Origin of the sequence: Oerskovia paurometabola (assembly GCF_016907365.1) — a bacterium.
GTDB lineage: Bacteria > Actinomycetota > Actinomycetes > Actinomycetales > Cellulomonadaceae > Oerskovia > Oerskovia paurometabola.
The window spans coordinates 2,061,459-2,972,712 of sequence record NZ_JAFBBV010000001.1 but is presented as its reverse complement, the minus strand read 5'-3'; the positions used below and the strand labels follow the sequence as shown (position 1 = coordinate 2,972,712).

Annotated in this window: 845 protein-coding genes, 16 tRNA genes, 2 other RNA genes, 2 pseudogenes and 2 riboswitches (2 of these 867 only partly in view); of the genes and pseudogenes, 430 read left to right on the top strand and 435 right to left on the bottom strand. The window is 72.3% G+C overall.

Annotation, left to right across the window (positions count from 1 at the left end):
- The 5 genes from JOD48_RS13535 to JOD48_RS13515 all read right to left on the bottom strand — a co-directional run.
- Window positions 1-398, bottom strand: partial view of a DUF885 domain-containing protein gene (locus JOD48_RS13535; protein WP_204809531.1) — the 5' portion only. The gene continues 1,357 nt to the left of window position 1, outside the view; 398 of the gene's 1,755 nt are visible here — the first part of the coding sequence; it begins with the start codon at window positions 396-398; its stop codon lies off the left edge, out of view.
- Between the two features lie 51 nt (window positions 399-449).
- Complete coding sequence (locus JOD48_RS13530) at window positions 450-1,433, bottom strand: hypothetical protein (RefSeq protein WP_204809530.1); 984 nt, start codon at window positions 1,431-1,433, stop codon at window positions 450-452.
- Entirely contained in the window at window positions 1,430-1,696 is a 267-nt protein-coding gene (locus tag JOD48_RS13525; protein ID WP_191788859.1) for an acyl-CoA carboxylase epsilon subunit, read from the bottom strand. Before JOD48_RS13525 ends, JOD48_RS13530 begins: the two co-directional genes overlap by 4 nt.
- Window positions 1,693-2,301 (bottom strand): hypothetical protein, encoded by a 609-nt coding sequence (locus JOD48_RS13520; protein WP_239527411.1) that lies wholly within the window; start codon window positions 2,299-2,301, stop codon window positions 1,693-1,695. Before JOD48_RS13520 ends, JOD48_RS13525 begins: the two co-directional genes overlap by 4 nt.
- Window positions 2,302-2,386: 85 nt before the next feature.
- On the bottom strand, window positions 2,387-4,006 hold the full coding sequence (locus tag JOD48_RS13515) for an acyl-CoA carboxylase subunit beta (RefSeq protein ID WP_307824148.1): 1,620 nt from the start codon (window positions 4,004-4,006) through the stop codon (window positions 2,387-2,389).
- Between the two features lie 132 nt (window positions 4,007-4,138).
- On the opposite strand from JOD48_RS13515, the gene JOD48_RS13510 reads away from it, so the two are divergent.
- Together JOD48_RS13510 and JOD48_RS13505 are read left to right on the top strand one after the other, a co-directional pair.
- Window positions 4,139-5,029, top strand: coding sequence for a biotin--[acetyl-CoA-carboxylase] ligase (locus JOD48_RS13510; RefSeq protein WP_204809529.1), 891 nt, complete (start codon window positions 4,139-4,141; stop codon window positions 5,027-5,029).
- A gap of 9 nt (window positions 5,030-5,038) precedes the next feature.
- Window positions 5,039-6,217, top strand: coding sequence for an adenylate/guanylate cyclase domain-containing protein (locus JOD48_RS13505; protein WP_307824147.1), 1,179 nt, complete (start codon window positions 5,039-5,041; stop codon window positions 6,215-6,217).
- Window positions 6,218-6,226: 9 nt separating this feature from the next.
- Here JOD48_RS13505 and JOD48_RS13500 read toward each other — a convergent pair whose 3' ends face one another.
- Window positions 6,227-6,970: an SOS response-associated peptidase gene (locus JOD48_RS13500; RefSeq protein WP_204809528.1), complete on the bottom strand. Its 744-nt coding sequence runs from the start codon at window positions 6,968-6,970 to the stop codon at window positions 6,227-6,229.
- 127 nt (window positions 6,971-7,097) lie between these two features.
- Between JOD48_RS13500 and JOD48_RS13495 the strand changes: the two genes are divergently transcribed.
- The 4 genes from JOD48_RS13495 (at window position 7,098) to JOD48_RS13480 (ending at window position 11,200) form a co-directional block, all read left to right on the top strand.
- Complete coding sequence (locus tag JOD48_RS13495; RefSeq protein ID WP_204809527.1) at window positions 7,098-7,499, top strand: PadR family transcriptional regulator; 402 nt, start codon at window positions 7,098-7,100, stop codon at window positions 7,497-7,499.
- Entirely contained in the window at window positions 7,496-8,296 is an 801-nt protein-coding gene (locus tag JOD48_RS13490; RefSeq protein ID WP_204809526.1) for a hypothetical protein, read from the top strand. Before JOD48_RS13495 ends, JOD48_RS13490 begins: the two co-directional genes overlap by 4 nt.
- 108 nt (window positions 8,297-8,404) lie before the next feature.
- Entirely contained in the window at window positions 8,405-9,688 is a 1,284-nt protein-coding gene (locus JOD48_RS13485; protein WP_307824146.1) for a multidrug effflux MFS transporter, read from the top strand.
- A gap of 189 nt (window positions 9,689-9,877) precedes the next feature.
- Window positions 9,878-11,200 carry an LCP family protein gene (locus tag JOD48_RS13480; RefSeq protein ID WP_191788866.1) on the top strand — a complete coding sequence of 441 codons (1,323 nt, stop codon included), beginning with the start codon at window positions 9,878-9,880 and terminating at the stop codon, window positions 11,198-11,200.
- 7 nt (window positions 11,201-11,207) lie between these two features.
- Here JOD48_RS13480 and JOD48_RS13475 read toward each other — a convergent pair whose 3' ends face one another.
- Window positions 11,208-12,476, bottom strand: a complete 1,269-nt coding sequence (locus JOD48_RS13475; protein ID WP_204809525.1) for a pyridoxal phosphate-dependent aminotransferase — start codon at window positions 12,474-12,476, stop codon at window positions 11,208-11,210.
- Window positions 12,477-12,730: 254 nt separating this feature from the next.
- Here JOD48_RS13475 and JOD48_RS13470 point away from each other — a divergent pair, with 254 nt between their 5' ends.
- From JOD48_RS13470 to ssrA, 16 genes and pseudogenes are all read left to right on the top strand, one after another.
- Entirely contained in the window at window positions 12,731-13,978 is a 1,248-nt protein-coding gene (locus JOD48_RS13470) for a TadA family conjugal transfer-associated ATPase (protein ID WP_204809524.1), read from the top strand.
- 1 nt (window position 13,979) lies between these two features.
- Window positions 13,980-14,840 carry a type II secretion system F family protein gene (locus JOD48_RS13465; RefSeq protein ID WP_191788869.1) on the top strand — a complete coding sequence of 287 codons (861 nt, stop codon included), beginning with the start codon at window positions 13,980-13,982 and terminating at the stop codon, window positions 14,838-14,840.
- A gap of 50 nt (window positions 14,841-14,890) precedes the next feature.
- On the top strand, window positions 14,891-15,787 hold the full coding sequence (locus JOD48_RS13460; protein WP_191789137.1) for a type II secretion system F family protein: 897 nt from the start codon (window positions 14,891-14,893) through the stop codon (window positions 15,785-15,787).
- Window positions 15,788-15,935: 148 nt separating this feature from the next.
- Window positions 15,936-16,118 (top strand): hypothetical protein, encoded by a 183-nt coding sequence (locus tag JOD48_RS13455; RefSeq protein WP_204809523.1) that lies wholly within the window; start codon window positions 15,936-15,938, stop codon window positions 16,116-16,118.
- Complete coding sequence (locus tag JOD48_RS13450) at window positions 16,115-16,537, top strand: TadE/TadG family type IV pilus assembly protein (RefSeq protein ID WP_307824144.1); 423 nt, start codon at window positions 16,115-16,117, stop codon at window positions 16,535-16,537. The genes JOD48_RS13455 and JOD48_RS13450 overlap by 4 nt, the downstream gene beginning before the upstream one ends.
- Before the next feature lie 161 nt (window positions 16,538-16,698).
- Window positions 16,699-17,109 carry a pilus assembly protein gene (locus JOD48_RS13445; protein ID WP_307824143.1) on the top strand — a complete coding sequence of 137 codons (411 nt, stop codon included), beginning with the start codon at window positions 16,699-16,701 and terminating at the stop codon, window positions 17,107-17,109.
- A gap of 86 nt (window positions 17,110-17,195) precedes the next feature.
- The gene (locus JOD48_RS13440) at window positions 17,196-17,621 is read left to right on the top strand and encodes a pilus assembly protein TadG-related protein (protein WP_191788871.1); all 426 of its coding nucleotides are present in this window, start codon (window positions 17,196-17,198) and stop codon (window positions 17,619-17,621) included.
- Between the two features lie 221 nt (window positions 17,622-17,842).
- The gene (locus JOD48_RS13435) at window positions 17,843-18,448 is read left to right on the top strand and encodes a hypothetical protein (protein ID WP_191788872.1); all 606 of its coding nucleotides are present in this window, start codon (window positions 17,843-17,845) and stop codon (window positions 18,446-18,448) included.
- A gap of 113 nt (window positions 18,449-18,561) precedes the next feature.
- Entirely contained in the window at window positions 18,562-19,794 is a 1,233-nt protein-coding gene (locus JOD48_RS13430) for a WxL protein peptidoglycan domain-containing protein (protein WP_204809522.1), read from the top strand.
- A 73-nt stretch (window positions 19,795-19,867) separates the two neighbouring features.
- On the top strand, window positions 19,868-20,992 hold the full coding sequence (gene prfB, locus JOD48_RS13425) for a peptide chain release factor 2 (RefSeq protein WP_191788874.1): 1,125 nt from the start codon (window positions 19,868-19,870) through the stop codon (window positions 20,990-20,992).
- Window positions 20,993-21,173: 181 nt separating this feature from the next.
- Window positions 21,174-21,854: pseudogene (gene ftsE, locus JOD48_RS13420) on the top strand (cell division ATP-binding protein FtsE); the annotation flags it as partial.
- Window positions 21,855-22,058: 204 nt separating this feature from the next.
- Window positions 22,059-22,970, top strand: a complete 912-nt coding sequence (gene ftsX / locus JOD48_RS13415; RefSeq protein WP_191788876.1) for a permease-like cell division protein FtsX — start codon at window positions 22,059-22,061, stop codon at window positions 22,968-22,970.
- Between the two features lies 1 nt (window position 22,971).
- A complete protein-coding gene (locus JOD48_RS13410) occupies window positions 22,972-24,333 on the top strand; it encodes a M23 family metallopeptidase (protein WP_204809521.1) in 1,362 nt (453 codons plus the stop codon).
- Window positions 24,334-24,444: 111 nt separating this feature from the next.
- Window positions 24,445-24,915: an SsrA-binding protein SmpB gene (gene smpB, locus JOD48_RS13405; protein ID WP_030151535.1), complete on the top strand. Its 471-nt coding sequence runs from the start codon at window positions 24,445-24,447 to the stop codon at window positions 24,913-24,915.
- A gap of 134 nt (window positions 24,916-25,049) precedes the next feature.
- Window positions 25,050-25,463: a hypothetical protein gene (locus JOD48_RS13400; RefSeq protein ID WP_191788878.1), complete on the top strand. Its 414-nt coding sequence runs from the start codon at window positions 25,050-25,052 to the stop codon at window positions 25,461-25,463.
- Window positions 25,464-25,592: 129 nt separating this feature from the next.
- Window positions 25,593-25,961: a transfer-messenger RNA gene (ssrA, locus tag JOD48_RS13395) on the top strand.
- Window positions 25,962-26,067: 106 nt separating this feature from the next.
- Here ssrA and JOD48_RS13390 read toward each other — a convergent pair.
- From JOD48_RS13390 to JOD48_RS13380, 3 genes are all read right to left on the bottom strand, one after another.
- The gene (locus JOD48_RS13390) at window positions 26,068-26,445 is read right to left on the bottom strand and encodes a hypothetical protein (protein WP_204809520.1); all 378 of its coding nucleotides are present in this window, start codon (window positions 26,443-26,445) and stop codon (window positions 26,068-26,070) included.
- Window positions 26,438-27,427, bottom strand: a complete 990-nt coding sequence (locus JOD48_RS13385; RefSeq protein WP_204809519.1) for a DUF4349 domain-containing protein — start codon at window positions 27,425-27,427, stop codon at window positions 26,438-26,440. Before JOD48_RS13385 ends, JOD48_RS13390 begins: the two co-directional genes overlap by 8 nt.
- Window positions 27,428-27,616: 189 nt before the next feature.
- Window positions 27,617-28,663 (bottom strand): LLM class flavin-dependent oxidoreductase, encoded by a 1,047-nt coding sequence (locus JOD48_RS13380; protein ID WP_191788881.1) that lies wholly within the window; start codon window positions 28,661-28,663, stop codon window positions 27,617-27,619.
- Window positions 28,664-28,721: 58 nt separating this feature from the next.
- Here JOD48_RS13380 and JOD48_RS13375 point away from each other — a divergent pair, with 58 nt between their 5' ends.
- The 9 genes from JOD48_RS13375 to JOD48_RS13335 all read left to right on the top strand — a co-directional run bounded on the left by JOD48_RS13375 (window position 28,722) and on the right by JOD48_RS13335 (window position 38,579).
- On the top strand, window positions 28,722-29,699 hold the full coding sequence (locus JOD48_RS13375; RefSeq protein WP_307824142.1) for a PfkB family carbohydrate kinase: 978 nt from the start codon (window positions 28,722-28,724) through the stop codon (window positions 29,697-29,699).
- Window positions 29,700-29,873: 174 nt separating this feature from the next.
- Window positions 29,874-31,034 (top strand): ROK family transcriptional regulator, encoded by a 1,161-nt coding sequence (locus JOD48_RS13370; protein ID WP_191788882.1) that lies wholly within the window; start codon window positions 29,874-29,876, stop codon window positions 31,032-31,034.
- Between the two features lie 134 nt (window positions 31,035-31,168).
- Window positions 31,169-32,467 (top strand): extracellular solute-binding protein, encoded by a 1,299-nt coding sequence (locus tag JOD48_RS13365; protein WP_191788883.1) that lies wholly within the window; start codon window positions 31,169-31,171, stop codon window positions 32,465-32,467.
- A 158-nt stretch (window positions 32,468-32,625) separates the two neighbouring features.
- On the top strand, window positions 32,626-33,579 hold the full coding sequence (locus JOD48_RS13360) for a carbohydrate ABC transporter permease (RefSeq protein WP_191788884.1): 954 nt from the start codon (window positions 32,626-32,628) through the stop codon (window positions 33,577-33,579).
- Window positions 33,576-34,505, top strand: coding sequence for a carbohydrate ABC transporter permease (locus JOD48_RS13355; protein WP_372440741.1), 930 nt, complete (start codon window positions 33,576-33,578; stop codon window positions 34,503-34,505). Before JOD48_RS13360 ends, JOD48_RS13355 begins: the two co-directional genes overlap by 4 nt.
- A gap of 1 nt (window position 34,506) precedes the next feature.
- Window positions 34,507-35,487, top strand: a complete 981-nt coding sequence (locus tag JOD48_RS13350; RefSeq protein WP_307824141.1) for an ROK family protein — start codon at window positions 34,507-34,509, stop codon at window positions 35,485-35,487.
- The gene (gene nagB, locus JOD48_RS13345; protein ID WP_191788885.1) at window positions 35,487-36,269 is read left to right on the top strand and encodes a glucosamine-6-phosphate deaminase; all 783 of its coding nucleotides are present in this window, start codon (window positions 35,487-35,489) and stop codon (window positions 36,267-36,269) included. The genes JOD48_RS13350 and nagB overlap by 1 nt, the downstream gene beginning before the upstream one ends.
- Before the next feature lie 112 nt (window positions 36,270-36,381).
- A complete protein-coding gene (locus JOD48_RS13340; RefSeq protein ID WP_138823974.1) occupies window positions 36,382-36,732 on the top strand; it encodes a DUF3039 domain-containing protein in 351 nt (116 codons plus the stop codon).
- Window positions 36,733-36,824: 92 nt separating this feature from the next.
- Window positions 36,825-38,579: a DEAD/DEAH box helicase gene (locus tag JOD48_RS13335; protein WP_225226564.1), complete on the top strand. Its 1,755-nt coding sequence runs from the start codon at window positions 36,825-36,827 to the stop codon at window positions 38,577-38,579.
- A gap of 77 nt (window positions 38,580-38,656) precedes the next feature.
- Here the strand turns inward: JOD48_RS13335 and JOD48_RS13330 are convergent, their stop codons facing one another.
- On the bottom strand, window positions 38,657-40,057 hold the full coding sequence (locus tag JOD48_RS13330) for a nicotinate phosphoribosyltransferase (RefSeq protein WP_204809518.1): 1,401 nt from the start codon (window positions 40,055-40,057) through the stop codon (window positions 38,657-38,659).
- Window positions 40,058-40,243: 186 nt separating this feature from the next.
- On the opposite strand from JOD48_RS13330, the gene clpS reads away from it, so the two are divergent.
- The 7 genes from clpS to rdgB all read left to right on the top strand — a co-directional run bounded on the left by clpS (window position 40,244) and on the right by rdgB (window position 44,826).
- Entirely contained in the window at window positions 40,244-40,507 is a 264-nt protein-coding gene (gene clpS, locus JOD48_RS13325) for an ATP-dependent Clp protease adapter ClpS (protein ID WP_307824305.1), read from the top strand.
- On the top strand, window positions 40,507-41,157 hold the full coding sequence (locus JOD48_RS13320) for a DUF2017 family protein (RefSeq protein WP_191789143.1): 651 nt from the start codon (window positions 40,507-40,509) through the stop codon (window positions 41,155-41,157). The genes clpS and JOD48_RS13320 overlap by 1 nt, the downstream gene beginning before the upstream one ends.
- A gap of 155 nt (window positions 41,158-41,312) precedes the next feature.
- Window positions 41,313-41,468, top strand: a complete 156-nt coding sequence (locus JOD48_RS13315) for a hypothetical protein (protein ID WP_168210118.1) — start codon at window positions 41,313-41,315, stop codon at window positions 41,466-41,468.
- A 247-nt stretch (window positions 41,469-41,715) separates the two neighbouring features.
- Complete coding sequence (gene murI / locus JOD48_RS13310) at window positions 41,716-42,519, top strand: glutamate racemase (RefSeq protein ID WP_191788889.1); 804 nt, start codon at window positions 41,716-41,718, stop codon at window positions 42,517-42,519.
- Window positions 42,519-43,367 carry an MBL fold metallo-hydrolase gene (locus JOD48_RS13305; RefSeq protein ID WP_191788890.1) on the top strand — a complete coding sequence of 283 codons (849 nt, stop codon included), beginning with the start codon at window positions 42,519-42,521 and terminating at the stop codon, window positions 43,365-43,367. Before murI ends, JOD48_RS13305 begins: the two co-directional genes overlap by 1 nt.
- A gap of 20 nt (window positions 43,368-43,387) precedes the next feature.
- A complete protein-coding gene (gene rph / locus JOD48_RS13300; protein ID WP_191788891.1) occupies window positions 43,388-44,146 on the top strand; it encodes a ribonuclease PH in 759 nt (252 codons plus the stop codon).
- A gap of 14 nt (window positions 44,147-44,160) precedes the next feature.
- Window positions 44,161-44,826: an RdgB/HAM1 family non-canonical purine NTP pyrophosphatase gene (gene rdgB / locus JOD48_RS13295; protein ID WP_204810586.1), complete on the top strand. Its 666-nt coding sequence runs from the start codon at window positions 44,161-44,163 to the stop codon at window positions 44,824-44,826.
- Window positions 44,827-45,043: 217 nt separating this feature from the next.
- Here rdgB and JOD48_RS13290 read toward each other — a convergent pair whose 3' ends face one another.
- Complete coding sequence (locus JOD48_RS13290; RefSeq protein WP_191788892.1) at window positions 45,044-45,469, bottom strand: DUF3054 domain-containing protein; 426 nt, start codon at window positions 45,467-45,469, stop codon at window positions 45,044-45,046.
- A 134-nt stretch (window positions 45,470-45,603) separates the two neighbouring features.
- On the opposite strand from JOD48_RS13290, the gene JOD48_RS13285 reads away from it, so the two are divergent.
- Entirely contained in the window at window positions 45,604-47,325 is a 1,722-nt protein-coding gene (locus JOD48_RS13285) for an ABC-F family ATP-binding cassette domain-containing protein (protein WP_191788893.1), read from the top strand.
- A gap of 16 nt (window positions 47,326-47,341) precedes the next feature.
- Here the strand turns inward: JOD48_RS13285 and ppk2 are convergent, their stop codons facing one another.
- The 5 genes from ppk2 to JOD48_RS13260 all read right to left on the bottom strand — a co-directional run bounded on the left by ppk2 (window position 47,342) and on the right by JOD48_RS13260 (window position 52,727).
- On the bottom strand, window positions 47,342-48,190 hold the full coding sequence (gene ppk2, locus JOD48_RS13280) for a polyphosphate kinase 2 (protein ID WP_191788894.1): 849 nt from the start codon (window positions 48,188-48,190) through the stop codon (window positions 47,342-47,344).
- An 87-nt stretch (window positions 48,191-48,277) separates the two neighbouring features.
- Window positions 48,278-48,961 carry a Pr6Pr family membrane protein gene (locus JOD48_RS13275; protein WP_307824138.1) on the bottom strand — a complete coding sequence of 228 codons (684 nt, stop codon included), beginning with the start codon at window positions 48,959-48,961 and terminating at the stop codon, window positions 48,278-48,280.
- A gap of 11 nt (window positions 48,962-48,972) precedes the next feature.
- Window positions 48,973-49,542, bottom strand: coding sequence for an NUDIX hydrolase family protein (locus JOD48_RS13270; RefSeq protein ID WP_191788895.1), 570 nt, complete (start codon window positions 49,540-49,542; stop codon window positions 48,973-48,975).
- A 109-nt stretch (window positions 49,543-49,651) separates the two neighbouring features.
- Complete coding sequence (locus JOD48_RS13265; RefSeq protein ID WP_191788896.1) at window positions 49,652-51,310, bottom strand: pyridoxal phosphate-dependent decarboxylase family protein; 1,659 nt, start codon at window positions 51,308-51,310, stop codon at window positions 49,652-49,654.
- Window positions 51,297-52,727, bottom strand: a complete 1,431-nt coding sequence (locus tag JOD48_RS13260) for an MFS transporter (RefSeq protein WP_307824137.1) — start codon at window positions 52,725-52,727, stop codon at window positions 51,297-51,299. The genes JOD48_RS13265 and JOD48_RS13260 overlap by 14 nt, the downstream gene beginning before the upstream one ends.
- A 171-nt stretch (window positions 52,728-52,898) precedes the next feature.
- On the opposite strand from JOD48_RS13260, the gene trxA reads away from it, so the two are divergent.
- Window positions 52,899-53,288 (top strand): thioredoxin, encoded by a 390-nt coding sequence (gene trxA, locus JOD48_RS13255; protein WP_191788897.1) that lies wholly within the window; start codon window positions 52,899-52,901, stop codon window positions 53,286-53,288.
- Between the two features lie 84 nt (window positions 53,289-53,372).
- On the opposite strand, the gene JOD48_RS13250 is transcribed toward trxA, so the two are convergent.
- Complete coding sequence (locus JOD48_RS13250; RefSeq protein ID WP_191788898.1) at window positions 53,373-54,062, bottom strand: NAD(P)H-dependent oxidoreductase; 690 nt, start codon at window positions 54,060-54,062, stop codon at window positions 53,373-53,375.
- Window positions 54,063-54,181: 119 nt separating this feature from the next.
- Between JOD48_RS13250 and JOD48_RS13245 the strand changes: the two genes are divergently transcribed.
- The 17 genes from JOD48_RS13245 (at window position 54,182) to JOD48_RS13165 (ending at window position 69,509) form a co-directional block, all read left to right on the top strand.
- Window positions 54,182-54,751, top strand: coding sequence for a TetR/AcrR family transcriptional regulator C-terminal domain-containing protein (locus tag JOD48_RS13245; RefSeq protein WP_204809517.1), 570 nt, complete (start codon window positions 54,182-54,184; stop codon window positions 54,749-54,751).
- A gap of 107 nt (window positions 54,752-54,858) precedes the next feature.
- The gene (locus tag JOD48_RS13240) at window positions 54,859-55,065 is read left to right on the top strand and encodes a dodecin family protein (RefSeq protein WP_138824001.1); all 207 of its coding nucleotides are present in this window, start codon (window positions 54,859-54,861) and stop codon (window positions 55,063-55,065) included.
- A gap of 219 nt (window positions 55,066-55,284) precedes the next feature.
- Window positions 55,285-55,593: a 50S ribosomal protein L21 gene (rplU, locus tag JOD48_RS13235; RefSeq protein WP_191789147.1), complete on the top strand. Its 309-nt coding sequence runs from the start codon at window positions 55,285-55,287 to the stop codon at window positions 55,591-55,593.
- 75 nt (window positions 55,594-55,668) lie between these two features.
- Window positions 55,669-55,926 carry a 50S ribosomal protein L27 gene (rpmA, locus tag JOD48_RS13230; RefSeq protein ID WP_030151568.1) on the top strand — a complete coding sequence of 86 codons (258 nt, stop codon included), beginning with the start codon at window positions 55,669-55,671 and terminating at the stop codon, window positions 55,924-55,926.
- Window positions 55,927-56,016: 90 nt separating this feature from the next.
- Window positions 56,017-57,540, top strand: a complete 1,524-nt coding sequence (gene obgE, locus JOD48_RS13225; RefSeq protein WP_191788900.1) for a GTPase ObgE — start codon at window positions 56,017-56,019, stop codon at window positions 57,538-57,540.
- 249 nt (window positions 57,541-57,789) lie between these two features.
- Window positions 57,790-58,932, top strand: coding sequence for a glutamate 5-kinase (proB, locus tag JOD48_RS13220; RefSeq protein ID WP_191788901.1), 1,143 nt, complete (start codon window positions 57,790-57,792; stop codon window positions 58,930-58,932).
- Between the two features lie 71 nt (window positions 58,933-59,003).
- Window positions 59,004-59,115: riboswitch (SAM riboswitch) on the top strand.
- Window positions 59,116-59,405: 290 nt separating this feature from the next.
- On the top strand, window positions 59,406-61,058 hold the full coding sequence (locus JOD48_RS13215) for an ABC transporter substrate-binding protein (protein WP_204809516.1): 1,653 nt from the start codon (window positions 59,406-59,408) through the stop codon (window positions 61,056-61,058).
- A gap of 124 nt (window positions 61,059-61,182) precedes the next feature.
- Window positions 61,183-62,133 carry an ABC transporter permease gene (locus JOD48_RS13210; RefSeq protein ID WP_191788903.1) on the top strand — a complete coding sequence of 317 codons (951 nt, stop codon included), beginning with the start codon at window positions 61,183-61,185 and terminating at the stop codon, window positions 62,131-62,133.
- A 19-nt stretch (window positions 62,134-62,152) separates the two neighbouring features.
- Window positions 62,153-63,148, top strand: a complete 996-nt coding sequence (locus JOD48_RS13205) for an ABC transporter permease (protein ID WP_204809515.1) — start codon at window positions 62,153-62,155, stop codon at window positions 63,146-63,148.
- Window positions 63,145-64,833 (top strand): dipeptide ABC transporter ATP-binding protein, encoded by a 1,689-nt coding sequence (locus JOD48_RS13200; RefSeq protein ID WP_204809514.1) that lies wholly within the window; start codon window positions 63,145-63,147, stop codon window positions 64,831-64,833. Before JOD48_RS13205 ends, JOD48_RS13200 begins: the two co-directional genes overlap by 4 nt.
- Window positions 64,834-64,972: 139 nt before the next feature.
- Window positions 64,973-66,328, top strand: a complete 1,356-nt coding sequence (locus JOD48_RS13195) for a glutamate-5-semialdehyde dehydrogenase (protein ID WP_204809513.1) — start codon at window positions 64,973-64,975, stop codon at window positions 66,326-66,328.
- A gap of 109 nt (window positions 66,329-66,437) precedes the next feature.
- Window positions 66,438-66,593, top strand: a complete 156-nt coding sequence (locus JOD48_RS13190) for a hypothetical protein (protein ID WP_191788907.1) — start codon at window positions 66,438-66,440, stop codon at window positions 66,591-66,593.
- Window positions 66,594-66,619: 26 nt separating this feature from the next.
- Entirely contained in the window at window positions 66,620-67,225 is a 606-nt protein-coding gene (gene nadD, locus JOD48_RS13185) for a nicotinate-nucleotide adenylyltransferase (RefSeq protein ID WP_191788908.1), read from the top strand.
- A complete protein-coding gene (locus tag JOD48_RS13180) occupies window positions 67,222-68,235 on the top strand; it encodes a hypothetical protein (protein WP_191788909.1) in 1,014 nt (337 codons plus the stop codon). Before nadD ends, JOD48_RS13180 begins: the two co-directional genes overlap by 4 nt.
- 28 nt (window positions 68,236-68,263) lie before the next feature.
- The gene (gene rsfS, locus JOD48_RS13175; RefSeq protein WP_191788910.1) at window positions 68,264-68,701 is read left to right on the top strand and encodes a ribosome silencing factor; all 438 of its coding nucleotides are present in this window, start codon (window positions 68,264-68,266) and stop codon (window positions 68,699-68,701) included.
- Window positions 68,698-69,378, top strand: coding sequence for a histidine phosphatase family protein (locus JOD48_RS13170; protein WP_191788911.1), 681 nt, complete (start codon window positions 68,698-68,700; stop codon window positions 69,376-69,378). Before rsfS ends, JOD48_RS13170 begins: the two co-directional genes overlap by 4 nt.
- A gap of 58 nt (window positions 69,379-69,436) precedes the next feature.
- Window positions 69,437-69,509, top strand: a tRNA-Ala gene (locus JOD48_RS13165).
- A gap of 181 nt (window positions 69,510-69,690) precedes the next feature.
- On the opposite strand, the gene JOD48_RS13160 is transcribed toward JOD48_RS13165, so the two are convergent.
- Complete coding sequence (locus JOD48_RS13160; RefSeq protein WP_191788912.1) at window positions 69,691-69,927, bottom strand: hypothetical protein; 237 nt, start codon at window positions 69,925-69,927, stop codon at window positions 69,691-69,693.
- A gap of 264 nt (window positions 69,928-70,191) precedes the next feature.
- Here JOD48_RS13160 and JOD48_RS13155 point away from each other — a divergent pair, with 264 nt between their 5' ends.
- The 3 genes from JOD48_RS13155 to JOD48_RS13145 all read left to right on the top strand — a co-directional run bounded on the left by JOD48_RS13155 (window position 70,192) and on the right by JOD48_RS13145 (window position 73,965).
- Window positions 70,192-71,754, top strand: a complete 1,563-nt coding sequence (locus tag JOD48_RS13155; protein ID WP_204809512.1) for a Re/Si-specific NAD(P)(+) transhydrogenase subunit alpha — start codon at window positions 70,192-70,194, stop codon at window positions 71,752-71,754.
- Between the two features lie 3 nt (window positions 71,755-71,757).
- On the top strand, window positions 71,758-73,140 hold the full coding sequence (pntB, locus tag JOD48_RS13150; protein ID WP_204809511.1) for a Re/Si-specific NAD(P)(+) transhydrogenase subunit beta: 1,383 nt from the start codon (window positions 71,758-71,760) through the stop codon (window positions 73,138-73,140).
- 168 nt (window positions 73,141-73,308) lie between these two features.
- Window positions 73,309-73,965: a GyrI-like domain-containing protein gene (locus JOD48_RS13145; protein ID WP_204809510.1), complete on the top strand. Its 657-nt coding sequence runs from the start codon at window positions 73,309-73,311 to the stop codon at window positions 73,963-73,965.
- Window positions 73,966-74,009: 44 nt separating this feature from the next.
- On the opposite strand, the gene JOD48_RS13140 is transcribed toward JOD48_RS13145, so the two are convergent.
- The 4 genes from JOD48_RS13140 to JOD48_RS13125 form a co-directional block, all read right to left on the bottom strand.
- Window positions 74,010-75,107, bottom strand: coding sequence for a fatty acid desaturase family protein (locus tag JOD48_RS13140; RefSeq protein WP_204809509.1), 1,098 nt, complete (start codon window positions 75,105-75,107; stop codon window positions 74,010-74,012).
- Between the two features lie 139 nt (window positions 75,108-75,246).
- Entirely contained in the window at window positions 75,247-76,134 is an 888-nt protein-coding gene (locus JOD48_RS13135; RefSeq protein WP_204809508.1) for an NAD(P)-dependent oxidoreductase, read from the bottom strand.
- Window positions 76,134-76,964 (bottom strand): aldo/keto reductase, encoded by an 831-nt coding sequence (locus JOD48_RS13130; RefSeq protein WP_204809507.1) that lies wholly within the window; start codon window positions 76,962-76,964, stop codon window positions 76,134-76,136. Before JOD48_RS13130 ends, JOD48_RS13135 begins: the two co-directional genes overlap by 1 nt.
- A 124-nt stretch (window positions 76,965-77,088) precedes the next feature.
- Window positions 77,089-78,042, bottom strand: coding sequence for a helix-turn-helix domain-containing protein (locus JOD48_RS13125; RefSeq protein ID WP_204809506.1), 954 nt, complete (start codon window positions 78,040-78,042; stop codon window positions 77,089-77,091).
- Window positions 78,043-78,131: 89 nt separating this feature from the next.
- Here JOD48_RS13125 and JOD48_RS13120 point away from each other — a divergent pair, with 89 nt between their 5' ends.
- Both JOD48_RS13120 and JOD48_RS13115 read left to right on the top strand, forming a co-directional pair.
- Complete coding sequence (locus JOD48_RS13120) at window positions 78,132-78,332, top strand: hypothetical protein (protein ID WP_191788920.1); 201 nt, start codon at window positions 78,132-78,134, stop codon at window positions 78,330-78,332.
- A gap of 70 nt (window positions 78,333-78,402) precedes the next feature.
- Window positions 78,403-79,635, top strand: a complete 1,233-nt coding sequence (locus JOD48_RS13115) for an acyl-CoA thioesterase/BAAT N-terminal domain-containing protein (RefSeq protein ID WP_191788921.1) — start codon at window positions 78,403-78,405, stop codon at window positions 79,633-79,635.
- A gap of 120 nt (window positions 79,636-79,755) precedes the next feature.
- Here JOD48_RS13115 and mqo read toward each other — a convergent pair whose 3' ends face one another.
- Complete coding sequence (gene mqo / locus JOD48_RS13110) at window positions 79,756-81,261, bottom strand: malate dehydrogenase (quinone) (protein WP_204809505.1); 1,506 nt, start codon at window positions 81,259-81,261, stop codon at window positions 79,756-79,758.
- A gap of 239 nt (window positions 81,262-81,500) precedes the next feature.
- Between mqo and nirB the strand changes: the two genes are divergently transcribed.
- Both nirB and nirD read left to right on the top strand, forming a co-directional pair.
- The gene (nirB, locus tag JOD48_RS13105; protein ID WP_191788923.1) at window positions 81,501-84,074 is read left to right on the top strand and encodes a nitrite reductase large subunit NirB; all 2,574 of its coding nucleotides are present in this window, start codon (window positions 81,501-81,503) and stop codon (window positions 84,072-84,074) included.
- Window positions 84,071-84,409 carry a nitrite reductase small subunit NirD gene (gene nirD, locus JOD48_RS13100; RefSeq protein ID WP_191788924.1) on the top strand — a complete coding sequence of 113 codons (339 nt, stop codon included), beginning with the start codon at window positions 84,071-84,073 and terminating at the stop codon, window positions 84,407-84,409. The genes nirB and nirD overlap by 4 nt, the downstream gene beginning before the upstream one ends.
- On the opposite strand, the gene JOD48_RS13095 is transcribed toward nirD, so the two are convergent.
- Genes JOD48_RS13095 through JOD48_RS13085 form a run of 3 tightly spaced genes read right to left on the bottom strand, consistent with a single transcriptional unit; the run spans window position 84,399 to window position 86,544 of the window.
- Entirely contained in the window at window positions 84,399-85,244 is an 846-nt protein-coding gene (locus JOD48_RS13095; protein ID WP_204809504.1) for a maleylpyruvate isomerase family mycothiol-dependent enzyme, read from the bottom strand. The two genes, nirD and JOD48_RS13095, sit on opposite strands and share 11 nt — an antisense overlap.
- Window positions 85,241-85,960 (bottom strand): pyridoxine/pyridoxamine 5'-phosphate oxidase, encoded by a 720-nt coding sequence (locus JOD48_RS13090; RefSeq protein WP_204809503.1) that lies wholly within the window; start codon window positions 85,958-85,960, stop codon window positions 85,241-85,243. Before JOD48_RS13090 ends, JOD48_RS13095 begins: the two co-directional genes overlap by 4 nt.
- Window positions 85,957-86,544 (bottom strand): TetR/AcrR family transcriptional regulator, encoded by a 588-nt coding sequence (locus JOD48_RS13085; protein ID WP_191788927.1) that lies wholly within the window; start codon window positions 86,542-86,544, stop codon window positions 85,957-85,959. Before JOD48_RS13085 ends, JOD48_RS13090 begins: the two co-directional genes overlap by 4 nt.
- 228 nt (window positions 86,545-86,772) lie before the next feature.
- Here JOD48_RS13085 and bioB point away from each other — a divergent pair, with 228 nt between their 5' ends.
- The 3 genes from bioB (at window position 86,773) to JOD48_RS13070 (ending at window position 90,021) form a co-directional block, all read left to right on the top strand.
- Entirely contained in the window at window positions 86,773-87,882 is a 1,110-nt protein-coding gene (gene bioB / locus JOD48_RS13080; protein WP_204810583.1) for a biotin synthase BioB, read from the top strand.
- Window positions 87,883-88,006: 124 nt separating this feature from the next.
- Window positions 88,007-88,621, top strand: coding sequence for a pyridoxamine 5'-phosphate oxidase family protein (locus JOD48_RS13075; RefSeq protein WP_204809502.1), 615 nt, complete (start codon window positions 88,007-88,009; stop codon window positions 88,619-88,621).
- Window positions 88,618-90,021, top strand: coding sequence for an MFS transporter (locus JOD48_RS13070; protein ID WP_204809501.1), 1,404 nt, complete (start codon window positions 88,618-88,620; stop codon window positions 90,019-90,021). The genes JOD48_RS13075 and JOD48_RS13070 overlap by 4 nt, the downstream gene beginning before the upstream one ends.
- A gap of 107 nt (window positions 90,022-90,128) precedes the next feature.
- Here JOD48_RS13070 and JOD48_RS13065 read toward each other — a convergent pair whose 3' ends face one another.
- The 8 genes from JOD48_RS13065 to JOD48_RS13030 form a co-directional block, all read right to left on the bottom strand.
- A complete protein-coding gene (locus JOD48_RS13065; RefSeq protein WP_204809499.1) occupies window positions 90,129-90,521 on the bottom strand; it encodes a transcriptional regulator in 393 nt (130 codons plus the stop codon).
- Window positions 90,518-91,075 carry a hypothetical protein gene (locus tag JOD48_RS13060; RefSeq protein WP_204809497.1) on the bottom strand — a complete coding sequence of 186 codons (558 nt, stop codon included), beginning with the start codon at window positions 91,073-91,075 and terminating at the stop codon, window positions 90,518-90,520. The genes JOD48_RS13065 and JOD48_RS13060 overlap by 4 nt, the downstream gene beginning before the upstream one ends.
- 12 nt (window positions 91,076-91,087) lie before the next feature.
- Window positions 91,088-91,543 (bottom strand): hypothetical protein, encoded by a 456-nt coding sequence (locus JOD48_RS13055; protein WP_204809495.1) that lies wholly within the window; start codon window positions 91,541-91,543, stop codon window positions 91,088-91,090.
- 65 nt (window positions 91,544-91,608) lie between these two features.
- A complete protein-coding gene (locus tag JOD48_RS13050; protein ID WP_204809493.1) occupies window positions 91,609-92,736 on the bottom strand; it encodes an aminopeptidase P family protein in 1,128 nt (375 codons plus the stop codon).
- Between the two features lie 99 nt (window positions 92,737-92,835).
- Window positions 92,836-93,669 carry a hypothetical protein gene (locus tag JOD48_RS13045; protein ID WP_204809491.1) on the bottom strand — a complete coding sequence of 278 codons (834 nt, stop codon included), beginning with the start codon at window positions 93,667-93,669 and terminating at the stop codon, window positions 92,836-92,838.
- Window positions 93,670-93,776: 107 nt separating this feature from the next.
- Window positions 93,777-94,700 carry an NADP-dependent oxidoreductase gene (locus tag JOD48_RS13040; protein WP_204809489.1) on the bottom strand — a complete coding sequence of 308 codons (924 nt, stop codon included), beginning with the start codon at window positions 94,698-94,700 and terminating at the stop codon, window positions 93,777-93,779.
- Window positions 94,701-94,766: 66 nt separating this feature from the next.
- Window positions 94,767-95,174 (bottom strand): VOC family protein, encoded by a 408-nt coding sequence (locus JOD48_RS13035; RefSeq protein WP_204809487.1) that lies wholly within the window; start codon window positions 95,172-95,174, stop codon window positions 94,767-94,769.
- A gap of 118 nt (window positions 95,175-95,292) precedes the next feature.
- Entirely contained in the window at window positions 95,293-96,528 is a 1,236-nt protein-coding gene (locus tag JOD48_RS13030; RefSeq protein WP_204809485.1) for an amidohydrolase family protein, read from the bottom strand.
- 115 nt (window positions 96,529-96,643) lie between these two features.
- Between JOD48_RS13030 and JOD48_RS13025 the strand changes: the two genes are divergently transcribed.
- Window positions 96,644-97,303 (top strand): GntR family transcriptional regulator, encoded by a 660-nt coding sequence (locus JOD48_RS13025; protein WP_191788935.1) that lies wholly within the window; start codon window positions 96,644-96,646, stop codon window positions 97,301-97,303.
- A gap of 4 nt (window positions 97,304-97,307) precedes the next feature.
- On the opposite strand, the gene JOD48_RS13020 is transcribed toward JOD48_RS13025, so the two are convergent.
- The gene (locus JOD48_RS13020) at window positions 97,308-99,944 is read right to left on the bottom strand and encodes an ATP-dependent DNA ligase (protein WP_204809483.1); all 2,637 of its coding nucleotides are present in this window, start codon (window positions 99,942-99,944) and stop codon (window positions 97,308-97,310) included.
- Between the two features lie 108 nt (window positions 99,945-100,052).
- Here JOD48_RS13020 and JOD48_RS13015 point away from each other — a divergent pair, with 108 nt between their 5' ends.
- Window positions 100,053-100,694 carry a TetR/AcrR family transcriptional regulator gene (locus JOD48_RS13015; RefSeq protein WP_204809481.1) on the top strand — a complete coding sequence of 214 codons (642 nt, stop codon included), beginning with the start codon at window positions 100,053-100,055 and terminating at the stop codon, window positions 100,692-100,694.
- The gene (locus JOD48_RS13010; protein WP_204809479.1) at window positions 100,691-102,406 is read left to right on the top strand and encodes an MDR family MFS transporter; all 1,716 of its coding nucleotides are present in this window, start codon (window positions 100,691-100,693) and stop codon (window positions 102,404-102,406) included. The genes JOD48_RS13015 and JOD48_RS13010 overlap by 4 nt, the downstream gene beginning before the upstream one ends.
- Before the next feature lie 72 nt (window positions 102,407-102,478).
- On the opposite strand, the gene JOD48_RS13005 is transcribed toward JOD48_RS13010, so the two are convergent.
- Together JOD48_RS13005 and JOD48_RS13000 are read right to left on the bottom strand one after the other, a co-directional pair.
- On the bottom strand, window positions 102,479-103,432 hold the full coding sequence (locus JOD48_RS13005; protein ID WP_204809476.1) for a DUF5692 family protein: 954 nt from the start codon (window positions 103,430-103,432) through the stop codon (window positions 102,479-102,481).
- A gap of 112 nt (window positions 103,433-103,544) precedes the next feature.
- Complete coding sequence (locus JOD48_RS13000; protein ID WP_204809474.1) at window positions 103,545-104,156, bottom strand: TetR/AcrR family transcriptional regulator; 612 nt, start codon at window positions 104,154-104,156, stop codon at window positions 103,545-103,547.
- A 235-nt stretch (window positions 104,157-104,391) separates the two neighbouring features.
- Between JOD48_RS13000 and JOD48_RS12995 the strand changes: the two genes are divergently transcribed.
- On the top strand, window positions 104,392-105,156 hold the full coding sequence (locus JOD48_RS12995) for a GTP pyrophosphokinase (RefSeq protein WP_191788940.1): 765 nt from the start codon (window positions 104,392-104,394) through the stop codon (window positions 105,154-105,156).
- On the opposite strand, the gene JOD48_RS12990 is transcribed toward JOD48_RS12995, so the two are convergent.
- Window positions 105,153-105,455, bottom strand: a complete 303-nt coding sequence (locus JOD48_RS12990) for a DUF1905 domain-containing protein (protein ID WP_191788941.1) — start codon at window positions 105,453-105,455, stop codon at window positions 105,153-105,155. The genes JOD48_RS12995 and JOD48_RS12990 overlap by 4 nt on opposite strands.
- A gap of 143 nt (window positions 105,456-105,598) precedes the next feature.
- Between JOD48_RS12990 and ku the strand changes: the two genes are divergently transcribed.
- From ku to JOD48_RS12975, 3 genes are all read left to right on the top strand, one after another.
- Window positions 105,599-106,570 (top strand): non-homologous end joining protein Ku, encoded by a 972-nt coding sequence (ku, locus tag JOD48_RS12985; RefSeq protein WP_191788942.1) that lies wholly within the window; start codon window positions 105,599-105,601, stop codon window positions 106,568-106,570.
- Window positions 106,571-106,597: 27 nt separating this feature from the next.
- Window positions 106,598-107,104, top strand: coding sequence for a heme-degrading domain-containing protein (locus JOD48_RS12980; RefSeq protein WP_191788943.1), 507 nt, complete (start codon window positions 106,598-106,600; stop codon window positions 107,102-107,104).
- A gap of 115 nt (window positions 107,105-107,219) precedes the next feature.
- The gene (locus JOD48_RS12975) at window positions 107,220-107,699 is read left to right on the top strand and encodes a VOC family protein (protein ID WP_191788944.1); all 480 of its coding nucleotides are present in this window, start codon (window positions 107,220-107,222) and stop codon (window positions 107,697-107,699) included.
- Between the two features lie 84 nt (window positions 107,700-107,783).
- Here JOD48_RS12975 and JOD48_RS12970 read toward each other — a convergent pair whose 3' ends face one another.
- From JOD48_RS12970 to JOD48_RS12930, 9 genes are all read right to left on the bottom strand, one after another.
- A complete protein-coding gene (locus JOD48_RS12970) occupies window positions 107,784-108,512 on the bottom strand; it encodes a hypothetical protein (protein ID WP_204809472.1) in 729 nt (242 codons plus the stop codon).
- A 77-nt stretch (window positions 108,513-108,589) separates the two neighbouring features.
- Window positions 108,590-110,362, bottom strand: a complete 1,773-nt coding sequence (locus JOD48_RS12965) for a sialidase family protein (RefSeq protein ID WP_204809470.1) — start codon at window positions 110,360-110,362, stop codon at window positions 108,590-108,592.
- Between the two features lie 337 nt (window positions 110,363-110,699).
- Window positions 110,700-111,437 carry an N-acetylmannosamine-6-phosphate 2-epimerase gene (locus JOD48_RS12960; protein WP_307824136.1) on the bottom strand — a complete coding sequence of 246 codons (738 nt, stop codon included), beginning with the start codon at window positions 111,435-111,437 and terminating at the stop codon, window positions 110,700-110,702.
- Window positions 111,438-111,469: 32 nt separating this feature from the next.
- Window positions 111,470-112,498 carry an ROK family protein gene (locus JOD48_RS12955; protein ID WP_204809468.1) on the bottom strand — a complete coding sequence of 343 codons (1,029 nt, stop codon included), beginning with the start codon at window positions 112,496-112,498 and terminating at the stop codon, window positions 111,470-111,472.
- Window positions 112,495-113,418, bottom strand: a complete 924-nt coding sequence (locus tag JOD48_RS12950) for a dihydrodipicolinate synthase family protein (RefSeq protein ID WP_191788946.1) — start codon at window positions 113,416-113,418, stop codon at window positions 112,495-112,497. The genes JOD48_RS12955 and JOD48_RS12950 overlap by 4 nt, the downstream gene beginning before the upstream one ends.
- Before the next feature lie 71 nt (window positions 113,419-113,489).
- Window positions 113,490-114,284, bottom strand: coding sequence for an ATP-binding cassette domain-containing protein (locus JOD48_RS12945; RefSeq protein WP_191788947.1), 795 nt, complete (start codon window positions 114,282-114,284; stop codon window positions 113,490-113,492).
- Complete coding sequence (locus JOD48_RS12940; protein WP_204809466.1) at window positions 114,281-116,386, bottom strand: dipeptide/oligopeptide/nickel ABC transporter permease/ATP-binding protein; 2,106 nt, start codon at window positions 116,384-116,386, stop codon at window positions 114,281-114,283. Before JOD48_RS12940 ends, JOD48_RS12945 begins: the two co-directional genes overlap by 4 nt.
- 1 nt (window position 116,387) lies before the next feature.
- The gene (locus JOD48_RS12935; RefSeq protein WP_307824135.1) at window positions 116,388-117,341 is read right to left on the bottom strand and encodes an ABC transporter permease; all 954 of its coding nucleotides are present in this window, start codon (window positions 117,339-117,341) and stop codon (window positions 116,388-116,390) included.
- Between the two features lie 69 nt (window positions 117,342-117,410).
- Window positions 117,411-119,039 (bottom strand): ABC transporter substrate-binding protein, encoded by a 1,629-nt coding sequence (locus tag JOD48_RS12930; RefSeq protein WP_239527410.1) that lies wholly within the window; start codon window positions 119,037-119,039, stop codon window positions 117,411-117,413.
- 94 nt (window positions 119,040-119,133) lie between these two features.
- Here JOD48_RS12930 and JOD48_RS12925 point away from each other — a divergent pair, with 94 nt between their 5' ends.
- Both JOD48_RS12925 and JOD48_RS12920 read left to right on the top strand, forming a co-directional pair.
- Complete coding sequence (locus JOD48_RS12925; RefSeq protein ID WP_204809461.1) at window positions 119,134-119,961, top strand: FadR/GntR family transcriptional regulator; 828 nt, start codon at window positions 119,134-119,136, stop codon at window positions 119,959-119,961.
- On the top strand, window positions 119,958-120,590 hold the full coding sequence (locus JOD48_RS12920) for an SGNH/GDSL hydrolase family protein (RefSeq protein WP_307824134.1): 633 nt from the start codon (window positions 119,958-119,960) through the stop codon (window positions 120,588-120,590). The genes JOD48_RS12925 and JOD48_RS12920 overlap by 4 nt, the downstream gene beginning before the upstream one ends.
- Before the next feature lie 335 nt (window positions 120,591-120,925).
- Here the strand turns inward: JOD48_RS12920 and JOD48_RS19920 are convergent, their stop codons facing one another.
- The gene (locus JOD48_RS19920) at window positions 120,926-121,495 is read right to left on the bottom strand and encodes a TetR/AcrR family transcriptional regulator (protein WP_204809459.1); all 570 of its coding nucleotides are present in this window, start codon (window positions 121,493-121,495) and stop codon (window positions 120,926-120,928) included.
- 104 nt (window positions 121,496-121,599) lie between these two features.
- Here JOD48_RS19920 and JOD48_RS12910 point away from each other — a divergent pair, with 104 nt between their 5' ends.
- The 7 genes from JOD48_RS12910 to JOD48_RS12880 all read left to right on the top strand — a co-directional run bounded on the left by JOD48_RS12910 (window position 121,600) and on the right by JOD48_RS12880 (window position 129,397).
- Window positions 121,600-123,174, top strand: coding sequence for an MFS transporter (locus JOD48_RS12910; RefSeq protein WP_372440739.1), 1,575 nt, complete (start codon window positions 121,600-121,602; stop codon window positions 123,172-123,174).
- A gap of 323 nt (window positions 123,175-123,497) precedes the next feature.
- Window positions 123,498-124,214, top strand: a complete 717-nt coding sequence (locus JOD48_RS12905; RefSeq protein ID WP_191788953.1) for a YceI family protein — start codon at window positions 123,498-123,500, stop codon at window positions 124,212-124,214.
- Window positions 124,215-124,335: 121 nt separating this feature from the next.
- Entirely contained in the window at window positions 124,336-125,304 is a 969-nt protein-coding gene (locus tag JOD48_RS12900) for a metal ABC transporter substrate-binding protein (RefSeq protein ID WP_191788954.1), read from the top strand.
- A 98-nt stretch (window positions 125,305-125,402) separates the two neighbouring features.
- On the top strand, window positions 125,403-126,257 hold the full coding sequence (locus JOD48_RS12895; RefSeq protein ID WP_204809457.1) for a metal ABC transporter ATP-binding protein: 855 nt from the start codon (window positions 125,403-125,405) through the stop codon (window positions 126,255-126,257).
- The gene (locus JOD48_RS12890; protein WP_191788956.1) at window positions 126,254-127,156 is read left to right on the top strand and encodes a metal ABC transporter permease; all 903 of its coding nucleotides are present in this window, start codon (window positions 126,254-126,256) and stop codon (window positions 127,154-127,156) included. The genes JOD48_RS12895 and JOD48_RS12890 overlap by 4 nt, the downstream gene beginning before the upstream one ends.
- Window positions 127,157-127,286: 130 nt before the next feature.
- The gene (locus JOD48_RS12885) at window positions 127,287-127,991 is read left to right on the top strand and encodes a metal-dependent transcriptional regulator (protein WP_204809454.1); all 705 of its coding nucleotides are present in this window, start codon (window positions 127,287-127,289) and stop codon (window positions 127,989-127,991) included.
- A gap of 170 nt (window positions 127,992-128,161) precedes the next feature.
- A complete protein-coding gene (locus tag JOD48_RS12880) occupies window positions 128,162-129,397 on the top strand; it encodes an MFS transporter (protein ID WP_307824304.1) in 1,236 nt (411 codons plus the stop codon).
- Between the two features lie 39 nt (window positions 129,398-129,436).
- On the opposite strand, the gene JOD48_RS12875 is transcribed toward JOD48_RS12880, so the two are convergent.
- Window positions 129,437-129,682 carry a PLDc N-terminal domain-containing protein gene (locus tag JOD48_RS12875; RefSeq protein WP_191788959.1) on the bottom strand — a complete coding sequence of 82 codons (246 nt, stop codon included), beginning with the start codon at window positions 129,680-129,682 and terminating at the stop codon, window positions 129,437-129,439.
- A gap of 197 nt (window positions 129,683-129,879) precedes the next feature.
- Here JOD48_RS12875 and JOD48_RS12870 point away from each other — a divergent pair, with 197 nt between their 5' ends.
- From JOD48_RS12870 to JOD48_RS20180, 3 genes are all read left to right on the top strand, one after another.
- Window positions 129,880-130,587, top strand: coding sequence for a vitamin K epoxide reductase family protein (locus JOD48_RS12870; protein WP_204809450.1), 708 nt, complete (start codon window positions 129,880-129,882; stop codon window positions 130,585-130,587).
- A gap of 202 nt (window positions 130,588-130,789) precedes the next feature.
- The gene (leuS, locus tag JOD48_RS12865; RefSeq protein WP_204810578.1) at window positions 130,790-133,690 is read left to right on the top strand and encodes a leucine--tRNA ligase; all 2,901 of its coding nucleotides are present in this window, start codon (window positions 130,790-130,792) and stop codon (window positions 133,688-133,690) included.
- 445 nt (window positions 133,691-134,135) lie between these two features.
- Window positions 134,136-134,732: an endonuclease domain-containing protein gene (locus tag JOD48_RS20180; protein WP_204809448.1), complete on the top strand. Its 597-nt coding sequence runs from the start codon at window positions 134,136-134,138 to the stop codon at window positions 134,730-134,732.
- A 76-nt stretch (window positions 134,733-134,808) separates the two neighbouring features.
- On the opposite strand, the gene JOD48_RS12855 is transcribed toward JOD48_RS20180, so the two are convergent.
- Window positions 134,809-136,728, bottom strand: a complete 1,920-nt coding sequence (locus JOD48_RS12855; RefSeq protein WP_204809445.1) for a helicase HerA-like domain-containing protein — start codon at window positions 136,726-136,728, stop codon at window positions 134,809-134,811.
- Window positions 136,729-136,811: 83 nt separating this feature from the next.
- On the opposite strand from JOD48_RS12855, the gene JOD48_RS12850 reads away from it, so the two are divergent.
- The 5 genes from JOD48_RS12850 to JOD48_RS12830 all read left to right on the top strand — a co-directional run bounded on the left by JOD48_RS12850 (window position 136,812) and on the right by JOD48_RS12830 (window position 143,148).
- Window positions 136,812-137,666 carry a DegV family protein gene (locus JOD48_RS12850; protein WP_204809443.1) on the top strand — a complete coding sequence of 285 codons (855 nt, stop codon included), beginning with the start codon at window positions 136,812-136,814 and terminating at the stop codon, window positions 137,664-137,666.
- Window positions 137,667-137,774: 108 nt separating this feature from the next.
- Complete coding sequence (locus tag JOD48_RS19565) at window positions 137,775-138,779, top strand: helix-hairpin-helix domain-containing protein (RefSeq protein WP_307824133.1); 1,005 nt, start codon at window positions 137,775-137,777, stop codon at window positions 138,777-138,779.
- A 13-nt stretch (window positions 138,780-138,792) separates the two neighbouring features.
- A complete protein-coding gene (locus JOD48_RS12840; RefSeq protein WP_204809441.1) occupies window positions 138,793-141,414 on the top strand; it encodes a ComEC/Rec2 family competence protein in 2,622 nt (873 codons plus the stop codon).
- 202 nt (window positions 141,415-141,616) lie between these two features.
- On the top strand, window positions 141,617-142,633 hold the full coding sequence (holA, locus tag JOD48_RS12835) for a DNA polymerase III subunit delta (protein ID WP_204809439.1): 1,017 nt from the start codon (window positions 141,617-141,619) through the stop codon (window positions 142,631-142,633).
- Window positions 142,630-143,148 (top strand): GNAT family N-acetyltransferase, encoded by a 519-nt coding sequence (locus JOD48_RS12830; RefSeq protein WP_204809437.1) that lies wholly within the window; start codon window positions 142,630-142,632, stop codon window positions 143,146-143,148. The genes holA and JOD48_RS12830 overlap by 4 nt, the downstream gene beginning before the upstream one ends.
- Before the next feature lie 130 nt (window positions 143,149-143,278).
- On the opposite strand, the gene rpsT is transcribed toward JOD48_RS12830, so the two are convergent.
- Entirely contained in the window at window positions 143,279-143,539 is a 261-nt protein-coding gene (gene rpsT / locus JOD48_RS12825; RefSeq protein ID WP_191788967.1) for a 30S ribosomal protein S20, read from the bottom strand.
- Window positions 143,540-143,782: 243 nt separating this feature from the next.
- The gene (locus tag JOD48_RS12820; RefSeq protein WP_204809434.1) at window positions 143,783-144,475 is read right to left on the bottom strand and encodes a type II toxin-antitoxin system PemK/MazF family toxin; all 693 of its coding nucleotides are present in this window, start codon (window positions 144,473-144,475) and stop codon (window positions 143,783-143,785) included.
- A 264-nt stretch (window positions 144,476-144,739) separates the two neighbouring features.
- Here JOD48_RS12820 and lepA point away from each other — a divergent pair, with 264 nt between their 5' ends.
- The 5 genes from lepA (at window position 144,740) to JOD48_RS12795 (ending at window position 152,267) form a co-directional block, all read left to right on the top strand.
- Window positions 144,740-146,662 carry a translation elongation factor 4 gene (lepA, locus tag JOD48_RS12815; protein WP_191788969.1) on the top strand — a complete coding sequence of 641 codons (1,923 nt, stop codon included), beginning with the start codon at window positions 144,740-144,742 and terminating at the stop codon, window positions 146,660-146,662.
- A 76-nt stretch (window positions 146,663-146,738) separates the two neighbouring features.
- Window positions 146,739-148,145 (top strand): radical SAM family heme chaperone HemW, encoded by a 1,407-nt coding sequence (gene hemW / locus JOD48_RS12810; protein WP_204809432.1) that lies wholly within the window; start codon window positions 146,739-146,741, stop codon window positions 148,143-148,145.
- Window positions 148,142-150,226: an acyltransferase family protein gene (locus tag JOD48_RS12805; protein WP_204809430.1), complete on the top strand. Its 2,085-nt coding sequence runs from the start codon at window positions 148,142-148,144 to the stop codon at window positions 150,224-150,226. Before hemW ends, JOD48_RS12805 begins: the two co-directional genes overlap by 4 nt.
- Window positions 150,227-150,402: 176 nt before the next feature.
- Window positions 150,403-151,503, top strand: coding sequence for a DUF2189 domain-containing protein (locus tag JOD48_RS12800; RefSeq protein WP_204809428.1), 1,101 nt, complete (start codon window positions 150,403-150,405; stop codon window positions 151,501-151,503).
- Between the two features lie 212 nt (window positions 151,504-151,715).
- The gene (locus JOD48_RS12795) at window positions 151,716-152,267 is read left to right on the top strand and encodes a DUF4870 domain-containing protein (RefSeq protein ID WP_191788973.1); all 552 of its coding nucleotides are present in this window, start codon (window positions 151,716-151,718) and stop codon (window positions 152,265-152,267) included.
- Between the two features lie 76 nt (window positions 152,268-152,343).
- On the opposite strand, the gene JOD48_RS12790 is transcribed toward JOD48_RS12795, so the two are convergent.
- The gene (locus JOD48_RS12790; RefSeq protein ID WP_191788974.1) at window positions 152,344-153,210 is read right to left on the bottom strand and encodes a DUF3097 domain-containing protein; all 867 of its coding nucleotides are present in this window, start codon (window positions 153,208-153,210) and stop codon (window positions 152,344-152,346) included.
- A gap of 143 nt (window positions 153,211-153,353) precedes the next feature.
- Here JOD48_RS12790 and JOD48_RS12785 point away from each other — a divergent pair, with 143 nt between their 5' ends.
- From JOD48_RS12785 to JOD48_RS12705, 17 genes are all read left to right on the top strand, one after another.
- A complete protein-coding gene (locus JOD48_RS12785) occupies window positions 153,354-154,814 on the top strand; it encodes an MFS transporter (protein WP_307824132.1) in 1,461 nt (486 codons plus the stop codon).
- A 286-nt stretch (window positions 154,815-155,100) separates the two neighbouring features.
- Window positions 155,101-156,117, top strand: coding sequence for a heat-inducible transcriptional repressor HrcA (gene hrcA / locus JOD48_RS12780; protein WP_191788977.1), 1,017 nt, complete (start codon window positions 155,101-155,103; stop codon window positions 156,115-156,117).
- Window positions 156,118-156,232: 115 nt separating this feature from the next.
- Window positions 156,233-157,345, top strand: a complete 1,113-nt coding sequence (gene dnaJ / locus JOD48_RS12775; protein WP_191788978.1) for a molecular chaperone DnaJ — start codon at window positions 156,233-156,235, stop codon at window positions 157,343-157,345.
- Between the two features lie 2 nt (window positions 157,346-157,347).
- Window positions 157,348-158,184, top strand: coding sequence for a 16S rRNA (uracil(1498)-N(3))-methyltransferase (locus tag JOD48_RS12770; RefSeq protein ID WP_191788979.1), 837 nt, complete (start codon window positions 157,348-157,350; stop codon window positions 158,182-158,184).
- A gap of 69 nt (window positions 158,185-158,253) precedes the next feature.
- A complete protein-coding gene (locus tag JOD48_RS12765; protein WP_191788980.1) occupies window positions 158,254-158,622 on the top strand; it encodes a histidine triad nucleotide-binding protein in 369 nt (122 codons plus the stop codon).
- Between the two features lie 324 nt (window positions 158,623-158,946).
- Window positions 158,947-159,975: a PhoH family protein gene (locus JOD48_RS12760; protein WP_204810575.1), complete on the top strand. Its 1,029-nt coding sequence runs from the start codon at window positions 158,947-158,949 to the stop codon at window positions 159,973-159,975.
- Window positions 159,975-160,427: an rRNA maturation RNase YbeY gene (gene ybeY, locus JOD48_RS12755; RefSeq protein ID WP_030151649.1), complete on the top strand. Its 453-nt coding sequence runs from the start codon at window positions 159,975-159,977 to the stop codon at window positions 160,425-160,427. Before JOD48_RS12760 ends, ybeY begins: the two co-directional genes overlap by 1 nt.
- The gene (locus JOD48_RS12750; protein WP_191788981.1) at window positions 160,424-161,899 is read left to right on the top strand and encodes a hemolysin family protein; all 1,476 of its coding nucleotides are present in this window, start codon (window positions 160,424-160,426) and stop codon (window positions 161,897-161,899) included. The genes ybeY and JOD48_RS12750 overlap by 4 nt, the downstream gene beginning before the upstream one ends.
- Window positions 161,896-162,843, top strand: coding sequence for a GTPase Era (gene era, locus JOD48_RS12745; RefSeq protein WP_204809426.1), 948 nt, complete (start codon window positions 161,896-161,898; stop codon window positions 162,841-162,843). The genes JOD48_RS12750 and era overlap by 4 nt, the downstream gene beginning before the upstream one ends.
- 69 nt (window positions 162,844-162,912) lie before the next feature.
- On the top strand, window positions 162,913-164,460 hold the full coding sequence (locus JOD48_RS12740) for an alpha/beta hydrolase family protein (RefSeq protein ID WP_204809424.1): 1,548 nt from the start codon (window positions 162,913-162,915) through the stop codon (window positions 164,458-164,460).
- 31 nt (window positions 164,461-164,491) lie between these two features.
- On the top strand, window positions 164,492-166,072 hold the full coding sequence (locus JOD48_RS12735; protein WP_204809422.1) for an outer membrane protein assembly factor BamB family protein: 1,581 nt from the start codon (window positions 164,492-164,494) through the stop codon (window positions 166,070-166,072).
- Between the two features lie 48 nt (window positions 166,073-166,120).
- Complete coding sequence (locus JOD48_RS20175) at window positions 166,121-167,767, top strand: outer membrane protein assembly factor BamB family protein (RefSeq protein WP_204809420.1); 1,647 nt, start codon at window positions 166,121-166,123, stop codon at window positions 167,765-167,767.
- Between the two features lie 87 nt (window positions 167,768-167,854).
- Window positions 167,855-169,930 carry a DUF7937 domain-containing protein gene (locus tag JOD48_RS12725; protein WP_204809418.1) on the top strand — a complete coding sequence of 692 codons (2,076 nt, stop codon included), beginning with the start codon at window positions 167,855-167,857 and terminating at the stop codon, window positions 169,928-169,930.
- Window positions 169,931-170,354: 424 nt separating this feature from the next.
- On the top strand, window positions 170,355-172,130 hold the full coding sequence (gene leuA, locus JOD48_RS12720) for a 2-isopropylmalate synthase (RefSeq protein WP_372440738.1): 1,776 nt from the start codon (window positions 170,355-170,357) through the stop codon (window positions 172,128-172,130).
- A 170-nt stretch (window positions 172,131-172,300) separates the two neighbouring features.
- On the top strand, window positions 172,301-173,065 hold the full coding sequence (recO, locus tag JOD48_RS12715; protein WP_138824114.1) for a DNA repair protein RecO: 765 nt from the start codon (window positions 172,301-172,303) through the stop codon (window positions 173,063-173,065).
- Window positions 173,065-173,862 (top strand): isoprenyl transferase, encoded by a 798-nt coding sequence (locus JOD48_RS12710; protein WP_191788989.1) that lies wholly within the window; start codon window positions 173,065-173,067, stop codon window positions 173,860-173,862. Before recO ends, JOD48_RS12710 begins: the two co-directional genes overlap by 1 nt.
- Before the next feature lie 55 nt (window positions 173,863-173,917).
- Window positions 173,918-174,295, top strand: a complete 378-nt coding sequence (locus tag JOD48_RS12705; RefSeq protein WP_191788990.1) for a VOC family protein — start codon at window positions 173,918-173,920, stop codon at window positions 174,293-174,295.
- A gap of 5 nt (window positions 174,296-174,300) precedes the next feature.
- On the opposite strand, the gene JOD48_RS12700 is transcribed toward JOD48_RS12705, so the two are convergent.
- Genes JOD48_RS12700 through JOD48_RS12680 form a run of 5 tightly spaced genes read right to left on the bottom strand, consistent with a single transcriptional unit; the run spans window position 174,301 to window position 178,307 of the window.
- Window positions 174,301-175,098, bottom strand: a complete 798-nt coding sequence (locus JOD48_RS12700; RefSeq protein WP_307824131.1) for a DedA family protein — start codon at window positions 175,096-175,098, stop codon at window positions 174,301-174,303.
- A complete protein-coding gene (locus JOD48_RS12695; protein ID WP_191788991.1) occupies window positions 175,095-175,490 on the bottom strand; it encodes a Fur family transcriptional regulator in 396 nt (131 codons plus the stop codon). Before JOD48_RS12695 ends, JOD48_RS12700 begins: the two co-directional genes overlap by 4 nt.
- The gene (locus JOD48_RS12690; protein WP_204809413.1) at window positions 175,478-176,410 is read right to left on the bottom strand and encodes a metal ABC transporter permease; all 933 of its coding nucleotides are present in this window, start codon (window positions 176,408-176,410) and stop codon (window positions 175,478-175,480) included. Before JOD48_RS12690 ends, JOD48_RS12695 begins: the two co-directional genes overlap by 13 nt.
- Entirely contained in the window at window positions 176,407-177,288 is an 882-nt protein-coding gene (locus tag JOD48_RS12685) for a metal ABC transporter ATP-binding protein (protein WP_191788992.1), read from the bottom strand. Before JOD48_RS12685 ends, JOD48_RS12690 begins: the two co-directional genes overlap by 4 nt.
- The gene (locus JOD48_RS12680; protein ID WP_204809411.1) at window positions 177,285-178,307 is read right to left on the bottom strand and encodes a metal ABC transporter substrate-binding protein; all 1,023 of its coding nucleotides are present in this window, start codon (window positions 178,305-178,307) and stop codon (window positions 177,285-177,287) included. Before JOD48_RS12680 ends, JOD48_RS12685 begins: the two co-directional genes overlap by 4 nt.
- 279 nt (window positions 178,308-178,586) lie before the next feature.
- On the opposite strand from JOD48_RS12680, the gene JOD48_RS12675 reads away from it, so the two are divergent.
- Window positions 178,587-179,975 (top strand): glycine--tRNA ligase, encoded by a 1,389-nt coding sequence (locus JOD48_RS12675; RefSeq protein WP_191788994.1) that lies wholly within the window; start codon window positions 178,587-178,589, stop codon window positions 179,973-179,975.
- A 94-nt stretch (window positions 179,976-180,069) separates the two neighbouring features.
- A complete protein-coding gene (gene dusB, locus JOD48_RS12670; protein WP_372440737.1) occupies window positions 180,070-181,281 on the top strand; it encodes a tRNA dihydrouridine synthase DusB in 1,212 nt (403 codons plus the stop codon).
- Between the two features lie 95 nt (window positions 181,282-181,376).
- Here dusB and JOD48_RS12665 read toward each other — a convergent pair whose 3' ends face one another.
- A complete protein-coding gene (locus JOD48_RS12665) occupies window positions 181,377-183,182 on the bottom strand; it encodes a glycoside hydrolase family 13 protein (protein WP_191788995.1) in 1,806 nt (601 codons plus the stop codon).
- A 197-nt stretch (window positions 183,183-183,379) separates the two neighbouring features.
- Entirely contained in the window at window positions 183,380-184,417 is a 1,038-nt protein-coding gene (locus JOD48_RS12660; RefSeq protein ID WP_307824130.1) for a LacI family DNA-binding transcriptional regulator, read from the bottom strand.
- 238 nt (window positions 184,418-184,655) lie between these two features.
- Between JOD48_RS12660 and JOD48_RS12655 the strand changes: the two genes are divergently transcribed.
- From JOD48_RS12655 to JOD48_RS12630, 6 genes are all read left to right on the top strand, one after another.
- Window positions 184,656-185,876 (top strand): sugar ABC transporter substrate-binding protein, encoded by a 1,221-nt coding sequence (locus JOD48_RS12655; RefSeq protein WP_191788997.1) that lies wholly within the window; start codon window positions 184,656-184,658, stop codon window positions 185,874-185,876.
- A gap of 132 nt (window positions 185,877-186,008) precedes the next feature.
- A complete protein-coding gene (locus tag JOD48_RS12650; RefSeq protein WP_191788998.1) occupies window positions 186,009-187,661 on the top strand; it encodes an ABC transporter permease subunit in 1,653 nt (550 codons plus the stop codon).
- A gap of 1 nt (window position 187,662) precedes the next feature.
- A complete protein-coding gene (locus tag JOD48_RS12645) occupies window positions 187,663-188,595 on the top strand; it encodes a sugar ABC transporter permease (RefSeq protein WP_191795401.1) in 933 nt (310 codons plus the stop codon).
- Window positions 188,596-188,658: 63 nt separating this feature from the next.
- Window positions 188,659-190,491, top strand: coding sequence for a glycoside hydrolase family 13 protein (locus tag JOD48_RS12640; RefSeq protein WP_204810574.1), 1,833 nt, complete (start codon window positions 188,659-188,661; stop codon window positions 190,489-190,491).
- A 114-nt stretch (window positions 190,492-190,605) separates the two neighbouring features.
- Window positions 190,606-191,364, top strand: a complete 759-nt coding sequence (locus tag JOD48_RS12635; protein WP_204809409.1) for a metallophosphoesterase family protein — start codon at window positions 190,606-190,608, stop codon at window positions 191,362-191,364.
- An 84-nt stretch (window positions 191,365-191,448) separates the two neighbouring features.
- The gene (locus JOD48_RS12630; RefSeq protein ID WP_191789160.1) at window positions 191,449-192,714 is read left to right on the top strand and encodes a deoxyguanosinetriphosphate triphosphohydrolase; all 1,266 of its coding nucleotides are present in this window, start codon (window positions 191,449-191,451) and stop codon (window positions 192,712-192,714) included.
- Between the two features lie 93 nt (window positions 192,715-192,807).
- On the opposite strand, the gene JOD48_RS12625 is transcribed toward JOD48_RS12630, so the two are convergent.
- From JOD48_RS12625 to JOD48_RS12615, 3 genes are all read right to left on the bottom strand, one after another.
- Entirely contained in the window at window positions 192,808-193,866 is a 1,059-nt protein-coding gene (locus JOD48_RS12625; protein ID WP_204809407.1) for an iron-siderophore ABC transporter substrate-binding protein, read from the bottom strand.
- Between the two features lie 145 nt (window positions 193,867-194,011).
- A complete protein-coding gene (locus tag JOD48_RS12620; protein ID WP_204809405.1) occupies window positions 194,012-194,860 on the bottom strand; it encodes a helix-turn-helix domain-containing protein in 849 nt (282 codons plus the stop codon).
- 83 nt (window positions 194,861-194,943) lie between these two features.
- Window positions 194,944-195,399: a VOC family protein gene (locus JOD48_RS12615; protein ID WP_191789003.1), complete on the bottom strand. Its 456-nt coding sequence runs from the start codon at window positions 195,397-195,399 to the stop codon at window positions 194,944-194,946.
- An 88-nt stretch (window positions 195,400-195,487) separates the two neighbouring features.
- Between JOD48_RS12615 and JOD48_RS12610 the strand changes: the two genes are divergently transcribed.
- A complete protein-coding gene (locus tag JOD48_RS12610) occupies window positions 195,488-196,369 on the top strand; it encodes an AraC family transcriptional regulator (RefSeq protein ID WP_204809403.1) in 882 nt (293 codons plus the stop codon).
- Between the two features lie 79 nt (window positions 196,370-196,448).
- Window positions 196,449-198,386 (top strand): DNA primase, encoded by a 1,938-nt coding sequence (dnaG, locus tag JOD48_RS12605; protein WP_204809401.1) that lies wholly within the window; start codon window positions 196,449-196,451, stop codon window positions 198,384-198,386.
- A gap of 173 nt (window positions 198,387-198,559) precedes the next feature.
- On the opposite strand, the gene JOD48_RS12600 is transcribed toward dnaG, so the two are convergent.
- Together JOD48_RS12600 and JOD48_RS12595 are read right to left on the bottom strand one after the other, a co-directional pair.
- Window positions 198,560-198,632, bottom strand: a tRNA-Asn gene (locus JOD48_RS12600).
- Between the two features lie 54 nt (window positions 198,633-198,686).
- Window positions 198,687-199,193 carry a hypothetical protein gene (locus JOD48_RS12595; RefSeq protein WP_204809399.1) on the bottom strand — a complete coding sequence of 169 codons (507 nt, stop codon included), beginning with the start codon at window positions 199,191-199,193 and terminating at the stop codon, window positions 198,687-198,689.
- A gap of 63 nt (window positions 199,194-199,256) precedes the next feature.
- On the opposite strand from JOD48_RS12595, the gene JOD48_RS12590 reads away from it, so the two are divergent.
- From JOD48_RS12590 to JOD48_RS12580, 3 genes are all read left to right on the top strand, one after another.
- Window positions 199,257-199,330, top strand: a tRNA-Ile gene (locus tag JOD48_RS12590).
- Window positions 199,331-199,561: 231 nt separating this feature from the next.
- Entirely contained in the window at window positions 199,562-200,464 is a 903-nt protein-coding gene (locus JOD48_RS12585; RefSeq protein ID WP_204809397.1) for a hypothetical protein, read from the top strand.
- Window positions 200,461-201,390: a DUF2637 domain-containing protein gene (locus JOD48_RS12580; protein WP_204809395.1), complete on the top strand. Its 930-nt coding sequence runs from the start codon at window positions 200,461-200,463 to the stop codon at window positions 201,388-201,390. The genes JOD48_RS12585 and JOD48_RS12580 overlap by 4 nt, the downstream gene beginning before the upstream one ends.
- A 55-nt stretch (window positions 201,391-201,445) precedes the next feature.
- Here the strand turns inward: JOD48_RS12580 and JOD48_RS12575 are convergent, their stop codons facing one another.
- The 4 genes from JOD48_RS12575 to JOD48_RS12560 all read right to left on the bottom strand — a co-directional run bounded on the left by JOD48_RS12575 (window position 201,446) and on the right by JOD48_RS12560 (window position 204,382).
- On the bottom strand, window positions 201,446-201,613 hold the full coding sequence (locus JOD48_RS12575) for a hypothetical protein (RefSeq protein WP_204809393.1): 168 nt from the start codon (window positions 201,611-201,613) through the stop codon (window positions 201,446-201,448).
- Between the two features lie 493 nt (window positions 201,614-202,106).
- Window positions 202,107-202,358: a hypothetical protein gene (locus JOD48_RS12570; RefSeq protein WP_204809391.1), complete on the bottom strand. Its 252-nt coding sequence runs from the start codon at window positions 202,356-202,358 to the stop codon at window positions 202,107-202,109.
- Window positions 202,358-202,615 (bottom strand): hypothetical protein, encoded by a 258-nt coding sequence (locus tag JOD48_RS12565; RefSeq protein WP_204809388.1) that lies wholly within the window; start codon window positions 202,613-202,615, stop codon window positions 202,358-202,360. The genes JOD48_RS12570 and JOD48_RS12565 overlap by 1 nt, the downstream gene beginning before the upstream one ends.
- Before the next feature lie 177 nt (window positions 202,616-202,792).
- On the bottom strand, window positions 202,793-204,382 hold the full coding sequence (locus tag JOD48_RS12560) for a hypothetical protein (protein WP_204809386.1): 1,590 nt from the start codon (window positions 204,380-204,382) through the stop codon (window positions 202,793-202,795).
- A gap of 168 nt (window positions 204,383-204,550) precedes the next feature.
- Here JOD48_RS12560 and JOD48_RS12555 point away from each other — a divergent pair, with 168 nt between their 5' ends.
- Window positions 204,551-205,075 carry a hypothetical protein gene (locus JOD48_RS12555; protein WP_204809384.1) on the top strand — a complete coding sequence of 175 codons (525 nt, stop codon included), beginning with the start codon at window positions 204,551-204,553 and terminating at the stop codon, window positions 205,073-205,075.
- Between the two features lie 75 nt (window positions 205,076-205,150).
- Here JOD48_RS12555 and JOD48_RS12550 read toward each other — a convergent pair whose 3' ends face one another.
- From JOD48_RS12550 to JOD48_RS12320, 47 genes are all read right to left on the bottom strand, one after another.
- Complete coding sequence (locus tag JOD48_RS12550) at window positions 205,151-205,846, bottom strand: M23 family metallopeptidase (protein ID WP_204809382.1); 696 nt, start codon at window positions 205,844-205,846, stop codon at window positions 205,151-205,153.
- Between the two features lie 56 nt (window positions 205,847-205,902).
- Window positions 205,903-206,175: a hypothetical protein gene (locus tag JOD48_RS12545; RefSeq protein WP_204809380.1), complete on the bottom strand. Its 273-nt coding sequence runs from the start codon at window positions 206,173-206,175 to the stop codon at window positions 205,903-205,905.
- Between the two features lie 2 nt (window positions 206,176-206,177).
- Window positions 206,178-206,996, bottom strand: a complete 819-nt coding sequence (locus JOD48_RS12540) for a M23 family metallopeptidase (protein ID WP_204809378.1) — start codon at window positions 206,994-206,996, stop codon at window positions 206,178-206,180.
- Window positions 206,997-207,060: 64 nt separating this feature from the next.
- On the bottom strand, window positions 207,061-207,342 hold the full coding sequence (locus JOD48_RS12535; protein ID WP_204809376.1) for a putative phage holin: 282 nt from the start codon (window positions 207,340-207,342) through the stop codon (window positions 207,061-207,063).
- On the bottom strand, window positions 207,339-207,542 hold the full coding sequence (locus tag JOD48_RS12530; RefSeq protein ID WP_204809374.1) for a DUF7620 family protein: 204 nt from the start codon (window positions 207,540-207,542) through the stop codon (window positions 207,339-207,341). The genes JOD48_RS12535 and JOD48_RS12530 overlap by 4 nt, the downstream gene beginning before the upstream one ends.
- Entirely contained in the window at window positions 207,539-207,820 is a 282-nt protein-coding gene (locus JOD48_RS12525; protein ID WP_204809372.1) for a hypothetical protein, read from the bottom strand. The genes JOD48_RS12530 and JOD48_RS12525 overlap by 4 nt, the downstream gene beginning before the upstream one ends.
- Window positions 207,817-208,482, bottom strand: coding sequence for a hypothetical protein (locus JOD48_RS12520; protein WP_204809370.1), 666 nt, complete (start codon window positions 208,480-208,482; stop codon window positions 207,817-207,819). Before JOD48_RS12520 ends, JOD48_RS12525 begins: the two co-directional genes overlap by 4 nt.
- Complete coding sequence (locus JOD48_RS12515) at window positions 208,482-208,628, bottom strand: hypothetical protein (protein ID WP_204809367.1); 147 nt, start codon at window positions 208,626-208,628, stop codon at window positions 208,482-208,484. Before JOD48_RS12515 ends, JOD48_RS12520 begins: the two co-directional genes overlap by 1 nt.
- An 11-nt stretch (window positions 208,629-208,639) precedes the next feature.
- Entirely contained in the window at window positions 208,640-209,614 is a 975-nt protein-coding gene (locus tag JOD48_RS12510; RefSeq protein ID WP_204809365.1) for a hypothetical protein, read from the bottom strand.
- A complete protein-coding gene (locus JOD48_RS12505) occupies window positions 209,611-210,690 on the bottom strand; it encodes a hypothetical protein (RefSeq protein ID WP_204809363.1) in 1,080 nt (359 codons plus the stop codon). Before JOD48_RS12505 ends, JOD48_RS12510 begins: the two co-directional genes overlap by 4 nt.
- A 10-nt stretch (window positions 210,691-210,700) precedes the next feature.
- A complete protein-coding gene (locus JOD48_RS12500; RefSeq protein WP_204809361.1) occupies window positions 210,701-211,501 on the bottom strand; it encodes a hypothetical protein in 801 nt (266 codons plus the stop codon).
- Complete coding sequence (locus JOD48_RS12495) at window positions 211,501-214,674, bottom strand: phage tail tape measure protein (protein WP_204809358.1); 3,174 nt, start codon at window positions 214,672-214,674, stop codon at window positions 211,501-211,503. The genes JOD48_RS12500 and JOD48_RS12495 overlap by 1 nt, the downstream gene beginning before the upstream one ends.
- A gap of 209 nt (window positions 214,675-214,883) precedes the next feature.
- Complete coding sequence (locus tag JOD48_RS12490; protein WP_204809356.1) at window positions 214,884-215,183, bottom strand: hypothetical protein; 300 nt, start codon at window positions 215,181-215,183, stop codon at window positions 214,884-214,886.
- Between the two features lie 32 nt (window positions 215,184-215,215).
- Complete coding sequence (locus tag JOD48_RS12485; protein WP_204809354.1) at window positions 215,216-215,908, bottom strand: hypothetical protein; 693 nt, start codon at window positions 215,906-215,908, stop codon at window positions 215,216-215,218.
- 103 nt (window positions 215,909-216,011) lie between these two features.
- Entirely contained in the window at window positions 216,012-216,539 is a 528-nt protein-coding gene (locus JOD48_RS12480; RefSeq protein ID WP_204809352.1) for a phage tail tube protein, read from the bottom strand.
- A gap of 3 nt (window positions 216,540-216,542) precedes the next feature.
- Window positions 216,543-216,794 (bottom strand): hypothetical protein, encoded by a 252-nt coding sequence (locus JOD48_RS12475; RefSeq protein ID WP_204809350.1) that lies wholly within the window; start codon window positions 216,792-216,794, stop codon window positions 216,543-216,545.
- Window positions 216,795-216,857: 63 nt separating this feature from the next.
- On the bottom strand, window positions 216,858-217,277 hold the full coding sequence (locus JOD48_RS12470) for a hypothetical protein (RefSeq protein WP_204809348.1): 420 nt from the start codon (window positions 217,275-217,277) through the stop codon (window positions 216,858-216,860).
- The gene (locus tag JOD48_RS12465) at window positions 217,274-217,669 is read right to left on the bottom strand and encodes a hypothetical protein (RefSeq protein WP_204809346.1); all 396 of its coding nucleotides are present in this window, start codon (window positions 217,667-217,669) and stop codon (window positions 217,274-217,276) included. The genes JOD48_RS12470 and JOD48_RS12465 overlap by 4 nt, the downstream gene beginning before the upstream one ends.
- A complete protein-coding gene (locus tag JOD48_RS12460) occupies window positions 217,669-218,109 on the bottom strand; it encodes a DUF6093 family protein (protein WP_204809344.1) in 441 nt (146 codons plus the stop codon). Before JOD48_RS12460 ends, JOD48_RS12465 begins: the two co-directional genes overlap by 1 nt.
- Window positions 218,106-218,507 carry a Gp19/Gp15/Gp42 family protein gene (locus tag JOD48_RS19555; RefSeq protein ID WP_204809342.1) on the bottom strand — a complete coding sequence of 134 codons (402 nt, stop codon included), beginning with the start codon at window positions 218,505-218,507 and terminating at the stop codon, window positions 218,106-218,108. The genes JOD48_RS12460 and JOD48_RS19555 overlap by 4 nt, the downstream gene beginning before the upstream one ends.
- Before the next feature lie 15 nt (window positions 218,508-218,522).
- Entirely contained in the window at window positions 218,523-218,933 is a 411-nt protein-coding gene (locus tag JOD48_RS12450) for a hypothetical protein (protein WP_204809340.1), read from the bottom strand.
- A gap of 77 nt (window positions 218,934-219,010) precedes the next feature.
- Window positions 219,011-219,967 (bottom strand): major capsid protein, encoded by a 957-nt coding sequence (locus JOD48_RS12445; RefSeq protein ID WP_204809338.1) that lies wholly within the window; start codon window positions 219,965-219,967, stop codon window positions 219,011-219,013.
- Window positions 219,968-220,018: 51 nt separating this feature from the next.
- A complete protein-coding gene (locus tag JOD48_RS12440) occupies window positions 220,019-220,705 on the bottom strand; it encodes a hypothetical protein (RefSeq protein WP_204809336.1) in 687 nt (228 codons plus the stop codon).
- Between the two features lie 74 nt (window positions 220,706-220,779).
- A complete protein-coding gene (locus JOD48_RS12435; protein ID WP_204809334.1) occupies window positions 220,780-222,087 on the bottom strand; it encodes a hypothetical protein in 1,308 nt (435 codons plus the stop codon).
- 1 nt (window position 222,088) lies between these two features.
- Complete coding sequence (locus JOD48_RS12430; RefSeq protein ID WP_204809331.1) at window positions 222,089-223,546, bottom strand: phage portal protein; 1,458 nt, start codon at window positions 223,544-223,546, stop codon at window positions 222,089-222,091.
- Window positions 223,547-223,559: 13 nt separating this feature from the next.
- On the bottom strand, window positions 223,560-225,302 hold the full coding sequence (locus JOD48_RS12425; RefSeq protein ID WP_204809329.1) for a terminase large subunit: 1,743 nt from the start codon (window positions 225,300-225,302) through the stop codon (window positions 223,560-223,562).
- Window positions 225,271-225,723, bottom strand: coding sequence for a phage terminase small subunit P27 family (locus tag JOD48_RS12420; protein ID WP_204809327.1), 453 nt, complete (start codon window positions 225,721-225,723; stop codon window positions 225,271-225,273). Before JOD48_RS12420 ends, JOD48_RS12425 begins: the two co-directional genes overlap by 32 nt.
- Window positions 225,724-225,788: 65 nt before the next feature.
- A complete protein-coding gene (locus tag JOD48_RS12415; RefSeq protein ID WP_204809325.1) occupies window positions 225,789-226,352 on the bottom strand; it encodes a hypothetical protein in 564 nt (187 codons plus the stop codon).
- Between the two features lie 12 nt (window positions 226,353-226,364).
- The gene (locus JOD48_RS12410; protein WP_204809323.1) at window positions 226,365-227,252 is read right to left on the bottom strand and encodes a hypothetical protein; all 888 of its coding nucleotides are present in this window, start codon (window positions 227,250-227,252) and stop codon (window positions 226,365-226,367) included.
- Window positions 227,253-227,514: 262 nt separating this feature from the next.
- Entirely contained in the window at window positions 227,515-227,808 is a 294-nt protein-coding gene (locus JOD48_RS12405) for a hypothetical protein (protein WP_239527409.1), read from the bottom strand.
- Window positions 227,809-228,269: 461 nt separating this feature from the next.
- Window positions 228,270-229,184, bottom strand: a complete 915-nt coding sequence (locus JOD48_RS12400) for a hypothetical protein (RefSeq protein WP_204809321.1) — start codon at window positions 229,182-229,184, stop codon at window positions 228,270-228,272.
- Window positions 229,181-229,816, bottom strand: a complete 636-nt coding sequence (locus JOD48_RS12395; protein WP_204809319.1) for a hypothetical protein — start codon at window positions 229,814-229,816, stop codon at window positions 229,181-229,183. The genes JOD48_RS12400 and JOD48_RS12395 overlap by 4 nt, the downstream gene beginning before the upstream one ends.
- A gap of 416 nt (window positions 229,817-230,232) precedes the next feature.
- Window positions 230,233-230,424, bottom strand: coding sequence for a hypothetical protein (locus JOD48_RS12390; RefSeq protein WP_204809317.1), 192 nt, complete (start codon window positions 230,422-230,424; stop codon window positions 230,233-230,235).
- Window positions 230,421-230,747, bottom strand: coding sequence for a hypothetical protein (locus JOD48_RS12385; RefSeq protein WP_204809315.1), 327 nt, complete (start codon window positions 230,745-230,747; stop codon window positions 230,421-230,423). Before JOD48_RS12385 ends, JOD48_RS12390 begins: the two co-directional genes overlap by 4 nt.
- The gene (locus JOD48_RS12380) at window positions 230,744-232,015 is read right to left on the bottom strand and encodes a hypothetical protein (RefSeq protein ID WP_204809313.1); all 1,272 of its coding nucleotides are present in this window, start codon (window positions 232,013-232,015) and stop codon (window positions 230,744-230,746) included. The genes JOD48_RS12385 and JOD48_RS12380 overlap by 4 nt, the downstream gene beginning before the upstream one ends.
- Window positions 232,012-232,683: a 3'-5' exonuclease family protein gene (locus JOD48_RS12375; protein WP_204809311.1), complete on the bottom strand. Its 672-nt coding sequence runs from the start codon at window positions 232,681-232,683 to the stop codon at window positions 232,012-232,014. Before JOD48_RS12375 ends, JOD48_RS12380 begins: the two co-directional genes overlap by 4 nt.
- Entirely contained in the window at window positions 232,680-232,883 is a 204-nt protein-coding gene (locus tag JOD48_RS12370; RefSeq protein WP_204809308.1) for a hypothetical protein, read from the bottom strand. Before JOD48_RS12370 ends, JOD48_RS12375 begins: the two co-directional genes overlap by 4 nt.
- A complete protein-coding gene (locus JOD48_RS12365) occupies window positions 232,880-233,314 on the bottom strand; it encodes a RusA family crossover junction endodeoxyribonuclease (protein WP_204809306.1) in 435 nt (144 codons plus the stop codon). Before JOD48_RS12365 ends, JOD48_RS12370 begins: the two co-directional genes overlap by 4 nt.
- Window positions 233,311-233,532, bottom strand: a complete 222-nt coding sequence (locus JOD48_RS12360) for a hypothetical protein (RefSeq protein ID WP_204809304.1) — start codon at window positions 233,530-233,532, stop codon at window positions 233,311-233,313. The genes JOD48_RS12365 and JOD48_RS12360 overlap by 4 nt, the downstream gene beginning before the upstream one ends.
- On the bottom strand, window positions 233,529-233,756 hold the full coding sequence (locus tag JOD48_RS12355; protein WP_204809302.1) for a hypothetical protein: 228 nt from the start codon (window positions 233,754-233,756) through the stop codon (window positions 233,529-233,531). Before JOD48_RS12355 ends, JOD48_RS12360 begins: the two co-directional genes overlap by 4 nt.
- Window positions 233,756-235,261 carry a ParB/RepB/Spo0J family partition protein gene (locus tag JOD48_RS12350; protein ID WP_204809299.1) on the bottom strand — a complete coding sequence of 502 codons (1,506 nt, stop codon included), beginning with the start codon at window positions 235,259-235,261 and terminating at the stop codon, window positions 233,756-233,758. The genes JOD48_RS12355 and JOD48_RS12350 overlap by 1 nt, the downstream gene beginning before the upstream one ends.
- Window positions 235,258-235,545, bottom strand: coding sequence for a hypothetical protein (locus tag JOD48_RS12345; protein WP_204809297.1), 288 nt, complete (start codon window positions 235,543-235,545; stop codon window positions 235,258-235,260). Before JOD48_RS12345 ends, JOD48_RS12350 begins: the two co-directional genes overlap by 4 nt.
- Window positions 235,542-235,883 carry a hypothetical protein gene (locus JOD48_RS12340; protein ID WP_204809295.1) on the bottom strand — a complete coding sequence of 114 codons (342 nt, stop codon included), beginning with the start codon at window positions 235,881-235,883 and terminating at the stop codon, window positions 235,542-235,544. The genes JOD48_RS12345 and JOD48_RS12340 overlap by 4 nt, the downstream gene beginning before the upstream one ends.
- On the bottom strand, window positions 235,880-236,389 hold the full coding sequence (locus JOD48_RS12335; RefSeq protein WP_204809293.1) for a hypothetical protein: 510 nt from the start codon (window positions 236,387-236,389) through the stop codon (window positions 235,880-235,882). Before JOD48_RS12335 ends, JOD48_RS12340 begins: the two co-directional genes overlap by 4 nt.
- Window positions 236,390-236,433: 44 nt before the next feature.
- Complete coding sequence (locus JOD48_RS12330) at window positions 236,434-236,745, bottom strand: hypothetical protein (protein WP_204809291.1); 312 nt, start codon at window positions 236,743-236,745, stop codon at window positions 236,434-236,436.
- Window positions 236,742-237,002 (bottom strand): helix-turn-helix domain-containing protein, encoded by a 261-nt coding sequence (locus JOD48_RS12325; RefSeq protein WP_204809289.1) that lies wholly within the window; start codon window positions 237,000-237,002, stop codon window positions 236,742-236,744. Before JOD48_RS12325 ends, JOD48_RS12330 begins: the two co-directional genes overlap by 4 nt.
- Complete coding sequence (locus JOD48_RS12320) at window positions 236,999-237,274, bottom strand: hypothetical protein (RefSeq protein WP_204809287.1); 276 nt, start codon at window positions 237,272-237,274, stop codon at window positions 236,999-237,001. Before JOD48_RS12320 ends, JOD48_RS12325 begins: the two co-directional genes overlap by 4 nt.
- A gap of 171 nt (window positions 237,275-237,445) precedes the next feature.
- On the opposite strand from JOD48_RS12320, the gene JOD48_RS12315 reads away from it, so the two are divergent.
- From JOD48_RS12315 to JOD48_RS12300, 4 genes are read left to right on the top strand one after another with little or no spacing between them, the layout of a single operon-like run.
- A complete protein-coding gene (locus JOD48_RS12315; RefSeq protein WP_204809285.1) occupies window positions 237,446-237,934 on the top strand; it encodes a hypothetical protein in 489 nt (162 codons plus the stop codon).
- A gap of 17 nt (window positions 237,935-237,951) precedes the next feature.
- Window positions 237,952-238,386, top strand: a complete 435-nt coding sequence (locus JOD48_RS12310; protein WP_204809283.1) for an ImmA/IrrE family metallo-endopeptidase — start codon at window positions 237,952-237,954, stop codon at window positions 238,384-238,386.
- Window positions 238,383-238,637 carry a hypothetical protein gene (locus JOD48_RS12305; protein ID WP_204809281.1) on the top strand — a complete coding sequence of 85 codons (255 nt, stop codon included), beginning with the start codon at window positions 238,383-238,385 and terminating at the stop codon, window positions 238,635-238,637. Before JOD48_RS12310 ends, JOD48_RS12305 begins: the two co-directional genes overlap by 4 nt.
- Window positions 238,637-239,791, top strand: a complete 1,155-nt coding sequence (locus tag JOD48_RS12300; protein WP_204809278.1) for a tyrosine-type recombinase/integrase — start codon at window positions 238,637-238,639, stop codon at window positions 239,789-239,791. Before JOD48_RS12305 ends, JOD48_RS12300 begins: the two co-directional genes overlap by 1 nt.
- A gap of 228 nt (window positions 239,792-240,019) precedes the next feature.
- Here JOD48_RS12300 and JOD48_RS12295 read toward each other — a convergent pair whose 3' ends face one another.
- Both JOD48_RS12295 and JOD48_RS12290 read right to left on the bottom strand, forming a co-directional pair.
- Window positions 240,020-240,721 (bottom strand): PAS and ANTAR domain-containing protein, encoded by a 702-nt coding sequence (locus JOD48_RS12295; protein ID WP_204809276.1) that lies wholly within the window; start codon window positions 240,719-240,721, stop codon window positions 240,020-240,022.
- A 197-nt stretch (window positions 240,722-240,918) separates the two neighbouring features.
- A complete protein-coding gene (locus tag JOD48_RS12290) occupies window positions 240,919-241,128 on the bottom strand; it encodes a hypothetical protein (protein ID WP_204809274.1) in 210 nt (69 codons plus the stop codon).
- A 363-nt stretch (window positions 241,129-241,491) separates the two neighbouring features.
- On the opposite strand from JOD48_RS12290, the gene JOD48_RS12285 reads away from it, so the two are divergent.
- The 4 genes from JOD48_RS12285 to JOD48_RS12270 all read left to right on the top strand — a co-directional run bounded on the left by JOD48_RS12285 (window position 241,492) and on the right by JOD48_RS12270 (window position 244,266).
- Window positions 241,492-241,842, top strand: a complete 351-nt coding sequence (locus tag JOD48_RS12285) for a DUF488 domain-containing protein (protein WP_204809273.1) — start codon at window positions 241,492-241,494, stop codon at window positions 241,840-241,842.
- A 299-nt stretch (window positions 241,843-242,141) separates the two neighbouring features.
- Window positions 242,142-242,957, top strand: a complete 816-nt coding sequence (locus JOD48_RS12280) for a DUF1206 domain-containing protein (RefSeq protein ID WP_307824127.1) — start codon at window positions 242,142-242,144, stop codon at window positions 242,955-242,957.
- 33 nt (window positions 242,958-242,990) lie between these two features.
- Window positions 242,991-243,476, top strand: a complete 486-nt coding sequence (def, locus tag JOD48_RS12275) for a peptide deformylase (protein ID WP_204809272.1) — start codon at window positions 242,991-242,993, stop codon at window positions 243,474-243,476.
- A 289-nt stretch (window positions 243,477-243,765) separates the two neighbouring features.
- The gene (locus JOD48_RS12270) at window positions 243,766-244,266 is read left to right on the top strand and encodes a DUF3145 domain-containing protein (RefSeq protein ID WP_191789011.1); all 501 of its coding nucleotides are present in this window, start codon (window positions 243,766-243,768) and stop codon (window positions 244,264-244,266) included.
- Window positions 244,267-244,323: 57 nt separating this feature from the next.
- Here JOD48_RS12270 and JOD48_RS12265 read toward each other — a convergent pair whose 3' ends face one another.
- The 7 genes from JOD48_RS12265 to JOD48_RS12235 form a co-directional block, all read right to left on the bottom strand.
- Window positions 244,324-245,514 (bottom strand): HTTM domain-containing protein, encoded by a 1,191-nt coding sequence (locus tag JOD48_RS12265; RefSeq protein WP_204809271.1) that lies wholly within the window; start codon window positions 245,512-245,514, stop codon window positions 244,324-244,326.
- The gene (locus tag JOD48_RS12260) at window positions 245,511-246,269 is read right to left on the bottom strand and encodes a DUF5819 family protein (protein WP_191789013.1); all 759 of its coding nucleotides are present in this window, start codon (window positions 246,267-246,269) and stop codon (window positions 245,511-245,513) included. Before JOD48_RS12260 ends, JOD48_RS12265 begins: the two co-directional genes overlap by 4 nt.
- Before the next feature lie 216 nt (window positions 246,270-246,485).
- Window positions 246,486-247,730 (bottom strand): beta-ketoacyl-[acyl-carrier-protein] synthase family protein, encoded by a 1,245-nt coding sequence (locus JOD48_RS12255; RefSeq protein ID WP_191789014.1) that lies wholly within the window; start codon window positions 247,728-247,730, stop codon window positions 246,486-246,488.
- A gap of 109 nt (window positions 247,731-247,839) precedes the next feature.
- Entirely contained in the window at window positions 247,840-248,088 is a 249-nt protein-coding gene (locus tag JOD48_RS12250) for an acyl carrier protein (RefSeq protein WP_030151686.1), read from the bottom strand.
- Window positions 248,089-248,226: 138 nt separating this feature from the next.
- On the bottom strand, window positions 248,227-249,234 hold the full coding sequence (locus JOD48_RS12245; protein ID WP_204809270.1) for a beta-ketoacyl-ACP synthase III: 1,008 nt from the start codon (window positions 249,232-249,234) through the stop codon (window positions 248,227-248,229).
- Window positions 249,231-250,265 (bottom strand): ACP S-malonyltransferase, encoded by a 1,035-nt coding sequence (locus JOD48_RS12240; protein ID WP_191789016.1) that lies wholly within the window; start codon window positions 250,263-250,265, stop codon window positions 249,231-249,233. Before JOD48_RS12240 ends, JOD48_RS12245 begins: the two co-directional genes overlap by 4 nt.
- Before the next feature lie 139 nt (window positions 250,266-250,404).
- Window positions 250,405-251,517, bottom strand: coding sequence for a PucR family transcriptional regulator (locus tag JOD48_RS12235; RefSeq protein WP_191789161.1), 1,113 nt, complete (start codon window positions 251,515-251,517; stop codon window positions 250,405-250,407).
- A gap of 155 nt (window positions 251,518-251,672) precedes the next feature.
- Between JOD48_RS12235 and JOD48_RS12230 the strand changes: the two genes are divergently transcribed.
- Window positions 251,673-252,359, top strand: coding sequence for a hypothetical protein (locus tag JOD48_RS12230; protein WP_191789017.1), 687 nt, complete (start codon window positions 251,673-251,675; stop codon window positions 252,357-252,359).
- A gap of 72 nt (window positions 252,360-252,431) precedes the next feature.
- Here the strand turns inward: JOD48_RS12230 and aceE are convergent, their stop codons facing one another.
- The gene (gene aceE / locus JOD48_RS12225) at window positions 252,432-255,194 is read right to left on the bottom strand and encodes a pyruvate dehydrogenase (acetyl-transferring), homodimeric type (RefSeq protein WP_204809269.1); all 2,763 of its coding nucleotides are present in this window, start codon (window positions 255,192-255,194) and stop codon (window positions 252,432-252,434) included.
- 519 nt (window positions 255,195-255,713) lie between these two features.
- On the opposite strand from aceE, the gene JOD48_RS12220 reads away from it, so the two are divergent.
- From JOD48_RS12220 to JOD48_RS12175, 11 genes are all read left to right on the top strand, one after another.
- Complete coding sequence (locus JOD48_RS12220) at window positions 255,714-256,127, top strand: DUF3052 domain-containing protein (RefSeq protein ID WP_030151692.1); 414 nt, start codon at window positions 255,714-255,716, stop codon at window positions 256,125-256,127.
- Window positions 256,111-256,593: a peroxiredoxin gene (locus JOD48_RS12215; protein ID WP_372440735.1), complete on the top strand. Its 483-nt coding sequence runs from the start codon at window positions 256,111-256,113 to the stop codon at window positions 256,591-256,593. Before JOD48_RS12220 ends, JOD48_RS12215 begins: the two co-directional genes overlap by 17 nt.
- Before the next feature lie 171 nt (window positions 256,594-256,764).
- A tRNA-Val gene (locus JOD48_RS12210) sits at window positions 256,765-256,838 on the top strand.
- 319 nt (window positions 256,839-257,157) lie between these two features.
- On the top strand, window positions 257,158-259,464 hold the full coding sequence (locus tag JOD48_RS20170) for a HEAT repeat domain-containing protein (RefSeq protein WP_307824126.1): 2,307 nt from the start codon (window positions 257,158-257,160) through the stop codon (window positions 259,462-259,464).
- A 305-nt stretch (window positions 259,465-259,769) separates the two neighbouring features.
- The gene (locus JOD48_RS12205) at window positions 259,770-260,960 is read left to right on the top strand and encodes a DUF4132 domain-containing protein (protein WP_307824301.1); all 1,191 of its coding nucleotides are present in this window, start codon (window positions 259,770-259,772) and stop codon (window positions 260,958-260,960) included.
- Entirely contained in the window at window positions 260,954-262,111 is a 1,158-nt protein-coding gene (locus JOD48_RS12200; protein WP_191789020.1) for an ATP-binding protein, read from the top strand. The genes JOD48_RS12205 and JOD48_RS12200 overlap by 7 nt, the downstream gene beginning before the upstream one ends.
- On the top strand, window positions 262,102-264,732 hold the full coding sequence (locus JOD48_RS12195) for a DUF5682 family protein (protein ID WP_204809267.1): 2,631 nt from the start codon (window positions 262,102-262,104) through the stop codon (window positions 264,730-264,732). Before JOD48_RS12200 ends, JOD48_RS12195 begins: the two co-directional genes overlap by 10 nt.
- The gene (locus JOD48_RS12190; protein ID WP_307824125.1) at window positions 264,729-265,895 is read left to right on the top strand and encodes a VWA domain-containing protein; all 1,167 of its coding nucleotides are present in this window, start codon (window positions 264,729-264,731) and stop codon (window positions 265,893-265,895) included. Before JOD48_RS12195 ends, JOD48_RS12190 begins: the two co-directional genes overlap by 4 nt.
- Window positions 265,892-267,997: an SWIM zinc finger domain-containing protein gene (locus JOD48_RS12185; protein WP_204809265.1), complete on the top strand. Its 2,106-nt coding sequence runs from the start codon at window positions 265,892-265,894 to the stop codon at window positions 267,995-267,997. The genes JOD48_RS12190 and JOD48_RS12185 overlap by 4 nt, the downstream gene beginning before the upstream one ends.
- 289 nt (window positions 267,998-268,286) lie before the next feature.
- Window positions 268,287-269,153 (top strand): carbonic anhydrase, encoded by an 867-nt coding sequence (locus JOD48_RS12180; RefSeq protein WP_204809264.1) that lies wholly within the window; start codon window positions 268,287-268,289, stop codon window positions 269,151-269,153.
- A gap of 207 nt (window positions 269,154-269,360) precedes the next feature.
- Window positions 269,361-271,157 (top strand): bifunctional 3'-5' exonuclease/DNA polymerase, encoded by a 1,797-nt coding sequence (locus JOD48_RS12175; protein ID WP_204809263.1) that lies wholly within the window; start codon window positions 269,361-269,363, stop codon window positions 271,155-271,157.
- A 9-nt stretch (window positions 271,158-271,166) separates the two neighbouring features.
- Here JOD48_RS12175 and JOD48_RS12170 read toward each other — a convergent pair whose 3' ends face one another.
- The gene (locus JOD48_RS12170) at window positions 271,167-271,595 is read right to left on the bottom strand and encodes a VOC family protein (RefSeq protein WP_204809261.1); all 429 of its coding nucleotides are present in this window, start codon (window positions 271,593-271,595) and stop codon (window positions 271,167-271,169) included.
- 4 nt (window positions 271,596-271,599) lie between these two features.
- Window positions 271,600-272,451 (bottom strand): helix-turn-helix domain-containing protein, encoded by an 852-nt coding sequence (locus JOD48_RS12165; protein ID WP_204809259.1) that lies wholly within the window; start codon window positions 272,449-272,451, stop codon window positions 271,600-271,602.
- Window positions 272,452-272,521: 70 nt separating this feature from the next.
- Here JOD48_RS12165 and JOD48_RS12160 point away from each other — a divergent pair, with 70 nt between their 5' ends.
- From JOD48_RS12160 to JOD48_RS12140, 5 genes are all read left to right on the top strand, one after another.
- Window positions 272,522-273,397 carry a Nif3-like dinuclear metal center hexameric protein gene (locus JOD48_RS12160; RefSeq protein WP_204809256.1) on the top strand — a complete coding sequence of 292 codons (876 nt, stop codon included), beginning with the start codon at window positions 272,522-272,524 and terminating at the stop codon, window positions 273,395-273,397.
- A 38-nt stretch (window positions 273,398-273,435) separates the two neighbouring features.
- Entirely contained in the window at window positions 273,436-274,170 is a 735-nt protein-coding gene (locus JOD48_RS12155; protein ID WP_204809254.1) for a zinc ribbon domain-containing protein, read from the top strand.
- Window positions 274,171-274,971: 801 nt separating this feature from the next.
- Window positions 274,972-275,544 carry a DUF6318 family protein gene (locus JOD48_RS19550; protein ID WP_239527897.1) on the top strand — a complete coding sequence of 191 codons (573 nt, stop codon included), beginning with the start codon at window positions 274,972-274,974 and terminating at the stop codon, window positions 275,542-275,544.
- Window positions 275,545-275,555: 11 nt separating this feature from the next.
- On the top strand, window positions 275,556-276,428 hold the full coding sequence (locus JOD48_RS12145; RefSeq protein WP_204809252.1) for a hypothetical protein: 873 nt from the start codon (window positions 275,556-275,558) through the stop codon (window positions 276,426-276,428).
- A gap of 362 nt (window positions 276,429-276,790) precedes the next feature.
- Complete coding sequence (locus tag JOD48_RS12140) at window positions 276,791-278,020, top strand: bifunctional RNase H/acid phosphatase (protein ID WP_204809250.1); 1,230 nt, start codon at window positions 276,791-276,793, stop codon at window positions 278,018-278,020.
- Window positions 278,021-278,191: 171 nt separating this feature from the next.
- On the opposite strand, the gene JOD48_RS12135 is transcribed toward JOD48_RS12140, so the two are convergent.
- On the bottom strand, window positions 278,192-278,965 hold the full coding sequence (locus JOD48_RS12135; protein ID WP_204809248.1) for a YaaA family protein: 774 nt from the start codon (window positions 278,963-278,965) through the stop codon (window positions 278,192-278,194).
- 100 nt (window positions 278,966-279,065) lie between these two features.
- On the opposite strand from JOD48_RS12135, the gene JOD48_RS12130 reads away from it, so the two are divergent.
- The 3 genes from JOD48_RS12130 to JOD48_RS12120 all read left to right on the top strand — a co-directional run bounded on the left by JOD48_RS12130 (window position 279,066) and on the right by JOD48_RS12120 (window position 281,162).
- The gene (locus JOD48_RS12130) at window positions 279,066-279,452 is read left to right on the top strand and encodes a tautomerase family protein (RefSeq protein WP_204809246.1); all 387 of its coding nucleotides are present in this window, start codon (window positions 279,066-279,068) and stop codon (window positions 279,450-279,452) included.
- Between the two features lie 14 nt (window positions 279,453-279,466).
- Window positions 279,467-279,868, top strand: an RNA gene (rnpB, locus tag JOD48_RS12125) — RNase P RNA component class A.
- An 832-nt stretch (window positions 279,869-280,700) separates the two neighbouring features.
- Window positions 280,701-281,162, top strand: coding sequence for a DUF1579 family protein (locus tag JOD48_RS12120; protein WP_204809244.1), 462 nt, complete (start codon window positions 280,701-280,703; stop codon window positions 281,160-281,162).
- A gap of 33 nt (window positions 281,163-281,195) precedes the next feature.
- Here JOD48_RS12120 and JOD48_RS12115 read toward each other — a convergent pair whose 3' ends face one another.
- Together JOD48_RS12115 and JOD48_RS12110 are read right to left on the bottom strand one after the other, a co-directional pair.
- A complete protein-coding gene (locus JOD48_RS12115; protein WP_239527401.1) occupies window positions 281,196-281,768 on the bottom strand; it encodes a DUF6328 family protein in 573 nt (190 codons plus the stop codon).
- Window positions 281,769-281,781: 13 nt separating this feature from the next.
- On the bottom strand, window positions 281,782-282,051 hold the full coding sequence (locus JOD48_RS12110; RefSeq protein WP_191789036.1) for a DUF7218 family protein: 270 nt from the start codon (window positions 282,049-282,051) through the stop codon (window positions 281,782-281,784).
- Between the two features lie 271 nt (window positions 282,052-282,322).
- Between JOD48_RS12110 and JOD48_RS12105 the strand changes: the two genes are divergently transcribed.
- Window positions 282,323-282,703: an STAS domain-containing protein gene (locus JOD48_RS12105; RefSeq protein ID WP_204809242.1), complete on the top strand. Its 381-nt coding sequence runs from the start codon at window positions 282,323-282,325 to the stop codon at window positions 282,701-282,703.
- 107 nt (window positions 282,704-282,810) lie between these two features.
- Here JOD48_RS12105 and ppgK read toward each other — a convergent pair whose 3' ends face one another.
- Complete coding sequence (gene ppgK, locus JOD48_RS12100; protein ID WP_191789038.1) at window positions 282,811-283,590, bottom strand: polyphosphate--glucose phosphotransferase; 780 nt, start codon at window positions 283,588-283,590, stop codon at window positions 282,811-282,813.
- Window positions 283,587-284,468, bottom strand: coding sequence for a type I methionyl aminopeptidase (gene map, locus JOD48_RS12095; RefSeq protein WP_204809240.1), 882 nt, complete (start codon window positions 284,466-284,468; stop codon window positions 283,587-283,589). Before map ends, ppgK begins: the two co-directional genes overlap by 4 nt.
- 100 nt (window positions 284,469-284,568) lie before the next feature.
- Here map and JOD48_RS12090 point away from each other — a divergent pair, with 100 nt between their 5' ends.
- Window positions 284,569-284,790: an SPOR domain-containing protein gene (locus JOD48_RS12090; protein ID WP_138824166.1), complete on the top strand. Its 222-nt coding sequence runs from the start codon at window positions 284,569-284,571 to the stop codon at window positions 284,788-284,790.
- A 75-nt stretch (window positions 284,791-284,865) separates the two neighbouring features.
- Here JOD48_RS12090 and panB read toward each other — a convergent pair whose 3' ends face one another.
- Window positions 284,866-285,708 (bottom strand): 3-methyl-2-oxobutanoate hydroxymethyltransferase, encoded by an 843-nt coding sequence (gene panB, locus JOD48_RS12085; RefSeq protein ID WP_204809237.1) that lies wholly within the window; start codon window positions 285,706-285,708, stop codon window positions 284,866-284,868.
- A 103-nt stretch (window positions 285,709-285,811) separates the two neighbouring features.
- Window positions 285,812-287,551: an NAD+ synthase gene (locus JOD48_RS12080; protein ID WP_204809235.1), complete on the bottom strand. Its 1,740-nt coding sequence runs from the start codon at window positions 287,549-287,551 to the stop codon at window positions 285,812-285,814.
- Window positions 287,552-287,691: 140 nt separating this feature from the next.
- Between JOD48_RS12080 and JOD48_RS12075 the strand changes: the two genes are divergently transcribed.
- Together JOD48_RS12075 and JOD48_RS12070 are read left to right on the top strand one after the other, a co-directional pair.
- Entirely contained in the window at window positions 287,692-289,029 is a 1,338-nt protein-coding gene (locus JOD48_RS12075) for a glutamine synthetase family protein (protein WP_204809233.1), read from the top strand.
- A 40-nt stretch (window positions 289,030-289,069) separates the two neighbouring features.
- On the top strand, window positions 289,070-292,189 hold the full coding sequence (locus JOD48_RS12070) for a bifunctional [glutamine synthetase] adenylyltransferase/[glutamine synthetase]-adenylyl-L-tyrosine phosphorylase (RefSeq protein ID WP_204809231.1): 3,120 nt from the start codon (window positions 289,070-289,072) through the stop codon (window positions 292,187-292,189).
- On the opposite strand, the gene JOD48_RS12065 is transcribed toward JOD48_RS12070, so the two are convergent.
- The 5 genes from JOD48_RS12065 to JOD48_RS12045 are packed head-to-tail and all read right to left on the bottom strand — an operon-like array spanning window position 292,174 to window position 294,971.
- The gene (locus JOD48_RS12065; protein WP_204809229.1) at window positions 292,174-293,007 is read right to left on the bottom strand and encodes a bestrophin-like domain; all 834 of its coding nucleotides are present in this window, start codon (window positions 293,005-293,007) and stop codon (window positions 292,174-292,176) included. The genes JOD48_RS12070 and JOD48_RS12065 overlap by 16 nt on opposite strands.
- 4 nt (window positions 293,008-293,011) lie before the next feature.
- Entirely contained in the window at window positions 293,012-293,743 is a 732-nt protein-coding gene (locus JOD48_RS12060) for a hypothetical protein (RefSeq protein ID WP_191789043.1), read from the bottom strand.
- A 37-nt stretch (window positions 293,744-293,780) separates the two neighbouring features.
- Window positions 293,781-294,164 carry an SHOCT domain-containing protein gene (locus JOD48_RS12055; RefSeq protein WP_191789044.1) on the bottom strand — a complete coding sequence of 128 codons (384 nt, stop codon included), beginning with the start codon at window positions 294,162-294,164 and terminating at the stop codon, window positions 293,781-293,783.
- A 27-nt stretch (window positions 294,165-294,191) separates the two neighbouring features.
- Window positions 294,192-294,497: an SHOCT domain-containing protein gene (locus tag JOD48_RS12050; RefSeq protein ID WP_191789045.1), complete on the bottom strand. Its 306-nt coding sequence runs from the start codon at window positions 294,495-294,497 to the stop codon at window positions 294,192-294,194.
- A gap of 27 nt (window positions 294,498-294,524) precedes the next feature.
- Window positions 294,525-294,971, bottom strand: coding sequence for a DUF6325 family protein (locus JOD48_RS12045; RefSeq protein WP_191789046.1), 447 nt, complete (start codon window positions 294,969-294,971; stop codon window positions 294,525-294,527).
- Window positions 294,972-295,229: 258 nt separating this feature from the next.
- Here JOD48_RS12045 and JOD48_RS12040 point away from each other — a divergent pair, with 258 nt between their 5' ends.
- Window positions 295,230-295,550, top strand: coding sequence for a carboxymuconolactone decarboxylase family protein (locus JOD48_RS12040; RefSeq protein ID WP_030153209.1), 321 nt, complete (start codon window positions 295,230-295,232; stop codon window positions 295,548-295,550).
- 4 nt (window positions 295,551-295,554) lie between these two features.
- Here the strand turns inward: JOD48_RS12040 and JOD48_RS20165 are convergent, their stop codons facing one another.
- Window positions 295,555-297,810: a LuxR family transcriptional regulator gene (locus JOD48_RS20165; protein ID WP_204809227.1), complete on the bottom strand. Its 2,256-nt coding sequence runs from the start codon at window positions 297,808-297,810 to the stop codon at window positions 295,555-295,557.
- Window positions 297,811-297,949: 139 nt separating this feature from the next.
- On the opposite strand from JOD48_RS20165, the gene JOD48_RS12030 reads away from it, so the two are divergent.
- The 14 genes from JOD48_RS12030 to JOD48_RS11965 all read left to right on the top strand — a co-directional run bounded on the left by JOD48_RS12030 (window position 297,950) and on the right by JOD48_RS11965 (window position 319,665).
- On the top strand, window positions 297,950-300,316 hold the full coding sequence (locus tag JOD48_RS12030; RefSeq protein WP_204810569.1) for an arylsulfatase: 2,367 nt from the start codon (window positions 297,950-297,952) through the stop codon (window positions 300,314-300,316).
- A 109-nt stretch (window positions 300,317-300,425) separates the two neighbouring features.
- A complete protein-coding gene (locus JOD48_RS12025; RefSeq protein ID WP_204809225.1) occupies window positions 300,426-300,611 on the top strand; it encodes a hypothetical protein in 186 nt (61 codons plus the stop codon).
- A 1-nt stretch (window position 300,612) separates the two neighbouring features.
- Window positions 300,613-301,434, top strand: a complete 822-nt coding sequence (locus tag JOD48_RS12020) for an alpha/beta fold hydrolase (protein WP_204809223.1) — start codon at window positions 300,613-300,615, stop codon at window positions 301,432-301,434.
- 270 nt (window positions 301,435-301,704) lie between these two features.
- Window positions 301,705-302,217 (top strand): histidine kinase, encoded by a 513-nt coding sequence (locus tag JOD48_RS12015; protein WP_191789050.1) that lies wholly within the window; start codon window positions 301,705-301,707, stop codon window positions 302,215-302,217.
- Between the two features lie 76 nt (window positions 302,218-302,293).
- Window positions 302,294-303,142, top strand: coding sequence for a DUF4097 family beta strand repeat-containing protein (locus JOD48_RS12010; RefSeq protein ID WP_204809221.1), 849 nt, complete (start codon window positions 302,294-302,296; stop codon window positions 303,140-303,142).
- Window positions 303,143-303,232: 90 nt separating this feature from the next.
- Window positions 303,233-304,057: an ABC transporter ATP-binding protein gene (locus JOD48_RS12005; RefSeq protein WP_191789052.1), complete on the top strand. Its 825-nt coding sequence runs from the start codon at window positions 303,233-303,235 to the stop codon at window positions 304,055-304,057.
- The gene (locus tag JOD48_RS12000; protein WP_191789053.1) at window positions 304,054-304,893 is read left to right on the top strand and encodes an ABC transporter permease; all 840 of its coding nucleotides are present in this window, start codon (window positions 304,054-304,056) and stop codon (window positions 304,891-304,893) included. The genes JOD48_RS12005 and JOD48_RS12000 overlap by 4 nt, the downstream gene beginning before the upstream one ends.
- 159 nt (window positions 304,894-305,052) lie before the next feature.
- Window positions 305,053-305,994 (top strand): 1-phosphofructokinase family hexose kinase, encoded by a 942-nt coding sequence (locus JOD48_RS11995; RefSeq protein ID WP_204809218.1) that lies wholly within the window; start codon window positions 305,053-305,055, stop codon window positions 305,992-305,994.
- Window positions 305,995-306,016: 22 nt separating this feature from the next.
- Entirely contained in the window at window positions 306,017-306,778 is a 762-nt protein-coding gene (gene surE / locus JOD48_RS11990) for a 5'/3'-nucleotidase SurE (protein WP_307824123.1), read from the top strand.
- A gap of 205 nt (window positions 306,779-306,983) precedes the next feature.
- Window positions 306,984-308,873, top strand: coding sequence for an alkyl/aryl-sulfatase (locus JOD48_RS11985; protein WP_204809217.1), 1,890 nt, complete (start codon window positions 306,984-306,986; stop codon window positions 308,871-308,873).
- A gap of 181 nt (window positions 308,874-309,054) precedes the next feature.
- Complete coding sequence (locus JOD48_RS11980) at window positions 309,055-316,569, top strand: DUF5979 domain-containing protein (RefSeq protein WP_204809215.1); 7,515 nt, start codon at window positions 309,055-309,057, stop codon at window positions 316,567-316,569.
- A 210-nt stretch (window positions 316,570-316,779) separates the two neighbouring features.
- A complete protein-coding gene (locus JOD48_RS11975) occupies window positions 316,780-317,880 on the top strand; it encodes a YihY/virulence factor BrkB family protein (protein WP_204809213.1) in 1,101 nt (366 codons plus the stop codon).
- 40 nt (window positions 317,881-317,920) lie between these two features.
- The gene (locus JOD48_RS11970; RefSeq protein ID WP_204809210.1) at window positions 317,921-319,147 is read left to right on the top strand and encodes an alcohol dehydrogenase catalytic domain-containing protein; all 1,227 of its coding nucleotides are present in this window, start codon (window positions 317,921-317,923) and stop codon (window positions 319,145-319,147) included.
- Window positions 319,144-319,665: a hypothetical protein gene (locus JOD48_RS11965; protein ID WP_204809208.1), complete on the top strand. Its 522-nt coding sequence runs from the start codon at window positions 319,144-319,146 to the stop codon at window positions 319,663-319,665. Before JOD48_RS11970 ends, JOD48_RS11965 begins: the two co-directional genes overlap by 4 nt.
- 9 nt (window positions 319,666-319,674) lie before the next feature.
- Here the strand turns inward: JOD48_RS11965 and JOD48_RS11960 are convergent, their stop codons facing one another.
- Window positions 319,675-320,466, bottom strand: a complete 792-nt coding sequence (locus JOD48_RS11960; RefSeq protein ID WP_307824122.1) for a glycosyltransferase family 2 protein — start codon at window positions 320,464-320,466, stop codon at window positions 319,675-319,677.
- Window positions 320,463-321,068, bottom strand: coding sequence for a DUF2238 domain-containing protein (locus tag JOD48_RS11955; protein WP_204809206.1), 606 nt, complete (start codon window positions 321,066-321,068; stop codon window positions 320,463-320,465). Before JOD48_RS11955 ends, JOD48_RS11960 begins: the two co-directional genes overlap by 4 nt.
- A 91-nt stretch (window positions 321,069-321,159) precedes the next feature.
- On the opposite strand from JOD48_RS11955, the gene JOD48_RS11950 reads away from it, so the two are divergent.
- Both JOD48_RS11950 and JOD48_RS11945 read left to right on the top strand, forming a co-directional pair.
- A complete protein-coding gene (locus JOD48_RS11950; RefSeq protein ID WP_191789060.1) occupies window positions 321,160-322,494 on the top strand; it encodes an APC family permease in 1,335 nt (444 codons plus the stop codon).
- A gap of 81 nt (window positions 322,495-322,575) precedes the next feature.
- The gene (locus JOD48_RS11945) at window positions 322,576-323,535 is read left to right on the top strand and encodes a manganese catalase family protein (protein ID WP_204809204.1); all 960 of its coding nucleotides are present in this window, start codon (window positions 322,576-322,578) and stop codon (window positions 323,533-323,535) included.
- A gap of 61 nt (window positions 323,536-323,596) precedes the next feature.
- Here JOD48_RS11945 and JOD48_RS11940 read toward each other — a convergent pair whose 3' ends face one another.
- The 5 genes from JOD48_RS11940 to JOD48_RS11920 all read right to left on the bottom strand — a co-directional run bounded on the left by JOD48_RS11940 (window position 323,597) and on the right by JOD48_RS11920 (window position 327,994).
- Window positions 323,597-324,319, bottom strand: a complete 723-nt coding sequence (locus JOD48_RS11940; protein ID WP_204809202.1) for a glycosyltransferase family 2 protein — start codon at window positions 324,317-324,319, stop codon at window positions 323,597-323,599.
- Window positions 324,316-325,764 (bottom strand): bifunctional PIG-L family deacetylase/class I SAM-dependent methyltransferase, encoded by a 1,449-nt coding sequence (locus JOD48_RS11935; protein ID WP_204809200.1) that lies wholly within the window; start codon window positions 325,762-325,764, stop codon window positions 324,316-324,318. The genes JOD48_RS11940 and JOD48_RS11935 overlap by 4 nt, the downstream gene beginning before the upstream one ends.
- Window positions 325,758-326,843: an acyl-CoA dehydrogenase family protein gene (locus tag JOD48_RS11930; protein ID WP_307824121.1), complete on the bottom strand. Its 1,086-nt coding sequence runs from the start codon at window positions 326,841-326,843 to the stop codon at window positions 325,758-325,760. Before JOD48_RS11930 ends, JOD48_RS11935 begins: the two co-directional genes overlap by 7 nt.
- A gap of 126 nt (window positions 326,844-326,969) precedes the next feature.
- A complete protein-coding gene (locus tag JOD48_RS11925) occupies window positions 326,970-327,431 on the bottom strand; it encodes a hypothetical protein (RefSeq protein ID WP_204809198.1) in 462 nt (153 codons plus the stop codon).
- A complete protein-coding gene (locus tag JOD48_RS11920; protein WP_204809196.1) occupies window positions 327,428-327,994 on the bottom strand; it encodes an RNA polymerase sigma factor in 567 nt (188 codons plus the stop codon). Before JOD48_RS11920 ends, JOD48_RS11925 begins: the two co-directional genes overlap by 4 nt.
- 166 nt (window positions 327,995-328,160) lie before the next feature.
- Here JOD48_RS11920 and JOD48_RS11915 point away from each other — a divergent pair, with 166 nt between their 5' ends.
- From JOD48_RS11915 to JOD48_RS11890, 6 genes are all read left to right on the top strand, one after another.
- Window positions 328,161-328,721 carry an Asp23/Gls24 family envelope stress response protein gene (locus JOD48_RS11915; RefSeq protein ID WP_204809194.1) on the top strand — a complete coding sequence of 187 codons (561 nt, stop codon included), beginning with the start codon at window positions 328,161-328,163 and terminating at the stop codon, window positions 328,719-328,721.
- Window positions 328,722-328,792: 71 nt separating this feature from the next.
- A complete protein-coding gene (locus JOD48_RS11910; RefSeq protein WP_239527398.1) occupies window positions 328,793-329,191 on the top strand; it encodes an Asp23/Gls24 family envelope stress response protein in 399 nt (132 codons plus the stop codon).
- A 23-nt stretch (window positions 329,192-329,214) separates the two neighbouring features.
- Complete coding sequence (locus JOD48_RS11905) at window positions 329,215-329,394, top strand: DUF2273 domain-containing protein (protein WP_191789066.1); 180 nt, start codon at window positions 329,215-329,217, stop codon at window positions 329,392-329,394.
- The gene (locus JOD48_RS11900) at window positions 329,387-329,836 is read left to right on the top strand and encodes an Asp23/Gls24 family envelope stress response protein (RefSeq protein WP_191789067.1); all 450 of its coding nucleotides are present in this window, start codon (window positions 329,387-329,389) and stop codon (window positions 329,834-329,836) included. Before JOD48_RS11905 ends, JOD48_RS11900 begins: the two co-directional genes overlap by 8 nt.
- Window positions 329,833-330,393, top strand: a complete 561-nt coding sequence (locus JOD48_RS11895) for a DUF6286 domain-containing protein (RefSeq protein ID WP_191789068.1) — start codon at window positions 329,833-329,835, stop codon at window positions 330,391-330,393. Before JOD48_RS11900 ends, JOD48_RS11895 begins: the two co-directional genes overlap by 4 nt.
- On the top strand, window positions 330,390-330,977 hold the full coding sequence (locus JOD48_RS11890) for a hypothetical protein (RefSeq protein WP_191789069.1): 588 nt from the start codon (window positions 330,390-330,392) through the stop codon (window positions 330,975-330,977). Before JOD48_RS11895 ends, JOD48_RS11890 begins: the two co-directional genes overlap by 4 nt.
- An 81-nt stretch (window positions 330,978-331,058) precedes the next feature.
- Here JOD48_RS11890 and JOD48_RS20160 read toward each other — a convergent pair whose 3' ends face one another.
- From JOD48_RS20160 to glnA, 10 genes are all read right to left on the bottom strand, one after another.
- Window positions 331,059-332,663 carry a fused response regulator/phosphatase gene (locus tag JOD48_RS20160; protein ID WP_191789070.1) on the bottom strand — a complete coding sequence of 535 codons (1,605 nt, stop codon included), beginning with the start codon at window positions 332,661-332,663 and terminating at the stop codon, window positions 331,059-331,061.
- Complete coding sequence (locus JOD48_RS11880; RefSeq protein WP_204809192.1) at window positions 332,660-334,384, bottom strand: ATP-binding protein; 1,725 nt, start codon at window positions 334,382-334,384, stop codon at window positions 332,660-332,662. Before JOD48_RS11880 ends, JOD48_RS20160 begins: the two co-directional genes overlap by 4 nt.
- Before the next feature lie 2 nt (window positions 334,385-334,386).
- On the bottom strand, window positions 334,387-335,421 hold the full coding sequence (locus tag JOD48_RS11875) for an ATP-binding SpoIIE family protein phosphatase (protein ID WP_204809190.1): 1,035 nt from the start codon (window positions 335,419-335,421) through the stop codon (window positions 334,387-334,389).
- The gene (locus tag JOD48_RS11870) at window positions 335,418-335,831 is read right to left on the bottom strand and encodes an ATP-binding protein (RefSeq protein ID WP_138824209.1); all 414 of its coding nucleotides are present in this window, start codon (window positions 335,829-335,831) and stop codon (window positions 335,418-335,420) included. The genes JOD48_RS11875 and JOD48_RS11870 overlap by 4 nt, the downstream gene beginning before the upstream one ends.
- Complete coding sequence (locus JOD48_RS11865) at window positions 335,828-336,232, bottom strand: STAS domain-containing protein (RefSeq protein WP_138824210.1); 405 nt, start codon at window positions 336,230-336,232, stop codon at window positions 335,828-335,830. Before JOD48_RS11865 ends, JOD48_RS11870 begins: the two co-directional genes overlap by 4 nt.
- Window positions 336,229-337,065 carry an STAS domain-containing protein gene (locus JOD48_RS11860; RefSeq protein ID WP_191789073.1) on the bottom strand — a complete coding sequence of 279 codons (837 nt, stop codon included), beginning with the start codon at window positions 337,063-337,065 and terminating at the stop codon, window positions 336,229-336,231. The genes JOD48_RS11865 and JOD48_RS11860 overlap by 4 nt, the downstream gene beginning before the upstream one ends.
- A 142-nt stretch (window positions 337,066-337,207) precedes the next feature.
- The gene (locus tag JOD48_RS11855) at window positions 337,208-338,197 is read right to left on the bottom strand and encodes a TIGR03557 family F420-dependent LLM class oxidoreductase (protein ID WP_204809188.1); all 990 of its coding nucleotides are present in this window, start codon (window positions 338,195-338,197) and stop codon (window positions 337,208-337,210) included.
- Window positions 338,198-338,287: 90 nt separating this feature from the next.
- The gene (locus tag JOD48_RS11850) at window positions 338,288-338,845 is read right to left on the bottom strand and encodes a dihydrofolate reductase family protein (RefSeq protein WP_204809187.1); all 558 of its coding nucleotides are present in this window, start codon (window positions 338,843-338,845) and stop codon (window positions 338,288-338,290) included.
- Window positions 338,846-338,957: 112 nt separating this feature from the next.
- Window positions 338,958-339,809 carry an Ltp family lipoprotein gene (locus JOD48_RS11845; RefSeq protein ID WP_204809186.1) on the bottom strand — a complete coding sequence of 284 codons (852 nt, stop codon included), beginning with the start codon at window positions 339,807-339,809 and terminating at the stop codon, window positions 338,958-338,960.
- A 284-nt stretch (window positions 339,810-340,093) separates the two neighbouring features.
- Window positions 340,094-341,518 (bottom strand): type I glutamate--ammonia ligase, encoded by a 1,425-nt coding sequence (glnA, locus tag JOD48_RS11840; protein WP_138824214.1) that lies wholly within the window; start codon window positions 341,516-341,518, stop codon window positions 340,094-340,096.
- A gap of 238 nt (window positions 341,519-341,756) precedes the next feature.
- On the opposite strand from glnA, the gene JOD48_RS11835 reads away from it, so the two are divergent.
- Entirely contained in the window at window positions 341,757-342,197 is a 441-nt protein-coding gene (locus tag JOD48_RS11835; RefSeq protein ID WP_191789076.1) for an RDD family protein, read from the top strand.
- A 77-nt stretch (window positions 342,198-342,274) separates the two neighbouring features.
- Here the strand turns inward: JOD48_RS11835 and JOD48_RS11830 are convergent, their stop codons facing one another.
- From JOD48_RS11830 to JOD48_RS11805, 6 genes are all read right to left on the bottom strand, one after another.
- A complete protein-coding gene (locus tag JOD48_RS11830) occupies window positions 342,275-342,904 on the bottom strand; it encodes a class I SAM-dependent methyltransferase (protein ID WP_204809185.1) in 630 nt (209 codons plus the stop codon).
- Between the two features lie 111 nt (window positions 342,905-343,015).
- Window positions 343,016-343,747, bottom strand: a complete 732-nt coding sequence (locus tag JOD48_RS11825; protein WP_191789078.1) for a DUF4191 domain-containing protein — start codon at window positions 343,745-343,747, stop codon at window positions 343,016-343,018.
- A gap of 143 nt (window positions 343,748-343,890) precedes the next feature.
- Window positions 343,891-344,892 carry a lipoyl synthase gene (lipA, locus tag JOD48_RS11820; RefSeq protein WP_138824215.1) on the bottom strand — a complete coding sequence of 334 codons (1,002 nt, stop codon included), beginning with the start codon at window positions 344,890-344,892 and terminating at the stop codon, window positions 343,891-343,893.
- A 64-nt stretch (window positions 344,893-344,956) separates the two neighbouring features.
- On the bottom strand, window positions 344,957-346,315 hold the full coding sequence (locus tag JOD48_RS11815) for an MFS transporter (protein ID WP_191789079.1): 1,359 nt from the start codon (window positions 346,313-346,315) through the stop codon (window positions 344,957-344,959).
- Between the two features lie 133 nt (window positions 346,316-346,448).
- Window positions 346,449-347,132, bottom strand: coding sequence for a lipoyl(octanoyl) transferase LipB (gene lipB, locus JOD48_RS11810; protein ID WP_191789080.1), 684 nt, complete (start codon window positions 347,130-347,132; stop codon window positions 346,449-346,451).
- Window positions 347,133-347,141: 9 nt separating this feature from the next.
- Window positions 347,142-347,579, bottom strand: a complete 438-nt coding sequence (locus JOD48_RS11805) for a MarR family winged helix-turn-helix transcriptional regulator (protein WP_307824120.1) — start codon at window positions 347,577-347,579, stop codon at window positions 347,142-347,144.
- A 51-nt stretch (window positions 347,580-347,630) separates the two neighbouring features.
- Here JOD48_RS11805 and JOD48_RS11800 point away from each other — a divergent pair, with 51 nt between their 5' ends.
- On the top strand, window positions 347,631-349,931 hold the full coding sequence (locus tag JOD48_RS11800) for an MMPL family transporter (protein WP_204809184.1): 2,301 nt from the start codon (window positions 347,631-347,633) through the stop codon (window positions 349,929-349,931).
- A gap of 87 nt (window positions 349,932-350,018) precedes the next feature.
- Here the strand turns inward: JOD48_RS11800 and JOD48_RS11795 are convergent, their stop codons facing one another.
- On the bottom strand, window positions 350,019-350,702 hold the full coding sequence (locus JOD48_RS11795) for an HNH endonuclease family protein (RefSeq protein WP_239527396.1): 684 nt from the start codon (window positions 350,700-350,702) through the stop codon (window positions 350,019-350,021).
- Window positions 350,703-350,858: 156 nt separating this feature from the next.
- Between JOD48_RS11795 and JOD48_RS11790 the strand changes: the two genes are divergently transcribed.
- On the top strand, window positions 350,859-351,917 hold the full coding sequence (locus tag JOD48_RS11790; RefSeq protein WP_204809182.1) for a Gfo/Idh/MocA family protein: 1,059 nt from the start codon (window positions 350,859-350,861) through the stop codon (window positions 351,915-351,917).
- A gap of 108 nt (window positions 351,918-352,025) precedes the next feature.
- Window positions 352,026-353,648, top strand: coding sequence for a hypothetical protein (locus JOD48_RS11785; RefSeq protein ID WP_204809179.1), 1,623 nt, complete (start codon window positions 352,026-352,028; stop codon window positions 353,646-353,648).
- A 33-nt stretch (window positions 353,649-353,681) separates the two neighbouring features.
- On the opposite strand, the gene JOD48_RS11780 is transcribed toward JOD48_RS11785, so the two are convergent.
- From JOD48_RS11780 to lpdA, 3 genes are all read right to left on the bottom strand, one after another.
- Complete coding sequence (locus JOD48_RS11780) at window positions 353,682-354,572, bottom strand: TIGR01777 family oxidoreductase (RefSeq protein WP_191789086.1); 891 nt, start codon at window positions 354,570-354,572, stop codon at window positions 353,682-353,684.
- Window positions 354,573-354,723: 151 nt separating this feature from the next.
- On the bottom strand, window positions 354,724-356,529 hold the full coding sequence (gene sucB, locus JOD48_RS11775) for a 2-oxoglutarate dehydrogenase, E2 component, dihydrolipoamide succinyltransferase (RefSeq protein ID WP_204809178.1): 1,806 nt from the start codon (window positions 356,527-356,529) through the stop codon (window positions 354,724-354,726).
- A gap of 29 nt (window positions 356,530-356,558) precedes the next feature.
- A complete protein-coding gene (gene lpdA / locus JOD48_RS11770) occupies window positions 356,559-357,959 on the bottom strand; it encodes a dihydrolipoyl dehydrogenase (RefSeq protein WP_191789088.1) in 1,401 nt (466 codons plus the stop codon).
- 230 nt (window positions 357,960-358,189) lie between these two features.
- Here lpdA and JOD48_RS11765 point away from each other — a divergent pair, with 230 nt between their 5' ends.
- On the top strand, window positions 358,190-358,534 hold the full coding sequence (locus JOD48_RS11765) for an oxidoreductase (protein WP_191789089.1): 345 nt from the start codon (window positions 358,190-358,192) through the stop codon (window positions 358,532-358,534).
- A 271-nt stretch (window positions 358,535-358,805) separates the two neighbouring features.
- On the opposite strand, the gene JOD48_RS11760 is transcribed toward JOD48_RS11765, so the two are convergent.
- A complete protein-coding gene (locus JOD48_RS11760; RefSeq protein ID WP_204809176.1) occupies window positions 358,806-360,302 on the bottom strand; it encodes a leucyl aminopeptidase in 1,497 nt (498 codons plus the stop codon).
- Between the two features lie 95 nt (window positions 360,303-360,397).
- Between JOD48_RS11760 and JOD48_RS11755 the strand changes: the two genes are divergently transcribed.
- Genes JOD48_RS11755 through JOD48_RS11735 form a run of 5 tightly spaced genes read left to right on the top strand, consistent with a single transcriptional unit; the run spans window position 360,398 to window position 363,475 of the window.
- Entirely contained in the window at window positions 360,398-360,754 is a 357-nt protein-coding gene (locus JOD48_RS11755) for a hypothetical protein (RefSeq protein WP_030153088.1), read from the top strand.
- Window positions 360,755-360,765: 11 nt separating this feature from the next.
- Window positions 360,766-361,299 carry a hypothetical protein gene (locus JOD48_RS11750; RefSeq protein ID WP_372440731.1) on the top strand — a complete coding sequence of 178 codons (534 nt, stop codon included), beginning with the start codon at window positions 360,766-360,768 and terminating at the stop codon, window positions 361,297-361,299.
- Window positions 361,296-362,381 carry a quinone-dependent dihydroorotate dehydrogenase gene (locus tag JOD48_RS11745; RefSeq protein WP_204809174.1) on the top strand — a complete coding sequence of 362 codons (1,086 nt, stop codon included), beginning with the start codon at window positions 361,296-361,298 and terminating at the stop codon, window positions 362,379-362,381. The genes JOD48_RS11750 and JOD48_RS11745 overlap by 4 nt, the downstream gene beginning before the upstream one ends.
- Before the next feature lie 19 nt (window positions 362,382-362,400).
- Window positions 362,401-362,610 (top strand): hypothetical protein, encoded by a 210-nt coding sequence (locus JOD48_RS11740; RefSeq protein ID WP_191789092.1) that lies wholly within the window; start codon window positions 362,401-362,403, stop codon window positions 362,608-362,610.
- 52 nt (window positions 362,611-362,662) lie between these two features.
- Window positions 362,663-363,475: a 2-phosphosulfolactate phosphatase gene (locus JOD48_RS11735; protein WP_307824118.1), complete on the top strand. Its 813-nt coding sequence runs from the start codon at window positions 362,663-362,665 to the stop codon at window positions 363,473-363,475.
- A gap of 168 nt (window positions 363,476-363,643) precedes the next feature.
- Here the strand turns inward: JOD48_RS11735 and yczR are convergent, their stop codons facing one another.
- Window positions 363,644-365,149: a MocR-like transcription factor YczR gene (gene yczR / locus JOD48_RS11730; protein ID WP_204809172.1), complete on the bottom strand. Its 1,506-nt coding sequence runs from the start codon at window positions 365,147-365,149 to the stop codon at window positions 363,644-363,646.
- 61 nt (window positions 365,150-365,210) lie between these two features.
- Between yczR and yczE the strand changes: the two genes are divergently transcribed.
- Window positions 365,211-365,876: a membrane protein YczE gene (yczE, locus tag JOD48_RS11725; protein WP_204809170.1), complete on the top strand. Its 666-nt coding sequence runs from the start codon at window positions 365,211-365,213 to the stop codon at window positions 365,874-365,876.
- 195 nt (window positions 365,877-366,071) lie between these two features.
- Here yczE and JOD48_RS11720 read toward each other — a convergent pair whose 3' ends face one another.
- From JOD48_RS11720 to JOD48_RS11710, 3 genes are all read right to left on the bottom strand, one after another.
- A complete protein-coding gene (locus JOD48_RS11720; RefSeq protein WP_204809168.1) occupies window positions 366,072-366,929 on the bottom strand; it encodes a siderophore-interacting protein in 858 nt (285 codons plus the stop codon).
- 162 nt (window positions 366,930-367,091) lie between these two features.
- Window positions 367,092-368,096 (bottom strand): aldo/keto reductase family protein, encoded by a 1,005-nt coding sequence (locus tag JOD48_RS11715; RefSeq protein ID WP_191789096.1) that lies wholly within the window; start codon window positions 368,094-368,096, stop codon window positions 367,092-367,094.
- Window positions 368,097-368,165: 69 nt separating this feature from the next.
- On the bottom strand, window positions 368,166-368,768 hold the full coding sequence (locus JOD48_RS11710; RefSeq protein ID WP_191789097.1) for a DUF3043 domain-containing protein: 603 nt from the start codon (window positions 368,766-368,768) through the stop codon (window positions 368,166-368,168).
- 85 nt (window positions 368,769-368,853) lie between these two features.
- On the opposite strand from JOD48_RS11710, the gene JOD48_RS11705 reads away from it, so the two are divergent.
- From JOD48_RS11705 to JOD48_RS11690, 4 genes are all read left to right on the top strand, one after another.
- The gene (locus JOD48_RS11705) at window positions 368,854-370,263 is read left to right on the top strand and encodes a dipeptidase (RefSeq protein WP_204809166.1); all 1,410 of its coding nucleotides are present in this window, start codon (window positions 368,854-368,856) and stop codon (window positions 370,261-370,263) included.
- A 92-nt stretch (window positions 370,264-370,355) separates the two neighbouring features.
- Window positions 370,356-370,784 carry a helix-turn-helix transcriptional regulator gene (locus JOD48_RS11700; RefSeq protein WP_191789099.1) on the top strand — a complete coding sequence of 143 codons (429 nt, stop codon included), beginning with the start codon at window positions 370,356-370,358 and terminating at the stop codon, window positions 370,782-370,784.
- A gap of 83 nt (window positions 370,785-370,867) precedes the next feature.
- The gene (locus tag JOD48_RS11695; RefSeq protein WP_204809164.1) at window positions 370,868-371,272 is read left to right on the top strand and encodes a VOC family protein; all 405 of its coding nucleotides are present in this window, start codon (window positions 370,868-370,870) and stop codon (window positions 371,270-371,272) included.
- Window positions 371,273-371,372: 100 nt separating this feature from the next.
- A complete protein-coding gene (locus JOD48_RS11690; protein ID WP_204809162.1) occupies window positions 371,373-372,215 on the top strand; it encodes a DUF8817 family protein in 843 nt (280 codons plus the stop codon).
- Here the strand turns inward: JOD48_RS11690 and JOD48_RS11685 are convergent.
- Window positions 372,187-372,513: an antibiotic biosynthesis monooxygenase family protein gene (locus JOD48_RS11685; RefSeq protein ID WP_204809160.1), complete on the bottom strand. Its 327-nt coding sequence runs from the start codon at window positions 372,511-372,513 to the stop codon at window positions 372,187-372,189. The two genes, JOD48_RS11690 and JOD48_RS11685, sit on opposite strands and share 29 nt — an antisense overlap.
- Window positions 372,514-372,539: 26 nt before the next feature.
- On the bottom strand, window positions 372,540-373,064 hold the full coding sequence (locus JOD48_RS11680; protein ID WP_191789103.1) for an acyl-CoA thioesterase: 525 nt from the start codon (window positions 373,062-373,064) through the stop codon (window positions 372,540-372,542).
- 126 nt (window positions 373,065-373,190) lie between these two features.
- Here JOD48_RS11680 and JOD48_RS19900 point away from each other — a divergent pair, with 126 nt between their 5' ends.
- Window positions 373,191-373,607 (top strand): DUF3817 domain-containing protein, encoded by a 417-nt coding sequence (locus tag JOD48_RS19900; RefSeq protein WP_307824116.1) that lies wholly within the window; start codon window positions 373,191-373,193, stop codon window positions 373,605-373,607.
- A gap of 29 nt (window positions 373,608-373,636) precedes the next feature.
- On the opposite strand, the gene JOD48_RS11670 is transcribed toward JOD48_RS19900, so the two are convergent.
- Window positions 373,637-374,224, bottom strand: a complete 588-nt coding sequence (locus JOD48_RS11670; RefSeq protein ID WP_204809158.1) for a DJ-1/PfpI family protein — start codon at window positions 374,222-374,224, stop codon at window positions 373,637-373,639.
- 77 nt (window positions 374,225-374,301) lie between these two features.
- Window positions 374,302-375,501, bottom strand: coding sequence for a quinolinate synthase NadA (gene nadA / locus JOD48_RS11665; protein ID WP_204809156.1), 1,200 nt, complete (start codon window positions 375,499-375,501; stop codon window positions 374,302-374,304).
- Window positions 375,502-375,573: 72 nt separating this feature from the next.
- Between nadA and JOD48_RS11660 the strand changes: the two genes are divergently transcribed.
- Together JOD48_RS11660 and JOD48_RS11655 are read left to right on the top strand one after the other, a co-directional pair.
- A complete protein-coding gene (locus JOD48_RS11660) occupies window positions 375,574-376,791 on the top strand; it encodes a glycerate kinase (protein ID WP_204809154.1) in 1,218 nt (405 codons plus the stop codon).
- A 156-nt stretch (window positions 376,792-376,947) separates the two neighbouring features.
- Window positions 376,948-377,298, top strand: a complete 351-nt coding sequence (locus tag JOD48_RS11655; protein ID WP_030153043.1) for a HesB/IscA family protein — start codon at window positions 376,948-376,950, stop codon at window positions 377,296-377,298.
- A gap of 102 nt (window positions 377,299-377,400) precedes the next feature.
- On the opposite strand, the gene JOD48_RS11650 is transcribed toward JOD48_RS11655, so the two are convergent.
- Window positions 377,401-377,664: a sulfurtransferase TusA family protein gene (locus JOD48_RS11650; protein ID WP_191789108.1), complete on the bottom strand. Its 264-nt coding sequence runs from the start codon at window positions 377,662-377,664 to the stop codon at window positions 377,401-377,403.
- Window positions 377,661-378,827 (bottom strand): cysteine desulfurase family protein, encoded by a 1,167-nt coding sequence (locus JOD48_RS11645; RefSeq protein WP_204809151.1) that lies wholly within the window; start codon window positions 378,825-378,827, stop codon window positions 377,661-377,663. The genes JOD48_RS11650 and JOD48_RS11645 overlap by 4 nt, the downstream gene beginning before the upstream one ends.
- A 340-nt stretch (window positions 378,828-379,167) precedes the next feature.
- On the opposite strand from JOD48_RS11645, the gene ctaC reads away from it, so the two are divergent.
- Genes ctaC through JOD48_RS11630 form a run of 3 tightly spaced genes read left to right on the top strand, consistent with a single transcriptional unit; the run spans window position 379,168 to window position 382,291 of the window.
- On the top strand, window positions 379,168-380,079 hold the full coding sequence (gene ctaC / locus JOD48_RS11640; protein ID WP_191789110.1) for an aa3-type cytochrome oxidase subunit II: 912 nt from the start codon (window positions 379,168-379,170) through the stop codon (window positions 380,077-380,079).
- Entirely contained in the window at window positions 380,079-381,896 is a 1,818-nt protein-coding gene (gene ctaD / locus JOD48_RS11635; protein ID WP_191789111.1) for an aa3-type cytochrome oxidase subunit I, read from the top strand. Before ctaC ends, ctaD begins: the two co-directional genes overlap by 1 nt.
- On the top strand, window positions 381,893-382,291 hold the full coding sequence (locus JOD48_RS11630) for a cytochrome c oxidase subunit 4 (RefSeq protein WP_138824250.1): 399 nt from the start codon (window positions 381,893-381,895) through the stop codon (window positions 382,289-382,291). The genes ctaD and JOD48_RS11630 overlap by 4 nt, the downstream gene beginning before the upstream one ends.
- Before the next feature lie 730 nt (window positions 382,292-383,021).
- On the opposite strand, the gene JOD48_RS11625 is transcribed toward JOD48_RS11630, so the two are convergent.
- The 5 genes from JOD48_RS11625 to ctaE form a co-directional block, all read right to left on the bottom strand.
- On the bottom strand, window positions 383,022-383,648 hold the full coding sequence (locus JOD48_RS11625; protein WP_129429624.1) for a superoxide dismutase: 627 nt from the start codon (window positions 383,646-383,648) through the stop codon (window positions 383,022-383,024).
- A gap of 174 nt (window positions 383,649-383,822) precedes the next feature.
- Complete coding sequence (qcrB, locus tag JOD48_RS11620) at window positions 383,823-385,535, bottom strand: cytochrome bc1 complex cytochrome b subunit (protein ID WP_191792014.1); 1,713 nt, start codon at window positions 385,533-385,535, stop codon at window positions 383,823-383,825.
- Window positions 385,532-386,563, bottom strand: coding sequence for a cytochrome bc1 complex Rieske iron-sulfur subunit (qcrA, locus tag JOD48_RS11615; RefSeq protein ID WP_307824113.1), 1,032 nt, complete (start codon window positions 386,561-386,563; stop codon window positions 385,532-385,534). The genes qcrB and qcrA overlap by 4 nt, the downstream gene beginning before the upstream one ends.
- The gene (gene qcrC / locus JOD48_RS11610; RefSeq protein ID WP_191792015.1) at window positions 386,560-387,339 is read right to left on the bottom strand and encodes a cytochrome bc1 complex diheme cytochrome c subunit; all 780 of its coding nucleotides are present in this window, start codon (window positions 387,337-387,339) and stop codon (window positions 386,560-386,562) included. The genes qcrA and qcrC overlap by 4 nt, the downstream gene beginning before the upstream one ends.
- A gap of 81 nt (window positions 387,340-387,420) precedes the next feature.
- Window positions 387,421-388,071, bottom strand: coding sequence for an aa3-type cytochrome oxidase subunit III (gene ctaE / locus JOD48_RS11605; RefSeq protein ID WP_191792016.1), 651 nt, complete (start codon window positions 388,069-388,071; stop codon window positions 387,421-387,423).
- A gap of 337 nt (window positions 388,072-388,408) precedes the next feature.
- Here ctaE and JOD48_RS11600 point away from each other — a divergent pair, with 337 nt between their 5' ends.
- Both JOD48_RS11600 and trpD read left to right on the top strand, forming a co-directional pair.
- Complete coding sequence (locus JOD48_RS11600; protein ID WP_225227406.1) at window positions 388,409-388,864, top strand: hypothetical protein; 456 nt, start codon at window positions 388,409-388,411, stop codon at window positions 388,862-388,864.
- An 86-nt stretch (window positions 388,865-388,950) separates the two neighbouring features.
- Window positions 388,951-390,006, top strand: coding sequence for an anthranilate phosphoribosyltransferase (gene trpD / locus JOD48_RS11595; protein ID WP_191792093.1), 1,056 nt, complete (start codon window positions 388,951-388,953; stop codon window positions 390,004-390,006).
- A 119-nt stretch (window positions 390,007-390,125) separates the two neighbouring features.
- Here the strand turns inward: trpD and JOD48_RS11590 are convergent, their stop codons facing one another.
- Window positions 390,126-390,407, bottom strand: coding sequence for an Lrp/AsnC family transcriptional regulator (locus JOD48_RS11590; protein ID WP_138824253.1), 282 nt, complete (start codon window positions 390,405-390,407; stop codon window positions 390,126-390,128).
- Window positions 390,401-392,251, bottom strand: a complete 1,851-nt coding sequence (locus tag JOD48_RS11585; RefSeq protein ID WP_191792017.1) for a DEDD exonuclease domain-containing protein — start codon at window positions 392,249-392,251, stop codon at window positions 390,401-390,403. Before JOD48_RS11585 ends, JOD48_RS11590 begins: the two co-directional genes overlap by 7 nt.
- A gap of 115 nt (window positions 392,252-392,366) precedes the next feature.
- On the opposite strand from JOD48_RS11585, the gene JOD48_RS11580 reads away from it, so the two are divergent.
- A complete protein-coding gene (locus JOD48_RS11580) occupies window positions 392,367-394,028 on the top strand; it encodes an NYN domain-containing protein (RefSeq protein ID WP_204809149.1) in 1,662 nt (553 codons plus the stop codon).
- A gap of 136 nt (window positions 394,029-394,164) precedes the next feature.
- Here JOD48_RS11580 and JOD48_RS11575 read toward each other — a convergent pair whose 3' ends face one another.
- The gene (locus JOD48_RS11575; RefSeq protein ID WP_204809147.1) at window positions 394,165-395,976 is read right to left on the bottom strand and encodes an AMP-dependent synthetase/ligase; all 1,812 of its coding nucleotides are present in this window, start codon (window positions 395,974-395,976) and stop codon (window positions 394,165-394,167) included.
- 261 nt (window positions 395,977-396,237) lie between these two features.
- On the opposite strand from JOD48_RS11575, the gene JOD48_RS11570 reads away from it, so the two are divergent.
- On the top strand, window positions 396,238-397,185 hold the full coding sequence (locus tag JOD48_RS11570) for an ROK family glucokinase (RefSeq protein WP_138824257.1): 948 nt from the start codon (window positions 396,238-396,240) through the stop codon (window positions 397,183-397,185).
- Between the two features lie 129 nt (window positions 397,186-397,314).
- Here the strand turns inward: JOD48_RS11570 and JOD48_RS11565 are convergent, their stop codons facing one another.
- On the bottom strand, window positions 397,315-397,890 hold the full coding sequence (locus tag JOD48_RS11565; RefSeq protein WP_204809145.1) for a hypothetical protein: 576 nt from the start codon (window positions 397,888-397,890) through the stop codon (window positions 397,315-397,317).
- 60 nt (window positions 397,891-397,950) lie between these two features.
- Between JOD48_RS11565 and JOD48_RS11560 the strand changes: the two genes are divergently transcribed.
- The 3 genes from JOD48_RS11560 to JOD48_RS11550 all read left to right on the top strand — a co-directional run bounded on the left by JOD48_RS11560 (window position 397,951) and on the right by JOD48_RS11550 (window position 401,429).
- Window positions 397,951-398,742, top strand: coding sequence for a lysophospholipid acyltransferase family protein (locus JOD48_RS11560; protein WP_225227407.1), 792 nt, complete (start codon window positions 397,951-397,953; stop codon window positions 398,740-398,742).
- 88 nt (window positions 398,743-398,830) lie between these two features.
- Window positions 398,831-400,069: a pyrophosphate--fructose-6-phosphate 1-phosphotransferase gene (locus JOD48_RS11555; protein ID WP_191792022.1), complete on the top strand. Its 1,239-nt coding sequence runs from the start codon at window positions 398,831-398,833 to the stop codon at window positions 400,067-400,069.
- A 7-nt stretch (window positions 400,070-400,076) separates the two neighbouring features.
- Complete coding sequence (locus JOD48_RS11550) at window positions 400,077-401,429, top strand: class II 3-deoxy-7-phosphoheptulonate synthase (protein WP_191792023.1); 1,353 nt, start codon at window positions 400,077-400,079, stop codon at window positions 401,427-401,429.
- A gap of 120 nt (window positions 401,430-401,549) precedes the next feature.
- Here the strand turns inward: JOD48_RS11550 and pknB are convergent, their stop codons facing one another.
- Window positions 401,550-403,556, bottom strand: a complete 2,007-nt coding sequence (gene pknB / locus JOD48_RS11545) for a Stk1 family PASTA domain-containing Ser/Thr kinase (protein ID WP_204809143.1) — start codon at window positions 403,554-403,556, stop codon at window positions 401,550-401,552.
- 136 nt (window positions 403,557-403,692) lie between these two features.
- On the opposite strand from pknB, the gene JOD48_RS11540 reads away from it, so the two are divergent.
- Window positions 403,693-404,112, top strand: coding sequence for an Rv2175c family DNA-binding protein (locus JOD48_RS11540; protein WP_307824112.1), 420 nt, complete (start codon window positions 403,693-403,695; stop codon window positions 404,110-404,112).
- Between the two features lie 62 nt (window positions 404,113-404,174).
- On the opposite strand, the gene JOD48_RS11535 is transcribed toward JOD48_RS11540, so the two are convergent.
- Window positions 404,175-405,299 (bottom strand): polyprenyl synthetase family protein, encoded by a 1,125-nt coding sequence (locus JOD48_RS11535; RefSeq protein ID WP_191792024.1) that lies wholly within the window; start codon window positions 405,297-405,299, stop codon window positions 404,175-404,177.
- Window positions 405,300-405,313: 14 nt separating this feature from the next.
- On the bottom strand, window positions 405,314-405,895 hold the full coding sequence (locus JOD48_RS11530; protein ID WP_204809141.1) for a hypothetical protein: 582 nt from the start codon (window positions 405,893-405,895) through the stop codon (window positions 405,314-405,316).
- A 109-nt stretch (window positions 405,896-406,004) separates the two neighbouring features.
- On the opposite strand from JOD48_RS11530, the gene JOD48_RS11525 reads away from it, so the two are divergent.
- The 3 genes from JOD48_RS11525 (at window position 406,005) to JOD48_RS11515 (ending at window position 409,602) form a co-directional block, all read left to right on the top strand.
- A complete protein-coding gene (locus JOD48_RS11525; protein WP_204809139.1) occupies window positions 406,005-407,213 on the top strand; it encodes a DUF4192 domain-containing protein in 1,209 nt (402 codons plus the stop codon).
- Between the two features lie 112 nt (window positions 407,214-407,325).
- Window positions 407,326-407,721, top strand: a complete 396-nt coding sequence (locus JOD48_RS11520) for a universal stress protein (RefSeq protein WP_191792027.1) — start codon at window positions 407,326-407,328, stop codon at window positions 407,719-407,721.
- A gap of 318 nt (window positions 407,722-408,039) precedes the next feature.
- A complete protein-coding gene (locus tag JOD48_RS11515; protein WP_204809136.1) occupies window positions 408,040-409,602 on the top strand; it encodes an RNA polymerase sigma factor in 1,563 nt (520 codons plus the stop codon).
- 288 nt (window positions 409,603-409,890) lie between these two features.
- On the opposite strand, the gene JOD48_RS11510 is transcribed toward JOD48_RS11515, so the two are convergent.
- Window positions 409,891-410,097 (bottom strand): DUF7455 domain-containing protein, encoded by a 207-nt coding sequence (locus tag JOD48_RS11510; RefSeq protein WP_191792029.1) that lies wholly within the window; start codon window positions 410,095-410,097, stop codon window positions 409,891-409,893.
- Window positions 410,098-410,263: 166 nt separating this feature from the next.
- Here JOD48_RS11510 and JOD48_RS11505 point away from each other — a divergent pair, with 166 nt between their 5' ends.
- From JOD48_RS11505 to JOD48_RS11495, 3 genes are read left to right on the top strand one after another with little or no spacing between them, the layout of a single operon-like run.
- The gene (locus JOD48_RS11505) at window positions 410,264-412,390 is read left to right on the top strand and encodes a DNA gyrase/topoisomerase IV subunit B (RefSeq protein WP_191792030.1); all 2,127 of its coding nucleotides are present in this window, start codon (window positions 410,264-410,266) and stop codon (window positions 412,388-412,390) included.
- Window positions 412,391-412,448: 58 nt separating this feature from the next.
- Window positions 412,449-412,898: a DUF4430 domain-containing protein gene (locus JOD48_RS20155; RefSeq protein ID WP_204809134.1), complete on the top strand. Its 450-nt coding sequence runs from the start codon at window positions 412,449-412,451 to the stop codon at window positions 412,896-412,898.
- Window positions 412,871-413,452 (top strand): DUF6580 family putative transport protein, encoded by a 582-nt coding sequence (locus JOD48_RS11495; protein WP_204809132.1) that lies wholly within the window; start codon window positions 412,871-412,873, stop codon window positions 413,450-413,452. Before JOD48_RS20155 ends, JOD48_RS11495 begins: the two co-directional genes overlap by 28 nt.
- A 22-nt stretch (window positions 413,453-413,474) precedes the next feature.
- Here JOD48_RS11495 and JOD48_RS11490 read toward each other — a convergent pair whose 3' ends face one another.
- The 3 genes from JOD48_RS11490 to JOD48_RS11480 form a co-directional block, all read right to left on the bottom strand.
- Window positions 413,475-413,852, bottom strand: a complete 378-nt coding sequence (locus tag JOD48_RS11490) for a VOC family protein (RefSeq protein WP_204809130.1) — start codon at window positions 413,850-413,852, stop codon at window positions 413,475-413,477.
- A 202-nt stretch (window positions 413,853-414,054) separates the two neighbouring features.
- On the bottom strand, window positions 414,055-414,495 hold the full coding sequence (locus tag JOD48_RS11485; RefSeq protein ID WP_204809128.1) for a VOC family protein: 441 nt from the start codon (window positions 414,493-414,495) through the stop codon (window positions 414,055-414,057).
- A gap of 13 nt (window positions 414,496-414,508) precedes the next feature.
- Window positions 414,509-415,165: a dihydrofolate reductase family protein gene (locus JOD48_RS11480; RefSeq protein ID WP_204809126.1), complete on the bottom strand. Its 657-nt coding sequence runs from the start codon at window positions 415,163-415,165 to the stop codon at window positions 414,509-414,511.
- Between the two features lie 168 nt (window positions 415,166-415,333).
- On the opposite strand from JOD48_RS11480, the gene JOD48_RS11475 reads away from it, so the two are divergent.
- Window positions 415,334-415,852: a hypothetical protein gene (locus JOD48_RS11475; protein ID WP_204809124.1), complete on the top strand. Its 519-nt coding sequence runs from the start codon at window positions 415,334-415,336 to the stop codon at window positions 415,850-415,852.
- Window positions 415,853-415,946: 94 nt separating this feature from the next.
- Here the strand turns inward: JOD48_RS11475 and metH are convergent, their stop codons facing one another.
- A complete protein-coding gene (gene metH, locus JOD48_RS11470) occupies window positions 415,947-419,525 on the bottom strand; it encodes a methionine synthase (RefSeq protein WP_204809122.1) in 3,579 nt (1,192 codons plus the stop codon).
- A gap of 92 nt (window positions 419,526-419,617) precedes the next feature.
- On the opposite strand from metH, the gene JOD48_RS11465 reads away from it, so the two are divergent.
- Window positions 419,618-420,736, top strand: coding sequence for a GNAT family N-acetyltransferase (locus JOD48_RS11465; RefSeq protein WP_204809120.1), 1,119 nt, complete (start codon window positions 419,618-419,620; stop codon window positions 420,734-420,736).
- A 92-nt stretch (window positions 420,737-420,828) separates the two neighbouring features.
- On the top strand, window positions 420,829-421,617 hold the full coding sequence (locus JOD48_RS11460) for a lysoplasmalogenase (protein WP_307824111.1): 789 nt from the start codon (window positions 420,829-420,831) through the stop codon (window positions 421,615-421,617).
- 97 nt (window positions 421,618-421,714) lie between these two features.
- On the opposite strand, the gene JOD48_RS11455 is transcribed toward JOD48_RS11460, so the two are convergent.
- On the bottom strand, window positions 421,715-424,198 hold the full coding sequence (locus JOD48_RS11455) for a DNA gyrase/topoisomerase IV subunit A (RefSeq protein WP_204809118.1): 2,484 nt from the start codon (window positions 424,196-424,198) through the stop codon (window positions 421,715-421,717).
- Between the two features lie 193 nt (window positions 424,199-424,391).
- On the opposite strand from JOD48_RS11455, the gene JOD48_RS11450 reads away from it, so the two are divergent.
- The 4 genes from JOD48_RS11450 to JOD48_RS11435 all read left to right on the top strand — a co-directional run bounded on the left by JOD48_RS11450 (window position 424,392) and on the right by JOD48_RS11435 (window position 429,976).
- Window positions 424,392-427,397 carry a GNAT family N-acetyltransferase gene (locus JOD48_RS11450; protein ID WP_307824110.1) on the top strand — a complete coding sequence of 1,002 codons (3,006 nt, stop codon included), beginning with the start codon at window positions 424,392-424,394 and terminating at the stop codon, window positions 427,395-427,397.
- 61 nt (window positions 427,398-427,458) lie between these two features.
- A complete protein-coding gene (locus tag JOD48_RS11445) occupies window positions 427,459-428,058 on the top strand; it encodes a DUF5998 family protein (RefSeq protein WP_191792040.1) in 600 nt (199 codons plus the stop codon).
- Entirely contained in the window at window positions 428,055-429,227 is a 1,173-nt protein-coding gene (locus tag JOD48_RS11440; RefSeq protein WP_191792041.1) for an alkaline phosphatase family protein, read from the top strand. Before JOD48_RS11445 ends, JOD48_RS11440 begins: the two co-directional genes overlap by 4 nt.
- 83 nt (window positions 429,228-429,310) lie before the next feature.
- Entirely contained in the window at window positions 429,311-429,976 is a 666-nt protein-coding gene (locus tag JOD48_RS11435; RefSeq protein ID WP_191792042.1) for a thymidine kinase, read from the top strand.
- Between the two features lie 49 nt (window positions 429,977-430,025).
- Here JOD48_RS11435 and sepH read toward each other — a convergent pair whose 3' ends face one another.
- Window positions 430,026-431,303, bottom strand: coding sequence for a septation protein SepH (gene sepH / locus JOD48_RS11430; protein WP_204809116.1), 1,278 nt, complete (start codon window positions 431,301-431,303; stop codon window positions 430,026-430,028).
- A 133-nt stretch (window positions 431,304-431,436) separates the two neighbouring features.
- On the opposite strand from sepH, the gene JOD48_RS11425 reads away from it, so the two are divergent.
- The 3 genes from JOD48_RS11425 (at window position 431,437) to JOD48_RS11415 (ending at window position 433,487) form a co-directional block, all read left to right on the top strand.
- On the top strand, window positions 431,437-432,087 hold the full coding sequence (locus JOD48_RS11425; RefSeq protein ID WP_307824109.1) for a trimeric intracellular cation channel family protein: 651 nt from the start codon (window positions 431,437-431,439) through the stop codon (window positions 432,085-432,087).
- A 3-nt stretch (window positions 432,088-432,090) separates the two neighbouring features.
- Window positions 432,091-432,948, top strand: coding sequence for an inositol monophosphatase family protein (locus JOD48_RS11420; protein WP_307824108.1), 858 nt, complete (start codon window positions 432,091-432,093; stop codon window positions 432,946-432,948).
- 239 nt (window positions 432,949-433,187) lie between these two features.
- Window positions 433,188-433,487: a DUF4193 domain-containing protein gene (locus tag JOD48_RS11415; protein WP_030152516.1), complete on the top strand. Its 300-nt coding sequence runs from the start codon at window positions 433,188-433,190 to the stop codon at window positions 433,485-433,487.
- An 84-nt stretch (window positions 433,488-433,571) separates the two neighbouring features.
- Here JOD48_RS11415 and JOD48_RS11410 read toward each other — a convergent pair whose 3' ends face one another.
- On the bottom strand, window positions 433,572-434,090 hold the full coding sequence (locus JOD48_RS11410; protein WP_191792045.1) for a DUF3093 domain-containing protein: 519 nt from the start codon (window positions 434,088-434,090) through the stop codon (window positions 433,572-433,574).
- A 120-nt stretch (window positions 434,091-434,210) separates the two neighbouring features.
- Here JOD48_RS11410 and dut point away from each other — a divergent pair, with 120 nt between their 5' ends.
- The 4 genes from dut to JOD48_RS11390 all read left to right on the top strand — a co-directional run bounded on the left by dut (window position 434,211) and on the right by JOD48_RS11390 (window position 436,940).
- Window positions 434,211-434,714 carry a dUTP diphosphatase gene (gene dut / locus JOD48_RS11405; RefSeq protein WP_307824300.1) on the top strand — a complete coding sequence of 168 codons (504 nt, stop codon included), beginning with the start codon at window positions 434,211-434,213 and terminating at the stop codon, window positions 434,712-434,714.
- Between the two features lie 150 nt (window positions 434,715-434,864).
- On the top strand, window positions 434,865-435,623 hold the full coding sequence (locus tag JOD48_RS11400; protein WP_204809114.1) for a DUF3710 domain-containing protein: 759 nt from the start codon (window positions 434,865-434,867) through the stop codon (window positions 435,621-435,623).
- Window positions 435,624-435,625: 2 nt separating this feature from the next.
- Window positions 435,626-435,994, top strand: a complete 369-nt coding sequence (locus JOD48_RS11395; protein WP_138824289.1) for an OB-fold nucleic acid binding domain-containing protein — start codon at window positions 435,626-435,628, stop codon at window positions 435,992-435,994.
- A 34-nt stretch (window positions 435,995-436,028) separates the two neighbouring features.
- Entirely contained in the window at window positions 436,029-436,940 is a 912-nt protein-coding gene (locus JOD48_RS11390; protein ID WP_204809112.1) for a DUF3159 domain-containing protein, read from the top strand.
- Between the two features lie 60 nt (window positions 436,941-437,000).
- Here JOD48_RS11390 and JOD48_RS11385 read toward each other — a convergent pair whose 3' ends face one another.
- Window positions 437,001-437,714: a potassium channel family protein gene (locus JOD48_RS11385; RefSeq protein ID WP_191792048.1), complete on the bottom strand. Its 714-nt coding sequence runs from the start codon at window positions 437,712-437,714 to the stop codon at window positions 437,001-437,003.
- Window positions 437,714-438,367: a potassium channel family protein gene (locus JOD48_RS11380; protein ID WP_191792101.1), complete on the bottom strand. Its 654-nt coding sequence runs from the start codon at window positions 438,365-438,367 to the stop codon at window positions 437,714-437,716. Before JOD48_RS11380 ends, JOD48_RS11385 begins: the two co-directional genes overlap by 1 nt.
- A 260-nt stretch (window positions 438,368-438,627) precedes the next feature.
- Between JOD48_RS11380 and JOD48_RS11375 the strand changes: the two genes are divergently transcribed.
- The 6 genes from JOD48_RS11375 to acnA all read left to right on the top strand — a co-directional run bounded on the left by JOD48_RS11375 (window position 438,628) and on the right by acnA (window position 449,957).
- Entirely contained in the window at window positions 438,628-440,640 is a 2,013-nt protein-coding gene (locus JOD48_RS11375) for an APC family permease (protein WP_191792049.1), read from the top strand.
- Window positions 440,641-440,764: 124 nt separating this feature from the next.
- Window positions 440,765-442,042 (top strand): class I SAM-dependent RNA methyltransferase, encoded by a 1,278-nt coding sequence (locus JOD48_RS11370; protein WP_204809110.1) that lies wholly within the window; start codon window positions 440,765-440,767, stop codon window positions 442,040-442,042.
- Between the two features lie 145 nt (window positions 442,043-442,187).
- On the top strand, window positions 442,188-443,321 hold the full coding sequence (locus JOD48_RS11365; protein WP_204809107.1) for a glycosyltransferase: 1,134 nt from the start codon (window positions 442,188-442,190) through the stop codon (window positions 443,319-443,321).
- A 72-nt stretch (window positions 443,322-443,393) separates the two neighbouring features.
- The gene (locus tag JOD48_RS11360; RefSeq protein WP_191792052.1) at window positions 443,394-444,410 is read left to right on the top strand and encodes a magnesium and cobalt transport protein CorA; all 1,017 of its coding nucleotides are present in this window, start codon (window positions 443,394-443,396) and stop codon (window positions 444,408-444,410) included.
- Window positions 444,411-444,477: 67 nt separating this feature from the next.
- Window positions 444,478-446,997, top strand: a complete 2,520-nt coding sequence (locus JOD48_RS11355; protein ID WP_307824107.1) for an HAD-IC family P-type ATPase — start codon at window positions 444,478-444,480, stop codon at window positions 446,995-446,997.
- Between the two features lie 191 nt (window positions 446,998-447,188).
- Entirely contained in the window at window positions 447,189-449,957 is a 2,769-nt protein-coding gene (gene acnA, locus JOD48_RS11350) for an aconitate hydratase AcnA (RefSeq protein ID WP_204809105.1), read from the top strand.
- 135 nt (window positions 449,958-450,092) lie between these two features.
- Here acnA and JOD48_RS11345 read toward each other — a convergent pair whose 3' ends face one another.
- The 4 genes from JOD48_RS11345 to guaB1 all read right to left on the bottom strand — a co-directional run bounded on the left by JOD48_RS11345 (window position 450,093) and on the right by guaB1 (window position 453,795).
- Window positions 450,093-450,539, bottom strand: coding sequence for a DUF1801 domain-containing protein (locus JOD48_RS11345; protein WP_191792054.1), 447 nt, complete (start codon window positions 450,537-450,539; stop codon window positions 450,093-450,095).
- 177 nt (window positions 450,540-450,716) lie between these two features.
- On the bottom strand, window positions 450,717-451,625 hold the full coding sequence (locus JOD48_RS11340; RefSeq protein ID WP_204809103.1) for an aminoglycoside phosphotransferase family protein: 909 nt from the start codon (window positions 451,623-451,625) through the stop codon (window positions 450,717-450,719).
- Complete coding sequence (locus JOD48_RS11335; protein ID WP_204809101.1) at window positions 451,625-452,350, bottom strand: NUDIX hydrolase; 726 nt, start codon at window positions 452,348-452,350, stop codon at window positions 451,625-451,627. Before JOD48_RS11335 ends, JOD48_RS11340 begins: the two co-directional genes overlap by 1 nt.
- On the bottom strand, window positions 452,347-453,795 hold the full coding sequence (guaB1, locus tag JOD48_RS11330) for a GMP reductase (protein WP_191792056.1): 1,449 nt from the start codon (window positions 453,793-453,795) through the stop codon (window positions 452,347-452,349). Before guaB1 ends, JOD48_RS11335 begins: the two co-directional genes overlap by 4 nt.
- A gap of 152 nt (window positions 453,796-453,947) precedes the next feature.
- Here guaB1 and dxs point away from each other — a divergent pair, with 152 nt between their 5' ends.
- On the top strand, window positions 453,948-455,858 hold the full coding sequence (dxs, locus tag JOD48_RS11325) for a 1-deoxy-D-xylulose-5-phosphate synthase (protein ID WP_204809099.1): 1,911 nt from the start codon (window positions 453,948-453,950) through the stop codon (window positions 455,856-455,858).
- A gap of 112 nt (window positions 455,859-455,970) precedes the next feature.
- On the opposite strand, the gene JOD48_RS11320 is transcribed toward dxs, so the two are convergent.
- Window positions 455,971-457,113: a carboxylate-amine ligase gene (locus tag JOD48_RS11320; protein WP_191792058.1), complete on the bottom strand. Its 1,143-nt coding sequence runs from the start codon at window positions 457,111-457,113 to the stop codon at window positions 455,971-455,973.
- Window positions 457,114-457,707: 594 nt separating this feature from the next.
- Between JOD48_RS11320 and pflB the strand changes: the two genes are divergently transcribed.
- Both pflB and pflA read left to right on the top strand, forming a co-directional pair.
- On the top strand, window positions 457,708-459,990 hold the full coding sequence (gene pflB, locus JOD48_RS11315; RefSeq protein ID WP_191792059.1) for a formate C-acetyltransferase: 2,283 nt from the start codon (window positions 457,708-457,710) through the stop codon (window positions 459,988-459,990).
- A 21-nt stretch (window positions 459,991-460,011) separates the two neighbouring features.
- On the top strand, window positions 460,012-461,022 hold the full coding sequence (gene pflA, locus JOD48_RS11310) for a pyruvate formate-lyase-activating protein (RefSeq protein WP_191792060.1): 1,011 nt from the start codon (window positions 460,012-460,014) through the stop codon (window positions 461,020-461,022).
- Window positions 461,023-461,085: 63 nt separating this feature from the next.
- Here pflA and JOD48_RS11305 read toward each other — a convergent pair whose 3' ends face one another.
- The gene (locus JOD48_RS11305) at window positions 461,086-462,063 is read right to left on the bottom strand and encodes an alpha/beta fold hydrolase (protein WP_191792061.1); all 978 of its coding nucleotides are present in this window, start codon (window positions 462,061-462,063) and stop codon (window positions 461,086-461,088) included.
- 112 nt (window positions 462,064-462,175) lie between these two features.
- Between JOD48_RS11305 and JOD48_RS11300 the strand changes: the two genes are divergently transcribed.
- From JOD48_RS11300 to JOD48_RS11280, 5 genes are all read left to right on the top strand, one after another.
- Entirely contained in the window at window positions 462,176-462,619 is a 444-nt protein-coding gene (locus tag JOD48_RS11300; RefSeq protein ID WP_307824106.1) for a RidA family protein, read from the top strand.
- A gap of 38 nt (window positions 462,620-462,657) precedes the next feature.
- Window positions 462,658-463,407, top strand: coding sequence for a PIG-L deacetylase family protein (locus JOD48_RS11295; RefSeq protein ID WP_204809097.1), 750 nt, complete (start codon window positions 462,658-462,660; stop codon window positions 463,405-463,407).
- A 117-nt stretch (window positions 463,408-463,524) separates the two neighbouring features.
- The gene (locus JOD48_RS11290; RefSeq protein WP_204809094.1) at window positions 463,525-465,042 is read left to right on the top strand and encodes an MFS transporter; all 1,518 of its coding nucleotides are present in this window, start codon (window positions 463,525-463,527) and stop codon (window positions 465,040-465,042) included.
- Between the two features lie 153 nt (window positions 465,043-465,195).
- The gene (gene gadC, locus JOD48_RS11285; RefSeq protein WP_191792065.1) at window positions 465,196-466,668 is read left to right on the top strand and encodes a glutamate/gamma-aminobutyrate antiporter GadC; all 1,473 of its coding nucleotides are present in this window, start codon (window positions 465,196-465,198) and stop codon (window positions 466,666-466,668) included.
- A complete protein-coding gene (locus JOD48_RS11280; RefSeq protein WP_204809093.1) occupies window positions 466,665-467,108 on the top strand; it encodes a hypothetical protein in 444 nt (147 codons plus the stop codon). The genes gadC and JOD48_RS11280 overlap by 4 nt, the downstream gene beginning before the upstream one ends.
- Before the next feature lie 253 nt (window positions 467,109-467,361).
- Here the strand turns inward: JOD48_RS11280 and JOD48_RS11275 are convergent, their stop codons facing one another.
- The 8 genes from JOD48_RS11275 to JOD48_RS11240 all read right to left on the bottom strand — a co-directional run bounded on the left by JOD48_RS11275 (window position 467,362) and on the right by JOD48_RS11240 (window position 477,361).
- Window positions 467,362-467,649: a hypothetical protein gene (locus JOD48_RS11275; RefSeq protein WP_204809090.1), complete on the bottom strand. Its 288-nt coding sequence runs from the start codon at window positions 467,647-467,649 to the stop codon at window positions 467,362-467,364.
- 50 nt (window positions 467,650-467,699) lie between these two features.
- Entirely contained in the window at window positions 467,700-468,095 is a 396-nt protein-coding gene (locus JOD48_RS11270) for a hypothetical protein (RefSeq protein WP_204809089.1), read from the bottom strand.
- 47 nt (window positions 468,096-468,142) lie between these two features.
- Window positions 468,143-470,434: a DEAD/DEAH box helicase gene (locus JOD48_RS11265; protein ID WP_204809087.1), complete on the bottom strand. Its 2,292-nt coding sequence runs from the start codon at window positions 470,432-470,434 to the stop codon at window positions 468,143-468,145.
- Between the two features lie 217 nt (window positions 470,435-470,651).
- Window positions 470,652-472,778, bottom strand: a complete 2,127-nt coding sequence (locus JOD48_RS11260; RefSeq protein WP_204809085.1) for a 3-hydroxyacyl-CoA dehydrogenase NAD-binding domain-containing protein — start codon at window positions 472,776-472,778, stop codon at window positions 470,652-470,654.
- Between the two features lie 3 nt (window positions 472,779-472,781).
- Entirely contained in the window at window positions 472,782-474,044 is a 1,263-nt protein-coding gene (locus tag JOD48_RS11255; protein WP_191792069.1) for a thiolase family protein, read from the bottom strand.
- A 231-nt stretch (window positions 474,045-474,275) separates the two neighbouring features.
- Entirely contained in the window at window positions 474,276-475,322 is a 1,047-nt protein-coding gene (locus JOD48_RS11250) for a lipid II:glycine glycyltransferase FemX (protein ID WP_204809082.1), read from the bottom strand.
- A gap of 66 nt (window positions 475,323-475,388) precedes the next feature.
- A complete protein-coding gene (locus JOD48_RS11245) occupies window positions 475,389-476,771 on the bottom strand; it encodes an HRDC domain-containing protein (RefSeq protein ID WP_204809080.1) in 1,383 nt (460 codons plus the stop codon).
- Entirely contained in the window at window positions 476,768-477,361 is a 594-nt protein-coding gene (locus JOD48_RS11240; RefSeq protein ID WP_307824105.1) for a DUF3000 domain-containing protein, read from the bottom strand. The genes JOD48_RS11245 and JOD48_RS11240 overlap by 4 nt, the downstream gene beginning before the upstream one ends.
- A gap of 178 nt (window positions 477,362-477,539) precedes the next feature.
- On the opposite strand from JOD48_RS11240, the gene gnd reads away from it, so the two are divergent.
- The gene (gene gnd, locus JOD48_RS11235) at window positions 477,540-478,976 is read left to right on the top strand and encodes an NADP-dependent phosphogluconate dehydrogenase (RefSeq protein WP_191792073.1); all 1,437 of its coding nucleotides are present in this window, start codon (window positions 477,540-477,542) and stop codon (window positions 478,974-478,976) included.
- Entirely contained in the window at window positions 478,973-480,235 is a 1,263-nt protein-coding gene (locus tag JOD48_RS11230; protein ID WP_191792074.1) for a carboxylate--amine ligase, read from the top strand. The genes gnd and JOD48_RS11230 overlap by 4 nt, the downstream gene beginning before the upstream one ends.
- Window positions 480,236-480,444: 209 nt before the next feature.
- On the opposite strand, the gene JOD48_RS11225 is transcribed toward JOD48_RS11230, so the two are convergent.
- Both JOD48_RS11225 and JOD48_RS11220 read right to left on the bottom strand, forming a co-directional pair.
- Window positions 480,445-480,930 (bottom strand): hypothetical protein, encoded by a 486-nt coding sequence (locus JOD48_RS11225; RefSeq protein ID WP_191792075.1) that lies wholly within the window; start codon window positions 480,928-480,930, stop codon window positions 480,445-480,447.
- 22 nt (window positions 480,931-480,952) lie between these two features.
- The gene (locus tag JOD48_RS11220) at window positions 480,953-481,894 is read right to left on the bottom strand and encodes a dihydrofolate reductase family protein (RefSeq protein WP_204809075.1); all 942 of its coding nucleotides are present in this window, start codon (window positions 481,892-481,894) and stop codon (window positions 480,953-480,955) included.
- Window positions 481,895-481,927: 33 nt separating this feature from the next.
- On the opposite strand from JOD48_RS11220, the gene zapE reads away from it, so the two are divergent.
- The gene (gene zapE / locus JOD48_RS11215) at window positions 481,928-483,064 is read left to right on the top strand and encodes a cell division protein ZapE (protein ID WP_372440729.1); all 1,137 of its coding nucleotides are present in this window, start codon (window positions 481,928-481,930) and stop codon (window positions 483,062-483,064) included.
- Here zapE and JOD48_RS11210 read toward each other — a convergent pair.
- The 4 genes from JOD48_RS11210 to JOD48_RS11195 all read right to left on the bottom strand — a co-directional run bounded on the left by JOD48_RS11210 (window position 483,042) and on the right by JOD48_RS11195 (window position 489,794).
- Window positions 483,042-483,989 (bottom strand): polyphosphate kinase 2 family protein, encoded by a 948-nt coding sequence (locus tag JOD48_RS11210; RefSeq protein WP_191792077.1) that lies wholly within the window; start codon window positions 483,987-483,989, stop codon window positions 483,042-483,044. The genes zapE and JOD48_RS11210 overlap by 23 nt on opposite strands.
- A 13-nt stretch (window positions 483,990-484,002) precedes the next feature.
- A complete protein-coding gene (locus JOD48_RS11205; protein WP_204809073.1) occupies window positions 484,003-485,703 on the bottom strand; it encodes an alpha-amylase family protein in 1,701 nt (566 codons plus the stop codon).
- A complete protein-coding gene (gene glgX / locus JOD48_RS11200; RefSeq protein ID WP_204809071.1) occupies window positions 485,700-487,970 on the bottom strand; it encodes a glycogen debranching protein GlgX in 2,271 nt (756 codons plus the stop codon). The genes JOD48_RS11205 and glgX overlap by 4 nt, the downstream gene beginning before the upstream one ends.
- Before the next feature lie 66 nt (window positions 487,971-488,036).
- Window positions 488,037-489,794 carry a SulP family inorganic anion transporter gene (locus JOD48_RS11195; protein WP_204809068.1) on the bottom strand — a complete coding sequence of 586 codons (1,758 nt, stop codon included), beginning with the start codon at window positions 489,792-489,794 and terminating at the stop codon, window positions 488,037-488,039.
- 288 nt (window positions 489,795-490,082) lie between these two features.
- On the opposite strand from JOD48_RS11195, the gene JOD48_RS11190 reads away from it, so the two are divergent.
- A complete protein-coding gene (locus JOD48_RS11190) occupies window positions 490,083-490,316 on the top strand; it encodes a hypothetical protein (protein ID WP_191792081.1) in 234 nt (77 codons plus the stop codon).
- An 82-nt stretch (window positions 490,317-490,398) separates the two neighbouring features.
- Here JOD48_RS11190 and JOD48_RS11185 read toward each other — a convergent pair whose 3' ends face one another.
- The 9 genes from JOD48_RS11185 to JOD48_RS11145 all read right to left on the bottom strand — a co-directional run bounded on the left by JOD48_RS11185 (window position 490,399) and on the right by JOD48_RS11145 (window position 493,515).
- Window positions 490,399-490,701, bottom strand: a complete 303-nt coding sequence (locus JOD48_RS11185) for a hypothetical protein (RefSeq protein ID WP_307824104.1) — start codon at window positions 490,699-490,701, stop codon at window positions 490,399-490,401.
- A gap of 37 nt (window positions 490,702-490,738) precedes the next feature.
- Window positions 490,739-491,062 carry a DUF2277 domain-containing protein gene (locus JOD48_RS11180; protein ID WP_204809066.1) on the bottom strand — a complete coding sequence of 108 codons (324 nt, stop codon included), beginning with the start codon at window positions 491,060-491,062 and terminating at the stop codon, window positions 490,739-490,741.
- A 129-nt stretch (window positions 491,063-491,191) separates the two neighbouring features.
- Window positions 491,192-492,172: a hypothetical protein gene (locus tag JOD48_RS11175; RefSeq protein WP_204809064.1), complete on the bottom strand. Its 981-nt coding sequence runs from the start codon at window positions 492,170-492,172 to the stop codon at window positions 491,192-491,194.
- A gap of 386 nt (window positions 492,173-492,558) precedes the next feature.
- Window positions 492,559-492,633: transfer RNA gene (locus JOD48_RS11170), tRNA-Val, on the bottom strand.
- A gap of 47 nt (window positions 492,634-492,680) precedes the next feature.
- Window positions 492,681-492,751: transfer RNA gene (locus JOD48_RS11165), tRNA-Cys, on the bottom strand.
- 33 nt (window positions 492,752-492,784) lie between these two features.
- Window positions 492,785-492,856 (bottom strand) — tRNA-Gly (locus JOD48_RS11160).
- Window positions 492,857-493,217: 361 nt separating this feature from the next.
- A tRNA-Val gene (locus JOD48_RS11155) sits at window positions 493,218-493,292 on the bottom strand.
- Between the two features lie 47 nt (window positions 493,293-493,339).
- Window positions 493,340-493,410, bottom strand: a tRNA-Cys gene (locus JOD48_RS11150).
- 33 nt (window positions 493,411-493,443) lie between these two features.
- Window positions 493,444-493,515 (bottom strand) — tRNA-Gly (locus JOD48_RS11145).
- A gap of 204 nt (window positions 493,516-493,719) precedes the next feature.
- Between JOD48_RS11145 and JOD48_RS11140 the strand changes: the two genes are divergently transcribed.
- The 3 genes from JOD48_RS11140 (at window position 493,720) to JOD48_RS11130 (ending at window position 496,116) form a co-directional block, all read left to right on the top strand.
- The gene (locus tag JOD48_RS11140) at window positions 493,720-494,988 is read left to right on the top strand and encodes a chorismate-binding protein (RefSeq protein ID WP_204809062.1); all 1,269 of its coding nucleotides are present in this window, start codon (window positions 493,720-493,722) and stop codon (window positions 494,986-494,988) included.
- A 4-nt stretch (window positions 494,989-494,992) separates the two neighbouring features.
- Window positions 494,993-495,862 carry an aminotransferase class IV gene (locus JOD48_RS11135; RefSeq protein WP_204809060.1) on the top strand — a complete coding sequence of 290 codons (870 nt, stop codon included), beginning with the start codon at window positions 494,993-494,995 and terminating at the stop codon, window positions 495,860-495,862.
- A gap of 182 nt (window positions 495,863-496,044) precedes the next feature.
- Window positions 496,045-496,116 (top strand) — tRNA-Val (locus JOD48_RS11130).
- A 117-nt stretch (window positions 496,117-496,233) separates the two neighbouring features.
- Here the strand turns inward: JOD48_RS11130 and JOD48_RS11125 are convergent.
- A complete protein-coding gene (locus JOD48_RS11125) occupies window positions 496,234-497,679 on the bottom strand; it encodes an MATE family efflux transporter (protein WP_204809058.1) in 1,446 nt (481 codons plus the stop codon).
- 95 nt (window positions 497,680-497,774) lie between these two features.
- A complete protein-coding gene (locus tag JOD48_RS11120) occupies window positions 497,775-498,221 on the bottom strand; it encodes a MarR family winged helix-turn-helix transcriptional regulator (protein WP_191792087.1) in 447 nt (148 codons plus the stop codon).
- 233 nt (window positions 498,222-498,454) lie between these two features.
- On the opposite strand from JOD48_RS11120, the gene JOD48_RS11115 reads away from it, so the two are divergent.
- From JOD48_RS11115 to JOD48_RS11105, 3 genes are read left to right on the top strand one after another with little or no spacing between them, the layout of a single operon-like run.
- The gene (locus JOD48_RS11115; protein ID WP_204809056.1) at window positions 498,455-499,645 is read left to right on the top strand and encodes a serine hydrolase domain-containing protein; all 1,191 of its coding nucleotides are present in this window, start codon (window positions 498,455-498,457) and stop codon (window positions 499,643-499,645) included.
- Between the two features lie 28 nt (window positions 499,646-499,673).
- Window positions 499,674-500,213 (top strand): LytTR family DNA-binding domain-containing protein, encoded by a 540-nt coding sequence (locus tag JOD48_RS11110; protein WP_204809054.1) that lies wholly within the window; start codon window positions 499,674-499,676, stop codon window positions 500,211-500,213.
- 10 nt (window positions 500,214-500,223) lie between these two features.
- On the top strand, window positions 500,224-500,718 hold the full coding sequence (locus tag JOD48_RS11105) for a hypothetical protein (protein WP_204809052.1): 495 nt from the start codon (window positions 500,224-500,226) through the stop codon (window positions 500,716-500,718).
- 152 nt (window positions 500,719-500,870) lie between these two features.
- On the opposite strand, the gene JOD48_RS11100 is transcribed toward JOD48_RS11105, so the two are convergent.
- Window positions 500,871-501,884, bottom strand: a complete 1,014-nt coding sequence (locus tag JOD48_RS11100; RefSeq protein ID WP_191790501.1) for a hemolysin family protein — start codon at window positions 501,882-501,884, stop codon at window positions 500,871-500,873.
- Window positions 501,881-503,308 carry a hemolysin family protein gene (locus JOD48_RS11095; protein ID WP_204809050.1) on the bottom strand — a complete coding sequence of 476 codons (1,428 nt, stop codon included), beginning with the start codon at window positions 503,306-503,308 and terminating at the stop codon, window positions 501,881-501,883. The genes JOD48_RS11100 and JOD48_RS11095 overlap by 4 nt, the downstream gene beginning before the upstream one ends.
- Before the next feature lie 251 nt (window positions 503,309-503,559).
- Here JOD48_RS11095 and JOD48_RS11090 point away from each other — a divergent pair, with 251 nt between their 5' ends.
- Window positions 503,560-504,246 (top strand): DNA alkylation repair protein, encoded by a 687-nt coding sequence (locus tag JOD48_RS11090; RefSeq protein WP_191790500.1) that lies wholly within the window; start codon window positions 503,560-503,562, stop codon window positions 504,244-504,246.
- Between the two features lie 116 nt (window positions 504,247-504,362).
- Window positions 504,363-504,719: an iron chaperone gene (locus tag JOD48_RS11085; protein ID WP_191790499.1), complete on the top strand. Its 357-nt coding sequence runs from the start codon at window positions 504,363-504,365 to the stop codon at window positions 504,717-504,719.
- A gap of 58 nt (window positions 504,720-504,777) precedes the next feature.
- Here JOD48_RS11085 and JOD48_RS11080 read toward each other — a convergent pair whose 3' ends face one another.
- The 3 genes from JOD48_RS11080 to nrdD all read right to left on the bottom strand — a co-directional run bounded on the left by JOD48_RS11080 (window position 504,778) and on the right by nrdD (window position 509,373).
- A complete protein-coding gene (locus tag JOD48_RS11080) occupies window positions 504,778-506,382 on the bottom strand; it encodes a sialidase family protein (RefSeq protein ID WP_204809048.1) in 1,605 nt (534 codons plus the stop codon).
- A 145-nt stretch (window positions 506,383-506,527) separates the two neighbouring features.
- The gene (nrdG, locus tag JOD48_RS11075; protein ID WP_204809045.1) at window positions 506,528-507,100 is read right to left on the bottom strand and encodes an anaerobic ribonucleoside-triphosphate reductase activating protein; all 573 of its coding nucleotides are present in this window, start codon (window positions 507,098-507,100) and stop codon (window positions 506,528-506,530) included.
- An 8-nt stretch (window positions 507,101-507,108) separates the two neighbouring features.
- Window positions 507,109-509,373, bottom strand: a complete 2,265-nt coding sequence (gene nrdD / locus JOD48_RS11070) for an anaerobic ribonucleoside-triphosphate reductase (protein WP_204809043.1) — start codon at window positions 509,371-509,373, stop codon at window positions 507,109-507,111.
- Between the two features lie 303 nt (window positions 509,374-509,676).
- Between nrdD and JOD48_RS11065 the strand changes: the two genes are divergently transcribed.
- Both JOD48_RS11065 and JOD48_RS11060 read left to right on the top strand, forming a co-directional pair.
- Window positions 509,677-510,300 (top strand): putative glycolipid-binding domain-containing protein, encoded by a 624-nt coding sequence (locus JOD48_RS11065; protein WP_204809041.1) that lies wholly within the window; start codon window positions 509,677-509,679, stop codon window positions 510,298-510,300.
- Window positions 510,301-510,396: 96 nt separating this feature from the next.
- Entirely contained in the window at window positions 510,397-510,990 is a 594-nt protein-coding gene (locus tag JOD48_RS11060; protein WP_204809039.1) for a mycothiol transferase, read from the top strand.
- A gap of 58 nt (window positions 510,991-511,048) precedes the next feature.
- Here the strand turns inward: JOD48_RS11060 and JOD48_RS11055 are convergent, their stop codons facing one another.
- Window positions 511,049-512,068 (bottom strand): DMT family transporter, encoded by a 1,020-nt coding sequence (locus JOD48_RS11055; RefSeq protein ID WP_239527395.1) that lies wholly within the window; start codon window positions 512,066-512,068, stop codon window positions 511,049-511,051.
- 34 nt (window positions 512,069-512,102) lie between these two features.
- Here JOD48_RS11055 and JOD48_RS11050 point away from each other — a divergent pair, with 34 nt between their 5' ends.
- On the top strand, window positions 512,103-512,723 hold the full coding sequence (locus tag JOD48_RS11050; protein ID WP_204809037.1) for a TetR/AcrR family transcriptional regulator: 621 nt from the start codon (window positions 512,103-512,105) through the stop codon (window positions 512,721-512,723).
- 64 nt (window positions 512,724-512,787) lie between these two features.
- Here the strand turns inward: JOD48_RS11050 and JOD48_RS11045 are convergent, their stop codons facing one another.
- Window positions 512,788-513,378 carry a DUF1349 domain-containing protein gene (locus JOD48_RS11045; RefSeq protein WP_307824103.1) on the bottom strand — a complete coding sequence of 197 codons (591 nt, stop codon included), beginning with the start codon at window positions 513,376-513,378 and terminating at the stop codon, window positions 512,788-512,790.
- A gap of 115 nt (window positions 513,379-513,493) precedes the next feature.
- Window positions 513,494-513,889, bottom strand: coding sequence for a DUF2255 family protein (locus JOD48_RS11040; protein WP_191790491.1), 396 nt, complete (start codon window positions 513,887-513,889; stop codon window positions 513,494-513,496).
- A 195-nt stretch (window positions 513,890-514,084) separates the two neighbouring features.
- Between JOD48_RS11040 and JOD48_RS11035 the strand changes: the two genes are divergently transcribed.
- A complete protein-coding gene (locus tag JOD48_RS11035) occupies window positions 514,085-514,744 on the top strand; it encodes a DinB family protein (RefSeq protein WP_204809033.1) in 660 nt (219 codons plus the stop codon).
- Window positions 514,745-514,759: 15 nt separating this feature from the next.
- On the opposite strand, the gene JOD48_RS11030 is transcribed toward JOD48_RS11035, so the two are convergent.
- The gene (locus tag JOD48_RS11030; RefSeq protein WP_204809031.1) at window positions 514,760-515,584 is read right to left on the bottom strand and encodes a DUF4184 family protein; all 825 of its coding nucleotides are present in this window, start codon (window positions 515,582-515,584) and stop codon (window positions 514,760-514,762) included.
- A 303-nt stretch (window positions 515,585-515,887) separates the two neighbouring features.
- On the opposite strand from JOD48_RS11030, the gene JOD48_RS11025 reads away from it, so the two are divergent.
- The 20 genes from JOD48_RS11025 (at window position 515,888) to JOD48_RS10930 (ending at window position 535,869) form a co-directional block, all read left to right on the top strand.
- Window positions 515,888-516,094, top strand: coding sequence for a hypothetical protein (locus tag JOD48_RS11025; protein ID WP_191790489.1), 207 nt, complete (start codon window positions 515,888-515,890; stop codon window positions 516,092-516,094).
- 106 nt (window positions 516,095-516,200) lie between these two features.
- A complete protein-coding gene (thrS, locus tag JOD48_RS11020) occupies window positions 516,201-518,210 on the top strand; it encodes a threonine--tRNA ligase (protein ID WP_191790488.1) in 2,010 nt (669 codons plus the stop codon).
- Window positions 518,211-518,285: 75 nt separating this feature from the next.
- Complete coding sequence (locus JOD48_RS11015) at window positions 518,286-518,852, top strand: HIT family protein (RefSeq protein ID WP_204810553.1); 567 nt, start codon at window positions 518,286-518,288, stop codon at window positions 518,850-518,852.
- Window positions 518,853-519,500: a phosphatidylinositol phosphate synthase gene (pgsA, locus tag JOD48_RS11010; protein WP_204809029.1), complete on the top strand. Its 648-nt coding sequence runs from the start codon at window positions 518,853-518,855 to the stop codon at window positions 519,498-519,500.
- Between the two features lies 1 nt (window position 519,501).
- Entirely contained in the window at window positions 519,502-520,488 is a 987-nt protein-coding gene (locus JOD48_RS11005; protein WP_372440728.1) for a phosphatidylinositol mannoside acyltransferase, read from the top strand.
- A gap of 2 nt (window positions 520,489-520,490) precedes the next feature.
- Window positions 520,491-521,702 carry a glycosyltransferase family 4 protein gene (locus tag JOD48_RS11000; protein ID WP_191790530.1) on the top strand — a complete coding sequence of 404 codons (1,212 nt, stop codon included), beginning with the start codon at window positions 520,491-520,493 and terminating at the stop codon, window positions 521,700-521,702.
- Window positions 521,699-522,370 (top strand): hypothetical protein, encoded by a 672-nt coding sequence (locus JOD48_RS10995; RefSeq protein WP_204809027.1) that lies wholly within the window; start codon window positions 521,699-521,701, stop codon window positions 522,368-522,370. The genes JOD48_RS11000 and JOD48_RS10995 overlap by 4 nt, the downstream gene beginning before the upstream one ends.
- 121 nt (window positions 522,371-522,491) lie before the next feature.
- The gene (pdxS, locus tag JOD48_RS10990; RefSeq protein WP_191790484.1) at window positions 522,492-523,415 is read left to right on the top strand and encodes a pyridoxal 5'-phosphate synthase lyase subunit PdxS; all 924 of its coding nucleotides are present in this window, start codon (window positions 522,492-522,494) and stop codon (window positions 523,413-523,415) included.
- Between the two features lie 58 nt (window positions 523,416-523,473).
- The gene (locus JOD48_RS10985) at window positions 523,474-524,091 is read left to right on the top strand and encodes an NUDIX hydrolase (protein WP_307824102.1); all 618 of its coding nucleotides are present in this window, start codon (window positions 523,474-523,476) and stop codon (window positions 524,089-524,091) included.
- Between the two features lie 93 nt (window positions 524,092-524,184).
- Window positions 524,185-524,847 carry a pyridoxal 5'-phosphate synthase glutaminase subunit PdxT gene (gene pdxT, locus JOD48_RS10980; RefSeq protein WP_204810552.1) on the top strand — a complete coding sequence of 221 codons (663 nt, stop codon included), beginning with the start codon at window positions 524,185-524,187 and terminating at the stop codon, window positions 524,845-524,847.
- A gap of 7 nt (window positions 524,848-524,854) precedes the next feature.
- Window positions 524,855-525,613, top strand: coding sequence for a YebC/PmpR family DNA-binding transcriptional regulator (locus JOD48_RS10975; protein ID WP_138824356.1), 759 nt, complete (start codon window positions 524,855-524,857; stop codon window positions 525,611-525,613).
- Window positions 525,614-525,699: 86 nt separating this feature from the next.
- Window positions 525,700-526,263 carry a crossover junction endodeoxyribonuclease RuvC gene (ruvC, locus tag JOD48_RS10970; protein ID WP_191790483.1) on the top strand — a complete coding sequence of 188 codons (564 nt, stop codon included), beginning with the start codon at window positions 525,700-525,702 and terminating at the stop codon, window positions 526,261-526,263.
- A 134-nt stretch (window positions 526,264-526,397) separates the two neighbouring features.
- Complete coding sequence (gene ruvA, locus JOD48_RS10965) at window positions 526,398-527,045, top strand: Holliday junction branch migration protein RuvA (RefSeq protein WP_191790527.1); 648 nt, start codon at window positions 526,398-526,400, stop codon at window positions 527,043-527,045.
- Window positions 527,038-528,171 carry a Holliday junction branch migration DNA helicase RuvB gene (gene ruvB, locus JOD48_RS10960; RefSeq protein ID WP_191790482.1) on the top strand — a complete coding sequence of 378 codons (1,134 nt, stop codon included), beginning with the start codon at window positions 527,038-527,040 and terminating at the stop codon, window positions 528,169-528,171. The genes ruvA and ruvB overlap by 8 nt, the downstream gene beginning before the upstream one ends.
- 116 nt (window positions 528,172-528,287) lie before the next feature.
- A complete protein-coding gene (gene yajC / locus JOD48_RS10955; RefSeq protein ID WP_191790481.1) occupies window positions 528,288-528,719 on the top strand; it encodes a preprotein translocase subunit YajC in 432 nt (143 codons plus the stop codon).
- Between the two features lie 82 nt (window positions 528,720-528,801).
- Window positions 528,802-530,607, top strand: coding sequence for a protein translocase subunit SecD (gene secD / locus JOD48_RS10950; protein ID WP_204809025.1), 1,806 nt, complete (start codon window positions 528,802-528,804; stop codon window positions 530,605-530,607).
- Window positions 530,607-531,725 (top strand): protein translocase subunit SecF, encoded by a 1,119-nt coding sequence (secF, locus tag JOD48_RS10945; protein WP_191790479.1) that lies wholly within the window; start codon window positions 530,607-530,609, stop codon window positions 531,723-531,725. The genes secD and secF overlap by 1 nt, the downstream gene beginning before the upstream one ends.
- A gap of 6 nt (window positions 531,726-531,731) precedes the next feature.
- Complete coding sequence (locus tag JOD48_RS10940; protein ID WP_204809023.1) at window positions 531,732-532,304, top strand: adenine phosphoribosyltransferase; 573 nt, start codon at window positions 531,732-531,734, stop codon at window positions 532,302-532,304.
- Between the two features lie 56 nt (window positions 532,305-532,360).
- On the top strand, window positions 532,361-534,676 hold the full coding sequence (locus JOD48_RS10935; protein ID WP_239527393.1) for a RelA/SpoT family protein: 2,316 nt from the start codon (window positions 532,361-532,363) through the stop codon (window positions 534,674-534,676).
- A gap of 86 nt (window positions 534,677-534,762) precedes the next feature.
- Window positions 534,763-535,869: an ATP-dependent DNA ligase gene (locus JOD48_RS10930; RefSeq protein WP_204809021.1), complete on the top strand. Its 1,107-nt coding sequence runs from the start codon at window positions 534,763-534,765 to the stop codon at window positions 535,867-535,869.
- A gap of 116 nt (window positions 535,870-535,985) precedes the next feature.
- Here the strand turns inward: JOD48_RS10930 and ligD are convergent, their stop codons facing one another.
- The 4 genes from ligD to JOD48_RS10910 form a co-directional block, all read right to left on the bottom strand.
- On the bottom strand, window positions 535,986-537,077 hold the full coding sequence (gene ligD / locus JOD48_RS10925; protein ID WP_204809019.1) for a non-homologous end-joining DNA ligase: 1,092 nt from the start codon (window positions 537,075-537,077) through the stop codon (window positions 535,986-535,988).
- Window positions 537,078-537,081: 4 nt separating this feature from the next.
- On the bottom strand, window positions 537,082-537,759 hold the full coding sequence (locus JOD48_RS10920; protein WP_204809017.1) for a hypothetical protein: 678 nt from the start codon (window positions 537,757-537,759) through the stop codon (window positions 537,082-537,084).
- Window positions 537,760-537,864: 105 nt separating this feature from the next.
- Complete coding sequence (locus JOD48_RS10915) at window positions 537,865-539,622, bottom strand: DUF349 domain-containing protein (RefSeq protein ID WP_204809015.1); 1,758 nt, start codon at window positions 539,620-539,622, stop codon at window positions 537,865-537,867.
- A complete protein-coding gene (locus JOD48_RS10910; protein ID WP_191790472.1) occupies window positions 539,619-540,326 on the bottom strand; it encodes a peptidylprolyl isomerase in 708 nt (235 codons plus the stop codon). The genes JOD48_RS10915 and JOD48_RS10910 overlap by 4 nt, the downstream gene beginning before the upstream one ends.
- A 187-nt stretch (window positions 540,327-540,513) precedes the next feature.
- On the opposite strand from JOD48_RS10910, the gene JOD48_RS10905 reads away from it, so the two are divergent.
- The 3 genes from JOD48_RS10905 to JOD48_RS10895 all read left to right on the top strand — a co-directional run bounded on the left by JOD48_RS10905 (window position 540,514) and on the right by JOD48_RS10895 (window position 544,111).
- Complete coding sequence (locus JOD48_RS10905) at window positions 540,514-541,338, top strand: MBL fold metallo-hydrolase (protein ID WP_204809013.1); 825 nt, start codon at window positions 540,514-540,516, stop codon at window positions 541,336-541,338.
- A 44-nt stretch (window positions 541,339-541,382) separates the two neighbouring features.
- On the top strand, window positions 541,383-542,786 hold the full coding sequence (gene hisS / locus JOD48_RS10900; RefSeq protein WP_204809011.1) for a histidine--tRNA ligase: 1,404 nt from the start codon (window positions 541,383-541,385) through the stop codon (window positions 542,784-542,786).
- Between the two features lie 182 nt (window positions 542,787-542,968).
- The gene (locus tag JOD48_RS10895; protein ID WP_204809009.1) at window positions 542,969-544,111 is read left to right on the top strand and encodes an Rv2578c family radical SAM protein; all 1,143 of its coding nucleotides are present in this window, start codon (window positions 542,969-542,971) and stop codon (window positions 544,109-544,111) included.
- Window positions 544,112-544,134: 23 nt separating this feature from the next.
- Here JOD48_RS10895 and JOD48_RS10890 read toward each other — a convergent pair whose 3' ends face one another.
- Window positions 544,135-544,602 carry a PPOX class F420-dependent oxidoreductase gene (locus tag JOD48_RS10890; protein WP_204809007.1) on the bottom strand — a complete coding sequence of 156 codons (468 nt, stop codon included), beginning with the start codon at window positions 544,600-544,602 and terminating at the stop codon, window positions 544,135-544,137.
- Between the two features lie 136 nt (window positions 544,603-544,738).
- Between JOD48_RS10890 and aspS (JOD48_RS10885) the strand changes: the two genes are divergently transcribed.
- Both aspS (JOD48_RS10885) and JOD48_RS10880 read left to right on the top strand, forming a co-directional pair.
- Complete coding sequence (aspS, locus tag JOD48_RS10885; RefSeq protein ID WP_204809005.1) at window positions 544,739-546,571, top strand: aspartate--tRNA ligase; 1,833 nt, start codon at window positions 544,739-544,741, stop codon at window positions 546,569-546,571.
- 86 nt (window positions 546,572-546,657) lie between these two features.
- Entirely contained in the window at window positions 546,658-547,413 is a 756-nt protein-coding gene (locus JOD48_RS10880; RefSeq protein WP_307824100.1) for a GNAT family N-acetyltransferase, read from the top strand.
- Window positions 547,414-547,543: 130 nt separating this feature from the next.
- Here JOD48_RS10880 and JOD48_RS10875 read toward each other — a convergent pair whose 3' ends face one another.
- On the bottom strand, window positions 547,544-549,859 hold the full coding sequence (locus tag JOD48_RS10875) for an MMPL family transporter (RefSeq protein WP_204809003.1): 2,316 nt from the start codon (window positions 549,857-549,859) through the stop codon (window positions 547,544-547,546).
- A gap of 135 nt (window positions 549,860-549,994) precedes the next feature.
- Between JOD48_RS10875 and JOD48_RS10870 the strand changes: the two genes are divergently transcribed.
- From JOD48_RS10870 to JOD48_RS10835, 8 genes are all read left to right on the top strand, one after another.
- The gene (locus JOD48_RS10870; protein WP_204810547.1) at window positions 549,995-551,491 is read left to right on the top strand and encodes a replication-associated recombination protein A; all 1,497 of its coding nucleotides are present in this window, start codon (window positions 549,995-549,997) and stop codon (window positions 551,489-551,491) included.
- Between the two features lie 277 nt (window positions 551,492-551,768).
- Window positions 551,769-552,395 carry a 30S ribosomal protein S4 gene (rpsD, locus tag JOD48_RS10865; RefSeq protein ID WP_191790464.1) on the top strand — a complete coding sequence of 209 codons (627 nt, stop codon included), beginning with the start codon at window positions 551,769-551,771 and terminating at the stop codon, window positions 552,393-552,395.
- A 142-nt stretch (window positions 552,396-552,537) separates the two neighbouring features.
- Window positions 552,538-552,918, top strand: coding sequence for a DUF948 domain-containing protein (locus JOD48_RS10860; RefSeq protein ID WP_191790463.1), 381 nt, complete (start codon window positions 552,538-552,540; stop codon window positions 552,916-552,918).
- Window positions 552,918-553,256 (top strand): hypothetical protein, encoded by a 339-nt coding sequence (locus JOD48_RS10855; protein WP_204809001.1) that lies wholly within the window; start codon window positions 552,918-552,920, stop codon window positions 553,254-553,256. Before JOD48_RS10860 ends, JOD48_RS10855 begins: the two co-directional genes overlap by 1 nt.
- 148 nt (window positions 553,257-553,404) lie before the next feature.
- Window positions 553,405-556,098, top strand: a complete 2,694-nt coding sequence (gene alaS / locus JOD48_RS10850) for an alanine--tRNA ligase (RefSeq protein ID WP_204808999.1) — start codon at window positions 553,405-553,407, stop codon at window positions 556,096-556,098.
- Between the two features lie 11 nt (window positions 556,099-556,109).
- On the top strand, window positions 556,110-556,640 hold the full coding sequence (gene ruvX, locus JOD48_RS10845) for a Holliday junction resolvase RuvX (RefSeq protein ID WP_191790460.1): 531 nt from the start codon (window positions 556,110-556,112) through the stop codon (window positions 556,638-556,640).
- A 181-nt stretch (window positions 556,641-556,821) separates the two neighbouring features.
- Window positions 556,822-557,838 (top strand): endolytic transglycosylase MltG, encoded by a 1,017-nt coding sequence (mltG, locus tag JOD48_RS10840; protein WP_307824099.1) that lies wholly within the window; start codon window positions 556,822-556,824, stop codon window positions 557,836-557,838.
- On the top strand, window positions 557,835-558,716 hold the full coding sequence (locus JOD48_RS10835; RefSeq protein WP_204808995.1) for a shikimate dehydrogenase: 882 nt from the start codon (window positions 557,835-557,837) through the stop codon (window positions 558,714-558,716). Before mltG ends, JOD48_RS10835 begins: the two co-directional genes overlap by 4 nt.
- A gap of 28 nt (window positions 558,717-558,744) precedes the next feature.
- Here the strand turns inward: JOD48_RS10835 and JOD48_RS10830 are convergent, their stop codons facing one another.
- Entirely contained in the window at window positions 558,745-559,455 is a 711-nt protein-coding gene (locus JOD48_RS10830) for a prepilin peptidase (protein ID WP_307824098.1), read from the bottom strand.
- 169 nt (window positions 559,456-559,624) lie between these two features.
- Here JOD48_RS10830 and aroC point away from each other — a divergent pair, with 169 nt between their 5' ends.
- The 3 genes from aroC (at window position 559,625) to aroB (ending at window position 562,612) form a co-directional block, all read left to right on the top strand.
- Window positions 559,625-560,842, top strand: coding sequence for a chorismate synthase (gene aroC / locus JOD48_RS10825; protein ID WP_204808992.1), 1,218 nt, complete (start codon window positions 559,625-559,627; stop codon window positions 560,840-560,842).
- A gap of 1 nt (window position 560,843) precedes the next feature.
- Window positions 560,844-561,416, top strand: a complete 573-nt coding sequence (locus JOD48_RS10820) for a shikimate kinase (RefSeq protein ID WP_191790456.1) — start codon at window positions 560,844-560,846, stop codon at window positions 561,414-561,416.
- An 80-nt stretch (window positions 561,417-561,496) separates the two neighbouring features.
- Window positions 561,497-562,612, top strand: a complete 1,116-nt coding sequence (gene aroB / locus JOD48_RS10815; RefSeq protein WP_307824299.1) for a 3-dehydroquinate synthase — start codon at window positions 561,497-561,499, stop codon at window positions 562,610-562,612.
- A gap of 87 nt (window positions 562,613-562,699) precedes the next feature.
- Here the strand turns inward: aroB and JOD48_RS10810 are convergent, their stop codons facing one another.
- The 3 genes from JOD48_RS10810 to JOD48_RS10800 are packed head-to-tail and all read right to left on the bottom strand — an operon-like array spanning window position 562,700 to window position 566,147.
- The gene (locus tag JOD48_RS10810) at window positions 562,700-563,524 is read right to left on the bottom strand and encodes a glycerophosphodiester phosphodiesterase family protein (protein ID WP_204808988.1); all 825 of its coding nucleotides are present in this window, start codon (window positions 563,522-563,524) and stop codon (window positions 562,700-562,702) included.
- Window positions 563,521-564,666 (bottom strand): alpha/beta fold hydrolase, encoded by a 1,146-nt coding sequence (locus tag JOD48_RS10805; protein ID WP_204808986.1) that lies wholly within the window; start codon window positions 564,664-564,666, stop codon window positions 563,521-563,523. The genes JOD48_RS10810 and JOD48_RS10805 overlap by 4 nt, the downstream gene beginning before the upstream one ends.
- A 17-nt stretch (window positions 564,667-564,683) precedes the next feature.
- Window positions 564,684-566,147 carry an MFS transporter gene (locus JOD48_RS10800; RefSeq protein ID WP_307824097.1) on the bottom strand — a complete coding sequence of 488 codons (1,464 nt, stop codon included), beginning with the start codon at window positions 566,145-566,147 and terminating at the stop codon, window positions 564,684-564,686.
- 128 nt (window positions 566,148-566,275) lie between these two features.
- Here JOD48_RS10800 and JOD48_RS10795 point away from each other — a divergent pair, with 128 nt between their 5' ends.
- From JOD48_RS10795 to JOD48_RS10645, 31 genes are all read left to right on the top strand, one after another.
- A complete protein-coding gene (locus JOD48_RS10795; RefSeq protein ID WP_204808984.1) occupies window positions 566,276-566,641 on the top strand; it encodes a hypothetical protein in 366 nt (121 codons plus the stop codon).
- 54 nt (window positions 566,642-566,695) lie between these two features.
- Window positions 566,696-567,142, top strand: coding sequence for a type II 3-dehydroquinate dehydratase (locus JOD48_RS10790; RefSeq protein ID WP_204808982.1), 447 nt, complete (start codon window positions 566,696-566,698; stop codon window positions 567,140-567,142).
- 83 nt (window positions 567,143-567,225) lie between these two features.
- Window positions 567,226-567,840, top strand: coding sequence for a hypothetical protein (locus JOD48_RS10785; protein ID WP_191790452.1), 615 nt, complete (start codon window positions 567,226-567,228; stop codon window positions 567,838-567,840).
- Window positions 567,837-568,418 carry a hypothetical protein gene (locus JOD48_RS10780; RefSeq protein WP_204808980.1) on the top strand — a complete coding sequence of 194 codons (582 nt, stop codon included), beginning with the start codon at window positions 567,837-567,839 and terminating at the stop codon, window positions 568,416-568,418. The genes JOD48_RS10785 and JOD48_RS10780 overlap by 4 nt, the downstream gene beginning before the upstream one ends.
- Before the next feature lie 197 nt (window positions 568,419-568,615).
- Entirely contained in the window at window positions 568,616-569,179 is a 564-nt protein-coding gene (gene efp / locus JOD48_RS10775; RefSeq protein WP_138824390.1) for an elongation factor P, read from the top strand.
- 1 nt (window position 569,180) lies between these two features.
- On the top strand, window positions 569,181-569,597 hold the full coding sequence (gene nusB / locus JOD48_RS10770; protein ID WP_138824391.1) for a transcription antitermination factor NusB: 417 nt from the start codon (window positions 569,181-569,183) through the stop codon (window positions 569,595-569,597).
- Between the two features lie 275 nt (window positions 569,598-569,872).
- Window positions 569,873-570,541, top strand: a complete 669-nt coding sequence (gene pyrR, locus JOD48_RS10765; RefSeq protein WP_191790449.1) for a bifunctional pyr operon transcriptional regulator/uracil phosphoribosyltransferase PyrR — start codon at window positions 569,873-569,875, stop codon at window positions 570,539-570,541.
- Window positions 570,538-571,551 carry an aspartate carbamoyltransferase catalytic subunit gene (locus tag JOD48_RS10760; RefSeq protein WP_191790448.1) on the top strand — a complete coding sequence of 338 codons (1,014 nt, stop codon included), beginning with the start codon at window positions 570,538-570,540 and terminating at the stop codon, window positions 571,549-571,551. Before pyrR ends, JOD48_RS10760 begins: the two co-directional genes overlap by 4 nt.
- Complete coding sequence (locus tag JOD48_RS10755; protein WP_204808978.1) at window positions 571,548-572,894, top strand: dihydroorotase; 1,347 nt, start codon at window positions 571,548-571,550, stop codon at window positions 572,892-572,894. Before JOD48_RS10760 ends, JOD48_RS10755 begins: the two co-directional genes overlap by 4 nt.
- The gene (locus tag JOD48_RS10750; protein WP_307824096.1) at window positions 572,891-573,454 is read left to right on the top strand and encodes a PH-like domain-containing protein; all 564 of its coding nucleotides are present in this window, start codon (window positions 572,891-572,893) and stop codon (window positions 573,452-573,454) included. The genes JOD48_RS10755 and JOD48_RS10750 overlap by 4 nt, the downstream gene beginning before the upstream one ends.
- A complete protein-coding gene (gene carA, locus JOD48_RS10745) occupies window positions 573,451-574,704 on the top strand; it encodes a glutamine-hydrolyzing carbamoyl-phosphate synthase small subunit (RefSeq protein WP_204808976.1) in 1,254 nt (417 codons plus the stop codon). The genes JOD48_RS10750 and carA overlap by 4 nt, the downstream gene beginning before the upstream one ends.
- A gap of 3 nt (window positions 574,705-574,707) precedes the next feature.
- On the top strand, window positions 574,708-578,055 hold the full coding sequence (gene carB, locus JOD48_RS10740; RefSeq protein WP_204808974.1) for a carbamoyl-phosphate synthase large subunit: 3,348 nt from the start codon (window positions 574,708-574,710) through the stop codon (window positions 578,053-578,055).
- The gene (gene pyrF / locus JOD48_RS10735; RefSeq protein ID WP_191790444.1) at window positions 578,052-578,939 is read left to right on the top strand and encodes an orotidine-5'-phosphate decarboxylase; all 888 of its coding nucleotides are present in this window, start codon (window positions 578,052-578,054) and stop codon (window positions 578,937-578,939) included. Before carB ends, pyrF begins: the two co-directional genes overlap by 4 nt.
- Window positions 578,940-579,073: 134 nt before the next feature.
- Window positions 579,074-579,961 carry a tyrosine-protein phosphatase gene (locus JOD48_RS10730; RefSeq protein WP_204808972.1) on the top strand — a complete coding sequence of 296 codons (888 nt, stop codon included), beginning with the start codon at window positions 579,074-579,076 and terminating at the stop codon, window positions 579,959-579,961.
- A 128-nt stretch (window positions 579,962-580,089) separates the two neighbouring features.
- Entirely contained in the window at window positions 580,090-580,401 is a 312-nt protein-coding gene (gene mihF, locus JOD48_RS10725; protein WP_030151369.1) for an integration host factor, actinobacterial type, read from the top strand.
- 1 nt (window position 580,402) lies between these two features.
- A complete protein-coding gene (gmk, locus tag JOD48_RS10720; RefSeq protein WP_204810541.1) occupies window positions 580,403-581,017 on the top strand; it encodes a guanylate kinase in 615 nt (204 codons plus the stop codon).
- Window positions 581,018-581,182: 165 nt separating this feature from the next.
- Window positions 581,183-581,455: a DNA-directed RNA polymerase subunit omega gene (gene rpoZ, locus JOD48_RS10715; RefSeq protein WP_030151367.1), complete on the top strand. Its 273-nt coding sequence runs from the start codon at window positions 581,183-581,185 to the stop codon at window positions 581,453-581,455.
- A 76-nt stretch (window positions 581,456-581,531) separates the two neighbouring features.
- Window positions 581,532-582,767, top strand: coding sequence for a bifunctional phosphopantothenoylcysteine decarboxylase/phosphopantothenate--cysteine ligase CoaBC (coaBC, locus tag JOD48_RS10710; protein ID WP_204808970.1), 1,236 nt, complete (start codon window positions 581,532-581,534; stop codon window positions 582,765-582,767).
- A 65-nt stretch (window positions 582,768-582,832) separates the two neighbouring features.
- Window positions 582,833-584,029: a methionine adenosyltransferase gene (gene metK / locus JOD48_RS10705; protein WP_191790441.1), complete on the top strand. Its 1,197-nt coding sequence runs from the start codon at window positions 582,833-582,835 to the stop codon at window positions 584,027-584,029.
- 52 nt (window positions 584,030-584,081) lie between these two features.
- Window positions 584,082-586,409 (top strand): primosomal protein N', encoded by a 2,328-nt coding sequence (locus tag JOD48_RS10700; protein ID WP_204808968.1) that lies wholly within the window; start codon window positions 584,082-584,084, stop codon window positions 586,407-586,409.
- Window positions 586,406-587,053 carry an HAD family hydrolase gene (locus JOD48_RS10695; protein ID WP_191790439.1) on the top strand — a complete coding sequence of 216 codons (648 nt, stop codon included), beginning with the start codon at window positions 586,406-586,408 and terminating at the stop codon, window positions 587,051-587,053. The genes JOD48_RS10700 and JOD48_RS10695 overlap by 4 nt, the downstream gene beginning before the upstream one ends.
- Window positions 587,054-587,117: 64 nt before the next feature.
- Window positions 587,118-588,071, top strand: coding sequence for a methionyl-tRNA formyltransferase (fmt, locus tag JOD48_RS10690; RefSeq protein WP_204808966.1), 954 nt, complete (start codon window positions 587,118-587,120; stop codon window positions 588,069-588,071).
- Complete coding sequence (locus tag JOD48_RS10685; RefSeq protein ID WP_204808964.1) at window positions 588,068-589,744, top strand: RsmB/NOP family class I SAM-dependent RNA methyltransferase; 1,677 nt, start codon at window positions 588,068-588,070, stop codon at window positions 589,742-589,744. Before fmt ends, JOD48_RS10685 begins: the two co-directional genes overlap by 4 nt.
- A 97-nt stretch (window positions 589,745-589,841) precedes the next feature.
- Window positions 589,842-590,504 carry a ribulose-phosphate 3-epimerase gene (gene rpe / locus JOD48_RS10680; RefSeq protein WP_204808962.1) on the top strand — a complete coding sequence of 221 codons (663 nt, stop codon included), beginning with the start codon at window positions 589,842-589,844 and terminating at the stop codon, window positions 590,502-590,504.
- Window positions 590,505-590,722: 218 nt separating this feature from the next.
- A riboswitch (FMN riboswitch) is annotated at window positions 590,723-590,848 on the top strand.
- A 115-nt stretch (window positions 590,849-590,963) separates the two neighbouring features.
- Complete coding sequence (gene ribD / locus JOD48_RS10675; RefSeq protein WP_239527392.1) at window positions 590,964-592,268, top strand: bifunctional diaminohydroxyphosphoribosylaminopyrimidine deaminase/5-amino-6-(5-phosphoribosylamino)uracil reductase RibD; 1,305 nt, start codon at window positions 590,964-590,966, stop codon at window positions 592,266-592,268.
- A complete protein-coding gene (locus JOD48_RS10670) occupies window positions 592,268-592,975 on the top strand; it encodes a riboflavin synthase (protein ID WP_204808959.1) in 708 nt (235 codons plus the stop codon). Before ribD ends, JOD48_RS10670 begins: the two co-directional genes overlap by 1 nt.
- 8 nt (window positions 592,976-592,983) lie before the next feature.
- The gene (gene ribB, locus JOD48_RS10665) at window positions 592,984-594,399 is read left to right on the top strand and encodes a 3,4-dihydroxy-2-butanone-4-phosphate synthase (protein WP_204808957.1); all 1,416 of its coding nucleotides are present in this window, start codon (window positions 592,984-592,986) and stop codon (window positions 594,397-594,399) included.
- Window positions 594,396-594,863: a 6,7-dimethyl-8-ribityllumazine synthase gene (gene ribH / locus JOD48_RS10660; protein WP_204808955.1), complete on the top strand. Its 468-nt coding sequence runs from the start codon at window positions 594,396-594,398 to the stop codon at window positions 594,861-594,863. The genes ribB and ribH overlap by 4 nt, the downstream gene beginning before the upstream one ends.
- A gap of 129 nt (window positions 594,864-594,992) precedes the next feature.
- Window positions 594,993-595,256, top strand: coding sequence for a phosphoribosyl-ATP diphosphatase (locus JOD48_RS10655; protein WP_030151355.1), 264 nt, complete (start codon window positions 594,993-594,995; stop codon window positions 595,254-595,256).
- A 190-nt stretch (window positions 595,257-595,446) separates the two neighbouring features.
- A complete protein-coding gene (hisG, locus tag JOD48_RS10650) occupies window positions 595,447-596,301 on the top strand; it encodes an ATP phosphoribosyltransferase (RefSeq protein ID WP_191790432.1) in 855 nt (284 codons plus the stop codon).
- A gap of 236 nt (window positions 596,302-596,537) precedes the next feature.
- Entirely contained in the window at window positions 596,538-597,017 is a 480-nt protein-coding gene (locus JOD48_RS10645; RefSeq protein WP_307824095.1) for a PH domain-containing protein, read from the top strand.
- 190 nt (window positions 597,018-597,207) lie between these two features.
- Here JOD48_RS10645 and JOD48_RS10640 read toward each other — a convergent pair whose 3' ends face one another.
- Window positions 597,208-599,130: a DEAD/DEAH box helicase gene (locus tag JOD48_RS10640; protein ID WP_191790431.1), complete on the bottom strand. Its 1,923-nt coding sequence runs from the start codon at window positions 599,128-599,130 to the stop codon at window positions 597,208-597,210.
- Between the two features lie 453 nt (window positions 599,131-599,583).
- On the opposite strand from JOD48_RS10640, the gene clsA reads away from it, so the two are divergent.
- The 10 genes from clsA (at window position 599,584) to JOD48_RS10590 (ending at window position 610,472) form a co-directional block, all read left to right on the top strand.
- Window positions 599,584-600,183: a cardiolipin synthase ClsA gene (gene clsA / locus JOD48_RS10635; protein WP_191790430.1), complete on the top strand. Its 600-nt coding sequence runs from the start codon at window positions 599,584-599,586 to the stop codon at window positions 600,181-600,183.
- Window positions 600,180-601,181: a DUF881 domain-containing protein gene (locus JOD48_RS10630; protein ID WP_191790429.1), complete on the top strand. Its 1,002-nt coding sequence runs from the start codon at window positions 600,180-600,182 to the stop codon at window positions 601,179-601,181. The genes clsA and JOD48_RS10630 overlap by 4 nt, the downstream gene beginning before the upstream one ends.
- A complete protein-coding gene (locus tag JOD48_RS10625) occupies window positions 601,178-601,510 on the top strand; it encodes a small basic family protein (RefSeq protein WP_030151349.1) in 333 nt (110 codons plus the stop codon). Before JOD48_RS10630 ends, JOD48_RS10625 begins: the two co-directional genes overlap by 4 nt.
- An 8-nt stretch (window positions 601,511-601,518) precedes the next feature.
- On the top strand, window positions 601,519-602,793 hold the full coding sequence (locus tag JOD48_RS10620) for a DUF881 domain-containing protein (RefSeq protein ID WP_204808953.1): 1,275 nt from the start codon (window positions 601,519-601,521) through the stop codon (window positions 602,791-602,793).
- Window positions 602,794-602,975: 182 nt separating this feature from the next.
- Window positions 602,976-603,467: an FHA domain-containing protein gene (locus JOD48_RS10615; protein ID WP_204808951.1), complete on the top strand. Its 492-nt coding sequence runs from the start codon at window positions 602,976-602,978 to the stop codon at window positions 603,465-603,467.
- Window positions 603,464-604,273, top strand: coding sequence for a transcriptional regulator FtsR (gene ftsR / locus JOD48_RS10610; protein WP_307824093.1), 810 nt, complete (start codon window positions 603,464-603,466; stop codon window positions 604,271-604,273). Before JOD48_RS10615 ends, ftsR begins: the two co-directional genes overlap by 4 nt.
- 106 nt (window positions 604,274-604,379) lie before the next feature.
- The gene (locus JOD48_RS10605; RefSeq protein ID WP_372440726.1) at window positions 604,380-604,898 is read left to right on the top strand and encodes a bifunctional nuclease family protein; all 519 of its coding nucleotides are present in this window, start codon (window positions 604,380-604,382) and stop codon (window positions 604,896-604,898) included.
- A 257-nt stretch (window positions 604,899-605,155) separates the two neighbouring features.
- Window positions 605,156-605,746 carry a MerR family transcriptional regulator gene (locus tag JOD48_RS10600; RefSeq protein WP_191790426.1) on the top strand — a complete coding sequence of 197 codons (591 nt, stop codon included), beginning with the start codon at window positions 605,156-605,158 and terminating at the stop codon, window positions 605,744-605,746.
- 274 nt (window positions 605,747-606,020) lie between these two features.
- A complete protein-coding gene (locus JOD48_RS10595; protein ID WP_191790514.1) occupies window positions 606,021-609,419 on the top strand; it encodes a pyruvate carboxylase in 3,399 nt (1,132 codons plus the stop codon).
- Between the two features lie 213 nt (window positions 609,420-609,632).
- Window positions 609,633-610,472, top strand: a complete 840-nt coding sequence (locus JOD48_RS10590; RefSeq protein ID WP_204808950.1) for an MBL fold metallo-hydrolase — start codon at window positions 609,633-609,635, stop codon at window positions 610,470-610,472.
- 18 nt (window positions 610,473-610,490) lie between these two features.
- Here the strand turns inward: JOD48_RS10590 and JOD48_RS10585 are convergent, their stop codons facing one another.
- Together JOD48_RS10585 and JOD48_RS10580 are read right to left on the bottom strand one after the other, a co-directional pair.
- A complete protein-coding gene (locus JOD48_RS10585) occupies window positions 610,491-611,744 on the bottom strand; it encodes a phospholipase D-like domain-containing protein (protein ID WP_307824092.1) in 1,254 nt (417 codons plus the stop codon).
- 81 nt (window positions 611,745-611,825) lie between these two features.
- A complete protein-coding gene (locus tag JOD48_RS10580; RefSeq protein WP_191790424.1) occupies window positions 611,826-612,965 on the bottom strand; it encodes a tyrosine-type recombinase/integrase in 1,140 nt (379 codons plus the stop codon).
- 896 nt (window positions 612,966-613,861) lie between these two features.
- On the opposite strand from JOD48_RS10580, the gene JOD48_RS10575 reads away from it, so the two are divergent.
- The gene (locus tag JOD48_RS10575; protein ID WP_204808948.1) at window positions 613,862-614,014 is read left to right on the top strand and encodes a hypothetical protein; all 153 of its coding nucleotides are present in this window, start codon (window positions 613,862-613,864) and stop codon (window positions 614,012-614,014) included.
- 245 nt (window positions 614,015-614,259) lie between these two features.
- Here JOD48_RS10575 and JOD48_RS10570 read toward each other — a convergent pair whose 3' ends face one another.
- Window positions 614,260-614,706 (bottom strand): iron chaperone, encoded by a 447-nt coding sequence (locus tag JOD48_RS10570; RefSeq protein ID WP_191790423.1) that lies wholly within the window; start codon window positions 614,704-614,706, stop codon window positions 614,260-614,262.
- 374 nt (window positions 614,707-615,080) lie between these two features.
- Here JOD48_RS10570 and JOD48_RS10565 point away from each other — a divergent pair, with 374 nt between their 5' ends.
- Window positions 615,081-616,031, top strand: a complete 951-nt coding sequence (locus JOD48_RS10565; protein ID WP_204808946.1) for a patatin-like phospholipase family protein — start codon at window positions 615,081-615,083, stop codon at window positions 616,029-616,031.
- Window positions 616,032-616,114: 83 nt separating this feature from the next.
- Here the strand turns inward: JOD48_RS10565 and JOD48_RS10560 are convergent, their stop codons facing one another.
- The 3 genes from JOD48_RS10560 to JOD48_RS10550 form a co-directional block, all read right to left on the bottom strand.
- Entirely contained in the window at window positions 616,115-616,402 is a 288-nt protein-coding gene (locus tag JOD48_RS10560; RefSeq protein ID WP_307824091.1) for a DUF1905 domain-containing protein, read from the bottom strand.
- Window positions 616,403-616,757: 355 nt separating this feature from the next.
- Window positions 616,758-617,843 carry a site-specific integrase gene (locus JOD48_RS10555; protein WP_191790421.1) on the bottom strand — a complete coding sequence of 362 codons (1,086 nt, stop codon included), beginning with the start codon at window positions 617,841-617,843 and terminating at the stop codon, window positions 616,758-616,760.
- A 103-nt stretch (window positions 617,844-617,946) separates the two neighbouring features.
- Window positions 617,947-619,188, bottom strand: coding sequence for a Fic family protein (locus JOD48_RS10550; protein WP_204808944.1), 1,242 nt, complete (start codon window positions 619,186-619,188; stop codon window positions 617,947-617,949).
- A 345-nt stretch (window positions 619,189-619,533) separates the two neighbouring features.
- Here JOD48_RS10550 and JOD48_RS10545 point away from each other — a divergent pair, with 345 nt between their 5' ends.
- Complete coding sequence (locus JOD48_RS10545) at window positions 619,534-619,878, top strand: RNA polymerase-binding protein RbpA (RefSeq protein WP_138824427.1); 345 nt, start codon at window positions 619,534-619,536, stop codon at window positions 619,876-619,878.
- A gap of 215 nt (window positions 619,879-620,093) precedes the next feature.
- On the opposite strand, the gene lnt is transcribed toward JOD48_RS10545, so the two are convergent.
- The 9 genes from lnt to JOD48_RS10500 all read right to left on the bottom strand — a co-directional run bounded on the left by lnt (window position 620,094) and on the right by JOD48_RS10500 (window position 631,496).
- Window positions 620,094-621,701 (bottom strand): apolipoprotein N-acyltransferase, encoded by a 1,608-nt coding sequence (gene lnt, locus JOD48_RS10540; protein ID WP_204808942.1) that lies wholly within the window; start codon window positions 621,699-621,701, stop codon window positions 620,094-620,096.
- A gap of 362 nt (window positions 621,702-622,063) precedes the next feature.
- Window positions 622,064-623,728, bottom strand: coding sequence for an amidohydrolase (locus JOD48_RS10535; RefSeq protein ID WP_204808940.1), 1,665 nt, complete (start codon window positions 623,726-623,728; stop codon window positions 622,064-622,066).
- Between the two features lie 74 nt (window positions 623,729-623,802).
- Complete coding sequence (locus JOD48_RS10530; protein ID WP_239527389.1) at window positions 623,803-626,916, bottom strand: DEAD/DEAH box helicase; 3,114 nt, start codon at window positions 626,914-626,916, stop codon at window positions 623,803-623,805.
- Window positions 626,917-627,013: 97 nt separating this feature from the next.
- Entirely contained in the window at window positions 627,014-628,141 is a 1,128-nt protein-coding gene (locus tag JOD48_RS10525) for a diacylglycerol/lipid kinase family protein (RefSeq protein WP_204808937.1), read from the bottom strand.
- On the bottom strand, window positions 628,134-628,922 hold the full coding sequence (tatC, locus tag JOD48_RS10520; protein WP_372440725.1) for a twin-arginine translocase subunit TatC: 789 nt from the start codon (window positions 628,920-628,922) through the stop codon (window positions 628,134-628,136). The genes JOD48_RS10525 and tatC overlap by 8 nt, the downstream gene beginning before the upstream one ends.
- 3 nt (window positions 628,923-628,925) lie before the next feature.
- Window positions 628,926-629,123: a Sec-independent protein translocase subunit TatA gene (gene tatA, locus JOD48_RS10515; RefSeq protein WP_036571710.1), complete on the bottom strand. Its 198-nt coding sequence runs from the start codon at window positions 629,121-629,123 to the stop codon at window positions 628,926-628,928.
- 46 nt (window positions 629,124-629,169) lie between these two features.
- A complete protein-coding gene (locus tag JOD48_RS10510; RefSeq protein ID WP_204808935.1) occupies window positions 629,170-629,496 on the bottom strand; it encodes a hypothetical protein in 327 nt (108 codons plus the stop codon).
- Between the two features lie 10 nt (window positions 629,497-629,506).
- Window positions 629,507-630,529: a helix-turn-helix transcriptional regulator gene (locus JOD48_RS10505; RefSeq protein WP_191790415.1), complete on the bottom strand. Its 1,023-nt coding sequence runs from the start codon at window positions 630,527-630,529 to the stop codon at window positions 629,507-629,509.
- Entirely contained in the window at window positions 630,522-631,496 is a 975-nt protein-coding gene (locus tag JOD48_RS10500; RefSeq protein ID WP_239527388.1) for a helix-turn-helix transcriptional regulator, read from the bottom strand. Before JOD48_RS10500 ends, JOD48_RS10505 begins: the two co-directional genes overlap by 8 nt.
- 119 nt (window positions 631,497-631,615) lie before the next feature.
- Between JOD48_RS10500 and JOD48_RS10495 the strand changes: the two genes are divergently transcribed.
- From JOD48_RS10495 to JOD48_RS10465, 7 genes are all read left to right on the top strand, one after another.
- The gene (locus tag JOD48_RS10495) at window positions 631,616-632,788 is read left to right on the top strand and encodes a DUF3866 family protein (RefSeq protein ID WP_204808931.1); all 1,173 of its coding nucleotides are present in this window, start codon (window positions 631,616-631,618) and stop codon (window positions 632,786-632,788) included.
- A complete protein-coding gene (locus JOD48_RS10490) occupies window positions 632,785-633,567 on the top strand; it encodes a DUF4129 domain-containing protein (protein WP_204808929.1) in 783 nt (260 codons plus the stop codon). The genes JOD48_RS10495 and JOD48_RS10490 overlap by 4 nt, the downstream gene beginning before the upstream one ends.
- Entirely contained in the window at window positions 633,567-634,061 is a 495-nt protein-coding gene (locus tag JOD48_RS10485) for a hypothetical protein (RefSeq protein WP_204808927.1), read from the top strand. The genes JOD48_RS10490 and JOD48_RS10485 overlap by 1 nt, the downstream gene beginning before the upstream one ends.
- Before the next feature lie 71 nt (window positions 634,062-634,132).
- On the top strand, window positions 634,133-635,122 hold the full coding sequence (locus tag JOD48_RS10480; protein WP_204808925.1) for an AAA family ATPase: 990 nt from the start codon (window positions 634,133-634,135) through the stop codon (window positions 635,120-635,122).
- On the top strand, window positions 635,119-636,456 hold the full coding sequence (locus JOD48_RS10475) for a DUF58 domain-containing protein (RefSeq protein ID WP_204808923.1): 1,338 nt from the start codon (window positions 635,119-635,121) through the stop codon (window positions 636,454-636,456). Before JOD48_RS10480 ends, JOD48_RS10475 begins: the two co-directional genes overlap by 4 nt.
- Entirely contained in the window at window positions 636,453-637,010 is a 558-nt protein-coding gene (locus JOD48_RS10470) for a hypothetical protein (RefSeq protein WP_204808921.1), read from the top strand. The genes JOD48_RS10475 and JOD48_RS10470 overlap by 4 nt, the downstream gene beginning before the upstream one ends.
- 222 nt (window positions 637,011-637,232) lie before the next feature.
- Window positions 637,233-637,685, top strand: coding sequence for a VOC family protein (locus tag JOD48_RS10465; RefSeq protein WP_204808919.1), 453 nt, complete (start codon window positions 637,233-637,235; stop codon window positions 637,683-637,685).
- Between the two features lie 39 nt (window positions 637,686-637,724).
- Here the strand turns inward: JOD48_RS10465 and JOD48_RS10460 are convergent, their stop codons facing one another.
- Complete coding sequence (locus tag JOD48_RS10460) at window positions 637,725-638,396, bottom strand: tyrosine-type recombinase/integrase (RefSeq protein WP_239527384.1); 672 nt, start codon at window positions 638,394-638,396, stop codon at window positions 637,725-637,727.
- A gap of 73 nt (window positions 638,397-638,469) precedes the next feature.
- Window positions 638,470-639,684 (bottom strand): Fic family protein, encoded by a 1,215-nt coding sequence (locus JOD48_RS10455; protein ID WP_191790406.1) that lies wholly within the window; start codon window positions 639,682-639,684, stop codon window positions 638,470-638,472.
- Between the two features lie 93 nt (window positions 639,685-639,777).
- On the opposite strand from JOD48_RS10455, the gene JOD48_RS10450 reads away from it, so the two are divergent.
- The gene (locus tag JOD48_RS10450; RefSeq protein ID WP_204808917.1) at window positions 639,778-640,449 is read left to right on the top strand and encodes an IMPACT family protein; all 672 of its coding nucleotides are present in this window, start codon (window positions 639,778-639,780) and stop codon (window positions 640,447-640,449) included.
- Between the two features lie 168 nt (window positions 640,450-640,617).
- Here the strand turns inward: JOD48_RS10450 and JOD48_RS10445 are convergent, their stop codons facing one another.
- Complete coding sequence (locus JOD48_RS10445) at window positions 640,618-642,027, bottom strand: UTP--glucose-1-phosphate uridylyltransferase (RefSeq protein WP_204808915.1); 1,410 nt, start codon at window positions 642,025-642,027, stop codon at window positions 640,618-640,620.
- Between the two features lie 69 nt (window positions 642,028-642,096).
- Complete coding sequence (locus JOD48_RS10440) at window positions 642,097-642,717, bottom strand: L-threonylcarbamoyladenylate synthase (RefSeq protein ID WP_191790403.1); 621 nt, start codon at window positions 642,715-642,717, stop codon at window positions 642,097-642,099.
- Between the two features lie 97 nt (window positions 642,718-642,814).
- Between JOD48_RS10440 and JOD48_RS10435 the strand changes: the two genes are divergently transcribed.
- A complete protein-coding gene (locus JOD48_RS10435) occupies window positions 642,815-643,567 on the top strand; it encodes an endonuclease/exonuclease/phosphatase family protein (RefSeq protein WP_191790402.1) in 753 nt (250 codons plus the stop codon).
- A 174-nt stretch (window positions 643,568-643,741) separates the two neighbouring features.
- Here the strand turns inward: JOD48_RS10435 and JOD48_RS10430 are convergent, their stop codons facing one another.
- The gene (locus JOD48_RS10430) at window positions 643,742-645,586 is read right to left on the bottom strand and encodes an FAD-dependent oxidoreductase (protein WP_204808912.1); all 1,845 of its coding nucleotides are present in this window, start codon (window positions 645,584-645,586) and stop codon (window positions 643,742-643,744) included.
- A gap of 272 nt (window positions 645,587-645,858) precedes the next feature.
- On the opposite strand from JOD48_RS10430, the gene JOD48_RS10425 reads away from it, so the two are divergent.
- The 3 genes from JOD48_RS10425 to JOD48_RS10415 all read left to right on the top strand — a co-directional run bounded on the left by JOD48_RS10425 (window position 645,859) and on the right by JOD48_RS10415 (window position 648,161).
- Window positions 645,859-646,659, top strand: coding sequence for an SDR family oxidoreductase (locus JOD48_RS10425; RefSeq protein WP_191790509.1), 801 nt, complete (start codon window positions 645,859-645,861; stop codon window positions 646,657-646,659).
- Between the two features lie 181 nt (window positions 646,660-646,840).
- A complete protein-coding gene (locus tag JOD48_RS10420) occupies window positions 646,841-647,260 on the top strand; it encodes a CBS domain-containing protein (RefSeq protein ID WP_191790400.1) in 420 nt (139 codons plus the stop codon).
- A 136-nt stretch (window positions 647,261-647,396) separates the two neighbouring features.
- Window positions 647,397-648,161: a GAF and ANTAR domain-containing protein gene (locus JOD48_RS10415; RefSeq protein WP_191790399.1), complete on the top strand. Its 765-nt coding sequence runs from the start codon at window positions 647,397-647,399 to the stop codon at window positions 648,159-648,161.
- Window positions 648,162-648,200: 39 nt separating this feature from the next.
- Here the strand turns inward: JOD48_RS10415 and JOD48_RS10410 are convergent, their stop codons facing one another.
- The 3 genes from JOD48_RS10410 to JOD48_RS10400 form a co-directional block, all read right to left on the bottom strand.
- Window positions 648,201-648,929: a PAS and ANTAR domain-containing protein gene (locus tag JOD48_RS10410; protein ID WP_191790398.1), complete on the bottom strand. Its 729-nt coding sequence runs from the start codon at window positions 648,927-648,929 to the stop codon at window positions 648,201-648,203.
- Window positions 648,930-649,056: 127 nt separating this feature from the next.
- Window positions 649,057-649,413: an ArsR/SmtB family transcription factor gene (locus JOD48_RS10405; protein ID WP_191790397.1), complete on the bottom strand. Its 357-nt coding sequence runs from the start codon at window positions 649,411-649,413 to the stop codon at window positions 649,057-649,059.
- A 5-nt stretch (window positions 649,414-649,418) separates the two neighbouring features.
- Window positions 649,419-650,714, bottom strand: a complete 1,296-nt coding sequence (locus JOD48_RS10400) for an MFS transporter (protein WP_204808910.1) — start codon at window positions 650,712-650,714, stop codon at window positions 649,419-649,421.
- Window positions 650,715-650,795: 81 nt separating this feature from the next.
- Between JOD48_RS10400 and JOD48_RS10395 the strand changes: the two genes are divergently transcribed.
- Complete coding sequence (locus tag JOD48_RS10395; RefSeq protein ID WP_191790395.1) at window positions 650,796-650,996, top strand: hypothetical protein; 201 nt, start codon at window positions 650,796-650,798, stop codon at window positions 650,994-650,996.
- A gap of 3 nt (window positions 650,997-650,999) precedes the next feature.
- Here JOD48_RS10395 and JOD48_RS10390 read toward each other — a convergent pair whose 3' ends face one another.
- From JOD48_RS10390 to JOD48_RS10370, 5 genes are all read right to left on the bottom strand, one after another.
- The gene (locus JOD48_RS10390; RefSeq protein ID WP_191790394.1) at window positions 651,000-651,461 is read right to left on the bottom strand and encodes an HNH endonuclease; all 462 of its coding nucleotides are present in this window, start codon (window positions 651,459-651,461) and stop codon (window positions 651,000-651,002) included.
- 68 nt (window positions 651,462-651,529) lie between these two features.
- Window positions 651,530-651,628 (bottom strand) — tRNA-OTHER (locus tag JOD48_RS10385).
- Between the two features lie 322 nt (window positions 651,629-651,950).
- On the bottom strand, window positions 651,951-652,415 hold the full coding sequence (locus JOD48_RS10380) for a Fur family transcriptional regulator (RefSeq protein WP_191790393.1): 465 nt from the start codon (window positions 652,413-652,415) through the stop codon (window positions 651,951-651,953).
- Window positions 652,412-653,080 carry a GAP family protein gene (locus JOD48_RS10375; protein WP_191790392.1) on the bottom strand — a complete coding sequence of 223 codons (669 nt, stop codon included), beginning with the start codon at window positions 653,078-653,080 and terminating at the stop codon, window positions 652,412-652,414. The genes JOD48_RS10380 and JOD48_RS10375 overlap by 4 nt, the downstream gene beginning before the upstream one ends.
- Before the next feature lie 175 nt (window positions 653,081-653,255).
- Window positions 653,256-655,052 carry a SulP family inorganic anion transporter gene (locus tag JOD48_RS10370; RefSeq protein WP_204808908.1) on the bottom strand — a complete coding sequence of 599 codons (1,797 nt, stop codon included), beginning with the start codon at window positions 655,050-655,052 and terminating at the stop codon, window positions 653,256-653,258.
- Window positions 655,053-655,257: 205 nt separating this feature from the next.
- On the opposite strand from JOD48_RS10370, the gene JOD48_RS19535 reads away from it, so the two are divergent.
- Both JOD48_RS19535 and JOD48_RS10360 read left to right on the top strand, forming a co-directional pair.
- A complete protein-coding gene (locus tag JOD48_RS19535; protein WP_307824090.1) occupies window positions 655,258-655,545 on the top strand; it encodes an Ada metal-binding domain-containing protein in 288 nt (95 codons plus the stop codon).
- A gap of 115 nt (window positions 655,546-655,660) precedes the next feature.
- Window positions 655,661-656,791: a CAP domain-containing protein gene (locus tag JOD48_RS10360; RefSeq protein ID WP_204808904.1), complete on the top strand. Its 1,131-nt coding sequence runs from the start codon at window positions 655,661-655,663 to the stop codon at window positions 656,789-656,791.
- A gap of 7 nt (window positions 656,792-656,798) precedes the next feature.
- On the opposite strand, the gene mgtE is transcribed toward JOD48_RS10360, so the two are convergent.
- The 4 genes from mgtE to JOD48_RS19530 form a co-directional block, all read right to left on the bottom strand.
- Complete coding sequence (mgtE, locus tag JOD48_RS10355; RefSeq protein WP_191790388.1) at window positions 656,799-658,127, bottom strand: magnesium transporter; 1,329 nt, start codon at window positions 658,125-658,127, stop codon at window positions 656,799-656,801.
- Window positions 658,128-658,207: 80 nt separating this feature from the next.
- Entirely contained in the window at window positions 658,208-658,768 is a 561-nt protein-coding gene (locus tag JOD48_RS10350) for a dihydrofolate reductase family protein (protein WP_191790387.1), read from the bottom strand.
- 109 nt (window positions 658,769-658,877) lie between these two features.
- Window positions 658,878-661,349 carry an ATP-dependent helicase HrpB gene (gene hrpB, locus JOD48_RS10345; RefSeq protein WP_307824089.1) on the bottom strand — a complete coding sequence of 824 codons (2,472 nt, stop codon included), beginning with the start codon at window positions 661,347-661,349 and terminating at the stop codon, window positions 658,878-658,880.
- A gap of 29 nt (window positions 661,350-661,378) precedes the next feature.
- Window positions 661,379-663,058 carry an ammonium transporter gene (locus JOD48_RS19530; RefSeq protein WP_239527382.1) on the bottom strand — a complete coding sequence of 560 codons (1,680 nt, stop codon included), beginning with the start codon at window positions 663,056-663,058 and terminating at the stop codon, window positions 661,379-661,381.
- A gap of 260 nt (window positions 663,059-663,318) precedes the next feature.
- On the opposite strand from JOD48_RS19530, the gene JOD48_RS10340 reads away from it, so the two are divergent.
- Entirely contained in the window at window positions 663,319-663,699 is a 381-nt protein-coding gene (locus JOD48_RS10340; RefSeq protein ID WP_191790385.1) for a hypothetical protein, read from the top strand.
- A gap of 109 nt (window positions 663,700-663,808) precedes the next feature.
- Window positions 663,809-664,762 carry a membrane protein insertase YidC gene (gene yidC / locus JOD48_RS10335; protein WP_204808900.1) on the top strand — a complete coding sequence of 318 codons (954 nt, stop codon included), beginning with the start codon at window positions 663,809-663,811 and terminating at the stop codon, window positions 664,760-664,762.
- Between the two features lie 31 nt (window positions 664,763-664,793).
- Here yidC and JOD48_RS10330 read toward each other — a convergent pair whose 3' ends face one another.
- From JOD48_RS10330 to JOD48_RS10320, 3 genes are all read right to left on the bottom strand, one after another.
- Window positions 664,794-665,390 carry a dihydrofolate reductase family protein gene (locus tag JOD48_RS10330; protein WP_204808897.1) on the bottom strand — a complete coding sequence of 199 codons (597 nt, stop codon included), beginning with the start codon at window positions 665,388-665,390 and terminating at the stop codon, window positions 664,794-664,796.
- Between the two features lie 83 nt (window positions 665,391-665,473).
- Window positions 665,474-666,682 (bottom strand): beta-ketoacyl-[acyl-carrier-protein] synthase family protein, encoded by a 1,209-nt coding sequence (locus tag JOD48_RS10325; RefSeq protein ID WP_204808895.1) that lies wholly within the window; start codon window positions 666,680-666,682, stop codon window positions 665,474-665,476.
- Between the two features lie 279 nt (window positions 666,683-666,961).
- Window positions 666,962-668,707, bottom strand: coding sequence for a CocE/NonD family hydrolase (locus JOD48_RS10320; protein WP_204808893.1), 1,746 nt, complete (start codon window positions 668,705-668,707; stop codon window positions 666,962-666,964).
- Window positions 668,708-668,828: 121 nt separating this feature from the next.
- On the opposite strand from JOD48_RS10320, the gene JOD48_RS10315 reads away from it, so the two are divergent.
- Both JOD48_RS10315 and JOD48_RS10310 read left to right on the top strand, forming a co-directional pair.
- A complete protein-coding gene (locus JOD48_RS10315) occupies window positions 668,829-669,506 on the top strand; it encodes a TetR/AcrR family transcriptional regulator (RefSeq protein WP_204808891.1) in 678 nt (225 codons plus the stop codon).
- A complete protein-coding gene (locus tag JOD48_RS10310; RefSeq protein ID WP_191790380.1) occupies window positions 669,503-670,570 on the top strand; it encodes a magnesium and cobalt transport protein CorA in 1,068 nt (355 codons plus the stop codon). The genes JOD48_RS10315 and JOD48_RS10310 overlap by 4 nt, the downstream gene beginning before the upstream one ends.
- A 111-nt stretch (window positions 670,571-670,681) precedes the next feature.
- Here the strand turns inward: JOD48_RS10310 and JOD48_RS10305 are convergent, their stop codons facing one another.
- Complete coding sequence (locus JOD48_RS10305; RefSeq protein WP_307824088.1) at window positions 670,682-671,230, bottom strand: GNAT family N-acetyltransferase; 549 nt, start codon at window positions 671,228-671,230, stop codon at window positions 670,682-670,684.
- Between the two features lie 80 nt (window positions 671,231-671,310).
- Between JOD48_RS10305 and JOD48_RS10300 the strand changes: the two genes are divergently transcribed.
- The 5 genes from JOD48_RS10300 to helR all read left to right on the top strand — a co-directional run bounded on the left by JOD48_RS10300 (window position 671,311) and on the right by helR (window position 679,576).
- Window positions 671,311-672,174 carry a tryptophan 2,3-dioxygenase gene (locus JOD48_RS10300; RefSeq protein WP_204808889.1) on the top strand — a complete coding sequence of 288 codons (864 nt, stop codon included), beginning with the start codon at window positions 671,311-671,313 and terminating at the stop codon, window positions 672,172-672,174.
- On the top strand, window positions 672,171-673,364 hold the full coding sequence (locus JOD48_RS10295) for an amidohydrolase family protein (RefSeq protein ID WP_204808887.1): 1,194 nt from the start codon (window positions 672,171-672,173) through the stop codon (window positions 673,362-673,364). Before JOD48_RS10300 ends, JOD48_RS10295 begins: the two co-directional genes overlap by 4 nt.
- A complete protein-coding gene (locus JOD48_RS10290) occupies window positions 673,361-674,674 on the top strand; it encodes a kynureninase (protein WP_204808885.1) in 1,314 nt (437 codons plus the stop codon). Before JOD48_RS10295 ends, JOD48_RS10290 begins: the two co-directional genes overlap by 4 nt.
- 136 nt (window positions 674,675-674,810) lie before the next feature.
- Window positions 674,811-677,198 carry an ATP-binding cassette domain-containing protein gene (locus tag JOD48_RS10285; RefSeq protein WP_204808883.1) on the top strand — a complete coding sequence of 796 codons (2,388 nt, stop codon included), beginning with the start codon at window positions 674,811-674,813 and terminating at the stop codon, window positions 677,196-677,198.
- Window positions 677,199-677,377: 179 nt separating this feature from the next.
- Window positions 677,378-679,576 (top strand): RNA polymerase recycling motor ATPase HelR, encoded by a 2,199-nt coding sequence (gene helR / locus JOD48_RS10280; RefSeq protein ID WP_204808881.1) that lies wholly within the window; start codon window positions 677,378-677,380, stop codon window positions 679,574-679,576.
- Between the two features lie 76 nt (window positions 679,577-679,652).
- Here the strand turns inward: helR and JOD48_RS10275 are convergent, their stop codons facing one another.
- From JOD48_RS10275 to JOD48_RS10255, 5 genes are all read right to left on the bottom strand, one after another.
- Window positions 679,653-680,231 (bottom strand): Dps family protein, encoded by a 579-nt coding sequence (locus JOD48_RS10275; RefSeq protein WP_191790374.1) that lies wholly within the window; start codon window positions 680,229-680,231, stop codon window positions 679,653-679,655.
- A 102-nt stretch (window positions 680,232-680,333) separates the two neighbouring features.
- Window positions 680,334-681,020, bottom strand: a complete 687-nt coding sequence (locus JOD48_RS10270; RefSeq protein WP_204808879.1) for a DUF6766 family protein — start codon at window positions 681,018-681,020, stop codon at window positions 680,334-680,336.
- 81 nt (window positions 681,021-681,101) lie between these two features.
- Window positions 681,102-681,554 (bottom strand): hypothetical protein, encoded by a 453-nt coding sequence (locus JOD48_RS10265; protein ID WP_191790372.1) that lies wholly within the window; start codon window positions 681,552-681,554, stop codon window positions 681,102-681,104.
- A gap of 65 nt (window positions 681,555-681,619) precedes the next feature.
- Complete coding sequence (locus JOD48_RS10260) at window positions 681,620-682,255, bottom strand: transcriptional regulator (RefSeq protein WP_204808877.1); 636 nt, start codon at window positions 682,253-682,255, stop codon at window positions 681,620-681,622.
- The gene (locus JOD48_RS10255; RefSeq protein ID WP_239527380.1) at window positions 682,252-682,701 is read right to left on the bottom strand and encodes a DNA-binding protein; all 450 of its coding nucleotides are present in this window, start codon (window positions 682,699-682,701) and stop codon (window positions 682,252-682,254) included. The genes JOD48_RS10260 and JOD48_RS10255 overlap by 4 nt, the downstream gene beginning before the upstream one ends.
- A 57-nt stretch (window positions 682,702-682,758) precedes the next feature.
- Between JOD48_RS10255 and JOD48_RS10250 the strand changes: the two genes are divergently transcribed.
- Window positions 682,759-683,991 carry a PEP/pyruvate-binding domain-containing protein gene (locus tag JOD48_RS10250; protein WP_204808875.1) on the top strand — a complete coding sequence of 411 codons (1,233 nt, stop codon included), beginning with the start codon at window positions 682,759-682,761 and terminating at the stop codon, window positions 683,989-683,991.
- Window positions 683,988-684,590 (top strand): histidine phosphatase family protein, encoded by a 603-nt coding sequence (locus JOD48_RS10245; RefSeq protein ID WP_204808873.1) that lies wholly within the window; start codon window positions 683,988-683,990, stop codon window positions 684,588-684,590. The genes JOD48_RS10250 and JOD48_RS10245 overlap by 4 nt, the downstream gene beginning before the upstream one ends.
- 30 nt (window positions 684,591-684,620) lie before the next feature.
- Here JOD48_RS10245 and JOD48_RS10240 read toward each other — a convergent pair whose 3' ends face one another.
- Window positions 684,621-685,289: a response regulator gene (locus tag JOD48_RS10240; RefSeq protein ID WP_204808871.1), complete on the bottom strand. Its 669-nt coding sequence runs from the start codon at window positions 685,287-685,289 to the stop codon at window positions 684,621-684,623.
- On the bottom strand, window positions 685,286-686,464 hold the full coding sequence (locus tag JOD48_RS10235) for a sensor histidine kinase (RefSeq protein WP_204808869.1): 1,179 nt from the start codon (window positions 686,462-686,464) through the stop codon (window positions 685,286-685,288). The genes JOD48_RS10240 and JOD48_RS10235 overlap by 4 nt, the downstream gene beginning before the upstream one ends.
- 169 nt (window positions 686,465-686,633) lie before the next feature.
- Between JOD48_RS10235 and JOD48_RS10230 the strand changes: the two genes are divergently transcribed.
- The 3 genes from JOD48_RS10230 to JOD48_RS10220 all read left to right on the top strand — a co-directional run bounded on the left by JOD48_RS10230 (window position 686,634) and on the right by JOD48_RS10220 (window position 688,485).
- The gene (locus tag JOD48_RS10230; protein WP_204808867.1) at window positions 686,634-687,584 is read left to right on the top strand and encodes an alpha/beta fold hydrolase; all 951 of its coding nucleotides are present in this window, start codon (window positions 686,634-686,636) and stop codon (window positions 687,582-687,584) included.
- Between the two features lie 171 nt (window positions 687,585-687,755).
- Window positions 687,756-688,169 carry a hypothetical protein gene (locus tag JOD48_RS10225; protein ID WP_204808865.1) on the top strand — a complete coding sequence of 138 codons (414 nt, stop codon included), beginning with the start codon at window positions 687,756-687,758 and terminating at the stop codon, window positions 688,167-688,169.
- Between the two features lie 34 nt (window positions 688,170-688,203).
- Entirely contained in the window at window positions 688,204-688,485 is a 282-nt protein-coding gene (locus JOD48_RS10220) for a DUF2510 domain-containing protein (protein WP_191790365.1), read from the top strand.
- A 24-nt stretch (window positions 688,486-688,509) separates the two neighbouring features.
- Here JOD48_RS10220 and JOD48_RS10215 read toward each other — a convergent pair whose 3' ends face one another.
- Window positions 688,510-689,934: an FAD-dependent oxidoreductase gene (locus tag JOD48_RS10215; RefSeq protein ID WP_204808863.1), complete on the bottom strand. Its 1,425-nt coding sequence runs from the start codon at window positions 689,932-689,934 to the stop codon at window positions 688,510-688,512.
- Between the two features lie 75 nt (window positions 689,935-690,009).
- Here JOD48_RS10215 and JOD48_RS10210 point away from each other — a divergent pair, with 75 nt between their 5' ends.
- Together JOD48_RS10210 and JOD48_RS10205 are read left to right on the top strand one after the other, a co-directional pair.
- Window positions 690,010-690,387 carry an ArsR/SmtB family transcription factor gene (locus JOD48_RS10210; RefSeq protein ID WP_204808861.1) on the top strand — a complete coding sequence of 126 codons (378 nt, stop codon included), beginning with the start codon at window positions 690,010-690,012 and terminating at the stop codon, window positions 690,385-690,387.
- 69 nt (window positions 690,388-690,456) lie between these two features.
- Entirely contained in the window at window positions 690,457-690,945 is a 489-nt protein-coding gene (locus tag JOD48_RS10205) for a hypothetical protein (protein ID WP_204808859.1), read from the top strand.
- 14 nt (window positions 690,946-690,959) lie between these two features.
- On the opposite strand, the gene JOD48_RS10200 is transcribed toward JOD48_RS10205, so the two are convergent.
- The 5 genes from JOD48_RS10200 to JOD48_RS10180 all read right to left on the bottom strand — a co-directional run bounded on the left by JOD48_RS10200 (window position 690,960) and on the right by JOD48_RS10180 (window position 695,181).
- A complete protein-coding gene (locus JOD48_RS10200; protein ID WP_204808857.1) occupies window positions 690,960-691,655 on the bottom strand; it encodes a DUF6308 family protein in 696 nt (231 codons plus the stop codon).
- Between the two features lie 126 nt (window positions 691,656-691,781).
- A complete protein-coding gene (locus tag JOD48_RS10195) occupies window positions 691,782-692,222 on the bottom strand; it encodes a hypothetical protein (protein WP_204808855.1) in 441 nt (146 codons plus the stop codon).
- Between the two features lie 301 nt (window positions 692,223-692,523).
- Window positions 692,524-692,877: a hypothetical protein gene (locus JOD48_RS10190; RefSeq protein ID WP_204808853.1), complete on the bottom strand. Its 354-nt coding sequence runs from the start codon at window positions 692,875-692,877 to the stop codon at window positions 692,524-692,526.
- Between the two features lie 1,375 nt (window positions 692,878-694,252).
- Entirely contained in the window at window positions 694,253-694,828 is a 576-nt protein-coding gene (locus JOD48_RS10185) for an ImmA/IrrE family metallo-endopeptidase (protein ID WP_204808851.1), read from the bottom strand.
- Window positions 694,828-695,181 carry a helix-turn-helix domain-containing protein gene (locus JOD48_RS10180; protein WP_204808849.1) on the bottom strand — a complete coding sequence of 118 codons (354 nt, stop codon included), beginning with the start codon at window positions 695,179-695,181 and terminating at the stop codon, window positions 694,828-694,830. Before JOD48_RS10180 ends, JOD48_RS10185 begins: the two co-directional genes overlap by 1 nt.
- Before the next feature lie 186 nt (window positions 695,182-695,367).
- Here JOD48_RS10180 and JOD48_RS10175 point away from each other — a divergent pair, with 186 nt between their 5' ends.
- From JOD48_RS10175 to JOD48_RS10160, 4 genes and pseudogenes are all read left to right on the top strand, one after another.
- A complete protein-coding gene (locus tag JOD48_RS10175; RefSeq protein WP_204808847.1) occupies window positions 695,368-695,523 on the top strand; it encodes a hypothetical protein in 156 nt (51 codons plus the stop codon).
- A 289-nt stretch (window positions 695,524-695,812) separates the two neighbouring features.
- Window positions 695,813-697,663: a hypothetical protein gene (locus JOD48_RS10170; RefSeq protein WP_204808845.1), complete on the top strand. Its 1,851-nt coding sequence runs from the start codon at window positions 695,813-695,815 to the stop codon at window positions 697,661-697,663.
- A gap of 235 nt (window positions 697,664-697,898) precedes the next feature.
- Window positions 697,899-698,060, top strand: a pseudogene (locus JOD48_RS20300) (recombinase family protein); the annotation flags it as partial.
- Between the two features lie 83 nt (window positions 698,061-698,143).
- Window positions 698,144-698,374, top strand: coding sequence for a helix-turn-helix domain-containing protein (locus tag JOD48_RS10160; RefSeq protein ID WP_204808843.1), 231 nt, complete (start codon window positions 698,144-698,146; stop codon window positions 698,372-698,374).
- A gap of 381 nt (window positions 698,375-698,755) precedes the next feature.
- Here JOD48_RS10160 and JOD48_RS10155 read toward each other — a convergent pair whose 3' ends face one another.
- The 18 genes from JOD48_RS10155 to JOD48_RS10070 form a co-directional block, all read right to left on the bottom strand.
- Complete coding sequence (locus JOD48_RS10155) at window positions 698,756-699,235, bottom strand: Mov34/MPN/PAD-1 family protein (protein WP_204808841.1); 480 nt, start codon at window positions 699,233-699,235, stop codon at window positions 698,756-698,758.
- Window positions 699,232-700,503 carry a HesA/MoeB/ThiF family protein gene (locus JOD48_RS10150; RefSeq protein ID WP_204808839.1) on the bottom strand — a complete coding sequence of 424 codons (1,272 nt, stop codon included), beginning with the start codon at window positions 700,501-700,503 and terminating at the stop codon, window positions 699,232-699,234. The genes JOD48_RS10155 and JOD48_RS10150 overlap by 4 nt, the downstream gene beginning before the upstream one ends.
- 16 nt (window positions 700,504-700,519) lie before the next feature.
- Window positions 700,520-701,089 (bottom strand): hypothetical protein, encoded by a 570-nt coding sequence (locus JOD48_RS10145; RefSeq protein WP_307824087.1) that lies wholly within the window; start codon window positions 701,087-701,089, stop codon window positions 700,520-700,522.
- 2 nt (window positions 701,090-701,091) lie between these two features.
- Window positions 701,092-702,042, bottom strand: coding sequence for a nucleotidyltransferase (locus JOD48_RS10140; protein ID WP_239527378.1), 951 nt, complete (start codon window positions 702,040-702,042; stop codon window positions 701,092-701,094).
- A gap of 127 nt (window positions 702,043-702,169) precedes the next feature.
- The gene (locus tag JOD48_RS20150; RefSeq protein WP_204808833.1) at window positions 702,170-703,522 is read right to left on the bottom strand and encodes an SAVED domain-containing protein; all 1,353 of its coding nucleotides are present in this window, start codon (window positions 703,520-703,522) and stop codon (window positions 702,170-702,172) included.
- Between the two features lie 503 nt (window positions 703,523-704,025).
- Entirely contained in the window at window positions 704,026-704,310 is a 285-nt protein-coding gene (locus JOD48_RS10130) for a hypothetical protein (RefSeq protein ID WP_204808831.1), read from the bottom strand.
- Window positions 704,311-704,316: 6 nt separating this feature from the next.
- The gene (locus JOD48_RS10125) at window positions 704,317-705,603 is read right to left on the bottom strand and encodes a tyrosine-type recombinase/integrase (protein WP_204808829.1); all 1,287 of its coding nucleotides are present in this window, start codon (window positions 705,601-705,603) and stop codon (window positions 704,317-704,319) included.
- A 507-nt stretch (window positions 705,604-706,110) separates the two neighbouring features.
- Window positions 706,111-706,187 (bottom strand) — tRNA-Pro (locus JOD48_RS10120).
- Between the two features lie 333 nt (window positions 706,188-706,520).
- The gene (der, locus tag JOD48_RS10115) at window positions 706,521-708,107 is read right to left on the bottom strand and encodes a ribosome biogenesis GTPase Der (RefSeq protein WP_191790352.1); all 1,587 of its coding nucleotides are present in this window, start codon (window positions 708,105-708,107) and stop codon (window positions 706,521-706,523) included.
- Window positions 708,108-708,180: 73 nt separating this feature from the next.
- Complete coding sequence (locus JOD48_RS10110; protein ID WP_204808827.1) at window positions 708,181-708,882, bottom strand: lysophospholipid acyltransferase family protein; 702 nt, start codon at window positions 708,880-708,882, stop codon at window positions 708,181-708,183.
- Window positions 708,879-709,679 carry a (d)CMP kinase gene (locus JOD48_RS10105; RefSeq protein ID WP_307824086.1) on the bottom strand — a complete coding sequence of 267 codons (801 nt, stop codon included), beginning with the start codon at window positions 709,677-709,679 and terminating at the stop codon, window positions 708,879-708,881. The genes JOD48_RS10110 and JOD48_RS10105 overlap by 4 nt, the downstream gene beginning before the upstream one ends.
- Window positions 709,676-710,038 carry a chorismate mutase gene (gene aroH, locus JOD48_RS10100; protein ID WP_191790349.1) on the bottom strand — a complete coding sequence of 121 codons (363 nt, stop codon included), beginning with the start codon at window positions 710,036-710,038 and terminating at the stop codon, window positions 709,676-709,678. The genes JOD48_RS10105 and aroH overlap by 4 nt, the downstream gene beginning before the upstream one ends.
- A gap of 87 nt (window positions 710,039-710,125) precedes the next feature.
- The gene (locus tag JOD48_RS10095; protein ID WP_138824506.1) at window positions 710,126-711,088 is read right to left on the bottom strand and encodes a pseudouridine synthase; all 963 of its coding nucleotides are present in this window, start codon (window positions 711,086-711,088) and stop codon (window positions 710,126-710,128) included.
- The gene (gene scpB, locus JOD48_RS10090; RefSeq protein WP_204808826.1) at window positions 711,085-711,822 is read right to left on the bottom strand and encodes an SMC-Scp complex subunit ScpB; all 738 of its coding nucleotides are present in this window, start codon (window positions 711,820-711,822) and stop codon (window positions 711,085-711,087) included. Before scpB ends, JOD48_RS10095 begins: the two co-directional genes overlap by 4 nt.
- 11 nt (window positions 711,823-711,833) lie before the next feature.
- Entirely contained in the window at window positions 711,834-712,955 is a 1,122-nt protein-coding gene (locus JOD48_RS10085; protein ID WP_372440723.1) for a segregation and condensation protein A, read from the bottom strand.
- On the bottom strand, window positions 712,939-713,754 hold the full coding sequence (locus JOD48_RS10080) for a ParA family protein (RefSeq protein WP_307824295.1): 816 nt from the start codon (window positions 713,752-713,754) through the stop codon (window positions 712,939-712,941). Before JOD48_RS10080 ends, JOD48_RS10085 begins: the two co-directional genes overlap by 17 nt.
- A gap of 221 nt (window positions 713,755-713,975) precedes the next feature.
- The gene (gene xerD, locus JOD48_RS10075) at window positions 713,976-715,001 is read right to left on the bottom strand and encodes a site-specific tyrosine recombinase XerD (RefSeq protein ID WP_204808824.1); all 1,026 of its coding nucleotides are present in this window, start codon (window positions 714,999-715,001) and stop codon (window positions 713,976-713,978) included.
- A 51-nt stretch (window positions 715,002-715,052) separates the two neighbouring features.
- Window positions 715,053-716,051, bottom strand: a complete 999-nt coding sequence (locus JOD48_RS10070) for a heme o synthase (protein WP_307824085.1) — start codon at window positions 716,049-716,051, stop codon at window positions 715,053-715,055.
- 414 nt (window positions 716,052-716,465) lie between these two features.
- Between JOD48_RS10070 and tkt the strand changes: the two genes are divergently transcribed.
- The 5 genes from tkt to pgl all read left to right on the top strand — a co-directional run bounded on the left by tkt (window position 716,466) and on the right by pgl (window position 723,318).
- The gene (gene tkt / locus JOD48_RS10065) at window positions 716,466-718,628 is read left to right on the top strand and encodes a transketolase (RefSeq protein WP_191790346.1); all 2,163 of its coding nucleotides are present in this window, start codon (window positions 716,466-716,468) and stop codon (window positions 718,626-718,628) included.
- 90 nt (window positions 718,629-718,718) lie between these two features.
- Entirely contained in the window at window positions 718,719-719,858 is a 1,140-nt protein-coding gene (gene tal, locus JOD48_RS10060; protein ID WP_307824084.1) for a transaldolase, read from the top strand.
- A gap of 148 nt (window positions 719,859-720,006) precedes the next feature.
- Entirely contained in the window at window positions 720,007-721,548 is a 1,542-nt protein-coding gene (gene zwf, locus JOD48_RS10055) for a glucose-6-phosphate dehydrogenase (RefSeq protein ID WP_191790345.1), read from the top strand.
- 67 nt (window positions 721,549-721,615) lie between these two features.
- Window positions 721,616-722,533, top strand: a complete 918-nt coding sequence (opcA, locus tag JOD48_RS10050) for a glucose-6-phosphate dehydrogenase assembly protein OpcA (RefSeq protein WP_191790344.1) — start codon at window positions 721,616-721,618, stop codon at window positions 722,531-722,533.
- Window positions 722,530-723,318, top strand: coding sequence for a 6-phosphogluconolactonase (gene pgl / locus JOD48_RS10045; RefSeq protein ID WP_191790343.1), 789 nt, complete (start codon window positions 722,530-722,532; stop codon window positions 723,316-723,318). The genes opcA and pgl overlap by 4 nt, the downstream gene beginning before the upstream one ends.
- Before the next feature lie 164 nt (window positions 723,319-723,482).
- Here pgl and JOD48_RS10040 read toward each other — a convergent pair whose 3' ends face one another.
- The 9 genes from JOD48_RS10040 to uvrC form a co-directional block, all read right to left on the bottom strand.
- Window positions 723,483-723,830 (bottom strand): RNA polymerase-binding protein RbpA, encoded by a 348-nt coding sequence (locus JOD48_RS10040; RefSeq protein WP_191790342.1) that lies wholly within the window; start codon window positions 723,828-723,830, stop codon window positions 723,483-723,485.
- Between the two features lie 77 nt (window positions 723,831-723,907).
- The gene (secG, locus tag JOD48_RS10035) at window positions 723,908-724,150 is read right to left on the bottom strand and encodes a preprotein translocase subunit SecG (protein ID WP_191790341.1); all 243 of its coding nucleotides are present in this window, start codon (window positions 724,148-724,150) and stop codon (window positions 723,908-723,910) included.
- 262 nt (window positions 724,151-724,412) lie between these two features.
- Window positions 724,413-725,207, bottom strand: coding sequence for a triose-phosphate isomerase (gene tpiA / locus JOD48_RS10030; RefSeq protein WP_191790340.1), 795 nt, complete (start codon window positions 725,205-725,207; stop codon window positions 724,413-724,415).
- A gap of 43 nt (window positions 725,208-725,250) precedes the next feature.
- On the bottom strand, window positions 725,251-726,450 hold the full coding sequence (locus JOD48_RS10025) for a phosphoglycerate kinase (protein WP_239527377.1): 1,200 nt from the start codon (window positions 726,448-726,450) through the stop codon (window positions 725,251-725,253).
- Window positions 726,451-726,582: 132 nt separating this feature from the next.
- Window positions 726,583-727,587: a type I glyceraldehyde-3-phosphate dehydrogenase gene (gene gap, locus JOD48_RS10020; RefSeq protein WP_191790338.1), complete on the bottom strand. Its 1,005-nt coding sequence runs from the start codon at window positions 727,585-727,587 to the stop codon at window positions 726,583-726,585.
- A 443-nt stretch (window positions 727,588-728,030) separates the two neighbouring features.
- The gene (gene whiA, locus JOD48_RS10015) at window positions 728,031-729,011 is read right to left on the bottom strand and encodes a DNA-binding protein WhiA (RefSeq protein WP_191790337.1); all 981 of its coding nucleotides are present in this window, start codon (window positions 729,009-729,011) and stop codon (window positions 728,031-728,033) included.
- 193 nt (window positions 729,012-729,204) lie between these two features.
- Window positions 729,205-730,167 carry a gluconeogenesis factor YvcK family protein gene (locus JOD48_RS10010; protein WP_204808820.1) on the bottom strand — a complete coding sequence of 321 codons (963 nt, stop codon included), beginning with the start codon at window positions 730,165-730,167 and terminating at the stop codon, window positions 729,205-729,207.
- A gap of 2 nt (window positions 730,168-730,169) precedes the next feature.
- Window positions 730,170-731,108, bottom strand: coding sequence for an RNase adapter RapZ (gene rapZ / locus JOD48_RS10005; RefSeq protein ID WP_191790335.1), 939 nt, complete (start codon window positions 731,106-731,108; stop codon window positions 730,170-730,172).
- 189 nt (window positions 731,109-731,297) lie between these two features.
- Window positions 731,298-733,442: an excinuclease ABC subunit UvrC gene (gene uvrC, locus JOD48_RS10000; RefSeq protein WP_204808818.1), complete on the bottom strand. Its 2,145-nt coding sequence runs from the start codon at window positions 733,440-733,442 to the stop codon at window positions 731,298-731,300.
- A 103-nt stretch (window positions 733,443-733,545) separates the two neighbouring features.
- Here uvrC and JOD48_RS09995 point away from each other — a divergent pair, with 103 nt between their 5' ends.
- Complete coding sequence (locus JOD48_RS09995; protein ID WP_191790333.1) at window positions 733,546-734,031, top strand: OsmC family protein; 486 nt, start codon at window positions 733,546-733,548, stop codon at window positions 734,029-734,031.
- Between the two features lie 58 nt (window positions 734,032-734,089).
- Here the strand turns inward: JOD48_RS09995 and uvrA are convergent, their stop codons facing one another.
- Complete coding sequence (gene uvrA, locus JOD48_RS09990; RefSeq protein WP_204808815.1) at window positions 734,090-737,113, bottom strand: excinuclease ABC subunit UvrA; 3,024 nt, start codon at window positions 737,111-737,113, stop codon at window positions 734,090-734,092.
- Between the two features lie 226 nt (window positions 737,114-737,339).
- On the opposite strand from uvrA, the gene JOD48_RS09985 reads away from it, so the two are divergent.
- Both JOD48_RS09985 and JOD48_RS09980 read left to right on the top strand, forming a co-directional pair.
- A complete protein-coding gene (locus JOD48_RS09985; protein ID WP_204808813.1) occupies window positions 737,340-738,047 on the top strand; it encodes an MBL fold metallo-hydrolase in 708 nt (235 codons plus the stop codon).
- A gap of 76 nt (window positions 738,048-738,123) precedes the next feature.
- Window positions 738,124-738,423 (top strand): YciI family protein, encoded by a 300-nt coding sequence (locus tag JOD48_RS09980; protein WP_191790330.1) that lies wholly within the window; start codon window positions 738,124-738,126, stop codon window positions 738,421-738,423.
- 117 nt (window positions 738,424-738,540) lie between these two features.
- Here the strand turns inward: JOD48_RS09980 and JOD48_RS09975 are convergent, their stop codons facing one another.
- From JOD48_RS09975 to uvrB, 4 genes are all read right to left on the bottom strand, one after another.
- Complete coding sequence (locus JOD48_RS09975) at window positions 738,541-739,554, bottom strand: TerC family protein (protein ID WP_204808811.1); 1,014 nt, start codon at window positions 739,552-739,554, stop codon at window positions 738,541-738,543.
- Entirely contained in the window at window positions 739,554-740,552 is a 999-nt protein-coding gene (locus JOD48_RS09970) for a TerC family protein (RefSeq protein WP_191790328.1), read from the bottom strand. The genes JOD48_RS09975 and JOD48_RS09970 overlap by 1 nt, the downstream gene beginning before the upstream one ends.
- 297 nt (window positions 740,553-740,849) lie before the next feature.
- Window positions 740,850-741,272: a VOC family protein gene (locus JOD48_RS09965; protein ID WP_191790327.1), complete on the bottom strand. Its 423-nt coding sequence runs from the start codon at window positions 741,270-741,272 to the stop codon at window positions 740,850-740,852.
- Between the two features lie 61 nt (window positions 741,273-741,333).
- Entirely contained in the window at window positions 741,334-743,433 is a 2,100-nt protein-coding gene (gene uvrB / locus JOD48_RS09960; protein WP_191790326.1) for an excinuclease ABC subunit UvrB, read from the bottom strand.
- A 247-nt stretch (window positions 743,434-743,680) separates the two neighbouring features.
- On the opposite strand from uvrB, the gene JOD48_RS09955 reads away from it, so the two are divergent.
- Window positions 743,681-745,066, top strand: a complete 1,386-nt coding sequence (locus JOD48_RS09955; RefSeq protein ID WP_204808809.1) for a choice-of-anchor A family protein — start codon at window positions 743,681-743,683, stop codon at window positions 745,064-745,066.
- A 67-nt stretch (window positions 745,067-745,133) separates the two neighbouring features.
- On the opposite strand, the gene JOD48_RS09950 is transcribed toward JOD48_RS09955, so the two are convergent.
- Genes JOD48_RS09950 through JOD48_RS09940 form a run of 3 tightly spaced genes read right to left on the bottom strand, consistent with a single transcriptional unit; the run spans window position 745,134 to window position 746,891 of the window.
- The gene (locus JOD48_RS09950) at window positions 745,134-745,796 is read right to left on the bottom strand and encodes a pyroglutamyl-peptidase I (RefSeq protein ID WP_204808807.1); all 663 of its coding nucleotides are present in this window, start codon (window positions 745,794-745,796) and stop codon (window positions 745,134-745,136) included.
- Window positions 745,793-746,410: a dephospho-CoA kinase gene (gene coaE / locus JOD48_RS09945; protein WP_191790323.1), complete on the bottom strand. Its 618-nt coding sequence runs from the start codon at window positions 746,408-746,410 to the stop codon at window positions 745,793-745,795. The genes JOD48_RS09950 and coaE overlap by 4 nt, the downstream gene beginning before the upstream one ends.
- Window positions 746,411-746,426: 16 nt before the next feature.
- Window positions 746,427-746,891 carry a MarR family winged helix-turn-helix transcriptional regulator gene (locus JOD48_RS09940; protein ID WP_307824083.1) on the bottom strand — a complete coding sequence of 155 codons (465 nt, stop codon included), beginning with the start codon at window positions 746,889-746,891 and terminating at the stop codon, window positions 746,427-746,429.
- A 153-nt stretch (window positions 746,892-747,044) separates the two neighbouring features.
- On the opposite strand from JOD48_RS09940, the gene JOD48_RS09935 reads away from it, so the two are divergent.
- The gene (locus JOD48_RS09935) at window positions 747,045-748,958 is read left to right on the top strand and encodes an ABC transporter ATP-binding protein (RefSeq protein ID WP_191790321.1); all 1,914 of its coding nucleotides are present in this window, start codon (window positions 747,045-747,047) and stop codon (window positions 748,956-748,958) included.
- Window positions 748,959-748,971: 13 nt separating this feature from the next.
- On the opposite strand, the gene JOD48_RS09930 is transcribed toward JOD48_RS09935, so the two are convergent.
- The 3 genes from JOD48_RS09930 to JOD48_RS09920 all read right to left on the bottom strand — a co-directional run bounded on the left by JOD48_RS09930 (window position 748,972) and on the right by JOD48_RS09920 (window position 752,538).
- Window positions 748,972-749,565 carry an NUDIX domain-containing protein gene (locus JOD48_RS09930; RefSeq protein WP_191790320.1) on the bottom strand — a complete coding sequence of 198 codons (594 nt, stop codon included), beginning with the start codon at window positions 749,563-749,565 and terminating at the stop codon, window positions 748,972-748,974.
- 143 nt (window positions 749,566-749,708) lie between these two features.
- Window positions 749,709-751,181, bottom strand: a complete 1,473-nt coding sequence (gene rpsA / locus JOD48_RS09925; protein ID WP_191790319.1) for a 30S ribosomal protein S1 — start codon at window positions 751,179-751,181, stop codon at window positions 749,709-749,711.
- A 331-nt stretch (window positions 751,182-751,512) separates the two neighbouring features.
- Complete coding sequence (locus JOD48_RS09920; RefSeq protein ID WP_191790318.1) at window positions 751,513-752,538, bottom strand: 6-phosphofructokinase; 1,026 nt, start codon at window positions 752,536-752,538, stop codon at window positions 751,513-751,515.
- Between the two features lie 131 nt (window positions 752,539-752,669).
- On the opposite strand from JOD48_RS09920, the gene JOD48_RS09915 reads away from it, so the two are divergent.
- Window positions 752,670-753,479: a class I SAM-dependent methyltransferase gene (locus tag JOD48_RS09915; RefSeq protein WP_191790317.1), complete on the top strand. Its 810-nt coding sequence runs from the start codon at window positions 752,670-752,672 to the stop codon at window positions 753,477-753,479.
- A 132-nt stretch (window positions 753,480-753,611) separates the two neighbouring features.
- Window positions 753,612-753,827 (top strand): helix-turn-helix domain-containing protein, encoded by a 216-nt coding sequence (locus tag JOD48_RS09910; RefSeq protein WP_225226919.1) that lies wholly within the window; start codon window positions 753,612-753,614, stop codon window positions 753,825-753,827.
- Between the two features lie 72 nt (window positions 753,828-753,899).
- Here JOD48_RS09910 and polA read toward each other — a convergent pair whose 3' ends face one another.
- Window positions 753,900-756,632: a DNA polymerase I gene (gene polA / locus JOD48_RS09905; RefSeq protein WP_204808805.1), complete on the bottom strand. Its 2,733-nt coding sequence runs from the start codon at window positions 756,630-756,632 to the stop codon at window positions 753,900-753,902.
- On the opposite strand from polA, the gene JOD48_RS09900 reads away from it, so the two are divergent.
- A complete protein-coding gene (locus JOD48_RS09900) occupies window positions 756,598-757,044 on the top strand; it encodes a hotdog fold thioesterase (RefSeq protein ID WP_191790314.1) in 447 nt (148 codons plus the stop codon). The two genes, polA and JOD48_RS09900, sit on opposite strands and share 35 nt — an antisense overlap.
- A gap of 71 nt (window positions 757,045-757,115) precedes the next feature.
- Here JOD48_RS09900 and JOD48_RS09895 read toward each other — a convergent pair whose 3' ends face one another.
- A complete protein-coding gene (locus JOD48_RS09895) occupies window positions 757,116-757,784 on the bottom strand; it encodes a GNAT family N-acetyltransferase (RefSeq protein WP_191790313.1) in 669 nt (222 codons plus the stop codon).
- Between the two features lie 219 nt (window positions 757,785-758,003).
- Window positions 758,004-758,702, bottom strand: a complete 699-nt coding sequence (locus tag JOD48_RS09890; RefSeq protein WP_191790312.1) for an ANTAR domain-containing response regulator — start codon at window positions 758,700-758,702, stop codon at window positions 758,004-758,006.
- A 120-nt stretch (window positions 758,703-758,822) separates the two neighbouring features.
- Here JOD48_RS09890 and JOD48_RS09885 point away from each other — a divergent pair.
- Both JOD48_RS09885 and JOD48_RS09880 read left to right on the top strand, forming a co-directional pair.
- Window positions 758,823-758,896: transfer RNA gene (locus tag JOD48_RS09885), tRNA-Leu, on the top strand.
- Between the two features lie 451 nt (window positions 758,897-759,347).
- On the top strand, window positions 759,348-759,548 hold the full coding sequence (locus JOD48_RS09880) for a hypothetical protein (RefSeq protein WP_204808803.1): 201 nt from the start codon (window positions 759,348-759,350) through the stop codon (window positions 759,546-759,548).
- 205 nt (window positions 759,549-759,753) lie between these two features.
- Here the strand turns inward: JOD48_RS09880 and JOD48_RS09875 are convergent, their stop codons facing one another.
- From JOD48_RS09875 to JOD48_RS09840, 8 genes are all read right to left on the bottom strand, one after another.
- Window positions 759,754-762,744 carry a glycoside hydrolase family 3 C-terminal domain-containing protein gene (locus tag JOD48_RS09875; RefSeq protein ID WP_204808801.1) on the bottom strand — a complete coding sequence of 997 codons (2,991 nt, stop codon included), beginning with the start codon at window positions 762,742-762,744 and terminating at the stop codon, window positions 759,754-759,756.
- A 157-nt stretch (window positions 762,745-762,901) separates the two neighbouring features.
- Window positions 762,902-763,315 (bottom strand): hypothetical protein, encoded by a 414-nt coding sequence (locus JOD48_RS09870; RefSeq protein WP_191790309.1) that lies wholly within the window; start codon window positions 763,313-763,315, stop codon window positions 762,902-762,904.
- A gap of 129 nt (window positions 763,316-763,444) precedes the next feature.
- A complete protein-coding gene (locus tag JOD48_RS09865; protein WP_225226918.1) occupies window positions 763,445-765,814 on the bottom strand; it encodes a glycoside hydrolase family 3 N-terminal domain-containing protein in 2,370 nt (789 codons plus the stop codon).
- Between the two features lie 435 nt (window positions 765,815-766,249).
- A complete protein-coding gene (locus tag JOD48_RS09860; protein ID WP_204806813.1) occupies window positions 766,250-767,278 on the bottom strand; it encodes a glycosyltransferase family 2 protein in 1,029 nt (342 codons plus the stop codon).
- A gap of 11 nt (window positions 767,279-767,289) precedes the next feature.
- Complete coding sequence (locus JOD48_RS09855) at window positions 767,290-767,991, bottom strand: GtrA family protein (RefSeq protein WP_239527831.1); 702 nt, start codon at window positions 767,989-767,991, stop codon at window positions 767,290-767,292.
- Window positions 767,992-768,036: 45 nt separating this feature from the next.
- On the bottom strand, window positions 768,037-770,430 hold the full coding sequence (locus tag JOD48_RS09850; protein ID WP_204808798.1) for a glycoside hydrolase family 3 C-terminal domain-containing protein: 2,394 nt from the start codon (window positions 770,428-770,430) through the stop codon (window positions 768,037-768,039).
- A gap of 111 nt (window positions 770,431-770,541) precedes the next feature.
- Entirely contained in the window at window positions 770,542-771,189 is a 648-nt protein-coding gene (locus JOD48_RS09845; protein WP_204808797.1) for a hypothetical protein, read from the bottom strand.
- 440 nt (window positions 771,190-771,629) lie between these two features.
- On the bottom strand, window positions 771,630-772,325 hold the full coding sequence (locus JOD48_RS09840) for a TetR/AcrR family transcriptional regulator (RefSeq protein ID WP_204808794.1): 696 nt from the start codon (window positions 772,323-772,325) through the stop codon (window positions 771,630-771,632).
- Window positions 772,326-772,441: 116 nt separating this feature from the next.
- Here JOD48_RS09840 and JOD48_RS09835 point away from each other — a divergent pair, with 116 nt between their 5' ends.
- The 7 genes from JOD48_RS09835 (at window position 772,442) to JOD48_RS09805 (ending at window position 778,648) form a co-directional block, all read left to right on the top strand.
- On the top strand, window positions 772,442-774,103 hold the full coding sequence (locus JOD48_RS09835) for an FAD-dependent oxidoreductase (RefSeq protein WP_204808792.1): 1,662 nt from the start codon (window positions 772,442-772,444) through the stop codon (window positions 774,101-774,103).
- 156 nt (window positions 774,104-774,259) lie between these two features.
- The gene (gene nrdI, locus JOD48_RS09830; RefSeq protein WP_191791273.1) at window positions 774,260-774,781 is read left to right on the top strand and encodes a class Ib ribonucleoside-diphosphate reductase assembly flavoprotein NrdI; all 522 of its coding nucleotides are present in this window, start codon (window positions 774,260-774,262) and stop codon (window positions 774,779-774,781) included.
- Window positions 774,782-775,161: 380 nt separating this feature from the next.
- On the top strand, window positions 775,162-775,599 hold the full coding sequence (locus tag JOD48_RS09825) for an XRE family transcriptional regulator (RefSeq protein ID WP_191791274.1): 438 nt from the start codon (window positions 775,162-775,164) through the stop codon (window positions 775,597-775,599).
- The gene (locus JOD48_RS09820) at window positions 775,596-776,012 is read left to right on the top strand and encodes an ImmA/IrrE family metallo-endopeptidase (protein ID WP_191791275.1); all 417 of its coding nucleotides are present in this window, start codon (window positions 775,596-775,598) and stop codon (window positions 776,010-776,012) included. Before JOD48_RS09825 ends, JOD48_RS09820 begins: the two co-directional genes overlap by 4 nt.
- Entirely contained in the window at window positions 776,009-777,145 is a 1,137-nt protein-coding gene (locus JOD48_RS09815; RefSeq protein WP_191791276.1) for a DUF6545 domain-containing protein, read from the top strand. The genes JOD48_RS09820 and JOD48_RS09815 overlap by 4 nt, the downstream gene beginning before the upstream one ends.
- A 34-nt stretch (window positions 777,146-777,179) precedes the next feature.
- Complete coding sequence (locus JOD48_RS09810; protein ID WP_191791277.1) at window positions 777,180-777,815, top strand: hypothetical protein; 636 nt, start codon at window positions 777,180-777,182, stop codon at window positions 777,813-777,815.
- 203 nt (window positions 777,816-778,018) lie between these two features.
- A complete protein-coding gene (locus JOD48_RS09805; RefSeq protein WP_191791278.1) occupies window positions 778,019-778,648 on the top strand; it encodes a LysE family transporter in 630 nt (209 codons plus the stop codon).
- Between the two features lie 163 nt (window positions 778,649-778,811).
- Here JOD48_RS09805 and pyk read toward each other — a convergent pair whose 3' ends face one another.
- From pyk to JOD48_RS09730, 15 genes are all read right to left on the bottom strand, one after another.
- Window positions 778,812-780,236 (bottom strand): pyruvate kinase, encoded by a 1,425-nt coding sequence (gene pyk, locus JOD48_RS09800; protein ID WP_191791279.1) that lies wholly within the window; start codon window positions 780,234-780,236, stop codon window positions 778,812-778,814.
- Between the two features lie 118 nt (window positions 780,237-780,354).
- A complete protein-coding gene (locus JOD48_RS09795) occupies window positions 780,355-781,821 on the bottom strand; it encodes a glutamate synthase subunit beta (protein ID WP_191791280.1) in 1,467 nt (488 codons plus the stop codon).
- Window positions 781,814-786,373, bottom strand: a complete 4,560-nt coding sequence (gene gltB / locus JOD48_RS09790) for a glutamate synthase large subunit (protein ID WP_191791281.1) — start codon at window positions 786,371-786,373, stop codon at window positions 781,814-781,816. Before gltB ends, JOD48_RS09795 begins: the two co-directional genes overlap by 8 nt.
- Before the next feature lie 141 nt (window positions 786,374-786,514).
- Window positions 786,515-787,426 carry a prolipoprotein diacylglyceryl transferase gene (gene lgt, locus JOD48_RS09785; protein WP_225227231.1) on the bottom strand — a complete coding sequence of 304 codons (912 nt, stop codon included), beginning with the start codon at window positions 787,424-787,426 and terminating at the stop codon, window positions 786,515-786,517.
- Window positions 787,427-787,431: 5 nt separating this feature from the next.
- A complete protein-coding gene (gene trpA / locus JOD48_RS09780; protein WP_191791283.1) occupies window positions 787,432-788,295 on the bottom strand; it encodes a tryptophan synthase subunit alpha in 864 nt (287 codons plus the stop codon).
- Window positions 788,292-789,548, bottom strand: coding sequence for a tryptophan synthase subunit beta (gene trpB, locus JOD48_RS09775; RefSeq protein WP_191791284.1), 1,257 nt, complete (start codon window positions 789,546-789,548; stop codon window positions 788,292-788,294). The genes trpA and trpB overlap by 4 nt, the downstream gene beginning before the upstream one ends.
- 47 nt (window positions 789,549-789,595) lie before the next feature.
- The gene (trpC, locus tag JOD48_RS09770) at window positions 789,596-790,408 is read right to left on the bottom strand and encodes an indole-3-glycerol phosphate synthase TrpC (protein ID WP_191791285.1); all 813 of its coding nucleotides are present in this window, start codon (window positions 790,406-790,408) and stop codon (window positions 789,596-789,598) included.
- Between the two features lie 195 nt (window positions 790,409-790,603).
- Complete coding sequence (locus JOD48_RS09765; protein ID WP_191791286.1) at window positions 790,604-791,059, bottom strand: DUF2752 domain-containing protein; 456 nt, start codon at window positions 791,057-791,059, stop codon at window positions 790,604-790,606.
- Between the two features lie 41 nt (window positions 791,060-791,100).
- A complete protein-coding gene (locus JOD48_RS19895) occupies window positions 791,101-791,697 on the bottom strand; it encodes a DUF4190 domain-containing protein (RefSeq protein ID WP_204808790.1) in 597 nt (198 codons plus the stop codon).
- A gap of 134 nt (window positions 791,698-791,831) precedes the next feature.
- Window positions 791,832-792,107, bottom strand: coding sequence for an HGxxPAAW family protein (locus JOD48_RS09755; protein ID WP_191791288.1), 276 nt, complete (start codon window positions 792,105-792,107; stop codon window positions 791,832-791,834).
- 79 nt (window positions 792,108-792,186) lie between these two features.
- Window positions 792,187-792,918, bottom strand: coding sequence for a Trp biosynthesis-associated membrane protein (locus tag JOD48_RS09750; protein ID WP_204808788.1), 732 nt, complete (start codon window positions 792,916-792,918; stop codon window positions 792,187-792,189).
- Window positions 792,915-794,501 carry an anthranilate synthase component I gene (locus tag JOD48_RS09745; RefSeq protein WP_307824079.1) on the bottom strand — a complete coding sequence of 529 codons (1,587 nt, stop codon included), beginning with the start codon at window positions 794,499-794,501 and terminating at the stop codon, window positions 792,915-792,917. Before JOD48_RS09745 ends, JOD48_RS09750 begins: the two co-directional genes overlap by 4 nt.
- Window positions 794,498-794,917, bottom strand: a complete 420-nt coding sequence (hisI, locus tag JOD48_RS09740; protein WP_307824294.1) for a phosphoribosyl-AMP cyclohydrolase — start codon at window positions 794,915-794,917, stop codon at window positions 794,498-794,500. Before hisI ends, JOD48_RS09745 begins: the two co-directional genes overlap by 4 nt.
- Window positions 794,918-795,045: 128 nt before the next feature.
- Entirely contained in the window at window positions 795,046-796,812 is a 1,767-nt protein-coding gene (locus JOD48_RS09735) for an ABC transporter ATP-binding protein (RefSeq protein WP_191791396.1), read from the bottom strand.
- Window positions 796,813-796,958: 146 nt separating this feature from the next.
- Window positions 796,959-798,884 carry an ABC transporter ATP-binding protein gene (locus JOD48_RS09730; protein WP_204810515.1) on the bottom strand — a complete coding sequence of 642 codons (1,926 nt, stop codon included), beginning with the start codon at window positions 798,882-798,884 and terminating at the stop codon, window positions 796,959-796,961.
- Between the two features lie 296 nt (window positions 798,885-799,180).
- On the opposite strand from JOD48_RS09730, the gene JOD48_RS09725 reads away from it, so the two are divergent.
- Window positions 799,181-799,918, top strand: a complete 738-nt coding sequence (locus tag JOD48_RS09725) for a TIGR03085 family metal-binding protein (RefSeq protein WP_191791290.1) — start codon at window positions 799,181-799,183, stop codon at window positions 799,916-799,918.
- Window positions 799,919-799,959: 41 nt separating this feature from the next.
- On the opposite strand, the gene hisF is transcribed toward JOD48_RS09725, so the two are convergent.
- The 10 genes from hisF to JOD48_RS09675 all read right to left on the bottom strand — a co-directional run bounded on the left by hisF (window position 799,960) and on the right by JOD48_RS09675 (window position 811,326).
- Window positions 799,960-800,730, bottom strand: a complete 771-nt coding sequence (gene hisF, locus JOD48_RS09720) for an imidazole glycerol phosphate synthase subunit HisF (protein ID WP_204808784.1) — start codon at window positions 800,728-800,730, stop codon at window positions 799,960-799,962.
- A gap of 3 nt (window positions 800,731-800,733) precedes the next feature.
- The gene (locus JOD48_RS20145; protein WP_204808782.1) at window positions 800,734-801,654 is read right to left on the bottom strand and encodes an FKBP-type peptidyl-prolyl cis-trans isomerase; all 921 of its coding nucleotides are present in this window, start codon (window positions 801,652-801,654) and stop codon (window positions 800,734-800,736) included.
- Window positions 801,655-801,803: 149 nt separating this feature from the next.
- Entirely contained in the window at window positions 801,804-803,165 is a 1,362-nt protein-coding gene (pafA, locus tag JOD48_RS09710) for a Pup--protein ligase (RefSeq protein WP_204808780.1), read from the bottom strand.
- Window positions 803,155-803,895 carry a proteasome subunit alpha gene (gene prcA / locus JOD48_RS09705; RefSeq protein ID WP_191791294.1) on the bottom strand — a complete coding sequence of 247 codons (741 nt, stop codon included), beginning with the start codon at window positions 803,893-803,895 and terminating at the stop codon, window positions 803,155-803,157. Before prcA ends, pafA begins: the two co-directional genes overlap by 11 nt.
- The gene (gene prcB / locus JOD48_RS09700; RefSeq protein WP_204808777.1) at window positions 803,892-804,893 is read right to left on the bottom strand and encodes a proteasome subunit beta; all 1,002 of its coding nucleotides are present in this window, start codon (window positions 804,891-804,893) and stop codon (window positions 803,892-803,894) included. Before prcB ends, prcA begins: the two co-directional genes overlap by 4 nt.
- Window positions 804,894-804,912: 19 nt before the next feature.
- Window positions 804,913-805,107 carry a ubiquitin-like protein Pup gene (locus JOD48_RS09695; RefSeq protein ID WP_030152318.1) on the bottom strand — a complete coding sequence of 65 codons (195 nt, stop codon included), beginning with the start codon at window positions 805,105-805,107 and terminating at the stop codon, window positions 804,913-804,915.
- 134 nt (window positions 805,108-805,241) lie between these two features.
- A complete protein-coding gene (gene dop / locus JOD48_RS09690) occupies window positions 805,242-806,882 on the bottom strand; it encodes a depupylase/deamidase Dop (RefSeq protein ID WP_225227240.1) in 1,641 nt (546 codons plus the stop codon).
- Between the two features lie 197 nt (window positions 806,883-807,079).
- Window positions 807,080-808,771 carry a proteasome ATPase gene (gene arc, locus JOD48_RS09685; protein ID WP_204808775.1) on the bottom strand — a complete coding sequence of 564 codons (1,692 nt, stop codon included), beginning with the start codon at window positions 808,769-808,771 and terminating at the stop codon, window positions 807,080-807,082.
- A 157-nt stretch (window positions 808,772-808,928) separates the two neighbouring features.
- Window positions 808,929-810,089: a tRNA (adenine-N1)-methyltransferase gene (locus JOD48_RS09680; protein ID WP_372440718.1), complete on the bottom strand. Its 1,161-nt coding sequence runs from the start codon at window positions 810,087-810,089 to the stop codon at window positions 808,929-808,931.
- Between the two features lie 67 nt (window positions 810,090-810,156).
- On the bottom strand, window positions 810,157-811,326 hold the full coding sequence (locus JOD48_RS09675) for a site-2 protease family protein (RefSeq protein WP_204808773.1): 1,170 nt from the start codon (window positions 811,324-811,326) through the stop codon (window positions 810,157-810,159).
- 85 nt (window positions 811,327-811,411) lie between these two features.
- On the opposite strand from JOD48_RS09675, the gene JOD48_RS09670 reads away from it, so the two are divergent.
- The gene (locus JOD48_RS09670; protein WP_204808771.1) at window positions 811,412-812,425 is read left to right on the top strand and encodes a RecB family exonuclease; all 1,014 of its coding nucleotides are present in this window, start codon (window positions 811,412-811,414) and stop codon (window positions 812,423-812,425) included.
- 247 nt (window positions 812,426-812,672) lie between these two features.
- On the opposite strand, the gene JOD48_RS09665 is transcribed toward JOD48_RS09670, so the two are convergent.
- Window positions 812,673-813,416 (bottom strand): HAD family hydrolase, encoded by a 744-nt coding sequence (locus tag JOD48_RS09665; RefSeq protein WP_204808769.1) that lies wholly within the window; start codon window positions 813,414-813,416, stop codon window positions 812,673-812,675.
- Window positions 813,417-813,560: 144 nt separating this feature from the next.
- Between JOD48_RS09665 and JOD48_RS09660 the strand changes: the two genes are divergently transcribed.
- Window positions 813,561-814,469, top strand: a complete 909-nt coding sequence (locus tag JOD48_RS09660) for a PAC2 family protein (protein WP_191791300.1) — start codon at window positions 813,561-813,563, stop codon at window positions 814,467-814,469.
- 107 nt (window positions 814,470-814,576) lie between these two features.
- Here the strand turns inward: JOD48_RS09660 and mshC are convergent, their stop codons facing one another.
- Complete coding sequence (gene mshC / locus JOD48_RS09655; protein ID WP_204808767.1) at window positions 814,577-815,851, bottom strand: cysteine--1-D-myo-inosityl 2-amino-2-deoxy-alpha-D-glucopyranoside ligase; 1,275 nt, start codon at window positions 815,849-815,851, stop codon at window positions 814,577-814,579.
- A 129-nt stretch (window positions 815,852-815,980) separates the two neighbouring features.
- Here mshC and JOD48_RS09650 point away from each other — a divergent pair, with 129 nt between their 5' ends.
- Window positions 815,981-817,078, top strand: a complete 1,098-nt coding sequence (locus JOD48_RS09650) for a CorA family divalent cation transporter (RefSeq protein WP_204808765.1) — start codon at window positions 815,981-815,983, stop codon at window positions 817,076-817,078.
- Window positions 817,079-817,111: 33 nt separating this feature from the next.
- Here the strand turns inward: JOD48_RS09650 and JOD48_RS09645 are convergent, their stop codons facing one another.
- On the bottom strand, window positions 817,112-817,972 hold the full coding sequence (locus JOD48_RS09645) for an undecaprenyl-diphosphate phosphatase (protein ID WP_191791303.1): 861 nt from the start codon (window positions 817,970-817,972) through the stop codon (window positions 817,112-817,114).
- A gap of 219 nt (window positions 817,973-818,191) precedes the next feature.
- Here JOD48_RS09645 and JOD48_RS09640 point away from each other — a divergent pair, with 219 nt between their 5' ends.
- The gene (locus JOD48_RS09640) at window positions 818,192-819,163 is read left to right on the top strand and encodes an aldo/keto reductase (RefSeq protein WP_204808762.1); all 972 of its coding nucleotides are present in this window, start codon (window positions 818,192-818,194) and stop codon (window positions 819,161-819,163) included.
- Between the two features lie 19 nt (window positions 819,164-819,182).
- On the opposite strand, the gene JOD48_RS09635 is transcribed toward JOD48_RS09640, so the two are convergent.
- Entirely contained in the window at window positions 819,183-819,530 is a 348-nt protein-coding gene (locus tag JOD48_RS09635) for a primosomal protein (RefSeq protein ID WP_191791305.1), read from the bottom strand.
- Window positions 819,531-819,641: 111 nt separating this feature from the next.
- On the opposite strand from JOD48_RS09635, the gene JOD48_RS09630 reads away from it, so the two are divergent.
- Window positions 819,642-819,872 (top strand): DUF5703 family protein, encoded by a 231-nt coding sequence (locus tag JOD48_RS09630; RefSeq protein WP_191791306.1) that lies wholly within the window; start codon window positions 819,642-819,644, stop codon window positions 819,870-819,872.
- Between the two features lie 16 nt (window positions 819,873-819,888).
- Here JOD48_RS09630 and JOD48_RS09625 read toward each other — a convergent pair whose 3' ends face one another.
- The 7 genes from JOD48_RS09625 to JOD48_RS09595 all read right to left on the bottom strand — a co-directional run bounded on the left by JOD48_RS09625 (window position 819,889) and on the right by JOD48_RS09595 (window position 829,958).
- A complete protein-coding gene (locus JOD48_RS09625) occupies window positions 819,889-821,235 on the bottom strand; it encodes a M20/M25/M40 family metallo-hydrolase (protein ID WP_204808760.1) in 1,347 nt (448 codons plus the stop codon).
- 93 nt (window positions 821,236-821,328) lie between these two features.
- Window positions 821,329-823,053 carry a multicopper oxidase family protein gene (locus JOD48_RS09620; protein ID WP_204808758.1) on the bottom strand — a complete coding sequence of 575 codons (1,725 nt, stop codon included), beginning with the start codon at window positions 823,051-823,053 and terminating at the stop codon, window positions 821,329-821,331.
- 222 nt (window positions 823,054-823,275) lie between these two features.
- The gene (locus JOD48_RS09615; RefSeq protein ID WP_204808756.1) at window positions 823,276-825,363 is read right to left on the bottom strand and encodes a M3 family metallopeptidase; all 2,088 of its coding nucleotides are present in this window, start codon (window positions 825,361-825,363) and stop codon (window positions 823,276-823,278) included.
- 54 nt (window positions 825,364-825,417) lie between these two features.
- On the bottom strand, window positions 825,418-826,041 hold the full coding sequence (locus JOD48_RS09610; protein WP_191791310.1) for a GNAT family N-acetyltransferase: 624 nt from the start codon (window positions 826,039-826,041) through the stop codon (window positions 825,418-825,420).
- A 59-nt stretch (window positions 826,042-826,100) separates the two neighbouring features.
- A complete protein-coding gene (gene ald / locus JOD48_RS09605; protein ID WP_204808754.1) occupies window positions 826,101-827,216 on the bottom strand; it encodes an alanine dehydrogenase in 1,116 nt (371 codons plus the stop codon).
- Between the two features lie 172 nt (window positions 827,217-827,388).
- Window positions 827,389-828,588, bottom strand: coding sequence for an RtcB family protein (locus JOD48_RS09600; RefSeq protein WP_204808752.1), 1,200 nt, complete (start codon window positions 828,586-828,588; stop codon window positions 827,389-827,391).
- Between the two features lie 137 nt (window positions 828,589-828,725).
- Complete coding sequence (locus JOD48_RS09595) at window positions 828,726-829,958, bottom strand: AI-2E family transporter (protein ID WP_372440797.1); 1,233 nt, start codon at window positions 829,956-829,958, stop codon at window positions 828,726-828,728.
- Between the two features lie 277 nt (window positions 829,959-830,235).
- On the opposite strand from JOD48_RS09595, the gene JOD48_RS09590 reads away from it, so the two are divergent.
- The 4 genes from JOD48_RS09590 (at window position 830,236) to JOD48_RS09575 (ending at window position 831,582) form a co-directional block, all read left to right on the top strand.
- Window positions 830,236-830,320: transfer RNA gene (locus JOD48_RS09590), tRNA-Leu, on the top strand.
- A 92-nt stretch (window positions 830,321-830,412) separates the two neighbouring features.
- Window positions 830,413-830,497 (top strand) — tRNA-Leu (locus tag JOD48_RS09585).
- 165 nt (window positions 830,498-830,662) lie between these two features.
- Window positions 830,663-831,424 (top strand): class E sortase, encoded by a 762-nt coding sequence (locus JOD48_RS09580; protein ID WP_204808750.1) that lies wholly within the window; start codon window positions 830,663-830,665, stop codon window positions 831,422-831,424.
- Window positions 831,424-831,582 carry a hypothetical protein gene (locus tag JOD48_RS09575; protein WP_191791314.1) on the top strand — a complete coding sequence of 53 codons (159 nt, stop codon included), beginning with the start codon at window positions 831,424-831,426 and terminating at the stop codon, window positions 831,580-831,582. The genes JOD48_RS09580 and JOD48_RS09575 overlap by 1 nt, the downstream gene beginning before the upstream one ends.
- On the opposite strand, the gene JOD48_RS09570 is transcribed toward JOD48_RS09575, so the two are convergent.
- The 6 genes from JOD48_RS09570 to JOD48_RS09545 all read right to left on the bottom strand — a co-directional run bounded on the left by JOD48_RS09570 (window position 831,579) and on the right by JOD48_RS09545 (window position 836,145).
- Entirely contained in the window at window positions 831,579-833,051 is a 1,473-nt protein-coding gene (locus JOD48_RS09570) for an LssY C-terminal domain-containing protein (RefSeq protein WP_307824075.1), read from the bottom strand. The genes JOD48_RS09575 and JOD48_RS09570 overlap by 4 nt on opposite strands.
- 49 nt (window positions 833,052-833,100) lie before the next feature.
- Window positions 833,101-833,340, bottom strand: a complete 240-nt coding sequence (locus JOD48_RS09565) for a hypothetical protein (protein WP_239527374.1) — start codon at window positions 833,338-833,340, stop codon at window positions 833,101-833,103.
- Window positions 833,341-833,398: 58 nt separating this feature from the next.
- Window positions 833,399-834,337, bottom strand: coding sequence for a DNA-3-methyladenine glycosylase family protein (locus JOD48_RS09560; protein WP_239527372.1), 939 nt, complete (start codon window positions 834,335-834,337; stop codon window positions 833,399-833,401).
- The gene (locus JOD48_RS09555) at window positions 834,334-834,960 is read right to left on the bottom strand and encodes a methylated-DNA--[protein]-cysteine S-methyltransferase (protein WP_191791317.1); all 627 of its coding nucleotides are present in this window, start codon (window positions 834,958-834,960) and stop codon (window positions 834,334-834,336) included. Before JOD48_RS09555 ends, JOD48_RS09560 begins: the two co-directional genes overlap by 4 nt.
- Complete coding sequence (locus JOD48_RS09550) at window positions 834,957-835,502, bottom strand: RNA polymerase sigma factor (protein ID WP_191791318.1); 546 nt, start codon at window positions 835,500-835,502, stop codon at window positions 834,957-834,959. Before JOD48_RS09550 ends, JOD48_RS09555 begins: the two co-directional genes overlap by 4 nt.
- A gap of 64 nt (window positions 835,503-835,566) precedes the next feature.
- The gene (locus JOD48_RS09545) at window positions 835,567-836,145 is read right to left on the bottom strand and encodes a methylated-DNA--[protein]-cysteine S-methyltransferase (protein ID WP_307824073.1); all 579 of its coding nucleotides are present in this window, start codon (window positions 836,143-836,145) and stop codon (window positions 835,567-835,569) included.
- A 181-nt stretch (window positions 836,146-836,326) separates the two neighbouring features.
- Between JOD48_RS09545 and JOD48_RS09540 the strand changes: the two genes are divergently transcribed.
- From JOD48_RS09540 to JOD48_RS09510, 7 genes are all read left to right on the top strand, one after another.
- On the top strand, window positions 836,327-837,136 hold the full coding sequence (locus JOD48_RS09540; protein WP_191791320.1) for a metal-dependent hydrolase: 810 nt from the start codon (window positions 836,327-836,329) through the stop codon (window positions 837,134-837,136).
- Window positions 837,137-837,378: 242 nt separating this feature from the next.
- Window positions 837,379-838,293, top strand: a complete 915-nt coding sequence (locus JOD48_RS09535) for a serine protein kinase RIO (protein WP_307824072.1) — start codon at window positions 837,379-837,381, stop codon at window positions 838,291-838,293.
- 27 nt (window positions 838,294-838,320) lie between these two features.
- Window positions 838,321-839,226, top strand: a complete 906-nt coding sequence (locus tag JOD48_RS09530) for a Gfo/Idh/MocA family oxidoreductase (RefSeq protein WP_204808746.1) — start codon at window positions 838,321-838,323, stop codon at window positions 839,224-839,226.
- An 18-nt stretch (window positions 839,227-839,244) separates the two neighbouring features.
- On the top strand, window positions 839,245-839,661 hold the full coding sequence (locus tag JOD48_RS09525) for a DUF6841 family protein (protein ID WP_138824599.1): 417 nt from the start codon (window positions 839,245-839,247) through the stop codon (window positions 839,659-839,661).
- A 150-nt stretch (window positions 839,662-839,811) separates the two neighbouring features.
- Window positions 839,812-842,376, top strand: a complete 2,565-nt coding sequence (leuS, locus tag JOD48_RS09520; RefSeq protein WP_204808744.1) for a leucine--tRNA ligase — start codon at window positions 839,812-839,814, stop codon at window positions 842,374-842,376.
- 67 nt (window positions 842,377-842,443) lie between these two features.
- Entirely contained in the window at window positions 842,444-842,908 is a 465-nt protein-coding gene (locus tag JOD48_RS09515) for a GNAT family N-acetyltransferase (protein ID WP_191791323.1), read from the top strand.
- Between the two features lie 88 nt (window positions 842,909-842,996).
- On the top strand, window positions 842,997-843,467 hold the full coding sequence (locus tag JOD48_RS09510) for a hypothetical protein (RefSeq protein WP_204808742.1): 471 nt from the start codon (window positions 842,997-842,999) through the stop codon (window positions 843,465-843,467).
- 99 nt (window positions 843,468-843,566) lie between these two features.
- On the opposite strand, the gene JOD48_RS09505 is transcribed toward JOD48_RS09510, so the two are convergent.
- From JOD48_RS09505 to imuA', 3 genes are read right to left on the bottom strand one after another with little or no spacing between them, the layout of a single operon-like run.
- On the bottom strand, window positions 843,567-847,259 hold the full coding sequence (locus JOD48_RS09505) for an error-prone DNA polymerase (protein WP_204808740.1): 3,693 nt from the start codon (window positions 847,257-847,259) through the stop codon (window positions 843,567-843,569).
- Complete coding sequence (locus JOD48_RS09500) at window positions 847,252-848,934, bottom strand: DNA polymerase Y family protein (RefSeq protein ID WP_204808738.1); 1,683 nt, start codon at window positions 848,932-848,934, stop codon at window positions 847,252-847,254. The genes JOD48_RS09505 and JOD48_RS09500 overlap by 8 nt, the downstream gene beginning before the upstream one ends.
- Window positions 848,931-849,728 carry a DnaE2-dependent mutagenesis accessory factor ImuA' gene (gene imuA', locus JOD48_RS09495; RefSeq protein ID WP_204808735.1) on the bottom strand — a complete coding sequence of 266 codons (798 nt, stop codon included), beginning with the start codon at window positions 849,726-849,728 and terminating at the stop codon, window positions 848,931-848,933. The genes JOD48_RS09500 and imuA' overlap by 4 nt, the downstream gene beginning before the upstream one ends.
- A 437-nt stretch (window positions 849,729-850,165) precedes the next feature.
- Between imuA' and JOD48_RS20140 the strand changes: the two genes are divergently transcribed.
- The 3 genes from JOD48_RS20140 (at window position 850,166) to JOD48_RS09480 (ending at window position 853,521) form a co-directional block, all read left to right on the top strand.
- Window positions 850,166-852,307, top strand: a complete 2,142-nt coding sequence (locus JOD48_RS20140; protein ID WP_204808733.1) for an Ig-like domain-containing protein — start codon at window positions 850,166-850,168, stop codon at window positions 852,305-852,307.
- Between the two features lie 78 nt (window positions 852,308-852,385).
- Complete coding sequence (locus tag JOD48_RS09485; RefSeq protein ID WP_191791329.1) at window positions 852,386-852,931, top strand: YbhB/YbcL family Raf kinase inhibitor-like protein; 546 nt, start codon at window positions 852,386-852,388, stop codon at window positions 852,929-852,931.
- On the top strand, window positions 852,928-853,521 hold the full coding sequence (locus JOD48_RS09480) for a YbaK/EbsC family protein (RefSeq protein WP_191791330.1): 594 nt from the start codon (window positions 852,928-852,930) through the stop codon (window positions 853,519-853,521). The genes JOD48_RS09485 and JOD48_RS09480 overlap by 4 nt, the downstream gene beginning before the upstream one ends.
- A 69-nt stretch (window positions 853,522-853,590) precedes the next feature.
- On the opposite strand, the gene JOD48_RS09475 is transcribed toward JOD48_RS09480, so the two are convergent.
- From JOD48_RS09475 to JOD48_RS09410, 14 genes are all read right to left on the bottom strand, one after another.
- Entirely contained in the window at window positions 853,591-854,589 is a 999-nt protein-coding gene (locus tag JOD48_RS09475; protein WP_307824071.1) for a siderophore-interacting protein, read from the bottom strand.
- A 69-nt stretch (window positions 854,590-854,658) separates the two neighbouring features.
- Window positions 854,659-856,815 (bottom strand): iron ABC transporter permease, encoded by a 2,157-nt coding sequence (locus tag JOD48_RS09470; RefSeq protein WP_307824070.1) that lies wholly within the window; start codon window positions 856,813-856,815, stop codon window positions 854,659-854,661.
- Window positions 856,812-857,801 carry an ABC transporter substrate-binding protein gene (locus tag JOD48_RS09465; protein ID WP_204808731.1) on the bottom strand — a complete coding sequence of 330 codons (990 nt, stop codon included), beginning with the start codon at window positions 857,799-857,801 and terminating at the stop codon, window positions 856,812-856,814. Before JOD48_RS09465 ends, JOD48_RS09470 begins: the two co-directional genes overlap by 4 nt.
- A gap of 101 nt (window positions 857,802-857,902) precedes the next feature.
- Complete coding sequence (locus tag JOD48_RS09460) at window positions 857,903-858,769, bottom strand: ABC transporter ATP-binding protein (RefSeq protein WP_204808729.1); 867 nt, start codon at window positions 858,767-858,769, stop codon at window positions 857,903-857,905.
- Between the two features lie 100 nt (window positions 858,770-858,869).
- The gene (locus tag JOD48_RS09455) at window positions 858,870-859,739 is read right to left on the bottom strand and encodes a universal stress protein (RefSeq protein WP_191791333.1); all 870 of its coding nucleotides are present in this window, start codon (window positions 859,737-859,739) and stop codon (window positions 858,870-858,872) included.
- 108 nt (window positions 859,740-859,847) lie between these two features.
- Window positions 859,848-862,454: an ABC transporter permease gene (locus JOD48_RS09450; protein WP_191791334.1), complete on the bottom strand. Its 2,607-nt coding sequence runs from the start codon at window positions 862,452-862,454 to the stop codon at window positions 859,848-859,850.
- Window positions 862,451-863,239 (bottom strand): ABC transporter ATP-binding protein, encoded by a 789-nt coding sequence (locus tag JOD48_RS09445; protein ID WP_204808727.1) that lies wholly within the window; start codon window positions 863,237-863,239, stop codon window positions 862,451-862,453. The genes JOD48_RS09450 and JOD48_RS09445 overlap by 4 nt, the downstream gene beginning before the upstream one ends.
- 121 nt (window positions 863,240-863,360) lie before the next feature.
- A complete protein-coding gene (gene aspS / locus JOD48_RS09440; protein WP_204808725.1) occupies window positions 863,361-864,674 on the bottom strand; it encodes an aspartate--tRNA(Asn) ligase in 1,314 nt (437 codons plus the stop codon).
- A gap of 277 nt (window positions 864,675-864,951) precedes the next feature.
- Window positions 864,952-866,421, bottom strand: a complete 1,470-nt coding sequence (locus JOD48_RS09435; protein WP_204808723.1) for a sodium/solute symporter — start codon at window positions 866,419-866,421, stop codon at window positions 864,952-864,954.
- Window positions 866,418-866,855, bottom strand: coding sequence for a heavy metal transporter (locus JOD48_RS09430; protein WP_204808721.1), 438 nt, complete (start codon window positions 866,853-866,855; stop codon window positions 866,418-866,420). The genes JOD48_RS09435 and JOD48_RS09430 overlap by 4 nt, the downstream gene beginning before the upstream one ends.
- Window positions 866,852-867,628, bottom strand: a complete 777-nt coding sequence (locus JOD48_RS09425) for a LytR/AlgR family response regulator transcription factor (protein WP_307824292.1) — start codon at window positions 867,626-867,628, stop codon at window positions 866,852-866,854. The genes JOD48_RS09430 and JOD48_RS09425 overlap by 4 nt, the downstream gene beginning before the upstream one ends.
- A gap of 98 nt (window positions 867,629-867,726) precedes the next feature.
- The gene (locus JOD48_RS09420) at window positions 867,727-868,917 is read right to left on the bottom strand and encodes a sensor histidine kinase (RefSeq protein WP_191791339.1); all 1,191 of its coding nucleotides are present in this window, start codon (window positions 868,915-868,917) and stop codon (window positions 867,727-867,729) included.
- Window positions 868,918-869,006: 89 nt separating this feature from the next.
- A complete protein-coding gene (locus JOD48_RS09415; RefSeq protein ID WP_307824069.1) occupies window positions 869,007-869,204 on the bottom strand; it encodes a YbdD/YjiX family protein in 198 nt (65 codons plus the stop codon).
- Window positions 869,205-869,214: 10 nt separating this feature from the next.
- Window positions 869,215-871,500, bottom strand: coding sequence for a carbon starvation CstA family protein (locus JOD48_RS09410; RefSeq protein ID WP_191791341.1), 2,286 nt, complete (start codon window positions 871,498-871,500; stop codon window positions 869,215-869,217).
- A gap of 226 nt (window positions 871,501-871,726) precedes the next feature.
- On the opposite strand from JOD48_RS09410, the gene JOD48_RS09405 reads away from it, so the two are divergent.
- On the top strand, window positions 871,727-873,346 hold the full coding sequence (locus tag JOD48_RS09405; protein ID WP_191791342.1) for an ABC-F family ATP-binding cassette domain-containing protein: 1,620 nt from the start codon (window positions 871,727-871,729) through the stop codon (window positions 873,344-873,346).
- Window positions 873,347-873,549: 203 nt separating this feature from the next.
- Here JOD48_RS09405 and JOD48_RS09400 read toward each other — a convergent pair whose 3' ends face one another.
- A complete protein-coding gene (locus tag JOD48_RS09400; protein WP_191791343.1) occupies window positions 873,550-874,131 on the bottom strand; it encodes a hypothetical protein in 582 nt (193 codons plus the stop codon).
- A 220-nt stretch (window positions 874,132-874,351) separates the two neighbouring features.
- Here JOD48_RS09400 and JOD48_RS09395 point away from each other — a divergent pair, with 220 nt between their 5' ends.
- On the top strand, window positions 874,352-875,275 hold the full coding sequence (locus tag JOD48_RS09395) for a ketopantoate reductase family protein (RefSeq protein WP_204808719.1): 924 nt from the start codon (window positions 874,352-874,354) through the stop codon (window positions 875,273-875,275).
- A 37-nt stretch (window positions 875,276-875,312) separates the two neighbouring features.
- Here JOD48_RS09395 and JOD48_RS09390 read toward each other — a convergent pair whose 3' ends face one another.
- The 8 genes from JOD48_RS09390 to JOD48_RS09355 are packed head-to-tail and all read right to left on the bottom strand — an operon-like array spanning window position 875,313 to window position 884,256.
- Window positions 875,313-875,723 (bottom strand): hypothetical protein, encoded by a 411-nt coding sequence (locus JOD48_RS09390; protein ID WP_191791345.1) that lies wholly within the window; start codon window positions 875,721-875,723, stop codon window positions 875,313-875,315.
- A 20-nt stretch (window positions 875,724-875,743) separates the two neighbouring features.
- Window positions 875,744-875,998, bottom strand: coding sequence for a MoaD/ThiS family protein (locus JOD48_RS09385; protein WP_191791346.1), 255 nt, complete (start codon window positions 875,996-875,998; stop codon window positions 875,744-875,746).
- Between the two features lie 46 nt (window positions 875,999-876,044).
- Window positions 876,045-877,052 carry a GTP 3',8-cyclase MoaA gene (gene moaA, locus JOD48_RS09380; protein WP_307824068.1) on the bottom strand — a complete coding sequence of 336 codons (1,008 nt, stop codon included), beginning with the start codon at window positions 877,050-877,052 and terminating at the stop codon, window positions 876,045-876,047.
- Complete coding sequence (locus JOD48_RS09375; RefSeq protein WP_204808715.1) at window positions 877,049-877,501, bottom strand: molybdenum cofactor biosynthesis protein MoaE; 453 nt, start codon at window positions 877,499-877,501, stop codon at window positions 877,049-877,051. Before JOD48_RS09375 ends, moaA begins: the two co-directional genes overlap by 4 nt.
- Window positions 877,498-878,202: a respiratory nitrate reductase subunit gamma gene (gene narI / locus JOD48_RS09370; protein WP_204808713.1), complete on the bottom strand. Its 705-nt coding sequence runs from the start codon at window positions 878,200-878,202 to the stop codon at window positions 877,498-877,500. Before narI ends, JOD48_RS09375 begins: the two co-directional genes overlap by 4 nt.
- A gap of 3 nt (window positions 878,203-878,205) precedes the next feature.
- Window positions 878,206-878,964, bottom strand: a complete 759-nt coding sequence (narJ, locus tag JOD48_RS09365; protein ID WP_204808711.1) for a nitrate reductase molybdenum cofactor assembly chaperone — start codon at window positions 878,962-878,964, stop codon at window positions 878,206-878,208.
- Complete coding sequence (gene narH, locus JOD48_RS09360; protein WP_191791351.1) at window positions 878,961-880,487, bottom strand: nitrate reductase subunit beta; 1,527 nt, start codon at window positions 880,485-880,487, stop codon at window positions 878,961-878,963. Before narH ends, narJ begins: the two co-directional genes overlap by 4 nt.
- Before the next feature lies 1 nt (window position 880,488).
- On the bottom strand, window positions 880,489-884,256 hold the full coding sequence (locus JOD48_RS09355) for a nitrate reductase subunit alpha (protein ID WP_204808709.1): 3,768 nt from the start codon (window positions 884,254-884,256) through the stop codon (window positions 880,489-880,491).
- Window positions 884,257-884,306: 50 nt separating this feature from the next.
- Here JOD48_RS09355 and JOD48_RS09350 point away from each other — a divergent pair, with 50 nt between their 5' ends.
- Window positions 884,307-885,215, top strand: coding sequence for a helix-turn-helix transcriptional regulator (locus JOD48_RS09350; protein WP_204808707.1), 909 nt, complete (start codon window positions 884,307-884,309; stop codon window positions 885,213-885,215).
- Window positions 885,216-885,262: 47 nt separating this feature from the next.
- On the opposite strand, the gene JOD48_RS09345 is transcribed toward JOD48_RS09350, so the two are convergent.
- The 4 genes from JOD48_RS09345 to JOD48_RS09330 all read right to left on the bottom strand — a co-directional run bounded on the left by JOD48_RS09345 (window position 885,263) and on the right by JOD48_RS09330 (window position 890,151).
- On the bottom strand, window positions 885,263-886,567 hold the full coding sequence (locus JOD48_RS09345) for an MFS transporter (protein WP_204808705.1): 1,305 nt from the start codon (window positions 886,565-886,567) through the stop codon (window positions 885,263-885,265).
- 435 nt (window positions 886,568-887,002) lie between these two features.
- On the bottom strand, window positions 887,003-887,854 hold the full coding sequence (locus JOD48_RS09340) for a TrmH family RNA methyltransferase (RefSeq protein ID WP_204808703.1): 852 nt from the start codon (window positions 887,852-887,854) through the stop codon (window positions 887,003-887,005).
- A 92-nt stretch (window positions 887,855-887,946) separates the two neighbouring features.
- The gene (locus JOD48_RS09335) at window positions 887,947-889,125 is read right to left on the bottom strand and encodes a glycosyltransferase family 2 protein (RefSeq protein WP_204808701.1); all 1,179 of its coding nucleotides are present in this window, start codon (window positions 889,123-889,125) and stop codon (window positions 887,947-887,949) included.
- Window positions 889,126-889,131: 6 nt separating this feature from the next.
- On the bottom strand, window positions 889,132-890,151 hold the full coding sequence (locus JOD48_RS09330) for a phosphodiester glycosidase family protein (RefSeq protein ID WP_204808699.1): 1,020 nt from the start codon (window positions 890,149-890,151) through the stop codon (window positions 889,132-889,134).
- A gap of 203 nt (window positions 890,152-890,354) precedes the next feature.
- Between JOD48_RS09330 and JOD48_RS09325 the strand changes: the two genes are divergently transcribed.
- The gene (locus JOD48_RS09325; RefSeq protein WP_191791358.1) at window positions 890,355-890,798 is read left to right on the top strand and encodes a hypothetical protein; all 444 of its coding nucleotides are present in this window, start codon (window positions 890,355-890,357) and stop codon (window positions 890,796-890,798) included.
- 98 nt (window positions 890,799-890,896) lie between these two features.
- Here JOD48_RS09325 and JOD48_RS09320 read toward each other — a convergent pair whose 3' ends face one another.
- From JOD48_RS09320 to JOD48_RS09295, 6 genes are all read right to left on the bottom strand, one after another.
- On the bottom strand, window positions 890,897-892,831 hold the full coding sequence (locus JOD48_RS09320; RefSeq protein WP_425564158.1) for an ABC transporter ATP-binding protein: 1,935 nt from the start codon (window positions 892,829-892,831) through the stop codon (window positions 890,897-890,899).
- 158 nt (window positions 892,832-892,989) lie between these two features.
- Window positions 892,990-894,729, bottom strand: coding sequence for an ABC transporter ATP-binding protein (locus JOD48_RS09315; protein ID WP_204808696.1), 1,740 nt, complete (start codon window positions 894,727-894,729; stop codon window positions 892,990-892,992).
- Between the two features lie 152 nt (window positions 894,730-894,881).
- Window positions 894,882-895,619 (bottom strand): TetR/AcrR family transcriptional regulator, encoded by a 738-nt coding sequence (locus JOD48_RS09310; protein WP_204808694.1) that lies wholly within the window; start codon window positions 895,617-895,619, stop codon window positions 894,882-894,884.
- A 184-nt stretch (window positions 895,620-895,803) separates the two neighbouring features.
- Window positions 895,804-897,036, bottom strand: coding sequence for an SPFH domain-containing protein (locus tag JOD48_RS09305; RefSeq protein WP_191791360.1), 1,233 nt, complete (start codon window positions 897,034-897,036; stop codon window positions 895,804-895,806).
- Window positions 897,037-897,185: 149 nt separating this feature from the next.
- On the bottom strand, window positions 897,186-897,635 hold the full coding sequence (locus JOD48_RS09300) for an NfeD family protein (RefSeq protein WP_138824638.1): 450 nt from the start codon (window positions 897,633-897,635) through the stop codon (window positions 897,186-897,188).
- A 152-nt stretch (window positions 897,636-897,787) separates the two neighbouring features.
- Entirely contained in the window at window positions 897,788-898,573 is a 786-nt protein-coding gene (locus JOD48_RS09295; RefSeq protein WP_191791361.1) for an ABC transporter ATP-binding protein, read from the bottom strand.
- 27 nt (window positions 898,574-898,600) lie between these two features.
- On the opposite strand from JOD48_RS09295, the gene JOD48_RS09290 reads away from it, so the two are divergent.
- Entirely contained in the window at window positions 898,601-899,431 is an 831-nt protein-coding gene (locus JOD48_RS09290) for an Rv1486c family protein (RefSeq protein ID WP_204808692.1), read from the top strand.
- On the opposite strand, the gene glgA is transcribed toward JOD48_RS09290, so the two are convergent.
- Window positions 899,395-900,615: a glycogen synthase gene (gene glgA, locus JOD48_RS09285; RefSeq protein WP_204808690.1), complete on the bottom strand. Its 1,221-nt coding sequence runs from the start codon at window positions 900,613-900,615 to the stop codon at window positions 899,395-899,397. The two genes, JOD48_RS09290 and glgA, sit on opposite strands and share 37 nt — an antisense overlap.
- A gap of 138 nt (window positions 900,616-900,753) precedes the next feature.
- On the opposite strand from glgA, the gene JOD48_RS09280 reads away from it, so the two are divergent.
- Both JOD48_RS09280 and serB read left to right on the top strand, forming a co-directional pair.
- Complete coding sequence (locus JOD48_RS09280) at window positions 900,754-901,992, top strand: glucose-1-phosphate adenylyltransferase (protein WP_138824642.1); 1,239 nt, start codon at window positions 900,754-900,756, stop codon at window positions 901,990-901,992.
- A gap of 4 nt (window positions 901,993-901,996) precedes the next feature.
- Complete coding sequence (serB, locus tag JOD48_RS09275) at window positions 901,997-902,653, top strand: phosphoserine phosphatase SerB (protein ID WP_204808688.1); 657 nt, start codon at window positions 901,997-901,999, stop codon at window positions 902,651-902,653.
- Window positions 902,654-902,743: 90 nt separating this feature from the next.
- Here serB and JOD48_RS09270 read toward each other — a convergent pair whose 3' ends face one another.
- The 3 genes from JOD48_RS09270 to JOD48_RS09260 form a co-directional block, all read right to left on the bottom strand.
- A complete protein-coding gene (locus JOD48_RS09270; protein WP_191791365.1) occupies window positions 902,744-903,313 on the bottom strand; it encodes a SixA phosphatase family protein in 570 nt (189 codons plus the stop codon).
- A gap of 14 nt (window positions 903,314-903,327) precedes the next feature.
- Window positions 903,328-904,095: an enoyl-ACP reductase FabI gene (fabI, locus tag JOD48_RS09265; RefSeq protein WP_191791366.1), complete on the bottom strand. Its 768-nt coding sequence runs from the start codon at window positions 904,093-904,095 to the stop codon at window positions 903,328-903,330.
- Between the two features lie 163 nt (window positions 904,096-904,258).
- On the bottom strand, window positions 904,259-904,987 hold the full coding sequence (locus tag JOD48_RS09260; RefSeq protein WP_030152232.1) for a beta-ketoacyl-ACP reductase: 729 nt from the start codon (window positions 904,985-904,987) through the stop codon (window positions 904,259-904,261).
- Window positions 904,988-905,158: 171 nt separating this feature from the next.
- On the opposite strand from JOD48_RS09260, the gene JOD48_RS09255 reads away from it, so the two are divergent.
- From JOD48_RS09255 to JOD48_RS09245, 3 genes are read left to right on the top strand one after another with little or no spacing between them, the layout of a single operon-like run.
- Complete coding sequence (locus JOD48_RS09255) at window positions 905,159-905,632, top strand: DUF3099 domain-containing protein (RefSeq protein WP_307824067.1); 474 nt, start codon at window positions 905,159-905,161, stop codon at window positions 905,630-905,632.
- Window positions 905,625-905,873 (top strand): hypothetical protein, encoded by a 249-nt coding sequence (locus JOD48_RS09250; protein WP_191791367.1) that lies wholly within the window; start codon window positions 905,625-905,627, stop codon window positions 905,871-905,873. The genes JOD48_RS09255 and JOD48_RS09250 overlap by 8 nt, the downstream gene beginning before the upstream one ends.
- A gap of 59 nt (window positions 905,874-905,932) precedes the next feature.
- The gene (locus JOD48_RS09245; protein ID WP_307824066.1) at window positions 905,933-906,904 is read left to right on the top strand and encodes an SURF1 family cytochrome oxidase biogenesis protein; all 972 of its coding nucleotides are present in this window, start codon (window positions 905,933-905,935) and stop codon (window positions 906,902-906,904) included.
- Between the two features lie 93 nt (window positions 906,905-906,997).
- Here the strand turns inward: JOD48_RS09245 and JOD48_RS09240 are convergent, their stop codons facing one another.
- Window positions 906,998-908,596: an ABC-F family ATP-binding cassette domain-containing protein gene (locus JOD48_RS09240; RefSeq protein WP_204808686.1), complete on the bottom strand. Its 1,599-nt coding sequence runs from the start codon at window positions 908,594-908,596 to the stop codon at window positions 906,998-907,000.
- 393 nt (window positions 908,597-908,989) lie between these two features.
- Between JOD48_RS09240 and ypfJ the strand changes: the two genes are divergently transcribed.
- A complete protein-coding gene (gene ypfJ, locus JOD48_RS09235; protein WP_204808684.1) occupies window positions 908,990-909,895 on the top strand; it encodes a KPN_02809 family neutral zinc metallopeptidase in 906 nt (301 codons plus the stop codon).
- Between the two features lie 106 nt (window positions 909,896-910,001).
- Entirely contained in the window at window positions 910,002-910,610 is a 609-nt protein-coding gene (locus tag JOD48_RS09230; protein WP_204808682.1) for a dihydrofolate reductase family protein, read from the top strand.
- A gap of 136 nt (window positions 910,611-910,746) precedes the next feature.
- Here the strand turns inward: JOD48_RS09230 and JOD48_RS09225 are convergent, their stop codons facing one another.
- Window positions 910,747-911,254, bottom strand: the final stretch of a protein-coding gene (locus JOD48_RS09225; protein ID WP_204808680.1) for a flavin monoamine oxidase family protein. 1,106 nt of this gene lie beyond the right edge of the window; 508 of the gene's 1,614 nt are visible here — the last part of the coding sequence; its start codon lies beyond the right edge, outside the window; its stop codon occupies window positions 910,747-910,749.

Here is a 911,254-nt window from a genome sequence, read left to right as displayed (position 1 = left end):
GTGGGCATCATGTCGAAGATGTCGCGCAGCTCCTGGAGCGGGGACGCGATGTTGTTGAGCATCGCGAGGTCCTCGCCGGCCTCGTGCAGCTCGAGCGAGAGCCCGATGCGCTCGCGCATCGCCGCGAGCGTGACCTGGTCGACGTCGTCGACGGGGTCGGCGTCCGCGAGCTGGGCCAGCACTGCGCGGTCAGCGGCTGCGAGGGCCTCGTACCCGGCGGGCGACAGGTCGGTCATGAGGTGGTCGTACCCGGCGAGGCCCATGGCGGTGGCGGCGAGCGGGTTCAGGTCGGCGACCGTGCGCACGTAGGCGTCGGCGATCGCGTCGATCGCCGTGGGCGTGCGGGGGGTCCGGGCGGTGGGGGTGCCGGGCTCGGCCGGCGCGGTGGGTGAGGTCACCCGGTAGAGGTTACTGCGCGGTACCCGGTCGGGCGTCGTCCGGGAGGATGATCAGTCGGCTCGCAGGAGCCGTTCGGCCAGGTCGAGGACCTCGGCCGGGTCGAGGGTGTCGAGCGGGACGGGGCGGCCCCCGTCGGGTCCGATGCACACGAGCTCCTCGGCGTCCTCGAAGACGAGGACCGACCGCACGCTGCCCGGGAGGGAGAGGTCGATGCGCAGGGTCCGCCACGCGTCCGTCGGGGCGACCACCTCGACGGCCAGGCGGGGGTGCTCGGCCCCGGCCCGACCGACGGCCGCCAGGACGTCCTGGTTCGAGGCCGCGACGGGCTCGTCGGTTCCGTGGTCGGCCGACGTCGGACCCTCGGTGGTCGGAGCCCGGTCGTCGGCCCGGCCCGGGTGCATGGCCGCGAGCAGGTCGTCGGCCCAGGCGCGCTGGTAGCGCACGAGCACGACGCGCGGTCGCCCGTCGGTACCGCGGGGGTACCAGACGGCGACGGGGTCGCCCGAGCGCGGGCCGGCCGTCCCCGCGGGGACGGTGACCGTGAACGGTGCCCGGACGGGGAGGTGGTCGACCGAGAACGTGAGCCGGCCGCCGAGGTGCGTGGCGCCGTCGGGCAGGACGCCCGGGGCGGGCGCCGAGTCCTGGCCCGCCCCGTCGGATCCCGCCGCACCGTCGACGAGCAGCGAACCCGTGGTGCGCTCGGCGTCCGCGAGCAGGGCGCCCCGCGCGCGCGACTCGCGCAGTGCGTCGCGGTCGTCGAGGTAGCGCGCGAGCGCGAGGACCGCGACGAGCAGCAGCAGGACGGCCAGGACGCCCAGCACGGCCGCGGGCAGCGGCCAGCCCTGGGAGGGCGCGAGCTGGCGGTAGGCGACGAGCGCGACCGCGGGGACGGTCGGCACGACCCACGCCCACCGGCGCCAGCCGGTACGTACCGGGAGCGGGGGAACGCTCGACCCGGGGCCGTCCGCCAGCGGGCGTTCGACGGCCCCGGGGTCGTCCGCGAGCTCGACCAGGACGGTCGTGGTCTGGCTCATGACTGCAGGCTCCACCGCCAGGAGTCGGCGTTGTGCCGACCCGAGCGTCCGCCGAAGCTCTTCGCCGTCGCGCCCGACCCCGTCCCGCGCAGGCCGCGCGACCGGTTGGTCCACTCGGGCAGCGGCGCCTCGTCGTCGGGCACGTGCGCGGCGGCCGCCGCGGCGGCGAGCCCAGCGACGAGCGCCGCGACCTCGACGTCGTCCGGGGCGCCGCGCACCACGCGCAGCTCCCGGCCGGACGACGCCGCGCCGGTCTCGCTCACAGGGCGCCTCCCGGCGCCTCGTCGTCCGCGTCGCCGTAGCCGTCGAAGTCCGCCGCCTCCCCGCGCGACGCGGCCCACTCGGGGACGTCGAAGCCCGACTCGACGAGCGCGGCCACGACCTGCTCGCCCGCGTTGTCGAGGAAGTCGATCACGGAGTCGAGCGACGTGTCGGGGGTCTGGCCCGGGCCCACGACGAAGCCCAGGTAGAACGGCTCGGCGACCTCGGGGGCGGGCGGCGCGTCGGCGTCGGTCCCGGCGCCGAGGTCGTCCTCGGTGCCCCACACGAGCGAGCTCAGGTCCGGGTGCATGCCGAGCGAGTCGTGGAGCGCGTCGTAGAGCCGGGCGTTGAGCGCGCCGATCGCGGCCTCGAGCGCCAGGACGCGCGGGTCCTCGTCGGCCTCGGAGGCGCCGAACTCGGCACGTACCCCGACTGCCGTGCCGACGTACTCGTGCAGGGCCGCGGCCAAGGCGTCCACGGCCGAGTGCATCGGGGCCTCGTCGACCGGGCCGAGGGGGGTGGGGCCGTGCGACTCGCCGTCGTGGCCGCCCTCGGCGTGCTCGTGGCCGTGTCCTGCGTGGTCGTCGCCGTGCTGCTGGTCGGGCATGTCGTCCTCGCCGTTGGTCTCGTCGTTCGGTGGTGGTGTCGGGGGCAGGGCCGGTGGCGGCCCTGGTGTCAACGCGTCCCCAGGATCACAGCGGGATGTTCCCGTGCTTCTTGGGGGGCAGGCTCGCACGCTTGGTGCGCAGGGCGCGCAGCGCGCGCACGACCTGCACGCGGGTCTCCGACGGGCGGATCACCGCGTCGACGTAGCCGCGCTCGGCCGCGTCCCACGGGTTCACGATGGCCTCCTCGTACTCGGCGACCAGGCGGGCGCGCTCGGCGTCCACGTCCAGCCCCTGGTCGGCTGCGGCCTTCAGGGCCCCGCGCTGGAGGATGTTGACCGCGCCGCCGGCCCCCATGACCGCGATCTGGGCCGTGGGCCAGGCGAGGTTCACGTCCGCGCCGAGCTGCTTGGAGCCCATGACGATGTACGCGCCACCGTACGCCTTGCGCGTGATGAGCGTGACGAGCGGGACCGTGGCCTCGGCGTACGCGTAGATGAGCTTGGCGCCGCGCCGGATGATGCCCTGGTGCTCCTGGTCGACGCCCGGCAGGAAGCCCGGGACGTCGACGAGGGTCAGGACGGGGATGTTGAACGCGTCGCACGTGCGCACGAACCGGGCGGCCTTCTCGGCCGCGTCGATGTCGAGCGTGCCGGCCATCGCGAGGGGCTGGTTCGCGACGACGCCGACCGACTGCCCCTCGACGTGCCCGAATCCGACGATCACGTTCTTCGCGAACAGCGGCTGGACCTCGAGGAAGTCGCCGTCGTCCAGGACGTGCTCGATCACGGTGCGCATGTCGTACGGCTGCGAGTCGGAGTCGGGGATCAGCGCGTCGAGCTCGAGGTCCTCGTCGCTCACCTCGAGCTCGGTGTCCTCGGGGGCGAAGCTCGGCGCGTCGGAGAGGTTGTTCTGCGGCAGGTAGCCGAGGAGATGGCGCACGTAGTCGATCGCGTCGTCCTCGTCGGTGCCCATGTAGTGCGCGACGCCCGAGCGCTCGTTGTGCGTGCGTGCCCCGCCGAGCTCCTCGAAGCCCACGTCCTCGCCCGTGACCGCGCGGATCACGTCCGGGCCCGTGATGAACATGTTCGAGGTCTGGTCGGCCATGACGATGAAGTCCGTGAGGGCGGGGGAGTACACCGCGCCGCCCGCGCTCGGGCCCAGGATGAGCGAGATCTGCGGGATCACGCCCGAGGCCGCGACGTTGCGGCGGAAGATCTCCGCGAACTGGGTCAGGGCCGCGACGCCCTCCTGGATGCGCGCACCGCCGCCGTCCGAGATCCCGATGAGGGGGACTCCCGTGCGCAGCGCGAGGTCCTGGACCTTGGTGATCTTCTGGCCGTGCACCTCGCCGAGGCTGCCGCCGAAGACCGTGAAGTCCTGCGAGTAGATGCACACCTGGCGGCCGTCGACCGTGCCGTGGCCCACGACCACGCCGTCGCCCGCGAGGCGCTTCTTCTCGAGCCCGAAGTTCACCGAACGGTGCTTGGCGAAAGCGTCGAGCTCGACGAAGCTGCCCTCGTCGAGCAGGGCCTCGATGCGCTCGCGGGCCGTCTTCTTGTTCCGGGCGTGCTGCTTGGCACGCGCGGCCTCCTCGGGCGCGAGCGACGCCTCGGCGCGCCGACGGTCGAGGTCGGCGAGCTTCGCTGCGGTGCCGATGAGCTGACCGGTGGGGGCCGGGGTGGTGCCGGCGACAGGTTCGTTCACGCAGCCGAGCCTAGTTGGTGGGTGGGACCAAGAGGGTGCGAGGGATCGCACCGGCGTGGCCGCAGACGTTGGAGGGTTTCCACAAGGTGTTCCCTCTGCCGTGCACGGCCCGTGCGCGTGCATGATGAGCACATGACGACTGCCGACCACCCTGCGCTGCGTCCCGGCTTCCTGGCGGACCTCCTCGTGGCCCCGCACGGCCCGCTCGCCCGGCTCGAGGTCGTGGCGGAGTCGGCCTCGACGAACACCGAGCTGGCTGCGGCCGTGGCCGCCGACCCGCAGGCCTGGCCCGCGCCCGCGCTGCTCGTGGCCGAGCACCAGGTGGCCGGGCGGGGGCGCTCGGGCCGCGCGTGGGAGACGCCCGCCCGGACCGCGCTGACGGGCTCGCTCCTGGTGCGTCCCGACGTGCCCCGCGAGCGTCTGAGCTGGTTGCCGCTGCTCGCGGGCCTCGCGACGGTCCGGTGCCTGCGCGCGACCGCGGGGGTCGAGGCCGTGGTCAAGTGGCCCAACGACGTCCTGGTCCCTGCGCCGGGCGCGGGACCCGTCGTCGAGATGGCCGGGTGGGGCACGTACCGCAAGGTGGCGGGCATCCTGTGCGAGCTCCTGCCCGACGGCGGGGCGATCGTGGGCGTCGGGCTCAACGTCCGGCAGAGCGAGAGCGAGCTCCCCGTCGCGTCGGCGACCTCCCTCGCCCTGGTCGGGGCCGCGACGACCGACCGTGAGGTGCTGCTGACCGCGCTCGAGGAGTCGTTCGCCCAGACCCTCGGCCGGTGGCAGGAGGCAGCGGGCGACGCCGTCGAGGCCGGGCTCGCCGAGGAGTGCGCCGAGGTCAGCGCGACGCTCGGGGCGCAGGTGCGGGTCGACCTCACGGGCGGCGGCCAGGTGAGCGGTGAGGCCTACGGGTTCGGGCCGGACGGCTCGCTGCTGGTGCGGGAGCAGGACGGGACGTCCCGCGTGCTGCACAGCGGCGACGTGCACCACCTCCGGCTGGGAGCGCCGGAGCGCGAGGTCCCCCTGAACTAGGATCGCTCTGTGACGCACGACATCCCTGAGGCAGCCGACGAGACCATCGAGACCATCGAGACGACCGAGGCTGCTGGGGAGAGTCGGCTGGAGAGTCGGCTGGAGAGTCGGCTGGCGCGTCGAGAGGACGCGGCGGCGCTCTCCGCGATCGTCGGGGCCGGCGGTTCACCCTCGGCCCCGTCGCCGGTCGAGGCGGACCTCGACGAGGCGCTCCTGGGTGGGCCCCGTGCCCTGACGGTCGAGGGCCTGGCGGAGCGAGCCGGGCTCACCGAGAGGCAGGTGCGCTCGTACTGGCAGGCGCTCGGGCTGCCCATCACGGAGCAGCAGGAGCAGATGTTCACCGAGGACGACGCGGTCGCCCTCGAGGAGATCTACTCGGTCGCGGAGCACGAGAAGTTCGACGACAGGTCGCTCACGACGCTCATCCGTTCGATGGGGCACACGACCGAGCGGCTCGTGCTGTGGCAGGTCGAGGCCCTCGTCGAGCACATGACCAAGCGGTTCGACCTCGACGACACGAGCGCCCGTCTGCTCGTGCTCGACCGCCTGCCGGACCTCGCCCCCGTCCTGGAGACCCAGCTGCGTCACGCGTGGCGTCGTCAGCTCGCGGCCGTGGCCGCGCGGTTCACGGTCGAGTTCTCCGAGGCGCGCGCCGGGGACGTCACCGACTCGCAGGCGCTGCCGCTGCCGCGCGCCGTGGGCTTCGCGGACATCGTGTCCTTCACCAAGCGCACCGCGGGCCTCGGGTCGAGCGAGCTCGCGGAGTTCGTCCAGCTCTTCGAGACCCGTGCGCGCGACATCATCACGGCTGCGGGGGGCCGGGTCGTCAAGACCATCGGTGACGCGGTCCTCTACGTCGCCGACGACGTCGCGACCGGCGCCAAGGTCGCGCTGGGGCTCGCCGAGGAGGGTGAGCGGGCCGGCGAGGGCGTGGAGGTCCCGCCCGTGCGGGTCAGCCTGGTCTGGGGCCGGGTGCTCTCCCGCTTCGGCGACGTGTTCGGACCGTCGGTGAACCTGGCCTCGCGACTCACCGAGATCGCCGAGCCCGCGACCGTGCTGATGGACCGAGAGACCGCGGCCCTGCTGGCCAGGGACTCGCGGTTCGCGCTGACCGCGCAGCCCGAGCGCGAGGTGCACGGGCTCGGGGTCATCGAGCCCGTGCGCCTGCAGTGGGCGTACAAGGGCTGAGGTCGGGCCTCAGACCGCCTGGACGAGCTCCGGGCCGTCGTTGACGACGCTGTTGACGAGCGGCGCGACCTCCTGGGCCTCCATGCGGACCTCGGGTGCGACCAGCAGCCCGGCGGCCTCGTCCTTGCCGACCGCAGGGTCGAGCCACGCGTCCCACCGGTCCGGGGCGAGAGCGAGCGGCATGCGGTCGTGGATCGAGGCGAGCGCCGGGGCGGCGTCGGTCGTGATGATCGTGGTCGAGACGAGCCAGCGGGTGGGGTCGTCGTCGGCCTTGGCGGGGTCCCGCCAGAACTCGTAGAGGCCCGCGAAGGCGGCGACCGCGGGCCCGTCCGGATGGATGTAGAACGGCTGCTTGGTCACCTTGGGCCTGCGCGCGGTGGATCCGGGAGCCGGAGGCGTCTCGACCTTCCGCCACTCGTAGTACCCGTCGGCCGGCACGAGGCAGCGGCGGGCCGCGAACGGCTTGGCGAACGCGGGCTTGTCGAGCAACGACTCGGCCCGCGCGTTGATCATGCGCGCCCCGACGCCGGGGTCTTTGGCCCAGCTCGGCACCAGGCCCCAGCGGGCGACGCGCAAGGAACGGCGGACCTCGCCCGTGTCCTTGGCCGCTCGTTCGACGACGATTCGCACGGGGTCGGTGGGGGCGACGTTCCACGACGGTGGCAGGAGCCGCGCGTCGTCGGCGAGGTCGGCGATCGCGAAATCGTCGGCGAGGTCCTGGGCGTCCCGGAAGGAGGCATAGCGTCCGCACATGTCTCCCAGGATGCCTCGTGCCACCCACGCCGCGCGCTGCGCTCGGCGATCGCGTCGGCGAGCGGCGCCGTCGGGCCTCGGTCGTGGCTAGGTTGACAGGCTGACTAGTTAGCGACACGATCTAGCCATGACCGAGAGCACCTGGCCCAGCGAGTGGCTCCGCGGCGTCCTCGACGTCTGCGTGCTGCGCACCCTCGCCGAGGGCCCCACCTACGGGTACGCGATCGCCGCGCGACTCGCCGACGGCGGCCTCGGGGTCATCAAGGGCGGGACCCTCTACCCGCTGCTCGGGCGCCTCGAGACGGGCGGTCTCGTCACGGTCGAGTGGCGGGCCGGAGACGGCGGGCCCGGGCGCAAGTACTACGACCTCACCGACGCGGGCCGCCACGAGCTCGCGCAGCGTGTCGCGCTGTGGGAGGCGTTCACCCGGACGACCCGTGACCTCGTCGCAGGCACCGGGGCCGAGGCCGAGCAGCCCGGCGCCGACGACCCCGCCCGTCGATCCACCCCCACCGAGGAGAACCGATGACCCGCACGAGCGAGAAGCGGACCGCCGCGCGCTACGAGATCGAGAGGCGCCTCGCGCCGCACGTCGAGGAGGAGTGGGCCGAGGCCTTCCTGATCGAGCTGAGGCTGCTCGACGTGCCGGGCGCCGCCCTCGGTGGGGCGCTCACCGAGGTCGAGTCCCACTGCGCGGAGAGCGGAGAGTCCGCCGCAGAGGCGTTCGGGAACCCCGTGGCCTACGCGAGGAGCCTCGACCTGCCCGTCGAGCCCGACAGGCGGTGGGAGGTCGTGAAGGTGCTCGGGCCGGTGACCGCCCAGTTCCTGGGGCTGCTGCTCCTCGGCTGGGGCGGCTCGGCGGTGGCCCTGGCCGGGCGAGTCGGCGATGCGGCGCCGAGCGTCGACGTGACGGCCGGGATGCTCGCGATGATCGCGGCGTTCGGGGCGGCGATCCTGCTCTTCTACCGGTTCAGCTCCCCGGTGCTGCGAACCATCCTGGAGCGACCGCTGGTGTCGTTCTTCGCCCTGGCGGGCTGCATGGCGGTGCTCGTCGTGGTCCCCGTCCTGCTGGACGGCGTCCTCGTCTCGCTCCCGGCCTGGCCCGTCGCGGTCGCCGGTGCGCTCGTGCTCGCCGTGGGCACGGCGTGGAGCGCGGTCCAGGCCAGGAGAGGCACGCTCGACGACCCGATCGTCTCGCCGCTGCCCGGTGAACCGCAGGACGGCCCGGTGCGGCGGACGCGACGCCTGTCGGCGACGGTCATGTGGGTCGTCCCGGCGTTCGCGCTCGTCTCCCTCGGTGTCACGTGGCTCCTGCTGGGCCGCTGAGCGTGCGGTGAGGTCGGGTGGCACAGGCGGCTGCGCCGTCGGGCACGTCACGAAACCTGGTCCCGGATCCGGGCGTGGCCGGGCGGTCGAATCGTTATGATCGAACCCATGGAGACACCCCCGGCAGGAACTGCACCCACCCCGCCGGCGCCGTCGAAGGACAGCGAGGGGCGTGCCACGGCCCGGCGCCCCGGCCGCTCCACCGTCAAGTGGGTCCTCCTGCTCGGCGCACTCGCCACGCTCCCGGCGTTCACGGTCGACATGTACCTGCCGTCCCTGCCCGACGTCGCGGCGGACCTCGACGCCAGCCCCGCCCTCGCGCAGCTCACCCTGGCCGGGATGCTCGTCGGCGGCGCGTTCGGACAGCTCGTGATCGGCCCGCTGTCCGACCGGTACGGACGCCGGGCGCCCGTCATCATCGGCCTCGCGCTGCACGTCGTGACCTCGGTCCTGTGCGCGGTCGTGCCGACCATCGGCTGGCTCATCGTCCTGCGCGTCCTCCAGGGCTTCTTCAACGCCTCGGCCCAGGTCGTCTCGATCGCCGTGATCCGCGACCGGTTCACCGGGTCGGACGCCGCCAGGATCCTGTCGCGGCTCATGCTCGTCATCGGGCTCGCGCCGCTCCTGGCGCCGACCATCGGCTCGTTCGTCGCCGGGCACGGCGACTGGCGCTGGGTGTTCTGGGTCCTCGCGGTCCTGGGCCTCGTCCTGGGGCTCATCGTCCTGCGTTTCATGCCCGAGACCCTCGAGACCGAGCGCCGCCAGGTGGGCGGGGTCGGCAGCGTCTTCCGCGGCTACGGAGCGCTCCTCAAGGACCGCCACTTCGTCGCCCTGGCCGTCCTCCCCGGGCTCGGCATGGCCGTCCTGATGAGCTACGTCGTCGGCTCGCCGTTCGTCCTGCAGGAGGGGTACGGGCTCACCCACCAGCAGTTCGCCGCCCTGTTCGCGGTCAACGGGATCGGCCTCGTGATCTCGGCCCAGGTCAACGCCTCGCTCGTGCGGCGCGTCGCCCCCGTGCGGATCCTGCGCGCCGCCCTGGTCCTCCAGGGGGTGTTCGCGGTGGGGCTGTTCGTCGTGGCGCTCACCGGGGCGGGCGGCCTGATAGGGCTCCTGGCCGCGCTGTGGCTCACGCTCGCGCTCCAGGGACTCATCCCGGCCAACGCCTCCGCGCTGGCGCTGACCCGGCACGGCGAGAGGGCCGGTACGGCCGCCGCGGTCATCGGGGCCTTCCAGGCCGGGGTCGCCGGGCTCGTGAGCCCCCTCGTCGGGGTCCTCGGAGGCGACGCGGTGGCCATGAGCACGGTCATGCTGGGGGCCGTCGTGGCTTCCCTCCTCGTCCTCGGGCTCGCGACGCCCGCGTTCCGCAAGGGTGGCTGGCACCTGCCCGCCTGAACCGCAGAGAGGGCCGGTGCCAGGCCCTGGTGTGCCTCGTCCATGCCCGAGATCGCCCGAGATGCGCCATATGAAGGAGCACGGGAGGGGCCCGGCTCGGCCTCGTGGGCAGCAGATCCAGCAGGACACTTCACATTTCCTTTGCACGACACGAAGCCCTTGGCCCTGCCGTGCATCTAGGCTCGTCTCATGCCCAGCCCGAAGACCGCCTCGAACAGCGGCCCTCATCACGCGCGCTCGCAGCGCACGCACAAGGTCCTTCGTGCCACCGGTCTCGTCACCACCGCGGTCCTCGCCTTCGGCGTCGTCGGCGGAGCCGCCGCCTACATGGACTGGCAGTCGGCCGTGACGGTCAGCGACGTGTCGGCCCTGGTCGACTCGCCGTCGGAACCCGAGGCGCCGCGAGACCCGGACGACCCGTACGCGGGCAAGGCCCTCAACATCCTCGTGATGGGGACCGACTACCGCGACGAGGAGAACGCCGAGCTCGCCGGTGCCGAGGACGGCATGCGCTCCGACACGACGTTCGTGGTGCACATCTCCGGCGACCGCAGCCGCATCGAGGTCGTGTCGATCCCGCGCGACTCGCTCGTCGACATCCCCGCGTGCAACCTGTCCGACGGCAGGACCACCCGCAAGCAGAACGACGCGATGTTCAACTCCGCGTTCGAGATCGGGTCCGGCGGAGTCGACGACATGGTGGGCGCCGCGGCGTGCACCATCACGACCGTCCAGGAGCTCACCGGGCTGACCATCACCGACCACGTCGTGGTCAAGATGACCGGTGTCATCGGGGTCGTCGACGCCCTCGGTGGCGTGCGGATGTGCTTCCCGGAGCCGGTCGTGGGTGGATCCCACTCGCGCGACCTCAACATCGCGGCAGGCGAGCAGGTCCTCGACGGTCGTACGTCGATCAGTTTCCTGCGCGCCCGCAAGGGCAGCGGCATGGGACTCGAGATGGGCAGCGACCTGGCCCGCATCGCGCGTCAGCAGGCGTTCCTGGACTCGATGATGCGTGAGCTCCTGTCGAAGAACATCATCACGGACACCCCGCAGCTGTACGGCCTCATCAAGGCCGTGCTCTCCTCGATCAGCGCGAGCCCCAACCTCGCGGGCCTCGACTCGTTGGCAGGGCTCGCCTTCTCGCTCAAGGACATCAAGCCGTCCGAGATCGTCTTCACGCCGCTGCCCGTCGTCGAAGCGCCGAACGACAAGAACCGCGTGGTGTGGACCAAGGACGCCCAGGCGATCTGGGACCGCATGGCCGCCGACGAGCCGCCGCCCGGTCACGAGACTGCTGCGCCCCCGGCCGACGGCGGTGCAGCAGCCCCCGACGCTGGTGCGACGGTTCCCGACGCGGGTGCGACGGTCCCGGACGCCGGCGCGACCGTCCCCGACGCCGGCACGACCGTCCCCGACGCCGGCACGACCGGCGAGGTCGCGCCGCCCGCCGACACCGGCACGACGACGACCACCCCGCCTCCGCTCCTCGAAGGGGTCTGCGCCTCCTGACAGGTCGTCAGCGCAGCTCCGCGAGGCGGGAGACCGCCTCGCGGAGCACGTCCTCACGCTTGACGAACGTGAACCGGACCCGAGAGGCCAGGGCCTGCGCCGTCGTCGGGCCAGAGGGGTCCCCATCGCCCGGTGACGCGGCGCAGAACGCGCTCACCGGCACGCCCACGACGCCCGCGAGCCCGGGCAGCCGGCGGCACAGCTCGGTGCCGTCCTCGAAGCCCAGGGGTGCGCCGTCGGCGACCACGAAGTACGTGCCCCGCGGCACGACGACCTCGAAGCCCGCGGCCACCAGGCCCTCGCACAGCAGGTCCCGCCGGGCCGCGAGGGACGCGGCCAGGGCGCGCGGCGCCTCGTCGTCGGCCAGGGCCTGCGCGATCGCGGGCTGGAACGGCGCCCCCGACGTGTACGTCAGGAACTGCTTGACCGTGCGCACGGCCTCCACGAGGTGCGCCGGGCCGTGCAGCCAGCCGATCTTCCAGCCCGTGAAGGAGAACGTCTTGCCGGCCGAGGAGATCGTGATCGTGCGCTCGGCCATGCCCGGCAGGGTCGCGACGGGCACGTGCACCGCGTCGTCGTACACGAGGTGCTCGTAGACCTCGTCCGTCACGACGACCGCGTCCACGGACCGCGCCGCCTCCGCGACCACCTCGAGCTCGGCGCGCGTCAGGACGGTCCCGGTCGGGTTGTGCGGCGTGTTGACCAGGATCAACCGCGTCCGCGGCCCGACGGCGGCGCGCACCTGCGCGGGATCGAGGTGGAACCCGTCCGGGGTCGGGTGGAGCGGGACGCGCACGTGCGTGGCGCCCGCGAGCGCGATGCACGCCGCGTGCGAGTCGTAGAAGGGCTCGAGGGTCACGACCTCGTCGCCCGGTCCCGCCAGAGCCAGGATCGTCGCGGCCAGCGCCTCGGTGGCCCCCGTGGTGACCAGGACCTCGGTGTCCGGGTCCAGGTCGAGACCGTAGTGGCGGCGCTGGTGGTCCGCGACCGCCTCGCGCAGCACCGGGATGCCCGTGCCCGGCGGGTACTGGTTGTGACCGTTCTCGATCGCGCGGATCGCGGCCTCCTTGATCGCGTGCGGGCCGTCCACGTCGGGGAAGCCCTGGCCCAGGTTGATCGCCCCCGTGCGCAGCGCGAGGTTCGTCATCTCGGCGAAGATCGTCGAGGCCACCGAGCCGTCGGGGCGCAGCAGGCCCGTCGCGGCGGCCGCGGCGCGCCAACGGCCGGGGACCTGGGGAAGGGCGGGACGGGGGACGGCGGGGGTGCTCGCAGACATGCGCCGACCCTATGCCGGGTGTGCGCTCGCCGTGGCGGCCCGCGCTGCTGCCCTGCCCGGAGCTCGTGGGGCCCTGACCACAGTTCGGACATCCACCGAGGTGTGATCCGCGAGATCCCGCGGATCCTGAGCGGTTGTCCACAGGGGGCGGTGCGGACCCGGCCGGTCGTGCCCTAGTCTCGGCGCGCAACCACCCCGCCGGGTGGTCGACTGCGCGGGGGGCGCGCAGGGACGCAGGGGAGCGTGGCACGACGATGAGCACCGCAGGCGTGGCGATCCTCGAGCGCGAGGTCCGCGAGCTGATCCGCCGCCGAGGCGTCGACCCGCTGCGCGACAAGGCGGGGATCGACCAGCTCGTCGCCGACGCCCTGGCGGACTACGACACCCGCACCGCGCTGGGCGTCGTGCCCCCGCTCGCCGACGTCCCCGGCGCCGTGCGGGCGGTCCTCGACGCCGTCGCGGGGCTCGGCCCCCTCCAGAAGTACCTCGACGACCCGGAGATCGAAGAGGTCTGGATCAACTCGCCCGCGCAGGTCTTCGTCGCGCGCGGCGGGACGGCCGAGCTCACCTCGACCATCCTCACGAGCACCCAGGTCCGCGACCTCGTCGAGCAGATGCTCAAGTCCTCCGGTCGGCGCCTCGACCTCTCGAGCCCCTTCGTCGACGCCGCGCTGCCCGGGGGCGAGCGGTTGCACGTCGTGATCCCGGACGTCACGCGCGAGCACTTCGCCGTGAACATCCGCAAGCACGTCGTGCGGGCCTCTCACCTCGAGCACCTAGTGCGCCTGGGGTCCCTCACCCCGCACGCCGCGGCGTTCCTGCACGCCTGCGTCCGGGCGGGGCTGAACGTCCTCGTGGCGGGCGCCACGCAGGCGGGCAAGACGACCATGCTCAACGCGCTCGCCGGGTCGATCCCCTCGCACGAGAGGGTCATCACGTGCGAGGAGGTGTTCGAGCTGCGCTTCGCGGTGCGCGACATCGTCTCGATGCAGTGTCGTCAGCCCAGCCTCGAGGGCACGGGGGAGATCCCGCTGCGACGTCTGGTCAAGGAGGCGTTGCGCATGCGTCCGGACCGGATCGTCATCGGCGAGGTGCGCGAGGCGGAGAGCTTCGACCTGCTGATCGCCCTGAACGCTGGCGTCCCGGGGATGTGCACGATCCACGCGAACTCGGCCCGGGAGGCGATCTCCAAGATGTGCACCCTGCCGCTGCTGGCCGGGGAGAACGTCTCGGACCGCTTCGTCGTCCCGACCGTGGCCGGTGCGGTCGACGTCGTGGTCCACCTGGGCGTGACCGCGGACGGTCGACGTCAGGTCCGCGAGATCGTCGGGGTCCCCGGGCGCGTGGAGCAGGGGGTGGTCGAGACCTCGGACCTCTTCCACCGCGTCGGGGGCGGTCTCGTGCGCGGCGACGGGTTCCCGCCGGCGGAGGAGCGGTTCGCCCGGGCCGGGATCGACCTCGCGGCGCTCATGGTCGGTCCACGACCGGGGGAGGCCCGCTGACATGGGCGTCATGGTGGGCCTGCTGCTCGGGGTCGGGGTGTTCTGCGTCTGGTGGGCCTGGTGGGAGCCGGCGCCTCGCCCTCCCCGTCGGGCCGACGCCTGGTCGACGAGGACGCAGGACCTCCTGGTGCTCGCCGGGGCCCCGACGGTCACCCCGCGCGCCCTGGTGGGCGTGAGCGTGGCACTCGGAGCGTTCGTCCTGCTGGTCGTGCTCGCACTCACCCGGGCGCTGCCCGTCGCGGTGTGCTTCGCGGCGATGGCGGGCGCTGCGCCCGTCGCTCTCGTGCGCTCGCGTGCCCGACGGCGCCGCTCGAGCCTGCGTGACGTGTGGCCCGAGGTCGTGGACCACCTTGCCTCGGGCGTGCGTGCGGGCCTCTCGCTGCCCGAGGCGGTGGGCCAGCTCGGGGAGCGGGGGCCGGTCGAGCTGCGGGAACCCTTCGCTCGCTTCGCCCAGGACTTTCGTGCGACCGGGCGCTTCGGCGACTGCCTGGACGCGCTCAAGGCGCGCCTGGCAGATCCCGTCGCCGACCGCATCGTCGAGGCCCTGCGCATGACGAGGGAGGTGGGGGGCACGGATCTCGGCAAGCTGCTGCGCACGCTCGCGATGTTCCTGCGCGAGGACGCCAGAACGCGAGGCGAGCTCGAGGCGCGCCAGTCGTGGACCGTGAACGGCGCCCGACTCGCGGTGGCAGGGCCTTGGGTCGTCCTGGCCCTGCTGGCCACCCGACCCGAGACCGCGCAGGCCTACAGCTCGTTCCAGGGGGCCGTCGTGCTCGGAGCCGGCGCGCTCACCTCGGTGGTCGCCTACCAGATCATGCGTCGGATCGGGCGGTTGCCCGAAGAAGTGCGGGTCCTGCGGTGAACGGGTCCGAAGGGATCGAGGTGTCGTGGATCGGCGTCGTGGCCGGGGCGATGCTGGGATGCGGGCTCCTCGTCGTCGTGTCGCGTCTGCGTGCCAGGCGGGTCCGCCTCGACGAGCGGGTCGGACCGTATCTGCGCGTGATCGGCACCACGTCGGGACTGCTGCAGGAGTCGTCGACGCGATCGCCCTTCCCGTCCCTCGACCGTCTCGTAGGCCCGTGGCTCGCCGAGGTCGGGCGGGGGCTCGAGAGGTTCGGGTCGACCCGTGCGGTGCTTCGCCGCCGCCTCGACCAGGCCGGCCGACTCGAGAGCGTCGACCAGTTCCGGGCCCAGCAGGTGGTGTGGGCAGCGCTCGCACTGGTCGGCGGCCTTCTCCTCGCCCTGCTCCTGGCCGCGACCAGGGGATCGTCCCCCGTGGTCCTGGCCGCTCTCGTCGCCTTCTGCGGACTTGGTGGGCTGCTCGGCTGCGACTACCGGCTCTCTCGGCAGGTCGCCCGGCGCGAGGAGCGCATGCTCATGGAGTTTCCCACGATCGCGGAGCTGCTCGCGCTGTCCGTCGGGGCGGGGGAGGGGCCGGTCGCGGCGATGGAGCGCGTCGCGACCATGGCCCGGGGTGAGCTGTCGACCGAGCTCGCGCTGACGCTCTCGATGGTCCGCTCGGGGGTGCCGCTGGCCCGTGCTCTCGAAGGGCTCGCCGACCGGACCGCGCTGACGAGCCTCACACGCTTCGCGGAGGGGGTCGCCGTGGCCGTCGAGCGAGGCACGCCGCTCGCCGACGTCCTGCGCGCGCAGGCGCAGGACGTCCGGGAGGCGGGCCGCCGGGCCCTCATGGAGTCGGGTGGGCGCAAGGAGGTTCTCATGATGGTGCCCGTCGTCTTCCTGATCCTCCCCGTGACCGTGGTGTTCGCGATATTCCCGTCGATCGCGACCCTGAGGATCGGCCTGTGACGACCTTTCCGGACGGCGGGCGACCCGCGGTCCGTTCTCGATCTTGACGAAAAGACCTGGACGACCGACCAGGACGACCGACCTGGACCACGACCGCACGCGACCGCAGCGCGCGACCGACCGAAGGAACGAGATGACGAGACGACTGATGAGCAGGACCGTGCGTGCGAGGTACCAGCAGGTCGCGCAGGAGCGTGATCGCGGAGACGTCCCGGGCTGGGTGCTGGTGACCCTGATGACCGCGGGACTGGTCATCGCGCTGTGGGCCGTCGCGGGCCCCGCGCTCACGGAGACCTTCACGAACGCGATCAACAGCGTCGGCGGTCCGTGAGCCTGGCGCGTCGGCGACTGGTCCCGCCCCCTGGCCGGGGCGTTCGCGCGCAGGAGCAGGGTTCGGCAGTCGTCGACTTCGTCCTCGTCTCCGTCCTTCTCCTCGTCCTGTTCCTGGGCGTTCTCCAGGTGGTGCTCGCGGTGCACGTGCGAGCGATCGTGATCGACAGCGCGGCGGAGGGAGCGCGGCTGGCTGGCACGGCGGACCGGACCACCGAGGACGGAGTGGCGCGGACGCGAGCTTTGATCGACGCGGCCTTGTCGGAGCGGTTCGCGCAGGACGTCTCGGCGCGAGAGATCGACCACGACGGGCTGCGGGTCGTCGAGGTGACGGTGACGTTTCCGTTGCCCGTCGTCGGGCTGCTCGGCCCGTCGGGAGCGGTCACGGTGGACGGGCACGCGTTGAAGGAGGAGCAGTGAGCGGGCGCGAGGGGGCCGGAGTGCGAGGGCGTGAGCGGGCGGCCCGGGACGGAGGGGCCGCCCGAGTGGCAGTCCGAGGGCCGCGAAGGGGACCCGGGCCCGGCGCGGTCCGCAGGCGTCGCTCGAGAGGTCTCGGGGGGCGGGAGCAGGGGAACGCGATCGTGGAGTTCCTGGGAGCCGCACTCCTGCTCCTCCTGCCCGTGATGTACCTCGCGCTGACTCTCGGAAGGATCCAGGCGGCGACCTTCGCGGTCGAGGGCGCCGCGAAGGAGTCTGCCCGTGCCTTCGTCACGGCCGACTCGGTCGCGCAGGGTGAGGCGCGGGCCGGCGTCGCGGTCTCCCTGGCGCTGGCCGACCAGGGGTTCGAGGACGTGCGACCTGCCGACGTCCTGTCGATCTCGTGCTCGAGCCCGCACTGCCTCGCCCCGGGGAGCGAGGTCGCCACGGTCGTGCGCTATGACGTCCCGCTCCCGTTCGTCCCGCCGGGGGTCCGGTCGTGGGTACCGTTGTCCGTCCCGGTCGAGGCCGCCCACGTCTCGCCCGTGGACCGGTACGCGGGGGCCCGGCCGTGAGGCGCGGACGCCGGACCGCGTCAGCGCCCCGGACCGACGCACGACGCGGCCGGCTCGTGCGGGGGCGCGACGATGACGGCCAGATCATGCTCCTCACGAGCGCCTTCGTCGCGTTCGCGCTCCTCCTGGTGACCGTGGTGGTCTCGGCGACGGGGGTCCACCTCGACCGCAAGCGACTTCTCGACGTCGCGGACGCGGCGGCGCTCGACGCCGCCGACTCGATGAGCGAGGACATCTTCTACGAGGGGCGGGTGCCCGTCCCTGGGGAGCAGGCGGTGCTCCGGCTCAGCGACGCGGAGGTGCGGGCCTCGGTCGAGGAGTTCGTGGCCGCGCACCCCGAGATGCTGGACGACCTGCATGCTGTCACCATCGTCGAGGCGTCGACGCCCGACGGACGGACCGCGGAGGTCCGGCTGGTCGGGTTGTCCCGCCCGGTCCTCGTCACCTGGGTGACCCAGCTGTGGTCGGACGGCATCCTCGTGCGTGCCGAGTCCAGCGCGCGCGCTTGGTGAGTCCCGAGGGTCGGTGGTACGCATGACCATCCGGTGAACACGGGCGGTACAAGGTGACCAAGTACGTTCACTTTCTTAACGAACCATGCAACTTTTGTCTGATGACTGACAAAACAAGGGTTCGCCGCTATGGTGATCCGGTCCGACACCCTCCAACGACGGAGACTTACATGAACGCACGTGCAAGGAAGCAGTGGATTGCCGGCGGAGCACTCGGTGCGATGCTTCTCGGAACCGTCGCGATGGCCTCCGGGGCCGTCGCCGACGAGGTGACCCACGGTGAGGAGGACGTCCAGATCCAGGTCGCCGTCACGCCGGTCGGAGCGCTCGCGCTCAACGTCGCCAACCCGTCCGTCACGCTGGGCGAGACGACGGACGAGGACATCTGGGCCGCTGGGAACCGTGAGTTCACGGGTCTCCTCGACGGTATCAGCGTGACCGACGACCGCAACGACGTGGGTGCGGACGCGAGCTGGACCGTCACCGGCCAGGTCAGCAGCTTCACGGCGGCAGGCCTGCCGGAGATCGACTCCTCCAACCTCGGCTGGGTCCCCGAGCTGGCGAACCCGATCCCCGGCGACTTCAACGTCACGCCGGGCCAGCCGATCGCGGGCGAGCTCCAGGAGGTCCCCGCAGGCGAGGGCCCCGGCGGTGACTGGCTCACGGGTGGCGTCCAGGTCGGCGACCTCCTGGTGTCGAGCGGCTCCTCGCTCGAGGCCAAGGGGCAGTCGTTCGGCGTCAAGGCCGGCCTGAACCTCACGGTCCCCAAGGGCACGCCCTCCGGTGCGTACGCGTCGACGCTGACGCTCACGCTCATGGAGAGCTGACGGCTCCTCGCGAGACCAGTCACGGACGGTGACGACGCAGGGCCGACGGATGTCCGTCGGCCCTGTACCGTCTCCGGAGCAGCAATCCCGTTCGACGAAGACCGGAAGTCGTGGTGAGCACGGACATGAAGAAGGCGCGTGAGACAGGACCTCGGCCTGCGAGGAGGCCCGGTGGCGGGTTCGTGCGCGGGCTCGCGTCGCTGGGGGTCCTGGCCCTCGCCCTGACAGGCGTCGTCGGATCTGCCCAGGCGACCGCCCCCGACCCGGGGGGCATCCGGTTCTCGGTCACCACGGCCTCGCCCGACGGCCCCGACGACCGGAGGATCTTCGACTTCGTCGCGGAACCGGGCGCCCAGATCCAGGACCAGGTCGCCGTCTCCAACCACGGCCCTGCCCCCGTCACGTTCGCCATGGTCACGAACGACGGGATCTTCACGCCCACGGGGAGCTTCGACATCCGCACCTCCGACCAGGAGCCGCAGGACTCCGGCGGTTGGTTCGAGGTGCAGCAGAGCGTCGAGGTCCCCGCAGGGGAGACCGTCATCGTGCCGTTCACCATCACGGTGCCGGACAACGTGACACCGGGCGACCACCCCGCCGGGATCGTCGCGACGGTCACGACGGCATCCTCTGCCGCCGGCCCCGGGGTCGGGGTCGAGAGCCGGGTGGGTGTCCGCGTCAACCTGCGGGTGCCGGGGGAGGTCGTGCCGTCGATCGCGCTCGACCAGGTCACCGCGACCTACACGCCGTCGTGGAACCCGTTCGCGCCCGGCGACGTCCGGGTGTCCTACGAGGTCACCAACGACGGCAACCTGCGGGTCGGCGGGGACCAGACCATCAAGGCCTCCGGGGCGTTCGGCATCGGAGCGACGACCCTCGACCGGGGGGTCGAGGGGGTCAAGGAGCTGATCCCCGGCACGTCGCGCTCGACGGCCGTGACGATCGGAGGGATCTGGCCCGTCGGCCCCGTGACGACCGAGGTCGTCGTGGTCCCGTCGCTCGTGGCGACCGAGGGGGAGACGGGCGGCGCGATCGACGTCCCCGCCGCGGACCTGCGTCCCGTCACCGTCACGGTGACGACCTGGGCCGTCCCCTGGGTCCACCTGCTCCTCGTCGCCGTGGTGGTGCTCGTCGTGCTCGGCGTGCGCGACAACCGCCGACGTCGCAAGCAGCGCCTGGAGGCGCTCCTCGCGAAGGCCCGCGCCGAAGGTCGCGCCTCGGCGGCAGGTGAGCCCGCCGCCGACGACGGCACCGCTCCCGCGCAGCCCGGCACGGGCACGCTCGCCGCACCCGACGTCGAGGTCGAGCCCGTCCACGGGGCGCGAGCGCCGTCGTCGGGCGGCTGACGAGAGACGCTGCGGGCGCACGCCCACGGGACCGGGCCGTGCGGGGCGCCGTCGTCGCGTAACCTTGAGGACCGTGGCCACCATCGACTTCCCGCACGAGATCCGCGCCCTCCGATCGACGCTCGACACCATCAGCGCCGTGAGCGACCCGGACGCCCTGCGCGTCCAGATCGCCGAGCTGTCGGACAAGGCGTCGGCGCCGGACCTGTGGGACGACACGGACGCCGCCCAGAAGGTCACGACCGCGCTCTCGCAGACGCAGTCCGAGCTCGACCGCATCACGAACATGAGCGACCGGATCGACGACCTGGAGACGCTCGTCGAGATGGCCAGTGATGCTGACGTCGGCGACGCTGACAGTGCAGCGACCCTCGCCGAGGCGGCGTCCGAGCTCGAGCTGATCCGCAAGGACCTGGGCGTCCTCGAGGTCAAGACCCTGCTCTCGGGCGAGTACGACGCCCGTGAGGCGGTCGTGACGATCCGCGCCGGTGCCGGCGGCGTCGACGCGGCCGACTTCGCGGAGATGCTCATGCGCATGTACCTGCGCTGGGCCGAGCGCCACGGCTACCCGACCCAGGTCCTCGACACGTCCTACGCCGAGGAGGCGGGCCTCAAGTCCGCGACGTTCGAGGTCAAGGCGCCCTATGCGTTCGGGCACCTGTCGGTCGAGGCCGGCACGCACCGCCTGGTCCGCATCTCGCCGTTCGACAACCAGGGCCGCCGCCAGACCTCGTTCGCCGCTGTCGAGGTCATCCCGCTCATCGAGCAGACGGACTCGGTCGAGATCCCCGACTCGGAGATCAAGGTCGACGTGTTCCGCTCGTCTGGCCCCGGCGGGCAGTCCGTCAACACGACGGACTCGGCCGTGCGCATGACCCACATCCCCACGGGGATCGTCGTCTCGATGCAGAACGAGAAGTCGCAGATCCAGAACCGTGCCGCGGCCCTGCGCGTGCTCCAGTCCCGCCTGCTCCTGCAGCGTCAGGCCGAGGAGAGCGCGGCCAAGAAGGCCATGGCAGGAGACATCAAGGCGAGCTGGGGCGACCAGATGCGCTCGTACGTCCTGCACCCCTACCAGATGGTCAAGGACCTGCGGACCGAGTACGAGGTCGGCAACACCTCGGGGGTCTTCGACGGCGACATCGACGGTTTCATCGAGGCCGGGATCCGGTGGCGCCGCAGCGCTGACCAGGCCTGACGGAGGGGCCGGGGCCTCGTGTCCCGGCCTCTTCCGTCACCCGGGGTGAAACGTCCCTCCGGCGGTCCGGATCCCGACGCACCCGGCGTGTCAGCGGTGTCAGGGCATGAGGGCGTGCCTACTCTCGTGGGCGACCAGCGAACTGTTTTCGCTTCCCCCAACGAGAGACTGGTCAACCCCTGTGATCCGTTTTGAGAACGTCTCGAAGGTCTACGCCCGCGGCGCCAGACCTGCCCTGAACGGCATGTCCGCCGAGATCGAGCGCGGCGAGTTCGTCTTCCTGGTCGGCGCGTCCGGCTCCGGGAAGTCGACCTGCCTGCGGCTCGCGCTGCGCGAGGAGCGGCCCACGCAGGGCAAGGTCTTCGTCGCCGGCCGCGACCTGTCGACCCTGTCGAGCTGGAAGGTCCCGTCGCTGCGCCGGCAGATCGGCGTCGTGTTCCAGGACTTCCGCCTGCTGCAGAACAAGACGGTCTTCGAGAACGTCGCGTTCGCGCTCCAGGTGACGGGCCGGCCGCGTCACATGATCGCCGTGACCGTCCCCGAGGTCCTCGAGACGGTCGGGCTGCAGGGCAAGGAGAAGCGGCGCCCGCACGAGCTCTCGGGCGGTGAGCAGCAACGTGTCGCCATCGCTCGCGCGTTCGTCAACCGACCCTCGATCCTGCTCGCGGACGAGCCCACGGGAAACCTCGACCCGAACACGTCGCTCGGCATCATGAACCTGCTGTCCCGCATCAACGCCACGGGGACCACGGTCGTCATGGCCACGCACGACTCGGGCTTCGTCAACCAGATGCGCCAGCGCGTCATCGAGCTCTCGAACGGTGTCGTGCTGCGCGACCAGAAGGACGGCGTCTACGGCGCGGGGGTGCCCATGCCCGACGGCGACGCTCTGCGTGAGCCGACCGGTCACCTCGCGGAGCGGCCGTGGTCGCCGCCCGTCGAGGTGCGCCCGGTGCCCACGATCGAGCCGCCTGCTCGCGTCCAGCCGTCGCAGCAGGGTGCGACGCGCGGCTCCGCCGTGAGCTCGACGCAGGTGCAGCGGTCCAGCCGGGGGGAGTGGTAGCAGGTGCGCGCCCAGTTCATCCTCGCCGAGATCGGTGCCGGCCTGCGCCGCAACCTCGCGATGACCATCTCGGTCGTCCTCGTGACCTTCGTGTCGCTCACGTTCGTCGGGGCGTCCGCGCTCCTCCAGATGCAGATCGACAAGCTCAAGGACGACTGGTACGACCGGGTCGAGGTCTCCGTCTTCCTGTGCCCCATCGACTCGCCCAACCCGACGTGCGCCGCGGGCGAGGCCTCGCCCGAGCAGGTCGAGTCGCTCGAGTCGCTCTTCGAGACCGAGCTCGGTGCCGAGGTCCAGACGGTCTACTTCGAGTCGAAGGAGGACGCGTTCGCGGCCTTCCAGGAGCGGTTCCCCGACGGGTACAACGGCACGCAGCTCACGGTCGACGACATGCAGGCCTCGTTCCGCCTCAAGCTGACCAACCCGGAGAACTACGAGGTCGTCAACGACGTCGTGACCGGCCGCCCGGGCGTCGAGGGGGTCGAGGACCAGCGCCGGATCTTCGACTCGCTCTTCCTGGCGCTCAACCGCGCCTCGCTCATGGCCGGTGGCCTCGCCGTCGTGATGATGCTCGCCGCGGTGCTCCTGATCACGACGACGATCCGCCTGTCCGCGATGAGTCGTCAGCGCGAGACCGAGATCATGAAGCTCGTGGGCGCGTCCAAGCTGTTCATCCAGCTGCCGTTCATCCTCGAGGGGGCGATCGCCGCGGTGGTCGGTGCGTTCCTCGCGGTCGGGGGCCTGTGGCTCGGGGTCAAGTACCTCGTGACGGACTGGCTCCAGAGCTCGGTGAGCTGGATCGCGTACATCTCCGAGTCAGACGTGCTGCGCATCGCGCCGCTGCTGCTCCTCATCGCATTCGTCCTGGCGGCCATCTCCTCGGTCGTCACGCTCAGCCGATACACGAGGGTGTGACATGTCCCAGCTGACCCGACGCCTCGCAGCGGGCGGAACCGCGCTGCTCCTCCTCCTGGGAACCGCGGTCGCCGCGACCGCCGACGACCTGGACGACAAGCGTGCGGCGGCCGAGCGTCGCCAGAGCCAGGCCCTCAAGGACAGGGAGGGGCTGGAGTCGCAGCTCGAGGGCACCGACGCGGAGCTGGCCCAGGCGATCCTGGACCTGCAGACCATCGAGGGTCGCCTGCCCGTGGCGCAGGCCGAGCTCGACACGGCGACGGCGGAGCTCGAGCGCACCCAGCGCGAGGCCGCGCAGCTCGAGGTGCGCCTCCAGGACGCGCAGGCCGAGGAGCAGGCCATCAACCTGGACATCCAGGAGTCCGCGGGCAAGGCGAGCTCGGCGAAGCGGAGCATCGCGGAGATGGCTCGCCAGGCCTACCGGGGCCAGGGCGAGGTCAGCGGTCTCGGCATCGTGACCGGGGCGCAGAGCACCGAGGACTTCATCGAGCAGTACGCGATGTCGTCGACGGCGGCGCGCACGCAGGCTCGCGCCCTCACGGACCTCCAGGAGGCCGAGTCGATCGCACGCAACCGTGAGGCGCGCCTGACGGCGATCCGCGAGACGATCGCGGACCTCAAGGTCCAGGCGGACCAGAACGTCGTCGCGGCCGACGCCGCGCGGACCGCGGCGGCGGACCGCAAGGCCGAGATCGAGGAACTGATTGCGGAGCAGCAGGCGAAGCAGGCGACGATCGAGTCGCGCAAGGAGGCCGCGCTCGCCCAGATGGCCGCCAACGAGCAGGCGCAGGCAGCGCTGACCTCCGAGCTCCAGGGCATCATCGCGGCACAGACCGAGCGCGACCGGAAGGCCGCCGAGGAAGCGGCCAAGCAGCCGCCGCCCGCCACGGGTGGCGGGTCCGGCGGGGGTGGTGGCAGCACCGGCGGCGGCGGGGGTGGTGGCGGCGGCGGTGCCGTGACGTCCGGGTTCCTGGCCTACCCGACGGCGGTCCCGCACATCACCTCGAGCTACGGGATGCGCAAGCACCCGTTCCTGCCCGTGACGAGGTTGCACGCGGGCATGGACCTGCGCGCGTACTGCGGCACCCCGATCTACGCGGCGGCCGGTGGCACCGTCCAGTTCGCGCGGACGTACGGCGGTCTCGGCAACCAGGTCGTGGTCAACCACGGCACGGTGGGGGGCAAGAACCTCATGACGAGCTACAACCACCTCACCCGGTACGTCGTCTCGGCCGGGCAGAGCGTCTCGCAGGGGACCCTCGTCGGCTACTCGGGGACGACCGGCACGAGCCAGGTCTGTCACCTGCACTTCGAGGTCTACGAGAACGGGTCGACGGTCGACCCGGCCAAGTGGCTGCGCTAATCACCTACTGGTCGCGCGTCGAACTCGCGTAACCTGGGACGTCGCGCCGCACGGTGCGGGTGGGTCCGTCCTGGGCGCACCACGAGCTCGAGCAGATCGGATGATGCCCTCATGGCGAAGGAGACTGGCCGCAAGATCATCGCCAGCAACCGCAAGGCCCGCCATGACTATCTGATCGTCGACGTGTTCGAGGCCGGGCTCGTCCTGAGCGGCACCGAGGTCAAGGCGTTGCGTCAGGGGCGAGCGTCGCTGCTCGACGGCTACGTGGCCGTCGACGGCGGTGAGGCCTGGCTCGAGAACGTGCACATCCAGGAGTACTCGCAGGGGACGTGGAACAACCACGCTCCCCGGCGCAAGCGCAAGCTGCTGCTGCACAAGGACGAGATCCTGCGGCTCGAGGCGAAGTCGCGCGAGAAGGGGTACACGATCGTGCCGCTCTCGCTCTACTTCCTCGACGGCCGCGCGAAGGTCGAGATCGCTCTCGCGCAGGGCAAGCGCGAGTACGACAAGCGTCAGGCTCTGCGCGAGCAGCAGGACAACCGTGAGGCGCAGCGCGCCATGCGCCACCGGCAGAACCGGTGACGAGTGCGCGAGGTGGGCGACGTCGTCGTCCTCCTCGCGCCGTCGGACGGCGCGCCCGGCCGGTGGACGTGCATCCGGCTGCCCGACGACGTAGCGTCGCAGGGTAGTCGTCGTCACCTTGCCGAGGAGGCCCCGTGGTCAAGCTCCGTCAGTACATCCCTCGCGTCGCAGCAGGCGCTTTCATCCTCAACTCCGGACTCACGAAGCGCGGCGCGGACGAGGCCACCGCGCAGGGGATCCACGGCATGGCCGCGGGGACGTTCCCGTTCCTCGAGGACCAGGACCCCGTGCAGTTCACCAAGGCGTTGTCCACGACCGAGATCGCGCTGGGCACGGCACTTCTCGTCCCGTTCGTGCCGACCGGCGTGGTCGCGCTCGGGCTCGGGGCCTTCTCCGCGGGGCTCGTCTCGATGTACCTCAAGACGCCCGGGATGACCGAGCAGGACGGTATCCGGCCCACCCCTCAGGGGATCGGTCTCGCCAAGGACGTCTTCCTCCTGGGCATCGCGGGCGGGCTCCTCGTCGACGCCCTGAGCCGTAAGAAGTAGCGCCTGGAAATACGTTCGCCCGCGGTGGTGTTGATCCCGTAGGCTGGTACCACTGACCCGGTGTCGAACCGGACGGTCGCCACGGCGGCCGGACGGGGCGGGACTCGGTCGGTGATTGACAACTGCACAGGGGGTGATCGGTTTCGACGGTGGTCGTGCTTCGAGGAGAAGCGGGCCGAGGATGCAGACTTATCTCGTAAACGACGTCTGCAAACCAATAGGTGCCGATTCCAAGCGCACCGACTTCGCACTCGCCGCCTGAGCGAGCCTTCGAAGTCCGTCAGCCCGGGGTTGCTCTCGCCCCGGTCCCTGGCGTCAGCTAGAGAGCCACTGCTTACGACGTTCGTCACCGGCGGCGTAGGGACTCTTAGATGACTGAGCCCGTCAGCACCTTGTCTGCGTGAGTGCTGGGGCCGAGAAAATCAACAGCAGACTGCGCCCGGAGAAGTCCTGGATTTGCGCCACCGGACCGGGGTTCGATTCCCCGCACCTCCACCATGTCGCCCTCGGGCGGCGTATCACCCCAGTTGTCACGACGAAGGGCCGCCCCACGGGGCGGCCCTTCGTCGTGTCTGTCTCTGCCGTTCACGGGGGCCGGCAACCGCTACCAGCCGTTCGCCCGCCAGGCCGCGGCTCCGTCGTCGCCGTCGAGCCACTCGATGCGCAGGACCAGGTCGCCGAGCTCGAGGCGCCCCGCCTCCCAGGCGTCGATCTCGCGGCCCAGGAGGTCGGTGACGTACCGGTCGCGGTCGTCGCTGAAGGCGTCCCCGCGGTCGGCGTCGTCGAAGTGGACGCGCCACTGCAGGCGTTCCTCGGGGTTGACGTAGGTCGGGAAGGACTGCGGGCCCACGGTCTCCCAGTGCGTGCAGACTCTGGTCACGAGGTGACCGATCGGAGCGGCCCCGTCGTACACCCTCCCGACGCGACGCCGATACGTCTCCAGTCGCTGCTCGCGCCCCTCGACCGCTGCAAGCTCATCCACGGCGACCACCGGATCCGACGAGACGGGCGTCCTGGTGGGGAGCGTCTCCGCCGCCGCCGTCGTCGCCGGGGGACTCGGGGCCGTCGTGCCCGCCGCGAGGGGCGGTGCCCGGGCGCCGGTTCCTCAAGGCCCTCACGATCGCGCGGACGACCAGCAGCACGAGCGCGGCGACCACGAGCCAGGGAAGCAGCGCGCCGACGGCGACGACGAGCGCGTTGAGCGCGACGAGCAGCGCACCCCAACCGGCCGAGAGGCCCCCGAGGAAGCCCGCGGGACGGATCGTCACCTCGGGAGCCTGCGAGAGGACCTGGACGGTGAGGGTCGACATGTCGACCCGGTCGGTGATCGACGCACGTTGGGACTGGAGGCTCTCGAGCTCCGCCTGCCGTGCCGTGAGCTCCTTCTCCGCCGCCAGCAGGTCCGCGGTCGTGGCGGCCTCGGCCATGAGCGCCTGGAGGCGGGCGACCGAGGTGCTGAGCGCCTGGATGCGCGCGTCCAGGTCGATCGCGGTCGCGGTGACGTCCTGGGCGTCGAGGGAGACGTCCTGGACCTCGCCGATCCCGTCCAGGGCCTCGACGGTGGCCGTGACCTTCTCCGCGGGGACGCGGACCGTGAGGCTGCCGAAGGCCTCGCCGTCGTCCCCGACGTGCTCGGCGCGACTCTCCACCCGGCCGCCGGCGGTCTCGACGAGCTCGCTGATGGCCTGGACCGCCGCTCGCGGGTCTCCCGCGACGACCGTGAGGTCGCCCGTGGTGATGACCTCGCGGTCCTCGTCGGGGACCGACGCCCCTACCTGGAGGCCGGACCCACCGTCGGCTCCGTCGGCTCCGTCGTCTGCGACGCTCTGCTGGCTGACGGCCCCCGCGGCCCCCGCGGCGTCCGACGCGTCGGTGCCGCGGTCCGTGGCGGAGCACCCCGCGAGCAGAAGACTGCCGAGGAGAGCGATCGTGACGACCGACGGCGTGCGGGGCGAGGTGCGCATGCGACGACCCTAGGTGGGGGGTCGCCCGGAGGGCGGTGTTTCGGGCGGATCGTGACCGTCTTGTGAACTCCCCGACATCGCACCGATACACGTGGCCGTGCCGCGACGGGGCGTCGGTCGAGGGGCCCTTCCCAGCCCCTCGACCTGCGAGAACGCTTCCACCCGGGGTCCGTGAGGGGGGGCCGGAGCCTAGCCGAGCGCCTCTCGGACGCGGGGCGCCACCTCGGTGCCCAGCAGCTCGATCGCGCGCAGCGACTCCTTCTGGGGGACGCCCGACAGGTCCATCTGGAAGATCTGGCGGTCGTGGCCGAGCGCGCCGTGCAGCTCGACGATGCGCTCCGCGACCTCCTCGGGCGCGCCGATGAAGTAGGCGCCTCCGCGTGCGGCCGTCGCCTCGTACGAGACACGGCTCGGCATGGGGAACCCGCGCTCCGCCGAGATCTTCTTCATGTTCTGCAGGTAGTAGGGATAGAAGAAGTCCCGGGCCTGCTTGCCGTCGTCCGCGAGGAACCCCATGGTCGACACCGACACCTCGAGCGCGGCGGCGTCGTGCCCGGACTGGGTCGCGGCACGGCGGTACAGGTCGACCAGCGGGGCGAACTGCGCGGGCTTGCCGCCGATGATGGCGTAGTTGACGGGCAGGCCCAGGACGCCTGCGCGCACCGAGGACTGCGGGTTGCCGCCGGTGGCGATGGCGATGTCGAGGTGCTCGCCGCGCCCGGGCTTGTCGAACGGTCGGGGCAGGATCAGCGCATCCTCGAGCGGCGGTCGGAACTTGCCCGACCATGTCACGGGCTTGCCCTCGTCGAGCAGGCGCAGGAGCACGATCTTCTCGTCGTAGAGCGCGTCGTAGTCGTCGAGGTCGGCCCCGAAGAGCGGGTACGACTCGATGAACGAACCGCGCCCGGCGAGCAGCTCCACGCGGCCTCCCGAGTACTGGTCCATCGTCGCGAACTGCTGGTACACGCGCACCGGATCCTCGGTCGAGAGGATGGTGACGGCGCTCCCGACCGTGATCCGCTCCGTCTGGGCGAGCGCCGCGGCGATCATCGTCGAGGGGGAGGAGATCGCGTAGTCGGGACGGTGGTGCTCGCCGATGCCGGCGTAGTCGAGCCCGACCTCGTCCGCGAGGCGGATCCGCTCCAGCACGTCGCGCAGACGCTGGGAGACCGGCATCTGCTCGCCGGTGGTCGGGTCGGGGGCGTTGTCGCCGAAGGTGTAGAAGCCAAGTCGCATGTCAATGCAAACGTATGGAGCAGGCGGATATTCCCCGTCGCGTGCGCGAGGATGAGGTGTGCTGATCTGCTGCGGGCTCACGACGTTCGACATCACCCAGGTGATCCACGAGATGCCAGGGCCGGACCAGAAGGTCGTCGCGACGTCGCAGCGCGCGACCTTCGGAGGGCCGGCCGCGAACGCGGCCGCGACGGCTGCAGCCCTCGGGGTGCCCGTGCGGCTCGTCACGGCGATCGGCGCAGGGGCTCTCGCCGAGGTCGTGCGCGCCGAGGTGCTCGCCACCGGGGTCGACCTGGTCGACGTGACCGTGGGTGCGGCCGGTGCAGCGGATGCGGTGGTGAGGGGGCCCGCGGTGTCCACCGTCCTGGTGACCGGTGGGACGGGCGAACGTGCGGTCGTGAGCACGAACGCGACGGACCGACCCGCGGCCTCCGGCGACGCGGGCGCGGTGGGTCGTGCGTTCGACGGGGCGCGCTCCGTCGCCACCGTCGGGTCGGTGTCGGTCAGCGCTATCGGCGAGGGGGCGAGCGGCGCGACCGGCTCGACCCGCCGTCCGTCGGACGGCGGGCGTGACGTGCTGCTCCTCGACGGCCATCATCCTCGGCTCGCCCGAGCGCTCGCAGAGCGGGCTCGCGAGCTGGGCGTCCTCGTCGTGCTCGATGGCGGCTCGTGGAAGGACGGCACCGCCGAGCTCGTCCGGCTGTGCGACGCGGTGGTGCTCTCGCAGGACTTCAGGGTGCCCGGAGGTCAGGTCGAGCACGTGCTCGAGGACGTGGCGGCTCTCGGTCCGGCGTTCGTCGCCCGCTCACGCGGCGGCGAGCCGCTCGAGGTGCTCGACGACGGCCGTCGCTCCGAGCTCCCCGTACCGGCGGCGGGGGTCGTCGTGGACACGCTGGGAGCCGGCGACGTCCTGCACGGTGCGTTCGCCGCAGAGGTGTCCCGCGGGCGGTCGTGGGAAGGAGCGCTGCGGGAGGCGTCGGTCGTCGCGAGCCGCTCCGTGACCTTCGAAGGAGCGCGTGGCTGGATCGCGCACTGAGTCGCTCGGGTCGTCCGCGCACGGCCGGAACGGTACGATCCCGCGGCTACCGAGTGGTCTGACCTCGGGCGCTCCCGGCCGGGATGCGCAGCAGCCCGAACGAAGTACAACGGTTTGGTCTCGGCGGCCCGAGCGGGTTGACACGCGCTTAGTAAAGGAGGTCTACTAACAAACATGACAACGGCAGTCACGCGAAGTGCAGTCACCCGGAGAGGTCTGAGCACAGGTCTCAGGCCCACCTCCAAGGTGCTTCCCGAGCACGCTCGCGCGCACAACCGTTCGCTCGTCCTCCAGCACCTCTTCCACGAGGGCCCGACGTCGCGTGCAGACCTTGCGCGAGCGACCTCGCTGACGAGGGTCACCATCTCGGACCTCGTCTCGGTGCTCATCGCCGAGGGGCTCGTCGAGGAGCTCGGGATCCGTCCGGGGCAGCGGGTGGGCAAGCCGGCCATCCTCATCGGGATGCGCACGAGCGCCTACCAGATCGTCTCCGTCGACCTCACCGACGACGCCCTCATGCGTGGGGCCGTCATGTCCCTGACGGGCGACTTCGTGGTCCGGCAGAGCCTGCCGATCGAAGGTCGTGCCGGCACAGAGCTCGTGGACCTCCTGACGCGCTTCTGCCGGGGGCTCATCGCCGTCGCGACGCGTCCGGTGCTCGGGGTCGGGATCGGGTCGCCGGGTGTCGTCGACAGCGAGGGGCGCGTCGTCGAGGCGCCGAACCGCCGGTGGTACGACGTCCCGCTCGCAGAGCAGCTCAGCGAGAGCCTGGCCCTGCCCGTGCACGTCGCCAACGACGCCAACATCGCGGCCCTCGGTGAGTTCACGTTCGGCGGCGCGGACGGCACGGGCCTCATGGTCCTCACCGTCGGCGAGGGTGTCGGCGCGGGAATCATGCTCGACGGTTCCCGGGTGCGCGGCGCTGCCGACGCGGCGGGCGAGCTGGGCCACGTCACCGTCGTCGACGACGGTCTGCCCTGCGCCTGCGGGCGGTCGGGGTGCCTCGAGACGATCCTCTCTGTGCCGGCTCTGCGCCGCGCGGTGGACGGGCTCGACAAGGAATCTTCCGATGCCGTCCTGGCCTCGGTCGGCAGGCTCCTGGGCATCGCCCTGGCGCCTGTTGTGTCAGCGCTCAACCTCGGCGAGATCCTCATCAGCGGTCCGGCGGACCTGCTCGACGGTCCTCTGCGCGATGCAGCGATCGACACCATCAACGCTCGAACGATGCCGGCCATCAACTCCGGCCTCGAGCTCCGGATGGCTTCTCTCGACGAGGACGTCGTCCTCGCCGGAGCCGCCGTCCTCATCCTGTCCGGCCAGCTGGGCGTCTCGTGAGCACTGCTCGTGAGCTCCCGTCGGGCTGAACCGGTCCTGCAGTAATCCCAGTAGCAGTACCGCAGTACCTCCCGTTTCACCTCAGGTGGTGTCATCGACGCCGCCACTTCGAATTACCGAGAGGAAGTACCCCAGTGAAGAGGAACCGCCTCGTCGCCACCACGGTGGCTTCGACGATCACCCTTGCGCTTGCGCTGACCGCTTGCGGCTCCGGCGACTCCGGCTCCGGCGAGACCGCGTCCGGCGACGCGAAGACCGGCGACATCCGCGTCTGGCTCGTCGGCGCGACGGACACGCCGAAGGAAGCGCGCGAGTACCTGAAGACGACGTTCGAGGCCGAGAACAAGGGTTCGACCCTCACCATCGAGGAGCAGTCCTGGACCGGCCTGGTCGACAAGCTCACGACCTCGCTCGCGAGCTCGGACAGCCCTGACGTCGTCGAGGTCGGCAACACGCAGGCCGCTGCCTTCACCTCGTCCGGCTTCTTCACGGACCTGACGGACCAGTACGAGGAGCTCGGCGGCGACGACCTGCTCCAGGGCTTCGTCAAGGCCGGTTCGTACGACGGCAAGTTCTACGCCCCGCCGTACTACTCGGGTGCGCGCGTGGTCTTCTACTCGCAGCAGGTCGTCGACCAGACCGGCACGCAGGTCCCGACGACGCTCGACGAGTACGTCGCGAACGGCCAGGCCATGACGACGGACACGCGCTCGGGCATCTACTGGCCCGGCCAGGACTGGTACAACGCTCTGCCCTACGTCTGGGAGAACGGCGGCTTCATCGCCGAGCAGAAGGACGGTAAGTGGGAGGCCGGCTTCTCGTCCGAGGGCGGCATCAAGGGCCTTCAGCAGGTGCAGGAGGTCATGACGACGGCCTCGAAGGCTCCCAAGGACGGCCAGGAGACCGACCAGCAGGTTCCGTTCTGCGAGGGCAACATCGGCTACCTGTCCGCTCCGACCTGGCTGCAGGGCGCCATCAAGACGCCTGAGGACGACGCCAAGGCGCCCGGCTGCCCCACGACCTACGGTTCGGACCTGCACGCCTTCGCCCTCCCGGGTGCGACGGCCGGCGAGGCCGCCAAGGTCTTCGCGGGTGGTTCGAACCTGGCCATCGCGGCCAAGTCGAAGAACCAGGAGCTCGCGCTGAGCGCGCTCGAGATCATGCTGAGCGACGGCTACCAGAAGTTCCTCGCGGAGAAGGGCAACATCCCCGCGAAGGCATCGCAGGCGCAGTTCCTCCCGCAGGACGAGATCACGCTGGCCGGCGCTGCTGCCGCCAAGAACTCGGAGCTGACCCCGGCCTCCCCGAAGTGGGCTGACGTCGAGGCCAAGCGCTACCTCCAGGACGCGTTCGTCCAGATCGCCGAGGGTGGCGACGTCAAGGCGATCGCCGAGAAGCTCGACCAGCAGATCGAGGAAACCCTCAACAGCTGATCCCCGGGGTACGCCTTCGTGAGGAGGGGTGCCCTACCAGGTGCCGCAGGGGTGGGGGTTCCACGGAGCCCCCGCCCCTCGGCATGACTGGACCATCGCACGACTTGTACCCCGCACGGTCCTGCTCGAACCGTGCACCCCCTCGACGGAGTGAGAAAATGAGCTCATCCACCCTCGAGTCGTCCCCAGCGGTCGAGCTGAAGGACACTCTCAAGCCCCCGAAGAAGCGCTCGCCCAAGCTGCCGTGGCTGTTGCTCGCCCCCAGCCTGCTGGTGCTCGGCATCATGGTCGGCTACCCGCTGATCAACCTCTTCATCATGTCGTTCCAGAAGTACGAGCGCGCCCAGCTGATGGGCGTGCCTGCTGAGTGGGTCGGCCTCGAGAACTACACGGACACGCTGACCGACCCGATGTTCTGGACGGTCCTCGCGCGCAGCTTCGCCTTCATGGTCGTGTGCGTGTTCCTCACCATGGCGATCGGGATCCTCCTCGCCCTGCTGATGATGCGTCTCAACAAGTTCTTCCGGCTGCTCGTCTCGGTCGGCCTGCTGCTCGCCTGGGCGATGCCCGCCCTCGCGGCCGTCATCGTGTGGGGGTGGATCTTCGACACCCAGTACGGCGTCGTGAACAACATCCTCACGAAGATCACCGGGGACAACTGGATGGGTCACTCGTGGCTCATCAACCCGTGGATGTTCTTCCTCGTCGCCACGCTCGTCATCGTCTGGCAGAGCGTCCCGTTCGTCGCGTTCACGATGTACGCCGGCCTCACCCAGGTCCCCGGCGAGGTGCTCGAGGCCGCGTCGCTCGACGGCGCCACCCCGGCTCAGCGCTTCCGCCTCATCATGGTGCCCTACGTGCGCAGCATCATCGTGGTGCTCATCATCCTGTCGATCATCTGGGACCTGCGGGTCTTCACCCAGATCTTCGCGCTGCAGGGCATCGGCGGTATCGCGGAGAAGACCAACACCATCGGCGTGTACATCTACCAGATGGGCATGGCGCAGGGGCACTACGGCGCCGCCAGCGCCATCGCGGTGATCCTGGTGTTCATCATGATGGGGATCTCGTACTACTACGTGCGCCAGACCGTCAAGGAGGAAGAGCTGTGAGCACCCTCAACCCCACCGTCGCCGGGACGGCGAAGGTGGCACCCCTGTCGGCGGGGCGCGGACCGCGCAAGACCCGCGAGGGACAGCGCAAGAAGGTCTCGAACGCGATCTACAGCGTGATCGCCGTGGTCGTCTTCCTCTGCTCCATCTTCCCTGTCTACTGGATGGTCAACTCGTCGTTCCTCCCGACGAACCTCATCCGCAACAAGGACCTGACGTTCTTCCCGGGGTCCAACTTCACGCTCAACAACTATCAGGACGCGATCTTCAACCAGGAGCGCGCGCCCTTCCTGCCCGCGCTGGGCAACTCGATCCTGGTCACGTTCTTCGTCCTGATCGTGTCGATGATCCTCGCGTTCATGGCGTCGCTCGCCGTGACCCGGTTCAACTTCAAGGGTCGCAAGGCGTTCATCATCGCGATCCTTGCGGTGCAGATGATCCCGGGCGAGGCCATGATGATCTCGATCTTCCGGATCATCGACGGCTGGCAGCTCCTCAACACGATCATCGGCCTCGGCATCGTCTACCTGTCGGGTGTGCTGCCCTTCACGATCTGGACCCTTCGTGGGTTCGTGGCAGGCGTCCCGGCAGAGCTCGAGGAGGCCGCCATGATCGACGGCTGCTCGCGGTCCAAGGCGTTCTGGCGGATCACCTTCCCGCTGCTCGCCCCTGGTCTCGTGGCGACCGGTGTCTTCGCGTTCATCCAGGCCTGGAACGAGTTCGTGATGGCGCTGATCATCATGACGCGTCCCGAGTCGATGACGCTCCCGCTCTGGCTGCGGACGTTCCAGCAGGCGACCCAGGCGACGAACTGGGGCGGGCTGATGGCCGGTTCGGTGCTCATCGCGATCCCCGTGGTCGTCTTCTTCCTGATCGTCCAGGGACGCATGACCGGTGGCCTCGTCTCGGGTGCGGTGAAGGGCTGACGTGAGCGAGGTGAGAACGGCTGCCTCGTCGCTCGGCGAGGCAGCCGCCCTGCCCGGCGGCCACTCGGTCGGCCTGGACGTCGGAGGAACGAAGGTCCTCGGCGTCCTGCTCGGACCGGACGGCTCGATCGAGGGGTCGGTCAAGCTGCCGACCGTTCGAGGCCCGCAGGGTGTGGTCTCCAGTGCTGCTCGGGCCGTCCGGTCCCTGACGGACGCGGCAGGCCTCGAGCCTGCCGCGCTCGCGGGACTCGGCCTCGGTGTCCCCGGGCTCGTCGACCCGCAGAGCGGGTCCGTGATGCACGCGGTGAACCTGGGGATCGAGGGTGAGCCGTTCGCGCTCGCCCACGAGCTGTCGGCGATCTTCGGGGGGATCCCTGTGGACGTCGACAACGACCTGAACGTCGCGGCGCTCGGCGCCTCGCACGCGATGGGCGCCGACGGTCAGGACCTGGCCTTCCTCGCCCTCGGTACGGGGCTCGCGGCCGGCATCGTGCTCGGAGGTCGGCTCCGTCGTGGTGTGAGCGGGGCGGCCGGTGAGATCGGCCACATCCCGATCAACCCCGAGGGGCCGTTGTGCGCGTGCGGGCAGCGCGGTTGCGTCGAGACCTACGCCTCGGGCACGGCGCTCAGCGCTCGATGGCCCTCGCAGTTCGGCCGTCCGGCGCCGCTCGAGCTCTTCGAGGCGGCCGCGGCCGGGAACCCCGAAGCGCTCAGGATCAAGGGCGAGTTCGCTGCCGCTGTGGCGAGTGCTGTCCGTATCCTCGAGCTGACGGTCGACGTCCGGCACGTCGTCCTCGGAGGTGGAGTGACCGGTCTCGGTCAGCCTCTCCTCGACGCCGTGCGGGGGGCCCTGGTCGCCCAGGCGAGCACGTCGCCGTTCTTGTCCTCGCTGGAGCTGGAGAAGCGTGTCTCCTTGGCGCCCAGCGATGTGCCCGTTGCCGCGGTGGGAGCAGCCATCGCCGGCCGTAGGAAGGTGTCCTGATGGAAGTTGTGATTGCGCCCGCCGATCAGCTCGCGGTGCTCGCCGCCGAGGCGATCGACAAGCTGGTTCGTGCCAAGCCGGACTCGGTGATCGGTCTCGCGACCGGTTCGAGCCCGCTCAAGGTGTACGACGAGCTCGTCCGTCGTCACACGCAGGAGGGGCTCTCGTTCGCCCAGGCGAAGGCCTTCATGCTCGACGAGTACGTCGGGATCGCGGAGGACCACCCGGAGCGCTACCGCAACGTCATCGAGAAGGAGATCGCCTCGCGCGTCGACTTCGCCCCGGACGCCGTGCAGGGACCCGACGGGAACGCCGAGGACCTCGTCGCGGCGTGCGCCGACTACGAGCGCAAGATCGTCGATGCCGGCGGCGTCGACCTGCAGATCCTCGGGATCGGCACGGACGGGCACATCGCGTTCAACGAGCCGGGTTCGTCGCTCGCCTCGCGGACGCGTATCAAGACGCTCACCGCGCAGACCCGTGAGGACAACGCGCGCTTCTTCGGCGACGACCTCGCGCAGGTGCCGCAGCACTGCCTCACCCAGGGCCTGGCGACCATCATGTCGGCCAAGCACCTCGTGCTCCTCGCGTCGGGCAAGGGCAAGGCGGAAGCCGTCCACCAGCTCGTCGAGGGCCCGGTCTCCGCGATGTGGCCCGCCACGGTCATGCAGATGCACCCCCACGCGACCGTCCTGGTGGACGATGCCGCAGCCTCGCGTCTGCAGCTCGGCGACTACTACCGCCAGACGTTCCTCTCGAAGCCGGAGTGGCAGGGTCTCTGACCGACCCACCCCGGCGGGCCGTGCAGGCCCGACCCACAGCCGCCCGTCGGTTCCGATCACGCCCCTGGTCGGAGCCGACGGGTTTCTCCTTCCCCGACGTAGACTCGAGATCATGATCGAACCCTTGACCCTCCCCACCAACGGACCTGCGGCAGGCAGCCCGTCCGGACCGGAACCGATCGTCCCGGACAGCGACCCGAGCAGCGGTACGTCGACGAGCGTCCTCGAGCGCACGGAGACCACGGCGGAGGTCGAGCCCGGGGACCACGAGCGTTTCGCGCACTACGTGCGCAAGGAGAAGATCATGCAGTCGGCGTTGTCCGGCAAGCCGGTGATCGCGCTGTGCGGGAAGGTCTGGGTGCCGGGCCGTGACCCCAACAAGTTCCCCGTGTGCCCCACGTGCAAGGAGATCTACGACGGCCTTCGCGCCCCGCAGGACGGCGAGGGTGATTCCGGCAAGTGAGCGGGCAACCTCTCTCGAACTCGTCCGCTCGCCCGTCCTCGAACCTTCCCCCAACGGCCCCGCTCGGGGCGTCCTCGGCCGCCGCGTCGCACCTGTCGCCGGCCTTTCCTCGTCGCGCCCCGTGGGGCACGGCGTCCAAGCTGCGCGCCTGGCAGGCCGAGGCGCTCGAGCTCTACCGGACCCGTGCGCCGCGTGACTTCCTCGCGGTCGCTACCCCGGGCGCGGGCAAGACGACGTTCGCGCTCCGTGTCGCGACCGAGCTCCTGGAGCAGGGGGTCGTCCGCCGGGTGACCGTCGTCGCGCCCACCGAGCACCTCAAGCACCAGTGGGCGGACGCAGCGGCCCGCGTGGGTGTGCGCATCGACCCGAACTTCCGCAACAGCCAGGGACGCCACGGTTCCAGCTACGACGGTGTCGCGCTCACGTACGCCCAGGTTGCGGCGAAGCCCGCGCTGCACACTGCGCGGACCGAGGCCGAGCGGACCCTGGTCATCCTCGACGAGGTCCATCACGGTGGCGACGCCCTGTCGTGGGGCGAGGCCGTCCGGGACGCGTTCGAGCCCGCGACCCGGCGCCTCGCCCTGACGGGCACCCCGTTCCGGTCGGACACCGCGGCGATCCCGTTCGTGACGTACGAGCGGGGCGCCGACGGCATCCGTCGGTCGGCCGCGGACTACACCTACGGCTACGGCGACGCGCTGCGCGACCACGTCGTGCGCCCGGTGATCTTCCTGTCGTACTCGGGACAGATGCGCTGGCGCACCAAGTCGGGCGACGAGGTCAGCGCACGTCTCGGGGAGGCGCTCACCAAGGACATGACGGGCCAGGCCTGGCGCACGGCGCTCGACCCGGACGGCGAGTGGATCCCGTCGGTGCTCGCAGCGGCCGACAAGCGTCTGACCGAGGTCCGTCGGGCGATCCCCGACGCGGGCGGCCTGGTCATCGCGACCGACCAGACCGACGCGCGGGCCTATGCGGGTCATCTGGCGCGCATCACGGGCAGGTCGCCGACGGTGGTCCTGTCGGACGACGACGGCGCGAGCGGTCGCATCGACGAGTTCTCGGACGGTGACGGTCGGTGGATGGTCGCGGTCAGGATGGTCTCCGAGGGTGTCGACGTGCCGCGGCTCGCCGTGGGCGTCTACGCGACGTCGACCGCGACCCCGTTGTTCTTCGCGCAGGCCGTGGGACGTTTCGTCCGTGCTCGCAGGCGCGGCGAGACGGCATCGGTCTTCCTGCCCAGCGTGCCGCACCTGCTCGCGCTCGCGAACGGCCTGGAGCTCGAGCGCGACCATGCGCTCGACCGGCCGCTCACGGCCGAGGAGCAGGGGGACATGTACAACCCGGAGGACGCGCTCATGGCGGCCGCCAACCGGGAGGACAAGGCGTCCGACGATCTCGCGGACGGCATGCAGGGCTCCTTCCAGGCGCTCGAGGCGCAGGCGTCGTTCGACCGCGTGCTCTTCGACGGGGGCGAGTTCGGCACCGAGGCGGACGTCGGTTCTGACGAGGAGCAGGACTTCCTCGGTCTGCCGGGGCTGCTCGACGCGGACCAGGTCACGAGCCTGCTGCGCCAGCGTCAGGCCGACCAGATGTCCGCCAGGTCCAAGAAGTCGCGGGCGGCCGAGGTCGAGCGCAGCGAGCTCGACCACCGTCGTGCCGCGGAGCTGCGCAAGGAGCTGTCGCAGCTCGTCGGTGCCTGGGCGCGCCGCAGCGGGCAGCCTCACGGCACGGTGCACACCGAGCTGCGCCGCCGCTGCGGTGGGCCCGAGGTGCCGTTGGCGACGGTCGCCCAGCTCGACGCGCGGGTCGCGGTGCTCCGAGGATGGTTCGTCGGCAAGAAGTAGCGACCTGTGCCACGACGGTGCGAGGCCCGCACGCTCACCGAGCGTGCGGGCCTCGCACCGTCGACGGGGGGCGTGCGTCAGTCGAGCGTGCGTGTCACGGTCGGCAGCGCGGGGTCGCCCGCGGACAGGCGGCGTGCGCCGCGGGGCAGCTCGGCCCGTGCTTCGGCGTGCCGTCGCGCCGCGTTGTGGACCCCGTAGGCGCCGATCCAGCGCGAGTCGACGGCGCCGTCGACCACGAGGGGAACGTGCAGGGGTCGCAGGTCCTCGTCGTCGCCCGGCTCCCAGGCTGCCACGACGTCGTCGGGCCCGGTGACGAGGACCTCGGCGAGGGCCCTGCCGTCCTCGCCGTACTGGCGTGCCGCAGCCTTGCGCCCTCCGGTGCTGGTCTTGAGCGTCGAGGCCTTGGCGACCGACTGCAGGACGCCCTCCGCGTCGGAGCGCGCGACGAGCTTGTAGACCATGCCGCAGGTCGGGGCGCCCGAGCCGGTCACGAGCGAGGTGCCCACGCCGTAGGCGTCGACGGGGGCTGCGGCCAGGGCGGCGATCGCGTACTCGTCGAGGTCGGACGTGACCGTGATGCGGGTCCCGGTCGCGCCGAGGCCGTCGAGCTGCTTGCGCACCTCGACGGCCTGGATGCCGAGGTCGCCCGAGTCGAGACGGACCGCGCCGAGCCCCGTGCCCGCGGCGGCGATCGCGTTCTCGACGCCCCGGCGGACGTCGTAGGTGTCGACGAGCAGGGTCGTGCCGACCCCGAGCGAGGCGACCTGGGCGGCGAACGCCGACTGCTCGTCGTCGTGCAGGAGCGTGAACGCGTGCGCGGCCGTGCCGATCGTCTCGATCCCGTACCGCCGCCCCGCCTCGAGGTTCGACGTCCCGGCGAATCCCGCGACCGCGGCCGCGCGGGCGGCGGCGACCGCGGCCAGCTCGCTCGCGCGGCGTGAGCCCATCTCGAGGCAGGGGCGGTCGACGGCGGCGCTCGTCATGCGTGAGGCGGCCGACGCGACCGCGGAGTCGTAGTTGAGGATCGACAGGACGAGGGTCTCGAGCAGCACGGCCTCGGCGAACGTGCCCTCGACGACCATCACGGGGGACTGCGGGAAGAACACGTCACCCTCGGCGTACCCGGTGACGGAGCCGGTGAACCGGTAGCCCGCGAGGTAGTCGAGCGTGCGGTCGTCGACGACGCGCGCCTCCTGGAGCCAGGCGAGCTCGAGGTCCGTGAAGCGGAACGTCGCGAGCGACTCCAGGACGCGGCCGGTGCCGGCGAGCACGCCGTAGCGCCGACCTGCGGGCAGGCGGCGCGTGAAGACCTCGAACAGGCAGTGCCGGTCGGCGGTGCCGTCGGCGAGCGCGGCCTGGAGCATGGTGAGCTCGTAGCGATCCGTGAGGAGCGAGGTCTGCGGGGAGGGGGCGTACGGTGCGAACGGGGCGGTCCGGGCGGCCGGGGCGTCCGTGCCCGGGTGGTCTGCGGGGCTCATGTGCCCAACCTAGGGCAGAGGACGGCGCGGCGGCGGGCGCGGGACGCCCGTGGACACGTTCCGGGCCTCCCACCAGGCCGTGGACAGGCCCTCGGGGCGTGGACACGGCACTGCTGGACTTCACCCACCCCATAGAGTGGGGGAGTGACTGGAACGGCGACCGCGGGGCCTCGCCTCGACGAGCAGATCGACACGCGGGAGGGGCTGTCCCTCGCCGACACCTGGGTGACCCTCGTGTGGAACGACCCGGTGAATCTCATGAGCTACGTGACGTACGTCTTCGAGAGCTACTTCGGGTACACGCAGCAGAAGGCGAGGACGCTCATGCTCCAGGTGCACCAGGAGGGGCGCGCGGTCGTGTCGTCGGGCGGCAGGGAGAAGGTCGAGGTGGACGTGCAGGCGATGCACGAGTTCGGGCTGTGGGCCACGATGCAGCGGAGCGGGGAGTAGTGCGGCCGTTCCGGCGGGCGCGTCGCGGGTACGTCGCGGAGCTGAGCGCGTCCGAGCGCCTCGTGCTCGCGCACGTGGTGGGCGACGTCGTCGAGCTCCTGCAGGAGCAGACGGGCACGGCTCCCGCGGAGGGCCTCGAGGCCGCACGGATCGAGGGCGTCGCGCCGTTGTCGGCGCCACCCGAGGAGGTGCGCGCGCCCACGGACCCTGCGGTCCGCCGTCTGCTCCCTGACGCCGCTCCCGAGGACGCGGGGGTCTCGGCCGAGTTCCGCCGGTTCACCCAGGGCGACCTGGCGGCCGAGAAGTCGCAGCGGTTGCTGCTCCTCGCGGACCTGCTCCTCGCGGGGGACCCGCAGGACGCGGAGGTGCTCACGCCGCTGATCGTCCGGCCCGACGACGCCCGTCGCGTCGCGGGGGCCCTCACCGACATCCGGGTCGTCCTCGCGGAGCGTCTGGACCTGCGCACCGACGACCAGGTCGAGGACCTCCACGACGAGCTGCTGGCGCGTGAGGAGTCGGGGGCCGAGCCCCCCGAGGAGGCTCCGGACGCCGCGCGGCGCTTCCTGGCGAGCGTGTTCCTGCTCTCGGGGTGGCTGCAGGAGTCGTTGGTCGAGCTGATGCTCGCCGAGGTGCGGCGCACGCCCCGCTGACCTCGCCGGGGCCCGTCGGGCCACCCGTGCCCGCCTATCATGCTTATAAGCCACTCGCGAGATGTGTGTCAAGATGCGCGAGGGGTGGAGTAGTGCCACGATTGTCCTGGTTGAACCGGGACGTCCGCGTCCTGGCCGAGAGAAAGAGGGACAACATGCCTACGTGGCTCATCATCCTGCTCGTCGGAGTCGTGCTGCTCGTGTTCGGTGTGGCAGTCGAAGCGGCAAAGTTCCTGATCTGGCTCGGCATCATCGTGCTCGTCGTCAGCCTCGTGGTGGGGCTGATCGGACGGGGCAAGGCGAAGGTCTAGGGGACCCGGGTCGCCGCCTGAGGGCAGCGACCCGGGAGCCGGGACCGAGGGCGTCGCACGCGAGTGCGGCGCCCTTCGTCGTGCCCGGACCCGGCGGTGTTCACCGGCACGTCGCCTCCTCCGTCGTCCTGACTCTTCCCCGGACCGCTTCCGCGCGCGGCCGCAGGACGCCCCTGTGGTCGGTCCCACAGGCCGCTGCAGGCAGCGCGACCTCCCTTTCTGCCGCCCCGGCACTAGGCTCGTCACCGTGAACGACGCACCCATCGGCATCTTCGACTCGGGAGTCGGGGGCCTCACGGTCGCCCGCTCGATCCTCGACCAGCTGCCGAACGAGTCGCTGCTGTACATCGGTGACACGGCGAACAGCCCGTACGGACCCAAGCCGCTGGCCGCTGTGCGTGCCATGGCGCTCTCGATCATGGACCAGCTCGTGGACGAGGGTGTCAAGATGCTCGTCATCGCGTGCAACACGGCGTCGTCGGCGGTGCTGCGCGACGCCCGCGAGCGGTACACGGCCCGCTACGGGATGCCGGTGATCGAGGTGATCCTGCCTGCTGCGCGGCGTGCGGTGGCCGCGACCCGGACGGGCAACATCGGTGTCATCGGGACGCGGGGGACCATCGAGTCGCGCGCGTACGACGACGCGTTCGCGGTCGCCCCCGGCCTGCGGCTCACGTCGCAGGCCTGCCCCGAGTTCGTGCGTCTCGTCGAGGCCGGGGTGACGTCCGGTCCGGAGGTGCTCGAGATCGCGCACGAGTACCTCGCCCCCGTCCGAGCGGCCGGCGTGGACACGCTCGTGCTCGGCTGCACGCACTACCCGCTCCTCGCGGGGGCGATCTCCTACGTCATGGGCGACGAGGTCACGCTCGTGTCGAGCGCCGAGGAGACCGCGAAGGACGTGTACCGCACGCTCGTCGCGCACGGTCTGGAACGCTCGCGCGAGGCGGGCGCGCCGGCGCACCGGTTCCGGGCGACGGGCAGCGCCGAGCCGTTCGACCAGCTCGCGCGCCGCTTCCTCGGGCCCGAGGTCTCGCTCGTGGAGGCCGTCTGATGCGCCTGGTCGTCATCGGCTCCTCGGGCTCGTTCGCGGGCCCCGACTCCCCGGCCTCCTCGTACCTCGTCCAGGTGCCCGACGACGTCTCACCGGACGGGCGCGAGTGGAACCTCCTGCTCGACATGGGCAACGGCGCGCTCGGCGCGCTGCAGCGGTTCGTCGACCCGCGTCGGCTCGACGCGATCGGGCTGTCCCACCTGCACCCCGACCACTTCGTCGACGTGTGCGGGCTGTACGTCTACCTGAAGTACCACCCGGACCGGGCGGCCGCGGCGTCGGCGACGTCTCCCGTGCGGCCCGGTGACGCGCCCGCCGCGGGGGCGCTGCCCGTCTGGGGGCCGTCGAACACGGCCGAGCGCATCGGGGCGGCCTACGGCCTCGAGGCGGGGGAGTCCATGGAGTCCCAGTTCGCGTTCGAGGCCTGGGAGCCGGGGCAGGTCGTCACGGTGGGTCCTCTGGAGATCGAGCCCTTCCGGGTCTACCACCCGGTCGAGGCCTACGGCGTGCGGGTCACGGGGCCTTCCAGCCTGGTCCCGGGCGAGCGGGTCACGCTCGCCTACACGGGGGACACCGACGCGTGCGACGCCGTCGTCGAGCTCGCGCGCGACGCGGACCTCCTGCTCGCCGAGGCCGCGTTCCAGGAGGGGCGGGACGACGCGGTCGACCGCGGCATCCACCTGACGGGCAGGCGCGCGGGCGAGGTCGCCACGGCGGCCGGCGCCCAGCGGCTGGTCCTCACGCACCTGCCGGCCTGGAACGACAAGCAGGCGGCGCGCGAGGAGGCCACGGCGGTCTACGCCGGGCCGGTCGACCTCGCGGCGACGGGTCGGGTCTTCACGCTCTGAGGCCCGGATAGGCTGGCTCCATGACTTCAGCCTCCACCTCCCAGACCGTCCGCGCGGACGGTCGCACGCCCGACGAGCTCCGCCCCGTCACGATCACCCGGAACTGGCTCGACGCCGCCGAGGGCAGCGTGCTCGTCGAGTTCGGGCGCACGCGCGTGCTGTGCGCGGCCTCGTTCACCGAGGGCGTGCCGCGCTGGCGCAAGGGCTCGGGGCAGGGCTGGGTCACGGCCGAGTACTCGATGCTGCCGCGTGCGACCAGCACCCGCAGCGACCGTGAGTCCGTCAAGGGACGCATCGGCGGGCGCACGCACGAGATCTCGCGCCTCATCGGGCGCTCGCTGCGCGCGGTCATCGACGTCTCGGCGCTCGGTGAGAACACGATCGTGCTCGACTGCGACGTCCTGCAGGCTGACGGCGGCACCCGCACAGCGGCGATCACGGGTGCGTACGTCGCGCTCGCCGACGCCGTGACCTGGGGCAAGAAGCACGGGGCGATCAAGGGCGGCAAGAAGGTCCTCACGGACTCGGTCTCCGCGGTGAGCGTCGGCATCATCGACGGCACCCCCATGCTCGACCTGCCCTACGTCGAGGACGTGCGCGCGGACACCGACATGAACGTCGTGGTCACGGGCTCGGGAGACTTTGTCGAGGTGCAGGGCACGGCCGAGCACGCGCCGTTCAACCGCACCGAGCTCGACGTGCTGCTGGACCTCGCCCTGCGCGGTACGTCCGAGCTCGCGATCATCCAGCAGCTCGCGCTCGACGAGGCGTCGCGGTGAGCGCTGGGTCCGGTGTGAGCGTTCCTGCGGGGGCCCGGCTCGTCCTGGCGACCCACAACGTGGGCAAGCTCGCCGAGCTCCGCGCGATCCTGGCCGCGCAGCCCGGCCTGGACCTGCCGCCGGAGGCCGTGGTCTCGGCGCGCGAGGTCGGTGCCCCGGAGCCCGTCGAGGACGGCGTGACGTTCGCGGAGAACGCGCTCATCAAGGCCCGCGCGCTCGCCGCGGCGACCGGTCTGCCGGCCGTGGCCGACGACTCGGGCCTCGCGGTCGACGTCCTGGGTGGGGCGCCGGGGATCTTCTCCGCGCGCTGGTCGGGTCGGCACGGCGACGACCGGGCGAACCTCGACCTGCTGCTCGCGCAGCTCGGCGACGTCCCGGTGGAGCACCGCGCGGCGGGCTTCGTGTGCGCGGCCGCGCTCGTGACCCCGGACGGGGGGGAGTGGGTCCGCACGGGCGAGATGCGCGGGACGCTCCTGGGCGCCCCGCGCGGCGAGGGCGGCTTCGGGTACGACCCGATCCTCCTGCCCGACGGCGAGTCCCGCTCGGCCGCGGAGCTGTCGGCCGAGGAGAAGAACGCGATCAGCCACCGGGGCAAGGCGTTCCGTGCGATCGCCCCGCAGGTCGTGGCGGTGCTGACCGGGACGACGGTCGACGAACCCCAGGCTCAGCCGCTCGCCTGAACGGTCCCCGGCCGGGTCCCGCCTGATCGCAGGTGGTGGCCCGTGCCAGCCCACTGGACGGATCGGCCAAGGACGTCCGAGCGGGCGTGACCTCCGGGTCGCGCTCGCCCGGACGTCGGGCCGCACGTCGAGAACGACGTTCCGTGCGCTCGACCACGAGGTTGCGGTCGCCAAGGCGGGCAGAACGACCTCAACTTCGTTCTCGGCACCAGGGGGCTCAGGACGTCGAGACACGCCCGCGCACCTTGAGGACCAGGAGGGCGACGAGCCGCCAGCCCACGAGCGTCGCGAGCAGGAACGCCGCGGACACCACGAGGAACGCGGTCGCGAGCCCCTCGCCCGTGGCCCAGCGCAACGCCATCCCCACGACCCACGTCGTGACCCACAGCACGACCCCGGTCGGCCAGGCCGCGAGCGGCCACCGCCAGGCGCGCAGGAGGACCCACCCAACCGCGAGCCCCACGAGGAAGGGCCACGCGATCGTCAGGATCGCGGTCAGGGGGCTGTCGGCGGAGTGCGTCGCCCGCCCGCCGGTCGCGAACGCGAGGACCGCGACGACATCGAGCACGACGGCCAGAGCGACGATGCCCGTCCGGACGGTCGGGCGGGGCGGGCTCGGGGCGGTGGCAGGCGTCGAGGTCATGGCCACGACGCTACCGGAGCACGGCCCCCGAGCCGGCGCGGGCCAGGTGGTGCGCGTACCGCATCCGGGGAACGGGACGAAGGGCTCGGAGCGGGGTGGGGCGCCCGTCCACCTGCTCCCTTTAGGGTTGACCTGTGCACCTGGCTGTCGACGACCTCTCCTTCTCCTACCCGGGACGCCCCGTCCTCTCGGGCGTCTCGCTGCGCGTCGGCGCCGGCACGCGGCTCGGCGTGGTGGGGGAGAACGGCACGGGCAAGTCGACCCTCCTGGGTGTCCTGGCCGGGACGCTCGCCCCGAGCGGGGGCGAGGTGCGCCGCCAGGGCTCGCTCGCCGTCGTCGAGCAGGAGCTCGTGCCGCAGCCCGGGCAGACGGTCGGCGACCTGGTCCGCGACAGCCTCGCGACGGTGCGTGCCGTGGGCGCCGAGCTCGACGCCGTGACGCGCGACTTCGACCACGAGCACGGCAACCTCGCCGAGCTCTCGGACGTCCTGGCCCGCGCCGAGCACCTGGCCGTGTGGGACGCGGACCGGCGCGTCGAGGTCGCGCTGTCCCGGCTGGGGGCGTGCCGCGACCCGCTGCGCGAGCTCTCGACGCTCTCCGTGGGCGAGCGCTACCGAGTCCGTCTCGCATGCCGCCTGGCCGAGCGGAGCGACCTGCTGCTGCTCGACGAGCCGACCAACCACCTCGACACGAGCGGTATCGACTTCCTCACGGGCGAGATCGTGGCGTGGGGCGGTGGGGTCGTCATGGTCACGCACGACCGCCAGCTGCTCGACGACGTCGCGACCGAGATCCTCGACCTCGACCCCGCGATGGACGGCAAGCCCGTGCTGTACGGCCAGCCCGGCTACCTGGCCTACCGCTTCGCGAAGAACCAGGCCCTGCACCGGTGGCGTCAGCGCTACCGGGCCGAGCGCAAGCGCGCCGAGAAGCTCGCCGAACGGCTCGACGCGTCGTACGAGGGGCTCTCGGACGAGTGGCGCCCCGCCAAGGGCAGCCAGAAGCACCGGCGTGCGACGCACGCGCGCATCCACGTCAAGGCTGCGGACCGGCTCGTGCAGAAGCTCGAGGCCGAGGCCGTCGAGGTCCCCGTCCCGCCGCTCGAGCTGCGCTTCCCCGACCTGCTGGCCATGTCGCCCGGCTGGTCGCCCGACACCCCGCTGCTCGAGGTGCGCAGCCCGCGCGTGGACGCCACGCCTCGGGAGCGGGGCGGCGCGCCGGGCGACCTGCCCGACGGCGGCCCCGCCCTGCCCGGCGTCGTCACCCCCGCCGCGCCCTCTGCCGTGCCCACCGGTGCCCGGCTCGACCTGCCCGGGACGCGCATCGCGATCCCGCCGTCGGGTCGGCTGCTGATCACCGGGCCGAACGGCTCGGGCAAGTCGACCCTGCTCGCGGCCCTCGCGGGCACGGTGGGGCTCGACCGGGGCACCAGGACGGTCGCGGACGGCGTGCGGGTCGGGATCGTCGCGCAGGAGGGGCCCGCGCTACCGCCGGGCGCCGAGGAGCGCACGGGCTTCGAGGAGTACGCGCAGGAGGCGCTCGACCTGCTCTCGGCGGGCACGCTCGACCCGGACTTCCTGGTACCGGTCGCGTTCCTCGGGCTGCTGACCGAGGAGGACCTGGACCGCCCCCTGCGCGAGCTGTCCGCGGGGCAGCGCCGCCGCTTCGACCTGGCCCGCGCGCTGCTCGCGGTGCCGCACGTCCTGCTGCTCGACGAGCCGACCAACCACCTCTCGATCGACCTCGTCGACGAGCTCACCCAGGCGCTGCGCGTCACGCCTGCGGCCGTGGTCGTCGCGACGCACGACCGCAGGATGCGCGAGGACTTCGCGGACTGGCCGACCCTCGAGCTCTAGCGCACCCGGCGAGGCGTCAGAACCCGTTCTCGGGGTCGCCCAGGAGCTGGGCCACGTGGTCGGGGACGTAGTTCGCGAGCTCGCGCGGGGGACGCACGTAGTCGCCCGACGCGGGCGGGCGCTCGGGCAGCACGACCTTGTCGTGCGGCACGTCGACGTAGCCGATCGTCGAGAGCAGGTGCGAGATCATGTTGAGCCGCGCGTTCTTCTTGGAGTCCGACTCGACGACGAACCACGGGCTGCCGGGCACGTCGGTGTGCACCATCATCTCGTCCTTGGCGCGCGAGTAGTCCTCCCAGCGGTGGATCGACTCGAGATCCATGGGGCTCAGCTTCCACTGGCGCACCGGGTCCGAGAGGCGCGACCGGAAGCGCTTGAGCTGCTCGCCGTCCGAGACCGAGAACCAGTACTTGCGCAGGATGATCCCGTCGTCGATGAGCATCTGCTCGAAGACGGGCGTCTGCCGCATGAAGCGGTCGTACTCCTCGGGGGTGCAGAAGCCCATGACCCTCTCGACGCCGGCCCGGTTGTACCAGGAGCGGTCGAACAGCACGATCTCACCCGCCGCGGGCAGGTGGGCGACGTACCGCTGGTAGTACCACTCGGACCGCTCGCGCTCGGTCGGTGTCGGCAGGGCCGCGATACGCACGACGCGCGGGCTCAGGTACTGCGTGATGCGCTTGATCACGCCGCCCTTGCCGGCTGCGTCGCGCCCCTCGAAGATCACGACGACACGCGCCCCGGTGGCCTGGGTCCACTGCTGGAGCCTGACGAGCTCGGCCTGCAGCCGGAACAGCTCGGCCTCGTAGACCTCGCGGGGCAGCCCCTTGTCCTTCTTCGACTTCTTCTTCGACGTCTTCGACATGGCGTCACGCTACCGCTGGGCCGGGACGACGCGGGCGGGACGCGCTCGACGCCTGCGGGCGCCCCACGGGCTGTGGCCGTCCGCCCGTCAGCGCCCTGTGGCCGCGGGCGAGGGCGCGGGCTTCATCCGCCGGTCGACCCAGCCGAGCCCTGCCGCGAGCAGCAGGAACACCACGGCCACGACGCCCGTGTTGAGCAGCGCCTGCGGGTACCCGATCTCGGTCACGTCCATGAACGGGTACGGGTACCAGTGCGAGAACGCGCCCTGCACGAAGATGTAGACGATCCACGCGAGCGGTGCGAGGACCGACCACCAGATCGTCGTGGTGTCGATGCGTGGCCGCGGCCCCACGACGAGCCACCCGAGGACCGCGAGCAGCGGCCCCGCCTGGTGCAGCAGGAGGTTCGTGAAGATCCCGGCGACGCTCAGCTCCTGGAGGCCCGCGAGGACGGTGTTGTACACGAGGCCCGTCACGGCGATGCACAGCAGCGCGTCGAGGCGCGCGACGCGGAACACGCGCCCGTCCCGCAGCGGGTCCACGAACAGCAGGGCGCACGTGGCCCCGACCAGGACGTTCGACAGGATCGTGAAGTAGCTGAAGAAGTGGACGACGAGATCCGTGGTGGTGTCGCCCGGGAGCGGTCCGCGCCCGAGCGTGCCGAAGAGCTCCCAGACGACGCCGACGAGCGCCATGGCCGCGACGACGCCGTGCCACCAGCGCGCCGCGGCCGGTCCGCGCAGGCGGTCGCCCACGCCTGACGACGCCGTCACGGGAGCGGAGGTCACGAGAGGCGGCCGACGTACGCCATGGCCTGCCGCAGGAGCGTGCCCTGCCCACCGTGCATCTCGAGCTGCACCTGGTCGCTGCACGCCTGCTCCGGCGTGAGCCATGCGAGCTCGAGCGCCTGCTGCTGCGGCTGGCAGTCGCCCGAGACCGGGACGACGTACGCGAGCGAGACCGCGTGCTGGCGCGGGTCGTGGTACCCCGTGATCCCGGGGGTGGGCAGGTACTCGGCGACAGTGAACGGCTGCGGGGACGCCGGGACGTGGGGCAGGGCCACGGGCCCCAGGTCCTTCTCGATGTGCCGCAGCAGCGCGTCGCGGATCCGCTCGTGGTACATCACGCGCCCCGACACGAGCGCCCGGGTCATCTGCCCCTCGGGCGTCACGCGCAGCAGCAGCCCGACGGCGACCACGTCGCCCGAGTCGTCGACCCGGACCGGGACCGCGTCGACGTAGACGAGGGGCAGGTGGGAGCGTGCGGCCGCGAGGTCCTCCGCGCTCAGCCACCCGGCGGGCTGGGGGATCTCGCGGGAGAAGTCGTCGGGCGGGAAGTCGGCGGTGTCCGTCACCTGACTGTTCTACCACCCGGGACGCGGACTCGCGCTGAACCCGGTGGGCGGGGTCGGCTCCCGGGCAGCGGTGGCTGCACAGCCCCGGACCCTGCCCACCGGTCGAGTCTCAGGAGCCCCCGGGCTCCGCCGCCAGGGCGTCGACCGGCGGTGCCACGGGCTCCGCGAGACGCGCGATGAGCTCGACGAGCAGGCGCTCGCCGACCGCGGACGGCAGCGCCTCGACGAGGGCCAGCAGCGGAGCCATGGGACCCGTGCCGGGCTCGGGGGCGTCGCCGCCGCGCGGGTCCGCGCCGCCCAGCACGGTGGCCTGCACGAGCCCCCACGCCGTGGCCGCGTCGAGCGACCCGAGCCCGGCGACCGCCTCGGCGGGCTCGATCCCCGGGGCCAGGCTCGCGATCAGGGCGCCCAGGACCTCCTGCGGGTCCGGGCGCGGCACACCGCGCACGGCCTCCGCGGCGGTGACCAGCGCGGCACCGAGCTCATCGACCACGCTCGCCGTCACAGGGGTCACCGTGAGGTGCGTCGTGTGCGGCAGGCGTGAGCCGTCGGGCTGGGTGTACCCGGGCTGCGGCTGGAGCACGAACCCGCTCGCGCGGACGGCGTCCGACCACACGTGCGGGTCGACCCGCCGGTCCGCGGGCAGCGACTCGTCGGTCGCGACCGCCACGAGCGGCCCCACCGGGTCGCCGACCACGCGCAGGCCCTCGACCGTGTCGAGCACCTGGCGCAGCGCGAGCGTCGCGACGGCGCACCGTGCCGTCACGGCCCGGTAGCCCGGCACGCCGAGCGCCTGCGTCACGGCCCAGGCCGCGGCGAGCGGCCCCGCCGACTTGGAGCCCATGATCGTCGAGTTCACGACCGGGTAGCCCGGCCAGCGCGTCGTCGCGAACAGCTGGTGGCGCTGCCGGTCCCGGTCCCGCGTGAGCAGGACCGAGGCGCCCTTGGGGGCGTAGCCGTACTTGTGGACGTCGGCGGAGATCGAGGTGACCCCCGGCACGCGGAAGTCGAAGAGCGGGACGTGCGCGGCGTCGTCGGGCCAGAAGGGCAGCACCCAACCGCCCACGCACGCGTCCACGTGGACCGGGACCCCCAGGGCGCTCGCGGCCGCCGCGACCTCCTCGACCGGGTCCACGACCCCGTGCGGGTACGACGGCGCGGAGACCACGACGAGGGCGACGTCGCTCCCGTCGCCCACCGCCGCGGCCAGGTCGGCCGGGACCGCGCGGCACGTCGCCGGGTCCACGGGGACGAGCACGAGGTCGAGCCCCAGGTAGGTCGCGGCCTTGTGGAACGCCGCGTGGACGGTGCTCGGCGCCACGACCTTGGGCGCCCGGCCGAGCGTCGCGAGCGTGTGCGGCGTGCCGTCCGCCCGCGGCGGCTGCGCCGCGAGGAACGCGTCACGGGCCGTCTTGACGGCGAGCAGGCAGCTCTCGGTCCCGCCGGACGTCACCGTCCCGACGACGCCGCTCGCGTCCTGCGCGCCCGTCCCGTGCAGCATGTCGCGCGCGAAGGCCACGAGCTCGCGCTCCATGACCGCGACCGAGGAGAACGTCGTGGGGTCCAGGGCGTTGAGCGGCTGGACCGCCCGGATCGCGTCCCCCGCGAGGGCGTCGAGCTCGGCCAGGTCCGGGTCGTAGACGTACGACAGGACGCGTCCTCCGTGCGTCGGGGCGTCGGCCGCCCGCAGCGCTGCGAGGCGGTCGAGGATGCCCTCGGTCCGCAGGACGGGCGGGGCGGGCAGGGGGGTGTCGTCAAGGGCGCTCATGCGCTGCGGGCTCCTCGGTGGGCACGTCGATGTCGCCCCTGCGCAGTCGATAGCGTACGAGGGCCAGGAGGCTCAGCGCGACAAGAACCGCCGGGACCAGCGAGAACGAGAGCGCGATGCCGTCCACTGCGGCCGTCGTCTGCTCGGGCGTGAAGCCCGCGCTCGACGACTGGTAGCCCGTGACCCACTGCACGAGGCTCAGCAGCCCGGCGCCGAACGCCATACCCGTCGTCTCGCCCGCGGTCCACACGCCGCTGAACGCCCCGCCACGGTCAGACGGCCCCTGGCCCGCGACGGGGACCGTACGGGCGTCGTGCGCGATCACGTCGGGCAGCATCGCGAGCGGGAGCGCCTGCATGCCCGCGTACCCGACGCCCGCGAGCGCGGTCGGCAGGTACACCCAGTCACCGGGAGCCCACGCGAGCGGCACCATGCACAGCGTCGCGACCGCGAACAGCGAGCTCGCGAGGACGAAGCCGCGCTCCTTGCCGACCCGGCGCGCGAGCCGGTTCCAGAGCGGCATGACCAGCAGCGCGGGCGCGATGAGCGCCGCGAACAGCAGGCTCACCGCGAGGGTCGACTCGAGGACGTAGGTCGCGACGTAGTTCGCGGCCGCGAGCATGAGGCCCGTCGCGAGGGCCTGCAGGAAGAACGCCGTGAGCAGGACCCGGAAGGGCTGGCTGCGGCGCAGGGTCGCGACGGCCTCCGAGACCGCGACGCGGAAGGCGCCCGCAGCCGAGGTGGCCGCCTGCGGGGCCGGGGCCTGTGCGCCCGCGGGGAGCGACGCCGTCGGGCCGGCTGCTCGTGCGCCGCGCGGGGCCACCCGGGACGCGACGAACATGCCCGCGCCGATCACCAGCCCTGCGACCACGCCCAGCGTCAGGTACCCCGACAGCGAGCTCGTCTCGCCGCGCAGCACCGGGCCCCCCGCCCCGAACAGCAGGATCGCGAACGCGAGCGTCGCCACCCGCCAGCTGATGAGGCGCGTGCGCTCGTCGTACGTCGGTGCGATCTCTGCGGGCAGCGCGATGTACGGCACCTGGAACAGCGAGAACGCCGTCGCGGCGAGCAGGAAGGCCACGAGCACCCAGATCGAGGCCGCGGCCGTCGACGCCCCGCCCGGCACCGCGAACGTCAGCGCGAAGAACACCGGGATCGTGCACGCGCCGATCGTCATGAAACGCCGCCGCGAGCCCGTGCGCGCCAGGTCGCGGTCGCTGCCGTACCCGATGAACGGGTCGATCACGACGTCCCAGACCTTGGCGCCCGTGACGACCAGGCCTGCGACCGCGGCCGGGACGGCGAGCGCGTCGGTCAGGTAGTACAGGAGCATGAGGCCCGGCAGGGTGCCGAAGCCACCCGTGCCGACCGAACCGATGGCGTATCCCGCGATCGTGCGCGGCCTGAGGCGTTCCACGCGCCACAGCCTAGACGTGATCTCGGTCACTGCCCGGGAGGTCCGGGGAGGTCGGCGCTCCGAGGGTCCGGCAGGCGGCCGCGAGGAACCCGGCGTATGTTCGCCCGCGGGCCGGGAATACCTCCCGGGAACCCGTTGCTGCACCTGGTGAACCCCTCAGGAAGGACCTTCATGGCAACCCAGGAACTCACCGGCGCCACGTTCGAGCAGACCATCAAGGACAACGACATCGTCCTGGTGGACTTCTGGGCGTCGTGGTGCGGCCCGTGCCGCCAGTTCGCCCCGGTGTTCGAGGCGTCCTCGGAGACCCACCCCGACGTCGTGCACGGCAAGATCGACACCGAGGCCGAGCAGGCGCTCGCTGCCGCCGCGAACATCACCTCGATCCCGACGCTCATGGCGTTCCGCGAAGGCGTCCTCGTCTTCTCGCAGCCCGGCGCGCTCCCCGCACCCGCTCTCGAGCAGGTCGTCGAAGCGGTCAAGGGGCTCGACATGGACGACGTCCGTGCGCAGATCGCCCAGGCCTCGGCCGCGGAGTCGAACGGCCAGGCGAACGCCTGACGCGTCGACCGCCCAGCATCACCGAAGGACCCCGGCCTCGGCCGGGGTCCTTCGTCGTGCAGGGCGGGTCGTGGTCCGTGGCCGTCAGGCGGCCGGCCGTGCGGCCGGCTCGTGCTCGGCGGCCCCTCGTGCGGCCACCGGTCGTGCGGCGTTCCGGCGGGCCGCGCGCTCGCGCGCTCGGTCCGAGGGCTCGGGGAGGCTCGCGAACCGCCGCTCGAGCGCGGTCAACCACCGTGCGCGCCGGGCGGGGGAGACCTCGGCGACGCGCGGGTGGTTGACCCACCGGACCCGTGGCACGCCGAGCTGGCCGAAGACCCCCCGGGCCACGACGCGGTGCACCGGGGCGCCGAACCACAGGCGGTAGAGCGGTCCGGGGGTGGTCATGGTCGTCACGAGCGTGACGCCCGAGAGCCCGAGCAGTCCTCGGAGGGTTCCGACCCGGCTCTCGGTGTACGCGAAGCCGGGGACCAGGACCTTGTCGAGGAACCCCTTGAGGCGCGCGGGCATGACCTCCCACCAGACGGGGTGGACCAGGACGAGGTGGTCGGCGGCGGCCAGGCGGTCCTGGTACTGCGCGACCCGGGGGTCGACGGTCCGTCCCTCGCGCCACGCGCCCAGGTCTGCGCGCCGGACCACGGGGTCGAAGTCGTCGAGGTCGAGGTCGATCACGTCGACGTCGTGCCCGGCGCTGGTCGCACCGCGGATCGCGGCGGCGGCGAGCGCCCGGCTGTAGCTGCCCTCGTAGGGGTGGTCGATCACGAGCAGGACGCGCACGGTAACTCTCCTTAACGTTGTTCAATCTAACAACGTTAGAGTTGCTGAACATCGTTAAGGTGTCAAGGTGAGGGCGTGCGGCCGACCCGTGGCCGCCGACGATCCGAGGAGGACGGGCGATGGCCGAGCGGCTGGACCGGGAACGCGTGGTGCGCGCGGCGCTCGCGCTGCTCGACGAGGTCGGGCTCGACGGGCTGACCTTGCGCCGGCTCGCCCAGGACCTCGGCGTCAAGGCGCCCGCGCTCTACTGGCACTTCGCGAGCAAGGCCGACCTGCTCCACGAGATGGCCGTCACCATGCTGCGAGACCTCGTCGACGGCGAGGCCTGGGACGAGGCGACGCTCGCCGGGTCTCCCTGGCAGGACTGCGTGCGCGACTCCGCGACGAACCTGCGCCGCATGCTGCTCGCGCACCGCGACGGTGCGCGCGTCTTCAGCGGCACCCTCGTCACGGACGAGGCGCTGCGCGACGCGGTCGAGGTCCCGCTGGGCGTCCTCACGTCCGCAGGCTTCACGCCCGACGACGCCGCGCGCGCCTGGGGGACCGTGCTCAGCTTCGTCCTGGGTTTCGTCGTCGAGGAGCAGGCGGGCGGTGGTGCTGGCGGTACCGAAGGGGCGGGCGGCTTCGACGAGCGGTTCGGCTTCGGTGCCGACGTGATCGTCGCGGGGCTGGGGGAACGGCTCCGCTGACACCCGGCTCCGCAGCCGCCCGCGCTGGCGGGCCGACGCCCTGCGGAGGATCGTGGAGGGGGAGCGCGGACGCGACGAGGCGTCCGCCCCGGACGGCGGAGGACGTCATGAGCGGCTCGGTAGCGCGCATCACCCAGATCAGTGCACGGTCCGACGTGAGCTTCGACGACGCGGTGAAGACCGGGATCGAGAGGGCGAGCGAGACGCTGCGCAACCTCACGGGGGCGTGGGTCAAGGAGCAGAAGGTCGAGGTCAGGGACGGGAAGATCGTCGTCTGGCAGGTGGCGCTCGAGGTCACGTTCGTCCTCGACTGACGGTGGCCTCGGCGGGCGCGCCGGCTTGACCCGTGCCAGCACTGGCGGCTATTTGACCCTGCCTCCGGGATTCCCGTACCCTTGAACGTCGGTGCGCTCGGTGCGCACTGGTCCCGTGTGCCCATGGTCCGGTCGCACTCGCACGCCACGGTGTGTTGAGTCCTGCCAAGACGACCAGACATGGCGAGCACGCCAAGACTAGAAGAGATGAGCAACAACGTGGTGTACGCGATCGTCAAGGCCGGTGGCCGCCAGGAGAAGGTGTCCGTCGGCGATATCGTCGTCGTCGACCGTCTGTCGGCTGGTGCCGGACAGTCCGTCGAGCTTCCTGCGATCCTGCTGGTGGACGGGGAGAAGGTGACCCACGACGCTGCGGCGCTCGCGAAGGTCAAGGTCACTGCTGAGGTCGTCCGGGACGAAAAGGGCCCGAAGATCACGATCCTCAAGTACAAGAACAAGACCGGCTACCGCAAGCGCCAGGGTCACCGTCAGCAGCTGACCCGCCTCAAGGTCACCGGCATCAAGTGACTTCCCTCGGCGGCTCGTGACGGCCGCCGCAGGTGATCCCACCCCCTCTTCTTCCAGCACGAAAGCAGGTTCGACATGGCACACAAGAAGGGCGCGAGCTCCTCGCGCAACGGTCGTGACTCCAACGCCCAGCGCCTCGGCGTGAAGCGCTTCGGTGGCCAGGTCGTCAGCGCCGGCGAGATCATCGTCCGCCAGCGCGGCACCCACTTCCACCCGGGCAACAACGTCGGTCGCGGTGGCGACGACACGCTGTTCGCCCTGACCGCCGGTGCGGTCCAGTTCGGTACGCGCCGCGGGCGCAAGGTCGTCGACATCGTCTCTGCCGAGGCCTGATCCACGACGCAGCACGCTTGACAGGAGGGGCGCACCGACGCGGTGCGCCCCTCCTGGTGTTCTTCCCCCCTGCTTGAGAGGACCATTTCCATGGCCACGTTCGTCGACCGCGTCGTCCTGCACGCCTCCGGCGGTGACGGCGGCAACGGTTGCGCCTCCATCCGCCGGGAGAAGTTCAAGCCGCTCGCCGGCCCTGACGGTGGCAACGGGGGTGACGGTGGGACCGTGCGGATCGTCGTCGACTCCCAGACCACGACGCTCCTCGAGTTCCACCACTCGCCGCACCGCCACGCGACCTCCGGTACCCAGGGCATGGGTGACCACCGCGCCGGCGCCAACGGCGGGGACCTGATCCTGCGCGTGCCCGACGGCACCGTGATCAAGGACACCGACGGCAACGTCCTGGCCGACCTCGTCGGCGAGGGCGCCGAGTACGTCGCCGCCGCAGGTGGCCGCGGCGGCCTCGGCAACGCCGCGCTCGCCTCCCAGCGCCGCAAGGCCCCGGGCTTCGCGCTGCTCGGCGAGCCCGGCGAGGAGGCCGACTTCGTCCTCGAGGTCAAGTCGATCGCCGACGTCGCGCTCGTCGGGTTCCCGAGCGCGGGCAAGTCCTCGCTCGTCGCCGCGATCTCCGCAGCCCGGCCCAAGATCGCCGACTACCCGTTCACGACCCTCGTGCCCAACCTGGGCGTGGTCCAGGCGGGCGACTCGCGCTACACCGTCGCCGACGTCCCCGGCCTCATCCCCGGCGCGAGCCAGGGCAAGGGGCTCGGCCTCGAGTTCCTGCGCCACATCGAGCGCACCGCCGTGATCGTGCACGTGCTCGACTGCGCGACGCTCGAGCCCGATCGTGACCCGATCTCCGACCTCGAGGCCCTCGAGGCCGAGCTCGACGCCTACGCGGGCGACCTCGACATCGAGGGGGCCCGCCTCCCGCTCAACGAGCGTCCGCGCCTCGTGGTGCTCAACAAGATCGACGTCCCCGAGGCCCGCGAGCTCGCCGAGCTCGTGCGCCCCGACCTCGAGGCCCGCGGCCTGCGCGTCTTCGAGATCTCGACCGCGAGCCACGAGGGCCTGCGTCCCCTGACGTTCGCGCTCGCCGAGCTCGTCGACCAGGCCCGCCGCGAGGCCCCGGCCCCCGCCCCGGCGCGCACGATCCTGCGCCCCAAGGCCGTCGACGACGCGGGCTTCACCGTGACCCGCAAGGGTGGTGCCGAGACCGGCTTCTACTACGAGGTCCGTGGCTCCAAGCCCGAGCGCTGGGTCCGCCAGACCGACTTCTCGAACGACGAGGCCGTGGGCTACCTCGCGGACCGCCTCGCACGCCTGGGGGTCGAGGAGAAGCTCTTCAAGGCCGGCGCCGTCGCGGGCGACGAGGTGCGCATCGGCTCCGACAAGAACGCGGTCGTGTTCGACTGGGAGCCCACGCTCATCACGGGCGCCGAGCACCTCGGCGGCCCCCGCGGCTCCGACCTGCGCCTCGAGGACACCTCGCGCCCCACGCGTACCGACAAGCGCCGCGAGTACACCGAGCGCATGGACGCCAAGGCCGAGGCCCGCGCCGAGCTCTGGACCGAGCGCGAGTCCGGCCACTGGACGGACCCCGACCAGGACTGACCTCCCGCGCGGGTCGACGAGCGTCGTCGACCGCACGTCCGCCCGCAGGGCGGGTACGGCCCCTCGGGTCGTGCCCGCCCTGCGGCGTCCCCGGGGGTCTCGACCCCGCCGCCCGGGCGGGGCGGGCGCCCAGGGGGAGCGTCGTCGTCGGGCCCGGGCCGGCGGCATGCCGCCCACGCCGTCCCACCGTGAGGTGTCACACGGTGAAACGGCGCCCCGTCCGAGCGCCCGGCGCGGGATGATGAGGCCGTGAATGCGCTCTCCGCACGCTCCCAGGTCGCCACGGCCCACCGGGTCGTCGTCAAGATCGGCTCCTCGTCCCTCACCGGACCGGACGGGCACCTCAGCGTCCCGGCCCTGCACGCGCTCGTCGACGTGATCGCGGCCCGCCACGCGGCGGGCGGGCAGGTCGTGCTCGTGACGTCGGGGGCGATCGCCGCGGGGATCGGTCCGCTGGGCCTGAGCGCGCGACCGCGCGACCTCGCGACGGCCCAGGCCGCGGCCTCGGTGGGGCAGGGGCTCCTGGTCGCCCGCTACGCCCAGGCGTTCGCCGAGTACGGCATCCGCGTGGGCCAGGTGCTCCTCACGGCCGAGGACACCATCCGCCGCGGGCACTACCGCAACGCGCAGCGCTCGCTCGAGCGGCTCCTGGACCTGGGCATCGTGCCGGTCGTCAACGAGAACGACGCGGTCGCGACCGACGAGATCCGCTTCGGGGACAACGACCGTCTCGCGGCCCTGGTCTCGCACCTGGTGCGCGCCGACGCGATGGTCCTGCTGACCGACGTCGACGGCCTGTACGACGGCCCGCCCTCGCGCCCGGGCACGCAGCGCATCCGCGAGGTCCGGTCCGCCCTCGACCTCGAAGGCATCGAGGTCACGGGCCGGGGCAGCTCGATCGGGACCGGCGGCATGCTCACCAAGCTCGAGTCGGTGCGCATCGCGACGGGCTCGGGCATCCCGGTCGTCCTGACCAAGGCCGCGCACGCCGAGGGCGCGCTCGCGGGGCACGAGGTGGGGACCTGGTTCGCCGTGACGGGCAAGCGCACCACGCGCCGGCGCCTGTGGCTCGCGCACGCGGCCCGCACGCGCGGACGACTCGAGCTCGACGAGGGAGCGGTCGCCGCGGTCCTGGGCGGACGCGCGTCGCTGCTGCCCGCGGGCGTGGTCGGCGTCACGGGAGACTTCGACGCGGGCGACCCCGTCGAGCTCGTCGCCCCCGACGGGCGCGTGATCGCGCGCGGCCTCGTCGCGTTCGACTCGAGCGACATCCCGGACCTGCTCGGCCGTTCGACGCACGAGCTGCGCGACAAGCTCGGCGAGGGGTACGACCGCGAGATCGTGCACCGCGACGACCTCGTGCTCGTGGGGCGCAAGCGCAAGGCGTCCTGAGTCGTCTCACGGGGTGGGACGGTCTGCTCACCCCTTGACTCGGTGGCCTCGGGCGGCTTTCCTGTGCGGCAGGTGAAGAGCGCCAGCGCCAAGACCCGGCTCGCTGGCCAGCAACCCTTCGACGTGACGGGGTGCTCCGGGTGGTACCTGACCGCGACCCGTCGGGCGCGGTAAGCACACGGAGGAACGGGCGATGCGCGCACTCGGAACGCAACAGGGGCTCGACGGCAGGGGTGTCCGCTGCCTCGACGCGGGGACCCTCGTGCTCTGTTGTCGCTGACACGCGGCTGAACCCTCGCCGCTCCTGACGTGCGGCCGACATCCCGTCCCACCCTCGCCGTCCCCTGACGGCCCCCACCGCCGCTCACCGTGAGCCCGGCGTCGATCCGACGCACCCACGGTCCGTCGGCGACCCCTCAGCGCCCCGGCCGTGCCGGACCGACGGCGCGCACGACCGAAGGAGCACTGCTCGCATGTCCCTCTCGACCTGGCCCTCGGGGCCCGGCGGCCGCACGGCCCCGTCCCGCCGCGCGCTCGTCGCGGCCTCCCTCGCCGCGACGGCGCTCCTGCTCGGGGCGTGCGGCTCCGGTGGCGGCAGCACCGCGGACGGCGCGTCCCCCGGCCCGACGGCGGAGCCCGTCCCGGGCGGCAACCTCACCTTCGCGGTCACGGTCGACTCGCACTGCATCGACCCCCAGCAGGTCGGGAACAACGACGCGATCGCCTCGGCCCGCCAGACCGTGGCCTCGCTCACCGCGCAGGACCCGGACACGGGAGAGATCCTGCCGTGGCTCGCGGAGAGCTGGGAGGTCGACGCGGACGCCACGAGCTTCACGTTCGCGCTCCGTGAGGGGCCGACGTTCGCCGACGGCACGCCGATCGACGCGGCCGCGGTCAAGACGAACTTCGACAAGATCGTCGAGCTCGGCGCGGCGGCCTCCCTCGGCTCTGCCTACCTCGTCGGGTACGAGGGAACCACGGTCGTGGACCCCCGCACCGTGCGGGTCGACTTCTCGGCACCCAGCGCGCAGTTCCTCCAGGCGTCCTCGACGTTCTCGCTCGGACTGCTCTCGCCCGCTTCCGCCGCGCTCAGCGTCGAGGACCGGTGCGCCGGGAAGTTCGTGGGCTCCGGGCCGTTCGCGGTGAGGTCCTACACGTTCGACCAGGAGGTCGTGCTCGAGAAGGTCGCCGGCTACGACTGGGCCTCCGGGGCCGACGACCACACCGGGGAGGCGTACCTCGACACCGTGACCGTGAAGTTCGTGCCCGAGGCCAGCGTGCGTACCGGCAGCCTGCTCTCGGGCCAGATCGACGCGACCGCGGCCATCAGCACGGTCGACCTGCCGCAGTTCGACGGCAACGGCTTCTGGCTCGCGTACCGGGCGAACCCGGGCGTCGTCTTCAACCTCTTCCCCAACGAGTCGCGACCGCTCGCCGCCGACCCGGCGGTGCGGCAGGCGATCAGCAAGGGCATCGACCGCGAGGAGATCGCCGCGACCCTGCTGACCCCGCAGGACGAGCCTGCGACGAGCGTGCTGTCGCACTCGACCCCGCTGTGGGCCGACGTCTCGGACGACCTCGCGTACGACCCGGACGGTGCGGAGGCGCTCCTCGACGACGCCGGCTGGGTCGAGGGCGCCGACGGTGTGCGGGTCAAGGACGGTCAGCGGCTGTCCACCACGGTCACGTTCTGGCAGGTGGCCGAGCCGCTCGAGCTCGTCCAGCAGCAGCTCGCGAAGATCGGCGTGGACCTCCAGCTCAAGCAGGTCACGGTCGCCGAGTCCACCGAGCTCAAGAAGTCCGGGGACTTCGACTTCGACTACTACAACCTGACGCGCTCGGACCCCGACGTGCTGCGCACGATCTTCTCGGCCAACGCGCGCAACATCAACAAGCGGGCACCCGAGGAGGTCGACGACCTGCTCGACCGCTCGGCCGCGTCGACGGACCCGGCCGAGCGGCAGGAGCTCGTGACCCAGGCTGCGCGTCTCCTGGTCCAGCAGGGGCATGCGATCCCGGTCTACGAGCTCTCGACGACGATCGCGGCGGCCGACACGGTCCAGGGCCTGGGCTTCGAGGCGTCGACCCGCCTCGACTTCTACGGCGCCTGGGTCCAGCAGGACTGAGCAGCGGCTCGGCGGGACGCGTCGCGAGCGTCCCGCCGGGCCGGCGCTCCCGCCACCGATCCGACCACCTGCGCGTCACGACCCGCGTCACCATCCGCACGTCACCACCCGAGAGGAGCCGACCATGGGCCGGTACATCGCCCGCCGCCTGGGGCAGGGAGGCTTCGTCCTCTGGGCGGCCTTCACGATCTCCTTCTTCCTGCTCTACGTCCTGCCGAGCGACGCGGCCTCGATCAAGGCGGCCGGAGCCGACGGCGACCTCTCGGACCCCGAGCTCGTCGCGCGCCTGCGTGCCGAGCAAGGGCTCGACCGCCCCGTCCTGGTCCAGTACGCGCACGGCCTGTGGGGAGCGCTGCACCTGGACTTCGGGCGCTCGTTCTCCTCGGGGGCGCCCGCCACCAAGCTCCTGGCCGAGGCGCTGCCGCCCACGCTCCAGCTCACGGCCCTGGCCCTCGGGCTCGCGCTCGTCGGCGGAGCCGCGCTCGCGCTCGCGAGCACCTTCCCGCGCGCCCGCTGGCTCCGGCACGCGCTCGCGTCGCTGCCGGCCCTGGGCATCTCGTTGCCGACGTTCTGGGTGGGGCTGCTCCTGCTCCAGTGGTTCTCGTTCGAGCTGCGGCTGTTCCCCGCCATGGGCAACGAGGGGTTCGAGAGCCTCGTCCTGCCGGCGTGCACGCTCGCGATCCCCGCGAGCGCCGCGTTCGCGCAGGTCCTCTCGCGCAGCCTGCGCCAGACCCTGGCTGAGCCCTACGTCGAGACCGCTCGGGCCAAGGGCGCGGGGCGTGCGCGCGTGCACTTCGGTCACGCCCTGCGCAACGCGTCCATCCCGGCGCTCACGGTGCTCGGCGTGACGGTCGGGGGACTCCTGGCCGGTGCGGTCGTGACCGAGACGGTCTTCTCCCGGGCCGGGGTCGGTCGCCTGACGGTGACCGCGGTCAACCAGCAGGACGTGCCCGTGGTCCAGGCCATCGTGGTCTTCTCGGCCCTGGTCTTCGTCGTCGTGACCCTGCTGGTGGACCTGCTCTACCCCGTGCTCGACCCCCGGATCACGACCCGCCAGCCCTCCGCCGCGGCGTGAGGGCACGGAGGAGGACATCATGACCGCACGACTCGACACCTACACCGTCCCGGAGACCTTGTCCCCGGACGCTCCCGCGCCGGACGGGCCGGCCCCGCTCGACGGGTCCGACGCGCGGCCGTCCTTCACCGACCCGGCCCCGCTCGACGCCACGGACCGCCGCGTCAGGGGAGCGTGGTCGTCGCTGCGCGCGCTCGGCCGGGCAGGGATCGCGGTGCTGCGCCGCCCCGGCCTGCTGCTCGCGGTGCTGTTCCTGCTGCTCGTGGTCGCGTGGGCGCTCGCACCGGGCGTCTTCGCGTCCCAGGACCCGATCACGGGGGTCCCGGCGGACCGCCTGCAGGCGCCGAGCGGCGAGCACCTGTTCGGCACCGACCACCTGGGGCGCGACGTGTACGCCCGGGTCGTGCACGGCTCGTGGCTCTCGCTGAGCGCGACCGTGATCGCGGTCGCGCTGGGGCTGTCGGTCGGCTCGTTGCTGGGCCTGCTCGCGGGCTTCTTGCGGGGGTGGGTCGACGACGTCGTGGGGAGGGTGGTCGACGTGCTGCTCGCGGTGCCGAGCCTGCTGCTCTCGCTCGCGATCATCACGGTGCTGGGGTTCGGCACGGTCAAGGTGGCGATCGCGGTCGGCATCACGACGATCGCGGCGTTCGCGCGCGTCATGCGTGCGGAGGCTCTGCGGACGTCGTCGACGACGTACGTCGAGGCCGCCCGTGCGTCGGGCGTGCGCTGGTACACGGTGCTGCGACGTCACGTCCTGCCCAACTCGGCGGGCCCCGTGGTGGCGCTGACCGCGCTCGAGCTGGGGTCGTCCGTCCTCGCGATCTCGGCCCTGAGCTTCCTGGGCTACGGGGCCGCGCCCCCGACCCCGGAATGGGGTGCGCTGGTGTCCGGCGGGCGCGACTACCTCGCCGCCGCGTGGTGGCTCACGACGCTGCCGGGGCTCGTGATCGTCGCGGTCGTGCTGTCGGCCAACCGCGTCTCCCGCTCGCTCGAGAAGGACGGAGAGGACCGATGAGCGTCCCCGTGCCCGACGACGTCCTGCTGGACGTCCGGGATCTCCACGTCGGCTACCGCACGACGACGGGAGGTGACGCGCCCGCCGTCGACGGGGTCTCGCTCCAGGTCCATGCGGGCGAGGTCGTGGCGCTGGTGGGGGAGTCGGGGTCCGGCAAGAGCACCACGGCCCACGCGGTCATCAACCTGCTGCCGCGCGGGGGCCGCCGTACGTCGGGCACGATCCGGTTCGGCGGGCAGGACCTGACCGGGCTGAGCGAGGGCGAGTGGCGCGAGGTCCGCGGGCGCAGGATCGGCCTGGTGCCGCAGGACCCGACCGTCTCGCTCAACCCGGTCCAGCGCGTGGGCGACCAGGTCGCCGAGGTCCTCGTGATCCACGGGCTCGCACGTCGTCGCGAGGCGCGCAGGCGCGCGGTCGACCTCCTGGAGAAGGCGGGCCTCGACGACCCGGCCGCTCGCGCCCGGCAGTACCCGTCGCAGCTCTCGGGCGGCATGCGCCAGCGCGTCCTCATCGCGATCGCGATCGCCGCCGGGCCCGACCTCGTGATCGCCGACGAGCCGACGAGCGCGCTCGACGTGACGGTCCAGCGCCGCATCCTCGACCACATCGAGCTGCTGCGCTCGACGCTCGGCACGGCGGTGCTCCTCATCACGCACGACCTGGGGGTGGCCGCAGACCGTGCCGATCGCATCGTGGTCCTGCGGCACGGCCGGGTCGTGGAGGAGGGGCCTGCACGCAGCGTCCTGGCGGACCCGAAGCATCCGTACACGCGCGAGCTCATCGCGGCCGCGCCGAGCCTCGCGAGCACCCGCCTGGGCTCGGGGGCCGCGGTGCGGGCCACGGCACGGCCGGCCGCCAGGCCCGACGACGACGCCCGGGCCGCGCCGTCCGCCCCGCTCCTCGAGGCGAGGGGGCTGCGCAAGGAGTTCCCGCTGCCGCGCGGGGCCGCGTCGCGCTCCCTGGTCGCGGTCGACGACGTGAGCTTCGACCTGCACGCCGGGCAGACGTTCGCGCTCGTGGGCGAGTCGGGCTCGGGCAAGAGCACGACCGCGCGCCTGGTGCTGCGCCTCGAGCAGCCGACGGCCGGTTCGCTGGTGCTCGACGGGACGGATCTCACGGCGGCCCGCGGCGAGGAGCTGCGCAGGCTCCGTCGACGGTTCCAGGTCGTGTACCAGAGTCCGTACGCGTCCCTCGACCCGCGCTTCACGGTCGAGCAGATCGTCGAGGAGCCGCTGCGCGCGTACAAGGTGGGGGACCCCCGCGAGCGCCGGGCCCGGGTGCGCGAGCTCGTCGACCAGGTCGCGCTCCCGGCGACCTCGCTGGGGCGGGGGCCTCGGGAGCTGTCGGGCGGGCAGCGTCAGCGGGTCGCGATCGCGCGCGCCCTGGCCCTGCGCCCCGACCTGGTGGTCCTCGACGAGCCGGTCTCGGCGCTCGACGTCTCGGTCCAGGCCCAGATCCTGGACCTGCTGAGCGCGCTCCAGACCGAGCACGGGCTGGCGTACCTCTTCATCTCGCACGACCTCGCGGTGGTCCGGCAGGTCGCCGACCACGTGGGCGTGATGCACCGAGGGCACCTCGTCGAGACGGGGACCGCCGACCGGATCCTCCTCGACCCGCACGAGGAGTACACGCGCGAGCTGGTCGCGGCCATCCCGGGGCGCCGGGCGCTCGCGGACGTCGAGTGAGGGCCCAGGAACCACGGGGCGGCCCTGACCAGGCCACCGCACGGCCGGTCCTCTACGACGGGGGCGCGCGACGGCGTCGGGCCGCTTCACGTCTCGGACGCCGCAGACAGGCACGGCGCGTGCGTCGTAGGCTCGTCGCATGACCGCGCTCAGCCCCGCCTCCGACCTCGACCAGCCCGCGACCGCCGTCACGGGCGGCCCGCAGGCGAACGACCCCACGGCCTCCGCGCCGTCCGTCGCCCGCGACGTCGAGGACACGGCCCGCCGCGCCAAGGTGGCCTCGCGCACGCTCGCGACCGCGACGCGAGCCACCAAGGACGCCGCGCTGCACGCGCTGGCCGACGCCCTGGTCGCGGCCACCGCGGAGATCGTCGCGGCCAACGCGCAGGACCTCGAGCGAGGGCGGGCGAACGGCACGTCCGCCGGGCTCCTCGACCGTCTCGCGCTGACCCCTGAGCGGATCGTCGCGATCGCCGACGCGCTGCGCGAGCTCGCGACGCTGCCGGACCCGGTCGGAGAGGTCGTCCGCGGCTCGACGCTGCCCAACGGCCTTCGGCTGCGCCAGGTGCGCGTGCCCATGGGGGTCGTCGGCATGATCTACGAGGCGCGACCCAACGTGACCGTGGACGCTGCGGGGCTCGCGCTCAAGAGCGGCAACGCCGTGATCCTGCGCGGAGGCTCGGCCGCCGCGCGCTCGAACGAGGTCGTCGTCGAGGTCCTCGGCCGGGCCCTGGTGGCCCAGGGGCTGCCCGCGGACCTCGTCCAGTCGATCGACCGTCATGGTCGTCCCGGCGCGGTCGCGCTCATGCACGCGCGCGGCCTCGTCGACGTGCTCGTCCCGCGCGGGGGAGCGGACCTCATCCAGACCGTCGTCCGCGAGTCCACGGTGCCCGTGATCGAGACCGGCGTGGGCAACTGCCACGTGTACGTCGACGCGTCGGCCGACCAGTCCAGCGCCCTGGAGATCCTGCTGAACTCCAAGACGCAGCGCGTCGGGGTCTGCAACGCGGCCGAGACGCTGCTCGTCCACGCCGACGCCGCGCCGCAGTTCCTGCCCGCGGCGCTCGCGGCGCTCGACGGCGCCGGCGTCGTGCTGCACGGTGACCCCCGGACGGCCGAGCTCGCCCCGGCCGGCGTCGAGATCCTCGCCGCGACCGACGACGACTGGGCGCGCGAGTACCTCGCCCCGGAGATCGCGGTGCGGGTCGTGCCGGACCTCGACGCGGCGATCGAGCACATCCGCACCTGGACCTCGGGGCACACCGAGGCGATCGTGACCCGGGACCTGGCCTCCTCGGAGCGGTTCGTGGCCGAGCTGGACTCCGCGGCCATCATGGTCAACGCCTCCACCCGCTTCACCGACGGGGCGCAGTTCGGGCTCGGTGCGGAGATCGGCATCTCGACCCAGAAGCTCCACGCGCGCGGCCCCATGGGGCTCGCCGAGCTCACGACGACCAAGTGGGTCGTGCACGGCGACGGCCACGTGCGTCCCTGATCACATGCTGCTCGACGTCCAGCACGACCGTGAGAGACTGGACGGCGATCGGCGCCCGCGCAGATCACCCGCTGACCCGCACCACGCTCAGAACCACTAGGAGGACATCGTGCTCGCTGCTGCCGCACAGGTTGCCCAGGAGAACACCGAAGCCGTCACCCACCTCCCGATCCCGCCCGTCGGGTTCGGCATCGTCGCCTTCGGGGTGCTCGTCGGCCTGCTCCTCGTGACCTACGCCTTCCGTAGCGTCGGTACCCGCCACTGACCCGGGCGCTGGTGGATCCTTCGGAGATGACGGCGAGCAGGAGGCCCCGGCTGGGGGTGATGGGTGGCACGTTCGACCCCATCCACCACGGCCACCTCGTCGCGGCGAGCGAGGCCGCGGCCCGCTTCGACCTCGACGAGGTCATCTTCGTCCCCACCGGGAAGCCCAGCTTCAAGCAGCACCAGAAGGTCAGCGCGCCGGAGCACCGCTATCTCATGACGGTGATCGCGACCGCCTCCAACCCGCGATTCACCGTGAGCCGGGTCGACGTCGACCGTCCGGGGCTCACCTACACCGTCGACACGTTGCGCGACCTGCGTGAGCTGCGCCCCGAGGCGGACCTCTACTTCATCTCCGGCGCCGACGCGATCGAGCAGATGCTGACCTGGAAGGATGCCGACGACCTCTGGAAGATGGCACACTTCGTGGCGGTCTCCCGTCCGGGACACCGGCTCAGTGTCGACAGCCTGCCGCCCGGGGTCGTCTCCACGTTGGAGATCCCGGCGCTCGCCATCTCGTCGACCGAATGCCGTCAACGAGCGGAGGCCGGCCAACCGGTCTGGTACCTGGTGCCGGACGGAGTCGTCCAGTACATCGCGAAGCACGGCCTGTACAGAGGATCAGCATCATGAGTGATCAGCACGGGAGCATGCAGCCCGTCCGCCCGTTGACGCGCCGAGAGATCCGCGAGCGTGAAGCCGCGGCGGCCGAGCAGGCGGCAGGAGGCGCGCCGTCCGCGTCGGGAGGCTACGCCCCGCCGCCGGCCCAGGCCCCGGCCGCCCCGCCGCCGTCGCGGCGTTCGATGCGTGACGTGTCGGCCCCTACCCCCTCGGACGGGTACTCGACCCCGGCGCCCGTCGTGCGCCCGCCGTCGATGACGGGCGGCATGCGCGGCGTCGACGAGACCGGTCGGCTCACCCCGATCCAGGAGACGGCCGAGCGGGTCGCGATCCGTCCTGCCCAGTCCCCGCCCCCCGGGATGACGCCCCCGGTCCGCCAGAGCATGCGGGCCCCGTCGACCGCACCGTCACCGTTCGCGACGCCGACGCGTCCGGCGGTCCCCGAGCCGGCGCCCCAGAGCGCGACCTCCCCTTTCCCCCCGGCGCAGCAGGCCTCGCCCTTCCCGCCCGCGCGGGAGTCGGTGTCGTCACGGACGCCCGCGCCGGACACCCCGCGTGCCGCTGCGACCCCCGCGCCTGCCCCTGCGGCGCTGCCGTGGGAGCAGAGCGCTCCCAGCGGGCTCGCGCAGCAGGCGCCGGAACCGGCCCGTGCTGCCCTCCCGTGGGAGACGCAGGCCCCGGCCCAGCCGCCTGCGCCTGCGTCCCCGTTCCCCGGGGCGCCGAGCGCCGCGGCCCAAGGACCCGACGAGGACTCACCGTTCCCCGTCGCCGGGGGAGCGCGGCAGAGCCTCGCGGCCCGCGGTGCGGAGGACGACGAGGACGACGAGGTGGACGAGCGGCCTCCGGGGCACGCGTACACCTGGCTGCACTACCTGATCCTCATCGCCGTGGCCTTCGTCCTGGGCCTGCTGATCTGGAAGCTCCTCCTGGGCGAAGGGCCGAGCACCGCGGAGCCCGCCGCGCAGGTCGGCGTCGAAGCCACTGCTTCGAGCCCCACGCACCACCACGGCCCGTCCTTCTGACGGGCCTCGAGACAACACACGGAGAGTCGTGACTGCAACGGAACGCGCTGTCGAGCTTGCGGTGATCGCGGCCCGCGCCGCATCGGACCGCAAGGCCGAAGAGATCATCGCCCTGGACGTCAGTGAGCAGCTCGTGCTCACCGACGTCTTCCTGATCGCCTCGGGGACGAGCGAACGGCAGGTGTCCGCGATCGTGGACGCCGTCGAGGAAGAGCTGCACAAGGTGGGCGTCAAGCCCATCCGCCGCGAGGGCAAGTCGGAGTCGCGCTGGGTCCTGCTGGACTTCGGCGACATCGTCGTGCACGTCCAGCACTCGGAGGACCGGGTCTACTACGCGCTCGAGCGCCTCTGGAAGGACTGCCCGGCCATCGAGCTGCCCGAGGACGCACGCGGTGGGGACGGCTCCTCGGACGCGGGCGACGTGTCCGACGGCTCGATCCACCTCGCGGAGGACTCGCAGGCGTGAGCGCTCGCACCGTCGTCTTCCTGCGCCACGGGCGCACCGAGTACAACGCGGCCATGCGCCTCCAGGGGCAGGTCGACATCCCGCTGGACGCCGTCGGTCACTGGCAGGCCGAGCAGGGGGCACGGTCGCTCGCGGCCGCGCACGCCGCGACGGTCGTCGTCGCGTCGGACCTGACGCGTGCGGCCGAGACCGCCAGGTACTACGGGAAGGCGACGGGGCTGCCCGTCTCGCTCGACGAGCGCCTGCGTGAGCGTGGGTTCGGCGAGTGGGAGGGCATGACGGGCGAGGAGCTCTCCGAGCGCTGGCCCGACGAGTACGCGGCGTGGCGCCGTGGCGAGGAGCCCGCGCGTGCGGGCGCCGAGTCGCGGGCCGACGTCGCGGCCCGCATGGTCGAGGCCGTGACCGAGCACGCGGACGCGCTCGACGAGAAGGACACCCTCGTCGTCGTGTCGCACGGTGCGGCGATCACGCTCGTGATCACCGCGATGCTCGGGCTGGACCCGTCGACCTGGCGGGGGATCTCCGGGCTGAACAACGTCCACTGGTCCCAGCTGCAGCGCTCGGGGGCCAACGCCCACCCTGCGTGGAGGCTCGTCGCGCACAACGTCGGAGCGGACTTCTCGCTCGACGAGTGGGCGTCTGGACCCGATTGGATTTTCCAGCCGACTTCGGCATAAACTAGCGATGCTTCCGAGGGGGAAAACCTCACGGAAGCACGGGGCCAGCAATGGTTCTGGGGCTGTGGCGCAGCTGGTAGCGCACCTGCATGGCATGCAGGGGGTCAGGGGTTCGAGTCCCCTCAGCTCCACCCGACACGAAGGCCGTCTCCCGCGAGGGAGGCGGCCTTCGTCGTTGCCCGGGGTTGTTTTCACCCGCTACGGACCGAATGTGTCGTACGTCACGGGTGGGTCATTCGTCCCCACCAGCATCGCGCGGGCTCACGAGTACGCCGCATCAGCCCGGGACGGGGCAGGCTGCCTCGGCCGGCGTCACCGCCGCTCGTTCCCCCGTCGGTAGTTCCCGGTCGCCCGCGCCAGGAGGTGCTGCGCCCGGTCCTCGTCAGCCGTCTCCAGAGCGGCGATCAGTCGCGCCGCCTGGGCGCCGGAGATCGTCGCCACCAGCCGCCCGCCTCGGTAGGCCAGGACGGTCCCGGACGCCGTGACGCGGTGGTCGAACGGGTCCTCGACGAGTCGCCCGCGTGCGTCGGGCGGGCCGGATGCGCTCATGACGCGACCCTAGCCAGCGGCGAGCGGCAGATGCCAGGTGATTGGCGCCGTCGGGCAGGGGCGGACCTGCGGCGCAGGTGAGACGGGTGCGCGCGTCCGAGACGGGTCTCCGCACCGCTGGCGCACACACCCGTCTCGGACCGGACCGCCCGTCTCGCCCCCCGGACCGTGATCCGCGTGGACGACATTCGTCCACGATGCGTGCCTTACGGCGGATCCTTTGCCGTACCGATACCGTGCAGCCATCCGAGCAAGGAGGTCAGCATGCGCATCGGCGTGCCCAGAGAGACCCGTCCCGGCGAGCGGCTCGTCGCCGCGACGCCCCGTACGGTGGCCCAGCTCGTGGGCCTCGGGTACGACGTCGTGGTCGAGCACGGTGCCGGTGAGCGCGCGAGCTACCCCGACGAGGCGTACGCGGAGGCGGGCGCGACCTTGGGGGACGCGGCGCAGGCGTGGGGAGCGGACGTCGTCACGGCCGTCAACAGCCCGTCGGCCGAGCAGGTCGCGTCGCTGAGCGAGGGGGCGACCCTGGTCGCCATGCTGGCCCCCGGTGCGAACGAGGCACTCGTGCAGCAGCTCGCGGACCACGGCGTCACGGCGCTGGCCCTCGACGCCGTGCCGCGCATCTCGCGCGCCCAGTCGCTCGACGTGCTCAGCGCGATGTCGAACGTCGCGGGGTACCGCGCGGTGATCGAGTCTGCGGAGGAGTACGGCGGCATGTTCGCCGGCCAGGTCACCGCGGCGGGCAAGACGGCGCCCGCGACCGTGTTCGTGATCGGCGCCGGCGTCGCAGGTCTTGCCGCGATCGGCACGGCCGCGAGCCTCGGCGCGCAGGTGCGCGCGTTCGACGTGCGGCCCGAGGTCGGCGAGCAGATCGAGTCGATGGGCGCGGAGTTCGTCCAGGCCGAGGGCGCGCGCCAGGAGGTCAGCACCGACGGCTACGCGAGCGCGCTGACCGCCGAGCAGGAGCGCCTCACGGCCCAGATGTACGCGGCCGAGACGGCGCGCGCCGACATCGTCGTCACGACGGCCCTGGTGCGGGGTCGTGCGCCGCGCACCATCAGCGCCGACATGGTCGCCGCGATGCGCCCCGGCAGCGTGATCGTGGACCTCGCGGCCTCGGGCGGCGGCAACTGCGAGCTCACGGTGCCGGGGGAGCGCGTCGTGACGGACAACGGCGTCGTGATCCTCGGGTACACGGACCTCACGAGCCGCATGCCCAAGCACACCTCGCAGCTCGTCGGGACGAACATCGTCAACCTGCTCAAGCTCCTGACCCCGGGCGGCGACGGACAGGTCGTGCTCGACCTCGACGACGAGGTGCTGCGCGGCATGACGGTCGCGAAGGCGGGCGAGGTCCTGTGGCCGCCGCCCCCGGTCGCGGTCTCGGCCGCGGCCCCCGCGGCCCCGGCCGCGCCCGCGGTTGACGAGGCCCAGGCCGCGCTGGACGCAGCGACCGCGCTGGACGCCGCCCGACGGCGTGGCACCCGCCGGGCGGTCGGGTACGCCCTGGCCGCGGTCCTGGCAGCGCTCGCCATCACGTTCTCGCCGCCCGCGTTCGTGGGGCACTTCACGGTGTTCGCGCTCGCGGTGGTCGTGGGCTACTACGTCATCTCGAACGTGAGCCACTCGCTGCACACCCCCCTCATGGCCCAGACGAACGCGATCTCCGGGATCATCCTGGTCGGCGCGCTCCTGCAGATCGGCGACTCGAGCTGGGTGGTCACCACGATCGCCTTCGTCGCGGCCGCCCTGGCCTCCGTCAACATCTTCGGTGGGTTCCTCGTGGCCTACCGCATGATCGGCATGTTCCGGAAGGAGGCCTGACCCGTGCTGACCTCCCTGGTCCAGGCTGCTTACGTCATCGCAGCAGTCCTGTTCATCCTCAGCCTCGCGGGCCTGTCCAAGCAGGAGACGGCTCGTCGCGGCAGCCTGCTCGGCATGACCGGCATGGGTCTGGCCCTCGTGGCCACGGTCGCGCTCGCGCTGAAGGACAGCGAGCGTCCCGTCATGGTGACGCTGCTGCTCATCGCCATGGTGTTCCTGATCGGCGCGGTCGTCGGGACGTGGCGGGCGCGCAGCGTCGAGATGACGCAGATGCCGGAGATGATCGCGCTCCTGCACAGCTTCGTGGGGCTCGCGGCGGTGCTCGTCGGCTTCAACTCGTACCTGACCGAGCAGGGTGACGTCGTGCACCTGGTCGAGGTCTTCCTCGGCGTGCTCATCGGCGCGGTGACGTTCACGGGCTCGATCGTGGCCTACCTCAAGCTGTCGGCGCGCATCCGGTCGAACCCGCTCATGCTGCCGGGGCGCAACTGGTGGAACCTCGGGGCGCTCGTCGCCTCGGGAGGCCTCATGGCATGGTTCATCGTGGGTCACGGGCTGCTGCCGCTGATCCTCATGACGGTCGTCGCGCTCGCGCTGGGCTGGCACCTGGTGGCCTCGATCGGCGGCGGCGACATGCCGGTCGTCGTCTCGATGCTCAACTCGTACTCCGGGTGGGCCGCGGCCGCGGCGGGCTTCATGCTCAGCAACGACCTGCTCATCATCACGGGAGCACTGGTGGGTTCCTCGGGTGCGATCCTCAGCTACATCATGTGCAAGGCCATGAACCGCTCGTTCGTGAGCGTCATCCTGGGCGGGTTCGGGGCCGAGGGCGGCACGGTCGTGGCCTCGGACCAGGACTACGGCGAGCACCACGAGATCCAGGCGGCCGAGGTCGCCGACCTGCTCAAGCACGCGCGCTCGGTCGTGGTGACGCCCGGCTACGGCATGGCGGTCGCCAAGGCGCAGTACCCCGTCGCGGACCTCGTGCGCCGGCTGCGCGTGCGCGGCATCGAGGTCCGGTTCGGGGTGCACCCGGTCGCGGGCCGCCTGCCCGGGCACATGAACGTCCTGCTCGCCGAGGCCAAGGTGCCCTACGACATCGTCCTCGAGATGGACGAGATCAACGGTGACCTGCCGGACACCGACGTGGTGCTGGTCATCGGCGCCAACGACACGGTCAACCCGGCGGCGCTCGACGACCCGGGCTCGCCCATCGCGGGCATGCCTGTGCTGGAGGTCTGGAACGCGAAGCAGGTGATCGTCTTCAAGCGGTCGATGGCCACGGGGTACGCGGGGGTCCAGAACCCGCTGTTCTTCAAGGACAACACCGCGATGCTCTTCGGAGACGCCAAGGATCAGGTGGAGAACATCATCCAGGCGCTCTGAGGCCCGGCGCGGGAGTGCGAACCTGCGCGGGGCGAGGGAGGCTGAGGAGGTGGGCGACGTCGTCAGGCAGAGCGACGTGGCTCACCTCCTCGTCGTCCCGGCCCGACGGCGCCGCGCACCGGGCGCGCTCAGGTCGCGCTCGACTCGTCGCTCGTCTCGGAGGAACCCATGGACAAGGTCGACCTGCGCAAGGAGCACCGCGAGCTCTACGCTCCGCCCCGTGAGTTCACACGGGTCGTCGTGCCACCGCTCGTGTACCTGCAGTTCGACGGCGAGGGGGACCCGAACACGGCTCCGGCGTACGCCGAGGCGGTCGAGGCGTTGTTCTCGCTCTCCTATGCCGTGAAGTTCGCGAGCAAGAAGGACCTGGGCAGGGACTACGTCGTCGGGCCGCTCGAAGGGCTGTGGACCGCGGAGGACCCCGCCGCGTTCGTGCGCCGCGACAAGGACGCGTGGAGCTGGACCCTCATGGTGCTGCAGCCCGACTGGCTCACCGACGCGTTCGTGGCCGACGTGGCCGAGGTGACGGTCCGCAAGAAAGGGCTGCCCGCGCTCGACCGGGTGCGCTTCGCGACGTACGACGAGGGGGACGCGGTGCAGGTCATGCACGTCGGGTCCTACGACGACGAGGCGCCGACGCTCGCCCGGTTGCACGACGAGTACCTGCCCGAGCACGGGCTGACGTTCAACGGCCCGCACCACGAGATCTACCTCAGCGACGTGCGTCGCACGGCGCCCGAGAAGCTGCGGACGGTGCTGCGTCAGCCGGTGTGCGCGCTCGACGGGACGGGACCCGCGGAGCCCGACGTGTCAGGACGAGCGTGACCTCTGCGTCACGCCGGCTCTGACAGGACCAGAGGGGCGCAGGCTCAGACCTTGCGGAGCTGGTTGAACATGGGGCAGTCGAACGGGTCGCGTGCCGAGAGGCCGACGCGGTTGAGATAGCGGACGACGATCGCGTACGACGCCAGCAGGTTGGTCTCGGTGTACGGCATGCCCAGGCGCGCGCAGTGCTCGCGGACCATGAGGCGGGCCTTGGCGAGGTGGGGGCGGGGCATGCTCGGGAACAGGTGGTGCTCGATCTGGTAGTTGAGCCCGCCCATGAGGACGTTCATGACGCGCCCGCCCGTGATGTTGCGCGACGTCAGGACCTGCTTGGACAGGAAGTCGAGCTTGCTGGTCGCGGGGATGATCGCCATGCCCTTGTGGTTGGGGGCGAACGACGCACCCATGTACACACCGAAGACCGCCAGTTGTACACCGAGGAACGCGAAGGCCATGCCCAGCGGGAGGAACCAGAGCACGACGCCCACGTAGAGCGTGAGGCGAACGGCGATCGTCACGAGCTCCATGGTCCGCGCCCGGCTCTTCGCCGAGGACAGCAGCGAGCGGATCGAGATCATGTGCAGGTTGATGCCCTCGAGCGTCAGCAGCGGGAAGAACAGCCAGCCCTGGTGTCGGGTGATGAGGGCGAGGAAGCCCTTCTGCTCGGCCGCGCTCTCCTCGAGGAACGAGATGGTGTCGGTCTCGATGTCCGGGTCCTTGCCGACGCGGTTCGGGTTCGCGTGGTGGCGCGTGTGCTTGTTCATCCACCACGAGTAGCTGATGCCGACGACGCCGTTGGCGAGGAACCGACCCACCCGGTCGTTGGCGGGACCGGACGTGAGGATCGTGCGGTGCGCGGCCTCGTGCGAGAGGAACGCGAACTGCGTGAGGATGAGCCCCAGCGCGCCCGCGATGAGCAGCTGGAACCACGAGTCGCCCAGGAGCACGAAGCCGGCGACGGCGCCGCCGAGAGTGACCGTGAGGATCGCGGCGACCCAGCCGTAGTAGCCGTGCGTCCGCTCGAGCAGCCCGGCCTCGCGGATGCGCTTGGAGAGCTCGGTGTAGGTGCTGGTGACGCTCGTGCCGTCGCTGGTGCGCGGCTTCGTCGGGCGGAATCCGGGGCGGACTGCAGTGTCGGTCATACATCCCTCACAGGGCTGGGGGTCGACTTCCCAGCCGCGGGGTGAGCGAGATGCCCGTTGTACAGATGGTGAGAGTCTACGTGTGACATCGCGATCGGCGTGGAGGAAGCAGGGAGGTTGGGTGCGGGTTGCCTCGCTCTCAGTCCGTCGACCCGGTGTGCGGTGCGCCGAACGCCGTGTAGACAGCGGCGATGTCGTCGCCCCCGTGCCCGCGCGCCGACGCGCTGTCGTACAGGGCAGACAGCGCGTCCAGCAGTGCCGGGTCCAGCCCGGCGCCTGCGGCGGCTTCCGAGATGAGCCCGATGTCCTTGCGCAGCCCGTCGAGCGCGAACTGCGGCGCGAACCCGCCCCTGATCATCTCGGCGCCCTTGAGGTGGGCGTAGGGGGAGTCGGACGCTCCGCCCCCGATGGCGTCGAGGAACAGGTGCGGGTCGATGCCCTCTGCGCGCGCGAGCGCGATCGACTGGGCCGTCGCGGCCGTGATCGCGGCGAGCCACGCGTTGCACGCGAGCTTGAGCGCCGTGCCCTGCCCTACCTCGGTCCCGGCGACCACGACCTTCGCCGAGATCGCGTCGAGCACGGGGGAGATGCCGGCCAGGACGTCGGGGTCCCCGGCGGCGAGCACCGTGAGCTGCCCGTCCTCGGCCGGCTGCCTGGTGCCGAGCAGGTTGGCCTCGACGAGGGTCACGCCGAGCTGTCGGGCGCGCTCGACGATCCGGGCGGTTCCCTCGCGCCCGACCGTCGAGGCCTGGACCCACACGGCTCCGGTGCCCACCGAGGGGCCTGCCGCGTCCAGGACGTCGAGGACGGCGGCGGCGTCGAACAGGATGCTCAGGACGACGTCCGCCCCGTGCGCGGCCTGCGCCGCGGTCGGGGCGACGCGCGCCCCGGCGTCGGCGAGCGGGGCGGCGCGCGACGCGGTCCGGTTCCACACCGTGACCTCGAAGCCCTCGCGCAGGAGCGAGTGCGTGACGCCGGTGCCCATGGTGCCCGTGCCGAGGACGGTGACGGTCGGCAGGTCGCTCATCAGAACTCCTCGTGCTCGTCGGAGTCGCGCGCGGCGTCCTCGCCGCGGTCGAGGCTCGCGATCTGGGTCATGTCGTCGTCGGTGAGCTCGAAGTCGAAGATCTCGGCGTTCGCCCGCTGGCGTTCGGGTCTCGCCGACTTGGGGATGGTGATGATCCCCTGCTGGACGTGCCAGCGCAGCACGACCTGACCGACGGTCCGCCCGTGGGCCGTGGCGATCGCCTGGATCACCGGCTCGTCGAGCACGCCTTCCTCCTGCCCGAGCGGGCTCCAGCCCTCGACCGTGATCCCGCGCTCGGTGAGGAAGCGTCGTAGGCCCGTGCGTGCCAGCGCCGGGGAGAGCTGGATCTGGTTCACGGCGGGGACGTGGCTCGTCTCGGCGATGAGCCGGTCGAGGTGGTGCTCACGGAAGTTCGAGACGCCGACGCTGCGGATCAGGCCCTCGGCGGCGAGGTCGATCATCGCCCGGTAGGACTCGACGTACCGGTCGAGGCGGGGCAGCGGCCAGTGGATCAGGTAGAGGTCCACGTAGTCGAGGCCCAGGCGGTCGAGGCTCCCGCGCAGGGCGTCGCGCGTCGCGTCGTACCCCTGGTCGGCGCCGCGGAGCTTGGTCGTGACGAACAGGTCGGCGCGGTCCACACCCGATGCCGCGATGCCCTGCCCGACGCCGATCTCGTTCTCGTAGCGCGAGGCCGTGTCGATCAGCCGGTACCCCAGCCCGATCGCGCCCGCCACGGCCCTCGCCGACGCGTGGTCGTCGAGGGGCCACGTCCCGAGGCCGAGGAGCGGCATCTCGTGGCCGGACGAGAGCAGGGTGGTGGGGATGGTCATATGGGCACCTCACGTCGGACGGGACCTGACCCTCTCGACACTAGGTGCGTGGCGCCGTCGTGCAACGTGGGACACGGCCCGACGGCGGAGCGCCCGTCCGGCGCGCGCCTCACCGGGTTGCGGGTCAGGACGCGTGCCGGAACGTCTGCCGGTAGTCCGTGGGCGGCACGCCGACCGCGCGGCGGAAGTGGTGCCGCAGCAGCGCGGCCGACCCGAACCCGCACAGCCGCGCGATCTCCTCGAGGTCGAGCCCCGACTCCTCGAGGAGGGTCCGCGCATGGTGCACGCGCTGGGTCGCGAGCCACTGCATGGGCGTCGTGCCCGTCTCGGCGACGAACGTCCGCGCGAACGTGCGCGTCGACAGGTGTGCGCGCCGCGCGAGGTCCTCGACCGTCTGCGGCTTGTCGAGGTGCTCGCTCATCCACGCGAGCACGTCGCGGATGCTCTGCTCCTCGCACACCGGCACGGGGCGGTCGATGTACTGGCGCTGCCCACCGTCGCGCTGGGGCGGGACGACCATGCGCCGCGCGATCGCGTTGGCGGCCGCGCTGCCGAACTCCTTGCGCACGATGTGCAGGCACGCGTCGATCCCGGCGGCCGTCCCCGCGCTCGTGACGATGTCGCCGTCGTCGACGAACAGCACGTCCGGGTCCACCTCGACCTGCGGGAACCGCGCCTTGAGGTCCTCCGCGTGGCGCCAGTGCGTCGTGATGCGGCGTCCGTCGACGAGCCCCGCCGCAGCGAGCAGGAACGCGCCCGAGCAGACGCTCAGCAGGACCGCGCCGCGGGCGTGGGCCGCGCGCAGTGCGTCGACGATCTCCGGCGGGTACTCGTCGCGGATGGTGAGCGCGGGGACCGCGACCAGGTCGGCGTCCTCGAGCGCGTCGAGCCCGTGGTCGGGGACCAGGGAGGCGCCCATGCTGGTGCGGACCGGCTCGCCCGCGACCGGGCCGCACACGCGGAAGTCGACCGGGGGGACGCCATCGTCCGTGCGGTCGAGGCCGAAGACCTCGCACACGACGCCGAACTCGAACGGGGCCAGTCCGTCGGCGACGACGGCCGCCACTGTGCGCAACATCCTTCGACGCTACGCCCGTGGCAGGATCTTGTCGACACCTGTCTCTCCTGCCACTCGTGCGGGTCGTGACGCCGGACCAGGCTGGATGCATGGACATCGTGGAGCTCGTGATGAGAGTGGTCGTGGTCGCGGCGCTCGTGGCGCCGCTCGTGGTGATGGCGCTCCGGCGCCCACCGGTCGGGGGTCGGTTCCCCGCCGGGACGAACGACGGCTGGAGCCTGCCGCCGGCCGGGCGGGGAGACCCGCGCCGACAGGTCGACCTGGTCGGTGCGCGAGGCCTTCGAGGATGAGACCAAGGCTGCGCCGACCGTCCGGCGTGGTGGGTTGTGCCGAATTGGTGAGGTACGGGAACATTTGCCCATGGCCTCCCGACGACGTGACCATGTCCCTGCCGTTGCCCTCCTGCTGACCGCTTCGCTGCTGGCTCTCGCGGCGTGCTCTGCGTCGCCCGAGCAGGAACCGGCGATCGAGGTCGCCCCGCAGGACGGGGCGTTCGACCCGCTCGCGATCACGCTGACCGGGCTCGGCGCGGGTCGCGAGGTGCGACTGGTCGCGACGACGGAGCTCGAGGGGAGCGCGATGTCGTCGCGTGCGACGTTCGTGGCGGACGAGGACGGGCGGGTGGACCTCGCGACGACGGCACCGACCGAAGGGTCGTGGACGACGGCCGACGCGATGGGACCGTTCTGGTCGATGAACCGTGCCAGCCTGGCTGCCCTGTCGGCAGACGTCGACGTCCGCCTCGTCGTGAGCGCCGACGACGATGTACTTGCCGAGGCCGTCGTCGAGCGGCGCGGCTACGGGGCCGACGTCGATGTCCAGGACGTGACCGACGACGGCATGGTCGCCGCCTACGCCGTGCCGGACGGGCTCTCGGCCGACGCCTCGTTGCCGGCCGTGCTCGTGTTCAGCGGCTCAGAGGGGGGACTGGGCAACGCCCGTGCCACCGCCATCTCGTTGGCCGCGCTCGGGTACCCGGCGCTGGCGATCAGCTACTTCAAGAGCCCCGGGCAGCCGCCGCAGCTGGAGAACGTGCCCGTCGAGACCTTCCTCACCGGGCTCGCGTGGCTGCGGGAGCAGCCCGGCGTCGACACCGAACGGGTGTTCACGTTCGGCCAGTCCCGTGGCGGGGAGATGGCGCTCTGGCTCGCCGCGAACCACCCCGACGAGGTGTACGGCGCGTTCGCGCCGACTGGGGCGGGCCGCCTGTACTGCGGGTACCCGAACCACGGGGTGCCCGCCTGGACTCTTGCTGGAGAGGGCCTGCCGTGCGCCGAGTATCGGTGGGGCGTCCCGCCACCTCCGGAGGCGGTCGTGGACGTCGACGCGATCGTCGGCCCCACGGTGCTCGCGTGCGGGAGGGCGGACCCCGTGTGGGAAGCGTGCCTGCTGCTCACGGAGGCGACGTCTCGGTTCAGTGACCCGACGCAGGTGCGCGCGATCGTGCAGGAGGACGCGGGACACTTCATCGTCCCGGCCCCGTACCAGCCCATCGCCCTGGACGAGCCGGGCGCGGAACCGGCAGCGACGCACCAGGCCCGTGTCGACCTCTGGAACGCCGTCGCCGACGTGCTCGCACAGGCGCGGCAGTAGGCGCCGCCCATCCGCTGGGCCGGAGGCTACGGTGCCCCGCGCGGCACGAGGGCCTCGCACAGCACGACGCCCCGGTCTCCACGAAGGAGACCGGGGCGCCGGTGCGTTGCGGGGACGGGGTCAGCGGGCGCCGACCGCCTCCTCCGAGGGCCCCGCGGAGGCGGAGAGCGAGTCGAGCTCGGTCGCCTCCCACGTGGCCTGGCCGAGGCTCGGGATCATGGCCCCGAGCGCGGGGCGCCACGTGGCGAACTGCTGCGGGAAGCAGCGCTCGAGCACGTCGATCATCGCGGGCACCGCGGTCGAGGCGCCCGGCGAGGCGCCGAGCAGGCCGGCGATCGAGCCGTCCGCGGCCGCGATGACCTCGGTGCCGAACTCGAGCACACCGCCCTTGGCGGGGTCCTTCTTGATGACCTGCACGCGCTGGCCCGCGGTGATCTTCTCCCAGTCCTTGGGGTGAGCCGTGGGCATGAAGGCCTGGAGCGCCGTGAACTTGGCCTCGGGGCTCGCGACGAGCTGACCGACCAGGTACTGCGTGAGGTCGATGTTCTTGAGGCCTGCGCCGAGCATGGACCCGATGTTGTGGGTCCGCAGCGAGGTGAAGAGGTCGAGCAGCGACCCCTTCTTGAGGTACTTGGGGCTGAACCCGGCGTAGGGGCCGAACATCAGGTACGTCTTGCCGTCGACCACGCGCGTGTCGAGGTGCGGGACGGACATGGGCGGCGAGCCGACGTCGGCCTTGCCGTACACCTTGGCCTGGTGCTGGGCGACGATCTCCGGGTTGTCGGTGCGCAGGAACTCGCCGCTGATGGGGAAGCCGCCGTAGCCCTTGGCCTCCTTGATCCCGGCCTTCTGCAGCAGCGGCAGGGCGCCGCCGCCCGCGCCGACGAACACGAAGCGGGCGTTGACGGTGCGCGGCCCCTGCTTGGCGTTCCAGGACACGTCCTTGACGGTGACGTCCCAGGTGCCGTCCTTGCGCTTCTTGAGGCGGTTGACCTCGTGCTGGAGGTTGAGCTCGACGTCGTGGGCCGTGAGGAAGTCGAAGAGCTGCGAGGTGAGCGCGCCGAAGTCGACGTCCGTGCCGCTCGTCGCACGGGTCGCGGCGACGGCCTCGTCGCCGTCCCGGTCGAGGACCAGCAGGGGTGCCCACTGCGCGATGACCGCGGGGTCGTCGGTGAACTCGAGCTCGCTGAACAGCGGGTGGGCGCTCAGCGCGGTGAAGCGGCGCTTGAGGTAGTCCACGTTGGCCGCGCCGCGCACGAACGTCATGTGCGGGGTGTGGCTGATGAAGCTCGCGGGCTCGGGCAGGTGGCCCCCGGTGAGCAGGTGGTGCCAGAACTCGCGCGACACCTCGAACTGCTCGTTGATCGTGACCGCCTTGGAGATCTCGATGGTCCCGTCGGCCTTCTCGGGGGTGTAGTTCAGCTCGCAGAGCGCAGCGTGGCCGGTGCCAGCGTTGTTCCACGGGTTGGAGGACTCCTGGGCTACCGCGTCGAGGCGCTCGAAGACCTTGATGGTCCACGTGGGCTCGAGGAGCTTCAGGAGGGCGCCGAGGGTCGCACTCATGATGCCGCCGCCGATGAGGGCTACGTCGATGGTGTTCTGACCCGTTGTCTTCTTAGTCGCCACCGCTCGATTTTACGCTTGTGAAGGAGTGCACATGCTGTGCCGTCCGTCACGGTCGTGCGTCACACTTTTTCGGGACCAAGGTCCCTGGACGTCGCGTCCTAGGTCCTCGCGACGCGCTGATCTGGTGTTTTGACCAGAAACCTCGTATCTATGCGCCAGGATGGTCACGACGGTCGCACCCGCCCCCCGCGACCCGACTCGCCCCGTCCGCGCCCGACCCTTCTCGTGAGGCCCCCCACATGAGCACTCCCACCCCCGGCCGCGTCGTGGTGGTCGGCGCCGGCATGGTCGCCCACCGGTTCGTGAGCCAGATGATCGCACGCTCTCCCGAGGGGGCGTGGCACGTGTCCGTCGTCGGGGACGAGGACCGTGCCCCGTACGACCGCGTGCACCTGTCCGAGTACTTCACGGGCCGCTCGGCGGACGACCTGACGATGGAGCCCTCGGTCTGGGACGACTCGCGCACCGAGCTGGTCACGGGCGACGCGGTCGCGGCAGTGGACCGCGAGACGCAGACCGTCACGACGAGGTCCGGGCGCGTGCTCGCCTACGACCACCTGGTCCTGGCCACGGGCTCCTGGGCCTGGACCCCGCGCACCGAGGGCACCGACCTGCCGGGCGTGTTCAGCTATCGCACCCTGGCCGACCTGGAGGGGCTGCGCGAGTACGTCGGGCTGCGCACCGCACGCCTGGGGCGTCCGCTGCACGGCGTCGTCGTCGGGGGAGGCGTGCTGGGGCTCGAGGCCGCGGCCGCGCTCCAGACCCTCGGCGCGGCCGCGACCGTCGTGGAGTTCGCCGACCGCCTCATGAGCGTCCAGCTCGACGACGCGGGCGGCGAGGCGCTGCGCGTGCTCGTGACCGACCGCGGCATCGACGTCCGTACCTCGACCGGCGCCACGGGGCTCTCGGCCGCGGGCGACGGCGCGGTGGGCGGTATGGACCTGTCGGACGGGTCGCGGATCCCCGCCGACGTCGTGATCTTCTCGACCGGCATCCGGCCCCGGGACCGCGTCGCGCGCGAGGCGGGCCTCGCGATCGGCGAGCGCGGCGGCGTCGTCGTCGGTGCGGCGTGCCACACCTCGGACCCCGCCGTGTGGGCCATCGGGGAGTGCGCGTCGTTCGAGGACCAGTGCGTGGGCCTGGTCGCACCGGGCAACGCCATGGCCGACGTCGTCGTCGACCGGCTGCTCGGCGGCAGCGCGACCTACTCCCCGGCGCCCGAGGGGACCAAGCTCAAGGGCGTCGACATCGAGGCGGCGAGCTTCGGCGACGTGTTCGGGCTGACGCCCGGCGCGCTCGAGGTCACGTTCGCCGACCCGGTCGCGCGGACCTACCGCAAGCTCGTCGTCTCGGACGACGCACGGACCCTGCTCGGCGGCGTGTTCGTGGGCGACGCGGCCCTCTACTCGTCGCTGCGCCCCCTGCTGGGGCGTTCGCTGGGCGCCGACCCGTCGGCGTTCCTCGCCCCGGAGGGCGGCGCCCCGGCGCTCGGCGGCGACCTGCCCGACGACGTCGTGGTCTGCTCGTGCGCGAACGTCACCGCCGGGACGGTCCGCGGGGCGGTGACCGAGCACGGCTGCACGAGCCTGGGCGAGGTCAAGGCGTGCACCAAGGCAGGGACCGTGTGCGGGTCGTGCGTGCCCGTGCTCACCAAGATCGTCAACACGACGCTCGAGGCGGCCGGCGTCACGGTGTCGAACGCGATGTGCGAGCACTTCACGATGTCCCGCGCCGAGCTCTTCGCGCTCGTGCGGCAGGACGGGCTGCGCACCTTCACCCAGATCGTCGCGGCGCACGGCACGGGCCGCGGCTGCGTGGTCTGCAAGCCGGTCGTCGCTTCGATCCTCGCGTCGCTGTGGGGCGGGTACATCCTCGACGGCGAGCAGGCTGCGCTCCAGGACACCAACGACCGCGCACTGGCCAACCTGCAGAAGGACGGCACGTACTCGGTGGTGCCGCGCGTCCCCGCGGGGGAGATCACGCCCGAGAAGCTCATCGTGATCGGGCAGGTCGCGCAGGACTTCGGCCTGTACACGCGCGTGACGGGCGCCCAGCGGATCGGGCTCTTCGGGGCCCGGATCGACCAGCTCCCGGAGATCTGGCGCCGGCTGGTCGACGCGGGCATGGAGTCGGGGCAGGCGTACGGCAAGTCGCTGCGCGCGGTGAAGTCGTGCGTGGGTTCCTCGTGGTGCCGGTTCGGGGTGCAGGACTCGGTGGGCATGGCCGTGCGTCTCGAGCTCCGCTACCGGGGGCTGCGGTCGCCGCACAAGTTCAAGATCGGTGTCTCGGGCTGTGCGCGCGAGTGCGCCGAGGCGCGCGGCAAGGACGTGGGCGTGATCGCGACCGAGAAGGGCTGGAACGTGTACGTGGGCGGCAACGGCGGCTTCTCGCCCCGGCACGCCGAGCTGCTCGCGGAGGACCTCGACGACGAGACGCTCGTCGCGGTGGTCGACCGCTTCCTCGCGTACTACGTCCGGACCGCGGACCGCCTGCAGCGCACGGCCCCCTGGGTCGCGGACTTCCCCGGCGGGATCGTCGAGCTGCGCAAGGTCCTGGTCGAGGACTCGCTGGGCATCGCGGCCGACCTCGAGGCCGAGGTCGCGCGGCACGTCGAGTCGTACGTCGACGAGTGGGCGCAGACCCTCGACGACCCGGACCGGCTGTCGCGGTTCGTGTCGTTCGTCAACGCACCCGACCAGCACGACCCGGACCTCGCCTACACGGGCGTGCGCGGGCAGGTGCGACCGGCCCGCCCCGGCGAGCCGTCCGACAACAACCCGGTGATCGCCCGCACGGTGGAGGTCCGCAAGTGAGCGCGACGGCATGGACGACGGTCTGCCCCTTCGAGCGGCTCGTGCCCGAGCGCGGCGTCGCCGCGCTGGTCGACGGCACCCAGGTCGCGGTGTTCCGCCTGGCCGACGACCGGCTGTTCGCGGTCCAGCAGCGCGACCCCTACTCGGGGGCCAACGTGCTCTCGCGCGGCATCGTCGGTTCGGCGGGCGAGACCCCGACCATCACCTCGCCCATGTACAAGCAGGTCTGGGACCTGACGACGGGGCGGTGCCTCGACCCGAGCGGCAAGGAGCCCGAGGCCCTGGCGACCTTCGAGGTCGCGGTCGAGGACGGGACGGTCCTGGTCAGGGCCTGACCGGCGCTCGGCGGCGCACGGGGACGCCCGACGGCCAGGGCGCGAGCGGGGGCAGGTCCACCGCGACCCCGCCGCGGCGTGCGACCGGGGTGGTGGCGCTCTCGCGTCCTGCGAGCCACGCGGCGACGTCCGCCGCGGAACCCGTCACGGTCGTGAGCGTGTCGTCTGCTCCCGGGGCGGCGGCCCGCACGCCCTCGGGCCCGACGACGGCGCGCGCCCCGTCCTCGTCCCGCGCCACGAGCACGGGCTCGGCCAGGCGCAGGCCCAGGAAGTCGAGCAGGTGGTCGGTGAAGGCGAGCCCCCAGGTCGCGGACGGCGTGAGTCCCTGGGCGGTACTGACCTCGCCCAGGTCGGTCGCGTGGATGCGGACCTCTCGCCACCAGCAGTCGAGGACGTCGGCGACCGCCCCGTCGCGATACGTCACGGGTGCGTCCCACCCCGTGCGGTCGGTCAGGTCCCAGGCCGCGTCGAGCCGTGCGCCTGCCGCCCCGAGCGCGTCGAGGTGCTCGTCGCGCGAGCGGGTCGCGCCGGACTCGATCCCCGCCGCGCGGCCCTCGGCCCCGCCCTCGTAGACCTCGGCCGTCTCGCCGCGGGCTGCGAGCTCGGCCTGGCGGGCGAGCGCGTCGCCGACCATCGCGACGTGGGAGAGCACGTGCCCGACGGTCCACCCGTCGAGCGCGCTGGGGGAGCGGAGCGCGGCGTCGTCGAGCGTGCGGACGGCCTCGACGAGCTGGTGCAGCGCGGCACCCGCGTCGGCGCGTGCGGCGCGCGTCGCGTCGGAGGTGGTGTGCGTGCCGGTGATGCTCGTGCTGGTGTCCTGCGTGGTCCTCGTCATGGCCAGAGCAGCCCCTTCTCCCAGTCGTGGCCGACCGCGCGGTAGCGCAGCCGGGTCTGTCCGCGGTCGTCCGACGCCTGCCAGAACTCGACCGACGTCGGCGCGAGCGCGTAGGCGGTCCAGGTGGGCTCGATCAGCGTCGGGTCGTGCTGTGCGCGGGCGAGCGCGCCCGCGAAGGCATCCCGGTACTCCTGCCGGGACGCGAGGGCCTCGCTCTGGTGGCCCACGAGCGCGGCGGCGCGCGAGCCGTCCGAGCGGGCGAGGAAGTCCGCCGCGCTCGTCGCGGGGTCGGCGGGCGTCACAGGCCCGGTGACGCGGACCTGGCGTCCCAGGACTGGCCAGAGGAACGTGAGGGCGGCGTGCGGGTTCTCTGCGAGGTCGCGGGCCTTGGGGCTCGTCGAGCCGGTCGCGAACCACCATCCCGAGGGGTCGACGTCCTTGAGGATCACGGTGCGCGCGTGCACCTCGCCGGAGGCCCCGGCGGTCGCCAGCGTCATGGCGTGGGGGAGCGGCGCCCCGGCGTCGATCGCCTCCTCGATCCAGGCGCGGAACAGCGTCACGGGGTCCGACGGCGTCGCGTCCGGTTCGAGGGTCGGCAGTCCCGGGGCGAAGGTCGGCAGGGCGCGGAGGCGCTCACGGAGCGACGAGGGCTCACGGGCGGAGCGCTCGTCCCGGGTGTCGCCGGGGCCTGGCGAGCCGTGCGGCCCGGCGCTCATCGACGTGCCGCCGTGCTCGGGTCCAGCGCCGGTTCGAGCATCGACACGAACCCCTCGACCGCGGCGCTCATCGCCGCCGGGTCGTCGAGGGCCCGCGCGAGCACGTACCCGCCCTGGACGATCGCGACCGCCGCGTACGCGCGGTCGTGCGCGGCGTCGTCGGGCAGGCCGGTCTCCTCGAAGACCGCCTGGACCCGCGCGACCAGGCCCGCGAAGTAGTCGCGGACGGGGCCGCGCAGCTCGTCGTCCGACATGACCGACGGGTCGCTCGTCAGGCGCCCGACCTTGCAGCCCGCGAGCGCCGGACGCGGCCGTTCGAGGTAGGCCACGAGGCGTTCGGCGGGTGAGCGGTCGGCGTCCTCGAGGTCGCTCGCGACGGACGAGAGGGCGTCGTGGGTGGTCGCGCTGATCGCGGCGAGCGAGAGGTCGTGCTTGGTGGGGAAGTGGTGGTAGAGGCTGCCCTGCCCCACGCCGCTCGCCTCGAGGACCTGGCGCGGGCTCGTGCCCTCGACGCCCTGTGCCCAGAACAGGTCGCGGGCCGCGCGCACGAGGCGCTCGCGGCTCGGGAGGTCGGTGTCGGTCATGCCGACACCATACCTACCTCTAGGTATGGTGTCGAGACCTCGGCTGTCGCCAACGTGCGGGCGAGGGCCTTGGAGGAACCCCACGACGGGCTGTGGTCCGGCCCAAGAAGAAGCGGCTCGCCTTGTCGGGGCAGGCCGGGGAGAGGTAGCTGGCGCGCGAGGAGGATCGTGGTCGTGAAGCTCTCCTCCGACCACGACGACACCGGTCCTGCGGACGTCCGCGACCTCCTGGACACCCTCGTCGCCCGCGGCCTCGCCGGCACCGCGCCGACGCGCGCCGAGGCGGTGGCCGTCCTGCGGACGAGCGACGACGACCTGCTCGACGTCGTCGCTGCGGCCGGGCGCGTGCGTCGCCACCGGTTCGGCCGTCGGGTGCGGCTCAACTACCTGGTCAACCTGAGGTCGGGCCTGTGCCCCGAGGACTGCTCGTACTGCTCGCAGCGCCTCGGGTCCACGGCACAGGTCCTGAAGTACTCGTGGCTGAGCACCGAGGACGCGGTCGCCGCCGCCCGGGCCGGGGTCGCAGGCGGCGCCCGTCGCGTCTGCCTCGTCGCGAGCGGGCGCGGGCCGAGCGACCGCGACGTGGCACGGGTGTCCGCGATGGTCGACGGGATCAAGCGCGAGCACCCCGACGTCGAGGTCTGTGCGTGCCTCGGCCTGCTCCGCGACGGCCAGGCCGACCGGCTGGCCGCAGCGGGCGCCGACGCGTACAACCACAACCTCAACACGTCCGAGGCGACGTACGCCGACATCTGCACCACGCACGAGTACGCGGACCGCGTCGAGACGGTCGAACGGGCGAGGGGCGCCGGGCTCTCGCCCTGCTCGGGGCTCATCGCGGGCATGGGCGAGAGCGACGAGGACCTCGTCGACGTCGCGTTCGCGCTGCGCGACCTCGGGGCGGACTCCGTGCCCGTCAACTTCCTCGTGCCGTTCGACGGGACGCCCCTCGCGGGGACGTGGGACCTCACGCCCCAGCGGTGCCTGCGCATCCTCGCCATGGTGCGCTTCGTGTGCCCCACGGCAGAGCTCCGCCTCGCGGCCGGGCGCGAGGTGCACCTGCGCTCGCTCCAGCCGCTCGCGCTGGAGATGGTGAGCTCGATCTTCCTGGGCGACTACCTCACGAGCGAAGGGCAGGCCGCGCAGGCGGACCACGGCCTGCTCGCCGACGGAGGTTTCGAGGTCGAGACGGCGCGCGCCGACGACGGTGCCCCCCTGGACGGGCCAGGCACGCGGATCGTGGCGAGGGACGGTGGCGCCCCGTCGGGCGAGGCGGGCGGGACAGGGGTCACGGTCCGCCGTCGTGGAACCGGGACGACCGTTGCCCCGAACGCGTGAGCGCTGCCACCGGTGCGACCCGAGAGGGCGGCCCTCGCCCCGAGCTGCCGATGAGTTCGGGCGCCCGCGCCGGTCGGAGAGGGACGGTGTGGCGACGGAGCCACCCAGAGACGGAGGATCTCCCATGGCCGCAGAACCCGACCAGCCCGCCGCCGAGTCCGCCCAGCCCGTCGAGCCCGGCGGGGCGCCCGCCGGGGTCCTCATGACGGACTTCTCGTCCCCCGGCGCTGCACCGACCTCCTGGGCCGACGCCCTGGCTCAGCTCCAGGGCGCCGAGATCTTCTGGCTGTCCACCGTCCGCCCCGACGGGCGCCCGCACGTCACTCCGCTCATCGCGGTCTGGGCCGACGGGGCGCTCCACTTCTGCACCGGCCGCACCGAGCGCAAGGCGCTCAACCTCGCGGCGAACCCCGGGTGCGTGCTGACCACCGGGACCAACCTCCTGAGCGCGGGGCTCGACGTCGTGCTCGACGGGGCCGCCGAGCGGATCACCGAGCACCACCTGCTGCAACGCCTGGCCGACCGCTGGGCGTGCAAGTACGACTGGCACTTCGAGGTGCGAGACGGCGCCTTCTGGGACAGCGAGGCGCCCGCGGACGGCTCCGAGCCCGGCGAGCAGGCCACCGTGGAGGCGTACGTCTTCCGGGTGCAGCCCACGACGGTCTACGCGTACGGGCGCGGCGAGGACTACACCGCGACCCGGTGGCGCTTCGAGGACGGGGCTAGCGTGGAGCCGTGACACCCGCCCAGCGCCGTGTGCTGCTCGTCGCGATCCTCGCCTCGTTCGTGTCGTTCCTCGACGGGACGGTGGTCAACGTCGCGCTGCCCGCGATCGCCGACGAGCTGGCCGGGGGAGTGCTCGACGGGCTCGCGCTCCAGCAGTGGGTCGTCGACGCGTACCTCATCACGCTCGGGTCGCTCATCCTCGTGGCGGGTTCGCTGTCCGACGTCCACGGGCGCCGCCGCGTCATGTGGTGGGGGCTCGTCGGGTTCGCGCTCACGTCGGTGCTGTGCGCGCTGGCCCCGACGGGCGTCGTGCTCGTGGTCGCGCGCGGGCTGCAGGGCATCGCGGGCGCGCTGCTCGTACCGAGCTCGCTCGCGATGATCATCTCCTCGTTCAGCGGCGCCGCGCAGGCCAAGGCGATCGGCACCTGGACCGCGTGGACCGGCACCGCGATGATCGCCGGACCCCTGCTCGGCGGCGTGCTCGTCGACACGCTGTCCTGGCGCTGGGTGTTCGGCATCAACCTCCTGCCCGTCGCGGTCACGCTGTGGATCCTGCGCGGCATGGAGGAGGGCGACACCGAGACCGGTCGGCGCATCGACGTGCGCGGAGCGGTGCTCGCGGCCGTCGGGCTCGCCGGGCCCGTCTTCGCGCTCATCGAGCACGGGCGCTTCGGGTGGGGCAGCCCGGTCGTGTGGGTGCCGCTCGTCGTCGGGATCGCGGCGCTCGTGGCGTTCCTCGTCTGGGAGCGGCGCGCCCCTGACCCCATGCTGCCGCTGTCCCTGTTCTCGGTGCGCAACTTCGCCGCGGGCAACGTCGCGACGGCCGCGATCTACGGGGCGCTCGCGTTCGGCGGGTTCGCCGTGACCCTGTTCGTCCAGCAGGTCGCCGGGTACAGCGCGACCCTCGCGGGCCTCGCCCTGCTGCCGGTGACGCTGCTCATGCTGTTCCTGTCGTCGCGCTTCGGGGCGCTCGCGGGCCGGTACGGGCCGCGCCTGTTCATGACGGTGGGCCCCCTGATCGCGGGCTGCGGGTACCTGCTCATGCTCACCACGACCGCCGAGGCGAGCTACTTCACGCAGCTCCTGCCCGGCATCCTGCTGTTCGGCCTGGGGCTCGCCGTCACGGTGGCGCCCCTGACCGCGGCGATCCTCGGCTCGATCCCGGCCGCGGACGCGGGCATCGGGTCGGCCGTGAACAACGCGGTCTCGCGCATCGCGGGCCTCGTGGTCATCGCGTGCGCGGGGATCGTCATCGGACCCGTGCTCGACGTCGCAGGGTTCCACCGCGCACTGATCGTCACGGCCGCGCTGCTCGTCGCGGGCGGCCTCGTGAGCTGGGCGGGCATCCGCAACGAGCAGGTCGTGGCGGCGGGGGCCGATTCTGCGGAGAGCGCGGACGCGGCCGAGGCCTGACGCGGCGGGGGTGAGGCGGCCGGAGGCCGCTGTGCAGCCCGGTCACGAGGGCCCCGCCCGTGGTCAGTCCGTGGGGTGCTCTGTCGGGCGCCGACGGCCTGTCGGCGTCACGACGAGGCGTCGTGTCCTGCGGCGCGGGAGCCGTCGCCGTGGGGCGTGCTCGGCGCGTCCGACGCGTCGACGGGTCGTCCCACCGCCGCGAGCAGCCCGTGCAGGAGCTCGACCTCGAGGATCAGGGCCTGCCTGCCCCGGGGGGTGATGCGTGCCCAGGTGCGTGCCCGGCGGCCGTCGCTGCCCTTGCGGAGCTCGACGTACCCGCTCGTGACGAGGACTTCGAGGTGTCGCCCGAGGTTGCCGTCCGTGAGGCCCAACGCGCGCTTGAGGTGCGCGAAGTCAGCGTCGCGCGTCTCGGCGAGGATCGCGAGGATGCCGAGGCGTGCGCGTTGGTGGACCGTCTCGTCGAGGCGGGAGAGTGGATGCTGCTCCGGTGGCGTGCTCACGCCGCGGCTTCCTGCGTGTTCTTTCGCTCGCGTACGAACGCGGCGACGGTGAGGGCGAGCAGGACGACCGTGACGAGGACCAGGCCGCCCCCGCGGCTGCCCAGGACGGGAGCGAGGCTCTCGAGCGGGCTGTGGACGACGAGCGGGCTGACGACCAGGAGCCCGAGCCCCGGTGCCAGGAGCCACAGGTCCCGGGCTCGCCAGCCGAGCGAGACGAGCCCGACGCCGAGGAGGAGGCTCGCTCCCACGAAGATCGAGAGGACGGGTCCAGGGAAGAAGGTCAGGGCGAGCATGGTGAGCGCGAGCAGCCCGTACCGGTCGCGACCAGTGCCGACCCCGAGCGCCTGCCGCTGGACCCGCATGCCGATGAACAGTGTCCCGAAGGCGACCGCCGGGACGAATGCCTGGGGGAAGATCCACCAGTCGGTGGCGATCTCGCAGTAGGCCAGGAACCCCACGCCGAGGGTCGTCACGAAGAGCGGGAGCGACGCCGCGTGACGCACGGCTCGCTGCTGGGCCTGGAGGTCGGCGACGTACTGGGCCGTGGTCGTCATGCGTGAACTCTGTCAGGCAGAGTAAATGGGGTCAACCTCCGCACCGGCCGCGGGGACGGATCCGTCCACGATCCCGGCAGCAAGTGGTGATCCGAGCAGGACCACGACCACCAGCGTGAGCACGCTCGCTGCGACGAGCACCGCGCACGCGGCGACGACCCGCGGAGCGGGCACGGAGGTGCGCCCGGACCGCGCGACGAACCGGAACACCGCAGCGGCGGCGAGGAGTGCGAGGAGGATCCCAGTCCCGGCGACGAAGAGCGCCCGCTCGCGCTCGCCGTCGAGCAAGCCGCTCGACGCGCCTGACCAGTTCTCCACGTAGCGGTACCGGGCCACCGACAGGCCGATCGCGAGGGCGGGGACGGCGCCGACGAGGGTCGCGCCGACGGTCGCGATCGCGCACACGACGAGCCCGCGTCGCGCGCTGCTCGTGCCCTGGTCCGCGGCGGTAGGTGCCTCAGAGATCATGCGACGAACCTAGCGGGCGCACGCACGCTGCGGGCCACCCGTCCGCCCGGCCCTCGCGGGGCGGCCTACTCGACCACGTGCAGGTCGTGCGGTGCGTTGTTGAGGCGACGGGCGCCGTCGGGCAGGTCGTCCGGGAACGCGACCACGATGTCCTCGATGCGCACCCCGAAGTTCCCCGACAGGTAGATTCCGGGCTCGACCGAGAAGCACATGCCGGACACGATCGGCTGCTCCTCGCCCTCGATCATGTAGGGCGGCTCGTGCGTCGTGAGCCCGATCCCGTGGCCCGTGCGGTGGATGAACTGCTCGCCGTACCCGGCCTCGGTGATGACTGCTCGGGCGGCGCGGTCGACGTCCTGGCACGTCGCGCCGGGCCGCACCGCGTCGACCCCGGCCTGCTGCGCGGCTCGCACGACCTCGAAGACCTCGCGCTGCTGGTCCGTGACGTCGCCCCCGACGTGCACCATGCGCGTCATGTCCGAGCCGTAGCCGTCCTTGAGGCCGCCGAAGTCGAGCACGACCATGTCGCCCTCCTGGATGACCCGGTCGCCCGCCTCGTGGTGGGGGTTGGCGCCGTTGGGCCCCGAGCCGACGACCGTGAAGTCGACCTGCGAGTGCCCGTGGTCGCGCAGGAAGCCCGCGAGGTCCGCCGCGACGTCGAGCTCGCGGCGCCCGCTGAAACGGATCTCGACGATGTCGGCGAACGTCGCGTCGTTCGCCGCGCCCGCGGCCGCGAGGCGCTCGATCTCGTCGGGTCCCTTGACCGCGCGCAGCATGGGCAGGGCCTGCGTCATCGCCGAGTACGACGAGCCCGGCAGCGTGCGCTGGAGCCCCAGCAGGTGCATGGCCCACGCCGAGTCGGAGATCGCGTAGTGCCCCGCGGTGTCGAGCAGGTCGGCCGTGACCGCGTACTCGTCGACCCCGTCGGTCCACGCCGTGACGTGCAGGGTCGCGGCACCGGCCGCACGGTCGAGGTCGGGGCGCTCGAGGACGGGCACCACGATCGACGCCTCGCCCTCGGCCGGGACCACGAGCAGCGTGATGCGCTCGGTCATGGCCGTGGGCGTGTACCCCGTGAAGTACGTCATGTCCGGCCCGGGGGTGACGAGCACCCCGGCGAGCCCGGCGTCCCGGGCCTGGGCGGCCGCGCGGTCGATGCGCGCGGCGAAGTCCTGTGCGGTGAACTCCCTCATGGGGCCAGCCTGCCACCGCTCTCGCCGGTGCGCCGGGCGAGGTGCCCGACGGCGGAGCCCGTCCCGGGTGCGCGGCTCGCCGTTGGGCGGTGCCGGCGCTCAGGCCTTGCGGTGCTCCGCGACCCCGCGCAGCGCCTCGTGGCGGGTCCGCAGCTCCTCGCGGCCCTCGCGGGTGATCTGCGCCCAGTTCCGGTTCTTCGTGATCCGGGCATGGACCAGGCTCGCCTCGGTGAGGTCGTGGAGGCGGGCCGCGAGGTTGCGCTCCTCGATGCCCGTGAGACGGGCGAGCGCGGGCTGGTCGGCCTCGTCGGCGTCGCCGAGCACCGCGAGCACGCGCAGGTTGTCGGTCGCGGGGTCGCCGATGCTCAGGGCGCCATCCCCGGCGGCGAGGGTCTGGCGCTCACCGCGCAGGGCCACCAGTGCGGCTGCCAGCAGGGCGAGGCCCAGAGCGATCATCGCCATGAGGCCGGGCGTCGAGAGCGGGAGGAAGAGCGGCGACGAGAGGGTCGCGATCCCGAACGACGCGGCCATCGTCGCGAGCCCTGCCACCCACAGGAACCGGTCGGAGGCGCGCAGCCCCAGGACGACGAGGCCGAGCCCTGCGAGGAAGGGGACGCCCGTCGTCCAGATGATCCAGGGGAGGAAGAAGGCGATCAGTGCGCTCAGGACGAGCGCGATCCCGTACCCGTCGCTCCCGACGCCCACCCCCGAGGGCAGCCGCAGGGCGAAGGCCACGACGTACGTCGCGAGGAACCCTGCTGCGGGCACGAGCATGACGAGCCAGAACCAGCTGCCGTCGAGCAGGCCCATCCCCGCGACGACCAGCACGGCCAGCCCGCAGACGGCGAGAGGGAGCGAGCGGGCATGTCGTGCGGCGCGGGTCCGCAGGCGTGCGGAGTCGGCGGCGACGAGGGCGGGGACGGTGGCGGACATGGGCTTCACGGTACGTCACCGACCGGCCGCGGGGCGCGGACCCCTGGTGCGCGACGCGCAGCGAGTCGCACGAGGGATCCGCACCCCGCCGGAGCGGGACGGGCGGCTCAGACCGTGATGACGACCTTGCCGCGCACGTGCCCGGTCCGGCTCGCCTCGTGGGCCTTCGCGGCGTCGGCCAGGTCGTAGACCTCGGCGACGTCGACCGTGAGCTGGCCGGCGTCGGCGAGGCGGGCCAGCTCGGTCAACCCCTCGACGTCGGGGCGGACCCACACGTAGTGCCCGCCGAGCTCGTCGCGGGCCGCCGCGTCGACGACCGAGGCGACCGTGCCGCCCTCGCGCAGGACGTCGGGCGTGGTGGCCAGGGCCTCGCCGCCGATGTAGTCGAGGACGACGTCGACGCCCTCGGGAGCGAGGGCGCGCACGCGCTCGGCGAGGCCCTCGCCGTACGTCACGGGCTCGGCGCCCAGCGAGCGCAGGTACTCGTGGTTGCGCTCGGACGCCGTGCCGATCACGCGCGCGCCGCGGGCGACCGCGATCTGCACGGCCATCGACCCGACGCCCCCCGCGGCCGCGTGCACGAGCACGGTCTGACCGCTGCTCACCCCGGCGCGGTCGATCGTCTGGAGCGCAGTGAGCCCCGCGAGCGGTGCGCCGGCAGCCTGCTCCCACGTCCATGCCGCGGGCTTGCGGGCCAGCGTGCGGACCGGGGCCGCGACGAGCTCGGCGGTCGTGCCGCCGGAGACCACGTCCTTGCGCACGTACCCGAAGACCTCGTCGCCGACCGAGAGCTCGGGCGTGTCCAGGCCGACCTGCTCGACGACGCCCGCGACGTCCCAGCCGGGCACGACCGGGAACGTCGCGTCCATGACCGCGTCGAGGTAGCCCTCGCGGACCTTCCAGTCGACCGGGTTGACGCTCGTGGCCTTGACCCGGACCAGGACGGTGTCCGGCCCGACCTTGGGCGTGGGGAGCTCGTTGAGCTCGAGGACGTCGGCTCCGCCGTAGCGGGAGTAGGTGATGGCTCGCATGAAGGCGGCAACGGGCGGCGGCGCCGAGGCATTCCCCGGCACCGCCGCCCGTCGTGTCCCGGCAGGTCAGCCCTCGATCGCGCTCGGGTCCATGTACATGACCTCCCACAGGTGCCCGTCGAGGTCGGAGAAGCTGCGCGAGTACATGAAGCCCTCGTCCTGGGGCGGGTTGGTCTGCGACCCGCCCGCGGCGAGCGCCCGGTCGGCGAGCTCGTCGACGCCCGGGCGGGACTCGGCGCTGATCGCGTTGATGGTCTCGGTCGCACTCTGGGCGTCGACGATGTCCTTCGACGTGAACCGGCGGAAGAAGTCGTGCGTCAGGAGCATGACGTAGATCGTGTCGCTGATGACGACGCACGACGCGTTCTCGTCGGTGAACTGCTCGTTGATCGAGAACCCGAGCTGCGTGTAGAACGCCTTTGACCTGTCGAGGTCGGCCACGGGCAGGTTGACGAAGATCTGGGTTCCGGTCATGACGTGCTCCTTCGGACGTGCCGCCGCGGTGCTCCGCGGCGAGGACGGGTGTCGTCGGGTAGACCGGCGGTCCTCGGAGAACTCATCGGCGCTCGCCGACCTCGCGTCGGCGGAGGGGTCAGACCAGGACCTCGCCGTCGCGGGCCACGACCTGGCCGCCCGCGACCACGAGCGCGCGGGCCGGTGCCCGGACCACGGCGTCCATGGTGTTCTCGGCGTCGACCAGCACGACGTCGGCGCGCGCACCCTCGACGAGGTCGTGCACCCGGCGTCCCACGAAGGGCGCGGCGTCGCTCGTCGCGAGCCGGGCGGCGCGCACGATGTCCTCGTCGTGGCGGAAGCGCGCGAGCTGGGACAGGCGGGTCGTGAGCGCCAGCAGGTCGCCCGTGCCGTACGGCGCCCACAGGTCGCGGATGCCGTCGGTGCCCAGACCGACCTTGACGCCGTGCTCGCGCAGCAGGTCGAGGGGGAGCGGGGTGGCGCCGATCGGGGCGACGGTCGTCATGCTGATGCCCGCGTCGCCCATGGCCTCGACGAGGTCGGCCATGCGCGTGGGGGGGAGCTGCCCGACCGCGAACCCGTGCGCCACGTTGACCTTGCCCTGCAGGCCCGCGCGGATCGTGCGCTCGATCATGAGCTCGATCTGGAACGCGCCCAGCTCGCCGCCGTCGTGCAGGTGGACGTCGACCCCGACGCCGCGCCGCTCGGCGATCTCGAACAGCCCGTCGAGCTGCGTCACCGGGTCGCGGTCGATCGAGGCGGGGTCGAGCCCGCCGATGTGCTCGGCCCCGGCGGCCGCTGCGGCGTCGAGCAGCTCGAGCACGCCGGGCCGGCGCAGGACGCCGTCCTGGGGGAACGCGACGATCTCGGCGTCGACCGTGCCGCCGAGGACGAACAGGGACTCGCGGACCACGTCGATGCCGCGCAGCCCGAGGCCGAGGTCGACGTCGACGTGGGTGCGGATCGCCGTCGTGCCGTGGCGCAGGAACTCGCGCAGGACCGCGACCGTGACGTCGACCCCGGGGATGCCGAGCTCGTCGCGGTGCTCGCGCTCGTGCGCGATGCGTCCCTGCGTGGTGGCTTCGCCGCCGTAGCTGACCCACGGCTTGCCCCACCAGCTCTTGTCGACGTGCGCGTGCGCGTTGACGAACCCGGGCAGGGCCAGGAGGCCGCGCCCGTCGATCTCGCCCGGGGCAGGCACGCTGCCCGACGGCGCAGCCTCCGCGGGGGAGTGCGGCGTCACCCGGGTGATGTGCCCGTCCGCGACGTGGAGGTCGACGGGGTCGGCGCCCCATGGCCTGACGTTGCGCAGCACCGACACGGCGACCTGGGGAGAGCTGGGGAACGGCGGCATCTGAGGTCCTTCTTCCGGTGGTGCTGTCTGGCCTGGTGCAGGGCCCACCCCCAGGGGTCCATACTGGTGTGAATGGTATACCATTTCTCGCCGGGGCTTCCGGGAGGATGGACGCATGAGCGCAGACCAGCCGTTCGAGCCCGAGGCGGACCGTGTCGCCCGGATCGTGCGCGAGCAGATCATCGACGGCGACCGCACGCCGGGCGACCGGCTCGTCGAGCGCGACCTCGCGGCCGAGCTCGGCGTGAGTCGCGTCCCCGTCCGCGACGCCCTCAAGGCGCTCATCGCCGAGGGGCTCGTGACCCCGCGCCCCCGGACGTGGGCCGTCGTGCGGACCTTCACCGACGCCGACGTCGACGACCTCATCGAGGTGCGCTCCGCGCTCGAGACCCTGACCTTCCGCCTCGCGGCCGAACGTCGGACCCCCGACGAGGTCGCCGCGCTCGAGGCCGTCCTCGACCGCGAGGCCCGGGCCGCGCGCGACCACGACGCGAAGGCCGCCCACCGTGCGGGCGCCGACTTCCACGAGCTCGTCGCGACGACCGCCGCGAGCCCGCTCCTCGACGAGATCGGCGCGATCACCGCGAGCCGCCTGCGCTGGCTCCTCGGGCAGCACCTCGACCTCGAGGAGATGGTCGACGAGCACCGCGGGCTCCTGGCCGCGATCCGCGCGGGTGACGGGCAGGAGGCGGCGCGCCTCGCCGTCGGGCACGTGCAGACCAGCCGCGACGCCGCGCGCGCCCGGCGCGCCGCCCAGGGCCCGGCGCGAGGCTGAGAGATCAGCCCTCCCGGCGCACGTCCTCGGGAGACTTGTCGGGACGCCAGCCGCGCCACACCGCGTGCCGCAGCTTGCCGTCGCCGTCGGGGGCGCTCGTCCAGTCCGCGTAGTCGACCTCGCCGACCAGGTGCGGCGTGACCCAGCGGGCGTCCGAGGCGTCCGCCGTCGGGACGTCGAGGGCCGGGTTCGTGACCCGCTCGATCCGCCCGAGCCGCGTCACGAGGTCGCGCCGCTCCTTCTCGGTGAAGCCCGACCCGACGCGGCCCACGTAGCGCAGACCCTCGTCGTCGGGCACCGCGAGCAGCAGCGAGCCGACCAGGTGCGACCTGTCCCCGTGCCCCGGGCGCCAGCCGACCACCACGACCTCCTGGGAGTGCGAGTGCTTGACCTTGATCCAGCTCCGCGAGCGCCGCCCGGCCGTGTACGTGCTCGTGCGGCGCTTGGCCACCACGCCCTCGAGGGCGAGCTGCCTGCTCGTCGCGACCGCCCCCGCGAGGTCGCCGTCGAACGCGGGCGGCACGTGCACCGTCGAGGACTGGGCGACCAGGTCCTCGAGGATCTCGCGGCGCTCGTCGTAGGTGCGCCGGACGAGCGAGCGACCGCCGACGGACAGGACGTCGAACAGCATGAGCTCGACCCCGACCTTCGCCCGCGCCGCCGCGACGTCCCCCGCCCTGGTGAGGTTCGCGCGCTGCTGGAGCCGTCGGAAGCTCGGGCGACCGCGTGCGTCGAGCGCCACGATCTCGCCGTCCACGACGACGGGCAGGTCCTCGGCGGCGACGCAGGACGCGAGGTCCGCGAGCTCGGGGTACGTCGCGGTCATGTCCTTGCCGCTGCGGCTCACGAGGCGGACGGTCGGGGCGGAGGTGCCGCCGGGCGCGCCGGGTGCCACGGCACCGTCGGTGACCTGCGCGACCACCCGGAAGCCGTCCCACTTCATCTCGTAGGCCCAGTCGTCGGGGTCGCCCTCTGCCGTGAGGGTCTCGACCGTCCCGGCGGTCGCGAGCATCGGGCGGGGGAGAGCGGTGCCCGCGGGCTCGTCGTCGGGCTCGCTCGGGTGCTGCGCCCTCGCCTTGCCGCGGGGCGAGGCGTGCTGTGTCGCGCGCTGCGGCGCCCGCCCCTCGTCGCGCGGGGCCATGAGGTGGATGAGCCAGTTGTTCTCCTCGGCTCTGCCTGATGTGCCGGAGGAGCCGTGCTGCTGATGACCCCCCGTGTGGATGAGTGCGAGCCGCCGCGTCCCGTGCTGCTCGCCGTGCAGCGTGACGATGACCTCCTCGTCGTCGCGCCACTTCTCGAGCTCGTACGTGCCAGCGTCCCAGATGGTCACCTCGCCACCGCCGTACTCGCCCGCCGGGATGGTCCCCTCGAACGATCCGTACGCGAGCGGGTGGTCCTCGGTCTGGACCGCGAGGTGGTTCTGCTTCGTGTCGGTCGGCTCTCCGCGCGGCAGGGCCCAGCTCACGAGCACGCCGTCGTGCTCCAGGCGGAAGTCCCAGTGCAGGCGGCGCGCGTGGTGCTCCTGGATGACGAAGGAGTTCCCCGTTGGTGACTCGTCGGGCGGCTCTCCCGATCCCGGGACCGGCTCGGGCGTCCGGGAGGCGTCGCGCTTGGCGCGGTAGGTCTCGAGGCGGTCGCGCCGGGGTGCGTCTCCCGGTGCGGTGTCGCGCCCGCCGTCGTCCGTGCTCCCGCCGCCCGACGGCGCCGCGCCCCTGCGCGCGAACGTCGCCATGCGCTCGGGCGTGGGTTCGAGCGAGGCCAGGTGGCCCGCGGTGAGGGCCGCGAGCGGGTCGCCCATGCTCTGGACGCGCTCCACGACCTGGTCCTTGTCGAGGTGCGCGAGGTCGGGGTCGTCGAGCTCGTCCCACGTGCGCGGGGCCGCGACGGTCGGGTGGGCACGGCCACGCAGCGAGTAGGGCGCGATGGTGGTCTTGTTGCCGTTGTTCTGGCTCCAGTCGACGAGCACCTTGCCGCCGCGCAGCGCCTTCTTCATGTCGCTCACCACGAGGTCGGGGTGCTCGGCCTCGAGGTAGCGGGCGAGCTCGTGCGCGACCGCGCTCACCTCGTCCGTGGTCTGGTGGCCGTCGAGCGCGGCGTACAGGTGGATGCCCTTGGACCCGCTCGTCACGGGCATGGGGTCCAGGCCCATGCCGCGCAGGACGTCGCGGGCCAGGCGCGCGACCTCGGCGCACTCGGGCAGACCCGCGCCCTCGCCGGGATCGAGGTCGAGGACGAGCCGGTCGGGGTTCTTCTGGACGCCCGTCCGCCCGAACTGCCACTGCGGCACGTGGATCTCCAGGGCGGCGACCTGCCCGAGCCACGTGAGCGTCGCGAGGTCGTTGACGAGCGGGTACTCGTTCGCGTGGTCCTTGTGCTGGATCGTGCGCCGCCGGACCCACGTGGGCGTGCCGGCGTCGAGGTTCTTCTGGAAGAACACGGGTCCCTCGACACCGTTGGGCCAGCGCTTGCGCGTGGCAGGGCGGTTCGAGGCGTGGGGGAGCAGGACGTCCGCGACCGCCGCGAGGTAGGCCAGGACCTCCCCCTTGGTCGTGCCCGTGGCCGGGTAGAGGACCTTGTCCAGGTTGGTGAGCTTGAGGCGGTGACCGCCGACGCTCACGGTCTGCGCCGTCGAGGTGGCCATGGGTCCATGGTTGCCCGGGGCGGGTGGTTGCGCTCGGCGGGGCGGCGAGAGCCGTAGGAGCTAAACGTGCAGTTGTGCAATCTTTGCAGTCGTGCATACAGTGCAGTCATGCAGACCGCACCGACGTCCCTCCGCGAACGCAAGCGCGCCGAGACCTGGCTCACGATCCACCAGGCGGCCGCCGCACTGGTCCGCGAGAAGGGGCTCCACCATGCGACCGTCGAGGAGATCGCCGCCGCGGCGGGAGTCTCGCCGCGGACCTTCTTCAACTACTTCACGACCAAGGAGGAGGCGATCCTGGGGCTCGTGCCCCCGACCGTCTCCGACGAGGCGCTCGCGGCCTTCCGTGCCGAGACCGAGGGGCCCGCGTTCGAACGGGTCGTGCGGTTCCTGCTCTCGATCCTGCGCTCGACGCTCCACCCCGGCGTGCCGTTCGCCGAGCGCAAGGCGCTCGTGCGGGAGCACCCCGAGCTGCGCAAGCACGCCATGGGCTACGTCTCCCAGGTCGAGGGGCTCGTCAACGACCTGCTGTCCGACCGGGCCGAGGACGGGACGGGGTTCAGCGAGCTCGCGTCGCTGGGCCTGCCCGACAGCCCCGACACCGCGCGAGCGCTCCTCATGCTCGCCGGCACCATCATGCGCTTCGCGTACTCGCGCAACCCCGGCACCGCCCTGAGCGACGCCGACGCCGAGGCCGACATCGGCGAAGCGATCACCATCTTCCGAGAGGTCTTCGAGGCCACGCTATGACCACCACCCCCCGAGCCGGCACGCCGGCACCCACCCGAGGCGCGACGACCACCCGAGGTGCCGCGCCCACCCAACCGTCGTCCCCGGACGCCCCGGCAGCGACCCCGAAGGACCGGGGCATCGTGCTGCTCTTCCTGGGCCTCATGGTCACGATGCTGCTCGCGTCGCTCAACCAGACGGTGCTGTCGAGCGCGCTGCCCACCATCGTGGGCGAGCTCGACGGGGTCGAGCACATGAGCTGGGTCATCACGGCCTTCATCCTGGCCTCGACCATCACCATGCCGATCTACGGCAAGGTCTCCGACGTCCTGGGGCGCAAGCCCTTGCTGCTGACCGCGATCCTGCTGTTCATGGCGGGTTCGGTCATCGGCGCCGTCGCGGGCGACATGAACCTGCTCATCGTGGGCCGCACGGTCCAGGGCCTCGGCGGCGGCGGGCTCATGATCCTGTCTCAGGCCGCGATCGCCGACGTCATCCCCGCCCGTGAGCGCGGCAAGTACATGGGCATCATGGGTGCCGTCTTCGCGGTCTCCTCGGTCGCGGGCCCGCTGCTCGGCGGCTGGTTCACCGAGGGTCCCGGCTGGCGCTGGGTCTTCTGGATCAACATCCCGCTGGGCGTCGTCGCGGCGCTCGCCGCGATCTTCCTCCTGCACCTGCCCAAGAAGGCTCGCAGCGCCGAGCGCGTGCGCCACGACTACCTCGGCATGGCCCTCATGGCCGTCGCGACCACGGCGCTCGTCCTGGTCGGGACGTGGGGCGGCTCGCAGTACGCGTGGGGCTCGGCGACGATCCTCGGCCTGATCGCTCTCGCGGTCGTGGCGGCCGTCGCGTTCGTGCTCGTCGAGAGGCGCGCCGACGAGCCGATCATCCCGCTGCACCTGTTCGCGGACCGCAACTTCACGGTCACGACCATCGCGGCCCTCGCGACGGGCATCGCGATGTTCGGCGCGATCGGCTACATGCCGACCTACCTGCAGATGGCGACCGGGGCCAGCGCGACCGTCGCGGGCCTGCTCATGATCCCCATGATGGGTTCGCTGCTCGTCACCTCGGTCGTCACGGGGCAGATGGTCTCGCGCACCGGGAAGTACAAGGTCCTCCCGATCGTCGGGTCGCTGATCCTGGGCGTGGGCCTGGCCCTGCTCTCGACCGTCGAGGCGGACACCCCGACCCCGATGATCTGCGTGTTCCTCGGGGTGATCGGGATCGGGCTGGGCAGCAGCATGCAGATTCTCACGCTCATCGTGCAGAACTCGTTCCCCCTGCGCGAGGTCGGGACCGCGACCGCGGCCAACAACTACTTCCGCCAGGTCGGCGCCACGCTGGGCTCGGCCGTGGTCGGCAGCGTCTTCATCGCTCGTCTGACCACGCTCCTCGCGGAGAAGTTCCCGCAGGGCACGGGCTCGGCGGGAGGGACGGGCTCGCTCACCCCGGACCTGGTGCAGTCCCTGCCCGACGGCGTGCGCGCCCTCGTGATCGAGTCCTACAACGAGGCGCTCGTGCCGCTCTTCCTCTACATGGTGCCGCTCGCGATCATCGCGGCGATCGCCCTGTGCTTCGTCCACGAGAAGCCGCTCGCGACCTCGGTCGAGCACGAGATCGCCGCGGAGTCCCTGGCCGAGGGCCAGCTCCTGGTGACCGACGCCGCCGGGGCGAGCGACGCCGTCGGGCGGGGAGAGAGCGTGCGCGCCGGGGCGCGACCCGAGCGGTAGCCGGACCCGCACACGCGACGAAGGGTCGCCCCGACACCGTGTCGGGGCGACCCTTCGTCGCGGTCGGGCTCGTCAGGCGGTCGTGGCGCCCGCGGTCGCGAGCTCCGGTGCCGGGCGGTCCTTCGCGAGCTCCTGGTAGGACTTGTGGTCCGTGAAGAGCTCGTCGCGCAGCGGGTTGCGGCGCTTGGTCACGATCACCTTGACCTGGTAGACGGCGACCGCGACGTTGGCGAGCAGCGAGATCAGGCTCACGACGAACAGTGCCGTGGGGTCGTGCGAGGAGTCGACGGCGAACGACGAGTCCGAGACGAACGTCGGCACGGCCATCGTGAACATCATCCAGAACGCGAGCGTGTGGGCACGGTGCTGGAGCCAGGCGCCCTTGCGCAGGAAGAACGCCGGGATCGTGCAGCTGATGAGCAGCGCGGCGCCCGCGTAGAACGCGTGGTCGCCCACGCAGTTGTAGACGTACGCGAAGTTCCACAGGTCGTACGCGATGATCCAGAACCACATCATGTCGGGCCAGACCATGTCGCGGAACCGGTCGCGCGTGATGTAGATGCCGGCCCAGCCGCAGATCGTCAGCAGGTTCAGGATGCCCGCGATGCCGTTCATGATGTTCCACGAACCGCCGACCATGAACACGCCGTCGACCATGCCGTCCATGCCGTAGACCTGGAAGTCACGGATCACGGCCTCGGCGATGTTGAGCGCGAGGATCGCCGGGGGGAAAAGCAGGGCGTACTTCATCGCCCCGACGCGCTTGTTGTAGCGGATGAGCATGAAGCCGATGCACCCGGCGAGGGCCGAGTACACCTTGACCCAGTGGAACCAGGTGCCGGTCGAGGACCCTGCCCCCGCGGTGTGGGGCCAGACGAAGATCGTCAGCAGGACCGGCAGGACGACGAAGATGCCGATCGCGGCGGTCTTGGACCAGCGGACGAGCTCGTTGAGGCCCACGAGGGCAGCGAGCACCACGAACCACATGACGGCCGCTTGCCAGGGGATGGAATCGAAGAGGAACACGTCGCTCCCTTTCTCAGGACGACGGGACGGCTCGTGGCCGCCCGGGGTGGAGGACGGTGCGCCAGGTGAGCGAGCCCGGTCCCGGCGCACCGTCGGGTTCCGGGCCGTCGCGTCACTCGGTGTCGGAACGCGCCTCCTCGAGGTGCAGAACCTGGCGCACGATCGTCACGAGCACGGCGTCGTCGACCTCCGGGGTGTTCCGGGCGAGGCCGACGAGCCCGTAGACGAGGACGTAGAAGGTCTCGGGCACGTGCTCGATGCCGATGTGGTGCCTGGCCGCGTAGGCCTCCACGGTCGTGGCGCCGATGCACTCGACCACGGCCCGCACGGCCCGGTCGAGGAAACGGTTGTACAGCCCGGCGCTCTCGGTGCGTTGCATGTCGTCGCGCAGCGGGGCGACCGCCCGCAGGTGCGTGCGGAACATCGCGATGCAGTCGACGAGGGCCTTGTCGACGTTCCCGGGCTCGCGCGCCGCGTCCCACGCGCGCACGGCCTCGACGAACTCTGCGACATAGCCCTCGAGCACGGCGTCGACGAGGGCGTCCTTGTCGGGGAAGTAGTAGTAGACGAGCCCCCGGGCGATGCCCGCGCGTTCGGCGACCTCCTTGGTCGAGGTCCGGGCGATGCCCTGCTCGGCGAACAGCTCGCGGGCGGCGTGCACGATCTCCTCGGCACGAACCTCGGGTGCTGAACGTCGCCTCCTCGGCGTCGTCGCGTCGGTCATCGGAGCCCCTTTCTGAGCTGATAACTGGACGCTAGATCCACTATTGACACAGCGTCAACAGTGTTCGACCAGGTCAGGACGTTGGTCCCGGGCTTCGGGGCCCAACGGCCCGTCGCGACGGGCGCTCGGGGCCACGACGTGAGACGAGCGGTGGGCGAGGGCGGACGCCGGCGCCCCGGGACCTGACGGTGTGCGACGGTGGAGGATCGACGTCGGCACGATCAGCGAGGAATCCATGAGCGGTGAACCCCAGGTCGGGGCAGAGCTGAGGGCCCTGCGGGAGCACTTCACGCGGCTGATGATGACGTACCGGTTCGGCATGGACGAGGTGATGACGAAGATCACCATCCTGCGCGACGAGTTCGCCTACGCCCACGAGTACAACCCGATCGAGCACGTGTCCTCGCGCCTCAAGTCGCCGGAGTCGTTGCTCGCCAAGGCCCGTCGCAAGGGCGTGGACCTGACGATCGAGGCGCTGCGCGCGGAGATCTTCGACATCGCGGGCGTGCGCGTCACGTGCAGCTTCGTGTCCGACATCTACACGGTGCGCGACATGATCGCGGCCCAGCGCGACGTCGTCGTCCTCGAGGAGCGCGACTACATCGCGCACCCCAAGGGCAACGGGTACAAGAGCCTGCACCTGATCGTCGAGGTGCCCGTGTTCCTGTCCGACCGGGTGCAGCCCGTGGTCGTCGAGATCCAGATCCGGACCATCGCCATGGACTTCTGGGCCAGCCTCGAGCACAAGATCTACTACAAGTACGACAAGGCCGTGCCGCAGCGCCTCCTCGACGAGCTCAAGGAGGCCTCGCTCGCGGCCTCCGAGCTCGATGCCAAGATGGAGCGTCTGCACGAGGAGGTCCTCCAGCACTCGCGCGACACCGCGGTCCTCCGCCCGGGGACGGAGAAGATGGCAGGTCCGTTCACGCCGTCGTGGGAGCTGCTCGACTCCTACCTGCGCGGCAGGCCGGGTGCGACCGACGCCGAGCCGGCAGGCTAGATCAGCGTCTCGACCGCGATCCGCACGGTGTCCCCGACGTCGACCCCTTCACGGCGACGTACCGCGGCCTTGACGGGCAGGACGAACGTCTTGCGCTCGGCGTCGGGGAAGACCGACGTGGACCAGCGGGACTCTCCGAGCGTGACCTCGACCTTGACCGAGCCGAACCCGGCCGGGGGGAGCGGGGAGTCCGCGATCTCGTCGCTCACGTCGGTCGGCAGGGCGGCGAAGACCCACGTGTCGCTGCGCGCGGTCCATCGCCACAGCTCCGCCTCGAACTCGTACCTGGTGCCGACCATGCGCCCATGATGCCGGGCGGCACCCACAGCGCGCGGTCCGCGCCGCGGGCAGTCGCGCCATGATGCTCCCCGTCGGCCCGCACCACCGGCTCCAGATGGTCTGACGACTCGCCAGCCCTCGCGCCCGGGAGCACCATGGAGGCATGAGGGCCATCTGGAAGGGTGCCATCACGTTCGGTCTCGTCAACGTGCCGATCAAGGTGTACTCGGCGACCGAGGACCACGACGTGCCGCTGCACCAGGTGCACGACAAGGACGGCGGTCGGATCCGCTACCAACGACGGTGCGAGGTCTGCGGCGAGGTCGTGGCGTACGAGCACATCGACAAGGCGTACGACGACGGCGAGCGCACGGTCGTGCTCACGGCCGAGGACCTGGGGGCGCTGCCCGCCGAGCGCAGCCGCGAGGTCGAGGTCGTCGAGTTCGTGCCGAACGACCAGATCGACCCCATGCTCCTGGACCGCAGCTACTACCTCGAGCCGGACTCGTCCTCGAACAAGGCGTACGTGCTGCTGCGTCGCACGCTCGAGGAGGCCGACCGGACCGCGATCGTGAAGTTCGCGCTGCGTCAGCGCACGCGGCTCGCGGCGCTGCGCGTGCGCGACGACGTGCTGGTCCTGCAGACGCTGCTGTGGGCCGACGAGGTGCGCGAGGCCGCGTTCCCGACGCTCGACGAGCCCGCGAAGGTCAGCGCCAAGGAGCTCGCGATGTCGTCCCAGCTCGTCGAGTCCTTCGCGGCCGACTTCACGCCCGAGGAGTACCAGGACGACTACCAGGCCCAGCTCCGCCAGCTCATCGAGGCCAAGATCGAGAAGGGCGAGGCCCTGGACACCGCCGAGACGTTCGGCGAGCAGGAGGAGAAGGGCGGCGACGGGGCCGAGGTCATCGACCTCATGGAGGCCCTGCGCCGCAGCGTCGAGAGCTCGCGCGGCAAGAAGTCGGGTGACGCGAAGGGCGAGAAGACCGCGAAGGAGGCGGCGTCGTCGGGCAGCAAGAAGAGCGCCGCAGCCACGAAGAAGACCAAGGGCACGACGGCGTCGCGCGCCTCGGACGGCAAGGCCGCCTCGACGAAGGAACCCGCGAAGAAGACGACGCGCAAGAAGGCCTCGGCGTGACGTGCCGCGGCGTGCCAGGCTGACGCCATGACCCACGACCAGCCCGAGAACCACGACCACGCACGCACGGCCCGCTTCATCGCGGAGGCCGAGCAGCACGAACGTGAGCTCGTGCTCACCCGCTTCACGCACGACGACGCGTGGCGGCTCGGCTGCCTGCTCGTCGAGCTCGCGGCCGAGCGGTCGCTGCCGATCACGATCGACGTGCGCCGCGGACCGCAGCAGGTCTTCCACGCCGCGACCGAGGGGACCACGCCCGACAACGACACGTGGGTCCAGCGCAAGGTGCGCGTGGTCGAGAGGTTCGGTGCGTCGTCCTACCTCATGGGCCTGCGGGCCAAGGCCAAGGGGACGACGTTCACCGCGCAGCACGAGCTGTCGCTCCAGGAGTACGCGGCCCACGGCGGGGCGTTCCCGCTGCGGGTCGAGGGAGTCGGGGTGATCGGCGTCGTGACCGTGTCGGGCCTGGCGCAGCGCGACGACCACCTGCTCGTGGTCGAGGCGCTGGGGACGTTCCTGCGGACGGCTGCCTGACGCGCCCCACGGCCGGTGAGCCCGACCGGGCGCGCCGACCGATGAGTTCGCCGGCCCCGGCCGGTCGGACCAGAAGAGCGCGACGCACCGCGCGCCGCGCGGGAGGAGGAGAACGATGCGACCGATCGTCCCGAGCCTGTGGTTCAACGGCGGCCTCGAGGAGGCCGTGGCCTTCTACACGTCGGTGTTCCCCGACAGCACCGTCGGCGACTCGCTGAAGATGCCCGACGGCACCCTCGTCACCATCGACTTCACGTTGCAGGGGCAGCCCTTCAACCTCATCAACGGTGGCCCCGACCACCTGTTCCCGTTCAGCGAGGCCGTCTCGTTCATCGTGCGCTGCGAGGACGAGGCCGAGGTCGACCACTACTGGGACGCCCTGCTCTCGGGCGGCGGCACCGAGTCGCAGTGCGGCTGGCTCAAGGACCGCTACGGGCTGTCGTGGCAGGTCGTGCCCGTCGAGTTCGAGGAGCTTGCGCAGTCCGACGACCAGGAGGCCGTGGCGCGCATGATGGGCGCCATGATGCAGATGATCAAGCTCGAGATGCCCGCGCTGCGGGCCGCGTTCGAGGGGAAGCAGCCCGCGGACGCCTGACGCCGCGGGGGGGCGAAGAGGCTCGGCCCCCGTCCCCGCCGGCACGGGGACGAGGGCCGAGGTCTGTGGTGCGTCAGCCGCGGCTCAGCACGACGTCGCGTCGTAGGGCGCGGCGAGGGTCGACGTCGCGCCACCGGCGGTCACGTCGAACGAGACCTGCCCGGCCGCGACGGAGGCGGAACGGGTCGCGAACCGCTGCGACGCGCTGCGCCCGGGTGCCAGCCCCGCGAACGCCTTGGTGCCGGCGGTCGAACGGATCGTGACGTCGAGCGCCTCGTCCCCGGCGTTGACCGCACGGCCCGTGAGCTGGACCTTGCCGGCGACGCACTGCGCGCTCGCGGTCACCTCGACGGGGACGACGGGCTGCGCGGGCAGCTCGAAGGGTGCGACGTCGACCTGCCCGGTCACGGCGAGGTCGCCGTTGGACGCTGCCACCGTGACGGTCCGGCCCGCGAGCGAGCCCGCCGCGACGTCCGCCGCGGTGAGGGTGCGCCGCACGGTGCCGCACGCGGCCTCGGCTCCCACCGCGAGCTCGGGCAGCGTGCACAGGCCCGTGGCCCCGACCCCCGTGAGCCGCACGTTGCCGGTGTTGCGCACCGTGACCTGGTTGACCACGACGTCGCCCGCGTTCACCGAGCCGTTCGCGTCCGTGTCCTCGACCGTGGCCTCGCCGGCCGTGACGGCGAGCGAGGGGCGGCGGTCGACCAGGTCGACGGGCTCGCCCGTGAGAGCGACCGACGAGGCCTGGTCGGCGTTCATGAACCAGCGGGTCTCGGGGACGAAGAAGCCGTCCGCGAGGTCGCCCGCCGTCACCACGCGGTACGCGAGCGCGCACAGGTAGGTGCCACCCGCGGGCAGGCTGCTCCAGTTGCACCCCGGGGACAGGTTCGTCAGGTTGCCCGTCGCGGTCGAGCGGTAGGCCGTGGTCCCGGTGTTTTGCCCGTCGCGGTCGAGCGGTAGGCCGTGGTCCCGGTGTTGTAGACGCGGAACGAGTAGGGCACGCGCTCGCCGAGCGTGTACGGCTGGGCCGCGACGTCCCGGTCGGTCGTGTACTTCCCGAACACCGCGAGCGAGGTCACGGGGCCGGCGGGGCCGCCCGTGACGGTCACGTAGCCGTACGCGCGAGCCTGGGTGCCGTCGGCAGCGGTGAGGACGCTCTGGACCCGGACGGGGTTGGCGGCCGTGGTCGCCGCAGCGGTCGCGGACGCCGTGAGCGCGACCTGGACCGTGGCGGTCTGGCCGACCGCGAGCGCCGGCACGTCGACCGTGGTCGCGCTCCAGCCCACGGGGGCGTCGATCGTCAGGCGCGAGGCCGCGAGGGGCGCCTGGTTCTGGTTCGTGACCTTGACCGGTACCTGCACGGTGCCGCCCGTCGCGACGGTCGTGTCCGGCACGACGGTCGACGCGCACGTCGCGTTCAACCATTCCTGGTCGAAGCTGGCGAACGAGATCGCGTTCATGCCCTGCGTCTCGTACAGGAGCCCGAAGCGTCCGTCGCCGAGCGGCGAGAGCGTCGAGTAGGCGCCGGAGCCGGGGTTGACGACCCGGAAGCCGGGCCAGGTCGCGCCGTCGTCGCACGAGAGGCGCACGGTCACGTTCTCGCGGCCCGTGGTGCTGTTGGAGTTGCTGAACAGCACCATCTTCGCCTCGGCCGAGCCCTCGGGGGCGTCGGGGTGAAGGCGCGAGATCGAGCCGTTGTTGGTCGGGTCGGGGAGCTGGCGGTCCAGGGTCACGGGGCCGTAGGTGTGCCCGCCGTCCTGCGAGAACGCGACCTTGCGGTACTTGCTGCCCGCCGAGTCGCGCGAGTTCATCATGACGCGTCCGTCGGAGAGCTCGACGGACTTGTTCTCGTCCATGCCCGTGCCGAACGCCTCGCCGTGCGTCCAGGTGGCGCCGTGGTCGTCGGAGTAGACGCTGTAGGCCTTGTAGGTCCCGCCCGTGCGGGCGGTGAACTGCTGGACGAGGCGTCCGGCGTGCTCGCCGTAGCGCAGCTGGATGCCCTCTCCCGACGCCGCGAAGATGCCGGCCCACGACGGGTCCTTGGCGCCCTCGGTGATGACGCGGCCCTCCCAGGTCTCGCCCCCGTCCTCGGAGACGCTGACGGCGGCGTGCAGGATCTGCCGGTTGGTCGGGTCGACGCCCGTGGCCGACCCGCCGAAGCCCTGGTCGAACGACTTCACGTGGAAGTTGAAGATCGTGCCCGTCTCGCGGTCCACGACGTAGGACGGGTCGGAGAACCCGTACTTGTCGGGGGACGAGTTCGTCCCGTGGCCCGCGGCCACGACCGTCGTGGGCTCCCACGTCGCGCCGCCGTCACGGCTCACGCGCTGCAGGATCGAGTTGGGCTGCGGGGCGTCGCCCGCGTTGAACGGACGCCCGTCGTACGAGGCGAGGATCGTGCCGTCGTTCGTCGTGGTCAGCGCGGGGATGCGGTAGTTCGCGTAGCCGCCCGTGCCGCCGACCGCGAGGGTCTGCTCGGAGAACGTCCCGGGCCCGTCGGTCGCGGCGGGCGGGAACGGGTCGAACGCCTGGGCGCTCGCGGCCGGGGCGACGAGGAGCAGGGACAGTCCGGCGGCGAGCGCCGGTCGTGACCTGCGGTTTCGTGCGCGCGCGGGCGGCGCTGGCAGCGCTGCGCTCGGCGGGGTGGATGGGTGCAGTGGCATCAGATACTCCTGGCATCGTCGGGTCAGAGCTCTTGCTGTCGTGCTGCACGGTGCGGTCCTGCGGTGGCCGTGCCCGTCCCGGGCGCGGGGCGGGCACGGCGCGGACCTCCGCCTCGGCACCGAGTCGGGTGCGGGGGTCCGGTCTGTGGTGCTCCTGGTGCGAGGTGCCCGACGGCGGAGCGGACGTCGGGCGGGCGGGTGCGGGACCGTCGTGGTCCGGCGGTGCGGGGCCGGGGCGTCCGCGGCGGTGCGGGCGTCCCGGGGGTGGGGCTGTGTCGGGTCAGTCGGTCGGGGTCGGGCGGTGCGAGCCCGGCGCGGAGAGCGGGGCGGGGCGGCGTCAGGCCGTGAGGGCGTCGACGAACCAGCCGGTGATGCTCGTGGGGTGGGTGATCGCGGTCCCCACGACCACCGCCCACGCGCCCGCGTCGAGCGCGGCGCGCGCCTGGGCGGGGGAGTGGACGCGGCCCTCGGCGATCACGGGCACGTCGAGGCGGTCGACGAGCTGGGCGAGCAGCTCGAGGTCCGGCCCGTCGGTGCGGGGACGCTCGCCCGTGTACCCGGACAGCGTCGTCCCCACGACGTCGACCCCCGCGTCGCGGGCCGCGAGCGCGTCGTCGAGGCTCCCGCAGTCGGCCATGACGAGCGCGGACGTGTGCTCGCGCAGGCCTGCGACGGTGTCCGCGAGGCTCAGGCCGTCGGGGCGCGGGCGCCGGGTCCCGTCGATCGCGACGATCGTGGCCCCGGCGCGGGCGACGGCGACCGCGTGACGCAGCGTCGGGGTGATGAAGACGCCGTCGGTGCCGTCCTTCCAGAGCCCCGTGACGGGCACCGTGATCCCGAGCTCGGCGAACGCGTGCGTGACGTGCTCGACGTCCGCGACGCCCTGGACGCGGATGCCCACCGCGCCGCCGCGGACCGCGGCGAGCGCGACCTGGGTCATGGTCCGCGGGTCCCGCATGGCCTCGCCGGGATAGGCCTGGCACGAGACGACGAGGCCGCCGCGCAGCGCGACGAGCGGGTCGGTGGTCACCGGCCCCGCGGTGGGTGCGGGGGCGGTCGACGGACGGTCGGTCACGGGATCCTCCGGGAGGCGAGAGGGGACGGTTGTCACGGTGCTGCGAGGGAGGCGAGCGGTGCGGCGGGTGTCTCGCGCGCCTCGTGCGCGACGAACGCGAGCCGGGCCGCCCCCAGGACGGCGGCGTCGCCGCCGAGGGTCGCGGTCACGACGGGCAGGCCGTCGAGCGCGGGCATGAGCTCGGACGCGACCGCGGCGGACATCGTGTCCCACCACAGGCTCCCGGCTCCTGCGAGGCCGCCGCTGATCACGACGACCTCCGGGTCGAGCATGTTCGCGACACCGCCCACGGTCCGGCCCAGGGCCGTGGCCGCGAGGACCACGGCCTGGTGCGCGACCGGGTCGACGTCGGTGAGCTGGCACACGACCCGGGCCGTGGCGACCGTGGCGTCGCCGCCGAGGCGCAGGTACAGGGCGTGCAGCGCAGGTCCCGACGCGATCGCCTCGAGATGCCCCGAGCGCGAGCACGTGCACAGCAGCCCGGCCGCCTCGGCCGCGGGCAGGTGGCCCAGGTGCCCGGCCACGTGGCGCGCACCGTGCTGCGGCGTGCCGTCGAGCAGGAGCGTGGCCCCGACCCCGGTGCCGGCCGCGACGACGAGCGCGGTCCGCGTCCCCGCGCACGCCCCCAACCAGTGCTCGCCCAGCGCGTGCGCGTGCACGTCGTTGTCGGTGTGCACGGGCAGGCCCGCCGCGGGGCCGCCCGCCGCCGCGAGGCGAGCACCGATCCCGCCCGCGAGGTCGGCCCCGGCCCAGCCCGTCAGGGCGTCGGTCGCCGCCACGACGCGGCCGCGGCCCGAGTCGATGACCCCGGCCGAACCGATGCCCACCCCGACCAGCACGTCCGGTGCGCCGGACGACCCGGGCGCGTCGGCGCCGTCGGGCAGGAGGAGCGTGACCAGACGTGCGACCGCGTCGAGGATCGCGGCCGCCCCCTCCCGGGCCGGGGTGGGGACCCCGGCCCGGGCGAGGACCGTGCCGTCGTCGCGGACGAGACCCGCGGCGATCTTGGTACCGCCCAGGTCGATCCCGACGGCGGTGCGGTGGCTGGTCGGGACGCTCACAGCAGCCCGGCCTCCGCGAGGATCACCTTGATCTGGTCGACGACCTCGCCCTCCAGGGCGGGAGCCGGGGTCGTCATGACGTTGGACCCGATCACGCCGAGGAGCTGCAGCGACGTCTTGAACGCGCCCAGGCCGCTCGCGCCGCCGCTGTAGCCGCGGGGCTGGAAAACGATCTCGAACAGCGACGCGAGACGGTCCTGCTCGTCGCGGGCCCGGACCCAGTCGCCGGCCTGCGCCGCGTCCCACAGACGCACGTAGCCCGCCGGGTCGACGTTGCCGAGGCCGGGGACCACACCGTCGGCGCCGAGCAGCAGCATGCCGTCGACGACGACCTCGTGACCCGTGAACAGGCGCAGCGGGCTGCCCGCGGCACGGTTCGCCGCGACCAGGCGCCGGAAGCCGACGTCGTCACCGCTCGAGTCCTTGACGCCCGCGATGACGCCCTCCGAGCCCAGGCGGACCAGCATGCCCAGGTCGAGCTTCGAGTGCACGCACACCGGGACGTCGTACGCGAACAGCGGCAGGTCGCTCGCCGCGGCGACGCCCCGGAAGTGACGCTCGATCTCGTCGTCGTTCGTGCGGATGTACAGGGGAGCCGTCGCGACGACCGCGTCGACCCCCGCGTCCTGCGCCCGGCGGACCTGGTCCGCGACGCGGCGCGTCGTCAGGTCGATCACGCCCGCCATGACGGGCACGCGGCCTGCGGTGATCTCGACCGCGGCCTCCATGACCTGGGAGCGGCGCGCGTCGTCGAGGTACGCGACCTCTCCCGACGAACCGAGCACGAACAGGCCGTGCACGCCCGCGTCGAGCTGGCTCGTGATGAGGCGCTCGAACGACGCGCGGTCGAGCTCGCCGTCGGCCGTGAGCGGGGTGACGACGGGAGGGATGACACCGGAGAAGGTGGTCGTGGTGGGCACAGCGGACTCCAAGGATGGTGCGGTGGTGCCGGGCGGAAGGCTCCGCCCGGCGCCGGGTGGATGGTGGACCGTCAGAGCAGCGTCGGCGCGGCGCCGAGCAGGGTCCGGGTGTAGTCGTTCGTCGGGCGGTCGAAGACCTCCTCGGCCGTGCCCTCCTCGACGACCTTCCCGAAGTACATGACCGCGATGCGGTCCGAGACGTACCGGACGGTCTGGATGTCGTGCGAGATGAACACGAGCCCGAGGTCCAGGCGGGCCTTGAGGTCCGTCAGGAGGTTGAGGACCTGGGCCCGCACGGAGACGTCGAGCGCCGACGTGGGCTCGTCCGCGACGATCACGTCCGGGTCGAGGGCCAGGGCACGGGCGATCGCCACGCGCTGGCGCTGACCGCCCGAGACCTGGCTCGGCAGCACGTCGAGGGCCGACTGGGGCAGGCCCACGAGGTCGAGGAGTTCGCTCACGCGACGCTCCCGGTCCCGGGGGGAGCCGATCTGGTGCACGTCGAGCGGGTCGCGCAGGATGTCGCGCACGAGCATGCGGCCGTTGAGAGCCGTCGACGGGTCCTGGAACACGATCGAGATCGCGCGCCCGAACTCCTTGCGGGTGCGGGCGTTGCGCTTGAGCACGCTGCGGCCGTTGAACACGACGTCGCCGCTCGTGGGGGCCTGCAGACCCACCATGACCTTCGCGAGCGTCGACTTGCCGCAGCCCGACTCGCCCACGATGCCGATGGTCTCGCCACGGCGCACGGCCATGTCGACCCCGGCGACCGCGTGGACGCGGTCCGGGCGGAAGAGCTTGCCCGTGCGGGCCTTGTGCACCACGTGCACGTCCTTGAGCTCCAGGACGGGAGTCTTCTCGCTCATCGGGCACCTTCCTGGACCAGGAGACCGCTGTCGGTCGACTCGGTGTGGCTGGCGTAGCGGTGGTCGGTCCCCGGCAGCGTGCGCAACGGGGGACGGGGCACGAACGCGTCCTGCGGCCGCGAGGACCGAGGGGCGAAGCGGTCGCCCGTCGCGAAGTCTCGCGGCGAGGGGACCGTGCCGGGGATCTGGTGCAGGCGCTTCGCCCCCGACTCGATCGACAGCACCGCCCCGAGCAGCCCGCGCGTGTACTCGTGCTGCGGGTTCATGAGCAGGCTCGGCACGGGTGCCGACTCCACGACCTGGCCCGCGTACATGACCGTCACGCGGTGCGCGAGCGACGCGACGAGCGCCAGGTCGTGGCTCACGAAGACCATCGCGAACCCGAGCTCCTCCCGGAGCTCGTTGAGCAGGTCCACGACCTGCTTCTGGACCGTGACGTCGAGGGCCGTGGTCGGCTCGTCGGCGACGACCAGGCGCGGGTCACGCGTGAGGGCCATCGCGATGAGCACACGTTGGCGCTGCCCGCCCGAGAGCTCGTGCGGGTAGCTCTTGAGAGTGCGGTCCGCGTCGAGGCCCACGAGCTCGAGGAGCTCGACCGCGGTGCGCGTCCCGCCCCTCTTGACGAGCTGCGCCATCTGCGAGCGGATCAGCATGGACGGGTTGAGCGAGCTCAGCGCGTCCTGGTAGACCATGGCCATCTCGTGGCCGCGCAGCGCGTTGCGGCGCGCCGGGGTCGCCGTGAGCAGGTCGACGCCGTCGAGCAGGATCTCTCCCGTGACCTGGGCGGACGAGGGCAGCAGGCCCATGACCGCGAGGCTCGTGAGCGACTTGCCGCAGCCGGACTCGCCGACCAGCGCCATGGTCTCGCCGGGACGCACCGAGAAGCTGATGTCGTCCACGACGGCCACGTCGCCGTGCCGTTCGGGGAAGCGGATCGAGAGGTTCTTGACCTCGAGCAGCGGAGCCGCGTCGCCCGTGTAGACCAGGCGGTCCGTACGGGCGGCCTCGACGACGCGCAGGCGCTCGAGCTGGACCGCGAGGGCCTCGCGCTGGGCGGCGGCCGCCGCGATCGCGATCTCCGGGTCGGGGATCACCGAGGTGTCGGCGACGAGCTCGTCGAGCACGCGGGGCTCGCGCAGGTCGGCGCCACCCGTGTACTCCAGGGGCGCGTCGGCGTCGGGCTCGGTCAGCGGGTCGGTCGCGTGCGCTGCGTCCTCGGCGGCGGCGGCGGCGCGAGCCTCGGCCGGCTTGCGAGCCGCGGGGCGGACCATGGCGTCCGTGAGGCCCTCTGACAGGACGTTGAGCGAGAGGACCGTCAGGAGGATCGCCATGCCGGGGAAGAACGTCGCCCACCAGCCGCCGTTGAGCAGGAGGTTGCGGCCGTAGGCGATGACGTTGCCCCACGAGGGCTCGGGGTCCTGCACGCCCGCGCCGATGAACGACAGGCTCGCCTCGAACACGATCGCGTCGGCGACCAGGACGGTCGCGAACACCATGATCGGGGCGATGCAGTTGCGGGCCACGTGCTTCATCAGGATCAGCGAGGTCCGCGCGCCGATGACCTTCTCGGCCGACACGTAGTCCTCGCCGAACTGGCTCAGGACGTTGGCGCGGACGATGCGGGCGATCTGCGGGGTGTAGAGGAACGCGATCGTGAAGATGAGGACCGGCAGGGACTTGCCCCACACGGCCACGAAGACCACGGCCAGGGCGATTCCCGGGAAGGCCATGATGATGTCGAGGATGCGCATGAGCGTCTCGCTCACGGCCTTGTGGGCCGTCGCGGCGATCGAGCCGAGGATCGCACCGGCGACCAGGGCCACGGCCGTGGCTCCCAGACCGATCACGAGCGAGTAGCGGGCCCCGTAGACGATGCGGGAGAAGATGTCGCGGCCCGTGCGGTCCGTGCCGAACCAGTGCTCGCCCGACGGCGGCTGGGCCGGCATGCCGGACTGCAGCGGGTCGTAGGCCGCGACGAGCGGGGCGAAGATCGCCAGGAGCGCGACCAGGAGCACGAAACCGAGGGCGATCTTGGAACCCAGGGGGAGGGCCGCGAGGCGCAGGCCCGGGCGGGACAGTCGTTCTGTCAGCTTCCGACGCATGTCACACCGTCCGGATTCGAGGGTTGACGACGAGGTAGAGGAGGTCGACCAGGATGTTGACGACCACGAAGGTCAGGGCGACGGTCAGCGTCACTCCCTGCACCAGGGCGGTGTCGCTCGCGGTCACGCCGTTGAGGATGAGCTTGCCCATGCCGGGCAGGTCGAAGATGACCTCGATGATGACCGCGCCACCCATGAGGTAGCCGACGCGCAGGCCGAGCACCGTGATGGGCGTGATGAGCGCGTTGCGCAGGACGTTGCGCCCGACCACCACGCCGCGGGGCAGGCCCGAGCCGATCGCGGTCCGCACGTAGTCGCGGTCGAGCTCCTCGACCATCGCGGTGCGGACCACACGGGTCAGCGACGCCGCGACCGGGATGGCGAGCGAGAGTGCGGGCAGGAACATCGAGGCGAGGAACTTCCCGAAGTCGTCCGACGGGTTCGTGTACCCGCCCGACGGGAACCAGTCCAGGCGCAGCGAGAACTGCTGGATGAGGAGGATCGCGAGCCAGAACGACGGCGTCGCGACGCCCGCGATCGACAGGACGCGGATGGCCTGGTCGGGCCAGCGGTCGCGGTAGAGGGCGGCGGTCACACCGAGCACGAGCGCGAGCACGACGGCGATCGCCAGGCCCATGAACGTGAGCTGGAGCGTGAGCGGGAACGCGTTGGCGATGAGCTCGTTCACGGGCTGAGAGGGCGGGACGGTCATGCCCATGTCGCCGCGCACGAGGCCGGCCAGGAAGTTGCCGTACTGCACGAGCATCGGGTCGTTGAGCCCGTTGGCCGCCCGGTAGGCCTCCTTGGCCGCGTCCGTGGCGGACTCGCCGAGGGCGTTGGTCGCCTGGTCGCTGGGCGCGAACTGCATGACGACGAAGACGAGCAGGGTGATGCCCAGGATCATGACGGGCAGGGCGACCAGGCGTCGTCCGGTCAGTCGTAGGAGCGCGGTCACGCGGTACTCCTCGGGGTCGGGGTGGGTGGCGGCGGCGCAGGCGCCGCCGCCACCCGGAACACGGGGACGTCAGGCGGTGCGGGAGACGTCCAGGAAGGACAGGCCCGTGACGGGGATGGGCTTGAACCCGGTCAGCGCCGAGTCCTCCCAGGCCGTGGGGAGCTTGCGGTGCAGCAGCGGGTACAGCGGGACCTCGTCGGAGAGGATGTCGAAGACCTGGCCCCAGGTCTTCTTCTGCTTGGCCGCGTCCTGCTCGGCGGCACCCTGGTCGAGCAGGCGCGTGACCTCCGCGAACTCGGGCGTGCTGGCCCAGCGGTAGCGCTTGACCGGCCACACCGAGCCCGAGTACCACCAGCGGAGCAGCAGGTCGGGGTCGTTGCCGAAGACCGAGGGGTCACCGGGGGCGACCATGACCTCGAGCCCGCCGTCGTCGACCTTCTTGTACTGACCGCCGGACTGGCCGATGTCGAGCGTCGTGGAGATCCCGACCGCGTCGAGGTCCTCCTTGATGAGCGGGGCGACGTCCTTGACCCAGCTCGTGTCGGTCGTCAGGAGGGTGATCGTCAGGCCGCTCACGCCCGCGTCGGCCAGGAGCTTCTTGGCCTTGGCGGGGTCGTGCGAGTAGACCGTCGAGGCCTTGACGTAGGACGGGTGCTCCTTGTGCAGGAAGCTGGTCGCCGCGGTCGCGTTGCCGAGCAGGCCCGTGCTGATGATCTTGTCCATGTCGAGCGCGTGGAAGAACGCCTGACGCACGCGCTTGTCGGTGAACGGCGCCTTGGTGCAGTCGAACATCATGAACAGCAGACCGAACGACTGGACGGACTCGACGGTGACGGCGTTCGCGAGGCGGTCGACGTCGAGGTACGGCACGTCCTCGATCGACTGGACGCGGCCCGACTCGACCGCGGTCACGCGAGCGGCGGCGTCCGAGAGCAGGTTCCACGTCATGGCCTTGGCGAGCGCGGGGCGCGAGCCGTTGTAGGCGTCGAAGCGCTCGAACGTGATCTTGTCGTCGACCGTCGCGCTCGTGAGCTTGTACGGGCCCGAGCCCACGGGCAGCGAGTCGTAGGCCTTGGGGTCGGCCTCGACGATCGCCTTCGGGACGATCTTGACGACCGAGACGCGGTCGACGAACAGCCCGAACGGGTAGTTGAGCGTGAAGGTGACCGTCTTGTCGTCCTTGGCGGCGACCGAGGCGAGGAACGGCAGGAACTGGGAGTAGAGCGAGGCGTTCGCCGGGTCCAGGACGCGGTTGAAGCTGAACACCACGTCGTCGGCCGTGACGGGGGAGCCGTCGTGGAACGTCGCGCCGTCGCGCAGCGTGACCTCCCAGGTGGTCTCGTCGATCTTCTTGGGCAGCTCCTTGCCGAGCGCGGCGTAGGGCGTGCGGGCTGCCGGGTCGAGCTCGACGAGGCCCTCGAGGACGTGCCAGTTGGCGGCCATGGTCACGGCGCCGGACGTCGTCATGGGGTCGAAGCCGGTCGACAGGGCGTAGGAGATGCCCGCCTCGATCGTGCCGTCGAGGTTGGGCTTGGCCCCGCCGCCGGTGGCGGGGGTGGTCTGCGGGTCGGCCGAGGTGGACGCGGGTCCGCCGCAGGCGGCGATCGTGCCTGCGATCACCGCTCCTGCGCCGATCACGCCGGCGAGCTTGAGGAAGCTCCGGCGAGAGGTGTCGGTCGCGTTCGTGCTAGTCGCCATCGAGGTAGCCATGAACTCTCCAGATATAGGACGTCTGATGTCTGACGCTGGTAGGGTTGAACCGTAGAGGCAATTTCTGAGGAGGTCAAGGCGCATGACAGCTACCGAGCCCGTGTCACATCTGGGCTTCGGAGGTCAGGGGGTGCGTCCCCCGACGACTACCGAACAGATCAAGGACTACATCCTGCGGGCCCATCTGCGGCCCGGCGATCTCCTGCCGACCGAGGCCGAGCTGTGCTCGCTCCTGGGTGTCAGCCGGTCGAACGTCCGCGAGGCGATCAGGACGCTCGCGGCCCTCGACATCGTCGAGGTGCGGCACGGCTACGGCACCTACGTGGGCCAGCTCTCGCTCAAGCCGCTGGTCGAAGGGCTGGTGTTCCGCGGGGTGCTGATCCCGGGGGACGACTTCTCGGCGCTGCGCGAGGTGGTCGAGGTGCGCCAGGCGCTCGACCTGTCGATGGCCGAGCAGATCGTCACCGAGATGGCCGGCACCTCGAACCCCGACCTCGAGAGCCTCGTCGCCGCGATGGAGCGCAAGGCGCAGAAGGGCGAGGACTTCTTCGAGGAGGACCGCGAGTTCCACTCGCACCTGCTCGCGCACCTCGACAACTTCCTCGTGGCACAGCTCGGCACCGCGTTCTGGGATGTGCACCAGGTGGTCTCGCCCAAGCTGGGGCTGCCCGCGCCCGAGCAGATCGACCTCACCGCGAAGGCGCACGGGGCCATGCTCCGTGCGGCCGAGGCGGGGGACGCCGACGCCTACCGGGAGGCGGTCATCGCGCACTACGCGCCGCTCCAGGACGCGCTGCGCCAGGTGGCGGCCACGGTCGAGGCCGAGCGTGCGGCGTCCGCCGGGGTGAGGGCGCCGCTGGAGCCGTCCGGCGAGCGTCCGGCCGCCGCGGCCGAGGCGGGCACGGCGTGAGCCGCGCGGTGCTGGCCCCGGGGTCGCGAGCCGTCCTGATCGGCGACTCGATCACCGACGCCGGGCGGGTCGCCGAGGGGGAGTTCGGGCTCGGGCACGGCTATGCGGCCCGGGTCGCCGGCGTGTGCGGGCGCCGCGGGATCGAGGTGCTCAACCGTGGCGTGAGCGGTCACCGGGTCGTGGACCTGCAGGCGCGCTGGGACGCCGACGTCCTCGCGCTCGAGCCCGACCTCGTCTCGATCAAGATCGGGATCAACGACACCTGGCGCCGCTACGACGCAGGGGATGCGACGAGCACCGAGGCGTTCGAGTCCGGCTACCGCGACCTGCTCGACCGGACCCGCGCCGGGGCGCCCCGCGCCGCGATCGTGCTGGTCGAGCCCTTCCTGGTGCCGGTCCGCGCGGAGCAGTGGGGCTGGCGCGAGGACCTGGACCCCAAGATCCAGGTCGTGCGGCGGCTCGCGACCGAGTACGGGCTGGCGCTCGTGGCGACCGACGGGCCGTTCGCGCAGGCCGTCGCGACGAGCGGGCTGGGGCCCCAGGCCTGGGCGTACGACGGCGTGCACCCCACCCCGGCAGGTCACGACCTGCTGGCGGACGCCTGGACGAGCGTGGTGCGGCTGCGTTGAGGAGGAGCGCGCGGCACGCGACCGCGCGTGTGCACTGCGCAACATCCGAGGGGGCCGGCCTGGCGGAGGCGGGGCCGAGGGGGGACACTGGTCGGTGAGTGTCCCGTGGGCACTCCCTGACCGTCGTCGTCCCGGACGCCCCCACGCTACGGACCGTGGGACCGGGGCGAGGTACGGGATTTCCCCGCACTGCTCGCAGTGCGGGGGGACCGCATGAGGTGTGCGGGAGGTAAGGGGCGCCGGTTGCCACTGGGGGCGGCCGGCGCCTCCCGCACGTTCGGGGCGGGTCGCTGCCCGACGGCGCCGCGGAGGTTCGGGGGCCCGGCTCGGCGGGCTCAGCCCTGGGTGCGGAGCGCGATCATCTCGTCGATGAGCGCGAGGAGCTCGTCGATCGAGCCGGCCCGGTCCTGGGCCGCGGCCGAGGGAGAGGCGCCGCTCGCGAAGTGCTCGCTGGCCTGGGCGTAGAGCCCGTCACCGATGAGCATGATCGCCCGGGTGACGACGGGGTCGCCGACGACGTCGAGCACCGCGCCGGTCCACGCGTCGTGGGCGTCGTCGAGCGCGGCGCGGGCCTGCGGGTAGCTGCCCTGGGCGAGCCGCGAGACGGCGACGTAGACGAGCTCGAAGCCGCTGTCCGAGTCGGCCGACGTCCGGATGAAGTAGTCGACCGGGCCGGCCGGCCACGAGCGCATGGTCTCGACGTCCGCGGCGGTCAGCTCGCGCAGGAGCCCCATGAGCCCCTCGGCCAGCGCGACCTTGGAGCCGAAGTGGTAGAGCAGGCCGCCCTTGGAGACTCCTGCCTCGGCGGCGACGGCGTCGAGCGTGGCCGCGCGTTCTCCTTGCGTGACGAGCAGGGTGGCGAATGCCTCGAGGACCTTGGCGCGAGCGGCAGGGGGCGGCGGCATCTTGAAAGTGTACCGTCCGGTCGGTTACTGTACCGTCTGGACGGTTGGCAGTCCGGCGCCACAGCGCCGCCCCAGCCGTCCTCGTACGTGAAAGGACTGCTCCCGTGACTCTCGTCCAGGACAACCGGACGCCCCGGGACCCGAACGGCCCCCAGGGCGCTTCGACGCACCCCGCGAGCTCCGGCTCGCCCCTGACCCGCAACCGCCGGTGGATCGCGCTCGCCGTGCTCATGCTCCCCGTGCTGCTCGTCTCGATCGACAACACGGTCCTGACCTTCGCGCTGCCGCAGATCTCCGAGGCGCTGCGCCCCACGGGGACCCAGCTGCTGTGGATGATCGACATCTACCCGCTCGTGCTCGCGGGCCTGCTCGTCTCGATGGGATCGTTCGCGGACCGCATCGGGCGACGCCGGCTGCTGCTGATCGGCGCCGTCGGCTTCGCCGCGATCTCGGTCGTCGCGGCCTACGCGCCCAGCGCCGAGGCCCTCGTCGCGTCGCGTGCGGGGCTCGGCTTCTTCGGCGCCATGATCATGCCGCCGACCCTCTCGCTGCTGCGCAACATCTTCACCGACCGCGAGGAGCGCCGGCTCGCGATCGCGATCTGGGCCGCGGGCTTCGCGGCCGGCAACGCGATCGGCCCGATCGCGGGCGGGTTCCTGCTCGAGCACTCGTGGTGGGGCTCGGTCTTCCTGCTCGCGGTCCCCGTGCTGCTGCTCCTGCTGGTCCTCGCGCCGATCTTCGTGCCCGAGTCGAAGGACGCGAACCCGGGCCGGGTCGACGTCCTGTCGATCGCGCTCTCGATGGCGACCATGGCGCCGATCGTGCTCGGCATCAAGACCCTCGCCAAGTCCGGGCCCAGCGCGCTCGCCGTAGGTGCGCTCGTCCTCGGGGTCGCCGCCGGGTGGGCGTTCGTGCGGCGCCAGCTGGGGCGCCCCGACCCCATGATCGACGTCCGCCTGTTCCGCCGGGGGGAGTTCTCCGGTGCGGTCGTGATCAACCTCCTGTCGGTGTTCTCGCTCGTGGGCTTCCTGTTCTTCGTGTCGCAGGACGTCCAGCTCGTGCTCGGGCTGAGCCCCATGAAGGCCGGCTACGCGCTGCTGCCGGGGCTGGCCGCGATGATCGTCGCGGGCCTGCTCGTCGTGCGGGTCGTGCGCCGGGTGCGTCCGTCGTACGTGGTCGCGGTCGCGCTGCTGTTCGCCGCGGCGGGCTACGCGATCGTCGCGCTGAGCGCGGGCGCGAGCACGCTCATGGTGCTCGTCGTCGCGTTCGTGGTCCTCGCGATCGGGATCGGCGCTGCCGAGACCGTCTCGAACGACCTGATCGTCTCGGCCGTCCCGGCGGACAAGGCCGGTGCGGCCTCGGCGATCTCCGAGACCGCGTACGAGGTCGGCGCCGTGCTGGGCACGGCCGTCCTCGGGAGCATCCTCACGGCGTCCTACCACCGCAACGTCGTCGTACCCGACGGGGTGCCCGCCGCGGACGCGACCGCGGCCGCCGAGACGCTCGGCGGCGCGACGCAGGTCGCCGAGACCCTGCCCACGGATCAGGCCCAGGCCCTGCTGGCCTCGGCTCACGAGGCCTTCGGCAGCGGCGTGGGGACCACGTCGTGGATCGGCTTCGGGCTCATGCTCGTGGCGGCAACGATCGCCCTCGTGGCGCTGCGCTCCGCACGGGCGTGAGAGGTCGCGCCGGACATTCACCCGGGTGCCTCCGGGCGTGCCCGCTGGCACCCGGGTGATCGATCGGGAAGTGTGAGAGGTGATGAGCCGCCCACGCAGCACCCCGCCCCACGAGACCCGACGCGCACCGGTCGGGTTCGAGGGCGCCGACGTGTCCGGGGCCGGACGCCCTAAGGTCGAGGTGCGTCGGTTCGTGCGGGCGGCAGGCGTGAGGCCCGCGCGGAGAGCGAAGCGGTGAGGGACCCGTGAGCGAACGTGCCGGACCCGGTGAATCGGACCCCGGTGGTCCGGAGGGCGGGCCGCGGCACGGCAGAATACGGGGCATGAGCAGAGGTGCCCGGTGGATCCTCGTCGCGGTCGTCGCGGCGCTGGTGATCGTGCTCGCCGGGCCGTACGTCGTGGCCCGCATCTCGGCGGGCAACCCGCCCCCTCCGCTCGGTCTCCAGACCCCCGGAGAGAGCGCCCTGCCCTCCGAGTCGCCCGACCCCGGGCCGTTCGACCCGGACGGTACGTGGGTCGTGAGCCCGGGCTCGCAGGCGGGATACCGGGTCGACGAGGTCCTCAGCGGCGAGAAGGGGACGGTCGTGGGCCGTACCGAGGCGGTCGGTGGTTCGCTCGTGGTCACCGACGGCGAGCTCGTCCGGGCCGACGTCACGGTGGACACGGCGTCGATCGCGAGCGACAGCGTGGTGCGCGACGACGCGTTCCGGCGCCTCCTCGAGACCGACGTGTTCCCCAACGCGGTGTTCATCCTCACCGAACCGGTCGACCTCACGGGGATCGAGAACCGGGCCGAGCCCCTGACGGTCAAGGCGCGGGGCACCCTGACGATCCGGGACGTGACCGAACCCGTGTCCGTGACGCTCGAGGCACGGCGCTCGGGCGACGGGGTCCAGGTCACCGGGGCCATCCCGGTGACGTTCGCCGACTTCGGCGTGCACGTGCCCGAGCTGCCGTTCGTGACCCTCGACCCGTCGGGGACGGTCGAGATGCTGCTCCGGCTCGAACGCGGCGCGCCCGCGCAGACGCCCGCGCCCTGAGCCTGCGCGGTCCAGGAGGTCCGGGGCCGTTCGACGGCTGCGGGGAGCGTCCGACGCCGAGATCTCGTGTGCGCCCCCGGTCGTGCTCGACGGGACAGCGTGCACGTGGTTAAAGTTCGGTATGCCGAACTTTCGACTTCGCACAGGGGTCAAACCCGTCCTCGGAGGCCTCGCCGCACTGCTCCTCGTCGCAGGCTGCACGGGTGAGTCCTCCTCGGGGGAGCCCCTGCCGGGTGACGCCGCCGTCGCGGAGGCGAGCGACGGCGTCGGGCCGCTGCGGGTCCTGACCACCTTCACCGTGCTGGCCGACATGGCCCGCGAGGTCGGCGGCGACCACGTCGAGGTCGCGTCCCTGACCAAGGTGGGCGCCGAGATCCACGGTTACGAGCCCACGCCCGCGGACCTGCGCCGCGCCGCGAGCGCGGACCTGGTCCTGGACAACGGGCTCGGGCTCGAGAAGTGGTTCGAGCCCTTCGTCGCGCGCCTCGACGCCCCGCACGTCACGGTCTCCGACGGGGTCGACGTGATCGAGATCGGGTCGGGGGCGTACGACGGGCGCCCCAACCCGCACGCGTGGATGTCGCCCGTCAACGGCGCGATCTACGCGCGCAACATCGGCGAGGCGTTCGCCGCGGCGGACCCCGCGAACGCGGCCGACTACCGTGCGAACGCCGCCGAGTACGCCGAGCGCATCGACACCGTGGGTCGCGAGCTCGCGGCCGAGGTCGACCAGGTCCCGGCCGGCTCCCGCGCGCTCGTCACGTGCGAGGGGGCGTTCTCCTACCTGGCGCGCGACGTCGGGCTCGACGAGAAGTTCCTGTGGCCCGTCAACGCCGACCAGCAGGGCACGCCGCAGCAGGTCGCGCGCGTCATCGACTACGTGCGGGACAACGACGTGCGCGCCGTGTTCTGCGAGACGACGGTCTCGGCCGCGGCCCAGCGGCAGGTCGCGGCCGAGACGGGCGCGACGTACGCGGGCACGCTCTACGTCGACTCGCTGTCCCGGCCCGACGGCGCCGTCCCCACCTACCTCGACCTGCTCACCCACGACGCGCACGTCATCAGCGCGGGGCTGCGGGGCGAGTCGTGACGAGCGCTCGCCGGGCGACCGTGGGGGAGACCCGTGACCCGGCCACCACCCGACCAGATGCCCGACCAGATGCCCGACCCGACGACCTGGAGCCGCACATGGACCCCACGCCAGCCCTCGACGTCCGCGGGCTCACCGTCCGCTACCGCGAGGTCCTCGCGCTCGAGGACGTGGGGCTCTCGCTCGCGCCCGGCACCGTGACCGGGCTGATCGGGGCGAACGGCTCGGGCAAGTCGACGCTGTTCCGGTCCGTCATGGGCATGACGCGCGGGAACGGCGTGACCCAGGCCGGGGACGTGCGGATCTACGGCCGGGACGCGGACGCGGCGCGCAAGGACGGCCTCGTCGGCTACGTGCCGCAGTCCGAGGACGTCGACTGGGCGTTCCCGGTCGACGTGCGCGACGTCGTGACCATGGGCCGCTACGGAGGGCTCGGGCCGACGCGCCGCGCACGGGGCGAGGACCGTCGGGCCGTGGTCGACGCGCTGGAGCGCGTGGGGCTCGCGGACCTCGCGCACCGCCAGATCGGCCGGCTGTCCGGGGGGCAGCGCAAGCGGGTCTTCGTCGCCCGGGCGATCGCCCAGGGCGCGCGGCTGCTGCTCCTCGACGAGCCGTTCGCGGGCGTCGACAAGGTCTCGGAGGCGCAGATCACGGCGGTGCTGCGGAGCCTGGCGGCGGCCGGCTGCGCCGTCCTGGTCTCGACGCACGACCTGTCCTCGCTGCCGGACCTGGTCGACGACGCGATCCTGCTCCAGCGGCGCGTCATCATGACCGGGCCGCCCGACGTGGTGCTGCGCCCTGAGAACCTTGCCCGCACGTTCGGGATCGACCCGCTCGCCGCGACCCGGGGCGAGTCCGGCACGGCCGACGACGGCGCCGTCGGTGCCGTCGGCACCCCGCCCCACCTGGCGGCGCCGCACGGCTCCGCGACGACCGAAGGAGCCGCCCGATGAACCCGCTCGACCTGCTCGCCGCCGCGGGGACGTGGCTCGCCGCGCCCCTCGAGTACGAGTTCGTGCAGCGCGCGCTGCTCGTCGCGGTGGTCGCGAGCATCGTGTGCGCCCTGCTGAGCTGCTGGCTCATCATGATCGGCTGGTCGCTGCTCGGGGACGCGGTCTCGCACGCGGTGCTGCCGGGCGTCGTGCTGTCCTACATCGTCGGGGTGCCGTTCGCGGTGGGTGCGCTCGTGTTCGGGATCGGGGCGGTCGCGCTCATCGGCACGGTCCGGGACACGAGCCGGCTCAAGGAGGACGCGGCGATCGGCGTGGTCTTCACGACGCTGTTCGCGATCGGGATCGTGCTCGTCTCGGTCACGCCGAGCCAGATCGACCTGGGCCACATCCTGTTCGGCAACATGCTGGGCATCACGGACACGGACCTGTGGCAGGTCGTGGTCCTGGGGGCGCTGACGACCGTGGTGCTCGTGCTCAAGCGGCGGGACCTGACGCTGTTCGCGTTCGACCCCGTGCACGCGCACGCGGTCGGCATCTCCCCGAGGCGCCTGTCCGCGCTGCTGCTGGGCTCGCTCGCGCTGACCGTGGTGGTCGCGCTCCAGGCGGTCGGGGTCGTGCTCGTCGTGGCCCTGGTCATCACGCCGGGCGCCACGGCCTACCTCCTGGTCGACCGGATGTCCCGCATGCTCGTGGTGGCGCCGCTCGTCGCGGTGGGCTGCGCGGTCGTCGGGATCTACGCGAGCTACTACCTCGACACCGCGAGCGCCGCGACGATCGTGGTCGCGCAGGGGGTCGTGTTCGCCGTCGCGTACGTGGTGCACCTGGCGCGCCGCCCGCGCGTGGTGCAGACCGTGGGCCCGACGGCGGAGCGTGAGACCGCGGAGCTGGTCACCGGGTGAGGGGGGGCGGGGACGGGGTCAGCCGCGTGCGAGCGGTCGGGTGCGGGTGCGCCCCCGGGAGCCCGCGCCTCGGCGTCCGGCCCGCGGCGCGCCCCGGCCCCGCCCGGGCCCGTGAAATAGAGTGAGCGCCGTGAACCATCCCCTCGACCTGACCTCCGTCGCCCAGGACTACCTCAAGGTGGTGTGGTCGGCGCAGGAGTGGTCCGACGAGCCCGTGACCACGAAGCTGCTCGCGGACCGCCTGGGCGTAGGAGCCTCGACCGTCTCGGAGACCGTGCGCCGGCTGTCCTCGCAGGGACTGCTCGTGCACGCCCGCTACGGCGCGATCGAGCTCACGGACCTGGGTCGTTCGCACGCGGTCGCGATGGTGCGCCGGCACCGCATCCTCGAGACGTACCTGGTCTCCGAGCTGGGGTACTCGTGGGACGAGGTGCACGACGAGGCCGAGGTCCTGGAGCACGCGGTGTCGGACCTGATGCTCGACCGGATCGACGCCCTGCTCGGCCATCCGACGCGTGACCCGCACGGCGACCCGATCCCGACCGCCGCGGGACACGTCCCGCGCCCGGCGGCGGTCCGGCTCTCGGAGCTCGACCCGGGGGCTTGCGCCGTCGTCGCGCGCATCTCGGACTCGGACCCGGACGTGCTGCGCTACCTCGCGGAGCTGGGCCTGGGGCTCGATGCCGAGGTCTGCGTGCAGGAGCGGCGCGAGTACGCGGGCACCATGTCCATCACGTGGGGGAGCGAGGCGAGCCCCGTGCACCTGGGGCTCCCGGCGGCGTCCCGCGTGTGGGTCGTGCCGCAGGCCCTCGCGGCGGGCCACGCCCCCGTCTAGACTGGCGTTCTTCCCGCATCATGCTGCCGACGGCGTCAGCGAACGGCTCGAATCGATTCGATCCGCAACTTCCTGCCCGTGAACACCCTCGAAGGGGTCCCGCCTTGACCGTCGACAGCACCAGCGCGCCCGGCCCGACCGACACTCTCGACGCGCCCGCCCCGGGCGGCGTGCGACGTCGTCGGGCGGGCGGCGCACGCCGTGGTCCACGGACGACCGGGCTCGCGCTGCTCGCGCTCGCCGCGGGCGGCTTCACGATCGGCACGACCGAGTTCGCGACCATGGGCCTCCTGCCCGACATCGCCGCAGACCTCGGTGCGACCATCCCGGTCACCGGGCACGCCATCACGGCCTACGCCGTGGGCGTCGTGGTCGGCGCGCCCCTGCTCACCGTGCTCGCCGCGCGCGTCTCGCGCAAGAAGCTGCTGATCGCGCTCATGCTCGCCTACACCCTCGGCAACGTGCTCTCGGCCGCCGCCCCGACCATCGAGTGGCTCATCGCGGGACGCTTCCTCGCAGGGTTGCCGCACGGCGCGTTCTTCGGGGTGGGGGCCGCGGTCGGCGCCGCCGTCGTCGGTCCCGGGCGGCGCGGCCACGCCGTGGCCATGATGATGACCGGGCTGACGATCGCGAACGTCGTGGGCGTGCCCCTGTCGACGTTCGCGGGCCAGCAGCTCGGCTGGCGCGCGGCCTTCGTGCTCATCGGCGTCCTGGGCGGCGTCACCCTCGCGGCCCTGTGGCGCTGGGTCCCCGCGGGCGCGGGCGACACCGGGTCGAGCGTGAGCCAGGAGGTCGCCGCGCTGAAGAACGGCCCGCTGTGGATCAGCTTCGTGGGCGGGGCGATCGGCTTCGGCGGCATGTTCGCCGTCTACTCGTACGTCGCGCCCACCATGACCGAGGTCACGGGCCTCTCGCTCGGGGTCGTGCCCGTGGTCCTCGCGATCTTCGGCCTCGGCATGACGCTCGGGACGATCGTCGGCGGACGGCTCGCCGACAAGGACGTCCTGCGGACCGTGTGGATCGGCTTCGGCTCGACGGCCGCAGCCCTCGTCGCCTTCGCGCTCACGGGCCAGAGCCCGGTCCCGGCCGTCGCGTCCCTGTTCCTGCTGGGCGTGACGTCGCAGATCCTCGGCCTCGCGCTCCAGACCCGGCTCATGGACCTCTCGCCCGGCGCCCCGTCGCTCGGGGCAGCTCTGTGCCACTCGGCGCTCAACGTGGGCAACGCCAACGGGGCGTTCCTCGGCGGCCTCGTCATCGCGGCGGGCTGGAGCTACCGCGACCTCGCGTGGACAGGCCTCGCGCTCACGCTCGCCGGGCTAGCGATCATCGCCCTGTTCGGGCGCCAGCGCGTCGTGCACGTCCGGGAGGACGAGCAGGCGGAGCCGTCTCCGGTCGGCACGGCGTGATCCTGCTCGCCCCTCCCGCGCTCACCCGGGGGCGGCGCCTCAGGCGTTGAGGCCCAGCCCCTTGCGCCCCTTCGCGAAGTAGGCGATCGGACCCACCCAGTTCGCCAGCATCGCCACACCCCACGCGATCTTCGGGCCCTCGACCTCGTCGGCGGGCCGCCGGGCCAGGTCGCGGTAACCGGCGACGGTGAGCGTGATCTGCACGAGCGAGAGCACCACCATCACGACCTTCTTGCCGCCGCTGAACTCGCTCCACGACTTCTTGTGCGCCTTCTTGTGCGCCATGAACAACCCCTCCGCTCTCGGTATGACGTCCTGTGCCCACGACGCTACGCGTGCTCCACCCGACACGCGCGGCACGCGTGCTACGGCCTCGTGACGCCGCGCGTACGTGGAGCGTTCAGCCAAGCCCCAGACATCGCCGGTACCTTGGGCCCACCTGTGTGCCGGAAGTGCACGCGCAGACCCTTCAGGAGCGGTTCGTGAGCGAGAGCCCCACCCGTCCTTCCCGCACCGGGCGCACCCCGGGCACCACCGGCGACTCCGCCGACCTCGCCGCGGACGAGGGGGGCGGCCCCCGGGTCCCCGACGTCGACGCGAAGAACCTCACCCCCCGCGCCTTCGGCTGGATCCTCCTGGTCGCGGGCGCCGTCGGGCTGGTCGGCGCCGCCTGGCTCGCGATCGAGCGCTACCTCAAGCTCATCGACCCGAACCACGTCGCGGCCTGCTCGCTCAACCCGTTCCTCGACTGCGGCCCCGCGATGGCGTCCTGGCAGGGGGCGCTCCTCGGGTTCCCCAACCCGTTCCTCGGCGTCGCGGCCTTCCCCGTGGTCATGACGATCGGCGTCGTCGTCCTCACCGGCGCGCGGCTGCCCCGCTGGTTCTGGCTCACCCTGCTCGCCGTCACGACTCTCGCCATGGGCCTCGTCGTCTTCCTGGTGTGGACCAGCCTCTACGTGCTCGTCGTGCTCTGCCCGTTCTGCATGGTCGTGTGGGCCGCGATGCTGCCCATCTTCTGGTTCCAGGTAGTGCACGCCGTCCAGGAGGGGTACCTCAAGGTCTCCGAGGGGGTCCGCCGCGTGATCGTCGACAACAAGGGCACGCTCCTCGCGGTGCTGTACGTCCTCCTCGTGGCCTGGGTCTTCCTCGAGATGGGCCCCACGATCGTCGAGTACCTCCAGACGGTCTGACCGGCACGCCTTCCGACGGCCCCCGTCCGCCCGGGAGGACGGGGGCGGACGGGCCTCGACGCCGTGGGCGAGCGGCGCCGTCGGGCAGGGTGGGACGTGGGCGTCCAGCCCGCGCCCGCCTGCCGGACGACGCCCCGCCGAACGGTAAACTCGCGGGGTGAGCACGCCTGAGAACCCCGCCCCCGAGAACCCCGCCGAGTCCGTGCACGACGCCCCCGCGTCCTCGCCCGAGACGACCTCCCACCGATACACGCCCGCGCTCGCGCAGGACATCGAGCTCCGGTGGCAGGACGCGTGGGAGGAGCGCGGCACGTTCTGGGCGGCCAACCCCTCGGGGCACCTCACCGACGGCGACGGCAAGCACGCCGACGGGCGCTCGCCCTACTTCATCATGGACATGTTCCCGTACCCCTCGGGCGCGGGCCTGCACGTCGGGCACCCGCTCGGGTACATCGCGACCGACGTCGTCGGGCGCTTCCGGCGCATGTGCGGCGACAACGTCCTGCACGCCCTCGGCTACGACGCGTTCGGCCTGCCCGCCGAGCAGTTCGCGGTGCAGACCGGCCAGCACCCGCGCGTCACGACCGAGGCCAACATGGCCAACATGAAGCGCCAGCTGCGCCGCCTGGGCCTGGGGCACGACTCGCGCCGCTCGTTCGCGACGATCGACCCGGAGTACGTCCGCTGGACCCAGTGGATCTTCCTGCAGATCTTCGAGGCCTGGTACGACGAGGACGCCGTGCGTCCCGACGGCGGCACGGGCCGTGCGCGCCCCATCACCGAGCTCGAGGCCGAGTACGCCGCAGGTACGCGTGCCGTCCCCGGCCACCCTGAGGGCACCCGCTGGGCGGACCTCGACCGCGTCGCGCAGCGCGCCGTGATCGACCCGCAGCGCCTGGCCTACGTGTCCGAGTCGCCCGTCAACTGGGCACCCGGACTGGGCACCGTGCTCGCGAACGAGGAGGTCACGTCCGACGGCCGCTCCGAGCGCGGCAACTTCCCCGTCTTCCAGCGCAGCCTGCGCCAGTGGAACATGCGCATCACCGCGTACGCGGACCGCCTGGCCGACGACCTGGACCTCATCGACTGGCCGGAGAAGGTCAAGTCGATGCAGCGCAACTGGATCGGCCGCAGCGAGGGCGCCACCGTGCGCTTCGCGATCGACGGCGTGGGCGCGGCAGGAAACCAGGACGTCGAGGTCTTCACGACGCGCCCCGACACCCTGTTCGGCGCGACGTTCATGGTCGTCTCGCCCGAGCACCCCCTGCTCGACGAGGTCCCCGCCGAGTGGCCCGACGGCACGCGTGACGTGTGGACCGGCGGGCACGCGACCCCGATCGACGCCGTCGCCGCCTATCGCAAGGAGGCCGCGGCCAAGACCGCGGTCGAGCGCCAGGCCGACGCGGGCAAGAAGACCGGCGTGTTCACGGGCCACCTGGCCGTGAACCCCGTCAACGGCACGCTCATCCCCGTGTTCACGGCCGACTACGTCCTCATGGGCTACGGCACGGGCGCCATCATGGCCGTCCCCGGCGGCGACGAGCGCGACCACGCGTTCGCCGAGGCCTTCGAGCTGCCCGTGATCCGCACGGTCGCGGCCCCCGAGGACCACGAGGGCGCCTGGACCGGCGACGGCGAGATCGTCAACTCGTCCAACGACGAGATCTCGCTCGACGGCCTCAGCGTGCCCGACGCCAAGCGCGCCATGATCGAGTGGCTCGAGGCCAGGAACATCGGCACCGGCACCATCACCTACCGCCTGCGCGACTGGCTCTTCAGCCGCCAGCGCTACTGGGGCGAGCCGTTCCCCATCGTCTACGACGAGAACGACCAGCCCATCGCGCTGCCCGACTCGCTGCTGCCCGTCAACCTGCCCGAGGTCCCCGATTACTCGCCGCGCACCTACGAGCCCGACGACGCCGACTCCTCGCCCGAGCCACCGCTGGGCCGCAACGAGGACTGGGTCAACGTCACGCTCGACCTGGGCGACGGTCCCAAGACCTACCGCCGCGACACCAACACCATGCCCAACTGGGCCGGGTCCTGCTGGTACTACCTGCGCTACCTCGACCCCGCGGACACCGAGCACATGGCCTCGCCCGAGCTCGAGAAGTACTGGACCGGCCCCGGCCACAACGCCACGGCCGGACCCGCGGGCGGCGTCGACCTGTACGTGGGCGGCGTCGAGCACGCCGTGCTGCACCTGCTGTACGCGCGCTTCTGGCACAAGGTCCTCCTGGACCTCGGGCACGTGACCAGCACCGAGCCGTTCCACAAGCTCTTCAACCAGGGCTACGTGCAGGCCTACGCCTACACCGACGCGCGCGGGGCGTACGTGCCGGCGGAGGAAGTCGAGGGGGACGAGCAGCAGGGCTTCACCTGGAAGGGCGAGCCCGTCAACCGCGAGTACGGGAAGATGGGCAAGTCGCTCAAGAACGTCGTGACGCCCGACGACATGTACGAGGCCTACGGCGCCGACACGTTCCGCGTGTACGAGATGTCCATGGGACCGCTCGACCTGTCACGCCCCTGGGACACGCGCGCCGTCGTCGGCTCGCAGCGGTTCCTGCAGCGGCTGTGGCGCAACGTGGTCAGCGAGGACACGGGGGAGACCACGGTCTCCGACGAGCCCGCCGAAGTCGCGACCCTGCGCCTGGTCCACCGGACCATCGCGGACGTGCGCGTCGAGATGGAGCACATGCGCTCCAACACGGCGATCGCCAAGCTCATCGCGCTCAACAACCACCTCACGGGCCTGGACCGCGTGCCGCGCGAGGCGATCGAGCCGCTGATCCTCATGGTCGCGCCCATCGCGCCGCACATCGCGGAGGAGCTGTGGTCGCGGCTCGGGCACCCGCAGTCGCTCGCGCACGAGCCCTTCCCGGTCGCGCTCGACGAGTACCTGGTCGAGGACACCGTGACGTGCGTCGTGCAGGTCCAGGGCAAGGTGCGCAGCCGGCTCGAGGTCCCGCCGTCGATCGGTGACGACGAGCTGCGTGAGCTGGCCCTGGCCGACGCGAACGTGCAGCGCACGCTCGACGGGCGCGGGATCCGCACGGTGATCGTCCGCGCGCCGAAGCTGGTGAACGTGGTCCCTGCCTGACATTTCTGTCGAGTGCGTGATTCGGCTGCGACTCGCCCGGCGTGTCGCAGCCGAATCATGCACTCAAGGGCGCGTTGTCCACAGATTCGTCGGCTCACCACTATGGCGCCGCCGATCGGCGCATCGTGGCCGCATGACGAACCCTCAGATGCCATCGGTCGTGCTCCGCTCGCGGGACGCAGCGAGTCATGGGCTGACACGCCACGACCTGGGCCGGCCCTGGTGGGAGGCGCCGATCCGCGGAGTGCGCGTGCCGACCGGCAGTACCGACACTGTCTCCGCCCGGTGCCGCGCCGCTCTGGAGATCTTGCCGCCGTCCGCCGCGTTCAGCCACGTCACAGCGCTCAGGTTGCTCGGGATCGAGGTGCCCTGGCGGTTGGACCGCGGGTTCGCCGGAGGTCACGAGACGCCAGAACGCCTGCACGTCGTCGTTCCGCGTCGGGACGTGCGGCCGCAGAGGAAGGACATCGTCGCCCACGCGTGCAACCAGCCGGCGCTCGAGGTCTTCACGTGGCACGGCCTCCCGGTCACGACACCCGCGCAGACCTGGCTCCACCTCTCTGACGGGCTCAGCGTGACCGATCTCGTGGTTCTGGGGGACTCCATGACTCGCCGGAAGAACCCCGCGACGACCGTCGAGAAGCTGCGCGACCTGCTCGCCGCGACGCACCGGATGCGAGGCATAGTCAGTGCGCGTGCGGCGATCGAGCACGTCGTCGCTGGGACCGATTCCTCGATGGAGTCCCGGACGCGGATGATCCTCGTGGAAGCGGGACTGCCCTGTCCGCAGGTCAACGTGCCTGCGATCGACCCGTCGGGGGCGTTCCTGGCGCTGCCCGACATGTCCTACCCGGCGCTCCGGATCGCGATCGAGTACGACGGCGACGTCCACCGGACCGATCCGGCCACCTGGCGACGAGACGTCGAGCGTCGGCAGCGCCTCGAAGAGGCTGGCTGGCTGATCATCACGGTCACTGCTGACGACGTGATCCGACATCCTGAGCGGCTGATCCGCCGAGTCCGGGCGGCCCTGGCTCGTTGAGTGCGTGATTCGGCTGCGACACGCCCGGCGAGTCGCGGCCAAATCCCGCACTCAGCGCCGGCGCGTCGGCCGCCGTCTAGCGACGGCGGGTTCCGAACACCGTTCGCGTGATCTCCCGGCCGAGCTGCGTCGCCATCGAGCCCAGGAGCTTGTCGAGGCCCGACGACGCGGTCGACCTCCGGGAAGTGCTCCGCGTCCCGGATGCGCCCCCCGCTCGGGTCGCGTCCCGTTCGAGCTTGGCCCGCATCTTCTCGAGCTCGTCGGCCTGCTTCTTGGCGGCCTTCTCGGCCTCCTTCTGGGCGGCCTCCTGCTCCTTGGCGAGCTTCTCGGCGAGCTCCGCCTGCTCGGCCGCGGCCTGCTGTGCGGCGATCCGCGCGGTGAGGAGCTCGTAGGCCGACTCGTTGTCGACCGCCACGGCGTACCGCGCGGCGAGCGGGGAGCCCGCGACGATCCCGTCGATCACGGTTTCCGGTGCGGGCTCCATCGACGACCGGGGCGCGCGGACCCGCGTCCACGCGACCGGTGTCGGGGCGCCCTTCTCGGTCAGCACCGTGACCACGGCCTCGCCCGTCCCGAGCGACTGCAGGAGCTGTTCCAGGTCGTAGGGGGACCGCGGGAACGTCCGCACGGCCGCGCGCAGGGCCGCGGCGTCGTCGGGCGTGAAGGCGCGCAGCGCGTGCTGGACCCGGTTGCCGAGCTGGGCCAGGACGTCGGCCGGCACGTCCTTGGGGCTCTGCGTCACGAAGAACACGCCCACGCCCTTGGACCGGATGAGGCGCACGGTCTGCACGACCTGCGCCACGAACTCCTTGGTCGCGCCCGTGAACAGCAGGTGCGCCTCGTCGAAGAAGAACACGAGCCGGGGCTTGTCGAGGTCGCCGACCTCGGGCAGGTCCTGGTACAGGTCGGCGAGCAGCCACATGAGGAAGGTCGAGAACAGTGCGGGCCGGTCCTGGACGGCGGGCAGCTCGAGCGCCGAGATGGTGCCGCGCCCGTCGGCCGCGACACGCAGCAGCTCGGTCGTGTCGAACGCGGGCTCGCCGAAGAACACGTCCCCTCCTTGCGCTTGGAGCGTCACGATCTCGCGCAGGACGACCCCGGCCGTGGCCGCGGACAGCCCGCCGATGCCCTTGAGCTCGGCCTTGCCCTCGTCCGAGGTGAGGTACGCGATGGTCGACTGCAGGTCCTTGAGGTCGAGCAGCGCGAGGCCCTGCGTGTCGGCCCAGTGGAAGATCAGGCCGAGGCTCGACTCCTGCGTGTCGTTGAGCCCCAGCACCTTGGACAGCAGCAGCGGCCCGAAGTCGCTCACGGTCGTCCGGATCGGGATGCCCTTGCCGAGCCCGCCGAGCGAGTAGAACTCGACCGGGTAGGTGGTCGGCTCCCAGTCCTGCCCGATGCTCGCGGTGCGCTCGAGGATCTTCTCGCCGCTCGCGCCGGGCACCGCGAGCCCCGACAGGTCGCCCTTGATGTCGGCGACGAACGTCGGCACGCCCGCGTCTGAGAGTCCCTCGGCCATGCCCTGCAGCGTCTTGGTCTTGCCCGTCCCGGTGGCCCCGGCGACGAGCCCGTGCCGGTTGAGCATCGCGAGCGAGAACCCGACCTGGACGTCGGCGCGCGGCAGGGGATCGCAGGGGGCCTCGGGGGCTTCGAGCAGCGCGCCGAGCGCGAGCGTCGCACCCCGGTAGGCGTAGCCTGCGGCGACCTCGGCGGGGTAGCCGTCCAGGGGGCCCGACGGCGGAGCCTGCGTCGCAGGTGCGGCTGCCGGGGCGGTGGTGGCCGGGTCGGGCGTGCCCGACGGCGCCGCGTCGGCGGGCGCGTCTTCGCCAGGCTCGGCGGGGGAGCCTGCGCCGGTGGACCCGGCTGCTGCGGCCTCGGCAGCCTCGAGCGCGGCCTGCGCGGCGGCGGCCTTGGCCTCGGCCGCCTCGGCGGCCGCCTGCGCGGCGGCGGCCTTGAGCGCGGCGAGCTCTGCGGGCGAGGGGGCTGCGTCGTCGGGCATGTCTCGGATCCTAGGGCGGTGCTCCGGTGAGCGCGCGGCGCAGGATGCGACGTCCTGCGCGTGCCACGTAAGGTGTCCCGGAGATGAGTCCTGCCAAGCACCCGGCCGTCCACGTCGTCACGGACTCGACCGCCTCCCTCCCCTCCGGTGACCACCCGGCGCTGTCCATGGTGCCTCTGCACGTGCTGGCCGGGGACGAGGTGTTCCTCGAGGGCATCGACGTGTCGCCCGACGACGTCGCGCACCGGATCGGCGCGGGCGAGCGGGTGACGACGTCGCAGCCGACGCCGCACGCCCTGGTCACCGCCTACGAGGCGGCGGCTCGGGCCGGTGCGCGGTCGATCGTCTCGGTCCACCTGTCGGGCGACCTGTCCGGCACGGTGCATGCGGCCGCGCTCGCGGCGACGCGCTCCCCGGTGCCGGTGCGGGTCGTGGACTCGCGGACCGTCGCGATGGGCCTCGGGTTCGCGGCGCTCGCGGCGGCCGACGTCGCGGCGGCCGGCGGGACGGTGGACGAGGTGGCGCGGCGAGCGATCGCGGTCGCGGACTCGAGCCGCGCGATCTTCATGGTCGAATCGCTCGACCACCTGCGCCGCGGTGGCCGCCTGGGCGTGGCGGCCGCGACGCTCGGGACGGTGCTCGGGGTACGGCCGCTGCTCGCGGTGCGTGACGGTCGCATCGAGGTGATCCAGAAGGTCCGGACACGGGGTGCTGCGGTCGACCGGCTGATCCAGGTGGCGGTCGACTCGGTCGAGCGTCGGGGTGAGCCCGAGCTCGCGGTGCACTACCTGGGCGACGACGGCGCGGCGAGGGACGTTGCCGACCGGCTGTGGGACGAGACCGGGGTGCGGGCTGCGGTCACGCCCGTGAGCGCGGTCGTCGGGGCGCACGCAGGCCCGGGTGTGCTGGCGATCGTCGTGGCGGACCGCGCGCCGTAGGTCCTTCCTCGGGAGCTGGCCGTGCACAGGTCTGCCCGCGGTGCGTGGCGTCCACAGCACCGTCCTGCTGGCCCGCGGGCGGTGTGCCCACGCGCCTAGCGTGCCCGCGTGACCTTCTCCCGGACGCGCCCACCGACCGCCGACGACGACCTGCCCCGCCCCGGCGGAGCGGACCGGTTGCGGCGGCTGCGCAGCGTCGACCCGACCCTCGACCCGGTGTCGAGCGACGACGTCCCTCAGCACTCGACCTCACGTCCGGGATCGACCTCAGAGGCCGACGAAGGCCAGCCGGACGAGCCGGCGCCCCGGCGCCACCCCCTGTCCGCGGTCGCGGAGGCGTACACGGCGGCCAACGGTCACCCGACGTCGCACTCGGGGTTCGAGCACGTGCCCGACGGCGGTCCGCGCCGCTGGTCCGTCGGGGCGCGGACGGCGGTGGTCGCCGCGGTCGCGGTGCTCCTGCTCGCGGTGGGCGTGGGAGCGCGGGTGCTCGCCGACGGCGACGACCTGCGACCCGTGGCGGCCCTCGGCGACGAGGCCGCAGTCCCGGTGGAGGGTGTCGGCGAGCCGGGAGGCGGCAGCGACGATTCCACCGCACCGGGAGACGAGGAGGGGGCCGCCCCCGGAAGCGGGACCGCCCCCGGAAGCGGGGCCGGGGCCGGCGTCGAGGCACCCGCGGTGAGCGACGTCGTCGTGCACGTGGTCGGCGCCGTGGCCGCGCCCGGGCTCGTGACGGTACCCGAGGGGTCACGCGTGGCGGACGCGCTCACCGCGGCCGGGGACGCCACGCCGGACGCCGACCTCGCGGGGGTCAACCTGGCGCGCGAGGTCGTCGACGGCGAGCAGATCGTCGTGCCGAGGCCGGGGGAGGTCGTTGCCGCTGCCCCCCGGCCCGCGCCGGGAGGCGACGGCCAGTCGACGGGACCGCTCGACCTCAACACCGCCGACGAGGGCGCGCTCGACGGACTGTCCGGGATCGGCCCTGTGCTCGCGGCGCGCATCGTCGAGTGGCGCGAGGCGAACGGCCCGTTCACGACGGTCGAGGAGCTGGGGGAGGTGAGCGGGATCGGAGACGCGCTGCTCGCGAGGCTGCGCGACCAGGTGCGTGTCTGAGGCGCGGCGCGACGTGTCGGTCCCAGCGCGGCCCCCTCGGGCGACTGCGACGGACCTCCGGCTCGTGCCCGCGGCGCTCGCGGCCTGGGGGAGTGCGTGGTGGCTCACGGCCGCCGAGCCCCGGGCCGTCCTGGCGGGGACCGTGGTGAGCACGTTGCTGGTGGTGCTGCCCGGCGTGCTGCTGCTCGTCGACCGACGCCCGCGCGGATCCGTGGCCACCCTTGCGCTGGGTCGCGGCGTCCCCGGTCGCGGCGTCCCCGGACGCCGCAGCCCCGGACGCCGCACCCCGGGACGGCCGTGGCTCGGGCAGTGCGCCCTGGTCGTGGCGTGCGTGCTGGCCGTGCTGCTCGCCGGGACGATGCACCTCGTCGCCCGGGACCGGGGAGGTGCCGCCGACCTCGCCGCCCAGGGCGCGACCGTCGAGGCCGTGGGGCGGGTCGTGGGCGAACCGGAGGAGGTCACGAACCCGTGGTCGGGGGTGGCGGACTCGGTCCGCACCACGCTCGACCTCACCGTGCTCGCAGGTCGCGGCGCCGCGGCCCCCGCGGGTGGGCAGGTCGACGTCCTCGCGGGCCCCGCGTGGGGTGACCTGGCGTACGGGAGCGAGGTCCGCGCGTCGGGCACGCTCGTGCCTGCCGACCCCGGGGACAAGGCCGCCGCGACGCTCGTCGCGACCGGACCGCCCGAGGTCACCCGCGCACCGGTCCCCGCGCTGGGCGTCGTCAACACCTTGAGGGCCGACCTGCTCGCGGTCTCGGACGGCTTGCCCACGGATGCGCGGGCGCTGCTGCCGGGCATCGCCGTCGGGGACACGTCGCGCATCGACGACGAGCTCGACGAAGCACTCAAGACCACGGGGCTGACGCACGTGACGGCGGTCTCCGGCGGGCACTTCGCGATCGTCGTCGCGACGGTGACGGCACTGTGCGCCACGGCCAGGGCGCCGCGCGGGGTGCGCGTGGTCGTGACGGGAGCGGTCATGGCGGGGTTCGTGCTCCTGGTCCACCCCGACCCGAGCGTGCTGCGCGCCGCGGCGATGGGCGTCGTCGGGCTCGTCGGGATCGGGCTGGGGCGCCCGTCCAGGGCGCTCCCGGCCCTCGCGACCGTCGTCGTGGTGCTGCTCGTGCTGGACCCGTGGCTCGCGCGGTCGTACGGGTTCGTGCTGTCGAGCGTCGCGACGGCCGCGCTGGTCCTCGGCACGCAGCCCGTGGCACGACGGCTCGCGCCGTGGATCGGGAAGGTGCCGGCGTTCGCGCTCGCCGTCCCGCTGACGGCGCAGCTCGCGTGCGCGCCTGTCCTCGTGCTGCTGGACCCGTCGGTCGCGACGTACGCGGTGCCGGCCAACCTGGTCGCCGCACCAGCGCTCGTCCCGGCGACCGTGCTCGGGGTGCTCGCGACCCTCGTGGCCCCGTGGTTCCCCTGGGCCGGGGTCGTACTGGCGTGGCCCGCAGGGTTGGCGTCGTGGTGGATCGCCGCGGTGGCCCGGTTCTTCGCGGACCTCCCTGGGGCGCGGCTGCCGTGGCCGGGCGGAGTCGGTGGCGCGGCGGCGCTCGCGGTGCTGACCGTCGTCGGGCTGGTCCTGGTGTGGCGCTGGCGGTGGGTCGCGGGCCTTGCCGGGGTACGGGTGCCGTGGAGCCGCGGGAGCGGGTGGCCGCCCGCGTGGCGCACCGCGGTGCGGGCGAGCGTGCGGGAGGCGTTCGCCCGACGACGGCGCCGCGCGACCCTGCGCCTCCTCGTGGCGTGGGCGGTGCTCGCCACCCTGGCCACCGGGTGCGTGGCGTTTGCTTGGCCGCGCTGGATCGCCCCCACGGGTCGTGACGTGCCGACCGACTGGGCGGTCGTGGCGTGCGACGTCGACCAGGGCGACGGACTGGTCGTCCGCACGGGTGCTGGGCGCGGCCTCATGGTCGACGTCGGGCCCGCCGGGCCCGCCGCGGGGGACTGCCTCGACGACCTCGGGATCGAGCGCCTCGACCTGCTCGTGCTCACGCACTTCCACGCCGACCACGTCGGCGGGCTCGACGCGGTGCTCGACGGGAGGCAGGTGGACCGGGCGCTCGTGACCGGCCTCGGCGACCCCGCCGAGCAGGCCGAACGGGTGCTCGACGACCTGGGCGACCGAGGGGTCCCCGTCGAGGTCGCCGAGCCCGGGACCGGTGGTGTGCTCGGTGACGTGTCGTGGGAGGTGCTGCAGGCTGGGCTCGGCACCGCTGCACCGTCCCCGCAGCACGGGCGCCCGGCCCTGGCCGAGGCCGAGGGAGGGGCCAACGACGCGAGCATCGCCCTGCTCGTCACGACTCCCCAGCTCACGCTCGTCGCGCTCGGCGACCTCGAGGACGCCGGGCAGGAGGCCCTCGACCGGACGCTGCGGTCCCGCGCAGGCGGTGCCGAGGTCGACGTCGTCAAGGTCGCGCACCACGGGTCCCGCGTCCAGTCGCCCGGGCTCGCGACGACCCTGAGCCCGACGGTCGCGATCGTGAGCTCCGGCGAGAACACCTACGGCCACCCGACCGACGCCGCGCTCGCCCTCTACGGGAACGCCGGAGCGGCGGTCCTGCGCACCGACCGCTGCGGGACGTTCGCGCTCGTGGTGCGCGACGGGGCGCTCGCCGTCGCGGGCTGCGCGGACGGGTGACGGGGACGGGCCGAGCCGAGCCGCTCAGTTGCCGACCATGCGGTTGTCGCTGGTCGAGCATGCGGTCGTCGTCCGGAATCGGGCCGATCACGACGCCAACCGCATGCTCGGCACCGGGCACCGGGACGTCTCGCCGGGACGTCTCGCCGGGACACTGCCCGGGATGTGCCTCGGGTGGGTGGCCCGTGGGATCGTTGTGCCCATGGCTGCCGCTCCCTCCCGCACCTCCGCCCGCCCGTCCGCGACGCTCCCCTGGAACGCGGTCGAGCTCGCTCCCGTGGTGCTGGTGCAGGGACCCGAGGGGCTCCTGGCGGAGCGCGCGGTCGACTCGCTGCTCGAGCTCGCCCGCGCCCGCGACCCGGAGGCGGAGAAGTCGGAGATCGAGGCCGTGACCTATGAGTCCGGCATGCTGACGGTCGCCGCGAGCCCCTCGCTCTTCGGCGAGCCCAAGTTCGTGGTCGTGCGGGGCGCGGAGGCGGCGGCCGACGCGCTCATCCCGGACGTCGTGGACTACGTGGTGTCCCCGGACCCGGACACGACCGTCGTGATCGTGCACGGCGGTGGGGTGCGGGGCAAGAAGATGCTCGACGCGATCCGGGCGAGCGGAGCCCCCGTCGTGGCGTGCGAGGCCATAAAGAAGGACGCCGACAAGCTGTCGTTCGTCGCGGCGGAGTTCAAGGCCGCGGGGCGTCGGGCAGACGCCGGTGCGGTCAAGGCGCTCGTCGAGGCTCTCGGCAACGACCTGCGCGAGCTCGCGAGCGCGTGCGCGCAGCTCGTCGCCGACACCACGGGCACCATCAGCGCTACGACGGTCGACCGGTACTACGGGGGCAGGGTCGAGGCCACCGGGTTCCGGGTCGCCGACGCGGCCGTGGCGGGCAAGGCGGGCGAGGCCGTGTCGCTGCTGCGGCACGCGCTCGCGACAGGCGTGGACCCCGTGCCGCTCGTCGCGGTGCTCGCGATCAAGCTGCGCACCCTCGCCAAGGTCGCTGCGATGCGCGGCCGCGGGGGAGCCTCGGCCAAGGACCTGGGGCTCGCCCCCTGGCAGATCGACCGTGCGAAGAAGGACCTGTCGAGCTGGACGCCCGAGGGGCTCGCCGCTGCGATCACCGCGGTCGCGCAGGCGGACGCCGAGGTCAAGGGCGGCGGCCGTGACCCGGTGTTCGCGGTCGAGCGCGCGGTGCTGACGATCGCCGGGGCGCACGGCTCGGGACGATGAGTCCCCAGGGACGCGCCGTGCCGGGCCAGGACACGGGTCCTGGAGTGCACGTGCGGCCCGCGACCCAGGACGACCTGGACGCCGTCGCCAGGATCGAGCGCCGTGCCCGTCGCGGGACGGACCGGGAGCAGCTCGTGCTCGCCCTGGCCGACCGGGAACGGGTCGTGGTCGTCGCGACCGTGGGCGAGGAGGTCGTGGGCTGGGCGAAGACCCACTGGTGGTCGTACGCGGACGGCCCGGCGCCGGTCGGCCACTACCTCGGAGGTGTCACGGTCGACCCGGCCTCACGCCGTCGCGGCGTCGGGAGCGCACTGACCCGGGCGCGCACGGACTGGGTGGCCGAGCGGGCGGGCTTCGTCTGCTGCGTCGTGAACGCGACCAACGTCGCCTCGCTCGCGCTGCACGAGGACCTGGGGTTCCGCGAGGTGGCGCGTGCGGCCTCGTTCCACACGATCCGGTTCACGGGCGGGAGCGGCGTGCTCCTGCGGGCCGAGCTGGGCACGGGCCGCGCCTGACGGGGCGACCCGCCCCCGGACGCACGAGAGGCGCTGCCCCGTGGAAGGGAGCAGCGCCTCTCGACGTTCACCGTGCAGCCCGAGGTGGATCAGGGGCGCACAAGGTCACGCGTGGAAGGGAGTGTCACGCTCAGAGAGCGTTGACGGCCTTCGACAGAGCCGACTTGCGGTTCGCAGCCTGGTTCTGGTGGATGACACCCTTGGAGACTGCCTTGTCGAGCTTCTTCGACGCGGTGGCGAGGGCGCTGGCAGCGGCCTCCTTGTCACCGGCGGCGACGGCCTCGCGAACGCGGCGAACGTTCGTCTTGAGCTCCGACTTGACGGCCTTGTTGCGCAGACGAGCCTTCTCGTTCGTCTTGATGCGCTTGATCTGAGACTTGATGTTTGCCACGTGTGGACTTTCTGGTGTGTTCGCCGAAGCGATCGAATAGGTCGTAGAGGGCGATTCCAGCTCCGGGACTGGGGGTGGGGAACCCTTGGAGAGGAGCTGGAACTGTGCCCGCCGACCTGGGCGGACACGCAGCCACCTAGACTACCAGCCGACCGCGAGATCGGCCAGAATGCTCACCTCCGGCTCGGCACGGCCTGCCATCGCGCCGTACGGGTGCCCACGGACGTCGCCCGTGCGCGCCCGTCAGCCCTGGATCCGACCCATCTCACGGACGATCGTCTCGAACGTGCGCCGGTCCATGACGGCGCCCTCGCGGCGCACCGCGCCGGGGTCGACGCGGATCACCCGGTCGAGGCGCACCTCGCTGTCGCGGCCGCGGGAGTCCCACGGGCCCGAGCCGATGTCGAGCCAGTGCCGCCCCCAGCGCGCCTCGTCGGCGGCGTCGCGTGAGTGGTCCTTGCTCGACAGCATGGTCGCGAGCAGCCAGTCGCCGTCGCGCCCGACGAGCAGCACGGGCCGGTCCTTGCCCTGGGAGAAGTCCTCCTCGTAGGGCACCCAGGTCCAGACGATCTCGCCGGGGTCCGGGTCGCCGTCGAGCTGGGGAGAGTACTCGGCCCGCACACGGCCCGTGAAGTCGCCGGGGTAGCTGCCCGTGGGCCGGGGTCCGCGCGCGCTCGCGGGGCCCGCGGGGCTGCCAGACCCGCGGCCCCCCGCCTGGGGTCCGGGCTTCGGCGCGCGCGTGCCCGACGCCGTCGCTCCCGTCCGCGGGCGTGGCGCCACTCCGCGCGGGGTGCCCGACGCCGTCGGGCCGGAGGGCTTGCGGGACGTGCCCGGACCGCTCCCGGACGTGCCGCCCGCGCGGGACGAGCCGCCGAGCGCGCCGAGGATCGCGCGCGCCGCGTCCGTGAGCAGGGAGATCCACTTGTTCTGAGCCACGCCCGCAATCTACCGGGACGGGGCAGCGGGCAGGAGCGTGCCCAGCGGCGGGCACGGTGGCCGCGCGTCCCGCTCCGGACGGTCGCGTGAGCCTCGGCCGCGCGGGGTCGTGGGACAATGGTGGTTGCTGTCCGACCCTGCGTGCGACGACCAGCGACCTGCCGGGCACGTCCCGGCGGCTCACGCTCCGTCGTCGAGCACCGATCCGCAGGGGCGGGCGCCGTCCGCCGCCCCGTCTTGACCCACCACAGGAGCGCACCCCCGTTGTCCCCGATCCCCAGCGCCCAGCTGAGCACCCGCATCCAGCCCGCGGCGACGCCGCCCGAGCTGCTGCGCAACTTCTGCATCATCGCGCACATCGACCACGGCAAGTCCACGCTGGCCGACCGCATGCTCCAGCTCACCGGCGTCGTCGACTCGCGCGCCATGCGTGCGCAGTACCTCGACCGCATGGACATCGAGCGTGAGCGCGGCATCACGATCAAGTCGCAGGCCGTGCGCATGCCGTGGGCCGTGCGGGAGGGGGACGACCCGGACGACACGTCGGCGCCGCTCGTGCCGTACGCCCTGAACATGATCGACACGCCCGGGCACGTCGACTTCACGTACGAGGTCTCGCGCTCGCTCGCCGCGTGCGAGGGAGCCGTGCTGCTCGTGGACGCCGCGCAGGGCATCGAGGCGCAGACCCTCGCGAACCTGTACCTCGCGATGGAGAACGACCTCGCGATCATCCCGGTGCTCAACAAGATCGACCTGCCGGCCGCGCAGCCCGAGAAGTACGCGGAGGAGATCGCCGGCCTCGTGGGCGTCGACCCGTCGACGGTCCTGAAGGTCTCGGGCAAGACGGGCATGGGCGTGACGGAGCTGCTCGACCGCATCGTCCAGGAGGTGCCTGCCCCTCAGGGGGACGCCGACGCCCCGGCGCGCGCCATGATCTTCGACTCGGTCTACGACACCTACCGCGGCGTCGTGACCTACGTGCGCGTGGTCGACGGCAGCCTGAACCCGCGCGAGAAGATCGTCATGATGTCGACCAGGGCGACGCACGAGCTCCTCGAGATCGGCGTGTCCGCGCCCGAGCCGCACCCCACCAAGGGGCTCGGCGTGGGCGAGGTCGGCTACCTCATCACGGGCGTCAAGGACGTGCGCCAGTCGAAGGTCGGCGACACGGTCACCAACGCGGCCAAGCCGGCCGAGGACGCGCTGGGCGGCTACAGCGACCCCAAGCCCATGGTGTTCTCGGGCCTGTACCCGATCGACGGCTCGGACTACCCGGTCCTGCGCGACGCCCTGGACAAGCTCAAGCTCAACGACGCGGCGCTCAACTACGAGCCCGAGACGTCGGTCGCGCTCGGCTTCGGGTTCCGCGTGGGCTTCCTGGGCCTGCTGCACCTGGAGATCGTGCGCGAGCGTCTGGAGCGCGAGTTCGACCTCGAGCTCATCTCGACCGCGCCGAACGTCGTCTACGAGGTGACCCTCGAGGACCGCTCGGTCGTCACGGTCACCAACCCGAGCGAGTTCCCGGGCGGCAAGATCGGCGAGATCCGCGAGCCCGTCGTCAAGGCCACGATCCTGTGCCCCACCGAGTTCATCGGTGCGGTCATGGAGCTCTGCCAGGGCAAGCGCGGCGTGCTGGGCGGCATGGACCACCTCTCGCAGGACCGCGTCGAGCTGCGGTACACGCTGCCTCTCGCGGAGATCGTGTTCGACTTCTTCGACCAGCTCAAGTCCAAGACGCGCGGCTACGCGTCGCTCGACTACGAGCTCTCGGGCGAGCAGGCGGCGGACCTGGTGAAGGTCGACATCCTGCTCCAGGGCCAGACGGTCGACGCGTTCAGCGCGATCGTGCACAAGGACAAGGCGTACTCGTACGGCGTCATGATGACGGAGAAGCTCAAGGAGCTCATCCCGCGCCAGCAGTTCGAGGTCCCCATCCAGGCCGCCGTGGGAGCGCGCGTGATCGCCCGCGAGACCATCCGCGCGATCCGCAAGGACGTGCTCGCCAAGTGCTACGGCGGCGACATCAGCCGTAAGCGCAAGCTGCTCGAGAAGCAGAAGGAGGGCAAGAAGCGCATGAAGACGATCGGTACGGTCGAGGTCCCCAAGGACGCGTTCATCGCGGCGCTGTCCTCCGACGGCGCGGGCAGCAGCGGGGGCAAGGACGCGAAGGACAAGTCCAAGAAGTGAGGTGCCGTTCTTCTCGTGAGCGCGTGGTCCTCGATGTGCCGGGGGCCGCGCGCTCCGCGGCGTCCGGGGGGCGGGCATGAGTCCGGCTCTCCCGGACGGCATCCCCGTGCCCGACGACGGCGCTCTCCCCGCGTGGGTGGGTGCGGTTCCTGGTGCGGGGGCGGACGACCACGCGGGTCGTGACTTCGGCGTGTACCTGCACGTGCCGTTCTGCACCGTGCGCTGCGGTTACTGCGACTTCAACACCTACACGGCCTCCGAGCTGGGCGGCGGTGCGAGCCAGGCCTCCTACGCGGACACGGCGCTGCGCGAGATCGACCTGGCGGCCCGGGTCATGGACCGCGCCGGGCTGGCGTCGCGCCCGGTCTCGACCGTGTTCGTGGGCGGCGGCACCCCGACGCTGCTGCCGGCCGGCGACCTGGGGCGCATGCTCGCGGGCGTGCGCGAGGCGTGGGGCCTGGCGCCGGGCGCCGAGGTCACGACCGAGGCGAACCCCGACTCGGTGACCCCCGAGTCGCTCGCCGAGCTCGCGGAGGCGGGTTTCACGAGGGTGTCGTTCGGGATGCAGTCGGCCGTGCCCCGCGTGCTCGCGACGCTCGAACGGACCCACGACCCGCGGCGCATCCCTGACGTGGTGCGCTGGGCGCGCGACGCGGGCCTCGCGGTGTCCCTCGACCTGATCTACGGGACCCCCGGCGAGAGCATCGACGACTGGCGCACGAGCCTCGAGGCAGCGCTCGCGACCGGTGTCGATCACGTGTCGGCGTACGCGCTCGTGGTCGAGCAGGGGACGAAGATGGCCGCGCAGGTGCGACGTGGGGACATCTCGTTGCCGAGCGAGGACGACCAGGCCGAGAAGTACGAGCTCGCGGACGAGCTGCTCACCGCGGCCGGGCTCGAGTGGTACGAGGTCAGCAACTGGGCGAGGCGGGCTGAGGGCGACGGTGCCCCCGGGGACGTCGGGGCGGACCCCGCGTTCGTGTGCCGCCACAACCTGGCGTACTGGCGCGGTGAGGACTGGTGGGGGATCGGCCCCGGGGCGCACTCGTACATCGGCGGAGCATCGAACCGTACAGGTGGCTCGGCGGCCCCCGAGGGGCTCTCCGAGGATCTCCAGGACGCGTCCGACGACTCGGCCGACGACTCGGCCCAGCCTGCGTCGGGCGGCCGCGAGGGCGTGCGATGGTGGAACGTGAAGCACCCGCGGCGCTATGCGGCGTTGCTCGAGGCGGGCAGCAGCCCGGCGGCCGGCCGGGAGCTCCTGACGGTGGCCGAGGCCCATCTCGAGCGCGTCATGCTCGGCGTGCGCCTGCGAGAAGGACTGGACCTGAGCGTCCTTACCGAGGTGGGTCGGCGCAACGTGGCCGGCATGGTCGCGGCAGGCCTCCTCGACGGCAAGGCGGCGATCCGTGGCCGCGGGGTCCTGACCCTGCGAGGGCGGCTGCTGGCGGACACGGTGGTACGGGAGCTGACTGACGGGTGACGACGGTAGGACAGTCGGCTCGGGCGCAGGCCGGAGCGGCCAGGACCTCGACCGACCGCGTCGACGTGTGGCAGCGACTGCGACCTGCCGACCTCGACCTCGACTCGCCGGACAGGTCCCTCGTCGGGCCCCCGCCGCAGAACCCACCGGCCCCCGACGGCCACCGCCCGTCGCGACCGGTGCGACCGACGGTCCGGTACCGGCGGATCGCCGGGCTCGACGGGCTGCGCGCGCTGGCCGTGCTCTCGGTCATGGTCTTCCACTTCGCCCCCCAGGTCCTGCCCGGCGGGTACGTGGGCGTCGACATCTTCTTCGTGCTCTCCGGGTTCCTCATCACGACGCTCCTGGTCCGGGAGTTCCGTGCCCGGCGGGCCGTGTCCTTGTCCCGGTTCTGGGTCCGGCGAGCCCGCAGGCTCCTGCCGGCGCTGGGCCTGGTCGTCCTGGTGTGCACGGCTGCCGCGGGGCTCGTCGGGGGTGATCTCCTGGTGGGGATCGGGGCGCAGGTGGCGGGAGCGGCCACGTTCACGAGCAACTGGGTCTACATCGCCCAGGGCAGCACGTACTCCGGGGGGCTGGCACCGCAGATCTTCGCGAACCTGTGGTCGCTCGCGGTCGAGGAGCAGTTCTACCTGGTGTGGCCGCTCGTGGTCCTCGCCGTGCTCGCGCTGCGGATCACGCGGCGCAGGGCACTGGTCCTGGCGGGCGTGCTGGCCGGGGGATCGGCCGTCGCGATGGCGTTCCTCTACTCACCCGGCACGGACCCGACACGGGTCTACTTCGGTACCGACACCCACCTGTTCGGGCTGATGATCGGTGCGTTCCTGGCCTTCTGGCACCTGCGCACCGGACGCCCCACCCTCGTCCGGGAGTCGCCGCGGACCACGACGCGCAAGGGAACCCTGTTCGTCGCCGCCACGGGGATCGCGGGCGCGGTCGTCCTGGTCGCGGCAATGTTCTGGATGCCGTGGGACGACGGCTTCACCTACCGGGGCGGCCTCTTCGCCGTGTCGCTCGCGACGGCGGGGGTCGTCAACCTCGTGCTGCACGCACCGGGCCTCGGCAAGCATCTGGACCGGGGGCCGGTGGGCTGGGTGGGCGCGCGCTCGTACGGCCTGTACCTGTGGCACTGGCCGGTCTTCGTCCTGGCCGCCGCGCTCGCCGGGGGCGGTGGGCTGTACGCGAGCCCCGGCCCGTGGGTCGCGCTCGCCGCGACCGTCGTGACGTTCGGTGCTGCGGCGCTGTCCTACCGGTACGTCGAGCGCCCCGTCATGGGGCGTGGTCTGGGCGGCTACGTGCGAACCGTGGTGGCGTGGCTCCGACGGGGCGCATCGGGTCGCAACCCGTTGCCCGTCCGCGGGTGGCTCACGGTCGGTGGCGTCGTGGTCGTCGTCGGGCTCGCGGTCACGGGCTTCGTGCGTGCCCCCGCGACGTCGTCTCTCGAGGCGCAGATCCGCGCGGGACAGGAGGTCGCCGCGCAGACCCAGCAGCCCGGTGGCGCCGCCGCGGCGGAACCGGCCCCGGAGGTGGCCCCGGTGCCCGCAGAGCCTGCCGCGCCGCAAGCGCCGGCCCCGGCCGTCGCCCCGACGCCCCCGCCCGGCGACCAGGTCACGATCATCGGCGACTCGGTCACGCTCGCGAGCGCACCGGCCCTGACCACCTCGCTCCCCGGCGTGCTGATCGACGGCGCCGTGGCCCGCCAGATGAAGGACGCCGTCGGTCTCGTCGACGCCGTCCGCGCGGCGGGAAACCTCCGGCCGTACGTCGTCCTCTCGCTCGGGACCAACAGCACGGTGGACGCCGCGATGATGGACAGGGTCCTCGCCGCGATCGGCCCCGACCACACGGTCGTGCTCGTCACGGGGTACGCCGACAGGTCCTGGGTGCCCGTCACGAACGCCGAGCTCGTCGGCGCGTCCCAGCGCTGGGGGAACGTCGTGGTCGCGGACTGGAGCGGCGCGGTCGGGGCTCAGCCTGCGCTCCTCGGGCCCGACGGCGTGCACCCCACGGGCGAGGGCGCCTCGCTCTACGCGGGGGTCGTCGCGGGCGGTCTCACGCAGGCGGCCGCGCTCCGCGGTTCCTGACGCCGCGGGGGCGCCGACGGGCGGCGCTTCGCGCGGGCCGCGCTTCCTGTGGGCTGCGCTTCCTGTGGCGGGAATGGACCGAACGCCCCATCGTGGAGGGTGATCTGTGAAATGTTCGATCGTCACAGTCCGTTCACAGTGTGGCTTGCCGCACCCCGCCGACCCGAGGGATCACGATGAGCGACAACACCGCAGGCGGGCCGCCGCCGGAAGAGAACGAGCCGACGCCCCAGAACCCGTACGCGAGCACTCCGGACCCGGGCGCCGCCGCACCACCGCCGTCCGATCCGGTACCGCCGAGCCAGCCGCCTGCCCAGCCCCCGGTGACGCCGCCGACGCAGCCGCCCACCCAGCCGCCCGCCCAGCCGACGCCACCGGCTCAGCCCACGCCACCCGCCCAGCCGACCCCGCCGGCGCAGCCAGGTCCTCCGGCCGCGCCGCCGTACGGCGCCCCGACCCCGCCCCCGGCAGAGCCCTACGGCGCTCCCGCCGGCGGCCAGCAGCCTCCGTACCCGCCGCCCGCTGGCGCCTACCCGCCGCCCTCAGGTGCGTACCCGCCGCCCGCTGGCGCCTACCCGCCGCCAGGCCAGCCGGCGTACGCGGGTGCTGCCCCGTTCTCGGTGGGTGACGCGATCGGTTTCGGGTGGAAGAAGTTCTGGGCCAACCCGTGGCCGTGGATCCTCGCGGCCTTGATCTTCCTGGTGATCAATGCGGTCTTCAACTGGATCTCGGGCGGGTTCGACCGGTTCACCGACTACCGCACCGACGGGTTCTCGGACACGAACATGGCCGAGGCGCTGGGGCTGAGCTTCGTCGGCGTCCTGCTGACGATCATCGGCGTGATCATCAGCTACCTGATCGCCGCGTTCTACTCCCGAGGCGCTCTGGACGAGACCCAGGGCCGCAAGCCCGACGTCTCGGCGTTCTTCCGGATCGCCAACGTCGGCAACGTCCTGCTGGCCGCCTTCCTCGTGGCCGTCATGACGATCATCGGCACGATCCTGTGCATCCTGCCCGGGATCGCGGTCGCGATCTTCTCGGCGTTCGTCTACTACTTCACCCTCGACAAGGAGCAGGACGCGATCACCGCGATCAAGTCCAGCTGGTCGCTCGTCGCGAAGAACTTCGGGTCGGTCTTCCTGCTGCTCCTGGCGCTCTTCGGGATCAACATCCTGGGATTCCTGGTCTGCTTCGTCGGCCTACTGGTCACGATCCCGCTGTCGTACATCGCGGTCGCCTACGCCTACCGGCGTCTGGTGGACGAGCAGCCCGTCTGACCTCGCACCGTTCCCGACGACGGGCCGTGCCGCACCCCCATCTCGGGGGCGGGACGGCCCGTCGTCGTCTGCCCACGGGCGAGCGCCGGGTGTCTGCCGGGTGAACCGGTTCGGTCGGGTGACGGGCACGGTGGCCGCGGGTGCGCCGGACCGGCTAGCGTGAGGCGCCCGGTCCGTCCTGAACGGTCCGGTCCGTCCGTAGAGAGGCCCCGATGAGCAGCCAGAACCCTTCCGACCAGGTCCCCGACTACGGGCAGTACGTGCCCCCGACGGACCAGCACGGCACGCCAGGAGCCCAGCCTGGGCAACCCGGCCAGCCCGGCCAGCAGGGATGGGCAGGTCAGCAGGCCTCGTACGGCCCTCCCGCGGGCCAGCAGGGCCAGTACCCACCCCAGGGCCAGTACCCGCCGCCGGGCTACCAGGGGGCCCCGGCTTCCCCTCTCTCGCCTGCCGACACCAAGACGTGGGCGAGCCTGTCCCACCTCCTGGGTGGGATCCTCGGGTTCCTCGCACCGCTCGTGATCTGGCTCGTCTTCCGCGAGCGCAGCCACGTCGTGGACGTCGAGGCCAAGAAGGCGCTCAACTTCCAGATCCCCGTGGCCCTCGTCCTGCTCGCCGCGAACTGGGTGCTCCCGGGCTTCCTGTCCGGACTGGTGGTCTTCGGCGTCTGGGTGACGTCGCTCGTGTTCAGCATCATCGCGTTCCAGGCCGTCAGCAACGGCCGTCCGACCAGCTACCCGGTCGACGTGAAGATCGTGAAGTAGGCCGACGAGCCGCAGAGGGCGCGTCCTGGGGGAGACCCAGGACGCGCCCTCGGTACGTCGTCCCGGACGCGGGGCCTCAGTCGGCCGTCACGAAGTCGATGAGCTCCTCGACACGGCCGAGCAGCGACGGTTCGAGGTCGGCGTAGGTGCGCACGGTCCCGAGGATGCGCTGCCAGCCGCGGGCGACGTCGGCCTGCTCGGCCGCCGGCCAGCCGAGCTCGCGCAGGATGCCGCGCTTCCACTCGGTGCCACGCTCGATCACGGGCCACACGTCGAGTCCCACGCGCTCGGGCCGAACGGCCTGCCACACGTCGACGTAGGGGTGGCCCAGGACCATGACGGTGCCGGGGCGCACGCCCCGCAGGGCCTCCGCGACCAGGCGCGTCTCCTTGCTACCGGGGACCAGGTGGTCGACGAGCACGCCCACCTTGCGCTCCGCCGTCGGGCCGAAGTCCTTGAGCGCCTCGGCGAGGTTGTCGACGCCGTCGAGCAGCTCGACCACGACCCCCTCGATGCGCAGGTCGTCGCCCCAGACCTTCTCCACGAGCTCGGCGTCGTGCTTGCCCTCGACCCAGATGCGGCTGCCGCGCGCGACGCGCGCCCGGACGTTCGCGACCGCCCGCGAGCCCGACGCGGTGCGCGTCGGGGCGACGGGCGCCGTCGAGGTCACCGGGGCGGTCAGCTCGACGGGCTCGCCGTCGACCCAGAAGCCCGGGCCGAGGGGGAAGGTGCGCGTGCGACCTGCTCGGTCCTCGAGGACGACGACGTGCATGCCGCCGGACTTCTCGACGCGCACCACGGCGCCGACCCAGCCGGTCTCGACGTCCTCGACGACGAGGCCGCGCTCGGCGGGCTGAGGGCGGGACACAGGTCGCCGGCGGTGGGGGACCGGGGCGGGGGTCGCGCTGGACAGGACGTCGGAACCGTAGCGATCGAAGCTCACCCGACTCACCCTAGGCGGTGGTCGCCCGTGCGCCCGGAAGGGGCGCGCGGCGACCCGCGAGGTCGTGGACCCGGGCGCCACGGGACCGCCCCTCGCGGGCCGCTCGCCGGGTGCGGGCCCACGCACCGTGGTACGACTGGCCGGTGAGCACTTCGAACGGCCCGGCCACGCCCGACGCCCAGCGGTGGCGCGTCCTGGGGCTGTGCCTCGCGGTCGGTTTCATCACCATGCTCGACGTGTCGATCGTCAACGTCGCCCTCCCGTCGATCGAGAAGGCGCTCGACGCGGGCCCGACCGAGCTGCAGCTCATCGTCGCCGGCTACACCCTCGCGTTCGGTCTCGCGCTCGTCCCGTCCGGTCGCCTGGGGGACGCGGGCGGGCGTCGGACGTTGTTCATCGTCGGCCTCGTGGGCTTCGCGCTCACGAGCCTCGCGGCGGGCCTGGCGCCGAACGACGAGTGGCTCGCGATCGCCCGGCTCCTGCAGGGCGTGAGTGCGGGCATGCTCAACCCGCAGGTCATCGGGCTCATCCAGCAGATGTTCTCGGGGTACGAGCGCGGCAAGGCGTTCGGCATGTTCGGTGCGACGATCGGCGTCTCGACCGCGCTCGGGCCCCTCCTGGGCGGGCTGATCCTCCAGGTCGCAGGCGAGGAGAACGGGTGGCGCTGGATCTTCGGGATCAACGTCCCGATCATCGCGGTCGTGCTGCCCCTCGCGATCAGGTTCCTGCCCGTGACGGCGCGCAGGCCCGGCCCGCGCAGGCTCGACCCCGTGGGCCTCGTCCTCATCGCGGTCGCGACGGTCGCGGTCATGCTGCCGTTCGTCACGACGTCGGGCCAGGACGACGACCCCGGGCGCTGGTGGTGGCTCGCGCTCGGGGCGGTCGCGGTCGTCGCTGCGGTGTTCTGGGAGCGGCGCTACCAGCGGACCACGGGCGCCCCGGTCCTGGACCCGCGGGTCCTGTCGCTCACGTCGTTCCGCAACGGCACGCTGCTCGGCATCACGTACTTCGCGGGGTTCACGGGGATCTTCCTCGTCGCGACGCTCTACCTGCAGAACGACCTGCACTTCACGCCGCTGCACGCGGGGCTCATCGGGATGCCGTTCGCGATCGCGTCGGGCGTGGCGTCGTGGCTCGCGGGTCGCGGGGTCGCGCGCTGGGGCCGGCCGCTCGTGGTCGCGGGCCTCGTGGTGGTGCTCGTCGGGCTCGGTGGCGTGATCCTCGCGATCCGCGCCACGGGGGACGACTCGTCGGTCGCAGGCTGGGGCATCGCCCTGACCATGATGATCACCGGGATCGGCAGCGGGACCGTCATCTCCCCGAACCAGACCTTGACCCTGGCCCGCGTCCCGGTCGAGCTCGCGGGAGTCGCGGGCAGCATGCTCCAGCTCGGGCAGCGCGTGGGATCGGCCATGGGCATCGCCGTGGTCCTCTCGACGTACTACTCGCTCAAGGCGGGCGGCTCGACGGGAGCCGTCGCGGCGAGCACCGCGATGCTCATCACGGTCGCCCTGGTCGCGGTCTCGCTCGTGGTCGCGGTCGTCGACCTGCGGGCGCGGCACGCGCAGGCAGCGCCCGAGGGCAAGGTGACGTCCGCTCTGTGAGCGCCGCCGTCCGGTGCGGCGTGGACGGCGCGGCGTGGACGGCGCGGCGTGGACGGCGCGGTGAGGCCCGGCGCGGTGAGGCCCGGCGCGGTGAGGCCCGGCGAGCGCCCAGGGCCCGACGGCGGGGCGCGGGCTGCGTCGTCGGGTGCGGTCGCGTCCGAGCCGGCGGAGGGAAGACCCCGTGAGGACCCTGTGCACGTCGCACCCCGCGCCTCCGGCGACCGCGTAGAATTAGCACTCGACGGTGGAGAGTGCGAGAACGCGCGACGATCGGCAGGAGGTGGTCATGAGCGAGGAACGACGGCTCGACGTGCTGCGTGCGATCGTCGAGGACTACGTCCTGACGAGGGAGCCGGTGGGATCCCGCGTCCTGGCCGAGCGCCACCGCCTGGGCGTGTCCCCGGCCACGATCCGCAACGACATGGCCGCCCTCGAGGAGGACGGCTACATCGCCCAGCCCCACACCTCGGCCGGGCGCATCCCCACGGACAAGGGCTACCGCCTGTTCGTGGACAAGCTCTCGACGGTCAAGCCCCTGTCCTCGCCCGAGCGGCGGGCGATCGAGACGTTCCTGTCGGAGGCCGTGGACCTCGACGACGTGGTCGCCCGGGCGGGGCGTCTCCTCGCCCAGCTCACGGGCCAGGTCGCCGTGGTGCAGTACCCGTCGCTGCGCCGGTCGGGCCTGCGGCACCTCGAGCTCGTCCCGGTGGGCGACCGGCGCCTGCTCGTGGTCATCATCACGGACACGGGCCGCGTCGAGCAGCGCACCCTCGAGGTCGCCCAGGCACCGGACGAGGCCACGCTCGCCGAGCTGCGCTCGCGGCTCAACGCCGTCGCGGCCGGCAAGCGTCTCGCTGAGCTCGGCAAGGGCTTCGCCGACGTCGCGGAGGAGTTCCGCCCCGAGGACAGGGACCTCGCGCGCTCGCTCGCGCTGCTCGTCGAGGAGACGCTGTCCGAGGAGTCGGAGGAGCGCATCGTGCTCGCCGGCACCGCCAACCTGGCCCGGGTCGGCATGAGGTTCGAGCACGCGCTGCGCCCCGTCCTCGAGGCGCTCGAGGAACAAGTCGTGCTGCTCGGGTTGTTGACGGAGATGGCCGCGGAGTCCGGGGTGAGCGTGCGCATCGGTCACGAGACGCAGCTCGAAGGGCTCGTCGAAACGTCGGTCGTGACGAGCGGATACGGTAACGAGGGAGACTCGGTCGCGTTGATCGGCTCGATCGGACCGACCCGCATGGACTACCCCGGGACGATCGCCTCGGTCCGCGCGGTCGCGCGGTACCTGTCGCGCGTCCTGACCACATGAGTTCGGTTCTTGCGCCGGCGGGTGCTCGACCTGGTCCTCGGACCCTGGTCGTCACCGCACGGTGTTGTCGGAAGTCGCCGGTCCTGGATCGGCGTGCGCTAGTAGAGAGTGACCTGTGAGCGACTACTACGAGATCCTGGGCGTGCCCCGGGACGCGAGCCAGGACCAGATCAAGAAGGCCTACCGCAAGCTGGCCCGTGAGCTGCACCCTGACGTCGCGGGCGAGGCCGCCGAGGACAAGTTCAAGGACGTGTCCCGCGCCTACGAGGTGCTGTCCAGCCCGGACAAGCGCCAGCAGTACGACCTCGGCTCGGACCCGTCGGCCGCCGGCGGCGGCATGGGCGGAGGGTTCGGCTTCCAGGACATCTTCGAGACGTTCTTCGGGGGAGGCCAGGCGCAGACCGGCCCCATCCCGCGTGCCCGTCGTGGCCAGGACGCCCTCGTGCGTCTCGACATCGACCTCTCGGAGGCGACCTTCGGGGCGCGCCGCGAGCTCCAGGTCGACACCGCGGTGATCTGCGGCACCTGTTCGGGCTCGTGCTGTCGACCCGGCACGTCGCCCCGCACGTGCGACGTGTGCAACGGCCGCGGCACCGTCCAGCGTGTGGCGCGTTCGTTCCTCGGCCAGGTCATGACGACCGCCCCCTGTGCCGCGTGCCAGGGCTTCGGCACCGTGATCCCCGAGCCGTGCGCCGAGTGCGCGGGCGAAGGGCGCGTGCGCAGCCGTCGCACCCTGACCGTCAACGTCCCTGCGGGCGTGGACACCGGCACCCGCATCAAGCTCACGTCGCAGGGCGAGGTCGGCCCCGCGGGCGGTCCCGCGGGCGACCTGTACGTCGAGATCCGCGAGCGCAACCACGAGGTCTTCGTGCGCCGCGGCGACGACCTGCACTGCACGCTCCAGGTGCCCATGACGGCTGCGGCCCTCGGCACGGTCCTCGAGCTCGAGACCCTGGACGGCCCGCAGGAGATCGACCTGCGCCCCGGGACGCAGCCCGGTCAGATCGTGACGCTCAAGAACCTCGGCGTCGGCCACCTGCACACCGGCGGCCGGGGCGACCTCAACGTGCACGTCGAGGTCCAGGTCCCGACGGGCCTCGACGAGGAGCAGGAGGAGCTGCTGCGCTCGCTCGCGAAGGCTCGCGGCGAGGAGCGGCCCGACCCGCGCCTGTCCGCCGCGCACCCGGGGGTCTTCTCCCGGCTGCGCGACAAGCTCTCGGGACGCTGAGCGTGAGCGCGCCGGTCTTCCTCGCGGAGGCGAGCAGCTCGCTTGAGAGCGGGGCCGCGAGCGGCCTCGCGGGCTTCCCCGCGGGATCGCTCTACGTGCTCGACGGCGCCGAGGGGCGTCATGCGGGCGTCGTGCAGCGGCGCGGTGTCGGGGAGGCGGTCGACGTCGTCGACGGCGAGGGCCTTCGCCTGCGGTGCACCATCGAGGGGGTCGAGCCCTCCGGGGTCCGCCTGCGCGTCGACGAGGTCGTCGAGGAGCCCGCACCCGACGTCGTCGTGACGCTGGTCCAGGCCCTCGCGAAGGGCGACCGCGACGAGATGGCGATCGAGGCCGCGACCGAGGTCGGGGCCGACGCCGTGGTGCCGTGGCAGGCCGAGCGCTCGATCGTCGTGTGGCGCGGGGACCGTGCAGCCAAGTCGCGTGCCCGCTGGCTCGCGACCGTGCGCGCTGCGACCAAGCAGGCGCGGCGCGCCCGCCTTCCCCGGGTCGACCTCGCGATCGACACGCGCGGGCTGGTCGAGCGCACCCGTCAGGTCGTCGAGGCCGGCGGCGCGGTGATCGTGCTGCACGAGGAGGCGTTCGTCCCGCTCGCCGAGGTGGCCCTGCCGGTCCCCGCGTCCCAGGACGTGGCCGCGGCGGGACGAGCGCCCGAGGTGCTCGTCGTCGTCGGGCCGGAGGGCGGCATCTCCGAGAAGGAGGTCGAGGCGCTGACCGGCGCCGGTGCGCGCACCGCGCGCCTCGGCCCGCACGTGCTGCGGACCTCGACCGCTGGCCCGGTCGCGATCGCGATGCTCGTCCAGCGGCTCGGCCGGTGGGGCGGCACGGACGACGAGCAGTGACCCGGCGCGCGGTCGCGGCGCCCGTCCCGCCCCCGGGCCGCGCAGACGAGCCGGGGGTAGCCTGCCGTCATGACCAGCAACGACACCGCTCGCCCGACCGACCCGGACTGCCTGTTCTGCAAGATCGTCGCAGGTGAGATCCCCGCGACGATCGTGGCGACCACGGACCAGGCCGTGGCGTTCAAGGACATCAACCCGCAGGCCCCGCTGCACGTGCTCGTGGTGCCGCGCGCGCACCACGGCGACATCGCACAGCTCGCCGCCGCCGACCCAGACCTCCTCGCGGGGGTCGTGGCGCTGGCCGACGAGATCGCGAGCGAGCAGGCCGACGGACAGTTCCGGCTCATCTTCAACTCGGGGCCGCGCGCAGGGCAAAGCGTGTTCCACGTCCACGGGCACGTCATCGGAGGCACCGCGCTGGGGTGGAACCCGGCCTGACCGCCGCGTGCCGGCCGACGCTCGTCCGTCGAGCCGCCGGGCCGCCGGTATTCGCCCTGACCCGGGCGGGCGTGCTCGATATCATGGACGCACCACGAACCACCAGACCTGCAGAAGGAGTGCCTCGGCGCAAGCCGGCTCATGCCATCTTCGACACCACCCCCACCGACCGGCCCGGCGTCGCACGGCCTCGGAGGTCCTCCTCGTGATCAGGAGCGCGCCCGCGCCGTCCGGCCGAACGGGACCGTCGACGCGGAGGCAGCAGCCGCGCACCCCGCCGGTACCCGGGTAGAGCACCGCATCGTCGTGCCGTCCCACGTGCCCATGGTCGACCTCCTCGGCAGCGGTGACGTGGTCCTGCGGGCGATCGAGTCGGGGTTCCCCACGATCGACGTCCACGCACGCGGCAACGAGATCGCCGTGACGGGCCCCGTCGGCGACGTCGCGCTCGCCTCCCGGCTGCTCGACGAGCTCGTCGAGGTCGTCGAGTCCGGCACTCGCCTGACGCCCGACGTCGTGACCCGCTCCGTCGCGATGCTCACCGCGGCGACCGCGGCCCGCCCGGCCGAGGTCCTGACGTTCAACATCCTCTCGAGCCGTGGCCGGACCATCCGGCCCAAGACGGTCGGGCAGAAGCGCTACGTCGACGCGATCGACGCGAGCACCGTGACGTTCGGGATCGGCCCCGCCGGGACGGGCAAGACGTACCTCGCGATGGCCAAGGCCGTCCAGGCCCTCCAGGCCAAGCAGGTCAGCCGCATCGTCCTGACCCGGCCCGCCGTCGAGGCGGGGGAGCGGCTCGGGTTCCTGCCCGGCTCGCTGTCGGAGAAGATCGACCCCTACCTGCGCCCGCTGTACGACGCGCTGCACGACATGATCGACCCCGAGTCGATCCCCAAGCTCATCGAGGCCGGGACCATCGAGGTCGCTCCGCTGGCTTACATGCGCGGTCGCACGCTCAACGACGCGTTCATCATCCTCGACGAGGCGCAGAACACCTCGACCGAGCAGATGAAGATGTTCCTCACACGCCTCGGGTTCGGTTCCAAGATGGTCATCACGGGGGACGTGACGCAGGTCGACCTGCCCGGGGGCACCCCGTCCGGGCTGCGGGTCATCGAGGACGTCCTGACCGGGGTCGACGACGTCGAGTTCTGCCGCCTGACCTCCACGGACGTCGTGCGGCACCGGCTCGTGAGCGACATCATCGACGCGTACGCACGCTGGGACGTGAGCACCGCACGGCCCGCCCGTGACGGCGGCGGCCGTGCGCACGGCGGTGCTCGGGGCGGGACGGCCCGCCGCGAGCGACCACGAGACCCACGAGACCCACGAGAGCAAGGGGCACGCTGATGAGCGTCGAGATCAACAACGAGTCCGGCTACGAGGTCGACGAGGCGGAGTTCGCGGCCCTCGCGCGCTACGTCCTGGACGCGATGCACGTCCACCCCCAGAGCGAGCTCGGCATCCGGTTCGTCGAGTCGGACGTCATGGCCGAGCTGCACGTGCGCTGGATGGACGAGCCCGGCCCCACGGACGTCCTGTCGTTCCCGATGGACGAGCTGCGTCCCGGTCGCGACGGCGACGTGACCCCCGCGGGCGAGCTGGGCGACATCGTGCTGTGCCCCGAGGTCGCCGCGCAGCAGGCGGTGACGGCGGGTCACTCGACGGCCGAGGAGATGCTCCTGCTCACGACGCACGGCATCCTCCACCTGCTCGGCTACGACCACGCCGAGCCCGAGGAGGAGAAGGAGATGTTCGCGCTGCAGCGCAAGCTGCTCCTGACGTTCCTCGCCAGCCGATGACCGAGGTCCCCGTCGCGCTGCTGCTCGTCCTCGCGGTCGTGGGGGTCGTCCTCGCGGGGGCGCTCGGCGCCGGGGAGGCGGCCGTCATGCGCGTCACGCGCGCGGCCGTGGGCGAGGCGGCAGCGGAGGCCGAGGCTGCCGTCACCGGCGGGCACAACGGCGGATCTGCCGGACCCCTCCCGCCGCGCGTGGTCCGGGTCCGTCGCGTCCAGGCGCTGACCGAGGACCCGCCGCACACCGCGGCCTCGCTCGCGTTCCTGCGCGTCGTCGCCGAGATGCTCGCGGCGACCTGCGTGACGTTGCTCGTCCTGGCCTGGCTCGACGACTGGTGGCAGGCGTTGCTCGCCGCGTCGCTCTTCGCGGTCCTGGTCGCGCTGGGCTTCGCCCGGGTCGCCCCGCGTGCGCTCGGACGTCAGCACCCGGTGCGCGTGCTCGTGGCCCTGTCGGGGGTCCTGACCCCCGCGGTCGCCCTGACGGGCTGGCTGGTGCGTGTCACCGCCTCGAAGGACGACACCGACGGGCCGCACGAGCGCGAGCTGCAGGACATGGTCGACCGTGTGAACGAGTCCGAGATCATCGAGGAGGAGGAGCGCGAGATGATCCGCTCCGTCTTCGAGCTCGGCGACACCCTCACGCGCGAGGTCATGGTGCCCCGCACCGACATGATCACGACGCCGGCCTCGACGCCCCTGTCCAAGGCGCTGGCCCTCTTCCTGCGCTCCGGGTTCTCGCGCCTGCCGGTCACGGGGACGTCGGTCGACGACCTCGTGGGCGTCGTCTACTTCAAGGACGTCGTCAAGGTCGTGCACGGCTCGCCCGAGGCCGCGTCGCGCCGCGTCGCGGACGTCGCCCGCCCGGCGATCTTCGTGCCCGAGTCCAAGCCCGTCGACGACCTCCTGCGCGAGATGCAGGCCTCGGCCTCGCACATCGCGATGGTGGTCGACGAGTACGGCGGCGTGGCCGGTCTCGTGACGATCGAGGACGCGCTCGAGGAGATCGTGGGCGAGCTCACCGACGAGCACGACAGGTCGGGCCCCGAGGTCGAGGACCTGGGCGACGGGACCTTCCGCGTCCCGGCCCGCCTGCCGCTCGACGAGCTCGGCGAGCTGTTCGAGCTCGACATCGAGGACGACGACGTGGACACCGTCGGGGGCCTGCTCTCCAAGGCGCTCGGCAAGGTCCCGCTCCCCGGATCGACCGCCGAGGCCCAGGGCGTGCACATGACCGGCGAACGCGTCGAGGGGCGCCGCAAGCAGCTCGCGACCGTGCTCGTGAGCGCTGCGGCCACCGACCGGGAGAGCGCTGGCGATCCCGAGCCCTCACCGGACGCGGGCACCCCCGAGCGCACCGAGCCGCGCGAGCGCGGCCACCGAGACCACCAGACGACCCCCCAGCACGCGGAGCGTGCCGGGCGGACCAGTGACACCCCGCGTCGAGCGGGCGAGTCGAACGAGAGAGAAGCACACCGGTGACCCAGAACGACCACGCAGCAGCAGAGCACAAGGCCGGCTTCGCGTGCTTCGTCGGACGGCCCAACGCGGGCAAGTCCACGCTCACGAACGCCCTGGTCGGGCAGAAGGTCGCGATCACCTCCGGGCGACCGCAGACGACCCGCCACACGATCCGCGGCATCGTGCACCGCCCCGACGCGCAGCTCATCCTCGTGGACACGCCCGGGCTGCACCGTCCGCGCACGCTCCTCGGTGAGCGGCTCAACGACCTGGTCCGCGAGACCCTCGCGCAGGTCGACGTCATCGCGTTCTGCCTCCCGGCGGACCAGAAGGTGGGGCCGGGCGACAAGTACATCGCGGCCCAGCTCGCGGACCTGACCAAGGGGCGGCGCCCGACCCCGGTCGTCGCGGTCGTGACCAAGGCGGACCTGGTGGACCGCGAGACCCTCACGAAGCACCTGCTCGCGGTCGACCAGCTCGGCGAGTGGCAGGACATCGTGCCGGTCTCGGCGAAGGACGGCTTCCAGGTCGAGACCTTGGAGGAGGTGCTGGTCAAGCACCTGCCGCCGGGCCCCGAGCTGTACCCCGGTGGCGAGCTGACCGACGAGCCCGAGGCCGTGATGGTCGCCGAGCTCGTCCGCGAGGCGGCCCTGGAGGGCGTGCGCGACGAGCTGCCGCACAGCCTCGCCGTGGTCGTCGACGAGATCGTGCCGCGCGAGGGGTCCGGCAACCCGGAGACGGGCAGGCCCCCGCTCCTGGACGTGCGGGTCAACCTCTTCGTGGAGCGCGACAGCCAGAAGGCGATCATCATCGGGCGTGGCGGTTCGCGTCTGCGTCACGTCGGGACCGAGGCCCGCAAGGGCATCGAGGCGCTGCTCGGTGCGCGCGTGTACCTCGACTTGCACGTCAAGGTCGCCAAGGACTGGCAGCGTGACCCCAAGCAGCTGCGCCGGCTCGGGTTCTAGGGTGCACCCCCGTCCGTCGTCGGGCCGTCCCCAGGGCGGACGGCCCTCCTCGCGCGAGACGATCCTGTCGTGATCTTCCGTACCGCGGCGACGAGCGCCGCCCTCGCGATCGGGCTCGCCCTGGTCGGGGCCGTGACCGGACCCCAGTGGTCCCCGGTCCCGGTCACCGACCACCTCGAGCCCACCACCTCCGACACGACGATCGGCGGGCAGGGGCCCGACGTCCAGCCCGTGGGGACCTACGAGGTCCGGGAGACCCCGGTCGTCGTCAGGCTCGACGGCACGAGCGTCGAGGGGATCGTGCGCGAGCCGGTCGACGCCCCGGAAGGGCGCCCGGGAGTGGTGTTCCTGCACGGCGCGGGCACGGGGGCGGCCGACGAGGCGTTCGTCGACGTCGCGACCGACATGGCGAGCGCGGGAGTCGTGACGCTCGTGCCCTCGAAGCGGCTCGACACGTACACGACCCGGCACCGCGACTACGTCGACATGGCCCGGGACTACGAGCACTCGGTCGACCTGCTGCGGACCAGGCCCTCGGTCGACCCGGACAAGGTGGGGTTGTACGCCGAGTCCGAGGGGACGTGGATCGCGCCCGTCCTGGTGGACCAGGACCCCGACGTGTCCTTCCTGGTCATGGTCTCCGCGCCCGTGGTGCCGCCACGCCAGCAGGCGGGCTTCGCCGTCGACTCCTACCTGCGCAACACGGGCGTGCCGCAGGGGGTGTTCCGCGCGATCCCGCGCGCCGTCGGCATGGAGATGCCCGGGGGAGGGTTCGAGTACGCGGACTTCGACGTCACGCCCTACCTCTCGCGCCTCGACGTGCCGACCCTCGTGGTCTACGGCACGGCGGACCCGTCGATGCCGATCGAGCAGGGCGCGCTGCGCATCATCGCGGAGGCGGGGGCGAACGGGAACCATGACGTGACCGTGCGCTACTACGAGGGCGCGAACCACGGCATCAAGATCGACGACGTCCTCGTGCCGGAGTTCGCGCGCGACGTCTCGGCGTGGGTCCAGGGACTCGTGGGCACCGCCGGTGCCCCGCCGACCGTGGCGGGCGGCCAGCCGAACCAGCTCTACCTGGCCTCGGCCGTGCCCAACCCCCGGTGGTACGGCAACGGCGACATCGTCATCGGGTTCGTGATCGTGGGTGGCGTGCTGCTCGTCGTGGGGCCGCTCGTGTGGCTCGTGACGGGGTCGGTGCGCAGGCTGCGCCGTACGCCGCACGCGGCCGGGCGGCTCGCGCCGGGACTGCGGTGGCCGCTCGTGGGTCTGGCGACCGGGTCGGTCGCGACCATGATCGGTCTCGTCGTCTACCTGGTCTCGGTCGCGCGGCTGGCCCTCGACTACCGGACGGACGCGTGGGTGGTCCAGGGCGGGTGGGTCGCCGTCCGTCTCCTGGGGCTGGCGACCGTCGTGGCCGCGGCGTTCATCATCAACCGTCTGTCCGACCTCCGGACGGCCCGCAAGACGGTCGACGCCTCCCCGGAGGGGGGCGTGGTGGTCCGGCCTGCGACCGGCGTCGGCGCCCGCACGACGTTGTGGGCGACCGTCGCGGGGTCGACGATCCTGCTCGTGACGCTCGCGTACTGGGGTGTGTACCAGCTCGGCATCTGACTTCCCGGTCGTCGACGCTTAGGGTCGTCCCATGGGACGACGTCCGCGGGGCACGGCGAGGTCGAGCGTGCGCGTCTTCGCGATCGAGGACGCCGACGAGGACCTGGCCGAGCAGGGCCCGTCCGGCCCGCGGTCGCGCGGCGCGGTGCCCGACGGCGGGGCGTCCGTCCAGGGGCCGGCCGACGGCCCGGTGCCGCAGGTCCTCTCCGGTGCCGAGCCGCAGGTCGACGAGCGGCTTGCCCGTCGACCGTGGTCGCGCAGGTCTCGCCTCTTCGTCGGGGCAGGGGTGTCCGTCGTCGCCCTCCTCGTCGTCGGAGGGGTCGTCCGTGGCGAGATGAACGAGTCTGCCCGCGTCGATCGGGTGATCGCGGCCGGCGGGATTCGGCCCCTGGGCCCGGAGGTGGGCGTCCTGTGGCGGATCGAGCCGACCGGCTCGGGCGACGAGGATTCCCCGACGGGATGGTGGTTGTCACCCGCCGTGGTGGACGGGACGCTCGTCGTGCAAGGGAGCCCGGTGGTCGGCTACGACCCGACGACAGGTCGGGAGCTGTGGCGCGGCGCGCCCCGGCCCGCGTCGGACACGGCGAAGGTCACGACCGCGTGCACGGGTACGGGCACGTGGGAGGTGCAGGAGGACCCGCTGGTCTGCACGACGTTCGAGCTCCGGTCGGTCCCGACCGTCGGGGCGACGTTCGAGCAGTCGTTCCCGGTGCGCGTCGACGTCATGGTCGCCGCGACCGGAGAGGTCACGGGCACCCGCACGTTCGGCGAGGAGACGCAGGGTGCCGCCTTCTTCGACGACGGCATCGCCTCGGTCAGGTGGGGGGACGACGGACACGTGGTGGTCGACCTGGAGGACCGGGCCACGGGAGAGCTGCGCTGGTCGCGGGAGATCGCCCAGGAGCGTGGGAGCAGCCCGGAGGGGGAGTACCTGGGACTGCAGGACGGCGGCTCGGTGCTCATGGTCGCGGTCGCAGGCCGTCTGGTGACCCTGGACGCGGACGGCCGGACCGTGGACGAGGCCGAGGAGTCGTGGACCATCCCCCTGCGGGACGGGCTCGCCCTCGTCCAGCACCCCGACGGGGGCTCGACGGTCCTGGACCGTCACGGGGCGGAGCTCTTCCGCACCCGGGGCACCGTCCAGGAGTTCACCGCGACGGACGGAGGGCCGACGGCGGCGTTCTTCGTCACCGAGGGCGGCGGTGTGATGGACGAGTCCGGGAACATCGAGCGGCCGCGCACGACAGCGCTCGACCCGGCGACCGGACGGACCCGGTGGAGCATCGACGGGGTCGCCGCCCCGGTCGCCCAGGTGGGCGATGTCGGGATCCTGTCGAGGGCAGGTCGGCTGTGGGCGGTGGACCTGGGCTCCGGGGAACGGTTGTGGGAGTCCTCCGAGGTCCTGACCTATACGTCGGCGCACACCGACGGGACGGACCTGTACCTCATGGGACCGAGCGCGACGGGCGGGACCCGGGTCACGGCGGTCTCCGTGGACTCCGGGCAGGAGCTGTGGTCGAGCGACCTCGAGGACTCCGCCGCGTGGGGGGTCGGCGTGCGTGGGACGCTCGTCGTCGCGACCGACGACGGCACGCTGCTGGGCATCGGCTGACGGGCCCCTCGCTCCACCCGGTCGGCGTATCGGGACTACCGTGGAGAGGTGGCTCCACGACGTCGTGAGCACGATGCCCACGCCGTCGAGCTGGTCGAGGTGGCCGAGCTCGACGACGACTTCGACGCGGAGCCGTCGGTCGCGACCGGGCCCAGGCGGGGGAGCGCCGGAGCGCGCACGGGGGGCACCGCTGCCCGGGATGCGGGAGCCGGCTCGTCGCGTGTCGGCGTCGGACCTGCGTCGGACGGTGCGCCCGACGGGTCGCCCGAGCCGCGTGGCCGAAGGAGCGGCGTGCTCGGCCACGTGATCCTCGGCGCGGTCCTCCTGCTCTGCGTCCTCGGGGCGTCGTTCGCGGTCGGCGCTGTGCTCGAACGGGCGAGGGCAGCCCGGGTGGCGGCACAGGCGGGAGGGTTGTGGCCCGTCACGGTCGAGCCCGCGAGCGTGTGGCGGGCGTCGACGGGGGCGGGGCTGCCCGCAGCCGTCGAGGGGCAGGTCGTCGTCGTCGGCCCGGGTGGGACGTTGTCCGCCCGTGACCTCACCACGGGTGAGGAGGTGTGGGCCGCCGACCTGCCGTCCGGAGCGACCACGTGCGGGCCCGACCTCCTCGACCCGGACGTCGTGGGTTCGCCCCTCGTGTGCGTCACGGTCCGCGGTTCCCCTCCGGTCGCCGGTCGGGGCGACGACGGGTTCCCGCTTCTCGTGACGGTCCTGGACCGGTCCGGGCGGGTCGTCGGGTCGCGTGGGCTGGCGGACAGGATCGAGGCGGCGGTCCCGCTCGCGGGAGGTCAGGTCGCGACGGCCGTCCGGGCGACGGACGGCGTGGTCGTCACGTGGGAGGGTGCGCTCGACGGTGTCGTCGAGAGGGTGCGGACGGTCGGTGTCGACCAGGACCGGGTGGACGGCGTCGGGGCCACGGGGATCGACGGGGCGCCGTCGGGGACGGTGCCCCCCGACGGCCTCGGCCTGGTCGCGGCGCGCGGGTTGCTGCAGGTCCGGTCGGGCGGCGCGTCGACGACCTTCGACGCGCACGGCGACCCGCTCACCGAGCGTGCAGGCATGCGGACGCGGGGCTGGTTGGGGCAAGCCGGCCTCCCTGGAGGTTCGTCGGCCCGGGTGGTCGACGACCGCCGGACGGGGTGGGAGGACCGCGTCGACGTGACGGGGGCGGACGGTCGGGTGCGGTTCAGCATGGCCGGTGAACCGTTCCTGCCGCAGGTCGCCGATGACGGACCTCCCCCGGTCGTCGTGGTCCGGATGCCTGGCTTCACGGGGTACGACGCGAGCACGGGCCGTCGGCTCTGGCACCGGGAGGAGTGGCCCGAGGTGCTCTGGCTCCAGACCGACGACGTCGTGGTGGTGGAGTCGGGGTCGCGGCTGCTCGCGCTCGAGTCCCGGACCGGGCGTGAGATCTGGCAGCGCTGGTTGCCCGCGGAGGTCGTCCGGGTGTTCACCGACGGGGACTCGGTGCTGCTCGCGACCGTCGGCGACGGGCTCGGTGGGACGGACGGCGCCGCGACGAGCGTCGTGTCCGTGAGCCTGTTCGACGGACGCACCGAGTGGCGCAGAGCCCTCGACGGCGACTACTACGAGGTCGTGTCCGCGCAGGGGGTGCTGTTCGCGGTGACGAGGACGGAGGTCGTGCGCCTGGGTCGTGGGTCGCGCAGGCACAGAGTGGGAGACTTGAGCCATCGGTGATCTACCGGTAGAAACTGACGGGGCCGTCGTGGCCTGATCCGGCGCTCGCCCGACAGCGAGCCCGGGGTGATCTGTAGGGAGAACGCGATGACCAACGAGACCGACCCTGGGCCTGGCCCCGATCAGCAGTCACCGACTCCGGCCGGCGGGGCCGCGAAGGCTCCGTCGTCCGACACGCCCGCGACGGGTACGGCCCCGGCGGCGGCGCGCGTTGCCGAGCAGAAGCCGGAGGCGGCCGCCGGGAGCAACCCGTTCGCCGGCATCCCCGTGAGCGACTACGTGCGCGACGGCGTGGCGGCCCTGCTGCTCTTCGTCTCGCTCACGATGCCGTGGGACGTCGGGCACAAGGCGTCGGACAAGATCGAGGTCATCCTCGTCACGGTCGTCTCGTTGCTCTCGCTCGCGCTGCCGTACCTGGCACGGACCGGTGCGCTGCCCACGACGTGGACGGTGCACACGACCCGCCTCGCGCGTCTCGTCGCGAACGCCCCGTACGTGCTCCTGGCGGCGGTCTACGTCGTCCTGGACCTGGTCAACCGGTCGGCCGACAACGGCTGGGGCGGCATCGGGACCGCTCTCTCGCTCGGACTCGCGGGGGCGTTCCTCGCGGCCCAGCCGCGCCAGGCCGAGCTCGGCCCGGTCGAGCAGGACAGGGCAGCCTCGCGCGTCTGGACGCTGGTCCTGACCGTCGTCGCGGGCGTGGCGGTCGTCGGTGCGCTGATCGCGTTCCTGCTCACCTTCTCCCTCGGCGTGTCCGCCCTGCTGCTGCTCCGGTTCCTCGTCGCCGGCGCCGTGACCGTGGCGCTCGTCGGGTGGCCCGTGTGGGGGATCCTGCGCCGCGACGAGGCCTGGCGCCTCGTGCTCGTCGGTCTGGGGATCGCGCTCGTGGTCCTCTTCGTCCTGAACACCAGCAACCTGCTGGTCAGCTTCGACTCGTTCGCGCTCGGGCAGTTCGGCCTGCTGCTCGTCCCCGCCGCTGCGGCGGTCGCCTCGTCGCCCGCGCTCGCGCGGACCACCTCCTCGCAGTCGCCCGTCTCGACGTGGGTCGCCGTCGCGGTGAACACGCTCGACCTCGTCGTCGTCGTCGCCCTCGGAACCGCGCTGACCGGTGTCTTCACGCTCGCGAACGGCGCGAGCGGGTCGGTCCTCATCCTGTCGATCGTGTTCGGGCTCCTCGCTGCGGGCGCCGCGCTCGTGGCTCGTCGCTCGCTCGCCCGCGACGCCGTGGCCGGGCGGACGCTCGCGCTCGGCGCGGCAGGCGTCGTCGCGATCCTCGGCATCGTGCTCCTCATCGTCGCGACGAACCAGCCCGGGGCAGGCTTCGGCACGACGCTGCTCCTGCTGGCGTACGGGCTGCCGCTCATCGTGGTCTTCGCGCTCACGGTGCCGGCCGAGGTCCGGACGCACTTCGCGGAGAACCGCCCGTCGTCGCTCGTCGGGGCCGACGCCGCGCCGAGCGCGTACGTCTGGCAGCCGCCCGCGCCGCGCCCGGCTCGTCCCAAGCCCGCGCAGGAGCCGGTCGCGGGTCCGTACGGCAGCGGCAGCTACGCGACGGGCCCGGACGGGTACGGCCCAGAGGCCGGCGAGCACGAGCCCGACCAGGTCGCGGCCCCGTCGCGTCCGACACCTGTCCGCGCTCCGGCACAGTCGGCCCAGCCCGTGCAGTCTGCCCAGCAGCCTCAGCAGCCTCAGCAGCCTCAGCAGCCCCAGTCGGCGCAGCCCGTGCAACAGGTCCGCTACCAGCCGACCCAGGAGCCGACGCAGCCGGTCCGTCAGGACCCGCAGCCGCAGCCTTCCCGCCCGGTCGAGCAGTACCAGCCGACCCAGGTCCTGCCGGCGCAGGGGGGCTCGTCGTCGCACCCCGTGCAGCCGGTCGTCCCCGAGCGTTCGGGCTACGCGGCGCGACCGGGTTACGCGGCACAGTCCGTGGGTGACACGGCGGTCCTGCCCCCGTACCAGGACCCGCAGCCGGTCGGGTTCAGCGCCGCTCAGGCACTGGACCCGTCCACGCCGCTCGAGGTGCTCGCGCAGATCGTCCAGGAGGCCCCGCACCTGCGCCCCCAGGTCGCGGCCAACCCGTCGACGTACCCCGCGCTGCTCGAGTGGCTCGGCAACCTGGGCGACCCTGCGGTCGACGCCGCCCTGCGTTCGCGCGGCCGCTGACCGGCCCTGACCAGGCGGGGCCGCGCTCTGAGGCGGGCCGACGGCGTCGCTCTCGTGGCGTCGCTGGTTCGTCTGGTCCCGCTCTGAGGCGGGCCGACGGCGTCGCTCTCGTGGCGTCGCTGGTTCGTCTGGTCCCGCTCTGAGGCGGGCCGACGGCGTCGCTCTCGTGGCGTCGCTGGTTCGTCTGGTCCCGCTCTGAGGCGGGCCGACGGCGTCGCTCTCGTGGCGTCGTCGGCCCGCCTCGCGCGTGTCGTCCACCGGGACGTCCCGGACCATCGCCCCGGACGGGAGTACAGTGGCAGCGTGCACGTGACTCAGCTGCTCCTCCTTCGTTGCCGCGACGAGGCCCTCTAGGCCGCATCCTCGTCGCGGTGGTCTGGTGTGCCGGCTGAACAGCACCGACGAAGAGATCGCGAAGGACATGATGAGCACCACGGCGCAGACCCCCCAGACCAGCACCCGCTCCGCACAGCAGCCGTCCGGCATGCCCGTGCACAAGTACGAGCCGTTCCACGAGCAGTTCGACGTGTCGCTGCCGGACCGGACGTGGCCGGACAGGCGCATCGAGAAGGCCCCGCGCTGGTGCGCGGTCGACCTGCGCGACGGCAACCAGGCGCTGATCGAGCCCATGAACGCCGAGCGCAAGCTGAAGATGTTCCAGCTGCTCGTCGAGATGGGCTACAAGGAGATCGAGGTCGGGTTCCCGTCGGCCTCGCAGACCGACTTCGACTTCGTGCGCCTGCTCATCGAGGAGGGGCACATCCCGGACGACGTCGTGATCCAGGTCCTGACGCAGTCCCGCGAGCACCTGATCGCCCGTACGTACGAGTCGCTGCGGGGCGCGAAGCAGGCGATCGTGCACCTGTACAACTCGACGTCGCGGCTCCAGCGCGAGGTCGTGTTCTGCACCGACCGTGAGGGAATCATCGCGATCGCGGTGAACGGCGCCAAGCTGTGCCGCAAGTTCGAGGAGACCATCCCGGAGACCACGGTCTTCTACGAGTACTCGCCCGAGTCCTACACGGGCACCGAGCTCGAGTTCGCCGTGGAGATCTGCAACGAGGTCATCGAGGTCTTCGAGCCGACGCCGGAGCGCAAGGTCATCATCAACCTGCCGGCGACGGTCGAGATGGCGACGCCCAACGTCTACGCCGACTCGATCGAGTGGATGAACCGGCACCTGGCGCACCGCGAGAACGTCGTCCTGTCGCTGCACCCGCACAACGACCGCGGGACGGCCGTGGCCGCCGCGGAGCTGGGCTACCAGGCCGGGGCGGACCGCATCGAGGGCTGCCTGTTCGGCAACGGCGAGCGCACGGGCAACGTCTGCCTGGTGACGCTCGGCATGAACCTGTTCAGCCAGGGCATCGACCCGGAGATCGACTTCTCCGACATGGACCGTATCCGTCGCACGGTCGAGCACTGCAACCAGATCGCCGTGCACGAGCGTCACCCGTACGCGGGCGACCTGGTCTTCACCGCGTTCTCGGGCTCGCACCAGGACGCGATCAAGAAGGGCCTGGACGCCATGGCCGCGGAGGCCGAGGCTGCGGGCAAGGGCGTCGACGACCTGGTCTGGGGCGTGCCGTACCTGCCGATCGACCCCAAGGACGTGGGCCGGTCGTACGAGGCAGTGATCCGCGTCAACTCGCAGTCGGGCAAGGGCGGTATCTCGTACCTGCTGCAGTCCGAGCGCCACCTGGACCTGCCGCGTCGCCTGCAGATCGAGTTCTCGCGCGTCGTCCAGGCGTTCACGGACGCCGGGGGCCAGGAGGTCACGGGCGACGACATCTGGCGGATCTTCTCGGACGAGTACCTGCCGGTCGCTCCTGAGTCGGGCCTGGAGCCGTGGGGCCGGCTGAAGCTGCGGGGGACCCGCGCGGCGTCGTCGGAGGACGGCCCGGACACCCTGGCGGTCGACGTGCTGGACCGTGGTGAGCACCTGACACTCGAGGGCTCGGGCAACGGTCCGGTCGCGGCGTTCGTCGACGCGATCGCGCAGGTGGGTGTCGAGGTCCGTGTCCTGGACTACGCCGAGCACGCGCTCTCGGAGGGCGGTGACGCGACGGCCGCCGCGTACGTCGAGTGCCAGGTCGGCGACGACGTGCTGTGGGGCGTCGGGATCGACCCGTCGATCACCACGGCCTCGCTGAAGGCGATCGTCTCGGCCGTGAACCGCGCGGAGCGCTCCGAGGGCTGATCCCTTCCGTCGAGGGGTCCCGTGCCGGCGGCACGGGACCCCTCGACGTGTCTGCACCTGCGCCTCGCGTGGTGGTACGCACACAGCGGGCGCGCACCGGGCACGTACCGGGCACTCACCGGGCACGGACCGTGCACCGGGACGTCGGTGGCATGACGGACAATGGGGGAGTGGTCCTCTACCGAGACGAAGCGATCGTCCTGCGCGCCCAGAAGCTGGGCGAGGCGGACCGCATCGTCACCCTGCTCACGCGCGAGAACGGCAAGGTCCGGGCCGTGGGCAAGGGCGTGCGCCGCACGTCCTCGCGCTTCGGGGCGCGGCTCGAGCCGTTCATGTTCGTCGACGTCCAGCTCCACGTGGGCAGGTCGCTCGACGTCGTGACGCAGGCGGAGACCGTGGGGCCCTATGCGCGCGCGATCTGCGAGGACTACGGCCTGTACACGGCGGGGGCCGCGATGCTGGAGACGGCCGAGCGGCTCGTCGAGGCCGAGAAGGAGCCTGCCGTCCAGCAGTTCTGGCTGCTCGCCGGAGCGCTGCGGTCGCTCGCGGGGCACGCGCACGCGCCGGGCCTGGTGCTCGACTCCTACCTCCTGCGCGCCTTCGCGGTCGCCGGGTGGGCGCCGAGCTTCACCGACTGCTCGCGCTGCGGCGAGCCCGGCCCGCACCGGTCGTTCGCGGTGGCGCTGGGCGGGGCGGTCTGCTCACGGTGCAGGCCGCCGGGGTCGACGTCCCCGGCCCCCGAGACCTTCTCCCTGCTCGCGGCGCTGCTCGCGGGCGAGTGGGACGTGGCGGACGCGTCGGACGTGCGCCACCGCAAGGAAGCCAGCGGCCTCGTGGCCGCCTACAGCCAATATCACCTGGAGAGAACGTTGCGATCACTGCGGATGGTGGAACGAGACGACGCGGGTACTCCGCGGGCCGGGGGAGAGGCCTGATGGGGCGAGGGATCCAGCCGCCCCCGCCGCACCCGTCGGGGGCGACGGCGCCGAACATCCCGGCCCGGTTCGTGCCGAACCACGTCGCGATCGTCATGGACGGCAACGGTCGGTGGGCCAACGAGCGGGGGCTCCCGCGCACCGAGGGGCACAAGGCCGGGGAGGCCGCGCTGCTCGACGTCGTGGCGGGCGCGATCGAGATCGGCGTCAAGCACGTCTCGGCGTACGCGTTCTCGACCGAGAACTGGAAGCGCTCACCCGAGGAGGTCCGCTTCCTCATGCAGTTCAACCGGGACGTGATCAGGCGCCGTCGTGACGAGATGAGCAGCTGGGGCGTGCGCATGCGCTGGGCGGGGCGTCGGCCGCGTCTGTGGGGCTCGGTCATCAAGGAGCTCGAGGACGCCGAGCGGCTCACCAAGGACAACGACACGTGCACGCTCACGATGTGCGTGAACTACGGCGGGCGCGCCGAGATCGCGGACGCCGCGCAGGCCATCGCGCGGGAGGTCGCCGCGGGCCGGCTCGACCCGAGGAAGGTCACCGAGAAGACGGTCGCGAAGTACCTGGACGAGCCCGACCTGCCGGACGTGGACCTGTTCCTGCGGTCCTCGGGCGAGCAGCGGACGTCGAACTTCATGATCTGGCAGGCCGCGTACGCCGAGATGGTCTTCCTGCCAGAGCACTGGCCCGACGTCGACCGGCGCAGCCTGTGGCGTGCGGTCGAGGAGTACGCGAGCCGTGACCGGCGCTACGGCGGGGCGATCGACAAGTCGGCAGAGTCGGCCGACATCCCCTGACCTGGCGGGCTTCGACCGTGTGCACGTGTCGGTGCCCCTCGCTACCCTGCCGGGTATGACTCTTTCGATCGGTATGGTCACGGTGGACTCGACCGACCCGCGCCCGCTGGCGCAGTGGTGGGCCCGGCAGACGGGCGGGAAGGTGATCGACGAGGCCGACGGCTGGTTCCTCGAGGTCGTCCCCTCCCAGGAGGGCACGGGGCCCGTGCTGGGGTTCCAGAAGGTCGAGGACCCGACGCCCGGCAAGAACAGGATCCACCTCGACGCGTCGACCGCCGACCGTGCGGCGGAGGTCGCGCGCCTGCTGGCGGACGGAGCCTCGCTGGTCGCCGAGCACACGATCCCCGGCTACCGGTGGTCGGTGCTCGCGGACCCGCAGGGCAACCAGTTCTGCGTGGGCGAGGCGGACGAGAGCGCGACCGAGATCTCCTGAGGAGCTCAGTCGCGCTCGGGCTCCGCGGGCTCGGCCGAGGGGTCCGCGGGGTCGCTGCGCGTACGACGCGCCTGCGTGGGGCCGGGGCCGTCGTCCGGGGCGTCGAGCAGCAGGTCCGCGACGTCACCGAACGGGTTGCTCCCGGTCGTCCGCGGCGGCCCGTCCGTCGCCTCGGTCCTGGCCGGGGCGTCGTTGCCCGACGACGTCGCGAGGGTCGCGTCGTCGTCGCGGGCGGCACGTGAGCGGCGTCGCCGCGACGCGACGACGACCCATGCCACGAGCCCGGCGACGAGCAGCACGAGCACGACCAGCCCGACCGGGCTGCCTGCCGCGAGCAGCACGGCCGTGTTGAACGCCGCGATCCCGATCGTCGTCCAGATGGCAGCCCAGATCGCGCACCCCGGCAGCAGCGCCGCGAGGTAGCGCGGGAGCCGCATGCGCGTGTAGCCCGCCGTCAGGTTGATGACGGTCTGGACCCCGACCGTGAAGAACGACAGGGTGACCGCGATGGGCCCCCACTTGTTGATCGTGGCGATCGCCCGCTGGGCGCGCTCGCTCTCGAGGCGGCGGGCCCACCGGGTGTTGCCCGTGCCGCGAGCGACGCCGCGACCGACCCAGTACGTGGCCTGCGCGCGGACGAACACGATCGCGAAGGCCGCGGCGTAGATGATCCAGTACGGGACCCCGTCGATCGTGAAGATCCCCGTCGAACCGTCCGCCGCGGTGACGACCTCCACGCCCCGCGCGAGGGAGGGCGCGGACGTGAGCGACGCCGTCGGGCCCAGGAGGAGCAGCACGCTCACGACGCCTGCTTCGCGCGGCACGCCTCGCACGTGCCGAAGAGCTCGATCGTGTGCTGGATGTCCGTGAAGCCGTGCGCGGATCCCACCTGGGAGGCCCAGGTCTCGACGGTCGGGCCGTCGATCTCGACGGCCTTGCCGCACGAGCGGCACACCAGGTGGTGGTGGTGCTCGGTCCGCTCGCACTTGCGGTACAGGCTCTCGCCGTCCTCGGTGCGCAGGACGTCGACGTCTCCGCCGTCGGCCAGGGTCTGCAGGGTGCGGTAGACGGTCGCCAGACCCACGGCATCGCCGCGAGCGCGCAGCAGCTCGTGGAGCTGTTGCGCGCTGCGGAAGTCGGGCAGGTCCTCCAGGGCCTCGGAGACCGCTGCCCGTTGACGGGTCATGCGCTGCATCGCTCGCCACCTTCCACGTGGACGTCGTCGGGGATGTCGGGGTGCGGGTCGTGCGACGTGCGCGGCCTGCGCCGCACGAGCACGGGCCGCAGGACCGCCACGACCGCGTAGAGGGCGATCGCCAGGACGACGATCGTGGCCCCCGGGGACAGAGTCTGCCAGTACGTGACGGACAGCCCGACCACGCAGACCACGACGCCGATCACCATGGCCAGCGCCATGGTCCGTCGGAAGGAGATCGTCACGAGCTGCGCGATCGCGACGGGCACGATCATGAGGGCGCTCACGAGCAGCAGGCCGACGACACGCATGGCCACGGTCACGGTGAGGGCCGCGATGACGGCGATCGCGATGTTGAGGGCCCGGACCGGCAGTCCCGAGGCCCGCGAGAACTCCTCGTCGTAGCTCACGGCGAACAGCGCGGCGCGCAGCCCCATGCCGACCGCGAGAATGAGCACTCCCAGGATCAGGGTCAGCCACAGGTCGGTCGGGGAGACGCTCGAGATCGACCCGAACAGGTACTGCATGAGGTTGCCCGAGCTGCCGCCGGCGACGCCGATGAGCAGGACGCCGCCCGCGATGCCGCCGTAGAACATCAGGGCCAGCGCCACGTCACCGCTCGTGCGGCCGCGCTCGCGCACGATCTCGATGATCACGGAGCCGATCACGGCCGCGACGACCGCACCGGGGATGGCGAGGGCGTCGTCGGGCACGACGCCCATGGCGCCGCCGACGAGCCAGCCCAGGGCCACGCCCGTGAGGGCCACGTGCCCGATCCCGTCGCCGAGCAGCGACAGCTTGCGCTGCACGAGGTAGGTCCCCATGACCGGCGCGGTCACGCCGACCAGCACGGCCGCGACGAGCGCGCGCTGCATGAAGGGGTCGGTGAGCATCCCGACCAGCTCGTCGAGGGCGTTCATGAGGCGGCTCCACGGTCGATGCGGGCGGGGGCGGGGTTGTGGTGCGTGAGCGGGGCGTCGATGAGGCCCATGTCGATCCCGGCGGAGGTGCCGTGCTCGGCGTCGTCCCCGTGCGGGTGCAGGTGCTCGTGGTCGGGGCCGGCGTGCTCGGCGGTCGCCTGCGGCGGGGCGCCGTCGTGCACCACGAGGCCGTGCCGCAGGACCACGCACCGCTGGATGAGGGGCGCGAGCGCGCCCAGCTCGTGCAGGACGACCAGGACCGTCATGCCACCGCGCGTGAGCTCGGTGAGCGTCGCGGCGAACGCTTCCTGGCTGGGCTGGTCGACGCCCGCGACGGGCTCGTCGAGGATGAGCAGCTCGGGGCTGCGCGCCAGCGCCCGGGCGATGAGGACCCGCTGCTGCTGCCCGCCCGAGAGCTCGTGCACGGCGCTCTGTGCCCGGTCGGCGAGGCCCACGCGGTCGAGCGCCTCGCGCGCCGTGGTGCGCCAGCCGCGCGGCAGGCGGATGCGACGGCCGTGGAGCAGGCCTGAGGCGACGACCTCCTCGGCCGTCGACGGGACGCCCGTCTGCGCCGAGACGCGCTGCGGCACGTACCCCAGGTGCGCCCAGGGGACCCGGGGGCCGAGCTCGGCCCCCAGGAGACGGACGTGCCCCGCCGCGAGCGGGACGATGCCCACGAGGGACTTCACGAGCGTCGACTTGCCCGAGCCGTTCGCGCCGAGCAGCGCGACGACCTCGCCGCGCTCGACCGTGAGGTCGACGCCGCGCAGGATGTCGCTGCTGCCGAGCCGCACGTGCACGCCGCGGGCCTCGATCGCGGGTGTCCCCGCGGCGCGGTCCGCGGGGTGGTCCGGAGAGGTCAGGGACGAGGTGCTCATGCGCAGGTCAGGCCGGTGCGCAGCGCCTCCAGGTTGGTCCGCATGACGCCAAGGTAGTCGGTCCCGTCCTTGCTCAGGCCTTCGAGCGGGTCGAGCACCGCGGCCTGGACCCCGACGTCCCGCGCGAGGGTCTGGGTCACCTTGGGGCTCGTGAGGGTCTCGAAGAAGATCGTGGTCACGCCGTGGTCGCGGATGATGTCGGCGACCTCGCGCAGCCGGGCGGGAGAGGGCTCGGCCTCGGGGTCGATCCCCGTGATCCCGACCTGCTCGAGCCCGTAGCGCTCGGCGAGGTAGCCGAACGCCTCGTGCGACGTGACGAGGTACGGGCTCGCGCAGCTCGCGAGGCCGGCCTCGTACTCGGCGTCGAGCGCGGTCAGGTCGGCCGTGAGGGTCTCCAGGTTGGCCGCGTACTCGTCGGCGCCGTCGGGGTCGACCGCGCTCAGCTCGGCCGCGACCTGCTCGGCGACCGGGACCAGGCGGGCGGGGTCGAGCCAGAAGTGCGGGTCGAGGCCGCCTTCCGACGTGTGGTCGTGCCCGTCGTCCGCGTGGTCGTCGTGCGCGGCGTGCTCGTCCTCGGTGGCCGTCCCCTCGGCCGCGTCCGTGGTCGACTCGCCCGGGTGCTCCTCGAGGCCTGCGGCCTCGGTCGCGTCCACGAGGTGTGCCGGGTCGCGGGCGTCGACGGCTTCGTCGACCGCGGCCTGGAAGCCGGACTGGTAGACCACGAGGTCGGCCGTTCCGATCGAGCGGGCCTGGGCGGGGGAGAGCTCGAGGTCGTGGGGCTCCGCTGCGGGCGGCGTGAGGTTGGCGACCGTGACCCGGTCGCCGCCGACGCGCTCGGCCACGAACTGCAGGGGGTAGAACGAGGCGAGCACGTCGACGGCACCGTCCGCGCCGTCCGGCCCCCCCGACCCGCCGCCGCCCGACGTGCCCCCGGACCCGCAGGCCGCCAGGGTGAGCGTCGTCGCGAGGGCGACGGACGTGGCGAGGGCAGCGCGGTGGCGGAGGAGGTGGCGGGGCATGGCATCCATCGTCACTGATATTGATAACGAATGTCAACAAGGGTCGGTGTGGCCTGGCCGACACCCCACCCGGGGGAACCGCCGGCCCGACGGCGCCGCTCACCGTCGGGCCGGCGCGCCCCCTCGTGCGCTCTCCCCCCAGGGAAAGACCGAGTAACCTGGGACGTTGGTGCCCGCGGGGCCGTCCGCCTCACGGCGACGGCCGGGGCACCGGCGTCCCGCAACGTCCCGCACGAAGCCACGTGCGGGGTACGCACGATTTCCCTGGAGTGATCAACTGTGGCCACTGCGCCTTCTCGACTCGATGCCGTCGTCTCCCTCGCCAAGCGGCGCGGGTTCGTCTTCCCCTCGGGCGAGATCTACGGCGGTACCCGGTCCGCCTGGGACTACGGGCCGCTCGGCACCGAGCTCAAGGAGAACATCAAGAAGCAGTGGTGGCGCACCATGGTCACGAGCCGTGACGACGTGGTGGGCCTCGACTCCTCCGTGATCCTCCCGCGCGAGGTCTGGGTCGCCTCGGGCCACGTCGGCGTCTTCACCGACCCGCTCACCGAGTGCCTCTCGTGCCACAAGCGGTTCCGCGAGGACCAGATGATCGAGGAGTTCGAGGAGAAGAAGGGCCGCGCCCCCGAGGGCGGCCTCGCCGAGATCGCCTGCCCCAACTGCGGCACGCGCGGCCAGTGGACCGAGCCCCGCGACTTCAACATGATGCTCAAGACGTACCTCGGCCCGGTCGAGGACGAGTCCGGGATGCACTACCTGCGCCCCGAGACCGCGCAGGGCATCTTCGTGAACTTCCAGAACGTCGTCGGCGCGGCCCGCAAGAAGCCGCCCTTCGGCATCGGCCAGATCGGCAAGTCGTTCCGCAACGAGATCACGCCGGGCAACTTCATCTTCCGCACGCGCGAGTTCGAGCAGATGGAGATGGAGTTCTTCGTCGAGCCCGGGACGGACGAGGAGTGGCACCAGTACTGGATCGACCTGCGCACCAACTGGTACGTCGACCTCGGCATCGACCGCGACAACCTGCGCCTCTACGAGCACCCGAAGGAGAAGCTGTCGCACTACTCGACCCGCACGGTCGACATCGAGTACCGCTTCGGCTTCAAGGGCTCCGAGTGGGGCGAGCTCGAGGGCGTCGCGAACCGCACGGACTTCGACCTCAAGACGCACTCCGAGCACTCCGGCAAGGACCTCACCTACCGTGACCCGGTCACCAACGAGAAGTACGTGCCGTACGTCATCGAGCCCGCCGCGGGCCTGACGCGTTCGCTCATGGCCTTCCTCGTCGAGTCGTACCACGAGGAGGAGGCGCCCAACGCGAAGGGCGGCACCGACGTCCGCACGGTGCTCCGGCTCGACCCGCGTCTCGCGCCCGTCAAGGCCGCGGTCCTGCCGCTGAGCCGCAACGAGCAGCTCTCGCCCAAGGCGCGCGACCTGGCCGCCGAGCTGCGCAAGTTCTGGAACGTCGACTTCGACGACGCCGGGGCGATCGGCCGCCGCTACCGCCGCCAGGACGAGATCGGCACCCCGTTCTGCATCACGGTCGACTTCGACACGCTCGACGACCAGGCCGTGACGATCCGTCACCGGGACACCATGGCCCAGGAGCGCGTCGCGCTCGACCAGGTCACCGCGTACCTGGGCGCCCGCCTCCTCGGCGCCTAGCACGCCCGCCCCTCCGGGGCCGGAGAAGGGCCGCCGTCCACCCGTGGACGGCGGCCCTTTTTCTCCTGCCGGGGGTTGGTGGGAGAATGGCCGGGTGACCCTCCCCACCCTTTCCGACGCCACGCGTGCGCCCGAGACCCCGGCGCCCGCAACCGGACACGTGCTGCCGCCCCTGCGGATCGGGCCCCACGTCGTCGAGACCCCCGTCGTCCTGGCCCCCATGGCGGGCGTGACCAACGCCGCCTTCCGTCGGCTGTGCCGCGAGCACGGCGCAGGCCTGTACGTCGCCGAGATGGTGACCAGCCGTGCGCTCGTCGAGCGCAACGAGGAGTCGCTGCGCATCGTCACGTTCGAGGACGACGAGAAGACCCGCTCGGCCCAGGTCTACGGCGTGGACCCCGCGACGGTCGGCGCCGCGGTCAAGATCATCGCGGGCGAGGACCGGGCGGACCACGTCGACCTCAACTTCGGCTGCCCCGTGCCCAAGGTCACGCGCAAGGGCGGCGGCTCGGCGCTGCCGTGGAAGAGGGACCTGTTCACCTCGATCGTGCGCGCTGCGGTCAAGGCGGCCGAGCCGTACGGCGTGCCCGTCACGATCAAGATGCGCAAGGGCATCGACGACGACCACCTGACGTACCTCGAGGCCGGGCTCATCGCCCAGCGCGAGGGCGTCGCGGCCGTGGCCCTGCACGCGCGGACCGCCGCCGACTACTACAGCGGCACCGCGGACTGGTCCGCCATCGCGCGCCTCAAGGAGACCGTGACCGAGATCCCGGTCCTCGGCAACGGCGACATCTGGTCGGCCGAGGACGCCGTGCGCATGGTGCGGGAGACGGGATGCGACGGCGTCGTCGTCGGGCGCGGGTGCCAGGGGCGGCCCTGGCTCTTCGCGGACCTGGCCGCGGCCTTCTCCGGCTCGGACGCGCGCGTGACGCCCGGCCTGCGCGAGGTCGCCGAGACCATCTACCGCCACGGCGAGCTCATGATCGAGTACTTCGGCGGGGACGAGGGCAAGGGGATGCGGGACCTGCGCAAGCACATGGCCTGGTACCTCAAGGGCTATGCGGTGGGCGGCGAGGCGCGTCAGGGTCTCGCGATGGTCTCGACGCTCGACGAGCTGCGGGGCAAGCTCGACGCGCTCGACCTCGACCAGCCCTACCCGGGCGAGGCCGCCGAGGGGCAGCGCGGCCGCGCCGGCTCGCCCAAGAAGCCACACCTGCCGTACGGCTGGCTCGACTCGCGCGAGCTCTCCGAGGAGTTCGAGGAGAAGCTGCGCGAGGCCGAGCTGAGCGTCTCCGGCGGCTGAGGCCACGGCAGGCACGACGACGGCCCGGCGCCGGAGGAGATCCTCCGGTACCGGGCCGTCGTCGTGCGGGCCGTCGGGCAGCCCGGGCTACCAGGTCACGCGCGGAACCACACCGTGGTGTCGGAGGGCACGCGCACCTGCGGGTCGGCGCTGCGGTCGGAGAACGTGGGTCCGCTCTCGACCAGCACCTGCGCGCCGCGGGGCAGGACGACGGGCTCGGAGCCCAGGTTCGCCAGGACCACCACGTCGCCGTTGCGGAACGCGATCACGTCGGTCGAGTCCGCGTAGGCGTCGACCCAGGCGAGCGAGCCCGCGCCGAGGTTCTCGGCCTTGCGGATCTCGAGCGCGGCCTTGTACATCTCGAACGTCGAGCCGGCGACGCCGTACTGCGCGTCGGCCGCGAGGGCCTTGTAGGACTCGGGCTGGGGGAGCCAGGTCTTGCCCGTGGGGCCGAACCCGAGGCCGGGGGCCTCGGCCGACCAGGGGAGCGGCACGCGGCAGCCGTCGCGGCCCGCCTCGGCGCCCTCGGTGCGGAAGAACGCGGGGTCCTCGCGGACCTCGTTCGGCAGCGACGTGTGCTCGGGCAGCCCGAGCTCCTCGCCCTGGTACAGGTAGGAGCTGCCCGGCAGGCCGAGCATGAGCAGGCTCGCGGCGCGGGCCCGGCGCAGGCCGAGCTCCTCGTCGGGCTGGGGCTCGTGCGCGAAGATCCCGTTGGGGCGCAGGCCCGGCTCGGCCAGGCCCAGGCGCGAGGGGTGGCGCACGACGTCGTGGTTCGACAGCACCCAGGTGGTGGGCGCGCCGACCTCGTCGGACGCGTTGAGCGACGCGGCGACGACAGCGCGCAGCGGGGCGGCGTCCCAGGCCGTGGTGAGGAACGAGAAGTTGAAGGCCTGGTGCATCTCGTCGGGGCGCACGTAGCGTGCCAGTCGCGAGAGCGGCTCGACCCAGGCCTCGGCGACGAGGGCGCGGTCGCCGTCGTACTCGGCGAGGACCTTGTGCCAGGCGCGGTAGATGTCGTGCACGCCGTCCTGGTCGAACATGGGGCCGGAGTTGCCGGCGCCGGTCGAGCCGTCCTCGGGGGCGCCCGTGTCGGTGCCCTCGACCATCGAGACGGTGCCGTCCCAGTCGGGCAGACCGTCCTGCTTGACCATGCCGTGCGCGACGTCGATGCGGAAACCGTCCACACCCTTGTCGAGCCAGAAGCGCAGGACGTCCTCGAACTCGGCGCGGACCTCGGGGTTGCTCCAGTCGAGGTCGGGCTGGGTCGAGTCGAACATGTGCAGGTACCACTGGCCGGGCACCTCGCCCTCGGCGCCGGTCACGACGTGCGCGTCCGCGCCAGCGGTCACACGGGTCCAGGCCGGGCCGCCGAAGATCGACTGCCAGTTGTTCGGGGGCAGCTCGCCGTTCTCGCCCTTGCCCTCGCGGAACAGGTAGCGGGCACGCTCGGGCGAGCCCTCGGGGGCGGCGAGCGCCTCGACGAACCAGGCGTGCTGGTCCGACGTGTGGTTCGGGACGACGTCGACGATGACGCGGATGCCCATCTCGTGGGCCTTCGCGAGCATCTCGTCGAAGTCGGCGAGCGTGCCGAACAGCGGGTCGACGTCGCGGTAGTCGGAGACGTCGTAGCCGGCGTCCTTCTGGGGCGAGCGGTAGAAGGGCGAGAGCCAGACGGCGTCGATCCCGAGCGCCTTGAGGTGCGGCAGGCGGGCGGTCACCCCGGGCAGGTCGCCGATCCCGTCGCCGTTGCCGTCCGCGAAGGAGCGCGGGTAGACCTGGTAGATCACGGCGTCGCGCCACCACTCGCCCGGGCCCTCGTGGGCGGCGTGGACGAGCTGGGTGGCGGTGAGCGCCGTGGCGGAGTCGACCTCGGGCGCCGTGGTCGAATCGATACGAGACATGGAGTACAGGTCCTCACTGTGCGGGGTGTGGCTGGGTGCTGCGAGTTCTGGGTGGCGCCGGGCCGTGCACCGGCTGCGGTACGACGGTCCGAGCGGGGATCCGGGCGCGAGCGCCTCGGGGATCACCGGAACGGCGACCGAGGGCGCGACAGAAGGGCTGTCGCGTCGAGCCGTCGTCCGAGTGTAAGCGCTTGCGGCTAGGGGTTGTCGAGTCGACCGCTCGGCGCGGCGCCCGTCGACCCGCGCACGATCAGCTCCGGCTGGAACAACAGCTCCGACCGGGGCGCCCGGTCGCCGGAGATCTCCGTGAGCAGCGCGCTGATGGCCGCCTGGCCCATCGCGGCGACCGGCTGGCGCACGGTCGTGAGCGGCGGGTCCGTGAACGCGATGAGCGGCGAGTCGTCGTAGCCGACGACCGACACGTCCTCGGGGACGCGTAGCCCGCGCGACCGTGCGGCACGGATGGCGCCGAGCGCCATGAGGTCCGAGCCGCACACGATCGCGGTGTGTCCCGAGTCGATGAGCTCGCCGGCCGCGGCCTGCCCGCCCTCGACCGTGAAGAGCGTGACCACGATGTGCTCGGAGGCCTGGTCGGCGTCGTCGACCAGCCCGTGCCGCACGAGGGAGTCCGCGAAGCTCGCCAGCTTGCGCTGGGCCGGGACGAAGCGTCCCGGACCGATCGCGAGACCGATCTTGCGGTGCCCCAGCGACTGCAGGTGGCGCACCGAGAGCTCGACGCTCGCGACGTCGTCGGGCGAGACGAACGGGGCGTCCACGCCCGGTGCGTAGCCGTTGACGAGCACGATCGGCATGCCGCGGCTGCGCAGGCGCTCGTAGCGCTCGTGGCTGGCCTGGGTGTCGGCGTGGAGGCCGGAGATGAAGACGATGCCGTCGACCGCGTGGTCGAGCAGCATCTCGACGTACTCGTCCTCGGTGGTGCCGCCCGGCGACTGCGTGCACAGCAGGGGCGTGTAGCCGTGCTCCGAGAGCAGGGACTCGACGACCTGGGCGAACGCGGGGAAGACGGGGTTCGTCAGCTCCGGGACGATCAGGCCGACCAGGCCGGCGGAACGGTTGCGGAGCTTCTCCGGGCGTTCGTACCCGAGGAGGTCGAGAGCGGCGAGGACGGCCTGGCGCGTCTCGCTCGCAACGCCGACCTTGCCGTTGAGGACGCGCGAGACCGTCGCAGTACTGACGCCGGCCTGCTCGGCCAGATCTGTGAGACGGGTACGCACGTGGGGGAGTGTAGGGGACACCGGACCTCCTCGTCCTGGTTGCTCGCGGGCTGGATGTCGCAGTCCCGGAGGCGGTGCGCGATGAGCTGTTTCACCGTGATGTGCAATGCGTTGCATGAAAGTTACCGCAAGCGCTTGCATCATGGCTACCCGGCGTCGTACGGTCGTCCCCATCAGGGCCGAGGAGGGCAGGTTCGCCACCCTCGGCTGACATCTCGATTGCTTGGGAGTGACTCAGATGCGACGGAGCATCCTTCTTGCCGCAGCGCTCGGCACCACGCTGGCGCTCACAGCCTGCTCCGGCGGCGGTAGCGGAGACGACCCCACCACGGGGTCCGAGGACACGACTGGTGCGCTGACGGTCTGGGTCGACGAGACCCGCCAGGCCGCGGTCACCGATGCCGCGAAGGCCTTCGAGACCGAGACCGGCACCAAGGTCGAGGTCGTCCTCAAGAACTTCGACGACATCCGCGCGGACTTCCTCGCGCAGGTCCCGACGGGCAAGGGCCCCGACATCACGGTCGGCGCGCACGACTGGCTCGGCGAGTTCACGACCAACGGTGTCGTCGCACCGCTCGAGCTGGGCGACAAGGCCGCCGAGTTCGAGAAGGTCTCGATCGAGGCCTTCACGCAGGACGGCCAGGTCTACGGCCTGCCCTACGCGACCGAGAACATCGCCCTGATCCGCAACACCGCGCTCGCCGCGACCGCCCCCGCCACGTGGGACGAGGCCGTCGCCGCCGGCCAGGCCGCCGGGACCAAGTTCCCGATCCTCGTCCAGTCGGACGGCGCCAAGGGTGACCCCTACACGCACTACCCGTTCCAGACGTCGTTCGGCGCCCCCGTGTTCGCGCAGAACGAGGACGGCTCCTACAGCTCCGAGCTCGCGATGGGCGGCCCCGAGGGCCAGGCGTTTGCGACGTGGCTCGGTGCGCAGGGCGCAGCCGGCACGCTCAGCCAGGACACGACGTACGACATCGCGGTCGAGGCCTTCAAGAACGGCGAGTCGCCCTTCATCGTCGGCGGCCCGTGGATGATCGAGTCCTTCGAGGGCCTGGACCTCGCGATCGACCCGATCCCGAGCGCCGGTGGCCAGACCGCGCAGCCGTTCGTGGGCGTGCAGGGCTTCTACCTCAGCAACCAGAGCAAGAACGCGCTCGTCGCCAACGACTTCCTCGTCAACTTCCTCTCGACCGAGGAGGCCCAGACGGCCCTGTACAAGGCGGGCAACCGTTCGCCGGCCCTCACCGTCTCGGCTGACAAGGCCGCCGCGGAGGACCCGATCATCGCCGGCTTCCGTGCCGTCGGTGCTGACGCCCTGCCCATGCCCTCGATCCCCGAGATGGCTTCCGTGTGGAGCTTCTGGGGCGTGACCGAGGCAGCGATCGTCGGCGGTGCCGACCCGATCACCACCTGGGACAAGATGATCGCCGACATCCAGGCAGCGATCGGTTCCTGATCACCTGACACCCTGGCCGTGGCGCCCCGACGGGCGCCACGGCCGCGGGTCGTCGGCGCAGCCCGCACGAGCGGCGCTGCGCCAGCCCCATGACGCGGGCCGGTACCCGTGTCGCACGACTACGGAGGCTCGATGTCCGCCCCACAGATCACGCCCACCGACACCGCCGTCGGCGCTCCGGAGGACTCCGGGCCGCCCGAGGGGCCCCGCCGGTCACGCCCGCGCCGGGACCGCGACGGGTCGCACGCCCGGAACTACAGCCCCGGGTTCTTCGCCAAGCTCGCCCTCATGGCCGTCATCGACGCGCTGGGCGTGTACGTGGTCTGGTCCGCGTGGACGGCCGAGTCGTACGGCATCCTCGCCGCGTCGGCGGCCATGCTGATCGCGGCCAACTGGGTCTACTTCTCCAAGCGCGCGCTGCCGCTCAAGTACATCCTGCCGGGCCTGATCTTCCTGCTGGCCTATCAGATCTTCGTGGTGGCCTACACGGGCTACATCGCCTTCACCAACTACGGCACGGGGCACAACTCGACCAAGGAGCAGGCCATCGAGGCCCTGCTCGTCCAGAACGAGCGCCGCGTCGAGGGCTCCGAGTCGGCCCCGCTCACGGTCGTCGAGGACGGCGGCACGCTCGCCTTCGCGATCGTCACCCCTGACGGAGACGTCGAGGTCGGCTCGGCCGAGCAGCCCCTGACCGTGGTCGAGGACGCGACGGTCGAGGCCGGCCGCGCGACCGAGGTCCCCGGGTACACGGTCCTCGAGCGTGGCCAGGTGCTCCAGCGCCAGGAGGAGGTCACGAACCTCCGCGTGCCCGTGTCCGACGACCCGGAGGACGGGTCGATCCGTACCCCGGACGCGATGACCGGGTTCGTCTACACGTCGACGCTCGAGTACGACGACGCGAGCGACACCATGACGGACACGACGACCGGCACGGTCTACACCCCCAACGACGACGGCCAGTTCGAGGCCGCGGACGGCACGACGCTCGCCGTCGGCTGGCGCGTGGCGGTCGGGTTCGACAACTTCGTCACCGCCTTCTCCGACGGGCGCTACGCGCAGCCCTTCGTCAAGATCCTCGCGTGGACGTTCGTCTTCGCGATCGGGTCCGTGGCGACCACGTTCCTGCTGGGACTGTTCCTCGCGATCACGTTCAACGACGTGCGCATGCGCGGTCGCAAGATCTACCGCGTGCTCATGATCCTGCCGTACGCGATCCCGGGCTTCCTCGCGGCGCTGCTGTGGTCGGGTCTGCTCAACACGCGGTTCGGCTTCATCAACGAGGTCCTGCTCGGGGGAGCGGAGATCCCGTGGCTCACCGACCCGGTGCTCGCGAAGCTCTCGGTGCTCTTCGTGAACCTCTGGCTCGGCTTCCCCTACATGTTCCTGATCTGCACGGGCGCGCTGCAGTCGCTGCCGTCGGACGTCATGGAGGCCGCGAAGATCGACGGCGCGGGCCGCTGGCGGACCTGGCGCTCGGTCACGCTGCCGCTGCTGCTCATCTCCACGGCGCCGCTGCTGATCTCGTCGTTCGCGTTCAACTTCAACAACTTCACGCTCATCTACATGCTCACCGGGGGCGGTCCACGGTTCGGGGACGCCTCGGTCCCGCTGGGGCACACCGACATCCTGATCTCGATGGTCTACCAGATCTCCGGGGTCGACGGGTCGGCTCCGAAGAACTTCGGGCTCGCGAGCGCGCTGTCGATCGTCATCTTCGTGATCGTCGGCACCATCTCTGCCCTGGCCTTCCGGAGCACCCGCAAGTTCGAGGAGATCAACTGACATGGCGACCACCTCTGTCTCCGCTCCCGTCGGCTCGGCGGGCTCGTCCTCGGGCGGTGCGTCCGGTCCCGAGGGCCGTACGCGCATGAAGCCCGGCCGCTGGTTCAGCGAGCTCGGCTGGCGTCACCTCGTGGGCGTCGTCGCGGTCGTGTTCTCCGCGTTCCCGCTGGTCTACGTCCTGTCGGCGTCGCTGTCGGAGAACGGCACCCTCACGGGCTCCAACTCGCTCTTCGCCGACGTGAGCTCGGTGAACTACGCGGAGCTCGGCGACTCGCTGTTCTGGACGTGGATGCTCAACACGCTCGTGATCGCGGTCGCGACGTCGGTCGGCACGGTGCTCATGGGCGCCGCCGCGGCGTACGCGTTCTCGCGGTTCCGCTTCACGGGGCGCCGCACCGGCCTGACGTCGCTGCTGATCATCCAGATGTTCCCGCAGATGCTCGCGTTCATCGCGATCTTCCTGCTGCTCCTGAGCCTCGGTGACGTGGTCCCGGCCCTCGGCCTGGACAGCAAGCTGGCGCTGATCTGCGTGTACCTCGGCGGCGCGCTGGGCGTGAACACGTTCCTCATGTACGGGTTCTTCAACACGGTCCCGCGCGAGCTCGACGAGGCCGCGAAGCTCGACGGTGCGACGCACGCCCAGATCTACTGGACGATCATCCTGCGCCTCGTGGCGCCGATCCTGGCCGTCGTGGCGCTGCTGTCCTTCATCAGCACGTACGGCGAGTTCATGATCGCCCGCATCGTCCTGACCTCGGAGGCCAACTGGACGCTCGCGGTCGGCCTGTACGGGTGGGTCTCGTCGCTGCGCGAGGCGAACTGGGGCCTGTTCACGGCGGGCGCGGTCATCTCGACGCTCCCGGTGCTGGCGCTGTTCCTCTACCTGCAGAAGTACATCGTGGGCGGTCTGACGGCCGGCTCGGTCAAGGGCTGACCCGTGAGCACCACCGTGCCCGACGACGTCACGTCCGCCGGGAGGGCCGCCTCGCCCCGCGAGGTGGTCGCCCTGACCGCGCACCACGACGGTTCGGAGGTCTACGTGCCCGGTGGCACGCCCGCCCTGGGGGACGTGGTCCCGGTCCGGGTGCGCGTGCCACGGGTGCCCGGCGCTGCCGACGCGCAGGTCCGGGCCGTGTGGCTGCGGACCGTGCGCGACGGCGAGCCGCGTCTGGCGGAGGCCCGGCTCGAGCGGGAGGACGAGCACGAGTCCTGGTACGCGGCCGACGTCCTGGTGCACAACCCGGTCACGAGCTACCGGTTCTTCCTGGACGTCCCGGGCGGGTACCGGTGGCTCAACGGGCGCGGGGTCTTCGACCGCGACGTGCCCGACGCCGCGGACTTCCGCCTGACCGTGCACCCGCCCGCCCCGTCGTGGATGGGCGACGGCGTGGTCTACCAGGTGTTCCCGGACCGGTTCGCGCGCTCGGCCGAGGCCGGCTCGCGACCGGTGCCGGACTGGGCGCAGCCGGCCGCCTGGGACGACGAGCCGCTCGCGGCCGGGCCCGGCGTCGGGACGCAGTACTACGGCGGTGACCTGCGCGGGATCGAGGAGCACCTGGACCACCTGCAGTCGCTCGGCGTCGGGACGGTCTACCTGACCCCGGTGTTCCCGGGACGGTCCAACCACCGCTACGACGCGAGCACGTTCGACCACGTCGACCCGCTGCTGGGCGGCGACGAGGCGTACGCGTCGCTCTCGCGGGCCGTGCACGCGCGCGGGATGCGGCTCCTCGGCGACCTGACGACCAACCACACGGGCGCGGGCCACGAGTGGTTCGAGCGCGCGCACGCCGACGAGTCGAGCATCGAACGCGACTGGTTCTACTGGACGCCGGGCGAGCCCGGATACGTGGGCTGGCTCGAGCACGCGTCGCTGCCCAAGCTCAACTACGGCTCGTCCACGCTCGGGGCGAGGATGATCGACGGGCCGGGCTCCGTCGTCGGGCGCTACCTGGGGGAGCCCTTTGCCCTCGACGGGTGGCGCATCGACGTCGCGAACATGACGGGGCGCTACGCCGACGAGGACCGCACGCTCGAGATCGCGCGCCGGATCCGCGCGACCATGGCCGCGATCAACCCCGACGCGGTCCTGGTGAGCGAGCACTTCCACGACGCCTCGCTCGACCTCGCGGGCGACGGGTGGCACGCCAACATGAACTACTCGGCGTTCACGCGCCCGATCTGGACGTGGCTCGCGCCGCACGACTCGACCGTCCCGTTCCTCGGGCTGCCCGTGACGACACCGCGACGGGGCGGGCGCAGCATGGTCGAGACCATGCGCGACTTCGACGCCGTGCTGCCGTGGTCCGTCACCTCCCGCCAGTGGAACATGCTCGGGTCGCACGACACCCCGCGCCTGCGCTCGATCGTGGGCTCGGCCGCGATGGTCGAGGTCGCCGCGACGCTCCTGCTGACCTACCCCGGCACGCCCGTGATGTTCGCGGGCGACGAGGTGGGTCTCACGGGGATCAACGGCGAGCACGCGCGCGTGCCCATGCCGTGGGACCGCCCGGACCGCTGGGACGGCGACACGTTCGAGGTCTACCGGCGGCTCGTCGCGCTGCGCCGGGGGAGCCGGGCGCTGCGCGAGGGCGGGCTGCGCTGGCTCGTGGTCGACGACGACGCCGTGGCGTACCTGCGCGAGACGCTCGACGAGCGCGTGCTCGTCGTCGTGGCGCGGGACACGTGGGGCGGGGCGCGCCTGCCGCGGCACCTGCTCGCGGGCGCCGACGCCGAGCGGCTGCACGGCGACCTGGGTCTCGACGTCTCGGCCGCGGGCCTCGACGTGGCCGGCGACGGCCCGGGCGTCGGGGTGTGGCGGCTCGCCTGAGCCTGCTCGTGTGCTGGGCCCCGTGACGAGAAGTGAGCAGATGCCCCTGAGCCGCTGTGGCCAGGGGCATCTGCTCACTTCTCGGCAAGATCGTCGCCGTGGCAGGATCCCCGCATGACCCTCGACCGGATCGCCGTCGTGTCCGACGTCCACGGCAACCTCACGGCCCTCGAGGCCGTCCTCGCGGACATCGCCGCGCGCGGCATCACGCACGTCGTCAACCTCGGCGACTACGTCGGCAAGGGGCTGCGGGGCAGCGCCGTCGTGGACCGTTGTCGTGAGGCGTGCGCCGTGAACGTGCGGGGCAACTGGGACGACTTCCTGCCCGTCACGCCGCCCGACGCACCGGCCGAGATGCGCTGGTGGCACGGCGAGCTGCGACCCGACCAGCTCGCGTGGCTCGCGGCCCTGCCCCTCAGCCACGACGTGCTCCTGAGCGGTCGCCGGATCCGCCTGTTCCACGCCCCCGCGGGCAGCGTGCACACACGCGTGCACTTCCACCACAGCGACGAGGAGTTCGACGCGATGTTCCGCGCGACCGACCTCACGGGTCCGGGGCCGGAGCCCACCATGGTCGGCTACGGCGACGTCCACGACGCGTACGTCGAGGTGCGCGACGGGCGCACGCTGTTCAACGTGGGCAGCGTGGGCAACCCGCTCGACGAGCCCGTGCCGTGCTACGCGATCCTCGAGGGGCGCCTGGACGACGAGGCGCCAGGGCCCTTCGGGCTCCAGCTCGTGCGCGTGCCGTACGACGTCGAGGCCGAGATCGAGGTCGCCCACCTGCTCGGCATGCCGACGGCCGACGTCTGGGAGGTCGAGCTGCGCACGGGCGTCTACCGGGGGCTCCAGGCGCGGGCCGAGGAGGCCTGAGCCGCCGCGGCCCGCGACGGAGCCCTGGGGACGAGCACCACGGCGACCCGCCGCGTCGATAGGGTGGGACCCGTGCCCCACACGATGCCAGGAAGCGCCCTCGGATACTCGGCTGACGACGTCGAGCGCTGGGTCCCCGAGCCGCCCAAGAGCAAGGCCCGCACGCCCTTCGAACGGGACCGTGCGCGCGTGGTCCACTCCTCGGCGCTGCGTCGGCTCGGTGCCAAGACCCAGGTCCTGGGCCCGGGCTCCGACGACTTCGTGCGCACGCGCCTGACGCACAGCCTCGAGGTCGCGCAGGTGGGCCGGGAGATGGGGCGCGCGCTCGGGTGCGACCCGGACGTCGTCGACACCGCGTGCCTCGCCCATGACCTGGGCCATCCGCCGTTCGGGCACAACGGCGAGCGGGCGCTCGCGGAGATCATGGCGGACCACGGCGGCTTCGAGGGCAACGCCCAGACGTTGCGGCTCCTGACGCGCCTCGAGCCCAAGGTCTTCGCCGCGGACGGTACCCCGGTGGGCCTCAACCTGACCCGCGCGAGCCTCGACGCGAGCGTCAAGTACCCGTGGCGCCGGGGCGAGGGGCCGCTGCGCGCGGACGGGACCACGACGCACAAGTTCGGCGTCTACCCCGACGACGTGCCCGTCTACACGTGGTTGCGCGAGGGGGCCCCCGAGCACGTCAAGTGCATGGAGGCCCAGGTCATGGACCTGGCCGATGACATCTCCTACTCGGTGCACGACGTCGAGGACGCGATCGTGGGCGGCAAGCTCGACCTCGCCGTCCTCGCGGACCCCGACGAGCGGGCGCGCGTCGTGGCCGCGGTCCGCGCCTGGTACGGCGACGCGTACACCGCGGACGAGCTCGACGCGGCGATCTCCCGGCTCGAGGCGACCGGCCACCTGATGCGCGGGTTCGACGGGTCCCGCCGGGCGCTCGCGGCCCTCAAGGACTCCACGAGCCAGCTCATCGGGCGCTTCAGCGGGTCGGCGCAGACCGCGACGCGCGAGGAGTACGGAGACGGTCCGCTCACGCGCTACTCGGCCCGGCTCGTCGTCCCGGAGACGACGTCCGCGGAGATCCTCGCGCTCAAGGGCATGGCGGTCGCGTACGTCATGGCCCCGCGCGAGCAGGAGCCGCTGCACCACCAGCAGCGGCAGGTCCTGGCGGACCTCGTCGGAGTCTTCATCGACAAGGCTCCGGACGCGCTCGAGGCGCCGTTCGCGGCGGACTGGGTCGAGGCGCCCGACGACGCCGCTCGCCTCCGGGTGGTCGTCGACCAGGTCGCGTCGCTCACCGACGTGAGCGCGTACCAGCTCCACGAGCGGTGGGTCTCGGGCCCGCGCTGACCTGCTGCACGAGGACGGCCCGGCCCCGGGTGGGGTCGGGCCGTCGCCGTGCTCGTGGGTGCTCGTGGGCGTTCGTGGTTGTCGGTGGGCTGCTCAGCCGAGGGTGGTCGTGAGCTGGGCGACGAACTCGTCGAGCGCGTAGGGGATGCTCAGGACGGTCGGCGCAGAGGTCGCCATGGCGTAGTCCATGCCGACGACCCGGATCACGCGGTCGTCGACGACCGAGGGCAGCGCCGCGAACAGCGGGTTGCCCAGGAGGGTGTCGTAGACCGTCTCGTCGACGTCGATGAGGATGAACGCGTCGGCGTCGAGAGTGGGGATGAGCTCCGAGCTGACCGAGACCGACGACGCGTCCTCGGCGCCGCAGACGGTGAGGGTGCCGGGGGACGGTGCGAGCCCGATCTGCGTCAGCAGCTCGATGCGCGGGTCCGAGGGGCAGAAGACGATGAGGCCGCCCTCGCCGTTCATCGCGTACGTGATGGTCTTGCCCTGGAGCTCGGGGTGGGCCGCGGCCGTCTCGGCGACCTTGCTCCCGACGCCCTCGACGAGCTCGTCGGCCTTGGCCGGCTGCCCCAGTGCCGCCCCGATCATCGTGGTCTGGTCCTGCCACGACGTCTCCCAGGCGGAGCCCGGGAACGCGACGGTCGGGGCGATCTCGGAGAGGCGCTCGTAGGCCGTGTCCGTGATCCCCGAGTAGACCGCGATGATCACGTCGGGCCGCAGCGCAGCGATCTGCTCGAACGGGACGTCGGGGTTGCTCGTGAGCAGCTCGGGTGTGGCGCCCTCGAAGGTCTCGGTGAGCCACGGCAGGATGTCGTCCTCGATGCCGGGGCCGGTGAACCTCTCGATGCCCACGGGAACCTTGCCGAACGCGACGACCGCGTCCTGGCTGCTCCAGCCGATCGTCACGACGCGCTGCGGCTCGGCCTCGATCGTCGTCGAGCCGTACGTGTGCTCGATCTCGACCGGGAACGCGTCGGCCTCGGCGAGGTGCGTGGCGGCGACGCCGGCTCCGCCCGCGGGGGCCGGCGTCGAGCCGTCGGTCCCTCCCGTCGAGCAGGCCGCGAGCGCGGCCAGGGTCGTGAGCGCAGCGACGGCGCCCAGGAGACGGCGCCGGGGAGCGGTGCGACGGCGGGTGGTGGTCGGGGTCATGAAAGGGTCCTCCGTCAGGCGTCTCGCAGTGCGACTCGACGCCCGCTAGTTAGATGAGCCTAGCCTTAGTTGGCTCGACGAAGGTGAGGCTAACCCGGGCGGGATCGAGAAATCCTGCCAGCGATGACCGGTTTCCCGCCACCGGTCAGTGGCCGGGCGCTCCGAGCAGGCGTGCGTACGCAGCAGGCGACATGCCCGTGGTGCGACGGAAGACGCTGACGAACGTGCTCGGGCTCGAGTACCCGACCTCGCGGGCGACCTCGCGGACCGGGCGCCCCTCGGCGAGCAGGACGAGTGCCGCGCCCGTGCGTGCGAGGATGCGCCACTGCGCGAACGACAGCCCCGTCTCCTCGACGAACCGGCGCATGAACGTGCGCGGGCTCGTGCCGATCTCCGAAGCCCAGGCGTCGAGCGAGCGACCGTCCCCAGGGGTCGCGAGCAGGCGTTCCGTGACGTGGCGAAGGTCCACGTCGCGCGGCATGCGCAGCTCGATGCTCGCGGCGGGCAGCGGCACGATCTGCTCGACCGCGAGGGCCTGGAGGTTGTGGCGGCTCGCGTCGGGCATGACGGCCGTGCGGCCGTGCAGGAGCAGCTCACGCAGCAGGGGAGTGACGGGCACGCCGACGACGCTGTCCCACCGGGGGACGGCCTGGTCGGGGTTGAGGTACGTGGCGTAGACCGTCACGTCGGGATCCGCCCGGACCTTGTGCGGGGTGCGGGCGGGCAGCCAGATGCCGAGCGTCGGCGGGACCAGCCACCGGCGCCCCTGCGTCTCGACGTCGAGCGGACCGCCCTCGCACCACACGAGCTCGTGCTCGTGGTGCACCTCGCCCGGCCACTCGCGGGCGTGCCCGGGCTCGAACACGATGGTCGCGAGGCTCCAGGGGTCCGCGACGAGACGGCCCTCGGGGGCCCGGTACTCGACCCACGGCTCGTCGGGGGACGACGGAGCACCCCAGAGGCGGATGCTCCCGGGGTGCGCGTCGATCGTCATGGGCAGGACGTTACCGCCCGTGCCCACTCGTGCCCGCCCAGCCGGTCGACCGCCTCGGCCGGCCGCCGGGGCGACCGACCGGCTCAGCCCGCCGGCTGCTCGCTCATCCAGGCGTCGCTCGCGCGCTGGACGTCCTCGGCCGTGACCGAGTCGGCGACCGTCGTGAAGTACCACCGGTGGCCGAACGGGCAGCGCACCGAGGCCTGGCGGAATCCTTCGAACCAGTCCGCGGGCTCGGACGTGCTCGTCGCGCCCGCGGCCGTCGCACGGGCGTAGGCCGCATCGGTGTCCGGGACGGGCACGGTGAACGACACGGGTGTCGGACCCTCGGGATCCGGTGCGACCGACCCGGCGCCCGGGAACTCCTGGGCGACCGTGAACGTCGAGAAGCCGGACGCCGTGGGCAGGCGCAGGTCGGAGTGGATGATCACGTCGCCGGCAGTGATGACGTCGTCGACCTCGGCGCCGAACGCCGCGGTGTAGAAGTCGATCGCGGCCCGCGCGTCGGAGACGGCCAGGTTCGGGTGCAGGGCTGACATGTCCATGGTTCCTCCAGTGGTGGGTGCTGCCGGTTCGTGGTGCGTCGGCTCCATCGTCGTGTGGGTGCGCGGTGGCAGTCTTGGAGGAATGCGACACGAACCCGCGGGCGCCGCCGGTGCCCCGAGCAGCCCTGGTGGCCCCGGCGGCCCCGGCGTCCCGTCCACCACGTACGGCGTCGTGGACCCCGCGGCCGCGCGCCGGGCGTTCGCGCTCGAGCGCCTGCCCGCCCCGGCGGACCTCGCGGACCGTGTCGACTGGTTCTGGCTCGTGCGCTGGGACCTGCCGGTCGGGGAGTCGTTCACCCAGACCGTGATCCCGCACCCGTGCGTCAACCTCGTCGCCGAGCCGAGCGGGTTCGTGGCCCACGGGATCCCCGACGGGCTGTTCGACCGGACGCTGCTCGGGGCCGGCGTCGTCGTCGCCGCGAAGCTGCGCCCCGGCGCGCTGGCCGTGGCGCGCGGGACGTCCGTGCCGGCGTCGGGCGTCCTGGGGCAGGGGGCCGACGAGGCGGGGGCGCGGGCCCTCGCGCTCGCCGAGCGCGGCCAGGACCAGGCCGCCGTCGGCGTCCTCGCGGACCTCCTGCGCGACCGGCTCGCCCCCGACCCCGCGCTGCCCCAGGTCTCGCGCGTGCTGGACGCCGCGACGTCGGGCGAGCTCGGCCCGCACGCTCGCGTCGCCGACCTCGCGCGCGTCGCGGGCACCAGCACGCGCAGCCTCCAGCGCCTCCTCGGCGAGCGCGTCGGCGTCGGCCCCAAGTGGGTCCTGCAACGCCACCGCGTCCACCTCGCGGCCGAGCGCCTGGCCGCCGACCCCGGTCAGGACCTCGCGGCGCTCGCGGTCGACGTCGGCTACTACGACCAGGCGCACCTGGCTGTGGACTTCGTCTCCGTGACCGGTCACACCCCGGGCGCGTACGCCCGACGGTGCGCGGAATCGCGGGCTCGCCTGCTGCAGCTCGCGTCCTCCTGAGCGGGTCGGGGCGTGGTCCGGGCCGCCTCGGGAGCGGGCTCGGCGTGACACGTGGGTGGCGGCACCTACACTCGGGTACGTGGCAGGTCTGATCCGACGCGAGGACGTCGACGCGGTGCGCGAACGCGCGAGGATCGACGAGATCGTGTCCTCGCACGTGACCCTCAAGCCCGCCGGCGTCGGGTCGCTCAAGGGCCTGTGCCCCTTCCACGACGAGCGTTCCCCGTCCTTCCACGTCCGCCCCCAGGTGGGGCGCTGGCACTGCTTCGGCTGCAACGAGGGCGGCGACGTCATCTCGTTCGTGCAGAAGATCGACGGCATGACCTTCACGGAGGCCGTCGAGTACCTCGCGGACCGCGTCGGCATCCAGCTGCGGTACGAGGAGGGCGGCGGGCCTCGCCGCGCGGAGGAGCCCGGAAAGCGCCAGCGACTGCTCGAGGCCCACCGTGTGGCCTCGCAGTACTTCTCCGAGCAGCTTTTCGCGCCGGGCGCCACGGTCGCGCGCACGTTCCTGGCCGAGCGCAGCTTCGACCGTTCGGACGCCGAGCGCTTCGGCGTCGGGTTCGCCCCGACCGGCTGGGACTCGCTCCTGCGCCACCTGCGCGGGCGCGGGTTCACCGAGGCGGAGCTGGTCGCGTCGGGCCTCATGAGCCAGGGCCAGCGCGGCATCTACGACCGCTTCCGCGGCCGCCTCGTGTGGCCCATCCGCGACGTCACGGGCGAGACCATCGGGTTCGGCGCGCGCAAGCTCTTCGACGAGGACCAGGGGCCCAAGTACCTCAACACCCCGGAGACCACGCTCTACAAGAAGTCCCAGGTGCTCTACGGGATCGACCTCGCCAAGCGCGAGATCGCCAAGAACAAGCGCGTCGTGGTCGTCGAGGGGTACACCGACGTCATGGCCGCGCACCTGTCGGGGATCACGACCGCCGTCGCGACGTGCGGCACGGCGTTCGGCACCGACCACGCGCGCATCGTGCGCCGGCTGCTCGGGGACACGACCGCGGGGGGCGGGCTCCAGCTCGCGTCGGGCGCGTCGCTCGGCGGAGAGGTCGTCTTCACGTTCGACGGCGACGCCGCGGGCCAGAAGGCCGCAGTCCGCGCGTTCGGCGAGGACCAGCGCTTCTACGCCCAGACGTTCGTCGCGGTCGAGCCCAGCGGCATGGACCCGTGCGAGCTGCGCATGGCGCGCGGCCCCGAGGGCGTCCGAGCCCTCGTGGAGGGGCGCCAGCCGCTGTTCGAGTTCGTCATCCGCACCACGCTCGCCACGTTCGACCTCGACACCGCCGAGGGGCGCGTGGCCGCGCTGCGTGCGGCGGCCCCGGTCGTCGCGGGCATCCGCGACACGGCCCTGCGGCCCGAGTACGCGCGCATGCTCGCGGGCTGGATCGGGATGGACTCCGAGTCGGTGCGGCGCGCGGTCGCGGCGGCGGGCAAGGGCGGGGTCCCGCAGACGCTCCCGGCCCCGGTCCGCCCGGTCGCTCCCACGCCCGACGACGGAGCTTCCGCGGCGCCGTCGGGTCCCGTCTTCGCGCAGCCCGACCCGCGCGACCCCGTGGCCCGCCTCGAGCGGCAGGCGCTCCTCGTCGCGCTCCAGTACCCGCAGTACGTGCCGGCCGAGGAGTTCGACGCGTTCTCCGAGACCGCGTTCGCGACGCCAGCCTGGCGGGCCGTGCACGACGCGATCCGGGCCGCCGGCGGCATGGCGGGCGCCGCCGCGCACCCCGCGGGGCAGTGGGTCGAGCACGTGATCGACCAGTCGCCCGAGACCGTGCGGGGCATCGTCAACCAGCTCGCCGTCGCACCTCTGCCCGAGGACCGCGAGAACGTCATCCAGGGGTACGTCCAGGGCGTGATCAAGGCGTTCGTGGACCTGGGTCTCACGCGGCGCGTCGCGGACGCCAAGAGCCGCCTGCAACGCCTCGACCCTGCCGCCGACCCCGACGCGTACGGGGCCGCATTCGCCGAGCTGCTGTCGGTCGAGAAGGAGCGCCGGGAGCTGCGCGAGCGGGTCTGAGGATCCGGGGGCGTGGGGGTTCCCTGCGCGACCTGCGGTCGACGGTCGCGCCGTGCGACGAAGGTCACATCGCGGTGGGGCGGTCGGCCGGGCGCCGGATCGTGGTGCCTCGTCAGGGGAGATGCAGAAGGCCCCTGGTCTGCGTTTCCGCAGACCAGGGGCCTCGTGTCCTGCTCCCGCGGTAGGACTTGAACCTACGACCGTCCGATTAACAGTCGGATGCTCTGCCAGCTGAGCTACGCGGGACCGCTCACCCACCGATCTTCACCGGTTGGGCGACCGGAGAAAACTCTATCAGCATCAGAGGGGTAGTCCGGACATCGATCGGACCCGGTCCTCCGCGGCGTCGATCACAGCCCGCGTCCGGGCATCTTCCAGGTCCACGCCTGCCTCGGCGACGACCTGGGAGAAGAGCGAGCCGTCGCTGTCACGGCGGACGGCGACCTTGGCGGAGCGCCCGCCACCGAGCGTCACGACCTCCGCGAGGACCACCGAGGACTGCACCCGTTCCCGGACCGTCTGGGCCAGAGCGGTGCGCTTGACGTCGGCGAAGTGCAGGATCAGGGGAGCGGTGCCGTCGACCCACTCGACCGTGATCGACGCGGTGGCCGGGTCGTATCCCGCCTTGTCCACGTCGCACCACGGGCGCGAGGTTGCGGCATCCCCGGTCGTGGCCAGGACGGTGCGGGTCGCGACCGCCCACGACCCGCCGACGAGCTGCGCGGAAGCGAGCACCGCGTCCTTCGGGGCGAGGCGCAGGGACCTGCGGGCGTCGTCGGGCAGGGAGCTACGGGCGAACAGAGCCATGCCAGACACGGTACTGCCCGCGCGCCCGTCCAGCGCTCGCCTGCCGGTACGCTTGTCCGCCGAGGGGCAGTAGCTCAGTCGGTCAGAGCATCGGACTCATAATCCGCCGGTCGTGGGTTCAAGCCCCACCTGCCCTACCCCTGTCACCTGCGAATTTTGCCAGGTCTTGACGATGCGCAACGCGTTCGTGCAGCAGAATTGCAGCAACGAATGCGAACAGCCCCGGCCCTCGTGACGAGGGGCGGGGCTGTGTCGTAGACGCCGAAACTCTGCGCTACAGTGACGACCACAACGACATAGAACGGCCCCGACGAGTGCTGGTAACACTCTCCGGGGCCTCACCACCAGAAGAGATAGAGGCTCCTCTCATGGCTGACGCACACGCTATCAGCCTGCGCACGGTGACGACCCCCGGCGCAGCCCCCAACCCCATCGACTCCGCGCGGCGCATGTACGCCTGGCGTGACGCGATCTGGGCATCCGACCTCAGCACGACCGAGAAGATCGTCGCGCTCGCCTACGCCGACCACGCCTCGAGCGGCACCCTGCGCGTCTGGGTCGCCGTCGAGCGCCTGCAGCAGCGCACCGGACTCAAGCGGACCTCCTCTGCCGGCGCCGTGCGCCGGCTGCGCGAGCTCGGGTGGCTCACGATCACCGTCCCCGGCACGACGGGCGCGACGACCAGGTACGCACTGACGATCCCCGACGACATCGCCGCGACGCGGCCCGCCGTCGCGACGGGTCGCCCGAGCGCGCGCCCGGTGGTGTCGGCAGACGACGACAGGGTGTCGCCTTGCGACGAGAGGGTGTCGGCAGACGTCCCCGATCCCCTTCCTCATCCCTCTCCCCATCCCACCAACCAGAGCCCGGCCCCCGTCGTCGACGACGAGCAGGGCCAGGAGCGACCCGACGACGGGTTGGTGGAGGAGATCCGGTCACACCCCCTGGCGGTCGGCCTGACGGCCACCGCGGCCCGCGCGCACGCCGCCTCGCTGCGTGCCGCGGGCTGGACCCGCCACGCGCTCGCCGCCGAGCTCGGGGCCCAGGACTTCACCGGGGCCCGCGGTCCGGGCCTGCTCCGCTACCGCCTCGCCGCACTCGCCACCAGCACCCAGCCCCAGCCCGTCGTCGTCACCCCCGCCGTCGAGCGCGGCCCCTCGCCCGTGCAGCGCCTGCTCGCCGAGCACGACGCCCACGCCGCCGCACGCCCCGCCACCCCCGAGACCATCGCCGCAGCACGAGCCATCGCACACCGCCGGATCGCAGCATGAGCGCCACCGCCGCCGCCCAGACTCTCCCGCACCGCCCCGACGCCGAGAGGTCCGCCATGACCGCCCAGACGACCGTCCACAGCCCGGCCCGCATCAACCCTGACCGGACGGCCGTCCTCGCCGTGGTCCTGGTGCTGATCGCCGCGCTCGTCGGCGCGTCCGCTGCGCTGTCCTACGCGGGACTGTCGGCCGTCGCGGCCTGGGCCGGCATCGCCCCGGCCATGGCGTGGCTCGTGCCCGTCTTCATCGAGGGCGCGATCCTCGCCTACACCGGCGCCGGCGTCGTCCACCAGGCCCGCGGCGAGAAGCGTCGTGCCCGGCAGGCATGGAGCTGGGTAACGCTCTGGACCCTCGTCTCCTCAGCCGCGAACGGCGCCCACGCCTGGGACGCCGGCCCCGGCGGCTGGCAAGGCATCGTCGGGGTCGCCCTCGCCGCGCTCTTCCCGATCGGCGTACTCATCGCCGTGCACACCGCGGCCGGCCTCATCGTCGCCAAACCGGACACCGAAGCCGCGAGCGCTGCGGAGGCGGACGGACGGGCGGACGCGCGGATGGACAGCGCTCCGGACGGCACGGCGGATGGACGGACGCCGGACCCCCTCGCCGTGCTCGAGGAGATCGAGCAGGCCGCCCCGCCGGTCGCGGCCGAGGATGAGCGTCTCGACGAGCTGTCCGTGGCCGCGAGCGCCGCTGAGGCGGACGGGCACGCGGACACGGGGACGGGCACTGCCCGTCCGCCGCGCCGCCCGTCCGTGTCGGTCGAGGCCGTCCGCCCGGAGATCGAGCGTCTCGCGCGCGAAGGGACGCCCGGTCGGGAGATCGCACGGCAGCTCGGGCTCGGGCGGACGCGGGTCTGCGAGATCGTCCGCGAGGTCCGCGACACCGGCGCCCGTTTTGAGCTGGTGCAGGAGACCTATCCCGCGTGAACGGACGGACACCGGACGGACGGACGCGAAGGTGCCCGTCCGTCCGGAGTCCGGTTTAGGCGGACCGGACCCACAGGACGCGCCAGCCCTCGGGGAGCTCGGTGTGCAGCTTGGCCCAGGCGTCGTCGTAGGTGGGTGCCTCGATCCTGGTCTCGCGCGTGACGCGCTCGCCCTCGCCTGTGGAGTCGGCGGGGGTCTGCTCGAGCATCGCGTGGAGGATCATGGGCTCAGGGTAGGTCGGCTAGGCTCCCGGCCATGGCAGGGGAGTGGGTGATCCGCGAGCTGGCGGACGAGGTCGGGGTGTCTCCGAAGACAGTACGTACCTGGGTCGCGGCGCAGGGCTGGCGGAGAGGGTCCCGCCAGTGGGTGCTCGACGACGATCAGGCCGGGCTTGTGCGCGAGCACTTCGCCGAGACGGCCCGCCTCCGCGCTCCGGCCGAACGTGCCGAGTGCGGCGTCGAGGGGTGCGAGCGGCCACGCGTGGGGCGTCAAGACGTGTGCAGGATCCACTACCGGCGCCGGGCCCGCACAGGGAGCACGGAGCGGTCGGCGCGCGGGGCTCGGCAGCTCGAGAAGACGCACTGCCCGGCCGGACACGAGTACACGCCAGAGAATACCTACCGTTTCCCCTCGGACAACCGAGCGCGGCGCAGGTGCCGAGCCTGCCGCATCGCACGGTCGACAGCGTGGAAGCAACGGGCCGCGGCGAGCAATCGCTAGATCCTGGTGCAGTGCGCGACGGGGACCCATGCAAGCCACTCGGGCCACCCGGGCGCGGACTGGCGGACGCACAGCCAGGACCCCGAGCGGGCGACGACGTCGAGCCCGTGGGTCTGCTTGCCGTGCCCGTAGGTGTTCGTCGTGACCCGGGCCCGGTGCGGCGGGTCGTAGCGCTGGGTTACGAGGAGGCTGCCGCCAGCGTTGACGACGAGCATGGAGAAGTCGCGGGTCTCGGGTGCGCGAGTCATCAGCGACGGGTGACGGCGTTGGCCCAAACCCACGCGGAGTCGAGGTGGCCGAACTTGTCGACGTAGCGCACACGCACGGCGCGGGCGGTCCAGGCCATGGCGTCGCCGTCGATCTCGAGATCTTCGCCCTTGACGGTCACGATCCAGGCACGCACGGGAATGGGACGCTCGGGCGTCGTGACTTCCATGCCGTGCTGGCGCGGGTGGAGCGTCCTCGCGCGATCGGGGAAGGGCGTGTTGCCGGTCGGTCTGCTCACCCACCTAGCGTATCGAACATACGTTCGAACTCGATGGTCGTCTAGTCAGGCTAGACGATTCCCGGAACCACGGGGCGCCCTGGTGGCACGCGACCGCCAGCGCGGGCGAGGCCCTAGTGATCGCTCCCGCTATGGCCCGAGCTGTCCCCGCCGCCCGGCCGCGGTGGCGGCGCGTGCCTAGGCGGGGCGCGTCAGTGCTTTGCGAGCTTCCACGATCGCTCTGACGGCGGCGGAGCGGAGACTCTCCGCGTCCTGTTGGCGCTGTTGGTGGGCGGAACGTGCATTCTCGATTGCTGCCGTCACCGCCTTGTCTGCGGCCCGCAGGTGGTCCGAGAGCGTACCAGCCTCCAAGACGGGTCGAACATCTACCCGACCTTCTTCACCCCACAGGGGGGCGGCCGACTCACACGCACTTCTCAGTTCTTGCGCAAGGGCTTCTTCGGCTGCGCCAAAGAGCGCTGCTCTATCGTCATCAGGCGATAGGTCCAGGCGGATCTTGACGGCGATGTACTCTTTGGTGTACCTGCGTTCGATCGACACATCGCCCAGCCAGGCCAAGCGATTCGTTTGCTGTTGCACGGCAACTTGGAACCCCTGACGTCTCTGCTCCCACGCCAGCGCTTCGTCCTCTGCGTCGCTACGCTCTTGGGCGACTGCGTCGTCAGCGTCCGCAAGCGCTCTCGTCAGCAAGGCAATCTGCGGTGCCATTTCGATCGAATCGTCGAGGTACAGAGTTGCTTCGCCGTCACCGCCGATGTCCCAGTAGCTGCCCAAGTCGGACTGGGCGAGCTCTCCTACCTTGCGACGCCATTTCTCGTACCCGTCCACATCTGGGACGTCGACAAGTTCTACGACAAGCTGCTGCTTAGTAGCCCGCAGTACTTCGCCGATGTGCGCCGCGCAGTCGCCCGTTCGAACCTTGCGTGCCTGGATCTGCGCCCGCTCGAACCGGTCGGGGACCCACGTTGCCGCGGCCTCTTCGAAGGAGATCACCCACCCCGTCGCGAACCCGAGTGCGCGTTCGCCGTCGCCGGGCTGCAGCAGTGTCTCGCGAAGGCGCGTTACCTCGATGAACCAAGCTGATTCTGCAGTGTCCTGGCTGAAGGTCCCCAGTGACTGGAGGCGCTCGAGATCGTCGAGGCGCTGGGCAAGGTCCTTGTCCCGGAACTCGCTCACCTTCCATGACAGGTTTGTGCTCGCGCCCAAAGCGTGCAGGGCGCGCCACTTGGCGTCAGCCTTTGCTACGGCGGCGCCTGCTGTCTTGGCGCATTTGGCGTCCTCGCCTGCCATGAGGTGGTTTGCTGCCTGCTCGAGGAGGGTGCGCAGTGTCGTGTCGGCAACGGCGTCGGTTAGGGCAACTGTGTCGATGCTTGTGCCGAAGACTGCGTCGGTCAGACTCCGGACATACGAAAGGGTCGCGTCGCACCACACCCCGAGGTTCTCGATCCCCGGGGCGACGCCCTCGTGCTGTGCAATGTTCCGGGCGCGGTGCATCTGACGCATCTCTGCCCCTACTCGAAGGTCCCACACGCCCTCGAGCTTTTCTCGAACCCCTTCGATGAGCGGTTCGAGCGCACCGTTACGGGGGACGGTCACGCCCCGTGAGACTGCCGCGAGGTAGGTGATCCGCTCCACCACTCCGTCTAGGAGTACGACGGCAGTAGCGGCACGCATTGCATTGGCGTTCCGCGCGGCCTTCGTTGCGTCCTCGAGCATGGCTCTAACGGCAGCGAGCTGGCGGACATCGTTGGCGTTGCGGTTAGGCATGGAACGCATCCTCGCACCAACCTAGTGAGATCTGCACACCTCCCCCGGGAAACTAAGAGGCCTGCCCTCCCGAAGGAGGGCAGGGCCGTGGTCGTTCGGGGCCAGCCGCCGTTGCCCACAGCGTCGGCCGACCTGCCCCATAGTGCTGTTGAACGCTAGCCTCGCCACATGGACTGGAGCCAGATGCAGTTTCTTCTCGGCGCGCTCGGCGGCGTCGTGATCACAGGGACGGTCGCCCTCGTGACGTCTCTACTGACCAGGCGCGCGGAGCGAATCGCGCGCGAAGAGGGCCGACGCCTATCTCGAGCGGACCTGCGCCGTTCCGCCTACGTAGCCTTCCTTGCTCAGGCCAATGGGCTCGGCGACGAGGCGTCGGCATGGCACGACACCACTGGCAAGCACCTTGCGCCAGACAAGTTGATGTCCGCCTTCTACCGTGATCTCGGCCGAAGTTCCCATGACTATGATGTGTGCGAAGTGACCGCACAGTTGGCGGCCGGGCCGGCGGTACTGAAGGCGCTCGACACCTACATTGCCTGGTATCGCGCGGCGATCTTCCAGGTCCTTACTGGGCGCGAGCCCGGGCTAGTCGGAGGCACCACGAAGCAGGATCCCCTTGTTGAGGCTATGCGCGCCGAGTTGGATGAGGACATGTCCATTCCTACCAAGACGACGCGTCAAGCCAAGGCCTGACAGCACCGAACAGCCCCGCCCTCCCGTAGGAGGGCGGGGCTTCGTCATGCTCGGGTCAGGCACGTGGTTCGCTGGTCAGATGCCGAGGTGGGCCTTGATCGCGAGGACGGCGGTCTTGGTGTCGGCGATCTCCTGGCGTAGGGCGATCGGGACGCCGCGCATGACGGGTGCGGTGCGGTCCAGGAGTTCCTGGAGGGCGTTGCGCGAGGTGGCGATCGAGGTGGGCAGGTTCTGGCCGAACGGCATCATGTCGGTCATCTTCTGGCTGCCGTTGGGGCCGAGCAGGACGTCGTAGATCTGCTGCTGTTGGGTCTCGGTCAGGGTCATGAGGAAGCCTCCGGGGTTGGGGGTCGGTGGCGTGGGGGTGCCCACGCCGAGGGTGATGCCGCGGGCGGTCATGAAGGGCACGGGGTCCTGGGGTGTGCCGCCGACGCGGGTCTCGAAGTGCAGGTGCGGGCCGGTGGCGTTGCCGGTTGCTCCGGCGGTCGCGATCTGTTGCCTGGCGGTGACGGTGGCGCCCTTGGTGACGAGGCTGGCGGTCAGGTGCAGGTACCAGGTCTCGATCCCGCCGGGGTGGGCGATGCGGATCATGTTGCCGCCGCCGGGGTCGAACCCGGAGGCGGCGACCGTTCCGTCGGCGGCTGCCCAGACAGGTGCTCCGGCAGGTGCGCCGATGTCGGTGCCTGCGTGGAGGGTGTACTCCCCGGTGATGGGATGGGTTCGCATCCCGTAGGGGGAGGTGATGCGTCCTACTGCGGGGTTGACCCACATGTGGACTCCTTCCTCTTGGCGCGGCGAGGCGGGTGCCTTGCTGCGTTGGTCTGGCGTCAGTCGCTGGGCGCGGGTTCGGCCGCGAGCCAGGGGACGAAGCGCTGCAGGAACGCGTTGACCGCGGGCACGGCCATGACGCGGGTGATCGCGCCGGCGACCGTCAGGGCGATGACCGCTCCGCCGCCGAGCTGGGCGGGGTCGCCGTCCGCGACGGCCTCGAGCGCGAACGGGGTCAGGGCGGCCAGGGCGAGGACCGCCTGGAACGTGGTGCGCACGGTCGTGCGCCAGGGCCGCTGCTCCTGCGTGGTGGTGGCGAGGTGGCGTGCCATGGTCAACGTCCCTTCGCCTCGGCCGAGCCGGCGATGCCGTCACGGACCTGCTTGACGGTCGGGCGGTCCTTGAGCCAGGCGGTGATGTCGGTCGCGCTGGGACCACGGCTGAGGATCTCGTTGTAAGCGGCGACGACGGTCCCGGTCTCGGCGCGACCGGACTCGAACGCCTGAACGATCTGCTTGGGCGTCTTGCCGCTCTGAGCGGCCGAGATGACCCAGTCGTCGACCTCACGGGTCGATCCCTCACGGCCGTGGCAGCGCCGGTACAGCGCCTCGATCAGTCCTCGCATGTCGTCCTCCTGGATGGGGGTGATGGGGGCCGGTGCCCCTGGTGTGGTGGGCTTGGTGACCTGGCCGCTCGCGCCGGGCCGGGCGGCGGCCGTGGTGGTGACGGCCAGGTCGACGCCGCGGGCCCGCAGGTACGGCACGGGGTCGACTTGACGGCCGTGGACGAGGACCTCGAAGTGCAGGTGCACGGTCGGGGCCCCGGAGTTGCTCGCGGCGGCGATGCGCTGCCCGCCGGCGACCCGGTCGCCGGCCGCGACCGCGATGCCGGCGCGCTGCATGTGCGCGTACCGGGTCCATACCCCGCTGCCGTGGTCGAGCTCGAGCACCCAGGCGTTCAGTGGGGTCTTGTAGATCCGGCGGACCTTGCCCGCGGCGGCGGCGTAGATGTCGCTGGTGATGCCGAGCGTTCCGGCCCGGAGGTCGACGCCGAGGTGGTTCGTGCTCGCGTTCGGGGCGTTCGCGATCGGGCCGCGGGGACCGAAGGGCGAGGTGATGCGCCCGTCGGGCGCGTTGGGGCGGTGCCACGACATGGTCTGCCTCCTGGCATGACAAAGGCCCCGACGCGATCGCGTTCGGGGCCTGGGGTGGGTGGGGTCAGGGGCGGCGTTGGGCGCGCAGCATCTGGATGGTGCGCTGGACGAACAGGGCCGCGGTCGCCGTGTAGACGATGAGCTGGGCGACGCGGCGCCCGGGGTAGTCCGGGACGAGGCCTTGGGCGACGACGAGCCCCAGGACGGCGGCGACGGCGAGGGAGACGCCCATGACGTTGCGCCCGGTCGGGGACTGCCACCAGCGCGCGTGCACCCAGTACAGGACGACGAACCCCAGCGCAGCGCCCAGGGCCAGGCACTGCAGGGCAAGGACGAGCGCGGTCACGTGGGCCTCCCGTAGGCGGAGCGGATGGACTCCGCGAAGTGGTTCTGGCGCTGCAGCTCGCGCAGGCGATCGGCGACGTGTCGGGCTTCCTGGGCGCGGAGCACGGTGCCGTGGAGGTGGTCGACGGACTGGGTGAGCGCGGCCTGCGCCTCGGCCTGGGCGCGGCGGCGCTCATGGCGCTTGCGGCGGGAGAAGATCACGGGCTCTCACCTCGCTCGGCCTGCGCCTGGAGCACCTCGAGCACGCGGACCGTGGTGCGCGAGTTCTCCAGGAGCTCGACGCTGGTCGCGTCCTTCTCCTGGCTGGCGGTCCGCTCTGCCTGCCAAGCGGCCTGCCACGTGTCGGCGCGGACCTTCTCCGCGTCGACCTCGCGGCGGAACGCGATGCCGCCCTTTCCTAGGAGGAGCAGGATGACGATGAGCCCGACCACGCCCCACCCGGACAGGTCCATGACGCCTGGGGGGATGCCCTCGATCATGCGAGGATCGGGGTTCGGGTGAGTTGGATGCCGAGGCGGAAGTAGGCGCCCGCGCCGGAGCCGCCGGCGATGTCGGCGATGAGGTAGCCCGCCCAGACCTGCATGGGTGGGATGTCGATGTGGGCGATGTGCGTCACGGCGGCCCAGGCTCCCGCGTCGACACGCACGGGTTGAACGATCATCTGGCTGGGCTCGATCGCGGAGACTGACCCGTCGCGGACGACGTGCAGGCCCGCGTCGAGGGCTGCGGAGTCGTATCCGACGGTGGCAGCGATCGTGACCGACAGGCGGGTGGGGTAGGGCAGCCGGTCGCCGACCGTGACGGTGGAGAAGCCGCTGCCGGGGATTGCGGCGCTGTTCGGGCTCTTGTCGGCCGAGACGACGTACTGCGTCGAGGAGTGCGCGACACCGACGACCGGGCCCCAGTTGACGCCGTCTGTCGTCATCTCTACGCGGACCGCAGCGTAGGCGTCGGCGCGCGAGACGATCAGCGGGCGTCCGGGGGAGGGCGACCATCCGAGCTCGGCCAGCAGCTGGGCTCGGGCCGTGACGTTCGCGACGGGGATGATGTCGTTGATCGAGGCGGCGAGGTCGTTGATGGTCTGGCGGCGCGGGGTCTCGAGCGGCGCGGGGACGACGTGCTTGCGGACGCTGGTTGCCATCAGAGCACCTCCTCGGGGTTCGGGTCAGGGGCGGGTCCGGGCTCGGAGGGCGCGGGCGGGGTCGGGACGAAGAGAGCGGCGTGCCAGTCGGCGTGCCGCTGGTGCTCGGCGACGAGCGCGCCGCAGATCTCGCAGATGGTCCACACGGGTGCGCCTCCTAGGCGGGTCGGGTGTAGGTCACGGACAGGGCCATGCCGTCGCCGTTGCCGGCCCCGGCTACGGCCCAGTACTGGGTGCCGACCAGGGCGAGCGCCTTGACGGCGCCGGTGCGCATGCCGTTGCGGGTCGCCGCGTCCAGGTCGGTCCAGCCGTCGCCGGTCGCGGTCGGCCCGGACGAGGCGGGGGCGCCGCCGGGCTGGGAGCCGTGGGGCGAGCCCTGCACGGTCGTGGGGCCCGATGCGCCGGCGAGACCGACTCCGCGGAGCATGACCTGGACGCGGTCGATGCTGATGGCTCCGAGGTTGACGAGCTGGTCGCCGTAGGTGGCCAGCCCCTTCATCGGCCCAGAGCCGAATCCGTTGCCTTGGTAGAGGGTGGAGCGCCCGCCGTACCGGCTTGCGTTCCAGTCGCCCCACCGGCCCGAGGACTGCCGCCACGACCCAGACCACTGGGGTCCGATGGTCTGGGTGACCTGGACCGTGCTCGTGCCAGAAGGCGGCGGCGGGGTGGGGACCGGGGGCGGCGAGGGCGGCGGCGCGATCGCGGAGGGACCCAGGACCAGGAGCGGGACGCCCCAGTCCGACAGCGAGACCCACACCGGCGCCGGCAAGGCGCCGTAGGCCCCGGCCAGGTACGGCAGGGAGTGCGCACTGCCCGCCCAGGTGATGGTCGCGACCGTCGCGGTCGCAGCCGTCAGCGTCGCAGGGACGACGGGGTCGAGCGGGTCGATCGGCCCCAGGACGAGCGACGGGCGCCCGCTGCCGGGGTTGAGCAGGACGCGGGCAAGGCCAGCGCCCGAGGCGCCGCGTCGCTGGTAGCGGCCCGGCATGGCAGGCAGCCACAGTGGTTCGCCGCGCACGCCGACGCGCACGAGCCGGTCCGTGGTGTTGACGGCGTGGCACGGGCAGATCGTGACGAGCGCGTCGTCGGAGGCAGCGTCCGGGTCGGGCAGGAGCAGATCGAGGTCGCTCACATGCTCACCCCCACGTCTACGCGCATCTCGCCGTCGGTGACAGTCAGGGGAAGGTCGTACCCGGTGACGTACCCCCACACGCGCTCACCGTCACGACCGATCTCGACCGGGTCGTCGAGGTCGATGCGCGGGTCCGGGACGCACCGCACCGGGACCGAGGTCGCGGGCAAGATCGACGACGCGAGCATCGTCTGCGCGGCTGCCAGCGCCTGCTCGGTCGTCACGACGAGCGGCGACGACCAGATCTTGGTGACCGGCCCGTACTGGCCATGGACGGACAGGGGCCCGGCGGTCTGCTGCGCGATCGCCTGCACGTCCTCGACGCCAGCCGCCGAGGAGCGGGCCACGACCTGGTTGTACGCGCCCTCGCGGGTGTCCGAGCGCCCGGCCGAGGCCAGGGCGCCACGCTCACCATCGCGCAGCGTCAGCACCGGGACGGGCACCGCGGCCAGCGGCCGGCGGAACACGACCTGCCCCCACTCGTCGGTGCGCAGCAGCGCCGGCCACGCGTCGGCGATCTCCCGCAACGCGGCGAGCCGGTCCTCGGACCAGGCCATCGCGGCCGGGCACAGACGGTCGGCAAGGCCCGGGGCGAACGCCGCGGACATGCCCGCCGGCAGCAGCCGCCGCGCCTCGGACATGAGCGTCGCCCCCGTGCCGGGCTGAGTAGGGGACGTGAGCTTGGCATCCTCCACCCGGCGTAGACGCCCGGCAGCGATGACGGTGATCGTGCCGTCGTCGCCGTCGTCCCAGTCGGTGACGAGGAAGCGGCCGATACGGGTCTCCCACGTGTCGGTGTCGACAGCCGAGGAGACCAGGATCGAGACCTGCAGCTCCTGCCCGTACCGGGCCAACGGATGGTCGACCCGGTCCCCGGGGCGCATGTCCCGCAGCCCGTCGAAGCGCGGCACCGTGAGCGTGAGCCGCTCGGGGACCCTCTGCCCGACCTGCGCCACCACGCGCCCGCGCCGGACCGGGACGTCCGCATCGAGCAGGCGACCGCCGAGCCACGAGGACACCACCGGTGCCCACCCGCACGTCCCGGACAGCACCTCCTGAGGTGGCCCAGCCCTCATCGTCGCCTCCTCACAGCAGCTGCCCCCAGGGGTAGGTGTCCCACTGATCCCAGGTGGACGAAGCGAACAGGGCATCGTGCTGGGCCCACGTGCGAGTGGCCATGGCGGCGTCGAAGTCGTCCCACGTCCACGCGCTGAGCGCCGCCGAGGGCTCGGGGTCGTCGACCAGGACGTACTCGAGCGACCACACGCGCTGGGTCGAGAGCCCGCCGTCGCCCGCCCACAGGACGTTCGACGGCTTGCCCACGACCTGGACCAGGTCGACCGCGTCCAGGTCCCGGATGCCCCCGTCCGTCCGCACGACGATGGGGCGACCGGAGCGCAGCAGGTCGCGCATGTGGACGGTGTTCTGTCGGTTCGTGCGGATGCGCAGCGCCCCGCCACCGTCCCCGCCCGGCGCGTACCGGACCGGCGGGCGGGCGCGCCCGGGGACGTCGAACACCGCCGTGTTCGAGACGAAGTCGCGGGGCATCCCGTTGTCGTCCCACACGAAGTCGACTGACGTCTGCCCGTCGAGCGACTGCAGCACAGCCCGCCCCGGGTGAGACACGGTCACCGGCGCCGCGACGTAGGTCACCCCCGCGACGACCGCCTGGTACACGACCTGGGCGTTGAGCGCGGACCGGTTGTCGACGAGCACGACCTGCTGACCCGTCGACAGCCCGACCCCGCCGGGCACCGGCCACGACGAGCCAGCGCCCGTCGTGCCCGTCACCAGGTACCCCACACCCGCAGGAACACCCGCAAGGACGATCTGCACCGGCTCCGGCGAACCCGCCGGCACCAAGGACGCCGTGATCGAGACAGCCATCAGCCAGCCCTCCGAGCCTGAGACGTGCGGATCGACCTGACCGCCACTGCCTCCATGCGCGCCTCCAGCCCGTTGCCGAGGTCGAGCGTCCCCACCAGCTGCAGGCCTGTGAGGTCGAGCGTCGGGGCAGCGATGGGTGCCTGTGTGGCGCCCGCGTAGGCGTACTGGGGAGCCGACGGCGAGCCGCCAGCGGCGAAGCCCGCGAGTACCGACTTCGGGATCTGCCGGTACTGCATGGCCCGCATCACGCCCGCACCGTAGTACTCGACTGCGGGCTGCGGCTGGATCCACTCCTTCGAGCGGACCATGAGCGGACGTCCACGCTCCGTCATTGCGAACACGTTGTCGCGCGTCGGATCGGACGGAGGCGTTCCCGGAACCTGACCGCCCGCCGCGAAGCCTGCGATGCCGCCGACCTGTCCACCGGTGAAGCCCCCGGGAATCCCAGGGATCACCGCGGTCATCGACCTGATGGCCGCGATCGCGCGCCCGACGGCCCGTTCCGCGGGACTGACATCCGCGTCGACCGAGACAGACGTTCCCCGCGGGGTGTTGAGCCACGCGTTCGTGGTCCGGTTCGCGTTGAACGGGTCAGCGTTCAGCTTGAACGGGTCGGGCACCATCTGCCCGAACGCGTTCACCGTCCCTCGGGCCGTTGCTTCTGCCCTCGACGGATCCGCACGCAGTTCCCACGGCGACACCGACTGACCGAACACGTACAGCTCACCCGCGAGGATCTGCGCCTCGATCGCCGCCGACTCACGGTTCGCGGTGATCTCCCACGGGCTCACAGACTCGCCGAAGACGTGCAGCTCCCCGGCGAGGATCTGCGCCTCGATCGAAGCAGCCGACGTGTCCACGTCGACCACGATCGGTGGCGGGGCGTACAGGCCTTCGAGCGAGGCCTGTAGCCCGTTCGTCGCGTCGACGCCGCGCTGGAACGCGGCCTCCGCGCGAGCGATCTCCTCGTCGGTACCGTTCGCGAGATCCTGGACCGCCTTGGCGCCAGCAGGGCCGAGCGCAGCCAGCTTCTCCATGAGCCCCTGCGAAATTCCTCGCTCGCCCAAGCGAACAAGGTTCGCCGACCAGCCCTCCAGGGCGCCCGCTTGCGCTTCGAGCTCCGCGAGCCAGCCGCCGAGAGAGTACTTCGCCTCGTCGAGCCCCTTGGACCAATCGAGGAAGCCACCCGCGGCGCCCCCGACGCCCTCGAGGAACTTCGCCATCGCCTCGGACATCTCCTCAACCGGAGGCGTCGCGACTGCCGCGGCGTCACCGACGCCGGCGACCCCCTCCTCGGCCGCCTTGGCGGCCTCGTCGACCCCGATCAGGGCGTCCTCGGTCTCGGAGAACTTCGTCTTGATGTCCTCGACGCTGATCCCGCGCGACTCAGCCTCGGCGTAGATCAGCCCGAGAGCTTCGCGCACGTTGTCCACAGCGCCCGACTGCACCATGCCCGACATCACCCGGTCGAGGTTGGTGAACCGCTCCTCGGCCAGCTCGGTGTAGGCGGTGACGCCGGGGATTGCACCGGTCCAGGAGGCGATCGTGTCGGTGACATCCCGCTTGAAGACCTGATCCATGGCGGAGCCCAGATCGGTCACCGACGAGCGCGAGGCCCCCAGGACCGTCCCGAAGTTGTCGAAGTTGGAGTTGAGGTCCTCCAGGTTCCCACCGTTGGCGAGATCGTTGACAGCCTTGGCGATCGCGTTCGCCTTGGGCACCGCGTCACCGCGCGTGAGCGCATCAACGAGGATCCCCGTCGCTGCCGCCGTCGCGCCGACCGCGAGCGCCGTGCCACCGATCTTGACGAGGGAGCCCGCGATGGAGCCGAGCTTCGTCGCGGCGGGCGGGCTGATGACGCCGAGGTCGCGGAGCGCCTTGCCGGTCTCGATGATGCGAGGGAAGGTGAGCAGGAAGCCGCCCGCGAGCAGGGAGGTCACGGCGATGAGCGCACCGAGCCCGAGGCCTGCCTGCTGGACCCATGGTGGGAGGCCTGCGAGGGAGTCGACGAGGGAGTCGGCGCCCTGCACGAGAGCGCGGAGTGGGCCGTCGGCGCCCTCCCCAGCGCCGATCATGAGCGTTTCGAGCGATCCGGAGAGTCCTTCGAGGTCGCCCTTGAGGTTGTCCATCTTGGTGGCGGCGACCTCGGCGGCGTAGCCCTGGTCGTCGACCTGTTCGGTCCAGTGCTCGATGGCGTCGGCGCCCTGGGCGTACAGGATCCGGGCCGTGGTGATCTGCTCGTTGCCGAACATGCGGCCCAGGGCGGCCGAGCGCTCGGCCTCCGTGAGGCCGCCGAGCTGCGTCTGAAGCTGGCCCGCGAGCGATGCTAGGCCCACGAAGTTGTCCTGGCTGTCGAACGCGGAAATGTTGTACTTCTCGAGCTCGAGCTGCGCCGCCTTGGTGGGCGCGGTCAGGGACATGATGACTCCGCGCAGCCCCGTGCCGGCGGAGTCGGCCAGGAGACCGTTCTGTGCCAGGAGTGCGAGGGTGCCGGAGGTCTCCTCGAGCGAGACGCCGAGCTGGGCTGCGACCGGGCCTACGTACTTCATGGCGAGGCCGAAGTCTGCGACCTCGCCGTTCGCCTTGCCTGCCGACGCCGCGAGGACATCCGCGATGTGCCCGACGTCGCGGCCCGTGAGGCCGAACTGGTTCATCACGGTGGACGCGATCGCGGCGGCGTCAGCGACCTCGATCGACCCTGCGGCCGCCAGGCTGAGGGCACCGTTCAATCCGCCGTTGAGGATGTCGGTCGCCGAGACGCCGGCCTTGGCCATCTCCTCGATGCCGTTCGCGGCCTCGGTCGCTGAGTACTTCGTGTCTGCGCCGGCCGCGATCGCGGCCGCTCGGAGCTTGTCGAGTTCGTCCGCTGTGGCGCCGCCGGTCGCGGCCACGCCCGACATCGCGGCGTCGAACTCGGCGTACCGGGCGACAGCGATGCCCACGACCGCGCCGGTCGCCAGGCCGACGCCCATGAGGCTCTTGCCGACCTCGTCCCACGACTCGCGGTGCGTCGTGGCGGACTGCACCATCCGGCCGAGGGCGGTGTCGGCCTGGGTGGCCGTCTCCTCGGCGCCCTTGCCGACCTGCTTCGCAGCCTTGGTCGCGTCGTCCATCTGGCGCTTGAAGTCGGAGATCTCCGCGCGCAGGTAGACCTTGATGGACCGGTCGGCCATGACACCTCCCGGGCGTTGTCGTCGCTGTGCGGTTAGATGGCGCCATGACCGACGACCTCGAGCAGCGGCGCAAGGCCTACGACCGACGACAGCGAGCCTGGGTGTGCCTGGTGTTCGGGGTGCTCATCGTGTGGGCGCCCGGGCTCGGGCTTCTTGGGCAGGACGCCACGGGCTTGAAGGTCTTGGGGACCGTGTTCGTCGGGCTCGGTTCAGCCCTGGTCATTGCGGGCCTCGTCCTGTTCCAGCGGCCGCGCCCGTAGGCCCTGGTCGACCACGAGTAGGCGCAGGCCCGGGGAGAGGTTGTCGCCCTTGCGGTACTCCTCCTGGACCTCCTCCAGGGTTGCGGCCGCGTGGTCGACGACTTCCTCGACCGCGAACGTCCGGTTCGGGTCGGAGGCGATGTGCCACGGCAGGCCGTGGCTGCCGAGGGACGCCTCCCGCAGGAGGTGCCCCTCTGCCAGTGCGCGGTCGCGCGCGGACCACTTGGTGAGGTACTTCGTCGGGCGCACGCCCCACGCCTGGGCGGCGCGGAGCGCCAGGCTCAGGCCTGGGTGCTCGTGGAGCGCCCGCTCGATGTAGGGCGCGGCACCTCAGGGTCCTCCGACGTCGCCGCGTCGACGGCCGCGTAGAGCTTGTCGATCCACTGCTTGCCGTGCGGCTTGGACCGCAGCGCACGGAGGGCATCGACGCTGACGCTCGTGGCGGTGCCGCGGGCCGTCTCGATGCTCACCAACGCGGTGGCGATGAGCACGATCTGGCGGTCCTCGTTCGCCTTGGCGTTGGCGCGCTGGTGCTTCGCCGAGGCCTCCGCGAACGCGGCCCGGATCTTGTCGGGGGCGGCGTCGAAGTTCTTCGGGCGCAGCGGTGGCTTGGGCGGGGGCACCTCGTCGAAGGAGGCCTCGATCTCCTCCTGGGAGACCGCGCGGACCGTCCACGTCGAGCGGGCTGCCTCCCAGCGGTCCTCGACGTCCTCGCGTGCGGCGAGCAGCTGCTCGATCTCGGCGTCCTCGGCCGAGCCGCCCAGGGGCTCGTCGCCCACGGCACCGTCGCCGGTCTCGTCGTCGGTGTACCCGAGCTCGGCGAGCCGTGCCTCGATCGCCGCGAACTCCTCGGCCAGGCGCGGGTTGTTGTGGATCACCACCTGACGGCGGGCGACGGTGCCGGATTCGATCCAGCCGAGCAGGTCGAACGCGTCCTCGGTCAGGCCGGCAGGGGTCTCGGGGGTCTCGCTCACAGGTCTCTCCTTCGCAGGTCACAGGTCAGTCGTGCTGGGTCACAGGTCAGGTGGAGGGACTCCCCGGGTGCGGACCTGTGAGACGCACCCGGGGAGAGACTGGTCAGCCGCCGACGGCGGCGACGATCTTGAAGCGGCGCCGCGACTGGACGCCCAGCTTGATCAGGTTCTTCACGTACCCGTTGCGGTCCGAGGGCTCCTGCGGGTCGTCCGAGATGGCCTCGTAGATCCACCCCTCGTCGCCCAGCGCGAGCGGCACGGTCGCCTTCGGGCCGATGCGCTCGAGGTAGTAGGCCAGGACCCCCTTCTCCCCGATCGCGGTGAAGACCGTGTCCTTGGCCGGGTCCACCTGCCCCGTGGCCAGCAGCTGGCGCAAGACCGTGATGCTGCCCTCGTAGTTCGACGCGCCGAAGGTCGTCGCGGTCCCCTCCTTCTCCAACGGCTGGTCGGGCACCGTCGCCGAGCCGGTCGCGGACAGGCGGTAGTCGGGCTTGTTGATCTGTTCGCTGGTGTCGATCAGGTCCGTGAGCTGGGCCAGCGTGAGCTCGAGGACGTCGTCCCCGACGCTGTAGCCCGGCGGTTCGGTCAGGGTGATGTCGACCCTCGTGCGGCCGTCAGCGAGCTTGAGCATCTGTCACTCCTTCTCGCCCCGGCGCCCGGGGCGTGTGGTGGGTGCGGCCGGCGGCTGCACGGCCTGGTCCCCGGCGTCCGGGGCGTTGGTGGGAGCAGGGGCTTCCGAAGAGGCCGGGGGCTGCTCAGGCTCGCTCGCGGGGAGCGGGGACGGTGGGGTCAGAGACAGGTGCGGGCCGACGATCGGGTGACCGACCGCCTCCTTGCGCACCAGGTACTCCTGCCCGGTTCGGGTGTCGTAGGCCTGGACCAGCACGACGGGGCCTCCTTGGCATGGGTGAGATCCCCGCGCCGGGCGGCGTGGGGAGGTTGGGCGCCCTCAGGCAGGCGTGGAGGTGAGGCGGTACAGGTCGACCGCGTAGGCCGGGTGCTGCCCGCTCTGCTCGAGCTCGACGGTGCGGTCGACGGTGACGGCCTGCGAGCGGGGTGTCAGGTGCAGTTCGCACGCGCGTCCGGGGACCGCGGGCTGGGTGTCGTCGAGCAGAGCGCGCACGTTCCGCACGTTGACCAGCACGCCCTCGGGGGTGAGGGCCGCGACGGTGACGCCCAGGTCCTCGTCGAGCGCGGTGCGGATCCCGTCGAGCGTGAGGGCCAGCACGTTGCCGGGCGGGCACCACAGCAGCACGTAGGGGTAGACAGGCTTTTGCGGGACGTCGACGAAGTGCACGTCGAGCCCCGCCGGGGCCAGGAGCGCACGGACGGCGTCGATGTGGTCGAGCATGTCGACCGTCGTCGTCACAGGGTCTCCTCGAGGATGTCCCCGAGGGCCGCGACGAAGCCGGGCTCCTCCGCGTCGAGCGCGAGCTGCGGGTCGGCAACCGTTCCGCCGCCGCGGCTCGTGCCGTAGATCGCGACGTTCGCCAGCGAGCCGGGCGAGCCCTTGCGGGGCCCGATCTCGGCCTCGATGATCCCGACGCCGAAGACCATGCCGCCACCCATCGAGTAGTCGACCGCCGGCGTCACGCCTTTGAATGAGCGGCTGACGCCGAACGCTGCGCGCATCGTGGCCTTGATGTTGCTCGCCCCGCGGTGCACGACGGGGCGCACCTTCGCCTCGATGCCGCTGCCGGCCATAGTCAGGTCGGCCGCGAGTGCGCCGAGCTCGGAGGTGTCGAAGGTGATCCGGGTCATCAGTCCTCCTCGATGACGGCGACGCGCTGGGCTGTCGAGTGCGACTTCGCGAAGGGGCCGGTGACCTTGTAGGTCTTGCCGTCGAGGTTCGGGTTCGAGGCGGCGGAGGTGATGGTGACGACGTCGCCCTTGCGGAGCAGCGGCGCGGCGGCGGGGATGTCGAGACGGTAGCGCTGCTCGTCGAAGGTGTGCCCGGCGGCGACCGGTGAGGCCTCCTGGGCGTTGCTGCCTTGGGCCTTGCAGCGGCCGGTCTTCCAAGGGTGCTCGTCGGGCCAGGAGGGGTCGGGGTAGACGGTCAAGCGGGGCACGGTGGTCTTGCCGGTGACGCGGTCCAGGACCGGGGCGCCGAGGCGCTCGACGGTGCAGGTGTCGAGCATGAGCGACTCGGCGTCGGCGCGGCCCTCGGCGACGAGCGCGAGGAACTCCGCCGGGGTGGTCACGCGGGAGTCCCGAGGTCGATGGTGTACCCCTCGGCCAGGACGATCGGGGTGATCTCCCCGAGGAGGTCGTCCCACTCCTCAGCAGTGAGGCGCAGCTGGCCGTCGGAGACGACGCGGTCGCGGGTCTCGGTCTTCTGGTAGTCGTCGAACTGCTTGGTCTCCGAGCGGACACCGCGCGGGTTCTCGACCTTGCGGACGACGGCTGTCGCTTCGGCCCGCACGATCGAGTCGCGGGCCAGGCGCCCGGAGTCGACGAGGTCGTCGAGGTCCTTGAGCTTGCCGCGGATGTGGCTCTCGATGTCCTCGAGCCACGTCGTGACCTGCTCGCGCTCGGCGTCGGTGACGATGGGACGGCCGAGGCGCTTGCGCACGTCCTCGACGCCTGCGTAGGTGGCCACGGCCGTCCCCTCTCGTCAGTCGTCGACGACGGCGGTCACGCCGGTGTCGATGTTGTGCTCGATGGTCACGACCGTGCCGTCGGGCCGGGTGGCGGGGTAGCGCTCGACGCGCTCCTTCACCTTCTTCGTGCTGGTGCGCGTCGCGGGCTTCGGCGCGGGCGTGACGGCGTTCACGGTGCCGACGGCCTTGGCTGCCTCACCGGGGTTGGTCGGCGTGGACTGCGCTCGCTCGTCGGGGTCGGTCGTGTCGGCCGCACCATCGCCGGGGGCGGTCGTGGAGGGGGCCGTGGTGTCCGTGTCGAGCGTCGTGGTCTCGGGCGGGGGGCCGCTCGTGCCCTGGGGCTCGCTGGTCGTGCCAGCGTGCGCTGGGGCGGTGGCTGGGGCCTCGGTCGGGGTGTTGGACTTTGCGGTGGTTCGGGGCGCCATCGTGCGCTCCTCTCGGTCGTCGGTGATGAGGGGTCGGGTGCGCCCGTCCGGCGGCGGGCGGGCGCACCCGGAGAGGACTACTTGAGCAGGACGCCGCGCAGGCGGGCGGCGGCCTTGCCGCCGAAGATCGCCAGGCCGCAGTAGAACTCGATGCGGGTGCGGTAGGCCGGCTTCTCCTGCAGCTCGCCGAGGTCGTTGACCTGGACGCCGCCGTTCGTCAGGCCCGTGACGGCCTGGTCGCCCTCGTCGTGGCCGAACTTCACGGCGTAGAACGAGGCGGCGTCGGCCGCGGTGCCCTGAGTCTCGGTGGCGGGAAGGATCGGCGCGCCGGCGGCGGTGCTGCCCGGGTCCAGGATCGGGATCCCGTTCCAGGTCAGGACGCGCTTGCCGGTGATGTCCTCCTTGACCATCTCGACACCGCCGAGGCGACGGCCCGCCGAGCGGACCTTCGCCAGGCCCGTGGACGGGGCGTAGATCGCACCGTTGGTGCCGTCCAGGCCCGGGACCGCGGCCACGAGGGCGTCGAGCATGTCGAAGAACGTCTGGGCGTCGGAGGCGCCGTTGCCCAGGATCGGGGCACCGTTGGTGCCCGCGTCGATCACCTGGGCCCCGGTCAGGCGCTTCTTGAGCCCGTCGAAGCCCTTGGGGTCCACGGCCACGTCCCCGTTGAAGAACGTGTCCTGAAACTTGTAGGACGCGGCCTTGACCTTCATCGCGGTCTGGACGGCGCGCTGGTCGTTCAGGTTGCCGCGCGTCTGCACGATGAACCGGTCGACGTCCGCGTCGCCACCGAGGATGACCAGCGACTCGGTCGCCTGGTTCACGGTGCCGGTGGACTCGACGTAGCCCTCGTTCACGGATCGGAACGCGACGCCGGGGAGCGTTGCTTCCTTGTTGTACGCGTAGGCGTTGCCCTCGATCGGCATCAGGGGCAGCCGGTCGAGGATCGGGGAGGTCTGCACGAACGTCTCGATGACGCCCCTCTGCAGCTTGGTGTCGGACAGCTTCGCTGCCTCGGGCAGGGTAACGGCCATGTCGGCTCGTCCTTTCTCTCAGGTTGACCGGCGGGACATGGCCTGCCGGGGCTACTTCTTGGGGTTCTCGGCGTAGGCGTCGCGCAGCGTGCCCATGCCCGGGGTCGTGACGACCTGGTCCGAACCGCGCTCTCCCACACCGGGCACGCGGTGCTTGCTGGCCGAGCCGTCGTCGACGAGGTACGGCGACTTGGTCGCCAGGTCGTCGACGAGCTTCTTGACGGCGTCGGTGTCGACCTGGCCGTCGGTGACCGCGACCGACTCGAGCGCCTTGCCGAGCAGGGCAACGACGTCGCTCGGGGTGCGGAACTTCGCCTCGGCGGCCAGGGCCCGGACCTCGGCGCCGACGAGCGTCGCGGTGGTCTGGGAGGTGATCGACTCGCGCTCCTCCTTGCGAGCGTCCGCGATGGCCTTCTCCTGGTCGGTGAGCCCTGCAGCCTTGAGCTGCGCGAGCTCCTCCGACGCGGCCTTGAGCGCGTCGTAGTCCGCGTACTTGGCCGTGGCCCGGCCGAGTCGGTCGCTGATGATGCGGTCGAAGTCCGCCTGAGTCGCAGGCGGGGTGTACTCGCTCCCCGCTGCTGGTGCCGCCGCCGCTGCTGCGGCAGCTGCACCCCCGTCGCCCGGGTCGCCACCTTCGCCCGCGGTCATGAACCGCAGGCCGCGGAGGTTCAGGTGCTTCGGTACGCCGATGTTCGGCGCCTGATAGCGAGGGGAGGCGATGGTCATGGTGTTCGTCATGGTGTTCTCCGTAAGCCCGTCGGCACCGCCCGTTTCGCGCCGGGCGTGGGCGCCATCCCGCGAGTGCGGGGTAGTCACTGGGGCCAGATCTGGCCGCCCGTGGCGAGCCAGCGCCGGTACTCGGTCTCCGCGAGCGCGAGCTCACGGTCGGTGACCGGGCGGCTCGTGGCACCGATCCGGTTCACGCGCTGCCCGTGGGGGTCCGGGGTGTTCCCGAAGCCCGGCGAGGTGTACGGCGAACGGCCCTGCAGGGCCGTGAGGTACCGCTGCTCGGCGTCGTACAGACGCCGCTCAGCCGCGGTCATCGTGTACCGGCTGCGCGGGTCGCGGACTCCGGTGCGCCGCGCCTGCAGGACGGCCTCGGACGCGGCCCGGCGCGTACCGCCGCGGCCCATCTGCCCGAAGCCCTCGACCCGGCCGCGCAGCGAGCCACCGGCGACCTGCCCGGCGGGCAGGATGTACCCGTGCGTCTTGAGGAGCTCGAGCGCCTGGGCGCGTGAGGTGGCCTGCTTGTAGATCAGGTCGGGCGTCATGCGCCGCTGCCCGCGGGCCAGGCCCTGCGAGGCGTTGCCGCGACGGGTGGTGCCCTCGGTGGTGAACATCCCGTTGGGCGTCATGCCGCGCGCGGAGTTCGTCACCTGATAGATGTCGGCGCCGTCACGGATCGCCTGGGCGCGACCGGCCCCGAAGATCCTGTCCTGATCCGCGGCCGGCAGGCCCTGGAAGTACGCGTAGGGGTCGTCGATCAGGCCCTCGTCGAGGGCGGCCTCGGTGGTGCGGTTGCGGGCCGCCACGTGGACGCAGTCGCAGCGCGGGTGGCGGCGAAAGCCTGCGTTCCACTGGTAGAAGCGACCTGCGAGCGGCACGCAGCGATGGCAGGACGGCGGGTTGAGCATCCGCACGTACCCGCACGCGGGCCGGGCCACGATGTCGACCGAGGCCGCGACACGGCCGGCGTCCGCGACCTGGGTGCGCAGCAGCTGCTCGAGGTACTCGCGCCCCTCGTTCATCGCCCGGGCCATGCCCATGCCACCGGCCACGCGCTCCTTCACGGCCGGGATCGGCGAGTAGAGCGCCGCCTCGAGCGAGGCGCCCGACGAGGACCACCCGACCATGGCGGTCGGGTCGGAGAAGGCGTCGGGGACGATGTACTCCCCGCGCGAGGCGAGGGTGAGCGCGGAGTACGTCGCCCCGGACAGCGCGGCGTCGAACTGCACGTGCGCGATCGCCTGCGTCAGGTCCGGCAGGACCTCGCTCCACGACCCGGAGAGGTTCGACGCGGCGAGGTAGTCCCACGCCGACCAGCCGGCCTCGAGCGCCCGCACCTGCAGGCGCTGCACGTACCGGTAGTGCTCGATGGTCTCAGCAGGGATGGTCGCCACCTCAGGCCACCTCCCGCTCCACCTCGCCCAGCACCTGTCGACGGCGCACGTCGCGCTCCTCGCCGGCCATCTCGTCCCACTGGCGCACCTTCTGCGTCGTGGCGTCGGGAAGCATCGCCCACGCGGCCTTGCGGGGGAAGCCGTCGGCAACGAGCTTGGAAATCCCGTCCACGACCTGAGCGAAGGAACGCGCCTCGGCGTCGCCCCAGATGGTCTCGGCCGCCATAGTCGTGTGGTCGATTCCCAGCGCCCGACCGCCCAGGCGCATGAGCGTCTCGATGGACTCGCCCCACCCGCGCTGCAGGTCCTTGACGAGCGACTGCAGCGTCGACTCGGCGCCGGTCAGTGCGTCGCCCGAGAGGTTCGCCATCTTGGTCAGCAGGTACTGCGGGGGCACCTGCCCGATCGCGAAGAACTCCGAGAGGAACTCCGAGAGGACCTCGATGTAGTTCTTGAGGTTCGACTCGGCCAGGTCGAAGACCTTGGTCTCCGCGCCGGGGAAGACCAAGGCGCGGTCGACCCCGATCCTGCCCATCTGCCGCAGCATCGGGACCGGGTTGCCGTCCTTGTCGAGCTTCACGGTTCCGTCGGGATTCTTGGCCGGCGTCGCGTTCCCAGAGGTGTCACGCACGACCGGGTCGTAGCCGACGAAGACGCGCTGGCGGTACGCGCTGAACTGCATGGCGAGCAACGCGTTGAACCGGATGGTGTTGATCGCGTCCTGCTGGCGCATGAGCTTGTCCATGGCCGAGTGCGGCACGCCGTCGCCGTCGAGGCCGACGTCGAACGAGACGAACGGGACCTCACCGAAGCCGTGCTCACCCTCTTCAACCAGCGTCCAGCCGCCGGACCCGCCGATGGAGCCGGACCGCTCGAACTTGGCCCAGTGGGTGCGGTCGTAGACGTAGGCGCGCTCGGTGGCGGCGCCGAGGTTGACGTTGGCCGGCAGCAACAGGCCCGACGCCGTGGCCGGGGTGCTCAGCGAGACGCGCTTGACGACGAACTCGGTCTCGAAGGGGTCCTCCGGGTCGGGTTCCATCCAGACCCGCTTGGACGACTCGATCGCGAACTTCGCCGGGCGTACCGGGTTGTCGGTCTTGGTGACCGAGGCGATCCCGCGGCCGTGAACCATGGACTGGGTGAAGACGATCGAGATCCGCTCGTCCATCTTGTTCGGCTGCCACAGCTCGGTCCAGACCTTGAGGTCGGCGTCCTCGTCCTTGCCGGTCCGGAACCCGTCCGGCCGGCAGCGTTGAACGGGGGCGAGCATCGGGATCTCGAGCCAGTTCGCGATCGACTGCTCACGCAGCTCGAGGTACTCCCGGGACACTCCCTCGGGCGCGTAGGGCAGGTCCTGCTCGCCCCGGAAGTAGTCCTCGCGTCGCTTCCAGGCGGGCAGCTGCGCGTCCAGTCGAGCGAGGCCGACGTCGAGGCGGTCCCGAGCAGTGCGTGCGTCCACGGTGCCTCCTGTCCTAGTTGAAGCCGTACATCTCGGTGGAGATCTGCTTCTCGGTACCGCGAGCCGCGGCGCGGATTTTGCCGTCCATGGCGGTCACGGCGGCGGAGATGCCGTCGATGCGGGCCATGGACGTCTTACGGTTCGGCTTCACCGGGCGGACGTTGTCCTGGTCGTCGCGCTTGACGTCCACGAGGGAGGCCATCCAGCGCAGGACCGGGTTGCCGCCGTGGCGCATCGTGTGACCGCCCAGGAGGCGCTCGATCTCCTTGCAGGAGGGCGAGAGGCCCAGGAAGGTCTGCGGGACTGGGGAGAGCTCGACGCCGCCGAGCTCCTGGTCGAGCTCCTGCACGAGCTGGCCGGCGAACATGCGGTCGTAGGACACGCGCTGCATGTTGAAGTGGCGGTAGTCGCCGATCACCGCGGACTTCACCGACCGGTAGTCGATGACGTCGCCGTCGGTGGCCGTGATCAGGCCCCGGTTGACCCACTCGCTGATCGGGACGTGCAGGGCCCGCTCGAGGTCGACGATCTTCTCCTGCGGGATCCAGAACCGGGCGAGCAGGTCGAGCTCGACGCCGGGACGGTTCGACTCGACCCACACCGCCCACGCGGTGAAGTCCGAGACGGCGGAGAGGTCCAGGCCGCCCCAGGCGCGGCGGCCGGCGAGGTCGCCGCGGTCGACCGCGCCGTCACACTTGTCCCACTGGTCAAGGTCGAGCCAGCGGGCGTGCTCACGACGTCGCAGGTTCAGCGAGAGCCGCTCAAAGCCTGGGCGGGCCGAGGGCGTGGACTGGGCCTTCTGCGCCTCGCGGCGCATGTAGGCCATCGTCGGGGACTTCCCCAGGCCGGGGTTCGCCCGGCGCCAGGTCGACTCCGCGAAGGGGTCGTCCTTCTCGTCGGCCGCCCAGATCACGCCGTAGTGCCCGGGGTCCTTGACGACCCCGTTGGCGACGTTGCGCGTGTAGACGTGCTTCTCGTCGTAGATCGTGCCCTCTTCCGCCTCGTCGGCGGTGGTGATGAACACGACGAGGGGCTGGTCACGGGCGCCGGTGCCGGTCTCGATCGCCTCGACCAGGGCGCGGCGCAGGCGCAGGGTGTGCACCTCGTCGACGACGGCACCTGAGACGTTCAGGCCGTGCGCGGTTTCCGCGACGCGCGAGAGCACGCGCAGGATCGACCCGGTCTTGGGGACCCGGACGACCTCCTTGAGCGGCTCGACGCGCTTCTTGGCCGACGTGGAGGTCATGAGCATGCGCTTGGCGTCCTCGAAGACGCGGCCGGCCTGCACGGTGGAGCCGGCCGCGTTGTAGACCTCGGCGCCCGGCTCGCGGTCGGCTAGCAGCAGGACGTTGGAGATCCCCGAGGACAGCGTGCTCTTCCCGTTCTTGCGCGGGACCTCGATCCATACCGTGCGGATGACCCGCACGACAGCATCGATCTCGGCGTCGTGGTAGACCCACCCGAAGACCGGCGCGAGGATCCACACGAGCTGCCAGGGGTCCAGGCCCTCGCCGATGCGCAGACGGACGCCGGCCCAGCGGCCCTTGGTGTGCTTGAACAGGCCCAGGGCTCGCAGGGCGCGACTCGCGCGCTCGACGTCGAACCACGCGCCCTCGGCCTCGTCGGCCTGGAAGGCCAGGACCAGCGGGGCACGCTCCTGAGCGTCGGCGATCTGCTCGGGCGCCAGCCCCAGCTCAATCAGCGCGTCGTAGGGAACCGGGAGCTCAGTCGAAGATGTCGTCTTCGTCCTCGTCATCGCCGCCACCTCGTCCGCCGAGCCGGGTCGCTGCGGACGGCGTAAGGCCGAGCTCGCCGACGAGGGACCGGAAGTGAGATCGGTACTGGTTCAGGACCGTCGTCCAGGGGTTCTTCACGAGCCCGCCCCGAGCGCCGTCGACGACCATTCCCTCGAGGGAGATCGCGCGTTCGCCCTGCTCGATGCGGGCCCAGGTGATGCACAGGTCCACGAGGGTCTCCTGCTGCTCACCGACCAGGCCGACCGAGCGGTGCAGGGTGGGTGCGAGCTTGAGCCACATCGCGGCCGCGGTCTTGCGGGCGCGGAGCTCGGAGCGGCGGGGCCCGGGGAAGACCTCCGACCACTTCGGCTCGCGGAGCGCGGAGGGAGGCAGCGTGACCGAATCCTTGACCGGTCGGTGGCCGGGGTTTCCCTCACGCACGACGGCTAGGGCGGGCTTCGGCTTGCGTCCAACGGTGGCCAAGTATCCCCTCCCGCCTGAACTCGTCAATCGGCTCCGAACAGATCGTCCAGGGGCACTCGGTTCTGAGCCGAAATCACCACGGCGTCGTCACTCTCAACGACGCCCATGAGCACCCAGAGGAGCCAGACCATTCGGATCACGGGATGGATGACGAGTACGAGTCCCAGCTCAAAGACCCATGCCGCAATCCAAAGCTCCCCGGAGACGGCAAGCAGAGCCGCCACCGTGGCCCCACCAGCCGCTGCGAAGGAACTCCCGATCACAGAAGTCCAGTTGCGTCTGAGGCTCCGCCCCGCTCGAACCCTGAAGGTCAGAAACTTCACCGACGTCGAACCAAGGCCGAACACGATCACGACGCCTGCGAAACCGGCGGCTAGGGCAGAAGCACCCGAGAGTGAAAGATAGATCGTCACAGTGTTCTGCACAGATGACTCAGACGGCTCCCGCAGCGCGTCCCAGAAGTCCAGGGAGGGCAAGAAATGGGCTAGCACCGCATGCGCCGCCACCAGAAGGATCAACGAGACCGTGACGCCGCGAGGGCGATCCTGGAGGAAAGCGACCACTCGATCGCGCAGTCGCGACACCATGGCTCACCTCCGTCAGTTTGCGTCGCGGAAGCCCTGGATCGCCTCGCGCATCGCTGCCAACACTACGGCGGGGGTAGGACGCTCTTCCTCTGAGTCGCCGACAGTCACCTTTTCGGTGACCTTCTCCTTGAGGAAGTTGACCTGTTCGCGTGCGAACTTGCCGCCGGGTCTGGGAGAGATCAGCGTTGCCTCGGCCTGGCTCATGCCTGCAGTGCCGAGCAAGTCACCGAGCTCGGCTGCGTAGACCTGCGCTCCGTCATGATCGGGCTGGGCGTGGCCGAAGCTGAGTCGGAGTTCGACCGAGACCCCGCCTCCGCCGATGTTCTGAACGTGTCGGAGAGCACCAGCGATCTGACCTGGCTGCTCCGTGAGCGCGTCTGGCTCGAACTTCACATGGAGGTTGCTTACCCCGGCAGCGGCCGCAAGCTTCTCTGCGGCGTCCCGTCGAAGGACCGGGCGGAGCTCGAACGTCTGCTCCCTGTCGACGAGGCCCATCACGTGGGCGATCCACTTCTGAGCGGCTTCGAAGGTCGGTCCCGCTGACGAGCGCAGGACCGCGACGTAGTTGTTTTGGCCGAAACCACGTAGGTACATCGGCTCCATGAGCGACCCGTCGATGTCGAACTGCTCTTCGTCATCTCCTCGGACGACGTCTGGGAAGTCCGAGGGCGGGCGTCGCTTGGCGATGTACAGGTAGTTGTCACCGCTCACAGGCTCGCTGCGAGCGGCACCTCGATATCGTCGGCCGTAATTCACGAATGTGCGCTGCTCAGCGTCGCGCGATTGGACATAACTCTGGAGGCGCTGCCAGAAGTTCTCGTCAATCTCGTGAACCGAACCGTCACCGTTGATGATGACCGGTTCGAGGAAGTAGATCGTCCGCTGCCGTCCGCGTGCCATACGCCCTCGCACCCTTGTGAGCTGCGCCCCCTGTCGGCGCGTGTGGCACGAAGGTACCAGCGGCACGGGCTGTCACTCTCCGAGCTTCCGGCTCGCTGTGGCCGTCCGACTGACAAAGCCGCAGGTCAGTGACAAAAACGCCCCATTTCGCGGGTGTGAGATTTCACCTCCCCGGCGGTACGGCGGTCCGCCGGCCGAGGGGGTGCCCCCCACCCTCTATGTCCGGTTTGCCCGGCGCGATGGGTGCATGATTCCGAGCGAGCTAGCGACGTCGGCGAGCGCCTCGGCGTCCGCCTGCGGAGCGGTTGCAGCGCTCGCACTCGGGGCCCTGGTGCGCGGTCCGGTCGTCGGTGTGGCCGAGGTCCCATCGGTGACCGTCGAGGATCTCGTGACCGCAGCGAGCGCAGTGCAGGATCTCGCCGGACGCGAGGCGGGCCTCGTAGTGCCGGCGCAGGGCCTCGTGTTGGGAGTCGTAGCCGCGGGCCTGGCGTGAGCCTCGGCGTTCCTCGCGCTCGCGCTGGTGCGTCGGGCAGTAGCGGACGCCGGGGGCCAGCATGGCCGAGCAGGTCGGGGAGCCGGTGCAGGGCCTGGGTAATGCTCTGGGTGACACGTGCTCTCCCGCCGTCGCTGGTGACCCGTGCCGCGATCCCGTGGTCGATGTGTTGCACGGTCCGGGCGATGGCGGGAGGGGTTTGGGTACGCGAAAGGCCCGGCAGCGTGAGCTTCCGGGCCTTCGGGTCAGATTTTGGGCTCAGCGATAACACCGAACGGTGACAGCCTAGATCACATCAGTGCGATTTACCATCTCGACGGGCCAGACGTATCCGCACTTGCACCATGCGTCGACTTGGCCCGAGGGCCGGAACACGGTCAGCCAGCGTTTGTGACGGTGCAGCCCGAGCCTCAGCAACAGGTGGTCCCACCTAGTCATGGCCTCCGCAACTCGTCGTCCTACGGAAACAGAGTCCTGGGGGTGGACGGCATCGCTGTCGCCCTCTGGGGCCACGCTGTCGGATGTCATGAAGCGACCTTCTCACGTGCGGTGTTTGAGAGAGCGGCGATGTCGGCCAGGACGTACAGGGCGCGGCCGCGGTGGTCGAGTCCCCAGAACCGGATGCGTGGGGCGAAGGGCACGGCCATGGCGCGGTCACGCTTGAGCACCTGGTTGATCGTGTTGCGCTTCACCGAGGGGCAGATCGCGCGCGCCTCCTCGAGCGTCACGACGACGTCGGGGTAGGTCTCGGGCAGGACGGCCACGTGCCAGCGGTTCACCGCTTCGAGCTGACGCCGACTGCGCCAGGTCATGCCGCACCCGGTGCACACGGCATCGTCCGCGAGTCCCTGCAGGGTCCACTCGCGGACGATGGTCCCACCGCAGTGGACGCACGGGGCCGGCTCTCGCTCGGGCGCCAGGCCGGCGAGGCGCCGGACCACGGCGCGGGTCTCGCGGGCCTCCTGCAGGTAGACGTCCCACGCCGGGTGGTGCTGCGCCGCCCACAGGGTGTGCGCCTCGAGGTAGGTCAGGGTGTCGTAGCCGCCGGGGCTGTACCCGGATCGCTCGACCCAGTCCTCCACCCACGACTCGAGCAGGCTCAGGGTGCCGGTCGCTGTGCGCAGCGCGGAGGGCCCGTGGGCGTTGATGTTGTCCTGGGCCGCGTCGAGAGCGAAGGGTAGCCGCGAGTCGTCGACGGCAGAGGCCGGCCCGCTGACGTCGTAGCGGATCGCACGGAGCCCCAGGACCTCGCGGGTGACGTCGGGCAGCTCGCGGAGGTAGTCGCGGATGTCGGCGATCACCTTGCGGGCTCCGTCGAGGCACGGGTCGCAGATCGTGAGCGCCGTCGCCAGGATGCGGCCGCAGTCCTGGCAGTGAGCGAGCGGGGCGGGAGCGTCGAGCAAGGTGGTCCTCCTGGTGACGAGGGCGGGCGGGGTCATGCTGCGGGGTCGTCGAGGTCGGCAGCGGCGTCCTCGGTGCTCTGGTTGAGCCAGACCTGGTGAGCAAGGCGGGCACGGCCGCAGGCCCCGCACTTGCGATCGGTGCCGTAGGGCTGGTGCTTGGGGCAGAAGGGTGAGGTCGGGTCGGGCGTGCGCGGGATGGGGGCCTCTCCCTGCTCGCCCTCTCGCACCCACTCCCTCTCTCCCTCTCTCCCTCTCGCTCTCTCTTCTCTCTCCCTCTCCTCTACCCCGAGGACCTCTAGAGGACTTCGAGAGGCGGTCACGTGGGTCTGGCGGGGAGGCGGCGACGGGATCTTCGACGCGGTCGGGTGGTCCTGCGAGGGCCAGTCGAGGATCGCGAAGTACGTCCGGCCCTCGGCCTCGTAGAGCTGGATGAAGCCCGCCTGGTCGAGCCAGTCGAGGTGCTCGACGATCGAGTCGTTCGTGATCGTCTCCGACAGCGGCCACAGGTCGCTGCGGACCCGGGCCGGCGTCGCGGAGCCCCGCCCGTGGTCGTCCGCGATGAAGTACAGCCCGAGCCCGGTCTGACGCTGCTCGGTCGTGAGCTCCATCAGTGTCTCGTCGTCGAACATCACGGGCGGGATCTTCCGCTGACGTCTGGTCACGCTCATACCTGGCAACTCCTCGAAAGATCAGTCTCAACGCAGCCGACATCTCGGCCGCGGCAACGCGGTAGCACTCGGTCCAGCCCCGACGGCCGGGCAGCACGCCCTCGGCCGCGGCCTCGCTGTCGAACGCCCGCTCGAACCCTGTCGCGAGCTCACGCAGCGCATACCGCTCGAACCCGGCCGGGCTCTCGCGCCACAGCGCGACAACCCGGCCACCGGTCGAGGTCAGGCGACGCAGCCGGTTCTGCTTCCAGGCGCGGCCGACCTTGACGATGCCGAGGTCGTCCCAGACGACGACGTAGGTCATCGCCAGCGGCGGGATGTACACGGAGCTCATGCGGGGGGCGGTCCTTCGCGTCTCAGGCGGGGCGGGTCAGTCGGAGCAGCGACACTCGCCGGTCTGCGGGTTAATCAGTCCGTCACACGACGGGCACCTCTCGGGCATCTGGGGTCACCTCCTCGGCGTGGATCGCACGGTGCTCGGCGAACAGGCTCGGGCGCACGTGAGCGGCGCCCTGCTCGTCGACCCAGCACCGGTAGGTCACGAGCGCGTGGCAGGTCGCGCACCACAGGGCCACGGACTCGATCGGCGGCACCTTCGGCTTGCTCACCCGGCACCAGCCGCGAGCGCCGGAGGGGTCGTGAGATGCACCTTGGCGGCCCCGGCATGGTCAAGCGCGATCTTCCGGCGGGCGGCCCACTGGATCGCGGCGAGCGGCTGTCGGGCCTCGATCGCGTGCTCCTCGAACGCCTCAGGGTCGATACCGCGCGCGAGCTCGGCGACGTCGATCGAGTCGAACGCGGCTCGGGCGAGGTCGGGCATGGTCGCGCCGAAGTAGGGTGCCGAGATGCCGGGCGCGATCTCGGTCGGGTCGGTGTGGGACCGGATCGTGCTCTCGATCGCGGCGCCCGCGCGGTCGATGGGGGCGGTCATCGGCTTGCTCCTCTCAGGTGGGCGGCGACGGCCCGTCCTACGTGGTGGACCATCGCGCGCTCGTGCGGCAACAGGAACGTCGACCCGGGCGTGAGCATCTCGCGGGCTGCCAGGGCGACGACGGCGTCGATCTCCGCTTCGTCCACCACGGGCGGGGCAGGGAACACGGCCAGCACGGTGGTCACGGCCGTCTGTGCGTAGTCCCGGAACATCGCTGTCAGCACCGGATCGCGGTCGGGGTTCCAGTCATCGGACAGGGCTCGTGCGACGGTCTCCACGAGCTCGTCGTCCTCGCGTCGGGCGTCGGACACCGGGACGCCTACCCAGGCGTCGAGGTCGTCGGCCAGCCCGGGGCGCTCGGACCGGACCGCCGCGCTGTACGCCCGGATCGCGGTGACGGCGTGCGGGTCGTGTCGCGGGTCGAGCACGAAGTACCCGCACTCCTCGTGCTTGCCGGTCGGGTCGGACGTGCGCTCGACGCGGTACTTGGCGCCCAGGCGCTCGGCCTCGCGGCGGGTGGCGGACACAGGGGCGGGTGCTGGGTGAGCGGCGTGGAGATCCCACGAGCCGCGCCACGGGGTCGGGACCCAGGTCACATCGCGCCCGGTCGCCTCGCGGTGCATCTGGATGAAGCACGGAACGCAGCAGATGCCCTCGCGCCCGGTCTCGGCCGCCCAGGCGGCAGTCGCGGTCTGCCAGTCCTCCGCGCTCGCGCACCAGTTGATGTCGTTCCGGGCCCCGCAGCGGTGGCAGTAGTCCTCGGGGTGCATGTCGGGCCAACCCTGGTCGCGCTGAGCCTTGATCCACTCGGGATCCACGCGGTGCTTCGTCTCGGGTGCCGGGTGAGCGGCGAGCAGGGCGTCAGCGAGGATCGACGGCAGGGCCTCCGCTGCGAGCCGGTACATCTCGCCGGCAGGGATCTCGGAGTCGGGGTCGATCAGGTCGCCGTCGGTCGTGCCAAGCATCGCGGTCTTGAGCTTGGCGAGGGCGGTGCGCAACCCTGTGTTGGCGGCGCCAGTGTCCAAGGTTGGGGGCACATCCTTGGATAGCGCCGCGGCGGCCGGGACCAAGAGGACAGCGCCGGCATGGGCGATCATGAAGTCGGTGGCCATGCCAGATGTGGTGAGCCAGCGGCCCATCGACGTGCCGTTTGCCGTGTCGATCTTGATCCCGACCTCGCTCCGCCAGGTCCCGACCAGGCGCACGACGGTCTTCACGGGAGCGTCGTCGACCTGGGCCCGGGTAAGTGTCTGGAAGTCGTCGGTCATCGGTTCGTTCCCATCACTTGGTCGTAGATGTCGCGGGCCCAGCGGGCGTCGCCCATGGCGGTGTGCCGCTCGGTCGTGGGGGGCTCGACGCCGATCGCGCGGGAGAGATCGTCGGAGTCCCACGGCGGAGCGAGCGCGGGGCGCTCGGGTGCGGACAGGGCGCCGACGAGCAGCGGCTGGCCAGAGAGCACAGCTCGTCCCAGCTCGGCGGCGAGTGGGGCGTCGCTAGCGCCGGCGAGAAGGCGCGGAGGCATCGCGGCGAGGTAGCCGACGGCGAGGCTCTCGACGTCGATCAGGTGGTAGTGCCACGGGTCGCGGACGTGGGGGCCGATCTCGGCGCGGAGCAGGCGAGAGATCCGCTCGGTGTCGAAGTTCGGCACCGCCCCCACGACGTGGACGGGCTCACCGTCCGAGCACAGGAAGTCGAAGATCCGGTGCGCGGCCCTGCGCTTGCGCTCCTCCTGGTGGTGCCCAGGGAAGCGAGCAAGGTGGTCGGCGCGGAACGACTCAGGCAGGTGGCGGCACTTGTCCTCGTCGTGCTCGATGAACAGGTGCAGCTCGATCTCGGTCCCGTCGGGGTCACGGCGGATACCGGCGAACTCCCAGATGTCCGCGTCGAGACTGAGGCCGGTCGTCTCGATGTCGAGGAACACCAAAGGAGCGGTCATCGCGCACCACCGGTCAGGCCGGCTTCCGCCGAGAACCTGGAGCTGGGCGCCGACTGGTCAAGGTTGTGGGGGTCAACCTTGACCAACGCGGACGCGATGGCCGCGAGCGCCACGATGAGGATGAGGGCGATGATGCCTCCGACGGGGCTGGGCGTGGCGCGGTGGCGGGCCGTGCGACGTCGGGGCTGGGGTGCGGTCATGCGGTCAGGGCTCCTTGGGTGGTTGGGTGCTCGCGGCCGACGTCGGTCGGGTTGATCGGGGTCAGGAGGAGGCGGATGCGCAGGGGCCCGTTGGGGTAGGTGCGCACGGGGTAGGGGCCTTCGAGGAGGCCGTCGCAGTCGTCGACGAGGACGCCGGCGTCGACGAGGCCGTCGACGAGGGCCTTGACGGTGGGGTAGAGGTTGCCGGTGTCGCGGCGGTGGTTCGTCGGGAAGCGGAACTCGGCGCGGATCTGGACCGGGACGAGGAACGGGCGAGGCAGCGCGATCGTCCTCTTCCCGAGCTCGGCGCCGAGCGCACGCCAGGGGCGGGCTCGGCGGCCGAAGACCTTGGTCTGCCCGCGCAGGGCGTTCATGTTCAGGAGGTCGCCGGGCCACAGGGCGTGCGGGATCTCGATCGAGTGGGCCGTCACGCGACGGCCTCGCTCGCCGGAGCCACGATGACGCGCACCGCTCCAACGGGTACCAAGGCGGCGTGGCAGCGGTCGGCAGGGTGGTTGCCGAGGTCGAGGCAGACCAGGGCGCGGGGGCCGCGCCGCTGAACGAGGACGATCGGGGTACCGGGGGTGTAGATCCCGGTCGGGGTCGCGACATCGGCCGTGAGCTCGGCCGCGAGCACGGCGCGGTTCACGAGGCACCTTCGAAGAGTCGGGCGGTGCGCTGCTCGTCGATTAGGGCGTCGCCGAGTACTCGAGCGGACGACGTCGACGCGAACGCCCACGGGCCCGCGGCGCGGGTCCGCTTGGCCTCGTGGCGAGCGCGCACGACCTCGAGGTCCTCGCGCTCGCCCATCGGCAGGCCAAGCGAGGGCGTGGCCGGGTTCCCACCGGCCAGGACGTTCCCGACGGCGCGCATCAGGCGGCCGCTTTCGCGGTCTGGGCCTCGAGGAACGCTGCCTCGACGTCGGCAAGCTCGTACCCCCACGAGCGGAGCGTGGTCAGGTGCGCGACGTGGAGGTGGGCCCAGTAGTCGCCGCGGTGGAAGTCGCGGGGCATGACCTCCTCGACGGATGCGGCCGCGAGCGCCACGAGGTAGCGCGTCGCGAGGGCGGGAGTGGTGAGGCGCTCGGCGATGTCGGTGCCGGTGGCCGCGGGCTTCTTGGGCCACAGGTACTCGCGGGCCTTGGCGTGGTTGCCGCCGTCGGCGCTGGTGCGCAGGGCGAGGATGCGGCCGACGTAAAGGGGTGCGTCGGCGGGCATGGTGGTGCGCTGTAGGAACTCGGCGATCCACGCGAGGCGCACGACCTCGGCGGCGTCGGCGGCCTTGTTGTCGGTGATGAGCTGGCGACGCTCGGCCTTCTTCTCGTCGGACTGGGGGCCGGTCGCGGCGCCGGCGGTGTTCGCCGCGGAGCGCTTGTGGTGGCCGTTGCTCTTCCAGTCGGTGCAGTAGTACAGGGCGTGGGGGCGGTGCTTGTTGATCGAGTGGTCGTAGGTGGAGCTGACAACCGCGGCGTGCCCGGGGCAGGATGCGTGCTTGTCCGGGCTGATGGCGGGACCTGAGTAGGCGGTCGCGCCGGGCTTGTCCGTGAGGTCGCCCAGGCTGAGGGTGGACCGGTCGTCGTAGCGCGGGCGCTCCTCGAGGACGGCGACCCCGGCCGCGGTGAGCTCGGCGCGCACCACGGCCTTGGCTGCCTCGAGCGCACGGTCCTGCCGGACCGACTCGGCGCGATGTGCCAGGCGTCCGGGATCGGTCGCTGCGACTTCGGCGAGCTCGGCGACGACGGCGGGGTCGTCAGCGAACTCGGCGATGACGGCGCCAGCGACGAGGTCCTCGACATGGTGCTCCGCGAGCGTGGCCGTGACGGTGGGTGTGGCCGCGAGCGCCAGGGCGGCCTCGACCTGGTCCTTGGGGATGCCGAGCTTGCGCTTGATCGTGGCTGGGGAGCGGCCGAAGAGCGAGAGCTGCTGGACGGCGTCGACGCGCTCCTTCGTCGTCAGAGCGGCGCGCTGTTCGTTGATGACGTACTGCGCGGTCAGGCGGGCCTCGTCGTCGCCGATGCCGTCGAGCACGACGACGTCGACCAGGGGCAGACCGACCTGCAGGGCACCGAGGGTGCGACGCTGGCCGTCGACGACTAGGAGCTGGCCGAGCGGGTCACGGCGGACCTGGATCGGGACGAGTAGCCCGTGCTCGGTCAGGCTCGCGAGGAAGTCCTCGGTGAGCCGGGTGTCCTTGCGGATGTTCTCGTCGACGACGAGATCTCCGGGCCAGACCTGCAGGCGCTCGGGCCCGTGGTGGGCGGGTGCCGCGCCGGTCAGGGCCGCGAGCGCCGGCCCACCGTCGGGCACTGCGGAGAGAGCGGGCACCTGGGTGCGAGTCTTAGTCTTAGGGCCGCCGTCGGCGGCGTACACGGGGCTCATGGCGTGTCCTTCAGGGTGCGGGTGCGGACGGTACAGGTGGCGTAATGGATGAGCGCGGGGTACTCGGACGAGGCGGGTTCCTCGCGGCGTCCGAGAGGCCGGCAGATGGTGCGGCGGCGGTCGGTGGCGTGCGAGGGGGCGATGCCACAGCCCGGGTCGTAGGTCACGTTCAGCGGGACGGTCGCGCCCTTGCGGGGCTCGGTCGCGATGATCCGCACGAGCTCGATCCGCTCGCCGCACCCGGGACGGCCGTCGTCACCGCAACGAACCGGGCCGCGGCTCATGTCGGTGCGCCCATGCGCTCGTAGACGTTCACGCGGGCGTTGTGCGCGGACCGTCCGGTTGAGCGGACCTGGTGCGCGACGACCTGCCCGCCGACGCTGAAAATCACGGGGTCGATCTGGCCGGCCTTGCACGCGGCGTAGAACAGGTGCGCGCGCGACGCGGCCGGGATCTCGGCGGCGTCGAGGTGCTCGCGGACGTCGTTGATCGAGAACCAGGTGCCCGGCTCGATCGCCTCGACGATCGCGCGGAACGCCGTGCGGTGGTCGTCGGTCAGCCGCTCGCCCGATCGGGCGACGCCCTCGGTCTTGAGGGCCTGGCCCTCGTCGACGGCGGTCACGCCGTCGCCTCGAGCACGAGCGACGGGTCGTGCTTGACGCCCCAGACGGCGACGATGCGCCCACCAGCGGCCGCAGCGTGCCGGCCGAGGTGTTCGGCGCGGCGGGTGCAGGTGCGGCGCACCGTGACGCCCGGGCGGGCGCCCTTGAATCCGTGACGGTCGTTGCACATCTTGGGCCAGGCGCCGCCGGTGAAGTCCCAGACGATCGGGACGACGGGGTCGATCAGGTCGTGCTCGGTCAGGACCCACACGGACCAGTCCGCCGCGGGCATCGTCGTGGACGACACCGGGGCCGCGTTGACCGACTCGGCCCTGATCATGTCGTAGGCGTCGTCCGTGGCGCGCCGAGCTGCGAACCCGGCCCACGCCTCGGGGAAGGCAGGGCGACGGACCGCGCGCTCGGCCTCCCGGTGGCCGAGAATCAGCTCGAGCGACGTGGGCGTCGAGCGGGTCAGGAAGCCGTCGAGACGGTCCGGGGCCGACGCGGGTTGGGTCTGATCGGACATGGGGAGCCTCCAGGTGCGGGTCGAGGTGGGTGCGGGCGCCGCGCTCACGCGGGTGCGGTTGCCGACGCAGGTACGGGGACGAGGACCGGGTGATCAGCGGCCAGGACGACCTGGTGCCCGCCGAGGTACAGCACGGTCAGAGCGACCGAGGCCTCGGACTCCCGCAGGTGCGGGGCCGCTGCCGGCTTCGCCAGGTCGACGAAGAGCTGGTCGCGGGGGTCGCCCTCGAGGTACTGGGCGACGTCGGACAGGCCGCCGACGACGACACGGCCGAGGACGGTGACGAGGGCCTTGGTCCCGACGAACGTGTCGTCCAACTTCCCGGCTGGCACGACCTGCAGGTCGCCGGCGCTCATCGCGACGCCGCCGACCGCGTCGGGAACGCCAGGACGTTCGACGCTGCCGCCTCAGCCGCCGCAGCGGCCCGGTCCGCGCACTCGACACCATCGAGCCACGCATCGAGACACGCCTCCTTGATGAGCCACCGGCCACGCTTCACGCGCTGGGTGCCGTGCAGCGTGCCGTCCTCGAGGGCGACGTAGATCGTCTGGCGGTGCTTTCGAGCGACCACCGCGGCCTCGTCGGGGGAGAGCCGTGTGGCGAGGCGGGTCATGCTGCCGCCCCCGTCCGGCTACCGCTGCTGCCTTCGGCGGGCGTGGGAGCAGGCTCGTCCTCCACTACCTCGAAGGCGTCGTTGAACGTCGTCGAACAGCGGTTGAGAACGGCGGCGATGAATCGACCGCTCGCCTCGGCCTTGCGGTTGATGTGGCGCGAGGCCGTTCCCTTGTTGACGCCGAGGATGCTGGCGAGCCCAGAGACTCCGCCCGCCCCCTGGACGGCGGCCTTGGCCCAATCCTCGCGAAGGTAGACCGTTCCGTGAGCCACGAGAACACCTCCCAGTTGGTCTTGGCCAACCCCCTGTTGGAGCGGCACAACTGGACCGTACCCGGATGAATGCTGTTGCGCAACCACGAGTTGGAGTGGCGCAACCACTTGCGCCGTTGCGGTTGCGCAACTAGTGTCCGTTGGGTGACGGAAACGAGATGGTGGAAGTACGTGCAGGAGCTCATCGCGGGAGACACCGCGCAGGATGCTGCTGCCAAGGCGGGCTTCGACAAGTCAGCGTTCAGTCGCTGGAAGAAGGGCGCCAACGCTGACGCAGCCTTCGCCCTCAAGCTCGCCCGCGCCTACCACGCGAACGTGCTCGAGGCACTGGTGGCAGCTGGCCTGATCACGGAGGAGGAGGCTGGGCTCAAGCACGTCGAGGTTGGCAAGGCCGACGTGCTCCGTAGCATCAGCGATCTCGAACTGGCGGAGGAGATCCTTCGCCGCGTTCAGGCGGCTTCATCCCCAGAGCTGGAGGAGCCGCTCGACGATGCGCACCCCGCCGTGCAGAACGTGCTCGCCAAGCCGCACGAAGCGGAGAACGTCGTGAGCGGCCGTTTCGGAAGCGCCGGTAGCCGGCGCTACGCGCTGGACGCTGCAGCGCTCGAGCGGAAGACCTCACACCTCGACGAGGCTGCTGCCTCTGAGGAGCTGCCGTAGAGCTCGGCGCGCTCCTGGTGTTGGCGAAGGAGCGCGGCGTCGAGGTGGAGTGGGACCCGCGGATGGGCGAGTACTTGCGTGGCGTCTACGAGCACGACGTCCGGACGATCACGATCAACTCCGGCATGAGCCGCAACCAGACCCGCTATGCGGTCGCGCATGAGCTCGGGCATGCCTGGTACGGGCATCGCTGGCTCGGTGACCCCCACGGTGACGCGCTCGCCGAACGCCTCGCAGACCAGCACGCCGCCCAACTGCTCATCGATCGACACGAGTACGCCCGCGCTGAACTTCTCGTCGGTCCACACCCCGGTGCGATCGCCACCGAGCTCGACCTCGACGTCTGCGTCGTGGCCGCGTGGCAGTCCATGCTCCGCACGAAACGCCTGACCCCGATCGGCGCGTCGTTCAGGACGGCGCGTCGCCCAGCCCGAAGGAGGGCCACTGGATGACCGCCAGCGACCTCGACGACGTCGCATTGCGCGCACGGCTCGACGAACTGCACCCGATCATCAACGCCGCCGGTGCGCCGCGCGAGGCGGTCCTGGAGTACCAGGCCCTGGAAGACGAGCTGTATCGCCGTGTCGACCGCGACGACACCCTCGTCATTGCCTGCGGCTGGGACCTGGACCCGGCCGACGAAGAGGACGACTCCCGCCACCTCGATGAGGGACAGGGCGCCCCCTCGGAGTGGGGGGCCTGATGGCCTGGACGCGGACGCTCCCGTCCGGGAAGTACCAGGGTCTGTACCGCGACGGCGCCGGCAAGGTGCGCACCGTCGCCGACGGCCCCTTCACGCACAAGAGGGCCGCTGAGCGGGCCGCGAGCGCCGCCGAGCTGGAGTCGCGGTCGCTCGGGTGGCGATCGCCGGACGCCGGGCGCCGGACGTGGGGGGAGTGGTGCGCGGAGTGGTGGCCCACGCGGACGGTCGAGGCCTCGACCCTCAAGACCGACGCGGGGCGCCGTGACCTGCACCTGATGCCGCGGTGGGGCGACGTCGAGCTTGCGAGCATCACACGCCACGACATCAAGGCGTGGGCAGCGGAGCTGCAGACGCGACGGTCGACGGGCACGGTCCAGCGCGTCGTGCACCTACTCTCGGCGTCGCTGGTGGCCGCAGTCGACGCGGAGATCCTGCAGGCCAATCCCGCAGCGCGACTCAAGCTCGGTGGTGGAACGGCGAGCGTCGAGCGCTACGTCACCCGCGACGAGTTCAGCGCGGTCCTTGATCATCTCGATGAGCCCTACGCGCAGATGGCGATCCTGCTCGCGTGGACCGGAATGCGCTGGAGCGAGGCAGCAGGTCTGCACTGGGCACGTGTCGACGAACGTCGCGGTGTCGTCGAGATCGCCGAGGTCTGGGACGCGGACGCCAGCGCGATGAAGCCCTACCCGAAGGGCCGGCAGCGCCGACACGTCCCGCTGCCGGGATGGATCGACCTGGGGGAGCGGCGTGCTGGTGTCTGTGGCTACGAACACCTTGGCCCGGCCTGTCGGTCAGGCTTGGTCCTCACCACAGCTCGCGGTGCGCACCTCGATCACTCGAAGTTCAGCAAGGCATGGGGGAGTGCCGTCGCTGCCGCAGGGGTCGGACACGTCCGCCCGCACGACCTACGGCACACGTATGCAAGTTGGCTCATCCAGGACGGGGTGTCGCTCGCCGAGGTCGGACGCCTTCTGGGCCACGTCTCTCCGCTCACCACCCAGCGCTATGCGCACCTGGCCGACGTTCCCTCCGAGCGCGTCCTGCAGGCGCTCGGGGGAGACCCGAGAGGTGCAGCACGTGCAGCAGAAGTGCAGCAGTCAGAGAGTAAACCGCGCTTGACCTTGCTAAACGGCGGAGCCGCAGGCGCGTAGCAAAAGTGGCTCTGACCTGCGGGAACGCTTAACGAGGCTCAACGGTGCTGGACTGCACTTAACGGGCCCAAGGGCACTCATAATCCGCCGGTCGTGGGTTCAAGCCCCACCTGCCCTACGTTGCACGCGCGAGGAGCTCGGAGCTGGCTGCACCGCTGGTGCGGCCACGGCTGTAGCCGGCTCCGAACCTCCGCGCTCCGCACCCACAGGGTTCGCCATCCGTGCGTGTCAGGACACGACCGCGTCGGGGTCCAGGGCGTTCCCCGAGGGAGTCTCGAAGAAGAGGTCGAGATCGTCGGTCGTGGGGGCGCTGACGCCCGCTCCGTCGGCGAGGCTGTCCATGAGTCGGCGGGCGAGGTGGCGGACAGACTCGTTGGTGATGTTCGAGTGGTGGCGCAGGAGATCGAAGGCTTCGTCTTCGGTCATGCCGTAGACGGTCATGACCGCGCCCTTGGCCTGCTCGATGACGGCGCGGCTTTGCGTGGAGGCCTTGATGGCCGCGGTCGCCTCGCGCTGTGCGAGCTCGCGCTGGGTGATGGTCAGGTCGACGAAATAGCCGGAGAGCTGGACGACCTCGCCCGTGTCCGGCTCCTTGCGGCCGCGGCCGACCACGCCCAAGGTCCGGGTGTGACCGTTCGCGTCGAGGATGCGGTGCACGCACGCGAACGGCTGCCCGGACGAGCACGCGTCCGCCAGGACACCCTGGACGCGGGTTCGGTCGTCGGGATGCTTGTGCGCGAGCATCAGCTCCGTCGTCGGCACGACGTCGCCGGGCTCGAATCCGTGCATCACGTAGAGCGGGTCGGACCACCACCACTCGCCGGTGCGGACCGTGAAGATGAACTGGCCTACGGGCTGAGGAGTGCCGGCCAGCAAGACCTCCAGGAGGTCCACGTCAAGAGGGCGGTCCAGGTTGTACGAGGTCGTCATCTCAGCTCCAGGTGAAGGGAAGCTCAGGGCCTACTTCCAGACTCCTGCCAGGATGCTAGCGTCGGGCCGCTGCCCGCGCGCGGCAGGTTCGCACGAAGCGAACACCGGGCTCGGGTGACGTCGTGACCGGCCTCGTGGACCCCCGCGGCCTCGCAGGTGACGTCCGCACCTCGGTCTAGACCTTCTTGCGCGGTCACCTAGCTGTTCCACCTGTCGATGACGACGAGCAGCGCCCCCCAGAAGATGAGGCCACCCCCCAGAGCCATGCCGGTCCCGTGAGCGCCGGTGCTCAGCTCGCTCCTGCGCCGCCGCACACCGGTCGCCACCCGCACGATGAGCAAGATCCCGAGCGTGGCCAGGATGAGACCGACACCGGTCACCACCACGACGACACCAGCCGGTGCCATTGCGTGCGCAACGTAGATGCGAACATGCCCTCGCCCCCTGAGGTCAATCGCCGTCCTGCACGTTCTCGATGTCTACCACGGCCAGGAGCCCTGTGCCGTGAGGAGCGCTCCCACGTTTGCTGGCCGTCCAGTTCGACGACTTTCGGGTGGCCCGACTGGATACCACCGTCTCCGTCGCGCGGACGTCCGCCGAGGAGCGCGAGCGGCTGAGGGGCGGTGTGGCGGCTCTGCGAGCAGGGGTCGGCGGGTCGGCCGGTCGACGGTCCGCGGACGACAGCCCGAGCCGCACGCTCGCCGGACGTGGCCGCGCCACGGTGCCGGTCTGCCCGTGCGTGATGTCGCGGCTCGGCGTTCCATGGGGGCATGGCTCTCCAGATCCGCCGCGTCTACGCGGACCCCGCGCCCGACGACGGCTACCGCGTCCTGGTCGACCGGCTCTGGCCGCGGGGACTGAGCAAGGAACGTGCCCGGGTGGACCGGTGGCTCAAGGAGGTCGCGCCGTCGGACCAGCTGCGCACCTGGTTCCACCACGACCGTGCACAGTTCACCGAGTTCGCCGCGCGCTATCGCGCCGAGCTCGACCAGAACCCCGCGGTCGGTGAGCTGCGGGCGATCGTCGCCGCGCACCCGGTCGTGACGCTGCTCTACGGTGCGAAGGACGAGCAGGACAACCAGGCGGTGGTGCTGCGCGACTACCTGGCCACGGCGAGGTGACGTGGCGTCCGGTCCTCGCGAGCAGGAGGGTCCGCGCGGTCGAAGACGGGGCTGAGGTCGCCGTCGGCCTCGGAACGACCTCCATCCCGTTCTCGGCACCGGCACGGGGGCCGGGACCGGCACCGGCACGGGGGCCGGGACCGGCACCGGGCACCGGGGCCGGTACCCGGCGGCCTCCGGCGGGGGGCCGCGCGTAAGTAACCCGATATCTCCCGGAAGGTCGGATCGTCCCGTTCGGCGAGCGAGACGCGACGGAGCGTGTCAGGATGCCACCTCCGTCGACTCGAAGGAGAAGCACCGTGCCCACCGGTACCAACCGCACCACGTCAGGGACCGCCCAGCAGCTCCAGCAGAGCAAGGGCTTGCGGGTCCTGGCACGCACCGGGTATGCCGTCAGCGGTCTGCTGCACATCATGATCGGAATCATCGCCATCCGGATCGCCACCGGGTCCGGCGGCGGCCAGGCGAGCGAGACCGGCGCCCTCCAGGAGATCGCCGGGACGACCGGCGGAGAGTTCGTCCTCTGGTTCGCGGTCGTCGCCTTCGTCGCGCTGGGCCTCTGGCAGATCCTCGAGGCGATCGCCGGCACGAGCGGGAACGTGAAGGACCGCAAGGCATACCGCGCCAAGTCGGCGGGCAAGGCCGTCGTCTACCTCGCGCTCGCCGTGCTGACGTTCAAGGTCGTGAGCGGCTCGGGCAGCGGCGGGCAGCAGGACAGCCTCACCGCCTCGCTCCTCGCGAACGGCGCAGGCCGGGTCCTCGTCGGTGCGGTCGGGGTCGGCATCGTCGTCGCCGGCGCCTATCACGTGGTCAAGGGGTGGAAGAAGCGCTTCCTCCAGGATCTCGAGGGCAACGCCGGCGGCCAGGTCGGCCATGCCGTCGTCGTCCTCGGCAAGGTCGGCTACATCGCCAAGGGCATCGCCCTCGGTGTGCTCGGAGCCCTCGTGGTGGCCGCCGCCGTGACGGCCGACCCGGCCAAGGCGAGCGGCCTCGACGCGGCCCTGCGGACCATCGGCGAGCAGCCCTTCGGTGCCTTCCTGCTGGCCGCGACCGGCATCGGTTTCGCGGCCTACGGCGTGTACTCGTTCGCGCGTGCCCGGTACGCACGGATGTGAGACGGGCCGGGGCGACATGGAACAATGGCGCCCATGGCGATGAGAGAGATCCGTGTGATCCCGGACCCCGTGCTCCGCACACCGTGCGACGAGATCACCACCATCGACGACCGGGTGCGCTCGCTCGTCGCGGACCTGGTCGAGACCGTCGACTACGAGGGCCGGGCCGGGCTCGCCGCCAACCAGATCGGCGTCAACCTGCGCGCCTTCTCCTGGAACATCGAGGACGAGATCGGCTACGTCCTCAACCCGAAGATCGTCGAGCTCTCGGACGAGGTCCAGGACGGTGACGAGGGCTGCCTGTCGGTCCCCGGGCTCTGGTACCCGACCCGACGCGCCTGGTACGCGCGAGTCGTGGGCATGGACCTCGACGGCAACGAGATCACGGTCGAAGGGACCGAGCTCATGGCTCGCTGCCTGCAGCACGAGACGGATCACCTGGACGGCATGCTCTACCTCGACCGCCTGGACCGCGCGGTCCGCAAGAAGGCCATGCGGGAGATGCGCGCCCAGCTCTGAGTCACGCCACGTCCCCCCTCGTCCCCGGCCCGGAGTCGGCTGACGAGGGGGGAACGTGGCGTCCTCCCACAGGCGCACGGCTGAGTCGGAACGTGTCCGCATAGGGGCAGAAGGCCGTCGGGTAGCGCTACCGCAGCGGGGTGAGATCTGCCATGGGGAGTCCTCCCCTCGCGATCCGGTCGACTCTCAGGCAAGATATGGCTCGTATACCGCTGGTTGATCAGGCATGATGATCCACCCCTGGTGAGGACGTTGGGGAAGACGAAACCTCGACCTAGGGAGGAACGACATGACTGGTGCCATCACACGCGGTGTTCTTTTCGTGCACTCGGCGCCCCGGGCGCTGAGCCCGCACCTGGAGTGGGCTGCCGGGAACGTCCTGGGCGTGCGCGTCACGCTGGACTGGACCGAGCAGCCTGCTGCGCGCGACCTCTACCGCGCGGAGCTCGCCTGGCAGGGCGTGCAGGGCACGGGAGCGCGCCTCGCCTCGGCGCTGCGCGGGTGGTCCCACCTGCGCTACGAGGTCACCGAGGACGCGAGCCACGGCTCCGACGGCGCCCGCTGGTCCCACACCCCTGACCTCGGGATCTTCCACGCCGTGACCGACGTGCACGGCAACGTCATGATCCCCGAGGACCGGGTGCGTGCGGCGCTCGAGGTCTCGCACGACAACCGCGCCATGCGCGACGCGCTCCACCTGGCCCTCGGCAAGGCGTGGGACGACGAGCTCGAGCCCTTCCGCCACGCGGGCGAGGACTCGAACGTGCGCTGGCTCCACCGCGTGGGCTGACCCCCACCTCTTCCAGAGGACCTCGCGGCCTCACGGTCGCTCGATGCCTGCCGGCAACTAGGAGCCGGCAGGCATCGCCGTCTGCGGGGGAGCCGCGTGCGGGTGCGGAGCCGGTGCCCCGTCCGGTCCGTCCGTCGCGCCGGAGGGCGGGCCTGGGGCGGCGGCGACCGGTCGGAGGTCGTCGACGTCGGCCGCGGGTCCGGGAGCCTCGGTCGGCGTCGCGGGGCGCCGCCGCACACGGTCCCACCCGCGGCGCAGCACGGGTGCCAGACGGCGCTCGACGGCCTGGTAGGTCACGTCCCGGATGAAGATGGCATCGATGGCGATCATGGTCATCGAGAAGTACATGAGGCCCATGAGCACGCCGATCCCCAGGTGCATGCCCGTGATCGCGACGAGCGCGAGGATGCGCGTCGAGCGACGAAGCAGCAGGAACGGGAAGAAGAGCTGCACGAACACCGCGCTGTAGCTGAGGATCGCGACGAGCACACCCGAGCGCCCCATGACCTCGGTCACGGCGGGCCAGGTCGAGAACTCGTCGAGCTGGAACACGTAGTAGATCGCGGTGCCGTGCTGCCACATGCCGCCCTGGATCTTGTACATGGCCGAGGCCACGTAGACCACGAAGATCTGGAACGCGATGAGCACCACGGCCCCGTTGTGCAGCAGCGTCGCGAGCCATGCCCAGGACGCGGACCGCGAAGGCTTGCCGGCTTCCGCGGCCGCGCGCCGCCGTCGGGCGTCCAGGGACCAGCGGCCCGACGTGTCCACGAAGACCATGTACAGCAGCACCATGCGCATGAGCTGGATGCCGCCGTCGCCGATGTACGCGTTGGTCCGGAACAGCGCGATGTACAACACCAGCAGCACCGGGATGACGATGCGCGAGCGCCACCCCAGCACCAGCAGCACCGAGAGCGCGATCAGGGCCAGGTACTGCAGGTCGAACGCCCAGGGCGGCGCCGAGCCGTTGAAGAACGTGTCGAGCCAGGACGGGAACTCGTCGACCTCGACGCGGCCCTGCGCGAACGTGCGCCCGGCACCCCAGGCCAGGCTGCGGTCGCCCCAGTTGGCCGCGAGCTGCACCGCGATGATCAGGCCGAATCCGATGCGCAGCACCGCCACGCCGTAGGAGGCCTTGCGGGAGTCGAGCATCCAGGACTCGCCGGCCGCCCAGGTGCTGCGCGCCCAGCCGGTCGCGCTCGTCCACAGGCCGGTCGTGCCCGTGGCGCCGGTGTCGCTGCTCATGAGACCCACCCTCCGAAGACGCCGCTGAACCCGGCCCGGGCCTCGGGGGTGACCGGCGACGGGTCACGCCAGCCCAGCCTGGTGAACTGCTCCTCCGGGCGCTGGATGCCCGGCGTGAGCCGTTGCTCGAACGGCACGACGCCCTGCGTGGACGTGCTCATCTGGATCGCGACGAGCTCCGTGTCCGCCCACAGGTCCATGGCCGCGAGCGTGCCGAACTCGTAGAGCGAGTCCTCCGAGAGCAGGTAGTCGTCCATGCTGCTCACGCTCATGCCCGTACCCAGGAGGGCCTTGGTGAGGTCTTGGCGACCGCTGTCGCCGTCGGCCGAGACGTGGTCCGCGTGGACCACGGCCTGCTGCTGGCCCTCCAAGGTGCTGTAGGACGTCGTGTAGAAGCGGTTCATGCTGACCGGGATGCGCCACGTCCGCGTCGGCAGGATCTGGTGCCGGACCTGCTCGTTGAAGACGTCCCCGAGATTCGCCCACTCGGAGACGGTCTCGACACCTGCCTCGTCCTTCGTCGTCGCGCGCACCCACACGCGCAGGTCCACCGACTGGGGGTCCGGCGCGAAGATCTGCCAGTTCTGCGCGAACAACGGGTACATGTGCTTGGACGTGACGGGGGAGGCCGTGTCGTTGATCGCGGACGTGGGCGCGGCCCAGAGGAAGGTCGAGAACATGTGGAACGCGACCAGCGCGGCCACGACGACCAGGGCGGCGCGTTGTGCGACCGTGCGGGAACCCGCGGAGCTCACCGTGTACCTCCACATCGAGGACGGCCCGAACGACCGCGTTCGAGGAATGATAACCGGTGCTAACGATCCCACGGAATCCCCGGTCCGCCGCGCGAACGCCCGACCGACGGGAGACGTGCGACGCGAGCACGACGACGCCCGGCGGTGGGAGGACCACCAGGTCCTCTCCGCCGCCGGGCGTCGTCGGGTCCCCGGGCGCTCACGCCCAGGAGGGGATCAGGCGTTCGTCACCACGAGGGCCACGTTGTGCCCGCCGAACCCGAACGAGTTGTTGATCGCGGCGATGTCGCCCGCAGGGAGCTCGGCCGGGACGTCGCGCACCAGGGGGACCTGGAGCTCGGGGTCCGGCTGTGCGACGTTGATCGTCGGCGGAGCCAGGCGCTCGTGCACCGCCTTGACCGTGAAGATGGTCTCGAGCGCGCCCGCGCCACCCAGCAGGTGACCGGTCATGGACTTGGTCGCCGAGAGCAGGACGTGGTCCGCGTCGTCGCCCAGCACGGTCCGGATGGACCGGGTCTCGGTGAGGTCGCCGACCTTGGTCGAGGTCGCGTGGGCGTTGACGTGCACGACGTCGCGCGCCTCGACCTTCGCCTCGCCCAGAGCACGGGTCATCGCCGCCACCTGACCGCGACCCTCGGGGTCCGGGGAGGTGATGTGGTAGGCGTCGGCCGAGAGGCCCACGCCGCCGATGCGGGCGTAGACGCGAGCGCCGCGCGCCGCGGCGTGCTCGGCGCTCTCCAGCACGACGATGCCCGCGCCCTCGCCGATGACGAAGCCGTCACGGTCGACGTCGTAGGGGCGCGAGGCACCCTGCGGGTCGTCGTTGCGCAGCGAGAGCGTGCGCGAGGCCGCGAACGCGGCGATCGGCATGGGGTGGATCGTGGCCTCCGTACCACCGGCCACGACGACGTCCGCGCGACCCGCGCGGATCATGTCGACGCCGTAGCCGATGGCCTCGGCACCCGACGCACAGGCCGAGACGAGCGCGTGCGCACCGGCACGGGCACCGAACTCGAGCGAGACGTACGCGGCAGGGGAGTTCGGCATGAGCATGGGCACCGTCATGGGCAGCATGCGCCGTGCGCCGCGCTCCTTGAGGGTGTCCCAGCCGTCGAGCGTCGTCCAGATGCCGCCGATGCCCGAGGACACGACGGCTCCCAGGCGGTCGCCGTCGACGTCGGGGCTGCCCGCGTCGGCCCAGGCCTCGCGCGCCGCGATCATCGCGTACTGCGTCGAAGGGTCCATGCGCTTGATCTCGGGACGCGGGAGGACGTCCTCCGGCTTGACCTTGATCTGGGCGGCGAACGTCACCGGGATCTCGTAGCGCTCGGCCCAGTCGTTCTCGAGCGAGCGGGCGCCGGACTGCCCGGCGAGGGCGGCGGCCCACGTGGAGGCCACGTCCCCACCGAGCGGCGTGGTGGCGCCGAGGCCGGTGACGACGACGTCGCGGAGGGAGGTCATGGCAGCTCCAGGTGTCTGAGGGGGAAGGGAAGGGGGCGGGCAGGCCGGCGGTTCGTCGACCGCCGGCCCGCACCGGCCAGGTCCACGGGACCTGGCGCAGATCGGAAGATCAGGCCTGCGCGCCCGTGATGAAGGACACGGCGTCGCCGACGGTCGCGAGGTTCTTGACCTCTTCGTCGGGGATGCGGACGCCGAACTTGTCCTCGGCGTGCGTGACGATCGTCATCATCGACAGCGAGTCGATGTCGAGGTCGTCCGTGAAGGACTTCTCGGCGAGGACGGCGTCCGTGGGGAGGCCGGTCTCTTCGCTGACGATCTCCGCGAGACCAGCGAGGACTTCCTGCTCGGTGTAAGCCATGGGGTTTCTCCTTGTGATGGGTGCCGGGGCCGTCCGGCACCGGGAACTTGCTGTGGAACGGTGGAAAGGTCGTACGTCGCCCGCTCCTGGTCGGACCGCGGGGAACGCGGCCGGGGGGACGGACAGGATGATTCTCCCCTACGGGAGGACGATCACCTGCGCCGCGTAGACCAGGCCCGCGCCGAACCCGATCTGCAGCGCGAGGTCTCCCGTCCTCGCGAGGCCCTCGGCGAGCAGGCGCTCGGTCGCGAGCGGGATCGAGGCGGCCGAGGTGTTGCCCGTCTCCGCGATGTCGCGTGCGACCGCGACCGACTCGGGCAGGCCGAGCTGCTTGATCATCTGGTCGATGATCCGCATGTTCGCCTGGTGCGGGATGAACGCCTGGACGTCCTGCGCGGTCACGCCGGCGGCGGCGAGCGCCTTCTCGGCGATCGGTGCCATCTGGAACGCCGCCCACTTGAAGACGGTCTGCCCGTCCTGGCGCAGGGTCGGCCAGCCCAGCTCGGGGTGCTCCCGCAGGTCCGACCAGGCGTGCGTCTGGCGGATCGCGGGAGCCTTGCCGCCGTCCGAGCCCCAGATCGTCGGGCCGATGCCGGGGGTGTCCGACGGTCCGACGACCGCGGCGCCCGCACCGTCGCCCAGCAGGAACGAGATGGTCCGGTCCGTCGGGTCGACGAAGTCGCTCATCTTCTCCGCCCCCACCACGAGGACGTGCTGCGCGGCGCCCGAGCGCACCAGGGCGTCGGCCTGCGCGATCCCGTAGGCGTAGCCCGCGCACGCGGCCGAGACGTCGAACGCGGCCGCGGGGGTCACGCCGATCCTGTCCGCGAGCACCGCCGCGGCTGCGGGGGTCTGGTGGAAGTAGGTCGTGGTCGCGAACAGGACCGCGTCGATGTCGGCCCCCGTCAGGCCCGCGGCGGCGATCGCCTTGAGCGCCGCGGCCTCCGCCAGGTCGACCACGTCGACCCCGGCGCCCGCGCGGCGGCGCGTGACGATGCCGGTCCGCTGGCGGATCCACTCGTCGGACGAGTCGATCGGTCCGGCGAGGTCGTCGTTCGTCACGACGTTCTCGCCGCGGACCCCGCCGACGCCGAGGACGCGCGAGTACTCGGCGCCCGCCGCCTGACGGATGGTCAGCGCGCTCACGCGGTGGTCTCCGCGGCGGCGGCGCCGTCCGCAGCGCCCTCGGGTCCAGCGGCCGACGAAGTGCCCGCGGCGTCGCTGTGACGCGCGATCAGGTCGCGAGCCTTGTCGATGTCCGCGGTCGACTTGACCGCGACCGTCTCGACGCCGGGGAGCGTGCGGCGCGCGAGGCCCGTGAGGACCCCTCCCGGGGCGAGCTCGAGGATCGCGGTCACGCCCAGCGAGGCGAGCGTCTCCTGGCACAGGTCCCAACGGACCGGGGCCGCGATCTGAGCGGTGAGGCGCGAGAGCACGTCCTCCTTGACCCCGAACAGGCCACCGGACTCCGCACCCGAGATGCTCGCGTACGCGGCGCCGTCGGCGTTGGAGAGGAACGGCAGGCGCGGGTCCGTGGCGTCCCACCCGGCTGCGACCGGGGCGAACGCGTCGAGCGCGGGCTGCATGAACGGGGTGTGGAAAGCACCCGCGACCTGGAGCGGGATGACGCGCGCCTTGGCCGGCGGGTTTGCCCCCAGGGTCGCGATGCCCTCGAGCGAGCCCGCGGCGACGACCTGGCCGCCTCCGTTGACGTTCGCGGGCCACAGGCCTGCGGCCTCGATCGCTGCGAGGACCTCCTCGGCGTCGCCGCCCACGACGGCGGCCATGCCGGTCGGGGTCGCGGCGGCGGCTTCGGCCATGAAGCGTGCGCGCTGGGTCACGAGGCCCACCGCTGCGGCGTCCTCGAAGACCCCGGCGACGGCAGCGGCGGCGAACTCGCCGACCGAGTGACCCGCGGTCACGTCGACGACCTCGCACGTGTCGCGGCCGTCGAGGATCGCGCGCAGCGCGACCAGCGAGGCGGACACGATGAGCGGCTGGGCCACTGCGGTGTCACGGATCGTGTCGGCGTCCGACTCGGTGCCGTGGGCACGCAGGTCGAGGCCGGACGCGGCGGAGAACGCGTCGAGCTGCGCGGGGACCCCGGGCAGCTCGAGCCAGGGGGCGAGCATTCCGGGGGACTGGGAGCCCTGTCCAGGGCACAAGACGGCTAGCACTCGTCAACTGTGTCAACCCGGTCACCCGGCGTGACGTCACGACGCGCACCAACCTTGTCCGGGCCGTTTGTGCCGAACCTACAAGAGGCGCGGGATGGCGTGGTCCACGCCGGGCTGTCGGCCAGGTGCCCCACGGCTCTCAACGACCCGAAGGCCCCGACGAGAGCTGGCCGAGCGCGAGCGCGACCTGCAGCACGAACGACTCGCGCGCGTCGAGCGGGTCCCAGCCCGTGATCTCGGCGACCTTGCGCAGGCGGTAGCGGACCGTGTTGGGGTGCACGTACAGGCTGCGCGAGGCCGCCTCGAGGGACCGGCCCGTGCCGAGGTAGGCCGACAAGGTCTCGAGGATCGCACCCGTGCTCTCCAGGAGCGGCCGGTACGCCTGGACCACGAGGGTGCGGCGGGCCGTGGTGTCGCCCGTCAGGACGCGCTCGGGCAGCAGGTCGTCGGCGAGGACCGGGCGCGGGGCCTGGGGCCACGCGGGGGCGGCGGCCAGGCCCGCGAGCGCGGCCTGGGCCGAACGGGCGGCGTCGTCGAGCGAGGGGACCGTGGGGCCGATCACGACCGGTCCCGGCCCGAAGCGGGGCAGCAGCGACGCGGCCGCGGCCTGCAGGTCGCCCGGCCCGCCGAGGACCAGGACGAGGCGGTCGCCGTGGATGCCCACGAGCGCGTCGCCGGCAGCGCGTCGGGTCGCGCGGCGCAGCTCGGCAGTGCGCAGGTCGTCGAGCGCCGACGTCGCGGTGCCCACCATGACCAGCGTGGATCCCTGGCCGCCCCAGCCGAGGGCCGAGACGCGCGAGCGCAGCGAGTCGTCGCCGTCGCCGCGGATGAGCGCGTCCACGATGAGGGCCTCGAGGCGGGCGTCCCACGCACCGCGGACCTCGGCCGCACGCGCGTAGACCTCCGCGGCCGAGAACGCGACCTCGCGCGAGTAGCGCAGCACGGCCTCGCGCAGGTCGCGCTCGCCACCGGGGATCGCGAGGCGGTCGGAGTACGCCTCGACGACCTCGACGACGATCCGCACGAGCTGGAGGGTGTGCTGGAGCGAGATGGACCGGGTCAGCTCGGAGGGGGCCGCGGCGAAGATCTCGCTGACGCCGTGCGGCGGGGAGGCCGGGTTCGCGTACCAGGTCACGAACGCGGTGATGCCGGACTGCGCGACCAGCCCGACGTACGAGCGGTCCTCCGCGGGCAGGGCCCGGTACCAGGGAAGGTCCTCGTCGAGTCGCCGCAGGGCGGCGGCGGCGAGCATGCCGCTACCGTCCCGAAGTCGCTGCAGGTTGTCGGTGTTCCCCGTGATCGGCACGCCCCGAGCATACGGCGTGGTTGTGGGGAGTCCACAAAACCTGGACCCGTGCTGTGTGACCTTCCGGGGGCGAGGCGCACCGGAGCCGCTAGTGTCGATCCATGGCCTTGATGCCCCGACTCCGACAGCTCATGCGACGCCCGTCCTCGGCGTCGAAGGTGGGCGCGCGCCGTCCGACCAGCGCCGAACGCCGCGGCGACACGGTGCACGAGGACGCCCTGCGCGCGATGCTCGTCGACGACCCCAACGACGAGCGGGCCTTCCAGGCCCTCGCCGAGATCGTCCGACGCCGTGCGGCCGAGTCGCACGTCTCGGCCGACCCGCTCGCCGCCCCGGCCGACGAGAGCGAGAAGCAGCGCGCCGCCGACCTCGCGGTCTGGGCGCTCGCGGAAGAGCTCGCGGGCCACCCGCGCGGGTGGTATCCGCTCGTCGAGCTGGGGCGGCTCTCGCTCGAGGACGACCAGGAGGCTGCGCTGCGCCGCTTCGCGACGGCCGCCGAGCGTGACCCGTCGGGTCTGGCGCTCGCCGAGAGCATGGAGATCCTGCGCGAGGCGGGTCTGCCGGTCGAGGCGCTGGGGCTCGGGGTGGGTCACTGGCGGGCCAAGGAGCACACGCCGGCTGCGGGCCGCCAGCTCGTCCTGGCGGCGATCGAGGCCGACCGCATCTTCGAGGCCAAGCACCACCTGGCGTCGCTCGCGATGCACCCGGACGCTGCGCTCGTCGCGCCGCTCCAGTCCGAGCTCACGCTCGCGATCGCGCAGGCAGAGCAGCACCGCTCGGGCACGTAGCCCACGAACGCCGACGGCGCCGCTCACCTCGTGAGGTGAGCGGCGCCGTCGGGCACTACGGGCGGGGGACGATCAGGAGTCGCCGCCCGCGTTGCCGGACGTGCCGGCCGTGACGTCCATCAGACGGTACTTCTCGATCGCCTGGGCCGAGGCCTCCGCGGGGACCTTGCCCTGCTTCGCGAGCTGCTGGAGCACCCGGACCACGACCGAGGGGCCGTCGATCTTGAAGTGGCGACGGGCAGCGGCACGCGTGTCGGAGAAGCCGAAGCCGTCCGCACCGAGCACCGCGAAGTCGCCCGGGATCCACTGGCGGACCTGGTCGGGGACGAGGTGGTCGTAGTCGCTCGTCGCGACGAACGGACCCTCGACGCCCTGGAGCTTGGCCGTCAGGTACGGCACGCGCGGCGTCGCGGCCGGGTTGAGGAACGCGTCCTGCTCGGCGGCCAGGCCGTCGCGGCGCAGCTCGTTCCAGCTCGTGACGCTCCAGACGTCCGCAGAGACGCCCCAGTCCTTCTCGAGGAGCTCCTGCGCCTCCAGCGCCCACGGCACGCCCACGCCCGAGGCGAGGATCTGCGCCTTGGGGCCCGAGGCCTCGGACACCTTGATGCGGTGGATGCCGCGCAGGATGCCCTCGACGTCGACGTCCTCCGGCTCGACCGGCTGCTGCATGGGCTCGTTGTAGACCGTCAGGTAGTACATGACGTTCTGGTCGCGCCCGTCCTCGCCGTGACCGTCCTTGCCCGGCCCGTACATGCGCTCGATGCCGTCGCGCACGATGTGGCGGATCTCGTAGCCGTAGATCGGGTCGTACTGGACGATCGCCGAGTTGGTGCCCGCGAGCAGCGGCGAGTGACCGTCCGCGTGCTGCAGGCCCTCACCGGTGAGCGTCGTGCGCCCGGCCGTCGCACCGATGATGAAACCGCGTGTGAGCTGGTCGCCCGCGGCCCAGAACTGGTCGCCCGTGCGCTGGAACCCGAACATCGAGTAGAAGATGTAGAACGGGATCATCACCTCGCCCTGCGTGGCGTACGAGGTGCCGACCGACTGGAACGCGGCCGCGGAACCGGCCTCGTTGATGCCGGTGTGCATGATCTGCCCGGCCTCGGACTCCTTGTAGCTCAGCATGAGCTCGCGGTCCACGGCGAGGTAGTTCTGGCCCTGCGTGTTGAAGATCTTCGCGGACGGGAAGATCGAGTCCAGACCGAAGGTCCGGGCCTCGTCCGGGATGATCGGCACGATGCGCTTGCCGATCTCCTTGTCCTTGATGAGGTCCTTGAGCAGACGGACGAACGCCATGGTGGAGGCGATCTCCTGGTTGCCCGAGCCCTTCTTGAGGATCTCGTACGTCTTGTCGCCCGGCAGCGTGACCGGGGCCGGCGCCGCACGACGCTCGGGCACGTACCCGCCGAGCTGGCGGCGACGCTCCTGCATGTACTGGATCTCCGGCGCGTCGGCACCCGGGTGGTAGTACGGGGGCTCGTACGGGTTGGCGTCGAGCTCCTCGTCCGTGATCGGGATGCGCAGCGAGTCGCGCAGCGTCTTGAGGTCCGCCAAGCCGACCTTCTTCATCTGGTGCGTCGAGTTGCGCCCGGCGAAGCCCGAGCCCAGGCCGTAGCCCTTGACCGTGTGCGCCAGGATGACCGTCGGCTGGCCCGTGTGGGCCGTGGCCGCAGCGTACGCCGCGTAGAGCTTGCGGTAGTCGTGGCCGCCACGCTTGAGGGCCCAGATGTCGTCGTCCGACATGTTCTCGACGAGCTGCTTGGTGCGCGGGTCGCGCCCGAAGAAGTGCTCGCGGATGAACGCGCCGCTCTCGGCACGGTACGTCTGGTAGTCGCCGTCGGGCGTGACGTTCATCAGGTTGACGAGCGCACGGTCCTTGTCGGCGTTGAGCAGGGTGTCCCACTCACGGCCCCAGATGACCTTGATGACGTTCCAGCCGGCGCCGCGGAACTGCGCCTCGAGCTCCTGGATGATCTTGCCGTTGCCGCGGACCGGGCCGTCGAGGCGCTGCAGGTTGCAGTTGACCACGAAGTTCAGGTTGTCCAGGCCCTGCTGCGCGGCGAGCTGCAGCATGCCGCGGCTCTCCGGCTCGTCCATCTCGCCGTCACCGAGGAAGGCCCAGACGTTCTGCTGGCTCGTGTCCTTGATCCCGCGGTTGTGCAGGTAGCGGTTGGTCCACGCCTGGTAGATGGCCGAGGCCGGGCCGAGACCCATGGAGACCGTGGGGAACTCCCAGAAGTCCGGCATGAGGCGCGGGTGCGGGTAGGACGGCAGGCCGCCGCCCGCGTGCGACTTCTCCTGGCGGAACCCGTCGAGCTGGTCCGCCGAGAGGCGGCCCTCGAGGAACGCGCGGGCGTAGACGCCGGGGCTCGCGTGACCCTGGAAGTAGACCTGGTCACCGCCGCCCGGGTGGTCCTTGCCGCGGAAGAAGTGGTTCAGGCCCACCTCGTACAGCGTCGCGACGGACGCGTAGGACGAGATGTGCCCGCCGACCCCGATCCCGGGGCGCTGCGCGCGCGTGACCATGACGGCCGCGTTCCACCGGTTCCAGCTGCGGTAGCGGCGCTCCATGGCCTCGTCGCCGGGGAAGTACGGCTCTTCGTGCACACCGATGGTGTTGACGTAAGGGGTGTTCACCGACGTCGGGATCGCCACGTTGCGCTCGCGTGCTCGCTTGAGCATGTTGAGCAGGACGTAGCGGGCGCGGGGGCCGCCACGGTCGTCGATCAGTCCGTCCAGGGACTCGACCCACTCGCTCGTCTCAGCGGGGTCGATGTCCGGTACTTGGCTGAGCAGACCGTTGATCAGCGGTCCGGTCTCGTCAAACGAAGCCACCAGCAACCTCATATCTTGTTCGGAGCGGTATTCGGATTGAATCACGGCGCGGTACACCGTGCCCGCTCACCTCCAGCCACTCCTGCGCGGCGGTAGCAGTCGCTGGTGGCGACTGTGCCTCCACACTCTCGGGTGGTCGAACCATTCTGTTACCCCGCGGCCTGGAAGTCACACCACAAGGGGGTCAAGAGAGCGTGATCTCCACGACACAAGAGTGTGTGCGTCCGGTGCGCAGAGCGTGGAGGAGCGGTTCTGGCGTGGGGTCCTCGTCCGTCCGCCGGGCGTCACCGTGGTCTCGACGTGGCCCGACGGCGGCACGTCCGTCGCGCGCTCGGCGAACCTCCCGTGGCGCGCCGACGTTGTGCCGAGTGCCGAACACCGCAACACTGGTGCAACTGCACGGTGAAGAGGCCCGAGCGACGCACCCGCCTCTGCTGAGGCACGCGGGAGTGGTGTGGGCTACCTTTGCCAAGCAGGTCACAGATCATCGAGCAGTACGAAGAAGGGAAAGAGACACAAGTGGGAGCGACGCCGGACCCCCAGGGTGCAGGACGCCTGGGGTTCCTCTCTGGCCATGTGGTGCAGGAGTTCGGTTGGGGTGAGGACGTCGACGACGACCTCCGCGCCGAGATCGAGGAGCTCGTCGGCTCCGAGCTGGTGGACGAGGACTACGGAGACGTCACCGACGGTGTCGTGGTCTGGTGGCGCGAGGACGACGGCGACCTGACCGACATGCTCGTCGACGTCCAGACGGTCCTCGACGACGGCGGTCTCATCTGGATCTTCACGCCCAAGGCGGGCCGCGACGGCCACGTGGGCCACAACGACCTCCAGGAGGCCGCGACCACGGCCGGCCTGCACGCCACGAGCACCTTCGCGATCGCACCGGACTGGTCCGCGACCAAGCTCGGCACGCGTGGCCGTGGCCGCTGAGGCCCCCGAGCTGACGGTCCGGCCGGGCGACCTCGCCCCCGACTTCACGCTCACCGACACGCACGGCACCCCGGTCCACCTCGCGGACCTGCGCGGTCGGCCCGTCCTGCTGGTGTTCGTGCCGTTCGCCTTCTCGGGCACGTGCACGAGCGAGCTGTGCGAGCTCCGCGACAACATCGCGGACTTCGAGACCGCGGGCGTCTCGCTCTACGCGATCTCGTGCGACCCCGTCTTCTCGCTCAAGGCCTGGGCCGCGCAGGAGGGGTACACGTTCGACCTCCTCTCGGACTTCTGGCCGCACGGCGAGGTCGCCCGCCAGTACGGGGTGTTCGACGCCGAGCGCGGCCTCGCGATCCGCGGCAGCTTCCTGATCGACGCAGAAGGCGTCGTGCGGTGGTCCGTCGTGAACCCTCGCGGGCAGCGCCGGGACCTCGCGGGGTACCGGGCGGCGCTCGCGGAGCTCTGACCCGCCCCCTCTCGACGGGCGTGCCGTGGCCTCGTGCCGTGGTGCGCCCGTCGGTTGTTCGTGGCCGGGTCCACCCGTGGCAGCCGTACGCCCTCGGGCACGGGATGCCCGATGTGCGGCGGATGTGCGAGGCAGGGTCGGTGACCCGGTAGGCTGTGCACCGCTGTTCTGGGGCCTGTAGCTCAGTTGGTTAGAGCGCCACGCTTACACCGTGGATGTCGGGGGTTCGAGTCCCTCCGGGCCCACCCCAGCTCTCGCTCGGCGAGGGCGTGCGAGGTCGAGCGAACGCCAGGCTCCCTCGCCCCCTGCCCGCCGCACCGCCTGCGTCCTGTCGACCACGGGTCGGAGGCAGCCAGCACCACGCCGGACCCGGCCACCGGGGCCGCGCAGCGCCGTCGGGCGGGGAGGGGACCGGCCGCGGCGGGCGTCCCCCGACCGATTCACCCGACCGATCTCCACTGACAGCATCGACGCCTGTCGGTGGCTTCTCCTACTGTGACCGACGACGCCGCGCCGACGGAGCGCGGCGGCCTCCGGACGCGGTCCGGCGGCCCGGAGGAGACGGTGGGACGCGTGTTCGACAAGATCAAGGGTTGGCTCCAGGGAGACCACGACGGTGCGGTCGAGGGCGGCGGCACGGCGCCCGGCCGTGCAGAGGGTCGGCGGCGCGCCGAGCCCTCGGCTCGGCTGGTCGACGGACTGAAGATCCTGGACGCGGCCACCGAAGGTCTCGCGGCCCGAGCGATCGCCTACGTCCACACGGGCGACGGGCCGGAGCTCGTGACCGAGCTGTCGCAGCGCGGCGACGACGCGGTGGACCGGTTGCTCAACCGGCCCGCGACGCTCGGCGCCTGGACGTACACGACCCAGGCCGAGGACAAGGCCATCAAGGAGCGCGTGCCCGGCTGGAACGTCAACAAGGGCGCCACGGCCCGCAGCAACCTCTACACGCTGACCGAGCCCGTGGGGATCGACGCGCTCGTCCGCACGGGCCGCCTGCTCGCGGCCGTCTCGCCCGACGTCTCGCGGGCCTCCGACCGGCTCCCGGCCTGGTTTGCCGCCCTCCTGACCGACGTCGCCAAGACGTGCGGCGACCGCCGCACCACGGGCAAGAACGGCAAGCCGGGCGTGCGCAGCCAGTGGACCCCCGAGCTCCTGACCGCGATCCTGCGCGACGGCGGCGTGGCCGAGGGGAGCATCCCGACCGCCGTCGTGGCGGGGATCTTCGACCGCCCCGTCACCGCGGACTACTACGGCGACCCGCTCGCGGTGTTCGCGGCGCAGCCCGGTGTCGAGGAATACCTGGTCGCGCACCCAGCCGACGTCGCCGCGGTCGCACCCCTGCTGCGCGCGACCGGCAAGGTCGAGCTCCTGCGGTTCCTGCGGACCCGGCCCGCCGCACTGGACGCGTTCGTCGGGCTCGTCGCCCAGCTCGCGACCGACAACGCCAAGTCCGTGCGCGAGGAGGCCGCCGGGAACCTCGCGGCCCTGCCCGCCGAGCGCCAGGTCGCGCTCCTCGAACCCCTGCTCACCACGATGCCCGCGAGCCGGCTCGGGGGACTCGTGACCCACCTCGTCGGGGTCGAGGGCGGCATCGACGTCCTGCGCCGCGCCCATGCGGCCGACGGCCGGGGCGCGCGCGGCACGTTGCTGTCGAACGCGATCGAGCGGGCCACGGCCCTCGACGTCGCGACGGTCGTCGTCGACGAGCCCCTCGACGTCCCGCCGTTCACGCCCCTGCCCGAGGTCGCCCTCGGCGACGCGTTCGTGCGCTCGGCCCGCGACGCGGTGGACCGCAGGCTCACTGCGGCCCGCGACGAGCTCGCCGCGCTCGAGGCGCTCCCCCAGGCCGAGGCCCAGAGCTGGCGCCTGTCGCACGCCCGGGGAGCCGTCAAGGATCTCGCGGCCATCACCGACGACCACCTCACGCAGGTCGCGCAGTACCTCTCGGGCGCCCTGACCAAGGTGCCGCCGCGCACCGTTCTCGTCGAGCTCCAGGCCCCCGCGATCCGGGGCCGGCTCGACGGTCTGACCATGCTCCACGACATCCGCTTCGCGCGCTCGCACGGTGGCGGCAGGCAGCGCTACCCCTGGTACCAGCTCAACGCGACGACCGACATCGCGGTCGACCTCCGGATCCTCGCCGACGGTGTCGAGCGGGCCGGTGTGCAGGACTCCGAGTCGGCCGTCGCCGAGCTCGTGTTCGACTCCTGGTTCGCTCGCGGGACGTTCGCCCCCGAGCACCTGTGGCCCTACTTCGCCGAGCACCCGCGCGCGCTCGACACGATCCTGGGGCTGCGGCCGTCGGGCACGGTCCAGACGTACAGCCGTTCGGAGCGGCTCGAGGTCGCGCTCACGATCCTCGGCGCCTTCCCGACGATCCCGAACCGCTACCTCCCGCGGTTGGCCGAGCTCGCGCTCGGCGAAGGCAAGACGCACCGTGTCGCGGCGCAGAAGGTGCTCGAGTCGCACGTCGGGGCCCGCGAGCTGGCCGAGCAGGGCCTGCGCGACGGGAAGGCCGAGATCCGCGTCACGGCCGCCGTCTGGCTCCAACGCCTCGGCGACCCGGCAGCGGTCCCGGCACTGCGAGCCGCGCTCGCCAAGGAACGTCGCGAGGTGGCCCGCGCCGCGCTCCTCGGGGCTCTTAAGCGCTCGGTGACGACATCGCCCTCGAGCTCGCACCCGCGACCCTGCTCGCCGAGGCGACCAAGGGCCTCAAGGCCAAGGCACCCGCGAGCATGGCCTGGTTCCCGATCGACGGTCTGCCCGCGCTCCGCTGGGCCGCCGACGGCGAGCCCGTGCCCGTCGAGGTCGTGCGCTGGTGGGTCGTGCTCGCGGTCAAGCTCAAGGACCCCAGCGGACTGGGCCTGATCGCGCGCTACGAGTCCCTGCTCGACGTCGAGAGCCGCGCGGCGCTCGGCCGGTTCGTGCTCGACGCGTGGATCGGCAAGGACACCCAGGGCCCGACTGCCGAGGAGAGCCGGGCCTACGCGGACGGCGAGGCCCAGCAGCGCTACGACCGCTACCAGCACTGGTACAAGCAGCACCCCCAGTACTACGAGGCCGAGGCCTCGCGGACCGTGGACCAGCACCACCAGGACGCGTTCCGTGAGCACCAGGCGAACTACCTCGGGTCGGCCATCGCCGACAAGGGGCTGCTCGCGCTGACCGTCGGCATGCCCGGTGCCGACCTGACGCGTGCCGTGCAGCAGTACCTCAAGACGCACATCACGCGCCGTGCACAGATCGAGGCCCTCGTGCGGGCGCTCGCGGCCAACGGCGATCCCGCGTCGATCCAGCTCCTGCTGTCCGTGGCGCGGCGTCACCGCCAGGCCACGGTGCAGGCGGCCGCGCAGCAGCTCGCCGAGGACCTGGCCGAACGACGGGGCTGGTCCGCCGAGGAGCTCGCCGACCGTACGGTGCAGACCGCGGGCTTCGAGGACGACGGCATCCTGCACCTCGACCTCGGGTCACGCGAGTACACGGGGCGCATCACGCCCACGTTCACGCTCGAGCTCACCAACGACGCGGGCAAGGTCGTCAAGGCCCTGCCCACGCCGCGCGCGGACGACGACCCCGACCAGGTCAAGGCCGCCAAGTCGCAGCTCTCGACGAGCCGCAAGGAGCTCAAGGCCGTCGTCGCGCTCCAGACCCAGCGCCTCTACGAGGCCATGTGCACGGGGCGCGAGTGGCCCGTCGCCGACTGGCTCGAGTTCGTGGCCGGGCACCCCGTCATGTCCCGGCTCGCGGCCGGGCTCGTGTGGCTCGAGAACCCCGGTCCGGACCAGCGGGCGTTCCGACCGGGCGATGCCGGAGCGCTCATCGACGTCGACGACGAGGACGTGACCCTCGCGCAGGGCGCGACGGTCTCGGTCGCGCACGGCGTGCTGCTCGGCGCGGAAGAGGCCGGTCGGTGGCGCGAGCACCTCGCCGACTACGAGATCAGGCCGCTGTTCGACCAGCTCCAGGTGACGGTGCCCGTGACGGACCGCAGCGCGACCGCGATCAGCGACCGCAAGGGCTGGCTCACGGACAGCTTCACGGTCCGCGGGCGGGCGACGAAGCTCGGCTACGCGCGCAGCCAGGCCGAGGACGGCGGCTGGTTCTCGGGCTACGAGAAGGCGTACCCGAGCGTCGGGATCACCGCGGTCATCGAGTTCACGGGCGCGTTCCTGCCCGAGGAGAACATCCCCGCGGCGATCACCGACCTCGTGTTCCGCCGCTCGACCCGGGCCTACGGGCAGAGCGCCGAGGCGCGCCTCGCGGACCTGCCGCCCGTCCTCGTCGCGGAGTCCTACCGCGACTACCTGACCGTCGCTGCCGGTGGCAGCTTCGACGCCGCCTGGGAGAAGAAGAGCGCATGGTGACCACCCCGACCCCCTCGGCGAGCACCCACGAAGAGGCAGCGGTCCTCGACCGCGGCCCTGCCCAGGAGATCCGCCCGCCCGCCGAGGTGCGTTTCGCGGACGAGCTCGCGGTCCTCGAGGCGGCCGACCGGGCCAAGGGCTCCGAGCTGCCGCCCGGGTGGCGGCTCAGTCCACGGGCCGTGCGCGCCTTCGTCGTGGGCGACGCCGAGCTCGGGGTGCGACGGAAGTTCTACGGTGACGACCCGCTCGTGGACCGAGCCGTCGTGTCCTTGCTCGGCCGCCAGGGACTCATGCTCGTGGGGGAGCCCGGTACCGCGAAGTCGATGCTGTCCGAGCTGCTCGCGGCCGCCGTGAGCGGGACGTCGAACCTCACGGTCCAGGGCACCGCGGGCACGACCGAGGACCACGTCCGCTACTCGTGGAACTACGCGCTGCTCATCGCCGAGGGACCCAGCGAGCGCTCGCTCGTCCCGTCGGCCGTCCAGCAGGCCATGAGCGCCGGGAAGGTCGTCCGGTTCGAGGAGATCACGCGCTGCGCGCCCGAGATCCAGGACACCCTCGTCTCGATCCTCTCCGAGAAGCAGCTCATGATCCCCGAGCTCGGCAGCGAGGCGCGGGTCTCGGCCCGCCCCGGGTTCAACGTGCTCGCGACCGCGAACCTCAAGGACCGGGGAGTCCACGAGATGTCGGCGGCGCTCAAGCGACGGTTCAACTTCGAGACGATCAAGCCCCTCACGGACCGCCAGTTCGAGATCGACCTCATCGAGGCCCAGCTCACGGCCGAGCTGGGCCCGGCGGGCGAGCGCCCGCCGCTCGCGCGAGACGTCCTGGACGTGCTCGTCACGGCGTTCCAGGACCTGCGGACCGGGGCCACGAGCAACGGTGCGCCCGTCAAGCGTCCCGAGACCGTCATGTCGACGGCCGAGGCCGTGAACGTCGCGGTCGCCGCGTCGCTCGAGGCCCGCTACCTGGGCGACGGCACCGTGACCCCGGCCGAGGTCGCGCGCCAGCTCGCGGGCGTGGCCTCCAAGGGCGACGAGGAGGACGCCCGGCGGCTGCGGCACTACGTCGACAACGTGGTGCGCGAACGGGCGCGACGTGACCCGCGCTGGAAGTCCTTCCTCTCCGCGGCGGAGTCCCTGTGGCAGTAGCGCAGGCGCCGGCGCGAGCCGCGTGGGGTCGTGCGCCCGAGCGCATGCAGGCCGCCGCCGCCGCGGTCCAACGCCTGCGGGTCGACGGGATCTACCTCGCGCCGGTCCGCCACCACAGCCCGGCGTGCGCGCTCGCGGTCGGGGCGCTCGTCGAGGAGGTGCGGCCCGCCGTCGTGCTCGTCGAGGGGCCCGAGGAGTACGGGCGGCTCCTGCCCGCGCTGCTCGACCCGCGCACACGTCCGCCCGTCGCGGTCCTGAGCCTGGGGACCGAGGGCGGCGGCGCGGGCTTCTACCCGCTCGCCGAGTTCTCGCCCGAGTGGGTGGCTCTGCGCACCGGGGCCCGGCTGGGCGCGGAGGTCGCGTTCGTCGACCGGTCGTGGGGCGCGCGCGCGACCGGCGACCGGTCCGGCGAGGTGGCCGGAGGAGTCGCACCCGACGACGGCACGGAGGGAGCAGGCGACGACGCGTTCGCCCGCACGCTCCAGTCCGAGCGCAACCTCGCGCACTCGCGGACGATCGCCGCGGTCGCCGAGCGGCTGGGGTGCCGCGACCACGACGAGGTGTGGGACCACCTCTTCGAGGCACGCACGAGCGAGCGGCTCGCGGACTGGCGCGAGCTGTTCGACGACGTGTTCGCGTGGGCAGGTCTCGCACGCCTCGACTACGAGGAGGAGGTGCTCGACGCCGACGGGTCGCTCGCGCGCGAGGCCCTCATGTCGGCCCGGGTCGCCGAGCACCGGGCCCGGGTCGAGGGGCCCGTGGTCGTGGTGACCGGCGCGTTCCACACGCTCGCGCTCGTCGAGGCGCTCACGGGCGCTCCCGAGGGCGAGGCGGTCCTGAGCCGCCGTCCCGCCGGGGGCTACGGCCCGCCGACGTCGGCCGACGCCTGGCTCATCCGCTACGACCACGAGCGGCTCGACGGGCTGCGGGGCTACGGGGCGGGCATGCCGTCGCCCGGCTTCTACGAGCGGCTCTGGGCCGCGCACCGGGAGCCGGGTGGGCCGAGTGCGCTGGGCACGTCTCTGCTCGTGGACGTCGCCGCGGCCGCGACCGCGCGCGGGGCGCAGGTGAGCCTGGCCGAGATCGCGTCGGCGGCCGAGCAGGCGACTCGGCTCGCGGACCTGCGCGAGCGCCCGTGGCCGGGGCGGACGGACCTCCTCGACGCGCTCACGTCGTGCTTCGTCAAGGACGACGGGGGGCTCGACGTGGGTATCGGACGCCCGCTCGGGCAGGCGGTCGCCGAGGTGTTCGGTGGGCGCGCGCTCGGCGAGGTGCCGCCCGGGACCGCGTCGCCGCCGCTCGTGCAGCGTGCGAGGGAGCGGGCCGAGGACCTGCGTCTCGTGGTGACGGACTCGACGCCGCGTCGCACGCGTCTCGACGCGCGCCGCACGCCGCGCCACCGGGAGCGCCGGGCCTTCCTGGCGCTCATGGACTTCGTCGGCAGCGGGTTCGCACGCCAGGTCTCGGGGCCCGACCACGTCGCGGGGCGCGGCCTGGGGCTCCTGATCGAGGAGTGGGAGTACGCCTGGACGCCCCTCGTCGAGGCGTCGTTGGTCGAGCTCTCGCACCAGGGTGCGACGCTCGAGGCCGTCGCGGTGCACCGCCTCCACCGCCTCGAGCACGAGCTCGCGACGACGGGGCGCTCGGCGCTCGGTGTGGCCCGCCTCGTGGCCCAGGCCGTCGTCGCGGGACTGTCGGAGCACCTCGACCGCCTGGTCGCGCTCCTGCGCTCGACGCTCGACGTCGACCCCTCGCTCGAGTCCGTCGTGGGCGGGCTGCACCGCCTCGTGGACCTGTGGGACGCTCGCGTCGAGCTGGGCCTGGAGGACCACGCGGACGACCTCCTGGACCTGCTCGACCACGGCCTCGCCACCGTCGCCTACCTCGTCCCGGGCCTCGGTGCGGTCGACGCGGACGCGGAACCTGCCGCCGTCGGGACGCTCGTCGCCCTGCGCGACCTCCTGCGGGAGGCGGGGCGCGCCGCACGCGCACCCGGTCCCGACGACGGAGCGGACCCCCGCAGGGCCGCGCGCCCCACGAGTGGTGCCGTACCCGCGACGGACCGAGCGGAACCCGTGCTCCGCGAGCTCGACCGGCTCCGCGGAGACCGCAGCGCGGCGCCCGGCGTCCGAGGTGCCCTCGTGGCGCTCGCCGCGACCCACGACGCCCTCGACGACGACGTCCTGGTCGCGGAGGTGCGTGCCCAGCTCAGCCCGGGCGCGGACCCGGTCGCCGCCGTCCGCTTCCTGGGCGGGCTGCTGCGCGTCGCCCCCGACCTCCTGCTGCACACCCCCGAGCTCTTCGACGCCGTCCACGCAGGTCTGCGGGACCTCGACGGGGACGCGTTCCTGGCCGTCCTGCCGGACCTGCGCCGTGCGTTCACGTGGCTCAAGCCGGCCGAGACGCACCGGCTCGCGCAGCAGGTCGCGACACGCACGGGCTTCCGGGCCGAGCGGATCGACGTGCACCTGGCCGCGACCGAGCAGGACCTCCACGCCGGGCTCGCGCTCGAACGCGAGCTCTCCGCGATGCTCGCGCGCGACGGGCTCGGCGCGTGGGTCGTCAGCACGTCGCAGCGCACCCCTGCCAACCCTCCGTCCGACCAGGAGAACCTGCCGTGACCGTCCCGACCGCCCGTCCAGGGGCGACCGCCGAAGAGCTCGAGGCCGCGCGCCGCTGGCGGCTCGTCCTGGGCCGCTACGCCGCCCAGGAGCTCCCGCAGGACCCGGCCGACACCGGTGTCGAGCGCGCGCTGCAGTACCTGTACGACCGCGAGTACGTCGAGCGCGGGCACCGCCTGGGCAAGGGGCCGGGCGGGCGCGGCGGCGGCGGGAGCCTCGACCCGTCGGCGCTCAAGGCTCTCGACTGGCTCGGCCAGGCTCGCACGCTCTTCCCGCGCGAGACGTTCGAGCGCATGCAGGTCGACGCCGTGAGCCGGTACCGGCTCACGGACCTGCTCGCCGACCCGGAAGCGGCCGAGGCCCTCGAGCCCAGCCGGGAGCTCGCGACCGCTCTCCTGCAGGTGCGCGGACGCCTCGACGAGCGCGCCGCCGCCGGGCTCCGCACGGTCATCGCGCGCGTCGTGGAGGACATCGTGCGACGGCTGCGCCCGCAGTTCGCGACCGCGCTCACCGGCCGCAAGGACAGGTCACGCCGCTCGGTGCACGAGGTCAGCCAGAACTTCGACGGCAAGCGCACCCTGGCGGCCAACCTCTCGCGCTACGACCCGGAGTCCGGGCGACTGATCGTGCAGGACGTGCGGTTCGTGTCGAGGGTGCGCCGCACGCTCACCTGGGAGGTCGTGCTGCTCGTCGACCAGTCAGGCTCCATGGCGGCCTCGCTGCTCTACAGCGCGGTGTGCGCCGGGATCATGTCGGCGCTGCCGGGGATCACCGTCAGGCTCGCGGTCTTCGACACGAACGTCGTCGACCTCTCGCACCTCGCGCACGACCCGGTCGCGGTCCTGCTGACGGCACAGCTGGGCGGTGGCACCGACATCGCCAAGGCGGTGCGCTACGCCGAGCAGCAGGTCACGAACCCGAGCCGCACGGTCGTGGTGCTCGTGAGCGACTTCGAGGAGGGCGGCTCGGTCACCCAGCTCCTCGCGGGCGTGCGGCGGCTCGCGGAGTCCGGTGTCCGGATGCTGGGGCTGGCGGCGCTCGACGAGGCCGCGGAGCCCGTCTACGACCACGGGACGGCCCGCCGCCTCGCCGAGTGCGGCATGCACGTCGCGGCCCTCACGCCCGACCGGTTCGCCGAGTGGCTCGGGGAGGTGCTCGTATGACGCCGGACTGGCTCGCGGTCTTCGCGGGATACGACGACGCCGCGCTCGTCGCGCTCGCCAACGCCGGTCTGCTGCGTCGCGCCCGCAAGGACCTCGCGGCGGGCGACGTGTCGCTCACGTCGGAGTCCGCGGCCGAGGTCGTGGTCGCGTGCGGGAGCGCGGTGGTGCGGCTCGGGCCCAAGGGTCCGGTGGCGGCGTCGTGCTCGTGCCCGACGGCGGGCGTGTGCCAGCACGTGGTCGCGGCGTGCCTGTGGGCCCGCGAACGCGAGCCCGGCGGCCCGCGGGAGCCCGCCAAACCGGCGCCGACCACGCTCGACGAGGGCGTCGCCGCGGACCGAGGCGCGTGCGACCGTGCGACCGCCCCGGACGCCCTGGCCGACCTCCTCGCGCTCGAACCCGTCGCCGTGTGCCGGGCTGCGGGCAGGCCCGCGCTGCGACGGGTCGTCGAACGGCTCCCGGCCGCGCTGCTCGCCGGGCTCGGGCAGGACGGTCCGGGCGCGCCCGCCGCGTGCGAGGTCGCGGCCGACGGTGCACGGCTCACGATCACGTGGACGGACGGCACCGGCACCCCGACCCAGGTCGTCTTCGTGGCCCCCGCGGGGTTCGCGGGCATGGTCGTCGCCGGTGCACGCTCGGCCGGCGAGCAGGCCGCAGCACGGCTCGAGGCAGTCGTCCGGGTCTTCGCCCGCGAGGGCAGGTCGTGGCCGTGGCCCCGTGAGATCGAGGCCGAACGCTCGGGCGAGCTGACCACGGCCCAGCGTGCGGGGATCGAGGAGGCGAGCGCCGTCGTCGGGCACGTGGTCGACGCCGGGCTGTCCCACCTCGGCGCCGACGCGGCCGACGGGCTGCGGGGCGCCGCTGCCCGCGCGCGGCTCGTGGGCCTGCTGCTGCTCCACCGGCTGCTGCTCGTCGCGGCGGGACTCGTCGACGGCCTCGCGACGCGCGACGACGACGTGAGCGAGTCCGACGCGCTCGGCGCCCTCGCCGAGGCGTGGGCGCTCGCGGCGGCGTTGCGGGACGCACCCGTTGGAGCCCTGCCCGACCTGGTGGGGGCACCAGTGCGCAGGTCCGCCGACGCTGAACCCGGCGACGAGCTCCCCGGTCGCCTGGTGCCGCTCGGCGTGCGGTGGTGGCAGGCACCCAGCGGTGCCCGCGGCCTGACGCTCACGGCCTGGGACGCACGCCACGGGACGTTGCGGACCGCGACGGTCGCGCGGCCATCTGGCGCGGACCCGACCTTCCGCCGGGACGTCGACCTGCCGCTGCTCTGGAAGGCGTCGGTCACCGCGGTGTGCGCAGGTCCGTTCGAGCTCGCCGACGCCGAGACGCGGCCGGACGGGTCGATCAGCACGACCTCGCGCACGAGCCTCGTCCCCGGCGGGGGCTTCGACGTCGCCGAGCTGCGGGAGATCGCGCAGCACCTGGACGGGGTGACCGCCGGGACGGTCGGGTTCGGCCGGGCTCGGCGCCGCGTCCGCCTCGTCATGGTGCGCGAGACCGGGGCTGTCGGGGTCGACGAGGTCCGCCGCGACGTCACCTGGCCGGTCACGTCCGCCGACGGCGTCACGCACGTCCTGCGCGTCGGCGTCGAGCACGAGCGCAGCATCGATGCCTTGCTCTCGGTCGTGGCGTCGCGCAAGCAGGTGGTCGCGGTCCTCGTCGAGCGCGACGCCTCGAAGGGGTCGGAGGAGCCTGTCGGAGTGTTCCTACGGACCGGACAGGGGAGCGTCGAGCTCTTCTCCCCGTCGATGTCCCCGGCGTTCCGTGCGGTGAGCTGGACGGCGTTGCGCCGGCTGCGGGCGCGGATCGCCGCCCTGCACCGCGGCGCGGCGGTCCACGTGGCCGAACCGCAGCCGCGCGGTCCGGTGACCCGCGTGTGCGAGCCCGCACGCGACGTCGTGGACTCCCTCGGCGCGACCGGACGCCGCAGGCTCACCGCGCACCAGCAGAGCGTGCTCGACGACCGTGCGCGGCTCGCCCACGACCTCGGGATGGTGACCGTGGGACGCACGATCGAGGCGCTGACGACCAGCACGACGACCGCGACGCTCCTCCGGGCACGCTTCGTGCTCGGACGGGCGGAGGCGCTCGCGGACGCGTAGCGCAGCGCCGCGACGTGTACGGGTGGGCGTGGCGTATCCGCACCTCGCAGAGTTCTGGTCATTTTCGTCACGGAGTTTTCGGTGCTCTGAAGTGCATTCTTCGTTGCCCCAGGCGATGTGAAGATGATGTGTCCGAGGTGTCGATGTTCTGTTTGTGGCTCAATGGTCGGCGAATTGTGCGCATAGTGTCCTGCGGGCCGGACGGGGGAAGACGTATCCGGCCGGAAGGATTCGGCACACCGTCGATTCTTCCGCCATGTGCGACCGATACCTGTGATCGGAGTTCCGTATGACGAAGTACGCAGCTTTCTACGTTCCCTTGACTGCCGCGGCGCTCGCCCTGACCGGCGGCGTGTCCGCGTGGGCGGCGTCCGCGAGCGCACCCACGAGCACTGCGGCGCTCGCCCCGGCGAGCATCCCGGCGGGCGCGCTCGAGCTCGCGCCACCCGGCGGCGGATGGTCCTACGAAGGGGGTGCCGGCCCTGAGCACTGGGGCGAGATCGCCTCGACGTGCGCGTCGACGCCGACGAGCAGGCAGTCACCGGTAGACATCCCGCTGCGCTCCCTCACGGAGAGCCGCAAGGTCAAGGCGCCCGTGCTCGACTACGAGCGGGCCGCGTTCACGGTCCGCGACACCGGGGAGACCATCCAGGGCGACCTGACCACGGTCGGCTCCAACGCCATCACGCTCGACGGCACCCGCTTCGAGCTCCGGCAGTTCCACCTGCACACCCCGAGCGAGCACACGATCGACGGCGAGCCGGCCGCGATGGAGCTCCACCTGGTGCACCAGAGCGCCGAGGGCAGGCTCGCGGTGCTCGGGGTGCTGCTCGAGCTCGGCCGGGAGAACGCGGCGCTCGCCGGATTCTTCGACGCGATCCCGTCGGCCGCGGCCGCGGCCGCGACCTCGTCGGTCGCGCCCCGGCCTGTCGAGATCAACCCTGCGCACCTGGTGCCCGGGTGGTCGGACCTGATCCGCTACGACGGGTCGCTCACCACGCCGCCGTGCAGCGAGGGGGTGCTCTGGAACGTCTACGAACGTCCTCGGACGATCTCGAAGTCCCAGCTCGCCGCCTTCACCGCGGTGCACCCGGAGAACAGCCGCCCGGTGCAGCCGCTCAACGGTCGGAGCCTGTTCGAGGTCGACGCGGACTGACGCCTCGTCCGGCTGGAAAGGCGTCCGGTCGCCGACTTCTGGTCGGCGGCCGGATGTCTTTCATCTACCGGCTCCGGAGGTGCAAAGGAGAATGCTCTCATTCGGCGGGCGGATTTCTGGTTCCGTCGTTCAGGAATTGCCGACAATATCTGTGATCGTGACGGCGCGTATCGGTGGCCCCTGCAGGCGGGCAGCGGGAAACCCCGGATGTCAGACCCTCGCGGCAGACTCTGGGTCGTGTACTCGGTCCCGCTCCGCACGTCGTCCGCAGACCCGGGCGTCGTCGACGTCGAGGACCTCGACCCCCGCGGCGGCCGGCAGCGCCCCGCCCCGCGCCGCACGACCTGGCCGGGTGCCGTCCTCGAGCAGCCCGACCCCCCGAGCCCCGCGGTGGACACGGCCACCCCCGGCGCGCCCCCGGCCGCGACGCCCACGACCCGCTGGGTGTGGGACGACACCAACCTCTGGTACCCGGCCGCCCTCGCAGCGGGCCTTTGCGTCGAGCGCGCGCACGACCTGCGCCTGACCCGGGCCGTCCTGCGGCGGTCGGTCCTCACGACGAGCACGCCCCTGGCGCGGGCCCCGCGGGACGCCTGGGACGACATGCAGCCGGTCCCCACGGCCCCCGTCCCGGGGATCGAACGCCCGGACGCCCTCTTCGACCTCGGTGACCGGCGGGCCGTCGCCCCACCCGACCCGGTGGAGGAGCTGCGCCGACAGCTCGAGGCCGTCGCGACGTCGTCGGGCCCGGGACGGCTTCGCCTGCTGATCGCGGCCGAGTCCGCGGGCGCGCTCGTGGCCGCCGAGATGAGCCACGCCGGACTGCCGTGGCGCGAGGACCTGCACGACGCGATGCTCACCGGCATCCTGGGTGCGCGGCCGCCGCTCGGACTGCGGCCCGCGCGGCTCGAGGCCCTGGCCGAGCACGTGCGTGCGGCGCTCGACGCGCCCGCCCTGAACCCCGACTCGGCCCCCGAGCTCCTCAAGGCCCTCGAGTACGCGGGCGTCGGCGTGAGGTCGACGCGCAAGTGGGACCTCGAACGCGTCGACCACCCCGTCGTCGCGCCGCTCCTCGAGTACAAGAAGCTCAGCCGCCTCCTGACCGCCAACGGCTGGAACTGGCTCGACACCTGGGTGCGGGACGGCCGCTTCCGGCCCGAGTACGTCGTCGGAGGAGTCGTGACCGGACGATGGGCCGCCAACGGCGGGGGAGCCCTGCAGCTCCCGCACCAGGTCCGCTCGGCCGTGGTCGCGGACCCCGGGTGGAAGCTCGTCGTCGCCGACGCCGCACAGCTCGAACCCCGGGTGCTCGCCGGTCTCTCAGGCGATCTCGTCATGGCCGAGGCCGGGCGCGGTGGCGACATGTACCAGGGCATCGTCGACACGGGTGCGGTCGAGACGCGCGCCCAGGCCAAGATCGGCATGCTCGGCGCCATGTACGGCGGGACGACGGGCGAGAGCGGGCGCATGCTCCCACGGCTCGCGAAGGCGTTCCCGCGTGCTCTCGACCTCGTCGAGCAGGCTGCGCGGGCGGGCGAGCGCGGCGAGATCGTCACCACGCGCCTCGGCCGGAGCTCGCCCCCACCCGGGTCGGGCTGGGACGAGACGCAGGGCAGCGCGTACGACGAGTCCGCGTCGAGCGACGCCCAGTCCCGGGCCCGCAGCCAGACCCGCGCCTGGGGCCGGTTCACCCGGAACTTCGTGGTGCAGGGGACGGCCGCCGAGTGGGCGCTGTGCTGGATGGCCTCCCTGCGCGGGCGCCTCGCCGCGATGCCCGGGGCGGCGCGGCCGGGACGAGCCCCCGCGCCCTTCACCGAGCAGCCGCACATGGTCTTCTTCCTGCACGACGAGATCATCGTGCACGCCCCCGCAGAGCTCGCCGAGCACGTCGCGGACGAGATCCGGGCCGCGGGCGCAGAGGCCGGGAAGCTGCTCTTCGGAGACTTCCCCGTCGACTTCCCGCTCACGGTCGCGATCGTCGACGACTACTCGCAGGCGAAGTAGCGCTCTCGCTCAGGCGGCCCGCGGCTCGCCCCGGTACGTCCCGACCGACCAGAGGTTGCCCTCGGGGTCCGCGAGCACCAGCTCACGGCTGCCGTAGTCGGTCTCGCGCAGGGGAGCGAGCACCGCGCCGGCGCGCTCCGCCCGGCCCGCGATCTCCTCGATCCCGGTCCCGCTGCCGGGCTCCCCGGCGACCACGTACCCGCCGAACGCTCCCGGCGGACGTGACCACTCGCCGTCGGGCTTGAACGAGCCCAGCATGATGCCGCCGCCCGGCGGCCAGTCGAGCTGGGCGTGCGCGACGCCCCCGTCGCCCGTCATGACCGTGTTGCGTCGGAAGCCCACCACGTCGACGAGGAAGTCGATCAGCCCGGACGCGTCGTGCGCCTGGAGGGTGGGCCAGACCTGAGCCGGGGGTGCCTGTGTCGTGTCGGTGTCCATGACCTCAGCCTCCTCGCGGTGCACCGCCCCCGGCTTGGATGTTTGCGCGCTCCTCGGCGAGCCACGCCGTCGGGCTCAGGCCCGCGAACGCGTGGAAGTCACGCACCAGGTGGGAGTGGTCGGCGTACCCGGTGCGGGCCGCGACGTCCGCGAGGTGCGGGCCCGACGACGACAGGAACCCCGCGCGCACCTCGTCCCTGGCCGCGTCGAACCGGACCAGGCGGCACGCCGCGCCGGGGCTCAGACCGAGCTCGGCCGAGAAGAGCGACGTGAGCTGGCGAGGGCTGAGCCAGACGTGCGCGGCGACGTCGGGCACGGACACCCGGCCGCCCCGGCGCAGGATGTGGCGCCACGCCTCGGCGACCTCGACCCGGACCGGTCCGAGGCCAGGGCTGCGGGCAGCGGCCACGCGACGCAACGCCGCGCCGACGAGCGTGAGCCGCTCGTCCCACGACGCCGTCCCGCCGACCCGCTCCCGCAGGTCACGCGAGAGAGGGCCGAGCACGTCGTCGGCGTCGGTCACCATGCCCAGCTCGCGAGGCGGCACGCCCAGCAGCGCGCGGCTCGCGAGCGGGTCGAGCGCGAGCTGGACACCCTCCTGGTGCGCGGGCTGATGGATGTAGGCGGGGGACAGGTGCAGCCCCCCGACGAGCGAGGAGTACCGGTGCAGCGGCGCGTCACCGGGACCCGTCGCGGTGGGTACAGGACCGTCGAGGCTGATGACGAACGTCAGCCACGGCGAGGGCAGCCCACGGTGGACCGAGGGGGCCTCGTCCGTGATCTCGTAGCCCAGGATCGAGCCGACCGCAGACCCCAGCGGCCCGGTCGGGGAGGCGCGCACGTAGTGCTGTCCCATGCCCCCACGGTAGGTCGCGGGGGTCGCTCGGCGCGCGTCGTCGCCGGCCCGCGGCGGATAGCCTGGTCCCGTGACCGCACACCCCACGCTCGCCGACGTCGTCCGGACCCTCGAGGCGCTCTACCCGCCGTCGACCGCGGAGGGGTGGGACGCCGTCGGGCTCGTCACCGGGGACCCGGCCCAGCCCGTGCGCAAGATCCTCTTCGCGGTCGACCCCGTCGCGACCGTCGCCGACGAGGCGATCGCGTGGGGCGCCGACCTGATCGTGACCCACCACCCGCTCTTCCTGCGGCCGGTGCACTCGATCGCCGCGACGACGTTCAAGGGTTCGCTCGTGCACCGCCTCGTGCGGGCCGGGACCGGGCTGTACGTCGCGCACACCAACGCCGACGCCGCGCCGCGCGGGGTCGCCGACGCGCTCGCGGACGCGATCGGCCTCGTGGACCGGACGCCCCTCGTCCCGTCCGCACCCGACGGCGCCGCCGCCCTCGCGGAGACCGGCATCGGACGGGTGGGCCGCCTCGAGGAGCCGACGACGTTGCGCGCCTTCGCCGAGCGTGTCGCCGCCGCGCTGCCCGAGACCGAGCAAGGAGTGCGCGTCGCGGGCGACCTCGACGCGACCGTGAGCACCGTGGCCGTCGTCGGCGGCTCGGGCGACTCGCTGTTCGACGCCGTCCGCAGCGCGGGCGCCGACGTCTACGTCACCGCGGACCTACGCCACCACCCCGCGTCCGAGCTGCGCGAGCGCGCCGAGTTCGAGGGGGGCGCCGCGGGCGGGCCGTTCCTCGTCGACGTCGCGCACTTCGCGAGCGAGTGGCCCTGGCTGCGCTACGCGGCCGCCGACCTGACCGAACGGCTCGCAGATACGGGTACGGTGGATACCCGCGTGAGCGTCCGCCGGACCGACCCCTGGACCGCCCGGATCGGCTCCGCGCACCGCGCCTGACACGGCGCCCCACAACTGCATCGAAAGGAACGCATCCTGTGAGCACTGCACCCCCCGAGGACCAGCGACGACTGCTGGAGGTCCAGGCACTCGACACCCGCCTGCAGCAGCTCACGCACAAGCGCGCCTCCCTGCCCTCGATCGCCCGCATCGCGGAGCTCGACGCGCAGATCTCCGACCTCAGCACCTCGCTCGTCGCGTCCCGCACCGCCGTGAGCGACCTCAAGCGAGAGCTCACCAAGGCCGAGGGCGACGTCGAGCAGGTCCGCAACCGCGCGGCGCGCGACCAGACCCGCCTCGACTCCGGCCAGGTCGGCGCCAAGGACGCCCAGGCGCTCGTCGGTGAGCTCGAGTCGCTGTCCCGCCGCCAGGAAGTTCTCGAGGAGATCGAGCTCGGCGTCATGGAGCGCCTCGAGGCCCACGAAGAGGCGCTCGCCAAGCTCGACGCCGCCAACGACGAGCTCGTCGCCGCCAAGCGCGAGGTCGAGGACGAGCGCGACGCACAGCTTGCCGAGGTCGACGCCGAGGTCGCGACCGTCACCGCCGCACGCGCCAAGGCCGTCGACGGGATCGACGCCGGGCTCGTCACCCTCTACGACCGCCTGCGCAACCAGCTCGGAGGTCTGGGCGCCGCCGTGCTCAACGGCCGCCGCTGCGAAGGCTGCCGCCTCGAGCTCAACCCGTCCGACGTCGCCGCGATCAAGGCCAAGGGGCCCGAGCAGGTCGCGCGCTGCGAGGAGTGCTCGCGCATCCTGGTGCGGCTCGACGCCTGACCCGTCCTGCTGCGGCCTGAGGCCCTGTCCCCGTCGTCGGGGGCGGGGCCTCGGTGGTTTCCGGGGGGTTCTGCTGGGGGCGGGCCGATGTGCCGGGGCGGGGTCGGTGCCGGTGCGGGTCGCCGAGAACGAGGTTGAGGTCGTTGTGGGGCGGTTGGCGGCCTCAAGGTCGTGGTCGAAGCGGCGAAAGGTCGTGGTCGGGGTTTCCCGTTCCGAGGGGCCTGGTGCTGCGCGTCGTCGAGGCGCCGAATGTGTAGTTCGGGCGGTAGGGATGGGGGTGTTGACGACCCGAACTGCACACTCGGTGATCGTGATCGTGATCGTGCTTGTGGACGTGTCCGGTCTGGGGCCGCGTGGTGTGTCGGTGCCGAGCATGCGGTTGGCGTCGTGTTCTTCGGGGGTCTCGGCGTCGAACATGCTGTTGGCGTTGAGATTGGGCCGGATTGGGACGCCAACCGCATGCTCGGGTGACGGTAGCCGCATGTTCGGCTCGTGCTGGGTGCTGGGTGCTGGGTGTTGGGCTGTAGGTTGCGGGGCGGGACCAGCGTGGGCGAGAGATTGATGGTTGTCCACAGCCTGGGACGAGGGGTTCCGGTGGGGTGCTTTGACCCGTTAGGTTCCTGGGGAGGCAGGGGCGGTGTGGCCCTGTGCCGGGTACCTACCGAGGGGGCAGGGATGGGTTCGCAGGGGTTGGCCGGGCGCGGCAGACGGCATGCCGCACAGGTCGTGGGCTGGGCGGGTCCGGGAAGCGATCCTGCTCCCGCTGCAGGTGCACGGCGGCGTCGGGGTGCGTTGGTGCTGATGGGCGCGGTGCTCGCCAGCCTGGTGGCGGGGTGTTCGTCGACTGATCCGGTGATCGAGTCGCCAGCACCGGTGGTGAGTGAAGAGCCGAGCCCCACCCCGAACCCGACGCCGAAGCCGACTCCGGCGGGGCCGGTGAAGCCCGAGCGGCCGGCGGACATGGACCGAACCGACGAGGTCGGGGCTGCGGCGGCGGCGACGTACTTCCTGGAGCTGTATCCGTATGTCATGGCTACCGGCGACTTAGCGGAGTGGGACGCCATGACCTGGGCGGAACTCTGCGGATTCTGCACCGCGGTGCGAGACCAGGCGCAGGAGATCTCTCGTGATGGAAACACCTATGTCGGGGGCGCGGTCGATGCCGAGGTGATCAAGACTTACGCTCTTGACGATCTGGTTGGCGGCTACCCCCTAGACGTCCAGGTCGCGATCGCGAGCGCGGTTCTCCTTGATCCGTCGGGAGTGGAGGTTGATCGTCAGGAAGCGCAGTCCGATCCGTACCGGGTTGAGTTGCTGCATGACGGCACCACATGGCGTCTCCTAACGGTTTCGACCGAGATGCCAGTCTCGTGACCCTCGGGGCCGTGGCGACGGCGGTGACAACCTCGACTCTTATCGGTGGCCTCCTTGCAGCATCGAGCTCCATCGACTTCGATAGCAAGGCGGAGAACGACTCAATCGACGTCAAGGCTGTCGATGTGTCCGCCGACGGATCGGCGCATCGGCCGCGGAATGCGGATGGTTCGCCAGCGTCGGAGGAGTTTCGGCGGATGCCCGCGTCGATCTGTTTCACGGATGACTTCCCGACGACCAAGGGGCAGGTGGGGGCGTGCGGGCCGGGGGAGCGTGAGGGGGCACTGGTCGTGGCGTGCGATGCGGAGCAGGTCGCGTTGGACCCGATCTTCAAGCAGACCTGGGTCAACAATCCGGACGGCACGATCAGTGGCCTGTCCGGTTGGGAGCTGCAGAACCCGGCCGATCCGGGGGACTGCCTGGCCGCAGTGGACCTGGCGCCCCTGGCCGAGGCCGAGTTCCAGCGCCTGACGATCGCCCCGTCCCCGGTCACGATCCAGCCCCCTGACGGCTGGACCCTGGTCAACGTCGACACGATCACCTATACCAGGCCCACACCCCAGACGTTCACGACGATCTTGCTGGGTATCCCCGTCACGATCGAGGCCACGCCGGTCAGCTTCACCTGGGACTACGACGACGGCACCACGCCCGTGACGACCTCGGACCCGGGCCAGGCCTACCCCCACCACACCGTGGCGCACGTCTACACCCAGGAAGCTACCGCGACCATCACCTTGGCCACGACCTGGCACGGCCGCTTCCAGATCACCGGCTCCGCCACCTGGACTCCCATCACCGGCACCGCCCACACCACGACCACCGCCCCGCCCCTGACCATCCACGAAGCCCGCTCCCGCCTCGTCACCGAGCCCCTCGACTGAACGAGATGCTGCTCGTTGTCGCCCGGCAGCACTCACGAGCGACAACGAGCAGCATCTCGGTGCCAGCCAGCGATCAGCCAGCCAGCGACCCGGCGAGCCAGCGGCCCCGCAGCCAGCCGCTGCGGGGAGTGCCTCCAACGCCGTCGGTTCGACGCCAGCAGCCCGGGCGAGGAACACTGAGGCGACCGCTCGGTGCGGGTCCCGGCCATGAACTGTGACTCAGGTGGGTCCGGACAGCGACGTTCGCCCGGGACGGACGGACGGCCGGTCAGACCGACCGACCGACCGGTCCGACCGACCGGCCGACCGGGCACACCGACCGAGCGGATCGACAGGACGATGGCAGACGTGGAGGACGAGGCATGGGTAGGACGTTGATCGTCGAGGCGGACGGGGGATCGCGCGGCAACCCCGGTCCTGCGGGATACGGTGCGCTCGTCCGCGACGCCCTGACGGGCGAGGTGCTGGCCGAACGTGCTCGGTACCTCGGCGTCGTATCGAACAACGTCGCCGAGTACTCCGGGCTGGTCGCGGGGCTCGACGCCGCGCGGAAGATCGACCCCGAGGCGCGCGTCGTCGTCCGCATGGACTCCAAGCTCGTCGTCGAGCAGATGTCGGGACGCTGGAAGATCAAGCACGAGGACATGCGGCGGCTCGCGGCCGAGGCGGCGCTGATCCTGCCCGCGTCGCAGGTCACCTACGAGTGGGTGCCGCGCGCCGACAACTCCGATGCCGACGCCCTCGCGAACCAGGTCATGGACTCGCGCGGCGAGATCGCCCACGACTACTCGGCGGCCGACACCACACCTGTGACCGACCAGGGGCAGGCGGACCCGGACCCGGCAGTCGAGGAGCCGGCCGACGCGAGCGGTGCGCCCGGTGCCGTCGCTGCTGGCCCTGGTTTCGACACACCCACGCGCCCCTCGGGGGCCCGCGCCCGGTTCGACGGTGCCGAGCCGTTGACCGTCGTCCTGGTCCGGCACGGCCAGACGCCGCTCACCGTCGCGGGGGCGTACTCGGGCTCATCGGTCCCTGGCCCGTCGCTCACGGCGCGGGGTCGGGTACAGGCCGCCCAGGCGGCCGACCTGATCTATCGCGTCGGTCGGGACCGCTGGACCGACCTGCCGAAGCCGACCGAGATCGTCGCGTCGCCCATGGTCCGTGCGCAGGAGACCGCGCGGGCGGTGAGCCGCCGACTGGGCCTGCACGTCCGCACCGACGAGCGCTTCGCCGAGGTCCACTTCGGCGAGTGGGAAGGACTGACGGCTGGCCAGATCGCCGAGCGCTGGGACGGGCATCCCGAGCAGTGGCTCGTCTCGGGCACCGAGGTGGCGCCGGGCGGAGAGTCGATGGCTGACGTCGGGGACCGGGTCTGGGCCGGGCTGCAGGATCTTCTCGCGCAGGGCACTGGTCGGACCGTGGTCGTGGTGGGTCACGCGGTGCAGGTGCGCGCCGCCGTCGGGCGGGCGATCGAGGCACCGCCCTCGCGCTGGGCGGGCTTCCGGGTTCCGCCGGGGTCGGTGAGCATCGTGCGGCTGTGGGCCGACGGCGCGACCGAGCTGACCGTCGTCGGGTGCCCGAGCGAGCCCTGAGCCCCCCGCGCGCCAGTGCGCGCCCGGTGCCGAGAACGACCTCGAGGTCGCCATGAGGCCCCCATCGACCTCCACCTCGTTCTCGACCACGCGGAACCTCGTCCTCGGCGACCTGACGCCCCGGTCTCGAGCATGCGCGGCACCGTCAGGTCGCACGGCTTCGACAGAACCTCAGGAGACGACGAGCTCCAGCGTCGACGCACCGCGCGCCCCGGGGAGCAGCGTCGCGTCGAGCAGCGCGGTCCCGACCAGCTCGTACGCGGCCTTGAGCAGCTCGTCGGCCGTGTGCACGGGCTCGGCGCGTGTCAGCAGGTGTCCGGTGAGGACGCCGCGCGTGTGCTTGGCGTTGTGCGACACCACGCTGCGCTTGCCGTCGAGCTCGCGCAGCACCCGCACCGCGACGTGCTCGGCCCCGGCGGGCACCTTCCACGCGGCCGCGTAGGGCGCCGAGCGGCAGTCGATCACGACGTCGCCGGTCGCCCGCGGGTCCAGGGCTGCGGCGAGGTGGGGGCGCCACGACGGGGCGAGCGCCCCGAGCGGCGGGAGCTTGGTGCCCATCGACAGCCGGTAGGCGGGGATGCGGTCGGCGGGGGAGACCGCGCCCCACAGCGCCGACACGATCCGCACCGATTCCTCGGCCCGCGCCGCAGCGGCGGGCGGCAGGTCGGCCAGGCCGGCGGCGGCGTACAGCACCCCGCTGTAGATCTCCGCGGCGGGAGCGGTCGGTGCGGTGGTGAGCGACACGTTGCGCGCCACCTCGTCGGCGAGCCCGCTGCTCACGCCCAGGACGTCGAGCGCGTCACGTCGCCTGCTCGCGGCGACGAGCGCCTTGAGCACGGCCTTGCGGTGCCGGGTGAGCGGCGGCGAGCTGAGGGACGTGAGGTCGAGGGGAGCGCCGTCGTCGGGCACGGACTTTCCCTCGGAGGGCGGCAGGAGCAGAAGCACACCGCCACTCTAGGGCGGGCGCGGCGGCCCTCCTGCCCGTCGCGCGCGTGGCGATGGTCACCCGTGGCACACCCCGGGCTGCGGCGCTAGGTTGTGCCGCATGGTCCAGGTCAAGATCTACGGCACCCGCACGGTCTGGGAGATGAAGCGCGAGGACATCTCCGACGCGATCCACCGCGCGGTCGTCGGCGCCTGGGGGCTCCCGAAGGACAAGCGGTTCCACCGCTTCCTCCTCATGGAGGACGGCGACCTGGTCGCGCCGCAGCGCAGTGACGCGTACCTCGTGATCGAGGTGGTGTGCTTCACGGGCCGCTCGCGCGAGGCCAAGCGGGCGCTCATCGCCGCGATGTTCGACGACGTCGCGCCCTTCCTGGGACTGGCGGCGGACGACCTCGAGGTCGTCATCCTCGAGAGCCCGCCCGAGAGCTGGGGCATCCGCGGCAAGAGCGGCGACGAGCTCGCGCTGGGCTACCGCGTGGACGTGTAGGCTGCGTGAGCGGATGAGTCGGTCAGACGGCCGCGTCGGCGCCCTCGTGGCGTCGCCGAGGAACGTCCGGGCTCCACAGGGCAAGGTGGTGGGTAACGCCCACCCGGGGTGACCCGCGGGACAGTGCCACAGAGAACAGACCGCCTCCCACGACTCCGGTCGCGGGCGGTAAGGGTGAAACGGTGGTGTAAGAGACCACCAGCGGGCCAGGTGACTGGTCCGGCTAGGTAAACCCCACCTGGAGCAAGGTCAGACAGACTGTGTTGGAGGGCGGCCCGCCCGATTCTCTGATGAGAAGCACAGTCGGGTAGACCGCTGGAGGCGTGCGGCAACGTACGTCGTAGATGGATGGCCGTCACCCGTGCGGGGGCAACCGCGCGCGGGGACAGAACCCGGCGTACCGACCGACTCATCCGCCCTCACCTCGCTGACCTGCGAAGACGCGGTCAGGAGGTCGCGACAGTCCGCACAGATGGTGTCTTGCGGTTGGGTGCGGACTTCTCCGAGAGTCCGCTCGTGAACGAATGCGTGTCCCTCAGATCTGCCTGAGACTGCCCTGAAGACAGAAGCGCGGGGTCAATCGGTCTAGCGCAGGGGTCGAAGGTTGCGTGTTGATTGCTTGCTACCGAAGATCTGTGTCTGACGGAGATTGGCTCAATCGACGCCTCGGAGGGCCCCGCAAGAGGCCCCCGCTCCAAACGCACGGGGTGGGGACCTCTTGCGCCTAGGAGCTAGCCCTTGCTAGTGCACTGCGTGCACCGCCGAAAACCACCGGTACCCGGCAGCCGGTTGTGGGCCGGGATCTGCTGACCCGTGGGACAGTCGTTGTGATCGTGATAGACGTCCGGGTCCGAGGCGTTCCTCGAGTGGTACGCGCTGACCTTTGCCATTTCGGCTCCTTCGCCGTGAGGCTCCCCCTGATTGGAAGCCGGTGTCCAGCACCGTAGAGCCTGCTCGTACGTCCGTGCCAGAGCGATCTGCGAAGTTCACCCAGCGGGGTGACGCCCCGGCGGCTCTGGCCTTTCCGCTGCGTGCGCATGGATGGAGAGAGGTGGGTGTGAAGCGTTCACATCGTCCGAAGTCGCAATAGCCCGGAGCAATTCGATTCGGCAGTTCTGGTCTGCTGTGCAGACGAGAACTCCAGGTGGGCCAAGCCCGACTCATCCGCCCTCACCTCCGACCCGGCGTCGCCGGAGGCCCCAGTGCACGCCCCTGTCCTCCACCTCAGCCCGTCAGTAGGCTGGCGGTATGAGGATCGTCGAGTGCTTGGCTCCCCTCGTGGGGCAGTGGCAGGGCGTGCACCGCCAGCGTCTCCTCCCGACCGACGAGTTCGTCGCGTCGGCCGCGACCGCGTCGGTCACGGTCACGGCGCGCGAGTACGTATCGCTCGCGTACACGTGGTCCGACGGCGACGCACCCCAGGAGGGGCTGCTCCTCCTGAGCGGCGGCTCGGGCGAGGAGGGGGTGTCGGCGGTGTGGCTCGACTCGTGGCACTCGTCGCCCGCGTGGATGCTCTTCAGTGGGACGGTGGGGGACGACGGCGTCGTGCGACTCACGGGGAGCTACGCGGCCCCGGAGGGCCCCGACTGGGGCTGGCAGATCTTCGTCGCGCCGGTCGAGGGCGGCGGCGGGCGCATGACCATGCTCAACCTGGTGCCGGGCGAGGCCGCGTACGAGGCCGTCGAGGCCGTCTACGACCACCGGGTCTGAACGCCGCGACCGGCTACTCGTCGCCCGCTCGTCCTACGCGTCGCCCGCTCGCGCCCGCCGCATCAGCCCGAGCGGCAGCGCGACCCACAGCAGCGCGAACAGCACGAGTGCGCCGACCGCTGCGATGACCGCGGCCGTCCAGCCGACGACGACGTCGAAGATCAGCAGCACCGTCCCCGTGACGACGAGCGCGAGGACCACGAGCCCCACCCGCGCCAGCCGGTCGGCCGACGTGACGAGCCGCGCTTTGAGGTGCTGGCGGAACAGCATGCGGTGCAGCGAGACGGGGGCCACGAGGAGCCCCGTCGCGAGCACCGAGAGCACCACGAGGCACAGGTAGACGTTGCGCTGCGCGGAGTCGAGCTCGCCGAAACGCTGCTGGAACGGCAGCGTGAGCAGGAAGCCGGTGAGGATCTGCACGCCCATCTGCGTGACGCGCAGCTCCTGGAGAAGCTCGGCCCAGTTCCGGTCGGCCCGCTCGTCGTCGGTCTCGTCCCGCGAGTCGTGGCGCGGGCGGTCCCGCACGCCATCGGGCTGCCCGGTGCCGGCCCCGTCGCCCGAGGTGCCCGATCCCGCGGGGCCGCCGGCGTCGGCCCCTCTGTTCATCCGGCTGCCCCGCTCAGTGGTTCCGCAGCGCGGAGATGAGCTCGCCCTTGCGCATGGTCGAGCGGCCCTCGACGCCGACCTCGCGGGCGCGCTTGCGCAGCTCGGCGACGCTCCAGTCCTCGTAGGCGGGTGAGGAGCCTCCCTTGGCCCCGACCTCGCTCCGGGACGACGCGGCGGCCGCGTTCGCGATCCGCGCGGACTTCTCCTTCGAGTTCCCCTCGTCGCGCAGCGACTCGTACAGCTCCTTGTCCTTGACGGACGGGCCGGGGTCTCGCCTGGGCATGGTGTCCACCTCTCGGGTCGGGTCGTGGCAGGTCGTCCGACCGTACGACGACGGCGCTCCACTCGCGCGAGAAAGTGCGCTCAGGTGGTGCAGACCCGGTCAGACCGCCACGAGCAGGGGGAGGATTCGCCCGGAGATGCACCTGATGCCCGCTCCAGGTAAAGCAATCCCCAGAATGCTGTCATGCGGGCGCCTGGAGGGGGTACTCTTGCTCTGTTGGCGGCACTGCAGGCGTCGGGTGCCGAGAACGCGACGAGCGGGGGCTCACGTCATGACTGCGAGCAGGACAACGACGACGACAGGCGGGATCACGCTCTTCGAGCAGCCCGACACGAGCGTGGTGGACATGTGGGGCGAGATCGACGTCGCCCTGCGGAGCGAGGCGAGTGCGGCCCTGGCGAACGCCCTGGACCGTGACGTGCCCGTGGTGATCGACACCTCGAAGGTGACGTTCATGGACTCGACCGGGATCGCCTTCCTGGTGCAGTTCTACACGATCGGCAGCGAGGAAGGGCTCCAGGTGAGCCTGCGCAACCCGCCGACGGTCGTGACCGACGTCCTGGAGATGCTGGGCGTGATCGACATCTTCCCGTCGCTGCCGCACCACCAGATCGAGCATCCGGTCGAGGACAGGCATCACAGCACGGTCTGAGCCCGGACGACCGGTCGGCCTGACCCGCCGGGCGGGTCAGGCCGAACCGAGCCAGGCCCACAGGCGCGAGCCAGGCCGACCGCACGTCGGGCGACCGGCACGGGCTCTTACGCGAGCCCGGCCCCTTCGGCGGCCAGCGCCGCGGCCCCGACGATCCCCGCCGCGTTGCGCAGCTTCGCGGGGACGATCGGCGCCTTGAGGTCGAGCAGCGGCAGGAAGTTCTCGTGGTGCTTGGAGATCCCGCCACCGACCACGATGAGGTCGGGAGAGAAGAGCATCTCGACGACGTCGAAGTAGCGCTGGAGCCGCGCGGCCCACTCCTCCCACGAGAGGTCCTCGCGGCTGCGCGCCGACTCCGCGGCCCGGGACTCGGCGTCGAACCCGTCGATCTCGAGGTGGCCCAGCTCGGTGTTGGGCACGAGGACCCCGTCGACGACGAGCGCGCTGCCGATGCCCGTCCCGAGCGTCGCGAGCAGCACGGTGCCGCGCGCGTCCTTCGCGGCGCCGTAGCGGACCTCGCCGATCCCCGCGGCGTCGGCGTCGTTGACGGCGACGACGTGCCGACCGGTCTCCTTCTTGATCAGCGCGGGCAGGTCGACGCCCTTCCACGACTTGTCGAGGTTCGCGATGAACCCGATGACGCCGTGGCGGATGGGCCCGGGGAACGCGACGCCGATCGGGACGTCGTGCGGCAGGTCGTACTCGTCGACGAGCTCGGCGATGACCTTGGCGACGGCCTCGGGGGTCGAGGGCTGCGGCGTCGGGATGCGGTGGCGCTCCTGGGCGAACTCGCCCGTCGAGAGGTCGACCGGCGCGCCCTTGATGCCGCTGCCGCCGACGTCGATCCCGAACGCGAGGCCGTGGTGGTGGTGTGAGTGCTTGCTCATGGCAGGGTCAGGATCTCCGCTCCGTCTTCGGTGACGACCAGGGTGTGCTCGAACTGGGCGGTCAGTGACCGGTCCGCGGTGACTACGGTCCACCCGTCGTCCCACATCTGCCACTCGGGGCCGCCCAGCGTCAGCATGGGTTCGATGGTGAAGACCATCCCTGGTTCGATGATGGTGTCGTGGTCGGGGGCCGCGTCGTAGTGCGGGATCACGAGGCCCGAGTGGAAGGCCTCCCCGACGCCGTGACCGGTGTACTCGCGCACCACGCCGTACCCGTGGCGGTGCGCGTACTTCTCGATGACGCGGCCCAGGACGTTGACCTCGCGCCCGGGGCGCACGGCCTTGATGGCCCGGTCGAGGGACTCGCGCGTGCGCTGGACGAGCAGCGCGGCCTCCTCGCTGATCTCGCCGGCCGCGAAGGTCGCGTTGTTGTCGCCGTGGACGCCGCCGATGTACGCGGTGATGTCGACGTTGACGATGTCCCCCTCGACCATCTCGGTCGAGTCGGGGATCCCGTGGCACACGACCTCGTTGAGGGACGTGCACAGGGACTTGGGGAACCCGCGGTAGCCCAGCGTCGAGGGGTAGGCGCCGTGGTCGAGGAGGAACTCGTGCCCGATGCGGTCGAGCTCGTCGGTGGTCACCCCCGGGGCGACGTGCATCCCGACCTCGGCGAGGGCCTGGGCCGCGATGCGGCTCGCGACGCGGATGCGGTCGAGCGTCTCGGGGTCCACGACGTCGTCGCCCGTGAACGGCTGCGGGCCGGGCTTCCCGACGTACTCGGGTCGCGCGATCGAGCGCGGCACGGCGCGTGGCGGTGAGACCGTCCCGGGGACCAGAGGTCCGCGCGGGGCGGTCAGGGCGGGTGAACCGGGCATCGTGCCAGTCTACGGAGGTGAGCACCGCCGGGTCGTCCATCCTCGCCGCGCGCGTCCGCCCGTCGCGCGCGAGGACGCGTCGGTGCGGCAGGATCGTCCCATGACGAAGGAACGATTCTCCGACGACGGTGACCCGGCCACCGAAGACCAGTACTACTTCGACACGCGCACGGGCGAGGTGTCGAAGGGCCCGCAGTCGACGTGGTCGTCGCGCATGGGGCCGTACCCGACGCGTGAGGCCGCGGCCAAGGCGCTCGAGCTCGCGCGTGCTCGCTCCGAGGCGTGGGACGAGGAGGAGCGCGAGCGCGAGCAGGACCGGTGACGTCCTGCCCGACGGCGCCGCTCGCCCGGGTGCACCGGTGCACCCGGGCGCGCGCCGCCGTCGGGCGGGGGAGCGCTACTTCTCGAAGCTGTGCGCCGCGTCCGGGAACGTCCCGCCCTTGACCTCGGCCGCGTAGTCCTGCGCGGCCCTGCCCAGGGCCTCGCCGATCTCCGCGAAGCGCTTGGCGAAGCGCGGCGACCACTCGGTCATGCCCGCGAGATCGGTCCAGACGAGGACCTGGCCGTCGCAGTCAGGGCCGGCGCCGATGCCGATGGTCGGGATGCGCACGATCTCGGTGACGCGCGCGGCGACCTCGACCGGGACCATCTCCAGGACGAGGGCCACTGCCCCGGCGTCCGTGACCGCGAGGGCGTCCTCGCACAGGATCTCCGCGGCCTCGTCCCCGCGGCCCTGCACGCGCGGCCCACCCAGGATGTTCTCCGACTGGGGCGTGAACCCCAGGTGCGCGACGACGGGGATGCCCGCGTCGGTCAGCGCACGGATCTGCGCGGCCGAGCGGCGCCCGCCCTCGAGCTTGACCGCGTGCGCGCCCGTCTCCTTCATGATGCGCACGCCCGTCGCGAGGGCCTGCTCGGGCCCGGCCTCGTACGAGCCGAACGGCAGGTCGACGATCACGAGCGCGCGACGGGCTGCCCGGGCGACGCCGCGCGCGGCCGGGATCATGTCGTCGACCGTCACGGGCAGCGTGGTCTGGTGACCGTGCATGGTGTTCCCGATCGAGTCCCCGACGAGGAGCATGTCGATGCCCGCCTCGTCGAAGATGCGGGCGGTCGCCGCGTCGTACGCGGTGAGCATCGTGAGCTTCTCGTGCCGCGCCTTGGCCTCCGCGAGGTGGTGGACGCGGAAGCGCTTGACGGGCGTGGCCGGGGTCTGGCCGGGCTGGGTGTGTGCGGACATGCTCTCGTCTCTCCAGGTCGTGCGGCCCGTCGGTGGTCGGCGGGCCGGTCGTTCGGGAAGCGGATGGGTGGCGTGCGACGGGCGCGCGGGCCTGCCGGTCGGGCTACTCGACCGGCTCGCGCCAGCGGGACGTGACGGGCAGGCGACGGTCGCGGCCGAAGGCCAGCGACGTGACCTTGGGGCCGAGCGGGTACTGGCGGCGCTTCCACTCGGCGCGGTCGACGAGCGTCACGACCTTGTCGACGACCTCGGGGTCGAACCCGCGCGCGAGCAGCTCGGCGCGCCCCTCGGCGTGCTCGATGTACGCGTCGAGGACCTCGTCGAGCAGGTCGTAGGGGGGCAGGGAGTCCTGGTCGGTCTGGCCGGGGCGCAGCTCGGCCGAGGGCGGCTTGGTGATCGAGGACTCGGGGATCGGGGGGATCTCGCCCGCTTCGAGCGCGGCGTTGTTGCGCCACCGGGCGAGGGCCCACACGCGCGACTTGTCGACGTCCTTGAGCGGCGCGTACCCGCCGATGCTGCCCGCGTCGTAGATGGTCGCGTACCCGACGGCGAGCTCGGACTTGTTGCCGGGGGCGATGACGAGGTGGCCCTCGCGGTTGGAGATCGCCATGAGGACCACGCCGCGCACGCGCGCCTGGAGGTTCTCCTCGGCGACGCCCTCGAGCGCGAGCTGACCCTGGAAGGCGTCGACCATGGGCGCGATGGGCTGCACGCGGTAGTCGGCGCCGAGCCTCTTGGCGAGGTCGGCGGCGTCGTCCTTGCTGTGCTCCGACGAGTACGTCGAGGGCATCGAGACGCCGACGACGTTCTGCCCGCCGATCGCGTCGGCCGCGATCGTCGCGGACAGCGCCGAGTCGATCCCGCCCGACAGGCCCAGGACGATCGACCGGAAGCCGTTCTTGCGCACGTACCCGGCCAGGCCCGTGACGCAGGCCCGGTACACCTCCTCGTCGGGGGGCAACGGGGCCGCGACGCGGCCCGTCGGGTAGGTGATCGCCGCGGCGTCGCCGGCGGACGAGGTTCGCTCGGGCAGGTCCCAGACCAGCAGGTCCTCGACGAACTGCGGCGCCGAGGTGAGCAGCGCGCCGTCGGGCCCGACGACGAACGACCCGCCGTCGAACACCAGGTCGTCCTGGCCGCCGACCATGTTGACGTACGCGACCGGGGCGTCCACCTCGCGCGCCCGACGCGCGGCGAGGTCGGTGCGGACGTGCCCCTTGCCCTCCTCGTAGGGCGAGCCGTTGAGCACGAGGAGCAGGTCGATCCCGTGCCCGGCCTCGTCGAGCGCGCCGAGCGTCGCGACGGGGCCGCCGTCCTGCCAGATGTCCTCGCAGATCACGATGCCGACCGAGCGACCGGCGATCTCCAGGACGAGCGGCTCGGTGCCGGGGGCGAAGATGCGGAACTCGTCGAACACGCCGTAGTTCGGCAGGTGGTGCTTGTCGTAGGACGCGACGACCTTCCCGTGCTGGATCGCGACCGCTCGGTTGGTCGGGAGGTCGGTGGGAGAGCCCGACGCCTCGCGCTCGGCGGCACCCGCGCCGCGCGGTAGCGCGGTCTCGGAGGTGCCCACGGTGCCCAGGACGACCGTCACGTGACCCAGGCCCTCGCGCTCGAGCTGGGCGGCGACGTCGGCCGCCGCGTCCCAGGCCGCGCGACGGAACGAGGCGCGCAGCGCGAGGTCCTCGATGGGGTAGCCCGTGAGGGTCATCTCGGGGAAGGCCACGACGTCGGCGCCCTCGCCGGCCGCCCGCCTGGTCCACTCGAGGATCGCCGCCGTGTTCTGGTCGATCGCTCCCACGCACGTGTCGATCTGTGCGAGGGCGATCCGCAGGTCTGCCATGCCCGCCAGCCTATGCGAACCCGCCGGTCAGGTGCCCACCCGCCCCCGACCTGCGCCGGTCGTGGCACGCTGGGGACACGTCGGCCGCGTCAGGGCGCGACGTAACCCGCTCGTCACACTCTTCAGGCAGGATGTAGCCCATGGACAGGCAGCAGGAGTTCGTGCTCCGCACGGTCGAGGAGCGCGACATCCGCTTCATCCGTCTCTGGTTCACCGACGTGCTGGGGATGCTCAAGTCGGTCGCCGTGGCTCCCGCGGAGCTCGAGTCCGCGTTCGCGGAGGGCATCGGCTTCGACGGCAGCTCGATCGAGGGCCTCACTCGTGTGTACGAGGCCGACATGATCGCGCGCCCCGACCCCACCACGTTCCAGGTGCTCCCGTGGCGCGGGGAGCGGCACGGGACCGCGAGGATGTTCTGCGACATCCTCACCCCGGACGGCGAGCCCTCGCTCGCCGACTCGCGCAACGTGCTCAAGCGCGCGCTCGCCAAGGCGAGCGACAAGGGCTTCACGTTCTACACGCACCCCGAGGTCGAGTTCTACCTCTTCAACCACCCGGCCGACGCCTCGGCGCCGCTCGTGCCGGTCGACCAGGGCGGGTACTTCGACCACCTGGCCCGGGGATCGACGCACGACTTCCGCCGCGCCGCGATCACGATGCTCGAGTCGATGGGCATCTCGGTCGAGTTCTCCCACCACGAGGCGGGCCCCGGCCAGAACGAGATCGACCTGCGCTACGCCGACGCCCTGACGACGGCCGACAACCTCATGACGTTCCGCACGGTCGTCAAGGAGGTCGCCCTGGAGCAGGGGGTCTTCGCGTCGTTCATGCCCAAGCCCATGGCGGACCAGCCCGGCTCGGGGATGCACACGCACCTGTCGCTGTTCGAGGGGGACCGCAACGCGTTCCACGAGCCCGGCGCGCAGTTCGAGCTGTCGAGGACGGCGCGCTCGTTCATCGCGGGCCTGCTGGTCCACGCGGCGGAGATCACCGCGATCACGAACCAGTACGTCAACTCGTACAAGCGCCTGTGGGGCGGGGCCGAGGCCCCGAGCTACGTGTGTTGGGGCCACAACAACCGCTCGGCGCTCGTGCGCGTGCCCATGTACAAGCCGGGCAAGGGGAACTCGAGCCGGATCGAGTACCGCGCGCTGGACTCCGCGACCAACCCGTACCTCGCGTACGCGGTCATCCTCGCGGCGGGCCTCAAGGGCATCGAGGAGGGCTACGAGCTGCCCGAGGCCACCGAGGACGACGTGTGGGAGCTGACCGACGCAGAGCGCCGCGCGCTCGGGATCAAGCCGCTGCCGCAGTCGCTCGACGCCGCGATCCAGATCATGGAGACGTCCGAGCTCGTCGCCGAGACCCTGGGCGAGCACGTGTTCGACTTCGTGCTGCGCAACAAGCGCCAGGAGTGGGACGCGTACCGGTCGCAGGTCACGCCGTTCGAGCTGAAGCGGTTCCTCCAGGTCCTGTGAGCCAGTCCTCCCGTCGGTCGGTCGGGTCCCGGTGGTCGTCATGACCTCGGGGCCCGACGACGTCACGCCCCTCGGGCGCATCGGCGCACCCAACGGGTCGCGCCGCCCCACCCTGAGCTCGCGCCTGCGCCGGCTCGGGTTCGCCGACGTGACCCGCTCGGCGTCGCTGCTCGACGACAAGGACCTCCTGGGCGTCCTCGGGCCGCTGCCCGAGGACGTGCTGGTCGCGCTCGGCGCCACCGCGGACCCCGACCTCGCGCTGCTCCAGCTCGCGCGGCTGTCGTCCGCGGCGGCCGGGGACGAGGCGTCGTGCCAGGCGTTCCGTGACCTGCTCACCGGGGAGCCCCCGGCCACGGAGGGCGCGACCCCCTCCGGGCGCGACCGCCTGCTCGCGGTGCTCGGCGCGTCGGTCGCGCTCGGCGACGAGCTCGTGTCCCACCCGGACCTGCTGGCGGTCGTCGCCGACCCGGCACCCGGGACGGGCGTCGACGCGGGCGCCGTCCGGGCCGAGCTGCTGCGCGCGGTCGAGGCGGACGCCGAGGCCGACGAGCCCGTCGCGGCGCTGCCGGCCCCCGTCGCGACCGACGCCATGCGCCGCGCCTACCGGTCCCGCCTCCTGCGCATCGCCGCGACCGACCTCACGTCGCACGAGCCGCTCACACGGCTGCCGGCCGTGGCGGCGGCGCTCGCGGACCTCGCGGCCGCGGCGCTCGAGGCCTCGCTCGCGATCGCGCGCTCCGAGCTCGACGACCACGGGGCGGGCGTGCGGCTCGCGGTCATGGGCATGGGCAAGTGCGGCGGCCGCGAGCTCAACTACGTCTCGGACGTCGACGTGGTCTACGTCGCCGAACCGGCCGACGGGTACGACGAGGCCTACGCGACGAGCGTCGGCGCGCGGCTCGCGACGGGTCTCGCGCGGGCCTGCCAGGGGACGTCGTCGGAGCCGCCGCTGTGGCCCGTCGACGCGGCGCTGCGCCCCGAGGGCAAGAACGGCCCGCTCGTGCGCACGCTCGCGAGCCACCTCGCGTACTACGAGCGCTGGGCCAAGACGTGGGAGTTCCAGGCGTTGCTCAAGGCGCGCCTGGTCGCGGGCGACCGCGACCTCGGGGCGGCGTACCACGACGCGATCAACCCGTTCGTGTGGTCGGCCGTGACGCGCGAGAACTTCGTCGAGGACTCCCAGGCCATGCGCCGGCGCGTCGAGGACCACGTGCCCGCGGCGGAGGCGGACCGCCAGCTCAAGCTCGGCAAGGGCGGCCTGCGCGACGTCGAGTTCACGGTCCAGCTCCTGCAGCTCGTGCACGGGCGGGCCGACGACTCGATCCGCAGCCCCAGCACCCTCACGGCGCTCGCGGCCCTGGCCGCGGGCGGCTACGTCGGGCGCGAGCACGCGGCGCGCCTCGCGGTCTGCTACCGCTTCCTGCGCTCGCTCGAGCACCGCATCCAGCTCTTCCGGCTGCGCCGCACGCACCTGGTGCCCACGGGCGAGGACGACCTGCGCCGTCTGGCACGGTCGTTGGGCATGCGCGCCGAGGGCGCCGAGGGCCTGCTCGAGCGGTGGCGTTCGACGCGCCGCGAGGTGCGCGCACTGCATGAGGAGCTCTTCTACCGGCCCCTGCTCCCGGCCACGGCCCAGCTCTCGGCCGAGGAGGCGAGCCTCGCGCCGGAGGCGGCCAAGGCGCGCTTCCAGGCGATCGGGTACCGGGACCCGGCGGGTGCGATGCGGCACGTGCTCGCCCTGACCGAGGGAGTGAGCCGGCGTGCCGCGATCCAGCGCCAGCTCCTGCCGGTCATGCTCGGCTGGTTCGCCGAGGGCGCGGACCCCGACGCGGGGCTGCTCAACTTCCGCAAGCTGTCCGAGGAGCTCGGCTCGACGCACTGGTACCTCAAGCTGCTACGGGACTCGGGCTCGGCCGCGTACCGGCTCGCGACGCTCCTCTCGAGCTCGCGGTACATGGCCGACGCGCTGTCCCGTTCCCCCGAGTCGGTGGCCTGGCTCGCCGACGACGCCGACCTGGTCCCGCGCGGGGCCGAGCGCCTCGCGAAGGAGGCCGACGCGATCCTCACGCGCGCCGACGTCGCCGCCCCGGCCGCCACGGCGCTGCGGGCCGTGCGCCGCCGCGAGCTCGCACGCACCGGGGCCGCGGAGATCCTCGGCGTCGTGGACCCGGTCGACGCCGCGCGCGCGATCTCCGACGCCGCCGACCTCGCGCTCGTCGGCGGGCTGCGGGTCGCGCAGTTCGTCGCCCGGGGCGAGCTCGGCGTCGCGGGCCCGGACGACGACCCGGCCCGGTTCGCGATCATCGCCATGGGCCGCCTGGGCGGGCGCGAGATGGGCTACGGCTCGGACGCCGACGTCATGTTCGTCCACGAGCCCGTCGCGGGCGCGAGCGACCGCGACGCACAGGCGTTCGCGCTCGTGGTCGCGACCAGGTTGCGCTCGCTGCTCGGCGACATGGGCCCCGAGCCCGGGCTGCCCGTCGACGCCGACCTGCGCCCCGAGGGACGCAACGGCCCGCTCGTGCGCTCGTTCGACTCCTACGCCGAGTACTACGACCGCTGGTCGGCCCCCTGGGAGTCCCAGGCGCTGCTGCGCGCCCGACCGGCCGCGGGCGACGCGGGGCTCGGCGAGCGGTTCATGACGCTCGTCGACCCGCTGCGCTACCCGGCGGGCGGGCTCGATGCCGCGACCGTGCGCGAGGTGCGGCGCATCAAGGCACGCGTCGAGTCGGAGCGGCTGCCACGCGGCGTCGACCCGTCGCGCCACCTCAAGCTCGGCCGGGGCGGCGTCTCGGACGTCGAGTGGACGGTCCAGCTCCTGCAGCTCCAGCACGCCCACGAGGTCGCGGGCCTGCGCACGACGTCGACCATCGACGCGCTCGAGGCCGCGGCGCTCGCGGGCATCGTCACGCCCGACGACGCCGCGACCCTGGGGGAGTCGTGGCACCTCGCGTCGCGGTTGCGCAGCGCGCTCGTGCTCTGGTCCGGTCGCTCGGGCGGACCCACGGCTGACGTCCTGCCGCACGAGATCCGGGCGCTGTCCGGGCTCGCGCGGGTCATCGGCGACGAGGAGTCCGGGGCCGAGCTCGAGGAGCGCTACCTGCGGACCGCGCGACGGGCCCGGGCCGTCATGGAGCGCGTGTTCTACGGCGAGGACTGAGCCCGGCCCTGCTCGTCGCACGGTGCGTCGACCGTGAGGCCCGCCGCGCTCACCTGCTGGTCGATCAGCACGAGCGTGCGCTGCATCGCCACCGGTTGCAGCTTGCCCACCTGGTGCCCGTGCGGATGGTCGAAGAACACGAGCAGGCTCAGCATCAGGGCGATCACGAGCGTCACGCTGCCCATGAGGACCGACTGTGTGACGGCACCTTCGCCCGAGTCGGCGAAGAACAGCATGAACACGAAGATCGTCGCCGAGATGACGAACAGGACGAGCCACAGGGGCAGCGGGATCAGACCCTCGGCACCGTGGACGCGCGCCTGGCGCGCCTGCTCCCGGTCGGAGGTCTGGTCCATCCACCGGTCGTACGCGGACTGCTCGGTGTCGGTCGCCGGCTCGACGCCGCGGATCGTGCGGAACATCTCGACGCCCCACGGGTTGACGGCCTCGCCCAGCCGCCCGTCGGCCATGGCCTCCCACTCGGTCGTCGCGACCGACCGGGCGTAGCAGACGAGCTGCCCCGAGAGCTCGGCCGCGGCGTCGGGCGGGAGGAACTGCGCGGTCTGGAGCTGCTGCGCGACGACCTGCGCCTCCTCCTCGGCGCCGCTGCGGGCGTCGTCGTAGGACTCGAAGGCCAGGAAGATGATGAAGCCGAGCAGCACCGAGAAGCCCGTCGCGAGCACCCCGAAGACCCCCGACGCCCGGTCGCCGTCGCGGAACCGGCTGCCCTCGGGTGCCCGGGACCGCACGAGGAGCATCGCGGTGACGGTGATCGCGGTCGCGCCGACCGTGACGAGGGCGGCGATCAGGAGGTTCATGGACTCACACCTTGATCGGGTAGGCGAGGAGGACCCCGAGCGTGGCCAGCAGCACCACCGCGCCGAGCCCGACCATGGCGAGCCGCAGACGGGGGGACGCGAGCTTGGCGCCGATCCCGCCGAAGAAGAGCACCGAGGCGCACATGACGGTGGCCAGGACGTAGTTGTCCTTGACGCCGTTCGCCTGGTGGGCCCGCGCGGCCAGTACGTCGGCCTTCTTCTCGAGCCGCTGCGACTCCTGGGACGAGGCCAGGACGTACTCGTCCATCGCGAACGGGCTGGGCGGCGCGGCCGGGTTGGTCGAGGGGTCCTGCGCGACCCACGCCTCGACCGCGGGCTGGAACTCCTCGCGGAAGCGCGCGTAGAGGAACCCCGAGTAGGTCGCCGGGTCCGGCTCGTAGCCAGGGGCCGGTCCGACCCTGCCCTGCTCGGCGTCGAGCGCGCTGAGCCAGTCGGTGAAGAGCTGGACGTCGATGATCGTCTCCTGACCGGCGCGCGTCGAGGCACGGTTGCTCTCGGTGCGCGCCGCGCCGGCCGCGCTGTACGACGTCGCCATCTCGCCGCCCCAGCGCGCGCTCTGGAAGGCCGACCACGCCGTCATGACCGTCGCGATCGCGAGCAGCACCGCGGCGACGAGCTCGAGGTGCCGGTGCACCGACGCCGCCGGGCCGGGGGAGTCGCTGCTCCCGCGGTCGGCGGCGTCGAGGGGGCCGCGCGTGTCGGCGGTGCCGGTCACGTCGGCCCTGCGGCCCGGTCCTGGGACGCCCCGAGCCTCAGGCCAGGGCCTTCGCCTTGAGGGTGGCGAACTCGTTCTCGTCGATCACGCCCGAGTCGAGCAGGGCCTTGGCGTCGGCGATCTGGGTGACCGGCGAGGAGTCGGCCCCCGCCACGCCTCGGATGTAGGCGTCGGTCTGCACCTTGGCCTGCGACATGTCCTGCATCTGGCGCTCGGCCATCCCGCGCCCACGGGCGATGATGTAGACCAGCGCGGAGATGAACGGGACGACGATGAGGGCGACGACCCACAGCGCCTTCCACCAGCCGTTCAGCGTGTGGTCGCGGAAGAGGTCGGCGAGGATCCGGAACAGGATCATCAGGTACATGAAGAAGAAGAACCACCAGACCATCAGCCAGAACCAGTCCATGAAGCTGTCCATGCGAACTCCTCCTCAGGTGGGTGCCGGTCAACCGGCGAGGATCTGGGCCTTCTGCGTCTCGAACTCGGCAGGGCTCAGCACTCCCTGGTCACGCAGCGCGGCGAGCTGCGTGAGCTGGGCGATCTTGGCGTCCATGCCGGCGGAGGCGGGCGCGGGCGCGGGGGCCGGGGCAGGCGGCGGCGCGGCGTAGGTCTGCTGCGGTGCCTGCTGCGGAGGCGGTTCCTCCTGGGCGGACCAGCGGCCGGCCTGACGGCGGGAGACGCGGTTGGAGACGGCGGTCGCGGTACCGGCGACGACGGCGGTGCGCGCGACGCCTCGGATGAGTCCGGGCATGGTGTTCCTCCTCTGTCGGGACGTGGGTCAGGCGTTCTCGGCGGCGTCGAGCGCCGCGAGCACGGCCTGCACCGGGATGCGCCCGCTCGCGACGAGCTGGGCGCCACCGCGGCGCAGGGCGGACGCGAAGGGTGCGGCCCACACGTTCTCGTACACGAGTACGGCCGCAGTCTTCCCGGGCTCGACCGCCTCGGCGGCCTCGGTCAGGTCCTCGTGCCCCAGGAGGCCGGACGAGGCACCCGCGAAGATCTCGAGGCCGGTCGAGCCGTCCTCGAGCTCGTCGAGCTCGACCCCCACCACGCTCCCGTCGTCCTCCTTGCGCAGCACGAGCAGGTCGAGGACACGGATGATCCCCTGCTCGACCAGGTCGACGAGCAGGGGGAAGGCCTCGCCGGTCATGGCGTCGGACTCGAACTCGACGACGAGGTAGTCGATCGGTCCGGTGTCCTGCAGGTCGCTCGGGTCCTGGGTCATGGGTCGTCGGTCCTCTCCTCCGGGACCTCGTTCGCCCCTCACGTCAGGGGCGCCCCGTGCGGGGCGAGGTCGCACGTCTCGTGTCGCTCCTGCCCAGCATCCGGCGCTCGGCGGTCGCCGTCGTCATGCAGACCGCATGAACTTGCTCGCACCGGCACGCGGTGGGCGCGCGGCCGGATCATGTGATCGGGGTGATGCCAGCACGCTGACGGCGTGCGGCAATGGGAGGACGAGACCGGGCGAGAGGATGGCCAGACCGTGGACTACACCGACCGACTTCGGCGCTTCGCGATCAACGACGCGCGCCTCGAGGAGGACCTGGAGCTCGAGTCGACCGTCCTCGAGCCCAAGACGCTCGCGCTGATCCGGCTCGCCGCGCTCGTCGCGGTCGGCGGCGCCGAGCCGACGTACGGCAGCGAGGTCGACGAAGCGGTCACGGCAGGTGCGACCACGGCGGAGATCGTCGACGTCCTCGCCGCGACGATCCCGATCGTCGGGCTGCCGGCCGTCGTGGCCGCGGCCCCCAAGCTCGCGCTCGCGCTCGGCTACGACCCGTTCGACGCGCGCGAGCCGGGGTGAGGGCTCACGCGCCCAGCAGCCCCTGGTCGACCGCGCGCTCCACGGCCTCGCTCCGGCTCGAGACCCCGAGCTTGCGGTAGATCGACCCGATCTCCGAGCTGGCGGTGTTCCGCGACACGAAGAGCCGCTCGCCGATCTCCCGGATCGTGAGGTGGGTCTGGAGGTAGGGCAGGAGCCGCAGCTCCGCGGGTGTGAGCGGAGGTCCGGGGCCTACGGCCGTGCTCGCGTGCTCGGCCGCGTCGAAGGACTTGCGCAGGTCGGCGACCTCGTCGGTCAGCACACCGAGCGACGGCCGACGGAGCAGCACGTCGTCGATCTCGCGCAGGAGGTGCCGGACCGCAGCGACGTCCGCGGTCGCCCAGCTCGTCCGGGCGAGCCTCAGGCGCACGCGCACGGCGAGCGTCGGGAACGCGTACGTGCAGAACGTCCTGGTGCGCATCCCGCGGGTCAGGAGGTCGTTCGTCAGGGCAGGGTCGTGGTCGTGGTGGGCCAGGCGAGCGGCCACCGCGTAGCCGAGCGCGCTCGTGGGGTAGTCGCCCAGCCGGTGGTCCTCGATGGTGGAGAGGACCCGCTGGACCCGGATCCTGGCGCTCTCCCACCGACGGCGGTCCATGTCGAGGTCGGCGAGCTGCGCCTCGGCGTAGACGAGGGTGTCGGCGTCGCCGAGGGCGCTCGCGGCCTCGACCCCGAGCTCGAGGTGCCGGACGGCGGACTCGTCGTCGCCGTTCAGGCGGAGCGCGTCTGCGCTCATCACGAGCGCGGTGTCGCGCCACGAGCTCCACTCGGGCTCGGCCGCCAGGGCGAGACCTACGTCGTCGAGCATCCGTTGCGGGCCGTCCGGGCACCGCAGCGCCCGGTACATGGCCCGCGCCGAGTCGAACGAGGCCGATCCGTCCCCGGGGTCGCCGTCGAACGCGGCCGCGTCCGCCACGGCTCCCCAGTGCTCGGCGGCCGCGGCACGTCCCTCGTACACCGCGACGTACCCGGCGAGCACCGCGAGCGGCGGGTGGCTGCGGATCGCGTCGTCTCCCAGGACGCCCAACCAGCGGTCGATCGTGGAGATCTGCCCGCCCTGGAAGAGGGACATGACGATCCGGGTGACGAGCCGGGCGGCGCGCTCGCGCTCGCCCGTCGCGAGGAGCTGCTCGACGGCGCGCGCCGGGGAGCCGTTCGCCTCGTACCAGTCGGCCGCCCTGAGCCGGAGGTCGTCGGCGAGGTCGGGCTCTGCTGTCAGGAGGTCGTCGAGCAGCAGCTCGCGGAACAGGGCGTGGTAGCGGAACCACCGGCGGTGCTGGTCGAGCGGGACGAGGAAGAGGTGCGCGGACTCGAGCTCGCGCAGGTGCCGCAGCGACGAGCTCTCTCCGAGGACGGCGTCGCACAGCGGGGCAGTCAGGTCGTCGAGGATCGCGGTGCGACGCAGGAACTGCCGCGTCTCGTCGGGCAGTCGTCGAAGCGCTTCTCGTTGGAGGTAGTCCGCGACGTACCGGTCGGTGCCCGTGACGGCCGCCGCGTCCGCCCCGTCCCCGCCGTCGCGTGCGACGAGGGCCGCGAGGTGCACCCCCACGGGCCAGCCCTCGGTCCGTGTCCGGACGGCGGCCGCGACGTCGGGAGTGAGGCGCACGTCCGACGCGGCGAACACCTGAGCGGTGCCCTCGGCGTCGAGAGCGAGCTCGTGCACCCCGAGCTCGACCGTCTCGTCCGTCGCGCGCAGGCGCGCCAGGTGGGGTTGCTCGTCGCGGCTCGCGGCGACGAGCTGCGACCCGTCGGGGATGCCCGCGACCACGATGCCCAGCACGTCGTGGCAGGCGGCGGACCGCACCTCGTGCAGGTCGTCGAGCACCAGGACGAAGGCGGCAGGGCTCGTGCGAAGGACCGACGCCAGGTGAGGGGCCGCTCGCCCCAGCAGCGAGGCGTCGGGTCCGGTCATGTCCGTGCCGAGGTCCGGCAGCCCGATCCCGTGGCGGGCGACGGCGGCGGCCAGCACCGACAGCAGGGTCAGGGGCGCGTCGTCGAACCGGTCGAGCGTGAGCCACACGACCGTCCGCGGTTCGCTCGCGGCCCACTCGGCGAGGAACGTGGACTTGCCGTAGCCCGGGGGAGCGGTGACCCCGACGACCCGTCGTCCGCTCGCGCGCGCCGCGTCGATCAGCGGGGCCCGGCTCACGACCGGCGCTCCTGTCCGGGGCACGGTGAGCTTGGCGTCGAGGAGCTGACGGTCGAGCTCCACGGTCGTCGGCGCCGTCCACGGCTCCTTGTTCACGTCATTCACGATAGGGCGCGGGCCCCCGGAGCGCCCGGGGGAGCAGGGGGATCACCTGGTCTGGGGGATGCCCCGGGGCGTTTCCGTTCCTAGCGTGGGACGCATCCACGTCTCGTCGCCCGACCGAGCGGAGTCCCTCATGCGTCCCGACCAGCACGCCCGCACGATGCTGCCCGTCCCGGACCGGCCTGCTCCCGGGCTCACGACCTACGACGCGAAGGATCCCGACACGTCGTTCCCGCCCATCGAGCCGCTGCTCCCCCCGGAGGGGGCACCGAACGTCCTGGTGATCCTGCTCGACGACGTGGGCTTCGGGGCGTCGAGCGCGTTCGGCGGCCCCTGTCGTACCCCCACCGCGGAGCGGCTCGCGGCCGGCGGGCTGCGCTTCAACCGGTTCCACACGACCGCGCTCTGCGCGCCGACCCGGCAGGCGCTGCTGACGGGCCGCAACCACCACTCCGTCGGCATGGGCAGCATCACCGAGACCGCGACGTCGGCCCCCGGCAACAGCTCGGTGCGACCCAACACCAAGGCACCGCTCGCGATGACCCTCAAGCTCAACGGGTACTCGACGGCCCAGTTCGGCAAGTGCCACGAGGTGCCGGTGTGGCAGTCCTCGCCCATGGGTCCCTTCGACGCGTGGCCCTCCGGGGGCGGCGGGTTCGAGACGTTCTACGGCTTCATCGGGGGCGAGAACAACCAGTGGGACCCGGCGCTGTACGACGGGACGACGCCCGTCGAGCCGCCCGCCACGCCCGAGGAGGGGTACCACCTGACCGAGGACCTCACGGACCGTGCGGTCGGCTGGGTGCGCCAGCAGAAGGCGCTCATGCCCGACCGGCCGTTCTTCGTGTACTTCGCGCCGGGTGCGACGCACGCCCCGCACCACGTCCCCAAGGAGTGGGCGGACCGCTACGCGGGCCGGTTCGACGACGGCTGGGACGTGGAGCGCGAGCGCACGTTCACGCGCCAGCAGGAGCTCGGCGTGGTCCCGGCCGAGGCCGAGCTCACGGTGCGCAACCCGCAGATCCCGGCCTGGGACGACATGCCCGACGACCTCAAGCCCGTGCTCGTGCGGGAGATGGAGGTCTACGCGGGGTTCCTCGAGCACACCGACCACCACGTGGGCCGGCTCGTCGACGCGCTCGACGACCTCGGGATCCTCGACGACACGCTGATCTACTACATCATCGGCGACAACGGGGCCTCGGCCGAGGGGACCCTGAACGGCGCGTTCAACGAGATGGCGAACTTCAACGGCATGGCGGCCCTCGAGACGCCGGAGTTCCTTCGCTCCAAGGTCGACGAGTTCGGGTCGCCGTCGTCGTACAACCACTACGCGGTCGGCTGGGCGTGGGCCATGGACACGCCGTTCCAGTGGACCAAGCAGGTCGCCTCGCACTGGGGCGGGACGCGCAACGGCACGATCGTCCACTGGCCCGCGCGGATCACGGAGGGGGACGGGCTGCGCTCGCAGTTCACGCACGTCATCGACGTGGCCCCCACGATCCTCGAGGCCGCGGGGCTGCCCGAGCCGACGAGCGTCAACGGGGTCCAGCAGTCGCCCATGGAGGGCACGAGCATGCTCTACGCGTTCGACGACGCGCAGAGCCCCGAGCGGCACGACCTGCAGTACTTCGAGATGTTCGCGAACCGCGGGATCTACTTCAAGGGGTGGAGCGCCGTGACCAAGCACCGCACCCCGTGGCTCCTGGTCGGCGGCGAGGTGCCAGCGTTCGACGACGACGTCTGGGAGCTCTACGACGGGCGCACCGACTACAGCCAGGCGCACGACCTCGCCGCCGAGCAGCCCGAGAGGCTCGCGGGGCTCCAGCGGCTGTGGCTCATCGAGGCGACCAAGTACGGCGTGCTCCCCATGGACGACCGCACGGGCGAGAGGCTGGACCCCGCGTCCGCGGGCCGCCCCACGCTCGTCCACGGCACGTCGCAGCAGTTCTTCGCCGGGATGGGGAGGCTCTCCGAGAGCAGCGTTGTCAGCATCAAGAACCGTTCGTTCTCGGTCACGGCCGAGGTCGAGGTCCCGGCCTCGGGCGTCGAGGGTGTGATCATCGCCCAGGGCGGCCGGTTCGGCGGGTGGTCGCTCTACGCCAAGGAGGGACGGGCGAAGTTCGTCTACAACGTCCTGGGCATCCAGGAATTCGCGATCACCGCGGACCGCCCGGTCCCCGCGGGCACGCACCAGGTCCGCGTGGAGTTCGCGTACGACGGCGGGGGGCTCGGCAAGGGCGGGGACGTCACGCTGTACTACGACGGCGAGCTCGCGGGAGCCGGCCGCGTCGGGGCGACCCAGCCCATGATCTTCTCCGCGGACGAGACGACCGACGTCGGGTACGAGTCGGGGACACCGGTCACGTCCGACTACACGACCCGGGGGAGCCGTTTCACGGGCAGGATTGGCTGGGTCCAGATCGACCTGGGCGACGACGACCACGACCACTTCATCGACCCCGACGAGCGCCTGCGGATCGTGATGGCACGCCAGTGACCGGTCGGTGAGGGGCTTCCCCGCCCGCGCACGGCCCGACGGCGCCGCTCGCCTCGCAGGAGAGCGGCGCCGTCGAAGGCCAGCGGTGCGTGGCGCTGCGGATCCCCGGATGCGCACGCGCACCGCCGGGCGCACGCTGAGATCTCCATCCGGCGCGACCACGGCGGGACCCCTGCGCGAGTCGAGCAGATGCTCGAGGGTGCGCGGCGCCGTCGGGAGCCGGACCATGACCGTCGAAGGAGCGGCCGAGGGCGCCGAGGCGACCCTCACGTGGCTCGAGGAACAGGAGATCTGACATGCCCTTCATCACCACCGCCGACGACACCCGCATCTTCTACAAGGACTGGGGGAGCGGGCAGCCCGTCGTGTTCAGCCACGGCTGGCCCCTGAACGCCGACGCCTGGGACGGGCAGCTCAACCTGGTCGCCTCCCACGGCTTCTGCGGGATCGCGCACGACCGGCGCGGGCACGGCCGCTCGACCCAGACGTGGGACGGCAACGACATGGACACCTACGCGGACGACCTCGCCGCGCTCCTCGAGGCCCTCGACCTGACCGACGTCGTCCTCGTCGGCCACTCCACGGGCGGGGGAGAGGTGACCCGCTACCTCGGCCGTCACGGCACGGGCCGCGTCGCGAAGGCCGTGCTGCTCGGGGCGGTGCCGCCGCTCATGCTCCAGACCCCGGACAACCCCGACGGCGCCCCGATCGAGGCGCTGGACCAGATCCGTGCCGCGCTCCTCGCCGACCGGTCGCAGTTCTACCAGGACCTGTCGGTCGCGTTCTACGGCGGGAACCGGGAGGGCTCGGCGCTGACCCAGGGGGTGCGGGACCAGTTCTGGCGCCTGTCGATGCAGGCAGGGCTCAAGGCCGCCTACGACTGCGTCGAGCAGTTCTCCGAGACCGACTTCACCGCGGACCTGCGCTCGATCGACGTCCCGGTGCTCGTGGTGCACGGCGACGACGACCAGATGGTGCCCATCGGGGCCTCCGCGCTCAAGACGGTCGAGCTGCTCCAGGACGCGACGCTCGTCGTGCACGAGGGGCGCCCGCACGGGCTGTTCGGCGAGTACGAGGCCGAGTTCGACGCGGACCTCCTCGCGTTCCTCGGGTCCTGACGTCGCGTCCCCGGCACGCGGGGCGCTCGCGGGACCGCCGAGGCTTGCACTTCCCCCACCCTGCCCGACGGCGTCGCTCGCCCTCGCGGTGAGCCGCGCCGTCGGGCTGTGCGGCCTGGGGCGCGGCGTTGTGCTGCGCAGATCGGGTCGACCGGGATCAGCCTTCTGACCTGCCCTTTTACCAGCATGGCGTCTTGATGACACCACTTTCTCAGATGGATGACGCCATTTCTCTTGCGGTGACACCATTGATGGTGTCATAGTGGCGTCATGGAACTTACGAGATACGTCGACGAGCTGCAGCACCAGCTCGCCACCGCAGCCGCCGCCGGCGGGGACGAGGCCCGTGAGCTCGCCGGCCGCCTGTCGGCCCCGCTCGACGCCGCCGTTCGGCTCGTCCTGCTCGAAGCCCTCTCGACCGCGGCCACCGAGATCACGGCCGAGCTCGCGCCGGGGGCGGTCGACGTCCGGCTCCGAGGGCGTGACCCCGAGTTCATCGTGACTCCCGCACCGACCTCGGCCTTCGAGGAGGACGCCGCCCCGGCGGCCGAGCCCGCCCGGGCGGCGGTGCTCGACCCCGACGACGTCAGCACGTCCCGCACGACGCTCCGCCTGCCCGACCAGCTCAAGGTGCAGGTCGAGGAAGCGGCAGCCCGTGAGGGCATGTCCGTCAACACGTGGCTCGTGCGCGCGGTCGCCGCCGCGCTCGCTCCCGTCGCCCCGTCCCGCCCGGCTCCCCGGGCCACCAGCACCTCCGGTCGCGTGACCGGCTGGGTGCGCTGACCTACCACCCACCACCGCCACACCCCGCGCCCCGCCTTCCCGGGGCGGACACGCTCACCCCTCTGGAGGATCCGTCATGCCCACTTTCGCCGCCCCCACGCCCGTCCCGGTCGTCATCGACGTCCCCTTCGGCAACCTGTACGTCGTCGCCGGCGAACGGGACGACGTCGTCGTGACCGTCCTGCCGGCCGACCCGAGCAAGTCCGGCTCGGTCCGTGCCGCCGAGGAGACCCGCGTCGAGCGCGACGGCGACGCCATCGCGATCGTCTACCCCAACGCCTGGAAGCAGTACGTCCTGCCGTTCGCCTCCGGTGGCGCGAAGGTCACCATCGAGCTCCCCGCGGGGTCGGACCTGCGCGGCAAGGCCGGCTCCCTCTACGCGGAGGGCCGGCTCGGGACCGTCGACCTCAACCTCAACGGTGGCAACGCCCGGCTCGACGACGTCGACCGCCTCGACATCAAGGTCTCGGCCGGGTCGCTCAGCGTCGGCCGGGTCTCCGGCACCGTCGAGGCCACCGTCTCGGCGGGCGGCCTGCGCGTCCGCGAGCTCGACGGCGACGCGACCGTCAAGGTGCCCAACGGCACCACCGAGATCGGCAGGACGACCGGGAGCCTGCGCGTCAACGGCGCGCACGGGGACATCTCGATCGACCGGTCGCACGGTGAGACCGTCGTCAAGTGCGCGCACGGCGGGATCCGCGTCGAGCAGGCCGTGAACGGTCGCGTCCAGCTCGAGAGCTCGTACGGGTCGATCGAGGTCGGCGTGCCCGAGGGCACGGCCGCCTGGCTCGACGCGACCTCCCAGCACGGCCAGGTTCGCAACCTCCTGCAGGACGCCGCCGGTCCCGGCGAGTCCGACCTGACGGTCGAGGTCCGCGCAGGCACCAGCTACGGCGACGTGATCGTGCGCCGCCCGCACGCCTGAGGCCGCCTCTCCTCCCTGTCCTCAGCAGAAGTGCTCTCCCCGCTCGTCACTGCTCCACCCGCTCGTCCACCACCCTCGAAGGAGAAGCTCATGACCACCACAGTCCGCGGACCCGCGATCGAGGTCGCCGGCCTGCGCAAGTCCTACCGCTCGAAGTCCGGCACCCAGCTCGTGCTCGACGGCGTCGACCTCGTCGTCCCGGCCGGGACGATCACCGCGCTGCTCGGCCCCAACGGCTCGGGCAAGACGACGACCGTGGGCGTCCTGTCGACCCTGCTCGCCGCCGACGCCGGCACTGTCCGCGTCGCGGGCCACGACATCGCGCGCGAGCCGGACGCCGTCCGTGCCTCGATCGGCGTGACCGGCCAGATCACGGCCGTCGACGAGCTGCTCACCGGCACCGAGAACCTGCGGCTCATGGCCGACCTCAACCACCTCGGGAAGTCCGCCGGACGTCGCCGCGCGACCGCGCTGCTCGAGCAGTTCGGTCTCGCCGAGGCCGCGGGCAAGCCCGTGGCCACCTACTCGGGGGGCATGAAGCGCAAGCTCGACCTCGCGATGACGCTCGTCGGCACACCGTCGGTCGTCTTCCTCGACGAGCCGACGACGGGTCTCGACCCCCGCAGCCGACGCACTCTGTGGGACGAGGTGCGCGCGCTCGTCGAGGGCGGCACCACGATCCTGCTCACCACGCAGTACCTCGAGGAGGCGGACCGGCTCGCCGACTCCGTCGCGGTCCTCCACGGCGGCCGCATCGTCGCCGAGGGCACGCCCGCCGAGCTCAAGTCCGTGCACGACGCGGGCTCGCTCGACGAGGTCTTCCTGGCACTGACCGAACCGCCCACCGAGGAGGAGGCCGGCAGCGACGCCGCTGCCGCCGCCGGTCCGACACAGGACAAGGAGAACGTCCGATGACTGCCATCGCCACCACCGCCCCCACCACCACGGCCCGGCCCCGTCCGGTCGCCGACGTCGGGACCATGCTGCGCCGCAGCCTGCTGCGCGCCGTGCGCTACCCGGGCCTGACGGTCTTCATCGTCGGCGGCCCGATGGTCATGCTGCTGCTCTTCGTCTACGTCTTCGGCGGGGCGTTCGGTGCCGGCGTGGCTCCCGGGATCACGCCCGGCGCCGACGGCCGGGCTGCCTACCTGGACTACATCACGCCGACGCTCCTGGTCATCACCGTCGTCGGGGGCGCGACGTCAGTCGCGGTGAGCGCCGCGATGGACGCCGCGAGCGGCATCATGTCCCGGTTCAAGACCATGGCGATCTCGCCCGGGTCCATCCTCTCGGGGCACGTCCTCGGGTTCGCCGTGCAGGCCCTGATCGCCGTGGTCCTCGTGCTCGGAGCCGCAATCGCCATGGGCTACCGCCCCCAGGCCGACGCGCTCGACTGGCTTGCCCTCCTGGGCCTGTTCGTCCTGCTCGGGATCTGCCTCAACTGGCTGTGCGTCGCCATGGGGCTCAACGCCCGCAGCGTCGAGACCGCGAGCAACACGCCCATGCTCCTGCTGCTCCTGCCCTTCCTCGGCAGCGGGTTCGTGCCCGTCGAGACCATGCCGACGGCCGTGCGCTGGTTCGCCGAGCACCAGCCCTTCACGCCCATCATCGACACCGTGCGCGGGCTGCTCGCCGGGGGAGCGGGGCTCGCGGGCTCGACCGCGGTGCAGGCCGTGGCCTGGTCCGTCGTGATCGGCGTCGCGGGCTACGTGTGGGCGCGCGTGCTCTTCCGTCGCGAGCGTCGCCTCTGAGACGGGGACCGCGAGCCTCGGCGCGGTGAGCGCCGACGGCAGGACCGAGGGCCGGACGCGCAGGCGTCCGGCCCTCGGTCCTGCGGCGTGTGACCAGTCGCACATCCGAGCGGCGCCCCTCGCCAGGTGACCGCCGACCACCCGCCCTAGGCTCGGTCGATGACGACGGACCCCCGCGAACCGACCGTGTGCGTGCTCGCGCTCACGCCCCTCCTGGCGATCGAGATCGAGCCCGCAGGGCCGCACGAGACGTCGCCCGAGATCCACGTCCACCCCGGTGGCCAAGGGTTGTGGCTCGCGCGGATGGCGTACTCGCTCGGTGCGCACGCGATCGTGTGCGGGCCCTTCGGCGGCGAGACGGGGACGGTGGCCGCGCACCTGGCCCGCGCCGAGAACCTCGACCTCCGCGTGACCTCGACCGGCGCCAACGGGGCGTTCGTGCACGACCGGCGCAGCGGCGACCGGACCGAGGTCGTGGCCATGGAGCCCTTCCCCCTGAACCGGCACGAGGTCGACGACCTGTACGGCACGGTGCTCGTCGCGGCGCTCGACGCGGCGGTCACCATCCTCACCGGGTCGAGCACCCCTGTGGGTGTCCCGCCGGACTTCTTCGGCCGGCTGACCAAGGACCTGCACGCGGCAGAGCGTCAGGTCGTGGCGGACCTGTCGGGGGCCGAGGCCCACGCGGTCGCCCAGGAGCCCGGCGCGGTCCTGAAGATCAGCCACGAGGAGATGGTCGAGGGAGGCTTCGCGCCCGACGACGGCGAGCGGTCGCTGCGCACGGCGGCCGACGAGATGGTGGCCGCGGGTCCGCGGGCCGTGATCGTCTCTCGTGCCGAGGCGCCGTCGCTCCTGGTGACGCGGGAGCGCAGCTACACCGTGCAGAGCCCGTCCGTCACGACCGTGGACCACCGTGGGGCGGGCGACTCGATGACGGCGGGGATCGCCGTCGGGCTCGCGCGGGGGATGGACCTGCCCGACGCCGTGCGCCTGGGCGCTGCGGCCGGAGCCCTCAACGTGACCCGGCGCGGGCTGGGCACGGGGCACCGCGACCAGATCGAACGCTTCGCGCACCGCGTGACGGTACGCGAGACCCACTGACCGCACCGGACGACAGGAGGCCATGATGCGCGCACTCATCACGAACGACGACGGGATCGACTCCCCGGGCCTGGCGGTGCTCGCCGGGGCGGCGCTCGACGCGGGGTACGAGGTCGTGGTCGCGGCACCCGCCCGCGAGTCCTCGGGCGCGAGCGCGGCCCTGCTGGGGGCCGAGGAGGACGGCCGCCTGGTCGTCGAGCCCCGGAGCGCCCCGGGCCTGCCCGACGGCGTGACGTCCCTCGCCGTCCGGGCCGCCCCCGCGCTCATCGCCTTCGTCGCGGCGTACGGCGGCTTCGGCGCCAAGCCGGACCTGGTCCTGTCGGGCGTGAACAAGGGTGCGAACACGGGCAACGCGATCCTGCACTCCGGGACGGTGGGCGCGGCCATGTCCGCGACGACCCACGGCATCGCGTCGGTCGCGGTGTCCATGGACGCCGCCGAGCCCCGCCACTGGGAGACCGCGCGCCTCGTGACGGACCACGTCGTGGAGTGGGTGGGCCGCACGCCGCTCGGTCGCCGGGTCGTGAACGTCAACGTCCCCGACCGCGCTCCCGCCGACCTCCGGGGCCTGCGCCAGGCGCCGCTCGCGAGCTTCGGGCTCGTCCAGGCGCGCATCCGCGAGAACGACGACCGCAACCTGTCCCTCCAGTACTCGGGGACGGAGCGGCACTCCGAGCCGGACTCCGACACGGGGCTGCTCACGCGCGGCTGGGCGACCGTGACGCTGCTGCTCGCGCCGTACGCCGACGTGAGCCTCGAGGTGCCGGGGCTGCCCGGGCCGTAGCCCGCTCAGGTGCGGTGCCCCGCCGTGCCGCAGCCGGTCCCCGCGCCGTCGGGGCGGGCTGCCCTGGCGGTCGACCGGGGACGGCGCGGGGACGAGGGTGCGCCGAGGGCGGCAAGGTGGTCGTGCGCGCGCCAGTTCGACACCGCTGAGACCCACCTCACACTTTGCGGGTGCGCAGTCCACGGGTGGCTGTAATGCTGCCAACATGTCAGCAGCCAAGCCAGCCTCCCACGCCATCGTCCGGCAGCAGCAGGTCTTGCGAGACAGCCTGCCCTTCCAGGACACCCAGGACTTCGACGACGTCTCCCGCGGGTTCCTCGGCCGACGCACACCGAACGCGGTGACCGCCGCGGACGGCCGCGTCGTCTGGGACAACGACACCTACGACTTCCTCCAGGGCGAGGCCCCGGACACGGTCAACCCGAGCCTGTGGCGCCAGTCCCGGCTCGTCGCGACGCAGGGTCTGTTCGAGGTCGTCGAGGGCATCTACCAGGTGCGCGGCTTCGACCTCTCGAACGTCACCTTCATCGAGGGCGAGACCGGCGTGATCGTGCTGGACCCCCTCATCTCGACCGAGACGGCCGCCGCGGCGCTCGCGCTGTACCGCGAGCACCGCGGGGACCGTCCCGTCACGGGAGTGGTCTACACCCACTCGCACGTCGACCACTTCGGCGGGGTCAAAGGGGTCACGACCCAGGAGGACGTCGACGCCGGGCGCGTCCCGGTCCTCGCTCCCGAGGGGTTCACCGAGCACGCCGTCTCCGAGAACGTCTATGCGGGCACGGCCATGGGCCGCAGGTCGGGCTACATGTACGGGGCGGCGCTTGCGCGCGGACCGCAGGGACAGGTCGGGGCGGGGCTCGGTCAGACGACGTCGACGGGAACCATCACCCTCGTCGCCCCGACCGTGGACATCACCACGACCGGCGAGGAGAAGACGGTCGACGGCGTCCGGATGATCTTCCAGATGGCCCCGGATACCGAGGCACCGTCCGAGATGCTCGTCTACTTCCCTGACCACCGCGCGCTCTGCGCGGCCGAGGACGCGACGCACAACCTGCACAACCTGCTGACGCTGCGCGGCGCCGTCGTGCGCGACCCGCACGCCTGGGCGCACTACCTCACCGAGTCGATCGAGCTCTTCGGCGACGACCTCGAGGTCGTCTTCGCGTCCCACCACTGGCCCACCTGGGGCAACGAACGCATCCTCGAGTACCTGAACGTCCAGCGAGACCTCTACGCGTACCTCCACGACCAGACCCTGAGGCTCCTCAACCAGGGGCTGACCGGGATCGAGATCGCCGAGGTGATCACGCTGCCCCCGGCGCTCGAGAAGGCATGGAGCACCCGCGGCTACTACGGCTCGGTGAGCCACAACGTCAAGGCCATCTACCAGCGGTACATGGGCTGGTACGACGGGAACCCGTCGAGCCTGTGGCGGCACCCCCCGGTGGAGGCAGGCAAGCGCTACGTGGCGCTCGGGGGTGGTGCGGACGCCGTGGTCGCCTCTGCGCAGGCGGCCTTCGACGAGGGCGACTACCGGTGGGTCGCCGAGATCCTGAACCACGTCGTCTTCGCCGAACCCGACCACGGCGGAGCACGCGAGCTGCTCGCCGACACCTACGAGCAGCTCGGGTACGGGGCGGAGAACGGCACCTGGCGCAACGTCTACCTCTCCGGGGTGACCGAGCTGCGCGACGGACCCTTCGGCACCCCCACCGTCACCGGGTCCCAGGACATGGTCGCGCAGCTCTCGCCCACGATGCTCTTCGACGCCCTCGCGATCCAGGTCGACGGGCCCCGTGCGTGGGACGAGAACCTGTCGATCGACGTCGTGCTCACCGACATCGACGAGCGGTACCGTCTGCGCCTCGCCAACGGGGTGCTCACCTACGGGACGGCGGTCCACAAGAGCCCGGCCGACGTCACGCTCACCGGGACCGGGCGCGCTCTGCCGGTCCTGGCGAGCGGGCACGTCACCCCGGACACGCTCGCCCAGGCGGGCATCGAGCTCAGCGGCGACGCCTCCGTGCTCGGCCGGCTCGCCGCCGTCCTGGACCCGGGCGACAAGGACTTCGCGATCGTCACCCCCTGACCGTCGGACGGGTCGTGCCGGTCGCCGCCCCGGCGACCGGCACGAGCCAGCCGGTCTCGCGGACCAGGACCCGCGGACGGGCAGCACGACGACCGGGGCGACGGAGAGACCTGCCGGCAGGTCGGGATCGGACGGCGCACGAGGGCGCGCGCCGCTCTGACGGACGAGCGGAGGAACAGGGATGGGGAACGAGCGATCGAGGCACCGCCGGACCGGCAGGTCGAGGCAGCGCCGGTCCGGGCGGGCCCGCAGGGCCTGGGCAGCCACCGGCGCCGCCCTGCTGGCCCTGCCGCTGGCCCTCGTCCCCGCGATCCCGGCGGCTGCCGCCGACTGGGGCATCAGCAAGCAGGAGGTGCCCGGGGGACCGTACGAGCCAGGGGACACCGTCCAGTGGATCATCACCGTCTCCTGCTCGGACCCCAACGCCGACCCGTGCACAGACGCGGTGCTCACCGACTCGTTGCCCGACGGCCTCGAGCTCGTGTCCGCGTCGGTCCAGAGCGGCCCGGCCGGCGGTGAGATCGACGCCGACACCGACACGGGCACGGTCACCTACACCAACCCCGAGGTCCCGAACGGGGCGCAGGCCCAGATCATCGTCACCGCCCGGGTGTCCCCGGACCTGCCGTACAGCGCGGACGGCGTGCCGATCACCAACACCGCCACCGTCGTGGCGGACAACGCGGCGCAGCAGCAGGCCTCGGACGCGATCACCCCCGTCGTCCCGCTCGTCCTCGCCTCGACGACGACCAAGTCGATCGACCCGCCAGGGGCGCTCGCGGCCCCCGGGACCACCGCGACCATGACGATCGGAGCGACGAACACCTCGAACGACCCGGTCGACACCCTGGTTCTCCAGGACCCGGTCGACCCTACGGCGACCCCCAACCCGTTCACCTACCTCGAGTACACGGGGACGGGCACGGTCGTGCTCCCCCCGAACGCCGACACCGTGACCACGCAGTACTGGGACGGGGACTCGTGGGAGACGCTCGACGGCTCGGTCGACCCGGCGACCGTGCAGGGCGTGCGCTACACCTTCAGCGGCGACATCCAGCCAGGCGCGACCGCGAGCGTGCCCGTGCAGGTGCAGCAGAGCGACGCGGTCGACGACCTCACGGACGCCACCACCGTCACCAACGACGCGTCGTCCTCGGTCACGCACGCGGGCGGGACGTCGACGCCGACGACTGCGAGCGACACGTACGTCATCACCCCGCCGGACAACAGCGTGACGGCGTCCAAGAGCTTCTCGCCGACGACCGTGTCCGCGGGCGACCCGACGACCGTCACGATCGGGGCCACCAACACGGGTACCGCCGTCGACTCCCTGACGATCACCGAGCCCGCCCCCGGGACCGACAACCCGTTCGAGGGGGACGACCCGCTGACCTTCACCGGTTTCGGGCCGACGGGGGACGGCACGGGTGTGCAGTGGCCCTCAGGAGCGAACGGCGCGACCGTGACGTTCACGTGTGCCGACGGCTCGGCCCCCGAGGTCGCCGCGACCGCGCCGAACACGCTCCCCAACCCTCCCGGCGGGTGCGTCGTGGTCGGCTTCACGGTGGTCTTCACGGGCGACCTGCCGACCGGTGCCGCCGCCTCGATCCCTTTCACGGCGGACACGGACCCCGACCAGACGACCGACGACGTCGCGCACACCAACACCATCGAGGCCACGGTGCCGAGCGCGGACCCGGCCACGGCCCCCGCGGACCTCGTCACCCTGGTCGACCGGTTGGCGACGAGCACGACCAAGCTCATGTCGCCCTCGACGATCCCCGCGGTCCCGGGGCAGTCCGTGATCGTGCAGCTCCCCACCCAGCTCCTGCCGTTCGGACCGGACGGGTCGACGGCGAACGCGGACCAGGTCGTCGTCCAGGACCCGGTCGACCCGGCGAACCCCGGCGAGTTCTGGTCGAGCTTCACCGCGACCGCGGTGCGGACGACCGACGTACCCGCGGGGTCGACCTTGACGGTCAACTACTGGAACGGCAGCGCCTGGGTGCAGGCCCCGGCGTGCGGGCCGTACACCGGCCCGGCGACCGTGAGCTGCGAGCTCCCCGCAGGTGCCGGGGGCGTCCAGTTCGTCTACGACTCGACCGGCGACGGCTTCCCGCCCGGCACGCAGTTCCAGCCGAACTTCACGGCCGAGTACACGGGACCGGCCGACCGTGACACCCCGATCCAGAACTGTGGCGCGTCGAGCGCGTCGTCGGGCACGGTGGACCCGACCCCGCCCGCGCAGGGCTGCGCCTCGGTCGACCCCTTCCCCGTGGACGGGCCGGGCGCGCTCGAGTTCGTCACCAAGGACTTCCTCGGTGGGACCCCACCCAGCGTCCTCGCGCGCTCGGACGACCAGGTCACTGCACAGATCACCTGGTCGACCAACGGTTTCTCGGGCGTGGACCCGATGGTGATCTCGGACATCGCGGACCCGCAGAGCACCCCGATCGCGAGCTCGTTCTACGACGCGTTCGACCTCGTGAGGGTCGAGGCGATCGACACCGCGACCGACCCGCTGATCTCCTACGACCAGGTGACGGGCGTCGAGCTCTTCATCGGGGGTACGTGGGTTCCCGCGAGCGGCGACCCGTGCCCGTGCGTGGGGTCCTTCCCGGGGTACACCCTGTCTCCCGAGGAGCAGGCCTCGGCGACGTCGGTGCGCCTGACCTACGAGGAGTCGCCCGACCGCACCACGACCGGGGACCCGACCGCTCCGCAGCCCGGCGACGGCGTGGCGCGCTCGACCCTCGCGGACGGTCGTCACCTCGACCTGACCTTCCAGGTGCGGGACGACAAGCGGTCCGACCCGAGCGCCCCGGTGCTGGGCTCGACCCAGGGCACGCTCTACAACTCGACGGACCCAGGGATCGTCCTGGACACCGTGCGCGGCACGGGGACGTTCGACACGACCCAGTACACGGACACCGACACGGCCGACGTGCTCATCATCGACCAGCCTCTCAACGTGACCGTCGCCAAGGACTGGACCGGCGGTCCCATCTCGGTGCCGCCGTCGGACACCCCGGCGCAGTTCTACCCGACGACCGACGTGACCATCGCGGGGACCAACGCCTCGGCCGCGAAGGTGAGCCAGCTCCGGCTGGTCGAGCCGGGCATCGCGACCTCGGGCGACGTGCAAACGGCGCCCGGGACCAAGCCGTTCGACGCGTTCACGCTGCGGGCGATCACCCTGGAGCCCCCGGAGGGCGCGGAGACGACGACCGTCACCCTGACCTACCTGGGAGGCTCGACCGCGAGCTTTACCGAGGCAGAGGCGGAGGCGCTCGGCACGGGCGACCTGGCCGACGTCGTGGGTGTCGTGACGTCGTTCGACGGCCTCGTGGCTCCCGGCGCGACCGGCAGCATGGACCTCACGCTGCAGCTGCGCGAGAACGACCGCTACACCCAGACGCCCGTCACGGTCGCCGGGTACAGCCCCGTGCCGGACGGGGCGGTCGCGACGATCGCCGACCCGGGCGGCACCGATCAGGACGTCCGGTTCGCGTACGACGACGCGAGCATGGTCCTGCAGGACGCGGGGATCGCGCTCGACGTCGGCAAGACCTTCGACCCGACGCAGATCGTGGAGCCGGGCACCGGCCCCGTGACGATGACGCTCAGCGGACAGCCCCTCGGGCCGTCGCGCGCGGTCGAGATGGTCCTCGTCGACGACGACCCCCGGTTCTGGAACCAGTACGACTTCGCCGCGTTCGCGGGCGCCGCGCTCACCGCGCCCATCCAGCGGGTGCGCGTCGACGCCTTCACCGGGGGCGAGTTCGTGACGGGACCCGGTGGCGTCGTAGTGAACGGCGGCTCCTGGGTCCTGGGCGACGAGGTGGCCACGTTCGCGCTGCCCGACGGCGTGTCCCCGGCCGACGTGCAGGGCCTGCGGTTCACGTTCAGCCGGACCGACGGGTCGATCTGGGAGAATCCCGCGAACCCGACGCAGACCGTCCCGGTCTCGGTCGAGCGCCGGGAGGAGATGCGCACGGGCGGGCCGGTCCTGACGGACCTCGCGGCCAACGCGCCCGCCCCCGGGGAGAGCGCCCCGGGCGTCGCGACCAACACCGTGGACGGCACCGTCACGGGGGCGGACCTCGTCGTCGATCCCGGGTCGGGCGAGCTGGCACCCGTCTCGGCGACCGACACCGAGACGGCCCCGCTCGTCTACGCCCACGCGACCAACGGAGTTCAGGTGGTCAAGACGTTCGCCGGCGACGTGACCGGCGGCACCCAGCCTCCCGACGGGACGTTCCCGATGAGCATCGCCGTGACGAACACCGGCAACCGGGCGATCGGCGAGCTCGTGGTCGAGGACGCCCCGATGCCGACCGACGCCCAGGGCGCGCAGCTCCGGCTGGCCGACGTGGACGACCCCTACTCCTACCTGCTGACCGGTCCGCCACCGGCCCCCGCCGAGGGTGACCCCCTGCCGGTCGACCTCGACGAGGTGACGGTCACCCAGACCGGGGACCTGCTCGGACTCCGGTTCTCGTTCCCCGAGGGGACCGTGCTCGGGGTCGGCCAGACGTACACGATCACGGTCCTGGTGCGCTTCCGCGTGGGGCTCGCCCCGCAGACCCTGGTGACGAACACCGCGGGCGCGACGGCCGACCGGCCGTGGGACCAGTGCCAGACCCGGCTGGACGCACAGACGGGCGCGTGCGAGGCGGACGCCGACGTGACACCTATCCCCGCGGGCGTCCTCGCGCAGTCCAAGCTCGTGCGGCCGACGAACGACGACGCGCTGGCCGTCATCGTGGACCCCGCGTACACCGGGCCGCCGGTCGAGTGCACCCCGCTCCCGACGGGGCTCTACGCCTATCCGTGCACCCCGGTCATCGCGCCGGGGCACGAGCAGACGTGGCACGTGCGCATCGACAACGTCGGCAACCTGCCGATGAACAAGATCGTGGCGTACGACAGGCTCCCTGCGGTGGGGGACACCGGGTCCTCGTCGTCGACGTCCCCGCGCGGTTCGCAGTGGTCGCCGATCCTCACGAACGACCCGCCCCCCGCGCTCGTCAACGCACCGGAAGGCAGCACCGCGTCGTTCTTCTACACGACGGCCGTGGACTACTGCATGGACGACCTCACGGACCCGTTGGCCGAGCCCACCTGCCCGACGGACGACCCGGCGACAGGCTGGGTCCAGCTGACCGGCACCGAGGACGCGGCGCTGCTCGCGACGGTCACGGCGCTCAAGTTCGTCATCACCTTCCCCGATGCCGATCCCTTCCAGCCGGAAGAGTACGTCGCGATCGAGGGCACGACGCTGACGCCGGCCGTCCCTCCAGAGGCGGGCGACCGGTCGATCGCGTGGAACTCGGCCGCGGCGTCCGCCGTCGTCGTGACGCCGCAGGGCAACCTGAACCTCCTGCCCGCCGAGGGCACCAAGGTCGGTGTGGCCACCGCGACCGGGCCGCTCGAGGTGACCAAGCGGGTCGCCGGCGCGGGGGCGGTCAACGCCCCGGCCACGTTCGACCTGTTCGTCCAGTGCACCTCGGCACCCGGCACGCCCGTGGAGACCGTGCTCGACCCGATCCCGATCACGGTCGCGCGCAACTCGCCGGTCACGGTGCCGAACCTGCCGTACGGTGCCGTCTGCACCATCACCGAGGACGGCTCCGACGGCCAGACCGAGCTGATCGTCGGCACGGCGACGATCGGTGAGTCGCCCGACGTCACCACCATCACGGCGACCAACCGCTACGACCTCGCGAGCATCGAGGTGTCCAAGGACGTCGTGACGGACGCCGAGGACCAGGACGGCCAGCCGCTGCCGTTCGGCCCGTTCGAGGTCACGGTCGACTGCACCTTCCTCGGCGAACCGGTCTACGCGACCGGCTACGGACCTGACGACCCCATGGTCGTCGAGATCGAGGACGACCAGACGGTCGAGCTCGACGGGCTTCCTGTGGGGGCCGTCTGCACGGTCGAGGAGACCGGGACGGGCAACGCCTCGTCCGTCACCGTCACGGTGACGCAGCAGACGGATCCGCCCGTGACCACGCCCGGGGCGTCCACGACGCTCACGCTGGTCGCCGACACCGACGAGGGCGAGAGCACCAACGACGTCGTGCTCACCAACACCTACGACGTCGGGGGGCTCGACCTGCTCAAGGTCGTCGAGGGCCAGGGGGCGCCCACCTACGGGGCCGGGCCGTTCGCTCTCGCGGTGCGCTGCACGTTCGACGACGACGGCTCGGGACCGGGGGACCCGCGCGTCGTCTACGACGACACCGTCGTGCTCGGCGCCGGGGCACCCCTCGAGGCCCAGATCGTGAACCTGCCCGCGGGCGCGGTCTGCGACGTGACGGAGCCCGACGACGGCGGCGCGACCTCGACCACGATCGACCCCAGTCCGGTGACCGTCGCCGCAGGGACCGCCGTGGCCGTCACGGCGACCAACACGTTCGACGTGGGTGCCGTCACGGTGGACAAGGTCGTCGACGGCGAGGGCGCCGATCTCTACGGCGCCGGCCCGTTCACCGTGACGCTCACCTGCACGGTCGACGGCCAGGCGCTCTCCGTCCCGGGCGGGCCCACGCGCACCCTCGTGCCGGGGACGCCCGTCGTCTACGACGACCTGCCTGTCGGTGCGGCCTGCACGGTGGCTGAGACCGAGGACGGCGGCGCGTCCGCGTCGAGCATGACGGTCACGGTCGGCGGCGGGGCCGTCGAGACCGACGGCCCGTCGGCTGACGTCGTCGTGCCTCCCGTCGACGCCCAGGGGGCGCCCACCACGGTGGGCGTCGTCGCGACGAACACGTTCGACCTCGGGTCGCTCGTGGTCGACAAGGTCGTCGACGGCGAAGGCGCCACGCTGTACGGCGCCGGACCGTTCGAGGTGTCGCTCGCGTGCACCTTCGACGGCCAGGCGGTCGACATCCCCGGCGGCGCCGCGCGCGAGCTCGTCCCGGGTGAGCCCGTCGCGTACGTCGGCCTGCCCGTCGGCGCGCAGTGCGAGGTCACCGAGACCGCGACGGGCGGCGCGACCACCACCGCGGTCACCGCCGTGGGGGACGGCGAGGCGGGCGCCGTCGTCGTCCCGGCGGGAGACGCAGGGAGCGTCACCGTGACGAACACGTTCGACGTCGGCGAGGTCCGCGTCGTCAAGACGCTGGCCGGCGCCGACGCCGCCGAGCACCAGGGCGACGTCTTCACCGTCTCGCTCGCGTGCACCCAGGACGTCGACGGCGTCCCGGTCGACGTCGTGGTCCCCGGCGGGCCCACGCGCACGCTCTCGGCCGCCGACGACTGGGTCGCGGTGTACGAGGACCTGCCGCAAGGCGCCACCTGCGTCGTGGGGGAGACGGACGCGGGTGGTGCGGACACGGTCCAGGTCGTCGTCGACGGCGAGAGCACGCTCACCGACCCGGCCACGGCCGTCCCGGAGTCGGTCGAGTTCGACCTCCCCGTGGGGCCGGACGTCTGCGAGCCCGTCGAGGTCGTCAACACCTGGTCGCCGACGAGCGGCGGCATGGGCGGAGGGACGGCCGTCCACCACGCGCTGACCACGGCCCTCACACCCACCGAGGTGGCGCTCGCCGCCGGCTGTGACCGTGCGGCACCCGACGGGGCGCTGCCCGGGACGGGTGTGGACCTCGCCAGGGTCGGGATGCTCGTCGCGATCCTGCTCGTGCTCGGGACGACGGCCCTGGTCGCGGTGCGTCGCCGGGACGCCTAGCAGGACGCCGCGTGCCACCGCGACGTGTCGCCCGGGTGGCGAGTCGGGCCAGGTCGCCTAGGTTCGAGGGAGGTCAGGAAGTGGCCGACCGGGAGCCAGGTGCACCGCGCCTCGACCTGGTCTCCCGGGGACCGATGCGCCGGAGGGCCCGCACCTTCGCCCGTCATGTCGTGGGTCGGCACGGTTGCGTCGCCCACGCGGAGGAACTGCATGAACGCCCCAGACACACGCCGGCCGCGCCCGGAGCCCGCTCCCGACGACCCGCGCAAGCCGGACTCGCCCACCGACCTGCACAAGCGTTCGTGGAAGCACGTCGCCCGGACGACGGTGCGTCAGTTCTCGCGCGACCAGTGCCTCGACCTCGCGGCGGCGCTGACGTACTACGCCGTCCTGGCCTCGGCGCCTGCGCTCCTGGCCGTCGTCTCGCTGCTCGGGCTCGTCGGTGACAGCGAGAAGATCGTCGACCGGGTGCTCGACATCGCGCAGTCGGTCGTCCCGGCCGACGCGATGGCGACGCTCACCCCGTTGGTCGAGCAGGTCGTGGGCGGCAGCGACCGCGCAGGCCTGGCGCTGGTCGTCGGCGTCGTCGTCGCGCTCTGGTCCGCCTCGGGGTACGTGGGAGCGTTCGGCCGGTCGATGAACCGCATGTACGAGGTCGAGGAGGGGCGGCCGGTGTGGAAGCTGCGGCCCGTCATGCTCCTGGTGACCGCCGCGGTCGTGCTCATGGCGGCGCTCGTCGTGGTCGCCCTCGTGCTCTCCGGGCCGGTCGCCCGTGCGATCGGGGACGCCGTCGGGCTGGGTCCCGCCGCCGTGACGACGTGGAACGTCGCCAAGTGGCCCGTGGTGCTCCTGCTGGTGATCCTCATCGTGGCCGTGCTCTACCACACGACTCCCAACGTCCGTCAGCCCCGGTTCCGCTGGCTGAGCGTCGGAGCGGTCGTCGCGATCCTCGTCTGGGTCCTCGCGTCCGTCGGGTTCGGCTTCTACGTCGCGACGTTCGCCTCGTACGACTCGACGTACGGAGCACTCGGTGGCGTGATCGTCTTCCTGCTGTGGCTGTGGATCACGAACCTCGCGCTGCTCTTCGGAGCAGAGCTCGACGCCGAGCTCGAGCGCGCCAGGGAGCTCCAGGGAGGCATCGCGGCCGAGGAGACCCTCCAGCTCCCGCCGCGTGACACGCGCGCGAGCGACAAGCGCAGGCAGAAGCTCCAGGAGGACGTCGAGAGGGGCGGCGAGATCCGCAGGGCCGCCGAGGCCGCCCGCACGAAGGACACGGAAGAGAGCGACACCCAGCAGGGCCGAAAGAGCTGACCGACCGACCGACCGTAGGACGACGAGAGGACGAAGCATCATGCGAGCACTGACGTGGCAGGGCCGGGAGAAGGTCACGGTCGAGGACGTCCCGGACCCGACGATCCAGGAGGCGACCGACGCCGTGATCCGGGTCACGTCGACCGCGATCTGCGGCTCCGACCTGCACCTGTACTCCGTCCTGGGGATGTACCTCGACGCGGGTGACGTGCTGGGCCACGAGACCATGGGGGTCGTCGAGGAGGTCGGCGCGAACGCCACGCGCCTCAAGGTCGGGGACCGTGTGGTGGTTCCGTTCGGGATCGCCTGCGGGACGTGCTGGATGTGCACCCACGGACTGCAGTCGCAGTGCGAGACGACGCAGGTGCGGTCCCAGGACAAGGGTGCGGCTCTCTTCGGCTACACCCGGTTGTACGGTCAGGTGCCGGGTGGTCAGGCCGAGTACCTGCGCGTGCCCCAGGCCCACTACGGTCCGGTCGTGGTGCCCGACGACGGCCCCGACGAGCGGTACCTCTACCTGTCGGACGTGCTGCCCACCGCGTGGCAGGCCGTCGAGTACGCGTCCGTCCCGACGGGCGGCACCGTGGTCGTCGTCGGGCTCGGTCCGATCGGTCAGATGGCCGCGCGGGTCGCGCGCCACCGCGGTGCGGGCCGGGTGATCGGCCTCGACCTCGTTCCCGAGAGGCTCGCCATGGCCGAGCGGCACGGCGTGGAGACCCTCGACGTCTCGGCGGTCGACGACGTCGCGGGCGCGGTCCGTGACCTGACCCAGGGGCGCGGTGCCGACGGGGTGATCGACGCCGTCGGGATGGAGGCCCACGGGTCTCCGGGGGCCTCCTTGTTCCAGAAGGCGGCGGGCGTCCTGCCGGACACCGTCGCCGGCGCGATCAACGAGAAGGTCGGTGTCGACCGCCTGGCCGCGCTCCTCACCGCGATCTCGCTCGTCCGCCGCGGGGGCACCGTATCGGTCGCCGGTGTGTACGGCGGCGCCAAGGACCCGTTGCCGATGATGGACCTCTTCGACAAGCAGGTCACGCTGCGCATGGGGCAGGCGAACGTCCGCCGCTGGGTCGACGACCTCCTGCCCCTCGTGGCCGACCCCGCCGACCCCCTGGGGGTCCTCGACCTGCGGACCCATCGGCTGTCGCTCGAGGACGCACCCCGCGGCTACGACCTCTTCCAGAAGAAGGAGGACGGCTGCATCAAGGTCGTCCTGGACCCCACGATCCGGACGGCGCCCGCTGCGGAGAACGGGTCCTCGCGATGACGACACCGATCGACGTCCGCCTGCTCGCGATCTACCTCAACGACCACGTGGCCGGAGCGACCGTGGGGGTGCAGCGGGTCCGGCGCATGGCGAAGGTGTACGACGGCACGGTCGTGGGGACGGCGGTCGCGCCGCTCGTCCCCCAGCTCGAGCAGGAGCGCGAGTGGCTCCTCGGGTGCCTGCGCCACCTCGACATCGCCGTGCGGCGCTACAAGGTGGTCGGTGCGTCGCTGGCCGAGAGGGTCGGACGCCTCAAGCTGAACGGGCATGTCCGCACCACGTCTCCGCTGAGCGCCCTCCTCGAGGTCGAGCTGCTGCGAGGCGCCGTCACGGGCAAGGCGAGCGGGTGGCAGACGCTCCTGGCCCAGGGCCGGGACCTGGGCCTCACGCCTGAGCAGGTCGCGGACCTCGACGGCCTGGTCGCCCAGGCGGACGGGCAGGTCCGGACGCTCTCCGACCTGCTCGAGGTCCTCCATGCCAGGGTGTTCCGCCACCGGGCGCCCGACGGCGGCAGGTAGCCGTCGGGCTCAGGGCGCCGTGCGGGAGGAGCGGTCGCGCCCGCCGCGCCGTCGCTCGGTGATCCGCGCCGCCCAGCGCTCCCACGGCGGGCTGACCGCCCAGTTCACGGCGAGAGTGTGCCAGGCCCACCGGAACCGGCGACCCAGGGAGTCCGCGGACTCGAACGTGCGGCCCGAGACCTCGACGACCAGCCGGCCGTCGTAGCGCACGCGAGCGCCGCTCCCGAGCTGGAAGCTCAGGTCGGCGTCGTCGTGGACGTGCGGGTCGTCGCGGTGGACCCGGTCCCGGACCTCCTGCCACGCGCTGGCTCGGAACGCCATGTTGGATCCCCACAGGGGCACGTTCGCGAGCGCGGCGCGCATGCCCCAGAAGTACCCGCGCATGTAGAAGACCCGCGTGATCCGGGCTCGCGCTCCGGGCAGGTCGTAGAAGCGGCCTGGGCCGGTGAGGGCGGTCATGTCGGGCTCGCGCACGAAGGCGGCATGGATCCGTTCGAGCCAGTCCGGGGGCGGGAGCGTGTCGGCGTCGCAGCGCACGACGACGCCATCGGCCACGGCGTCGTATCCCGTCGAGGCGGCAGCCGGGATGCCCGGGGACGGTTCGTGGACGACGCGTGCGCCGGAACGGCGTGCCACCTCGGCGCTGTCGTCACGGGACGCGTTGTCGACGACGATCACCTCGTCCGGCCGGTGCGTCTGCCGGGCGACCGCCTCGAGGCAGCGTTCGAGGTGCCGGGCGTCGTCCTTGACGGGGATGACGACGGTCAGGCGCACCGCACCACGCGTGGCGTACCCGCTCACGGGCTCCGCACCAGGAACAGGCCGGCCACGAAGGCGCCGACCCCACCGGCGACGAGGTCGCCCAGGGTGTCGCGATAGCCCACCTGGATGGCGGGGTCCACGTAGGTGGACCCCGCCCACTCACCGACCTCCCAGAGCAGCGCGAGCAGCACCCCCAGGCCCGTGGCCGCGACGACCGAGCCGAGCCGGGGTCGGCGGAGGTCGGTCGAGGGGAGCGGGTCGCCCCGGACCACGGGAGCGACGAGCGGACCGGGTACCCGCAGCGCCCCGAGGAAGACCAGGAGGGCGGTGGCGAGGACGGTCAACGCCGCGGTCGCCGCCAGGTGCATCGCGAGGTCGAGCCACGGCACCCGCGCGTAGAGGTCGAGCAGCGCGATCCACGCGGCGACGCTCAGGACGAGCCCGACCGCGGGATCGACGACGCCCCGGAGGCCGATCGCCCGCGGGATCACGGTGCCGAGCAGGACGAGCGCGAGGAGCGCCGTCGCGACCGGTCCGTAGAGCACGGTGCCCACAGGAACGGCGGCCGCCGCGAGGACTCGCACGAGATCCCCGACGACCGTGGCCGTCGGGGTGCGCCGCAGGGCCTTGTCGGTGGTCATCAAGCCAACGTAGCCACCCCGCCCACGACCCGCTCGGCGATGGAGCCTCCCGCCGGTCGCGAGTCGCGCACACCCGTGCGAGCCTGCCCAGATGTCTGCCACGACCACCACGTCCCCGTCCACGCCCCTGAACCGCTCGGTCGGGGGGCGCCTGCTCTACGTCTTCATCCTGGGCGACGTGCTCGGTGCGGGGGTCTACGCCCTGGTCGGCGAGATGGCCGGGAAGGTGGGTGGCGCCGTCTGGCTGCCGCTGCTCGTCGCCCTCGGACTGTCCCTGCTGACCGCGGGTTCGTACGCCGAGCTGGTCACGAAGTACCCGGCCGCCGGCGGCGCGGCGGTGTTCGCCGAACGCGCCTTCAAGGTGCCGATCGTGTCGTTCCTCGTGGGGTTCTGCATGCTCGCCGCCGGTGTCACGAGCGCGGCGGGTCTGTCCCTCGCCTTCGCCGGCGACTACTTCGGCTCGTTCGTGGACCTCCCGGTCGTGCCGGTCGCGCTCGTCTTCCTGCTCCTCGTCGCGGCGCTCAACGCACGCGGCATCCAGGAGTCCTTGCGCGCGAACGTGGCCATGACCGCGATCGAGCTCTCCGGGCTGGTGCTGATCGTGGTGCTCGCGGCCGTCGTCCTCACGCGGGGCGACGCGTCGCCGGGCAGGGCGCTCGAGTTCGCCGAGGGCACGACCCCGGCGCTCGCGGTCCTCTCGGCCTCGCTCATCGCGTACTACTCGTTCGTCGGCTTCGAGACCTCGGCCAACCTGGCCGAGGAGGTCAAGGACGTCCGGCGGGTCTACCCCCGTGCGCTCTTCGGCGCACTGATCACCGCGGGCGTCGTCTACGTCGCCGTCGGCGTGGCCGCCGTCGCCGTGGCACCCCCCGAGCAGCTCGCGGGCTCGACCGGGCCGCTGCTCGAGGTCGTCAAGGTCGCCGACGTCGTGCCGGAACGCGTCTTCGCCGTGGTGGCACTCGTCGCGGTCGCGAACGGTGCCCTGCTCACGATGATCATGGCGAGCCGCCTCACCTACGGCATGGCGCGGCAGGGTCTGCTGCCCGCGGGGCTGGCCCGGGTGCTCCCCGGTCGCCGGACCCCGTGGGTCGCGATCATCGCGACGACCGCCGTGGCCATGGGCCTCGTCTTCACGGGGGACCTGGGTGCGCTCGCGGAGACCGTGGTGCTCCTGCTCCTCGTGGTCTTCATCAGCACCAACGTCGCGGTGCTGGTCCTGCGCAAGGACACCGTCGAGGAGGGCCACTTCCGCGTCGCGACCATCGTGCCGGTCCTCGGGACCGCCAGCTGCGTCCTGCTCCTGACCCAGCAGGCCGGGCAGACGTGGCTCCGGGCGGGGGCGCTCGTCCTGGTGGGCGTCGTGCTCTACCTGGTCACGCTGCTCGCCCGCCGTCGGACGGGCGCGCCGACCCGCGGCGACCGATGATCGACCGCGGTCCCCAGATGCCAGGGGTCCGGGAGGGGCGCACGGTGGAGGACCACATCGGTTTCACCGAGGAGGCACGAGATGTATCTGCACGTGCAGCGACTGATCAACGACATCGTGGCCGACGAGCCGGACCCTGCGGCGGCGAACGCGCTCCAGGAAGGGTTGGGAGGGCAGTTCGGGGAGATGCGCACGATGATGCAGTACCTCTTCCAGAGCATCAACTTCCGTGGCCCCGCGGGAAAGCCGTACCGGGACCTGCTCCAGGGGATCGGGACCGAGGAGATCAGCCACGTCGAGCTGATCGGCACGACCATCGCCCGCCTGCTCGACGGTTCGCCCCGCTACAACGGGAAGAAGACCGACCCTCTCGACACCCCTGGCGCGGGCGGCAAGACGCCGCTCGACCTGGCGCTGGGGGTGGGCAACATCCACCACTACCTGGTCGCGTCGCAAGGCGCTCTGCCCGTGGACGCCGCGGGCAACCCGTGGAGCGGGAGCTACGTCTACAACTCGGGGAACCTGGTGCTCGACCTGCTGTACAACCTGATGCTCGAGTCCACCGGGCGCCTGCAGAAGTGTCGGATCTACGAGATGACGGACAACAAGACGGCGCGCTCGACGATCTCCTACCTGATCGTGCGCGACCAGGCGCACGAGAACGCGTACGCCAAGGCCCTGGAGACCCTGGGCGTGGACTGGGGCAAGGTCCTGCCGATCCCCAGGACGAACGCGGAGAAGTTCCCCGAGGTCAAGAAGCTCGTCGACCTGGGGCTGCAGTCCAAGCAGTACACGTTCGACCTCGAAGGTGCCTCGGAGGCCGGGCGCATCTTCCAGGGCATGTCTCCCTCCGGCGACGGCACCGAGCTCGACGGGACCGAGCAGGCACCTCCTGGCGTCCCGTCGACCATCGCCCGGGAGCGCTACGAGGAGTTCTCCCCGGGTCTCGATCCCGACCTGCTCGCCCTCATCCAGGCGACCGCGGACCTCGAGATGGCCGATGCCGCGGACCCGCTGTTCGTGCCGACGAGCAAGGCCTAGCGCGGCCCGTGCGCACACCGGTCGACGGCGGTGAGACCCTCCGGCAGCCGTGCGGAGGGTCTCAGCCGGTACCCACGGTCCGGACGAGGTCCTCGCGCAGGTGCCGTGCGTACCCCCCGGGGGTGCGACCCGTCGTGCGACCCGAGGTCAGGACCCGCCCCTCGTCGGAGGCCACGACGCGCGCGCCCGCGTCCCGGGCGCGCTCCACGAGGCCGACGTCCTCGTGCTCCGCGACCCCCGGGAAGCCGCCGGCGGCCAGGTAGAGGTCGCCGCGGATCCCCAGGTTCGCCCCGTGCACGTGCCCGTTCGCGTGCCCGACGGGATGCGTCGCCACCCAGGCGGCCCGCTGCGCGGGGGAGAGGTCGTCGAAGTCGGGACGCACCGTGCCGATCACCAGGTCGGCCCCCGCCTCCGCGAGCGCGACCTGGTGCGTGAGCCAGTGCGCGGGGACCGCCGAGTCGGCGTCGGTGCTCGCGATCCACAGCCGTGCCGGGCGGCCCCTGCCGAGCCGTCCTGTCGCCGCCTCGACCCCGGCGGCGCGTGCTGCCCCGACCCGTCGGCATCGGGTCTCCACCACGGTGAACGGTGAGGACCCGGCGAGCGAGGCCGAGCGGTCGGTGCAGTCGTCGAGGACGACCACGACCTCGACCCGCACGGCCGGTCGCTCGGCTCGCAACCGCGCGACCGCCACGTCGAGCGCGGCCAGGCAGCGGGGCAGCAGCTCCTCCTCGTCGTTCACCGGCACGACGACGGCCAGCCGGGTCACGCGGTCGGCGGCTCTCATGCGAGTCCGGCCTCCGCTGCGACCGAGCGCGCCGGCGGCCGGGCGAAGACCTCGAGCACGAAGTCCTCCTCCACGTGACGGACGACCCGCGCGAGCTCGGGGCGCGCGTCGAGGGCGGCGTGGACGTCGTCGCCCCGCAGCGGGTACTCGGGTACCGGGTGCCGCCAGTGGCACGCGACCAGGACGCCGTCCGCGGTGAGGGACCCGACCGCACGAGAGATCGCGGTCTCCAGGTCTTCCGCGCCGTAGTAGTACCCGACCTCGGAGAGCACCACGAGGTCGAAGAGCCCTTCGGGCCACTCGGCAGGCGTCTGGAGACGCACGAGCTCGACCTCGTCACCGAGCCGCTCGCGGGCTGCTGCGAGCGCGGCCGCGGCGACGTCGACCCCCACGAGACGGTCGCAGCGGGTGGCGAGGTCGGCGGTCAGGACGCCGGTCGAGCAGCCGATCTCCAGGCCGGCGCGAAACCGTGCACGCGGCAGTGACGCGAGGGTCACGGCGCGCTTGCGTTCCTCGTACCAGCGGGTCTCGAAACCCCACGGGTCGGCCCGCCCGCGGTAGAACGAGTCGAAGAACTCCGCCGGCAGGCTCTCGGACGGGGACGACGTCGTCGACGTCGAGGACTGGGCAGCCGAGGGCAGGGGCGTCGAGGGCTGGGTGGACGGGCCCGGGGCCTCGACGAACACCTCGACGTCGCGCTCGACGTGCCGCAGCATCTCCGGCCCGACCGTCGCCGCGTCCCGCGGGTCCGGGGACAGCGGCTCGACCTGCGACCGGTGCGAGGCCAGCGCGAGCCTCTTGGCGGCACGCTCGGGCGGCGTGAGCGTGAGCGCCCGCATGTGCTCCGTGCCCGCCGCGTCGTCGACGGCCGCCCAGTGCCACCACCAGACCGGGTACTCCAGGAGGCGGGCCCCCTGCTCGTGCGCGACCACGGCGGCCACCTCCCCGGCGATGCGGTGGTCGCGGTGACCGTCACCCCGCCACGGCGCGCACAGCAGGACCGGGCCGTCGTCACGGCCGGGCTCGTCCTCCGTCACCGCTGCGAGCACTGCGGACAGCCGTCGGCGCAAGGCCGCGCGGTGCTCCCGCAGACCCCCGTCCGGCAGCCCGAGGAAGACCACGGCGGCGCCGGGGGCCGCGACGTCGAGCGCGTCCAGGAGCTCTCGGCGGCGCAGGCCTGCGAGCCGCGCGGGCGTGAGGGTCGGGGAGTCTGGGTGGGACGCCTCGCCGTCGGTCGCGACGACGACCGTGATCGGCGTGCCCTGACGGACCAGCCGCGCCACGAGCCCGCCTGCCCCGAGCGACTCGTCGTCGGGGTGTGCGGCGAGGAGGACCAGGTGGGGCACGGCGTGGGGCAGGTCGAGGGGAGGCAACCGTTCCAGCAGACCGCTCGTTCTCCAGGCATCCTCGGTGGTGCCGGTGTCGCGATGGTCGAACGTCACCACGGCGCGCTCCCGCGGGCCACGAGGTCACGGCCCAGCGACGCGTCGTCGCGCTCGGCGTGGTGCTGACGGACGTACAGCCCGAGGTCGGCGAGCCGGCGGGCGTAGCCCTCGTCGGTCGTCATCGGACCGGGGCCCAGGGCGTGCGAGCACCGCTGCACGGTCTCCTCGACCGCACGGACGACGGCGCCGCGCACCCGCCGGGCGAGCACGCCCGGGGCGACCCCGAGGTCCGGCGCGCCGTCCACGACGAGGCTCGCCTCGACGAGCACGGCTCGAGCGCCGGTCAGCGCGACGTCGACTGCTCCCAGGTGGGCCAGCGTGAGCTGGTCCGGCTCGCGACGCCGGGTCGCCGCGTACAGCTCGCGCGCGAGGCCCACGGCCCCGCCCCACCAGCAGGCCGCGACACCGATGCCGCCCCACGCGAAGCCCGGGCGGTCGAGATACCACCCGGCGTCTCCGACCGGGACTGCCGTGGCGCCGTCGAAACGTACGGGCGCGCTGACGATCTCCGGGAAGCCTCGCGCGACCCACGGGCCGTCGTCAGGCTGGACGCCCGCCGTGCGCAGGTCGACCGCGAACAGACGTCGTCCGTCCGTCGTCCACGCCGTCACGAGGGCGTGCGAGAGCGTCGCCGCGAGAGAGCACCACGGCTTGACGCCCGTGAGCCGCCATCCCTCCTCGCCCTCCTGGGCCTCCAGGCGCACGCCGGGCCCCTCAGCGGCGAAGACGCCCCAGGTGCTGGTCTCGTCGGCGCCGATCGAGCGCAGGTCCGCCCCGCCCGGGACCTGCGCCAGGATGGCGAGCGCGTCGAGATGTGGTTCGAGGACCCGCGCGACGCCCACTTCGGCCGCGGCGGTCGAGGCGAGCAGCTCCCACAGGTCGAGCGTGCGCCCGGCACCCGGGGCAGGCGCGGAACGGCCGACCTCGGACGCCCAGGCCAGTGCCGCGACGACGTCCCCGCTCATCGTCGGCACCTGTGCGACGGTCGCCGCCAGGCGCCGGCTGCGCTCGTCGTCCTGGCGCGAGGGATCGAGGACGACGGCGGGGGGGTCGAGGACGGTGGTGCTCGGATCGGTCACGACTGCTCCTGTGGTCTACCGGGGGTTCCCGCAGACTAGGCGCGCTCCAGACCCCTCGCACGCCGCCGACACCTCGTGCGGCGTGAGGACGGTCACCTCGGTCTGCGACGCCAGGACAGGGTCGGGCTAGCAGAGGTCCTGCCGGGTGCCCGCGACGTCGGTGATCGCGACGTCGACGTCGACGGCGTCGACCGGGGGCGCGAGGTCACCGAGGACGGAGGCAAGCTGCGCCGAGGTGGCCCGACGGACGGTCGAGGCGAGGGGCAGGAGAGGTTCGTCGAACGCTGCGAGGATCTCGATCGTGACGGTCACGAGCCGGTCCTGGTCGTCGGTCGAGCAGGTGATCGTGAGGGGAGCGGCGCCCGGTACGGCGCCGACGGCCTCGCGGAGGGTCGCGACGAGGACGTCGGACGCGACGAAGTACTCGACGACGCCGGAGGGCGAGGCGGTGCGACCACGGACCGGGGCCGAGGGGCGGAACGCCGAGAGGGCCTTGAGCAGCGCGTTCTCACGGACCAGGGTCCACCCCTGGTCGGTGTGGCGGCGCAGCGCCTGGGTGGCGCGCTCGAGGACTGCGTCGTCGTTCATCGCCATCCCTTCATCCGCTCGGCCAGTGTCGCGCGGGCCCGGTGGAGCATCCCGCGGACGGCGTCGTGCGTCGTGCCGAGGATGTCGGCGATCTCGGCGTAGTGCAGTCCTTCGACCTCGCGCAGCAACCAGCACGACCTCTGCAACGGTGGCAGAGCGAGGAGGGCGATGTCGAGGGCTTCGACGAGTGCAGCGTCGAGCGCGCCCTGGTCGGGTCGGCGGGAGGCGGACTCGACGAGCTCGTCCGGCAGGGGGACGGGGCGGCCGGCGGCGCGACCTCGATGGCGGTACGCCTGCCGGGTCGCGATCCCGAAGAGCCAGGTACGGGGTGCGGACTCTCCGCGGAAGCCGGGGAACCCCGTCCATGCCGCGACCAGGGTGTCCTGCAGGCAGTCGGCCGCGACCTCCGGATCGTGGACCATGCGCAGGACGTACCGGTACATCGCCGGGCCGTGCCGGTCGACGAGGGCCGTGAACGCCTCGCGATCTCCCAGGGCAGCGCGGCGCGCGAGCAGCAGGTCCGAGACCGCCCCCGCGTCGCCACCAGCACCGACGGCTTCCATCCGTTCGACGATAGCTCCCGGTGGACGGCTCGCCATGGGCAGGGTTGAATGTGACCTAGATCACACTTTGTAGTCGTGACGTTCCGGCGACGGGGCGGCACTCACTGGAGAACGTCGCAGACCGCCCGACCGTCAGGGCGGTCGCCCCGAGCACGAGGAGCGAACGATGAGCGAGCAGAGCACACCCACCACGGGAGCCACGGCACCCGGCACGGCTGCACGTCCCGGCGCCGCCGGGCAGGCCGGACCTGCGCGCGGGACGGTCGACCGCCCCTCCGCGCTCGCCTCCGAGCACGGCAGCACGACCATCGCGGACCAGGTCGTCGCCAAGATCGCGGGCATCGCGACCCGCAACGTCCAAGGGGTCTACGCCGTCGGGGGAGGAGCGGCCAGGGCGTTCGGCGCGATCCGCGAGTACATCCCGGGCAGCGGGAGCGACACCACGTCGGGCGTCCACGTCGAGGTCGGGGAGCGCCAGGCCGCCGTCGACCTGGATCTCGTCGCGGACTACGGCGTGTCGATCGCCGACCTCGCCCAGGCGGTCCGTCGGAGCGTGATCACCTCCATCGAGCGTATGACCGGGCTCGAGGTGACCGAGGTCAACATCGACGTCAACGACGTCCACCTGCCCGGGGACGACGCCGACTCGAGCTCCGACCGGCGCAGCCAGCGTGAGCAGTCCTCCGACAGCGGTGAGGGCGAGGACGGTGGCGGGCGGGTCCGATGACCTCGTCGCCACCTCCCGCCTCAGCACGTGGTTCCTCGGGGGAGGGCCAGGAGACGGAGACACCCACCCCCTTGGACGTCGCCGAGGCGTTCGAGCACGCGCATCCGGGGACAGGGCTCGGCGAGCCCCTACGCCCTCCCTCCGGCCGCTTCCCGCCGCCCCTGCCCGACGACGTCGCCCAGGGCGAGACGGCCGAGAGGATCGTCGCCGCCGTGCTCGCCGTCCCAGGGGTCGTGCGACTGCACGCCGGGGTCTTCGGCGAGGTCGCCACGTACCTTCCCGGTCGTGCCGTCACCGGTGTCCGGCTCCGTCCCGAGGAGACCGAGGTCCACCTGGTCGTCTCGACGGACCGCCCGATCCCCGCGGTCGCTCGTGATGTCCACGAGTCCGTGCGTGCGCTGGCCCCCGGGCCGGTACGCGTGTACGTCGAGGACGTCGAGTCCCCGCCCTCATCATCGTCCGCGCTCTGAGCGGACACGTCCAAGGAGAGCACATGTCTGTGTCAACGATCGGTCTGCTGACCGGCATACTGCTGGCCCTCGCCGCGATCCTCGGAGGGTTCTGGGGGTTCGTCCTCGCGGCGGTCCTCGGCGGGGTCGGATGGGTCGTAGGAGCCCAGATCGAAGGGCGCATCGACCTCGGCGCTGCCTTCCGCAGCCGTCGCCATGTCTGACACGTCGTTCACCCAGCCGCTGCCCTCACAGGGCTGGGAGGCGGCCTCCTCGGACGAGACGGTCGACGCTCAGGAGCGGGGCGCGCTGCGCGTCGCAGACCGGGTCGTGGAGAAGGTCGCCCGTGCCGCCGTGCTCGGCGTCCCCGGGGTCGCGCCCGTCGGGGCCACCGCCGGGACCGTGGGGCGAGCCCTCGGCCGGACGTACCCGCACATCACCTGTTCCCGCGCGGGGGACCGTGCCCGGGTCCGGCTCGAGATCGCGATCGTGTGGCCGTACCCGGCCGCGGGGGTCGCCCATCAGGTCTGCGAGGCCGTGACCGAACGGCTCCGGGACCTCGCGGGGGTGCACGTCGACGAGATCCGCACCACCGTCACGCGCATCGTGGACCCGTCCGACGTCCTCGGTGCCACCGGTACGACCAAGGAGCGACGAGTCCTATGAGCACACCCATCGTCCCCTCCGCGCGGACCGTCCCTGCCCCGGCGAGGTCGCCGCGGGCCGGCCTCGTCCTGACGTCCTGGGCCTTCGTCCTGGCGATCCTGCTGCTGGTCGTCGCGGTCCTGGCCGGGCAGTCCGCAGTCGTGGCCGTGCGCGGGCAGGGCACGAGCTGGTTCCTGTCGCTCGCGGACGCCCTGGACGGACTCGAACCCGAGACGTGGGTCGGCGTGGCCGGGGCGATCGTCGCCCTGGTCGGGCTCTGGTTGCTCTGGCAGGCCGTCCGCCCCCGTCCCCGCACCACCCAGCGCGTCGCGGCGGCCAGCGGTGTCCACCTGCGCTCGGCCGACATCGCGCGCTGGGTGAACGCGACCGCACGAGACGTGCCCGGTGTGCTCGACTCCAGCACCGCGGTGTCGCGGCGCGCCGTGCGCGTGACCGTCCGCACGACGGGCTCGCCCGACATCCTGACCGACGTCGACGCCGAGGTCGCCCACCAGCTCTCGGCCCTCGACAGCCCACCACGCCTGAGCGTGCGGGCCGGGGAGGGGCAGCGACCATGAACCGCGCCGTCCTGAGGCTCGATCGCGTGCTCCTCGCGCTGGCCGGGCTCGTGCTGATCGTCGCGGGTGCCACTGCGCTGCTGTGGACCACCGGCACCCTGGCGCAGTACGTCGAGGGCGTCCCCTCCTCGCTCGACACGTCCGCCGCGACCGACGCCACGGCCCAGACGTGGTGGCCCTACGTCACGGGAGCCGTCGCCGTCCTCCTCGCGATCGTTGCGGTGTGGTGGATGCTCGCGCACCTGCCGTCCCGGGCCGTCCCCGAACAGGACCTGCCGGGCTCCACCCGCACGGAGCGCCTGCGGATCGACCGGGGCGCCGTCGCGGAGGCGACGGCTCGTGCGGCCCAGCAGATCCCCGGCGTCCGCAAGGCGACCGCCACACTGCGCGACGAGGGCCCCGAGCTCGTCCTCAGTCTCCTCGTGAAGGTCGACCCAGCCACCGACCTGCCCCGCCTCGCCACCCACCTCGACGACCTCGTCGCCGACGCGGCGACGGTGCTCCCCGACGACAGGCTCCGCTCCCGCACGACCGTCAGGATGAGGACCAGTCGCCGCTCCGACGCAGGGCCCCGTGTCGAGTAGCGGCCAGGACCCGCGCGAGGAGCGACCGGGCCGGAGGGACGGTCGGACGCGCGTCCCGTCGGCGGTGCTCGCAGCGTCCGACTAGATGGTCGGCCCCTGCGGCACCGCGTGACGACCGACCGCGACGACCGCGACGTCGTCCTCGCGGCCCGCGTCGTCGAAGGCGGAGACGAGACGTTCGCACATCGTCGCCGGGTCGACCCCGGCGTTCTCTGCGGCTAGGAGGGCCAGCCGGTCGAGGGCGTCGGGGAGGAAGGCCCCCCGGCGCTCCACGAGTCCGTCCGTCACGAGCACGAGCAGGTCGCCGTGCTGCAGCACGTCCTGGTGCACGGGCCGGCCGTCCGGGTTCGGCAGGCCGAGGAGGCGCGAGCCTTCCTTCACCTGGAGCACCGTGCCGTCCGCACGGACGACGAGAGCGGGCAGGTGGCCGGCGTCGGTGATCTCCACCGCGCCCGTCCGGGGGTCGAGCACGCAGACGCACACGGTCGCGTACTCGGGGTGGTCGCTGCGCAGCGCGTCGTTCAGGAGGTTCAGCGCGTGCCGGGCGTCGTGGCCCTCTCGGAGGTAGGCGCGGAGCGTGACACGCACCTCTGCCATCACCGTGGCGGCGCGGAGCGAGTGTCCCTGGACGTCACCGATCACGACCGCGACCCTGCCGTCCGGGAGGTCGAACGCGTCGTAGAAGTCCCCGCCCACGTCGAGGCGCGCGTCGGAGGCCTCGTACCGCGCGGCGACCTCGAGGCCACCGCTCACCTGCAGGCTCGACGGCAGGAGAGCGCGCTGGAGGGCGAGCGCGATGCGCTGCTCCTCCGCGAACGTCCGCAGGTTCGTGAGCGCGACGGTCGCGGCCTCGGCGAAGCGTCCGACGGCCGCCTGCTCCTCGTCCGTGAGGCTCTTGTCCCCGTCCTTGACCTGGACCCCTAGGCCGCCGACGAGAGCGCCGCTGCTGTCGACGAGCCACATGGTCCACCACTGCGACGGTCCGATGCCGGCCTCGTGGAGCAGGGGGCGCCAGGGTGCCGGGACCTCGTCTGCGCCGAACATGGCCGGGTTGACGTCGCCGGGGGCGAGGACTGCCGACGGCCCGCGGCCACGGACGAGTGCGGAACTCTCCGTCACGCAGACCGAGCGCAGCACGAGGCCGGCGTCGGCGACCACCATCGCGACCACGGCCCGGCCGAGGACGGCGCAGGCGCCGCGCGCGGTGTGGTCCACGACGGCCTCGTACGAGCGGGCCTCGTGCAGGGGGACCAGGGCGTTGGTCAGCGCTTCGAGACGGCGAGCCGTGCGCCCCGCGCCCCGCTGGGCGTCGTGGCGTCGGCACAGTGCGCTGATGGTCGCGAGGAACTCGTCCCGGTCGAGCGGCTCGGGCAGGTACGCGTCCGCGCCGCCTTCCAGACCGGCGGTCCGGGAGGCGGCGTCGACGGCGGTCGCGGACACGTGCAGGACGGGGATGTGGGCGGTCGAGGGGTCGGCCTTGAGCCTCCGGCAGACCTCGCCGCCGTGGATGTCCGGCAGGTTGACGTCGAGCACCATCGTGTCGATGTGCGGGTTCGTGCGGACGAGGGCCTCGGCGCCGGTCGCCGCCTCGATCACCTCGAAGCCCGCACGACGGAGCCAGCTCGACATGATGTACCGGTGCGCTGCGGTGTCGTCGACCACGAGCACGGTGTGGGGCGAGGTCACCGGGCCTCCTTGGCCCGCCGCAACGTCGCGACGAGGGTGTCACGGGAGATTCCCGCCTTGGGGAGGAAGAGGACGCCGTCGAGGTCGTCCCGCACGGGCAGGGACGCGCTCGACATGAGCACGGTCCCGGTCGCCGGGTGCGCCTCGCGGATCCTCGATCGGAGCGTCGGCCCGTCCGTGCCGGGGAGCCGGACGTCCAGGAGCGCGAGGTCCGCCGCGCCGTCGTGCAGCAGGGCCAGGGCGTGCGACGCGTCGTGCGCGACGCTGACGCGCGCGGCGTGACCCTGCAGCATCGCGACGATGACCGAAGCGAACGCCCGGTCGTCGTCCACGACGAGCACGTGCCCGAGGTCGCCGCCCTGGGGGACGACCTCGGTGCGCGCCGGCCTGGACGACACCTCGGACGGGAGGGAGGGCAGGCGGAGCGTGAACACGCTCCCGACGTCCGGCTGCGACGAGGCGACGAGAGTCCCACCGAGCGCCTCCGAGGTCCGCCGTGCGTACGGCAGCCCCAGACCTGTCCCGCGCACCGAGGGCTGCAGACGGTTCGGCACCTGGACGAACTCCTCGAAGACCGACTCGACGTGGTCCTCGGGAATCCCGAGGCCCGTGTCACGGACGTCGAACCGCACCAGGTCTCCCTCCCTCTCCGCACGGAACTCGATGTGCCCCTCGTCCGTGAACTTCGCCGCGTTCGCCAGGAGGTTGCGCAGTACCCTCGCGGCGAGGCGCCGGTCCGTCACCAGGACGAGGTCGGGCGGGGAGGAGGTCCTGAGCGTCACCCCGGGCCGCAGGAGCGGCAGGGTCGTCCCCTGCAGCTCGTCGAGCAGCTGGGCGACGTCGACGGGCGCCGGCTCTACGTCCTCGTGGCCGGCCTCGGCCCGTGCGAGGTCGAGCAGCTCGTCGACGAGCTGGAGCATCGTCGTGGCGCTCTCGCGCAGGTAGGTCGCCTGCTGGGCCTGGTCCGCGTCGAGGTGGGAGTCGGCGAGCAGCGACGTCAGCCCGAGGATCGAGTTGACCGGGGAGCGCAGCTCGTGGCTCACGTTGCGCAGGAAGCGGGTCTTCGCCTCGTTCGCGGCCGCGAGCTCGCGACCGCGCTCGTCGAGCTCGGCGTAGAGGGCGACGACCCCCGTGTTCGTCTCCTCGAGCTCGGACGAGAGCTGGTCGTACATCGCGAGCACCCCACGGTTCGTCTCCTCGAGCTCCGCGTTGAAGCGCCGGAGGTACTCCTTCTGCTGCGTCAGCTCGTCGAGGGTGCGCACGAGTTCCGTGTTCTGCACGCGCAGCTCGTCCAGCGCGTCGGCGACGTGGGCTGCGGCGGTGGACCGTCGGACGCGGGCGAGCGAGGCCTCGTCGACCCGGGCCGTGACGCTCAGCAGCTTGGTGAGGACGACCCGGGTGCCGGTCGGTTCGATCTCGAGGTCCCGGACGAGCCGTCGCGCCGCCGGGACACCCCCGTCGCTCGAGTCCCCGTCGAGCACGAACGCGACGTCGGGGGTGATCTCGGCGCGGAGGGTCGCCTGGGGGGTGCCCGGGACGACGGCGATGACGACGTCGGCGGTCCCGGTGGCGACGGCCGCTCTGCCCATCTCCGACAACGCGGTCGCGACGCGGACCTGGTCCTGGACGTCCAGCCCGAGCTGGCGGCAGATCTCACGGCCGGCGCGGCGCAGGGCGATCACGTCGGCGTCGGAGCGGAGCTGTGTGGCGAGGATGGGCATGGTCAGGTCTCCGACCACGTGACGGGCAGCACCGCCACGCACGAGTCGTCGGGGCGCACCGCGTGGTCACGCAGCAGGACGCCGGCGACGACGAGGGGGGATCGGGCGGCGAGACCCGGATAGTCCGCGAGCGACCAGCGGTTGGTGAGTCCGTCGCTGTGCATCACGACGACGTCGCCCCGTTCGACCGGGTACGTCGTCTCGCGCAGCTGGCGCGTCGGCACACCGGCGATGCCGGGGTGGGACACCAGTCCACGAGCACGGTCGCCGTGGACGGTCCCGGAGATGTTGCCGAGGCCCGCGTAGCGCAGCACGCCGCCGTTCACCTGCGCGATCGAGACAGCGGCCCCGCGCGTTCCTGGCAGGGCGCCGTGCACCCGCTCGAGGAGCGCGACGGGTGACCCCGAGGGAGCGTCGAGGAACGTCCGTACCGCAGCACCCGAGGCCGCCGCGGCGAGGGGCCCGTGTCCCAGGCCGTCCGCCACCATGAGGGTCGCGATACCGGCGTCGTGCCGGACGGCGAACGCGTCTCCGCACGCCTCCTGCCCGGTCATGGGTCGGGTCACGCCGGTCGGGCGACGCGGACCTGCCACCGTGCCCCGCCCGGCGAAGGTCGCGGCGATGACCGTGCCCTGTCCGGGCGAGGTCCACGCGTCCCACGAGGAGGCGAGGCGGGGGACGGTGCCGAGCCCGATACCGAGGGTTCCGCGGGTGGAGACTCCGTCCTGCATGGCTGCCGTGATGTCTCGCATGCCGGGGCCGGAGTCGACCGCGAGCATCTCGAGCTCGGCGGCGTCCCCGGTCCGGCAGACACGCACGAGCACCCGCCCGGACCCGGCGTGCTTGACCTGGTTGGTGGCCAGCTCCGAGACGACGATGCCGACCTTCGCCGCACGGTCCTCGTCGAACCCCAGGTCCCGGGCGACGACGCTCGCCGCACGGCGCACGCGACCGACCGCCGACGGGTGGTCCACGGTGTACCAGGTGCCGTTCTCGACGATGCTGCGGCGCTCGTCGACTCCGCTCGATGCCGTCATCGCGACCAGGTCGCGATCTCGACGCGCGTACCGGCCCCGGCCGCGGTGTCGATCGCGAAGTGCTGGACGAGCCGGCGCGATCCCGACAGGCCCAGGCCGAGCCCGCCGCCGCTGGTCCAGCCGTCGGTCAGCGCCAGGTCGAGGTCGGGGATGCCGGGCCCGTCGTCCTTGAACACGGCGCGCACGCCGGTCCGCGGGCCGTTGGCGACGAGCTCGACCTCGGCGGCGCCGCCGCCCCCGTACACGAGCGTGTTGCGGGCCAGCTCGCTCGCCGCGGTGACGAGCTTGGTCTGGTCGACCAGCGAGAGGCGCGCCTGCTGGGCGAGGGTTCGCACGAGCTGACGCACCTTGACGACGTCGGAGTCCGTGAGGATGGGCACGCGTTCGACGGTCGCCGTCGGGGTGCTCATCTCTCCTCGCGCTCAGCGGCGGCGAGAAGGACGTCCTCCGCCGACTCCTCGACCGTGCCCAGGAGCGCGAGGGCCCGCTCGACGTCGAGCGCGGTGCGGACGTTCCCGAGGGACAGCCCCAGCTCGACCATCGTGATCGCGACGGCAGGGCGCATGCCGACGACGACGGTCGTCGCGTCGAGAACGTGCGAGATGCTGGCGGCCGAGGCCAGCATGCGTCCGATGAACGAGTCCACGATCTCCAGGCCGGAGATGTCGATGATGACCCCGCGCGCTCCGGTCTCCGTGATCCGCGTCGCGAGATCTTCCTGGAGCTGCAGGGCGGTGTCGTCCTGCAGGTCCACCTGGATCGAGACGAGGAGCGTCGAGCCGATCTTGAGGACGGGGACGCCGTCGGTCACGCCGGCAGGCCCTTCTGACGTGCCCCGCGGCCTGAGCGGAGGGCGTCGACGAGGGCGTCGGCGAGCGTTGCACGCGTGCGGATGTCGCCGAACTCGATGCCGAGAGCCACGATCGTCTGCGCGATCTGGGGCCGGATCCCGCTGATCGTGCACTCGGCCCCCATGAGGCGTGCCGCGACCACGGTCTTGAGGAGGTGCTGCGCGACCTGGGTGTCGACCGCGGGCACACCCGTGATGTCGATGATCGCGTGCTCGCTGCCCGTGTCGACGAGGGTGTTGAGGAGGCGCTCCATGACCACCTGGGCGCGGGCGGAGTCGAGCGTGCCCACGAGCGGCACCGCGACGATGCCCTCCCAGAGCTTGACCACGGGGGTCGAGAGCTCGAGAAGCTGCTCGGCCTGCTCCGTGATGATCGACTCACGAGCGGCGGCGAAGCTCTCGAAGGTCAGCAGGCCGAGCTGGTCGACGAGCTGGAGCAGCGGCACGATGTCGGTGTCGGGGGAGGCGAGGGGGTAGAGGCCGTCCTTGAGGGCGAACAGGCCGATCGCGGTCTCGCGCGGCGTGAACCCGAGCCGGGCGCGGACCGCCGAGACGTCGGCGAGGATGCCGCGGAGCTGGTCGAACGCCGCGTCCGTCACGACCGTTCCACCTGCCCGGAGTCCGTCGACCAGGGCGTCGAAGATCTCGGCCTGCTCGCGCTCGAGCTCACCGCGGGAGGTGCGCCCGTGGAGCTCGCGCGCGGCCGCGTCGAGCCACGCGCTGCGGATGTCGTCCGCGCGGGTGGCAAGTGTCTGGGAGAGGGCTAGGGGTGCAGCTGTGGCGACGTCGGCCATCGACATTCCTTCCATGTCTTTGCCGCCTGCTCAAGGTCTCCAAGCAGTGGCGAGGGCTCATTCTAGCGGGGGTGGGCAGGGTCTTTTCCACCGTCCCGGACGCCGGTCCTCGGAGCGTCGGCCACCGTGCCGCGCGGGGGGTTCAGTCGCTCGGCGCAGCCGCCCTGAGCCTGTCGAGCAGGGGCCCGGCCGCCTGGTCGAGGAAGTCCTGCTGGCCCTCGTCGCCGACCTGGACGAGCGCGACGTCGGTGAAGCCCGCCTCCCAGTACGCCGACACCGCCTCGACGATCGCGTCGAGGTCAGGCCCGCACGGGATCGACTCCGCGACGTCCTCGGGACGGACGAATGCGCTGGCGCTCGCGAAGGCCTGCGTCGTCGGGAGGTTGGCGTTGACCGGCCACCCCAGGCCCGACCACCGGAACTGGTCGTGCGCCCGGGTGAGGGCTCGCTCGTGGTCGGTGTCCCAGCAGATGGGGATCTGGCCGATCTTGCGCGACGGCGGGAGCTCGGCCGCGTCGCGCGCCCGGTCCCAGGCGCTGACGAGCTCCGGCTTCGGTTCCGTGGCCACGAGGTGGTCCGCGAGCGTCGCGAAGGACGCCACCGACTGCGCGCCCGACACCGCGATCCCGATCTCGACCGGGGAGTCCGGCAGGTCCCACAGGCGGGCCGAGTCGACCTGGAAGTACTCACCGCGATAGCTCAGCAGCTCGCCCGTGAACAGCTCGCTGATGATGTCGACCGCCTCGACGAGCAGCCCGTGCCTCTCGTCGACCGCGGGCCAGCCTCGACCCACGACGTGCTCGTTCAGGTTCTCCCCGGCGCCGAGCCCGAGCGTGAAGCGACCGTCGGACAAGATCCCCAGCGTCGCCGCCTTCTGGGCGACCACGGCAGGGTGGTAGCGGATCGTCGGGCACGTCACGTACGTCATGAGGTCGACGCGCTCGGTCGCCTGGGCCACGGCACCCAGAACCGTCCAGGCATACGGGGAGTGACCCTGTGCGTCGAGCCACGGGAAGTAGTGGTCGGAGGACACCTCGAAGTCGAAGCCGATCCGCTCGGCGGCCACCGCATAGTCCACCAGGGCCTTGGGGCCGGACTGCTCGCTCATGAGGGTGTAGCCGAATCTGGTCATGCGTCGATCCTCACGCTGCCCGGGGAGCCTCGCACCCCGGCCGGGGGCCTGCGTCCTCGCCCGGCCGCGGCCCGCGACTTCGCCCGGGGCTCAGCGGGTCCGGTAGCGCGCGTAGACGAGTCCGCTGTCGAAGGTCCGCTCCTCGACCAGGTCGAGGTCGAGCCGCACGCCGTCGGGGAAGAAGCGCTTGCCGCCGCCGACCACGCTCGTGGTGACGAACAGGTGGTACTCGTCCACCAGGCCGGCCTTGATCGCCTGGGCAGCGAGGTTCGGGCCGTCCACGGTGAGGTCGTGCTCGGACTCGGCCTTGAGCCTGCGCACGGCCTCGGGGTCGAAGGTCCGTTCGATCCTGGTCCTCGCGCTGGACACCGCCTCCAGAGTCGTGGAGTACACGACCTTCTCCGCGGCCTGCCACCCCTGGGCGTACCGGACGATGAACGGCGGTGCCGCCGGGTCGGCGTCCGCCGTCTCCCAGAAGACCATCGTCTCGTACATCCGTCGGCCGTAGAGGTAGGTGCCCACGTCGCGAAAGACGTCGTCGATAAAGGTGTGGACCTCCTCGTCGTCCGCACCCACGCCGAGGTCGCCCTCCGCCGCCTCCGCGTAGCCGTCGAGCGAGGTGATCATCGAGTAGATGAGCCGTCCCATGTCTTCTCCTCCGGTTCGCGCGCACCGGCCGACGACGGTCGTGCAGGCTGTGACTGCGGAGCGGCGTGGAACTCATCGGACGGACAGCGTCGGCGGCTGTCCGGACCCAGAACTAGAGACCCGTCGTGCTCACGCCATGCTCTGCCTGCTCTGCGGTATACCCCTCGAACGTGAGCTGGTCGATGAGCCCGGAGCGAGAGAAGGAGGTGAGCTCGAGGTAGTTCGCTGCGCTGGCAGCGGCCTGCGCGTTCCAGTCGACGCCACCTTCGGCTTCTAGGCGGGCGATCGCGAACTCCGCATCCGGGGTGCTGAAACCCTCGAACTCGAGCTGCCCGGCCAGCCCGGAGCGTGAGAAGGCGGTGAGGTCGAGATAGTTCACCGCCGAGCGATAGGCGTTCTGCTGGGCGACCGAGCCGAGCCGCGCGGTCTCAGCGGCGGCAGCTGCAGCGGCGGCCGCCTCGTCGGCGATTCGCTGCTCCTCCGCGAGGCGTTTCGTCTCTGCCTGTGCCGCAGCGGCAGCCTCCTCCTCGGCCAGCCGCTCGGCCTCCGCGGTCTCTTCGGCAGCGATCTCTTCCGCGGACTTTTCGTCGTCCTGGCCGTCCTGCGTGGCGGTACTGCCGGCGACAGACCTTTCCGATGCTCCGTCGCCGTTTCCGCTCAGAGCGGCCACGAGCACGATGAGCAGTATCGACGCTGCTCCGATTCCGGTGAGGACCTTGTGGCGCACGAACCAGGAATTCGTCGCGCGCTTTCCCGCGAACGACGGGGGAGCCGGCTCCGCTGCGCCCGTCGAGGCCGAAGGGCTCGTCGATGTTCCCACGAAGCCGTCGAGAGAGTCGTCGACCCAGAAATCCCAACCCTGCGGCGCCGGCTCCCACGAGGGATCGGGCTTCCATCCTGGCGGAGGTGTCCATCCCTCAGGGGGAGAAGGCCAGTTCGGCGGGGAGTTGTATCGCAGTGCCATGGCCACTCCTCTGGACATTCCTGTACATCGGTATGAGCAGCCTGGCACGGCGAAAGGTCAGGGTCTACGTCCAGGGGGCGGAAAAACACCGGCGCGGCGGGTGAATTCAGAGACCTGGTCCGGATGACGAGGTGGATTGTCGTACGTACTCTCACGTTTCTTTGCAGGATCTGCGAAAGGGGGATCCGGCCTGCACAGCACGACACCCCGGCCACCACAAAGGGCGGCCGGGGTGCCATCACTGCACGTCAGGGGCTCGCGACTACCACCGCGAGCACCGACGATCAGAGGTCGTAGTACAGCTCGAACTCGTGGGGGTGCGGGCGCAGGCGGATCGGGTCGATCTCGTGCGTGCGCTTGTAGTCGATCCACGTCGCGATGAGGTCCTCGGTGAAGACGTCGCCCACCGTGAGGTAGTCGTGGTCGGCCTCGAGGGCGTCGAGGGCCTCGCCGAGGGAGGCGGGGACCTGCTGGATCGCCGCGTGCTCCTCGGGGGGCAGCTCGTAGAGGTCCTTGTCGATCGGCTCGGGCGGCTCGATGCGGTTCTTGATGCCGTCGATGCCGGCGAGGAGCTGTGCGGCGAAGGCCAGGTACGGGTTGGCCGACGGGTCCGGCACGCGGAACTCGACGCGCTTGGCCTTGGGCGAGGAACCGGTGACCGGGATGCGGATGCACGCGGAACGGTTGCGGGCCGAGTAGACCAGGTTGACGGGGGCCTCGTAGCCGGGGACCAGGCGGTGGTAGGAGTTCACCGACGGGTTCGTGAAGGCGAGCAGCGAGGGCGCGTGCTTGAGCAGGCCGCCGATGTACCAGCGGGCGAGGTCCGACAGGCCGCCGTAGCCCTTCTCGTCGAAGAACAGCGGCTCGCCGTCCTTCCAGAGCGACTGGTGCGAGTGCATGCCGGAGCCGTTGTCACCGAAGATCGGCTTGGGCATGAAGGTCGCGGACTTGCCGGCCTCCCAGGCGACGTTCTTGATGACGTACTTGAACTTCATCAGGTCGTCGGCCGCTGCGGTCAGCGTCGAGAAGCGGTAGTTGATCTCCTGCTGGCCGGCGGTGCCCACCTCGTGGTGCGCGCGCTCGACGTCGAGGCCGACCTGGTCGAGGACGGCGCACATCTCGTCGCGCAGGTCCGCCATCTGGTCGTTGGGGGAGACGGGGAAGTAGCCGCCCTTGTAGCGGGTCTTGTAGCCGAGGTTGCCACCCTCCTCGACGCGGCCGGTGTTCCAGGCCGCTTCCTTGGAGTCGAGGTGGTAGTACGACTCGTTCTGGCTCGTCTTGAACCGGACGTCGTCGAAGATGTAGAACTCGGCCTCGGGTGCGAAGAACGCGGTGTCGGCGATGCCGGTGCTGCGCAGGTACGCCTCGGCCTTGAAGGCGACGTTGCGCGGGTCGCGCGAGTACGCCTCGTCGGTGAAGGGGTCCACGATCGAGAAGTTCACGATGAGCGTCTTGCGCTTGCGGAACGGGTCGACGTAGGCCGTCGTGACGTCGGGGATGAGCTTCATGTCCGACTCGTGGATCGCCTGGAAGCCGCGGATCGAGGACCCGTCGAACATCATGCCGTCCGTGAAGGCGGACTCGGCGAACTGCGAGATCGGGATGTTGAAGTGCTGCATCACGCCCGGCAGGTCGCAGAACCGGACGTCGACGAACTCGACGCCTTCGTTCTGGGTGAAGGCGATTGCCTCCTCCGCGTTCTTGAACATCCGTAACTCCTTGGTAGTGGGTCCTCTGGCCGTACCTCCAGTGGCGCCTCGAACCTAGGCCTCAGGGGTTTCCCCACCGTGTACCGAGTGTTTCGTCCGTGTTACGCAGCGGCGGGCTGCGTGACATCGGCGCGACGGCGCACGACGGCGAGCCCTGTGCGGGCCTGGTGGGGCTCCCTCGACCGGGACGAACCGGGCAGGCGCCGGAACCCGCCTCACCGCCACGTAGGCTGGTGCCGTGGTGTCGCGTGAAGATGTGGGTTCCTGGCTCGAGGGTACGCCGACCGGTGGGGAGAACGGCCGAGGCGGTCGCCTCGGCCTGCCGTCCGACGGTCCTGGTTCGCTGGCGACGGTCGGCCGTCGCGCGGTCGCGCTCGTCATCGACTGGGTGCTGTGCCTGCTCATCAGCTACCTGGCCTTCGACGCGAACTCGATGGCGACGCTCGGCGTGTTCGCGGTCGAGAACCTGCTCCTGGTGAGCACGCTCGGCTACACGGTCGGCCACCGCGTCATGGGTCTGCAGGTGCGCGTCCTGGGCGGCGAGGGGCGCATGGTGGGCCTGTGGCGGGCTCTGGTGCGCACGGTCCTGCTGTGCCTGGTCGTCCCGGCCGTGGTGTGGGACGGCGACGGCCGCGGCATGCACGACAAGGCCGCCGGCACGGTCATCGTCCGCGCCTGACACGCTCTGCACGGCACGCACCGGCACGCACCACCCCTGTGCCCGACGGCGCCGCTCGCCTCGGCGCGGGGCCAGCCTCAGCCCTCGCCCGCCCCCGGGCGCGCGCCACACGAGCGTGTACCGCCAGTAGAGCCGGCGCCGCAGCCGGGCGCCGGGCAGGATCTGCCGTGCTGCCGCACGCAGCTCGGCGTGGCTCGTGGTGACCTCGGCGATCGGCGAGCCGTGCTCCCACTCCCCGCGACGTCGTCGGGCGATCCTTGCGGCGGGGCCGGCAGATCCTGCCCGGCGCCCGGCTGGTCCCAGGCCGTGCGAGGCCGTGTCAGTCCCACGACGGCGAGCGTCCCGCCCGGGGCGACCAGGTCGCGCAGGCGCCGCAGTCCCGCGTCGAGCGGGAGGTGGTGCAGGGTGGCGACGGTAGTGACCAGGTCGAAGGGCCCGGCGAGCCCGGTGAGCGGGTCCAGGACGTCGCCCGTGACGTAGTCGAGGCCGGTCTGCCCGGGGGAGCCCCCGGCGGCGAGACGCGCACGGTCCACCTGCGCGGGGTCGAGGTCGAGCCCCAGCACCTCGCCGGCCCCGGCCGCGCGGAGCCGTCGCGTCAGGAGCCCCTCGCCGCAGCCCACGTCGAGCGCTGTGCGGGTCCCTGGGCCCACGAGCCGCGTGAGGACGGGGAAGTAGTGGGTGCTGTGATTCCAGTACGGGTCGCTCACGGGGCCTCCTTGCGTCGTCAGCGTCGGCGTCGTCGGCGCGGGACGGGGATGCACGACGGCCCGCCGGTCACCGGGAGGTGAGCGACGGGCCGGGTGCCAGACGGTGCGGGGTCAGCGCCCGCGCATGCCCTTGCGGTCGGGACGCGCACGGGTGGGGTCGATGCCCTTGGGGATCGGCAGCTTGGCGCCGCCGAGCGCCTTGAGGCGCTTGAGGACCTCGGCGGTCTCCGGCTTGGTGAGCGTCGGGCGCAGCTTCTGCACCGTGCGCGCGACCTTCTTGAGCGGGACCTGGCCCTCGCCGTTGCCGCACTGGATCGTGGTGACGGGGACGTTCGGCAGGACGCGCGTGATGCGGCGCTTCTCGCCGTCGAGCAGCTTGGTGACGCGGTGCGTCGGGCCCTCGCCCACGAGCACGACCCCGGCACGCCCGACGCCACGGAACACGAGGTCCTGCTGCGGGGTCAGGGCGACGGGCTCGTCGTCGAACGTCCAGCCGCGGCGGATCGTGCCGAGCGCGGCGCGGGCGGCCCCGGGCTGGCCCTCGATGCGGCTGTAGGCCGCGGTCTCCGCGCGGCGCGTCAGGACGAACAGCGAGCCGAGGAACGCGAAGGGCAGACCCACGATGAGGGTGTAGACCCACGGCCCCCAGGCCAGACCGATCCCGATCGCGACGGCGAGGATGCCGACGAACACGGCGAGCATGATCCACGTGACCGCCGGGTCCTCGGCGCGCGTCATCTTGTACGCGTCCCAGACCTGGTGATACCAGCGCTGCTTCTTCTGCTTCTTCGGCTTGGTGCCGTCGACCCCGGTCGAGGGGTCGGTGCTCTTGTTGCGGGCCATGGTGCCTCAGTCTAGTGGTGGCGGAGAGTGCTCCGGTGAAGGGGCGGGGACGGCGGCGAGCCGGGCCCCGCCCTCGATTCTCTCGCACGTCGGCGGGGGAACGGGAGCGAGGCCCGGCTCGGGCCGGTCAGGACCCCGGGAGGTCAGCGGGCCAGCAGGCTCGCGGCCTCCTGGCGGGCCGTCGTGGGCTCGGTCAGGTGCGCGAGCGCGGCCGGGATCTCCATGCCGCGACGCTTCATGGCCTGGCCCCACAGGCGGCCCGCGCGGTACGAGGAACGGACCAGCGGGCCGGACATGACGCCGAGGAACCCGATGCGCTCGGCCTCGTCCGAGAGCTCGACGAACTCCTCGGGCTTGACCCACCGCGAGACCGGGTGGTGGCGCAGCGACGGGCGCAGGTACTGAGTGATGGTGATGAGGTCGCAGCCTGCGTCGTGGAGGTCCTGCAGGGCCTCCTTCGCCTCGTCGATCGTCTCGCCCATGCCGAGGATGATGTTCGACTTGGTCACCAGGCCGGCCTCGCGAGCCCGCGTGATGACGGACAGCGAGCGGTCGTAGCGGAAGCCCGGGCGGATCTGCTTGAAGATGCGCGGCACCGTCTCGACGTTGTGCGCGAGGACCTCGGGGCGTGACTCGTTGACCGCGTCGAGCAGCTCGGGGATGGCGTTGAAGTCCGGGATGAGCAGCTCGACGCCCGTGCCCGGGTTGAGCGCGTGGATCTGACGCACGGTCTCGGCGTAGAGCCACGCGCCGCCGTCGGCCAGGTCGTCGCGCGCGACGCCCGTGATGGTCGAGTAGCGCAGGCCCATGGCCTGGACCGACTCGGCGACCCGGCGTGGCTCGTCCGCGTCGAAGTCGGCGGGCTTGCCCGTGTCGATCTGGCAGAAGTCGCAACGGCGCGTGCACTGGTCGCCGCCGATGAGGAACGTGGCCTCACGGTCCTCCCAGCACTCGAAGATGTTGGGACAGCCCGCCTCCTCGCAGACCGTGTGCAGGCCTTCCTTGCGCACGAGACCCTTGAGCTCGGTGTACTCGGGTCCCATGGTCGCCCGGGTCTTGATCCACTCGGGCTTCTTCTCGATGGGTGTCGCAGAGTTGCGGGCCTCGACCCGCAGCATGCGCCGCCCTTCAGGTGCGATCGTCACGCGGTGTCTCCCAGTCCGTGGTGGGCGGTGGCCCCCTGGAGTCGTGCCCGGTATCGGGTGAAAGTCAGAGTACGCCAGGAGCCTGCGGGAGGGCGGTGGTGTCCACGTGGGCCGGACGTGACCTGAGCGACAGCCCGGTGACGACGAGCAGGACCGCGGCGACGGCCGGCAGCGCGAACGCGGCCGCCGTCCCCACGCCCTCGGCGACCTGGCCGCCGACGCTCGCGCCGAGCGCCACGCCCACGACGTTCGCGCTCGCGAGCATCGTCATGGCGGCGCCGCTGCGGCTGCTCGGGCTGAGGTCGCCGCCGACCGTGAAGATCGTGACCATGACCGGGCCGACGAACAGGCCCAGCAGCGCGAGCGCGCCGATCAGCGCGCCGAGCGACCCGCTGCCCCCCGCGAGGAACGCGAGGACGGCCGTGACGGTGAGGCCCGAGGCGAACGAGACCCAGCGCGAGCGTGCGCCGAAGCTCGCGGGCAGCGCGACCACGGCGAGCGCCGTGATGGCCGAACCGAAGCCGAGGACCGCGTAGACCAGGCCGGCCTGCTCCTCGGCGCCCGCGTCGCGCATGAACGACGTGACGGCCGTCTGGGTGCTGCCGAAGAGCATGCCCATCGCGAGCATCCCGAGGACGGGCACCAGGACGCGGCGCAGGAGGCCGACGAACGAGCCGTGGGCGTCGGCGCCCGCCGCGGCCTGGGCGGCGGCGGACGGCTTGGGGGCGCCGGGGGTCGCGGTCGGGTGCAGCGCGAACGCCAGCCCGAAGACCGCGCACACCGCGGCGGCGAACAGCATCGCGGCCTGCGGGGACCACACGCTCGCGAGGATGCCGACGAGGGCCGGACCGAGCACGAAGCCGATCTCGTCGGCCGTGCTCTCGTAGCCCATCGCGGCGAGCAGCGTGCGAGGGCGGTGCTGGGTCATGGCGATCCAGCGCACGCGCGCGAGCGGCCCCACCTGCGGGGCGAACGCGCCCACGAGCGCCGCGGCGCCGAGGATCACGCCCGAGGCAGCGCCGGTGCTCGCGGCCTGGACGAGCCCGACGACGGCCAGGACGTTCAGCGGCACGACGACGAGGAGCACCTTGCGCTGGCCGATCCGGTCCGCGAGGGATCCCTGCGTCGGGCCGCCGAGCGCCGTGCCGACGGCGGCGGCTGCGCTCGCGAGCCCGCCGAGAGCGAGCGAGCCCGTGGTCGTCGTGACCAGGAGGAGGGTGCCGATCGTGATCATCGAGAACGGCAGGCGTGCGAGGAACGCGATGGGCAGGAACGCCTTGCCGGCCAGGCGGGGGAGCTCGCCGTACGTGGCGAGCGTGCCGCGACGGGGCTCCGCGGGCTCGGGAGCCTGTGCGGGGGCGCCGGGCGCGCCGCCGGTGACGTCGGGGCGCGCGGGCGCGAGGGGGCTGGGAGTGCGGGTCATGAGGGTCCTTCAGGGTCAACCGTTCCGCGCACCGACCCACCCGTACTCCGGTTGCGCAATGATTCCCTTGAGGTGAGGCCCATTCTAGCGGTGAAGGTCCCGGAAGGGGAGAGGGCGGCGCGCCCGGTGTGCGCTAGCCGGCCGAGCCCGCAGCGGGGACGGTCGCGGCGGTCGTGCCGGCGGCCGCGAGGAGCGGCCCCAGGTGCTCGTGCAGCGCAGCGACCAGGAGCGGCGTGGCCTCGTCGATCGTGACCCGTCGGCCGGTCTCGAGCGTCAGGGACGTGACGTCGGCGTCGGAGATGCCGCACGGCACTATCCGCGAGAACTCCCCGAGGTCGGGGGAGCAGTTGAGCGCGAGGCCGTGCATGGTCACGCCGCGCGCGACGCGCACCCCGATCGCGCAGACCTTGCGCTCGCGCCGGGCCCCGGTCGCGGCCAGCCACACCCCGCTGCGCCCTTCGACGCGGTGGGTCGTCAGGCCCAGCGCGGTGCACACGTCCATGACCGCGGACTCGAGCGCGCGCACGTAGGCGACGACGTCGACGGGCTCGGCGAGCCGGACGATCGGGTAGGCCACGAGCTGCCCCGGCCCGTGCCAGGTGATCTTCCCGCCGCGGTCGACGTCGACGACGGGCGTGCCGTCGTCGGGACGGTCGGCGAGGTTGGTGCGTCTGCCTGCGGTGTAGACGCTCGGGTGCTCCACGAGGATCACGGTGTCCGGCGCGGTCCCGTCCACGACCTCCTGGTGGACCTGGCGCTGGAGGTCCCAGGCGTCCTGGTAGTCGGTGAGACCGGGGCCCTCGGTGCGCAGGTGCATGCGGTCAGGCTAGCCCTCGCCCGGTCGAGGGTGGGCCTCGACCATGGTGATGAGGATCTCACGCAGGGTCGCGATCTGCTCGTCGGTCAGGCCCCGGGTGCTCAGCTCCTCGGCGGGGCGCGGGCTCGCGGCGGCGAACGCGGCGGTTCGGCCGTTCGGGGTGATCGCGACGGCGCGGCGGCGGCGGTCGTTGACGTCGTCCTCGCGGGTGACGTACCCCGAGCGTTCGAGGCGGGCCAGGATGCGGCTCATGGTCTGCTCGGTGATGTGCGACTCGGCGGCGAGCTGGCGCTGGGTGCGGGGGCCCGCGAGCAGGTGCAGCAGGACGGGCATCGAGGCGTGGTTGAGGTCCCAGCCGTCGAGGTGGTGGTTCCACTCACGCTCGATCCGGCGGGTCACCGCCGACAGGAGCCGGCCCGTCGGCCAGTCCTTCGGTTCCCTGCTCACCGGGTTTGCGTCCACTTGCTTCTGAGACCTCCGTCGTCAATAGTACTCAGCATGCTGAGTAATCGCTGGAGTGGTGTGCTCCGAGGCCTGGTCATTGTCGCAGTGTTGGGAGTCTGGCTCGCCATCGGGGCGATCGGAGGCCAGGCGCAGGGCAAGCTCAGCACCGTCCAGACCAACGACTCCGCGGCGTTCCTGCCGTCGAGCGCCGAGTCCACCCGCGCGGCCGAGAAGGCCCAGGCGTTCGTCTCCGACGAGTCGCTGCCCGCCCTCGTCGTCGCCGTCCCGACCGACGGCGGGGCCGTCACGCCCCAGCAGCTCGAGACGCTCCAGACCGTCGCCGCCGACCTGCCCGGGCTCCCGCTGCCCGGCGCCGGACCCGACGACCCCCAGACCGTCGGGGACGCGCTCACCGCACCCCCCGTCGTCGTGCCCTCGCAGGACGGCGAGGCCGCGATGATCGTGGCGTCGCTCGACGCGTCGCAGTCCTCGGACCTCATGGCCGACGACGAGCGCGTCAACAACGCCGTGGTCGCCGAGATCCGCGCGGAGCTCGAGACCGTCCTGGCCGACTCGGGCCTCCAGGCCTGGGTCACCGGACCTGCGGGCTTCGTCGCGGACCTCGTCAACGCGTTCGGCGGGATCGACACGGTCCTGCTGCTCGTCGCGCTCGGCGCCGTGCTGATCATCCTCGCGATCGTCTACCGCTCGCCGATCCTGCCGTTCATGGTGATCCTCACCGCGGTGTTCGCGCTGTGCCTCGCGGGACTCGTCGTCTACCTCCTGGCCGACGCCGGCACGCTGACCCTCAACGGCCAGGCGCAGGGCATCCTGTCGATCCTCGTCGTGGGCGCCGCGGTCGACTACTCGCTGCTCGTCGTGGCGCGCTACCGCGAGGAGCTGCGCGTCGTGGAGAGCCCGTACACGGCCGTGCGACGCGCCCTGCGCGCCTCGATCGAGCCGATCTCGGCCTCCGCCGGGACCGTGATCGCGGGCCTGCTGTGCCTGCTGCTGTCCGACCTGGGCTCCAACCGGAGCCTCGGCCCCGTCGGGGCCATCGGCATCGCGGCCGCGTTCCTCGGTGCACTCACGTTCCTGCCCGCGCTGCTCGTGGTCGGGGGCAAGCGCTCACGCGGCATCTTCTGGCCGCGCAAGCCCGCGTACGACCCCGCCGCGGCCGACGAGGCCGAGACCTCGGTGGCCTCCCCGGCGGCCCCGGCAGCGTCCGGGACCGCCGCCGCGGGGCCGCGCGACCTCGCGCTCGCCGCGAGCCACGACGTCGAGGTGCACGTCGCGGGACACGGCGTCTGGTCCCGCGTGGCGAGCTTCGTGGGGCGTCGCGACCGGGCCGTGTGGATCGTCACGGCCCTCGTCCTCGCGGGGTGCGCTGCCTTCGTCCCGACCTTCCAGGCCGAGGGCACGAGCGACTCCGACGTCTTCCTCACCCAGGTCGACTCGGTCGACGGCGAGCAGGTCCTCGAGGAGCACTTCGGGGGCGTGGGCGTCCAGCCCGCGATCGTGATCGCCCCCGAGGCCGATCTCGACGCCGTGCTCCAGGCCGCGACCGCGACCGACGGGGTCGCGTCCGCCGCCGCCGTGACCGAGGGCGGAACGGGCGGTGCCCCCGGGGCCCCCGCTCAGGGGCCGCCGCTCGTGGTCGACGGCGACGTGCGCGTCGACGTCGTGACCGAGGACCCGAGCGACACCAACGCCGCGACCCAGACCGTCGCCGCGCTCCGCGACGCCGTGCACGAGGTCTCGCCCGACTCGCTCGTGGGCGGTGCCAGCGCCGAGCGCCTCGACACCCAGATCGCGGGCGACCACGACCTGCGCGTCATCGTGCCCGTCGTGCTGGTCGTGATCCTGCTGATCCTCATGCTGCTGCTGCGCTCGATCCTGGCGCCGGTCCTGCTCATGGCGGCCAACGTGCTCTCGTTCGGCGCAGCCCTCGGGGTGTCGGCGATCGTGTTCAACCACGTGCTCGACTTCCCCGGTGCCGACCCGACCGTCCCGCTCTACGCGTTCTGCTTCCTCGTGGCGCTCGGCGTCGACTACTCGATCTTCCTCATGACCCGCGTGCGCGAGGAGTCGGGGATCATCGGCACCCGCCGCGGCACGCTGCGCGCGCTCGCCGTCACGGGGTCGGTCATCACGTCGGCGGGCGTGGTGCTCGCCGCGACGTTCGCCGCGCTCGGGGTGATCCCGCTGCTGTTCCTCGCTCAGCTCGCGTTCATCGTCGCGTTCGGTGTGCTCGTCGACACCCTGATCGTCCGCAGCCTGCTCGTCCCGGCACTGGTGCACGACGTCGGACGGGTCGTCTGGTGGCCGGGTGCGCTCCGGCGCAGCGCACCCTGAGGAGCCGCGGGCCCGGGCGGGACGCCTCGCGTCAGGCGGCTCGCCCGGGACCCGCTCCGGTCCCGGACCGTCGGTCGGTGAGGTCCGTCAGGAGCCCGTGGGCAGCGGCTCGGACGGGCAGCCGTCGAGCACGGCGGCCATCGCGTCGTGCTCCGACGGGGTGACCCACAGCTCGTACGAGGCCTTCACCGCGATCTGACGCGCGATGTACGTGCACCGGAACGCGTGGTTGGGCGGGAGCCAGGCCGACGCGTCGCGCGCGCCCTTGGACTGGTTGGCCGAGCCGTCGGAGGCGAGCAGGTTGAGGGGGTCGTTCGCGAAGCGCAGGCGGGTCTCGTCGTCCCACGACTGGGCGCCCTTGCGCCACGCGTCCATGAGCGGGATGACGTGGTCGATCTGGACGGCCGAGCTCGTCTTGTTGCCCCGGACGAAGCTGATCGTCGCGCCCGTGTAGGGGTCGTCGAAGGTACCCGTGCGAACCTCGCACCCCTTGTCGCGCGTCGAGTACGTGAGGTCGGTGAGGTCGCGGGCGAGGATGTCGTTGCGGGTGTCGCACCCGTTGGCGTCCACGTCGGCCCAGGCGGAGCCGAAGTTCTCCCGTTCGTAGCCGGTCGCGGCCGCGATCCCCTTGACCTCGAGCGTCTCGAGGGCGGCGCGGGCCGTGCCGGTCGTGGGGGCCTCGTTCGCCTCGATCGTCGGCTGGTCCACCGCGTTGGCGATGACGATCCCCAACGCGAGGGCGATGAGGGTGATGCGGAGCACGCGGCGCATGCGCGCGCTCCTCGTGCTCTTCGAGCTCTTGCTCTGGGTGCTCAACGGACGACCTTCCCGAACTCGGACAGGTGCCGAGAACGACAGTTCCAGGAGAATTCGGTACATTCTGCCAGTCTTCGGGAGTGCTCCGGGACGGCGGCTAGATTGGGCGCCATGAGTGCAACCACTGCGCAGGACCGTGTCCCCGGTAGTCGGCGGACGCGGGTCGGTCTGGTCGGGTACGGCGGTGCTGGCCGCGGCATCCACGCCCGGCTCGCCAGGGAGGCCGGGCTCGTCGTGACCGCGGTCGTCGCCCGGGACCCCGGACGTCGTGCCGCGGCCGAGGAGGACTGGCCCGGGGTGCGGCTCCACGACGACCTGGCCGGGCTCCTCGGTGAGCGCGGGACCTACGACGTCGTGGTGATCGCGAGCCCGTCGGCGCTGCACGCCGAGCACGCGGCCCAGGTCTCCAGGGCGGGCGTCCCGTTCGTGCTGGACAAGCCGATCGCGCTCGACGGGGCGCAGGCCGCCGAGGTCGTCGCGACGGCAGCCGCCACGGGGACCCCCTTCACGGTCTTCCAGAACAGGCGCTGGGACCCCGAGCAGCTGACCCTGCGGTCGGTGCTCGCGGCGGGCGACCTGGGGCGCGTGCACACGTTCGAACGCCGGTGGGAGCGGTGGCGTCCCGTGCCGCAGCAGCGCTGGAAGGAGAACGACCCGGTGGGCGGCGGGCTCCTGCTCGACCTCGGCCCGCACCTCGTCGACTCGGCCACCCAGCTCTTCGGCCCGGTCCGTTCGGTGTATGCCGAGCTGCGCGCCCTGACGACCCCGACCGAGGACGACGTCTTCCTGACGCTCCACCACACGCCGTCGGACGGGCACGAGGTGGTCAGCCGGCTCTGGGCGGCCTCGGTCGTGGGCGCGCCAGGACCCCGCACGAGGGTGCTCGGCGACGCCGGGGCCTACGTCGTGACGACGTTCGAGAACGACGCGTCGCCCTTCGAGGTCTTCGACGAGGCGGCGCCCGCCGGGACCGAGGGGTGGGTGACCCGCGGGCGCGAGCGCGTGCCCGTGCCGCGCGCCCCGGGCGGGCACGCCGACTTCTACCGTGCCGTGGCCGCCTGGATCGATGGTGGTCCGGTGCCCGTCGACCCCGCCGACGCGGTGCGGACCGCGCACGTCCTGGACGTGGCGCGGGACAGCGCGCGGACCGGGCGGCGGCTCGAGGTCTGACGGGCGCCGGAGCGCAGGAGCAGGTGCGGTCGCGCACGGGCGGAGCGCCGCGGCGTCGGCCTGTGGACAACCCGCCCTGCGTGGCCGGGCTCTGCTGGGATGGGAGCCATGTCGAGCGCTCGCCCTCCCCGCCTGCCCTGGGCCTCCCGCGCGGGCGTCCGGGACCGGGACGACCCGTCGGCACCCCCTCCTGCGGTGACGGACCTCCTGGCGCGCCGAGGCTGGGGCGTCGTCGAGCAGGGGGAAGGGCCGGGCCCCGGCACGCTGGGGCCACGTCGCTGGGTCGCCTCCGACGGTTCGGGGCGCTACCACGACGTCTCTCTGGTGAGGGTGCCCGCCGATCCGGCGGCGAGGGACCTGCTCGTCGAGCGGCTCGACGCCCTGCGCCTGCTCGACGACGAGCACCTCGTCCCCGTCGAGGAGATCGTCGAGGGGGGCGAGGGCGTGCTCGTGCTCATCTCCCGGAGGCCGCCGGGAGGGGGCCTACGGCTGCTGCTGGCCTGCCGCGGCCCCCTCGAGGCGGGTGAGGCCGTGACGCTGCTCGTGCCCCTGGCGCAGGCGCTCGCGGCGCTGCACGCGTCGGGGCTGTCCTACGGAGGGGTCGCGGAGACGGACGTCCTGGTCGACGCCGAGGGCCGGGCGGTCCTGCGGGCACCGCTCGAGCTGTGCGCCCTGCCTGCGCCCGACGACGTCAGGTCGCTCGCCGAGCTCGTCGTGGGCGTCCTCCCGCCCCCTGCGGGTGCACCGGTGCCGGGCGAGGCCGCCCCCGAGACGCCCGACCCGTCCCTCGCGGCGCTGCACGCCGAGCTCGCCACGGCGCGGCGTGCGGATCCCCGCATGCGCCCCGAGGTGGGGACTTTCGCGGCCCTCTGCTACGAGGCCTCACTCCCGACGCCGATCGCGATGCCCGACGGCGCCCGGCTGGCCGCGGCGGCCATCGCCGCCCGCCGGGCGCCCGCGCCGTCCCGGCGGGAGCCCCCGGCCGGGCGGGACGGCGCGGGCGACGACACCGTGGTCCGGTCGCCGCGGAGGCCAGGACGGGGCGTGCCGCCTGCCGGCACGCATCCCGGTCCGGGCGGGCAGAGGGCGCTGCGACGGCGCGAGCACGCCCGACGGCGTCGCTCGGCCCCCGGGGCACGGCCACACCCCGCGCTCCTCGCAGGCCTCGTCCTGGTCGTGTGCTCGGCGCTCGTCACGGGCGGGATGCTCGTGCGCTCGCACCTCGCCGGCGCCGACCCGTCGGCCGCCCGGCGTGCCGTCGAGCACGACGGCGCGCACGAGGCAGCCGGTGCCGTGCCGCCCGACCCGACCTCGCAGGCGCAGGACCCTGCCGCCGCGGCTGTCGAGCTCACGGAGCGCCGCATCGAGCTGCTCACGGGGGAGCGCGAGCCGGGGGAGGTGCTGGCCCCCGGTTCCCCCGCCGAGGCCGTGGACGCCGACCTCCTGGACAGGATCGCCGCGTCCGGCGTCACGATCGAGGGGGCACGGGCCTCGGACGTGGAGGCGCACCTGGTCGTGCCGGGTGGAGACGGTCCTCCGACGGGCACCGGGACCGGAGCGGTGCCGTTACCTGGGACCGAGACCCAGGTCGAGGTCAGGTACTCGGTCTCCGAGCACACCCAGAGGGCGGCCGACGGCTCGGCCACGACGGTCGCGGCGACGAGAGCCTCCACGGCACGCCTCACGTTGCGCTGGACCGACGACGGGTGGCGGGTGAGCGACGTGGCGTGACCGCGGTCCAGGCCTGACGGCTGGTCGGACTGCTCAGCGACCGGCGACCCACTCGGCCGCCGCCTCCAGGTCAGGGTGCTCGAACGCGAAGCCGCTGGCCTCCAGGACCCGCGGCAGGGCGCGCTGCGACCCGAGGATGTCGGACGCGAACTCCCCGAGCGCGACCTTGAGGGCGACCGACGGGACGGCCAGGGCGGCCGGGCGGTGCAGGGCCGCGGCCAGCGCCCGGGTGACCTCGGCATTCGTGGCGGGAGCAGGGCCCACGAGGTTCACCGGGCCGTGCACGTCGGACTCGAGCAGGTGCAGCACGGCCGAGACGTGGTCCCGCAGCGTGATCCAGCTCCAGTACTGGCGACCGTTGCCGAGCCTGCCGCCCACGCCCATCCTCAGGAGAGGGAGCATGCGGGCCAGCGCTCCGCCGTCGGGCGTCATGACGATGCCCGTGCGCAGGTGCGCGACCCGCACCCCCGCGTCCTGGGCAGGGCGCGTCGCGGCCTCCCACTCGGTGACGACGCGCGCGAGGAAACCGGTGCCCGGTCCCGACGTCTCGGTCAGCACCTCGGCGCCCCGGTCGCCGTAGTAGCCCACGGCCGTGCCCTGGAGGAAGACCGGCGGGGGAGCGTCGAGGTGGGCGAGCGTGCGGGCGAGCAGCCCGGTGGTGCGCGTGCGGGACTCGAGGATCGTGCGCTTGTACTCGGTCGTCCAGCGGTGGTCGCCGACCCCGGCGCCCGCGAAGTTGACGACCGCGTCCGCGCCTTCGAGCGCGCGGGGGTCCAGGGCGTCCTCGTCGGGGTCCCAGAAGTGCTCGTGCGCGGTCTGCGGAGGTCTGCGCACCAGGCGCCGCACGGTGTCCCCGCGCTCGCGCAGCCGTTCGAGCAGCTCCGTACCGATGAGACCGTGCGACCCGGCCACGACGATGTCCATGCGACCACGGTACGGCCCCGACGGGCGACGCGCGCCGCCCGCGGCGAACCGTCCTCGCGGGTCGCGCCCGCGCGCCCGGGGGACGCCGCAGGCCCCCGCCCGGAAGGGGCGAGGGGCCTGCGGCGTGGTGGGGCTCAGCGAGCTCCGAGGGTCAGAGACCGACCTCGGACTCGAAGGCGCCCTCCTCGATGCGGTTCTTGATCGCACCCAGGAAGCGGGCTGCATCCGCGCCGTCGACCAGGCGGTGGTCGTAGGACAGGAAGATGTAGCTCATCGAACGGATCGCGATCGACTCGTTGCCGTCGGCGTCGGTCACGACGACCGGACGCTTGACGATCGTGCCCGTGCCCAGGATCGCGACCTGGCCACCGGGGACGATCGGCGTGTCGATCAGCGCGCCACCGGAACCGGTGTTCGTGATGGTGAACGTCGCGCCGCCCAGCTCGTCCGGCCCGATCTTGTTGACGCGGGTGCGGCCGGCGAGGTCGGCGATCTTGCGGGCGATCCCGGCGAGGTTGAGGTCACCGGCGTCCTTGATGACCGGCACGACCAGGCCGCGCTCCGTGTCGACCGCGATCCCGACGTTCTCCTGCGGGTGGTAGACGACCGAGTCGCCGTCGATGCTCGCGTTGATCTTCGGGTAGGCCTTGAGGGCCTCGACCGCGGCGAGCGTGAAGAACGGCAGGAACGTGAGGTTGGCACCCTCGCGAGCCTTGAAGTCGTTCTTGGCCTTGGCACGCAGCTTGGCGACCTTGGTCACGTCGACCTCGACCACCGTCGTGAGCTGGGCCTGCGTCTGCAGGGCCTCGACCATGCGCGTCGCGACGAGCTTGCGCAGGCGCGACATCTTCTCGGTGGTCCCGCGCAGCGGCGAGACGGCCGGGACGCTGGCGGCCTTGGGCGCGGAGCCCGACGGCGCAGCAGCGGCAGGCGCCGGAGCCGCCTGGGCAGCCTCCGCCTTGGCGGCCGCCTCGAGGACGTCCTCCTTGCGGATGCGGCCACCGACGCCCGTGCCCGTGAGGGACGCGACGTCGACACCCTTCTCCGCGGCGAGCTTGCGCACGAGCGGGGTCAGGTAGGAGCCGCCGGTCGCGCCCGAGGTGGCGCGCGACGCGGGGGCCGCAGGAGCGGCGGGCGCCTCGGCTGCCGGAGCGGGAGCGGGTGCTGCCGCCGGAGCCGGAGCCGGAGCCGGAGCCGGTGCGGCCGGAGCTGCCTCGGGGGCCGGGGCTGCCTCGGGAGCCGGAGCCGGAGCTGCCTCGGGAGCCGGAGCCGGAGCCGCCTCGGGGGCCGGTGCGGCGGCGGCCGGAGCCGGAGCTGCTGCACCCGAGCCGACGATCGCGAGGACGGTGCCGACCTCGACGGTCTCGTCCTCCTGGACGAGGATCTGCTGGACGGTGCCCGCCACGGGGGAGGGGACCTCCGTGTCGACCTTGTCGGTCGAGACCTCGAGCAGGGGCTCGTCGACCTCGACGGTCTCACCGACGGCCTTGAGCCAGCGGGTCACGGTGCCCTCGGTCACGGACTCGCCGAGCGCCGGGAGCTTGATCTCCTCGCCACCCGAGGCGGCGGGCGCCTCGGCAGCGGGAGCGGGCGCTGCGGCCGGAGCCTCAGCAGCCGGGGCCGGGGCCGGTGCCGGCTCCGCCGCGGGGGCGGGCTCGGCGGCCGGGGCGGGGGCCTCGGTGGCGGGAGCGGCCGGGGCCTCGGCCGGGGCTGCGCCCGCGCCGGAACCGATCACGGCGAGGTCGGTGCCGACCTCGACGGTCTCGTCCTCCTGGACGAGGATCTGCTCGAGCACGCCGGCGAACGGCGAGGGGATCTCGGTGTCGACCTTGTCGGTCGAGACCTCGAGCAAGGGCTCGTCGATCTCGACGCTCTCACCGACGGCCTTGAGCCAGCGGGTGACGGTTCCCTCGGTGACGGACTCGCCCAGTGCGGGCATCTGCACGTTGTCAGACATGACCTCTCGGGTCTCCTTCGATCGTTGGGTCAGTTGTGGGCGTGCAGCGGCTTGCCGGCGAGGGCCAGGTGGGCCTCTCCGAGAGCCTCGTTCTGCGTGGGGTGCGCGTGGACCAGGGCGGCGACGTCCTCGGGGTACGCCTCCCAGTTCACGATGAGCTGGCCCTCGCCGATGAGCTCGCCGACGCGGGCGCCGACCATGTGCACGCCGACGACGGGGCCGTCCTTCTGTCGGACGAGCTTGACGAAGCCCGTGGTCCCGAGGATCTTGCTCTTGCCGTTGCCGGCAAGGTTGTACTCGAGCGTCTCGACGCCGTCGGCGCCGTGGAGCTCCTTGGCCTTGGCCTCGGTCAGGCCGACCGAGGCGACCTCGGGCTCGCAGTACGTCACGCGGGGGATGCCCGACTCGACGATCGGCGTCGGGTTCAGGCCCGCGATCTGCTCGGCGACGAAGATGCCCTGGGCGAAGCCGCGGTGCGCGAGCTGGAGTCCGGGGACGATGTCACCGGCAGCGTAGATGTTGCCGACGCCCGTGTGCAGGCGCTCGTCGACGATCACGAAGCCACGGTCCATGGTGATGCCCTGGGCCTCGAAGCCCAGGTCGGCGGTGCGGGGGCCGCGGCCGACGGCGACCAGCAGGAGGTCGGCGTCGAACGTCTTGCCGGACTCGAGGGTCACGTGCACGCCCGAGTCGTCCTGCGTGACGCCCGAGAAGCGGTCGCCCAGCGTGAAGCCGATGCCGCGCTTGCGGAACGCGCGCTCGAGAGCCTTGGACAGCGACTCGTCCTCGTTGGGCACGAGGTGCGGGAGCGCCTCGATGATCTGTACGTCGGCTCCGAACGACTTCCAGACGCTCGCGAACTCGACACCGATCACGCCGCCGCCCAGGACGATCGCGCTCTGGGGCACGTAGTCCAGCGTCAGTGCCTGGTCGGACGTGATGACGCGGCCGCCGATCTCCAGACCGGGGAGCGAGCGGGCGTAGGAGCCCGTGGCGAGCACGACGTTCTTGCCCGTGTAGCGCTGGCCCGCGACCTCGACCGTGTCCGCGGCGACGAGCGTGCCGTGGCCCTCGATCACCGTGATCTTGCGGGACTTGATGAGGCCCTGCAGGCCCTTGTACAGCCCGGCGATGACGCCGTCCTTGTACGCGTTCACGCCGTTCATGTCGATGCCCTGCAGCTGGCTCAGGACGCCGTACGCGCTGCCCTCACGGGCGTTGTCTGCGAGCTCGGCGGCGTGCAGCAGAGCCTTCGTGGGGATGCAGCCGTTGTGCAGGCAGGTCCCGCCCAGCTTGTGCGCTTCGACGAGGGCGACGTTCAGGCCGAGCTCGGCGGCACGCAGCGCGGTGGCATAGCCGCCGCTGCCTCCGCCCAGGACGAGGACGTCGAAAGGTGTGCCGGTCTCGGCCACGTGCAGCTCCTTAGGCATACGAAAAGAGGGAGAGCAAAGTTCTCGTGACATCTTGGCACTTCGGTCAGCCGTACCCCAATCGGAACGCACACTCTTGCGTGTGATGCTCAAGACAGCCACGCCGGGCACGTCGTGGTGCCCGTCGTCCGTGCGTCGCCCGACCGGTGGGCGATCCTGTCGCGCCAGCCCACAGGGGAGGCCGAGCCCGATCCCAGGAACGCTCCAGGCCGACCAAGTACCCTTCCTCCATGTCCAGGCTGTCGCAGCTCTTCTCCCGCAAGCCCGCGAACGGAGCGGGTGCGCCCGCCGGTGCCCCGTCGAGCGCGGACCAGCGTCGCGCGACCGTCGAGCACCTCGCCGAGTTCGCGCGCACCCGCGTGGGTGTCGAGGCGTACATCGAGCCGCCGACGAACGACACCCCCACCACGCTCATGCTCATCGCGACCACGGGGGAGTGGACGAGGCGCCGGGTCCCCGACGCCAAGGCGGCGCGCAAGCTCGCCGAACAGCTCGAGCTCCCCGTCTACGACGTGAACTTCACGGGCTACCCCCAGCGCATGCGCGACTGGAACTCCAGGCAGCGCAGGCGCTGACCCCGCCTCGGATGCGTGCTGCGCCGGGTGGCGGCCGATGCTCCCGGCGGACGAGATGCGGCCGACGGGGGTCGAAGTCCCTCCTTGACCCCAGACGGCCGCATCTCGACTCCTCGACCGGTCGCAGAAGCCCCGACCGAGGACACCGGCACCTGGTCCGGATCCGATGCAGACCGGAACGACGGACGGGCACGACCTCGAAGGTCGCGCCCGTCCTGTCGTGCTCGCTCCCGCCGCTGCGACGGCCCGTGGCGGGCGCAGCGGCCGACGACTACTTCTTCGTGGCGCGCGCCTCGAGCAGCTCGACGAGCGTGCGGACCGCGACGCCCGTGCCACCGACGGGCGTGTAGCCGAACGCCGAGCCCTCGTTGAACGAGGGGCCCGCGATGTCGAGGTGTGCCCACGGCGTGGTGCCGACGAACTCCTGCAGGAACAGACCTGCGACGAGCATCCCGCCGAAACGGTCGCCGATGTTCGCGATGTCCGCGACCTTCGACTTCATCGACGCGGCGAGCTCCTCGGGCAGGGGCATGGGCCAGAACTGCTCGCCCGCCGCCTCGGCCGCCGCGACGACCTCGCCCCGGACGTCGTCGGACCCCATGACGGCCGACACGCGCGTGCCGAGCGCGACCATCTGCGCGCCCGTGAGCGTCGCGACGTCGAGCACGACGTCAGGCTTCTCCTCGATCGCCGCGACCAGGCCGTCGGCCATGACGAGGCGACCCTCCGCGTCGGTGTTGAGGACCTCGACGGTCTTGCCGCCACGGATCGTGATGACGTCCGAAGGGCGCTGCGCCGTGCCCGACGGCATGTTCTCGGCGAGGCAGAGCCAGCCGGTCACCGCGACGGGCAGGCCGAGCCTCGAGGCCGCGAGCACCGTGTGCAGGACGGCGGCGGCGCCGGCCATGTCGGACTTCATGGCCTCCATGCCCTTGGCGGGCTTGATCGAGATGCCGCCCGAGTCGAACGTGATGCCCTTGCCGACCAGCGCGACCTTGGCGTGCGGGCGCGAGGGCGAGTAGGACACCTTGACGAGCCGCGGGCCGCGCGAGGAACCCTGGCCGACCGCGAGGATGCCGCCGTAGCCGCCGGCTGCGAGAGCCTTCTCGTCGAGGACCGTGACCTTGACGCCCGTGCCCTTCGCGGCGGCCTTGGCGATGTCGGCGAAGGCCGCGGGGAACAGGTCGTTCGGGGCGGTGTTGACCAGGTCGCGCGTCGCGTGGACCGCGGCGGAGATCGTCGCGGCACGCTCGACCGCGGCCTTCGCCTTGGCCCCGCGGGCGAGCGAGGTGAGGACCTCGATGGTCGAGACGGCACCGCCAGGCTTGGTCGCGCCCGCCCCGTCCCGGTAGCGCGTGAACGAGTACGCGCCGAGCAGCGCGCCCTCGGCGATCGCGGCGACCTCGGCCTCGTCCTTGGCGGGCAGGGCCACCGCGACGGACACGGCACCCTTGAGCTCGCGCACCGCGGCACCGGCCGCACGCCGCAGCGTCTCGGCCGCGAACGTGCCCGACTCGTCACGAGCGCCGAGTCCCGTCAGGACCAGGACGCCGGCCTTGAGGTGCGAGCCTGCGGGCACCGTGCGCACCTCGTCGCGCGCACCGGTGATGCCCAGCGCGGGCGCGAGGGACTCGAGCTCGGCGACCACCTCGCGGGGGAGGTCGTCCCCCACGACGGCCACGCCGTCCGATGTCGTCTGGGTCCCGACGACGAGCGCGTCCACCTTCACGCCGGTCGGGTTCTTGCTGGAGAGAGTGAGTTCAGCCACGGCTCGATGCTAGCCGCTGCGCGGAGCGGGGCCACCGGTACGGCGAGCCGCAGACGATTCCTGCCCGCGGCCCGGACGCCGGTAGGCTCGGCCCCGTGGTCCTCCCCCTCGTCCTCCTCGTGGTCGCGCTGTGCGCGGCCCTCACCGGTTGGGCCGGGTGGTTCGTCGCCCGCGACCGTGCCGTCGTCCTCAAGCAGCTCTGGGGCGGTGCCGTCATCGAGGGCGCGATCGTCCTGCAGATGATCGTCGCGGGCGTCCTCGCCGCGACGGGGAGCTCGGCGAGCGACCCCGTGAAGCTCTGGGGCTACCTGATCACCGCCCTGTTCATCCTGCCCGTCGCCGCCGTGTGGGCGTTCGCCGAACGCTCCCGCTGGAGCTCGGTCGTGCTCGCGGTCGCCGCGATCACCGTCGCGTTCCTCGAGTGGCGGCTGTGGCAGATCTGGACCGCCTGAGGAGAGATGGCGTGACCCACCCCGAGAACCCCGAGACCGCGCCCGACCCCGCGACCCGCGTGCCGCCGTCGGGCACTCCAGACGGCGCCGGCGCCCACGATCCGCGGGGCGCCCACGACGCACCCCGCAGGACGGGCAGCGGCTTCGGGCGCGTGCTGGTCCTCGTCTACGGGATCTTCGCGATCTCCGCGACCGCGCGCGCCTCGATCCAGCTCCTGCGCGACTGGCACGAGGCCCCCGTCGCGTACGGGCTGTCGGCGCTCGCCGCCGTGGTCTACATCGTCGCGACGATCGCGCTCGCCCGCGGGTCGGCGACGTCACGGACCGTCGCCTGGACCGCCGTGACGGTCGAGCTCGTGGGCGTGCTCGCCGTCGGCGCCTGGTCGCTGCTCGACCCGGCGGCGTTCCCGAAGCCCACGGTGTGGTCCGACTTCGGGATCGGCTACGGGTTCGTGCCGCTGGTCCTGCCGGTCGTGGGCCTCACCTGGCTGTGGCGCACGCGCCCGCCCCGGACCTCCACCACCGAACCGAAGGAAACCGCATGAGCCGGCTGTACTCCCTCCTCTTCAACGGCGTCTTCCGGCACATGGACCCCGAGAAGGCGCACGAGGTGGTGTTCCCGCTCATCTCCCTCGCCGGTCGCACACCCGTCGTGGGCGGCGTCGTCCAGGGCGCGGCAGCCCCGTACCTGGGCCGTGGCGCGAACGGCCCCGGCAGCGTGCAGGCGCTCGGGCGCACCTTCCCCGCGCCGTTCGGCCTCGCGGGCGGGTTCGACAAGAACGCCAAGGCGATCCGCGGGCTCACGATGCTGGGCTTCGCGTTCATCGAGATCGGCACCGTGACCGCGCACGCCCAGCCCGGCAACGAGAAGCCGCGCATGTGGCGCGAGCTGTCGCTGCGCGGCATCCGCAACCGCATGGGCTTCAACAACGAGGGCGCGGCGGCCGCGGCCCAGCGCCTCGAGGCCCTGCGCAGGTCTGCATCAGGTCGCGCGATCATGATCGGCGCGAACATCGGCAAGACCAAGGTCACTCCGGCGCAGGACGCCGCGGGCGACTACGCGACGAGCGCCGCGCTCCTCGCCCCCCACGCCGACTACCTCGTCGTCAACGTGTCCTCGCCCAACACCCCGGGCCTGCGCGACCTGCAGTCGACCGAGGCCCTGCGCCCCATCCTCCAGGCGGTCCGTGAGGCCGCCGACGACGCCACGCGCGCGGCCGGCGTCCGGCGCGTCCCGCTGCTCGTCAAGATCGCGCCGGACCTCGCGGACGAGGACGTCGACGCCGTCGCGGACCTCGCGCTCGAGCTCGGCCTCGACGGCGTCATCGCGGTCAACACGACGATCGGGCACGACCTGGGCCCGGGCGGGCTCTCGGGTCCGCCGCTGCTCGCACGGGGGCTCGACGTCGTCGCCCGCCTCCGCGGCCGCCTCGGCCCCGACGTCGCGATCATCGGCGTGGGTGGCATCTCGACCGCCGACGACGCGCGCGCCTACCTGGCGGCCGGCGCCGACCTCGTGCAGGGTTACACCGGCATGATCTACAACGGTCCGTTCTGGGCCGCGAGCATCAACCGGTCCCTGGTGCGCGACACGGCCCGGGGGACCCGAGGCGGAGGCGCACGATGATCCGAGGCGGAGGCGCACGATGATCCGACCCCAGTGGGTGTGGGAGCTCGACGACGTGGACGGGCGCCCGCTCACGACGCCCGTGAGCCCGGCGTTCACCAACCAGTTCGACGCCGAGCAGTGGCTCGGCGAGACGTGGCGCGAGCTCGCCGCGCAGGGAGCGGTCGCGGCACGGCTGCTCAACGACGGCGCGCAGGCCACGGCCACCGTGGAGCTGCGCACGGCGTAGGGCTGGGCCGTGCTGCGGGGAAGCCGCCTGCGGCCGCCTAGACTCGCGGACCGTGGACGACGTCGTGTTCGGTCAGGGGAGCTCGCGCATCCGCTTCGACTGGGGGCTCACGGGGGCACGCGCCCTGCGCGGGGCTGTTCCGCCTGGGGACGCGGGGTTCCTGGCCGTCGTGGTCGACGTGCTGTCGTTCACGACCTCCGTCAGCGTCGCCGTCGACCGAGGTGTCGAGGTCTTTCCCTTCCCGTGGCGTGACGAACGTGCGGCAGACCACGCCGCGCGGCACCAGGCGACGCTCGCGCGCGCCCGGTCCGAGCGCGACGTGAGCCTGTCCCCGGCGTCCCTGCGTGATGCCCCCGGTCTCGCTCGGGTGGTGCTTCCCTCGCCCAACGGGTCGACGATCTCGCTCTCGCTCGCCGAGGCCGGTGGGGCCGTGGTCGCGGCCTGCCTCCGCAACGCCGCGGCCGTCGGCGCGTACGTCAGGAGGTACCTCGACGAGGATCCGGGACGCGCCGTCGCGGTCGTGGCAGGTGGCGAACGGTGGCCGGATGGATCGCTGCGCCCGGCGGTCGAGGACCTCTGGGGAGCAGGCGCGGTCATCGCCGCGATCGTGGGCCACGACGACGTCCTGTCGCCTGAGGCGGAGGTTGCGGCGACGGCGTTCCGGTCGGCGTGCGTCGGGCCTGACGGCCGTGACGGACCCGCTGCGCTGCGTTACCGGCTCCGGCGCTGCGTGAGCGGGCGCGAGCTCGCCGACCAGGGGTTCGGGGCGGACGTCGAGATCGCGGCGGAGCTCGACGGCTCGGACGTGGTGCCTCTGCTCGTGGACGGTCGTTTCGTGGGGCACCGGGCAGGCGAGCCGCGCTGACAGCAGGCTTCCGGCCAGCCCTCCGCGTCCCGGGCGGGCGCGCCACCGAGCATGCGGTTGCCGCTGGTCGAGCATGCGGTTGTCGTCGCGCAGGAGGCGATTCGCGACGTCAACCGCATGCTCGGCACCGAGGAGCGACCGTGGAGCGACCGAGCGACCGAGGGGCCGCTAGCCCGTCACGTGCTCCCAGGCCGCCACCAGCCGCGGGACGGCCCGGCGGATCGCCTCGGCGTCGGGCGCGAAGGTGAGCCGGACGCGGGAGGTCGCGGCGCCGTCGGGAGTGAGGGACGGGCCCGGGTTGACGACGAGGCCCCGCACCGCCGCGGCCGCGGCGAGGGCGTGCGCGAGCGGGCGCCCCAGGTCGACCCACAGCGAGAGCCCGCCGGCGGGCGCGGTCACGTGCCACGACGGGATCGCGGCGGTGACCGCCGAGCGCAGGAGGTCGCGCTGCGAGCGCAGCAGGGGGAGCCTCTCGGCGAGGACCTCGTCGCGTCGGGCGAGCAGCTCGACGACCGCGAGCTGCTCGAGGACCGACGTCGCGATGTCGCTCGCGCCACGGACGCGCGCGAGGTGCGCGACGACGTCGGGGTGCGCGCGGACCCAGCCCACGCGCAGGCCGCCCCAGAACGTCTTGGACGCCGACCCCACGGTGAGCAGGTGGCTCGTCGCGGACCCGTCGCCCGCGAGCGGCTCGGGCGCGGGGCCGTCGAGCGCGATGTCGGTGAGCGTCTCGTCGCCGATCACCGTGACCCGGTGCCGCAGCGCGATCCGTCGGACCTCGGCACGCTCGTCGGACGTGAGGCTGTAGCCCGTCGGGTTGTGGAAGTCGGGGACGAGGTACGCCAGGCGCGGGGTCGCCGCGCGGATCGTCGACTCGAACAGCGCGACGTCGAACCCGGGACCGTCGCCCGGCAGGCCCGCGCCCACGGGGAACCCGACGACGCGCGCCCCGCGCCCGACCATCGCCTCGATGCCGTGCGCGTACGTGGGGGACTGGACCACGACCCGGTCCCGCGGCCCCAGCAGCGACTGCGCGACCGTCGCGATCGCGTGCTGCGCGCCCGTGGTCACGAGGACCTGGTCCGGGGTCGTGGGCGTCCCGCGCTCGGTGAGCCGCTGTGCGACGGCCTCGCGCAGGGGCTGGAGGCCGAGCGGCTCGTACCCGCGCCCTGACAGGTAGCCGGGGAGCGCTTCGAGCGCGCGACCGTAGGCCGCGTGGAGCTGGGGCGGGGCGGCGGGGGCCGCCTGCCCCAGGTCGACGAGGTCCTCGGGCGGCTCGACGCCCACCGGTACGGGCGCGTCGCCGCCGCACCACTGCGGCTGGGCGCGGCGTGCGGGCCGGGGCAGGACCGCGACCGTCCCGACGCCCGTGCGGCTCGTGACGAACCCGCGCTCGCGCAGGGCCGCGTACGCGGCGGCCGTGGTCGTCCGGGAGACGCCGAGCGCTACCGCGAGGTCGCGCTCGCTCGGCAGCCGCGTGTTCGGGGCGACCGTGCCGGACAGGACCGCGCCGCGGACGGCGTCGGCGAGCGCGGCGTACGCGGGCCCGCCGGACTGCCAGCCGGTCACGAGCGCCGCGAGCGCGGGAGCGGACAGGCGGCGGTGCACGGGCGGATGTGGCGGGGCGATGACGCCGGGGGACGTGGCGAGCGAGGTGGCGAGCGAGGTGGCCATGAGGCCACTCTTCCCGAATTGGCTATGGATCACCAGTCCACTGCGGGTGCACAGTAGGGGAGTGTCGACGAACTTCAGCCCCCTGCGCCGGACCGTCCAGCTCACTCTCGGACTGTTCGGCTTCTCCCTGACCATGGCCATGCTCATCCACTCGGGCATGGGTGCCATGCCGTGGGACGTCTTCCACCAGGGTGTGGCCCTGCGCTCCGGGCTCCCGCTCGGCGTCGTGGTCGTCGCGTCGAGCGTCGTGGTCATGCTGCTGTGGATCCCGCTGCGCCAGCGCCCGGGCATCGGCACGATCGCCAACATCGTCGTGATCGGGGCGACCCTCGACCCGTTCCTCCTGCTGCTTCAGCGCATCGACCCCGACCCCTCCACGGCCGGACGCGTGGCGCTCGCGGTCGCGGGCGTGGCCCTCAACGGCGTCGCGACCGCCGCGTACCTCGGGGCGCGCCTGGGCCCGGGCCCCCGCGACGGGCTCATGACCGGTCTCGTCGCCCGCACGGGCTGGCCCGTGCGCCGCGTCAAGACCGCGATCGAGGTCCTCGTGGTCGCGATCGGCTTCGCGCTCGGCGGCACGCTGGGTTGGGCGACGGTCCTGTACGCGCTGGGCGTGGGCCCCGTCGTGCAGGTCGCGGCGCGGTGGCTCGCGCCGCACCTGCGCCCGGCGGTCGTCCCGTTCTCGCCGTCGCTGCCCGACGGTGAGCCCCAGCCGAAGGCGGCGTAGGGCCGGGGCTCGTCCCTCGTCGAGCGTGCACCTCGGGTCGTCCGTGGGCCCTGCGAACAGCCCGGAGTGCACGTTCGACGAACTCGCCCCAGGCCCGACGGCGCAGCGCACCCGGGGTGCACGGGTGGGCTCCGCCGTCGGGCGGGTCAGTCGGTCCGGCTCCCGTGCGGGCGACGGACGGGAGCCCCCACGGGGCTAGTGCTGGTGGGCCGCCTCGAGACGATCCTCGTGGTCGTGGTCGTGGTCGTGGTCGTGCGCGTCCTCGGCGTCACGGTCCGCGCGGACGTTGACCTTCCCTGCGGTCCAGTACCCGACGACCTGGTGCCGGTCGCGCGGCATGCCCCACGCGGATCGGAGCGTGCGGCGGATGTCGCGGCTCGCGGCGCTCTCGCAGGCGACCCACGCGTAGCCGGGGGTCTCCAGGACGGGCAGGGCGCGCACGGCCTCGACGAGCGCCGCACCCGGGCGCGCGCCCTGGGGGGTCACGAGCCACGTGTACGTCACGTCGCCACAGGTCTCGAGCTCCTGGCGGTCCTCGAGCGTGGGGACCTCGACGACCGCGTGCGCGACGGCCCCGGCCGGGAGCTCCTCGACGATGCGCCCGAGCCCGGGCAGACCGGTCGGGTCGGCGACGAGCAGGCGCCACTCGGCATCGGCGGGGGCGTCGTAGTAGCTGCGCGAATCGCCGCCCGCGAACACGCCGAGGACGTGGCCCGGCTCGGCGCGCTCGGCCCAGTCCGACGCGAGGCCGCCCGGGTGCACGGCGAGGTCGATCACGATCGTGCGGCCCTCGTCGTGGACCCGGCGGGCCGTGTAGTGGCGCCACGGCGGCTCGGTGCCCTCGACGGGCACGACCCCGTAGTCGTCCTGGTTGAAGAAGTCGATCTCCGCGACCGTCTGACCGGGGGACGGGAAGGCGAGGTCGATGCGCTCGTCGCCCTGACCGTCGGTCGTCCACCTCCAGTCACCGACGACCTCGAGGTGGACACGGACCATGTGCGGCGTGATGCGCGTCGCCGTGACGACGCGGGCCGGGAAGCAGGGGGAAGCCATCCGGCCACGGTAGGCCGGGGCAGGGGGTCCTGTGGGGCCAGGGTGTACCGCGAACCGGCCAACGCAGGACGTCGACGACCCCGGGCGCTCGGTGAGCACCCGGGGTCGTCGACGTCGGTCAGCAGAACCTCAGCCTGTCGGTGAGGCGCCGACGACACAAGCTCAGCGGGGCCCGGGGGCTCCCGCCGCGGTCTTGCCGGCGTCGCGCTCGACGACGTCGCCGAGGATCTCGTCGATCTTCGCCATAAGCTCGGCGGGGATGACCACGCCGGACGCCTTGACGTTCTCGGCGACCTGCTCGGGGCGCGAGGCGCCGATGAGGGCGGCCGCGACGTTGTCGTTCTGCAGGACCCACGCGACCGCGAGCTGCGCCTGCGTCAGGCCCAGCTCGTCGGCGACGGCTCCCAGCTGCTGGACGCGCGTGAGCACGTCCTCGGTCATGAACTGCTGGATGAAGCGCGAGCCGTTGGCGTCGGTGGCGCGCGAGCCGGCGGGGGCGGGCTGGCCGGGCAGGTACTTGCCGGACAGGACGCCCTGGGCGACGGGGGACCAGACGATCTGGGACAGGCCCAGCTCGCGCGAGGTCGGGACGACCTCGTCCTCGATGACGCGCCACAGCATCGAGTACTGGGGCTGGGAGGAGATGAGCTGGAAGCCGAGCTCCTTCGAGAGGGCGTGACCCGCGCGGATCTGGTCCGCGGTCCACTCGCTCACGCCGATGTAGAGGGCCTTGCCCTGGCGGACGATGTCGGCGAACGCCTGCATCGTCTCCTCGAGCGGGGTCGACTGGTCGAACCGGTGCGCCTGGTAGAGGTCGACGTAGTCGGTGCCGAGGCGCTTCAGCGAGCCGTTGATCGACTCCATGACGTGCTTGCGCGACAGGCCCGAGTCGTTGGCCCCGCCGGGGCCTGTGGGCCAGTAGACCTTGGTGAAGATCTCGAGCGACTCGCGGCGCTGCCCCTTGAGGGCGTCGCCGAGGACCTGCTCGGCCTTGGTGTTCGCGTAGACGTCCGCGGTGTCGAACGTGGTGATGCCGGCGTCGAGCGCGGCGTGGACGCACTGGGTGGCGACGTCGTTCTCCACCTGCGAGCCGTGGGTGAGCCAGTTGCCGTAGGTGATCTCGGAGATCTTGAGGCCGGAGTTGCCGAGGAAGCGGTAGTTGGGCATGGGGACAACACTAAGTTGCCCGGGGCACCTCGGGGAACTGGGGCCGTCCGGCGGACCGGACGCGAGCGGCTACGCGGGGAAGCTGCCGTGCTTCTTGTGCATGGGCTTGGGCAGGCGTGCGCGGCGCAGCTGGAAGGCGCGCATCACGGCGTACATCGCGTTGCCCTTGGGGGAGTCCGGCCCGAACTTCGCGACCAGGCGCTTCTTGAGGGAGCGCCACATGATGAACGCGTCGATGATCGTGATGAGCACGATCCCGTAGAGCACGAAGATGATGATCGTCGCCATGTTCAGGTTCTGGGAGAACACGAACGTCAGGACGATGAAGACCAGGGCGACGGGCAGGAAGAACTCGCCGAGGTTCCAGCGGGCGTCCACGTAGTCGCGCACGTAGCGCTTGACCGGGCCCTTGTCGCGGGCGGGCATGTAGCGCTCGTCGCCCGTCTGCATGGCCTGGAACTGACGGTCGCGGGCCTCACGCTGCTGCTGGCGCGCTGTCTTGGCCGCGGACTTGCGGTCCGAGGGCACGAGCGGGCGCTTGTTGGCGGCCTCGGCGACCTTGCGCTTGGGCGTCGGCCTGCCCTTGCCGGCCTTCTCGATCTCGGCTGCGGCGGCAACCGGGTCGGGGGCGTCGTTCGACGAGGGCGCGGAGGACTTGTTGCGTGAGAACACAGGTCCAGCGTAGTCGAGGACGGGGGCTGCCTCGGCACGGGGCGTGGGCAGGAGCGGAGGCGTACCGGCAGGTAGCGTTGCCCGGGTGAACAGCACACCTGGAACCAGCCCCCTTCCCGAGCCCGACGACGTCGCTCACCTGCGCGCCCGGGTCGCCGAGCTCTTCCCCGCCCTGCGCGGGGACCTCGAGGCGCTCGTGCGCATCCCGTCCGTGTCCAACTCCGCGTTCGACCAGGCGCACGTCGCGGCGAGCGCCGAGGCCGTGGCGGAGCTCCTGCGCGGTGCGGGGCTGCCCGAGGTGCAGATCCTGCACGCCACGGGCGTCGCGGGTCCGCTCGGCGCGCCCGCGGTCGTCGCGCGCCGCCCGGCCCCGGAGGGGGCCCCGACGGTCCTGCTCTACGCGCACCACGACGTGCAGCCCCCGGGCGACGCGGCCGCGTGGGACACGGACCCGTTCGTCCCGACCGAGGTCGACGGCCGGCTGTTCGGTCGCGGTGCGGCCGACGACAAGGCCGGGATCGTGGCCCACGTGGGTGCGCTGCGGGCGCTGTCCGCGCTGGGCGACCTGCCGATCGGCGTGACGGTCTTCGTCGAGGGCGAGGAGGAGGTCGGGTCCCCGAGCTTCCTGCCGTTCCTGAACCAGCACAAGGACCTGCTCGCGGCCGACGTGATCGTCGTCGCGGACTCCGCCAACTGGAAGGTCGGGGTCCCGGGGCTCACCACGAGCCTGCGCGGCCTGGTCGACTGCGACGTCGAGGTCGCGGTGCTGGGCCACGCGGTGCACTCGGGCATGTTCGGCGGTCCGGTGCTCGACGCGCTCACGCTGCTCTCACGCCTGATCGCCACCCTCCACGACGAGCAGGGCAACGTCGCGGTCGAGGGCCTGGTCTCCGCGCCGGACCCGACCGTCGACTACGAGGAGGCGGACTTCCGCGCGGACTCCTCGGTGCTCGACGGCGTCCGCCTCGCGGGCGAGGGGACGCTGACGGGTCGCCTCTGGACCAAGCCGGCGCTGTCGGTCATCGGCATCGACGCGCCGAGCGTCGCGCACGCGTCCAACACGCTGACCCCGCGCGCGACGGCCAAGATCTCGCTGCGGATCGCACCCGGCCAGGACCCGGCGGCCGCGCTCGTGGCGCTGCGCGCGCACCTCGAGTCGAACGCGCCGTTCGGTGCGCAGGTCACGGTGCACGACGGCGAGACGGGCAAGCCGTTCCAGGCGCCGACCGACTCGTCCGCGATGCAGGCCGCACGCTGGGCGTTCGAGACGTCGTGGGGCACGGCGCCGGTCGATATCGGCATCGGCGGCTCGATCCCCTTCATCGCGGACCTGCTCGACGTCTTCCCCGACGCGGCCATCCTGGTGACGGGCGTCGAGGACCCCGACTCGCGCGCGCACGGCGCGAACGAGTCGGTGCACCTCGGCGAGCTCGAGAGGGTCGTGCTGGCCGAGGCGCTCCTGCTGACGCGCCTCGCACGGGACGCGCAGGGCTGAGTCGTCGCCGAGAACGGGTCTGCGGTCGGCATCGGCTCGATGACGACCGCAGACCCGTTCTCGACCGGCGACCCCGGTGCTACGTTCGGAGCATGACCCCGCAGGAGATCGAGGAGCTCGTGCTGCTGCGCCGCGCCCGGGATCTCATGGACCGGGAGTACGCGGCGCCGCTCGACGTCCCGACCATGGCGCGCAAGGCCCTCATGTCTCCCGCGCACTTCTCGCGTCGGTTCCGGGCGACGTACGGCGAGACGCCGTACTGCTACCTCATGACGCGACGGATCGAGCGGGCGATGGCCCTGCTGCGGGGCGGGGCGAGCGTCACGGACGCGTGCATGGCGGTCGGGTGTACGTCGCTCGGCTCGTTCAGCTCGAAGTTCACCGAGGTGGTGGGCGAGACGCCCTCGGCGTACCGCGGCCGGGAGCACGCCGCGGTCAAGGCCATGCCGCCATGCGTGGCCCAGGTCCTGACGCGCCCGGCGCGCAGCGCCGCCGCGGCTGCGGGGACCGCCGCGCGCTGAGCTCGGCGCCGGCCCGAGGGTGCCGCACGCATCGAGCAGGATCGGAGAAGCGGGCGCGTGAGCCCCGTCCTAGAGTCGCGGTCATGACCATCTCACTGAAGTTCTGCAACATCACCGTCAACGACGTCGACGAGTCGATCGCGTTCTACAGCGACGCACTCGGGCTCAAGGTGCACAACGACGTGGGCTCCGAGGGGTTCCGTTGGGTCACGCTCGGGTCGGACGCCCAGCCCGGGCTGGGCATCGTGCTCTCGGCGCCGCACGCGGGTCGCTCGCAGGCCGACGGCGACGCGCTCCAGGAGCTCATGATCAAGGGAACCCTGCCGATCCTCGTGTTCGCGTCCGACGACGTCGACGCGCTCTTCGAGACAGTCCGGGCGTCGGGGGCCGAGGTCCTGCAGGAGCCCATGGACCAGGACTGGGGTCCGCGCGACTGCGCGTTCCGCGACCCGTCGGGCAACATGGTCCGGATCGCCCAGGCAGCCTGAGCAGGGTCGAGCGGCCGGGGCAGGGCACGAGCGGTCGGCGCCCGAGCCCACGTCGCCCCTGCCGGAGACGTGGTCCCCGCCGGGGTGGTGGGATAGGGGCATGGCGAACGAGACGATGGTCCCCCTCCTGCCGTGCGCGTCGATCGACGAGATCCACGACTTCGCCGTGGCCCTCGGTTTCGAGGTGACCTACCGGCAGACCCGGCCCAACCCGTACCTCGCGCTGCGCCGCGGCGGCATCGACCTGCACTACTTCGCGATGGACGGCTTCCGTCCCGAGGACTCGTACGGCTCGTGCCTGGTCGTGGTCGACGACACCGAGCCCCTGTACGAGGCGTGGGCCGCCGGGCTGCGCGCGCTCCACGGGAAGCTGCCGCTGAGCGGCTTCCCGCGCATCACGCGGCCCCGTCGTCGGGCGAACGCGGGCGGGCTCAGCGGCTTCAGCCTCGTCGACCCCGCGGGAAACTGGTTGCGGGTCGTGCGGCGCCCCGAGGACCCCGCGCCGGCGACGGAGGATCTCGCGGACCCCGGCGCCGACACCTCGGCGGACCGGTCGCCCGCGGCGCGCTCGGGCTCGGGGGAGGACACCGGCCGCCCGGACGGCCCGCCGGGGGAGTCGCGCCTGCTGCTCGCCGTGGCCAACGCGGTGGTCCAGGCGGACTCGCGCGGCGACGTCGGGCAGGCCGTGAAGATCCTCGACGGCGCGCTGCGCCGCGACGCGGAGGCCGGGGACCTGGGCGCCTCGGCCCGGGACCGGGTCGAGGCCCAGGCCTTCCGCGCGGAGCTCGCCGTCCGGCTCGACGACGCCGCGACCGCCCGGCGCATGCTCGACGACGTGGACCGGTGCGTGGCCTCGGCCCGGGGCCAGCACCTCACGCAGGACCTGACGACGGTCCTCGCCCAGCTCGAGGACGTCAGGGCATGGTTGTCGGCCCAGGGATGACGGACACCTCGCGGTAGTGCTCGACGCCCGGGAACGGGTCGTAGAAGTGGTGCAGCAGCGCCTTCCACCGGAGGTACTCGGGCGAGCCGCGGAACCCCTCGGTGTGTGCCTCGAGGCTGTCCCAGCGCACGAGCAGGAGGTACGTCGAGGGGCGCTCGACGCATCGCGACACCGAGAGCCCGCCGAAGCCGGGCATCGCGGAGATGATCGTCCGTGCGTGCGCGAACGCCTCCTCGAAGGCGGCCTCCTGGCCGGGAACCACGTGCAGCAGGGCGTGCTCGAGCACCTCGTCCGTCATGGCCCGCAGCGTAGGGCGGCCCGGGCTCAGCGTGCCGCGACGTCCACGGCCTGGGCCCAGTCGCGCACGTCGGTCGGCAGCTCGGGGCTCACGGTCGAGGTGCCCAGGAGAGCGACGACGTCGGGCCCAGGGATGCGGTCTCCCGCCTTCGAGAGGAACCGGCCCGCGATCAGGCCGCGTGCGCACAGGTCGCCGCCGCGCGTGAAGACCTGCTCGAGGTAGACGACGCGCTCGTCCCACCCGAGGACCCGGGTCGTGATCTCGAAGCGGTCCCAGAGCTGGAGCGAGCGGCGGTACTTCATGGTCGAGGAGGCCACGACCGGGTACCAGCCCTTGTCGCGCAGGAGCCCGAAGGCGCCGAGGTCCGCGAGGAAGTTGCTGCGTGCCACGTCCATCATCTGCAGGTACACGCCGTTGTTGACGTGCAGGTAGAAGTCGAGGTCGCCCGGACGCACGCGCATGCGGGTCACGGAAGGGTCGAGGACCCCGCGGCCGGGGACGGCCCGGCGCGGCAGGGTGCTGGCGATCGTGAGCTGGATCTGTCGGGTCACCGTCGCAGGCTACTACCGAGCACGGGCGGTATCAGGTATCGCGGGTCGGGCGTCGCTCCTGGGCCCGGACGGGCGGGACTCGCCGGTCGTTCGGCCCGTCCATCGATGCGTGTGAGGATGGCCCCCGTGACTTCCCGAACCGCCGCCCCCGTTCCCGACGCCGCCCCGACGTCCGCAGCCCTCGAGAGCTCGTCCGAGACGCCGTCCGCGCCCGAGGTGCCCACCGCCTCCCACCACTGGACCGTCCGCGCGTTCCGCGTCGTCGCGATCGCCGAGGCCTTCTCCTGGGCCGGCCTGCTCGTGGGGATGTACGTCAAGTGGGTCGCCGAGGCCTCCGAGATCGGCGTCAAGATCTTCGGCCCGGTCCACGGCGGTCTGGTCGTCGCCTACGTCGCGCTCGCGCTCGTCGTGGCCGTCCGTCAGCGCTGGTCGCTCCTGACCGTCTTCTTCGCGCTCGCGGCGACGCTGCCGCCGTTCCTCACGGTCTTCTTCGACCGGTGGGCGCACCGCTCGGGCCGCTACGAGGAGCGCGCCAGCGCCTGACCCTGCCGGTCGTGGCGCGGGCCAGGGTCTCAGCCCTCGTACTGCAGCGCGCGCCGGACTTCCTCGGCCACGTCGGCGTTCTCGAGCCGTTCGACGAGGTGGAGCGCCATGTCGATCCCGGCCGACACCCCGGCCGAGGTGACCACGTCGCCGTCGTCGACGAACCGGGTCTCGGTGTCGACGAGGATGCTGGGGTCGAGGCGGGCGAGCTCGTCCACGTGGTCCCAGTGGGTCGTCGCGGGACGCCCGGCCAGCAGTCCGGCGGCGGCGAACGCGAGCGACCCCGTGCACACGCTGGTCAGCAGCGGGGTCCGGGCGCGCATCGCGTGCAACCAGGCGAGGTGCGCCCGGTCCCCGACCAGCCGCTGGACGCCGGGACCGCCGGGGTGCACGAGCACCAGGAGCGGGTCGACGTCGTCGGTCGACCCGTCGGGGACCATGTGCAGACCCTGCGCGAGCCGCACGCCGCCCCCGTCCCTGGAGAACGTCGAGACCCGCGGCTTGAGGGCAGAGCGCTCGCGCCACGTCGTGAACACCTCGTAGGGGCCCGCGACGTTGAGCTCCTCGGCGCCGTCGAACACGAAGATCCCGACGCTCAGACCGTTCCCGGTCGTCATCCGTCACCCCCGAGGGTCGATGCGATGGTGCGACCGTCGGGCCCGCCGGCGGAAGCCGACGAACCCGACGGGTGGTGCTACAGCCCCGGCAGGGCGAGCATCTGGTCGAGCGCGACGCGCGCCCAGTGGGCGTCGTCGGCGTCGACCACGATGCGGTTGACCGTGCGCCCGGCGACGAGCGACTCCATGGCCCACACGAGGTGGGGCAGGTCGATGCGGTTCATGGTCGAGCAGAAGCAGACGGTCGAGTCGAGGTAGTGCACCTGCTTGTCCGGGTGTGCGCGCGCGACGCGGCGCACCAGGTTGAGCTCGGTGCCGATCGCCCAGGACGAGCCGGGCTGGGCCGCGTCGAGCATCTTGATGATGTACTCGGTCGAGCCGACGTAGTCCGCGGCCTCCACGACCTCGTTCTTGCACTCGGGGTGCACGAGCACGTTGACGCCCGGCACCGCGGCACGGATGTCGGTCACGTTGCGCTCGGAGAAGCGCCCGTGCACGGAGCAGTGCCCTCGCCACAGGATCATGCGTGCGTCGCGGAGCTCGGCGTCGGTCAGACCGCCGTTGGGCTTGCGGGGGTCGAAGACCACGCAGTCCGCGGGGGACATGCCGAGCTTCAGCAGCGCGGTGTTGCGCCCGAGGTGCTGGTCCGGCATGAACAGGACCTTGCCCGTGCCGTCCACACCACCCACCTGGTCGAACGCCCAGCGCAGCGCGACCTCCGCGTTCGAGGACGTGCAGATGGTCCCGCCGTGCCGACCCGTGAAGGCCTTGATCGCGGCGGTCGAGTTCATGTACGTGACGGGGAGCGTGACGTCGGCGATCCCGACGTCCTGGAGGACCTCCCATGCGTCCTCGACCTGGTTGATCGCGGCCATGTCGGCCATCGAGCAGCCCGCCGCGAGGTCCGGCAGGACGACCTGCTGGGCGTCAGAGGTGAGGATGTCCGCGCTCTCGGCCATGAAGTGCACACCGCAGAAGAGGATGAACTCGGCCTCGGGACGTGCTGCGGCCTCGCGCGCGAGCTTGAACGAGTCGCCCGTGACGTCCGCGAAGTCGATGACCTCGTCGCGCTGGTAGTGGTGGCCCAGGACGAAGGCCCGCGAGCCGAGCGCGGCGCGGGCCGCACGGGCACGTTCGACGAGGTCGGGGTCGCTGGCCGCCGGCAGCTCGCCGGTGCACTCGACTCCTCGCTCGGAGGCCAGGTCCCGGCCCTGTCCGAGGAGCAGGAGGGGGGAGGGGGCAGGTTCCGCGAAGGCGCTGTCCAACAGGGTGCTCACGGGACCATCGTCGCACAACGGTCGGTCGGCCGAGCAGCCCTGTCGGGGCGGACGGCCTGGCACAATCGCGGCATGCGCCTCCTCCTCGCCGCCGCGGAACCGCTCGCACTGACCGACGGGATCTTGTCCGCCGAGGACGTGTGCGCCCTGGTCGCGCAGACCTGGGCGGCCACGGTGCGCGGCGACGTGGACCCGTGCGTCCTGAACCCGGGCGCGGCCGGCTTCCTGCGCGCGCTCGCGGCCCACGCCCCCGAGCAGGTGGCGGTGGTCGTGCGCGGCGCAGCCGGTGACGACGTGCCCGTGACGTTCCGGCTCGGCCCCCCGTCGTCGACCGGCGCGCGCACCGCCTGGGTCGAGGCGGCGCTCCTGCGTCCTGCGGCGACCGAGGCGAGCACCTCCGCCGGTGGGCTGGGCACGGCGACGAGCTACGGCGTCGGGCAGGTGGTCGCGCTCGCTGCCCGACGTGCCTCGCGCGTCGTCGTGGCGACGGGGGACGGCGGCGCGCACGACGCCGGGGCCGGGATGCTCGCGGCGCTCGCGGGGACCGGGGCGGGGCCGCTGACCTGCGGTGGGTCAGCGCTCGGTGCCACCACCGCCGAGGACGCCGCGCTCGCGCTGCGCGCCCGGGAGGCGCTGCGATCCGTCGAGCTCGTCGGGGCGGTCGAGTCCGACCTGCCGCTGCTGGGCCTGCACGGGGCCAGCGGCGCGCTCGCGGCCGCACGGCCCGCGCTGGCGACGTTCGCCCAGGAGCTCGAGCGGGCGCACGGCCACTACGCGCACGAGGTCACGCGCGCGCTGGAGGGCGCGGCGCGCCGCGACCTGCTGTCGGGCGCTCCGAGCCTCTCCGGCCCGACGGCGTCCCCGGGGCTCGCGAGAGGGGTCGCGCAGCGCGCGGCCGCCGACCGCGCGCTGACCGGACTGCCCGGCGCAGGCGCAGGCGGGGGGCTGGGCTTCGGGATCGCGGCCGCCGGGGGGCGCCTGCTGCCGGGGACGTCGGTGGTCGCGGACGTCGTCGGTCTGGACGGGCGGGTCGGTGCCGCCGACGTCGCGGTCGTGGTCGTCGACCGCCTCGACGCGTCGACGACGCACGACGGCGCACTGCCCGAGGTCGCGCGCCGGGCCGCCGCACGCGGGGTGCCCGTCGTCGTGCTGGCCCGCGAGGTCCTCGCCGGTCGGCGCGAGCAGGCCGCGGCGGGGATCAGCGGTGCCTACGAGCTCGGGCCGGACAGCGACGCGGCGCGTGCGCGGGTCGCTCGCGTGGCCCGGACCTGGGCCGGCAGCGAGAGGTGAGCCCGGGCGTCGTACACTCGGGAACAGAACGATCTCCCGTCGTGTTGACGGGTATGCGAGAAGCCTGAGGACCGATCGGCCTGCCCGGGAGCGGGAGCCGCAGACCGACGGCACACCACGGGGCGAGAGCCCACCGAAGACTGTGCGGAGAACACGATGAGCGAGACCACCGAGACCGCCACCCATGGCGTCCTGCTGACGGACTTCGCGGCCGGCAAGATCCGCAGCCTCCTCGAGCAGGAGGGCCGCGACGACCTGCGTCTGCGCGTCGCCGTCCAGCCCGGCGGCTGCTCCGGTCTGATCTACCAGCTGTACTTCGACGAGCGGGTCCTGGACGGCGACGCCCTCAAGGACTACGACGGTGTCGAGGTCGTCGTCGACAAGATGAGCGTCCCCTACCTGGACGGCGCGACCATCGACTTCGCCGACACCATCGAGAAGCAGGGCTTCACGATCGACAACCCCAACGCGGGCAGCGCCTGCGCGTGCGGCGGTTCGTTCGGCTGATCCGCGAGCGTCGGCAGCCCGGCTGCGTGACGCCGAAGGACCTCGACGGCCCGGTCACCTCACGGTGGCCGGGCCGTTCGCGTCCGGGGCCGTGCCCGCCGGCTACCCGCCCAGACGGACGGTGACCGCCCAGGTCGTGCCGTCGTCGGGCGCCGCGTCGGGGACGTCCACCACGACGCTCTCGACGACGGTGTGGCCGCGCATGCGCGCCCAGGCCGGGACGTCGTGACGGGCCGCGGGGTCGGTCGACCAGACCGTCAGGACGTCGCCCGGGGCGTGGTCGCGGGCCGCGGCCGCGAGCCGGATGACGGGCAGCGGGCAGCGCAGGCCGCGCGCGTCCACGAGCGTGCCGGGCTCGTCGCTCACAGCCCGCTCACCCCGAGCGAGGCGCGCACGCGCGCGACGGCCCCGGGCAGGACCGCGAGGAAGCGGTCGACGTCCTCCTCCGTGGTGGCCCGGTCGAGAGCGATGCGCACGTTGCCGTGCGTCAGGACACCCATCGCCGCGAGGACGTGGCTGGGTTCGAGCGTGCTCGACGTGCACGCGGAGCCCGACCCGACCGCGAAGCCCGCCCGGTCGAGCTCCGTCACCAGGGCCTCGCCGTCGACGAACAGGAACGAGAACGTCACGACGTGGGGGAGCCGGTGGTCGGGATCGCCCACGACCTCGACGTCGGGGATCTGCCCGACGACGGCGCGCACCTTGTCGACGATCGCCCGGCGCCGCGCGTCCTGGGCCGCGCGGTCTGCCGTGACGGACTGGAGCGCGACGGCCGCCGCGAACGCTGCCGGGACGCTGACGCCGCCGGGGAACCACGGCTCGGCGTCCTCAGGCCAGGTCCGGCGCCAGCGCACCCGGTTGCGGACCGCGAGCACGCCCACGCCCGCCGGGCCGCCCCAGTCGGCGGGATCGGCGGCGAGCAGGTCCCACGCGGACGGGACCTCCCCGTGCCCGACGACGGCACCCGCGTCCACGAGCAGCGGGACCCCCGCGGCGCGAGCGGCCCCGTGGACGGCCGCGACGGGCTGGACCGTGCCCACCTCGCCGTTCGCCGCCTGGAGCGCGGCCAGCGCGACGCCAGGGCGCGCCACCGCCTCGGTCATCGCGGCCTCGTCGACCCGGCCGAGGAGGTCGACCGGGACCCTGACGAGGGCGTCGGGCGTCTCCGTGAGCCCGACCGCGAGCTCGGCGGCATGGAGCACGGCGGCGCGCTCGACCGCTGAGACGACGATCCCCGGACCCGTCCGCCGCCGCCCGAGCGCGACCGCACCCACCGCGGCGTGCAGGGCTCCGACGTGCGAGGGGGCGAGATGGACCTCCTCGGTCCGGGCGCCGAGCGCGGCGGCGATCGCCTCGCGGGCGCCGTCCAGGAGCACGGCGGCGCGACGCGCCTCGGCGTACAGGCGCCGGGGATCCGCCCACCCGTCGTCGACGGCCTGGTCGAGCGCGGTGCGCGCGAGGGGGTGCAGGGCCGCCCGACCGCCGTTGTCGAGGTAGACCCGACGCGGGGGCGTCGTGGTGTCGGTCACATGAGCTCCTGAGGGCGTGCGAGGCGGCCAGGGAGGGGTCCGAGGACGCCGATCGGCGAACTTTCATTGCAGACGCGCCGAATGTGCCGTGGGCGCGACGTACACCGTGCACCGTAGCGCGGGCTGCGCGGGAAGCGACGATCTGACAGATGCGTCGAGGGTGTGCCGAACCCCGGGATCTCGCGGGAAGTTGGCGGATTCGTCACGTTCAGAAGCCGCGTTGACGGCGCGAGAGAGGGCATTTGCGCGCTAGGCTCTGTGGGTCGAGGACGAAGGTTCTGCGGGGAACTCGTGGAGAAGATCGAGCCCCCCTGTCGAACGTTGAAGTGAAAGGCCCCCCTTGCACTCGCAATCCCCTAGCCGCACACGGCGAACCATCCTGCGAGCGACGGCTTCCGCCGTCGCGGTCGCAGCGTTGGCGTCCGGTTGTGCCAGTGAGACCGTTCAGCGCGGATTCCTCCCCGGATACTCCGACGGTGAGGTGACCGACCAGACCGCCCGCATCACGTCGCTGTGGAACGGGTCCTGGATCGCAGCACTCATCGTCGGCGTCATCACGTGGGGACTGATCCTGTGGTGCGTGGCCGCCTACCGCAAGCGCAAGGACGACCACGTCCTGCCCGTGCAGACGCGCTACCACCTGCCCCTCGAGATCATGTACACGGCAGTGCCGATCGTCATGGTGCTCGTGCTCTTCTACTACACCGACCGTGACATGACGGCGATCAAGGACCTCTCCGCAGAGCCTGACGTCGAGATCCAGGTCATCGGCAAGCAGTGGAGCTGGGACTTCAACTACCTCACGGACGACGTCTACGAGTCCGGCCAGCACGAGGCCAACGTCGGCGACCTCCGTTCGGAGGACGAGATCGAGGGTGCCCCCGGCACCGCGACCTCGCTGCCGACCCTGTACCTGCCGGTCAACGAGGTCGTCCGGTTCAAGCTGGACTCCCGCGACGTCATCCACTCCTTCTGGATCCCCGCGTTCCTCTTCAAGATGGACATGATCCCGGAGCGCACCAACGAGTGGCAGGTCACCCCCACGCGTGAGGGTGTCTACGCCGGCAAGTGCGCCGAGCTCTGCGGCGAGCACCACTCCGGCATGCTCTTCAACGTCGCCGTGGTCTCCCGCGAGGAGTACGACGCGCAGATGCAGAAGCTCGAGGACAAGGGCCAGATCGGCGAGCTCGGTCTCGACCTGAACCGCCTCCAGGACCCGAACCCCCCCGTCGTCACGGAAGGTGAGAACTGATGGTCGCGCAGGCCGAAGTCATTCCCGGTCTCGCCCCGAAGCGCCAGACGCTCGGACGAACCGTCATCAAGTGGGTCACCTCGACCGACCACAAGACGATCGGGTACATGTACCTGATCACGTCGTTCATCTTCTTCTGCATCGGTGGCCTCATGGCCCTCGTGATCCGTGCCGAGCTCTTCGAGCCCGGCATCCAGATCGTGCAGAGCAAGGAGCAGTACAACCAGCTCTTCACGATGCACGGCACGATCATGCTGCTGCTGTTCGCGACGCCGCTCTTCGCGGGCTTCGCGAACGTCATCATGCCGCTGCAGATCGGCGCACCTGACGTCGCCTTCCCGCGACTGAACATGTTCGCGTACTGGCTCTACCTCTTCGGCGGGCTCATCGCCTCGGCCGGGTTCTTCACGCCGCAGGGCGCAGCGTCGTTCGGATGGTTCGCGTACGCGCCGCTGTCCAACACGACCTTCAGTCCAGGTGCAGGCGGTGATCTCTGGGTCTTCGGCCTCGCGCTCGCCGGCTTCGGCACCATCCTGGGTGCGGTCAACTTCATCACGACGATCATCACGATGCGTGCCCCGGGCATGACCATGTTCCGCATGCCGATCTTCACCTGGAACACGCTCGTCACGAGCCTCCTGGTCCTGATGGCGTTCCCCCCGCTGGCCGCCGCGCTGTTCGCGCTCGGTGCGGACCGTCGCCTCGGCGCGCAGATCTTCAACCCGGAGAACGGTGGCGCCATCCTCTGGCAGCACCTCTTCTGGTTCTTCGGCCACCCCGAGGTCTACATCATCGCCCTGCCGTTCTTCGGCATCGTCTCCGAGATCCTGCCGGTCTTCAGCCGGAAGCCGATCTTCGGCTACAAGGGCCTGGTCTACGCGACGATCGCGATCGCCGCGCTGTCCGTGACGGTGTGGGCGCACCACATGTACGTCACCGGTGCGGTCCTGCTGCCGTTCTTCGCGTTCATGACGATGCTCATCGCGGTCCCGACCGGTGTGAAGTTCTTCAACTGGATCGGCACGATGTGGCGCGGCAAGCTCACGTTCGAGACGCCCATGCTCTGGTCGATCGGCTTCCTCGTGACCTTCCTCTTCGGTGGTCTCACGGGAGTCATCCTCTCGAGCCCGGCGCTGGACTTCAGCCTCTCCGACTCGTACTTCGTCGTGGCGCACTTCCACTACGTGGTCTTCGGGACCGTCGTGTTCGCGATGTTCGCCGGGTTCTACTTCTGGTGGCCCAAGTTCACCGGGCGCATGCTCAACGAGAAGCTCGGCAAGATCCACTTCTGGCTGCTCTTCATCGGCTTCCACGCCACCTTCCTCGTCCAGCACTGGCTGGGCGTGGCCGGCATGCCGCGTCGCTACGCGGACTACATGCCGGAGGAGGGGTTCACGTGGATGAACCAGGTCTCGACGGTCGGCGCGTTCATCCTCGCCGCCTCGACCCTGCCGTTCCTCTGGAACGTCTACACGACCTGGCGCAACGCGCCCAAGGTCACCGTGGACGACCCCTGGGGCTACGGTGCCTCGCTCGAGTGGGCGACGTCCTGCCCGCCGCCGCGGCATAACTTCACGTCGCTGCCCCGGATCCGCTCGGAGCGTCCCGCGTTCGACCTGCACCACCCCGAGGTCGCGGCCATGGACCACGCGGAGCCCAACCCGAACGTCCTGCAGCAGATCTACGGCGACGCAGACCGCCGTGGTGAGCAGCAGGTCGCCGCGGACCGTGTCGAGGGCAAGCAGCACCCCAGCGCCTCGTCCTCGACCATGATCATCGACGAGCCGCGCGACGGCGAGAAGGAGGACGGCAAGTGAAGGTCGAATCGAGGCTCCACCTCTTCCTCGCCCCGTTCTTCCTCCTGATGGCCCTCGTCTACGGATTCTGGAGCCACTGGGAGCCCGTCGGTTCCGCAGCGCTGTTCCTGACCTTCGGGCTCGCGGCCATGATCGGTGGCTACCTGGCCCTCACCGCCAAGCGCATCGACTCGCGCCCCGAGGACGACCCGGACGGTCTCATCGAGCAGGGTGCAGGCGACCAGGGCGTCTACGCGCCCTGGAGCTGGTGGCCTCTGGCCATCGCGGGTGCCGCTGCGATCGCCTTCCTGGGCCTCGCGCTCGGCTGGTGGATCCTCGGGATCGGCGTCGTCCTCGGCGCCGTGGCCCTCGTGGGCTGGGTCTTCGAGTTCTCTCGCGGACAGCACGCGCACTGACCGACCGCACGACTCGACGGGCCCCGTCTCCCTCAGGGAGACGGGGCCCGTTCGCGTTCCCGGCACAGGGCAGCTCGGGAGGTCCGGGCCGCGGGAGAGCGGGGGAGCGCGGGAGCGCGGGAGCGGCCGAGGCGCAGCGGCCGCAGGGGTAGTGATGGGCTCACCGATATCGGGGAACCAGTCCCCGCGGCCGTGCCGGGCCCTCGTGGACCGTCGCCTGGAGCGCGACCGTGCGTCGAGTGCGTCGAGTGCGTCGAGTGCGCTCAGGAGGTCGCGGGTCACGGCCCGAGGTGAACCGGTGGCGCACGTCGGGAACGTCGTGCACGGCAGCCTCCTGAGCGGCCTGGGCGTGCGCCGTGCCCTCGTCGGGTGGGTGTGTCACGCCGAGGTGGAAGGACGCTCGTGTCGTCGACCCGGATGTCGACCCCGGTCCAGACTCCGACGACCTGCACGGCGGCACCGAGCGAGCTCGGTCCGGTCGGGATCCTGTGAGTGCCACCACCCATGGTGCGTCCGGGCTGGGAGGCACGTGGTGGAGGCCGCCCGGCTCGTGCTCCAGGAGAAGCCCGTAGCGGCCTCGTGACGCCACGAGGTCTCCCGTCGCGAACCCGCCCCTTCCGTCGACCACGGCCATGGCCGGTCCTCCGCTCGCCGGCGCCCGTCACAGACGAACGGGCCGCACAGACACCCCGAGAAGGGGTCTGTGCGGCCCGTGGGGCGACGCAGAGGGTCAGGCGGGGATGATGAGGCCTTCGCCCTGGGTGCGGGCGCGTGCGAGGCGTGCGTCGGCGTCGGCCCAGTTGACGAGGTTCCACCAGGCGGTGACGTAGTCGGCGCGCACGTTCTGGTAGTCGAGGTAGTAGGCGTGCTCCCAGACGTCGAGCAGGACGATCGGGACCAGGCCCAGGGCGATGTTGCCCTGCTGGTCGTAGAGCTGGACGATGATGAGCTTCTTGCCGAGGGTGTCCCAGGCGAGGATGGCCCAGCCCGAGCCCTGGACGCCTGCGGCGACCGCGGCGAAGTGCTTCTTGAACTTCTCGAACGAGCCGAAGTCCTCGGCGATGGCTGCGGCGATGTCGCCGGTGGGCTCGCCGCCGCCCTCGGGGGAGAGGTTGGTCCAGAACGCGGAGTGGTTGACGTGTCCGCCGAGGTTGAACGCGAGGTTCTTCTCGTGGAGGTTGACCGCGGCGAGGTCGCCGGAGTCGCGGGCCTCGGCGAGCTTCTCGAGTGCCGTGTTGGCGCCGGTCACGTAGGCCTGGTGGTGCTTGGAGTGGTGCAGCTCCATGATGCGGCCGGAGATGTGGGGCTCGAGTGCGCCGTAGTCGTACGACAGCTCGGGAAGGGTGTAGACAGCCATGCCGGTGTGCCTCCTGGATCGGTGCGCCGCACCGCGCAGGTGCGACATCTGTGGCGAAAGGTTCGGTCGGTGCGAACCGAGCGAACACGACATCCGTGGAACGCGAACGACCCGTGAGATGTTCCGGCGGGTGCCGGACCGTCTCACGGGTCGTTCTGCTCCGAGGGGAGCGGGTCAGTGCTTGGTGCTGCCGGTGTCGTCAGGGCTGACGATGTGGCTGCCGCCGCCGACCGCCGAGCCGGACTCCACGGCGGGCGTGGTGTCCGCGGCGCCGAGCGCGTCGTGCTCGCCGTGCGAGTGGGACGCGGCCACCTCCGAGGGGGTCACGGGCTCGACCCGGTCCTCGTAGAAGAAGCGCGACAGACGCTGCATCCGGCGGTCCTTCTTGTAACCCTTGCGGCGGACACCGCGAGAGTCGGTCGCCGGCTCGATCTCCAGGGGAGCGTGCGCCGTGTAGTTCACACGGAGCCAGCGCTCCTGGTCGTCGAGCGGACGGTGGACCTCGATGTACTCGCCATGCGCGAAGCGCACGATGCGGCCGGTCTCGTGGCCGTGCAGGACGAGCTCGCGGTCCTTGCGCTGCAGCCCGAGGCAGATGCGCTTGGTGATCCAGAAGGCGATCACCGGGCCGACGAAGAGCAGCACACGGAAGACCCACGTGATCGCGTTGATCGACAGGTGGAAATGCGTCGCGATGAGGTCGTTCGACCCGGCGAGAGCCAGGATGATGAACGCCGTCAGGAAGCCGACACCGAGGCCCGTGCGGACCGGGACGTTGCGCGGACGGTCGAGCACGTGGTGCTCGCGCTTGTCCTTGGTCACGGCGGCCTCGAGGAACGGGTAGACCGCGAGGAACGTGAACAGCAGGCCCGGGATCACGACCGCGGGGATCAGGATGTTGAGCGAGAGCGTGTAGCCCGCGATCACGTACTCGGTCTGCCCGGGCATGAGTCGTAGCGAGCCCTCGAGGAACAGCATGTACCAGTCGGGCTGAGCACCGGCCGAGACGGGGGAGGGGTCGTACGGTCCGTAGTTCCAGACGTTGTTGATGGCCATCGTGGCGCCCATCGCGGCGATGACGCCGAACACCACGAAGAAGAAGCCACCAGCCTTGGCGACGTACACGGGGAACAGCGGGAAGCCGACCACGTTGGCGTTGGTGCGGCCGCCACCGGGGTACTGCGTGTGCTTGTGCAGCACGACGAAGAACAGGTGGAGGGCGACGAGCGCCAGGATCAGGCCCGGGACCACGAGGATGTGCAGCGTGAAGAGCCTCGGGATGATGTGCTCGCCCGGGAACTCGCCACCGAAGATGAAGTACGACATGTACGACCCGATGATCGGGATCGACTTGACGACGCCGTCGGTGATGCGCAGACCGTTGCCGGAGAGCACGTCGTCCGGGAGCGAGTAGCCCGTGAAGCCGGCGGCGAGCCCCAGGATCATCAGGAGGAACCCGACCATCCAGTTGAGCTCACGCGGCTTGCGGAACGCCCCGGTGAAGAAGACGCGCATCATGTGCGTCACGATCGCGGCCATGAAGAGCAGGGCCGACCAGTGGTGGATCTGACGCATCAGCAGACCGCCGCGCACCTCGAACGAGGTGTGCAGCGTCGAGGCGAAGGCCTCGGACATGAGCTGGCCGTTCATCGTGGCGGGCTCACCGTGGTACGTGACCAGGCCCATGCTCGGCACGAAAAACATCGTCAGGAAGAAGCCCGAGAGGATGAGGACGACGAACGAGTAGAGGGCGATCTCGCCCAGGAGGAACGACCAGTGGTCCGGGAAGACCTTGCGGGCGAACTCCTTGACGGCCCCGGCGATGCCGGTCCGCTGGTCCAGATAGTCTGCGGTCGCTTCAGCGGGTCCCGCGGTGCTGGTGCTCACTTGAGGCGCTCCCAGTAGCTCGGTCCGACGGGCTCCAGGAAGTCGCTCTGAGCGACCAGGTAGCCCTCGTCGTCAACGGTGATCGGCAGCTGAGGGAGCGGCCGCTTGGCGGGGCCGAAGACGACCTTGGCGCCGTCCGCGACGTCGAAGGTCGACTGGTGGCACGGGCACAGCAGGTGGTGCGTCTGCTGCTCGTAGAGCGCGACCGGGCACCCGACGTGGGTGCAGACCTTGGAGTAGGCGACGATGCCGTCGTACGACCAGTCCTTGCGGTCCTCGGCCTCCTTGAGGTCACGAGGGTCGAGACGGACCATCAGGACGATGGCCTTGGCCTTCTCGGAGATCCACTCGTGCGAGGTGCGCACCTCCTCCGGCACGTCGGGGATGACGTGGAAGGCGCTGCCGATCGTGACGTCCTCGGCCTTGATCGGGCGGCCCGAGGGGTCGAGCGCGAGGCGCATCTTGGGCTTCCAGAGCGTGTGGCGGAACTTGTTGACGTTCCAGTCTCCACCCACCTCGGCCACGAGGGGAACAGCGATCGCGAGCGGGAAGAGCGCGAGGGCGGTGACGACCGCGCCCTTGAGCACGCCACGACGGGCGATGCCCGAGTCCTGGGCACCCTCGGTCAGGGCCTGCACGGCCTCGGCGCGGACGGCGTCCGAGCTGCGCTGGGCGTGCCGCTCGTCGACGTGCTCGTGGTCCGACATGAGGGTCTTGGCCCAGTGGACCGCTGCGAGACCGATACCGAGCAGCGAGAAGGCCAGGCCGAGACCGATGATCAGGTTGGCCGTGCGGATCCCCGCGATCGAGGTGTCGTCGGGCAGCGCGAAGAACGCGACCAGCATGCCGATGGTGCCGATGATCGAGATCGTGAAGAGGATCACGACCTGCTTCTCGGCACGCTTGGCGGCCTGGGGGTCACGGTCTGCCATCCGGCTCTTGTGGGCCGGGATACCCGGATCCTGGAAGCGGTCGAGCTCGCGCCCGTCCTGCTTGGTCAGGTCCGTCGAGTTCTGGTTGTCGCTCACGACGACTTCGCTCCGATCCACACGGCGGCGCCGATCAGTAGACCCATGCCCACGATCCACACCCAGAGGCCCTCGCTGACGGGGCCGAGAGAACCAAGGTCCAGCCCACCGGCGGAGCCCTCACGCTGCTCGACGAGGTACGCGATGACGTCGCGCTTCTCGTCGGGCGTGATGTTCATGTCGTTGAACACCGGCATGGACTGCGGGCCGGTCTGCATGGCCTGGTAGATGTTGCGCTCCGAGGTGTCCCACAGCGCGGGCGCGAACTTGCCCTCGGACAGGGCGCCGCCCGCTCCGACGGCGTTGTGGCACATCGCGCAGTTGGTGCGGAAGACCGCAGCACCGTTCGACGGGTCTCCGAGCGCGGCGTCGACCTGCTCGTCCGTGGGGATCGCCGGGCCGGCGCCCAGGGAGGCGACGTACGCGGCGAGCTGCGCGGTCTGCTCCTCGTCGAACTGGCGCGGCTTCTGGATGGCCTGGGGGCCTTCCATCTGCATGGGCATACGACCCGTCGACACCTGGAAGTCGACAGCGGCCGCTCCCACGCCGACGAGGGACGGAACGGTGTCCGACCCCTCGGCGTTGGGGCCGTGGCAGGTGGCGCAGTTCGCCTGGAAAAGCTTCTGGCCTGTCTCGATGTCCTCGGTGCTGGCGGTGTCAGCGCTGGCTGGACTCGGGGCAAAGGCGGCGTAGACGCCGCCGGTGACCAGCAGCGCCAGCAGCAGCAGCACGACCGGTGCGAAGCGGTGGTGTCTGCGGGCGGCGAGTGCCTTCACGAAATGATCCTCGTCTCGCAAGTGGGGGGTGCAGGGGGCAGATGTGGTTGTCCGGGCATCGGTGCCGCGGGCGTCACCGCGTCAGCGGAGGATGTAGATCACGAAGAAGAGTGCGATCCACACGACGTCGACGAAGTGCCAGTAGTAGGACGTCACGATGCCGGTGGTGGCCTCGTGGTGCCCGAAGTTCTTGGCGGCGAAGGACCGACCGAGAAGGAACAGGAAGGCGATCAGACCACCCACGACGTGGAGTCCGTGGAAGCCCGTTGCCAGGAAGAAGACCGAGCCGTAGGGGTGCGACGAGATGGTGAGTCCCTCGTGCACTAGCTCGGCGTACTCGTAGACCTGACCGCCGATGAAGAACGCACCCATGAGGTACGTGAGCGTGATCCACTCGTTCATCCCCCACCGGTTGACCTGGAAGATCGATCCGGTGCGGACGGGCTGGAAACGCTCCGCCGCGAGGACACCCAGCTGGCACGTCACGGAGGACAGCACCAGCACCGACGTGTTGATCACGGCGAAGGGGATGTTGAGCTTCTCGGTCTGAGAAGCCCACTCCTCGGCGGGTATCACCGATCGTGCGGTGAAGTACATAGCGAACAGTCCAGCGAAGAACATGAGCTCGCTGGCCAGCCACACGATCGTCCCGACCGAGACAGGGTTCGGTCGGTTGACGCTCACGTGCTGGTGGGCGTGGGGGGCAGCCGTTGCGGTCGACACATCAGCCATTATGGCCGACGTGGGCGTGCTTTGGACCACCGATCCGGGGGGTGGCGCGCGGCAAATCTCACAAAGTCTCCAGATTCTCCCACCAAGCCCTGCACTTCATGACGGATCACGGGGAAGTGCCATGAAACGGCGGGAATTCGGGGGTCGTGACCACGGCCTGGAACGCCCCTGTCCGTCGCGGCGCGCGAGGATGTCGCCCGTGCGTCCGACGTGCCAAGATGCCCAGGAGTGCTGTGCCTCCGGCTCGGCGATCGCGGTGGTCCACCACCGCACGACCGGCAGGCACGAGCAGGCTCGACCGGGAACCGGACGAGACCCGAACCAGAAGGAGGCGACGATGACGTCGACGACGAACGGCCTGACGACCACCACCACGGAGCAGGACGCGCTCTCCGAGGTCGGGCCGGTCCAGGCCGTGCGCGCGCCGCACATCCTGCTCTACAGCGACGACGTGACGGTGCGCGAGCAGGTGCGCCTCGCCGTCGGGCGTCGCGTGCGGGCGGGAGCTCCCGACATCGTCTGGAAGGAGGTCGCGACCTCCACCGCGGTCGTGGCTGCGGCCGACGCGGGCGGCTGGGACCTCCTGGTGCTCGACGGGGAGGCCGACAAGGCCGGCGGCATGGGCCTGTGCCGCCAGCTCAAGAACGAGATCTTCCGGTGCCCGCCGGTTCTGGTCCTCACCGGCAGGCCGCAGGACGGTTGGCTAGCATCGTGGTCGCTCGCCGACGAGGCCGTCCCCCGGCCGTTCGACGCCATCGAGCTGCAGCGAGCGATCGTCTCGCTGATCGAATGACCTCATGAAGGGCAGATCCCGTGACCACGACACCGGGCACTCCGGCAACCGTCCCGTCCGTCCTCGCACCCCAGGGCGCCTCCCTGGTGCCTGAGCAGACGGCGCCGTCGTGGCCGGGTCTCCTGTCCGAGCTCATCGCGGGTCGGGAGCTGACCCCGGAGCTGACGGCGTGGGCCATGGACATGGTGCTCTCGGGAGAGGTCAGCCCCGTGCGCCTCGCGGCCTTCCTCGTCGCACTGCGCTCCAAGGGCGAGACCGTGGGCGAGCTGCGCGGCCTGGCCGACGCGATGCTCGCCCACGCGACCCGGTTCACGGTGCAGGGGCCGGCGGTGGACATCGTCGGGACCGGCGGCGACCGTGCGCACACGGTCAACGTCTCGACCATGGCCGCGGTCGTGATCGCGGGGACGGGCGTCCGCGTCGTCAAGCACGGCAACCGGGCCGCGTCGTCGTCGTCGGGCTCGGCCGACGTGCTCGAGGTCCTGGGCATCCGCCTCGACCAGTCCCCGGAGCGGGTCACGCAGCTGGTCGAGGAGGTCGGCATCACGTTCTGCTTCGCGCAGGTCTTCCACCCCTCGTTCCGGCACTCGGCGGTCGCGCGCAAGGAGCTCGGGATCCCGACGGCGTTCAACTTCCTGGGTCCTCTGACGAATCCCGCCCAGCCCGCCGCGACGGCCGTCGGGGTCGCGGACGCGCGCATGGCCCCGCTCGTGGCCGGTGTCTTCGCGTCGCGCGGCACCTCGGCCCTGGTGTTCCGGGGGGACGACGGGCTCGACGAGCTCGCGGCGACCGGCACCTCGACGGTGTGGGAGGTGCGCGACGGCTCCGTCACGACCAGCTCGCTCGACGCTGCGGCCGAGCTGGGCCTGCAGCGGATCACGGTCGAGGACCTGCGGGGGGCCGACGCGAGGTTCAACGCCGAGGTCGCACGACGCGTCCTGGCGGGCGAGGCCGGGCCCGTGCGGGAGACGGTGCTGCTCAACGCTGCGGCCGCACTGGTCGCGGACGCGAGCCTGCCCGGCACCGCCGAGGGGACGCTCGTCGAGCGTCTGCGCGCGGGCATGGCCCACGCGGCGACGAGCGTCGACTCGGGTGCGGCGGCGGGCGTGCTGGAGCGCTGGGTCGCCGCCTCGACGCGATGACGACACACGCTCGCCGCCCCGGGTGACGGGGCGCCGACGGGCACCCGTCGGTGGCGAGCGGCGACGACGAGGGCGGGGCGCGGACGGGGGACCGTCCACGCCCCGCCCTCGTGCAGTGGTCAGTCGTCGAGCCCCAGGGCGAACGCCTGCTCGAGGTCGACGTCGGAGTAGGCGCGGAACGCGATGAACGTCTCGGTGCGCAGCACGCCCTCGATCTTGCTGACCCGGTCGGCGATGACGTCGGCGAGGTCGTCGTGCTCCTTGACGCGGACCATGGCCACGAGGTCGGCCTTCCCGGTGACCGAGTAGACCTCGCTGACACCGCGGAGCGAGGCGACCTGCGAGGCCACCTCGGGGATGAGGTTCGGTTCGGTGTCGATCAGCACGATCGCGGTCAGCATGGGTCCTCCGTCGGGTCCGAGGCGCGGGGCTCGTCGTTCGACGAACCGGGGTCCAATCTAGCCTCGACGTGCTGGGCGACGCGCTGCGCGGTGCGGTCGCGGTCCGCGAAGGCGCGCGCCGAGCGGACGGGCCAGGCGAGCGGGTGCGTCACGTCCACGAGCCGGACGCCGGGCTGCTCGAGCCAGCCGAGCACGAGCTCGGCCTCGTGCGGGTGGCACGCGGGCGCAGGGGCGACGGGCGGCGCGACCTCCTCGGCCGTCGCGACGAGGGCCTCGATCGTGGGCCACGGGTCGGCCCCCGGGGCTGAGACCCCGGTCGCCGCGAGGCGGGCGTGGCGCACCACGACGATCTCCCACCCGCCCCGGTCGAGGGGCTTGGCCGCCACGAGCTCGGCGCACTCCGCGAGCGGCCCGAGCCGTTGCGCGCGTCCCGCCCCGAGCAGGAACGCCTCGAGGCGCGCGGTGACCTCGGCGGCCTGCTCGTAGCGTTCGTCGGCGGCGAGCGCGGCGATCCGCGCGGTCAGGGGGTCGACGACGTCGCTCGGGTCCGCGAGCAGCGTCCGGCGGGCGCGTCCCACCACGGCGGGGTAGCCCTGCGGCTCCTGTGCTGTCGTGCAGGGCGCACCGCACCGCCCCATCTCGGCCAGCGCGCACGCGCTGGCCCCCGGGGAGGGCAGCAGCGGCAGGCGGGGCGTGCACTGGCGCAGGGGGAGCGCGTCGTGCAGCGCGTCGATCGCCTGCTGGGCCTGGCGCCGTGACGAGTAGGGGCCGATGTGCGCGGCGTCGGGCCTGACGTCCTGGACGATCGAGAGCCGCGGGTGGTGCTCGCGCGTCAGGCGCACCCAGCTCATGCGCTCGGGAAACTTGGAGCGACGGTTGTAGCGGGGCGAGTGCTCGGCGATGAGCCGCAGCTCGCGCACCTGGGCCTCGAGCACGGTCGCGCACACCACGGGCGTCACGGCGTGCGCGATGCGCACCATCTCGGTCATCCGGCTGCGCTTCTCGGCGGCCGTGAAGTAGCTGCGGACCCGGCGGCGGATCGAGGTGGAGGTGCCCACGTACAGGACCTCCTCGCCCGGTCCGCGGAACAGGTAGACCCCGGGGGCGTCGGGCAGGCCGTCGGCGAGCGTGCGCTTGCGCCGCACGTCCGGCGGGACGGGGTCCGTCGCGGTCGCGAGGTCCTCGAGGTGCGTGATGCCGAACGGGGCGAGCCGTTCGAGCAGGGCGTGCAGGACGTCGACCGTGGCGCGCGCGTCGGCCAGCGCCCGGTGCTCGGGCGTCACGGCCGCGTGGAAGAGCGCGGCGAGCGTCGAGAGCTTGTGGTTGGGGGCCTCGTCGCGGGTCACGACCCGACGGGCGAGGGGGACGGTGTCGAGGACCTGGTTGCCCGGCCAGTCGTAGCCCGCGTCGCGCGCGGCAGCCTTGAGGAAGCCGATGTCGAACGGTGCGTTGTGCGCGACCAGGACCGCTCCCCGGGAGAACTCGAGGAACGAGGGCAGCACGGCCTGGATCGGGGGCGCGGTCGCGACCATCGCGGTGCTGATCCCGGTCAGGCGGGCGATGAACGCCGGGACGGGGGTGCCGGGGTTGACGAGGGTCTGGAACTCGCCGAGCACCTCCCCGCCACGGACCTTGACCGCGCCGATCTCCGTGATGCCCGACGAGGCGGGCGAGCCGCCCGTCGTCTCGAGGTCCACGACCACGAACGTGACGTCCTGCAGGGGGGTGCCCAGCTCGTCGAGGCCGAGCTGGACGGGGATGCTCCCGGGGACGACGTCGGGGGTGAACGAACGGACCGAGAGCTGCGGGGGAGCGGCCGAGGCTGCGGCGGTCGGGGACGACATGGGCCCGAACGTACCCGGGGGCACCGACACGGCCGGTGGCGGCCGCGCGGGACGCAGTGCACGCCCGCGCCGCGCCGTCAGGACCCGACGCCCCGTTCGCCCGTAGTGTTGTCCCATGGATGGGACGAGTCGGGACAACAAGGACGCTGTGCCGCGCTCGGTCGAGATCCCGGGTGCGTCCGCGGGGTCGTCTCCGGAGGGTGGCATCGCACGTCCGCCGGTCCCGCCCGAGGTTCGCACCCAGCTCCTCGAGCTGGCCGCGCGCGTCCTGGGCGAGTGGGACCCCGCGACCGTCCCGGTCGCGCTGCGCCGCGTCAGGACGTTCGCGCCGCGCCGGCGCGCGGCATCAGGAGCGGTGCCGCTCTGGCAGGCGCTCGAGACGAGCCCGTCCTTCCGGTCCGCGGTCGCGGCCGCGTGGAGCGCCGCGCACCCGTCCGAGGCGCGCGAGCTCGTGCCCGACGGCGCCGCGACCACCGCGACGACCGGCCCCGACACGTCGGCCGGGCCGGGCGACGACGAGCGGGCCCCCGGCTCGGACGCCGTCTCGCTCGACCGGGGGACCGAGTCCCTGGTCGCCTCCGCGGAGCCGGCGAGCGCGACGCGGACCGTGGGCGAGGTGCCCGCTCCGGCGCCCCGCGCCGCTCCCGACCGCACGTCCGCCCCCGAGGCGAGAGGCGCCGTCGGGCAGGGCGGGGAGCTCGTCTCCACGGCCGAGACCGCCCGCGGCGGGGCGGGACGCGCCCTGGATCTCGCCGTCGGCGCGTTCCTGCTGCGTCCCGACGGCTGGGAGAGCTACCTCGACCGGGCGCTCCAGGACGCCCAGGAGCGCGAGCAGGAGCAGCGCCGGGCCCAGGAGGCCGAGCGGGCCGTGACCGAGCGCGACAGGGCCCTTGCCGAGCTCGACGCGGCCAGGCAGGCCGCGGCCGCCGACCGTGCCGCGCTCGAGGAGGCCCGTGCGGAGCTCGCGACCCTGCGTCGTACCGAGCGCAGGCTGCGCTCGGACGCCGACCGTGCCCGCTCCGAGGCGCGCGCCGCCCGCGCCGAGGCCGACGCGCGGACGCAGGCCGCCGAGGCGCTCGCCACCCAGGCCGCCGCCGAGCGGCGCGAGGCCGCGGTCGCGCTCGAACGCGCCCACGCTGCCCGCGACGAGGCCCGCACGCTCACGCATACCGGGGCCGAGCTCGCCAACGCTCGGGCGCGACTGCTGCTGGAGACGGTCGTCGACGCGGCGGTCGGGCTCCGCCGAGAGCTCGGGATCCCCCCGACCACGCTGCGGCCCGGCGACACCGTGGCTCCCCTCGAGGTCGACGCCGCTGGCCACGGCACGGGCAGCACGACGCGACCGGGCTCGCGCGGGCGCGCGGGCGACGACCCGGCGCTGCTCGACGACGTGCTCGCCGTGCCCCAGATGCACCTGATCGTCGACGGGTACAACGTCAGCAAGACGGGTTTCGGCACGCTCACGCTCGCGCAGCAGAGACGCCGCCTCGTCGACGGGCTCGTCCGCATCGCCTCGCGCACGGGCGCCGAGGTCACGTGCTGCTTCGACGGCCAGGAGCTGGGCCACATGCCGCCCGCGAGCACGCGCGGGGTCCGGGTCCTGTTCTCGTCGGGGGAGATCGCCGACCACCTGATCCGGCGCCTGGTCGCCGCAGAGCCCGAGGGGCGGCCCGTGGCCGTCGTCACGAGCGACCGCGAGGTCGCCGACGACGTCCAGGCCATGGGCGCGGTGGCGATCGGCTCGCCCGCGCTCGTCGGGCGGCTCGCGCGGCTCTGACGGGTCGGCGGGCGCGTCACCGTCGGTGGGCGGGGCGATCGTGATCGGCGGTCTCGCGACGGCGCGAGAACGGCCGGCCCCCCTGGTGGGGACCGGCCGTCGTGCCCGTCGTGCGGGCGTCTCAGGTCACGTCAGATCACTGCGCGGGCACGCCCGAGTAGATCGCGTCGACCTCGACCGAGAAGTCCTTGAGCACGACGTTGCGCTTGACCTTGAGCGACGGCGTCAGGTAGCCGTTCTCGACCGTGAAGTCCGTGGCCAGGATGGTGAACTTGCGGATCGACTCGGCGCGCGAGACGGCCTTGTTGGCGCGGTCCACCGCGGTGTCGAGCGCCGCGAGGACGTCGACGTCGAGCGCCGCGGCGTCGACGCTCATGGGTTCCTTGCCGTGCATCGCGAGCCAGCCGGGCAGGCCCTCGGGGTCGAGCGTCACGAGGGCGCCGATGAACGGCTGTCCGTCCCCGACGACGACGCACTGGCTCACGAGCGCGTGCGCGCGGATGCGGTCCTCGAGCACGGCGGGGGCGACGTTCTTGCCGCCCGCGGTCACGATGATCTCCTTCTTGCGCCCCGTGATGCGCAGGAAGCCGTCCTCGTCGAGCGAGCCCAGGTCGCCCGTGCGGAACCAGCCGTCGACGAACGCGTCGGCCGTGGCCTGCGGGTTGTTGTGGTAGCCCCGGAAGACGTGGTGGCCCTGGAGGAGGATCTCGCCGTCCGCCGCGATCTTCGCGCCGCAGCCGGGGAGCTGGGGGCCGACGGTCCCGATCTTGGTCGCCGTGGGGCGGTTGACCGACGTCGGGGCCGTGGACTCGGTCAGGCCGTAGCCCTCGAGGATGCGTACGCCGATGCCGCGGTAGAAGTGGCCCAGTCGCTCGCCGAGCGGTGCGCCGCCCGAGACGGCCCACTTGGTCTGTCCGCCGAGGGCTGCGCGCAGCTTCTTGTAGACGAGCGCGTCGGCGACCTTGTGCTGGATCTTGAGCCCGAGGCCCGGCCCCTTGGGGTCGTCGAGCGCGCGCGACCAGGCGATCGCGGTCGCGGCGGCCCAGTGGAAGATCTTGACCTTGCCGCCAGCGGCGGCCTTCTGCTCCGAGGAGTTGTAGACCTTCTCGAACACGCGGGGCACCGAGAGGATGTACGTCGGCTTGAACTCGCCGAGGTCCTCGAGGAGGGTCTTGGTGTCGGGGGTGTGGCCGAGCACCGTGCCACCCGCGACCACGAGCACGCCGATGAAGCGCGCGAACACGTGCGCGAGCGGCATGAAGAGCAGCGTCCGGCCGTTGGCCTCGGCGAAGACCTCGGGCAGGGCCTCGACCGCGTTGACGGTCAGCGAGTAGAAGTTCTCGTGCGTGAGCTCGGCGCCCTTGGGGCGGCCGGTCGTGCCCGAGGTGTAGATGATGGTCGCGACGTCCGCGAGGTTCGCGAGGCCCCGGCGGCGGGCGATCTCGTCGTCGGTGACGTCCTTGCCCGCCTCCTTGAGCGCGGCGATCCCGCCGTCGTCGATGACGAACACGTCGCGGAGCCCAGGGGCCTGGTCGCGGACCTCGGCGACGGTCGCGGCGTTCGCGGCGGACTCGACGACGAGCAGCTTGACGGCCGCGTCGGAGAGGATCCACTGGACCTGCTCGGCGCTCGAGGTCTCGTACAGGGGCACGGGGACGGCGCCCGCCGCCCAGGTCGCCCAGTCGAGCAGCGTCCACTCGTAGCGCGTGCGGGACATGATGCCGACGTGGTCGCCGGGCTCGATGCCCAGCGCGACGAGGCCCTTGGCCACGGAGACGACGTCGGTGTCGACCTCCCGCGCCGAGAGGGTCTTCCAGGGGGCGCCCGGCCCGCTCTTGACCTCGATCATGGGGAGGTCTGGCCCGGCGGCGACGCGGGTCGCGAAGAGGTCGTTGAGGTTGTCGAGAGGATCGACATCGATGATGCGCGGTGCGCTGAACTCGTCCATGCTGGCTCCAGTGGCAGAAGTCGACGGTGTGAGAACAGTACCCACAGGTCGCAAGTGTCGTTGACCGCCTCCGAGTCGGTACTCTTCATGGTGCTGTGCGCTGTTGCGCAAGATTTCAGGCCGTACCTGGGTGAAGACCGGGAGCGACCGGACTTCGGAGCCGACGGACGTACGCAGAACCGATGCCGAGGCGGTGCACAACCGTTACCGGCTGGTGTTCTCATCGGGAGTTCCAGACCGCTACGTGAGTGAGGACCTGACATGCATGCCATCGGAGTCGACATCGGCGGAACGAAGATCGCCGCGGGTGTGGTCGACGAGAACGGCACGATCCTCGCGCAGACGCGTCGCGACACCGAGCCCGACGACGTCGCGAGCATCGACGCGGCGGTCGCGGACGTCTACGCGGAGCTGTCCAAGGAGTTCCAGGTCGAGGCCATGGGCCTGGCCGCGGCCGGCTTCGTGAGCCCTGACCGCACGTCGGTCCTCTTCGCCCCCAACATCGCGTGGCGCGAGTACCCGCTCGCCGACAAGGTCCGCACGCTGATCGGCGACGACGACGTCAAGATCGTCGTCGAGAACGACGCCAACGCCGCCGGCTGGGCCGAGTTCGCGTTCGGCGCGGGCCGCGACGCCTCCGACATGCTCATGCTCACGGTCGGCACGGGGCTCGGCGGCGCGATCATCGTCGACCGCAAGCTCGTGCGCGGGCGCTGGGGCGTGGCGGCCGAGGTCGGCCACATGCGCGTCGTGCCCGGCGGTCACTACTGCGGCTGCGGCCACGAGGGCTGCTGGGAGCAGTACGCCTCCGGGAGCGCTCTCGTGCGCGACGGCCAGGCCGCGCTCATCGCCCAGCCCGACCGTGCGGGTGCCCTCCTCGAGCTCGCGGGCGGCGACCCGTCCAAGCTCAACGGTCCCCAGATCACGCAGGCCGCGCAGGCGGGCGACGAGCTCGCGATCGAGCTGCTCGCGACCCTGGGCCGCTGGATCGGCGAGGGGGCCGCGTCGGTCACGGCGCTGCTCGACCCCGAGCTCATCGTGATCGGCGGCGGCGTGGGTGCGGCGGGCGACCTGCTGCTCCAGCCGGTCCGCAAGGCCTTCGCGGACCAGCTCTCGGCCCGCGGCCACCGTCCCGAGGCGCAGATCGACCTCGCCCAGCAGGGCAACGAGGCCGGCATCGTCGGCGCGGCGGACCTCGCCCGCAGCTAGTCGCCCCGCCCGGCCACGGCCCCGCCCTCCACGTGAGGCCGGGGCCGTGCTGCGCGCGGGGAGCGACGTCGTCGGGCAGGGCAGGGCGTCCCGCCGGTCGCGCCCCTCGGGCCCGACGGCGCCGCACCCTCAGACGACGGCGCCCGGACCCGCGTGGTCGTCCTCGCGGCGGTGCGGCATGCGCCAGAGCAGCACGGCCAGGCCGGCGAGGAAGAGCCCGCCCGCGACCTGCGCGACGATCGTCGGGAAAGGTCGGAGCACGACCATGCCGACGAGCAGCAGGACCGGGATGCCCGCGACGAGGCCCCAGGCCATGGTCATGAGCGGGTCGCGTCCCATCCCGATCTCAGGGTCCGGGGGAGTGAAGTGGCTCTCGGCGTCCTCGAGGTCCTCGACCTCGGGCGTCGTCGGCCAGTCCCGAGGCCCCGGAGCCTGGACCCAGGGGGCGACGGGGAAGGTCTCGTGCAGGTCGCGCGGACCGGAGGGCGCCGTACGGTCCGTGCCGGCGGCGGACTCCGCGGCCGCGGACTCCGCCGCTGCGGACACGTCCGAGAGGTCCGCGACGATGTCGGCCCAGCGGGCGTCGACGTCGGGAAGGTCGTCGTGGGGAGTGCTCGACCCGTCGGTCGATCCACCGTCGGTCGGGTCGGTCGCGTCGTCCTTCCCGTCGTTCTCACCCTGCGGTCCTGCATTCGGTGCGGCCATGGGGTTCACTCTAGAGTCGGAAGAGCGCCTCGTGTTCGCGAGGGCCACCAAGGAGGAACGTTGTTCTACTGGTTCATGAAGCAGGTGATGGTCGGCCCCCTGCTCCGGCTGCTCTACCGTCCGTGGACGCGCGGTATCGAGAACGTCCCCGACGAGGGCGGCGCGATCCTCGCGAGCAACCACCTCGCGGTCATCGACTCGTTCATCCTGCCTCTCGTGCTGAACCGCAAGGTGCAGTTCCTCGGCAAGTCCGACTACTTCACGGGCAAGGGGATCAAAGGGCGTCTGACGGCCGGGTTCATGCGCGGCGTGGGGACCATCCCGGTGGACCGCGCGGGCGGCAAGGCCAGCGAGGCCGCGCTCACCACGGGCCTGCGCGTCCTCGGCGAGGGCGAGCTGTTCGGCATCTACCCCGAGGGCACGCGCAGCCCCGACGGGCGCCTGTACCGCGGCAAGACCGGCGTGGCGCGGCTCGCGCTCGAGTCCGGAGCGCCCGTGGTCCCCGTCGCGATGATCGGCACCAACATCGCACAGCCCATCGGCAAGGTCATCCCCAAGCCCATGCGCATCGGGATCGTGATCGGCGAGCCGCTCGACTTCAGCCGCTACCAGGGCATGGAGAACGACCGCTTCATCCTGCGCTCGGTCGCCGACGAGATCATGTACGCGATCATGAGCCTGTCGGGCCAGGAGTACGTCGACATCTACGCCGCGACGGCCAAGGCGCGCCTCGCCGCCGGGCCCGCCGCTACCACACCCCCGGCCTCGCCCGCAGCCCCTGGTGGCAGGCCGGTCCCGGACGTCCAGGTTCCGGAACCGCCGCAGGAAGAGCCCGCGCCGTCAGTAGACTGAGGGAGCAGGCCGTCCCGCTGCCCCGGGTGATCCCCGGCGTCGAACGACGCAGGCACGGCGGCATCCTTCAACGAGAGGCTCCTTTGCTATGTCTGATCGTCGGCAGGTCCGTCGCGTCGCACTCCTGACGGCCGGCGGGTTCGCCCCGTGCCTGTCCTCCGCCGTGGGTGGCCTGATCGAGCGCTACACCGAGCTCGCCCCCGAGGTCGAGATCATCGCCTACCAGCACGGCTACCACGGCCTGCTGACCGGCACCAAGATCGTCGTGGACGCCGAGACCCGCAAGAAGGCGGGCGTCCTGCACCGCTTCGGCGGCTCGCCGATCGGCAACTCGCGCGTGAAGCTCACCAACGCGAAGGACTGCGTCAAGCGCGGCCTCGTCCAGGAGGGCCAGGACCCGCTGCAGGTCGCCGCGGAGCAGCTCAAGGCCGACGGCGTCGACGTCCTGCACACCATCGGCGGCGACGACACGAACACCACGGCGGCAGACCTCGCGGCCTACCTCCACGAGAACGACTACGAGCTCACGGTCGTGGGCCTGCCCAAGACGATCGACAACGACGTGATCCCGATCCGTCAGTCCCTCGGCGCGTGGACCGCGGCCGAGGAGGCCGCCGGGTTCGCGCGCAACATCATCGGCGAGCACCGCTCGGGCCCCCGCATGCTGATCGTGCACGAGGTCATGGGCCGTCACTGCGGCTGGCTGACCGCCGCCTCGGCCGCCGAGTACCGCAAGTGGCTCGACACGCAGGAGTGGGTCCCGGGCATCGGCCTGACCAAGGAGCGGTGGGACATCCACGCGGTCTTCGTGCCCGAGCTCGCGCTCGACATCGAGGCCGAGGCCGCGCGCCTGCGTACCGTCATGGACGAGGTCGGCAACGTCAACATCTTCCTGTCCGAGGGTGCCGGCATGAACGAGATCGTCGCGCAGCTCGAGGCGTCGGGCGAGACGGTCGAGCGCGACCCGTTCGGCCACGTCAAGCTCGACACCATCAACCCGGGTGCCTGGTTCGCCAAGCAGTTCGCGGAGAAGCTCGGCGCCGAGAAGACCATGGTCCAGAAGTCGGGCTACTACTCGCGCGCCGCTGCCGCGAACGCCGAGGACCTGCGCCTCATCAAGTCGATGACGGACCTCGCGGTCGACTGCGCGTTCAAGGGCGAGTCGGGCGTGATCGGCCACGACGAGGAGAACGGCGACCGCCTGCGCGCGATCGAGTTCCCGCGCATCGCCGGCGGCAAGGCGTTCGACGTCTCGCAGCCGTGGTTCGGCGACCTGCTGGGCGAGATCGGCCAGCCGCTCGTGCCGGCTGCACCCGCGGAGCACTGATCCGCTGATGGCGACCACGACCGGCGCGGAGATCAGCCAGGGACTGGACGCGTTCCGTTCCCTCGTCGCGCAGCAGCAACCCACGTGGCCCGACGCCGCGGCCCTCGCGGACGTGTCCGCGCGGCTCGCGGCCTCCGCGCCGCTCGTGGTCCCCACCGAGGCCGACACCCTGCGCTCGCGGCTCGCCGCCGCGGGCCGGGGCGAGGCCTTCCTCCTGCAGGGCGGCGACTGCGCCGAGACGTTCGCGGACGCGAACGCCCTGCGCATCCGCAACAAGGTGCGCACCATCCTGCAGATGGCCGTGATCCTCACGCACGGCGCGAGCATGCCCGTCGTGAAGATGGGCCGGCTCGCGGGGCAGTACGCCAAGCCGCGCAGCTCGAACGACGAGACGCGCGAGGGCGTGACGCTGCCCGCATACCGGGGCGACATGGTCAACGGGCACGCGTTCACCCCCGAGGACCGCGTGCCGGACCCCGAGCGCCTGATGCAGGCCTACCGGATCTCCTCGGCCACGCTCAACGTGGTCCGGGCGTTCACCGGCGGCGGCTTCGCCGACCTGCGCCAGGTGCACGAGTGGAACCGCGGCTTCATGCGCAACCCCGCCTACGCGCGCTACGAGAGCACGGCCGCGGAGATCGACCGCGCGATCCGCTTCATGAAGGCGTGCGGCGTCGACTTCGACGCGCTGCGCACGGTGGAGTTCTTCGTGAGCCACGAGGCGCTCATCCTCGACTACGAGCGCTCGCTCACGCGCATCGACTCGCGCTCGGGCGACGCCTACGACACCTCGGGCCACTTCCTGTGGATCGGGGAGCGGACGCGCCAGCTCGACGGCGCGCACGTCGACTTCCTGTCGCGCGTGGCCAACCCGATCGGGGTCAAGCTCGGTCCGACCACGGCCCCCGACGACGCGCTGCGCCTGATCGACAAGCTCAACCCGGACGCGGTCCCGGGCCGGCTGACGTTCATCACGCGCATGGGCGCGGGCAAGATCCGCGACGCGCTGCCCGCGCTCGTCGAGGCCGTGCGCGAGTCCGGTGCCCCGGTCACGTGGGTCACGGACCCCATGCACGGCAACACCATCACGTCGGCCAGCGGCTACAAGACCCGCCGCCTCGAGGACGTCCTGGACGAGGTGCGCGGCTTCTTCGAGGTCCATCGCGCTCTCGGCACGGTGCCCGGTGGCCTGCACGTCGAGCTGACCGGTGACGACGTGACCGAGGTGCTCGGCGGCAGCGAGGAGATCGACGACGCGGGCCTCGCCCTGCGCTACGAGACCCTCGTGGACCCGCGCCTGAACCACCAGCAGTCGCTCGAGATGGCGTTCCAGGTCGCGGAGATGCTCCAGGCCCGCTGAGCCGGTGCCCTCCCGCGGGCAGGTCCTCCGCAGCTCGACCCCACGCAGCCCGACGGCGGCGCACCTGCAGGTGCGCCGCCGTCGGGCTGCGCCGTGGTGGGGGAGAGCGGTTCGGCCCGGTCAGAAGACGTTGATGACGATCGTCGACCCCTTGGGCGCGGTCTTTCCCGAGCCTCCCGCCGGGTCCTGCGCGTAGACGATGTTGAGCGGGCTGATCCCCTGGGGGTGCCGGATCTCGACCGCGAAGCCCGCGTCCTTGAGCATCTTCTCGGCCTCGGTGACGTTGCGCCCGTACGTGCTGGGGATCTCGACCAGCGGCGGGCCGAGCGAGATCACGAGCGCGACCTTGTCGCCCCGGTGCCCCTCGGTGCCGTTCTCCGGGGTCTGGCTGATGACCAGGCCTGCGGCGACGGTCTCCGAGTAGTCGTCGGTCGAGCTCGGGTCGAGGCCGAGGCCGGTGAGGGTCGCGAGCGCGGCATCCTTCTCGACACCCACGACCTGCGGGACCGTCACGGGGGCAGGGCCCTGCGAGACGGTCAGCACCGGGACGGTCGAGTGGGCCACGGAGCTGCCCTCGGGCTCGGACACGCCCGTCACGATCCCTGCCGGGACCGTGTCGCTGTACGCGTCGACCGGGTCGCCCACGGCGAAGCCGGCGTCCTTCAACGCCTCGGTGGCCTCGTCGAGCGGCTTGCCCACGAGGCCCGAGGGGATCTCGATCATCTTGACGCCGAGCGAGACCAGCAGATGCACCGTGCCGTCCTTGCGGACCTTCTTGCCCGCCTCGGGATCGGTCGAGATGACCGTCCCCGCGGCGAACGTGTCGTCGTAGGCCTCCGTGACCTCGTTGCGGAGGTCGACCGCGACGAGCGTCTGCTGCGCCCCGGCCTGCGGGGCTCCGACGAGTCCGCCGGGCACGACCGTGTAGGCCCCCGGGCCGCTCAGGAACCACCACGAGGCGCCCGTGACGGCGCCCACGAGGAGCAGGACGATCGCCAGACCCCACCACCAGCCGCGGCGGCGGCGGCGAGGACCGGGAAGCGGGTCGTCGCCCGCGCCGTCGTCGGGACCGGCGCCGTGCGCGGCGAGCGCGTCGCGGTCTAGTGCGAGGGTGTGCTGCGTGCCCGCGTCGACGACGACCGGGCGGGCGCCCACGAGGGCCGCCGTCGCGACGCCGAGCACGGCCGTGTCGGGGGAGCCGGCGCTCGGCGCCGGGTTGGCGCCGGCCGCCGAGGCGGTGCTCGGCGCCGCGGTCGACGAGCGCCGTTCGAGCACCGCGGGGTCGAGCACCTGCCGGGTCTGGCGGACCAGGGCGAGGGCAGCCGAGGCGTCGACCGGTCGGTCCTGCGGCGAGCGCGCCGCGAGGGCGCACACGAGCACGTCGACCTCGGCAGGGATCCACGGCTCGAGGTCGGACGGCGCCGGGACGTCGGAGTTGACGTGCTGGAACGCGATCTGAAGAGGCGTCTCGCCCGTGAACGGGTGCCGGCCCGTGAGCATCTCGTACGCGAGCACGCCCACGGAGTACACGTCGGTACGTGCGTCGCAGCGGCCCGCCGTGATGAGCTCGGGGCCGAGGTAGGCCACGGTGCCGAGAATGGTGCTCGTCGCGGTCGACGCGCCCTCGCTGACGGCGCGGGCGAGGCCGAAGTCCGCGACCTTGACCCGTCCCGACTCGTCGAGGAGCACGTTCTCGGGCTTGACGTCGCGGTGGACCAGCCCCTTGCGGTGGGCTGCGGCGAGAGCGTCCAGGATCTCCTCGAGCAGGTCGAGCGTGCGACCCACGCTGAGCGATCCCTCGTCCTGCAGGACGTGGCGGAGGTTCGTGCCGGGCACGTACTCCATGGTCAGGTAGCTGGTCTCGCCGTCGATCCCCTGGTCGTACACGGCGACCACACCGGGGTGGGCCAGTCGCGCGGCGGCGCGTGCCTCGCGCCGGAAGCGTGCGACGAACTCTCCACCGTCGGTGCCCTCCGCGAGGTGCGGGTGCATGACCTTGAGCGCGACCTCCCGGTCGAGGCGTCGGTCCACGGCCAGGTACACGGTCGCCATCCCGCCGCGCGCGATCCTGGAGACGACGTGGTACCGCCCGTCGACCAGGCGGCCGACGAACGGATCAGAGGTCATAGTTGCCACGTCGGAAGTCTAGGCGTCCTGGCGCACGGAACAGGTGAGGCCGTGCTCGGGCGGTGTGCGGGTCGTGCGGACGGAGCGTGACGAAGCCCCGGCGGGCGCGAGCCCGCGCGCCCCGTAGGCTTGACCCGTGACTGACGTGACTGACCTCGAGCCGCTCGTGACCGAGTGGCTGACCCTTCCCGACCTCGCCGAGGTGCTCGGCACCGACATGACCCAGGCCCGCAAGATCGCCCAGGACAGGCGTGTGGTCGGCGTCAAGCGCGGCGAGCGCTCCTCGTTCCAGATCCCTGCGGCGTTCGTGGTCCCGGCGCACCTGGCCAACCCTGCCAACGCCAAGCCCGCGCCCGAGAACCCCGACGAGGGCCGCAAGGTGGTCCTCATGTCGCTCCAGGGCACGATCGCCCTGCTGACCGACTTCGGGTACTCGGACGTCGAGATCCTCGAGTGGCTCTTCTCGCCCGACGAGGCGCTGGGGACCACGCCCATGGCGGCCCTGCGTGCCGGTCGCAAGGCAGAGGTCCGGCGCGTGGCGCAGGCTCTGCTCTGACGTCGTCGCCGCGTCGACGGGCGGCCCCCACCGGGGGCTGCGCCCGACGACGAGCGCCCGCCTCAGGCCGAACGCTGGACGGCGGCGCGCGCGAGCTCGGCGACCATCTCGGTCCCGGGCGAGGCCAGGCCCGCCGCGTCGAGCGCGGCGAAGGCCTCGTCCGTGAGGTCGGCGATGAGGCGCTCGACCGCGTCCACGGCGCCGGTCTCGACCAGGACTCCGCGCAGGGTCTCGACCGTGTCCTGGTCGAGGTCGGGGTCCCCGAGAGACTCCAGGAGCAGCGCGCGCTGCGTCGGGGTCGCGGTGCGCAGGGCCCGTGAGACGAGGACGGTGCGCTTTCCCTCGCGCAGGTCGTCGCCCGCGGGCTTGCCCGTGACCGACGGGTCGCCGTAGACCCCCAGCACGTCGTCGCGCAGCTGGAACGCCTCGCCCAGCGGCAGCCCGTACGTGGGGACCGTGGCAAGGGCCTCGGCAGGGGCCCCGGCGATCGCCGCACCGAGCGCGAGGGGGTGCTCGACGCTGTACCGGGCGGACTTCGAACGGATCACGGCCCGGGCCCGCGCCTCGTCGGCGTCGAGGTCGACGCCCCACGGGACGGCCTGTGCCAGCACGTCGAGGTACTGGCCGACCGTCACCTCGGTCTGCATGTCGTCGAACAGCGCGCGGGTGCGCAGCGCGACGTCCTCGGGGAGCCCGACGAGCCCTGCACGGATCTCGGCCTGGCTCGCGATGAGACACAGGTCGCCGAGCAGGATCGCGCTCGACGAGCCGTACTGGACGTCGCTGCCCGACCAGCCGGCCTCGCGGTGGCGGGCTGCGAACGCCCGGTGGGCCGCCGGGGCGCCGCGGCGGGTGTCCGAGTTGTCCATGACGTCGTCGTGGAACAGCGCTGCGGCCTGGAACAGCTCGAGCGCCGCGCCGGTGCGGACGGCGGCAGGCCGCCTGCCGTCGTCGACCTGGCCGCCGTGTGCCCGCCAGGACCAGTAGCAGAACGCGGCCCGCAGGCGCTTGCCCCCCGTGAGGAGGGCCGCGGTCGCCTCGGCCAGCGGCGCGGCGTCCTCGCTGAGGGACGCGAGGTGGACCCGCTGGTCGTCGAGGAAGGCGCGGAGGGCGGCGTCGACGTCGGGACGGAGGTTCTCGCGGTCGACGGGCAGGGAGGGCGCGGGCGCGGGGGCGTCGGCAGGCATGAGGGCAGCCTAGGTCACGCGGGCGGCACGACCTGGCCGCTGATCGTGACCAGGCGTGCGTCGGTCGTGTCGAGGACCCCGACGGACAGGGTCTCGGTCGCCCCGTCGGCCGTGGCCCGGTTGAAGGCGACCTGGCCGCTGAGACCCCCGGGGACGCTGCCGGGCAGCGCGGCGAAGCCTGCCGCGGTCATCGACTGCGCGTAGAAGTCCAGGATCTCCTGGACGGCTGCGGGGGAGGACAGGTTGAGCGTCACCTGGCGCAGGGCAAGGCCCTCGACGTCCGCCGCGGAGCTGGCCAGGACCTCGGCGTCCGGCGGGACGGGGACGACGTCGGCGGGGAAGCCCTCGACCAGCGACCCCGCGACCGAGGAGTCGTCGAACGTCGGCATGGGCGTCTCGGGGGCCCCCGCCCCGTCGACCGGCAGGACAGGGTCCGACGACGACGTCCCGGCCCCGGGGCCCGGCTCGCGCGACCTGTCCGCCGGGGCCGTGCAGCCCGCGAGCACGCCGGCCAGGACGCAGACCGAGACGACGACGACCGGTGCCGCGCGGAGGCGGACGGACGGTGTCCCGGAGGAAGGTGAAGAGCGACGCACCCCCACACCGTAGTCAGTGCGCGGCACCGAGCCCGACCACAGTCCATCCGGTCGTCCACAGGGCCGCCCTCGCGGCTCGCACGGTGTGCGACGGCGCTGGGATAGCGGCATGACAACGACGATCCGGGCTCGCGGCCCCCAAGAGCTCCTCGCCTACATCCCCTTCCGTCTCGGCTACCGCCCGCAGGACAGCGGCGTCCTGGTCAGCCTGCGCACGTCCCGCGGCAGGGTCGGGCTCGTCGCGCGGGTGGACCTCGACGACCTGGCGGACCTCGAGCACGGTCCTCAGGTGGCCAGGACGCTCGTCTCGCACCTCTCCTCGGACGGTGCCACCCGTGCGGTCCTCGTGGTCTACGCCGACGTCGACCTGCGCGCAGGCGGTGCGCCCGCCGCGCGCGAGCGTGCCGCGGTCGAGCACTGGACCGACGCCGCCGAGGGGTTCCTCGGGCGGCCCGAGGTCTGGGTCGTCACGGGGACCGGCTACCACGGTGCCGACTGCGTGGACAGGAGGTGCTGCCCGCCCGGGGGGCGCCCGCTCGCGGAGATCGAGTCCACCGAGGTCGGGGCGCACATGGTCCTCGCCGGGGCCACGGTGGCGTCCAGCCGGGCGCAGGCCACGGCCGTCCCGGTGCTCGACGCCGTGGCCCGTCGCAGGGCGTCCCGGGCCGCGGCCCGCTGGCGAGCCCGACGGGACGCCGCGCTCGCGACGCACGACCACGACGCGCTCGCCGCCTGGCGCCAGGAAGGGCTCGACGCATGGCGTGCGGCGACCGCGCACGTCGAGGAGCGCTGCCGTGCGCTCGCCCAGGGCGCCCAGGGCGCCCCGGGCGGCCGGTCGACGCACCCCGCTCCCGTGCAGGCGACGATCCTGGGACGTCTCGAGGTCGCGCTCGAGTGCGTCCCCGTCCGGGACGCGGTGCTGCTCTCGTTCGTCGCGGGCAACGACGAGCTCGCTTCCCTCACGGCCACCTCGGTCGCGGGGGAGCAGGTCGAGGTCGGGACTGCGGCGGCGCTCGCGGCCGTCGTCGACCCTGACGCAGGACTGCCGCCCGACCCCCTGCGGGCCCGTTGCGCACGGGAGGTCCTCGAGGCCGTCGCCGGTGCCGGGCGTCGCGGTGGGCAAGCACCCGCACTGACTCTCCTGGCGCTCCTCGCATGGTGGGACGGCGACGGCGTGCTCGCGACCGACCGGCTCGCGGCGGCCCTGGACGCAGACCCCGGCTACCGGTTGGCGCTGCTCGTCGAGCGCGCGCTCGAGGCGGGGCTCGCCCCGGGGTGGGCGCGCCGGCAGGATCGGCGAGCACGACGGGCGACGTGAGGATCGGTGTTCCGGTACCGTCGCACGTGCCGGGGTGGTCCCGGATCGCGGCACGAGCGCCACCCGCTCCACGCGCGCCAGCAGGCATGCCCAGGCATGACGGAGGAATCCCATGACAGTCGTTGTCGGTTACCTGTCCACCCCCGAGGGGAGCGAGGCGCTCTCGACCGCGGTCGACGAGGCCGTCGCCCGTCGGAGCGAGCTGCTGGTGGTCGTGAGCGACAAGGGCGGGCAGGCCTCGCCCACGCAGGAGGGCGAGCGGATCGAGGACATCGCCCGGATCACGGCTCCTCTCGACGCCGCGGGGCTGGCTCACCGGGTCGTCACCGGCACGGGGGAGGTCGCCGAGGACCTGGTGGGGACCGCCGAGGCCCACCAGGCCGAGCTCATCGTGATCGGCCTGCGGCGACGCAGCCCGGTCGGCAAGCTGATCCTCGGCTCGAACGCACAGCGCATCCTGCTCGATGCGCCCTGCCCGGTCCTCGCGGTCAAGCCCGTCCGCACCTGACGTCCGGAGCCGGTCCGCGCGTCGCGGAACCGGTCGCGAGGCCTGCCACAACGGTGTGGTGGGCCGGCGCCCCGCTCGCCAGGTGTGACGGGAACCCCTGAGGAGGGAATCTTCGGCCTCGCCGGGGCGTTGACCAGGGGACGACATCCCAGCGGGGTGGACGTGCGCAGGCCTGTCGGCGGCGACTCACCCGCGTCGGAACACTCTTCACGGCGTCCGTTGACGGATCGGCCGGTACAATATAGGTGTCCGCACATGATCCGAGAGTCCTCCGATCTCCCGGGCACGCCCCTCCAGTGATTGCCGAAAGGTCGGTTTGTGGCGCCCTCTTCACAGAACCCCGCTCTCCCGCACGAGTTCGAACACCCCGCCCTGCAGGAACTCCTGCGCAAGGGGAGTGAGAACGGTCGGGTCGACGCCGAGAGCTTCCGCAACGCCTGCGAGAGCGCGACGATCGGCGACCCCAAGCGACTGAAGGCCGTGCTCCGCGCACTGGCCGGTGCCGGTGTCGAGGTCGAGATCCCCGTCGCGACGAAGGTCGCCGCGGCCACCTCGTCGCGCTCCACGACGACGTCGCGAGCCGTGAAGCCCGCGACCAAGAAGGCGACGACTCCGCGAGCGAGCGCCGTCACGACGACGCGCACCGCAGCAGCCGCCGAGGCGGCCGCCGCTCCCGAGGCAGCCTCCGCCGAGGACGCCGCGCCCGCCGCTAAGGCTCCCGCGACCCGCAAGCGCGCCGCGACCGCCAAGACCGCCGCTCCCAAGGCGACCGCCGCTCGCAAGAAGCGCGGTGCCAAGGACGACGAGGACTCCGAGGAGGTCGTGGTCGAGGACCTGGTCGAGGCCGACGAGGAGACCGAGACCGCAGCCCCCGCGGCCAAGCCGGGCGAGGAGCCCGACGAGTCGCGCGGCTTCGTCTACTCCGACGCGGACGACGACGACGCCCCGGCCCAGCAGGTCGTGACCGCGGGTGCCACCGCGGACCCGGTCAAGGACTACCTCAAGCAGATCGGCAAGGTCGCGCTGCTGAACGCCGAGCAGGAGGTCGAGCTCGCCAAGCGCATCGAGGCCGGCCTGTTCGCCGAGGAGCGCCTGAGCTCGGGCGACACGTTCGAGCCCAAGCTGCGCCGTGAGCTCGAGTGGATCTCCTCGGACGGGCGCCGGGCCAAGAACCACCTGCTCGAGGCCAACCTGCGTCTGGTCGTCTCGCTCGCCAAGCGCTACACGGGCCGCGGCATGCTGTTCCTGGACCTGATCCAGGAGGGAAACCTGGGTCTGATCCGTGCGGTCGAGAAGTTCGACTACACCAAGGGCTACAAGTTCTCGACGTACGCCACGTGGTGGATCCGTCAGGCCATCACGCGCGCCATGGCCGACCAGGCCCGCACCATCCGTATCCCGGTGCACATGGTCGAGGTCATCAACAAGCTGGCGCGCGTGCAGCGCCAGATGCTCCAGGACCTGGGCCGCGAGCCCACCCCGGAGGAGCTCGCCAAGGAGCTCGACATGACCCCCGAGAAGGTCGTCGAGGTCCAGAAGTACGGCCGCGAGCCCATCTCGCTGCACACGCCGCTCGGTGAGGACGGTGACAGCGAGTTCGGTGACCTCATCGAGGACTCCGAGGCCGTCGTCCCCGCAGACGCCGTGAGCTTCACGCTGCTCCAGGAGCAGCTGCACCAGGTCCTCGACACGCTCTCCGAGCGTGAGGCCGGCGTCGTCTCGATGCGCTTCGGCCTGAGCGACGGGCAGCCCAAGACGCTCGACGAGATCGGCAAGGTCTACGGCGTGACGCGTGAGCGCATCCGTCAGATCGAGTCCAAGACCATGTCGAAGCTGCGTCACCCGAGCCGCTCGCAGGTCCTGCGCGACTACCTGGACTGATCGGCCCGGCAGTCGCCACGCACAGTGCCGAGAAGGCCCGCACCCCGGACGGGGTGCGGGCCTTCTCGCGTCGTCGCCCGCGCAGGTCCTGCGCGGGTAGTGCACCGGGGCCGGGAGGGGCGTGGCGCCGTCGGGCGGGGTTTCCAGCACGCGACGGCCCGACGGCGGGGCGCAGCTCGGTAGGACGTCTCGCCGCGGTCCTGGCCGGGGACGAAAGAACCCCGGCCGGTGGCGTGCACCGGTCGGGGTTCAGGAGTGCGGCGCGCTACGAGTGCGCGCCGGGTCGTGTCAGCGGGCGCCGTGCTCGGCGAGCAGGCGGTCCGTCTCGTCCTGGACGTGCGTGGCGATGTCTGCGAACGCAGCGGCGTGCGCGCGCGCGTGGTGGGCGCAGAAGAGGAGCTCCCCACTGGGCATGGTCACGCGCACGTAGGCCTGAGCGCCGCAGCGGTCGCAACGGTCGGCCACGGTCAGCGGTTGAGTCGTCGTAGCAGTCACGTGACCATGTAATCACCTCGGGGCGAGTTCCTCGTACCGAAAGGGCCCGGGTTCGCTACCCGCGTAGCCGCACGGTTCCGGGAATACGTCGGGATCGTGTGGAGGTCCGGTCGGCTGCGGCCCGGCGGACCGATCCTGTGGGTGGCAGCGTCTAGGCTTTCCCTTCGTGACGACCACCTCTGAGTCCAGCTACACCGCGCGGCACCTCTCCGTCCTCGAAGGCCTGGAGGCCGTCCGCAAGCGGCCCGGCATGTACATCGGGTCCACCGACTCGCGCGGACTCATGCACTGCCTGTGGGAGATCATCGACAACTCGGTCGACGAGGCCCTCGCGGGCAACTGCGACGCGATCGAGGTCGTGCTGCACGCCGACACCTCGGTGACCGTCAAGGACAACGGGCGAGGCATCCCCGTCGACATCGAGCCCAAGACGGGGCTCAGCGGTGTCGAGGTCGTCTTCACCAAGCTGCACGCGGGCGGCAAGTTCGGCGGCGGCTCGTACACGGCGTCGGGCGGCCTGCACGGCGTGGGCGCCTCGGTCGTCAACGCCCTGTCCTCGCGCCTCGACGTCGAGGTGGACCGCGGCTCCAAGACCTACCGCATGACGTTCCACCGCGGCGAGCCCGGAGTGTTCGCCGACCCCAAGACCGGGCCTGACCCCGACGCGGCGTTCACGCCGTTCGTCGAGCGCTCCGAGCTGGCCGTGGTCGGCAAGGCCCCGCGAGGCAGGACGGGCACGCGCGTGCGCTACTGGGCGGACCGCCAGGTCTTCCCCAAGACCGCGGTGTTCTCCTACGACGAGCTCGTGACCCGCGCCCGCCAGACGACGTTCCTCGTGCCCGGCCTCAAGATCACGCTCCGCGACGAGCGCGGCCTGGCGGGCACACCGGGCGCCGACGGTCCGGTCGAGGAGAGCTTCCAGCACTCGGGCGGCACGGTCGACTTCGTCGACTTCCTCGCGCCCGACCCGGCCGTCACCGCGACGTGGCACCTGACGGGCTCGGGCACGTTCAAGGAGACCGTGCCCGTCCTCGACGACCGCGGGCACCTGACCCCGCAGGAGGTCACGCGCGACTGCGAGGTCGACGTGGCGCTGCGCTGGGGCACGGGCTACGACACCGAGCTGCGGACCTTCGTCAACATCATCTCGACGCCCAAGGGCGGTTCGCACCTCGCAGGCTTCGAGGCCGGGCTGCTCAAGATCCTGCGCAAGGGGGTCGAGACCAACGCCCGTCGCCTCAAGGTGTCCACGAAGGACGCCTCGGAGCGCATCGAGAAGGACGACGTCCTCGCGGGTCTCACGGCCGTGCTGACCGTTCGCCTGGCGGAGCCGCAGTTCGAGGGACAGACCAAGGAGGTCCTCGGCACGGCCCCCGTGCGCGCCATCGTGGCCCGCGTCATCGAGCAGCAGCTCGGCGCCATGCTGACCTCGACAAAGCGCGACGAGAAGACGCAGGCCTCGCTGCTCCTCGACAAGGTCGTCGCCGAGATGCGCGCGCGCATCACCGCGCGCAAGCAGAAGGAGATCTCGCGCCGCAAGAACGCGCTCGAGACCTCCTCGCTGCCGTCCAAGCTCGCGGACTGCCGCAGCGACGACGTCGAGCGCAGCGAGCTCTTCATCGTCGAGGGCGACTCGGCGCTCGGTACCGCCAAGCTCGCCCGCAGCTCCGACTTCCAGGCGCTGCTACCCATCCGCGGCAAGATCCTCAACGTCCAGAAGGCCTCGGTCACGGACATGCTCCGCAACGCCGAGTGCGCCGCCATCATCCAGGTCATCGGGGCGGGCTCGGGCCGGTCCTTCGACCTCGAGGGCGCGCGCTACGGCAAGGTCGTCCTCATGACGGACGCCGACGTCGACGGTGCGCACATCCGCACGCTCCTGCTCACGCTCTTCTTCCGGTACATGCGCCCCCTCGTGGACGCGGGCCGGGTCTACGCGGCCGTGCCACCGTTGCACCGCGTCGAGGTCATCGGCGCGGGCTCGCGCAAGAACGAGTACATCTACACGTACTCCGAGGCAGAGCTGCGCGACGTCCTCAAGAAGCTCGACAAGTCGGGCAAGCGCTACAAGGACGACATCCAGCGCTACAAGGGCCTCGGGGAGATGGACGCCGACCAGCTCGCGGAGACCACCATGGATCCGCGCCACCGCACGCTGCGCCGTGTCACCGCCGAGCACGCGGAGTCCGCCGAGCGGGTGTTCGAGCTCCTCATGGGGTCGGACGTCGCCCCGCGCAAGGACTTCATCATCGCGGGCGCCGCGGGCCTGGACCGGGCGCGGATCGACGCGTGACGTCCCGTCTGCTGGGCACCCGGAGCCTGGTCGCGGGCTCGTTCGTAGACTTCACGGTGTGAACCCCCAGACTCTTCGTGCCACCCCGGCGCGCTCGCTGACCGCCCTCGCGTCGCTCCTGCTCGCCGTCGGCCTCCTCGCCGGTTGCGGTGCGACCGACGACGCCCCGGCGGACGACACCTCGGCGTCGTCGTCGGTCGCTGCTGACGACGACGCGTCCGACGCCCCCGACAACTCGACCGACGGCGCTGACGACTCCGAGCTCTCCTACGAGGGCGTCGCGGGGAAGACGGCGCTCGAGCTGCTGCTCGCGGCCGACCCGAGCGCGACGGTCCAGGGCGAGGGCGACATGGCGTTCGTGACGGGCATCGGCGGCGTCGCCGCGGACCCGGCCGGCGAGTTCTGGGCGCTGTACGTGAACGGTGAGATGGCCCAGGTCGGCGCCGGGTCGCTCGTGACGGAGACGGGAGACGAGATCACGTGGAAGCTCGAGAAGTTCACCTCCTGACGCGCTGGTGGCGCCCCGCGATCGCGGTAGCGGTCGTGGCGCTCGCCGTCGTCTTCCGCCTCGTGCGCGCGGAGATCGGCGCCCCGCCGAACCTCGAGCTCGTGACGTCCGCGGCGTTCGCGGCCGCGGTCCTCGTACGCCACCGCCTGGCGTTCCTGGCCCCGCTGCTCGTCGCCGTCGTGTCCGACCTGGTGCTCGGCAACACGTCGATCGCGCTGTTCACGTGGAGCGCGTGGCTCGTCATCGGGCTCGCGGCGCTGCTGACCCGCAACACCTCCGGGTGGGGCCGTGTCGGCGCTGCGGCCGGGCTGGGCGTGGGCGGGTCGCTGTGGTTCTTCCTCTGGACCAACTTCGGCGTCTGGTTCCAGGGGCGCGGCGTCTGGTACCCGGCCGGGGTCGACGGGCTCGTGGCCAGCTACGTCGCCGGCCTGCCGTTCCTGCGCACCATGCTGATCGGCAACCTCGTGCTGCTGCCCGTCGTGGCTGCCGGGACGCTGCTCGTGGAGCGGCTCGAACGGTCGCACGGGCTCGCGGCGGTGCCACAGGCGGCGTGAGCCCCTGCGTGCGCTGCTGTCGTCAGGGGTCGAGGCGCTTGCGCAGGAGGCAGAACTCGTTGCCCTCGGGGTCGGCGAGCACGTGCCACGACTCGTCGCCCGTCTGCCCGATGTCCGCGCGGCGCGCGCCCAGGGCGAGCAGGCGTTCGAGCTCGGCGTCCTGGTCCCGGTCGGTCGCGTTGACGTCGATGTGCAGGGGGAGCTTGCCCGTCTTCGGGTCGTCGCTCGGGCTCAGGACGATGGTCGGCTGGAGGCCGCCGAACCCGACGTCGGCCGGGCCGATCTCGATCGCCCCGTCCTCCCGCCCGAGCTCGACGTAGCCGAGGACTCCGCTCCAGAACCGCGCGAGCAGCTCGGGGTCGGCGCAGTCGAGGACGAGCTCACTGATGCGGGATGCCATGCCTCGCAGTGTACGAAGGTGACGGCGGTCACGTCAGGCGAATTCCTGGCTGCGCGCGGTTCTGCACCGCCGATGGTGACGCGCCGCCGATGGTGACGCCGGGACCCGTCGCGGGTGACGCAACCCGATGCCGAGGGTGACGGAATCCGGCGGCGAGGGTGACGTCGTCGGACAGCGAGGGCGACGACCACGAGCCCTGCGGTCACCCGAGCTGTTCGGCCAGCGCGACGATGATCCCCTCCGGTCCGCGGAGGTAGCAGAGCCGGTAGGCGTCCTCGTACCGCACGATCTGGCCGACGAGCATGGCTCCGTGCCCCCGCAGCCGTTCGACCGTGTCGTCGATGTCGTCGACCGCGAACATCACGCGGTGCGAGCCCAAGGTGTTCGACGGTGCACGGCCCAGGCCGACGTCCACGGCCGCAGGGGAGTGGTAGGTGCTGAGCTCGAGCCGGCCAGGACCGTCGGGCACGCGCATCGTCGCGATCTCCGACCGCATCCCGTCGAGCCCGACGACGTCCCCCGCCCAGGCGCCTTCGATGGGCGCCCTGCCCTCGAGCTCCAGCCCGAGCTCGACGAAGAACGCCACTGCCGCGTCGAGGTCGTCGACGACGATGCCGACGTTGTCGAGCCTCTGGACGGTCATGAGTGCTCCTGTCTCAGGTGTTCGGCTCGGCCTGCCGGTCGACGCCGCGGTCTGCGGCCGCCATGTCGCCCGTCGAGGGCGTGCCGTCGGCTAGACCGTAACGCAGCAGCACGGTGCCCGCAGGGCTGGCGACGGGCGGTTCGAGGAGGGTGAGGTTGGTGGGCACGGCGCCGCCGTCGAACACCGACTTCCCGACGCCGAGGACGATGGGGTGCACCCACAGGTCGAGGCGGTCGAAGAGCTTCTCGCGCAGGAGCGTCTGCACCAGGCCGAGGCTGCCGACGACCTTGACGTGCTCGTGCCGGTCGCGGATCTCCCGCACCGCGGCGGCGAGGTCGGGGCCGAGCTGCGCGGACCCGGCCCAGGAGAGGTCCGGCTTGCCCCGCGAGGCGACGTACTTGGGGATGCGGTTGAAGAGCGCGGCGAAGCCGTCGTCCTGGCCGCCCTCCTGGTGGGGCCAGTAGGCGGCGAAGATGTCGTACGTGCGGCGGCCGAGCAAGAGGGCGTCGGTGCCCTCGTAAGCGGCGGCGACCTGCTCCCCGGCGACGTCGTCCAGCAGGGGCGCCTGCCAGCCGCCGAAGGGGAACCCGATGGGATCCTCGTCAGGCCCGCCGGGCGCCTGCCCGACGAGGTCCAGGGTCGTGAACAGCTCGATCTCGATCGATCCCATGAGATGCTCCGGTGGGTCGGTGGCAGGGTCATGGGGGTAGACCGGGGGGCGGGGGAGAACTCATCGGAGCGAGCCCGTGGTGCCCACGAGGCGTCGCCTGCACCGGCGGGAGCACGCGGGCCGGTCGAGGACCGCCCTCGCCCGTAGATCCGCTGATACGGTGCCCGAATGCTGGAGCGCCGACGGGACGAGCTGCGAAGCACCTACGTGCGACTCGGGACCGGTGAGCTTGCCGCCGCGGGAATCTTCGCCGCGGTCGCCCTGACCATCGTGACGCCTTGGCTCACCGAACCGGGCGACCGGTCGGCGATGTGGTCAGCGCTCGTCCCTCTGCTCGTGGTCCTCGTGCAGGCGGGCGTCTACTGGCTTCTGGCGCGTACCTGGGTAGGGCGGGCGCCGATGCCGCCGACCGTAGCCCTCACCTACCGCGCTCTTCGCGTCCTCACGGCCGGTGCCTTGGTGGTGGGCTTGATCGGGATCATCGTGTGGTGGCCCGATGACGTGGCCGTGGGCTTGATGGTGGCCGGGGTCTGGCTCTTCGGGGCCGTCGAGTACGTCAACTACTTCGTGGTTCGCCTGGCCTATCCGGTGCGGCAGTTCCTGACCGGCGTTCGGCAGCGTCGCACGCCCCGGCTCGTGCTGGACCTGCGGTCCGCTCGCTCACCGACCTCGGTCTCTCACGGGTAGCACGCGAGACCCAGGCTGCTGCGACACGGCGACGGCACGGCACTGCCCGGTGTGGAGCGACGACGTGTCCGATCTGAGGCATGTGCCACGGGTGCTACACCGAGAAGTACTTCGCCTCAGCGTGGTGGAACACGAACGCATCTGTCGACTGCTCCGGGTGCAGCTGTAGCTCGTCGGACAGCACCACACCCGCCCGCTCGGGCTTCAGCAGCTCGACGACCTTGCGGCGGTCCTCCATGTCGGGGCACGCCGGGTACCCCAACGAGAACCTCGCCCCGCGGTACTTCAGGTCGAACATCCCTTGGACGTCGTCGGGCTCCTCGCCCGCGAACCCCAGCTCGGAGCGCACGCGGGAGTGCCACATCTCGGCGAGCGCCTCGGTGAGCTGCACGGACAGGCCGTGCAGCTCCATGTACTCGCGGTACTTGTTGGCCGAGAACAGCTTGGCCGTGTGCACGTCGACGGTGTCGCCCATGGTCACGAGCTGGACGGGCAGGACGTCGTAGCGCCCGGTCTCCTCGACCCACGAGCGCGGCTTGACGAAGTCCGCGAGGCACAGGTGACGGTCGCGCCGTTGCCGGGGGAACGTGAAGCGCAACCGCTCGGTCCCCACCGGACCGCCCGAGCCGCCGTCGGGCCCGTCGTGGTGCCCGACGACCACGTCGTTGCCCTCCGACCAGACCGGGAAGTACCCGTAGATCACGGACGGGTCGACGATCCCGTCGGTGCGGATCTGCTCGAGCCACGCGTTGAGGCGCGGGCGCCCCTCGGTCTCGACGAGCTCCTCGTACGACGCCCCGGCCGCGCCTTCCGCACCGGACGAGCGCCCCGGCTTGAGACCCCACTGCCCCATGAACGTCGCGCGCTCGTCGAGGAACGCCGCGTAGTCGGCGAGCTGGATGCCCTTGACGATGCGCGTCCCCCAGAAGGGCGGGTCGGGGACCAGGTTGTCGGCCCCGACGTCGGAGCGGGCGGGCAGGTCCTCCTCGGGCGTCTGCGTCACGGTCACGGTCGCGTGCCGGCGCTTCTTGAGGGGAGGCAGCCCGACGGCGTCGCGCGCCTCTCCCCGCGCCACGCGGACGAGCGGTTCCATGAGTCGCAGGCCCTCGAACGCGTCACGCGCGTAGCGGACCTCGCCCTGGTAGACGTCGGCGAGGTCGTCCTCGACGTACGTGCGCGTCAGGGCCGCGCCGCCCAGCAGGACGGGCCAGCGCTGCGCGTACCCGCGGGCGTTGAGCTCCTCGAGGTTCTCCTTCATGACGACGGTCGACTTCACGAGCAGCCCGCTCATGCCGATCACGTCGGCGTCGTGGGCCTCGGCGGCCTCGATCATCGCGGCGATGGGCTGCTTGATGCCGATGTTGACCACGGTGTAGCCGTTGTTGGTCAGGATGATGTCGACGAGGTTCTTGCCGATGTCGTGCACGTCGCCGCGCACGGTGCCGATCACGATGGTGCCCTTGGACCGGCCGCTCGCGTCCTCGGACTTCTCCATGTGCGGTTCGAGGTAGGCCACGGCGGTCTTCATGGCCTCGGCCGACTGCAGCACGAACGGGAGCTGCATCTCGCCCTTGCCGAACAGCTCGCCCACGACCTTCATGCCTTCGAGCAGGTGGTCGTTGACGATGTCGAGGGCCTTCCAGCCCTCGTCGAGCGCGGCCTGGAGGTCGGTGTCGAGCCCCTTGAGCTCGCCGTCGACGATGCGTCGCTCGAGGCGCTCGCCCAGGGGCAGGGCCGCCATCTCGGCCGCGCGGGCGTCCTTGAGCGACGCCGAGTCGACGCCGGCGAACAGGTCGAGCAGGCGGGCCAGGGGGTCGACCGTCATGTTCCCCTCGGCGTCGAACTCGCGGCGGTCCCACACGAGGTCGAGCGCGGCCTGGCGCTGCTCGTCGGGGATCTTCGCGAGCGGCAGGATCTTGGCCGCGTGCACGATCGCGGAGTCGAGCCCGGCCTCCACGGCCTCGTGCAGGAACACCGAGTTGAGGACGACGCGCGCGGCGGGGTTGAGCCCGAACGACACGTTGGAGACGCCGAGCGTGGTGTGCACGCCCGGGTAGGCGGCCTTGAGCGCGTGGATCGCCTCGATGGTCTCGATCGCGTCGCGTCGCGTCTCCTCCTGCCCGGTCGCGATGGGGAAGGTCAGGGTGTCGACGACGATGTCCTCGATGCGCATGCCCCAGGTGCCCACGAGGTCGTCGATGAGACGCGAGGCGATCGCGACCTTGGTCTCGGCCGTGCGGGCCTGGCCGTCCTCGTCGATCGTCAGGGCGATGACCGCGGCGCCGTGCTCCTTGACGAGCGGCATGATCCGCGCGTAGCGCGACGTCGGACCGTCGCCGTCCTCGAAGTTCACCGAGTTCACGACGGCGCGCCCGCCGATGAGCTCGAGCCCCGCCTGGATCACGGGCGGCTCGGTCGAGTCGATCACGAGCGGCAGCGTCGAGGCGCTCGCGAGCCGCGAGACGACCGCGCGGGCGTCCGCGACGCCGTCGCGCCCCACGTAGTCGATGCACACGTCCAGCAGGTGGGCGCCGTCGCGTGTCTGGGCGCGCGCGATCGCGACGCACTCGTCCCAGTTCTCGGCCAGCATGGCCTCGCGGAACGCCTTGGACCCGTTGGCGTTGGTCCGCTCGCCGATCGCGAGGAACGAGGCGTCCTGGTCGAAGTCGACGTGCGAGTACAGGCTCGCGACGCCGACCTCGCGCGCGGGGCTGCGCGGGGTGACGGGCCGGGCGCGGACGGCCTCGACGACCTGGCGCAGGTGCTCGGGCGTGGTGCCGCAGCACCCGCCCACGAGGCCCAGTCCGAACTCGGTGACGAACTGGGCGTGCGCCGCGGCGAGCTCGCTCGGCGTGAGCGGGTAGGAGGCGCCGTTCTTGCCCAGCACGGGCAGGCCAGCGTTGGGCATGCACGTCACGGGGATCTCGGCGTGCTTGGACAGGTGGCGCAGGTGCTCGCTCATCTCGGCGGGTCCCGTGGCGCAGTTGAGGCCGATCGCGTCGACGCCGAGCGACTGGAGCGTGGTCAGCGCCGCGCCGATCTCCGAGCCCATGAGCATGGTGCCCGTGGTCTCGACCGTCACCTGCACGATGACCGGCACCGAGCGCCCGACGTCGCGCATCGCGGAGCGCGAGCCGTTGACGGCGGCCTTGGCCTGGAGCAGGTCCTGGCTGGTCTCGACCAGGATCGCGTCGACGCCGCCGTCGAGCAGTCCCGCAGCCTGCTCGGCGAACGTGTCGCGCAGGTTCGCGTACGTCGTGTGCCCCAGGCTCGGCAGCTTGGTCCCGGGGCCCATGGAGCCCAGGACCCAGCGCGGCTGCTCGGGGGTCGACCACGCGTCGGCGCGCTCGCGGGCGATGCGTGCGCCCGCGGCGGCGAGCTCGCGGATGCGGTCCTCGATGTCGTAGTCCGACAGGTTGGACCAGTTGGCGCCGAACGTGTTGGTCTCGACGCAGTCGACGCCGACCGCGAGATAGGCGTCGTGCACGGCCGCGATGATGTCGGGGCGCGAGACGTTGAGGATCTCGTTGCAGCCCTCGAGCTGCTGGTAGTCCTCGAGGCTCGGGTCCTGCTCCTGGATCATGGTGCCCATCGCGCCGTCGGCCACGACGACGCGGGTGCGCAGGGCCTCGGCGAAGGCGGCGGATCGGGCGTCGGCGGCGTCGTGGGACATGGACGGAACTGTAACGCCGGGGGAGCGCGTGCCGCCGGGACGTCCGGAAAAACAGGGTGCCGCGTCCGGCGCGCGACCCTAGCGTGGTGCCCATGAGCTCAGCACCCTCCGCCCGTCAGCCCCTCGCCCCGATCGCGGAGCGCGTCGCCGCGCCCGACGTCGTGCCCGTCCCGCACGTCGAGGGGCTCACGTGGCGGCCACTGACCGTCGAGGACACGCCTGCGCTCTTCGGCCTGATCGCGGCCGTCGAGGAGCACGACCAGCACCCGTACCGCACCGCGCTCGAGGAGACCGAGGAGATCTTCGAGGGCGACTGGCGCGACCTGCCCCGCGACACCCTCGTCGGGCTCGACGCCGACGGTGAGCCACGCGCGTACGCGTCCGTCGAGACCCGCCCCGGGGACACGACGGTCGTGCGCGCGTTCGTCCAGGGCGCCGTGCATCCGCAGTGGCGAGGCCGGGGCGTCGGTCGCCAGGTCATCGCCTGGTCGACGGCGCGCGCTCGTCAGCTCCTCGCGGCCTCGGGCAAGGAGCTGCCCGCGCGCATCGCGGGCTACGCCCAGGACGACGACGCGCTCGAGTGCCGCCTCTTCGAGGCCGCGGGCTTCACCGCGAACCGCTTCTACTCGAACCTGCGGCGCGACCTGTCGCTCCCGGTGCCGGAGGTCACGCTGGGCGAGGGGCTGCGCCTCGTGCCGTGGTCGCCCGAGCTCGACGAGGCCACGCGCCTCGCGCACAACGACGCGTTCCGCGACCACTGGGGCAGCGAGCCCGCGACGCCCGAGTCCTGGGTGCACGGGCGCAGCATGTTCGCCCCCGGGTGGAGCGTCCTCGTCGTGGACGACTCGCCCGCATCCGTGGACGGCTCGCCCGGCGAGGGCAGCCTGCCCGACGACGTCGCTCCCGCCGGGAGCACGGGCGCAGGTCCGGTCGTGGCCGGGTACCTGCTGTCGGGACGCTACGAGCACGACTGGCCCGTGCAGGGCTACTCGAGCGGCTACACCGAGACCTTGGGCGTGCGCCGGGCCTACCGCGGACGCAAGATCGCGGTCGCGCTGCTCAGCGCGGGCATGGCGGCGTACCGGGCGAGCGGCATCGACTACGCCGAGCTCGACGTCGACACCGAGAACCCCTCGGGTGCGCACGGGCTCTACGCGAGCCTCGGCTACGAGAAGAAGGACGGCTCACGGATGTACTCGATCGAGCTCTGAGGCTCTACCGTGTTCCCAGCCCGGCGTGGCAACGGTGCCACGCTGCTGGGACACCCGCGACCCGGGTGCCCCTCGCCTCGAAAGGGAACACCGTGGTTGCCTCGATCTCGCGCGTCTCGCACGCCCCCGTCCCGTCCACCCTCCTGAGGCGGCGCCCCGCGGCGCTCGCGGCCGGGGCGTTCCTGCTGCTCTCGGCGGTGCACCTCGGGGCGCACCTGGCCGGGGCCGAGCGGCTCGCCGAGGTCACGCAGTGGTTCGTCATGCCGCTGCTCGCGCTGGTCGTGTGGGCGGCGACGGCCGGTGGCCCACGGTCCCGCCTCGTGCGCTGGACGATCGTCGCGCTGGGCTTCTCGTGGCTCGGCGACAGCGCGCCGGACCTGTCGAGCGGGGACGTCTCCTTCCTGACCATGGTCGGGTTCTTCCTGCTCGCCCAGCTCGCGTACGCGGTCGCGTTCTGGCCGCGCCGCGGGGCGAGCCTGCTGCGCCGTCCGCTCCTGCTCGTGCCCTACGGGATCGCGCTCGGGGCCCTGGTCGCGGTGTGCGCCCCGCACGCGGGCGCGCTGCTCGTCCCGGTCATGGTCTACGGCGTGTGCCTGACCGTGATGGCGGTGCTGTCGACCGGCGTCGACCGGGTCGCGGGCGTCGGGGGCGCGATCTTCCTCGTCTCGGACGCGCTCATCGCGCTCGGGGCCTTCGTGCCGGGCTTCGAGGTCCCGGGGCCGTTCTCGTCCGGGTTCTGGGTCATGCTCACCTACCTCGCGGGGCAGGCGCTGCTCGTCGTCGGGATCCTGCGCCGGGACGCACAGGACGGGTCCGCAGCGGGCATCTCCGGCGGGTCGTCGTCCGTCGCCGGCGGGGCGTCGGGCGCGCGGTCGGCCTGAGCGGGCGGTTGCGCAGAGCCCGCAGGAACGCGAACGACCGTGGGATCGACCGGAGGACCCGGTCGACCCCACGGTCGTCCACCCAGGGACGGGAGGCTCAGCCGACGCCGATCGCCGTGATCGGCACGTCGAGCGGCGCGCCCGAGCCGTCGCGGCGCTGGTCGACGGGTGGCAGCTCGACGGGCTGACCGGCGGAACCGACGGCCCGGCCGGGGCCGCGGCCGACCCACGCGAGGATGAGCGTGTCCTCGCCCTTGAGGAACCGCTGGGCACGCACGCCGCCCGTCGCGCGACCCTTGCCGGGGTAGAGCTCGTACGGCGTGACCTTGCCCGAGCCGGCCTGTGTGCCCGGTAGCGCGTCGGAGGCCCCGGCGACGGTCACGACCGTCATGAGATCGCGGCTCGCGGCGTCGATCACGCCGAAGAACGTGACCTGCTGGCCCGGGGCCAGCTTGATGCCCGCCATGCCCGCTGCGCTGCGTCCCTGCGGGCGCACGGCCGACGCGTCGAAGTGCAGCAGGCTCGCGTCGGAGCTCACGAACACGAGCTCGTCCGCGTCCGTCACGGGGGCCGCGCCGACCACGGCGTCGCCCTCCTTGAGGGAGATGACCTCCCAGGAGTCCCGGTTGGTCGGCACGTCGCCCGCGATGACGCGCTTGACGACGCCGCCCGCGGTGCCGAGCGCGAGCGTGGGCGCGTCGGGGTCGAGGGACACGATCGTGATCGGCTTCTCGCCGGCCTCGAGGCTCACGATCTCGCTCAGGGGCACGCCGCCGGACAGGCTCGGGGCGCCGTCGGTCGGGGGGAGGGCGGGCAGGTCGAGCACCGAGAGCCGCACGACGCGCCCCTTGCTCGTCACGAGCCCCACGTCGCTGCGCACGCTGGCCAGCACGGCGCCGTTCAGGGCGTCGTGCGAGTGGCGGCGCCCGCCCGTGCCCGGCTCCGTCGCGTCGCCCGTGCGTGCCAGGAGCCCCGTCGCGGACATCAGCGCCCAGCACGGGGTGTCCTCGACCTCGAGCGGGACGGCCGAGATGGTCCCCAGGACGCCCTGCGCGGACGTGGGGGACGCTCCCGCGGACTCGAGCAGGATGGTGCGTCGCGGGGTCCCGTAGACCTTCGCGACCTCCTTCATCTCGGCCGAGACGACCGCGCGGAGCTTGGCGTCGTCGCCCAGGATCTCCTCGAGCTGGGCGATCTCCAGGCGCAGCGCCTCCTGCTCCTTCTCGAGCTCGAGGCGCGAGAACTTGGTCAGGCGCCGCAGCCGCAGCTCGAGGATGTACTCGGCCTGCGGGTCGGACAGGTCGAAGACCTCGCGCAGGCGGGTGCGCGCCGTCTCGGCGTCGTCGCTCGACCGGATCACCTGGATGACCTCGTCGATGTCGACGATCGCGAGCAGCAGACCCTCGACCAGGTGCAGGCGTTCCTTGCGCTTGGCGAGGCGGTAGGAGCTGCGACGACGGACGACGTCGATGCGGTGGTCGACCCACACCTGGAGGAGCTCGCGCAGGCCGAGCGTGCGGGGCTGGCCATCGACGAGCGCGACGTTGTTGATGCCGAACGAGTCCTCGAGCGGCGTGACCTTGTACAGCTGCTCGAGCACGGCCTCGGGGTTGAAGCCCGTCTTGATCTCGACGACGAGGCGCAGCCCGTGCGCGCGGTCGGTCAGGTCGGTCGCGTTGGTGATGCCGACGAGCTTCTTCGACTTCACGCCCTCGGCGATCTTCTCGATGACCTTCTCCGGCCCGACGAGGTAGGGGAGCTCGGTGAAGACGATGCCCTTGCGCTTGGCCGTGATGTTCTCGATGCGTGCGGTGGCCCGGGTGCGGAACGAGCCGCGGCCCGTGCGGTAGGCGTCGCGGATGCCGTCGAGGCCCACGATCTTGCCGCCGCCCGGCAGGTCCGGCCCGGGGATGAAGCGCATGAGCGCCTCGAGGTCTGCGGTCGGGTGCTTGATGAGGTGCTGCGCCGCAGCCACGACCTCGACCAGGTTGTGCGGCGCCATGTTGGTCGCCATGCCGACCGCGATGCCCGCTGCGCCGTTGACGAGCAGGTTGGGGATCGCGGAGGGCAGGACCTCGGGCTGGGTCAGCTTGTTGTCGTAGTTCGGGATGAAGTCGACGACGTCCTCGTCGAGCCCGACCGTCATGGCCATGGCGGCGCTCGCGAGCCGCGCCTCGGTGTAGCGCGGCGCGGCCGGCCCGTCGTCGAGCGACCCGAAGTTGCCGTGCCCGTCGACGAGCGGCAGGCGCAGCGAGAACGGCTGGGCCAGGCGCACCAGGGCGTCGTAGATCGCGGTGTCGCCGTGGGGGTGGAGCTTGCCCATGACCTCGCCGACGACGCGCGCGGACTTCACGTGCCCGCGGTCCGGGCGCAGGCCCATGTCGGACATCTGGAACAGGATGCGGCGCTGGACGGGCTTGAGCCCGTCGCGCGCGTCCGGCAGGGCGCGGGCGTAGATGACCGAGTACGCGTACTCGAGGAAGGACCCCTCCATCTCCGTCGTGACGTCGATGTCGATGATCTTCTCGTGGACCTCGCTCGGGTCGAGCGGGGCTTTCGAGGCGGACGGTCTGCGCGCCATGGGTCGTCGGGCTCCTGCGGGTCGATGGGTCGGGTGCTTCGGTGCGGTCGGCAGTGCGGTCGGCGGGCCGGACGGCCGGGCACGAGTGCTCGTCGGCGAACGGTAGCGCGGCCCACCGACATCCGGGCCCTCATTCTCCCGCGCGCCGGGCGCGCCGCTGACCAGCGTCGCTCCGACCAGTAGCCTAGGGCGGGTGAACGGACACGACGTCCCGGCCCACCCTGACCCGGCGCCGCACCCGGACCAGTATCCGGTCGAGTGGGAGGCCGACGTCGTGCTGCGCGACGGCACGACGACGCACGTCCGCCCCATCCGGCCCTCCGACGCCCCGGCGCTCCAGCGCTTCCACATGGGCCAGAGCGAGCGCTCGACCTACCTGCGCTTCTTCGCGAACATCGAGCGGCTCTCGGACCGGGACCTCGAACGCTTCACGGTCGTCGACCACTCCGAGCGCGTGGCGCTGGTGGCCGTCAAGCGCGTCGGCCAGGACCTGCGCGAGGACATCATCGGCGTCGCGCGCTTCGACAAGGTCACCCCCCACGAGGCCGAGGTCGCCTTCAACATCGCCGACGCCGAGCAGGGGCGCGGGCTGGGGTCGGTGCTCCTGGAGCACCTGGCTGCCGCGGCCCGCGAGCGAGGGGTGCGCAGGTTCACCGCCGAGGTGCTGCCGCAGAACGGCAAGATGCTCGCGGTCTTCCAGGAGGCCGGCTACGTCGTGAGCCAGCACGTCGACGACGGGATCGTGGCGGTGAGCGTCGACCTCGACCCGACGGACCGCTCGCGCGAGGTCATGGCGGACCGCGAGCACCGTGCCGAGGCCCGGTCCATGCACGGCCTGCTCACGGCCCGCCGGGTCCTGCTCGTGGGTCCCGGCCCGACGGCGCCGCCCGGCACCGCGGACCGGCTCCTGGCCGAGCGCGTGCTCGCGAACGCGCTCCGCGACCCGGGCGACGGGACGTTCGAGGTGGTCGGCATCGCCGCGCCCCGCGGCCCCGAGCCCCCACTCCTGCCCGGTGGCGAGCACCGCGAGGAGCGTCACGGCGGAGGGGACCCGAGCCCGGTCGACGACGGCCGGGACGACCAGCACGGTCATGGCTCCGCGCACGGGCACCTGCACGACGCCGCCGTGGCCGCCGAGCTCGTCGAGGAGCTGGTCGAGGAGCTCGACCACGAGGCCGCCGCGCCCTCGGTCCGCTTCAGGGACCGCATCGCGGACGTCACCGGGCCCGTCGACCTCGCGCTCCTGGCGCTGCCTCCCCGCGAGGCGATCGCCGCGACGGCCGAGCTCGAACGCCTCGGGGTGCGCGCCGTCGTCGTGCTCTCCGCGGGGTTCGCCGAGACCGGTCCCGACGGGCTCGCGCTCCAGCGCGACCTCCTGCGCACCGCGCACACCGCGGGCATGCGCGTGGTCGGCCCTGCGACGTACGGGCTCCTGACGACCCACGCGGGGCACCGGCTCAACGCGAGCCTCGCGGAGGAGGTGCCCCCCGCGGGCAGCATCGGGATCTTCTGCCAGTCCGCGCCCACGGCCGTGACGCTCCTCGCGACGGCCCTGCGCCGCGGCATCGGCATCTCGTCGTTCGTGTCCGCCGGGCACCGCGCCGACGTCTCGGGCAACGACCTCATGCAGTTCTGGCAGGACGACCCCGAGACCTCGGTCGTGTGCCTGTACCTCGAGTCGATCGGGAACCCGCGCAAGTTCTCGCGCATCGCGCGCCGCCTGGCCTCGGTCAAGCCCGTCGTGGTCGTGACCGCCGGACGCTCGGGGCAGGTCGTGCCGCCCGGGCACGCCGTGCGTTCCACCCGTGCCCCGCGGCGCACCCTCGACGAGATGCTGCGCCAGTCCGGCGTGATCCACGCCGAGAACACCCACCACCTCGTCGACATCGCCCAGCTCCTCGCGAACCAGCCGCTGCCGACCGGGCGGCGCATCGGGATCCTCGCGTCCTCGGCAGCGCTGACGGCGCTCGTCGCCGAGGCCGTGGTCTCGGCCGGGCTCGTGGTCTCCGACCGCTCGACCTTCCTGCCCGAGGACGCCGACGACGAGCAGATCGAGAGCGCGGTCGCGGCGCTCTACGCCCCCGACGCGTGCGACGTCGTCGTCGCGGTGCACGTCCCCACCGTCCGACCCCGCGTCGGCACGGTCTCGCGGGCCGTCGCCCGGGCCGCCGCGGCGAGCGGGCGCACCACGGTCGCGAGCGTCCTCGGGCTGCACGGGCTGGCGACCGAGCTCAGTGCGCAGAACCCGGCCGCCCCTGACGGGCCACGCCTGCACGTGCCCGCCTACTCGACCCCGGAGGACGCGGTCGCGGCGGTCGGCGCGGTCGTGGGGTACGCGCGCTGGCGCGACGCCGACCACGGCACGGTCGAACGCCCGGCGGGGGTCGACTCGGACCGTGCGCGGGCGATCGTGGAGGGCGCGCTCGCGGGGGACTCCGTGGTCGACCTCGACGCGGACACGGCGTCCGCGCTCCTCGCGGCCTACGGCATCGAGCTGTGGCCCTCGCGGCGTGTCCGGACGGCCGACGAGGCCGTGGCGGCGGCGCACGAGATCGGCTGGCCGGTCGCCCTCAAGAGCACCGCCGAGTCGCTCCGCCACCGTGCGGACCTCGGGGGAGTGCGCCTCGACATCGGCGACGAGGACGAGCTGCGCGACGACGTCGGGCAGATGCGGGCCTCGCTCGCGGCCGTGCTGCCCGCGGGGAACCCTGGGCGGACCGCGCCGGGGGAGGACCGCGACCCGGACGCCGATCCCGCGGGAGACCGGCCGACGGGCCCCGCGCCGTTCGAGGTCCAGCGCATGGCCGACGCGGGTGTGGCGTGCGTCCTGCGCTCGACCGAGGACCAGCTCTTCGGGCCGGTCGTCTCGTTCGGTCTCGCGGGCGACGCGGTCGACCTCCTGGGCGACGTGAGCTACGGAGTACCCCCGCTCACCGACGTGGACGTCGCCACGATGGTGCGCTCGATCCGTGCTGCGCCGCGCCTGTTCGGCTACATGGGGGCGCCCGTGGCGGACACCGCGGCGATCGAGGACCTGCTCGCGCGCATGTCGCTCATGGCGGACGAGCTGCCCGAGCTGCGCAGCGTCGAGCTGTACCCGGTCGTGGTCGCCGAGCACGGCGCCGCGGTCCTCAGCGCGCGTGTCCAGGTGGCCGGCGCGCAGCGCGCCGACGCCCTGCGGCGTGCGCTCCCGGGCTGAGCCGTCCACAGGTGCGCGGGCGGGCTGGCCCCGCCGCGCCGCACGGTGGGAGAATGCGCGGGTGCCATCTGCTGAATCCCCCTCCCGGACCGACCTGACCTCCCAGCTGCGCCGCGCGGGCTACTACCCGGAGCTCGTGCAGGACGTGCTCGACGTCGCGATCGCCGGTGAGGACCTCGTGTCCCACCTCGTCTACGTCGAGACGACGTTCGACGTCGAGGTCCGTCGCCACCTCACGGTCCTGGTCCTCACGCCGACCCGCCTGATCACCGCGCACGTCGACGACCACCCCGCGGACAGCGAGAACCCGTCCGCGTCGGCCGCGGCGACCACCGAGTCGGTGCCGATCACCGAGCTGCGCTCGGTCTCGCTCTCGCACGTGGTCGTGGACCCGGAGAAGCACCGCAGCGGCACGCCGCCCATCGAGGTGACCCTCGCGATCGGCTGGGGGGCCGTGTCCCGGGTGGACCTGGAGCCGGCCCAGTGCCCGGACCCGGGATGCGAGGCGGACCACGGTCTGACGGGGCAGATCACGCCCGACGACATCGTGGTGCGCGTGAGCGCCGAGGCGGAGGGCCGTGACGCGGTGCGCAACGCCCTCGCGTTCGCCAGAGCACTGTCGGCCGCGACGGCCCACGGCGTGGGCCGGGCGAGCCGGTGACGGTCCTGCCCGAGGTCCTCCCGGACGGGCTGCTCGCGCCGCGCTACGACGGGCTCGCCCTGAGCTCGGTGCTGCCCGGCGCCGCCGGTGCCCTCGGCGTGGACCTCACGACCTCGACCGGCACGCGTTCCCTCCAGGCCCGCGCGGACCTCGGCCTGCCCGCCGCCGACCGCGTGTGCGTCGTGCTGGTCGACGGCCTGGGCCACGAGAACCTCACCGAGCGCGCCGGCCACGCGCCGTTCCTGCGGTCGCTGCTGGGCTCCTCTCGAGTCCTCACGTCGAGCTTCCCCAGCACGACGGCCGCGGCGATCGGCACGTTCGGGACGGGAACCTCTCCCGGTCGCACCGGGATGCTGGGCTACACCCAGCGTGACTCGGTCTCCGGCCGCCTCGCGAACATGGTCTCGTGGGAGGGCGCCGCGGACCCGCGCACCCTGCAGCAGGAGCCGCCCGTGCTCGAGCGCCTCGCCGAGTCCGGGCTCGAGGTCTCGTCGGTGGGCCCCGCCCGGTTCGCGGGCTCGGGCATGACCGTGGCCGCGCTGCGCGGCGCACGCTATCTCGCGGCCGAGTCCATCGCGGACCGCGTCGACACCGTGGCGTTCGAGCTCACGGCCCCCGGGATCGTCTACCTCTACTGGGGCGACGTCGACAAGGCCGGTCACCACCACGGCTGGCGCTCGCGGCAGTGGGGCGACGCGCTGTCGGACCTCGACCGCGAGCTCGGACGCCTCGCCCGGTCCCTGCCGCACGGCACCCTGCTGATCGTGACGGCCGACCACGGCATGGTCGACGTCGACCGCTCGAAGCGCTGGGACGTCGCGAAGACCCCGGAGCTGGGGCGCGGCGTCGAGCTCGTGGGCGGCGAGCCCCGTGCGGTGCACGTCTACGCCCGCGCGGACCAGGCTGCCGCGGTCGCGGCGCGCTGGTCGTCGGTCCTGGGCGACCAGGCGGTCGTGGCGCTGCGCGAGGACGCGGTCGCCGCGGGCTGGTTCGGGCCCGTCGCGGACCACGTGCTCCCCGCGATCGGGGACGTGGTCGTCGCGATGCGTGGCCGTGCCACGGTCGTCGACTCGCGCACCCAGACGGCGGCGTCCCTCCAGCTCGTCGGCGTCCACGGGTCGCTGACCCGCACCGAGATGCAGGTCCCCCTGCTCGCCACGACCACCTGACCGGGACTCCCGTCCCGCCCGGCCCGCGCCCCGCGCCCGGGCGCCCTCAGGGGACCTTCCCCGCACACGAAAGGCCCACGACCGTGGCAGAGCTGGTCTTCTTCTCCGGCACGATGGACTGCGGAAAGTCCACCCTCGCCCTGCAGCTCGACCACAACCACTCGGCGCGGGGCCGCACGGGGCTCAAGTTCTCCCGCAACGACCGTGCGGGGACGGACCGGCTCTCCTCGCGCCTCGGCCTCGAGGTCGCCGCGCACGAGGTCCGTGACGACACCGACTTCTGGTCGTTCGTGGTCGACGCGCGTCGGCACGGCGAGACCGTGGACTACCTGATCTGCGACGAGGCGCAGTTCTACTCGACGACCCAGGTCGAGCAGCTCGCTCGCCTGGTCGACGAGGTCGAGATCGACGTCTTCGCGTTCGGCATCACGGCGGACTTCCGCTCGCACCTGTTCCCGGGCTCGGCGCGGCTCATCGAGCTGGCGGACCGTGTCGAGGTGCTCCAGGTCCAGGCGCTGTGCTGGTGCGGCGCCCGTGCGACGCACAACGCGCGCACGGTCGACGGCTGGATGGTCGTCGAGGGTGCGCAGGTCGTGGTGGGGGACACCGACAGCGCGAGCGAGGTCGCGTACGAGGTCCTGTGCCGACGGCACCACATGCGACGCATGACCTCCGCGTCGGCGCGGCTGCGCTCGACGAGCGGGGACGGTCTGGCGCTCGACCTGTCGGACGACCCGGCGGCGGGCTGAGGGCGACCGCGGCGACGCGGGCGGGCGGTGGCCCGCCCGCGGTCGCTCGTCAGTGCTCGGGCTTGGCCCCGAAGACGATCTCGTCCCAGCTGGGCACGCTCGCGCGGGGCTTGCGCCCGCTGCGCCGCGGCTCGGCCGGGGGAGTCGCGGGCCGGCTGCGTTCTTCGGCGTCGTCGCGGTGGGCGCGCGCGGTGCCGACCGGTGCGTGCTCGTCTGACCCGACGTCGGTCGACCGGTCGTCCCCGGAGAGGTGCTCGTGGCGGCCCGACCCCGCGGGGTGGGCGTCGCGCGCGGCCTGGTCGGGAGGCTCCTCGGCCGGGTCCTGGCTCTCGTCCTGGCCCGCGTCACGGCGGGCCGACCGGGACGGGTGAGCGCCGTCGTCGGGCCGGTGGTGCGCTCCCTGGCGCCCGACCTGACCCAGGGTGATGACCTTGGCTCCCGCGGACTCCTCGTCGCCGCGCGCGTCGTCGCGGCGCGAGGACCGGTCGCCCAGGTCGAACGTCTGCGGCGGGCCGAAGCCCTCGAAGAGCGCCGGGTCGTCGTCGCGGTGCTGACGCACCCCGCGTCGTTGGCTCAGGTCGTCGAGGATCGAGGTCGTGTCCTCGTGCAGCGGCAGGGGTTCGACGACGGGGACGTCCGCAAGGCCCTCGGACCGGTCGGTGTCCGGACCTCGCTCGGGCGACGCCGCCGACGGGGCCTGCCCGCCGCCGCGCGCCGCGTGATCGAAGATCGCGCCCCGCACGCCCCGCACGGGTTCCTCCTCGGGCATGGCCCCGGAGAGCCAGCGGGCCTCGTCCTCGAGCGCGTGCAGAGACCGGGACGAGGGGTCGTAGGACCAGCGGGCGCTGCGGGCGCGGTCCCCGATGAGGAACAGGGCCGTGACGGTCCACGCCGCGCCGTGGGGGCGGGCCGCGGACCACTCGACGTCCTCGGGCTCGACGCCGCGGGCCGTCAACCGCTCCGAGACGAGCTCGCCCAGGGTGGGGGAGGACTCGTCGTGCCCCAGGCGGTTCTTGCGCACCTGCTCGACGACGAACTCCTGCTCGGCGAGCACGGGCCCCTCGAAGCGGCGCACCTGCTCGATCGGGATGCCCGCCTTCTCGGCGACCTCCCGGGCGCTGTGCCCGGCGCGCAGCTGGGACTGGATCTCGCGCACGGGAAGGACGCCGGGGGCCTGGGCGCGCAGCTGTTCGAGCTGGGTGCGGTCGCGGCGCACCGCGGCGCGCAGCGCGTCGTCGATGGGCAGCGTGAACCGCGCACCGTCGGCCCCGGTGAGGACGAGGGTCTCCCCGTCCTCGTGCAACCTCACCAGCTCGAGCTCGTTCATGAATCCTCCAACGCCGTGCAGACCGGCTCGTCGCCGGTGGGCCTGCACTCCCGAGAGTGCCATCCCGGATCGCCGTCGCGGCGCAGGCGGCTCGGTGTGCCGCGTTCCGGGGTCTGCTGGGATGATTCTCCCCGTGATCGAGTTCCCGATGGACGACGTCCTCGAGCTGGGCGCTGTGTTCTGCGCCGCACTGTCCGGCGGTCTGTCCGCGATCCGCAAGTCCTTCGACATCTTCGGGGTGCTCGTGCTGGCCTGGGCGACAGGCCTGGGCGGCGGGATCCTGCGCGACGTGCTGATCGGCGCGACGCCCCCCGTGGGGATCTCGAGCTGGCGTCTGGTGGTGGCGGCACTGGCCGCGGGCGTGGTCATCTACTTCTTCCACCCGCGCCTCGAACGCATGCGGCGCGGCATCGTCGTGCTCGACGCGGGGGCGCTCGCGCTGTTCGTGATCGTCGGGACGACCAAGGGTCTCGACTACGGGGTGGGCCTCATGGCCGCGGTGATCGTCGGCACCCTGACGGGGATCGGGGGCGGGATCCTGCGCGACCTGCTCACGAGCGAGGCGCCGCTCATCCTCCAGGACCGCCAGCTCTACGCCGTGCCCGCGATCGTGGGGGCGCTCATCACGGCCGTCCTGTGGCGCGAGGGCTGGCTCACGGGGTGGACACAGCTCGCGACGATCGCGCTCATCTTCGGCTTCCGGCTGGTCTCGCTGCGGCTCGGCTGGACCGTCCCCGGCCCGTGGTCGGGTCGTCGGGGCGGAGCGGGGTCGGGCAGGATGTGAGGCGTGACCTTCTTCATCGATGACCCCCGCCTGCCCGACGACGTCACGATCGCGGGGCTGCGAGCCCTCGCCGAGCGCCTGGCCAGGGAGGCCGGGGCGCTCGTGCGCGACGGCCGGCCCGAGCACGTCGAGGTGGCCGCGACCAAGTCGAGCGCGGTCGACGTCGTGACGGCCATGGACGCCGAGTCCGAGGCCCTGCTGCGGCGCATCATCGCCCGCGAGCGGCCCGACGACGCGATCCTCGGCGAGGAGGAGGGGGCGTCGGCGGGCACGTCCGGGCTGACCTGGGTCATCGACCCGATCGACGGCACGGTGAACTACCTGTACTCGGTCGCCTCGTACGCGATCTCGGTCGCCGTGGTGGCCGGTCCGCCCGACCCGGCCGAGTGGACCGTGCTCGCGGGCGCCGTGCACTCGATCGTCGACGGCCGGACCTGGACGGCCGGGCTCGGCGCCGGCGCGACCCTCGACGGCGAGCCCGTGGCCGTCAACCCCGCGGGCCCGCTCGCGACCTCCCTCGTCGGGACGGGCTTCGGGTACGACTCCGACCGGCGGCGCCACCAGGCGCAGGTGCTGGTGGACGTGCTGCCGCAGGTGCGGGACATCCGTCGGATCGGCTCGGCCGCGATCGACCTGTGCCTCGTCGCGACCGGCAGCCTGGACCTGTACTACGAGCGCGGCCTCAACCCCTGGGACCTCGCGGCGGGAGCGCTCGTCGCGCAGGAGGCGGGCGCCACGGTGACGGGGCTGCGCGGGCGGGCGGCCGGGGTCGAGATGACGGTCGCCGGTGCGCCGCAGGCCGTGTCGGACCTGGTCGTGGTCCTGGAGGCGGCCGGTGCCGATTCTGACGGCGCCCCGTGAGGGAACCCGTCGGGCCTGGTGAGGGGTGACGAGGACCACTCGCGTCGGGGATGCGCCGGGGCGGTAAATGGTGCAGAATCCGTTCGCCCCCGGGAACAATTCCTGGTGGCTGAGCATTACACCGCGTACACCAGTCAGGACGTCCAGCAACACGTCCTACGGAGTGCCTGTTCGACGGCCTTCGCCGGACCGAACGACCCCCATGTTCGACCACGACGTTCCGGAGTGTGACCCCACAGATGGCAACTGACTACGACGCCCCCCGCAAGAGCGAAGAGGATCTCAGCGAGGACTCGATCCAAGAGCTGCAGGCTCGTCGCTCTGACAAGAGCTCGGGCGTTGTGGACGAAGACGAGACCGAAGCTGCGGAAGGGTTCGAGCTCCCGGGCGCGGACCTCTCCGGCGAAGAGCTCTCGGTCCGCGTGCTGCCTCGACAGGCTGACGAGTTCACCTGTTCGAGCTGCTTCCTCGTGCACCACCGCAGCCAGCTCGCGTACGAGAAGAACGGGCAGCAGATCTGCTCGGAGTGCGCGGCCTGACGGCCTGAGCCCCAACGACGGACGGCCGCCACCCCTCGAGGGGTGGCGGCCGTCCGCGCGTCCGGGGTCAGCGGGGGCGCGGGCTCAGCGGGGGGACGGCCCGGCGTCGGACGCGCTGCCCGTCCCTGCGCCCGCCGCGGGGGCGCTCGCTGCCAGGGCCGCGGCGAGGTCGGCCGCGTGCCGGGTGGAGACGAGCCAGTACGGGGTCGGGTCGGCCGGGTCGACGAGCTCGACGCGCACACCGGTTCGTGCCCAGGCACGCAGGCAGACGTACGCACGGGCGTCGAGCGAGGGCCCGAGCTCGCGCGTCATGGCCGCGCGGTCGAGCGCCGTGACGGACCCCAGGAGCGACGTCGGGATCGTGGCCCGACCGGCGCGCAGGACAGGAAGGCCGTCGGGGCCGGGGGACACCGAGACCACGGGCGAGGTCCACCACGCGAGCACGAGGAGCACCACGAGGGCCACGACCGCCGTGCTGATCGACAGCACGTCGTCGACGGGCCACAGCGCCACACCGAGGATGACGGCGAAGGCGGCGGCGGCGGACCACCCGCCCGGACCGGGGAGCAGGCGTTCGCTGTAGGCAGGGGCAGGCTGAGGCATGTGCCCATCATCCCAGGTCCTTCCGACGTGCTCGCCGTGCGTGGGGAGGGAGCGGGAGCACGGCCTGCTGTCCGGGTGTTCGCGGGTCCGCCCGCCGCGGACTAGGCTCTGCGGGTGCCCATCGACGAACCGGCGGCCCCGACCGCCCTCGCCCCCGTGCCCGCCCGACCGGGCGACGTCGAGGTGCTGGTCCAGCTCCTCGACGACGTGACCCCGGTCCCCGCCTACGCCCACCCGGGCGACGCCGGTGCGGACCTCGTGACGACCGTGGACGTGGAGATCGCGCCGCAGGGCCGGGCGACGGTCCCGACCGGGCTCGCGATCGCGCTGCCCGACGGGTATGCCGCGTTCGTCCACCCCCGCTCGGGCCTCGCAGCCAGGCACGGTCTGACGATCGTCAACGCGCCCGGCACCGTCGACGCGGGGTACCGCGGCGAGATCAAGGTGATCCTGCACAACACGGACCCACAGGTCCCCGTCGTGCTGCACCGGGGGGACCGTATCGCCCAGCTCGTCGTCCAGAGGGTCGAGCACGCGCGTTTCCTGCAGGCCGAGCGGCTGCCGGGCTCGCACCGCGGCGAGGGCGGGTTCGGGTCGAGCGGCGGGTGGGTCGCGGCGCGGTGAGCCCCACGATGCCGGGGTGTTCGCCCGTGGCCGAGGACGGTCACGCGGGCGGCGCATCGGTCTAGGGTGGTAGGAGCAGGGGTCGGTCTCGCCGTCCCGAACGAGCCGTGGTCGATGGTCGACGCGGCGAAGAGCTGAAGGAGAACGTCCGTGGGTTTGTTCCGGCGTAGTGCGTCGCAGAAGTCGAGCGACGAAGCGGTCGCCGCCGAGGGCTCCGGGACCGAGGAGACCGCAGCAGAGGCGGTCGACACCCCGGGGGCCCCGGCGCCTGTCGCGCCCGCGGCGGGCGCTCGCGGCCCGTTCGACTCCTCGCAGGTGAGCGAGCTCGGTGCCCGTGCGGACCTCGGGGCCATCTGGCTGCCGGGCGTCCCGGGCATGGAGCTGCGCATGGAGGTCGACAAGAAGACGCAGAAGATCACGGGGGCCGCCGTGGCGGTCAACGGTTCCGCGCTGCAGATCCAGGCGTTCGCGGCTCCCAAGACCATGGGCATCTGGGACGAGATCCGGGAGGAGATCGCCGAGTCCGTTCGTCAGCAGGGCGGGACGGTCGACGACATCCCCGGGACGTTCGGTCGCGAGCTGCTCGCGAAGCTCCCGGCGACGGGCCCGGACGGTCAGAAGGGCTTCCGTGCGGCCCGGTTCGTGGGCGTCGACGGTCCGCGCTGGTTCCTGCGGGGGGTCCTGACGGGCAAGGCCGCGGCGGACCCGGAGGCGGCCCGGCTGCTCGAGTCGGTCTTCGCGAACATCGTCGTGGTCCGTGACCAGAACGCCCGCCCCCCGCGCGACCTGCTCGCGATGCACCTGCCTGGCCAGGCACCGCGGCCCGCGGCAGCTCCGGAGGGGGCGGCTCCCTCGCTCCCCGCCTTCGACCCGCTCACGCGCGGGCCGGAGATCACCGAGAGGCGCTGACCATGACGCTGCGCCAGGCACTGCACTCCGTGCTGGCCTCCCAGGAGGAGATCGCCGCGGACGAGGAGCGTCACGACTCGGCCAGCCAGGTCGGGTGCTCGGCCGTCTCCGACCTTGCGAACCGCAAGCGCGCGACCGTCTCGGGCGTCATGCGCTCGGTCATCCTGCGCCCGCGCGAGGGCGTGCCGACGGTCGAGGCCGAGCTCTACGACGGGTCGGGCTCGCTCGACCTGGTGTGGCTGGGCCGCCGTCGTATCGCGGGCGTCGAGCCCGGTCGGCGTGTCCGCGTCGAGGGGCTGGTCTGCGAGATCGCGGGCCGTCGCACCATGTTCAACCCCCGCTACGAGCTGCGCCCCCGCGCAGGCGAGTGAGTCCGTGACCCTTCCTGCTGGCGAGAGAGACGACATGACGCACGAGCCCACGCGTGAGCGCGGCCCGGTGGACCCCGCCCAGGAGGTCGAGGAGGTCGCCGACGCGATCGACGACGTCGTCCCACCGGACGAGGGGGCCGCCCGAGGCGTGCGCGCCCTGGCGGGGGAGTCGTTCTCGCTCGCCGAGACCATCGGCGGGGTGCGCGGGCTCGTGGAGTCCATGGCTCCGGGCCTCGTGTTCGTGGTCGTGTTCATCGTGACGGGCAACACCCTGCGTCCCGCGCTGATCGCGTCGGTCGCGGTCGCGCTCGTGGCCGTGGCGGCCCGCCTGGTCCAGCGCACGCCCGTCACGCAGGCGTTCGGGGGCTTCCTGGGCGTCGCGATCGGCGTGCTGTGGGCGTGGCGCTCGGGCGAGGCGCAGAACTACTACGCGGCGGGACTGCTCACGAACGCGGCCTACCTGGTGGCGATGGCCGTCTCGGTGCTGGTCCGGTGGCCCGTGGTGGGCCTCGTCGTCGAGGCGCTGCGCAGCGGGTGGACGGACGGGGACAAGGTCAAGGCCGCGGTCGCGGCGAGCGACGTGCCCGACGGCGCCACGGCCTCGGGAGCGTCCGTCGCCTCGGGGGAGGGCGCCGAGGGCAGGGTTGGCAGCGTCGAGGACGCCCAGGACGAGCCGGCTCCCGGCGCATTCCGGGCGTGGGCCCAGCGCTGGCGCGGGGACGCGGCGCTCATGCGCCGCTACGCGCTGGCGACGTGGCTGTGGGTCGGGATGTTCGCCGTGCGCCTGGCCGTCCAGGTCCCCCTGTTCATGGCCGGGGAGGACGCGGTGGCCTGGCTCGGCACGGCCCGCCTCGTCATGGGGATCCCGTTGTGGGCGCTGACGCTCTGGTTGACGTGGCTGCTGGTCCGTCGCCCGCACGCCGACGCCGCCCCCGCGAGCGTCTGAGGCCGCTGACAGGGCCGCGCCCCTCCCCAGGTCCGAAGGCCCGCGCGGAGCCACGCCGGCTCAGACGGGCAGGCCGGTCGTCTCGTCGATGATCCCGGTGCCCTCGTCGGGCGACGGGTTGATCAGGATCCGCAGGAGCTCGGCCTCGTCGACGTCGCGGCCCGTGACGATGAGCAGCTCGTCGCCGACCTCGAGCGTGTCGTCGATGCTCGGCGCGATGGGCTGGGTCCCGCGGACGATCGCCGCGAGCACGGTGTCCTGGGGCCAGGCCACCTGGCCGACACGCGTGCCGATGAGCGGCGAGTCGGGCGGCAGCGTGAGTTCGAGGATGTCCGCGCCCGACTGGTGGAACGTGAAGATCCGGACCAGGTCGCCGACCGCGACGGCCTCCTCGACCATCGACGTCATGATGCGGGGCGTCGAGACTGCGACGTCGACGCCCCACGACTCGTCGAACATCCACTCGTTCTTGGGGTTGTTGACGCGCGCGACGGTTCGCGGGACCCCGAACTCGGTCTTCGCGAGGAGCGAGACGACGAGGTTGACCTTGTCGTCGCCCGTGGCCGCGACGATCACGTCGCACTCGTCGACCTTCGCCTCGGCGAGGGTCGAGAGCTCGCACGCGTCGGCGAGGAGCCAGTCGGCGTCGGCGACCTGCGCGACGCGCATCGCGGCAGGCTGCTTGTCGATGATCATGACCTCGTGGTCGTGGCTGAGCAGCTCGCGGGCGATCGAGCGCCCGACGGAACCGGCTCCGACGATGACGACGTGCATCAGTTCTCCTCGATCTTGGGGGCGTGCGTGAGGAGGCGCTCGACCGTGGGCGCGTCGGCAGCGCGCATGAGCACGTGCAGCACGTCGTTCTCCTGCAGGACGGTGCTGGGGGTCGCGAGGACGCCCTCGCCGAACCGGCCCAGGAACGCGACGCGCGCTCCGGTCGCGGACTCGATCGTCGCCACGGAGCGCCCGACCCACTCGGGGTGGAAGTCGGTCTGCGCGAGCCGGACCTGCCCCGAGGGGTCGCGGTACTCGTCGGTCGCGCCGAGAGGGAGCATCCTGCGCAGCACCTGGTCGGAGGTCCACCGGACCGTCGCGACGGTCGGGATGCCGAGGCGCTGGTAGATCTCGGCGCGGTGCGGGTCGTAGATGCGGGCCACGACGTTGTCGACGCCGTAGGTCTCGCGGACCACGCGGGCAGCGAGGATGTTGGAGTTGTCCCCGTCGGAGACCGCGGCGAACGCGTACGCGTCCTCGATCCCCGCCTGGACCAGGGTGTCCCGGTCGAAACCCAGCCCCGTCACCTTCTTGCCGGAGAACTCCGCGGACAGCCGTCGGAAGGCGTCGGGGTTCTGGTCGACCACGGCGACCGAGTGGCCGCGGTTCTCGAGAGACTGGGCGAGGGTGGCGCCGACACGGCCACATCCCATGATCACGAAGTGCACGGACGAAACGCTACCGCGCACGCGCGCCTTGCCGGTACAGGCCGGTACACGTCGGTAGACGTCGGTAGACGTCGGCACAGGCCGGTACACGTCGGTACCGGCTGGCACCGGCTGGCACCGGCTGGCACCGGCCGGCACGAGCGGGCGCGGCGGCGGGGCCGAGGATGGTGCGGCGGAGCCCTCGCGGAGATCCGTCGGGGCGGTGGAGGGGTCAACGGCACCTGGAGGGCCTAGCATGGGCCAACGTGTCGGATATCGCTGATGCCGCCAAACGCCTGTTGCTCGGACGTCCCGTCCGCAGCGACGACTTGGGGCACACCCTGCTGCCGAAGCGCATCGCGCTCCCGGTCTTCGCCTCGGACGCGCTCTCCTCGGTGGCGTACGCCCCCGACGAGATCCTCCTGACCCTGTCGATCGCGGGCCTCGCGGCCACGACGATCTCCCCGTGGGTGGGTCTCGCGGTCGTCGTGGTCCTGCTGACCGTGGTCGCGTCGTACCGCCAGAACGTGCACGCCTACCCGTCGGGCGGCGGTGACTACGAGGTCGCCACGGTCAACCTCGGCCCCACGGCCGGTGTCGGCGTGGCCTCGGCGCTCATGGTCGACTACGTCCTCACGGTGGCCGTGTCGATCTCCTCGGGAGCCCAGTACGCGGCGGCAGCCATGCCGTTCCTGCGGGGTCATGAGGCGGCGTTCGCGATCACGCTCGTGGTGCTGCTGACCCTGGTGAACCTGCGAGGGGTCAAGGAGTCCGGGTCCTTCTTCGCGATCCCGGTCTACCTGTTCATGTTCGCCATCGGGATGACGGCCGTGGTCGGGTTCGTGCGGTACGCCACGGGGACCCTGCCCATGGCCGAGAGTGCGTCCTACCAGCTCGTCGCGGAGAGCCATTTCGACCAGGGGCTGACCGGGATCGCAGGGGCGTTCCTCGTCGCGCGAGCCTTCGCGTCGGGCTGTGCCGCGCTCACGGGTGTCGAGGCCATCAGCAACGGCGTGCCGGCGTTCAAGAAGCCCAAGTCCCGCAACGCGGCCACGACGCTCGCGCTGCTCGGGTCGATCTCGGCCTTCATGATCATGGCGATCCTCTTCCTCGCGCAGAAGACCGGCGTGCACTTCGCCGAGAACCCGGCCGAGCAGCTCACGATCGACGGCCAGCCCGTGCCCGCCGACTTCGTGCAGGACCCGGTGATCGGCCAGCTCGCGCAGGCGATCTTCCAGGGCTTCCCGCTCGCGTTCTACCTGGTTGCCGCGGTGACGGGGCTGATCCTCGTCTTCGCCGCGAACACGGCGTTCAACGGGTTCCCGGTGCTGGGTTCGATCCTGGCCAAGGACGGCTACCTCCCGCGTCAGCTCCACACGCGCGGCGACCGGCTCGCGTTCTCGAACGGGATCGTGACCCTCGCGGTCGCGGCGATCGCCCTGATCTGGGCCTTCGACGCGCAGGTCACGCGCCTGATCCAGCTCTACATCGTGGGCGTCTTCGTGTCCTTCACGCTCTCGCAGCTCGGCATGATCAAGCACTGGACACGCGAGCTGCGCACGACCCCGGACCCGCGCTTCCGCACCAAGATGAAGCGGTCCCGCGTCGTCAACGCGATCGGCTTCGGCATGACGGGCACGGTCCTGATCATCGTGCTGCTGACCAAGTTCACGCACGGTGCGTGGATCGCGATCCTCGCCATGGGCGTGGTGTTCGTGCTCATGCGGGCCATCCGCAAGCACTACGACTCGGTGAGCGAGGAGCTCACCCTGGGCGAGGACCCGGCCGCGGCACGTGCCCTGCCGAGCCGCGTCCACGCCCTCGTCCTGGTCTCCAAGCTGCACAAGCCGACCATGCGCGCGCTCGCCTACGCCCGTGCGTCGCGTCCCTCCGTGCTGGAGGCCGTGACGGTCGGCGTGGACCCCGAGGAGGTCGCCGAGTTCACCGCCGAGTGGGAGGCCCTCGACCTCCCGGTCCCGCTGCGCGTCCTCGACTCGCCGTACCGCGAGATCACGCGCCCGATCCTGTCCTACGTGCGCTCGATCCGTCGGGAGAGCCCGCGCGACCTCGTCGTGGTCTACATCCCCGAGTACGTCGTGGGGCACTGGTGGGAGCACCTGCTGCACAACCAGAGCGCGCTGCGGCTCAAGGGCCGGCTCCTGTTCACCCCGGGCGTCGTCGTGGCCTCGGTGCCGTGGCAGCTGTCGTCGACCAAGGGTCAGACGGGGCTCGAGAAGGAGAACTTCGCGGCCCAGCAGCGGATCAACCGCCGCTACTGAGCGCGCCACGGGCCGCCCGCGCGACCGGGGTCGGTCTCCGGTCCGCCGACAACGTGTGCGGTCCCACGCCCCGTCGGCGAACGGTCCGGAGCCCGGAGCGGTTCGCGTCCGGGATACTAGGGGAGTGTCTGAAACCCTGAACCCCACGTCCACCGCCCCCGAGTCTCAACCTCTGGTCGAGCTCGAGGTCGGACCTGTCGCGCACGGCGGCCACTGCGTCGCGCGACTCGACGGGCGCGTCATCTTCGTCCGGCACGCGCTGCCCGGCGAGCGGGTGCTGGCCCGGATCACCGACGACGGGGAGGCTGCCAAGTTCTGGCGCGCCGACGCCGTCGAGATCCTCGAGGCCTCCGAGGACCGGGTCCCCGTAGCCTGGCCCGCGGCAGGTCCTGGCGGGGCAGGAGGCGGCGAGCTCTCGCACGTGTCCCTGCCCGCGCAGCGCCGGTGGAAGGCCGCGGTCCTGCAGGAGCAGCTCAAGCGCCTCGCCGGCCTTGACCTTCAGGTAGAGGTTGAGGGTGCGCCCGGGGACGACGAGCGGGGTGGCCTCGGCTATCGCACGCGCATCGACCTGGTCGCCGACGACCAGGGCCGTGCGGGCATGCGCGTGTTCCGCTCGCACGACGTCGTCGCGCTCGACGAGATGCCGCTCGCGACGCCCGAGGTCGCGGCCCTCGCCGAGGCCGAGGAGGTCTTCACGCGTCGCTGGCGTCCGGGGACGACCCTCGAGCTCGTGGCGCCGGCAGGGGGCGGCGACCCGATCCTGCTGGTCGACGGTGTCGTCTGGCACTCGGGCCACATCGATCGGCGACCCCACGCACGTCGGGCCGTGACCGAGACCGTCACGGTCGCCGGGACCGAGCACTCGTTCCGCGTGGCCGCCGACGGCTTCTGGCAGGTCCACCGCGAGGCACCCGCGCTGCTCGCGGAGGCCGTGCTGCGGGCCGCCGGACCGCTCGACGAGGCGACCGTGGTCGACCTGTACTCGGGCGCCGGACTCTTCACGCTGCCGCTCGCCGACGCCGTCGGCGAGACCGGGCGCGTCGTGGCGATCGAGGGCGACGAGCGGGCCGTCAAGGACGCCCGCCGCAACGCGTTCGAGAAGCCGCAGGTCGAGCTCCACCACGGCCCGGTCGAGAAGGTGCTCGCGGCCAAGGACCACGCCGCGCCGACGGCCGACGTCGTGGTCCTCGACCCGCCGCGCACGGGCGCCGGGCGCAAGGTCGTCGACGCGGTCGCCGCGCTCCAGGCCCCCCGCGTGGTCTACGTCGCGTGCGACCCCGCGGCCCTGGCCCGCGACATCGCCTACTTCGCGAAGCACGGGTACGCGGTCGAGTCGGTCACCGGGTACGACCTGTTCCCGCACACCCACCACGTCGAGGCGATCGCGGTCCTCACGCGGTGAGCCGGGGGGCGTCCGGAACCCCTGACCTGTACCTTCGTGCGGACGGCACCGGGACAGCCGGCGTTCGCCTGTCGCCCGTGCCCGTCTCGGGAGACGATGGGTGGACGTGCCGGGTCCCGCCGGCCTGATGAGCAGAAGAGGGCGCATGCAGGTCACCGTGGTGGTTCCGACGTTCAACGAGGGTCCGAACGTGGGCGAGCTCGTGCGCCGACTCGGCGACGCGGTCGAAGGGCTCGACGCGGAGCTGCTGTTCGTCGACGACTCCCGAGACGACACCCCCGACGTGATCCAGCGGGTGGCCACGTCCTCGCGGCTGCCCGTGCGGCTGCTGCACCGGGACGACCCGGTCGGTGGGCTGAGCGGCGCGGTGGTCGAGGGGTTGCGGGCCGCGCGGGGCGAGTGGGTCGTGGTCATGGACGGGGACCTGCAGCACCCGCCGGAGATGGTTCCGGTGCTCCTGGAGACCGCTCGGGAGACCGGAGCCGATGTCGTGGTCGCCTCCCGCTACGTCGGGGGAGGTGATGCGGGCGGTCTCGACGGGCGCTGGCGTCACCTCGTGTCGACCGCGTCCTCGCTGCTGGCCCGCTCGATGTTCCCGGTGCGGCTGCGGAACGTGACCGACCCCATGACCGGGTTCTTCGCCGTCCGCACGGCGTCGATCGATCTCGCGGGGCTGCGCCCCCGAGGGTTCAAGATCCTGCTCGAGGTCCTCGCGCGCAACAAGGTGGCGGTGGTCGAGGAGCCGTTCGTCTTCGGGGAGAGGTTCGCCGGCGAGTCGAAGGCGACGTTCGCGAACGGGCTGCGGTACCTCCAGCAGCTCACGGCGCTGCGGTTCGGCCGGCTGTCGACGTTCGCGCTCGTGGGCGCGTTCGGCGCGGTCATGAACCTCGCGATCATGTGGGGTCTGGAGCAGTTCGGCGTGCACTACATGCCCGCCGCGGTGGTCTCGGCCGCGGTCACGATCGTGACGAACTTCCTGCTGCTCGAGCACTTCGTGTTCCACGACCTGCGCTCGGAGGGGCGCAGCGTGTGGCGGCGTGCCGCGCAGTCCTTCACGTTCAACGGCATCGAGGCCGCGGTGCGGCTGCCGTTCCTGCACTGGCTCGTCGTCCTGACGGGGATGCCGCCCGTGGTCGCCCAGGCGCTGACCCTCGTCGTCGCGTTCCTCCTGCGCTTCGTCTTCCACGCCCAGGTCGTCTACCGACCGCGCAAGGACACCCCCGAGCGCGTCACCCCGTTGACGGGTGAACCGTCGGGCACGACGCGCGACGACGAGTAGGACCCACGCCACCTGCCATGATGGTCGCCGCGCTCCGGACGGACGCGACCGACCGACCGGAAGGGTGCACGCATGGGGATCGTCGACAACGCGGTCTACGTCGACGGACGGCGCACGGCCAACCCGTCGAGCCTCGACGAGACCTTCGAGACGCTGCGCGAGCGGCGCGGGCTCGCGTGGATCGGGCTCTACCGGCCGAGCGAGGCCGAGATCCGTGCGGTCGCCGACGAGTTCTCGCTGCACCGTCTCGCCGTCGACGACGCGATCGCGGCCCACCAGCGGCCCAAGCTCGAACGCTACGACGACAACCTCTTCGTGGTCCTGCGTCCGGCCCGCTACCTGGACGCCGAGGAGCGCGTCGAGTTCGGCGAGCTGCACGTCTTCGTCGGGCCCGACTACGTCGTGACGGTCCGCCACGCCGAGTCCCCGGACGTCGGCGCGGTCCGCCGCCGCCTGGAGGCGACGCCCGAGCTGTTGCGCCTCGGTCCGGAGGCCATCCTCTACGCGGTGCTCGACCAGGTCGTCGACGAGTACGCCCCTGTGGTCGCCGGGCTGCAGAACGACATCGACGAGATCGAGGACCAGCTGTTCAGCGGGGACCCCGCCGTCTCACGACGGATCTACGAGCTCTCGCGCGAGGTCATCGCCTTCCAGCGCGCCACCCACCCGGTCGTCGGCATCCTCCAGGCGCTCGAGCGCGGCTCCGAGAAGTACGGCGTCGACATCGAGCTCCAGCGGAACCTGCGCGATGTGCTCGACCACTCGTTGCGTCTCGCGGAGCAGGCCGACTCGTTCCGGGTGCTCCTGCAGAACGCCCTCATGGTGCAGGCCACGCTCGTCGCGCAGCACCAGAACGAGGAGATGCGCAGGCTCTCCGAGACGAGCCTCGCGCAGGGCGAGGAGGTCAAGAAGATCTCGTCCTGGGCGGCGATCCTGTTCGCCCCCACGCTCGTCGGCACGATCTACGGCATGAACTTCGCCCGGATGCCCGAGCTGGACTGGGTCTACGGGTACCCGCTCGCGATCCTCGCGATGGTCGCGATGGGGTTCACCCTCTACGCGATCTTCAAGCACCACCGGTGGTTGTGACGCGTCCGGGCGCTCGTTCGTCCAGCCTCGACAGGGCACGGCGGCGCGCGGCGGGCACAATCGAGGGGTGAGCAGCCTCGCCGACGACGACACGTCCGCGACCGGACCCCAGGGCCCGGCGGGCGCTCCGCCGTCGGGCCGGGGGACGGGACCGCAGGACGGCACCCCCGCGTCACGTCCCGGCGCGGAACCCGGGCTGAGCGCCCAGGAGGTCGCGGCGCGCGTCCGGGCCGGGCAGACCAACCTGACCACCCGCTCGACCTCGCGCTCGCTGACCGCGATCCTGCGCTCCAACGTCTTCACGCTGTTCAACCTGATCCTCGCGATCGCCGTGACGCTCGTCCTCCTCACGGGCAGGTGGCCCGACGCGGTCTTCGGGTTCGTGGTCGTCATCAACGCGGCGATCGGCATCGTCACCGAGTACCGGGCCAAGCGGACGCTCGACCGTCTCTCGATCCTCACCGCGCCCTACGCCCGGGTCGTGCGGGACGGCACCGAGCAGCAGGTCGCGCTCGACGAGGTGGTCCTCGACGACGTGCTGCTCGTCGGGACGGGCGACCAGGTCCCGGCCGACGCCCGGGTGCTCGACGTCACAGGGCTCGAGGTCGACGAGTCCATGCTCACGGGGGAGTCGCGCCCCGTGCGCAAGGCCGTGGGCGACGAGGTGCTCTCCGGGTCGGCCGTCGTCGCAGGCGCCGCGGTGTGCCGCGTGGTGCGCGTGGGCGAGGAGGGGTACGCCCAGCGCATCACCTCCGAGGCCAAGAAGTTCTCGGTCGTCCGCTCCGAGCTGCGCGAGGGCGTCAACAAGATCCTCAAGGTCGTCTCGATCGGGATCGTGCCCATCTCCTTGCTGCTGTTCTGGAGCCAGCTGTACTACACGGGCGGCGTGCGCGAGTCGATCGCGGACGGGACGTGGCGCGACGGCGTCGTGGCGGCCGTCGCGGGCGTCGTCGGGATGATCCCCGAGGGCCTGGTCCTGCTCACCTCGCTCAACTTCGCGATCGCGGCCACGCTGCTCGCACGCCAGAAGGTCCTCGTCCAGGAGCTGCCCGCGGTCGAGATCCTCGCACGCGTCGACGTCCTGTGCCTCGACAAGACCGGCACCCTCACCGATGGGCACGTCGCCCTGACCGCGCTGCGCCCCCTGGCCGCCGTCGAGGGCGCGCGCGAAGCGCTCGCGGCGCTCGCGGCCGACCCGGACGGCAACGCGACGTCCAAGGCGCTCGCCGAGGGGCTCGCGGACACGGCGCCCGCCGCGGTCGCCGAGGCCGTCCCCTTCTCCTCGGCGCGCAAGTGGAGCGCGGTGCGCACCGGCGCGGGGGCGTTCGTGCTGGGAGCGCCCGAGATCCTGCTCGCCGGGCGCACCGACGGTCCGGCGGCGACCGCGCTCGCCGAGGTCCACGAGTCCGCGGGCACGGGGGCGCGCGTGGTCCTGCTCGCGCACGCCCCGACCGGACTCCCGACGGCGCAGGCGCCCCTCCCGTCCGACCTCGCCCCCGCGTTGCTCGCGGTGCTCGGAGAGCGCATCCGCCCCGACGCCGCGCAGACGCTCGAGTACTTCCGGCGCCAGGGGACCCGGGCCAAGGTCATCTCGGGCGACAACCCCGACACGGTCGCGGCGATCGCGACCTCGGTCGGGCTGCACGGGGAGGGGGTCAGGGTCGAGGGCTTCGACGCGCGCGAGCTGCCGACCGACCCCGACGAGCTCGCCGACGTCGTCGCCGCGCACGACGTGTACGGGCGCGTGACGCCCGAGCAGAAGCGCGCGATCGTGCACGCGCTCCAGTCCCGCGGCCACGTCGTCGGCATGACGGGCGACGGCGTCAACGACGCCCTGGCGCTCAAGGACGCGGACCTCGGGATCGCGATGGGCAACGGCGCGCCCGCGACCAAGGCCGTCGCGCGGGTCGTGCTGGTCGACGGGCGGTTCGCGACGCTCCCCGGGGTGCTGGGGCAGGGGCGCCGGGTCATGGCGAACATGGAGCGCGTCGCGAGCCTGTTCCTCGCCAAGACGACGTACGCCGCGATCCTCGCGGTGTCGGTCGTGCTGCTCGTGTGGCCGTACCCGTTCCTGCCACGGCACATGACGCTCGCGGGCTCGCTCACGATCGGCATCCCGGCGTTCTTCCTCGCGCTGCCGCCCAACGACCGCCGCTACCTCGCCGGGTTCCTGCGGCGCGTGCTGAGCTTCGCGATCCCGGCGGGCGTGGTGATCGGGGCCGTGATCCTGGCCGTGTACGGGTACCTGCGCCCGCTCGTCGGGACGGACGACGCACGCTCGGCCGCGACGCTCGTGCTCATCGGGGTGTCGTTGTGGATCGTGGGCATCCAGGCGCGCCCGGTCAACGGGTGGAAGATCGCGCTGATCGCTGCGCTCGCGGCCTGCGCGGCGCTCGCGGTGGCGGTCCCGTGGGTGCGGGACTTCTTCGCGCTCCAGGTCCCGACGGCGAGCGAGGCGGTGGTCATCGCGATCGCCGTGGTCGTGGGGTGGGTCGCGATCGAGGCCGTGTACCGCGTGCTCACGCCGCGGCTCGGGGGAGGGTCCACGGCCGGTCGCGCCAAGGTCGATATCTTGACGTCAAGATAAATGCGCTATGCTGTGTGTCGGCGACATTTCGGAGCGTCGCCGGCCCGGCGTAGGCTGGGCAAAGCCCCCAGAACCATCTTGATCGTCATTCGACGACCTGCCGTGCCGGGTGCACGGCGCGGGCCGCAGAGCCCGCGCGGTGCCCCGGCCGCGGTGGTCGTCACCACCCTCGCCAGGTAGAAGGAGCAACCGTGAGCAGCGTCGACACGTTCGGGTCGAAGGGAACACTGGAGGTCGGTGAGAACTCGTACGAGATCTTCCGTCTCTCCGCGGTCGAAGGCGCGCAGCGCCTCCCGTACAGCTTGAAGATCCTCGCGGAGAACCTTCTGCGCACCGAGGACGGCGCCAACATCACCGCGGACCACGTGCGTGCCATCGCCGCCTGGGACCCCGACGCGCAGCCCGACACCGAGATCCAGTTCACGCCGGGTCGCGTCATCATGCAGGACTTCACGGGCGTGCCCTGCGTCGTGGACCTCGCGACCATGCGTGAGGCCGTCGCGGACCTCGGCGGCGACCCGTCGCGCATCAACCCGCTCGCGCCCGCCGAGATGGTCATCGACCACTCGGTGCAGATCGACGTCGCGGGCCGCCGCGACGCGTTCGAGCGCAACGTCGAGTTCGAGTACCAGCGCAACCACGAGCGCTACCAGTTCCTGCGCTGGGGCCAGACGGCGTTCGACGACTTCAAGGTCGTCCCCCCGGGCACCGGCATCGTCCACCAGGTCAACATCGAGTACCTGGCGCGCACCGTCATGACGCGTACCGTGAGCACTGCTGACGGGGACGTCTTGAGGGCCTACCCCGACACGTGCGTCGGCACCGACTCGCACACGACCATGGTCAACGGCCTGGGCGTGCTCGGCTGGGGCGTGGGCGGCATCGAGGCCGAGGCCGCGATGCTCGGACAGCCCGTCTCGATGCTCATCCCGCGCGTCGTCGGCTTCAAGCTCAGCGGCCAGATCCCCTCGGGCGTGACCGCGACCGACGTCGTCCTCACGATCACGCAGATGCTGCGCCAGCACGGCGTCGTCGGCAAGTTCGTCGAGTTCTACGGCGCGGGCGTCGCGGCCGTGCCGCTGGCCAACCGCGCCACCATCGGCAACATGAGCCCCGAGTTCGGCTCGACCGCCGCGATCTTCCCGATCGACTCGGTCACGGTCGACTACCTGCGCCTGACGGGCCGGTCCGAGGAGCAGCTCGCGCTCGTCGAGGCCTACGCCAAGGAGCAGGGCCTCTGGCTCGACCCGACCGACCCGAGCTACGTCGAGCCGGTCTTCTCCGAGTACCTCGAGCTCGACCTCTCGACGGTCGTCCCCTCGATCGCCGGCCCCAAGCGTCCCCAGGACCGCATCGAGCTGTCGAACGCCAAGTCCGCGTTCGCCCGCGACCTGCCGACCTACGCCCCCGAGGTCGTCGACGTCGTCGACGAGGCCGAGAAGGAGTCCTTCCCGGCCTCCGACTCGCCCGCGATCCACGCCAACGGGCGCCGGACCGTCCCGGTCACGGACACCAACGGCAAGCAGTTCGACCTGTTCCACGGTGCGGTCGCGATCGCCTCGATCACGTCGTGCACCAACACGTCGAACCCGTCCGTGATGCTCGCCGCGGCGCTGCTCGCGAAGAAGGCCGTCGAGAAGGGCCTGGAGGCCAAGCCGTGGGTCAAGACCTCCATGGCCCCGGGCTCGCAGGTCGTCACGAACTACTACGAGAAGGCGGGCCTGTGGCCCTACCTCGAGAAGCTCGGCTTCCACCTCGTGGGCTACGGCTGCGCGACCTGCATCGGCAACTCGGGCCCGCTCGACGAGAAGGTCTCCGAGGCCGTCAACGAGCACGACCTGTCGGTCGTCTCGGTGCTCTCGGGCAACCGCAACTTCGAGGGTCGCATCAACCCCGACGTCAAGATGAACTACCTGGCCTCCCCGCCGCTGGTCATCGCGTACGCCCTCGCGGGCACCATGGAGTTCGACTTCGAGCACGACCCGCTGGGACGCAACGAGGACGGCTCGCCGATCTTCCTGCGCGACATCTGGCCCACGCCGGAAGAGGTCCAGGCGACGATCGACTCCTCGATCGACCGTGCGATGTTCACCAAGGACTACGCGGACGTCTTCACGGGTGACGAGCGCTGGCGCGCCCTGTCCACCCCCGAGGGCAACACGTTCGAGTGGGACCAGCAGTCCACCTACGTCCGCAAGCCTCCGTACTTCGAGGGCATGTCGGCGCAGCCGTCCCCGGTCACCGACATCTCGGGTGCCCGCGTGCTGGCCAAGCTGGGCGACTCGGTCACGACCGACCACATCAGCCCTGCCGGGTCCATCAAGGCGGACTCGCCGGCCGGTGTGTACCTCGCCGAGCACGGCGTCGAGCGTCGCGACTTCAACTCCTACGGCTCGCGCCGCGGGAACCACGAGGTCATGATCCGCGGCACGTTCGCGAACATCCGCCTGCGCAACCAGCTCCTCGACAACGTCGAGGGCGGCTTCACGTTCAACTTCGTGAAGAACGCTCAGGACACGATCTACGACGCCGCGCAGGACTACGCCGCGGCGGGCACGCCGCTCGTCATCCTGGGTGGCAAGGAGTACGGCTCCGGCTCGTCGCGTGACTGGGCCGCCAAGGGCACGGCGCTCCTGGGCGTCAAGGCCGTCATCACCGAGAGCTTCGAGCGCATCCACCGCTCGAACCTGATCGGCATGGGCGTCCTGCCGCTGCAGTTCCCGGCCGGCGAGTCGGCAGGGTCGCTGGGCCTGGACGGCACCGAGACGTTCGACATCTCGGGCGTCACGGCGCTCAACGAGGGCACGACGCCCCGGGCGGTCAAGGTCACCGCGACCAAGGCCGACGGCACCTCCGTCGAGTTCGACGCCGTCGTGCGCATCGACACCCCGGGTGAGGCCGACTACTACCGCAACGGCGGCATCCTGCAGTACGTGCTGCGCTCGCTCGTCAACGACTGACGAGCGTCCGCCGCGGGTGCGGCGCCGTCGGGCCCGGGATCTCCCGCACGCCCGACGGCGCCGCTCGCCCCGCGCGGGGAGCACGACGACGGGGCGTCCCACCTTCGGGTGGGGCGCCCCGTCGTCGTGCTCCGGTCAGGACGAGGAGTCGCGCGCCCGCTGGGTGAACGTGCCCGCCGTCACGGCCTCGTACGACCGGCGCACGATCTCCTCCAGGACGCCGAGGTCGTTCGTCGACAGGTCCTTGAGGTACACGCACACGAGACCGGTGGTGTGCGGGCCGAGGCGCGCGAGCAGGTCCTCGTGGGCTCCCGTGCCGTCCGGCAGGTACACCGTGGACGCGGCCTTGCGCGGCGAGAACCCCGCCGCTCCCGCGTCGCCCTGGCGGCCGCTCGCGTACTCGTAGTGGTACTGGCCGAACCCGATGATCGACGGCCCCCACATCACGGGCGGTTCCCCCGTGACTCGCTGCATGAGGGCGAGGAGCGTGTCCGCGTCGCGACGGCGGACCGCGTGGGTGACGGTCGCGAGGAACGCGTCCACGTCGCCGTCGTGCGGGCGGGTCTTGTTGTCCGTGGCCATGTGCCAGTATCTCGCCGCTGGGTGCCGGTGGCACGCATTGCTCGTCGGCGAGATGCTGCTCGTTGTCGTTCGTCGGGCGGCGAACCCGACAACGAGCAGCATCTCGCGAGGAGGGCCCAGGGCCCGAGTCGCGACCGCGTTCGCACGTGGACCCGGCCGCCGTACGGGACGGGTGGCTCAGTCGTCGCCGAGCACCTGCGCGAGCGTGTGCGCGCCCAGGTCGGCGAACGCCGGGTCGTCGTCCGAGTGGGCCGCGAAGGCCGTGCCGAGGACCAGCGCCCACCCACGGGCTCGCTCCCACGTCGCGTCGTCCGTTCCGCACCGCGCGGTCACGGCGTCGCGCAACACACGGCGTCCCGCGGCGTCGAACGTGAGCCAGGCGGTCGCGAGATCGGTGGCCGGGTCGCCGCTCGTCATGTCTCCGAAGTCGACCACGGCCCCCAGCCGGTGGTCGCCGGGCGCGAGCACCAGGTTCGCCGGGTGCAGGTCGCCGTGCAGCCACAGCGCCGGCCCGTCCCACGGGGGAACCTCGACGAGGCGGGACCACAGGTCGAGGAGGGCGCCGTCGTCGGGCACGTGGCCCAGCAGGAGGCGCTCCCGGACCGACTCGTCGCGAGCGGCCAGGGGGACGCCGCGGAACGGGTTGACGGGCGCCTCGGGCGGGGCCGGGACGTGCAGGGCCGCGAGGAAGGCGGCGAGGTCGGGGGCGAACGCGCGGCGCAGCGCGGGGTCGACCGCGAGGGCGCTCAGCCCGTCGAACCACGGGACGATGCTCCACGACCAGGGGAAGGAGGGGCCCGCAGACCCGTCGGAGGGAAGCCCGACCCGCACGGGAGCGGGGACCGGTACCGGGAGGTGCGGTGCGAGCACCGGGAGCCACTCCTGCTCGTGGCGCACGAGCGCGGCCGCGAGCTCGCGGCGCGGGACCCGCACCGCGAGCTCGTCGCCCAGGCGCAGCACCACGTTGTCCCAACCGTTCGCGACGACCTCCAGGGGCAGGCCGGCCAGGTCGGGGTGCTGGGCGGTGAGCAGGGCGCGCACGAGGTCGACCGTGACGTCGACCTCCGCGGCGGGCCGCAGTGCCACTAGACCGGCACCTCGACCGTGCGCGCCGCGTCCCACGGCTCGGCCCAGCCGAGCCGGTCCAGGAGCGCGTCGAGGATCGCGCCCGTGAACCCCCACACGAGGTGCTCGCGCCCGTCCGCGGACACCAGGAACGCGGGGCTCTTGTGCGTGTCCCGCCCACGGCGCACGACGGCGGTGCGCCGGTTCGCGGGGTCCGTCAGGTCCGCGACGGGCACCCGGAAGACGTGCGCGGACTCGGCAGAGTCGACCACGGCCACGGGCGTGGGACGCGCCCACCAGCCCAGGACGGGGGTCACGAGGTGGTTGCTCACGGGCAGGGGGAGCGGGGACAGCGTCCCCAGGACCTCGACCCCGTCACGGTCGAGCCCGGTCTCCTCGACGGCCTCGCGCAGGGCCGCGTCGACCAGGTCCGCGTCCGTGTCGTCGAGGCGGCCGCCGGGGAACGAGACCTGCCCCGGGTGGTGGCTCAGCGTCGAGGCCCGTGCGAGCAGCAGCACGTCGAGGTCGGCGGCGACCGGGAGAGGCGCGGCGCCGGGCCGGGACGTGTCACGGGCCGCCGCGACGTCGTCGAGCACGCCGAACAGGACCAGCACCGCGGCCTGCCGCACGCGCGACTCGTCGAGCGTGCCGATCGCGTACCGCCACGGGCGTGGCCACGGCGCCGCGTCCTGGGCGAGGGCCGCGAGGTCGGCGCGGGCCGACCTCGCGGACGGGGAGACTGTCACCAGCCCGCGGGCAGCGGACGCCCCTCCTCGTACCCGGCGGCCGACTGGATGCCGACCACGGCGCGCTCGGCGAACGCCTCGAGCGAGTCCGCCCCCGCGTACGTGCACGAGCTGCGCAGCCCCGCGGTGATCTCGTCGATCAGGTCCTCGACGCCCGGACGAGCCGGGTCGAGGTACATGCGCGACGACGAGATGCCCTCCTCGTACAGCCCCTTGCGAGCCTGCTGGAACGGCGAGCCGCCAGCGGTGCGGGCCGCGACCGCGCGGGCCGAGGCCATGCCGAACGACTCCTTGTACAGGCGGCCCGTGCCGTCGTCGTGCAGGTCGCCTGGGGACTCGTGCGTCCCCGCGAACCACGAACCGATCATGACCTGGGACGCGCCCGCCGCGAGAGCCAGGGCGACGTCGCGCGGGTGGCGCACCCCGCCGTCGGCCCAGACGTGCTTGCCCAGCTCGCGCGCCGCCTCGGCGCACTCGAGGACCGCGGAGAACTGCGGGCGACCCACGGCCGTCATCATGCGCGTGGTGCACATGGCGCCCGGCCCGACGCCGACCTTGACGATGTCCGCGCCCGCGGCCACGAGGTCGCGCACGCCCTCGGCCGTCACGACGTTGCCCGCGACGATCGGGACCTGCGGGTCCAGGGAACGCACGGCCTCGAGGGCCTGGAGCATCTTGACCTGGTGGCCGTGGGCCGTGTCGACCACGAGGACGTCGGCGCCCGCGGCGAGGAGCTCGGCGGCCTTCGCCTTGACGTCGCCGTTGATGCCGACGGCCGCGGCGACGCGCAGGCGGCCCGAGCCGTCCACGGCGGGGGAGTAGACGCTCGAGCGCAGCGCGCCGCGACGCGTCAGGACGCCCACGAGGCGTCCGTCGCGCACGACCGGCGCGACCTTGCGGCGCGAGCGGTGGAGCTCGTCGAACGCGGCCTCCAGACCGCCCGGTCCGGTGACGACCGACGCCTCGACCACCTGGGGGTGCGCGGACATGACCTGGCGGACCTGCGTGAAGCGGTCCACGCCCAGGCAGTCGGCCTCCGTGACGACGCCGACCGGGCGGTCACCCTCGAGGACCACGGCCGCGCCGTGGGACCGCTTGCCGATCAACGTCAGGGCCGTGTGGACCGTGTCCGTGGGGGAGACCACGACGGGGGTCTCGATGACGGGGTCCTTGCTCTTGACGTCGGCGATCACGTCCGCGACGACGTCGGTCGGCACGTCCTGCGGGATCACGACGATCCCGCCGCGGCGCGCGACCGTCTCGGCCATGCGCCGGCCCGCGACGGCCGTCATGTTCGCCACGACGAGCGGGATCGTGGTGCCCGTGCCGTCGTCGGACGACAGGTCCACGTCGAAGCGCGACGTGATCTCGGAGCGGGACGGGACGAGGAACACGTCGCCGTAGGTCAGGTCTGTGGTGGGCCGCTGGCCCGGCAGGAAGCGCACCCCAGCAGTCTACGGAGGGACGCCAGAGGGGGAGGGTGGATCGGGTGCGCACCGCGTGCAGACGTCGTGACCAGCCCTTTCCGGGCGCGAGCACCCTCCCTGACGGCCTAGAGTTGTCGGGCTAGTCGAATGGCAGGCGGAACGGAGCGGTTATGACCCTGTTGAGCAGCATCACGTCCCCGGAGGACCTCCGGCGACTGACCCCCCAGCAGGTGGAGACCCTCGCCGCGGAGATCCGCGAGTTCCTCGTCTCCGCCGTCTCCCGCACGGGCGGGCACCTCGGGCCGAACCTCGGCGTCGTCGAGCTGACCCTCGCGATGCACCGTGTGTTCGACTCGCCCAAGGACTCGTTCGTGTTCGACACGGGCCACCAGTCCTACGTGCACAAGCTGCTCACGGGCCGCCAGGACTTCTCCGCGCTGCGCAAGCGCGACGGCATGTCCGGCTACCCGAGCCGCGCCGAGTCGCCGCACGACATCGTCGAGAACTCGCACGCGTCGACCGCGCTGAGCTGGGGCGACGGGATCGCCAAGGCCAACGTGGTGCGCGGCCTGCGGGACCGGCACGTCGTCTCGGTCATCGGCGACGGCGCCCTCACGGGCGGCATGGCCTGGGAGGCGCTCAACAACATCGCCGAGAGCCAGGACCGGCGCCTGGTGATCGTCGTCAACGACAACGGCCGCTCCTACTCGCCGACCATCGGCGGCATGGCGCACCACCTGTCGACCTTGCGCACCACGCGCGGCTACGAGAACTTCCTCGACTGGGGCAAGCGCACGCTCTCGCGCTCGGGCGCCCCCGGCCGGTTCGCGTACGAGTGGCTGCACGGGCTCAAGAAGGGGCTCAAGGACGTCGTCGCGCCCCAGGGCATGTTCGAGGACCTGGGCATCAAGTACGTCGGCCCGGTCGACGGCCACGACATCGAGGCCCTCGAGCACGCGTTCGTGCGGGCCCGCTCCTACGGCGCGCCCGTGATCGTGCACGTCATCACGGAGAAGGGCCGTGGCTACACCCCGGCCGAGCAGGACGTCGCCGACCGCTTCCACGCCGTCGGGCAGATCCACCCCGAGACGGGGCTGCCGGTGGCCCCCTCGCGCTTCGGTTGGACGTCGGTCTTCGCCGACGAGATCGTCACGATCGGTCGTCGTCGCCCCGACGTCGTCGCGATCACCGCGGCCATGCTGCACCCGGTGGGCCTCGCGCCGTTCGCCGAGGCGTTCCCCGAGCGCACGTTCGACGTCGGCATCGCGGAGCAGCACGCCGCGACCTCGGCCGCGGGCATGGCCTTCGCGGGCCTGCACCCGGTCGTCGCGGTCTACGCGACCTTCCTCAACCGGGCGTTCGACCAGGTCCTCATGGACGTGGCGCTGCACAAGGCCGGGGTCACGTTCGTGCTCGACCGCGCCGGCATCACGGGCGAGGACGGCGCGAGCCACAACGGCATGTGGGACATGGCGATGCTGCGCATCGTGCCGGGTCTGCACCTGGCCGCGCCGCGCGACGAGCCGACGCTGCGCGACGCGCTGCGCCACGCGGTCGACATCGACGACGCGCCCTCGGTCGTCCGCTACCCCAAGGGGGCGGTCGTCGCGCCGATCCCCGCGATCGAGACGGTCGACGGTGTCGACGTCGTCGCACGCCACGACGCCGTCCCGGCCAAGAAGACCGCCTCGACCTCGACCGCACCGGCCCGCAAGGTCCTGCTCGTGGGCGTCGGGTCGATGACCGGTACCGCGATGGCGGCCGGGGAGGCGCTCGCCGCCCACGGCGTGGACGTCACGGTCGCGTCCCCGACCTGGGTCCTGCCCATGCCGTCCGCCCTCGTGAAGCTCGCGGGCGAGCACGACCTCGTGGTCACGATCGAGGACGGCCTCGCCGACGGCGGCGTGGGCTCTCTCCTGGGGCAGCGGGCGGTCGAGGCCGGGATCACGGTGCCCGTGGTCCCGCTGGGCCTGCCCACGGTCTTCCTGGACCACATGTCGATCGACCAGGTCAAGGCCACGCACCGCCTCACGGCGCAGGACGTCACGCGCGACGCGCTCACGGCGCTCGCGCTGCTCTGACCTCCGCACGGCGGGGAGATCGACGAGGGGCGCGGACCGCACGGTCCGCGCCCCTCGTCGATCGCTCCGGTGCAGGCCCGACGGCGCCGCGCCCCCGAGCGGCCGTCGCGCCTCAGGCCAGCGTCGCCTCCGCGGCCCGCTCGACCACGGCGCGCAGGTCGCCCGAGCTCGCGAACCACGTGCGTTGGCGTCCGGCGCCGCCGCCGTTCGACCACAGCCGTCCGAGCAGCTCGGTCACGGCGTCGAGGTCGCCCGCGTCGACGAGGGCTTCGCGCACGTGCGCGACGAGCTGGCCCACGACGTCGTGCGCGGTCGCGGGCTTCCACGTGAGGGGCGAGACCAGGTCGCCGGAGATCCCGGAGCGCCCGGCCCGCCAGGAGGCGGTGCGCAGGAGCTCGGGGTGCAGCATGGGTGCCGAGACGCCCGCGTCGGCCTCGCGCGCCGCGGTCTCGACGAGCCCGCGCGCCAGGGCCGCGAGCAAGGTCGCGGTGTCGGCGTCGAGGCACACGTCCGCGACGCGGATCTCGACCGTGGGGTAGGACGCGGACAGCCGGGCGTCGAAGTAGATCATCGCGGTGTCGAGGATCGTGCCCGTGGCGACCAGGGCGTCGACCGTGGCGCGGTACGCCTCGGGCGTGCCGAACGACGGGGCCGGGCCCGCCGTCGGCCATCGTGACCAGACCTGGGAGCGGAAGCTCGCGTACCCGCTGTCCTCGCCCTGCCAGTACGGCGAGTTGGCGCTCAGCGCGAGGAGCGGGGCGAGCCAGGGACCGATGCGGTCGAGGACCGCGACCCCCTCGGCGTCGGACGAGACCGCGACGTGGACGTGGCAGCCGCCCGTGAGCTGTTCGCGTGCCGTGAGCCCGAACGCGGCGCGCGCCGCGAGGTAGCGGAGCTTTCCGACCGTGGTGGGGGAGACGGGGACGGGCGACGTGCCGAGGGCCACGATGCGCGCGTCGCGCTGCTCGGCGGCCTTGTTGGCCCGGATGCGCCCGTCGCGAATCTCCTGGGCGAGGTCCGACAGGTCGGCGCAGGGGTGCGTGCCGGTCTCGAGCTGCTCCTCCATGAGCTCGAGCTCGAGGTCGCCGCCGGGGGCGCCGCCGGACCGGTCCGGGCGCGAGCCGCCCGACGCCCCGAGCCCTCCCTCGGTGACCTCGGTGGTGCCGGACGATTCGATGACCTCGGTCGCGACGGCGGTGGGGATGCCGTCGGGCCCGACGAGGAGGAACTCCTCCTCGACTCCCATGGTTCGCATCGAGGCAGTCTCACACGCGCGGGGGGCTCTTCGCACGCAGTGGGGCGTCCGGCTCGTGCATAGGGGCATCGAGGCGTGTCGGACAGCTCGCCTGAGGATGCCGCTCGTCGCCGGCCCGGGCCCAGTACCGGGGGGCGACGGGCGGCATCTCGACGTGTTCTCCCGCCCGCGGCCGTGGGGACGGCTGCGTCGGTGCGCGGGCGCGCGGGCGCCCGTAGGGTGGGAATTCGAGGCGGAGCTGAGGACGGTGCGGGGGCGGGGGCGTTCCGCAAGGGACTTTGGTCCCGAGCGAGAGGTCTAAGGACTCCCACGAAAAGGTCATGTGAAGACTGTCACAAGATGGAATGATCTCGCTTAGATGCATGTTGAAGGGCGTAGAAGGGTTGGAATTCCGCCAATCTTCAGGCGTCGAGCGTCGGTTCGGCGCCGCGGCCTGTGAGCCAGGTGACAGCGTCTTTGCCACGCCGACACCCTCTGCAGGTCGTAGCCTGAAAGGGCGAAGGAGAACGGCAGGACGGCACGGATTTCCCGCGTCGACCAAGGTCTTTACCCCCGCCGCGCAGGCAGCGCGGTGTGGACGTCGAGGAGAGTGATATGACCAGCATTTCCGAGGCTCGCAGCACCACTGGCGGCCAGGACGACGCGACCGTCCCCGCATGGGCCGGCTTCACCGCAGGTCCCTGGCAGGACACGGTCGACGTGCGTGACTTCATCCAGCGCAACTACACCCCGTACGAGGGTGACGACTCCTTCCTCGCCGGGCCCACCGAGCGCACGACCGGCATCTGGGCCAAGCTCTCCGAGATGTTCCCCGCCGAGCGCGAGAAGGGCATCTACGACGTCGACCCGCACACGCCCGCCGGCATCACGGCCCACGCGCCCGGGTACATCGACAAGGACGCCGAGGTCATCGTCGGTCTCCAGACCGACGCCCCGCTCAAGCGCGCGATCATGCCCAACGGCGGATGGCGCATGGTCGAGGGCGCGCTCGAGACCTACGGCTACCCGGTCGACCAGGAGCTCAAGAAGGTCTTCAGCGAGTACCGCAAGACCCACAACCAGGGCGTCTTCGACATCTACCCGCCCAACGTCCGCGCCGCACGCAGCTCGCACATCATCACGGGCCTGCCCGACGCCTACGGCCGCGGCCGCATCATCGGTGACTACCGCCGCGTCGCGCTGTACGGCGTCGACCAGCTCGTCGCCGCCAAGAAGCTCGACAAGCTGGACCTCGACACCCAGCCGTTCAGCGAGAAGATCGTGCGCGAGCGCGAGGAGCACGCGGAGCAGATCCGCGCGCTCGGCGAGCTCAAGGCGATGGCCGCCTCCTACGGCTACGACATCTCCGGCCCGGCCACCAACGCCCGCGAGGCCGTCCAGTGGCTCTACTTCGGCTACCTCGCCGCGGTCAAGGAGCAGAACGGCGCCGCGATGTCGCTGGGCCGCACCTCGACCTTCCTCGACGTGTACCTCGAGCGCGACCTGGCGAACGGTGTCATCACCGAGGAGCAGGCGCAGGAGATCATCGACGACTTCGTGATCAAGCTGCGGATCGTGCGCTTCCTGCGCACCCCGGAGTACGACTCCCTGTTCTCGGGCGACCCGACGTGGGTCACCGAGACCATCGGCGGCATGGGCGACGACGGTCGGCCGCTCGTCACGAAGAACTCGTTCCGCTTCCTGCAGACGCTCTACAACCTGGGCCCGGCCCCCGAGCCCAACATGACCGTCTTCTGGAGCCCGCGCCTGCCGCAGGGGTTCAAGGACTTCTGCGCCAAGGTCTCGATCGACACCTCGGCCGTCCAGTACGAGTCGGACGAGCAGATCCGCCCGGCCTGGGGTGACGACGCCGCGATCGCGTGCTGCGTCTCGCCCATGGCGGTCGGCAAGCAGATGCAGTTCTTCGGTGCCCGCGTCAACCTCGCCAAGACCCTCCTGTACGCCATCAACGGCGGCAAGGACGAGGTCACGGGCAAGCAGGTCTCCCCGGTCGTCGCCCCCGTGCCCGAGGGCCAGCCCCTCGACTACGACGACGTCCGCGCCCGCTTCGACAAGACCATGGACTGGCTGGCCGAGACCTACGTCGAGGCGCTCAACTGCATCCACTGGTCGCACGACAAGTACGCCTACGAGCGTCTCGAGATGGCCCTCCACGACAAGGAGGTCCTGCGGACCATGGCCTGCGGCATCGCGGGTCTCGCGGTCGCGGCGGACTCCCTGTCGGCCATCAAGTACGCCACGGTCACGCCCGTGTTCGACGAGCGCGGCATCGTGGTCGACTACCAGACCGAGGGCGACTACCCCGCGTTCGGCAACGACGACGACCGTGTCGACTCGATCGCGGTCGAGCTCGTCGAGTCGTTCATGGCGAAGATTCGTTCGCACAAGATGTACCGCGACGCGCTGCCCACCCAGTCCGTCCTGACCATCACGTCGAACGTCGTCTACGGCAAGGCCACGGGCAACACTCCCGACGGCCGCCGCGCGGGCGAGCCGTTCTCCCCGGGGGCCAACCCGATGAACGGGCGCGACACGCACGGCATGCTCGCCTCGGCCCTGTCGGTCGCGAAGCTGCCGTACAACGAGGCGCAGGACGGCATCTCGCTGACCAACACGGTCGTCCCGAGCGGTCTGGGCCGCACCCGTGACGAGCAGGTCGCGAACCTCGCCGGTCTGCTCGACGCATCGGTCGGTGGAGACGGCTACCACATGAACGTCAACGTGCTGGTGAAGGAGACTCTCGAGGACGCCATGGAGCACCCCGAGAACTACCCGCAGCTCACCATCCGTGTCTCCGGGTACGCCGTGAACTTCGTGCGGCTGACCCGCGAGCAGCAGCTCGACGTCCTCTCGCGGACCTTCCACGGCGCTCTCTGAGCGCAGAACGGCGGAACCATCATGACGACTCTCTCGACGCCCGCAGCAGGCCAGGTGCCCGCGCGTGCCGCCGCCCGCTACGGGGTCGACGGGGTCGCCTCGGCTCCGCTGCCGTGGCGGACCTCCGGTGACGGCCTGGGTCACGACAGCGACCTGGACGCACCGGAGGCCCCCCGCCGCCGGACGGGGGCCGGGGTCTCCGGCCTCTCGACGGCCGAGGACCTCGACCGGCACGACAAGCTCGCGATGATGCGCTCGGGCGAGCTGGGCTCCGTCCACTCGTGGGAGCTCGTGACCGCGGTGGACGGTCCGGGCACGCGCCTGACGGTGTTCCTCAACGGGTGCCCGCTGCGGTGCCTGTACTGCCACAACCCCGACACCCTGCAGATGAAGGACGGGGAGCCGGTCACGGCCGACGAGCTGCTGGCCCGCGTCAAGCGGTACCTGCCGGTCTTCCGCGCCACCAAGGGCGGGCTGACGCTCTCGGGCGGCGAGGTGCTCATGCAGCCCGCGTTCGCCGCGCGCATCCTGCGGGGCGCCAAGGAGATGGGTGTGCACACCACGCTCGACACCTCGGGCTTCCTCGGGGCGAACCTGAGCGACGAGATGCTCGCGGACACCGACCTGGTGCTCCTCGACGTCAAGTCGGGCGACCCCGAGACCTACGAGAAGGTCACGGGGCGTGCCCTGGAGCCCACGCTGACGTTCGGGCGACGGCTCGCCGAGTCGGGCCTGCCCGGCGGCGTCACGGCCGAGCACCCGGTCGAGGTCTGGATCCGCTACGTGCTGGTCCCGGGCCTGACCGACCAGGCCGAGCACGTCGACGTCGTCGCGGACTACGCGGCCTCGCTCAACGAGATCCGGCCCGGCACGGTCACCCGGGTCGAGGTCCTGCCCTTCCACCAGATGGGCCGGGACAAGTGGGAGACGCTCGGGCGCGAGTACGAGCTCACCGACACCCCGGCGCCCGACGTCGAGCTGGTCGACCGCGTGCGCGACCAGTTCCGGGCGAAGGGGCTCACGGTCTACTGACCGGCCGCCCGGCCCTGAACGACGAGCCGCGGCCCCTGGATCCTGTGATCCGGGGGCCGTTCGTCATGTCCGGGTGAGCACGGAAGTCAGCCACGGGCCCAGCACCGGCAGCACCGCATCCGGCTGCATGGCCCGGGTGTGGTCCAGGCCGTCGAGCAGGCGCACGTCCCAGCCCGCGGTGCGCAGCTCGTCGGCGTGCGCGGCGAGCGCGCCGCCGATGCTCACGTGCACCCCGCCCCACTTCTCGCCGTACTCGATCTCGTCGGCCGTCCCGGCGAACGCGAGGCGCGGGCACCTCACCTGGTCCAGCGCGGCCCGGTCGTCGAACCCGTCGAGCGCCTCGTACAGCGTCACGAACTGGCGCGTCTGGTCCTCGCCGAGCGTCATGTCGAACGCGTCCCAGTCGAAGTCCTCGGGGTCCTGAGCCGCCCCCGTGGACTCGGGTGCGGTGTCCGTCGCCGGGGCGAGCTCCTCCTGCCCGACGACGTCGCTCGTCTCGCGCTGCGCCGTCGGGCCGTCCGTGGGCTCGCCAGGCGCCGCGGGGGCTGCGGCCGTCATGGCGTGCGTCGCGCGCGTGACCGCGAGCATGCCCGCGTACGGGCCGCCCAGCGGCGGGAAGCCACCCATGACGAGAGCGCTCAGGCGCGGTGTGCGCAGCGCGAGCTGGAGGCCGCTCAGGGCGAGCCACGAGTAGCCGTAGTACGCGAAGGTCTCGGCCCCCGCGGCGTCGGCGATCGCGAGCAGGTCGGCCGCGACGTTCTCCGGGGTCAGCGAGCCCGGTGCCGGGTGAGCCATGCGGTGGCCCTCGTAGTCGGCCGCGACCACGCGGAACGTGGGGGAGAGGGCGTCGACCAGGGTCCGGCCCAGCGCAGGGTCGACGCCCCACGTCCGGAGCTCGTCGGCCTGCGGCCCCGCGGCCGGGACCGGGTTGACCGGGAGCACGACGGCGGGGCCTGTCCCCGTGACCTCGACGGGGATGGTGCTCCCGTCGTGAAGGGTCGCTGTGGTGTGGTGCGTGACCGGGGAACCGTTCGACGTCATGCGAGCCACGCTATCGCGCACCGTGGGGCGCGGTGCGAGCCCGAAATGCCTGGATCCTGGTGTCCGGATGACGGAGGATCGAGGAACACCCCACCGACCCCGAGGAGAACCCGTGCCTGCTGCCCCCGCTGCTCCGTCCAGCGCTGAGCCGTCGACCCCCGTCGCACGGCTCGTGCGCAGCCCCCGCCTGTCCGACGTCGCCGAGTACGCCTACGCGACCGTCGTCCCGTCCGGCGCCCGTCTCGTCTACGCCGCCGGCGCGTGCCCGCTCGACGCCGACGGAGCGACCGTGGGCGTCGGGGACGTACGGGCCCAGGCCGCGCAGACCATGGCGAACCTGCGGGTCTCGCTCGAGGACGCGGGTGCGACCTTCGCGGACCTCGTCAAGACGACCGTGTACGTCGCCTCGACGTCGCAGGACGACCTCGTCGCCGCGTGGGAGGTCGTGCGCGACGCGCTGGCCCCGCACGACCCGCCGAGCACGCTCCTCGGCGTCGCCGCGCTCGGCTACGACGACCAGCTCGTCGAGGTCGAGGCGGTCGCGGCGATCCGCTGACCCCTCCGCTCGCGGCGCCCGGGCATACCGTGGGAGGCATGGACCTCCCACCTCAGACACCCCTGACCCCGCTGACCGAGGACTGGACCCGGGCGCTCGCGGTCGTGGCCCACCCGGACGACATGGAGTTCGGTGCGGCCGCGGCCGTTGCGCGCTGGACCGGGCAGGGCAAGACCGTGGTCTACGCCATGGTCACGAGCGGCGAGGCCGGGATCGACGGCCTCGCCCCCGACGAGGCGCGCGCCGTGCGCGAGGCCGAACAGGTCGCGTCGGCCGCGATCGTGGGCGTGGACGAGGTCGAGTTCCTCGGCCTGCCCGACGGCGTGCTCGAGTACGGGCTGCCGCTGCGGTCGGCCGTCGCGGCGGCGATCCGTCGTCACCGCCCCGAGGTCGTCATCACGGGCAACTACCGCGAGACCTTCCCGGGCGGGATGCTCAACCAGGCCGACCACATCGTGACGGGCCGCGCCGTCGTGGACGCCGTGCGCGACGCGGGCAACCGCTGGGTCTTCCACGACCAGGTCGAGGCGGGCCTGGAGCCGTGGGGCGGCGTGCGGCAGGTCTGGGTCGCAGGGTCTCCCGACGCGGCCCACGGCGTAGACGTGACCGGGACGTTCGACGCGGGCGTGGCCTCGCTCCGTGCCCACGCCGCCTACATCGCCGGTCTCGGGTGGGAGCACTTCGACCCGGCCGAGTTCCTCGCGACGATGTCCCGGGCGGGCGGCGCTCGCATGGACGTCGAGCACGCCACCGCGTTCGAGGTGCTCCGCATGGGCTGGGAGGACTAGCGCACCGCGCCTGCCGCCTGGGGAGCGCGCGCGGTCTCGACAGGAGCGCAGCGGCCATCTGCCCTACCGTGTGGGAGGGGTACCCGCCCCGAGCCCGTCACGGGAAAGGGCAGTGCGATGAGCGACGCTGCGCAGGTCGATGGACAGGTCGGAGCCAAGGCGGGCGGGGTCCTCGCGGCCACGTGCATCTCCACCCTGGTGGTGAACGCGAACACGTCGGCGGTCAGCATCCTGCTCCCGGCGATCTCCGAGGACACCGGGACGTCCGTGACCACGCTGCAGTGGGCGGTGACGGGCTACTCGCTCGTCGGGGCGGCGGTCATCGTCACCTCGGGCTCGTTGGGCGACGTCTTCGGCCGGCGGAGGGTCTTCCAGCTCGGGCTGCTGCTGTTCGTCGTGTCGTGCATCATGATCGCGCTGGCCGGGTCGGGGGGCATGGTCATCGCCGGTCGCGTGATCCAGGGCGCGGCGGGGGCGACGATCCTCGCGTGCGGGCTCAGCCTCCTGTCGGTCGCGAACTCGGGCGACGCCCAGCTCCGAGCCGTCTCGCTGTGGGGCGCAGCGGCGGCCGTGGGTGCCGCGGCCGGGCCGTTGGTCGGCGGCGTGCTCGTCGACGTCACGGGGTGGCAGGGGCTGTTCTGGATCGACGCAGGGATCGCGGTCCTGTGCATGGTGCTGACGGTGTTGACCGTCGCCGAGTCGAGGGACCCGGACCGGCCGAGGACGATCGACTACGCGGGTACCGTGCTCATCGCGCTGACGCTGACCCCGCTCATCCTGGGCGTGACCAAGAGCGGCGACTGGGGCTGGTTCTCGGTGGCCACGCTGGGGTGCTTCGCGATCTCCGTCGGGGCGGCGGTCGCGTTCGTCGTCGTCGAGGGGCGGGTGGCCGTCCCGCTCGTGGACCTCGCCCTGCTGCGCAACCGCGTACTCGTGGGTTCCACCGTCGCGATCCTCATCGGCGCGGGCACGATCAACGGGCTGATGTACCTCCTGAGCCTGTACTTCCAGGACCCCGCCACCTTGGGCTTCAGCCCGCTCCAGGCGGGGCTCGCGACGCTCCCGGCCACCGTGGGGCTCGTGGTGATCGCCCCGCTCGTGCCGCGGCTCGCGGCGAAGATCGGCGGGCGGCAGACGATCGGTCTCGGGTTCGCCCTGACCACGGTCGGCTTCGTGGTCGTCGGCCTCGTGAACGAGTCGTGGCTGTACACCGCGTTCCTGCTGCCGTTGGTCGCGATCGCGGTCGGCATGGGCCTGTCGAACGGTCCTGCGTCGGCGGCCGCCACGGCCGCGGTGCCGGAGAACCAGGTCGGTGGGGCCTCAGGGATCTCCAACATGGCCCGGTACGTCGGCGCTGCGGTCGCGACGGCGCTGGCAGCCACCATCTACGGCAACGTGATCGCCACCCGGACCGCTGCCGGGGCTGCGCAGGGCGACGCCCTGGCCTCCGGACTGGCGGCAGCCGCGTGGATGATGGCGATCTTCAGCTTCCTCGGCGTGCTCATGGCGGTCGTGATCGGTCGCCACCGCGCGGCGAAGGGGACGCTCGACGACGCCGCCGCGGCGGCCGCCTCGGTCTCCTTCACGTTGCCCACCTCGGCGACCGCGGGACAAACCGGCTCAGGCCGGGGCTGAGCGCTCCCGTTCCGGTCGACCTCCGGGCGGTGCGGTTCACTCGATCTGGATGACGTGCGCCCGGTTCCTCGGGCGGCACACTCGAACCAAGGCCTGACCGACGACGTCGACGGAGGCAGTGATGACCACGCAAGCACTCCCGCAGGACGCGCGATGAGCGCCGCCGACGTCCCTGCCGACGTCCCCGTCGACGGCGCGGCGGCAGTCCCGGCCGCCCGCACCCGCGCGACGAGCACCCAGTGGATCTCCTGGGTCGCGCTCGCCATGATGACCACCAGCTCGGTCGCGAGCCTGCGCGCGGCGCCCACGATGGCCGTCTACGGCCTGGCCTGCGTGTTCCTCTACCTGTTGCCCGCGGTCGTCTTCCTGCTGCCGACCTCGCTGGTGTCCGCAGAGCTCGCCTCCGGGTGGACCGGCGGCATCTACAAGTGGGTCTCCGAGGGCATCTCGAAGCCCATGGGCTTCCTCGCGGTGTGGTGCCAGTTCGCCATGACGATCTTCTACTACCCGAGCCTGCTCGGGTTCGTCGCGAGCACGCTCGCGTACGTCATCAATCCCGCGCTCGCCAGCAGCGGGGTGTGGACGGCGGCCGTGATCATCGTCGTCTACTGGTCCGGGGTCTGGGTCTCCTCGCGCGGCACCAAGGGCGTCGCCGGCCTCGCGAGCGGCGGGCTCATCATCGGAACCCTGATCCCCGGGGTCGTGCTCGTGACCCTCGGCGTCGTCTTCCTGGGTCAGGGGAACGAGTCCGCGGCACCCATGACGGCCGACAACCTCCTGCCGGCCTGGGCCGGGCTCTCGAGCCTCGTCCTCATCGTCAACAACTTCCTGTCCTACTCCGGCATGGAGATGAACGCGGTTCACGTGTCGTCGCTGAAGAACCCCGCCAAGCAGTTCCCGAAGTCGATGTTCCTCGCGATGGGGATGGTGCTGGCGATCTTCATCCTTCCCGCGCTGGCCATCAGCTGGATCGTGCCCGCCGAGGAGCTCTCGCTCACGGCCGGCGTGATGCAGGCCTTCGACGCGGTGTTCGCCAACTTCGGGTGGCAGTGGCTGACGCCCATCGTGGGCATCATGCTCGTCACCGCCTCTCTCGGTGGCATGCTCACGTGGCTCGCCGGTCCGTCCAAGGGCCTGCTGCTCATCTCCCGCCAGGAGGGGTACCTCCCACCGTTCCTGCAGCGGCTCAACAAGAACGGTGTCCAGCAGAACATCCTGGTCGTCCAGGGCATCGTGACCACGGTGATCGGCCTCGCCTACGCGCTGATCCCCGACGTCTCGAGCGCCTACTGGATCTTCTCCGTCATCACGACGCAGGTGTACCTGATCATGTACCTGCTGATGTTCGTGGCCGCGATCAACCTGCGCCGCCGCCAGCCCGACCACCCGCGCGGCTTCCGGGCCCCGATGCTCGTGAGCATGTGCGGGGTCGGCTTCGCGGCCTCTCTGGCGGCGCTGCTGGTCGGGTTCGTCCCGCCCTCCCAGTTCTCGTCCGGTAGCCCGCTGGTCTACTTCCTCATCGTGGGCGGCGGGGCCCTGGGGCTGGGCCTGTTCGTGCCGTTCCTGTTCTACCGGTTCCGCAAGCCGACCTGGAAGCAGGCCGAGTCGACGGAGGTGGCCTCATGAGCACGCCGGAGGAGAACCAGCCGCGGCACGAGCGCCGGTGGATCTACATCGGCGCGTGCGTGGTCCTCGTCGCGATGGTCGTGTGGGGGATCCTCGCGTTCACCACCGTCAGAGAGTCGGCACGTGCGTCGGAGAAGGCTGACGAGCTGATCGCGGCGCTCGAGGACGCGGGGGTGCGCACCCCGGACAAGGACCAGGTCGTGCGCGTCCTCGGCGACGACGGCGGCGCGACGTGCGCCAACCCGAACGAGGCGCTCAGTCGGGCGACGCTGCTCGCGCAGCTCGCGAACGGCGCCTCGGGCCCTGGCGCCCGGCCCGTCATCGCCGACAGCCGCGTGGTCCAGGGCCAGCTCCTCATCATCGAGATCTACTGCCCGGACGAGCTCGACGAGTTCCAGGCGTTCGTCGACGACCTCAAGACCGACGACGTCGCGGGGTGAGGCCCGTGACCGCCATGGCAGTCACGTTCGACGCCTAGTCCTCCTCAGCCACCCAGTAGCACCCCGAGCTCGACTCGCCCAGGACCACGAGGCCCGTGTCGAAGGTGTGCTCCGTCGCAGGGGTCCAGCCGCCGGACTCCAGCAACGAGCCGAACCAGAGGTCGGTGGAAGGAGTCGCGTCGTCGGGAGCGCTCCCGACCGCCGAATCACCGAAGTTCCGGAGGCGTTCCTTCGAGGGAGCGCAGTTGGTCGCCTACCGAGCGTCGTGCTCGCCGAAGGAGCTGATGAACTCCTCGGCGAGCCGTCGGGCACGATGCTCGGGCATGATCTCGTCGGCATGGGCGATGCCGATCCGCAGCAGGGTGGTCAGCAGCTGGCGTGCGCCGTCGGCCCCGACCTCCGCCCAGCCTCTGCCGATCGGGGTGAGGCCCGTGGCGCGCGCGACGGCGTCGAACTCGGTCGCGGGAGGCAGCACGGACAGCCAGATCTCCTCTGCGGGGCGATCTCGCAGGAGCTGGGCGACGTCGTCGGGGAGCGGCATGCGGCCGACTGTAGCGGCCCGGCCGGCGTCTTCCGTGCGGGCTGGGACCTTCAGCCGTCCTCGAACGGCGGCTCGCCGTGTCGCCAGACCATCCAGACGCCGTCCTCGAAACCGGTGAGGAGCGCGATCTCCGGCCCGGTCAGCTCGTCCCGGGTCGGCGACATCCGCAGCGGGCCGCTCTCGAAGTGGATCCCGATCCCGGTCGTCGCGTCCGTCCCGATCACCGTCTGGCCGATGAGCGCGCGCAGCGCGTCCGCCCACCCTCCGTCGCCGTCGGAGAGTCGACGGCCGTCCTGCTCGACGACGGGCGGCGCGTTGCACGTCAGGACGGGTTCGTCTGGCCCCGACGACGGTTCGAACCGCAGCTGCACGTAGTCCCGGACGAACTGCACCGACGCGAGCTCGCAACCGACGAGTCGCCCGAGGATCTGGTCCAGAGTGTCCACGCGCATGACTCCATGGACCTGTGCGGCGCCTGACCGGCGGGACGTCGTCACAGGTCGGCGTCGCCGTCGCCCCGCGGCGCGTCGACCAGCGCGTCCTGCACCTCGGCGTCCCGCACCTCGCCGTCCGCCACGATCCCCTGGGCGACCGTCGCACCGCCGCCACCCACGACCGGCTCCCCGCCCAGCCACCGCGCCTGCTCGGCCGCGACGATCGTCTGCGCGAGCCGGGCTTCCGACACGTCGACCGCGCCCGGCAGCGCGTCGGCCAGCACGCTGCGTCGCGCGTAGGCGTCGAACAGCCTGGCCTTGGTCCCGAGGATCTCGACCATGCGCTCGTCGACCGTGTCGGCGACGAGCAGCCGGTGGACCTGCACGGTGCGCACCTGGCCCATGCGGTGGGCGCGTGCGACGGCCTGGGCCTCGGTCGTGGGCTTGACCTGCGGCTCGCACAGGATGACGACGGACGCGGCCTGGAGGTTGACGCCGACCCCGCCCACGTCGATCTGGCTCACGAGCGCTCGCGGGACGGGCGAGGCCGTGAAGTCGTCGAGGATCGTCTGGCGGGCGCTCGCCCCCACGGATCCCGTGAGCGGTCCGGCCGCGAGGTCGCCCAGCGCGCGCACCACGAGGTCGACGACGTCGCGGAAGTACGTGAACACCACGACCTTGCGGCCGTTCCCCGTGGCCTCCTCGACGAGCTCGACGAGCCGGCGCACCTTGGCCGAGTCCTCGGGGTGGTCGACGGCGTACGCGGCCCGGCGCATGGCCATGAAGCTGCCCTCGCGCACCGCGGCACGGTAGGCGGCGCCGTCGGCCGGGCCGAACGACTCCCACTCCTCGACCTGGACGAGCTCGGGCAGCTCCTCGAGCACGTCCTCCTGGTTGCGCCGGAGGTACACGGGGGCCACGGCGAGCCGGAACCTCTCGGCTCCCGCGGCGCCGTGCGCGGCGTTCACCTGCTCGGCGACGTCAGGCTGGAGGTAGGCCACGAGGCGTCGGAACTCCTCGACGCGGTTCTCCATCACCGTGCCGGTCAGGAACAGCACGTGCTCGGAGCGCCCCGCCCAGGCGGCCACGGCCTGCGACCTCTTGGCCTCGGGGTTCTTGACGTAGTGCGCCTCGTCGACCACGAGCATCGCGGGCGTGGGCAGGTCGAGCGGCAGGAGCCCGACCTGCTCGAACGTCGTCACGGCCACGCCGCCCTCGCGCGCCCACTGCGCGGCCTCCTCGGCGCGCTCGGGGCCGTGGACGTCGAGCGAGCGCAGCGTGCTGTGCCGCGCGACCTCGCGCACCCAGCTCGTCATGACGCTCGCGGGGCACACCACGAGGAAGTGCGTCGCGCCGCCCGCGGCGAGGTGCGCCATCGCGGCGATGGCCTGCACGGTCTTGCCCAGGCCCATCTCGTCGCCCAGGATCGTGCGTCGCTGGGCGAGGGCGTAGCGCGCCCCGAACGCCTGGTACCCGCGCAGCGAGGCGGTCAGGAGCGACTGGTCGAGCGGCTGGTCGTTCACCCGGGCGAGGAGGTCGGGCGGCAGGTGGCCCTCGGTGGCCCCGAGGTCGCGCCCGATGTCCACGACGTCGTCGAGCAGCGCGTAGTACGTCGCCGAGCGCGCCCGGAAGTCGGTCCACGCCTCGAAGGCGTCGACGGGTGCGCCGTCGAGGGCGGCGATGCGCTCGGCGGCCGCGACGGCCCCGGACCGCTCGACGTCGGCGACCAGCCGCGCGAGGTCGCGCACGGCGTCCGCTGCCCGACGGCGCCGCGCGGGCAGCGAGAAGAAGGTCCGGACCGCGCGGGTCGCCTCCTGGGCCGCGACCCGGTGCTCGGTGTGCCCCTCGAGGAACGTGACCATCACCTGCCGGTGCCGCGTTGCTCCCGTGCGTGCTGCGTCGAGCCCCGCGAGGGCCTGGACGAGGCCGGTCGTGTACGGGTCGCCGGGGGCGTCGTCGATCCGGAACCGCAGTGTCTCCTGGACGGCGTGGGCGATCTGCGCCGCGGCCGCGAGACAGTGCGTCGCGGTCTGCGGGCCGATCCCGGGCAGCCGTTCGAGCCCGGCGGGTCCCGCGCGCAGCACGGCTCCGACGGTCGTGATGCCCCCGTCGACCAGGCGACCGACGCGCAGCCGCTCACCGCTGACCTCGCGCAGCCGCTCGACCCCGATCGCCGAGAGCTCGCCCAGGACCTTGTCCTCCTGGCTGGAGCCGAACGCGGTGCGCACGTGCTCGCGGAACCGGGCGGGCGCCCCGGCGAGCCCCGAGAGCAGCGCCGCGACCTCGTCGGCCCGGGCGACGACGCCCTGCGCCTGGTCGGGCGTCGGGCGGGGAACGTCGAGCGCGGTCATCGGGCGGGAACTCCTGGGGGACGTCGGCGGGGGAGCAGGGCTTCCTGGCGACGACCGGCGGCAGAGGTGCCACGGATCGAGCGCCCCGCGACGCTATCACCGCGTCGCGTCACCACCGCTCCCTGCGACCCGGCTGGCAGACGCCGAACCCGAGGGGGTCGGGCAACTCGGAGGTGCCCGACCCCCTCGGGTTCGGCAGACGGAGGCGAGCGACGCGTCAGGCGACCTGCGCCGGGACGTTCGCGACGCCGTCGGGCAGGAGACGGCGGCCCAGGACCTTCTCCGAGTACCCCGTGCGGTCGAGGTACGGCGTGATGCCGCCGTCGTGGAACGGCCAGCCCGCACCCAGGATCATGCAGAGGTCGATCTGCTCGGGGCCCTGGACGACGCCCTCGTCGAGCATGTGGCCGATCTCCGTCGTGAGAGCGGTCAGGACCGCGTCGAGCACGCCCGCCTCGTCGAGCGCGCCCGGACCACCGGCCTCACCCGTGCCGAAGTAGGCCTGGATCGCCGGGTCGACGCTCGCAGGAATGCCGCGCGCCGGGGCGGGCAGGACGACCTTGGTGCCCTCGGCCACGAGCTTCTCGAGCCCGGGGGAGGACGGGAAGCGGTCGCCCAGGTCCTCGCGCAGCGACGTCAGGACGTGCAGGCCCACGGCGGGGCCCACGAGGTCGAACAGCGCGAACGGCCCCATGGGCAGGCCCAGGGGACGCAGCGCGCGGTCGGCGACCTCGACCGAGGTGCCGTTCTCGACGGCCTCCACGATCTTGCCCAGGAGCAGCACGAGCAGGCGGTTGACCACGAAGCCCGGGCGGTCGGCGACGCCCACCGCGGTCTTGCGCAGGGCCTTGGAGACCGCGAAGGCCGTGGCGAGGGCCTCGTCCGAGGTCTTCTCGGCCCGGACGACCTCCACGAGCGGCATCTGCGCGACGGGGTTGAAGAAGTGCAGCCCCACGACCCGCTCGGGGTGTGCCAGGTCTGCGGCCATCTCGGTCACGGACAGGGCCGAGGTGTTGGTCGCGAGGATCGTGTCGGGGGCGATGATGCCCTCGAGCTCGGCGAAGACCTTCTTCTTGAGGCCCAGGACCTCGGTCACGGCCTCGATCACGAAGTCGCAGCGCGAGAACTCGGTGATGTCGGTGGTCCCATGGACCGAGGACAGGACCTTGGCCCCCGTGTCCTTGCTCATGCGGCCCGTCGTGACGAGCTTCTCGACCGTCGTGCGGACGTAGTCGAGCCCGTGCTGCACGCGCTCGGCGTCGAGGTCGCGCATCGTCACGGGCACGCCCAGGCGCTGTGCGAACAGCAGCGCGAGCTGGGCCGCCATGAGGCCCGCGCCCACGATCCCGACCGAGGTGACCGGGCGGGCGAGCTTCGGGTCCGGGGCGCCCGCGGGGCGCTTGCCGTGCGAGACGAGCTGGAACGCGTAGACGCTCGCGCGCATCTCGTCGGACATGATGAGGTCCGCCAGGGCCTCGTCCTCGGCCGCGAAGGCCTCGTCCTTGGTCGCGGTGCGTGCCGCGGCCAGGAGGTCCAGGGCCCGGTACGGCGCGGGCCGGGACCCGTGCACGACGGCGTCGAGCTGCTTGCGCGCACCTGCCACGACCGCGTCCCACACCGGGGCGGGGTCGAGCTCGCGGCGCTCGACGACCGTGGTGCCGCGCACGACGTCGGCGGTCCAGCGGATCGAGGACTCGAGGAAGTCCGGTGCCTCGAACAGCGCGTCGGCCAGTCCGATCTCGAAGGCCTCCTTGGCCTTGAACGGCTTGTTGGCGCTCGGGCGCGTGAGGACGACGTCCATGGCCTTCTCGATGCCCACGAGGCGCGGCACGATGTATGCGCCGCCCCAGCCCGGCACCAGGCCGAGGCCGACCTCGGGGAGCGCGAGCGCGGGGGCGTCGGTCGCGACCGTGCGGTAGTCGCAGTTGAGCGCGACCTCGAGGCCACCGCCCAGGGCCAGGCCGTTGATGTACGCGAACGTCGGGACGCCCATCTCGCCCAGCAGGCGGTAGGCGGCGTGGCCGCCGCGGCCCAGCTCGAGCGCCTCGTCGCGGGTACGCACCGTGGCGACCTGCGTGAGGTCGGCGCCCGCCGCGAGGAAGTAGGGCTTGCCCGTGACGGCGACGGCCGCGATCTCGCCGCGCGCCGCGCGCGCCTGGAGCGCGGTCAGGGCGGCCGTGAGCTCGGCGATGCCGCCCGGCCCGAGCGTCGTGGGCTTGGTGTGGTCGAGGCCGTTGTCGAGGGTGAGGAGCGCGAGCGTGCCCGCCCCGCCCGGCAGCTCGACGTCACGGACGAGGGAGTGGGTCACGCGCTCGGCACGAGGCGCTGTCGTCTGGGTGCTCATGGGTCAGTTCTCCCCGTTCGTCTCGTCGGTCGTGTGGCCCGAGTAGTCGGCGTGGTGCGGGTTCTCCCAGATCACGGTGCCGCCCATCCCCAGGCCCACGCACATCGTGGTCAGGCCGTAGCGGACCTCGGGGTGCTGCTCGAACTGGCGCGCCAGCTGCGTCATGAGGCGTACACCCGACGCCGCGAGGGGGTGACCCACCGCGATCGCGCCGCCGTACTGGTTGACGCGCGCGTCGTCGTCGGGCAGGCCGAAGTGATCGAGGAACGACAGGACCTGCACGGCGAAGGCCTCGTTGATCTCGAACAGGCCGATGTCCTCGATGCTCAGCCCGGCCTGGGCCAGCGCCTTCTCGGTCGAGGGGATGGGCCCGATGCCCATGACCTCGGGGTCGACGCCCACGTACGCGAACGACACGAGGCGCATGCGGGCCGGCAGCCCGAGCTCGGCCGCGACGTCGCCCGCCGCGAGGAGCGCGACCGCGGCGCCGTCCGTCAGCGGGGACGCGTTGCCCGCGGTGACCTTGCCGCCGGGGCGGAAGGGCGTCTTGAGGTTCGCGATGTCCTCGACGGTCGTGCCCGGGCGGGGAAGCTCGTCGGCCGTGGCCAGGCCCCAGCCCTGCTGCGGGTCGCGCAGCGCGACCGGGACGAGGTCCGGGGTGACGTCGCCGTTGGCGAGGGCCTTGGCGTACTTGGCCTGGCTCGCGACGCCGTACGCGTCCGCGCGCTCCTTGGTCAGGTGCGGGAAGCGGTCGTGCAGGTTCTCGGCCGTCGATCCCATGACCAGGGCCGTCGAGTCGACGAGCTTCTCGGCGACGAAGCGCGGGTTGGGGTCCGCGCCCTCGCCCATGGGGTGGTGGCCCATGTGCTCGAGGCCGCCCGCGAGCGTCACGTCCTGCGCGCCGATCGCGATGGCCGACGCGGTCGTGGTGACAGCGGTCATGGCACCCGCGCACATGCGGTCGATCGCGAAGCCGGGGACGGACTTCGGCAGGCCGGCCAGCACGGCGACGCTGCGTCCGAGGGTCAGGCCCTGGTCGCCCGTCTGGGTCGTCGCGGCGAGCGCGACCTCGTCGATCCGCTCGACGGGGAGCTCGGGGCGTCGGCGCAGCAGCTCGCGCACGGCCTTCACGGCGAGGTCGTCGGCGCGGGTGTTCGCGTAGATGCCGTCGGGACGGGCCTTGCCGAACGGCGTGCGCACCCCCTCGACGAAGACGACGTCGCGGACGGTCCGGCGCGAACCCGAACCCTTGCTGGCCACAGTCATGGCTTCTCCTGATCTGGACGGCGGTGTCCCTGAGCGTCACCGCTCAGCGTTGGTACAGGCTACCCGCGGTACCAGGAAAATGCACGAAACAGTGAGACCGAGTATCGATGACGAGCAACGGACCCGCTCAACCACTGAGGTTCGAACGGGTCCGTCGGCACGGCCTGGGCGGGCGCGCGGCGATACGCAGTCTCGCGCGGTCCGGGCGTGCGGGCGCGCCGGGTGCTGTCCTCAGCTCCCGCCGCGCAGCCTGCGCACGACCTTCTTGGCGGTCGGCAGGCCCTTGTTCCAGGCGGTGTACCACATGGAGAACGGCACGTCGATGCTCCCGACCAGCTCGTCCTCGTGGCTCGCGAAGCCGCGCTTGAACGTCGAGATCCCGTCGTTGAGGAGCCCGTTGACGTCGTAGCGCACCACGCCGCGCTCACGCATCGCGTTGATCGCGTGCCACTTGAGCCCGTAGTTGGCGCGCAGCCGCTGCCCCTCCTCGTCCATCCCTCCGTACAGCTCGAACGACGTCCGGGCCGAGGCCGCGAACCACACGAACGAGACCGGCCGGTCGTGCGGGCCGCCCTCCGACGAGCGCGCGAAGGCCGCGAAGACGGGGGAGTGCTCTCCCAGCTCGTCGAACACTCGCTCGTAGTAGGAGTCCTCGTGCAGACCGAAGCCCGCGCGTTCGGCCGTCTGGCGGTACAGGCGCAGGCAGGCCCCGAGCTCGCCGCGCGTCGTCACGGCGCGGAACTCCAGGTCCTCGCGCTCCGACTTGCGGATGTACTGGCGGGTCTTCTTCGCCATGTCGGCCATGAGCTCGTCAGGCGTCCTGCGCAGGTCGAGGATCAGCGTCGTCGGGTAGAGCACGGGGTTGACCGCGGGGACCGCGCCGTCGAGCTCGAGCGAGGTCCCGGCGTCCCAGTCGGGTTCGAGCGTGATGCCCACGCCGCCCACGTTCTTGCGGCACCACTGCACCACGGCCTCGGTCACGGCCGAGCGCGTCGCGGGATACCCGACGCCGTCGGGCATGACGACCGGTCCGCGCGGGACGTAGCTCAGCGCCTTGAACTGCGCGGGCAGCGAGCGGACCAGCACCTGGGCGAGGCCCAGCACGGTCCCGTCGGGCCCTACGACCTGCAGGCGGCGAGGCGTCCAGGCCCCGGCCCCCTTGACCTCGCCCCACCCCCAGAGCTGGAGCGGGTGGCCGCCCATCGCGAGCACCTGCTCGTCCCAGGCGGCGCGGTCGGTGATCGTCGTGACGGTCAGGGAGGAGGACTCGGACAACATGCCCCTGACCTTACCGGCGGGGGGAAGGGCCGGACGACGGCGTCGCGTCGCGCGGTCGCCCGGGCGTCACTCGGGGGCGCCACCGTCCGTCGGGTCCGCAGGCGGGACCGACGTGGGATCCGCGAGGGCCGCCGCGAGGGGCTCGGCCACGAGGCCGACCTGCCACTCGCGGGCGCCGCGGCCACGCAGGAACTGCGCGACGTGCTCGGTGTCGAGCGGCGTGGGCGGCGTCCAGCACACGCGACGCAGTGCGTCGGGCTGCAGGAGGTTCTCGATCGGGACGTCGTGCTGGTCCGAGAGGCGCTGCACCACCGCACGCGCCGCGTCCAGGCGGCGGGCGGCCTCGGGGTCGCGCTCGGCCCAGGCACGCGGAGGCGGCGGGGCGTCGCTGCGCGGCCCGCGCGAGCTCGGCAGGGCGTCCTGCGGCAGGGCCAGGGCCTTGTCGATCGCCTGCTGCCACGACGCCGCGCGGCGGGCCGTGTTGCGGCCCGAGAACGCGGGCAGCCTGACGAGCTCCGGCACCGAGCGCGGCATGGCCTGGGCCGCCGCGACGATCGCGCGGTCGGGCAGCACCCGGCCCGGGGCGATGTCCCGACGACGGGCGTTCTCGTCGCGCGCCTCCCACAGGCTGCGCACGACCGCGAGGCTGCGCGGGTTGCGCAGCGCGTGCACGCCCGACGTGCGTCGCCACGGCTCCTCGCGGGGCGGGGGCGGGGGAGCCGTGCGCACGGCCTCGAACTCCTGCGCGGCCCACTCGGCCTTGCCCTGCTCCTCGAGCCGCTCGCCCAGGATCCTGCGCAACGGGATGAGCACCTCGACGTCGAGCGCGGCGTAGCGCAACCAGTCCTCGGGCAGCGGGCGCGTCGACCAGTCCGCGGCCGAGTGCTCCTTGGCGAGGCCGAGACCGAGGACCTCCGCGATGACCGCGGCCAGCCCCACGCGCTCCATGCCCAGCAGGCGGGCCGCGAGCTCGGTGTCGAAGATGCGGGCCGGGTGCAGGTTCTGCTCGGCGAAACCGGGCAGGTCCTGCGAGGCGGCGTGCAGGATCCACTCGGCGTCGCCCACGGCCTCGCGCAGCGGCGAGAGGTCGGGGACGCCGATGGGGTCGATGAGCGCGGTGCCGGCGCCCTCGCGGCGCACCTGGACGAGATACGTGCGCTGGCCGTACCGGTAGCCCGAGGCGCGCTCGGCGTCGGCCGCGACGGGGCCCGACGCGGCGGCGAACGCCGCGACGACCTCGGCGAAGGCCTCGGGGGTGTCGATCACGGGACCGACGCCGTCAGCGGGCTCGGTGAGCGGGATCACCGAAGGCGCGACGGGCGCAGCGGGTGCAGAAGACGCGTCGGACGTCGCGGGCGCGTCCGGCTGGGCGCCTGGGGCCGCAGCCGCAGGGGTGCCGTCGCGGCCGTCGGGCGCGTGCGAGAACGAGGGGGTGTGGGCCGAGCTCATGGACCCACGGTATTGCGTCGCGAGCGCAACGACGTCACGCCGTCCGGGAGAGGCGGCAGACCGGCGGCCGTGCACAGCAGCGTGGACCAGGCGTCGAGGTGTGGTCCGAGGTCGGTCGAGGTGGGTGTCCAGGAGGCCCGGATCTCGAGGTCGACGCCGTTCGCCTGGCCTGCGAGGGCGCCGAAGCTCTCCGACAGGACCCGGGTCACGGTGCCGCCCTCGGCGAGCGCGTCGACACCCGATCGGTCGAGCGCCTCCTCGAGCCACGTCCAGGCGACCTCGCCGAGGAGCGGGTCCGTGGCCTGCTCGGGGTCGAGGGTCGCGCGCACGAGCGTCACGACCCGGAACGTCCCGTGCCACGACTCCTGGCCCGCGGGGTCGTGCAGCACGATGAACCGTCCGCTCGCGAGAGCCTCGCCCGCGGGGTCGGTGCCGTCGACCTCGCCCGTGAGCGCCAGGGCGAACGGGGCGATGCGGCTCGGCGCCGTGACCTCGTGGAGCCTGACCTCGGGGCGCACCCGGCGGCGGCCGATCGACTCCAGGGCGCGCAGGAAGTCCGGCGGTGCGGGGGTTTCTCCGGACTTGATCACAGCGGCACAGTACGAGCAGATGTCCACATCCTGGAGGTAAGGCGCGCGGAGGAGATCGAATCGTGATCGCCGGACTAGGCTGTCCTGAGTGTCCGCCGGCGCTCGTCGCCGGCACGTCTCGCCGGCGACCGGGACTCCTGCTCGCCGGTGCCCGCACCTACCCCGAGGAGCACAGCAGATGTCAGCCCGCGCACAGATCGGCGTCACCGGACTCGCGGTCATGGGCCGCAACCTGGCCCGCAACTTCGCCCGTCACGGCTACACGACCGCGGTGCACAACCGCTCCTTCGCCAAGACGCAGTCGCTCATCGCGGACCACGGGAGCGACGGCGATTTCATCCCCTCCGAGTCGATGGCGGACTTCGTCGCGTCGCTCGAGCGCCCCCGCAAGGTCGTCGTCATGGTCAAGGCCGGCGCCGCCACCGACGCGGTGATCGCCGAGCTCGTCCCGCTCCTCGAGCAGGGCGACATCATCATCGACGCCGGCAACGCGCACTTCCCCGACACGCGCCGCCGTGAGGCCGAGCTCAAGGAGAAGGGCCTGCACTACGTGGGCACCGGCGTCTCGGGCGGCGAGGAGGGCGCGCTCAACGGCCCCAGCATCATGCCCGGCGGCGCCCCCGAGTCCTACGAGACCCTCGGCCCGATCCTCGAGGACATCTCGGCGAAGGTCGACGGCGTGCCCTGCTGCACGTACGTCGGCCCGGACGGCGCGGGTCACTTCGTCAAGATGGTGCACAACGGCATCGAGTACGCCGACATGCAGCTCATCGCCGAGGCGTACGACCTCCTGAAGCAGGGCCTCGGGGCCTCCGCGCAGGAGATCGGCGAGATCTTCGCCGAGTGGAACAAGGGCGACCTCGAGTCGTTCCTCATCGAGATCACGGCCGACGTGCTCCAGCACGTCGACGCCGAGACCGGCAAGGCCTTCGTCGACGTCATCCTCGACCGCGCGGAGCAGAAGGGCACGGGCCGCTGGACGGTCCAGAACGCCCTCGACCTGGGCGTCCCGATCACGGGCATCGCCGAGGCGACGTTCGCCCGCGCGCTGTCGGGTTCGGTGCCGCAGCGCACCGCGGCCGTGGGCGTGCTGCCCGCCGACGCCGGCGAGTGGGAGATCACGGACCGCGACGCGTTCGTCGAGGACGTGCGCCGCGCGCTGTACTCCTCGAAGGTCGTCGCGTACTCGCAGGGCTTCGACCAGATCGCCGCGGCGTCCCAGGAGTTCGGCTGGAACATCGACCGCGGGGCCATGGCCCGCATCTGGCGTGGCGGGTGCATCATCCGGGCCCGCTTCCTCAACCGCATCACCGAGGCGTACGAGCGCGACGAGAACCTCCCGCTGCTGCTCGCCGACCCGTACTTCACGCGGACCGTCGGCGAGGGCGTCTCGTCCTGGCGCCGGATCGTGGCGCAGGCCGCGCTCAACGGTGTCCCCACGCCCGCGTTCTCGTCGTCGCTCGCCTACTACGACGGTGTCCGTGCGGAGCGTCTGCCCGCCGCGCTGATCCAGGCGCAGCGCGACTTCTTCGGCGCGCACACCTACCAGCGCGTCGACAAGCCCGGCGTGTTCCACACCGAGTGGTCGGGCGACCGCAGCGAGACCGACGCATGACGGGCACCGCCCTTCCCGACCTCCTGCCCGTCGGTGTCGGCGGGGACATCGGGGTCTACGCGATGGTGCGCGCGTTCCACGAGCAGTACGGGACCGACGCCGTCGTGATCTCGAGCGTCGCCACGCGCGCCATGGCCGACTCGTCGTTCGTCACCAACGTCGTGACCCCCGGCATCGACGACCCCGAGGTGCTCGTCGCGGCGCTCGAGCGCGTCGCGGCCCAGCACCCGGGCAAGACCCTCGTGCTGCTCACGAACGCCGACTGGTTCGTGCGCTCGCTCGTCGAGAACAGGGCGCGGCTCGAGGACAAGTACGTCATGTCCTACTGCACGCTCGACGTGCTCGAGCAGGTCTCGAGCAAGGAGGGCTTCGCGGAGGTCTGCGACCGCCTGGGCATCCCGACGCCGCGGACGGTCGCGGTCTCCGTGCCCAAGCTCGTCGCGGACGGTGGGCTCGCGGCGATCCCGTCGCTGCCCGTCGACCTGGCGTTCCCCGTGGTGGCCAAGCCCTCCTCGAGCGCGGACTACCACTACGTGTCGTTCCCGGGCAAGCGCAAGATCCACCACGTGGACTCGCGGGCCGAGCTCGACGAGCTGCTCGGACACCTCGTGACGGCCGGGTATGCCGGGACGTTCCTCGTCCAGGAGTTCATCCCCGGCGACGAGACCCAGATGCGTTCGCTGACCGCCTACCGTGACTCCCACGGTGCGATCACGCTCCTCGCGACCGGGCGCGTCCTGCTCGAGGAGCACACGCCCGGCACGCTGGGCATCCCCGCGGCGATCCTCACCGAGCCCTACGAGGACGCCATGGAGGCCGCGAGCCGGTTCCTCGACAGCGTCGGGTACACGGGGTTCGCGAACTTCGACTACAAGCTGGACCCCCGCACGGGGCAGCACGTGTACTTCGAGATGAACCCGCGCATCGGCCGCAACAACTACTACGTGACCGCGGCCGGGGCGAACGTCGCGCGGGTCCTGGTCGAGGACCGGGTCCTGGGGAACTCGATCGAGCCGGTGCGGGCCACCAAGGAGGTCCTGTACTCGGTCGTCCCGTTCAGGCTCCTGCTCAAGTACATCCTGGACCCCGCCCTCCGCCGGCGTCTGCAGGCCGTCAAGGACCGGGGCGACGCCGTCAACCCCCTCAAGTACGCGCGGGACGGGGGCATCAAGAGGCGACTGGTCGTCGAGGCGATGACCCAGAACTTCTACCGCAAGTACAAGAAGCACTACCCCGAGCCGACCACCACGGGGTACTGAGGTCACCGCGCCGAGGGGCGGGAGGCGCTGAGAGGTCCGACAGGACACGACCGCGCGCCGCGCCGTCCACGATCGGACGCGGGAACGGCACGAGGGCCGTCACCACCAGGTGGTGACGGCCCTCGTCGTACGTGCCGCACGCGCCGCGTGCTCCGGGGAGGAGCCCGACGCAGGTCGCGCGGCGCTCGCGCGGTGGTGCCGCGGTGGCGTCAGCCCAGCTCGCTCGTGCCCGAGTACAGGTGCAGCACGGGTACGTGCAGCTCCTCGCGGGCCCGCGAGGCCCAGTCCTGGTGGAACGTGTCCTCGATCGCGTGCGGGTAGGTGACGATCGCGATCTCGCGGACGTCGCCCGCGGCGACGGCGGCGCGCAGCGCGGGCAGGGGGTCGTCCTCGGTCACGGCGCCGTCGGCCTCACGGCCCGCGGCGCGCAGCTCGGCGACGCTCGCGTCGAGCCGCTCCTGGGCGGTGGCGCTGGCCTGGGCGCGCGAGGGCTCCTTGCCGAGCACCTCGTCCCAGGCCTCCTTGAGCTCTCCCACGCTGAGGTGGTCGATGATCGCGGAGACGACGTTGCGCTCGGTGTCGGCGGGCACGAGGACCCGGTAGGCGAGGGTCTCGTCGGGGTGGAGGGACAGGATGTGCTCCACGTCCACGGCGGCGAGGGTGTCTTCGGTCAGGACGAGGATGGTGTCGGTCACGGGACCAGACTAGCGATTGTCGTCACCGCAGCGCCCACCGGGCGACCAGCGTGCCGTCGGCGTGGAGCAGGTGGGCCAGGCGCGGGTGCACGAGCGGGGCGCTCGCGGTGGGGCCGTCGGGGGTCCCCGTCTCGCGCTGGGTGCGGGTTCCGGCGGGCACCGGCGGGAGCCCGCCGACGATGCGCCCGGGCCCGGGCCCCACGAGCACGGGGGTCGTCGTGACGCACAGCTCGTCGAGCAGGTCGCGGGCCAGGAGGTCGGCGAGCAGGTGAGGTCCGCCCTCGCACAGCACCTTGTCGAGGCCTCGCGCAGCCAGGGCGGCGAGCCCGGCACGCAGGTCGGGTCCGGGAGTGGGCGAGGGGAGGTCCCGCGGGGTGCGCGGCGCACCCGGGGGAGCGCCGTCGTCGGGCCCGACGACGAGGATCCGGTCCGCCGGCACGCTCGCCCCCGCGACGCTCGCCCCGTGCTCGCCCGTGATCACCAGCGGCGGCCGGTCGCCCCCGGAGAGCGAGGGGGGCAGGTGCCCGCTGCGCGTGACGACGGCGAGCTCGAGCGGCCCCCGGCCCGCCCGCAGGTGCTCGAGGCCGCGCGGCACGTCGAGCGCGGTGTAGCCCTCGGCGCGGGCCGTGCCCGCCCCGACGAGCACGACGTCCGCCAGGGCCCGCAGCACGCGGAAGACGCGCCAGTCTGCCGCGTCGTTGATGGTGCCCGAGCGGTGGTCGGGCCCCCAGGCCCCGCCGTCGACGCTCGCGACCATGTTCGCGCGCACGTGCGGCCCGGGGGGTGCCGCGTAGAACGCGGCCAGCGCCTCCTCGTCGGGCGCAGGCTCCAGCCGCGTCCCCGCGAGGTGGCCCGAGCCCGCCGGGCCGAGCAGGACGTCCAGGGCGGGCAGGGACGGCGCGCGCGGGCCCGTGCTCGCGGGTGGCGGCGGAGGGGGCGTGGTGACGTCCGACACAGCACTCATCCCGCCAGGCTAGTGCGCGTAGGCTGGATCCTCGTGACTGCTGCGCCTCCCGATCTCGCCGGGAACCCGTCCGACCCGTCGACCCCGCCGCGCGTGCGGGCCCTGGCCGACATCCGGCCCGTCGTGCCGCCCACGCGCCTGCTCGCGGACCTCGTGCCGCCGCGCCACTTCTCGGGCGCCCGCTTCTCGACGTACCGGGCGAACCCCGCCTACCCGAGCCAGGCCACGACGGTCGCGCGCCTCGAGGAGGTCGGCGCCCAGCTCGCGCCGAACGCCTCGGGCAAGGTGCGCCGCGGCCTGTTCGCCAAGCGCAAGGCGGCCCCCGCGATCTACATGGACGGCGGGTTCGGCGTCGGCAAGACGCACCTGCTGACCTCCCTGGCGCACGCGGTGGGCCCCGACGCGGCCTACGGGACGTTCGTCGAGTACACGAACCTCGTGGGCGCTCTCGGGTTCCAGGCCACGGTCGACGCGCTGGCGACCAAGCGCCTGGTCTGCATCGACGAGTTCGAGCTCGACGACCCGGGCGACACCGTCCTCATGTCGCGCCTGCTCCGCGAGCTCGCGGACCGAGGCGTCGCGCTCGCCGCGACGTCCAACACGCTGCCCGGGTCGCTCGGCGAGGGGCGCTTCGCGGCCGAGGACTTCCTGCGCGAGATCCAGGCCATGGCCGCGCGCTTCGAGGTCATGCGCGTCGACGGCGAGGACTACCGCCACCGCGCGGTCGTGACCGAGACGCAGCCGCTGCCCGCGCACCTCGTGGCGCGCGTCGCGGCGTCGCACCCGGGCGCGACGCTCGACTCTCTCGACGAGGTCCTCGACCACCTGCGCGGGGTCCACCCGAGCAGGTACGGCGCGATGCTCGACGACGTCACGCTCGTCGCGCTCACGGGCGTGCACCCCGTCACGGAGCAGTCGGCCGCGCTGCGGCTCGTCGTCCTGGTCGACCGCCTGTACGACCGGGACGTCCCGGTGCTGCTCGCGGACGACGCGGTCGGGGCCGACGGCGCTCTTGGAGCTGAGGCCGGGACGAACCGTGCCGCGGTCTCCTCGCTGTTCACCGAGGAGATGCTGCGCGGGGGCTACCGCAAGAAGTACTTCCGGGCGCTGTCCCGCCTGGGCTCGCTCGCCGAGGACGGCCGCGCGCTCACGCGGACTCCAACCGCCTGAGCTCGGTCGCGACGTCGAAGTCGGCGGGCGGCCATCCCAGGTCGAGGCGGCGCAGGGAGTCGAGCACGAGCTCGGAGACCGCGACCCGCGCGAACCACTTGGCGTCCGCGGGGACGACGTACCAGGGGGCGACCTCGGTGTTCGTGCGCTCGATCGCTGCCTGGTAGGCCTCCTGGTACGCGGGCCACTTAAGCCGCGCGTCGATGTCCCCCGGGTTGTACTTCCAGTGCTTCTCGGGGCGCTCGAGCCGTTCGCGCAGACGAGCCTTCTGCTCGTCGAGGGACACGAACAGCGCGACCTTCACGATCGTCGTGCCGGACTCGACGAGGTCGGCCTCGAACGCGTTGATCTGGTCGTAGCGTGCCTCCCAGACCTCGGGCGGTACGAGGTCGTCGACGCGGGCCACGAGCACGTCCTCGTAGTGCGAGCGGTCGAAGACGCCGAGGTAGCCGGGGTCCGGCAGCGCGCGCCGGATGCGCCACAGGAAGTCGTGCCGGCGCTCCTCGGCGGTGGGCACCCCGAAGGACGTGTGCTGGACGCCCTGCGGGTCCACCAGCCCGATCACGTGCCGCACGATCCCGCCCTTGCCTGCGGTGTCCATACCCTGCAGCACGAGCAGGACCGAACGGTTCCCGCCGCTGCGTCCCTCGGCGAACAGCCTCTCCTGCAGCTCGGAGAGCTCGTCGGCGTGCGCGTCGAGGAGCCGTTCGGCGTCCTTGCGTCCCTGCGACCACCCGGGGGTGGCCGCGCGGTCGAACGTCGCGAGGTCGAGTCCCCGGGGAGCACGCAGCGCCTCGACGGGCGGTACCTCCCAGTCGAGCGAGCGCCTGGCGCCCGCCCTGCCGCGTGCGCGGCGCGAGGCGGGGTCGAGCACCGCGCCGGACGGGTGGGGCGGTGCGGCGGGGTCGGACGAGTGCTTTCCCATCCGGCGAGACTAGTCAGCGTGACGTGAGGACGACAGCCGAACGGGCGCCGAGGTGCACCGAGGACCCGCTCGCTGCGACCGGGGGAGAGGCCGGGCCGGGGAACGCGCCGGCCGGACGGACGGCTCGCGCCCCCTCGTCGGGAGGAGGCCACTGCGCGGTCACGTGCCACGCGCGGCGCGAGGCGGGCAGGAGCGTGGTGCGCGGCTGCGACCCGATGTTGACCGCCGTCACCAGCTTGCCCCGCTGGACCAGGACGACCCCGCTCGGGCCGCGGTGCACCAGGCGGGGCGTGTCGTCGGGGACCGCACGGCGCAGCGCCAGCAGCGTTCTCCACCACGCGTGCAGGCGGGCCGAGACGGGGAGCACCAGACGCGGGACGAACGCCGAGGCGAGGACGAGCGCCGCGGCGAGGGCGCGGGCGTCGTCGTCGGCGCTGGCGGCGCCGGTGCCGGTGGTGCCGTGGTCACCCTCGTGCCCTGCGGCCGTGCAGGCCGGAGGGGCGAGCCCGACCATGATGCGTTCGGCGTCCGGGACGGTCAGGAGCCTGCTGAGGGAGCCGAACCACGTCGGGTCGGTCTCGCGGGCGCGCACGAGCAGCTCGTGGAACGCGTCCTCGACCTCGTGGACCCACACCTGGCTCAGACCACGGCCGCCCTGCTCGGCGGGGACGAGCAGGCGCGGGTCCCTCGTGTCGCACTCGCCCACGAGCCGGACCGGTCGCTGGTGGGCCGTCGTCGCCGCGTCGGCCGTGCGTGCGACCTCGACGAGGACGTGCACGGGAGAGGCGTCCGCGAGGTCCTGGACCCGGGCGATGCGCAGCACGTCGACGTGGAAGTCGTCGAACCACCGCCGGGCGCTCGACGTGATCCAGTCGTGGACCTCGCGGCTGCCCGCGCGGTCGAGGTTGATCCTGCGCCCGCTCGGCAGGTCGGCCGGCGGCGGCACGGGCTCGTCGGGGACCGGCGGGCCCGTGAGGTATCTGGTCAGCGTCGGCCGCAGCCGCGTCCGCTGGGGCGACAGGTAGGGCGCGAACGACTGGAGGAAGACCGCTCCCGGCGCGGCACGGTGGTAGGCCACGCCGAGGGAGACGCCGAGCCCGCGGGCGTGGGCGGCGTCGACGAAGCGCTGGAGCGCCCGAGGTCCCCCGAACTCCTCGCACACCGTGTACAGGTGCGGGCACACGACCCCCGCCACCGAACCGATCGTGTGCAGCTCGACCACCGCGACGCCCAGGTCGACGAGCTCGTCGAACCGGTCGGCGGCGGCGTCCAGCGTGCCCTCGGGCGTGAACGTCCCGACGTCGATCTCGAGGACCGCGCCCTGGGCCGACGGCCCGGCCCACCTGTCGTCGGTCCAGGCGAAGGTCGGGTCGAACGAGCGGCTCCAGCCCAGCAGGCCGTGCGGCTGACGGGGGCTGCGGGGGTCCGGCAGGGGGCGGCTGCCGTCGACCGAGAAGGCGTAGTCGGTGCCGGGGGCCAGGTCGTCGTCGGCGCTCCACCAGCCCGGGAGGTCCATCCCGACCAGGCGCAGGGGGCGCCGTTCGCTCCGGGTGCCCGTGGGGTCCTGGTCGTCGGGGGTGACCCCGCCCGCGAGCGGGAGGACCACCTCGAGCGTGCGCGCCTGCGGGGCCCACACGACGGGGCGTGGCCCCGGGACCGTGAGCGTCGGCGGTGGGTCGGGCGGCTTGGTGATGTTGCGGTAGCGCGACGTCATGCGGCGTGCACCTCGCGGGCCTCCCGGACCAGCAGGACCGTCGCGAACGACGCGACCGTGATCCGGTCGCGGGCGGCGTGCACGGACGGCTCGGGCTCGCCCGGGGACTCGGTGCGCACGAGCGTGCGCCACGACGCGCCGTACGCCGCATCGGGCAGCGTGAAGTCGAGCGGGGAGTCCGAGGCGTTGAGCAGCAGCAGGAACGAGTCGTCGACGATGGGCTCGCCGCGCCGGTCGCGCTCGGGCAGGTCGTCCCCGCCCAGGAAGACCATGACGGACCGTGCGTACCCCTGGTTCCAGTCGGTCGTGTCCATGCGGCTGCCCGAGATGTCGAACCAGTCGATGTCCGGGATCTCGCCGTCGGGCGTGCCGGCCGGGCCCTGGAAGAAGCGGCGGCGGTGGAGCAGGGGATGCGCCCGCCGGATCCCGACCATGCGACGGGCGAAGGCCAGGAGGTCGCCGCGCTCGTCGTCGAGCCCGTCCGGGCCGCCCCAGTCCATCCAGGTGATCTCGTTGTCCTGGCAGTAGCCGTTGTTGTTGCCGTGCTGCGTGCGCCCGATCTCGTCCCCGTGCGAGAGCATGGGGACCCCTTGGGACAGGAGCAGCGTCGCGAGGAAGTTCCGCCGCTGGCGCGCCCGCAGCGCGCGGACCTCGGGGTCGTCGGTGGGGCCCTCGACGCCGCAGTTCCACGACCGGTTGTGGTTCTCTCCGTCGGCCCCGCCCTCGCCGTTGGCCTCGTTGTGCTTCTCGTCGTAGGAGACCAGGTCGGTCAGCGTGAAGCCGTCGTGGGCCGTGACGAAGTTGATCGACGCGATGGGCTTGCGGCCCGTGTGCTCGTACAGGTCGGAGGAGCCCGTGAGGCGGCTCGCGAACTCTGGTAGCATCGCGGGCTCGCCGCGCCAGAAGTCGCGCACGGTGTCGCGGTACCGCCCGTTCCACTCGGTCCACAGGGGAGGGAAGCCGCCCACCTGGTAGCCGCCGTCACCCAGGTCCCAGGGCTCGGCGATGAGCTTGACCTGGGACACGACCGGGTCCTGCTGGACGATGTCGAAGAACGCCGAGAGCCGGTCCACCTCGTGGAACTGCCTGGCCAGGGTCGCCGCGAGGTCGAACCGGAACCCGTCGACGTGCATCTCGGTGACCCAGTAGCGCAGCGAGTCCATGATGAGCTGGAGCACGTGGGGCGAGCGCATGAGCAGCGAGTTGCCCGTGCCGGTCGTGTCGAAGTAGTGGGCCTCGTCGCCGTCGACCAGCCGGTAGTAGGCCGCATTGTCGATCCCGCGGAAGGACAGCGTGGGCCCCAGGTGGTTGCCCTCGGCCGTGTGGTTGTAGACCACGTCGAGGATCACCTCGATGTCGGCCTCGTGGAGCGCCTTGACCATGGCCTTGAACTCCATGACCTGCTGGCCGCGCGTGCCGTAGGCCGTGTAGCCGTTGTGGGGCGCGAAGAACCCGATGGTGTTGTAGCCCCAGTAGTTCGACAGGCCCTTGGCGACGAGCCCCGGGTCGTTCACGAACTGGTGCACGGGCATGAGCTCGACCGCCGTGACCCCGAGCGCCGTGAGGTGCTCGATCACGGCCGGGTGCGCCATGCCCGCGTACGTGCCGCGGAGCTCGTCGGGCACGTCGGGGTGGCGCATCGTCATGCCCCGCACGTGCGCCTCGTAGATGACCGAGTCGTGGTAGTCGTGCTGGGGCGGACGGTCGTGGCCCCAGTCGAAGAACGGGTTCACCACGACCGAGAGCATGGTGTGGCCCAGCGAGTCCTCGGTGTTGGTCGGGACCGCGGGGTCCGAGGCCGCCGACGGGGTGGGAGGCGCGGCCGTGTCCGGCTCGTCCGGCTCGTCCGTCGCCGCGTCCGGGGAGAGCGGACCGCCCGAGGCCGCGGCGCCGTCCGGCACCTCGCCGAAGCGGTACGAGAACAGCGACTCGTCGCCGTCGACCTGCCCGTCGATCGCCTTGGCGTAGGGATCGACGAGGAGCTTCGACGGGTTGCACCGCAGGCCCGACGCAGGGTCGTACGGGCCGTGGACGCGGTAGCCGTACCGGGTGCCCGGGCCGAGCCCGGGCAGGTACACGTGCCAGACGTGCGCGTCGACGTCCTCGAGGACGACGCGCGTCTCCAGCGGGCGCCCCTCGGCGTCGGTCTCGTCGCCGATCAGGCACAGCTCGACTCTCTCGGCGACCTCGGAGAAGAGCGCGAAGTTGGTGCCCGTCCCGTCGAAGGTCGCGCCCAACGGATACGGTCGCCCTGGCCAGGTCTGCATGGGTCGACCTTTTCATCCCGCGGGCGTGTTGTCGCCCACGGCACGCTCCCGCGGGTGTGCGGCGGCTCACGCCCCGGCGGACGAACCGGGAGGAACAGGCGGACTGCCCGGGGCTGCCGGCGGCGCGACCGCGTCCTCGACCGTGCGCACCACACGCCCCTGCGCCTCGGTCTCCCGGAACCAGTCGGAGCTGCGCAGCCGCCCGACGAGCGCCGGGTCGACCTCCGCGAGGACCAGGCGGCAGTCGTGCGCGGCGAGCTCGTCGTCGAGCCCCTCGAGCTCGTCGACGACGGTCGAGGACACCCAGTCCATCGCGCTCGCGTCGAGGACGACGGTCCGGGCGCTCGCGGCCTGGACGAGCGCGAGGACGCGCTCGAGGGTCGGGCGGACGTTGGCCGTGTAGAGCATCGACCGCAGGCGCAGCACGAGGGGGTCGCCGGTCGCCGGGCTGCCGGTCGGTGCCGTGGGCCCGGCCGGCACCGAGGGGTCGGCCTCGGTCGTCACGTGCCAGCCGCCCGGACCGCGCGTCAGCACCTCGACCTGGGGGCGGTCGAGGTCGCGCAGCACGATGAACAGGGTCAGGAGCACCCCGGCGGCGACGCCGGCCAGCAGGCCCGAGACGAGTCCGACGAGCGTGGTCGCGACGGCGATCCACAGCTCGGAGACGTCGAACCGGGTCAGGGCGCGGAACTCGCGGACGTCGACGAGGCCGAGCGTGGCCACGAGCACGACGGCGCCGAGGGTCGCCTCCGGCATGTGGTCCAGGACGGGAGCGAGGAACAGCGCCACGAGGACCGCGAGCAGCGCGGTCACGACGCTCACGAGCTGGCTGCGCGCCCCGGCGCGTTGGGCGACGGCCGACTGGCTGAACCCGCCGGCTGCGGGGATGACCGCCGTGAACCCGCCCACGAGGCTCGCGGCCCCGACCGCGAGGAGCTCCTGGTCGGGGTCGACCCGTGCCTCCTTGCGGTTGCGGACCTCGCGCGCGACGGCCACCGACTCGAGGAACGCCATGATCGCGATGGCCGCGGCGGCGGGCAGCAGATGGGGAACGTCGCCGAGGCGGGGCACGACGACCGCGGGCAGCCCGGCGGGGATGGGCGAGACGAGGGACACGCCGCGTTCGGTGATGCCGCCGAACGCCGAGGCGAGGATCCCGCCGACCACCACCAGGAGGGGAGCGGGCAGGCGGGGCCAGGCCCGGCCGATGCCCACGAGCGCGGCGAGCGAGACGAGCGAGAGGAGCACGGTCGTGCCGTTGACGTCCGAGAGCGCGTGGGCCGCCGCGCGGACCTCGGGCAGGAAGCCGTGCCCGTGGAGCGTCTCGTCGGCGCCGAGCAGCTTGGGGACCTGCCCCACGGCGACGGTCAGGCCGACGCTCGCCTTGATGCCCGTGAGCGTCGCATGGCTGATGTTCTCGACGAGGGACCCGAGCCGCAGCAGGCGCGCGGCGAGCAGGATCGCCCCGACCAGCACGGTCAGGGTGGCCAGGGCGCGGATCCGCACCTCGGAGTCGCCGCCCCCGCTGACCGTCGAGAGTCCGACGAGCGACGTCGCCACGAGGGTCGCGATGGTCGAGGTCGTCGACATGCTCAGGGCGCGGGACCCGCCGAGCGCGGCGTAGACGACCATCGGCAGCATGCACGTGTAGAGGCCGTACTGGACGGGGAGGTCCGCGATCGTCGCGTAGGCCATGGCCTGGGGCACGACCACGGCCCCGGCGGTCAGGCCGGCCAGGACGTCGGTGCGCAGCCAGGCGAGGTGGTAGCCGCGCAGCGTGGGGAAGAGGCCGGGGAACGAGCGCGACCGTGCGGGCTCCGTCATGGCCCGAGTATCGCCCGCGACGCGGGGAAGCGCGCCTCGGCGCCCGTGCCCGACGACGTCGCTCGCCGTCGTCGGGCTGCGTGAGGCCTGGTGGGACGGGCGCCGGGTTTCCTGGGGGACCGGTCCGGCGGGGGAACCTCACCGTTCACTAATAGTGTGCCAAGCGCGGGACGATTCACGGGAGCCCGGCAGACAGGCGGCTCACCGCCTCGGCCTGGACGGCCCGAGGCCGGCCCGGCATCGGCGCGGGATCGTGCAACGGGCCGCCGGACCTGCTAGACCGGAGGTATGAGCAGCACGAGCGAGCACCGCACGTCCGACGCGGTCGACCTGAACGAGAGCGACGTCTCGTCCGCACGCATCTCTCCCCGCACCCGCTTCCGGCTCGAGGACGAGGCGGACGCCGACGTCCGCGAGGGCGGGGACGCCTCGAAGGCCCCGCACTCGCTCTCCGAGGCGGAACGGCAGCCGAGCGACGGCATGTCGAGCGGACGGTCCTGGGACGACCCCGACGAGCTCTGACCCGTCGAGGCCTGGTCTCCTGGGTCCGCCGGCCTGTGAGGCATTGCCGACGAGACGCGCGCGCGACGCGGGGGAGCGGCCGTCAGTCGAGCGTGGGCAGCCGGTCCCGGTCGACGGCGACGAGACGCGGCATGCCCGCGGGGGCGACCTTGCTCAGCGCGACGTAGCGCGCCTCCGCGCGGTGGAGCCGGATGTGCTCGTCGAGCGACCAGTCCGGGCCGTTCGTGAGCTGCATCCCGCACGAGCAGTCGATCGTGACACGCCCCTCGGCCGTGCGGCCGACCTGGCCGATGGTGACGTGCGACGTGCGCGCCTCGGCCTTGGCGCGGCGCATCGAGGCGCTGACCGGCTCGGCGGTGACGGGTTCGTTGACGCGGGAGTCCACCCGACGAGCCTAGACGCTGCCGGGCGCGCGGACGGAATCAGTGCTCGTGGGCCAGCCCCAGGGCGTGCGCGCGTTCGTGCTCGGCCTCGGCGGCCTCGCGGGCGGCGATCCGCGCGCGCACCTCGGCCCGACGCAGCGGCGGCACCGTGCTCGGCGGCTGGCGACGTTCGGGCAGGTCCGCGAGGAGCCTCGTGACGGTCGCAGCGATCTCGGCGACGGCGACGTCGATCGGGCCCCGGGTCGAGGTGCTGACCGTCTGGACACCGGCGACCTTGCGGACGAACTGGAGGGCCGCAGCCTGGATCTCCTCGTCGGTCGCCGGAGGCTCGAGCCCGCGCAGGGCGGTGATGTTTCGACACATGCTCCCGACGCTACGACCCGCCCGCCGCACCTTCAAGAGGCTGGAGCGCGCCGCCGTCGGGCTGGACGACGCACCGGGGCCCTCACCCCCTGAGGCCGCCCCGTGGGAAGACGGCCCCAGGGGCACGGGTCACGTCGCCGGGACGTGCTTCTCGATGAACGCGGCGATCGCCGTCTGCTCGGAGGCGACCGCTGCGAGGTCGGGCTTGAACGGCCGGCCGTCGAAGTAGCGCGGCTGGCTGCCCTCCGGGCCGTGGCAGGCGTCGATCGACGTCCGCCACTTCTCGGCGTGCTCACGCCACTCGACGCGGTCCACGAGCGCGGGCTCGGTGAACCAGACGTTCCACGTCAGCAGGTTGCCCGGCGCGAGCAGGTTCCCCGAGGACAGGTTGAACACGTACATCACGAGCTCGTTGAAGTCGTCGACGAGATCGTCACCCGTGAGGGCGACGGGCGCGATCTCCGCCGCCAGGTTCGCGACGGCCCAGGCCGTGTCGTGGTGCTGGGCGAAGGGTGGGATCGGGAACCAGTCCGTCTGGCCCGAGCGCCCGGGAAGGACCGGCTCGGACGGCTCGCCGTGGCGGTGGATGGGCACGCGGATGGCGTGCTCCTTGTCGGCGGGGAACGGTCGACCGGTCGTCGAGAAGAAGTCCCACAGGAGCTGGACGAGGGGGCTCTGCGCGGCGCTCGGGCTGAACCAGATCTTGCCCTCGACCGTCAGGTCGGCCGCGACCGTCCTGCTCGGCTCGTCGACCCACCCACGCTGCCCCGTCACGGAGACCTCGATGTTGAGCGTCCCGAACGACGGCGAGCACGTGCCCTGCTGCGGGCAGATGACCGAGTACACCCGTCCCGTGCTCGTGTACCCGACCCGCGAGATGTCCGGGGCGAACATCTGGAACGCGCGGGAGTCGGGCGTCCCCAGGACGGTCTCCCAGCTGAACTCGGGCCACAGGACCGCCTGCTGGCGATCGAGCAGGTCGATGTTCGCCATGTTCTCGAGCAGCGGCAACGACGTGAGGTCGGGATCGGGGTAGGCGAAAGCGGGGTCCGACTCGGCGAACCCGCCGACCCATCCCGGCGGGACGGGCTTGCTCTGGTCAGGTGTCACGTTCTGCTCCTCGGTAGCTCGACTCGTCCGGGCGACGCCCTGCCGACCGGACCTGAGGAAGGTCCTTCCTCAGGCAGTGCCCCCACGTGCGGCCGTGGATCGCCGAGCGTGCCCTTCCCGGTGGGTGGCCCGCGCTCGGCGCTTCGGTGCTTCGGTGCTGGAGTCGTGCCCTGGCGTCGTCGACAGGTGTGCTCCGCGTCACACCGTCCCACGGGAGGCCGTGCTGCGCGCGGGGGAGGGGCCGGGGCTCGGATGCTGGCGGGCCAGGGCCAGGGCCGCGGCCAGGGCCTCGGCGGGTGCGACGAGCGGTGGGTGTCCGTGGTGGGCCGACACCGGTGGCGGCCCAGGCATGAAAAAGGCCGTCCCGGTGGGGGACGGCCTTCGTGTGGTGGGCGATACTGGGATCGAACCAGTGACCTCTTCCGTGTCAGGGAAGCGCGCTACCGCTGCGCCAATCGCCCAGGGCTGGTCTGCGAGAGAACAGCGCAAGGGGTACTGCTGTGCTGAGAGGTGGAGATGGGATTCGAACCCACGTGCACGGCTTTGCAGGCCGCTGCCTCGCCTCTCGGCCACTCCACCAGGTCGAACCCGACAGGTCCGAAGACCTATCCGAGCGGACGACGGGATTCGAACCCGCGACCCTCACCTTGGCAAGGTGATGCTCTACCACTGAGCCACGTCCGCGCGACCGACCTCGACCGGATCTCTCCGGCGTTTTTCGGCGCGTCACAGACTCTAGCCGACAGATGGGGCAAGAGTCCAAATAGCCCCAGGTGAGAGGGCTGGAGGGCGTAGTTTCGCGCGCCGCGGGCCCCGCGAGGGGGTGAAGGGGGCGTCCGGGGGCGCGGTCGAGCTCGCCCGGCGCGGGCCCGCCGCGCGAGGCTGCCGCCGGCAGGTTCGCGAGATGAGTGGTTGCGTCCGAGACGGGTCTCCGGGGCTGTGTCGCGGACGCCCGTCTCGGACGGAAGCACCCCTCTCACGTCGACGGGGAACGCCAAGGTCCGGGCATGAGAAAAGGCCGTCCCGGTGGGGGACGGCCTTCGTGTGGTGGGCGATACTGGGATCGAACCAGTGACCTCTTCCGTGTCAGGGAAGCGCGCTACCGCTGCGCCAATCGCCCAGGGCTGGTCTGCGAGAGAACAGCGCAAGGGGTACTGCTGTGCTGAGAGGTGGAGATGGGATTCGAACCCACGTGCACGGCTTTGCAGGCCGCTGCCTCGCCTCTCGGCCACTCCACCAGGTCGAACCCGACAGGTCCGAAGACCTATCCGAGCGGACGACGGGATTCGAACCCGCGACCCTCACCTTGGCAAGGTGATGCTCTACCACTGAGCCACGTCCGCGCGACCGACCTCGACCGGATCTCTCCGGCGTTTTTCGGCGCGTCACAGACTTTAGTGGACCGAAGCGCCGGGCGTCCAACCGGACGGGCCGCCCCTCGGGGATCGGTAGCGTTGTCACGTGCCAGCTCAGCGATGCCAGAACCCCAGGACCCGCGAAGTTCCGCGGCTTCCTGACGATCCGTCGGTGCGGGGCAGGTGGGGCGAATGAGGCGCGGGTCACGCTTCGAGGCCCCGCGCGAGGCGGACGAACGGCCCGCACCCCGGCCCTCTGACCTGCACGGGGACCACGAGACGGCCCGTGCGGCCCGTACTCCGAGCACAGCCCGGCCGACCGGCCTCGCCGTCGACGCACCTGCCGTCACCGGGGCCGGCTTCGCATCGTTCGCCGGCCGTCACGGCGCAGGCGTCGTCGAGTGCATCGACCTCGCTGTCGACTCCGCACGCCTGGCGGAGGGGCTCTGGTTCGTCGTCGCCGACTTCGAGGACCCCGCGCACGGCGGTCGGGCCCGCGCGTGGCGCTTCGCCCACCACGGGAGGACCGAGGCCGACCTGCCCGCGGACGCGACGCCGTCGGGCGGGGAGGGCGCCTGGTGCGGGCCTGCGCCCGACGCCTGGCGCAGCTCGCTGTCCCGCGAGGAGTACCAGGCCGCCGTGGCGGCCGTCCGCCACGCCGTGCACGAGGGGGACGTCTACCAGGCGAACATCTGCCGCGTCCTGGCCGCGCCCCTGCCCGCAGGGGACCGCGAGCCCGACGCCCGGGCGCTCGCCCGCATCCTCGCGGCCGGCAACCCCGCCCCGTACGCGGGCGCGATCCAGGTTCCCGCGGCGAGCGGCGTCGACCCCGTGTGGGTCGTGACGGCCTCGCCCGAGCTGTTCCTGCGGCTCGAGGACGGCGTGCTGTCGTCGGGGCCCATCAAGGGCACCGCGCCCACGGTCGACGGCCTGCGCGAGAAGGACCGCACCGAGAACGTCATGATCACCGACCTGGTGCGCAACGACCTGCAGCGCGTGAGCGCGCCGGGCTCGGTCGAGGTCACCGACCTCCTGGCCGTCGAGGCGCACCCGGGCCTCGTGCACCTGGTCTCGCGCGTACAGGGGTGCGTGACCGTGGACGAGGACGCTCCGGGCGGCCTGTGGGGGCAGGTGCTCGATGCGACGTTCCCGCCCGCGTCGGTGTCGGGGGCGCCCAAGTCGTCGGCGCTGCGGATCATCCGCGAGCTCGAACGCGGACCCCGCGGCCCGTACTGCGGGGCCGTCGGCTGGGTCGACGGCGCCACGGGAGAGGCCGAGCTCGCCGTCGGGATCCGGACCTTCTGGTGGACCGGCGGCGAGCTGCGGTTCGGGACCGGCGCGGGCATCACGTGGGGGAGCGACCCCGTGGAGGAGTGGGAGGAGACCGAGCTCAAGGCCGCGCGGCTCGTCGCGCTCGCGTCGGGCGGGTCTGCGGCGACGGGCGAGCCTGCGGCAGACTGAGGTCATGTCGATCGTCGTGTGGGTGGATGGGTCCTTCGTCGAGCCGCGGGAGCGCGCGCTGAGCGCGCTCGACCACGGGGTGACCGTGGGGGACGGGATCTTCGAGACGTGCGCCGTGTACGGCGGGCAGGCGTTCGCCCTGACACGTCACCTGCGGCGCCTGGGCCGGTCCGCGGCCGGCATGGGGCTGCCGGAGCCTGACGAGGCGCGCGTCCGCGACGGTGTCGCGCAGGTCCTCGCCGCGGCCGGGGAGAGCGCGGGGCGCCTGCGCATCACGGTCACGGGCGGGTTCGGGCCGCTGGGCTCGGGGCGCGAGGACGGCGCGGAGACGATCGTCATCGCCGCAGGCCCCGCGTCGCCCGGCCCGACGTCCCGCGCCGTCCGCTCGCCCTGGGTGCGCAACGAGCGCTCGGCCGTGGCCGGGCTCAAGACGACCTCGTACGCCGAGAACGTCGTCGCGCTCGCCGACGCCGTCGCACGCGGCGGCGACGAGGCCATCCTCGCCAACACGGTCGGCGAGCTGTGCGAGGGTACGGGTGCGAACGTCCTCGTCGAGGTCGGCGGCGAGCTCGTGACACCCCCGCTCTCGTCGGGCTGCCTGGCGGGCATCACGCGCGAGCTCCTCCTGGAGTGGGCCGCGGAGGACGGGCTGCCCGTCCGGGAGGCGGCGCTCCCGTTCTCGGTCCTCGACCGGGTCGTGGCCACGGGGCCCGACGGCGGAGCTTCCTCGGGCATGGGCCTCGCCCTCGCGGGGAGCGTGCGCAACATCCAGCCCGTGGTCTCGCTCGACGGCGCCCCCGTGCGCGCCGGGGAGCTGTCGCTCGCGGCGCGCGAGCTGTTCGACCGGCGTCGGCGGGAGCGCATGGACCCGTGACGGGAGGGTCGATGGGCTGGTGAGGCCCGGAATCCAGCCGCTGCGGACCCCGCAGCGCTACGCTGGGGGAGTCCCGTCGCGACGGGCCGGGAGGCCGCTCCGGAGGCCAGTTCGCGATCTGGGTCGAAATACGGCTAATATCTTCCAGGACGCACGGCCGGACCGGAAGGTTCAGTCGCAGCGGGCGATTGGCGCAGTGGTAGCGCGCTTCGTTCACACCGAAGAGGTCACTGGTTCGAACCCAGTATCGCCCACCGAAGGAGAAGGCCCCCGGCCAGCGGAAACGCTGGCCGGGGGCCTTCTGCGTCGCGGGATGTCCACGACGGGTCTCTCCCGCGGCTGGCGGTTCACGAGCCCAGGCGGAGACCCGGTCAGGCCGCAGCGGGTGCGAGCGACTGCTCGGCGCGCTCTGCGCTGCCGGTGGCGAGCCCGCGATCGATCGCCCGGCGGGACACGAGCCACATCACGACGGCGACGAGGAGCACGGCCGACTCGGAGACCGTCAGCGACCAGACGATGCCCGAGAGCCCGAACCAGAGGTTCCCGAGGATGACGATCGGGATGAAGAGGACGCCCTGCGCCAACGAGATCACGATCGCCGGGGTCGCGCGCCCCGTGGCCTGGAAGAGCGAGGTGAGGAGCCCTGTGAACCCGTTCATGACCATCGCGACGAGCTGCGCCGTGAGGATCGTGACGCCGATCGTGAGCATCGAGCGGTCGGCCGAGAACGCGGAGAACAGGGGCTCACGGAAGGCGAGCACGGTCGCCGCCGAGACCAGCGAGATGCCGCCCACCGCGAGCGCGGAGACTCGCACGGCCGAGTGGAGGCGGTTCCGGTCGCCCTTGCCGTACGCGTAGGCGAGCAGCGGGAGGACGCCGAGCGTGACGCCCATGACGAGGAACTCGGGCACCTGTGCGATGCGGACCGCGACGCCCATGGCCCCGAGCGCGCTGTCGCCGTAGGCGACGGCGAGGTTGTTGAGCACCAGGGACGTCACGATCAGGAAGGACGCCTGGAGCAGCTCGCTCACACCGACGCCGAAGACGGGCTTGAGCACGGCGGGCGAGAGCGTGAACCACCGCGGCGCGAGGCTCATGTGCTCGCTGTTGCGGTGCAGCCAGAGGGCGAAGTAGGCGACGAGGCCGAGGTTCGACAGGCTCATCGCGACCGCTGCGCCGGCGACGCCCTGGTGCAGCACGAGGATGAGCAGGACGTCGAGCACGACGTTGGCGATCGTGGAGCCGATGAGGCCGATCATCACCTGGCGGGCGGCACCCTCGGCGCGCACGAGCTGTTCGAGGCAGAACGCCGCGGTCAGCACCGGCACGAAGGCGAGCATGACGCCCACGTAGGCCTTCGTCGCGGGCGCGGCGGCGGCGTCCGCGCCGAGAAGGGACACGAGGGGGTGTAGCAGGAGCAGGCCGAGGCCGCCGACGACGGCCCCGGCGATCACCGATCCCCAGACGGCGAACGACGAGACGTGCTTGATCTCGTCGGTCTGTGCCGGGTCGCGGTCCACCGCGCCGAGCATCCGGGAGACGAGCGCGCCGCCGCCGACGCCGAACACGCCGCCGATCGCCATGACGAGCCCGAGCAGAGGCGTGCCGAGCGTGACCGCCGCGAGCAGTGCGCTGTCGTGCAACGAGCCGATGAATCCGGCGTTGACGACGTTGTAGACGGCGCCGACGATCATCGCGGCCGCCATGGGCACGCACAGGTGCACCAGGGCGCGGACGACGGGCGCGGACGCGAGGTACCAGTGGTTGGTGCCGACGTCGTCCGTCGGCACCGTGGGTTCGAGGGTGCTGGAGGTCATGACGGCTCCTTTCGGGCAGGTTCGAGCGCGCGGCGGCGGACGCCGACGCGGCGGGTTGGACGGGGTGGTCGGTGAGGGGCGCAGCGCCCCTCCGGCTACGAGCGGGTGGGTTGCGGCAGCTCTGCGGTGATCTTCGTGAGCAGGGCGAGCAGGGTGGCCCGTTCCTCGGGGGTCAACGGGGCGAGGATCGTCTCGTCGGCCTCGGCCATCGCGACGTCGAAGCCGGCGATGAGCTCGGTCCCCGCCGGGGTCGCGAAGACACGCTTGCGGCGTTCGTCACCGCTCTGCGTGCGGCGCTCGATGAGACCGCGGCGCTCGAGCCCCTGCAGGAGGCTCGAGACGCTCGCCGCGCTGGTCCGGCTGACCGTTGCGATGTCGCGCTGGATCGCACCGGGGTTCTGCACCAGGTACCCGAGCACGAAGGCCTGCTCGTGGCTGAGATCGCGCTCGCGGATCCACTCCTCGCCGACCTTGCGCTGAGCCCATCCGATCCAACGGACGAGCTCGAGGCTGCTGGTGAGTCCGATGCCCTGTTCGCTCATGATTAGAACGCTAATGGTTTGAGGCCTAACTGTCAACCATCGAAGTAACGGTCGGCACGGTTCCCGCCAGCGTCGGCAGCCCGCCGGACGGTGACCTCTCCCCGACGACCACTCAGCCCGCCTCGACGACCTCTCGGCCCGAGCCCGTTCCCCGGCGCCCTGCCCCCTCCGTACGTTCGCCGTGTCACCGAGCGCTCCGCCGGGAACGCTCGACGAGCGCACGAGGAGAAGTTATGAGACGGCACGGGAAGATCGCCTGGGGGATCACCGGGGGCGTCACGGCGCTGCTCCTGGCCGGAGCAGGGGCGCTGGCCTACGCGAACCGTCCGCTGTCGCGGGCACAGGTCGACCAGGCCGTCGAGGAGCGGCTGCGCACCGCGGTCGAGGAGGAACCGACGCTCTCCAGTGCGCTGCTCACGGTGTACTCGGGGCCGCAGGACCGCCTCCTGCAGTACGCGGTCGGCACCGAGCGGTCAGGCAGTCTCGTCCCTGCGCGGACCGACAGCCCGTACCACTCGGCGAGCGTGGGCAAGACGATGCTCGCGACCGTCTACGGGCAGCTCGTCGACGAGGGCACGCTCACGTTCGACGACCCGGTCGCGCCCTGGCTGGACGCCGAGACGCTCGACGGACTGTTCGTGGTCGACGGCACCGATCACGCGTCCGAGGTGACGGTGGGGCAGCTCCTGTCGCACACGTCGGGCGCCGCCGACTACTTCGAAGGGCCGGTGACCTCGGGCACGCCGGTCCTGGAGCAGGTCGCGGCCGACCCCGACCACCTCTTCACGCCCCAGGAGCTCATCGCGTTCTCGCGTGACCACCAAGAACCGGTCGGCGCTCCGGGTGAGACGTTCGCGTACTCCGACACCGGCTACGTGCTGCTGGGCCTCGCGCTCGAGCGCATCGAGGGAGCGCCCTACGCGCAGGTCCTCGACGACCGCCTGTTCACCCCGCTCGGCATGGCCGACAGCTATCTCCTGTCCGAGTTCGGTGAGGGTACCGACATCCTGTCCCTGACGGCCGACGGCGTCGACATCAGTCGGCGGAACGCGCTCTCGGTCGACTGGGCGGGCGGGGGAGTGGTGACCACGATGGACGACCTGCTGCTCTTCCTGCGGGCTCTGACGGGCAACCACCTCGTCTCGGAGGAGACGCTCGCAGGCCTGACGACCTTCGAGCACGACCTCGACAAGGGCATCGGCTACGGCATGGGCGTGATGCAGCTCCGCTTCTCGGAGCTCTCACCGCTCCTGTTCGCGATGCCCGACGTGCACGGCGCGGTCGGCGCCACCGGGACGTACGCGCTGTACGATCCGAGCGGCGACACGTACTACATCGCGAACTTCGGCTCGCTCGACTACCGCCAGAAGGCGATCGAGGAGCTCGTGCAGGTCCGGTTGCTGGTCGACCGGCTGAAGGACTAGTGGGTCCACGACGGGGCGAGGACGATCCATGGTGCAGCTGGTCTGCTCACCGGCGGTGGGTGAGAGGCTCCGTCGGGAGCTCGCCGCGGTCGGGATCCCCGCGGACGGCGACGGATGGGCCCTCGTCGAGCGCGGCTTCGACGTCCCCACGGGCAGACCCGCCGTGATCTTCGACCCGCTCGACCACGTCGAGGTCGTGCGGACGCTCGCGCCAGGGCTGCGGGACGCGGCCACGGGCCCGCCACGCATGCTCACGGGCCAGAGCGGGACGTCGTTCACGGTCATCGCCCCGCGCGAGGTCCGCTACTTCGAGGCCGCTGCCGAGGGCATCGTCGCGTGCACCGCCACCGGCCGCTACCGGGTGCGCGAGACGCTGGCGCACTACGAGTCGGCCTGGGCCGGGCTGGGGTTCCTCCGCGTGAACAAGTCACAGCTCGCGAACCTCCTGCACGTGACCGAGATCGTGCCCTGGTTCAACTCGCGCTACGTGCTCCGACTGACCGGCGGCACCGAGCTGGAAGTGTCCAAGACCTACGCGAAGCGCCTGCGCAGCGCGCTGAAGATGTGAGGAGGGACGCATGAACTTCCGGAACGTCGTGAACTCGTTCTTCCTCGGCCTCGGGATCGGCGTCGTGATGCTCGTCGCGAACGCCGGCGCGGGGGACCCGGGGATGTGGGCGCTCACGGTGCTGGCCAGCGGTGGCATCGGGCTGCTCGTGGGGCTGGTCACCGAGTGGCTCACGTCGCTGCTGCCGATCCGCCTCGCTCGCCCCCGCACGTACTTCCTCCTCAACGGGCTCATCGCGCTCGTGACGACGGCCGCGATCATGCTGGGCCTCGTGGGGCTGGCCGCCGGGACGGGCTGGGGTTCCGGGTCGCAGGGCGGTGCACGGGGCTGGTGGCCCGTCGTCGGGCTGGTGCTGGCGATCGTCGTCGTCGCGAACGTCGCCGACTACCTGGTCTTCCGCTGGACGAGGGCGCGGCTGCGCAGGATGCAGGCGTCGCTCGGCCAGGCCCCGCTCGACCCGCAGGTGGTCGACGAGGCGTCAGGACGACTGCCTGAGGCGGAGTGACGCCCCTTGCCCGGCGGCGGCCCGACGACGGCCCGACGACGGCCCGACGACGGCGCCGCACCCGGGAACGACGGCACCCCACCCGGTGCTTCGACCAGGTGGGGCGCCGTCGTCGGGAGCGCGGGCTCGAACGGTGCGGGCCGCCGCAGGGGTCAGGCCGAGACCGTCTCCCGGGGGAAGAGGCGCGCCATGACGTCGGCGAGCGTGATGACCCCGGCGACCGTGGCGCCGTCGGTCACGACGGCCAGGTGGTTGCGGGTCTCGCGCATCTGGGCCAGGGCCGCGTAGACGGGGACGGAGGTCCCCAGGGTGAAGGGCGCCCGCATGAGGTCGGCCGCGGGGCTGTCCTCGGCGACGTCGAGCGTGTCGCGCACGTGCACCACGCCCGAGACCGCGGAGCCGTCGCCGAGCAGGATCCGCAGGTGGCCCGACGTGCGCGTGGCCTCCTGGACGTCGCGGACCGTGGCGTCGAGCGGCACCTTCGTCGGCCTCCCGCTGTCGGCGAGCAGGTCGCCCACCGTGAGGGTCTGCAGGTCCAGCGCCCCGGAGAGCTGGGCGAAGTAGGACGGGTCCAGGGCGCCGACGTTCGCCGAGTGCTCGACGAGGTGGCGCAGGTCGTCTGCGCTCTGCCCGGAGGCGACCTGGCCGGTCGGCTCGACGCCCACCCTGACCAGGCACCAGTTCGCCATGTTGTTCAGCCCGGTCAGCAGGGGGCGTGTCAGCCACATGAAGCCGCGCATCGGGATGGCGAGCAGGGTCGCCGAGGTCTCGGGGTGAGCGATGGCCCAGGACTTGGGGGCCATCTCGCCGACGACCAGGTGCAGGAACGTCACGATGATCAGCGCGAGGACGAAACCGGCGACGTCCGCAGCCCACAGCGGTGCGCCCCACGCCTCGAAGGCCGGGGTGAGCCAGTGGTGGACGGCCGGCTTGGTGATCGCGCCGAGCGCCAGCGTGCAGGCGGTGATGCCGAGCTGGGACCCGGCGAGCAGCACGGTCAGCTCGGTCGAGCTGCGCAGCGCGGCGCGCGCCGAGCGGCTGTTGGGGGCGGCGTCCTCGAGACGGTGCCGCTTGGCGGCGAGCAGCGCGAACTCGACGGCGACGAAGAACGCGCTGAGCGCGATGATGACGACGGTGATGGCCACGACGACCCAGGGGTTGCTCATCGGTCACCCTCCTCGGTCTGGGCCTCGGACGCCTCGGGCGTCGTGGCGGGGTCTGGCTCGGGCGTGGCGGGCGGCTGGTGGTCGGTCGGGAAGATCACGCGGACCAGGGACGGGACGTGTCGTTCGACCTCGACCACGTCGACGCGCATCCAGGCCGGCTCGGGCTCGTCGGTCAGGGCGAGGTCGGCGGGGTCCAGGGGGAGCTGGACGACGATGCTCTCGCCGGGCTCGAGCAGCGATCCGTGGTGGTCGATCACGAGGCCTGCGATCGTCTCGTAGTCGCCGCGGGGCAGGTCGCGGCCGATCGCACGCTCGACCTCGTCGATGTGGGTGTCGCCGGGCATGACCCAGATCCCGTCGTCGTCCCGGGGGGCGATGGTGGGCGTCGCGGGGTCGTGCTCGTCGGTGATCTCGCCGACGAGCTCCTCGGCCAGGTCCTCGGCCGTCAGGACGCCCGCGAAGCCGCCGTACTCGTCGATCACGCACGCGAGCTGGTTGTGGGTCTCGGTCAGCTCGCGCAGCGCGTCGGGCAGGCTCATCGCCGTCGGGATCACGACCACGGGGCGCATGAAGCTGCGGGCCTGGACCTCGTCGCGGTGCGCGGTGGTCAGGACGTCGACGAGGTGGACGACGCCGACGACCTGGTCGTCGTCGGTCAGCACGGGGTAGCGCGAGTGACCGGCAGCCATGCGGGCACGCACCTCGGCGAGGGTGTCGTCGACGTGCACGACGTCGACGTGGGCACGCGGGATCATGGCGTGCTCGACGTCCTGGTCGGGGAAGTCCAGGATGCGGTCCAGGAGCACGGAGAGCTCGGCGGGGAGGTCGCCGCTCTGGCGCGAGTCCGCGACGATGTGCTCGAGGTCACGGGCCGTGGCCGAGTGCTCGACGTCGTGGACAGGCTCGATCCGCAGGGCTTTGAGCAGGAGGTTCGAGGCCTGGTCGAAGATCTTGATGAGCCACCCGAACACGGCGAGGTAGATGGTCGTCGAACGGGCGAGCCACAGGGCGACGGGCTCAGGGCGAGCGATCGCGAGGTTCTTGGGGAACAGCTCGCCGAAGATCATCTGGACGAACGTCGAGAACACGAGCGCCAGGACGGTGCCCACGGCGATGCCCACGCCGGTCGGTACACCGACCCCGCCCAGGGCAGTACCCAGGGACTCACCGACGAGCGGCTCGGCGACGTAGCCGACCAGCAGCCCCGTCACCGTGATGCCGAGCTGGGCGCCCGAGAGCATGAAGGACGTGCGCTTGGTGACCGCCAGGGCGCGCTTGGCGCCGGCGTCCCCGGTGCCGGCACGCGCACTCAGGCGCGACCGGTCCACGGCCATGTACGCGAACTCCTGGGCGACGAAGTAGCCGGTCACAGCCGTGATCGCGACGATCACGACGACGCCGAGCAGCAGTGTCAACACCCACATCAGAACCTGCACCCCCTCGTCGCAGCATCGGTGGCCGGCACAAGGGGGTTCGTACTGTCTGCGTCCATGTCTCTCTCAGATCGCGGGTAGATTCCGACAGGTCAACGCGGAAGCGCGCCCGGGCGTTCCCGGAATCTCGCTCCTATTCTCCCTGCCGCCGGCCCGTGCTCCGTGCAGGGGGGCTCGGGGGGCAGGGGGACCGGCGACGTAGGGTGTGAGCGACGACCGACGACCGGACCGAGGAGTGCGACGTGGCGACGAAGGCCGTGGCAGAGGCGACCGTCAGCGACGTGCTGGCCGAGCTGAGGGCCCTCGAGGACCCGAAGATCCGTGCGGTCAACGAACGCCACGGCGACGACCACGGCGTCAACCTCACCAGGCTGCGCGCGGTCGCGAAGTCCCGGGGGACGCAGCACGACCTCGCGGGTCAGCTCTGGGAGACGGGCGACACCGCGGCGCGGCTCGTCGCGATCCTGGTCTGCCGCCCCAAGGACTGGTCGGCCGACGAGCTCGACGCCATGCTGCGTGACGCGCGCGTCCCCAAGGTGCACGGCTGGCTCGTGAGCTACGTCGTCAAGAAGAGCCCGCACGTCGAGCTTCTGCGCACCGCGTGGTTCGCCGACCCCGACCCGGTCGTCCAGAGCGCTGGGTGGGCCCTGACGACCGCCCGGGTCGCGAAGTCCCCCGAGGGCCTTGACCTGCCCGGGCTCCTCGACCGTGTCGAGGCCGACATGAAGGACGCGCCCGAGCGCCTCCAGTGGGCCATGAACGAGTGCCTCGCGACCATCGGCATCCACCACCCCGAGCTCCGCGACCGTGCGGTCGGCATCGGTGAGCGGCTCGAGGTCCTCAAGGACTACCCGACGCCGCCGGGCTGTACGTCGCCCTTCGCCCCGACGTGGATCGCGGAGATCGTCCGGCGCCAGACGACGGCGTAGCGCCTCCCGCCCCGGGCCCGACGGCGGAGCGCACCTGGCGCGCGAGGCCGCGGGCCGCCGTCGGGCAGGGTGTGGAGCACGATCGTGACGACGAGAAGACAGGAACGAGGCGACCCATGACGACGGCAGCCGACCACGACGCCTACATCGCCGCAGCGCCCGAGGCGTTCCAGCCCTCGCTGAGACGGCTGCGCGCTCTCCTGGCCGGTGCCCTGCCGGACGCGGACGAGATCGTGGCGTACGACATGCCGGGGTTCACGATCGGCGGCTCGGTCGTCGCCGGCTATGCGGCGTTCAGCAAGCAGTGCGGGCTGTACGTCCTTCCGGGTGCCATCTCCGAGCATGCCGGGGAGATCGCTGCCGCGGGCTTCAGGGCGACCAAGACCGGCGTCACCTTCTCGCCCCGCAAGCCGATCCCGGACGATCTGGTCGAACGCCTCGCGCGCGCGTCGCGCCAGGAAGCGGGGGCCTGACGCCTCAGGGGCCGATCAGCCGGTCGGCCCCTGAGGCGTCAGGCCCGCGAAGGCGCCGCTACCGCGCCACGCTCTCCTCGACCGGCACGACCTCCCCGGTCACGCAGTCAGCGCGGAACGCCCGCTCGAAGCGGTCGTCGCCGGCCTGGACCGCGCACCTCACGACCACGAAGCCCGCAGCGACGTCCTGCGCGGTCACGGTGTAGGTCGGCGTGAAGTACAGGGCGTCCTCGCCGGGCGCCAGGCGCTCGGCCGGGAAGTCGGCCGCGACGTCCCCGTCGAAGGTCCCGCTCAACGCAGCCGTGACCGGCTCCGTGCCACGGTGCCGGAAGCGCCCGGTGAACGCCAGGATGTCGCCCGCGCGCAGCCCCGGCGCGGCCGGTCCGTAGTTGACGTCCTGCGCCTCGCGCGTGCCGAGGACCTGGTCGCCGTCGTACCCCTGGCCGATCTCCTTCCAGGTGTGCACGCCCCAGTCGCCGCCCTCGGCCGAGATGACGTGCGACGCGCCCACGCTGACCCACTGGGCGGGACGCCCGGGGGTGATCGAACGCAGCACCACGGTGAAGGCGCCGCCGTCGTCGTCCTGGTAGGTCCGGGTGGCGTCGGCGAGGGCGGCGGGGGACAGGGCATCGGCGTCGACGCGGGCGAACACGATCTCGCTGTACCCGGCGCGCTCGTAGAGCACGCCGAGCGACCCGTCGCCGAGCACGGTGCCCGTCGAGTAGGCGCTCGAGCCCGCGCAGATCGTCAGCGCGGGCCGCCAGGTCGTGCCCTCGTCGTGCGAGACGCTGAGCACCGTGTTGCGGCGCAGGTCGGCGTCGCGGTTGTTGGTCACGAGCAGGGGAGCGGCCGCGTCGGTGACGGCCCCGAGCCGCAGGATGCTGCCGTTGTCGCTCGGGTCGGGCAGGTCCGGCACGGGCGTCAACGGCCCGTAGGAGTGGCCGCCGTCGGTCGAGACGGCCTGCACCCGGCAGCCCTTGGCGCGCGAGCTCAGGAGCACGCGTCCGTCGTGCAGCTCCACGACCTTGTTCTCGTTGGCGCCTGGCCCCGTGGGTTCGCCCAGCGTCCACGTGTCGCCGTGGTCGTCCGAGTACGCCGACGCGGCGCGGATCTCCCCGCCCAGGAGCAGGACCATCTGCTGGAGCAGGCGCCCCGCGTACGGTCCGGTCTCGAGCTGGATCCCGGCGCCGGCCGCGGCGAAGAGCCCCGTGACGCCCTGCGGCTTGAGCGAGGCCGTCATACGCCGGTGGGACCAGGTGAGGCCGTCGTCGTCGGAGGACGACAGGTCGACGTGCTGGACGTCGTCCTCGGGCTCGAGCCCCTCGACCGCCTCGAAGAACCCGGCGTGGGTCCCCGCGGCGTGGAAGCAGAAGATCCGCCCCGTCACCTTGTCGACGAGCAGGCTCGGGTCGCCGAAGCCCTGGAGCCCCGTACCGACGCGCACGTCCTGCTGCGGACCCCACGTGCGCCCGTGGTCGAGGCTGCGCCGGACCAGGAGGTCGATCGTGTTCGGCAGGTCGTCGAGGTTGGGTCGCCCGTCGTACGCCGCGAGGACCGTGCCGCGCGTCGAGACGGCCAGGGCGGGGATGCGGTACTGGCGGTGGCCGCCGACGCCGCGGGCGGCGAGCACCTGATGGGTGATTTCGTGGGGGTTCGTGCGCATCCCCTAGATGTACCCCGGCCCGCGCCCAGGACCAAGCTCCACCGGGCGGCGAGTCCGCGTGCTCGCCCGTCGAGGGGCCTCGAGGACCCCGCCCGACGGCGTCGCGCACCTCCGCGCGGAAGGTGCGCGACGCCGTCTGGGCCCGTCAGGCGGAGCGGGCCTCGCGCGCGGGCGACCACGGGACCGCGCGGCCCGCGGAGAGCGAGGCCGGGACCGACAGCACCCGCTGGTTCGTGCTCCCGCGGAACGGGAGCGTGAGGTCGCGGCGCGCGACCTCGAACCGACCATCGACCAGGACGTCGAGCTCGGCGAGCAGGTCCTGCTTGTCGTCCGACCCCGCGCTCAGCTCCTCGAACGTGTAGCCGGTCCAGCACCACACGTCCTTGCTCCGACCGTGCTGCTCACGCAGGCGCCGCACGATGCGCAGGCACACGCCGGTGTTGAGGAACGGCTCGCCGCCGAGCAGGGACAGGCCCTGCACCGACTCGTGCGCGAGGTCGGCGAGCATCCGCTCCTCGAGCTCGTCCGTGTACGGGGAGCCGTAGCGAAAGCTCCAGGTCGCCTCGTTGAAGCAGCCCTCGCACGCGAACAGGCACCCGCTCACGTACAGGCTGCACCGCACGCCCTCGCCGTCGACGAACACGAACGGCTTGTAGTCCGCGACGTGACCCCGGCTGAGACGCTCGGCGAGCCAGCCGGGCTGCGGGTCCCGCGGCACGACGGCCCTCAGCCTTCCGCGGTGCCGACGTCGCCCGCGTCTCCCGGTGACCCCGGCTGGTCGAGGTCACCGAGGCTCACGGCCCCCGCCATGTGCTTGACGCGCGAGGAGATCTCGACGTGCCGCCCGTGCACCATGGGGCGCTGCTGCGGGTTGCCGAGGTACCCGCACGTGCGCTTGACGACGTCGCACGTACGCGGGTCGGTGTTGCCGCAGCCCGGGCACGCGAAGCCGCGCGCCGTCGGCGTGAAGTCGCCCGCGTACCCGCACGCGTAGCAGCGGTCGATCGGGGTGTTCGTGCCGAGGTACCCCACGCGGTCGTAGGCGTAGTCCCACACGGCCTCGAGCGCCTTGGGGTTCTGCTGGAGCACCGGGTACTCGCAGTAGTGGATGAAGCCGCCCGACGCGTACTGCGGATAGTCCATCTCGAAGTCGAGCTTCTCGAACGGCGTCGGGTCCTTGCGCACGTCGTAGTGGAAGCTGTTCGTGTAGTACTCCTTGTCGGTGATGTCGGCCACCACCCCGAACTTCTCCCGGTCGAGCCGCGCGAACCGGTCCGTGAGGCTCTCGCTCGGGGTCGAGTAGACGCTGAACTGGTAGCCGTGCTCGGCCGTCCACGCGGACGTGTGCTCCTTGAGGGTGCGCAGCACGCGCAGCGTCATCTCCTTGGCCTCCGGGTCGGTCTCCCAGGCGCCGCCGTGGAACGCGGCCGCGACCTCGTACAGCCCGATGTACCCGAGCGAGACGGTCGCGCGCCCGTCGCGGAAGAGCTGGTCGACGTCGTCGTCCGGCGCGAGCCGCTCACCGAACGCACCGTGCACGTACAGGATCGGGGCGTTGCCCGGGACGGCCTCCTTGCACCGCTCGACGCGGTAGACGAGCGCGTCGCGGACCGTGGCCAGCCGCTCCTCCAGGAGGTCCCAGAACGCCTCCTGGCTGCCGCGGGCCTCGAGCGCGATGCGCGGCAGGTTGAGCGTCACGACGCCCAGGTTCATGCGGCCTTCGACCACGTCGTTGCCGTCCGCGTCTCGCCACCCCTGCAGGAACGAGCGGCAGCCCATGGGCATCTTGAAGCTGCCCGTGAGCTCGACGATCTTGTCGTAGCTCAGCACGTCGGGGTACATGCGCTTGGTCGCGCACTCGACGGCGAGCTCCTTGAGGTCGTAGTTCTCGTCGCCCGGTTCCAGGTTGACCCCGCGGCGCAACGTGTAGATGAGCTTGGGGAAGATCGCGGTACGCCCCTCGGCTCCCAGGCCCTTGATGCGGATCTGCAGGATCGCACGCTGGATCTCACGCTCGAGCCAGCCCGTGCCCAGCCCGAAGCCCACCGACGTGAAAGGCGTCTGCCCGTTGGACGTGAACAGCGTGTTGATCTCGTACTCGAGGCTCTGCATCGCGTCGTAGATGTCCTTGGCCGTCTTGGCCCGCGCGTACGCGTCGTGCGTCGAGGCGTCGGGGAGCCAGTGCTCGGCCTCGACGAGGTGCTTGGCGTAGTTGAGCTCGGCGTACGGGGCCAGGAGCTCGTCGATCCGGTTGACCGAGCAACCGCCGTACTGGCTCGAGGCGACGTTCGCGATGATCTGCGTGATCTGCGCGGCCGCGGTCTGGATCGAGCGGGGCGGCTCGACCTGCGCGTTGCCGATGCGGAACCCCTCGGACAGCATCGTCCGGAAGTCGATCAGGCAGCAGTTCGTCATGGGCGCGTACGGGTGGTAGTCGAGGTCGTGGTAGTGGATGTCGCCCTTCTGGTGGGCGTTCGCGACGTGCGGGGGCAGCATGCGCAGACCGATCGCCTTGCCGACCGCGCCCGCCGTCAGGTCGCGCTGGGTGTTGAAGACGTCCGAGTCCTTGTTCGCGTTCTCGTTGACGACCGCCGAGTCCTTGCTGATCAGCCCCACGATCGAGTGGTTGAGGTCGGTCGAGCGGCTGCGCGCGAAGTCCCGCTGGACGCGATAGTCGATGTAGGCGCGGGCCACGTCGTACTCGCGCGAGGCGAGCAGCTCGTGCTCGACCACGGCCTGGATCTCGTAGATCTGCACCACGTCCGTGAAGCGCACCGAGATCTCGGCGACCACCCGGTCGAGGACCGCGTCGAGGGCGCGCTCGTGGAACGGCGTCGCGGCCCCGTGGACCTCCTCGTAGGCCTTGCGGAGCGCCGCGCGGATCCGGGCGTCGTCGAACGCGAGCGCTCGACCGTCACGCTTGAGCACCGTGAGAGCGCCCGTCGCCCCCGACGTGACGTCCTCGCCCTGCTCGACCCCGACCAGGCCCATGCGACCACAACCTCTCTGCGGGACGCCCCGTGCCTGCAGAGGCAGGAGGGGGCGCCGATGACTACTAGATGTAGTAGCAATTACACCCGTGCAATCCCACATGTAGTGGCCAATCTCGGGCGCGCCGGGACCTTCCTCCCTGAGGTCGGGACGTTGGTCACCCGTGGGGAGGACCTTTGGGTCCGCTGCTCCGGCGGGGGCGATGCAGGTGAGCGACCCGGCTGTCGAGTCGCTGCGAAGCCTGGTAGACCGGGCAGGGTGGGCAGCGCACCGGTGCCCTCCCGCGGACGAAGGAGCCAGGACATGACCCGTCGACACGTCGCGTGGGCAGGCGAGGACGACCCCGGTCGGGTGGACGCCGCCGTCCTGTCCCTCGGCGCCGACCGGTTCGAGGCACTGGGCACCTCGTGCTCGACGACGTGGGTCATGGCGTGGTCCCTGACCCTCGGGCCACGGTGGGTCACGCGGCGGCTCGACGTGACCGTGCGCGGACAGGACTGGTCACGGGACCTGCGGCTCGAGCGCAGCAGCGCAGGGGAGTGGAGCGCACGGGTCGGGCACGTCGGCTCAGCCCCTGTCGACCTCGCGACTCCCGGTACCGACGACCCGTCGGCGCTCGCGGACGCGCTCGACTGCGACCTCGCGCTGTGCCCGGTCACCAACTCCATGCCGGTCCTGCGCCTGGGGCTGCTGGGACCGGACGCCCCCGCCGAGCCGACCCGACTGACCATGGCCTGGGTCGAGGTCCCGTCGCTGCGTGTGCTGCGCAGCGACCAGGTGTACACGGCGCACGCCCCCTACGACCCCGAGGCCGGTCGCGCGGTCGTCAGGTACTCGAGCGCGACCCGCGACGTCACCGCGGACCTCACCGTCGACGAGGACGGGATCGTCATCGACTATCCGCACCTTGCCCGGCGGACACGCTGAGGCGCGCGCCCACCGTGCGGCTCCGGCAGGTCGCGACCGGCGGGAGCCGCCTACAGTGAGAGCGACCGGTGGTCGGCACCCCCGCAGGAGGAACTCATGGTCGAGGCAGCGGACGCGCAGGGTCGGATCGGGCCGCCCGCCGCGGGCGACGAGGTCGCGACGCTCCTCGGGTCCCTCGAACGTCAGCGCGCCACGTTCGCGTGGAAGGCCGGCGGGCTGGACGCGGACGGGCTCGCGGTACGCGTCGCGGCGTCCGCGGTCACGCTCGGTGGCCTCCTCAAGCACCTCGCGTTCACCGAGGAGCTGTGGTTCTCGACCAAGCTGCACGGACGCCCTCCGGGAGAGCCCTGGGACGCGGTCGACTGGGACCGTGACCCGCAGTGGCCGTGGACCTCGGCAGCGCAGGACGCACCGCGGTACCTGTACGACCTGTGGCGTGCCGCCGTCGTCCGGTCCCGCGCGGCGATCGACGAGGCGCTCGCGGACGGCGGCCTGGACCGCCGTCTCGTCTGGCAGCCCGAGGCCGGGGCCGACGGGGAGCGGTCGAGCCTGCGCAGGGTCCTGGTCGACCTGATCGAGGAGTACGCCCGGCACGTGGGGCACGCCGACCTGATCCGCGAGTCGATCGACGGCCTGGTCGGCGAGGACCCGCCCGGCATCCCCGCGGAGTACCCGCCGCCAGGACGGTGAGGGTCGGCCGCAGGCGGGTGAGGGCCGCCCCCGTACGGTGAGCACGTGGCGCGCCGCATCAACCGCCTGATCCTTGCGCTGCGGGTCGCGCCGGTCGGCCCGTGGGCCAGCCGCCTGCATCGTCCGAGGGGTCGTTCTCCGAGCCTGCGGACCGTGACCGTGGCCTCGACACGTCCGCCGACCCCGCGGAGCTCTCGCTGGTCAGCACGATCGTGACCCCCACGGCACAGAGCACGAAGCCGGCGAGAGTCGTCGCCGTGAGCCTCTCGCCCAGGAGCACCGCGCCCGCGGCGGCCGTCGCCGGTGCGATGAGGAAGAGGAGCGCGTTGAGCGCTGTGATGCCCACGCGGCGCAGCAGCCACCAGTAGAGACCGTAAGCGGCGAGCGTCGGGACGGCGGCCGCGAACGCGGCCGCGAGCCAGAAGGAGGTCGAGGCAGGTGGCGTGAGCGTTCCCGTCGCCGCGGCGAGAACCACGAGCGCCACGGCCGTCACGACGACGTGGATGGTCAGCGTCGCCAGGACGCCTGCGTGCGCGTCAGATCGTCGCTGGAGGAAGGTGGCGACGATGAGGCAGGACATGGCGAGCACGGGCAGCAGGTAGACCGCCGGTTGCGTGGCCGAACCCTCGAGCTGCGACCGCACGACCAGGAGAACCCCGACGGCGCCGACGAGCAGCCCCGCCCACTGGGCTCCGCGCACCCGGAGCCCCAGCAGCGGGCCGACGAGCACCGCGACCACGAGCGGCTGCACCGCGTCGATCAGCGCGACCGTGCCCGTCGCGACGCCGGCCGTTATCGCGGCGTAGACGAAGACGCAGTAGCCGAACTGGGCGAACAGGCCGATGACGGACTGACGCCGCAGGGCTGCCGTACCCACCTCGCGGACCGCACCGGTGGCGAGCCCGAGGACGAGCAGCACGCCCGCCAGGGGGACGAACCGCCAGACGAGCAGCGTGAGCGGCGAGACCTCGACCGTGGCGATCGCCGCGACGAGGAAGCCGGAGCTCCAGGTCGCCACGAATGCGGTAGCCGCCAGGACCGTCACACCGACATGAAGTAGACCGATCTGTTTACTCATCGTCGCGACTATACAGACTTGTATAGTTGGTGTCGTGCCTACTCCTGTTCCCGAGCTCGCTCCGCTGACCCCCGGCGCTCGTCGCGTCCTCGACGCCGCATCGCGGCTCTTCTACGAGCGCAGCATCCATTCGGTCGGCGTCGACGCGATCGCCGAGGCCGCGGGCGTCACCAAGAAGACGCTGTACGACCGGTTCGGTTCCAAGGAGGCACTGGTGGTGGCGTATCTCCAGCACCGGGATGCGCGATGGCGGGAGCATGTCGAGGAGCGCCTGGCCATGGTTCCCGCACCGGGCGTCGAGCGAGTGCTGACGGTCTTCGACGCCGCGGTCTCCTGGTCCGCCGAGAACAGCTCCAAAGGGTGCAGCGCCATCAACGCACGGGCCGAGGTCGGCGACGGGCACGACGGTCACCCGGTGTTCCCCGAGGTGGTGCGCCAGAAGAGATGGCTGCTCGAGCTGTTCGACGAGCTGTGCCGGGAGGCCGGGGTGCGGGACCCTCACGCGACGGCGCGCGCCCTGATGCTGCTCTACGAAGGCGCCATCGTCACGGTCGGCATGGAGACGTTCGCGCATCCCTTCGAGAGGGCTCGGGGCGTGGCGCGCGTCCTGCTCGAGTCGCAACCACCGCTGACGGAGCAGGCCTGCACGCCGTAGCGCCTGCGCGCACCGGCGGGCAGGGCGCCGGAGGCGAGGTGGTGGAGTGGCGCGCCGGGAGCGGTCAGCTCCCGTCGCGCAGGTCGCGGGGCGGGGTGTCGTCGAGCACGATGCGGTCGAAGACCGCGGTGCACGTCTCGCCCAGGGGCGCCTGCGCGAGGAAGCCCACCCGGACCGGCTCGTCGGAGTAGAGGCGGAAGAGGCGGACGAACTCCCACGCCTCGCCGTCGCGCGAGGCGTGGAACGCCCACGCGGGGCCGGTCCGCACGACCCGCAGGTGCACGGTCTCGTCGTCGACGTCCCAGGAGTTGCAGTCGTCGGTGTACTCGTTCGTGACGGTCGAGACGACCATCGCCTGGCCGTTCGGCGCCTGCTCGAAGCAGAGCTTGGCCCAGTGCGCGTCGTCGGCCCACAGCACCAGGGCGCCCGCGTCGAACGTCGTGCGCTCGGTCGTCACGCGGACCCGGGCGGCCAGCGCGAGCTCGGCGGGGGCGTCGAACACGAGCGCCGGGGCAGCGTGCTGCGGTGCGGCGCCCAGGGCGTCGTTCGTCCAGTCGGTGCCCGACGGGGCAGTCACGGTCACGGCGCCGTCAGCGACCTGACCTGCGCCTTCGTGGGACAGCCAGCGCAGCGGGGGGAGAGAGATGTTCGTCACGGCCGACACCCTACCCACGCGAGCGCTCGGATGTGGAAGCGCTCCCGCGTGGCGTGCGCCGCCGTCGGCAGGAGCACCGACGGCGAGCCCGCCCGGCATCGGTGCTCCCCGTCCGTCAGGACGGCAGCGGGTCCAGGCGGAACGTCGCCGCGGCGCCCCCGGCGCCGGTCACGGAACCGACGATCGCAGGCCCGTAGCGGTCGTACTTCGCGTGGTAGGCCGCGTCGAGCGCCGGGTGGACCGAGCCGTCGGGCTCCACGAACGCGACGTCCTTCTCGACCCCTCCTGCCCGGATCCGACCGCGCGGATCGGCGAGGGCACGGCGGAACCAGCCGTTGTCCCGGCCGTAGGCCGACCGGACGTAGATGTCGTCTCCCACCCGCACGACCCAGATGGTCACGAACGGGCGCAGGCTCCCGTCGGCGCGCAGCGAGGAGACCTGGAGCTCCTCGGCACCGCCGACCTTGTCGAGCTCGTCGTCGGTCCAGGCGGTCGTCGTCCGTTCGGTCATGGCTCGCGCTCCTCGGTGGTCGCTGGTCGTCGATCGGCGGGAACGGTCTGACGGGACCGCCTCCCGTCCGAACATACGGCGGACCCGCGCGCGCTGGGAGGTTCTCCTGGTACCCCGCACCGCTCGGCTCCCTCGCCCGCGCGTCCGTGACCAGCTGTCGTTGCGGTCCCCGTCGCGCGGAGCGAGACTCGGTCGATGGCGAGCGCGCGCATCACGGCCACCGACGACAAGGCGATCCTGCAGCGGTCTCTGCAGGCCGCGCGCGACGCGCTGCTCTGGAAGGTCGAGGGGCTCGACGAGCGCTCGGCCCGCTGGCCGTGGACCCCCACGGGGACGAACCTGCTCGGGCTGGTCAAGCACGCGGCCGGGGTCGAGGTCGGCTACTTCGGTCAGGCCTTCGGGCGTGGATGGCCGAGACCGGACGAGCTGCCCTGGATCGACGACGACGCCGAGGACGACGCCGACATGTGGGCCACCGCCGACGAGCCGGTCGCGGCGGTCGTGGACCTCTACCGCCGGGTGTGGGCGTTCTCCGACGAGACGATCGCGACGCGCGACCTCCACGCCGTCGGACGGGTCCCCTGGTGGCCTGCCGAGCGTGCCGAGGTCACTCTCCTCCAGGTCATGGTTCACGTCACGGGCGACCTGGCACGTCACGCGGGCCACGCGGACGTGCTGCGCGAGCTGACCGACGGGAGCGCGGGGCTCAGGGCGGACAACGACAACCTGTCGCCGCGCTCGGCGGCCGACCGGTCGCGGCACGTCGACCGGCTGCGCGCGGTCGCGGACGAGGCCCAGCGACGCGCGGACGCGTCGGGCCGCGGGGGAGGGGAGCCGACGGCGCCGCGTGCGTGACGTCGTCGGGCCCGGTCATCCCCGCGGGGCGCCCGCTGCGACGCCCAGGGCGGAGGAACGTCCGTCCCTGCGCCGCGAGGCCGTCCGGACGGTGGCCCAGACGACCAGGCCGACCCCCGCGCCGAGCACGGGGTAGGTCGCGGCCAGGCGGGCGAGGGAGAAGGCGGTCACGGCATGGTCGGTCGCGACGAGGCGCACCACTGCCCCGACCATCCCGACCGTCGCCCCCGCGCACACGGCGAGCACCGCGGAGCGCAGGTGCTGCGGCTGCGCGACCGGCTCCGCGCGTCGCCACCAGCGCACCGTGAGGGCCGTGATCGTCACGCAGCCGACGAGCGAGCTCCCGTGCTGGAGGTACTTGTAGGCCATCACGCCCGCGACGGGCGTGCGCAGGACGTCCCACGTCTGGACCGCGGTGCCGCGCAGGTGCGTGAAGTCGTCCCAGAGGATGTGCGTGAGCGTGCCCGCCACGGCGAACCCGACGACGGCCCCTGCGACCGCGAGCGGGGGAGCGGTGCGCGCCGGCGCACCGGGTCCGGGCGCGGACCGGCGGGGGAGCGCGGCCAAGAACGGTCCGCGGACGACGAGCACCCACAGCGCGGTGAACACGAGCGCGAGAGCGAGGTCCACGGTCACGACCCCCAGCAGGCGGTGCGTGGGACGGGCCAGCTCGTCGGCGCCCGGGACCAGGACGTCGAGGAAGAGCGGGGCGTCGGGCACCATCGCGCCGACCGCGAAGGCTGGCAGTGCCCACAGGAGCAGGTTCGGCGAGAGTGCGCGCCGCGCACGGCGACCCGCCAGGGGGAGGGACACCAGGGCGTGGACGGGGGTGTACGGCACGCGGCACATCATGGCAGCGGCCGCAAGGGGCGGGAACGTCGTCCCGGCCGTCGGTCAGACCTGGAGACGTCGGACATCTCACACTTTTCGGGCCGATTTCGCCCTCGGATAGAAATAGTGTGCCAAGCGGCTATCCACCAAGTGTCGAACCCTCCATACCCGGCTCACCGCCCAGCAAGGAAGAGCCGGGCCCCGAACAGGCCGTCGGTGCCGCCCGTCCCGTGGAAGGAAGCTCCGGACGGCGGTAGTTTCGCTGGAGCGGGGCACGCGTCCCGCGACCGACCTGGTGCGAAGGAGACGAGCATGGGAATCGACGACGCGAAGGACAAGGCGGCGGCCGCCGCCGACCAGGCCAAGGAGGGCCTGGGGGGACTGGTCGACAAGGCCAAGGGCTTCCTGACCGACGACAAGATCGACGAGGTCGCCGAGAAGATCAAGGGAATCTCGCCGGACTCGGTCGACGCGCACGTCGACACCCTGGCCGAGAAGGCCAAGGAAGCGAACGACTGATCCGGCGCGGTAAGCACGCGACCGGTCGAGGTCGGTAACATCGAGGGGCGCCGCCGTCTGGTGGCGCCCTTTCCACTGCCCTGTCGAGCCGCTAGGAGCGCGCACCGTGTCAGACGTTCTCTCGTCACCCTTGTCCATCACTCTCGACGGAGAACGGACCACGGTGGAGACGGGGACGACCGGCCTGGACCTGTTCCAGGGCCGCCGTGACGTCGTCGTCCTGCGCGTGAACGGTCAGCTCAAGGACCTCGACACCGCCGTCGCCGAGGGCGACGAGGTCGAGGGCGTGACCATCGACTCGCCCGACGGCCTCGACGTGCTGCGCCACTCGGCCGCCCACGTCCTGGCCCAGGCAGTCCAGCAGGTCAACCCCGACGCCAAGCTCGGCATCGGCCCGCCCATCCGTGACGGCTTCTACTACGACTTCGACGTCGAGACCCCGTTCACCCCCGACGACCTCAAGGCCCTCGACAAGGCCATGGCCCGCATCGTCAAGGACGGCCAGACGTTCAGGCGTCGCGTCGTGACCGAGGACGAGGCGCGCGCCGAGCTCGCGAACGAGCCCTACAAGCTCGAGCTGATCGGCCTCAAGGGCTCCGGCTCGGCCGACGACGCAGCGGGGGAGGGCGTGTCGGTCGAGGTCGGCGCCGGCGAGCTCACCATCTACGACAACCTGCGTCGCGACGGCTCCGTGGCCTGGAAGGACCTGTGCCGCGGCCCGCACCTGCCCAGCACTCGCCTCATCGGCAACGGCTTCCAGCTCATGCGCAGCGCCGCGGCCTACTGGCGCGGCAGCGAGAAGAACCCCCAGCTCCAGCGCGTCTACGGCACGGCGTGGCCCACCAAGGACGAGCTGCGCGCCTACACCGAGCGCCTGGCCGAGGCCGAGCGCCGCGACCACCGTCGCATCGGTGCCGAGATGGACCTGTTCTCGTTCAACGACCAGGTCGGCTCGGCCCTGCCGCTGTTCCACCCCAAGGGCGGCGTGATCAAGCGGGTCATGGAGGACTACGTCCGCCAGCGCCACATCGAGGAGGGCTTCTCCTACGTCGGCACCCCGCACATCACCAAGGAAGAGCTCTTCTTCACCTCCGGCCACCTGCCGTACTACGCGGACACGATGTTCCCGGCGCTCGACCTCGAGGAGGTCGGCGACCACGGGCGCTATCGCCTCAAGGCGATGAACTGCCCCATGCACAACCTGATCTTCTCGAGCCGCGGGCGCTCGTACCGCGAGCTGCCGATCCGGTTGTTCGAGTTCGGCACCGTGTACCGGTACGAGAAGTCCGGCGTGGTCCAGGGCCTGACGCGTGTGCGCGGCCTGACCCAGGACGACTCGCACTCCTACGTCACGCCCGAGCAGGCTCCGGACGAGGTCAAGCACCTGCTGAACTTCATGCTGTCGGTGCTCACCGACTTCGGCCTCGACGACTTCTACCTGGAGCTGTCGACGCGGGACGACTCCAAGCCCGACAAGTTCGTCGGCACCGACGAGGACTGGGCCAAGGCCACCGCTGTGCTGGAGAAGGTCGCGGTCGAGTCGGGCCTCGAGCTCGTGGCGGACCCGGGCGGCGCTGCCTTCTACGGCCCCAAGATCTCGGTCCAGGCCAAGGACGCCATCGGCCGCACGTGGCAGATGGGCACGGTGCAGTACGACTTCAACCAGCCGAAGGGCTTCGGCCTGGAGTACACGGCGGCAGACGGCACCAAGCAGCAGCCGGTGATGATCCACTCGGCCAAGTTCGGCTCGATCGAGCGGTTCATGGGTGTGCTCATCGAGCACTATGCGGGGCTCTTCCCGGCCTGGCTGGCGCCTGTCCAGGTGCTCGCCGTCCCGGTGGCCGAGGCGTTCGACGACTACCTCAAGGACGTCGTCGCCGAGCTCAAGGCCCGCGGCATCCGCGCCGAGCTCGACCTTTCCGACGACCGGTTCGCCAAGAAGATCCGCAACGCGGCCAAGGAGAAGGTGCCGTTCGTGCTCATCGCCGGTGGCGAGGACGTCGAGGCCGGCGCGGTGTCGTTCCGGTACCGCGACGGGCGCCAGGACAACGGCGTGCCCGTGGCCGAGGCCGTCGAGCGGATCGTGTCTGCGGTCCGCGAGCGCAGCCAGGTCTGACGCGTGACGTCGGACGGCGCAGTGGCCGGGTACTCGGTCGAGGGCCCGCAGGGGCATCCTCGGTTCGACGACGGGATGGACCGGTTGTGGACGCCGCACCGGATGGTCTACATCGGTGGGCAGGACAAGCCGGTCGACGACCGGTCGTCGTCGTGCCCGTTCTGCCGGGTCCCTGCGCTGTCCGACGAGGACGGGTTGGTCGTCGCGCGGGGCACGTGGTGCTTCGTGGTGCTCAACCTGTACCCGTACAACCCGGGGCACCTGATGGTGTGCCCGTACCGGCACGTGTCGGACTACACGGAGCTCACGCCCGAGGAGACCGACGAGCTGGCGCGGCTGACGCAGCAGGCGATGCGGGTCACGCGTGCGGTGTCGGGTCCCGACGGTTTCAACCTGGGTATGAACCAGGGAGCGGTCGCGGGGGCCGGTATCGCGGCGCACCTGCACCAGCACGTGGTGCCGCGGTGGTCGGGGGACGCGAACTTCCTGCCGATCGTGGCGCACACCAAGGCCGTGCCCGAGCTCCTGGGGGACACCCGGGCACGGTTGGCGGCGGCGTGGGACGACGTAGGGCCTGCGGGCCCCGAGGCGGCCGACGAGAACGACGTGGCGCCGGTGGCGCCCACTTCCGAGGAGAGCTAGATGTTCGGTCGGCTGCGCGCCGTCGTGACGAGGTTGTTCACGCCGATCGCGGCGTTCCTGCTGCGTGTCGGGGTGTCCCCGGACGCGGTCACGATCGTGGGGACGCTCGGGGTCGTGGCGTCCGCGCTGTGGCTGTTCCCGACAGGGCACCTGTTCGCGGGGACCATGGCGATCATGGTCTTCGCGTTCTCGGACGCGCTCGACGGTGTGATGGCGCGGCTGTCGGGGCGCTCTGGGCCGTGGGGCGCGTTCCTGGACTCGACGCTGGACCGCCTGGCGGACGCCGCGATCTTCACGGGCCTGATCGTGTGGTTCGTGCGCACGGAGAACACGTGGGGCATCACGGTGGGGCTCGCCTGCCTGGTGCTCGGGTCGGTGGTCCCGTACGCGCGAGCCCGGGCCGAGGGGCTCGGCATGACGGCCGCGGTCGGCATCGCGGAACGGGCCGACCGGCTGGTCGTGACGCTCGTCGCGGCGGGGCTCGTGGGTCTGGGGCTGCCGGTGGCGGTGCTGGTCGTGGTGCTGGGGCTGCTCGCGGCCGCGAGCGCCGTGACGGTCGTGCAGCGCATGGCGACGGTGCGTCGTCAGGCGGTCGCGGCGGGGGCTGCGCCGTCGGGCGGGGCTGCGGCGTCCGAGGGTGGTGCCTGACGTGGGGGTGAGTGCTGACAAGGCGTTCACGTTCGCGTGGCGCAACGCGCACAAGGTGCCGGAGCCGCTGCTGCGGGGGTTGTTCACGGCGATCGCGGACGTGGCGTGGGCGACGCGCAAGGGGGGCGTGCCGCAGCTGGAGAGGAATCTGGCGCGGGTCCGTCCGGACCTGGACGCGCGGGGCCTGCGCCGGCTGAGCCGGGCGGGCATGCGCTCGTACATGCGGTACTACCGCGAGGCGTTCACGTTGCCGGCGGCGTCTCCTGCGCAGATCGAGGCGCGGGTGCGGTTGGAGGGGTACGAGAACTGCCAGCGGTTCACGTCGCAGGGGGTGACCCCGGTGCTGGCGCTGGGGCACATGGGCAACTGGGACCTGGCGGGGGCGTACGCGACGCCGCACATCGCTCCGGTGCTGACGGTCGCGGAGCGGCTCAAGCCCGAGGAGCTGTTCCAGGAGTTCCTGGCGTTCCGTAACTCGTTGGGGATCGAGATCCTGGCGTTGGGGGACGGGGACGTGTTCCGTGAGCTGATGCGCGGTGCGCGGGGGCCGGGCAAGCTCATCCCGTTGCTCGCCGACCGTGACCTGACGTCGCGGGGCGTGGAGGTGGACCTGTTCGGTGAGCGGGCCCGGGTGGCGGCGGGACCGGCCGCGCTGGCGGTCTCGACGGGGGCGCCGTTGTTGACGGCCTCGATCCGGTACGAGCGGTTGACGGGGGTGCGTCGTCGGGCGGCGGGGACCCCGTGGGGGATCGTGATCCGGTTCTTCCCGCCGGTCACGGTGCCGGACGGTGTGCCGCGCAGCGAGCGGGTGGCGGCGGTGACGCAGGCGTGGGTGGACCAGCTGGCGGAGGGCGTCGCCGCGGACCCGGAGGACTGGCACATGCTGCAGAAGGTGTTCGTGGCGGACCTGGACCCGGACCGGTACGCCCGGACGCGGGCGAAGGACGCGCAGGGTTCGACTGGTGGAGGGGCGGTGGGCTCGGCATGAGCCTGAAGGTCGGGATCGTGTGCCCGTACTCGTTCGACGTCCCGGGCGGTGTGCAGTTCCACATCCGGGACCTGGCGGAGGCGCTCATGGCGCAGGGTCACGAGGTGTCGGTGCTGGCGCCGGCGGACGAGGACACTCCCATCCCGGACTACATCACGTCCGCGGGGCGTGCGGTGCCGGTGAAGTACAACGGTTCGGTGGCGCGCATGACGTTCGGCCCGGTCACCGCAGCGCGCGTGCGCCGCTGGTTGGACGCGGGCCAGTTCGACGTGCTGCACCTGCACGAGCCGGTGACGCCGTCCCTGAGCATGCTGGCGCTGTGGATCGCGCAGGGGCCGATCGTGGCGACGTTCCACACGGCCCTGATCCGGTCGCGGGCGCTGCAGGTGGTGTACCCGCTGGTGCGGCAGAGCCTGGAGAAGATCTCGGCGCGCATCGCGGTCTCGGAGGACGCTCGGCGCACCCTCGTGGAGCACATGGGTGGTGACGCGGTCGTGATCCCGAACGGGGTGTACGTCGACACGTTCGCCGCCGCGGAGCCGTCGGCGAGGTGGCAGGGGACGCCGGACGCGCCGACGATCGCGTTCCTGGGGCGACTGGACGAGCCGCGCAAGGGCCTTCCGGTCCTGACGGCCGCGATCCCGCGCATCCTGGAGCAGGTCCCGGGGGCGCGCTTCCTGGTCGCGGGTCGCGGGGACCAGGGGCGTGCCGACGCCCTGGAGGCGCTGGGCGAGGCCGCGAGCGCCGTGGAGTTCCTGGGGTCGATCTCGGACGAGGAGAAGGCGTCGCTGCTGTCGTCGGTGGACCTGTACGTCGCTCCGCAGACGGGCGGTGAGAGCTTCGGGATCGTGCTGGTGGAGGCGATGAGCGCGGGGGCGTGCGTGGTGGCTTCGGACCTGGGGGCGTTCCGCCGGGTCCTGGACGAGGGGGAGGCGGGGGCGTTGTTCCCGGTGGGGGACTCGGCCGCGCTGGCGGAGACGGTGGTGCGGGTCCTGGCGGACCCTGCGGGCCGGGAGCGGTACTGCGAGCGGGCGATCTCGTTCGTGCGCAGGTTCGACTGGTCGACGGTGACGGCCGAGGTGCTCGCGGTGTACGAGATGGCGTTGGCGGCCTCGGACGCCGTGATCCCGGTGCACGAGGACCCGGCGTCGTTGCGTGGCGGCCGCCGGTTGGGGTTGTGGCCCCGCGCGGAGCAGGAGAGGAACCCGTCGTGACGTGGTCGGAGATCGCCATCATCGTGGTGGCCGTGGTGCTGGTGGCGGGGTGGGCGCTGTGGGTCGCGGCCTCGCGGCTGGACCGGTTGCACCGCAAGGTCATGGCGTCGCGGCTGGCGCTGGACGCGCAGCTCGAGCGGCGTGCGTCGGCGGCCCTGGACCTGGCGGGGGCGGGGGAGCTGGACCCGGCGAGCTCGGTCCTGGTGGCGGAGGCCGCGTACGCGGTCCTGGACGACGACCTGCGCATGCGGGAGGTCGCGGCCGCGGTGCCGGGCCTGGCGGAGCTGGTGGTGGCCCCGGAGGGGGTGCGCAGGCCCGACGGCGGCGCACCGCTGGTGCAGGCGCCTCGCCTCCTGGCGGGGGTCGGGATGCAGCGCGCGATGGCGGAGAGCGACCTGTCGGCCACGTTGCGCGCGGCGCTCGAGGACCCGCAGGACGTCGCGGAGATCCGCGCCTCGCCCCTGGGGGCCGACCTGCTGGCCGCGCTGGGGGGGGCCTGGTACCGGGCGCAGATCGCCCGCCGTTTCCACAACGAGGCCGTCGCGCAGACGCAGCGCCTGCGCCGCACCTGGTACGCCCGGGCGTTCTCCCTGGCGGGGCACGCGCCCATGCCGGTCACGGTCGAGCTGGACGACGCCTGGCCCTCGGGGTTGGACCGCAACCCCTGAGCGGTCGCCGTGCCCGAGGGGTGAGCGCGCGTCCGTAGACTGGTGGTGACGTGCAAGCATGTCGGCGGCGCGAGCGTGACCCCTGCTCGTGCGTCCCAACGTGAAGATTCGAGGTTTCGCGGTGTCCGTGGAGAATTCCGGCGAGAACAGCCCCCAGGTGACCGACGTCGTCGGCTCGGCCAAGGTCAAGCGCGGCATGGCCGAGATGCTCAAGGGCGGCGTCATCATGGACGTCGTCACCCCTGAGCAGGCGAAGATCGCCGAGGACGCCGGTGCGGTGGCCGTCATGGCGCTCGAGCGCGTCCCGGCGGACATCCGCGCCCAGGGCGGCGTCTCGCGCATGAGCGACCCCGACATGATCGACGGCATCATCGCGGCCGTCTCGATCCCCGTCATGGCCAAGGCCCGCATCGGCCACTTCGTCGAGGCGCAGGTGCTGCAGGCCCTGGGCGTCGACTACATCGACGAGTCCGAGGTCCTGACCCCGGCCGACTACGCCCACCACATCGACAAGTGGGCGTTCGACGCGCCGTTCGTGTGCGGGGCGACGAACCTGGGCGAGGCCCTGCGCCGTATCACCGAGGGCGCGGCCATGATCCGCTCCAAGGGCGAGGCCGGCACGGGCGACGTGTCCAACGCGACGACGCACATGCGCACGATCCGCGCCGAGATCCGCCGCCTGACGTCTCTGCCCGAGGACGAGCTGTTCGTCGCGGCCAAGGAGCTCCAGGCGCCGTACGAGCTCGTCAAGGAGGTCGCCGCGACGGGCAAGCTGCCCGTGGTCATGTTCACCGCGGGCGGCATCGCGACCCCGGCCGACGCCGCCATGATGATGCAGCTCGGCGCCGAGGGCGTGTTCGTCGGCTCCGGCATCTTCAAGTCCGGCAACCCCGCCCAGCGTGCGGCCGCGATCGTCAAGGCCACCACGTTCTACGACGACCCGGCCGTCCTCGCGGACGTCTCGCGCGGCCTGGGCGAGGCCATGGTCGGCCTCAACGTCGACGAACCCGCGCGATCGATCCAGTTCGCCGAGCGCGGCTGGTGACCCCGCCGGCCGGTCGGGGCGTCCCGGAGCCCCGGGGGCACTCCTGCGTGTCCCCCTCGTGACGGGCACCCCCGACCGGCCCGCCGGCACCACCCCGGACGGGGTGGACGCACCCGCTGCGCCCACCCCGTCCGCCCCGACGTCCCTCGGCCCCGACTGGGTCCTGGGCCCCGACGGGCTGCGCCACCGGCGCGGCGCCCGCGTCCTGCTCCTCGACGCCGCGGACCGCGTCCTGCTCGCCCGCGGCCACGACACCGACCAGCCCGACCGCTCCTGGTGGTTCACCATCGGCGGCGGCATCGAACCCGGCGAGAGCGACCTCGACGCCGCGGTGCGCGAGGTCCGCGAGGAGACCGGGCTGCACCTGGACCCCACCGCGCTCGAGGGCCCCGTGTGGACCCGCTCCGCGATCTTCGACTTCTACCGCGAACGCTGCCGACAGGACGAGGTCTTCTACCTCGCCCGCCTCACCGACCAGCACACGAACCGTCCCCTGACCCGCGACGGCTGGACCGAGGTCGAGCACGACGTCGTCGACGAGATGCGCTGGTGGACCCTGCCCGAGCTGCGCGCCGTGACCATCGAGGTCTTCCCCGCCGGGCTGCCCGACCTCCTCCAACCGCTCCTGCACGGCTGGGACGGGAGCACCCGACACCTCGGCGAAGCCACCGAGTAGCCCACCCGGCCCCACCCGCCCGGCGAGCACCCGGGCCGAGCGCCGCCGTCGGGCACCCACGCAGCGCGCGGCAGGCGGCGCGTACGATGGGCGATCGTGAAACCGGTCATTGGAGTCCTCGCCCTGCAGGGCGACGTCCGCGAGCACGTGGCCGCCCTCGAGGTGGCCGGTGCCCGCGCCGTCACCGTGCGGCGCCCCACCGAGCTCGCCGCGATCGACGGCCTCGTGCTGCCCGGCGGGGAGTCGACCACGATCGACAAGCTGCTGCGGATCTTCGAGCTGTTCGACCCGCTGCGCACCGCGATCGGGGCCGGGCTGCCCGTGTACGGGTCGTGCGCGGGCATGATCCTGCTCGCCGACCGCGTCCTGGGCGCCACGCACGACCAGCAGACCCTCGGCGGACTGGACGTCACGGTGCGCCGCAACGCGTTCGGGCGCCAGGTCGACTCGTTCGAGTCGTCCGTCGAGATGTCGGGCGTCCGCGGCGGGCCCGTGCCCGCCGCGTTCATCCGCGCCCCCTGGGTCGAGGAGATCGGCCCCGGGGTCCAGGTCCTGGCACGCACCCGCCACCGGGGCGCCTCGGTGCCCGCTGCGCCGGCCCAGGCCCCGGACGTGGCCCCCTCCGCGGGCGCGGGCGAAGACGCAGGTAGAATCGTCGCAGTACGTCAGGGAACGTTGCTCGCCACCTCCTTCCACCCCGAGATCACGGGCGATGCGCGGGTGCACGAGCTCTTCGTCGCAATCGTGAAGGAGTAACAGGGGTATGTCAGGACACTCCAAGTGGGCTACGACCAAGCACAAGAAGGCCGTGATCGACGCCAAGCGCGGCAAGCTGTTCGCCAAGCTCATCAAGAACATCGAGGTCGCGGCCCGCACGGGCGGCGGGGACCTCGCCGGTAACCCCACGCTCTTCGACGCCGTCCAGAAGGCCAAGAAGTCCTCGGTCCCCAACGACAACATCGACCGCGCCCTCAAGCGCGGCTCGGGCCAGGAAGCCGGCGGCGCCGACTACCAGACGATCATGTACGAGGGCTACGGCACGGGCGGCATCGCCGTCCTCGTCGAGTGCCTCACCGACAACAAGAACCGCGCCGCCGCCGAGGTCCGCATCGCGTTCACGCGCAACGGCGGCCAGCTCGCCGACCCGGGCTCGGTGTCCTACCTGTTCTCCCGCAAGGGCGTCATCGTGGTCCCCAAGGAGGGCACCACCGAGGACGACGTCATGGAGGCCGTCCTCGAGGCGGGCGGCGAGGAGGTCACCGACGAGGGCGACACGTTCGAGATCCTCACCGAGGCCACCGACCTCGTCGCGGTCCGCACCGCGCTGCAGGACGCCGGCATCGAGTACGACTCCGCCGACGTCGTCTTCCACCCCTCCATGGAGGTCGAGGTCGACGCCGAGGGCGCCCGCAAGATCCTGCGCCTCATCGACGCCCTCGAGGACAGCGACGACGTGCAGAACGTCTACGCGAACTTCACCGCGAGCGACGAGGTCATGGCCGAGCTCGAGAACGACGACTGACCCACCCCCTGGTGTGACGAAGGGCTCCCGCGCGACGGCTCGCGTGGGAGCCCTTCGTCGTGGGCGGCCCGTGAGAAGGTGAGCGCGTGCGCGTGCTCGGAGTGGACCCAGGACTGACCCGTTGCGGGATCGGCGTCGTCGACTCGCTGCCCGGACGGCGCGCCCGCATGGTGGCGGTCGGGGTCCTGCAGAGCCCGCCCGACCAGTCGGTCGACCTGCGCCTGCTCACCATCTCCCAGCGCCTCGACGTGTGGATGGACGAGCACGTCCCGGACGTCGTGGCCGTCGAGCGCGTCTTCGCCCAGCACAACGTCAGCACCGTCATGGGCACCGCGCAGGTCGCGGGTCTCGCGATGGTCGCCGCGGCCCGTCGCGGCGTGCCCGTCGCGATGCACACCCCCAGCGAGGTCAAGGCCGCCGTGACCGGCACCGGCCGCGCCGACAAGATCCAGGTCCAGCGCATGGTCGCGCGCATCCTCGAGCTCGGCGAGCTGCCCAAGCCCGCCGACGCCGCCGACGCCCTGGCCCTCGCGATCTGCCACCTGTGGCGCCCGGCGGGCGCCCTGCAGGGCGGGGACCGGCACCAGCTCACGCCCGCGCAGCGCGCCTGGGCCGCGGCCGAGCAGGCCTCGCGCGGCCGACGCGGCTGACACCGGCCCCACGTGCCCGACGGCGAGGCTCGACCGGGAGCACCGCCGCCCGTTGCTAGAGTGGCCCACGGTTCGTACAGGTGTTCGGGACCGGCCGCTCGTGGCCGGGACCCGCGAGGAAGCATGGAGGCACAGTGATCGCTTCGCTGTCGGGCACGGTCGCGGACGTCCGCCTGGACCGCGCCGTCATCGACGTGGGAGGCGCCGGGGGAGCCGTGGGCTACCTCGTCCACGCGACCCCCGCGACCCTGTCCGCGCTGCGCGTGGGCGAGCCCGCGCGCCTGGCCACGAGCATGGTCGTCCGCGAGGACTCCTTCACGCTGTTCGGGTTCGCCGACGACGACGAACGTGCCGTGTTCGAGGCCGTGCAGACCGTCAGCGGCGTCGGCCCGCGCCTGGCCCTGGCCATGCTCGCGGTGCACACGCCCGACGGGCTGCGCCGCGCCGTCGCGGGGGAGGACATCGCCGCGCTCATGCGCGTGCCCGGCATCGGGCGCAAGGGCGCCCAGCGCATCGCGCTCGAGCTCGGCGACCGGCTCGGGGCCCCCACCGGCACGGGCGCGGACGACCCGGCCGGCACGGGCGGCCCCGGCGGTGCCGTGGTCGACGACCAGCGCGACCAGGTCGTCCAGGCGCTCGTGGGCCTCGGGTGGAACCCCAAGGCCGCCGAGGACGCCCTCGCCACCGTCCTGACCCAGGCCGGGGCCGACGCGGTCGCGCCCGACGAGATCGCCGGCGCGCTGCGCGCCTCGCTGCGGGTCCTGGGCGGCCCCCGTGGCTGACTTCGACCGCGTCGGCTACGAGGAGGGGAACGAGCCGTTCACGTCCGAGCGGATCGTGACCTCGACGGCCGACGACCTCGAGCGAGCAGCCGAGGCCGCCCTGCGACCGAGGCGCCTCGAGGAGTTCGTCGGGCAGCTCGTCGTGCGCGACCAGCTCTCCCTCGTGCTCCAGGCGGCCCTCGCACGCGGGGCGACGCCCGACCACGTCCTGCTCTCGGGCCCGCCCGGGCTCGGCAAGACGACCCTCGCGATGATCATCGCCGCCGAGCTCGGCACCTCGCTGCGCGTGACGTCCGGCCCCGCGATCCAGCACGCGGGCGACCTCGCCGCGGTCCTGTCCTCGCTCGAGGAGGGCGAGGTGCTGTTCATCGACGAGATCCACCGCCTCGCGCGCCCCGCCGAAGAGCTGCTGTACGTCGCGATGGAGGATTTCCGGGTCGACGTCGTCGTCGGCAAGGGGGCCGGGGCCAGCGCCATCCCGCTGTCCCTGCCGCCGTTCACCGTCGTGGGCGCCACCACGCGCGCCGGGCTCCTGCCCGCCCCGCTGCGCGACCGCTTCGGGTTCACCGGACACCTCGACTTCTACTCCGCCGAGGAGCTCGAGCGCGTCATCATCCGCTCGGCCGGGCTGCTCGGCGTCGAGATCAAGCACGCCGCCGCCCACGAGATCTCGGGCCGTTCCCGTGGTACGCCCCGTATCGCCAACCGGCTGCTGCGCCGCGTGCGCGACTGGGCACAGGTGCGCGGCGACGGGACCATGGACCTGCGGGCCGCCCGCGCGGCACTCGAGGTCTACGAGGTCGACGAGCTCGGCCTCGACCGCCTCGACCGGGCCGTCCTGGGCGCCCTGTGCACGCGGTTCGGCGGCGGCCCCGTGGGCCTGAGCACCCTCGCCGTGACCGTGGGGGAGGAGTCCGAGACGGTCGAGACCGTCGCCGAGCCCTTCCTCGTACGCGAAGGGCTGATCGGCCGCACCCCGCGCGGTCGCGTCGCGACCCCCGCGGCCTGGGCGCACCTCGGGCTGACCCCGCCCGACCCGCTGGCGCCCCGCGGACCGGGCGGCGGACTCGGGCAGCGGACGGGCTCGGCGAGGTCGGGCGGAACCCTGTTCGACACGGGGGCCTAGACTGGAGGAATCTGAGCGGCGGAACTCCACGGCCGGACGGTTCGTTGGTGATCCGTACGCGTGCGCCTAGACTGCCGCGCAGATCCCAGCACAGAACAGGAACCGGTTACCCCGTCATGGACTTCAGCCTCATCCTCATCCTCGCTCTCGCCGCCGGAGCGATGTTCCTCATGACCAACCGGTCACGCAAGGCCCAGAAGGAAGCAGCCGCCTTCCGCACCAACCTTGCCCCCGGCCAGGAGGTCATGACCGGCTCCGGCCTGTTCGGGACCATCGTCGACGTCGACGAGGAGAAGGACATCATCACGATCGAGTCCACCCCCGGCACCCAGACGCGCTGGCTGCGCGCGGCGATCGCCAAGCTCGTCGAGCCGCCCGTCGAGGAAGAGGGCACCGACGAGCTTGCCGAGGGCACCGAGAAGGACGCGGTCTACGGCGACGCGACCACCTCCTCGGCGGACGACGACGTCCTGGACGTCCCGGACGACCTGTCCGGGCTCACGGACAAGCCGGGGGACAAGCGGGACGACGGCACCGACAGCAAGTGACACCACGTCGCACCCCGATCCCGGGGTGCGACGTCGACCCGCGCCATCTCGCGATGTCGCGCGCACGAGAAGAGACGGATAGTTGGCCACCTCCAACACACGACGCGCCAGGCCCGTACGCACCCTGGTAACCCTCGCTGTACTGATCCTCGCGTTGTTCGCGTCGATCTTCGCCGGCACCAAGTGGTCGGACGCGAGCCTCACCCCCGGACTCGCCCTCGACCTGGAGGGCGGCACGCAGATCATCCTGACGCCGATCGCCTCCGAGGGGAAGGTCACCGACGAGACGATCACGCAGGCGATCAACGTGATCCGCCAGCGCGTCGACTCCTCGGGCGTGACCGAGGCCGAGATCACCAGCCAGGGCAACAACATCGTCGTCGGGCTGCCCGGCACCCCGAGCGACGAGACGCTCGACCTCGTGCGCAAGTCCGCGCAGATGCGGTTCCGCCCGGTCCTGACCGTCGGCGCCCCCACCCCGGTGGAGACCGAGACCCCGGCCGAGGCTCCCGCTGAGCCTGAGACGCCCGTCGTCCCCGCCAACCCGAGCGACCTCGCCCAGATCACCCCGGCGATCCAGGCCGAGTTCGACGCGCTCGACTGCACCGACCCCAAGAACCTCACCGGTGGTCTGGGCGACCAGCCCGACGCACCCCTGGTCACGTGCGCCGACGACGGCAGCGCCAAGTACATCCTGGGACCGGTCGAGATCGAGGGCACCGAGATCTCCAACGCGAGCTCGGGCATGGGCACCACGGCGCAGGGCGTGAGCACCGGCCAGTGGGTCGTCAACCTCGAGTTCAACAACGAGGGCACCGAGGCCTTCAAGGACACGACGACGCGCCTCTTCTCCCTGCCCTCCCCGCAGAACGCTTTCGCGCTCGTGCTCGACGGGCTCGTCATCTCCGCCCCGACCGCCAACGCCGTCATCACCGACGGCAAGGCCGAGATCTCCGGCAGCTTCACCCGTGAGAGCGCGGCCCTGCTGGCCAACCAGCTCAACTTCGGCTCGCTCCCGCTGACCTTCGAGGTCCAGAGCGAGCAGCAGATCTCCGCGACCCTCGGCAGCGAGCAGCTCGAGAAGGGCCTCATCGCGGGCGCGATCGGTCTCCTGCTCGTCGTCATCTACTCGCTCTTCCAGTACCGGGCCCTGGGTCTGGTCACGGTCGCCTCGCTCGGCATCGCCGCGGTCCTCACCTTCGGGGTGATCCTGCTGCTGTCCTGGACGATCGGGTACCGCCTCTCGCTGCCCGGTGTCGCGGGCATCATCGTCGCGATCGGTATCACCGCGGACTCGTTCATCGTGTACTTCGAACGCATCCGGGACGAGCTGCGCGACGGCCGCACCCTGAACTCGGCCGTCGAGAAGGGGTGGGACCGCGCACGCCGCACCATCCTGGCCTCCGACGCGGTCAACTTCCTCGCCGCGGTCGTGCTGTACTTCCTGGCCGTGGGCGGTGTGCGCGGCTTCGCGTTCACGCTCGGACTGACGACCCTGATCGACCTGATCGTGGTCTTCATGTTCACGCACCCGGTCATGCAGCTCCTCGCGAGGACCAAGTTCTTCGCCAGCGGGCACCCGGCCTCGGGTCTCGACCCGCGCCGCCTCGGAGCGACCACCCGCTACGCCGGACGGGGGCGGGTCGCCCGCCCCGGGACCACCGAGGACAAGGACGCACCTGTCACCGACGCCCCCGTCGACGAACCGTTCGGCAGCCCCACCCGTGAGAAGGTCGGTGCCGGCGCGAGCCTCCAGGGCGCGACCGGGGGCGAGGGCACCCGCCTGACGATCGCCGAGCGCCGCGCCGCGGCCCGGCGGGCGGCCGAGTCCGACGCCCCCACCACCGGCTCCTCGACCGAGGGCGACAAGAACGAGGAGAACCTCTGATGGCGCAGGGATTCGCCCAGTGGGGCAACGACCTCTACACGGGTCGCAAGTCCTACCAGATCGTCGGCCACCGCCGCCGCTTCTACATCATCGCGATCGTGATGGTCGTCCTGTCGTTCGGGGTCCTGCTCACCAAGGGCTTCAACCTCGGCATCGACTTCCGCGGCGGCTCGGAGTTCGTCGTCTCCAACGTGAGCGACACCAGCCAGCAGCCTGCGATCGACGCCGTGGCCGAGGTCGCGCCGGACGAGGTGCCGCGCGTGACGACCGTCGGTGGAAGCGCGATCCGCGTCCAGACCGACCGCCTGACCGCGGACGAGGTCACCGAGGTCCGCGACGCCCTCGCCGGGGCCTACTCCGTGACCGAGAACGACGTCACGACCGCGTTCATCGGCCCCAGCTGGGGCAAGGACGTGTCCCAGAAGGCCATCACGGGCCTCATCGTCTTCCTGGCCCTGGTGGGTCTGGTCATGACGATCTACTTCCGCAACTGGCGCATGGCGGCGGCCGCGCTCATCGCGCTGTTCCACGACCTCATCATCACGGTCGGGATCTACGCGGCGATCGGCTGGGAGGTCACCCCCGCGACCGTGATCGGCTTCCTGACGATCCTCGGGTACTCGATCTACGACACGGTCGTGGTCTTCGACAAGGTCCGGGAGAACACGCACGGCATCCTCGACCAGACCCGCAGCACCTACGCCGAGCGCGCGAACCTCGCGGTCAACCAGACGCTCGTCCGGTCGATCAACACCTCGGTCGTGGCGCTGCTGCCCGTGAGCGCCATCCTGTTCATCGGCGCGTTCCTCCTGGGCGCCGGCACGCTGCGCGACATCTCGCTCGCGCTGTTCGTCGGTATGGCCGTCGGTGCCTACTCCTCGATCTTCCTGGCCACGCCCCTGGAGGTCACGCTGCGCGAGCGCGAGCCCGCCATCAAGGAGCACACCCGGAAGGTCCTGGACAAGCGCGCCGCGAAGGTCGCCGACGCCGCGCAGTCCTCGGACGGCACGGCCAGGGACGCGGCGCTGGCCGCCGCCGGGGTCCAGGGTGCGGCCCAGCTCCAGCCGGGCTCCCACCAGGGCGTCAAGGCGCAGCCGCGACGCAAGCGGGGGCACTGACCCCTCATGAGCACCAGCAGCATCCTTCCCGTCGGGCTGACCGGCCTGGGGGACGAGCGCGCGGCCGAGGTCCTCGGACTGATCCGCGACGTCCCGGACTACCCCCAGCCCGGCGTCACGTTCCGTGACATCACCGGTCTGCTCGCCGACGGCAGGGCGCTCGGCGACGTGGTCGACTCCCTCGCGGCCTTCGCCGCGGGGGGCGTCGACCTCGTCGCCGGTCTGGAGGCCCGCGGCTTCCTGATCGGCGCCCCGCTCGCGACCCGCCTCGGCGTCGGCTTCCTGCCGCTGCGCAAGGCCGGCAAGCTCCCTCCGCCCACCGAGACGGTGACCTACGACCTCGAGTACGGCACCGCCTCGATCGAGCTGCGCACCGGGACGCTGACCCCCGGCGCGCGGGTGCTGGTCGTCGACGACGTCCTCGCCACGGGCGGGACCGCCTCAGCCGGCGCCGAGCTGGTCGAACGCTGCGGCGGGGTCGTGGTGGGCGTCGCGTTCCTGCTCGAGCTCGACGGTCTGGGAGGTCGCGAACGGCTCGCGGGCCGCCAGGTCGACACGCTCCTGCGCGTGGAGTCGTAGGATTGCCACTCCGACGGACGTCGAGATTCTCCGGCGATCAGGGTGAGGAGGCACGCATGAGCGAAGAGACACGGACCGGTCGGTCCACGAGCGACAGCGGGCAGTCCTCGGCAGCACGGGTACGTTCACGGTTGGTGCGGTTCGGGGTCCGGGGGAGCCAGGGCGGCATCCCCGCGCTCGAACCCGTGCTCCAAGCGGTGCGGACCAACCACCCCAAGTCCGACCTCTCGGTCATCGAGCGTGCGTACGCGACCGCGGAGAAGGCCCACCGCGGCCAGCTGCGCAAGAGCGGCGACCCGTACATCACGCACCCCGTCGCGGTCGCGACGATCCTCGCCGACCTCGGCTTCGACGGTGCGACGCTCGCCGCCGCACTGCTCCACGACACGGTCGAGGACACCGAGTACTCGCTCGAACGCCTCACCGAGGAGTACGGCGAAGAGATCGCCATGCTGGTCGACGGCGTCACCAAGCTCGACAAGGTGACGTACGGCGACGCAGCGCAGGCCGAGACCGTGCGCAAGATGGTCGTGGCCATGGCCCGCGACATCCGCGTGCTCGTCATCAAGCTCGCCGACCGCCTGCACAACGCCCGGACCTGGAAGTTCGTCCCGTCGTCCTCCGCCGAGCGCAAGGCCCGCGAGACCCTCGAGATCTACGCGCCGCTCGCGCACCGCCTCGGCATGAACACCATCAAGTGGGAGCTCGAGGACCTGTCGTTCGCGACGCTCTACCCCAAGGTGTACGAGGAGATCGTGCACCTGGTCGCCGAGCGCGCGCCGGCCCGCGAGGAGTACCTCGCCGTGGTCCGCGAGCAGGTGACCGCAGACCTGCGCACCGCGAAGATCAAGGCGACCGTGACCGGGCGCCCCAAGCACTACTACTCGATCTACCAGAAGATGATCGTGCGCGGGCACGACTTCGCGGAGATCTACGACCTGGTCGGCGCACGCGTCCTGGTGGACACCGTGCGGGACTGCTACGCGGCGCTCGGCGCCCTGCACGCGCGATGGAACCCCGTCCCCGGGCGGTTCAAGGACTACATCGCGATGCCGAAGTTCAACATGTACCAGTCGTTGCACACCACGGTCATCGGCCCCGGCGGCAAGCCCGTCGAGATCCAGATCCGCACGCACGACATGCACCGGCGTGCCGAGTACGGGGTCGCGGCCCACTGGAAGTACAAGGAGGTCGCCAAGTCGAGCGGCGCTCCGGACACCGCCTCGACCGACATGCAGTGGCTGCGTCAGCTCGTCGACTGGCAGCGGGAGACGGCGGACCCCTCGGAGTTCCTCGACTCGCTGCGTTTCGAGATCGGCGGCGCCGAGGTCTACGTCTTCACGCCCAAGGGCGACGTCATCGCGCTGCCTGCGGGCTCGACCCCCGTCGACTTCGCGTACGCCGTGCACACCGAGGTCGGCCACCGCACCATGGGTGCGCGCGTCAACGGCCGGCTCGTCCCCCTCGACTCCACGCTCGAGAACGGCGACGTCGTCGACGTCCTGACGTCCAAGTCGGAGACGGCGGGACCCAGCCGGGACTGGCTCGCGTTCGTCTCCAGCCCGCGTGCCCGCAACAAGATCCGCCAGTGGTTCTCCAAGGAGCGCCGCGAGGAGGCCGTCGAGCACGGCAAGACCGCGATCGCCAAGGCCATGCGGAAGCAGAACCTGCCGATCCAGCGACTGCTCAGCCACGAGTCCCTCGTGGGTCTCGCCAACGAGATGCGCTACCCCGACGTCTCGGCGCTGTACGCCGCGATCGGCGAGGGGCAGGTCTCGGCCGCGAGCGTCGTGCAGAAGCTCGTGCACGCCATGGGCGGTGAGGACGGCGCGTCCGAGGACCTCGCCGAGGTCGCCCGCCCCGGGCACACCTCACGTCGCCCCCGCACGGGCGACCCGGGCGTGGTCGTCAAGGGCGTGGACGACATCTGGGTCAAGCTCGCCAAGTGCTGCACCCCGGTGCCGGGCGACGAGATCATCGGCTTCATCACGCGCGGCCAGGGCGTCAGCGTCCACCGCGCGGACTGCGCCAACGTGGTGGGGCTGCGCAACCAGCCCGAGCGCATCGTCGAGGTCGACTGGACGACGGGTGGCAACGCCCTGTTCCTGGTCCAGATCCAGGTCGAGGCGCTCGACCGCTCGCGCCTGCTCTCGGACGTGACCCGGGTCCTGTCGGACCACCACGTCAACATCCTGTCCGCGACGGTCTCGACGTCGAACGACCGGGTCGCGATGTCCCGCTTCGTGTTCGAGATGGCCGAGCCCGGGCACCTGGCCACGGTCCTGTCCGCGGTCCGCAAGATCGACGGCGTGTTCGACGTCTACCGGATCACGGGCTCCAAGGCGGAGGAGCGCCCTCAGCTGCCGGCCTGATCCGGCAGCGCTGCGGTGGGCACGGCCCGACGGCGTCGCTCGCCGTTCGGCGGGTGTCCGCGCGCTGCCGGTGGCAGCATCGGGGGATGGACCTGCCCGTGCTGCCGCCCACGCTGCCCATGCTCGCGAAGTCGGTCTCGGGCGTCCCGGACCCCGCCGCGGTCGAGGGCGGGCTGGTGTTCGAGCCCAAGTGGGACGGGTTCCGGGCGATCGTGTACCGCGACGGCGAGGAGGTGCGCCTCGACAGCCGCAGCGCCAAGCCCATGGAGCGGTACTTCCCCGACGTGGTGGCGGCCGTGCTCGACGCCCTGCCCGAGCGATGCGTGGTCGACGGCGAGATCGTGCTCCCGCAAGGGGGCCGGCTCGACTTCGAGGCGCTCCAGCAGCGCATCCATCCCGCGGCCTCCCGCGTCGCACGGCTGGCGGAGGAGACCCCGGCGAGCCTCGTGGTCTTCGACCTCCTGGCGCTGGGCGACGAGGACGTCACGGCCGAGCCCCTGAGCCGTCGCCAGGAGCTGCTCGCGGGCCTGGGGCTCGACGGTCCGCGCGTGCACCTGACTCCGCGCACCACGGATCGGGCGGTCGCGCAGGAGTGGTTCGAGGCGTTCGAGGGCGCCGGGCTCGACGGCGTCGTCGCGAAGCCGCTCGCGGCGCCCTACCAGCCGAACAAGCGCGTCATGCTCAAGGTCAAGCACGAGCGCACGGCCGACGTCGTGCTCGCGGGCTACCGCCTGCACAAGAGCTCGACTCCCGAGGAACCGCTGCTCGGGTCGCTCCTGCTGGGGCTGTACGACGACGCGGGGGGCCTGCAGTTCGTGGGCGTCGCGGCGTCGTTCCCCAGGGCGCGCAGGGCCGAGCTCGTGAACGAGCTGGCTCCGCTCGTGCTCGATCCCGGCAGCCCCGACGCGGCCGAGCACCCGTGGGCCGGGTGGGAGAGCCCCGGCACGGGGCGCATGCCCGGCGCACAGTCACGCTGGAGCGGTTCGAAGGACCTGTCGTTCGTCCCGCTGCGGGTCGAGAAGGTGCTCGAGGTCGCGTACGACCACATGGAGGGCAGCAGGTTCCGGCACACCGTCCAGCTCCGGCGCTGGCGCGCGGACCGCGAGCCGTCGTCGTGCACGTACGACCAGCTCGAGGAGCCCGTGAGCTATCGCCTCGACGAGCTGCTGCCGGGGGCGCCGGGCGTGGCGTGAGGGCTGCGTGGGAGCTGGTGGCGGTGGGTCAGGCGGTCACGGGGCGCCTACGGCGCTGACCTGGCCCCAGAAGGTCGCTCAGGCCGCCTTGCCGGCGCCGCCGGGACGCCGAGGGGTCAGGCGTCCGACGGGTGCTCCTCGTGTCGCGAGGCGTCCTTGCTGGGCTGCACGCGCTTGGGCTCGCCGGGCATCTTGGGGTGCTCTGGCGGGTAGGGCAGGTCGCCCAGGCCGTGGTCGCGCTCGTCGCGTGCTGCGAGCTCGAGCGTCTGCTCGAGCGAGAACCGCGGCTCGGGGGCCGTGGCGTCGAGGCGTGCGTGCAGGTCGCCCACCTCCGCGAAGCGCGCAGGCATGGTCAGCACGTCGAAGTCGTCCGGCCCGACGTCGGGCACCTCCTCCCAGCGCAGCGGCGCCGAGACCGTGGCCCGGGCGTTCGAACGGATCGAGTACGCCGAGGCGATCGTGCGGTCGCGCGCCATCTGGTTGTAGTCGACGAAGATCTTGACCCCGCGCTCCTCCTTCCACCACTTCGTGGTGACCTGGTCGGGCAGGCGGCGTTCGAGCTCGCGCCCGATCGCGATCGTCGCGCGGCGCGCCTGCACGAAGCTCCAGCGCGGCTCGACCGGGACGAACACGTGCAGCCCGCGGCCGCCCGACGTCTTGGGGAAGCCCTCCAGACCCAGCTCGCCCAGCAGCTCCCGCAGGTGCGGGGCGACGCGTGCGGCGTCCGAGTAGTCGGTGCCGGGCTGCGGGTCCAGGTCGATGCGGAGCTGGTCGGGAGACTCCACGTCCGCGCCCGTCACTGGCCACGGGTGGAAGGTCAGGGTCCCGAGGTTGGCCGCCCACAGCACCACGGCCAGCTCGGTCGGTCGGACCTCGTCAGCCGTGCGGCCGCTCGGGAACGCGATCCTGGCGGTCTCGACGTAGTCCGGGGCCCCCTGGGGGATGCGCTTCTGGTAGAACGCGTCGCCGCTGTTGTCCGTGCGCGTGCTCAGCCGCGCGCCCTCGAAGACTCCCTTGGGCCAGCGTTCGAGTGTCGTGGGACGCTCACGCAGCGCCGCGAGGATGCCCGGCCCGACGGACTGGAAGTAGGTGACGACGTCGAGCTTGGTCAGCCCGCGGCTGGGGAAGACGACACGGTCGGGGCTCGTGACGCGCACGGTGCGCCCGTCGACGTCGAGCTCGACCGCCGGGGTCGTGGAACGAGGCATCCCCTCACGGTAGACGCGGGGTCGCCCCGGCGCCCGGCGACGACCCGGCGTCCTGGGGCGTGGACGCGCTCAACAGGTCAGTGAGCAGCGCCCGAGCGCGCGGACGGCCCGTGCGCCGGTGACGCAGGTCCAGGACCCGCAGGGCGGCGCGGACGTCCAGCCCGGCCCCCTCCAGCAGGGCGGACAGCACGGGAGCCGCGAGCCGCGGGTCCGTCAGGCACGCGACGTCCACCGCGGTCCGCTCGACGCTCGTCACGAGGACCGTCCCGAGCTCGATCGTCTCGGGGCGCAGCAGGGCGCTCTGACGGGCGACCCGGCCGTGGCGCGGCGGCGGGCGGTGGACGCCCAGCGGGTGCACGACCTCGACCACGCAGTCCCCAGGGAAGCCGCAGTGGACCCACGCGGCGCTCGTGCCGCCCACCACGGTGCGTGGAGGCACGAGGGGGGCCAGGGAGAGCGCGCGGACCGCGGGGGTGAGCTCCGTCGTCGGGCGCACGGCGGTGTCCTCCCGGACCCGGACGAGCGCACCGCAGCGGACCAGGTCCGTCCAGGCGACCCGACCGCCCACGTGCTCGGGACGGACCAGCAGCGGCGCGTCCTCGACACGCACGTCCATGGCGACGTCCGCGGGCGTGCGGACGCGAACCGAGGATGCGGCAGGGAGCGAGAGCAGCGTGGTCACGGCCCCCAGCCTGACGCTCGGGCCGGGCATGCGCGAGGGGCCCGCGCGAGCCTGTGGACAAGGCGTTCGTCCACAGGCCCCACGGGCCCCTCGTGCGGTGCGGGATCAGCCGCGCGAGTCCTCGGCAGCCTTGACGACCTGCTCGAGCCACGCGCGACGAGCCGTGATCGCCGACTCGATCTCGGCGATCTTGCGCTTGTCACCCTTGGCCGTCGCAGCGGCCAGGTCCTCCTCGAGACCCGCGATCGCGGACTCGAGCTGGGCGGCGGCCCCCTCGGCGCGGGCACGCGTCTCGGGGTTCGAGCGCGACCACTGCGACTGCTCGGCGTCACGGACCGCGGTCTCGACCGCGCGCAGGCGGGCCTCGACGCGCTGGACGTCCGCACGCGGCACCTTGCCCGCGTCCTCCCACTTCTCCTGGATGTCGCGCAGCGCGACCTTGGCCTGAGCCAGGTCCGTGACCGGCACGAGCTTCTCGGCCTGCTCCAGGAGAGCCTCCTTGACCACGAGGTTCTGCGCGTACTCGGCGTCCGTGGCGGCGTTGAGCTCGTCACGGGCCTGGAAGAACGCGTCCTGGGCCGCGCGGAAACGTGCCCACAGGGCGTCGTCGTCGCGACGGTTGGCGCGCCCGGCGGCCTTCCACTCGGTCATGAGGTCGCGGAAGGCGCCCGCCGTCGCACCCCAGTCCGTGCTGTTCTGCAGGGCCTCGGCCCGCTGGACCAGCTTCTCCTTGACCTCCTTGGCCGAGGAGTTGCGCTGCTCGAGCTCGGCGAAGTAGTGCCGACGCTCGCGGTCGAAGGCCGTCCGGGCGTGGCTGAAGCGCTTCCAGAGCGCCTCCTCGCTGGTCCGGTCGATCCTCGGCCCGTTGCGCTGGGCGTCCTTCCACTGGTCGAGCAGCTTGCGCAGCTCCTCGCCCGCCGGGCGCCACTGGATGCGCGACGGATCGGTCGAGGCGATCTTCTCGGCCGCCTCGATGATCTCGGTGCGGGCCGCGAGCGCCGCCTCCTTGGCCGCGTTGCGCTCGGCCTCGAGCTCGGCGCGGCGCGAGGCCGCGACCGTGCGCAGGGACTCGACGTGCGCGCGCAGGCCGTCGAGGTCGCCCACGGCGGACGGCTCGGCGGTCTCCTCGGTGAGCTTGGCGAGGGTCGAGTCGATCTCCTTGACGGACAGGTCCGTGCCGGTCAGGCGCGCCTCGAAGAGCGCGACCTTGGCCTGGAGGTCGAGGTAGCGGCGCACGTACAGCGCGAGCGCCTCCTCGGGGGTGACCCCGGGGAACTGTCCGACGCTGCGCTCGCCCGCGGCCTCGGTCACGTAGACCGTGCCGTCCTCGTCGACGCGGCCGAAGCCCGCGGCCGCCTTGGCGGCCGCGCTGTCGTCGGGGATGACCGCGGCGGCCGCAGCCGGGGCGATGGTCGCCGCAGCGGGGGCGGCGGGAGCCGGGGTCCCCGGCTTGGGGGGACGCGGGACCGGGATCGCGCTCGGCTTGGGCGCGGCCGAGGGCTTGGGCGCGGCGGCCGGCTTCGGGGCCGGTGCGGCCTCGCCCGTGACCTCTGCGGAGGCCTCGGCAGAGACCTCCTCCTGGGGGGCCTCGGGCGCTGCGACCTCGGTCTCGACCGCAGTCTCGGTCGGGGTCGCCTCGCTGGCCGGGGCGTCGGGCGTCTCGGCAGGAGTCTCGTCCGTGACGGGCGCGGCGTCCTCGTCGCTCGCTGCGGCGGGCGCGTCCGTCGCGGCCTGGGGCGCGTCGGTCGCGGGCGCGGCCTCGGTCGGTTCAGCGACCGCCGGCACCTCGACCTGCTCCGTCGCGGGGGCCTCCTCGGATGCCTGCGCCGGAGAGTTCGCGTGGTTCTCGGTGCTCTCGCTCACTGGGTCTCAACTCCTTCGATGGTGACCGGGGTGGCGGGGGAGCCGTTGCCGGTCCCGTCCGCTGTGCCCGCGTCAGCGACTGCTCGGACGACGTCCAAGCCGGATGTGATCTTGCCGAAGACGGTGTACCCGCCCGTGGTGGTCGGCAAGGTGGTGTCCTCGTAGACGAGGAAGAACTGGCTGCCCATGGTGTCGGTACCGGCCTCGGTCCGTGCCATGGCGATGGTGCCGGCCGGGTAGAGGCCGTCCTCGGGGGCGTTCTCGACGGGCCCGAACTCGTAGCCCGGGCCCCCGGTGCCGGTGCCCGTGGGGTCTCCGCACTGCAGGATGAAGATGCCCTCGGTGGTCAGCCGGTGGCAGTCGGTCCCGTCGAAGTACTTCTCGCGGGCGAGCGAGACGAAGTTCGCGACGGCCTGGGGGGCGGCCTGCCCGTCGAGCGTGAAGGCGACGTCTCCGGCGCTGGTCCGCAGCTCGCCCGTCCACTCGCGGTCCTGCGCGGCCGAGGCCGGGGGCAGGGTGAACGTCTTGTCGGGGGCGTTGGCGTTGACGGCGAGCACGGTGACTCCTGCGACGACCGCGACCCCGGCGACCGCGCCGGCGATCGTCCACGCCCGACGCCTGCGGGCGCGAGCCGTGGCCTGGCGCTGGGTCCACTTCTGCTCACGCAGGCGGGCACGCTCGCGTTCGCGCTTGCTCGTTGACACCCCAACTCCTTCGTCTCACGCCACGGGCAGGTCCGCGTGCCGGCGCGAAGGCGCGTGATTGCACGGGTGGTCCACGGTTTCAGAGGACAGTCTAGGCATCGGGAGCGTTCCGGCGCGGTGACTTTCCGCCATTCAGGTCACGGTCCGGTATCAGGTGTCCTGTTTGTGAGGTCGGTACTGTCCTGGCATGGACGTCTTTCTCGTGGTCGCACCCGTGTTCGGCACCAACTGCACGATCGTCGCGCCCGGGGCGCGCGGCACGCTGCCCGACGGCGTCGCTCGCCCGTGCGTGATCGTCGACGCCGGGGCAGGGGTCGCCCCGGGAGTCGCGGAGCTGGTGCGGGAGCACGGCCTGGCGCCGACCGCGGTCCTCGCGACGCACGGGCACGCCGACCACACGTGGGACGCCGCCGAGCTGTGCGACCTCTACGGGGTGCCGCTGTGGATCCACGCGGGCGACGCCTACCGGCTCGCAGACCCGCTCGGCACGATCGAGCACGGGGCCCCGGCGGACGGGCCGCTCACGAGCGGGCCGCTGGCCGCGGCGCTCGCGGCAGGTGGCGCCAGGATCGAGGACTACCAGGAACCCCGTGAGGTGCGGACGTTCGGCTCGGGCGGTGGGTCCGGTGCCTCGCTGGTGCGCGGTCCCGGCGGCACGTCGGTGGCCGACCCGCGCGTACGGCTCGACCTGGGCGGCGTCCTGGTCGACTCCCTGCACGCGCCGGGCCACACCCAGGGCTCGACGCTCTACCTCCCGGTCGCCGCAGGGGACCAGGACGGCGGCGGCGCGGGCGACGGCCAGGTGGCCGGGATCGTGCTCGCCGGAGACGTCCTGTTCGCCGGCTCGGTGGGGCGGACCGACCTGCCCGGGGGAGACGGCGAGACGATGCAGCGCACCCTGCGCGACGTCGTCGGGCACCTCGACGACTCCCTCGAGGTGGTTCCTGGTCACGGGCCCCTGACGACGATCGGCCGCGAGCGCCGCACCAACCCGTACCTGCGGGGCCTGTGAATCGATTGCTCGTTCGGTCGGTACGTCTGGAAGGATCGGGTCCCATGGCCCGACCTACACCTCTCTCCGGTTTCCCCGAATGGCTCCCTGCTGGACGCGTCGTGGAGCAGCACGTGCTCGACACGCTGCGTCGCACGTTCGAGCTCCACGGTTTCGCGGGGATCGAGACGCGGGCCGTCGAGCCCCTGGACCAGCTGCTGCGCAAGGGCGAGACCTCCAAGGAGGTGTACGTGCTGCGCCGCCTCCAGGAGGAGGCTGACTCGTCCGAGGGGGCCGCGGGGGACCGAGGCGGCAAGGGGGACAAGCAGCTCGGCCTGCACTTCGACCTGACCGTGCCGTTCGCGCGGTACGTGCTGGAGAACGCCGGGCACCTGGCGTTCCCGTTCAAGCGCCACCAGATCCAGAAGGTGTGGCGCGGCGAGCGCCCCCAGGACGGGCGCTTCCGCGAGTTCGTGCAGGCCGACATCGACGTCGTGGGTGCGGGCGAGCTGCCCTACCACTTCGAGGTCGAGCTGCCGCTGGTCATGGCCGAGGCGCTGGGCGAGCTGCGCTCGATCGGTGTGCCCGAGGTCCGCATCCTGGTGAACAACCGCAAGGTCGCCGAGGGCTTCTACCGCGGGCTGGGCCTGGACGACGTCGAGGGCGTGCTGCGCAGCATCGACAAGCTCGACAAGATCGGGCCGGACAAGGTCGGGGCGCTGCTGGTCGCCGAGACGGGCGCGACGCCCGAGCAGGCGGCCGCGTGCCTGGCGCTCGCGGCGATCTCCGGCTCGGACGCGAGCGTCGCGGAGCGGGTGCGGGCGCTCGCGGCAGAGCACGGCGTGACCTCGGAGCTGCTCGAGGAGGGCCTGCGCGAGCTGTCGGCGCTGATCGACGCGGCGGCCGTGCGGGCGCCGGGCGTCGTGGTGGCGGACCTGAAGATCGCGCGCGGCCTGGACTACTACACGGGCTCGGTCTACGAGACGGTGCTGGTGGGGCACGAGCAGCTCGGGTCGATCTGCTCGGGCGGGCGCTACGACACCCTGGCCTCGGACGGCGCGAACACCTATCCGGGCGTGGGGCTCTCGATCGGCGTCTCGCGCCTGGTGTCGCGGCTGCTGAGCGCCGGCCTGGTCCGTTCGACGCGGTCGGTGCCGAGCGCGGTCGTGGTCGCGGTCACGAGCGAGGAGACGCGACCCGCGTCGGACGCGGTCGCGGTGGCGCTGCGCTCGCGCGGCATCCCGGTCGAGGTCGCGCCGAGTGCGGCCAAGTTCGGCAAGCAGATCAAGTTCGCGGACCGTCGCGGCATCCCGTTCGTGTGGTTCCCCGCGGGGATCGGTGCGGACGGCGAGGTCGTCGCTCACCAGGTCAAGGACATCCGTTCGGGCGAGCAGGTCGCTGCGGACCCGGCGACGTGGGCCCCGTCGGCGGAGGACCTGTGGCCTCGGGTCGTGCCCGCGGGGGAGTGAGCCCGCTGCCCGGGTGCTGACCCGGACGCGTGTGAGGCCCGGCAGGGGACACCCTGCCGGGCCTCACGTGTGCGTGCCCGGTGGTGCGGGCGACGATCCAGGCCTCGGACGTCTCCCGGCCGAAGGTCACGCCGACGGCGACCGCGTCGACAACCGGCTCGAACATGTGTTCGAATGGGGCGATGAGGTGGGACGGGCAGGCGATCACGGCGGACGACGGCGCGCTGCCCGGGCTCGGGCGCATGGCGGGGCTCGTGCGGACCGTGCGCACCCCGGAGTTCGCCGGGGTCACGTTCCACGAGGTGCTCGCCAAGAGCGCGCTGTCCAAGGTGCCGGGGGAGTCCCGCATGCCGTTCACCTGGACGATCAACCCGTACCGCGGATGCTCCCATGCGTGCTCCTACTGCTTCGCGCGCCCCTCGCACCGCTACCTCGACATGAACCCCGGCGAGGACTTCGACAGCCAGATCGTCGTCAAGATGAACGTCGCCGAGGTGCTGCGGGCCGAGCTCGCCAAGCCGTCCTGGACGGGCGACGCGGTCGCGCTCGGCACCAACACCGACCCCTACCAGCGCGCCGAGGGACGCTACCGGCTCATGCCGGGGATCATCGACGCGCTCGAGGCCTCGCGCACGCCGTTCTCGATCCTCACCAAGGGCACGCTCCTGCGCCGCGACCTGCCGCGTCTGACGCAGGCGGCCGAGCACGTCGACGTCGGCATCGGGGTCTCCCTGGCGTTCGTCGACGAGGACCTCCAGCAGGCCGTCGAGCCCGGCACCCCCACGCCGCGCGCCCGCCTCGACCTCATCCGCGCCGCCCGGGCGGCAGGGCTGCCGTGCGGGGTCATGATCGCCCCCGTGCTGCCGTGGCTCACCGACTCGACCGACCACCTCACACGCCTGCTCGACGCGGTCCACGAGGCCGGCGCGACCGGCGCCACGGTCCTCCCGCTGTTCCTCAAGCCCGGCACCCGCGAGTGGTTCATGGCCTGGCTGCGCCGCGACCACCCCGAGCGGGTCTCGGGCTACGAGCGCGTCTACGCGGGCGGGTCGTACGCGAGCCGCGCGTACCGCGACTGGCTGTGGGACCGCGTGCGGCCGCTGCTCGTCGAGCGCGGCTTCGCGAGCGCCGGTCACCGGGCCCAGGCACGCACGTCCGGGCACGCCCGGACCGCTTGGCACCCCGAGACCCCTGGCGAGAGAGCGCGGCACGACGAGGGGGCCTATCCGGCGGGGAGCCTCGTGGTGCAGGACCGGGACCGCGGTGGACCGTCCGGACGTACGAGCCCGAGCGCGGCGGCGAGCGCCGAGCAGCTGCTCTTCTAGCGTGTCGGCGGCTGCCCCCGCGCTCAGTCCTGCGCGAGCCGTGCCGGGAACCCGCCCGTGGCCACGGGGCCCCAACCCGTGATCGTCACGCGCAGCAGCGACTTGCCCTGCGCGACCATGGCCTGGCGGTACTCGTCCCAGTCGGGGTGCTCCCCGGCGACCGACCGGTAGTACTCGACGAGGGGCTCGACCGAGTCGGGCAGGTCGATCACCTCGGCCGTGCCGTCGACCTGGACCCAGGCGTCGTCGAAGTCCTCGCCCAGGACGCACAGCGACGCGGCGGGGTCGCGCCGCAGGTTCACGGCCTTGGCGCGGTCGGGGTAGGTCGAGACCACGACGCGCCCCTCGCCGTCGACCCCGTACGTGACGGGGCTCATCTGCGGGGCGCCGTTCGCGCGCCGGGTGAGCAGCACGGCCCGCCGGTTGGCGCGCAGGAACGCGACGAGCTCCGCGCGTCCGATCCGGTCCGTGGTCGCGATCCGCCTGGCCATGGGTGCCTCCCGGTGGGTTCTCCTGAACGTGGTCCGCCCACAGACTAGACTCGTCCGAGTGCGTCGTCTGCGCACTCCCCACTCCCATCCCGGGACGCCACTGTGCGCCCCGGCATGTTCCGGAAGGACTCTCTCCGTGCTTCGCACCCACACAGCCGGCTCCCTGCGGGCCGAGCAGATCGGTCAGACCGTCACCCTCACCGGTTGGGTCGATCGTCGCCGCGATCACGGTGGGGTGGCCTTCATCGACCTGCGCGACGCCTCGGGCATCGCCCAGGTCGTCATCCGCGACGAGTCGATCGCGCACCCGCTGCGCGCCGAGTTCGTGCTCCAGGTCACCGGTGTGGTCTCCCGTCGCCCCGAGGGCAACGAGAACAAGAACCTCCCCACGGGTGAGGTCGAGGTCGTGGTGAGCGACGTCGTCGTGCTCAACGAGTCCGCGCCCCTGCCGTTCCAGGTCTCCACGGCCCTCGAGGGCACCGAGGTCATCGGCGAGGAGGCGCGCCTCAAGCACCGCTACCTGGATCTGCGCCGCCCCACCCCGGCCCACGCCCTGCGCCTGCGCGCCAAGGCCAACCAGGCCGCGCGCCGCGTGCTCGACGAGCAGGACTTCGTCGAGATCGAGACTCCGACCCTGACGCGTTCGACGCCCGAGGGTGCCCGCGACTTCCTGGTCCCCGCGCGCCTGGCCCCCGGGTCCTGGTACGCGCTGCCGCAGTCCCCGCAGCTGTTCAAGCAGCTGCTCATGGTCTCCGGCATGGAGCGCTACTACCAGATCGCCCGCTGCTACCGCGACGAGGACTTCCGCGCGGACCGTCAGCCCGAGTTCACGCAGCTCGACGTCGAGATGAGCTTCGTCGAGCAGGACGACGTGATCGCGCTCGGCGAGCAGATCCTCGTCGCGCTGTGGGATCTCATCGGGTACAAGATCCCCACGCCCATCCCGCGCATGACGTTCCACGACGCGATGCGCCTGTACGGGTCGGACAAGCCGGACCTGCGCTTCGGCAACCCGCTCGTCGAGCTGACGGACTACTTCAAGGACACCCCGTTCCGTGTCTTCCAGGCCGAGTACGTGGGCGCCGTCGTCATGGCGGGCGGGGCCTCGCAGCCGCGCCGCCAGTTCGACGCCTGGCAGGAGTGGGCCAAGCAGCGCGGGGCCAAGGGCCTGGCGTACGTGACGTTCCAGGAGGACGGGACCCTCGCGGGCCCGGTCGCCAAGAACCTGTCCGACGCCGAGCGCGAGGGCCTGCGCGACGCGACCGGCGCCCAGCCGGGCGACGCGGTGTTCTTCGCGGCGGGCCGGACCAACGAGTCGCGCGCCCTGCTGGGCGCGGCCCGCCAGGAGATCGCCAAGCGCACCGGGCAGATCGACGAGAACGCCTGGGCGTTCGTCTGGATCGTCGACGCCCCGCTGTTCAAGCCCACGGGTGAGGCCGCCGACGAGGGCGACGTCGCCCTCGGCAACTCGGCCTGGACCGCGGTGCACCACGCGTTCACCTCGCCCACGCCCGAGTGGATCGACACGTTCGAGCAGAACCCGGGCGAGGCGCTCGCGTACGCGTACGACATCGTGTGCAACGGCAACGAGATCGGCGGCGGCTCGATCCGTATCCACCGCCGTGACGTCCAGGAGCGTGTGTTCGCGGTCATGGGCATCGGCGAGGAGGAGGCTCAGGAGAAGTTCGGCTTCCTGCTCGACGCCTTCGCGTTCGGCGCCCCGCCGCACGGCGGCATCGCGTTCGGCTGGGACCGCATCGTGGCGCTGCTGACGAAGTCGGAGTCGATCCGCGACGTCATCGCGTTCCCCAAGTCGGGCGGCGGGTTCGACCCGCTCACGCAGGCGCCCGCGCCCATCACGGCGCAGCAGCGCAAGGAGGCGGGCGTCGACGCGAAGCCCAAGGCCGCGCCCGCGCCGGACGCAGCGGCGGAGGCCGCTGACGCTCCTGCCACCGCCGGGAAGGCGTGAGCGCCCCGGACACCCGCACGCAGGCAAGGACGCTGGGAGGCTCGACCGGTCTGAGGGACCGGTGGGCCTCCCACCCCTTTGTCCTGGTGGACCTCCCCGAGTGGGACGTGCGCGGGGTGTGGCAGGACGAGCACGCGTGCGTGCTGAGCGTGGCGGCGCCCGTCCCTCTCGGTGAGGGGCAGGTGCCCGACGGCGGCGCTCACCACGAGCGTGTCGGCCTGTGGGGCATGGGCTCGCCCGAGGCGACCGCGACCCTGCTGGCGCGCGTGGCCCAGGACGGTGAGCTCGGGGAGCACGTCGTGAGCGCGGGCCTGCCGCGCGGGACCCTCACGGTCCTGGGGGACCGGTGCGCGAGCGAGGACCTGCCGACGATCCTGCGCGAGCCCGACAGCGAGAAGTCGGTCTCGACGTGGGACTTCTTCGCGACCCGCGAGGCCCCCGCCCCCCAGCCGGGCGAGGAGCGCGTCGAGGCGCTGACCGGCCCCTCGGCGGCGGCCGAGGTCCGCGCGTGCCTGGACGTGGCGAACCCGCTCGCGGAGATGAGCCCCGAGGACCCGCTGACGCGCTGGTGGGGCTGGCGCGACCCTGACGGGGTGCTGCGCGGCGTCGTCGGCGCCCGGCAGGCGGTCCCCGGAGCCCCGTGGTCGCTGGGCAGTGTCGCGACCGACCCAGCGTGGCGTGGGCACGGCATCGCTGCGGCCACCACGGCCGTCGTGACCCGTGCCGGGCTCGACGAGTCCGACTGGGTGACGTTGGGCATGTATGCCGACAACGACGCCGCCCGCCGCGTCTACACGCGCCTGGGCTACGCCGTCGTGCAGGAGTTCGAGAGCCGGCACTGAGCCGCGCCCGCCCCTCGTGTCCCGCTGAGTGCGGAGCAGTCGTCGCCGAACGCCCGTCGTTCTCGACAGCTGCTCCGCACCGAGCTGTTCCGCCGCTCGGCACCCGGGCGACCGGGCACGCTCACCCGGGTCAGTGCGCGATCGAGAACTTCGAGTACAGCCACCTCAGGTGCTTGGGCGCCCACCAGTTGGCCCGGCCCAGCAGCGTCATGGTCGCGGGCACCAGCAGGATCCGCACGATCGTCGCGTCGATGAACACCGCCACGGCCAGCGCGAAGCCGACCTCCTTGATGACGAGCAGCTCACCGAACACGAAGCCCGCGAACACCACGATGATGATGGCCGCGGCCGACGTGATGATCCGCCCTGATCGCTGCAGCCCCAGACGCACGGCCTCGTCGTTGGACAGGCCCGCGTCGTGCAGCTCCTTGATCCGGGACAGCAGGAACACCTCGTAGTCCATGGCCAGCCCGAACGCGAACGCGATCACCAGGGCCACGACGTACGTCTCGATGCCGCCCGCCGACGAGAAGTCCAGCAGCCCCTCCAGGTGCCCCTCCTGGAAAACCCACACCAGCACGCCCAACGACGCGGCGAGGGACAGTGCGTTCGTCAGGAGCGCCTTGACCGGGATGAGGACCGAGCCGGTCATGAGGAACAACAGCACGAACGTCGCGACCACCACGATCCCCACGGCCCACCACACCCGGTCCGCGAGCGCCGCCCGGAAGTCGACCTGCCCGGCGGCCTGCCCCGTGACGTAGAACGTGAACCCGGGGTCCTGGGCGCGCAGCTCCTCGACGACGGCCACGGCCTCGGGGCCGCCCGCGTCGGCGGCGTCGAGGTGGACCCCGACGAGCGCGTGGTCGTCGCCCACGGGGACCGCAGGGTCCACCCGCTCGACGCCGTCGAGGCCCGCGATGTCGTCGGCCCAGGCCTGGGCCTCCTCGGGCGTGGAGTCGGTCACGACGCGGACGTCGGCGCTCGCGGACGCGGGGAACTGGGTGGAGAGCTCGTCGACGAACTCGCGCTGGGGCGAGCTCTGGGGCAGCAGCTCGATGCCCGAGTTGCGCATCTGCAGGCCGAGCACCGGCAGCGCGAGCACCACCAGGACGGCGACGGTGGCGAGCATGACCCAGACCGGGTGGCGTTGGACGCGGCCCGTGAGCCGGGAGAAGAAGCCCTCGTCGGACTGGACGTCGGCCGTGCGGGCCAGGACGGCGCGCAGCCCGGGGACCTTGCTCAGGACGCCGGGCCGGACGAGCCGGTGGCCCGCGAGCGCGAGCAGGGCGGGCACGAGGGTCATCGCGGTCGCGACGGCGATGAGGATGACGGCCAGCCCGGCGGCGCCGATGGCGCGCAGGATGTCGGGCTCGAAGACCATGAGGCCCGCGATCGAGATCGCGACGGTCAGCGCCGAGAAGGCCACGGTGCGCCCGGCGGTGGCCATGGTGCGCACGACGGCGGTGGTCACGTCGGCGTCGCGGCGCCGCGAGCGCCGGGTCCCGCGGGCCGTCGGGGACCCATCCGCCACGCCGGCCCCGGAATCCGTGCCCGGCGTGGCGTCCCCGGAGGGCGTGGCGCGACCCGGTGACGCGTCGTCGAGGGCGTGCAGCTCCTCGCGGAAGCGCGACACGATGAGCAGCCCGTAGTCGATCGAGAGCCCCAGGCCCAGCAGCGTCACGACGTTCACGACCGACGCGTCGATGGTCAACGGGTAGGACAGGCCCAGGAGGACGCCGAGCCCGGCACCGATCGAGGCGATGGCCCCGGCCATGGGCATCGCGGCGGCGAGGAACCCGCCGAAGACCAGGACCATGACGAGCAGCGCGATGGGCAGCGCGATCATCTCGCCCGTCGTGAGGTCCTTCTCGACCTGGGACGTGATGGCCTCGACGATCAGGTCGTTGCTCGACACGAGCCCGGTCGCGTCCGGGGCCACGTCGGCGAGGTCCGCGGGCACGGCCTCGAGGATCCCGACGACGTCGGTCGCCGCCGCGGCCTGGGCGTCCTCGTCGAGGCCCGGCTCGAGCGTCACGGACAGCACGAACCCGTCGCCGTCGGCCGCGACGAGGGACTGTGCGGCCTCGGTCGCGACGCCCCCGGGGATCACGTACGGGTCGACGACCGTCTCGACCCCGGCGACCGCGGCGAGCTCCTGGTGCACGGGGGCCATGGCCTCGGCGACGGCCGGGTCTGCGGGGTCGACGCCGCTCACGAGCAGCGAGACCGTCTCGCCCGTCTCGGTCTGCTCGGTGAGGATCTCGGTGCCGCGCTCGCTCTGCGAGCCGGGGACCGACGGTTCGCCCGTGGTCAGGCGGTCGAACAGGCTCTCGCCGTGGACGCCCACGACGGCCAGGGCGAACCCCAGGGCGGTCAGCACCACCCAGACGGCGACGGTCAGACGGGGACGGTGGGCGACGGCGCGGCCAAGACTCTCGAACACCCCGTCAGCATCGCACCTCGCGCCGGGCCGTGCCGGGCCGTGCACAGTCTGGGCGGGCAGCTCTCACGGAGTGCGGCGCGGGCCGTGTCGAGGAGTGTCGGTGGTGGTGCGTAGGCTCGGAACATGCTTCCCGGGATGGACCTGTTCGACGCCGCGACCTCAGGCACCCAGGGGACCCCCCGCCCGGGACCGGGCGCGCCGCTGGCCGTGCGCATGCGTCCGGCCGCGCTCGACGAGGTCGCCGGCCAGGAGCACCTGCTCGTCGCCGGTTCGCCGCTGCGTCGCCTCATCGAGGTGGACGGGCCGGGGGCCTCGCGCGCTGCGCCGGGCTCGGTCATCCTGTGGGGCCCGCCGGGCACGGGCAAGACGACCCTCGCGTACCTGATCGCCACGACCTCGGGTCGGCGCTTCGTCGAGCTCTCGGCCGTGACCGCAGGCGTCAAGGACGTGCGTCAGGTCATCGACGACGCGCGTCGGCGCCTCGCGACCGGCGGCGAGGAGACGGTCCTGTTCATCGACGAGGTCCACCGCTTCTCCAAGTCCCAGCAGGACGCGCTGCTGCCCAGCGTGGAGAACCGCTGGGTCACGCTCGTGGCGGCCACGACCGAGAACCCGAGCTTCTCGGTCAACTCCCCGCTGCTCTCGCGCTCGCTCCTGCTCACGCTCAAGCCCCTCACGTCGGGCGACGTGCGCGCCCTGGTGCACCGGGCGCTGGTCGACGAGCGCGGGCTCGGCGGGGCCGTCGCCCTCGCGGAGGAGGCCGAGGAGCACCTGGTCCGCCTCGCGGGCGGCGACGCCCGCAAGGCCCTGACGATCCTCGAGGCCGCCGCGGGCGCCGCGCTCTCCGAGTTCCCGGACGCGCCCGTGCGCACCACCGCCCAGCCCGACGACGACGCGCCGGACGCGAGCGACGCCGTCGGGCAGGACGACGCGCCGGGAGAGGACGGCTCACCGGGAGAGGACGAGGCCGCCGGGACGCCCGGCGAGGACCACGGGACCGTGGTCGTCGACCTCGAGACCATGGAGCGGGCGATCGACGTCGCCGCCGTGCGCTACGACCGCGACGGGGACCAGCACTACGACGTCACGAGCGCCTTCATCAAGTCCGTGCGCGGCTCCGACGTGGACGCGTCCCTGCACTACCTCGCGCGCATGATCGCCGCGGGGGAGGACCCGCGGTTCATCGCCCGGCGGATCGTCATCTCGGCCGCGGAGGACGTCGGCATGGCCGATCCCAGCGCGCTGCAGACCGCGGTCGCGGCCGCCCAGGCCGTCGCGCTCATCGGGATGCCCGAGGCCCGGATCATCCTCGCGGAGGCCGTCGTGCACCTCGCGACCGCACCCAAGTCCAACGCGGCCTACCTCGGGATCGACGCGGCGCTCGCGGACGTGCGCGCGGGCAAGGTCGGGACGGTGCCCGCGCACCTGCGCGACGCACACTATGCCGGGGCCAAGGAGCTGGGGCACGGCAAGGGGTACAAGTACGCGCACGACGCCCCGCACGCGGTCGCGCGCCAGCAGTACCTGCCCGACGTCCTGCAGGGCACGCGCTACTACACACCGACCGACCGCGGGTTCGAGCGGTCGGTGACCGAGCGCCTCGACCGGATCCGGCAGATCCTCGGGGACTGACCGGCACCCGGCGGCACCTGGCGGGTCCCGCGCCGTGCAGCGTGGCCGGCGAGGGACCGGGCGTCACGCCCGGTGCGGTAGACTTCTCAGGTTGTCTCCGCCCGTCAGGGCAGCGGCAACCGCCTGGGACCTCGGCCCCGCAGCCCCGCACGTCATCCTCGACTCGCGTCGACGGGTGGGCATCCTCACGGATCGCGGCGGGCTCATCGGCTGGTCCCGCACCCGGCAATCCGCACGGGTGTGACGTCAAGTACACACGACAGGACAGGAACACACTGTGTCTTCAGTGACTCGTTCGCGCCGCCAGGTTCGCCTGAGCCGCGCGCTGGGCCTCGCGCTCACGCCCAAGGCCGTCAAGCACTTCGAGAAGCGCCCCTACCCGCCCGGTGAGCACGGCCGCGCCCGTCGCCGCACCGAGTCGGACTACGCGGTGCGTCTTCGTGAGAAGCAGCGTCTGCGCGCCCAGTACGCGCTCCGCGAGAAGCAGATGGCTCGCGCCTACGAGGACGCTCGCAAGGACGCCGGTCTGACCGGTGAGGCCATGGTCGAGAACCTCGAGACGCGTCTCGACGCGCTCGTGCTGCGTTCGGGCTTCGCCCGCACCATCCTCCAGGCGCGCCAGGCCGTCGGCCACCGCCACATCCTCGTCGACGGCAAGATCGTCGACCGCCCCTCGTTCAAGGTGAAGCCGGGTCAGACGATCCAGGTCAAGCCGAAGAGCCAGGCCACCACGCCGTTCCAGGTCGCCGCCGCCGGTGCGCACCGCGACGTCCTGCCGGCCGTCCCGGCCTACCTCGACGTCCAGCTCGAGAAGCTGAGCGCCGTCCTGGTGCGTCGCCCCAAGCGCGTCGAGGTCCCCGTGACCTGCGAGGTCCAGCTCGTCGTCGAGTACTACGCTCGCTGATCCTCCTGCGCGGCTGCTGCCGCGCGCCGTGCACGAACGCCTCGCTCACCGCTTCGACGGGGAGCGAGGCGTTCGTGCATCCGGGTAAGGTTTCGCGAGGCGTGCCGTCCGTCGCGTCGCGCCGTCGAAGGAGGAGCAGGAGATGTCCGTAGGAGATGTGGCCGGGCTGATCGCCGCCATCGCATTCGTGCTGCTGGTCGGGGTCCTCGCGGTTCCTCTGGTCAAGCTCGGCCGGGTGCTCGACGAGGCCCGGGTGAGCATCAAGGAGGTCACGGACCACTCGGTGCCGATCCTCGACGAGGCCGCCACGACCGTCGCGACGACCAACAGCCAGCTCGTGAAGGTCGACACGATCACGACGTCGGCCGCGCAGGTCAGCGAGAACGTCTCGGCCCTCACGGGGCTGTACGCGGCGACCTTCGGTGCGCCGCTGGTCAAGGTCGCGGCGTTCACGTACGGCGTGCGCCAGGCGTTCGCGCGGGCCTCGGGCCGTTCGGGCTCCGGACCTCGGACCGGTCGCTGATGCGTCGGGTCTTCTGGGTCGGCGTCGGCGTCGCGATCACCGTGGTCGTCGTCGTCAAGGGACGGCAGGTGGTCGCGCGCTACGCGCCCGCCTCGCTCGTGGACCAGGCCACCGACCAGGTCAACTCGATCGGGGAGAAGGCCACGAGCTTCGCCCGGACCTTCCGGGAGGAGTTCCGCACCGCGCGCGACGCGCGTGAGGCCGAGCTGCTCGCGTCCCTGCTCGCCGAGGGCCAGCCGGACCCCGACGACGTGCGCGCGGCCCGTGCTGCGCGCCGCGAGCGGGCGGGGGAACCCGGCGCCGACGACGAGGACCTCCTCGGGTACTCGTTCTACTGATCCACCCACCGAGCCTGCTTCCCCCCGCCGCGCGACCTGCGTCGCGGGACGGGAGGGAAGCACGTCGGGAACATACTTGTTCTAGCCGGTGTCGCCCGCCCCTGCGGCGTGCCCCGGGCCGTTCCATCACCGACTTCCGAAGGACATCATGCGTACCGCCGAGATCCGCAAGCGTTGGCTCGACTACTTCGCCGCCCAGGACCACACCGTCGTGCCCTCGGCGTCGCTCATCTCGCCGGACCCCTCGACCCTGTTCACGATCGCGGGCATGGTGCCGTTCATCCCGTACATGACGGGCGAGCAGACGGCGCCGTGGGCCCGTGCGACGAGCGTGCAGAAGTGCGTGCGCACCCTCGACATCGACGACGTGGGCAAGACCACGCGCCACGGCACGTTCTTCCAGATGAACGGCAACTTCTCGTTCGGGGACTACTTCAAGGAAGGCGCGATCACCTACGCCTGGGACCTCATCACGCGGTCGCAGGACGACGGCGGGTACGGCATCCCCGAGGACAAGATCTGGGTCACCGTCTTCCACGAGGACGACGAGGCGCGCCAGCTCTGGAAGAAGATCGCGGGGCTGCCGGACGAGCGCATCCAAGGCCTCGGTATGGGACCCAACTACTGGTCCACGGGTGCCCGCGGGCCTGCCGGTCCCTGCTCGGAGATCTTCTTCGACCGCGGCCCGGCGTACGGCCCCGACGGCGGCCCCGCGGTCGACCTCGCGGGTGACCGGTTCCTGGAGATCTGGAACCTCGTCTTCATGCAGTACGAGCGCGGCGACGGCGGGACCAAGGAGTCCTTCCCCATCCTGGGCGAGCTCACGAAGAAGAACATCGACACCGGCATGGGGCTCGAGCGCGTCGCGTTCGTCCTGCAGGGCGTCGACAACATGTACGAGATCGACGAGGTCTTCCCCGTCATCGCGGCAGCCCAGGAGCTCTCGGGCAAGCGCTACGGCGCGGACACCGACGACGACGTGCGCATGCGCGTGGTCGCCGACCACGTCCGCTCGGCCCTCATGATCATCAGCGACGGCGTGCGCCCCTCGAACGAGGGCCGCGGCTACGTCCTGCGCCGGCTGCTGCGCCGCTCGGTGCGCGCCATGCGCCTGCTGGGCGTCGAGGACCCCTCGCTGCCCCAGCTGTTCCCCGTCTCGCGCGACGCCATGCAGGCCTCCTACCCGGAGGTCGGCGCCGACTTCGAGCGCATCTCCCAGATCGCCTACGCCGAGGAGGAGGCGTTCCGTCGCACCCTGACCTCGGGCACCACGATCCTGGACACCGCGGTCGCGGCCGCCAAGACCACGGCCGGGGCAGGCGGCACGCCCGTGCTGCCCGGCGACCAGGCCTTCGCCCTGCACGACACGTACGGCTTCCCGATCGACCTGACCCTCGAGATGGCCGCCGAGCAGGGCGTCCAGGTCGACGAGAAGGCGTTCCGCGCCCTCATGCAGGAGCAGCGCACCCGTGCGCGCGCCGACGCGCTCGCCAAGCGCACGGGCGGCGTCGACACCGCGGCCTACGAGGCCCTGCAGAGCGAGCTCGCCCGCCCGGTCGAGTTCCTGGGCTACACGGACGCCACGGCGTCCGTCAACGTCGTGGGCCTCCTGGTCGACGGCGTGCCCTCCCCGGCCGCGACGGCCCCGGCCGACGTCGAGGTCGTGCTCGACCGCACGCCGTTCTACGCCGAGGCCGGTGGCCAGCTCGCCGACCACGGGACGATCGTGCTCGACGGCGGCGCGACCATCGAGGTCGACGACGTGCAGCGCCCCATCAAGGGCTTCTCGGTCCACCGTGGACGCCTCGTCGAGGGCGTCGTGGCGCTGGGGGACCCCGGCACCGCGCAGATCGACACGGCGCGCCGCAAGGCGATCAGCCGCGCCCACACCGCGACGCACATGATCCACAAGTCCATCCAGGAGGCCCTGGGCAAGGACGCGACGCAGGCCGGTTCGGAGAACGCGCCGAGCCGCATCCGCTTCGACTTCCGCGCCTCGAGCGCGGTGCCGGCGGGCGTGCTGTCCGAGGTCGAGGAGCGGGTCAACACCCAGCTCGCCGAGAACCTCGAGGTCACGGACAAGGTCATGCCCATCGCGGAGGCCCGCGCCCTGGGCGCCATGGCGCTGTTCGGCGAGAAGTACGGCGACCAGGTGCGCGTGGTCTCGATCGGTGGCGACTGGTCGCGCGAGCTGTGCGCGGGCACGCACGTCAAGCAGTCCGGGCAGCTCGGCCTGGTCACGCTGCTCGGCGAGTCCTCGATCGGCTCCGGCGTGCGCCGCGTCGACGCGCTCGTCGGCGACGGTGCCTACGGCTTCCAGGCCAAGGAGCACGCCCTGGTCGGGCAGCTCACGGGCCTGCTGAACGTGCGCACCGAGGAGCTGCCGGACCGGGTGGGCTCGCTCGTGGCGCGCCTGCGCGACGCCGAGAAGGAGCTCGCGGCGCTGCGCCAGGCACAGCTCCTCGCGTCCGCCGCGAACCTCGCGGCCGCCGCGGAGACCGTCGGGACCGTGCGAGTCGTGGTGCACGACGCGGGTGAGGTGGCCTCGGCCGACGACCTGCGCGCCCTCGCGCTCGACGTGCGCGGCCGTCTCGCGGACTCGGCCCCGAGCGTCGTCGCGATCGCCGGCGTCAGCAAGGAGCGTCCGCAGGTCGTGATCGTGACCAACGCACCCGCTCGTGAGGCGGGACTGCGCGCGGGCGCGCTCGCGAAGAAGGCGTCGGGCGTGCTCGGCGGCGGCGGTGGCGGCAAGGACGACATGGCCCAGGGCGGCGGCACCGACGTGTCCGCCCTCCCGGCGGCTCTCGCGGGCATCCGCGACGACGTCGCCTCGGCACTCTGAGCGCGCACCCGATGACGATCGACGACCACCAGGCGGGCACCCCTCTCCCGAGGGGTGCCCGCCTGGGCGTCGACGTGGGCAGCGTGCGTGTCGGGCTCGCCGCAAGCGACCCTGACGGCCTCATCGCGACCCCCGTCGAGACCCTGCCACGGGACATGAAGACCGCCCCCTCCGGCCCCGACACGCCGTCGGGCACGTTCCCGGCAGACGTCGCGCGGATCGCGTCCGAAGTGGAGGAACGGGGTGCACGTGTGGTGTACATCGGGCTTCCTCGGCACCTTTCCGGCGCGGAAGGTGCCGCCACCGCGTCCGCACGTGCGTACGCTGGACTGGTGGCACGTGCCGTCGCACCGGTCCCGGTGCACCTCGTCGACGAACGCATGACGACCGTGAGCGCCCACCAGGCGCTGCGGGCCTCGGGGCGCGCCGGGCGCAAGCAGCGCTCTGTCGTCGACCAGGCGGCGGCGGTTATCATCCTCCAGACCGCTCTGGACCGCGAGCGGAGCGCGGGGGCGCGCGCCGGAGAGTACGTAGAACGTTGATCGTTGCGTCGTGGCAAGGACCGCCGCGCGCACACCCGTCAGGAGGCAGCCTCCCGTGACCGACCTATTCGACCGCCCGCCGGTGCAGCAACAACCACCGTCGCGGGCGACCCGTTCGGGGAGCCGAGACCGTCGCGCCGCGAAGAAGCGCGCGCAGCGACGGCGACGGCGCACTTTGATCGTGGTGCTCGCGCTGGTCCTCGTGGGCGGGGCCGGGTACTACCTGGCCACCAACGCCTCGAGCCTGCTGGGCTTCGAGAACCCGTTCAGCGCCGCGGACTACGAGGGCCAGGGCGTCGACCCCGTCGACGTGACGATCGAGCCGCAGTCGACCGGTACGGCCATGGGGGAGACGCTCGTCGAGGCGGGGGTCGTGAAGTCGGTCAGCGCCTTCGTCAAGGCCTTCAAGGAGAACCCGGACGCCGGCAAGATCCAGCCGGGCAACTACACGTTGCTCACCGAGATGAAGGCGTCTGCCGCGATCACGCTGCTGCTCTCGAAGGAGAGCAAGAACGAGATGAAGCTGACGGTCCCGGAGGGCCGGACGGTCACCCAGATCCTCGACACCGCGGTGTCCGTCACGGGCAAGCCGCGCGAGGAGTTCGAGGCCGCCATGGCCGACCCCGCCGCGGTGGGACTTCCGGCGGAAGCGGGCGGCAACTACGAGGGGTGGCTCTTCCCGGCGACCTACCTCCTGCAGCCGGACGACACCGCCGCCACGATCATCTCCAACATGATCCTGCAGACGACGACCAACCTGGACAGCCTCGGGGTCCCGGCCGAGAACCGCGAGGAGGTGATCGTCAAGGCGTCACTGGTCGAGCGCGAGGCAAAGGCCGACGAGGACCGCCCCAAGATGGCGCGGGCGATCCAGAACCGTCTCGAGCGGGACATGACCCTCGACATCGATGCTGCCGTGGCGTACGGCCTCGGCCGGTCGGGGGTGACTCTCAGCACCACGGACCTCGCGGATGCGAGCAACCCCTACAACACCTACAAGCACAAGGGGCTGCCGCCCGGCCCCATCGCCTCCCCGGGGATGAAGTCGATCGAGGCCGTGCTCAACCCGGAGCCGGGCGACTGGATCTTCTGGATCGCGGTCAATCTCGACACGGGGGAGACCAAGTTCTCATCCACGAACGCCGAGCACGAGCGGTACCGCGCGGAGCTCAGGCAGTGGCAGAAGGAGAACCCGTGACGGTCGGCGCCGTGCGTCGCGCCGCCGTCCTGGGCCACCCCGTCGCCCACTCGCTCTCGCCCGTCCTGCACTCGGCCGCGTACCGCGCGCTGGGGCTGGACGGGTGGGAGTACTCCGCGGTCGACGTGACCGAGGAGGAGCTGGCGTCGTTCGTGGAGGGGCTCGACGAGAGCTGGGCCGGGCTCAGCCTGACCATGCCGCTCAAGCAGGTCGTCCTGCCCCTCCTGGACCACGTCGAGCCGCTCGCGGGCGTCGTGGGTGCCGTGAACACGGTCCTGTTCCAGCCCACGGGGTCGGGGCGCACGCTCGTGGGCGCCAACACCGACGTCCACGGCCTCGTGGCCGCGCTGCGCGAGGGGCTGGGGGATCGCCCGGTCGGCTCGGCCATGGTGCTGGGGGCGGGCGCGACCGCGGCCTCGACGCTGGCCGCGCTCGCCGAGCTCGGCTGCACGGCCCCGACCGTCCTGGTGCGGTCGCTCGGGCGCACGGGCGGGTTGCAGCGTGCCGCGCACCGCATGGGGGTCGCCCCACGCTTCGCGGTGCTCGACCCAGCGTCGCCGCTCGTGGCGCAGGCGGACGTCGTCGTCTCGACGCTGCCCTCACGGGCCGCGGACCCGGTCGCGGACGCCCTTACCGTGCAGTCCGCCGCCGGGGCGTCGGGCCCCCGCGGCGTGCTGCTCGACGTGGTCTACGACCCGCGCCCGACGGCGCTCTCCCGCGCCTGGGCGGACGCCGGTGCCACCGTGGTGGGCGGCGAGCGCATGCTCCTGCACCAGGCCGCCGAGCAGGTGCGTCTGATGACGGGGCGCGTCGCGCCGCTCGCGGCGATGGCCGAGGCCCTGGAGGCTGCCCTCGCACCGAGCACCGCCAGGATCTGAGACCGGGGCCGCGGCCGGCGCTGTGCGCTCAGCCCAGCAGCAGCGCCTCATCGAGCACCGCGGGACCACCGATCAGACCGACGAGCGCGCCCGCGAGCATGAACGGGCCGAACGGGATCGCCGAACGTCGTCCTGCCCGCCTCGTGGCGAGCAGGACGAGGGCCCAGGAACCGCCGAGGAAGAAGGCCGCGCTCGCCCCCACGGCGAGCTCGGCCCACCCGCACCACGCGAGCATCGCGCCGATCAGCCCGGCGAGCTTCACGTCGCCGAAGCCCAGCCCCGACGGCGCGAGGGCCAGCAGGAAGTACGCGCCGTAGAGGCCCAGACCGCCGGCCGACGCGCGGAGGAGCGCACCGCCGTCGGGCCCGAGCAGGCCGGCAAGGCCCAGCAGCACCGCCAGGACCGGGTAGGACGGCAGCACCAGGGCGTCCGGGAGGCGGTGCGTGCGGGCGTCGATCACGGCGAGCGCCGACCCGACGAGAGCGAGGTACCCGGCCGCGGGAAGCGCCACCACGGGGTGGCCCGCGTCCCACGCCCCCACGACCGTGGCGGGCACGGCCACCGCCGTCACCGCGAGGACCGCGCGACGGTGCGGGCGCACCTCGGCCACGGCCCGGCGCCAGATCCGGACGGGCCGACGCGCGGTCGCCAGGTCCGGAGCGCCGGCGTCCGGGCTCGTCTCGACGGAACCGTCCTGCCCCGGCGCGTCGACCGGACCCCCGCCCCCTGCGTTCGTCACCCGGCGAACCTAGCGCAGCGGGCCGCGCCGGGGCGGGCGCCGTCCACAGGCCCGTCGACACGCCCGTGCGCCCGGCTGCGACCCCGTGCGTCCGGGCGCCGCCCCGCCGGGCGGTCCGCACTGCGGTCGGGTTCGGGGCCGCGCCGGGTGACGTGGGAGGATTCTGCTCATGCTTCGTTGGTTGACATCGGGTGAGTCGCACGGTCCGGCGCTGGTCGGCATCCTGGAAGGGCTGCCCGCAGGGGTCGAGCTCGTGACGAAGGACGTGCAGGACGCGCTCGCGCGCCGCCGCCTCGGGTACGGGCGCGGTGCGCGCATGAAGTTCGAGCAGGACGAGGTCCGTGTCCTTGCCGGGCTGCGCCTGGGGCTGACGCAGGGCGGTCCGCTCGCGATCGAGATCGGCAACACCGAGTGGCCCAAGTGGGTCGACGTGATGAGCGCGGACCCCGTGCCCGCCGAGGCCTTGCAGGTCGACGCCGGGACGGGCGACGTGCGGGAGATCGCCCGCAACCGTCCCCTGACACGCCCACGTCCCGGGCACGCGGACCTCGTCGGCATGCGCAAGTACGCGTTCGACGACGCGCGTCCGGTCCTGGAGCGCGCCTCGGCCCGCGAGACCGCGACCCGCGTCGCGCTCGGGGTGGCTGCGGCCAAGTTCCTCGAGCAGGCCGTCGGGATCCGCCTCGTCTCGCACGTCGTGGGCATCGGCACGGTCGACGTCCCCGAGGGCACGGACCTCCCGCGGCCCGACGACGTCGCGCGGCTCGACGCCGACCCGGTGCGCTGCTTCGACCCCGCGAGCTCCGCGGCGATGGTCGCCGAGATCGACGAGTGCCACAAGGACGGCGACACCCTGGGCGGCGTGGTCGAGGTCCTGGCGTACGGCGTCCCGTCGGGGCTGGGCACCTACGTGCAGTCGGACCGTCGCCTCGACGCTCGCCTCGCGGCCGTGCTCATGGGGATCCAGGCCATCAAGGGCGTCGAGGTCGGCGACGGCTTCCGCACCGCACGCCGTCGCGGCTCCCAGGCGCACGACGAGATCGTGCGCGGCGAGGACGGTCACCTGCACCGTCTGAGCAACCGTGCGGGCGGCGTCGAGGGCGGCATGTCCAACGGCGAGGTGCTGCGCGTGCGCGCGGCCATGAAGCCCATCTCGACCGTCCCCCGCGCGCTCGCGACGGTCGACGTCGCCACGGGCGAGCCCGCCAAGGCCCAGCACCAGCGCTCGGACGTGTGCGCCGTGCCGCCCGCCGCCGTGGTCGCCGAGGCCATGGTCGCGCTCGTCCTCGCCGAGGCCGTCCTGGAGAAGTTCGGTGGCGACTCGGTCTCCGAGGTCTGCCGCAACGTCGAGGGCTACCTGGCGTCGGTCCCCGAGCTGCTGCGCTGAGATGACCACGAGCAGCAGCCCCCGCGTCGTCCTCATCGGCCCTCCCGGCAGCGGCAAGTCCACGGTCGCGAGTGTCCTGGCCGAGCGTCTGGGCCTCGCGGCGCGCGACACCGACACCGACGTGGAGGTCCTCGCGGGCAAGACCGTCGCGGACGTCTTCCTCGAGGACGGCGAGCCGCACTTCCGCGGCCTCGAGCGCGAGGCCGTGACCCAGGCGCTCGCGGTCCACGAGGGCGTCCTCGCCCTGGGGGGTGGCGCCGTCCTCGACGAGCACTCCCAGGCGGCCCTCGAGGCCTACTCGGCCGCCGGGGGAGTCGTGGTCTTCCTCGACGTCTCCCTGGCCCACGCGGGCCCGCGGGTCGGGTTCAACCAGGCGCGGCCACTGCTGCTCGGCAACCCCCGGGCCAGGTGGCAGGCGCTCATGGAGCAGCGCCGACCCGTCTACGAGCGGCTCGCCACGGTGCGGGTCGTGACGGACGCGCGCACCCCCCGCCAGGTGGCCGGGGAGATCGAAGCAGCACTCGGCGGTACGTCCCAGGACGTCGCGGCCGACCAGACGAGGAGCGAGCAGTGAACGACCAGCAGACGACCGAGGCCGACGGGCCGTCCCTCAGCGCTGCGACCCCGCAGGGCACACCGGCGACCCCGGCCCGCGTGCGGGTCGAGGGCGCCCAGCCCTACGACGTGCTCATCGGGCGCCACCTGCTCGGGGAGCTGCCCTCGATGCTGGGTCCGGACGTCCGCCGCGTCCTCGTGATCCACCCGTCCGCGCTCGCGACGTCCGCGGACACGGTGCGCGAGGACCTGCTCGCGGTCGGCTACGAGGCGTACATCGCCGAGGTCCCGGACGCCGAGGAGGCCAAGACCGCGCAGGTCGCGGCATTCCTGTGGCAGGTGCTCGGGCAGGCCGACTTCACGCGCAGCGACGCGATCGTCTCGGTCGGCGGTGGCGCCACGACCGACCTCGCGGGCTTCGTCGCCGCGACGTGGCTGCGCGGCATCAAGGTCGTGCACGTCCCGACGACGCTGCTCGCCATGGTCGACGCGGCGGTAGGCGGCAAGACGGGCATCAACACGGCCGAGGGCAAGAACCTCGTGGGCGCGTTCCACCCGCCCGCGGGGGTCCTGTGCGACGTCGCGGCCCTCGAGTCGCTGCCCAAGTTCGACTTCGTCGCGGGGCTCGCGGAGATCGTCAAGACCGGCTTCATCGCCGATCCACGCATCCTCGAGCTCGTCGAGGAGAACGTCGACGAGCTCAAGAGCTGGGGCGGGGCCGATGTGCCTGCCTCGACGTGGGCCGTGGTCGTCGAGCTCATCGAGCGTTCGGTCGCGGTCAAGGCGCGCGTCGTGGGCGAGGACCTCAAGGAGGCCGGCCTGCGCGAGATCCTCAACTACGGGCACACCCTGGGCCACGCGGTCGAGCTCACCGAGCGCTACGCGTGGCGTCACGGCGCGGCCGTGTCGGTCGGGATGGTCTTCGCGGCCGAGCTCGCGCGCCTCGCGGGGCGCCTCGACGACGAGACCGTGGACCGCCACCGCGCGATCCTCGGCAGCCTCGGACTGCCGCTGACCTACCGTGGCGACCGCTGGGAGCAGCTCCTGTCCGCGATGCGACGCGACAAGAAGTCCCGCGGCGACATGCTGCGCTTCGTCGTGCTCGACGGCCTGGCCAAGCCCGGGCGCCTCGAGGGTCCGGACCCGGCGCTGCTCGCCGCTGCGTACGCCGAGATCTCGATCGACGCCCCGAGGGGTGGCCCGATCGCCCTCTGACGCGCCGCCGTCGGGCATCCTGCGGCACGCGACACGGCCCGCCTCCTCGGGGAGGCGGGCCGTTCGTCGTCCCGGGTGGAGGGCCGGTCAGCCCCAGCGGTCCCGCGCGGTCAGCACGTCGCGCAGCAGGTCCGCCCGGTCGGTCACGATGCCGTCGACGCCCAGGTCGAGGAGCCGCGCCATCTCGACCGGGTCGTTGATGGTCCACACGTGCACCTGGCGACCGGCGGCGTGCGCGGCGGCCACCGTCCGGGCGTCCACGACCCGCACACGCCCCTGCCCGACGGGGACCTGCAGGCAGTCCGCGCCCCGCAGCGCCCACGAGGCGACGACGCCGAACGGGCCACGAGGGGCGCCCGCCCGGGCGGCGAGCAGGAACGTGGCGACCTCGCTCGTCCCGGTCGAGGTCGCCACGGGCCGGGTGAGGAGTGCGACCGTCCGGCGGCGCCGCGCGGGGGAGAAGGACGTCACGCACACCCGCTCGTGCGCGCGCGTGCGCTCGATCACCGCCGCGACGGGCCCGACGGCGGAGTCCGCCTTGACGTCGACGTTCACGCGCAGGTCCGGCCAGGTGCCCAGGACGTCCTCCAGGAGCGGCACGGGCTCGACCCCGCCGATCCGTGACCGCCGCACCGCCTCCCAGGGCAGGTCCGCGACCAGGCCCGTGCCGTCGGTCGTGCGGTCCAGGCTCGCGTCGTGCAGGGCGACCGCGACGCCGTCGGACGTCGCGTGCGCGTCGGTCTCGACGTAGCGGAAGCCCAGGTCCCGGGCCGCAGCGAACGCCGCGAGGGAGTTCTCGAGCCCGTCCCGGGAGAAGCCGCGGTGCGCGAGCGCGACGAACCCGGTGGGGGAGTCGAGGTAGGGATGGTGCCAGGCACCCGGGCGGCCGCCTCGGGCCTCGGCACGGCTCACCGGGAGGCCCCCGCCGCGTGCCCCTCGCCCTGCCCGACCCGGTCACCGAGCCAGTCCAGCACACCGTCCAGGTAGGCGAGCCGGGGGCCGTCCGTCGAGAGCGTGAGGTCGTGCACCCCGCCCTCGATCGCCCGGACCGTCACGTCGACCCCGACGCGCGGGGCGAGCCGCTCGATCTGGGCGACGTCCAGGACCGTGTCCTGGGAGTCGAGCAGCGGGTTGTCCAGGTCGTCGGGCCCCGAGGACGCCGAGTGCGCGACCAGCACGGGGCACGAGACGTCGAGCCCCCGCGCCAGCCGTGCCTGCCCCTGGCGCACCGCGCGCAACCACCCCGCCCGCACGGGCAGACCCTCGGGACGCTTGAGCGTCGGGTCGAACTCCCACCGGCCCCCGTTCGAGGCCAGCAGGTGCGCCGCGTACGCCGAGGGCGCTGCGCTCAGCACGGCGAGCGGGGACCACGGCCCGACGGCGTCGAGCACCCGGGTGGCGATCGTCCGGTTCAACCAGCTCGAGTTGAGGTCGAGGAACGGCGAGTCCAGCACCAGAGCGTCGATCAGCCGCTGACGACGGTGCGCGTGCGCCCACAACGGCGCCACGAGCCCACCCGTCGAGTGCGCGTGCACCACGACCGGCAGCCCCGGGTGCAGACCCCGGACGGCAGCGACCGCGACCGACAGGTCCGTCGCCGACTCCCGCAGGTCCTCGACGAAGTGCGGCACCTGCCCCGGGCGGAGCGAGCGGCCCGCCGCACGCAGGTCCACCGCGAAGAACGCGAAGCCCGCATCCTCGACCGCCCGCGCCAGATGCTCCTGGAAGAAGTAGTCGTTGTACCCGTGCACGTGCAGGAACACGCCACGCGGACCGCCGTCCGAGAAGCCCGCCTCGCCCGTGCCCATGCCGTGCGCACGTCGCACGAGCGTCGCGACGGGCGCAGGAGCGGGCTCGGGGACCGTCACGGCTCCGGGGTGCGCGTCACGGTCCGTGGCGGCGCTCGCGGCCCGGTGGGGCAGGGGAGGGACGAGGGCGAGGATGCCGTTCCTCGCCGCGGGCAGGGGGCCTCCCGTGGGCAGGGTCGCGGCCTCGAACCCGGCGAGCAGCCGGTCGGGCTCCCACGGCAGCCCTGTTCCTGCCGTGGCCGTCATGACCGGCTCCACCATCCTCAGACCTCCGTGCTCGACCCTGCCGCCCCCGCAGGCACCGCCGCGAGGTCCTTGCCGCCGTCCACGCCGTCCCCGGCGGGGAAGCGCACGAAGAGCATGAGCACGAGACCCACGAGGATCACGGCGACGATCCCCAGGATGCCCCAGTACTGCTGGCCGGACACGGCGACCATGGTCGCGAAGGCCATCGGGGCGAGGAAGCTCGCCGCGCGCCCCGTGGTCGCGTACAGGCCGAACGCCTCGGCCTCGCGGCCCTCGTCGCTGATCCGTCCGAGGAGGCCGCGGCTCGCGGACTGGGCCGGACCGACGAACGCGCACAGCAGCAGACCCCACAGCCAGAAGACGCTCGCGCCGCCGTCGTGCTGGACGAAGACCGCGGTGCCGGAGATCACGAGGCCCACGAGCGAGCCGAGGATCACCCGGCGCGGGCCGATCCTGTCGTCGAGCCAGCCGGCCGCGATCGTGGACAGGCCCGCGACGACGTTCGCCGCGATCGCGAACACGATGACCTCGCTCGCGCTGAAGCCGAACGTGCCCGACGCGATCACGGCGCCGAACGTGAAGACGCCCGCCAGGCCGTCGCGGTAGACGGCGCTCGCGACGAGGTAGCCGAGCGTCGAGCGGCGCGTGCGCCACAGGTGCACCAGGTCGCGGCCGAGCTTGCGGTAGGCGCCGACGACGCCGATGGGGGCCGATCCTCCGCGGCGCGGCGACTCGGGGACCGCGAGGAGCACGGGGATCGCGAACACCGCGAACCACACGGCGGACAGCAGGACGCTGACGCGGATGTCCATGCCGTCGGCGCCCGTGATCCCGAACCAGCCGACCTCGGGGTTGATGAAGCCGACGAACAGCACGAGCAGCAGCACGATCCCGCCGACGTATCCGGCGCCCCACCCGATGCCGCTGATGCGCCCGATCGTGCGCGGCGTGGAGATGTCGAGCAGCAGCGCGTTGTACGCGACCGAGGCCAGCTCGAAGAAGACGTTGCCCGCCGAGAGCAGCACGACGCCCAGGATCACGGCGTCGGACAGCGACCCGGGGGTCGGTTGCACGAAGAACATCGCGACCATGGCCGCGACGGTCGCCGCGGTGTTGACCCCGAGCCACACCTTGCGCCGGCCCGAGGCGTCCGCGAGCGCCCCGAGCGCGGGCGCGAGCAGGGCGATGAGGGCTCCGGCGATGGTGAGCCCCCACCCGAGCCACGCGGTGTGGTCGGCCATGACGGCCTGGGGGTCGGCCGCGCCTGCCTCGACGAACGCGTCGCTCGTGATCCAGCGCGTGAAGACGAAGGTCGTGACGACGGCGTTGAACGCGGCCGACCCCCAGTCCCACAGGGACCAGGCGAGGACCTGGCGACGTCCGACCGCAGGACGGGGCGCGGGGGAGCCGTGGCCTGCGTCGGGGGCGCGGGGGGCGTCACCGTCGGATGTGGCGGGGGTCACGTTCGTGTGATCTGGCACGCGCGCATCGTAGACCGTCCGGCGGGCGCGAGGGTGAACGCTCAGGGGACGGGGCCTGCTGTACGGTCGGGGCACCTTGCCCGGCCGCGCTGCGGCGGCCGGTGCCCGGTGCAGAAAGGGTGGCGTTCGTGGGAGATCGAGCGGAGGGCGACGGCCCCGGCGGACGTGCCCTGGCCATGCCGACGCCCGAGGACCCGGGCCGAGCCCCGGTCTGGGAGAACTACGTCGTCGCGCAGGTGGCGCAGGCGTCGCTCGGGCTGGTTCCTCGCAACGCGGTCGCACTGGGCGTCCGGGTCGACGGGTGCGACCTCACGCTCCTCGGCGTGCTCAAGCGACGGACCGTGAAGGCTCAGGAAGATCTCGAGGAGATCGTCGACGAGCTCGAGATGCTGCTCGGCCCCCGTCCCCGGGTCGAGCTGTCCGTGGAGGTGCTGGCTCGGCGCGAGATCTGGCGCCATCGCGACGTTCGCTGGACGTTCCTGGCCCGTTCGTGAGCCGGCAATGGACGGTCACGGCCACGGCCGCGCCCTCCCCGCTAGGCTTTGCGCATGACTCGTGTCCTGATCCTCAACGGTCCCAACCTCGGTCGCCTGGGCGTCCGCGAGCCCGACGTCTACGGGGCGGCCTCCTACGCCGACCTGGTCGCGGCGGGGGAGCGGTGGGGCGCGGAGAACGGCCTCGAGGTGCAGGTGCGTCAGACGGACGACGAGTCGGAGCTGGTCGGGTGGCTGCACGGTGCGGTCGACGACGGCGCGCACGTGGTGCTTAACCCGGCGGCGTTCACGCACTACTCGTACGCGCTGCGCGACGCTGCCGCACAGGTGACCAAGGCGGGGCTGCTGCTGGTCGAGGTGCACCTGAGCAACCCGGCCGCGCGCGAGGAGTTCCGCCACAACTCGGTCATCGGCGGGGTGGCGACGGGGACGGTGGCCGGCTTCGGGTTCGACTCCTACCGCCTGGCGGTCCTCGCGATCGTGTCGAAGCTCGCGGTCTAGGTCCCCTCAAGTGGTGGGGCTTGATTCTCTTCTATCAAGCCCCAGCCGTTGATCATGAGGGATCAAGCGTCTACCGTGGAGGGATGTTCGTCCTGACCGTGGACCAGAGGGCCAGCACCCGCCGAGGAGACCTCGTGCCGGAGGTGCTGGCCGCGCTCGCACCCTTCGACGCGCGTGACGGGGTCGTCATCGGCTTCGACCGCACCGTCGGCGACGAGGTCCAGGCCGTGCTCGACGACGCCGCGCTCGTCGTGGAGATCGTCCTCGCCCTGGGCAGGTGGGGAGGGTGGAGCACGGGCCTCGGCCTCGGCGACGTGCTGCCCGGTCCGGACGGGGGCCTGCCCGCGGCATCGCGCGAGGCGTCCGGATCGGCGTTCGTGCACGCCCGGGCCGCGGTCGAGCGGGCCAAGACCCGCGGCACCCACGTCCCGCTCGCGGTCGAGGGGCCGGACCGGGCAGCGGCGGGAGAGGTCGAGGCGCTCCTGCGGCTCCTGCTCGCCGTGGGCGCCCGCCGCACTCCCGCGGGGTGGGAGGTCGTGGACGCGCTGGCGCGCGTGGGTGGCACCCAGAAGGATGTGGCCCGAGACCTCGGGATCAGCGAGCAGGCCGTGAGCCAACGGCTGCGCGCGAGCCTGTGGTCCGAGGAAGCGGCCGTCCGGCCGGTCGTGACGAGGCTCCTCCAGGAGGCAGACGCATGAGCTTCACCACAGGGTTGGCCGTCGCAGGGGTCGTGCTCGCGACGCTCGTGCTGAGCGTGCTGGGCGGCATGCTCGTGACACCGTGGGTCCTGCGGGCTGCCGCCCGTCGGTCCGAGGCGGAGGGGGAGCTCCCGCCCGCCCGTGACCCCGGGCCCGTCCCGCCGCCACCCGGCCGCGCCGTCCCGGCTGCTGGCCCGAGCGCAGCGGCGAGCGCACCCGTGCCTCCTCCGCCCCCGGCAGGGCCGCCCTCCCCGGCCCCCGTGCCCGCGGCGCCCGACCCGGCGACCGGTGCGGCGCCGTCGGACCCCGGCGGGCCCGTGGGCACCGAAGCCGTCCAGACGCTGCGCGGCGGGACCTGGATCGGGATCCTCGAACGCCTCGCGATCACGGGCTGCCTGCTCGCCGGATATCCCGCGGGGGTCGCGTTCGTGGTCGCCATCAAGGGCCTCGGGCGCTACCCCGAGCTGCGCGAGCACCCGGTCGGCGCCGAGCGCTTCCTGATCGGCACGCTCGCCTCGATGATCTGGGCCGCGGCGACCGGACTGCTGGGCGCAGCGATCCTTGGACTCCTCCGGTAGACTGGACCGGGCCTTTCGCGGCCCCCGCGAACTCGCAGCGCCGACGTGCGCCCAGCGAAGCCCGGGGAGCCCGCCAGGGAAGGCCGGCTACCGCCAGGGCGCGCACCCGAACGTGTGCGCATCAGTGGCTCGCACGCGGATCGCGCGGTGAGGCACCCCGACGGCAGCACCATGACAACGCGACAGGAAGACCGAACGTGGCGACGACCAACGACATCAAGAACGGCACCGTGCTCAAGCTCGACGGCCAGCTGTGGACGATCATCGAGTTCCAGCACGTCAAGCCCGGCAAGGGTGGCGCCTTCGTTCGCACCAAGATGAAGAACGTCCTGTCCGGCAAGACCGTCGACAAGACCTTCAACGCCGGCCTCAAGATCGAGACCGCGAACGTCGACAAGCGCGACATGCAGTACCTGTACAAGGACGGCGACGACTTCGTCTTCATGGACACCTCGACGTACGACCAGATCACGGTCCCGGCCGCGACCGTCGGCGACGCCGCCAACTACATGCTCGAGAGCCAGAACGCGCTCGTCGCGACCAACGAGGGTGTCCCGCTCTACATCGAGCTCCCCCCGTCGGTCGTCCTCGAGATCACCTACACCGAGCCGGGCCTGCAGGGCGACCGCTCGACCGGTGGCACCAAGCCCGCGACCCTCGAGACCGGTGCGCAGATCCAGGTCCCGCTCTTCCTCGAGCAGGGCACCAAGGTCAAGGTCGACACCCGCGACGGCTCCTACCTGGGGCGCGTGAACGACTGACGTGGGTGCTCGAACCAAGGCACGCAAGCGCGCCCTCGACGTCCTCTTCGAGGCCGAGCAGCGCCAGCTGGACCCGCAGACCCTCCTCGCCGACCGGGTCGTCGACTCGGGCACCCAGACGCCCCTGCCGCAGTACAGCGTGGACCTCGTCGAGGGCGTGCTGGCGCACCGCGAGCGGATCGACGAGCTCCTCGAGACCTACTCGCACGGGTGGACGCTCGACCGCATGCCCGCGGTCGACCGTGCGCTCCTGCGCATCGGCAGCTGGGAGATCCTCTACAACGACGACGTCCCCGACGCCGTCGCGATCGACGAGGCCGTCGACCTGGCCCGCGAGCTGTCCACGGACGACTCGCCGAGCTTCGTCAACGGCCTGCTGGCCCGCATCGAGGAGATGAAGCCGACGATCCTGGCCTGAGGCCCGGACGCCGTCGGGCGTCCCCCAGGCGCGCGGCCCAGCGTCCGCGCCCAGGCGACGCCAGGTGCCGGTGTGCCGGTCCCGCCCTCGTGGCGGGGCCGGCACACGTGCGTGCGGGCCCGTCGAACGCCTCGTCACCTCGCGACCGCAGTGTGATCAACGACGCCCGCCCAGCCCGTGAGAAGCAACCCGGCCCGGTCCGGGCGAGGGGTAGGGTGAAGGCGTCAGATTTCCTTTAAGGCCCGTCCAGTGAGGCGGGGAAGGAGGTCACCAGAATGAGTTCTGGGCCTGCTGTGCCATCTTCCGAACCGACCGTCACCCCCGAGGACCCCTCGGACGGCGTGACCACCGTTCTCGGCGAAGCCGAGATCGCGCGGGCACTGACCCGCATCGCCCACGAGGTCGTCGAGCGCAACAAGGGCGCGCACGACGTGGTCCTCCTGGGCATCCCGACGCGCGGCGTCCCCCTGGCCGAGCGGCTCGCCGAGCGTCTCGCGACGATCGAGCCCGGCCTGGTGCCTGCGGACGTCGTCGGAGAGCTCGACGTCACGATGTACCGCGACGACCTCCACAAGCACCCCGTGCGGACCATCGGTGCCACGCGCCTGCCCGCGTCCGGGATCGACGGCAAGGTCGTCGTCCTGGTCGACGACGTGCTGTTCTCCGGGCGCACCATCCGGGCCGCGCTCGACGCGATCAGCGACATCGGTCGCCCCCGCGCCGTCCAGCTCGCCGCGCTGGTCGACCGCGGCCACCGCGAGCTGCCGATCCGCCCCGACTACGTGGGCAAGAACCTGCCCACGTCGCTGTCCGAGCGCGTGAGCGTACGCCTCGTCGAGACCGACGGCGCGCCCGACGGTACGTCCGGCGCGGGTGGGCACGTGACCGACGCCGTCCTCATCAGCCAGCGGTCCACCTCCACCTCCAGCGAGGGCACCCGATGAAGCACCTGCTGTCCACCGCGGACCTCGCGCGCGCCGACGCCATCCGCATCCTCGACACGGCCGCCCAGATGGCCGCCACGCAGTCGCGGGAGATCAAGAAGCTCCCGACGCTGCGCGGTCGCACGGTCGTCAACCTGTTCTTCGAGGACTCGACGCGCACCCGCATCTCGTTCGAGACCGCGGCCAAGCGCCTGTCGGCCGACGTCATCAACTTCTCGGCCAAGGGCTCGAGCGTCTCCAAGGGCGAGTCCCTCAAGGACACGGCCCTCACGCTCCAGGCCATGGGCGCGGACGCGGTCGTGATCCGCCACCAGGCCTCCGGCGCGCCGCACACGCTCGCGCACGCGGGCTGGGTCGAGGCGGCCGTCGTCAACGCGGGCGACGGGATGCACCAGCACCCGACGCAGGCGCTGCTCGACGCCTTCACCATGCGCCGCCACCTCGTGGGCCGCGGCGCCGCGGGGGCGTCGGTCGCCGGCGACCCGACCGGCCAGGACCTCGCGGGCCTCAAGATCGCGATCGTGGGCGACGTGCTGCACTCGCGCGTCGCGCGCTCGAACGTCCACCTGCTGCACACGCTGGGCGCGCAGGTCACCCTGGTCGCGCCCCCCACGCTCGTGCCCGTGGGCGTCGAGACGTGGCCGTGCGACGTGTCGTACCACCTCGACGAGGTCCTCGCCGAGACCACCCCCGACGCCGTGATGATGCTCCGCGTCCAGCGCGAGCGCATGAGCGGCTCGGGCGCCGGCGGGGGAGCGTTCTTCCCCAACCCGCTCGAGTACACGCGCAACTACGGGCTCGACGGGCGCCGCCTGGCGCTCCTGCCGGACCACACGATCGTCATGCACCCCGGCCCGATGAACCGCGGCCTGGAGATCTCCGCCGAGGCCGCCGACTCACCGCGCGCGGTGATCGTCGAGCAGGTCGCCAACGGCGTGGCGGTCCGCATGGCCGTCCTCTACCTGCTCCTCGCGGGCGACGCATCGAAGGAAAGGGCTGGACTCGAATGAGCGAGCAGACCACGAACCCCACCTACGTCCTGCAGGGCGCGGCCCCGCTGGGCGGCGACCCGGTCGACCTCGTCCTCGCGGGCGGCGTCATCTCCGAGGTCCGCGCGGCGAACAGCCCCGTCGCGGACGACGAGACGGCCGTCGACGCGACCGGCCTGGTCGCCCTGCCCGGCCTCGTCGACCTGCACACGCACCTGCGCGAGCCGGGCCGCGAGGACGCCGAGACCATCGTCTCGGGCACGCGGGCCGCGGCCGTGGGCGGTTTCACGGCCGTGCACGCCATGGCCAACACGACCCCGGTCGCGGACACCGCGGGCGTCGTCGAGCAGGTGTGGCGCATCGGGCGTGACGCGGGCTGGGTCGACGTCCACCCGGTCGGCGCGGTCAGCGTCGGCCTCGAGGGCCACCAGCTCGCCGAGATCGGCGCCATGGCGGACTCGGCGGCGCGCGTGCGCGTCTTCTCCGACGACGGCAAGTGCGTGTGGGACCCCATCCTCATGCGCCGCGCCCTGGAGTACGTCAAGGCGTTCGACGGCGTCGTGGCCCAGCACGCGCAGGAGCCGCGCCTCACGGAGGGCGCCCAGATGAACGAGGGCGTCGTCTCGGCCGAGCTCGGCCTCGCGGGCTGGCCTGCGGTCGCGGAGGAGGCGATCATCGCGCGTGACGTGCTGCTCGCCGAGCACGTGGGCTCGCGCCTGCACGTGTGCCACCTGTCCACCGCGGGCTCGGTCGAGATCGTCCGGTGGGCCAAGGGCCGCGGGATCGACGTCACGGCGGAGGTCACGCCGCACCACCTGGTGCTGACCGACGAGCTCGCCCGGGACTACGACCCGACGTTCAAGGTCAACCCGCCGCTGCGCACCGCCGCGGACGTCGAGGCCGTGCGCCAGGGCCTGGCGGACGGCACGATCGACATCGTCGCGACCGACCACGCGCCGCACACGCGCGAGGACAAGGACTGCGAGTGGGCCGCGGCCGCGTTCGGGATGACCGGTCTGGAGACGGCGCTGAGCGTCGTGCAGCAGACCATGGTCGACTCGGGCCGCATGACCTGGGCGGACGTGGCACGCGTCCTGTCGGCCGCGCCCGCGCGCATCGGCCGCATCGACGAGGGCCCGACGGCGCAGGGTCGCCCGCTCGAGGTCGGCGAGCCCGCCAACGTGGTCCTCGTGGACCCGGCGGCACGCCGCGTCGTCGACGGCCGCTCGCAGGCCACGGCCAGCACCAACACGCCGTTCCACGGCTACGAGCTGCCGGGCCGCGTCGTGGCGACGTTCCTGCGCGGTCGCGCGACCGTCCTGGACGGCGCTCCTGTCGAGCAGGTCGCGGAGGTCCGCTCGTGAACCTCCCCCTGCCCGTCGCGGTCGGCATCTGGGTCGTCATCGGCCTGGTCCTGCTCGCCGTCGTCTTCGTGGGCCTCAAGCGTCTGACGACCCGCACGGCCCAGACCGTCCCGGCCCCGCCCGCGGTCCCGGACGGCGACCTCGGCGAGGTCGTCGCGGGGCCGTTCACCGCGGTCTACGTGTCGAGCACGCTCGCGGGGGACTGGCTCGCCCGCGTCGGCGCGCACCGCCTCGGCTTCCGGTCGAACGCGACCGTGACCGTGCACCGGGCAGGCGTGCTGATCGCCCGTCAGGGAGCCCCGGACCTGTTCCTGGCCGCGAGCGCCCTCGAGGGCGTGACGCTGGCCCCGGGCATGGCGGGCAAGTACGTCGGGCAGGACGGCCTGGTCGTGCTGACGTGGACCGTGCCGGCCGCCGGCCAGGCACCGGCCACCCGCTTGGATACTGGACTCCGGACCCAGCTCGCCCCGGACCGTGCCACCCTCCTGAACGCAGTCCGCGAGCTTCTTCCCGCCGCCGACAGCGCACCGAACGACGACTCGAAGGAGCCGCAGCAGTGAGCATCTCGACCCCCAGCACGGACGCCCTGGACACCGACCGGACCGCGGTCCTGGTCCTCGAGGACGGGACGACCCTGACCGGTCGCGCCTACGGGGCCCGTGGCACGACGTTCGGCGAGATCGTCTTCAACACCGGCATGACCGGCTACCAGGAGACGCTGACCGACCCGTCCTACCACCGGCAGATCGTCGTCATGACGGCCCCCCACATCGGGAACACCGGCGTGAACGACGACGACCCCGAGTCCCGCAAGATCTGGGTCAGCGGGTTCGTGGTGCGCGACCCCGCGCGCCGCCCGTCGAACTGGCGCTCGGCCGGCTCCCTGACCGACGAGCTCGTCGAGCAGGGGATCGTGGGGATCAGCGACGTCGACACGCGCGCGCTGACCCGTCACCTGCGCGACCGCGGCGTGATGCGCGCCGGTGTCTTCTCGGGCGGCGCGCTGGTGCGCGACGGCTACCTGCGCCCGACCGAGGAGCTCGTCGAGCTCGTCCGCTCGGCCCCCGCGATGGCCGGGGCGGACCTGGCCCGCGAGGTCAGCACCCCCACGGCCTACGTGGTCGAGCCCTCGGGGGAGTTCGCCGGCAAGGAGCCGCTCAAGACGGTCGTGGCGGTGGACCTCGGTATCAAGTCGATGACCCCCCAGCGCCTGTCGGAGCGCGGCATCCGGGTGCACGTCGTGCCCTCGTGGTCCACGATCGAGGACGTCCTGGCCCTCGACCCGGACGGCGTGTTCTTCTCGAACGGCCCGGGCGACCCGAGCGCCGCGACGCACGAGGTCACGCTGCTGCGCGAGGTCCTCGACCGCCGTCTGCCGTACTTCGGCATCTGCTTCGGCAACCAGATCCTGGGTCGCGCGCTGGGCTTCGGCACGTACAAGCTCGCGTACGGCCACCGCGGCATCAACCAGCCCGTGATGGACCTCGCCACGCGCAAGGTCGAGATCACGTCCCAGAACCACGGCTTCGCGGTCGACGCCCCCATCGGGGAGCAGGCGACCGCACCGCACGACGGCGGCCGCTACGGCCGTGTCGTCGTCTCGCACATCGGGCTCAACGACGACGTGGTGGAGGGCCTCGAGTGCCTCGACATCCCCGCGTTCTCGGTCCAGTACCACCCGGAGGCAGCCGCCGGCCCGCACGACGCCGCCTACCTCTTCGACCGCTTCCTCGACCTCATGACGTCCGGCGCGGCCTCTGCCGCCGGCCTCTCGGCCGCCACGCCGCAGACGTCCGCAAAGGAGAACTGACCAGTGCCTCGCAGAACTGACATCAACAGCGTCCTGGTCATCGGGTCCGGCCCGATCGTCATCGGCCAGGCCTGCGAGTTCGACTACTCGGGCACCCAGGCCATCCGGGCGCTCAAGGAGGAGGGCCTGCGGGTCGTCCTGGTGAACTCGAACCCGGCCACGATCATGACCGACCCGGAGTTCGCGGACGCGACGTACGTCGAGCCGATCACGACCGAGGTCCTGACGACCATCATCGCCAAGGAGCGCCCGGACGCCGTCCTCGCGACCCTGGGCGGGCAGACGGCGCTCAACGCGGCGATCGCGCTCGACGAGGCCGGCGTGCTCGAGAAGTACGGCGTGGAGCTCATCGGGGCGAACATCGCCGCGATCGAGAAGGGCGAGGACCGCCAGCAGTTCAAGGACGTCGTCGAGAAGTGCGGCGGCGAGTCGGCCCGTTCCGAGATCATCCACACGATCGAGGAGGCCGTCGCGGCCGCAGAGTCCTTGGGGTACCCCATGGTCGTGCGTCCGTCCTTCACGATGGGCGGCCTCGGCAGCGGCATCGCGTACGACGAGCAGGACCTGCGCCGCATCGTCGGCCAGGGCCTGCACTACTCGCCCACGACCGAGGTCCTCCTCGAGGAGTCGATCCTCGGGTGGAAGGAGTACGAGCTCGAGCTCATGCGCGACACGGCGGACAACGTCGTCGTGATCTGCTCGATCGAGAACGTCGACCCGGTCGGCGTGCACACGGGCGACTCGATCACGGTGGCTCCCGCGCTGACGCTCACGGACCGTGAGTTCCAGAAGCTGCGCGACATCGGCATCGCGGTCATCCGCGAGGTCGGCGTCGACACGGGCGGCTGCAACATCCAGTACGCCGTGCACCCGGAGACCGGGCGGGTCATCGTCATCGAGATGAACCCTCGTGTGTCGCGCTCGTCGGCGCTGGCGTCGAAGGCCACGGGCTTCCCGATCGCGAAGATCGCCGCGAAGCTCGCCATCGGCTACACGCTCGACGAGATCCCCAACGACATCACGGGCTCGACGCCCGCGTCGTTCGAGCCGACGCTCGACTACGTCGTGGTCAAGGTGCCGCGGTTCGCGTTCGAGAAGTTCCCCGCCGCGGACGACACCCTGACGACGACCATGAAGTCGGTGGGCGAGGCCATGGCGATGGGCCGCAACTTCACCGAGGCGCTCGGCAAGGCGCTGCGCTCGATCGACAAGGGCGGCGCGGTGTTCCACTGGGACGGCGAGCCGGTCTCGGGCGAGGAGCTCGACGCGCTGCTCGTGGAGATCTCCCGCCCCACGGAGGGCCGCCTGGTCGCGACCCAGCAGGCGTTGCGCGCCGGGGCGAGCATCGAGCAGGTCTTCGAGGCCACCAAGATCGACCCGTGGTACCTCGACCAGATCCAGCTCGTCAACGAGGTCGCTGCCGAGGTCGCCCAGGCCGACGCCCTCACGCGCGACGTGCTGGTGCAGGCCAAGCGTCACGGCCTGTCGGACGCGCAGGTCGCGAAGCTGCGCGGCATGGGCGCGGCGGGGGAGTCGACGGTCCGCGAGGTCCGCTACGCGCTCGACGTGCGCCCGGTCTACAAGACGGTCGACACGTGCGCGGCCGAGTTCGAGGCGAAGACCCCGTACCACTACTCGACGTACGACCTCGAGACCGAGGTCTCCCCGCGCGAGCGCCCGGCCGTGCTGATCCTGGGCTCCGGCCCGAACCGCATCGGTCAGGGCATCGAGTTCGACTACTCGTGCGTGCACGCGACGCTCGCCCTCAAGGGCGAGTACGAGACCGTGATGGTCAACTGCAACCCGGAGACGGTCTCGACCGACTACGACACCTCGGACCGCCTGTACTTCGAGCCCCTGACGTTCGAGGACGTGCTCGAGGTGTACCAGGCCGAGCTCGCCGCGGGTCCGGTCGCGGGCGTCATCGTGCAGCTCGGTGGCCAGACGCCGCTGGGTCTCGCGCAGCGTCTGGCGGACGCGGGCCTGCCGATCCTGGGCACCTCGCCCGAGGCGATCGACGCCGCGGAGGACCGCGGGGTCTTCGGGCGCGTGCTGGCCGAGGCGGGCCTGCCCGCGCCGGCGTTCGGCACGGCCACGTCGCTCGCGCAGGCGCGTGAGGTCGCCGAGGGCATCGGCTACCCGGTGCTGGTCCGCCCGTCCTACGTGCTGGGTGGGCGCGGCATGGAGATCGTGTACTCGGCCGAGCAGCTCACGGGCTACGTCGAGCGTGCGCTGCACGCCGCCGCGACGGACGACCGCACGACGACGGGCTCGTTGCCCGCGCCGCTGCTCATCGACCGCTTCCTCGACGACGCCATGGAGATCGACGTCGACGCGCTCTACGACGGCACCGAGCTGTACCTGGGCGGCGTCATGGAGCACATCGAGGAGGCGGGCATCCACTCGGGCGACTCGGCGTGCGTGCTGCCCCCGGTGTCGCTGAGCGAGGCCGAGATCGAGCGCATCCGCCGCTCGACCGAGGCCATCGCCAAGGGCGTGGGCGTGCGGGGGCTGCTCAACGTCCAGTACGCGCTCGTCTCGGACGTCCTGTACGTCCTGGAGGCGAACCCGCGTGCCTCGCGCACGGTGCCGTTCGTCTCCAAGGCGACGGGGGTCTCGCTGGCCAAGGCCGCGGCGCGCGTCATGGTCGGCGAGTCCATCGCGGACCTGCGCGCGAGCGGGGTCCTGCCGGCGGAGGGCGACGGGGGCCACCTGGACCTCGACTCGCCGATCGCGGTCAAGGAGGCCGTGCTGCCGTTCAAGCGCTTCCGCACGACCGACGGCGTCGTGGTCGACACGGTGCTCGGCCCGGAGATGCGCTCGACGGGTGAGGTCATGGGCTTCGACCGCGACTTCCCGCGCGCGTTCGCCAAGTCGCAGGCTGCGGCGTTCGGCGGGCTGCCGACCTCGGGCTCGGTCTTCGTGTCGGTCGCCGACCGTGACAAGCGCTCGATCGTCTTCCCGATCAAGCGCCTGACGGAGCTGGGCTTCGAGATCCTCGCGACCCAGGGGACCGCCGGTGTGCTGCGTCGCAACGGCATCCCGGCCACGGTCGTGCGCAAGTTCTCGTCGGGCCGTGGCGCCGACGGCGAGCCGACGATCGTCGACCTCATCACCGAGGGCAAGGTCGACATGGTCATCAACACGCCGTCCGGTCAGGGCGCGCGCGCGGACGGCTACGAGATCCGGGCGGCCACGACCGCGGCGGACAAGCCGATCGTCACGACGACCCAGCAGCTCGCGGCCGCGGTCCAGGGCATCGAGGCGGTCCTCGCGGGTCCGTTCGACGTGTGGAGCCTGCAGGAGCACACGGCCGCCACGGCCGCGCGCAAGGCCGAGGCGAACGCGTGAGCGCTGGGCCGGGCGCGGCGCGCCGCCCCTTCGGGGAGCGGCTCGCCGAGGCCATGGACGCTCATGGGCCGCTGTGCGTGGGCATCGACCCGCACCCGGGTCTGCTGGCGGCCTGGGGCCTGCCCGACGACGCCACGGGGCTCCGGGAGTTCGGCCTGCGGGTCGTGGAGGCCGTGGGTGGGCAGGTCGCTGCGCTCAAGCCGCAGTCTGCCTTGTTCGAGCGCCACGGGTCGCGCGGCGTCGCGGCCCTCGAGGAGGTGCTCGCGGCCGCCGCGGCGGCTGGCCCCTCGGGGACGCTGACGATCGTCGACGCCAAGCGCGGCGACATCGGCTCGACCATGGCCGGGTACGCGGACGCCTACCTGCGCGACGGCTCGCCGCTCGCGGGCGACGCCCTGACCGTCTCCCCGTACCTGGGCTTCGGGTCGCTGACCCCGGCCGTGGAGGCCGCGCTCGAGACGGGGCGCGGGCTGTTCGTGCTGTGCCTGACGTCCAACCCGGAGGGCGCGCAGGTCCAGCACGCCCGCACGGGCGCGGGGGTCGACGTCCGCTCGGTCGCCGCGCGCATCGCCGCGGAGGCCGCTGCGCTCAACGAGGGGATCGCGCCGCTCGGGTCGATCGGCCTGGTCGTGGGCGCGACCATCGGTGACGCGGCCCGCAACACCGGGGTGGACCTGCCGGCGGTCAACGGCCCGCTCCTGGCGCCCGGGGTCGGTGCGCAGGGCGCGGGCGCGGCCGAGCTCGCCGCGGTGTTCGGCGACGCTCGTCGTCAGGTGCTCGCGTCCTCGTCGCGCGGCGTCCTCGCCGCGGGACCGGACGCCGGGGCGCTGCTCACGGCGGCCCGCGCGGCCTCGCGTGAGGCGGCCGACGCGCTGCGCGGCTGAGCCCACGCTCTCGACGCCCGAGGGGCGTCCACCCTCCCGGTGGGCGCCCCTCGGGCGTCGGTGGGGCGTGCACCCGGCGACTCACCGCACGCCGGCACCGGGCCGTCGGCGCAGTGGCCTGACAGACTCGTCCCATGACCTCCTCTCTCGCTGCCGGTGACCGGCAGACCCCCGACGCCCTCGACATCCCCGGCACCTGGAACGCGCGCGACGTCGGTGGCCGCGCCGTCCCGGCGGGCGCCACCGCCCCGCTTCGCACGGGGGTGCTCGTGCGGACCGCGAGCCTGTCGCGGCTGACCCCCGAGGGCGTCGCCGCGCTCGAGGCGCTGGGCGTGACGCTCGACCTCGACCTGCGTGGCGCGGACGAGGTCGAGCGCGACGGTCAGGACGTCGTCCCGGCGACCACGCGCGTGGTGCCCCGGCCGCTGGACCCGGCGGTCGGCGTCGGGCACGCGCTGGGTGGGGCCGACGCACCGGCCGCCTCCGGTACCCCGGGCCGCGAGGAGGCCGCGACCGAGGAGCGCTCCGCCGACACCGCAGCCATGATCGGGCGCCTGCTCGGGGCCGACGACCCGCAGGCCCTCGCACGGGCCATGATGCACGGCGTCTATGCGACGTTCGTCACGGACCCGGCCATCCGGCGGACGGTCGGAGAGGCCCTGGAGGACATCGCGGAGGCCGACGGGGCGGTCGTCGTGCACTGCTCGGCGGGCAAGGACCGGACCGGGTGGATCGTCGCGCTCGTCCAGCACGTCTGCGGTGTGAGCGAGGAGGACCGGCTCGCCGAATACCTCGCGAGCGGTGCCGCGGTCGAGGGGCTCGCCGCCGTGATCCCCCCGATCCCCGGCCTCGACAAGGACGCCCTGACCCCCTTGCTGGGCGTCGAGCCGGAGTACCTCCGCGGCGCGTGGGAGCTCGCCGAGAACGAGTTCGGGAGCATCGACGGCTACCTCGACGCGTGCGGCGCCGGGCCTGCGACCAGGGCGAAGATCGCGAGGAAGTTCGCTGCTCAGGGCGTGTGAACGTTGCCTGGCCTGCCAGGTGTGGCTAGTTTCGAGGGTGTCGAGGTCGCCACCGGGGGCATCAGATCCGGTCGGCGGCCCCGGTGCACGTGTGGGCCCATCCGTCTGAGGACAAGTAGGTGACTTGCGTGGCACTACCATCCCTGACCCCCGAGCAGCGCGCGGCGGCACTCGAGAAGGCGGCCGAGGCGCGTCGAGTGCGGGCCGAGGTCAAGAACCGGTTGAAGCACTCCCAGGGCTCCCTGGCCGAGGTGATCGAGCAGGGCCGCACGGACGACGTGATCGGCAAGCTGCGCGTCGTCGCGCTGCTGGAGTCGCTCCCCGGCGTGGGTAAGGTGAAGGCCCGGGCGATCATGGAGGAGATCGGGATCGCCGAGACACGTCGTGTCCGCGGGCTGGGACCCCACCAGTCCGCGGCGCTCATCGAGAGGTTTGGCTGACATTTCCGCTTCACCCACCGCGCAGGCCGCCTCGGCGCCTGCCGCACCACCGACCCCTGCCCGCCTGACCGTCCTGGCGGGACCCACCGCCGTCGGGAAGGGGACCGTGTCGGCGGACATCCGCGCGCGGTACCCGCAGGTGTGGTTGTCCGTGTCCGCCACCACCCGTGCCGCTCGCCCCGGCGAGGTGGACGGCGTCCACTACCACTTCATCGGCGCCGAGGAGTTCGACCGGCTGGTCGAGGCGGGCGAGATGCTGGAGTGGGCCGTGGTGCACGGGCGCAACAGGTACGGGACCCCTCGCCGGCCGGTCGAGGAGAAGCTCGCGGCGGGGGTCCCCGCCCTGCTCGAGATCGACCTGCAGGGCGCGCGCCAGGTGCGCGAGTCCATGCCCGAGGCCCGGTTCGTGTTCCTCGCCCCGCCCAGCTGGGAGGAGCTCGAGCGCAGGCTCGTCGGCCGCGGCACGGAGGGTCCCGAGGAGCGTGAGCGCCGCCTCGCCACGGCCCGCGTCGAGCTGGCCGCCGAGCCCGAGTTCGACGTCGTGATCGTCAACGACGAGGTGCACCGGGCGACCGACGCGCTCGTCGAGGCGATGGGTCTGACGCCCGTCGCGTGACCCTCGTGGTGCCGACGTCACGGGCGTGGGCACCACCAGGACTTGTGCCTGCCCAGTAGACTGGTCGTCAGGCGTGTGCGTCTTGAGCGCGCGCAACCTCTTTGATCCATCCTGCGGGCGACCGTCTGAGCCGCCGCAGGCCCCCCTGACTCACGGAGTGAGACTGTGTCTGGAACCATCGCCGCCCCCGAGGGCATCACCGACCCGCCGATCGACGACCTGCTGGAGCGCGCCGACTCCAAGTACGCGCTCGTGATCTACGCGGCCAAGCGTGCCCGTCAGATCAACGCGTACTACTCGCAGCTCAACGAGGGCCTGCTGGAGAACGTGGGCCCGCTCGTCGAGACCCGCAACCAGGAGAAGCCGCTGTCGATCGCGATGCGCGAGATCAACGAGGGCCTGCTCACGATCGAGACCGTGGAGGCTCCCGCCTCCTGACCGCGGGGCCGCCTGCGGGCGGCTCGGTGGTCCGGGTGGGCGCGGCGTGCGTGGCACAGAGGGAGGGTTCGTACCCATGAGGATCCTTCTCGGGGTCTCCGGGGGAGTGGCGGCCTACAAGGCCGTGCTCCTGCTGCGGCTCCTGCGTGAGCAGGGGCACCAGGTGCGGGTCGTCCCCACCGCGTCCGCCCTGCGGTTCGTGGGGGCCCCGACGTTCGAGGCGCTGTCGGGCGAGAAGGTCAGCACCGAGGTGTTCGACGACGTCCCCCAGGTCGCGCACGTCGCGCTCGGTCAGGGTGCGGACCTGGTGATCGTCGCGCCCGCCACGGCTGACCTCCTCGCACGGGCGGCCGCGGGTCGCGCCGACGACCTGCTCACCTCGACGCTGCTGACCGTGTCGTGCCCGGTCGTCATGGCCCCGGCCATGCACACCGAGATGTGGCAGCACCCCGCGACCGTGGCCAACGTCGCGACCCTGCGCTCGCGCGGGGTGCACGTGATCGAGCCGGCGAGCGGTCGGCTGACGGGCAAGGACACCGGCCCGGGCCGGCTGCCCGAGCCCGAGGACATCGCGCGGACCGCCCTCGAGGTGGTCGGGCGAGGCGCCGCGTCGGCGGTGCCCCAGGACCTCTCCGGCCTGCGTGTGGTCGTCTCGGCCGGCGGCACGCGCGAACCCATCGACCCGGTGCGCTTCATCGGGAACCTGTCGAGCGGACGTCAGGGCATCGCCCTGGCCCGTGCCGCCCAGGACAGGGGTGCCGACGTCACGCTCGTCGGGGCGAACCTGACCGAGCAGCTCGACCAGGTCACGGACGTCGTCCGGGTCGGCTCGACGGCCGAGCTGCGCGAGGCCATGCGTTCGCTGGCTCCGGAGGCCGACGTGGTGGTCATGACGGCCGCCGTCGCGGACTTCCGCCCGGCTCGCACGCCGTCCACCAAGATCAAGAAGATCCCCGGGCAGGGCCCCGCTCCCATCGAGCTGGTCGAGAACCCCGACATCCTGGCGGAGCTCGCGCGCGAGCGGTTGCGACCGGGTCAGCTCGTCGTCGGCTTCGCGGCCGAGACGGGCGACGAGGCGGGCGACGTCTGGCACCACGGCCGCGCGAAGGCACGTCGCAAGGGCGCCGACCTCCTCGTGATCAACCCCGTGGGCCACGGCAAGGGCTTCGGGGTGGACACCAACGAGGTGCTGATCGTCGACGCCCAGGGCGAGACGGTCGCCCAGGCCCAGGGCACCAAGCGTGAGGTCGCGGACGCGGTGTGGGACACGGTCCTCAAAGCCTCCCCGCGGCTCGCGCCGACCACGGACTGAGATCTCCTTCACGTCTCAGTGGTCGGATGTCGGGTATCACCCAGCGGGACAGTACGCTGGACCCCATGACTTCTGACGACCTGCGCCTGTTCACGTCCGAGTCCGTGACGGAGGGACACCCGGACAAGGTCTGCGACCAGATCTCCGACGCGATCCTCGACGCCCTCCTCGCGCAGGACCCGTCGTCGCGTGTCGCGGTAGAGACCATGGTCACCACGGGACTGGTCCACGTGGCGGGCGAGGTCACGACCAACGCGTACGTCGAGATCCCGCAGATCATCCGCGACGTCGTCAAGGGGATCGGCTACACGTCGTCCGCGATCGGCTTCGACGGCGACTCGTGCGGTGTGTCGGTCTCGATCGGTCAGCAGTCCCCGGACATCGCCCAGGGCGTCGACAAGAGCCTGGAGCAGCGCGACGACACGTCCGATCTGGACCCGCTCGACGCCCAGGGCGCCGGTGACCAGGGCCTGATGTTCGGCTACGCGAGCGACGAGACGCCCACGCTGCTGCCCCTGCCGATCTTCCTCGCGCACCGCCTCGCCGAGCGCCTGGCGCTGGTCCGCAAGGACGGGTCGCTGCCCGGGCTGCGCCCCGACGGCAAGACGCAGGTGACCATCGGCTACGACGGCGACCGCGCGGTCCGCCTCGACACCGTGGTGCTCTCGACCCAGCACGACGAGGACGTCCTGCAGGACACGCTGCGCGCCCAGGTCGCCGAGCTCGTCGTGGCCCCGGTCGTCGAAGGGCTCGACCTGGACGTCGCGGACTTCCGCCTGCTCGTGAACCCGACCGGCAAGTTCGTCATCGGTGGTCCGCAGGGCGACGCCGGGCTCACGGGCCGCAAGATCATCGTCGACACCTACGGTGGGATGGCCCGCCACGGCGGCGGCGCGTTCTCCGGCAAGGACCCGTCGAAGGTCGACCGCTCGGCCGCCTACGCCACGCGCTGGGTGGCCAAGAACGTCGTCGCGGCCGGGCTCGCGCGCCGCTGCGAGGTCCAGGTCGCCTACGCGATCGGCAAGGCGCACCCCGTGGGCCTGTACGTCGAGACGTTCGGCACCGAGACCGTCCCGGTCGAGCGCATCCGCGCGGCGATCGACGAGGTCTTCGACCTGCGCCCTGCCGCGATCATCGCCGACCTGGACCTGCTGCGGCCCATCTACTCGCAGACCGCGGCCTACGGGCACTTCGGGCGCGAGCTGCCCGACTTCACGTGGGAGCGCACGGATCGCGTGGCGGCCCTGCAGGCAGCCGTCTGAGCCTCGTCGCGCGGGTTGGCCCGGCGTGGGTGGCGCGTGCTGAGATAGGGCCATGACCAGCCAGGACGCCGCTCCCGAGGACGCGGGGGAACAGCTCGCGCTGATCCCCGCGCCGCAGGCGCCGTCGCGCGCCGGTCGTACCGCCCAGGGCAAGGTCAAGGCCGCCCGTCCGGTGGGTGCGCTCGAGATCGCGAGCGACCTACCGGTCGCGCGGGTCGTCCTCGACCTGGTGCCGCACCACCTGGACCAGACGTTCGACTACCTGGTCCCGGCGTCCATGGCCCAGGGCGCGCAGCCCGGCGTCCGGGTCAAGGCCCGGTTCGGGCCGCAGGAGGCCGACGGCTACGTCCTTGCGCGCGCCGCGTCGAGCGACCACGACGGGCGGCTCGTGCCGCTCAAGCGGCTCGTGTCGGCCGAGCAGGTGCTCACGCCGCAGGTCGCGGCGTTGTGCCGTACGGTCGCCGACCACTACGCGGGCACGCTCTCGGACGTGCTGCGCCTCGCGATCCCGCCGCGGCACGCGCGGGCCGAGTCCGCGCCGTCGGGCACGCAGGACGCTCCCGGTGCGGCGACCGGGGCGGCGGGGGACGCCGCGAGCGTCCCGGTCGCCGACGGCGACGCGCCGCAGGGCGCGAGCCCACCGGCGCCCCCCGGGCCGCCGGACCCTGACCGGCCCTCCGCGTGGGCGCCCTACCGCGGCGGTGCCGCGTTCCTGAACCACCTGGTCAGCGGGTCCGCGCCGCGTGCGGTCTGGACGGCCCTTCCCGGCCGCGTGGCCGACGGCGAGCCCGTCCAGGGGGCTCGTCCCCCGGCGACCCGTGGCGGGGGCGAGCAGGACCCCGCGCAGGGCGTCCAGCACTGGGCCCTGGCGCTGGCCGAGGCCGTGCGGGCGACGGTGACGGGCGGGCGTGGCGCGCTCGTGGTGCTGCCCGACGCGCGCGACGTCGACCAGATGTGCCTCGCCCTCGAGCTCGCGGGCTACGCACCGCACACCGCGCGCCGTGCCGGGCAGTTCGTGCGCCTGACCGCCGACGAGGGCCCCTCGCCCCGGTACCGCAGCTTCCTGGCGGCGTTGCGGGGAGAGGTGCGGGTCGTCGTCGGGACGCGCGCCGCGGCGTTCGCGCCCGTCCAGGACCTGGGCCTCGTGGCGTGCTGGAACGACGGCGAGGAGACCCTCGCCGAGCCGCGCTCGCCCTACCCGCACGCCCGCGAGGTCCTCGCGCTGCGCAGCGAGCTCGAGGGCGCGGCGTTCCTGCTGGGGTCGGTCAGCCGCACGGTGCAGGCCCAGGCGCTCCTCGAGTCCGGCTGGGCCCGGGAGGTCGCGGCCCCCCGCGAGGTGCTGCGTGCGCGGGCCCCACGGGTGCGGGCGCTGACGTCGGTCGAGCTCGCGGCCGAGGGCGCCGGGGCCGCCGCCCGCCTGCCGAGCGCCGCGTGGCGGGCCGTGCGGGACGCCCTGGGCGCGGGCCCGGTCCTGGTCCAGGTCCCGCGAGCCGGATACCTGCCCGTCGTGGCGTGCGCGCGCTGCCGGACGGCCGCGCACTGCGGCACGTGCCACGGGCCGCTCATGCTGCCCGGCCCGGGCGCCCCACCGCAGTGCGCGTGGTGCGGCGCCCTGGCCGGGGCGTGGTCGTGCGACGAGTGCCACTGGACGGGCCTGCGCTCGGTGCGCGTCGGGTCGGGGCGCACGGCCGAGGAGCTGGGCCGGGCGTTCCCGGGGGTCGCGGTGCGTGTCTCGGGGGCGAGCGCCCCGGGCGGGGTGATCTCCGCCGTCGGGCCGCGCCCCGCCGTGATCGTGGCGACCCCGGGCGCGGAACCCGTCGCCGAGGGCGGCTACGCCGCCGCGCTGCTGCTCGACGCGGCGCTGAGCACCGCGCACGTGGGCCTCGCGGTCGCCCAGGACGCGCTGCACCGCTGGCTCACGGCCGCAGGCCTGGTGCGATCGGCCCGCGAGGGAGGCCAGGTGCTGCTCGTGGGCGACGCGGCCCCCGGGCCCACCAACGCCCTGGTGCGCTGGGACCCGGCGGGGTTCGCCGACCGTGAGCTGGCCGAGCGTCGCGAGCTCGACCTGCCGCCCGCCGTGCGGGTCGCCGCGGTCACGGGGGACCGGCAGGCCGTGGACGCCGTCGTGGCTCGCGTGGGACTCGCGGACGCCTCGACGACCCTGGGACCCGTCGAGGTCCCGGACGCCGCGGGCCGGCCTGGGCGGGGCGGGGCCGGGCGCGACCCGTCGCTACAGCCCCCTGTGCGCACGATCGTGCGCGTCCCGCTGCGCGACGGCCGCCGGCTCGCCCGCGAGCTCTCGGCCTCCCTGGCGGTCCGCTCCGCGAAGCGCGAGGGTGGGAGCGTACGCGTCCAGCTCGACCCCAAGGAGATGTTGTGAGCACCGCCGAGCGCGAGAACCCGACCCGGGCCCTGATCGACACGGTCCTGTTCGACTTCGGCAACGTCCTGGTGACCTGGGACCCGTACGCCGCCTACGTGGGGCGCATGGACCGCGCCGACGTCGAGGCCTTCTTCGAGGCCGTCGACTTCCCCACGTTCAACGCCCGCCAGGACGCGGGCCGGTCCTGGGCCGACGCGCGGCGCGAGATCGCCGAGCACCACCCCGAGCACGTGAGCCTGCTCGACGTGTACACCGAGAACTTCGCGGCGAGCCTCGTGGGGCCCGTGCCCGGCACGGAGGAGGTGGTGCGAGAGCTGCGTGCCCTCGGCGTGCGGCTGTACGGCCTGACGAACTGGTCCGCGGAGATGTTCCACGAGGCCGAGCCCGCAGCCCCGGCGATCGGGCTCATGCAGGACGTCCTGGTCTCGGGGCGCGTGGGGCTCGTCAAGCCGGACCCGCGCATCTTCGAGGCCGCGACCGAGCGCTTCGCCCTGGACCCTGCGCGCACCCTGTTCGTCGACGACTCCGTGGCGAACGTCACGGCCGCCGCCGGGCTGGGGTTCCGGACCCTGCGCTTCGAGGACGCCGCGGGGTTGCGTGCGGTGCTGCGCGACCTCGGCGTCGGGGTGCGCACCTCCTGAGCGGGACCGGGCGGAGGCCCGTCCCGGGGCGGGCCGGGAGGGGCGTACCGCCTAGACTCGCCCCATGCGTGTGCTCTTCGCCGGAACCCCGGACGTGGCCGTCCCGGCCCTCGATGCCCTGATCGACTCCCGGCACGAGGTGGTCGCCGTCCTCACCCGCGCCGACGCGCCCTCGGGTCGCGGCCGCCGGCTGACACCCAGCCCTGTGCGGGTGCGTGCGGAGGAGGCCGGGATCCCGGTCATCACGGACCGCCCCCGCGGCGAGGAGTTCGTGGCCCGGCTCGCGGCCCTGGAGGTCGACTGCGCGCCCGTGGTGGCGTACGGCGAGATCCTGCGCCGCGAGGTGCTCGACGTCCCCCGCCTCGGCTGGGTCAACCTGCACTTCTCGGTCCTGCCCGCCTGGCGCGGCGCGGCCCCCGTGCAGCGCGCGATCATCGCGGGCGACGAGGTCACGGGAGCCACGACGTTCCTCATCGAGGAGGGACTGGACTCGGGGCCCGTGCTGGGCACCATGACCGAGACCATCCGTCCCCGCGACACCGCTGGCGACCTCCTGGGCCGGCTCGCGGCCTCGGGCGCCGGGCTGCTCGTGGCGACGCTCGACGCGATCGAGGACGGCGCCGCGTCCCCGGTCGTCCAGCCCGCCGAGGGGATCAGCACGGCCGCGAAGCTGACCCCCGAGGACGCGCACGTGCGCTGGGCGCACCCTGCGCTCGCGATCGACCGCCAGGTGCGCGGCTGCACGCCCGCCCCCGGCGCCTGGACCACGCTGCCCGACGGCGCCCGCCTGGGCCTGGGACCCGTGACGCCGCGCCCCGACGTGGACGACCTGGCGCCCGGCGAGCTGCGCGCCGCCAAGCGTGAGGTCCTGGTGGGCACCGGCACGCACGCGGTCGCGCTCGGCGAGGTCGCGCCCATGGGCAAGAAGCACATGACCGCGACCGACTGGGCACGCGGCGCCCGCCTGGGTGAGCACGTCGTCCTGGGCACCCCTGACGAGACGAAGGACCACGCATGAGCGGCGAGGCACGCACCGGCGGCACCCCCGGGTCCGAAGGCGGACACGGCGGGCACGGTGGGCCCGGCGAGCACGGCGGGCACGGTGGCCGTGACCACAGTGACCACAGTGACCGCGGTGACCGCGGTGACCGTCGTGACGCGCGCGGACACGAGCGCGGGGCGGCCCGCGTCCGGGGCGCGGGCCAGCGCTCGGAGGCGGCGCCCTCGCAGCGCGCCAAGGGCGCCGACCCGGCACGCAACGTCGCGTTCGACGTCCTGCAGGAGGTCGCGACCTCCGACGCGTACGCCAACCTCGTCCTGCCCCCGCTGCTGCGCTCACGCGGCATCCGTGGTCGCGACGCCGCGTTCGCGACCGAGCTCGCCTACGGCACCCTGCGCCTGCGCGGGCGCTACGACGCGATCATCGCCCAGTGCGTCGACCGCCCCCTCGACCAGGTCGACCCGAACGTGCTCGACCTGCTGCGTCTCGGGGCCCACCAGCTCCTGGGCATGCGCGTGGCCCAGCACGCGGCCGTCTCGGAGACCGTGGGCCTGGCCCGCGCCCGTGCCGGGGCGGGCAGCGCACAGTTCGTCAACGCGGTCCTGCGCAAGATCTCCCGCTCGAGCCTCGAGGAGTGGCTCGAGGCCATCACGCTCGAGGCGCCCGACGACGTCACTCGCCTCGCGATCACCCAGTCCCACCCGGTGTGGATCGCCCGGGCCATGCGGGAGGCCCTCGTCGGCACGGGACGCTCGGCCGACGACCTGGCCGAGCTCCTCGAGGCCGACAACGCCGCGCCGCGCGTGACGCTCGTCGCCCGCCCGGGCCTGGTCAGCCGCGAGCGCCTCGCGGGCGAGGTCACCCACGACGTGCGCGGGGACGCCACGACCACCCCCGGGCGCTGGGCGCCCACGGCCCTGGTCCTGTCGGGCTCGGACCCGGCCGCGATCCCCGCGGTCCGGTACGGGGCCGCCGGCGTCCAGGACGAGGGGTCCCAGCTCGTGACGCTCGCGTTCGCGGCAGTACCGACGCTGCCCACGCTCGCCTCGGCCGGTGACGGTGCCTCGGCGGGCGACGGCGCAGCGAACCCCGACGAGCGCTGGCTCGACCTGTGCGCGGGCCCGGGCGGCAAGGCCGCGCTCCTGGCGTCCCTCGCGGGCGAGCAGGGGGCGCGCATCGTCGCGAACGAGGTCGCCCCCCACCGGGCCCGTCTGGTCGAGCAGGCGCTCGCGGCCGTGCCCGCCGACGCGGTCGAGCGGGTGCAGGTGGGCGACGGACGCCAGGTGGGGGTCGAGGAGCCCGGCGCGTACGACCGCGTGCTCGTCGACGCCCCCTGCACGGGCCTGGGCGCGCTGCGCCGCCGCCCCGAGTCGCGCTGGCGCCGCACCCCCGGGGACATCGCGACCCTCACGACCCTGCAGCGCGAGCTCCTCGGCTCAGCCCTGGACGCCGTGCGTCCCGGTGGCGTCGTCGGGTACGTGACGTGCTCCCCGCACCTCGCGGAGACCCAGCTCGTGGTCAAGGACGTCCTGGCCGGGCGCGGCGACGTCGAGGTCCTCGACGCGGCCGCCGCGGTGCGCCAGGTCGCCGGGGACGACATCCCGCTCGCGGACCGCACCGACGTGCAGCTGTGGCCACACGTGCACGGCACCGACGCGATGCACCTGACGCTGCTGCGCCGTCGGGCCTGAGGCGCCCTGCCCACGGCCTGGTCGGGTGGTCAAGGCCACCCGACCAGGCCGTGGGGCGTCCGCGCACGGCGCAGGGGCGCCCTCTAGGCTGGTGCCCATGTCCGCACTCATCGCCCCCAGCATCCTGTCCGCCGACTTCGCGAACCTCGAGCGCGACCTGGGCGCGATCGCGACCGCCGACTACGCGCACGTTGACGTGATGGACAACCACTTCGTGCCCAACCTGACCCTGGGTCTGCCGATCTTCGAGCGCCTCGCCCAGGTGTCCCCGGTGCCGCTCGACGCGCACCTCATGATCGCCGACCCGGACCGCTGGGCCCCCGGCTACGCCGAGGTCGGCGCCGCGTCCGTCACGTTCCACGCCGAGGCCGCCACCGCCCCCGTGCGCCTGGCGCGCGAGCTGCGCCGCCTGGGCTCGCGCGCAGGCCTCGCGCTGCGCCCCGCGACGTCGGTCGAGCCGTTCCTGGACCTGCTGCCCGAGTTCGACATGCTCCTGGTCATGTCCGTCGAGCCCGGCTTCGGCGGCCAGTCCTTCATCGAGGGCGTGCTGCCCAAGGTCCGCCGTATCCGCGACGCCGTGTCCGACGCCGGGCTCGACGTGTGGGTCCAGGTCGACGGCGGCATCTCGCGCGCCACCATCGAGCGCGCGGCCGAGGCCGGGGCCAACGTGTTCGTCGCCGGCTCGGCCGTGTACGGCGCGGAGAACGTGCCCGAGGAGATCGCGGCCCTGCGGGCGCTCGCGGACCAGCACACGCACTGACCCCGGCCGGCCGCCCGACGGTCCGTTCCAGGCGCCCCGCTCGGGGGCGCCGCGCCCCGGGACCGTTCACATCGTTCCAGCCCGCGGGACGCAGCGGATCGAGTTCCTGCGGGGGAATCCCGGTGTGGCATGCTGGGTGGAGACGGGACGCCGGGCGCAGCGCACCTCAGGGAGCGCGAGCCAGGGTCTCGACGGTCAGCAGCATCAGCAGTACGCACACACGTGCTCCGGGGTCGGTGTAATTCCGAGCCGGCGGTGACAGTCCGCGACCCACGCCTCGGCGTGGTTGACCTGGTGGAACTCCAGGACCGACGGTGAAAGTCCGGATGGGAGGAAGTACGTGGCGGCGCGGGGCAGAGCCCTGTGCCGTGGTGTCGTGACGTCCGTGGACCCTTGAGGTCCCCAGACGTCGTCGACCACCCCTCACCCCGGAGCGTCGTGCTCACCGGGAGGAGGATCATGGGCGCCAGGCCCTCACTGACGATCGACGACGCGATGCTGCGTGCGCTCGAGCTGGCCGCGCGCGGCCCGGCCCATGGCCCCAACCCGCGCGTGGGCGCCGTCCTGCTGGGCCCTGCGCCCCGCCCCCCGGGCTCCCTGCCCGCCGCCGCCGCCCGCGGCCTCGTGGACGGCTCGCCCCGGGTGGTGCTCGCCGAAGGCTTCCACCGGGGCGCCGGCACCGCGCACGCCGAGGCGGCCGCCCTGGCCGACGCCCGCGAGCGCGGCGTGGACGTGCACGGCGCGACGGCCGTGGTCACGCTCGAACCGTGCAACCACACCGGACGCACGGGGCCGTGCGCGCAGGCGCTGCTGGACGCGGGCGTGGCCGAGGTCGTCTACGCGGTCGCGGACCCGAACCCCGTCGCGACCGGGGGCGGCGAGCGCCTCCGCGCGGCCGGTATCCGGGTGGCCCCCGGGCTGCGCGAGGCCGAGGGAGAGCGACTCCTGGGGCCGTGGCTCGTCGCCGTGCGCCGCGGGAGCCCCTACGTGACCCTCAAGCTCGCCTCGACCCTCGACGGGCGCGTGGCGGCCACCGACGGCACCTCGCAGTGGATCACCGGGCCCACGGCCCGCCAGCACGCGCACCGGGTCCGTGCGCAGGTCGACGCGATCCTCGTGGGTACCGGGACCGTCGTGGCCGACGACCCGTCGCTCACGGCGCGCACAGGGGAGCCGGAGCCGGAGCTCGCCGAGCACCAGCCCCTGCGCGTCGCTGATGGGGTGGTCGGGCCGGAGCCGGGGCTTGCCGAGCACCAGCCCCTGCGCGTCGTCGTCGGGCTCCGTGACCTTCCTCCGGGCGCGCGGCTCGCGCCGGGCGGGCCCTGGACGAGCGACGGCGGCGGGCCCGTGCTGCACGTGCGTACGCACGACGTCCACGCGGTCCTGGCCGGGCTGGCCGCGCGCGAGGTGCGCCACGTCCTGGTCGAGGGCGGCCCGGGGCTGGCGACGGCGTTCCTCGCGGCTGGGACGGTCGACGAGGTCCACGCCTACCTCGCACCCGTGCTCCTGGGTGCGGGCCTGGGGGCGGTGGGAGACCTCGGCGTGACCACGCTCGCGGGCGCCCCCCGCTTCTCCACGCACGACGTGCGGCGACTCGGCGAGGACGTCCTGGTCGTGGCCCGGGCCGTGCCCGCTGCGCCGTCCGTGCCCTCCACGCCTCCTGGTACCGCCCCCGGCCTCGGCGTGGCGGGACCACCCGAGCCCGATGCCCGGACCTCCCCCCACGACAGCACCCACCGCACCACCCCCGAACAGGAGAAGTGATGTTCACCGGAATCGTCGAAGAGATCGGCACGGTCCGCGAGATCGCGTTCCCCGGGGGTGAGACCTCCGACGCCGTCCTGACGGTGCACGGCCCCCTCGCCACCTCGGACGCCCGCCTGGGCGACTCGATCGCGGTCGACGGCGTGTGCCTGACCGTCACGGGCGTGGGACAGGACGGCACCTTCACCGCCGACGTCATGCCCGAGTCCCTGCGTCGCACCGCCCTGGGCGGTCTGCGCCCCGGCTCGTCCGTGAACCTGGAGCGGGCCGTGCGCGCCGACACGCGCCTGGGCGGTCACATCGTGCAGGGACACGTCGACGGCGTCGGGTCCCTCGCGCGCCGGACCCCGGGGGAGCGGTGGGACGACCTGGTCGTGTCCACGCCCCCGGGGCTGACGCGCTACGTCGCGGAGAAGGGCTCGATCACGGTCAGCGGCGTGTCCCTCACGGTGACCCACGTGGACGACACCTCGTTCGGGGTGTCCCTGATCCCCACGACGCTCGAGGCCACGAACCTGGGCTCCCTCGTCCCCGGGGACCGGGTCAACCTCGAGGTCGACGTCCTCGCGAAGTACGTCGAGAGACTCCTCACGACCGGTGCCGCCCTCCTGGCCGGCCGGGACGGTCGGGCGCTCGCGGCCACCGACGATCCCGCGAGCGCCTCCGGCCCGGCGGACGCCCCCAGGACCAGCGCAGCACAGGAATGAGCACCGCCATGAACCCCCAGCCCGACGCCGCCCGTCCCGGCGACGCCACCCCCCACCCGTCCGAGCACCCCGGGCACGTCCGGACCGGCACCATCGAGGAGGCCCTCGACGCGATCCGCGCCGGGCGTCCCGTCCTGGTCGCCGACTCCCCGGACCGCGAGAATGAGGCCGACGTGGTCTTCGCGGCCGGGACCGTGACCCCCGAGTGGGTCGCCTGGACCATCCGGCACTCCTCGGGCTACCTGTGCGCGCCCATGCCGGCCGCGCGGGCCGACGCCCTGGACCTGCCGCTCATGGTGCCCCACAGCCAGGACCCGAGGCGCACGGCCTACACGGTCACGGTCGACGCCGCCACGGGCGTCACGACCGGGATCTCCGCCGTCGACCGGGCCAGGACCCTGCACGTCCTGGCCGACCCCGCCTCGGGTGCGGTCGACCTCATCCGGCCCGGGCACGTCCTGCCCCTGCGCGCCGTCCCGGGCGGGGTGCTGCACCGTGCCGGGCACACCGAGGCCGCGGTCGACCTCGTGCGCCTGGCAGGGGCAGGCGAGGTCGGAGGCATCGCCGAGCTCGTCAACGACGACGGCACCATGATGCGGCTCGACGACGCGGCCCGGGCGGCCGAGGACGCCGGGCTGGTGCTCCTCACGATCGCCGACCTCATCGCGTGGCGCCGCGAGCACGACCCCGCCGTCCCCGAGCAGGACACGCAGCCCACGCTCGTGCCCCGCGTGCAGGCCACGAGCGTGGCCGACCTGCCTACCGCGCACGGCCACTTCCGCGTCCACGGGTACCGCGACCTGCGTACCGGGGCGGAGCACGTGGCCCTCGTGCCCGTGGCGGTCCCTGCGGGGGGCGGCGCCCTCGCCGGCACCGGGCAGGACGGCGCCACCGTCGCACCGCTCGTGCGCGTGCACTCCGAGTGCCTGACCGGGGACGCGTTCGGGTCGCTGCGCTGCGACTGCGGCCCCCAGCTCCAGGCCTCCATGGAACGCGTCGCCGCACTGGGCGGGGCCGTGGTGTACCTGCGGGGGCACGAAGGACGCGGCATCGGCCTGCTCGCCAAGATCGGCGCCTACGAGCTGCAGGACGCCGGGTTCGACACCGTCCAGGCCAACCTCGAGCTCGGGTGGCCCGTGGACCGCCGTGAGTACGGCGCCGCTGCCGCGATCCTGCACGACCTCGGCCTCGACCGCGTCACGCTCCTCACCAACAACCCCGCGAAGGTCACGGGGCTCGCCGCGCACGGCATCGACGTCGCCGACGCCCACCGGCTCGAGGTCGGGCACGGCGAGCACAACCACGGCTACCTCATGACGAAGAAGGTCGCCATGGGCCACCTCCTAGACAGCCTCGAGATCACCCCCGAGCACACCCCCGACACAGCACCCACCACCCACACCACCAAGGAGAACGACCGATGAGCGGCGCAGGAGCACCCCAGATCACCGTCGACGGCACCGGACTGCGGATCACCGTCGTGGCCGCCAGCTGGCACACCGAGGTCATGGACGGCCTCCTCGCAGGGGCCCGCCGGGCGCTCGCGGCCGCGCACGTCACGCACGTCACCGAGATCCGCGTCCCCGGGTCGTTCGAGCTGCCCGTCGCGGCCGCGCGCGCCGCCGAGCACGGCGCGGACGCCGTCGTCGCGCTGGGCGTCGTGATCCGCGGCGGGACCCCGCACTTCGAGTACGTGTGCTCGGCCGCCACGACGGGCCTGACCTACGTCTCGGTACGCACCGGGGTCCCCGTGGGCTTCGGGGTGCTCACGTGCGACGACGAGCAGCAGGCGCTCGACCGGGCGGGGCTGCCCGGCTCCCGGGAGGACAAGGGCGCGGAGGCCGTCGAGGCGGCCATCGCGACGGTCGTGGCGCTGCGCGACCTCTGAGCACCCGCTGACGGCCCGACGGCGTGGCGCCCCCTCGATGCGCACGCACCGAAGGGGCGCCGCGGTCGCCCGGTGACCGGTGGGCGGGACAGATCCACCCGGCCACCGCCGGGCGACTACCCTGGTCGGGTGAAGACGTTCGAAGGGCTGTTCGCCGAGCTCACCGAGAAGGCCACCACCCGACCCGCCGGTTCCGGCACGGTCGCGGAGCTGGATGCCGGTGTCCATGCGATCGGGAAGAAGATCGTCGAGGAGGCCGCCGAGGTATGGATGGCGGCCGAGTACGAGGGCGACGACAAGACGGCCGAGGAGATCTCCCAGCTGCTGTACCACGTGCAGGTGCTGCTCCTCGCCAAGGGCCTGACCCTGCAGGACGTGTACAAGCATCTGTGAACCCGGCCAGGTCCGGGTCCAGGGGGAGGCGCACGGAGGCTCAGGCCACCGGGTCGCTTCCCTCACGCATGTCCGTCCGCAGTCGTCCACCGTCCGTCCCCGCGCACCGGCCCTCGCCGGTGCGCCGACCGGGTGATCGGTCCCCCTGACCGCCCCGCCCCCCGAACTCCCCAAGAAACGCGAGGACCCCGTGCTCCGCATCGCCGTTCCCAACAAGGGCTCCCTGTCCGAGCCCGCCGTCGACATGCTCCGCGAGGCCGGCTACCGCCAGCGCCGCGACACCCGCGAGCTCGTGCTCGCGGACCCGGACAACGACGTCGAGTTCTTCTTCCTGCGCCCGCGCGACATCGCCGTGTACGTCGGCACCGGCACGGTCGACGCCGGCATCACAGGCCGCGACCTGCTGCTCGACTCGGGCGCAGCGGCCGTCGAGCACATGCAGCTCGGCTTCGCCGGATCCACGTTCCGGTACGCCGCCCCCGTGGGCACCATCACGTCCCTCGACCAGGTCGAGGGCCTGCGCGTCGCCACGTCCTACGAGGTCCTGGTGGAGAACCACCTGCGGTCCAACGGCGTCACGGCCTCCGTGGTGCACCTGGACGGCGCGGTCGAGTCCGCGGTCCAGCTCGGCATCGCCGACGTCGTCGCGGACGTCGTGTCCACCGGCACGACCCTGCGCGGGGCCGGCCTGGAGGTCTTCGGCGACCCCATCCTGAAGTCCGAGGCCGTCCTGATCCGCCCGGCCTCCGTGACCGACGACGCGGTCTCCGCAGGCCTCGAGACGCTCACACGCCGACTGCTGGGCGTCCTCACGGCCCGCCAGTACGTCCTGATGGACTACGACGTACCCGCACACCTCGTCGAGGCCGCGGTGGCCCTCACGCCCGGCCTGGAGTCCCCGACCGTCTCGCCGCTGCACGACCGCGACTGGGCAGCCGTGCGCGCCATGGTGCGCCGCGACCAGACCAACAAGCTCATGGACGCCCTCTACGAGGTCGGCGCACGCGCGATCCTGGTGACCTCGATCCACGCCTGCCGCCTCTGACGCCTCCGCGTCTCCGTCGCAGCCGGCCACCCCGAGCGGCGGACAGTGCGTCGACGGGGAACGGCCGCCACGAGCCTGCGCTGCCCGGGTGCCACGACAGCACCCGGGCAGCGTCGTCTCCCGGTCGCGACGACGCGGCACGGCGACCGGCACCCGAGGAGCCGTGACCACCCCGCGGGCACCCTCCTCCCCGCACGACCGATGAAAAGGGTCGCAGGACGGGGGAGGATGGACACGTGAGCAGCTATGTCGCCCCACCCCCCGACCTGCCCCCCGGAGACCCCTACGCCCCCTTCCGGCCACGCTGGGGCACCGCAGTGGCATACACCGCCGCCGTCGCGATCCTGGCAGGTTGCACCTTCGTCGCCCTGGTCGCGACCGGCCCCGGGACCGACTCCGGATGGAACAAAGCCGCCACGATCGGCGTCGGCGCCTTCTGCGCCCTCGTCCTGTGGCGCCTCGGCCAGGTCCGGGCCACCGTCACCCCCGAGCACCTGACCGTGCACAACATCGTCTTCACCCGCCGCCTGGACTGGCCCCAGGTCGTCTCCGTGCGCTTCGGCCCCGGCGACCCCTGGGTACGCCTCGACCTGTCGGACGGCAAGGCGCTCGCGGTCATGGGCATCCAGCGCGCGGACGGTGCACGACGCAGCGAGAACGAGGCGGCGCGGTTGGCGGCGCTCGTCGTGGCCCACGGCGAGGGGCGCGAGGACTGACGCGACGCCGTCGGGCCCGGAGGACGCTCGCCTGGCCCCGCCCCGCAGCGAGCGCGTGTCTCGGGCACGGTGCACGGCGCGGGCCGAGGTCCGGAGCGGTCCTCGGGAACGCGAGAGGGCCCCCGGAACCAGCAGGTTCCAGGGGCCCTCTCGTCGTGCTCAGCGGCCGGGGATCAGGCCACGCGGACGATCAGCGCTCGCCGGCGCGGAAGCGGGGAGCCTTGCGCTCGCCGCCGCGCTCGGGGCGCTCGTCGTAGCGACCGGCCGGGCCGTGGCCCGAGTGACCGCCCGAGTAGCCGCCCGAGCGAGGCGCGGAGCCACCCGTACGGGGCCCGCGGGCGCCCTGAGGCGCACCCTGGTCCACCTGGATGCGCAGCGACTTGCCCGCGACACGGGCCCGCGAGATGCGGTCGATCGTGGCGGAGTCGAGCGGGGTCGCGATGTCGACGAGCGAGAAGCTCGGGAAGATGTCGATCTTGCCGAGGTCCTTGCCGTTGAGCCCGCCCTCGTTGGTCAGGGCGCCCACGATGCCCGACGGCTGAGCGCCGTGCGTGTGCCCGACGGCCAGGCGGTAGCGGGTGCCCACCGCGTCGCGACGGATGCCACGCTCGCCGCCACGGCCACCCTCACGGGGGCCACGCGAGTCGCGCTCGCCGTAGGGGCGGGACTCGCGCTCACGGCGAGCGTTCTTCGCCTCGGCGCGCTGCGCCTCGAAGAGCTCCTGCTCCTCGCGGGCCTTGGGGCCGTCGTCACCCACCGACAGGGCGACCAGGACCGCTGCCAGGTCGATCGGGTCGACGTCCGACTCGGCGACGTACGCCGCGACCAGGTCGCGGTACATCGACAGCCGGCCAGCGGCCTGACGCTCGGCGACCTGACCGAGGATGCGACGTGCCTTGTGCGCGGAGACGTCCGCGGGGGAGGGCACGTCGACCTCTTCGAGGCTCGCACGGATGGTCTTCTCGATGAACTTCAGACGGTTGCGCTCGCCCGGGGTCACGAAGCTCAGCGCCTCACCCGTACGACCGGCACGACCCGTACGACCGATGCGGTGCACGTACGCCTCGGGCTCGCCCGGCAGGTCGAAGTTCACGACCAGGCCGATGCGGTCCACGTCCAGGCCACGGGCCGCGACGTCCGTCGCGACCAGGACGTCCAGGGCGCCAGAGCGCAGACGCTCGACGATCTTCTCGCGGTCCTTCTGCGCCACGTCGCCGGAGATCGTGGCTGCCGAGATGCCGCGCTCGACGAGGGCCGAGCCGACCTCCTCGGCCGCTCCACGGGTCCGGGTGAACACGATCGCCGCGTCCGCGTCCGACGTCGCGAGCACGCGCACCAGGGCACCCGTCTTGTGACGGAACGGCACGACCGAGTACGTCTGGCGCACCGAGGTGACCGTCGAGGACTGACGGGTGACCGCGATCTCGACCGGGTCGTTCAGGTGCTGGGCGGCCACGCGGCGGATCGGAGCGGGCATCGTCGCGGAGAACAGCGCGACCTGACGCTCCTTGGGGGCCTGGCCGAAGATCTTCTCGACGTCCTCGGCGAAGCCCATGCGGAGCATCTCGTCGGCCTCGTCCAGGACCAGGTAGCGGATGTCGTCGAGCACGAGGCTGCGACGCTCCAGGTGGTCCATCACGCGGCCGGGGGTCCCGACGACGATCTGTGCACCGCGCTGCAGGGCGCGCTGCTGCGGCTGGTAGGGGGAGCCGCCGTAGACCGCGACGACCTCGACACCCGGAACGTGCTTGGCGAAGGTCTCGATGGCCTCGGCCACCTGCATCGCGAGCTCACGCGTCGGGGCCAGGACCAGGCCCTGGACGCGACCCAGGTTCGGATCGATCGCGGCGAGCATCGGCAGACCGAACGCGGCGGTCTTGCCCGTGCCGGTCTGGGCGACGCCCGTGATGTCACGCCCGGAGAGCAGGGCGGGGATCGCACGCTCCTGGATGGCGGAGGGGATCGTGAAGCCAAGGTCCGTCACGGCCTTGAGGATGTTCGTCGGCAGGCCCAGGTCCGCGAAGGTGGGGCCGGACTGCTCGGCAGGAGCCGGCACCTGGGCGGTCTCGACCTGGTCGAGGGCGTGCATGGGCGCAGAGGTGTCAAGAGACATAGAGATGTGTTCAACCGTTTCGCTGAGGGTGGGAGTTACGCGTGGTTGCCAAGTCGGCTCTCCACTGGCCGCACTCCCGAACACACACCGGTGACTCGCCCGCGCAAAAACAGCGGCGGGCCACACTCACACGAACACGCGGGAACAGCGACGAACTCCAGATTGTGCTGCCAGTCTACGCGACGCCCGCCCCGGAGGAGGAACGAGGGCCCGGTGACGTCGAGCACAGGGCTCCGCGGGCGAGTGCCGGACACGACGCAGCCACGCCTCCGCGAGGTTCCCGAGGCCGCTGTCGCGCACACCACCTCCGGCCATATCCATATGAACCGGAAGAACCGGTCACAACGCCCCGCCGGACACCAGAAATGCCAGCACCCGGCCCCCGCCCGGCCCTAGGATGACCAACCGTAGGATGGACACAGCACAGGACGCACGGAGCAACGGACGGTGGGCGTGGCAGCAGATCAAGAGGTCAGCTCACGCATCCTCACGATCCCCAACACCATCAGCCTCCTCCGGCTCGCCCTCGTCCCCGTGTTCGCGGTCCTCATCGTCCGCGGCAACGACGAGTGGGCGCTGGCGGTCCTCGCGATCTCCGGCGCCTCGGACTGGCTCGACGGCGTGCTCGCCCGACGCCTCGACCAGGTCACCAAGCTCGGACAGATGCTCGATCCCGCAGCCGATCGGCTCTTCATCCTGGTCACCCTCGTCGGTCTCGCCTGGAGAGACGTCGTGCCCCTCTGGGTGCTGGTCGTCATCCTGGCGCGCGACGTGACGCTCCTGTGCCTCCTGCCCGTCCTCACGCGGCACGGCTACGGCCCCCTGCCCGTGAGCTTCGTCGGCAAGGCGGCCACCTTCGCCCTCCTCTACGCCTTCCCGCTGCTGCTGCTCGCAGAAGCGCCCGGCGCCCTCGGGGCGACCGCCTCGATCATCGGCTGGGCCTTCACCGGCTGGGGCGTCGGGCTCTACTGGCTCGCGGGCATCCAGTACATCCGGCAGACCCGGCAGCTCGTCGCACCCCGCACCGACCCCCAGGAGACGGCCGCAGGATGACCCACGCCCCGCGCAACGACGCGTCCTCCTCCCGACACGGGAAGCCTGCGCTCGACGCGTCCATGACGCTCCTCACCGAGGTCATGGACCGGCCTCTCGACGCCGGCTACGCCGAGGCTGCCGCGCGCCGCGCCGCGGGGGACGAACCGCCGCGCAAGACCCGCACCTGGGTGCTCGTCGCAGCGCTCGCCGTCCTGCTGGGATTCGTGACGGCCGCGGCGACGATCGACCTGCGCGCCCCGCAGGGCGCCGCGATCGAGGCACGACGGGTGCTCGAGAAGGAGATCCTGAACCGGCGCGAGGAGGTGGACGCGCTCTCCGCCCAGGCCACTGCCCTGAGCGAGGAGATCGAGACCCTGCAGACCGACGCGCTCGCCGACGTCGACCCGGCGTTGCTGGAGACCCTCCAGATCGACGGCGTCGCCAACGGCTCGATCGCGGTCACCGGGCCGGGGCTCGTGATCACGCTCAACGACGCCGCGGAGGGCGTGGGCGCCGACGACCAGTCGCTCAACAAGAAGGTGCAGGACGGTGACCTCCAGCGCGTGGTCAACGCCCTGTGGGCCTCTGGCGCCGAGGCCATCGCGATCAACGGGCAGCGCCTCACGCCGCTCAGCGCCGTCCGCAGCGCGGGCGAGGCGATCCTCGTGGACCTCCAACCCCTGATCGCCCCGTACCGGGTCGAGGCGATCGGCGACCCGGCGACGCTCGAGACCGAGTTCGCCCGCTCGTCCGCCCCGGGGTACCTCAGCACCATCAGCTCCACGTGGGGGATCCAGTACAGCCGGATCGCCCAGAGCAAGCTCTCGTTGCCGGGAAACGGGATCCAACGACTGTTCTACGCGCACGCCGTAGACTCCACGGCAGCCACAGGTGACGAGCCTGGGGCGCCGACCGGGCAGGACGGCGAGTCGACGGGGGAGACGAAGAGCCCCGCGTCGTCGACCGGTCCCACCGGAGCCGACAGTTCACACGCAGGGCAGGAGAGCACGGAATGATCGCAGTCGTCGGACTGGTCCTCGGAGTCGTGGCGGGGCTCGTGCTCCAACCCACCGTCCCCGTGGCCCTTCAGCCCTACCTGCCCATCGCGGTCGTCGCGGCGCTCGACGCGCTCTTCGGTGGCTTGCGCGCCATGCTCGACGGGCTCTTCAACGACAAGGTCTTCCTCGTCTCGTTCCTCTCGAACGTGGTCGTCGCGGCACTCATCGTCTTCCTCGGCGACCAGCTCGGTGTGGGAACCCAGCTCTCGACGGGCGTCGTCGTGGTCCTCGGCATCCGCATCTTCTCCAACGCCGCTGCCATCCGTCGGCACCTGTTCAAGGCGTAGGTGACGCGATGACGACGAGCTCCGCCCCCGAGGACAACGACTCCGTGAACCCCGACGCCCCCTCGACCTCCGCGGCTCCGCAGGACGCGGCCGCCCCGAGGGCTGCCGTGCCTGGGGGACCGGTCGTGCGTCCCGAGGGGGACGCCGCGGTACCGGCCGACCCGACGGCCGACGAGGACGAGAGCGCCGCGGTGGTGCCGTCCGAGCCCGACGCAGCGGAGACCGCCGTCGAGCACGTCGTGGACGAGGTGCCCATCGCACCGCCGGCCGGTCCGGCGACCGCCCCTCCCGTCGCGGAGCGGGCCGACGTCGCTCCCGTGACCGACGACCCGGTGACCGTGCAGGGCGAGCAGGTGGCGGAGGGGACGGAGCCCCTGGACGAGGCTCCGGCGGCACAGAGCGCGCCCGACGGGCACGCAGTCCTCGGCGAGGCAGCTCCCGTCTCCCGGGCCGAACCCCTCGCGTCCAGCCCGCCCGCGAGCCCGGATCGCCCGCACGGGCGTCACGAGGCGGAAGACGTCGCTCCAGCCTCCTCGGCGCCGAAGGGCACCGAGTCGCCCGCCGGGTGGTCGAAGCTCGGTCGGGCCATGCGACCGCAGGTCACCCGCTCCCAGCTCCTCGCCGGCCTGCTGTGCGCACTGCTCGGGTTCGCACTGGCTGTCCAGGTGAGCCAGACGCAGGAGCAGCAGCTCTCGTCCCTGCGTCAGAGCGACCTGGTCCGACTCCTGGACGACGTGACGCAGCGCGCGAACGCGCTCGAGACGCGCGTCGAGGGGCTCCAGGACACCCGCGACGAGCTGAGCTCCGGGTCCGGGCAGCAGCGGGCCGCCCTCGAGCTCGCCCAGAGACAGTCCGAGACGCAGGGAATCCTCTCGGGGCGCCTCCCCGCGGAGGGGCCGGGGATCACGTTGACGATCACCGAGACCGACGAGCGGATCCCTGCGCACAAGCTCTTCAACATTCTCGAGGAGCTGCGCAACGCGGGAGTCGAGGTCGTGGAGGTCAACGGTATCCGCCTGGTCACGAGCAGCTACTTCGAGGAGACGAGCCGGGGGATGGTGGTCGACGGCCAGAAGATCGCCTCGCCCTACCAGTGGAAGGCCATCGGCGACCCGTCGACGCTCGAGACCGCCCTCGAGATTCCTGGCGGTGCGATGTCCTCGGTGCGCAACGAGGGCGCCAGCCCGAAGATCACCCAGGAGGACCTCGTCACCATCTCGTCCACCCGCGAGCCGGAGACCCCGGAGTTCGCGACGCCCGTGCCTGCCGAGGGCGGGAACTGACCCTCTGGGCCGCGTGACGTGGGCGGATACTTTTCTCGGACCCGCCTGGCGGGGTAGGTTGGACGGGTTGGACGGGTATTGACCGCATCCCTGATGCTCGCAGGATGGAGCGCAGGAGCATGTAGTACCTTTCCGCCCAAGGCATTTTGCGCTGAATGCGTCACAACTCCCGAGGAGGCGAGATGACCACTCCAGGTGAATCTGCGGAGCCACGCCGGGGAGGTAGCGACACGACGGTCACGTTCGGCCGGATCGAGCTGCCGCTCGAGGAAGGGACGCAGCCCGGTGGCCTCTCCGCCGAGGAGCAGGCCGCGATCTCCGCGCTGCCCCGGCACTCTGCGCTGCTCGTCATGCAGCGCGGCCCCTCGGTCGGGTCACGTTTCCTCCTCGACGCCGAGCGGACGGTCGCCGGGCGGAGCGAGCACGCGGACATCTTCCTCGACGACGTCACGGTCTCGCGCAAGCACGCGGAGCCCGGCCGCGACGACGACAAGTTCGTGGTGCGCGACATCGGGTCGCTCAACGGTACCTACGTCAACCGCAACCGGGTCGACGCGGTGGCTCTCGTCACCGGCGACGAGGTGCAGATCGGCAAGTACCGACTCACCTTCTTCACCAGCCCTGTCCTCGGCCAGCCCGTGGGGTCGGCGGAAGGCGCGGCAGAGCACCCGTGAACCGGCCGGCACGCTCCCCCTGGGGACACGAGAACCGGTTCGACGGCAGCAGCGCGCTGACCCCCCGACCGGCCGACGAGGGCGACGTCGAGCAGCCTGGCGAGCCATGGCCGCAGGGCATCTCGCGGCGCGCCTCGATGCGCATCTCGGACGTCCTGCGCGCCTTGCGCACGGAGTTCCCCGGCGTGAGCCACTCGAAGCTCCGGTTCCTCGAGGAGCAGGGGCTCATCGACCCCGAGAGGACGCCGTCGGGCTACCGGCAGTACAGCCCCGCTGACGTCGAGAGGTTGCGCTACGTCCTGCTCGAGCAGCGCGACAGGTATCTCCCCCTCAAGGTCATCAAGGAGAACCTTGCCGCGCTCGACGCCGGCGAGGTCGTGGAGAACCCTGCCCTGCGCCTGGCGGCGAGCGACGGCGAGACGGAGACGACGGCGGCTCGCCAGAGGTACACCGTCGGTTCGCTGGCGACCACGGTGGGGGTGGACGTCTCCCTGGTCGAGGGGCTGATCTCTGCAGGCGTCCTGCGCCAGGCTCCCGGTGGGCAGCTCGACGCATGGTCCCTCGAGGTCGTCCAGCTCGCGGCGGCGCTCGGAGAGTACGGGATCGAACCGCGTCACCTCCGGCTGCTCCGGACGTCGGCGGACCGCCACGTCGGACTGGTCGAGCAGGTCGTGGCACCGTGGCGCAGCCAGCAGTCCTCGTCGGCGCGTGCGCACGCCGGGGCCCTCGCGGGCGAGGTCGGCGAGCTCTTCGCCAAGCTCCACACGGTCTGGCTGCGCCAGGGCGTGGGAGACCTCACGAACTGAGCCGCACCGGTGCGGCGCTGGTCCGACGGGCGCTCCTGGAGCGAGGTTCAGGGCCGCAGGTGCTCCTCCCACTGACGGACGGCGCGTGCCGTCGTACGGTGGACGGGTGAGCAACGAGGTGCCGATGGTCCCGGTGGAGGTACTCGGCGTGCGCCAGCAGCAGGGCGCCGGGCAGGAGATCGTCGTGCTGCTCCTGGATCCCGCGGCGGAGCTGGTGGTGCCGATCATCATCGGCCCGCGCGAGGCGAGTGCGATCGCGATGGCACAGGCGCACCTGACCGCCCCGCGGCCCATGACCCACGACCTGCTCCGTGACGTCCTCGAGGCGGTGCAGGTCGGTCTGCTGCGGGTCGAGATCGTGGCGCTGGACGACGGCATCTTCTTCGCGGAGATGGTCCTCAGCACGGGGGTCCGGGTGGACGCGAGGGCGTCGGACGCGATCGCGGTCGCCGTGCGCACCGAGAGCCCGGTCATGTGCTCCGCGGAGATCGTCGCGCTCGCCGGGGTGGAGATCGTCGACCCGGAGCAGCAGCGAGAGGTCGCCGAGTTCCGCGACTTCCTCGAGCACGTTTCACCCGAGGACTTCGGACCTTCCGAACGAGGTGAGGAGCCGGGGGACCGATAGCTGCCGAACGTTCACCCAGAGGTGCTGGCGACAATTCGGCAAAACGGACGAACCTTCGATCATTCAGGGAGACAAGAGGGGTATTTCGGGTAAAGTCGGACAGGCGATCTCCGGCGCAGCGCGTCCGGTCCTCACCGTCTGGCGCGTGGCCGCGGTGACAGGGGACCTGCGCGACACGCTCGGTTCTCAAGGCCTCGGTCGTTGACGCTCCCCGACCCCGGGCCTAGCGTGGAGTCCACATCATCCTTGGAGGCACAGTGAACAGCAGCGGCAGAGCTGGAGCGGAGCCAGGGGCTCCTGCTTCCCACGCGGCCCAGGGCCTGCTGTTCGGCGAGGACATCACCGAGCACGACACGACCACCGGATATCGCGGCCCCACGGCGTGCCGCGTCGCCGGCATCACCTATCGGCAGCTGGACTACTGGGCCCGTACCGGCCTGGTCGAGCCGACGGTCCGGTCGGCCTCCGGCTCGGGGACGCACCGGCTCTACGGCTTCCGGGACATCCTCGTCCTCAAGATCGTCAAGCGACTCCTCGACACCGGGGTGTCGCTGCAGCAGATCCGCACCGCGGTCGAGCACCTGCGCGAACGCGGCGTGAACGACCTCGCACAGATCACGCTCATGAGCGACGGTGCGAGCGTGTACGAGTGCACGTCTGCGGACGAGGTCGTCGACCTGGTCCAGGGTGGCCAGGGAGTCTTCGGCATCGCGGTGGGGCGCGTCTGGCGTGAGGTCGAGGGAACGCTGAGCGACATGCCGGCCGAGTCCCTGGGGGATGACGAGACGCCGGGCGTACCCACCGAGGACGAGCTCGAGCTCCGCCGTCGGGCACGCAGCGCAGGCTGAAGCCCTCCGACGCACCTCACGCCGCCGAGGCGTGAGCCAGGACCCCGCCCCGGCGGGGTCTTCCTCTGTCCGGGCCGAGGCCGACCGGCTCGTGGCGAGGAGCACTTTTTTGCCCTCTCGTCCGGTTCCGGTGCCGTCCCGCGGCGGCGGCCGTGCGAAGATCACCTCTGGACGTCCCCGGCTCGCGCCGGTGCGACGCCCGTGACGAGCGGGTGCGCGGACCTCTTCTCGCGGTGGTCCGGAGCCCGACCCACGATGACGGATGGGGTACTTGGTGTTCTCGAAGGTTCTGGTCGCCAACCGCGCGGAGATCGCGGTTCGGGCGTTTCGCGCGGCGTACGAGCTCGGCTCCCGGACGGTGGCCGTCTTCCCCTACGAGGATCGGAACTCCGAGCACCGCCTGAAGGCCGACGAGGCGTACAGGATCGGCGAAGAGGGACACCCGGTCCGCGCCTACCTCGACATCGAGGAGATCGTGCGCGTCGCCAAGGACGCCGGCGCGGACGCGATCTACCCCGGCTACGGCTTCCTGTCGGAGAACCCCGACCTCGCGCGGGCCTGCCAGCAGGCGGGCATCGCGTTCGTCGGACCGCCGCCCGAGGTCCTCGAGCTCGCGGGCAACAAGGTGCGCGCGCTCAAGGCCGCCAAGGAGGCGGGCATCCCCGTCCTGGCGTCGAGCGAGCCCTCGGCGGACATCGACGAGCTCATCGCGGCCGCGGACGAGATCGGGTTCCCCATCTTCGCCAAGGCCGTCGCGGGCGGCGGCGGTCGCGGAATGCGCCGCGTCGACCGACGCGAGGACCTGCCCGAGGCCCTGGCGGCCGCGATGCGGGAGGCCGACGGCGCGTTCGGCGACCCGACCATGTTCCTCGAGCAGGCCGTGCTGCGCCCGCGTCACATCGAGGTGCAGATCCTCGCCGACGGCCAGGGCAACGTCGTCCACCTGTACGAGCGCGACTGCTCGGTCCAGCGGCGCCACCAGAAGGTGATCGAGATCGCCCCGGCGCCGAACCTGGACCCGGCGATCCGTGACGCCCTGTGCGCCGACGCCGTGAAGTTCGCGCGGTCGATCGGGTACCAGAACGCCGGCACGGTCGAGTTCCTCCTCGACACCGTGGGGGAGCGGGCCGGCCAGCACGTGTTCATCGAGATGAACCCGCGCATCCAGGTCGAGCACACGGTCACCGAGGAGGTCACCGACATCGACCTCGTGTCGTCGCAGATGCGCATCGCGGCGGGGGAGTCCCTGGAGGACCTGGGCATCCGTCAGGAGGACGTCCACGTCAACGGCGCGGCGCTCCAGTCCCGCATCACGACCGAGGACCCTTCGAACGGGTTCCGGCCCGACACGGGCCGCATCGTGGCCTACCGTTCGCCCGGCGGCGCCGGTGTCCGCCTCGACGGGGCGACCGCTACCGCCGGGTCGGAGATCTCGGGCCACTTCGACTCGATGCTCGTCAAGCTGACGTGCCGTGGTCGTGACTACCCGACGGCGGTGCGACGTGCCCGGCGCGCCCTGGCGGAGTTCCGCATCCGTGGCATCCGCACGAACATCCCCTTCCTGCAGGCGGTCCTCTCGGACGCCGAGTTCATCGCGGGAAACCTGTCGACGTCGTTCATCGACGAGCGCCCCGAGCTGCTCGCCGCACGCGAGAGCGCCGACCGTGGCACCCGGCTCCTGAGCTACCTGGGAGACGTGACCGTCAACCGGCCGAACGGGCCGGGCACGGGCGCGATCGACCCGGTGGCGAAGCTCCCCGCCCTGGACCTGTCCGTGGCCCCGGTGCCCGGGAGCAGGCAGCAGCTGCTCGAGCTGGGACCTGAGGGTTTCGCCCGTGCGCTGCGTGCGGAGACCGCGGTCAAGGTCACCGACACCACGTTCCGCGACGCCCACCAGTCCCTGCTGGCCACCCGGGTCCGCACGCACGACCTGCTCGCCGTCGCCCCCTACGTCGCTCGACTGACCCCGCAGCTGCTGTCGGTCGAGGCCTGGGGCGGCGCGACGTACGACGTCGCGCTCCGTTTCCTCGGTGAGGACCCGTGGGCTCGCCTCGCGGCGCTGCGTGCGGCGATGCCGAACGTGGCGCTCCAGATGCTGCTGCGCGGCCGCAACACGGTGGGGTACACGCCGTACCCCACCGAGGTCACCGAGGCGTTCGTCCGCGAGGCCGCGGCGACGGGTGTCGACATCTTCCGGATCTTCGACGCGCTCAACGACGTCGAGCAGATGCGCCCGGCGATCGACGCCGTGCGGGCGACCGGCACCGCGGTGGCCGAGGTCGCGCTGTGCTATACGGGCAACCTGCTCGACCCGGCCGAGAGCCTCTACACGCTCGACTACTACCTCGAGCTCGCCGAGCGCATCGTCGACGCCGGCGCCCACGTGCTCGCCATCAAGGACATGGCAGGCCTCCTGCGTCCCGCTGCCGCGGCACGCCTGGTCTCGGCGCTGCGCGAGCGGTTCGACCTGCCCGTCCACCTGCACACGCACGACACGTCGGGCGGACAGATGGCCACGCTCATGGCTGCCGTCGCCGCGGGTGTCGACGCGGTCGACGTCGCAAGCGCCGCGATGGCGGGCACCACGAGCCAGCCCTCGATGTCTGCGCTCGTCGCAGGCCTCGAGCACACCGACCGCGACACGGGTCTGTCGCTGCGCGCGGTGTGCGACCTGGAACCGTACTGGGAGGCCGTGCGTCGCCTGTACGCGCCGTTCGAGTCCGGGCTCTCGAGCCCCACGGGCCGCGTCTACGAGCACGAGATCCCAGGCGGTCAGCTCTCCAACCTCCGCCAGCAGGCCATCGCGCTCGGCCTGGGGGACCGGTTCGAGCAGATCGAGGCCACCTACGCCGCCGCCGACCGCATCCTCGGTCGCCTCGTGAAGGTGACGCCGTCCTCGAAGGTCGTGGGCGACCTGGCGCTGCAGCTCGTGGCCCGTGGAGCGGACCCGGCGGACTTCGCCGAGAACCCCCAGGACTACGACATCCCCGACTCGGTCATCGCGTTCCTGGGTGGAGAGCTCGGGGACCCGCCCGGTGGTTGGCCCGAGCCCTTCCGTAGCAAGGCTCTCGCAGGTCGCGTCGTGCGCACGCCCGTGACGCCCCTCAGCGACGAGGACCAGGCGGACCTCGACGGCGACTCGGCCGCTCGCCGCAACCGCCTCAACCACCTGCTGTTCGCCGGTCCCACCAAGGACTACGAGACGACGCGCGCAGCGTTCGGCGACGTGTCCGTCCTGGGCACGCAGGCCTACCTGTACGGCCTCACGCCCGGCGAGGAGGTCGAGGTCTCGCTCGAGCGCGGTGTCAAGCTCCTCGTGGGCCTCGAGGCCGTCGGCGTCCCCGACGAGCGCGGCATGCGCACCGTCATGTTCACCCTCAACGGCCAGCTGCGTCCGCTCCAGGTGCGTGACCGTTCGATCGAGGTCGACGCGTCGCTCGCCGAGAAGGCCGACCCTGCCGCGCCGGGTCAGATCGCGGCGCCGTTCGCCGGTGCGGTGACACCCGTCGTGCACGAGGGTGACGTCGTCGAGGCGGGGCAGACGGTCGCGACGGTCGAGGCCATGAAGATGGAGGCCGCGATCACGACCCCCGTGGGCGGGACCGTGCAGCGCGTGGCGATCGGCGCTGTCCAGCAGCTCGAGGGCGGGGACCTGGTGCTCGTCGTCGTGTGACGACGAGCCCGGGCGACGGCCTGGAGCACAGGGGCCAGCGGGCCGGGTGGAAGCAGTGCGCTTCCCCCGGCCCGCTGGCGTCGGCGGGGTGGGCCCCCGTCATCGCGGTGTCGAGGGGGAGCGCCTACCTCCTGCTCGCCCTCTGACCCGGCGCGACGGCCCGCCGCGCGGCACACTGGAACCAGCCCCCAGCCACTCCACCGAAGGCGACAGATGCGCATCACGTTCCACGGACACTCCTGCGTCGCGCTCGAGCACGCGGCGACCATGCTGACCTTCGATCCCGGGACCTTCGCGGACACCGCAGCGGCGCTGGCCGACCCTGGGACGCTGCTCGTGACGCACGCGCACCCCGACCACCTCGACGTCGACGCCGTCCGGGCCGCGCTGGCGGCCCACCCCGAGCTGCGCGTCGTCGGACCGGAGGCCGCGTTCGACCGGTTGGGGGAGACGCCCGACGGCGACCGGTTACAGGTGGTCGAACCGGGAGACGTCCTGACCATCGGGTCGTTCTCGGTGCTGGTCGGAGGAGGGCAGCACGCGCTCATCCACCCGGACGTGCCACGGGTCGCCAACGTCACCTACCTGGTGTCGGCCGGCGGGGTACGTGCCTACCACCCGGGCGACTCGTTCAGCCCGCCCCTGACGGACGACCGTCTCGACGTCCTGCTCGCGCCGGTGTCCGCGCCGTGGATGAAGATCGCTGAGGGCATCGACTTCGTCCGGTCGCTCGACCCGTGGGTCATGATCCCCATCCACGACGCGATCCTGTCGGCCCCGGGCCTCGGCCTGGTCCACCGGTTGTTCGGCGAGGGGCGCACGGGCGGTACCTACGACTACCACCCGCTCGAGGTGGGCGGGCATCTCGACGTCACCCCGAGAGGCGAGGAGCAGACCATGACCGACGAGACCGTGCCGTACCGCGACCCGGAGGCGGTCGCCTACGCGATCCTGCGCGAGCACCCCGAGTTCGACGAGGTGCCCACCATCGAGGTCGACGAGACCGTCCCGCCTCGCCCCGAGGAGGAGGTCGCGGACGCCACGCGGGAGTAGGTGCTGGGGGCGGCGGGCCTACAGCAGCGGGCGCAGCGGCGTGAGCGCGACCTCGCCGAGCTTGGCGGCGAGCGACCTCCCGGACCACTCGTCGAGCGTGAGCTCGCGGCAGTTGCTGAGATCGACGTCGTAGACCTTCTCCATCTGCGCCGCGATGCCGGCGTCGACGATCTCGAGGTTGACCTCGTAGTTCCCGGTGAGGCTGAGACGGTCGATGTTGGCCGTGCCGATCGTCGTCCAGCGGCCGTCGATCGTCGCCGTCTTCGCGTGGACCATGGCGTCCTTGTAGAGCCAGATGGTCACGCCGCCGCGCAGCAGGGTCGTGTACAGGCCCTTGGAGAGCCAGTCCGCCACGACGTGGTTCGAGCGCTCGGGGACCAGGACACGGACGTCGACGCCGCGCTGCGCCGCCATGAGCAGGGCGTCGAGGATCTCACGGTCGGGGATGAAGTACGCCTGCGTGATGTAGATGTGGTCCGACGCGCGGTCGATCGCGTCCAGGTAGATGCCGCGGATCGGGAAGACCAGGTGGGCGGGGGCGTTGCGGGCCGCGCGGAGCTCGGGCAGCCACAGCCGTGACCCCGGGTCCTCGAGGCGCGGCTGGCCCGGCTTGCGGTTCGAGTTCCAGAAGTCGACGAACGCGTTGCGCAGCTCCCAGGTGGACGGCCCCGCGAGCCGGATGTGGGTGTCACGCCACTGCGTCGCGTACATGGCGCCGATGTTGTACCCGCCGACGAACCCGATCTCGTCGTCGACGACCAGGATCTTGCGGTGGTCACGGCCGGACTTGCGGACGTTGAGCACCAGGACGCCCGGGCGGAAGACCGGGTAGCGGATCACGTGGATCGGGGCCGGGAACGTCAGGAACTCGCGGGGGACGACGAGGTTCGCGAAGCCGTCGTAGATCACGAAGACCTCGACGCCGCGCTCGGTCGCCTCGACGAGCGCGTCCTTGAACTCCTTGCCGAGCTCGTCGCCCTTCCAGATGTACGTCTCGAGCATGATGCGACGCTTGGCCCCGCGGATGGCGGCGAGCATCTCGCGGTAGAGGTCGTCGCCGTAGGTGAAGATCGTCGTCGACGTCTCGCCGACGCTTCCCTCGGCGGGGGCGGAGCGGGGGAACTTGCTGGGGTCTGTGACACGTCGCTTGCGGATGGCGTCGGCGATCACCAGCCCGGTCGCGACGGTCACGGGGACCGCGACCGCGAGCACTGCTGCGCGGGCCATGACCGATCGAGCGAGCTGGACGGGAGAGGTCTTCGAGGGGCGCACCTGCTCACCGTAGCCTCAGGTCGCCGTGAGCACCTGGAGAAATGGGGTGACTTTGGCCGTTGCGGTCACTGCGTCTCCGCGTCACGGCTTGGTGGCGGCGTTTTCTCCTCCTATGTCCGTTTCGGGGAGTCCTTCGCTGCCCATCTCCGCAGGCAGTCCGGTCGACAGGGGGTGCGACCTGATCGCGGCCGCGAGCTCACCCTCGATCCGGTCGAGATAGACGCCCGTCGTGGCGATCGACGCGTGCCCCAGGAGCTCGGCGATGACCTTCACGTCCCAGCCCTGAGCCACGAGGAGTGTGGCGGTCGTGTGCCGCAGGGCATGAGGGGTGGCGGCCCGACGGTACTCCTCGGGCATGCGAGCGACGCACCGGTTGAGGAGCGCACGGATCGCCTGGGCGTCGATACGCCGGCCCCGCCAGGTGAGCAGGAGGGCGCGGGCGGCGTCGGCGTCACCCGGCCTGCGCGCCAGGAGAGAGGGGCGGAGCGTCGCGAGGTACTCGTCGAGCGCCCGCGCGAGGGGCTCGGACAGGCTGACGGTCCGCACCGTGCCGCCCTTGCCCTTGATCCGCCACCGGGTCTGGTCGGGTTCGCGGACGAAGTCGTCGACGTCCGCACGGGCGACCTCCGAGACCCGGGGGCCGAGGATGAGCAGGAGCGCGATGATGAGGCGGTCCCGCAGTGCGAGGTCGTGGTCAGGACGAGGACGTGCGGCGCCGCTCGTCTCGACCGGGACGTCCGTCGGTCGCGGCTTGGTGCTCGCGGTCACGAGGAGCGCCTGTGCGGCCGTGGCGGACAGCGCGGTGCGGGCGACGCGCAGGCCGCCACGGAGCCGGGCCGGGGGAGCGGCCCACTGCATCGGGTCGGCCTGGACCCACCCGTCGCGGGCCGCGTGCGTGAAGAACCGGGAGATCGACTGCCGGAACCTGTTGACGGTCGCCGCCGAACGACCCGGGCCGTCGGGCTTGGTACGCGGGTCCGTGTATCGCCCGTCCGGGGTGATCTGGTAGCGGAGGAGGAAGTCGTCGATGTCGGCGCCCGTGATGTCGTCGAGGACGGTCTCGGCGCCCGCGAGGGAGGAGAACTCCCGCAGGTCGCGCTCGTAGTTGCGCTGGGTGGTGGGGGAGAGGACGCCACGGAGCGTCTCCGCCGAGACGGAGGAGAGGTACGTGGCGACCGCCTCGGCGACGGTGACGCGGCGAAGGCGGGGAGGGGCGACCACCGAACAGCTCCTGGGGGACGGGACGAGACCGGACATCCGGAGCATAGGGGGCGCCACTGACAGCCGCGGGAGGGATCGAGTTCACGGCGTCTCACCACGGTGTTGTGCTAAACACAATGGTTTGTCGTGTATGTCCCAATTGAAGGAGCATACTGCAGCGCAGCATCATCGCGGAAGAGGTTGCCCCACGCGCCCTCAGGTGCCCGACTGCGCCACGACGGCTCCCTGATCATTGCTCCCCGGTGGCGGCGAACCTCTGGACGCCGGGCCTGGAGGGGGACCGGTCGCGAAGCGGGGCCAACCGCCAGCGATACACCCACCACGGTGCCGCGACGACGGCGACGACCGCCGTGAGGACGAGTGTCAGCGCCGTAACAGCGAGCACGGTTGCCAGGAGCGTCGCCATGAGGATGCAGCGTGCCGCACGGCCGACGACCGAGGCGCCAGAGCCGCTCACAGGAGTTCTGGGCGAACCGAAGGTTCCTGCAGGACCTACGGGACGCGTGGCCACGAACGGCCCTGAGCTCATTCTCGACTCCAGGTCTCGGTGGGCTCCAGGTCGACGCCCTTGCGATGGAGGGAGCACGCGCCCGCCTCGCGTGATGCAGCGCCGGCGAGGCCGGCACCTTCCTGGGGTGACGTGACGCCTGCGAGCCTGCGCGAGATCAGTCGCTCCTGACGGGGCGTCTGCGGCCGAGAGAGGTGTGGCCAGATCGTCGTAATGACATAATGTACATTATCGGCGTAGCGTCGAACGGGCCGAGAGGGGCTCGGAGCGCACCTGCGCTGTGTGCTGGTCACCCACGAAATGCAGCTCCGTCGCCGGCTCCACCGCACCGCGTGCTGCGAGCTCGAGGGTCTCGTGGACGACGCGACCGGCCGCTCCGTGCCGTGGGATGTCCGACGAACGCAGCTCGTCGATCAGCTGCTCCATCTCCGACGACGTCAGCACGAGATCTCCGTACGGGTCGACCTTCGCGAGCATCGGCCGTCCGCTCGCCGCGCACCGCCGGACGAGCTCGCCGTCGTCGTCGCAGGCCGCGGCCTAGGTCGTCCGGGTCCTGTGGCGCGAGCTCGTTCCACGCTGCGACACGGCGACCAGGAGGATGTCGAGAGGCATGCGTGCCATCCTGCCAGCATGCCCGGTGTGCGTTCGGCGAACCCGGGCGAGTCCCGCCCGCCACTCCCCCGGACTTGCGGCCTGTTGACAGCATCGTTGCAGGTCAGAGGGTATTTCTGGCCCTCCGACCGGCAACGACGCTCTCGGCGTGGTGCTCGTTCCTGCTCGTTCCGCTCAGCCCGCCGCCCTCTTGACGAGGTCCGCGATCGTCGTCTCGTTCTCCGCTGTCAGCTCCGTGAGCGCGAATGCGACAGGCCACAGGGTGCCGTCGTCGAGCTGTGCCACGTCGTTGAATCCGAAGGTCGGGTAGCGCGCGCCGAACTTCTCCGCAGGCTGGAAGAAGCAGAGGATCTTGCCGTCCTTGGCCCAGCCGGGCATCCCGTACCAGGTCTTCGGTGCCAGCGAGGGTGCGTGCTCGGCGACGAGCTCGTGGATCCGCGAGGCCATGGAGCGGTCCGGTTCCGAGAGCTCCGCGATCTTCTCGAGCTGGGCCTTCTCCGCGTCGGCCCGGTTCGCGGACGCCTTGAGCTCCTTGGCGCGCTCCTTCATCGCCGCGCGCTCCTCGGCCGAGAAGCCTTCGTAGGCCTTGCCGGTCTTGGTCGACTTCGTGGTGCCGGTCATCGCGATTCCCCTTCGTGGAGTGTCTGCCGTCAGGTTCGACGCTACTGAGGGACGCGGGCGTGCGCTTCTCCAAATCTGCTCGATCCCGGCCGGGGTGACGCAGCGACCGATTCTCCGTGCGGGGAGATTCCCGTCCTCGGATTTCTCCGAGCGATTCGAGGAACGCAGAAGAATGTCACCGAGGAATCCGGGGCAAAATCCCTTGGTCGCGTGCGGAGGTGTCGTGCTAGCGTCGCAGTGATCGTGAACCGTCGAGGAGGTGAGACCCGTGAACGCAGCATCCGTACCGGGCGCTCCCCCGCAGCCCACGATCGCGCGACTGCGATAGTCGCCACCGGGAGCGCTCGCCAGACACTTCGCGAAAGGCGACTCCTATGAACACCTCACCCTCTTCTTCCTCGCACTCCCCCGCGACGTCCGCCCCTGGCCTGCCGGGGCGCGTTGTCGGCGAACGAGCCCTGGTCCTCGGTGGTGGCGGTTCGACCGGCAACGCCTGGCTGATCGGCGTCGTCGCCGGTCTGTTCGAAGCCGGCGTGGACGTGACCGCCCCCGACCTGACCGTCGGGACGTCGGCCGGCTCGACCGCCGCTGCCCAGCTGTCGGGCGCGACCCCGGCCGACCTGCTGGCCGCCGTCCTTGCCGCCGCCCCTCCGGAGCGACGCGCTCCGGGAGGAGCCAACCGGGACAGGGGCTCGAACAGGCAGGTCGTCGACCACCTCGAGCGGATGCGCGCCCTCATCGCCTCGGCACATGACCCGGCTGACCTGCGGAAACGAGTCGGTGGCGCAGCGCTCGCGCGGGAGGCGACGTCGGACGGTTCCTGGCAGGACCGGTGGCGGACCACGGTCGCGTCACGACTGCCCGGTCAGGACTGGCCGCTGCGACGGGTCCTGCTCACGGCCGTCGACGCCGAGACCGGCGACCCGGTCGTCTTCGACCGCGACAGCGGGATCGACCTGGTGGACGCCGTCGCGGCGAGCTGTTCGAGCGGCCTCCCCTACCAGATCGCCGGCCGCCGGTACATCGACGGCGGCTACCGGCGCAATGAGAACGCCGACCTCGCCGAGGGGCACGGGCGGGTGCTCGTGCTGTCGCCCTTCGGTGGTCGGTCACTCACCCCGCCAACCTGGGGCCTGCAGCTGGCTGCGCAGGCCGACGAGCTCCGCGCCGGTGGCAGCGAGGTCGTGACGATCGTCCCGGACGAAGGCTCCGAGCACCTGTTCGGTGCCGACGCGATGGATGTCTCGCTCCGCCCGACGGCCGCTCGAACCGGGTACGAGCAGGGCCTGGGCTTGGGCGATCGACTGACCGCGTTCTGGGGCTGAAACCTCGACGACAATTCCGCTCTCCGGGTACGTGGTGCTTTTCGCGCCACGCGTCCGGAATGCGCAAGCACGTCAACCGGAGGTCAGGTCAGCCTTTCGGACAGGTGGACGGTCACCGCGTCCCCGATGTCCTTGCCGAGCTTCTTGCGGAGCTTTGCGCTGATCGAGAGCATGTGGCCACCCGACCCGGTCGGCATGAGTCCGGCCGTCAGGTCGTGGCCGTCCACGGTCGCGACCACACGGACGGACTTCCCCGTTCCGAGCAGCTCGACCGAGTTGGGCACCTCGACGCACGACCACACGTCGTCGCGCACCGTCACCCCGATCGGCGCGGAGAACGTGACGTGCATCGGACCTGGACTCGTGCTCACTACGTGACCTCCTCGTCGTCGACAGCACCGTGCGTGCCGCCCTGCGTCGTCCGACTCTACCGAGTGCCGTCCAGTGCCGGACCGTCCCCGCCGGGGCAAAGTCTCTTGATGTCGACAGACTTCTCCAGGAAGCCCTGAGAGCGGCGAAGCCAGTTTCGCTCCCGTCACATCTCGGGCATCGCGCCGCACATGGTGAGTCGGTCGGAGATGTCCGTTTCGCGCCCAAGAGGTGGCCGCCCCGTGAGTTCTAGACCCACGGGGCACCGCCTACGGCTCCCCCGCGAACCGTTGCGATATCAACGGTTCCTGGCGCCCGCCTGTGTCCCGGAGAGACCCCGTGGGCACACGCCGGGCACTAGCCGCGCGAGACCGCGCGGAGTCGAGCCGTCTCCAGGGCGACCGCGACGCCGTCGAGATCCTTCTCGAAGAGGTCTGCGTAGACGTCGAGCGTCATGCTCGCGGAGGCATGTCCCAGCATGCGCTGGACGGCCTTGACGTTCGCCCCCGCGGACACCGCGAGGCTCGCGGCGCTGTGGCGGAGGTCGTGCGGGGTGAGGTGGTCGTCGATGCCCGCGTCACGGGCCGCGCGGGAGAACCAGCCCGTCCCCGACTTGGAGCGCTTGAGGTAGGTGCCGCGGTCGCCGTGGAAGACGACGTCGTCGCGCGCCTTGCCCTCGCACGCCGCGGCGAGGTGCAACGAGAGGAAGGCGGGGAACGGGACGGAGCGCCGCTCGTGGGTCTTGGGCGTCCCGACGACGATCTCGGAACCGACCTCGACCGCGTTCTGGTTGATGCGCAACCGCTGGCGGAGCATGTCGAGGTCGCGGACGCGAAGCCCCGCGGCCTCGCCCCAACGCAGCCCGCAGTAGGCGAGGACCAGGACGAGGGTCTCGTGCCGACCGGCTGCGGCGGCGAGCGCGGCGACCTGCTGGTGGTCGAGGTAGGTGTGCTCGCGTCGTACCTTGCGGGGCAGGTTGACGCCGCGGGCCGGGTTGGTGAGGATGCGGCGGTCGTCGACCGCGTCGTCGAGCAGCGAGGCCAGGGCGCCGTGCGCGCGCGCGACCGTCGTGGCGCTGTACGTGGCGCTCAGGTCGGAGACCCAGGCCTGCACCGCGGTGCGCCGGATCTCCGCGACGGGCACGCTCCCCCACCGCGGCGTGACGTGCAGCCGCCACGAGCTCTCGATCGCCCGGGCCGTCGAGGGCTTGAGATGGGTCTGCCGCCCGAGCCACGCTCCCCCGAGCTCCAGCACGGTCGAGCGGGCCGCGGTCGGGTCGATGAACTCGCCGCGCAGGATGGACACCTCGAGCGAGGACGCGAAGGCCTCGGCGCTGCGCTTGGTCTTGAAGCCGCGCTTCTTGGTCTGCTTGCGCTCCGGGGTGCGGTAGCGAACCATGTACCGTCGCCCGGCGGTCGTCTCGTACGCCTCAACGGTCGCCATGGCGATCCGTCCACTGTGCGCGGTCTGCCTGGTTCCTCACAGCACGAACGGTACCGCGATCCGTCGCATCGGCGACCATTCGGACACCTCGCCCCCGCGGGGCTCAGGATCCCGCGACGCGTCGCCGACCTGCGCGAGCCGCGAACGCGTCGAGGGCGGCCAGCACCTCGGTCGCCTGCCAGGTCCGGCCGCGGCGTCGGCGTGGGTCGGTCGCGGTCAGGGCGCCCGCGCCGACGAGTCGGTCGATCGCCCCCTGCGCTGCGGGCAGGCTCACGCCGAGCGCGTCGGCAAGGAAGGAGACCGTGACGACAGGCTGCCCGAGGACGACGTCGATCGCCCGCCATGCCGCTGCGCCCCGACGGGCGTCGAGCCGTGCGGTCCATTCCTGACGAACGAGCGACAGGTCGGCGGCCAGGGCCCTGCCGTTCCCGACGGCGACGAGCGCTGCCTCGTTGACCTGGTGGACGATGGGGACGACGTCCCCGCGACGGAAGGCCGTCAGGGCGTCGACGTAGGCGTCGGTGTCGACGAGGAGCCCGGCGGAGACCGGCACGGTGACCCGGCGCGTGAGCCCGGCGTGACGGAGCATCGCGTGGACGAGTGCTCGGCCAGACCTTCCGTTGCCGTCCGTGAACGGGTGGATGGTCTCGAACTGGGCGTGGGTGATCGCCGCGTGCGCGAGGACCGGGAGGTCGGTGCGGCGTGCGAAGGCGACCAGGTCCTCGATCGCGGCAGGGATCCGTTCGTGGTGGATCGCGACGAACTCGGCGAGGTGAGGACCGGCGGACGTCCCGCCGACCCAGACCTGCTCCCGTCTCCATCGACCGGCCGTGAGATCGCGCTCGCCCATGAGCGCACGGTGGACGGCCAGGATCGCGTCGCCGTCCAGCTGGTCCGCCAGGTCGATCGCCGCCTGCATGGCGTGGACGTTGCCGGCGACGGTCGTCGCGTTGCGGGAGGCGTCCCCACCGATCTCCGCCAGTGCGAGCTGTCGTGCCCCGACCGTCAGGTTCTCGATCTGGGAGGAGGCGGCCGACTCGCTACGGAGCAGGACGCTGCGCAGCGGCGCGAGCTCGCCGGCGCCGAGGACCGTGTCCATCTCGACGTCGAAGCGGGCGACCTCGGTGGCGGCATCCTCGCACTCTGCGACGAGAGACGCAGGCAGCGGAACCTCGCGGCCCGCGATCTCCGGGGTGAGCGCCGACCGGTACGGCCCTGCGTGCAGCTCTCGTTGACGTCGAGAGACGGGAGAGTCGGCGTACAGTCGCCACGGGTGCTCCTCGAACGCGATCGAGGGCCAGGTGCTGCCCGCCGGGGGAAGCGGCGACTCGTTGGTTCCTTGCATGGGCAACCTCCTTGTCCAAGGATCATGCCATAACCTTGGACAAGGGCGCAGGGGGTGCACGGTTGGGTCTCGGGGTCAGGCACCTCGCGGGCCTTGCCCCGGGCAACATCACACCGTCGATCGTGCGTGTGGAGTTGCGCCGCCCTGCGAAAACCGGAAACCTGGTCGGTGGTCTCGCGGGTGTGCGCGTCCTCCCCGATGCGCGTGGTCTGCTGGGCAGCCTCGACGGGTGGGTTCGGCGTGCCACGTGCGTTCACCGGACCTTCACGCCCCTTCGGAACATGCGCATCCGGTGGGACGTTGACCCCCATAGACAACCCCTGCCGCTACCCCTTGGAGGACGACATGCCAGACCGGTCCCTACGTGGAATGAGCATCGGTGCGAAGAGCATGGAGTCCGACGCGGGCGTCGACTTCGCCCCTCGTTTCCAGGCGCACTACGACTGCCCCAACGGCCACACCATCATCCTGCCGTTCTCGACCGAGGCCGAGGTGCCTGCGGTGTGGGAGTGTCGCTGCGGTGAGGAGGCCCTCCTGCGTGACGCGGAGCGCCCCGAGCCCAAGGCCGGCAAGCCCGCCCGTACGCACTGGGACATGCTGCTGGAGCGACGCACGATCAAGGAGCTCGAGGAGCTGCTCGACGAGCGGCTCGGGCTGCTGCGTGCCGGCAAGCTGCGTCGCAGCGCCTGAATCTTCTGACGCGAAGGGCCCGGAACTCCTCGGAGTTCCGGGCCCTTCGTCGTCCCCGGGCCCACGGTCGGGCCCTCCCCCGCTCACCCGCCTGCGCACCGCAGGTGTCCGGTCTGCCCGACGGCGCCGCGCACCTGCCGGGTCCGCCGCACCCGGGCGATCCTCGACGTCGGGCAGGACGGGAGCTCCTGGGAGTCCGCGCCGCGGTCGGACGACTAGCGGCGCGCAGGCTTGGACGCCGGGCGCTTGGTCGCGGGCCTGCGCCCGGGGGCCTTGGCGCTCGCGGCCGGGCGGGTGACGTGGGAGACGACGCCGGCCACGACGAGCAGGACCGTGAGGCCACCCGCGACCCACCCGGGCCAGTACCCGAGCCGTACGGCCGGGGTCAGGGAGTCTCGCAGGGGCAGCGTCGCGATCATCTGGTCGGCCGTGAAGAGCTCAGTGCTCTGCAGGAGCGCGCCGTTGGGGGCGATGATGCCGCTCACGCCGACGGTCGAGATCTGCACGGTCGCGCGCCCGGTCTCGATGGCCCGCAGGCGGGACATCGCGAGCTGCTGGGTGGACTCGGCGCTGTAGCCGAAGGACGCGTTGTTGGTGGGGACGACGAGGAGCTCGGCACCCACGTTCACGGCGTCGCGGACGAGCTCCTCGTACGCGACCTCGAAGCAGATGACGGTGGCGAGGGGGACGGTGCGCCCGAGGCGCTCGGAGGGCAGGTCGACGACGGCGACCTCGTCACCGGCGATCATGTCTGTGGTCACGCGGTCGACCTGGTCGGAGAAGATCCGCACGAAGCTGCGCATCGGGATGTACTCGCCGAACGGTGCGGGGTGCTGCTTGGCGTACCGGTCGATGACGCCCTGCCCGGGCGCCCACAGCAGCGACACGTTGTACCGCCCACCGGTCTCGGGGAACTCCTGCGCCCCGACCAGGACGGGCGCACCGACGGCCGTCGCGGCCGCGTCGATGTCGGCGGCGACGTCGGGGGTGGTCTGCGGGTCGAGGTCGGAGCCGTTCTCGGGCCACAGGACGACGTCGAGCTCGCCGGGGTCGACCTCGTCGAGCAGCGCGACCGTGCCGTCGACGTGGTTCTGCAGGACCTCGCCACGGTTGGCGAACGACCCGAGGCCGGGTTCCCCGACGTTGCCCTGGACCGCGCCGATCTTCAGCGTCCCGGTCTCCGCTCGGGTGTCGAGCGGGACGACGAGGCCTACGCCGAGGAGCACGGCTGCCGTGCCGAGCGCGCACAGGGCGGGCATGCTGCGCACCCGGCGGGCCTCGAGCAGGAACACGGCGAGCAGGACGCCGATCGCGGCGGTCAGCAGCGAGACGAGCAGTCCTCCGCCGAGCCAGGCGGTGCGCCCCAGCAGGGAGTCGACCTGGGAGAACGCGAGCCGGCCCCAGGGGAACCCGCCGAAGGGGAACTCGGAGCGCCACTGCTCGACCGCGACCCACAGCACCGAGAACGTCACGACCTGCCAGGCCAGGTTGCGGCGGACGAAGCCGAGCCGCCGCACCCATGTCCACATCGCACCGAACAGCGCCAGGAAGACGGCTTCGAGGACGCTCAGCGCGAGCCAGGGGACGGTGTCGGTCGCGATCTGCGCCCACTGGATGTGCGGCAGGAAGAACGCGAGGCCCCACACGAGGCCCACGAGGGCGTTCCACCACGCACGGTCGCGGCGCAGGGCGAGGAAGAGGGCCGCGACCCCGACGAACGCCATGGGCCACCACCCGCGGTCGGGGAAGGCGGTGTTCGTCAGGAAGCCGCCACCGGCGGCGAGAAGGATCAGCAGCCAGCGGCTCGGCTCACGGGTCGACACCAGTGCAGGGTACGCCACGTACCTGCAGGTCGGCCGGGAGATGTGGGCCGACCCGCGCGTCCTTCGGACCACGTCGCACCGCCACCGGTGAGGCCGTGTTGTCTACTGAACGCGCGGGTCGAGCCGATGCACGTCAGGGCTCGCAGGATGGACGGTGAGATGGTGGCTCGAACCCCTGCGGCACTGGCGGCCGGAACACGTCATCGAACTTACCGCCCCTCACGGTGGTGTCAATCCGAGGCCGGTCCACGGCGCGCGGTGCCACCGGTCGTGGCCGGGAGGCGCGCTCGGGTGGCACCGGCCTCATCCGCGCGAGGGCGCGGCGGGCGCCCCGCACGTGTCCCGGCCCGGCCGGGCCGGTCTCAGTCGAACGTGTCGAACAGCACGACGCCGTCACGCACCGTCTGCAGGCACGTGGGGTCGGGGGCGTCGTCGGTGAGGTCGGGCAGCAGGGGTGTGCCGGAGCGGGCGTCGGTGCTCCAGGAGGACACGGAGGTCCCCGCCCCCTGCACCGCGAGGTGCTCGGCACGCCACACCGCGAGGTGGGCGGGCGCGCCGACGCGCAGCTGGCCCGCGCCCGTGTGGTCGAGGCCCGCGATGCGCCAGCCCCCGCGCGTGTGCGCCCGGAACGCGGCCCGCGCGGAGATGCGCTGGTCGGGGTCGGCGTGCGACATCGCGGCCCGGACCGCGGACCAGGGGTCCATCGCGGTCACGGGCGAGTCGGAGCCGAACGCGAGCGGGACGCCCGCCCCGGCCAGGTCGGCGAACGGCGAGAGCCCGGCCACGCGCGTGGGACCCAGGCGCGACGCGTACATGCCGTCAGGGCCGCCCCACGCGGCGTCGAAGACGGGCTGGATGGACAGCGAGACCCCGAACAGCAGGAGGGTCGACAGGGCGTTGGTGTCGACGAACAGCGCGTGCTCGACACGGTGCGCGGCGCGGCGGTGCGCGGCGGCCCCGTCAGCCTCCGCGGCGACGCGCAGGCCCACGACGAACTCGTCCATGGCGCGGTCGCCGATGACGTGGAACCCGCCCTGGGTGCCCGTCGCCGCGACGGCGGACAGGTGGGTCGCGATCTGCTCGGCGGTCAGGTACTGGTTGCCGCGCCCGTCGGGCCCCGCCTCCCCGGGGGCGCCCGTGAGGTCGGAGTACGGGTGGCGCAGGGCCGCGGTGCGCGAGCCGAGGGACCCGTCGACGTTGAGGTCCCCCGCGATGCCCGCCAGGCCGGGCAGGTCGGCGAGCAGGGCGCGCGCGTCGTCGGGCGTGGCGCACAGCTCGCCCCGGTACGCGACCAGGTGCGGCAGGGCTCCCTCGGGGTCCGCCGTGAGGGCCATGAGCTCGCGCAGCCCGTCCCGGGTGTCGATCGAGGGCGCGCTGTTCTCGTGCACCGACACGATGCCGCGGCGGGCGGCCGCGTCCAGGGCCGTCCGGTAGATCGCGGTGCGACGTTCGGGGCTCATGGCGCGGGCCGCGTCCCGGGCCGCGTGGTGCGCGTCCAGGGTGACCCAGCCGCTGTCCGTCCAGCCCTGGCGCCCCTCGAGGCCGGCGCGCGCCGCGAGCGACGTCGAGACGACCGCCGAGTGCACGTCCACGCGCGCGGCGTACACGAGCGCTCCCCCGCACGCCGCGTCGATCTCCTCGCGCGTCGGGGCACGGTGCTCGGGCCACTCCTGCTCGTCCCACCCGAACGCGAGGAGCACGTCGTCCGCCTCGGCGGCCGGGCGCGCCTCGACCGCGGCGTGCAGCGCGTCGAGCGCCGCGGCCAGGGACGTGACGCCGGCGCTCGCGGACAGGTCGACGCCTGCGAGGGCGAGCCCGGTCTCGAGGACGTGGACGTGGGAGTCGACGAACCCGGGGGCGACGAGCGCTCCGTCGAGGTCGACGACGCGGTCGGCGCGGGCGGCGAGCCCGGCGGCGGTGTCGTTCGCGCCGATCCAGGTGATCACCCCGCCGTCGACGAGCATCGCCTCGGCGAAGGGGTCGGTCGAGGAGTGAATGACACCGTTGCGGTACAGGGTGGAGGCCACGAAACCACACGATATGCCACGCCGCGCCCGGCGCGCCCCTTCGTGGGGCGTGCCGGGCGCTCGTGACGCGAAGGTCACACGCTCGAGTAGGCCACGACCCCGCGCCGGACGGCGTCGATGGCGCGCACCGCGGTCTTGCGCATCGCCGGGGTGGGGGCGGCGGTCGCGAGCTGGTCGAGCACGTCGATGATCTGCTTGCACCAGCGCACGAAGTCCCCCGCGGCGAGCTCGGAGCCGCGCAGGACGGCGTCGAGGCTGCGCCCGGTGGCCCACCGGTGCACGGCCGCGACGATCCCGAGGTCGAGCGTGCCGGTCGCGTCGATGTGGTGGGCCTCCTCGAGGTCGTCGACCTCGGACCACACGACGACCGTCGCGTCGAGCGCGCGGGCGAGCTTCCCCTGGGGGCCGCCGGGCACGTACGGCTCACCGGGTTCGTCGCGGCGGGCCGAGAAGACGAGGGTCGAGACGACGGCGGCGAGCCCGGCGGGGTCGAGGTCGTCCCACACGCCGCGGCGCAGGCACTCGGCGAGCAGCAGGTCGTTCTCGGCGTAGAGCCTGCGCAACCACTGCCCGGCGTCCGTGATCCGTACCTCGGGGGCGGGCGTGCGGCCGGGCCGGGGGCGCGCCGGGGCGGACAGGGCAGCGGACGTCGTCGCGGTGTCGGTCGCGCCCAGCGTCGCCGGGTCTGCCGGGTCTGCCGGGTCCGACGTGGCCGACGTGGCGTCGTCGAGCGTGCCACCGCTCGCGGGGTGGGGGTCGACCTCCAGGTACCCGAGGCCGGTGAGGATGTCGCAGATCCGGTCGAAGACGCGGGCGATCGAGCCGGTGCGCCCTTCGACGCGTCGCACGAGGGCGTCGTGCTCCTTCTTCAGCTTGGCCCACCTCTCGGCCCAGCGGGCGTGGTCCTCGCGCTCGGGGCAGTCGTGGCACGGGTGGGCTCTCAGTGCCGCACGCAGGCGGCTGAGCTCCTTGTCGTCGGCGGCGGCCGACCGCACGGTGGGAGACTTGCCCCGCGACGGCGCACCGGGGGTGTCGACGAACGCGCCGAGCGCATTGCGCAGCGAGGAGGCCAGGTCGCGGCGGGCCGCGGGCACGCGCGGGTTGAAGGTCTTGGGGATGCGGACCTTGCCGACGGTGCGGATCCCGGAGGGGGCGTCGGCGACCGTGAGCTTCTTGACGTGCTTGTCCTCGGTGAGGACGGTGGGGCGGGGGCCGTCGAAGCCGCCGTCCTTGCCGGGGTCGAGCACGACGACGTACCCGGCGCGGCGCCCCGTGGGCAGCTCGACGACGTCACCGACGCGCAGGTTCTCGAAGTCCGCGACGATCTGGGCGCGCCTGGCCCGCTGCGCCGACTTCGACAGGTCGGCCTCGCGGGTCGCGATCGCCCGCCGGAGCCGGGCGTACTCGCCGAAGTCGCCCCGGTCGCACGTCATGGCCTGCGCGTACCCCTCGAGCGCCTCGGCGTGCGCCTGCGCCTGCTTGGCGAGGCCCACGACGCCCCGGTCGGCCTGGAACTGAGCGAACGACGTCTCCAGGACGTCGCGGGCGCGCTCGCGGCCCACCTGGGCCACGAGGTTGACGGCCATGTTGTACGTGGGGCGGAACGAGGACTTGAGCGGGTACAGGCGCTTGGACGCGAGTCCCGCGAGGGCGACGGGGTCGAGCCCCGGGTGGTCGACGACGACGGCGTGCCCCTCGACGTCGATGCCGCGGCGCCCGGCGCGGCCCGTGAGCTGGGTGTACTCCCCCGGTGTCATGTCGACGTGCGACGTCCCGTCCCACTTGACGAGCTTCTCCAGGACGACCGAGCGGGCGGGCATGTTGATCCCGAGGGCGAGGGTCTCGGTCGCGAACACGACCTTGACCAGGCCACGGCTGAACAGGTCCTCGACGATCTCCTTGAAGATGGGCAGCATGCCCGCGTGGTGGGCGGCGACGCCGCGCGCCAGGGACTCGCTCCACGTCCAGTAGCCGAGCACGTCGAGGTCCTCGGCGGGCAGGGTCGCGCTGCGAGCCTCGACGGTCGCGCGGATCTCCGCCTCCTGCGCGGGAGTGGTCAGGCGCAGGCCGGCGGCCAGGCACTGCGTCACGGCGGCCTCGCACCCGGCGCGGGAGAAGATGAAGAAGATCGCGGGCAGCAGGCCGTCGGCGTCCAGGGCGTCGACCACGGCGAAGCGTGGCGGGGTACGGCGCCCACCCCCGTCGCCCGACCCGCCACCCCGGTGTCCGCCTGGCCCGCCACGGCCCCCGCGTCCCCGGTAGCCGCGGTCCCCGCTGCGCCCGCCCCGCCCGGGGTACCCGCCGTCGCGCGCGCCGCTGCGGAACGCCGCGAGCAGATCCGGGTTGATGGGCGGGTTGACGCCGGGGTCGGTCGGGTCGACGTGCCCCGCGTACAGGTCGATCAGGTCCGCGCCCGTGCCGGGACGCACGACCTCGCCCGCGGTGCGAGGGCCGCGGTGGCGGGAGCCGACGAGGACGTGCTGCCACAGCGGGACGGGTCGGCGCTCGCTGACGATGACGGCGGTGTCGCCACGGACCATCTCGAGCCAGTCGCCGAACTCCTCGGCGTTGGACACGGTCGCGGACAGGGACACGAGCTGGACGTCGTCGTCGAGGTGGATGATGACCTCCTCCCAGACGGGTCCGCGGAAGCGGTCGGCGAGGTAGTGGACCTCGTCCATGACGACGAACGCGAGGCCGTCGAGGGCGCGCGAGCCCGCGTAGAGCATGTTGCGCAGGACCTCGGTGGTCATGACGACGATCGGGGCGTCGCCGTTGATGGACGTGTCGCCCGTGAGCAGGCCGACCTGGTCGACGCCGTGGCGGCGCGCGAGGTCGGCGTACTTCTGGTTGGACAGCGCCTTGATGGGGGTCGTGTAGAAGGCCTTGCGTCCGCCGGCGAGCGCGAGGTGGACGGCGAACTCCCCCACGACGGTCTTCCCGGCGCCGGTGGGGGCGGCGACGAGGACACCGCGCCCTTCTTCGAGGGCCTGGCAGGCCCGGACCTGAAAGTCGTCGAACGGGAAGCCGACGACCTCGCGGAACGCGGCGAGCTGGGTGCGGGAGGCGGCCTGGAGGGCGCGAGAGGCCGCGTACCGCTCCGCGGGGCTCGCCTGGAAGGCGCTGTCGGCGGTGTCGTCCCTGTCGTCTTTGCCTGCGTTGCCGGCGGTACGGGGTGCTGCGGTCATGCCACCACCCTACGGTCCGGGGGTGTCGGTCCGTGGGGCTTTTCGCACGTGGTCGGCCTCGGGGTGCGGGGCCACGGTCCCCGGGACTCGTCGCACGTCAGGCGGGCGGGGCCTCGGGGACGCGACCGTCGAGGACGTGCAGGGCCCCGGGAGCCACGGTGACGCGCACGGGCAGGCGCGAGATGCGCTCCCCGTCGGCGAAGGCCGGGGGTGGCGGGCGGCCCGCGTCGGTGGCCTCGAGGAGCACGGAGGTGGCGTGTCGGACGTCGACGGCCGCGTGGTGCACGTGCTTGCCCTGGTACATGCCGGGGAAGACGCGGGCGGCTCCGAGCCGGGTCAGCGGACCGGCGGTGACGAGGTCGAGGAGACCGTCGTCGATCCGCGCGTCGGGGGCGATCTGGACGCCGCCGCCGAAGCGGTGCCCGTTGGCGACGGCGACCACGGTCCCGGGCGAGGTCCACACGAACGGGGACGCGACGTCGTCGGGCACGCTGCCGGGGAGCGCGCCGGACCGGTCCTCCGGTGCGAGGTCCGCGGTGATGCGGTACCCGTACGGGCGGAACCGGGCGAGCTCGCTCACGACGGCGCGCACGTACTTGGCGCTGCCGCGCGGCCACGTCAGGGCGTTGGCGTGGGCGTTGACGGCGGCGTCCAGGCCCGCGGACAGGACGCCGCAGAACCAGCGGGCCCTGCCCGGCCGGGGAGCGAGATCGGCGTCGAGGGGTTCGGCCCGCGCGGCGTCCACGACCCGCACCCCGCCGGTGCCTGCGCCGCGGGCGGACAGGGCGTCGAGGAGCAGCGCGACGGCGGCGGGGACGTCGTGCACGGGCAGGTCGAGGGCCGACGCGAAGTCGTTGCCCGTCCCGGCGGCGACGATGCCCAGGGGGATCCCGGTCCCGGCGACCGCGTTGACGCCGAGGTGGACCATGCCGTCCCCGCCGACGACGACGAGGGCGTCGATCGGGTCCGTGCTGCCCGGGCCGTGCCCGCTCGCCTGCCCGCTCGTCTGTTCCCCCGTCGTCCCGCTCGGGCGTCCGGCGACGGCGTCGCGGGCGTTCTCGAGCGCGAGCGGCGCGTTGGGGGCGCTGAGGTCGAGGACGTCGTGACCGGCGTCGCGCAGGAGGGCGATGGTGCGCGCGCCGTCGCCCCGACCCCGCCCACGGTCGGCCGTCGGGTTGACGACGACGGCGAGGCGGGCGGGGCGGGGCTGGGGCCGGTCAGGCACCGGAGAGCGCAGCGGCGGCGCGCTTGTCGGTGCTGCGGTCCCGCAGGATCGCGATCCCCACGGCCCCGAAGTACAGGACGCAGATGGGCAGCGCGACGAAGATCATCGTGAGCGCGTCGGGCGTGGGCGTCATGACGGCCGCGAAGACGAACGCGATGAGGACGGCCCAGCGCCACCCGGCGAGCAGGGCCGTGGACCGGACCAGGCCCGCGAAGTTCAGGGCCACCAGGACGACGGGCAGGACGAACGCGAGCCCGAACGCCAGGACGAGGCGCATCACGAAGCTCAGGTAGCCCTGCGCGTCCGTGAGGTTCGTCGCGCCCTCGGGGACGAACGCCGCGAGGATGTCGACCGCGTGCGGCAGGACCCACCAGGCCAGGGTCACGCCGCCGAGGAACAGGGGCACCGATGCCCCGAGGAAGCCCACGGCGTAGCGACGTTCCTTGCGGGTCAGGCCCGGGGTGATGAACGCCCACAGCTGGTACAGCCACCACGGGCACGTCACGAGCACCCCGAGGAACAGGGAGACCTTGATCTTCATGTCGAGCGCGGTCGCCATGCCCGAGTAGTTCAGGTTGATGACCTTGTTCTGCGCGGCCGCCGCCGCCTCGAGGGGCGCCTGGAGCGCGGCCAGCAGCGGTTCGTAGAGGAACCAGCCGCCGATCGCGCCCACGACGAGCCCGCACGAGACCAGGAAGAGCCGCTTGCGGATCTCGAGCAGGTGCTCGCGCAGCGGCATGCGCCCCTCGGCGGACCTGGCCGTCTTCGTCGAACCGGCCACGGATCAGGCCTTGGGGGCGTCGTCATCCTTGACGGCAGGCTCCGCGGGCTTGTCGTCGTCGCGCAGGTCCTTGACCTCGCTCTTGAAGATCTTGAGGGACTGCCCCACGCTGCGGGCCAGGTCAGGAAGTCGCTTCGCCCCGAACAGGAGCAGGACGACGACGACAAGAACGATGATGTGCCAGGGCTTCAGCATGCCCATGAGATGGCTCCCTTGGAGTCGGACGCAAGTCTTGTTGTCGCAGATCCTACGCGTTGAATCGACGCCACCGGTCCCACGTCACCTTGTTGCGGGTCCTGCGTCCCGCCCGACGCTCGGCCCGCTGCGCGCGCAGCTCCTCGACCCGCTCGTGCAGGAGGACCGGGTCGTCGAACAGGGTGGGCGCCGTGCTGGGCGCCGACGCCGCCAGCGCCGCGGTCGTCTCGTCCGTGCGCTGCGCGAACCGGTCCATCACGAGCGCCGACTCCGACATCTGCGCGAACATCGCCCTGGCCTTGCGCCACAGGTCGCGCCCCAGGAAGAAGGCGCCGACGAGCGTGCCGACGACCAGGACCGACCAGATGGTGAACCACATAGGGCCCAGCCTAGTTCGCCGGGCCGTCGGCGGACCCGGTCGTCCCCACCGGGTCGCCCGGCTCGTACGGGCCACCGCCCTCGGCCCCGTACGCGGCCAGGGCGGCGCTCGCGGCCTGAGCGACGTCGTCGGCGACCTCCTGGGGGGCGACGGCCAGGACGTGGCGGGCGTGCTCGAGGAGGAGGCGGCGCAACCACACGGGGTTGGTGACGCGCAGGGAGACCTCGAACGCGCCGTCGGGCAGGTTGCGGACCTTCTCGACGGGGACCTGCTCCGCGACCCAGCGGGCGGGGCTCGCGAACGTGATCGTCGCCAGCGGCGCGTCGCCCGTGGGCGTGAAGTCGACCTCGGTCGGCAGGTCGTGCTCGCCCGTGGGGACGTCGAGCTCGGTCGCGGCCAGGAGCCGGTCGAGGCGGAACGTGCGCTGCCCCTGGGCGCGGTGGCACCACGCGAGGAGGTACGAGTACGCGTCCTGGGTGTGCAGCGCGACCGGGTCGATCTCGCGCTCGGACACGACGTCGGAGCTCGTCACGTACCGCACGCGCAGGCGGTGCCGGTTCGCCAGCGCCGAGGACACCGCGGCGACGACCTCGGGGGCCCCGTCAGGGGACAGGCGCACGTCGAGGGCTGCGGCGGCCTCGCCCGTCGCGCCGGTGAGCTTGGCCAGGACCGACGCGACGACGTCGGCGCGCGCCCGGTCCGAACGCACCGCCGGGGTCTCCCCCATGGCGCGCAGGGCCGCGATGAGCGCGACCGCCTCGCGGGTGCCCAGGCGCAGGGGACGCGTCATGCCGCGCGCCTCCGTGAGCCGCACGACGCCCCGCTCGAGGGAGTCCGCGTCGAAGTCGATCAGGTCGTCGGGCCAGTACCCGGGGGTGCCGGACACCCACAGGGCGTCGACGTCCTCCACGATCTGGCGCGTCGTCACCCCGAACCGGGTCGCGAGCTCCTCGACCGGGACCCCGCCCGCCCCGTCCAGGTAGCTGACGATGCCCAGCAGGCGCACCAACCGGTCGTCCGCGCGCTCAGCCACGCTGCTCCTCCGTGCTCGTCGTGCCGTTCGGGTGGTCCTGCGTGGTGGTGGCCGGCGCCTGCCCCAGGCGGGCCGCGGCCGCCAACCGGCGCACCACGGCGTCCCGCAGCCCCGCAGGGCTCAGGACCACGACCGCGTCCCCGTACCCCGCGATCTCGTCCGCGAACGCATGCTGGTTCGTGAACGACACGTGCACGACGTCGCGCCCGTCCGCACGCGGCCCCGTGCCCGGCCCGTCGCCGTCGCTGCGACCGCGCGCCCGCAACGCCTCGGCCCGCTCGGGACCGATCGCGAGGGCAGCGACCTGCTCCTGCCCCGCCCGCGCCCCCAGGAGCGCGTCCACGTCCACCCCGTCCGGGATGGCGAACGCCCCCGGACGCCCCAGGAGACGCACCCGGCCCTCGATGCGGCTCAACCGGTACGCCCGCGGCGCCTGGCGCTCGCGGTCGAACCCGAGGAGGTACCACCCGCCGCGGCGGGCCGCGATGCGCCACGGCTCGACCGTGCGGTCCCGCACCTCGCCCGTGGAGGCCGCCCGGTAGGTGAACGACACCGGACGCAGCGCCTCGATCGCGTCGAGCAGGGGGCCGTACGCGTCGCCCACGGCCCGCACCCTCGGGGCGAGCCCGGCGACCGCGTCGTTCGCGACCTCGCCCGCCCCCGCCGCGCGCAGCTTCGTCAAGGCGCGCGAGATGTCCGTGCGCAAGGTCTTGTCCTGCCAGAACTGCGCCGCCAAGGACAGCACCCCGAACTCCGCCGGGGTCAGGTCGACCGCGGGCAGCGCGTACGCGTCCTGGTCGATCCGATACCCGACGTCGTCGCTGTGCCCCCCGGCGTCGACAGTCACGATCGGTATCCCCAGGTCGCGCAACGAGTCCTTGTCGCGCTCGAACATCCGCTCGAACGCCTCGGGAGAAGGCGCGTCGGCATACCCCGCGACACTCGTACGGATCTGCTGCTTCGTCATCGACACGCTCGTGTTCACGAGGGCGATCACGAGGTTCAAGAGCCTCGTGGCAGGGTTGACTGGTTGACTCGTCTGATCAGGCATCGGCACCCACGCTAACGAACGCTATCCTCACCCGTGTGATGACGTGGCGTAGTGCAAGGGTGATCTCCCGCGGCCGGGCCTGGCAAGGCGCGCAGGAAGTGAGCGTCGAGCTCGACGAACCCCTGCCCGCGACCGCCGCCCCAGGGACCGAGGAACGCCCCCGCACCGTACGCGCCCTCGCCTACCCGCAGCTCGTCGGAGAACCCCAGGTCGGCGACCAGGTCCTCCTCAACGTCTCCGCCCTCGCCCGCGGCCTCGGCACCGGCGGGTACGCCCTCGTCGTCGCCCTGCCCGGAGCCCTGCCCCCCGACCCTGCCCCCGGGCCCGGGCACCTCGTCAAGGCCCGCTACACCCCCCTGCAGGCCCTCGTGCTGGGCGTCGACGAGCAGGAGTCCCCCCACCACGACACCCTGCGCGACGCCGACGACCTCGACGGCATGCCCGTCGTCGTCGCCGACCTCCACTCCGCCCTGCCCGCGATCGTCGCCGGCGCACGCCTCGCCGCCGCCCAGGACGGACGCCCCGCGCCCCGCATCGCCTACGTCATGACCGACGGCGGCGCCCTGCCCGCCGCGTTCTCCCGCACCGTCTCCGGACTGCGCGACGCCGACTGGCTCCACACCTGCCTCACCGTCGGCCAGGCCTACGGCGGCGACCACGAAGCGGTCACCGTCCACACCGGGCTCCTCGCCGCCCGCCACGTCACCGGTGCCGACCTCGCCGTCGTCACCCAAGGACCCGGGAACCTCGGCACCGGCACCCGCTGGGGCTTCTCCGGCGTCGCCGCCGGCGAAGCCCTCAACGCCGCCGCAACCCTCGGCGGCCGCCCCGTCGCTTCCCTGCGCGTCTCCGGCGCCGACCCCCGCGACCGCCACCTCGGCATCTCCCACCACTCCCTGACCGCCTACGGCCGGGTGGCGCTCGCGGCCAGCGACGTCGTGGTCCCCCGCCCCAGCGCCGACGTCGAAGCCCTCCCCGGGTGGGGAGCCGCGCTCACCGCACGCATCACCGAGCAGGCCGCGCACCTCGCCGCACCCCACGGGCGCCACCGCCTCGTCCACGCCGACGCCGACGCCCCGCTCCTCGGAGCCCTGCGCGCCACGCCCGTCGGGCTGTCCACCATGGGCCGCGGGCTCGACGACGACCCCGCCGCCTTCCTGGCCGCCGCCACCGCCGGCCTGTACGCCGAGAGGAACCGACCAGCATGAGCAACCGGACGCGACTGGGGGGTGTCGTCGTCCTGATCGCCCTCGTCCTCGTCGGCGCAGCCGCCGGGAACCGCTGGAGCTTCCGGCTCGAACCCGTCACCACCCGACCGACCTCCGTCGTCCCCCCTCCCCCCGTGCAACGCACGGAAGACACCGCGCTCTTCCTCGAAGGTCTCGACGAACGAGCCGCCGGGCTCAGCATCGGCGAGTACATGACGTACCTCGCGGTACTCGTCGCCCTCGTCCTGGTCGTCGTCACGATCGTGCACCTGCGCCGCCGCACCCGGGAGCCCGCCATCCAGGCGCCCGCCCCCCACGACCACGTCGCGACCGGAGCCAGCATCGCCCTCCCCGCCCTCACGGTCCAGCTCCCCGCACTGCGCCGAGGCGTCCAGCACGCCCGGCACCTCCTCGACACCGCCGCGACCCCACGCGACGCCGTCACCGCCGCCTGGATAGCGCTCGAGGACGCCGCCGCCGACACCGGGCACCGCCGACACCCCGCGCAGACCCCCACCGAGTTCACCACGACCGTCCTCGACGCCACCCCCGCCGACCCCGACGCCGTCACCACCCTGCTGAAGCTCTACCAGCGGGCGCGCTTCACCACCCACCCCCTCACCCCCCAGGACGTCGACGCCGCGCGCAGCTGCCTCGAACGCCTCGCCATCGCCTTCACGCCGCCCGTCAGCGACGACAGCGGCGGAAGGGGAGATGCCGACGCACCCCAGCACCAGGCCACCACCACCAGCACACCGGCCCCCCGGGGAGAGACCTGATGAAGCACCGGCTCACCACCGACAAGAAGATCCTCACCCTCGCGACACTCCTCGTCGCCACCGGCACAGCCCTCGCCCTCCTCGGCCTCGACCTCCCCCACGCGCTCGCCGTCACCGTCGCCCTCCTCGTCGCCCTCGTCCTCTCCCGACGCATCGACACAGGACACGACCCCCAGCACCGAGCCCTGCCCGACACCAACCGCGACGGCGCCCGGCGAGACCTCTCCGACCTCACCTGGGCAATGCACGGGAGCCACGGACGCGTCAGCGAACGCGCCCACCGACGCGTGCGGGCGCTCGCGGCCACGGCCCTCGCCGACGAGGGCATCGACCTCCACAGCACGGACCCCGAGCAGATGCGAGCGGCGGCCGACCGGCTCGGCACGCAGGTCCACCGGCAGATGACCGACGACCCACGGCCGCCCACCATGAAGGTCCTGCGGTCCTGGGTGGCCGCGATCGAGAACCTCCCGCACTCCCGCACCGACACCTGATCAGCACGCCAGTCGGCGCCGATGCCGACAGCCACAGCACCCGTAGACACCCGCACCGAGAGGCGAACCCGATGACGGACTCCCCTGCCCCCGCGCTCAGCGTCCCCGAGGTGGCCGCGCACGGCCGCCGCATCCTCGACGAGGTCGGCACCGCCGTCGTCGGCATGCGGGACTCGCTCGAGCTCGCGCTCGCCACGATCCTCGCGGGCGGGCACGTCCTGTTCGAGGACGTGCCCGGACTCGGCAAGACGCTCGCGGCCCGGAGCCTCGCGACGGCCCTGGGGCTCGACTTCGCGCGGCTCCAGTGCACCCCGGACCTCCTGCCCGCGGACATCACCGGGTCCTCGGTGTATGACCCGGCCACGACCGACTTCGTGTTCCGGCCCGGCCCGGTGTTCACGGGCATCTTCCTGGCGGACGAGATCAACCGCACGGCACCCAAGACACAGTCCGCCCTCCTCGAGGCCATGGCCGAGCGGCAGGTGTCGATCGAGGGGAGCACCTACCCGCTCCAGCGGCCGTTCCACGTCCTCGCGACGTCCAACCCCGTCGAGTACGAGGGCACCTATCCGCTGCCCGAGGCACAGCTCGACCGGTTCATGGTCCGGCTCGGGGTCGGCTACCCGGGTCGCGACGAGGAGCGGGAGGTCTTGCGTCGTCGTCTCGACCGGCGCCAGGAGCAGGCCGAGGTGCGCCAGGTCGTCGATGCTCGGACCGTCCTCGCGATGCAGGCTGGAGTCGAGGCGACCGACGTCGACCCCGACGTCCTCACGTACTGCGTCGACCTCGTCGCAGCCACGCGCGCCGACTCCCAGCTCGAGGTGGGGGCGTCTCCCCGCGGGTCGCAGAACCTCGTGCTGCTCGCCCGCGCCGTGGCGGCCCTCGACGGCCGGGACTACGTGCTGCCCGAGGACGTCAAGCGGGTCGCCGTCCCGGTGCTCGCGCACCGCCTCACCCTGACCCCGACGGCCTGGGCCTCGAACGCTCAGCCGCAGGCCGTCGTCCGCGCCATCCTCGATCGCGTCCCCGGCCCTGCTGCGGTCGCCACCGCGACGCGATGACCTCGCTCGCCACGACGACGCGCCTGACGAGCTGGCAGCAGACCACGAGCCTGGCCGCAGGCGTCGTGCTCGGTCTCGCCCTGCTCGTCACCGGTCTCCTCGCGGGTCGCGCGGACATCGCGGTCCTGGGCGCGCCGGCCCTGCTCAGCGCGGTGTGGGGCTGGGGCGCCAGGCCCCGGGGCGAGGCCGTGGTCGCCACGTTCGAGCCGGCCGACACGACCGACCTGCGTCCCGGCGAGCTGCGGTCGCGGCTCCGCCTCGACGTGCCCGACGCCGCCACACCGGTCCGTCTGCGCGTCACCAGCCCGGGGAACGACGACGCGGACGTCACGGTGCTGGTCGAGGGAACCCGCACGCTCGACCTCACGACGCACTCGGCGAGGACAGGACCGCACCGCCTGTTCCGGGTGGACCACGTCGCGTCCGGACCCGAGGGGGTCGTCGAGTCGATCCCGGACGCGGCTCAGTCGCCGGGCACGCTCGTGCTCCCGACCGCGCAGCCTCTCGGCCGTCTCCCGCTGCCGCGCCAGCTCGCCGGGCTCACCGGCCCGCACACGACCCGTCGCCTCGGCGACGGCACCGAGCTCCGCGACGTCCACCCCTTCGCCCCGGGAGACCGGTTGCGGCGCATCGACTGGCGCGCGACCGCACGCCGGTCCCCCGGTCTCGAGACGCTCTACGTCCGACGCACCCAGGCCACGGCCGAGGCGACGATCGTCCTCGTCCTGGACTCGCGGGACGAGGTGGGCCCGGACGTCACGACGTGGCGAGGGCGTGGTCCGCTGCCGATGGACCGGGCGACCTCCTTGGACATCGCCCGCCACGCCGCGGCATCGGTCGCCCAGACGGCGCTGGACGGCGGGGACCGGGTCGGGTTCGAGGACCTCGGGTGGATCCGTCGCCCTCTTCCACCGGCCGCGGGCAAGCGCCAGCTCCAGCGGATCGTGCATGCTCTGGCCCTGGCCCACCCGATCGGCGAGCCACGTCGTCGCATGCGCCCGCCACAGATCCCGGCGGCAGCCCTGGTCTACATGTTCTCGACCTTCCTCGACGACGAGAGCGCCATGATCGCCCAGACCTGGCGGGCGACCGGGCACCCCGTGGTCGCGGTCGACATCCTGCCCACCGTGGACGTCCCGCAGGACGAGCCGAGCGTCGTCCTCGCGTGGCGCATCACGCGCCTCGAGCGCGAACAGCGTCTCGAAGCCATCCGACGAGAAGGTGTCGTGGTGGTCCCCTGGACCTCCTCGGTGAACGGCAAGGGCGGGGCCCGGGCTGCGCTCGAGCTCGCGGCCCGTCGGCAGCGCCACAGCCAGCGAGGGACGACACGGTGAGCGCCCACCCCACCGCGCCTCCCGAGAAGCCTGCGGGACCGCCTGCGACCGAGGTGAGCACCGGTCCGACCGTGTCGGGCGACGCCCTGCGTGCCGTCATGGTCGGGGCGACCTTCCTGTTCGGCGTCCTGAGCGTGCACCAGCTCGTCCCGTCGCTGCTCGGGAGCGCGGTCGTCGCGCTGGCCCTGTCGGCCGTGGTCGCGGCGCGCCCGCACACCCCGGTGCCGCACGCGGTGCTGCTCGTCGGCGCCCTCGCGATGCTCGGGGCCGACACGTCGTTCGACCCGGTCGTCTTCCTGCTCCTCCCGCTCGCCCACCTCGTGCTGCGTTCCTCCTGGTGGGCTGCGCGCGTGCCGCGGAAGGGCCGTGTCGAACGCTCCGTCCTTCTGCCGGAGCTACGGCGCGCGGTCGTGATCCAGCTCGCCTGCCAGGGGCTGGCGCTCCTGGGCTTCGCGGCCTCGACCCTGGACCGGAACGGGTTCTTCGTCGTCGTCGCCGCTGTCGCGCTGATCGGCCTCGTCGTCCTCGCCGTCCCGCGGACCTGGTGGCGCTGAGACGACCTCGCGACAGGGCGCGCGACCCCCTGCTCCCCCGTCAGGGCAGGGGGTCGCTCTGTCCGGAGGGCCCGCGCGTGCGCCCCTGCTTGTCTGGGCTGGTTGGTGAGTTGATCGCTTGGGTGAGGTGCGTGATCGGTACGCTTGGCACACTATTTTATCCAGGAGAGGTGTACCGCAGATCGACGCGCACCATCCGACCGGCTGACCTACGGTGACCTGATGGTCGACAACCCCACCCGCCCCGTCCTGCAGCTCCGTCTGGTCGTCGAGGCCGAGGACTACGAGCGGGCGCTCGCCTTCTACCGCGACTCCCTGGGTCTCCCCCAGCTCGAGGCGTACACCGGCGAGGGCGACGCCCGCGTCGCGATCCTCGACGCCGGGCGCGCCACCCTGGAGATCGCCAACCCCGCGCAGAAGCGCATGATCGACGACGTCGAGGTGGGCAGGCAGGTCGCGCCACGCCTGCGCGTCGCGTTCGAGGTGGTCGACACCGCGGCGATCACGACCGACCTCGTCGACGCCGGGGCCTCGCTCGTGGCGCCACCGGTCCGCACCCCCTGGGACTCCCTCAACGCGCGCCTGGACGCCCCCGCCGGCCTGCAGATCACGCTGTTCCAGGAGCTCGGCCCGCAGTCGCCCCCCTCCCCCGCGGCCGATCTGCGCGAGGGGTGACCTCCGCCGTCGGGCCCGTCGTGGCCCGGCCGCGCGGGGCTAGGCCCGCGCCGGCTGCTCGGGCTGCGCAGCCGGCTCACCCTCGGCCGGTGCGTGCCAGGCCCGACGGACCTGCTCGAAGCGCGTCGGCAGCGGGGGGCGCACCCCGCCGTACCGCGCGTTGGTGCGCTGCACGAAGCGCCGCCAGGACAGCACCAGCCCCTGCTTCGTGATGGGCAGCCCGCTGGCCACCGTGATGCCGTTGTCGTGCGTGTGGTGGACCGTCAGGAGCAGCGCCCGCGGCACGGACCCCTCCAGCTCGGAGCACAGCTCGTCCCGGACGTCCATCCAGCGACGCAGGACCATGACCACGCCCGGTTCGAGGCGGTGCTCGCGCGCGGTGCGGTGCTTGCCGTGCTGCACCACGACGCTCCCCTCCCCCGCCTGGGGGCCCGCGGGCCCCAGGTCGAGCGAGTCGACCGTGCAGCGCAGCAGGTCGGAGTACCTGGCCCCCGTCGCACGGGTCAGACCGACGATGACCGCCAGGCGCACCATCTCCGGCTTGGTCGACGCGTACATGGCACCGACCGACAGCTCACGCCAGACCCACTCGGCCTCGTCGCGCGTCACCGGCGGGCGCGGGTAGCGCGGGGCGAGCGCCGGAGCGGGACCGTCCGGGCCGTCCCCGCCCGTCGAGGCTCGTGGGGGTGAGTCGGCAGCGTTGGTGACCATGGAAGCCATCCTAGCCGCTTGGCACACTTTTTTTGATCAGAGGGTGCAGCGTGTCAGGGTCCCTCCGGGCTCGTCAGGCCTCGCGGAGCCGCCTCGTGAGGTCGTCGATCTCTCCCAGCACCTCGGTCGCCGCCCACACCCCGTGCCGCTGGGACGTCGAGAGCTGAGACAGGACCCCTGCTTCCGTGAGCCGATGGAGCGCCTCGTAGGCCGCCGCCGCCGAGGTCCCGGCGACCTGCCGGGCGAGATCCCCGTCGAGCACCGGATGGTCCAGCAACCCGTCGAGGAGCGCGGCCGCGGCCGACCCCGCCCGGGGACGCACCTCCCCCCGCCATGCCGCCGGCAGCTCGGACAGGTTGTCGGCCGAGATGCGCGCCTCGCGCGCGGCGGCCGACGCGCTCGTCGCCAGGTATCGCACGAACTGCGCCACGCGCCCGTCCCGGTAAGCGTTGACGCGGGCGAAGTACTCCCCCGTGTCCGCGAGCATGGCCGACGCGACCGGGACGACCAGGGTCGGGGCCAGCCCGCGCCGCCGCCACACGGCCCCGATCAGGGCACGTCCGATCCGCCCGTTGCCGTCGGTGAAGGGGTGGATCGACTCGAACTGGGCGTGCGCGATCGCGGCCTGCGCCACCGCCGGAAGGTCGTCACGTCGCAGGAAGGCGATCAGGTCCTCCATGTACCCGGGCACGAGCTCGGGCGGCGGCGGCACGTGCACCGCGCCGCGCGGCGACCAGTCGGACCCGCCGATCCAGTTCTGCACCGTGCGGAGCGTTCCCGCGGTGGGCCCGTCGAGCGGGTCGTCCTTGAGGAGCGTCCGGTGGGCGGCGAGGAGGTCGTCGAGCTCGATCGTCCCCGCCCGGCCCGCCGCGTCGACGAGCCGAGACACCGCCCGCGCGGCCGCGACGGTGACCTGCGCGTCCTTCCCGGACTTCATGCCGATCGTCGCCCGGGCCAGGTCGGCCAGGCTCGCGTCGTGTCGCTCGATCCGCGACGAGGCGACGGCCTCCGTGCGCAGCAGGAACGTCGCGAACGACGAGAGGACGGGTCCGTGGACCGCGTCGAGGCGGGTGATGTCCACCGCGGCCCGCTCGATGTCCGCGGCCTCCTCGGCCGAGGGGACGTAGGCGAGGCCCGCGATCCGGGGCGGCAACGACACGGTGATCTCGCGTAGCATGCGGTCCTCGCGCGGACCGCGCGAGGTCGACGACCAGGGTCTGACCTCGGCGCCGTGCGGCGGCCAGGCGGCGACCTCCGGAGCAGTCGTCCCGACACGTCCACCCGTCATGGCAATCCTTCCTTGTGCCTCATCAAGTCAAGGTTATGCCCTCTAACCTTGACTTAGGCACTCTCAAGTCAAGGTTGGCTAGGCTGGGCGTCGATGGCTCCCCTCCCGCACTCCCCCGAGAACGCGCCGCTCCCGTCGACGATCGCCGCCCCGGTCGAGCACGAGCTCGTGATCAAGAAGTCCCGCTTCCTCACGCTCCTGCACCCGGTCACGTCGGTCGCCGAGGCGGAGTCCGTGATCGCGCGCGCGCGCAAGGACCACTGGGACGCCCGGCACCACTGCACCGCGCTCGTCGTGGGGACGCACGCCGACCAGCAGCGCTCGAGCGACGACGGCGAGCCCTCGGGCACGGCGGGCATCCCCATGCTGGAAGTTCTGCGGCACCGGCACGTGACCGACCTCGTCGCGGTCGTCACGCGCTACTTCGGTGGGGTGCTGCTGGGCGCGGGCGGGCTCGTGCGCGCCTACTCGAACGCCGTGAGCGAGACCCTCGACCTCGCACCCGTGCTGCGGCGCGAGGTCATGGTCGAGGTCGCGGTCGACGTCCCGCACGCCGAGGCCGGCCGTATCGGCAACGTCCTCCACGAGTGGTGCCAGACCCGTGGCGCCGTCCTCGAGGGCACCGACTACGCGGGGTCGGCCACCTTCCGCCTCCTGGTCCCGCCCGCCGACCTCGCCGCGCTCGACGCGGACGTCGCGTCGGCGTCGAGCGGAGCGCTCTCCCCCGCCGTGGGAGATCGACGCATCGTCGACGTCCCCGCCTGAGCGACCCTGAGCGCACGCAGAGGCCCCTCCCGGGCCGCGTGACGTCGTCGGGCGGCAGGAACCCGCCCGACGACGCCACGCGCCTCCCACGAGCCGTCAGCGGTCCCGTGGGCCCCGCCAGGGCCCTGCCGCGCCCCGCCCACGGGTGGGACGTGCCGGATCACCGCGTCAACGGGTCCCGATCCCCTCGGGTCCGACGTGCGCCCCGTCCGGGACGGTCGACGGCTCGCCCGCGTCCGCCAGGACCGCGTCCCCCTCGGCCACGACTCCGCGGCCGAACGTCCAGTCGCCCCGCACGGTGAGGCTGCGCGCCCCGCGCAACGACGGCGCGCCCTGCGCGAACCGGGCGTCGAAGTCACCGACGAGCTTGTAGTGCGCGCCGTCGAGGTCGATGAGCGGCGCCTCGACCTGCGCCGCGAGCGTGAAGTCGTCACCGAGCTCGTACACGTCCGAGCGCAGCAGCAGCAGGTCGCTCGTCGCCTTGACGGGCAGGAAGCGGCTGCGGTCGACCTCGATGACGGTCGATCCCTCGAAGACCTCGATCGCGGCGCCCATCGCCGACTCGATCTGGATCACGGGCGTCGAGGACGGGTCGGTGGGGTCGACCGTCTTGGGGTTGCGGATCAGGGGAAGCTCGAGGACCCCCCCGGTGCGGTCGAGCTCGGCGGACAGCGCACGCAGGTCGAGCCACAGGTTGTTCGTGTTGAAGTACCGGTGACGCTCGATGTCCCCGGCCGCAGCCAGGTCCTCCTCGGGCGTCTGTGCGGTCTCGCGCAGCACCAGGCGTCCGTCGGAGCGCCGCACGACGAGGTGGCCGCCCTTGCGGTCCGCGGGCGTGCGGCGCGCGACCTCGGCCGCGAACGGTGCGCCCGACGCCGCGAACCACCCGGCCATGGCCGCGTCCGGAGCCGCACCGAGGTTGTCCGAGTTGGAGACGCTCGCGTACAGGTACCCCGCGTCCAGGAGCCGCTGGAGCGCCCCCGACGTCACGAGTGCCGTGTACAGGTCCCCGTGACCGGGCGGGCACCACTCCAGGTCGGGGTCGTCCGGCCACTCGACGGGCTCGAGGTCGTCCGCACGCAGCTTGGGCTCGCGATTCTGCAGGAAGTCGAGCGGCAGACCGTCGACCGCGAGGTCCGGGTAGGCCGCGAGCGCCGCGAGGGTGTCGTCTCGCGTGCGGAAGCTGTTCATGAAGAGCAGCGGGAGGCGTGCGCCGGTGGCGGCGCGGGCGGCGCGGACCTGTCCGGCGATGATGTCGAGGAAGGTCAGGGGGCCGTGGCTGGTGTCGCGGACGGTGAGGAGCGACTTGGCGCGGTCCATGCCCATGGAGGTGCCGAGGCCGCCGTTGAGCTTGACGAGCGCGGTGCGGGAGAGGGCGGTGGCGGCGGCGTCGGGGCTGATGTCGAGGTCGTGGCGGTGGGTGACGTCGGTGAGGGGGTCGACGTCCGTCTCGGGGACGGTGCCGGTGGCGCCGCCGTCGAGGAGCTCGTAGAAGCGGCTGAAGACGTCGATCGCGGTGGGGTGGACGCCGGCGTCGGCCATCTTGTGCTGGGAGTGGGTGAGGCCCTGGCTGCTCATGGTGTCGATGCTAGGTCTGGGTGCCTGCTCGTGCTGGGCGGGCTCGTGGGGCGTCGGTCACGTCCGTGGTCACTCGAAGCGGGTGGGGTCTCCTGCGCCGACGCGGACGACCTCGGCGGTGCCGGAGGAGAAGTCGACGACGGTGGTGGGTTCGGTGCCGCAGTCCCCGGAGTCGACGACGGCGTCGACCTGGTGGTCGAGGGCTTCCTTGATCTCCCAGCCCTGGGTCATGGGTTCGTCCTCCCCGGGCAGGAGGAGCGTGCTCGACAGCAGGGGTTCGCCGAGGGCGCGCAGGATGGCCTGGGTCACGGCGTGGTCGGGGATGCGGACACCGACGGTCTTCTTCTTGGGGTGGGCGAGGCGTCGGGGCACCTCGGCGGTCGCGGGCAGGATGAAGGTGTAGCTGCCGGGCGTGGAGGCCTTGATGGCGCGGAAGGCCGCGTTGTCGATCTTGACGAGCTGTCCGAGCTGCGCGAAGTCGGCGCACACGAGCGTGAAGTGGTGCTTGTCGCCGAGGTGGCGGATGTCGCGGATGCGTTGGGTGGCGCTGTGGGAGTCGATGCGGGCGCCGAGCGCGTAGCAGGAGTCCGTGGGGTAGGCGATGAGGGCGTCGTCGCGCAGGAGCGTGACGATCTGGTCGATCGCGCGGGGCTGGGGGTCGACGGGGTGGACGTCGAAGTACTTGGCCATGGCGTGAGCCTAGGCCCGCCGCGGTGGGGCTGCCGCCGGGAGCCGGCTCGCGCCCGACGGCGAGCACGGCGGCGTCGGTGGGGGGAGAATCGGTGCGATGCGACTCGCGACCTTCAACATCCTGCACGGCCGGTCGACCAGCGACGACCTGGTGGACGTCGACCGCTTCGCCCGGGCGGTGGCCGATCTCGACGCGGACGTCCTGGCGCTGCAGGAGGTGGACCGCAACCAGCACCGTTCGGGACGGGCGGACCTGGCGCAGGTGGCGGCCGAGGCGATGGGCGCGGTCGAGCACCGGTTCGCCCCGACGCTCGACCGGCGTTCGGCGGACGGTCGGGCGCAGTACGGCGTGGCCCTGCTGTCGAGGTTCCCCGTGCTCGAGTGGCGGGTCCTGCCGTTGCCTCGCCGCCCGTGGTGGCGTCCCCTGCCCCGGGCGACCGACCAGCGGGCGCGCCGGTGGCGGCTCGACGAGCCGCGGGCGGCCGTGGTCGCGGTGGTGGCGACGCCGCAGGGTCCGTTGACGGTGGCGGCGACGCACCTGAGCTTCCTCGACGGGTGGGGCGAGCACCAGCTCGAGCGGCTGGTGAGGGGCTTGGCGGGGGCGCCGCGGCCGCTCGTCCTGCTGGGGGACCTGAACCTTCGGTCGGAGATCCCCGCGACGGTCACGGGGTGGAGCCCGTTGGCGGTCGCGCGGTCCTACCCGGTCTCGCACCCGACGCTGCAGATCGATCATGTCCTGGCCGACGGCGGGGTGCGCCCGCTCGCACCGGGTCGGGCGGTCGACACCGGGTTGTCGGACCATCGGGCGGTCGTCGTCGACGTGGAGCTCGACGGCGCAGGAGGCTCCTGAGGCCCTTCCCCCACCGGGTCGAACGGGTGTTCGAGTCCGCGAGCCGACAGGCACACCTCGGCTCGAACACCAGTTCGACACCGACCGGCCGGGCGCCCGCATCTCGTCGAACATGTGTTCGACCGGACGCCCGCCGGTGGGCCGAGGGCACCTCTCCCCTGCACCGACCCTGCGTCAGGACGGGCCGCCGTGCGTGACCCGGACCACGGGAAGGCGCAGCGCCCCGGGGGCAGACGCCGGTACGAGGGGCCCGCGCGGCGCGACCGGGGCGACCCGCCGGTAGTCGCTCCCGAGAGGCGGCCGGGGGTCGGCCTCGCCCCGGTTGGGCCACAGCGCGACCGCCCGCTCGGCCTGCGCCGTGATCGTCAGCGACGGGTTGACGCCCAGGTTCGCGCTCACCGCCGCCCCGTCCAGGACGTGCAGCCCCTCGTGGCCGAACACCCGCTGGTACGCGTCGACGACCCCCGTCGCCGCAGAGGCGCCGATCGCGCACCCGCCCAGGAAGTGCGCCGTGAGCGGCATGCCGAACGGTTCCCCGATGCTCCCGCCCGGCGCGCCGCCCATGACCCGGGCCAGCCGCCGGGCCGCCTCGTGCGCCGCCGGGATCCAGCCGGGGTTCGGGGCACCGTGGCCCTGACGTGAGGTCATGCGACGTCGCCCCGTCCACGTGCGTCTCGTGTAGGTCGTGAGCGAGTTGTCGTGGCTCTGCATCACCAGGGCGATCACGGTGCGCTCGGACCAGCCCCGGAGGTCGAGCATGGCCGGGAGGCGACGGCGCTGCGCCCACAGCTCGCGCAACCACGCGCCGGGCGTGGGCGACGGGCCCTGGCGATCGCCGTCGTCGGGCTGCTCGCTGCCGGGTCCGCGCAGGCCGCGAGCGCCGCGGGGCGTGACGAGGACGGTCTGCAGGAGGGCCATGGCGTTCGAGCCGCGGCCGTAGCGCACGGGTTCGACGTGCGTGTGGGCGTCGGGGTGGAAGGACGAGGTGATCGCGACGCCGCGCGTGTAGTCGGGCACGGGGAGGTCCGAGCGGTGAGGCCGGTCTGCGGTCGCACCCAGGAGCGCCTCGGAGTTGGTGCGCGTGAGCATCCCGAGCCGTGGCGAGAGGCCGGGGAGCGTGCCGGCGTCGCGCTGGGCGTGCAGGAGGCGCTGCGTGCCGTGCGCCCCCGCGGCGAGGACGACGTGCTCGGCGGTCCAGCGGGTGCGCCGGACGGACGCCCGGTCGGTACGGCGGGAGGTGACCTCGTAGCCGCCCCCAGGCAGCGGGGCGATGCGCGTGACCGTCTCCAGGGCGTGGATCCTCGCCCCGCCGCGCTCGGCGAGGTGCAGGTAGTTCTTGACGAGGGTGTTCTTCGCGCCGTGGCGGCACCCGGTCATGCACTGCCCGCACTCGAGGCAGCCGCGACGTTCGGGGCCCGCGCCGCCGAAGAACGGGTCGGGCACCCGGGCCCCGGGGGTGCCGAACAGCACCCCCACGGGAGCGGGGGTGAAGGAGCCCCCGACGCCCATCTCGCGGGCGACCAGGGCCATGGCGTCGTCGGCCGGCGTGCGGCCCGCGTACGTGACCACGCCCAGCATGCGCCGCGCCTGGTCGTAGTACGGGGCGAGCTCGGCCTTCCAGTCCGTCAGGTGGCCCCAGGCGGGGTCCGTGTAGAAGGCGTCGAGGGGCTCGTACAGCGTGTTGGCGTACACGAGCGAGCCGCCCCCCACCCCGGCGCCCGCGAGGACCAGGACGTCGCGCAGCCGGTGCACGCGCTGGATCCCGAGGCAGCCCAGGCGCGGGGCCCACAGGAAGTCGCGCAGGTGCCAGGAGGTCTTCGCGAAGTCCTCGTCGGCGAAGCGCCGGCCCGCCTCCAGGACCGCGACCCGGTAGCCCTTCTCGGTCAGGCGCAGGGCAGCCACGGAACCGCCGAAGCCCGACCCCACCACGAGGACGTCGACGTCGTGCGAGACGCCCCCGGCGTCGCCGCGCGCGTCCTCGCGCCCGTCCGCCCGCTCCTCGCAGCCTTCCTTGGTCATCGTGGCCACCTCGTTCCTCGGGCGCTCCCTCGCGCCCGGCAGGTGCTCATCCTGCCACCGCGGCGCCCACCCGTCGCCGAGCGGCCGGGTCGGCGCTCGTGCTGCGAGTCCGCGAGCGCCGTCCTAGCGTGGACGGGACCCGAGAACACCTCGCCCGCCGCGGGCCGCCGACCGGCGTGCGCGCGTGCGGCGACCTGAAGGAGGATCCCGTGACCGACCAGACCCCCGCCTTCCCCGCCCAGCAGCAGGAGCCCCCGGGCCTGACGCCCCCCATGAACCCGCTGCCCGACCACGGCGAGTCGTCCTACCGGGGCTCGGGCAGGCTCGCCGGCCTGCGGGCCCTGATCACCGGGGGCGACTCGGGCATCGGGCGTGCGGTCGCGATCGCGTTCGCACGCGAGGGGGCGGACGTCGCGATCGGCTACCTGCGCGAGGAGCAGTCCGACGCCGAGGAGACCGCGCGCTGGGTGCGCGAGGCGGGCCGCACGGCCGTCCTGCTGCCCGGGGACCTGCGCGAGGAGCCGGAGTGCCGCGCGCTCGTCGCCGACGCCGTCGAGCAGCTCGGGGGGCTGGACGTCCTCGTGAACAACGCCGGCTTCCAGATGGCTCGACGGTCCTCGATCGCCGACGTCACGACCGAGGACCTCGACCGGGTGCTCAAGACCAACCTGTACGCGCTGTTCTGGGTGACGCAGGCCGCGCTCGAGCACCTGGGGGAGGGCGCGTCGATCATCAACGTCTCCTCGATCCAGGCCTACCAGCCCTCCACCTCGCTCCTGGACTACGCGGCGACCAAGGCGGCGATCAACAACTTCACGGTCAACCTCGCGGCCGAGGTCGGTGAGCGCGGCATCCGCGTCAACGCGGTGGCCCCCGGACCCATCTGGACGCCGCTGCAGCCCGCGACGCAGCCGCCCGAGAAGATCGAGCAGTTCGGGGCCGACACCCCGCTCGGGCGGGCCGGGCAGCCGGCCGAGGTCGCACCGGCCTTCGTCTTCCTGGCCTCGCCCGCCGACGCGGGCTACGTCTCGGCGACCGTGCTCGGGGTCACGGGCGGCAAGCCGGTGTTCTGACGCCGCCCTCGCGACGTTCCTCGACGCGAGGCCGGCACGGGCCCCTCACGGCGCCTGTGCCGGCCTCGCGCGCGGACCCCACGAGCCGCCCGCCTGACCGGCGCGGGCTAGGGTGGGTACCGGGCCAAGGAGCGGCTCGCCGTTCAGGGCACGGATCATGGCAGGGACCACGGAGGCGACGATGCCGACGACCATCGCACAGCTCATGTCCACGGCGTTCTGCACGGTCGAGCGCACCGCGACCGTCGCGCAGGCCGCCCGCACCATGATCGACGAGGACTCGGGTGACGCCGTCGTGCTCGACGACAGGGACGTGCTGGGCATCCTCACGGACCGCAGCATCGTGCGGGCACTGGCAGACGACGCCTCGCCGGACCACCCCGTGGGCGACCTGTGCACCGAGGACCTCGTGGTCCTGAGCCCCCAGGACCCGGCCCGGGAGGCCGTGCGGATCATGGAACGACACGCCCTGCTGCGACTGCCCGTCATGGTCGGACCGGACCTGGTGGGCATCGTCCGCCTCTCGGACCTCGTGACCGCGATCGAGCGCGGGCAGGTCACGGTCGGTGCCCGCGACACCGCGGACCTGCAGGACGCGTGAGCAGCCCCCGGGCACCCCTCGGGCGCCCACGCACGGGGGCCGCCCACGGACCGCGTAGCGTTGTCCTCGACAGGTGGAGGAACGGCGCGGTCGTGCGCCGACGACCGGCCACCCCCGAGCACGAACGGGACGCACGATGACGCAGGATCTGCAGCAGACGAAGGACGACGCCCTCGCCGTCGCCACGACCGCCGAGTTCGGCACCGGGGTGAGCCCCGCCACCGCGATCGAGTCGTCGATCGCGTCGGCCGCGCGGACGCTCGCCGAGGAGCCCAGCCTCCAGGAGACGCTCGACCGCACGGTCGAGCTCGCGGTCGCGATGGTCGACGGCTGCGACGCCGCCGGGATCTCGCTCGTGACCCGCAAGGGGCGCATCGAGACCCCCGCCGCGTCGCACGACCTCGCCCGGCGCGGGGACGAGCTCCAGTACGCCCTGAACGAGGGGCCGTGCCTCGACGCGATCCGCGAGACCGACCTGGTGCGCACCAACGACCTCGCGGCCGAGCCTCGCTGGCAGCGGTGGGCCGACCAGGTCCACGCGGAGCTTGGGGTGCGCTCGATGCTGTGCGTCCAGCTCTTCACGAGCGAGACCTCGCACGGCGCCCTGAACCTGTACTCGCGCTCCACGGGCGCGTTTCCCGCCACGGCGCTGTCGATCGTCTCGACGTTCGCCGCGGTCGCCGCGGCGGCACTGACCGCCGCGCGCACCGAGGAGCAGCTCACGAGCGCCGTGCAGACCCGCACCGTGATCGGCCAGGCCCAGGGCATCCTCATGGAGCGCTACCAGCTCTCGGCGCAGCGCGCGTTCTCGGTGCTGAGCCGCGTCTCGCAGGACTCGAACGTCAAGCTCTACGACCTCGCCCGCGAGGTCGTCGAGACACGCAGGTTCCCCGTGACGTAGCCGTCGGGCCCGGGCGGGTCCCGTCCGGGTGTCGGCGGCTCAGCCCGTGACCGCTCCCTTGCGCCGGAAGAGCTGTGCGCCGCCCGGGCGGCTCACGCTGCCGGGCTCGAGGGCGGCCAGGCACGCGTCGACCCGGTCCTTGGCGCGACCGCCCAGGCCGCCGCCGGCCGCGATCGCGTCGATCAGCTCGCGTGCCACGTCGGGCAGGCGTCGGCTGCTCTCGCTCGCGTGCACGACGAGCAGGTCGAGCGCGCCGTCCGGGTCCAGCCCGTGCGAGGCCATGATGACGCCCTTGGCCTGGTCGACGACAGCGCGGTCCTGGAGACCGACCGCGACCTGGCGCGTGACCTCACGGCGCAGCGCGTCCTCGTGCGCGGCGGACGTGTCGATCATCATGCCGATCACCTCGACCACGGCCCCCGAGGCGTCGCGGCGGCCCTGACCCGTGACCGTGACCGTCCTGGTGCGCCCGCGCGCGTCCACGATGCGGTGGCTGGCACTGAAGGGGCGCCCGGTAGTGCGCAGCAGCGCGAGGTCGCGCAGGACCGTGTCGCGGTCGTCGGGGTGCTTGTGCTGGACGAGGAGAGCCGCGCTCGGCACGACGGAGTCGGGCGTCAGCCCGTGCAGCAGGTAGACCTCTTCGGACCACCACCACTCGCTGGTGCGCAGGTCGACGCGGTACTGGCCGGTGGGATGGGCCCGCCCGAGGCTCAACGCCTCCGCGAGCGGGTCGCGGCGACGCCTGCGAGGGGACTGTTCGGTGGTCATGATGGCTCGCTCTCAGCACGTGCGTGTCGAGGGGCCGCTTCCTGACTCCTAGGTGCCTCACCTTAGACCGCCGCGCGCGTAGGTCCAAGCCCCGTCCATGGCGCGAGCGCCCGGCGGGAGCGGGGACTCACGCCTCGCGGACGTGGTGCGGCGGGCGCGGGTAGAGCATGTGCTCGGTGTGGTGCAGGACGTTCGTGACGAGCGCCTCGACGTGCTCGGTCGCGGGCGCGTAGTAGACGCTCGTGCCCTCGCGCCGCGACGTCACGAGATGCCCGGCGCGCAGCTTCGCGAGGTGCTGGGAGATCGCGGGGACGGGACGGTCGAGGGCCTCGGCGATCGCGGTCACCGGCATCTCGGTGCCCGTCAGCATCTGCAGCACCGCGAGGCGGGTGCGGTCGGCGAGCAGGCGCAGCACCTCGACCGCACGGTCGAGGTCGACCTCGGGGGGTGCGACGGGGAGCGAGTCACGCTGCGTGGTGGCCATCCCCCTCATGGTCCCACCCTCGCGGCGGCTCGCACGCGATCGGCGCCCGGTAGAGGCGCCTCACCGGCGACGGACCCCGGCCACAGCACGTGCGCGAGCCCGGTCGCGGCGCCCGCGACGAGGGCCAGCGCCGTCGCGGCGGCCGCCAGGCCGAGCGTCCCGAGCCACCCCGCGAGCGGGTACGTGACCAGCCAGCACGCGTGCGACAACGAGAACTGCGCGGCGAAGGCCAGGTGGAGGTCCCCTCGGTCCACCGAGCGCCGCACGAGGCGCCCGACGGGGGTCTCGACCGCCGACCACCCGGCGCCGATCGCGACCCAGGCGGCGCACACCCCGGCCACGGCGACCCCTGCGGGAGCCGCGAGCACCAGGGGGACGACGGCGCAGCCCACCGTGAGCAGGGCCGCTCCCCCGAGCATCACACGACGCTCGGGCCAGGCGCGAAGGACCCGCGGCAGGACGAGCGCGGCGGCCACCGACCCGCTGCCGCACACGGCCAGGAGGAGAGCGACGCCGTCGGGCCCCAGACCCAGGACCGTGCGGGCGATCACGACCGTCTGGACCAGGACCAGAGCGCCCGCGGCCGCGACCGCGAGGTTCAGCGCGAGCACGGGCCGCAGCGCGGGCGTGCGCAGGAAGATCCCCGCCCCCCGGCGCACGCGCGCGCCGAACGGCCCGTCGGGCTCGGTCGCCGCGACGTGGCCGTCCGTCGTCGCTGCCGCGGCGCCGGGGACTCGCGGCAGCACGACCGTGGCCACGAGGAGCGCCGAGGCCCCGAACCCCACCGCGGTCCCCCAGAACAGCCCGGCCGGGCTCAGTGCGAGCAGGAGGACGGCCGCGAGCGCCGGGGACGCGACGGCCTCGAGGTCGTAGGCGAGCCGGGACAGGGACAGGGCGGCGGTGTAGTCGCGCTCGTCGGGCAGGACGTCGGGGACGACGGACTGGAACGTGGGCGTGAACGTCGCCGACGCGCTCTGGAGGACCAGGACGAGCACGAGGACCTGCCACACCTCCCCCACGAGGGGCAGCGCGAGCGCCGCGACCAGGCGCACGAGGTCCGCACCGACCAGGACCAGCCGCCGCGGCACCCGGGCCACGAGCGTGGCCGCGAGCGGGGCCAGGGCGACGTAGGCGACCATCTTGACCGTGAAGACCGTCCCGAGGACGACGCCCGCGCGGCGGCCCGCGAGGTCGTAGGCGAGCAGGCCGAGCGCGACCGTCGCGACGCCGGTGCCCGCGAGGGCGACGACCTGCGCGGCGAACAGGCGTCGGTAGACGGGGTGCGCGAGGGCCGAGAGCATGCCCCCATCATCCTGCCTGTTTGCGCAGTCACGCAACCATGCAAGCGGTGCGGGTGGAGCCGGCCGTGGGATCCTGGAGCCGTGTCCGACCTGACGTCCCGCCGCATCCCGCCCGGTCCGATCCTCGACGCGCTGCGCACGCACCGCCACCTGCCGGACTGGGCCCTGGACGTGCCGCAGCTCGCGCTCGAGCACGCCCTGCGCCTCGCCGACGGCGACCCGCACCGGCTCGTCCTCGAGGACGACGGCACCATCCGGGTCGAGAACTCCCCGTCGCCCTGACGCTCAGCGCTTCCCGTACGGGTAGACGTCGGCGAGCACGGGCTCGAAGGGCCGCGAACGCAACGTCATGCCGGCCTCCTGGGGAGTCCGGCCCGCCTTGGCGCTGTTGCACGCCTCGCACGCCGCCACGGCGTTGAGCCAGGTCGTGGTCCCGCCCTGGCACCGAGGCACCACGTGGTCCATGGTCGTCGCAGGGCGACCGCAGTAGCCGCAACGGTGCTTGTCACGACGCAGCAGCGCGGCGCGCGAGTACGGGACGCGGCCCGTGCGCTCGTAGACCCAGCGGGAGTGGACGTAGCGCACCAGCTCGACCGAGACCGGGCGCTGGTACGGGCCGAAGGTCTCCCCCTCGACGGCCTCCCGCACGGCCGCGACCCGGCGGTGCAGCATACGGATCGCGTGCCCGAGCGAGACACGGCCCAGGACCTGCCCGCCGCCCAGGTTGTAGATGAGGACCTCGCTCATCGACCGACTCCCTGTCTGCGACCCGCGGTACCGAGATCCTCGGCGCCGCGGGCCACCCACGTCGTCTGCGGAGAGGGCGGGAATCGAACCCGCCCCACGGGGCGCTGGTGCGCCCCGTCGCCGTCCTTGGCACATGCCTCTCCAGGGGTGCCGCCCGACTGCAGTCCGGGCGACTTGGAACCTCCACGCACACCACGGGTCCCCGTCGTGGCCAGGTTCATGTGCCTGGCTCGCCGCGCTACCACTGTGGCGCGGTCTCGTGTGCGTCAGCTCGTGCGGGCCGCCGGAGCGGCACCTCATGAGAACGGGTCAGGAGCGAGCGCCGCGCGGGCTGCCCCGACCGGCGACCGGCCTCCTGACCGGACGTGCACCACAGTAGCGGCCTGCCCCCGGGCAAGGGCAAGGGTTTTTCGGGGAGATCGCGCGCCGGTCGCGCGGACGAGCACGGTCGACCGACCCTCGGGCGTCGCGCTCCCCCCGCGGTGGCCTTCACACCCGGCAGTCCGCGCACGTGCCGGACAGCGCGACGTGCGCCGGGGCGAGCGTGAAGCCTGCCTCGGTCGAGAGCCAGGTGGTCACGGGGTCGAGCAGGTCGCCCGGCAGGTCGATGATCCGCCCGCACGAGTCGCAGATCGCGTGCAGGTGCTCGCGCACGGGTCCGCCCGGGGCCAGGTGGTAGGCCGTCGCACCACCACCGATGTGCACGTGCGTCACCACGCCCAGCGTCGTGAGCCGGTCGACCGTGCGGTAGACCGTGGCCCGGTGGATGCCCGGGTGCCGGTCGTGGACCCGGGTGCACAGCTCGTCGGCGCTCGGGTGCCCCTCCTCGGTCGCGAGGACCTCCAGGACGGCGCGGCGCGCCTCGGTCACACGGTGCCCGCCGGCCCGCAGGAGGTCGAGCGCCGCCTGGACCCGCTCGTCGGTCTGCGGCACCGCGCCCGCCGCCTCGCTCACAGCGCCGTGATCCCGTCACCGATCATCTTGGCCCCGAGCACCAGGAGCAGCACGGCCATGATGACGGCGTTGTTCTGGATCATCCAGGCCTTGAGCCCGTCGAGCAGCGTCGCTGCCCGGGATCCCATGGCCAGGTAGATCGCGACGGGGGCCGCGACCCCCAGGCTCGCCACGACGACGAACACCGCGAGGGCCCCGAGCTGCTCGGACGTCTCGGGCGTCGCGGCGGCGATCGCCGCGGCGCCGGACACGACGAGCAGCAGGTTCTTGGGGTTGACCGCCCCGAGCAGGACCGCGAGGCCGAACGCCTTGACGGGCGTGAAGGCGTCGATCGCGCTCATCCACCTCGGCGGCTGGGGGCTCGCGCCCTCGCGCGGGCGTCCGCGCCACTGCGAGACCGCGAGGAGCAGCAGCAGGACGCCCAGGACGATCTTGACGACGCTCGCCCACGCCGGGGGCCCGGACGCGTCGGGCGTGGCAGCGCCGGCCACGAGCAGCACGATCGACCCGAGGGCCGCGATCCCCACGATCCACCCCAGCAGGAACGAGAAGCCGTTGGCCTTCGCCTTCCTGCTGACGAGCATCAGCACGACCGCCACGATGGGCATGGGGCTGATGAGGACTCCCACCGCGATGGGCAGGGACTGACCGACGGCTGGGCCCACGGCACTTCCTCTCGTCGTGCGCCGCCGGTCGGCGCCGCGTCCCGGGTCTCGCGGCTGCCCGCGGGTCCGGTCATCCCGACCGTAGTGCTGCGCCCGGCCGACCGCGCGCGAAGGGCCACGGTCGACGGGCTGCGGGAGGCCGCGCGGTGCGCCGGCGGCGTCGGGCAGGCGGGAGTCAGGCGGGCGACGCGCCCGCGGCGGGCTCTCCCGCGCCCCCGGCCGAGCCCGAGCCTGCGGCCGCGGCGGGCAGGAGGTCGCGCAGCGCGGTGTCGACGTCGGGGTAGGTGGGTGGCATCTCGTCCGGCCCGACGGCGCCGCGCAGGACGTCCCGCACCTGACCCACGTCGCGGGCCAGGGCCAGGCGCGCACCGACCCGGTCGAGGTCGCGGTGCAGGGTCACGAGCATCTCGGCGGCCTCGACGTCCACGAACGGCACGGTCTCGGCGTCGAGGACCACGACGCGCGGCGACGCGTCGGCGACCAGGCGCCGGACCGCCGCGCGCACGGTGTCCGCGTTGGCGAAGAACAGGCCCGACTCGACGCGCACCACGAGCGCCCCCTCGACGCCCCGGCCCCCGTCCTTGCCCGTGGCGATGCGCCGCGCGCGGTCGACCCACACGCCGTGCGAGCTGCGCACGAGCACGGCCACGTGGGGCCGCGAGGCCCGGTCCAGGAGCAGGAAGAGGGACAAGACGATCCCGAGCACGAGGCCAGGCAGGGTGTCGAACACCAGGACGCCGAGCATGGCCGCGAGCGCCGCCCAGAAGTCGTGCCGGGCCGCTCCCCCGTACAGGGCCTTGGAGCGCGGCGTCGCGAGGCGGTACAGGCGACGCAGGGCCTTGACGTCGACGAGCTCGATCACGGCGGCGATGACGACGGCCGCGAGCGTGGCCTCGGGCAGGGACTCGAACACGGGCGTGAGGAACAGCAGCGTCAGGAGGGTCAGCGCCGCGGCGACGAGGCCCGAGACCTGGCTCCTGGCGCCCGCGCCGCCGTTGACCGCGGTCTTGGACAGGCTGCCGTTGACGACCATCCCGGACGCGAGGCCCGAGCCGAGGTTCGCGGCGCCCATGCCGACGAGCTCGCGGTTGGCGTCGATGTCGTAGCCCTCGCGCGAGGCGTACGTCTTGGCGGCACCCAAGGCCTCGGCGAAGCCCACGAGCATGACGCCCGCGGCCGGGCCGACCAGGTCGGTCCAGGTGTTCCGGTCGACGCCCGTCGGGAGGCCGAGCGCAGGGAGCCCGGCCTGGATGGGGCCGACGATGTCGACGCCGTCGTCGTCGAGCCCGAGCAGCAGGACCAGGGCGATCCCGATCCCGACCACGACGAGCGAGCCGGGCACCTTGGGCAGCCAGCGCTTGATCGCGAGGACCGCCGCGAGGGACCCCAGGCCCAGGACCACGGTCAGGGGGTGCGCCGTGCCGAGCTCGGTGAGGATCGTCCAGAGCTTCTCGAAGAAGTTCCCCTCGCCCTTGTCGACGCCCAGCAGGGCGGGCACCTGCCCGATCACGATCGTGAGCGCGAGGCCCACGATGAACCCCTTGAGCACGGGCTCGGAGATGAACGAGGCCAGGAACCCGAGGCGCGCGATGCCCGCCACCAGGCACAGGACCCCGGTCACGAGCGCGACGGCCGTGGTCAGCGCGACGAACGCGGCGTCGTCGCCGGGCCGGAAGGCGGCGACCACGCTCGCGGACAGGGCCGCCGTCGCGGACATGGGCCCCACGACCAGGTGGCGCGAGCTGCCGAACGCCGCGTACAGGATCAGCGAGGGCACCGCGGCGTACAGGCCCACGACGGGCGAGACGCCCGCGATGGTCGCGTACGCAAGCGACTCGGGCACGAGGACGGCCCACACGGTCAGGCCCGCGACCACGTCGCCCCGCAGCCAGGCCCCGCGGTATCCCTGCAGGGACGCGAACACGAACCACGGTCGCTGCGCGCGTGTGGGTGGCCTGGTGCTCGTCGGCATGCGCCCGCCTCTCGACCGTGGGCGCAGTGCGCGCCTCACGGGCGAACGTATCCGCGCGGGCCGCGGTCGGCATCAGGAAGCCCGCCCCGCCCGACGGCGCCGCTCCCCACCTCACACCCCAGCACGCCACCTCACGTCGCGCACGGCACGGGCGTCTACGAAGGTGAGCACGTCCGCCCGGTCTCCCCGCCCCAGGAGCGCCCCCGTGAGCACGACGCCACGGCTCTACCGACTGCTCGGACCCGACCGCGTCCCGACCCTCAGCACCGTCCCCGGGACTCTCGGCGGCCACCGACGCTCCCGGATCTACGGCCGGCTCGACTGCCCCGGCGCCGCCCGCGCGATCGCGCGCGGAGGCTACGTGACCCATCGCGTGTTCTTCGCCGACGAGGAGACCGCGATCGCCGCCGGGTACCGGCCGTGCGCGGTGTGCCTGCGCGAGAGGTACCGCGAGTGGAAGCTCTCCCAGGCAGCCCTCGACCCGCAGGGCTGAGGGGGCACCGAGGCGCTCGAGGCGCCGCCCGCGCGCACGAGCGACCCGGTCACGGCACAGTGGACCCGACCCGTCCTTGCCCGACCACCCGGGAGGCACCGTGCGCGCACGCCGGATGACCACGCTCCTCGTCGCGCTCACGACCCTCGTGCTGACGGTGCCGGTGGGCCTGAGCACGGGCGCACCGGCCCGGGCCTCGGGGGCCGGGGACGTGGTGGGTCTCGTGAACGGCGCGCGCTCGTCCGCGGGGCTCGCGCCCCTGGCGCACGACCCCGGGCTCGCCGGCGTCGCCCAGGCGTGGGCCGAGCGGATGGCCGCGAACGGCTCGATGAGCCACAACCCGTCGACGGGCGCGCAGATCCCTGGCGGCTGGTCCTCGTGGGGCGAGAACGTGGCGTGGTCCACCGACCCGTCGCCGTCGGGCCTGCACGCGAGCCTCATGGGCTCCCCGGGGCACCGGGCCAACATCCTGTCCTCGACGTTCACGTCGGTCGGGGTCGGGTACGCGACCGACGCCGCCGGGGGCGCCTACGTCGCCGAGGTGTTCGCCGCCTACCCCGGTGCGGCCCCTTCTGCTCCCGCGCAGCCGCCGGCGCAGGCGGCTCCCGACCGGTCGGCCCGCTCGCCGGCCGCCGCGGGCACGACGGGCGGAACGGACAAAACAGGCAGGTCTGCGGCCGGCCGGCCCCGCTCCCCCCTCGGCCTGGTGCTCGGCGCCTCGGGGCCCGAGGTCCAGGCCCTCCAGGAACGACTGCGACTCCACGGCCAGGACCTCGCGGCCGACGGTGCGTACGGCCCCGCGACGTCCGCCGCGGTCGTCGCGTTCCAGGGCGCGCGGGGTCTCGCCCCGGACGGCGTCGTGGGCCCCGCGACCACGGCAGCGCTCGCCCTCGACCCGCCGCCCACCCCGGCGCCAGCACCCGCGGCTCCCGCCGGTCCCGCAGTCCCCGACGGCACCGACGGCGCCGACGGCGCCGCGGCCGAGTCTCGCGCGACCGGCCCGCAGACGCCGGGCGACGCGACCGACACGCGAGCCGCGGCTGCGCGGGAGACGGGGGCGACGCCGTCGGGCAGCGGGACGCCCTCCGGGAACCCGACCCCGCCGGGCGCGACGACGACTCCCGAGGTCCCGGCCTACGGCTGGGTGATCGCCGCCCTCGCGGTCCTTGCCGCGATGTCGCTGAGCGTCGTGGGCGCGCGCCGCCGGTCCGCGCAGGTCCGAGGTGCGCGGCCCCCGCAGGACTGAGCGCGCCTCAGATGCCCAGGACCACCTTCGCCACCGAGAAGTAGATGACCAGCCCCAGGGTGTCGACGAACGTCGAGATGAAGGGCGCCGCGACGATCGCCGGGTCGATACCCACGCGGCGCGCCAGGATCGGGATGCTCGACCCGACCGTCGTCGCGAGCACGCACACCCCCACGACCGTGATCGCGAGCACCTGCGCGATCGAGACCCCCGCGACCCACGCCGCCGGACCGAAGCCGACCGCGGCGAGCACCGTCCCGAGCAGGAGGCCGGTGAGCATCTCGCGCCCCACGACGCGCAGCAGGTCGCCGCGGCGGATGTCACCCACCGCCAGCGCGCGGACCACGGTCGTCGCGGCCTGGGACCCCGCGTTCCCGCCCGTGCCGATGAGCAGCGGGATGAACAGCGCGAGCGCCACGACCGCGTCGAGCTCGGCCTCGAAGTAGCTCTGCACCCCGACCGTGAGGCTCGCCGCGACGATCAGCAGCAGGAGCCACACCACGCGCGCCCGCACCAGCCCCAGGACCGAGACGGTCAGGTACGGGCGGCGCAGCGGCTCCGAGCCACCCACGCGGGCAGAGTCCTCGTCGTCCTCGGCCTCGAGGATGCGCATCGCGTCGTCGACCGTGAGCACGCCCAGGAGGCGGCGTTCGTGGTCGACCACGGGCACCGCGACGTACCCGCCGTCGCGCACGACGTTGGCCGCGTGCTCCTGGTCGTCGGTCGCCTCGACCGTCACGGCCGGGGACATGACGTCCTCGACCAGGGCGTCCGGGTCGCTCACGAGCAGCCGGCGCAACGACACGACGCCCTCGACCACGCGCCCGGCACCGAGGACGGGCACGGTGTAGATCGTCTCGACGTCGTCGCCCGCCCGGCGCAGCGCGTCGAGGGCCCCCGCGACGCTCGTGCCACGCCGCACCGACGCCACCCTGGGGGACATGCGCCTGCCCGCGCTGTCCTCGGGATACCCGAGCAGCGCGGTCGTCAGGGCCCGCTCGTCGGGCCCCAGCCCGCCCAGGAGCCGGGCCGCGACACCCGCGGGCAGCTCGTCGAGCAGCGACGCCCGGTCGTCCGGGTCGAGGGCCGCGAAGATCTCCGCGGTCGCCTCGGACCGCAACGCCTCGACGAGCTCCGCCTGGATCGCCGGGTCGAGGTCCTCGAAGACCTCGACCGCGCGCCCCTTGGGCAGCAGGCGGAACGCGACCGCGCGCCGCTGGTCGCCCAGGCGCCCGAGCTCGTCGACGACCTCCTGCGTGTCCATGCTCGCGATGCGGTGCTGCAGGTCCTCCAGGTCGTGGGGTCGCTCGGTCCGGGGCTCGGAGTGTGCGCGCATGGCCCCACCTTCTCAGGACGGCCGACCACAGGCCCGGCGGAGACGGCACGACGTGACGAGGCCCACGGCACGGGAGCGCGTCAGCTCGCGACGCGGTACCTCGTGTAGACCACGCCGCCCGTGAAGCGGCGCTCGTCGAGCAGCTCGAGGTCGAGCCGGACGCCCGCGGGGTAGAAGGACGTGCCGCCGCCCACCAGCACTGGGTGCACGAAGACCCGCACCTCGTCGACGATCCCGGCCGCGAGCGCCTGCGCGGCCAGGGTCGGTCCGCCGATGCCGACCTCGCGCTCGGCGCGGTCGACGAGCGCGCGGGCGGAGACCGGGTCGAACGACCGCTCGACGCGCGTGCGCGCCAGGCCCGGGTCGTCGAGCGTGGTCGAGTACACGACCTTGTCCACGTCGCGCCAGATGCGCGCGTAGTCGCGCACGGCGGGCGACTCGTCGTCGAGCATGGCCGGGTCGTCCCACACGCGCATGACCTCGTAGACGCGGCGCCCCAGGAGGAAGGTCCCGACGGAGCGCTCGAGGTCGTCGACGAACGCGTGCACCTCCTCGTCGGGGGCGCTCCACCCGAACGAGCCGGAGGCGTCGGCGACGTAGCCGTCGAGGGACATGATGCCGGTGCAGGTCAGCTGTGCCACGGTGCGCTCCTCGCCGGGTTCCGTCGCGGTCCGTCCCAGCGTAGGCCGGTGGCCGCGCAGGCGCTGCGCCGTTCGGGGGCAGCGCCGCTCGGCGGCAGCGCGGACCCGATCAGGCCGTCGGGTCCTCGGGCCAGTCGTGCTTGGGGTAGCGGCGGCGCAGCTCGGCGCGCACCTGCGCGTATCCCGTTCCCCAGAACGACTCGAGGTCCGCGGTGATCGCGGCGGGGCGCCTGGCCGGGGACAGCAGGTGCAGCAGCACGGGCACGCGTCCGTCGGCGACGCGGGGCGTGGCCCGCCACCCGAAGGCGTCCTGCACCTTGACGGCGAGCACGGGCTGGTCCCCGGTGTAGTCGAGGCGGGCGCTGCGTCCCCCGGGCAGGTCGACGCGCACGGGGGCGAGCTCGTCGAGCCGGCCCGCCGCGGGCCACGGCAGCAGGCGCCGCAGGGCGCTGGTCACGTCGAGGCGCTGGAGGTCGGCTGCCGAGCGGACCCGGGCGAGGTCGGGGCCGAGCCACGTGTCGAGCCCCGCGAGCAGGGCCTCGTCCGACACGTCGGGCCACGGTTCGCCCAGGGCGCGGTGCAGGAACGCGAGCCGGTGCCTCAGCTCGCGCGCGGGCTCGCGCCAGGGCAGGACGTCGAGGCCCTCGCGCTCGAGCCCGGTGCGCAGCGCCGCGACGACCTGGTCGGCGGGCGGGTCGGCGACCTTCTGCGAGGCGAGCTCGATCGCGCCGAGCCGCGTCGTGCGCCGCGCCTGGATGCGCCCGCCCGACCACGTGACGGTGTCGTCCTCGCGCAGGGCCGCGGACGCGGCCTCGTACGCGAGGTCCTCGTCGACGGGTGCGGCCGAGCGGATCGTCGCGTCGCGCCTGCCGGCGCCGCGGTCGGCGTCCGCGACGGCGAGCCAGTCGTACCCCGCGAGCGGGGACCCGGGCGGCAGCGCGGCCCCGGTGCCCGAGACCATGAGGTACGTCGACCCGTTCGGCCGCCTGCGCGCGACCCGGTCGGGGTGCGCGAGCGCGACGACGAGCCCGACCGCGAGGTCCAGGCTCAGGTCCTCGCGGCGTCCCCGCCCCGGCGCGGGAGCGAGACCCTGGAGCCGCTCGGCCTGCGCGCGCCACGCCCCGCTCGCCGGGCCGCCCCGCCGGGCGTCCCGCAGGGCGGCGACGAGGTCCGCACCGGGTGCGCGCACGTCGTCGGACAGGAGGGCGACCACCTCGGCGGCGAGCCGCGGCCCGACGACGTCGCTCGCGTCCAGGAGGGCCCGCGCGAGCCGGGGGTCGGCCGGGACGCGCGCGATCTCACGTCCCCGGGCTGTGACCGTCCCGTCCGGGTGGACCGCGCCGAGGGCTTCGAGGGTCGTGTGCGCGACCGACATCGCGGCCGCGGGCGGGGCGTCCAGGAGCGCGAGGCCCGCCCCGTCCGGGCTCCCCCAGCACGCGAGCTCGAGCGCGAACGCGACGAGGTCGGCCGTGAGGATCTCGGGCGTCGGGTGCGCGACGAGCTGGGCGTGCTCGCCGGGCGACCAGCAGCGGTACACGGCCCCCGGGCCCTCGCGTCCGGCACGTCCGGCGCGCTGCTCGGCCGCCGCACGGCTCACGCGGACCGTCACGAGACCCGCGAGGCCGCGCCGGTGGTCGGTGCGCGGCTCGCGGGACAGTCCGGCGTCGACGACCACCCGCACCCCGGGCACGGTGAGCGAGGACTCGGCGACGGCCGTGGAGACCACGACCCGGCGACGCGGCCCCGGCGTCAGGGCCAGGTCCTGCTCGCGCGCGGGCAGCCGCCCGTGCAGCGGACGGACGTCGGCCTCCACGCCGGCCAGGCGGCGGGCGACGCCGTCGACCTCGCCCGCGCCCGGCACGAAGACCAGCACGTCGCCGGACTGCTCGACCAGCGCTCGGCGCGTGGTCGCGGCGACGTGGTCGAGGAACGCGCGCGGCACGCCGCGCTCGTCGAGCCGCGGCCCGGGCGACGGCGCCCACACCTCCTCGACGGGGAACAGGCTGCCGTCCGCGACCACGACCGGCGCGGGGAGCCCGTCGCCCAGGAGGTGCGCGGTGCGCTCGGCCTCGATCGTCGCGGACATCGCGACCAGGGCCAGGTCGGGCCGCAGGGTCGCCCGGACGTCGACCAGCAGGGCCAGCGTGAGGTCGGCGTCGAGGTGCCGCTCGTGGACCTCGTCGAGCACGACGACGCCGACCCCCGCGAGCTCCGGGTCGCGCTGGAGGCGGCGCAGCAGGACGCCGGTCGTGACGACCTCGACGCGCGTCTCGGGACCCGTCCGGGACTCCCCGCGCACCGAGAAGCCCACCGTGCGTCCGACGGGCTCTCCGAGCAGGTGCGCGAGCCGGCGGGCTGCAGCCCGCGCGGCGATCCGGCGCGGCTGGGTCACGATCACGCGCCCCGCGGGCAGGACGGCCGCGAGCGCCGGCGGGACGAGGGTCGTCTTGCCCGTGCCGGGAGGAGCCTGGAGCACGGCGACGCCCCGGTCCCGGACGGCGTCGGTGAGCTCGGCCAGGTGGTGGCGGACCGGGAGATCGGGCGGCGAGGCGAGCAGGCGGGCGATCGGGTCCGGGTCCACGGGGTCATTCTCCCCCGCCCCGGTCCCGGTCAGCTCCCGGCGGCCGCCACGAGCGGGAGCACCAGGGGCGAGCGCAGCCCCACGGCGTGCTGGGTGAGGAGCGCGACGACCGCCGGCACGTCGCCGCGACTCGTGCAGAGGTCGACGCGCAGGCGGCGCGCGAAGCGGGTGCGCTCGGTCGACTCGCGGAATCGCAGGGTCGGGGCGTCGGCCACGACCTCGTTGACCTCGCAGACCTGGATGGCCCATGCCCCGGCCTCCTCGAGGGCCGTCGTGAGGGCGTCGAGGTCCGCCGAGTCGAACGTCGCGGACAGCACGACCGCGTCGGTCGTCGTGGGGACGGACGTCCCGCCGACGGCGGTCGCGGCAGCCGCTGCGGCCGATGCCGGGCGCTCGCCGTGAGCCACCGTGCTGGACCCGACCGGGGCCGACGCCGCCCCCGTCGCGGACAGGCCCGAGACCTGCCCCAGCGTGTACGCGTTCGCCCCCTGCTCGACCTCGTCCATGCCGAACTCCTCGCCGGGCGGCACCTTGAGGCCGACCGTCCTGTCGACCCCGAACGCGATGACCAGCGTCACCACGAACGAGAACGCGACCACGACGACCAGGGCGAGCGCCTGGGCGCCCAGCAGGTCGAGCCCCCCGCCGAAGAAGAGACCGTCGGCGCCGGCGTCGTTGATCGCGCGCTCCCCGAAGAACCCGAGCAGGAGCGAGCCCAGGAGGCCGCCCACGAAGTGCACCGCGATCACGTCGAGCGCGTCGTCGAACCGGAACACCTTCTTGAGCCCGAGCGCGAACGTGCACACGACGCCCGCCGCGACCCCGATCACGAGCGCGGACAGCGTGCTCACGTACCCCGCGCAAGGGGTGATGGTCGCGAGCCCCGCGACGCCGCCCGTGACGGCACCGATCACGGTGCCCTTGCCCGTGCGCCAGCGCTCCATGAGCAGCCAGGCCCCCATGGCCGCGGCCCCCGCGACGTGCGTGTTGAGGACGGCCTGGGCCGCCACCCCGTTCCCCTGGAGCGAGCCGCCGCCGTTGAAGCCGAACCACAGGATGCCCGCTCCGGCCACGGCGAGCGGGATGGAGTGCGGGATCGACCCCGCCTCGGGCCACCCCTGCCGACGCCCGACGACGACGAGGACCGCGAGCGCCGCTGCCCCGGCCGCGGCGTGCACGACGATCCCGCCCGCCCAGTCCTGCGCCCCGAGCTGCGCGAGCCAGCCGTCCGGGTTGAACAGCCAGTGCGCGACGAACGGGTAGACGAGCACGGACCACAGGGCGAGCGTCACGACCCAACCGACCGTCCGCAGGCGCCCCACCGTCGCCCCCGTGAGGAGCGCGGGCGTGATGATCGCGAACATCATCTGGAAGGCGACGAACGCGAGGGTCGGGATGGCGACGTCGCCGTCGACGACGTGCAGAGCGGGGGTCGGGGCCGAGTCGAGGCCCGTGAGCCCGAACAGGCCCAGGTCCCCCATGAAGCCGTTCCCGATGTCGTCGCTGAACGCGATGCTGTAGCCCACCAGGACCCACGTCAGCGTGATGACGGCGATCGGGACGAGGTTCTGCTGCATGATCGCGAGCACGTTGCCGCGTCGGACCAGTCCCGCGTAGAAGAGCGCGAGCCCCGGCATCATGAACAGGACGAGGGCCGCGGACACGAGCACCCAGACCGTGTCGCCGCTGTCGACCACCAGCTCGGACATGAGACCTCCCGAGGACGTCCCGGGTGCGTCGGCACGCCGGGGTGCAGGGGCGCGTCGGTCAGCACGGGCGGCGACGCGCAGGACAGCCGGTGCGGATCCCCGTGGGACGAGGACCCGGGACGTGCAGGATCCCGGTCGTGTCGGGGCTGCGGGTCCTGCGAGCATCGCACGAGCACCGCGCGCGCGACACCGGAACGGACGGACGCCGCGCTAGTCTGGGCGGGACGAGCGACCGACGACGAGCGCAGGAGGTGAGGGACGTGCGGGCAGACCATGTCGTACGTGGAGCCGCCTCGCTGCGCGCGCGCTACGACCGGCTGACCTCGACGTCCTCGGCCCGGGCCGTGGCCCTGGTGCCGCTGCTGGCGGTGCTCGTGCTCGCCGTCGGGCAGTCGTTCGGCGGCTCGTCGTCGCTGGGCGGCGTGCTCTCCCTGCTCGGTGCCGCGACCCTCGCGGCCACCGCCGGGGCGCTCGGCGTCGTGCTCGCGTGCGTCGCGGTCGCGGTCCTGCTGCTGCTCGCGGTGCCCGTCGGCCCCGAGCCCGTGCCGCTGCCCGCCCCCGTGCGCCAGCACAGCCCCACGACCCCCGGACGGCCCCGGCCGCGAGCGCCGGGAGCGAGCCCGCTCCCGCGCACCGCCTGAACCTCCAGCACTCCCCCGAGCCGTCGTCGGCCCGGTGCCGTGCCGGTCCCTGCGGAACTGGCGCGGGAGCTCCGCGCTCCCCCCTCCCCTCCACCCGCAGGAGTCCACCGTGCCCGTCGTCGATGCCCTCACCCATGCCCTCTCCACGCTCGTCCACCCGATCCAGCTGGTGGTCGCCTGGATCCTCGTCCATCTCCACTCGGCACTGACCGCGCTCGGCCTCGACCCTGCCGGGGGTACCGCGTGGAGCCTCGCGATCGTCGGCCTGGTCGTGATCGTCCGGCTCGTGCTCGTCCCGCTCGTCGTCGTGCAGGTCAGGGGCATGCGGGCGATGCGCCTGGCCTCGCCCGAGATCCGCCGGATCCAGGAGAAGTACCGGGGCACGAGCGACCCGGCGAGCCGGGACGCGGCCCGCCGCGAGCAGCAGGAGCTCATGGCGCGCACCGGCGCCAACCCGCTCGCGGGCTGCCTGCCGCTGCTCGTGCAGGCGCCGGTCCTGTTCGCGCTGTACTCGGTACTCTCGGGGATCGGGCGCCAGGTGCCCGTCGGGGCGCTGACCGGCGACCTGGTCCGTGAGGCGGACGCCGCGACGCTCCTCGGCGCGCCTCTGTCGGGGACGCTGACCGGGGCCTTCACGGGCGGTGCCGCGACGGGCGGCCTGGCCGGGGTCCTGGTGCCCGCCGTGCTGATCGTCGTGATGTACGCCGCGCAGGTCCTGACCCAGCGGCTGAGCGCGCGCGCCAACCCGGTCGACCCCACCCCGCTGGCGCGGCAGCAGGGCATGCTCGCGTTCGTGCTGCCCGCGGTCTCGGCGGTCGTGGCGGTGGGCTTCCCTGTGGGCGTGGTCCTGTACTGGGCGACGTCGTCGCTGTGGGGGCTCGGGCAGCAGCTCGTGATCGGTCGCCTCGTGCCCTCGGGCGACCAGGACGTGGCGCGGGCGGCCCGTCCCGCGGTGGCCGAGGTCCCGGCCGGCGAGCCCGCCGGACCCGCTGTCGCCACGCGCGTCGGCGGGCAGCGACGGCAGCCGCGTCGCGGCACGACGAGGAAGGCACGCCGGGGCTGATGCCGGCCCGGGTCCGCGCCGGGCGCCCCGCTCAGTCCGTCGCGTCGCGCACGTAGGTGACGATGACGACCCCACGGGGGGTGACGATGCTCTCGGTCAGCGTGAAGCGGGCGAGGTGGGCGCGCTCGTCGAACATGCGCTTCCCGGACCCCAGGACGACCGGGAAGAGCAGCAGGCGGTACTCGTCGACGAGGTCGTGCTCGGCGAGCGCCCGGACGAGGGTTCCGGCCCCGAGCACGACGATGTCGCCGTCGGTGCGGCCCGTGAGGTCCGTGACGGCGCGGGGCAGGTCGCCGCCGACCAGGTGGGAGCCCTGCCAGGTGAGGTCGGCGAGAGAGGTCGTCGAGGAGACGACGTACTTCGGCATCCGGTTCATGGCCGCGATCGCGGGCTCGGAGTCGTCCCCCTGCGCCCAGGCGTCCCGGAGGATCTCGTACGACCGGCGCCCCAGCAGCAGGCCCGCGGCGCCGACCGTCGCCCTCTGCATGAACGCGTCGACCGTCTCGTCACTCAACGGTGGGACCCAGCCGCCGTGCGCGAAGCCACCGTCACGGTCCTCGTCGGGCGACAGGGGCGCCTGGATGACCCCGTCGATGCTGAGGAAGTTCACGACGACTATCCGGCCCATGGCCGACCTCCTGGTGGCTCGTGTCGATCTATCCGGCGGGTGGACCGAGTCCGGCGTACGAACTCATCGGTCGCCCGACGTCCTCAGTCGCGCGAGACCACGACGCTCACGCTGTGCCCGCCGAACCCGAACGCGTCGACCAGCGCGTGCCGCGCCGTCGTCGGACGGGCGGTCCCGTGCACCACGTCGAGGTCGATCGCGGGGTCCGGGGTGTCGAGGTTGAGCGTGGGCGGCACCACGCCGTCGCGCAGCGCGAGCAGCGCGACGACGACGCCGAGCGATCCCGAGGCCCCGAGCAGGTGGCCGGTCGCACCCTTGGTCGAGGTCACGGGCGGCGGGTCGGGCAGGGCCGAGCGCAGCGCGTCGGCCTCGTTGCGGTCGCCCACGGGGGTCGAGGTCGCGTGGGCGTGGACGAGCCCCAGGTCGCCGGGCGACAGCCCGGCCGAGCGCAGCGCGAGCGTCACGGTGCGGGCCTGGTTCTGGGGGTCGCCGCCCACGATGTCGTAGGCGTCCGAGGTGAGCGCGGCCCCCGAGACCACGCCCAGGACGCGGGCGCCGCGCGCCCGGGCGTGCTCCTCGGACTCCAGGACGACGATCGTCGCTCCCTCGCCCATGACGAACCCGTCGCGCGCGGCGTCGAACGGGCGCGAGGCCCGCTCGGGCTCGTCGTTGCGCGTCGACATGGCCCGCGCCTGGGCGAAGGCCGCGAGGGAGAACGCCTGCACCCCTGCCTCGACTCCCCCGCACACGACGACGTCCGCGGTCCCGGCGAGGATCATCTCGCGCGCCGTGGCGATGGCCTCGCTGCCGGCGGCGCACGCACTGACCGGGGCCCGGGCGCCGGCCCGGGCGCCCAGGTCGATCGAGAGCCAGGCGGCGGGGCCGTTGGCCATGAGCATGGTCACGGCGTGCGGGGAGACCCGGCGGTGGCCGTGCGCGTCGAAGAGGCGGCTCTGAGCGAGGGTCGTGGCGATGCCTCCGTTCGCGGAGCCGACCACCACGGCCAGTCGTTCCGGGTCGACGTCCGGGCTCCCGGCGTCGACCCACGCCTCCCGGCCCGCGACGAGCGCGAGCTGTTCGGCGCGGTCGGTGCGGCGCAGCAGCCGCACGCCGAGCGGCTCGGCGAACGCGTCGTCGACGCGCGCAGCGATCCGTACGGGCAGGTCGTGCGCCCACTCGTCGGAGATCGCCCGGACGCCGTGGTCCCCGCGCACGAGGGCCTCCCAGGTCCCCTGGGCCGTCGAAGACAGCGGTGTCACCGCGCCGATACCTGTCACCACTGCTCGTGTCATGGTGCCTCCCCGGTCGTGCACACGTGCCCGGTCGGGGTCCCGCGTGCGCCTGCCTGCACTGTAGGACGCACGTCTCAACTCCGCTGCCCACAGACGTACCAGAGGTGCCGAGCGTGGGTTGCCGCTCGGGTCCGGCCGGATCTCGACGACAACCGGGTTCGCCCGACGACGACGGCAGTCTCGGCCGATCGACGCACCACCCGGCGGTAGGTGTCACGCCTCACGACCACGCCGTGCGTCCGCCCACCTCGCCCGAAGGTGAGGAGGGCGGACGTGGAGTCACGCGGTCAGGACCGGGAGCTGGAGGTAGGAGGGCCGGTGGCCGCCGGTGTGGACGACGTGCGTGCCCGCGTTGACGGTGGAGGCGTACTCGCGGTTGCCGGGCATCATGGTGCCCAGGAGCGACCGTCCGCTGACGACGAGACGCAGCTGTTCGCCGGGGTGGAACGCCAGGCCCACGGGGAGCAGGTCGATCTCGACGTCGACGACCTCGCCGGGCACGAGCTTGGCGACACGGTCAAAGGTGTGGGCGGGGACGTCGTCGGTGGAAAGCTCTTCGTCCAGGTGGCGCAAGGAGACGCGTAGGCGCCCGTCGGAGCCCTTGTAGCGCAGGATCGAGGCTCCTCGCTCGGTGACGTCGTGGACGATCGCGCCGTGGTTGAGCACGGTGAACTCCTGCAGCGGCGTGCCGTGCGCGTCGAGCTTCTGGACCAGGACGAACAGGTCCATGTCGTCGGAGCCCTGCGCCTCGACCCACAGGTGCGCCTTGGGGTACCCGACGAGGACGGTCTCGGTCTCGAAGCGCGTCACGAACGACACCACGTCCGGGTTGCCCCCCACGGCGTAGCCCGCCGTGCTCTCCGTGGCGGGCGGCGTCGTCGACAGGGTGCGAGCTGCGCCGTCGAGGTAGTAGGTCGTGGACGTGACCTCCGCGGGCGGGAACTGGTCGGCAGGGACGTTCACCCGGTCGCCGCCTTCCAGGTCGAGCACGGAGTAGCGCACGCGCGGCGTCTGCTCCCACCCGTTGTCCTGGCCCTTGAGGACGTGGTCGAAGAACCGGCGCAGGTCCTCGACGTTGGCCTCGTCGTAGTAGTCGGGCCACTCCTGGCTGTTGTGGATGCGCAGCCACTTGTCCTGCGAGGCCATGCGCCGCCAGGCGCGGAACGTGCCCTGGGTGTGCAGGGTGTTGGAGTAGCTAGCCACGACGTACGCAGGCACGGTGATCGTGTCGAAGTCGGGGATCTTGTCCTCCCACAGCTCGCCCATGAGCGGGAACTGGGCTGCCTCGGCGAGGATGTCCTCGCGATGGCTCTTACCCCAGTAGCTGTTGTCCTGGAGCTGTTCGGCGAACCCGGTGTCGGGCATCCCGCCGCGCATCACGAGGTCACGGTAGACGTCGCTCACGCCTTCCCACGGGTTGATCGCAGCGAGGTGCGGGGGCTGCTCGGCTGCGGTGAACCACTGTGAGACGGCGAGGTAGGACGTTCCGCTCATCGCGACCTTGCCCGAGCACCAGTCCTGTTCGGCGAGCCACTCGACCAGGTCGTGGGCGTCGCGGCCTTCTTGGCGATCCCAGATGACGCTGTCCCCCTCGGACTCGGCCACGCCCCGGATGTCGGGGTTGCAGATCGCGTAGCCGCGCGCGCACCAGTACGCGGGGTCGGGCCCCTCGAACTTCTCGAGCCCGGACACGGTGCCGTTGTCGAGCCCGACCATGCCGAAGATGCCCATGACGCTTGCCGAGGTCCCCTGGCCCTTGCCGTAGGGGCTCCACGCCACGATGACCGGCACCTGCTCGGTCCCGGCAGGCCGGAAGACGTCGACGTGGATCGTCACCCCGTCGCGCAGCGTGACGGGCACGTCCTTGTCGAGCACGACGTCGACCGGCAGAGGCTTGAAGGGCGGGGCGATCTGGAACCCCGCCTCGAGCGTCCGGGTCCCCGGCTCGTAGCCGCTCAGGATCCCGTACCGGGGACCCGGCTCCAGCGGCTGGGACGGCACATACACCTTCTGGTCGACGCTCATCGTGAGCTCCTCGTCTCTGTCGAGCCCGGGACGGGCTCTGTCAACTCCTCGACCGTACGACCGCTCGACGCAAAACTCAACATCTGTTGAGATTCGATCCGAGGGACGGTACCTTCGGAGCATGACCACACACACGAGCCCGGCTTCCCCGGCGCGGCGCGGGCGTCGACCGGGTGCAACCTCGACCAGGCAAGCCGTCCTCGACGCGGCCCGCGCCCGGTTCGCGGCCGACGGCTTCACGGCGACCACGATCCGCCGCGTCGCGGCCGACGCCGGGGTCGACGCCTCGCTCGTGATGCAGTTCTTCCGGTCCAAGGACGAGCTCTTCGCGGCCGTCATGTCCGTGCCGGCGGGCGCACTCTCGCGCTTCAGCGCGGCGTTCGAGGGGCCCGACCACGGCCTCGGGGAGCGGGTGGTTCGGGCCTTCCTCGGAATCTGGGAAGAGGACGCCCACAGCTCTGCCCCGCTGATGGCCATGCTGCGCGGTGCCATCGTCAACGATCAGGCAAGTACCCAGCTGCGCGAGTTCCTCCAGGAGCGCCTCCTCGTCGACGCCGTCGCGTCCCGTGACGTCGAGGACGCGACGCTCCGCGCGGGGCTCGTGTCGTCGATGCTGGTCGGGCTCGTGGTGGGACGGGGAGTGGTCGGCGTCCCCACGCTGGCGCAAGCGGACCGTGAGACGCTGGTCGCCCTCGTCGGACCCGCCGTGCAGACGGTGCTCGCCCCGGCACCTGCGGCCCTCGGTGACGGGGAAGAGGACGAGGGCGATGACCCGTGCGACAAGGGGATGAACCGATGACGACGATCGACAGCCGCATCTACGTCGGCGGACACCGCACCGCGTCCCCACCTGACCTCCAGGGCGTCGCCGACGACCTGGAGCGCTCGGGAGGCGTCGCATGGATCGGGCTGCTGGACCCGAGCGAGGACGATCTCGAGACCGTCGCTGCGAAGTTCGGTCTGCACCCGTTGGCCGTCGAGGACGCCCACAAGGGGCACCAGCGCGCGAAGCTCGAACGGTACGGCGAGACCGTGTTCGTCGTGATCCGCCCCGCCTGGTACGACGACCGGGCCGAGCGCGTCGACATCGGCGAGGTGCACCTGTTCGTCGGGCCCCGGTTCGTCGTCACCGTCCGCCACGGCGATCGACTGGACCTGACAGCGGCTCGGGACGCGCTCGAAGCCGAACCCGAGTTCCTCGGCCGAGGGCCCGAGGCAATGCTCACGGCGTTCCTCGACGCCATCGTCGACGGCTATGCGCCCGTCGTGGCCGGCCTGGTGAACGACATCGACGAGGTCGAGGACAGCCTCTTCGGCCAGGGCAACGTGGATCCCACGTTGTCCCAGCGGATCTACAACCTGCTCTCCCAGGTCATCGCCCTCCAGCGGGCGATCGGCCCCCTCCCGGACATGGTGCACGGACTGCTGCGCGGGGCAGACCGCTACGGCACAGGCGACGAGGTGCAGAACCGGTTGCGCAACGTCCTGGACCACACGCTTCGCGTGACGGACCGCGTCGACGGTTCGCGGTCCCTGCTCGAGAACGCCCTGACCGTGCACTCCACGCTCGTCTCGCTCGAGCAGAACGACGCCATGCGCCGCATGTCCAGCGCGAGCCTCGCCCAGGGCGAGGAAAGCCGCCGCCTCGCGGAGGAGACCATCGACCAGGGCGAACAGGTCAAGAAGATCTCCTCCTGGGCCGCGATCCTGTTCACCCCGACCCTCATCGCCGGCATCTACGGTATGAACTTCGACTTCATGCCCGAGCTCCACTGGACCTGGGGCTACCCGTACGCCTTGCTCCTCATGGCCTGCTTCGGCTTCGGGCTCTGGGGCATCTTCAAGTGGCGCCGCTGGCTCTGAGAAGTCGCAGCGACCACGGACCGCGATCATCGAAGATCCACGGTGGAAACTGCGGTCACGAACACCGCCTCCGTGCGCCCGGGCACCCCGGGCGCCTCGGGGTGCGCGCCGCTACAGCGCGTGCGCCATGACGCGCTGCGGCCCCGCGTCACCCCCGAGGTACCGGCCGCGGTCGACGAACCCGCCGCGCGCGTAGGCACGTAGCCCGGCGACGTTCTCCTCGTTGACGGTCAGCACGACGGCCGCAAAAGGCCCTCGTCCGAGGCGCTCCGCGAGCCGGGCCGCGAGCGCCGGCAGGGCGGCCGCCACGGCGGTCCCGACGCCCTGCCCCTGGTGCGCCGCGTCGACGAGGAACCCGCGGAACAGCACGACGTCGCCGGTCGCCGGCCCGTCGAGCAGCGCGACCACCTCGGTGGGAGCGCCGCCCGGGTGCAGGACGCCGAGCCCCGCGACCTCCTCGCCGCGCGAGGCGACCAGGAGGTGACGGCCGGGGTCCGCCTCGGCGAGGGCCACGATCTCGGCGGCCGACGAGACGAACCGGTCCTGGCCCGGTGCGGCCGTGACTCCGCGCAACCGGCCCAGCATCTCCTCGCGGGACGCCCGGTCCTGCGCGAGGTCGTCGAGAAGGATGCTGCTGGTCCGCCCGGTCTCCGTGTCCACCCGGCGACGGTACCCCCCAGCACGCGCAGTCCGGCACGTGACTCGTGGCACCCGTCGCCCACGGCACCTACTCTCGGGGGATGACAACGCCGTCACCGGGCAGCGAGCGCCCGCTCGAGCCCGACATCGTGACCGACCTGCGCGAGCAGATGACGTACGGCTCGTACCTGCACCTGGACACGCTCCTGGACGCGCAGGCCCCGGTCAGCGAGCCCGCCCACCACGACGAGATGCTCTTCATCGTGCAGCACCAGACGACCGAGCTGTGGCTCAAGCTGGTCCTGCAGGAGCTGGTCTCGGCGCGCGCGCTCATCGCGGCCGACGACCTCCAGTCCGCGCTCAAGCGCATCGCGCGGGTCAAGCACGTCCAGCGCACGCTGACCGAGCAGTGGTCCGTCCTGGCGACCCTCACGCCGAGCGAGTACGCGCAGTTCCGCGGGTTCCTGGGCCACGCGTCCGGGTTCCAGTCGTGGCAGTACCGCGCGGTCGAGTTCCTGCTGGGCAACAAGAACGCGCGCATGCTCTCGGTGTTCGACGCCGAGCCCGCGGCGCGCGCCGAGCTCGAGCGCCTGCTGCACGAGCCGAGCGTCTACGACGAGTTCCTGCGCTACCTCGCGCGGCACGGCCACGACGTGCCGGCCCGCGTGCTCGAGCGCGACGTCACGCAGGGCTACACGCTCGACGAGGACCTGGTCGAGACCTTCCGCACGATCTACGACGACCCCGAGGGCAACTGGCTCGCCTACGAGAGCTGCGAGGAGCTCGTCGACCTCGAGGACAACTTCCAGCTCTGGCGCTTTCGTCACATGAAGACCGTGCTGCGCATCATCGGGACCAAGCGCGGCACGGGCGGGTCGAGCGGCGTGGGCTTCCTCGAGAAGGCCCTCGACCTGACGTTCTTCCCCGAGCTGTTCGCGGTGCGCACCGAGATCGGCCGGGCGTGAGCGCTGGACCGGAAGAGCGCGCCGCGGTCACCTTCGCGGTCGACGCCCGCTGGGAGCGGGGCACGGGATGGACCGGCCCGACGGCGGTCGTCGCCACCCCGGGCGGCTTCCGGTCGCGCGTGGGTACCGACCCCGCCCCGACCCATCGCCTCGAGGGCGTCCTCCTGCCCGGCTTCCGCGACGCCCACGTCCACCTGGCGCTGGTCGACGCCGGGGCCCTGTTCCGGGGCGGGCTCGCCGCAGTCGACGACCTGGGTGGCGACCCGGCGGTGCTGGCGGCGCTCGCGGTCTGCTCGGCCCGTTCGGCCCGTTCGACATCGTCAGCCCGGCCCGATCGTGCCGGCGCCCTGCCCGAGGTCCGCTTCGCCGGGGCGTTCCTCACGGCCCCCGGCGGCTACCCGTCGGACCGGTCGTGGGCCCCGCCGGGGTCCGTCGAGGAGATCGCCGGCCCCGAGCAGGCCGTGGCCGCGGTCGACCGACAGGTCGAGGCCGGCGCGAGCTTCCTCAAGGTCGCCCTGCACGCGGACGCGGGCCCCGTCCCCGACGACGCGACCCTCCGCGCGCTCGTGGGGCGGGCGCACGAGCACGGCCGGACCGTGGTCGCGCACACCGAGGGCGCGGGCCAGGCCGAGCGGGCACTCGTGGCGGGCGTGGACCGGCTCGCGCACTGCCCGTTCAGCGAGCGGCTGCCGGACCGCCTCGTGAGAGCGGCGGCGCGTTCCCAGACCTGGGTCAGCACGCTCGACGTCCACGGCTGGGGCTCCCCGGCGGCCCCGTACGCGGTGGCCCTCGACAACCTCACGCGGTTCGTCGCGGCGGGCGGCGCGGTCGTCTACGGGACGGACCAGGGCAACGGGCCGCTGCCCGTCGGGGTCGACGAGCGCGAGCTCGTCGCGCTCCAGTCCGCAGGTCTCGCCACGGACGGGCTGCTGCTCGCCCTGACCTCCGCACCGACCCCGGTCGCCTGCACGTTCCTGCCCGGGCCGAGACCCGCGCCGGGCGCCCCGCCCGAGGAGGTCGCCGCCTGGCTCGCGCGTGCGACGGTGCTCAGGCCACGCGACCTCCTCGGCCGGGAACCACCTGCACGTGACGGACCGACGGCCGACCCGCCCTCGGCCGACGCCTCCGGCCGTGCGGTGACCACCCACGACCTGTCCCTCGACGACCCGACCAGGGAGCACCACCCGTGACCAGCAGCCAGGCCAGTCCCCCGACCGCCCGCACCCGGACTCCCGCGCGACGCGCCGCAGCCCTCGACGCCGCCGACCCGCTCGCCCGGTTCCGGGACGAGTTCGTGCCCTCCGACGACGTGGTCGCCTACCTCGACGGCAACTCTCTGGGGCGTCCCACGCGCGCGAGCGCCGAGCGCCTGGCCCGCTTCACGACCGAGCAGTGGGCCTCGCGCCTCATCCGCGGCTGGGACGAGTCCTGGTACGACCTGCCGCTCGCGATCGGCGACCGGATCGGGCAGACCGTGCTCGGCGCGGCGCCGGGCCAGACGTTCGTGGGCGACTCGACGACCGTGATCCTCTACAAGCTCGTGCGCGCGGCGCTCGACGCCCGCCCGGGGCGCACCGAGATCGTGGTGGACACCGGGAACTTCCCCACGGACCGGTTCGTGCTCCAGGGCGTCGCGGCCGAACGGGGCGCGACGCTGCGCTGGCTCTCCCCGGACCCCGACGCGGGCGTGACCCCGGACGAGGTCGCGTGCGTCGTCGGGCCGCAGACCGCGCTCGTGGTCCTCAGCCACGTCGCCTACCGGTCCGGGTTCCTCGCCGACGCGGGCACGATCACGCGCGTCGCCCACGACGCCGGGGCGCTCGTGCTGTGGGACCTGTGCCACTCCGCGGGGGCCGTGCCCGTCGCGCTCGACGCCTGGGACGTGGACCTCGCGGCGGGCTGCACCTACAAGTACCTCAACGGCGGCCCCGGGTCGCCCGCGTTCGGGTACGTGCGCGCGGACCTCCAGACGGCGCTGACCCAGCCGATCCAGGGCTGGATGGGCAGCGACGCGCCGTTCGAGATGGGGCCCGCGTACGCACCGCACACGGGGGTACGACGCTTCCTCAGCGGGACGCCCGCCGTCGTCGGGATGCTCGCGATGCAGGACATGCTCGACCTGCTCGACGAGGCGGGGAACGTCGCCGGGGCCGATGCCGTGCGGGACAAGTCGGTCCGGCTCACCACGTTCGCGCTCGACCTCGTGGACGAGCTGCTCGTCCCCCTCGGGGTACGCGTCGCCTCGCCCCGCGACCCGGCCCGGCGCGGCAGCCACGTCACCGTCGACCACCCCGCGTTCGAGCACGTGGTCGGGCGGCTGTGGGCGCAGGGCATCATCCCCGACTTCCGCCGCCCCGACGGTCTGCGGCTCGGGCTCTCGCCCCTGTCGACGAGCTTCGCCGAGGTGCAGGTCGGGGTCGAGGCGATCCGCGCAACCCTCCTCGAGGAACCCTCGCCTGGGCCTGCCGACGCTCCCGCGGACGTGGCGCCGTCGGGCTGAGCCACGCACCACCCGGCGCACGCGGCGTCGCGCCCCCTCGCCGCGTCGGTGCCTGGACCTAGGCTGGGGCGGACGAGAGACGACATGCCCGGCCGCAGGCTCTCGCGCGCCTGCCGACCCGACAGATGGAGAGCCCATGAGCACGGCCACGAGGACGGACGAGTCGTCCGCACTGCCCCTTGCCGACAGCCACGACATGATCCGCGTGCAGGGCGCACGTGAGAACAACCTCAAGGACGTCAGCGTCGAGATCCCCAAGCGCCGGCTCACCGTCTTCACCGGTGTCTCGGGCTCGGGCAAGAGCTCCCTGGTGTTCGGCACGATCGCGGCCGAGTCGCAGCGCATGATCAACGAGACGTACAGCGCGTTCCTGCAGGGCTTCATGCCCTCGCTCTCCCGGCCCGAGGTCGACCACCTCGAGGGGCTCACGACGGCCATCATCGTCGACCAGGAGCGCATGGGGGCCAACCCGCGCTCGACGGTCGGGACCGTCACGGACGCGAACGCGATGCTGCGCATCCTGTTCAGCCGCCTCGGGCAGCCGCAGATCGGCTCGCCCCAGGCGTACTCGTTCAACGTGCCCTCGGTGTCCGGCAGCGGCGCGATCACGATCGAGCGGGGTGGCAAGACGCAGGCCGAGAAGGCGACGTTCCACCAGCTCGGCGGCATGTGCCCGCGCTGCGAGGGCATGGGCAACGTCAACGACTTCGACCTGACCGCGCTCTACGACGACAGCAAGTCCCTCGACGAGGGCGCGCTCATGATCCCCGGCTACTCGATGGACGGTTGGTACGGGCGCATCTACCGCGGCTCGGGGTTCTTCGACGCGACCAAGCCGATCAGCACGTTCACCAAGCGCGAGCTGCACGACCTGCTCTACAAGGAACCGACCAAGATCAAGGTCGACGGCATCAACGTCACGTTCGAGGGCCTCATCCCCAAGATCCAGAAGTCCTTCCTGTCCAAGGACGTCGACGCGATGCAGCCCCACATCCGGGCGTTCGTCGAGAAGGCCGTGACGTTCCAGACCTGCCCCGAGTGCCACGGGACCCGCCTGAGCCCCGAGGCGCGGTCGTCGAAGATCGCCGGCACGAGCATCGCCGACGCGTGCCAGATGCAGATCACCGACCTCGCGGAGTGGGTGCGCGGCCTCGACGAGCCGTCCCTGGCGCCCCTGCTCAAGGGCCTGCAGCACCTGCTCGACTCGTTCGCCGAGATCGGGCTGGGGTACCTCTCGCTCGACCGACCGTCGGGGACCCTGTCCGGCGGCGAGGCCCAGCGCACCAAGATGATCCGGCACCTCGGCTCCTCGCTCACCGACGTCACGTACGTCTTCGACGAGCCGACCATCGGCCTGCACCCGCACGACATCGAGCGCATGAACTCCCTGCTGCTCCAGCTCCGGGACAAGGGCAACACGGTCCTCGTCGTCGAGCACAAGCCCGAGGCCATCGCGATCGCGGACCACGTCGTGGACCTGGGCCCGGGCGCGGGCACCGCGGGCGGCGAGATCGTCTTCGAGGGCACGCTCGACGGCCTCCGAGCCTCCGACACCACCACGGGCCGCCACCTCGACGACCGCGCGACGCTCAAGGAGGCCGTGCGCCCCCCGAGCGGGCAGCTCGAGATCCGGGGGGCGAGCGAGCACAACCTGCGCGACGTCGACGTCGACGTGCCGCTCGGCGTGCTGTGCGTCGTGACGGGCGTCGCCGGGTCCGGCAAGAGCTCGCTCATCCACGGGTCCGTCGCGGGGCGCGAGGGCGTCGTGGTGATCGACCAGAGCGCGATCCGCGGCTCGCGGCGCAGCAACCCCGCCACGTACACGGGCCTCCTCGACCCGATCCGCAAGGCGTTCGCCAAGGCCAACGGGGTCAAGCCCGCGCTGTTCAGCGCCAACTCCGAGGGCGCCTGCCCGGTCTGCAACGGCGCGGGCGTCATCTACACCGACCTGGGCGTCATGGCCACGGTCGAGACCACGTGCGAGGAGTGCGGCGGCAAGCGGTTCCAGGCGGCCGTGCTCGAGTACACGCTCGGCGGGCGCAACATCGCCGAGGTGCTCGCGATGTCCGTGACGGACGCCGAGACGTTCTTCGCCGACGGCGACGGGCGCATCCCCGCGGCCCACTCGATCCTGAGCCGGCTGGTCGACGTCGGGCTCGGATACCTGAGCCTGGGCCAGCCCCTCACGACGCTGTCCGGCGGTGAGCGCCAGCGCATCAAGCTCGCGACGCAGATGGGCGCCAAGGGCGACGTCTACGTCCTCGACGAGCCGACCACGGGCCTGCACCTGGCCGACGTCGAACAGCTCCTCGGCCTCCTCGACCGGCTCGTCGAGGCGGGCCGGTCGGTCATCGTGATCGAGCACCACCAGGCCGTCATGGCGCACGCGGACTGGATCATCGACCTCGGTCCGGGCGCCGGTCACGACGGCGGTCGCGTCGTCTTCGAGGGCACCCCCGCGGACCTCGTCGCGGACCGCTCGACCCTCACGGGCGAGCACCTCGCGGCGTACGTGGGCGGCTGACGACCGCGGGACGGGTGAGCGCTCCAGGTGAGCGCACACGGTGAGCACAGGAGTGGCGGGCAGGTCCTCGAACCTCCCGCCACTCTCAATCTATAGCGCACCGGGGGGCTTGCGGCAAGGCCCCCGTCGGGGCGCACGATGGTCGGCCCGAGGCCAGAACGACGGAACGAGCCACAGCCATGACCCCCTCGAGCACGAGCGTGTTCGCCCTCCCTGCCCGCCTCTCCCCCAAGGCCGACCCGGCCCTCGTCGACCGCGACGAGCAGCACTTCGCGGCCATCTCGGCCAGCCTCGACGAGACGACCAGGGACGTGTCCGCGCGCCTCGACGCGGCCCGCAGGTCGCCCGGCGGCAGCGGGACGCTCGCCCTGGAGCGCGACCAGGAGATCCACCGCCTGTCCTCGCGGCTACGGACGCTGCGCCGCTACGGCGTGGACCTGTGCCTGGGCCGCATGGTCGCCGAGGACGGCGCCGAGCCCGTGTACGTCGGGCGCCTGGGCCTCACGGACCGCGCGGGTCGTCGCCTGCTGGTCGACTGGCGCTCCCCCACGGCCGCACCGTTCTTCAGCGCGACGAGCGCGCACCCCTTGGGGCTCGCGAGCCGCCGCCGGTACCGCTGGACGCAGGGGCGCATCAGCGACTACTGGGACGAGGTCTTCACGACGGACGGCACGGCCGCGGGCCTCGCGTCCCACGTGACCCTCGACGACCAGTCGGCCTTCATCGCGAGCCTGGGAGCCGAGCGGACCCCGCGGATGCGCGACGTGCTGGGCACCATCCAGGCCGACCAGGACGCCATCATCCGTGCGGGTTCGGACGGCGCCCTCGTGGTCGACGGCGGGCCGGGCACGGGCAAGACCGTCGTGGCCCTGCACCGCGCGGCGTACCTGCTGTACGCCGACCCGCACGTCGGACGGCACCGGGGCGGGGTGCTCGTCGTCGGGCCGCACCAGCCGTACCTCGACTACGTCGAGGACGTCCTGCCGAGCCTGGGCGAAGAGGGCGTGCAGACGTGCACGCTGCGCGACCTCGTCCCCGAGGGCGCGAAGGCCACGGTCGAGGCAGAGCCGGCCGTGGCCCGCCTCAAGGCGTCCGCCCGCATGGTCGCGGCGATCGAGCCCGCGGTGCGGCTGTACGAGCGTCCTCCCCGGACGGGCACGACCGTCGAGACCCCGTGGCTCGACCTGCGGCTCGGCGCCGACGACTGGGCCGAGGCGTTCGACGCCCCTGACCCCGGCACGCCGCACAACGAGGCGCGCGACGTGGTCTGGGAGGCGTTGATCGAGATCCTGATGGACAGGCTCGGCGACGCGCAGGGCGACGACGGGCTGCCGCTCGACCTCGTGCGCCGCTCCCTGGTGACCCACCGCGACCTGGCGAAGACCCTCAACACGGCCTGGCCGCTCCTGGAGCCGTCCGACCTCGTCGGCGACCTGTGGGACGTGCCCGCCTACCTGAGGATGTGCGCGCCCTGGCTCACGCCGGACGAGGTCCGGTCGTTGCAGCGCGACGAGCCGCAGGCCTGGACGGTCTCGGACCTGCCCCTCCTGGACGCGGCACGGCAGCGGCTCGGTGACCCCGAGGCGTCGCGCCGCCGTCGCCGGCACGCAGCGCAGGTCGCGGCGGAGCGTGAGGAGATGAGCAACGTCGTCGACCACCTCATCGCGACCGACGACTCCGAGCTGCAGGTCATGTCGATGCTGCGTGGTCAGGACCTGCGCGACGCCCTGGTCGACGACGCCTCCCGGCCGGACGTGACACCCGACCGGCTCGCGGGACCGTTCGCGCACGTCGTGGTCGACGAGGCGCAGGAGCTCACGGACGCCGAGTGGCAGATGCTGGCGCTGCGGTGCCCGTCGCGCAGCTTCACGGTCGTCGGGGACCGCGCGCAGGCGCGGCACGGGTTCACCGAGTCCTGGCGCGAGCGGCTCGAACGCGTCGGCCTGTCGCAGGTCGACGTGGCGTCGTTGACCATCAACTACCGGACGCCGCAGGAGGTCATGGCCGAGGCCGAGCCGGTCATCCGGGCCGCGCTGCCGGACGCCAACGTGCCCACGTCGGTCCGCAGCGGCCATGCGCCCGTCCTGCACGGCGCTCCCGAGGACCTGGACGCGATCCTCGACCGGTGGCTCGCCGAGCACCAGGGCGTCGCGTGCGTGGTCGGGGACCCCGCGTTCCGGGCGACCGAGCGCGTGCGCTCCCTGACCCCGGTGCTCGCGAAGGGGCTCGAGTTCGACCTCGTGGTCCTGGTCGACCCCGCGTCGTTCGGCGAGGGCGACGACGGCATCGCGGGCGCCGTCGACCGCTACGTCGCGATGACCCGCGCGACCCAGCAGCTCGTGATCCTCACCCCCGGGAACGCGCCGCTGTCGGCCTGAGCACGCGAGCGCCCACCGCGCAGACAGCACGGAGCCCCTCTCCCCGTGCGGGGAGAGGGGCTCGGTGTCGTTCGGGTCAGGCTTCCTTCTTGGCTGCGGACTCCGCCTTGCGGGCCGCGCCGGTCTCGGTCGTCGCCCCCGAGGTCGAGAGCTCGCCACCGGAGGACTCGAGGTGCGCGCGGACGAACCAGTGGAAGAGCTCGAGCTCGTGCAGGTGACCGACCAGGAGGTCGTTGGTCACGGTGTCGAGCTCCTCGGTGTCGGCGGCCGCCTTGCGGTGGTCGGCGATGACTCCCTGGTAGACCTCGTCGAGCGCACCCAGGTGGGCGATGGTCGACGCGCGGCCCAGGCTGTAGTCCTCCCAGGTACGCTCGGCGACGATCGCGCCCGGCGTGCCGCGCGGCGGGACGCCGAGGGTGGCGATGCGCTCGGCCGTGGCGTCGACCATGGCACGGACGGCATCGACCTGCGGGTCGATCATCTCGTGGACGGCGATGAAGTGCGGTCCCACGACGTTCCAGTGGATGTGCTTGAGGGTCAGCGCCAGGTCGTTGAGCGCGTGCAGACGCTTCTGCAGGATCGCGGCGATCTTCCCCCCGTCCTTCAGGGTCAGCGACGGGACGGTGTACTCGGGCATCTCCTTGCGGACAGCCATGTATTCCTCCTCGGTGCTCGGTCCATCAGCGCCTTGCGCTCCTCCCATCGTGGCCCGGGTGCCGTGCGCTCGCAGGTCGAGGCGTCGTGATCGCCGTCACGCTCATCCCTCGACACCGGTGGCCGTGTGGGAGGTCCCGACGGGCTTGGACTCGGGCGACCCGCGCTCGCGCAGGTAGATCGAGAAGGCGACCATGCACGCCACCGCGAGGAACTCGGACTGCCAGTTCTGCAGCGTCCGGCCCCAGAAGTCGGGCAGGGTCAGGTACTGGCCCCAGGTGACGGGGTCCTCGAGGTCACGCATCGCGGACTCGTTGTACGTCACCGAGCCCGCGATCGACTGTGCGAGCCAGCTCAGCGCGAAGATCGACCCCATGACCAGGCTCAGCGAACGGGAGTAGAGCGCGAGCCGCCAACCGCGGACCCGCGCCCACGGCGGGGACTGCGGCGTCGAGAACTCGGCGACGTGCTGCGCCTCGTCGGACTCCCGCCCGGCCTGGCCAAGGGGCTTGGACTCCGGGGAGCCCTTCTGCACGAACCACACGGTCGCGAGGACGTAGAGCAGGAACTGGAGGAACTCCGACTGCCAGTTCTCGGTCACGTCCACCGCGAACGCCGAGGTCGTCAAGTACTGCCCGAGCGTGATCGGGTCGAGGCCCGCCGAGGCCTGCTCCTGGTTGTAGAGCGCGACCCCGAACACGGCCTGCCCCGCGAGGGCGAGCACGAAGATCGTGACGAACACGAGCGTGAGCCCGTTGTCCCGCAACGCCGCCGGCACGCGCGCGCTCATCGCGCGAGCAGCCCGACCGTGAGGAACCACGCGAGAGCGAGGAGGACCCCGCCCAGGAGCCCGAAGAAGACGCCGCGCACGTCAGCCCCCGTCCAGGAGGCAGTCGTAGGGGCGGTCGGGACGCGGGACGCACCCTGCCGCCGTGACGCGCCACGAGTCCCCCGACACCGCGAGGAACGTGACCTCGCCGCCCAGGAGGACCTGCGCCTGACGACCGGCCACGGTGACGGACGAGTCGCCCGGCGCCTCCTCGACGCGCCGGGCCACGGGGCCCAGCACGAGGCCCGCCTCGCCGTCGATCAGCGCCTGGTCGCACGACGACGCCGCATCCTGCTCGAACGACTCGCGCGTCGCGGGGGCGAGCAGACCGCACGCCGTCGACGGGTCGTGGGCGCTCAGCGCCGCGAAGAACTCCTGGGTGACCGCGACGGCGTCGTCGGCGCCCGGGACCGGGCCGCACCCGGCGAGCACGAGGCCCATCGTCGCTCCCGCGAGGGCGACGCGCCCTCGACCCTCACCCCACAGGACGGACATACCCGGACGGTAGCGGCCCGAGCGACCCTCCGCCCGGCGAACGGCGACGATGCTCCGCTAGGCCCTCACTCCGTCGTCGCGCGGTCGATCCCGAGCGTCGCGACGAGGTCCTCGTGCAGCTCGAACCACACGCGGTGGCACGAGTCGACGTCGGTGCCGTCGACCCAGCCGCCCTCCCCCGCGCGTGCCCGGCGCAGGGCCGTGGAGAAGCGCTCGTCGTACCCGCCGAACCGGACCAAGACGTCGCCGAGCCGCCGCGCGAGCGGGGCGAGGGCGTCGTCGAGCGCGGTGAGCTCGTCCAGCACCGCAGCGTCCCAGGCGGGGTCGGCGTGGTCGTTGGGGGCCAGTCGCGCTCCCGGCACGGGCCGCAGCTGCCAGTCGGTGCACGCCCGCTGGAGGCGCGCGTTGAGCGGCAGGAACTCGCGGTGGGCGTGGCGGACGTCGTCGGCCCGGCTCGTGGCGGCAAGCTCGGCCGTGAGCCGGCGCTCGTCCTCGCTCCGTCCCGCCTCGGTCAGCGCCCAGCCGCTCAGGTCCGCGAACGCGGACCGTTGCACCCATCCGTACGCCTCGAAGTCGCCGAGCAGCTCGTCGGTCTCGGCCGGGTCGAGGTCGAAGCGGCGGGCGAGCGTCGCGGTGTCGGCGAACCCGCAGACGCGGACCGCGTGCAGGACGAGCAGGTCGACCGGGGAGTCCTGGGTCACGCGCGGCCCTCCTGCCGTGCCGTGAGCCGGTGGAAGTGCTGCTGGCACGCCTGCGGGGAGTTGAAGCCCATCGCGTCGGCGATCTGGGCCCAGGTCAGGCCTGCGCTGCGTGCCGTGAACAGCAGGCCGCTCTCGAGGCCGTCGACCTCGGCGCGCGCGGCGGGCAGCAGCGCGAGGGCGTCGAGGAGGTGCTCGGGCGGCAGGACGGTGGACCGCCAGAGCGCGAACCGTGCGAGGTCCACGGCCGACGGCGGCACGGACGCGGGCTGCCACGGCCGGGGCTCGAGCCCGTCCGCGCCCTGGGCGAGCAGGTGGGTGCGGGCGTCGTGCTCGCGGCGCGCCTGGGCGTGGTCGGCCCGGGTGGTGCGGTCGGCCCCGGTGGTGTGCGCTGCCCGCGCGGCGGGAGGGGCTTGCACCGCGTTGGCGGTGTCGTCGTTGCGTGGCATGCGACGATCCTGCACAATCAACGAAATGTTGTCAACGATCTATTGAAGGCGGTTCGGGTGCTCGTCCCACTGGAGGAGGCCGCGCGCGAGACGTGCGGCGGCAAGGCCACGGCGCTCGGCGCGCTGCTGCGGGCAGGACTGCCCGTCCCCGACGGCTTCGTGGTGCCGTTCGACGCCTACCGGGCGGCGGTCCCCGACGACGTGCTGCGCGACGCCCTCGCCCCCGCCCTGCGGGCGCTCGGTTCGCCCCCCGTCGCGGTCCGGTCCTCGGCCACGGGCGAGGACACGGCCCGGGCCTCGGCGGCAGGGCAGCACGAGAGCGTGCTCGCGGTCCAGGATCCCGACGACGTCGCGCACGCCGTCCGCGCCTGCTGGGCCTCGCTGCACTCGCCCCGGGCGGTCGACTACCGGGCGGGGCTCGACGCACGGGGCGAGACAGGCGGCGAGGACGGCGCGACGCCCGACGAGCGCGCCATGGCCGTGCTCGTCCAACGCCTGGTCGACGCCGAGGTCTCCGGGGTGATGTTCGCGTCCGAGGACCCGGGCGCGACGACCGTGATCGAGGCCTCGTGGGGGCTGGGCCCCTCGGTCGCGGGCGGCACGGTCACGCCCGACACCTATCGCGTCGTGGCGCACGAGACCCTGGGTCGCGGGGCCGTTCGCGTGTCCACGTGCGTCGTCGCCGACAAGCGGACGCGTCTCGACCGGGACGGCACCCGTCTCGTGGCGCGCGACGTGCCCCCGGACGACCGTCGGCGACCCACTCTCGACGACGCGACCGCCACCCGGCTCGCCCGGCTGGGGTGGCATGCGGCGGACCTCCTCGGTGGACCGCAGGACGTCGAGTGGGCGCTCGTCGACGGCACGCTCTGGATCGTGCAGGCCCGGCCGGTCACGGCTCCGCTCCCGGCTTCTCCTGCCAACGTCTCGGGAGACGCACCCCGGCTCGGCGCCGCAAACCTGCTCCGCGGGACCGCAGGAAGCTCCGGCGTCGCGACGGGACCGGCCCGGGTCGTCCGCGGCCCGGCCGACTTTCCGCGCGTACGCGCCGGCGACGTCCTCGTGTGCCCCTTCACCGACCCCGCCTGGACTCCCCTGCTGCGCATCGCTGCGGGGGTCGTCACGGAGACGGGAGGCGTGCTGTCGCATGCGGCGATCGTGGCCCGCGAGCGCCGCATCCCCGCCGTCCTGGGAGTCGCGGGGGCCACCGGGACCATCGTCGACGGCAGCGTCGTGACCGTCGACGGCGAGGCCGGGACGGTCACGACCGCACCGGGAGGGCTCCGATGAGCGCCCGGCACCTCTACCTCGCCCGCCACGGGGCGGCAGATGCCTTCGGTGAGCTGACCGACGTGGGGCGCCGCCAGTCGGACCTGCTGGGCGAGCGCCTCGCGCACGTGCCGGTGACCGCCGTCTGGCACTCGCCGCTCCCCCGGGCGTCCGCGAGCGCCGCCGTCGTCGCGCGACACCTGCCGGGCGCGCGGGTCGCGGAGGCGGCCGAGCTCGTCGACCACGTGCCGTACGTGCCCGCGCGCTCCGAGACGCCGGCGTCCTGGGCGGGGTTCTTCGACGGCTGGGACGAGGTCGAGGCGGCCGCGGGCAGCCGGACCGCCGACGCGCTGGTCGCGCGCTTCGCGGCACCGCCGGACCCGGGCACCGTCGATGTCCACGAGGTCCTGATCACGCACGACTACCCGATCGCCTGGCTCGTGCGCCACGCGCTCGGCGCACCGCCCGAGCGCTGGCTCGGCCTGAACAGCGCGAACACGGCGCTCACGGTGATCGACCTCCGCCCGGGGCTGCCGCCGGGGCTCGTGATGTTCAACGACCTGAGCCACCTGCCGGACGAGCTGCGCTGGACGGGGTTCCCGGGCGGGCTGCGGCCGTGAGGACTCTCAGGGCTGACCACCGACCGTTGCTCAGGACCTCGCGGTGACGAGGCCCGACTCGTAGGCGAGGATCACCAGGTGCGCGCGGTCGCGCGCGTGGACCTTCGCCATGATGCGGTTGACGTGCGTCTTGGCGGTGTGGGTCGAGATCACGAGCTCGGTCGCGATCTCCTGGTTCGTCAGGCCGCGGGCGACGAGCAGGAACACCTCGCGTTCGCGCTCGGTGAGGCGGGCGAGCCCCTCGCCCTCCCACGCGTGCGCTCGCGGCGTCTGCCGGTGCACGAAGCGCTGGACGAGCGCCTGCGTCGCGGCCGACGACAGCAGCGCCTCCCCCAGGTGGATCGTGTGCACCGCGCGCATGATGTCCTCGGGCTCGGCGCCCTTCCCGATGAACCCGCTCGCGCCCGCCCGCAGGGCTGCGACGACGTACTCGTCCTCCTCGAAGGTCGTCAGGACGAGCACCCGCGTCGTGCTCCCCGTGGGGCCGGCGCAGATCTGCTCGGTGGCCGCGATCCCGTCGAGCTCGGGCATCCGGATGTCCATCAGGACGACGTCGGGGGCCGACGCCGCGGCCTCGCGCACCGCCTCGCGCCCGTTCGACGCCTCGCCGACGACCTGGATCCCGCCGCTGTCAGTGAGGATGTCCCGCACGGCCTGACGCACCAGCGGCTGGTCGTCGACGACGAGCACGGTGATCATCGTTGGGGCCCGCTCGCTGCGGCGACCGCGGTCCGTTCGGCGGGCAGCTCGATGTCGAGCCGGAACTCGCCGTCCGCGCGCGAGGTCTCGACCCGTCCCCGCACCGACGCGACCCGCTCCCGCAGCCCGCGCAGCCCGTGCCCGCTGGCGGGCGCCTCCGCGTCGCCCGCGCGCAGGGGGCTCGTGACGGTCAGGGCGAGCACGCCCTCGCGGCGACGGACCTCCACGACGGCCCGGTCGCCCACGCCGTGCTTGTGGGCGTTCGTGAGCCCCTCCTGCAGGGCGAGGTAGGCGACGTGGTCGCTCGCCGGGGTCAGGACGCTGCCGCCCGGGTCTCGCCGCAGCTCGACCCGCAGGCCCACGTCGACGAACCGTGCGACCAGCGCATCGAGCTGGTCGAGCCCGGCCTGCGGGTGGAGGTCGTGCCCTTCGTGGTCTGCCTCCGCGCGCAGGAGGGCCATGAGCCCGCCGATGTCCGCGAGAACCGTGCGCGAGGCGCTGCGGATGGTCGTGAGCGCCTCGCGCGCACGGTCGGGCCGGGTCTCGAGCGACGACGACGCCACGCCCGCACTGAGGCTGATCACCGAGATCTGGTGCGCGACGACGTCGTGCAGGTCGCGGGCGATGCGCACGCGTTCCTCGACCACGCGCCGTCGGGCCTCCTCGTCGCGGTCCTGCTCGGCGCGTTCGGCGCGCTCCGTGGCGGCCGCGAGCGCCTCGCGACGCGACCTGGTCGCGTCGCCCAGGGCTCCGGCCAGGACGACGAACGTCACGAACTGCATCGCCCGCGAGTCGAAGAGCTCGCCGTCGAGCGGGACGGCGGCCACGAGGAAGACGACGAGGGCGGCTGAGCCCACGCACGCGATGCCGACCGTGCGGCGCGTCCGGTCCGTGACCGCGAACGCGGTGATCACGACCGCGACGAGCGCGCTCGGGGAGAGCGTGCCCGCGAGCGCCACGACGACCGTGCACGCGAGGCTCACCCCGAGGGCGACGAGCGGTCGACGACGCCGCCAAGGGATCACCACGACGGGCAGGAGCGCGACGACGACGAGCAGCCCCCGCGTCCGGAACAGCTCGTCGGGGAACGGCAGGACGCCGAAGAGGGCGACGACGGCGATCGCGACGACGTCGCTGAGGGGAACCGCTGCTGCGGCAGCACGGGGGGACGTCACTCCCCCAGTATCCCGGCCCGCCCGCGGCGGCGGATCGCCCCAGAAGGTGACGTGCGCGTACCGCGATCGCGGTACGCAGGTGTCCGCACCGGGCTGACGCGCGCGGTCGGCCGGGCCACGATGCTGGACCGACGGCGGAGCGCACCGGGTGCTCCGTGGAGAGGAACGCGTGAAGAAGCCTGCGAAGAGAGCCCTCGTGGCCGTGGCGGCCGTCGGGGCCGTGCTGATGCTCGGCCTGGGCACGACGAGTGTCGTGAACGCGGTCGCGACCAGCCAGGAGCGCGACCGGATCGAGACCTACGGACAGACCGTGACGGTCGACGGGCGGCAGATGAACGTCCTGGTCACCGGGAGCGGCCCCGTGGACGTGGTCCTGCTGCCGGGCTTCGGGACCGCGTCGCCCGTCCTCGACTTCCAGCCGCTCGTCACGGACCTCGCCCAGGACCACCGGGTCCTCGTCGTCGAACCCTTCGGCTACGGCCTGAGCGACGGCACCGACGTCGAGCGGACCACGGAGAACGTCGTGGCCGAGGTCCACGAGGCGCTCCAGGCACTCGACGTCGACCGCTACGTCCTCATGGGGCACTCGATCGCCGGGATCTACGGCATCGAGTACGCCGCGCGCTACCCCGACGAGGTGACGGCGTTCGTCGGGATCGACACGAGCGTCCCCGGCCAGCCGAACATGGACACGAAGTTCCCCACGCGCCTCCTGGCCGCGGCCAAGAACCTCGGCCTGGCCCGTGTCCTCACCGCGGTCGGCGGCGACGGGCTCGACGGATCCGTGTACTCCGACCACGCGCGCGAGCAGATGACGATGCTCGCCCACCGGAACTCCCTGCGCCCCACCTACCTCGACGAGATGTCGCACATCGCCGCGAACTTCGAGCGCGCGCTCGGCACGACGTTCCCGGCGGACCTGCCGCTGCTGCTGTTCGTCGAGGCCGACAACGCGACCAACCCGGAGTGGCTGGCGCTGCACGAGGAGCAGGCCGCGAGCGTCGAGGACGGCACCGTGGTGCCCGTGCCCGGCGCCCACTACCTCCACCACACGCACGCTCCGCAGATCGCGGCCGGGTTCCGGGAGTGGGAGGCTGCTCGCGCGCTGACGACGGGCTGAGGGTTGGGCTTGACTGCTGGGCGGCGGCGCGACGGCGCGGGATGTTCCCGGAGCGGGCGGTACCGTGTGCGGGTGAACGGACGATCGCCCCGACGGGGAACGAGACGCGGACGTGCGGACGGTCGCCGACCGCTCGCCCCCGTGGCGCAGACGCGCCGGGCAGGCCTGCTGATGACCACGGTCTGCGTGGGCCTCGGAGCTCTCGTCGTCTGGCGGGGCGGGGACGAGATCCTGGCGGGGAACTTCGCGGTGCTCTTCCTCCTCGGACTCTGCCTCGTCGGGACGACCGGATCGGTCGCCCTGACGCTGTCCTCGCCGCACCGGGAGCGCCTGTACCGCGTGGCGGAGTTCCTCGGACGCGCGTGCGTCGTGGCGTTCTTCGCCTGCGTCGTCGTGTTCGGTCTCGTCGTCCCGGCGGTCGTGGTCTCGCCGGGCTCGGGCAAGGCGCCCGACACGGTCGGCGAGGCCCAGATGCTCGCCCTGTGGACCCTCGTGGTCTTCGTGGCCGTCACGGTCTCGGCGATCATGGACAGGCGTCGAGCCCGACGGCGAGGCGACGACCCCGCGACCGACGAACGATCGTGAGCAGCTCCATGACGTGGCGGCGAGGAGGAGACGCATGACGTACCAGCCGGGTTGGTATCCCGACCCTCAGGACCAGCGGCGGGTGCGCTGGTTCGACGGAATCCGTTGGACCGAGCACTGGCAGCCTGGTGCGGTCCCACCCCCCGCGCGTCCACGGACGATGGGCGGGGGCACGATCGCGCTGATCGTCGTCGGCGCGATCGTGCTCCTGGTGGCGATGGTGGTCGTGGTCGTGGTCGTCGTCGCCGTGTTCGCAGGCTTCGCCGACATCGTCCAAGGGGTCGTGTGCGGCGAGGCCCCGCACTACTGCACCTAGGGGCCGCCCGAGGGGTGCTTGGGGTCAGCCGCAGGTGCTCGACGGCGCCGGCTCGTCCCCGGAGCGACCGTGCACCACTCCGGTCGCGAACCCGGAACCGGTCGGCGCCCCGAGGGTGACCAGCTGGGGCTCGGCGGGCGTCGTCCCGCAGCACGAGCCGCCGGTCTCGTCCTCGGCCTCCAGCGCCAGATCGGTCGAGCACACACCGGTGGCGGGCAGGTTCAGCTGGACCAGGTCCGCCGCGGCCCGGTCGCCCGCGAGGGCGGCGGCGATCGAGCGGACCTGCTCGTACCCGGTGGCCAGCAGGAACGTCGGGGCCCGTCCGTAGGACTTCATCCCGGCCAGGTAGAACCCGTCGTCGGGGTGCTGGAGCAGCTTCTCCCCGTGCGGGGGCACCGTGCCGCACGAGTGGAAGTTGGGGTCGATGAGCTCGGCCAGGCGGCGCGGGGACTCGACCACCGGGTCCAGGTCCAGGCGCACCTCACGCAGCATGTCCAGGTCCGGGCGGAACCCGGTCGCGTTCACGATCGCGTGGACCTGCAGGTCCAGCACCTCCTCGCGCGAACGGCCCAGGACCCGCACCGTGGCCTGGCCGGGGACGAGCTCCTCGATCGAGGTCCACCTCACCAACGTCAACCGGCCCGCCTCCACGGCGGCCTGCAGGCGGGTGCCCAGCAGCCCGCGCGCGGGCAGCTCGTCGTCGGTCCCGCCGCCGAACAGGCGCCGCGCCGATCCGCCGCGGATCGCCCAGGTCACCGTGGTGCCCGGCGCGGACTCCGCGAGCTCGACCAGGGACAGCAGCGTGTTCGCTGCCGAGTGCCCCATCCCGACGACGAGCGTGTGCTTGCCTGCGAACCGCTCACGGGCCGCACCCAGGACGTCGGGCAACGGGCCCGTGACGAACGCCTGCGCCTGCGCCTCACCGAGAGCGGGCAGACCGCTGGTCCCCAGCGGGTTGGACGTCGTGAACGTCCCGGACGCGTCGATCACCGCGCGGGCCAGCACGTCCTCGACCTGCCCGTCCGCCCTCACGGTCCGCACCCGGTACGCGCGTCGCTCCCGGCTCAGGGACCGGGTCCTGTCCGCGCCGTCGCGCGCCACTGCCAGCACCCGCGTCCTGGTCCGCAACCGCGACGCGATCTGCTCGGTCGCGGCCAGCGGCACCAGGTACTGGTCCACGAGCTCGCCGCCCGTGGGCAGCCGGTCCAGATCAGGGGCCATCCATCCGGTGGGCTCGAGCAGGCGTCGCGCGGCGTCGTCGACGTCGTAGCGCCACGGCGAGAACAACCGCACGTGACCCCACGACGCCACCGCCGCGCCCGGCCCGTCGCCCGCCTCGAGCACGACCGGCTCCAGCCCCCGCTCCAGCAGGTGGGCGGCCGCGGCCAGCCCCACCGGTCCCCCACCGATCACCACGACCGGAAGATCCGCACGCACGACCTCGCTCATCACCACTCCTCGCATCGACAACCATCAATGAACGCCACGTCGACAACGTATCCATAAACTTCGATACGTGGCAAGATGGGGCCCGTGACCACGACGACGGACCGGCCCCTCGCTCCAGCCGGCACGGCTGGGGCCGCCTGCTGCGCACCGCTGGTCCGCCAGGCCGCCGACCCCCAGACCGCGCGCGACCTCGCGCGCACCTTCAAGGCCCTGGCCGACCCCACCCGGGTCCAGCTGCTCTCGATCGTCGCCTCCCACGACGGCGGCGAAGCCTGCGTGTGCGACCTCACCGAACCCGTCGGCCTCTCCCAGCCGACCGTCAGCCACCACCTCAAGATCCTCGTCGACGCCGGCCTCCTCTCCCGTGAGCAACGCGGACGCTGGGCGTACTACTCGCTCGTCCCCGGCGCCCTCACCGCGCTCGCCGACACCTTGACCGAGACGACACGCTGAGCCTGCTCGACGTCGGGCAGGCTCGCTCGCGGTCACACCAGGTCGCGTGCACAGCCGTAGCCTCGGGTAATGAAGAGAACCCTCGCGGCCGTCGGAGCGCTCACCGTCCTCATGGTCAGCGCCTGCTCCGGGGGCGGCCCTGACCCCGAGCCCTCCGAGACTTCCCCGTCGTCGGCCTCCGCCACGATCGAGGTCGAGCTCACCACGGACGTGGTCGTCGACGACGACGGCTCGGTGACGGTGACCGCGCAGTCGAACCTGCCGGACGGAACGGAGCTGGATGGGTCGGTGTCGGCCGAGGATGTCTTCACAGCGCAGGACCGGGCCGTGCTGCAGGACGGCACCGCCACGTTCGGCCCCTTCTCGGCGAAGGGCGAGGCCCTTCCGGCCGGCGCCTACGCGGTGCGCGTCACCATGCCGATCGCGCGCAACCAGCCCGAGCAGGTCACGGCGATCATCGGCGAGCACGGCGAGAACTTGACCGGGCCGCAGGTGAGCACCGAGGACGGCACGGGCGACGCGGTGGTGGCGACCAGCGAACCGCTCATCATCCCCTGACCGCCGACCCCGACTCAGCGCATCGAGCGCATCCACAAGGCGACATCGAGCAGCCGCAGCTCGCTCGTGTCGAAGACGCACGTGCGCCCACCTGCCTCGGCAGCAGCGCGCGCCCGCGTCAATGCCTCCTCGATCGCGTCGATCACGGCTGGATCCGCGACGAGCGAGCGGATGACCTGGATCTCCAGCCGCCCGTCCCGGGCGAGCTCCAGCCCGAGCAGACGGCGGACCTTCGTGTCGCGCACCGGCAGCAGTCGCGGTCGCTTGCGTGCAGCCAGCTTCGCCGCGGTCACCCACGGGTCGGACGTTCCCTTCGTCGTCGGTGCTGCCAGCGCGATACGGGCCGTGTTCGTCAGTGCCCAGGCCGCGTCGAGGTCGGACACAGTCGCGTCCACCAGATCCGTGGTGGGCGACGCGGCGGACAGTGCGGCGAGCAGACCGTCACGCAGCGGGCCTTCGTCCAGGACGCGCCGCGTCGCGGCGGGCCCGACCTGGACCGAGAGCATCGTCAGCGCATGCAGGTCTGCGGCGGTGACGTCCATCGGGTCGTTCGGGTCGATGGACGCGAAGGTCGCCCCCGCATAGCTGCCCGCCACGTCGTAGTACCGCTCGAAGCGGACCGCACGCAGAGCGTCGAGCGCGGTGCGGCGGGCGTCGTCGAGCAGACCGTCGGGGACATCGGGCCAGCCGGAGGGCACGGGTCGGAGCATGCCGTCACCAGAGTGGCATCCGATCACCTCACCGGACGACGTGGCGCCGGTGCCCGTGGCAGCCCCAGGAGCAGCCGGAAAGATGCTCGCCAGCCCCTCGGGATGCGGGGCAGTCTTTCGCAGTCCTCAGCCGCCGGTGAACATGGAGATGGTCAGCTCGGAATCGACCGCCTGGCATGGCTCGAAGAGAGCGTCAAGGGCATCCCGCCAGGCATCCGACCTGATGACGGTGGGTTCGGTCCTCGCCCAGGACTCGACCGCGGGGACAGCCTCCTGCAGGTCGGCGACCCCTTGGCTGACGGCGCTGTCGCCGCTCGAGGGGATGCGGTACAGGACACGTGTCGCGACCTCGTACCAGCCCTGCTGCTCCTGGACGGCCACGCGGCCCTCGCTCAGGGCGATGTCCGCGTTCTCCACGATCGACATGACGTCGGAGACGGCCGCGCACGCGGCGGCGTCCTGCGCCACGTCGCCCTCGGGTGCATCCGCCTGGCGCACTTCTGTCGTGGGGTCGGGCTGGGCGGTGAGAGCACCGCTGCAGCCCGCCATCATCGTTGCCACGAACACCAGAGCCGATGCTCCAACCGCCCGCTGTCCTCGCATGAACGCACCCCCGTCGTGACCGTGTGCCCCTGAGGGTACACATTCCGTCCGATGCCGCTCGCACGCGGTGGGGCGGTGCACGCCACGGCACATCGTCCCGGGCGGGCTGGACACGACACGAACCTGCCGAACGAGCCGCGACCGGCACATGTCAGACTGCCGGGGTCCAGCGCGGCCGGTTCGAAGACGTCGCCGACGGCCTGTACCGCCTCGCCGACGCCATGGTCCTGGCGCAGGCCACCCGCACCCGGAGAACCGGGTGACGCTACTTGTGCTCGATGATGAGGTTGCGGTCGAGTCCGATCACAACACGAGCGTCGCCCGTCATCGCGTTCCTGAGGAACGACGGGTCCGTGAGCAGCTTGCGCTCCATCTTGGCTCGCTGCGCTGATAAAGGAACCAAAGGGTAGAAAGTGGCAAAGGCGGCCACGAACAGGGCGATGAACAGCCCCGCCGTCACCGCTCCTCCTGGGGGCACGTTCGCGGTCGCAGCCAGCAACAGAGCGAGCCCAAGGCCAAGCATCAGCGCACCTAGCGAGAAGCTGATGAAGATCACGATCGGCGCCAGAACGACACATGTTCTGGCGGACAACTCGACGGCGGAGATGCGGGCCGTCATCGTCAAGGACCGTGCAGGAACCGACTCCGGCGGGAAGGACTGAGCGAGCGCGATGTGCCTCTCGATCCGACGACGAAGACGAGCAGCGCGGGTGAGCTGGCTCGCCGCAGTGACGATCGTGGCCCCAGTTGCCCCTACGAGAGCGATGAGCGCGACAGAAATTTCAGTTGGCACACGCACATGGTCCCCTACGGGACCTGCGCTCATCGGTAGCCGAACGGGTGAACCCGCGTGTGTGTTGAGCCGTTGACAACGCGTCGTTGTCCAGTGAATTTCTGATAAGTGCACACGTCGTGTCGAAAGGCCCCGAACCACAAGTTCGAGGCCTTCGCCATGTGACGATCCTCTGGCGACGGTCACGCGTCAGTCTCCAAAACCAGAATCCCGGGTTCAACTCCCAGCAGAGGAGCAGCACCACCACCGGAGACGAACGCCATGGCGAAGATCGGCACCGCTCCACATCGAGCTCAAGCCCGTCCTCAATGAGGAAGCCCTGGCACAGATCGCCCAGACCATCGAGGACGCGGTCGCGGCCCGGCCGGGCTGGCGCTCGAACTGCGGGCCCGTGTCGCCCACGCGGAGTGATGGCTTCCACCCGGGCTATGCGTGTACCTCTGTGAGTATCTTGGGCACGTCCGGATACGACGAGAGGCCCGGAATCTCAACGATTCCGAGCCTCTCGCTTCTGTCGGGCTGACAGGATTTGAACCTGCGACCCCTTGAATGCCTTTCGAACGATTCATTTTCCGCGGAATCGCTGGGCTTTCCTCCTGCGACTCGTCTCTTAGCTCCACTGCCCCGCGCCACCCAGTAGCACGTTGTGCCGCTATGCGCCAGGGGCCGGGACGCCTTATGGGACAGACTACCGTGGGCCACAGACAACCCGCTATGTGGACGCCTCAAATGCACACGCCCCGCGGACCAATCCCGACACAATTCGCCGCATTCAGAAGTCCCAAGAATATGCGGCCAGCTCGCTTGAACAGGGCGACGACAATAGGTCTGCTCTCGGCTCGTGGTCAGGCCAGCACTGCCGCGCGGACCTGTCCATGGGGACGCCTGGTCCTGTGGCAGGTCGCGTCTCGAGGTGAGGCCGGTTCACACGGGCCCGAGCCGGTGGAGCCGCACGCCCGGGTCCATGGAGCCTGGGCCTCACGCGCGACTCGCCTTTGAGGCCCGTGAGAGGGGGCCTTCCCCTGGTTCACACAGCCCGGCGCATGAGCCAGGCCGAGAACCTCCCTTATGACAGAAGAGAGCACAATGTCACATCGCCTGCTCGTCGTGTGATCCGGTGTGAAAGCGTGAACGCAGGCAACCACAGGAACCAGCCCCGGGCCGCCGACACCTCGACGAGAACTACCGGGCGCGAAACAGGTCAGGCGCTACGTCGCGCACGAAGTCGCCTCGCGCCGGACTGATTCACTCGCCGACGGGCCATCTGGATGCTGCAGCCGAATTGTTCGGCGATCTGTTCCTCACTCAACCCTCGACCTACGGCCCCTCGGGCAGCCTTGCCAGGGATGATGATGGTGCTGGCTAGGTAGTCCGCTTCGTCCTCGATCTGGTCATCCCAGTCGCGACATCCACGACCGTCGAGGGCAGGCCTAGGCGTGTGCAGCAGTAGGCCGTGGGCGACCTCGTGGCAGAGGTTTGAGACCTGCCGGCCGGGGCTGTGCGAGTCGTTGTGCACGATCACTCGTCTGCTCTGGAAGAACACTGTCGCGGCCGAGAACTCAGCACCCCCAGCTCCTAGTAGCAGGTCGATGCTGGCCTCCAGCCGAGAGTCGCCGCCGATGCGCAGTCGCAGGTCTCGTAGAGCGATCACCGGAATCGCGAGTGACTCCGCGAGGGCGTGGGCGTCGATCCTGACGTAGGGGCTGATGCCGAGCTCCTGGCGGATCCGCTCCGCCTCGGCCTCGGCGAGTGTGGTGAATCCGCGCGGTAGGGCCATTACGTGTCCTTGAGCACCTTGTACGTTGCTTGAAGTACGTCCTCGAGAGCTTCAGCGACTCGTGGGGACAACGACTTGTCCGCCCTCAAGTATGTCGAGATCATCGCTAGCGGCTCGTCTCGAGTCTCACCGTGGACACGCACGACGAAGTCGTCTGCGCTCAGACCGGCCCAGTCGACGAGCGCCGCAAGGCTGTCGACGTCAGGGCGCTTCCCCTGCGCCAGGCGCGTCAGCGTTGAAGGGCTCACCCCTGCCCCCTGGGCAACCTGTTTCCAGTTGAGCGCACGAGCCTCTCGCACGCCGTCGAGCGCGGCGAAGAACGCCACCCCGTCGAACGAACCACGCTCTGTCACGATGAACCCCTCTTTGATCTATGCAACTAGTTGCGCATGTCGAATCGTCGCTCTATCGTTGATTCGACAGTAGGCACACGGTTGCACCTGCGCAACCGGTGTGACCCTACACGATTTCAGCAGTTGCCCAGGACCACGCGGCTCGCCCGCACGGTCGACACAGCGCAGAGAGAGGAGGTGACACAGATGGCGAAGAACACTGGCAAGGGACACCGCACCGGTGCCGTCAAGGGCCGCAGCGAGTTCAAGCGTGGCAGCACCTGGTTCAAGCGCGACACGGCGACGGGTCGCATCATCAACGGCAGCCCGAATCAGCACAAGGGCGTACGCAACGAGAAGTGATCCACGGGCTGGTGGTGCGACCGCACCACCAGCCCGCCCGCCCCACACGAACATCGGAGCACGACATGAAGCACAACCCGCACGGCTACACCGTTACCTGCCCCTACTGCCGCACCAAGTTCCTGATCGGCGGCTACAGCCCTGGCCTCATCCGATGCGGCAGGTGCCGCAAGGCGTTCAACCTCCGCTAGACACGTGGCACGGTCGAGCGCGCAAGATGGCGCCGACTCACGTCCCATGTCGAAAGCAAGGCCGGCCCACGCTCGTCGAGTTCCGTTGGAGGAAGTGCATGGTTGAGAGTCAAGAGCAGGCCCTGCGCAGGCTCGTGTCGACGCTGTCCGGGGCCGAGCCCAAGGACTTGAGCACGCATCTGGTGGGTGCGCTCGACAGCAAGCGGTACTTCCAGGGCACCACGATCCGGGCACTGAGCCAGGACTTCGCCCCGATCGCCTCCGGCCTGCTCGTACCCATGCACCTCGCTCAACCGCCAGAACCGATCGATCTCGTGATGGTCTATACGACCTTGAACGAGCTCAGGGACACTCCTGTCCCCCCTGAGGACTTCCTTGAGACGCTGGAGACACTGCACGTTGGCGACGTGTTGCTCTTCGTCGCTGGCTGGCTCAACCGTCACCGGTCCGGCGCGAGCCTTGTTGAGCTAGATCGCGAGTACCTGCAGATCCTTCCTCCTGAACTCGCAGCACGAGCGAAGACACTGCTCGCGTCACCCGACATGCGCAAGCACCTCATCGCGCCTCAGCAGCTCGTGGCCCTGGCCTCACTTGCCCTTGCTGTCTGCCCCTCTCAGCCCGAGCAGCCACACCCGGCACCGGAGGCCGTACTACCGCTCCTCCCCCTCGCGGTCGGCGATCTGCTCGTCGCGCACTCCGACGAGCTCTCGGATGAGGAATCCGGCGAGAGACTCCGCCGCGAGATGGTCAGCAACCACATCTTCTACAGTCCTAAGACCATGCCCCACCTCATCGCCCGGTGGTTTCGAACGTGGTACGAGTTCCCTATGATCGACGAAGCCGTACCCGACGACTACCTGATCGCCTTGTACCGCGAAGCCACCAGGGTGGACCTCCTGGACCTCGCAACCATGACACTGGCGATGTGGCAGTCAGCAGGAGATGGCACCTACAGGACAATTGACTCCTCCCTGACCGACCTCGGCATCGCCGAAGATCGCGTCGATGTCACCCTGGGCGCCATAGCCGGGACCCCCCTGCAGGTGCTTATGGCGATGGCCGAGAGCCCACCTACCTCTTGGAACTCGGATGTGCTTCGTCGCTTCCCGGCCCTGCGATGGGGTGATGGCTCCACCGTGGTCATCGACCGTTCGTTCTTGATCGAACGGGTCTACGGCTGGCTGCCGTACTGGGATGTCCACAACCACCTCAAGACACAAGGCGACAAGAAGCGGACCGGTCTGTTCGGTACCACCCTGCGCGGCTATGCCGAGCGATACGCCATCGAAGCGATCACCTCGATGGCTGGTTCTGGGCGAGTCTTCCCCGAAACAACCTTGCAGCAGGCCTATGGGGGCAAGGGCATCAAGATCATCGACTGCGCGATCGCCTACCCCGATACCTGGGTCGTCCTGGACGTCTGCACCCACGCACCAAAACGCGAGACCGTGCACGGGCGGGACCCAGGCGCCCTCGCTGAAGACATCGACAAGCTCGTGATCACCAAGGCGCGCCAGCTGCAGTCCACGATCAACCAGCTACGCGCCAACGAGAGCAAGCTGACAGGTCATCCTTCAGGGGCGCCCAAGGTCTTCGCTCCCGTCGTGCTCGCAACCGAAGGCTTCCCCGTCAATCCCATCACCACCGCGATGATCCGAGAAGAACTAGTGGCGCTGGACCTCCTCACTGCCTCGGACATCCTCCCCTTGCAGATCCTTGACCTTGAGGAAGTCGAGATGATCGAAGGCCTACAAGAAGTTGGAGGCCCCTCGCTCGCCACGCTCCTGCGCGACAAGCCAAGAGGCGGCTTTGCCGGGTCAGCCATGCGCGACTACCTGCTCGTCGAACGACAAGAGCAGGTAGAGATCCCCACACGCGTCCGCGACCTGGCCCGACGAGCGATCGCACACCTCGTACAACGGATTCCCAAGCCGACCTCGCCAGACTGACCCCATTCCCACTCGCACGCCGTCAGGTCCCCTGCCGCGTGACGGCAGACGCCCAGTGGCCGGGCGACGGCGGCGACCGACTGCGCGTTCGCAACGGTTGAATGTCGGAAACCGACCGTTTGTCCGGCACCACAACCGCAGCCGCGACACGCCGAAAGAAAGTGTCGCAGAACTAGTGTCCGAGAACCCCTGGTGTCGCAGAACGCGGCCCGGGGTTTTCGCTACCGTCAACGCCATGGCTCACACCTACGGCTACGCCCGCGTCTCGACGACCGCGCAGAGCCTCGACGCCCAGAGCGATGCCTTTACCGGGCCGGGCGGCGTCGACGAGCGCGACGTCGTCGTCGAGAGGGCATCCAGCACCCGCGAAGGAGACACCCTCGTCGTCACCAAGCTCGACCGCCTCGGACGCTCCGCCGCCCACCTCGTGCGCGACCTCGACGAGCGCGCCATCACCCTGCGATCGCCGCCGTCGCACAGATGGAAGCCGACCTCGCCCGCGAACGCACCCTCGACGGCCTCGCCGCCGCCAAAGCCCGCGGTCGGGTTGGCGGCCGTCCAACCGTCATGTCGCGCGAATGCATCGACGCCGCTCGTGTCGCCCTCGCCGACGGTCAGTCCCGAGCTGCAGTCGCCCGTGCCATATTGGTTTCCCGAGACACCCTCTACAGGCACCTGGCGATGCTCGAGACCGGCCACGGCGCGGCATGACTCAGCGTCCCCGAGTCTGTCTGCGCTGTCAGGGACGGATCGGGTGGGAGAAACGTCGCGACGCGCTCTACTGCTCGAGCAGTTGCAAGCAGGCGGCGTACCACGAGCGGGCTGGTCTCCCGATCGAACGATGGCGCGTGCTCATAGGAAGCGTTGGTTGGGCCAGCGGCCTAGACGACTTGCCTTCGGACGACTGGGGCGCGCAGGTCTTCGTTGTTGCGTACAGCCGGACGACCCAGTACAAGCTCTGCGACTATCCCATCGAAAACGACGAAGCCCCTTATGAACACATCGCGATCCCGCTACACCACTTGCCGCGACTCGTTCGTACGTCGTTGCGGCCAATGAGCGGCCCAGTTCCGTCAGCGCGGCCATCGGCGGCTATTCGACGACTCTCACGTTCGTCGCCCGCGCCTCGGCGCTGTCGATAGCCCAAGCACCAAGCGTGCACTCCCCTGTGGCGCGCCAAGCGACGATCACGCTGATGAACCGGCGGAAGCCCAGTTCCGGGTCCTGGACGTGAGCCGCGTACGACCCCAGGTCGAGGCCACTCGGCATCGGTCGGCCAAGGGGATGCGTATGCCACTCACCAACCCATTGCGAGCGGTCACGCTCCCACGCCAACAGCGCAAGCATCCGCGCATGACTCAGGTCACGCAGAAAGAACCTGGGCTCACGCACCGCGAGCGGCCCTGGCGAACCGGCCCCAGTCAGGTGAGTAGCACTAGCACCTTCCTCCTCGTGTCCGAGAAGGATGCCGCCCGTCTCCAGGGTGCTGCCGCCAGCGGCCGCTTCGTCCAGCATCCCCTGAAGAACTGGTCGCGGAAAGACGACCGTCCAGGCTTGCGGAATCGCGCTCATCTTGACTCGCATGTCCAGCAACCAGGTAGCGGTGGGTGGGCTGGATACCAGGTCACCATTCCGAGGGCCGGAGCGTCGAACGGCGCCGCAAGTTCGTTCCCCGAACGTAACGCCAGAACCGCGTGCTCACCGGGCAACCGTTGATCGCCATGTCCACGCGCCTCTAGCAAAGTAGCCGCAGCGCTCTTCGCGGCGAGGTCGGCCACTAGTCGCAGATCGGGACCTACTGCAGTCATCGGCTTGTGGAGCAATCCCGTGCCATAGTCGAGTTCCTGATCTCCCTCCGCGTCGATAGCGCCCTGCTCCTCCAGAGCGCGGCGCTGGCACATCAGACACCCGTGGCGAGGGCCGGGCCGAAGGCGCAGCACTTCCCCAACCCCGCCATCGTCCAGGACGCACGCAAGAACCGCAGGTACACGTGCTGCACGGGCGAGATGGCTGACCGCCCGGCGCGGCGCGATCCCGTCAGCCGCGCACACCACGATGTCGGCGCCGTCGAGGAGCGGGCGCAGGTAGTGCGCCTCCTCGACCGCATCGAGCGTGTGACCGACGGCGCGGGTGTCCGGCCACCGATCGTTGATGCGTTCGGCAAGTGCGCTGACCTTGGTCCTACCTACGCTCTCCGGCCCGAGCAAATGGCGAACCGTGTTGTGCCACAACAGACGGTCTGGATCTACGAGGTCAATCCGCCCGACCCCGTAGGCCGCCAATGACTCGGCGACGGAGCCGCCGATGCTGCCAACACCCACGAGGACGACTCGACACTCTTGAAGGTCCGCGACCGGCCACTGCAGAGCGAGTCTGCTGATCCCGGACAACTCGGGTTCGATAGCAATTGCAAGCGGTGCAGCGCCTTCGTCGTCAACAGACCAGCCCGCGTATGTCGGCACGCCGACGAGCTTCAACTCCGTCGGCACATCCTCGACCTGGGTCACGAGCGGGTAAGCGTGCCCCCGCGGGTCGCGCACACCAGGGACGATCCGCTGGAACGCAGCGAGGGAGAACAATGACCCCGGCCGACGGGACAGGTCAAAGTGCCCCAAGTGCAGGTCCAGCGGGACGCAGCGCAGCCACTGCCCGAGCACCCTTCCGCCTGTTCGCGCCAACGCGCTGTACGACCGTAGATCGGTGACGGGCAGGACGTTCCCGTTGACCGACTCCACCGCGCTCGCCACGTAGATGTCGTCAGCTTGCGAGTGGGTGAAAAACAGGTCGCCGCCGCCCGCGCGTGAGTTCGCCATCTTGTCGATCGCCTCGCGGGTGAGCACAACGAGCGGTTGAGGTTTAGGCATCTGCCCCCCTCCCCGGCTCCGAGCCGACCATTTGGTTCGCCTCGACGGCGCACCGCACGAGGAGGTCACGGCTTTCGTCCTCAACGATGCCGCGCTCACTCATCGCCTCGACGACTCCCGCCTTCATCAGCGCGTACTCCACGTGCCACCCGCACGCCTTGAGGAGCAAGTCGCTAACCCGATCGGACGGCCTCCATGACCCAGAGGACTGCATCAGACACAGCTGGCCGCGAGGAGCGACGTGCCAGACGTTCATGCTCCGTTCGGACAGCAGCGGCGACGGGTCGATGGGGAGGATCGTGGGCGGCACGACGGGGTGCGCCGCCGAGCACAGCACATTTACGCGGAGGCCGTGCGCGAGGAGCTCGGTGAGGCCGTCGGGCTGCTCTCGCTCGAAAGGCCACAGCGGGAGTTCTCCGGTCCACAACCCTTGGTGGGGGGCGTTGACGCCAGGAGGCAATTCGAACGCTAGTCCTGGCGCCAAAGCGTGAACATCCGCAAGATCCTGCTGGAGCCGGTGCTGATCGACGTCGGTCCAGTACACAGGGGAGCTCAGGCTCACGTTCATCCCTGGGGCGTGTCTTTTACAGGCCGCGGAGCGACGACCACGGCGGGTGTGGGGTCCAGGGGGGCGGGCACTGGGAAGTCAGACCCGAACACCTCTCCCCAGAGCGAGATAGCGCGGTGCGGGTCGTTGTTGCGCACGGCCTGTTGAGCCTGCGTCGCGGTGTTGGAAGCAGAACGCAATAGGTCAGCGACGGCGTCGATGTCCAGGTCCGCCTGGATCTCCCCGCAGACCTTGGCCGGGTCTTCCACCACGCCGCCGTTCTCGAGGTGCCACGCGGCGGCGGAGAAGAACTGGGCTATTGCGGTCGGTCGGTTGCTCGCCGCAGGGAGGTACTCGAGCGCGAGCACCTCCATCACGAGTGACTTGATCTTGGTGTCCTGGCCTGCTGCCCAGGCCTTCAGCATCCGCACCGTGCTCGCGAACTTGTTCCACTCACCGTGCCGCTTCGCGACCTGCTCGATGAAGTACTCCGGGTTCGTCCAGATCCAGGTCGCGGTCGCGGACTCCGGGACAAGAAGCATGCCATCGCGGCGGAAGGCAGGCATCACGTCCACGGTGAATGCCTCGGGGTCGTTGGGGTCGTCGAGGAAGCACTTCACCGCGTGGTTCCGCGGAGAGGCAAGCCTCACACGCTTATCGAGCAGGCCGTAGCTCATCCCGAGTTGCTCGTTTACCCGAGAGCCCGTCACACTCAGCGCATCATCTGCGGACGCTCCGGACAGCCCCCAGTCGGTATGGTCGTCCTCGCTGTAGATCGCGACGAGGTCGACGTCATGGATCGGGTCCTTGTGCGTGCCTCTCGCGAGTGAGCCCGACGGCACCACCTCGACGATGTCGTCATACGCCAGAAGCGCCTCCTGGAACAGATCACGGCGACTGCGGGCTTCGGTCACCGCCTCGGGGGAGGCGTCGACGGTCTTGCGGTACTCATCGAATGCACTGCTCACGCCCACGCCTGTACTCCGATCCGCCCGCCAGTCGGGACACTGGGATACACGCTACCCACTCCCCCTGACATGCCCGCCGGAATGTCTCCGCATCGCCTTCCGAACCGGTGCCACCACACCCCGGCTTTCAGGCGAAGGTGAAGGTCGGGAAGTACTCACGACCGTCGAATTCGTAGACCGTCAGCGGCCCCGGGACGGTGTTCCACCGGTGCCCCAGGAACAACGCCGCGGCTGCAGGCGCACTCATGAACAGGTGCACACCAGTGGCACGTCGAGCCGCGCGCCGGACCTGGTCACGGACGTCGTGAACCCACTTGACCAACCACTCGGCTTCGGGAACCGACACGTCACTCGGGCCGCCGTCGGCTTTGAAGATGAGCACGTCCGAGACCGGCAGCTGGCGTGCTCGCACATACTCCAGGACGTCGTCGCCGATGTCGCCAGTCAGCGCCACGGCGACAGCCACCTCGCTCCCCAGGCCGACGCCGACTTCCGTGAGGCTCGCAATCACCGCAGTGTCCGGCTGCGCGTCGGTGCGCCAAGTGGTTCCTCGCTGGTCTGTCGAAAGGACCCAACGCCGGACATCCGGCAACTCGAAGCCGACCGCGAAGTGCGCGGCCAGGCGCATCGCGCCAGTGACGAACACTCGGCGCGTCGGGTACGCCTCGAGCTGCACCCGCACCTCCTCCAGGTCTGCGCGGAACAACGTGTTCCAGTCGTCGGCATCCATCGGGTGGTACCTGCTACGGGCATCGGCTCCGTCAAACCGATCTACCCAGTCGACCCTGGCGTGCGCATGGCGGGGGCCGCTCGGACTATCGATCGCGTCAACGGCGAGGACGAGCTGTGCGTCCTGAGCGAACATGTTGCGAGCGGCCAGGTCGTCACGCAACTGCTCACGGGTCCGGGAACCGATGGCATCTGTGACGAGCTCGCGGATGTAGGCAATGCCGAGCTCCACGGCTTCGTCGTCGTAGCGCAGGCCGGCTAAGCGCATGGGTGCAATGGCATCTTCCCGGAGCCCGGCCTCGGGTCCAGACTGGACCCACCTCATGGCAGTCAGGAAGGCGTACAACTCTTCCTCGGTGACACTCAGGTGTGCGGCCCACCGAATCCTCGCCCGCCCCGCGGCGGAACCCGAGGTCGCGGACCGAAGATCGGCTACCCGGATGCCCGCGTCCTTGTTGTCACGAAGTGCTCCCAGGATCGGGTCACTGCTGTCGATTCCTCGGTTTGTGTAGAGCGTTACGACGAACGGCCGATCTCCACAACTAAGGCTCCGCCATGTGGCGTAGAAGTGCTGCAAAGGGCTGCGACCGGCGGAGCTCACCGGGGTCGTCAACCACTTGTCGTCAACAACGCCAGACCCGGAGTTGGAGCTCTTGACCTGGAAGTACCGGTCGGGCGACGCATCTCGACGCCGTACGACGAGATCGTCAAAGTGACCACCCGAAGGATCTTCGACGGTGATGGATGCCACGCCCGGGTCGGTTAGCGCGTCGCAGGCATACCGCCACGCCAGCGCGTACTGGTACTGGTCACCACGAACTGCCGCGCTCCGCGCCGACAGACGTGCACCCGGTGTCCGTCCACCCGCCCGACCGCGACTAGCGTCTATTCCGCTGGAAGTCATGCTCGACCTCGCCCTTCGATATTCACCTCAGCACTCGGCTCCACATTCTGCCTCCCGGCAACGATGCACCATGCTCAGCCACGCGTGCGTCCCACCCGCCCGCGCAGCTCATCGGGGATGTCTGCGGTGGCTAGCCGCCGGGGTGTCGCAGCATCCAGCGGGCGTGCGAGCCCCGCCAGCCACCATCAAAGATGGCTCCAAGTTCGAATCAACCAGGACGGTGCGCCTGGGCGCGCCGTTGATCGATCATGGTGACACTCCTTGCCTCGAGGAGTCGAGCCTCGAGCTCCGAGTTGCGTTCGGTTCGACGCTGAATGACAGCAGTTGCGACACGCACCTGATTGGTCAGTTCACGATTGGTACGCCGCAGTCGTGCGTTCCGGCCAATCAGGTCGTCGTACGCCGGCACTCTTGAGAAGTTTGCGGCCCGTCTGCGTCACGGCGCCTGAGCGAGCTGCGGTGATCTCGACGACCACCTCTGGGAAGTTGCGCCGGAACGTGGTATTGCTCAGCCCGACCGCACGGGCGACGGCGAGCACGCTCGGCGCCCGGCCGTTCGTCTTCGCCCAGTCCAGGTGCTGTCGCGCGGCATCCTCGACACGACCAAGGAGTGTCGTTTCGCGTGGTGTTGTCATGACCGCTCACCCTCTGTTCCGGTCCCCATGGAGTCTAGAAGCCCGGAACCACGGCCAGGCGCAAGGCGGCTGTCCGGCATCATCTCTCGGTCGATCAGTCTGTTCGACGATGTCCTGCAGTACGCCGAGAACGTCCGGGGCGGTGTGCACGCCTTCGATGTAGTAGTTCGCTGTAACAGCTTCGGTGTTCCCCAGGACAGCGGCGGTGGCGACCTCGTACCCACCCGCCCGGAGGGCGGTGGCGACGGTGGCTCGCAACGTATGCGGGTGCAGCGACCTCGGGTCGATCCCAGCTGCTTCGAGCGCTTGCTTCAGGGAGCGTCGTGCGTTCTGAGTCTGCCAGTGGGTACCGACTCTGGTCCTGAACACTGGGTCATCCGGGTCGGCATTGTCGGGCCGCAGAAGCCGTAGCGATTCGACGGTGAACGGCGGAACGGTGATGCTGCGCATTCCGCGCTCGGACTTCGTGACCTCCTGGCGAACCGACTGGTAGCCAACCTCTACCATGGTCGCCACCACCGTCACTGTCGACCGCTCCCCCGGCCCTGTCGCAAGGTGCACGTTCCCCCACCGCAATGCGAGTGCCTCCCCGATTCGCATCCCGGATCCAAGGAGCAGATCGACCAGCACGGCCAGATTGAGGGACGGGGCGGGCCCGAGACGCCTCGCCGAGTCAGCACGCCATCGGCGCGCGGCGTCCCGCAGAGCGTGGATCTCGTCCGTGGACAACGCCCGGGGCTGGCTCCTTCTCTTGGGTGGGACAGTGGTTCGCTCGGCAACGTTCACACCCTCGATCGCACCCATGCGGATCGCGTAGTCCAGGATCCGCTTGACGAGGGACCTGCACTTGCGGCGCTTGTCATTCAGGGAATGTTCCGCACCGTCGGCACCACGGATGGACGCCAACCACTGTTCCAGCAGCGGAGTGGTCAGGTCACGCAACCTGAGTTGCCCGATGACGGGTACCACGTCGACACGCAGCAGCCGTAGGTCCTGCTCCACTGTCTGAACCCGCACCCGTCCACCAGGGGCGTGAGCCTCCTCCATGCGCAAGGTGACCCACAGGCGGGCCACCGTCTCGAGCAATGTGCTCGCAGTCAGGTCTGTGACGCTGTCAGCGCGTCCGCTGTTGGAGTAGAACTTCCTCGCCCACGCAGTGATCGCGGCGGCCGGCGAGTCTTCGGTGACCTGGATGCGATGCTCTCTCCCGTCGCTATCGCTTCCACGGGCATCGACCCTCCAGCGCCCGGTCGCGGTCTTCTTCGGGACCAGGGCACCGTGCGTGCCGGGCAAACGCTGAGGTCTTCCACCATTACGCATCATGACGACCGCCGGGTCAGGTCCAGCGGTCGATCGCCGCCAGACATCGAAACGAATGTGGGCTCCATCGTGACCAAGTGGGCCCCGTCTGGCCATCTTCCTGCCGGTACCGCAACCTGCTACCGCCACGTAGATCACACGGACTGGCGCTGGATGCGTGGAAGGGGTGGCTGGCATGGCGGGACGAGCCATGGTGGGTGGCGAGATCGCTCACGGTGAACAAGCGGTGGTTGCGGGTCATGCCGTCTCTATGCGGCGGCCCAATGGCTCCCCTCACGGCGTGTTGCCACGGGCGAGCGCGGGGACCGTCGGCCTCGCACTGGATGCCGCACCGCTGCCGAGAGCCGCAAAGTCCAGGTTTGTGGAGACGCCGCCGACGCCCTTGCACTGCCGTGACGTGACGCCACGTGCCACTTGTGGAGGCTTCCAACGACGAAGCCCAGGTCGGGAGGATGAAAAACACCTCCTGACCTGGGCTTTTGGTCGGGCTGACAGGATTTGAACCTGCGACCCCTTGACCCCCAGTCAAGTGCGCTACCAAGCTGCGCCACAGCCCGTGAGCCCCGGAGGGCTTCACCAGCCCTTCAGGGCCGAGAGAAACAATACCCCACTTTGGGCATGCTCCGTGCATCCTCGCTGGTGAGTGGCACGGGTCACGCACGTCCGGGGAGCTCCCGGCCGCGTCACAGGCCCCGTCGAGGCCGCGCCCAGCGCGCCACCAGCGCTCGACCAGGGCACCGTCAGATCCCACCCAGTCCGAGCACGCCCCCAGCACTCCCAGAAACGCCCAGGAGGGCCGCGCGAGCCTTCCGGCACGCACGGCCCTCCCGTGGGTCTCTCGACGCCTCACACGGCCCGCTGGAGCCCCACGGGCCCCGGCGGGAGGTGCGTCAGCGCTTGCGCTTCTCGCGCACGCGCACCGAGATCTCGATGGGCGTGCCCTCGAACCCGAAGGTCTCGCGCAGGCGACGCTCGATGAAGCGGCGGTAGCCGGCCTCGAGGAAGCCGGTCGCGAAGATCACGAAGCGCGGCGGGCGCGTGGACGCCTGGGTCGCGAACAGGATGCGGGGCTGCTTGCCGCCGCGCAGCGGGTGGGGGTGGGCCGCGACGAGCTCGCCCAGGAACGCGTTGAGGCGCCCGGTGGGGATGCGCTTGTCCCACGACTCGAGCGAGCGCTCGAGCGCGGGCACGAGGCGGTCGGTGTGCCAGCCGGTGCGGGCCGAGACGTTGACGCGCGGCGCCCACTGGATCTGCACGAGGTCCTTCTCGATCTCGCGCTCCAGGAAGGGGCGGCGGTCCTCGTCCATGAGGTCCCACTTGTTGTAGGCGATGACGAGGGCGCGCCCGGCGTCGACGACCTGGGAGATGACGCGCGTGTCCTGCTCGGTGAGCGGGACGGACGCGTCGACGAGCACGACGGCGACCTCGGCCTTCTCGATCGCGGCCTGGGTGCGCAGCGAGGCGTAGAAGTCGGCGCCCTTGGTCTGGTGCACGCGGCGGCGGATGCCGGCGGTGTCGACGAACCACCACGGGATGCCCTTGAGGAGCACGAGCTCGTCGACGGGGTCGCGCGTGGTGCCGGCGACGGAGTCGACGACGACGCGGTCGGCGCCCGCGACCTTGTTCAGGAGCGAGGACTTGCCGACGTTGGGGCGGCCGACGAGCGCGACGCGGCGGGGGCCGGACGGCAGGACGACGGCGTGCTCGGAGACGAGGGGCAGCGCCTCCATGGCGGCGTCGAGCAGGTCACCGGTGCCGCGCCCGTGCAGGGCGGAGACGGGGTGCGGCTCGCCGAGGCCCAGGCTCCAGAGCTCGGTCGCGTCGGCCTCGCCGCGTGCGCCGTCGACCTTGTTGGCGCACAGCACGACGGGCTTGCCGGACTTGCGGAGCAGCTTCACGACGCGCTCGTCCGTGGCCGTGGGGCCCACGGTCGCGTCGACGACGAACACGACGGCGTCCGAGAGCGCGATCGCGACCTCGGCCTGCTCGGCGACGCGCGCCTCGATGCCGGCGACGTCGACCTCCCAGCCGCCCGTGTCGACGAGCGTGAACTGGCGTCCGGCCCACTCGGCCGGGTAGGAGACGCGGTCGCGCGTGACGCCGGGCTTGTCCTCGGTCACGGCCTCGCGGCGGCCGAGGATGCGGTTGACGAGCGTCGACTTGCCCACGTTGGGGCGGCCGACGATCGCGAGGACCGGCAGCGGCGCGGCAGGGACGTCGTCGGCAGAGTCGTAGTCGTCGCCGGACAGGAGCGCCATGTCCTCGTCGGCGAGCTCGTAGTCCTCGAGGCCGGCGCGCAGGGCGCGCTCGCGGGTCTCGTCGTCCTGCTCGTCCCCCTCGGCGGCGAGCAGTGGTTCGGTGGTGTCCTCGGGCTGCCCGACGACGTCGCTCGCCTGGTCGATCGTCTCACCGGGGGTCTGCGACACCTCGTCGAGGGATGCCTGGGCATCGGGCTGTGCGTGGTCGGGTGTGGTCATGGCGACCATTCTCCCAGCAACCGGGCAGTTCTCCGAACGAGGACCGCGCGCGACACGCCCGGAGTGCACGACGTCACTGCGCGGGGCGTCCTCCGGGGTGGAGGCGGTCGGGTCCGTCGACCGGCAGCGCGATGCCCGAGCGGTCCACGGCGCCGGTCACGAGCGTCGCGAGCGCGGCCCGGATCTGCTCGTTCGCGGCGTCGAGGGCGGCCTTGCCGCGCACGCCGTCGGCCTTGTCGACGACCACGGGCGCGCCGAACTCGACGTACAGGTGGCGACGGAGACCGGGGATGCGGTTGACGCCGTCACCGGTGCGACGCGTGCCGAGCACGGCGACGGGGACCACGGGCGCGTGGCCGTTGAGCGCGAGCCAGGCCACGCCGGCGCGCGCGGACGTGGCGTCGCCGCGCCCGCGGTTGCCCTCGGGGAACACGCCCACTCCCCCGTCGCGCCGCAGGACCGCGAGCGCCGTCACGAGGGCCGATCGTCCGCCGCGGCGGTCGACGGGGATCTGCCCGGCCGCGCGCAGGATCCACCCGATCGGGCCGACGAACATCTCCTCCTTGACGAGGACGTGCAGGGGCCGGGGTGCGACGCCCAGCACGAGGGGTCCGTCGACGAGGCCCGTGTGGTTGGCGGCCAGCAGGACGGGTCCTGTGGCGGGGACGCGGTCGGCCCCGACCACACGGGTGTCCCAGATCACACGTGCGAGGAAGCGCCCCACCCACCGGGACCAGGCGGGCCCGGTGGGAGAGGGGACGTGCGGGATGCTCACCGAGCGGTCCCCTCGCCCCCTGCGGCGGTGGTGGCCGTGGCGTGCTCGACGACGTCGAGCACGGCCTGGACGGTCTGCTCGAAGTCGAGGTCGGACGAGTCGACCGTCACGACGCCGTCGGCCGCGACGTGGAACTGCGAGACGGTCGAGTCGTCACGGTCGCGGCGCAGCACCTGGTCCTTGGTGGCCTCGACGGCAGCCGCGTCGGCCGCGCCGTGGACCTCGAGCGAGCGGCGGGCCAGGCGCGCCTCCTCGCTCGCGGTGAGCAGGATGCGCACGTCGGCGTCGGGGGCGACGACAGTCGTGATGTCGCGCCCCTCGGCGACGATGCCGCGCCCACCGGAGAAGCTCGTGCCGGCGCTCTCCGAGGACGCCACGGACGCCGAGGAAGCCGACGCCGACGACTCTGCCGCGATGATGACGCGCTGCAGGCGCCGCAGCTCGGCGCGGACCGCGAGGTTCGTGGCCACCGCGCTCACGGCCGTGGAGATCTCGGTGGTGCGGATCGCCTCGCCGACGTCGGTGCCGTCGACGTGCACGGTCGGCGCGGCCGGGTCGATGCCCATGACGAGCGGCATGACGTCGACGGCCGCGGCGACCGCGGCCTGGTCGGCGAGGTCGACGCCCTCCTCGAGGCACCACCAGGTCGCGGCGCGGTACATCGCGCCCGTGTCCAGGTAGGCGGTGCCGAGGCGCTGCGCGACGGCCCGCGACACGCTCGACTTGCCGGACCCGGAGGGCCCGTCGATCGCGACGACCAGCCCGCGCCCCTCGGCACGGGTACCGTCCGCGCTCACTGGGCCAGGTCCTTGCGCAGCGACGTCGCCCCGTGCAGGTACACGTGCTGGACGTCGGCCCGCGGCACGTCGACCTCGGCGTGCGCCATGAGCCGCACCACGCGGGGCAGCGCCCCGGGCACGCCGATCTCGACCGCGCACATGAGGGGCACGTCGCCGAGCCCCATCTCGCGGGCGGCGGCGGCCGGGAAGTCCGCCACGAGGTCGGGCGTGCAGGTGAAGAAGATCGAGATGAGCGACGCGGTGTCGATCTCGTTGGCGTCGAGGACGGCCTGGACGAGCTCGCGCGTGCGGTCGAAGAGGTGCTCGCGCTCGTCGACGTCGAGCTGCGTGGCGCCCCGGATGGCCCGGACGGGCATGGGTACTCCTTCGTACGGGAGGGTCGGGTCGAGCGTAGCGCCGCCCCGGGAGCGCGTGAAGACGCGGCTCCCGGGGCGGGAGGGGTGCTAGAGCCCGACCTCGCTCATGAGGGTGCCGAGCTCGGTGCGGCCCAGGACGCGGGTAGCGCCGGGGCGCAGGTTGCCCAGGTGGATCGAGCCGATGCGGGTGCGCACAAGCCGGGTCACGGGGTGGCCGAGCTCCTCGAACATGCGGCGCACGATGCGGTGGCGGCCCTCGTGGAGCACGACCTCGACCATGCTGGCCTGCGGGGTCGTGTCGACCACGCGGTAGCGGTCGACCTTGGCCGGGCCGTCCTCGAGCTCGATGCCGTGGAGCAGCTTGTTCGCGACGTTGCCCGCGACGCGGCCCTCGACCGACACGAGGTAGGTCTTGGAGACCTCGTACTTGGGGTGCGAGAGACGGTTGGCGAGCTCGCCGTCGTTCGTCAGGAGCAGCAGGCCCTCGCTGTCGGCGTCGAGGCGCCCGACGTGGAAGAGGCGCTCGGGGCGCGTCGCGACGAACTGCGTGAGCGCGGGGCGGCCCTCGGGGTCGTGCATCGTGGAGACGACGCCGAGCGGCTTGTTGAGCGCGATCGTCACGAGCGACTGGTCGAGCTGGACGCGCATGCCGTCGACGTGGATCACGGCCTTCTCGGGGTCGACGCGGACGCCGAGCTCGCGCACCACGACGCCGTCGACCTCGACGCGGCCCGCGGCGATGAGGTCCTCGCACGCGCGGCGCGAGCCCAGGCCTGCGGTCGCGAGGACCTTCTGGAGACGCACGCCGTCGGCGACGTGGACGTCGCGCTGCGGTCCCTTGGGCGCGGCCGGACGGCGCGGCGGCTTGCTCTTGCCTGCCTGCGGGTCGCCGGCCCATCCGCGGCCCGCTCCGGAGCGGGGGGCCGAGGAGCGCTGACCTGCCGGCCGGCCACCGCCTGCGTGACCACTGCCCGGTCGACCGGTGCCCGAGGAGTTCTCGGACCGCTGTCCTCGGGCGGCCGGTCGGCCACCCTCGCGTGCGCTGCTCATGATGTTCCTTCGTCGTTCGTGCTGGGTCGAGCGCCGTCGGGCAGGGCCGGCGTCCGCGGCTGTGCGCGGTCGCTCCCACCCCCGGACGCTCCGAGTGTGCTGTCGGCGGCGTCGACGATGGAGTCGACGTCCGGCAGGTGCGGCGCGAGGGCGGGGAGCTCGTCGAGCGACGAGAAGCCCATGCGCTCCATGAAGTATCCCGTGGTTCCGTACAGGACCGCACCCGTCGAGGGATCCTGGCCGACCTCCGCGACGAGCCCGCGGGTCGTGAGCGTCCGTACGACGCCGTCCACGTTCACGCCGCGCACGGCCGAGATCTGGCCGCGCGTGACCGGTTGACGGTACGCGACGACCGCGAGGGTCTCCAAAGCGGCCTGCGTCAGGCGCGCGCTCTGGCCCTCCAGGAGGAAGCGCCCGACGACGTCCGCGAACACCGGCGCCGAGTACACGCGCCACCCGCCGCCCGCCTGGCGCAGCTCGAAACCGCGGGGCCGTCCGCCCAGCTCGCCGCGGTACTCGGCCGACAGCTCGCCCAGCAGGTCCTCGACCTCGCGCTGGGGCAGACCGAGGGCGGTCGCGAGCTGGACCGCGGGGATGGGCTCGTCGGCGACCATGAGCACGGCTTCGAGGGCCGCGAGCGCCCCGCCCGGCAGGTGCTCGGCGCTGAACGCGGGCGCGTCGTCCGTCTCTGCGCCGCGCGCAGCGAGTGCGGCGTCCGCGGTGTCCTGGGTCATGCTCTCCTCGTTCATGGGTCCGTCCGTGTCGTGGGGTGCACGACCGTGGCAGGGGGGACGTCGGTGTCGTCGGCGTCGAACTCCCCGCCCACGGCATCGAGCGAAGCGCCGTCCTCGTCGTCCGCACCGTCGCTGCCCGTCCACCGGACCGTGAGCTCGCCCAGCGCCTCGACCTGCTCGAACGCGACGAGCCCCTCGCGGAAGAGCTCGAGCAGCGCCAGGAAGCGCGCGACGACGACGAGCGTCTCGCCGGCGTCCGCGACGAGCACGCGGAACGATGCGGCCCCCTCCCGCCGCAGCAGCCCGACGACGAGGCTCGCCTGCTCGCGCACGCTCACCGCGGGCGCGTGCAGGTGGGTCAGAGACACCCCGGGCGGCGGCGGCTTGGGCTCCATGGCCTTCGCCGCGAGCGCCGCGAGCTGCTCGGGGCCGAGCTTCCACACGAGCTCGGGCAGCATGGCCGCGAGGTGCGGCTCGAGCTGCACGATGCGCGGGAAGCGGCGCCCCTCTGTCGCGAGCCGGTCCGCGATGACCGCGGAGACCTGCTTGTAGGCGCGGTACTGCAGGAGCCGCGCGAACAGGAGGTCGCGGGCCTCGAGCAGCTCGAGGTCCTCGGCGCTCTCGACGTCCCCGGTGGGCAGCAGGCGGGCGGCCTTGAGGTCGAGCAGGGTCGCGGCCACGAGCAGGAACTCGCTCGCGGTGCCGAGGTCCCAGCCAGGGTGCCCGCCGCGCCCCGGACGGGGGCGACGTGACCTGGCGACGGGAGCGCCGGCGTCGGGCACCGCTCCCCCGGGCGGGACCGGACCCGTCTCCGCGCGCGCGGCCTCCTCGGCCTCGCGCGCGAGGCGTTCGGCCGTGCGGATGTACGCGATGAACTCGTCGGTGACCTGCGCGAGAGCGATCTCGGTGATGTCGAGCTTGTGCTTCGCGATGAGCGAGAGCAGGAGGTCGAACGGGCCCGAGAAGTTCTCGAGGTGCACCTCGAAGGCCGGGTTGCCGTTCCGGTCGGTCGCCGGGGCCGGGAGTGGCGCCTCCGAAGCGTCCTGCGCGTCGGTCGACGGTGAGGCGGGCTGCTCGTCCTGCGGGTCGGCGGCCCGGGTGGCCGCCGGTGCGGTGTCAGGCAGCGTCGCCACGGGCGACCAGCTCGCGGGCGAGCTGACGGTAGGCCACCGCACCCGGGTGGGACGGCGCGTAGACCGTGATGGGCTCGGCCGCGACCGACGCGTCGGGGAACTTCACGGTCCGCCCGATCACGGTGTGCAGGAGCTTGTCACCGAAGGCCTCGTGCACGCGCGCCACGACCTCGCGCGAGTGCAGGGTGCGCGAGTCGAACATGGTCGCGAGGATCCCGTCGACCTCGAGGCGCGGGTTGAGGCGGTCGCGGACCTTCTCGATGGTCTCGACGAGCAGCGCGACGCCGCGCAGCGCGAAGAACTCGCACTCGAGCGGGATGAGCACCCCGTGCGCCGCGGTGAGCGCGTTGACCGTCAGCAGCCCCAGGGAGGGCTGGCAGTCGACGAGGATCACGTCGTACTCGTCCTGCACGGGGCGCAGGACCCTGGCCAGGACGGACTCGCGCGCGACCTCGCCCACGAGCTGGACCTCGGCCGCAGACAGGTCGATGTTCGCGGGGAGCACGTCGAGCCCCTCGACGGCCGTCGGCACGATGACCTCACGGATGTCCGCGCCACGCTCCATGAGCAGGTTGTAGACCGTGCGGTCGAGCTCGTGCGGGTTGACGCCGAGGCCCACCGACGCGGCGCCCTGCGGGTCGAAGTCCACGAGCAGGACCTTGCGCCCGTACTCGGCCAGCGTCGCGCCCAGGTTGATGGTCGTGGTCGTCTTGCCGACCCCGCCCTTCTGGTTGCACATCGCGATGATGCGTCCCGGCCCGTGCGTCGCGAGCCGCGCCGGCACGGGGAACTCGGGGATCTCGCGGCCGACCGGATCGACGCGGGGGGCGTTGTCGGGTGCGACGGACGCACCACCGTCGGCGGCGCCTGCGGCCGTGGCGACGCGTGCGTCGTACGGTCCGGCGGCGTCCTGGATCTCGCTCGGGGCCTGGCTGCTCACGTCCGCCACGGTACCCCAGGGGCTCGCGCACGACGCGTGCACGCGCCGGAGTGGCGCGAACCCGCGCGGCACGCCGAGGGTCAGCCCAGCGCCCGCGGGTGGGCCGACGCGTAGACCTCGCGCAGCGTCTCGCGCGTCACGAGCGTGTAGATCTGCGTCGTCGTGACCGACGCGTGCCCCAGGAGCTCCTGGACCACGCGCACGTCGGCGCCGCCCGCGAGCAGGTGCGTCGCGAACGAGTGGCGCAGCGTGTGCGGCGAGATCCGCTCGGGGTGCTCGAGCCCCGCGCGCTCGGCCGCGGTGCGCAGGACGGCCCACGCGCTCTGCCGGCTCAGGCGCGCGCCGCGCGTGTTGAGGAACACCGCGGGCGTCCCGCGTCCCGTCGCGGACAGTGCCGGGCGCCCCCGCACGAGGTACGCGTCGAGGGCTCGCACCGCGTACGACCCCACGGGCACGACGCGCTCCTTGGCCCCCTTGCCGAACAGCCGCACGGCCCCCGAGCCCAGGTCGAGGTCGTCGACGTCGAGGCTCACGGCCTCCGAGATGCGGGCACCCGTGGAGTACACGAGCTCGAGCAGCGCGCGGTCCCGCAGCGGTCCCGGCCCCTCCCCCGCGCCGGCGGCCTCGAGGATGGCCTCGACCTCCTCGGTCGAGATGGCCTTGGGCAGCCGCTTGCCCTGCGCGGGCGGGCGCACCTCGGCCGACGGGTCGGAGTCGGTGTGCCCCTCGAGCGCGCAGAACCGGTGCCAGCCGCGCACCGCGGCCACCGAGCGGGCCGTCGACGACGGCGAGAGGAGAGCGGCGCCGTCGGCTCCCGTGCGGACCGTGGTGACGTACTCCGCGACGTCGGCCGGCGTCACGTCGGCGGGTTCCGTCCTGCCCCGGGCCGCGAGGTAGGCGGCGTACCGGGCGAGGTCACGCCGGTAGGCCGCGACGGTGTTCTGGGACAGCCCGCGCTCGACCGTCAGGTGCGCGAGGTACTCGCGGACGGCCCGGTCGAGGGCCGCGGGCAGCGGTGGGGCTGCAGGGGTCTCCGGGGTCGCGGGCCCCTCAGGCACGTCCTGCCCGACGACGAGCGCAGGCTCCCCCGCAGCGGCGCGCGTCATCGCGCACCGGCTGCTGGGTGGTCGGTCATCCCGTGCGTCCCGGGTCGGCCGTCAGAAGGGGAGGAACACGTCGACCGCGACCGCGACGAACAGCAGGGTCAGGTACGTGATCGAGGCGTGGAACACCTTCATGGCCCCGAGCTTGCCCTTGGTCGGGTCGTTCGCCCGGCGCAGCATCATGACGCACAGCGCCAGGAACCAGGCGCCGAGACCGATCGCGACCACGCCGTAGACCCAGGTCATGGGCGCGAGCCACCACAGGGCGAGCGACGAGGCGATCATGGCGACCGTGTAGCCGATCATCTCGCGGGCGACCTTGCGGTTGTCGGCGACGACGGGAAGCATCGGGACGCCCGCGTTGGCGTAGTCCTTCTTGAACTTGATCGACAGCGGCCAGTAGTGCGGCGGCGTCCAGAAGAAGATCACGAGGAACAGCGCGACCGCGGACCAGCTGAGCGAGCCGGTGACCGCGGACCAGCCGATGAAGACCGGCATGCAGCCCGCGATGCCGCCCCACACGATGTTCTGCGGCGTGCGGCGCTTGAGGATCATGGTGTAGCCGACGACGTAGATCGCGATGGCCGCGAACGTGAGCCAGGCCGAGGGGGCGTTGACCAGCAGCGCGAACCACAGCAGCGCGATCACGCCGAGCGCCGTCGCGAACACCAGCGCAGCACGCGGCGAGATCTCGCCCGTGACGAGCGGGCGCCGCTTGGTGCGGTTCATGAGCTCGTCGATGTCGCGGTCGATGTAGCAGTTGAAGACGTTGGCCGACGCCGCGGCGAGCGTGCCGCCGACGAGCGTCTTGACGACCAGCCAGAAGTCCGGGAAACCGCCCTGGGCGAGGATCATGGTGGGCAGCGTCGTCACGAGCAGGAGCTCGATGATGCGCGGCTTCGTCAGGGCGATGTACGCACCGATCGTGCTGCGGATCCCCGCGACGGCGCTGCCGTCCGCGGCGACCCGTGACTGTCCGGCGACCTGCGCGGTCGCGGCAGGACGAGACGGAAGACCCGTCTCGTCGATCGGTGCCTGGCTCGTGGTGTGCACGCGCTTCGGGGTTCCGTTCTGGCGAGGAAAGCTGGGGGGCGTCGTCCGGCAGTCGGTGCGTGTCGGCTCCGACCCGCTGGACATCCGTCCTATGTTACGTCGGCCCCTCCGTCGCCGCCGCCTTCCGGCTCGTGCAAAAGTGTGAGATCCGACCGAAATCCACGTGGTGGGCGGGGCAGGGCGCCGTCCGGGGGTCCGCGTATAGGCTGGGTGGAGCAACCGACGGCCTGGTGCCCCGGTGGGCACCCCGAGGGCTCCGACCCGCGGCACCCACCGTCGCGACCGGCCGGTCGCCTGCTCGGCCCCCCGCTCCCCCTGTGAGCGACCGGGTGCGTGCGACGGAATAGTTCATCGGTTGATCTTTGTTGTTCCGACGATGATCCGGGGCCAGGCTCCGGACGGGAAAGAGGTCCGGTGAACGCGTTCGTTCCTGCCAACCAGCCCCTCGAGTGGTCCCCCCTGGACGACCAGGCTGTCAAGACCATCAAGGCCCTCGCGGCGGACGCCGTCGAGAAGGTCGGCAACGGCCACCCGGGGACCGCGATCTCCCTCGCCCCCGCCGCGTACCTGCTCTTCCAGAAGGTCATGCGCCACGACCCCGCCGACTCGCACTGGGTCGGCCGCGACCGCTTCGTGCTCTCCGCGGGCCACTCCTCGCTCACCATCTACCTCCAGCTCTTCCTCGCCGGCTACGGCCTGGAGATCGAGGACATCGAGGCGCTGCGCACGTGGGGCTCCAAGACCCCCGGCCACCCCGAGTACAAGCACACCAACGGCGTCGAGATCACCACGGGCCCCCTCGGCCAGGGCCTCGCGTCCTCGGTCGGCATGGCCATGGCGGCCCGCCGCGAGCGCGGCCTGCTCGACCCGTCGACGGCTCCCGGTGAGAGCCCGTTCGACCACCACGTGTACGTCATCGCCTCGGACGGCGACCTCCAGGAGGGTGTGACCTCCGAGGCCTCGTCGATCGCCGGCCACCAGCAGCTCGGCAACCTCATCGTGATCTGGGACGACAACAAGATCTCGATCGAGGACGACACCGACATCGCGTTCACCGAGGACGTCCTCGCGCGCTACGCGGCCTACGGCTGGCACACCCAGAAGGTCGACTGGACCCAGGGCGGCACGGGCTACGCCGAGAACGTCGACGAGCTCGCCGCGGCCGTGGCCGCCGCGCAGGCCGAGACCGGCAAGCCCTCGATCATCGCGCTGCGCACGATCATCGGCTGGCCCTCGCCCACCAAGCAGAACACCGGCGGGATCCACGGCTCGGCCATGGGCGCCGACGAGATCCGCGGCCTCAAGGTCGAGCTCGGCCTCGACCCCGAGAAGACGTTCGACGTGCCCGCCGAGGTCCTGGCCTACACGCGTGCCGTGGGCGAGCGCGGCGCCGAGCTGCGCGAGCGCTGGGACACCGCGTTCGAGGCCTGGAAGGTCGCCAACCCCGCAGGCCACGCGCTGCTGCAGCGCCTCGAGGCCCGCGAGCTGCCGGCCGGCTGGACCGAGTCCCTGCCGACGTTCGAGGCCGGCAAGGACGTCGCGACGCGCGCGGCCTCGGGCAAGGTCCTCACGGCCCTGGCCGACACGTTGCCCGAGCTCTGGGGCGGCTCGGCCGACCTCGCCGGCTCGAACAACACGACCATGGACGGCGAGCCCTCGTTCGTCCCCGCCGAGCACGCGACCAAGAAGTTCCCGGGTCACGAGTACGGCCGCACGCTGCACTTCGGCATCCGTGAGCACGCCATGGGCTCGATCCTCAACGGCATCGTCCTGCACGGCGGTACCCGCGCCTACGGTGGGACGTTCCTCACGTTCTCCGACTACATGCGCCCCGCGGTCCGCCTCGCGGCCCTCATGGAGATCCCGTCCACGTTCGTCTGGACGCACGACTCGATCGGCCTGGGCGAGGACGGTCCCACGCACCAGCCGATCGAGCACTTCGCCGCGCTGCGCGCCATCCCCGGCCTCGACGTCGTCCGCCCGGCCGACGCCAACGAGACCGCGTGGGCCTGGCGCACGATCCTCGAGCACACCGACCGCCCGGCCGGGCTCATCCTGACCCGCCAGAACGTCCCGACGTTCCCCCGCGGCACGGACGGCTTCGCCGACGCCTCGGGCACCGCGAAGGGCGGCTACGTGCTGCTCGACACCGAGGGCACGCCCGACGTGATCCTCATCGGCACGGGCTCCGAGGTCCAGCTCGCGGTCGAGGCGCGCGAGCAGCTCGCGGCCGAGGGCATCGCGGCGCGCGTCGTGTCGCTGCCGAGCCGCGAGTGGTTCGACGCGCAGGGCCCCGAGTACCGCGAGAGCGTGCTCCCGGCCGCCGTCAAGGCGCGCGTCTCGGTCGAGGCGGGCATCGCCCAGGGCTGGCGCGACCTGGTCGGCGACGCCGGCCGCTCCGTGAGCCTCGAGCACTACGGCGCGTCCGCGGACTACAAGATCCTCTACCGCGAGTTCGGGATCACGTCCGAGGCCGTCGCCGCCGCCGCGAAGGAGTCCATCGAGTCGGCTCGCACCGGCGCCGCTCCCGGCGGTGTGGCGATCCCCTCGGTCGGTGGCACTGGCGACCAGCTCTGACCATCCGTAGATTCCAGGAGGGGGCGGGTCTCGCCCGCCCCCTCCTGGGACGTCCGTGAGGACGGCCGCCAGACGACGAGAGGGAGAACCGTGACCGTGCACCACAGCGCAGCGCCAGCACCCGTCCGCGAGCTGTCGGAGGCAGGTGTCTCCATCTGGTTGGACGACCTCTCCCGAGAACGGCTGCGCAGCGGCGGGCTCGCCGATCTCACCACGTCCCGTGCCGTCGTCGGCGTCACGACCAACCCCACGATCTTCGCGGGTGCGCTCGCGAAGGGCGACGCCTACGACGCGCAGCTCACCGAGCTCGCCACCGCCGGGACCGACCTCGAGGCCGCGGTCGAGCGGATCACGACCGACGACGTGCGCGCGGCGGCCGACGTCCTGCGCCCCGTGTACGACGCGACCGACGGCGTCGACGGCCGTGTGTCGATCGAGGTCGACCCGCGCCTGGCGCGCGACGCCGACGCGACCGTCGCGACCGCCGTCCGGCTGTGGCAGACGGTCGACCGCCCCAACGTCCTCATCAAGATCCCCGCGACCGTCGAGGGGCTCGACGCGATCGAGCGCACCCTCGCCCAGGGCATCAGCGTCAACGTGACCCTCATCTTCTCCCTGGACCGCTACCGCCAGGTCATGGACGCGTTCCTGTCCGGCCTCGAGCAGGCACGCGACGCCGGGCACGACGTGACGCGTATCGCGTCGGTCGCGTCGTTCTTCGTCTCGCGCGTCGACTCGGCCGTCGACTCCGCCCTGACCGCGATCGGGACCCCCGAGGCACTCGACCTGCGCGGCCGCGCCGCGATCGCCAACGCGCGGCTCGCGTACGAGGCCTACGAGCAGGTCGTCCAGACCGACCGCTGGCGCACGCTCGAGGCCGCGGGCGCCCACCCGCAGCGCCCCCTGTGGGCGTCGACGGGCGTCAAGAACCCCGAGTACCGCGACACCATGTACGTCGACGAGCTCGTCGCCCCGGGCGTCGTGAACACCATGCCGCAGGCCACTCTCGACGCGTTCGCCGACCACGGCGTCGTGCTGGGGAACACGGTCGCGGGCACGTACACGGCCTCGCGCTCGGTCCTGTCCACCATCGAGTCCTTCGGGGTCTCGCTCGACGAGGTCACCCAGCACCTCGAGGTCGAGGGCGTCGAGAAGTTCGAGGCGAGCTGGTCCGACCTCCTCGCGACCGTCTCTGACGGCCTGGCCCGCGCGCGCGGCGACGCGTCGTGACCCACGCCTTCCACCGGGGGCCCACGGAGGTCGGCACGGTCGTGGACGACTCCCGGGCACGCGCCGACCACCGCCTAGGCTCTATCCCGGTCCGCAGGACGGACCTTTCGACCATTCCAGCCCACGCCGACGAGAACGGTGACATCAGTTGAGACCGGCAAAGATCAGCGCAGAGCACAACCCGCTGCGCGACCCGCGTGACCTTCGACTCCCCCGCATCGCCGGGCCCAGCGGCCTCGTGATCTTCGGCGTCACGGGCGACCTCGCCCGCAAGAAGCTCATGCCCGCCGTGTACGACCTCGCCAACCGCGGGCTCCTCCCGCCCGGCTTCGCGCTCACGGGCTTCGCCCGCCGCGACTGGGAGGACCAGGACTTCGCCAAGGTCGTGCGCGACGCCGTCGAGCAGTACGCGCGCACCCCGTTCCGCGAGGCGACCTGGAAGCAGCTCGCCGAGGGCATCCGGTTCGTCCAGGGCGAGTTCGACGACGAGCAGGCCTTCGAGCGCCTGCGCACCACGGTCGAGGAGCTCGACAAGGAGCGCGGCACGGGCGGCAACCACGCGTTCTACCTCTCGGTCCCCCCGAGCGCGTTCCCCCTGGTCTGCGAGCAGCTCTCGCGCTCGGGGCTCTCGCGCTCGGGCGAGGACGCGTGGCGCCGCGTGGTCATCGAGAAGCCGTTCGGCCACGACCTGGCCAGCGCACGTGAGCTCAACGACGTCGTCTCCAAGGTCTTCTCGCCGGACTCGGTCTTCCGCATCGACCACTACCTGGGCAAGGAGACCGTCCAGAACATGCTGGCGCTGCGGTTCGCCAACCAGCTCTACGAACCCATCTGGAACGCGAACTACGTCGACCACGTCCAGATCACGATGGCCGAGGACATCGGCATCGGCGGCCGCGCGGGGTACTACGACGGGATCGGTGCGGCGCGCGACGTCATCCAGAACCACCTCGTCCAGCTGCTCGCGCTCACCGCGATGGAGGAGCCCGTCTCGTTCGACGCCGAGTCGCTGCGCGCCGAGAAGCTCAAGGTGCTCTCGGCCGTGCGTCTCCCGCGAGACCTGGGACGCCACACCTCGCGCGGCCAGTACTCGGCCGGGTGGCAGGGCGGCGAGGAGGTCGTGGGGTACCTCGAGGAGGACGGCATCTCGCCCGAGTCCACGACCGAGACGTTCGCCGCGATCCGCGTCGACATCGACAACCGCCGCTGGGCCGGGGTCCCGTTCTACCTGCGCACGGGCAAGCGCCTGGGCCGACGCGTGACGGAGATCGCGGTCGTCTTCAAGTCGGCGCCGCACCTGCCGTTCGAGTCCTCCGCGACGTCCGAGCTCGGCAAGAACGCGCTCGTGATCCGCGTCCAGCCCGACGAGGGCGTGACGATCCGCTTCGGCGCCAAGGTCCCCGGTACCGCGATGGAGGTCCGCGACGTCACCATGGACTTCGGCTACGGGCACGCCTTCACCGAGTCCTCCCCGGAGGCCTACGAGCGCCTCATCCTCGACGTCCTCCTGGGCGACCCGCCGCTCTTCCCGAGCCACGAGGAGGTCGAGCTGTCCTGGAAGATCCTCGACCCGATCACGGCGTTCTGGGAGTCCAAGGGCGCTCCGGAGCCGTACCGCTCCGGCACGTGGGGCCCCGCCTCGGCCGACGACATGATGGCTCGCGACGGTCGAACGTGGCGGCGTCCGTGACCGCGACCGTACCGATCTCCCGCCTGCCCCGGATCCCCGGCCGGACCTCGAACTGGAGCCTCACCTCATGATCATCGATCTCCCCGAGACGACGACCAATGCGGTCAACAAGCGCCTCGTCAAGCTGCGCGACGAGGGCGGCGCCGTGGCGCTCGGCCGCGTCCTGACCCTCGTCGTGCTGGCCGAGGAGGCCGACGTCGAGGACGCGGTCGCCGCGGCCAACGGCGCCTCGCGCGAGCACCCCTGCCGCGTCGTGGTCGTCGCCCCGGCGAACAAGCGCACGTCCGCCCGGCTCGACGCCCAGATCCGCATCGGCGGCGACGCGGGGGCCAGCGAGGTCATCATCCTGCGCCCGTCGGGCCCGCTCGTCGCGCACAGCGACACCCTCGTGATGCCCCTCCTGCTGCCCGACGCCCCGATCGTGGCCTGGTGGCCCCGCGAGACGCCCGACAACCCCTCGGCGGACCCGGTCGGCCAGATGGCCCACCGCCGCATCACCGACGCGGTCAACGCGGGCAAGTCGCTCCAGACGCTCCAGCACCTGAGCAGGAGCCACCACCCGGGCGACACCGACCTCGCGTGGACCCGCGTGACCCTGTGGCGCGGTCTCATCGCGGCAGCGCTCGACCAGCCGCCCTACGAGTCCGTCACGGCCGTCGAGGTGGAGGGCGAGGAGCACCACCCCTCGGTCGACATCCTCGCGGCGTGGCTCGCCCAGCAGCTCAGGTGCCCGGTCAAGCTGGTCCGTCGTCGCGGCGTCGAGGGGATCACGAAGGTGACCCTCGAGCGCAAGGGCGGCGCGATCGTGCTGTCCCGGCCGGACGGCCGCATCGTGACGCTGACCCAGCCGGGCCAGCCCGACCGCCGCATCTCGCTGCCGCTGCGGCAGCTCGAGGAGTGCCTGACCGAGGAGCTGCGCCGGCTCGACCCCGACGAGGTCTACGGCGAGGTCCTCACCAAGGGTCTCGCGAGGATCGGCGAATGACGGCCGACACGGGGACCGACGCGCGCGCGCACGGGGCGCGCCTCGTCGTCGTGCACCCCGACGCGGGGGTCCTCGCCGAGGCCGTCGCGGCTCGGCTGCTGACCCGCATCCTCGACATCCAGTCCGTCCGCACGCCCGTCCACGTCGTCCTCACGGGCGGCACGGTCGGGATCCGGTCCCTCGCCGCCGTCGCCGCGCACCCCGTGCGCGACGCGGTCGACTGGACCGGAGTGCACTTCTGGTGGGGCGACGAGCGCTTCCTGCCCACGGGCGACCCCGAGCGCAACGAGACGCAGGCCCGCGAGGCCCTCCTCGACCACCTGCCGACCCTGCCCCCGCAGAACGTGCACGCCATGCCCGCGCCGGGCGACGCCGTCGGGACCCCAGAGGTATCGGCCGCGCTCTACGCGGACGAGCTCTCCCGCTTCACGCCCGACGGCGGTGCGCACCTCCCGTTCGACGTCCTCCTGCTGGGCATGGGCCCGGACGGGCACGTCGCCTCGCTCTTCCCCGAGAACGCGGCGCTCGACGCGGACGGTGCCACGACCGGGGTGCACGACTCCCCCAAGCCGCCGCCCGAGCGCGTGTCGCTGACGTTCTCCGCGATCCAGGCCGCGCAGGAGGTCTGGGTCGTGGCCGCGGGGGCGGAGAAGGCCCCCGCGGTCGCCTCCGCACTGGCGGGCGACCCCGTGACGACGACCCCGGCGGCCGGGGCGCTGGGCACCCAGCGCACGCTGTGGCTCGTCGACCTCGCGGCGAGCCAGCACCACGCGCTGAGGCACTGACAGCCGGCGGACCGGACCAGACGACGGCACGGCGCACCGGCAGGACGCAGCCGACGACAGCACAGCGGGCCCCGTCCTTCTCGGACGGGGCCCGCTGTGCTGTGTACAGGCCCTGGAGGGCCCTTGCTGTGGGTGCGGACCGTTCACGGCCGCACGGGCACTGCCTAGCGGCCGCGGCGTGCCCGGAGCGCGGCGAGCGCCTCGTCGAGGAGGGCAACGCCGTCCTCGTCGCTGCGGCGCTCCTTCACGTACGCGAGGTGCGTCTTGTACGGCTCGTTGCGCAGCGCGCTCGGCGGGTTCGCCGGGTCCTGCCCCCCGGGCAGTCCGCAGCGCGGGCAGTCCCAGGTCTCAGGAGTGACGATCTCCACCTCGGACGAGAAGCTCGGACGCGTCTCGTGTCCGTTGGCACACCAGTAGGAGACCCAGACACGTGGGGCGACGTCGCCCCGCTCCGTCTCTCCCAGCGGACCGGCACCGACGCGCGACCCCTTGATAGCACTACCACCAGCCACGACTTCACTCCCCTGACTCACGACCGCCCGCGTACCGGGACGGTTCCACACCCTGTGCCGACGGCGTCGGCGCCGGGTCAGCTGACCTTCTGGATGAGCCCCAGAAGGATGATCACGACGGTCCAGGTGATCGCGAACGTGACGGTGATGCGGTTCAGGTTGCGCTCGGCCACGCCGGAGCTGCCGGCGCTGCTCGAGATACCGCCGCCGAACATGTCGGACAGGCCGCCGCCCTTGCCCTTGTGCATGAGCACGAGGAGGGTCAAGAAGCCGCTGGTGATGACCAGCAGGATCTGGAGAATGATGCGCAGCGCGTCCACGAGTACGTCCTTGGCTCTGGGTCCACGTCGAGAAGTCGAGAGCGGACCGCAACGGGTGTCCTGGACCGACCTGAGGCACAGGTACGGCACCGAGGACAAGGGTAGGCGACGCGGGCCCGATCCGACGAACCGTTCCGCCCGGCGGTCGTTGCTGCCGGGCGGGACGCCACGCCCCAGGGGCTACCGCGAGAAAAGGCCACCGCTCGCGCGGTGGCCACGCTGCCGGGCCGCGCCGTGCGGCGCGACCCGGCAGCGAAGGGGCTCAGGCCCCGTGGTGCGACTGGAAGCGCGCGATCTTCGCGAACTCCTCCGGGTCGAGGCTCGCGCCGCCGACCAGGGCGCCGTCGACGTCCTGCTCCTTCATGAGCTCGGCGATCGACGAGGACTTGACCGAGCCGCCGTAGAGCACGCGGACGGCGTCTGCCACCTCGGCCGAGTACAGCTCGGCGAGACGGGCACGGATCGCGCCCGCGACCTCCTGAGCGTCCTGCGGCGTGGCGACCTCACCGGTGCCGATGGCCCAGACGGGCTCGTACGCGATGACGACCTTGGCGGCGTCCTCCGCGGACAGGCCCTCGAGCGCGCCGTCGACCTGCGCGAGCGTGTACGAGACCTGCTCGCCGGCCTTGCGGATGTCGAGCGCCTCGCCGACGCAGATGATCGGGACCAGGCCCTGCGCGAGCGCGGCCTTCGACTTGGCGTTGACGAGCGCGTCGTCCTCGCCGTGGTACTGGCGACGCTCCGAGTGGCCGATCGCGACATAGGTCACGCCCAGCTTGCTCAGGAACACGGGCGAGATCTCCCCCGTGTAGGCGCCCGAGACGTGCTGCGAGACGTCCTGCGCGCCGTACGTCAGCTCGAGCTTGTCGGCGTCGACCAGCGTCTGCACGCTGCGCAGGTCCGTGAACGGGACCAGGACGGTGACCTCGACGGCCGAGAAGTCGTGCTTGGCGTCCTTGAGGGCCCAGGCGAGCTTCTGGACCGTGTGGATGGCCTCCTGGTGGTCCAGGTTCATCTTCCAGTTGCCCGCGATGAGCGGGGTACGTGCATCAGTCATGGTGTGTCTACCTTCTGTGAGCCGTGAGGCTGCGGTGGTGGGGTCAGGCCTCGAGGACTGCGAGCCCCGGCAGGGACTTGCCCTCGAGGAACTCCAGGCTCGCGCCGCCACCGGTCGAGATGTGGCTGAAGCCGGCCTCGTCGAAGCCGAGGATGCGCACTGCCGCGGCGGAGTCGCCACCGCCGACGATCGTGAACGCGCCGTTCGCCGTCGCGTCGACCAGGGCCTGCGCGACGGCACGGGTGCCGCCGGAGAACGCCTCGAACTCGAAGACGCCCGCGGGACCGTTCCAGACGACCGTCTTGGCGTCCACGATCTTGCTCGCGAAGAGCTTCTGCGAGTCGGGACCGATGTCCAGGCCGATCTTGCCGTCCGGGATCGCGTCCGCGGGCACGACCTCGTAGGGAGCGTCGGCGGCGAACGAGTCCGCGGCGAGGATGTCCGTGGGCAGGACGATCTCGACGCCGGCCTTCTCGGCGTCCGCGAGGTAGCCCTTCACGGTGTCGATCTGGTCCGTCTCGAGGAGCGAGTTGCCCACCGAGTAGCCCTTGGCCGCGAGGAACGTGAAGACCATGCCGCCACCGATCAGCAGGCGGTCAGCCTTGGTCAGCAGGTTGGCGATGACACCGAGCTTGTCGGAGACCTTCGACCCGCCGAGCACGACGACGTAGGGGCGCGCGGGGTCCTCGGTCGCCTTCTTGAGGGAGTCGACCTCCTTGAGGACCAGCTCGCCGACCGCGGACGGCAGCACCTTGGCGATGTCGTAGACCGACGCCTGCTTGCGGTGCACGACGCCGAAGCCGTCGGACACGTACGCGTCCGCGAGCGAGGCGAGGTCCGCGGCGAGCGACTCGCGCTCTGCGTCGACCTTCGAGGTCTCCCGAGCGTCGAAGCGGATGTTCTCGAGCAGCGCGACCTCGCCGTCCCCGAGCGCGGCGACCGTGGCCTTGGCGGACTCGCCGACGGTGTCGTCCGCGAGCGTCACGGGGGCACCGAGCAGCTCGCCCAGGCGGGCCGCGACGGGAGCGAGGGAGTACTTGGCGTCGGGCTCACCCTTGGGACGTCCGAGGTGCGCGGTCACGACGACCTTCGCACCGGCGTCGGTCAGCCGCTTGAGCGTGGGGAGCGCGGCGCGGATGCGGCCGTCGTCCGTGATGGTCGTCCCGTCGAGGGGGACGTTGAAGTCCGAGCGGACGAGCACGCGCTTGCCGCGCAGGTCGCCGAGGGAGTCGATGGTCTTCATGAGCACACTCCTGGTCTGAACAGGGTCGAAACAGGTCACGTCACACATGACTGCGTCCGCGTGCATGGGCGGCCAACCGGGCCGGCCACGCACGCGGACGCAGAATTCACCTCACGTCACGAAGGACGGAGATCAGAGACGAGCACCCACGTACTGCGTGAGCGAGACGAGCGAGCTGGAGTAGCCCCACTCGTTGTCGTACCAGGCGACGACCTTGACCAGGTCGCCGCTCACCTTGGTGAGCTTCGAGTCGAAGATCGAGGTGTGCGGGTCCGTGACGATGTCCGAGGAGACGATGTCGTCGTCGACGTACTTCAGGACGCCCTTGAGGGGGCCCTCAGCAGCAGCCTTGACCGCAGCGTTGACCTCCTCGACCGTGACGGTCTTCGAGGCGGTGAAGGTGAGGTCCGTGGCCGAGCCCGTGATGACGGGGACGCGCATCGCGAAGCCGTCGAGCTTGCCCTTGAGCTCGGGGAGCACGAGGGCGACGGCCTTGGCCGCACCGGTCGAGGTGGGGACGATGTTCTGCGCGGCCGCACGGGCACGACGCAGGTCCTTGTGGGGGCCGTCCTGGAGGTTCTGGTCACCCGTGTACGCGTGGATCGTGGTCATGAGACCGCGCTCGATGCCGATCGCGTCGTTGAGGGCCTTGGCCATCGGGGCGAGGCAGTTCGTGGTGCACGACGCGTTGGAGATGATGTGCTGCGTCGCGGGGTCGTACTGCTCGTGGTTCACGCCGACGACGAAGGTGCCGTCCTCGTTCTTCGCCGGAGCGGAGATGATGACCTTCTTGGCGCCGGCCTCGATGTGAGCCTTGGCCTTGGTCGCGTCGGTGAAGAAGCCGGTCGACTCGATGACGATGTCAGCACCGAGCTCGCCCCAGGGCAGGTTCGCCGGGTCGCGCTCCTCGAGGGCACGGATGGCCTTGCCGTCGACGATGATGTTGTTCTCGTCGAAGTCGACGCTCAGCGGGAAACGACCCAGGACGGTGTCGTACTTCAGCAGGTGCGCGAGCGTCTTGTTGTCCGTGAGGTCGTTGACACCCACGATCTCGATGTCCGCCCCCGACGCGATGATGGCGCGGAAGAAGTTACGTCCGATACGACCGAAGCCGTTGATACCGACGCGGATGGTCACAATGCCCTCCTCAGGGCGCGCCGGTGTTTCCGACGCACACGGTTGATGCCGAACGATCACGTACTACGGCGTACGTAGGTGGTAACGGCGAAGTACTCCCCCACTGGATGCCTCGCGGCGTGGACTCCGGGAATCTCGCAGGGCCACAGCGACAGCTGCGACTCAACAGGGTCCCGAAGACCTCAGTGAAGGAGCACGTCTTTGTCACCTGACATCCCCGATCCTATACCCGATCCTCCCCATCCCGTGACCTGGAGGCGGATCTGAGACGCCCACGGACGCACCGTGGGAATGTGACCGGGGTCCGAGACCGACGTCACACCGGGCGTGTCGCACGCCGGGCGCCGACGACGCGACGAGGGGCCCGCACCGTGCGGTGCGGGCCCCTCGTCGGCGTGTCGTCGGGGCCCGCAGGCACCGCGGGCGCGCGTGGCGCGGACCGCTCAGACGTCGAGCAGGTCCGGGCTCAGACCTGCCTCGGTGTCGGGGATCCCGAGCTCGGCGGCCCGCTTGTCGGCCGTGGACAGGAGCCTGCGGATACGACCCGCCACGGCGTCCTTGGTCAGCGGCGGCTCAGCGAGCTGCCCCAGCTCTTCGAGAGAGGCCTGCTTGTGGGCGAGGCGCAGCTCCCCGGCCTCCCGGAGGTGGTCCGGCAGGTCAGGACCCAGGATCTCGAACGCGCGCTCGACCCGGGCCCCTGCCGCCACGGCGGCACGCGCCGACCTGCGCAGGTTCGCGTCGTCGAAGTTCGCGAGCCGGTTTGCCGTCCCGCGCACCTCGCGGCGCTGCCGCCGCTCCTCCCAGACGACCACGGTCTCGTGGGCCCCCAGGCGGGTCAGCATCGCGCTGATCGCCTCGCCGTCCCGGATCACGACGCGATCCACCCCGCGGACCTCGCGCGCCTTCGCGGCGATCCCGAGTCGCCGGGCGGCGCCGACCAGCGCGAGCGCGGCCTCGGGCCCCGGGCAGGTGACCTCGAGGGCCGACGAGCGCCCCGGCTCCGTCAGCGAGCCGTGCGCGAGGAACGCGCCGCGCCACGCCGCCTCGGCCTCCCCGACCCCCGCCGAGACCACCTGCGGCGGCAGCCCGCGCACGGGGCGGCCCCGGTTGTCGAGCAGGCCCGTCTGTCGGGCGAGCGACTCGCCGTCCTTGACGACCCGCACGACGTACCGGCTCCCCCGGCGCAGCCCCCCGGCCGAGACCACGATCAGCTCGCTGGTGTGCCCGTACACGTCGCTGATCGTCTGCCGGAGCCGACGGGCGGCGATCGCCGTGTCCAGCTCCGCCTCGATCACGATGCGCCCCGAGATGATGTGCAGCCCTCCCGAGAACCGCAGCGTGGCAGAGACCTCCGCCTTGCGGCAGGAGGTCTTGTCCACCTTGAGTCGCGCGAGCTCGTCCTTCACCTGTGCCGTCAACGCCATGGCGACATCCTCCCATCAACGAGCAACGATCGTGACCGCCTTCTGCCAGGAGCCGCCGCACGACGCGCCCCCGCGCCGATCGCACGGCTGACGCCGGTCGTGCCCGCATAGGGGCCGGGGGCGCTGTCGCCGATCGACGGCCGACGGTCGGCTCGGCACCTCCCACGGACCGGCCCCCGGGGGCGGTCGCGGCTCAGCGGGTCGTGGTGCCCACGTCGCCGAGAAACCCGTCGAAGACGTCGCGCAGGGCGGCCGCGAGCCGCAGCGCGTCGTGCTGCGGCGTGCCGTCCGACCTGCCCACCTGGCGCAGCAGCAGCCGGGCGCCCGTGCGCGCCGACTCGTCCGCGAGCAGGCCGACGTCCTCGGCCGCGCTCGGGTCGGCGATCACCGCGTCGATGCGCAGGCTGGGTGCGTGCTTGTGCAGCGCCTCGAGGTGGTCGGTCGCGGTCAGGCCGTAGGTCTCGCCCGAGGTGTTCGAGAGGTTGAGGACGACGCAGCGCCGGGCAGTGGTCTCGTGCAGCGCGTGCGCGAGCTCGGGGACCAGCAGGTGCGGCATGACCGAGGAGTACCAGGAGCCCGGTCCCAGGATCACCCAGTCGGCCGCCATGACGGCGTCGACCGCCTCGGGGCACGCGGGCGGGTCGGGCGGCACGAGCCGCAGCTGCTCGATGCGGTCGCGGGTCACGGCGACCTGGCTCTGCCCCACGATCGTCCTGAGCCCGTGGTCGGTCCGCGCGTCGGCCTCGATCCCGAGGGGCACCGCAGCCATGGGCAGGACCCGGCCGCGCGCACCGAGGAGCTTGCCCACCCAGTCGAGGCCCGCGACCGGGTCGTCGAGGAGCTCCCACAGCGCGACGATCAAGAGGTTGCCGACCGCGTGCTGGTCCAGGTCGCCGCTCGAGGAGAACCGGTGCTGCAGGACCGAGCTCCACGTCCGGCCCCACTCGGAGTCGTCGCACAGCGCCGCGAGCGCCATGCGCAGGTCGCCGGGCGGGAGCACACCGAGCTCGGCCCGCAGCCGACCGGAGGACCCGCCGTCGTCGGCGACGGTCACGACCGCCGTGATGCGGTCGGACATGAGGCGCAGCGCGGAGAGCGTCGCGGACAGGCCGTGCCCGCCGCCGAGTGCTACCACTGCCGGGTTGTCGAGGGTCACGACTACTCCTTGCCGAGGTCGCGGGCCGTCACGGTGACGCGCTGCCCGACGGCGCGCAGCCGTTGGGCGAGCACCTCGGAGATCGCGACCGACCGGTGCTTGCCACCCGTGCAGCCCACGGCGATGGTCACGTACCGCTTCTCCTCGGCCAGGTACCCGGCCAGGACGGGCTCGAGCGCGCTGACGTACCGGTCGACGAACTCGAGCGCCCCGGGCCGGGCCAGGACGTAGTCCCGGACGGGCGCGTCGCGCCCGGTGAGGTGCCTCAGCTCGGTGATCCAGTAGGGGTTGGCAAGGAACCGCATGTCGACGACGTGGTCCGCGTCGAGCGGGATGCCGTACTTGAAGCCGAACGAGACGACGTTGATGCGCAGCGTGTCCGGGGTGCCCTCGGCGACGGCCGCGCGGACCTCCCGTGCGAGGTCGTGGACGTTGAGGTCCGAGGTGTCGATCACGACGTCGGCGCGCTCCTCGACGCTCGCGACCAGGCGCCGCTCCTCGGCGATCCCGTCCAGGATCCGCCCGTTGCCCTGCAGCGGGTGCGGACGCCGGACCTGCTCGTATCGACGCACCAGGACTTCGTCGGACGCGTCGAGGAACAGGATCCGGTAGAAGACCCCGGCGTCGCGCAGGTGCTTGAGCACGTCGAGGAGGTCGGTGAAGAACCCCCCGCCACGGACGTCGACGACGGCCGCGATGCGCTGCACGCTGGACCCCGCGCGCGTCATCATGTCGACGAGCGGGACGAGCATGCGGGGCGGCATGTTGTCGACCACGTACCAGTCGAGGTCCTCGAGCACCGCGGCAGCGCGCGATCGTCCGGCGCCCGACATCCCGGTGATCACGAGGACCTCGGCGTCGGAGCGCTCGGGCGCGTGGGTGGTCGCCTCGATCGCCGGGATGCCCTGCGGGACGGTCGTCGGGGAGGGTTCGGTGCTCATGCCACCAGCATGCCAGCCGGTCGCGCGCGGGCGGGCCGGACCGGCGTCGGGCACTTCTCGGGCGTGTCCTGCTCTCCGGCCGAGAGCTCGAGACCGGCCGCCCCCGCGCCGCGGGTCACGGGCAGGCCCTCTCGCCCGACGGCGCCGGGCCCCCGGGCGACGCGGCCGCCGGGTGCGCGCGGGGACGGCTCATGCGGGCGCCGCCTCCTCGGACGAGGGGGACGCCGGCGCGGCCGCCTCGAGCGCGTCCGTCGGCGACGCCGGCGACTCCGCCTCGGGAGCCGCCGCCCCCCCGGGTCCTACGGTTCCGGCGGCGGTCGGGCTCGCCGGACCGAGCGCGGCGACGACGGCCGCGGCGGTCGCGGCACCCATGCCGGGCACGGTCGCGATCTCCTCGGCCGACGCCGCACGCAGCCGCTTGAGGGAGCCGAAGTGCGTCAGGAGCGCCTTCTTGCGTGCGGGCCCGAGGCCCGGGACGTCGTCGAGGGCCGAGGCCGTCATGGCCTTGCCGCGCTTCTTGCGGTGGTAGGAGATCGCGAACCGGTGGGCCTCGTCCCGGACACGCTGGAGCAGGTACAGCCCCTCGGAGCTGCGCTGCAGGATCACGGGGTAGTCCTCCCCCGGCAGCCACACCTCCTCGAGCCGCTTCGCGAGGCCGCACAGCGCGACGTCGTCGATCCCGAGCTCCGCGAGGGCCCGGGCGGCGGCGGCGACCTGGGGCGGTCCGCCGTCGACCACGACGAGGTTGGGCGGGTACGCGAAACGGGCGGCACGGCCCGCAGGTGCGTCCGCGCCCACCTCGCCCGAGCGTGGGACGTACCCCGCCGCGACGGCGTCCGCGTCCCGCGCGGTGTCGTCGTCGGCCCCCAGGTCCATCTCGACGTCCGTGGCCTGCGAACGGTCGGCGAGGTAGCGCTTGAAGCGGCGCGTGATGACCTCGTGCATGGCCGCGGTGTCGTCGCGGGCGCCCAGCCCCTCCGGGCCGCGGATCGCGAAGTGCCGGTACTCGCTCTTGCGCGCGAGCCCGTCCTCGAAGACGACCATCGACGCGACCTGGTGGGTCCCCTGCGTCGTCGACACGTCGTAGCACTCGATGCGCAGCGGCGCGGTCTCCAGACCCAACGCCTCCTGGATCTCGCGCAGCGCCTGGCTGCGCGTGGTCAGGTCCCCCGCACGGCGGGTCCGGTGCAGCGCGAGGGCGTGCTCGGCGTTCTTGTGCACCGTCGCCGCGAGCTCGCGCTTGTCACCGCGCTGCGGCACCCGGACGTCGACCTTGGCGCCCCGCAGGCCCGTGAGCCAGGCCACGACCTGCTCGGTGTCGGGCGGCAGGACGGGCACGAGCACCTCTCGGGGCACGATGCTCGACGACGGGGTCGAGGAGTCCCCGAGGGCCTCGTCGACCGAACCGTAGACCTGCTGCAGGAGGTGCTCGACGAGCTCGGCGTCGGTCACGTCCTCGACCTTCTCGACGATCCAGCCACGCTGCCCGCGGATGCGGCCACCGCGCACGTGGAAGACCTGCACCGCGGCCTCGAGCTCGTCGCCAGCGAGCGCGAAGATGTCCGCGTCGGTCGCGTCGCCGAGCACCACGGCGTTCTTCTCCATGGCGCGCTCGAGCGCGAGGATGTCGTCGCGCAGACGGGCGGCCTGCTCGTACTCCATGGCCGCCGCGGCCTCCTTCATCTTGGCCTCGACCCGGCGGATGAACTTCGCGGTGTCGCCCGCCATGAAGTCGCAGAAGTCCTCCGCGAGCGCGTGGTGGTCCTCGGGCGTGATGCGTCCCACGCAGGGGGCGGAGCACTTGTCGATGTAGCCGAGCAGGCAGGGCCGACCGGTCTGCTGGGCACGCTTGAAGACGCCCGCGGAGCACGTGCGGACCGGGAAGACACGCAGCAGCAGGTCGAGGGTCTCGCGGATGGCCCACGCGTGCCCGTAGGGGCCGAAGTAGCGGGTGCCGGGGCGCTTGCCACCACGCATGACCTGGGCGCGCGGGAACTGCTCGCCCAGGGTCACGGCGAGGTAGGGGTAGGACTTGTCGTCCCGGTACTTCACGTTGAACCGGGGGTCGAACTCCTTGATCCACGAGTACTCGAGCGCGAGGGCCTCGACCTCGGTCCCCACGACCGTCCACTCGACCGAGGCGGCCGTCGTGACCATCGTCTGGGTGCGGTAGTGGAGGTTCGTCAGGTCCTGGAAGTAGCTGCCGAGACGGGCGCGCAGATTCTTCGCCTTGCCGACGTAGATGACGCGGCCGTGCTCGTCGCGGAAGCGGTACACGCCCGGTGACGTGGGGATCTCTCCCGGTGCGGGGCGGTACGAGGACGGATCAGCCATGTCCGCCAGCCTAGGACAGTGCACCCACAGTCACGCCCCTGCGCCGACGCTCGCACGTGACGCCCGTCACACACGAACGCCCGACCGCCGCTAGGGTGACGGCATGGGCGCCCTTCACTCCTATGCCGCGACCGTCCGCTGGACCGGCGCGGGCCAGACCGGAACGACCACCTACACCGCGTACAGCCGGGACCACGACGTCGACCTCACCGGCCGACCGACGCTCCCCGGCTCGGCCGACCCCGCGTTCCGGGGCGACCCGAGCCGGTACAGCCCCGAGGAGCTGTTCGTCGCGAGCCTCTCGCAGTGCCACATGCTGTGGTTCCTGCACCTCGCGTCAGCGGCGGGGATCGTGGTGCGCGAGTACACCGACGAGGTGACCGGCACCATGCGGGTCGAGTCCGCCGGAGCCGGGCAGTTCACGGACGTCACGCTGCACCCGCACGTGGTGGTCGACGACGGCCCCGACGTCAGCGACGAGGCCGTCGCCGAGATCCACCGCCGCGCCCACGACCACTGCTTCCTGGCGCGCTCCGTGAACTTCCCGGTGCTGCTCGAGCCCGCGCCGCTGCGCACGCACGCGGCCTGAGCCTGCACCCGGTCGGACGGCAGCCGGCCGAGGCACGGTCGACGTCCGCCGGTCGATGTCACTCGGTCGCGGGCTCGGCCTTCCTCGTGGCGGCGGACGCCTTCACGGTCGACGAGCTCTCCCTGGCCGCGGCCGTCGTCGACGACTTGCGCGCGGCCGTCTTCCTCGGCGCCTTCGCCGCCGTCTTGCCCGTCGCGGCCTTGGCCGGGGACTTCTTGGGCAGGGGTGCGACCGGGATGGGGTCACCCGTGAGGACCTCGGCGAGGAACCGACCCGTGTGGCTCTCGGGGACCGCGGCCACCTGCTCGGGCGTGCCCTCGGCGATGACCCGTCCACCGCCGGACCCACCCTCCGGTCCCATGTCGATGACCCAGTCGGCGTTCTTGATGACATCGAGGTTGTGCTCGATCACGAGCACCGAGTTGCCCTTGTCGACGAGCGACTGGAGCACCGCGAGGAGCTTGCGGATGTCCTCGAAGTGCAGGCCCGTCGTCGGCTCGTCGAGCACGTAGATGGTCCGGCCCGTCGAACGCTTCTGCAGCTCGCTCGCGAGCTTGACGCGCTGGGCCTCGCCTCCTGACAGCGTGGGCGCGGGCTGCCCCAGGCGCACGTACCCGAGGCCGACCTCGGAGAGGGTCTTGAGGTGGCGCGAGATCGTCGGGACCGCGGCGAAGAACTCCGAGGCCTCCTCGATCGGCATGTCGAGCACGTCCGCGACGGTCTTGCCCTTGAAGTGCACCTCGAGCGTCTCGCGGTTGTACCGCGCGCCGTGGCAGACCTCGCACGGGACATAGACGTCCGGCAGGAAGTTCATCTCGATCTTGATGGTCCCGTCACCCGAGCAGGCCTCGCAGCGACCGCCCTTGACGTTGAAGGAGAACCGGCCGGGCGTGTAGCCACGGACCTTGGCCTCGCTCGTCTCGGCGAAGAGCTTGCGCACGTGGTCCCACACCCCCGTGTAGGTCGCGGGGTTGGACCGCGGGGTCCGGCCGATGGGCCCCTGGTCGACGTGGACCACCTTGTCGAGGTTCTCGAGTCCCGTGATCCGACGGTGACGCCCCGCGACCTGACGGGCTCCGTTGAGCTCGTTGGCGAGCACGGTGTAGAGGATCGAGTTGACCAGCGTGGACTTGCCGGACCCCGAGACGCCGGTGACCGCGGTCAGGGTGCCGAGCGGGAAGCTCACGTCGATGCCCTCGAGGTTGTGCTCGCGCGCACCGACGACCGTGATCCGACGGTCCTTGTCGACAGGGCGGCGGGCGGCGGGCAGCGGGATGCTGCGACGCCCGGAGAGGTAGGCGCCCGTGACGGACTCGGGCGCCTCCAGGAGGCCTGCGTAGTCGCCCGAGTGGATCACGCGTCCACCGTGCTCGCCGGCGCCCGGGCCGATGTCGACGATCCAGTCGGCCGCCCGGATGGTGTCCTCGTCGTGCTCGACGACGATGAGCGTGTTCCCGAGGTCCCTCAGCCGGGTCAGGGTGTCGATGAGCCGGCGGTTGTCCCGCTGGTGCAGACCGATGCTGGGCTCGTCGAGGACGTACAGGACACCGACGAGCCCCGAGCCGATCTGCGTCGCGAGACGGATGCGCTGCGCCTCGCCTCCCGAGAGGGTCCCGGCCGGACGCTCGAGCGAGAGGTAGTCCAGCCCGACGTCGAGCAGGAAGCCCAGTCGGGCGTCGATCTCCTTGAGGACCTCGGTCGCGATGGCCTTCTGGCGCGTGCCCAGCTCGAGCGAACCGAGGAACGCCGCGGCCTCGCGCAGCGGGAGCCGGCAGACCTCGGCGATGGACTTGTCCCCCACCTTGACGGCGAGGACCTCGGGCTTGAGACGCGTGCCCTGGCACACCGGGCACGGCGTCTCGCGCATGTACGCCTCGTACTTCTCCTTGGACCACTCCGACTCGGTCTCGCCGTGGCGGCGCTCGAGGAACGTCACGACGCCCTCGAAGCCGGTCGAGTACTGACGCTCGCGCCCCCAGCGGTTCTTGTACCGGACGTGGACCTCGTGGTTCTGGCCGTAGAGCACCGCCTGCTGAGCACGCTGAGGCAGGGCGCGCCACGGCACGTCCATGGAGAAGCCCAGGTCCGAGGCGAGCGCCGTCAGGACGCGGTGGAAGTACTCCGAGGAGATCTGCGCCCAGGGCGCGACCGCGCCCTCCGCGAGCGACTTCTCGTCGTCCGGGACGACGAGGTCCGGGTCGACCTCGAGGCGGAAGCCGATACCCGTGCACTCGGGGCACGCACCGTAGGGGGCGTTGAACGAGAAGGTGCGCGGCTCGATCTCGTCGAGCGTGAGCTCGTGGTCGTTCGGGCACGCGCGCTTCTCCGAGAACCGGCGCTCGCGTTGCGGGTCGTCCGCGTCGGCGTCGACGAGCTCGACGACGACGAGCCCCCCGGCGAGCCCGAGCGCGGTCTCGACCGAGTCCGTGAGCCTCCGCTGCACACCCTCGCGCGAGACGAGACGGTCGATCACGACCTCGATGTCGTGCTTGAGCTTCTTCTCGAGCGCCGGCGGGTCCGTGAGCTGGACGACCTCGCCGTCCACGCGGGCGCGCGCGAAGCCCTTCGACTGCAGCTCCTTGAAGAGCTCGCTGTACTCCCCCTTGCGACCACGCACCACGGGAGCGAGGACCTGGTAGCGCGTGCCCTCGGGCAGCTCCAGGAGGCGGTCGACGATCTGCTGCGGCGTCTGGGCCTGGACCTTCTCGCCGCAGACCGGGCAGTGCTGTGTGCCGGCGCGCGCGAAGAGCAGGCGCAGGTAGTCGTAGACCTCGGTGATGGTGCCCACGGTCGAGCGCGGGTTGCGGTTGGTCGACTTCTGGTCGATCGAGACCGCGGGCGACAGGCCCTCGATGAAGTCGACGTCGGGCTTGTCCATCTGCCCGAGGAACTGACGGGCGTACGCCGACAGCGACTCGACGTAGCGACGCTGCCCCTCGGCGAAGATCGTGTCGAACGCGAGGGAGGACTTTCCGGACCCCGAGAGTCCCGTGAAGACGATGAGCTGATCCCTCGGCAGGTCGAGGTCGACGTTGCGGAGGTTGTGCTCACGGGCACCAGCGATGACAAGGCGGTTGCTCACCGAAGCATCGTAAGCCTCGCCCCTGACATTCGCACACCTGTTCGACCGACGTCACCGGTGCCGAGGGTCCTGCGGTTCCTGTCGAGGGACGGCCCCGGCGGTCTGACCTGCTCCTGGACGGCGCTCCGGGTCCCGCCACCGGCGTGCCAGACTCGGCACGAGAGGCTCGTCACACCGGCGGCCGGTCGTCCGTCAGGACGCCAACCAGCACAGCGAGGAGATCGGCGTGGGATACACCGGAGACGTCACGGTCGCGGGACCGAGCGACCTGCGGGTGCTGGACGAGGTCGAGGTCCGCAAGCTCGCCGTCGGGCCCGCCGAGAACAACGCCTACCTCCTGACCTGCCGCGGGAGCGGCGCCCAGCTCCTCGTCGACGCCGCCGCCGAGCCCGACCGGCTCCTCGAGCTCGTCCGGGAGGGTTCGTCGACCGCCCGCCTCGACCTCGTCGTCACGACGCACAGGCACCTCGACCACCTCGGGGCGCTCTCCTCGATCGGCGCGGCCACCGGCGCGCGGCTCGCGGCCGGCGCTCCCGACGCGGAAGCCGTCGCCGAGGCGACCGGCGCGACCATCACGCGCCCCCTGCACGACGGCGACACGATCGTCGTCGGCCACCTCACGTTCGAGGTGGTCGCCCTGCGCGGTCACACCCCCGGCTCGGTCACGCTCGTCTACCGCGAGCCCGAGCACGCGAGCGCACCGGACGCCGTGCCCGGCCGAGCACACCTGTTCACGGGGGACTCGCTCTTCCCGGGCGGCCTCGGGAGCACGTCGAACGACCCGGACCGCTTCGCGATGCTCTACGCGGACGTCACCACCAGGCTCTTCGACAGGTTCGACGACGCCACCTGGGTCTACCCGGGCCACGGCGCGGACACGACGCTGGGGGCAGAGCGCCCCCACCTCGACGAGTGGCGCGAGCGCGGCTGGTAGGACACCGGTCGCGCGGCCGAGCGGGCCGACGACGGACCGTCACCACCACCACGCCGGATGGTGCTTCAATGTCGCCATGCCGATCTTCGCCGTGACCTACACGTACGCCGACAAGCCCGCCGTCCTGGACGAGTTCCGCCCCGAGCACCGTGCGTTCCTGCGCGGGCTGCTCGACGAGGGCACGCTGCTCGCCTCCGGCCCCCTCGCCCAGGACGCGGCCAACCCCGCGGGCGCGCTGCTGCTCGTCGACGCCCCGGACGAGGCCTCGGTCGCGAGCACGTTCGACGCCGACCCGTTCGCCCGCGAGAACGTCATCACGCGGCGCACCGTGCGCCCGTGGTCTCCCGTCATCGGCCCCTGGGCCGACCGAGTCTGAGCGTCGCCGCCGCCGGACGGAGCGCTCGACTCCCCCGTCCACGAACGCGGACGGCCCGTCTCCCCGGAAGGGAGACGGGCCGTTCTCACGGGGCGAGCAGTGCCTGCCGAGACGCGCCTACGAGGCCGCGTCGACGTCGTCGAGCAGGGCCTCGTCCTTCTGCTGACCACGCGTGCGCAACAGGCTGGCCACCGTCGTGACCCCGAGCGCACCCAGGATGACCACGAGCGACAGCCAGATCGGGACCGTCGGGACGGCCTCGATGTGCTGCCCGCCGTTGATGAACGGCAACGTGTTCTCGTGCAAGGCCTCGAGGATCAGCTTGATCCCGATGAAGCCCAGGATGACCGCCAGCCCGATCGGCAGGTACACCAGCCGCTCGAGCAGGCCCCCCAGCAGGAAGTAGAGCTGCCGCAGCCCCATGAGGGCGAAGACGTTCGTCGTGAACACGATGAACGGGTCGTGCGTGAGCCCGAAGATCGCAGGGATCGAGTCGAACGCGAAGAGCAGGTCCGTGCTGCCGATCGCGAGGAACACGATCAGCATGGGCGTGAAGAGCCGCTTGCCGTCGACCACGGTGCGCAGCTTGCCGCCGTCGTACGTCGGCGACAGCGGCAGCACCCGGCGCAACGACCGGATGAGCCGGTTCTCCTGGTACTCCTCCGGCTCGTCCCCACCCGCGACCAGCTTGATCGCGGTGTAGATCAGGAACGCGCCGAAGAGGTAGAAGACCCACACGAACTGGGCGATGATCGCGGCGCCGGCGAGGATGAACGCCCCGCGCAGCACGAGCGCCACGATGATCCCCACCATGAGCACCTTCTGCTGGTGCTCCCGCGGCACGGCGAACCTCGTCATGATGATGACGAACACGAAGAGGTTGTCGACCGACAGGCTGTACTCCGTGAGCCAGCCCGCGTAGAACTCGACCGCGGGAGCACTGCCGCCCACGAGGGCGACGAGGCCGCCGAAGACCAGTGCCAGGGCGACGTAGAACGCCACCCACAGGCCGCTCTCCTTCATCGACGGCACGTGCGGGCGACGCCCCACGACCACCAGGTCGACGAGCAGGAGGACGACGAGGGCCGTCAGGGACGCCGCCTCGAACCAGAACGGCAGCTCGTGCTGCATCAGTAGGTTTCCTTCTCCAGGCGACGACGGTCGCTCTTGTCCTTGGCGAGGCTCGCGACCGTCGTGATGGCCAGCGTGACCAGGATGAAGCTGAGGGAGACGGCCGTCGAGATCTCAGGGATGACCGTGACGTGCTCGCCACCGTTGATGAACGGGATCTCGTTCTTGTGCAGCGCGTGGATGAGGAGCTTGATCCCGATGAAGCCGAGGATCGCGGCCAGGCCCCAGGCGAGGTACACGAGCCGGTCGAGCAGGCCGTCGATCAGGAAGTAGAGCTGGCGCAGGCCGAGCAGGGAGAACGCGTTGGCCGCGAAGACGAGGAACGTCTCCTGCGTGAGGCCGAAGATCGCGGGGATCGAGTCGACCGCGAACAGCAGGTCGGCGCTGCCGATGGCGATCATCACGATGAGCATCGGCGTGATGTAGCGCTTGCCGTCGATCTTCGTGAACATCCGGTCCTCGACGTACGCGTCCGTCGTGGGGAAGAAACGACGCGTCAGGCGCAGGACGCCGTTCTCCTTGTACTCCTCGTCCTCGTGCTCACGCGCGCTCTTGACCTGCGTGTAGGCGGTGTAGATGAGGAAGGCGCCGAAGATGTAGAAGACCCAGCTGAAGTTCTCGATCAGCGCGGCGCCCAGGAAGATGAAGATCGTGCGCAGGACCAGGGCGATCGTGATGCCGATCAGCAGGACCTTCTGCTGGTACAGCCTGGGCACCCGGAAGCTCGTCATGATGAGGACGAACACGAAGAGGTTGTCGACCGACAGGCTCTTCTCGGTGATGTACCCGGCGAAGTACTCCCCGCCGTAGACCGAGCCGAAGTAGGCCCAGATCCCGACCCCGAAGAGGATCGCGATGCCGACGTAGCCGGCGGACCACCACGAGGCTTCCTTGAGCGTGGGGGCGTGCGGGGTGCGGACGTGGCCCACGAAGTCGAAGGCCAGCATCGCGAGGATCATGCCGACCGTCGCGACCCACATCCAGACAGGAACATCCATCACACATACCTCCGGTACGTAGCGTCGAGTACCGAAGGTCTCTTCCGCCCTCGCGGTCACCGATCCCCGCGAGGGCGGATCGCGAGAGGTGACCGTGCAGGACCGGTGACACCGGGCCGACGACTACGCCGACCGTGATGACGACATCACCGTTTCTAGGAATACTCCCCTTCAACTGGGCAAGCATAGGGCATGGCACGAGGCGAGCACCCACGCTTCCACAACCACCTGGGCGCGGCGAACCTTCCCGAGTGCGCCTCGCCCACACCTCGCACCCACCCGCTCCTCGGGCGATCGTCACTGCACGCAGAACTCGTTGCCCTCCGGGTCCTGCAGGACGATCCAGAACTCTCCGTTCTCGTCCATCTCCTGGAGCACGGACGCGCCGAGCGAGACGAGGTGGGCCGCGTGCGACCGGACGTTGCCCACCCGCTCGGCCCCGTCCCCCTCGACCCCCACGTCGATGTGCATGCGGTTCTTGGCGGTCTTCGGCTCGGGGACCTGCTGGATGAAGATCCGCGGCCCCACGCCGTCCGGGTCCACCACCGCGTAGAACGCGTTGTAGCGGTCCGGGCTCATGCCCCAGGCCGCCATCGCGGCTTCCCAGTCCGCGAAACCCTCCGGCGGCGGCTGCTCGACGTAGCCCAACGCCTCGCACCAGAACGCACCCAGACCCCGCGGGTCCGCTGCGTCGAACGTGATCTGGACCGTGCGTGCCATGGCATCCCTCGTTCTGTCGCTCTCGCCGGGCCGGCGGCGCCTGCCCGGGCGGGCCCACCGCTCAGGCGGTGGCCGACTGCATCTGCCGCAGCTCCTTCTTGAGCCCGGAGATCTCGTCGCGCAGTCGCGCCGCGAGCTCGAACTGGAGCTCGGCCGCCGCCGCGTGCATCTGGTCGCTGAGCTCCTGGATGAGGTCCGCGAGCTCGCCGGCCGCGACCCCCGCCAGCCGGTTGGCGGTCGTCGCGCCTTCCTTGGGGCCGCCCGGTACAGGAGCGCGCCCCTTGCCGGGCTGCCGGTAGCCGCCCGCGAGGAGCTCCTGGGTGTCGATGTCCTCGCGCGCGAGCATGTCCGTGACGTCGGCGATCTTCTTGCGCAGCGGCGTGGGGTCGACGCCGTGCTCGAGGTTGTACGCGACCTGCTTCTCCCGGCGCCGGGTGGTCTCCTCGATCGCCTGGGCCATGGCCGGCGTGATCTTGTCGGCATACATGTGGACCTGGCCGGACACGTTACGAGCCGCACGCCCGATCGTCTGGATGAGGGACGTGCCGGAGCGCAGGAAGCCCTCCTTGTCGGCGTCGAGGATCGCGACGAGCGACACCTCGGGCAGGTCGAGCCCCTCACGGAGCAGGTTGATGCCCACCAGGACGTCGTACTCCCCCATGCGCAGCTCGCGCAGCAGCTCGACGCGGCGCAGCGTGTCCACCTCGGAGTGCAGGTACCGCACCCGGACGTCGCGCTCGAGGAAGTAGTCCGTGAGGTCCTCGGACATCTTCTTGGTCAGGGTCGTGACCAGCACGCGCTCGTTGCGCTCGACCCGCTCCCGGATCTCGTGCAGCAGGTCGTCGATCTGCCCCGTGGTCGGCTTGACGACGATCTCCGGGTCGACCAGGCCGGTGGGCCGGATGATCTGCTCGACCACGCCGTCGGACATCGAGAGCTCGTACTTGCCCGGGGTCGCCGAGAGGTAGACCGTCTGCCCGATCCGTTCGACGAACTCCTCCCAGCGCAACGGCCGGTTGTCCATGGCGCTCGGCAGGCGGAAGCCGTGGTCGACCAGGTTGCGCTTGCGCGACATGTCACCCTCGAACATCGCCCCGATCTGCGGGACCGTGACGTGGGACTCGTCGATCACGAGGAGGAAGTCCTCGGGGAAGTAGTCGAGCAGCGTGTGCGGGGCGGTGCCCGCCTCTCGACCGTCGATGTGCCGCGAGTAGTTCTCGATCCCGGAGCACGAGCCGATCTGGCGCATCATCTCGATGTCGTAGGTGGTCCGCATGCGCAGGCGCTGCGCCTCGAGCAGCTTGTTCTGCCGCTCGAGCTCGGCGAGCCGTTGCTCCAGCTCGGCCTCGATCGAGGTGATCGCACGCTCCATGCGCTCCGGTCCGGCGACGTAGTGCGTCGCCGGGAACAGGTTGACGCTCGTCTCCGAGCGGACCACGTCTCCCGTGAGCGGGTGGAGCAGGTGGATCGCCTCGATCTCGTCGCCGAAGAACTCGATCCGGATCGCGAGCTCCTCGTAGACGGGGATGATCTCGACCGTGTCGCCCCGCACGCGGAACGTCCCCCGGGTGAAGGCCAGGTCGTTGCGCGTGTACTGCATGGTGACGAACTGACGCAGCATCGCATCACGCTCGACCTGGTCGCCGACGTCGAGACGGACCATGCGGTCCACGTACTCCTGCGGCGTGCCGAGGCCGTAGATGCACGACACCGAGGCCACCACCACGACGTCTCGACGGGTCAGGAGCGAGGACGTCGCGGAGTGGCGCAGCCGCTCGACCTCGTCGTTGATCGAGGAGTCCTTCTCGATGTAGGTGTCCGTCTGCGCGATGTACGCCTCGGGCTGGTAGTAGTCGTAGTAGGACACGAAGTACTCGACCGCGTTGTTGGGGAGCAGCTCCCGGAACTCGGTGGCCAGCTGGGCGGCGAGGGTCTTGTTGGGAGCCATGACCAGGGTGGGGCGCTGCAGCTCCTCGATGAGCCACGCCGTGGTCGCGGACTTCCCGGTACCCGTCGCACCGAGCAGCACCACGTCCTTCTCGCCCGCTCGCAGCCTCTGCGAGAGCTCGGCGATGGCGGTGGGCTGGTCACCGGACGGCGTGTAGTCGGAGATGACCTCGAACGGGGCGACGGTGCGCTGAAGATCGGTGACGGGACGCATGGTTCCACGGTACGGCGAACCACCGACAAGCGAACTATCGACCGCCGCTAGCCCACGGTCGACGAACGCGCGACCCGAACGCGGACTTTCACCCGGCAAGGGATTTGGCGTGTCGCGACGGGGCCCAATACTGTGCCGGTGATCCTCGCGCATCTCCTGATATCCCCTGACAAACCAGACGTCGGGCCATCCTGGACCGTGGATTAGTACGTAGACCTTACTTTCGGCCTCGACCCCGGAGACATCGATGTTCCTCAGCCCGACGCGCAGGACACCCCAGCGCACCCTCCTCGGCGCGCTCGCCACCGGCGCCCTGACCACCGGCCTGCTGGGCCTCGGCGCGGCGCCCGCCCTCGCCGCCACGCCGCTGCCCGCGACCGCGCTCGGCAACGAGTGCCCCGACTTCACCGGCGGCCTCACGAACACGCCGCTGTTCACCGACAAGGGCGTGGCCGTGTTCGTCGGCGGCGACTACACCGCGCTGGGCGGGGCCAAGGAGTCCGAGGGCGTCCTCGTCTCCCAGGGCTCGGTGACCATCGACACGGGCGACCTGATGAACCTCGGGGTCGTCGGGGCCGGTTCCCAGTTCACGCCGGCGAGCGGCAGCGACATGGTCCTGGCCGCAGGTGCCGTGACCGTCAAGTCCGGACGGGTCGAGGTCGCCCACCGGCTCGACAAGGGCGGCAACGTCGTCGCCGGAGGCGCCATCGAGGGGACCTTCGAGCTCAACGGCGGCAAGAAGACCCCGCACTCCTCCGTGCCCGCACCGCAGGCCAAGGCCCTCCGGACCGAGCTCGGCAAGGTCTCGGCCGACCTCGCGAGCAAGCCCGCGACCGGTAGCCTCGCCGGCAAGGTCCTCACGGGCGACGGCTCGTCCGCGGTGCAGGTCTTCGACGTCTCCGCGGAGCAGGTGGCGGGCCTCGGCGGCGAGGTCACCTTCCAGAACGTCGGCACGTCCGCACCCATCGTCGTCAACGTCTCGGGCGCCACGCCGGACCTCTCGCTGAACTACATGGCGTCGGGCAGCGACCGGATCGACGCAGGGACCGCCCTCGGCAAGTGGGCCCCTCGTATCCTCTGGAACTTCCCCGACGCCACGAACCTCACCATGACGAGCAGCAGCCAGACGGTCGGTTCGATCCTCGCCCCGCAGGCCGACGTCGAGCAGAAGACCCACACCAACGGTCGCCTGTACATCGGAGGCGACCTGACCTTCGGAGGCCAGGGCGCCAGCGGCGGCCTCGAGCACCACAACTTCCCGTGGATCGGCTCGGCGACGCTCGGTTGCGACGTCCCGCCGGCCACCGTGACCCCGCCGGTCACCGAGACCCCCCAGCCCTTCACGCCCGGCGAGAAGACTCCCAGCACGCCGGTCCCGGCCAACCCGGTCGTGCCTCCGACCGCCACGCCGCCCACGGTCACGGTGGACAAGGCCGCCCCGGTCGCCGACCCCAAGCCGTCGCCGGGCGCCACGGCGCCCGCGAAGGCCGCTCGGACCGCGACCGGCCAGGAAGAAGGCGGCCTCGCGGCCACGGGCGCGCAGACGGCGCTGATCGTCGTGGTCGCTGCGGCCCTCCTCGCGGGCGGTACCTGGCTCGTCCTGCTGGCTCGCCGCAAGCGCGCCACGAGCTGACCCTCTGCTGAACGACGGCCGAGGCCCCCGGGGAGATGCTCCCCGGGGGCCTCGGCCGTCCGACGCGTCAGTGCTCGGCGCCCGCCGAGACCACCCGCGCGGCGTCGGGGGCGAGCCGACCGTCGAGGTCGGCCAGCGCCGTCTCGACGACGACCCGCAGGGCGCGGACGACGGCTGCGAGCGGCAGGGACCCGACGTCGGGCACGGGGCGTCCCGGCTCGCTGACGGCAGGCACGTGCACGAACCCGGCCCGGACCTCGTCCCGGCCGTCCGCCCAGCGCACGAGGTCGTAGAAGGTCGCGTTGCACACGTACGTCCCCGCGGTGCCCGACACCGCGACAGGTACCCCGGCCTCGCGCACCGCGACGAGCGACGGCTTGAGCGGCAAGGTCGTGAAGTAGGCGGCCGGGCCGCCCTCGACCACGGGCACGTCGACGGGGGCGGAGCCCTCGTTGTCGGGGATGCGCGCGTCGACCACATTGATCGCGACCCTCTCGAGGCGCACCACGTCCGCCCCTCCCGCGAGCCCCACGGCCACGACGACCCGCGGCCGGTACTCCTGGATCGCCGCGAGCAGGGCAGGCCAGGCTCCGGCGAAGGTGCACGGCAGCTCGACCGCGACGAGCGGCTCGTCCGCGTCCCACGCGTCGCGCAGTGCGCTCACGGCCTGCCAGGAGGCGTTGGTCGCGGCGCCGTCGAACGGCTCGAAACCCGAGAGCAGGACGGTCATGCGAGCTCTTCCGCGGTCTCGCGCACGACGCGCTCCCACAGGGCGTCGACCTCGGCACGCAGGGCCTCGGGCGTGCCGCTGCCGTCGAGCGTGACGTCGGCGACCGCGAGGCGCTCGGCGTCGCCGGCCTGCGCGGCGATGCGCGCCCTGGCCTCGTCCTCGCTCATGCCCCGTGACGTCACGAGGCGTCGGAGGCGTACGTCCTGCGGGGCGACGACCACGGCGACGAGGTGGAACGACTCGGCCTGGCCGGTCTCGACGAGCAGCGGGATGTCGTGCACGACCACGGCTCGCGGGTCGCGCGCCGCGACGAGGGCCTCTCGCTCGGCCGACAGACGACGGACCTCCGGGTGGACGATCGCGTTGAGCCGGCGCCGTGCCTCGTCGTCGCCGAACACGATGGTCCCCAGTCGTGCCCGGTCGAGCGACCCGTCGGGCGCGAGGACGCCGTCGCCGAAGGCTTCGACGACCTCCTCCAGACCCACGGTGCCGGGCGCGACGGCCTCGCGCGCGAGCACGTCGGAGTCGATGACGCAGGCCCCGAGCTCGGCGAACCGGTCGAGGGCCACGGACTTTCCTGCTGCGATCCCGCCGGTCAGGCCTACGCGAAACATGGGTCCATCCTGCCAGTCATGCCCCGTGCGCACGCCCTGGGGAGGCTCCGGCCTCCCCGGCCACGACGCGCAGCAGCCGCAGGAGCTCGTGCCGGTCGTCGGCGTCGAGGCGCGAGAGCAGGGTGCCCGCACTCGTCTCGCGCTCGGCGGCGACCGCCGCGAGGGTCTCCCGTCCCTCGTCGGTCAGCTCGACGAGCGTCGCGCGGCGGTCGGTGGGGTCGGGCAGCCGGCGCACGAGCCCGGCGGCCTCGGCGTCGTCGACCTTGGTCGTCACGGACCGGGGGGCGACGTCCAGGATGCCGGCGAGCGCGCCGGGGCGCTGCGGCCCTCCGCAGCGGTCGAGCACCCGGAGCATGCGGTACTGCCCGGGCGTGGTCCGGGCACGCTCGAGGCGCTCCCCCGCCTCTCTGCGGACGGCGCGCATCGCGGCGTGCAGGAGGGTGAGGAACTCGGCGTTCTCGGCGTCGAAGTCTGTCGTCACAGGCACGAGACTAGTCGCCCGACGGCCTCTTGTGAACCAACTCATGGTGAGGTAGGCTCACTAACGGCGTCGAGCCCCTCCTCCGCCGCCCCTCCCCTCCGACCCCCTGGAGGCCTCGTGTCCTTCCCCTCGTCCTTCGGTGGCGGCTCCGGCATGCGCACCTTCCGTCAGGACTCGTCCGTGGCCAAGCAGCGGCTGCACCGCGGCACGGTCCGGCGCATCCTCGGCTTCGCGCGCCCCTACAAGGCGCAGCTCGGGGTGTTCCTCGTGCTCATCGCCCTCAACGCCGCGGCCGGCGCCGTGACCCCGCTGCTGTTCAAGTCGCTCATCGACAACGGCATCACGGCCGGTCGCGTCGACGTCGTCGTCGAGATCTCGCTCGTCGTCGCCGGGATCGCACTCGCGTCCGGCCTGCTGAGCATCGGGGAGCGCTGGTTCTCCGCCCGGGTCGGCGAAGGCCTCATCTTCGACCTGCGCACCGCAGTGTTCGACCACGTGCAACGCATGCCGCTCGCCTTCTTCAGCCGGACCCGCACGGGAGCCCTCGTCCAGCGTCTCAACGGCGACGTCCTCGGAGCCCAGCAGGCGTTCACGTCGACGCTGTCCAACGTCTTCTCGAACCTGCTCACGGTCGTGTTCGTGCTCGCCGCGATGCTCTCGATGTCGTGGGAGCTGACCCTCATCGCACTCGCTCTGCTCCCCGTGTTCGTGCTGCCCGCCCGCTGGGTCGGCCGCAAGCTCGCCGGCATCACGCGCGAGAGCTACGCCCTCAACGCGGACGCCGCGCAGATGATGAACGAGCGCTTCAACGTCGCGGGCGCGCACCTCGTCAAGATCTTCGGGCGCCCCGAGCAGGAGTCGGCGACGTACGCCGACCAGGCCGGGCGGGTGCGCGACATCGGCGTGACCTCGGCCATGTACGCGACCGTGTTCCGCGTCGCCCTCACGACCGTTGCCTCGGTCGCCGTCGCGATCGTCTACGGGCTCGGAGGCGTCATGGCCATCCGGGGCACGCTCACCGTGGGGGTCGTCGTGGCCCTCACGGCCTACCTCGCCCGCCTCTACGGACCGCTCACCGCGCTGTCCAACGTCCAGGTGGACGTCATGACCGCGCTCGTGAGCTTCGAGCGCGTGCTCGAGGTCCTCGACCTCGAGCCGTCCGTCACCGACGCCCCGGACGCGCGCGACCTGTCCGACGACGTCTCCCACCACGGCGCGAGCCTCGCCCTCGAGCACGTCACCTTCCGCTACCCCGGCGCCGCCGACGTCTCGCTCGCCTCGCTCGAGGCCGTCGCGACAGTGAGCTCCGACCCGACGAGCGACACCCTCACCGACGTCACGTTCGAGGTCCCCGCTGGCGCGATGGTCGCGATCGTCGGCCCCTCGGGAGCGGGCAAGACCACGATCTCCCAGCTCGTCACGCGCATGTACGACCCCACCAGCGGCGCCGTGCGCATCGCCGGGCGCGACCTGCGGGAGGTCACCCAGCGCTCGCTCCAGGACACCGTGGGCGTCGTCTCCCAGGAGGCTCACCTCTTCCACGACACGATCGCAGGCAACCTGCGCTACGCCAGGCCGGACGCCACCGACGCCGAGCTGTGGACCGCGCTGCGCCAGGCGCACGTCGCGGATCTCGTCGAGTCCCTGCCCGCCGGGCTCGAGACAGTGGTCGGCGACCGCGGCTACCGGCTCTCGGGCGGTGAACGTCAACGGCTCGCGATCGCGCGCCTCTTCCTCAAGGCGCCGGCCCTCGTCGTGCTCGACGAGGCGACCGCCCACCTCGACTCCGAGTCCGAGGCGGCCGTCCAGCTCGCGCTCGACGCGGCGCTCGACGGGCGGACGTCCCTCGTCATCGCGCACCGTCTGTCCACCATCCGTCAGGCCGACATGATCGTCGTGCTCGACCAGGGCCGCGTCGTGGCGACCGGTACCCACACCGACCTCCTCGTCAGCGGCGGGCTCTACGCCGAGCTCTACCGGACGCAGTTCGCGACGCGGGACACGGTGAGCCCGCCGTCCGACGAGACGCTCGGTCCCCAGGACGACGAGGAGAGCATGGCGGTCTGACGGGAGGCCGAGGTCAGGCGAACCGGCCGAGCCACAGCCCTGCGAGGGCGAGGGCCGCGATCGTCTCACCGTCACGGACGGTCCCCCGGGAGATCATGCCGAGCACCTCGTGGAACGGCACGGCCTCGACACGGGAGATCCCCTCCTCGACCTGACTCGTGGACTGCCCCCGCGCCGCGTCCGTGGCCTCCGACGCGTCACTGGCCGCTCGCCCGGGCAGCGGCCCCGTCAGCCCCCGAGCCACGAACACGTGCTCGGGGGCTTTCGCGAGCCCGTTGAGGGCGTCCATGCCCCCGACCCGCACCCACTCCCGGGCACGGAGCCCCGTCTCCTCGAACAGCTCACGCTGGGCGGCGACGAGCGGCTCCTCCCCGTCGCTCGCGCCGGCGGGCACCTCGATCGAGAGCGCGTCCGTGGCGTAGCGGTGCTGCGTCACGAGGACGACCTCGTCGTCGTCGGTGAGGGCCACCACGAAGACCGCGGGCCAGCGCAGCTCGACGACGCCGTAGATGCCCGGCGCCCCGTCGGGGCGGATCACCCGATCCTCCCGCACCCTCATCCACGGGTTCTCGTACGCGGTGCGGGAGCTCTCGGTGATCCACGGCATCGTCCCAGCCTAGACGGCGATCCTCGCCCGTGGTCCCGCCGACGGCCTGCGCACGCGCCCCACCCCGGGCACGACGAAGGCCCGCCACCCGAAGGTGGCGGGCCTCGTCATGACATCACCCCAGCCCGGAGGCCGGGAGGAGATCAGTTACCGGTGAGCTTCTCGCGCAGAGCGGCAAGAGCCTCGTCCGAGGCCAGCGTGCCGGCAGCCTCTTCCTGGACCGGGGTCGAGGAGTAGGTGGCAGCGGAGCTGGCGGACGACTCGCCCGAGGTCGCAGCCTCGTCGTCGGCCTTGAGAGCCTCGGCGACCTGCTTGCGGTGAGCCTCCCAGCGCTCGTGAGCCTTCGCGTACTGCGACTCCCACGTCTCGCGCTGCGCCTCGAAGCCCTCGAGCCACTCGTTGGTCTCGGGGTCGAAGCCCTCGGGGTACTTGTAGTTCCCCTGCTCGTCGTACTCGGCAGCCATGCCGTACAGCGCGGGGTCGAAGTCGTCCGACTCCGGGTCCACGCCCTCGTTGGCCTGCTTGAGCGACAGCGAGATGCGGCGACGCTCGAGGTCGATGTCGATGACCTTGACGAAGACCTCGTCACCGACGTTGACGACCTGCTCGGGCAGCTCGACGTGGCGGACAGCCAGCTCGGAGATGTGCACGAGGCCCTCGATGCCGTCCTCGACGCGCACGAACGCACCGAACGGGACGAGCTTCGTGACCTTGCCCGGCACGACCTGACCGATGGCGTGCGTCCGGGCGAAGGTCTGCCACGGGTCCTCCTGCGTCGCCTTCAGCGACAGGGAGACACGCTCGCGGTCGAAGTCGACGTCCAGGACCTCGACCGTGACCTCCTGGCCCACCTCGACGACCTCGGAGGGGTGGTCGATGTGCTTCCAGGACAGCTCGGAGACGTGCACCAGACCGTCGACGCCGCCGAGGTCCACGAACGCACCGAAGTTGACGATCGAGGAGACGACACCGGGGCGCACCTGGCCCTTCTGCAGGGTCTGCAGGAAGGTGGAGCGAACCTCGGACTGCGTCTGCTCGAGCCACGCACGACGCGACAGGACGACGTTGTTGCGGTTCTTGTCGAGCTCGATGATCTTCGCCTCGATCTCCTTGCCGACGTACGGCTGGAGGTCGCGGACGCGGCGCATCTCCACCAGCGACGCGGGCAGGAAGCCGCGCAGGCCGATGTCGAGGATGAGGCCGCCCTTGACGACCTCGATGACGGTGCCGGTGACGACGCCGTCCTCTTCCTTGATCTTCTCGATCGTGCCCCAGGCACGCTCGTACTGAGCGCGCTTCTTGGAGAGGATCAGGCGACCTTCCTTGTCCTCCTTCTGGAGGACGAGGGCCTCGACTGCGTCACCGACCTTGACGACGTCCCCGGGGTCCACGTCGTGCTTGATGGACAGCTCGCGGGAGGGGATGACGCCCTCGGTCTTGTAGCCGATGTCGAGGAGAACCTCGTCACGGTCGACCTTGACGATCGTGCCTTCGACGATGTCACCGTCATTGAAGTACTTGATGGTGGCGTCGATGGCGGCAAGGAAGTCCTCTTCGGTGCCGATGTCGTTGATGGCAACCTGAGGTGCGGACTTCGCGGGGGTGGAGATGGTCATTGAGTTCGATGCTCCGATGCGGACAGGAAGTAGTTCGGATAGGGATGCTGCTGTGGTGGTCGCCACCGGTGACCTCCGCTCCGAGCACGGAACGGCCCCGCCACGACGAACACGACGGACGCGTCACGTCTCAGGCAGGAGGTAGGGCGGTAGGCGCACTGCACCGTCAGACATCCTATCGACGGAAAGGCGACGGGGTCAAAGGGAGCCGCGTCTGTGCACGCGCTCTCACCCGTTCGGGGTCGAGCGTGCCGGTCGGCGGCCCGTCGACCGACGCGCGACGGCCGCTCGTGGGTGCCACGAGCGGCCGTCCGCGGTGCGGGAGCGTGCGTCAGGACAGGGCGTGCGCGACCCGCAGCAGCTCGGCGGGCACGTGCTTGACCTTGCCCGCGATCTCGTCGAGCGGGACGAGGACGACGCTCTCCCCGCGCAGCGCGGTCATGACCTTCGACTCCCCGCGCGAGATCGCGTCGACCGCGGCCACGCCGAAACGGCTGCCGAGGATACGGTCCGTGGGGGTCGGCTCCCCGCCACGCTGGACGTGGCCGAGCACGGTCAGGCGCGTGTCGAACCCCGTGCGCTTGGCGATCTCGGCCGACACGCGCTCACCGATCGAGCCCGCGATGATCTCGCCGTACTTGCCGAGCTCCTGCGTGAAGTTCATGCTGCTGCCCTCACGCGGCACGGCGCCCTCGGCGACCACGACGATCGAGAAGTTGGCGTGCGCACGGTGACGGTGGCGCAGGAACTTCTCGATGGCGTCCATGTCGAACGGGTCCTCGGGGGCGAGCACGACCTCGGCACCGCCGGCGATACCGGCGTTGACGGCGATCCAGCCCGCGTGGCGGCCCATGACCTCGACGACCATGACGCGGTTGTGGCTCTCCGCGGTCGTGTGGACCCGGTCGATCGCCTCGGTCGCGATGTTGACGGCCGTGTGGAAGCCGATCGACAGGTCGGTGCCCTCCACGTCGTTGTCGATCGTCTTGGGGATCGCGACGATGTTGACGCCCGCGTCCGCGACCTTGCTGGCGGCGTGCAGCGTGCCGTCGCCACCGATGCAGATCATGGCGTCGAGACGCTCGGCCTCGACCGTCGCGAGGACCGCGTCGATGCCGCCGTCGGAGGCGTGCGGGTGGAAGCGGGCGGTCCCCAGGAGGGTTCCGCCCACGGGCAGCACGTTCCGGATGTCCTGGCGTCCGAGCGGGACGATGTCGCCGTCGACGACCCCCTTCCACCCGTTGCGGAACCCGATGATCGTGTGCCCGTACTCGCCCATCCCCTGCTTGACGACAGCCCTGATGGCCGCGTTCAAACCGGGGCAGTCCCCGCCACCTGTGAGCAGACCGATGCGCAACTCGAACCTCGTCTCGTGATGAGTGATCGTCGGAAGGCGGACCAGCGCCATCGCTCGACCGACCAACCCCCACCCTATCGATCACCAGCGGCGATGCCGCGGAACGACCCTCCTCGCGAGACGATGGATGCATGACGGATGAGACGATCGGGTCGGTCGGGTACCGCGACGTGCCCGCGGAGCAGGGTGGGGCCGCGGGCCGCACGTGGTGGGACGCCAACGCGCAGGAGTACCTCGACGAGCACGGCGACTTCCTCGGCGCGGTCGACTTCTGCTGGTGCCCCGAGGGGCTGCGCGAGTCGGAGGCCCACCTCCTGGGCGACCTCGACGGCCGCCGGGTGCTCGAGGTCGGAGCCGGCGCGGCCCAGTGCTCGCGCTGGCTCGCGTCGCGCGGCGTCGAGGTCGTCGCGACCGACGTGTCGGGCGGGATGCTCGCCACGGGTGCACGGCTCAACGCGTCGACGGGCGTCGCCGTGCCGCTCGTGCAGGCCGACGCACGCCGGCTACCGTTCGCGGACGCGAGCTTCGACGTCGCGTTCACGTCGTTCGGGGCCATCCCCTTCGTGCCCGACGCCGCCGCGATCCACCGCGAGGCCGCTCGCCTCCTGCGTCCCGGCGGGGCGTGGGTGTTCTCGGTGACCCACCCGTTGCGCTGGGCGTTCCCCGACGACCCGAGCGAGCACGGCCTGACGGCGCACCGCTCGTACTTCGACCGCCGACCCTACGTCGAGACCGACACGTCCGGTCGCGTCGCGTACGCCGAGTACCACCGGACGATCGGGGACCACGTGCGTGAGGTCGTGAGCGCAGGGCTCGTGATCGAGGACGTGGTCGAGCCCGAGTGGCCGGCCGACAACCAGGAGGTCTGGGGCGGCTGGGGACCGGTCCGCGGTGCCTACCTCCCGGGGACCGCCATCTTCCGGACGCGCCGGTCGGGCTGACGCGGCGAGGTTCCGCGTCGGCGAGGCGCGCCGGAGCTGTCAACATGGGTTGACGCAATGCCAACCGTCAACCTATGTTGACACAGTGGCCACGGCCACCCGACCGGAGGACACCCGATGAAGGAGCCCGACATGACGATGCTCGTCCGCGCGGCCGACGACGACGACCCGCTGCGCGCCCTCGCGGCGCTGCGCGAGCTGCGGTCCGAGGCCGACCGCCGCGAGGCGCTCGTGGTGCGCCGCGCCCGTTCCCGAGGCGTCTCCTGGGCCGCCATCGCGACGATCCTCGGTGTCAGCCGCCAGGCCGTCCACAAGAAGTACGGCGGGTCCCGGTTCGCCCGGTCGTGAGCCCGCAGCGACGAGGAGGCCTCCGCCGTCGTCGGGCAGCGCTGCAGCCTCCCGACGACGGCCGACCGGACCTCAGTGGCCCGCTTCGTGCCAGGTGCGTCCCGCACCCACCGAGACGTCCAGCGGGACCGAGAGCTCGGCCGCCGCACCCATCTCCCGGCGCAGGAGCTCCTCGACGGTGTCCCGCTCCCCCGGCGCGACCTCGACCACGAGCTCGTCGTGGACCTGCAGGAGCAGGCGCGAGCGCAGGTCCTGCTCGTCGAGCGCGCGCTGGACGCCCAGCATCGCGACCTTGATGATGTCGGCCGCGCTGCCCTGGATGGGGGCGTTGAGCGCCATGCGCTCCGCCATGTCGCGACGCTGGCGGTTGTCGCTCGTGAGGTCGGGCAGGTAGCGACGACGCCCCAGGATGGTCGCGGTGTACCCGGTGACCCGGGCCTCGTCGACGACGCCCGTGAGGTAGTCGCGCACGCCGCCGAAGCGCTTGAAGTAGTCCTCCATGAGGCCCGCTGCCTCTCCGACGGAGATGCCCAGCTGCTGCGAGAGGCCGAACGAGGACAACCCGTACGCCAGACCGTAGGACATCGCCTTGATCTTGGAGCGCATCGCCGGGGTGACCTGGTCGGTCGGGACGTCGAACACGCGCGAACCCACGTAGCTGTGCAGGTCCTCGCCCGAACGGAACGCCTCGATGAGGCCCTCGTCGCCCGACAGGTGCGCCATGATGCGCATCTCGATCTGGCTGTAGTCCGCGGTCAGCAACGTCTCGTAGCCCTCGCCGACCACGAACGCGCGGCGGATCCGCCGACCCGCCTCGGTGCGAATGGGGATGTTCTGCAGGTTCGGGTCCGTCGAGCTCAGCCGCCCTGTCGCCGCGATCGTCTGCTGGAACGTCGTGTGGATGCGCCCGTCGGGAGCGACGGACTTGAGCAGGCCCTCGACCGTCTGCCGCAGGCGCGTGGCGTCGCGGTGCGCGAGCAGGTGCTCGAGGAACGGGTGCCCCGTCTTGGCGAACAGGTCCGCGAGGGCTGCCGCGTCCGTGGTGTAGCCGGTCTTGATCTTCTTGGTCTTGGGCATGCCCAGCTGGTCGAACAGGACTTCCTGGAGCTGCTTGGGCGAGCCCAGGTTCACCTCGCGGCCGATCACGTCGTAGGCCTCGGACGCGGCGGTCGCGACGAGCTCACCGAAGTGCTTCTCGAGCTCGGTCAGGTACTCGACGTCCGCAGCGATGCCGCGCGACTCCATGCGAGCGAGGACGTCGACCAGCGGAAGCTCGAGATCCCTGAGCAGGTGGTCCGCGCCGCGGTCGCGCAGCTCGCCCACCAGGACCTCCGAGAGGTCGAGGACGCCGACGGCGCGCACGGCGTCCCGCTTGTCCTCGCCCGAGCCGTCGAGCGAGAGGTCGAGCGCCCCCTGGGGCTCGTCGACCTCCTCGACCCGCAGCTCGCGCTTGAGGTGCCGGATCGCGAGGTCCCCCAGGTCGTAGCCGCGCTGGTCGGGGTGGCAGAGGTAGGCCGCGAGCTCGGTGTCGAACACGACACCCTGCAGGTCGAAGCCGCGCGCGGCGAGCTCGTGCCACGTGGCCTTGGCGCCGTGGACCACCTTGGGCGCGTCGGCGTCCGCGAGCCACGCCGCCAGGGCTTGCTCGTCGACGACCGCGACGTCGGCGAGGTCGACCGCGACCGCAGCGGCGCCGTCGTCCGCCACGGCGAGCGACCACGCGTCACCGCCCACGGGGGCGGCCTTGCCCGCCACCACGAGCCCGACCGGGCGCTCCTTGCGCGCGGTGAGCCACGCACCGAGCTCACCCTGCCCGAGCGCGGCGAGCGAGACGTCGAAGCCTTCCTCGACGTCCTCCTCCCCCTCCGGGGCGAGCGCGAACAGGCGCTCGCGCAGAGCCGTGAACTCCAGGGCGTCGAACACGCGGTGCATCGCCTCGCGGTCCCAGGGCTGGGCCAGCAGGTCGTCCGGGCCGAGCGGGAGCTCCATGTCCGTCAGCAGGGCGTTGAGCTGCCGGTTGAGGCGCACCTGGTCGAGGTTGGCCCGCAGGTTCTCCCCCGCCTTGCCCGTGATCTTGTCGGCCGAGGCCAGCACGCCGTCCAGGCCGTCGTACGCGTTGATCCACTTGGCCGCCGTCTTGGGACCCACGCCCGGGATGCCCGGCAGGTTGTCGCTGGTCTCCCCCACGAGTGCGGCGAGGTCCGGGTAGCGCTCGGGCGGGACGCCGTACTTCTCCAGGACCGCGTCCGGGGTCATGCGCGCGAGCGTCGAGACACCGACCTTCGGGTAGAGCACCGTCACGTCCTCGCGGACCAGCTGGAAGGAGTCGCGGTCGCCCGAGCAGATCAGGACCTCCATGCCCACGGCCGCGGCCTGGGTCGCGAGGGTCGCGAAGATGTCGTCCGCCTCGAAGTTCTCCTTCTGCAGGACGGGGATGTTGAGCGTCGCGAGGATGTCCTTGATGAGCGGGACCTGACCCTTGAAGGGCTCCGGGCTCGCGTCGCGCGTGCCCTTGTAGGTCGGCAGGACCTCGGTGCGGAACGAGGCTCGCCCGGCGTCGAACGCGACCGCGACGTGCGTCGGCTTCTCGTCACGCAGCAGGTTCGTCAGCATCGAGACGAACCCGTAGACGGCGTTCGTCGACTGGCCGGTGGTCGTCGAGAACTTCTCGACCGGCAGGGCGAAGTAGGCCCGGTAGGCCATCGAGTGTCCGTCGATCAGCAGGAGGCGAGGTCGCGCAGTGGTGGTCACGAGTGCAAACCTATCCGCTATGACTGACACGCACGGAGCCGAGAGCCCGACCATCTCCCCCGACGACGCAGCGCTCGCGGCGCTGCGTGCGAGCACCGTGGGCACCCTCATCGAGCGCATGGGCATCACCCTCGACGACGTCGCCCCGGACCGCGTGACCGGCAGCATGCCGGTCACCGGCAACACCCAGCCCGCCGGACTGCTGCACGGCGGCGCCTCGGTCGTGCTGGCCGAGACCCTGGGCTCGATCGCGGCGCAGATCCACGCGGGCGAGGGACGCGCGGCCGTGGGCATCGAGATCAACGCCACACACCACCGTGGCGTGCGCTCGGGCTCGGTGCACGGCGTCGCGACGGCGCTGCACCTGGGACGGACCACCGCGAGCTACGAGATCGTGGTGGTCGACGACGAGGGGCGGCGCGTGTGCACCGCGCGCCTGACCTGCATGGTGCTCGACGGGCGCTGAGGCCCGCCCGACCACCAGGCGCACGAAGGGCCCGGCTCGAAGGATCGAGCCGGGCCCTTCACGTGTCGGGGTCAGCGGGTCGCAGGCTCGCTCACGAGCGGGGCGTCGAGACCCGCGGCGGCCTCGCGACGGTAGTCGTCCTGGAAGGCGCGCAGGTCGACCGGACCCGTCTGACCGTCGGTCCGCGCCTTGCGACGGCGTGCGATGAGGTCCTCGAGACTGCGCGCGCCACGGCGCAGGGTGCCCGAGTCCGCGGCGAGCCGACGCTGGAGCACCGACGTCGAGACGACACGATGCCCGGCGGCGGGTGCGAAACCGAGCCGCGCGAGGAATCGCTGCACGCCCCGGGAGCCCGGGATCGGCACCGAGAAGACGTCGATCGCGCCGTGCTCGGCTGCGAGCTCCGCGGTCGCCGTGAGCAACGCGTGACCCACCCCGCGTCGCCGCGCGTCCTGCGACACGTAGAGCGCCTCGATGTACAGGCTGGGCTCGTCGTTGAAGAGGTGCGGGTCGAGCACACGGGCGAGGAGGAAGCCGACCGGGACGTCGTCGTGGAACGCCACGAGCGCCGTGCCGCCGGGGACGGACAGCAGCACCCGGAGCTGGCGGACCAGCTTGGACTCGTCCGAGAGGCAGACCTGAGGACCGGCCGCGGACTCGCGACGTGCCTCGGCACAGAGTGCAGCGACACCAGGGAGGTCGTTGCCGACCGCAGGCCTGACCACTACTGCTGCACGCACGTGGAACCTCCTCGTAGGATCCTCCGACCTCGGAGCACCCCGGCGGCAGCAGAGCTGTCTGCCACCGACGAGCGCCCCCGGTCATCGATCGACTGATGCTTCGTGGGAGTCCGGATCGTCGAACTCATCGTCCTGGACACCTGTCCATGACCATAGCCTTCTTGAGCGTCCCGAACAAAGAGGCTGTTCACGACCCGGTTCGCGACGTGCCGCACCGGATCAGGCGCCGCCGACCTGCTCGATGACGGCGTCCGCGACCTCTCGCATCGTCAGACGACGGTCCATGGACGTCTTCTGGATCCAGCGGAACGACTCGGGCTCGGAGAGACCCATCTTGGTCATGAGCAGACCCTTCGCGCGGTCGACGCGCTTACGGGTCTCGAACCGCTCGGCCAGGTCTGCGACCTCGGACTCGAGCGCGCTGATCTGCGAGTAGCGGGAGATCGCGATCTCCACGGCGGGCAGCAGGTCCGCGGGGCTGAACGGCTTGACGACGTACGCCATGGCGCCGGCGTCCCGCGCGCGCTCGACCAGCTCGGTCTGCGAGAACGCCGTCAGCAGCACGACGGGCGCGACGTGCGCCTTGCCGATGCGCTCGGCCGCCGAGATGCCGTCGAGCTCGGGCATCTTGACGTCCATCACGACGACGTCGGGCTTGAGCTCGAGCGCGAGCCTGACCGCGGTCTCGCCGTCCCCCGCCTCGCCGACGACGTCGAAGCCCGCCTCGCGGAGCGTCTCGACGACGTCCATGCGGATCAGCGCCTCGTCCTCGGCGACGACGGCACGGCGGGCAGGGCGACCGCCCGACGGCGCAGCGGGCGCCTCGGCCTCGACGCTCGGTTCGGGCTTGATCAGGGGGGGCAGGTCGAGCGGTGCCGTGGCATCGGGCTGCGCGTTGTCGTCACTCACGTCCCTCATCGTAGTGGGAGAACACCCCGTTCGCCCCGCGCTGTGGGTGTGATTCTCGTTTCGTCCCGGTTCTGTGGTTCGATGGTCCACGCACCGCTGCGGGCTCCTCGAGGTCCCCGCACGGTCAGTGCCCCGGTAGCCCAACCGGCAGAGGCGTTCGGCTCAAACCCGATCCAGTGTGGGTTCGAATCCCACCCGGGGCACCCCCACGATGCAGGTCAGCGCGTTGACGCCTGGCCTGCATCGTCGTTCATGAGGCCGGACAGGGCCCGGTCCACCCACGCTGTGCGCCGGAGCCCCCCGAAGAAGGTCCCACGCGCCTGGTCCGCCACGTCGCATCCGGGTCTCCTCCCGATGGCTGCCCTCTCGACCTCCGGTCGATCGAGTATCGACTTTCGGTCGAGGTGGGAGCGCGCACGGTGCGAGAACGTGAAGAGACGGCCCAGGGGCGAGGACGGACCGTGTGCCTCGTGGGACAGGGACGGCGGGACTGCGACACGCACGAGGTCGTCGAGGTCATGGGGTACCTCACCGACCTCACGCGAACCCTCGCTCAGCGGGCCGAGGTGCTCGCAGGCGAGCAGATCCGTGCTGCGGCCGAGCACCGCGCCACGATCGAGCAGGCGAAAGGGCATCCTCGCGCTCACGTGCGACGTGAGCACCAGCCGCGCCTTCAGCGTCCTGCGGGCCGCGTCGAACGACCACGACGTGCCCCTGCGCAGGCTGTCGGGGTGGGTCGTCGAGCTGGCCGAACGCCTCCCGGTCGCCGAGGAGCATCGGCGATCGGTGCACGCTCTCCTGGACCGACCGTTCCAGCCGCAGCCGGAGGCGGCCGTGCTCGAACGACCGGCCTGACCGACAGGTCGCCGCACCCCCGCCGTCGGGCGGCGCCCGCCCGCCTCCCCCGACGCCGTCCCCCGCGGGGGACGAGGAGACCACGAAGAAGGCCGGGCGGCCGACGGGACGCGCTGGAACACGCACCGTCGGCCGCCCGGCCGCAGGAACCTCGGTCCGTCGTGCCCGTGTCGGGGGACCACCCGCACGACGGACCGAGGCGGTCTCAGGAGTCGGCGCCGACGGCCACCCGCTCCGGCGTGGCAGCGGGAGCCTCGGCCTTGCGGTGCCGCAGCACACGCCGCGTGACCATGAACCCGCCGACCAGCACCAGGAGACCGATCAGCACGGTCGCACCGATCTGGATGTAGACCCAGGTCGGCGGCGTGTAGGTGACCGTGGCCCCGGGCGCGAGCCCGTTCATGGCGTTCGAGTTGGCGACCGTGAACAGGATGTTGTGGGTCGCCTCACGGATGTCGCTGACCGCCTTGGCCGACGTCGTGTCCACGAAGGACTTCGACGGCTGGAAGGTCAGGGTCAGGTCCGTGCCCGCGCTGATCCCCTGGTTCGGGCTCATGTAGGGGTACAGGTTGAAGTCCGAGATCGCGAAACCCTCGAAGCCCCACTCGGTGCGCAGGACGTTCGTCATGAGCGCCTCGGAGCCGCCCGCCCAGGTGGCGCCGATGCGGTTGAACGAGCTCATGATGCCGCCCGCTCCGATCGTCGTCTCCGAGATCGTGCCGTTCTCGTCGGACACGTACTGCACGTCCATCGTGATGTTCTTGACGGCCATCTCGAACGGCTTGAGGTAGATCTCGCGGATCGTCTGCTCGTCCGCCCAGGTGGCGATGCCGTTGTTGACGCGGTTCGTCTCCTGCTCGTTGAGCGCGAAGTGCTTGAGCGCCGTGTAGACACCCTTGCTCGCGGCACCGTTGGACACCGCGGTCGCCATCGCACCGGAGAGGAACGGGTCCTCCGAGTAGTACTCGAAGTTGCGGCCGCCGAACGGCGAACGGTGAAGGTTCATCGCGGGCGCGTACCAGCCGTTGATGTCCTTGAACATCGCCTCGTTGCCGAGCATCTCGCCCATCGCCCTCCCGAGCTCGACGTCCCACGTCTGCGCGATGAGGAACTCCGACGGGTAGGCCACACCGTTGATCGAGGAGTTGATGAACGAGGAGAACCCCGCGGGGCCGTCGGGCTCGACGGTCTGCGGCTTGGCGATCGAACCGATCGCGGCCGTCTGGTAGGCACCGTTGAGGAGCATGCTGGTCATGTCACCGACCGAGACCGAGTCGAGCAGCTCGTCCCACTTCGGGTCGTCCTTGGGCAGACCACGCATGTCGACGAGAGTGAGGTCCGTCTGCGCACCGGTCGTGGGCATCTCGCCCTCGAACGCTGCCGCCGCGGCCTCGTCGTCCCAGGGCTGGAAGCCCTCCTGGACCGCCTCGTCCGCGACGAGCATGTCCGCGGTCGGAGCCTTCGGGAACGTCCCGGCGAAGTCCGCGCGGGACATCGAGAGGATCTTGCCCTCGGTCTGCTCGGTGCTGAACGCCGCCGAGACGTCGTCGAACTGGTTGGTCACCGGAGCGAGGTCCGTCGCGCGGTGGTCGTCGCCCGAGTACACGACGTCGGAGTCGACGGTGTAGACGAACGGCTCCGTGCCGGTGGCCACGGTGTGGGAGTCGGTCCGCAGGGTGATGCTGTAGTCGCCCGCCTCGAGGACGTACGCCTGGTTGCCCAGGTGGTCGTACGAGGCCATGTCCTCGACCGCGAGGTCGATCGTCACGGTCTCGCTCGCGCCCGGCTCGATCAGCCCCGTCTTGGTGAACCCACCGAGCACGACCTCGGACTTCTCGATCCCGCCGTCCGTGTAGGGAGCGGTGTAGTAGAGCTCGACGACGTCCTTGCCCGCCGTGGCGCCCGTGTTGGTGACCTCGACGGTCACGGAGATCTTCCCGTCGACCGCACCGGCCTCGGTGCTGACGACGTTCCAGGCGAAGCTCGAGTAGCTCAGGCCGTACCCGAAGGGGTAGACGACCGCGTCGTCGTAGTCGATGAAGCCCTCTGCCGCCGCGGTCTCGTAGTAGCGGTAGCCGAAGTAGATGCCCTCGGCGTAGTTCACGAACGGGGCGTCGGAGGTCAGCGTCGCGTTGGAGGTGGCCTTCTCGATCGCCGGGACCGGGAACGACGCCTCGATGTTGTCGTAGACGAAGCCGCCGAAGTTGGCGAAGGTCGGGTCTGCCGTGAAGTCGGCGGCCCACAGGTCCGAGGTGCGACCCGACGGGTTCACGTCGCCCGCCAGGATGTCGCCGAGCGCGTCGAGGCCCGTCGCGCCGGGCGAGCCGGCGAGCAGGATCGCGTCGACCCCGGGGTCGTCCTGGAGGTCGCCCATCTCGATGGTCGTCGAGGCGTTGACCACGACGACGACCGTCTCGAAGCTCTCCTTGGCCAGCGCGATCAGGTCACGCTCGTCCTTGTTGAGCTCGAGCTGGTGCTGTCCGGGCTCGGCGTTCTCGTCCCAGTCGGCCATGTCCTGCGTGAGGTCACCGCCCTCACCGCCCGGACGCCCGACGTAGACGACGGCCGCGTCGGAGTACTGCGAGAACGACGAGGCCTGCGCCTCGTACTCGCTCACCGGCATCTCACCGATGTAGTACGTCGAGATGTCGGGGCGGTCCATCTCGATGTAGCCCCGGGGGTTCTCCGCCGCGAACGCCTCGATCGTGGTGAAGACCTGGTCGTTGACCTCGAACCCGGCGTTCTCGAGGCCGGCACGTGCCGTGACCGCCGAGTTCGTGTCGACCGACCCCGAGCCAGAACCGCCGAACACGGGGTCCGCTGCCGCGCGACCCAGCATCGTGACGCGCGAGCTCGGCGCCAGCGGCAGCGCTCCGGCATCGTTCTTCGCCAGGACGATCCCGCCGGCCGCGATCTCCTCGACGAGCGTCTTGGCCGCAGCGTCGACCTCGTCGATCGACCCGAAGTCGGACGTGTAGTACTCGGTGTCCCAGTCGGCCGACTCCGCCGCGTTCGTGAACTCGTACGTGCCGGAGCCGAACTGGGACGCGACCCAGCCGCCGGCGACGTTGAGCGCGACGTTCGCGACGACCGTCACGACGGTCACCGTGGCGAGCGTGGGTGCCCAGATCCACAGGTACTTCTTGTTCGACATCGGCTTCTTCTGCCGATCGGCGTTCTTCGCCTTGGCGTTCACTGCATTCCTCCTCGAGTGCGGGCAGCGATCAGATCATGGGTGGGATCGTCGGCTGTGCGCCGCGGACGTGACGCACTGCCAGCGTCTCGTCGTGATTGGTCGACGGCCCGGTCCCGCGGACGGCGTCTGGCCAGGGACCGGGCGGTGCTCCGCAGAGCTACTCCGACACCTCGGAGATCTTCCCGTCCTGGTCGATCTGCCACGTCTGGCCGGTGGCGGCCGAGTCGCCCTCGATCGTGAACTTGCCGTCCTTGATGTCGACCGTGCCCTGCACGCGCGACGCGGCGTCCGAGGCCGTGTAGGGCACGACGAGGAGGCCGTACTTGACGGTCGGGGCCTTGACGTCGCTGGCAAGCATAATCTGGGCCCAGGAGTCGTCCTCGGCCAGGGCGTCCGCCACGGCCGTCTTGGCGTTCTCGAGGTCGTCCTTGATGTCGACGTCGGCTGCCTGCTCCGCGGAGGCGTTCGCGCCCGAGTCGCCGTCGCCGCTGCCGCAGGCGGTGAGGCCGAAGAGCCCCGTCAGACCCAGCACGACGCCGAGGCCGGTGGTCAGCACCTTGTTCTGCTTCACTTCTGCTCCTTGGTGAGTTCTGGCCGCGAGCACGTCCCGCGGCCTTGCGGGTGCACCGGGGCGTCCACGGGACGCCCCGGTACCCGGGTGGCCGCCGGCGCGAGCCGCCGGCCACCCGGTGCGCGGCCGTCAGTCCGTGATCGGCCCCGCGAAGTTCAGGCCGAAGCCGTAGTCGTACGAGCTGCCCGCGGCGTCGACGTAGGGCGTCATGTCCTTGGAGACGTCCTCGAGCTGGGCCTCGACCGTGTCCATGTCCTTCGGGAACTGGATCGGCAGGCGGCCCTTCGGCTCGTAGAGGCCGAGTGCGACCTCGATGAGCGCCTGGTCGCTGGTGCCGAAGCCCACGACGATGGCGTCGGACTTGCCCTCGAACTCGGTCGGGACGACCGGGTTGATCGCCTTGAGGACCGTGATCACCGGGATGTCCTTGCCGGTGGCCTCGACAGCAGCCGTGGCACGCTCGAACGCGTCCAGGTCGGACTCGTTCGCGATCTTCGAGGTGTTGCCGAAGTACGAGCGGTTCTGCTTGGTGCCGTCGGCCAGGATGTCCCCCGAGAGGGAGACCTTGCGGACGTTCTCGCCGTCCGCGGTGTACGGACGGTACTGCAGCGACAGCGGGTACCAGGTGTCGTTCTCCAGGTCGTGACCGATGTTGGAGAAGTTGCCGCCGTTGTCCGGGGAGTCCATGCCCACCAGGACGACGTCGACGTCGGAGAGGTCGGGAGCGGTGTAGCTCGAGACGACACCCTCGGCGTCGGTCACGGCCTCGTCGGTGACGACCTTGCCGAAGTACTTCTCGGCAGTCTCGATGTCGATGCTCGGTGCCTCGGTGTACTCACCGGGACCGAACGCGCTGGGGAAACCTGTGTTGAAGTTGCGCGGGATGTAGACGGTCTTGTCCTTCCAGTCCGCGGCGTCCGTGGCCGAGATGGTCTCGCCGTCGTTCTTGAGCATGACCACCGAGTCGAGCTGGGCCGCGTAGCCCGCCTCGACCTTGTCGTCGCTCGCGAGGACTTCCTTCGACTGCTCGAGGTCGAGGAACGGGTTCTCGTACAGGCCCGGGTTGAAGAACATCGTCAGGATGCGTGCGCCGGACTCCTGGAAGCGGGTCTGCGCGTCCTCCTCGAGCTCGCCTGCCTCGAACTTCTGCTGCCACAGGTCGGCGGCCTCGAGGATGTGGGTCGCGTCGTTGACGCCACCGAACATGTCGTGACCGGTGCCCAGCACCTTGAGGTAGCGCTCGGCCGGGGTGAGGCTCTCGGCGCCCCAGGCCATGCCGAACATCTCGCCCTCGTCGTCGGCGCCGCTCATGACGCCCCAGTCGGTGACCACGACGCCCTCGTAGCCGGCGTCCTTGCGGAGCTGGTCCATGCGGTCCTGGTCGTACGCCGTGCCCATGCGGTCGGTGAACTTCGGCTCACCGTTCGCGTCGAGCGCGATCGAGTACGCGGTCATCACTGCCGCGGAGTCGAGCGAGCCGAGGAAGGCCTGCTGCTGCGCCGCGATGTTGTCGCCCGGGTAGACGCCGTACTTGCCGGCGTCGGTGTGACCCTCGCGGCCACCTTCGCCCGGACCGTCACCGGACCAGTGCTTGATCATCGCGTTGACGGACTCCGGACCCCACTGGTCCGTGCCCTCGCTGCCCTGGTAGCCGTCGACGTACGCCGCAGCCAGCTCGGTGTTCTGGTCGGCGTCCTCGCCGAACGTGCCGCCGACGCGGAGCCAGCGCGGCTCGGTCGCGAGGTCGATCTGCGGCGACAGAGCCGTCGTCAGGCCGAGCGCACGGTACTCCGCCGAGGACATCTCGCCGAAGTTCTTGGTGTGCTCGGTGTTGAACGTCGCGGCGAGACCCAGGTTCGACGGCCAGCGCGAGATGTCCGCGCCCTCGGCGTTGTAGCCGCCGGAGCCTGCGGTCGAGCGCGGGTCGGACGCGAAGTTCACCGGGACGTACGGGGTGCCCTCGGCTGCGAGGGTCTCCGTGTAGGCCTGCATCGCGTTCGCCCACTTGACCGTCGCGTCGGCGTCGCTCGCGCCGGCGTGCAGCACGTTGCGCAGGTTGGAGTCCTTCAGGTACTCCTTCTGAGCGTCGGTGAGCCCGTCCGCCTGGGAGCGCTCGTGCGAGCTGAAGAGCATCAGGCCTGCGATCTGCTCGACCGACATCTCCTGGGCCAGGTCGGCGGCGCGGTCCTGAGCGGTCTCGCGCCAGTCCTCCCACGTGTCGAGCGTCCCGTTGGCGTTCATGTCCTTGAACGCGACCTTCTTGCCGTCGACCTCCTCGGTCAGGAGCTCGATCCCGCTGTCGGCGCCGTAGGAGAGGACCGGGCCGTCGCCGGGGTTCGTCACGACGACGAAGTCGGTCTTGCCGTCCGTGACCTCGCGGGTGGTGAAGGCGTTCCCGCTCTTGGTGTCGTTCTCGTCGGAGGTGCCGCTGGTGCAGCCCGCAACCGCGATCAGGGCGATCGCCGAGAGCGCCGCCGCTCCCTTGGCCCCTCTGGTCATCCTCTGGCCTCGTCGTGCCGTAGCCGTAGTCTTCATCGACATCCCATTTCGTCGCGCTTGCGGGTGTACACGTGTGTGTCTCCTTCGACTCTTCAAGTGCTGCCGCGCCCTAGATGCCCCCTCGTGGCAACATCGGTCGTGCGGACCTGGTCGACATCGGAGTCGGTCCCTGTCCGGACGACGCTGCGCTGCGCATGGCACACGCGGTGTCCCATCAGCGGAGCCCAGCGGACTCATCACAGCGCGGTTCCCGACGGCCCCCGGACCGTTCTGCACAACCTGTCGATTTCAGTGCACAACCTGTCGCCGGAGCGGGCTCCTTCGCCCGATGGCGGTGCTGTCGGCGCGCAGGGCGCGCAGGGCGCGCAGGGCGCGCAGGGCGCGCAGGGTGAAGGGCCCGGCACCGTGGTGGTGTCGGGCCCTTGGTGGGGAGAGTCAGTTGAAGCCGATGACGCGTTGGGCGGCTTTGTAGGCCAGGACGGACAGGTGGCGTCCGGGTCTGCCGGGCAGGTTGGAGATCTGGTGCAGGGTGGTGCGGCGTAGTCGGCGGTACAGGGCGGGGTCGTAGGCGCGCACGTGGGCCCAGAACTCGTCCTTCTTGCGTAGTGACTCGCGGGTGCCGGCGCGGACCAGGAGCATCGAGGAGACCAGGGACACGATGTCGAGGTAGTGCAGCATGTAGCGCTTGAGGGCGCGGGGCGTGGTGGGGTTCGCGCGGGCTGCGGACAGGTGTTCCATCATGGTGCGGTTGATGCGTAGCTGTTGGTCCACGCGCGAGATCATCACGGTCTCGTTGACGGACTGGTCCGCGCGCCCGATGTAGTACCGGTACAGGTCGACGTTCAGGTAGTACAGGCGTCGGACCGCGGGCAGGGGTGCGTAGGCGTAGAGGTTGTCGACGTAGAAGGTGTGCTCGGGCAGGACCAGGCCGGCCTCGCGCAGCAGGTCGGTGCGGTAGATCAGGGAGTGCATGAGGATGTACTGGTTCTTGCGCAGGCGCCCGACCTGGTCCCAGCCCAGGACCCGGTCCTGGGGTAGGGCGTTGGTGTAGCGCACGGCGGTCTTGTTGCGCTTGTCGACCTTCTCGTACACGAAGTTGCTGACCAGCATGTCGATGCCGGTGTCCTGGGTGACGAAGGAGTCCAGCAGGTCCAGGACCTTGGCGTAGGCGTCGGCCTCGAGCCAGTCGTCGGAGTCCACGATCTTGATGAACCGCCCGCGCGCGTGGGCCAGGCCCGTGTTGATCGCGGCCCCGTGACCCCCGTTGGGCTGATGGATCACGCGCACCACCCCCGGGTGGGCGGCGGCGTACCGGTCCGCGATCTGGGCCGTGGCGTCCCACGACCCGTCGTCCACGATCAAGACCTCCACCCGCTGGCCCCCGGCCAGCAGCGAGTCGATGCTGCGGTGCATGTACGCCGCAGAGTTGTAGCACGGCACCACGATCGTCAACAGCTTGGACATCAGCGCACTCTTCAGACTTCCTGGCCCGCACGGGCCGACGACGAGGACTCCCCCGCACCCCCGGCCACCGGCACACCCGCCACCTGAGCAGGGCCAGCCACCTCGCCCGGCTCTGGCGCCTGGTCCTCGGGGTCACGCTTGAAGATGATCTTGAAGATCGGGAAGAACACCCAGAACGATAGGGCACTGTTGATGATCATCGTGACCATGTCGGCCGCGGTCTCACCCGTCTTGCCCAACCCCCACGTGTCGATCAACAGCTCGTAGATCGGCGCCTTGTACAGGCCCTGCAACGCCGCCGCCGCGAACGTGATCACCACGTACGCCACCACGTACCAGAACGCCGCCCGCCAGATCGAGGTGTTCGACTTGAACGTCACGTTGCGCTGAGCGAAGAAGTTGATCACCTGCGCGATCAACAACGTCACCTGCACCGCCAAGAAGTACGCCAACCCACCCCCACCCTCAGGCAACGCCCCCGCCGCATAGTCGAACACGAAGAACGACGACCCATCCGGATTCGACCCCACCGGCAACACCTGAAACCCCGTGTCCACCAACCCCGTCGCCCCGAACACCGCCTTGAACGCCGGCATCAACGCCAGCTGCAGCACCGTCACCCCATTGCTCAACAAGAAGAACAACACGAACTGCGCCGCCCCCGGACGCCGCTCAGCAAACCCCGACCACGCCTGACCAATCCGACCGAACATCACACACTCACTCTCACGGGAAAAGGAACGAACCGGACGAGCGCGTCAGCGCGCGAGCTCGGCCCGCATCCGACGGGTCGCCCGACGGTTGCGGAAGAACCCTGAGACCAGGGCCCCCGACCCGCGGAAGAAGTGGCCGTTGACGATCGTGAGCAGGCCCTCGGCCATGTCCATGCTCATCGCGCCGTTCGTCATCTTCGCGATCGCCCTGAACGGCATGCCGCGCAGGAACAGGAGGTTCAGGTCCGGGGTGCCCTTGGCCTCGGCCCGCGCGATCCGTCGGGCGAGCTCGCGGTAGGCGAGCCGGGCCAGCGGGCTCCGTGCGTGCTCCATGTCCGACAACGGGCTGTTGACGCCGAGCGGCCCGGTCCCTCGGCCTCGCAGGGCGAGCGGACGGCCCAGGAGCGCGGCGAACGCCTCGTCGGACACGTCGGTCACGCGGCCGGTCCGGTACTCCTCGGGCAACGCCGGGACCGCGCTCGCGGCAGTGCCCGCGACGACGTGATCGGCCTCCAGGAGAACGGTCTCCACGTCGGAGGCCACGGCGAGCGTCCAGGCCCCCCCCTCGGTCTCCCAGGTGCCCGACGTCGTCGAGAAGTGCCGGAACGTGAACCGGTCGAAGTCGATGCGCACACGTCGGGACTCGCCCGGCGCGAGGTGCACCTTCGCGAAGCCCTTGAGCTCGCGCACGGGACGGTGCACGCCGTCGGCGTCCTGACGCCCGACGTAGAGCTGGGCGACCTCGGCCCCCGCGACGTCACCCGTGTTGGTCAGGGTGAACGTCACGCCGTCGGCGTCGACCGCGAGGTCGGCGTAGTCGAACGTCGTGTAGCTCAGCCCGAACCCGAAGGGGAACGTGACCGGGACGCCGACCGTCGAGTAGTAGCGGTAGCCCACGTAGGGCCCCTCGCGGTACTCGGCGTCGACCCCTTCGCCCGGGTAGTACCGCACGTTGGGGACGTCCTCGAGCCGGACGGGGTACGTCTCCGCGAGACGGCCCGACGGGTTCACGGCCCCCGTGAGGACGCGCACCACTGCCTCTGCGCCGCCCTGACCGCCCAGGTAGCCGTGGACCAGGGCGCCGCACTGCGACAGCCAGGGCACCTCCACGACGGACCCGGCGCTCAGGACGACCACGATCCGGCTCGTGACCGAGGAGAGCCGCGCCAGCAGCTCGACCTGGCTCTGCGGCAGCCGCAGGTGGCTCCGGTCCTGCCCCTCCGACTCGCTGATCTCGTCCAGGCCCAGGTACAGCAGCACCACGTCCGCCGCGCGCGCCGCGTCGACGGCCTCCGCGACGAGCGCGGGGTCCGAGGACCCGCCGCGCGTGAAGCCCTGCGCGGTCGCCACGACCTGCAGGTCCGAGGCGCTCAGGGCGTCCAGGGCCGTCGTGAGCCGGGTCGGGTTGACGACCGAGGAGCCGGCGCCCTGGTACCGGGGCGTCCCGGCGAAGTCTCCGACGACCGCGACCCGGGTCCCCGACGCCAACGGCAGGAGGTGGTCCTCGTTGCGCAGCAGCACCGCGCTCTGCTCGGCGACGGTGCGCGCCAGCTCGTGGTGCGCGTCGAGGTCGACCTCACGTCCCGCCCCGCCGATCCGGCTCCCGAGGACCTTCATCTCCTCGACGCGCGCGTCGAGGTCGGCCACGTCCAGGTCGCCGCACTCGACGGCGGCGACGATCTGCGCCGCCGAGTCCAGGCCCGGCGAGGGCATCTCGAGCGTCCCGCCGCGGCGGACCGCCTCGACCGCGTCGTTGCCGCCGCCCCAGTCCGTCACGACCGCACCGTCGAAGCCCCACTCGTCCCGCAGCACCTGCTGGAGCAGGAACGGGTTCTCGTTGGCGTACGTGCCGTTGATCAGGTTGTAGCTCGACATGATCGAGAAGGGCGAGGACTCACGGACCACGACCTCGAAGCCGGTCAGGTAGATCTCACGCAGCGTCCGCTCGTCCACGACGGAGTCGCTCGTCATGCGGCGCAGCTCCTGGCTGTTCGCCGCGAAGTGCTTGGGGCAGGCCGCGACGCCCCGCGACTGGATGCCCCGCACGTAGCCGGCAGCGAGACGCCCGGACAGGAGCGGGTCCTCGGAGAAGTACTCGAAGTTGCGCCCGCACAGCGGGCTGCGCTTGACGTTGAGACCAGGGCCGAGCAGGACGTCCACACCCTGGTGCGCGGCCTCGGCGCCGAGCGCCTCCCCGACCGACAGCGCCAGCTCGGGGTCCCAGCTGTTCGCGACCGTGGCCGCCGTCGGGAAGCAGGTCGCGGGCTGCGACGCACCCAGGCCGAGGTGGTCGGCCGAGCCCGTCTGCTTGCGGATGCCGTGCGGACCGTCGGACAGCCACAACGTCCGGATGCCGTGCCGAGGTACCGCCCGCGTCTCCCAGACGCTCTCCCCGCTGAGGAGTGCGGCCTTCTCGAGCGTGGTCAGTTCTTCCGTCATGGTTCTGCTTCCGTTCCCCCACGGAGGTCGTCTCTCATGGGTGCACTGGTGTGGTTCTGCACGCCCGACCGGTACGACGGGCTGCGTTGCTCTGAGGCCAGGTGTCGCGGTCTAGCGCGCCGCCTCGGCGAGGGGCTCGGTCGGCGCGACGGCGACGTCGGCCGGCCCGGCACCCGCACCCCCGTCGGTCCCGGGCATCTGCCTGAAGATGATCTTGAGGATCGGGAAGTACACGACGACCGAGATCAGCGCGTTGATGATCATCGTGACGAGGTCCGCCCCGACCTCCCCGGTGCTGCCCCAGCGCTCGACCATCCACTGGTAGATCGGTTCCTTGTAGAAGCCCTGCAGCGCTGCGGCCGCGAAGGTGATCACCACGTAGGCGACGAAGTACCAGGCGGCAGCACGCCAGATGTTCGTGTCCGACTTGAACGTGACGTTGCGCTGGAGGAAGAAGTTGATGACCTGGGCGATGAGCAGCGTGACCTGCACCGCGAGGAAGTACGCCAGTCCCCCGCCGCCGCCGGGAAGGGCACCCGCCGCGTAGTCGAAGAGGTAGAACGGCGAGCCGTCCGTGTTCGTGCTCACGGCGAGCGCCTGGAACGTCTGGTCCACGAGGGGCGTCAGGTTGAAGATCCCCTTGAACAACGGCATGAGCGCCAGCTGGAGCACCGTCATCCCTGTGCTCAGGAGCGAGAACATGATGAACTGCGCGACCGTGGGCCGACGCTCGGAGAGATCAGCCCAGAACGAGCGCACGGTCGCCTCCCCGGTGTCCTCGGGCCCGCGTCCGCGCGAGCCGGGGGCTCGCCCCGGGGTTCGCCGGGGAGTGGTCGCTGGACACGGCGTCGGCCCCGGGAGGGGCGGGATGCGTGCGTGGGTCCACTGGTGTGTCTCCTTCGACTGTCCACGAGCTGCCGCGTGGTGGGATCGCCCCGCCTACGCCGTCGACCGGGCGGACTCGGGCGACGTCGGAGTCAGTACCCACCTCCGCGGAGGGCTGCGACGTCCAGGTGGCCAGCGACGTTGGTGCCGCTGGTCGGTTGATAACGAACTCATCACAGCGCACACCCGACGGGGCGGGCCGTCGGTTTGCATAACCTGTCGGTTCTGACGCACAACCTGTCGCCCGGCCTGCCCGCGCCGTCGCGCGTCGGCCGTCGGCGAACGAGCAGCGGGGCGACGACCGCGGGGGCCGGCTAGATCGGGAGGTCGCCGACCCGCGTAGGTTCTCCGGGCAGCCGCGTCGCCGCGGGGGCGCGCAGCGCGTCGAGGACGAGTGCGTGAGCCCGGGTGTAGGCGTTCGCCGCGCTGGCCGTCCCGCGCGGCAGCCCCCGGCTGACGGCCGCCATGAGCAGGATCACGTCTCCGGTCGCGACGTCCGAGCGCAGGCTCCCCTCGCGCTGGGCGGCACCCACGAGCTCGTCGACGAGGTCGACGAGCTCGTCGCGGACGTGCACGAGACCCGCGTCGTGCGCACGGTCGGCGGACCCGGCCGTCGTCGGGGCGGCCGTCGTCGTCGGGCCGGTCGTCGTCGTCGGGCCGGTCGTCGGGCCCGTCAGCGGGCCCGTCAGCGAGCCCGTCAAGGTGAGGACGACGCGCAGCCGGTGCGACCAGCCGAGCGCACCGACGAGCGCTGCCCAGGCCGTGGGTTCACCGTCGCGTGCCGAGCGCATGTCGGTCAGGAGACCCTCGAGGGCGTCCTGCAGGACGGCGCGCAGAAGTGCCTCCCGGTCGGGGAAACGGCGGTAGAGCGTGCCGATGCCGACTCCGGCCTCGCGAGCCACGGTCTCGAGGGCGACGTCGGGGCCGACCTCGAGGAACAAGGACGTGGCCGCCGCGACGACCTGGTCGCGGTTGCGCTGCGCGTCGGCGCGCAGGACTGGCTCGGACATCGTTCCCCCTCGGTCGGCCTCTTCCGCAGCAGCGTAGCGCCCGCTACATTCACGATACGGAGGATCATCCTCCGGTTCTGTCGAAGCGCGAAGGCTGCGCGTGAGAGGAGGCCGCGATGGAGCGGTCGTGGGACGACGAGGTCGATGTCCTGGTGGTCGGGACCGGTGCGGCAGGGCTCTCGGCGGCGGTCGCCGCCTCCGACGCCGGCGCGAAGGTCCTTCTGGTCGAGGGCACGGACCGTTGGGGCGGTACGACGATGCGCAGCGGAGGCGGGCTGTGGATGCCGGCCAACCCGCTCATGGCGCGCGACGGCGTCGAGGACTCGGTCGAGAAGGCGCTGACGTACCTCGACGCGGTCGTCGAGGACGCGGGCCCCGCCACGTCGCCCGCGCGCAAGCGGGCCTTCGTGGAGGCAGTGCCTGAGGTCGTCACGAGCCTCGAGAAGCACGGCGTCCGTTGGGTCCGCGCGACCGACTACCCCGACTACTACCCGGAGCAGCCCGGCGGGATGGTCGGACGCAGCATCGAGGCCCAGGCCTTCGACACCCGTCGGCTCGGCACGTGGATCAAGTACTCCCGCATGACCGACGGCGGGATGCCGCTCCCCCTCCGGACCGACGACGTCTGGCTCCTCGCCCGGGCATGGTCGTCGCCGGGGGGCTTCGTCCGCGGTGCGCGCTTCGTGGGTCGCACGCTCGGCTCCCTGGTGCGCGGGCAGCGTCCCGCGGGCATCGGCGCGGCGCTCGTGTGCTCGCTCATGCAGGTCGTCCGCACCCAGGGCACTCCCGTCCTGCTGAGCACCCCTCTCGTCGAGCTCGTGGTCGAGGAGGACGCGGTCGTCGGGGCGGTGCTCGGCGGACCGACGGGGCAGCGGACGGTCCGGACCCGGGGAGGAGTGGTCGTCGCGGCCGGCGGCTTCGCGCACCGCACCGAGTGGCGCGAGAAGTACCACGGGGTCCCGGGGTGGAGCGCGGCCGCGGACGGCGACCTCGGCACCGGGATCGAAGCAGGGGCGGCGGTCGGCGGGGCGCTGGCCCTCATGGACGACGCGTGGTGGGGGGCCGGGGTCGCCAACGACAGCGGGATGAACGGCTTCGTGCTGAGCGAGCGCAGCATGCCGTACAGCATCGTGGTGGACCAGCAAGGTCGGCGATACACCAACGAGTCGGCGAGCTACATCGACTTCGGGCACGCGATGCTCGAGCGCGACCGCACCGCGCCTGCGGTCCCGTCCTGGCTCGTCCTGGACTCCCGGGCGCGCCGGAGGTACCTGTTCACGATCGCACCGTCAGGCACCAAGAAGCTCGAGAAGGCCGGGACGCTCGTCGTCGCCGACACGCTCGAGGACCTCGCCCGGCTGCTCCACATGGAACCCGCGCACCTCACCGCGACCGTCGAGCGTTTCAACGGATTCGCGCGCTCGGGCGTCGACGAGGACTTCCACCGGGGCGACTCGCTGTACGACCGCTACTACGGCGACCCCGGCGTCAGGCCCAACCCGAACCTCGGCGCGATCGAGAAGGGACCGTTCACGGCCGTGAGGATCGTCCCGGGTGACCTCGGGACCAAGGGCGGGCTCCTCACCGACGAGCACGGCGCGGTCCTGCGCGAGGACCTCACGCCCGTCCCAGGGCTCTACGCCGCGGGCAACTCGACCGCCGCGGTCATGGGCCGTACCTACCCGGGTCCTGGCTCGACGATCGGGCCGGCCGTCGTGTTCGGCTATCTCGGTGCACGCCACGCCGCGTCGCGCGCGGTCGTGACGGCAGCACCCTGACGAGGGACGGTGTGCTTCCGCCTCCCCGCGGGAGCACACCGGCGCCCCTGTCCGGACGCGCACCCCGGCGCTCGGGACGGGACCTTGTGCCCTGGCGAGCAGGGCGGGGCAGGTGTGGACTGGAGGGTCCCCCACCCCCTGAGGAGTGCCACACCCATGCCCGACGCCGACCGTCCCGATCACGCTCCTCTCGCTGCGGGCTCACCCGGGGACCTCGGCGCCACGGGGAGCCCGGTACGCACCGTCGTCTACTTCTACTCGTCGGCGTCGGGCATGGTGCGCTCGTTCGCGCACCGCCTGGGCCGCGAGGTCCTCGACCTGGGTGACCGCGAGGTCCGCCGCTCCGTCCCGGACGGGCCCTGGGTGCTGCTCACGCCGTCGTACAAGACGGGGAACGTCGACAACGACACCATCCCCGAACCGGTGCGCCGCTTCCTCGCGAGCCCGCTCACACGGCGCCGTCTGGTGGGGGTCATGGGGTCGGGCAACAGGAACTTCGGCGAGCACTACCAGGCCGCGTGCCGTCAGATCGCCCGGACCTCGGGGCGCCCCGTGCTCTTCGAGTTCGAGCTGCAGGGGACGACGTGGGACGTCGAGGAGGCGCGGCGCGTCCTCGACGACCTGGACAGGGCGCTCGGCGTCGAGCACGCGAGGCGCGAGGCGGCTGCACAGGCCTAGCCGGGAGCGGTCCGACCGGGGGAAGGCCGCGGGGCAGCACGGCACCGGCGCCTTCCGGGGACCCCCTGCTCCCCCGGAGGCGCCGGGCGGTCGCACTCGGACGGGACGCACGACCCCCAAGGCCTCGACCGTCACGAGCGCGACATCCGTACTCTACTGAGAGCACTGCGACGCGGGAGGCGAAGTTCCCGTAGATGAGAGAGCTCTCATGTGAACTGCACCACACGTGCGCAGGGGCCGCACGATGCCGTCACGAGCGGGCTCCCGCCCACCGCCTCGACGCCGGCCTTCCACCGGACGGTTCGACGCCACGTCCCACCGTCGAGCCCACCTGGTCCCACCCGCTACCACCACACCGCTGCTCCTGGGACAATCGACTCGTGACGACACAGGAGACACCCCCGGGCGAGCGGCTCAGCCGCGCGTTCCAGCACCGGCTGAACGAGCTGTTCGCGAACAGGCAGCGCGCCGGACGCGGCGCGACCAACCGCGAGGTCGCGACCTGGATGACCGAGCACGGCTACGCCGTGAAGGAGGCCTACCTGAGCGCGCTGCGCGGTGGCCACCGGACCTCGCCCTCGCTGCGCATCATCGAGGGCCTCGCGGCGTACTTCGGTGTCGAGCCCAAGGACCTGCTCGACACCGGGGAAGACCCCAAGAAGGAGCTGCGCCTCGCCCTCACCGACCACGGTGTCGAGGCCTTCGCGATGCGCGCCGAAGGGCTCTCGGCGGAGAACGTCCGCGCGGTGACCCAGCTCCTCGACCAGATGCGACGCATGCAGTCCCTGCCGGCGGTCGACCCCGACGACGAACCGTGACCGACCATCGCGCCTGGCTCACCGACGCCGGCCTCGACCGCGCACGCAGCATCGACGAGGCGCGCGCGATCGTCGCGACCCGGCGCGGGCGCCCCGTCGACGTCGTCGACGGCCCGCTCGGCGAAGGCGTCTCGGGGATGTGGCTCAGCCTGCCGGACGGCGAGAAGATCCTCGTCAGCTCCGAGGCCGCCCTGTCCGCGCGCCACCGCCGGCACATCATCGCCCACGAGCTCGTCCACATCCTCGACGCGTGCGAGGACCCCACGGCCCCGCCCCCCGGCCCGCAGCGGCGCAACCGCTACGAGGACCCCGTCGAGCACCGTGCCGAGTCCCTCGCGAGCGAGCTCATGATGTCGATCGAGGCGACGGGTGGTGTCGCCCACCGGCTCGCCGGCATGGAGCGCTACCGGTGACCTACCTCGCCTTCCTGCTCTTCGCCGGGGCCGCGGTGTGGACCGCCCTGCGGCACCGGTCACACCTCGACGGCGACCGCGCGCTCACCTGGGGCCTGGGCCTCGTGGCTGCCGCGTCCGCGCTGCGGATCGACGCCGTGGAGTCCTTCGTGCTGACCAGCGCCCCCGCCGGGCTGCACGAGCTCGCCAAGCACGCGCTGCTCGTCGCCGGCTGCCTGTGCATCGCGGCCTGGGTCCAGGGGACCCAGGGCCGGCGTCCTCGTCCCCGCTTCGTCGTCACGGGCGTGGTCGGCGTCGTGAGCGTGCTCGTCGTGGTCTTCGTCCTCAACGGGCCGTGGGAACGACGGGACTTCGACTTCCAGACCGCGGGCAAGCCATGGATGGCCCTCTACTGGGCCGCCTACTACGGCGCGTTCCTGTGGGCCACGGCCACGTTCGGCGTCTCGACCCTCCGGGCCCGGGGCGAGCGACCGCGCGGTGGCCGGTGGGGCATGGACCTGGCCGCGGCCGGAGCGTTCGTCGGCGTCCTGTGGGCGCTGCTCAGCGCCGTCAACATCGTCCTGCAGGAACCCGACGGCGTCGAGCAGTTCCGCGTCCTGGGCATCCGCACCCGGTACCTCATCGCGACGTCGAGCGTCCTGCTCACGATCGGGATCATGGGACACCTGCTCACGGCCGCCCGGACCCGGCGCCGTCGGCGCGCGGACCTCAGCGCGCTGCACGCCCACCTCGTCGACACGGTCGCCGAGTCCCGGCTGCCCGCCGTCCGGCCGGAGGTCGCGGAGTACCACCGCACGATCGAGATCATGGACGCGCTCGCGACCCTCGCCCGGTACTCCGAGCCGCAGGACGCGGCGCGGGTCCGCTCCCTCGTCGGCGAGGCTCCCGAGCCCGTCCTGCGCGCCCTGCAGATCGACGTCGCCGCGACCCGCCGGGGGATGGACGAACGCCCACCTGTCCCCGCCGACTGGAGCGACTGGGTCACCGACGACGACGCGCTGCGAGACCTCGGCCGAGCGTTCCGGGAGCAGACCAGCGAGCGGCGCGAGAGCGTCCTCGTGTCCGTGCTCGGGTACGACGGGCGAGAGGGCTCGCCGCTCCCGCGGAGCAACGAGCGCGACGACCACCACTGACCGCGACTGCACACCGCCCGCACACCGGAGAGCCATGCCCCACCCCGTCCCCACCGCGCCGTCGGCCGAGCAGGCCTCGGACGCCACGGCGCGCGTCCCCCGCTGGGCCGTCCTCGTGACCGAGGTGCTCGCCCCCGGCTACACGGTCGCCGCGCTCGTGCTCGCGACCGCGCTGTACGCCTCCCCCGGCGTCTCGGGCCTCCGCCACGTCGCCCTCGCCGTGCTCCTGTGCGGCGGGCTGCCCTACCTGTTCGTCCACGGCCTGGCCCGCCTGCGGGTCCTCGAGTCGCGACACGTGCGTCCCCGCGCCCAGCGCCTGGTCGTCTTCGCCGGGCTGATCGTCATCGAGGTCACCGCGATCCTCGTGCTGCACGCCACCGGGGCGCCTGCTCTGCTGATCCAGCTCCTCACGGCGTACCTCGCGGGGGTCGTCGCGCTCGCCCTCGTGACCCCGGTCGTGCGGGCGTCGGTGCACACGGGCGTCTTCTCCGTGGCGGCGGGCGTGGCGACCGCGCTGTCGTGGTGGCTCACGGCCGGCCTGCTGGTCGTCGCAGCGGTCGTGGGCCTCGCCCGGCTCGGCGTGCGCGACCACTCCCGCGCGGAGGTCGTCACGGGACTCGTGCTCGGCATGCTGGTGGGCGCGGTCGCAGCGGCCCTGCTCGTCGGCTGACGACCGACCCGTCCCTTCACCCGGGGGCGAGCGGCGCCGTCGGGCAGGAGGAGGGGGAGGCACCGAAGGACGCTTGACGGCCCGGCCCTCAGGGGTGATCCTCGATCCATGCCGACGACGCCCGCTCACCGCCCGCACGCCGCTCCCGCGCGACCTGCCCGGCGACAGCAGGGCCTCCCGTCGCGGCGACCTCACCCGGACCGATGACGGCCGCGCTCGTCGCGGGCCTCGTCGCCGGGTACGCGATCGCGATCCCCGTCGGCGCCATCGCGGTCTACCTCGTGACGCTCACGGCGCGCACGCGTTTCACCGTGGGCGCGGCGGCGGGCCTGGGCACGGCGACCGCGGACGGCGTCTACGCGACGATCGCCGTGGTCGCGGGCGCGGTCGTCGCGCCGTTCGTCGCGTCGATCCGCACGCCGCTCACGTGGGCGTCGGTCGCGGTCCTCGTGCTCCTCGCGTGGCGCACGGTCCGCCCGGCTCTCCAGCGCGTCGTGCCCGACGGCGCCACGCCCCGCCCGGCGACCAGCGACACCACTCCCGTGCGCGCCTACGCGACGCTGCTCGGGCTGACGCTCGTCAACCCGGCGACCGTCGTCTACTTCGCCGTGCTCGTCGCGGGCGGGGCTCTCGGTCCCGACGCGACCGGGCCCGAGCGCGCCGTGTTCGTCGCCGCGGCGTTCCTCGCCTCCGCGAGCTGGCAGCTGGTCGTCGCGGGCGGCGGCGCGGTGCTCGGACGCGCGCTGACCGACGACACGGGCCAACGGGTCACCGCGGCCGTCGGCGGGCTCGTGATCCTCGGCCTCGCGGTGCACCTCGCGCTCGGGGCCTGACGGTTCGTGAGCCGCCAGCGCGCGCCGGTCCGCACCGGGCGTACCGCCCGACCGCCCAGGGCGAGCGCCGCCGTCGGACAGGAACGACGAGGCCCCGGTGGCCGGACGCGCGAGGAGCGCGTCCGGCCACCGGGGCCCTGCGTCGACCAGAGGTCAGCGCGGATCAGACGTCCGTGCTGTCACCGATCCGGTGCACGAGGATCGAGTTCGTCGTGCCCGGCTGGCCCACAGGGGCGCCGGAGACGACGACCACGAGGTCGCCCACCTCTGCCAGGCCGTTGGCCTGCAGGGTCGTGTCGACCTGGCCGACCATCGCGTCGGTGTTGTGCACCTCGGGCACCTGGTACGTCTGGGTGCCCCACGTGAGCGACAGGACGTTGCGCACGTGCTCGCGCGGCGTGAACGCGAGCAGCGGGATCGACGAACGCAGACGAGACATGCGGCGAGCCGAGTCCCCCGACTGCGTGAACGTCGCGAGGTACTTCGCCCCGAGGATCTCACCGATCTCCGCAGCGGCGCGCGTGATGGCGCCACCACGCGTGTGCGGCGTCGAGCCGAGCGGAGCCATGCGCTCACGGCCCGCCTCCTCGGTCGCCTCGATGATGCGGGCCATCGTCTCGACCGTGAGGATCGGGAACTCGCCCACGCTCGTCTCGCCCGAGAGCATGACGGCGTCGGCCCCGTCGAGGACGGCGTTCGCGCAGTCCGACGCCTCGGCGCGCGTGGGGCGCGGCGAGTTCGTCATGGACTCGAGCACCTGCGTCGCGACGATGACGGGCTTCGCGTTGCGGCGAGCCATCTCGACGATGCGCTTCTGCACGAGCGGGACCTGCTCGAGCGGGAGCTCGACCGCGAGGTCACCACGAGCGACCATCACGCCGTCGAACGCGTCGACGATCTCGGCGAGGTTCTCGACGGCCTGCGGCTTCTCGATCTTCGCGACGACGGGGACCGTGCGGCCCTCCTCGTCCATGATCGCCTTGACGTCGTCGAAGTCCGCCGCGGAGCGGACGAACGACAGCGCGATGATGTCCGCGCCCAGGCGGAGCGCCCAGCGCAGGTCGTCGCGGTCCTTCTCGGACAGCGCCGGCACGGAGACCGCGACGCCCGGGAGGTTCAGGCCCTTGTTGTTCGACACGGGGCCTGCGACCTCGACGCGCGTCACGACGCGCGGGCCCTCGACGGCGGTGACGCGGACGAGCACCTTGCCGTCGTCGATGAGGATCGGGTCACCGACGCGAGCGTCGCCCGGCAGACCCTTGTGCGTCGTGGAGACGAGCTCCTTGGTGCCGACGACGTCCTCGGTCGTGATGGTGAAGACGTCACCCTCGTTGAGCCAGTGCTTCTCGTCGCCGCCGAAGCGGCCCAGGCGGATCTTGGGGCCCTGCAGGTCGACGAGCACCGCGACCGAACGGCCCGACGCCGCAGCGGCCTCGCGCACGCCGTGGTAGACGGCTGCGTGCTCCTCGGCGCTGCCGTGGCTGCGGTTGATCCGCGCCACGTCCATCCCGGCGTCGACGAGCGCCCGGAGCTGCTCCTTCGACTCGGTCGCGGGTCCGATGGTGCAAACGATCTTTGCTCTGCGCATTTCTCCAGCCTCGTTGTTCCTTCGTGTCCGGCGGAACCGGACCGCTTCGGGCCCCTGCCTGGGCCCCGTCTCCACCCCGACGTCCTGACCGGACTCCGGGGCGCGTCTCACTGTCCTGTCATGCTCTCAGCGACACGGTCGACGCGCGCACCGGAGCGGGCAGCTCGCTGCTGCCCTGCAGGTACGCGTCGACCGACGCCGCCGCGGCACGACCCTCGGCGATCGCCCACACGATGAGCGACTGGCCCCGGCCGGCGTCGCCCGCGACGAAGACACCCGGCACGGTGGCCGCGAAGTCGTCGCCGCGCGCCACGAGCCCGCGCGCCGTCAGCTCGATGTCGGACTGCGCCGAGAGCGAGTCCGTCTCCGGCCCCGTGAAGCCCATGGCCACGAGCACGAGATCGGCAGGGATCTCCTTCTCGGTGCCGGCCTTCGGGACACGACGGCCGTCGGGGAGGTACTCGGTCTCGGCGACGACCAGCGCGCGCACCCGACCGTCCTCGTCCGCGAGGAACTCGACGGTCGAGGCCAGGTAGGCGCGCTCGCCGCCCTCCTCGTGCGAGGACGAGACCTCGAACAGGATCGGGTCGGTCGGCCAGGGCTGGCTCGCGGCCCGCTCGCGCGGCGGCTGCTTGCCGATCGCGAGGGTCGTGACGCTCGCCGCGCCCTGCCGGAGCGAGGTGCCCAGGCAGTCGGAACCGGTGTCCCCACCGCCGATGATGATGACGTTCTTGCCCGTCGCGACGATCTGGTCCTCGACCGTCCCGCCCGCGACCACGGTGTTGGCCTGGTGCAGGAACTCCATCGCGAAGTGCACGCCGTCCAGGTCGTTGCCCGGCACCTGGAGCGCGCGCGGGATCGTCGCACCGGTGGCGAGCACGACGGCGTCGAACCGGCGCCTCAGCTCGTCCCAGGTGATGTCCACGCCGATCTCCACGCCCGCGCGGAAGCGCGTGCCCTCGGCCTCCATCTGCGCGAGACGGCGGTCGATGTGCGTCTTCTCGAGCTTGAAGTCCGGGATGCCGAACCGCAGCAGGCCGCCGATCGCGGCGTCACGCTCGTACACGACGACCGTGTGGCCGGCGCGCGTGAGCTGCTGCGCCGCGGCGAGCCCCGCCGGCCCCGACCCGACGACGGCGACCGTCGAGCCCGTGAGGCGCTGGGGCACGTGCGGCGTGACAAAGCCTCGAGCGAACGCCTCGTCGATGATCGAGACCTCGACGTTCTTGATCGTCACGGCCGGCTGGTTGATGCCCAGCACGCAGCTCGACTCGCACGGAGCCGGGCACACGCGCCCCGTGAACTCCGGGAAGTTGTTCGTCTCGTGCAGCCGCTCGCTGGCCTCGGCCCACTGGTCACGCCACACCAGGTCGTTCCACTCAGGGATGAGGTTCCCGAGCGGGCACCCCTGGTGGCAGAACGGGATGCCGCAGTCCATGCAGCGGCCCGCCTGCTCCTTGAGGAACGGCTGCCCCTCGACACGGTGCTCGTGGACGTCGCGCCAGTCGCGCAGACGGACCTCGACAGGGCGGTTGGGCGGGAGCTCACGCTCCCGCACCTTCAGGAATCCGCGGGGATCAGCCACGGGCCACCTCCAAGATCTGGTCCCACACGCCGGGGGCGGCAGGATCGAGACCGTCGAGCTCGGCCTGCGCGAGCGCCTTGCGCACGCGGGCGAACTCGGCCGGCAGGATGCGCGTGAAGCGAGCGCGGGCCGCGTCGAAGTCCTCGAGCAGCTCGGCCGCGACGGTCGAGCCCGTCTCCTCGAGGTGCGTCCGGACCAGGCCCTCGACGAGCGCGGCGTCCGCGTCGTCGAGCGGGTCGAGCAGCAGCTCGCCCGAGGACACCCCGGTCGTGTTCATCGCCTGCGGGCGCAGGTCGAGCACGTAGGCCGTGCCTCCCGACATCCCCGCGCCGAGGTTGCGTCCGGTCGGACCGAGGATCACGACCGAGCCGCCGGTCATGTACTCCAGGCCGTGGTCGCCCACGCCCTCCACGACGAGCGTGGCACCGGAGTTACGGACCGCGAAGCGCTCGCCCACCAGGCCGCGCAGGAAGATCTGCCCGGACGTGGCGCCGTAGCCGATGACGTTGCCCGCGACGACGTTGCTCGACCCCGTGAGGACCGCAGCACGGTCCGGACGGACGATGATGCGTCCGCCCGACAGCCCCTTGCCGACGTAGTCGTTCGCGTCGCCGAACAGGCGCAGCGTGATCCCTCGCGGCAGGAACGCGCCCATCGACTGACCGGCCGACCCCGTGAGGGAGACGTCGATCGTGTCGTCGGCCAGGCCCTCGCCGCGGTACCGCTTCGTCACCTCGTGACCCAGCATGGTGCCCACGGTGCGGTTGACGTTGCGGATCGGCAGGGCGATGCGCACGGGCTCGCGGTTCTCGAGCGCGTCGGTCGCCAGCGCGATGAGCTGGTTGTCCAGCGCGCGCTCGAGACCGTGGTCCTGCGTCGTCGTGTTGCGCAGCGACGAGCCCTCGACCGGCTGCGGCTTCTCGAGCACGGGCCCGAGGTCGAGACCCTGGGCCTTCCAGTGCTCGACCGCCTTGCGCGTGTCGAGCGCCTCGACGTGGCCGACGGCCTCCTCGATCGAACGGAACCCGAGGCGGGCCAGGTGCTCCCGCACCTCCTCGGCGATGAACTCGAAGAAGTTCACGACGAACTCCGGCTTGCCCGTGAAGCGGGCCCGCAGCTCGGGGTTCTGCGTCGCGACGCCGACAGGGCACGTGTCCAGGTGGCACACGCGCATCATGACGCAGCCCGAGACGACCATGGGCGCCGTCGCGAAGCCGAACTCCTCGGCGCCGAGCAGCGCACCGATCACGACGTCGCGCCCGGTCTTCATCTGACCGTCGACCTGGACCACGATGCGGTCTCGCAGGTTGTTCAGCACGAGCGTCTGCTGGGTCTCGGCCAGGCCGAGCTCCCACGGGGTGCCCGCGTGCTTGAGCGAGGTCAACGGGCTGGCGCCCGTGCCGCCGTCGTGCCCCGAGATGAGGACGACGTCCGCGTGCGCCTTGGACACACCGGTCGCCACGGTGCCCACGCCGAACTCGCTCACGAGCTTGACGTGCACGCGAGCCGACGGGTTCGCGTTCTTGGCGTCGTGGATGAGCTGCGCCAGGTCCTCGATCGAGTAGATGTCGTGGTGCGGCGGCGGGGAGATGAGCCCGACGCCCGGCGTCGAGTGACGCGTCTTGGCGACCCACGGGTAGACCTTGTGTCCCGGCAGCTGACCGCCCTCGCCGGGCTTGGCGCCCTGGGCGAGCTTGATCTGGATGTCGTCCGCGTTGGTCAGGTACTCGGACGTGACGCCGAAGCGGCCCGACGCGATCTGCTTGACCTTCGAGCGACGCTCCGGGTCGTACAGGCGCTCGGAGTCCTCCCCGCCCTCGCCCGTGTTCGACCGTCCGCCGAGGCGGTTCATCGCGATCGCGAGGGTCTCGTGCGTCTCGGCCGAGATGGAACCGTAGGACATCGCGCCCGTGTTGAAGCGCTTGACGATCTCGCTGACCGGCTCGACCTCGTCGACCGACAGCGCGGGGCGCTGCCCCTCCTGGAACTCCAGGAGCCCGCGCAGCGTCATCAGACGCGTCGACTGGTCGTCGACCCGCTGGGTGTACTGGCGGAAGACGTCGTACCGGCGCTCGCGCGTCGCGTGCTGCAGGCGGAAGACCGTCTCCGGGTCGAAGAGGTGCTCCTCGCCGTCACGGCGCCACTGGTACTCGCCGCCCGTGGTGAGACGGACGTGCGCCTGGTGGTTGCCCGAGGCCGGGTAGGCCTCGGCGTGCCGTGCGGCGACCTCGGCCGCGAGGACGTCGAGGCCGATGCCACCGAGGCGGCTCGTGGTCCCGGCGAAGTAGTCCGCGACGAGCTCGTGCGAGAGCCCGAGGGCCTCGAAGACCTGCGCACCCCGGTACGAGGAGATGGTCGAGATGCCCATCTTGCTCATGACCTTCAGGACGCCCTTGCCGAGCGCCTTGATGAGGTTCTTCACCGCCTGCTCGGGGCTGACCGTGACGAAGCCCGACTTGGCGAGGTCCTCGACGGTCTCCATCGCGAGGTACGGGTTGACCGCAGCCGCGCCGTAGCCGATCAGGAGGGCCACGTGGTGCACCTCGCGGACGTCACCGGCCTCCACCACGAGCGAGACCTGGGTGCGCGTGTGACGGCGCAGCAGGTGGTGGTGCACCGCGCTCGACAGGAGCAGCGACGGGATCGGCGCGAGCTCCTGGTTCGAGTCACGGTCGGAGAGCACGATGAAGCTCGCGCCCTCGGCCACGTGCTGGTCGACCTCGGCGAAGATCTCCTCGAGGCGCTCCTGGAGCGCCTCGCCGCCGCCGCCGACGGGATAGAGCCCCTTGACGGTCACGGCCCGGAAGATGCCCTCGAGGGCCGGGTCGCGGTCGACGCGCAGGATCTTCGCGAGCTCGTCGTTGTCGAGCACCGGGAACGGCAGGATGAGCTTGCGGGCGTGCAGCGGGCTGTCGTCCAGGAGGTTCGGCTCGGGGCCGATCGCCCCGCCGATCGACGTCACGAGCTCCTCGCGGATCGCGTCGAGCGGCGGGTTCGTGACCTGGGCGAACATCTGCGTGAAGTAGTCGAACAGCAGCCGCGGACGGCTCGACAGCACCGCGATGGGGGTGTCGGTGCCCATGGCGCCGAGCGGCTCGGCGCCCGTGCTCGCCATGGGGGTGAGCAGGATCCGCAGCTCCTCCTCGGTGTACCCGAACGCCCGCTGGCGACGCTGGACCGAGGCGGGGCTGTGCGCGACGTGCTCGCGCTCGGGCATGCGGTCGAGGTAGACCGAGTTGTCGGCGACCCACTGCGCGTACGGACGCTGCGCGGCGAGCTGCCCCTTGATCTCCTCGTCCTCGATGATCCGGCCCTGGCCGGTGTCGACGAGGAACATGCGGCCCGGCTCGAGCCGGCCCTTGCGCACGATCGTGGCGGGGTCGAGGTCCAGGACCCCGGCCTCGGACGCCAGGACGACGAGGCCGTCCTCGGTCACCCAGTACCGCCCCGGGCGCAGCCCGTTGCGGTCCAGCACGGCGCCGATGAGGGTGCCGTCGGTGAAGTTGAGGCACGCGGGGCCGTCCCACGGCTCCATGAGCGTGGAGTGGTACTCGTAGAAGGCCCGACGGTCCGGGTCCATCTCGGTGTGGTTCTCCCACGCCTCGGGGGCCATCATCAGGACGGCGTGCGGCAGCGAGCGGCCCGACAGGTGCAGCAGCTCGAGCACCTCGTCGAAGCTGGCGGAGTCGCTCGAGCCCTCCGAGCAGACCGGCAGCAGCGGACCGAGGTCGCCCAGCTTGTCGCTCGCGAGCATGCCCTGGCGGGCGGCCATCCAGTTGCGGTTGCCCCGCACCGTGTTGATCTCGCCGTTGTGCGCGATCATGCGGAACGGCTGGGCCAGCGGCCACGACGGGAACGTGTTGGTCGAGAAGCGCGAGTGCACCAGGACCAGCTCGCTCGCGTAGCGCGGGTCCGAGAGGTCCGGGAAGAACGGCTCGAGCTGCGCGACGGTCAGCATGCCCTTGTAGGTGAGCGTGCGCGAGGACAGCGACGCGAAGAACAGCCCCAGCTCGTGCTCGGCACGCTTGCGCAGGCGGTACGTCCGACGGTCCAGCTCGAGGCCGGACAGCTCGCGGGTCAGGTCGGCGACCACGAGCTGGCGGAACGTCGGCATCGAGGCGCGCGCGCTCGGCCCGACGAGGTCCGCGGTCACGGGCACGTCGCGCCAGGCGAGGACGACGAGCTTCTCCTCGGCCGCGATGGCCTCGACCTGCCGGACCGCCTCGGCCGCAGCCACAGGGTCCTGCGGCAGGAAGGCCATACCGATCGCGTAGTGGCCCGCGGGCGGAAGCTCGACGTCGACGACGTCCCGCACGAAGGCGTCGGGGATCTGGGTCAGGATGCCTGCCCCGTCACCGCTGTTCTCCTCGGCGCCGACGGCGCCGCGGTGGTCCAGGTTGAGCAGGGCCGTGAGCCCCGCGTCAACGATGTCGCGTCCGGGTGTGCCGCGGAGCGTCGCCACGAAGGCGACACCGCACGCGTCGTGCTCGGCCACAGGGTCGTACAGGCCCTGTGCCGTAGGCGCAGCAGCCCGGTGCAGCGGCGTGGTCATCAACACCGTCCTCACAGGCGCCCGGCCATGGGCCGGGCTTTGATCCAACTTGGGGGATTGTGGGACTTCATCGGCCCAACGGACATGACTGAACCTGCTGGATGGTTGTCCAGCGGGTTCGCCTATGAAAAGACGGATGCTTCAGCGACCTGGGTCGGGTCTGGCAGCATCTGCCTGCTCGGGCTCCGCAGCATCGAGCGATACTGTCTCTTCGCGCCCTGGGTTTCGGCGCCCGACAACGATAAACGCTATCAACGCACCGACTCCGACCAGGATGGAGGTCCAGACGTTCAGTCGGAGACCGAGCACCAGCTCGGCGTCGTCGATGCGTAGCATCTCGATCCACACGCGGCCAAGCGTGTAGAAGAGAACGTACAGCCAGAATACCCGACCGTGACCCAGCCTGAAGCGACGGTCGAGGTACATGAGCAGGAAGGCCGCCGCGACGTTCCACAGCATCTCGTAGAGGAAGGTCGGGTGGAACAGCGTCCCGGCCCCGCAGGTCAGGCCTGCGTTGCTGCACACGTAGTCGGCGATGCTCGGGTCGACCTCGAGCCCCCACGGGAGCGTGGTCGGGCTGCCGAAGAGCTCCTGGTTGAACCAGTTGCCCAGCCGCCCGATCGCCTGGGCGAGCAGGAGGCCCGGGGCGAGCGCGTCCGCGAACGCCGGGAAGCTCACCTTCTGGCGGCGGCACCCGATGTAGGCGCCCACGGCCCCCAGGGCGATCGCGCCCCAGATCCCGAGGCCCCCGTCCCAGATGCGCAGGGCCTTGAGGGGGTCGCCGTCCGGGCCCCAGTACGCGTCGGGAGAGGAGATGACGTGGTACAGGCGCCCGCCGACGATCCCGAAGGGCACGGCCCAGAACGCGATCTCGAGGACGTCGTCGGCGTCGCCACCACGCTCGACCCACCGCTTGCGCGTGAGCCACACCGCGACGGCGATGCCCGCGAGGATGGCGAGCGCGTAGGCGCGCAGCGGGAAGGGTCCGATGTACCAGGTGTGCTCGGAGGGGCTGGGGATCGAGGCGACCACGGGCCCGACGGCGGAGACCAGCCCGTTCACGCCGTCACCTGCCCGGTGGTCCCGTCGGCGGTGCGAGCCGTGCGGACCCCCTCCGCCAGGTCGCGGGTGACAGCGCGCAGGTTCTCGAGGCGCTCTTCCCACGGCTCGTCACCGAGGAGCGGACGGACGAAGGCCGAGCCGACGATCACGCCGTCGGCGTAGCGACCGACCTGCGCGGCCTGCGCGGCCGTCGAGACGCCGAGCCCCACGCACACGTGCTCGCCCCCCGCGGCGCGGGTCGCGGCGACCAGCTCCTCGGCCCTGCTGCCGACCTCGGCGCGGACTCCGGTCACACCCATGGTCGAGGCTGCGTAGACGAAGCCGCGCGACGCGGCCGCCGTCAGGCGCAGGCGCTCGGGGGTCGAGCTCGGCGCGACGAGGAACACCTTGTCGAGGCCGTGCGCGTCCGCGGCGGCGATCCACTCGCCGGCCTCGTCCGGGATGAGGTCGGCCGTGATGAGCCCGGCTCCCCCGGCGGCAGCCAGGTCGCGGGCGAAGGCCTCGACGCCGTAGCGCAGCACGGGGTTCCAGTAGGTCATGACGAGCACGGGGACCCCGAGCGCGGCCACGGCCTCGACGGCGGTGAAGACGTCACGCACGCGCGTGCCGCCCGCGAGCGCGTGCTCGACCGCGCGCTGGATGACCGGTCCGTCCATGACGGGGTCCGTGTACGGCAGGCCGAGCTCGATGATGTCGACCCCGGACTCGACCAGCGCCGTCGCGGCCTGGACCGTCCCCTCGACGCTCGGGTAGCCGACGGGCAGGTAGCCGACGAGCGCGGCACGCCCCTCCGCCGCCAGCTCGTCGATCCGCGCCGACGTCGCGTGGGGGGCGCGGACGCCCCCGACGGTCCCGCTCACAGGCTGCTCCCTTCGCCGTCGACCACGGTGTCCGCGTCGATCAGGTCGAACCACCGCGCCGCGGTCGCGACGTCCTTGTCCCCGCGGCCCGAGAGGTTCACCAGGATCACGGTGTCCTCCTTGCCCGCGGCTTGCGCCTCGCGGCCGATCCGCAGCGCACCGGCCAGCGCGTGCGCCGACTCGATCGCGGGGATGATGCCCTCGGTGCGGCACAGGAGGCGGAAGGCCTCCATGGCCTCGACGTCGGTCACGGGCTCGTACGTCGCCCGGCCCAGGTCGTGGAGCCACGAGTGGGCCGGCCCGACGCTCGGGTAGTCGAGCCCTGCGGAGATCGAGTGGCTGGGAAGCGTCTGCCCGTCCTCGTCCTGCATGAGGTAGGAGCGTGCGCCGTGCAGCACGCCCGGGGCGCCACCGCTGAACCGGGCGGCGTGCTTGCCGGTCGGGACGCCCTCTCCCCCGGCCTCGAAGCCGTAGAGCGCGACGTCCTCGTCGTCGAGGAACGCGTTGAACAGGCCCAGCGCGTTCGACCCCCCGCCCACGCACGCGGCGAGCGCGTCGGGCAGGCGCCCGATCCGGTCGAGGATCTGTGCACGCGCCTCCTCACCGATGATGCGGTGGAAGTCGCGGACCATCTCCGGGAACGGGTGCGGCCCGGTGACGGTGCCCAGCAGGTAGTGCGTGGTGTCGACGTTGGCGACCCAGTCGCGCAGCGCCTCGTTGATCGCGTCCTTGAGGGTGCGTGAGCCGATCGTGACCGGGACGACCGTCGCACCGAGCAGGCGCATGCGCGCGACGTTCAGCGCCTGGCGCTCGGTGTCCTCCTCGCCCATGTAGACGACGCACTCGAGGTCCATGAGCGCCGCGGCGGTCGCCGTGGCCACTCCGTGCTGCCCTGCGCCGGTCTCCGCGATGACACGCTTCTTGCCCATGCGCTTGACGAGCAGCGCCTGGCCGAGCACGTTGTTGATCTTGTGCGAGCCGGTGTGGTTGAGGTCCTCGCGCTTGAGGAAGACGCGCGCGCCCCCGGCGTGCTCCGCGAAGCGGGGCACCTCCGTGAGGGGGTTGGGGCGTCCGGTGTACTCGCGGTGCAGCCGGGCCAGCTCCTCCTGGAAGGTCGGGTCGACGACGGCCTTGCGGTACTCGGCCTCGAGCTCGTCGAGAGCGGCGATCAGGGCTTCCGGGACGAAGCGTCCGCCGAAGTCCCCGAAGTAGGGGCCCTGCTGGTCCTGCAGGGAACGTGTTGCGTCGGGCACGCGGCCTGACCTCCTCGGTACGGGATCTGGGGGTGTCGGGGGCTTGCTCAGTGTCGGACGGACCACAGGGACGGGTGCGAGCCCGCCGCGACGAGGTCGGCGACCGACGCACGGGGCGCGGCGTCCGTGACGAGGGCCTCGCCCACGAGGACGGCGTGCGCGCCGGAGCGGGCGTAGTCCATGACGTCGTGCGGTCCGCGCACCCCGGACTCCGCGATGCGCACGTACTCGTCGGGGATCGCCGGAGCGAGCCGCGCGAAGGTCGTGCGGTCGACCTCGAGCGTCTTGAGGTCGCGAGCGTTGACGCCGATGACACGGGCACCCGCGTCGATCGCGCGCGAGACCTCGTCGAGCGTGTGCACCTCGACGAGGGCCGTCATGCCGAGCGAGTGGACGCGCTCGACGAGCGACGTCAGGACCGTCTGCTCGAGGGCCGCGACGATGAGCAGGACGAGGTCCGCCCCGTGCGCGCGGGCTTCCCAGACCTGGTAGGGAGTGACGACGAAGTCCTTGCGCAGGACCGGGATGTCGACCTTTCCCCGCACGGCGTCGAGGTCCGCGAGGCTGCCGTTGAAACGCCGCTGCTCGGTGAGCACCGAGATGACGGCAGCGCCGCCCTTCTCGTACTCCGAGGCGAGCGACGCGGGGTCGGCGATGGCCGCCAGGTCACCCTTGCTGGGGCTCGAACGCTTGACCTCGGCGATCACGGCGACGGCGTCCTCGGCCTTGAGGCGGCTGATGCAGTCGAGCGCCCCGTGCACACGCGAGGCGCGCTCCTTCAGCTCGTCCAGGGTCGTCCTCGCCTGGCGCTCCGCAAGGTCCTCGCGGACTCCCGCGACGATGTCCTCCAGAACCGTCATGTGATATCTCCCCGTGCTCGTCGTCGACTCCGTGCCACCTGAGGCTCGCGCGTGTCCGCGGGGACCGTGACGGGTCACCCGCAGCATCTCTCCGCGAACCATTGACAGGGAGATACCTGCCATCGTAGAGCCGCCCGAGAGTGACCAGGGACACGTGTCACCCCGCGAGACGTGCCCCGCACCCCTGCCAGGACCTCAGACCGGGCCCAGGAACGGTGCCATCACGGGGACGTTCCGCGCGATCCCGAACCCGACGAGGACCACGAGCCCGACGACCCCGACCCACGGCGGGACCGCCCTCGCGGTCGTGCCGCGCCACGCCCGCCGGACCCACAGGGCCCAGGCGACGACGAGGAACGGCACGACCAGCACCCAGAGCGGGTTCATGGCCCACGCCCCCGCGAGGTCTCCCGTCGCGAGGTCGTGCGTCGCGCGCAGGCCCCCGCACGCAGGGCACGCCCACCCGGTGAGGGCGAGCAGCGGGCACAGCGGGTAGCCACCCTGGTGCGGGTCCACGAGAGCGAGGAGGACGGTGCCTGCCGCCACGCCCGCCCCGACCGCGAGGGACGTGCGCAGGGCGCTCCTGCTCGGCCGGCCTGCCTCGGCGAGAGCCGTCGTCGACGGAGCCGGTGACACCGGTGGTCTCGTCATCGCCGCGCTCCCCGCTCGTCCCGCACCGCTCGTCGGTCTCGTCAGTAGTACGTCGAGTCGAACTCGGCGTTCGCCAGCCCGAACGCCAGCGCGATCACGAAGAAGACGATCACGAGCACCGACAGCGCCGACGCGACCCAGCCGAGGATGACACCCGCCTGCGCGAGCCCGCCGTTGTTCGCCTCGCCGGCCTCGACCGCGCGCTTGGCCTTCGTGCCGACGATGATGGCGGGGATGCCCGTGAGGAACCCGCAGGACAGCACGAACGACGCGATGCCCAGCACGAGGGCCCAGATGCCCAGGTCGTTGCGGGGGAAGTAGCCGTAGCCCCCCGGAGCGGGGTACGGCGAGGCTCCGTACGGGGCCTGCGCGGGTGCGCCGTAGGGCGGCTGCACGGGCGGCGGGTACGAGTAACCGCCCTGCTCGCCGCCGGGCACCGGCCCCGGGGCAGGCTGCCCCGTCGGCGTCGCGTAGGGCGACCCGGGCTGCGCAGGCTGCCCGGGGTAGGTCGGGTAGCCGGGGTGCCCGGGAGCCGGTGGGGGCGTCTGCCCCGAGGCGTGCGGCTCCACCGGCTCGCCACCGGGCTGCTCGCCCTCGGGGCGGTAGGGGTCGTTCGGGGGGGTGGGTGGGTAGCTCATGGTGCGACCTGCTCTCTACGAGACGGCTGCGCGGCCCGATCGATGCCGGGTCTGCTGCCGGTGGTACGGCACGCGCCACGCACCGGAGATGGTGCGCGGCGCGTGGAGGCACGTCCGGGCTCTCGCCCGGGGGGTCAGTGCTGCGTCGTCGTCCGGGGCGCGACCCCGGGCTTCGGCTGGCCGTACCCCATGTTGCGCAGCACGCCACCGCCGACGAGGGCGAGGGCGACGACGACCATGCCGACCCAGAAGAGCCACACCTGGGCCATCGCGACGGCGACACCTGCGACGACCGCGCCCACGATGATGCCGATCATGGTGAACCAGGCCGCGACGGTGTGCCCGTGGTTCGTGGGAGGTGCCGACGGCGGCAGGTAGGAGATCTCGGTGGTCTGCGGCTTCTCGGCCATGGGGATGTGCCTTTCGTCAAGATGTGCGCCCAGCCTATCGGACGCGGGTCGGTCTGTTCCTGCTGGCAGGACGTGATGTTCAGCGGTCGGTGGGGTCCTCGCCGCGGGTCAGCGAGTCCCACGTCTCCTGCTCGTCCGGCTCGTCACCCTCCGAGGGGTCGGCGGCGTCGTCCGCCGTGGCGCCCGCAGACGCGGTCGACGAAGCCTCCGGGCGGTCCGTCGTGCCCGACGACGCGCTCCCGGGGCGGACGATCTCGTGGCGGTTGGAGACACGCCCCCACGACGGCGACGAGACGGCGGTCCAGAGGGCCACCAGGACCACGAGCACGCCCACCGCGCAGGCGACGTAGGGCCACGGCGTCAGGACGATGTCGCTCGTCATGTCCGTCACGCCGGTCGCCTCGGCGACCGCCGTCCGGGCGGCCTGCGTGGGGTCGCGCAGGATCGCGGCGGCCGACGCCGCGACGACGACCCCGCTCGCTGCGGTGACCAGGAGCACGAGCCAGCGACCGATCCGACCGACGAGACCGAGGGCCAGCGCGCTGGCCACGACGACCAGCGCCCCCGCGCCGACGCCCGGCGCGGCCGAGGTGCCGGCGACGTGGACCAGGACGTCCGGGTCCAGGGGCGTGGCCCCCGTGGTGCGCAGCCAGGTGGGTGCGGCGGCCGCGAGGGCGCCGCCGCCGAGCACGAGCAGCAGGAGGATCGCGCTGCGACGCGCCAGGCGCCACGAACGCGGCTGCCGGGCGGCCGCGGAGGACCCACCGGTCCCGGCTCCTGCTCCTCCTGCGGCCCCGGACGCCGCGGTCACGACAGGCTCCGCAGGCGCGCGGCGAGCTGGACGGCGCGCACCGCGGCGGCCGCCTTGTTGCGCGACTCCTCGTACTCCAGCGCGGGCACCGAGTCGGCGACGATCCCGCCGCCCGCCTGGACGCTCGCGCGTCCGTCGCGGATCAGGGCCGTGCGGATCGCGATGGCCATGTCCATGTTGCCGTCGAAGTCGAAGTAGCCCACGGTCCCGCCGTAGATGCCGCGCGAGGCGGGTTCCAGCTCGTCGATCAGGGCGATCGCGCGCGGCTTGGGCGCTCCCGAGAGCGTGCCCGCGGGGAACGTGGCGCGGAGCACGTCGAGCGCCCGTGCGCCCTCGCGCAGCGTCCCGACGACGGTCGAGCACAGGTGCATGATGTGGCTGAACCGCTTGGTGGCCATGAACTCGACGACCTCGACCGAGGCCGGGTCGCAGACCTTCACGAGGTCGTTGCGCGAGAGGTCGACGAGCATGATGTGCTCGGCCCGCTCCTTGGGGTCGGCCAACAGCTCCTCCCCCAGCGCGACGTCCTGCTCGGGCGTCGTGCCACGCGGCCGCGATCCCGCGATGGGGAACGTGACCACGTGCCCGTCGTCGACCTTGACGAGCGTCTCGGGGCTCGACCCGACCACGGCGAAGTCCGCCCCGTCGGCGTCCGTGAGCTGGAAGTAGTACATGTACGGGCTCGGGTTGATGGTCCGCAGAACCCGGTAGACGTCGAGCGGTGGGGCCGGGCAGTCGAGGTCGAGCCGTTGGGAGATGACGATCTGGAAGACCTCGCCCTCGCGGATGGCCTCCTTGCCCGCGAGCACGGCGTCCTCGAACTCCTCGCGCGTCGAGCGGAACTCGAGCTCGGGCTCGGGGACGTCCGCCACGACCGCGGTCGAGGACCCGCGGCCGGTGCCGGCGACGAGCTCGCCCTGCATCCGGTCGAGGCGCGCCACGGCATCGGCGTAGGCCTCGTCGACGCGCTCGTCGGTGTCGTCGAAGTTGATGGCGTTGGCCACGAGCCACACGCTGCCCTCGCGGTGGTCCACGACCGCGAGGTCGGTCGCGAGGCACAGCGTGACCTCGGGGACGCCCAGCTCGTCGGGCGCGTTCGCGGGCAACGTGGGCTCCCAGTGGCGGACGACGTCCCACCCCAGGGCGCCCGCGAGCCCACCCGTGAGGGGCGGCAGACCGTCGATCGCGGGGGTGCGCAGCGCGTCGAGCGTCCGTTCGAGCACGTCGACGACGTCCCCGGACGTCGGGACGCCCGCGGGGACGTCGCCCGTCCACACGGCCTGGCCGTCGCGCGCGGTCAGGGTCGCGCGCGAGGCCACGCCCACGAACGAGTAGCGCGCCCAGGAGCCGTCGACCTCGGCGGACTCCAGGACGAACGTGCCCGGGCGTCCCTGCGCGAGGGTGCGGTACAGGCCCACGGGCGTGACGTCGTCGGCCAGGAGGCGGCGGACCACCGGGACCACGCGGCGCGACGACGCGAGCGCACGGAACCCCTCGACCGTGGGCCAGGTCTCGCCCCACGGCAGGCCCGCGGCGGGCACCACGGGGACGGGCGTGCTGGTCACGGGGGACGGTCCGGTCACTGCGTCTTCTCCTCGGAGGTCTCGGTCTCGGGGCGGTTCCCGACGACGGCGCCCAGGTCCCCGCCCGCCTCGAAGCAGGTGCGGGCACCCGTGTGGCACGCTGCGCCGACCTGGTCGGCGCGGACGAGCAGCGCGTCGCCGTCGCAGTCGATCGCGACGGACTTGACCCACTGCGCGTGGCCCGACGTGTCGCCCTTGCGCCAGTACTCCTGCCGGGAGCGCGACCAGAACGTGACCCGGCCCGACGTCAGGGTGCGACGCAGCGCCTCGTCGTCCATCCAGCCGAGCATGAGCACCTCACCGGTGTCGTGCTGCTGGACGATCGCCGCGACGAGGCCGTCGACGTCGCGCTTGAGGCGCGCGGCGAGGGTCGCGGGCAGCGCGGCGGGAGCGGCGGCGGACGTCTCGCCGGAGATCTTGTCCGCAGGGACGGGCTGGTCTGCGGTCGGGGCTGCGTTCTGGGGCACCCGAGAATCCTGCCAGATCCCCCGGGTCCCCTCGTCCGCGGTCCGCGCCTCGGCCGTCCCACCGACCTCCCCGGTGCTCATCGGGTCTGCGCGACCCAGGACGCGTGCATCGACGCGTAGACGCCGCCCGCGGCCGCGAGCTCGGCGTGCGGGCCGACCTCGACCACGTGCCCCGCGTCGACCACGACCACGAGGTCGGCGGCCTCGGCGGTCGAGAGCCGGTGCGCGATCGTGATGGTGCTGCGACCGGCCGTGAGCGAGTCGAGGGCGCGCGCGATGCGCACCTCGGTCGCGGGGTCCACGGCCGAGGTCGCCTCGTCCAGCACGAGCAGGTCGGCCTCGGCCAGGTAGGCGCGCGTGATCGCGACGAGCTGCCGCTCCCCCGCGGACAGCGCCTCACCCCGCTGCCCGACGGCGGAGCCCAGCCCGTGCGGAAGGTCCGCGACCCAGTCGGTCAGGCCGAGCTCGGCGACCGCCGCGTCGATGCGCCCGGCGTGCCGGGTGGCGGCCTGCGCGGAGGTCTCCCCCGTCGGCCGGCCTCCGGGCTCGGACGCGTCCCGCACGCCGTACGCGATGTTCTCGGCGAGCGTCCCGTCGAACAGGAAGCCCTCCTGCGGCACGAGGACCACGCGCTCGCGCAGGCTCGCGGCCGACAGGTCGCGCAGGTCCACGCCGTCGAGCCGGACGGCGCCCGACGTCGGGTCCATGAGGCGCGTCACGAGCTTGGCGATCGTGGTCTTGCCCGAACCCGTGGCGCCGACGACCGCGACGGACGTGCGGGCCGGGAAGTCCAGGTCCACGCCGTGCAGGACCTCGGGGCCGTCCGGGTAGGCGAAGCGCACGTCCTCCAGGGTCACGTGGGCCGGCCCGCGCGGCGAGCGCACGCCCTGCTCCCCCTTGTCGACGACCTGGATCGGGGTCTCGACGACCGCGAGGACCCGGCGCCAGCCCGCGACCGCGTTCTGGAGCTCGTTGAGGATCTCGGTCGCCATCTGCACGGGTCCCGTGAAGAGCTGGACGAGGAACAGGAAAGCGAGGAGCTTGCCCGCGGTGATCGACCCGTCGATGCCCAGGAGGGTGCCCACGACCACGACGACGGCCAGGACCAGGTTCGCCACGAGCACGCCGCTCGAGAAGACCGTCGAGACGAGCTTCTGCGCTCGGACCATGCCCGTGCGCGTGCTCTCGACGGCCGCGTCGATGCGGCGCCCGGTACGCTCCCCGACGCCGTACGCGCGGATCGTCTCGGCGCCCACGACCGACTCCGAGATGGCGCCGAGCATCGCGCCGACCCGCTCGCGCAGCGCGGTGTACGCGGCGTTCACGTGCTTCTGGGCGGGACGCAGGATCAGGAAGAGCGGCACGAAGCACGCCCACACGAGCAGCGTGAGCTGCCACGAGTAGAACGCCATGAGGATCGTGGCGGCACCGATCTGCAGCACCGAGACGAGCAGCATGATGCCGCCCCACTGGACGAACAGCGAGATGGTGTCGACGTCGCTCGTGACGCGCGAGACCAGGGCCCCGCGCCGCTCGGTGCTCTGCGTGAGGACCGACAGGTCGTGCACGTGCCGGAACGCGCGCACGCGCAGGCTCGCCAGCCCGGCCTCGGTCGAACGGAACAGGCGCACGTTGACGAGCGCCGAGCACAGGCCCGCGACCACCAGGACGAGGGCCGCGAGCCCCACGAGCAGCGTCACGCGGCTCGTGTCGGGTCCGCCAGGGGCCATGATGCCGCTGTCGACGGTCTGCTGGACCGCGATCGGGACGACGATGCGCCCCAGCGCTGCCGCGACGGCCAGGAGCAGGGTGATCCACACGCCCTGGAGGATCTCCGGGGACATCTGGACGCCCTTGCGCAGCGTCGCGAAGACGCCCAGCGAGCTCGCCGAGGCGATCCGTGCGCCGGTCGCGTCCTCGACGACGACCTCGGGCTTCGTGGTGCGGCCCCGGCGGCGGCGCTCGCGGGGCTCGGTGGTGGTCGCGGTGCTCACTCGGTCACCGTCCCTTCCTCGGCGTGACGCACGATCTCGTCGGTCTCCTCCTGCTCGCAGCGTTCGATCTCCTCGCGCTGCTCGTCCCCCCGGTCGTGCTCGTCGCGCCCGGCCGGCAGGTCGCCGTCGAGCTCGTCGGCCTCCGCGCGGCGCTCGGCCTCGCGCTGGTAGGCCATGGCCAGGTCGCGGTAGCCGGCGTCGCGAGCGAGCAGCTCGTCGTGCGTCCCGACGTCGACGACCCGGCCCGACTCGACGTGGACCACCTGGTCCGCGAGCGCGACGCTCGACATGCGGTAGGCGACCATGACGACCGTGGGGTGCTCCGCCGTCGGGCCTTGCGCGGCCGCGCCCGTCGGGCCGTCGCCCCGCAGCCCGGCGAGGATCTGCTGCTCGACGCGCGGGTCGACGGCGGAGGTCGCGTCGTCGAGGACCAGCAGGCGCGGGGACCGCACCAGGGCGCGCGCGATCGCTAGCCGCTGGCGCTGCCCGCCCGACAGGTTCGAGCCCCGCTCGCCCAGCGGCGAGTCGAGGCCGCCGGGCAGGCGCGAGACGACGTCGTCGACCTTGGCCAGGCGCAGCGCGTCCCACACCTGCTCGTCGGTCGGGCCGACGCCCTCGTCCGCGAGCGTCACGTTGGAGCGGACCGTGTCCTCGAAGATGAACGTGGACTGCGCGACGAGAGCGACCTGACGCGTGAGGTCGGCCGCGAGCGCGTCGCGCACGTCGACACCGTCGATCAGGACCCGGCCACGCGTGGGGTCCGAGAGGCGGGCGAGCAGGGACACCAGCGTGGTCTTGCCAGCGCCCGTCGGCCCGACGACCGCGATCGTGCGCCCGGGTGCCAGGTCGAGCTCCACGCCGTCGAGCAGGGTCACGTCACGACCACCCGCGCGGACGTCGACGCCCACGTCCTCGAAGCGCACGTGCGCGCCCCGCGTCGCGGCAGGCAGGCGCTGCGCCCCCGCGACCGGGATGCCCGGGGCGTCGAGCACGCTCGCGATGCGCTCGTAGCCCACGAGCGCGCGCGGCAGCTCACCCAGGACCCACCCGAACGCACGGACCGGGACGGCCATGATCGTCAGCAGGTACGCCGCCGTCACGATCTCGCCCGTGTCGACCGCACCGGCCGACACGCGGGCGGCTCCGACCCCCAGGACCAGGAGCGTGCCCAGCGAGGGCAGGAGCTCGATGACCGGGTCGAAGAACGCGCGGACCACGCCCACGCGGACGTTGGCAGCGCGCAGCTCGTCGGTGCGCGCCGCGAAGCGCCGCTCCTCGCGCGCCTCGGTGCCCAGCGACTTGACGAGCAGCGCGGCCTCGAAGCTCTCGTGCGCGACGTCGGAGACCTCGGCACGCAGCTGTTGCGCGTGCGTGATCGCGGGCGACATGTACTTCTGGAAGACCACGTTGACCGCGACCGCGACCGGGATGACGATCAGCGCGGCGCACGCGAGCCACACGTCGATGCGGAACAGCATGACCGCGGACACGCCGATCATCACGACGACGCCCAGGGCGAAGGGCAACGGGTTGAACACACCCGTCGCGGCCTCGACGTCCGAGTTGGCGTTCGACAGGAGCTGCCCGGCCGGATGGCTCCGGTGCCACGACATGGGCAGGCGCAGGTACTGGTGCGTGACGGCCGTGCGGTGCCTCGCCTGGATGTTCGCGTAGCCGTAGCCCGCGAAGATGCGCCGCCCCGCGACCGTGAGCGCGAGCGTCACGGCGATGCCCACCAGCACGAGCCCCGCGAGCCACAGGTCGCCCCGGGCGTCGGTGTCCCCCGCGAGGGCCGGGACGACGACCTCGTCGGTGACCCGGCCGACCGCGAGGCTGATGCCCACGGTCGTCGCTCCGAACAGCGCGGAGGCCCCGATCGCGAGGATGTAGATGCGCCACTCGGACCGCATGCCGCGCCCCATGAGCTGGAGCGAGCGTCGCGTGCGCGACCCGGTCAGGGCGTGGCGGCGCGTGCTCGACGCCGACGACGGTGCGGGCGCAGGGGACGCTGCCTGCCCGGTTGACCCTGCGGGTGCGCCGGAGTGCGGGTGGGTGGGCTCCGACCGGCCGGGCGCAGCGTCGGTGCGCGCGTCCTGGGGCCGGGGCGTGGTGTTCGTGGGGGTGCTCCGTCGCGCGGACACGGACGATCCTCGTCTTTCGTGGGGGTTGGCACGATCTTCTCACACGGGACACGGCGTGCTCGTGCGAGCATGGCCGGATGCAGCCCACCGCCTGGCACGCCCACGAGCGAGCCGCTCTCGTCCACGCCCTCACCCAGGCAGGCCCCGACGCCCCGACCCTCTGCGAGGGATGGCGCACGCGCCACCTCGCGGCACACGTGATCCTGCGCGAGCACCAGCCCTGGACGCAGGCCGGTGCGAACGGCGGGCCGCTGCACGGCTGGTCCGATCGCCACCTCCAGGAGCTCGCCGCGACCGCGCTCGAGCCCGGCGGGTACGCAGCGCTCCTGGCCCGCGTCGAGCAGCCGCCCGCCGCCTGGAGCCCGTGGTCCTGGGCCGGGGACCTCGTCAACCTCGCCGAGTACTTCGTGCACACCGAGGACGCGCGACGCGGCACGTGGGACGCGGGGCCGGGTGACTCCGGGACGGACGGCGGCACCAGCGGCACGAACCCCTCGGACGGGCGCGCCCGCGACCTGCCGCCCGGCCTGCGGGACGCGCTCTGGGCCCAGCTCCGCCGCGCGGCGCCGCTGTTCTTCCGCCGGTCCCCCGTGGGGGTCGTGCTCGTCGTCCCCGGCGGGCAGCGCCTGGCGGTCAAGGCGCCCCCGTCGCGTCCGGCCGAGGACGGCCGCCTCCACGGCACCGTCGTCGTGACGGGCCAGGTGGGCGAGCTCGTGCTCCACGCGTTCGGCCGCGGGCGCCACGCCGGGGTCGCGTTCCAGGGCGACGCGACCGACGTCGAGGCGCTCGACACGGCGGTGCCCGGGCCGCGCTGAGGCGCGCGCCGCCGTCGGGCAACGCTCAGGACGTCACGGTCTCACCGGACCAGCAGGCCGGCCTCGCGCATGTGCGCCTTGACGTCACCGATCGTCAGGGTCCGGAAGTGGAACACGCTCGCGGCCAGGACGGCGTCCGCGCCGGCGTGCGCGGCCTGCGCGAAGTGCTCCGGGGTGCCCGCTCCACCGCTCGCGATGAGCGGGACCGTCACCTCGGAACGCACCGCACCGAACATCTCGAGGTCGAAGCCGCCGGTCGTGCCGTCGGCGTCCATCGAGTTCAGCAGGATCTCGCCCGCGCCCAGCTCCGCCGCGCGCACGGCCCACTCGACCGCGTCGATCCCGGTCCCCCGGCGCCCGCCGTGCGTCGTGACCTCGAAGCCCGACGGCGTCCGCACCTCGCCGGTGACGCGCCGCGCGTCGACCGAGAGCACCAGGACCTGGCTGCCGAACCGGTCGGCGATCTCCGCGACGAGCTCGGGGCGCGCGATCGCCGCGGTGTTGACCCCGACCTTGTCCGCCCCCGCACGCAGCAGCTTGTCGACGTCGTCTGTCGTGCGCACGCCCCCGCCGACCGTGAGCGGCACGAAGACCTGCTCCGCCGTGCGGCGCACCACGTCGTAGGTGGTCTCCCGGTTGCCCGACGAGGCCGAGACGTCGAGGAACGTGATCTCGTCCGCCCCCTCCGCGTCGTAGCGCGCCGCGAGCTCGACCGGGTCGCCCGCGTCGCGCAGGTTCTCGAAGTTGACGCCCTTCACGACGCGTCCTGCGTCGACGTCCAGGCAAGGGATGACACGGACCGTGACCGACATGAGCTACTGACCTTCCGTTTCTTGGCCCGGCGTCTCGTCGATGACCGGGAAGTGCGCGTCCAGGATGTCCACCACGTACACGAGCGTCTCGTCCGCGTAGGCCCGCCCCGTCCCCGCGTAGGCGAGCTCGGGCGGGACGACGAGCAGGACCTGGCTGCCGACGCTCTGCTCCAGGAGCCCGCGCTCCCACCCCTCGATGATCTGCCCGATGCCGATCATGGTCGACGCCGGCTTGGTGCCCTCGACCCAGTTCGAGTCGAAGACCTCGCCCGACGACCAGGCGACCCCCGTGAAGCGGACCGTGATCACCTGCCCGGCCTCGACCTGGACCCCGCCGCCCCGGACCAGCGGCTGGACGACCAGGTCCCCCGGAGGGGCGGTGTCCGCAGGGATCGTCACCGTCGGCGCGCCGTTCTCGTCGAGAGCCACCCCGGGCAGCCCCTCGACCGCGGGGATCTCCTCGCCAGAGGCACGGGTCGGGAGCACGTCGATGACGAGGACCAGGGGGACGTCGTTCGCCTCCTCGAGGTACATCACGCGCGCCCCGACGCGCTGCCCGACCAGGAGGTCGACGATCTCCGACCCGGCCTCCGCGTCCGTCAGGACCAGGGAGGTCGGGGCGTCGGTGTAGGTGTTCTGGAGCACGGTCGCGTCGCGCCCGTCGAGCGCGTACATGTTGAGGAGGACGTCCTGGCCCTCGACGAGCTCCGCGCCCGTCCCCGGGACGACGACCACGCCGCGCTCCTCGGGGACGCTCAGGGGCTGCTGGAACTCGACGACGGGCGGGTCCCCGATCATGCCCGAGACCGTGACCTCGGTGTTCGCGGACGACTCGCCGCGCTCCGGCAGCTCCGAGCAGGCCGTGGTGGTCAGTGCGAGCACCACGGCGACGACGACGGACGACCAGTGGTGCTGGCGGCGCACGGAACTCCTCAGGACGAACGGGGGCGGGGTGCCACCACCCTAACGGTGGCAGTACCCCGTCCCCGCTCGTGTCCGGTCCGCGAGCGGCACGCGCAGCCGGCCCGGGTCGGTGCGCCGCGGCGGGCTCGTCGCGGCGCGGCGGGCCGACGTCACATGGACTCGATGAGCCGCTCGACCCTCTCGTCGACGTTCTGGAACGGGTCCTTGCACAGCACGGTCCGCTGCGCCTGGTCGTTGAGCTTGAGGTGTACCCAGTCGACCGTGTAGTCACGCCTGGCCTCCTGGGCCTTGCGCACGAAGTCTCCGCGCAGCTTGGCCCGAGTGGTCTGCGGCGGGATCGCGGTCGACTCGAAGACCTCGAGGTCCGTCGTGATGCGCTCGACCATGCCGCGCGCCGCGAGCATGTTGTACAGCCCGTCGGTCCGCGAGATGTCGTGGTAGGCCAGGTCCAGGCGCGCGATGCGCGGGTCGTCGAGCTCGAGGCCGTGCTTCTCCTGGTAACGGCGCAGGATCTTGAGCTTGATGACCCAGTCCAGCTCACGGTCCACAAGCGACAGGTCGTCGGTCTCCAGGGCGCGCAGCCCGCGCTCCCACAGGTCCAGGACCTGCTTCACGACCGGCGTGGGGGTCCCGTTCGCGTCGACGAACTCCTTGACCCGCTGCAGGTACTCGCCCTGCAGGTCCACGGCCGTCACGGTGCGCCCGTTCGCCATCTGCACGGGGTGCTTGCCGGTCATGTCGTGGCTGATCTCGCGGATGGCACGGATCGGGTTCTCGAGGGCCATGTCCCGCATCGGGACCCCTGCCTCGATCATGCGCAGGATCAGGTCCGTCGCCCCGACCTTGAGCATCGTCGTGGTCTCCGCCATCGACGAGTCTCCGACGATGACGTGCAGGCGCCGGTAGGACTCGGCGTCGGCGTGCGGCTCGTCGCGCGTGTTGATGATGGGGCGCGAGCGCGTGGTGGCGCTCGAGACGGCCTCCCAGATGTGGTCCGCACGCTGCGACAGGGCGTAGATCGCGCCACGTGGTGTCGCGAGGATCTTCCCGGCCCCCGTGAGCACCTGACGCGTGATGAGGAACGGCACCAGCACGTCCGACAGGCGCGCGAAGTCGCCCTGGCGCCGCACGAGGTAGTTCTCGTGGCACCCGTAGGAGTTGCCCGCCGAGTCGGTGTTGTTCTTGAACAAGTGGATGCGTCCCGGCAGGCCCTCGTGCTCGAGCCGCTCCTGGGCGTCGGCCACGAGGCCCTCCAGGATGCGCTCGCCGCCACGGTCGTACGCCACGAGCTGGCGGACGTCGTCGCACTCGGCCGTCGCGTACTCGGGGTGGGAGCCGACGTCGAGGTAGAGGCGCGAGCCGTTGCGCAGGAAGACGTTCGACGACCGGCCCCACGCCACGACCTTGCGGAACAGGTAGCGCGCGACCTCGTCCGCGGACAGGCCGCGGCCGTCGTCCGAGGCGCAGGTCACGCCGTACTCGGTCTCGAGACCGAAGATCCTACGGTCCATCCGGAGCCTCCTCGGGCATCTCCTCGAGCAACCCGGCCAGCACCGCGCCGGTCAGGCGGCGGAACGCGCGGCGGGGGCGGGTGCGGTCGAGGACCGCGACCTCGAGCTGGCTGGGGGGGATCGCCTCCGCCCCTTCGAGCGCGTCGCGGGCGTCGTGGGCCCCCGCGCCGCCGAGCGTCGCGACCGCGAGGCGCAGCACCTCGGGGAGCGTCATGCCGGGGTGCCAGGCCTCGCCCAGGTCCCGGCCCAGCTGCTCGGCCTGACCGCCCATGACGACGAAGCCGGTCTCGTCCGCGACGGACCCGTCGTAGGACAGGCGGTAGATCTGGTCCTGGGACGGGCTCGGCCCGACCTCGGCCACGACCAGCTCGACCTCGAGCGGCTTGGACTCGGTCGTGAAGACCGTGCCGAGCGTCTGCGCGTACGCGTTCGCGAGTCCGCGCGCGTTCACGTCGGACCGGTCGTACGAGTAGCCGCGCAGGTCCGCGTACCGCACGCCCGCGACGCGCAGGTTCTCGAACTCGTTGTACTTGCCGACCGCCGCGAACGCGATGCGGTCGTAGATCTCCGAGATCTTGTGCAACGACCGGGACGGGTTGTGCGTCGCGAACGCGATGCCCTCGTCGTACGCGAGCACGACGACCGAACGACCCCGGCCGATGCCCTTGCGCGCGAAGTCTGCCCGGTCCTTCATGAGCTGCTCGGGCGAGACGTAGAACGGCATGCTCATCGTGCGTCACCTCCCTCGTGCGCCTGGTCGGTCGGGCCGGCGTGGTCGGTGGGGTCCGGCAGGTCGGGCGGGACCCCCGGCGGCTCCGGGGCGAGGCCGGCGGTGGGGCGTGCGATGCGCACGCGCGCCGCACGGTTTCCGTCGGCCGCCTCGGTGCGCTCCGCGACGATCCGCGCCGCGACCGCCGCGAGCTCGTCGTCCGGGACCCGGCGGTACCCCTCAGCGGTCACGGTGACCACGACGGGCCAGATCTGACGGACCGCGTCCGGTCCGCCCGTGGCCGAGTCGTCGTCGGCCGCGTCGTACAGGGCCTCGACGGCCACGTGGACCGCGTCGGCGGGGTCGAGCCCCGGGTGCCAGCGCTTCTTGAGCGACCCGCGCGCGAAGACCGAGCCCGACCCCACGCTGTGGTGGTCGCGCTCCTCGTACCGTCCGCCCGTGACGTCGTAGGAGAAGATGCGCCCCAACCCGCGGTCCAGGTCGTAGCCCGCGAACAGCGGGACGACGGCCAGGCCCTGCATGGCCAGGCCGAGGTTCGCCCGGATCATGGTCGAGAGCCGGTTCGCCTTGCCGTCGAGCGACAGCAGCGCGCCCTCGATCTTCTCGTAGTGCTCGAGCTCGAGCTGGAAGAGTCGCACGAGCTCGACCGCGATGCCCGCGGTCCCCGCGATGCCCACCGCGGAGAACTCGTCGGCCGGGAAGACCTTCTCGATCTCGCGGTTGGCGATCATCGACCCCATCGTGGCGCGGCGGTCCCCCGCCATGACGACCCCCGCCCCCAGCGACCCGGGGTTCCCGAAGGTCAGCGCGACGATCGTCGTGGCGTGCGGGGCGAGCTGCGCGCCGACAGCGCCGTGGCCGGCGGCGGCGGAGCCCGCGGCAGCGGCCCGCGCGGACGGCAGGAGGTCGGGGGCGTGGCTCGCGAGGAACTCCACGAAGGAGGACGAGCCCGGCGTGGTGAAGGCGTGCGGCAGACGCCCGGAGAAGTCCATGGTCATCAGCTCCTGGCCGGTCCGGCTACTCGCCGCCCTTCTGGACGAACCCTCGGACGAACGACTCGGCGTTGGACTCGAGCACCTCGTCGATCTCCTCCAGGAGCGAGTCGACCTCGGCGTCCCGGTTCTGGGCCTGCGGGGCGACGGGCGCGGGGGTGGCCGCGTCGTCGTCGGGACGTCGGTCCTCGTGCGATGCGCTGGTGCGTTCCTGGGCCATCTTCGCCTCCTGGGTGTGCGTGCTGTCCTGCTGATCCGTGGGCGGCCCTGCGCGAGGCCCGCGTCTTCTTGAAGCCTAGGCTCTTGCGTGCAGTTCGCGAGGTGCGACGAGCCGCGAGCGCACGGCGGGGTGCCTCATCGGCTGCCCGCGAGGCCCTCGAGGAGCGCGCCCGCGTCCGTGCTCGCGTCGAGCAGCGCGCCGATGTGCGCCCGTGTGCCGCGCAACGGGTCGAGCATGGGCACGCGCTGGAGCGACGGGGCGCCCACGACGTCGAAGATCACCGAGTCCCAGCTCGCGGCCGAGACCTGGTCGCCGAACCGGGCCATGACCTCGCCCCGGAAGTACGCGCGCGTGTCCTCGGGTGCGTGGTGCACGGCCTGGGAGACCGCGCGCTCGTCGACGACGCGCTCGGCCGCGCCGGCGGCGAGCAACCGGTGGTAGATGCTGCGCTCGGGGCGCACGTCCGACCACTGGAGGTCCATCGCGGCCAGGCGCGGGTGGTCCCAGTCGAGGTGGTCGCGCTGGCGCAGCCGGTCCAGCAGGCGCAGCTTCGCGACCCACTCGACCTCCTTGGCGCACGAGGAGGGGTCCGTCCCGAGGCGTTCGAGGACCGAGTCCCAGCGGTCCAGGACCGACCGGGTCTCGTCGTCGAGCGTGCCCAGGTGCTCGGCCGCGCGGCGTGCCACGTCGGCGTACGCGCGCTGGACGTCGAGGGCCGTGAGCCGGCGCCCGTCGGCGAGCAGGAGCGGCGCGGTCAGGTCGAGGTCGCGGCTGACCTTCTGGACGTCCGTCACCGGGTCGTGCAGGCGCAGGGCCGCGAGCTCGGCGCGCAGCGAGGCCCCGGACGCCCCCTCGACGGTCGCGAGCGCGTCGAGCTGCTCGATCACGAACAGGACGAGCGAGGTGGTGCCGAGCTTGAGGTAGGTCGCGACCTCGAACAGGTTCGCGTCCCCGATGATCAGGTGCAGGCGCCGCCAGCGCTGACGGTCGGCGTGCGGCTCGTCGCGCGTGTTGACGATGGGGCGGCGCAGCGTGGTCTCGAGGCCGACCTCGGCCTCCATGTAGTCCGCGCGCTGCGAGAGCTGGAAGCCCGGCTCCTGCCCCACGGCGCCGAGGCCCACGCGCCCCGAGCCCGTGAAGACCTGGCGCGTGACGAGGAACGGCGTGAGCAGCTCGACGATGGTCGAGAACGGTACCTCTCGGTCGACGAGGTAGTTCTCGTGCGTGCCGTACGAGGCGCCCTTGCCGTCGACGTTGTTCTTGTAGAGCACGACCTCCGAGCCCGGCACGGCGCTCAGCTCGCGCGAGGCAGCGAGCATGATGCGCTCGCCCGCGACGTCCCAGCACACCGCGTCGGCCGGGTTCGTGACCTCGGGCGACGAGTACTCCGGGTGCGCGTGGTCGACGTACAGCCGCGCACCGTTCGTCAGGATGACGTTCGCGGCGCTCGGGTCGTCGTACTCCTCGTGCGTAGGGCGCGCGACCTCCTGGAGGGAGGTCGCCACGCCGGGGCGCTGCGCCACGGGGCCCGACGGCGCAGGCCGGGTCGGGTCGTCCGTCAGCAGCGAGGGGTGGGCCGCGGCGCGCTGGAGGTGGAACCCCCGGGCGTCCTGCAACGGGTCCTCGTCGTCGTAGTCCCAGCGGGCCTTGCCGCGAGCGCCGTCGGCACGGGCCGCGAGCGCCCGGTAGGTCGTCACGACCTGGCTCGACATGAGCATCGGGTTCGCGAGCGGCCGCCCGGGCTGCAGCACGCCGTACTCGGTCTCGATCCCCATCACGCGTCGCACGGTCACGAGCACCACCCTATGCCGGGGCCGTGACGGCGGGGCGGGCTGTCCACGGAGAGGACCGTCACGACGCACCTGCCCGCCCCGTCCCCGACGCGAGCCGGGCCCGGCGGCGGGGTGCGCCGTCGGGCCCGGCCGTGCGGCGCGGCGCCGCGCGTGCCGCCCCAGGAGGCGACTACAGGTACTTACAGGTACTGCCCCGTGTTCGTCACGGTGTCGATGGTGCGCGCCGTGGCACCCGCCCCGTCGCCCTTCTTCTGGACGATCGTGCGGATGAAGACGATGCGCTCGCCCTTCTTGCCGGAGATCCGCGCCCAGTCGTCGGGGTTGGTCGTGTTCGGCAGGTCCTCGTTCTCCTTGAACTCGTCGACGCACGCCGCGAGCAGGTGCTCGACCCGGATGCCGCGCTGACCGGTCGCCAGGAGGTCCTTGATGGCGGACTTCTTGGCGCGGTCCACGACGTTCTGGATCATGGCGCCCGAGTTGAAGTCCTTGAAGAACAGGACCTCCTTGTCGCCGCTCGCGTACGTGACCTCGAGGAACTGGTTCTCGTCCTCCTCGGAGTACATGCGCTCGACGACGCTCGTGATCATCGCGTCGAGGGCCTCCTGCGGGCTCCCGCCGTGCTCGGCCAGGTCCTCCGCGTGGATCGGCAGGTCCGTGGTCAGGTACTTCGCGAAGATCTCCTTGGCCCCCTCGGCGTCGGGGCGCTCGATCTTGATCTTCACGTCGAGCCGCCCGGGGCGCAGGATCGCCGGGTCGATCATGTCCTCGCGGTTGGAGGCGCCGATGACGATGACGTTGTCGAGGCGCTCGACACCGTCGATCTCGCTCAGGAGCTGCGGGACGATCGTCGTCTCGACGTCGGACGACAGGCCCGTGCCGCGCGTGCGGAACAGCGACTCCATCTCGTCGAAGAACACCACGACCGGGGTGCCCTGCGAGGCCTTCTCCCGGGCGCGGGCGAAGATGAGCCGGATATGGCGCTCGGTCTCCCCCACGTACTTGTTGAGGAGCTCGGGCCCCTTGACGTTGAGGAAGTAGCTCTTGGCACCCTCGGGGTCCGAGACGACCGTCTCCCCCGCGAGCTCGCCCGCCGCGGCGCGCGCCTTGGCGACGGTGTGCGCGAGCGAGTTCGCGACGGCCTTGGCGATGAGCGTCTTGCCGCACCCGGGAGGCCCGTACAGCAGGACGCCCTTGGGCGGGCGCAGCCCGTGCTCGCGGAACAGGTCGGGGTGGCTGAACGGCAGCTCGACCGCGTCGCGGATCTGCTCGATCTGCGGCCCCAGGCCACCGATGTCGGAGTAGTCGATGTCGGGGACCTCTTCGAGGACGAGCTCCTCGACCTCGGACTTGGGCACGATCTCGAACACGAACCCGCTGCGCGTGTCGATCGTCAGGGAGTCCCCGACGCGCAGCGGCGAGTCGGCGAGCGAGCCCGCGAGCCGCACGACGCGCTCCTCGTCCGAGCGCCCCACGACGAGCGCCCGGTCGGAGCCCAGGAGCTCCTTGACCGTCACGAGCTCGCCGACCTGCTCGTACCCGCCAGCGGCCACGACCGTCATGGCCTCGTTGAGCTTGACCTCCTGGCCCGGCTGCAACCGCGACACGTCGAGGCTCGGGCTCGCCCCGACGTGCATCTTGCGGCCCGCCGCGGACACGTCCACGGTGCCGTCGGCGTGCGCACCGAGGAACAGCGCGTAGGTGCCCGGCGGCTTGGCGAGCTCGTCGATCTGCCGCTTGAGGTCGATGATCTGGTCCCGCGCGGCCCGCAGGGCCTCGGCGAGCCGCTCGTTCTTCGCGGACAGGATCGCCTGCTGGCGCTCCGCGTCACGGCTCGGGGTCGGTCCAGGTGTCAGTCCAGGTGTGTCGGTCATCCGGCTTCTCCCTCTCGCAGGCACCGTCAGGAGGTCGTGCGGTCGACCCCGTCACCGGCGCGTCACCGACCCCCGGCAACCCGGTGATCGAGGCACGACCTTACGCACAAGTCTCCCGCAGGCGCTCCAGGAACACCTGGGCTGAGACGGCCGTTCCTCAATCGTTGTCGACTGCGCCCGAATCGTCCCGGGTGTCCTCGACCGAGGACGCGGGGTCCGCCAGGGGCTCGTCGACGCCGTCCACGGTGTCGACCGGCTCGAGCGGCTGGCCCGTGCGCGGGTCCAGCTGAGGACCCTGGCCGACGTCGCGGCGCACGCGGCGCACGCGCTTGTCGGAGACCGACCGCTCGCCGAGGTCCTCGGGCGTCCACTCCTCGGCCACCGGGTAGGACCCCTTCGCGGGGCGACGCTTGCGCAGGGGCGCGACCGTGCCGTCCGCGAGGCGGCGCGCCGTGAGCAGGAAGCCCGTGTGCCCGACCATGCGGTGCTGCGGGCGCACCGCGAGCCCCTCGAGGTGCCAGCCGCGCACGAGCGACTCCCATGCCGAGGGCTCGGCGTACCGGCCGTCGGAGCGCAGGTCCTCGGCGAGGCGCGAGAGCTGGGTCGCGGTCGCGACGTAGCAGATGAGGACCCCGCCGGGGGCGAGCGCGTCGGCCACGGCGTCGAGGTTCTCCCACGGCGCGAGCATGTCGAGCACGACGCGGTCGATCGAGCCCTTCTCCGCGACCTGCGGCAGGACGTCGGACAGGTCGCCGACCGACAGCTCCCACGCGGGGTGCTCCCCGCCGAAGAACAGCTCGACGTTCCCGCGCGCGATCGCCGCGAAGTCCTCACGACGCTCGATCGAGTGGACCGTGCCCTGGTCGCCGACGGCGCGCAGCAGCGACATGGTCAGCGCACCCGAGCCCACGCCCGCCTCGACGACGCGCGCGCCGGGGTAGATGTCGGCCATCGCGACGATCTGGCCGGCGTCCTTGGGATAGACCACGGCCGCGCCGCGCGGCATCGAGAGCACGTAGTCGGCGAGCAGGGGGCGCAGCGCGAGGTACTCGATGCCCGCGGTGTTGCGCACGACCGACCCCTCGGGCAGCCCCACGAGGTCCTCGTGCGCGAGGTAGCCGCGGTGCGTGTGGAACGTGGCGCCCGTCGCGAGCGTGATGGTGTGCAGGCGGCCGCGCGGGTCGGTGAGCTGGACCTTGTCCCCCAGACGCAGCGGTCCGCGCCGCACGTCGGCGCCGGTCGGCGTGGGGGCCTGCGTGGCGGCGTCGTCGGCCGGGACGGGCAGGGCGGAGGCGTCGTGCGCGGGGTCGTGGGTCACGGGCGACCATCCTAGTCGGGCGCGGCGGCGTGGACCGCCCTCACTTCCGACGCGACCCGGTGACGGGTCAGCGCCCGCGGGTCCCCTTGAGCGCCGCGACGACGCGCGAGACGTCCAGGAGCCCGACGACGCGACCGCCGTCCGTCACGACGACCACCGGGGCGTCGCGCGTCACCGCGGCCACGGCGTCGAGCATGGCCTGGCCGCGCAGGTGCACGTCGACCCACGCGGTCGGAGGCAGCCCGACGGCGACCGCCCCGACCGGGGTCAGCGCCGCCTGTGCCGGGGGCACCGCGGCGACGGCCGCAGGGTCCGCGAAGGCCACGGGGTGACCGTCGGTCTCGACGAGCACGACGTGGCCCGCGCCGGCGCGCTGGGCCGACGCGACGGCGTCGGCCACCGTGCTGGTCACGGGCACCGCGACGGCCGGGTACGCGAGCGCCGCGACCGACAGGTCCGCGACCGCCGCGCGCGTGCGGCCGTTCTTGATCGCGGCCCCCGCCCCGGACCACAGGAACGCGCCGATCAGGGCGGCCCACGCGACCGTGAACAAGGACACCTGGTACCCGTTGAGCGGCGGCCACACCAGCGCCCACAGCACGACCCCGACGGCCACGACGCGCCCGACCCAGCCGGCGACGATCGTGCCCGTGGTCCGCGAGCCGGTCGCGGCCCAGACCGCGGACTCGAGGATCTGGCCGCCGTCGAGCGGCAGGCCGGGCAGGAGGTTGAAGATCCCCACGAACGCGTTCGAGAACGCCGCCGCGTACAGCAGCAGGGCGGGGATCGTCATGGTCGGCTGCACCTGGAAGACGAGCCAGCACACCGCTGCGAGGAGAAGGTTCGTGAGCGGGCCGACGACCGAGACGAGGATGCCGTCGAGCGGACGCCTCGACGCACCCGAGTACGCGGTGTGGCCGCCCCACAGCGTCACGGCGAGCTCCGTGACCTGGTGCCCACGGGCCTTGGCGACCACGGCGTGCGCGACCTCGTGCAGGAACACCGAGACGAACAGCAGCAGCACGAAGACGAACGAGACCAGGTAGACCTCGCTGCTGCCGAGGTGCGGCGCGAAGCTGCGCACCGTGGGGACGAACAGGAACGTCAGCACGGCCGCGGCCAGGAACCAGGACGGGGTCAGGATGACGGGGGCGCCCGACACCCGACCGATGGTCCAGCCCTTCGTGAGCTGCGGGTCTCGGGGGGCGCGACGTGCCGGTGCCGGGGTGGTCTCCACGTCGACACCCTATGTCGGGCACCTGGGCCGGACCTGGGCTGTGGAGCATGGCGAGCGTGTGGGCGTCGACACGTAGGCTCGACGCATGACGTCCCTCGCCCCCGACCTCACCGGCTCCGGCCCCACTCCTGGCGAGCCCGGCGGCCCCGTCGTGCCGGGTGGGCCTGCCGTGCCGGGTGGGCCTGCAGACGCCGCGGAGCCGCTCGAGTCCGTCGAGACCGCCGAGCTCCTGGGCCGTGCGCCCCGCGAGCGCCGTCGGCCCGCCCTGTCGCCGTCACGGGCGAACGACTTCATGCAGTGCCCGCTGCTCTTCCGCTTCCGCGTGGTCGACAAGCTGCCCGAGCCCCCCAGCTCGGCCGCCGCACGCGGCACCCTGGTGCACTCGGTGCTCGAGCGCCTGTACGACGCCCCGCTGGGCGAGCGCACCCTCGCGGCCGCGCAGGCCATGCTGCCCGGCGAGTGGGAGCGGCTGCAGCAGGCCGAGCCGCGGTACGCGGAGCTGTTCGCCGGAGGCGCTGCTGGGGTCGACGGCGGGGTGCAGGCCTGGCTCGACGGCGCGGGGAACCTCCTGGGGACCTACTTCACGCTCGAGGACCCCAACCGCCTCGAACCCGCCGAGCGTGAGATGTTCGTCGAGACCCAGCTCGAGGACGGCCCGCTGCTGCGCGGCATCGTCGACCGGCTCGACCTCGCCCCGAACGGCGCGATGCGGGTCGTCGACTACAAGACGGGCAAGTCGCCTCGCCCGCAGTACCAGGGCTCGGCCCTGTTCCAGATGCGCTTCTACGGCCTCGTCCTGTGGCGCGAGCGGGGCGAGATCCCCAAGATGCTCCAGCTCGTCTACCTGGGCGACGGCCAGGTGCTGCGCGCCGAGCCGCAGGAGGCGGACCTCCTCGCGGTCGAGGAGCAGGTGCGCACGCTCTGGTCGACCATCACGCAGGCCGCACGTACCGGGCAGTGGACCCCACGCAGGACCCCGCTGTGCGGGTGGTGCGCGTACCAGGCCGTCTGCCCGCAGTTCGGCGGGACGCCCCCGGAGATCCCCGAGGGTGCGGTCGAGCTCGCGCTCGGCATCGCGCCGGAGGCCGTGGCGTCGTAGGACGCGTCGAGCGGTCGGGCCGAACTGGCTCGGGCCGTGCACGAGGGGAGCACGGCGGGAGCACTGGCACCCCGGCCACGGCGCGGACGAAGCCCTGAGCGTCGGGACCCCAGGGTCTGTGTTCTGCGGAGCACCAACGATTGTTGGTGCTCCGCAGAACACGCATCCGGACCGGAGTGGCCCCCGTCGTACCGGTGCCACACGTCCGGACCGTGCGGTGTGCGCCCGGACCGACGCCGAGCGCGCCTCAGTCCTCGATGAGGTCGACCACGTCACCTGCGAGGATGCGCGCGAGCGTGTCGACGTCCACGAGGGCGAGCGACGGCGTCCGGCTCAGCCCGGGCAGGACCGGCACGGGGACGACGGCCTCGACGCCCAGCGTCGCGGCCCCTGCCGCGCGGGCGGACCCGATGCCCGTGGGCGAGTCCTCGATCGCGACGCAGCGCGTGACGTCGACGCCCAGGCGCTCGGCCGCCACGAGGTAGGGCTCGGGGTGGGGCTTGCCGTGCGTGACCTCGTCCCCGCACACGAGCGTCTCGAACGACCCGGGCGGGGTCATCCCGACGACGGGCTCGGCGAGCGAGCGGTACGACATCGTGACCAGCGCGCACGGCACCCCGCGCTCGCGCAGCTCGGCCAGCAGCTCGCGCGCGCCGGGCTGCCACGGGACCTCGACCTCGACCTGCGCGATCACGCGCGAGATGAGGAAGTCGATGATCTGCTCGGCCGGCAGGTCGACGCCCTCGGCCTGGAGGATCCTGGCCGACTCGATGAGCGGGTTGCCGACCATCTGCATCGCCTGCTCGTGCGACCAGGTCCCGCCGTGCGCCTCGACGAGCTCGTGCTCGGCGGCGATCCAGTAGGGCTCGGTGTCGACCAGGGTGCCGTCCATGTCCCACAGGACGGCCTGCGGCAGGACGAGCGCCTCACGGGAGGCGGCGTCGGGGCGTGCGAGATCGGGTGATTCCAGGGGGTTCAACGAGTACTCCATGCTTCGGGGAACGGTTCGTGGCCGTCCTGCCACCCTAGCTGGCGGTCCTGCCGCGGCCCACGCGCGCCTCCCTGCTGCGACGGGCGACGAGCGCACCGGGCCGCCGCGTCAGCCGCCGGACCTCCGGCGTCCTAGGCTGGGACGATGAACGAGACCAGGGAACCGCTCGACCCGGCCGACCTGCCCGAGCCGACACTCCCGGCCGAGCCGGCCGAGCACCGCCAGACGGTCATGCTCGCCGCATTCGAGGGGTGGAACGATGCCGGCAGCGCCGCGACTGCGGCGCTCCTGCACCTGCACGACCTCTGGGACGCCCAGGACCTCGCGGAGCTGGACCCCGAGGAGTACCACGACTTCCAGGTGATCCGGCCGGTCGTCACGACCGGGGAGGACGGCCGCCGCGAGATCAGCTGGCCCGCGACCAAGATCGTCGCGGCCACGGCCCCGGGCAGCGGGCGCCGCGTCCTGCTGGTCCACGGCATCGAGCCGTCGATGCGCTGGCGCCGGTACTGCCGCGAGCTGCTCGACCTCGCCGAGCGCGAGGGGGTCACGACGGTCGTGACGTTGGGGGCGCTGCTCGCCGACGTGCCCCACACCCGCCCCATCCCCATGACCGCGACGTCCGAGAGCGCAGGCCTGCGCGCGGTCCTCGACGTCGAGCCCAACTCGTACGAGGGGCCGACGGGGATCGTGGGCGTCCTCCAGCACGCCGCCGCGGAGCGAGGCATGCAGTCCGTGTCGTTGTGGGCCGCGGTGCCGCACTACGTCGCGAACCCGCCCTCACCCAAGGCGACCATCGCGATCCTGTCCCGGGTCGAGGAGCTGCTGTCCGACCCGATCCCGCTGGGCGACCTCCCGGAGGAGGCCGAGGCGTGGCAGCACGGCGTCGACGAGCTCGCCGCGGAGGACGAGGAGATCGCGGAGTACGTCCACCAGCTCGAGGAGGCCAAGGACACGGCCGAGCTGCCCGAGGCGAGCGGCGAGGCCATCGCGCGCGAGTTCGAGCGTTACCTCAAGCGCCGGGACGACGGCACGGGCGGCCCGCTCGCCTGAGCACGGCCCCGTCCGCCCGGCACGCACGCCCGGCACGACGAACGGCCCGTGGCTCCCCAGGGGGAGCCACGGGCCGTCGTCACGCACGGAGCGGTGACGCGCAGGGACTAGAGCCGCACGCCGAGCAGCGCGTTGACCGCGCGCGAGATCACGCCGGGCGCGCCCTCGGTGTCGGCCGAGGTGTCGCGCCCGTCGGCGAGCGAGACGTCGGCCCACGCGTCGACCGCGGCGAGCGCGGTGGGGGCGTCGAGGTCGTCCGCGAGCGCCGCCCGGACGGCCGCGAGCGTCGCGTCGGCGTCGGGGCCACCGTTGCCCGAGACCGCTGAGCGCCACCGCTCGAGGCGCTCGACGGCGGCGGGGAGGTCGGTGTCGGTCCACTCCCACTCGGAGCGGTAGTGGTGCGCGAGCAGGGCCAGGCGGATGGCCATGGGGTCGACGCCCGTGGCGCGCAGCCGCGAGACGAACACGAGGTTCCCGCGCGACTTGCTCATCTTCTCGCCCTGGTAGGCGACGAGACCAGCGTGGACGTGGTTGCGCGCACCGAACCCGTGGTCGAGCAGGCGGTCGTGCGAGGTCGACATCTCGTGGTGGGGGAAGAGCAGGTCCGCTCCCCCGCCCTGGATGTCGAAGGGCAGGCCCAGTCCGTCGCGCGCGATGACGGCGCACTCGATGTGCCAGCCGGGGCGCCCGGTGCCGAGGCTCGCGCCGTCCCAGGTGGGCTCGCCCGCACGCTCGCGTCGCCAGAGCAGCGGGTCGAGCGGGTCCTTCTTGCCGTCGCGCTCGGGGTCTCCGCCGCGCTCGCCGAACAGGCGCAGCATGTCCTCACGGCTGAACCGCGACACGGCACCGAAGCGCGCGTCGGCGCTGAGGTCGGCGTACACGTCGCCGAGCTCGGGGGTGTCGCCGCCTGCTCCGGGCTCGACGGGCACGCGGTACGCGAAGCCGTCCTCGATGAGGGCCTCGACGGCCTGCACGACGTCCGGGATGGCCTCGACCGCGCCCCGGTACACGTCGGGGGGCACGACGCCGAGCGCCGTCATGTCCTCGGCGAGCAGGGCGGTCTGCTCGACGGCGAGGTCCCACCAGTCGACGCCTTTCGCGGTCGCGCGTTCGAGCAGGGGGTCGTCGACGTCGGTCACGTTGGACGCGTAGGTGACCTCGTGCCCGGCGTCGCGCCAGGCGCGGTTCAGGAGGTCGAACGCGACGTAGGTCGCGGCGTGCCCGATGTGGGTCGCGTCGTACGGGGTGATCCCGCAGACGTACATGGTCGCGGTGTCCCCCTGCGCGGCGACGACGAGCTCCCCGGTGGTGCTGTCGTGCACCCGGATCGGGAGTCCTCGACCGGGCAGGGACGGGATCTGAGGCATGGGCCAGCTGTGCACGCGACAACCTTAGCCGCGAACGGCCCCGGGCTCCTCGACGGTCGTCGTGCGTGGGCGCCCCAGCCTGCCCGACGGCGCCGCGAGCCCGTCCTGGGTGGCGTGCCTGCGGCGTCGGGCAAGAATGCAGGGGTGACCGAACCCACACGCCCCGCCGACCCCCGACCCGCCGAGCCGGACGCCCACGAGAAGCCGCGTTCGGAGCCGACGCGCTACAAGGAGCTGTGGGTCGAGGGGGCCGACGGGCGCGTGCGGCCCGCCCAGGGGCGCACGGGACCGGGTGGTACCGCGGACGCACCCGAGCCGGGGGCGGCCGACCAGGTGGCCGGTGCGCGCTGGTACGAGGTACGCACGCTCGACGACTTCGTGGAGGCCGCAGAGGCCCTCGGCGTCGGCCTGAGCACGCAGTGGGGGCGCGGGCACCTGCCCGTGCACGTGCGGCACGTCAAGCACCCCCTGGCGCACGTCGAGCACATCGGCATGGACTGGCTGCTCGTCGTGACCCCGACCCTGGCCTTCTCGGAGGAGGACCGGCAGGTCAGCACGGGCAGCTTCTGCATCCTCGTGGGGCCGGACGTCGTGGTGACGGTCGAGAAGGGCTCCGGGGGCGTCCACGACCGGATGCGCGAGCACCTGACGGGCCCGGCGCACGGGCGCGGCAAGGGCGTCCAGCACCTCGCGGGCGAGGCCCTGTTCGCGCTCGTGGCGACCGCCTCCGACGTCGAGCTCGCCCTGGGCGACGCGGTCGCCGAGGTCGAGAAGATCGTGTTCGAGCCCCGGCGGCACGCCGACCCCGTCCTGCCCATCTACGACCTCAAGCGCGAGATCACCGAGGCCCGGCGGGCGCTGCTGCCCATCACGGCAGAGCTGCCCGAGCTCGTGTCGGGCAGCGCACGGTCGCGTGTCACGTTCGACAAGCGGCTCATGGACCGCCTGGTCTCGACGGTCGAGCGCATCGACCGCCACCTCGACGCGCACGACGACCTGCTGTCCGACATGCTCTCGGTGCACCTGTCGCAGGTCTCGGTGCGCCAGAACGAGGACATGCGCAAGATCAGCGCCTGGGCCGCGATCCTCGTGTTCCCGACGATCGTCGGTGGGATCTACGGCATGAACTTCGACCACATCCCCGAGCTGCACTGGTCGCTCGGCTACCCGATGGCGCTCGCGATCATGGTGGTCGGGTGCTGCGGGCTGTACGGGGCGTTCAAGAAGGTCGGCTGGATGTAGCGGGCACGACCCACCGGGTCGGGCGGGCGCGGGTCAGGCGAGCGGCTGCAGGACACCGAACGTGAGCAGCAGGACCACGACTCCCGCGAGCACGAGCCGGTAGATCACGAACGGCGTGTAGCTGAAGGTCGAGACGATCTTCAGGAACGCGATGATCACGAGGTAGCCGACGACGAACGCCACGAGCGTCGCGATCAGGGTCGCCCCGAAGCCCGGCGAGCCGGGCACGGGGTCCGCCGCGACCGACTTCGCGAGCTGGTAGAACCCCGAGCCGAGGACCGCGGGGATCGCGAGCAGGAACGAGTAGCGTGCGGCTGCCTCCCGTGTGAAGCCCATGAGCAGGCCCGCGGTGATGGTGCCGCCGGACCGGGAGACGCCGGGGACCAGGGCGAGCGCCTGCGCCAGCCCGAACCCGACGGCCTGGCGCGGGGTCAGCTCGTCGAGCGTCCTCCGCTTGGCCCCGACCCGGTCCGCGAGCCCGAGCAGCAGCGCGAACGCGGCGAGCATGAACGCCGTGATGTACAGGTTGCGCAGCGAGGCCTCGATCGCGTCCTGGAACAGCAGGCCGAGGACCACGATCGGGACCGAGCCCAGTGCGATGAACCACGCCATGGCGGCGTGGTGGTCGCCCTTGCCCATCCGGGCACGCCAGTCGGTGCCGTTCTCGCCCCGCACCGCACGCCACCAGGCTCGGCAGATCGTCGCGATGTCCCGCCGGAAGTACAGCAGGACCGCGGTCTCGGTACCGATCTGCGTGATCGCCGTGAACGCCGCCCCCGGGTCCGACGAGCCGATCAGCTCACCCACGATGCGCAGGTGCGCGCTCGAGGAGACGGGCAAGAACTCGGTCAGGCCCTGGACGAGGCCGAGAAGGACGGCATCCCACGCATTCACGAGGGGCACGATACCGGCGCCACGAGCCCCCGCCCGGCCGGACAGGCCGGATCGGGGAAAGCGTCGTCGGAGCGTCGTCCGGTGGACACCCCACGGCCCCGCGCAAGACACCGGCCGGTCACCTGGGGACCCGCGCGCGAGACAGAGCGACGGACCTCACCCTCCCGGCAGCGCCCTGTCTCCGGGCATCGCGACCTCTTCGCCGGTAACCTGCCGCGCATGGAACTTCGTCAGCTCGGCCGCACCGGCCTTCGCGTCTCGCCGCTGGGTCTCGGGACCATGGCGTGGGGTCGGGACACCGACGAGATCGACGCGGCCGAGCAGCTCCGGGACTTCGTCGACGCAGGCGGCAACCTGGTGGACACCGCGGCCTCGTACGGCGGGGGCGCGAGCGAGTCGATGATCGGCTCGCTGCTCGCGGCGGGCAAGGTCGACCGGGGCGACGTGCTGCTGTGCACCAAGGCCGGGATCCGCACGACCGCGGACGGCAACACCGTCGACGCGTCCCGGGGCGCGCTCCTCGACTCGCTCGACGCCTCGCTCGCGCGCCTCGGGACGGATCACGTGGACCTGTTCCTGGTGCACACCCCGGACCCCCGGACGCCTTTCGACGAGACGCTCTCGGCCCTGCGCCTGGCCGTGACGACCGGGCGAGCCCGCTACGTGGGTCTGTCCAACCACCCCGGGTGGGCCGCCGCGCGGGCCGCCGCGACGCTCGACGCGCGCGGCGACGTCGGGCTCAGTGCCGTGGAGCTCGAGTACTCGCTGCTGCAGCGCGGGATCGAGCGCGACGTCGTGCCCGCCGCGACCGAGATGGGCTTCGGGGTCCTCGCGTGGTCCCCCCTGGGTCGCGGCGTGCTCACGGGCAAGTACCGCACCTCGTTGCCCGCGGACTCACGCGGGGCGTCCTCGCACCTGGCCGGGTTCGTCCAGCCCTACCTGGACGGCCCGTCGTCGGGCATCGTCGAGGCCGTCGTGACGGCCGCGAACGGACTGGGGCGCGCACCGCTCGACGTCGCCCTGGCCTGGCTCCTGGAGCGCCCCGGCGTATCGAGCGCGATCATCGGGGCGCGGACCCCGTCGCAGCTCCGCGCCTCGCTCGCGGCGAGCGACCTCGAGCTGCCCGACGCCGTCCACCACGCGCTCGACGACGTCAGTGCGCTCTCGTTCGGCTACCCCGAGCGCTGGTAGCCCCTCCCGTCGGGGCCGGTCAGCGGCTGGCGCCGTCGTGGAGGTCGACCTCGTCGAACTCCTCGTCGAGCCGGTCGTCGTCCGGGTCCCCGTCCCTCTCGTCGTCCGAGTCCTCGTCGTCCTCGTCGTCCTCGTCGTCGTTCGAGTCGTCGTCGTCCTCGTCGTCGTCCTCCGCGAGGTAGAACGGCGTGGCCTCGCCGTGGACCTGCGCGAGCGACTCGTCGTACACCTCGTACGCGTCCGCGAGCACGTAGTAGGCGTCGTCGACCGCGGGATCGTCCTCGCCTCGGCGCGCGGCGACAGCGTTGTAGTGGGCCTCGAGGGCCGCGATGAATCGGTCGAGCGCGGCGCGCGGGTCAGCGGTCATACCCTGACGGTAGCCCTGCCCGAGGCACAATGGCACTCGGAATCCCGGCGCGGGAGAGTGAGGTACGGCTCACGGCTCCCCCGCTCACGACCGACCCGAGGACGGTGGAACATGGCGAGCACTCCTCCCCCGCAGCGCGTGGCCCGCGCCGAGCCCAGCAGCCAGTACGAGTACCGGGTGCTCACGATCGACAGGTCCGTGAGCCGCCACGACGCCGTCCGCCTCCTGACGGAGGAGGCCGAGTACGGACGATGGGAGCTCGACCGCACCCGGCTCTACGTGGGCGGCGAGCGCCGCGTGTGGCTGCGCCGCAAGATCATCCGGGTGCGCTCGACGCTCTGACGCGTCGAGCGCCAGGTCAGCAGGTCCGCAGGAGCCGGTCCAGGACGCGCACGCCGAACTTCAGGGACTCGACGGGGACACGCTCGTCGACGCCGTGGAACATCCCGGAGAAGTCCAGGTCCGCGGGGAGCTGGAGCGGGGCGAAGCCGTAGCCCGTGATGCCCAGGCGCGCGAGCGACTTGTTGTCGGTGCCACCGGAGAGCGTGTACGGCAGGACCGTCGCGCCGGGGTCCTCGGCGTGCAGGGACGCGATCATGGCGTCCACCAGGTCGCCCTCGAAGGGCACCTCGAGCGAGATATCGCGGTGGATGGGCTCGATGCGCACGTGCTCGCCCACGAGGCCCTCGATGACCGCGAAGCCCTCGTCCTCGTGGCCCGGCAGCAGGCGCGCGTCGATCGCGGCCTCGGCCCGGCCGGGGATCACGTTGGCCTTGTAGCCCGCGTCGAGCTGGGTCGGGTTGGACGTGTGGCGCACGGTCGCGCCGACGAACCGCGAGGCGGGACCGAGGGCCGCGACGAGCGCGTCGATGCTCGCCTCGTCGCGGGGGTCGTACGGCAGGTCCGTGAGCTCGGCGACGCCGCGCAGCAGCGCGTCGACGGTCGGGGTGATCGTGTAGGGCCACTGGTAGGCGCCGATGCGCGCGACCGCGGCCGCGAGGTGCGTCACGGCGTTGTCGGTGTTGACCTGCGAGCCGTGCCCGGCACGACCGTCGGCGACGAGCTTCAGCCAGGCGATGCCCTTCTCCGCGGTCTGGAGCAGGTAGGCACGCTTGCCGTCGATGTCGACCGAGAAGCCGCCGACCTCGCTGATGGCCTCGGTCGCACCCTCGAAGATCTCGGGGCGGTGGTCGACGGCCCAGCTCGCGCCGTACGTGCCGCCGGCCTCCTCGTCGGCGAAGAACGCGACGACGACGTCACGGGCGGGCTGGCGTCCCTCACGGACCATCTGGCGCACGACCGCGAGGATCATCGCGTCCATGTCCTTCATGTCGACCGCGCCGCGCCCCCACAGGAGCCCGTCCTTCTCCTCGCCCGCGAACGGGTCGACCGACCAGTCGGAGGCCTGGGCGGGCACGACGTCGAGGTGCCCGTGCAGGACGAGCGCGGGCCGTGTGGGGTCCTGCCCCGGCAGGCGCACGACGACGCTCGCGCGCCCCGGCGCGGACTCGAACAGCTCGGGGCTCAGCCCGACCTCGTGGAGCGAGGCCATGACGTACTCCGCGGCGGCGCGCTCACCGGGCCCCGACCCGTCCCCGAAGTTGGAGGTGTCGATGCGCAGCAGCTCCTGGCAGATGCGGGCGACCTCCTGCTCGGCGGTCGGGTGGGTCTGCGGCGGGTTCGCGGGGTGGGCGTGGCTCGTCATGGCCACACGGTACCCGCTGTCGCGGCACGCTCCGGGGCATTCCCGGGGTGTCTCGCCCCGTGGGCACGCGCCCGACCGGGCTGTGGTCGGACCTCAGCCGTGGTCGCGGGTGGAGTGGCCCACGCTCCCCTGGGCCGGGAGCCGCGGACCGCTCCCGCCCCGCGGCGCTGCGTCCGTGTGCCCGTCCTCGTGCCCGACGTCGTCGCTCACCCCGGGCAGCAGGTCCCCCGGGGCGGGGCGTCCCGCCGTACCCGCGACTGCCGCCGGGTCCACGACCACGAACTGCCCCATCATCCCCTGGTCCTCGTGGCGGAGCAGGTGGCAGTGGAACATGTAGGGGCTGTCGGCGTCGGGGGTCGCGCCGAACGTGACCAGGAGCCGGGTGACCTTGCCCGGGCGGACGTAGACGGTGTCCTGCCAGCCCTGGAGCTCGAGGGGCGGAGGGGCTCCCGAGACGTCGAGCACCTGGAACTGCGCGTCGTGGACGTGGAAGTTGTGCGGGGTGTCGTCGAGTCCCGTGACCTCCCAGACCTCGGTCGCGCCGGCGTCGACGACCTCGTCGATGCGGCGAAGGTCCATGTCCTGGTCGTTGATCGAGGTTCCCGAGAGCTCGAAGCGGCGCGTGACGGTCGAGGCGTCCTCGTCCGCGACGGGCAGGACCCCCAGCACGGCCGGCACGGGGGCCGACGGCGCCAGCTCGGCTGCGGCCCGCAGCTCGAGGACGTCGAGCGTGTCGTCACCGCCGGAGAACCGCACGGTGAACGGGTTCGCGCCGAGCTCCTGCGGGAAGCTGCGCAGCACGGCCCGCTCTCCCGGCGAGACCTCGACCACGACCTCGGCGCGGTCCCCCGGGGAGAGCTGGAGGCGGTCGGTCGTGACGGGCCCGTCCAGGAGACCGCCGTCGGAGCCGACCACCTGGAGGTCGCGGCCGTCGTCGAACCCGAAGGCGTAGACGCGCGCGTTGGAGCCGTTGAGGATCCGCAGCCGGATCCGCTCGGTCGTGACGTCGAGGTAGGGGTTCGCGGTGCCGTTCACGAGGACGACCGAGCCCCGCACCCCCGTGCTCGACAGGAACGGGTCCGCGTCGTCGAGCCTGCCGTCGGCGTGGAACTTCTTGTCCTGGACGACGAGCGGGACGTCGTCGACGCCGTACTCGTGCGGCAGGGCGCCCTGGACCGCAGCCTCGGGCGACCCTGCGGGCTCGTCGAGCAGGAAGAGACCGGCCAGGCCCCGGTACACGTGGTCGGCGGTTCGTCCGTGCAGGTGCGGGTGGTACCAGAGCGTCGCGGCGGGCTGGTCGATCGTCCAGGTCGGCGACCACGTCTGCCCCGGTTCGACCTGCTGGTGCGGGCCGCCGTCCATGACCGCGGGCAGCTTCATGCCGTGCCAGTGCAGCGTGCTGGTCTCGGTCATCGAGTTCGTGACGTCGATCCGGACCTGCTCGCCGCGCGCCGCGCGCACCGTCGGGCCCAGGAACGAGCCGTTGACGCCGAGGGTCGGGGTGGGACCGCCCTGGCCCAGGTCCGTCTCGCCCTCCTGCAGGTCGAGCGTGAAGACCCGGACCCCGTCCTCGACGGTCGAGGTCGCGAGCGGCGGGATCGCGAGGGGCCGTGTGAACTCGACCTCGCCGGCCGTCGAGGTCGCACCGCGCGAGAAGGCTACGGCGACGCCGCCGGCGATCCCACCGGCGACGAGGGCGACGAGCACCCCCACGACGACCACCCAGCGGCGCCGACGGCGGGGCGCAGGCCCGACGGGACCGTCCGCCTCGGCGGTGGTCGCAGAGGCGACGGCGTCGTCGTCGGGGGTGGCGGTCATGTCGGTGCGATGCTCCCAAGGTGGCTGTGGTGCCGCGGTGAGCGGGTCGCTGTCGTGCGGACGCCCGGTGCGGCTCACCCCAGGCTAGGCAGGGCCCACCGTCGGGCACATCGGGGGTGTCCCCCACCTGGCCCCTGAACCGACCCTGGCGCGCTCCGGGCGCCCGAGCGCCGAGGTGGACCTGGGGCCACCTCGGCGCTCGGGAGCGCGATGGAGCGGGGACTACGCGTCGAGCCCGCGACGCGTCAGGAGCGGCGCGATCTCCGGGTCGCGGCCACGCAGGTCCGCAAACGCGACCATGGGGTCGACCGAGCCGCCGCGTGCGAGCAGCTTCTTGCGGAACGCGTCGCCGTTGGCCCGGTTCAGGCCACCGTTCTCCTCGAACCAGGTCACGGTGTCGGCGTCGAGGACCTCGGACCAGATGTAGGAGTAGTAGCCGGCCGAGTAGCCACCACCGAACACGTGGTTGAAGTACGTCGTGCGGTAGCGGGGCGGCACGGGTGCGAAAGCGACCCCGGCCGCGTCGAGCGCCGCGGCCTCGAACGGCAGGACCTCGTCGACGGTCGTGGGGACCTGCTCGGGGGCGAGCTGGTGCCAGGCCTGGTCGAGCAGCGCGGCCGCGAGGTACTCGGTCGTCCCGAAGCCCTCGTTGAACAGGCGCGAGGCGAGCATGGTCCGGGCCCACTCGGCCGGCATGGGCTCGCCCGTGACGTGGTGGACCGCGTAGGACGTGAGGATCGTGGGCTCCCAGGCCCACATCTCGTTGACCTGCGAGGGGTACTCCACGAAGTCGCGAGGCACCTCGGTGCCCGACTGCGACGGGTAGCGCACGTCCGAGAACAGGCCGTGCAGCGCGTGGCCGAACTCGTGGAAGAGCGTGATGACCTCGTCCCACACGAGCAGCGTCGGCTCGCCCGCCGGAGGCTTGACGATGTTGAGGTTGTTCACGACGACGGGCGGCTGGTCGAGCAGGTGGTTCTGGTCGACGAGGTTGTTCATCCACGCTCCGCCCCGCTTGGACTCGCGCGTGTAGAAGTCGGCGAGGAACAGCCCGAGGCCCTGGTCGCGCTCGCCGACCGGGCCGTCGAAGACCTCGAACACGCGGACGTCGGGGTGGTAGCCCACGAGGTCCGTGCGCTCGGCGAACGAGATGCCGTAGAGCAGGTTCGCGGCCTTGAACACGCCGTCGGTCACGACCCGGTCGAGCTCGAGGTAGGGACGCAGCGCGGCGTCGTCGAGCGAGTAGCGCTCCTTGCGGACCTGCTCGGCGAGGTACGCCCAGTCCGAGGCGCGCAGCTCGGCGTCGTCGCCGGCCTCGCGGGCGAGCGCGACCTCGAGGTCCCCGGCCTCACGGCGGGCGTTCGCGACCGCGGCAGGCGCGAGGCGCGAGAGCATCGCGTTGACGGCGTCGGTCGTCTTGGCCGTCGCGTCCTCGGCGATGTACGACGCGTGGTGGTCGTACCCGAGGAGCCGCGCGTGCTCGGCGCGCAGGCGCGCGAGGTCGAGAACGATCTGGCGCGTGTCGTTGTCGTCGGCCGTGGCGCCACGCGTCATGGACGCCTGCTGGACGCGCTCGCGGGTCTCGCGGCGAGCGAGCGACGCGATGACGCCCTGCTGCGTGGGCAGCTGCATCTCCAGGAGGTACTTGCCCTCGTGACCGCGCGTCGCGGCCGCGGCGGCCGCGGCCGCGATCGCGTCCTCGGGCAGGCCCTCGAGCTCGGCGGCGTCGTCGACCAGGACGCTCGCGGCGTTGGCGCCCGCGAGCAGCTTGCGGCCGAACGCGGCCTCGAGCGAGGTCAGCTTCCCGTTGAGCTCGCGCAGCCGGTCCTGGTCGGCGGCGTCGAGCTCGATGCCCGAGCGGCGGAAGTCGACCAGCAGCGTGTGCAGGAGCCAGGCCGTGTCCGCCTCGAGCGTGAGCTCACCGGCGTCGACGGCGTCCTGCAGGGCGCGGACGCGCCCGTAGAGACGTGCGTCCATGTAGATCGCGTCGTGGTGCGCCGACAGCTCGGGCGCGACGGTCTCCTCGATGTCCTCGAGTCCCGGCGTCGAGTCGGCGCTCGCGACGTTGTAGAAGACCGTGACCGCGCGGGTCAGGAGCTGGCCCGCGGACTCGAGGGCCTCGAGCGTGTTGGCGACCGTGGGCGCCTCGGGGTTGGTGACGATCTCCTCGACCTCCGCACGCTCGGCCTCCATGCCGGCGCGGAGGGCGGGGAGGTAGTGCTCCTCGCGGATCGTCGTGAAGTCGGGGAGCTGGTACGGGAGGGTGGACGCCGCGGCGAACGGGTTGGCCGGGTCGAGGGTGCTCGTCATGCGTCCTATCTTCACCCGGCGGGCGCCCGGCTCACGACATCATTCCCGGCGAGGTCAGCGTGCCCGCGTCTGGCCCGCGTGGTCCCCTGCCTCGGCGGACGGCCACGGCTCGACCGGTTCGCGCGGGTCGCCGGCGAGCAACGTCCCGATCCACGCGTCCCGACGTGCGCCCCGCTGGATGCCGAAGCCCCGCACCGTGCCCTCGACCCGGAACCCGAGCCGCCACGCGACGCGGCGCGAGGCCCAGTTGCCGGTGTACGCGGTCCAGACGATGCGCGAGAGCCCCAGGCCCTCGGGGTCGAACGCCCAGTCGACCACGAGGCGGGCGGCCTCCGACATGAGCCCCTCGCCCCGCGCCTCGGGCGCGAGCCAGTACCCGATCTCGGCCGATCGTTCGCGCGTGGGCGCGGGGTCCAGGGTGATCCCGACCATGCCCAGGACGGGAGCGTCCGGGGCGTCCGGGCGGCGGATCGCCCACGTGCTCCCCCGCCCCGTGCGCCACGCCTCGGGCACGATCTCCTCGATGAAGGACGCTGCGTCGGCGCGCGTGTACGGGCTGGGCACGGTGGTCCACGCGGCGATCTCCGCTCCCTGGCAGAGCTCGGTGATGCGGTCGACGTCCGTCGCGGTGGGCATGGCGAGGTGGACGCGTTCGTTGGCGAGGACGAAAGGTTCCATCCGGACAGCATGCCACCACGCCATGAGGGCCGACAGGGCATTTCGGGAAGCGACCGGAGCTAGTCCCCCAGGACGTCCTCGGCGCGCGTCCAGGACAGGTCGAGCGCGGCGCCCACCTGCTCGTTGACGAGGGTCCCGGACACGGTCGTCAGCCCGCTGCGCAGCAGCGGGACGCTGCGCAGCGCGCTCGTCCCGCCGTCCGCGAGGAGCGCGAGGTACGGCAGGGTCGCGCTCGTCAGGGCGTGCGTGCTGGTCACGGGGACCGCGCCGGGCATGTTCGCGACGCAGTAGAACGTGGAGCCGTGCACCCGGAAGGTGGGCTCGTCGTGCGTGGTGGGGCGGGTGTCCTCGAAGCACCCGCCCTGGTCGACGGCGATGTCGACGAGCACCGAGCCGGGCTTCATGCGGGACACGAGGTCGTTCGTGACGAGGCGCGGCGCCCTGGCCCCCGCGACGAGCACCGCACCGATCACCAGGTCGGCCGTGAGCACCTCCTGCTCGATCGCGTAAGCGCTCGACGCGACGGTCCGCACGTGCCCCGCGAACTCCTGGTCGAGCGCGCGCAGCACGGGCAGCGACAGGTCGAGGATCGTGACCTCGGCGCGCATCCCGACGGCGATCTCGGCCGCGTGCCGGCCGGCGGTCCCGCCACCGAGGATCACGACGCGTCCCGGCCTGCTGCCGGGGACGCCGCCGAGCAGCACGCCCGAGCCGCCCGCGGGTCGCATCAGGTGGTAGGCCCCGACCTGGGTCGCCATGCGCCCGGCCACCTCGCTCATGGGTGCGAGGAGCGGCAGGGAGCCGTCGGGCGCCTGGGCGGTCTCGTAGGCGACCGCGGTGGTCCCGGCGTCGAGCAGCGCGGCCGTGCCGAGGGGGTCGGCGGCCAGGTGGAGGTAGGCGAACAGCAGCAGGTCGTCGCGCAGCAACGGGTACTCGCTCGGCACGGGTTCCTTGACCTTGCAGACGAGCTCGGCGCGCCCCCAGACCTCCTCGGCCGTGCCCAGGACCTGCGCGCCCGCGAACGTGAAGTCCTCGTCGGAGATGGCCGAGCCTGTCCCGGCACCCGCCTGGACCAGGACCTCGTGCCCCGCCGCGACCAGGTGATGGGCGCCCGCGGGGGTCAGCGCGACGCGGAACTCGTTGTTCTTGACCTCGGCAGGTATCCCGATCCTCATGCCGTCAGCGTGTCGCGTGCACGCGGATCGCGCGCGTCGAGCGCCCGGAAGCGCACCCTCGTCGAGGGGGCGCTCCGCCGTCGGGCCGGGCCCCGGTGCCGAGAACGGGGTTGAGGCCGTTTCCGACCCGGAGACGATCTCAACCCCGTTCTCGGCACCCCAGGGCGACAGGTCAGTCGCCCTTGACGTTGACGATCTGCCGCAGGGTGTGGCGGACCTCGACGAGGTCCGCCGCGTCCTGCATGACCCGGTCGATCGACTTGTAGGCGGCCGGGATCTCGTCGATGAACGCGTCGGTGTCGCGGTACTCGATCCCGGCCATGGCCTCGCGGAGCTGGTCGTGCGTGAACGTCTTGCGCGCCTTGCTCCGCGAGTACTCGCGCCCCGCCCCGTGCGGCGCGGAGTCGAGCGCGAGCGGGTGCCCCTTGCCCACGACGACGTACGACGCGGTGCCCATGGACCCCGGGATGAGCCCCGGGTCGCCCTCGCGGGCACGGATCGCGCCCTTGCGCGAGACCCACACGTCCTTCGAGAAGTGGTGCTCGCGCTCGGTGAAGTTGTGGTGGCAGTTGATGCGCTCGGCCTCCTCGACCGGGGCGAGCCCCGACCAGGCGTCGAACGCGGCCACGACGCGGTCCATCATCTCCTCGCGGTTGAGCAGCGCGAAGTGCTGGGCCCACCGCAGCTCGCGGATGTACGCCCAGAACTCGTCGGTGCCCTCGACGAGGTACGCGAGGTCCTTGTCCGGCAGGTCGATCCAGTACCGGGTCATGAGCTCGCGCGCGACCGCGATGTGGTGCTGCGCGATCTTGTTGCCCACGCCGCGCGACCCCGAGTGCAGGAAGAACCAGACCCGGTCCTCCTCGTCGAGGCTGACCTCGATGAAGTGGTTCCCGGACCCCAGCGAACCGAGCTGCAGGCGCCAGTTCCCGGCGTACCGCGCGGGATCGAACCCCGCCTTGTCCGCGAGCGCCTCGAGCTCGGCGACGCGAGCCGTCGCCGTGTCGGTCAGGCGCTGGTTGTAGGAGCCGGCGCTCGTCGGCACGGCCTTCTCGATCGCGAGCCGCAGGTCGCGCAGCGCGGGCCCCGCGACGTCGGCGGCCGTGTACCGGGTCCGGACGGCGACCATGCCGCAGCCGATGTCGACGCCGACCGCGGCGGGGATGATCGAGCGCAGCGTGGGGATCACGGAGCCCACGGTCGCGCCCAGGCCCAGGTGCGCGTCGGGCATGAGGGCGAGGTGCGGGTGGACGAAGGGCATGGTCGACGTGCGCTCTGCCTGCTCGCGGGCGCCGTCGTCGAGGATCGAGGCCCAGCTCCACAGGGTCGGGGTCAGGCGGGTCGCCGCGTTCTTCGTGGTGTTCGTGCTCATGGCGAGAACTGTGGCAGGCCGCCGGCCGGAGCGGCGAGCGATTTGCGCCGCTCGTCCTGGTGCTGTCGCGCGGGCGCCGGCCGCGCGAGGCGAGCGGCGTCGTCGGGCCGTCCTCCTGCCCGACGACGACGCCCGCCTCAGGCGTCGGCCGTCGCCTCCTTGTCGCTCCCCTTGCCGTTCGAGCCGTTCGAGCCGTTCGAGCCGTTCGAGGAGCGTTCCTTGCCGGAGAGCGCGATCTCCTTGGCCGTGGGGATCTCCTTCTCCATGGGCGGGTCCTTGCGTCGCAGCCTGCTGAACACCGCCCACGCGACCGCGACGAGCGGCACGGACACGACCGCACCGAGGATGCCCGCGATGAACGTCCCGGACGTCACCGCGAGCGCCACCACGACCGGGTGCAGCGAGACCTGCTTGCCCATCACCAGGGGCTGCAGGATGTGCCCCTCGAACTGGCCGATGAGGGCGATGAAGATGCCGACGAGCGCGGCGTTGACGATGCCGTTCGCCGCCAGCGCGACGACCATCGCGATGACCATCGCGGCCGGGGCGCCGATGAGGGGGATGAACGCGCCGATGAACACCAGGACCGCGAGCGGCGCAGCGAGCGGCACCCCGAGGACCACCAGGACGATGGCGGCGAGGATCCCGTCCACCAGGGCGATGATGACCGTGCCCCGGGCGTAGCCGGAGAACGTGTACCAGCCCGCTCCTCCGGCCAGCGTCCAGGTCTCGCGCGAGCGGGACGGGAGCTGGTTGAGGAACCACGTCCACATATCCTTGCCGCGTGCCAGGAAGAAGATGGTGCAGAAGATCGCGAGAGCCAGGACCGCGAACGCCTCGAAGACCGAGCCCGCGCTCGCCGCGGCCTGGCTCGCGATGTCGCCGCCGTGCTCGGTGATCCACGTGCGGGCGTTCTCTATCCAGGTCTCGATGTCCTGCGGGGTGATCGTCACGGGCAGCGGCCCGTTCTCCAGGAAGTCGAAGATCTTCTCGATGCCGGTGTTGAACTGCCCCGCGAGGCTCTCCCACTGGCCCGCGACCGACGTGATGACGTACGTCAGCAGCCCGCCGAGCACCAGGAAGGCCGACAGGAGCGCGAGGCCCGTCGCGAGCCCGCGCGGCATGATCTTGGCGTACCAGTCGGTCACGGGATTCAGGACCGAGGTGATGACCAGGGCCAGGAAGACCGCGATGAAGACGATCTGCACCTGGGACGTCGCGAAGAAGACCAGGCCGACCGCCGCGACCAGCAGCAGGATCCGCCACGACCAGCCCGCGCTCGTGCGCAGCCACGCCGGCACGGAGTCGTCGGCCCCCACGACCGACGGGTTGCGGCGCGCGCCCGCGACCTTCTTGGCCGCAGGGCTCAGCCCGGCCAGGTGTTTGACGGACGCCGCCGGGCGGTCGGCCCCGCTCCCCGGGCTCGACGCCGTGACGTCGTCGGGTCCTGCGTCCTTGTCCTCAGCCACGAGCACCCCATCCGCTGTCGGTTTGACGATGAAACCGCCCCTGACCTGCACCGACCGGTGCGACGGGCCCGGGGACGCTCCCCAGTCTGCCCCACGGGCCGGATGCACGCTCGGTGCCCGAGACGTGTTATGTTTTTCCCCGCAAGGCCCCCGGCGGGAACGCCGGGACCTGACACCTGTCCGGGTGGCGGAATGGCAGACGCGCTAGCTTGAGGTGCTAGTGCCCTTTATCGGGCGTGGGGGTTCAAGTCCCCCTCCGGACACTCGTTGAGACAGCGAACCGCGAAGCGGACCAGGGAAACCAGGTCCGCTTCGTTGTGCGAGACCCGGTGGCGACACCGGCAGCAGGACACCCGTCCGGGTGGCGGAATGGCAGACGCGCTAGCTTGAGGTGCTAGTGCCCTTTATCGGGCGTGGGGGTTCAAGTCCCCCTCCGGACACTCGTTGAGACAGCGAACCGCGAAGCGGACCAGGGAAACCAGGTCCGCTTCGTTGTTGCTGCCCCGACTCCCCCTCCCGCGCGCGCCTCCGGGAGCGGCCCGACCGACTAGGCTGTGAAGTCGATCCGACAGGGTCGCCGTGGCTCGATCGGGAGAAGAGGGTTCGTGAGGCACACCAGCCATCGCACGCGCGGCCGCTCGGGTGGTGGCGCCGTCTCCACGACGTTCGGCGTGCTGGGCGAGCTGCTGATCACGCTCGGCATCGTCGTCGGCCTGTTCGTGGTGTGGCAGCTGTGGTGGACCACGGTCCAGTCGAGCCAGGCGGCGTCGACCATCATGACCGAGTTCCAGGAGACGCTTCCGCCGGCTCCGGAGGTCGCCGCCGAGCTGCGCACCGACGCCCCGCCGGTCCCCGAGGCGGTCGCCGAGGGCGAGACGATCGGCGCGCTCATCGTCCCCACCTGGTACGGCAAGACCGACAACACCATGCCGATCGTCCAGGGCACCACGACCGCGCTGCTGAACAAGGCCGTCGCGGGGCACTACGTGCAGACCCAGCAGGTCGGTGAGGTCGGCAACTTCGCGCTCGCCGGGCACCGGCGCACGTACGGCAACTCGTTCCGGTTCGTCAATGAGCTCGTCGAGGGTGACCAGGTCATCGTCGAGACCGCGACGACCTGGTACGTGTACGAGGTCACGAGCCACGAGATCGTCCTGCCGAGCCAGGTCGAGGTCCTCGCCCCCGTGCCCAACCAGCCGGGCGTCGAGCCGACCGAGCGGATCCTGACCCTCACGACGTGCCACTCCCCCACGCTCGGGGAGTTCGGCAACTCCCACCGGTGGATCACCTACGCGACGTTCGTCGGCTGGATGGACCGCGCCGACGGTATGCCCGAGCAAGTCCTCAACGACCCGGGGGTGCAGTGATGTACGGGTGGATCTTCCGGCACCTGCCGGGCAACCGCTTCTGGCAGGTGCTGCAGTCGCTCGTCCTGGTGGCGGCGGTCGTGGCCGTCCTGTTCACCTGGGTCTTCCCGTGGGTCGCCGACACGTTCAACATCAACGGCGACCCGAACTTCGACTAGCCGCGCCCTCCGGCACGGCGCCGCTCGCGCCGGAGCCGGCGCTCGGCACGTGCGTCCCGCGCGTACGCCGCGGCGTCCCGGCTCGAGAGCGTGAGCAGCATCAGGATGTCGAGCGCCACGGTGAGCAGCGTGGTGCTCAGCGTGATCTGGTTCCCGGACACGGCCCACCCCACGAACGACGACGTCGTGCTGATCGCGGCGAGCACCATGACGAGGTCCCGCGCCCAGTTGCGGCCTCTGAGGACGCGCCAGGCCAGGAAGAGCTGGAACAGCGCGACGAGCGAGAGCAGCACCACCACCAGGACCAGCAGCGGGCCGGACGCCTCGTCGATGTCGGCCTGGGTCACGCTGCCGCCCAGGAAGAGCGAGCGCAGCGTCTGGTCCCAGTGCAGCGCGAGGTTCGCGAGCCAGACCAGGTCGGCCACGACCCCCAGCACGACGAGCAGCGCACCGACCGTGGTGGCCGCGGGTCGGCGCGTCGGGCGCTCGGTGGCGGCGTTCGCACCGTCGGGTCCCGCTGCGGACGTCGCCGGGACCGCGACGCCCCGGACGTCCGCGACGGGGAGGTCGCCGTCGGTGCGGATCGCGTCGCCGCCGCCGTTGCGTGCGTGGTACCCGGTCGAGAAGTCCTCGATGACCTCGACCTCGACGCCGACGTCGGCCCCGAGCAGCGTCGCCACGACGTGGTCGCGCTCCTCGTCGGTGTCGGCCTCGATCTTGTGCGTCACCTGGAGCGTGAACAGGGAGAAGCCCACCGACCGGTCGTACGTCCCGGCCGCGAGCCAGTCGACGCGACGTCCGCCCGGGAGCGGCCAGCCCGGCGGGCAGCGCCAGAACCTGATGTGGTGGCGGCGAGACGGGTTCCCCTCGACCTCCTGCTGGAACGCGAAGTCCTGCTGGCGCCCGAACAGGAACAGGGGACTCACGGGCGCCTGGTCGTAGCTGCGCCGGCCGAGCGTGGCCGCGACGATGCGTCCGCTCGAGGCGAGCGTGACGTCGTCGGCGAGCGTCCACCCTGCGGCCTCCATCGCGGCCCGGACCTGCGCCTCGTCCCCCAGCAGCGCGAGGTTGACCGGGTCGCCCAGCAACCCGTTGGCGGTGCGCGTGCGGCCGATGAAGTACTCGGGCACGTAGAGCGTCGTGAGGATCCGGTGCAGCCGCGGCAGGGCGAGGTAGGCGATGACGAGCCACACGGCGACGACGTAGAGGATCGCGAACCAGCCGAGGTGGATCGACTCGCTCAGCACGAGCCACGCGAGCCACACGGCGGCGAGGCCCGCGAAGACGAAGAAGAACCCGTCGCCCAGCTCGACGAGCCGATGCCGCAGGCCGCGAGGGGCAGGCGGACCGGTCCGACCGGGGGCTACGTCGGCGGGCTGGACGGCGGCGGCGTCGGCGGGAGGGCTCGCGGGCACGTCGACGCGCGCAGCGGTGCTGCGGGCGGCGTCGGGCGCGCTCTCGCGGGTCACGTTCCCACCCTAGGTCGCCCGGCGGCTTCGGGCTGGGCGGAGCGAGGCGTCAGACCGAGCAGTCGCACACCGGGTTGAACTCGACGACCTGGTCGCCGAGCTCGGGGTGCGCCCACGCCTGGGCCTCGGCCAGCGAGGCGAAGCGGCGCCCCGCGAGGCGACCGTTGGCGAACAGGACGCCGGCCTCGATCTGGTCGCGCACGTCGTCGGGGTCCGTGCCCGAGGCGCCCGAGGTGCTCGTCACGCTCGTGGTGCCCGTGCCGTCCGTCCCTGCCGTCACCGTGCTCATGGGGCATCCCTTCCGGTCGGTGGTCCTTCGTCCAGTATCGCGCCGTCCGCACGGGGCGTCAGTACGCCGTGTGCGTCCAGAGGTGGAACAGCGCGTACGCCCGCACGGGGGACCACGCCAGCGCCGCCGCGGCCGCGGCGCGCGCGTCGATCCCACCGAGGGCCTTGCGCAGCACGAGGTCCCCGGGCACGAACCCGTCGCGGTCCCCCAGCACCTTGACCGACAGGTAGTCCACGGTCCAGGGCCCGACGCCCGGCAGCGCGAGCAGGCGGGCGCGCGTGTCCGCGAGCGCCACCGGGTCGCCTGCCGTGTCCGGCGCGAGCGTCAACCCGTCCGCGCAGGCCTCCGCGAGCGCGAGCAGCGTGCGGGCCCGGGCGCCCGTGATCCCGACGGCGGACTGCAGGTCCGCCGCCTGCGCGCCCGCGAGCGTCCCCGGGTCGGGGAAGAGCCGCAGGCCCTCCTCACCGGCACGAGCGGCCGGGCGCCCGTACGCGGCCGCGAGCCGCCCCGCGAAGGTCCGGCACGCGGCGAGCGAGACCTGTTGTCCCAGGACCGTCGTGACCGCGGCCTCGAACCCGGACGGGTGCCCGACGACCCGCAGGCCGGGGCGGGCGGCGAGCAGCGGGGCCAGCACGGGGTCGGCCCCGAGCACGGCGTGCACGGTCGCGAGGTCGGCGTCGGTGTCGAACCACCGGGCGACCAGGGCGCAGGTCTCGTCCGCGTCCGGGCCGCTCCCCCGCACCTCGACCTCCTCGGGTGCCAGCCGCACCGTCACGGCCGCCGCGCCCGAGGCCGTCTCGACGAGGCGGGTCACCTCCCCCCGTCCGACGCCGGAGCGGTCGACCCGGTCGACGCCCGGCACGGCGTGCGCGACGAGCGTGGCGAGGGCCGAGGCCGCGTCGAAGGGCAGCATCACGGGCACGTGCCGCGACCAGGCCCCCGCCTCGGGCGCGGCGGCCTCCGGGGCGGTCGCGACGCCGTCGGGCAGGGTGGTCATGCGGCTCGCTCCAGGGCGAGCAGCAGGCGCTTGGCCTCGGCGCCGCCCGCGTAGCTGCCGCTCGTGCCGTCCGAGCGCACGACCCGGTGGCACGGCACCACGAGCGGCAGCGGGTTCTTGGCGCACGCGGTGCCCACGGCCCGCACGGCCCGCGGGCTGCCCGCGGCGGCCGCGACCTGGGCGTAGGACGCGGTGCGGCCGTAGCCGATGTCCCGCAGGTGGGTCAGGACCTCGCGCCGGAAGGGCCCCGAGGCCATGGTCAGGTCGAGCGGCAGGTCGAACGCGCGGCGCTCGCCCGCGAAGTACTCGTCGATCTCGGTCGCGAGCCGGTCGAGGCGCCCGGGGGCGCGCAGGACGCGCGGGCTCACGGTGCGGGCGATGCGGTCGAGGACGGCGTCGTGCCCCTCGACGTCGAACGCGATGCGCACGACGCCCGCGTCGGTCGCGGCGAGCAGCAGCGTCCCCACGGGGGTGTCGAGCGTGCGGTAGGCGACGTCCAGCAGGCCCGACGACGCTGCGTCCTCCGAGAGACGGTCGTGCAGCCGCGAGAGCGTGGCCTGGGAGTCGAGAGCGGTACCGAGGGTCGCGAGGAAGGCGACGTCGTCGAACGAGGTGTCGCTCATGAGGCACTTCCTTTCGAGGCGCGGACGGAGGAGGGAGCGCGCTCGGCCGAGGGGCCGGCGGGCGGGTAGGTGCGCCGCAGCGTCGCCATGCCGTCCGAGGCGGCGCGGCGCGCGGCCTCGGCGCTGCCGCCGAGGATCGCGGCGACCTCCTGGTAGGGCAGCCCCGCGACGTGGTGGTAGGCCACGGCCTGGCGCTGCTTGGGCGGCAGGGCTGCGAGCGCCCGCCACAGGTCGTCGTCGCGCTGCTCGACGCCCCGTTCGGGGAGCCCGTCGCGGCTGGGCTCGTGGGTGAGCCCGGCGACGTCGGGCACCGCGATCGGGGCCCGGGCACGGACGCGGGTGACGTCGATCGCCTTGCGGTGCGCGATCGTCACGAGCCAGGCCTCGACGTTGGCCCCCTCGTCGAGGCGCGGGTACGCCTGGAGGGCCGACAGGAAGGTCTCGGACCACGCGTCCTCGGCGTCCACGGGGCCGAGGACCGCGCGGCACACCCGCAGGACCGTGGCGCCGTGCTCGGCGACGACGCGTTCGAAGGGCTTCACGTCGGGTAGACGGCCCGGGCGCGCAGAACGTGAGGTGCCCGACGACGCCGCACGACGGCGACCATCAGAAGAGCCTGCTCGCGCGCGTCTCGTCGGACTCCTCGAGGGCCAGGAGGAACCGCTTGCGCTCGAGCCCGCCCGCGTACCCCGTCAGGGAGCCGTCGGCCCCGACGACGCGGTGGCAGGGCACGACGATGCTCAGCGGGTTCTGGCCGTTGGCCGCACCGACCGCGCGGGCCAGGTTCCGGTCGCCGAGCGCGACCGCGAGGTCGCCGTAGGTCCGCGTCTCGCCGTACGGGATCTGGGCGAGCAACGCCCAGACCTTCTTCTGGAAGCCGTCCCCGACCGGGGCCAGGTCCAGGTCGAAGTCGCGCCGCGCCCCCGCGAAGTACTCGCCGACCTGGACGCGGACCTCCTCGAACGCGTCGTCGTCGCGCTCGCCGAAGGTCTCGCCCGTGGGGCGGCGCTTGTGGGCGTCGAAGTACAGCGCGCGCAGCCCGTCGGCCGTGCCGACCGCGGTGAGCTCGCCCACCGGCGAGTCGAAGACCGCGTGATGCACCGTCCGGCCGGCCTGGGTCGTGGGGGTACCTGGCTCGGACGCGGGGCTCCCGGGCTCCTCGGGCCGGTCCAGCAGATCCGACACGGCGCTGCCTCCCGTCCTGGTCGTCGCCTGCTCGTCGTGGTGTCTCATGCACTGTAGACGCCAGGGTCCGACAAGACGTGAGGTCGGGTGTCGGTCCCTGACGGGTAGGGTGTGCTGTCGCGCGGACAGACCGCGCGAACCACACTTGCTGGACGAACACGACCGACGGGACGAACGCATCATGATGGGTGGCCACCACGCCGCCTGCGGCGCGGCCGCATGGGTGGCGGTCACCTCGACCGCCCCGTACACGCTCGGTATCTACCCCGTCTCGGACGTGGGCGTCGTCACGGGCGCGATCGTGTGCGCCGGCGCGGCCCTGCTGCCCGACGCCGACCACCACTCGGGCACCATCGCGCACTCGCTGCCGCCCGTCTCCGAGGGGGTCGCCAACCTGGTCGAGACCATCTCCGGCGGGCACCGCCGCGGGACGCACTCGATCCTCGGGATCGCGGTCTTCACCGCGCTCGCGTGGCTCGCGGGTCTCGTGACGTACGAGTCGGACACGTTCGGGACCGTCGCTGTCGGGGCGGGCGTCGTCGCGATCCTGCTCGTCGCGTTCGCGCTCAAGGCCCTCAAGCTCACGCGCGGCGGCAAGCTCGGACCGTGGATCGGGTCGATCACGATCGCGATCCTCGTCGCGCTCCTGGCCCCCGAGGAGTGGAACTGGCTCCCCGTCGCGGTCGGGCTCGGCGTCACGGTCCACATCGTCGGCGACGTCATGACCACGGGCGGGTGCCCGCTGCTGTGGCCGATCACGTTCAAGGCGCCGCGCTGGGTGCGCAGGACCAACGTGCTCAACGACATCTGGCGCCCGGGCGGCAACTTCGCGCTGCCCGTCCTGGGCAACGCCGGGTCCGTGCGCGAGTGGCTCTTCCTGATCCCGGTCACCGCGTACGCCGTCGCGGGCGTCGTGTGGTCGCTGCTGACCCAGATGGGCCTCGACACGAGCGGCACGTACACGCTGCTCGTGTCCTCGTTCGGAGGCTGACACCCCCGGACGGCTCCCGGGGAGCGCTGCCGGGGAGCGTCGTTAATTCCGTTGCCCACCCCCGCCGCCGGGTGCGAGGGTGGGCACGTCCGCCGGAGAAGGTCCGGCGCGAGCGCGCAGCCTGGGGCTGCGAGAAGGAGAGGTGTCGTGATGACCGTCGTCGTCGTTCCCCACGCCTCCACCTTCCCGAGGAGCCCCGGCCGCTGACGCCGGCTCCTCACCTCACCCGAGGAGCCCCACCCGTGCACGAGCACATCGACCTTCCCGCACTCCCCCGCCACACCGGCGTCCCCGACGACGCGTTCGACGCTTCCGGCATCGACGCGTACGACCTCGACGCGGCCCTCGACCCGGACCAGCGCTGGTCCACGTGGTCCAGCGTCGAGAAGGGCATGCGCGGCCCCGAGCCCCGTCCCGGCTGGGTCGTGACGGCCGACGCCGCGATCGACACCGACCTCGGCGTCCTCAAGACGGGCAAGGAGGCCGACGTCTTCCTGCTCGAGCGCGCCGTGCCCGACGACCCCGACCAGTTCTCGCTGCTCGCCGCCAAGCGCTACCGCAGCTCCGAGCACCGCGCCTTCCACCGCGACTCCGCGTACGTCGAGGGCCGCCAGGTCCGGCGCTCGCGCGACCGGCGCGCGATCGAGCGCAAGTCCTCGTACGGGCGCGAGGCCGCGGCCGCGCAGTGGGCCAACGCCGAGTTCGCGGCGCTGACCATGCTGTGGTCCGCCGGGGCCCCCGTCCCGTACCCGGTCCAGATCGACGGGACCGAGATCCTCATGGAGTTCGTCGGGGAGCACGCGAGCACGGGCGAGGCCGACGGGTCTGCCGCGAGCCGGGTCGCCGCGCCACGCCTGGCCCGCGTGCGACCGGACGCCGGCACGGTCGAGGCGTACTGGGACCAGCTCCGGCACGCCATGGGCCTCCTCGCCGCGCACGGGTACGCGCACGGTGACCTGTCGCCCTACAACGTGCTGGCCCAGGGCGAGCGCATCGTGATCATCGACCTGCCGCAGGTCCTCGACCTCGTCGCGAACCCCCACGGCACCGACCTCCTGATGCGCGACTGCCGGACCATGTGCGCGTGGTTCCGCTCCCGAGGGCTCGACGTCGACGAGGGCGAGCTGTTCGCCGAGCTCATCGCACAGGCCTGGTGAGTCCGTCCGGTCCGGGAGAATGACCGGATGACCCGGACCCTCCGCCTCGCGCTCGTCGGGCTCGACTCCTCGCACGCCGACCAGCACGTGCGCCTGCTGAACGTCGAGCGGCGCTTCCCGGGCGCGCGGGTCACGGTCCTCGCGGACGGCGACCCGGGGCGCGTCGCGGAGCTCGCCGGTCGGAGCGAGACGGCGGGCGTCCCGGTCCGGGCGGGCGGGCCCGACGACGTCACGTCGGTCGACGCGGTCGTCGTCGCCCACCGCGCGGGCCGGCTCCACCACGCGGCAGCCCTGCCCTTCGTGCGTGCCGGGCTGCCGGTGCTGGTCGACAAGCCGTTCACCGCGGCGGTCGCCGACGCCGAGGACCTCGTGACCGCGGCCCGCGCGAGCGGGTCCGTGCTGTCCTCGTGCTCGGCGCTGCGCTTCGTGCCCGACGTCGCTCGGCTGCGGGCTGCCGCCCTCGCGCACGGCAGGATCACGACGCTGACCGTGTCCGGTCCCGCCGACCCGGGCTCGCCCCACGACGGCCTGCACTTCCTCGGCACCCACCTGGTCGAGGCCGCCCGCTCGCTCCTCGGAGGCGACGCCGACCTCACGTGGGGGGAACCCGCCGTCGGGCACGAGGACGACGCCGTGACCGCGACCGTGACCGCGACGACCGGCGGGCGCGACGTCGTCGTGCGCCTGCGGTTCGTGGACCCCCACCTGCACCCCACCCAGCCGTTCCACGCGGCCGTGACCACCAGGGGCGGGACCGTCGCGGGCGACCTGGACGTCGGGCAGGACTACCTCGAACCCGTGCTCGCGCACTTCCTCGCCCAGGTCGCCGGGACGACCGCTCCCGACACGCGCACCCGGCTCGTGGGCCCGGTCGCGCTCCTGGCCGCGGTCCAGGCAGCGGTCGAGGCGGCATCTCGTGCGGGCTCGGCGTGACCGGCCTAGCGTGAACGGATGACCACCCCCACGCCCGACGCGACCGCCTACGACCACGACGACGTCCAGAGGTTCCTCAACTCCTACGGCGTGGCGCTCGCGGCCGGCGACCTCGACACGATCGCCGAGACGTACGCGTTCCCCGCGCTCGTCGTGACCGACGAGGCGTCGGTGCTCATCAGCGAGCCCGACACCGTGCGCGAGTCCTTCCGGGGCGCTGCCGAGAGCTACCGCGAGCGCGGCCTCGTCGGGGCCGTCGCGCAGATCCGTTCGCTCGGGACCACGAGCGCGGGCCTCGTGTGGGCCGACGTGCGCTGGAGCTACCGCGACGAGTACGCGGCCGAGGCCGACACCGAGAGCTTCCGCTACCTGCTGCGGCGCGGGCGCGACACGTTCCAGATCTGCGTCGTCGTGCCCGTCGACCCGTTGGCGTGAGACGGGCCGGCTGCTAGGCTCCTCGACATGCGTTCCTCGCTCCTCCTTACACCGCCGCGCTGACACGGCACGACCAGCGCGGCAGCCCCTCGTAACCCGAGGGGCTTTTTTGTGCCCACGCACAGGACGGAGCACCGCTGAGGAGACGCCATGACGCAGGACCAGGACACCACCCGGATGACAGCGCCCACCCCGCCGACCACCACGGGCCGGGCCCGGCACGCCGAGGTCGAGGAACACTGGCAGGAGGTCTGGGAGACGCTCGGGGTGTTCCGCGCCCGCGACGACGGGGCCCACGAACGCCGCTACCTGCTGACGATGTTCCCGTACCCGTCCGGTGACCTGCACATGGGTCACGCCGAGGTGTTCGCGCTCGAGGACGTCGTCGCGCGCTACTGGCGCCAGCTGGGGCACGACGTGCTGAACCCCATCGGGTGGGACTCGTTCGGGCTGCCCGCCGAGAACGCCGCGATCCGCCGGGACGAGCACCCCGAGGTCTTCACCGAGACCAACATCGCGACCCAGGCCCGCTCGATCCGGCGCTACGGGGTGTCGTTCGACTGGTCACGCCGCCTGCAGACCTCCGACCCGGCGTTCATGCGGTGGACGCAGTGGCTGTTCGTGCGCATGGTCGAGCGTGGGCTGGCGTACCGCGCCACGGCCCCCGTCAGCTGGTGCCCGCAGGACGGGACCGTGCTCGCGCACGAGCAGGTCGTGGACGGAGCCTGCGAACGGTGCGCCACACCGGTCGTCCGGCGCGACCTGACCCAGTGGTTCCTGCGCATCACCGACTACGCCGACCGGCTCGTCGACGACATGGACGCGCTCGTCGGGCACTGGCCCGAGAAGGTCCTGGCCATGCAACGCCACTGGATCGGGCGCAGCGCGGGGGCGCGGGTCGACTTCGCGGTCGTCGACGGGGCCGACGCACGCGGTGCCCGGACGCCGCACGCGGGCCCGCGCACCGTGTCGGCGTTCACCACCCGGCCCGAGACCCTGTTCGGCGTGACGTTCCTGGCCGTGGCCCCCGACGCCGACGTCGCCCGCGAGCTCTGCGCACCCGAGCACGCCGAGGCGCTCGAGGCGTACCGCGCCGCGAGCCTGGCCCTGAGCGACATCGACCGCCAGGGCACCTCGCGCGAGAGGACCGGTCTCTTCCTGGGGGCCTGGGTGGAGCACCCGGCGACGGGCGAACGACTGCCCGTGTGGGCCGCCGACCACGTGCTGCCCGGGTACGCGTCGGGGATCGTCATGGGAGTCCCCGCGCACGACGAGCGCGACCGGGCCTTCGCCGCACGCCACGGGCTGGCCGTGCGCCCGGTCCTGACCACCGCGCCGGGCGAGGAGACCTCGCAGGCGAGCGACGTCGTCGTGCACTCGGACGGAGGGGGGCTGACGCTCGACGGCCTGTCCCCCGCCGAGGCCGCCGCGCGCGCCACGACCTGGCTGTCGGCCCAGGGGCGCGGCGGGCCGCAGGTCGTGCACCGCCTGCGCGACTGGCTGGTCTCCCGCCAGCGCTTCTGGGGAGCCCCCGTCCCGATCGTGCACTGCGCCGCGTGCGGGGAGGTCCCCGTGCCCGACGACGAGCTGCCCGTCCGCCTGCCCGACCTGAGGGGCGAGGCCCTCGCCCCTCGCGGGGTCTCGCCCCTGGCCGGTGCCGAGGACTGGGTACGCACCACCTGCCCGCGCTGCGGGCGCGAGGCCCGACGGGACACCGACACGCTCGACACGTTCGTCGACTCGTCCTGGTACTTCCTGCGCTACTGCTCCCCGGGACACACCGACGGGCCGTTCGACCCCGAGGCCGTGCGCCGGTGGATGCCCGTGGCGCAGTACGTCGGGGGCGTCGAGCACGCCGTCCTGCACCTGCTCTACAGCCGCTTCGTGACCAAGGTGCTGCACGACATGGGCCTGGTCGACGTCGTCGAACCGTTCGCCACCCTGCTCAACCAGGGGCAGGTGATCAACGAGGGCCGGGCCATGAGCAAGTCGCTCGGCAACGGTGTGGACCTCAGGGCCCAGCTCGACGCGTACGGGGTCGACGCGGTGCGGCTCACGATGGTCTTCGCCGGGCCGCCCGAGGACGACGTCGACTGGGCGGACCTGTCCCCCGGGAGCATGCAGCGGTTCCTGGGCCGGGTGCTGCGCGTGGCCCAGGACGTGACGAGCCCGGCCGTCGCCCACGCATGGTCGACGGCCAGCCCCGCGGCGACGGGCGGCGACGCCGCGCTGCGCCGGGTGACGCACCGGACGGTCCACGACGTCACCGGGTTGCTCGACACGTCCCGGTTCAACGTGGCCGTGGCGCGCCTCATGGAGCTCACGAACGCGGCACGGCGGGCGATCGACGCCGGACCGGGGCCCGCCGACCCCGCCCTGCGGGAGGCCGCCGAGTCCCTCGCGATCCTGCTGAGCCTGTTCGCCCCGTACACGGCCGAGGAGATGTGGGCCGCGCTCGGGCACGACCCCTCGGTCGCAGTGGCCGGATGGCCGCAGGTCGACCCCGCCCTGCTGGCCGAGTCGACGGTCGAGGCCGTGGTGCAGGTCGACGGCCGCGTGCGGGACCGGGTCACGGTGGACGCGTCGGTCGGCGAGGACGAGCTCCGGGAGACCGCGCTGGGGCGCGAGGCGGTCCGGCGCGCCGTGGCCGGACGCCCTGTGGTCCGCGTGGTCGTGCGGGCACCGCGAGTGGTCAACGTCGTCACCCGGGCGTGAGACGGTCGGGGGTACGGTCAGGGGCGGACCGAGAGCCCCGCATCCGTCCCGGACTAGGCTCGACGCCATGATCCTGCGTGCCTACGACGAGTCCGACGCGGAAGCGACGCTCCGGGTGTTCCTGCGAGCCGTGCGGGTCACGGCGAGCAAGGACTACTCACCCGAGCAGATCGCGGCCTGGGGGTCGGACGACATCCCGCTCGACGTCTGGGCGGTCAAGCGCCTGCAGACCGACACGGTCGTCGCGGTCGAGGGCGACGAGGTCCTCGGGTTCAGCGACGTCGACGAGCGCGGGTACATCGACATGATGTTCGTCGACCCCGCGGTGACCCGACGCGGCGTCGCCTCGGCGCTGCTCGACCACGTGACACGCACCGCCCGCGGCCGTGGCGCCGTCGAGCTCACCACGTACGCGAGCCTCACGGCCCGCCCCTTCTTCGAGAAGCACGGGTTCGTCGTGGTCGAGGAACGCCAGCCCGTGCTCCGGGGCGTGTCGCTGACCAACTTCAGCATGCGCAAGCCGCTCGTCTGACCGCCTCGCGGTGCATCACCGTCGGTCCGGGCGGTCTCCTTCCAGGTAGCGGGTGCATCCGCGCCCGCCCACCGAAGGAGGGGGCACCATGGCACTCACGACCAGCGCGCTGACACTCATCGGCCGACGGCACCCAGCGATCTTCGACCTGCTGGGCAACCCGTACGGCCCCTTCACCGGTTCCCGAGGGGCCGAGGTCTCCCTCAACCCGCAGCCGCTGCCCCCCGGACCTCCGGACGGGATGCGCACCGGGTTCCACGCGGGCGCCGCGCTCGTCCAGCTCGCGTTCACGGCGCACCACCTGCACGTCGGGTTCGACATCGACGTCGACGACTGGTGCCCCACTCCCCCGCGCCGCCCCAAGCTTCCGCCGTGGCCGGGGCCTCGTCCGCGCCCCTGGCGCTTCGAGGTGGTCGACGAGAGCTGGGGCGTGGACTACGTGCTCGGCCTCGCGGTCTCGCTCGAAGTGTCGACCTCCGCCTGGGAGGGCTTCGCCGGGGCAGACGTCCTGGGCTCGGTCCACGGCAGGGCGCTGGAGATCGGCGCCAAGCAGGGATAGACCGCGACCGGTCGAGATGCGGCTATCTGGGGTTCCTCGGGCAGAACGCCCCCAGTTGGCCGCACCTCGATCGGCCCGCCCGAGCCTTCCAGCGGGACCCTACTGGAAGTCCCGCGAGCGCGAGGCGACCTGCAGCGACAGCGGCGCGAGGTGCTCCGCGAGGAGGTTCGTGGCGCCGTCTGCCCGTTCGAGACGGCCCCGCACCACGAGCGCGGGCGAGGACCGCGCGACCCGCCGGAACCGCTGCCACAGGCCGGGCGTGCAGATGACGTTGAGCAGCCCCGTCTCGTCCTCGATCGACAAGAACGTCACACCTCCGGCGGTCCCGGGGCGCTGGCGGTGGGTCACGACTCCCCCGACCGCGACCCGCCGGCCGGCCTCGTGCACGACCGCCTCGGCGACCGTGATGACCCCTGCCCGGCGCAGCCCGGGGCGCACGTACTGGGTCGGGTAGGAGTCGGTCGAGACGCCCGTGGCCCACACGTCCGCGACCGCGGTCTCGACCTCGCTCATGCCCGGCAGCGTCGGCGCCTCGACCCCGACCGAGACCCCCGGCAGCGTGTCCGGCCCCTCCTGGGCGAGCGCCCCCGCGGCCCACAGCGCCTCGCGCCGGGCCACGCCCAAGGACTCGAGCGCGCCGCCCGTCGCGAGGGCCTCGAGCTGGGTCGTGGTCAGGTCGACGCGCCGCACCAGGTCGCGCAGGTCCGTGAACGGACCGGCTGCGCGCGCCGCGACGACCGCCTCCGCGACCGGGTCCCCCACGCCGCGCACGCTCCCCAGCCCCATGCGCACCGCGAGGGACAGGTCGGGGTGCGGGGCGCCGTCGGGCCGCACGTCCCTGCCCGACGGCGCCCCCGCCCCCCGGCTCGCCGAGGCGGGCAGCCGCTCGACCCCCGCCTTGACGCCCGACGCGTTGACGTCCGGGCGCAACGCCGTGACCCCGTGCCGGCGCGCGTCCGCGACGAGCGACTGCGGCGAGTAGAACCCCATGGGCTGCGCCGCGAGCAGGCCCGCGTAGAACGCGGCCGGGTGGTGCACCTTGAGCCACGCGCTCGCGTACACGAGGTACGCGAACGAGTAGGCGTGCGACTCGGGGAACCCGAAGTCCGCGAACGCCTTGAGCTTGTCGAAGATCTGCTCGGCGACGTCGGGCGCGACCCCGTTCCTCGCCATGCCGTCCAGGAGCCGCCCGTGCAGCGCCTCCATGCGCTCGACCGACCGCTTGGAACCCATCGCGCGGCGCAGCTGGTCCGCCTCGGCCGCGCTGAAGCCCGCGACGTCGATCGCCATCTGCATGAGCTGCTCCTGAAAGAGCGGCACGCCCAGCGTCTTCGCGAGCGACTTCTCCAGCAGCGGGTGCAGGTACTCGACCTTCTCCCGGCCCCGGGCCCGGTTGATGTACGGGTGCACCGAGCCGCCCTGGATGGGACCGGGGCGGATGAGCGCGACCTCGATCACGATGTCGTAGAACGTGCGCGGCTGCAGGCGCGGCAGCGTCGCCATCTGGGCGCGCGACTCGACCTGGAACACCCCGACCGTGTCCGCCGCGCACAGCAGGTCGTACACCGCGGGGTCGTCGTCGGGCAGCGAGTGCAGCTCGAGGCCCAGGCCCTCGTGCTCGGCGATCAGCTCGAACGCGACCCGGATCGCCGTGAGCATCCCCAGGCCCAGCAGGTCGAACTTCACGAGCCCCGCGTCCGCGCAGTCCTCCTTGTCCCACTGCAGGACCGTGCGCCCCTCCATGCGCGCCCACTCGACCGGGCACACCTCGATCACGGGGCGGTCGCACATGACCATGCCGCCCGAGTGGATGCCGAGGTGCCTCGGGAGTCTCAGGAGGCGCTCGGCCAGCTCGAGCACCGGGCCCGGGATCTCGCCCTCCTCGGCGGCCGACGGCGGGCGGCGCGCGGGCACGACGTCGTGCGGGTCGTCGGAGCGCAGCGTCGGGTCAGCGCCCTGGTCCCTGCCGCGCCGGTCGCCCTGGTCCTCGGCCAGCGGGTCGACGACGCGACCCGACAGGTCCGGGGTCCAGTCGGGGTGACCCGTGTGCGGGCGGTCGGGGCGGCGCAGCTGCTCGCGCTGCCGCGGTGCACCGGTCCCCCAGACCTCGGCCGCGCGGGCGTCCTTGGCCGCGGTGCGGGTCACGACGGCGGGCGGCGCGCCAGCGGGCGGCGCGCCGGCGCGCGCCGTGCCCCCTGCCGCAGACACCCGTGCCGCCGCGGACCCGGCCGCCCCAGGACCCGACCCGTGCGCCCCGCGCGCGGCGATCGCCCGGTCGCGGACGGCCCGGTCCGCCGCGGGCGACGACGGGTCGGGCCCGCGCAGCGACCCCCAGCGTTCGATCGACTTGCTCCACGCGTCCTGCTGCCCGACGTCGTGCCCGAGGGCCCGTGCGGCGTCGCGCACCGCAGACTTCGGCCGGTAGGAGATGACGTTGGCGACCTGCGCCGCGTGCGTGCGCCCGAACCGTTCGTACACGTACTGGATGACCTCCTCGCGACGCACCGACTCGATGTCGACGTCGATGTCCGGGGGGCCGTCGCGCTCGGGCGCGAGGAAGCGCTCGAACAGCAGACCGTGCTTGACGGCGTCCACGGCCGTGATGCCGAGCGCGTAGCAGACGGCCGAGTTCGCGGCCGAGCCGCGCCCCTGCGCGAGGATGCCGCGGGCGCGGCAGAACTCGACGAGGTCGTACACGATGAGGAAGTACCCCGGGAAGCCGAGCTGCTCGATGATCGCGAGCTCGTGGTCTATCTGCCGCCACGCACCGGGCTCACGCTCGGCCTCGCGAGGGCCGTAGCGGTCGGTGCCGCCGCGCTCCACGAGCACGCGCAGCCACGACCTCTCGTCGTGACCGGCGGGGACCGGGTACGGCGGCAGCTCGGGGGCCACGAGGCGCAGGTCGAACTGGCACTCGGCACCCAGCTCGGCCGCGGTCGCCACGGCCTGCGGGTGGCGGCGGTGCCGGTCCGCCATCTCGGCCGCCGAACGCAGGTGCGCGGTGGGGGCACCGGGCAGCCAGCCGTCCATGTCGTCGAGCGACGAGCGCGCACGGACGGCCGCGAGCGCCCCCGCGAGGGCCGCGTCGCGGGGGCGCGCGTAGTGCACGTTGCCGGTCGCGACGAGCGGCAGGTGCGCGTCGGCGGCGAGCCCGGCGAGCGCGTCGCACAGGTCGCTGTCGCGGGGGTCGCCCGCGTCGGTGATCTCCACGGCCACGTTGTCGGCGCCGAAGACCTGCACGAGCCGGTCGAGCTCGCGCCGGGCGGCCCGCGGCCCCTCGGTGAGCAGCGCGGAGCGCACGGCCCCCTTGCGACAGCCCGTGAGGACGAGCCACTGGCCGCCCGACTGCTCACCGAGCCGTTCGAGCCGGTAGTCGGCCGCGCCCTTGGTGCCCGTCGCGAGGTGCGCGGTCGCGATCGCGCTCGACAGGTTGCGGTACCCGTCCGGGCCGCGGGCCAGGACGAGCAGGTGGGACGCGCGCGGGTCGGGCACGCCCGTGGGCGCGTCCAGGACGGGGGCCGCGCCGGGGGCGGGCGCGACGGGCAGGTGCAGCTCGGCGCCGAACACGGTCGGCAGGGACACCGCGCGCGCGGCGGTCGCGAAGCGCACGACCCCGTACAGGCCGTCGTGGTCCGTCACGGCGAGCGCGGACAGGCCCAGGTGCGCGGCCTCGGCCGCGAGCTCCTCGGGGTGGCTCGCGCCGTCGAGGAAGCTGAACGCGGAGTGCGCGTGCAGCTCGGCGTAGCGGGGCGGTCTGCGCACCCCGGCGCCCGGCGGGGCTGCCCTAGTCATAGACGGCCTCCACGGTCCAGCGCCCCTGGGCGCTCGCGAGCAGCACGCCGCGTCCGTCGTCGAGCAGGACCTGGAGGTATGCCCGACGGCGCGGCGTCTCGCTCCACCAGCGTTCGGCGAGCGGCCACGGCCCGGCCCAGCCGAGCACACGCCGGCTCGCCCCGGCTCGTGGCGCGAGCCACCGCACGGTCGCGGGTGGTGCGCTCATCGCGAGGCGCACGTCGACGCGGACGGGGGCTCCGGCGTCGTCCAGGACGGCGACGTCCTCCGGGACGTCCAGGACGAGGGCGGGCGCGGGCTCGGGCAGGCGCCCCGGCCACGGCAGGTCCGCGCGCCGCGGCGCGGGGGCCGTGTCCCCCCACGGGGCGAGGTGCACCTGGTCGTGGACGTCGCGCCCGCCCTGCGTGACGACGCTCAGCACGCCGTCCCCGCCCAGGAGGCCCTGGACACGGCCCAGGGCGCGCTGGGCGCGGGCGTCCTCGCCGCTCGACGCGCCCCACAGCCGCGGCTGCTCGGCGCCCGCGGCCACGACCTCCTCCGCGGTGATCGCGAGCCGCACGAGCGGCGAGGGCCGGTCCTCGGCGAGGTCCGGCAGGTCGTCGTGGCTGGTCTGTGCGTGGTCGTCCCGGCGCACCCCCCGACCCTGCCGCTGCCGCTGTCCCAGCGCGACGCGCGACGCCGTGAGCCACCCCTCGAGCTGCCAGCGCACGCGGTCGGTGATGCGGGCCGCGGTGAGCCCGCCCATGGCGCCGTCGTCGCAGCGCCAGGTCCGTTCGAGCTCGCGCCCGTCCTCGGTGCGGGCCGTGATGCGCAGCCGCCCGCACGACGACGAGCGCTCGACGAGCTGGGCGTGCAGATCCTCGGCGAGGCGGCGGGCCGCGAAGGTCGCGACGTCGACGCGCTCGGCGGGCGGGTCGAGCTCGCACTCGACGGCGACGTCCGCCTCGATGCGGCGCCGCGCGGGCGGGCGCAGGTCCTCGCCCTGCGCGAGGCGCTGCGCCCAGGCCCCCAGGTCGCCGAAGCGCGACAGGACGCTCGGGGCGGGCAGCGCGGCGAGGTCCGCGAAGGTCCGCACGCCGAGGCGGCCCAGGAGGTCGACGAGCTGCGCGACGGGCTGGGCGTCGCCCACGACGACGTGCGCGAGCTCGCCCAGCGGGCGCGGGGCCAGGTAGGCCCGGGAGGTCCCTGCGGGCACGACGAGCGAGGACCGCGCGCCCAGCACCGCGGCCAGGATCCCGTCGGCGACGCCGACCTGGCTCTCGTGGCCCGTGTCCGCCGCGACCCGTTCGACGAGCACCTGCGCGAGGCGCTCCTCGGTGCCGTGGTAGCGCGCGGGGCCGCCCGAGGGCAGGAGCAGCAGGCCCGGGCGCGCGACCTCGATGCCCGCGACCACGGTCTCGGCGGCGAGCGCGACGGGCTCGAACTCGCGTGCGTCGCGTGCGTCGTCGGCGTCGAGCAGCGCGAGCTCGGGGCAGCACTCCTGCGCCCGACGGCGTCGCATCCCCCGGCGCACGCCCTGCGCCCGCGCGGTGGCCGAGACCGCGAGGACGCGGCGCCCGTCGTGCGTGGCCGCGGGCACGTGCGCGGGGACCTGGGCCGCGCCCATCGCGGCGACGACGGGCCAGTCCGGCACCCACAGGACCGCGGTGCGGGTGGCCGTGCTCCCGGCGCTCATCCGACGAGCCGGAGGCCGGGCGGGGTCTTCTCGACCTGCCGCGGGTTCTTCACGACGCCTCCGCACAGCGGCAGCTCGACCTGGCGCTCGATGCCGCGCGCGGCGCCGGCCCGCCCGCTGCGCCGAACCGTGAGCCGGCGCCTGCGCAGGTACCCGGCGCCGTGGTCCGTGCCCGACCAGGTGCCCTCGCGGACCGTGAGGACCACGTGCGCCCCGGCCCAGGGTTGCGCCGCGACGAGGAGGTTCCCGCGCTCGCGGGCCCGGGAGGTCAGGCGACGGCGGTCGGTGTCGGTCAGCGCGGCCTGCGGCCCGACCACGACGACGTCGATCCCGTCGAGCAGGGCAGCGACCGCTGCCGCGGCGTCCGGCCCGGGGGACGGGACCAGGGCGACGCGGCCCAGGTCGATCCCTGCCTCGGCGGCCGCGAGGACCCCGAGGCGCGGGAAGCCGACCATCGCGGTCCAGGCCCCCGTGCGCGAGGCCTCGGACAGCAGCGCGAGCAGGAGCGAGGTCGAGCCGTCGACCACCACGGCGGTGCCGCGCTGGAGACCGCCGAACGGGAGCAGGTCGGCCAGCTCGTCGGGGACCGGGAGGAGCTTCTCCTCCCCCGTGCTCCCCGGTGCGCGGCGGGCCGAGAGCTCCGCGCGGCGCAGCACCGACCGGGCCAGGAGCGCCCGCTGGGCGTGCGTGGACCCGGCGGGCTGCACGAGACCGGCGGCCTCTGCCGAGGCGGTGGCCGTCGCGGTGCCGACGCCGCTCAGTGCCTCCCGGAGGGTGTCGTCGACCAGGGTCATGACACCTCCTGCACGCTCGAAAGACATTCGAACAGGTGTTCGAACACTTCCAGTACACGCGCTCCGCGAGGGGGTGTCAACTCGCCCCACCCGGTCGACACCAGGGGTCGATCCGTGGTTGAGAGTTTCACCATCGCGCAACAATCAACCTCGCATACAGGCATTCCGGAAGCCTCAGGCGACACCTCATGGTTGGGCCAGGAAGGGCGGGATATCAACGATGGGTTGCCTCGGACCAGCTGCGGGAGGCGGTGCGCGGACCCTCGACACGCGACCGACTCCTGACGAGAGCACCCCAATTGCCCGGAGCCCACACCCTCACCTCAACCCTGCACCCCCTCTCCCCGCCCTGCTCATGTGAAAGTCTTCACAAGCAGGAAGGATGAGAAGCGTCCCCATCACGCTCCGACGTCCCGTCGGCCGAACAAGGAGAAGCTGTGCACCCCGCACCCACGACCCGGCCCGCACGCCGACGCCACCAGGCGGTAGCCGCCTGCGGTGCGCTCGTCCTGGCCGCCACCGCGCTGGGTGTGAGTGCCTCACCCGCCCAGGCGAGCGACATCACCGCGACCGACGACACCGCCCTCACCGGTTCGGGCGTGCCGGTCACCATCGACGTGCTGACGAACGACCAGGTCGCCGGGGAGGTGGCCTCCGTGCACGTCGGCACCGTCACCGGCGGCGACGCCACCACCGTCGACGTCGGGGACGACTTCCGCATCACCTTCGCCAACGACAACCCCGACTACCCGAACTCGTCCACCGCTCGCGTCTTCAAGACCGCGGAGTTCACCGTGCCGTACACGGTCACGGACACGGACGGCAACACCACCGGCGCCACGCTGACCGTCACCGTGGCCGGCAAGCCGGTGAGCCCGACGATCAGCTCGTGGATCGTCAACGACCCCAGCACGGGCGTGAAGGCGGTCACGAACCTCACCCAGCTCGACCTGCGCACCTACCCGCAGACCAGCGCCACCACCAAGAGCGCCGTCCCGGGCCACGGGGTCACCGTCACCGGTCTCGTCGACGCGGAGCACGCGACGGCGGCACCGATGCCTGGCGGCATCGAGCTGCAGGCGAGCCCGCGGGACTACATCGGCAACGACGTCGTCACCCTGGAGCTCACCGACACGTGGGGCCGCAGCGTGCACCACAAGGCCGGCGTGAGCTGGGTCGAGCGGGCCGCCGTCTCCAGCCTGCGCACCAAGGTGGGCATAGGCCAGAGCGCCCGTGTCGACCTCCGGGAGATCGTGGCGGGCACCAGCTTCGCGAACTTCACCAACGGCTACTTCTCCTCGACGATCACCACGTGGCGCGGCACCCTCACCACCGGTGCGCACGCGCAGGACATCGTCGTGATGCCGAACGCGGGCTTCGTCGGGACCTCGAACGACTCCGTGGGGACACGGTTCACCTGGGCGTACACCCTGGTGAACCCGTGGAAGTTCAGCGGCTCGACGGGCCCCGCCACCGACGCCAGGTACAACACCATGTACATCGACGTCCAGGCGCCGCCGCAGGCGGCAGACGTCGCGGCGTCGACGACCCCAGGGCAGGCGGTGGCGCTGGACCTCCGCACTCCGGCCACGCTGCCCTGGGCAGCCTCGACCTTCGACCTGCGAGACGCTCCCCAGCACGGCAGCGTCTCGGCGACCGGCGACGGCCAGGTCCGCTACACGCCCGACGACGGATTCCCGGCCAGCGAGACCTTCGCCGGGACGGACACCTTCACCTTCGCCTGGATCGACGACCTGGGGCAGGAGTCGCAGGCGCAGGCCAGCGTCACCGTCCACAACCTGCCCACACTGGCCGACCACGCACTGACGACGCCCGCGGGCGTCCCCGTCGGGGTCGACCTGCTGACCGCCTCCTTCGGCGACACCCTGACGATCACGGGCGTCGAGGCACCTCGTGCCGGTTCGGCGGACCTGAGCGGCACCACGGGCACCTACCACCCGCACGAGGGGTTCGTCGGCGAGGACTCGTTCGCCTACCAGGGGGTCGATGCCCACGGTCAGCCCGCGCAGGCCACCGTACGGATCCGGGTGCTCGGCGCACCGGCGATCGCGGACCAGCACCACCGCACGCCGCGCAACACGGCGGTCACCTTCGAACCGGTCCTCCCTGCCTCCGAAGCCGCCTACCAGCCCGAGCTGGTGCTCGACGCCGTCGGCACGCCCCAGCACGGCACCGTCGCGCAGGGCGAGGGCAGCACCCTCGTCTACTCCCCGGACCTCGGCTACCTGGGGCCGGACCAGCTGACCGTCCGCGCTCGTGACGCCTGGGGCCGCACGGCCGAGGCATCGGTCACCATCGAGGTCTACGGCGAGCTCGCGCACACGGCGCCTCCTTCGACCGACACGTCCCCCGGCCTCACCCCGACCGTGCTGAACCCGGGCGCCGGACCGGCCGCGATCCCGAGCGACGGGCAGGCCGTCCCGGGCTCGTCGGCCCCCTCGGACAACCGCCTGGCGTCGACGGGAGCGTCGGTGGCGTCCGTGCTCGCCGTCGGAGGTCTCCTCCTCGGCGCCGGCGTGGCCGGGGTGCTGCTCAGGAACCGCTCTCGCGCGGCCTGACGGCTCGCGTCGGCGGACCACCGCACCGCTCACCCGTCTCCTCTGGCCCCTCCCGGACCCACCGGGCACGATGGACCGATGAACCTCGCCGACCGTCCGATCGCCCCCGACCCCTACTCGCTGCTGCCGCGGGTGCCGCTCTTCACGGTGACGAGCGACGACGTCGTGCAGGGGGAGCCCATGGCCCGCACCCACGCGGCCGAGGGCGACAACCGCTCGCCCGAGCTCGCGTGGAACCACTTCCCCGCGGCCACGCGCTCGTTCCTGGTCAACTGCTTCGACCCCGACGCACCGACCCCGGCGGGGTACTGGCACTGGACCGTCGTCAACCTGCCCGTCGCCACCGTGACCCTCGCGCAGGGCGCAGGCTCCCCCGGTGGCGGCTACCTGCCCCAGGGCGCGTTCCAGACCCGGCACGACGGCGGAGGCCCCGGCTACCTGGGCGCCGCACCGCCGCCCGGGGACCGCCCGCACCGATACGTCTTCGCGGTGCACGCGCTCGACGTCGAGCGGCTCGACGTGACCCCCGCGACGCCCCCGACGGCCGTCGCGATCGCCGCGCTGTTCCACACGATCGCGCGCGCGACCATCACGCCGACCTACCAGGTCCTGGTCACCGCATGAGTCACGGCACGAGCGGACCCGCGACGTTCCCGACCCTGGGCGACCTCGCCTGGGTCCCGGCCACGGACAGGCTCGACCTGCTCGCACCGCCCGTCGCGCAGGCCCTCGCCCGCTGGGCCGCGCTGGACCCGGGCGTCGCGCAGCAGGTCGCGGTCGTGGAGATCGACCCCGACCTCGCGGACACCGCGACGCTCAACGCGGCGCACGACCTGCCCCCGGAAGCCTCGGCGAACTGCGTCCTGGTCGCCGGACGACGCGGGGGCGACGAACGCATCGCGGCAGCGGTCGTGCGCGCCACGACCCGCGCCGACGTGAACTCGCGCGTGCGGTCGCTGCTCGACGTGCGCAAGGCGTCGTTCCTGCCCACGGACCGGGCCGTCGCCGAGTCCGGCATGGAGTACGGCGGGATCACCCCGATCGGGCTCCCGGACGGCTGGCGCGTCCTGCTCGACGCGCGCGTCGCGACCGACGGCGAGCCCGCGCTCGTCGGGAGCGGGCTGCGCCGGTCCAAGCTGCTGCTGCCGGGCGCGCTGCTCGCGCGGCTGCCCGGGGTCGAGCTGGTCGACGGGCTGGGCGTGCCGGTGGGGTGAGCGCGACGGGTCGTCGACCCTCCCGGCGCGGTCTCGCGGCTGTCAGCCCTCGGCGCGCTCTCGCGGCCGTCAGCCCTCGGCGCGGCCCTCGCGCCAGTAGCCCATGAACGCGACCGAGCGGCGGTCGACGCCGCGCTCCGACACGAGGTAGCGGCGCAGGGTCTTGATGACCGACGCCTCCCCCGCGAGCCACGCGTAGAGCTCGGCGCACGCGACGAGCGGCGTGCCGTCCTCGTCCACGGGGACCTCCCAGAGGATGTCCGTGTCGATGTCGACGTCCTCGAGCTCGGCCGCCTCGGCGAGCCCGCCCTGGCGCTGGACGAGCCCGCGGGCCGCGCACGTGAGCGAGTGCGTCGCGCCGCAGACGTTGCGCTCGAGCAGGCGGTCGGCGGCCTCGCGGACCGCGGGGACCAGCAGGTCGCCGTGCGCGCGCCCCTCACGGGCGAGCCACGTGACGTTGACGCCCGCCGGAGCCGTGACGGGCAGGACGTCGCCCTCGTACGGGACCTCGAGGAAGACCTCGCCGACCTCGTCGGCGGGCAGGGAGCCCAGGATCGAGGCGATCGCGGGGACGGCGGTCTCGTCGCCTGCGAGGAGCAGCGCGTGGCTGCGGACGGGACGGGAGAACTCGACGCCGCCGTGCGCACCCGTCCACAGGCCGTTGGGGCCGAGCAGCACGATCTCGCTGCCGGGGCGCGCGGCGAGAGCCCACCGGGACGCGGGCCCCGCGTCGCCGTGCAGGACGAGGTCGATGTCGACCTCGGAGGCCTCGGGGCGCACGGCCCGCACCGTGTAGGTGCGCAGCGGGTTGCGACGTTCCTCGGGCTGCGCGCGCCATGCCGAGTACCACTCGCCCGTGCGGACGAGGTGCTCGTAGCCACCGTCGGGCGCGGGGAAGACGAGCTTGATGCGCTGGTCGAGGCCGTTGTCGGCGAACTCGTGGAGGTCGTGGCCCGTGAAGGTCACGCGCAGGAAGCTCGGCGAGAGCTTCTCGACCCGTCGCACCTGCACGTCGAACATGCGGAACGGGGAGATCTCCTGCGCGGTCACGACACTGGTCTGAGTCACGTAGGCGAGCCTAACCAAACATCGGGGCCGGGTGAACCCCTGAGGCCGAACGTGTGGTCGGGATCACTCTCACGCCTCGCGGCCGCGGCTGCGCCACAGGAGCCACACGAAGTAGGGCGCGCCGATGAGCGCGGTCGTCAGGCCCGCGGGGATCTGGGCGGGCGCGATGACCGTCCGCCCCACGGTGTCGGCGACGCTCACGAGGACGGCCCCGAGCAGCATCGCGACCGGGATCACCCGGCCGTTGCGCGAACCGACGAGGGCGCGGGCCGCGTGCGGGGCGACGAGCCCCACGAACCCCACGACCCCGACCGCGCACACCGCGGCGGCCGTCAGGCACGCGCTGGCCCCCAGGAGCAGCAGGCGCGTGCGGTCCAGGCGCAGGCCCAGGACGCGCGGGGTGTCCTCGTCGAGCGCCAGGACGTCCATCTCGCGCCGGTGGAGCACCGCGACGGGCACGACCACGAGCAGCGCCAGGACGACCGGGATCAGGTGGTCGAAGGTCCGTCCGTACGTGGACCCCGACAACCAGGTGAGCGCGACGTTGAGGTTCCAGGGCGCGACGACCACGATCACGAGCGTCGTCAGAGCCGTGGCGCCCGTGCTCATGCCGATGCCGATGAGCACGAGCCGGTCCGAGCTCAGCCCGCCCCGGTACGCGAGGCGATAGACGATCGCGAACGTGCCCAGCGCGCCGACGACGGCGGCGAGGGACATGCCCATGATGCCGACGCCAGGAACAAGCAGCACGACCCCGACGGCGCCCAGCCCCGCGCCCGCCGTCACGCCGAGCAGGCCGGGCTCGGCCAGCGGGTTGCGGCACACGGCCTGCACGACCGTCCCGGCCAGGCCCAGCGCAGCCCCCGCGAGGATCGCGGCGAGCACGCGCGGGACGCGCTGGTCGAGCACGAAGCTCACCTGCTTGCCCGCCCGGTCGGCGGCCCAGTTGAGGACGTCGCCCGTGAGCAGCAGCCTGTCGCCCAGCAGGAGCGCGGCGACCGTGGCCGCGACCAGGAGCGCGACGAGGACGGTCACCACGACCAGGGCACGGCGGGCGCCGCGCGGTCGGACGTGCGCGGCGCGGGTCCCGGCGGCGGGACCGGAGTCCTTGAGCCGGCGCGCGAGCCACACGAGCACCACGGCACCGAACACGGTCGTGATGACGCCCGTCGGGACGGCCACGCCGTAGGTGCCGGGCAGGACGAGGCGCAGCAGGACGTCGGCGCCGAGGACCACGATCATGCCCGCGATCCCCGCCAGCGGGATGAGCACGCGGTGCCGGTTGAGCCCGGGGACCTTGCGGGCCACGAGGCGCACGACCACGGGGGCGCACAGGCCGACGAAGCCGACCGGGCCCGCGACCGTGACGGCCGTGGCGGAGAGCAGCACCGCGAGCAGGATGGTCACGACGCGCGTCGCGCGCACGTCGATCCCGAGGACCGTCGCGGTGTCGTCGCCGAGCGCCAGCAGGTCCAGGCGGTGGGCCACGAGGAGCAGCCCGCCGAGGCCGACGACCACGAGCGGGGCCGCGAGCACGACCTGCGACGTGCCGGACTGGACGATCGAGCCGCTCCCCCACGCGAACAGCCCCATGGTCTCCTGCTGGAACAGCACGAGCAGCACGGTCGTCAGGGAGTGCAGCGCGAGCGTGATGGCCGAGCCCGCGAGGATGAGCCGGGTCGGCCCGGCGGCCCCGCCGCGGGCCAGGACGAGCACGAGGCCCGAGGCCGCGAGCCCGCCGACGAGCGCGAGCGTCCCCGAGAGGTAGAACGGCAGGGTCACGCCGATCACGGCCGCCCCCACGACCGCGACGTACGCGCCCGCGTTGACCGCGAGCGTGTCGGGCGAGGCGAGCGGGTTGCGGGCCACGGACTGCAGCGCGGCTCCCGCCGCGCCGAGCGAGACGCCCACGAGGAGGCCCGCGAGCAGGCGCGGAAGGCGCGAGGCGAGCAGCACGGCCGCGGCGGTCCGGTCGGCGTCGGCGTCGCCGCCGCCGGTCACGAGGCGCAGCAGGTCGCCGAGCCCGACGTCGGCCGTCCCCTGCGTGAGGTGGACCGCGGCCAGCACCAGGACTGCGAGGATCCCGACGACGAACGCCGAGGCGACCGTCAGACGGAACCGGAGGCGCGAGCGCCCCGGGGGAAGCGGCGGGGCGAGGAGACCGGTGGTGTCGTCCGGGACCTCGTGCCGGGCCGTCGAGAGTCCCCCCGGGGCGCTCGTGCTCACTGGGTCAGAGCCGCGACGAGCGCGTCGACGTAGGCGTTCGCGGACGCGGGCCCGCCGAACATCCAGATGCCGTCGGGGATGCGGTGCACGTCACCGGCCACGACGAACGGGAGCTGCTCCCAGATCGCGTTGCCCGCCAGGCCCTCGGCGAACGGGTCGGCCTCGGAGTCGCTCGCGGCGTAGACGAACTGGACGTCGCTCAGCGCCGTCAGGCCCTCGACGTCGGTCTGTGCGAGCCCGTAGTCGGGGTCGCCCTCGCCGGTCCACGCGTTCGCCAGGCCGAGCTCGGCGCCGACCGCGCCGAGGAACGAGCCGGGCGTGTACATGCGCACCGAGACGGTGCCGTTGTTGACCCAGCCGTCGGCCATGACGTACGAGGCGCCCGCGACGCCGGCCTCCTCGAGGGCCTTCTTGCCCTCGGCGACCTTCGCGTCGAACCCTTCGAGCAGCTCGGTGCCCTTGTCCTCGGTGCCCGTGGCGGTCGCGAGGGTCTCGACCGTCTGGCGCATGTACCCGATCGGGTCGGTGCCGTCGGAGCCGCGCAGCGTCACGACGGGCGCGATGTCCGCGAGCTGGTCGATCACGTTGTCGGGGGTGTCCGTGGTGACGGCGATGAGCTCGGGCTCGAGAGCGGAGATGGCGTCGAGGCTGGGCTCGCCACGCATCCCGACGTCGGGCGTCGACGCGTCGAGCGCGACCGAGGTGTCCCACGTGTTGTAGCCCTCGACGTCGGCCTGGCCCACGACGTCCACGCCGAGCGCCAGCAGGTTCTCGGTCAGGCCCCACTCGAGCGAGACGACCTCGGTCGCGGGGGCGTCGAGCGTCTGCTCGCCGCGCTCGTCGGTGAACGTGACGGGGCCGGCGTCGGAGGCGGGGGCCTTGGACGCGCCGCCGGCGTCCGCCTCCTCCGTGGTGCCGCACGCGGTGAGGGTGAGCGCTGTCACGAGCAGGACGGCGGGCAGGCCGGTCCGGAGGGTCGTTCGCATGGGGGTCCTGTGTCCTTGAGGGTGCTGCCCGCGCCGGGGGGCGGGGCTCGGTGGGCTGCCGCACCGGGGTGCGCGGCAGCACGGTCAGGAGGCTCGGGTCGTCAGGGGACGGCGACGAGCCTGCGGGTCGTGTGCCGCCCGACGGGCGCGGTCTGCACCGTGCCGGTCAGCGGGTCGTGCGTGACCTCGATCCGGATGCCGTAGGTCTCGCTGAGCGCGTCGGCGGTCAGGACGTCGGCGGCCATGCCCGCGGCACGGACGACGCCGCGCTGGAGCAGGACCACGTGGTCGGCGACCGCGGCCGCCTGGTTGAGGTCGTGCAGCACGACGCCCACGGCCACGCCGTGGTCGTCCGCGAGATCGCGCATCAGGTCGAGGATCTCGACCTGGTAGCGCAGGTCGAGGTAGGTCGTGGGCTCGTCGAGCAGCAGCACGCCCGTGTCCTGGGCCAGGCAGGTCGCGAGCCACACGCGCTGGAGCTCGCCGCCCGACAGCTCGTCGACGCCGCGGCCCGCCATCGCCGCGACGCCGGTGACGTCCATGGCCCAGGCGATCGCGCGGGCGCCGTCGGGGTCCGTGGACCGGAAGCGCGCCCGGTGCGGGTGGCGCCCGTACCCGACGACGTCGCGCACGCTCACGCCGTTGGGCGTGGGGCGGCTCTGCGAGAGCAGGGTGACGCGGCGTGCGAAGTCCTTGGGGTGCAGCGCGAGCGCGTCGGGGACGTCGGGCAGGCTCACGGTCCCCTCGACGGGCTTGTGGAGCCGGGCGAGCGAGCGCAGGAGCGTGGACTTGCCGCTCCCGTTGGGACCGATGAGCGCGGTGACCTGTCCGGGGAGCAGGCGCAGGGAGGCGTCGTGCACGACGGCGGTCCCGTCGTACCCGAGGCTCAGCCCGGTTCCGGCGAGGGCTGGGAGGGCGGCGTCCTGGGCGGTGGGAGCGTTGTCGTCGCCGGATAAGGTGTGGCTCACAGAGGTGAGCCTAACCAAACATCCCGACCGGGTGAAAGCCCCGGACCCGCATCAGCACCGAAGATGTGGTCGGGATCACGTCTCCGACCGGGAACGAGGCTCAGCGCACGATCGTCACGGGACAGTGCGCCTCACGCACGAGCGAGTGGCTCACCGAACCCAGGACGAGCGCCGCGAACCCGCCCCGCCCGCGCGACCCGACGACCAGGCGCTCGGCCCCCTCCGAGGCCCTGACCAGCGCGGGAGCCGGCTGCGCCTCCACGGTCGAGCCCTCGACCTCCAGGTCCGGGTAGTCCTCGTGCACCTGGGCGAGCGCGGCCGCGAGCAGTCGCTCGGCCCCGTTCTCGGCGCGCTCGCGCGGGAACTCCGCGGCCATGTAGCTCTCGAGGTGCGCCGAGGCGCGCGTCCACCACGCGACCACGACCCGCAGCGACGCACCGCGCGAGGCCGCGACCTCGGCCGCGTGGTCGAGCGCACCGGTCGCGTGCGTCGAGCCGTCGACCCCCACGACCACGGGCAGGTTCACGTCCCGCAGCGCCTCGACGTCCCCGTGGACCACGACGACCGGGCAGTGCGCGTGCGCGGCGACCGCGAGCGCCACCGAGCCGCCGAGCTCGCCGCGGACCCGCCCGTGGTCCCCCGACCCGACGACCACGATCGAGGCGTCGAGCGACGTCCCGACGAGCGTCGCGGCCGGGGTCGTGTACTCCACGGTCGCCTCGACCTCGACGTCGGGCTCGACCTCGAGCGCCTGGACCCGGCCCCGTTCGGCGAGCGCTCGCGCCCCGGCCTGCGCGTTCTCGCCTCCCCCCGGCAACGAGGGTTCGAGGTGCGTGTCGTGCGCGTCTCGGGCGAAGACGACCTCCAGACGGGCGCCACGCCGTCGGGCCTCGCGCGCGGCCCAGCGCACTGCGGAGGTCGCGGAGGGCGACCCGTCATAGCCGACCACGACCGGTCCGACGGTGGACATACGTCCATGGTCACCCCGTCGGCGGCCCGGCGCGAGGGCGGGGCACCGCCCGGTGCGTGGTTCGGCTGCGACGCGCCGGGCGTGTCGCAGCCGAACCACGCACTCACGTCACTCCCGCAGCCCGATGCTCTCGACCGGTCGGGCCCGCAGCGCGGCACGGGTCGGCAGGAGCATCGAGAGGTACCCGACGGCGCCCGCGCCCGCGACCGTCGCGAGGTACGCGACCGGGGAGAGTGCTGGCACCGCCCGCTGCCCCTCGCTCAGCCCGAGGCTCACGCCGGCCAGCGGAGGAAGCAGGATCACCGTCGCGACCAGCACGGCGACGCCGACCACCACGCCCGCCTCGACCCGCATCATCCGCAGGACCTGACGGTCCCGCGTCCCGACCAGGCGCAGCAGCGCGATCTCGCGCCGCCGGTCGACGGTCGACATGACCAGGGCGTTCGCGACGTTCAGGGCGACGTACCCGAACAGCACCACGAGCAGGATCATCGACGTCCACGTGTTCGCCTCGAGCGCTGCCTTCTCGGCGGCGACCAGCGACGCCCGGTCGGCGAGCACGACACCCGGGTACGGGGCGGTCGCCCGGCCGAGGTCCTCCGCGAGCGTCTCGACGGCGGTCTCCTCCTCGGCCACCACGAGCAGCGAGCCGTCCAGCCGGTCCCCCGACGCGGGCAGGACCAGGTCCCGCGGGAGCAGGGCGTCACCGAAGCCCATGCCGCGCCCGTAGATCGCGACGACGGCGGCGTCGACCCGCGTGCCGTCCGCGAGATGGAGCTCGACGGTGTCCCCGAGCCCGGCCCGTGCCTTGCTCGCTCCCGTGACGCTGAGGGCGACCGACTCGCCGTGCAGGTCGTCGGTCGAGCCCTCGCGCACGTCCAGGTCGATCGCGGCGGCCAGGTCCGCCGGGTCGACGCCCTGGACGGTCAGGGCCTCGGCCGTGAGCGTGCCGTCCGACTCGGCGAAGCGTACGAGGGCCTGGCTCCGCACGGTCGGGGTCACCGAGGCGACGCCCGCGACGCCCGCGACCTGCCCCGCGAGGTCGGGCGAGAGGCCCGTACCGCTGCTCGCGAGCACGAGGTCCGCGCGGAGCCCGTCGGCCACCTGACGCTCGGTCTCGGCCACCTGCGCGGCCCCGAGCGAGACCTGCACGACCGTCATGGTGATCGCGAGCACGAGCGGCACGACGGCCCCCGCGAGCCGTCGCGAGCTCGCTCGGGTGTTGCGGCCCGCGAGGTAGGTGCTCGCGTGCGGGCTGCGCCGCAGGAACGGCTCGACCAGCAGCACGAGGGCGTGCACGATCCGCGGCCCCAGGAGCGCGACGGCGATCACGAGCACCACGCCGGAGAGCGCGGCCCCCGCGAGCGCGTCCTCGCCCGCGACGAACGCGGGCAGCATCGACAGGAACACCCCGCCGACGACCAGGACCCCGCCGACCACCGTGCGCGTGACGCCCAGCCGCGGGGTCTGCACCGCGGCCTCGCCCAGCGCCTCGACGGGCTTCACCGTGATCGCCCGCCGGGCCGACATCCTCCCGGCGAGCCACGCGACACCCACGGTGAGCACCACGGCGACCACGACCGGCAGCGGTCCCACCGCGACCGGGTAGTCCGCCGAGACGACCCCCGCCCGGACGAACAGGCCGTGCAGCACGCCGACCGCGGCGATGCCCAGGAGAGCCCCCGGGACCGCGGCCGTCGTGGACAGCACGAGCATCTCGGCAGAGATCATCCGCCGGACCTGGCGCGGGGTCGCACCCACCGCGCGGAGCAGCGCGAGCTCGCGGCGCCGCTGCTGCACCACGAGTCCCAGGGCGCTGGCGACGACGAACACGACGACGACGAGCATGATCCCGCCGAAGCTGCCGGCGATCGCGACCAGCGTGGTCGCCGAGCCCGAGGCGTCGGCGAACTCGACCGAGCCGCGGGCGTCGCCCGTGCGCACGGTCAGCCCGGTGCGCTCGCGCACGTCCGCGGCGAGCGCCCGGACGTCCGTCCCGTCCGCGGCCAGGATCCCGACGGCGTCGATCTCCCCTCGGGTGTCTGCCGCACCGGGTCGCCCGGGCGCGCCCGGGCCCCCTGCGGCGAGGTCCGCGACCTGCTCGTCGGTGAAGAACGCCACGCCCTGCCGCAGCGCACCGGTCCCCTCGGGCGGGGAGACGATCCCGGTCACCCGGTACTCCCCCGGCGTCGACCCCACGGCCAGGGTGACGTCGTCGCCCACGCCCACGGCGAGCCGCGCGGCCAGTGCGTCGTCGAGCGCGACCTGGCCCGGCGCCGTCGGGCCGTCGCCCTGCGCGAGGACGAACGGCCCGAGCGTCGCCGAGGACCACCCGTGGCCCACGGGCGGGCGCCCGTCGACCGCACCGGCCAGGTCGCCCGACGGCCCGACGGCGCCGAGGCGCACCTCGACGTCGCCCACCGCGCGCCCGACACCGGGGATCGCGGCGAGCTCGTCGACCGCCGACGCGGGCAGGCGGACGCGGCCGCCGAAGGGCTCGTCGTAGTCCACGTCGACCGCGAGCGACTGCTTCGCGGTCACGACCAGGTCGGCGCCCGCGTAGCGCTCAGGACCGATGCCCTGCCGGATGCCCGACTCCATGAGCAGCCCGCACGCCGCGACGAGCATCGCGCTCAGGAACAGCGCGACGAACGGACCGACGAAGCTCTTGCGGCGCGCGCGCAGCGTGCTCAGCGCGAGGCCCAGCACGCTCACCACTCCCCGAGGTGCGTCATGCGGTCGGCGACCTGCTCGGGTGTCGGGCGGACGAGGTCGCCCGCGACCTGCCCGTCGGCCAGGAACACGACGCGGTCCGCGAACGAAGCCGCGACCGGGTCGTGCGTGACCATGAAGACGCTCTGGCCGAGCGTGTCGACCAGGAACCGCAGCAGCTCGAGCACGTGCTTGCTCGTGCGCGTGTCGAGGGCCCCGGTCGGCTCGTCCGCGACGACGACGTCGGGGCGCGTCACGAGCGCCCGCGCGATCGCCACGCGCTGCTGCTGACCGCCCGAGAGCTCGCTCGGACGGTGGTCGAGGCGGTCCTCGATCCCGACGCGGGCCGCGATCTCGCGCAACCACGCCGGGTCGGCCCGCTCGCCCGCGAGCCGCAGCGGCAGCCCGACGTTCTCCGCGACCGTCAACGACCCCATGAGGTTGTAGGCCTGGAAGACGAACCCGATGCGGCCCCGGCGCAGCGCCGTGAGCTCGTCCTCGGTCAGCGTGGACAGGTCCACCCCGCCCAGGTGGACCGAGCCGCCCGTCGGCCGGTCGAGACCCGCGGCGCAGTGCAGCAACGTGCTCTTGCCCGAGCCCGACGGCCCCATCACGGCCGTGAAGCTGCCCCTCGGGAGCGCCAGGGACACGCCCCGCAGGGCGTGCACCGACCGCTTGCCCGCGGCGTACGTCTTGGTGATCCCTGCGACCTGCAGGGCGTACGGCGAGACCGCCGGGGCATCCCTCGTGGATGCCTCGGCGGTCCGCCTGGTCGTGGTTGTCCTCAACTCGAAACCCCCGTCGTGGCGTGAGTCTCGAACGTAACGAGCGGGGGACGAACCGGACCATCCGGCCCGTCCCCCGAACGGGGTGGGGTTGTCCCCCGTACCGGACGGGGGCGCCCCTGCGCTAGGGCGCGAGGCGGTGCAGGTCGCGCGGGAAGAGCGCGACCTCGCGGACGTTCGCCGCGCCCGTCAGGCGCGCGGTCCAGCGTTCGAGGCCGATCGCGAAGCCGCCGTGCGGCGGCATCCCGTGCTCGAACGCCTCGAGGTACGTCGCATACCCGGTCGGGTCCTCACCACGGGCCGTGATCGCCGCGACGTAGTCCGCGTACCGGTGCAGGCGCTGACCGCCCGTGACGAGCTCGACCCCACGGAAGAGCAGGTCGAAGCTGTTGCTCCACCGCGCGTCGCCCGGCTGCGGGTGCGTGTAGAAGGGACGCTTCGCCATCGGGTAGCCCTCGACCGCGAGGAGGTCGCTGCCGTGCTCGGCGAGCGCCCACCGCCCCAGCGCACGCTCGTGCTCGGGGGCCAGGTCGGGCTCGTCGTCGGGGGCCCCGACGAGGGCCAGGGCCTCGGCGAAGTGGATCACGGGGATCTCGTCGGGCACGACCGGCACCCCGAAGCCGTACGCGGCGACCGCACGCCCGGCGTGCTGGTGGACGGCGGAAGCCATGCCGGCCAGGACGTCGCGCAGGACGGCCAGCACGTCGCGGTGGTCGCGGACGAAGCCGAGCTCGACGTCGAGCGAGACGTACTCGGCGAGGTGACGCACGGTGTCGTGCGGCTCGGCCCGGAAGACCGGCCCCACCTCGTACACGCGCTCGAAGACCCCGACGAGCTGCTGCTTGAAGAACTGCGGGCTCTGCGCCAGGAAGGCCGGGCGCCCGAAGTAGTCGAGAGCGAACACCTCGGCCCCCGACTCGGTCGCGGTCCCGACGATCTTGGGCGACTGCACCTCGGTGAAGCCCTGCGCGTCGAGGGCCTCACGGAACCCGCGCAACGACGCGGCCGCGACCTCCCACCGCGCGCGCTGCGCGGGGTGCCGCCAGGCGACCGCGGCATGGTCGAGCATCGTGGAGAGCCCCACGTCGAGCGACGGGCGCCACAGCTCGACGGGCGGGGTCACGGCCGGGTCGGTGAGCGGCACGACGGTCGGCGAGGTCACCTCGACCCCGCCCGGAGCCTGGGCGTTCGCCGTCGTCAGGCCCGTGACCTCGACCACGGTCTCCTCGGGCGGCACGACCTGCCCGTCGCCCGCGCGCACCACGACCTGCGCCAGCCCTGACCGGTCCCGCAGCACGAGGAAGGTCACGGTCGCGAGGGCGCGGCGCCGATGCACCCAGCCACGGAGCGTGACGGACGTGCCGGGTGGGAGGGCGGGCAGGTCGGCGGCGAGGGTCCGGGGTGCGGTCGAGGCGGTGGGCGGGGTCGGTGGTCTCATGGTTCCTCCAGCAGGCGAAGGCCCTGGAGGAGCGGGCGGGGGCTAGGTCGCGGTGCCACCACTCCTTCGCCGGGAGGTCCCGGCCTCTCGTCGGTCCGCCGGACGCGCGGGGGTCGTGCGCCCGGCGCGAGGTCCGGGCCGAGGGTCGTCACGCCTCACGTCCACCGGCTCCGACGATACCCACGGACCGACCGGGCGTCGCGGGGATTTCCGGGGCGGCCCCCGAGTGCGGGGTTCGGCCGCGACTCGCCGGGCGTGTCGCGGCCGGACCACGCACTCAGCGCTCGGGAGCGCGCTCCGGCACGTGGAGCCGCCGCAGGAAGCGGTCCGTGCGCGGCTGCGGCCCGCGCCGGTCGCGCAGGGACACGACGACGGTCGTGGCGGTCGCGAGCGGGATCGTCCAGGCCGCGGGCTGGGCCAGGAGGCTGCGCGCGAGCCCGTCTCCCTGGCCGAGCGCCGAGGTCACGAGGAGCGCCGCGGCGCACAGCGCGCTGCCGACGACCATGCCCGCGATCGCCCCGCGCGCGGTCAGGCGCCGCCACCACACGCCCAGCAGGATCGTCGGGGACAGCGCGGAAGCCGCGAACACGAACACGGTCCCGACGCTCGTCACGAGCCCCTGCGGGATGGTCACGAGCGCGAACGCGAGGGGCACGATCGTGCACGCGACCGCGGACCAGCGGAACGAGCGGACCGTGCCGCCGAACAGGTCCTGGCTCACGACCCCCGCGAGCGAGACCACGAGCCCTGAGGACGTCCCGAGGAACGCCGCGAACGCCCCGGCGATCACGAGCGCCGAGAGCAGCTCGCCGCCCACCCCGGGCACGAGCCGCGACGGCAGCACGAGCGCCACGGTGTCCGCGACGCCGGGCTCGGCGAGGTCGGGGGCGACGACGCGGGCGATCAGTCCCATGGTGCTCGAGACCATGTAGAAGACGCTGATCATGCCGATCACGACCACGGTCGTCCACCGGGCCGAGACGCCGTCGGGGCTCGTGTAGAAGCGCACGAGGACGTGCGGCAGGCCGATCGTGCCGAGCAGCAGAGCGAGCAGCAACGAGGCCGTCGTGTAGGTGTCGTACGCGCGCGGCCCGGCCTCGGGCGGGAAGACCTGCGCGGGGTCGAGCGTCAGGTCCTGCCCGCCGAGCACGATCAGCAGGAAGACCACGGGGACCGCGAGCGCCGTGAGCTTGACCCAGAACTGGAACGCCTGGACGAACGTCACCGAGCGCATGCCGCCCGCGGCGACCACGGCGCTCACGACCGCGGCCACCCCGACAGATCCGACCCATGGCGGCACGGGGGCCACGGTGGTGATGACGAGCGCGGCGCCGTGGAGCTGCGGCACGACGTACAGCCACCCGATGACGAGCACCAGGACGCTCGTGACGCGCCGGGCGGAGAGCGAGTCGAGGCGTGCCTGGACGAAGTCGGGGATCGTGTAGGCCCCGCTGCGGCGCAGGGGCCCGGCGACGAACAGCAGCACGAGCAGGTAGCCCGCGGCATACCCGACGGGGAACCAGAACGCCTCGGCCCCCGAGAGCAGCACGAGGCCGGACAACCCCAGGAACGTCCCCGCCGACAGGTACTCGCCGCTGATCGCCGACGCGTTCCACACGGGCTGCACCGTCCGGGACGCGACGAAGAAGTCGCTCGTCGTCCGCGAGATCCGCAGCCCGTAGAAGCCGATGAGCCCGGTCGCGAGCAGCAGCAGGCCGACCGCGACGAGCGGCAGGGCCGAGCTCACTCGTCGTCCACCAGTGCGCGGAAGCGTCGCTCGTTGCGGGCCGCGGCCAGGGCGAACACGAGCGCGAACGCCCCGATGACCGGGTAGAAGCCGTACGCGTGCAGGAGCCACGGCAGCGGCACGCCGAGGACGTGCACGTCGCCCAGCGTCGGCACCGCGCTCATCGTGACCGTGAGCAGCGTGACCACGGCCAGGAACGACACGACGCACGCGAGCGCGAGCCGCAGCTGGGTCCGCGCGAGGCTGCGGGCGTAAACGGCCGCGGGTTCGCTCCCGCCGTCGGGCCCGGGCGTGTCCCCGGGGCCCTCGCGCACCGCGCCCGACGGCGCCTCCTCCCCCGCGTCCGGCGCGCCGGGTGGGGCGTCGGACGGGCCGGGCGGCAAGGGGTCGGTCGAGCGGACGACGACCCGCGGCGGCGGCTCCTGCGAGCTCACGGACGGCCCCCTGGGCGGCGCAGGAGCGCGTCGCGCACGGACGGCGCCATGCGTCGGCTCACCGGGACCTCCTGCCCGGCGACGACCACGACCGGGTGCGCACCACCGAGGCGGACCGCCGTCACGGCGGCGCGGTCGACGAGGTACGAGCGGTGCACGCGCAGGAAGCCCGCGGGGCTCCAGCGCTCCTCGAGGTCGGAGAGGGGCTCGCGCACCAGGTAGCTGTCGGAGTCCGTGACCAGGCGTGAGTAGTCGCCCTGGGCCTGGACCCAGCGCACGGCCGAGCGCAGCACGACGCGCGTCGTCGTGCCGACCGTCACGGCGATGGTCTCGTCGGCCGGGGGGACCTGCGTGGTCGGGGCGGGCCGCTCCGCGGCGTGGGTGTCGGTGCCGTCCGCGTCCCGGGACACCTGCGATGCCGGGCCGGACTGGGCGGCGACCGCGCGCTCGACCGCGCGGGCAAGCCGCTCGCGCCGGACGGGCTTGAGCACGTAGTCGACGGCCTCGACGTCGAACGCCTCGGTGGCCCGGGCCTCGTCGGCCGTCACGAACACCACCGCGGGCCGGACCGAGAACCGCGACAGCGCGCGGGCGAGGTCGAGCCCGGTGAGCCCCGGCATGTGGATGTCGAGGAACGCGACGTGCACGGGGTGCTCGGACAGCCAGCGCAGGGCCTCGGCGCCCGACGCGACGGCGTGCACCGAGCGCACGTGCGGGTCGCGGCGCAGGAGCGCGGTCAGCTCGTCGAGGGCCGGACGCTCGTCGTCGGCCACGAGGACGTCGACGCCGGGACGCGGGCCTGCGGCTCCGCCGACCCCGCCGGCCTCGTCGGCAGGACCGGCGGGCGGTGCGAGACGGGGGGCGTGGTCGCTCACGGCCGGCTCACCTCGGTCTCGTGCTGGGGCTGGGACTTCGGGACGCGCATCCGCACGAGGGTACCCGCGCCCTCGTTCGTCTCGATCTCGAGCGCGTGCTGGTCGCCGTAGAGCTGGCGCACGCGCGTGTCGACGTTGCGCAGCCCGACGTTCGTCGCGCGCGACCCCGTCGCGAGCAGGGCCCGCAACGTCTCGGGAGACATGCCGACGCCGTCGTCCTCGACCGTGATCTCGGTCTGGGTGCCCTCGTCGCGCGCGCTGATGACGATGCGCCCTCCCCGCTCGCGCGGCTCGAGACCGTGCCGGACGGCGTTCTCGACGAGCGGCTGGACGCTGAGGAACGGGATGACGGTCGACAGCGACTCGGGCGCGATCTGGAGCGTCACGGTCAGCCGGTCGCCGAACCGCGCACGTTCGAGCTCGACGTACGAGTGGACGCTGCCCAGCTCGTCGGCGAGCGTCGTGAAGTCGCCGCGGCCCCGGAAGGAGTAGCGCGTGAAGTCCGCGAAGTCGAGCACGAGGTCGCGCGCCCGCTCGGGGTCGGTGCTGATGAAGGAGGCGATCGCGCCGAGCGAGTTGTAGATGAAGTGCGGGCTGATCTGGGCGCGCAGCGCACGCAGCTCGGCCTGCGCGAGCGCGGTGCGCGAGGCCTCGAGCTCGCCCAGCTCGAGCTGCGCGGAGCACCACTGCGCGACCTCGCCCGTGGCCCGCACGAGCGGCGGGCGCACGCGCGTCGCGAACGCGACGACGGCCCCGGCGACGACACCGCCGGCGAGGACGGGCGCCCCGACGGCCTCGGGCCCGCCCGACGACGGCTCGGCCCCCGCGTAGACCTGCCGCCTGCCGGTCTCGATCGTCCGGGCGCCGACGCGCTGCGCCTCGGCCCGGAGGGCGGCCGGGCCGTCGAGGGCCACGACGCCGTCGGCCGTCACGACCGCGAGCGCCTCGCAGCCGAGCAGGGTGCGCAGGTGGCGGGCCGCGCGCCCGACGTCGTCGCCGTCGAGCCCGTCCCGCAGGTGCTTGGCCGCACGGGAGGCGAGGTGCAGCGTGCTGAACGTCGCCCGCTCGGAGTCGCTGCCGAGCTCGCGCGTGCCGCGTGCGAGCCGCCACGCGGCGACGAGCGCGGCGGTGAGCAGGACGCCGACGACTAGGCCGACGGCGGCGCCGGTGAACACGGGTCCGGACATGTCGCGATCCTATTCCGGGGAGACGACGCCGAGGGTGACGGACCTGACCGCCGAGGGCGACCGGGAGCGTCACCCTCGGCGGCCGACGTTCAGCAGCAGCGGGCGCCCGGGTTGCGGTCCTGGTCGTCCATGCGCTGGCGCCAGAACTGGCGCTCGGTCAGGACGGCGACGTCGGGCCCGTGCGCGGCGCGGCGGTGCTCCACGTACACCCGGTAGGCGTCGTCGCCCATGAGCTGGCGGACGTACCAGGCCGCACCCCTCGCCGCTCGGGCGAGCGCGTCGCGCACGGGTCCCACGTCAGTGTCCCGCGCCCGAGGAGACGGGCTGCTTCTCGGGCGGAAGCTGAGCCCACTCGGCCTCGATCTCCTTCTCCGTGGCGGTCGTCAGGAGCCCGGCGGGAGCGAACCGGCGCGAGGCCACGGGCTCGTCCTCGTGGTTCTCGCCGCCCCCCGCCCGCAACGCCTTCACGGTCGTCACGAGGGCCGCGACCATCACGACGATCGCGAGGACCACGAAGATGATCGACAGCGTGCCCTGGACGAACGTGTTGCGCACGACCGCCTCCATGGCCTCGACCGACGTCGCGGTGCCGAACGAGGTCTCCCCCGCAGCCAGTGCCTCCTTGAACGCGTTGTGGTTGGCCCAGTACCCGACGGCGGGGACGGGCGAGAAGATCTTCTCGAACGACGCCGTGATCGTCACGACCGCGGTGAAGGCCAGCGGCAGGGCCACGATCCACAGCCAGCGGAAGTACGAGCGACCGCGCTTGGCCACGATCGCCAGGACGACCGCGAGCGCGATGGCCGCCAGGAGCTGGTTGGCGATGCCGAACAGCGGGAAGAACGTGTTGATCCCGCCGAGGGGGTCGGTCACGCCGAGGTAGAGGATGCTCCCCCACCCCGCGACCATGACCAGGGTGCAGAACCACACCCCGGGTCGCCAGGTCACGTCCCGGAACTTCGGGGCGACGTTGCCGAGCGAGTCCTGGAGCATGAAGCGCGCCACGCGCGTCCCGGCGTCGACGGCCGTGAGGATGAACAGCGCCTCGAACATGATCGCGAAGTGGTACCAGAAGCCCATCATCGCGGCGCCGCCGAAGAGCTGCTGCATGATGTGCGCGAGGCCCAGCGCCAGGGTCGGGGCGCCACCCGTGCGGGACACGATGGACTCCTCGCCGACGGCCGCCGCGGTCGAGGACAGCATGTCGGGCGTGAGGTTCACTCCGGCCAGGCCGAGCGAGTTGACGAACGCGACCGCTCCCTCGATGGTGCCGCCCGTCGCGGCGGCCGAGGCGTTCATGGCGAAGTAGATGCCGCGGTCGAGCGAGATCGCGGCGACGAGCGCCATGATCGCGACGAACGACTCCATGAGCATGCCGCCGTACCCGATGAAGCGCGTCTGGCGCTCCTTCTCGAGCAGCTTGGGCGTGGTGCCCGACGCGATGAGGGCGTGGAAGCCGGACAGGGCGCCGCACGCGATCGTGACGAACAGGAAGGGGAACAGGGACCCGGAGAACACCGGACCGGTCTCGCCGCTCGCGAACTCGCTGACCGCGGGGACCGAGATCTCGGGACGCACGATCACGATCGCTCCTGCGAGCATCACGATCACGCCGACCTTCATGAACGTCGACAGGTAGTCGCGCGGGGCCAGGAGCAGCCAGACGGGCAGGACGGCCGCGACGAAGCCGTAGATGATGATGCCGATGGCGATGGTCGTGCGGTCGAGGTGGAACAGGTCCGCGCCCCACGGGGTGTTCGCGACCCAGCCGCCGCCCACGATCGCGGCCATGAGCAGCACGAAGCCGATGATCGAGACCTCGGTGATGCGTCCGGGGCGCAGGTAGCGCAGGTAGACGCCCATGAAGAGGGCGATCGGGATGGTCATCGCGACGCTGAAGACGCCCCACGGGCTCTCGCCCAGGGAGTTCACGACGACGAGCGCGAGGATCGCGACGATGATCAGCATGATGAGCAGGGAGGCGACGATCGCGGCCGTGCCGCCGATGCGACCGAGCTCCTGGCGGGCCATCTGGCCGATCGTGCGACCACCGCGACGCATCGAGAAGAACAGGACGACGTAGTCCTGCACGGCCCCCGCGAAGATGACGCCGACGATGATCCATACCGTGCCGGGCAGGTAGCCCATCTGCGCGGCCAGGACCGGGCCCACGAGCGGGCCGGCGCCCGCGATCGCGGCGAAGTGGTGCCCGAACAGCACCCGACGGTCGGTCGGGACGTAGTCCTTGCCGTCCGAGCGCACCTCGGCCGGGGTCGCACGCCGGTCGTCGGGGCGCGTGATGTACCGCTCGATGACCTTGGAGTAGAAGCGGTACCCGATGAGGTAGCTGCAGACTGCGGCGAAGACGAACCAGATCGCGTTGACGGTCTCGCCGCGCACCAGCGCGAGCATGACCCAGGCAACGCCGCCGAGCAGCGCGATGCCCGTCCAGAGCGCGACCTTCTGCCAGGTCCAGCGTGGTGCGAGGGCGGTCTCCGGGACCGCGGTGGGCGGGAGCGTCGGATCGGGCGAGAGCCCGTCGTCCGAGGCGTTCTCCGCCGTCGATCGGATGTCTGTCGTCATCGGTTCTCTCTCCCAAGGTCGCGTCGTTGCGTCCGACCGGGAAAGGCTAGGGACGACGGCGGGCCGTGATCCAGGTCACCTCGACGGACGGTCGAGGTGTGCGACGAGCGGTAGGCGCCGTGCGACGAACGGTCGTCGAACGGTGACCGACGACCGTCCGGACAGGCGCTCCGCGTAGTGTTCTCCCGTCGTGCCGACCTCCGGCACGGTGCCCGAGAGGACCCCTGTGAGCCTGATCCGCCTGAACGCCGTGAGCATGCAGTTCGACGACAAGGTCGTGCTGCGCGACGCCTTCCTCAAGCTCCGCGAGGGCGAGCGTGTCGGGCTCGTGGGCCGCAACGGTACGGGCAAGACGACGTTCCTCGAGCTCATCCTGGGCCGCAAGGAGCCCACGTCGGGGACGGTCGACGTCAACCTCGGCGTGAGCATCGGGTACTTCTCGCAGTTCTCCGAGCTCGCGGGGCACCGCAGCGCGGCCGAGGAGCTCAGCGAGCTGTTCGCCGACGTCCACTCCACGCAGGCGCGCCTCGACGCGATCGGCGAGCGCCTCGCCGAGCCGGACCTCATGGACGACGGCGGTGCTGTCGACGGCGATGACGAGATGACCAGGCTTCTCACCGAGCAGGCCGACCTGTTCGAGCGCATGGACGCGCTCGACGGGTGGTCGTACGAGAACACGATCGACACGGTCCTCACGCGGCTGGGGTTCGACGCCGCACGTCGCGCTCTCCCGGTCGACCAGCTCTCGGGCGGCTGGCGCAACCGTGCGGCGCTCGCCCGGATCCTGGTACAGCGCCCCGACGTGCTGCTGCTCGACGAGCCCACGAACTTCCTCGACCTCGACGGCGTGCGCTGGATCGAGAACTGGCTCCAGACGTACCCGGGAGCGGTGCTCGTGGTCTCGCACGACCGCCAGTTCCTCGACGGCGCGGTCAACCGGATCGTCGAGATCGAGAACCGCCGCCTGCACGAGTACGAGGGCGGCTACTCCGACTACGTGCACGCCAAGCAGTCGCGCCTCAAGACGATCGAGCGCCAGTTCGCGCACGAGGAGGAGCTGCTCGCGTACGAGGTCGAGGCGAGCGATGCCCGCAAGCAGGCCGCGAAGGACAAGAGCCGGGGCCTCAAGCGCAAGCTCGCCGACATCAAGAAGCGCCAGGCGCCGCGTCCGGTCGACCAGATCATCACGACCATCTACGCGGACCTGCACGTGAGCGAACGACTGGTCGAGGTCGAGGGGCTCACGAAGGGGTTCGGCGGCGACCCGCTGTTCAGCGACCTCACGTTCTCGTTGCACCGCGGTGACCGCGTCGCCGTCGTCGGTGCGAACGGGTCCGGCAAGTCGACGCTCCTCGACGTGCTCACGGAGGTCACACCGCCCGACGCCGGGCAGATCACCTGGAAGAAGAACTCGACGTTCGTCTCCTACAACCAGGTCGTGGCCGACCTCGACCTGGACGACACGGTCGCGCACGCGGTCAGCGCCGCCCCCGGGACCCTCGCGTACTCGGCGACCAAGAAGAACGTCAACCGCTTCCTGACGATGCTGCAGTTCTCCGAAATGGAGCTCAAGCAGAAGATCGGCACGCTCTCGGGCGGACAGCGTGCCCGTGTCGCGATCGCGCAGTGCCTGCTGTCGGGTGCCTCGGTGATCGTGCTCGACGAGCCGACCAACCACCTCGACCTCACGAGCGCCCAGGTCATGGAGCGTGCGCTCGCGCACTTCCCCGGCGCCGTGGTCGTCGTGAGCCACGACCGCTACTTCATCGACAAGGTCGCCGACCGGCTCCTGACGTTCGACGGCGCGGGCGGCGTCGAGGAGACCGCGGCGTCGGGCGCACTCTGACGACCGTGCTCGGGATGCCGCGCGCGGCGGACGTCGACGGACCGGTTGTCGTCGAGATCGGGCTGGTTGTCGCCTCGGCCGCGCCGGATGGGACAACCAGCCCGATCTCGTGGAACGGTGATCCGGCAGCCAACCGCTTCGACTACGCGCGGCCGGACCTCGGCCAGCCGCCGCGACTCCTTCTCAGTCGTCCTCGGTGGGCGTCAGTCGTCCTCGGGAGCCGGGAGCAGGCCACCCAGGACCGCTGCCGCGGCGCCCAGGACGAGTCCCACGCGCAGGTGCGGCGCGCGCACCCCGCGGGCGCGCATGCGCTCGCCCCAGCGGTACGCCCCCTTCTCCCCGACGACGGCGAACGCGGTCGTGGCCCCGAGGACGACGGCCGCCCCGACGGCGATCGCGACCTTGCCGCCCGGCGCGATCTCGACCGGGGTGAGGCCGTGCAGGGGGTTGTCCGGCCCGTCGTCGGACGCCCGCTCCCAGGGCCCCGCGGTCCGGTCCGCGACGTCGGTGCTCGACGTCTCCCGCATCGCGTCGCGGACCTTGCGGACGCCGTCGATCGCCTGGCGGCCCTCGCCGGTCCGGAGCAGCACCGCAGCGCCGGCGACCCCGCAGGCCGTCTTGAGGAGCGCCCGGGTCCCGCGCCGTTCGACGAGGTCGGGCACGGCGTACCAGGCAGCCGTCATGAGCCCGTAGACCGCACCGGCGCGTGCGTCGAACGTCCATGGGCGGGTGGTCTCGGTCTGCTGCACCGGCATCGCGTCGTCCCTGCTGTGCGTCGTCCGCACGCTCGTTCGTCCCGGACGTCCACCGGCCGGGTATGCCGGTGCCGTGCTCACGGGCTGTCGTGAGTCACCAACGAGGCACCTGTCCGGTTCGTTCCACGGGCACACCTGCCGGCCGTCCCCGGGGCGTCCCACGGCGGGACCCGCGGCCCGTGACCACCCTCACGCTCGCAGGACGCACGTCCGCGTCCGGCACCGACCGGACGTGTGGTCTCCTGAGGCCATGAGCGACGGGACGAACAAGACCACGACGGGGCACGGCGCACCACGGGAGGTCGCCGTCCTCGGCGCCGGAGGGGTCGGTGGCCTCGTCGGGGCCCTGCTCGTCCGCGCCGACGAGGCGACGGTGACCTTCGTGGCGCGCGACGAGACGGCGGCGTCCCTGCGTGAGCACGGGCTGCACGTCCGCAGCGGGCAGCTCGGTGACGTCGAGGTCGCCGTCCGGGCGACGGCGCGCCTCACCGAGCCGGTCGACGTGCTGCTGGTCGCCGTCAAGGCCACCGGCCTGGCGGACGCGCTCGACCGGGTCGCGCCCGAGGTCCTCGGGGACGCCGTGGTCGTGCCGCTGCTCAACGGCGTCGAGCACCTGGACGTGCTGCGCGCACGGTACGGCTCCGCGCGGGTCGTCCCTGCGGTGATCCGGGTCGAGTCGACGCGCGTCGCGCCGGGCGAGATCGTGCACGGCAGCCCGTTCGTGGAGATCGACCTCGCCCCCGGCGACGTGCCGACGGACACGGTCGAGGCCGTGCGCGACCTCCTCGCGCACGCCGGGATCACGGTACGGGTGCTGCCCGACGAGGCCGCGCTCGTGTGGGCCAAGCTGTCCTTCCTGGCGCCGCTGGCCCTGCTCACGACCCGGTACCGCGCGACGATCGGTGAGGTGCGCACGGTCCACCGGGGCGAGCTCGAGGCGCTGGTCGCGGAGGTCGCCGCGGTCGCGACGGCGTCAGGCGCACCGTCGGACCCGGCCGCGTCACTGGCCCTGTACGACCGCTTCCCGGCCGGCGCCCGTTCCTCGATGGAGCGTGACGCCGAGGCGGGTCGGCTTCTCGAGGTCGACGCGATCGGCGGCGCGGTCGTGCGGGCCGCCGAGCGCCACGGGGTCGCGGCGCCGCTCACGGCCCGGCTCGTCGCCGAGCTCTCCTGACCTCGGTCCCGCCGTCCTCGCCGGACCAGCAGCACCGTCACCAGTCGGCGGGCACCACCCAGTGCCTCGGCGTCTTCTGGTGCTCCACGAGCCTGCGCTGGGCGCGGCGGCAGTGCTCCGCCCGCTCCTCGGTGCAGAGCCCGTCGAGCCAGGCGACGTACCGGCGTTCGAGGCACCGGAACCGTGCGCGTCCCACCGCGAACACGGCGAGCGAGGTGAGCCAGTGCGCCACGAGCAGGGCGCCGACGAGCAACGCGGCCTCGGGCAGCGTCATCTCGGGGAACGCCAGCAGCCCGTACCAGAGGACGGCGATGAAGGTGCCGAGCTGGCTCACGCTCGCCACCAGCAGCCACCCGCTGGTGACGGGGCCGCGCAGCCCGGCCATGCGCCGTCGGGCCGGGGCACCGGACGGTTCGTCCGCGTCCAGGGGCGGGTAGACCTCTCTCACCGGGAACCTCGCCATGTCGCTCACCCGCCGGCGAACGGTGGGAGCACGTCGATCGTCACCGGACCGGCGACGGGCGCGGTCGCCGCCTCGGGGCGCAGCGCGCGACCGTCCTGGAGGTAGGAGCAGACGACCTGCACGCGGCGCATCGGCTCGCCGTGGCGCCGCGCGCTGACGCGGAGCGCGGCCGCGGGGCTCTCGGTCTCGATCACCTCCTCGTCGAGGCCGTTCGCTGCGGCACGGGCCGCGGCGTAGTAGCGCAGGGTGATGGCGGGCATCTCGTCACTCCTTGTCGTACGGGGTCGGTGCGGTCTCGGGTGGGGGCTATCCCCCGATCGCGGACATGCCGCGGTCGGGTTGCCGGAACGAGGGGCTGCCGATCGTGTGCCCGGCGGCCTTGGTGCGGACCGCGAGACCGAGCGCTGCCGCGATCCGGTCGTCGTCGGCTCCTGCGCGCAGGAGGGTCCGCAGGTCGGTCTCCTCGCGCGCGAACAAGCAGCTGCGGAGCTGCCCGTCGGCCGTGAGCCGGATCCGGTCGCACGCCCCGCAGAAGGGACGCGTCACGGAGGCCACGATCCCGACGACCGCGTCGGTTCCGTCGACCGTCCACCGCTCGGCCGGGGCAGCGCCGCGCGTCGGCACAGGGAACAGGTCGAACGATCCGCTGAGCGACGCGAGCACCTCGTCGGCCGTGACCATGCCCTCGCGCGTCCACGTCCGGCCCGCGTCGAGCGGCATCTGCTCGATGAACCGCAGCTCGTATCCGCGGTCGAGCGCGAACCGGAGCAGGTCGACCGTCTCGTCGTCGTTGACGCCCCGTACGAGGACGGCGTTGAGCTTGGTCCCGGTGAAGCCCGCCCGGTCGGCGGCCGCGAGCCCGTCGAGCGCCTGGTCCATGCGGTCGCGCCGCGTCAACCGCACGTACCGGTCGCGGCGCAGGGTGTCGAGCGACAGGTTGAGCCGGCTCAGCCCCGCGTCGCGCAGCGGGACCGCGAGCGCCGGCAGGCGCAGTCCGTTGGTCGTCATCGACACCTCGGGGGCGCCGGGGAGCGCGGCCAGCTCGGCCACGATCTCGACGATGTCGGGGCGCAGGAGCGGTTCGCCGCCCGTGAGGCGGATCTCCTGGATGCCGTGCCGGACCGCGACGGCCGCGACGCGGGTCATCTCGGCGACCGTGAGGAGCTCGTCGGAGGGCAGCCAGGGCATGCCGTCGGCGGGCATGCAGTAGGTGCACCGCAGGGAGCAGCGGTCGGTCAGGGAGATGCGCAGGTCGCGGTGGCGCCGTCCGAACCGGTCGACGAGCGCGCGCTCGAGCGTGGGCGCGATGCTCACAGCGCCCCGACCCACTCGTGCGTGCCGTCGGTGAAGGCCTGCCTCTTCCACACGGGCAGGGAGGCCTTGACCTCCTCGACGAGGTCGCCGCACGCCGCGAAGGCCTGAGCCCGGTGGGCCGAGGACACTGCCGCGACGAGCGCGACGTCGCCGATCGCGAGGTCGCCCACGCGGTGCGTGACGGCTACCCGGACCTCGCCCGAGCGGGCCGCGACGCGGGCCGCGATCTCGCGGATGATCCGGTCCGCGTCGGGGTGGGCCTCGTAGGTGAGCGCGGCCACGGACCTCCCGCCGTCGTGGTCGCGGACGACGCCCGCGAAGGTCACGACGGCCCCGGCGTGCACGGAGGCCACCGCGCGCTCGTGCGCGGCCACGTCCAGGGCGGTCTCCCCCACGCCCGCGAGGACGACGCGGGCGACCGGGGCGGGGACGTCGGGGACCGCACTCATGCCCGCACCTTGCCGCGCCCCGGCGCCGCGGAGCGCTGCCGGTAGACCACGTACGGCCGGGCCAGGTACGCGACGGGCACCGACCAGACGTGCACGAGCCGCGTGAAGGGCCAGATCGCGAGGAGCAGGCACGCGAGGACGGCGTGCCAGCCGTAGACCGCGGGCGCCGCGGTGATGAGCGAGGGGTCGGGCTGGAGGACGAACAGCTGACGGAACCAGACCGAGACCGTCCCGCGGTACTCGTAGCCCGAGCCGAACACGTTGATCGCGACGGTCTGCCACATGCCGACCCCGATCTCGACCGTGAGCAGGAGGTACAGGACCCGGTCCATGGGCGTCGTGACGACGCGGATGCGGTCGGAGACGTAGAACCGGCGCAGCAGCAGGATCACGAGCCCCGCGCACAGCACGACGCCCGCGACGGTCCCGGCCGCGACCGCGACCACGTGGTACGTGTGGTCGGAGATCCCGAGGGCCCGGGTCCACGACGTCGGGATCAGGAGCCCCGCGGCGTGCCCGAGGATCGCGAACAGCGCCCCGAAGTGGAACAGGGGCGAGCCCCACGCGAGCCAGCGCTTCTCGAGCACCTGGCTCGTACGGGTCGTCCAGCCGAACTGGTCGTTGCGGTACCTCCAGACGTGCCCGACGACGAAGATCGCGAGGCAGACGTACGGCAGCACCACGAAGAGAAGGGTGTCCATGTGTCAGCGTCCTTCCGGGGCGCAGGTGAATTCCGGGGGGCCGAAGGGCGCGCCGGGCGTGTCGGTCCAGCTCGCTCCCCCGTAGGGCATCGAGGCGATCTCGAGCCCCGCGTCGTCGCTGGGCGGGCCGGTGAGCGCGAGCTGGTCGACCTCGCCGCGCTGGCGCTCGGACACGGGCCCCAGGAGGTCGCTCACGGCCTCGAGGATCTCGCGGTAGTGCGAGCCGCGGTCCGCGAGCGAACGGCGGATGAGCTCGATCCCGCCGCGGTGGGTCCGCAGCGGCGCCTCCCCCGCCCCGGTCCCGGCGCGCGAGGCGAACTCGAGCACCATGGGCAGGTAGTCGGGCAGCTCGGCGTCGTCGGGCGCGAACCCGCACGCGCGGTAGCGCTGCTTGAGCGCGAGGAGCGCCATGCCGCGCTGGCGCGTGTCGCCGTGCAGGTAGTAGCTGAGGAACAACGACGACTTGCGGCGCAGGTCGAACGTCTCGACGTAGTGGGCTCGCGCGGCGCGCGGCTCCGTCCGCGCGTGCTGGTCCCAGAACGCGCGCAGGTGCGCGGCCGGGGCCGAGTCGGGCAGGGCCGCGACGGCCGCGGCGAGCTCGTCGGCGTCGGCGTACCAGGCGTCGTCGGGGTAGGCCAGCAGGATGCTGGCGAGCGCGAGGACGTCGGACCGGGCGGGGACCTCGACGAGGTCCCTGCGCCGCGAGCGCCGCAGGAGCGGGACGAACGCGCGCCTGCCCGACGCCGGAGCCTGGGCCGTCATGACGGCCTCCGGACCTGCAGGGGGACGGAGACGGGGCCGCCGCGCGTGGAGGCCGCGCTCATGCCGGGGCCGCCCGGGTTGTCGAGCGAGCAGCCCGAGGCCCATGAGGCCATCTCGGCCGCGTCCTCCTTGTGCGCCGCGGGGATGACGTAGCGGTCCTCCATCTTGGCGATGGCCAGGAGCCGGTAGAGCTCCTCGACGTCCTCGGACGAGTACCCGACCTGGGCGAGCAACGCCTCGTCCACCTCCCCGGTCAGCGTGCGGCGGCGCATGTGGCTGCGCATCGCGGCGAGCTTCATGAGGACGCCCGCGACGACGTCGACGTCCCCGGCCGAGAACAGGCTCGCGAGGTACTCGAGCGGGATGCGCAGCGACGCGATGGTGTGGAACACGTCGTCGGCGTCCGCGTCGTCCTTGCCGAGCTCGGTCGTCACGTCCAGGACGGGCGAGAGCGGCGGCACGTACCAGACCATGGGCATGGTCCGGTACTCGGGGTGCAGCGGCAGGGCGACCTTGAACTTCTGGATGAGCTGCCAGATCGGCGAGCGCTGGGCCGCGCCGATCCAGTCCTCGGCGATGCCGGCCGCCCGTGCCGCCGCGATCACCTCGGGGTCCGTGGGGTCGAGGAAGACCGAGCGCTGGGCGTCGAGCAGGTCCTGGGGGTCCTCGACGGACGCCGCGGCCTCGACCGCGTCGGCGTCGTAGAGCACGAGGCCGATGTACCGCAGGCGGCCCACGCACGTCTCGGCGCACACGGTCGGCTGCCCCGCCTCGATGCGCGGGAAGCAGAACGTGCACTTCTCGGCCTTGCCCGTCTGGTGGTTGACGTAGACCTTCTTGTAGGGGCAGGCCGAGACGCACATGCGCCAGCCGCGGCACGCGTCCTGGTCCACGAGCACGATCCCGTCCTCGACGCGCTTGTACATGGCCGACGACGGGCAGGCCGAGACGCACGCCGGGTTGAGGCAGTGCTCGCAGATCCGGGGCAGGTGGAACATGAACGTCTGCTCGAACGAGAGCTGGACCTTGTCGACCATGGACGCGAGGTTGGGGTCCTTCGACGCGATCTGCGGCGAGCCGCCCAGGTCGTCGTCCCAGTTGGGTCCCCACGTGATCTTCATGTCCTTGCCCGTGATCGCGCTCTTGGGCCGGGCCACGGGGATCTGCGGCGAGTTCGCCGGCGCGGAGATGAGCTGGTCGAAGTCGTACGTCGCGGGCTCGTAGTAGTCGTCGAGCCCCGGGAGGTCGGGGTTCGCGAAGATCGACGCGAGGCGGCGCAACCGCCCGCCCGAGCGGAGCCGGAGCCGTCCCTTGCGGTCGAGCTCCCAGCCGCCGTGCCACCGGTCCTGGTCCTCGTACCCGCGCGGGTACCCCGTTCCCGGCTTGGTCTCGACGTTGTTGAACCACACGTACTCGACGCCGTCGCGGTTGGTCCACGTCTGCTTGCACGTGACCGAGCACGTGTGGCACCCGATGCACTTGTCGAGGTTCATGACCATCGCGACCTGCGACATGACCCGCATCTCAGTACTCCACTTCCTGGTTGCGCCGACGGATGACCGTGTACTCGTCGCGCTGGTTGCCGGTCGGCCCGTAGTAGTTGAAGGCGTAGGTGAGCTGGCCGTACCCGCCCAGGAGGTGCGTGGGCTTCATCATGATCATCGTCAGCGCGTTGTGGATGCCCCCTCGCTTGCCCGACGCCTCGGCCTTGGGCACGTCGATGTTGCGGTCCTTCGAGTGGTACATGTAGACCGTGCCCGTGGGCATGCGGTGCGAGACCACGGCCCGGGCCACGACCACGCCGTTGCGGTTGACCGCCTCGATCCAGTCGTTGTCCGCGATCCCCGCGGTCGCCGCGTCGCCCTCGGAGATCCAGATCGTGGGGCCCCCGCGCGAGAGCGCGAGCATGTACGGGTTGTCCTGGAACTGCGAGTGCATGGACCACTTGGAGTGCGGCGTCAGGTAGCGCACCGTGACCTCGGTCGAGCCGGGCTCGCTGAAGCCCTGGTGGCCGAAGTGGCGTGCCATGTCGAGCGGCGGCCGGTAGACCGGGAGCTGCTCGCCGAGCTCGGTCATCCAGTCGTGGTCGACGAAGAAGTGCTGGCGACCCGTGAGCGTGTGCCACGGCTTGAGCCGCTCGACGTTGACCACGAACGGCGAGTAGCGCCGCCCGCCCTGCTCGGAGCCCGACCACTCGTAGCTCGTGAAGACGTTCTGCGGCCCGGTCAGGGTCTGGGCGAACGTGACCTGGCGGTCGTGGTTCTCCTCGGCCAGGTCCGCGAGCGGCTTGCCGACCCGCTTCTCGAGGGCCGTGAAGCCCGCGACCGACACGGCGCCGTTGGTCGTGCCGGACAGCGCGAGGATCGCCTCGCAGAAGTGCGCAGCGGTCTCGAGCGACGGACGTCCCTTCGCGACGCCGTCCTTGCGCACGCCGTTGGCCTTCGCGAGGAACTCGACGGCCTGCTCGGGCACGACCGTGACGCCCTTGGTCGTGGTCCCGACCTTCGAGATCAGCGGCCCGACGGCGCGCATCTTCTCCGCGATCTGGGTGTAGTCCCGCTCGACCACCACGAGGCGGGGCATGGTCACGCCCGGGACGGGCTCGCACTCTCCCTTGCGCCAGTCGAGGACGACGCCTCCGGGCTGGGCCATCTCGTCCGGGGTGTCGTGCGTGAGCGGCGCAGCGATGACGTCGGTGCGTGTGCCCAGGTGGATCTTGGCGAGCTCGGAGACCTTGTCGGCGAGCCCCAGGAACGCGTCGTAGTCGGTCCTGGCCTGCCACGGTGGTGCGATCGCCGCGTTGAGCGCGTGGACGAACGGGTGCATGTCCGTGGTCGAGATGTCCTGCTTCTCGTACCAGGTCGCCGCGGGCAGGACCACGTCGGCGAACAGCGACGTCGAGGTCATGCGGAAGTCGATGTTGGTCAGCAGGTCGAGCTTGCCCTCGGGGGCCTCGTCCCGCCAGACGACCTCCTCGGGGCGGCGCTCGGGCGGGGTCTCGTGCGCCCGCAGCGACGAGTCGGCGCCCAGCAGGTGCTTGAGGAAGTACTCGTTGCCCTTGGCCGAGTTGCCGATGAGGTTCGCCCGCCAGACCGTCAGGACGCGCGGGAAGTTCTGCGGGTCGTCGGGGTCCTCGACCGCGAACCTGAGGTTCCCGCTGCGCAGCTCGGAGACCACGTGGTCGGCGACCGGCACGCCCGCGGCCGCGGCCTCGTCGCACAGGTCGAGCGGGTTGCGGTCGAACCCGGGGTGCGAGGGCGTCCAGCCCATGCGGGCCGCCTGGGTCAGGCAGTCCATCATGCTGCGGTCCTTGAGCGTGCCCGGACCGGTCGGCGAAGCGAGCTCGTCCGCGCCGAAGCCCTCGTAGCGCCACTGGTCCGTCGCGGTGTACCAGAACGCCGTGCCGGCCATGTGACGCGTGGGGCGCTGCCAGTCGAGCGCGAAGCCCATGTGCTGCTGCCCCGTCACGGGCCGGGCCTTCTCCTGGCCCACGTAGTGCGCCCAGCCGCCGCCGTTGACGCCCTGGCACCCGGTGAGGGTCAGGAGCGCGATGAACGTCCGGTAGATGGTGTCCGCGTGGTACCAGTGGTTGGTGCCCGCGCCCATGATGATCATGGACCTGCCCTTGCTCACCTCGGCGTTGCGCGCGAACTCGCGCGCGATCCGGGTGCACTGCTCGGCCGGGACCCCGGTCAGGGACTCCTGCCACCCGGGCGTCCCGGGCGACGTCGGGTCGTCGTAGCCCGTGGGCCACGTCCCGGGCAGTCCGTCGCGGCCCACGCCGTACTGCGCCATGAGCAGGTCGAACACGGTGGTCACGAGGCGGTCGCCCACGCGGATCGCCGGGACGCCGCGCAGGACCGAGGAGCCGCCCTCGGTCTCCCCCACGTCGAAGCGCGGCAGCTCGACGACGACCCCCTGCGCCTCGGCTCCCGCGTGCGTCAGGCCCAGCAGGCTCAGCGCCGGGTCGTGGTCCTCGAGGTCGAGGTTCCAGCGCCCCACGCCGTCCTCGGTCCACCGGTCGGCCAGCGTGCCGTTCGGCACCGTGAGCGCGTCGGCGGCCGTGTCGAGGAAGACCGGGCGGAACTCGGGGCGCTGCCCCGTCGCCCCCGCGACGGGCAGCCCGTCCAGGTCGGCTGCCGTGAGGAACTTGGCGGGCCGGAAGACCGGGGCGGGGGCGCCGTCGGGCACTGTGCCCTCCGCCGTCGCACGCGCCCCCGGGGACTCGTCGAGCGTGACGAGGAACGGCGCATCCGTGTACGTGCGCGAGTACGCCTCGAAGTACGGCACCTGGCGGTCGCGGTAGAACTCGGTGAGCAGCACGTGGCCCATGGCCTGCGCGAGCGCGCCGTCCGTGCCCGGGGCGGGGGCGAGCCAGTCGTCGGCGAACTTCACGTTGTCCGCGTAGTCGGGGCTGACCGCGACGACCTTGGTCCCCTTGTAGCGGGCCTCGGCCAGGAAGTGCGCGTCGGGCGTGCGCGTCACGGGGACGTTCGAGCCCCACATCATGATGTAGCTCGAGTTCCACCAGTCGCCCGACTCCGGGACGTCGGTCTGGTCACCCCAGATCTGCGGGCTCGCGGGCGGAAGGTCCGCGTACCAGTCGTAGAAGCTCAGCAGCGTCCCGCCGATCATCGACAGGAAGCGCGTCCCGACGCCGAAGCTCGCCATCGACATCGCGGGGATCGGGGTGAACCCGACGCAGCGGTCCGGCCCGTACGCCTTGATCGTGTAGACGTGGGCCGCGGCCATGATCTCGGTCGCGAGCTCCCAGTCCGCGCGGACCAGGCCGCCCTTGCCGCGGGCCCGCTTGTAGAGCGTCGCCTTGAGCGGGCTCTCGACGACCTCGGCCCACGCGAGCACCGGGTCGCCCAGGCGGCAGCGTGCGTCGAGGTACATCTCGAGCAGGACTCCGCGCACATAGGGATACCGCACGCGCGACGGCGAGTACGTGTACCAGGAGAACGAGGCCCCGCGCGGGCAGCCGCGCGGCTCGTACTCGGGGCTGTCGAGCCCCGTCGTCGGGTAGTCCGTGCCCTGGTGCTCCCACGTGATGAGGCCGTCCTTGACGTACACGTCCCACGCGCACGACCCCGTGCAGTTCACGCCGTGCGTCGAGCGCACGACCTTGTCGTGCGCCCACCGGTCGCGGTAGAACCGGTCCCACTCGGAGGGGTCCGTCTCGATCATGGCGTGCGCCGAGTCGAACACCTCGGTCTGCGGGAAGTGGCTGCGCGTCTTCAGCAGCTTCTTCATCAGGGGCGACATCGTCGCCGGGTCGTCGATGGTCATGGCGAGTGCTCCTCGGGAACGGCGTGGGGGGCGTTCGTGCGATGGTTGTCATGGTGAGGACGTCGGCCGGGGGCAGCCGGACGCCTCGACGTCAGTGGTCCACGAGCGGGAAGAAGTGGGGCGAGCAGGTGCCCAGGCAGCAGGTCTACGGAGGGTTCGACGGCACGACGGGTCGCAGCGACCATGGCGGCAGGCGCACGCACGTCATCCAGCTGCTGCGCGACTCCAAGGCGCCGGTGTCCGTCCAGGACATCGCCGACGAGGTCGGCATCCACCAGAACACCGCGCGCTTCCACCTGGAGTCGCTCGTCGACGCCGGGCTCGCCGAGCGCACCCAGCAGACCCGGACGACGCCCGGGCGGCCCAAGGTGCTCTACCGCGGCACCCTGCCCAACCAGACGCACGAGCGCGCGCAGGCCTACCGGCTCCTGGCCGAGGCGCTCACGACCGCCGTCGCCGCCAACGTGCCCGAGGCCGCGACCCTCACGTACACCGTGGGCCGCACGTGGGGGCAGAAGCTCGCCGACTGCCCCGCCCCGGGCGAGGTGCTCACCGAGGACGAGGTCTCGACCCTGCTCGTGTCCAAGCTCGACGCGCTGTGGTTCGCGCCGACCCCGCGCGGCGAGCCGTCCGCGCACGTCTCCGCGCCCGGCAAGGGCATGGACGCGCTCGTGCTCAACAACTGCCCGTTCGTGGCGACCGCCCGCAGCACCCCGCAGGTCGTGTGCTCCCTGCACGCGGGCTTCATCAACGGCACCCTGGCCGAGCTCGGCTCGGACCTGCGCGCCACGGCCCTGGTGCCGAACTTCGGTCAGCACCACTGCGTCGCGCGGCTCGAGACCGTCGACCGGGGGCGTCACGACGAGGCCGCGCCGATCCCGATCGTCGTGTCCGGGGCGCCGGGGGGCGCGGGTCCGGGGGGTCTCGGGGCCGCCGGCCCCGCGCCCGACGCCTGCTGAGCGTCGGGCCCGGGGGCCTGCGTCGGGTGCTGCGGGCGATCTCATGATCAGCTCTTGGCCTCGGCGCCGGGGCGTGCGTAGAAGTGCCAGGCGATGCCTGCGCAGAGCAGGGCGTAGGCGATGATCCCGCCGAACACGGCCGTCCTCGGCAGGTAGTTGAACAGCATCGAGAACAGGAACGGTCCGAACGCGGCGATCGCGGCGGTCCAGCCGATCACTCCGCCTGCCTGACGCGCCGGGAAGATCATGGGCATCTGCTTGAACGTCGCGGCGTTGCCGATCCCGCAGAAGAAGAAGATCAGGACCATCCCGGTCATGAAGATCGGCAGGCTCGGCGTCTCCCCGTCGGTCGCGGTGACCTGGCCGAACAGGACGAGACCGGCCGAGGCCGCGACGCCGATCCCGGACACCACGGTCCACACGCCGCCGCCGAAGCGGTCGCACAGCGGACCCCAGCACATGCGGGCGAGCGAGCCGACGAGCGCGCCGAGGAAGACCCACGTCAGGTACTCGGGGCCGAACTGCTGCTTGAGCAGCATGCCGAACGTGCCCGCGAGGCCGGAGAAGATCCCGAACGTCAGGACGTACTCCATGGTCATGAGCCAGGTGTGCTTGTTCTGGAAGATGTCGAACTGCTGCTTGAGGTTGGCCTTGACGGGCACCGACTTGAGCAGGGTCCACGCGAGCACGACGCCGACGACTGCGAACGGGATGAAGATCAGCCCGGGGTTCTGCAACCAGACCTGGCGGGGCTCGGCGTTCTGCGGGTGCGCGAGCTGGCCCGCGATGCCGAACATTCCGAACCCGATGGCCCACGGCACGACGAACTGGACGACCGAGACCCCGAAGTTCCCGATCCCGGCCTGCAGGCCCAGGGCCGTGCCCTGCTTGCTCTTGGGGAAGAAGTACGAGGTCGAGGGCATGTACCCCGAGAAGACACCACCACCGAGCCCGGCCGCGAGGGCCAGGGCGACGAGCAGCGCGTACGAGGGCTGCGTCGGGAGCATCACGACCCAGGTCCACCCGACGAACGGGATGATCATGAGGAGCGCGGACAGCGTGAGCATCTTGCGGGTGCCGAGCATGGGCGGCAGCATCATCCAGACGATGCGGAGCAGGCCGCCCGTCAGGCCGGGCATGGCGAGCAGCCAGTAGGACTGGCTCTCGCTCAGGTCCCACCCGGTGACCGTGCCGAGGGTGGGGATGAGCGCCCCGGGCAGGTACCAGATGATGAACGCGAGCATGAGGTTGAACGTCGTGACCCAGAGCGTGCTCCAGGCGACCTTCGAGTCCCAGCGCTGGGGGTCGTTGGGGTCCCAGTCGAGAAGGTCGCGGCGCGCGTCGGTGCTCACCTGGTGTGCTGGTCTGGGGGCTACGTCGGCTGTGACCACCGGGTGTCTCCGTCCGAGAAGTGGGGCTGGGGCACCCACAACATATGGACGAGTTCACTCGTGCGTACCGGGACCTAGGTCCCGTCGCGGCGTCCTTGGTCCCGAACCGGGACACGGGCCAGGAAGGGCCGCTGACCTGCTGCTTTGGAGGTTCGGGGCGTTGTTGCGGATCAACTCGGGCGGGCCGTGGCCCGCGAGGCCCGGGGCGCCCGACGGCGGGCTGCGGCAAGCGCGCGGGCGGCGGCGGGCAGGGGTCGTTTCGCCCGAAGAACGGGGCGCTGGTCTGGTGCGGAGCGCCGGGGCTCCGACTTTGTGCTTTCCGTCACAAAGTCGGTCGTTCGAGGGTCGAGAGGCAGCCGGTCGTTCAGCCGGTCGACCACTGCGCGCTGGGGACGGCTACGCCCGCGTCGCCCAGAACACCACCGCAGCGCTCGCCGCGACGTTGAGCGAGTCCACTCCCCCGGCCATCGGGATCTTCACGACGTGGTCGACCGCCGCGAGCGTCGAGCGGTGCAGCCCGTGCCCCTCGGTCCCGAACACGAACGCCGACTTCTCGTCGCCCCGCGCGACGTACTCGTCGAGGGTGAGCGAGTCGTCCGACAGCGCGAGCGCCGCGACGGTGAACCCGTGCTCGCGCAGCTCCTCGACGCCGCCCGGCCACGACTCGAGCCGCGTCCACGGCACCTGGAACACCGTCCCCATCGAGACGCGGACGCTGCGCCGGTACAGCGGGTCCGAGCACCGCGGCGACACGAGCACGGCGTCCACCCCGAGGCCGGCCGCCCCGCGGAAGATCGCGCCCACGTTGGTGTGGTCGACGATGTCCTCCAGCACCGCCACGCGCCGCGCACCCTGCCCGTCACGGGCGGTCATGAGCAGCTCGTGCACGCTCGGCAGGAGCGGCCGGTGCATCGCGGACAGCGCGCCACGGTGCAGGTTGAAACCGGTGATCGACTCCAGGACGGCGGGCTCGGCGATGTACACGGGCACGGGCTCGCCCGTCCCGCCGGGCCCGTCGTCCAGCCCGACGGCGGAGATCGCCTCCTCGAGCCCGGGGAGCCACTTCTCCGCCATGAGGAAGGAGCGGGGCCGGTGCCCTGCCGCGAGCGCCCGGTGGATCACCGTGGTGCTCTCCGCGATGTACATGCCCTTCTCCGGCTCGTTCTTCGAGCGGAGCTCGACGTCCGTGAGGTTCGTGTAGTCGGCGAGGCGCGGGTCGGCGGGGTCGGTCACGTGGATGATCTGCACGCTCAGATTCTCCCGCACCCACGGCGGCGGCCTGGCATCGGCCCCCCGGTGCCGAGCACGGGGTTGCGGTCGTTCTGACGGCGTTCACGACCTCAACCTCGTGGTCGAGCGCGCGGAACCTCGTGCTCGGCGGTCGGGCGACCCGCGTCCGCCACGAGCCCACCCCGTTCGGGCTGCCCGGGCGGCACTGCTGCTCGGAACACGACCCTCCGCTGCACCTCGTAGCTCGTCGCGAAGAGCAGCACCTCGGTCACGACCTTGGCCGGCAGCAGCGCGAGCCCCAGCCCCGTCAGCCCCCGGAGCACCCCGTACCCTGCGGCCAGCAGCCCGACCGCGAGCGCCGCGTACCGCAGCGCGGCCCGCCGCCCGGATCCGGGCCCGTGCGCCCGAGCACGCGACCCCGAGCCCGCACGGCCACCCACAGCACCAGCACCCGCTCCACCACCAGTCCCGCCCCCGAACACCCGCCGGTTCACGAGGAAGTTCACGGTCCCGCTGACCCCGCGCGCCCCGACGACCGCCAGCAGCAGCGACCCCGTCACCGCGTCGAGCACGAGCAGCGCCGCGGTGTCGATCCCGAAGGCCAGCAGGGACGACAGCGAGAACGCGAGCAGCGGCGCGTAGATGCGGGCCGAGTCGGCGAGCGGCCGGAAGTGCGAGGACGCGTTGTCGTCGAGGTAGATCGTCTCGATCCCGACCTCGACGACGGAATGCCCCTGGCGGGCTGCGGCGAGCAGCACGTTGAGCTCGTACTCGTAGCGGTCCCCGCGCACGGCGAGCAGCCAGGTGATCATCGTGGCGGGGTACCCGCGCAGGCCGGTCTGGGTGTCCTGGACGCGCAGCCCGGTCGCCGCCCGGAACAGCCACCGGGTCATGGTGTTGCCGACCCGGCTGCGCAGCGGCACGTCGCCGGCGAACGCGCGCGCCCCGAGGACCACGGCCCCCTCGCCGTCGGACACCCGCTCCCCGACCCGGAGGACGTCGGCGACGGCGTGCTGCCCGTCGGCGTCGGCGCACACCACGTCCTCGCCGGGCCAGCGTCGCGCGACCTCGGCGAGCCCGCGCCGCAGCGCCGCGCCCTTGCCACGGTTGGTCGGGAACCCGACGACGACCGCCCCGAGGTGAGCGACGTCGTCGAGCACGGGGCGGGAGCCCGGCCCGCTGCCGTCGTCGACCACGACGATCCCCCGTACCTGTCGCGTCGCGCGCAGCGCGGCGACCAGGCGGACGAGCGCCGTGTCCGGCTCGTAGGCGGGGATCAGCACGATCACGGCCGCTCACTCCCCGACGTACAGGATGTCGGAGGTGCCGCGCTCGGCGCCTCGACCGAGCGGGTCGTTGACGAGCTCGCCGTCGTAGTACATGGTCGACGACCCGCCACCGTCGAGGTTGTACGCGGTCGTCGCGCCCAGGTCCTGCATGATCTCGGCGAGCCCGGTCATGGTGACGCCGCGGCTGTACCCGGTGCTGCGTCCGTCGACCACGACGAAGACGAGGTGGTTCTCGCCGATCACCCCCACAGCGGTGCGGGGCTGCTCGCCCTGGATCGAGTGGTTGCCCACGTTGGTGTCGACCTCGACGTCGGCGATGCCGTCGAGCACGTCGCCGCCGTCGAGCAGCGCGGGCCCGAACGACAGCGTGTTCCACACGCCCGCGTCCACGAGCTCCTGCGCGGTCGTGGTGGTCTCGTCGTAGACCTCGACGGTGCCGTCGCGGTAGAACGCGAGACCTTCGCGCGCGCCCTCGTCGCGGTAGACGACGCCGTTGCGGATCACGATGCCCGTGGAGCGGAACCCGTAGTAGTCGCCGTTGATCGCGAGGAGGGCGTCGTTGCCGGCCGCGATGTCGGAGGTCTTCTCGGTGATGTTCTCGCCGAACGCGTTCTGAGCGAACGCCGAGCGCAGGTCGGTCGCCTCTCCCAGGACGACGTCCGCGACGTAGTACGTCACGGTGTCGTCGCCCGACCCTTCGACGACCTGCCGCACGCTCACGCTCGTCCCGTCGGACGAGGTCGAGGCGTCGGCGGTGGCCCCTGTCTCCGACGAGCTCCCGGCCGAAGTGCCCGACGGCGCCCCCTGCGTCCCGGAGTCGGTCGCCTGGCTGGCCTCGTAGGCCGCGACGTCGGCGATCTCGACGTGCTCGACCACGTACCGGTCGAGGGCCCACGCGGTCGCACCACCGAGCGTCAGCGTCAGGGCGAGGCCGCCCGCGACGAACGCTCGTCGTCGTCGGCGGCGGCGGCGGCGTGCGGGCGGGGCGGTGGACGGGGTGCCGGGGTGCTGGTCGTCGGTCGTCATGCACCCAGGTCTACGGAGCGCACGTGTGCCGGGCGCAGGTGCCCGCTGAGGGGCCGCTGTGAGGTCCGTCCTGACAACGCCGCGTGATCGCCGTCACGACGACACGCTCCCACCGAACTCTCAGGTGAGACGTCGCTCACTCTTGCACCCCGGTACGACTAATACATACTTTCGGCCCGGTTCCCGCGTGATTTCATGGATGCATGAAGAAGCAGATGATGGCACTCGCTGCCGTGGGCGCGATCGCGCTCCTGAGCGCGTGCGGTACCGACACCACGACCGACAGCGGCTCGGCCACCGACGAGACCCCTGCGGGCGCGACGAACCTCCAGGTGTGCGCGAAGTACTTCGACGGCGGCGAGCAGTCCGTCGCGCAGCGCGTCACGGACGAGCTCGAGTACGACATGGCGGCCCTCACGGACGACCAGTCGAACGCGATGCGTAGCACCAACATCCAGCTCGAGGCCATCCTGCGCCTCGCTGGGCCCGAGGACACCAACCTCGTCATCAGCAAGATCAAGACCCCGTTCCAGATGGCTGACGACATCGCCGACGAGACCGGGACCGAGATCGACACCACCGGCGTGACCGACGCCGTGGCCGAGCTCCAGACGATCTGCGACAACGCCGGGTACACCGCTTCCTGACCCTCAGCAGCGACCTCGCCCTCATCCCGGGCGAACCCCGAGAGCCGGTACCGCCCAGAAGGCGGCACCGGCTCTCGTCGTTCACGGGAGTCCCCGGGTCAGCGGGTCATCTCGCCCTCGGCGACCTCCTCGACCGCGGCGGCCGCGAACTGGCTCTCGTAGAGCCGCGCGTACGCGCCGCCCTTCTCGATGAGCACCTCGTGGTTGCCCATCTCCACGATCGCGCCGTCCTCCATGACGAGGATGACGTCGGCGTCGCGGATGGTCGACAGCCGGTGCGCGATGACGAACGACGTCCGCCCGGCGCGCAGCGCGTTCATGGCCTGCTGCACGAGCACCTCGGTGCGCGTGTCGACCGAGCTGGTCGCCTCGTCGAGGATGAGGATCGCCGGGTCGGCGAGGAACGCGCGCGCGATGGTCAGAAGCTGCTTCTCCCCCGCGCTCACGCCCGAGCCCTCGTCGTCGATCACGGTCGCGTAGCCGTCGGGCAGCGTGCGCACGAACGGGTCCACGTGAGTCGCGCGCGTCGCCTCGAGGAACTGCTCCTCGGTGACCTCGACGCCGTCGGGCACGCCGTAGCGCAGGTTCTCCTCGATGGTGCCCTTGAAGAGCCAGGTGTCCTGGAGCACCATGCCGATGTTGGACCGCAGCCCGTCGCGGCTCATGGTCCGGGTGTCGACGCCGTCGAGCGTGATGCGCCCTCCGTCGACCTCGTAGAACCGCATGATGAGGTTCACGAGCGTCGTCTTGCCTGCCCCGGTGGGCCCGACGATCGCGACCGTCTGGCCGGGCTCGGCCACGATCGACAGGTCGTCGATGAGCGGGCGGTCGGGCACGTAGCGGAACGAGACGTCCTCGAACGCGACCCGGCCCTGCACGTCCGTGACCACGACCGCGGGCGACGGGTCTGGGGACTGCTCGTCGGCGTCGAGCAGCTCGAACACGCGCTCCGCGGAGGCGACGCCCGACTGCAGGAGGTTCATCATCGACGCGATCTGGGTGATCGGCTGCGTGAACTGGCGCGAGTACTGGATGAACGCCTGGACGTCACCGAGCGAGAGCTGGCCGGACGCGACCCGCAGGCCACCGACGACCGCGACGATCACGTAGTTGAGGTTCGCGACGAAGCCCATCGCGGGCTGGATGATCCCGGAGATGAACTGCGCCTTGAAGCTCGCGTCGTACAGCTCGGCGTTCTCGTCGGTGAACGTGTCGACGGCGGTCTGCTGGTGGCCGTAGACCTTGACGAGCGCGTGGCCCGTGTACATCTCCTCGACGTGCGCGTTGAGGCGCCCGGTCGCGGCCCACTGCTTGATGAACTGGGGTTGCGAGCGCTTGGCGATCATGGCCGTGACGAGCACCGACAGGGGCACCGTCACGAGGGCGATGACCGCGAGCAGGGGTGAGATCCAGAACATCATGGCGAGCACGCCGACCACGGTCAGGACCGAGGTCACGAGCTGCGAGAGCGTCTGCTGGAGGGTCTGCGCGACGTTGTCGATGTCGTTGGTGACGCGGCTGAGCACCTCGCCCTTCTTCTGCCGGTCGAAGTACGACAACGGCAGGCGGCCCAGCTTGGCCTCGACCTCGGCGCGAAGCCGGCGCACGGTGCGCTGCACCACGGACGTGGTCACACGGCCCTGGATCCAGCCGAAGAGGAAGGAACCGACGTAGATCGCGAGGACCCACAGCAGGATGACGCGCAGCGCGGTGAAGTCGATGCCCTGGCCGGGCACGACGTCCATGGCCGCGAGCATGTCGGCCTGCGTGGTCTGCCCCGTGGCGCGCAGGTTGTCGACCGCCTGCGCCTTGGTGATGTCCGCGGGCATCTGCGAGCCGATCACGCCCGCGAAGATGACGTTGGTGCCGTTGCCGAGCAGCTTGGGGCCCAGCACGGCGAGGGTCACGGACAGGACCGACAGGACCGTGATGACCACGACGGCGAGCCGCTCGACGCGCAGGTAGCCTGCGAAGCGCTTGAGCGAGCCGGTGAAGTTCATCGCCTTCTCGGTCGGCATGCCCATGCCGCCCATGGGGCCGTGGCCGCCGCCCTGGGGGCGCCCCTTGAGGCGCGTGGCTGACAGGTCGGGCTTGTCGCCCGCGGGTTCGTCCTGCACGCCGCCCGACGGCGTCACGTGCGGCTCGGCGTTCTTGTCGCCCGGGTTGTCGCTCGGGCGGGGGGTCTGGGTGCTCATGCTGCCTCCTGCGCCGAGAGCTGCGAGTACACGATCTCCTGGTACGTCTCGCACGTGGCCAGGAGCTCGTCGTGGGTGCCGGTGCCGACGATGCGGCCGTGGTCGAGCACGACGATCTGCTCGGCGTGCCGGATGGTCGCGACGCGCTGCGCGACCAGCAGGACCGTGGCCTCGCGGGTCCGCGGGGCGAGCGCGAGCCGCAGGGCCGCGTCGGTCGCGTAGTCGAGGGCCGAGAACGAGTCGTCGAACAGGTAGACGCTGGGCTTGCGGACGATCGCGCGGGCGATGGCGAGCCGCTGGCGCTGGCCGCCGGAGAAGTTGGTGCCGCCCTGCGCGACGGGGGCGTCGAGCTGCCCGTCGAGCTGCTCGACGAACTCACGCGCCTGCGCGACCTCGAGCGCTTCCCACACCTCCTCGTCGGTCGCGTCCTCCTTGCCGTAGCGGACGTTGTCCGCGACGGTCCCGGAGAACAGGTACGCCTTCTGGGGCACGTAGCCGATCATCGACCACAGGTCCTGGAGCGAGACGTCGCGGACGTCGGTGCCGTCGATCCGCACGGACCCGGCCGTCGCGTCGAAGAGCCGCGGGACGAGCTGGAGCAGCGTGGTCTTGCCCGAGCCCGTGGACCCGATGATCGCGGTCGTCCCGCCGGGTCGCGCCGTGAACGTGAGGTCGTGGAGCACGGGGTCCTCGGCTCCGGGGTACCGGAAGTCGACGCCGGAGAACGTGATGACGCCGGTCCGGTCGGCGCGGGCCGCCAGGCGCACGGGGGTCTGGGGCTCGACGACGGTCGTCTCGGTGTCGAGGACCTCGCCGATACGCTCGGCCGAGACCGCGGCGCGCGGGACCATCATGAAGATCATGGTCGACATCATCACGGCCATGAGGATGTACATGATGTAGCTGAGGAACGCGGTCAGGGCCCCGATCTGCATCCCGTCCTCGACGCGGTATGCGCCGAACCACAGGACGGCGACGCTGGTCGCGTTCATGACGAGCATGACGGTCGGGAACATGAGCGCCATGAGCTTGCCGACGCGCAGCGACGTGTCGTAGAGCCGGTCGTTCGCGACCGCGAACCGCTCCTCCTCGCGACGCTCGCGCACGAACGCCCGGATGACGCGGATGCCGGAGATCTGCTCGCGCAGCACGCCGTTGATGGCGTCGATCCGCTTCTGCATCTTGCGGAAGTACGGGACCATGCGGGACACGATCAGCCCGACGACGATCCCGAGCACGGGCACGACGACCAGCAGCAGCGCCGAGAGCTCGACGTCCTCCTGGAGCGCCATGATGACGCCGCCCACGAGCATGATGGGCGCCATGACCATGATGGTGAAGGCCATGAGCACGACCATCTGGACCTGCTGGACGTCGTTCGTGGTGCGCGTGATGAGCGACGGGGCGCCGAGCACGCCCATCTCCTGGGCGGAGAAGGACTGGACCCGCGTGAAGAGCCCGTTGCGCACGTCGCGCCCGAACGACATGGCGACCTTGGCGCCGAAGTACACCGCGACGATCGCGCAGATCACCTGCCCGAGGCTGATGACGAGCATGACGCCGCCCGTGCGCATGATGTAGGCGGTGTCGCCCTGCGTGACGCCCTTGTCGATGATGTCGGCGTTGAGGCTGGGCAGGTAGAGGGTCGCGATGGTCTGCACGAGCTGGAGCACGAGCAGGATCACGATCGGCGTCCGATAGGGACGCAGGTACGTCCGCAGTAGACGAAGGAGCATGTGGGGGGGTCCTGTCAGGGGTGGGGGCGAGAGGAGGACGGGGTTCTCGACAGTGCCCGACGGCGGAGCGCACGTCGAGCGTTTTCGGTGACCTCGCCGACGGGTCCAGCATGCGTCGCCGTGGCGACGACCGCGAGGGCGAGGCGGCGGCGTCAGGCGAGCGACGCCGTCGGGACGGGGACGGCGGGTGGGCCGTTCGCCTGGCACGGGTCCTCGAGGACGCCGTGCAGGAAGACGTCGACGATCTGGGTCGGGTCGAGCGGTCCGCCCTGCGAGATCATGGGGCTCGCGTGACCGTGCACGAGGAAGAAGAAGACGCTCGCCGCGACACGTGGCTCGGTGCGCAGCTCGGTGGCGAACGGTGTGATGCGCGCCTCGATCGCGCCGACGATGTCCTGGACGGCGGACATCCGGGCGTCCCGGTGGGAGTCCGCGCCCTGCTCGTCCGGCTCGCCCTGCTCGCCGGGGCGGCGGCGCGGGCCGTGCTGGCCGTGCTGGCCGTGCTGGCCGTGCTGGCCGTGCTGGCCGTGCCGGTCCCCCATGAACTGGTGGGCGACCTGGACGATCTTGGCGGTCGCGCGCTGGCTCTCCTGGATGAGGCCCGCCAGGGCGACGAGCGTCGTCTCGAGCGATCCGTGCTCCGGGAGGTCGTGAATCGCGCGGACCAGGGGCGCCGGGTCGAGCGCCGCCACCAGGGCCGCGTGGAGGAGCTCGTCCTTGTCCTCGAAGGCACGGAACAGCGTGCCCTCCGCCACGTTCGCGGCCTGGGCGATCTGGCGGGTCGTCACCGCGGCGCCGTAGCGCGCGAGGAGCGGGACGGTCGCGGAGGCGATCGCGGCGCGCCGGTCGTCGCGGCTCATGGGTCGGGCGCGGCCCGAAGGTGTCGTCACGCCCTCGACCATAAGTGAGTGAGCACTCACTCGTCAAGGTTGCCCGGCGCAACCGACGGGCCTCTGCCGTGGTGCCGCACGCCACCGGGGCGCACCGAGGAACGCCGGAGGGGCGCCGCTCGCGCGACGCCCCTCCGGGGACCCCTGTTCCTGCCGCAGCTCGTGCGGCTCGCTCCGGGCGACGCTACGGGCGGTCCTCCGGGCCACCCTCGACGCCGCCGTCCTCGGGCGCGTCCGCCGGGGGCGTGCCCAGGGGGCGCGGCGCGGCCGTGCCCGGCTCGGGGGCCGGCGCGAAGCGCTGACCGGGTCCACCGGGACGCTGCCCCCGCTCGGCCTGCTGGTCGAACGGCAGGCCCGAGTGCGTGCCGGCGCTCGTGGCGTCGGCCGTGGCGGCCTCGGCCTGACGACGAGCCTCGGCGAGGGCCTCGGCAGGGTCCACCAGCGCCGGGGTCCCGAACTTCACGCGGTCGCGGTCGCGCTCGCGACGTGCGGCCTCGGAGGCCTCCAGGCCGTCACCGGACGGGGTCGGGACGCCGCCGAAGCCCTGGGCGATCGAGCCCAGCGCGGCCGTGAACTCGGTGGGGACGACCCACAGCTTGCTCGCGTTGCCGTCGGCGATCTTCGGCAGCATCTGGAGGTACTGGTAGGCGAGCAGCTTGGGGTCGGCGTCGCCCTCGTGGATGGCGTCGAAGACCTGCAGGATGGCGCGGGCCTCACCCTCGGCGTTCAGGATCGCGGCCTGGGCGTTACCCTCGGCCCGCAGGATCGCGGCCTGCTTCTCGCCCTCGGCCGTCAGGACCTGGGACTGCTTGATGCCCTCGGCCGTGAGGATCGTGGCACGACGGTCACGCTCGGCACGCATCTGCTGCTCCATCGAGCCCTGCACGCTCGCGGGCGGGTCGATCGACTTGAGCTCGACGCGGTTGACGCGCACGCCCCAGCGTCCCGTCGCCTCGTCGAGCACACCACGGAGCTGGCCGTTGATCTGGTCACGGCTCGTCAGGGTCTGCTCGAGGTCCATGGACCCGACGACGTTACGCAGCGTGGTGACCGTGAGCTGCTCGATGCCCTGGATGTAGTTCGCGATCTCGTAGACGGCGGACTTGGGCTCGGTGACCTGGAAGTAGATGACCGTGTCGATGCTCACCACCAGGTTGTCCGACGTGATCACGGGCTGCGGCGGGAACGACACGACCTGCTCGCGCAGGTCGACGCCGGCGCGCACGCGGTCGACGAACGGGATGAGCAGGTGCAGTCCCGGCTCGAGCGTGCTCGAGTAGCGACCCAGCCGCTCGATGATCAGCGCGGTCGCCTGCGGGACGATCCGCACGGCCTTGACGAGGGCGATGATCACGAACAGCAGGATCAGCCCGAGCACGACGTACACGGCGATCATTCCGGGGTCTGGGTCACTCATCGATATTCTCCTGAGGATGGTTCTCGGTGGGCTGACGGGTCACGCGGTACTGGTCGTGCGGTGCGGTGGAGGTCGGGCGAGCGGTCACCGGCGAGGGGGGCCGCACGGTTCCACGGCCTCTCCGAGGCGCCCGAGGACGGATGCCTGGGTCAGACCGTGTGGCTGTCCGGGGCGAGCGACTGGACGACCGCGGTCGCGCCGTCGATGCGCACGACCCGGACCTCGGCGCCGATCGGCAGCTCGGGCGAGCCGTCCACCGTCCGGGCGCTCCAGATCTCGCCCTGGAGCTTGATCCGGCCGCTGAGCTCGGTCACGCGGTCCACGACGACGGCGGTCCGGCCGATCTGGGCGGCGGCGCCGGTCTCGGCGAGGGGGACGCGGTGGCGCAGGTGGCGCAGGAGCCAGGGACGCAGGGAGAGCAGCAGCGCGGCCGACACCACGGCGAACGTGATGATCTGCAGCCACAGCGGTCCACCGGCCGCGTTCACGCCGGCCGCGGCGAACGCTCCGCCCGCGAACATGATCAGCACGAGGTCCAGGGAGATGATCTCGATGAGGATGAAGAGCAGACCTGCTCCGACCCACCACAACCAGTCCATGACGGTTCCTTCCGTCGTGAGGCTCGTTCGCTGCACGTCGTCGACGTGTCGACACCACCTGCGTTCTTTGCCCAGATTTTACCGGAAGAACGAGATCCGTGCACCTATCGGGCGTGTCGCGTACGCCACCGTGCGCGACCGACGACGGGCCGTCAACGAGCCGCGCGCGCCAGCCAGCGACCGCCACCGTGCGCGACGAAGAGCGGCAGCCCGAACGCCTCGCTGAGGTTCTCGGCCGTGAGCACCTCGGTCAGCGGCCCGGCACGGTGCACCGCACCGTCCTTGAGGAGCAGGACGTGCGTGAAGCCCGGCGGAATCTCCTCGACGTGGTGCGTGACCAGCACCAGCACCGGCGAGGCGGGATCCGTCGCGAGCTCCGAGAGCGCGCTCACGAGCTCCTCGCGCCCGCCCAGGTCGAGACCCGCCGCAGGCTCGTCGAGGAGCAGCAGCTCGGGGTCCGTCATGAGGGCACGGGCGATCTGGACGCGCTTGCGCTCGCCCTCGCTCAGGGTCCCGAACAGGCGCTCGGCGAGCGGCAGGACGTCGAAGGCCGCGAGGAGGTCGTCGGCACGCTCGGCGTCGAAGTCCTCGTACGCCTCCCGCCAGCGGCCCGTGACGCCGTACGCCGCGGTCAGCACCACGTTGCGCACGGTCTCCGAGCCCGGGATCTGCTCCGCGAGCGCCGCGCTGGCGAGCCCGATGCGGGGGCGCAGCTCGAACATGTCGGTGCGTCCGATGCGCTCGCCCAGCAGGTCCGCGGTTCCCGAGGTGGGGTGCATGCGTGCCGCCGCGATCTGCAGCAGGGTCGTCTTCCCGGCGCCGTTGCGGCCCAGGATCACCCACCGCTCGCCCTCGTTCACCTGCCAGTCCACGGAGTCGAGGATGGTCTTCGTGCCACGGCGCACCGTGACTGCCTGCAGGTCCAGAACCGAGCTCATGGGACACGACCCTATAGGTTGGCTGACGTGGAATCCCACTCGACCCTCCCGCTCCCCCGCGCCGTCGTCCTCGCCCTGTGGGTGCAGGCGCTCGCCCCGCAGCCCGGCGCGGCCCAGGTGCCCGACGACGCGCTGCTCCGCCGGGCCGTCGCGGCCGTCCGGCAGGACGACGAACCTCACACGGTCGAGGGGTCCGACGACGCCTCGACCCTCCTCGACCTGCTCACGGCCTGGACCCGGGGCCCGGTCGAGGTCTGCGCGGCCCTCCCCGCCCCCGGCGACGTGCTGGGGGTGCCCGCCGCCGTGAGCGCGGACGCGACCGACGCGCAGGAGTGCCTGCTCGTGCAGTCCGCCGAGGGCGCGTGGGCTCTCGTGCCCGAGATCACCGAGTTCGGCTCCGTCTACGAGACGGGTCACCTGGTCGCCTGGCACGTGACGCCCGTCCCGACGTGGCGCACCCAGGTGCTCGCCGCCGTCGGGCCGCTGGCCGACGCCGAGCGGGACCTGCGCGTCGCGCTGCTGACCGCGACCGAGGCCCTCGCCTCGCTCGACGTCGCGCGCTGGCGCGAGGACGCGGCCGAGACCATCGCGTCGCTGCGGTCCACGACTCCCCCGGACTGGCCCCTGCCCGCGGTGCGCGGGGAGGCCGAGGCGCGCCGCGTGCGCGTGCTCGCGCAGGCTGCTCGGCTGCGGGCGATCGTCGACCTCGCCACGGCCGACGACGGCGGCGCCGTCAACCTGTGGCAGGCCGACCAGCGCTCGACCGCCCTGCGCGAGGTCGACCGGGCCGCGCGACGGGCCATGTCCGCCGCGACGGCGCGCTACGCGACCGGACCGGACCCCAGCACGCTGCGGTAGACCTCGAGCGTGCGGTCCGCGATCGCGTCCCACGCGAAGTGGTCCTCGACCCGGGTGCGAGCCGCGCGGCCCATCTCCCGGGCGCGCGCGGGGTCGGACACGACCGCGACGAGCGCCGCGGCGAGGTCGGCCACGAAGCGGTCCGGGTCCACGGGCGTGCCCGTCCCGTCGTCGACCTGCTCGATCGGGACCAGGTGGCCCGTGACGCCGTCGTCGATCACCTCGGGGATGCCGCCCGTCGCGGACCCCACGACCGGCAGCCCCACGGCCATGGCCTCGAGGTTGACGATGCCGAGCGGCTCGTAGACCGAGGGGCACACGAAGACGGTCGAGGCCGCGAGGACCGCGACGAGCTCCTCGCGCGGGAGCATCTGCTCGATCCAGACCACGCCCGTGCGCTGCTCCGCGAGGCGCGCGACGGCGTCGCTCACCTCGGTCGCGATCTCGGGGGTGTCGGGCGCACCCGCGCACAGGACCAGCTGGACCTCGGGGGGCAGCTGCGCGGCCGCCCGCAGCAGGTACGGCAGGCCCTTCTGGCGCGTGATGCGCCCCACGAAGACCACGGCCGGACGCTCGGGGTCGATCCCGAGGTCGCGGACCACACGGTCCGCCGCGGCGACCTGCGCCTCGGACTCCGGACGGCGCCAGCCGTCCAGGTCGATCCCGTTGTGGACCACGTGGACCCTGGCCGGGTCGACGTCCGGGTAGCAGCGCAGGATGTCCGCACGCATGCCCGCCGAGACCGCGATGATGCCCGCGGCCGCCTCGTAGGCGGTCTTCTCGGCCCAGCCGGACAGCGCGTAGCCGCCGCCGAGCTGCTCGGCCTTCCACGGGCGCAGCGGTTCGAGCGAGTGCGCGCTGAGCACGTGCGGGATCCCGTGCAGGAGCGAGGCCAGGTGACCCGCGAGGTTGGCGTACCAGGTGTGCGAGTGCACGAGGTCCGCGCCCGCGACGTCGTCGGCCATCGCGAGGTCCACGCCGAAGGTGCCCAGGACCGCGTTCGCCGACGCGAGCGAACCGGGGACCGAGTAGCCCGTCACGCCCTCCTCGGCGCGCGACCCGTCGAACGCGCGCACGCGCACGTCGATGCGCTCGCGCAGCACACGGGACAGCTCGGCGACGTGGACGCCCGCGCCTCCGTAGACGTAGGGCGGGTACTCACGGGTTAGCAGGTCGACTCTCACGCGCCACACGCTAGCGCGGTCCGCGCGACTCGTGCGCACCGCCCCGCCCGGGCAGCCGTCACCACGTCGTGGGACGAACCCCGACCAGCCTGCGGTTCGGTCACCGCGAACCGTGCGCGTGGCCTTAAGGTTTTGCCCATGGCCGCCCCACGTGTCCTTGCAATCGTCCTCGCCGGTGGCGAGGGCAACCGGCTCATGCCGCTCACCGCCCACCGCGCCAAGCCGGCCGTACCGTTCGGCGGTATCTACCGCCTGGTCGACTTCGCGCTGTCGAACCTGGTGAACTCGCACTACCTGCACATCGTCGTGCTGACGCAGTACAAGTCCCACAGCCTCGACCGCCACATCACCAAGACGTGGCGCATGTCGTCGTTGCTCGGGAACTTCGTCGCGCCGGTGCCGGCACAGCAGCGGGTGGGCAAGCACTGGTACCTCGGCAGCGCCGACGCGATCTACCAGTGCCTCAACATCATCGAGGACGAACGCCCCGACATCGTCGTGGTCGTCGGTGCGGACCACGTGTACCGCATGGACTTCTCCCAGATGGTCGACGCGCACATCGCCTCGGGCGCCGAGCTCACCGTCGCCGGCATCCGCCAGCCCATCTCCATGGCCGACCAGTTCGGGGTCATCGACACCGACCCCGAGGACCCGGCCAAGATCCGCGCGTTCCTCGAGAAGCCGACCGACCCCGTCGGCCTGGCCGACTCCCCCGGCGAGATCCTCGCCTCGATGGGCAACTACGTCATCGACGCCGACGCGCTCGTGGCCGCCGTGACCGCCGACGCGAGCGACCCGGACTCGCGCCACGACATGGGCGGCGACATCGTCCCGGCCTTCGTCGCACGCGGCACCGCAGGCGTCTACGACTTCATCCGCAACGACGTCCCCGGCTCGACGGACCGTGACCGGGACTACTGGCGTGACGTCGGGACCCTCGACGCGTACTACGACGCGAACAAGGACCTCATCTCGATCACGCCCGTCTTCAACCTGTACAACGACGAGTGGCCCCTGCACACCGGGTACGTCGGCCTGCCGCCGGCCAAGTTCGTCCACTCGGGCCAGGGCCGCCTGGGCCACGCCGCGGACTCGCTCGTCTCCCCCGGCGTCATCATCTCCGGCGCCACCGTCGTGGGCTCGGTCCTGTCCCCCGGCGTCTACCTGCACTCCTGGTCGTCCGTCTCCGACTCCGTCCTCATGGACGGCGTCCAGGTCGAGCGGCACGCGCAGGTCCACCGCGCGATCCTCGACAAGAACGTGATCGTCACCGAGCGTGCCCGCATCGGCCTCGACCCCGAGCAGGACCGTGCGCGGGGCTTCACGGTCACCGACTCGGGCATCACCGTCGTCCCCAAGGGAACCATCGTTGAATAGCACCATGACCGCCCGACCCGCCTCGACCCGCCGCCTCGTCGTGATGGACGTGGACTCCACGCTCATCACGCAGGAGGTCGTCGAGCTCCTCGCCGACCACGCCGGGACGCGCGACCTCGTCGCGGACGTCACCGAGCGCGCGATGCGCGGGGAGATCGACTTCGCAGAGTCGCTGCGCGAACGCGTCGCGACCCTGGCCGGGGTTCCGGTCAGCGCGTTCGAGGACGTGCTCGAGAAGGTCACGCTCACGCCCGGTGCCACCGAGCTCGTCGCCGAGCTCCAGCGCCGCGGGTGGACCGTGGCACTGGTGTCGGGCGGCTTCGAGGAGATCGTGGCTCCCCTGGCCGCGCGGCTGGGGATCACGCACTTCCGGGCGAACCGCCTCGAGGTCGAGGACGGCCGCCTCACGGGACGCACGACCGGCCCCGTGATCGACCGGGCCACCAAGGAGGCCACGTTGCGCGACCTCGCTGCCGCCGAGGGCGTCGACATGACGGACACCGTCGCGATCGGCGACGGCGCCAACGACCTCGACATGATCGGCGCCGCCGGGATCGGGATCGCGTTCGCCGCCAAGCCCGTCGTGGTCGCCCAGGCGCCCTACTCGGTGCCGGGGCCGCGCCTCGACGCGGTGCTGGAGATCATCGACGCACAGGCCTGAGAGCCCGACGACGACGGCCCCTTCCCCCGGTCAGCGGGAGAAGGGGCCGTCGTCGTGCTACCTGCCCGTCGGGCCTCTGCGCGGCTCGGCTCAGCTCGCGGGGCGCCCGACGTACGTCAGGTCCGCGACACCGTCGGTCCACTCGCTCCACGGCGTGAGGGACTCCAGCACGCTGTAGGTCGCGGTCGGGACACCGACGCGGACCTGCGCCAGGGCGCCCGAGTCGGAGCCGGGGGAAGCCAGGTGCGCCGCCGTGGCGGCCATGGTCGGCTCGTGACCGATCACGAGGAGCGTCCGCACGCGGGAGTCGGCGCCGTGGACCAGGTCCACGACGTCCTTGACCCCCGCGGCGTACAGGGTGTCCGTCACCACGACCTCGGGGGCGACGTCACCCAGGTTCGCGGCGAGCAGCTCCCAGGTCTGGCGCGTGCGCAGCGCCGAGGAGCACAGGACGAGCTCGGGGACGAGCGCGGAGTGGGCGAGCGCGGCACCGACCCGGCCGGCCTGGCGCCGCCCGTTGAGCGCGAGCGGACGCAGGACGTCGTCGACGCCCCCCGCAGGCTCGGCCTTCGCGTGCCGGAGCAGCACCAGCCGGTGCGTACGGCCCGGGACCCCGGGCCCGGTGGCGTCGAACGACGCCGCCGATCGGCCATCTCGCACGTTCGTCCCTCTCGTCACAGACCCATGGCGTGCACGCCGCCGTCGACGTGCACGATCTCCCCGGTCGTCGCCGGGAACCAGTCTGACAGGAGAGCGACGACGGCGCGTGCGGCAGGCTCCGCGGTCATCTGGTCCCAGCCGAGCGGTGCGCGCGTCGGCCAGCCGTCCTCCATCTGCTCGAACCCGGGGATCGACTTCGCGGCCGTCGTGCGGATCGGGCCGGCGGAGACCAGGTTCGTGCGGATGCCCTCGGGGCCGAGGTCGCGCGCCAGGTAGCGGTTCGCGGACTCGAGCCCGGCCTTGGCGACGCCCATCCAGTCGTACACGGGCCACGCGAACTGTGCGTCGAACGTCAGCCCGACCACGGCGCCGCCGTTCGTCATGAGCGGCTTGGCGGCCACGGCGAGGGACTTGTAGGAGAAGGTCGAGACCTGCAGCGCGGTCGCGACGTCCTCCCAGCTCGCGGACAGGAAGTTACCGCCCATGACGGACTGGGGCGCGAACCCGATCGAGTGCACGACGCCGTCGAGCGCGTCGACGTGCTCGCGGACCGCGTCGGCCAGGCCCGCGAGGTCCTCCTCGTTCGTCACGTCGAGCTGCACGACGGGCGCCTCGACCGGCAGACGCTTCGCGAACGCCTGCGTGAGCTTCATCTGGCGCCCGAACGAGGAGAGCACGACCGTGGCCCCCTCCTCCTGCGCGAGCCGGGCCGCGTGGAACGCGATCGAGGAGTCGGTGAGGACGCCGGTGACCAGGAGCTTCTTGCCTTCGAGCAGACCCATCAGTTCTTCTTCCGTTCTTTCGTCGTGCGCTGCTTGAGCGTACTCATGGACGACCCGCCCGGGTAGTTCTGGGCGGGTCGAGCGGTGTGGCGAGGGACACGCTGTGCTCCTCGGTGGCGTGCGCGGTGGTCCGAGACGCCTCGGACCGGGCCTGCCGGTGGACTCAGTGGCCCATGCCGAGGCCGCCGTCGACCGGGATCACGGCGCCGCTGATGTAGCCCGCGTCGGGCGAGGCGAGGAACTGCACGACGCCCGCGACCTCGTCCGCCTGGGCGAAGCGTCCCGCGGGGATGTTGGCCTTGTACTGCTTCTGCCGCTCCTCGGGCAGCTCGGCCGTCATGGCCGTCTCGATGAACCCGGGCGCGACCACGTTCGCGGTGATGCCGCGCCCGCCCAGCTCGCGCGTGATGGAGCGAGCCATGCCGACCAGCGCAGCCTTGGACGCCGAGTAGTTGACCTGGCCCGGGCCGCCGTACAGGCCCACGACCGAGGAGATGAGGACGATGCGACCGCGGCGCAGGCGGATCATGCCCTTGGAGACGCGGCGCACGCAGCGGAACGTCCCGGTGAGGTTCACGTCGATGACCGACTCGAACTCGTCGTCGGTCATGCGCATGAGGAGCTGGTCGCGGGTCACGCCCGCGTTCGCGACCAGGACCTCGACCGGGCCGAGCTCGGCCTCGATCGCGGTGAAGGCCGCGTCGACGGCGTCGGTGTCGGTGATGTCGCCCACGACGCCGAAGACCCCCTCGGGGAGGTCGCCGCTGCGGTAGATCGTCGCGACGCGGTCGCCGTTCGCGACGAAGCGCTCGGCGATCGAGCGGCCGATGCCCCGGTTGGCGCCCGTGACGACCACGGTGCGCGGGGCGGGGGAAGCGGGGGCTTCGGACACGACATCTCCTCGTTCGGGTGGCTGGGAGGCGACGCCTTCGGCGGGACAGGTCCCGCACGGCCGGCACGTCGCCGCCACGACGGTACCCCGCGCGCCGGACCGCGTGCGCGCAGGGACCATCACAGGCCGCCGGGGTCCTTTGTCGGGTTCCGACAAACGTAGGATGGAGGGGTGAGCAGCAGCAACCAGGTGCCGAGCATCTCGAACGCACCGGAGTCGCTCGCGGAGGACCAGGCACGACGCACCAAGCGGTACCTCATCCAGATGGGGATCCGGCTGGTGTGCTTCCTCGGTGCGGTGATCGTCCACGGGTGGTTCTCGTTCGTCCTGATCGGCGCCGCGATCGTGCTGCCGTACGTCGCCGTGCTGCTCGTCAACGCGGGGCGCGACCAGAAGACCTACGACGTCTCCCCCATGGAGCGGCTCCAGGTCGAGTCCGCGCCCGACCATCCGAGCCTCGGAAGGGTCGTCGAGCTCGACGACGAGGGCCAGGTCCGTGAGGACGCCCCCACCACGCAGGACGCCGCCGACGCCGCTCCCGACCAGACCCCGGGCCGGACCCGCGACCAGGCCGCCGAGCCGACCACCCGCCCGACCACCGACCGAACCGACCGAACCACCGACCAGGAGCCGCACGATGGTTGACCTCCTCCACCTCGCCGACCCCGTCGACGAGGGTGAGCTGATCTGCAGCGGCAAGGGGTGCCGCTCCGAGGCCGTCTGGGGGCTGCTCTGGAACAACCCCAAGCTGCACACGCCCGAGCGCCGCAAGGTGTGGCTCGCGTGCGACGACCACCGCGAGCACCTCGAGACGTTCCTCGGCGCCCGTGACTTCTGGAAGCAGACCGTCCCCGTCGCGGACCTCGAGCGCCGGCCCGAGCTGTGACCCAGCCCTCCCCCGGTCCCGACCTCTCCGCCGGACCTACCGGACCTGCAGGACCGGACGTGATCCCCGCCCAGCAGGCCGCCCGGCAGCCCGACGCGGACCAGCTCGCGCACGACGTGTCGCGCGACGCCAAGGCCGAGCCGCGGACCCTGCGCCAGTGGGTGACGCTCGCCCTCGGGGTGCTGCTCGTCGCCGCGCTGTGCGTCCTTGCGGGCCGGTGGCAGTGGCACCGGTACGAGTCGCGCTCGGCGCAGATCGAGATCATCGAGTCGAACTACGACGCGGAGCCCGTGCCGCTCACGGACGTGCTCGACGGCCCGGGCGCCGTCCTGGACCCGCAGGACGTGTGGCAGCGCGTGACGCTCGAGGGCTCCTACGTCGAGGACGCCACGGTCCTGCTGCGCAACCGTCCGGCGGGCGGCAAGGCGGGCTTCCACGTCCTGGTGCCGTTCGTGACGTCCCCGACCGACGGCGGCGAGAAGGTCGTCATGGTCGTCGACCGCGGCTTCGTGCCCCTCGGGGCCGACGCGAGCGCCCCCGACGCGGTGCCCGCTCCCCCGGCCGGCACGGTCGAGGTGACGGTCAGCCTGCGCGCGGACGAGCCCGCGTCGCGTCGCGACGCCCCGGCAGGGCAGGTCCAGGCCATCAACACGGCCCAGGTCCTCGCTGAAGGGCCCGACGGCGCCGCGTGGGCCGAGGGGGCGACCGTGGGCGCGTACGGGTCGCTCCGGGCCGAGGACCCCGCTCCGGCGGCGTCGCTGCGTCCGCTGCCCGTCCCGGACACCGACCCCGGCTCGCACCTGTCCTACACGTTCCAGTGGTTCGTCTTCGCGGCAGGCGCGATCGGCGGGTTCCTCATCCTGATCCGCCGCGAGAAGCGCGAGACCGTCACCGCGGGCGACCTCCTCGGCGAGCAGCGGGCGTCGGGCCGTGCGCCGGGCGAGACCGCGCCGCGCCGCAAGCGCGGTCCCACGGCCGAGGAGGAGGAGGACGCGCTCATCGACGCGCAGCTCCCCGAGCCTCGCCCCTGACCGCGCGAGCGGCCGGACACGACGAACGGCCAGAAGATGACGAACGGCCCGCCTGCTCCGAGGAGCAGGCGGGCCGTTCGTCGTCCTGGCGCGTCAGGCGAGGGAGATGAGCTCCGCGTACGAGTCGTTCCACAGGTCCTCGTCGCCGTCGGGCAGCAGGAGGACGCGCTCCGGGGAGAGCGCCTCGACCGCACCGTCGTCGTGGGTGACCATGACGACCGCGCCCTCGTAGTTCTTGAGCGCGTCGAGGATCTCGGCGCGCGAGGCCGGGTCCAGGTTGTTGGTGGGCTCGTCGAGGAGCAGCACGTTCGCCCCCGAGACGACGATGGTCGCGAGCGCGAGGCGCGTCTTCTCGCCACCGGACAGGACGTTGGTCGGCTTGTTCGCGTCGTCGCCGGAGAACAGGAACGAGCCGAGGACCGAGCGCACCTGGGTGTCGGTGAGGTCCGGCGCGGCGTGGCGCAGGTTCTCGACGACCGTCACGTCCATGTCGAGCGTGTCGTGCTCCTGGGCGTAGTAGCCCAGCTTGAGCCCGTGCCCGGCGATGACCTCGCCCGTGTCGGGCTTCTCGACGCCCGCGAGGATGCGCAGCAGGGTCGTCTTGCCCGCACCGTTGAGTCCGAGGACGACGACGCGGCTGCCGCGGTCGATCGCGAGGTCGACGCCCGCGAAGATCTCCTGCGAGCCGTACGACTTGGACAGGCCCTCGGCCGTGATGGGCGTGCGGCCGCACGGTGCCGGGGTGGGGAACCGCAGCTTGGCGACCTTGTCGCTCACGCGCTCGCCCTCGAGGCCCGAGAGCATGCGCTCGGCGCGCTTGATCATGTTCTGCGCGGCCACGGCCTTGGTGGCCTTGGCGCGCATCTTCTCGGCCTGCGCGAGCAGCGTGCCGGCCTTCTTCTCGGCGTTGGCACGCTCGCGGCGACGGCGGCGCTCGTCGGTCTCGCGCTGCTCGAGGTACGCCTTGTAGCCCAGGTTGTACTGGTCGAGGACGCCGCGCGTCGCGTCGAGGTAGAAGACCTTGTTGACGGTCGCCGAGAGCAGCTCGACGTCGTGGCTGATGACCACGAACCCGCCCGAGTAGTTCTTCAGGTAGTCGCGCAGCCACAGGATCGAGTCGGCGTCGAGGTGGTTGGTCGGCTCGTCGAGCAGCAGGGTCTCGACCCCCGAGAACAGGATGCGCGCGAGCTCGATGCGTCGGCGCTGGCCACCCGAGAGGGTCTTGAGGGGCTGCGCGAGGATGCGGTCGTCGAGGCCCAGGTTCGACGTGATGCGCTGCGCCTCGCTCTCCGCGGCGTAGCCGCCCGCGGCCGTGAACCGCTCCTCGAGCTTGGGGTAGCGCTCCATCGCGGCGAGGTGGGTCTCCTCGTCGGCGCTCGCCATCTCCCCCTCGGTCTCACGCATCTTGCGGACCAGCACGTCGAGGCCACGTGCCGAGAGGACGCGGTCCATCGCGATCACGTCGAGGTCGCCCGTGCGCGGGTCCTGCGGCAGGTAGCCGACGTCTCCCGTGCGCACGATCTGCCCGGCCGTGGGCTGGGTCTCCCCCGCGAGGGTCTTCGTCAGGGTGGTCTTGCCCGCTCCGTTGCGACCCACCAGGCCGATCCGGTCTCCGGCTGCGATGCGGAAGGACGCCTCGTCCAGCAGGACGCGGGCGCCGACGCGCAGCTCGACGGCGTGGGCAGTGATCACAGAGAGTTCCTCCGGCAGGATGGTGAGGTGTTCAGGGGGCGTAGGGGTTCGCGCGGTCGCGCTGTGCGCGAGACACAAACGCCACCGATTCTAGTGCCGGGAGCCCGCGGACGGAACGGGATTTCGCGGGCTGGTCCGTCACAGTCGGGCTGCTGGTCGCCACCGGGTGCCGAGGACGGGGTTGCGGTCGTCCCGGGCGCCGTTGCGACCTCAAGCCCGTTCTCGGCCCCGCCGGCCCGACGGTGGTGCTCGCCCTCCCGGGGTGGGCCGCGGGCGGGTGCGGGACAGGACCGAGGTGAGCGGCGCCGTCGGGCCGCTACCACCGACCGGCCGTCCTCGCCCGACGTCGCACCGCAGGACGCCGTGACCTGCGGCGACGAGTAGCGTTGACCCGTGACGTTCAACGAGGGTGGTTCATTCGAGGGTGGCCGGGTCCGCAAGGGCGGGCGCGGCAAGGGACCCGTGATCGCGGGCGGTGGCCTCGCCGCCGTGCTCGTGGCGGTCGTGGTCGCGCTGCTCAACGGCGGCGACCTGGGCAGCGTGCTGGGGTCGGTGAGCGACCAGGTGGTCCAGCCGTCCGGGGCCGAGGACACCGCGCAGCAGCAGTTCGTCGAGGAGTGCACGGTCGAGCAGGCCAACAGCGAGCGTGAGTGCCGGCTGTCGGCGACCGCCCAGTCGCTCGACGCCTTCTGGGCTGAAGCGCTCCCCGCGCAGGTCGGCGTCGAGTACGTCCTCCCGGAGGTCTACAGCTTCACGGCGTCGACCCAGACGGGGTGCGGCGCGGCGACCAGCGCTGTCGGGCCCTTCTACTGCCCGCCCGACCAGACCGTGTACATCGACGTCTCGTTCTTCGACGAGCTGCGCGACCGCTTCGGGTCCTCGGGCGGTCCGCTCGCCGAGGAGTACGTCACGGCGCACGAGTTCGGCCACCACATCGAACAGCTCTCCGGGGTCATGGCGTCGGCGGACCGGTCCGGCACCGGACCCGAGTCCGACTCGGTGCGCATCGAGCTCATGGCCGACTGCCTCGCAGGCATGTGGGCGGGGACCGCGGCGAAGACGATCGACCCCGACCGCGGCGTGCCGTTCCTGCAGGAGATCAGCCCGGACGAGCTGAAGGACGCCCTCTCCGCCGCGTCCGCTGTGGGCGACGACCGCATCCAGCAGTCCGCGACCGGCTCGGTGAACCCCGAGGCGTGGACCCACGGGTCGAGCGAGCAGCGCCAGCGCTGGTTCATGACGGGCTACGACGGCGGGACGTTCCAGGACTGCAACGCGCTGGAGGCGTCGACGCTCTGAGTGCGCCGACCGATGAGTTTCCGGTCGTGCCGCCGTCTCAGTGGTGAGACCAGGCCGCCGCCAGGCGGCGCCACGGCAGGGGAACGACACGGACGGGGACGGACCCATGGCAGAGCTGCTCGTCGACTTCATCACCTCGCTCGACGGCTATGCGTCGGGCGAGGGCTGGCCCGGGTTCTGGGGGCTCGAAGGGCCTGAGTACCTCGGGTGGCTGCAGGAGCAACCCGAGGTCACCTACCTGATGGGTGCGAACACCTACCGGCTGATGTCGGGATTCGCGGCCGGTCAGATGCCGGAGGGGACGGACGAGTTCACGGCCGACGAGGAGGCCTCGGTCGACGAGCTCACGGCCGCGCGGAAGGTGGTCTTCTCCAGCACGCTCCCCGAGCCGTTGACATGGGCCAACTCCACGCTCGTGCGCGGCGACGCGGTCGAGGCGGTCCGCGCCCTGAAGGACCACGAGGACGGGATCCTCAGCACGATCGGCAGCCTCAGCCTGGCACGGGCGCTGCTGAGCGCCGGACTCGTCGACCGGTTCCGCGTCGGGATGTTCCCCGTGATCACCGGCGCGACCGGGTCCGAACGGATCTACGACGGCTACCCCGACGTGGCCCTCGAGATGATCGACCATCGCACCTTCGACACCGGCATCCAGTTCGTCGAGTACCGCCCACGCGTCCTGGAGGGCCCGCCCGGGGCGGCAGCCGACGGGTGAACGCGCCGGGTCGGGCTGGATTCCGGCGCTCCGGGGCACGGGCGATGCGCCCCGTGCCCAGGCGCCGACGAGCGTGCCGGACGAGCAGCCGGTCCGGGCTCCTCGAACGAGTCGGGGAACCCGGACCTCGTGCGCATCAGGTCGCCATGACGCGCTGGTGGAGGTTCTGCACCGCGTACCGCGCCGACCAGAAGGCACCGTGCTGCCACGCGGAGATCTCGGACATCCAGTCCCCCGCGAAGTACGTGTTGCCGGTTCCTTGCTGGAGCTGCTTGAACCGCGGTGACCCGGTGTTCGGGTACGCCCAGGCGCCCTCGATGTACGGCACCTTGTGCCAGGCGATCGAGAACGAGCTCTCCAGCTCCGTGCGGTACTTCTCGCCGTGGATCTTGACGCCCTGCTCGACGGCGCGCATCTGTCGCTGCCTGGGGGTCATGTCGGCATAGGCCCGCGCATTCGCCCCCGTGTTGTAGTACCCGACGACGAGACCCTTCTTCTCGCCGTACCCGTACGACGGATACCAGACGTGGGCCAGGTCCATATCCGTCTCGGTGATCCCGCCGAAGATGCGGTGGTCGTCCTCCCAGAAGCGGGACCGGTACTGCAGCCCGATCTTGCCCGCAGGGGAGCCGACCGCGAACTCG

What these genes read in the sequence shown, in the direction of transcription:
- def (WP_204809272.1), top strand. Translation starts at nt 242,991, where the DNA reads ATGGCGATGAGAGAGATCCGTGTGATCCCGGACCCCGTGCTCCGCACA.
- JOD48_RS10175 (WP_204808847.1), top strand. Translation starts at nt 695,368, where the DNA reads ATGGCGAAGAACACTGGCAAGGGACACCGCACCGGTGCCGTCAAGGGC.
- JOD48_RS13180 (WP_191788909.1), top strand. Translation starts at nt 67,222, where the DNA reads ATGAGTGATCAGCACGGGAGCATGCAGCCCGTCCGCCCGTTGACGCGC.
- JOD48_RS10440 (WP_191790403.1), bottom strand. Translation starts at nt 642,717, where the DNA reads ATGGCCAAGTACTTCGACGTCCACCCCGTCGACCCCCAGCCCCGCGCG.
- JOD48_RS12415 (WP_204809325.1), bottom strand. Translation starts at nt 226,352, where the DNA reads ATGGTGTCGCGACTGCGCGATCGAGTGGTCGCTTTCCTCCAGGATCGC.
- JOD48_RS12945 (WP_191788947.1), bottom strand. Translation starts at nt 114,284, where the DNA reads ATGAGCGAGAAGACTCCCGTCCTGGAGCTCAAGGACGTGCACGTGGTG.
- JOD48_RS11915 (WP_204809194.1), top strand. Translation starts at nt 328,161, where the DNA reads ATGAGCGAGCAGAGCACACCCACCACGGGAGCCACGGCACCCGGCACG.
- JOD48_RS10640 (WP_191790431.1), bottom strand. Translation starts at nt 599,130, where the DNA reads ATGTCTCTTGACACCTCTGCGCCCATGCACGCCCTCGACCAGGTCGAG.
- JOD48_RS09610 (WP_191791310.1), bottom strand. Translation starts at nt 826,041, where the DNA reads ATGGAACCTTTCGTCCTCGCCAACGAACGCGTCCACCTCGCCATGCCC.
- JOD48_RS10465 (WP_204808919.1), top strand. Translation starts at nt 637,233, where the DNA reads ATGGTCGACAACCCCACCCGCCCCGTCCTGCAGCTCCGTCTGGTCGTC.
- JOD48_RS11845 (WP_204809186.1), bottom strand. Translation starts at nt 339,809, where the DNA reads ATGGCACTGCGATACAACTCCCCGCCGAACTGGCCTTCTCCCCCTGAG.
- hrcA (WP_191788977.1), top strand. Translation starts at nt 155,101, where the DNA reads ATGAGCGAGGAACGACGGCTCGACGTGCTGCGTGCGATCGTCGAGGAC.
- JOD48_RS11095 (WP_204809050.1), bottom strand. Translation starts at nt 503,308, where the DNA reads ATGTGGGTGTTGACACTGCTGCTCGGCGTCGTCGTGATCGTCGCGATC.
- JOD48_RS12290 (WP_204809274.1), bottom strand. Translation starts at nt 241,128, where the DNA reads ATGGCACCGGCTGGTGTCGTCGTGGTGGTGACCGGTGTCGGTCTCATC.
- JOD48_RS13075 (WP_204809502.1), top strand. Translation starts at nt 88,007, where the DNA reads ATGGCCGCAGAACCCGACCAGCCCGCCGCCGAGTCCGCCCAGCCCGTC.
- JOD48_RS12450 (WP_204809340.1), bottom strand. Translation starts at nt 218,933, where the DNA reads ATGGCGCCCCGAACCACCGCAAAGTCCAACACCCCGACCGAGGCCCCA.
- JOD48_RS13115 (WP_191788921.1), top strand. Translation starts at nt 78,403, where the DNA reads ATGGCCTCCCGACGACGTGACCATGTCCCTGCCGTTGCCCTCCTGCTG.
- narH (WP_191791351.1), bottom strand. Translation starts at nt 880,487, where the DNA reads ATGCGGGTCATGTCGCAGGTCGCGATGGTCATGAACCTCGACAAGTGC.
- JOD48_RS10630 (WP_191790429.1), top strand. Translation starts at nt 600,180, where the DNA reads ATGACCCACGCCCCGCGCAACGACGCGTCCTCCTCCCGACACGGGAAG.
- JOD48_RS12425 (WP_204809329.1), bottom strand. Translation starts at nt 225,302, where the DNA reads ATGACGAGGACGAAGACGACATCTTCGACTGAGCTCCCGGTTCCCTAC.
- JOD48_RS11900 (WP_191789067.1), top strand. Translation starts at nt 329,387, where the DNA reads ATGTCTGACACGTCGTTCACCCAGCCGCTGCCCTCACAGGGCTGGGAG.
- JOD48_RS10755 (WP_204808978.1), top strand. Translation starts at nt 571,548, where the DNA reads ATGAGCGAGCAGACCACGAACCCCACCTACGTCCTGCAGGGCGCGGCC.
- JOD48_RS11880 (WP_204809192.1), bottom strand. Translation starts at nt 334,384, where the DNA reads ATGCCCATCCTCGCCACACAGCTCCGCTCCGACGCCGACGTGATCGCC.
- tpiA (WP_191790340.1), bottom strand. Translation starts at nt 725,207, where the DNA reads ATGACTGATGCACGTACCCCGCTCATCGCGGGCAACTGGAAGATGAAC.
- JOD48_RS11800 (WP_204809184.1), top strand. Translation starts at nt 347,631, where the DNA reads ATGCTGAGTAATCGCTGGAGTGGTGTGCTCCGAGGCCTGGTCATTGTC.
- JOD48_RS11245 (WP_204809080.1), bottom strand. Translation starts at nt 476,771, where the DNA reads ATGAGCTCGGCCCACACCCCCTCGTTCTCGCACGCGCCCGACGGCCGC.
- JOD48_RS11320 (WP_191792058.1), bottom strand. Translation starts at nt 457,113, where the DNA reads ATGCGAACCATGGGAGTCGAGGAGGAGTTCCTCCTCGTCGGGCCCGAC.
- leuS (WP_204808744.1), top strand. Translation starts at nt 839,812, where the DNA reads ATGACGCAGGACCAGGACACCACCCGGATGACAGCGCCCACCCCGCCG.
- JOD48_RS09910 (WP_225226919.1), top strand. Translation starts at nt 753,612, where the DNA reads ATGACGATGCTCGTCCGCGCGGCCGACGACGACGACCCGCTGCGCGCC.
- JOD48_RS11015 (WP_204810553.1), top strand. Translation starts at nt 518,286, where the DNA reads ATGGACCGGTTGTGGACGCCGCACCGGATGGTCTACATCGGTGGGCAG.
- JOD48_RS11305 (WP_191792061.1), bottom strand. Translation starts at nt 462,063, where the DNA reads ATGACGTCGAACGGTTCCCCGGTCACGCACCACACCACAGCGACCCTT.
- dxs (WP_204809099.1), top strand. Translation starts at nt 453,948, where the DNA reads ATGACCCTGTTGAGCAGCATCACGTCCCCGGAGGACCTCCGGCGACTG.
- uvrC (WP_204808818.1), bottom strand. Translation starts at nt 733,442, where the DNA reads ATGGCTGATCCGTCCTCGTACCGCCCCGCACCGGGAGAGATCCCCACG.
- JOD48_RS12045 (WP_191789046.1), bottom strand. Translation starts at nt 294,971, where the DNA reads ATGACCCAGGACCCGAGCGACCTGCAGGACACCGGACCGATCGACTAC.
- JOD48_RS09505 (WP_204808740.1), bottom strand. Translation starts at nt 847,259, where the DNA reads ATGACTAGGGCAGCCCCGCCGGGCGCCGGGGTGCGCAGACCGCCCCGC.
- JOD48_RS09660 (WP_191791300.1), top strand. Translation starts at nt 813,561, where the DNA reads ATGAACGAGACCAGGGAACCGCTCGACCCGGCCGACCTGCCCGAGCCG.
- JOD48_RS10700 (WP_204808968.1), top strand. Translation starts at nt 584,082, where the DNA reads ATGACCAGCCAGGACGCCGCTCCCGAGGACGCGGGGGAACAGCTCGCG.
- JOD48_RS11080 (WP_204809048.1), bottom strand. Translation starts at nt 506,382, where the DNA reads ATGCGCACGAACCCCCACGAAATCACCCATCAGGTGCTCGCCGCCCGC.
- hemW (WP_204809432.1), top strand. Translation starts at nt 146,739, where the DNA reads ATGAGTCCGGCTCTCCCGGACGGCATCCCCGTGCCCGACGACGGCGCT.
- JOD48_RS10570 (WP_191790423.1), bottom strand. Translation starts at nt 614,706, where the DNA reads ATGACCGGCACCACGAAGTCGACCAAGACCGGCAAGGCCTACGAAGGC.
- JOD48_RS13330 (WP_204809518.1), bottom strand. Translation starts at nt 40,057, where the DNA reads ATGAGCCCCGCAGACCACCCGGGCACGGACGCCCCGGCCGCCCGGACC.
- JOD48_RS09280 (WP_138824642.1), top strand. Translation starts at nt 900,754, where the DNA reads ATGGCCGCCCCACGTGTCCTTGCAATCGTCCTCGCCGGTGGCGAGGGC.
- JOD48_RS11955 (WP_204809206.1), bottom strand. Translation starts at nt 321,068, where the DNA reads ATGACCACCGACAAGGCCCTGCGGCGCACCCCGACGGCCACGGTCGTC.
- JOD48_RS13130 (WP_204809507.1), bottom strand. Translation starts at nt 76,964, where the DNA reads ATGACCATCCCCACCACCCTGCTCTCGTCCGGCCACGAGATGCCGCTC.
- JOD48_RS12655 (WP_191788997.1), top strand. Translation starts at nt 184,656, where the DNA reads ATGCGACGGAGCATCCTTCTTGCCGCAGCGCTCGGCACCACGCTGGCG.
- JOD48_RS12345 (WP_204809297.1), bottom strand. Translation starts at nt 235,545, where the DNA reads ATGAGCCGCGGCCCGGTTCGTTGCGGTGACGACGGCCGTCCCGGGTGC.
- JOD48_RS12890 (WP_191788956.1), top strand. Translation starts at nt 126,254, where the DNA reads ATGAACCCGCTCGACCTGCTCGCCGCCGCGGGGACGTGGCTCGCCGCG.
- mgtE (WP_191790388.1), bottom strand. Translation starts at nt 658,127, where the DNA reads ATGCGCGCACACTCCGAGCCCCGGACCGAGCGACCCCACGACCTGGAG.
- JOD48_RS10860 (WP_191790463.1), top strand. Translation starts at nt 552,538, where the DNA reads ATGTCCGTAGGAGATGTGGCCGGGCTGATCGCCGCCATCGCATTCGTG.
- JOD48_RS10425 (WP_191790509.1), top strand. Translation starts at nt 645,859, where the DNA reads ATGAACCCGCTGCCCGACCACGGCGAGTCGTCCTACCGGGGCTCGGGC.
- JOD48_RS12665 (WP_191788995.1), bottom strand. Translation starts at nt 183,182, where the DNA reads ATGTCTCGTATCGATTCGACCACGGCGCCCGAGGTCGACTCCGCCACG.
- JOD48_RS10790 (WP_204808982.1), top strand. Translation starts at nt 566,696, where the DNA reads ATGACTCGTGTCCTGATCCTCAACGGTCCCAACCTCGGTCGCCTGGGC.
- JOD48_RS10435 (WP_191790402.1), top strand. Translation starts at nt 642,815, where the DNA reads ATGCGACTCGCGACCTTCAACATCCTGCACGGCCGGTCGACCAGCGAC.
- rpe (WP_204808962.1), top strand. Translation starts at nt 589,842, where the DNA reads ATGTCCGCACTCATCGCCCCCAGCATCCTGTCCGCCGACTTCGCGAAC.
- ribH (WP_204808955.1), top strand. Translation starts at nt 594,396, where the DNA reads ATGAGCGGCGCAGGAGCACCCCAGATCACCGTCGACGGCACCGGACTG.
- ctaD (WP_191789111.1), top strand. Translation starts at nt 380,079, where the DNA reads ATGGTCGCGCAGGCCGAAGTCATTCCCGGTCTCGCCCCGAAGCGCCAG.
- JOD48_RS13245 (WP_204809517.1), top strand. Translation starts at nt 54,182, where the DNA reads ATGGCCGAGCGGCTGGACCGGGAACGCGTGGTGCGCGCGGCGCTCGCG.
- JOD48_RS12540 (WP_204809378.1), bottom strand. Translation starts at nt 206,996, where the DNA reads ATGTCGTGGCACCGCCCCAACGCGCCCGACGGGCGCATCACCTCGCCC.
- JOD48_RS13085 (WP_191788927.1), bottom strand. Translation starts at nt 86,544, where the DNA reads ATGACCGACACCGACCTCCCGAGCCGCGAGCGCCTCGTGCGCGCGGCC.
- JOD48_RS13205 (WP_204809515.1), top strand. Translation starts at nt 62,153, where the DNA reads ATGACCGCACGACTCGACACCTACACCGTCCCGGAGACCTTGTCCCCG.
- JOD48_RS11380 (WP_191792101.1), bottom strand. Translation starts at nt 438,367, where the DNA reads ATGGGATGTGGCCGTGTCGGCGCCACCCTCGCCCAGTCTCTCGAGAAC.
- JOD48_RS11780 (WP_191789086.1), bottom strand. Translation starts at nt 354,572, where the DNA reads ATGGACATCGTCGTGGCCGGGTCGCACGGTCTCATCGGTACGGAGCTG.
- JOD48_RS11980 (WP_204809215.1), top strand. Translation starts at nt 309,055, where the DNA reads ATGGGGAACGAGCGATCGAGGCACCGCCGGACCGGCAGGTCGAGGCAG.
- glgX (WP_204809071.1), bottom strand. Translation starts at nt 487,970, where the DNA reads ATGCAGACCTGGCCAGGGCGACCGTATCCGTTGGGCGCGACCTTCGAC.
- helR (WP_204808881.1), top strand. Translation starts at nt 677,378, where the DNA reads ATGACCCCCTCGAGCACGAGCGTGTTCGCCCTCCCTGCCCGCCTCTCC.
- JOD48_RS12980 (WP_191788943.1), top strand. Translation starts at nt 106,598, where the DNA reads ATGACCCACGACCAGCCCGAGAACCACGACCACGCACGCACGGCCCGC.
- JOD48_RS12930 (WP_239527410.1), bottom strand. Translation starts at nt 119,039, where the DNA reads ATGGCGACTAGCACGAACGCGACCGACACCTCTCGCCGGAGCTTCCTC.
- gadC (WP_191792065.1), top strand. Translation starts at nt 465,196, where the DNA reads ATGAGCGCCGCCGACGTCCCTGCCGACGTCCCCGTCGACGGCGCGGCG.
- JOD48_RS09630 (WP_191791306.1), top strand. Translation starts at nt 819,642, where the DNA reads ATGGCGAGCACTCCTCCCCCGCAGCGCGTGGCCCGCGCCGAGCCCAGC.
- JOD48_RS12895 (WP_204809457.1), top strand. Translation starts at nt 125,403, where the DNA reads ATGGACCCCACGCCAGCCCTCGACGTCCGCGGGCTCACCGTCCGCTAC.
- JOD48_RS09835 (WP_204808792.1), top strand. Translation starts at nt 772,442, where the DNA reads ATGGAGCGGTCGTGGGACGACGAGGTCGATGTCCTGGTGGTCGGGACC.
- JOD48_RS11855 (WP_204809188.1), bottom strand. Translation starts at nt 338,197, where the DNA reads ATGACCAGATTCGGCTACACCCTCATGAGCGAGCAGTCCGGCCCCAAG.
- JOD48_RS09865 (WP_225226918.1), bottom strand. Translation starts at nt 765,814, where the DNA reads ATGACCAGAGGGGCCAAGGGAGCGGCGGCGCTCTCGGCGATCGCCCTG.
- JOD48_RS09325 (WP_191791358.1), top strand. Translation starts at nt 890,355, where the DNA reads ATGAAGAAGCAGATGATGGCACTCGCTGCCGTGGGCGCGATCGCGCTC.
- JOD48_RS12690 (WP_204809413.1), bottom strand. Translation starts at nt 176,410, where the DNA reads ATGAACGCCCTCGACGAGCTGGTCGGGATGCTCACCGACCCCTTCATG.
- JOD48_RS13340 (WP_138823974.1), top strand. Translation starts at nt 36,382, where the DNA reads ATGATCGAACCCTTGACCCTCCCCACCAACGGACCTGCGGCAGGCAGC.
- nirB (WP_191788923.1), top strand. Translation starts at nt 81,501, where the DNA reads ATGAGCACTCCCACCCCCGGCCGCGTCGTGGTGGTCGGCGCCGGCATG.
- JOD48_RS10785 (WP_191790452.1), top strand. Translation starts at nt 567,226, where the DNA reads ATGTTCGTCCTGACCGTGGACCAGAGGGCCAGCACCCGCCGAGGAGAC.
- JOD48_RS12375 (WP_204809311.1), bottom strand. Translation starts at nt 232,683, where the DNA reads ATGACCGCTCCTTTGGTGTTCCTCGACATCGAGACGACCGGCCTCAGT.
- coaE (WP_191790323.1), bottom strand. Translation starts at nt 746,410, where the DNA reads ATGTTTCGCGTAGGCCTGACCGGCGGGATCGCAGCAGGAAAGTCCGTG.
- JOD48_RS13315 (WP_168210118.1), top strand. Translation starts at nt 41,313, where the DNA reads ATGCCTACGTGGCTCATCATCCTGCTCGTCGGAGTCGTGCTGCTCGTG.
- JOD48_RS12180 (WP_204809264.1), top strand. Translation starts at nt 268,287, where the DNA reads ATGACGAAGTACGCAGCTTTCTACGTTCCCTTGACTGCCGCGGCGCTC.
- JOD48_RS11970 (WP_204809210.1), top strand. Translation starts at nt 317,921, where the DNA reads ATGCGAGCACTGACGTGGCAGGGCCGGGAGAAGGTCACGGTCGAGGAC.
- JOD48_RS13135 (WP_204809508.1), bottom strand. Translation starts at nt 76,134, where the DNA reads ATGAGCGACCTGCCGACCGTCACCGTCCTCGGCACGGGCACCATGGGC.
- JOD48_RS12055 (WP_191789044.1), bottom strand. Translation starts at nt 294,164, where the DNA reads ATGGACAGCTTCATGGACTGGTTCTGGCTGATGGTCTGGTGGTTCTTC.
- map (WP_204809240.1), bottom strand. Translation starts at nt 284,468, where the DNA reads ATGCCCGGTTCACCCGCCCTGACCGCCCCGCGCGGACCTCTGGTCCCC.
- JOD48_RS13440 (WP_191788871.1), top strand. Translation starts at nt 17,196, where the DNA reads ATGCTCCTCACGAGCGCCTTCGTCGCGTTCGCGCTCCTCCTGGTGACC.
- JOD48_RS10905 (WP_204809013.1), top strand. Translation starts at nt 540,514, where the DNA reads ATGGACGTCTTTCTCGTGGTCGCACCCGTGTTCGGCACCAACTGCACG.
- JOD48_RS13460 (WP_191789137.1), top strand. Translation starts at nt 14,891, where the DNA reads ATGCTGGGATGCGGGCTCCTCGTCGTCGTGTCGCGTCTGCGTGCCAGG.
- ribB (WP_204808957.1), top strand. Translation starts at nt 592,984, where the DNA reads ATGAACCCCCAGCCCGACGCCGCCCGTCCCGGCGACGCCACCCCCCAC.
- JOD48_RS09900 (WP_191790314.1), top strand. Translation starts at nt 756,598, where the DNA reads ATGACTGACACGCACGGAGCCGAGAGCCCGACCATCTCCCCCGACGAC.
- JOD48_RS13290 (WP_191788892.1), bottom strand. Translation starts at nt 45,469, where the DNA reads ATGACCTCGACGCCTGCCACCGCCCCGAGCCCGCCCCGCCCGACCGTC.
- JOD48_RS10820 (WP_191790456.1), top strand. Translation starts at nt 560,844, where the DNA reads ATGACCACGAGCAGCAGCCCCCGCGTCGTCCTCATCGGCCCTCCCGGC.
- JOD48_RS12900 (WP_191788954.1), top strand. Translation starts at nt 124,336, where the DNA reads ATGCCGAACTTTCGACTTCGCACAGGGGTCAAACCCGTCCTCGGAGGC.
- JOD48_RS10940 (WP_204809023.1), top strand. Translation starts at nt 531,732, where the DNA reads ATGAGCACCAGCAGCATCCTTCCCGTCGGGCTGACCGGCCTGGGGGAC.
- ald (WP_204808754.1), bottom strand. Translation starts at nt 827,216, where the DNA reads ATGAGGATCGGGATACCTGCCGAGGTCAAGAACAACGAGTTCCGCGTC.
- JOD48_RS10245 (WP_204808873.1), top strand. Translation starts at nt 683,988, where the DNA reads ATGAGCGCCCGGCACCTCTACCTCGCCCGCCACGGGGCGGCAGATGCC.
- JOD48_RS12380 (WP_204809313.1), bottom strand. Translation starts at nt 232,015, where the DNA reads ATGACCGACGACTTCCAGACACTTACCCGGGCCCAGGTCGACGACGCT.
- JOD48_RS09565 (WP_239527374.1), bottom strand. Translation starts at nt 833,340, where the DNA reads ATGAGCACGGTGACGGCAGGGACGGACGGCACGGGCACCACGAGCGTG.
- JOD48_RS10490 (WP_204808929.1), top strand. Translation starts at nt 632,785, where the DNA reads ATGAGCAACCGGACGCGACTGGGGGGTGTCGTCGTCCTGATCGCCCTC.
- JOD48_RS19920 (WP_204809459.1), bottom strand. Translation starts at nt 121,495, where the DNA reads ATGCCGCCGCCCCCTGCCGCTCGCGCCAAGGTCCTCGAGGCATTCGCC.
- JOD48_RS10555 (WP_191790421.1), bottom strand. Translation starts at nt 617,843, where the DNA reads ATGGCGACCGTTGAGGCGTACGAGACGACCGCCGGGCGACGGTACATG.
- JOD48_RS12800 (WP_204809428.1), top strand. Translation starts at nt 150,403, where the DNA reads ATGAGCGACAACACCGCAGGCGGGCCGCCGCCGGAAGAGAACGAGCCG.
- JOD48_RS12875 (WP_191788959.1), bottom strand. Translation starts at nt 129,682, where the DNA reads ATGGCGCACAAGAAGGCGCACAAGAAGTCGTGGAGCGAGTTCAGCGGC.
- ppgK (WP_191789038.1), bottom strand. Translation starts at nt 283,590, where the DNA reads ATGAGCAAGCACTCACACCACCACCACGGCCTCGCGTTCGGGATCGAC.
- JOD48_RS13200 (WP_204809514.1), top strand. Translation starts at nt 63,145, where the DNA reads ATGAGCGTCCCCGTGCCCGACGACGTCCTGCTGGACGTCCGGGATCTC.
- JOD48_RS11025 (WP_191790489.1), top strand. Translation starts at nt 515,888, where the DNA reads ATGGGAATCGACGACGCGAAGGACAAGGCGGCGGCCGCCGCCGACCAG.
- JOD48_RS10275 (WP_191790374.1), bottom strand. Translation starts at nt 680,231, where the DNA reads ATGGCTGTCCGCAAGGAGATGCCCGAGTACACCGTCCCGTCGCTGACC.
- JOD48_RS12905 (WP_191788953.1), top strand. Translation starts at nt 123,498, where the DNA reads ATGAGCAGAGGTGCCCGGTGGATCCTCGTCGCGGTCGTCGCGGCGCTG.
- JOD48_RS13465 (WP_191788869.1), top strand. Translation starts at nt 13,980, where the DNA reads ATGGGCGTCATGGTGGGCCTGCTGCTCGGGGTCGGGGTGTTCTGCGTC.
- JOD48_RS11055 (WP_239527395.1), bottom strand. Translation starts at nt 512,068, where the DNA reads ATGAGTAAACAGATCGGTCTACTTCATGTCGGTGTGACGGTCCTGGCG.
- JOD48_RS10215 (WP_204808863.1), bottom strand. Translation starts at nt 689,934, where the DNA reads ATGAGCGAGGTCGTGCGTGCGGATCTTCCGGTCGTGGTGATCGGTGGG.
- JOD48_RS11790 (WP_204809182.1), top strand. Translation starts at nt 350,859, where the DNA reads ATGAGTGCAACCACTGCGCAGGACCGTGTCCCCGGTAGTCGGCGGACG.
- JOD48_RS10685 (WP_204808964.1), top strand. Translation starts at nt 588,068, where the DNA reads ATGAGCGGCGAGGCACGCACCGGCGGCACCCCCGGGTCCGAAGGCGGA.
- hisS (WP_204809011.1), top strand. Translation starts at nt 541,383, where the DNA reads ATGGCCCGACCTACACCTCTCTCCGGTTTCCCCGAATGGCTCCCTGCT.
- JOD48_RS10445 (WP_204808915.1), bottom strand. Translation starts at nt 642,027, where the DNA reads ATGAGCAGCCAGGGCCTCACCCACTCCCAGCACAAGATGGCCGACGCC.
- JOD48_RS10095 (WP_138824506.1), bottom strand. Translation starts at nt 711,088, where the DNA reads ATGAGCAGCGCACGCGAGGGTGGCCGACCGGCCGCCCGAGGACAGCGG.
- JOD48_RS10410 (WP_191790398.1), bottom strand. Translation starts at nt 648,929, where the DNA reads ATGACCACCGAACAGTCCCCTCGCAGGCGTCGCCGCGACCCGCTCGCG.
- JOD48_RS10935 (WP_239527393.1), top strand. Translation starts at nt 532,361, where the DNA reads ATGAGCGAAGAGACACGGACCGGTCGGTCCACGAGCGACAGCGGGCAG.
- JOD48_RS09640 (WP_204808762.1), top strand. Translation starts at nt 818,192, where the DNA reads ATGGAACTTCGTCAGCTCGGCCGCACCGGCCTTCGCGTCTCGCCGCTG.
- JOD48_RS10485 (WP_204808927.1), top strand. Translation starts at nt 633,567, where the DNA reads ATGAAGCACCGGCTCACCACCGACAAGAAGATCCTCACCCTCGCGACA.
- JOD48_RS10975 (WP_138824356.1), top strand. Translation starts at nt 524,855, where the DNA reads ATGTCAGGACACTCCAAGTGGGCTACGACCAAGCACAAGAAGGCCGTG.
- JOD48_RS12120 (WP_204809244.1), top strand. Translation starts at nt 280,701, where the DNA reads ATGAGGATCGTCGAGTGCTTGGCTCCCCTCGTGGGGCAGTGGCAGGGC.
- JOD48_RS11670 (WP_204809158.1), bottom strand. Translation starts at nt 374,224, where the DNA reads ATGACGACCGGGAACGGTCTGAGCGTCGGGATCTTCGTGTTCGACGGC.
- JOD48_RS11485 (WP_204809128.1), bottom strand. Translation starts at nt 414,495, where the DNA reads ATGACCGTCCAGAGGCTCGACAACGTCGGCATCGTCGTCGACGACCTC.
- JOD48_RS12465 (WP_204809346.1), bottom strand. Translation starts at nt 217,669, where the DNA reads ATGACCCGGATCACCTTCGACACCTCCGAGCTCGGCGCACTCGCGGCC.
- JOD48_RS11040 (WP_191790491.1), bottom strand. Translation starts at nt 513,889, where the DNA reads ATGACCGAACGGACGACGACCGCCTGGACCGACGACGAGCTCGACAAG.
- JOD48_RS12230 (WP_191789017.1), top strand. Translation starts at nt 251,673, where the DNA reads ATGGCCTTGATGCCCCGACTCCGACAGCTCATGCGACGCCCGTCCTCG.
- JOD48_RS11925 (WP_204809198.1), bottom strand. Translation starts at nt 327,431, where the DNA reads ATGAACGACGACGCAGTCCTCGAGCGCGCCACCCAGGCGCTGCGCCGC.
- JOD48_RS12030 (WP_204810569.1), top strand. Translation starts at nt 297,950, where the DNA reads ATGCGTCCCGACCAGCACGCCCGCACGATGCTGCCCGTCCCGGACCGG.
- JOD48_RS12575 (WP_204809393.1), bottom strand. Translation starts at nt 201,613, where the DNA reads ATGATCCTCCACGCGATGCTCGAGCAGACCCCCGCCGACTCCACAGGC.
- JOD48_RS11360 (WP_191792052.1), top strand. Translation starts at nt 443,394, where the DNA reads ATGGGGATCGTCGACAACGCGGTCTACGTCGACGGACGGCGCACGGCC.
- JOD48_RS12300 (WP_204809278.1), top strand. Translation starts at nt 238,637, where the DNA reads ATGGCCTGGACGCGGACGCTCCCGTCCGGGAAGTACCAGGGTCTGTAC.
- JOD48_RS12265 (WP_204809271.1), bottom strand. Translation starts at nt 245,514, where the DNA reads ATGAGCAGCGACACCGGCGCCACGGGCACGACCGGCCTGTGGACGAGC.
- JOD48_RS11085 (WP_191790499.1), top strand. Translation starts at nt 504,363, where the DNA reads ATGACGACGGCAGCCGACCACGACGCCTACATCGCCGCAGCGCCCGAG.
- JOD48_RS12795 (WP_191788973.1), top strand. Translation starts at nt 151,716, where the DNA reads ATGAGCAGCCAGAACCCTTCCGACCAGGTCCCCGACTACGGGCAGTAC.
- der (WP_191790352.1), bottom strand. Translation starts at nt 708,107, where the DNA reads ATGACCACACCCGACCACGCACAGCCCGATGCCCAGGCATCCCTCGAC.
- JOD48_RS10450 (WP_204808917.1), top strand. Translation starts at nt 639,778, where the DNA reads ATGGCTCCCCTCCCGCACTCCCCCGAGAACGCGCCGCTCCCGTCGACG.
- JOD48_RS10460 (WP_239527384.1), bottom strand. Translation starts at nt 638,396, where the DNA reads ATGGTCACCAACGCTGCCGACTCACCCCCACGAGCCTCGACGGGCGGG.
- JOD48_RS11860 (WP_191789073.1), bottom strand. Translation starts at nt 337,065, where the DNA reads ATGGCCGACGTCGCCACAGCTGCACCCCTAGCCCTCTCCCAGACACTT.
- JOD48_RS12580 (WP_204809395.1), top strand. Translation starts at nt 200,461, where the DNA reads ATGAGCGCCACCGCCGCCGCCCAGACTCTCCCGCACCGCCCCGACGCC.
- JOD48_RS10405 (WP_191790397.1), bottom strand. Translation starts at nt 649,413, where the DNA reads ATGGCCACCACGCAGCGTGACTCGCTCCCCGTCGCACCCCCCGAGGTC.
- JOD48_RS09735 (WP_191791396.1), bottom strand. Translation starts at nt 796,812, where the DNA reads ATGTCCCCGGAGATCCTCCAGGGCGTGTGGATCACCCTGCTCCTGGCC.
- JOD48_RS10730 (WP_204808972.1), top strand. Translation starts at nt 579,074, where the DNA reads ATGACCTCCTCTCTCGCTGCCGGTGACCGGCAGACCCCCGACGCCCTC.
- JOD48_RS09965 (WP_191790327.1), bottom strand. Translation starts at nt 741,272, where the DNA reads ATGGCACGCACGGTCCAGATCACGTTCGACGCAGCGGACCCGCGGGGT.
- JOD48_RS11295 (WP_204809097.1), top strand. Translation starts at nt 462,658, where the DNA reads ATGGACCTCCCACCTCAGACACCCCTGACCCCGCTGACCGAGGACTGG.
- JOD48_RS12005 (WP_191789052.1), top strand. Translation starts at nt 303,233, where the DNA reads ATGACCACCACAGTCCGCGGACCCGCGATCGAGGTCGCCGGCCTGCGC.
- JOD48_RS12695 (WP_191788991.1), bottom strand. Translation starts at nt 175,490, where the DNA reads ATGCAGCGCATGACCCGTCAACGGGCAGCGGTCTCCGAGGCCCTGGAG.
- JOD48_RS11365 (WP_204809107.1), top strand. Translation starts at nt 442,188, where the DNA reads ATGCAGGTCACCGTGGTGGTTCCGACGTTCAACGAGGGTCCGAACGTG.
- JOD48_RS10550 (WP_204808944.1), bottom strand. Translation starts at nt 619,188, where the DNA reads ATGCAAGGAACCAACGAGTCGCCGCTTCCCCCGGCGGGCAGCACCTGG.
- JOD48_RS10160 (WP_204808843.1), top strand. Translation starts at nt 698,144, where the DNA reads ATGGAAGCCGACCTCGCCCGCGAACGCACCCTCGACGGCCTCGCCGCC.
- JOD48_RS13410 (WP_204809521.1), top strand. Translation starts at nt 22,972, where the DNA reads ATGTCCCAGCTGACCCGACGCCTCGCAGCGGGCGGAACCGCGCTGCTC.
- JOD48_RS12635 (WP_204809409.1), top strand. Translation starts at nt 190,606, where the DNA reads ATGACCCTCGACCGGATCGCCGTCGTGTCCGACGTCCACGGCAACCTC.
- JOD48_RS10480 (WP_204808925.1), top strand. Translation starts at nt 634,133, where the DNA reads ATGACGGACTCCCCTGCCCCCGCGCTCAGCGTCCCCGAGGTGGCCGCG.
- JOD48_RS11220 (WP_204809075.1), bottom strand. Translation starts at nt 481,894, where the DNA reads ATGAGTGCTGTGTCGGACGTCACCACGCCCCCTCCGCCGCCACCCGCG.
- JOD48_RS12735 (WP_204809422.1), top strand. Translation starts at nt 164,492, where the DNA reads ATGGGACGACGTCCGCGGGGCACGGCGAGGTCGAGCGTGCGCGTCTTC.
- JOD48_RS12585 (WP_204809397.1), top strand. Translation starts at nt 199,562, where the DNA reads ATGGCTGACGCACACGCTATCAGCCTGCGCACGGTGACGACCCCCGGC.
- JOD48_RS12115 (WP_239527401.1), bottom strand. Translation starts at nt 281,768, where the DNA reads ATGAACAGAGGGGCCGACGCCGGCGGCCCCGCGGGATCGGGCACCTCG.
- JOD48_RS10565 (WP_204808946.1), top strand. Translation starts at nt 615,081, where the DNA reads ATGAACACCTCACCCTCTTCTTCCTCGCACTCCCCCGCGACGTCCGCC.
- JOD48_RS11395 (WP_138824289.1), top strand. Translation starts at nt 435,626, where the DNA reads ATGACGCTGCGCCAGGCACTGCACTCCGTGCTGGCCTCCCAGGAGGAG.
- JOD48_RS12625 (WP_204809407.1), bottom strand. Translation starts at nt 193,866, where the DNA reads ATGACCCCGACCACCACCCGCCGTCGCACCGCTCCCCGGCGCCGTCTC.
- JOD48_RS13265 (WP_191788896.1), bottom strand. Translation starts at nt 51,310, where the DNA reads ATGAGCGCCCTTGACGACACCCCCCTGCCCGCCCCGCCCGTCCTGCGG.
- JOD48_RS10475 (WP_204808923.1), top strand. Translation starts at nt 635,119, where the DNA reads ATGACCTCGCTCGCCACGACGACGCGCCTGACGAGCTGGCAGCAGACC.
- JOD48_RS12170 (WP_204809261.1), bottom strand. Translation starts at nt 271,595, where the DNA reads ATGGACACCGACACGACACAGGCACCCCCGGCTCAGGTCTGGCCCACC.
- JOD48_RS10200 (WP_204808857.1), bottom strand. Translation starts at nt 691,655, where the DNA reads ATGCTCCGACCCGTGCCCTCCGGCTGGCCCGATGTCCCCGACGGTCTG.
- JOD48_RS12075 (WP_204809233.1), top strand. Translation starts at nt 287,692, where the DNA reads ATGGACAGGCAGCAGGAGTTCGTGCTCCGCACGGTCGAGGAGCGCGAC.
- JOD48_RS09355 (WP_204808709.1), bottom strand. Translation starts at nt 884,256, where the DNA reads ATGACCATCGACGACCCGGCGACGATGTCGCCCCTGATGAAGAAGCTG.
- JOD48_RS09465 (WP_204808731.1), bottom strand. Translation starts at nt 857,801, where the DNA reads ATGCGAACGACCCTCCGGACCGGCCTGCCCGCCGTCCTGCTCGTGACA.
- JOD48_RS10400 (WP_204808910.1), bottom strand. Translation starts at nt 650,714, where the DNA reads ATGCTCTCGGCCCTCGCGCACCCCGTCTACCGACGCCTGTTCGCCGCG.
- JOD48_RS12000 (WP_191789053.1), top strand. Translation starts at nt 304,054, where the DNA reads ATGACTGCCATCGCCACCACCGCCCCCACCACCACGGCCCGGCCCCGT.
- JOD48_RS10870 (WP_204810547.1), top strand. Translation starts at nt 549,995, where the DNA reads ATGGACCTGTTCGACGCCGCGACCTCAGGCACCCAGGGGACCCCCCGC.
- JOD48_RS09695 (WP_030152318.1), bottom strand. Translation starts at nt 805,107, where the DNA reads ATGGCCCAGGAACGCACCAGCGCATCGCACGAGGACCGACGTCCCGAC.
- JOD48_RS09855 (WP_239527831.1), bottom strand. Translation starts at nt 767,991, where the DNA reads ATGTTCGGTCGGATTGGTCAGGCGTGGTCGGGGTTTGCTGAGCGGCGT.
- ybeY (WP_030151649.1), top strand. Translation starts at nt 159,975, where the DNA reads ATGAGCGTCGAGATCAACAACGAGTCCGGCTACGAGGTCGACGAGGCG.
- JOD48_RS12175 (WP_204809263.1), top strand. Translation starts at nt 269,361, where the DNA reads ATGTCAGACCCTCGCGGCAGACTCTGGGTCGTGTACTCGGTCCCGCTC.
- fabI (WP_191791366.1), bottom strand. Translation starts at nt 904,095, where the DNA reads ATGGGTCTGCTCGAAGGCAAGAAGCTCCTGGTCACCGGCGTCCTCACC.
- JOD48_RS09620 (WP_204808758.1), bottom strand. Translation starts at nt 823,053, where the DNA reads ATGACCGCCACCCCCGACGACGACGCCGTCGCCTCTGCGACCACCGCC.
- JOD48_RS09995 (WP_191790333.1), top strand. Translation starts at nt 733,546, where the DNA reads ATGGGCGCCCTTCACTCCTATGCCGCGACCGTCCGCTGGACCGGCGCG.
- ctaE (WP_191792016.1), bottom strand. Translation starts at nt 388,071, where the DNA reads ATGGCTGATGTGTCGACCGCAACGGCTGCCCCCCACGCCCACCAGCAC.
- JOD48_RS12070 (WP_204809231.1), top strand. Translation starts at nt 289,070, where the DNA reads ATGACCTCGGGGCCCGACGACGTCACGCCCCTCGGGCGCATCGGCGCA.
- JOD48_RS13095 (WP_204809504.1), bottom strand. Translation starts at nt 85,244, where the DNA reads ATGACGAGGACCACGCAGGACACCAGCACGAGCATCACCGGCACGCAC.
- JOD48_RS11115 (WP_204809056.1), top strand. Translation starts at nt 498,455, where the DNA reads ATGAGACGGCACGGGAAGATCGCCTGGGGGATCACCGGGGGCGTCACG.
- gnd (WP_191792073.1), top strand. Translation starts at nt 477,540, where the DNA reads ATGTCAGCCCGCGCACAGATCGGCGTCACCGGACTCGCGGTCATGGGC.
- JOD48_RS11555 (WP_191792022.1), top strand. Translation starts at nt 398,831, where the DNA reads ATGTCTGATCGTCGGCAGGTCCGTCGCGTCGCACTCCTGACGGCCGGC.
- JOD48_RS10320 (WP_204808893.1), bottom strand. Translation starts at nt 668,707, where the DNA reads ATGAGCGTCGACCAGAAGGTGTATGTGCCGTCCCAGCCGCTGGAGCCG.
- JOD48_RS10285 (WP_204808883.1), top strand. Translation starts at nt 674,811, where the DNA reads ATGAGCACGGCCACGAGGACGGACGAGTCGTCCGCACTGCCCCTTGCC.
- JOD48_RS12940 (WP_204809466.1), bottom strand. Translation starts at nt 116,386, where the DNA reads ATGCGTCGGAAGCTGACAGAACGACTGTCCCGCCCGGGCCTGCGCCTC.
- glnA (WP_138824214.1), bottom strand. Translation starts at nt 341,518, where the DNA reads ATGTTCAAGAACGCGGAGGAGGCAATCGCCTTCACCCAGAACGAAGGC.
- JOD48_RS11410 (WP_191792045.1), bottom strand. Translation starts at nt 434,090, where the DNA reads ATGCCTCAGCCTGCCCCTGCCTACAGCGAACGCCTGCTCCCCGGTCCG.
- JOD48_RS10325 (WP_204808895.1), bottom strand. Translation starts at nt 666,682, where the DNA reads ATGACACGAGCAGTGGTGACAGGTATCGGCGCGGTGACACCGCTGTCT.
- JOD48_RS11455 (WP_204809118.1), bottom strand. Translation starts at nt 424,198, where the DNA reads ATGGCGCGCAGACCGTCCGCCTCGAAAGCCCCGCTCGACCCGAGCGAG.
- JOD48_RS11180 (WP_204809066.1), bottom strand. Translation starts at nt 491,062, where the DNA reads ATGTGTCGAAACATCACCGCCCTGCGCGGGCTCGAGCCTCCGGCGACC.
- JOD48_RS11110 (WP_204809054.1), top strand. Translation starts at nt 499,674, where the DNA reads ATGGTGCAGCTGGTCTGCTCACCGGCGGTGGGTGAGAGGCTCCGTCGG.
- prcB (WP_204808777.1), bottom strand. Translation starts at nt 804,893, where the DNA reads ATGACCATGGACTTCTCCGGGCGTCTGCCGCACGCCTTCACCACGCCG.
- aspS (WP_204808725.1), bottom strand. Translation starts at nt 864,674, where the DNA reads ATGAGACCACCGACCCCGCCCACCGCCTCGACCGCACCCCGGACCCTC.
- JOD48_RS10855 (WP_204809001.1), top strand. Translation starts at nt 552,918, where the DNA reads ATGCGTCGGGTCTTCTGGGTCGGCGTCGGCGTCGCGATCACCGTGGTC.
- JOD48_RS10255 (WP_239527380.1), bottom strand. Translation starts at nt 682,701, where the DNA reads ATGCCACGCAACGACGACACCGCCAACGCGGTGCAAGCCCCTCCCGCC.
- imuA' (WP_204808735.1), bottom strand. Translation starts at nt 849,728, where the DNA reads ATGACCCTGGTCGACGACACCCTCCGGGAGGCACTGAGCGGCGTCGGC.
- aroH (WP_191790349.1), bottom strand. Translation starts at nt 710,038, where the DNA reads ATGCCCGTCCGGGCCATCCGGGGCGCCACGCAGCTCGACGTCGACGAG.
- JOD48_RS11700 (WP_191789099.1), top strand. Translation starts at nt 370,356, where the DNA reads ATGACCCCGCAGGAGATCGAGGAGCTCGTGCTGCTGCGCCGCGCCCGG.
- JOD48_RS13210 (WP_191788903.1), top strand. Translation starts at nt 61,183, where the DNA reads ATGGGCCGGTACATCGCCCGCCGCCTGGGGCAGGGAGGCTTCGTCCTC.
- ku (WP_191788942.1), top strand. Translation starts at nt 105,599, where the DNA reads ATGAGGGCCATCTGGAAGGGTGCCATCACGTTCGGTCTCGTCAACGTG.
- fmt (WP_204808966.1), top strand. Translation starts at nt 587,118, where the DNA reads ATGCGTGTGCTCTTCGCCGGAACCCCGGACGTGGCCGTCCCGGCCCTC.
- JOD48_RS09300 (WP_138824638.1), bottom strand. Translation starts at nt 897,635, where the DNA reads ATGGACTGGTTGTGGTGGGTCGGAGCAGGTCTGCTCTTCATCCTCATC.
- JOD48_RS13475 (WP_204809525.1), bottom strand. Translation starts at nt 12,476, where the DNA reads ATGTCTGCGAGCACCCCCGCCGTCCCCCGTCCCGCCCTTCCCCAGGTC.
- JOD48_RS10455 (WP_191790406.1), bottom strand. Translation starts at nt 639,684, where the DNA reads ATGACGGGTGGACGTGTCGGGACGACTGCTCCGGAGGTCGCCGCCTGG.
- JOD48_RS10370 (WP_204808908.1), bottom strand. Translation starts at nt 655,052, where the DNA reads ATGCCGACGAGCACCAGGCCACCCACACGCGCGCAGCGACCGTGGTTC.
- JOD48_RS11465 (WP_204809120.1), top strand. Translation starts at nt 419,618, where the DNA reads ATGAGCTCAGCACCCTCCGCCCGTCAGCCCCTCGCCCCGATCGCGGAG.
- JOD48_RS09500 (WP_204808738.1), bottom strand. Translation starts at nt 848,934, where the DNA reads ATGAGCGCCGGGAGCACGGCCACCCGCACCGCGGTCCTGTGGGTGCCG.
- JOD48_RS10625 (WP_030151349.1), top strand. Translation starts at nt 601,178, where the DNA reads ATGATCGCAGTCGTCGGACTGGTCCTCGGAGTCGTGGCGGGGCTCGTG.
- JOD48_RS12010 (WP_204809221.1), top strand. Translation starts at nt 302,294, where the DNA reads ATGCCCACTTTCGCCGCCCCCACGCCCGTCCCGGTCGTCATCGACGTC.
- JOD48_RS12705 (WP_191788990.1), top strand. Translation starts at nt 173,918, where the DNA reads ATGACTCTTTCGATCGGTATGGTCACGGTGGACTCGACCGACCCGCGC.
- coaBC (WP_204808970.1), top strand. Translation starts at nt 581,532, where the DNA reads ATGAGGATCCTTCTCGGGGTCTCCGGGGGAGTGGCGGCCTACAAGGCC.
- JOD48_RS09395 (WP_204808719.1), top strand. Translation starts at nt 874,352, where the DNA reads ATGAGCGACGGGACGAACAAGACCACGACGGGGCACGGCGCACCACGG.
- JOD48_RS09455 (WP_191791333.1), bottom strand. Translation starts at nt 859,739, where the DNA reads ATGTCCACCGTCGGACCGGTCGTGGTCGGCTATGACGGGTCGCCCTCC.
- JOD48_RS11120 (WP_191792087.1), bottom strand. Translation starts at nt 498,221, where the DNA reads ATGAGCGAACAGGGCATCGGACTCACCAGCAGCCTCGAGCTCGTCCGT.
- JOD48_RS12355 (WP_204809302.1), bottom strand. Translation starts at nt 233,756, where the DNA reads ATGCGCGCCGTCGGGAACGTCCTGGCCGGTGGGAACCCGGCCACGCCC.
- JOD48_RS11995 (WP_204809218.1), top strand. Translation starts at nt 305,053, where the DNA reads ATGACGACGGACCCCCGCGAACCGACCGTGTGCGTGCTCGCGCTCACG.
- rpmA (WP_030151568.1), top strand. Translation starts at nt 55,669, where the DNA reads ATGGCACACAAGAAGGGCGCGAGCTCCTCGCGCAACGGTCGTGACTCC.
- JOD48_RS11685 (WP_204809160.1), bottom strand. Translation starts at nt 372,513, where the DNA reads ATGACGGACGAGGTGCTCGAGCACGCCCTGCTGCACGTGGTTCCCGGC.
- JOD48_RS12255 (WP_191789014.1), bottom strand. Translation starts at nt 247,730, where the DNA reads ATGACCTCCCTCCGCGACGTCGTCGTCACCGGCCTCGGCGCCACCACG.
- JOD48_RS09420 (WP_191791339.1), bottom strand. Translation starts at nt 868,917, where the DNA reads ATGTCCGGACCCGTGTTCACCGGCGCCGCCGTCGGCCTAGTCGTCGGC.
- lipB (WP_191789080.1), bottom strand. Translation starts at nt 347,132, where the DNA reads ATGCACCTGCGCACCGAGGGCCCCGGTCTCACCGACTACCAGGACGCC.
- tatA (WP_036571710.1), bottom strand. Translation starts at nt 629,123, where the DNA reads ATGGGCATGCTGAAGCCCTGGCACATCATCGTTCTTGTCGTCGTCGTC.
- JOD48_RS12130 (WP_204809246.1), top strand. Translation starts at nt 279,066, where the DNA reads ATGGTCCAGGTCAAGATCTACGGCACCCGCACGGTCTGGGAGATGAAG.
- smpB (WP_030151535.1), top strand. Translation starts at nt 24,445, where the DNA reads ATGGCGAAGGAGACTGGCCGCAAGATCATCGCCAGCAACCGCAAGGCC.
- JOD48_RS10190 (WP_204808853.1), bottom strand. Translation starts at nt 692,877, where the DNA reads ATGACGGCCCGCATCTCCGCCGTCGAGTTGTCCGCCAGAACATGTGTC.
- JOD48_RS13520 (WP_239527411.1), bottom strand. Translation starts at nt 2,301, where the DNA reads ATGCCCGACCAGCAGCACGGCGACGACCACGCAGGACACGGCCACGAG.
- JOD48_RS13010 (WP_204809479.1), top strand. Translation starts at nt 100,691, where the DNA reads ATGACCACCACCCCCCGAGCCGGCACGCCGGCACCCACCCGAGGCGCG.
- JOD48_RS12525 (WP_204809372.1), bottom strand. Translation starts at nt 207,820, where the DNA reads ATGATCGAGGGCATCCCCCCAGGCGTCATGGACCTGTCCGGGTGGGGC.
- JOD48_RS09955 (WP_204808809.1), top strand. Translation starts at nt 743,681, where the DNA reads ATGTTCCTCAGCCCGACGCGCAGGACACCCCAGCGCACCCTCCTCGGC.
- JOD48_RS13040 (WP_204809489.1), bottom strand. Translation starts at nt 94,700, where the DNA reads ATGCGAGCCATCACCTACTCCCGCTACGGCGGAGCCGACGTCCTCGAG.
- JOD48_RS12480 (WP_204809352.1), bottom strand. Translation starts at nt 216,539, where the DNA reads ATGCTCAAGCTCGCTGACGGCCGCACGAGGGTCGACATCACCCTGACC.
- JOD48_RS10240 (WP_204808871.1), bottom strand. Translation starts at nt 685,289, where the DNA reads ATGATCACCGTGCTCGTCGTCGACGACCAGCCGCTGGTGCGTCAGGCC.
- JOD48_RS13050 (WP_204809493.1), bottom strand. Translation starts at nt 92,736, where the DNA reads ATGAGGGAGTTCACCGCACAGGACTTCGCCGCGCGCATCGACCGCGCG.
- JOD48_RS11975 (WP_204809213.1), top strand. Translation starts at nt 316,780, where the DNA reads ATGAACGCCCCAGACACACGCCGGCCGCGCCCGGAGCCCGCTCCCGAC.
- sepH (WP_204809116.1), bottom strand. Translation starts at nt 431,303, where the DNA reads ATGAACGAGCTCGAGCTGGTGAGGTTGCACGAGGACGGGGAGACCCTC.
- JOD48_RS11385 (WP_191792048.1), bottom strand. Translation starts at nt 437,714, where the DNA reads ATGCACGTCGTCATCGTCGGAGCCGGTTCCGTCGGGCGCTCGATCGCC.
- JOD48_RS11125 (WP_204809058.1), bottom strand. Translation starts at nt 497,679, where the DNA reads ATGACCTCCAGCACCCTCGAACCCACGGTGCCGACGGACGACGTCGGC.
- uvrB (WP_191790326.1), bottom strand. Translation starts at nt 743,433, where the DNA reads ATGCGTCCCGTCACCGATCTTCAGCGCACCGTCGCCCCGTTCGAGGTC.
- JOD48_RS12975 (WP_191788944.1), top strand. Translation starts at nt 107,220, where the DNA reads ATGCGACCGATCGTCCCGAGCCTGTGGTTCAACGGCGGCCTCGAGGAG.
- JOD48_RS11100 (WP_191790501.1), bottom strand. Translation starts at nt 501,884, where the DNA reads ATGAGCAACCCCTGGGTCGTCGTGGCCATCACCGTCGTCATCATCGCG.
- JOD48_RS12140 (WP_204809250.1), top strand. Translation starts at nt 276,791, where the DNA reads ATGGGTAGGACGTTGATCGTCGAGGCGGACGGGGGATCGCGCGGCAAC.
- JOD48_RS12350 (WP_204809299.1), bottom strand. Translation starts at nt 235,261, where the DNA reads ATGAGCCCCGTGTACGCCGCCGACGGCGGCCCTAAGACTAAGACTCGC.
- JOD48_RS13370 (WP_191788882.1), top strand. Translation starts at nt 29,874, where the DNA reads ATGACAACGGCAGTCACGCGAAGTGCAGTCACCCGGAGAGGTCTGAGC.
- JOD48_RS12645 (WP_191795401.1), top strand. Translation starts at nt 187,663, where the DNA reads ATGGCGACCACCTCTGTCTCCGCTCCCGTCGGCTCGGCGGGCTCGTCC.
- JOD48_RS10590 (WP_204808950.1), top strand. Translation starts at nt 609,633, where the DNA reads ATGCGCATCACGTTCCACGGACACTCCTGCGTCGCGCTCGAGCACGCG.
- JOD48_RS09970 (WP_191790328.1), bottom strand. Translation starts at nt 740,552, where the DNA reads ATGGATGTTCCTGTCTGGATGTGGGTCGCGACGGTCGGCATGATCCTC.
- obgE (WP_191788900.1), top strand. Translation starts at nt 56,017, where the DNA reads ATGGCCACGTTCGTCGACCGCGTCGTCCTGCACGCCTCCGGCGGTGAC.
- JOD48_RS13035 (WP_204809487.1), bottom strand. Translation starts at nt 95,174, where the DNA reads ATGACCGGAACCCAGATCTTCGTCAACCTGCCCGTGGCCGACCTCGAC.
- JOD48_RS11695 (WP_204809164.1), top strand. Translation starts at nt 370,868, where the DNA reads ATGACCATCTCACTGAAGTTCTGCAACATCACCGTCAACGACGTCGAC.
- pflB (WP_191792059.1), top strand. Translation starts at nt 457,708, where the DNA reads ATGACCAGCATTTCCGAGGCTCGCAGCACCACTGGCGGCCAGGACGAC.
- JOD48_RS10430 (WP_204808912.1), bottom strand. Translation starts at nt 645,586, where the DNA reads ATGACCAAGGAAGGCTGCGAGGAGCGGGCGGACGGGCGCGAGGACGCG.
- JOD48_RS11740 (WP_191789092.1), top strand. Translation starts at nt 362,401, where the DNA reads ATGATCCGACCCCAGTGGGTGTGGGAGCTCGACGACGTGGACGGGCGC.
- JOD48_RS13020 (WP_204809483.1), bottom strand. Translation starts at nt 99,944, where the DNA reads ATGGCCACCTCGACGGCGCAGACCGTGAGCGTCGGCGGTCACCGCCTC.
- xerD (WP_204808824.1), bottom strand. Translation starts at nt 715,001, where the DNA reads ATGACGCGCGCCGCTGCGGGGGAGCCTGCGCTCGTCGTCGGGCAGGAC.
- JOD48_RS09730 (WP_204810515.1), bottom strand. Translation starts at nt 798,884, where the DNA reads ATGGGGCGCGGCATGCGGTCCGAGTGGCGCATCTACATCCTCGCGATC.
- JOD48_RS12855 (WP_204809445.1), bottom strand. Translation starts at nt 136,728, where the DNA reads ATGCCCGACGACGCAGCCCCCTCGCCCGCAGAGCTCGCCGCGCTCAAG.
- JOD48_RS11565 (WP_204809145.1), bottom strand. Translation starts at nt 397,890, where the DNA reads ATGGCCGCACCGAATGCAGGACCGCAGGGTGAGAACGACGGGAAGGAC.
- JOD48_RS12185 (WP_204809265.1), top strand. Translation starts at nt 265,892, where the DNA reads ATGACGCCGGACTGGCTCGCGGTCTTCGCGGGATACGACGACGCCGCG.
- JOD48_RS13360 (WP_191788884.1), top strand. Translation starts at nt 32,626, where the DNA reads ATGAGCTCATCCACCCTCGAGTCGTCCCCAGCGGTCGAGCTGAAGGAC.
- JOD48_RS11950 (WP_191789060.1), top strand. Translation starts at nt 321,160, where the DNA reads ATGTCTGCCACGACCACCACGTCCCCGTCCACGCCCCTGAACCGCTCG.
- JOD48_RS09305 (WP_191791360.1), bottom strand. Translation starts at nt 897,036, where the DNA reads ATGAGTGACCCAGACCCCGGAATGATCGCCGTGTACGTCGTGCTCGGG.
- JOD48_RS10265 (WP_191790372.1), bottom strand. Translation starts at nt 681,554, where the DNA reads ATGTCCGTCCTGTGGGGTGAGGGTCGAGGGCGCGTCGCCCTCGCGGGA.
- surE (WP_307824123.1), top strand. Translation starts at nt 306,017, where the DNA reads ATGATGCGCGCACTCATCACGAACGACGACGGGATCGACTCCCCGGGC.
- JOD48_RS11260 (WP_204809085.1), bottom strand. Translation starts at nt 472,778, where the DNA reads ATGAGCACCCAGACGACAGCGCCTCGTGCCGAGCGCGTGACCCACTCC.
- JOD48_RS12505 (WP_204809363.1), bottom strand. Translation starts at nt 210,690, where the DNA reads ATGAGGGCTGGGCCACCTCAGGAGGTGCTGTCCGGGACGTGCGGGTGG.
- JOD48_RS11035 (WP_204809033.1), top strand. Translation starts at nt 514,085, where the DNA reads ATGGCGAGCGCGCGCATCACGGCCACCGACGACAAGGCGATCCTGCAG.
- JOD48_RS10890 (WP_204809007.1), bottom strand. Translation starts at nt 544,602, where the DNA reads ATGGCCAGGCGGATCGCGACCACGGACCGGATCGGACGCGCGGAGCTC.
- JOD48_RS13480 (WP_191788866.1), top strand. Translation starts at nt 9,878, where the DNA reads ATGCCCAGCCCGAAGACCGCCTCGAACAGCGGCCCTCATCACGCGCGC.
- JOD48_RS12760 (WP_204810575.1), top strand. Translation starts at nt 158,947, where the DNA reads ATGGTCGACCTCCTCGGCAGCGGTGACGTGGTCCTGCGGGCGATCGAG.
- JOD48_RS12020 (WP_204809223.1), top strand. Translation starts at nt 300,613, where the DNA reads ATGCCCTTCATCACCACCGCCGACGACACCCGCATCTTCTACAAGGAC.
- JOD48_RS09975 (WP_204808811.1), bottom strand. Translation starts at nt 739,554, where the DNA reads ATGCAGCACGAGCTGCCGTTCTGGTTCGAGGCGGCGTCCCTGACGGCC.
- JOD48_RS09230 (WP_204808682.1), top strand. Translation starts at nt 910,002, where the DNA reads ATGGCAGAGCTGCTCGTCGACTTCATCACCTCGCTCGACGGCTATGCG.
- JOD48_RS10805 (WP_204808986.1), bottom strand. Translation starts at nt 564,666, where the DNA reads ATGACGGCCACGGCAGGAACAGGGCTGCCGTGGGAGCCCGACCGGCTG.
- JOD48_RS11905 (WP_191789066.1), top strand. Translation starts at nt 329,215, where the DNA reads ATGTCTGTGTCAACGATCGGTCTGCTGACCGGCATACTGCTGGCCCTC.
- JOD48_RS11875 (WP_204809190.1), bottom strand. Translation starts at nt 335,421, where the DNA reads ATGACGGCATCGAGCGGAGTCGACGAGCGCCGCAGCATCGTCGAGAAC.
- JOD48_RS11525 (WP_204809139.1), top strand. Translation starts at nt 406,005, where the DNA reads ATGACAACGACGATCCGGGCTCGCGGCCCCCAAGAGCTCCTCGCCTAC.
- JOD48_RS13240 (WP_138824001.1), top strand. Translation starts at nt 54,859, where the DNA reads ATGAGCGGCTCGGTAGCGCGCATCACCCAGATCAGTGCACGGTCCGAC.
- JOD48_RS11870 (WP_138824209.1), bottom strand. Translation starts at nt 335,831, where the DNA reads ATGAGCACCCCGACGGCGACCGTCGAACGCGTGCCCATCCTCACGGAC.
- JOD48_RS12205 (WP_307824301.1), top strand. Translation starts at nt 259,770, where the DNA reads ATGCCCGGTGCCGACCTGACGCGTGCCGTGCAGCAGTACCTCAAGACG.
- JOD48_RS13510 (WP_204809529.1), top strand. Translation starts at nt 4,139, where the DNA reads ATGACGACTGCCGACCACCCTGCGCTGCGTCCCGGCTTCCTGGCGGAC.
- JOD48_RS12270 (WP_191789011.1), top strand. Translation starts at nt 243,766, where the DNA reads ATGACTGGTGCCATCACACGCGGTGTTCTTTTCGTGCACTCGGCGCCC.
- JOD48_RS09385 (WP_191791346.1), bottom strand. Translation starts at nt 875,998, where the DNA reads ATGCCCGCCATCACCCTGCGCTACTACGCCGCGGCCCGTGCCGCAGCG.
- JOD48_RS09485 (WP_191791329.1), top strand. Translation starts at nt 852,386, where the DNA reads ATGAACCTCGCCGACCGTCCGATCGCCCCCGACCCCTACTCGCTGCTG.
- JOD48_RS11490 (WP_204809130.1), bottom strand. Translation starts at nt 413,852, where the DNA reads ATGGCATCCCGCATCAGTGAGCTCGTCCTCGACTGCGCCGACCCCGAG.
- JOD48_RS09840 (WP_204808794.1), bottom strand. Translation starts at nt 772,325, where the DNA reads ATGTCCGAGCCAGTCCTGCGCGCCGACGCGCAGCGCAACCGCGACCAG.
- JOD48_RS11250 (WP_204809082.1), bottom strand. Translation starts at nt 475,322, where the DNA reads ATGTTGTCCGAGTCCTCCTCCCTGACCGTCACGACGATCACCGACCGC.
- JOD48_RS12495 (WP_204809358.1), bottom strand. Translation starts at nt 214,674, where the DNA reads ATGGCCGACCGGTCCATCAAGGTCTACCTGCGCGCGGAGATCTCCGAC.
- JOD48_RS11940 (WP_204809202.1), bottom strand. Translation starts at nt 324,319, where the DNA reads ATGAGAGCCGCCGACCGCGTGACCCGGCTGGCCGTCGTCGTGCCGGTG.
- yczR (WP_204809172.1), bottom strand. Translation starts at nt 365,149, where the DNA reads ATGGCCACCTCGCTCGCCACCTCGCTCGCCACGTCCCCCGGCGTCATC.
- JOD48_RS12110 (WP_191789036.1), bottom strand. Translation starts at nt 282,051, where the DNA reads ATGCCCAGGCGAGACCCCGGCCCGTCCGTCAAGGACAAGGAGCTGTAC.
- panB (WP_204809237.1), bottom strand. Translation starts at nt 285,708, where the DNA reads ATGTCCGCACACACCCAGCCCGGCCAGACCCCGGCCACGCCCGTCAAG.
- JOD48_RS12410 (WP_204809323.1), bottom strand. Translation starts at nt 227,252, where the DNA reads ATGGCACGCGGACGGCAGCGGACGATCTACTTCCTCGAACCGGTCATC.
- JOD48_RS12830 (WP_204809437.1), top strand. Translation starts at nt 142,630, where the DNA reads ATGAGTCCCCAGGGACGCGCCGTGCCGGGCCAGGACACGGGTCCTGGA.
- pflA (WP_191792060.1), top strand. Translation starts at nt 460,012, where the DNA reads ATGACGACTCTCTCGACGCCCGCAGCAGGCCAGGTGCCCGCGCGTGCC.
- rapZ (WP_191790335.1), bottom strand. Translation starts at nt 731,108, where the DNA reads ATGAGCACCGAACCCTCCCCGACGACCGTCCCGCAGGGCATCCCGGCG.
- opcA (WP_191790344.1), top strand. Translation starts at nt 721,616, where the DNA reads ATGATCATCGATCTCCCCGAGACGACGACCAATGCGGTCAACAAGCGC.
- JOD48_RS12250 (WP_030151686.1), bottom strand. Translation starts at nt 248,088, where the DNA reads ATGGCTTACACCGAGCAGGAAGTCCTCGCTGGTCTCGCGGAGATCGTC.
- ribD (WP_239527392.1), top strand. Translation starts at nt 590,964, where the DNA reads ATGGGCGCCAGGCCCTCACTGACGATCGACGACGCGATGCTGCGTGCG.
- JOD48_RS19550 (WP_239527897.1), top strand. Translation starts at nt 274,972, where the DNA reads ATGGGCGCGGTGCTCGCCAGCCTGGTGGCGGGGTGTTCGTCGACTGAT.
- leuA (WP_372440738.1), top strand. Translation starts at nt 170,355, where the DNA reads ATGAGCACCACGGCGCAGACCCCCCAGACCAGCACCCGCTCCGCACAG.
- narJ (WP_204808711.1), bottom strand. Translation starts at nt 878,964, where the DNA reads ATGACGGCCCAGGCTCCGGCGTCGGGCAGGCGCGCGTTCGTCCCGCTC.
- JOD48_RS11475 (WP_204809124.1), top strand. Translation starts at nt 415,334, where the DNA reads ATGCTGGAGCGCCGACGGGACGAGCTGCGAAGCACCTACGTGCGACTC.
- JOD48_RS10185 (WP_204808851.1), bottom strand. Translation starts at nt 694,828, where the DNA reads ATGGCCCTACCGCGCGGATTCACCACACTCGCCGAGGCCGAGGCGGAG.
- dop (WP_225227240.1), bottom strand. Translation starts at nt 806,882, where the DNA reads ATGGGGATCGAGACCGAGTACGGCGTGCTGCAGCCCGGGCGGCCGCTC.
- JOD48_RS11415 (WP_030152516.1), top strand. Translation starts at nt 433,188, where the DNA reads ATGGCAACTGACTACGACGCCCCCCGCAAGAGCGAAGAGGATCTCAGC.
- JOD48_RS11265 (WP_204809087.1), bottom strand. Translation starts at nt 470,434, where the DNA reads ATGACCGCGCTCGACGTTCCCCGCCCGACGCCCGACCAGGCGCAGGGC.
- JOD48_RS09330 (WP_204808699.1), bottom strand. Translation starts at nt 890,151, where the DNA reads ATGACGACCGACGACCAGCACCCCGGCACCCCGTCCACCGCCCCGCCC.
- JOD48_RS12370 (WP_204809308.1), bottom strand. Translation starts at nt 232,883, where the DNA reads ATGACCGCACCCCAGCCCCGACGTCGCACGGCCCGCCACCGCGCCACG.
- JOD48_RS10130 (WP_204808831.1), bottom strand. Translation starts at nt 704,310, where the DNA reads ATGACAACACCACGCGAAACGACACTCCTTGGTCGTGTCGAGGATGCC.
- JOD48_RS13155 (WP_204809512.1), top strand. Translation starts at nt 70,192, where the DNA reads ATGCGCATCGGCGTGCCCAGAGAGACCCGTCCCGGCGAGCGGCTCGTC.
- JOD48_RS12610 (WP_204809403.1), top strand. Translation starts at nt 195,488, where the DNA reads ATGCGACACGAACCCGCGGGCGCCGCCGGTGCCCCGAGCAGCCCTGGT.
- yajC (WP_191790481.1), top strand. Translation starts at nt 528,288, where the DNA reads ATGGACTTCAGCCTCATCCTCATCCTCGCTCTCGCCGCCGGAGCGATG.
- whiA (WP_191790337.1), bottom strand. Translation starts at nt 729,011, where the DNA reads ATGGCGTTGACGGCACAGGTGAAGGACGAGCTCGCGCGACTCAAGGTG.
- JOD48_RS13490 (WP_204809526.1), top strand. Translation starts at nt 7,496, where the DNA reads ATGACCCGCACGAGCGAGAAGCGGACCGCCGCGCGCTACGAGATCGAG.
- JOD48_RS12025 (WP_204809225.1), top strand. Translation starts at nt 300,426, where the DNA reads ATGCGCACGCGCACCGCCGGGCGCACGCTGAGATCTCCATCCGGCGCG.
- JOD48_RS10575 (WP_204808948.1), top strand. Translation starts at nt 613,862, where the DNA reads ATGTCCGACGAACGCAGCTCGTCGATCAGCTGCTCCATCTCCGACGAC.
- JOD48_RS09560 (WP_239527372.1), bottom strand. Translation starts at nt 834,337, where the DNA reads ATGACCACCCTGCCCGACGGCGTCGCGACCGCCCCGGAGGCCGCCGCG.
- JOD48_RS11625 (WP_129429624.1), bottom strand. Translation starts at nt 383,648, where the DNA reads ATGGCTGTCTACACCCTTCCCGAGCTGTCGTACGACTACGGCGCACTC.
- JOD48_RS11985 (WP_204809217.1), top strand. Translation starts at nt 306,984, where the DNA reads ATGTCAGCAGCCAAGCCAGCCTCCCACGCCATCGTCCGGCAGCAGCAG.
- JOD48_RS13030 (WP_204809485.1), bottom strand. Translation starts at nt 96,528, where the DNA reads ATGCCGCCGTTCCCCAGCTCTCCCCAGGTCGCCGTGTCGGTGCTGCGC.
- JOD48_RS13140 (WP_204809509.1), bottom strand. Translation starts at nt 75,107, where the DNA reads ATGACCGACACTGCAGTCCGCCCCGGATTCCGCCCGACGAAGCCGCGC.
- JOD48_RS12080 (WP_204809235.1), bottom strand. Translation starts at nt 287,551, where the DNA reads ATGGCAGACCTGCGGATCGCCCTCGCACAGATCGACACGTGCGTGGGA.
- pgl (WP_191790343.1), top strand. Translation starts at nt 722,530, where the DNA reads ATGACGGCCGACACGGGGACCGACGCGCGCGCGCACGGGGCGCGCCTC.
- JOD48_RS10220 (WP_191790365.1), top strand. Translation starts at nt 688,204, where the DNA reads ATGACGTACCAGCCGGGTTGGTATCCCGACCCTCAGGACCAGCGGCGG.
- JOD48_RS13305 (WP_191788890.1), top strand. Translation starts at nt 42,519, where the DNA reads ATGCGCCTGGTCGTCATCGGCTCCTCGGGCTCGTTCGCGGGCCCCGAC.
- JOD48_RS13485 (WP_307824146.1), top strand. Translation starts at nt 8,405, where the DNA reads ATGGAGACACCCCCGGCAGGAACTGCACCCACCCCGCCGGCGCCGTCG.
- JOD48_RS11480 (WP_204809126.1), bottom strand. Translation starts at nt 415,165, where the DNA reads ATGGGATCGATCGAGATCGAGCTGTTCACGACCCTGGACCTCGTCGGG.
- JOD48_RS12165 (WP_204809259.1), bottom strand. Translation starts at nt 272,451, where the DNA reads ATGGGACAGCACTACGTGCGCGCCTCCCCGACCGGGCCGCTGGGGTCT.
- JOD48_RS11815 (WP_191789079.1), bottom strand. Translation starts at nt 346,315, where the DNA reads ATGACCCGCACTCCCAGCCCCCTCGCGCCCGCGCGCCCCGACGTCACC.
- JOD48_RS12995 (WP_191788940.1), top strand. Translation starts at nt 104,392, where the DNA reads ATGAGCGGTGAACCCCAGGTCGGGGCAGAGCTGAGGGCCCTGCGGGAG.
- JOD48_RS13500 (WP_204809528.1), bottom strand. Translation starts at nt 6,970, where the DNA reads ATGTGCGGACGCTATGCCTCCTTCCGGGACGCCCAGGACCTCGCCGAC.
- JOD48_RS11290 (WP_204809094.1), top strand. Translation starts at nt 463,525, where the DNA reads ATGAGCGACGCTGCGCAGGTCGATGGACAGGTCGGAGCCAAGGCGGGC.
- JOD48_RS10205 (WP_204808859.1), top strand. Translation starts at nt 690,457, where the DNA reads ATGAAGAGAACCCTCGCGGCCGTCGGAGCGCTCACCGTCCTCATGGTC.
- prcA (WP_191791294.1), bottom strand. Translation starts at nt 803,895, where the DNA reads ATGAGCATGCCGTTCTACGTCTCGCCCGAGCAGCTCATGAAGGACCGG.
- JOD48_RS12335 (WP_204809293.1), bottom strand. Translation starts at nt 236,389, where the DNA reads ATGTCCGATCAGACCCAACCCGCGTCGGCCCCGGACCGTCTCGACGGC.
- JOD48_RS13015 (WP_204809481.1), top strand. Translation starts at nt 100,053, where the DNA reads ATGCAGACCGCACCGACGTCCCTCCGCGAACGCAAGCGCGCCGAGACC.
- JOD48_RS11550 (WP_191792023.1), top strand. Translation starts at nt 400,077, where the DNA reads ATGGCGACCACGACCGGCGCGGAGATCAGCCAGGGACTGGACGCGTTC.
- JOD48_RS10155 (WP_204808841.1), bottom strand. Translation starts at nt 699,235, where the DNA reads ATGAGCGCGATTCCGCAAGCCTGGACGGTCGTCTTTCCGCGACCAGTT.
- JOD48_RS13455 (WP_204809523.1), top strand. Translation starts at nt 15,936, where the DNA reads ATGAGCAGGACCGTGCGTGCGAGGTACCAGCAGGTCGCGCAGGAGCGT.
- JOD48_RS11660 (WP_204809154.1), top strand. Translation starts at nt 375,574, where the DNA reads ATGCGCCTCCTCCTCGCCGCCGCGGAACCGCTCGCACTGACCGACGGG.
- JOD48_RS09525 (WP_138824599.1), top strand. Translation starts at nt 839,245, where the DNA reads ATGACCACCCCCACGCCCGACGCGACCGCCTACGACCACGACGACGTC.
- JOD48_RS09755 (WP_191791288.1), bottom strand. Translation starts at nt 792,107, where the DNA reads ATGGCCGAGAAGCCGCAGACCACCGAGATCTCCTACCTGCCGCCGTCG.
- pknB (WP_204809143.1), bottom strand. Translation starts at nt 403,556, where the DNA reads ATGACCTCTGATCCGTTCGTCGGCCGCCTGGTCGACGGGCGGTACCAC.
- JOD48_RS11825 (WP_191789078.1), bottom strand. Translation starts at nt 343,747, where the DNA reads ATGGCCCGCAACAAGAGCACCGACCCCTCGACCGGGGTCGACGGCACC.
- JOD48_RS09510 (WP_204808742.1), top strand. Translation starts at nt 842,997, where the DNA reads ATGGCACTCACGACCAGCGCGCTGACACTCATCGGCCGACGGCACCCA.
- JOD48_RS11690 (WP_204809162.1), top strand. Translation starts at nt 371,373, where the DNA reads ATGGCGAACGAGACGATGGTCCCCCTCCTGCCGTGCGCGTCGATCGAC.
- JOD48_RS13090 (WP_204809503.1), bottom strand. Translation starts at nt 85,960, where the DNA reads ATGAGCGCCGGGCCGCACGGCTCGCCAGGCCCCGGCGACACCCGGGAC.
- JOD48_RS10330 (WP_204808897.1), bottom strand. Translation starts at nt 665,390, where the DNA reads ATGGGCCGGATAGTCGTCGTGAACTTCCTCAGCATCGACGGGGTCATC.
- JOD48_RS12400 (WP_204809321.1), bottom strand. Translation starts at nt 229,184, where the DNA reads ATGACCCCGCCCGCCCTCGTCACCAGGAGGACCACCTTGCTCGACGCT.
- JOD48_RS10670 (WP_204808959.1), top strand. Translation starts at nt 592,268, where the DNA reads ATGTTCACCGGAATCGTCGAAGAGATCGGCACGGTCCGCGAGATCGCG.
- rph (WP_191788891.1), top strand. Translation starts at nt 43,388, where the DNA reads ATGACTTCAGCCTCCACCTCCCAGACCGTCCGCGCGGACGGTCGCACG.
- JOD48_RS13470 (WP_204809524.1), top strand. Translation starts at nt 12,731, where the DNA reads ATGAGCACCGCAGGCGTGGCGATCCTCGAGCGCGAGGTCCGCGAGCTG.
- sucB (WP_204809178.1), bottom strand. Translation starts at nt 356,529, where the DNA reads ATGTCTGACAACGTGCAGATGCCCGCACTGGGCGAGTCCGTCACCGAG.
- JOD48_RS12595 (WP_204809399.1), bottom strand. Translation starts at nt 199,193, where the DNA reads ATGGCTCTGTTCGCCCGTAGCTCCCTGCCCGACGACGCCCGCAGGTCC.
- JOD48_RS11580 (WP_204809149.1), top strand. Translation starts at nt 392,367, where the DNA reads ATGGATGGGACGAGTCGGGACAACAAGGACGCTGTGCCGCGCTCGGTC.
- JOD48_RS13160 (WP_191788912.1), bottom strand. Translation starts at nt 69,927, where the DNA reads ATGAGCGCATCCGGCCCGCCCGACGCACGCGGGCGACTCGTCGAGGAC.
- JOD48_RS10780 (WP_204808980.1), top strand. Translation starts at nt 567,837, where the DNA reads ATGAGCTTCACCACAGGGTTGGCCGTCGCAGGGGTCGTGCTCGCGACG.
- arc (WP_204808775.1), bottom strand. Translation starts at nt 808,771, where the DNA reads ATGACCGACACACCTGGACTGACACCTGGACCGACCCCGAGCCGTGAC.
- JOD48_RS10360 (WP_204808904.1), top strand. Translation starts at nt 655,661, where the DNA reads ATGACCACGCTCCTCGTCGCGCTCACGACCCTCGTGCTGACGGTGCCG.
- JOD48_RS09670 (WP_204808771.1), top strand. Translation starts at nt 811,412, where the DNA reads ATGACGTCCCTCGCCCCCGACCTCACCGGCTCCGGCCCCACTCCTGGC.
- JOD48_RS12710 (WP_191788989.1), top strand. Translation starts at nt 173,065, where the DNA reads ATGGGGCGAGGGATCCAGCCGCCCCCGCCGCACCCGTCGGGGGCGACG.
- JOD48_RS11390 (WP_204809112.1), top strand. Translation starts at nt 436,029, where the DNA reads ATGACGCACGAGCCCACGCGTGAGCGCGGCCCGGTGGACCCCGCCCAG.
- JOD48_RS09540 (WP_191791320.1), top strand. Translation starts at nt 836,327, where the DNA reads ATGATGGGTGGCCACCACGCCGCCTGCGGCGCGGCCGCATGGGTGGCG.
- JOD48_RS09350 (WP_204808707.1), top strand. Translation starts at nt 884,307, where the DNA reads ATGGTGAGGACGTCGGCCGGGGGCAGCCGGACGCCTCGACGTCAGTGG.
- JOD48_RS12725 (WP_204809418.1), top strand. Translation starts at nt 167,855, where the DNA reads ATGACCAACGAGACCGACCCTGGGCCTGGCCCCGATCAGCAGTCACCG.
- JOD48_RS10025 (WP_239527377.1), bottom strand. Translation starts at nt 726,450, where the DNA reads ATGAAGACCATCGACTCCCTCGGCGACCTGCGCGGCAAGCGCGTGCTC.
- JOD48_RS12750 (WP_191788981.1), top strand. Translation starts at nt 160,424, where the DNA reads ATGACCGAGGTCCCCGTCGCGCTGCTGCTCGTCCTCGCGGTCGTGGGG.
- JOD48_RS09725 (WP_191791290.1), top strand. Translation starts at nt 799,181, where the DNA reads ATGCAGCCCACCGCCTGGCACGCCCACGAGCGAGCCGCTCTCGTCCAC.
- JOD48_RS09950 (WP_204808807.1), bottom strand. Translation starts at nt 745,796, where the DNA reads ATGACCGTCCTGCTCTCGGGTTTCGAGCCGTTCGACGGCGCCGCGACC.
- JOD48_RS10300 (WP_204808889.1), top strand. Translation starts at nt 671,311, where the DNA reads ATGACAACGCCGTCACCGGGCAGCGAGCGCCCGCTCGAGCCCGACATC.
- JOD48_RS09805 (WP_191791278.1), top strand. Translation starts at nt 778,019, where the DNA reads ATGACGGCCGCGCTCGTCGCGGGCCTCGTCGCCGGGTACGCGATCGCG.
- polA (WP_204808805.1), bottom strand. Translation starts at nt 756,632, where the DNA reads ATGGTCGGGCTCTCGGCTCCGTGCGTGTCAGTCATAGCGGATAGGTTT.
- JOD48_RS09480 (WP_191791330.1), top strand. Translation starts at nt 852,928, where the DNA reads ATGAGTCACGGCACGAGCGGACCCGCGACGTTCCCGACCCTGGGCGAC.
- JOD48_RS11765 (WP_191789089.1), top strand. Translation starts at nt 358,190, where the DNA reads ATGTCCAGGCTGTCGCAGCTCTTCTCCCGCAAGCCCGCGAACGGAGCG.
- JOD48_RS19530 (WP_239527382.1), bottom strand. Translation starts at nt 663,058, where the DNA reads ATGTCCGAGCTGGTGGTCGACAGCGGCGACACGGTCTGGGTGCTCGTG.
- JOD48_RS13495 (WP_204809527.1), top strand. Translation starts at nt 7,098, where the DNA reads ATGACCGAGAGCACCTGGCCCAGCGAGTGGCTCCGCGGCGTCCTCGAC.
- rpsA (WP_191790319.1), bottom strand. Translation starts at nt 751,181, where the DNA reads ATGACCATCTCCACCCCCGCGAAGTCCGCACCTCAGGTTGCCATCAAC.
- JOD48_RS11945 (WP_204809204.1), top strand. Translation starts at nt 322,576, where the DNA reads ATGTATCTGCACGTGCAGCGACTGATCAACGACATCGTGGCCGACGAG.
- JOD48_RS11850 (WP_204809187.1), bottom strand. Translation starts at nt 338,845, where the DNA reads ATGGGACGGCTCATCTACTCGATGATCACCTCGCTCGACGGCTACGCG.
- JOD48_RS11135 (WP_204809060.1), top strand. Translation starts at nt 494,993, where the DNA reads ATGTCGATCGTCGTGTGGGTGGATGGGTCCTTCGTCGAGCCGCGGGAG.
- JOD48_RS13125 (WP_204809506.1), bottom strand. Translation starts at nt 78,042, where the DNA reads ATGTTGCGCACAGTGGCGGCCGTCGTCGCCGACGGACTGGCCCCGTTC.
- JOD48_RS11745 (WP_204809174.1), top strand. Translation starts at nt 361,296, where the DNA reads ATGAGCCGGCTGTACTCCCTCCTCTTCAACGGCGTCTTCCGGCACATG.
- JOD48_RS09635 (WP_191791305.1), bottom strand. Translation starts at nt 819,530, where the DNA reads ATGACCGCTGACCCGCGCGCCGCGCTCGACCGATTCATCGCGGCCCTC.
- JOD48_RS10545 (WP_138824427.1), top strand. Translation starts at nt 619,534, where the DNA reads ATGCCAGACCGGTCCCTACGTGGAATGAGCATCGGTGCGAAGAGCATG.
- JOD48_RS12630 (WP_191789160.1), top strand. Translation starts at nt 191,449, where the DNA reads ATGCCAGGAAGCGCCCTCGGATACTCGGCTGACGACGTCGAGCGCTGG.
- JOD48_RS11205 (WP_204809073.1), bottom strand. Translation starts at nt 485,703, where the DNA reads ATGACGTCGCGCTACCGCAACATCACCAAGCCGCCCGACCCACCGCCG.
- JOD48_RS11535 (WP_191792024.1), bottom strand. Translation starts at nt 405,299, where the DNA reads ATGCCTGCCGACGCCCCCGCGCCCGCGCCCTCCCTGCCCGTCGACCGC.
- JOD48_RS11065 (WP_204809041.1), top strand. Translation starts at nt 509,677, where the DNA reads ATGACCCGTCGACACGTCGCGTGGGCAGGCGAGGACGACCCCGGTCGG.
- JOD48_RS10510 (WP_204808935.1), bottom strand. Translation starts at nt 629,496, where the DNA reads ATGTGGTTCACCATCTGGTCGGTCCTGGTCGTCGGCACGCTCGTCGGC.
- nrdD (WP_204809043.1), bottom strand. Translation starts at nt 509,373, where the DNA reads ATGGGCCTGGTCGGGGTCGAGCAGGGCGAGGACGTCACGTCGGGGGCG.
- JOD48_RS13025 (WP_191788935.1), top strand. Translation starts at nt 96,644, where the DNA reads ATGAGCGCAGACCAGCCGTTCGAGCCCGAGGCGGACCGTGTCGCCCGG.
- JOD48_RS10500 (WP_239527388.1), bottom strand. Translation starts at nt 631,496, where the DNA reads ATGACGAAGCAGCAGATCCGTACGAGTGTCGCGGGGTATGCCGACGCG.
- JOD48_RS12545 (WP_204809380.1), bottom strand. Translation starts at nt 206,175, where the DNA reads ATGGCACGCCACCTCGCCACCACCACGCAGGAGCAGCGGCCCTGGCGC.
- JOD48_RS11890 (WP_191789069.1), top strand. Translation starts at nt 330,390, where the DNA reads ATGAACCGCGCCGTCCTGAGGCTCGATCGCGTGCTCCTCGCGCTGGCC.
- aroC (WP_204808992.1), top strand. Translation starts at nt 559,625, where the DNA reads ATGCTTCGTTGGTTGACATCGGGTGAGTCGCACGGTCCGGCGCTGGTC.
- JOD48_RS11255 (WP_191792069.1), bottom strand. Translation starts at nt 474,044, where the DNA reads ATGACTGTGGCCAGCAAGGGTTCGGGTTCGCGCCGGACCGTCCGCGAC.
- JOD48_RS10530 (WP_239527389.1), bottom strand. Translation starts at nt 626,916, where the DNA reads ATGACCGCAGCACCCCGTACCGCCGGCAACGCAGGCAAAGACGACAGG.
- metK (WP_191790441.1), top strand. Translation starts at nt 582,833, where the DNA reads ATGACTTCTGACGACCTGCGCCTGTTCACGTCCGAGTCCGTGACGGAG.
- JOD48_RS10895 (WP_204809009.1), top strand. Translation starts at nt 542,969, where the DNA reads ATGAGGTGGGACGGGCAGGCGATCACGGCGGACGACGGCGCGCTGCCC.
- JOD48_RS09850 (WP_204808798.1), bottom strand. Translation starts at nt 770,430, where the DNA reads ATGACGGAAGAACTGACCACGCTCGAGAAGGCCGCACTCCTCAGCGGG.
- JOD48_RS12235 (WP_191789161.1), bottom strand. Translation starts at nt 251,517, where the DNA reads ATGCTCGCCGCCGCCGCCCTGCGGCGACTCGACGAGGACCTTCCCTGG.
- JOD48_RS13435 (WP_191788872.1), top strand. Translation starts at nt 17,843, where the DNA reads ATGCTTCTCGGAACCGTCGCGATGGCCTCCGGGGCCGTCGCCGACGAG.
- JOD48_RS11570 (WP_138824257.1), top strand. Translation starts at nt 396,238, where the DNA reads ATGCATGCCATCGGAGTCGACATCGGCGGAACGAAGATCGCCGCGGGT.
- pyk (WP_191791279.1), bottom strand. Translation starts at nt 780,236, where the DNA reads ATGCGCAGAGCAAAGATCGTTTGCACCATCGGACCCGCGACCGAGTCG.
- JOD48_RS11575 (WP_204809147.1), bottom strand. Translation starts at nt 395,976, where the DNA reads ATGGACGAGTTCAGCGCACCGCGCATCATCGATGTCGATCCTCTCGAC.
- JOD48_RS12990 (WP_191788941.1), bottom strand. Translation starts at nt 105,455, where the DNA reads ATGGTCGGCACCAGGTACGAGTTCGAGGCGGAGCTGTGGCGATGGACC.
- JOD48_RS13045 (WP_204809491.1), bottom strand. Translation starts at nt 93,669, where the DNA reads ATGTCCGCCACCGTCCCCGCCCTCGTCGCCGCCGACTCCGCACGCCTG.
- JOD48_RS11895 (WP_191789068.1), top strand. Translation starts at nt 329,833, where the DNA reads ATGAGCACACCCATCGTCCCCTCCGCGCGGACCGTCCCTGCCCCGGCG.
- JOD48_RS12305 (WP_204809281.1), top strand. Translation starts at nt 238,383, where the DNA reads ATGACCGCCAGCGACCTCGACGACGTCGCATTGCGCGCACGGCTCGAC.
- JOD48_RS12550 (WP_204809382.1), bottom strand. Translation starts at nt 205,846, where the DNA reads ATGTGGGTCAACCCCGCAGTAGGACGCATCACCTCCCCCTACGGGATG.
- JOD48_RS11585 (WP_191792017.1), bottom strand. Translation starts at nt 392,251, where the DNA reads ATGTCGTCCCCGACCGCCGCAGCCTCGGCCGCTCCCCCGCAGCTCTCG.
- JOD48_RS12405 (WP_239527409.1), bottom strand. Translation starts at nt 227,808, where the DNA reads ATGCTGGCCCCCGGCGTCCGCTACTGCCCGACGCACCAGCGCGAGCGC.
- JOD48_RS11590 (WP_138824253.1), bottom strand. Translation starts at nt 390,407, where the DNA reads ATGCTGACCGCGATCGTGCTGATCGACACCGAACCGAACCTCATCCCC.
- JOD48_RS11795 (WP_239527396.1), bottom strand. Translation starts at nt 350,702, where the DNA reads ATGCGCCGCGTGCTCCGCATCACCCTCATCGCCCTCGCGTTGGGGATC.
- JOD48_RS09295 (WP_191791361.1), bottom strand. Translation starts at nt 898,573, where the DNA reads ATGAGCTCGGTTCTGGACCTGCAGGCAGTCACGGTGCGCCGTGGCACG.
- JOD48_RS12050 (WP_191789045.1), bottom strand. Translation starts at nt 294,497, where the DNA reads ATGCCCGGACTCATCCGAGGCGTCGCGCGCACCGCCGTCGTCGCCGGT.
- hisF (WP_204808784.1), bottom strand. Translation starts at nt 800,730, where the DNA reads ATGTCGGTCACGGTCCGTGTCATCCCTTGCCTGGACGTCGACGCAGGA.
- JOD48_RS10225 (WP_204808865.1), top strand. Translation starts at nt 687,756, where the DNA reads ATGACCACGGTCTGCGTGGGCCTCGGAGCTCTCGTCGTCTGGCGGGGC.
- JOD48_RS11345 (WP_191792054.1), bottom strand. Translation starts at nt 450,539, where the DNA reads ATGGCCACGGACAACAAGACCCGCCCGCACGACGGCGACGTGGACGCG.
- ruvX (WP_191790460.1), top strand. Translation starts at nt 556,110, where the DNA reads ATGACGATCGACGACCACCAGGCGGGCACCCCTCTCCCGAGGGGTGCC.
- JOD48_RS10315 (WP_204808891.1), top strand. Translation starts at nt 668,829, where the DNA reads ATGACCACACACACGAGCCCGGCTTCCCCGGCGCGGCGCGGGCGTCGA.
- JOD48_RS09980 (WP_191790330.1), top strand. Translation starts at nt 738,124, where the DNA reads ATGCCGATCTTCGCCGTGACCTACACGTACGCCGACAAGCCCGCCGTC.
- JOD48_RS10615 (WP_204808951.1), top strand. Translation starts at nt 602,976, where the DNA reads ATGACCACTCCAGGTGAATCTGCGGAGCCACGCCGGGGAGGTAGCGAC.
- JOD48_RS11210 (WP_191792077.1), bottom strand. Translation starts at nt 483,989, where the DNA reads ATGGGAAAGCACTCGTCCGACCCCGCCGCACCGCCCCACCCGTCCGGC.
- JOD48_RS12445 (WP_204809338.1), bottom strand. Translation starts at nt 219,967, where the DNA reads ATGGCCGTTACCCTGCCCGAGGCAGCGAAGCTGTCCGACACCAAGCTG.
- JOD48_RS09890 (WP_191790312.1), bottom strand. Translation starts at nt 758,702, where the DNA reads ATGAGGGACGTGAGTGACGACAACGCGCAGCCCGATGCCACGGCACCG.
- pyrR (WP_191790449.1), top strand. Translation starts at nt 569,873, where the DNA reads ATGAGTTCTGGGCCTGCTGTGCCATCTTCCGAACCGACCGTCACCCCC.
- JOD48_RS12325 (WP_204809289.1), bottom strand. Translation starts at nt 237,002, where the DNA reads ATGACCCGCCTCGCCACACGGCTCTCCCCCGACGAGGCCGCGGTGGTC.
- JOD48_RS13120 (WP_191788920.1), top strand. Translation starts at nt 78,132, where the DNA reads ATGGACATCGTGGAGCTCGTGATGAGAGTGGTCGTGGTCGCGGCGCTC.
- JOD48_RS19895 (WP_204808790.1), bottom strand. Translation starts at nt 791,697, where the DNA reads ATGAGCTACCCACCCACCCCCCCGAACGACCCCTACCGCCCCGAGGGC.
- JOD48_RS11965 (WP_204809208.1), top strand. Translation starts at nt 319,144, where the DNA reads ATGACGACACCGATCGACGTCCGCCTGCTCGCGATCTACCTCAACGAC.
- JOD48_RS09810 (WP_191791277.1), top strand. Translation starts at nt 777,180, where the DNA reads ATGCCCCACCCCGTCCCCACCGCGCCGTCGGCCGAGCAGGCCTCGGAC.
- JOD48_RS12200 (WP_191789020.1), top strand. Translation starts at nt 260,954, where the DNA reads ATGGTGACCACCCCGACCCCCTCGGCGAGCACCCACGAAGAGGCAGCG.
- JOD48_RS09320 (WP_425564158.1), bottom strand. Translation starts at nt 892,831, where the DNA reads ATGGGCGGCATGGGCATGCCGACCGAGAAGGCGATGAACTTCACCGGC.
- JOD48_RS09555 (WP_191791317.1), bottom strand. Translation starts at nt 834,960, where the DNA reads ATGAGCGACACCTCGTTCGACGACGTCGCCTTCCTCGCGACCCTCGGT.
- JOD48_RS09665 (WP_204808769.1), bottom strand. Translation starts at nt 813,416, where the DNA reads ATGGAGTACTCGTTGAACCCCCTGGAATCACCCGATCTCGCACGCCCC.
- JOD48_RS09765 (WP_191791286.1), bottom strand. Translation starts at nt 791,059, where the DNA reads ATGACGAGACCACCGGTGTCACCGGCTCCGTCGACGACGGCTCTCGCC.
- JOD48_RS12295 (WP_204809276.1), bottom strand. Translation starts at nt 240,721, where the DNA reads ATGACGACCTCGTACAACCTGGACCGCCCTCTTGACGTGGACCTCCTG.
- nagB (WP_191788885.1), top strand. Translation starts at nt 35,487, where the DNA reads ATGGAAGTTGTGATTGCGCCCGCCGATCAGCTCGCGGTGCTCGCCGCC.
- JOD48_RS12560 (WP_204809386.1), bottom strand. Translation starts at nt 204,382, where the DNA reads ATGCCTAACCGCAACGCCAACGATGTCCGCCAGCTCGCTGCCGTTAGA.
- JOD48_RS12620 (WP_204809405.1), bottom strand. Translation starts at nt 194,860, where the DNA reads ATGACGATCGACGCGCACCCCGGGAGCATCCGCCTCTGGGGTGCTCCG.
- alaS (WP_204808999.1), top strand. Translation starts at nt 553,405, where the DNA reads ATGCGTACCGCCGAGATCCGCAAGCGTTGGCTCGACTACTTCGCCGCC.
- JOD48_RS11190 (WP_191792081.1), top strand. Translation starts at nt 490,083, where the DNA reads ATGAGCAGCACGAGCGAGCACCGCACGTCCGACGCGGTCGACCTGAAC.
- JOD48_RS11195 (WP_204809068.1), bottom strand. Translation starts at nt 489,794, where the DNA reads ATGACGGAGCCCGCACGGTCGCGCTCGTTCCCCGGCCTCTTCCCCACG.
- JOD48_RS12105 (WP_204809242.1), top strand. Translation starts at nt 282,323, where the DNA reads ATGACTGCGAGCAGGACAACGACGACGACAGGCGGGATCACGCTCTTC.
- lpdA (WP_191789088.1), bottom strand. Translation starts at nt 357,959, where the DNA reads ATGCCTAAGGAGCTGCACGTGGCCGAGACCGGCACACCTTTCGACGTC.
- JOD48_RS13385 (WP_204809519.1), bottom strand. Translation starts at nt 27,427, where the DNA reads ATGCGCACCTCGCCCCGCACGCCGTCGGTCGTCACGATCGCTCTCCTC.
- JOD48_RS11060 (WP_204809039.1), top strand. Translation starts at nt 510,397, where the DNA reads ATGGTCGAGGCAGCGGACGCGCAGGGTCGGATCGGGCCGCCCGCCGCG.
- JOD48_RS10760 (WP_191790448.1), top strand. Translation starts at nt 570,538, where the DNA reads ATGAAGCACCTGCTGTCCACCGCGGACCTCGCGCGCGCCGACGCCATC.
- JOD48_RS12850 (WP_204809443.1), top strand. Translation starts at nt 136,812, where the DNA reads ATGAGTCCTGCCAAGCACCCGGCCGTCCACGTCGTCACGGACTCGACC.
- JOD48_RS09315 (WP_204808696.1), bottom strand. Translation starts at nt 894,729, where the DNA reads ATGCTCCTTCGTCTACTGCGGACGTACCTGCGTCCCTATCGGACGCCG.
- JOD48_RS13000 (WP_204809474.1), bottom strand. Translation starts at nt 104,156, where the DNA reads ATGACCGACGCGACGACGCCGAGGAGGCGACGTTCAGCACCCGAGGTT.
- JOD48_RS12500 (WP_204809361.1), bottom strand. Translation starts at nt 211,501, where the DNA reads ATGGCTGTCTCGATCACGGCGTCCTTGGTGCCGGCGGGTTCGCCGGAG.
- JOD48_RS09915 (WP_191790317.1), top strand. Translation starts at nt 752,670, where the DNA reads ATGACGGATGAGACGATCGGGTCGGTCGGGTACCGCGACGTGCCCGCG.
- JOD48_RS09625 (WP_204808760.1), bottom strand. Translation starts at nt 821,235, where the DNA reads ATGACGAGCCACGCCCACCCCGCGAACCCGCCGCAGACCCACCCGACC.
- JOD48_RS12520 (WP_204809370.1), bottom strand. Translation starts at nt 208,482, where the DNA reads ATGGCAACCAGCGTCCGCAAGCACGTCGTCCCCGCGCCGCTCGAGACC.
- JOD48_RS12015 (WP_191789050.1), top strand. Translation starts at nt 301,705, where the DNA reads ATGGAACTTACGAGATACGTCGACGAGCTGCAGCACCAGCTCGCCACC.
- JOD48_RS10420 (WP_191790400.1), top strand. Translation starts at nt 646,841, where the DNA reads ATGCCGACGACCATCGCACAGCTCATGTCCACGGCGTTCTGCACGGTC.
- JOD48_RS12925 (WP_204809461.1), top strand. Translation starts at nt 119,134, where the DNA reads ATGACAGCTACCGAGCCCGTGTCACATCTGGGCTTCGGAGGTCAGGGG.
- secF (WP_191790479.1), top strand. Translation starts at nt 530,607, where the DNA reads ATGGCGCAGGGATTCGCCCAGTGGGGCAACGACCTCTACACGGGTCGC.
- JOD48_RS10415 (WP_191790399.1), top strand. Translation starts at nt 647,397, where the DNA reads ATGACGCAGGATCTGCAGCAGACGAAGGACGACGCCCTCGCCGTCGCC.
- ligD (WP_204809019.1), bottom strand. Translation starts at nt 537,077, where the DNA reads ATGCCTCGTTCCACGACCCCGGCGGTCGAGCTCGACGTCGACGGGCGC.
- JOD48_RS10390 (WP_191790394.1), bottom strand. Translation starts at nt 651,461, where the DNA reads ATGAGCGAGGTCCTCATCTACAACCTGGGCGGCGGGCAGGTCCTGGGC.
- JOD48_RS12555 (WP_204809384.1), top strand. Translation starts at nt 204,551, where the DNA reads ATGGACTGGAGCCAGATGCAGTTTCTTCTCGGCGCGCTCGGCGGCGTC.
- JOD48_RS13145 (WP_204809510.1), top strand. Translation starts at nt 73,309, where the DNA reads ATGGACAAGGTCGACCTGCGCAAGGAGCACCGCGAGCTCTACGCTCCG.
- JOD48_RS11280 (WP_204809093.1), top strand. Translation starts at nt 466,665, where the DNA reads ATGAGCACGCCGGAGGAGAACCAGCCGCGGCACGAGCGCCGGTGGATC.
- JOD48_RS12395 (WP_204809319.1), bottom strand. Translation starts at nt 229,816, where the DNA reads ATGAGCGTGACCAGACGTCAGCGGAAGATCCCGCCCGTGATGTTCGAC.
- JOD48_RS10270 (WP_204808879.1), bottom strand. Translation starts at nt 681,020, where the DNA reads ATGAGCGCGCGCGTGCCGGCGGCGTTGCGGGACAACGGGCTCACGCTC.
- nrdI (WP_191791273.1), top strand. Translation starts at nt 774,260, where the DNA reads ATGCCCGACGCCGACCGTCCCGATCACGCTCCTCTCGCTGCGGGCTCA.
- JOD48_RS10170 (WP_204808845.1), top strand. Translation starts at nt 695,813, where the DNA reads ATGGTTGAGAGTCAAGAGCAGGCCCTGCGCAGGCTCGTGTCGACGCTG.
- JOD48_RS09935 (WP_191790321.1), top strand. Translation starts at nt 747,045, where the DNA reads ATGCGCACCTTCCGTCAGGACTCGTCCGTGGCCAAGCAGCGGCTGCAC.
- gltB (WP_191791281.1), bottom strand. Translation starts at nt 786,373, where the DNA reads ATGACCACGCCGCTGCACCGGGCTGCTGCGCCTACGGCACAGGGCCTG.
- JOD48_RS12285 (WP_204809273.1), top strand. Translation starts at nt 241,492, where the DNA reads ATGGCTCTCCAGATCCGCCGCGTCTACGCGGACCCCGCGCCCGACGAC.
- JOD48_RS12330 (WP_204809291.1), bottom strand. Translation starts at nt 236,745, where the DNA reads ATGAGCGCCGGCGACCTGCAGGTCGTGCCAGCCGGGAAGTTGGACGAC.
- JOD48_RS09250 (WP_191791367.1), top strand. Translation starts at nt 905,625, where the DNA reads ATGGTTGACCTCCTCCACCTCGCCGACCCCGTCGACGAGGGTGAGCTG.
- JOD48_RS13530 (WP_204809530.1), bottom strand. Translation starts at nt 1,433, where the DNA reads ATGAGCCAGACCACGACCGTCCTGGTCGAGCTCGCGGACGACCCCGGG.
- JOD48_RS10310 (WP_191790380.1), top strand. Translation starts at nt 669,503, where the DNA reads ATGACGACGATCGACAGCCGCATCTACGTCGGCGGACACCGCACCGCG.
- JOD48_RS11520 (WP_191792027.1), top strand. Translation starts at nt 407,326, where the DNA reads ATGACAGTCGTTGTCGGTTACCTGTCCACCCCCGAGGGGAGCGAGGCG.
- JOD48_RS09515 (WP_191791323.1), top strand. Translation starts at nt 842,444, where the DNA reads ATGATCCTGCGTGCCTACGACGAGTCCGACGCGGAAGCGACGCTCCGG.
- JOD48_RS12065 (WP_204809229.1), bottom strand. Translation starts at nt 293,007, where the DNA reads ATGAACCTCCTGATCGCCGCCCTCGTCACGGTCGGCGCGACCGCGATC.
- JOD48_RS11140 (WP_204809062.1), top strand. Translation starts at nt 493,720, where the DNA reads ATGAGGCGCGGGTCACGCTTCGAGGCCCCGCGCGAGGCGGACGAACGG.
- JOD48_RS11600 (WP_225227406.1), top strand. Translation starts at nt 388,409, where the DNA reads ATGACGTCGACGACGAACGGCCTGACGACCACCACCACGGAGCAGGAC.
- JOD48_RS12385 (WP_204809315.1), bottom strand. Translation starts at nt 230,747, where the DNA reads ATGACCGCCCCCATCGACCGCGCGGGCGCCGCGATCGAGAGCACGATC.
- JOD48_RS11655 (WP_030153043.1), top strand. Translation starts at nt 376,948, where the DNA reads ATGAGCGAGACCACCGAGACCGCCACCCATGGCGTCCTGCTGACGGAC.
- JOD48_RS09600 (WP_204808752.1), bottom strand. Translation starts at nt 828,588, where the DNA reads ATGAGCACGAACACCACGAAGAACGCGGCGACCCGCCTGACCCCGACC.
- JOD48_RS09930 (WP_191790320.1), bottom strand. Translation starts at nt 749,565, where the DNA reads ATGCCGTGGATCACCGAGAGCTCCCGCACCGCGTACGAGAACCCGTGG.
- JOD48_RS13055 (WP_204809495.1), bottom strand. Translation starts at nt 91,543, where the DNA reads ATGATCTCTGAGGCACCTACCGCCGCGGACCAGGGCACGAGCAGCGCG.
- JOD48_RS12090 (WP_138824166.1), top strand. Translation starts at nt 284,569, where the DNA reads ATGACGAAGGAACGATTCTCCGACGACGGTGACCCGGCCACCGAAGAC.
- JOD48_RS12685 (WP_191788992.1), bottom strand. Translation starts at nt 177,288, where the DNA reads ATGAGCACCTCGTCCCTGACCTCTCCGGACCACCCCGCGGACCGCGCC.
- JOD48_RS09575 (WP_191791314.1), top strand. Translation starts at nt 831,424, where the DNA reads ATGTACGGGTGGATCTTCCGGCACCTGCCGGGCAACCGCTTCTGGCAG.
- JOD48_RS11720 (WP_204809168.1), bottom strand. Translation starts at nt 366,929, where the DNA reads ATGGCTTCCCCCTGCTTCCCGGCCCGCGTCGTCACGGCGACGCGCATC.
- JOD48_RS10930 (WP_204809021.1), top strand. Translation starts at nt 534,763, where the DNA reads ATGGACCTGCCCGTGCTGCCGCCCACGCTGCCCATGCTCGCGAAGTCG.
- JOD48_RS12765 (WP_191788980.1), top strand. Translation starts at nt 158,254, where the DNA reads ATGACCAGCAACGACACCGCTCGCCCGACCGACCCGGACTGCCTGTTC.
- narI (WP_204808713.1), bottom strand. Translation starts at nt 878,202, where the DNA reads ATGGACACCCTTCTCTTCGTGGTGCTGCCGTACGTCTGCCTCGCGATC.
- serB (WP_204808688.1), top strand. Translation starts at nt 901,997, where the DNA reads ATGACCGCCCGACCCGCCTCGACCCGCCGCCTCGTCGTGATGGACGTG.
- scpB (WP_204808826.1), bottom strand. Translation starts at nt 711,822, where the DNA reads ATGACCCAGGACACCGCGGACGCCGCACTCGCTGCGCGCGGCGCAGAG.
- JOD48_RS12440 (WP_204809336.1), bottom strand. Translation starts at nt 220,705, where the DNA reads ATGACGAACACCATGACCATCGCCTCCCCTCGCTATCAGGCGCCGAAC.
- JOD48_RS09860 (WP_204806813.1), bottom strand. Translation starts at nt 767,278, where the DNA reads ATGTCCAAGCTGTTGACGATCGTGGTGCCGTGCTACAACTCTGCGGCG.
- JOD48_RS13060 (WP_204809497.1), bottom strand. Translation starts at nt 91,075, where the DNA reads ATGACGACCACGGCCCAGTACGTCGCCGACCTCCAGGCCCAGCAGCGA.
- JOD48_RS09615 (WP_204808756.1), bottom strand. Translation starts at nt 825,363, where the DNA reads ATGACGAGCACCCTCGACCCGGCCAACCCGTTCGCCGCGGCGTCCACC.
- trpC (WP_191791285.1), bottom strand. Translation starts at nt 790,408, where the DNA reads ATGACGGTTCTGGAGGACATCGTCGCGGGAGTCCGCGAGGACCTTGCG.
- nadD (WP_191788908.1), top strand. Translation starts at nt 66,620, where the DNA reads ATGACGGCGAGCAGGAGGCCCCGGCTGGGGGTGATGGGTGGCACGTTC.
- JOD48_RS11230 (WP_191792074.1), top strand. Translation starts at nt 478,973, where the DNA reads ATGACGGGCACCGCCCTTCCCGACCTCCTGCCCGTCGGTGTCGGCGGG.
- JOD48_RS13380 (WP_191788881.1), bottom strand. Translation starts at nt 28,663, where the DNA reads ATGCGACTTGGCTTCTACACCTTCGGCGACAACGCCCCCGACCCGACC.
- JOD48_RS11275 (WP_204809090.1), bottom strand. Translation starts at nt 467,649, where the DNA reads ATGCCGCTCCCCGACGACGTCGCCCAGCTCCTGCGAGATCGCCCCGCA.
- JOD48_RS12650 (WP_191788998.1), top strand. Translation starts at nt 186,009, where the DNA reads ATGTCCGCCCCACAGATCACGCCCACCGACACCGCCGTCGGCGCTCCG.
- JOD48_RS12680 (WP_204809411.1), bottom strand. Translation starts at nt 178,307, where the DNA reads ATGCCCCGCCACCTCCTCCGCCACCGCGCTGCCCTCGCCACGTCCGTC.
- JOD48_RS11920 (WP_204809196.1), bottom strand. Translation starts at nt 327,994, where the DNA reads ATGGAAGCCGTCGGTGCTGGTGGCGACGCGGGGGCGGTCTCGGACCTG.
- JOD48_RS11785 (WP_204809179.1), top strand. Translation starts at nt 352,026, where the DNA reads ATGTCGAGCGCTCGCCCTCCCCGCCTGCCCTGGGCCTCCCGCGCGGGC.
- JOD48_RS10210 (WP_204808861.1), top strand. Translation starts at nt 690,010, where the DNA reads ATGGGGCCCGTGACCACGACGACGGACCGGCCCCTCGCTCCAGCCGGC.
- JOD48_RS09375 (WP_204808715.1), bottom strand. Translation starts at nt 877,501, where the DNA reads ATGAGTGCGGTCCCCGACGTCCCCGCCCCGGTCGCCCGCGTCGTCCTC.
- JOD48_RS09410 (WP_191791341.1), bottom strand. Translation starts at nt 871,500, where the DNA reads ATGACGACAGACATCCGATCGACGGCGGAGAACGCCTCGGACGACGGG.
- JOD48_RS12965 (WP_204809470.1), bottom strand. Translation starts at nt 110,362, where the DNA reads ATGCCACTGCACCCATCCACCCCGCCGAGCGCAGCGCTGCCAGCGCCG.
- JOD48_RS12570 (WP_204809391.1), bottom strand. Translation starts at nt 202,358, where the DNA reads ATGACTCGCGCACCCGAGACCCGCGACTTCTCCATGCTCGTCGTCAAC.
- holA (WP_204809439.1), top strand. Translation starts at nt 141,617, where the DNA reads ATGGCTGCCGCTCCCTCCCGCACCTCCGCCCGCCCGTCCGCGACGCTC.
- ppk2 (WP_191788894.1), bottom strand. Translation starts at nt 48,190, where the DNA reads ATGTCGAAGACGTCGAAGAAGAAGTCGAAGAAGGACAAGGGGCTGCCC.
- trxA (WP_191788897.1), top strand. Translation starts at nt 52,899, where the DNA reads ATGGCAACCCAGGAACTCACCGGCGCCACGTTCGAGCAGACCATCAAG.
- pgsA (WP_204809029.1), top strand. Translation starts at nt 518,853, where the DNA reads ATGTTCGGTCGGCTGCGCGCCGTCGTGACGAGGTTGTTCACGCCGATC.
- JOD48_RS11105 (WP_204809052.1), top strand. Translation starts at nt 500,224, where the DNA reads ATGAACTTCCGGAACGTCGTGAACTCGTTCTTCCTCGGCCTCGGGATC.
- JOD48_RS13215 (WP_204809516.1), top strand. Translation starts at nt 59,406, where the DNA reads ATGTCCCTCTCGACCTGGCCCTCGGGGCCCGGCGGCCGCACGGCCCCG.
- pafA (WP_204808780.1), bottom strand. Translation starts at nt 803,165, where the DNA reads ATGGACCGTAGGATCTTCGGTCTCGAGACCGAGTACGGCGTGACCTGC.
- JOD48_RS10620 (WP_204808953.1), top strand. Translation starts at nt 601,519, where the DNA reads ATGACGACGAGCTCCGCCCCCGAGGACAACGACTCCGTGAACCCCGAC.
- JOD48_RS13195 (WP_204809513.1), top strand. Translation starts at nt 64,973, where the DNA reads ATGACCGCGCTCAGCCCCGCCTCCGACCTCGACCAGCCCGCGACCGCC.
- metH (WP_204809122.1), bottom strand. Translation starts at nt 419,525, where the DNA reads ATGTCCCACGACGCCGCCGACGCCCGATCCGCCGCCTTCGCCGAGGCC.
- JOD48_RS11715 (WP_191789096.1), bottom strand. Translation starts at nt 368,096, where the DNA reads ATGCCCAACTACCGCTTCCTCGGCAACTCCGGCCTCAAGATCTCCGAG.
- JOD48_RS12615 (WP_191789003.1), bottom strand. Translation starts at nt 195,399, where the DNA reads ATGTCAGCCCTGCACCCGAACCTGGCCGTCTCCGACGCGCGGGCCGCG.
- JOD48_RS09530 (WP_204808746.1), top strand. Translation starts at nt 838,321, where the DNA reads ATGACCCGGACCCTCCGCCTCGCGCTCGTCGGGCTCGACTCCTCGCAC.